Origin of the sequence: Pseudomonas sp. P9_31, assembly GCF_034008235.1 — a bacterium.
Classification (GTDB): Bacteria; Pseudomonadota; Gammaproteobacteria; order Pseudomonadales; family Pseudomonadaceae; genus Aquipseudomonas.
In genome coordinates, this window is the sequence record NZ_CP125375.1 from 575,724 (window position 1) to 1,498,469 (window position 922,746).

Below are 922,746 nucleotides of genomic sequence, written 5' to 3' on the forward strand. Positions count from 1 at the left end.
TCGCGAGCAAGCCCGCTCCCACGATGGTAGGTATTTCAGTCCACAAACAAGTCTGGCATCAGCTTGTCTTGGGTGCCGGGCTCAAAGCGGTAATGATCGAACTCGGTCACGCCATGCTCCCGCAGAATCTCCTCATCAATCAGCAAGCGCCCGGTAATGCTGCGGCCACTGCTATCCAGAATTGCGTAAGCGGCGTCGGCCATTATCGCCGGCGAACGTGCATGCTTGAACGACTCGCGCGACCCCAGCTGAAACTCGATGGCGGCCGTGGCGATCATGGTCTGCGGCCATAGGGAGTTGACGCTGATGCCGTAAGCGGCGAATTCCTCGCTCATGCCCAGGGTGAGCATGCTCATGCCGTACTTGGTCACCGTGTAGGGGCTGTACTGGGCGAACCATTTGGTAGCCAGGTTCAGCGGCGGTGACAGGTTGAGGATGTGGCCGGCGGTTTTTTTCAGATAGGGCAGGGCGGCCTGGCTGCACAGCAGCACGGCGCGGGTGTTGATCTGGTGCATCAGGTCGAAGCGCTTGAGTTCGATGTGTTGCACCCCGGTCAGCTTGATCGCCCCGGCATTGTTGACCAACGCATCGATGGCGCCGAAATGCTCGCTGGCGTCGACCATGGCCTGGCGCACGGCCATTTCATCACGCACATCCACCTGCAAGGCCAGCGCCTTGCCGCCCGCGGCTTCGACTTCCGCCGCCACGCTGAAGATGGTGCCGGGCAGTTTGGGGTGGGGGGCGGCGCTTTTAGCGGCAATCACGATGTTGGCCCCGTCCTTTGCTGCCCGCAGCGCAATCTCACGACCGATCCCGCGACTGGCGCCGGTGATGAACAGGGTTTTGCCTTTCAATGACATGCGTACGCTCCCGATTGTTGTTATCTGAGCGGATCGATAACGGCTCGCCAGTCAATGTAGACCAAAAGACACTTGTTCCTCGCACTCACTGCGATCGTTTCCACGCGGCGTGGGAACGATCGGGAGGAGAGTGCCGTGCGCTTCAGGACCAACGCTGAATCTCGATTAATCCCTCCATTCCTGCATAAGTCCTCGCACTGGAATAGCGCCAGTGTTCCGGCAAATCCACGTATCCTCGCTTCACCGGGTTGAAATGGATGTAATCCAGCTTTTGGCGCATCACGGCTTCGCTATAAACCTGTTCCGCATGCGAACCTTCCTGCCACAGCTGATAAACCCGATCCTGCTTATGTGCCCGTTTGCTGAAACGCAGTCTTTGCAATGCGCGTTCGGCACCTTTGCTTTGCAGATCATCGATGATCTGACGCGCGGTGAAGGATTTGAACTGGCGGAGGCATTTGCTCAGGTCTGGAGCCTCGGCAACGAAATGCAGATGGTTTTCCAGGACGACGTAACCATACAGCTTTAGATCTTGGTGGGTTTGTTGATAGCGCCAGCAATTGAGCAAGTGATCGACAATGTAGGGACGGATAAACAGCGGCAGCCATTCCATGAGAGTGCAGGTCAAGAAATGGGGTTTATCGGGCTCGGTGATGGTGTAGCGGCTTCGGCCCATGGATGCATTCCTTTGCGAGGGAATGACTAGCGTGAGCGGGGTGATGTAGTGGGGCTAGCGGACAGCGCCGCAGAGAGAGTGGGAAATTGCGACGCGCCTCTAATGATCGTTCCCACGCTCTGCGTGGGAATGCAGCCCGTGACGCTCTGCGTCACAACGGTGCTCGGCATTGCATCGGCGGTGAGGCAGGAACGCGAAGCGTCCCGAGAGGCATTCCCACGCAGAGCGTGGGAACGATCAGCCTGGAGGGGGCTTCAGGCTGCCATCACTTCCCGAATATCCGTCGCCAATTCGCGCACGCGTTCTTCTTCGGTGTCCCACGAGCACATGAACCGTGCGCCGCCGTTGCCGATGAAGGTGTAGAAGCGCCAGCCCTTGGCGGTCAGCGCGGCGATGGCCGGTTCCGACAGTTGCAGGAACACGCCGTTGGCCTGCACCGGGAACATCAGTTCCACGCCTGGAATGTCGCTCACCAGTTCGGCCAGCAGCTGCGCGCAGTGGTTGGCGTGGCGGGCGTATTTGAGCCAGGCGTCGTTTTCCAGAATCCCGACCCACGGCGCCGAAAGGAAGCGCATCTTCGACGCCAGTTGCCCGGCCTGTTTGCAGCGGTAATCGAAGTCTTCGGCCAGTTTGTGGTTGAAGAACAGAATCGCTTCGCCCACCGCCATGCCGTTTTTCGTGCCGCCGAAGCACAACACGTCGACGCCGGCCTTCCAGGTCAGGTCGGCTGGTGAGCAGCCAAGAAATGCGCAAGCGTTGGAGAACCGCGCGCCGTCCATGTGCAGGTTCAGGCCCAGTTCTTTGCAGGTGGCGCTGATGGCGCGGATTTCTTCCGGGGTGTACACGCTGCCGACTTCGGTGGCCTGGGTCAGGGTCACGACGCGTGGTTTCGGGTAGTGGATGTCCTGGCGTTTGAGGGCGATTTCGCGGATCGATTCCGGCGTCAGCTTGCCGTTTTCGGTGCGGGCGATGAGCAGCTTGGAACCGTTGGAGAAAAACTCCGGCGCGCCGCATTCGTCGGTTTCGACGTGGGCGGTTTCCGAACAGATCACGCTGTGGTAACTCTGGCACAGCGACGACAGGGCCAACGAGTTGGCCGCAGTGCCGTTGAAGGCGAAGAACACTTCGCAGTCGGTTTCGAACAGTTTGCGGAATTGATCGGCCGCGCGTGCGGTCCATTCATCGTCGCCGTATGCGCGCTGGTGGCCGTGGTTGGCCTGTTCCATGGCAGCCCAGGCTTCAGGGCAGATACCGGAATAGTTGTCGCTGGCGAATTGTTGGCTCTTATCGGTCATGGCCGGCTTCCGTGGTCGAAACTCTTATGGTGAAGAGCTTCGTGGTCAATGATGGTGCGCACTCTACCGAAGATCGTCCGGGGAGCACACGGGATGAGTCTGTCAGAAAAAATACAAACGCCTCGGGCAATTATGCACATGACTCAACGGGATGGTGCACTGGATCTGCTCAAGTGGCTGGGGCTGCTGAGCATGGTGCTCGATCACCTGCGATATGTCGGGTACTCCATCGATCTACTGTATGTGCCGGGCAGATTGGCGTTTCCATGGTTTTGCCTGGCGATGGCGGCAAACCTGTCGCGTGCCCGCGTAGTCATGACCGACGGCCAGTGGCGCTACCTCGGTTGGTTGCTGTTGTTTAGTGCTCTGAGCGAAATCCCCTACCGGATGTACATTCCTGACTCCGACACCTTAAACGTGTTGCCCACGCTGGCTCTGGGGTTGTTGGTGGCCCGTGGCTGGCAGTACGGAAGGCTGCAATCGCGACTGTTGGCGGTCGGTGCCTTGATGCTGGCGGCACTGTTCCAGGAGCGACTGATGTTCGGTTTCTTCGGTGTGCTGTTGCCACTGTCGATGTTGCTGGTGATCCACCGGCCCTGGTATTTCAGCCTGTTGCCGGGGCTGGTCTGCCTGGCGGCCAATCAATGGCAGGTGCTGTATGCCGCTGCCCGGTTCGGCAGCGGTGCGGCGATCCTCGGTATTGCCGCGTGTCTGATTGCGCCGTTGCTGGGGCTGCTGCTATTGCGACACGCCCAAGGCATCCGGCCACTGCCGATGCGCCGTTGGGCTTACACGCTCTATCCCGCGCATTTCCTCGTGCTTCTGACCTTACGCCCACTCATCGCTTGACTCCTGACCTTCTACAGGGGCGCGCAAACCCTGTGGGAGCGGGCTTGCCCGCGATGGCGGCATCACATCCAGCATGATGTCAGCTGACCCACCGCTATCGCGGGCAAGCCCGCTCCCACAAGGGATCCATTCTGATTTGAAGATTGTGTCCGGTCAGGCTTTTCGGCTCATGTCGTAAACGCACCTTTGCGTGGCGTCCATAGGCATTTGACCTGTCTGCGCCGGTCATACCATCGCATCCAAAGGGCACTGCCGTAATGCCAGTGCCTTACCGAGACGAATGGCGCATAGATGCCGCTGGGAGAGACGCGATGTTCAGCAAGCAAGACCAGATCAAGGGTTACGACGATGCACTGCTGGCGGCGATGAATGCCGAGGAGCAACGCCAGGAAGATCACATCGAGCTGATCGCGTCAGAGAACTACACCAGCAAACGCGTCATGGAAGCGCAAGGCAGCGGCCTGACCAACAAGTACGCCGAAGGCTATCCGGGCAAGCGCTACTACGGTGGCTGCGAGCACGTCGACAAGGTTGAAGCCCTGGCCATCGAGCGCGCCAAGCAACTGTTCGGCGCCGACTACGCCAACGTGCAGCCGCACTCCGGTTCCTCGGCCAACAGCGCCGTGTACCTGGCCCTGCTGCAAGCCGGCGACACCATTCTCGGCATGAGCCTGGCCCACGGTGGTCACCTGACCCACGGCGCTAAAGTGTCGTCCTCGGGCAAGCTGTACAACGCCGTGCAGTACGGCATCGACACCAAAACCGGGTTGATCGATTACGACGAAGTCGAGCGCCTGGCCGTCGAGTGCAAGCCGAAAATGATCGTCGCCGGGTTCTCGGCCTACTCCAAGACCCTCGACTTCCCACGTTTCCGCCAGATCGCCGACAAGGTCGGTGCGCTGCTGTTCGTCGACATGGCTCACGTCGCAGGTCTGGTCGCTGCCGGCCTGTACCCGAACCCGCTGCCTTACGCCGACGTGGTGACCACCACCACCCACAAGACCCTGCGCGGTCCGCGTGGCGGCCTGATCCTGGCCAAGGCCAACGAAGAAATCGAGAAGAAGCTCAACGCCGCGGTGTTCCCGGGTGCCCAGGGCGGCCCGCTGATGCACGTCATCGCCGGTAAAGCAGTGTGCTTCAAGGAAGCACTGGAGCCTGGCTTCAAGGCCTACCAGCAACAAGTGATCGACAACGCCCAGGCCATGGCCGGCGTATTTATCAAACGCGGCTACGATGTAGTGTCCGGCGGCACCGATAACCACCTGTTCCTGGTCAGCCTGATCCGTCAGGGCCTCACCGGCAAAGAGGCGGACGCAGCACTCGGTCGCGCCCACATCACCGTGAACAAGAACGCTGTCCCGAACGATCCACAGTCGCCGTTCGTGACCTCCGGCCTGCGTATCGGCACCCCGGCGGTGACGACTCGCGGCTTCAAGGTCACCCAGTGCGTCACGCTGGCCGGCTGGATCTGCGACATCCTCGACAACCTCGGCGATGCCGATGTCGAGGCCAATGTCGCGCAGCAAGTGGCAGCCCTGTGCGCGGACTTCCCGGTTTATCGCTGAGCGCGGTTTTGGAGTAAATGACTATGCAACGCTATTCGGGCTTCGGCCTCTTCAAACACTCCCTCAGCCATCACGAAAACTGGCAGAAGATGTGGCGCACGCCGACCCCGAAAAAGGTCTATGACGTGGTCATCGTCGGCGGTGGCGGGCATGGTCTGGCGACCGCCTACTACCTGGCCAAGGAACACGGCATCACCAACGTGGCCGTGGTCGAGAAAGGCTGGCTGGGCGGCGGTAACACCGCGCGCAACACCACTATCGTCCGCTCCAACTACCTGTGGGACGAGTCGGCGCACCTGTACGAACACGCGATGAAATTGTGGGAAGGCCTGTCCCAGGACCTGAACTACAACGTGATGTTCTCCCAGCGTGGCGTTTACAACTTGTGCCACACGCTTCAAGACATTCGTGATTCCGAGCGTCGGGTCAGCGCCAACCGCCTCAACGGCGTGGACGGCGAACTGCTCGATGCCAAACAAGTGGCTGACGAGATTCCGTACCTCGACTGCTCGAAGAACACTCGCTACCCGGTGATGGGCGCCACCGTCCAGCGTCGCGGCGGCGTGGCCCGTCACGATGCCGTGGCATGGGGCTTTGCCCGTGCCGCCGACGCCTTGGGCGTGGACCTGATTCAACAGACCGAAGTGATCGGTTTCCGCAAGGAAAACGGCGTGTGCATCGGCGTTGAAACCAACAAGGGCTTCATCGGCGCCAAGCGCGTCGGCGTGGTCACCGCCGGTAACTCCGGGCACATGGCCAAACTCGCCGGTTTCCGTCTGCCGATCGAATCGCACCCGCTGCAAGCGCTGGTGTCCGAGCCGATCAAGCCGATTATCGACAGCGTGATCATGTCCAACGCCGTACACGGTTACATCAGCCAGTCCGACAAGGGCGACCTGGTGATCGGCGCCGGTATCGACGGCTACAACGGCTACGGCCAGCGTGGTTCGTACCCGGTGATCGAGCACACCATCCAGGCCATCGTCGAGATGTTCCCGGTGCTGTCCCGCGTACGCATGAACCGTCAGTGGGGCGGCATCGTCGACACCACGCCGGATGCTTGCCCGATCATCTCGAAAACCCCGGTACCGAACATGTTCTTCAACTGCGGTTGGGGCACCGGTGGCTTCAAGGCTACACCTGGCTCGGGCAACGTGTTTGCCGCCAGCCTGGCCAAGGGTGAAATGCACCCATTGGCCGCACCTTTCTCCATCGACCGCTTCCACAGCGGTGCGTTGATCGACGAACACGGCGCTGCGGCAGTCGCCCACTAACAGGAGAAATCCCTATGTTGCATATCTTCTGTCCTCACTGTGGCGAACTGCGCTCCGAAGAGGAATTCCATGCATCCGGCCAGGCGCACATCCCGCGTCCACTGGATCCGAACAGCTGCACCGACGAGGAGTGGGGCGACTACATGTTCTTCCGCGATAACCCTCGCGGTCTGCACCACGAACTGTGGGATCACGTCGCCGGTTGCCGTCAGTACTTCAACGCCACCCGCGACACCGTGACCTACGAGATTCTCGAAACCTACAAGATCGGCGCCAAGCCGCAGTTCACCGACAAGACCGACAGCCCGAAAGCGGCCGCCACGGCTCTGGGAGAGAAGGTATGAGCCAGATCAATCGCCTGTCCAACGGCGGACGCATCGACCGTAACAAAGTGCTGAGCTTCACCTTTAACGGCCAGGTCTACAAAGGCTTCGAAGGCGATTCCCTGGCTGCCGCCTTGCTGGCCAACGGTGTCGACATCATCGGCCGCAGCTTCAAGTACTCGCGCCCGCGCGGCATCTTCGCCGCCGGTGCCGAAGAGCCGAATGCTGTGCTGCAGATCGGCGCGACCGAAGCCACGCAGATCCCGAACGTGCGCGCCACGCAACAAGCGCTGTACCAAGGCCTGGTCGCCACCAGCACCAACGGCTGGCCGAGCGTGAACAATGACATGATGGGGATTCTCGGCAAGGTTGGCGGCAAGCTGATGCCACCGGGTTTCTACTACAAAACCTTCATGTACCCGCAATCGTTCTGGATGACCTACGAGAAGTACATTCGTAAGGCTGCCGGCCTTGGCCGCTCGCCGACCGAGAACGATCCGGACACCTACGACTACATGAACCAGCACTGCGACGTGCTGATCGTCGGCGCTGGCCCTGCGGGTCTGGCGGCTGCACTGGCGGCTGCCCGTAGCGGTGCGCGTGTGATTCTGGCCGATGAGCAGGAAGAGTTCGGCGGCAGCCTGCTCGATTCCCGCGAAAGCCTCGACGGCAAACCCGCTACCGAGTGGGTCGCCAGCGTCATCGCCGAGCTGAAAAACACCCCGGACGTGCTGCTGTTGCCGCGCGCTACCGTCAACGGTTACCACGACCATAACTTCCTGACCATTCACGAGCGCCTCACCGATCACCTCGGCGACCGCGCCCCGATCGGCCAGGTGCGTCAGCGCATCCACCGGGTTCGCGCCAAGCGTGTGGTGCTGGCGACCGGTACTCACGAGCGTCCACTGGTTTACGGCAACAACGACGTGCCGGGCAACATGCTCGCCGGCGCTGTGTCGACTTATGTTCGTCGTTACGGCGTGGCACCGGGCAAGAAACTGGTGCTGTCGACCAACAACGACCACGCTTACCGCGTAGCGCTGGATTGGCTCGATGCCAGCCTGCAAGTCGTCGCCATCGCCGATGCCCGCAGCAACCCGCGTGGTGCACTGGTGGAAGAGGCCCGCGCCAAAGGCATCCGCATCCTGACCGGCAGCGCCGTGATCGAAGCCCGTGGTAGCAAACACGTCACCGCCGCTCGCGTTGCCGCGATTGATGTAAAAGCACACACCGTGACCAGCCCGGGCGAATGGCTCGATTGCGATCTGGTCGCCAGTTCCGGCGGCTACAGCCCGGTGGTTCACCTGGCATCGCACCTGGGTGGCAAGCCGATCTGGCGTGAAGACATCCTCGGTTTCGTACCGGGCGAAGCACCGCAAAAACGCGTGTGCGTCGGTGGCATCAACGGCGTCTACGGCCTCGGCGATTCGCTGGCCGACGGTTTTGAAGGCGGTGCTCGCGCCGCTAGCGAAGCCGGTTTCAGCAAGGTCGAAGGCGTATTGCCGAAAGCCTTGAGCCGTCTGGAAGAGCCGACGCTGGCGCTGTTCCAGGTGCCTCACGAAAAAGCCACCGCACGGGCGCCGAAGCAATTCGTCGACCTGCAAAACGACGTCACCGCTGCCGCCATCGAACTGGCGACCCGCGAAGGCTTCGAGTCGGTCGAGCACGTCAAGCGCTACACCGCGCTGGGCTTCGGCACCGATCAGGGCAAGCTCGGCAACGTCAACGGTCTGGCCATCGCCGCCCGTTCGCTGAACGTGACCATCCCACAGATGGGCACCACCATGTTCCGCCCGAACTACACGCCGGTGACCTTCGGCGCCGTGGCCGGTCGTCACTGTGGGCACATCTTCGAGCCGGTTCGTTTCACCGCGCTGCATCACTGGCACGTGAAGAACGGCGCCGAATTCGAAGACGTCGGTCAGTGGAAGCGTCCTTGGTACTTCCCGAAAAACGGTGAAGACCTGCATACCGCCGTGAAGCGCGAATGCAAAGCCGTGCGCGACAGCGTCGGCCTGCTGGACGCTTCGACCCTGGGCAAGATCGATATCCAGGGCCCGGACTCCCGTGAGTTCCTCAACCGCATCTACACCAACGCCTGGACCAAGCTCGACGTGGGCAAGGCCCGCTACGGCCTGATGTGCAAAGAAGACGGCATGGTGTTCGACGACGGCGTAACCGCCTGCCTCGCCGACAACCACTTCGTGATGACCACCACCACCGGCGGCGCCGCACGCGTACTGCAGTGGCTGGAAATCTACCATCAGACTGAATGGCCAGACCTGAAGGTGTACTTCACTTCCGTGACGGATCACTGGGCAACCATGACCCTGTCCGGGCCGAACAGCCGCAAGCTGCTCAGCGAAGTCACCGACGTCGATCTGGCCAATGAAGCTTTCCCGTTCATGACCTGGAAAGAAGCTCTGGTCGGTGGCGTACCGGCGCGGATATTCCGGATTTCGTTTACCGGTGAGCTGTCGTACGAAGTCAACGTGCAGGCCGACTACGCCATGGGCGTACTCGAGAAAATCGTCGAGGCCGGCAAGCAGTACAACCTGACTCCGTACGGCACTGAAACCATGCACGTACTGCGGGCCGAGAAGGGCTTCATCATCGTCGGTCAGGACACTGACAGCTCGATGACTCCGGACGACCTGAACATGGGCTGGTGTGTCGGTCGCACCAAACCGTTCTCGTGGATCGGCTGGCGTGGAATGAACCGCGAAGACTGCGTGCGTGATCAGCGCAAACAGCTGGTTGGTCTGAAGCCGATCGATCCGACCAAATGGCTGCCGGAAGGTGCGCAACTGGTGTTCAACACCAAGCAAACCATCCCGATGACCATGGTCGGTCACGTGACTTCCAGCTACCTGCACAACTCCCTCGGCTATTCGTTTGCCATGGGTGTGGTCAAGGGCGGCCTGAAACGCATGGGTGAGCGGGTGTTCGCACCGCTGGCCGACGGCAGCGTGATCGAGGCGGAAATCGTTTCTTCGGTGTTCTTCGATCCGAAAGGCGATCGCCAGAACGTGTAAGTCGATCGTTCCCACGCTCTGCTGATCGTTCCCACGCTCAGCGTGGGAATGCATCCCGGGACGCTCCGCGTCCCTCTTTAACAGCCGGACGCAGAGCGTCCATGGCGGCATTCCCACGCAGAGCGTGGGAACGATCAACAAAAGAAAGGTGCTTTATGACCGCAGCCAATGTTTACCAACAACGCCCAACCACTGGGGCCAAGGCCGAGTCGTCGCTGCATCATGCCGACCTCGCCAGCCTGGTGGGCAAAGGTCGCAAGAACGCCGGCGTGACCGTGCGTGAGAAAAAACTCCTCGGTCACCTGACCATCCGTGGCGATGGCCACGATGCCGCGTTCGCCGCTGGCGTGCACAAGGCCCTCGGCCTGGAACTGCCGTCCGCGCTGACCGTGGTGATCAAAGGCGAAACCAGCCTGCAATGGATGGGGCCGGATGAATGGCTGCTGATCGTGCCGACCGGTGAAGAATTCGCCGCCGAGAAAAAACTGCGTGAGGCGCTGGGCGACCTGCACATCCAGATCGTCAACGTCAGTGGTGGCCAGCAGATCCTCGAACTGAGCGGCCCGAATGTGCGCCAGGTGCTGATGAAATCCACCAGCTACGACGTGCACCCCAACAACTTCCCGGTGGGCAAGGCTGTTGGCACGGTGTTCGCCAAGTCGCAACTGGTGATCCGCCATACCGCCGAAGACACTTGGGAACTGCTGATTCGCCGCAGCTTCTCGGATTACTGGTGGTTGTGGTTGCAGGATGCTGCCGCCGAATACGGGCTTAGCGTCCAGGCGTAATTGTGGCGAGGGAGCTTGCTCCCGCTCGGCTGCGCAGCAGTCGTAAAACCTGAGTCCGCGTTCCTTCTGCAGGAATGCGGTTGCTGAAATAGGGGTTGCTTCGCAACCCAGCGGGAGCAAGCTCCCTCGCCACAGGTCTTCGCAGTCGCCTAGGTATTTTCGAACAGGAGTCACCGCACTATGAGCCGCGCCCCAGACACATGGATTCTGACCGCCGACTGCCCCAGCGTCCTCGGCACCGTGGATGCGGTGACCCGCTTTCTGTTCGAGCAGGGCTGCTACGTTACCGAGCACCATTCATTCGATGACCGGCTCTCGGGCCGTTTCTTCATTCGCGTGGAATTCCGTCAGCCTGATGGCTTCGACGAACAAGCCTTTCGCGCAGGTCTGGCAGAGCGTGGTAACGCCTTCGGGATGATCTTCGAGCTGACCCCGCCGAATTACCGGCCAAAAGTGGTGATCATGGTCTCCAAGGCCGATCACTGCCTCAACGATTTGCTCTACCGCCAGCGTATCGGCCAGTTGTCGATGGACGTGGCGGCCGTGGTTTCCAACCACCCGGACCTCAAGCCGTTGGCCGACTGGCACCAGATTCCGTACTACCACTTTCCGCTGGACCCCAACGACAAGCCGTCCCAGGAGCGTCAGGTCTGGCAGGTGATCGAAGAGTCCGGCGCCGAACTGGTGATTCTTGCCCGTTACATGCAGGTCCTGTCGCCAGAGCTGTGCCGCAAACTCGACGGCAAGGCGATCAATATTCACCACTCCCTGCTGCCGGGTTTCAAGGGGGCCAAGCCCTATCACCAGGCCTACAACAAGGGCGTGAAACTGGTTGGCGCCACGGCGCATTACATCAACAACGACCTGGACGAAGGCCCGATCATCGCCCAGGGCGTGGAGGCTGTGGATCACAGCCACTATCCCGAAGACTTGATCGCCAAGGGGCGGGATATTGAAGGGCTGACGTTGGCGCGGGCCGTTGGTTATCACATTGAACGACGCGTGTTTTTGAACGCCAATCGCACTGTTGTTCTTTAGATCGCCATCGCGAGCAGGCTCGCTCCCACAGGGGAATGCGATCAAATGTGGGAGCGAGCCTGCTCGCGATGGTGGCATAACAAACAACACAAGACACACAGGCAATAACCCGAGCAATCAACGCGCCGCCGATCCTTGGCGACGCGACCGCTACATAAAAACAACAGCGAGGTGAAAGCATGTCTGGTAATCGTGGTGTGGTGTATCTCGGCGCTGGCAAGGTCGAAGTACAGAAAATCGACTATCCCAAAATGCAGGACCCGCGCGGCAGGAAGATCGAGCACGGTGTCATCCTGCGCGTAGTTTCCACCAACATCTGTGGTTCCGACCAGCACATGGTGCGTGGTCGTACCACCGCTCAAACCGGCCTGGTACTGGGCCACGAGATCACCGGTGAAGTGATCGAGAAGGGCAGCGATGTCGAGAACCTGAAGATCGGCGATCTGGTATCGGTACCATTCAACGTCGCTTGCGGGCGCTGCCGTTCATGCAAAGAGATGCACACCGGTGTCTGCCTGAGCGTCAACCCGGCGCGTCCGGGCGGTGCCTATGGTTATGTCGACATGGGTGACTGGACCGGTGGCCAGGCCGAATACGCCATGGTGCCGTATGCCGACTTCAACCTGCTGAAACTGCCGGATCGCGATCGGGCCATGGAGAAAATCCGCGACCTGACCTGCCTCTCCGACATCCTGCCAACCGGCTACCACGGCGCAGTGACCGCCGGTGTTGGCCCAGGCAGCACGGTGTACATCGCGGGCGCCGGCCCGGTTGGTCTGGCGGCTGCCGCTTCCGCTCGCCTGTTGGGCGCGGCGGTGGTGATCATCGGTGACGTCAACCCGATCCGCCTGGCACACGCCAAGGCTCAGGGTTTCGAAATCGCCGACCTGTCGACAGACACTCCGCTGCACGAGCAGATCGCTGCGCTGTTGGGCGAGCCTGAAGTCGATTGCGCCGTCGATGCGGTGGGCTTCGAAGCCCGCGGTCATGGCCATTCTGGCGTGAAACACGAAGCCCCGGCCACCGTGCTCAACTCCCTGATGGGCGTAGTTCGCGTGGCTGGCAAAATCGGTATCCCTGGCCTGTACGTGACCGAAGATCCAGGTGCGGTGGATGCCGCCGCGAAAATGGGCAGCCTGAGCATCCGCTTCGGTCTGGGCTGGGCTAAATCCCATAGCTTCCACACCGGCCAGACGCCAGTGATGAAGTACAACCGCCAGTTGATGCAGGCGATCATGTGGGACCGCATCAAGATTGCCGACATCGTGGGGGTGGAAGTCATCAGCCTGGACGACGCACCACGGGGTTATGGCGAGTTCGATGCGGGCGTGCCGAAGAAGTTTGTGATCGATCCGCACAAGTTGTTTAGTGCGGCGTAAAGCTTCATGCAAAACAAAAGCGGCGGCCTTCGGGTCGCCGTTTTTTATGGGGAGCACACCACCCCCTCGCCACAAGGAACCGCCCTGCGGCCGTTCAGCGGGAGCGGGCGTGCCATTCATCGCGCTAACGCCACCTGGGTAAAAATGCTCGCGCAGACGAGGAACATGCCAGCGGATACCCGGTCAAATCGGCAGTTTTGCCGTCCTCGTTATTGGGCGGTCTTCGTGTGGCACAAGAGGATGTCTGGATGAACGTTTCACGCGGTTTTGCACTGGCATCGCTCATGGCTGTTGCTTCGTTGACGACGCTGGCCGCCAGCCCGGCCTTTGCACAGTTCAGCCTCGTTGATGCGGCCAAAGCGGTTTCGGCGATGCAGGGCGACGAGGGGGATGATGCCGATGGCATCGTGGCGGCGGCGCCCAAGGCGGCCGGTTTGCTCAATACCCTGGGTTCGCAGCTCGACATCACCCCGGAGCAGGCTATCGGCGGTGCCGGCGCGATGCTGGGGCTGGCGAGGAATCAGCTCAGCGGTCAGGACTTCTCCGAACTGAGCAAAAATGTGCCGGGCCTCGCTCAGATCGCCGGCAACAGCGCGATCAGTGGTCTGAATGGATTGGGCGGGCTGCTTGGCGCCGGTTCGGATAAGAATGCGTTGCTCGATGGCTTGCTGGGTAACGTCAAGGACACCAAGGACCTGAACAACGCCTTCAGCGCTTTGGGCATGGACACCGGGATGGTCGGCCTGTTTGCCCCGGTGATCCTGCAATACCTCGGTCAACAAGGCGTTGCCGGTTCGCTGCTGCAAAATCTTGGCGGGATCTGGGGCACAGGCGCCGGTAGCTGAGTCAGCCCTCGGCGCGTAGTGCCTTGATGCGCCGGTCCTTCTCGATCCAGAGCTGGTTGACCCAGTTCTGGATCGTTTCGCGAAACGCCGGATCGTTTTCGTAATCGCCTTGCCAAAGTGCCGGGTCCAGTTCGCGAGTGTGGATGTCGATGATCACCCTGGGCACGTTGCCGCTGATCAAATCCCAGAACCCCGGAATCTTCTGCTGCGGATACACCACCGTCACGTCGAGAATGGCATCCAGCTGTTCGCCCATCGCTGCCAGCACGAACGCCACGCCGCCCGCCTTGGGCTTGAGCAAGTAGGTGAAGGGTGACTGTTGTTGGTCGCTTTTCGCTGCTGTGTAGCGGGTGCCTTCCAGATAATTGACCACAGTCACTGACTGGCGTTTGTACAACTTGCAGGCTTGTTTGGTGATCTCCAGGTCCTTGCCGGCCAGCTCCGGGTGCTTCTCCAGGAACGCCTTGCTGTAGCGCTTCATGAACGGATAGTCCAACGCCCACCAGGCCAGGCCCAGGAACGGCACCCAGATCAGTTCTTTCTTGAGGAAGAACTTGAAGAACGGCGTGCGTCGGTTAAGCGTCTGGATCAGCGCCGGGATATCGACCCAGGACTGATGGTTGCTGATCACCAGATACGATGTGTCGCGGCGCAGTTCATCGCCGCCGCGAATGTCCCATTGCGTGGGGATGCACAGCCGGAAGATCAGTTTGTCGATCTCGGCCCAGGTTTCGGCAATCCACATCACCGCCCACGAGGCGTAATCGCGAAAGCGCCCGGGCAGGAGCAGTTTGAGCAGCGCGAATACCATCAAAGGCCCGAACAGGACCAGGGTGTTAAGCAACAGCAGCAGGGTAACGAAACAGCCGGTGAGCAGGCGGCGCATAAGTAACTCTTGAAAGCGTTTGGGCGCGCCATGATAAGCAGCTTCGCATGGCAGGCCAAATCGCTGGCGACGAATGTTTCACGTTTGCGGCGGTATGCTTTTGGCATATCGCAATTGCCTTGTGGCGAGGGAGCTTGCTCCCGCTGGGCTGCGAAGCGGCCCCAAAACCAGACGCTGCGATTTTTCAGGTATACCGCATGCAGCGGTTTTACGAGTGCTGCGCACTCGAACGGGAGCAAGCTCCCTCGCCACATAGGTGTGAGGCGGACCAACTATCGTTGTTTTTTACGGTCTAGAATTCGGCCATGCCTCCACATTCCCTAAGGAAGCCCCCTACGTGAAATCTCTCCTTGCACTGCTTTCCCTCGTGGCCCTTCCAGTCCTGGCCGCCGAGCCGACCCTGTACGGGCGTTACGAATACATCGCGCTGCCGGAAATCGGCGGCGAAGTCCTCAAGGCCAAAATGGACACCGGCGCCCTGACCGCGTCGCTGTCAGCCAAAGACATCGAAACCTTCACCCGCGACGGTGATGAGTGGGTGCGCTTCCGCCTTGCCACCAAAGGCGCGAGCAACAAGGTCTACGAACACAAGGTCGCGCGGATCAGCAAGATCAAGACCCGCTCCGAAGAAGACGAGGATGACAAGGAAGTGATCGAGCCGACCAAGCGTCCGGTGGTCGATCTGGAACTGTGCCTGGGCAATGTCAAGCGCACCGTCGAGGTCAACCTCACCGACCGCAGCAGTTTCAACTACCCGTTGTTGATCGGCGCCAAAGCCCTGCGTGAGTTCGGTGCGGCGGTGAACCCGGCGCGTCGCTTCACGGCCGACAAACCCGACTGCTGATTGACGGCGAATCAGCCTTGGGGCACCGTTCGCCCACTTAACTTCCGGGCTCGGATGCCATGCCTCATATCCTGATTGTCGAAGACGAAGCGGCGATTGCCGACACCCTGATTTTCGCCTTGCAGGGCGACGGCTTCACCACCGCCTGGTTGAGCCTTGGTGTGGCGGCGCTTGAACATCAGCGCGCCACGCCGGCCGACCTGATCATTCTCGACATTGGCCTACCAGACATCAGCGGCTTCGAGACCTGCAAGCAGTTGCGGCGTTTCAGCGACGTGCCGGTGATCTTCCTCAGCGCCCGTGACGCCGAAATCGACCGTGTGGTGGGCCTGGAGATCGGCGCCGACGACTACGTGGTCAAACCGTTCAGCCCTCGGGAAGTGGCGGCGCGGGTCAGGGCGATTCTCAAACGCATGGCGCCACGACCGGTGGCGGAGGTGGCTTCAGCGCTGTTTCGCATCGACAGCGAACGGGTGCAGATCAGCTATCGCAGTCAGCCCCTGAGCCTGACTCGCCATGAGTTTCGTTTGCTGCAATGCCTGCTGGAACAGCCCGAGCGAGTCTTCAGCCGCGAACAACTGCTCGATGCGCTGGGCGTGGCCGCCGATGCCGGTTACGACCGCAGCATCGACAGCCACATCAAGAGCGTGCGCGCCAAATTGCGTCTGGTGAAGGCCGACGCCGAGCCAATCCAGACCCACCGCGGCCTCGGTTACAGCTACAGCCCGGGGCACAGCTGATGTCACTGGGTATCCGGATTTTTCTGGTCTACGTGCTGTTCATCGGCCTGACCGGCTACTTCGTGCTCAACACCGTGATGGAAGAAATCCGCCCCGGTGTGCGCCAGTCCACCGAAGAAACCCTGGTGGACACCGCCAACCTGATGGCCGAGATCCTGCGCGACGACTTCAAGGCCGGCACCCTCAGCCAGAACCGCTGGCCCGAGTTGCTCAAGGCTTATGGCGAACGGCAACCGAAGGCGAAAATCTGGGGGCTGCCGAAGAATCAGGTCAACCACCGCATTTACGTCACCGATGCCAAGGGCATTGTGGTGCTGGATTCCAGCGGCATCGCGGTGGGCCAGGACTTCTCGCGCTGGAACGACGTCTATCTGACCCTGCGTGGCGAATACGGCGCTCGTTCGACTCGCAGCAACCCGGATGACTCAACCTCGTCGGTGATGCACGTGGGGGCGCCGATTCGCGACAACGGCCAGATCATCGGCGTGGTGACGGTGGCCAAGCCCAACAGCTCGCTGCAGCCTTACGTTGATCGCACCGAGCGGCGATTGCTGGCGTATGGTGCCGGCCTGATTGGCCTCGGTTTGCTGTTCGGCGCGCTGTTGTCCTGGTGGTTGAGCGCGGCGCTGCGGCGGTTGACGGCGTATGCCCAGGCAGTCAGCGAAGGTCGTCGGGTCGAGGTGCCGCATTATCGTGGCGGCGAGCTGGAACAACTGGCCACGGCGGTGGAGCAGATGCGCACCCAGCTCGAAGGCAAAGCCTACGTCGAGCGTTATGTACACACCCTGACCCATGAATTGAAAAGCCCGCTGGCGGCGATTCGTGGCGCGGCGGAGTTGCTGCAAGGCGAGATGCCGCTGGCTCAGCAGCAGCGATTCGTCAGCAACATCGACAGCGAAAGTGCACGCATGCAGCAGTTGATCGAACGACTGTTGAACCTGGCGCAGGTGGAACAGCGCCAAGGGCTGGAAGAGCGGGTGGCGGTGCCGTTGGCGGGTCTGGTGGAAGAGTTGTTGAGCGCGCAGGCTGCGCGAATCGAAGGCAAGCAATTGCGTGTGGAACTGCACATTGCAGCGGATCTGAATCTGCTCGGCGAGCCGTTTCTGTTGCGTCAGGCACTGGGTAATCTGCTGGAGAATGCCTTGGACTTCACCCCGGCGTACGGTGTGTTGCGATTTTGCGCCGAACGAGTCGGTGAGCAGATTGAGTTCAGACTGTTCAACCAGGCCGAGGCGATTCCCGACTATGCATTGCCACGCTTGAGCGAGCGCTTCTATTCACTGCCGCGTCCGGACAGTGGGCGCAAGAGTACGGGGCTAGGGCTTAACTTCGTAGAGGAAGTGGTCAAGTTGCATGGCGGGGTGATGAGTATCGGTAATGTCGACGGCGGGGTTGAAGCCAAATTGAGCCTGCCTTAGGACCGAGTCGCGGCCATCGCGAGCAGGCTCGCTCCCACAAGGGATCTCCAGCGAATACAAAATATATGCGAACCGAAGATCAAATGTGGGAGCGAGCCTGCTCGCGATGGGGCCACCCCAGTCTCCACACACTCTCCACATTCCCCCCATAAAACTCCCACACACCGACTCCAGACTTTCCCCATCCAAACAGGGAGAGTCCCATGAACCGTAGCCTGACCCTAAAACTCGGGGCGATTGCCCTTTTGATTCTGTTGTTGCTGATCCCGTTGCTGATGATCAACGGCGTGATCCAGGATCGGCAACAACTGCGCGACGGTGTGCTCGAAGACATCGCCCGCAGTTCCAGCTATAGCCAGCAACTGAGCGGTCCGCTGATGGTGGTGCCCTATCGCAAAACGGTGCGCACCTGGAAAACCAATGAAAAAACCAACCAGCGTTACCAGGATGTCGGCGAGGAGCGCGGGCGTTTGTATTTCCTGCCGGAGCGCTTTGAACTGGACGGCCAGGTCCAGACCGAACTGCGTGCCCGGGGTATCTACGAGGCGCGGTTGTTTCACGCCGACAACCGCATCAGCGGGCATTTCTCGGTCCCGGCACAACTGGGCATCAAGGAGGACTTCGCCGATTACCGCTTCGATCAGCCGTTCCTGGCCGTTGGCATCAGCGACATTCGCGGCATCGAAAATGCCCTGAAACTCGAACTCAATGGCCAGAGCCTGGACTTTGTACCGGGTAGCCAAGTGGGCTGGTTGGGCGAGGGTGTGCACGTCACGCTGCCAGCGCTGGACACCAGGCAGGCCACGGAATTGGCATTCGGTTTCGACTTGCGCCTGCAAGGCACCGGCCAGTTGCAGATTCTCCCGGTGGGCAAGACCAGCAAGGTTTCACTGGCCGCCAATTGGCCTCATCCAAGCTTCATCGGTAACTACCTGCCGGCCCAGCGTGAAATTACCGATCAGGGTTTCACGGCCAATTGGCAGACGTCCTTTTTCTCCACCAACCTGCAAGAAGCGTTGAACAGTTGCGTGTCTGGCGGCCAGTGCGAGGCGTTCAGCGGTCGCAGTTTCGGCGTGAGTTTCATCGACCCGGTGGACCAATACCTGAAAAGCGACCGGGCGATCAAATACGCGTTGCTGTTCATCGTCCTGACCTTCGCGGGTTTCTTCCTCTTCGAAGTGCTGAAAAGCCTGGCGGTACACCCGGTGCAATATGCGCTGGTGGGGGTGGCGCTGGCGTTCTTCTACCTGTTGCTGTTGTCGCTGTCCGAGCACATCGGCTTTGCCCTGGCGTATCTGCTGTCGGCGAGTGGCTGTGTGTTGTTGATCGGTTTTTATGTCTGCCATGTGCTGCGCAGCGTGCGTCACGGTTTGAGCTTTTCGGCGGGGTTGGCGGCGTTGTATGGCTTGCTCTACGGCCTATTGAGTGCCGAGGATTACGCGCTGTTGATGGGCTCGCTGCTGCTGTTCGGGTTGCTGGGCGTGTTTATGGTGCTGACTCGCAAGCTGGACTGGTACGGGATCGGGCAAAAGTCCGCCAAGCCGCTGGCGTTTGATATTGGGGCGGTGGAATGAGCCGGTCGTTGGGGTTGCGCGAAGATCAGCGGGTGGGCGAGGTGTTGGCGACGCGGATTGCCGGGTTGTTTCCGTTGGATCCGGCGTGGTGCCATCGCGAGCAGGCTCGCTCCCACAAAAGATCTCCAGTGAACACAAAGGTTGTGCATACCAAAGATCAAATGTGGGAGCGAGCCTGCTCGCGATGAGGCCGACACAGTTGCCGAGAATCTAAACCTTGGGCATCGTCGCGATCATCGAAGGCCGCTGACTCACCTCGAAATACCACTCCGCCAGCTTCGGATTCTCTTTGCGCCATTCCAGATCCGGATGGCGCAGATCCAGATAACCCAAGGCACAGGCAACACTGATCGCCGCCACATCGAAATGGCTGGTCAGCTCGGCAATCGCATCGGCCTCCAGCAGCGCCAGGGCGCGACGAATCTTGTCGCGCTGACTGTCGAGCCATGTGTCCCAATGTTTTTCCGGCGAGCGCAGGGCTACTTCATAGCGAATCATCACTGCGGCATCCATGATCCCGTCAGCCAGAGAAGCCAGGGTCAAACGCCGCCAGCGCGCCGAGCCTTCACGAGGAATCAGAGGATTGCCGACGTGCTGGTGATCGAGGTAGTCGAGGATCACCCGGCTGTCGTACAACACATTGCCGTCGGCCAGGCGCAGCGCCGGAATCTTGCCCAACGGGTTGTCTTCGTTGAGGGCCGGATCCGGGCTGACGGGCGTGAGCTGGCTGGCTTGCAGCGCCACGCGGTTCGTTTGACCGGTCTCGTGCAGCAGCACCATGACTTTGCGAACAAAAGGCGACGCGGGGTTGTGGAACAAGGTCATGCTGGGGACGGACATGGCGACGATCTCGATCGTGGGCAGTGTCGGCAGCATAGCGCTTTAATGCTTGAGCTCAAGCGCAAGCTCACGGCTGAACATGGAACGAAGTGTGGGAGTTTGCTCCCACAGGTATTGCGTCGTTCGCGAAATCGGCGCACGACGCAATACCTGTGGGAGCGTGGCTTGCCCGCGAAGGCGCCAGAACAGGCGCCATAAAACTCAAAAAGACGGAGCCTGCCGCCGCCGCTTCCACTGACTCAGCCGCTGCTGCAAATTCAACGGGCTATAAATCTGCTGCTGTCGCGCCCGGCTGAACAAAATCAGCATCAGCTCCGCCGTCGCCAGCGCATCGGCACTGGCGTTATGCCGCTCGAAGACCTCCAGCTTGAACCAGTCGATCCACTCGTCCAGCCCGGCCTCGCGAAAATGCGCCTGCGGGCACAGCAACGGGGCGATGTCTGCCACGTCCAGAAACGGATGCTGCAACTTGTAACCCAGATGTTCTTTCAGCGCGCGCCCAAGCATGTGCTGATCGAACGGCGCATGAAAGGCCAGCACTGGACTGTCGCCGACAAACTCCATGAACTCAAGTAAGGCCTGTGCAGGGTCACTGCCGGCGGCGATGGCGCTCGGGCCCAACCCATGAATCAATACGCTAGGGCCGAGTTTGAGTTCGGTGCATTGCAACGTGCGTTCGAACTGCTGGCTGAAATCGATCGCCCCGTCCTCGATCACCACCGCGCCGATGGACAACAGCCGGTCTTTATTCAGGTTCAGCCCGGTGGTTTCCAGGTCGAGTACCACCCAGCGTTGCTCGCGCAGGCTGCAGTCGCCCAGCTCGGCCACGGCCGGCAAGCGCTCCAGACGTTGTTGCAGTTCGCCGGGCAAAACGGGACTGGCCGGACGCAGCCATGAAAACAGGCTCATAACTGATACCGCAGGGTCAGGCTGCTTTGCAGGCGTTGAGCCTGGCGCAGGGATTCACGCAGGATGCGTCGGTCCAGATGATTGAGGTTGTCCGGATCGACGCGGTTGGAGTAGGGCAAATTCTCCCGGGTCTGTAACTGATGCTGCTGCATGCGGGTTTGCTGGATGAAGTGATATGCCTCTTCATAGGCGGCGCCGTCCAGCCGTTCGATGACCTCTTTGTCCACCAATTGGCGAAAGCGCTCCAAGGTATTGTTGGCGTCGATACCGTGGGCCAGGGCCAACACTCGAGCGCCATCGACGAATGGGGTCAGGCCCTGGAGTTTCAGGTCGAGCGTGGCTTTCTCGCCATTCTTGCGTGCCAGCACGAATTCACGGAAACGCCCTACGGGCGGACGGTTGCGCAGGGCATTCTCGGCCATCATGCGCTGGAACAAGCGGTTGTCGCCGACCTGATCGAGAATGCCTTGGCGCAGTTGCTCGCAGCCTCGCTCGTCGCCCCAGACCACGCGCAGGTCGAAATAGATGCTCGAGCCCAGCAGGTTTTCCGGGGTCGCCTCGCGGATAAACGCCGCAAAACGTCGCGCCCATTCGGCCCGGGACAAACACAGCTCGGGGTTGCCGGCCATGATGTTGCCCTTGCACAAAGTGAAACCACACAGCGCCAGGTTCTGATTGATCTGCTGGGCGAGGGGCAGCAACTTGCCGCGAATCTCGGCGGCGTGGGCCGCGTCGCGGGCTTCGAACAGAATGCCGTTGTCCTGATCGGTGTGCAGCGTCTGCTCGCGGCGGCCTTCGCTGCCGAAACACAGCCAACTGAACGGCACGCCGGGATCGCCTTTCTCGGCGAGCACCAGTTCGATCACCCGGCACACGGTATGGTCGTTGAGCAAGGTGATGATGTGGGTGATCTGGGTCGAGGATGCGCCGTGGGCCAGCATCCGCTCCACCAATTGGCCGATTTCGCCGCGCATCGCCACCAGGTTTTCCAGCTTCTGGGCACTGCGAATGGTTCGTGCCAGGTGCACCAGATCGACCCGCTGCAGGGAGAACAGGTCGCGTTCCGAGACCACGCCGCACAGGCGCTGGTCCTTGACCAGGCAGACGTGGGCGATGTGCCGCTCGGTCATGGCAATCGCTGCGTCGAAGGCGCTGTGGTCCGGCGTCAGGTAAAACGGCGCCCGGGTCATGTGCCCTTCGATCGCTTCATTGAAGTCGCTGGTGCCGTTGGCCACCACATGTCGCAAGTCGCGCAGGGTGAAAATGCCCAGCGGCGCTTTTTGCTCATCGACCACCACAATGCTCCCGACTTGCTGATCGTGCATCAGCGTCACGGCTTCACGCAGGGGGGTAATCGGGCTGCAGGTTACCGGGTGGCGCATGGCCAATTCGCCCAACCGGGTATTGAGCGAGTACTGGGTGCCGAGGGTTTCCACAGCTTTTTGCTGGACTTGCTGGTTGACCTGATCCAGCAAACTGCTGACACCACGCAGGGCAAAGTCGCGAAACGGGCTGGACAGTGCGAACAGTTTGATGAACGCCAGCTTGTTCAGCTGTAGGCAAAAGGTGTCTTCGGCCGCCAGATGTTCGGTGCGAGTCGCCCGCTCCCCCAGTAGCGCGGCGAGGGGGAAACACTCGCCGGTGGTGATTTCGAAGGTGGTTTCGGTCTCGCCCTTGGCCGTGTGCGGGCGTTCACCCACGACCCGGCCCTGTTTGACGATGTAGAAATGCTCAATCGGGCCATCGGCGGGTTTGATGATGCTTTCGCCGGGGGCATAAAAACGCAGCTGACATTGCTCCACCAGATAAGCCAGGTGGGCGTTTTCCATCTGATTGAAGGGCGGGAAGCGCTGGAGGAATTGCAAAGTACCATGGATGTTCTGCAACACCGCGGTTTTCCCTGCCTGGGTGAAGGCGTCCGCTTTACTCATAACCATTACCGCAGTCTTTTTCGAATTGTTGTGTCGGATTGTTCCAGCCATGGTCGACCCCTGCGGGCGGGGTGCCCATTGGACGTAAGTCTAGGTAGGCAGGGCTGTGGTCTGAATATGGGAAATGTCTGACACAACTGTGGGAAAAACCTCCTACATTGTCTATTGGAAAGATTTCCGACGAAGTGCACATTGAAGCTCTGCCGCGCGATGTCTGACCACTGTGCCAGGGATCGAGCCGAAAACGTTGAGAACGCCATGTCCGACCACGATATTTTGAGTGATGCCGAGCGCGAAGCGCTCAGTGCCGTCATGTTGGAACCAGATTTGCCGCCGCAGCGGGTGCTGATCGTCGATGACGATAAGGATGCCAGGGAGCTGCTGTCGGAAATTCTGGGGCTGGATGGCATTCACTGCATGACGGCGGCCAGCGGCGAAACGGCGCTCAAATTGCTGGAGGCGAAGCCGTCGATTGGTCTGGTGATTACTGACCTGCGGATGGGGCACGTCGATGGCCTGGAACTGATTCGTCAGGTGCGGGAGTCGGCGCGTGCGGCGTTGCCGATCATCATCGTTTCCGGCGATGCCGACGTGAAGGATGCGATCGAAGCCATGCATTTGCACGTAGTGGACTTTCTGCTCAAGCCTATCGATAGCGAAAAATTGCTTGAATTGGTCAAGCATGAGCTGGGGATGGATGTGTAGCGCGGACCTCCAGGCTGGCAGCTTTTTGTGGCGAGGGAGCTTGCTCCCGCTGGGTTGCGCAGCAGCCCCAAAACCAGCGATCTGATACACCGCATACACAGGGTTTGCGACTGCTGCGCAGTCGAGCGGGAGCAAGCTCCCTCGCCACAAGGGACCGCGGCGTAAAAAAAAGCCCCGATCTCTCGATCAGGGCTTTTTCACGTCCGGCGTCAGCGTTTACTCAAAGGCCGTTGGCGGCCTTGAACTCGCGACGACGACGGTGCAGAACCGGCTCGGTGTAGCCGTTCGGCTGCTTGGTGCCTTCGACGACCAGTTCGACTGCCGCCTGGAAGGCGATATTGCTGTCGAAGTTCGGTGCCAGCGGGCGGTACAGCGGGTCGTTGGCGTTCTGACGATCAACCACTGGCGCCATGCGCTTGAGGCTTTCCATCACCTGATCTTCAGTGACGATGCCGTGGCGCAGCCAGTTGGCGATGTGCTGGCTGGAAATGCGCAGCGTCGCACGGTCTTCCATCAGGCCGACGTCATTGATATCCGGCACTTTCGAGCAACCCACGCCCTGGTCGATCCAGCGCACCACGTAACCGAGAATGCCCTGGGCGTTGTTGTCCAGTTCATTCTTGATTTGCTCCGCGGTCCAGCTCGGATTCACAGCCAACGGGATGGTCAGGATGTCGTCCACCGAAGCGCGCGCACGTTTGGCCAGTTCGACCTGACGGGCGAACACATCGACCTTGTGATAGTGCAATGCGTGCAGTGCAGCAGCAGTCGGCGACGGAACCCAGGCCGTGTTGGCACCGGCCATCGGGTGAGCGATCTTCTGTTCCAGCATCGCCGCCATCAGGTCGGGCATGGCCCACATGCCTTTACCGATCTGGGCGCGACCTTGCAGGCCGGTGCTCAAACCGATGTCGACGTTCCAGTTCTCGTAGGCGCCGATCCACTTCTCGGCCTTCATGTCGGCCTTGCGCACCATCGGGCCGGCTTCCATGGAGGTGTGGATTTCATCGCCCGTGCGGTCGAGGAAACCGGTATTGATGAACACTACACGCTCGCTGGCGGCCTTGATGCAGGCCTTGAGGTTGACCGTGGTACGGCGCTCCTCGTCCATGATCCCGACTTTCAGGGTATTGCGTGTCAGGCCCAGTACGTCTTCGATGCGCCCGAACAGCTCGTTGGTGAACGCCGCTTCTTCCGGGCCGTGCATCTTCGGCTTCACGATATAGACCGAGCCAGTGCGGCTGTTCTTGCGCGCGCTGTTGCCGTTCAGGCTGTGGATCGCTGCCAGGCAGGTCACCAGACCGTCGAGAATGCCTTCCGGCACATCGTTGCCGTCTTTGTCGAGGATCGCGTCAATGGTCATCAGGTGACCGACGTTGCGCACGAACAACAACGAACGACCATGCAGGCTCAGTTCTTTACCGTCGACACCGGTATAAGTGCGGTCGGCGTTCATGGTGCGGGTAAAGGTCTGACCGCCCTTGGAGACTTCTTCCGACAGATCGCCCTTCATCAGGCCGAGCCAGTTGCGGTAGATCACCACTTTGTCATCGGCATCGACCGCGGCGACCGAGTCTTCGCAGTCCATGATGGTGGTCAGCGCGGCTTCCATCAGGATGTCTTTGACACCGGCGGCATCGGTCTGGCCGACCGGGGTGCTGGCATCGATCTGGATTTCGAAGTGCAGGCCATTGTTTTTCAACAGGATTGCGGTCGGAGCCGCTGCATCGCCGTGGAAACCGACCAGTTGAGCATCGTTGCGCAGGCCAGTGTTGCTGCCGCCTTTGAGGGCGACGACCAGTTTGCCGTCAACGATTTTGTAGCCGGTGGAGTCGACGTGGGAGCCGGCAGCCAATGGCGCGGCTTCGTTGAGGAAGGCGCGGGCGAAGGCGATGACCTTGTCACCGCGCACCTTGTTATAGCCTTTGCCTTTTTCCGCGCCACCCGCTTCGCTGATGGCGTCGGTGCCGTAGAGCGCGTCATACAACGAACCCCAGCGGGCGTTCGAGGCGTTGAGCGCGAAGCGCGCGTTCATCACCGGCACCACCAGCTGCGGGCCGGCCATGCGGGCGATTTCGTCATCGACGTTTTGCGTCGTTGCCTGGAAATCGGCCGCTTCTGGCAGCAGATACCCGATGTTTTGCAAGAAGGCTTTGTAGGCCACCGCATCGTGCGCAACACCTGCACGAGCCTGGTGCCAGGCATCAATGCGAGCCTGGAAATCATCGCGTTTGGCGAGTAGGGCTTTGTTCTTCGGCGCCAGGTCATGAATGACCTTGTCGGCACCGGCCCAGAACTTGTCGGCGGTGAGGCCGGTACCGGGAATGGCTTCGTTGTTCACGAAGTCGAACAGGACTTTGGCGACCTGCAGGCCACCGACTTGAACGTGTTCAGTCATTGCTTGCCTCACTCTGCTCAGCTATTTCGCTTTTCAGCTCTTCAATTTAACAATGAAGCCTCTGGCCATTTAAACCACAAACCCTTCTACCAGTACATGCCATTGCGGGCGGCTGGGTTCGGTCCGATCAACGGCCTTGCGGCCTTGCTGACGGGGCTTTCAGGGTTGCGACGGCGCCTGCGGCAGACATCGATCCAACGTTATGTAGTGCGCGCTGCGGCATACTACATGATGAATTGCGGTTGTGAAAATTAGACTAATTACGTCGTTCTGCGACTCGCCGACGTCGTGCAGTCACGTCGGGGCACGGGATGTTCTCAAAAAACTATTGGATTGTTCCAGTTAAATCTAAAAACTTGTACACGATTTGTTTCTTCAACTGAATCGGCGGTGCCTTCATTCGCGAGCAAGCCCCGTCCACGCAGAGCCAGCCCTTGCCTATACTTGCTGTTCTATAACAAAAGTCATGACAAGAGGGCTGCGCCATGGACCATCTCGTACTCACCGTATTCGCCCCGGACAAGCCCGGGCAGGTCGAGCGTATTGCCCAATGCATTGCCGAGCACGGCGGCAACTGGCTGGAGAGCCGCATGTCGCGCATGGCCGGGCAGTTCGCCGGGATTCTGCGGGTGGGTGTGCCGGCCGAGGCCTACGATGAACTGGTAGACGCCCTACAGGGACTGTCGACCCAGGGCATCCGCGTGATGATCGCCGAAAGCAGCATCGAACAATCCTGCACCTGGAAGCCGATTGCCATGGAACTGGTGGGCAATGATCGTCCGGGCATTGTGCGAGACATTACGCGTCTGCTGAGTGAGCAGGGGGTGAGCCTGGAGCGGCTGGTGACCGAAGTGCGGCCGGCGCCGATGAGCAGCGAGCCGTTGTTCCATGCCGAAGCAATTCTCGCGGTACCACTGACCTTGTCGCTGGAGGTGCTGCAATCGCGCCTGGAAACCCTGGCGGACGATCTGATGGTCGAATTGGTGCTGCGCAGCGAACCTTGAACAGGTTATCCAAGTTATACGTGCACCTGCCTGTGGATAACCTGTAGAGACACCCCGCCAGGCCACGTCGGCCGGGACTCTTCGGGCTCTGATCAAAAAACCAGCAGTTTCAGTGACTTGCGCACAAACACCGGGGATCACACTGTGGATAACCTTGGGAAGGATGGATGCAGGCCACGTCGGACGTGGCCTGTAGATGTTTGTACGTTTTCTGATCAGCGGCGACGGCGCAGACTTATCCACGCGTCGATGCTGTAAACCGCCAGACCTGCCCAGATAAAGATGAACGCCACCAACGTGCTGGACGACAAGTGCTCGCCAAACAGCAGAACGGCTTGCAGCAACACCAGCGTCGGCGCCAGGTACTGGAGAAATCCGAGTGTGGTGTAGGGCAAGTGTCGTGCAGCGGCGTTGAAACACACCAGTGGCACCAGCGTTACCGGGCCGGCGGCCACCAGCCACCAGGCTTCGGAGGAGGTCCAGAATTCGGATTGCGCGCTGGTCGCAGTCGGATTGAACAGCAGCCAGGCGACGGCAATCGGCACCAGCATCCAGGTTTCCACCACCAGCCCCGGTAATGCCTTGACCGGTGCCTGCTTGCGGATCAGGCCGTAGAAGCCGAAGGTCAATGCCAGCACCAGCGACACCCACGGCAGACTGCCGACTTGCCACACTTGCTGCGCGACACCGACTGCCGCCAGCCCCACCGCGATCCACTGCATGCGCCGTAGCCGTTCGCCGAGAATCAGCATCCCCAACAGCACGTTCACCAGCGGGTTGATGTAGTAGCCAAGGCTGGCCTCAAGCATGCGTCCATTGTTCACCGACCAGACGTAAGTCAGCCAGTTGGCCGCGATCAGTGTGCCGCTCAGCGCCAGGATCGCCAGCCGTCGCGGATTCTCGCGCAGCTCGCGCCACCAGCCGGGATGCTTCCAGACGAGCAGCAGCAACGCGCCGAACAGCGCGGACCAAAGCACTCGGTGGATGATGATCTCCACGGCGGGCACGCTGGCGATGGCTTTGAAGTAGAGCGGGAACAGTCCCCAGATGATGTAGGCGCTCAGGCCCAGGATGTACCCGCGACGCGGGTTGGCGGCTTGCATGAGAATCCTTGCTTAGGCAGCTAACAAAGAGGGGATTGTAAGGAGATTTGCCTTAATGTGTTGTGAACGTTTGTGGGAGCGGGCTTGCTCGCGAATGCGGTCATTTAGTCAGCATCTCTGTTGAGTGTGAAACCGTATTCGCGAGCAAGCCCGCACACATTGGATTTGTGTTCGTCAGAACAACTTCAGTGGCTCTTCATTGAGTGCTGCCAATTGCTCACGCAACGCCAACACCTGATCGCCCCAATAGCGCTCGGTGCCGAACCATGGAAAGCTGCGAGGGAAGGCCGGGTCGTCCCAGCGACGGGCGAGCCAGGCGCTGTAGTGCATCAGCCGCAAGGCGCGCAGCGGTTCGATCAGCGCCAGTTCTCGTGGATCGAAGTCGTGGAATTCATTGTAGCCATCCATCAATTCCGACAACTGCCCCAGACATTCCTGACGATCACCCGCCAGCATCATCCAGATATCCTGCACCGCCGGGCCCATGCGGCAGTCGTCGAGGTCGACGATGTGGAACATCTCGTCGCGGCACATCATGTTGCCGGGGTGGCAATCGCCGTGCATGCGGATGTTCTGGTGCGGCGTGGCCTGGTAAACCTCTTCCACGCGCTTGAGCAGGTCGCGGGCCACGGACTCGTAGGCGGGCAGCAGGCTTTTGGGAACGAAATTGCCTTCGAGCAATGTGGTCAGCGAGTCATGACCGAAGTTCTTCACCCCCAGCGCTTCTCGGTGTGCGAACGGTTTGGTAGCACCGACCGCGTGCAGACGACCGAGCAACTGGCCCAGTCGATACAGCTGATCGAGATTGCCCGGCTCCGGTGCGCGGCCGCCACGGCGGGGGAACAGGGTGAAACGGAAACCGTTGTGTTCGTGCAGGCTGGCACCGTTGTGGATCATCGGCGCGACCACCGGCACGTCGCACTCGGCGAGTTCGAAGGTGAACTGATGCTCTTCGAGGATCGCTTCGTTGGTCCAGCGCTGCGGGCGGTAGAACTTGGCGATCAGTGGCTCGGAGTCTTCGATGCCGACCTGATAGACGCGGTTCTCGTAGCTGTTGAGCGCCAGAATGCGCGCGTCGCTGAGAAAGCCGATGCTTTCGACGGCATCGAGCACGAGGTCTGGGGTGAGGGTTGCAAACGGGTGGGCCATGCTGACTCCTGCGCGCGGCAGGCTGCCGCGTCCGGCCAAGCATGGTAGCGCAGACGGGGATGTGGGTGGGGTTGAGTTCAGTGTTATATGGATTGACGCCATCGCGAGCAGGCTCGCTCCCACAGGAGATCTGCTTTGTGTCACGAATAGTGTGCACAACGTAGATCCATTGTGGGAGCGGGCTTGCTCGCGATATGGCCCTATCAGGCGCCGACGATCCCGCCATCCTCACGGGAAATAGCCATCACCGAAGACCGCGGCTTACCGTTGGGCAGATGCTCAGGGAACGTCGACCCACCGCTTTCACCCGGATGCTGAATCCCGACAAACAAGGTTTTCTGATCCGGCGAGAAGCTGATCCCCGTCACCTCACAACCTACCGGCCCGACCATGAAACGGCGGATCTCGCCAGTCACCGGGTCGGCACAGAGCATCTGGTTATTGCCCATGCCCGCGAAGTCGCCCGTATTGCTTGAATCGCCGTCGGTGAGAATCCACAAGCGCCCGGCCTTGTCGAAGCCCAGGCCATCCGGGCTGTTGAACATGTTCTGCGGGGTGATGTTCGACGAACCGGCCTTCGGTGTACCGGCGTGGACGCCCGGGTTGCCGGCGACCACAAACAGGTCCCAGGCAAAGCTATTCGAACCGTGATCGTCGCGGTCGGTGCGCCAGCGCAGGATCTGCCCATAGACGTTCTTCTCGCGCGGGTTCGGGCCGCCCACCGGCTGGCCTTCTTCGCCGCGCTTGGCGTTGTTGGTCAGGGTGCAGTAGACCTGGCCGTCCTTGGGGCTGACGACGATCCATTCCGGGCGGTCCATGCGCGTTGCATTCACCACGCTGGCTGCGAGGCGTGCGTGAATCAGCACTTCGGCCTGGTCGGCAAAACCGCTGCTGGCGTCGATGCCGTTCTTGCCGTGGGTCAGTTCGATCCACTGGCCCTGGCCTTTCGGGTGGTCGGCATTGCCGTCGCCCGCGTCGAAGCGCGCCACGTACAAGGTGCCGTGATCCAGCAGATCGCGGTTGGCCTTGGGGTTTTTGTGGTTGATCTTGTCGCGGCTGACGAATTTGTAGATGAACTCGCCACGTTCGTCGTCGCCCATGTACACCACGGCGCGACCGTCGTTGGTTTCGGCCAGGGCTGCGTTTTCATGTTTGAAGCGGCCCAGCGCGGTGCGTTTGACCGGCGTCGATTGCGGATCGAACGGGTCGATTTCCACCACCCAGCCGTGGCGGTTGAGCTCGTTGGGGTTCTTCGCCAGGTCAAAGCGTTCATCGTGCTGGTGCCAGTTGATCTCTTTGCTGGCCACCACTGCGCCATAGCGCTTCTGCGCGGCGTCGAATTTTTGCTCGGCATTGCTGCTGCCGAAGCAGTCGGTGAAGTTCTCTTCGCAGGTCAGATAAGTGCCCCACGGCGTCTTGCCGTTGGCGCAGTTCTGGAAGGTGCCGAGGACGTTCTTGCCGTGTTTGTCGGCGCTGGTTTTCAGCAGCTCATGACCGGCGGCCGGGCCACTCAGGCGGATCGGCGCGTTACCGTGAATGCGCCGGTTGTAGCGCGAGCCCTGGACGAATTGCCATTGGCCGTTCTTGCGCTGTACCTCGATCACCGACACGCCTTCGCAGGCCAGGGCCTTGCGCACCTCTGCCGCCGATTGCGGCATGCCGCCGTGGGGATAGAGGTAGCGGTAGTTGGTGTATTCGTTGTTGATCGCCATCAGCGCCCGGTCTTTGTCACCGGGGAATTCGAACAGGCTCATGCCGTCGTTGTTGTCGCCGAACTGGACTTCCTGGTGCTCGGCCGTGCCGTTGCCGCTCGGGTCGAACGCTGGGCCATTCTTTTGCAGAGGCTGGCCCCAGCTGATCAGCACCGAGGATTTGTAGCCCGGCGGCAGGGTGATGGTATCGGTGGTGGCGGCGGCGATGCTGTCGAAGCCCAACAATTTGCTGGAGCCGGCGCTGACGCTGGCGGCCAGCACGCTACGACTCAGCAGGTTGCCACCGAGAAACATCGCTGCACCGCAGAGGGCACCAGCGCTGATGAAGCCACGACGGCTGAGGCCGACCATTTTTTCGAGGTCGGTGGGTTGGTTGTCTTCTAATAGGCTCACATCAGGCTCCCTGCGGGTTTTTGCAGCCACCTTAATGGTGATCGATGAAGCTTTTGTTGCAGTCGCCTCGTAGGAGCTGCCGAAGGTTGCGATCTTTTGATCTTAAAATCAGGATCAGAAGATCACAGCCTTCGGCAGCTCCTACAGCGGTGTGCCGAGCAACACGTTGGACGGCGCGAACTGCACCTGCACCGGTTTACCGGCGGCAAGCCCGAGGGTTTTCAGGTGCAGCGGCTCGGCCAGGGCGCAAAGTGTCTGGCCATTGGGCAGGCTGATGCGCACTTCGCTGGGGCCGTCTTCGGCGTCGAGGATTTCTTCGACCGTGCCCTTCAGGGAGTTGTCGCCGGGTGTTGTGGTTTGATCGACGCTCAGCAGTTCCAGCCAGCCGGCCTTGATCAGTGCCACCACTTCGGTGCCGGTTTCCAGTTCCAGGCGCAGAGTGCTGTCGTGAGTGATCTGCGCATCGATAAGCAAACCTTCAGCCAGTTCAAGGCGGATCCGGTCGTTGCGCCCCTGCGTATCGATCGCCACGACCTTGCCGTGCAGTTGGTTGCGCGCGCTGGTTCTGAGCATCAGTCGACCGAGCAGGTCCAGGTCACTGGCCTCTTCGGCGGCTTCCAGCACCTGAGCCTGCAAGGCCTGCAACTTTTGATACAGGCGCAACACGCGTTCGCCTTCGCTGGACAACTTGGCGCCACCGCCACCCTTGCCGCCGACGCTGCGCTCCACCAGCGGTTTCTGCGCGAGGTTGTTCAGTTCGTCGATGGCATCCCACGCCGCCTTGTAGCTCAGGCCCGCGCTTTTCGCGGCGCGGGTGATCGAGCCTTGTTCGGCGATGTGTTGCAGCAACGCGATGCGCTGCGGGCGACGGACAATGTGTTGGGACAACAACGTAGGCAAGGACATGGCGAGACGCTTTGGGCTGTGGCGATGGGGAGGACGTTGGCGGCTTGGCGCACGAGAGTCAAGTCAGGCCCCATCGCCAGGTTTTGGGGTACGGGCCAGGCAATAGACGTCGACCCGCGTGGCACCCGCCTCCATCAACAGGCGAGCCAGGGCCTGGGCGGTGGCGCCGGTGGTCAGCACGTCGTCGACCAACGCGAAGTGACGACCCTTGATCGAGGCCGCGGGCGCCAGGGCAAAGGCGTGGCGCAGGTTCTTTTTACGGGCGTCGGCATTCAGCTCTTGTTGCGCGCTGGTGTCCTGAATCCTCAGCAACAGCGTTTCATCGCAAGGAATGTCGAGGTTGGTGCTGAGCCAGCGGGCGAGCATCGCCGCCTGGTTGAAACCCCGCTGGCGCAGACGTTTGGAGGCCAGCGGCACCGGTATCAGCGCGTCGGGCCGATCCAGGTCCTCATCGAAGCGATGTTGCAGGAACTGAGCAAGAAGTTCGCCGAGCAGGCGGCCGAACGGCCACTTTGCGTTGTGCTTGAAACGGGTGATCAAACTGTCGACGGGAAAGCTGTAAGTCCAGGGCGCGGCGACCCGCTCGAAGGCGGGCGGTTGTTTCAGGCATTGGCTGCACGTCAGGCCCGTGGCGGGCAAGGGCAGGGCGCAGGTTTGGCAGTGATCGCCCAGCCAGGGCAACTCGGTTTCACAGGCCATGCAGATCGGCGTGATGTCGTCTGCGGCTTCTGCGCAGAGCAAACAGAATTGTTTGTTTTTTAACCAGATGTAAACCGGTCCTTCGTATCGTGGTTGACAGTGCATGAGTCTTCCTTAAATATGCCGAACATCCGTGTCGCGTCTGTGGGTATTCCATTCCCCAGCCGCTTGCCAAGCATAAACAAGGAAACGCCCATGAGCGCCAGCACCACTGCAACCCTGCGTCATGACTGGTCTTTGGCCGAAGTCAAAGCACTCTTCGTTCAGCCATTCAACGACCTGCTGTTTCAGGCGCAAACGGTGCACCGCGCGCATTTCGACGCCAATCGCGTCCAGGTTTCCACCCTGCTGTCGATCAAAACCGGCGCGTGCCCGGAAGATTGCAAATATTGTCCGCAGTCGGGCCACTACAACACTGGCCTTGAAAAAGAAAAACTAATGGAAGTGCAGAAGGTCCTCGAAGAGGCCGCTCGCGCCAAGGCCATCGGTTCGACCCGTTTCTGCATGGGCGCGGCGTGGAAACACCCGTCGGCCAAAGACATGCCTTACGTGCTGGAGATGGTCAAAGGCGTGAAGGCCATGGGCCTGGAAACCTGCATGACCCTCGGCCGTCTCGATCAGGACCAGACCGTCGCCCTGGCCGAAGCCGGCCTGGACTACTACAACCACAACCTCGACACCTCGCCGGAGTTCTACGGCAGCATCATCACCACCCGCACTTACAGCGAGCGCCTGCAAACCCTGGCCTACGTGCGTGATTCGGGGATGAAGATCTGCTCCGGCGGCATTCTCGGCATGGGCGAGTCCCTCGACGATCGCGCCAACCTGCTGATCCAGCTGGCCAACCTGCCAGAGCATCCGGAATCGGTGCCGATCAACATGCTGGTGAAAGTCGCCGGCACGCCGCTGGAAAATGCCGACGACGTCGATCCGTTCGATTTCATCCGCATGCTCGCGGTCGCCCGCATCCTGATGCCAAAATCCCACGTGCGCCTGTCCGCCGGCCGCGAAGCGATGAACGAACAGATGCAGGCCCTGGCCTTCTTTGCCGGCGCCAACTCGATTTTCTACGGCGAAAAACTGCTGACCACCGCCAACCCGCAGGCCGACAAGGACATGCAGTTGTTCTCGCGTCTGGGCATCCTGCCGGAAGCTCGCGAAGAGCACGCCGACGAAGTGCACCAGGCCGCCATCGAACAGGCACTGGTGGAGCAGAAGAGCAGCGAGCAGTTCTATAACGCTGCTGTCTGAAACCTTCACCGATTCCTCTGAAGGAATGCAAAACCCCTGTGGGAGCGAGCCTGCTCGCGATAGCAATTAGATATTCAACATAGATGTTGGATGTCATGGCCACATCGCGAGCAGGCTCGCTCCCACAAGGAACTGCGTAGAACCTGTGGGAGCGTGGCTTGCCCGCGATGGCCGCGACTCGGTTTCCAGCCAAGTCCATTGTTCCTGCATCAGATTGTGAAATGACCTTCGAGGCCTGCATGTCTTTCGATCTCAGCGCGCGCCTTGCTGCCCGTCGTGCCGAAAACCTTTATCGCCAGCGCCCATTGCTCGAAAGCCCCCAAGGCCCGGAAGTGGTGGTTGATGGTCAGCCGTTACTGGCGTTCTGTAACAACGACTACCTGGGCCTGGCCAATCACCCGCAAGTGATCGAAGCTTGGCGCGCCGGCGCGTCGCGTTGGGGCGTGGGCGGTGGTGCTTCGCATCTGGTGATCGGCCACAGCGGTCCGCATCACGCGTTGGAAGAAGCTCTTGCCGAGTTCACCGGGCGCCCACGAGCGCTGCTGTTCACCACCGGTTACATGGCCAACCTTGGCGCGGTCACCGCATTGGTCGGGCAGGGCGATACAGTGCTGGAAGACCGACTCAATCATGCGTCGTTGCTGGATGCAGGGTTGTTGTCCGGTGCGCGTTTTAATCGTTATCTGCATAACGACGCGGCCAGCTTGGCCAAGCGCCTTGAGAAGGCCACCGGCAATACGCTGGTGGTTACCGATGGCGTGTTCAGCATGGACGGCGACATCGCCGACCTGCCGGCGCTGGCGCGGGAAGCCAAGGCCAAAGGCGCTTGGCTGATGGTCGATGACGCGCACGGTTTTGGTCCGCTGGGCGCCAATGGCGGCGGGATCGTCGAGCATTTCGGTCTGAGTCAGGAAGACGTGCCGGTCTTGGTCGGCACCCTCGGCAAGGCTTTCGGTACGGCCGGTGCTTTTGTGGCTGGCAGTGAAGAGCTGATCGAAAGCCTGATCCAGTTCGCTCGCCCTTACATCTACACCACCAGCCAACCGCCGGCGCTGGCCTGCGCGACGCTGAAAAGCCTGGAGCTGCTACGCAGTGAACACTGGCGACGTGAGCATCTGCAGACGCTGATTCGCCAGTTCCGCCAAGGCGCCGAACAGATTGGTCTGGAGTTGATGGACAGCTTCACGCCGATCCAGCCGATCATGATCGGCGATGCCGGGCGTGCGGTTCGACTGTCGCAGATGCTGCGCGAACGCGGCCTGATGGTGACAGCGATTCGTCCACCGACTGTGCCCGCGGGCAGCGCACGCTTGCGTGTAACCCTGACCGCCGCTCACAGCGAGGCGCAGGTACAGCTATTGTTAGATGGACTGGCCGATTGTTTTCAACAACTGGGACCGGAGCCAAGCCATGCGTGATCGTCTGATTCTGCTGCCGGGTTGGGGTCTCGGGATTTCGCCGCTGGAACCCTTGGCGGCTGCCTTGCAGGGCCTGGATGAGCACCTGCGCGTCGAGATCGAGCCATTGCCGGAACTGGAATCGAGCGACCTTGAAGAATGGCTCGATGAGTTGGACTCCACGTTGCCACAGGATGCCTGGCTCGGTGGCTGGTCGTTGGGCGGCATGCTGGCGTCCGAATTGGCGGCGCGACGCGGTGACCGCTGCTGCGGCCTGGTGACCCTGGCGAGTAACTCTTCTTTTGTCGCCCATGAGCAGTGGCCGAGCGCGATGCCCGGCGAGACCTTCGATGCGTTTCTGGCCGGCTGCAAGGCTGACCTGCGCGTGACGTTGAAACGCTTCTCGCTGTTGTGCGCACAAGGCGCCGCAGACCCACGCGGGATATCGCGACTCTTGTTTGCTGGTGCACCGCATACGTCTTCGCCGGTGCTGATAAGCGGCCTGGAGTTGCTCGCACAACTGGACACCCTGCGAGCGTTGCAGGCGTTTCGTGGTCCGCAATTGCACTTGTTTGGCGGCCTCGACGGGCTGGTTCCGGCCGAAGCGGCGGGGGATCTGCTGACGTTACTGCCGGATGTTGAAATCGGTCTGATTGAACAGGCCAGTCACGCGTTTCTTCTGGAAGACCCCCACGGTGTGGCGGGGGCGATTCAGGCCTTCTTGCATGAGTTCGGTGATGACTGATTTATCCCTTCCCAACCTGCCCGGCGGCTTGCCCGACAAACGCCAGGTGGCAGCGTCGTTTTCCCGTGCGGCGGCGAGCTACGACAGCGTCGCCGAATTGCAGCGCGACGTGGGCAGCGAGTTGTTGCGTCGGTTGCCGGAGGATTTTGTCCCTGCTCGTTGGCTGGATATGGGCTGCGGCACCGGGTATTTCAGCCGTGCGCTCGGTGAGCGTTTTCCTGCCGGTCACGGACTGGCCCTTGATATTGCAGAAGGCATGCTCAATCACGCCCGTCCCTTGGGTGGCGCCACCCATTTCATCGCGGGTGACGCCGAGCGCTTGCCGTTGCAGGATTCGACCTGCGACCTGATCTTCTCCAGCCTGGCGGTGCAATGGTGCGCGGATTTCGCCTCGGTGCTCAATGACGCGTATCGGGTGCTGAAACCGGGCGGCATTTTCGCGTTTGCTAGTCTGTGTGTAGGCACGCTGTACGAATTGCGCGACAGCTGGCGTCAGGTGGATGGCATGGTGCATGTCAACCGCTTCCGCGAGTTCGGTGTTTACCAACAGCTTTGCGCGGGCAGCGGCTTGAAGGTCGTCAGCCTCGAAACTCAGCCGCATGTGCTGCATTACCCCGATGTCCGCAGCCTGACCCATGAGCTGAAGGCACTCGGGGCGCACAACCTGAACCCCGGTCGGCCGGGCGGTTTGACCGGCAGGGCGCGGATCCTCGGCTTGATCGAGGCTTATGAGCAGTTTCGTCAGGCACAGGGACTGCCGGCGACTTATCAAGTGGTTTACGCCGTGTTGGAGAAACCCTTATGAGCGCAGCCTATTTCATCGCCGGCACTGACACCGATGTCGGCAAGACCACCATCGCCGCCGGTTTGCTGCATGCCGCGCGATTGGCGGGTTTGAGCACGGCGGCGGGCAAACCGGTGGCCTCCGGTTGCGAGCTGACGCCCAAGGGATTGCGCAACGCCGATGCGCTGGCATTGTTTGCCGAGTGTTCGGTGCCTTTGACTTATGAACAGGTCAATCCGGTCGCGTTCGAACCGGCGATCGCCCCGCATCTGGCGGCGCGGGAGGCTGGTGTGGCGTTGACCGTGCAATCGCTGTTGACCCCGATGCGGCAGATTCTCGACATGCAGGCGGACTTCACCTTGATCGAAGGCGCTGGCGGCTGGCGAGTGCCGTTGGCGGATCAGGACAATCTGTCGGACCTGGCGATGGCGCTGGATCTGCCGGTGATTCTTGTGGTCGGCGTGCGCCTGGGCTGTATCAACCATGCGCTGCTGACGGCTGAGGCGATTGCTCGGGATGGTTTGCAGCTGGCAGGGTGGGTGGCCAACATCATCGATCCCAAGACCTCGCGCCTGGAAGAGAACCTCGCGACGCTGGCCGAGCGCATTCCCGCGCCGTGCCTGGGCCGGGTGCCGAAACTCAAGTCAGTGACAGCCGAAGCGGTGGCCGAGTTTCTACAGCTGGATCTGCTGGACTGAGGTTTCTGGGTTAGGTGTTACCTATGACAAGGCACTGTGCCATTAGTGTTTTTGTCGGGCCTTTTGTCGGCGTGTCTGGTTCAATGGCCGCTGTTGATCCTTTGTCGGACGAGTTCCCCCATGGAAATCTCAGGAAACACCGCTTTTTATGCCGGTCTGAGCACTATTCAGACAGGGCAGAACCGCGTCGATCAGGCTTCGGGCCAGATCGCCAACAACACCATCGAGCGTTCGGTCACCAGTCAGTCTTCCGAGGTTCAGGTGGATCGTCTGCGCTCGGTAGATCGCAGCCAGCAATCGGACTTGGCCAGCAATATGGTCGAGATGTCCCAGGGCAAGTTCCAGGTGGAACTTGGCGTCAAAGTCGCCAAGGCATCCGATGAAATGCTCGGTACGTTGATCGATACCTACGCCTGATTTCTCGCTTAGTCCGCTACTCCAACGCCGCGCCTGTTCGCGGCGTTTTTCTGCGTAAGTCCTTCTGCCTCAACTAATCTCTCCAACATGACGTGTTGCTCATTCAACGGCGATGCGTAACGGTGTGGGCGGCGTTTTCAGGGGGCGATGACGAATGGCAAAAGATCGACGCTTGACAAGATTTGGGCGTAAACGTATGTTTCAAACAACTGTTTGACCGTCACAACAAATCGACACGGTCGTTCATTCCCGGTTACATCAGCAGAGGTTTATCGCTATGCCTGACTACAAGGCCCCCTTGCGTGATATTCGCTTCGTTCGTGACGAACTGCTCGGCTACGAAGCGCACTATCAGAGCCTTCCGGCTTGCCAGGACGCAACTCCGGACATGGTTGACGCCATTCTCGAAGAAGGCGCCAAGTTTTGTGAGCAAGTGCTGGCGCCGCTGAACCGCGTGGGTGACACCGAAGGCTGCACCTGGAGCGAGTCCGGCGTTAAAACCCCGACCGGTTTCAAAGAAGCCTACAAGCAATTCGTCGAAGGTGGCTGGCCAAGCCTGGCTCACGACGTAGAGCACGGCGGCCAGGGCCTGCCGGAGTCTTTGGGTCTGGCCGTCAGCGAAATGGTCGGCGAGGCCAACTGGTCGTGGGGCATGTACCCAGGCCTGTCCCATGGCGCGATGAACACCATTTCCGAGCACGGCACGCCTGAGCAACAAGAGGCTTACCTGACCAAACTGGTCTCCGGCGAATGGACCGGCACCATGTGCCTGACCGAACCGCACTGCGGCACTGACCTGGGCATGTTGCGCACCAAGGCCGAGCCTCAGGCCGACGGGTCCTACAAAGTGTCCGGCACCAAGATCTTCATCTCGGCCGGCGAACACGATATGGCCGATAACATCGTCCACATCGTTCTGGCACGTCTGCCGGACGCACCGGCCGGCACCAAAGGCATTTCCCTGTTCATCGTTCCGAAATTCCTGCCGAACGCAGACGGCTCGATCGGCGCACGCAACGCTGTGAGCTGCGGTTCCCTGGAACACAAAATGGGCATCCACGGTAACGCCACCTGCGTGATGAACTTCGACGCGGCCACCGGTTACCTGATCGGCCCGGCGAACAAAGGCCTGAACTGCATGTTCACCTTTATGAACACCGCGCGTCTGGGTACTGCGCTGCAAGGTCTGGCGCACGCCGAGATCGGCTTCCAGGGCGGTCTGAAATACGCTCGCGATCGTCTGCAAATGCGCTCCCTGACTGGCCCGAAAGCGCCGGACAAAGCCGCTGACCCGATCATCGTTCACCCTGACGTACGCCGCATGCTGTTGACCATGAAGGCTTTCGCCGAAGGCAACCGTGCGATGGTTTACTTCACCGCCAAGCAAGTCGACATCGTCAAGTACGGCGTCGATGAAGAAGAGAAGAAGAAAGCCGACGCGCTGCTGGCGTTCATGACGCCGATCGCCAAAGCCTTCATGACTGAAGTCGGTTTCGAATCCGCTAACCATGGCGTGCAGATCTACGGCGGTCACGGCTTCATCGCCGAGTGGGGCATGGAACAGAACGTTCGCGACAGCCGCATTTCGATGCTGTACGAAGGCACCACCGGCATCCAGGCACTGGACCTGCTGGGCCGTAAAGTGCTGATGACTCAAGGCGAAGCGCTCAAAGGCTTCACCAAGATCGTCCACAAGTTCTGCCAGAGCAACGAAGGCAATGACGCGGTCAAAGAGTTCGTCGAGCCATTGGCTGCGCTGAACAAAGAGTGGGGCGAGTTGACCATGAAGGTCGGTATGGCCGCCATGAAAGACCGCGAAGAAGTTGGCGCGGCGTCGGTGGACTACCTGATGTACTCCGGTTACGCGTGCCTTGCCTACTTCTGGGCTGACATGGCGCGTCTGGCGGCCGAGAAACTGGCTGCCGGTACCACCGAAGAGGCGTTCTACACCGCCAAGCTGCAGACTGCGCGCTTCTACTTCCAGCGCATCCTGCCGCGTACCCGCACTCACGTTGCAACCATGCTGTCGGGCGCCAACAACCTGATGGACATGAAAGAAGAAGACTTCGCACTGGGTTACTAAGCCCTACGCAGTCCATTCTCAAAGCCGCTGCTTCCTCGGGAGCAGCGGCTTTTTTATGCCTGACGCAAACGATCACGTCTGTAAATATTCCTGACTAAAACGCTAAGAAGAACGACTTTGCTGCCGTTAAAGAGGCTGCGATGTGACACACGTCTCGTTGCACGTGCTTGGCTGCTCCAAATGCAGGCACAATGCCATCCTTGTTTGCCGGGTCGGAGCTTTACCCTTGCCGCGTTCTTCCGCTGTACGTTTCAGCCATTTCTTGCCATCACTGCTGTTGTTGCTCGCAGGGCTTGCGGCTGCTTACGTCAAGGATCTCAACGTCTTCTTCACTTCGCTGTTCAACGTGCTGCCCACGCTGGTGTTGTTGCTCGGCGGCGCGTATTGCGCGGTTTACCGACGTCAGCGTGAACTGTTTCTGATGGTCACGGTGTACATCGCCTACTTCCTGCTCGACACCCAGACCGACTACTACCGTGACAATGGCAAAGTTCGTGAAGACGCCGCGGTGGTGTTCCATCTGTGCTGTCTGTTGCTGCCGTTGCTCTTTGGCTTGTTCGCCGCCTGGCAGGAGCGCACCCACCTGTTCCAGGACATGGTGGCGCGCTTCGCCGTGTTGCTGGCGTTCGGCAGCGTGGCGCTGGGGCTGGAGCAAAGTTACCCACAGGCGCTGTTGATGTGGCTGTCGGAGATCCGTTGGCCAGCCCTGCATGGCGCCTGGATGAGCCTGATCCAGTTGTCTTATCCAGTGTTCATCGCCTCGTTTCTATTACTGACCTGGCAATACTGGCGCAATCCAAGACCTTTGCACGCTGCGCAGCTAGTGGGGCTGTTGGGATTGTTCTGGATGTTGCCGAAAACCTTCATCCTGCCCTTCACCCTGAACATCATGTGCAGCCAGGTGATGTTGATGATTGCCGCCGCGGTTGCCCATGAGGCCTATCAGATGGCCTTCCGCGATGAACTCACGGGGCTGCCGGGGCGCCGCGCCCTGAACGAACGCATGCAACGGCTGGGGCGCAATTACGTGCTGGCCATGAGTGATGTCGATCACTTCAAGAAATTCAACGACACCCATGGCCACGATGTCGGCGATCAGGTGTTGCGACTGGTGGCCAGCAAGTTGTCGAAAATCAGCGGCGGCGGTAGGGCGTATCGCTATGGCGGTGAAGAATTTGCTCTGGTGTTCGCAGGTAAAACCCTCGAAGAGTGCATGCCGCACCTGGAGGTCATCCGCGAATCCATCGCCACTTACAACATCCAGCTGCGTAATCAGGACAGCCGTCCCCAGGATGATCAGCAGGGACGCCAGCGCCGCGCCGGCTCGGGCACCTCGAGTGTATCGGTCACTGTCAGCATCGGCGTCGCCGAACGGCTGGAGCAGCGCACCCCCGAAGAAGTGCTCAAATCCGCTGACCAGGCGCTCTACAGTGCCAAGGGTGCGGGGCGAAACTGTGTGATGGCCTTCGGTCAGAACCGCCGTGGCGCAGTGCGCATGGACGCCGCTGCGGGTTGAGTGATGATGGCGCATTCAGCGTCTGGACTGTGATTGTGAGGCGTGGTGCACGGCAGTAGGTTTGAGCCATCTGCTGCCGGAGAAATGACCATGCCCGAGTACAAAGCTCCCCTGCGCGACATGCGCTTTCTGATCGACCATGTCTTCGATTTTCACCGCGACTACGCCGCGCTGGGCGCCACCGATGCCAGCCCGGACATGATCAATGCGATCCTTGAAGAAGGCGCGAAATTCTGTGAGAACGTTCTCGCACCGCTGAACCGCAGTGGCGACGAAGAAGGCTGCCATTTCGACAACGGCGTGGTTACAACGCCTACAGGCTTCAAGCAAGCATTCGCACAATACGTTGAAGGCGGCTGGCATGGTCTGGCGGCGGATCCAGCTTACGGCGGCCAGGGTTTGCCAAGTTCTTTGGGGTTGGTCATCAGTGAAATGGTCGGCTCCAGCAACACCTCCTGGGGCATGTACCCTGGCCTGACTCACGGTGCGATGTCAGCCATCCATGCTCATGGCACCGAAGAGCAGAAACAGACCTACCTGAGCAAGCTCACCGCTGGCCAATGGACCGGCACCATGTGCCTGACCGAAGCCCATTGCGGCACCGATCTGGGCATTATCAAGACCCGCGCCGTGCCTCAGGCCGACGGCAGTTACGCGATCTCCGGCAGCAAGATCTTCATCTCCGCCGGCGAACACGACATGAGTGACAACATCATTCATCTGGTGCTGGCCAAACTGCCGGACGCGCCGGCAGGGACCAAGGGTATTTCGCTGTTTATCGTTCCTAAATTCCTACCCAATGCCGAAGGTGAAGCGGGCGAGCGCAACGGCGTTTCCTGCGGCTCGATCGAGCACAAAATGGGCATCAAGGCCTCGGCCACCTGCGTGCTGAATTTCGACGACGCCAAGGGTTTCTTGATCGGTGAACCGAACAAGGGCCTGAACTGTATGTTCACCATGATGAACCACGCGCGGCTTGGCACCGGGATGCAAGGTTTGTGTCTGGGGGAGGTGAGCTTCCAGGGCGCGATCAGGTACGCCAACGACCGTCTGCAAATGCGCTCACTCACCGGACCGAAAGCACCGGAAAAACCCGCTGACCCGATCATCGTTCATCCCGATGTGCGCAGGATGTTGCTGACCATGAAGGCCTTCAACGAAGGCAACCGGGCGCTGACTTATTTCACCGCACAGTTGCTGGACGCTGCGCATATGAGCCCGGATGAAACGGCGCGCCAGAACGCCGAGGATTTGCTGGCATTCCTGACGCCGATCTGCAAAGCCTTCATGACCGACACCGGATTGGAGGTGACCAACCTCGGCATGCAGGTGTTTGGCGGCCACGGTTTCATTCGTGAGTGGGGCATGGAGCAGTTGGTTCGTGACTGTCGGATCGCGCCGATCTACGAAGGCACCAACGGCATTCAGGCGCTGGATCTGCTTGGGCGAAAAGTCCTCGGCAGTCAGGGAAAACTGCTGCGCGGGTTCACCAAAATCGTCCACAAGCTCTGTGCGGCAAATGCGGAGCATCCACAACTCGGCAGCTATGTGGCGCAACTCAACGGTCTGAATCAGCAGTGGGGCGAGTTGACCACCAAGGTCGGCATGGCGGCGATGAAAAATCCGGATGAAGTCGGCGCCGCGTCGGTGGATTACTTGATGTACAGCGGCTACATCATCCTCGGCTACCTGTGGCTACGCATGGCATTGGTGGCTCAGGCGCAGTTGGAGGCGGGCAGCGGTGATGCCGATTACTGCCGGGGCAAGTTGGCGACCAGCGAGTTTTACTTCAAGCGTTTGCTGCCGCGTACTTCCGCTCATCGGGCGGCCATCGAGGCGGGCAGTGATTGCCTGATGACGCTGCCGGCGGAGTTGTTTGCGCTCTGACGAATATTTGAAAAGCTTCGCGGGCAAGCCTCGCTCCTACAGTTTGTTGTCGTTCATGTGAAATGCGTGCGACATGACCTGTAGGAGCGAGGCTTGCCCGCGAATGCGTTCTGGAAGGCGAGAACAGTCTCGGCTGAAATGCCTATGACTAAAAATAACAAAACAGTCATGAGTTGACCCTATGTGTCGTAAAAGTTGTTGAGGTACACTCGGACACAACGAAATCACTATTCTACGAACCACCTGTTTAGATCCTGCGAGGTTTGCCATGGCTGACTACAAAGCGCCCCTGCGCGATATGCGCTTCGTCCTCAATGAAGTTTTCGAGGTCGCCAAACTCTGGGCCGAATTGCCTGCGCTGGCCGAGACTGTCGATGCTGAAACTGTCGAAGCCATTCTGGAAGAAGCCGGCAAGGTCACCAGCAAAAGCATCGCGCCCCTGAGCCGTGCAGCTGACGAAGAAGGTTGTCACTGGGCCGACGGTGCCGTCACCACCCCGGCCGGTTTCCCGCAGGCGTATCAGACCTACGCTGAAGGCGGTTGGGTCGGTGTCGGTGGCGATCCGACCTACGGCGGCATGGGCATGCCCAAGGCTGTTTCGGCGCAGGTCGAAGAAATGGTCAACTCCGCGAGCCTGTCGTTCGGTCTGTACCCAATGTTGACTGCCGGCGCTTGCCTGTCGATCAACGCCCACGCCAGCGAAGAGCTGAAAGCGGCGTACCTGCCAAACATGTACGCCGGTGTCTGGGCCGGTTCCATGTGCCTGACCGAGCCGCACGCCGGTACAGACCTTGGGATTATCCGCACCAGGGCCGAGCCCCAGGCCGACGGCTCCTACAAAGTCAGCGGCACCAAAATCTTCATCACCGGCGGCGAGCACGACCTGACCGAGAACATCATCCACCTGGTACTGGCCAAACTGCCGGATGCGCCAGCGGGACCGAAGGGTATTTCGCTGTTCCTGGTGCCGAAGTTCCTGGTCAATGCCGATGGCAGCCTCGGTGCGCGCAACCCGGCGACCTGTGGTTCGATCGAACACAAGATGGGCATCCAGGCGTCCGCGACCTGCGTGATGAACTTCGACGAAGCCTTGGGTTACCTGGTCGGCGAGCCGAATAAAGGTTTGGCGGCGATGTTCACCATGATGAACTACGAGCGTCTGGGTGTCGGCATCCAGGGCCTGGCCACTGGCGAGCGCTCCTACCAGAACGCGATCGAATACGCTCGTGACCGTCTGCAGAGCCGTTCGCCGACCGGCGCGCAGAGCAAGGACAAAGTGGCTGACCCGATCATCGTCCACCCGGATGTACGTCGCATGCTGCTGACCATGAAAGCCTCGAACGAAGGCGGTCGTGCCTTCTCCACTTATGTGGCAATGCAACTGGACACCGCCAAGTTCAGCGAAGACGCCACTACCCGCAAGCGCGCAGAAGATCTGGTCGCACTGCTGACCCCTGTGGCCAAGGCATTCCTGACCGACCTGGGGCTGGAAACCACTGTTCACGGCCAGCAGATTTTTGGCGGCCACGGCTACATCCGTGAGTGGGGCCAGGAACAACTGGTTCGAGACGTGCGCATTACCCAGATCTACGAAGGCACCAACGGCATTCAGGCGCTGGACCTTGTAGGACGCAAGATCGTTGGCAGCGGCGGGGCGTTCTACAAACTGTTCGCTGACGAGATTCGTCATTTCACCGCGACGGCCAGTGCTGACCTGGCGGAGTTCACCAAGCCGCTGAATGACGCGGTGGACACTCTCGACGAACTGACTGCGTGGTTGCTGGACCGTGCAAAAAACAACCCGAACGAAATCGGCGCTGCTTCGGTCGAGTATCTACAAGCATTCGGTTACACGGCTTACGCCTACATGTGGGCTCTGATGGCCAAGGCAGCTTTCGGTAAAGAAGCGCAGGACGATTTCTACGCGAGCAAACTCGGTACGGCACGGTTCTATTTCGCACGTTTGCTGCCGCGTATTCACTCGTTGAGCGCGTCGGTGAAGGCGGGTAGCGAGTCGCTGTTCCTGCTGGATGCAGGACAATTCTGACCCTGTAGCGTTATGTAAGCATTCTCTTACATGACGTGCTGCTGTTTTCCCATAGGCGCAGATTGGATCCAGAGCTAATCTACTTCACATGGACGTCGCGCAGGAAGCGCAAAGCAATAACACGGACACGTAGGATTCTGCCAGGACGGCGGAGTGAAATGGATGTCAGGGAAACAGTCTGCAAAGCCCCGCTTCGGCGGGGTTTTCTTTTGCCTGCAAAAAAGTTCAGCTCAACCCATCCAGGGCTGTCGGGCTGCGCAAGTGCTCATCCATCACCTCTTCCAGCAATGTCCGCAACAATGTCAGCGAAGCCTGTTGCCGCTGCACATCACGACACACCAACCCGACTTTCAGTGGCACCCGCGGTTCGCTCAGTGGTTTCCACAACAGTGCCTGGTCGCCATGGGTATTTTTCGAGCGTCCGGGCAGCACGGTCGCCAGTCGCGTGTGCGGCAGGCTGTCGAGAATCCCCGCCATGTTGTTCAGTTCAGCCTGTACCTGCGGGCGACGTCCCAGATTGGCTAATTGGGCCTGCCAGATCTGCCGCACCTGGAACTCTTCACCCAGTAGCAACATGGGTAACTCGGCGGCCTGGCTCATGGAGACTTTCTTGAATTCCCGCAACGGGTGGCCCGCCGGGATGACGAGCGTCAGTTCATCTTCGTACAACTGCACGCCGTGCAAACCCGGCTGACGGGGCGGCAGGTAGCTGATGCCGATGTCCAGAGAGCCATTGAGTAGCCGCCGCTCGATTTCCAGGCCCGTCAATTCATAGATCTGCACCACCAAATGCGGCTGCGCCTTGCGCACGCGTTCGAGCATCTGCGGCACCAGGCTGGAATGGACGGTCTGCAGCACGCCGATGGCCAAGGTTCGCAGCGCCTTGCCTTTAAAGTTGCCCAAGGCTTCGCGCGCGCGTTGCAGGCCATCGAGCAAGGGCAGGGCATGGTTGTAAAGCGTGTGGGCCGCCAAGGTGGGCAGCAGACGTTTGCTGCTGCGTTCGAACAGGCTCACATCGAGGTTTTGTTCGAGTTGACGGATCTGCTGGGACAACGCCGGTTGGGAGATTGAAAGCCGCTCGGCGGCCCGACCGACGTGGCCTTCTTCGTAGACCGCGACGAAATAACGCAGTTGCTTGAAATCCATAACTAATACTTATCGAAAATGCTGAGAAATCGAAATGGCCCAGTGCCTTGCCTGCGCCTAGTCTAACCGCATTCACAGGGCTTACAGGGCCAGAAAGCACGATGAATACCGGTTACGACGATGGTGTTTACATAGGCAAGGCAAAAAACCTCGGACGAGGTTTTATCCGATGAATCTGTTCAACCTGCGACGCAAGGCTCCGAGCCTTGACGACCTGGCGATGGGCGCCTCCCTGCCGCCCGGAAGCGACAACTTTTCCAGCGAGTGCCTGATGCCCAGCGTCGAACGGCCGGAACAGATTTTCGTGCGGGGCCAAGGGTCCTGGTTGTGGGACAGCGATGATCGTGCTTATCTCGATTTCTCACAGGGTAGCGGCGCCAATAGCCTCGGACACAGCCCTTCAGTACTGGTCAAAGTGCTTTCGGAACAGGCTCAGTCGCTGATCAACCCAGGTTTCGGTTTGCACAACCGTGGCATGCACAACCTCGCCGAGCGGCTCTGCACCAGTACCGGCAGTGACCAGGCGTACCTGCTCAACAGTGGCAGCGAGGCCTGTGAAGCGGCTATCAAACTGGCGCGCAAATGGGGCCAGCGACATCGTGGCGGTGCTTCACGGATTATCGTCGCCAGTAAAGGTTGTCATGGCCGTAGTCTCGGGACGATTTCGGCGTCGGACAGTTCGAATCTGGTCAACCGATTCGAGCCGCAGCTGCCGGGCTTCAGTCATGTCCCGTTCAATGACCTGCCTGCCTTGCATGCAGCCGTGGACGCCCAGACTGTTGCGATCATGCTCGAACCGATCCAGAGCGAGGCCGGGGTGATTCCGGCCACCGAGCACTACCTCAAAGAGGTCGAGCGCCTGTGTCGTGAGCTTGGCATCTTGCTGATACTCGACGAAGTGCAAACCGGCGTCGGCCGCTGCGGCACCTTGCTCGCCGAACAGTCCTACGGCGTGCGGGCAGATATCGTCGTGCTCGGCAAAGGGCTCGGCGGTGGCGTGCCATTGGCGGCGTTGCTGGCGCGAGGCAAGGCCTGTTGTTTCGAAACCGGCGAAATGACCGGTACTCATCACGGCAACGTGTTGATGAGTGCGGCCGGTCTTGTCGTGCTCGACAACGTGCAGGACAAGGGTTTCCTCGATCATGTGCGGGAATCTGGTCAGCATCTGTGCGAAGGCTTGAGTCGTCTGGCTCATCGCTACGGTCACGGCGAATTGCGCGGCCAAGGGCTGCTCTGGGGTCTTGGTCTGTCCGACGACTCGGCTGACGCCGTAGTCAAAGCGGCGTTGTACGAAGGCTTGCTGCTCAACGCCCCGCAACCCGATTGCCTGCGCTTTACCCCGGCCCTCACTGTCAGCAAGGCCACTATCGACGAAATGCTCCTGCGCCTGGCCCGCGCCTTCTCCCGCGTAAGCACCGCGCAACTGCAGTGCCGCAAAGGGATTGCAGTCTGATCAGACCCGTCTTACACGAGTTCCCGAACCGTCTCGCGGTATAACGCAGCGCCCTACGCCTGAATCTTTTGGCGTGGGGCTTTTTTTTGTCTTTATCACGGTGCTTGGAGAGGGGCGTGATCCGACTCCACATATTCCGGGGATCGTGCATGCGGTGTAGATCATCGCCAAGCGCTGAGTTTTTCAGCATCAGGTAGATCGCCATCGCGAGCAGGCTCGCTCCCACATTGGAATGCGTTTCCCTTGTGGGAGCGAGCCTGCTCGCGAATGGGGCGCCACATTTTTGTGCCGAGCGCAGACTTCAGTCCACCAACGCCATTACCCGCCGATAAAACAACCACTCCTGCTCCAGCGCATGGGCCTGATTGCCAGCCTTGCGAAAGCCATGGCGTTCGTCGGCGTAGTAATGGGCTTCGACCAGAATGCCGTTGTCCTGTAGCGCCTTGACCATATTGCGGGTCTGTTGCGGCACCACCACGGCGTCCAGTTCACCCTGAAAGAAGATCATCGGAACGCTGATGTTGTTCGCGTGCAGCAACGGCGTGCGTGCGGCGTAGCGTTCAGCGTCCTGTACCGGGTCGCCGATCAACCAGTCCAGATAATCGCCTTCGAACTTGTGGGTGACACGGCCCAGCGCGACAGGATCGCTGACGCCATACAGGCTGGCGCCTGCGCGAAAAACTTTGTGAAAGGCCAGGGCGCATAACGTGGTGTACCCACCGGCGCTGCCGCCACGGATAAACGCCTTGTTGCCGTCGATCAGTCCGCGTTCGGCCAGGTAACCGACCACCGCGCAGGCATCTTGCACATCCACCTCGCCCCAGCTCAAATGCAGCGCCTGGCGATAAGCGCGGCCGTAGCCGCTGCTGCCTCGGTAATTGAGGTCGGCCACGGCGAAGCCACGTTGTGCCCAATACTGGATTCGCGGGTCGAACATCGGGTAGCAGGCCGACGTCGGGCCGCCGTGGATGAACACCACCAAGGGCGGTTGCGTGTCGCCGGTCATCGCCGGGTAGAAGTACCCATGGGCCTCGCCCGAATCACTCGGATAGCGCAGGGTTTGCGGGCGGCTGATCTGTTCGGCGGGCAGCGGTGCAACGCCACCGGCGAGTGTCTTCACCTGCCGGGTTTTGCGGTCAATGGCAATCACCGCCGCCGAACTGAGCGGCGAAGCGGCGATGCAGTAGATGAACTGCTCATCCTGTGCGAGATGGCGGAAACGACTGTAGTCGCCCGTGAAATCGTCACAGGAACCCTCGCCGTGACGAAGCCCCAGTCGACCAAAACCGCCTTCGCTCCAACTCGCCAGATAAGTGTTGTCGCTCAACGGCAACCAAGTGCAACCACCCAGTTGCCAAGGTGCCGGTCCATGGTCGGCAGCAGCACTCGGGAGTGGGCTCAGACCGTTGGCCGATTCCACCCACGGCTGCCAGAAACCGCCGCGATCGGTCAGGCAAAACAGACGGCCGCTGTCATCGAATCTCGGTTGTTGCAGTGACTCCTGAGCATCGTCGCCGGCCACACAGCGTGGTTGCGCAAAGGTGTGATCGCTCTGGCGTTCGGCAACCATCAGGCGAGTCGCGGTCCAGGGCTGATGCGGGCGGTTCCACTCGATCCAGGCCAGCCGCCGACCGTCAGGACTCAGGGTCGGTGCCGCGTAGAAATCGGCACCCTCGGCCAGCAGATGGCGTCTGCCGTCAGCCAGATCGATAGCCACCAGGCGATGTCGATCGCGGTTCTCTTCAACCGCCAGCACCTGCCCGTTGGCGAATTGCAGATCGCCATAACGGCATTCACTTGAAGTCAGCACCTCAGGCGTCTCATCTGTCAGCGATTGCCGATACAGCTGCTGATCGGCCTCGTTGACGAAAACCAGCCCGTCGTCGGTCAGGCAAAATGCACCGCCGCCATATTCGTACACCCGGCTGCGCACACTGAAGGTGGGCGGTGTCAGGCAATGAGCCTGGCCGTCGCTCCACTGCCAGATTCGGCAGGCGGCGTCCTCGGGGCGGTATTCGTTCCAGAACAGGCCATGCTTGCCGATTTGCAACTCGGCGAAATCGATGCCGGCCGCGACAGCCCTGGCGGCGCTTAAGGGTTCAGCTTTTGGCGATGAGGCGTGAGTTTCGTTCATTGCGAAAGGCCAGTTGTTCGATGGTCTGGGTCGCGTGCTCGGCTTCTTCGCGGGCCTTGAGAATCACGCCGTGATGTTCCGACTTGCTGCACACCGGGTCGGCATTGCTCGCGTCACCCGTGAGCATGAATGCTTGGCAACGACAGCCGCCGAAGTCTTTTTCCTTCTCGTCGCAGGAACGGCACGGCTCGGGCATCCAGTCGTAACCGCGAAAGCGGTTGAAGCCGAACGAGTCGTACCAGATGTGCTGCATGCTGTGGTCGCGCACGTTGGGAAACTGCACCGGCAGTTGTCGGGCGCCGTGACAGGGTAGGGCGGTTCCGTCCGGTGTGACCGTCAGAAAAATACTGCCCCAGCCGTTCATGCAGGCTTTCGGGCGTTCTTCGTAATAGTCCGGCGTGACGAAAATCAGCTTGCAGGGATGCCCTTCGGCTTCAAGTTTTGCGCGGTATTCATTGGTGATGCGTTCAGCGCGAACCAGTTGTTCCTTGGTCGGCAACAGGCCGACCCGATTGAGCTGCGCCCAACCATAGAACTGGCACGTCGCGAGTTCGACGAAGTCCGCTTCAAGGGCGATGCACAGCTCGATGATCCGGTCGATCTTGTCGATGTTGTGCCGATGGGTGACGAAGTTCAGCACCATCGGATAACCGTGCGCCTTCACCGCGCGGGCCATTTCGAGTTTTTGCGCGAAAGCCTTTTTTGAGCCGGCCAAGAGGTTGTTCACCTGCTCGTCGCTGGCCTGAAAACTGATCTGGATGTGGTCCAGTCCGGCCTTCTTGAAGTCGCTGATTTTCTGTTCGGTGAGGCCGATACCGGAGGTGATCAGGTTGGTGTAGAAACCCAGCTTGCGCGCCTCGGCAATCAGCTCGGCGAGGTCCTGGCGCACCAGCGGCTCACCGCCGGAAAAACCCAACTGCGCCGCGCCCATCTCCCGGGCTTCGCGAAAGACTTTGATCCACTGCTCGGTGGACAACTCTTTGCCCTGCTCGGCGAAATCCAGCGGATTGGAGCAGTACGGGCATTGCAGCGGACAGCGATAGGTCAGCTCGGCCAGCAACCACAGTGGCAGGCCGATTTCAGGCTTGGGCGGTAACTTGTCTGACACGGAATCAGGCAAGTTCGATCCAGTGCTGAGCACGGGCGACCTCCATGAATTGTTCGATGTCGTCACCGAGCTCAGGCACGTCGGGAAACTGCGCGCCCAGTTCGGCGATGATTGCCGCGACATCCCGCTGACCATCAATCAAACCGCCGATCAGCGCGGCGCTGTCGTTGAGTTTGATCATGCCTTCCGGGTAGAGCAGCACATGGCCTTTTTGCGCCGGTTCGTACTGGAAGCGATAACCGGTGCGCCATGTCGGGATTTTGCTGCGATCGAAACTCATAAGGTGATTCCTTTGTGCCAGACCCGCTGCCCGGTCACGCTGTGGTACGGCGGGCGGTTCAGTTCGTAGGCCATGCTCATGGCATCGAGCATGCTCCAAAGAATGTCCAGTTTGAACTGGAGAATTTCCAGCATGCGCTCCTGGCCTTCTCGCGTGGTGTAGTGCTGCAACGTGATCGCCAGACCGTGCTCCACATCCCGGCGCGCTTGCCCCAGACGCGTGCGGAAATATTCGTAACCGGCCGGGTCGATCCACGGGTAATGCTGCGGCCAGCTGTCGAGACGCGATTGGTGGATCTGCGGCGCGAACAACTCGGTCAGCGAACTGCTGGCGGCTTCCTGCCAACAGGCCCGGCGGGCGAAGTTGACGTAGGCGTCCACGGCGAACCGAACGCCAGGCAGTACCAGTTCCTGAGAACGCAGCTGATCCGGGTCGAGGCCGACCGCTTGCCCTAGACGCAACCAGGCTTCGATACCGCCGTCTTCGCCAGGGGCACCGTCATGGTCCAGCAGGCGCTGAATCCACTCGCGACGAATCTCGCGGTCCGGGCAGTTGGCCAGGATAGCGGCGTCCTTGAGCGGGATGTTCACCTGGTAATAGAAACGGTTGGCGACCCAACCCTGAATCTGCTCGCGGGTTGCCCGGCCTTCATACATCGCCACGTGATACGGGTGATAGATATGGTAGTAGGCACCCTTGGCGCGCAGGGCCGCTTCGAATTCGGTGGGGGACATTGCGGTGTCAGTCATTGCGGTTCTCCGGGGGAACAACCGGTGGATTCTTTGGTGTCTGGTCGGACGTCTTCGCGGGCAAGCCTCGCTCCTACAAGGGGTAGCGCTATCTCTGTAGGAGCGAGGCTTGCTCGCGAAGAGGCCATCCGCTACAAAACAATACTCATGCCGTCATACGCCACTTCAACCTCGCGCCGAACCAACTCCGCACGCTCCGGCGAATCCTCGTCGAGAATCGGGTTGGTGTTGTTGATGTGGATAAGCACTTTGCGCTGTTTGGGCAACTGTTCCAGCACTTCGAGCATGCCGCCGGGGCCGTTCTGCGCCAAGTGGCCCATCTCCCGGCCGGTACGCGTGCCGACGCCACGACGCTGCATTTCGTCGTCGTCCCACATCGTGCCATCCACCAACAGACAATCGCTGCTGGCCATGATCTTCATCAGTGCTGCGTCGACCTTGCCCAGGCCCGGTGCATAGAACAGTTTGCCGCCGGTGCTCAGGTCTTCGACGATCAGGCCGATGTTGTCGCCCGGGTGCGGGTCAAAGCGATGTGGCGAGTACGGCGGGGCGGCACTACGCAGGGGCAGCGGGGTGAAGCGCAGGTTGGGGCAGGCCGGGACGGTGAAGCTCTGATCGAGTTCGATACGGTTCCAGTTCAACCCGCCGTTCCAGTGGGTCAGCATGGTGAACAACGGAAAACCGGTGCTTAGGTCTTCGTGGACCATGTCGGTGCACCAGACCTGATGCGGGCAGCCTTCGCGCAGGCTGAGCAGGCCGGTGGTGTGGTCGATCTGGCTGTCCATCAGGATGATTGCGCTGATGCCGGTATCACGCAGCGCGCGGCCCGGCTGCATTGGCGCGAAACTCTGGAGCTGGGCGCGGATGTCCGGCGAAGCATTGCACAGTACCCAGTTCACACCGTCATCGGAAATCGCGATGGACGACTGGGTACGTGCCTCGGCCCGCAGGCTGCCGTCGCGAAAACCTGCGCAGTTCACGCAGTTGCAGTTCCACTGAGGGAAACCGCCGCCGGCGGCGGAACCTAGAATCTGGACAAACATGGCCGCTCCATCATTGAAAACTGAAAATAAAAACGCCCCGGCGAGCCGAGGCGTAGCACTGCATTCTCTACCAGACGGCAGAGCTTAGCGGCTTGCGAAGTACATGGTGACTTCGAAGCCGATACGCAGGTCGGTGTAAGCAGGTTTGGACCAGGACATAGAAGCGCTCCTTCAGGTGGATGGGACAGTCGAGACCTATACATATAGTCCACCTCCAGTCGGAGATGTTCAGATAGTTAGGCGGCTATGTTACTCAAAATTACACAGCGATTGGCCACGAATCTTTGAGAAAGCTAATTGCAGCGCCGGTAATGATCATTTTGCCACTTGCCAAAGCGTAGACGGGCACGGTCCGCTGGCCAGACAGCGCCATCCACCGTCGGCCCGATTCAGTCGTTGTGCCGCCGCCAGCAAGGCTTCACGGTCGATCATCAGAATCGCCTGAGGCAGATGTTTCAGGTAATCCGACGAGTGGCCGGCCAGTTTGCCCTGCCAGAGCAGTTCGGCGGCTTGGGCGTTGGGCAGGGCCGTGCTGTCGAATTGATTGGCCAGGGCTTGGCGCTGAGCGATGAAAGTCGCGTCATCGATGCTTTCGATCATCCCTTCCAGCTTGCTGAGGAACTGTTCGATGTGCTCCAGCAAATCCAGAGGCGCGACGCTCGGTGATTGCACGCCGAATAGCAGCCCGGTCTGACCGTTTAACTGGCGTAGTCCGCTGAATACCGCGTAACCGAGCTGCAGCTCCACCCGCAGGCGCTGGTAGAACGGCGTCTGGCATACGTGTGCGAGCAAACGCCAGGCGGCCTCATCGGCGATGTCATGGGTTGCTGTCGGACAAAAGAGCAGCAGCGCGTGTTCGCTGGATTCGGTGGCGACGGTACTCCAGAGACGCTGCGAGCGAATCGACGGAGACGGCGTCAATTGACTGTCCGCCGTGCCGGGAATACGACTCAAGGCTAGCCCCATCGCGGCTTGTGTCTGGGCTGACAGGCCTGCCGCCAGGCCATCCCAGCGTGCGCTCGAGCAGAGTTGCTGTAGGTCATCTGAGGCTGCGGTGTGCTCAAGGCATAGATCGGGCAATGCCTTGAGCAGCTGTCGAATCGGCATCAACGCAATGACTGTCGGTTCTTCCTGTAAGAAGCGGGCATCAGGGTTTGTCAGTTCTTTCAGCGCATGTTCGAGGACTGTCGGCATCGGTTCCTGCAGGCCCGTCATCTTCAGCAGCCATTCATTGCCCGAAGCGCTGAAGGAAAAGTCGACACCGGCCTGACGCGCATCTTCGCGCAGCATCCGCAGGCTGTTTTCCAGATTCGACTGAAGGCGGCTGTGAGGTGCGAACTCCAGGCGCCAGCGCAGATAAACCGCACCTTCATCCGTGTTATCCGGCAACGCCTGACTGAACTGCATCGGCGATCGTTCGCGGCGACTGCGTGAGCGATCCTGGGCAAAAGTCCGCAGGCCGCGATGGGCGCTGGTCTGGCCGCGAATCAATCCGGCATTCGAGGCTGGAGTCTCGGCGCGCAAAAACGGGTTGGGTGTCGGTAGTTGCCACTGGCCGGTGAAGTTATCCACAGCACCGATTTGTTTCAGGATTGCCTTGAGGGCAACGACGCCCTGTTTGGATAACCCCAATTCAAGTTGCCCGCTGTCCCGTTGGGCCAGTTGCAAGGCGCTGCTGACTTGCTGCTGGCGCTGTAGCAGAACTGCATACTCTTCGCGTAGCTCGGTCCAATCCTGGCGGGAGGCAAAAAAAACCAGCCAATCCAGAAGCCGTTCGCGGATCATGCTGGCCGGTTGCGTGGTGTTGGCGGGCCGTGTGAATTCGATGTGCAGCAGGGCTTGCCCGGCGTAGTGATAGAGCGGCGCGGCTTTCAGGGTGTCCGCCAGACCGGAGTCTCGTAGCTGTGCCAACAGGCCGCCGGGTTTTGCGGCGTTCAACCAATGGCACAGGAACGCCAGCGCTTCGGGCGATGAGTCGGGCAGCGCTTCGAAGGTGAACAGCAAATCCAGCCGACGCGCTCCAGCCTGTTGATAACTATTGTCTGAAGAATCCATCAACAGGGTGGGATTTGTCTGAGAGATTTTTTCGCCGGGGGTAATAGCAGCGGCAAACGCCTGAGCCATCTCTTTCAATTCATCGAGACTCTGTGGCCCGGCCAAACTCAGCGTCATTTGTCCGGTCTGGTAAAACTGCTGATAGAAGTCCTTCAATGCTTGCTGAAATTCGAGTTGTGGCACCGGCAGGCTGTAGCGGTTTCCAGCATGAAATGCCCGCAATGGGTGAGCTGCCGACAGTCCATCAAACAATGCAAATTGTTGCTGGGCTGTCGCATCCCGCGACCAGGCGACAAATTCGGCGTGCAGCACTTCCCGTTCCCGTCGCTGATCGTCCGGATTCATACGCGGATGAGCGAGCATGTCTGACAGACGCTCCAGCCCATCCCTAAACGCCTGAGACGGCAGCTCGAAAAAGAAGTCCGTCGTACGTTCGCTGGTGCGCGCATTCACCTGCCCGCCATGACCTTGTACGTAGGCCATCAGCCCTTGCTCTGCGGGAAAGCGCTCTGTACCCAGGAACAGCAAATGCTCAAGAAAGTGCGCCAGCCCCGGCCAGGCCAATGGCACGTCGTGACTGCCGGCAGCGACCCGCAACGTGGCGGCGCAGCGCTTCAATTCCGGAGCATGACGCAGCGTCACCCGCAGGCCGTTGGCGAGGGTTTCAGTGTGGAGGCGAGGGTGATTCGGCGCAGGCATGAGCACTTCCAGAGCAGAGAAGCGCTCATGCTAGCGGATTAGGCCTTGTTCAGCTCGCCGTATAGCTCGGGACGGCGATCGAGGAAGTAGCGATTGGCGGCGCGGGAATCGATCATCAGCTGACGATCCAGTTCACCGACAATCAGCGCTTCATCAAGTCCGGCCTGGGCGATGCGGCTGCCATCCGGCGCGGCGATGCTGCTCTGGCCGCAATACTGGATATCGCCTTCGTGCCCGCAGTAGTTGGCGTAAGCCACATAACACTGGTTTTCGAAGGCGCGTGCGCGGACGGTGACGTCGGCGATGAAATCGTAGGGAATCATGTTCGCCGTCGGCACCAGAATCAGTTCGGCACCGGCCAAGGCCAGGCGCCGGGCGTTTTCCGGGAACTCCAGGTCGTAGCAGATCAAAAAGCCAAGCTTCCAGCCGTTGAGTTCAACCAGCGGAAACTCATCCGGCCCGGGGCTGAACATCGAGTGATCGAGGTCGCCGAACAAGTGAGTCTTGCGGTAGTTGCACAACCGTTCGCCCTTGGCGTCGATCAACTGCACGGCGTTGTAGATCTGCCCGTCTTCGGTACGCTCCGGGTAGCCATACAAAATGGCGATCCCCGTCGCTTTGGCAATGCGCGCGATGTGCTGCGCCGATTCACCGTTGTGCACCTCCGCCAGCACGCTGACTGCATCGGCGCCGATGTTGTAGCCGGTCAGGAACATCTCCGGCAGCACCAGCAAGTCTGCGCCCTTGGCCTCCAGCGCCAGTTGATGCAGGCGTTGCAGATTACCTGCGACATCCAGGGGCAGCGGTGGACATTGGTAAAGGGCTACGCGCATTTCGGATTCCTCTTACTCGGGCAGGGCGATCGGACCGATCTCGTTGAACACATCTCCTGGACCCGGGTTTTCGGCGTGAGTTTCACCGCCGAAGTGTTTCATGATGCCCCACACCGCGTTGAGCGACGTCTGCACCGCGCCTTCGACCCAGGCCGGTGTCCACGAAACGTCGTCGCCGGCGATGAAAATCCCGCGCTGCTCGGGCGGCATGTCGTCCTGCATGAAGTGCGCGTACATGCGCTGATTGTAGCGATAGTGGCCGGGCAGGGCGCCTTTGAAGGCCCCGAGGAAATGCGGGTCGGCTTCCCACGACACGGTGATCGGATCGCCGATGATCCGCGCGGCGATGTCGACTTTCGGGTAGATCTTCTTCAACGCATCCAGCGCCAGCTTCACGCGCTTTTCCACTGGCTGCGGAAGCATTTTCAGCGCGTCGCTCATCCACGAGTACGACAGGCAAATCACGCCGGGCTTGTCGTCGCCGTTATCGAATAGGTAGGTGCCACGGGTCAGGCGGTCGGTGAGGGTCATGCTCATCAGGTCGCGGCCGGTTTCCGGGTCCTTGTCCTTCCAGAATGGGCGATCGACCATCACGAAAGTCTTCGACGACTGCATGTAGCGGGTGCGGTCCAGAGCCATCCACATCTTTTGCGAGAACAGGGTTTCGTCGCATTCGATCTGGGTGGTCAGCAACCAGCTCTGGCAAGTGGTCAGCACCGCTGCGTATTCACGGGTGTCGCCCCAGTTGTCGGTGACGGCAAAGCGGCCGTCTGCCGCGTGGGCAATTTTCTTCACGCCGGTACGCGGCGCGCCGTTGTGCAGCGAGCTGAGGCTGGTGCCTTCAGGCCAGTGCACGCAACGCTCCGGCACATGGCGCCAGATTCCCTGTGGCACTTGTTCCACGCCGCCGACCACCAGGTGTTGGTGATCGTCGCAGTTGGTCATCACCACGCGGAAGATTTCCAGCATCGAGTTGGGGAAGTCCGAATCCCAGCCGCCGGTGCCGAAACCGACCTGGCCGAACACTTCGCGGTGATGGAACGAGAGCTTGGCGAAGGCTTTGGAGGTGGCGACGAAGTCGTAGAAGGTGCGGTCGTCCCACAGCGGCACCAAGGTGTTCCACAACTCCTTGAGGCGCGGTACGTCGCGGTCGCGAATGGCTTGCTGGATCTCGCCGAAACGCGAACCGTCTTCCAGGGCATCGGCCCAGGCATCAGCGACTTCCTGGAACAGTGCAGGAAGATCCGCCAGTTTCTGTGCGTAATGGGTTTTGCCTTCCAGATCGATCACCGTGCTGCCAGACGCGGGGGTCAGCGGGTTCGGGAAAGGCTTGGTCTCGAGGCCGAGCTTGTCGACATAGTGATAAAACGCCGTGGATGACACTGGAAAACGCATACCGCCGAGTTCGGCGATGATGCCGTCGGCGCCGTTGAACGCCTGGGAGCGCAAACGACCGCCCATCTTCGAGGCTTCGTAGACGACGGGTTTGAGGCCCAGCTTCATCAATTCGTAGGCGGCCACCAGGCCTGCAATGCCAGCCCCGACAATCGCCACCTCGGCGCCGTGATGGTGCGCCGGAATGCTGCCCAGCCCGGCCGGGTGCTCGATCCAGTCGTCGAAGGCGAAAGGAAAGTCCGGGCCGAAAACGGTGACCGGTTTTTTACCGTCTGCAGGATGGCGATTGTTCTTGTTCATGGCTGACCTTGCTGGCGACCCGACGCAGGATGCGCGTCTGAGTATAGGAAAAGATGGCAGCCATTCTAGAGAGCGTAGAACACGTTAATAAGACGCAAAGTGTCGTCGTTTTGCTAATTGTATGAGCAATGTGACGATACATCGCTACACACTGCTCGGTGTGGGAGCGAGCCTGCTCGCGATGAGGCCCGATCAGACAATCAAGAGTTATCGGTTGAAACTCAAACCGGCTGCCCCCGATCAATCTTGCTACTCAAGATGATCGACGTCGTCGTCTTCTCCACCCCATCCACACTGCCAATCTGATCCAGCAACTGATCCAGCTGCTCTGGCGAATCGGTGCGCAACCACGCCACATAGTCAAACTCGCCACTCACCGCGCACAGTTGCTGCACCTGAGCCATCGCGCTGAGCCGACGCAACACCTCCTTGCCGGACCTCGGTTGCACCGTAATCCCCACGTACGCCTGCAACCCGCCATCTATCACGCGCTGACCCAGGCGCACACCGTAACCGGTGATCACCCTGGCCTTTTCCAGCCGCGCCAGGCGCGAAGTGACGGTCGTGCGGGCAATCCCCAATTGCCGGGCGAGCATGGCCACGCTTTCACGGGCATTGATCTGCAAGGCCGCGATCAATTGGCGGTCGATTTCGTCGAGAACGGGCGGGCGAGTGTCAGGCAAAGGTCGTCTCCAGCGGCACAGAGCAAGGGCCAAGCATGTTACAGGCACTCCACCTCAATTGGATGGACACAAACGGTCACTCGTAGTCGAATGCGCAACCAGGGACTGTGAAGCGAGAGGATCGAAATGAAGAGCATGCCTGCTGCTCTGCGAGACTATGCACTGCAGATTGCGAATCACGAAATGGCGCACTACGTCGTAGCCCGAGCCCTGGGCTTTGAAACCGGTGATGTGACCCTGAAAGTCACCATGGCCTTGACGCACCATGGTGGGAGCTCCATTACCTTGACGCGGTCAATTTCGTCGATCGAAGCCATGAAGGAACATTTGGAAGCCCGGATGATGGTCCTCCTCGCCGGAGCGATGGGGCAGACATTACCTCCAAAGCATTCGCCCGAGAAACACGTCGATGAGCCGAAAGCGGGAGCCATCCTGAAAGGAGAGTTTGGAGCGGAACAGGATTACGCAAAAATAAGAGAGTTGCGGTACCTGCTTCGAAATATCTCCTACCCCGATACGGATCCAGCGTCGTCCGAGAGCATCATTGCTGAGCTGACAGAAATTAATGATCGCTTGTGGTTGCGCACTCAAAAAATCGTAGAGGCATTGGCCGATACGATTACTGGATTGGCAGGGCTTCTGGTAGAGCGCATGGTCATCGCGGAGCAGTGGGGTAGGCCGGCGGATACGTATGAGGTTGTGTTGACGGGGGAAATGCTTGAGCGGTCGCAGCCGGTGCAGGCCATTCCCGCGTTGAGTGTTTGGGCGTAAACACCCAGAACGCCGTCGGATGCGTTTCGGGCAGGTCGCGGTGCAAGCACCTTCACCACATCATCAATCGCCGCTTTGCCTATCGCCGCCAGATGAGACTACTGAGCGTAGTTCTGCGCGAAAGCGGCAATTGCCTGCGTAGCCTGGAAGTCGACCAACTGCAGACCGCGCTCCTGGATGCTGGTCTTGGCAAGCTGCACCGCTTTACGGTGGCGGGGCGATTCATTCTCGGCGGGAGTGCTGACAGGGATTAGTACGTTTTTTAGTTGAATAATCCCTTCTTGTTCGGCGCGTACGAACTTCATCAGCCACTGATCGCAGTGGTCGAGTATCGCGCTTGGTTCGGCCTGATCAAAAGCCAATGGTTTGATAGCGGCCACTACCTCGTTTCGGTGAACCAAGGGCAGGTGCAGTTTGGTCAAGTCGCCGATCAGGGTGTCATCACGGAAATTGCGGATCGATGCTTCCGAGAACATGGTTCGAATTTCTCGAACCATGAGCTCTTCGCGACGATCACGCCCTATGCCTTGGCGTTCGATATAGCGGCTATATAGCGTTCCGAGGGCCGCGTCGAAGTTTTCCACCAATATTGAGCGCATGGGGCTAAAGCGAATCAGTGACTCCTTCGGCTCGGTCAGGAAACGAAAGTGGTTAACGATCTGCGACTCTTGGGCTTCTGTTGTCATGAGGCGAACGTTATCCAATTCATTCTGGGCAATTTCCATGGCCTTGGCGAATAGGTTGCTGCACTCGAAGAAATGATTGACCCGTTTCAGGTTTTTACGGGCGAGCCTGTACTCCATGCGCCCTATGGCTGGAGCCGAGAGAACGATGCCGACATTGGCAAATTCTTCGGTTTCGGCAAAAGGCGCGAAGCGCACGATGCTGTAAAGGCAGGTGTATTTCATTGCAGGACGCTCCAGAATTCGTCCGATTGGCAGAGCATCAGGTTGCTTTTGATTTCTTCGAGCAGAATGTCGAGCCCCGGTTTGCCGATGGATTCACACCATTCATCGGGAATGTCCAAGCATAGGTCACGAAACCGCATAGCAGTGTCGTGCATCCGCTGGCCGTATTCAACTTTGTCGACCAGATCCAGCTGCCATGTCCGATTGCTTGGGCCAAACACATGGCTTTGTGCGAATTTTTGAGCATCCAGCGGCCATTTGAACGCTTGATTGTGATCGATCAGCTGCAGCTGATTGTCGAGGCCGCACATCAGTAGGTTGGGTCGGCCGCCGAATGGCCCTAACTGACGATCACCGTTACCTACCCAGTAATCAAAGATGAAGACGGCTTTTTGCAGGTCGCTTGGAACCTGCTGTACTTGCGAATACAACATATCTGCAGCGTCCGCGACATAGGCTAGGGCGTAGCTATCTCCAGGCCCAAGATCGTTTCGTGCTTCCAGGTTGTAGCGCAGTAGGGCTGGGTCAATATAGATATAGCCATGCTCGGGGATCGGTAAGCCGAATTGAGCTGCCAGTCGGGCGCAGAGCAGCTCGGCAATCCGCTCGGTGGGCGGTAATTCCAATCCCTTGGCCACATAGTGCTTGTCATTGCTGGCTCGGCACAGAAAGGGGCGCGTGATGCCTCCCTCCAGTCGCCGGATGATCTCAACCGCTTCGATGTAGTTACCCACGGCCATTACCGGTTCCCTTATAAATCAGCTTGCCAGACGATACTGGTCTACATTGTGCTGCACCACGCCCCGCAATGTTTTTTTAGGAGAATTGCGTAGGTAAGATCCGTACGTGAAATCGGTAACACATTCGGAATACTCTGCTGCATTTACAAGAAGCCCTGATGCGAAAGCATCGGGGCTTTTTGTTGTCTCTCAAACGGATTTGCCCGCGTTAACATTTTTAGGATCTAGCGCACCCAGGGCTTTGTACCGCATGCACCGGTGTATTTCACAGCTTATCAACCGCTATTCCTCGGACTCCGTCGCCGTCCGGACAGGTCGCGGTGTCAGCACCTTCACCACATCATCAATCACCGCTTTGCTCATCGCCGTCAGGTAGTGTGCGGCCCACGCGTGGCGGTCGGTGTCTTTTGCGTAGGCTGCGTCTTCGGCAAATGATTTGGCGAGGGATAGCAGGTCGGAAGCTTGAGTCAATGCGTCGACGATGGGGACGCCAGCACTGACGTGAAACAGTGGCTGATCCGAGTGGTATATGAGCGGCGTGAAGCCGATGGTTTTCAGTTCTGCGGTTGTTTTGCTCATTGTTGCGCTCCTTAACTCGAGGAGCTGCCGCATTCGTTACCACACGAATGGGTGGCAGCTGTACGCAGGGTGGTAAACCGGGAGTCAAGGAACCGGCAGACCCGAAGGTCTCCTACGCACAGCCGCCATAACACAGGATTGCAGGCGTAAAAAACGCCTGAAGTCGTGATGGGGGCGCTGTTGCGCTTAGCCTCGCCGGGTTACCACACCCAATCGCTACATTGGCAGCGACGTCCGGAGAGTATCCCGTCGAAGAAAAGCCCAACAAGGCGGCAAAGTGCCCAAATGCGCCCATTACGCAATTCTCGGAGTTTGCCTACAACCTTGGCGGGCGTCATCCGATAACCCACCGTCCGCGCAAAATATAACCTGGACGGCAGACAGGAAAAATGACGCACGACCCGCCTCGGAGCAGTGCACAAGGCGCGACCCGAGCTCCGACAGGGTGACGCAGTATGTCCATACCTCCCACAACTCAAGCCAATATTGAGCAGTTGCACCGAGACATGGTCGCCTTGGCCGAAGACATGCGTATCCCGGCCCCCACCGTGACCCGAGCGATCCTGTTGCCGTTTGGACTCGGCGCTGCGCTGGCTCTGGTGGCTTTTGTTGTCGTCGCCTTAGTGGCTCGGTTGGTCTGATCTCTTTGCCCAAACGTCAATCTCAGAAAGCAAAAAGCCGCGTATTTACGCGGCTTTTTTGTTTGGTGGGCCCACACGGACTTGAACCGTGGACCAAAGGATTATGAGTTGCCGGGCGAGTTGCTATGCCTAGAGAAATCGTTCGTAGGTGAACGTTAGGTTGGCATAGCTGGAGGCCTTGTATTTCGTGGGTTTGAACGTAATTGGGGGGAGGTTATCCAAGCTACTCAGTGTACCGTGGATGTACTGATTCGTGCCTGGTGTGAGCTCATCTGGAAGATTTCACTCGGCATTGTCGCAAATCTTATGCCGCCCGAATTGAGTACTGTGAGCAATGGCCTGTTTGTAGGTCATATCGCAGGCGTCAGCGGCGGCACAGGCCCTCAGCACTCCGGATCGTCCATGATCATCAAGAATCAAGGCGGATAAGACCATGAACGAATATGGCCTTTACGCCGTGGCTTACGCGGTGTTCCTGCTATTGTTCTTCTCTCTGAAATCCTACCGCATCAGAAAATGGCTGGGCATCGCCCTGGTCGCTCTGGGGTTTGCGAGTATTTTATGCTGCCGCCTTTCATCGCTGGCTTCGATCCGGGTATCGCATTCAACCAATGCTGTCGGCATCGGGGCTACGCTGTTTTTTAGTCGGGCGCGGTATGCGGCGTGAGCCACGCGCTCGCTGAGCGCCACGATAGGGGGCTTACCCTGCCTTATGTGCCAGAGGTCGCCCGCATACTGATTGCCATGGCCCCGGCCTGCGGCTCCCTCGATTCTGAGACCATCTACACCTAAAAAGGAATTTCAATATCATGAGTTACTGCAACATCTTGACTGCCGTGCAGTTCGTTCAAAGGTACAGCAATGACTGTGCCGTGTTGGCAAAAATGCTGAACGTACCGGTTGAAAATGTACTTGGCTTGGCGGCGCATGAAAGCCAACATGGCATAGGGCGCATTGCTGTGGAAGACAATAACTATTTTTCGATGCACGCGCCTGCACCGCTTCAGATTGGAGAGGATGTGGCAAGGAAAGACCCCCACGTCAGAGTCGCCAAATTCTCATCATTTCTTCAGTCTGGCCAATCTTTTGTTGCGCGGTACGGCCAGGCTGTCAAAGGCAAGGCCGATCCGAGGGAGTTCGCTCAAGCCCTTGTCCGAGTGCATTTCAATACGGGAAACCCTAAAACGGGCGGAGCTGCAAACTATGCACAGAAGGTTGTCGACGCGATTGCTATGGTGAAATTACGAATGGTATGCCAATGAAGCACCTTTTATTTGGCGTAATTATTGCGCTGGCCTCGGCGGTGGCAGCGGCTGGAACGCTTCCTTTTGGAGCCGACGATGTTGCGCTGAGCGGTTTGACAACGGAGCAGGCGAAGAAGGTACTTATTGTTGTGCTGAAGCACGAGAAGTACCGTTTGTCAGACAAGGGCATGTTTATTGACGATAACCTTCTGCCTCCAAGCGGCAAACCTGATCGTCCAGGGTATATCGATTTTTCTCTTTCCTGGGATAACCCGAAGGCAGGAGCAACAGCCTATCTTGGTTATTACTCGGTAAACATCAAAACCGGGGACGTGTGGGAGGTTGAAAGTTGCATTCATTACCGGTTCGCATCGTTGCGTGCGTTACAGCGCAAAATCGTTCAACGCACCGGGACACCTTTGGCTAATGAGGATGTTGCACGTAGCGAAGTTGGCTGTCCTGCAACAAAGTAAAGGCTTCATCAATCCGCAGCAGAGCGGTGACCAGATCGGGTTGTGCCAAAGCAGACTCATACGGCGGTCTCTGTCGCCGCCGGGGCTTTGGGGTTGCGATTGTTCAACACTGGGTTGAATGTCAGTCCCCACTCTTGAATGGTCACCGTGTAGGGGGGGCTCAAAAGGGCCAGTTCCAAGCGCACGGTATGTTGTTGATGTTTCCGTCGTGCCCTGGCTCCCTCAAGCGCTTGTCGCGGTAGCCAGCGATGATCTCCGCGGAGAGGGAGTATTTGCCCAGGTGCTCGAAGAGATTCTGGACTTTGGACATTTCACCACGCAGCGTGGCGGGTTTTTGGTGTGGGCTGTATCAGAGGTGGTAGATCCAAAAACACGAAAGCCGCGCAATGCGCGGCTTTGAGTATGGTGGGCCCACACGGACTTGAACCGTGGACCAAAGGATTATGAGTCCTCTGCTCTAACCAACTGAGCTATAGGCCCTCAGTAGGCCGCGGATTATAGCGACGGTTTCTCAGCTGTGCTATCCGAAAAGTCTGAAATAGCTATACGAAGAAACGTCGCGGCGAATTCGTCGGGGCAAAGCGGCAGGCTGACGATGTAGCCCTGGATCTGTTCGCAGCCTTCGGCGGTGAGGAATTGTTGCTGGGCCTGGGTTTCGACGCCCTCGGCGATGACGGTGAATTGCATGCTGCGGCCCAGGGCGATGATCGCGCGCACAATCGCCGCGTCGTGCGGGTCGTCCGGCAGGCCGCGGACGAAGGACTGATCGATCTTGAGGATGTCCAATGGCAGGCGTTTGAGGTAGCTCAGGGACGAATAGCCGGTGCCGAAGTCGTCGATTGCCAGTTGCACGCCCAGGCGTTTGAGTTGGTGCAGCACCGCCAGTGCTTCTTCGGCCTGGCTCATGATGAAGTTTTCAGTGATCTCCAGTTGCAGGAGGTCGGGTTTGAGGCGGTTGTCCTTGAGCAATTGCTCGATCCGGCCAAGCAGGTTCGGTTGGCGCAATTGAGCACCCGCGAGGTTGACCGAGAGCGGGCCGAGGCACTCATAGACCTGATTCCATTCGTACATCTGCCGGCAGGCGGTCTCTAGGACCCAATCCCCGATTTGCAGGATCATGCCGTTTTCTTCGGCCAGGGGAATGAAGTGCTCGGGTGGCACATCGCCGAAGGTGGGGTGATGCCAGCGAATGAGGGCTTCGGCGCCGACCAGTCGATGATCGTCGAGGCTGATTTTGGGCTGGTAGTACAGAAACAGCTCATTGCGTTCGATGGCCCGCCGCAGTTCATGTTCCAGCGCCACGCGCTCGCTGGCCTGGGCGGTAAGGTCGCGGGTGTAGCTTTCAACCCGGTTACGACCCTTGGCCTTGGAGCGATACATGGCGGCGTCGGCGTTTTTGATCAGTGTGGCAACGTCGCCGCCGTCCTTGGGATACAGGCTGGTGCCGATGCTCGCGCTGATGAAAAACTCGTGTTCGCCGGCCTGGAAGGGGGCGGCGAAGCAATTCAGCAGCTTGGTGGCAATGTTATCGGCATCGCTTGACTGTTGCAGGCCGGGGAGCAGGATGATGAATTCGTCGCCACCCAGGCGCGCCACGGTGTCGATATCGCGCAACTGCTCCTTGAGGCGCACGGCGATGCCTTTGAGCAGCAGATCGCCGACCGGGTGCCCGAGGCTGTCGTTGATGTGTTTGAAGCGGTCCAGGTCCAGGAACAGCACCGCGCCCTGGCCGCCGTTATCCTGCTGGCTGTTCAACGCGCTCAGTAATCGACTTTCGAACAGCGTGCGGTTTGGCAGGCCGGTCAGCGGGTCGTGGTGCGCCTGGTAGTCGAGTTTGGCCTGCGCGTGCTTGAGACTGGAAATGTCCGCGAACACCGCAACAAAGTGGGTGATGGATTTGTCCCGGTTGCGCACCGCGCTGATGGTCAGCCAGCTCGGGTAGAGCTCGCCATTCTTGCGCCGGTTGGAAATTTCGCCTTGCCAATGACCTTCGGCCGTCAGTTGATGCCACATCGCCGCATAAAATGCGCTGTCGTGCAGGCCCGAGGCGAGCAGGCGAGGGGTGTGGCCCAGTGCTTCTGTCTCGCTGTAGCCGGTGATTTCGGTGAAGGCACGATTGACCGCGCTGATGTGTTGTTGGGTGTCGGTGATCAATACACCCTCGGCGGTGCTTTCGAACACCGTCGCGGCCTGTTGCAGCTTCTCCTGCATCAGGTGCCGTTCGGTAATGTCCCGGGCAATGGTCAACATGCAGTCTTCATCGCCGATGGGCAGCGGACGGCTTGAGACCTCGCAGAGCCGGATCTGCCCGTCGTTGCGGCGGATGTGGCAACTGAAGTCGCGGACAAAACCATCCCGGTGCAGCAGCTCGAGCATCTGCTTGCGTTCGTTGAGATTGACCCAGATTCCCAGGTCCAGGGCTGAGCGATCCACGGACATCGCGCTGTTGAAACCGGTAATGCGACTGAAGCCTTCGTTGACCTCCAGCAGCAGGCCGTCGCTCTGCCGGGACAGCAGCAAGCCGTCGGGGGAGGCATGAAAGGCCTTGGCGAATTTCTCTTCGGAGGTTTGCAGTTGTTGCTGGGTTTCCTTGAGCTGACTGATGTCGCGCACGACGACCACCAGGGCCGGGGTCGTATCGAGATCGAAAGGTTCGGCGGAAATCAGGCCGGTAAACACTTGGCCATTGCTGCGGCGAAAGGGCATCTCCAGGTTACGGATGCTGCCGGCCTGCAGCCGCTGTAACAAACCCGGCCCCACGTCATGCACGCCCCAGATGTTCAGGTCGGTGGCGGTGTGGCCTATGACCTCTTCGGCCTTGAGGCCGATCTGTTCTTCGAACGCTTCGTTGACCTCCAGCAGGCAGCCGTCGGAAAGCCGCGCAATGACCAGAATATCCGGGCATTGCTGGAACACCGAGGCGAATTTCTGTTCCGACAGGCGCAGCGCCTCTTCGGTGCGCTTGGCTTCGCTGATGTCGATCATCAGCCCACGCAATACCGGCTCATGGCCGTGCTCGATCAGGCTGACGATATCGCGTACCCACAGGCAGCGGCCGTCAGCGGTGATGACCCGGTAATCGACACTGTGGTCGCGCCCGGCCGCCACTTCACGGTCGCAGAAGGTCTGGGCCCGAGTCAGGTCCGCGGGGTGGATGATGTTGCGCCAGAAGCCCGGAATCAGCCAATGGGACAGGGGATAACCGAGGAGGTCCTGGGCATGGGGTGACACGTAGCTGTAGGTGTAATCGCTGATCTGCGCTTCCCAGGCGATGGCTGAAAGGCTCTCCACCAGCCCGCGGTAATGGTATTCGCTGCTGCGCAGTTCCTGTTCCAGATCGACCCTGCGGGCAATTTCCGAACTCAGTCGGCGGTTGATCCGGATAACCACTGCCAGCACGATCATCAGAAACAGTAATCCTGGCAGGCCGTAAATCAGCACATCGGACCAGAAGGTCCGATGATCCAGGACGTTACCGACCCAATGTTCCTGGATGGCACTGATTTCACTCGGGCTCATGTCTGCCAGGACTTTGTCCAGGATACTGACCAACAGCTTGTTGTTCGGGGGCACGGCCATCGCCAATTGATAGCGATAGGGTGTTTCACCGCTGACGTAGAGCCCGTCGAGCTTGAGCTGACGCAGGCTCCAGACGCTGGAGGCGAGATCGCCCACGACCGCGTCCACTTCGTCGGTGGCCAGTGCCTGCAGCGCCGAGCTGACGTTGGGCATCGCCACCAGATTCAGGTCGGGATGGTGGGTGCGCAACAGTTCATGGGGGGCGTAGTTTTCCACCACAGCGATCTTCAACCCATACAGGTCGTCGAGTTTGCGCGGTTGGGGGCCTCCGACATGAGCCAGAATGACAATCGGAAAGTCCAGGTAGGGGCGGGTGAACGACAGATACGTCTGGCGCTCGGGGGTCGACATGATGCCCGGCAAGATGTCTAGCTTGCCTTGTTTGGCCTGCTGCAAGACTTCAGTCCAGCTGACCGGTTCGATGGGGGTGAGTTTGACGGCCAGCCGTTGCCGGATGACGTTGATATAGTCCGCTGCCAGGCCCTGATAACGCCCCTGTTCGTCACGAAATTCAAACGGCGGCCAGGACGCGTCGACACCCAGGCGCAATTCCGGGTGAGCCGCCAGCCAACCACGTTCTTCGTCGGTCAGAGTCAGCGCGCCAGCCGTTGCGGTCCAGGTCATCAGCGACAGCAAAAAAAGCACGGTCGACCATCTGGGCATAACGGTCTCGTTATGGCTTGGGGGAATGTTTCGAGTGTAGACGGGCTATTCGGCGGGAGGGGGGCGCGGGGCATTTAATCTGCATAAAGCAAAACCCCCGGCCTGGGCCGGGGGTTTTGTGATCACTCGTCGAGGAAGGAGCGCAAATGCTCGCTTCTCGTCGGGTGGCGCAGCTTGCGCAGCGCCTTGGCTTCGATCTGACGAATCCGTTCACGGGTCACGTCGAACTGCTTACCAACCTCCTCGAGGGTGTGGTCAGTATTCATGTCGATACCGAAACGCATGCGCAGCACCTTGGCTTCACGGGCAGTGAGGCCAGACAGGACTTCGCGAGTCGCTTCTTTAAGGCTCTCAACAGTGGCGACATCGATTGGCGACTGCATGGTCGAGTCTTCGATGAAGTCACCCAGATGGGAGTCTTCGTCATCACCGATCGGGGTTTCCATGGAGATCGGCTCTTTAGCGATCTTCAATACCTTGCGGATCTTGTCCTCAGGCATTTCCATGCGTTCGCCCAGCTCTTCCGGGGTCGGTTCGCGACCCATTTCCTGCAACATCTGCCGGGAAATACGGTTGAGCTTGTTGATCGTCTCGATCATGTGCACCGGAATACGGATGGTGCGGGCCTGGTCGGCGATCGAGCGAGTGATCGCCTGACGGATCCACCAGGTGGCATAAGTCGAGAACTTGTAGCCTCGGCGGTATTCGAACTTGTCTACCGCTTTCATCAGACCGATGTTGCCTTCCTGGATCAGATCGAGGAACTGCAGGCCACGGTTGGTGTACTTCTTGGCGATGGAGATCACCAGACGCAAGTTCGCTTCGACCATCTCTTTCTTCGCGCGGCGGGCCTTGGCCTCACCGATCGACATGCGACGGTTGATGTCCTTGATCTCGGCGATCGTCAAACCGGTTTCGGTTTCCAGCGCGGTCAGCTTCTGCTGGCAACGAATGATGTCCGGCTGCAGGCGACCAATGGCTTCAGCGTATTTGCTTTTGCCTTTGGCCAGTGCATCGCTCCAGCTTTCGTCGACTTCGTTACCCGGGAACTGGCGCAGGAAGTCGGCACGCGGCATGCGGGCATCACGAACGCACAGTTGCATGATCGCGCGCTCTTGCTGACGCAGACGATCCAGGGCACTGCGAACACGCTCGACCAGGCCTTCGAATTGCTTCGGCACCAGTTTGATCGGCATGAACAGCTCAGCCAGGGCCAACAGCTCGGCAATCGCTGCCTTGTTGTGGCGACCGTGCTTTTTCAGCGCCTTGCGGGTGATTTCCATCTGGTCGGCGACAGCGCCAAAGCGCTGTGCGGCGATGACCGGATCCGGACCGCTTTCGGCTTCTTCTTCGTCATCGCTTGCTTCGGCGTCATCGTCGTCGGTGTCGTCGGCAGCTGGAGCGGCTTTCGGGTCGACAGGCGGTGGCACTTCGGCTGCAGGCGGCGCAATGCCGTCGTCCGGGTCGATATAACCGCTCAGGACGTCGGACAGGCGGCCACCTTCGGTGGTGACGCGAGTGTACTCGGAGAGAATATGGTCAACCGTGCCAGGGAAGTGCGCGATTGCGCCCATCACTTCGCGGATGCCCTCTTCAATACGCTTGGCGATTTCAATTTCGCCTTCACGTGTGAGGAGCTCTACCGTACCCATTTCACGCATGTACATGCGCACTGGGTCGGTGGTGCGACCAATGTCGGTCTCGACCGCTGCCAACGCTGCTGCTGCCTCTTCGGCCGCGGCTTCGTCGGTATCGGCGTCGGCCAGCATAAGGGAATCCTTATCTGGCGCAACCTCGAATACGTTGATCCCCATGTCATTGATCATGCGGATGATGTCTTCCACCTGTTCCGGATCTGAAATATCCTCCGGCAGGTGGTCGTTGACCTCCGCGTAAGTCAGGTAGCCCTGCTCACGACCAAGTGTGATCAACTCTTTGATACGAGACTGCTGTTGCGCTTTTCCGGACATAACACCCTATCCACTGAAGGTCTTGGCGGGCAAAAAACAAGCCGAGGATTATACCTGAGCTATGACCTCACGCGCCAGTTGAGGTCGGGCTTGATGCGGAAACATTGCGACTTAAAAGGTCGCGCAGTTGGTTTTTCTCTTCGGTACTCAATTCGCTTTGACGCGCTTTTCGAAGAAGTTGTTCCAGGTTTCGCTCGCGTTGGCGGGCTGACAAGCTAGTAATGGTGTCGAAAAACTGTTGTTCAAGGTTATCTCCATCAATCAGCCATTCCTTTTCTGCCAGCGCTTTGAGCAGTCGGCCCTGTTCGGTGCCGTGCCAGCGCGCAATCAACTGAAATGAGTTTAGCTTGGGATTCTTCTGTACGGCTTCGAGCAGGGCGACCAGCAGTTGCGTGTTGGTATGGTCTTCGGCTGCGAAGTGCCCGGCGTCTTCGACTTTTTCGGCCAGTTGCGGGTGATGCAGCAACGTGCGCAAGGCCGCCAAGGTGGGTGGCTCTACAGCGGCCGGTACCCGTGGCGCGCGAGGCTGATCGCGATCGCCGCCGCGCTTGCCATTCTTGTCCCAGGGCTTCTTGTCCCATTTTTTGCCGCCTGCGCCGGGTTTCTTCGGCGTCCATTCCTGCTGCGGCACATACATCTCTTGCGCCTGCGGCTGATGGTAGTCGCTGTAATCCGGCATGGCATCGTAATCGATGCCCGGGTCGTACGCCGGCGGCGCTTCCTGGGGCGCGCTGTGCACCAGCTGGCTCACGGCTTCGCCGCTTAGACCGGTAATTTCGGTCAGGCGCTGACGCATCAGGATGCGCAGGTTGGCTCCTGGGACTTTGTCGATCAGCGGCGCGGCGAGGGTGGCCATGTGGGCCTTGCCTTCAAGCGAGCGCGGGTCCGATTCCTCGGTCAGCTGTTGGAAAAAATAATCGGCCAGCGGCTGGGCGTGCTGATTGATTCGCGCGCGGAAGGCGTCAGTGCCCTCGGAGCGGACCAGGGTGTCCGGGTCTTCACCCTCGGGCAGAAACAGAAAGCGCGCCCGGCGCCCGTCCTGCAGGCACGGCAGGGCAGCTTCCAGTGCTCGCCAGGCGGCATTTCGGCCGGCCTGGTCGCCGTCGAAGCAGAACAACACGCTGGGCACGACGCGAAACAGGCGCTTCAAGTGCTCTTCGCTGGTGGCGGTGCCCAGGGTGGCGACGGCATTGCGCAGGCCTTGCTGGGCGAGGGCGATGACGTCCATATAGCCTTCGACGACGATGATTTCGTCGAGGTTGCGATTGTTCTTGCGCGCCTCATAAAGGCCGTAAAGTTCCTGGCCTTTATGAAAAACCGGGGTTTCCGGTGAGTTCAGGTATTTCGGCTTGTCATCGCCCAATACCCGGCCGCCGAAGGCAATGATGCGCCCGCGACTGTCGCGTATCGGGAACATCACGCGATCGCGGAAACGGTCATAACGCTTGCCGGTTTCGGCGTTCTCGATCAACAGGCCGGCATCGATCATGGCTTTTTGTTGCAGGGTGTCGCTGCTCAGATGTTTGAACAGATTGTCCCAGCCGGGCGGGGCAAAGCCGAGGCCGAAGTCCCGGGCGATCTCGCCGGTCAGGCCGCGACCTTTCAAGTAATCCACAGCGGCTTTGCGCGCTGGATGGCTTTTCAGGGCCTGGCGGTAAAAGTCGGCAGCGGCGGTGAGCAGCGGATACAGCGGCGAATCGGTGGGCTGCCGCGGCTTGTGCGGTCGGCCGCTTTCTTCGCGGGGAATTTCCATGCCGGCGGCTTTGGCCAGCTCTTCGACAGCCTGGGGGAAGTCCAGGTTGTCGTGGTCCATGATGAAGCCGAGGGCATTGCCGCCAGCGCCGCAGCCGAAGCAGTAATAGAACTGTTTGTCGGGGCTGACGCTGAAGGAGGGGGTTTTCTCTTTATGAAACGGGCAGCAAGCGGTGTAGTTCTTGCCGGCTTTTTTCATTTGCAGGCGCGAGCTGACCACGTCGACGATGTCGGTGCGGTTCAGAAGGTCGTCAATGAAGCTCTGGGGAATTAGCCCGGCCATGGCGTTCTCGTCATCTGCGCTGAAATGGACCCAAAACGAAGGGCGGCCGAACGCGGGTCGTTGTTTGAGGTGCACAAGGTGTGCGGCTCGACCGGTGTCGTCTGCGTAATCGCTGTCGGGAAGTGTATCTGCCGAAAATCCACTGACGTTAGTAACAATCAGTATTCGACTATTTGAAAGTGTTTCGCTGAATCCGGCGACGGCCAATCAATGGCCACGGATAGCTCATAAGCGGGCACGCAAGCGGGTGCCTTGGGCTGATCGTCGTGAGAGGAATCAGTGGGTGTGCTCGTCAGTAGCCTTGGAAGGCTCGTCAGAAAAGACGTGCACCGCTGGCAAAAGAGCCAGGTCTGACGCTGTGAAGCAGGTTTGTCTCGGTCGCGTCTGCGGCTTTGACGGTGAAGCATCAAGCGTTGTCCGCAAATGCCATTAGCCCGGCTGAGGGCCGGGCTTGGCAGAAGCTTGCTACGATCGTCTGTGTATTAGTACAGACGAACGGCGCGGCGCTGTTCGCGCTGTACTTTCTTGGCGTGACGCTTAACAGCGGCTGCTGCTTTGCGCTTACGCTCAGAAGTAGGCTTCTCGTAAAATTCGCGGCTACGAACTTCAGCCAGTACACCGGCTTTTTCGCAGGAGCGCTTGAAACGACGCAGAGCTACGTCGAAGGGTTCGTTCTCTTTAACTTTGACGGCTGGCATCCAGAGCTACCTTCATTCATTACCGGGGTCAACATCCTCGCGGCAAAAGAGCACTTGAAGACGTCGGTTTTTAAGGGTTGCGGATGTTAACCCCTCATCGCTCGGAATGCAAAGCCTCTGATCGAAAACCGCTGGTCGGGGCATCACGCGACGACTATTATGCGCGCCTTCGAATTCAGCCTCTACAAGGCGCAAACCCATGCTAGTACTGGGATTAGAAACCTCCTGCGACGAAACCGGTGTCGCACTTTACGACAGTGAACGCGGGTTGTTGGCCGACGCGCTGTTCAGTCAGATCGACCTGCATCGCGCCTATGGCGGTGTGGTGCCGGAGCTGGCTTCGCGCGATCACGTCAAACGCATGCTGCCCTTGATCCGTCAGGTGCTGGCCGAGGCCGACTGCGTGCCGACCGAGATCGATGCCATCGCTTATACCGCGGGCCCCGGCCTGGTCGGAGCCTTGCTGGTGGGGGCCTCCTGCGCCCAGGCGCTGGCTTTTGCCTGGGGTATCCCGGCGTTGGGCGTGCACCACATGGAAGGTCACTTGCTGGCGCCGATGCTGGAGCCGCAACCACCGGAGTTCCCGTTCGTCGCTTTGTTGGTGTCGGGTGGTCATACGCAACTGGTTCAGGTCGACGGCATCGGTCAATACACGCTCTTGGGCGAGACCCTCGACGATGCCGCCGGCGAAGCTTTCGACAAGACCGCGAAAATGATGGGCCTCAATTATCCGGGCGGTCCGGAGATCGCTCGTCTGGCGGCGCAAGGCGTTGACGGGCGTTTCGTCTTCCCGCGTCCGATGTGTGATCGTCCGGGCCTGGCGTTTAGCTTCAGCGGTTTGAAAACCTTCGCCTTGAACACCTGGCAGCAATGCGTCAGCGCCGGGGACGACGGTGAGCAAGCCCGTTGCGACATCTCGCTGGCGTTCCAGCAGGCCGTGGTGGAGACTTTGACCATCAAGTGCAAGCGTGCCCTGAAACAAGCCGGCATGAAGCGTCTGGTGATCGCTGGCGGCGTCAGCGCCAACAAGGCGTTGCGCACGTCACTGGAAAAAATGCTCGGCGACATGAAGGGCGATGTGTTTTATGCCCGTCCGGAGTTCTGCACCGACAACGGCGCGATGATTGCGTTTGCCGGCTGTCAGCGCTTGCAGGCCGGTCAGTACGAAAGCCTGGCGATCAGCGTGCAGGCGCGCTGGCCGATGGAGCAGTTGTCGGCGCTGTGATGAGCGGCGTTCACGTGCGGTATTTAAAAATGCCGTTCGCGCCCGGCAAACAGGTCGCGTAGATTGCCGCGATGGCGCCAGACGATCAGCCCCGTGAGCGCGCTCATGGGCAGCAGTGCCGCCGGTTCTTGCCAGGCCAGCAGCGGCAGGGTCAGGGGGGTGGCGATCAGGGCAGCGAGGGAGCTGGTGCGGGTCAGGTAGAACGTCAGCAGCCAGGCGCAGACCGCCAGCAGCGCGGCGGGGGGGTAGAGCCCCAGCAGCATGCCGGCGGCGGTGGCGACACCCTTGCCACCGCGAAAGCGGAAGTACAGCGGAAACAGGTGGCCGATGACGGCACAGACGCCGATCCAGGCTTGTTCCTGCAACGAAAGACCTGCCACGCCTGCGATCAGTACTGGCAGCAGGCCTTTGCAGAGGTCGCCGAGCAAGGTCAGGATGGCGAGTTTCTTGCCGGCCAGGCGCAACATGTTGGTGGCACCGGCATTGCCCGAGCCACTCATTCGCGGATCGGGGTTACCGGTCAGGCGGCTGAGCAAGATGGCGAAGGACAGCGAGCCGAGCAGGTAGGCGAAGATCGCCAGTGACCAAAACATGCTAACTATTCCGGGCGAGGACGCCCTGATTCTAACGGCGCATTGCGCCCTTGTCGTGCAGCGGAGAGAAGTGCTTGGACAGAGTGTTTATCGAGGGCCTGGAAGTCGACACCGTGATTGGTGCCTACGACTGGGAACGAGGCATCCGACAGTGTCTGCGACTTGATCTGAGTTTCGCCTGGGACAATCGGCCGGCCGCCGCCGGTGATGACCTGACCCTGGCGCTCGACTACGCGAGCGTTTCGTCACGCATCCAGGCGTTCGCCGAGCAGGCGCAGTTCCAACTGGTCGAGACCTTTGCCGAGCGTCTGGCTGAGGTCCTGATGAGTGAATTCAAGATCACCTGGATGCACCTCAAGTTGACCAAGCCAGGTGCCATCCCGGCGGCCAAGGGCGTGGGTGTGGAGATCGAGCGCGGATGTCGCTGACACAGGTGTATCTCGGGTTCGGTAGCAATATCGAGCGCGAATCCCATTTGCAGGCTGGCCTGGACGCCCTGGCGGCTTTCCTGGTGGATATGCGCTGCTCGGCGGTGTTCGAAAGCCAGCCGGTGGGGATCAAGAGCGGGCCGTTTTTCAATTTTGTGGTCTCTGCCTTCACCGATCTGTCGCTGATGGAGCTGGATCGACGGCTGAAATTCATCGAGGCGGATAACGGTCGTTATGCGCCCGACCGCAAAGGCTTGCCACTGGATATCGACGTGCTGCTGTTCGGCGATCTGGTGGGCAACTTCGATGGTTTGATCTTGCCGCGAGCAGAGATTCTGAAAAATGCCTTCGTACTGTGGCCGTTGTCGCTGATTGCGCCGGACAGAGTGCATCCAGGCGTAGGCAAGAGCTTTGCGACCCTGTGGCGTGAGGCGCAGATCGATCAGGTGTTGGCACCCGTGGCTTTTGAATGGCGCGGCCAGCAGTTGACCCCCTCCGATATGCTTTAAAGCAAAAGATCGCAGCCTTCGGCAGCTCCTGCGCTGATCTCTGAAGGGGCTGCCGCAGGCTGCGATCTTTCGCTCTTGCTTACGCTTGTTCTTTGTAAGTCTTCAACGCCTTGAGCCGTTCGCGCTTGATCGCCTCGCCCAATTCCGGTCCCTTGAATCCCCTCTCCAGCAACGGCTGCACGGCAATACTTCGCGCCGCAGTCGCCGCTCCGCGCAAATAATCCGCCTGTGGATAACTTCTCTGTTCCAGGCCTTTGCGCCCCCGAGCGTCCATCTCGCACGCTGCAATAAACTCTTCAAAGCGCTGTGGTCGACGATAAACGTCGAAACTTTGCAGCAACTCCAGCAAGGTCGAGGGCTTCAGCTCCAGGGCGCGATGCCCGTGGGTGTGATACTCGCCCACCAGCAGCGCCAGTTCCTGACAGTCTTTCGGTGCCTTGAAGCGCTCGTTGACCGCTTTGATCAACTTCAGGCCTTTGTGCTCGTGGGCGATATGGCGGGGCCACTCTTCTTTGGGCGTCAATCCTTTGCCCAGGTCATGCAGCAGGCAGGCCCAGCGTACGGTCAGCGATTGTTTGTGTCGTGCCGCTTGCTCCAGCACGCTCAGGGTGTGTACGCCCGTATCGATTTCCGGGTGATGGGCTTCGGGTTGTGGTACGCCGAACAACGCATCGACTTCTGGCATCAGCACCTTGAGTGCGCCGCACTCGCGCAGCACTTGGATGAACACCTGGGGCTGGTCTTCCATCAGTGCACGGGAGATTTCTTTCCAGCTGCGCTCCGCGGTCAGGGCCTCCAATTCGCCCGACTCGCTGAGTTGTCGCATCAGCTCCAGTGTCTCGGGAGCGACGGTGAAACCCAGTCCCGCATAACGCGCGGCGAAGCGGGCAACGCGTAGAACACGGAGTGGATCTTCGGCGAACGCGGGGGAAACGTGACGAAGCAGGCGAGCTTCGAGATCCCGCTGGCCATGATAGGGATCAGTCAGGTTTTGCTGATCGTCTTCGGCCATGGCGTTGATCGTCAGGTCGCGACGAATCAGGTCTTCTTCGAGCGTGACTTCAGGGCTGGCGTGGAAGGTGAACCCGCCGTAACCGCGTCCGCTTTTGCGCTCGGTGCGGGCGAGGGCGTATTCCTCACCGCTTTTGGGATGAAGGAACACCGGGAAGTCCGCACCCACGGGGCGAAAGCCCTTGGCGAGCATTTCTTCGGTGGTGGCGCCTACCACGACCCAGTCGATATCGGTGACAGGCTTGCCCAGCAGGCGATCGCGTACCGCCCCCCCGACTTTATAAATCTGCATAAAAAACCTCCGTTAGCCCGACAGAATAACCTTTGCGTCGAACTTCCGGAGGCAGAAACAGGATCAAAGATGAATGACAGCCAGGTCTAGCCGGCCGTAGTCCCCCTCGCCGTGTTCGCTTCTGGGTGGAACATGGTGGGTTTTCACCACCTGATCCCCTTGCAGGGTTTCCAGGTGAATGTCGAAGCCCCAGAGCCGGTGCAGGTGCTTGAGCACTTCCTCGGTGGAGTCGCCCAGTGGTTTGCGGTCGTGCTGCTGGTGACGCAAGGTCAGGGAGCGGTCGCCACGCCGATCGATGCTGTAGATCTGAATGTTGGGTTCGCGATTGCCCAGGTTGTACTGCGCCGCCAGGGTTTCGCGAATGGTTCGATAGCCGTCTTCGTCGTGTATCGCCGGAACCAGCAGATCGTCTTTCTGATCGTCATCGAGGATGCTGAACAGCTTCAGGTCGCGGATCACCTTGGGTGACAGGTACTGCAGGATGAAGCTTTCGTCCTTGAAGCTGCTCATGGCGAATTTGATGCTGGACAGCCAGTCGGTGCCGGCGATTTCCGGGAACCAGCGGTAGTCCTCTTCGGTGGGCTGTTCGCATATCCGCCGGATATCGCGATACATGGCAAAACCCAGGGTGTAGGGGTTGATGCCGTTGTAGTAGGGGCTGTCGAAGCCAGGTTGAAAGACCACGCTGGTATGAGAAGTCAGGAATTCCATCATGAAACCGTCGGTGACCAGGCCTTCGTCATACAAGTCGTTCATCAAGGTGTAGTGCCAGAACGTAGCCCAGCCTTCGTTCATTACCTGGGTCTGGCGCTGTGGGTAAAAATACTGGGCGATCTTGCGCACGATCCGCACGATTTCGCGCTGCCAGGGCTCCAGCAGCGGGGCGTGTTTTTCGATGAAGTACAGAATGTTTTCCTGAGGTTCGGCTGGGAAGCGCGCGTTGTCCTTGTCGCTGTATTTATCCGCGCCTTTTGGAATGGTCCGCCACAAATCGTTGATCTGCTTCTGCAAATGCTCTTCCCGATCTTTCTGCCGACGGCGTTCTTCTTCGGCGGAAATCGGATAAGGGCGTTTGTAACGGTCGACCCCGTAATTCATCAGTGCATGGCAGGAGTCAAGCAGGTCCTCCACCGCGTCGATACCGTGGCGTTCTTCGCACTGCATGATGTACTGCTTGGCGAACACCAGGTAATCGATGATCGAACTGGCGTCGGTCCAGGTGCGGAACAGGTAGTTGCCCTTGAAGAAGCTGTTATGGCCATAGCAGGCGTGTGCCACCACCAGGGCCTGCATGCAGATGGTGTTTTCTTCCATCAGATAGGCGATGCAGGGGTCCGAGTTGATCACAATCTCGTAGGCCAGCCCCATCTGGCCACGGCTGTAGGATTTTTCGGTGCTGAGGAAGTGCTTGCCGTAGGACCAATGGTGATAACCCAAGGGCATGCCGACAGAGGCGTAGGCGTCCATCATCTGCTCGGCGGTGATCACTTCGATCTGGTTGGGGTACGTATCCAGCGCGTAGCGGGCCGCGAGACGACTGATTTCGCGGTCGTAGGCCTGGATCAGCTCGAACGTCCATTCGGAGCCGGTGGAAATGGGTTGGCGCTTCTGCTCTTTGGCGGTCATGTCACTAACCTGCGCTGGAAGAGTTCACGGAAGACCGGGTAGATATCTCCGGCCGAAACCAGTTGCTGCTGGGCAAACGTGTCAGAGAAGGCTTCGGCGATGCGTTCGTACTCGAACCACAGGGCCTGGTGTTCGCGCGGAGTAATCTCAACATAAGTGTAGTACTGCACGAACGGCATGATCTGGTTGATCAGGATGTCGCGGCAGATCGGCGAGTCGTCGTTCCAGTTGTCACCGTCGGATGCCTGGGCGGCATAGATGTTCCACTCGTTGCTCGAATAACGCTCGGCCATGATCTCCTGCATCAGTTTCAGGGCGCTGGAGACGATGGTGCCGCCGGTTTCCCGGGAGTAGAAAAACTCCTCCTCATCCACTTCACGGGCGCTGGTGTGGTGGCGGATGAACACGACGTCGATTTTGTCGTAGTTCCGCTTGAGGAACAGGTACAGCAGGATGAAGAAGCGTTTGGCGATGTCCTTGGTCGCCTGGGTCATGGAGCCGGACACGTCCATCAGGCAGAACATCACTGCTTTGGAGCTGGGGTTCGGCTGCTTGATGAGCAGGTTGTACTTGAGGTCGAAGGTGTCGAGAAATGGCACCCGGTGGATGCGCGCGCTGAGCTTCTCGATTTCTGCTTCGAGTTCCTGAATATCGCCGAAGTTATCTGGCTCTTCCCGTTTAAGTCGCGCCAGTTCCTCTTTGACTTCACGCAATTTTGCCCGGCTGCTGCCGGACAGGGCGATTCGCCGGGCATGGGCCGAACGCAGCGTGCGGATAATGTTGATCCGTGACGGGTTGCCCTCGTTGCTGATGCCCGCGCGTACGGTCTTGAAGGTGTCGGTGCCGGTCAGGTGGCGTTTGACCAGGTTAGGCAGTTCAAGGTCCTCGAACATGAATTCGAGAAATTCCTCCTGGGTGATCTGGAAGACGAACTCGTCCATCCCTTCACCCGAGTTGCCGGCCTTGCCGGGGCCTCTGCCGCCGCCACCTCCGGGCGGACGGGCAATGTGCTCGCCGCTGGTGAACTCCTTGTTGCCCGGGTGCACGATGGTCTGCTTGCCGCCACGGCCGTGGTGAAGCACCGGCTCATCAATGTCGCGACCGGGAATGCTGATCTGCTCGCCGTGTTCCATATCGGTAATGGAACGCCGGCTGACCGCCTCTTCGACGGCCTTTTTGATGTGATCACGGTAGCGCCGCAGAAACCGCTGGCGGTTTACCGTGCTCTTGTTCTTGCCATTGAGACGTCGGTCGATCACATAGCTCATGACTGCTCCTTAGAAGATGTCCTGAAAGGGGCGAGCGGTTATGCAGCATCGACTGTGCCGGGGGATGTTCACGCTCCCCCAAGCGCTTCTGGATGCTGCCTGAACCTCGTTACCGACTTTCGAACACCTCCCAGAGGTCTGTGTAACAGAAAAAGCGTACACAGGCCTCTGGCTAACGACAACCGGTCTGACCGGCAGCGGGTTACTGTGATTTTCTGACTCGCAGATACCACTCGGACAGCAGTCGTACCTGTTTGTCGGTGTAGCCCCGTTCGACCATCCGTGTGACGAAGTCGTTGTGTTTCTGCTGGTCCTCTTTGCTGGCCTTGGCATTGAAACTGATGACTGGCAGCAGGTCCTCGGTGTTGGAGAACATTTTCTTCTCGATGACCACCCGCAATTTTTCGTAGCTGAGCCAGGTTGGGTTTTTGCCGTTGTTGTTGGCACGGGCGCGCAGTACGAAGTTGACGATTTCGTTGCGGAAATCCTTCGGATTGCTGATGCCGGCCGGTTTCTCGATTTTCTCCAGTTCCTCGTTCAGTGCCACGCGGTTGAGGATCTCGCCGGTTTCCGGGTCGCGGTATTCCTGATCCTGAATCCAGAAGTCGGCGTACAGCACGTAGCGATCGAAGATGTTCTGGCCGTACTCGCTGTAAGACTCGAGGTAGGCAGTCTGGATCTCCTTGCCGATGAATTCGATATAACGCGGCGCCAGGTACTCTTTCAGGAAGCGCAGATAGCGTTCGCGGGTCTCGGCCTGGAATTGTTCCTGTTCGATCTGCTGTTCCAGCACGTAGAGCAGATGCACCGGGTTGGCGGCGATTTCGTGCGGATCGAAGTTGAAGACCTTCGACAGAATCTTGAAGGCGAAGCGGGTCGACAGGCCGTTCATGCCTTCATCGACACCCGCGGCGTCACGGTATTCCTGGATCGACTTGGCCTTCGGATCGGTATCCTTGAGGTTTTCGCCGTCATACACGCGCATCTTGGAGTAGATGTTGGAGTTTTCCGGCTCTTTGAGGCGCGAGAGCACCGTGAACTGAGCGAGCATTTTCAGGGTGTCGGGCGCGCAATGGGCCTTGGCCAGCGAACTGTTGAACAGAAGCTTGTCGTAGATCTTCACTTCGTCGCTGACGCGCAGGCAGTACGGCACTTTGACGATATAGATCCGGTCGATGAACGCTTCGTTGTTCTTGTTGTTCCGGAAGGTGTGCCATTCCGATTCGTTGGAGTGGGCCAGCAGGATCCCGGTAAACGGAATCGCCCCCAGGCCTTCGGTACTGTTGTAGTTACCTTCCTGGGTGGCGGTCAGCAATGGGTGCAGCACCTTGATCGGTGCCTTGAACATTTCGACGAACTCCATCAGGCCCTGGTTGGCCCGGCACAGTGCCCCCGAGTAGCTGTAGGCATCGGCATCGTTCTGCGGGAACTCTTCCAGTTTGCGAATATCGACCTTGCCCACCAGTGCCGAGATGTCCTGGTTGTTTTCATCTCCCGGCTCGGTTTTCGCGACCGCAATCTGGTTGAGGATCGACGGATAGAGTTTCACCACGCGGAACTGACTGATGTCGCCGCCGAATTCGGCCAGGCGCTTGGTGGCCCATGGCGACATGATGGTATTGAGATAGCGCCGGGGAATGCCGAAGTCTTCCTCGAGGATCGCGCCATCTTCCGTGGCGTTGAACAAACCCAGAGGCGATTCGAAAACCGGCGAGCCCTTGATTGCGTAGAAGGGCACTTTCTCGATCAGCTGTTTGAGCTTTTCGGCCAGGGACGACTTACCGCCACCGACAGGGCCGAGCAGATAGAGGATCTGTTTCTTTTCTTCCAGGCCCTGAGCGGCATGGCGGAAATACGACACGATCTGGTCGATGCATTCTTCCATCCCGTGGAAGTCTTCAAAGGCCGGATAGCGGCGGATCACCTTGTTGGAAAAGATTCGTGACAGCCTCGAGTTGGTGGAGGTGTCGAGCAGCTCCGGTTCACCGATGGCCAGCAAGAGACGCTCGGCCGCGGAAACGTAGGCGCTGCGGTCCTTTTTGCACAGCTCCAGGTACTCTTGCAGCGAGAGTTCTTCCTGGCGCGTGGACTCGAAGCGTTGTTGGAAGTGGCTAAAGATACTCATGACGTCACCTCGCTCGATACGTGGAGCCGACGCCGGATCAGTCAGTCGATGCTGGCAAGCAACTGAATATGCAGTTGCTGTTTACCCCCCAGAACACCTCCGGGGTATAAACCCCGAAAGCTACTCCCGATGACCCGTGCGCCGGTGTACCGGCTCTCCCCTGTTTTGGATGGCCTGCGCTTAAGGATAGTTGGGAATTCGGGAGGTAAAGGCGAGATACGTAATTAGTTGTGGCAGACCGTTCGTCTGCCACCGCGCGAGCCCGCAGTAGCCGGGGCTTGCGCGTTACAAAAAAATTATTCGGAAGTGCCTTGCGCCGTTTCCGAAGGATAAGTCGTACGCCACAGCTCAAAACCGCCGTCCATGCTGTAGACGTCGGAGAAGCCCTGGCTGATCAGGTAAGCGGCGGCACTTTGGCTGGAATTACCGTGGTAGCAGACCACCACAGTCGGCGCGTCGAGGTCGGCGGCACGGATGAAATCCGCGATGGAATGGTTGTCCAGATGCTTCGAGCCGGCGATGTGCAGCGCGGCAAAAGTTGCCGGGTCGCGGATATCGACTACCACCGCGCCTTGTTCGCGCAGGGTCTGGGCCTGTTCTGGGGGGATGCGTTTGAATTCGCTCATGGCGGGCTCCTGTGGCTCGGCTGAAAGCGCAGTCTAGCGCGGGGCGCTGGCTGACGTTTGTTCGGGAATAGAGGTGGCGACTGGCGGTCGAACGTGGCCATGGGCGTCGCATTTGCATTGCAGGCGCTCAAAGGTGTCGACGTTCATCAGGGTCATGGCACCGCCCCAGACGCATCCGGTATCGAGTGCAAACAGACCGGGCTCGTTGCACTGGCCTTCGAGTGCAGCCCAATGGCCGAAGATGATCTTCAGGCCTTTGGTCTTGCGCTCCTTGTGCCTGAACCACGGCGCATAACCCGGCGGTGCAGTGTCGATGCCTTCCTTGCCTTTGAGATCGAGTTTGCCGTCGCTGGTGCAAAAACGCATCCGGGTTAAATAGTTGGTGATGACTCGCAGGCGGGCCGCGCCTTTGAGGTCGTTGTCCCATTTCACCGGTTCGTTGCCGTACATACCGTCAAGGTAAGGCGCGAAGCGGTTGTCGTCGCGCAGGGCTTCTTCGACTTCGGCGGCGCATTTCAAGGCTTTGCGCAGCGACCATTGTGGCGGGATGCCGGCATGGACCAGGGCGATTTCGCGTTGTTCATCGTAGTGCATGAGCTTTTGCTGGCGAACCCACTCCAACAGATCCGCGCTATCGGGCGCTTCGAGGATCTCACGCAAGGTGTCGGCTTTCTTCAGGCGTTCGATGTTTTGCCCGACTGCCAGCAAGTGCAGGTCATGGTTGCCGAGTACGCAGATCAGCGATTCGCGGATGCTATAGAGGAAACGCAAGGTTTCCAGCGACTGTGGGCCTCGGTTGACCAGATCGCCCACCAGCCACAAACGGTCCCGGGCAGGGTCGAAGGCGACTTGCTTGAGCAGGCATTGCAGCGGTTCAAGGCAACCTTGCACATCGCCGACGGCATACGTCGCCATCAGTGCAGGGCTCCGGGTACCGCCAGACGGAACGGTGCGATGATGGCGTCGAAGTGTTTACCATCGTCGGCGACCATCTGGTAGGTGCCCTGCATGGTGCCGACCTTGGATGTCATGACGGTACCGCTGCTGTAAGTGTGGCTCTGGCCCACATCGATCAATGGTTGTTGGCCGACAACGCCTGCGCCGCGAACCTCCTCGACATGCCCGTCGCCATCGGTGATCACCCAATGCCGTGAAAGCAGCTTGGCGGGTAGCAGGCCATTGTTCTGCACGGTGATGGTGTAGGCGAAGGCAAAGCGGTTGTGCTCGGGTTGCGATTGTTCTGCCAGATAGCGGGTGACGACGCTGACGTCGACCTGATAACGAGGATCGGACATGCAAAAGGCCTTAGAAACGAAGCGGGACGCGGGGCGTAACTGATAGAACTCAGTCTAGGCCAAGTATCGGGTAGTAAACCAGAGTAGCGTCCTACCCGATAGCGCTCATCGCCTGTCAGTCGGTGGCAGGCTTTTGTAGGGCTTGTTCGCTGAGCTTGTCGGCCAGCCGCACGAAGGCAGCCAGGTCGAGCTGCTCGGGGCGCAGGCTGCCATCGACGCCGGCGGCTTCGATTTCGTCATTGCTCAGCAGCAGTTTCAGCGTATTGCGCAGGGTTTTGCGGCGCTGGTTGAAGGCTTCGCGCACAACGCGCTCCAGCAGACGATGATCCTTGGCCGGGTGAGGCAGCACCGCGTGGGGCACCAGGCGCACGATCGCGGAGTCGACTTTGGGCGGAGGATTGAACGCGCCCGGGCCGACATTGAACAGATGCTCGACCCGACAATGGTACTGAACCATGATCGACAGGCGACCCCAGTCACCGCCGCCAGGCCCCGCCGCCAGGCGCTCGACCACTTCCTTTTGCAGCATGAAGTGCATGTCGCGTATCAGGTTGGCGTTGTGCAACAGGTGAAAGATCAGCGGGGTAGAGATGTTGTACGGCAGGTTGCCGACCACTCGCAGGCTGTTCGGCGCGGCGTTCAGGCTGTTGAAGTCAAACTTCAGCGCGTCGCCCTGATGCAGGTTGAAGTTGCTCTTGCCGGCGAACTGCTGGTTGAGGATCGGGATCAGGTCCTTGTCCAGCTCTACGACGTCCAGTTGGGCGCCGCTGTTGAGCAGGCCTGCGGTCAATGCACCCTGGCCCGGGCCGATTTCCAGCAGGCGGTCTTCGGGTTTGGCGTGAATGGAGCGCAGGATGCGGTCGATAACGCCGGCATCGTGCAGGAAATTCTGGCCGAAGCGCTTGCGCGCCCGGTGCTGGTAATGCTCGGTCATAAATGGGTCTCGGCCATCTGGTAGGCGGTTTCCAGGGCGACTTGCAGGCTGCCGGTGTCGATGTTGCCGCTACCGGCCAGATCCAGGGCGGTGCCGTGGTCGACCGACGTGCGGATGATCGGCAAGCCGAGGGTCACGTTGACTGCCGCGCCGAAGCCTTTGTATTTCAGCACGGGCAGGCCCTGGTCGTGGTACATCGCCAGCACTGCGTCGCAGTGCTCCAGATATTTGGGGGTAAACAGAGTGTCGGCGGGCAGGGGGCCGCGAAGGTCCATGCCCTCGCCGCGCAGGCGCTCTAACGTAGGTTCGATGATGTCGATTTCTTCATGGCCCAGGTGGCCGCCTTCACCGGCGTGCGGGTTAAGCCCGCAGACCAGGATGCGTGGCTGGGCGATGCCGAATTTTTCTTGCAGGTCGGTATGCAGAATCCGCGTGACCCGCTCCAGGCGCTCCGGCGTGATTGCGTCGGCGATCTCGCGCAGGGGCAGGTGAGTGGTGACCAGCGCCACGCGCAAGCCGCGGGTGGCAAGCATCATCACTACTTGCTCGGTGTGGGTCAGGTCAGCAAGAAATTCGGTGTGCCCGGAAAAGGCGATCCCGGATTCATTGATCACGCCCTTATGGACGGGGGCGGTGATCATGCCGGCGAAATGCCCATCAAGGCAGCCTTGGCCTGCGCGGGTCAGGGTTTCCAGGACGAAAGCCGCATTGGCCTTGTCCAGTTGCCCGGCGGTGACCCTGGCGTTGAGCGGCGTATCCCATACATACAGGCTGTTGGCCGGTGCAGGAACATTCGGCCAGCAGTCCGGCGCTACCGGCAGCAGATCGACAACCACGCCCAGCTGCGCGGCCCGCTCGATGAGCAGGTCGCGGCTGGTAATGGCAATCAGAGGGTGTGGCTGGGCTTGCGAGGCGAGCAGCAGGCACAGGTCAGGACCTATGCCGGCCGGCTCGCCGGGGGTCAGCGCGAAACGCTTGGGTTTCACTGCGTTGCCTGGTCTGCACCAGGGAGTTTGATCTCTACATACGCTTCGTCACGGATCTGACGCAGCCAGGTTTGCAGCTCTTCATCGTATTTGCGGTTACGCAGTACGGTCATCGCTTGTTGCTCGCGGGCCTGGGTGGTGCTGTCAGTGGCGCGACGGCCAAGGACTTCCAGAACGTGCCAGCCATATTGGGTCTTGAATGGTTTGGACAACTGACCTTGTGGGGTCTTGGCCATCACTTCGCGGAACTCAGGTACCAGGGCATTCGGGTCGATCCAGTTCAGGTCGCCACCGTTGAGGGCGGAACCCGGATCTTCCGAGAAGCTTTTCGCCAGTTCGCCGAAATCTTCGCCCGCTTCGATACGGGAGTAGAGTGATTGAGCCAGGGCTTTGGTTTTTTCTTCGTCGCGGATCGGGCTTGGTTTGACCAGGATGTGACGCACATGCACTTCGTCACGCACCTGGGCTTCGCCGCCACGCTTGTCGAGGATCTTCAGGATAATGAAGCCGCCCGGGGTGCGCATTGGCTGGGTCACATCGCCAACCGCCATGGTGCTCAGCAGGCGATCGAACGGAGGTGGCAGTTGAGCGGCTTTACGCCAGCCCATGTCGCCGCCTTCCAGCGCGGTTTCGCTGGCGGATTTGGCGATTGCCAACTGACCGAAGTCAGCGCCTTGCTTGAGTTGCTGGTAAACCGCGTCGGCTTGTTTGGCGGCATTCTGAATGGCGTCGGAGTTAGCGCTTTCCGGCGTAGGAATCAGGATGTTGGCCAGACGAAACTCTTCGGACAGCTGCATTTTGCCCAGATCGGATGCCAGGAAGTTCTTCACTTCCTGTTCGGAAACCTGGATGCGCTCGGCCACACGACGCTGACGCACGCGGCTGATGATCATCTCGCGACGAATCTGGTCACGGGCGTCTTCATAAGACAGGCCGTCGCGAGTCAGGGCGGCGCGGAATTGATCCAAAGACATGTTGTTGCGCTGGGCAATGGTGCCGACAGCCTGGTTCAGTTCTTCATCGGTAATGCGGATGCCGGAACGCTCGCCAATCTGCAATTGCAGGTTTTCGACGATCAGACGCTCAAGCACCTGCTGATCCAGTACGCCGGCAGGCGGTACGGCAGCGCCGCGTTTGGCGATGGTTTGCTGAACTTCATGGACACGCTGGTCCAGCTGGCTCTGCATGACCACGTCGTTATCGACGATGGCCACCACTTTGTCGATGGATTGAACCGCGGCGTTGGCCGCGGTACCCAGGAACAGCGCGCCCAGCATCAGCGGGCGCAGACAATCAGAAAGCTTGGTCTTCACGTTCACGATAACCTTGGATGCCTTTGTCGAGGAAGCTCTCTACTTTGGCGCCGGTGAGGCCGCCGAGTCCCTTCAGAACAATTTGGAGGAAGACGCCGTGGTCGCCTTTTTCGTTTTCCGGAGCGTTTTGACTGTTTTCGTCATAAGCAACCCAGTAACGGTTGATCAGGCGCAGTTTCCAGCAGCAGTTGTCGTACTCGAAACCACCGAAGGCTTCCAGGGTACGGTTACGGTTGTAGTCATACTGCCAGCGGCTGATGGCGTTCCACTGCGGCACGATCGGCCAGATCACCGAGAAGTCGTGCTGTTTGATCTTGTAGTAGTCCTTCACATAGTTCGCGTCGCCCGGAGAACCGTAGTCGCCACCGCCCACCGACCATCTACCGGTGTTCTGGTCATAACGGACCTGGTCATTGCGATAGCGATAACCGGCGTTGATAACCTTGTTCGGGTTGTCTTCAGGCTGGTAGTGGAACATCGCGCTGCCCGAGCGAGGGCTGCGGCTGTCCGGGTCCCAGTTGTAGTCGGCAGTGGTGCGCCAGTCGCGGTTCCAGCGGTATTCGTATTCCAGTGCATACGGCGAAACGTTGGCCTTGGCGTCATCCCGGTCATCGAAAGCGACACCCGGCAGTTGGACTTTACGGTCCTTGAAGTACAAGGCCTGGCCGACGCTGATGCGTTGACGTTCGAAACCGTTGTCTTCAATCCAGCGGTTGGTCACGCCCAGCGACAGTTTGTTCTCGTCGCCGACACGGTCGGAGCCGGAGAAACGGTTGTCACGGAACAGCGACGCGTAGTTGAAGGTGTATTCGCCGGTGTCAAAGACTGGAATATCGGTCTGATCCTTCTCTGGAACATAGAGATAGAACAGGCGCGGCTCCAGGGTTTGGCGATAATTCTTGCCGAACCATTGAGTGTTGCGATCGAAATACAGGCCGCTGTCGATACTGGCAATCGGTACGCCACGGTTCTGATTACGGCTGTAGCTCTCATCTGCAAGTAGAGTGTTTTTGCCCCGCTGATCCAGGTCCAGATCGTACTGGGTGTACTGGTACTTCAGGGACGGTTTCAAGAAACCATAAGTCCAGTTCAACGGCAGGCTGACACCCGGCTTGAGGTTCAAGCGGTTGCCATTGGCGCGTGCCAGGCCCTGTACGTTGTTATCAAGGCGCGATTCGACAGTGCCATCTTCGTTTACGAAGTTACCGTTCTTCAAATCACGGTCGAACCGGACGGCCTCTGTCTCGTAATCGAAATTCAGGCCTTCCGGATGATACGGCAGCTGACCATTGAAGGTGATCTGCGGCAAACGATCATACGGCGTGATGTTCGAAACGGTCGCCAGCTGATAAGCCTGGGCGTTCAAGCGAGCGGTGTAGCTGTCGCCACGATAGGTGACAGAACCCTGCTGGTTTACGTAATCAGCGCTTTTCACACCAATCTGGTCGGTCTGCAGATCCTGGAAGTAATACGGATCGCTGATCTTGGTGTAGTCGACCTGTGTGAAGACCCGCGAATCCAACCCGCCCTTGTGCTGCCAGTTATACATGTAGCGGTTTTTCTGGTAGTCGGTTTGCTTGCTGCGATCGGTGTCTTCGTCGTTGAGGTACGCTGCGCCGAACTGACCTTCGCTGGACTTGGTCAGGTAGCGGAATTCGCCTTCCATCAACAGCCCGTGCTTGCTCATGTAGCGCGGGTACAACGTGGCATCGTAGTTCGGTGCCAGGTTGAAGTAGTACGGAGTGACCAGCATGAAGCCGGTATCGCTGCCGGTGCCGATGGTCGGCGGCAGGAAGCCGGACTGGCGACGGTCGTCGATCGGGAAATAGATGTACGGCGTGTACAGAACCGGAATGTCCTTGACCCGCAGCGTCACGTTGGTCGCGGTACCGAAACCGGTCGCCGGGTTCAAGGTGATGTTGTTGCCCTTGAGCTGCCAGGCATTGCTGTTCGGTTCGCACGTGGTGTACGTACCATCCTTGAGACGGATGATCGCGTTCTCGGCACGTTTGGCGTACAGCGCGTTACCGCGGATACGCGACTTGTGCATCACGTATTCGGCGTTGTCGACCTTGGCTTCACCGGTGTCGAGCTGCACGTCGGCGTGGTCGCCCACGATCAGTGCGCCATTGTCGCGAATGCGCACGTTGCCGCTCAATTCGCCACGGCTCTCGGCCTGGTACAGGTTCGCTTCGTCGGCTTCGACCTGCATGCTGCCCTGACGCATGACCACGTCACCGGCCAGGGCAGCGACCTGCTCTTCCTGCTTATAGCGGGAGGCCTTGGCACCGATAAAGGTCGGAGCGTCACTTTTATTCGTCTTGTCATTCATGCCAGGACGAATCGGTTCGATATAGGAACCAGAGCAGTAAGGACCGGTTTCGGCCAATTGCGCTGCAGTGAGCTTCTCGCGTGGAACCCAGTCGAGGTGGCTGTAGTCTTCACTACGCGACTTCAGGCCGCGGCCCTTGGACTCGGTAACCAGCACAGGCTTGGCGCCGGTGTCTTCACTGGAGCCGGTGCCTGCCGGGGTTTCGCCAGTGGCGGAAACTGCGCTGCCATCATGGACAGGACGCGGTGGCAATGCGGCTGCCGGCGCTTTTGGCGCACAGTCCCAGGCACCCGAAGCAGAGACTGAGCAGTCATACTGTTCCGCGGCGACCACGAACGACGTGGCCAAGGGTTGGAGGGCCAGCAGACTGCCGGTGACCAACAACGGAAATTTTTTACGAAACGCGGGGGATTTCAATGCCATCTTATTAGTCCGGGCTTCCTGCGTGCCATCTGCCCGCGGTGTGGGCCGCACGCCTCTCGATGGTCTGAAAAAGATGCTGGATAATAAAGCATGACCCGCTTGACGGCTAGCGCCGTCGGAGACCCTTGCAATGCCTGACCAAGATGTACGCTTGCAACACCTGAAAGTTTGGCTCGATGAACAGTTGGCTATCCTCTTTGCAGAACAGGGCTGGGGTGCCGTACCCCCGGCCACGTTGACCGCGGCCAGTAGCGACGCGAGTTTTCGGCGCTATTTCCGCTGGGACGGCGCAGGCAGAAGCTTCGTCGTGATGGACGCGCCGCCCCCCCAGGAAAACTGCAAGCCCTTCGTGGATATTGCTTTTCTGCTGGCGAAATCCGGAATAAATGTGCCAAAAATTTATGCCGAAGACCTCGAGCGTGGTTTTCTTTTGCTCAATGACCTGGGCAACAAGACTTACCTGGACGTGATCGACAGCGAAAATGCCGACGATTTGTTCAAGGATGCCCTGCAAGCGCTGTTGGCTTTTCAGCAGTTGCCGATGGTGGCGCCGTTGCCGAGTTATGACGTGGCGTTGCTGCGTCGCGAGCTGGAGCTGTTTCCCGAGTGGTACGTGAAACGTGAGTTGGGCATCGAGTTCGACCCGGCGCAGCAAGTGCTCTGGCAGCAGGTCAGCGACCTGCTGATCGACAGCGCCCTGGCTCAGCCAAAAGTGCTGGTGCATCGCGACTACATGCCGCGCAACCTGATGATCAGCGAGCCGAATCCCGGCGTGCTGGATTTCCAGGACGCGGTTTACGGCCCTGTGACCTACGACGTGACTTGCCTGTTCAAGGACGCGTTCCTCAGTTGGCCTGAAGAGCGCGTGCGCGGTTGGCTGGCTGATTACTGGCAGCAAGCCGGCGCGCTCGACATCCCGGTCCAGCCTGACTTCGAAGACTTCCTGCGCGCCAGCGACCTGATGGGCGTGCAGCGTCACTTGAAAGTCATCGGCATCTTCGCCCGCATCTGTCATCGCGATGGCAAGCCACGCTATCTCGGCGATGTGCCGCGCTTCTTCGCTTATATAGACGCGGTCATCGCCCGTCGCCCTGAACTGGCGGAGCTGGATGTGTTGCTGGCCAGTCTGCGTGCCGGAGCAAAGGCATGAAGGCAATGATTCTGGCAGCGGGTAAGGGCGAACGTATGCGCCCGCTGACCCTGACCACGCCAAAACCGCTGGTTCGTGCCGGCGGAGTGCCCCTGATCGAGTATCACCTGCGCGCTTTGGCAGCAGCAGGGTTTACCGAGATCGTGATCAACCATGCCTGGCTCGGTCAGCAGATAGAAGATTATCTGGGGGATGGCTCGCAATATGGCGTGAGCATTCAGTACTCGCCGGAAGGTGAACCGCTGGAAACCGGCGGCGGAATATTCCGCGCATTACCATTGTTGGGGGGCGAGGCCTTCGTGGTAGTCAACGGCGATATCTGGACCGACTACGACTTCAGCGTGTTGCACCAGCCTATCGTCGGGCTCGCTCATTTGGTACTGGCGGATAACCCGGCGCATCACCCGAGCGGAGATTTCACCCTGGTCGATGGCCATGTGCGGGATGGTCAGCCGGATACATCAACCCTGACCTACAGTGGCATCGCCGTGCTGCACCCGCAGCTGTTTGACGGTTGCTCGGCCGGGGCCTTCAAGCTTGCGCCGCTGCTGCGCAAAGCCATGGCTGAGGGGCAGGTGACCGGCGAACGCCTGAGAGGGCATTGGGTGGATGTCGGCACGCATGAGCGTCTGGCTGAAGTAGACACTCTGATAGAAGCGAGACGCTGACATGTTGTGGCCAGGGACTCTGATTGGAGCCGGAGCGGGCTTTGCCATAGCCAGCATTCCGGGGGCCATGCTCGGCGCTTTGTTGGGACAGGCGCTGGATCGGCGCTTGCACCTGCAGAGCTGGGCGCATTTATGGGAAAAATTCGGTGGTCGCTCGGTGCTGCGCAACGATGAACTGCTGTTCGTGTTGCTGGGTCGATTGGCCAAAAGCGATGGGCGGGTAGTGGATGGGCACATCCAGCAGGCGCGGCAGGAAATGCGTTCGTTGGAGATGACCGAATCGGCGCAACGTCGCGCCATTGCCGCCTTCAACCGCGGTAAGTCGGGACACGACCGGTTGCGCAGTTATCTGCGACGCTTGAGTGCTCAACCCCATGCGGCGGAAGGCGTGTTGCGTGCCTGTTGGCGGATGGTCTGGGCCGATGGCCGCGCTGGTAGCAGTGAGCGCGAACTGATTGCCCAGTGGGGCAAATGGTTGGGCTGGACGTCACAACAGGTGCAGGCCTTGGCGGCAGACTATGAGCCGCAGAAACGCCCATTGGTCAACGCCGCCCTGACTTACCAGGATGCCTTGCGGTTATTGGGAGTCTCGGCGACCAGTGAGCCTGCGCAAATCAAACGCGCCTATCGACGCCTGCTCAGTCGCCATCACCCGGACAAGATTGCCGGCAGTGGCGCGACGGCGTTGCAGGTTCGTGAGGCGACGGACAAGACTCGTGAACTGCACAATGCCTACACGTTGATTCGTGAGCGGCGGGATTTCCGGTAGCAGGATAGGTATGTGTTGTTTGTGATGCCGCCATCGCGAGCAGGCTCGCTCCCACATTAAATCTTTAGGGGACACAGAATTTGTGTACGACCGAGATCAATGTGGGAGCGAGCCTGCTCGCGATTGGGGCGACGCGATCTGTCAGTTCGCCGCAGGCTGCGGATTCAACCATCCCCGCACCCGGCGAACCAACTGCTCTTGCTCTGCCTTGGCATTCCCCGGCAGGGCCTTGAGCGATACCTGGCTGAACGCCGAAGTCTTCAAACGTTTGTTGGCCTGCAAGCGTTCCAGTGCCGCGTTTCGATCCAGCGGTTTGTCGATGTAGAACATGTCGGCGACGGGCAGCTTGATCGTCGGCGTCAATTCGGCCAGCCCGGGCTTCGCCGTAATGGGTGTCTGGGCGGCGACCATCACGAATTTGCCGACTTGCGATGGCTGCTTTTCGCTCAGATAACGCGCGGCCCAGTAAGCGCCGGTACCATGGCCCAGCACAACGATACTGCGAGCGCTTTGCTGTTCGGCGTAGGCGATGGCTGCATCGATGCGAGCGAAGATTCGCTCGGCGTTGGCTTTGGCCTGTTCTTCGGTGGTTTCGGCGATGGCCTTGTCGGCCACCTCCGCTTCGCCGCCGGCCGCCTGTTCGATGGGTGCCGCGGTCGTGGAGTCTTTGCTGCCGGCATCAGGCGATTTGGGTGCTGGCGCCACTTCGACGATACGTGGCGCAATGGCTTCGCCTTGCAGGTCTGGCAAGGTGATACTCAGGCTGCTCCACTCGGCGTCTGGCAATTGGCGGCGCAATGGGCTGATCGCTTGCGGCCAGTCAACGGTTTCGCCAGCGCCCGGGATGATAATCACCGCGCCTTTGGGTTCGGCGGTATTGGCCGGTTTCCACAAGGCGAGAAAGCTGTCGGTGCCGGCTTGCAGTTGTTGCTGTTCCTGCGCAGGGATTTTTCGCTCAAGTGCTGTCGCTTCTTCCTGACTACGCTCAAGCAGCGGCTGGCGTTCGACCGGTTTTTCTTCGGCGGGCTTTTCCGCAGTGACAGGTGCGGGGTCGGCCGCCTCGACGGAAAAGGCGCACGGCAGGATCAGCGACAGGCACAATGCTGGCAGCGCCAGGCGGTAGACAGGGGGCATCGGATATTCCAGGCCAGAAGTTATTCCGGCAGCCTAATGGGTTGGTCAGTATTTGTCAGTGTGTGAGACTTCGATGATGCATTTTCGCTGCCTGTGGGTTATCGGCTGTTTGTGGTTTCCCTTGATGGGCTGGGCGGCCCCCGCGCCACCGGCGCATGTCGCGCAACTGTCGCCAGCGCAACAGCAATGGCTGGCGCAGCATGGCGAATTGCGGGTCGGGGTGGTGTTGCAAGCGCCCTATGCCCAATACGATCGCCGCTTGCAGCGACTGTCCGGGGTTAACGTCGAATTGATGAAATGGCTGGCCAAGGCGCTCAAGGTCGAGCTGAGCTGGCGTAATTATCCCGATCTTGCGCAACTGGAAGCTGCCGCCCGTGAAGGCGACATCGATATCGCGCCAGGGCTGACGCAAACCCCTGCCGGTTTGCGGTTCTGGCAGTTTTCCGATCCCTATATGCGGGTATCGCAACTGGTCGTCAGCGACCAGAAGAGCACCGGCACGGTGGAGCTGGAAAAACTCGACAGCCAGACCCGCGTCGCCGTGCGCATGCCCAGCGTCACCGCCGATTTCTTGCGTAGCAATTATCCTCATCTGAACCTGCAAGGCGTGCCTCTGGAGCGCCAGGCGCTGCAATTGTTGTTGAGTCAGCAGGCCGGTTACGCGGTGGTCGATGAAGCGCAATTCGGGCGTCTGTCTGCCGAGCCCGAATTCTCCGGGCTGGTCGTGGTGGGCGACATCGGTTTCCCGCAATTGCTGCGAGTGGCCACGCGTCGGGACTGGCCGGAACTGGCCGGCATCGTCGAGAGCGCGCTGCGGGCGATCCCGGCCAAGGACCTGGAGCACCTGCACAATCAGTGGCTGCAACCCAAGTACCCGCGGCTGTCCGAGTCGCCGGGATTCTGGAAAAACCTCTGCCTGCTCTTGCTGGTGTTGTTGCTGAGCAGCATGGCCATTGTGTTCTGGCAGCGTCGTCAGCAACACAGTCTGGAGCAACGACTGCTGGCGGCGCGCGAAGACATTGCCTTGCGCGAAGCCAGTGAAGAGGCCTTGCGCCTCACGCAGTTTTCCATCGACCAAAGCACCGTCGGCATCCTTTGGGTCAACTGGGACAGCCATGTGCGCTACGCCAACCGCGCAGCCGAAACCATGCTCGGCTACCCGGCGGGCGGGATCATTGATCGGCCATTGATCGATTTCGAGCCCGGCTTGCACATGGACCGCTGGCTGAATCTGTGGAAGCGCGCCCGAGCCAGCGAGGAAGGGCCGCTAAGTTTCGAAACCAATTGCGTGCGGGCCGATGGCAGTGTTCTGCCGGCGGATGTTTCGTTGAGCTTCTTGCGTTTTCGCGAGGGCGAATACCTGGTGGTTTACCTCAATGACGTCACCGAGCGTCGGCGTGCCCTGGCCGCCTTGCAGGAAAGCGAGGCGAGGCTGCAAGGGATCGCCGCCAACGTCCCCGGGCTGGTCTTTCGTCTGGAGCGCGCGCCGGTGACAGGGCAGATCGACTTTGCCTACATCAGTGAAGGCAGCGAGAGCCTGGTGGGCTACTCGCCGGCCACCCTGGCCCATCGGGACAAAGGCCTGCGCAGCCTGGTGCATCCGGATGACAAGGCCAGTTATCACCAGACCCAGGACCATGCACTGGATACCGACAGCGACTGGTCGTGGCAGGGGCGGATTCTGACCCGTCAGGGCGAACAGCGCTGGGCCGAGATCAAGGCCATCACCCGCCGCCTTGAAGACGGTGCCTATGTCTGGGACGGCATCGTCTGGGACATCACCGAGAGCAAGCGCATCGAACTGGAACTGGCCAGCTCCCGCGAGCAGTTGCGCGAGTTGTCCGCGCACCTGGAGAGCGTGCGGGAGGAGGAAAAGGCCCGGATTGCCCGGGAAGTTCATGACGAACTGGGGCAGATGCTGACCGTGCTGAAGCTGGAAACGTCGATGTGCGAACTGGCTTACGCCCAGCTCGATCCGGGCCTGCACGAGCGCTTGAACAGCATGAAGCGTTTGATCGCTCAGCTGTTTCAACTGGTGCGCGATGTGGCCACGGCGCTGCGGCCGCCGATTCTCGATGCCGGGATCGCCTCGGCCATCGAGTGGCAGGCGCGGCGGTTCGAGGCGCGCACGCAGATCCCGTGCCTGGTGCAGGTGCCGGATAACTTGCCGGTGCTCAGCGACGCCAAGGCCATCGGGCTGTTCCGGATCCTTCAGGAGGCGCTGACCAATGTCATGCGCCACGCCCAGGCGCATACTGTTGAACTGACGCTGACCCTTGAGGGCAATGAACTCTGCCTGACGGTCAGCGATGATGGCGTAGGATTTGTCGCTGCCCCTGGCAGGCCGACATCGTTTGGCGTGGTCGGTATGCGTGAGCGGGTGCTGATCATGGGCGGGCAGTTGTCACTCGAGAGTGAGCCGGGGGAGGGCACGACCCTGAGTGTGCGAGTGCCGCTGGATGAAGCCTGAAGAATTTGTGGTGTCTGTGCTGACGTCTTCGCGAGCAGGCTCGCTCCCACAGGGATGGGGTAATTACACAGATCTTTGACACACCGAAATCCAATGTGGGAGCGAGCCTGCTCGCGATGATCTTGGCTCTGACATAAGAAGAATGGAGAAGAACGTGATCCGTGTACTGGTAGCCGAAGACCACACCATCGTTCGCGAAGGCATCAAGCAATTGATCGGCCTGGCCAAGGACTTGCTGGTGGTAGGGGAGGCGAGCAATGGCGAGCAGTTACTCGAGACCTTGCGCCATGTTCCCTGCGAAGTGGTGTTGCTGGACATCTCCATGCCTGGGGTCAACGGCCTGGAAGCGATTCCGCGGATTCGCGCCTTGAACAACCCGCCGGCGATTCTGGTGCTGTCGATGCACGACGAGGCGCAGATGGCCGCCCGGGCGTTGAAGGTCGGTGCCGCTGGCTACGCCACCAAGGACAGCGATCCGGCATTGCTGCTGACGGCGATCCGCAAGGTGGCGGCGGGCGGGCGCTACATCGACCCGGACCTGGCCGACCGCATGGTCTTCGAAGTCGGCCTGACCGATGCGCGGCCGTTGCACTCGTTGCTGTCGGAACGTGAATTCTCGGTGTTCGAGCGCCTGGCCCAGGGCGCCAACGTCAACGACATCGCCCAGCAATTGGCCTTGAGCAGCAAAACCATCAGCACCCACAAGGCGCGGCTGATGCAGAAGCTCAACATCACCTCCCTGGCCGAACTGGTGAAGTACGCCATGGAGCACAAGCTCCTCTAAAGAACACCGCCGTCCCCTGTGGGAGCGAGCTTGCTCGCGATGAGGCCGTATCAGTCAACGTTGATGTTGGCAGACAATCCGCTATCGCGAGCAAGCTCGCTCCCACAGGTATGTCCATCAACCGTCCAGTCGTGGACATATCCGATAACGACAAGCGCTACTGAACACTTTTACCGGTTATTGCGGCTTGCAGCTCACCGCCTGTCGCCATCACGAATCGACATATCCATCCCCGCCATCCTTGTAGGGCAATCCCTACCCCCAACCTTCCATCCGGCTGAGGCGATTCTCTCCTGCGCCCCGATTTGCGCGGCTCCCAGCGTCCACTAGGCTTAGTCCACAGCAGTCATCAATAACAAAGGTGTGGGTATGAGCCAGGTTGATTCAAGCGCAGGGGCCAGCGAAATTCTGGTCAGCTTTCGTGGAGTGCAAAAGAGCTACGACGGCGAGAACCTGATCGTCAAAGACCTCAACCTGGATATTCGCAAAGGCGAATTCCTCACCTTGCTCGGGCCATCCGGCTCCGGCAAGACCACTAGTCTGATGATGCTCGCCGGTTTTGAAACGCCAACCGCCGGGGAGATTCAACTGGCCGGGCGTTCCATCAACAACGTGCCGCCGCATAAACGCGATATCGGCATGGTGTTCCAGAACTATGCGTTGTTTCCGCACATGACTGTGGCCGAGAACCTGGCGTTCCCGCTGACCGTACGCGGCTTGAACAAAAGCGACGTCAGTGACCGGGTCAAACGTGTGCTGAGCATGGTTCAGCTCGACGCCTTCGCCCAGCGCTATCCGGCGCAACTGTCCGGCGGTCAGCAGCAGCGTGTGGCCCTGGCTCGCGCCCTGGTGTTCGAACCGCAATTGGTGCTGATGGACGAACCCCTCGGCGCACTGGACAAACAACTGCGCGAACACATGCAGATGGAAATCAAGCACCTGCACCAGCGCCTCGGCGTGACCGTGGTCTACGTGACCCACGACCAGGGCGAAGCCCTGACCATGTCCGACCGCGTCGCCGTGTTCCACCAGGGTGAGATTCAGCAAATTGCACCGCCGCGCACGCTCTACGAAGAGCCGAAAAATACCTTCGTTGCCAACTTCATCGGCGAGAACAACCGCCTCAACGGTCGCTTGCACAGCCATACCGGCGACCGCTGCGTGGTCGAGCTCGGTCGCGGTGAAAAGGTCGAGGCGCTGGCGGTCAACGTCGGCAAGACCGGCGAGCCCGTCACGCTGTCGATTCGTCCGGAGCGCGTGAGCCTAAATGGCTCGAGCGAGTCCTGTGTCAACCGCTTCTCAGGGAGGGTGGCGGAATTCATCTATCTGGGCGACCACGTCCGGGTTCGCCTGGAAGTCTGCGGCAAGACCGACTTCTTCGTGAAACAACCGATTGCCGAGCTCGATCCCGCGCTGGCTGTCGGCGACGTGGTACCGCTTGGCTGGCAGGTCGAACACGTTCGCGCGCTCGACCCACTTCTAGAGGCGCACTGATCGCCCCCGCTTCACCAACACTAACCCTGCAGTTGGAGAACAATAAATGTTGAGATCCCTGAAATTCACCGCCCTGGTCGTGGGCATGATGGGTGCGGCGCACGCGATGGCGGCGGGTCCGGACCTGACTGTGGTTTCCTTTGGCGGGGCGAACAAGGCGGCGCAGGTCAAAGCCTTCTACGCACCGTGGGAAGCGGCCGGTCACGGCAAAATCGTCGCTGGCGAATACAACGGCGAGATGGCCAAGGTCAAAGCCATGGTCGATACCAAGAGCGTGTCCTGGGACCTGGTGGAAGTTGAATCGCCAGAACTGTCCCGTGGTTGCGACGAAGACATGTTCGAGCAGCTGGATCCGAAGCTGTTCGGCAAGTCCGAAGACTACGTCAAAGGTGCTATCCAGCCTTGCGGCGTGGGCTTCTTCGTGTGGTCGACAGTGTTGGCCTACAACGCCGACAAGCTGGCATCCGCACCGACCAGTTGGGTCGATTTCTGGGATACCAAGAAATTCCCGGGCAAGCGCGGCCTGCGTAAAGGCGCCAAGTACACCCTGGAATTCGCCTTGATGGCCGATGGTGTGGCGCCGAAAGACGTCTACAAAGTGCTGGCCGGCAAGGACGGTCAGGATCGTGCGTTCAAGAAACTCGATGAGCTCAAGCCAAACATTCAGTGGTGGGAAGCCGGCGCACAACCGCCGCAATACCTCGCCTCCGGTGACGTGGTCATGAGCTCGGCCTACAACGGCCGGATCGCGGCGGTACAGAAAGAAAGCAACCTGAAAGTGGTGTGGAACGGCGGCATCTACGACTTCGACGCGTGGGCGATTCCAAAAGGTCTGGATAAGACCCGTGCCGAAGCGGCGAAAAAATTCATCGCGTTCTCGGTGCAACCGCAGCAACAGAAGACCTACTCGGAAAACATCGCCTACGGCCCGGCCAACACCCAAGCCGTGCCGTTGCTGGCCAAGGATGTCCTGAAAGACATGCCGACCACCCCGGAAAACATCGCCAACCAGGTGCAGATCGACGTCAGCTTCTGGGCTGACAACGGCGAGCAACTGGAGCAGCGCTTCAATTCCTGGGCAGCGAAGTAACCACAACTAATGTGGGAGCGGGCTTGCCCGCGATGGCGTCATCACATTCAGCATTCATGTTGACTGATACATCGTCATCGCGGGCAAGCTCGCCCCCACAGGTTGTTCGAATTAGAAAGATCGATTTCCGGAGTACGCCATGGCTATCGCCGTTCCCGTGAACGCGGGCACTGACCCCACCTTGAAGCAGCGGCTCAAGCACGCCGAGCGTGTCAATCGCTGGAAAGCACAAGCCTTGATCGCGCCGTTGGTGCTGTTTCTGTTGCTGGTGTTCCTGGTGCCGATCGTGGCGCTGCTCTTCAAAAGCGTCGGCAACCCGGAAGTGGTCGGCGTCATGCCGCGCACCGTGGCGGCCATCGCCAGCTGGGATGGCCGCGGCCTGCCCGCTGAGCCAGTCTATAAGGCAGCCAGCGAAGACCTTGCCGAAGCCCGCAAGAATCAGACCTTGGGCGACTTGTCCAAGCGCTTGAACATGGAGTTGGCCGGCTACCGCAGCCTGTTGACCAAAACCGCACGCGCCTTGCCGTTCGCCACGGAGCCGACTTCTTATAAAGCTGCGCTGGAAGGGCTCGACGAGCGCTGGGGCGATCCGGCCTATTGGCAGGTCGTGCGTCGCAACACCAGTGGCGTGACGCCTTATTACCTGCTGGCCGCCGTCGACCACCGTATCGACGACCTCGGCGAACTGGCCCGGGCCACTCCCGATCAGGCGATCTACCTCGATATCTTTGCCCGGACCTTCTGGATGGGCCTGATCATTACCATGATCTGCCTGGTGCTGGCCTACCCGTTGGCCTACCTGCTGGCGAACCTGCCATCGCGCCAGAGCAACCTGCTGATGATTTTGGTGCTGTTGCCATTCTGGACCTCGATTCTGGTGCGGGTCGCGGCGTGGATCGTGCTACTGCAATCGGGTGGCCTCATCAACAGTGGTCTGATGGCCATGGGTGTCATCGATAAGCCGCTGGAGCTGGTATTCAACCGCACCGGGGTTTATATCTCGATGGTGCACATCCTGCTGCCATTCATGATTCTGCCGATCTACAGCGTGATGAAAGGCATTTCGCCGACCTACATGCGAGCAGCGATTTCCCTCGGCTGCCACCCGTTCGCCAGTTTCTGGCGGGTGTACTTCCCGCAAACCTATGCCGGTGTCGGCGCCGGTTGCCTGTTGGTGTTCATCCTCGCCATCGGCTACTACATCACCCCGGCGTTGCTGGGCAGCCCGAACGATCAGATGGTCAGCTATTTCGTCGCCTTCTACACCAACACCAGCATCAACTGGGGCATGGCGACCGCGCTCGGTGGGCTGTTGCTGCTGGCGACCGTGGTGCTTTATCTGATTTACAGCTGGCTGGTGGGCGCCAGTCGCCTGCGCCTGAGCTAAGGGGAGAGTGAAATGCTGAGTCCTTATATGTCGCCCATCGAACGGGTGTGGTTCTACAGCTTGCGGATTCTCTGCGGCTTGATTTTGTTGTTCCTGATCCTGCCGGTGCTGGTGATCATTCCGTTGTCGTTCAACTCGGGGAGTTTTCTGGTCTATCCGCTGCAAGGCTTCTCGCTGCACTGGTACCAGGACTTCTTTGCTTCGGCCGAATGGATGCGTTCGTTGAAGAACAGCATGATCGTCGCCCCGGCAGCGACGGTACTGGCGATGATCTTCGGTACGCTGGCGGCCATCGGCCTGACCCGGGGGGACTTCCCGGGCAAGGCGCTGGTGATGGCGCTGGTGATTTCGCCGATGGTGGTGCCGGTGGTGATCATTGGTGTGGCCAGTTACCTGACCTTCGCTCCACTGGGGTTCGGCAACAGCTATATCTCGTTGATCGTTGTGCACGCCGTGCTGGGCGTGCCGTTCGTGATCATCACGGTATCGGCGACCTTGCAGGGGTTTAACCAGAATCTGGTGCGAGCCGCTGCAAGCCTGGGCGCTTCGCCACTGACGACGTTCCGTCGGGTGACTTTGCCGTTGATTGCGCCGGGCGTGATCTCTGGTGCGCTGTTTGCCTTCGCCACCTCGTTTGATGAAGTGGTGGTGACGCTGTTCCTCGCTGGCCCCGAACAAGCGACCTTGCCTCGGCAGATGTTCAGCGGCATCCGCGAAAACCTCAGCCCGACGATCGCCGCTGCCGCGACGTTGCTGATCGCATTCTCGGTGATCCTGTTGCTGACGCTGGAATGGCTGCGTGGGCGCAGCGAAAAACTGCGCACCGCGCAGGTCTGAAGCCACAGGCGGTAAAAATGTGGGAGCGGGCTTGCCCGCGATGACGGTGCATCAGTCAGCACTGATGTTGGATGTCATGACGCCATCGCGGGCAAGCCCGCTCCCACAGGGATTTAGGGTGATTTCGGAATCTGCGGTGATTCATGATTTGAATAACAGACAAACCCCAATCCCCAGCTACTATTGTGCCCAGCTCCCCTATCTATAAGAGGCTGCGCACATGAGTCTTTCCTCTTTCAAAATCGCTCACAAACTGATCACTGGTGCAGGGGCCATCGAGCAACTGGCGGCTGAGCTCACGCGTCTGGACATCGACAACCCACTGATCGTCACCGACGCCGCACTGGTCAAGTCGGGCACGGTAGAGTTGGCGCTGGCGCAGTTGGGTGAGCGCAGTTACGAGATTTTCGACCGGGTGCTGCCGGACCCGGAAATTGCCATCGTCGAAGATTGCATGCGGGTTTACCGCGAAGGCGGGCATGACGGGCTGATCGGCCTCGGTGGCGGCAGTGCCATCGACATAGCCAAGAGTGTTGCGGCCTACGCCGGTTACCACGGCGCACTGGAGGATTTGTTCGGCGTCGATCAGGTGCCGCGCAAAGGCCCGCCGCTGATCGCCATCCCGACCACTGCCGGCACCGGTTCGGAAGTGACCAATGTGGCGATTCTTTCCGACAGGGTCGCGCAGCTGAAGAAGGGCATTATCAGCGATTACCTGTTGCCGGACGTGGCGCTGGTCAGCCCGCAAATGACCCTGACCTGCCCGCGCAGTGTCACCGCCGCCAGTGGCGTCGATGCGCTGGTGCATGCCATCGAGTCCTACCTGTCGCTCAGTGCCTCGCCCATCACCGATGCCCTGGCCATTGGCGCGATCAAGCTGATTACCAAGGCGCTGCCCAAGGCCTACGCCAATCCTTCCCATCTGCAAGCCCGCGAAGACATGGCCACCGCCAGCCTGATGGCCGGCATGGCGTTCGGCAATGCCGGGGTTGGCGCGGTGCATGCGTTGGCGTATCCCCTGGGTGGGCGTTTCAACATTGCCCATGGCGTCAGCAATGCCTTGTTGCTGCCGTATGTCATGACCTGGAACAAGATGGCCTGCGTTGAACGCATGCAGGATATTGCCGAGGCCATGGGGGTGAAGACCGCTCATCTGAGCGCCAACGAAGCGGCGGACAAAGCCGTGGAGGCGATGACCGAGCTGTGTGCGGTGGTGGAAATCCCGCTGGGGTTGCGCAGTTTCGGAGTGCCCGAGGACGCGATCCCGGCCATGGCCGTGGAAGCCGCCGGCATCGAACGGCTGATGCGCAACAATCCGCGCAAATTGACGGCCGTCGATATCGAGAAGATCTACCGAGCGGCCTACTGATCATCGCAGCACGGTGCGCGCGTCAAAGCATGAGGTATACAATGCGCGCCATCGTGATTCTGCTCAAAAAAGGTGCGTCATGCAGCCCTTCGTCATTGCTCCATCGATTCTCTCCGCCGACTTCGCCCGCCTGGGTGAGGAAGTGGACAACGTCCTGGCCGCCGGCGCCGACTTCGTGCACTTCGATGTCATGGACAACCACTACGTGCCCAACCTGACCATCGGCCCGATGGTGTGCTCCGCGCTGCGCAAGTACGGCGTGACTGCGCCGATCGACGCGCACCTGATGGTCAGCCCGGTGGATCGCATCGTCGGTGACTTCATCGAGGCCGGCGCGACCTACATCACCTTCCACCCGGAAGCCACGCTGCACGTCGACCGTTCCCTGCAACTGATCCGCGAAGGCGGCTGCAAGGCCGGTCTGGTGTTCAACCCGGCGACCCCGCTGGACGTGCTCAAGTACGTGATGGACAAGGTCGACATGATCCTGCTGATGAGCGTCAACCCGGGCTTCGGCGGGCAGAAGTTCATTCCCGCCACCCTCGACAAGCTGCGTGAAGCGCGGGCATTGATCGATGCCTCCGGTCGTGACATCCGCCTGGAAATCGACGGTGGCGTGAACGTGAACAACATTCGTGAAATCGCGGCTGCCGGCGCTGACACCTTCGTGGCCGGTTCGGCGATCTTCAATGCGCCGAACTATCAGGAAGTGATTGAAAAAATGCGCTCCGAACTGGCGCTGGCTCGCCCATGAGCGGTTTTGAGCAGCTGTTCCCGGGGCGTCTGCCGCGGCTGGTGATGTTCGATCTGGATGGCACGCTGGTCGATTCGGTCCCCGACCTCGCGGCGGCTGTGGATAACATGCTGCTCAAACTCGGGCGCCAACCTGCCGGCATCGAATCGGTGCGTGAGTGGGTGGGCAACGGCGTGCAGATGCTGGTGCGCCGGGCCTTGGCCAATCACATCGATGCCGAGGGTGTCGATGAGGTCGAGGCCGAACATGCCCTGGAGTTGTTCAACGGCTTTTATGAGGACGGTCACGAGCTGACCGTGGTTTACCCCGGCGTGCGCGATACCCTGAAATGGCTGCACAAGCAGGGTGTCGAGATGGCGCTGATCACCAACAAACCGGAGCGCTTCGTCGCGCCGCTGCTGGATCAGATGAAGATCGGTCGTTATTTCCGCCTGATCATCGGCGGTGACACCCTGCCGCAGAAAAAACCGGACCCGGCCGCGCTGTTTTTCGTGATGAAAATGACCAACATTCCGGCGTCGCAATCGTTGTTCGTCGGCGACTCGCGCAGCGATGTGCTGGCGGCGAAAGCGGCGGGGGTCAAATGCGTGGCCCTCAGTTATGGCTATAACCACGGCCGGCCGATTGCCGAAGAGTCGCCGACGCTGGTCATCGATGATCTACGCAAACTAATTCCCGGTTGCCTGGATCCGGCCGCTGGGATAACGTTGCCCGACGCTGTTCAATCCCCTCCTGGAAACGCCATCGTGGTGGTCACTCGCAAACTCTGGATGAAAGTCATCAAGGCCCTGGCCCGCTGGCGTTGGCGCGCCTGACTTGTTCCTGGCCGGCGTACCGGCGCGTTTGCATACCTGACCGTTAGACCCTCAAGCCACGAGGCACCTCATGATCCGCGAAGAATTCCTGCGTTTGGCCGCTGCCGGCTACAACCGCATACCGCTTGCCTGCGAAACCCTGGCCGACTTCGACACGCCGCTGTCGATCTACCTGAAACTGGCCGACGAGCCCAACTCCTATCTGCTGGAATCGGTGCAGGGCGGCGAGAAGTGGGGCCGTTATTCGATCATCGGCCTGCCGTGCCGTACCGTGCTGCGGGTTCATGATCACCACGTCAGCGTGACCCACGACGGCGTCGAGATCGAAAGTCACGATGTTGAAGACCCGCTGGCCTTCGTCGAAGCCTTCAAGGCGCGCTATAACGTGCCGACCATCGCCGGTCTGCCACGCTTCAATGGCGGTCTGGTGGGTTACTTCGGTTATGACTGCGTACGTTATGTGGAGAAGCGTCTGGGCAAATGCCCGAACCCGGATCCGCTGGGCGTGCCGGACATTCTGCTGATGGTCTCCGACGCGGTAGTGGTGTTCGACAACCTCGCCGGCAAGATGCACGCGATTGTCCTGGCCGATCCGTCGCAGGAAGACGCCTTCGAGCAAGGGCAAGCGCGTCTGCAAGCGCTGCTGGAACAACTCCGTCAGCCGATCACCCCACGCCGTGGCCTGGACTTCAGCAAGCAGCAATCGGCTGATCCGGTGTTCCGTTCGAGTTTCACCCAGAGCGATTACGAAAAAGCCGTCGACACCATCAAGGAATACATCCTGGCCGGTGACTGCATGCAGGTCGTGCCGTCCCAGCGTATGTCGATCGACTTCAAGGCTGCGCCTATCGACCTGTACCGGGCGCTGCGCTGCTTCAACCCGACGCCTTACATGTACTTCTTCAACTTCGGTGACTTCCACGTCGTCGGCAGTTCGCCGGAAGTGCTGGTGCGGGTCGAAGACAACCTGATCACCGTGCGCCCGATCGCCGGCACCCGTCCTCGGGGCGCCAACGAAGAGGCTGATCTGGCGCTGGAAAAAGACCTGCTGTCGGACGACAAGGAAATCGCCGAGCACTTGATGCTGATCGATCTGGGCCGCAACGATACGGGGCGTGTCTCGGAAATCGGTTCGGTGAAACTCACCGAGAAGATGGTCATCGAGCGTTATTCCAACGTGATGCACATCGTGTCCAACGTCACCGGCCAATTGAAGGCCGGGCTGACAGCGATGGACGCACTGCGGGCGATCCTGCCGGCCGGCACCTTGTCTGGCGCGCCGAAGATTCGCGCGATGGAGATCATCGACGAGCTGGAACCGGTCAAGCGTGGCGTCTACGGCGGCGCGGTCGGTTACTTCGCCTGGAACGGCAACATGGACACCGCGATTGCGATCCGTACCGCGGTGATCAAGAACGGCGAACTGCACGTACAGGCCGGTGGCGGCATCGTCGCCGACTCGGTGCCGGCACTGGAATGGGAAGAAACCCTGAACAAGCGTCGCGCCATGTTCCGCGCCGTGGCCCTGGCCGAGCAGACGCCGGACCAGTGATCCATAAAAAAACGCGGCGCCTGTGAGGGCGCCGCGTTTTTTTGTGCCTGCCATTTCCCCCGTAGGAGCTGCCGAAGGCTGCGATCTTTTGATCTTGTACCTCGGTCGCTCCCAATGCCGCCAAAAGATCGCAGGCTGCGCCAGCTCCTACACGAGCCGATGCGTCCTTTGGCGTGTGAAGGGTCAGAAGTCCAGCGTTACCCCAACGTTGATGCCCTGCTGGGTAAAGTCATCATCCTTGCGCAAGGTATAGCCGCCACGCAGCGCCAGGTCGGCAGTCAATTTGTGGCTGACCCCCAGGCTTAAGCGGTTGAGATGGCTTTGCGGCGTGTAGCCCTGGAGATTGAAGTCCAGGGACGGCAGGCTGTTGAGGGCGATGTTGACCTTCTGAACGTCATCTTCGTACTCGCGCTCATGGGCATATTCGCCAAACACCTGGGTCTGACGGGTGAAGTTGTATTTGCCTTGCAAACCGATGCCCAGACGTTTCGAGTCTCGGGTCTGATCATCAAAGGTCAGCGCGGTGGAGCGGTTGCTGTTCTCCGAGTAACCGTCGACTTCCACCTTTGCGTAATCGGCGCTGATGAACGGTGACAGGTGCCATTCGCTGCCCGGTTGGGCAATGTCGTAGCCAAGGCGAGTGCTGAAGGCCCAGAGATGGCCGTCGGTATCACCTTTTTCCGCCCCTTCGCTGACACCCAGGTCGAATTTGCGCTTGAGGTTGTCGTAATCCAGCTTGCCACCGGTCAATGCGGCATCGGCCCACCAGCGATTTTGCTGGAACTGGGCGAAGGCGGTCGCCAGGTAGCTGTTGAGTTTGTAGTCCGAATCGTTGTTGCCCGCTTCGAGGTTCTGACGATAGAAGCCGGCTGCCACGCCGACGCGCCAGGCTTCATTCAGGCGATAGCTGCCACCGATATTCAGGTTGTAGCCGCTGCCATCGGCACTGGCGCCGCTGCTTTGGCTATCGACATCCAGGTGCTGACCGCCGCCGGCGACAATCGCGCGCCATTGGCCGACGGCCTGCCAGTTCTCCCAGTCGGATTGCCACTGGCTACGCAGTTCATCCTGGTGGGCGCGTAAGGTGGCGTGGGCCATTTCCGGCAACAGCGTCAGCTCCCAAGGTGCTGACAGCAAGGAATAGGCGTAATCGGATATCAGTTTTTGCCCGGCTTCAGTGGGGTGGACCGAGTCGTTGTAAATCAGCTTGCTCGGGTCCGGGGTAGCGCTGTTGATGCCATAGACAGCATTTTCCGTACAGCTGTTACCGCTGAAGCAGGTGGCTGTCAGGTTCTGGCCAGAGGCGAGGCCGAAGCGCGTCGGGTCGGCGACTGCTTCCTGCAACAGCAGTGGAATGTTCAGCGGAATGATTTCGGCGTTGATCCCCGCGAGGCGGGTGACCAACTGCTGATTAAAGTCGGTACTCAGCTGTGAGATCGAGGCTTGTAATGAGGTGCCATTGACGGCGGGAGTCAGTCCCAGATCGGGCAGCAGCCAGACCACGATGTATTTGGCGCCGGCGCTTTGCAGAGTCTGCACGCTGTCGGCCAGTCGATTCGCCGCGGCGTTAGCCTGGGCGGTATTGAGCACGAGGCCCTGAAGGAAATCGTTGCCGCCCCCGGAAATGTAATACAGCGCATTTGGATCGGCGCGGAAGTTGTTCGTTGGCAAATAACCTGCCCGAGTACGTTCGCCCGTGGCGGATTCGCTGGTGATCGAGTCCAGAATCTGGTCGGTACGGTAACCGCCGACGGCCCAGTTGTTGCCGTCCGCCAGCCCTTGGTTGGCTCGCGCAGCCGAGGTTGAAGCGGCTGTCTGGTCAGAGGTGAATCCGAATCGTCCACCCAGCAGTTGCGTGGAGTTCAGCGAGCGTAATTCACCACTGCCATCCAGGTAGAGCGGCCCGGTCCGGTTGGTAAAACGCTCTGTCGCACCGGCAGGGCCACCCGAGTCGGTAAGCTGCCCGGCATCGTTGAGGCTGTCGCCGAAAACAACGAAATTCGAATAAGGATTGGGCGCGGCAATCGCTTGGGCGCAGGCCATGGTGAGCAGGCAGCCGGCAAGCGGTACAAACAATCTCTGTTTGATCATGAGCAAGTCCATTTATTTATTGTTGTGGTAAACGAAACGACAGTACCAAAAACTTTCGGCCGTTTGCCATCCGTCGCGAACCCTTCGATTGTTTCACGAGCTGTCGCCCCGGCCTTATTGCACGCTCTGCCCAGCTAAGTTACTGTGCCCAGACGTATGAATGAGACCTTCCCCGTGTTGATCGTCAGCAAACTCCTGGATCAAGTCATCAAGGCACACGCCCGTTGGCGTTGGCGCGCCTGAATCTTTTCTGCCGGCCTGGCCGGACCTGTACCGCTTTGCCTTCTTTACCTGTATGAAATGCCGCTTTGCTGGCGCCACTCCAGCACCTGACAAAGCGCAGTGCGCTGCGGGTAAATCATTCGAAGGCCGTATTAAAAGTCAGTGAATTCAAGAGGTTCTTAACGCCATGTTGCTGATGATCGATAACTACGACTCTTTTACTTACAACGTTGTGCAATACCTTGGTGAGCTGGGCTCCGAGGTCAAAGTCGTGCGCAACGATGAGCTCACCATTGCCGAAATCGAAGCCCTCAACCCTGAGCGCATCGTCGTGTCTCCCGGTCCTTGCACCCCGACCGAAGCCGGTATATCCATCGAAGCGATCAAGCACTTTGCCGGCAAGCTGCCGATTCTCGGCGTTTGCCTGGGGCACCAGTCCATCGGCCAAGCCTTTGGTGGCGATGTGGTCCGTGCCCGTCAAGTCATGCACGGTAAGACCAGTCCGGTGTTTCACGAGGACAAGGGTGTGTTCGAAGGCCTGAATCGCCCGCTGACGGTCACCCGCTATCACTCGCTGATCGTCAAGCGCGAGACCCTGCCCGATTGCCTGGAGCTGACCGCCTGGACCCAGCTCGAAGACGGCTCGGTGGACGAGATCATGGGGCTGCGCCACAAGACACTGAATATTGAAGGTGTGCAATTCCACCCTGAGTCTATCCTCACCGAGCAGGGCCACGAGCTGTTCGCCAACTTCCTCAAACAAACCGGCGGCACGCGCTAAGGACTTTCCATGGATATCAAGACAGCCCTGAGCCGTATTGTCGGCCACCTCGACCTCAGTACCGATGAGATGCGCGATGTCATGCGCGAAATCATGACCGGGCAATGCACGGATGCGCAGATCGGCGCGTTCATGATGGCCATGCGCATGAAGAGCGAAAGCATCGACGAGATCGTCGGTGCCGTGACGGCGATGCGCGAGCTGGCGGACAAGGTCGAACTCAACACCCTCGATGGCGTGGTCGATGTGGTCGGTACCGGCGGCGACGGGGCGAACATTTTCAACGTCTCCACTGCGTCGTCGTTTGTCGTCGCCGCGGCCGGTTGCACCGTGGCCAAGCACGGTAACCGTGCGGTGTCGGGCAAAAGCGGCAGCGCGGATCTGCTGGAGGCGGCGGGTATCTACTTGAACCTGACCCCGGTCCAGGTGGCGCGCTGCATTGATAACGTCGGCATCGGTTTCATGTTTGCCCAGACCCACCACAGCGCCATGAAGCACGCTGCCGGCCCGCGCCGCGAGCTGGGCCTGCGCACCTTGTTCAACATGCTCGGCCCGCTTACGAATCCGGCCGGTGTGAAACATCAGGTGGTGGGGGTGTTCAGTCAGGCGTTGTGCCGGCCATTGGCCGAGGTCTTGCAGCGCCTGGGCAGTAAGCACGTGCTGGTGGTGCACTCGAAGGATGGCCTGGATGAATTCAGTCTGGCGGCACCGACCTTTGTGGCTGAATTGAAGAATGATCAGATCACCGAGTATTGGGTCGAACCCGAAGACCTGGGGATGAAGAGCCAGAGCCTGCACGGTCTGGCGGTGGAAAGCCCGGCGGCCTCCCTTGAGCTGATTCGCGATGCCCTGGGCAAGCGCAAGACCGAGAGCGGTCAGAAAGCGGCCGAGATGATCGTGCTCAATGCCGGTGCCGCGCTGTACGCCGCCGACCATGCCAGCAGTTTGAAAGAAGGCGTTGCCCTGGCGCACGATGCGCTGCACACAGGCCTCGCTCGGGAAAAGCTTGAGGAATTGGGTGCATTTACCGCGGTATTCAAAGTGGAGAATGAGGGATGAGTATACCGACGGTTCTGGAAAAAATTCTGGCCCGCAAAGTTCAGGAAGTCGCCGAGCGTAGCGCCCGCGTAAGCCTGGCCGAACTGGAAACCTTGGCCAAGGCAGCCGATGCAACCCGGGGGTTCGCCAAGGCAATGATCGCTCAGGCCAAGCTCAAGCAGCCGGCGGTCATTGCTGAAATCAAGAAAGCTTCACCGAGCAAGGGCGTGATTCGCGAGAACTTCGTGCCTGCCGATATCGCCAGGAGTTACGAAAAGGGCGGTGCCACTTGCCTGTCGGTGCTCACCGACATCGATTTCTTCCAGGGCGCCGATGTGTATCTGCAACAGGCCCGGGCGGCGTGCAAGCTGCCGGTGATCCGCAAGGATTTCATGATCGATCCGTACCAGATCGTCGAGTCTCGTGCCTTGGGTGCTGACTGCGTGCTGTTGATTGTCTCTGCTCTGGACGACGTGAAAATGGCCGAGCTGGCGGCCGTGGCCAAAAGCGTCGGCCTCGATGTGCTGGTGGAAGTCCACGATGGCGACGAGCTGGAGCGGGCCTTGAAAACCCTCGACACGCCGCTGGTGGGCGTGAACAACCGCAACCTGCACACCTTCGATGTCAGCCTGGAAACCACCCTCGACCTGTTGCCACGTATTCCCCGCGATCGTCTGGTGGTTACCGAAAGCGGCATTCTTAACCGGGCCGATGTCGAGCTGATGGAAATCAGCGATGTGTATGCGTTCCTGGTCGGCGAAGCGTTCATGCGCGCCGAAAGCCCGGGTTCCGAACTGCAGCGCTTGTTCTTTCCCGAGCGGGGCACTCCAGTGAGCGGTTCTACGCTCGACTGATTACACGCAGACCGAGTCGACCCCATCGCGAGCAGGCTCGCTCCCACAAGAGATCTACTAACATCAGAGATCCAATGTGGGAGCGAGCCTGCTCGCAATGGCGGCATAAGTAGCGCCACGGACTTCATGCCCAACGGAATACCTTATGACCTCACCAACCCTACTGACCATCGAAGCCGGCCTGCTCGCCGAACAGGACCTGTTGGCCCATGTGTGCGCCGGTGAGTCGGAGTTCGGCCTGCTGTTTTGGCAACCCACTGACCGCGCGCTGGTCATGCCCCGGCGCTTGAATCGTCTGCCACTGTTCGACGCCGCATGCGAAATATCCGCGGCCGCCGGTTGGCCGGTACTGCTGCGCGAAACCGGCGGTGAGCCGGTGCCGCAATCGGCGTCCACCCTCAACATCGCTCTGGTCTATGCGCCACCGCGCAGCGAAGGTGACCAGAATCGGATCGAGACCGCCTATCGCCGACTCTGCGACCCGATTTGTCAGCTGCTTGATGAGTTGGGCGGCGTGTCGTCCTTGGGCGAAATTGAGGGCGCGTTCTGTGACGGCCGTTTCAACGTCAACCTCGATGGTCGCAAGATGGTCGGCACGGCTCAACGCTGGCGCCAGAGCAAAGGCGGTCAGCGTCCGGTCGGCCTGGTGCATGGGGCGATGTTGATCGATAACGAACGAGACTCGATGGTCGCGGCAGTCAATCGCTTTAACGAAGCCTGCGGCCTGGACCAGCGGGTTCGCGCTGAAAGCCACATCGCCCTGCATGAAAAGTTTGCCGCTCCTGATGCGCTGGAACGGCTCGATGCCTTGTATCGCCAGTTGGCGGAAATGCTCGGGGCCTAAGTTTCGGAGCTTAAGCTTTCTGAGCTTTTCGAACTTAAGTTTCCGAGCTTAGCGCGTACCGAAGACCACCATGGTCTTGCCTTTGACGTCGACCAGGTTGCGTTCCTCCAGATCCTTGAGCACGCGGCCGACCATCTCACGGGAACAACCGACAATCCGGCCGATTTCCTGACGGGTCACTTTGATCTGCATGCCGTCCGGGTGAGTCATGGCGTCTGGCTGTTTGCACAGCTCCAGCAGGCAGCGCGCAACGCGCCCGGTCACGTCGAAGAACGCCAGGTCGCCGACCTTACGCGTGGTATTGCGCAGTCGTTGTGCGATTTGTCCGCTGAGCACGTAAAGAATGTCCGGATCCTGTTGGGACAGCTCGCGGAATTTCGCGTAGCTGATTTCCGCGACTTCACATTCGACTTTGGCGCGTACCCAGGCGCTGCGCTCCTGTTCCAGTCCGGCTTGCTCAAACAGGCCCAACTCGCCGAAAAAGTCGCCGGAATTGAGGTAGGCAATGATCATTTCACGGCCGTCGTCATCCTCAATCAGGATGGTCACCGAGCCTTTGATGATGAAGAACAGCGTGTCCGAGCGGTCGCCGGCACAGATGATGTTGCTCTTGGCGGCATAGCGACGACGCTGGCAGTGCATCAACAGCTTGTCGAGGTTCTTGATTCTGGGTGTGGGGGTAATAGCAACCATGGTTGTATCCCGAAAAGACTGCACGGTGTGTTTGTTTTTTTGTAGGGGTTGGCGCAGCACTGTGCGCCAGTGAATTGACGCCAGCTTAACAGACGCATTCCTTCAGGATTCGAGAATTTGCCCTACGCCGCAGATGGTTATGTCTTAGGAAGGCGAAGCGCTGCCAATCAAGGACCCTGTGCTAAGCTGGCGACCCTTTTTTATACAGTGGAGTCTTGGCGATGAAGGCACGCATCCAATGGGCTGGCGAAGCCATGTTCCTCGGTGAATCCGGCAGCGGTCATGTCGTGGTCATGGACGGTCCGCCCGATGCCGGCGGTCGTAATCTGGGCGTTCGGCCGATGGAGATGCTCCTGCTGGGTGTTGGCGGTTGCAGCAATTTCGATGTGGTCAGCATCCTCAAGAAGTCCCGTCAGGCCGTCGAAAGCTGCGAAGCCTTTCTCGAAGCCGAGCGTGCGACCGAAGATCCGAAGGTGTTCACCAAGATCCACATGCATTTCGTGGTCAAGGGCCGCGGGCTGAAAGAAGCTCAGGTCAAGCGCGCCATCGAGCTGTCGGCCGAGAAGTATTGCTCGGCCTCGATCATGCTCGGCGCGGCCGGCGTGGCGATTACCCACGACTACGAGATCATTGAACTCGGTTGAGTCGACATTCAACTATCATAAAAGCGGTGCAGACTCTGGCGATCCATAGCTGACGTCTGCATAATGCGCCACTTTTTTCAGGGCAGTGATCGGTCAACCGACAGGTCGCTTGCCTGAACAGACAACCAAAATCGCCATCGCGAAGAGGTGTTAACCGTCCTACGCAGGTGCGTCGTTCGCATCTGACGGGCATGCTTGATCACGCGGCCAGCCCGCATACATAGAGAGTTTTTAACGGTGAAAAGCAAACTCAAGCTCCACGGGTTCAATAACCTGACAAAGACCTTGAGCTTCAACATCTATGACATCTGCTACGCGGAAACCCCGCAAGACCAACAGGCTTACGTCGAGTACATCAATAAAGAGTACAACGCCAAGCGCCTGACGCAGATCCTCACAGAAGTTGTCGATATCATTGGTGCCAACATCCTGAACATCGCCAGTCAGGACTATGAACCCCAAGGCGCCAGCGTCACGATTCTGATCTCTGAAGAGCCGGTGACCCCGACCGACAGTCAGATCGAAGAGTCTCCGGGCCCGTTGCCCGAAATCATCCTGGCCCACCTCGACAAGAGCCACATCACGGTGCACACCTACCCGGAAATCCATCCGGTGGACGGTATCGCGACGTTCCGTGTGGACATCGACGTGTCGACCTGTGGCGTCATTTCACCGCTCAAGGCGCTCAACTTCCTGATTCACCAGTTCGATTCGGATATCGTGACTGTGGATTACCGTGTGCGCGGCTTCACCCGTGACGTTGAAGGCAAGAAACACTTCATCGACCACGAGATCAACTCGATCCAGAACTACTTGTCCGAAGACACCCGCGACGCGTACCAGATGACCGACGTGAATGTGTACCAGGAAAACCTGTTCCACACCAAAATGCTGTTGAAGAACTTCGAACTGGATAACTACCTGTTCGGCGACGCCACCAACAACCTGTCCTCTGAGCAACGTGCCCAGGTGACTGAGCGTGTGAAACACGAAATGCTTGAAATCTTCTACGCACGTAACATGCCGAGCTAAGATTTTCGGGTACGAAAAAGGCGACTACCTTGCGGCAGTCGCCTTTTTTATTGCTGTCTGTCAGATAGACCGTGTGATGGCCTTCGCGAGCTGACGACGCTGCGTCAGATCCGATAAGTGCTCTTGGTCATGACCTTGGCCAACAGGCTCATCCCGAACTTCACCGGTGTCGGGAAGCGGAACCCCCCAGCATCGAGCGCGCTTTCAGCGTGGTGTTCTTCATCGATGCGCATCTGCTCAAGGATCGCACGGGATTTTTCGTCCTCGGCGGGCAGTTGCTCAAGGTGTTCGTTCAGGTGTTTGCAGACCTGATGCTCGGTGGCGGCAACGAAGCCCAGGCTGACTTTATCGCTGATCAACCCGGCCACCGCGCCAATCCCGAATGACATTCCATAGAACAGCGGATTGAGGATGCTGGTGTGGCTGCCCAACTGGTGAATGCGTTGTTCGCACCAGACCAGGTGATCGATTTCTTCTTCGGCGGCATGTTCCATGGCGGCGCGCACTTGCGGCAGCCTGGCGGTCAGGGCCTGACCTTGATACAGCGCCTGGGCGCAGACTTCGCCGGTATGGTTGATGCGCATCAAACCGGCGACGTGCCGGGTGTCCTCGTCGCTCATTTGCGCATCCGGCTGCACGATGGCAGGCGACGGACGGTAGGGCTGACCGCTGAAGGGCAGCAAAGTACGCATCGCGGCATCGGCTTGCAGCAGAAGACGGTCAATTGGCGAGTAGTGACGTTGGGTAGTCATGCTGACCTCCGGGAAGAATCTCGGCGGCCAGTTTAACCCAATCGGCGGGGGGAGGGTTTGCGCTGGGTCATCTGTAGCGAGGGAGCTTGCTCCCGCTCGACCGCGAAGCGGTCGTAAATTCAGCCCATCGGTCGGGCTGAAAAATACGACTCATGGATTGGGGCTGCTGCACAGCCCAGCGGGAGCAAGCTCCCTCGCCACATCAGCCCGGCGGCCAGTGCATCTGGCGCTGCCCCAGCACGTGCATATGAATGTGATAAACGGTCTGCCCGCCCAATTCATTGCAGTTCATGACCACCCGGAAACCTTCTTCACAGCCCAGTTCCAGAGCCAGGCGCTGCGCGGTGAACAGAATATGCCCGGCCAGTGCCTTATCGTCCTCGGTGAGGTCGTTCAGGGTGCGAACCGGTTTCTTCGGGACCACCAGGAAGTGCACGGGGGCCTGTGGCGCGATGTCGTGGAAGGCCAGTACCTGGTCGTCCTCGTAAATGATCTTCGCCGGGATTTCCCGGTTGATGATCTTGGTGAACAGAGTATCCACAGCTGTTTTCTCCGTTGTTTGGCTGGCTTGAGTGTACGCATGGGCCCTGCCTGAGCCCAGTTTTTTACCTTGAGGGCGGTCAGCGCGGGCAGTACGCCTTGTTGACCATGCCCGCGATTGTCCGGGTCAGCCAGCGCGAGCCGAGCCGCGGCAAGAAGGCGAACCAGCGATTCAGGCGGCCGGGAATGATAATGGCGCGATTTTTCTCCAGGGCCCGTACGGTATAGAGCGCGACTTCTTCTGGACTCATTAGCCGTTTGCTCTCGCCCAGTTTGTCGGCGTCCAGTTGCGCGGTGCGGAAAAACGCTGTGCGTGTCGGACCAGGGCAGAGCACCGACACCTTGACCGCGCATTTTTTCAGTTCAACACGCAAACCTTCGGAAAAATGCAGCACATAAGCCTTGCTGGCGTAGTAAGTGCTCATCCAGGGGCCGGGATGGAACGCCGCGACCGAGGCGACGTTCAGAATCTGCCCACCGCCCTGCAAGGCCATGCTGTTACCAATGGCATGGCACAAGCGAGTGAGGGCCAGGATATTCACTTCGATCAAGTCCTGCTCGGTCATCCAGTCCTGGGCCAGGAATGGGCCGCAGGTGCCGATGCCGGCACAGTTGACCAGCAAATCGATCTGTCGGTCGCCTTCCTCCAGTTCCAGCAGAAACCCGGACAGGCGCAACGGCTCGCCCAGGTCACAGGCACGAAACAACACTTCCACACCAAAACGTTGAGTCAGTTCAATCGCAATGCTTTCCAGCTGATCACGCTGTCGGGCCACCAGAATCAGGCTGCGGCCGCGCCGGGCCAGCGCTTCGGCCATCGCCAGGCCGATGCCGCTGGAAGCGCCAGTGATCAGAGCGTAACGGGTCATGCAGTTCTCCATCGCAACGGCTCCGCGCCGGCGACGCAGGTGTCACGGGCGGGGAGCGCTGTTCATTCTTTCGCAGAGTCTACAGGGGGCTCGGCTGCTTCGGCTGCATCATCGGTTGAATCCGCTGCCGAGTCGACCTCGACGGGCGCAGCTTCGACTCCATCGGTGGTCACGGAGCTGCTTTGGTAGGCGCTATCAGTGGCGCTTTCATACTCATCCTGAATCGCCGTGAGACCTCCGGTCAGCCCGCCAACGAACATGATCGCGATAAACACCAGCCACAGCGAAGCCAGTACCCTGACCGCGTTGCTGTTGGGCGGTGGTGGTGCGCCATACCGGTTGGCAGTGTTGTTCCCCGGTACGATCATGATGACGAACGGAAAAGCGCTGCCCACGAACGGTACAAGGTTCAGCAGCCAGAGCCAGCCGGACCAACCGATATCGTGCAGGCGTTGCACACTGAACTGGATGCTGATGAACGCAAGTACCACGACCAGGATAACGGCCAGCAGACCCGCGAGAATCAGGCCGGCAGTCGAGTCGGTGCTGATGAGGGCGAAGCCGAAAACGGCGAGCACGGAACCAATGCCCAGTGTCACCAGCGTCAGCGCCATCGTCCAGGCCAGAAAGCGCAGCCGGCCGATGCGGCCATCGAAGCTGAATGCCTTGAGTGCGGCGAACTCCGGCAGTGCTTCGCCGACAGCGGCGCGGGGTGGCGCGTAGGGGGACTCTGGTTCTGCCGATAGGGGGCTGGCATGAACGTCGGCCAGGTTCAGCTCGATCGAGGGTTCGGTTTCGATTCGTGCATCGATGCCGGTTTTCGTCAGCGCCTGAAGGTAAGTCTGCGCGTCGGCGTGTGACAGGTCGCGTTTGAGTGCAACCGTGCGGCCGCTGAACAGGCGTTCGATGGCTGCGACATCGCTTTTGAACAGCTCGGCGAGATTGAGCTTCGCGGTGGTGGCGTCAACACCTGGCAGCAGAGCGCCATCGAAGACGATCTTGAAACGGTTTTCGCTCATGGCCGAGGCATCCTTGTCGCGAGAGTTTGTAATAGAAGATGTTGCAAGGTGCAGTGTAGGGCCAGCCGGGAGGGACTGGCCAAGTTTTCCTGTCAACGCGGCCAGCGTTTTGGCAGTGCAGCTGCCAGTTCCAGCGCCTTGCGGTATTCGGCGTCGAGACGTGCGACCAGTTGATCGACACTCGGCAAATCATCGATTTCTCCGACGCCCTGGCCTGCGGACCACACGGTTTTCCAGGCTTTGGCTTCATCGTTCAACGGTTTGAGCTTGGAGCCGAAGTCTACCTCGCCCTTGCGTTGCAGTGCCGCCATGTCGAAACCGGCGGCCTCCAGGCTCTGACGCATGAAGCTTGCCGGTACACCCGACACCGCTGGAGTATGGACGATGTCTGCGGCTCTGGAAGTCAGGAGCATCTCCTTATAAGCGTCAGGCGCATGACTTTCCGTGGTGCCGATAAATCGCGTGCCGAAGTAGGCCAGATCCGCACCGAGCAATTGCGCGGCAAGAATCTCGTGGCCATGGTTCAGGCAGCCGGCCAGCAGCAGGGTCTTGTCGAAGAACTGGCGAATCTCGGCAACCAGCGAGAACGGGCTCCAGGTCCCGGCGTGACCACCGGCGCCCGCAGCCACGGCGATCAAACCGTCCACGCCGGCCTCGGCCGCCTTTTCCGCGTGGCGACGGGTCGTCACGTCGTGAAACACTAGGCCGCCATAGCTGTGTACTGCGTCGACCACCTCTTTCACGGCGCCGAGGCTGGTGATCACAATCGGCACTTTGTGCTCGATGCAGATCGCCAGGTCCGCCTGCAATCGCGGGTTGCTGTTGTGGACGATCAGGTTCACCGCGTAAGGCGCGGGGTTTTCCAGTGTCGCCAGCCCTGCTTCGATTTTTTCCAGCCAGGCCTTGAATCCGCTGCTCTCACGCTGATTCAACGCGGGAAAGCTGCCCACCACGCCATTACGGCAGCAGGCGAGCACCAGCTCAGGGTTGGAAATCAGGAACATCGGCGCCGCCACTACAGGCAGACGCAAACGTTGTTCAAGCAAGGCGGGCAACGACATTGGAAGTACCCCGGGTGAGTTGTGCCTGTTGGAGTCAGAACGGTCGGACGACGACCAGAATTACGATAGCCAGCAATATCAGAACCGGCACTTCATTGAACCAGCGATAAAAGACATGGCTGCGAGTGTTTTCGCCACGGGCAAAACGTTTTACCTGTGCGCCGCACATGTGGTGGTAGCCGATCAGAATCACCACCAGGGTCAACTTGGCGTGCATCCATGCGCCTTGGCTGAAATAGGCACTCGGGTTGAGGCTGATCAGCCAGATGCCGAACACCAGGGTGGCGATCATTGCCGGCCCCATGATGCCCCGGTACAGCTTGCGCTCCATGGTGCTGAAGCGTTCCTTGCTGACGGTGTCTTCACTTTGGGCGTGATAGACGAACAGGCGCGGCAGATAGAACAGGCCGGCAAACCAGCAGACCATGCTGATGATGTGAAGCGCTTTGAGCCACAGATAAAGCATTTTTAGTTATTCCCAGGGTTCACGGTAGCGGGAATAGTAGAGGCTTGAGCCGCCACACGTCACCTTGACGGTTGTCGCAGGGCCGCGCGGCCCCTATTATCGACGGCTTTCCAGTGGGTTCGTTGAGGGCAGGTTTATGGTCAAGGTCGGTATCGTCGGCGGCACGGGTTACACCGGTGTCGAACTGCTGCGTCTGTTGGCACAGCATCCGCAAGCTGAAGTGGTAGTGATCACTTCCCGATCCGAGGCAGGCCTGGCCGTGGCCGACATGTACCCGAACCTGCGAGGCCATTACGACGGCCTGGCGTTCAGCGTTCCGGACATCAAGACCCTCGGGGCCTGCGACGTGGTGTTCTTCGCCACGCCGCACGGTGTCGCCCATGCCCTGGCGGGTGAGTTGCTGGCTGCCGGGACAAAGGTCATCGACCTGTCGGCAGACTTCCGTCTGCAAGACGCCGATGAGTGGGCCAAGTGGTACGGCCAGCCGCACGGCGCGCCGGAACTGCTGGAGGAGGCGGTCTACGGCTTGCCGGAAGTCAATCGCGAGCAGATCAAGCAGGCGCGCTTGATCGCTGTACCGGGTTGCTATCCGACCGCGACGCAATTGGGTTTCCTGCCGCTGCTCGAAGCGGGTCTGGCCGATACCACTCGCTTGATCGCTGACTGCAAATCCGGTGTCAGCGGTGCCGGTCGTGGTGCCTCGGTGGGTTCGCTGTACTCCGAAACGTCGGAAAGCATGAAGGCTTACGCCGTCAAAGGGCACCGTCACTTGCCGGAAATTCGCCAGGGGCTGCGTCGCGCAGCGGGCAAGGACGTCGGTCTGACCTTCGTTCCGCACCTGACGCCGATGATTCGGGGTATTCACTCGACGCTCTACGCGACCGTCGTGGATCGTTCGGTGGATCTGCAAGGGCTGTTTGAAAAGCGTTATGCCAACGAACCGTTCGTCGACGTCATGCCGGCCGGCAGCCATCCGGAAACCCGCAGCGTGCGCGGTGCCAACGTTTGCCGTATCGCCGTGCATCGGCCACAGGACGGTGATCTGGTGGTGGTGCTGTCGGTCATCGACAACCTGGTCAAAGGTGCGTCGGGTCAGGCGGTGCAGAACCTGAGTATCCTGTTCGGCCTGGATGAGCGCCTGGGCCTGTCCCATGCCGGCATGCTGCCGTAAGGCTGTATCCCGCACAGCAAAAAGGCCCGTTGAACGGGCCTTTTTGCATTTCGGTCTGGCGATTGGGTTGGCTGATATACCGTAACAATAGTTGACCGATTTTCTGGGAGAAGCGGATAATGCGCGTCATCACGCATTATGGCGGCGTAACGCCGGGAGATAGTCAGCATGAGCGTCGAATCCTTCACCCCCACGGCTTTGCAATTCACCCACGGTGCCGCGCACAAGGTGAAGAGCCTGGTCGATGAAGAGGGGAATGATCGCTTGAAGCTGCGCGTATTCGTTACGGGCGGCGGTTGTTCAGGGTTTCAGTACGGCTTCACCTTCGATGAAGAAGTGGCCGATGACGACACCATCGTCGAGCGCGAAGGCGTCAGCCTGGTGGTTGATCCGATGAGCTTCCAGTACCTGGCAGGTGCCGAAGTGGATTACCAGGAAGGTCTGGAAGGTTCGCGTTTCGTGATCAAGAACCCGAACGCTACCACCACGTGTGGCTGCGGCTCTTCGTTCTCGATCTGATCGCACCTCACCGCATCAACAGGCGCCGCAGGGTTTCAAGGCTCTGCGGCGTTTTGCTGTCTGGGGTTTCGATCAGGCGGGGTAGATGGCGCCGAGAATGCGCAAGCCGCGGGCACCGGTGACGCTCGGGCGGTTGGCCGCGATGCCTTCCAGGCAGCAGTGAGCCAGCCAGGCGAAGGCCATGGCTTCGACCCAGTCCGGATCTATGCCATGAGTCGCGGTGCTGCTGACTTTTGCGTTCGGCAACAGGCTGGCCAACCGCTTCATCAACGTGGCGTTATGCGCGCCGCCGCCGCAGACCAGCAACTCCCGCGTATCCGACTGGGCGCTTTGTAATGACTCGACGATGGTCAGCGCAGTCAACTCAAGCAGCGTGGCCTGTACGTCTTCGGCAGCGAAGGTCTGTAGTTGTGATAGATGCTGCATCAGCCACGGCAGGTTGAACACTTCACGGCCAGTGCTCTTCGGGCCTCGGGTTACAAAGAATTGATCACTGAGCAGCTCGTTCAACAGAACAGGTTCAACCTTGCCGCTGGCGGCCCATTGGCCGTCACGATCGAAGTTGTCGCCGCGTTGCCGGTGAATCCAGGCATCCAGCAGGACGTTGCCCGGGCCGCAGTCAAAACCCGCGACAGGCTTGCCGGGTTCGATCAGGCTGAGGTTGCTGAATCCGCCGACGTTCAGCACTGCACGGTTACCAGGCTGCGCATCGAACAGGGCTTCGTGAAAGGCTGGAACCAATGGAGCGCCTTGTCCGCCAGCGGCTACATCGCGGCTGCGGAAGTCGCTGACCACGGTGATGCCGGTCAGCTCGGTGAGCAAGGCGGGGTTGCCGATCTGTACCGTGAACCCGCGCGCCGGCTCGTGTCGAATGGTCTGGCCGTGGCTGCCAATCGCGCGAATGTCACCAGGCTTGAGGTTTTGTTGATCAAGAAGGGTATGAATGCCCTGTGCGGCCAGTTTCACCCAGTTCTGCTGGGCGATGGCGGAGCGGGCAATCTCGTCCGGGCCGCTGGCGCACAAGCCAAGCAGCTCGGCGCGCAGGGAGTCAGGCATGGGGATGTAATGGGTGGCGATCAGCTTGATCGCCGGGGTTTGCTCGATCAGGGCAATGTCCAGGCCATCTAGGCTGGTCCCGGACATCACACCTATATAGAGCGCCATGGCTCAGCGTTTACTCGAAGCCAGCTGGGTGGTTTTCTCTTGATCCATGCGCGCCATCAGCGGTTGGCTTTGCGCGAGGAAGCGTGAGCGTTCAGCTTTGGAGATCGGATCGGCCATCGCCACCTTCTGACCCAGCGGGTCGACGTGCACGCCATTGACTTGGAACTCGTAGTGCAAGTGCGGGCCGGTGGAGAGGCCGGTGGTACCGATGTAACCGATCACCTGACCTTGCTTGACGCTGCCGCCAGTCTTGATGCCTTTGGCGAAGCCCTGCATGTGGCCGTACAACGTGCGGTAGGTGCTGCCGTGCTGGATGATCACGGTGTTGCCGTAACCGCCGCGGCGACCGGCCAACAATACTTGACCGTCACCGGCAGCCTTGATCGGTGTGCCGCGCGGTGCTGCGTAATCGACACCCTTGTGGGCGCGGATCTTGTTCAGGATCGGGTGCTTGCGGCCCATGGAGAATTTCGAGCTGATGCGGGCGAAGTCTACCGGAGTGCGGATGAACGCCTTGCGCATGCTGTTGCCGTCAGCCGTGTAGTAGCTGCTATTGCCTTGTTTGTTGGTGTAGCGCACCGCGGTGTAAGTCTTACCGCGGTTGGTGAAGCGTGCGGAGAGGATCGGACCGTTGCCGACCGCTTTGCCGTTGACGACCTTCTGCTCATAGATCACATCGAACTCGTCACCCTGGCGAATATCCTGGGCGAAGTCGACGTCATAGCCAAACACGCTGGCCATATCCATGGTCAGGCTGTGGGACAAACCGGCTCTGGCGGCGGATTGCGACAACGAACTGTTGATCACACCATGAACGTAGGCGGAGCGAACGGTGGGCTTGGCGGTAATGCGGTTGAACGTAAAACCCTTGTCGTTCTTGGTCAGACTGATGCTTTCCATGTCGCTGACTTTACTGTGCAAATTGGTCAGCGTGCCATTCGGGCCCAGCTCGAACTCAAGCTTCTGGCCATGTTTGAGCTGGCTGAACTGCTTGGCCTGCTTGTCGCTGGCCAGCACTTCATGCACCGAAGTGGCCGGAAGGCCGACTTTCTCGAACAGGGTCGAGAGAGTGTCGCCTTTGGCAACGATCACTTCCCTGTGGCCTGGCGCCTTCCTTTCTTCGGCGACTGGCACGGGGGCGACCTGGGCGGTTTCCTGAGCGTCTTCGGCGCTGTTTTCGATCTGCGCGAAAGGGGAGGCTGCCGGCTCATTTGTGGCTTGGACGGTGTCGGCAGCGTCTTGATCTTGTGTCAGTTGTTCTGCAGGGCTTTCCAGTTCAAGACTCAGGGTCGTCTTTTTTGCTTCAACATCACTGGAAGGGAACACCAGAAGCGCCAGGCTCAGAAGGGCGGCGATACCACTCGCCGCGAGCAGGTGGGTCTTCGGGTAAAGCGGTGGCGCTTTAGACGGTTCTGTGGTCATAAGTAATTTTGACTTTGAAAAAATGAATTGGAAAAGATGAATGACATGATGAAGACGAAATAACTGTATAAAATATAACCAAATCATCTCTGAAGCAAGCCTGCGGACGCTCTGTCTGTGGATTGGCGTCCGCGCGCCGGGCAAAACTTGTATTTGACGCCCGATCTTGTATGGTTGGTCCCCTTTGAATTCGAGCCTTGCGGGTCTGTTATGAAGTCGGTTGAAGAGCAGCTAGCGCTGATCAAACGTGGTGCGGAAGAACTGTTGGTCGAGTCCGAGCTGATCGAAAAGCTCAAGCGTGGCCAGCCGCTACGTATTAAGGCAGGCTTCGATCCGACTGCGCCTGATTTGCACCTGGGTCACACCGTGCTTATCAATAAGCTGCGCCAGTTCCAGGATCTGGGGCATCAGGTGATCTTCCTTATAGGTGACTTCACCGGGATGATCGGTGATCCGAGCGGCAAGAGCGCGACACGTCCTCCGCTCACCCGTGAGCAGGTTCTCGAGAATGCCGAGACCTACAAGACTCAGGTCTTCAAGATTCTTGATCCGGCCAAGACCGAAGTGGCGTTCAACTCCACCTGGATGGACCAGATGGGGCCGGCGGATTTCATTCGCCTGACTTCGCAATACACCGTGGCTCGCATGCTCGAGCGCGACGACTTCGACAAGCGCTACACAACCAATCAGCCCATCGCCATTCACGAGTTCCTCTATCCGTTGGTTCAGGGTTATGACTCGGTCGCCTTGCGCGCGGATGTTGAGCTGGGCGGTACCGATCAGAAGTTCAATCTACTGATGGGGCGTGAGCTGCAGCGTAGTTATGGTCAGGAGGCTCAATGCATTCTGACCATGCCGTTGCTCGAAGGATTGGATGGCGTGAAGAAGATGTCCAAGTCGTTGGGCAACTATGTTGGTATCCAGGAAGCGCCGGGTGTCATGTACGGCAAGCTGGTCTCTATTCCTGATGTGCTGATGTGGCGTTACTTCGAATTGCTCAGCTTCCGCTCCATGGAAGAGATCAATGCTTTGCGGGCTGACGTCGAGGCGGGTGCGAATCCGCGTGATATCAAGATCAAGCTGGCCGAAGAGATCGTTGCGCGCTTCCATGGTGAAGAGGCTGCGGCCAATGCTCACCGTGCGGCGGGCAATCGTATGAAGGACGGTGAGCTGCCGGATGATCTGCCAGAGATCGAATTGACCGCTGCCGAAGATATGCCGATCGCTGCCGTTCTTAATAAAGCAGGTCTGGTGAAGAATTCCGCCGTGGCGCGCGATCTTCTGGGCTCTGGTGGGGTGCGTATAGATGGTGAGGTTGTCGATCGCACCTTTATATACGTACTGGGTGCGACCCATGTTTGCCAGGCCGGGAAGAAGGCATTTGCGCGTATTACGCTTAAATCCGAATAAAGCTGAAATCAGGGGTTGACGGCAGATTCTGGACGTCTATAATTCGCCCCACTTCCGGCGCAGTCGAAACGGAAAACTCCTTGGTAAGCAATGAGTTACGCAGTTTTCGGCAGCGGTTGCGCTTCAGTTCATCGAGGCCAGAAGGAGTTGGTAAGGTAGTGTGTTGTCGCCTTATTGACGGTTCGATCTTCTCGGTCGAAAGCGGAGAAAAACAGGTGTTGACAGCAGCGACTAACGCTGTAGAATTCGCCTCCCGCTAACGAGAGATCGGAAGCGCAAGTGGTTGAAGTTGCAAAGGAAACTTTGAAAACTTCTGAAAATAACCGCTTGACAGCAACAGGGGCTGCTGTAGAATGCGCGCCTCGGTTGAGACGAAAGATCTTAACCAACCGCTCTTTAACAACTGAATCAAGCAATTCGTGTGGGTGCTTGTGGAGTCAGACTGATAGTCAACAAGATTATCAGCATCACAAGTTGCTCCGCGAGAAATCAAAGATGTAACCAACGATTGCTGAGCCAAGTTTAGGGTTTCTTAAAAACCCAAAGATGTTTGAACTGAAGAGTTTGATCATGGCTCAGATTGAACGCTGGCGGCAGGCCTAACACATGCAAGTCGAGCGGCAGCACGGGTACTTGTACCTGGTGGCGAGCGGCGGACGGGTGAGTAATGCCTAGGAATCTGCCTGGTAGTGGGGGATAACGCTCGGAAACGGACGCTAATACCGCATACGTCCTACGGGAGAAAGCAGGGGACCTTCGGGCCTTGCGCTATCAGATGAGCCTAGGTCGGATTAGCTAGTTGGTGAGGTAATGGCTCACCAAGGCGACGATCCGTAACTGGTCTGAGAGGATGATCAGTCACACTGGAACTGAGACACGGTCCAGACTCCTACGGGAGGCAGCAGTGGGGAATATTGGACAATGGGCGAAAGCCTGATCCAGCCATGCCGCGTGTGTGAAGAAGGTCTTCGGATTGTAAAGCACTTTAAGTTGGGAGGAAGGGCAGTTACCTAATACGTAATTGTTTTGACGTTACCGACAGAATAAGCACCGGCTAACTCTGTGCCAGCAGCCGCGGTAATACAGAGGGTGCAAGCGTTAATCGGAATTACTGGGCGTAAAGCGCGCGTAGGTGGTTCGTTAAGTTGGATGTGAAATCCCCGGGCTCAACCTGGGAACTGCATTCAAAACTGTCGAGCTAGAGTATGGTAGAGGGTGGTGGAATTTCCTGTGTAGCGGTGAAATGCGTAGATATAGGAAGGAACACCAGTGGCGAAGGCGACCACCTGGACTGATACTGACACTGAGGTGCGAAAGCGTGGGGAGCAAACAGGATTAGATACCCTGGTAGTCCACGCCGTAAACGATGTCAACTAGCCGTTGGGAGCCTTGAGCTCTTAGTGGCGCAGCTAACGCATTAAGTTGACCGCCTGGGGAGTACGGCCGCAAGGTTAAAACTCAAATGAATTGACGGGGGCCCGCACAAGCGGTGGAGCATGTGGTTTAATTCGAAGCAACGCGAAGAACCTTACCAGGCCTTGACATCCAATGAACTTTCCAGAGATGGATTGGTGCCTTCGGGAACATTGAGACAGGTGCTGCATGGCTGTCGTCAGCTCGTGTCGTGAGATGTTGGGTTAAGTCCCGTAACGAGCGCAACCCTTGTCCTTAGTTACCAGCACGTAATGGTGGGCACTCTAAGGAGACTGCCGGTGACAAACCGGAGGAAGGTGGGGATGACGTCAAGTCATCATGGCCCTTACGGCCTGGGCTACACACGTGCTACAATGGTCGGTACAGAGGGTTGCCAAGCCGCGAGGTGGAGCTAATCCCATAAAACCGATCGTAGTCCGGATCGCAGTCTGCAACTCGACTGCGTGAAGTCGGAATCGCTAGTAATCGCGAATCAGAATGTCGCGGTGAATACGTTCCCGGGCCTTGTACACACCGCCCGTCACACCATGGGAGTGGGTTGCACCAGAAGTAGCTAGTCTAACCTTCGGGAGGACGGTTACCACGGTGTGATTCATGACTGGGGTGAAGTCGTAACAAGGTAGCCGTAGGGGAACCTGCGGCTGGATCACCTCCTTAATCGACGACATCAGCTGCTCCATAAGTTCCCACACGAATTGCTTGATTCATTGAAGAAGACGATAAGAAGCAGCCCGAAATTGGGTCTGTAGCTCAGTTGGTTAGAGCGCACCCCTGATAAGGGTGAGGTCGGCAGTTCGAATCTGCCCAGACCCACCAATTTTGCTTGTGTGGGAACGCCTGTAGAAATACGGGGCCATAGCTCAGCTGGGAGAGCGCCTGCCTTGCACGCAGGAGGTCAACGGTTCGATCCCGTTTGGCTCCACCACTACTGCTTCTGTTTGTTGAAAGCTTAGAAATGAGCATTCCATCGTGATGATGGTGAATGTTGATTTCTAGTCTTTGGCTAGATCGTTCTTTAAAAATTTGGGTATGTGATAGAAAGATAGACTGAACGTTACTTTCACTGGTAACGGATCAGGCTAAGGTAAAATTTGTGAGTTTAATCGCGAATTTTCGGCGAATGTCGTCTTCACAGTATAACCAGATTGCTTGGGGTTATATGGTCAAGTGAAGAAGCGCATACGGTGGATGCCTTGGCAGTCAGAGGCGATGAAAGACGTGGTAGCCTGCGAAAAGCTTCGGGGAGTCGGCAAACAGACTTTGATCCGGAGATGTCTGAATGGGGGAACCCACCTAACATAAGTTAGGTATCTTAAGCTGAATACATAGGCTTAAGAAGCGAACCAGGGGAACTGAAACATCTAAGTACCCTGAGGAAAAGAAATCAACCGAGATTCCCTTAGTAGTGGCGAGCGAACGGGGACTAGCCCTTAAGTGGCTTTGAGATTAGCGGAACGCTCTGGAAAGTGCGGCCATAGTGGGTGATAGCCCTGTACGCGAAAATCTCTTAGTCATGAAATCGAGTAGGACGGAGCACGAGAAACTTTGTCTGAATATGGGGGGACCATCCTCCAAGGCTAAATACTACTGACTGACCGATAGTGAACTAGTACCGTGAGGGAAAGGCGAAAAGAACCCCGGAGAGGGGAGTGAAATAGATCCTGAAACCGTATGCGTACAAGCAGTGGGAGCCCACTTTGTTGGGTGACTGCGTACCTTTTGTATAATGGGTCAGCGACTTATTTTCAGTGGCGAGCTTAACCGAATAGGGGAGGCGTAGCGAAAGCGAGTCTTAATAGGGCGTCTAGTCGCTGGGAATAGACCCGAAACCGGGCGATCTATCCATGGGCAGGTTGAAGGTTAGGTAACACTGACTGGAGGACCGAACCGACTACCGTTGAAAAGTTAGCGGATGACCTGTGGATCGGAGTGAAAGGCTAATCAAGCTCGGAGATAGCTGGTTCTCCTCGAAAGCTATTTAGGTAGCGCCTCATGTATCACTGTAGGGGGTAGAGCACTGTTTCGGCTAGGGGGTCATCCCGACTTACCAAACCGATGCAAACTCCGAATACCTACAAGTGCCGAGCATGGGAGACACACGGCGGGTGCTAACGTCCGTCGTGAAAAGGGAAACAACCCAGACCGTCAGCTAAGGTCCCAAAGTTATGGTTAAGTGGGAAACGATGTGGGAAGGCTTAGACAGCTAGGAGGTTGGCTTAGAAGCAGCCACCCTTTAAAGAAAGCGTAATAGCTCACTAGTCGAGTCGGCCTGCGCGGAAGATGTAACGGGGCTCAAACCATACACCGAAGCTACGGGTATCACTTAGGTGATGCGGTAGAGGAGCGTTCTGTAAGCCTGTGAAGGTGAGTTGAGAAGCTTGCTGGAGGTATCAGAAGTGCGAATGCTGACATGAGTAACGACAATGGGTGTGAAAAACACCCACGCCGAAAGACCAAGGTTTCCTGCGCAACGTTAATCGACGCAGGGTTAGTCGGTCCCTAAGGCGAGGCTGAAAAGCGTAGTCGATGGAAAACAGGTTAATATTCCTGTACTTCTGGTTATTGCGATGGAGGGACGGAGAAGGCTAGGCCAGCTTGGCGTTGGTTGTCCAAGTTTAAGGTGGTAGGCTGGAATCTTAGGTAAATCCGGGATTCCAAGGCCGAGAGCTGATGACGAGTGTTCTTTTAGAACACGAAGTGGTTGATGCCATGCTTCCAAGAAAAGCTTCTAAGCTTCAGGTAACCAGGAACCGTACCCCAAACCGACACAGGTGGTTGGGTAGAGAATACCAAGGCGCTTGAGAGAACTCGGGTGAAGGAACTAGGCAAAATGGCACCGTAACTTCGGGAGAAGGTGCGCCGGTGAGGGTGAAGGACTTGCTCCGTAAGCCCACGCCGGTCGAAGATACCAGGCCGCTGCGACTGTTTATTAAAAACACAGCACTCTGCAAACACGAAAGTGGACGTATAGGGTGTGACGCCTGCCCGGTGCCGGAAGGTTAATTGATGGGGTTAGCTAACGCGAAGCTCTTGATCGAAGCCCCGGTAAACGGCGGCCGTAACTATAACGGTCCTAAGGTAGCGAAATTCCTTGTCGGGTAAGTTCCGACCTGCACGAATGGCGTAACGATGGCGGCGCTGTCTCCACCCGAGACTCAGTGAAATTGAAATCGCTGTGAAGATGCAGTGTATCCGCGGCTAGACGGAAAGACCCCGTGAACCTTTACTATAGCTTTGCACTGGACTTTGAATTTGCTTGTGTAGGATAGGTGGGAGGCTTTGAAGCGTGGACGCCAGTTCGCGTGGAGCCATCCTTGAAATACCACCCTGGCAACTTTGAGGTTCTAACTCAGGTCCGTTATCCGGATCGAGGACAGTGTATGGTGGGTAGTTTGACTGGGGCGGTCTCCTCCTAAAGAGTAACGGAGGAGTACGAAGGTGCGCTCAGACCGGTCGGAAATCGGTCGTAGAGTATAAAGGCAAAAGCGCGCTTGACTGCGAGACAGACACGTCGAGCAGGTACGAAAGTAGGTCTTAGTGATCCGGTGGTTCTGTATGGAAGGGCCATCGCTCAACGGATAAAAGGTACTCCGGGGATAACAGGCTGATACCGCCCAAGAGTTCATATCGACGGCGGTGTTTGGCACCTCGATGTCGGCTCATCACATCCTGGGGCTGAAGCCGGTCCCAAGGGTATGGCTGTTCGCCATTTAAAGTGGTACGCGAGCTGGGTTTAGAACGTCGTGAGACAGTTCGGTCCCTATCTGCCGTGGACGTTTGAGATTTGAGAGGGGCTGCTCCTAGTACGAGAGGACCGGAGTGGACGAACCTCTGGTGTTCCGGTTGTCACGCCAGTGGCATTGCCGGGTAGCTATGTTCGGAATAGATAACCGCTGAAAGCATCTAAGCGGGAAACTAGCCTCAAGATGAGATCTCACTGGGACCTTGAGTCCCCTGAAGGGCCGTCGAAGACTACGACGTTGATAGGTTGGGTGTGTAAGCGCTGTGAGGCGTTGAGCTAACCAATACTAATTGCCCGTGAGGCTTGACCATATAACACCCAAGCAATTTGCGCTTAAAGAGCCAGATTGCGGTGTGTGAAGACGCAATGAACCGAAAGTTCGAGTAAAACACACAAACTATCGCATACCCAATTTGCTGAAGCGTCGAAAGACGGTTCGGTACCCGAATTTCTTGACGACCATAGAGCATTGGAACCACCTGATCCCATCCCGAACTCAGCAGTGAAACGATGCATCGCCGATGGTAGTGTGGGGTTTCCCCATGTGAGAGTAGGTCATCGTCAAGATTAAATTCCGAAACCCCTATCTGCGTATGCAGGTAGGGGTTTTGTTTTGCCCGCAGGAAAGTTCACCTGCGGGGTTTCTATGCAACGGCTCGGGGCATGGCTATCATGCGGGCCTCATTGTGAGGCGAGGCTTGCATGCTGACGTTGTTAAAGCTTCTTAAGGATGGCCGATTCCATTCGGGCCAGGCCCTGGGCGTTGCCTTGGGCGTCAGTCGTAGTGCCGTATGGAAGCAGCTTCAACATTTGGAGGCTGAGCTCGGTTTATCTATCCACAGAGTGCGCGGTCGCGGCTATCAACTGGCTGCGCCATTGACGCTGCTTGATCCTGTTGAGATAAGCGCGAGGGCGCCTTCCTGCGAGTGGCCCATTTTAGTCTTCGACTCAATTGACTCTACCAACGCTGAGGCCTTGCGCGCCATCGGGCGTGGTCAGGCTGCGCCGTTTCTGGTGCTCGCTGAGCGACAGACAGCTGGGCGCGGGCGGCGCGGGCGCAAGTGGGTAAGCCCGTTCGCGGAAAACATCTATTACAGTCTGGTGTTGCGCATTGAGGGTGGGATGCGGCAGCTCGAAGGCCTGAGTCTTGTTGTGGGACTCGCCGTAATGCAAGCCTTGCGAGTGCTTGGAGTTTCAGCGGTGGGATTGAAGTGGCCTAATGATGTTCTGGTAGGCCGGAAAAAGATTGCTGGAATATTGCTTGAGCTAGTGGGGGATCCTGCTGATGTGTGTCACGTAGTGATCGGTGTTGGAATCAATGTAAACATGCAGATGACCGACGAGGTTGATCAGCAGTGGACCTCCATGCGGCTCGAGTCGGGTAAGGTGATTGATCGTAATCACCTGGTTGCGGAGTTGGGGTCGATGCTTCAGACCTACTTGAGTCGCCACCAGGCCAACGGATTTTCAGCTATCCAGGCAGAGTGGGAGCAAAATCATCTATGGCAGGGGCGGGCGGTGTCGTTGATAGCCGGTGTTAGTCAGATAGATGGAGAGGTGCTGGGTATCGATAGTCAGGGTGCCTTGCGCTTGAAGGTGGATGGTGTGGAAAAAGTCTTTAGTGGTGGTGAGCTCAGCCTGAGGTTGCGTGATGATTCTTGAGCTCGATTGTGGAAACAGTTTCATCAAGTGGCGTGTGCTCGGCGCGGATATTCGGCGGGTGGTTGGTGAGGGTGTCGTTGACTCGGATTTTGCGTTGCTGGAAAGTTTGAAAGGGCTTGCAGGGCTCGATCTCAAACATTGCCGGTTGGTCAGCGTCAGAACCGCAGAAGAAACCAATGTATTAATTTCTATGCTTGCAGAGGCTTTCGGCGTTTCCGTGGTGTGCGCGGTACCGGCTCGCGAAATGTCTGGAGTTCGAAATGGCTACGAGGAATTCGAGCGGCTAGGGCTCGATCGCTGGCTTGCAATGCTCGGAGGATTTCATCTGGCTTCGGGGGCTTGTCTGGTGCTGGACTTTGGTACCGCTGTTACTGCTGATTTTATTGCCAGGGATGGTGAGCATCTTGGAGGATTCATCTGTCCTGGGATGCCATTGATGCGCAACCAGCTGCGTACCCATACCCGTAGAATTCGCTATGGAGATCTTGCTGCCGAGCGTGCTCTGGAGAGTTTCGCGCCAGGACGTACAACCGTCGAGGCGGTCGAACGAGGTTGCTCGTTGATGCTGAGAGGTTTTGTTCTGACTCAGCTGGAGTTGGCGCGCAGCTATTGGGGAGAAGATTTTGCTGTATTCCTCACGGGGGGGGACGCTGAACTGGTGTCTGAGATTGTGCCTAAGGCCAGGGTCGTCCCTGATCTGGTATTCGTAGGTTTGGCTATGGCATGTCCCTTGTCCTGAGGTCTTTATGCGTTGGTTGTTCCTGTTACTGCTTGTTCTCAATGTGTTCTATTACGTCTGGCACCAACAGGAGGCCCCGCTTCGAGCGAAAGATGTAACCCCCTTGAGTTTGTACCGCGGTTCACAGCAGGACATTCGTTTGTTGAGCGAAGCGACTGATAAGAATCGAGACAAAGGAAAATCCGCGCAGGTGGACAGTGGTTGTCTCTATCTGGGAGGTTCTGTTCGGCAGGAAGTCGCTCAGGCCATCGAGCGTCGATTGAGTGGCATGGACATCAAGTTTCAGCCCTTGCCAAAGGATCTCCCTGAATATGCTGGTTACTGGGTGCGTGTGGTGCCGGAAAGCCGGCGTTTGCTGGATGACTCGCAGCTGCAAAACCTTTCTAAAGAATTCAATGAGTTAAAACATAAAATAATGCCGTGTGAGGGGGTTGCGCCTGCCGGATAGTTTGCATAGAATGGCGCCCGCTTCGCAGTGAAGACCTTCTGAAGGTTGACGGTGCAAGGCGAGGTCAACGCAGCTAACCTCAGGTTTTTAATGAGAAAATGCTTGACAGAAGGCTGGCATGATATAGAATGCCGGCTCGCTTAGGAGGGGTTCCCGAGCGGCCAAAGGGATCAGACTGTAAATCTGACGTCTACGACTTCGAAGGTTCGAATCCTTCCCCCTCCACCAGATTTTAGCGTGAGCTGCAAGCTCCGCGGGTATAGTTTAGTGGTAGAACCTCAGCCTTCCAAGCTGATGATGCGGGTTCGATTCCCGCTACCCGCTCCAAGTTTGCAGGTTGTGCAATGTGTTTCGCTCTTGTAGCTCAGTTGGTAGAGCACACCCTTGGTAAGGGTGAGGTCAGCGGTTCAAATCCGCTCAAGAGCTCCATATAACAAGGCAGATATGAAAATATCTGCCTTTGTTTTAATGGCTGATGTTACTTGCTTAATTTTTCTGCTAGGGGTGATTTCGATGGCTAAGGAAAAGTTCGAACGTAATAAGCCGCACGTCAACGTTGGTACCATTGGTCACGTTGACCACGGTAAAACCACTCTGACCGCTGCTCTGACCCGCGTCTGCTCCGAGGTTTTCGGTTCGGCCAAGGTTGACTTCGACAAGATCGACAGCGCCCCAGAAGAAAAAGCTCGTGGTATCACCATCAACACCGCTCACGTTGAATACGATTCGGCCGTGCGTCACTACGCACACGTTGACTGCCCAGGTCACGCCGACTACGTAAAAAACATGATCACCGGTGCTGCTCAGATGGACGGCGCTATCCTGGTTTGCTCGGCCGCTGATGGTCCGATGCCGCAAACCCGTGAGCACATCCTGCTGTCCCGTCAGGTAGGCGTTCCGTACATCGTTGTCTTCCTGAACAAGGCTGACATGGTAGACGACGCTGAGCTGCTGGAACTGGTTGAGATGGAAGTGCGCGATCTGCTGAGCACTTACGACTTCCCGGGCGACGACACTCCGATCATCATCGGTTCGGCGCTGATGGCTCTGAACGGTCAAGACGACAACGAGATGGGCACCACTGCCGTCAAGAAGTTGGTTGAGACTCTGGACAGCTACATCCCAGAACCAGAGCGTGCTATCGACAAGCCGTTCCTGATGCCAATCGAAGACGTATTCTCGATCTCGGGTCGCGGTACTGTTGTGACTGGTCGTGTTGAGCGTGGCATCGTCCGCATCCAGGAAGAAGTTGAGATCGTTGGTCTGCGCGATACTCAGAAAACTACCTGCACCGGCGTTGAAATGTTCCGCAAGCTGCTCGACGAAGGTCGTGCTGGCGAGAACTGCGGCGTACTGCTGCGTGGCACCAAGCGTGACGACGTTGAGCGTGGCCAGGTTCTGGTCAAGCCAGGCACCGTCAAGCCGCACACCAAGTTCACCGCAGAAGTTTACGTTCTGAGCAAGGAAGAAGGCGGTCGTCATACTCCGTTCTTCAAAGGCTACCGTCCACAGTTCTACTTCCGTACGACTGACGTGACCGGTAACTGCGAATTGCCAGAAGGCGTTGAAATGGTAATGCCAGGTGACAACATCCAGATGACTGTCACTCTGATCAAAACCATCGCGATGGAAGATGGTCTGCGTTTCGCTATCCGTGAAGGCGGTCGTACCGTCGGCGCTGGCGTCGTAGCCAAAGTCATCGAGTAAATAGTTGTAATGTCTTTTTCGGGCCGGCATAATGGTCGGCCTGATTTTGTTTTAGGTCAGTAGCTCAATTGGCAGAGCGACGGTCTCCAAAACCGTAGGTTGGGGGTTCGATTCCCTCCTGACCTGCCAGATTCACTTGGTGTGTCTGGCTTTCTTTTCACAGGATCTTCATAGATGACTCCTAAAGCTGAAGCTCAAGGCTCTCGCTTCGATCTGCTCAAGTGGCTTGTAGTAGTCGCTTTGGTGGTTGTTGGCGTTGTTGGCAATCAGTATTACTCTGCTTCGCCGATCCTGTACCGTGTACTCGCTTTGCTTGTCATTGCTGCTGTAGCTGCCTTTGTAGGCCTGCAAACAGTCAAGGGCAAGTCTTTCTTTGTACTGGTTAAGGAAGCTCGCACTGAGATTCGTAAAGTCGTATGGCCAACTCGCCAAGAAACCACGCAGACCACGTTGATTGTTGTGGCTGTTGTTCTGGTTATGGCGTTGCTGTTGTGGGGGCTTGATTCCCTGCTCGGCTGGCTTGTTTCCTTGATTGTCGGCTAAGGGTGTCCCGTGGCTAAGCGTTGGTACGTTGTGCATGCTTACTCGGGTTACGAGAAGCATGTCATGCGTTCGTTGATCGAGCGCGTAAAGCTGGCTGGCATGGAAGATGGCTTCGGCGAAATTCTGGTTCCCACTGAAGAAGTGGTTGAAATGCGTAATGGCCAGAAACGCAAAAGCGAGCGTAAATTCTTCCCTGGTTATGTGCTGGTTCAGATGGACATGAATGAGGGTACTTGGCACTTGGTCAAGGATACTCCTCGGGTGATGGGTTTCATCGGTGGTACTGCCGACAAGCCTGCGCCAATCACAGATAAAGAAGCAGAAGCGATTCTGCGTCGCGTTGCTGATGGTAGCGACAAGCCGAAGCCGAAGACATTGTTCGAGCCGGGCGAGTCGGTGCGTGTCAACGATGGGCCGTTTGCTGATTTTACCGGCACGGTTGAAGAAGTTAACTACGAAAAGAGCCGGATCCAAGTGGCGGTGCTCATTTTCGGTCGCTCTACTCCGGTAGAGTTAGAGTTCAGTCAGGTCGAAAAGGTCTAGCTGAGCAAGCATCCCAACCCCGCAGCCCTAGGCTGTGGGGTTTTGTCGTCACTGGGATAAACGCGCAAGTAACCGGGGAGCCTTTCGAGGCGTTTGAACCCGTAATTGGAGTGCCTCATGGCCAAGAAGATTACCGCTTACATCAAGCTGCAAGTGAAAGCCGCTCAGGCTAACCCAAGCCCACCTGTTGGTCCTGCTCTGGGTCAGCACGGCGTGAACATCATGGAGTTCTGCAAGGCTTTCAACGCCCGTACTCAGGGTCTTGAGCCAGGTCTGCCGACTCCAGTGATCATCACTGTCTACAGCGACCGTAGCTTCACTTTCGAAACCAAATCCACCCCTGCTTCGGTTCTGCTGAAGAAGGCTGCTGGTCTGACTAGCGGTTCCGCTCGTCCGAACACCGTTAAGGTTGGCACCGTAACTCGTGCTCAGCTGGAAGAAATCGCGAAAACCAAAAACGCGGATCTGACTGCAGCTGATATGGAAGCAGCCGTGCGTACTATCGCCGGTTCTGCTCGTAGCATGGGCCTTAACGTGGAGGGTGTGTAATGGCTAAGCTGACCAAGCGTCAAAAGGCTATCGCTGGCAAAATCGAAGCAGGCAAGGCCTACAATTTTGTAGACGCTGCTGCTCTGCTGTCCGAGCTGTCGACTGTCAAGTTCAGCGAGTCGTTCGACGTTGCTGTGAATCTGGGTGTTGACCCGCGTAAATCCGACCAGGTCGTTCGTAGTGCTACCGTGCTGCCGCACGGCACTGGCAAGACCGTTCGCGTTGCCGTGTTCACCCAAGGTCCTGCTGCTGAGGCCGCTCTGGCTGCCGGCGCTGACCGTGTAGGCATGGACGACCTGGCTGCCGAAATGAAAGGCGGCGACCTGAACTATGACGTAGTGATCGCATCCCCGGATGCAATGCGCGTTGTAGGTCAGTTGGGTCAGATCCTCGGTCCACGTGGTCTGATGCCTAACCCTAAAGTCGGCACTGTGACTCCAGACGTAGCTACCGCGGTTAAAAACGCCAAGGCTGGTCAGGTTCGTTATCGCACCGACAAAAACGGCATCATCCACACTTCCGTTGGCAAAGTCGGCTTTGATGCCGTCAAGCTGAAGGAAAACGTTGAAGCCCTGATCGCTGATCTGAAGCGTATCAAGCCAGCTTCCTCGAAAGGTATTTACGTCAAGCGCGTTACCCTGAGCACCACCATGGGTCCAGGTCTGGTCATCGACCAAGGCTCGCTCGACGCGTAAGACACCGGTTGGCGCAAGTGATTGCGTCAATTGAAAGATTGGGGTCCCTGCCTGGCGGGGGCTATCCAAGACCGTAGGCGACGCAAGTCTTAAACCTCAAGCCTACGCAGATGGTGCTCCCGGTTCCTTACCGAATCAGACACCAAAACGACATCCGGCCTCGGTTGGATGAAACGGTAACAAGCAGGAGTTAAACCCGTGGCAATTAAACTCGAAGACAAGAAGGCCATCGTCGCTGAAGTCAACGAGGCTGCCAAAGTCGCTCTGTCTGCTGTTGTGGCTGATGCCCGCGGTGTGACAGTAGGCGCAATGACCGGACTCCGTAAAGAGGCTCGTGAAGCTGGCGTTTACGTACGTGTCGTACGTAACACCCTGCTCAAGCGCGCAGTTGCTGACACTGAATACAGTGTCCTCAACGACGTGTTCACCGGCCCGACCTTGATCGCGTTCTCTAACCAACATCCAGGCGCTGCTGCCCGTTTGTTCAAAGAATTCGCCAAAGGTCAGGATAAGTTCGAGATCAAGGCAGCTGCGTTCGAGGGCAAGTTCCTCGCAGCTAATCAGATCGACGTACTGGCAACTCTGCCGACCCGTGACGAAGCAATTTCTCAGCTGATGAGCGTGATTCAAGGCGCTACCAGCAAATTGGCTCGTACTCTGGCGGCTATTCGCGACCAAAAAGAAGCTGTTGCAGCCTAAGGCTGAGCACTTCCTTTCGCGCTTTTTTGTTTATTTCGATGGTCGCGTAGGCCGTCCCCAAATCAGGAATTAGAGTCATGTCTATCTCTCAAGACGATATCCTCAACGCCGTAGCTGAAATGTCGGTTATCCAGGTTGTTGAGCTGATCAAAGCTTTCGAAGAAAAATTCGGCGTTACCGCTGCTGCTGCTTCCGCTGGCCCAGCTGTTGCTGCTGCCGTTGCTGAAGAGCAAACCGAATTCAACGTCATGCTGACCGAAGCTGGCGAGAAGAAAGTTAACGTGATCAAGGCTGTACGTGAACTGACCGGTCTGGGCCTGAAAGAAGCCAAGGCTGTAGTTGACGGCGCTCCTGCCATGGTTCTGGAAGCTGTTGCCAAAGACGCAGCTGACAAAGCCAAAGCAGCTCTGGAAGAAGCAGGCGCTAAAGTCGAGCTGAAGTAAGCATCGACTTTGCGTTTCCAGCCCGAGCGTTAAGCGAAAGGCTGATGGCTGGTGGCTCTTGCCACCGGCCTTTTTCCGTTATTGGCAGCCGACTGGGTCGGTGCCGGTAACGAGCTGTAACCACCCGATGCGGTGGCGCAAACCATGGGGTTTGCACGATTTTCTGGCTGCTCCCGTCGGGAGGGGCCAAACAAGCAGGTGACCAAGCTGGGGAACGCTGATGGCTTACTCATATACTGAGAAAAAACGTATCCGCAAGGACTTTAGCAAGTTGCCGGACGTCATGGATGTGCCGTACCTCCTGGCCATCCAGCTGGATTCGTATCGTGAATTCTTGCAAGCGGGAGCGACTAAAGATCAGTTCCGCGACGTGGGCCTGCATGCGGCCTTCAAATCCGTTTTCCCGATCATCAGCTACTCCGGCAATGCTGCGCTGGAGTACGTCGGTTATCGCCTGGGCGAACCGGCATTTGATGTCAAAGAATGCGTATTGCGCGGTGTAACTTACGCCGTACCTTTGCGGGTAAAAGTGCGCCTGATCATTTTCGACAAAGAATCGTCGAACAAAGCGATCAAGGATATCAAAGAGCAAGAAGTCTACATGGGTGAAATCCCCCTGATGACTGAGAACGGTACCTTCGTAATCAACGGTACCGAGCGTGTAATCGTTTCCCAGCTGCACCGTTCCCCGGGCGTGTTCTTCGACCACGACCGTGGCAAGACGCACAGCTCCGGCAAACTGCTGTACTCCGCGCGCATCATTCCTTACCGCGGTTCGTGGCTGGACTTCGAGTTCGACCCGAAAGACTGCGTATTCGTGCGTATCGACCGTCGTCGCAAGCTGCCTGCATCGGTATTGCTGCGCGCGCTGGGCTATACCACCGAAGAAGTGCTGGATGCGTTCTACACCACCAACGTCTTCCATGTGCAAGGTGAAAACCTCAGCCTGGAACTGGTGCCTCAGCGCCTGCGTGGTGAAATTGCTGTCCTCGATATTCAGGATGACAAAGGCAAGGTTATTGTCGAGCAGGGTCGTCGTATTACCGCTCGCCACATCAACCAGCTGGAAAAAGCCGGGATCAAAGAGCTGCAAGTGCCTCTGGACTACGTCCTGGGTCGCACTACCGCCAAGGTCATCGTGCATCCGGCTACCGGCGAAATCCTGGCAGAGTGCAACACCGAGCTGAACACCGAAATCCTGGCAAAAATTGCCAAGGCCGGCGTTGTTCGCATCGAAACTCTGTACACCAACGATATCGACTGCGGTCCGTTCGTCTCCGACACCCTGAAGATCGACTCCACCAGCAACCAATTGGAAGCACTGGTCGAGATCTATCGCATGATGCGTCCAGGCGAGCCGCCAACCAAAGACGCGGCCGAGACGTTGTTCAACAACCTGTTCTTCAGCCCTGAGCGCTATGACCTGTCTGCGGTCGGCCGGATGAAGTTCAACCGTCGTATCGGTCGTACCGAGATCGAAGGTTCGGGCGTGTTGTGCAAAGAAGACATCGTCGCGGTTCTGAAGACTCTGGTCGACATCCGTAACGGCAAAGGCATCGTCGATGACATCGACCACCTGGGTAACCGTCGTGTTCGCTGCGTAGGCGAAATGGCCGAGAACCAGTTCCGCGTTGGCCTGGTACGTGTTGAGCGTGCGGTCAAAGAGCGTCTGTCGATGGCTGAAAGCGAAGGCCTGATGCCGCAAGACCTGATCAACGCCAAGCCAGTGGCTGCGGCGGTGAAAGAGTTCTTCGGTTCCAGCCAGCTGTCGCAGTTCATGGACCAGAACAACCCGCTGTCCGAGATCACCCACAAGCGTCGTGTTTCCGCACTCGGCCCTGGTGGTTTGACTCGCGAACGTGCAGGCTTCGAAGTCCGTGACGTACACCCGACTCACTATGGTCGTGTATGCCCGATTGAAACGCCGGAAGGTCCGAACATCGGTCTGATCAACTCCCTGGCGGCCTATGCGCGCACCAACCAGTACGGCTTCCTAGAGAGCCCGTACCGCGTGGTGAAAGATGCTCTGGTCACCGACGAGATCGTGTTCCTGTCCGCCATCGAAGAAGCCGATCACGTGATCGCTCAGGCTTCGGCCACGATGAACGACAAGAAAGTCCTGATCGACGAGCTGGTAGCTGTTCGTCACTTGAACGAATTCACCGTCAAGGCGCCGGAAGACGTCACCTTGATGGACGTATCGCCGAAGCAGGTAGTTTCGGTTGCTGCGTCGCTGATCCCGTTCCTCGAGCACGACGACGCCAACCGTGCGTTGATGGGTTCGAACATGCAGCGTCAAGCTGTACCAACCCTGCGCGCTGACAAGCCGCTGGTAGGTACCGGCATGGAGCGTAACGTGGCTCGCGACTCCGGCGTTTGCGTCGTGGCTCGTCGTGGTGGCGTCATCGATTCCGTCGACGCCAGCCGTATCGTGGTTCGTGTTGCTGATGACGAAGTTGAAACCGGCGAAGCTGGTGTCGACATCTACAACCTGACCAAGTACACCCGCTCCAACCAGAACACCTGCATCAACCAGCGTCCGCTGGTGAGCAAGGGTGATCGGGTTCAGCGCAGCGACATCATGGCTGACGGTCCGTCCACCGATATGGGTGAGCTGGCTCTGGGTCAGAACATGCGCATCGCGTTCATGGCATGGAACGGCTTCAACTTCGAAGACTCCATCTGCCTGTCCGAGCGTGTGGTTCAGGAAGACCGTTTCACCACGATCCACATTCAGGAACTGACCTGTGTGGCGCGTGACACCAAGCTTGGGCCAGAGGAAATCACTGCAGACATCCCGAACGTGGGTGAAGCTGCACTGAACAAGCTGGACGAAGCCGGTATCGTTTACGTAGGTGCTGAAGTTGGCGCAGGCGACATTCTGGTAGGTAAGGTCACTCCGAAAGGCGAGACCCAGCTGACTCCGGAAGAAAAGCTGTTGCGTGCGATTTTCGGTGAAAAAGCCAGCGACGTTAAAGACACTTCCCTGCGTGTGCCTACCGGCACCAAGGGTACTGTCATCGACGTACAGGTCTTCACTCGTGATGGCGTTGAGCGTGATGCTCGTGCTCTGTCGATCGAGAAGACTCAACTCGACGAGATCCGCAAGGACCTGAACGAAGAGTTCCGTATCGTTGAAGGCGCCACTTTCGAACGTCTGCGTTCCGCTCTGGTCGGCCACAAAGCCGAAGGCGGCGCTGGTCTGAAGAAAGGTCAGGAAATCACCGACGAAGTTCTCGACGGTCTTGAGCACGGCCAGTGGTTCAAACTGCGCATGGCTGAAGATGCTCTTAACGAGCAGCTCGAGAAGGCTCAGGCCTACATCGTTGATCGCCGCCGTCTGCTGGACGACAAGTTCGAAGACAAGAAGCGCAAACTGCAGCAGGGCGATGACCTGGCTCCAGGCGTGCTGAAAATCGTCAAGGTTTACCTGGCAATCCGTCGCCGCATCCAGCCGGGCGACAAGATGGCCGGTCGTCACGGTAACAAAGGTGTGGTCTCCGTGATCATGCCGGTTGAAGACATGCCGCACGATGCCAATGGCACCCCGGTCGACGTCGTCCTCAACCCGTTGGGCGTACCTTCGCGTATGAACGTTGGTCAGATCCTTGAAACCCACCTGGGCCTCGCGGCCAAAGGTCTGGGCGAGAAGATCAACCGGATGGTCGAAGAGCAACGTAAAGTCGCTGAACTTCGCACCTTCCTGGACGAGATCTACAACCAGATCGGCGGTCGTAACGAAGATCTGGACAGCTTCTCCGACCAGGAAATTCTGGATCTGGCGAAGAACCTGCGTGGCGGCGTTCCTATGGCCACTCCAGTGTTCGACGGCGCCAAGGAAAGCGAAATCAAGGCCATGCTGAAACTGGCAGACCTGCCAGAAAGCGGCCAGATGCAGCTGACCGACGGCCGTACCGGCAACAAGTTCGAGCGCCCGGTTACTGTTGGCTACATGTACATGCTGAAGCTGAACCACTTGGTAGACGACAAGATGCACGCTCGTTCTACCGGTTCGTACAGCCTGGTTACCCAGCAGCCGCTGGGTGGTAAGGCGCAGTTCGGTGGTCAGCGTTTCGGGGAGATGGAGGTCTGGGCACTGGAAGCATACGGTGCTGCTTACACTCTGCAAGAAATGCTCACAGTGAAGTCGGACGATGTGAACGGCCGGACCAAGATGTACAAAAACATCGTGGACGGCGATCACCGTATGGAGCCGGGCATGCCCGAGTCCTTCAACGTGTTGATCAAGGAAATTCGTTCCCTCGGCATCGATATCGATCTGGAAACCGAATAACACGTGACGCGAATCGAGAGCGGGGCAGGATTGCCCGCTCTCTGCTCCGCCAGGAGGAAAGGCCTTGAAAGACCTACTGAATTTGCTGAAAAACCAGGGTCAAGTCGAAGAGTTCGACGCCATCCGTATTGGATTGGCATCGCCTGAGATGATCCGTTCGTGGTCGTTCGGTGAAGTTAAAAAGCCGGAAACCATCAACTACCGTACGTTCAAACCTGAGCGTGACGGCCTGTTCTGCGCCAAGATCTTTGGCCCGGTAAAGGATTACGAGTGCCTGTGCGGTAAGTACAAGCGCTTGAAGCACCGTGGTGTTATCTGCGAGAAGTGCGGCGTTGAAGTTGCACTGGCAAAAGTTCGCCGTGAGCGCATGGCGCACATCGAGCTGGCCTCGCCGGTTGCCCACATCTGGTTCCTGAAATCGCTGCCGTCGCGTATCGGCTTGCTGATGGACATGACCCTGCGTGATATCGAACGCGTTCTCTACTTCGAGAGCTACGTCGTTATCGACCCAGGCATGACCACCCTTGAAAAAGGTCAGCTGCTGAACGATGAGCAGTACTTCGAAGCGCTGGAAGAGTTCGGCGACGATTTCGATGCCCGCATGGGTGCCGAAGCTGTCCGCGAACTGCTGCACGCTATCGACCTGGAGCACGAGATTGGCCGTCTGCGTGAAGAAATTCCGCAAACCAATTCCGAAACCAAAATCAAGAAGCTGTCCAAGCGTCTGAAGTTGATGGAAGCCTTCCAGGGTTCCGGCAACCTTCCAGAATGGATGGTGCTGACCGTTCTGCCGGTTCTGCCGCCAGATCTGCGTCCACTGGTCCCGCTGGATGGCGGTCGCTTCGCGACTTCCGACCTCAACGATCTGTATCGTCGAGTGATCAACCGTAACAACCGCTTGAAGCGTTTGCTCGATCTGTCCGCACCGGACATCATCGTGCGCAACGAAAAGCGTATGTTGCAGGAAGCCGTCGATGCACTGCTCGACAACGGTCGTCGTGGCCGCGCTATCACCGGTTCCAACAAGCGTCCTCTGAAATCCCTGGCTGACATGATCAAGGGTAAGCAAGGTCGTTTCCGTCAGAACTTGCTCGGTAAGCGTGTTGACTACTCCGGTCGTTCGGTAATTACCGTAGGTCCGACCCTGCGTCTGCACCAGTGTGGTCTGCCGAAGAAAATGGCTCTCGAGCTGTTCAAGCCGTTCATTTTCGGCAAGCTGGAAATGCGTGGTCTCGCTACCACCATCAAAGCTGCCAAGAAGATGGTCGAGCGCGAGCTGCCAGAGGTTTGGGACGTTCTCGCTGAAGTGATTCGCGAACACCCGGTTCTCCTCAACCGTGCACCGACCCTTCACCGTCTGGGTATCCAGGCGTTTGAACCGGTACTGATCGAAGGTAAGGCTATCCAGCTGCACCCTCTGGTCTGTGCTGCGTACAACGCCGACTTCGACGGCGACCAAATGGCCGTGCACGTACCGCTGACACTGGAAGCCCAGTTGGAAGCGCGTGCGTTGATGATGTCGACCAACAACATTCTGTCGCCAGCCAACGGTGAGCCAATCATCGTTCCGTCGCAGGACGTTGTATTGGGTCTGTACTACATGACTCGTGAAGCGATCAACGCCAAGGGCGAAGGTCGTGTGTTCGCGGATCTGCAGGAAGTTGACCGTGTGTTCCGTGCCGGCGAAGCCGCACTGCACGCCAAGGTCAAAGTGCGGATCAACGAAACCGTAAACGATCGTGACGGTGGCAGCGTCAAGAACACCCGTATCGTCGACACTACTGTTGGCCGTGCGCTGTTGTTCCAGGTTGTTCCACCTGGCCTGTCGTACGACGTCGTCAACCAGCCGATGAAGAAGAAGGCGATCTCCAAGCTGATCAACCAGTGCTACCGCGTGGTTGGTTTGAAAGAGACCGTGATCTTCGCTGACCAGTTGATGTACACCGGTTTTGCCTACTCGACCATCTCCGGCGTTTCCATCGGTGTTAACGACTTCGTTATCCCGGATGAAAAAGCCCGCATCATCGGTGCAGCCACCGACGAAGTGAAAGAGATCGAAAGTCAGTACGCCTCCGGCCTGGTAACCCAGGGCGAGAAGTACAACAAAGTGATCGACCTTTGGTCCAAGGCGAACGACGAAGTTTCCAAGGCGATGATGGCCAACCTCTCGAAAGAGAAGGTCATCGACCGTCATGGCGTCGAAGTCGACCAGGAATCCTTCAACTCGATGTACATGATGGCCGACTCGGGCGCACGGGGTTCTGCTGCGCAGATCCGTCAGCTCGCCGGTATGCGTGGCCTGATGGCCAAGCCGGACGGCTCCATCATTGAAACGCCGATTACAGCGAACTTCCGTGAAGGTTTGAGCGTACTTCAGTACTTCATCTCCACTCACGGTGCTCGTAAAGGTTTGGCGGATACCGCGTTGAAAACTGCGAACTCCGGTTACCTGACTCGTCGTCTGGTAGACGTGGCGCAGGATCTGGTTGTGACCGAGATCGATTGCGGCACCGAACATGGCCTGGTAATGACTCCGCACATTGAAGGCGGTGACGTTGTTGAGCCGTTGGGTGAGCGCGTATTGGGTCGTGTCATTGCCCGTGACGTATTCAAGCCAGGTACCGAGGAAGTTATCGTTCCTGCCGGCACGCTGGTAGACGAGAAGTGGGTCGAGTTCATCGAGCTGAACAGTATCGATGAAGTGATCGTGCGTTCGCCGATCAGCTGCGAAACCCGCTACGGCATTTGTGCCAAGTGCTACGGCCGTGACTTGGCTCGTGGTCACCAGGTGAACATCGGTGAAGCGGTCGGCGTTATCGCTGCCCAGTCCATCGGTGAGCCGGGTACCCAGCTGACCATGCGTACGTTCCACATCGGTGGTGCGGCAAGCCGGACCTCCGCAGCCGACAGCGTTCAGGTGAAGAATGGCGGTACCGTCCGTCTGCATAACCTGAAGCACGTTGAGCGGGTGGATGGTTGCCTGGTTGCTGTGTCCCGTTCCGGTGAGCTGGCGATCGCTGATGACTTCGGTCGTGAGCGCGAGCGCTACAAGCTGCCGTACGGTGCTGTGATTTCGGTTAAAGAAGGTGACAAGGTCGACGCTGGCGCAATCGTGGCCAAGTGGGATCCGCACACTCACCCAATCGTTACCGAAATGAAAGGTACCGTGACCTACGTGGGCATGGAAGAAGGCATCACGATCAAGCGTCAGACTGACGAATTGACCGGTATGACCAACATTGAAGTACTCGACGCCAAAGACCGTCCAGCTGCCGGTAAAGATATCCGTCCTGCTGTGAAGATGGTTGATGACAACGGCAAGGATCTCTTGCTGCCGGGTACCGACGTAATTGCTCAGTACTTCCTGCCTGCGAACGCCCTGGTCGGTGTAGCGGACGGTGCGAAAATCGCGATCGGTGATGTTATCGCTCGTATTCCGCAAGAGACTTCGAAGACCCGCGACATCACCGGTGGTCTGCCGCGTGTTGCCGACTTGTTCGAAGCCCGTCGTCCGAAAGAAGCCTCGATTCTGGCTGAAGTCAGCGGCACCATCGCGTTCGGTAAAGAGACCAAGGGCAAGCGCCGTCTGGTTATCACCCCGAACGACGGTAGCGATCCGTATGAAGAGCTGATTCCGAAGTGGCGCCACCTGAACGTCTTCGAAGGCGAACAGGTAAACCGCGGCGAAGTTATCTCCGACGGTCCGAGCGATCCACACGACATCCTGCGTCTGTTGGGTGTGAGTGCGCTGGCCAAGTACATCGTGAACGAGATCCAGGACGTTTACCGTCTGCAAGGCGTGAAGATCAACGACAAGCACATCGAGACCATCCTGCGTCAGATGCTGCGTAAAGTTGAAATCGCTGAATCCGGCGATTCCAGTTTCATCAAGGGCGACCAGATGGAGCTGACTCACGTGCTGGTCGAGAACGAGCGTCTGAGCACTGAAGACAAGTTTGTCTCCAAGTTCACTCGCGTTCTGCTGGGTATCACCAAGGCGTCGTTGTCCACCGAATCGTTCATCTCGGCGGCTTCCTTCCAGGAAACCACTCGCGTACTGACCGAAGCGGCGGTAACCGGCAAGCGCGATTACCTGCGCGGCCTGAAAGAAAACGTAGTCGTGGGTCGTCTGATCCCGGCCGGTACCGGTCTGGCTTATCACAGCGAGCGCAAGCGCCGCCGTGATGCTGACAAGCCGTTGCGTGTAAGCGCCAGTGAAGTGGAAGCTGCACTGACCGAAGCGCTGAACTCGAGCGGTAACTGAGTTCTGCGGTAAATGAGTGCGGGCCCTGGTCACTCCGTTCATCGAATCGAGGCATTTTGTCGAGGTTGGATGAGTGGGGAGGTCGGGGCCTTGCCTTGACTGGGGACAAGATCCTCTTTAGACTCTTGTACCCCTAAATTTGGCGGGAATTCGTTCCTGCCATTTTGCTTTTCTTGCAAGACAATAGCGTCGCAAGACAACAGTGGAGCTAGTAGATGGCAACTATCAACCAGCTGGTACGTCAGCCGCGTAAGCGTATCGTCGAGAAGTCCGACGTGCCTGCGCTGCAGAACTGCCCGCAACGTCGTGGCGTATGCACCCGTGTGTATACAACTACGCCGAAAAAACCTAACTCGGCACTGCGTAAAGTATGCCGTGTGCGTCTGACCAACGGTTTCGAGGTTTCCTCGTACATCGGTGGTGAAGGCCACAACCTGCAAGAGCACAGCGTGGTACTGATCCGCGGCGGTCGTGTAAAAGACTTGCCGGGTGTTCGTTACCACACCGTTCGCGGCTCTTTGGATACTTCCGGCGTTAAAGGTCGTAACCAAGGTCGTTCGAAGTACGGTACCAAGCGTCCGAAGTAATAGCCGCTTGCAGCAAAAAAACCGATTTCTATTTTTCTGAGTCGATAAGAGTAAGGTCGGAGGCGTCCCGAAAGGGCACCGATTCCGAGCGAACCTGAAGACCGTTTGAGGGCTTATCCATGCCAAGAAGACGCGTAGCAGCCAAGCGCGAAGTGCTTGACGATCCAAAATACGGAAGCCAAATCCTGGCCAAGTTCATGAACCACGTAATGGAAAGCGGTAAAAAAGCCGTTGCCGAGCGTATCGTTTATGGCGCGCTGGAAAAGGTTAAAGAACGCAAGAACAGCGACCCCCTGGAAATCTTCGAGAAAGCTCTCGACGCCATCGCTCCGCTGGTCGAAGTAAAGTCGCGCCGTGTAGGCGGTGCTACTTACCAGGTTCCGGTCGAAGTTCGTCCGTCCCGTCGTAACGCTCTGGCAATGCGCTGGTTGGTAGACTTCGCCCGTAAGCGCGGCGAGAAGTCTATGGCTCTGCGTTTGGCTGGCGAACTGTTGGACGCTGCTGAAGGTAAAGGTGCTGCTGTTAAGAAGCGTGAAGACGTGCACCGTATGGCTGAAGCTAACAAAGCTTTCTCGCACTACCGCTTCTAATTTTAGCTTCACTAATTTTGCGAGGGCTTTATGGCTCGTACTACTCCGATTAGCCGCTACCGTAACATCGGTATCGTTGCTCACGTGGATGCTGGTAAAACCACCACCACCGAGCGCGTCCTTTTTTACACCGGCAAAAGTCACAAGATGGGCGAGGTGCATGACGGCGCCGCGACCACAGACTGGATGGTGCAGGAGCAGGAGCGTGGTATTACCATTACTTCTGCTGCTATCACCGCTTTCTGGCAGGGTTCCCAGAAGCAGCACAAAGATCAATACCGCTTCAACGTCATTGACACCCCGGGCCACGTAGACTTCACCATTGAAGTTGAGCGTTCCCTGCGTGTACTCGACGGCGCGGTCGTTGTGTTCTGTGGTACTTCGGGTGTTGAGCCTCAGTCCGAAACCGTATGGCGTCAAGCCAACAAGTACGGTGTTCCACGTATCGTTTACGTGAACAAGATGGACCGTGCTGGTGCGAACTTCCTGCGCGTGATCGCTCAGATCAAACAGCGTCTGGGTCACACTCCGGTGCCAATCCAGTTGGCTATCGGTTCCGAGGACAACTTCCAGGGTCAGATCGATCTGATGACCATGGAAGCGGTTTACTGGAACGATGCTGACAAGGGCATGACGCCTCGTCGCGAAGCTATCCCTGCTGAGCTGCAGGAACTGGCTGAAGAGTGGCGTAGCAACATGGTTGAGGCTGCGGCTGAAGCCAGCGAAGAGCTGATGAACAAGTACCTCGAAGGGGAAGAGCTCTCCATCGAGGAAATCAAGGCCGCTCTGCGTCAGCGTACTATCGCTGGTGAGATCGTTCTGGCTGTTTGCGGTTCTTCCTTCAAGAACAAGGGTGTTCCCCTGGTTCTCGACGCCGTTATCGACTACTTGCCTGCTCCTACTGATATTCCTGCCATCAAGGGTACTGACCCGGATGACGAGGAAAAGCAAATGGAGCGTCATGCGAGCGACGACGAGCCGTTCTCGGCTCTGGCGTTCAAGATCGCTACCGACCCATTCGTGGGTACCTTGACCTTTGTCCGTGTTTACTCGGGCGTGTTGGCCTCCGGCGACGGCGTGATCAACTCGGTTAAGGGCAAGAAAGAGCGCGTGGGTCGTATGGTGCAAATGCACGCAAACGCCCGTGAAGAAATCAAGGAAGTACGCGCTGGTGACATCGCGGCCTTGATCGGCATGAAGGACGTCACCACTGGTGAAACCTTGTGCAACGCTGACAAGCCGATCATCCTGGTTCGCATGGACTTCCCGGAGCCGGTTATTTCGGTTGCCGTTGAGCCTAAGACCAAGGATGACCAGGAAAAAATGGGTATCGCTCTGGGCAAACTTGCTCAGGAAGACCCGTCTTTCCGCGTTAAAACCGATGAAGAGACTGGTCAGACGATCATTTCTGGCATGGGCGAGTTGCACCTGGACATCCTGGTTGACCGGATGCGCCGTGAGTTCAACGTCGAAGCCAACATTGGTAAGCCTCAGGTTTCCTATCGTGAGCGCATCACGAAGAGCTGTGAGATCGAAGGCAAGTTCGTTCGTCAGTCTGGTGGTCGTGGTCAGTTCGGTCACTGCTGGATCCGTTTTGCTCCTGCTGACGAAGGTCAGGAAGGTCTGCAATTCCTGAACGAAGTGGTGGGTGGTGTGGTTCCTAAGGAATACATCCCGGCTATCCAGAAGGGTATCGAAGAGCAGATGAAGAACGGCGTTGTTGCCGGCTATCCGCTGATCGGCCTGAAGGCTACCGTGTTTGATGGTTCTTACCACGACGTCGACTCCAATGAGATGGCGTTTAAGGTGGCTGCTTCCATGGCGACCAAGCAACTGGCCCAGAAGGGCGGTGGTGAGTTGCTTGAGCCGATCATGGCGGTAGAGGTTGTTACACCTGAAGACTATATGGGTGACGTGATGGGCGACCTTAACCGTCGTCGCGGCATGATCTTGGGTATGGAAGACACGGTCTCCGGCAAAGTAATTCGCGCCGAAGTTCCGCTGGGCGAGATGTTCGGTTACGCGACCGATGTTCGTTCCATGTCCCAGGGTCGCGCAAGCTACTCTATGGAATTCAAAAAATACAATACAGCTCCGTCGCATATCGTCGAAACTGTTACCAAAAAGCAAGGCTGATTCAGCCCTTTAGGCAAGGAGTTAATTGTCGTGGCTAAAGAAAAATTTGATCGTTCCCTACCGCACGTCAACGTTGGCACCATCGGTCACGTCGACCACGGTAAAACCACTCTGACTGCTGCTCTGACCCGCGTCTGCTCCGAAGTTTTCGGTTCGGCCGTTGTTGCTTTCGATAAAATCGACAGCGCTCCGGAAGAAAAGGCTCGTGGTATCACCATCAACACCGCGCACGTTGAGTACAACTCTTCGATTCGTCACTACGCTCACGTTGACTGCCCAGGTCACGCTGACTATGTGAAGAACATGATCACCGGTGCTGCTCAGATGGACGGCGCTATCCTGGTTTGCTCGGCCGCTGATGGTCCGATGCCACAAACCCGTGAGCACATCCTGCTGTCCCGTCAGGTAGGCGTTCCGTACATCGTTGTCTTCCTGAACAAGGCTGACATGGTTGACGACGCTGAGCTGCTGGAACTGGTTGAGATGGAAGTGCGCGATCTGCTGAGCACTTACGACTTCCCAGGTGACGACACTCCGATCATCATCGGTTCGGCTCTGATGGCTCTGAACGGCCAAGACGACAACGAAATGGGTACCACCGCTGTTAAGCGTCTGGTAGAAACTCTGGACAGCTACATCCCAGAGCCAGTTCGTGTTATCGACAAGCCGTTCCTGATGCCAATCGAAGACGTATTCTCGATCTCTGGTCGCGGTACTGTTGTAACTGGCCGTATCGAGCGCGGTATCGTCAAGGTTCAGGATCCACTGGAAATCGTTGGTCTGCGTGACACTACCGTCACCACCTGCACCGGTGTTGAAATGTTCCGTAAGCTGCTCGACGAAGGTCGTGCTGGCGAGAACTGCGGCGTTCTGCTGCGTGGTACCAAGCGTGACGACGTTGAGCGTGGCCAGGTTCTGGTTAAGCCAGGTTCGGTTAAGCCGCACACCAAGTTCGAAGCTGAAGTGTACGTTCTGAGCAAAGAAGAAGGCGGTCGTCACACTCCGTTCTTCAAAGGCTACCGTCCACAGTTCTACTTCCGGACCACTGACGTGACCGGTAACTGCGAACTGCCGGAAGGCGTTGAAATGGTAATGCCAGGCGACAACATCAAAATGGTTGTCACCCTGATCAAGACCATCGCAATGGAAGACGGTCTGCGTTTCGCTATTCGTGAAGGCGGTCGTACCGTCGGCGCTGGCGTCGTAGCCAAAATCATCGAGTAATCGTTGATTTGATAAAAAGCCTCCGCTTGCGGGGGCTTTTTTATTGGGTTGACACTATGTTGGCCCGTCTATAGAATTGCGCCTCCTTTTAACGGGCGTATTGCGCTCGGTGGGAATAGCAGCCGGAGTCTGAAATCCAATGCAAAATCAGCAAATCCGTATCAGGTTGAAGGCTTTTGACCATCGCCTGATCGACCAATCCACCCAGGAAATCGTGGAAACCGCGAAACGTACTGGTGCTCAAGTGCGTGGTCCAATTCCACTGCCTACCCGTAAAGAGCGGTTCACCGTTCTGGTCTCCCCGCACGTCAACAAAGACGCGCGTGACCAGTACGAGATCCGTACTCATAAGCGCGTTCTGGACATCGTCCAGCCAACGGATAAAACCGTTGATGCTCTTATGAAGCTTGATCTTGCGGCCGGTGTGGAAGTGCAGATCAGCCTCGGCTAAGACTCGGTCTTAGTCGTGTAACGCTCTGAAATGGGCGGCCATAGCGGGTGAAAGCCCCGTACACTCATGAGGTTTACAACATGACTATTGGTGTAGTCGGTCGTAAATGCGGTATGACCCGTATTTTCACCGAAGAAGGTGTCTCCATTCCGGTCACGGTCATTGAGATCGAACCGAATCGCGTCACCCAGTTCAAAACTGAAGAGACCGATGGCTATCGTGCAGTGCAAGTCACTGTCGGCGAGCGTCGTGCTTCGCGTGTTACAGCCGCTCAAGCCGGTCACTTCGCTAAGGCGAACGTTGCCGCTGGTCGTACCGTAATGGAATTCCGTCTTGAAGAAGGCGAGTACCAGGCCGGCGATCTGATCAACGCTGAAATCTTCGCTGCTGGTCAACTGGTTGATGTAACCGGTCAGTCCAAAGGTAAAGGCTTCCAGGGTACGATCAAGCGTTGGAATTTCCGCGGGCAAGATAACACCCACGGTAACTCCGTATCCCACCGCGTTCCAGGCTCTATCGGCCAGTGCCAGACTCCTGGTCGTGTATTCAAGGGCAAAAAAATGTCCGGTCATATGGGCGCTGAGCGCGTGACCGTGCAGTCCCTCGAAGTAGTGCGCGTGGACGCTGAACGCAATCTGTTGTTGGTCAAGGGCGCTGTTCCTGGCGCTACTGGCGGCAACTTGGTTGTACGTCCAGCAGCCAAGGCTCGCGGTTAAGGGGAAGCTGACATGCAATTAAATGTAAATGACGCTCAAGCGATCGAAGTTTCCGAACTGACATTTGGCGGCGAATTCAACGAGACGCTGGTTCACCAAGCAGTCGTGGCCTACATGGCTGGCGGCCGTCAAGGTAGCAAGCAGCAAAAGACCCGTTCCGACGTTCGTGGTGGCGGTAAGCGTCCATGGCGTCAGAAAGGTACTGGCCGTGCTCGTGCCGGTACTATCCGTAGCCCAATCTGGCGTGGCGGCGGTACCACTTTCGCAGCTCGTCCTCAGGATCACTCCCAGAAGCTGAACAAGAAGATGTATCGCGCAGCAATGCGTTCCATCCTTGCTGAGCTGGTGCGTACTGATCGTCTGGTTGTGGTTCAGGATTTCGCCGTTGAAACGCCGAAAACCAAAGACCTGCTGGGCAAGCTGAACAACATGAGCCTGACCGACGTTCTGATCGTGTCGGACGCTGTTGATCAGAACCTGTACCTGGCTGCTCGCAACCTGCCGCACGTTGATGTACGTGACGTGCAAGGTTCCGATCCAGTTAGTCTGATCGCATACGACAAGGTGTTGATCACCGTGTCGGCCGTGAAGAAATTCGAGGAGCTGCTGGGATGAACCAGGAACGCGTATTTAAAGTTCTGCTTGGCCCGCACGTTTCCGAGAAGGCTACGGTTCTGGCAGACAAGAAAGGCCAGTTCGTTTTCAAGGTTGCGACTGACGCAACCAAGCTGGAAATCAAGAAGGCCGTCGAAAGCCTGTTCAGCGTGAAAGTAGAGCGCGTTACTACCCTGAATGTTCTGGGTAAGAGCAAGCGCACTGCTCGCGGTCTGGGCAAGCGTAATGACTGGAAGAAGGCAGTTATCTCCCTTCAGCCAGGCCAAGATCTCGATTTCAGCAGCAGTGCTGAGTAAGGAAGGGGTGCATCATGGCAATCGTTAAATGCAAACCGACTTCCCCTGGCCGCCGTTTTGTGGTCAAGGTGGTCAACCAGGAGCTGCATAAAGGCGCTCCTCACGCACCGCTGCTCGAGAAAAAATCGAAGTCTGGTGGTCGTAACAACAATGGTCGTATTACCACTCGTCACATCGGTGGTGGCCATAAGCAGCATTATCGTCTGGTCGATTTCCGTCGCAACGACAAAGATGGCATCGCTGCCACTGTCGAGCGTATCGAATACGATCCAAACCGTACTGCTCACATCGCTCTGCTGCTGTACGCAGATGGCGAGCGTCGCTACATCATCGCCCCTAAAGGCGTGAGTGCTGGTGACCAGCTGATCGCGGGTGCTCTGGCGCCGATCAAGCCGGGCAACGCTCTGCAACTGCGTAACATTCCAGTTGGTAGCACCGTACACGGCATCGAATTGAAGCCAGGTAAAGGCGCACAGATCGCTCGTTCCGCTGGTGCTTCGGCTCAGCTGATCGCTCGTGAAGGTGTCTACGTGACCCTGCGTCTGCGTTCTGGTGAGATGCGTAAAGTGCTGGCTGAATGCCGCGCGACCCTGGGTGAAGTCTCGAACTCCGAGCACAGCCTGCGTTCGCTGGGTAAAGCTGGTGCCAAACGCTGGCGTGGCGTTCGCCCAACCGTTCGTGGTGTTGCCATGAACCCGGTTGACCACCCACATGGTGGTGGTGAAGGTCGTACCTCTGGTGGTCGTCATCCGGTATCGCCATGGGGCTTCCCGACTAAGGGCGCGAAGACTCGTGGTAATAAGCGTACCGACAAAATGATCGTCCGTCGTCGCAAGTAAATAGAGGGATACGACAGTGCCACGTTCTCTGAAAAAAGGTCCTTTTATTGATCTTCACCTACTGAAGAAGATCGAAGTGGCGGCGGAAAAGAACGATCGCAAACCAGTTAAGACCTGGTCGCGCCGTTCCATGATCCTGCCACAAATGGTCGGTCTGACCATTGCTGTGCATAACGGTCGTCAACATGTTCCAGTTCTCGTGAACGAAGACATGGTCGGCCACAAACTGGGCGAGTTTGCCGGTACCCGCACATATCGTGGGCACGTGGCAGACAAGAAAGCCAAGCGTTAAGGGGTAAGGAACGATGGAAGTAGCCGCTAAGTTGTCGGGCGCTCGAATCTCCGCCCAGAAAGCCCGCTTGGTCGCCGACCAGATCCGCGGGAAGAAGGTGGGCGAAGCGCTCAACCTGTTGGCTTTCAGCAGTAAGAAAGCCGCCGAGATCATGAAGAAAGTGCTGGAGTCGGCCGTAGCCAACGCCGAGCATAACGAAGGCGCAGACGTTGATGACCTGAAGGTCAGCACCGTTTTCGTCAACGAAGGGCGTTCGCTGAAGCGCATCATGCCACGTGCCAAAGGCCGTGCTGATCGCATCGTCAAGCGGTCTTGCCATATCACTGTCAAGGTTGCTGACAAGTAACGGAGTCGAAGAGATGGGTCAGAAAGTACATCCCATTGGCATTCGCCTGGGAATCGTCAAGGAGCACACCTCCGTCTGGTACGCAGACGGTCGGACTTATGCGGACTATTTGTTCGCTGATCTGAAGGTGCGTGAGTATCTCCAAGACAAACTAAAAAGCGCGTCCGTAAGCCGTATCGATATCCATCGTCCGGCTCAGACTGCACGTATCACCATCCACACCGCTCGTCCAGGTATCGTTATCGGGAAGAAAGGTGAAGATGTTGAGAAACTGCGTCAGGACCTGACCAAGCAAATGGGTGTGCCTGTGCACATCAATATCGAAGAGATCCGCAAGCCGGAGCTCGACGGTATGCTGGTTGCGCAGAGCGTAGCTCAGCAGCTGGAGCGTCGCGTAATGTTCCGTCGCGCTATGAAGCGCGCTGTTCAGAACGCCATGCGCATTGGTGCCAAAGGCATCAAAATCCAAGTGAGCGGTCGTCTCGGCGGTGCTGAAATCGCACGTACTGAATGGTATCGCGAAGGTCGTGTGCCACTGCACACCCTGCGTGCCGACATCGACTATGCCAACTACGAAGCTCACACCACTTATGGTGTGATCGGTGTAAAGGTTTGGATCTTCAAAGGCGAAGTAATTGGTGGTCGCCAAGAAGAGCTGAAACCACAAGCACCAGCGCCTCGTAAAAAAGCTGCTAAGTAAGGGGTACGCCAAATGTTGCAACCAAAGCGTACGAAGTTCCGCAAGCAAATGACTGGTCACAACCGTGGCCTGGCATTGCGCGGTAGCAAAGTCAGCTTCGGCGAGTTCGCGCTGAAGTCTGTTGCTCGTGGTCGTCTCACCGCTCGTCAGATCGAGTCAGCGCGTCGTGCACTGACCCGTCACGTTAAACGTGGCGGCAAGATCTGGATCCGTGTATTCCCGGACAAGCCTATTTCCAAAAAGCCACTCGAAGTTCGGATGGGTAAAGGTAAGGGTAACGTGGAGTACTGGGTTGCCCAGATTCAGCCAGGCAAAGTCCTGTATGAAATCGAGGGTGTTTCTGAAGAGCTGGCGCGTGAGGCTTTCGCCCTGGCTGCTGCAAAGCTGCCGCTCGCCACCTCCTTTGTTAAACGGACGGTGATGTGATGAAAGCGAATGAACTTCGTGAAAAATCCGCACAGCAGCTGAACGAGCAACTGCTCGGCCTGCTGCGCGACCAGTTCAATCTGCGTATGCAGAAAGCAACTGGCCAGTTGGGGCAGTCTCATCTGCTCTCGCAAGTTAAGCGTGACATCGCTCGCGTGAAGACTGTGCTCAACCAGCAGGCAGGTAAGTAATCATGGCTGAAGCCGAAAAAACTGTCCGTACGCTGACTGGCCGTGTTGTCAGCGACAAGATGGACAAAACCATCACCGTTCTGATCGAGCGTCGCGTTAAGCACCCGATCTACGGTAAATACGTTAAGCGTTCGACTAAGCTGCACGCGCACGACGAAACCAATCAGTGCCACATCGGCGACAAAGTCACTATTCGTGAAACTCGTCCTTTGGCCAAGACCAAGTCTTGGGCGCTGGTTGATGTTCTCGAACGCGCTGTGGAAGTCTAAGGACTAGGGGTCGGAGAAATTATATGATTCAGACTCAATCCATGCTCGATGTGGCCGATAACAGCGGCGCTCGCCGCGTTATGTGCATCAAGGTGCTGGGTGGCTCCCATCGTCGTTACGCTGGTATCGGTGACATCATCAAAGTTACCGTGAAGGAAGCAATTCCTCGCGGTAAGGTGAAAAAAGGCCAAGTGATGACTGCTGTTGTGGTCCGCACTCGTCACGGCGTTCGCCGTGCAGATGGCTCCATTATCCGCTTTGATGGCAACGCTGCTGTTCTTCTGAACAACAAGCAAGAGCCGATCGGCACCCGTATCTTTGGGCCAGTGACCCGTGAACTTCGTACTGAGAAGTTCATGAAGATCGTCTCGCTCGCCCCAGAAGTGCTGTAAGGAGATCCGACATGCAAAAGATTCGTCGTGACGACGAGATCATCGTGATCGCCGGCAAAGACAAAGGTAAGCGCGGTAAGGTGCTTAAGGTTCTCGCTGATGACCGTCTGGTCGTTGGTGGTCTGAACCTGGTTAAGCGTCATACCAAGCCTAACCCGATGTCGGGCGTACAAGGCGGTATCGTCGAGAAAGAAGCGCCACTGCACGCTTCCAACGTTGCCATTTTCAACGGCGAAACCAACAAAGCTGATCGCGTTGGTTTCAAAGTAGAAGACGGTAAGAAAATTCGTGTCTTCAAGTCGACCCAAAAAGCGGTTGATGCTTGAACACTGCTAGGTAGAAGACCATGGCACGACTAAAAGAGATTTACCGGAAGGAAATCGCACCGAAGCTTAAGGAAGAACTTAAGCTGTCGAACGTGATGGAAGTTCCGCGCGTTACCAAAATCACCCTGAACATGGGTCTGGGCGAAGCGATCGGTGACAAAAAAGTCATCGAGCACGCTGTTGCTGACCTGGAAAAGATCACCGGCCAGAAAGTCGTTGTGACCTACGCTCGCAAATCCATCGCTGGCTTTAAAGTCCGTGAAGGTTGGCCGATCGGCGTCAAAGTGACCCTGCGCCGTGAGCGTATGTACGAGTTCCTGGATCGTCTGCTGTCGATCTCCCTGCCTCGGGTTCGCGACTTCCGCGGCCTGAATGCCAAGTCCTTCGATGGTCGTGGTAACTACAGCATGGGCGTTAAAGAGCAGATCATCTTCCCGGAAATCGACTACGACAAGATCGATGCTCTCCGCGGTCTGGACATTACCCTGACCACCACTGCCAAGAACGATGATGAAGGTCGCGCCCTGTTGCGTGCTTTCAAATTCCCGTTCCGCAACTGATTGGAGTAGGAAAATGGCCAAGATGAGCATGAAGAACCGCGAGCTGAAGCGTCAGCTCACGGTTGCCAAGTACGCCAAAAAGCGTGCAGCACTGAAAGCAATCATCGTTGATCTGAACGCAAGTCCAGAAGCGCGTTGGGAAGCTACAGTAGCTCTGCAGAAGCAGCCACGTGACGCAAGCGCTTCGCGCATGCGTAACCGCTGCCGCCTGACCGGTCGTCCACACGGCGTTTACCGCAAGTTCGGCCTTGGCCGTAACAAGCTGCGTGAAGCTGCAATGCGTGGTGACGTACCTGGTCTGGTTAAAGCCAGCTGGTAAGCACTGTCAAAGTCTAGGTGCTCGGGGTCGCAAGATCCTGACCATCGGTGACCTTGAACTTGAATCAAGCCCCTATTGGGGCTTGATTCATTTGTGGGGTGTGTCTAGAATACCCGGCTCGCCTGAGCCCGTGCTTTTTTTGCGCGGATGTATTCGGCGACACGTAGTAGCCGCAAGGCTAATTTTTTGTGTATTAGGAGCGTCTAGCCCATGAGTATGCAGGACCCGTTAGCGGACATGCTAACTCGAATCCGTAATGCCCAGATGGCTGAAAAGTCCGTCGTAAGCATGCCATCTTCTACTTTGAAGGTAGCTGTTGCCAAAGTCCTGAAGGACGAAGGTTACATTGCGGGTTATCAGATCAGCAGCGAAATCAAGCCACTGCTGTCCATCGAGCTGAAGTACTTCGAAGGCCGTCCGGTCATCGAGGAAGTGAAGCGCGTTAGCCGTCCAGGCCTGCGTCAGTACAAGTCCGTCGATGATCTGCCAAAAGTTCGTGGCGGTCTCGGTGTGTCTATCGTCTCCACCAACAAAGGTGTGATGACGGATCGTGCTGCGCGCGCTGCCGGTGTCGGCGGCGAAGTTCTTTGCACTGTGTTCTAAGGGGGGATAAGCATGTCACGCGTCGCTAAGAACCCCGTTAAGCTGCCAGCCGGTGTCGAAGTCAAATTCGCAGGCCAACAGCTTTCGGTGAAGGGTGCCAAGGGTACTCTCGAACTGAACATCCATTCGTCCGTTGAGATCGTTGAAGAAGCTGGTGAGCTGCGTTTCGCTGCTCGCAATGGCGATCAACAAACTCGCGCAATGGCTGGTACCACTCGTGCGTTGGTAAACAACATGGTCCAAGGCGTAAGCCAAGGCTTCGAGCGCAAGCTCCAGCTGGTCGGTGTTGGTTACAAAGCGCAAGCAAAAGGCACAGTGCTGAACCTGGCTCTTGGCTTCTCGCACCCAGTGGATTACGAACTGCCGGAAGGCATCACCGCTGAGACTCCTAGCCAAACCGATATCCTGATCCGGGGCATCGATAAGCAGCTAGTAGGTCAAGTGGCCGCCGAGATCCGCGACTTCCGTCCACCAGAGCCGTACAAAGGCAAAGGTGTGCGCTACGCGGACGAAGTCGTCCGTCGTAAAGAAGCCAAGAAGAAGTAGGGCATAGCAAATGACCGACAAAAAAGTTACTCGCCTGCGTCGCGCTCGCAAAGCACGCCTGAAAATGCACGAACTCGAAGTCGTGCGTCTCTGCGTGTTCCGCTCGTCGCAGCACATCTACGCCCAGGTCATTTCGGCCGACGGCAACAAAGTCCTGGCAAGCGCCTCGACTTTGGATAAAGAACTGCGTGATGGCGCCACTGGCAACATCGACGCGGCCACTAAGGTTGGCCAGCTGGTCGCTACGCGTGCTAAAGCCGCTGGCGTCTCGCAGGTGGCTTTCGACCGCTCTGGCTTCAAGTACCACGGCCGCGTCAAGGCGCTGGCTGATGCTGCTCGTGAAGCTGGGCTGGAGTTCTAAGTTATGTCAAATAACGACCAAAAGCGCGACGAAGGCTACATCGAGAAGCTGGTTCAAGTTAACCGCGTAGCCAAAACCGTTAAAGGCGGCCGTATCTTCACTTTCACCGCGTTGACCGTGGTAGGTGATGGTAAAGGGCGTGTTGGCTTCGGCCGTGGCAAGTCGCGTGAAGTGCCTGCTGCGATCCAGAAGGCAATGGAAGCTGCTCGCCGCAACATGATTCAAGTTGATCTGAACGGCACCACTCTGCAGTACGCAATGAAGTCCGCTCACGGCGCTTCGAAGGTGTACATGCAGCCTGCTTCTGAAGGTACCGGTATCATCGCTGGCGGCGCTATGCGTGCTGTCCTCGAAGTTGCTGGCGTTCAGAACGTTCTGGCCAAGTGCTACGGCTCGACTAACCCGGTAAACGTGGTTCACGCCACTTTCAAGGGTTTGAAAGCAATGCAGTCTCCTGAATCCATTGCCGCCAAGCGTGGCAAAAGCGTCAAGGAGATCTTCTGATCATGGCTACCGTTAAAGTTACGCTGATCAAAAGCATGACCGGCCGCATCCCTAACCACAAACTGTGCGTTAAGGGTCTGGGTCTGCGTCGCATCGGTCACACTGTAGAAGTCCAGGATACTCCCGAGAATCGCGGGATGATCAACAAGGCTTACTACATGCTGCGTGTCGAGGGTTAATCGATGAAACTCAATGATCTGAGTCCAGCGCCGGGTTCCCGTCGCGAAAAGCATCGTCCGGGCCGTGGTATCGGTAGCGGTTTGGGTAAGACTGGTGGCCGTGGCCACAAAGGTCAAACCTCCCGCTCCGGTGGCACCATTGCTCCAGGCTTTGAAGGCGGTCAACAGCCGCTGCATCGTCGCCTGCCGAAGTTTGGTTTCGTTTCCCTGAAAGCCATGGATCGCGCAGAAGTGCGTCTGTCCGAGCTGGCTAAAGTGGAAGGCGACATCGTCACCGTGCAGTCCCTGAAAGATGCCAACGTGATTAACGTCAACGTTCAGCGTGTGAAAATCATGCTGTCCGGCGAAGTTACTCGCGCTGTCACCATCGGAAAGGGAATCGGCGCCACCAAAGGTGCGCGTGCGGCTATCGAAGCAGCTGGCGGCAAGTTCGAGGAATAAATGGCTAAGCAAGGTGCTCTCTCTGCGCTCGGCAAAGGCGGTATGTCTGAACTCTGGGCTCGTCTGCGTTTTCTGTTCCTGGCGATTATCGTCTACCGAATAGGCGCACACATCCCGGTTCCAGGTATTAACCCGGACCGACTCGCGGACCTGTTTCGACAGAATGAGGGGACCATTCTTAGCTTGTTCAACATGTTTTCCGGCGGCGCGCTGGAGCGGATGAGCATCTTTGCACTGGGGATCATGCCGTACATTTCGGCATCGATCATCATGCAGCTGATGACCGCCGTCAGCCCGCAGCTGGAGCAGTTGAAGAAGGAAGGTGAAGCTGGCCGTCGCAAGATCAGCCAGTACACCCGCTACGGCACTGTCGTCCTTGCTCTCGTTCAGGCTGTTGGCATGTCCATTGGTCTGGCGGGGCAGGGCGTTGCGTTCACTGGTGACTTTGGCTTCCATTTCGTCGCGGTATCCACTTTTGTGGCTGGTGCGATGTTCATGATGTGGCTGGGTGAGCAGATTACTGAGCGTGGTGTTGGCAACGGTATCTCGATGTTGATTTTTTCGGGTATCGTCGCCGGTCTTCCGAGAGCGATCGGGCAGTCTTTCGAGTCTGCACGTCAGGGTGATATCAACATCTTCGCCCTGGTTGCCATCGGTTTGCTGGCAGTAGCGATTATCGGTTTCGTGGTGTTCATTGAGCGTGGTCAGCGTCGTATTGCTGTTCACTACGCCAAGCGTCAGCAGGGCCGCAAGGTCTTCGCTGCGCAGACTAGCCACTTGCCGCTGAAGGTGAACATGGCCGGTGTTATTCCGGCTATTTTCGCGAGCAGCATTTTGCTGTTCCCGGCTTCGTTAGGTGCCTGGTTCGGCCAGTCTGAAGGTATGGGCTGGTTGCAGGACATCTCGCAGTCGATCGCTCCTGGTCAGCCGTTGAATATTCTGCTGTTTAGTGCAGGGATTATTTTCTTCTGCTTCTTCTATACGGCGTTGATGTTCAATCCGAAAGACGTAGCGGAAAACCTGAAGAAGTCCGGTGCCTTTATTCCGGGCATCCGTCCAGGTGAGCAGTCTGCGCGCTACATTGATGGCGTTCTGACTCGCTTGACCATGTTCGGTGCTCTTTACATGACGGCCGTCTGCCTGTTGCCCCAGTTCCTGGTGGTTGCAGCAAACGTACCGTTCTACCTTGGCGGGACCTCGTTGCTGATCGTGGTCGTGGTTGTGATGGACTTCATGTCCCAAGTACAATCGCACCTCGTTTCGCACCAGTACGAATCCCTGATGAAGAAAGCCAACCTGAAGGGTTACGGCAGCGGCATGTTGCGCTGAGTACCCATAAGGTTCGAGGAGTTGGTGATGAAAGTTCGTGCATCGGTGAAAAAGCTGTGCCGTAACTGCAAGATTATTCGCCGCGAAGGTGTTGTTCGAGTAATTTGCAGCGCGGAACCGCGTCACAAACAGCGCCAAGGCTGAGTGTGATTGTGCTTCAAGCCCGGCAGCTAGTGCGCTGCCGGGTTGATTATTTGTTATTACAGCGATATTATCTCGCGCCCTATTTCTTGGCTTCCGGGGCGTAGGTAGCTGTCAATTGGAGTCCCACTGAATGGCCCGTATTGCAGGCGTTAACATTCCAGATAACAAGCATACTGTTATCTCGCTGACCTACATCTATGGTGTTGGTCGCACTACTGCACAGAAAATTTGTGCAGTGACTGGGGTAAACCCAGCGGCAAAGATCAAAGATCTGAGCGACGAGCAGATTGAACAGCTGCGTGGCGAAGTGGCGAAGTTCACCACTGAAGGTGACCTGCGTCGCGAAATCAACATGAAAATCAAGCGTTTGATGGACCTCGGTTGCTATCGCGGTCTGCGTCATCGTCGTGGTCTTCCAGTACGCGGTCAGCGTACCAAGACCAACGCGCGTACCCGTAAAGGTCCGCGTAAGCCGATCCGCAAGTAATCGCCCCAGCGAATCGACAGGAAATTAATCATGGCAAAACCTGCTGCTCGTCCTCGTAAAAAAGTTAAAAAGACAGTGGTTGATGGCATCGCCCACATCCATGCTTCTTTTAACAACACCATCGTGACCATTACCGACCGTCAAGGTAACGCTCTTTCCTGGGCTACCTCCGGTGGTTCGGGTTTCCGCGGTTCCCGCAAGTCCACCCCGTTCGCTGCTCAAGTAGCTGCTGAGCGTGCTGGTCAAGCTGCGCTGGAATACGGCCTGAAAAACCTCGACGTTAACGTCAAAGGTCCAGGTCCAGGTCGTGAATCCGCAGTCCGCGCTTTGAACGGCTGTGGCTACAAGATCGCCAGCATCACCGACGTGACGCCAATCCCGCACAACGGGTGCCGTCCGCCGAAGAAGCGCCGCGTGTAATCCAGGAGACTGTAAAGAATGGCTCGTTACATTGGTCCAAAATGCAAACTCGCTCGTCGCGAAGGCACCGATCTCTTTCTGAAGAGCGGCGTGCGCGCGATCGAATCGAAGTGCAACATCGAAGCAGCACCTGGTATCCACGGCCAACGCCGCGGTCGCCAGTCCGATTACGGCACCCAACTGCGTGAAAAGCAGAAGGTCCGTCGTATCTACGGCGTTCTCGAGCGTCAATTCAGCGGCTACTACAAAGAAGCTGCTGGCAAGAAAGGCGCAACTGGCGAAAACCTGTTGCAGCTGCTCGAATGCCGTCTGGACAACGTTGTATACCGTATGGGTTTTGGCTCTACTCGTGCCGAATCCCGTCAGCTGGTATCGCACAAGTCGATCAGCGTTAACGGTCAGACCGTAAACGTTCCGTCTTACCAGGTTCGTGCTGGTGACGTGGTCGCAGTTCGCGAGAAAGCAAAGAACCAACTTCGCATTGTCCAAGCTCTCGATCTGTGTGCCCAACGTGGCCGCGTAGAATGGGTAGAAGTAGACACTGAGAAGAAGTCGGGCGTTTTCAAGAACGTTCCTGCTCGCAGTGATCTGTCCGCCGACATCAACGAAAGCCTGATTGTCGAGCTCTACTCCAAGTAAGGGCTAGAAAATAGGTGCATCCATGCAGATTTCGGTAAATGAGTTCCTGACACCCCGCCATATTGATGTGCAGGTTGTCAGTCCAACCCGCGCCAAGATCACTCTCGAGCCTCTCGAGCGTGGTTTCGGCCACACCCTGGGCAACGCGCTGCGCCGCATCCTGTTGTCCTCAATGCCCGGCTGTGCAGTAGTCGAGGCCGAGATTGACGGTGTGCTCCACGAGTACAGCGCCATCGAAGGTGTACAGGAAGACGTAATTGAAATCCTGTTGAACCTTAAAGGTCTGGCTATCAAGCTGCACGGTCGAGACGAAGTTACGCTGACCTTGTCGAAGAAGGGTTCGGGGGTGGTTACCGCTGCCGATATTCAGCTGGATCATGATGTCGAGATCGTCAACCCCGATCACGTAATCGCTAACCTGGCGTCTAACGGCGCCCTGAACATGAAGCTCACTGTAGCTCGTGGTCGTGGTTATGAACCGGCAGACTCGCGTCAGAGCGATGAAGACGAAAGCCGCAGCATCGGTCGCTTGCAGCTTGACTCTTCGTTCAGCCCGGTTCGCCGTATCGCATACGTGGTGGAAAACGCCCGTGTCGAACAGCGTACTAACCTGGACAAGCTGGTTATTGATCTGGAAACCAACGGTACCCTGGATCCTGAAGAGGCTATCCGCCGCGCTGCAACCATTCTGCAACAGCAGTTGGCTGCGTTCGTCGACCTCAAAGGTGACAGTGAGCCAGTGGTTGTCGAGCAGGAAGACGAGATTGATCCGATCCTGCTTCGCCCGGTTGACGATCTGGAACTGACTGTACGTTCGGCTAACTGCCTTAAGGCGGAAAACATCTACTACATCGGCGACCTGATTCAGCGTACCGAAGTAGAGCTGTTGAAGACTCCGAACCTTGGCAAGAAATCCTTGACTGAAATCAAGGACGTTCTGGCCTCCCGCGGTCTGTCCCTCGGCATGCGCCTCGACAACTGGCCGCCTGCAAGTCTTAAGAAGGACGACAAGGCGACTGCCTGATCGTCGTAATCACCGAACGTTGTGTTTGGTAAGGAATGAACCATGCGTCATCGTAAAAGTGGTCGTCACCTGAGCCGCACCAGCTCGCACCGCAAGGCCATGTTTCAAAACATGGCGGTGTCGCTGTTCGAGCACGAGCTGATCAAAACTACACTGCCAAAAGCCAAAGAACTGCGCCGCGTTGCTGAGCCGCTGATCACTTTGGCCAAGACAGACAGCGTTGCTAACCGTCGTCTGGCTTTTGACCGTACTCGTTCGAAAGCTATCGTTGGTAAGCTCTTCAACGACCTGGGCAAGCGTTACGCTACCCGTGAGGGTGGCTACCTGCGCATCCTCAAGTGCGGTTTCCGCGCTGGCGACAACGCGCCTATGGCGTACGTCGAGTTGGTTGATCGTGCTGTCGGCGGTGAAGCTGTATCCGCTGAGTAAGACGTCAGTCTGAAACAAGGAACCGGGCCTAGTGCCCGGTTTTTTGTGCGCGTCTGAAAAGTATGGCCTTGCGACTATCCATCTCCGATCTCCGTTAGTAAATTTCTATCACTGCCCACAATTTAATGAATTTGATGGCGTCATGTGCATGGTTGATACTCCCTCCCAGCCGATTAGCCGGCAGTTCCAAGACTGACAGAGGAAGAGATCGCATGAGCCAGAATAAAACGCTTACGACCGCCAGTGGCGCTCCTGTTGCCGACAACCAGAATTCCCGCTCCGCCGGCCCTCGTGGTCCTTTGCTGCTCGACGATTTCCACCTGATTGAGAAACTTGCCCACTTCAACCGTGAAAACATCCCGGAGCGTCGCGTGCATGCTAAAGGCTCGGGTGCTTACGGTACATTCACGGTGACTCGCGATATCACTCAGTACACCAGTGCCAAGCTGTTCGAGTCTGTAGGCAAACAAACTCCGACCTTCCTGCGATTCTCCACCGTGGGTGGCGAGCGCGGTTCGGCTGATACCGAGCGTGATCCACGCGGATTTGCCCTGAAGTTCTACACAGAAGAAGGCAACTGGGACATCGTCGGTAACAACACACCGGTATTTTTCATCCGTGATCCGCTGAAATTCCCTGACTTTATCCACACCCAGAAGCGCCTGCCGCAAAGCAACCTGAAAAGCGCGCAGGCGATGTGGGACTTCTGGTCTCACTCACCTGAGGCATTGCACCAGGTCACTATTCTGTTCTCGGACCGCGGCATCCCTGATGGTTATCGCCACATGCACGGCTTTGGTAGCCACACCTACAGCCTGATTAACGCCAATGGCGAGCGTCACTGGGTAAAGTGGCACTACAAAACCAAACAGGGGATCAAGAACCTTGCTCCGGCAGAAGCGGCGCGGCTGGCGGGTACCGATCCGGATTACGCACAACGTGACCTGTTCGGCGCCATTGAGCGCGGAGACTTCCCGAAATGGAGTGTCAACATCCAGGTCATGACCGAGGCCCAGGCCGCTGATCACTACGAGAACCCGTTCGACGTGACCAAAACCTGGTCGCAGAAAGAGTTTCCGTTGATCGAGGTGGGCGAGCTGGAGCTCAACCGCAATCCGCTGAACTACTTCGCTGAAGTCGAGCAAGCTGCGTTCGGTCCGAGCAACATGGTCCCGGGTGTCGGTCTGTCCCCTGATCGCATGCTGCAAGGTCGCGTGTTCGCTTACGCCGATGCCCATCGCTACCGTGTGGGCACCAATCACCAGCAACTGCCGGTGAATGCGCCTCGTAGTCCGGTCAACACCTACCAGCGCGACGGCTCCATGGCATTTGGCGTCAATGGTGGTGCGGCGCCGAACTATGAGCCGAACAGCTACGTGGAATCACCGAAACAGGCACCGCATTATGCGGAACCAGCCTTGGCCTTGAGCGGCGCCGCCGATCGTTACGATCATCGCGAAGATACTGACTACTACAGCCATGCCGGTGCGCTGTTCCGTCTAATGAACGATGAGCAGAAAGCCCTGCTGATCAACAACATTGCCGGTGCCATGGCCGGGGTTTCCGGTGACGTGATTGATCGTCAACTGCAGCATTTCTTCAGGGCTGACCCAGCTTATGGAGAAGGCATCGCAAAGGCGTTGGGCTTACAGCTTAACTAAGTCTAAACGATAAGCAGAACCGCCCTCATTTGGGCGGTTTTTGCGTCATTTAAACTGCTTTTCTCAGAATATCTTCGCTTTCATTGCGTCGAGCGAGTGACCTTCCGGTCAGCTTGGTTCAAACTACAGACTTTCAAGCAGGGAGATGTAGGGCGATGCAGGGTCACCCAGACGTAATCGATTACCTCAACACGTTGCTGACAGGCGAACTGGCAGCCCGTGATCAATATTTCATCCATTCGCGGATGTACGAGGACTGGGGGTTCACCGAGCTCTACGAACGTATCAATCACGAGATGGAAGAAGAGGCGCAGCACGCTGACGCCCTGATGCGTCGGATCCTCATGCTCGAAGGTACTCCGCGTATGCGTCCGGACGATCTGGATGTCGGCACCACCGTGCCTGACATGCTCGCCGCTGATTTGCGTCTGGAGTACAAGGTTCGGGCAGCTCTCTGCAAGGGCATTGAGCTTTGCGAGCTGCACAAGGACTACGTCACCCGCGAGATCCTGCGCATTCAGCTGGCCGATACCGAAGAAGATCATACCTACTGGCTGGAGAAGCAGCTGGGTCTGATCAAACTGATTGGTCTGGAAAATTACCTGCAATCGCAGTTCTGATCTTTTAGCAGGCCACACAAACAAAAGCCCCTGTCACCGACAAAGTGACAGGGGCTTTTTCATGGCCCTGATTCAGGCCCTGTCGCGAGCCAGCAGCGGTTTGAGGTAGTAACCGGTGTGAGACTGCTTCATCTCGGACACTTCTTCCGGCGTACCGACGGCAATGATCTGGCCGCCCTTGGAACCACCTTCCGGCCCCAAGTCCACCAACCAGTCGGCGGTTTTGATCACATCCAGGTTGTGTTCGATCACGACCACGGTATTGCCGTGGTCGCGCAGACGATGCAGTACGTCGAGCAGTTGCTGGATATCGGCGAAGTGCAAGCCGGTAGTCGGTTCATCGAGGATATACAGCGTCTTGCCGGTATCGCGCTTGGACAACTCGCGCGACAGTTTCACCCGCTGGGCTTCACCGCCAGATAGTGTGGTCGCCGATTGTCCTAGCTTGATGTACGACAGACCGACATCCATCAACGTCTGAAGCTTGCGCGCCAGAGCCGGAACCGCGTCGAAGAAGACTCGAGCTTCCTCGATGGTCATCTCCAGGGTTTCGTGGATGCTCTTGCCCTTGTACTTGATCTCCAGCGTTTCGCGGTTGTAGCGCTTGCTCTTGCAAACATCACACGGAACATAGATGTCCGGCAGGAAGTGCATCTCCACCTTGATCAGGCCATCGCCCTGACAGGCCTCGCAGCGTCCGCCCTTCACGTTGAAGGAGAAGCGCCCAGGACCGTAACCGCGAGAGCGGGACTCCGGAACGCCAGCGAACAGTTCGCGAATCGGCGTGAACAGCCCGGTATACGTTGCCGGGTTGGAGCGCGGCGTGCGGCCGATCGGGCTCTGATCGATGTCCACAACCTTGTCCAGATGTTCCAGGCCTTTAATGCTGTCGTGAGCAGCCGCTTCCAGAGTCGTTGCCCCATTGAGTGCTGTAGCGCTCAAAGGGAACAGCGTGTTGTTGATCAGCGTCGATTTGCCTGAGCCGGACACACCGGTCACACAGGTCAGCAGACCGATTGGAATCTCCAGGTCGACATTGCGCAAATTGTTGCCGCGAGCGCCCTTGAGCGACAGCGACAACTTCTTGTTACGCGGCGTGCGTTTGGCTGGGACTGCGATCTTCACCCGGCCCGACAAATACTTGCCGGTCAGCGAATCAGGGTGAGCCATGACTTCGGCCGGCGTCCCTTCGGCAACGATATGCCCGCCGTGCACGCCTGCACCCGGGCCGATATCCACCACATAGTCGGCCAGACGAATCGCATCTTCATCGTGCTCGACCACGATCACTGTGTTGCCGATGTCCCGCAGATGCTTGAGGGTGCCCAGCAACCGGTCGTTGTCCCGTTGATGCAGACCGATCGACGGTTCATCGAGGATATACAGAACCCCCACCAGACCGGCGCCAATCTGACTGGCCAGGCGAATCCGCTGGGCTTCACCGCCGGACAGCGTGTCGGCACTGCGATCCAGTGATAAGTAGTCCAGGCCAACGTTGACCAGAAACTGCAGCCGCTCGCGGATTTCCTTGAGGATCTTGTCGGCAATCTCGCCACGGCGGCCGGTCAGTTTCAGCACGCCGAAATACTCACAGGCGTCGCCGATCGGCAGATTGGTCACCGCCGGCAAGGTTTTCTCACCAACCCACACATGCCGCGCCTCGCGACGCAGGCGGGTACCGCGGCAATCCGGGCAGGGTTGCGTGCTGAGGAACTTGGCCAGCTCTTCACGGACCGAAGCCGACTCGGTTTCGCGGTAGCGGCGTTCCAGGTTCGGCACGATGCCTTCGAACGGGTGCGAACGTTTGACGATATCGCCACGGTCGTTCAGGTATTTGAAGTCGACGTTCTGCGAGCCGCTGCCATGCAGGATGAATTTCTGCTGATCGGCCGGCAGTTCGTTGAACGGCACTTCAAGACTGAATTTGTAGTGCGAGGCCAGCGAGCCAAGCATCTGGAAGTAATAGACGTTACGCCGGTCCCAGCCGCGAATCGCGCCTTCGGCCAGGGTCAGTTCACCGTTCACCAATCGCTTGATGTCGAAAAACTGTTTAACCCCCAGGCCATCGCAGGTCGGGCAGGCGCCGGCCGGGTTGTTGAAGGAAAACAGCTTGGGTTCCAGCTCGCTGATGGCATGGCCGCAGATCGGGCAGGCGAAGCGTGCAGAGAAGATGATCTCTTCGCCGGGCTCGTCATCCATCGGCGCGACCAGTGCAATGCCGTCCGCCAGTTTCAATGCGGTCTCGAACGATTCGGCCAGGCGTTGTTGCAAATCGGCGCGGACCTTGAAGCGGTCGACCACGACGTCGATCGAGTGCTTCTTCTGTTTATCCAGCTTCGGCAACTCGTCCAGTTCGCAGAGCTTGCCGTTGACCCGTGCCCGCACAAAACCCTGGGCCCGCAGTTCTTCGAAGACCGAGAGGTGCTCGCCCTTGCGCTCGCGGATCACCGGGGCCAGCAACATCAGTTTGCTGCCCTCAGGTTGTGCCAGCACCAGATCGACCATCTGGCTGACGGTTTGGGCTTCCAGCGGAATGTCGTGATCCGGGCAGCGCGGAATACCGACGCGAGCGTAGAGCAGGCGCAGGTAGTCGTAGATTTCGGTAATGGTGCCGACCGTCGAACGCGGGTTGTGCGAGGTCGACTTCTGTTCGATGGAGATCGCTGGCGACAGGCCTTCGATGGTGTCGACGTCAGGTTTTTCCATCATCGACAGGAACTGCCGGGCGTAGGCCGACAGCGATTCGACATAGCGTCGCTGGCCTTCGGCGTACAGCGTGTCGAAAGCCAGCGACGACTTGCCGGATCCGGACAGGCCGGTGATAACAATCAGTTTGTCCCGTGGCAGGGTCAGGTCGATGTTCTTCAGGTTGTGGGTTCGGGCCCCACGAATCAGGATCTTGTCCAAAGTGGCCTCGCTCGGCGGGCGTCGAAAACGTAGGAGTATACGGCCAAATACTGGATGGATGCACACTATCAAATGAGAGGGCCGCAGCCTTACATGAAGAGTCTGTCAGCAGAGCGCGTCATTGCGTCGCGATATACCCCGTCAATCGATGGGACTGGTAGAATCGCCGCCGGTTCACATGAGGTTTTTCCATGCACGATCCCCACAGCGAACGCATGAGTGGCAGTGAGACCCGCGCAGCAAGCGGTCTGGCCCTGGTGTTCGCCTTCCGTATGCTTGGCATGTTCATGGTGTTGCCGGTACTGGCGACCTATGGGATGGAACTGGCGGGAGCGACCCCGGCCCTCATCGGGTTGGCGATTGGCGCTTACGGCCTGACCCAGGCGATCTTTCAGATTCCTTTCGGCTTCATTTCCGACCGCATCGGTCGCCGTCCGGTGATTTACCTGGGGCTGATCGTCTTCGCCCTGGGGAGCGTGCTGGCGGCCAATGCGGATTCGATCTGGGGCGTCATTGCCGGACGCATCCTGCAGGGCGCCGGGGCGATTTCCGCGGCGGTCATGGCGTTGCTGTCGGACCTGACCCGGGAACAGCATCGGACCAAAGCCATGGCCATGATCGGCATGACGATCGGCCTGTCGTTCGCTGTCGCCATGGTTGTTGGGCCGTTGCTGACCCGTGCCTTTGGCCTGTCCGGGTTGTTCTTCGCCACCGGCGGCATGGCGTTGTTCGGCATCGTCATCGTGATGTTCATGGTGCCCCGCGCCACCGGCCCGTTGCAGCACCGCGAGTCCGGTGTCGCGCGCCAGGCGCTGATACCGACGCTCAAGCATCCGGACCTGCTGCGCCTGGACCTGGGCATTTTTGTGTTGCACGCGATGTTGATGTCGAGCTTCGTTGCGTTGCCGCTGGCTCTGGTCGAAAAAGCCGGTTTGCCCAAGGAGCAGCACTGGTGGGTATACCTGGCCGCGCTGCTGATTTCCTTCTTCGCCATGATCCCGTTCATTATCTACGGCGAGAAGAAACGCAAAATGAAACGAGTTTTACTCGGCGCCGTCGTGACGCTGATGCTCACTGAGCTATTCTTCTGGCAGTTCGGCGACAGCTTGCGGGCTCTGGTGATCGGGACGGTGGTGTTCTTTACCGCGTTCAACTTGCTGGAAGCTTCGTTGCCATCGCTGATCAGCAAGGTTTCACCGGCGGGCGGCAAGGGCACGGCGATGGGGGTTTATTCCACCAGTCAGTTCCTCGGTTCGGCACTGGGCGGGATCCTCGGCGGCTGGATGTTCCAGCACGGCGGTTTGTCGGCTGTCTTCCTCGGATGCGCCGGCCTGGCTGCCCTCTGGCTGGCCTTTGCTGTTACCATGCGCGAACCTCCGTATGTGACGAGCCTGCGCTTGCCGTTGTCGCCCGAAGCGATTCGTGAAGCTGGCCTGATCGAGCGCCTGAAGGCCGTCGTTGGAGTAACCGATGCAATCGTGGTTGCAGATGAAGCGGCGATTTACATCAAACTGGACACCGAATTATTGGATCGCACTACCTTGGAGCGTCTGGTGAACAACCCGGCCGCGACAGCGTGCGAAGCCTAGGAGAACGTTATGGCCCGTGGGGTTAACAAAGTCATATTGGTCGGCACTTGCGGCCAGGATCCCGAAGTTCGCTACTTGCCTAACGGTAACGCCGTGACCAACCTGAGTCTGGCGACCAGCGAACAGTGGACCGACAAGCAAACCGGTCAGAAGGTCGAGAAGACCGAATGGCACCGTGTGTCGATGTTCGGCAAGGTTGCCGAAATTGCCGGCGAATACCTGCGTAAAGGTTCGCAGGTCTACATCGAAGGCAAGCTGCAGACCCGCGAGTGGGAAAAAGACGGTATCAAGCGTTACACCACTGAAATCGTGGTCGATATGCAAGGCACCATGCAACTGCTGGGCGGCCGTCCACAACAGGGCGACCAACAAGGCGGGGGCAATAACTACCAGCAATCCGCCCCAGCCCCACGTCAGCAGGCTCCGCGTCCGCAGCAGTCGGCACCGCAACAGTCGCGCCCGGCTCCACAGCAGCAGGCCGCTCCTCAGCCGGCTCCGGATTTCGACAGCTTTGATGACGATATCCCGTTCTAGCGCATACCTTAGACTAATTTGTAAAGTTTAGACTTGAGACCCCCGCACTGCGGGGGTTTCGCGTTTTTATGGATGTAAAAAATGTCTTGAGTGTAGGCGCCGACTAAATTTTGACCCGGGCGGCCGATTCTGCCTGACCCAGGCTGAACCATCGAAAGCCGCGCTGGCCCTCGTTTTGTGTGTAGTAGGCTGGGTCAATGGATTCCGGCACCAAAGGTCAATCTGGCGTCGGCGCCAACAACCCTTGAACATTGTCGTATATCGCCGACATTTACGATGTGTATTCACCTTGGCTACTGTGTCCCCCTCGCAATCACAGTGGGAACAATTCCCTGAAAACATCAGATCATTTATGATTCGCCCCACTCTCGACCTGATGATGGACCACCTGTCTTGATGACCTTTCATATCTGCCCTGCTCTGGGCTGCCCATCTGGGCGAGGCGCAGGATCGCCCGCTACACCTTCGACCTCAATCGCCAAGCTATCGTCCCACGCCAAAGCTCGAAGGCAAGGTGCTGGCGGGAGTGCGGATCGGCGAGCGGAATAACGAATTACATTACCAATTCAGTGACACCACCTGATCACGCCATAAACCCTGTAGGAGCCGGCTTGCTGGCGATCAATGCCACGCGGTGTATCAGATACACCGCCATCGCCAGCAAGCTCGCTCCTACAAGGGCTACGGCGCTTCACCTATCGCATTCAACGAGATAACCGATGCTATTCACACAGGCCACCCGCCTGGCCCAGATCAACAGCCCCCTCGGGCCGGATGTCCTGTTGCTCAAGGACTTCGGCGGTGGTGAGGAACTGGGCCGGCTGTTCGACTACGAATTGCACCTGACCTCCAACGACGGCAACCTGGACCTCAACCAGTTGCTGGGCAAGCCCATGAGCCTGTCGCTACAGGTCCAGGGCGGCCTGCGGTACTTCCACGGCATCGTCGCGCGCTGCAGCCAGAACGTCAGCCAGGGCCAGTTCGCCAGCTATTCGGTGACCCTGCGCCCCTGGCTCTGGCTGCTGACCCGCACCTCCGACTGCCGGATCTTCCAGCACCAGAGCATCCCGCAGATCATCAAGCAGGTGTTCCGCGACCTGGGTTTCTCCGACTTCGAAGACGCCCTCAGCCAGCACTATCGCGAGTGGGAATACTGCGTTCAATACCGCGAAAGCAGCTTCGAATTCGTCAGCCGGCTGATGGAACAGGAAGGTATCTACTACTACTTCCGCCACGAAAAGGATCGCCACGTGCTGGTCCTGGCCGACGCCTACGGTGCCCACCACAGCGCCCCGGGCTACGAGTCGCTGCCGTATTACCCGCCGGACGGCCAGCATCGCGAGCGCGACCACCTCAACGGCTGGCACCTGGCCCAGGAAGTCCAGCCCGGTTCCCTGGAGCTCAACGACTACGACTTCCAGCGCCCCAGCGCGCGGATCGACGTGCGCTCGGCCATGCCGCGCCCGCACGCCGCCGGCGACTATCCGCTGTATGACTACCCCGGCACCTACGTGCAGAGCCAGGACGGCGAGCACTACGCGCGCACCCGCATCGAAGCCATCCAGAGCCTGCATGAGCGGGTCGAGCTCAACGGCAACGCCCGGGGCCTGGGCTCGGGGCATCTGTTCAGCCTCACCGGCTTCGGTCGCCAGGACCAGAATCGCGAATACCTGATCGTCGGCGCGCGTTACTACATCGCCCAGGAAAGCCTGGAAACCGGCGGCGCCTCGCCCGGTACGCAGTTCGAAAGCAGCCTCAGTTGCATCGACGCGCAACAGAGCTACCGCCCGCTGGCCAATACCGCGCGACCCACCGTCAAGGGACCGCAGACCGCCGTGGTGGTGGGACCGGCCGGCGAGGAAATCTGGACCGACCAGTTCGGCCGGGTCAAGGTGCACTTCCACTGGGACCGCCACGACCAGTCCAACGAAAACAGCTCCTGCTGGATTCGTGTGTCGCAGGCCTGGGCCGGCAAGAACTGGGGCTCGATGCAGATCCCGCGAATCGGCCAGGAAGTCATCGTCAGCTTCCTCGAAGGCGACCCCGACCGGCCAATCATCACCGGCCGGGTCTACAACGCCGAACAGACGGTGCCCTACGACCTGCCCGCCAACGCGACCCAGAGCGGCATGAAAAGTCGTTCGAGCAAAGGCGGCACGCCAGCCAACTTCAACGAAATCCGCATGGAAGACAAGAAAGGCGCCGAGCAGCTGTACATCCATGCCGAGCGCAACCAGGACATTGCCGTCGAGAATGACGAAAGCCACTGGGTCGGGCATGACCGGCGCAAGACCATCGACCATGACGAGACGGTTCATGTGAAACATGACCGCAACGAGACAGTGGACAACAACGAAAGCATCACCGTGCATGCCAACCGCGACAAGACCGTCGACCGCAACGAGACAGTGAAGATTGGCATGAACAAGTCGGAAACCATCCTGATGGCGTCCTTGCAGAACGTTGGCATGGGCCGGATGGAAAACGTCGGATTTGGCTACAGCCTGAACGTCGGCATGATGATGAATACCGTCGTCGGCCTCAGCCAGACCACCCAGGTGCTGAAGAAGAAATCCGTTTCGGTGGGCGAGGCCTACCACATTGGTGTTGGCGGCGCAGAGGAGGGTTCGAGTATCAGCCTGGACGGCAACAGCATCAAGCTGGGCAGCAAGGTCATCGAGCTGACGGCCGACCAGGAGATTCGCCTATCGTGCGGCCAGAGCACCCTCCGCATAACGGCTTCGGAAATCGAGATTCTTTCGCCCAATGTCGACATCAACTGCTGAACGACAGCTTTCAGGAACAGTTTTATGAGCGGCTCTGGCCTTCCCGTTTCCCATGTGGGTGAAAAGGTATCCGGCAATGTGATTGCCACAGGCTCCCCGAACGTGCGTGTCGGCAGCATGGCCTCGGGCCAGGCTGATCGAGCCTCGGCCTGCGTGCCCTTCGTCGGCCAGCCAGTCAACCCCATACTGGGCTGCAAGCTGCTTCCCGAAGAGGTCGACTTCGCCTTGGCGGCGCCGGATACCTTCAGCTTCGGCCGTGGCTACCTGTCGAGCAACCCGAGGATCAGCCGACTTGGCCAGGGCTGGTGGCTACCGGGCGAAAGCCTGTTGCTGGAGCTGAACGCCGACGGCTGCGTGCTGATCGATGCCCAGGGCCGGCGCATCACCTTTCCACCACTGGCGCCTGGCGCGACCTGGTATTCAGGCAGCGAGCAGCTCTGGCTGCGCCGGGGCGACACCCCAGACGAGCGACAGGAGCATGTGGCCTGGACCGGGCGCTGGGCCAGGGTGGCACCGGCCCTGCAACGCAATCCAAACGTGGTCGTCGTGCTCGACGGCAACAGCTACCTGAGCTTCGCGCGCCAGGCCAACGATCTCTGGCGCCTGCACTCGACCTTTGGCCGCAGCGGCTACCCGACCCTGTTCAACTGGAGCCCACGCGGATTCCTGACCAGTATTCGCGACAGCGCCGGACGCAGTTATGTGCTGCTCTACCAGCAGGTGTGCCAGGCACAACCGGGCGATGATGGCGTGCGCCTCTGCGGTGTGGTCCTGGCCAACCCGGACGGTCCTGTGCCCGAGCACTTCGATCCGCAGTCCAGTGGCAACGACTGGCTGGTGCGCTACCAATTCAATGAAAGCGGCGACCTGATCGCCGTACGCGACCGGCTGGGCGTCGTTGTCCGGGTGTTCGCCTGGAACAATCACATCATGGTTGCACATAGCGAACCGGGCGGCCTGGAGGTGCGCTATGAATGGGACGGGCACCGGCCAGACGGGCGGGTGCTGAGGCAGATCGAAACCGATGGCCTGGTCCGGGAGTTTCGTTATTACAGCGATGCCACCGATGTGGTCGACAGCCTCGGGCGCACAGAACGCTATGAGTTCTCTGGCCAGGATGGCGAACGGCGCTGGACGGCGCTGATCCGGCCCGACGGCAGCCGCACATCATTCGAGCACGACATGTTCGGCCGCCAGGTGGCCGTGCGCGATCCGCTGGGCCGCGAGTCACGCCGGCAGCTCGATGGACAGGGCCGGGTGCTGGCCGAGCGATCGCCAGGCAAGAAGCACTATCGCCAGACCCTCGACGAAGAAACCGGCCTGCTCAAGGAACTGATCGATGCCATGGGGCGGCGATGGATCTTCGAACGTAACGAGACCACCAGCCTGACTTGTGTGAGCGGGCCAACCGGGACGATTCGCTACCACTACGATGACTCCACCCTGCCCAACCGAGCCACCCGGATCAGCGACAGCAAGGGCGGGGTGAAACAGGTGCAATGGAACCGCCTGGGGCTGCCTTCCCGTATCACCGACTGCTCCGGACAGACCCATTCCTACGAATACGACAGCGAAGGGCGCCTACTTGCCGAGACCGATCCGGCAGGCCGCTCCACCTGCTACGTCTACAATCGGCTGGGACAGGTCATCGAAGTGACCCTGGCCGACGGCACCCGCCTGGCCTACCATTACGACGCTCAGGGCAGACAAACCCATATCGCCGATACACATGGGCACTGCACGCAACTGGAATGGGATCGGGTCGGACGCCTGGTCAGGGCCACCGACAGCACCGGTGATGCACTGGATTACCGCTACGACGCCGCCGGTCGACTGTGCAGGATCACCAACCAGAACGGCGCCCAGGCCACCTTCGCTTTCGACACATTGGACCGCCTGGTCGAAGAGAACGGCTTCGATGGCCGTCGCCAGCACTACCGCTACAACCTGGCCGGTGAGCTGGTCACCCGTATCGATGCCGAAGGCCGCGAGACGCACTATGAGTACAACCGCGATAGCCAGCTGATTCGCCGTCACCTGCCGGCGACCGCTACGGCAGACGCATTCAGCGAGCACTACGGCTGGCTGCCGGACGGCCGTCTGGCCATGGTCAAAGGACCGGATTGCGAAGTGCGCCTGGCCTATGACCCGGCGGGCAACCTGAGCCTGGAAAGCCAGATCCATGCTGACGGCTGGGTCTACAGCGTCACCCATCAGCATGACGCCCTGGGCGTGCGCGAAAGCAGCCGCTATGGCGATGCGCCGCCGATTACCTGGCTGACGTATGGTTCGGGGCATCTGCATGGCGTGCTGGCGGCCCATGCCGAGATGGCCTTTGAACGTGACGCCCTGCACCGTGAACAGCGGCGCGAGGCACGTCTGAAGGGCAAGCCGCACGCCTTGCTGGAACAGGGGCGCGAACACGATGCCATGGGGCGCCTGACTCGCAGTCGGATCACCCTGGCCACTGCCGAGGACTGGCAACGCGAGTATCGCTATGATCCCCTGGGCCAGCTTGTACAGGTCGATGACAACCTCAGGCCCGGCCTGCGTTATCGCTACGACCGTGGCGGCCGGCTAGACGCCAGCCAGCACGGCAGCGAAGTGCCGAACATCTACCGCTACGACCCGGCCGGCAACCGGCTCGACAGCGGGCAGCAGCAGGCCGGTGACCAGCAACGGCAGTACGCCCACAACGAACTGTACCGCTCGGGCTATGTAGGCTCGCAATTCGACTCGCTCCAGGCAGCACAGCCGCCAGGAGCGTGGAGCGGCAATCGTGTCGAGCGCCTGGAAGGTCATGAGTACCGCTTCGATGCCCAGGGCAACCTGGTGGCGCGCCACGCTCCTGATGGAGAACACCTGCACCTGGAATACGACGGCGCCAACCGCCTGGTGAGTGCTACCCGCCAGCGGGCCGATGGCGTGATCACCCAGGCCCGCTATCGCTATGATGGTCTGTCCAGGCGTATCGCCAAGGTGGTCCGGCAAGACGATGGGCAACAGGTGATCCGCTTTGGCTGGGACGGCGAGCGGCAATGCGCCGAGGTATTCGACGACCTGCTGCGCACCACCGTGCATGAGCCCGACAGTTTCATCCCGCTGCTGCGCATCGAACAGAACCGCAAGCCTGACAGTGCGGACCTGCTGATGATTCGCCGCGAGATGGCTGCCGCTGACCAGCCACTGCCCGAGCAATGCCATCCGGCGCTGGGCGCGCCGGCCATCGGTTTCTTCCATACCGACCACATCGGCACGCCACTGCGTCTGGACAACGAACAGGGTCGAACGATCTGGCAGGCACATAATGACGATTGGCGTGCCGTGAAACAGGAAACCGGCCCGGCCGACCAGCCCATCCGTTTCCAGGGGCAATACCACGACCGGGAAAGCGGCCTGTACTACAACCGCCACCGCTACTACCTGCCCGAAGCGGGCCGTTATGCCAGCCAGGATCCGATCGGTTTTCGGGGCGGGCCGAATGCCTATGCCTATGCGCTGAATGCGCCTTCGGTGGCCTATGACCCGAGTGGGTTGATCGTGCCGCTGTTGATCATTGGCGGTTTTCTGGCCAGGGCAGCTCTGGGAGCCACCATCGAAGTAGGCATGCAGGCCGGCAAACAGGTTCTGGGGCAGATGAAGGATAACTGGGATAACGACAGGGAACTGACGGATATCAAGTGGAGATGCATTGATATTAATCTCAAGCATGTGGGTGTCGCGGCTGCGGCCGGGGCATTGGCTCCAGGCATGCTCAGCTCGGCTAAAACGGTCTATAAGTCGGCCAAAGCCTACCGAGCGTTGTCAGGCCAGGCCGCCAACACGGCCAATCGAGCCGCAAAACTGGCCGTGCGCAAGGCGGCTCATGCCGACACGATCAAAACAGCCGTGAAAGTTCAGGCGGGTTTCCAGGTCAGCAAAGCCATTGTCAAGTGTGTGTCCAAAGATGAAGAAGACGAGTGCTAATAATCATGGTTCAGACCATCAAGGAAATTTTGCTCTACGCAGTCATTTTTCTGCCCTTCGCGTTGCTCTACAACATTCTGGAGATATACTTTGGCGACTCATGGTGGCCGGCGATCATCGTGATCACTCTGATGTTGATTGCACGCGTGAGCCTGTACCTGTACCGGCGCCATAAAGGCATTCGCGACACCTGGCTGGATCCATAAGATCAGCACGCCATGAATCCGGGCTGCGAGCCTGCCTTCGATAATCAGATATCCGCAGACAGATATCGGGATGCATTGTGGTACTTGGCAATCCGCCCTAGTGTGCAGTTTTGAAAATAACTTACCCGCCAGCCTGTGAGGCCATTGCCTCACGGGCTCGCTGTATCTTGTTCAAGATATCCTCTCCTTTGCATTCTGTAGGTGCCGACTAATTTTGACCCCGGCGGCCGATTCTGCCTGACCCAAGCTGAACCATCGAAAGCCGCGCTGACCCTCGTTTTGTGCGTAGTCGGCTGGGTCAACGGATTCCGGCACCAAAGGTCAATCTGGCGTCGGCGCCAACAGCCTTGTTGCTCAAGTCGAACTCGATATTAACGTCCCAGACATTAACCCATGTGAGGCCCGAGGATGGCTGGACCGAGCCTCTGAATTACTGGAAGCTTCCGTTGCTAGACGAAGCGATCGGAGTAGCGCATGGTTCGATTGAGCAGACATTCGCCCAAAGTCAGCACCTGTCGCTTTATCCAGTACACCGCTCGTCTGGATTTGTCTGCGGTTCGGTTGATCATTTCAAGTTTAAGCAGGCTTCGAATTGTGTAAATTTTTTCGGGGATAGGAGCCGTTTTTTCACAAAAACCTTACGGAATTTTTTACTTTTTGTTCATTGGCTAGGAGGCTATAGGCTTTGTTTTCAATGAGTTATGGCTCATTCAATCGCTCACTCGACAGGGATGTGAGCTTTCTGGTGTTCATAACCGTTCTAAAAAGCAGCTATCCAGTCAGTAACAAAAAAGCGAAGCCATCTGGCTTCGCTTTTTTGTGGGCGCTGTTAACTGAATAAAGTGGTCACATTGGCCCGTGCCGAGTGCAGTTTCTTGTAGCTATCGATCAACCGCAGGTGCCTGTCGAGCCCCTCCAGTTTCATGCTGGTCGGCGTCAAGCCATGGAAGCGCACGCTGCCATTCACCGATCCAATTGCTGCATCTGTCCGCTCGTTGCCAAACATCCGGCGGAAATTGGCCTCGTAGTCTTCCAGCTCCAGGTCTTCGTCCAGTTCCATCTCCAGCACCACATTGATGGCCTGATAGAACAAGCCACGCTCAACCGTGTTGTCGTTGTACTGCAGGAACATTTCTACCGCTTCTTTTGCCTCTTCAAACCGCTGCAAGGCGAGATAAATCAGCAGCTTCAACTCCAGGATCGTCAGCTGACCCCAAGCCGTGTTGTCGTCAAACTCGATGCCGATCAAGGTGGTGATGTCGGTGTAGTCGTCCAGCTCACTTTCCACCAGGCGTTCAACCAGCGCTTGCAGTTCTTCTTCGTCCAGGCGATGCAGGTTCAGGATATCGGCGCGGAAAAACAGCGCTTTGTTGGTGTTATCCCAGATCAGATCGTCTGCGGGATAGATTTCCGAATAGTTCGGCACCAGGATGCGGCAGGCCGTTGCACCGATATGCTCGTAGACCGCCATGTACACTTCCTTGCCCATGCCTTCGAGAATGCCGAACAAGGTCGCGGCTTCCTCGGCATTCGAGTTTTCACCCTGGCCGGAGAAGTCCCACTCCACGAATTCGTAATCCGATTTTGAGCTGAAGAAGCGCCACGACACCACGCCGCTGGAGTCGATAAAGTGCTCGACGAAGTTATTCGGCTCGGTCACTGCATGACCTTCAAAAGTCGGCTGGGGCAAGTCGTTGAGGCCTTCGAAGCTGCGGCCTTGCAGCAATTCGGTCAGGCTGCGTTCCAGCGCCACTTCCAGGCTCGGATGCGCGCCGAACGAGGCGAACACACCGCCGGTACGCGGGTTCATCAACGTGACGCACATCACCGGGAACTCACCCCCCAAGGACGCATCCTTCACCAGCACGGGGAACCCTTGTTCTTCCAGCGCCTGAATACCGGCCAGTATCCCGGGGTACTTCGCCAGTACGTGAGCTGGCACATCCGGCAGGGCAAATTCACCTTCGATGATTTCGCGTTTTACCGCGCGCTCGAAGATCTCCGACAGGCATTGCACCTGGGCTTCGGCCAGCGTGTTACCGGCACTCATGCCATTGCTCAGGAACAGGTTTTCAATCAGGTTGGACGGGAAATACACCACCTCGCCGTCCGACTGGCGCACGTACGGCAGCGAGCAGATGCCGCGCTCTTCATTGCCCGAGTTGGTATCGATCAGGTGGGAGCCACGCAGCTCGCCGTCGCGGTTGTAAATCTTCAGGCAATACTCGTCGAGGATTTCGGCCGGCAGTGCATCTTTACGGCCAGGCTTGAACCAGCGTTCGTCCGGGTAGTGCACAAACGCTGCGTCGGCGATGTCTTCGCCCCAGAACTGGTCGTTGTAGAAGAAGTTGCAGTTGAGTCGCTCGATAAACTCGCCCAACGCCGACGCCAACGCGCCTTCCTTGGTCGCACCCTTGCCGTTGGTAAAGCACATCGGCGAGTGCGCATCGCGGATATGCAGCGACCACACATTGGGCACGATATTGCGCCACGAGGCGATTTCAATCTTCATGCCCAGGTCCGCCAGAATGGCCGACATGTTGGTGATGGTTTGCTCCAGCGGCAGATCCTTGCCGGCAATATAGGTGCTCGCCTCTGAGTTGGAAGCAGGCATCAACAAAGCCTGGGCATCGGCGTCGAGGTTGTCCACTTCTTCGATCACAAACTCAGGCCCGGCTTGCACCACTTTTTTCACGGTGCAACGGTCGATGGAACGCAGGATGCCCTGGCGGTCCTTGTCGGAGATGTCCGCCGGCAACTCGACCTGGATCTTGAAAATCTGGTTGTAGCGGTTTTCCGGATCAACAATGTTGTTCTGCGACAGGCGGATGTTATCCGTGGGGATATTGCGCGTGTCGCAGTACAGCTTCACAAAATACGCCGCACACAGCGCCGACGAAGCCAGGAAGTAGTCGAACGGACCCGGTGCCGAGCCATCGCCCTTGTAGCGGATAGGTTGATCGGCCACCACCGTGAAGTCATCGAACTTGGCTTCAAGTCGAAGGTTGTCGAGAAAGTTGACCTTGATTTCCATGGGGGATTACCAGAATAGCGGCTAAACGAATGGCCGCCATTATCCGGCATTTGCGCAGTAAGTCTTGTGGGTGTCTGACGATATGTCGACACCCGGCCTTTTTAGTGGGCGATGGAGGGGTCAATCGAGTATCAGATGCGGCAAGAACCGGCTCGAATCCTTGGTAATCAAACTGTTGTCCTCGCGCACACCGATTCCCGCCGCCTGATCCCCGATCACCCAGGAACCGATCAGCGTGTAGCTGTCGCCAAACTTCGGCAGCGGGGCGAACTCCTGAAGGATAAACGGCGCGTCGGTGTAGGGTCCGTCCTCTTTCACGATCAGCCCCTCAGCAGTTTGCAGCTCGATGTTGGCACCTTCCCGGGAGAAGAACGGCTTGCGTACCCAGCCCTTGGGCACGGCTTTGCTCGGGTCGGCGTCCAGGTACGACTCGAGCAGGTTCGGGTGACCTTTGTTGAACTCCCACAGCAGCGGCAGGATGCCCTTGTTGGAGATGATGGATTTCCAGGCCGGCTCGAAAAACTGTGTGGCGCTCTGGGCGATCGCTGCGCCGAAGGGTTCGTGGAAGATGAACTCCCAGGCATGCAGCTTGAACAGGTGAGGAATCCAACGATCTTCTAAATCGACGAAACGTCCTTCACTGGTGAGGCCGATGTCTTCGATATCGATATGCCGCGATTCGATGCCGACCTTTTCCGCGACCAGACGCAGGTAATCGGTGGTGCCCTTGTCTTCGACCGAGTCTTTCATCGAGGCGAAATAGAAGGGCTCTTTGAGCTGCAGTTGGGCAAAGGCCTGATGCAGCTTGGTGTCGATGCTGTTGAACTGGTCGGCATGCTTGGGCAGCAAGCCACGTTCGATGCATTGCTCAAGCCAGCCCCACTGAAACGCTGCCGCCTCATACAGGCTGGTCGGCGTGTCGTAGTTGAGTTCCAGCAATTTGGCCGGCCCGCTGCCGTTGTAGGAGAAATCCATGCGCCCATACAGGTGCGGGTGGCCTTCGAGCCATGAAGTGCGAACCATGTCGAAGAATGGCGCGGGAATGCTCAGGCGCTCCAGCAGCTCCTCGCTCTGAACCACGCGGGCCACCAGGTCCATGCACATCTCATGAAGCTCGGTGGTCGGGTCTTCGAGATCGTTCTCGATCTGTTTGAGCGTGAACTGGTAGTACGCGCTCTCGTCCCAATAGGGTTCATCGTCGATGGTATGGAACAGAAAGCCGAGACTCTCGGCGGTCTGTTTCCAGTCATGACGCTCTGCGCAGAGGATTTTCTTCATGGCCCTGTTTCCTTAACTGCTCGACCCGCCAAAACTCTTGCTCGATCCGCCCCAGCCGCTGCGTGCGCTGGCCTGGCTGCCGAAGCCGCCGCGGGAGGTGGACGATGCAACAGACACCGGCTTACTGCGGGTGATGGTGTCTGTGTAACTGCCGCTGCTGCCGTAGCGCGCCTGATTGGACCTGTTGAAGGTTGAACCTGACGATACCCGCTGGCTGAGTGTCGAGGACGAGTAGTCACCGCGATCATCGCGATAGCGATAGACCGGTTCGGAGTAGTAACTGTTGCGGTTGTTGCTGAGCATGTTGCCGATCAGCAACCCGGTCAGCAGGCTGCTGCCGGAGAAGCCTGACCCAGCGGCGTTCGCTTCCGACGCTGGCAGTTTGGCCTTGGCCGCGTCCACTTCGGCTTGCGTGACCTCGCCATCGGCGTTCAGCTCGAAACCGCCGAGCTTGGGGATGAACTTGCCGGCGGAATCCTGCTGGCACCAGTCGGTAACGAAGTCGGCGTCGCAATCGGCCTGGTTGTCGTACACCGGCGCAATGCTTCGATGCTGGGCCATGGCCTTCATATAGGCGTCAGAACAGATGTCGACCGGGAGCTTTTCATCGGCGCACTGCTGGACGGACTGGAAGTTGTACTTTTTGTGTATCTCGTAGGTTTTTTCCGTCGGCCCGCAGCCTGATATCGCCATGGCGACCGATGCTGCCAGGGAGAGCTGAACGTACTTGCTTCGTTTCATCGGGATCTCCGTGGCGCAATCAGTTCTGGGAAGGGGTCATGCACGCGGCATTCAACATGCCGACGCTGATGGCCACTGCCGCGATATAGATCCCCGCAGCGATTTCACCTTTCTTGATGCGCTCAGAGGCGCCTTTTAGCACCAGGCTGGTCACCAGAAACGCCAGCAGTTGAACGAAAGCGGCGATCACTGCCCAGACGACGAAGTCCAGAATGCTGATCGAGTAGGCGATCACATTGCTGGCCGGAATGGCGAAACCAATGATGGCGCCGCCCAGGGCGATCGCAGCCGCCACGTTGCCCGAACGGATCAGTTCGAACTCCTTGTGCGGTGTGATTCGGGTGTAGATGAACTGGAACAGCGCGAACAGCACGGCGGCGCCGAGAATGTACAAAACAAACCCGAGCACGGCGGCTTTGTTCAGGGAGATGGAGAGCGCTTCAAGCATGGACTTCTTCCTTTTTAAAAAGTGTTCAGGTCGGTGGTGTACAGCGAGATGCCCAACGAAGTGCTCAAGCTGATGGTGCCTTCGGCGTCTTCTTCGACGGAAAACAGCAGGAATTCCCGGCGATCGGTCAGGCCGGTTTCGCGGGCGTACAGCATCGAATGGTGCTCGATGCTGTAGGACTCATCCGGATTGGTCAGGCGCTCGCTCAAGGCCACCAGTTCCGTCTGGCCGTTCTCGGTACCCCATTCGCGGGTGTATTCGACACCGTTGTGGGTGTAGGTCGGCAGGCCGATCAGGCTTTGAGGGCCGGCCAGTCGACGCAGCTCCGCTTCACTGTTGATGGTGACGTAGCTGAGGTAGTTGAACAGGATCACCGACTCGACCTGTCCGGCGATGTCGCCGGTGGTGTGCACTTGCAGCCAGTAGTCTTCGTCGTTCATGTAATAGCGCGACAACCAGGTCGATTGCCCGAGATCAACAGTGCCGGCGCTCCAGATCTGTTGGGAGCCAGGGATGACCACTGTGGTGTTGCCGTCGAGTAGCAACTTCAGGGTGGTATCGAACATCACCCCTTTGCCGAATGCCAGGCCCAGCGGCCCGGTGGCGGGCGGGCTGTCGTTGGCTGTCCATTTCGACTCGGTATTCGCTGTCGGGGCCTCAAGCCCCATCAACTGTTTAAACCATCCCATTGGAGATTTCCTTGAGGCGCGTGGAGGCGATGTAGAAGAGTTCACCGCCCTCAACGCGAGTGGCGCCGGGCGGGTTGATCGAAGGGTGGCGGGCGCCTTTGGCGCGGTAGCCGATAAGGGTAGCGTTGTGGCGTTCTTTCATCTGTGCGTACAGATCGCCGAACGTTGCTTCAAAAGCCTCGGGCAGTTTCATCAGGTATTGGGTGGCGCCTTGGCCCACGCAAAGTAATTCATTGATGACCACAGACGAGCCCGGGTCCTGAGAGGCACGCACCAACATCTCGATGGCCATGCTTGAGGTGCATTCCAGGCTGGGGGCGTAGGCGCTGGCGAGCGCGGCGATTTCACTTTCATTGAAGTGGGCGACCACATGCCCGACAGGGCTCAGTTGATTGACCGCCAGCACGGTGGCCAGGGTCAGATCGTCTGAATGGGTTCGCACCAGTACGCGTTCGGCGCCAGGCACGCCGGCCCGCAGCAAAAGCGCGGCAGCGGACAGGCTTTCGCCTTTGATAAAGGCCGCTTTGCCCGGCATGGGGTTTTCTTCAAGGGTGCAATCGCAAATGACGATCAGGTTGTCATTGGACGTTTCGTCCTGCAGCAGTAATTCAATCACCCGCTCGCTGGTCGCGCCTTCCCAGCCGATGAGAACGGTGTGGCCGACCTTGCCGGTGAAATCGCCTTTGCCCTTCATGCCTTTTCTCCATACATCGATGACACTGCTGGTGGTTTTGCCGATGGCTGCCGTCAGCAGCGCAATGCCCCCGAGCATGACCCAGGTAGCCACGAAAATCCGTCCCGCGGATGTCTGCGGCGCGAGATCGCCGTAGCCGACGGTGAGTGTGGTGGTGAGATAGAAGTAGGTAAACGTGGCGGGGGCGATGAGGTGTTGTTCGCCCAGAAGCGCCAGGCCCAGCCAAGCCGTGGTCATGTGTATGCCCAAGGCAATGGCCAGGCCCGCCCAGCCGAACCGATGGAAGAAGGACGAGGCGTACGCACGCAACAAAAGGAAAATCGACATTACATCCCTGACTCCGTGGGGGGCTCATTCCTGGCGACGTAATCGCTCTGGCGTCTGAGTGCTCAAGTGCGGTTACCGGGCGGCATTAAACCTGCTGCGCGGCGTAGATAAAAGTACCTTGGCTGCAATAAACCCGGCGATCGCACTAAAAATATGCCCTTCGAAGGAAATGCCCCGGCGAGGAAGGAAGCCAAAAATCAGCCCGCCATAGAGCAGGGCGACGACACTGGCCGTTATCAGGTTGCTCCAGCTTCTCTGGAACCAGGCGCGCGACAGGAGGTACGCCCACAGCCCGAATACCCATCCGCTGGCACCGATGTGTACGCCTGCAAAACCGAACAGCCAGATCAGCGAGCCGCCCAGCAAAATAATGATAGCGCTGACGGCCACGAACCGATTGAGCCCTTCGATAATGACCAGAGTACCGAGGATCAAGAAGGCAATCAGGTTGGCGCTCAGGTGTGCAAAGGATGAGTGCAAGAAAGGCGAGGTGATGATGCCGGCCAGTCCGTGCAATGTTCTCGGCACCAGGCCGAAGGCAGTAAGGCTGTAGCCGGTCGCCGCATTGAGCAGATGCAGCGCAACCATGAAGAGGGCTACGCCTGCGATTGTCTTGAAACCCTTCAGGGCATCCATCCTTGACCTCGACTCAACTCGACTCGACGAAAATTGAAGCGCAACCCATTGTGGGAGCGAGCCTGCTCGCGAAGCGTTGTGTCAGCAACATTGATGTCGACTGACACTCCCTCTTCGCGAGCAGGCTCGCTCCCACAGGTTATGCATCCGGCACGTGAGTCGATTACTCGGCCGATTTTTTCTTCAGGCGTTCCAGGATCGCATTGGCGCTGCCTTCGTTCGGCGTGATGCCGGCTTCGCGCAGCTTGCGCTCCAGGTCGGTGCCGGTCGACGCATCGGCCAGTTCGTCCTGGGCTTGCAGTTCAGCGGCGCGTTGCTGTTGTTTGGCTTGCAGACGGTTCAGCGTACCGACAGCGGTTTCCAGCTTGCCGTTGGCGCCGCCACTGGCGATCGAAGCGCTGACCTGGGCTTTCTGTACGCTCTCGCGAGCCTTGGCCATGTCCACTTGCTGACGCAGGCTTTTGATGCGGTTTTCGGCCTTGGTGATGTCTTTGCGCATGTTGTCTGCGTAACCGCCGAATTCGGTGGCCTGCTTTTGCTCGACATCCAGTTCATTGGTCAGGGTCGAAATGGCTTCGGCCACTTCCAGTGCCAGGTCTTCGCGATTGGCCTGGATTGCGGACAGGGCCTTGGATTCCAGGTCCTTGATCTTGGCGTTGTACTCGCTGACGCGATCAGCCGACAGTTTGTGCTTGGCCATGATGGTGACCAGCTCGCGCTTGGCGTTGGCTAGCGCGCTGTCAGCATCGCGAATTTCCTGGTCGAGGATGCGCAGGGCCTGTTGGTCGACGATAGATTCGCCGACTTCATTGGCACCGCCACGCAGCGCGGTGAACAATTTGCTCCAGATGGACTGAGTCATTGGATATTTCCTGTTCCCGAATAATTAATTGAAAAAGCGTTCGAAGGCTTCACTGGCGCGCTGGACGTTGTCGACGAGGGTTTTGACCTCGGTCACGACGTTGGTCAGGCTGGAGTCGGAGCTCAGTGCGCCGAACATGTTGTAAACGATCTGCCCGTTGGGCATGGACTCGATACCGATCGAGGACAACGGGAACATTTCCCGGCTGCGCAGAACGGCATCGTTGAAGGCCGGTACATCGTTGATGGACTCGACATCGACCAGAACGGTATCGACGATGATCTGATCGCCAACCACTGCGATGTAAATCGGCAAGCCACCGAAATCGTTCATTTCCAGCTTGATGCTGGATTCGGAGCCTTGAACGAGGGAAAGGGTGATGTCGTTCGCAATCACTTCGTCGAGGGCCTGAAGGGCGCTGTAGAGGCGATCGATGTTCCAGTTATTACCTGCGCTCATGTAATTCTCCGACATGAATGAGCCAGCCAGAATCGGTTGGCGTAGCTGTTTCTCCATCTGCTTGAGCAGGCTTCGGTTTTCGGGAAGCACCCAAGTCTCGTGTTTCACATACCCGGCGGCACCCAGGCCCGCGCGCATCTGCTTCATGTAGAAGCTGGATGGTTTTTTCGCGGAGGGTTTCGAGCGCTCTCCCTTGCGACTCGCTGAATCGGTAACAGACCCGGTAGGAGGATCTGATGGAGAGCTGCTGTTCATGATGCTGACCCCGTTGTGAAAAAATACTCACGCGTGAGAAACACTACAGGCAATTTTTGCGGCCTTCAATAGCTCACGCGTGAGATTTTTTCGACTGTTGCACAGGTGTATGACAAAAGAAGGTCTATCACTCAATGCCAGTCAGTTAAGCGCAATCCTGTGGGAGCGGGCTTGCCCGCGATAGCGATGTAACAGTCAACAAAGATGTTGGATGTGATGGCCTCATCGCGGGCAAGCCCGCTCCCACAGGTTCCTCATCTTAATCAGCCAGAAAATCGTCAGTGGACACCACGCTTGCATAAGCAAAACCCAGGGCCGACATGAAGGCGGCGTGTACGTGGGCTGCCGGAACCGTCAGACCGTTGAACTCCAGATCACGGGTGGCGCAGGCATCGTGGACGACGGTGACGGTGTAGCCAAGATCTGCCGCGGCACGGGTGATGCCGTCGATGCACATGTGGCTCATGCTCCCGACCACCACCAGGTGCTCGATGCCTTGCTGGTCGAGGATTGACTCCAGTTCGGTTTCGCGGAATGAGTTGGTGAAGTGCTTGAGCACCACTGGCTCGTCGGCGCGATTGAGGACTTTGGGGTGCAACTTCGCGCCGTCGGAGCCCGGGGTGAAGAACGGTGCGGCGTCGGAGGTGAATTCGTGGCGGATATGCACCACCGGATCACCGGCCTCGCGAAACGCCTGAATCAACCGTGCGGCGTTGTCCGCTGCGGCGTCGGCGCCCGCCAGCGGCCACTTGCCTTGGGGGAAGTAGTCGTTTTGGATATCGACTACGATGAGTGCTTGCTTGGCCATGAGTGTTTCCTCGAAGTGTGTGTTGGTTGTGGAATGTAGTATTGGCGCTGGCCGTTCGTTCGAGGATTGGCCGTACCGACAATAGAAGGGGGAAAACTGACAATGGGAGTCGAAAGGGCAGTCGCCGAACTGGGGGTACTGATCTATCCCGGTGCGCAGATGGCAGCGGTGCATGGGTTGACGGACCTGTTTGGCGTGGCCAACCGGATCGCCGCCGAGCATCAGACGGCACAGCTACCATTGCTGCGGGTCAGCCATTGGCAGGTCGAGGGCGATCAGGTGCTCGAGCGGGTCTATGACACTCATCCAGGCCCGGCCGGCGCGTTGGTTGCCGTGTTGATCCCACCCTCGATCGGAGGCTTTTCCGAGGGACAGGCGCCCCAGGGGTTGATTCGCTGGATTCGACAGCAACATGCCAGCGGCGCGACCCTCGGCGGGGTCTGCGTGGGTTCTATTCTGTTGGCCGAAAGCGGCCTGCTCGACGGCCGTAGCGCCACCACCCACTGGACTTCGGCTAAATCTTTCGCCGAGCGTTACCCCGCGATAAAGCTCAAGGCCGACACGCCCATCGTCGACGACGGTGATCTGATCACCACCGCCGGGCTGATGGCCTGGTCAGAGCTGGGGTTACGGTTGGTGGACCGCTTGCTGGGGCCGAGCATCGCCACCGGCACGGCGCGGTTTCTGGTGGTGGAACACAGCGACAGCGCGAGCGAGTGCGGCAGTAACTTTTCACCGATTCTCAACCATGGCGATGGGTTGATTCTCAAGGTTCAGCACTGGCTGCAAAGCACCGGGGCGACCGATGTCTCGTTGGCGGCGATGGCCGAACGGGCGGGGCTGGAAGAGCGTACTTTCCTGCGGCGGTTCCGTGCAGCGACCGGGTTGAAACCCACCGAGTATTGCCAGCATCTGCGAGTCGGCAAGGCGCGGGAAATGCTCGAATTCACCAACGGCACCATTGATCACATTGCCTGGACCGTGGGCTATCAGGACCCGAGTGCGTTTCGCGCGACGTTCAAGAAGATTACCGGGCTGGCGCCGAGTGATTACCGGGCACGGTTTGGGGTTACGCCGATCGCGGTCATGGCTCGGTAGCGAGCATCACCACAGACCCCGCTCCCACATTAGATTTGTGCCAGGCTTTGGTCGTGCAAAATGCCGGGAGTATTGAAAGGTGTCGTGCAGAATAAAACAGGCCTTGTGCTATCACGTAATTCGCAATTGGCTGATTTGAAACCTGTTTCTCTCCAGCCTCCGTTGGCCTGATCTCTGCACTCCTTCAATGACATTCATCACGCGCAGATTGAAGGGGAACGCATGACCCCAACAAACCGCAAGAAACTGGTGCTCGCCCATTCGGTGCGACCCGATGCTCCGCTGCACGAAGTCGAAACCAATCGCGCGCTGGCCCGTTGGCTGGCACAGATCGTCGGGCTTGAATACGGCGGCAGCTACGACCTTCAATTGCACAGCGGCCGTGACCTTTATCTGTTGCCGACCCAGACGCTGGTAGGCGTCGCTGCTGCTCGGCAGCTGGGCGTCAAAGGACCGGAGGATTTGTGGGGCGGTTACGTCGACCACGATTTCATCTGCACCAAAGCCATCAGTCATGGCTTGTTAAGCCGCTATGCGTTCGCCCCCGAAGGTTGGGCGCCCCTGTTTTCCGAGCGGGTCCGCAGCGTCGTGCTCGATGGCATCAGCGTGTTCTCCCGGACGATGCCCGCCCGGCAGCGGAGCATCTGCTCTACAGCGGCCCGATCCGCATGAAGCCAATTCATGCCTGCGCCGGACGCGGTCAGGAAGTGATCAAAAGCCTCGGCCAGTTCGACGCCATCCTCGCTCGTCCCGATGCCAAAGCGTTGTTCACCGAAGGTGTGGTGCTGGAGCAGGACTTGACTGAGGTGATCACCCACAGTGTTGGTCAGAGTTTTATCGGCGACAACGTGCTGAGTTATTGCGGTGATCAATACTTGACCGAAGACGGGGAGGGTGAGCAGGTTTATGGCGGGTCCAACCTGTTGGTGGTGCAGGGCTATTACGAGGACTTGCTGGCGCTGGAACTGCCGGATGAGGTGAGGCTGGCGATCCAGAAGGCGCAGGTGTTCGATAGCGCGGCGGATGAAGCCTACCCCGGTTTCTACGCCTCGCGGCGCAACTACGACATCGCCCAGGGGTTGGACTGCAACGGCCAACAACGCAGCGGCGTGCTCGAACAGTCCTGGCGCCTGGGCGGTGCCAGCAGCGCTGAAGTCGCGGCGCTGCAAAGCTTCGTCAACGACCCCGGCCTGCGCGCGATTCGCGTGTCGTCGGTCGAAACCTATACCGACCAACCGCTGCCGCTGAACGCCATTGAGGTCTACCGCGGACCGGCGGAACACAGTGACTTTCTTCTCAAGTACGTAACGGTCAAATCCTATGACGGCTAGAAGCGAAACCATTGCGATCGACATCGACGATGAACAGATGAGCGGGACCTTCCTCAGCCCCAAATCGAAAGTCCCGGGTGTGCTTTTCGTCCACGGTTGGGGCGGTAGTCAGGAGCGTGACCTGGAACGCGCCAAAGGCATTGCCGGGTTGGGTTGCGTATGTCTGACGTTCGACTTGCGCGGCCATACCGGTGGGACCGGTATTCCGTTGTCCCGGGTGACCCGCGAAGACAACCTGCGCGACCTGCTGGCGGCTTACGATCGCTTGCTCGCCCATCCGGCGCTCGATACCTCCGCGATCGCGGTGGTCGGCACCAGTTATGGCGGTTATCTGGCAGCGATCCTGACGACGTTACGCCCTGTGCGCTGGTTGGCGCTGCGAGTGCCGGCGCTGTATCGCGACGACTTGTGGCACACGCCCAAGCGTGAATTGGACAAGGTCGATTTACGCGATTACCGCAACACACGGGTCCGCGCTGACAGCAATCGCGCACTGCATGCCTGTTCGCAATTTACCGGGGATGTGTTGCTGGTGGAGTCCGAGACCGACGCCTATGTACCCCATGCGACGATCATGAGTTACCGCGCTGCGTGTCAGCGGACCCACTCGTTGACCCACCGGATTATCGACGGTGCCGATCACGCCTTGAGCGAGCCTGTCTCGCAACAGGCGTACACCTCGATCCTTGTGGGCTGGATCACGGAAATGGTGGTGGGCGAGCGGTTGAGCATTATCCAGTCAACATGATGTGGGGTGTTCTTGCGATCATTCAGCTTGCCACTCACCGCTCTCACCCTCAGTCTAATTCCTGCGCAAGACACAAGCGGGCTCGCTCGCGAAGGCGGCATCCGCTTCAGCGAATACCTCAAGAAGGTTTTTTCGAGATCCGCAACGACTTGGCCTTGGCTTCCACTACCAGGTACATCACCACGGTGATCAACAGCGGCAGAATGAAATAGATCGCCCGATAAGCAATCAACCCCGCCACCAGGCTTCCCCGCGAAACCTGGTGTTGCAGCAGCGCCACGAACACCGCCTCCAACACGCCGAGCCCGGCGGGAATATGGGTGATGACCCCGGCAATGGCGCTGATCAGCAACACGCCAAGCACCAGCGGATAGTCCAGTTTGCTCGGCAGCAGGGTGAAGATCACCGCCGCCATCAGTGACCAGTTCAGTGCGCCGAGGCCTAGTTGCAGGATCGCCATGTGCAGCGACGGCAGGTCGATTTCCACGCCGCGAATCGACCACTCCCGCCGCCTGGAAAACCGGCAGGCCGCCAAATACCCTGCACTCAATAGCAGCAACAACACGCCCACGCCTTGCAAGGCTTCGCTACTCAGCTTCCAGCCTGGCGGCATTCGCACCAGTCCGCTGCTGAACACTGTGCCGGCAATCACCATGTAACCGAACCAGTTGGTCGCCAGGCTCAGCCCGAGGATTTTCGCGATGTTGCCTTTACTCACGCCAAGCCGTGAATACAGCCTGTAACGCATGGCGATGCCGCCGACCCAGGCGCTCAGGTTGAGATTGAAGGCATAGCTGATGATTCCCACCGGGAGGATCTGCCGCCAGGTCAGGTTCTGCCGGATGTAGGTGCGGCCGATCAGGTCGAAACAGGCGTAAACCAGAAAACTCACCAGGGTCAGGCCTGATGCGATGATCAGCGTGCGTACTTTGAAATCGGCCAGGGTGTCGAATACTTCATCCCATTCGATGCGCTGGGCGAGCATCGTGAACAAAACGATCAACGCCAGGAAAAACAGCATCGTCAGAGGCTTTTTCCAGCGGCGCCAGAGGGGTTTGCCTGGCGTGTCGGAGTGCGGGGCAGGCTGCGCTTCGGAGTGGCTCATGCCTTGGCGCTCCCGGCCGGATGGATGAAGGGTTTGAGGCGCGGTTTATGCGCCGGCAACCAACCGGCCCACGCCGGGAAATGCCGCAGGAAGTGAAACACCAGAAAGCCGATGGTCATGTGCCAGACCCGCCCGCGGGGCGCCTTGTCTATCGACATGATCTTGCAGTGGTTGCTGCTCAACTCGTCGAGACGCTCGTACAGGTCGCGATTGAAGGCACGGTCGCGGATCAGCACATTGGCCTCCAGGTTCAGAGACAAACTCAGTGGGTCGAGATTGCTCGAACCGACGGTGCTCCAGTCCTCGTCGACCAGGGCGACTTTGCCATGCAGGGGGCGGTCGCAATATTCGTAGATCACCACGCCGGCCCGCAGCAGGTAGTCGTAGGTCATGCGCGCGGCGAGCTTGGCCACCCGCATGTCGGGCTGCCCCTGAAGAATCAGGTGCACCTCGACTCCTCGGCGCGCCGCATTGCGGATCTCCCGCAGCAGCCGATAGCCTGGAAAGAAATAGGCATTGGCAATCACCACGCGACGTCGGGCAGTGCGCACTACCTGCAAGTACACCTCTTCGATATCTTTTGGGTGTTCTGCGTTGTCGCGATACACCAGCCGCACCTGACCATCATGATCGCTGACCGCCAGTTCCGCGCGCCTCTGTCTGCGGCGTTGCCACCAGTATTTGGCCCGGGCCGGTCGACCGCTTTTCAGCAGGACAAAGTGATGAATATCGGCCACCGCCGGGCCCTGCACTTCAACCGAGTAATCCTGTTTGGCCTCGGGGCCGAAGTCGGCCAGATGGTCGGCGGAAAAGTTGATCCCGCCGATGAACGCGATCATGCCGTCGACCACCACGATCTTGCGGTGCAGGCGGCGGAACCAGTTGGTGCGGATGCCAAAGTGACGCGGGGCGGGGTCGAATATTTGCAGGCGTACGCCTGCGTTGCTCAGGGCGGCGAGGAACTCCGTACTCAGTTCGCCACAGCCAAAACCGTCGAGGCTGACGGTGATGCGCACACCGCGTTGAGCCGCTTCAATCAGGATCTGTTGAAGCTCATTGCCGACCTTGTCCTCGAACACAATGAACGTCTCCAGCAGGATTTCACTCTGGGCCTGGCGCAGTACTTCAAACACCCGTGGAAAGTACGCTTCACCGTTTTCCAGCAATTCGACCCGGTTGTTACCGTGCCAGCCGTACTCGAAGTCAGTCACCGCCGGTTCGCGCACGGGGGGAGGCGGGGACAGGTGCTCGGCCGTGGCTTTTCCCATCGATGGGCTGCTCATAGCTCGATTTCCACCGACAGCGGAGCATGGTCGGAAAGGTGTGACCAGGGCCGTGCTGCCAATACTTGCGGATGGCTGGCCTTGAGGTTGCGCACGTAAATGCGGTCCAGGCGTAACGCCGGCCAACGCGCCGGGAAACTGCGCGCCGGTTTGCCATGCAGCTCGGCGAAGACCTCACGCAAACCGCAAGGATTGAGCCGCGCATCGGCGCGCAGGCGCCAGTCGTTGAAGTCGCCGGCGACGATCACCGGGGTATCTTGCGGTAACTCTTCCATACGTTGGGTCAGCAGCTTGAGTTGTGCCGCCCGGTGGCTTTCGCGCAGCCCCAGATGGACGCAAATGGCATGCACTTCCCGACCGTCGCCAGGCAGGCGCAGCACACAATGCAGGATTCCACGGTTCTCGTGGCCGCTGATGGACACGTCGAGGTTGTCGTGGCGGATGATCTGGAATTTTGACAACAGCGCATTGCCGTGATCGCCCGCCGGGTATACGGCGTTGCGTCCATAGGCAAATTGCGGCCACAGGGTATCGGCAAGGAATTCGTACTGGGGCATTGCCGGCCAGTTGTTGTAGCGCTGGGGGTGATGCTCGTGGGTGCCGTGGACCTCCTGTAAAAACACCACGTCGGCGGACACACTGCGCACCGCCTCACGCAACTCGGGCAGGATGAAGCGCCGATTGAGCGCGGTGAACCCCTTGTGGGTGTTGACCGTCAGCACGGTAAAGCGGCTCACGGCGCTGATGATCGGTTGCTGTTCATCGGTCCCGCCGACCGGTTCGGGAATGCTCATGGCAGTGCGCCTTCGGCAGCCGGTTCGCCGAGGACGAAGAAACTCGCCAGCGGTTCATGAATGTCCCGCAGGCGCTTGATGTGGGTGATAAAGCTTGGCCTCATGTCGCCTCCCGTCCTCGGACAGCCCTGTCTTTTGATGACTGTGGGGCGCGGGTGAAAGTTTCGACGGGGCTACGGACGGTAAAAACTCGCCAAAACACCACAAATCAAATATGGGAGTGGGCTTGCTCGCGAAGAGGCCAGGCCAACCAGCATCAATGCCGGATCAATTTACTACGCACCTCGGCCATGGCCTGTTGCTCCAGCTCCAGCCAGAACTGCTGCTTGCCGGCAATCTCCGCCGCGGCAGGAAGACCATCGCGATACACCAGTCGATTGCTCGCCAGCGCCGGCACTTTCGCCCCCGGCAACAGGGTGCCGGCGAGGTTCAGCGGATCCACCCCACACACCGCGATCAGACTACCGTCGTGCGGTCGCCGCCTGACTTCGCGCAGCAACGCAATCGCCTCGGGTAGCGCAAATTGTTCCCCCGCCAGACCACTGACAAACCGCCCGCCACGAATCTCTCCCCGGGCCTCGAGCCGATGGAACGTGCGCAGCAATTCCCGCCAACTCGGCAACCAATCCGCCTCACGCTCCAGCAAGCGCCAGAACACCACGCCGTAACGGCGCAGCAAGGTCATGGCGATGTATTCCAGGGTTTCTGTGGGTGTGGGCGTTGGACGTTGCTTATCCACAACCGGGGCGGCACCGCGTCGCAGCAACGCCCAGCGCCCGGCGTCGTCCATCCCGCCGACAAACGCTCCGCGCCCGCGTCGGCTGCTGCGATTCTGGCGTTTGCTGGCCGGGGTGATCAGCGCGCGCAGGCCGGCGAAGCTGTCGGCGTTTACCAGCCCGGCACCGACCAGTTCCTGCAAGGCGATTTCCAGTTCCGAGCGCAGCAGATGGGCCTCGTGAATCAGTTCATCGAAAAACAGCGCGCCGTGCTGGCTGAGCGCTTCATGGACTTTCTGCGTTTTCGGCGACAGCTCACTGACCGGTGTCTGTTCGATCAAACCACTCCACAACCCGACCTGACTGCGCGGCAGTAACAGAATTGGCGTACTGCGCAATGCCGTGCCGGCGCTCTTGTTGTGCGCGGTCAGGCGGGTCCAGACCAGCTTGCCGCTGCGGCATAACTCATCCAGCCAGCTCGCCGAATAGTCTTTGAGCCGCGCCGGCAGAATGTCGCTGTCCCACGCCGAAGCGGCGGCGGGGTAGCCTTCGAACTGGCTGATGATCGCCGGCAACACTGCACTGCCCTGGCCTCGGCTCGCGGTGGAAAGATGCTGCCAGTCGAACAGAAAACGCATGAAATCCTGCAACGCCACCGGCTCGATTTCCCGTCGCAGCCGTTTGACCGTGTAGCGATGAATCCGCGCCAGCAAATGCCGTTCGCACCATTCTTCTTCACGGGCGCCCGGGCTGAATTGCCCGCGCAGTACGTAACCTTCGCGTTCCAGTTGCGCCAGTGCCTGAGTGACTTGAAGCGCCGGTAATCCAAGCGGCTCGGCAATCGCCGTCAGCGGCAACGGACCAAACCCACTGAGCCGCGCACGGATCACTTCCAGCACCGCTTCGTCTGGCTCCCAGGTTTCATCGAGACCCGGCAACGCCTCCAGCGCTGGCAGCAACGCGGCCTGTGGATAAATCGCCTTCAGGCAGGTCAGTCGCTCCAGCGCCAACCACAGCGATTGCTCGGCGTTGATGTGCAAACGGCTGGCGCGGCCACTGTCGGCCAGGGTGTTCAGCCAATCGAGCCACTTCGTGTTGGCCTGGGCCTCGGTATCGCTAATGCACGCCAGGCTCATCAAGGCCTCATGCATTTCATCGATGCCGGTGGGCGCTGGCCAGGCTTCGTCGCGCACAGCGGCAATCGCCTCGGCGTCCAGGGCACCGAGGTCGTCGGTGGACTGCGGATCGCTCCAGCGGCGGTTGAGCACCGCCTGAGTGCGCCGCTCTTCCAGAGGTGCATCGTCGAGAAAGGTGTAGGGGCGGGCGCTGAGAATCTCTGCCGCCAGTGGCGAGGGCGCCGGCAAATCGCGGCTGATCAGGCGGATGTCGCCCTGTTCCATGCGCCGTAACAACGCCAGCCAGCCTTCGCTGTCCATGGCTTCGTGCAGGCAATCGTCGAGGGTTTGTTCCACCAGCGGATGATCGGGAATCTCGCGCTCGCCGGCGAGGTTTTCCACGCAGGCGATCTGATCGGGAAACACACTGGCGATCAGGTCTTCGCTTTTCATCCGCTGGATTTGTGGCGGTACTTTGCGTCCGCCGCTGTAGCGTGGCAGCGCGAGGGCGACCCCGGCATTCCAGCGCCAGCGCACGCCGAATAACGGCGCCTCGAGCACTGCTTGAGTCAGGATATGTTTGGCGCTGTTGCTGTGCAGGTAGCGCCAGACGTCGTCCAGCTCGAAGCTGTGGCTGGTGGACAGCGACAGCACGATGGCGTCCTCGCTGGCGGCGGCCTGCAATTCAAAATTGAACGTGCGGCAGAAACGCTTGCGCAAGGCCAGGCCCCAGGCGCGGTTGATGCGGCTGCCGAACGGCGAGTGGATGATCAGCTGCGTACCGCCGGACTCGTCGAAAAACCGTTCCATCACCAATGTATCTTGCGACGGCAAGGCGCCGAGGGTCAGGCGGGCCCGGGCCAGGTAGTCGACCAGTTGCTCGGCGCTGGCGAGGTTCAGGCCGAGGGTGTCGGTCAGCCAGTCGAGCGCCGGTTGCAGATTGCCGAGTGTGGCGCCGAGCCGTTCATCGAGTTGCGCTTGCAGGCGGGCCACGGCGAATGACAGTTCATCGCTGCGACCGGGTGCTTCACCGAGCCAGAACGGAATGGTCGGCGGCTGACCCAGAGCGTCCTCGACCCGGACCTTGCCGGTTTCGACCCGCAGGATCCGATACGACGTATTGCCCAGCTGGAAGATATCCCCGGCGATGCTTTCCACCGCGAAGTCTTCATTGACGCTGCCGATGTTCAGCCCCTGAGGCTCCAGCAACACGCTGTAGTCGGCGTTGTCCGGAATCGTCCCGCCGCTGGTCACAGCGGTCAGCTTGGCGCCCCGGCGGCCACGCAAGGTGCGGCTTACGGCGTCCCGGTGCAGGTAAGCGCTGCGAATGCCCAGGCGACCGTTGTAGCCCTCGGCGAGCATTTGCAGCAGTGCCTGATAGTGCTTTTCGTCGAGCGTGGCGTAAGGCGAGGCTTTTCGCAGCATCGCCAGCAGCGCCTGCTCCTGCCATTCCTGGCAGCTGACCTCGGCGATGATCTGCTGGGCCAGCACGTCCAGTGGCGCTTCGGGGATCTGTAACGTGTCGAGTTCGCCACGGCGTACGCAATCGAGCAGGGCGGCGCATTCGATCAGGTCGTCGCGGGTGGTGGCGAACAACCGGCCCTTGGGCGTGCCGCCGATCTGGTGCCCGGAGCGACCGACCCGTTGCAAGAAACCGGCAATCGAGCGCGGCGAAGCGATCTGGCACACCAGGTCGACGTCGCCGATATCGATCCCCAACTCCAGCGAAGCGGTGGCGATCAGCACTTGCAGCTCGCCGCGCTTGAGCCGTTGCTCGGCGTCCAGGCGAAATTCCTTGGCCAGGCTGCCATGGTGCGCGGCAACGGCATCCTTGCCGAGGCGTTCGCTCAAGTGTCGACTCAGGCGTTCGGCCAGGCGCCGGGTGTTGACGAAAATCAGCGTGGTCCGGTGTTCGCGGGCGAGGGCGGCGAGTCGGTCATAGACCAACTCCCAGACATCGTTGGCCATCACCGCCGACAACGGCACGGGCGGCACCTCTATATCGAGGTCCCGTGGGCGGGCGTGACCGATGTCGATGATGTCGCAGTCGCGATCACGGCCGACCAGAAAGCGCGACACTGCTTCGATGGGTTTTTGCGTCGCGGACAGGCCGATCCGCATCAGCGGTTGCGAGCAAAGCGCCTGTAGACGCTCCAGGCTCAGGGCCAGGTGACTGCCGCGCTTGCTGGCGGCGATGGCGTGGATTTCGTCGACGATCACCGTACGCGTAGTGCCGAGCATTTGCCGGCCAGAGTCGGAGCCGAGCAGCACATAAAGGGATTCCGGGGTGGTCACCAGAATGTGCGGCGCGGTTTTGCGCATGGCCGAGCGCTCTTTTTGCGGCGTATCGCCGGTGCGCACGGCGGTGCTGATCGGCACGTCGGGCAGGCCCATCACGCGCAGCTGTTCAGTGATGCCGGCCAGCGGGTTTTGCAGGTTGATCTGGATGTCGTTGGACAGGGCCTTGAGCGGCGAAACGTAGACCACCAGGGTTTCGTCCGGCAGGCCACCAGGGGTTTCCAGGCCGCGATGGACCAGATCGTCGAGCACCGCCAGAAACGCGGTAAGGGTTTTGCCGGAGCCGGTGGGCGCGGCAATCAGCGTTGAACGGCGCTGGCGGATCAACGGCCACGCCCGGGCCTGGGCGGCGGTGGCCGTCGCGAAGGTGTTGCTGAACCAGGCGCTGACGGCGGGGTGAAAGCCTGCCAGTGCAGCGTCCGTGGGGATGGGCAGATTCATGGAGTAATTTATGCGGGTGGGGTGAGGAAGATGCAAGTACCGCTCAAGCCTTCGCTGGTCTTTAGGGCCCCATCGCGGGCAAGCCCGCTTGTACAGTGTCCTCTGTTGTTCATAAATATTGCGTTCACAGAAGATCCCTGTGGGAGCGGGCTTGCCCGCGATGGGGCCAGTAGCAGCGCCACAATTCCCCGGGATCTACACTTTACGGATGACGGTTGCGCACTAAACCCGCAAAATGCAACGATTCCGGCAATTATTGAGGACATCGCCTGCGGGCGCTGTCGATAAAGCCATCGTTCCAATCAGACTGGGCCTGCTGACTCTATGCGAATGCGCCTTATGTTACTGGGCGGCGGAAATGCCCTTGGGCAGGCGCTGATTCGCCTCGGTGCGGAGGAAGACATCGGTTTCCTCGCCCCCCGCCCACCACAAGACGGCTGGGACGCCGCGAGCCTGACGCAACTGCTCGACGATACCCGTCCGGATGCGTTGATCAATCTCGCCTACTATTTCGACTGGTTCCAGGCGGAGACCGTCAGCGAGCAGCGTCTGGCCGGGCAGGAGCGCGCCATCGAGCGGCTGGCCGAGCTGTGCCAGCATCACAACATCGTGCTGCTGCAACCGTCGAGTTATCGCGTGTTCGATGGCTCCCGGGCGACTGCTTACAGCGAAAAAGACGAACCGGTACCGTTGGGCTTGCGCGGTCAGGCCTTGTGGCGCATCGAGCAAAGCGTGCGCGCCACCTGTCCGCAGCATGTACTGCTGCGTTTCGGCTGGCTGCTCGATGACAGCCCCGACGGCACCCTCGGGCGATTCCTGGCCCGGGCCGAAAAAGCGGAAGAACTGCTGTTGGCGGATGATCGCCGCGGTAATCCGACGCCGGTGGACGACGCCGCCCGGGTGATCATTTCGGTGCTCAAGCAACTCGATTGCGCGGCGCCGCTGTGGGGCACTTATCACTACGCCGGGCATGAGGCGACCACGCCGCTGGCACTGGGGCAGGCAATCCTGACCGAAGCACGCGCCCTGCACCCGCTGGCCATCGAAGCGCCGACCGCCCAGGCTCACGCCGCACGGCCCGACGCCGCCGAAGAACCGCAACACGCGGTGCTGGCCTGCAAGAAAATTCTGCACACTTTCGGGATCAAACCCCGCGCCTGGCGCGCGGCACTCCCGGGCTTACTGGATAGGTTTTATCGCCATGGCTGACGGCCCTGTTTTAATCACCGGCGGCGCCGGTTTCATCGGTTCGCACCTGACCGACGCCTTGCTTGCCAAAGGGCACTCGGTGCGCATTCTCGATGACCTCTCCACCGGTAAACGCAGCAACCTGCCGCTGGACAATCCCCTCGTCGAACTGATCGTGGGCGATGTCGCCGATGCGGCACTGGTGGCGCAGGCGATGGTCGGTTGCAGCGCAGTGGCGCATCTGGCCGCGGTGGCCTCGGTGCAGGCCTCGGTGGACGATCCGGTGAAGACTCACCAGAGCAATTTCATCGGTTCGCTGAATGTTTGCGAGGCCATGCGTCAGGCCGGCGTCAAACGAGTGCTGTACGCGTCCAGCGCAGCGGTCTACGGCAACAATGGCGAAGGCGAGTCGATCGACGAAGACACGCCCAAGGCACCGTTGACGCCGTACGCGGCGGACAAGTTGGCGAGCGAACATTACTTTGATTTCTATCGCCGCCAGCATGGTCTGGAACCGGTGGTTTTCCGCTTCTTCAACATCTTCGGCCCGCGCCAGGATCCGTCCTCGCCGTATTCCGGGGTGATCAGTATTTTCAGCGAGCGCGCGCTGAAAGGCTTGCCGATCACCGTGTTCGGCGATGGCGAGCAGACTCGGGATTTTGTCTACGTCGAGGACCTGGTGGACGTGTTGGTGCAAGCCATCGAGAAACCGCAGGTCGAAGTTGGCGCGGTGAATGTCGGCTGGAATCAGGCGACGACGCTCAAGCAGATGCTTGAAGCCCTTGAAGCAGTGGTCGGCAAGCTGCCACCCGTTAGCTATGGCCCGGCGCGTTCTGGTGACATCCGTCATTCACGTGCGAACAACCGGCGTTTGCTGGAGCGGTTTACCTACCCGGAGCAGACACCGATGAGTGTTGGGCTGGCGCGGTTGCTGGGACGCTGACGTTTTACACATCCATGAAAAAGGCGCCTTTTGAAGGCGCCTTTTTTGTGGCCGATGCAATAACTGTGGCGAGGGAGCTTGCTCCCGCTCGACTGCGCAGCAGTCGCCATCACTATCGGGTCTGTTTCGCAGCCCAGCGGGAGCAAGCTCCCTCGCCACAAAAGCCGGATAAATATTTCCTAGAACTTGTAACCCAGACCGACCATGTAGACGAACGGGTCCACATCGACGTTGACCCTGGCACGAGTGCCCGGCGCGACGGCATCGTTTTCCACGGTCGCGCGGGTATTGATGTCGATGTAGCGGGCCTGGGCGTTGATCATCACGTTGTCGGTCAACATGTAGTCGGCACCGATCTGCCAGGCCAGACCCCAGGAGTTTTCCGCCTTGAAGTTGCTGAAGCCGTTGGCGCGGGCTTCGCTGCTGAGGTTTTCGTCGTAGATCCAGGTGTAATTGATGCCGCCGCCGATGTACGGCTGGAACGGGGACCTTGGGTCCAGTGGGTAGTAGACCAGGCTCAGGGTTGGCGGCAGGTGTTTCAAGGTGCCGAGTTTGCCGTTGGCGGCGCCCAGGGAGGTGCCTTTGAGCTTCACGTCATGCTCGAACGGCGAGGCCGCCAGCAGTTCGATCCCCAGATTGTTGGTGATCATGTAGGCGAAGTTCAGGCCCAGTTGCGTGTCGCTGCTCATGGTGGCCTTGCCACCCAGATCGGCGCCCTTCAGCGGGCCCTGGTCGACCTTGACGCTGGAGCTGTCGGCTTCCGGGTTGACGGTGATCGCACCGGCCCGAACGATGATGTCACCGGCGTCGTGGGCATGGGCGAGCGGGGCTGCAAGCGCGAGGGCAAACAGCGAAGCGCTGAGCAGGGACTTGTGCATGGGGGCTCCAAAGGACGTTAAAAATGTTCGATGTCCAATGGTAGGGATCCAATTGATACAGTCTTTTGACTCAGCTCAATGAAACAGTGATGGCCCTGATTTTTGCGGAACTTCTGATGGCCCCATCGCGAGCAGGCTCGCTCCCACATTGGATCTGTGCATCAACACAAACCACTGTGGGAGCGAGCCTGCTCGCGATAGCTATCTACCGGATCACGCAGAATTACCGGATTCACTCCGGCAGCTCATACACATAAATCTTGTCCGCCTCCATCTGATACCCGGCATCCGCCAACTCACTGGTGGACGCCTTGACCTGCAACGCACCCTCGATCCAGTACGGCTGATACAGCTCGTCCAGCTTCACGCCGACTTCGCTTTTGACATGCACGATCTGGTTCGACGGCGGAGGCGGTACGTGGATGCAGGCGCCGAAATACGACACCAGCAGAAACTCCGTGGTGCGGCCTTCTTCACTGACTTCCAGCGGCACGATGTACCCCGGCAAGCGAATATTCTGGCCATCGAGGCTTTTCACCACCGGCGCGCTGGGCATGTCCTGCTTGGCGGCCGGGGCCGACTCCGCGGACAACGTGTCGCTCATCTTCGACAGGTCGTGCAGTGGCGTCATGTTCGGCACTTCTGGCGGGGCATCCGGCGGGATCATTTCCGACCAGGTCAGGTCTTTCGGCTCGGCCGCCCACAGCGGCAGAGCAACCAGCAGCAACAGCGCAAGCAGAGCGCGGGGCATGTTCAACGTCCTCACAGGCGGATCGACAGGCCATCGGCCAAGGATTGGCGATAAGCGCGCCAGGCCGGCACGCTGCCCATCAGCAGCGCGGCGATCAGGATGCCGCCGAGCAGCGTCCATTCATATTCACTCGGCCAGGCCAGCGGCAGGTACAAGCCGTAATTCGATTGCACGTAACCTTGCGCCACGGTGATGCCCACATACAGCAGCGCCACGCCGGCAATCACCCCCGACAGCGCCAGGGCAAACGCTTCCAGCACCAGTAAAGTCGCAATATGCCATGGCCGCGCGCCCACTGAACGCAGAATCGCCATCTCCCGGCGCCGCTCGTTGAGGCTGGTGAGAATCGCCGTGAGCATGCCGATCAACCCGGTCAGCACCACGAACAGCGAGACGACGAACAAGGCTTTTTCCGCCGTGCTCATCAAACTCCACAACTCCTGCAACGCCACGCCCGGCAGGATCGCCAGCATCGGTTCGCCACGGAATTCGTTGATTTCACGTTGCAGCGCGAAGGTCGAAATCTTGTTGTTAAGGCCGAGCATGAACGCGGTGATCGCTTGCGGCGTCAGGTCCATGTTGCGCGCCTGATCGGCACTGATCCGGCCGTTACCGCGCGCCGGCACGCCGTTGTGCCAGTCAATGTGGATGGCTTCCATGCCGCCGAGGCTGATGTGCAGCGTGCGGTCCACCGGGGTGCCGGTGCGTTTGAGAATGCCGACCACGGTGAACGGTTTGTCGTCATGCTTGACCAGGCTGATCGCCGCCACGCCATGAGCCAGCACCAGTTTGTCGCCGAGCTTGTAATGCAACGCATCGGCCACTTCGGCGCCGAGCACCACTTCGAACGGATCGCAGGCGAAGGCGCGGCCATCGGCCAGTTCCAGGTGCTGCTGATGGCCGTATTGGTAATGCTCGAAGTACGCCTCGGTGGTGCCCATCACGCGATAACCGCGATGGGAATCGCCGAGGGACATCGGGATCGCCCACTTCACTTTCGGGTTGTTGGCGAAATGCTCAAAGCTGTCCCAGCGGATATTGTTGGTGGCGTTGCCGATGCGGAATACCGAATACAGCAGCAGGTTCACTGAACCGGAACGTGCGCCGACGATCAGGTCGGTGCCGCTGATGGTGCTGGCGAAACTGGCCTTGGCCTCGGTGCGCACCCGCTCCACGGCCAGCAGCAGGCACACTGACAGGGCGATGGCGAACGCGGTGAGAATCGCGGTGAAGCGACGGTTAGCCAGGCTGGCCATGGCTAGACGAAACAAATACATCTCAGACCTCTACGGGCGTGGCGGCGCGATTGAGCTCGGCCAGCGACAGATTGCGATCGAACAGCGGCGCCAGGCTCTGGTCATGGCTGACGAACAACAGGCTCGAACCGGCTTCGCGGCATTCGGCGAACAGCAAGCGAATGAAGTTCTCGCGGGCGTCGTAGTCCAGCGCCGAGGTCGGTTCGTCGGCGATCACCAGTTCTGGCTGACCGATCAACGCGCGCGCGGCGGCGACCCGTTGCTGCTGGCCGATGGACAGCGAATCGGCGCGGCGGCTGAGGATGTTTTCATCCTTCAGGCCCAAGTGGGCGAGCAGCGTGGCGGCGGCCTGATCGACGCTGCCGTGACGCTGTGTCGCCCGTTCGGCGCGCAGCCTGGAGAAGTGGCAGGGCAACTCGACGTTCTCGCGAACCGAGAGGAACGGCAGCAAGTTGAACTGCTGGAAGATGTAGCCGGTGTGATCGACCCGGAAGCGGTCACGGGCACCGGCCGAGAGTTCGGTCAGCTCCTGGCCCAGCAGGCGAATGCTGCCGCGATCAGGCTTCTGCACACCGCCGAGCAGACCCAGCAGGGTGGTTTTGCCGCTGCCACTGGGGCCTTTGAGGAACAGGGTTTCACCAGGCATAAGGCGAAACGCCGGGATGTCCAGCAGCGGCGGATGACCGGGCCAGCTGAAGCCCAGGTCGGACAGTTCGATGAGTGCTTGGGTCATAGCGCCGATTTCATGGGTTTTGGGTACTTGTCTCAATGTCACATTCAACACCAACCCCCTGTGGGAGCGAGCCTGCTCGCGATGAGGCCATCACCTTCAACATAGATGTCGACTGTTCGGCCGCTATCGCGAGCAGGCTCGCTCCCACAGGGGATCTTCGGTGAATTCAGAATTTCAGGGCGGCAGCCTTGGCTGTTACCTCAACCCCTTGCTGCCCGCTCGGGCTGATCAGTTGTACCTGAATCTTCTGGGTGGCCGGGAATGTGTTGAAGACAGTCGCCAGGTCCAGGGTCTTCAGCGCACCCGGGGCCGAGCAGCTGAATTGGTAATGGGCGTGGATTTCGCTGTGGTCATGGTGATGCTCGTGACCGTCCTTGGCGTTTTCCTTGTCATGGTCATCGGCATCCGGCTTGTCACCGAACAGCGGGCTTTCCAGTTCCTGGGTCACGACCACACAGCCGGCGGCTTTCGGCAGGTTGAACAGCGCCAGCGGTTTTTCCAGCTGGGCACGGGCGGCGGCGACCTTGGCCTTGTCGGCGTCGGTGGTGGCGGCGTGTTCGAAACCCACCAGGTTCATCGCCGGGCTTTCCAGTTCCAATTCCAGAGTCTGGCCATCCAGCGCCGCATTCAGGCGACCGACGCCATGTTCGTGGGCGCTGAGGCTGCCGTGCTCATCGTGATCATGATCATGCTCGACAGCCGCGTGGGCGACAGCCAGCGGCAACAGGGCAAACGGCAAAGCGAGCAGCAGACGGCGCATGACGGGTCTCCGAAAAGTAAAGTGAAGAGTCTGTTATGTAATCTTATAACGAAAGTGCCGAGAGTTTGACCGTCTGCTTGGCGTTGCGCAAGACCCATGGGAGCATGCAAGACATGTATGGGCAGGAGCAGACTTATGTTGCGAATACGCGGAAGCATCGGCGACTGGCCGGTGGATTTGACGCTGGAACTGGATGAGGGCGACTGGGCGCAGCTCGGTGCGCAGTTGCAGGCTGCCAAACCCGAGGCGAGTGCGACGCCCGCCAAACCGGTGAATCAGGACGATGCGCTTTGGCAGATCGCCAAAGAACTGCTGCGCAAGGCAGGGCAATTGAGCGGGCCGGATTTGCTGGAGCAGCTGGAAGGGCTGACCGGCAGCGCAGCGGCGGGCAAACGCTTGTTGGTGCGCTTGCGCCACTGCGCAGACGTCAAAGTGGTGAGCGGCGGGGATACGCCGCTCTACAGCTGGCACAAGCCGGCGTAAGAGCTGCCGCAGGCTCGGGCCGCGTTCGGACGATCTTTTGACCTTAATAGAGCGCGGCAAACAACTTGCGACGGTACGTGGTCACCAGCGGGTGATCGTTGCCCAGCAATTCGAACACTTGCAGCAAGGTCTTGTGTGGCAAGCCTTCGCTGTAGCTGCGGTTGCGGATGAACAGTTTCAGCAAGGCATCCAGCGCCGCGTCATATTGCTGACGGGCCAGTTGCTGGATCGCCAGTTGATAGACCGCCTCATCGTCCTGCGGATTTTTCGCCAGACGCGCTTTCAGATCTGCCGCATCCGGTAAATCCCTGGCCTGACCGAGAAACTGGATCTGCGCCTTGGCACCGGCCAGCGCAGCTTTGTGTTCATCGGTCTTGACCGCGTCGAGCACGATTTGCGCTTCACCCAGTTCGCCGCGCTCGGTGAGGCAGCGGGCGTAGAGAATCAGTGCCTTGGCATTGGTGTTGTCTTCAGCCAGCAGTACTTTGAGCGTGGCTTCGGCGTCGGCGAAACGACCGTCATCGAACAGCGCCTGAGCCTGCTCGAACGGGTCGGCCGCAGCGGGCGGCGGCATTTGCACGTGGGGCTCGAGCATGGTGCGCACAGCCGATTCCGGTTGTGCACCGGCAAAACCGTCCACTGGCTGACCGTCCTTGAACAGCACCACGGTCGGCAGGCTGCGAATGCCGAAGCGCGCAACAATGTCCTGCTCGATGTCGCAGTTGACCTTGGCCAGCAGCAACTCGCCCTGATAGCTCTCGGCGATGGTTTGCAGCATCGGCATCAAGGCCTTGCACGGCGCACACCATTCGGCCCAGAAATCCACCAGTACCGGTTTGTGAAAAGAGTTCTCGATCACCGACTGGTCGAAATCGGCAGTCGTGGCGTCGAAGATGTACGGCGTTTCCTGACTCATGGGGTCTCTCGTAAAAGCGTGGATGAGGCCACTATAAGGCTTGGTGGGGGGTGGCTGAAAGCGGGGTGACAGTTAGTCTTCTGGTGCCTGATAAGCCGCCATCGCGAGCAGGCTCGCTCCCACAGGGGATCAACGTCTTCCGTAAAATTTGTGCTCCACACAAAACCACTGTGGGAGCGAGCCTGCTCGCGATGCTTTTAGCCGCGCCGCGCATGGTAGAGGCTCACATGCCGAAACTCTTCGGGTTCGGCCAGGTCCGGCAAGGTCATCGCTTCCAGCATTTCGATGCGCTGATACAACGGATGGCGAAAATCCCTCACACGCGAATCCGCCACCAACGCTTCCCGGCCACGGCTGAGAAACTCGTCGAGTAATGGCAGATTTTCCCGGTCGTACAACACATCGGCCACCAGAATCAGATCAAACCGATCCGCTTCGGCGAAAAAGTCCGTCGAGTAGCTGAGCTGCACATCATTGAGTTCAGCATTCGCCCGACATGCAGCAATCGCCAGCGGGTCCAAGTCGCAGGCCACCACTTCCAGCGCCCCGGCTTTCACCGCCGCAATCGCGGCCACCCCGGAACCGGCGCCGAAATCCAGCACCCGTTTGCCCTCGACCCAGTGCGGGTGATCGGCGAGATAGCGCGCCACGGCCAGCCCACTGGCCCAGCAGAAACTCCAGTACGGCGGCTCATGGAGAATCCGCCGGGTTTCTTCGGGGCTGAAGGCGCGGTCCATGTTGTCGCCGTCGATCAGCCAGAGCTTCAGCGCGGTGCCCGGTAAGTCACAGGCTACAAGCTGTGCATCGCCGAGCAGTTCACTCAATGCCTGTTGCAGGTCGAGCGGTGCAATCATGGTGCTTTGACGAATTGCAGCTGACCCAATGCCTGGGTGGTTGGCTGTGTGATCATTTGCGCCGGCAGATGCAGAATCAACTGCCCGGACTGGCTGGCGCGCCCGCGCAGTTCAACGCGAGCGCCAACCGGGAAGGATTCAGGGTTGAAACGCAGACGAAACGGCAACACCTGATGGGTGCCGATCAGGTTGGCACTGGCGAGCAATTGTTGCGGGCGATCCTTGTCGTCGATCACCAGCAGCGCCAGTTCGACTTCGGCATCGGCCGGCACGCCCAACAGCGTGCCGCTGATTTCACGTTGGTAAGCCGGCAGCGGACCGAGCTCGGCAGACGCCTTGGCTTTCTTCTGCGCCTGTTGTGGCGCCGGGCCTGGAGTCGGTGGCTGGGGCTTGGGCGCATCACTGCCACAGGCCACCAACAGGCTGAAAAGACTGAGCAAAATGAGGGGGCGTAAAGACATTGGCGGCTCCAGCAAGTGAAATCCATATACAGCCAGTCTGTATACCGCAAACCCTATGGCTTGTCTTGCCACGGGGATGCGCTACCATGGCCCTCCCATTTTTTGTTGCCTGCCACCATGCACTGTCCCTTCTGCGGTGCCAACGACACCAAGGTCATCGACTCGCGTCTGGTCGCCGAGGGCGAACAGGTGCGCCGCCGGCGTGAATGCCTGGCCTGCGGCGAACGTTTCACGACGTTCGAAACCGCTGAACTGGTGTTGCCGCGCCTGATCAAAACCGACGGCAGTCGCCAGCCGTTCGATGAAGAAAAACTGCGTGCCGGCATGCAGCGGGCGCTGGAGAAGCGCCCGGTAAGTGTCGAGCGCCTCGAATCGTCGCTGGTGCACATCAAACACAAGCTGCGCGCCACCGGTGAACGCGAGGTCAAATCCCTCGTGGTCGGCGAACTGGTGATGGCGGAGCTGAAGAAGCTTGATGAAGTCGCCTATATCCGCTTCGCTTCGGTGTATCGACGCTTCCAGGACCTCAACGAGTTCCGTGAAGAGATCGATCGCCTCGCCCGTGAGCCGGTGAAAGAATGACCACCTCCCCGGAACAAGCCATCCTCGACATCCATTACATGGCCCGCGCCCTGGAACTGGCGCGCAAAGGTCATTACACGACGCACCCCAACCCCCGGGTTGGCTGCGTGGTGGTGCGTGACGGGCAGATTGTCGGTGAAGGCTGGCATGTGCGCACCGGCGAGCCCCATGCCGAAGTCCACGCCTTGCGTGCCGCGGGCGACAAGGCGCGGGGCGCCACGGCTTACGTGACCCTCGAACCTTGCAGCCACCACGGCCGTACGCCGCCCTGTGCCGAAGCGCTGGTCAATGCCGGTGTGGCGCGCGTCGTCGCGGCGATGCAGGACCCGAACCCGGAAGTCGCCGGTCGCGGCCTGCAACGTCTGGCCCAGGCCGGTATCGCCACCGAAAGCGGCGTGCTGGAAAGCGAGGCGCGCAAGCTTAATGAAGGCTTCCTCAAGCGCATGGAACACGGCTTGCCATTCGTGCGGGTCAAATTGGCCATGAGCCTCGACGGTCGCACGGCCATGGAAAGCGGCGAGAGCCAGTGGATCACAGGTACGGCGGCGCGTTCGGCGGTACAACGCCTGCGCGCCCAGGCCAGCGTGGTGCTGACCGGCGCCGACACGGTGCTCGCGGACAATGCCCGCTTGACCGTGCGAGCCGATGAATTGGGCCTGGATCCCGAACAAACAGCCTTGGCCATGAGCCGTCCGCCGCTTCGCGTGCTGATCGACGGTCGTCTGCGGGTGCCGCTGGATGCGCCGTTCTTCAAGGCCGGCCCTGCGTTGGTCGCCACGTGTATGGCAATCGAAGAGCAATACGCCAACGGTCCGGAATGCCTGATCGTGGCCGGCGACGATGGCCAGGTTGACCTGCGCAAGCTGTTGGTCGAGCTCGCGGCCCGTGGCGTCAACGAAGTGCTGGTCGAGGCCGGCCCGCGTCTGGCCGGGGCGTTCGCTCAGCAAGGGCTGGTGGATGAGTTCCAGATCTTCATCGCCGGCAAGTTTCTCGGCTCCACGGCGCGACCGTTGCTGGACTGGCCGCTGGCGCAAATGAAAGAGGCGCCCGAGCTCAAAATTACCGAAATCCGCGCGGTTGGCGATGACTGGCGAGTCACTGCCATCCCTGTGCCATCGGCGAGCGTATAATTCCCGGCCATTGCTCTAGTGCTGGCCCTGTTCTCGAGGAGGACTCCATGTTTACCGGCATCATCGAATCCATCGGCAGTATTCGCGCATTGACCCCAAAAGGCGGAGATGTGCGGGTTTACGTAGAAACCGGCAAGCTTGACCTGAGCGACGTCAAACTGGGCGACAGCATTGCCGTCAACGGCGTGTGCCTGACGGCGGTTGAACTGCCGGGCAATGGTTTTGCGGCGGACGTCAGTCGCGAAACCCTCGACTGCACCGCCATGAATGACCTTAAAAGCGGCAGCCCGGTCAACCTGGAAAAAGCCCTGACCCCGACCACCCGCCTGGGCGGGCATCTGGTCAGCGGTCACGTCGACGGTGTTGGCGAAGTGGTCTCGCGTACCGACAATGCCCGCGCCGTGGAATTTCGCATCCGCGCGCCGAAAGACCTGGCCAAGTACATCGCCCACAAGGGCTCGATCACCGTCGACGGCACCAGCCTGACGGTGAACGCGGTCGATGGCGCCGAATTCCTGCTGACGATCATTCCGCACACCCTGAGCGAAACCATCATGGCGTCTTACAAGCCAGGTCGCCGGGTGAACCTGGAAGTCGACTTGCTGGCCCGTTATCTGGAGCGCCTGCTGTTGGGCGACAAGGCCGCGGAGCCTTCTGCCGGTAACATCACCGAAAGCTTTCTGGCCCAAAACGGCTATCTCAAATCCTGAAGCTCAAATTTCGAAAGAAGGGGGGTGCCTTGTGGCGCTCAATAGCATCGAAGAACTGGTTGAAGACATCCGCCAAGGCAAGATGGTCATCCTCATGGATGACGAAGACCGCGAGAACGAAGGCGACCTGATCATGGCCGCCGAATGCTGCAAGGCTGAACACATCAACTTCATGGCCAAGCATGCCCGTGGCCTGATCTGCATGCCGATGAGCCGCGAGCGCTGCGAACTGCTCAAGCTGCCGTTGATGGCACCACGCAACGGTTCCGGCTTCGGCACCAAGTTCACCGTGTCCATCGAAGCCGCCGAAGGCGTCACCACCGGTATCTCCGCGGCTGACCGTGCGCGCACCGTGCAAGCGGCTGCCGCCAAAGACGCCAAGGCTGAAGACATCGTCAGCCCTGGCCACATCTTTCCGCTGATGGCCCAGGCCGGCGGTACCCTGGCCCGCGCCGGCCACACCGAAGCCGCCTGCGACCTGGCGCGCATGGCCGGCTTCGAGCCGAGCGGCGTGATCTGCGAAGTGATGAACGACGACGGCACCATGTCCCGTCGCGCCGAACTCGAAGCGTTTGCCGCCGAGCACAACATCAAGATCGGCACCATCGCCGACCTGATTCACTACCGGATGATCCACGAACGTACCGTTCAGCGGATTGCCGAGCAGCCGCTGGACAGCGAACTGGGCCAGTTCAACCTGGTGACCTATCGTGATTCGGTGGAAGGCGACGTGCACATGGCCCTGACCCTGGGCACCGTGTGCGCCGAAGAGCCGACCCTGGTCCGGGTGCACAACATGGACCCGCTGCGTGACCTGTTGATGGTCAAGCAACCGGGCCGCTGGAGCCTGCGCGCCGCCATGGCCGCGGTCGCCGAGGCTGGCAGCGGTGTGGTGCTGTTGCTGGGGCACCCGCTCGATGGCGACGTGTTGCTGGCACACATCCGCGAAACCGCCGACCACAATGCGGTGAAAAAACCGACCACCTACAGCATCGTCGGCGCCGGTTCGCAGATCCTTCGGGACCTGGGCGTGCGTAAAATGCGCCTGATGAGTGCACCGATGAAATTTAATGCGATATCCGGTTTCGATCTGGAAGTTGTAGAATACGTGCCCTCCGAATAAGACCTGGGTGTTGCGGTCCTGTATTCGCGGTTCAAATATCACTGAGGGGCGCGTAGAAAACGCGTCCCGGCTCTTTAAGAGATCTAACGAATGACCCTGAAGACCATCGAAGGTACCTTCATCGCCCCTAAAGGCCGCTACGCTTTGGTAGTGGGCCGTTTCAACAGCTTCGTCGTTGAAAGCCTGGTCAGCGGTGCAGTTGATGCCCTGGTTCGCCATGGCGTGAGCGAAAGCGACATCACCATCATCCGTGCGCCTGGCGCCTTCGAAATCCCGCTGGTTGCGCAGAAAGTCGCTCAGAAGGGCGAGTTCGCGGCAATCATCGCCCTGGGCGCGGTCATTCGTGGCGGTACTCCGCACTTCGAATACGTGGCTGGCGAATGCACCAAGGGCCTGGCCCAGGTGTCCATGGAGTTCGGCGTACCGGTCGCTTTCGGCGTGCTGACCGTTGATTCCATCGAACAAGCCATCGAACGTTCCGGCACCAAGGCCGGCAACAAAGGTGCTGAAGCTGCCCTGTCCGCCCTGGAAATGGTCAGCCTGCTGGCGCAGTTGGAGGCCAAGTGATTAGCGACGATAGCGATCGTTTCAACCCGCGCGATCCAAAGCCTGCGGATGCCGGCAAGCCATCGAAAAGCGTCAAGCGTCGCGAAGCCCGTCAGCTCGCGACTCAGGCGCTGTACCAGTGGCACATGGCCAAGCAGTCGCTGAACGAGATCGAAGCGCAGTTCCGGGTCGATAACGATTTCAGTGATGTCGACGGCGCCTACTTTCGTGAAATCCTGCATGGGGTTCCAGCGCAGAAGGACAAGATCGACGCGGCTCTCAAGCCTTGCCTGGATCTGACCATCGAAGAGCTGGACCCTGTTGAGCTGGCGGTATTGCGCCTGTCCACCTGGGAACTGCTTGAGCGCGTCGACGTGCCGTACCGCGTTGTAATCAACGAAGGTATCGAACTGGCCAAGGTCTTCGGTTCCACCGACGGCCACAAGTTCGTCAATGGTGTGCTCGACAAGCTGGCCCCGCGTCTGCGTGAAGCTGAAGTGAAGGCATTCAAGCGCTGATCGGCGCTTGAATTTGCGATGGGTGAGTTTGAGCTGATCCGCAATTTCTTCGCCGCCGCGCCCTGTGCGCAGGGCGGCGAAGGCGTTGCCCTCGGGATCGGTGACGACTGCGCCTTGCTGGCTGTTCCCCCCGGGGAGCAGTTGGCGATTTCCACCGATACGCTGGTGGCCGGTGTGCATTTCGCCGACCCTTGCGACCCGTTTCTGCTCGGTCAGCGTTCGCTGGCTGTGGCTGTCAGTGATCTGGCCGCCATGGGCGCCGCTCCCATTGCCTTTACCCTTGCCCTGACCTTGCCGACGGTGACCACCGATTGGCTGGAAGCCTTCGCCCGTGGTTTGAACCTCATGGCGCAAAATTGCGGTGTGGCGCTGGTGGGTGGCGATACCACTCGCGGGCCGTTGAGCCTGACCATGACCGTGTTCGGTCGGGTGCCGGTCGGTCTGGCGTTGACCCGCAGCGGAGCACACCCGGGCGATTTGCTCTGCGTGGGTGGTGAGTTGGGTAACGGTGCGGGCGCATTGCCGCTGGTGCTCGGCCAGCGAATGGCTGACGCGGCCATCGCTGAGCCGTTGCGTGCCCATTACTGGTCGCCACAACCGCAGCTTGGTCTGGGCATGGCGTTGCGCGGCAGAGCCACTGCGGCGCTGGATATCTCCGACGGCCTGCTCGCCGACTGCGGGCATATTGCCTTGGCGTCGAAAGTCGGGGTTCAGGTAGAGCGCAACAAGCTGCCGCTGTCTAAGGCGCTGCTGGCCTTCCTCGGTCAGTCCGACGCTGAGCAAGCCGCCCTGAGCGGCGGTGACGATTACGTGCTGGCCTTCACCTTGCCGCCCGCCGAGTTGCCATCGTTGCTGGCGGACGGCTGGCCGATCCATGTGCTTGGGCAGGTCATAGCAGGGCAGGGAGTGACACTGCTGGACGCCGACGGACACGACATCACCCCGCCAATCCGGGGTTATCAACATTTTCGGGAGACACCGTGACAGATCATCCCAAACAGGTCCCGGGGGAGTTCGTGCCGCCATCGGTGTGGCGCAATCCATGGCATTTCCTGGCGTTCGGCTTCGGCTCGGGCACCCTGCCAAAAGCGCCGGGCACCTGGGGTTCGTTAGTGGCGTTACCCTTTATTCCGTTGTGGCAGATGCTGCCCGACTGGGGCTACTGGCTGATGCTCGGCCTCACCATGCTGTTCGGCTTCTGGCTGTGCGGCAAGGTCGCCGACGATTTGCGTGTGCACGACCATGAAGGCATCGTCTGGGACGAAATGGTCGGAATGTGGATCACCCTGTGGTTGGTGCCGGAAGGTTGGTATTGGTTGCTGGCGGGGTTCCTGATGTTCCGCTTCTTCGACATCCTCAAGCCGTGGCCGATTCGATGGATCGACCGGCATGTGCACGGTGGCGTCGGGATCATGCTCGACGACGTACTGGCTGGTGTGTTTGCGTGGTTGGCGATGCAAGGGCTGGTGTGGCTTTTCGCCTGAAGGTTGCAGACGAGGACGAAAAATGGCTCGCTGGTTGATGGTAATGGTTTTCGCGACGTTTTGGTCGCTCGCCCGGGCGAGTGAAGCACCGACGCCGCCGTCCGTGATTCACCTTGCCAGCGAAGCCTGGGAAGACTTCACCGCCGCCGATGGTCGTGGTTTGGGCTGGGACCTGTTGCGCGAGGTGTTCGAGCCGGCGGGCGTCAAACTGGATATTCGAATCGAACCGTATACGCGCGCCACGGGCCTGGCACAGCGTGGCGAAGTGGACGCCTGTGTCGGTGCCTATCGGGATGAAGTCAGCGACGTGCTCTATCCGCGCTGGAGTTTCGATACCGATCCCATCTATGCACTGGGCCTGGCCAGCAATCCGACACCGACCGCGGAAAACCTGGGCAATTATCGATTGGTCTGGGTGCGCGGCTACAAGTATCAGGCTTACCTGCCCAACGTGCAGCGCTATAACGAAGTTGTGCGGCGTAGCGGGATTCTGTCGATGCTGATTCAAAACCGCGTCGACTACTACATCGACGCGCTAGACGAGGTTGACTCCATCGTCAGCCGAGCCAAGGACCCGTCGCAGTTTCAACGCACGCACATCGCGGATTTGCCACTGTACCTGTGCTTCGCCGATACACCCCGGGCACGCCAGCTGATGGCGTTGTTCGATCAGCGCATGGAACTGCTGGTAAAAAGCGGCCAGCTGAAACCGATCTTCGCAAAGTGGAAACAGCCGTACCCGTTTGGCGCAGACTGAATACGATCAATGTGGGAGCGGGCTTGCTCGCGAAGGCGGACGCACATTCAACATATGAGTAGCCTGATACACCGTTTTCGCGAGCAAGCCCGCTCCCACAGGGCCATTGGCTTGGCCGCTTGATCAAACTTTTTGATCGTTATGGCCGATAATTCAGCCTAAGCGTCTGTAGGAACGTGCTGTTACAATGCCGCCTCTGCGAATCTTCAGTACTTAATAGATCAGGAGCACACCGGTGCCTGTCGTTTTTGTCGCCGCTTCCAAGCTGCCAACGCCTTTTGCGCAATTCACCATGCACGGCTTTCTCGATGAAGAAAACGGGCGCGAGCACGTGGTGCTGAGCCTGGGTGAGTTCGCCGACGGTGCTCCGGTACTCGGCCGGTTGCACTCCGAATGCCTGACCGGCGATGCCTTGTTCAGCCAGCGTTGCGACTGCGGTTCGCAGCTTGAGGCGGCGTTGCAGGCGATCGCCCGCGAAGGCCGTGGCGTGTTGCTCTACTTGCGTCAGGAAGGTCGCGGCATTGGCCTGCTGAACAAGATCCGCGCCTATGAATTGCAGGACGGCGGTGCCGATACGGTTGAAGCCAACGAACGTCTGGGCTTTGCCGCCGACCAGCGCGACTACGCCATGTGCCTGCCGATGCTGGAGCATCTGGGCGTGAAGTCCCTGCGGCTGATGACCAACAACCCACGCAAGGTCAAAGCCTTGACCGACATGGGCATTGTGGTCGCCGAGCGCGTGCCGTTGCACACCGGGCACAACCCGCACAACAAACTTTACCTGGCCACCAAGGCCAGCAAGCTTGACCACATGATGGGCAACGAGCATCAGGGCGAGGTTGACCGGGCGTGACCCGCGCTCAGGTACGGCGGCGACTGTCCGTCAGCTGGTGGCAATACCTGGCGCTGGCCTTGCTGCCGCTGTTCGTGATCAACGGCGTATTCGGCCAGAGCGAGGCGATTCTGCCGGTGCTGGCCATGCCGTTATTCATTGCCGGTGTGGCGTCGATGTTTGTCAGCCTGAAGTTCTTTGGCGGCTACAAGCACGCGCTGATCGCCACCCAGAAAGCCCTCGACACCCCTGAAGAGCCCGCCGCCTGGATCGCCCTGGCGGCAAAACGCCGCACCGCGTTGCTGGTCGCCGGTCTGCCTGCCTGGATCGGTGCGCTGGCGGTATTCGTTGGCCTTGAAGCCGTGCCGCTGGTGCTGCTCGCGCTGTCGACCACGGTGCTGTTCTACCTCTACCGTATCCCGCGTCAACTCGGCTGATGCGCAAAGTCTGGCTGGCGGTGTTGCTGCTGGCCGTCAGTGGGGCGGCGGTTGCTGTCGAACGGGTTGTCACTCTGGCTCCGTCGCTTTCTGAAATCGTCGTGGAGCTGAACTCGGCTGACCTGCTGGTTGGTGTGCTGGATGCCGGTGAGCGTCCTGCCGAGCTCAAAGACATTCCTTCGGTGGGCCGCTATGGCCAGTTGGACATCGAACGATTGCTCAGCCTCAAGCCCGATTTACTGCTGCTCTGGCCGGGCGGTGTGGGGCCGGCTCAGCGTGAACAGCTCAAACGGCTGAACATTCCCACCTATGTCGTTGAACCTCACAACCTCGAACAACTTACCGTGCAGATCGAGGCAATTGCCACGCAACTCGGCCGGCCGGAGCGAGGCGTTTCATTGGCTGAAAGTCTGCGTCAACGACTCGATTCCCTGCGCCAGCGCTATCGGAGGAATGAACCGTTACGGGTGTTTTATCAAGTCTGGGATCGGCCGCTGTACACCGTTGGCGGCAGCCAGATCATCAGCGATGCGCTTGAAGTGTGTGGCGCGCGCAATGTGTTCGCCGACCTGCCACAGCCTGCGCCGCAGGTCAGTGTGGAGGCCGTGTTGCAGCGCAATCCCGAAGTGATTCTGGCCAGTGATCAGGCGCAGCTCGATGCGTGGAAGGCCTGGCCCCAGGTGACGGCGGTGGCGCGGGGGCAATTGCTGCTGGTGATCGATAAAGGCCTGGAGCGGCCGAGTGGGCAGATGATCGAAGCGACCGCCAAGTTATGCCACGCCATCGCACCGGACCGCTGAGACCGAGGTGCCTGCTTCGCGAGCAAGCCCGCTCCCACATTGACCGGGGGGGACGCGGTCAACTGTAGGCGCAGCCTTCGGCAACTCCTACGGGGAGCGGGATCAGATGTTCAGCAGTTGCAGGCGCTGACGCACCGCTTCTTCGATCCCGGCTTCGTCCAGCCCGCATTCGGCCAGCATTTGCGCAGGCTTGGCGTGCTCCACATAGGCGTCTGGCAGGCCCAGGTGCAGCATCGACTTGAGGATGTTTTCACGGGCGAGGAACTCGCTGACCGCGCCACCGGCGCCGCCCATGATCGCATTCTCTTCGATGGTCACCAGCAACTCGTGGCTGCCGGCGATTTCGCGAACCAGTGCTTCGTCGAGCGGTTTGACGAAACGCATGTCGACCACCGTCGCATCCAGCTTCTCGGCGACTTTCAGCGCCTCGGCCAGTTGCACGCCGAACACCAGCAGGGCGACTTTGCTGCCCTGGCGACGAATCACACCCTTGCCGATTTCAATCGGTTCGAGGTCTTTCTCTATCGGCGCATTCGGGCCGGTGCCTCGCGGGTAGCGCACGGCCGCCGGGCCGTTGTACAGGTGGCCGGTGCTGAGCATTTTGCGCAGTTCGTTCTCGTCGCTCGGGGTCATTACCAGCATGCCGGGGATGCAACGCAGGAACGACAAATCGAAGCTGCCCGCGTGCGTCGGGCCGTCTTCGCCCACCAGGCCTGCGCGGTCGATGGCGAACAGTACGTCGAGGTTTTGCACCGCGACGTCATGGATGAGTTGGTCGTAACCGCGCTGCAGGAAGGTCGAATAGATCGCCACCACCGGTTTCGCACCTTCGCAGGCCATGCCGGCAGCGAGGGTCACGGCGTGTTGCTCGGCGATCGCCACGTCGAAATAGCGCAGCGGGAAACGCTCGCTGAAGGCCACCAGATCGGAGCCTTCCTTCATTGCCGGGGTGATTCCGACCAGGCGCGGGTCGACAGCGGCCATGTCGCACAGCCACTCACCGAATACTCCGGAATACTTCGGCCCGCCGGCTTTCTTCGGCGCGGCGGCCGGAGCGTCCAGCGGTTCGAGTTTGGTGATGGCGTGGTAACCGATCGGGTCGACTTCCGCCGGGGCGAAGCCTTTGCCTTTTTTGGTGACCACATGCAGGAACTGCGGGCCTTTCAGATCGCGCATGTTGCGCAGGGTGGCGATCAGGGTCGGCAGGTCATGGCCGTCGATCGGGCCGATGTAGTTCCAGCCCAGCTCTTCGAACAGGGTGCCGGGGACCAGCATGCCTTTGGCGTACTCTTCGGTACGCCGGGCGATTTCCCAGGCGCCGGGCAGGCGCGACAGGACCTTTTTGCTGCCTTCGCGCATGCTGGCGTAAGTGCGGCTGGAAAGGATCTTCGCCAGATAGTTCGACAGCCCGCCGACGTTGCGCGAGATCGACATGTCGTTGTCGTTGAGGATTACCAGCATGTTGGCGTCCACTTCCGGCGCGTGGTTCAGCGCCTCGAAAGCCATGCCGGCGGTCAGTGCGCCGTCGCCGATCACCGCGATCGCCTTGCGATCACTGTGTTGCAGGCGGGCAGCAATCGCCATGCCCAGCGCTGCGCTGATCGACGTGCTGGAATGGCCGACGCCAAAGGTGTCGTACTCGCTCTCTGAACGACGCGGGAAGGCGGCAATGCCGTCCTTCTGGCGCAGGGTGCTCATGCGCTCGCGACGGCCGGTGAGGATCTTGTGCGGGTAGGCCTGATGACCCACGTCCCACACCAGCCGGTCGTCCGGGGTGTCGAAGACGTAATGCAACGCGATGGTCAGCTCGATCACGCCCAGGCCGGCACCGAAATGCCCGCCGGTCTGACCGACCGTGTAGAGCAATTCCAGGCGCAACTCATCGGCCAGGGTTTCCAGCTCTGCTTCGCCTAACCGGCGCAGGCCGTCCGGCGTGTTGGCACGGTCGAGCAGGGGCGTGGTCGGGCGCTTGCGGGGAATCTCATGAAACGTCGTGGGCATCAGGCGAATCGTTATAGGTATAAAAGATGCGGCAGTTTACCTGATGCATCGCCCCCTGCCCACGCGTTGGTCTTTTTTGGCGAGTACGTCGTCAGCTGCGGCGATCGACGATGTACCGGGCCAGATCGCGCAATGGCTCGGCCGCCGCGTCAAACGGTCGCAGCGCGTGCAGGGCCTGGTCGCGTAGTTCCAGGGCATAGACCTTGGCCGCGTCGAGGCCGAGCAGGGCCGGGTAGGTCGGCTTGTCCCGGGCGATGTCGGCACCCTGGCGTTTGCCGAGGGTTTCGGTGTCACTTTCGACGTCGAGAATGTCGTCCTGGACCTGAAATGCCAGACCGATGGCCTGTGCATAACTGTGCAGAGACTTCAGTTCGTCCTTCTCGGCATGACCGCTGGCCAGGGCGCCGAGTTTGACGCTGACCTCGATCAACGCACCGGTCTTGTGCCGATGCATGTATTCAAGGGCTTTTTGATCGAGCTTCAGACCCACCGAGCCGAGGTCGATGGCTTGCCCGCCGACCATCCCCGCCGGACCTGCCGCCAACGCCAGAGCGCTGACCATCTGCAGACGGGTTTCAGCGTCCGAGCTGCTCAGACGCGGGTCGAGCAGGGCGCTGAAGGCCAGGCTCTGCAAACCGTCGCCGGCGAGGATCGCACAGGCTTCGTCAAATTTCTTGTGGGTGGTTGGCTGGCCGCGACGCAGGTCGTCATCGTCCATGGCCGGCAGATCGTCGTGCACCAACGAATAGGCGTGGATCAGCTCAACCGCACAGGCTGCGCCGTTGGCTTGCTCGGCTTTGCCGCCCAGTGCTTCACATGCGGCGTAGGCCAGCAACGGACGCACGCGCTTGCCGCCATTCATCACGCTGTAGCGCATGGCTTCATAGAGGCGAGCGAGTTCAGGGCCTGGCGGGTTGAACAGGGTTTCCAGTGCAGCGTTGACGCGAGCCTGGCTGGTGGCCGAATACGCCGCAATCATTCTGGCTGATCCGCGTCGAAGGGTTCCTCGGCCAGCTCGCCATCACGCTCGAGCAGCACCTGAACCTTTTGCTCGGCCTGGGCCAGCGCCGCCTGGCAATCGCGGGTCAGACCAATGCCCTGCTCGAAAGCGGTCAGCGAGTCTTCCAGCGACAATTCGCCGTTCTCCAAACGCTCCACCAGCGTTTGCAGGTCAGCGAGGGATTGTTCGAAATCCAGTGCAGCTTTTTTGCGGGCCATGGCGGCTATTTCCGGTTGACGTTAAACCGGCGCGACACTAGCAGACATGGGGGGTATGGGCAAATGAGCGGGGTCGTTGGCGCAGCAGTTCCGGGGTGACAACACACCTTGTGGCGAGGGAGCTTGCTCCCGCTGGGACGCGAAGCGGCCCCAAAACCATACGCCGCGTTTCTTCAGGCACGCTACGCTGCATTCAGCGAATTGCGACTGCTTCGCAGTCGAGCGGGGGCAAGCTCCCTCGCCACAGAGATATGTCGTCTATAAAGGTGATGGGGGTTATTCGGCTCATTTCGTGAGCCGAATAACCCCACTATTCGGCTCACGCCCAACAATCACCGTGATTCCCACCGCAAATATAGATGTATCCGATTGTTAAAAAACCGCCGAATGGCTAATCTTCGCGCCTTCTACGACCCTATATTCAGGGTCTTTCTGACGAAACGCAGTTTTTTCGATCTGTAACGCGCCGAGGATCGGGCGCCAGGTTTCGTTATGCATGGCAGGAGGCGTCACATGCGTTGTGTTCTTTCACTGCTGATCACGCTGGTCTGTGCCCAGGTTGCGTGGGCCGAGCCCACGGCCGAGTTGTCGGAACCGGTGGGCGGCTGGCGTTATCACGGCCTGCTGGACCGCAGTGAAAATCCGCGAGTCGCCTATCCCACGCCGCCCATCGACCGGGGCGTGCAGCGCAATCGCACGATGATCGAAGGCCAGCTCAAGGCCCTCGGCACACTCCGTGGCCCCCATAGCCTGGCGGTCAACGGCAATCCCCTGAATTTGTACACCGACGACCAAGGGCGTTTTGCCCGGCCGTATGCGTTCGGCGCCGGCTCCAACAGCGTCGAAGTGCGCAGTTCCGAGGGCAAGTCGCTCAAACGCGTCCAATTCTATGAAGCCAACGACCTGCGCACTCCGGCGCGGATTCGCGTGGTGCTGGGCTGGGACGACCCCAAGGCCGAACTCGACCTGCACATCATTACGCCCGATGGCCAACATGCGTTCTGGGCTCGCCCGGCGATGAGCAACGGCGGCGGCCTGGACCCGGACGGGGTCGATGGCCCCGGCCCGGAAATGTTCACCATGACCGCGCCGATGCACGGCACCTACCTGGTTTACGTGAACTATTGGGGCAACTTCGGCAGTGGCGGCTATAACTTCGATGAGACCAGCAACCAGAACGAGGTGATCACCTCGCAAATCAATCTGGTGCTCAACGAAAACACCGTCGACGAAAAACGCGAGACCTTCATTGTGCCTTTGCGGGCGATCGGCGACCTGCTGCTGGTCAAGACTTTCAACTATTAAACATCCCGCACCACGGATGAATTGGGTTTGTGAACATGAGTGATAACACTATTCCACCAGCCGCTTCCCCGGCCGCCGACGCACCTGCTGCCAACACTTCCCGTCGCTGGCCGGCGCTGCTGGTCGGGCTGTGCCTGGTGGCTGGCGTGGCGGGCGGGTTAGGGTGGTTCCTGCACAAACCCAAGGCGCCGCCCGCTGAGTTGGCCAGTGACAAACTGGGCATGAGCCGGCCGGACGGTCTGCTCGAAACCCATTCCCTGAGCCAGCTGCCCAAGGATTTGCTGGCGGTGCCGTTTCTCAAGGAAACCCTGACCGAAGATTTCGTCTTCTATTACGAAGCCCACGCCGATCGCCTCGGTTTGATTGGTAGTCTGCGGCGGATCATTTACGAGCATGACCTGAAGTTGCAGGACAGCCTGATCGAGCAGCTGTTCGATCAACCGGCGGATGTGGCGCTGTGGCGCGGGGCGGATGGACGTCTCAAGGATTTCCTGTTGGTGATGGATCGCGGCGGGCTGGCCAAGGTACTGGAGCCGCTGGCGAAAGTGGCGCTGGATGATACGCAGCTGAGCAAGCTGGCTGAAATCAAAGTCGCCGGCGATGTGGTGCCGCTTTATCAACTCACCTACAACAACAGCAAAGCGCTGCTGTTCGCCTCTCATGGCGACAAACTGGTGGTGCTGTCCAACCCGGCCAAGCTTTATGAAACCGGCCACGGTCCAGTCGACGACCCCGGCATGGTATCGACCGAATCGCTGGAAGCACTACTCGGCGGCCAGAAACTCTTCCCCGAAGCCTTCGGCCTGCCACCGCGCGCGCCTGAGGTAAAACAACGCCTCTCGGTCAATTCCAGCGTTCTGGCCATGGGCTACCAGCGCTTCATCCCGAACTTCGCCGGCCTGCGTTTCGACATGGACGACAAGGGCTGGCACAGCTTCCTGGCCATGGACGAACTGGAAAACCAGCCAGACTTCGACTTCAAACCGATCTGGCAAGCCATGCCGATGGGCGCCAGCGCCTGCGTGGCCTTGCCACTGGCCGCCGAACAACAGAAGCCGCTGCTGGTGAAACTCGGTGCCGAAGAGTCCGTGGCCCAGGCCCTGACTGAACACATGGCCGGTGCTGCCGGCCTGTGCTGGTATGCCGACTCGCGGTTGTACACGCCGCTGCTGGTGGCCAGCCTGAATGATGATGACAGCGCCAAACTCGACGGCGACCTGGGCAACCTGTTCGGCTCGATGGTGGGTGCTTACGAAGGCAACGTTGCCGATCACGCCTTCCCGGTGGTCGAAAAACAGCAAGGCCAGACCCATCAGTGGCAGCGCCAGGTCAGCTCCAACTTCGGTCCCTATAAGGCCAAGGATGCCGAGCAGCCCGACGCGATCACCGGCAAAGCCTTTATGCGCGTAAGTCTCGCGCGCCACGGTTCGACCCTGCTGTTCTCCCTCGACGACAAACTGGTCGACAAAGCCCTCGGCACCCTCGACAAACGCTTCCCGCCGCTGGCTGACGTGCTGCCAAAAGACCTGTTGATGCCGATCTATTTCGGCCCGGATTCCATGGCGCAGTTGATGCAGCAGGAAACCCTCGACAGCCTGCCGCAGGACATGGAGCCGGTGTTCTACAACGCCGCGCAAACCTACCTGATCCCGAAACTGCGCACCCTCGGCGGCTATGGCAAATATGCCCTGACCTTGCCCAAAGGCAGCGAGCCCGACGGCCACTGGCAGTGGCTGCCGCTGGAATGGAAAGCCTTGTGACCGCACTCATCCGAGGCCTCGGCCTGCTGGCGTTGTTGCTGGGGACTCGCACCTTTGCCAGCGAAGCCCCGGCGCTCGACCCGCAACAGTCCCAGGTATTCCGCGCCTGGTTCGTGCGCATCGCCCAGGAACAACTGACCCAAGGCCCGAGCCCGCGCTGGTATCAGCAGGACTGCGCCGGGCTGGTGCGGTTTGCCGCCAACGAAGCGCTGAAAGTCCATGACGACAAATGGCTGCGCAGCAATGGCCTGTCCAATCGCTACCTGCCGCCGGAACTGCAACTGAGCGACGCCCAACGCGGCCTCGCCCAGCAATGGCAGCAGGGCGGCGGCAAGGTCGGGCCCTATGTCAACGCGATCAAACTGATCCAGTTCAACAGCCTCCTGGTTGGCCGTGATCTGGCCCAGGCCCGGCCCGGCGACTTGATGTTTTTCGATCAGGGCGACGACCAGCACCTGATGATCTGGATGGGCCGCTTCATCGCCTATCACACCGGCACCACTACCCCCACCGACAACGGCATGCGCTCCGCAAGCCTGCAACAACTCATGACATGGAAGGACACCCGATGGATACCCGACGCAGCCAACCCCAACTTCATCGGCGTCTATCGACTGAACTTTCTCTCCCAATGATCGGTGCCCGCATGCTGCGCATTTGTTCAAAACTGCCTCTTTTGCTTGCGTTGATTTTGCCTCTGTCGGCGGTCAACGCCGAAGACACCGTCGAGCCGAGCGGCTATACGCCGGTGGCCGGTGAAAGTTTCTTCCTGCTGGCCGACAGCAGTTTCGCCAGCGACGAACAGGCGATGGTGCGCCTCGAAGCGCCGGGCCGCGATTACCGCCGGTTCCGCATGGAGCCATACGGCGGCGCGGACATTCGTGTGTATCGCATCGACAAGCCGTTGGATTTCCTCAAGCGCCAGAAGAACCTGCATCGGGTGGTCAGCGATGGCCAGTTCAAGGGCGAAGGCCTGTCGAACACCCTCGCGTACCTGTGGGACAACTGGTACCGCAAATCCCGTCGGGTGATGCAGCGGGCGTTTTCCTACGAGTCGCGTAAACAAGTCACCGAGGAAGTGCCGGAACTGAAGATGGGCACCGCCATCGCCGCGCCAACGCCCTACGACGCACAGCCACAATTCGCGTTGATTCCGGGTCTGCCGGTGGTCAGCCAATTCCGTTATCCGCTATGGCAAGCCAAACCGATCCAGCCGCCTGAAGGCGTGAGCCTGGCCGGTTCTTCCAGCGAGTTCGTCAGTGTCTCGCCGGGCAACGTGTATATCCCGTTGGGCAACCTGAAACCGGGGCTGTATCTGGTGGAAGCGCTGATCGGCAAGTACCGCGCGACCACCATGGTCTTCGTCTCCAACACCGTGGCCGTGAGCAAGATTGCTGGCGATGAATTGCTGGTGTGGGCCGCGCGCAAACACGAAGGCAGTTCGGTGCCCAAGGTCAATGTGCTGTGGACCGACGGCCTGGGCGTGATGAGCAGCGGCGCTACTGACGCCGACGGATTACTGCGTCTGAAACACGTCAGCCCCGAGCGTTCGTTCGTGATCGGCGAGGACGAAGAGGGCGGGGTGTTCGTCTCCGAGAACTTCTATTACGACAGCGAAATCTACGACACCAAACTTTATGCGTTCACCGACCGGCCGCTGTATCGGCCGGGGGATTGGGTGTCGCTGAAAATCGTCGGCCGCGAGTTCAAGAATGCGCGGGATTCCGTGGCACCGACCGCTGCCGACGTCAACGTCACCGTGCTCGACGCCACCGGCACGGCGCTGCAATCGTTGGCGCTGAAGCTCGATTCCAAGGCGGGTACTCAGGGCCGTTTCCAGTTGCCGGACAATGCGGTAGCGGGCGGTTATGAACTGCGTTTCAGCTATAAGGATCAGGCCTACAGCAGTGCCTTCCGCGTGGCTGAGTACATCAAGCCGCACTTCGAGATTTCCCTGAACCTGGCCAAGCAGGATTACCGCACCGGCGAACCGGTGAAGGGCAGTCTGGTATTGCTGTACCCGGATGGTAAACCGGTGGCCAATGCCAAGTTGAGCCTGAGCCTGCGCGCCCAGCAACTGTCGATGGTCGACAACGAACTTCAATACCTCGGGCAATTCCCGGTGGAGCTGACCAGCGCCGAACTGACCACCGACGCCAAGGGCAACGCGAGCCTCGATTTGCCCGCCGCCGAGAAACCGAGCCGCTACATGCTCACCGTATTCGCCAGCGATGGCGCGGCGTATCGGGTCAAGACCACCAAGGAAATCCTCATCGACCGTGGCGCCGCCAGTTTCCGCCTGAGCGCGCCGCAGCGGTTCAGCGCGGTGGGCAGCAAGGTTGCATTCAGCTATGCCAACGAAGGTGGCAGCGAGCAGAGCAAAGCGGTCAACCCGAGCAGCTACAGCTGGGTACGGCTCGAAGATCAGACCTCTGGCGAAGGTAAACTCGCCGCCAAAGATAAAGGCTTTACCCTGACCTTCGACCGTCCGGGCACTTACAACCTGACGCTGAAAGATGATCACGGCCGCGTGCTTGGCGCGACCGGCCATTCGGTCACGGGCGATGGCGTCAAAGCCGTGCCTGGTACGGTGGAAATCGTCCTCGACAAACCCGAGTACAAGGCCGGCGACGAAGCCCTCGCGTTGATCACGTTCCCCGAGCCGGTCAGCGATGCGTTGCTGTCGCTCGAGCGCGACAAGGTCGAGGCCACGGCGCTGCTGTCCAAGGGCAGCGACTGGCTGAAGATGGAAAAACTCAGCGACACCCAATACCGCGCACGCATCCTGGTGAAGGACAACTTCGCGCCGAACATGACCTTCTCCGTGCTCTACACCAAGGGCGGCCAATACAGCTTCCAGAACGCCGGCATCAAGGTGATCGCGCCGCAGATCGACGTGGCCATCGCCACCGATAAAGAGGCGTATCAACCCGGCGATACTGTGTCCGTGGACCTCACCACTCAATTCGCCGGCAAGCCGATTCCGGCGCACCTGACGGTCAGCGTGGTCGACGAAATGATCTACGCGTTGCAACCGGAAGTCGCGCCGACCATCGACCAGTTCTTCTACCACCCGCGCCGCAACAACGTGCGCACCAGCGCCAGTTTGTCGTTTATCAGCTACGACGTGGCACTGCCGGGCAGCCCGGGCGCACCGGGCAAAGCCAACCGCAGCGAGCGTGGGGTGAAAGTGCTGGAGCGGCCGCGTCGTGAAGACGTCGACACCGCCGCGTGGCAGCCGGAATTGATCACCGACGCCAACGGCAAAACCCGTTTCACCTTCAAGATGCCGGACTCCTTGACCCGCTGGCGCATCACCGCCCGCGCCATCGCCGATGACGGCCAGGTCGGGCAGAAGAAGCAATTCGTGCGCTCGGAAAAACCGCTGTACCTGAAGTGGAGCGGCCCGACCAAATTCCGCAATGGCGACAAACCGGATCTCGGTGTGTTCGCTTTCAGTCAGGCCGAGAAATCGGTCAAGGCTGAACTGGTGATTCATTACGCGGGTGCCGAGCAACGTGTGCCGGTCACCCTGAACAACGGCGTCAACTACATCGCATTGCCGGCGTTCGCACTGGCCAATGGCGAGTGGACCGCCGAGCTGGTGCAGGACGGCAAAACCGCTGACGCCTTGGCCGTGCGCCTGACCGCGACCGGTGAAGGTTGGCAGGTGACCCAAAGCCAAAGCCTGGATGTGGCCAGCGGTGATACGCCACTGACCTTGCCGGCGGACGCCAGCGACATCCGCCTGCGTCTGGATGACAGCCCGCAAGCGGTGTTCCGCTCGGCCCTCGATGATCTGCTGAGCTATCCGTACGGCGGCGTTGAACAAACCGCCAGTCGTTTGCTGCCGTTGAGCATCGCTTATCCAACGCTGTCGTCGAATCCACAGATCCGCGACCGCTTGCGTTTGATCATGCAGAACAGCCGCCTGCGGCTGGTGCAAATGGCCGGTCCGTCGGCGAGCTTCACCTGGTGGGGCTATGACGGTGAGCCGGATGCGTTCCTCACCGCTTACGCCTATTACGCCGACTGGCACGCCAGCAAGGCGCTGGAACTGAGCCTGCCGCCGGAGCACTGGCAGCGGGTGTTGGAGGTGTACGCGAAACAGGCGCAGAACACGCCGCTGTTGCAGCGGGCGTTGATTCTGTCGTTTGCCAAACAGATGCAATTGCCGGTGAACACGTTGCTCAGCGGTTTGATCGACGACTTGGTGAAAGCCGGCGAAGGCAATGCGGCGAGCGTCATGGACGATGGCGCAGAGAGCCTGGTCATGAACGATCCGGATTCGGCATTGGGGCTGGCCAGTGCTCGGGTGCTGACCGCGTCTTTGGCGCGTCAGGCCAAAGTCAATCTGCCCCCGGCGTTCAGCCGTCAAGTGGATGCTGCGCAACAGCAAGTGGCTGCCAGCGCTCAACCGTTTGCCGAGGCCTTGAACCTGTCGCTGCAAGCTTTCGATCAAGCGCATGCACAAGCGTTGTTGCAACGCCTGTTGCCACAGCAATCGACCCTGGAGCGCGCCTTGGCGCTGACATGGTTGCAACGCAGTATCGAGCAAGCCTCTCCGACCATCGCACTGGCACCGGGGGAAGGCTGGAAGAAACGCTACGGTGATACCGGTGAGATGTATTGGACGTGGCAGGGCGCTACGCCGGTGCCGGCGGTGTTGTCGCTGACCGGGACGCAAGAACGCCCGCTGCGTGCCGCGCTGAGCTACCAGACCAAACAACCGGCAATCGATCCGATGGCCGTGACCATCACCCGTCGCCTGTCGCGTCTGGTGCCGGGTGACGAAGCGTTCGAATTCAAACTCGAAGCGGTCGGCACCAAGCCGTTGTCCAGCGACAGCCTGTACCTGGACGAAGTGATCATCACCAGTAAAGCGGCGAAACCGCTGCGCTACGGCATGCTCGAAGTGCCGCTGCCACCGGGTGCGGACGTCGAGCGCACCACGTGGGGCATCAAGCTGATGGGCAAGGCCGGCACCGAGCCGACCGCGTTGGAGAAGGCCCGTTTCGAACCGGGGCAAATGGCGTATGCGGTGCCAGTGGATGCGCTGAGCGGTGAGTTGCGTCTGCGTCATCTGGTGCGCTTCTCGCAAAAAGGCCAGTTCAGCCTGCCACCGGTGCGCTTCACGCAGGTCTACGCGCCACAGCATCAGGCTCAGGAACAGAAGCCGGCATTCGGTCAGGTCACGGTCAACTGACATGACCCGGTGTCTGGTCTGGTGGCTGCTGTGTTTGATCCCTGCGCTGGCGACAGCGCAGGACGAGCCGTTGCGCCTGGGCTTCAAGGGTGAACTGCTTGCGTTGAGCCGGACTCAGATGATCTCGCGTGAGCCATTGCCTGCCGATTTGCAGACGCCGCTGGGCAGCTTGTGGAAGTTGTTTGTCTACGGCTGGCTGGTGGACACCGGCGCGCGTGAACCGGCTTATGAGTGTCGCGGGCAGTCGAAGGACGAAGTTTATTGCTGCACGGCGGGTGGCACGATCGGTCGCGATCAGGCGTTGGTGAAGTCCTGCGGGTTGTACTTCGAACCCGCGCGATTGGGCATTTCCGGCACTGAGTGGCGCGAGTATTGGCAGACGAGACAAGCGCCAACGTGGTTGCTGGACTTGCCGTCGTTGCAACCGCAGACCCGGGTTTCGGTGGCTGAGTTGTTGAAGGTCTTGGCCGTGATGCCGGCGCAGGATCGAGCGCGGCGGGTATTGCTCGATGTGGTTCTCAATGCCGCTGACGGCAATGTCGTGGGTGAGCTTGGCGGTCGGTTGCGGGTGAAAACCTGGAGCTGGCTGGGGGATCAGGATCCTTCGTCGCGCCAGGGCGGATTCGCGGGCTGGACGGCGAACGGCACGCCGATCTGGGCCGGTGGGCGTGGCACCAGCCAGATGGTTTTGCGCAATTATGGTCAGGCGCTGTCGACGGTGTTGCCCTCGTCATGGCCAGCAGAAGCGGGGAAGTGTGTTGAGGTCGGCCTGTTCGCGCGTTATCCGCTGAAACGCGTGCTGTCGGGGGATCGCGTGTTAGCGCCTGGGCCCCTGCAGGGCGACTACCGCGTCGAATTCGCCAACGGCAACCAACTCGACATCCACAGCGACGGCGAGTTGTTCTTGCTCAAGGACAAGCTCGTCGCCCGCCTGGACCGCGAAGAGTACGTCGCCCGTGTCCTGCAGCGCGAAGCCAGGCCCGAGCCTGTTGAAGCAGCCAAAGCCCTGAGCGTCGCGATCCGCACCTACCTGCTGCAAAACGCTACCCGTAACGGCGACTGCCTGAGCATCGACGACAGCAGCAGCCGGCAGCGCGTCGCCCCACGTCCGGCCGCCACCGAATCGCGCAACATCGCCGCGTGGACCAGCGACCTGGTTCTCGCCGGCAGCACCGTTACCTATCACTCCGACCAACCCGAGCCGGACAAACTCTCCTGGCAGCAAGCCGTCGAACAGGCCAACGCCGGTCAACGCTACGACGCCATCCTGCTGCACGCCTACCCGCGTGCAAGCCTCAGCCGCTGGGACAGCCCGGTCGCTTCCTGCGAAGCGCTGCCCGCCGCGCAAGACTGGTTGCAAAACCAACGCCGCGGCTGGCGCCAACGCCTCGAAAGTGAGGTCGGTTACAACGAAGTCAGCACCTTTGCCGTTTGCCGCCTGGCCTTCGGTCGTCCCTTCGTGGACCGCGAACGCCAGCGCATTTATGTGCGTGGCGTGCTGACGCTGCAAGACCGCCTCGACTTGACCCACGAATACCTGCACCTGGCCTTTGAAGCACACCCCAATGGCCAGGATGAAACCTACATCGAAGGGCTCGCCCGCCACCTCTTGCTGGAATAGGCCATGAAACTCCGTTATCCACAGGTCTTCCTGTTCCTTTGTTCGTTTTGCGTATGGCCGACGACATTCGCCGCCGATAGCGCGGTCAAACTCGACACCCCCGTCGGCGGCTGGCGCACGGGCGCCCCCGAAGGCGAAGGTGAAAACTTTCGTCAGACGGTCAATTACCCGGCTTCGTCGGTGAACACACCGGTGGGGCAGGCCAATACCGCTCGCATTACCGGCCAAATCCAATCCACCCCCAAGGGTAATGAGCCCGGTAAGCTGATCGTCAACGGCGTCAGCATGCCACTGAAAATTGACCCCGCGGGCCGCTACGACCGCCCGTTCTCATTTCCCAACGGCAGCAACAGCGTTGAAGTCCGCAGTCCCGATGGCCAACAGCGGCATCGCACTCAGTTCCTGAACGCCAGTGGCGGTGCCACTCCGGCGAAGTTGCGAGTACTGCTTTCCTGGGACAGCGACGGCACGGATCTGGACTTGCACCTCATCACCCCCGATGGCGCACACATCTGGTACGGCGATCGTGTCGCGCCCAATGGTGCGGCGCTGGATGTGGACGTCACCACCGGCTACGGCCCGGAAATTTTCGCCATGCCGGCGCCGATCAAGGGGCAATACCTGGTGTACGTGAACTACTACGGTGGCGGGTATCGCGGTGATGAAGAGGGGCAGGAAGAGGCTGTTCAGCCACTGACCACCGCGCAAGTGACGGTGATTACGCAAGAGGGGACGCCGAACGAGAAAATGGAGACGTTCCTGGTGCCGATGCGGGCGGTGGGGGAGTTGACGTTGGTTAAGGGGTTTAGTTATCCGTGATCGGGCAATTGTGACAGCGGTGCTGGCACTATTGAATTGGGCAGCAGTCTGCTGCCCAATGGCGTAAACCACCGACCGAATCTCTTTCGTATGCGCCAGTTTTACGAGGTGTACAGGCACGATGCAAAAGTCTCAGCACTGCTGCGACAATTACCCTGGACCCAAAACCTGATCATTCTCAACCAATACCTCGGCAAACTGGACTTCTACCTCGAGCCTTTGGATCGCAATGTCCGCAAACCCCATGAAAACCCCATGAAAACCCATTCTCGTCCCTGAGTTTTTACTCGATGGAATAGGCAAGGCATTTTTTGAGCACTGGCGTAAACTTTGCTTACAAAATATCCAGGATACTGCCTCGCACACGAGTGTTGGCGATGGCCTGTTGATTACCGGCCTGCTCTTTGCCAAGCATCAGGAAGGCCATGATGGCGGTGGTTTCATTAAGGGAATGAGATGTTTGAGATAGATCGCAGCAGCAAGACACTATTGGTGGACCAGATCCGAAGCGCGATTATTGCCCGTATCGAGTCTTTCCAATGGGTTCAAGGCAGTCGGTTGCCTTCGGTCAGGGCTCTGTCCAAACAACTGGGCGTCAGTAACTTTACGGTGAGCAGCGCTTACGAGGACCTCGTGGCGCAGCACATCATCGAGTCCCGACCCGGGGCCGGTTACTTTATTCTCGCGGCCAATCCATCGGGATCCCTCAAGGATCTGGACGAGTTGATCCCACCGTCCAGCCTGCATGCGGGGTTTCTGTACCGCGCGCTGGACCCTTCCCAATACGATATCCCCGTCAGTTCAGGTTACTTTCCTCCGTCCTGGCTGGCTGACGCTGTGCCTGTTTCTGTTACCGGACGGCTGATTCGTAACACGCTGTCTTGCAGCGTCCCTGCGCCCGCCGCGGGGAGCCAGCAGTTGCGCTCGGTAATTGCACGCAAGTTGCGAGAGATTCAAATCGATGCCTCCAGCAACCAGGTTGTGGTGACGGTGGGGGCTACCCATGCGTTCTCGCTGATTCGTAACGCCATGCTCAAGCCCGGTGATTACCTGTTGGTCGAGGACCCGAGCTACTTGTTGCTGCAGTTGAAGCTGATCAAGGGGCGGGATTTCAACATCATCACCGTGCCACGAATGGGGGATGGTCCGGACCTGGAGGCCATGGAGGCCATGCTGATCAAGTACCGGCCAAAACTGTTTCTGACCCAGACCCTGATCCACAACCCTACTGGCGGCAATACCTCCCCGGCCAAGGGGTTCAAGATTCTTTCGCTGGCCGAGAAGTATGACTTTCATATTGTTGAAGACGATATTTTCGGCTCGTTGTCTGCCAGGCAAACACTTCGGCTGGCCAGCCTGGATGGTTTGAATCGCACCTTTTACATCAGCGGTTTCAGCAAGGTGCTCAGTCCTGCCCTGCGCCTTGGGTATGTGGCGGCACCCCCCGCTTTTGTCGAGCGTCTGGTGGAGCAGAAGATGTACAACCTGTTGTGCGGCTCATCCCTGGACGAAACCATCGTGACCTACACCCTGGAGTCCGGGCGCTATCAACACCATCTGGATGGCCTGCGCCAGCGAGTGATGCAGGAGCGTGCCCGGGCGCGGGAGTGGCTGGGCAAGGTGGGCGTGGTGTTTGATGAACCCAGCGTGGATGGTTTGTTTCTGTGGGGGCGTTTCCCCGCGCACGTGGATATTCGTCGTCTGATTGAACAGGCCCATGACGCCCGCATCTTTCTGGCACCAGGGTCGTTGTTCAGCAACACCCGCGATTACGATCAGTATATTCGCCTGAACGTCAGCCACTGCAATGACATCCAGTTCAAGCGTTTCATCGATTCTCAGACCGGCAGCGAAACAGCCCAACGAGTCACCGAACACAGCATTTGAAACCTGGCCCCGGGTTAGCCTGATGCTCGTCGATCTAGCTGTCCGGCGACGTGTTACGGCTGCCCAGGTTTTGCTGCCAGCTTTTGAAGTACTCCACCAGGGTGGCCACTTCCCCCAGGTCTTCATAGGAGTAGATGACGCCGTTGAGGATCTGGACTTCATCATTGTCGTGCAGTGTTTGAATGAGCGAATCCTCAACGATTTCCGAGCCATTGACGGCCAGGCTGATGTCATCGATCCAGTACAGCGGTTTGCCCTCCTGGTTCGACCACACTTGGGCGTCGGTGTAAAAAGATTTCAACGCTAATCCATTGGTTTTCATAGACATATCGTTAATTCCAGTTAGACGGCAAGCCTCGCGCCGGTTGTCTGCTGATTGATCCAATGCGTCGCTTTTTTTCAGCCAGGTTCTGTGGGGTTATGCCTTTTTTTCAGCTCTGAAACGCAGGCATGTGTAGTCCACCGTCCATCGGCCGTCGGAGTCCAGCAGGTCATTGACCAGCTCCTCCGTCACTTCCTCCAGAAAACCCGCGCGGGCTTCAAGCGGCAGCGCCGCCAGGTAAGGAGTGCCAAAGGTTTGTATCCATTCGGCAATGGGGTAATCCAACACCACCGGTCGTTCGAACCAACTGATGAAGCTGACGTGAAACCCCGCGTTCTCCAGCACCTGTTGGTATTCACCGGCGGTGGGCAGGTACCAGGGGTCAATGTCCTGTGCGTCGACGGATCTGCGCTCCAGGGCGCCGTGAATCGCCCGTCGGATCAGCAGCGCATTCTCGGCGCCGGCAAATTCTCCGATGAAACGCCCACCGGGCTTGAGGGCCATAAAGGCCCCATAGGCGACTTGATCGGCACGTCGCATCCAGTGTATGGCGGCGTTGCTGAACACCGCGTCGAACTCCTGGTGAAAGAACAGTTCCTCGGCATTACCCAGCCTCACATCCAGGCCGCGAGAGCGTGCGGCTTCCACCAGTTCCGGGCTGTAGTCGAAACCCACCACTTCAGCGCCTTGACGAGCCAGTTGCTCACTCAGATAGCCGTCACCACAACCGATATCCAGGACTCGGTCGCCGGCCTTGAGGGCCAACAGTTCCACCGCGCCATCGGCGAGGTGGGCGACGAAATGGGCGTTGTTTTCATACTGCGAGGCGTCCCATTGTTGCAGTTCAGAGGTGGGGCGAAAAAAGCTCGAAGAAGTCATGGGCGGATTTCCGTCTGGGTGTGGAGAGGGTGAACAGCCAGGCTGAAACCCCCTCGAGGAACACGTGGATGGAGCGCGCTGGTTGACCCGCGCGCGATCCTGTTCAGATGCGCTTGGACAGCCAGACCAGCACGATGACGATGGCGCAGACGGCCGGGGTCAGCCAGTTCCACGACTCGCCCATCAGGAGGATCGAAAAAGCAAATGTGAAGAACGGTTGCAGCAACTGCAGCTGGCTGATGCGCTGGATGCCACCCAGGGCCAGGGCACGGTTCCATGAGAAGAAACCCAGCAGCGAGTTGATCAGGGCCAGAAACAGCAGGGCGGCGACCCCTTGTCCCGGCAGGTTGGCAATGGTTTGGCTGTCATAGAGCCAGAGGCTGACCGGGAGCAGCACAGGCAGGCTGATGACCAGAGTCCAGCACATGACCTGCCAGCCCGGCAGTTCCTTGGACAGTGCACCGCCCTGGGCGTAGCCAAAACCGGCCAGCAGCACGGCGCCCAGCAGTGCCAGATCGCCGATGTAGATGTCCGAGACATTCGACTTGATGACGGTGTAGGCCATCACGACCAGGAAGCCCAGGCTTGAAACCGCCCAGAACATTTTGGATGGGCGAGTGCCTGTAATGAGCGTACCGAAAATCGCTGTGGACAGCGGCAGTGCAGCGAGTACCACGCCGCCATGGCTGACCGGAACGTATTGCATGCCCAGCGCGGTGAGGATCGGAAAGCCGTAAACGATCCCGGTGGACGTCAGCAACATCCGCTTGATTTGCGAACGATTGGGAATCTTTGCCCGGCCGATAAGCAAGAAAGGAATTGCCGCAAACGCAGCCAACACTGACCGGAAGAACCCGACTTGCAGGGCACTCAGGTCGCCAGCGAGCATTTTTGCCGCCGGCAAGGTCATGGCAAAGGCCGCGACCGAAATGAGTCCCAGGAAATAGGCTTGCAGGTCTTGATTCTTTGTTTCTTGAAAGCTGGCTACGTTGGTTTGCGTCATGAGACGTTTCCTTCTGGTTTCGCCGGTTGAGCGTCCGCCTTGGGGGGCGGACGCACACTCCGATCAGATCTGTTTGTTGTTGAGGTTGGGTTTGTCCAACGGGCTGGTGCTCAGGAAAAACACCAAGGAGGAGCGTGTGCCGCTCTCTACCTTGCGTACGCCGTGGGGAATCTCGCAGCGGTTGATCAGCACGTCGGCGTAGTCTGTTTTAAATTGCGATTCGCGGCCTTCATGCTCGATGAAAAACTCGCCGCCTTCGTATTGCTTGCCGAACTGGATCACCACGGAGTAGCGATATTCCAGGTTGCTGTAGGTATCGATGTGCTTACCGATGAAGTTGCCGGCTTCCAGCAGATTGGACTGGCAGCGACGGATAAAACACTCGGCTTCCATGATGCCGTTGAAGAACTCACGGCTTTTTCCCGAAGAGAGGATCTCCACCACACGTTTGCCGTAAGGATCATTGCGATACACGGGTAACTGGCCTTTTTGATCCTCCATGAAGCGTCCCACCGCGAGAAAGTTTTCTTCGCCTACATCGCCGATTTCGATGATGGTTTTGGGGATGACCTGGCACGCCGCTTCCATGTACTCCAGCTCTTCTTGAGAAAACAGCTGTGAGGCCTTGAGGGAGGCGTAGGCGTTGTTCTGCAGTTCGTGGTTAGCAGCTTGGATCGTCTCTTGCATTGCTCAGACTCCTTGAGAGGTGGACGTTGGGTACAGGCTGTTTGGGTTATTGAGAGAAGCAGGTTCCCGAGGGGTAAACGGCTCGACCACCCCTCGGCACAAATGGTCGCGAATCAGGTACAGGCCCGCCATGAACCCCCAGACTTCGAGGAACGGGCCATAAGGGGAGGGCTGTTGCTCGACGCTGGCGCGATAATTGGCGATATGCCGGTAATGGACGTTGGGGCGACGGTGGTGTGCGTCGTGGTTGGGCAAGTCTTGGGGGTACACATACAAGCGCACCGGCAGATCGTAGAGCGCACACTTCAGCACCCAGGCGGCATGGGCGATGCCCCCGCCTTCTGGCGGTGTGCGGCCCTGGAAACGACCCCAGGTCAGCCGGCCATAGTGGCTTTTCTCGCTGCTCCCGGCGTCCCGGTGGTAGAACCACAGGTGCTCGGTAAACAATTGCAGCCACATGGAGTGCTCAAACAGCACGGCGCGCGGGATCACGTACATCAAGCCAAAGGCTTGCAACCCGCCTGTCGCCCACAGCAGCGTGAGCAATACGCCCCAGAAACCCCAGCGAAACAGTGCTTCACGACGTTCAAGACGAACAAAGCTGTCGAGCAACGTCCCGCGCCATTGGCGCATCAGGTAAACGGGGCGAAAGGGCGTGCAGCAGACCCTCCACCAGTAGACCGGTTCAGGCATCCCCGGGTAGAAACCTTGCTCACGGATGAAACGCTGGTCGGGGTCCGTGTCAGAGCACAACACGTGGATATTGTGGTGTTCGCGTACATGGCTCTGGTTATAGGTGTCCCAGTCCTGGTACAGCAGCGGCGTGGTCAGAAACAGCCTGGCATAGCGCTGTGCGCGGGCCTTGTCCTTGAGCACCGCGCCATGGGTCAAGTAGTGGAAGGTGGCTTGCATGCTACGCAACCGGTTAACCATCAGGACCCAGCCCACCAGCACCAGCAACACCGCCATACCCGTGGAGAAGGCACCCTCCAGAACGGCCTGGCCGAGCAGCACCAGGGCGATCATCACCAACCAGGTGAACAGCAAATGAGCCACCAGAAAGCGCTCACCGCTCTCATTCATTGCGCTCTTTAACGCCTCGGGTGCAAGTGCCTGTCCCTTGCCGGTCAGCCAGGTCCAGAAACCCTGGAAGGGCAGATGGGCATAGCTGGCACGGACATCGCCCTGTGGCCCGTACTGACAGTAGTGAGTGCATTGACCTGCACTTTCACGGGCGCTCATCAGTAAACCCTGGTCAGATAAAGGACAGGAATGGTGCTGTACAGCCAATAGAAGGGTTGCATGCGATTGTGATCCGCACCGATAACAATCGGGTTGCTCCACTGCTGGGCAAACACCTTGCCGATGGCCGCATACTCCGCACCCTGGGCATACAGGATCTGCATCAGCTCTTCGTTGCTACGCTGCTGGTGCCAGGCCTGATAGAGCGGCAGTCGTGCACTGAAGATGGAGGCATAGTCGAGATCATCCTCGACGATGCAGCCGTTGTCCTGATGTGCCAGGCGCTGTTGGGCTTCTGCCGTCAGTGCATGCCAGCAGTCCTCGCCACCGGCGGCTTCGGCGATCATGATCGACTCGGCGCCAGGGCCGAGAACGTCGAGGATCTTCTGCTGGCTGATTCGCAGTTTGTGAGCGAAGCCTTCGCGTGTTTCCTTGAGGCGGTTCAGGGTACTGGCGTCAAACCCTTCAAAATCCCCGGCCGCCACGGCGATCCGTGCATCGATGCCGTGCTTTTGCAGCACTGCTTGCAGGTCAGGCAGGGTCTTGACCACACGTCCGGCCACCAGCCCGATGCCTTCGCCCAAGTGCTCGAAGGTATAGCGCAGGCGGCCATTCTTGTTTTCGTAGCCATAATCAGGGCACACCGGGGAGACCAGGGTAATGGTTTCACCGGCCAGTCCCTTGGCCAGAGCCTGGGCAAAACGCGCGACGAAGTGGGGCGCTGATTGGGCAAATGACAAACGCTCAAAGGCCTGCTCAAGATCCACCACCAACTCGTCCGGCAGTTCTCGCATGGCGGGGTATCGCACTTTCAAGGCCGGGGTCGTGGCGGTGTTGTCGTTGATGGCGCACAGCAACAAGTTCAATAACGAAGGTCGGCTTTGGTTGATGTATGGCTTGTCCAGAATCAAGGTTTTCTTGCCCTGAGTGGAGCGGACCTGCCATTGAAAACCGGGGAATTTAGACTGAATGAAACGATAAAACGGCATGTAACGAGGAAGCCCCGTCTGGCCATCGTCCGAGTGTTGGAACTGGGCATAAACAGCTGACAACTTTGACACTTCGCTTTCAATGCAAAGTGCCTGTACCAAGTCAGCCGGAGGCTGCTGGGAAAGTGAAATAGGTGACAGCACGCGCTTGCTGATCAACTTATGAGTGAGTTTGTTTCTGACATAGTAGTGGGCGAGAGATTGGCTCATGGGATCACCGGTATGAAAGTTCCTGATCAGCAGGCATTAGTTCAATAAGATTAATATTGACGTGGGTGGGCTGATGCAGGGCCCAGAGGATCGAGTTGGCAACATCCATCGGCTCAAGCGGCGTCAGGGTGCTGTACACCCGGTCGGCTCTGGCTTGATCGCCGGCAAATTGAACCAAGGCGAATTCTGAGCGGGTTTTACCAGGTGCGATGTTGGTCAGCCGGACCCGAGCGCCCACCAGTTCGGTGCGCAGGCATTGTCCGAAGTGGTCGACAAAGGCCTTGGACGCGGCATAGACATGGCCGCCGGCATAGTGATAATGAGCGCCAATCGAGGTCAGGTTGATAATGTGCCCGCGTCCACTTTCTATCAGCTTGGGTAATACCGCCCGAGTGACATTGATCAAACCGTGAACATTGGTCTCCAGCATGGTGGATATTTGAGTATCCGAGACTTCCAGTAACGTCCCTTGCCCCTGAAGTAAGCCGGCGCTATTGATGAGTTTGCTGATGGCGGCAAATGCATCGGGGAGTTGTTTCAGCTGTGTGTTGAGTGAGTCGATGTCACGCACATCACAACTCAGGGGATAAAAACGTTCACCCAGTTCGTCGGCCAGTGCATTGAGGCGCTCGGTTCTGCGCCCGATCCCAACTACCTTGTTTCCCTGCTCTATCAACTTTCTGGCGCAGGCCAGACCAATGCCTGATGTCACTCCGGTGACAACCACTGTTTCATCAGTGTTCAATTGAAGCTCCTTTTTTATTGCATTTTTATCGGTACTTGGCGAACTGAGGCGTGGGTGCCTGATGACGAACTGCAGATTAGGGAGCTTGGCGAGGGAAGTACCGGTACGGCGACGGGCATGGGCAACGAACTGTATCGTTGCGCGACCATGACAGTTGGAGGGCCGTTTGTTTCGATAGCGCGCGGGTGTGCGTGCGCGCACAGATCGATGCCTGTGAGAAAGGCCTCACCAGGGGAAAAGGTCAGGAGAGTGGTGGGGGGAGGATTATTCCGGGCATTAAAAAGCCGGCTTGTGGCCGGCTTCTCGGGGACTGACTTGGTTCATTTTTGGTAAGCCGCGCCAGCCTTCAAAACGTACACCCGAATCTTGCGTTCGGCTGTGGGACTTGGCGAGAAAGTCATCTGCCTTGTCGGTGCGATCTGAGCCTTAAGAAGGGTCGATGCGCAAATGTGGGGCGCAGCATACTGATTTTTTGGGGCAATTCCCAGCTTGGCGTGTGGGATAGAGCTTTGCGGGGATGATTTTGTGTGGCTGCGCGGACTCTGTGGCGAGGGGGCTTGCCCCCGTTGGGGCGCGGAGCGTCCCTGAAGTGGGTTATCCAGAAGCACCGCATGTTCAGGTTTTACGACTGCTGCGCAGTCGAACGGGGGCAAGCCCCCTCGCCACATTGGATCGCGGGGTTGCGTATTTACAGGAACGGTACGGACGGTCTGCGTTTGTTCAGCGTGGACCACCAGAACACCCACCCCAATACCCTGATGTTCTGCTTATCAATCTGCTCGGCACTGAAGATCTCATCCGGATACTCGGCCCTGTTGTAACTGCGCAATCGCAGCGCATTCCCCGGCATCCGATGCAGGTATTTGATCCGTAACATTCCGTCATGCTCGATCGCATAAATCTCCCCATCGACAATCTGCGTAAGCCCGCGATCAATGGCGAGGGTGGAGCCGTCTTCAATCTTCTCGGCCATGCTGTTACCGATCATGTAGGTACAAATAGCGTCGGCGTGATTGATTTCCAGGAAATCGAGGTGGCTGCGGGGCAGACGGATGGATTGGCCAGGGTCTTTGACGACATGGGTTTTGTTGGAGCCCGGGGCGGTGGCTGTTTCTTTATAGAACGGCAGTTCGACGTCGATGGGTTCGATGACCGTGTAGACACCGCGGATGGCTTGGGCGTCGAAGGTGTTGCCGGACTCGTCGAGCACGCGCAGGCGCGTGGACTCTTTCGGGCCTTCGCCGGTTTTGAGCCATTCGCTGTTTACAGACAGTAGTCGGGCGACCTCTTCCATGCGGTAGGCGGGCACACCACGGGTGTACCAGTTATGGATATTTTGCGCTTCCGTGTCGAAGAAAGCGGCAAATCCTGTTGTCCTGATGTTCGCTGCTTCGAGGAGCGCTTTAAACCGGGGGCCGCTAGTGTTCTTTTTCATAAACACGAGTTTACTGGCGTGGGTTGGGGGTTTGAATAAACGACCCGTTCAAATTTAGAGGGAAATTTAAGACTTGATGTAAGACGCTTTTAGTGGAAATTAAACAAGAAAAACCAAATCCAGGAAGTGTTAAACGTTCCGTTTAGTGGTGGGCCAAGCGCTCACAAAAAACCCCGGATCAACCGGGGTTCTTCTTGACGCTTGCAGCTAGAAGCTTATCGCTGCTTCTCAGCCTTTGTAGGCAGCAACCGACTTGGTGATCGCGTCGCGGGCGGCGTCTGCACCGGCCCAGCCTTCGATCTTCACCCATTTGCCTTTTTCGAGATCTTTGTAGTTCGCGAAGAAGTGCTCGATCTGCTGGATCAGCAGAGGTGGCAGGTCGGTGTATTCCTTCACGTCGACGTACAGCTGGGACAGCTTGTCGTGTGGGACTGCGATGACTTTGGCATCGCCGCCGCCGTCGTCGGTCATGTTCAGGATGCCGACTGGGCGTGCGCGGATCACCGAACCTGGAGCAACCGGGTAAGGGGTCACGACCAGCACGTCGAGGGGGTCACCGTCGTCAGCCAAGGTGTTCGGGATGTAACCGTAGTTGGCCGGGTAGAACATTGGGGTGGCCATGAAACGGTCAACGAACAGGCAATCGCTGTCTTTATCGATTTCGTATTTGATCGGCGCGTGGTTGGCCGGGATCTCGATCGCGACGTAGATGTCGTTCGGCAGGTCTTTGCCAGCCGGAATCTTGCTGTAGCTCATTGGGCGGTGCCCCCGTTAGTTGACCAAAAACACTTGGCCGGATTGACCAAAAAGTGGCGGCGATTATAGGCATATTCCGCCACCGTTGCTATGTACCAGAGGTCGTGTAGACCCAGGTGCCCAGCCTCACAGATACTGTCGCTTTTTGACGGCGTCCGTTGTGGCCATGCTGCGTTGCCGCTCCTCGCCATAGCCAGCTATGACTCGTCGCGGCGCCTTGCCTGACCACAACGGCCACTCGTCAAAAAAGCAACGTATCTGTGAGGCTGGGCACTAGTCGTGAGCTTGATAGACCGGGTTCTCGGCCAGAAGTTGCCGCAGACGCGCCAGTGGATCCTGTCGGTAAAACAGCCTCAACTGCTCATACACCTGAGGATAAGCCTCATGCAGCAAATCCGGGGCGCTGAAGAAGTATTCGCTGGTGACCGCGAAGAACTCGGCGGGGTTTTCCGCCGCGTACGGGTCGATGGCGGTTTCAGCGTCCGGGTTGCGCTCCAGTTGCCGGTCGAGGTCGTCATAGGCTTCTTGCATGACCCTGGCCCAGTCACTGACGCGCATGTCGGCGTGCAGCGGTGGCAGGCCATTGGCGTCGCCGTTGAGCATGTCGAGTTTGTGCGCCAGTTCGTGGATCACCAGGTTGTAGCCTTCCCAGCCCCCGCTGGCCATCACGCCGGGCCAGGCGAGGATGATCGGGCCTTGCTGCCAGGCTTCACCGCTGTGTTCGCCGTCCCATTCATGTTCGACGCCACTGGCATCGCGATGGCGCTGTGGGCTGAGGAAGTCGTCGGGGTAGAGGATGATTTCGTGAAAGCCCTGATACCAGTTCAGGTCGCCCAAATGCATGAGCGGCAATTGAGCCTGGGCGGCGAGCAGCAGGCGTTGCTCTTGATGGAGCTCGACGCCGGGCAGGGCGGTCAGGTGTTTGTCCTGCAGGAACAGTACGCTGGCTTCACGCAGCCACTGGTCTTGCGCAGCGCTGAGACCATCGAGAAAACTCAGGTGATGGCGCACCCGTTGCCACATGTCGTCGGCAATCGGATGCCTGGCCAGGGTGCGCCGGCGTCGCCAGGCGCTAAGGGACCACATCGTGAGTCAGCGGGGTTCGGCTTTGGATGCGGCATTAGCGAGGCGGCTGCGGATCACGCCGATGATCATCGGTAGCAGCGACACCAGGATGATACCCACCACCAGCAGCGACAGGTTTTTCTTGATGAACGGTACGTTGCCGAAGAAGTAACCGAGGGTCACCAGGCCACCCACCCAGAGGATGGTGCCTAAAACGCTGAAGGCAAAGAAACGCGGGTAAGGCATTTTGCCCACGCCGGCGACGAATGGGGCAAAGGTGCGGATGATCGGCATGAAGCGCGCCAGGGTCACGGTTTTGCCGCCGTGCCTGTCGTAGAAATCGTGGGTTTGTTGCAGGTAGTCGCGGCGGAAGATTTTCGAGTTCGGGTTGCTGAACAGCCGTTCGCCGACGGTGCGGCCGATCACGTAGTTGGTGCTGTCGCCGAGGATCGCCGCCAGCATCAGCAGGCCGCCCAGCAGCACCGGGTCCATGCCGCCACCGGCCGCTACGGCGCCCGCGATGAACAGCAGGGAATCACCCGGCAGGAACGGCATCACCACCAAACCGGTTTCGCAGAAAATCACCAGAAACAGGATGGCGTAAATCCATGCTCCGTAGTTGCTCACCAGCATCTCGAGGTAAACATCGAGATGCAGGATAACGTCGATTGGGTTGAAATCCATGGAAAGCACCTGTGGTGATGGCCCGACTCAGCAGGCCTGTGCGGATGGCTTCGCGTAAGACTACAGCTAAGTGTGATTTTTCTTACGAGCCGGAAAGAATTGGCATTATACGGGGTGAAAAGTGAAAAACGCGTCGAGTTTGTAGCGAGGGATGTCGATGGGTTGCGGAGTTTGCGGGACAAGATCGCAGCCTTCGGCAGCTCCTACAGGGTCGAGGTCGCCCCGGTCAATGTAGGAGCTGCCGAAGGCTGCGATCTTTTTGGGATCTTAAATCCCGTCACTGATCGGCAACACGTAGTTCTTGAACTCGGTGTCTTCCTTGAACCCGATGGATTCGTAGGTTTTCTGCGCCACATCGTTATTGCTGCTGGTGGAAACGCGCATGCGCACGGCATTGGTTTCCTTGGCCATTTTTTTCGCGGTGCGGATCAGGTTGTCGGCCACCAACTGGCGGCGGGCGTCTTCGGCGACGTAGATGTCGTTGAGGATCCACACGCGTTTAAGCGAAAGAGACGAAAAGCTCGGGTACAACTGACAGAAACCCATCAGTTTGTTGTTGTCGTCATCGGCCAGGGCCAGGTAGATCACCGACTCCTTGCGCCGCAGGCGTTTCTCGAGGAATGCCCGGGACGAGTCCGGATACGGCAGGGAGCCATAAAACTCGCGATATTTGACGAACAACGGGGTCAGCAGGTCCAGGTGTTCGAGGGTCGCTTGAATAATCCGCATGGTAGGTCTCGTCTTCAAGTGGCTGTCTTACATGGTGACGGCGATGGGAAACCCTTGGCGGCCGTGCATCGATCCTGCCTGAAACCTGAATAGAAACGCAATGCGGAAACGGTTCAGGCTTCCGACGGGCGGAGTAGGAAATTACCCTTCATGTCCGCCCCGGTGTCCGACTCCAGCGTCTGAACCTGGGCTTCGTCCTTCAGACTGACCCCCGATAACTGCCGCCGACAGGCTTCGCGCATCAGATACAGCAAACGGTGTGCCGCCATGCCGTAACTCAAGCCTTCAAGCCGGACATTGGAGATGCAGTTGCGATAGGCGTCCGTCAGTCCGACCTTGGGATTATAGGTGAAATACAACCCCAGGCTGTCTGGCGAACTTAATCCTGGGCGTTCGCCGATCAGTATGACCACCATTTTCGCACCCAACAGCTCGCCAATCTCGTCGGCCACCGCAACCCGGCCCTGTTCCACCAGAATCACCGGTGACAGGGACCAGCCCTCAGCGGCTGTCTGTTCTTCCATGCGCGCCAGAAACGGCAAAGTGTGGCGATGAACGGCCAGCGCCGAGAGACCATCGGCCACCACGACAGCCAGATCTACGCCGCCAGGATGGGCTTGCGCGTAATCGCGCAGGGTCTGCGCCGACTCATCACTCAACTTGCGCCCCAAATCGGGGCGCTGCAAATAACTGTTCCGGTCCGTGGCGGCGCTGTGCAGCAGCAAGCTCTCACGTCCACGTTCGGCCAGTTGCGAACTGAGCCCCGGGTGGTCGAATGGCAGATGCACCGCATCCCGGGCCTGTGCATGGGCGTACTGGAAGTCCAGCTGCGCGCTGGTCGGCATGCTGGTGCCTGTACGACCGAGGGCAATACGTGCCGGCGTCAGGCGACGCAGTTCCAGCAATGGGTTTTGCGGATCGACGGGTGGTTTATCCATATCAACACTCATCCCAGTTGCGCCAATGCCTGGCGGAAGGCCGCTGGCAGGCTGTTGCCGAAGTGAATTTTGCCGTCTGCCTGGGTGAAGATGCCCATGTTCGCCAGCCACTGTTCAAACTCCGGCGCCGGTTTCAGGCCCAGGGTTTGCCGGGCGTAGAGGGCGTCGTGGAACGAGGTGGTCTGGTAGTTGAGCATGATGTCGTCGGAGCCGGGGATGCCCATGATGAAGTTGATCCCGGCCACACCCAGCAAGGTCAGCAGGGTGTCCATGTCGTCCTGATCGGCTTCGGCGTGATTGGTGTAACAGATGTCGCAACCCATGGGCACGCCCAGAAGCTTGCCGCAGAAGTGATCTTCGAGACCGGCGCGGATGATCTGTTTGCCGTTATAGAGGTATTCCGGGCCGATGAAGCCTACGACGGTGTTTACCAGAAACGGCTTGAAATGACGCGCCACGGCGTAGGCGCGGGTTTCGCAAGTCTGTTGATCGACGCCGTGGTGGGCGTTGGCCGACAAGGCGCTGCCCTGACCGGTCTCGAAATACATCAGGTTCTGGCCCAGCGTGCCGCGGTTCAGGCTCAAGCCCGCGTCATAGCCTTCCTGCAAGACGTTGAGGTTGATACCGAAACTGGCATTCGCCGCTTCGGTGCCGGCAATCGACTGGAACACCAGGTCCAGCGGAACACCTCGATTTATCGCCTCGATGGACGTAGTGACGTGGGTCAGCACGCAGGCCTGCGTAGGAATTTCGTAGCGCTGGATGATCGCATCGAGCATTTCCAGCATGGCGCAGATCGACGCGATGCTGTCGGTGGCCGGGTTGATGCCGATCATCGCGTCACCGTTACCGTACAGCAGGCCGTCGAGAATGCTCGCGGCGATACCGGCCGGTTCGTCGGTGGGGTGGTTGGGTTGCAGGCGTGTCGAGAGCCGGCCGCGCAGGCCCAGCGTGCCGCGGAATTTCGTGACCACGCGGATTTTCTGCGCCACCAGCACCAGATCCTGCACGCGCATGATCTTTGACACGGCGGCGACCATTTCCGGGATCAGGCCCGGAGCGAGGGCGCGCAGGCTCTGTTCGTCGGCGGCGTCGCTGAGCAGCCAGTCGCGGAAACCACCGACGGTGAGGTGGCTGACAACCGCGAAAGCCTGTTTGTCGTGAGTGTCGATGATCAGCCGGGTAACTTCATCGGCCTCATAAGGAATCAGCACTTCCTGCAGGAAATGAGTCAGCGGGATATCAGCCAGGGCCATCTGCGCGGCCACTCGCTCGCCATCATTGAGGGCGGCAACACCGGCCAGAAAGTCCCCTGAGCGCGCCGGGCTGGCTTTGGCCATGACGTCCTTGAGGCTGTCGAAGCGGTAGGTCTGGGCGCCGACGGTATGGGCAAATACGGCCATGGGACGGTGTCCTCCTGATTCAATAAATAACCCGAATGCACCGCCGAACCCTGTGGGAGCGAGCCTGCTCGCGATTGCAGTGTGTCATTCGACACATGTTTTGGATGTCAGACCGCAAATCGCGAGCAGGCTCGCTCCCACATAGGGAACTGCACTGCACTTCAATATGGCAGGCGCCGGGAATCAGCCCGGCGCCGGTGCAACTCAGACGCCTTCGAGCATCGCATCCGCTGGCGCGTCGGAACGCTGCTTGGCGGTCAGTTGGAAATACAGGTAACCGGCCACCATGAACCCAAGGAACACACACCCGATCAAGGTGTTGAACCACGCCATCGCCACCAGGCACACCACCGCCAGAAACAGCGCGATCCCCGGTACGATCGGGTAGCCCGGCGCGCGGAAGGTGCGTTCCAGGTTCGGCTCGGTTTTACGCAATTTGAACAGGCTCAGCATACTGATGATGTACATCACGATGGCACCGAATACCGACATGGTGATCATCGCAGCCGTCAGCGTCATGCCCTGCAGGTTGACCAGACCGTCGCTGTAGATCGCCGCGATGCCGATCACGCCGCCCGCCAGAATCGCCCGGTGCGGCGTCTGGAAGCGCGAAAGTTTGGCCAGCCCTTTGGGCAGATAACCGGCGCGAGCCAGGGCGAAGAACTGTCGCGAGTAGCCGAGAATGATCCCGTGGAAACTCGCTACCAGGCCGAACAGGCCGATCCAGACCAGCATGTGCATCCAGCTCGAATTGTTGCCGACCACGGCTTTCATCGCCTGAGGCAGCGGGTCGTTGATGTTCGACAGTTGGCGCCAGTCGCCGACACCGCCCGCCATCACCATGACGCCGATAGCGAGGAACACCAGGGTCAGAATACCGCTGACATAAGCCTTGGGAATCGTGCGTTTCGGGTCCTTGGCTTCTTCGGCGGCCATGGCTGCGCCTTCAATGGCGAGGAAAAACCAGATCGCGAAAGGTATCGCCGCAAAGATGCCGGGGATTGAGGCCATGGTGAATTCGTTGGATCCCGACCAGCCATTGAGCACGAAATTGCTGAAGCTGAAGCCCGGTGCGACCACGCCCATGAAGACCAGCAATTCGGCGACGGCGAGCACGGTGACCACCAATTCGAAGGTGGCCGCGATGCTGACGCCGAGGATATTCAGGCCCATGAACACGAAATAGGCGCCAACAGCGGCGATCTTCGGGTCCAGTTCCGGGTATTGCACATTGAGATAGGCGCCGATGGCCATCGCAATGGCCGGAGGCGCAAAAACGAATTCGATCAGGGTAGCAATGCCGGCGATCAGCCCGCCTTTTTCACCGAAGGCCCGACGGCTATAGGCAAACGGCCCGCCAGCGTGGGGAATGGCGGTGGTCAATTCGGTGAAGCTGAAGATAAAACAGGTGTACATCGTCGCCACCATCAACGCGGTGACGAGAAAACCCAGGGTGCCTGCGGTGCCCCAGCCGTAACTCCAGCCGAAGTACTCGCCGGAAATCACCAGGCCGACGGCGATGCCCCATAGATGCAGGGTGCCGAGTGTGGGTTTGAGCTGTGTAGTAGAAGTCATAAGTCCTCTCTGTCTTTTTTATTGTTTGATCTGTTGGACTTTCGGGTATGGCGTTTTCGTGTAATGCGGGCACGCAAAGCCCGTGCCAGAGCAGCAGGGCGATGATTGATGTGTCATGGAGGACGTCTTCGCGAGCAGGCTCGCTCCCACAGGGTTAGGTGGCAAATCCACTTTTGGGGGCTGACCCAAATCCAATGTGGGAGCGAGCCTGCTCGCGATAGCTGTTTGAAGGGCAATACAGAACTACCTGTATCGCCCCGGTTTTTAGAAGAAGCCCAACGGATTGATGTCGTAGCTCACCAGCAGGTTTTTGGTCTGCTGATAGTGATCGAGCATCATTTTGTGGGTTTCACGCCCGACGCCGGACTTCTTGTAACCGCCAAACGCGGCGTGCGCCGGGTACAGGTGGTAGCAGTTGGTCCACACGCGACCAGCCTTGATGGCACGGCCCATGCGGTAGGCGCGGTTGATGTCGCGGGTCCAGAGGCCGGCACCCAGGCCGAACTCGGTGTCGTTGGCGATGGCCAGGGCTTCGGCTTCGTCCTTGAAGGTGGTGATGCTCACCACCGGGCCAAAGATTTCTTCCTGGAACACGCGCATTTTGTTGGTGCCCTTGAGCAGGGTCGGCTGGATGTAATACCCGGTCGCCAGGCTGCCCTCGAGTTTTTCTACCTTGCCGCCGGTCAGCAGCTCGGCGCCTTCGCCCTTGGCGATTTCCAGGTACGAAAGAATTTTGTCGAATTGCTGCTCGGACGCCTGGGCGCCGACCATGGTGTCGGTGTCCAGCGGGTCGCCACGTTTGATCTGCAGGACTTTATTCATGACCACTTTCATGAACTCGTCGTAGATCGATTCCTGCACCAGGGCGCGGGACGGGCAGGTGCAGACTTCACCCTGGTTGAAGAACGCCAGTACCAGGCCTTCGGCGGCTTTCTCGATGAACGTCGGCTCGGCTTGCATGATGTCTTCGAAGAAGATGTTCGGCGACTTGCCACCCAGCTCCACGGTGGACGGAATGATGTTTTCGGCGGCGCATTTCATGATGTGCGAGCCGACCGGGGTCGAGCCGGTGAAGGCGATCTTGGCGATGCGCTTGCTGGTGGCCAGGGCTTCTCCGGCTTCTTTGCCGAACCCTTGCACCACGTTGAGTACGCCGGGTGGCAGCAGGTCGCCGATCAGCTCCATGAGCACGGTAATGCCCAGCGGGGTTTGCTCGGCCGGTTTAAGGACCACGCAGTTACCGGCGGCCAGGGCCGGAGCGAGTTTCCAGGCGGCCATCAGAATCGGGAAGTTCCACGGGATGATCTGCCCGACCACGCCCAGCGGTTCATGGATGTGATAGGCCACGGTGTTGCCATCGATCTCGGCGGCGCTGCCTTCCTGGGCGCGGATGCAACCGGCGAAGTAACGGAAGTGGTCGGCGGCCAATGGAATGTCGGCATTGAGGGTTTCGCGCACGGCCTTGCCGTTGTCCCAGGATTCGGTGATTGCCAGCAGTTCCAGGTTCTGTTCGATGCGATCGGCGATTTTCAGCAGCACCAGCGAGCGTGCCTGGGCGGACGTGGCGCCCCAGGCGTCGGCGGCGGCATGGGCAGCGTCCAGGGCCTTTTCGATGTCTTCGGCCGTGGAGCGCGGGAATTCGGCAATAGGTTGGCCGTTGACCGGCGATGTATTGGTGAAGTACTGACCTTTGACAGGCGCGACGAACTCGCCGCCGATGTAGTTACCGTATTTGCTCTTGAACGAAACGATAGCGCCTTCAGTACCGGGGTGAGCGTAACGCATGATGGGTATCTCCTTGGCTTTTGTGCTTATAAGGGAGGACGCGCCAGAGCGCTGCATAAGCGTAGAGCAAAGGTCGGGCCAGCGCCTTGCAGGTCAGGTAAATCAAGGTGTTGCGCGCTTTTTGTCGGACAGATGGGCGGCGTTTGTGACGCTTGCGGTACAGCCCCTGTGACACTTTGTACCGTTTGTGGCGCAGGCTGTGACTGGTGGGTCTTGCCAGCATTGCAATGCTGGCCAGGCTGGAGGATGCTCGATGCTCTTTACACACCTTTGATGGCTGCCGCATAACCCTGTAGGAGCTGCCGAGTGAAACGAGGCTGCGATCTTTTGATTTTGCTTTTAAGGAACAAGATCAAAAGATCGCAGCCTTCGGCAGCTCCTACAGGGGCGGTGTAAACCGCTCGGGGAGAATAATAAGAAATGCACGACAACCATTTAAGTCGCCATGCCCAGCAAGTGTTGACCGTGACCCAGGGTAAATCCCACCTGCACGGTCCCGGCAGCGATCCGTCCATTGCCCGTTCCTGGCTGCGTTGTCTTGAGGACTATCACCTCGACCCGGCTCTGACCATGGCGCCGACGGTGCTGGAGCATGGCCGCGTGCTGGAAAGCCGCGAACGCTTGCAGCAAGTGCTACAGATCGCCGGCAACGAAATGACCAGCCTCCACCAGCAGCTTTCCGGCGCCGGCCACGCGGTGCTGCTGACCGATGCCCGCGGGGTGATCCTCAATTGCGTCACCGCGCCCGCCGAACGGAAGATTTTCGAGCGCGCCGGCCTGTGGTTGGGGGCGGACTGGAGCGAAGCCTGCGAAGGCACCAACGGCATCGGCACCTGCCTGGTGGAGCGCCAGTCCCTGACCATCCATCAGGACGAACATTTTCGCGGCCGTCACACCGGCCTGACCTGCTCGGCGAGCCCGGTGTTCGACCCCCACGGCGAGCTGCTGGCGGTGCTTGACGTGTCTTCGGCGCGTCATGAGGTTTCGCGTCAGAGCCAATTCCACACCATGGCCCTGGTCAATCTGTCGGCGAAGATGATCGAGAGCTGCTATTTCCTGCGTTACTTCGACAATCAATGGTTGCTGCGTTTTCACTTGCAGGCCGAATCCGTCGGGCTGTTCAGCGAAGGGCTGCTGGCGTTCGACGGGGAAGGGCGGATCTGTGCGGTCAACCAGAGTGCGCTGAATTTGCTGGGGCATATTCGCGGCGGGCTGTTGGGCAAGCCGGTGGAAGCGTTTTTCGATTGCTCGCTGGATGAGTTGCTTGGCCGGGCGAGCGCCAATGCCAGCGCCAGTTGGCCGCTGCGCACCCGTGACGGGCGGCGGTTGTTTGCCGTGTTGCGCGGGCAGCCGCGCAGCATTCCTGTGCCTGTGGTGCAAAGCCCGATGGTTGTCGAGCGTCCGCGCTTGTCGGGTATTTGCCTGGGCGATGCCGCGCTGCAGGAAGACTTCCGCAAGGCCCTGCGGGTGTTCGAACGGGACGTGCCGTTGCTGATCAACGGTGAAACCGGTTCTGGCAAGGAAGCCTTCGCCAAAGCCGTGCATCAGGCCAGTCAACGGGCAGAAAAGACGTTCGTTGCCCTCAATTGCGCGGCGATTCCCGAAAGCCTGATCGAAAGTGAGCTGTTCGGCTATCGCGGCGGCAGTTTCACCGGTGCCCGCAAGGAAGGCATGCGCGGCAAGTTGCAGCAGGCTGATGGCGGGACCTTGTTCCTCGATGAAATCGGTGACATGCCGCTGACCATGCAGACCCGGCTATTAAGGGTGCTGGAAGACCGTCAGGTGGTGCCGATCGGCGGCGAGCCGGAGTCGGTCAATGTGCGGATCATCAGCGCCACTCACCGCAACCTGCTTGAAAGGGTGCAGGACGGCAGTTTCCGCGAGGATTTATATTACCGGCTCAATGGGTTGGAGGTTGCCTTGCCGGCGTTGCGCGAGCGCACGGATAAATCACAGTTGCTCGACTTTTTGCTGGCCGAAGAGGCGGGCGGGGAGAGCGTGTTGATTGATGCCCCGGCGCGGCAGGCCTTGCTGGATTTTGCCTGGCCGGGGAACGTGCGGCAGTTGCGCAATGTGCTGCGGACCTTGGCAGCGCTGTGTGACGGCGGTCGGATCGGGCTGGAAGATTTGCCGGCGATGATTCGTCAGGCCCGACCGGTGACGGCGTCGGCGGTTGAAGAACCGTCCGAGTATCCGCTGGACGATGCCGAGCGGTTGGCATTGCTCAGCGCGCTGGAGCAGCAGCGCTGGCACATGACCCACACCGCCGAGCAGTTGGGCGTGAGCCGCAATACGCTTTACAGAAAGCTGCGCAAACACGGTATCGCCCGCTAGGTTGTGACTGATCGTTCCCAGGCTCTGCGTGGGAATGCCTCCCCGGACGCTCTGCGTCCGCTTTTGGGACGCAGAGCGTCCCTTGCTGCATTCCCACGCAGAGCGTGGGAACGAGCGTGGTTACAGCTAAAGAGTGCGATTTTCCCCTCCCTAAGCTAACCTGCGGCCATGTTTTACGAGGTCGACTATGCACATTCATATTCTTGGTATTTGCGGCACTTTCATGGGTTCGATGGCGGTTCTGGCCAAAGAGCTGGGCCATCACGTGACCGGCTCCGATGCCAACGTCTATCCGCCGATGAGCACTCAGTTGCAAGCCCAGGGCATTGAGTTGACCCAAGGTTACGACCCGGCGCAACTCGACCCGGCCCCGGACCTGGTGGTGATCGGCAATGCCATGTCCCGCGGCAACCCGGCCGTCGAGTACGTGCTGAACAAAGGCCTGCCGTACGTCTCCGGCCCGCAATGGCTGGCCGATCACGTATTGCAAGGCCGCTGGGTGCTGGCGGTTGCCGGCACTCACGGTAAAACCACCACCAGTAGCATGCTCGCCTGGGTGCTGGAACATGCGGGCATGAGCCCGGGGTTCCTGATCGGCGGTGTGCCGCAGAATTTCTCGGTGTCGGCGCGTCTGGGCGGCACGCCGTTTTTCGTGATCGAAGCCGACGAATACGACAGCGCGTTCTTCGACAAGCGCTCCAAGTTCGTTCACTACCGTCCGCGTACGGCGATTCTGAACAATCTTGAGTTCGATCACGCGGACATCTTCCCTGATCTGCCAGCCATCGAGCGGCAGTTCCACCATTTGGTACGGACCATTCCGAGCGAGGGCCTGGTGATCCATCCGACCACTGAACCGGCCTTGCAGCGCGTCATCGACATGGGCTGCTGGACCCCGGTGCAAACCACCGGTGCCGGCGGGCAGTGGCAGGTCAAACTGCTCAGCGAAGACGGTTCGAAATTCGAAGTGATGTTCGAAGGCGTCGCTCAAGGCGTGGTCGAGTGGGACATGACCGGTCAGCACAACGTCGCCAACGCCTTGGCTACCTTGGCAGCCGCGCGTCACGTCGGCGTAGTGCCGTCGATGGGCATCGCTGCACTGAGCGCGTTCAAAAGCGTGAAGCGCCGGATGGAGAAAGTCGCTGAAGTGCGTGGCATCACCATTTACGACGACTTCGCTCACCACCCGACCGCCATCGCCACCACCCTCGACGGTCTGCGCAAACGCATTGGCGACGCGCCATTGATCGCGATCATCGAGCCGCGCTCCAACTCCATGAAACTCGGCGCTCACCGCGATGGCTTGCCGGAGAGCGTGGTCGATGCCGATCAGGTGATCTGGTATTCACCGGCCAACCTCGGCTGGGATCTGGGCGCCACGGCGGCGTTGTGCACCGTGCCGTCGATCGTCAGCGATTCGCTGGAAGGCATCATCGAGCGGGTGAAGAGCCAGGCCCAGCCGGGCACTCACGTGGTGATCATGAGCAACGGCGGCTTCGGCGGCCTGCACGGCAAACTGGCCGAGGCGCTGCAATGAACAACGGCCCGGAACGCATCACGCTGGCGATGACCGGCGCTTCGGGCGCCCAGTACGGCTTGCGCCTGCTCGACTGCCTGGTGCGTGAAGACCGCGAAGTGCACTTCCTGATTTCCAAGGCCGCGCAACTGGTGATGGCCACTGAAACCGATGTCTCGCTGCCGTCCAAACCGCAGATGATGCAAGCCTTCCTCACTGAATACACCGGCGCCGCCGCCGGGCAGATTCGGGTGTACGGCAAGGAAGACTGGATGTCGCCGGTGGCTTCGGGTTCTGGCTCGCCAGCGGCGATGGTGGTGGTGCCGTGTTCCACCGGGACCTTGTCGGCTATCGCCACCGGGGCCTGCAACAACTTGATCGAGCGGGCGGCCGACGTGACCTTGAAGGAGCGTCGCCAGCTGATTCTGGTGCCGCGCGAGGCACCGTATTCGAGCATTCATCTGGAGCACATGCTCAAGCTGTCGAACATGGGCGTGACGATTCTGCCGGCGTCGCCGGGCTTCTATCACCAGCCCCAGACCATCGATGACTTGATCGACTTCGTCGTGGCGCGAATTCTCAACTGTTTGAACATCCCGCAAGACATGCTGCCGCGTTGGGGCGAACACCATTTGAGCAGCGATGAATAAGCTGCTGATCATCCTGTTGGCGTTGCAACTGGCGGGCTGCGCCACGGCACGCACCCTCGATGCCGCCAAGCCTGGGGCGCCGGTGGTGTATTCGGGGACGCGACTGGATCTGTATGCGATGAACGGCGGTTGCTGTGCCATGGACAGATTTGGCGCAGAAGCGCCGAGTTATCCAGGTGTTGATCTGCCGGCCAGTGCCTTGCTCGACACGTTGCTGTTGCCGCTGTCGTTGTTGACGGTGATTGGCGTAAGTTTTCAAGCGACTGGCGGATTGTAGGAGAGCGCTTTGCGCTCTATCGCGAGCAGGCTCGCTCCCACATTAGATCTTCAGTGGACACAAAATAGGTGAACGCCGCCAATCAAATGTGGGAGCGAGCCTGCTCGCGAAGGCGTCCGTTCAGGCGCCGCTGAATTACTTGCCTAACTTGCGCAACTCATCCGACTCGACAATCCGCACACCATCCTGCTCCTCCAGCGCCAGGCGCCACATGGCGCGGGCCAGTTGGCAGGCTTCGATGCCGTGGTATTTGCCCGGAATCAATTTCGACAACGGGCCGGCAACCCGCTCGCCTAATCGCGGCTCGACGCGATCGCCCAACAACAGCGAAGGCCGGCAAATGGTCAGCTGCGGCCAATTCTGTGCGCGCAATGCGTGTTCCATCTCGCCTTTAACCCGGTTGTAGAAAATCGAGGATCTGCGATCGGCCCCCAAGGCACTGATCACGATCAGGTGCCTTGCGCCCATCTCCCGCGCACGTTTGGCGAACGCCACGACCATGTCCAGGTCCACCGCGCGAAACGCTTGTTCGGAGCCGGCCTGTTTGATGGTGGTGCCGAGGCAGCAATAGGCAATGTCGACGCGACCGTTCAATTGCGGCAAAAACGCCGCCGGGTCGCCGACCGGGTTTTCCAAGTGAGGATGCTCGGCCAGTGGCCGGCGTGAGGGAGCCAATACCCGCGTAATCGTTGGCTCATTGAGCAGACGGTCAAGCAAATGTTCACCGGTCAACCCGGTAGCTCCGGCAAGCAATACATGCTGAGGCGTCAAGTACATAGTCATTCCCCCTTGATACTATTCAGCTTAGTTGCTCTTTTCATCCTTGCTGATAGAGACACTTTGCAGTGCCTTTCGTGCCTGTTGCTTGCGTAACAATTGCCAGTGGGCGAGAACGGCTTTCGGCGCCCATATCTGCGGCTCGGAGGCTTCGAAGTTGTCGGCCAGCTCACGTTCGGCCACGGTGGCACTGGCCCGTTTGAAGGCTTGCTCCAGATCGTCGGTCTGGTTCAGCGCCTGGGCAAACAGCGCGTCGCCGAAATAAGTGAAATTGGCTTCTTCCGAACACCCGAAGGACACCCGGTCAGCGCGCGAGGCGGTCATGATCAGGGTGCGTTCATCCTTGAGCGCGGGAATGAAGCCGCCGGAATAGCAAGATGAAATCACGATAATCTTGTCGCGTTTTTTCAGGGGGGCGAGGACGGCGGCGAGCTCGTCGGCCGGCAGGTCGGCCAGTTCCATGCGTGGCTGGTCGAGCACCAGTTCGTGTTCACTGGAGCCATGGCTGGTGAGGTAAATGAACAGCAAGTCTTCCGGGCCGCTGCGCTCGGCCAGGGTCTGGGCGGCGCGGCGCAGGTTTTCCCGGGTGGCCATCGGCCGGTCGCCAAGGTGGTCGCGATGGTTGACCAGGCGGATCTGGCCGAAGGCGCCGAAACGGCTGGCGAGCATGTTGGCGACGTAGTCCGATTCGCGCAGGAACACGCTCTGCTTGCCGTCACCGCCCAGGGTCAAGGTGTACAGCTCGACCGCCGGGGTCGAGGCCGGTACGCTGGCCAGTGCATCGTCGAGCAAACGGCCCTGAGCCAGCAAGCCGAGTTCGAGGGTGTCCGGCAGCAGCTTGCCGTCGGCGTCGCGCACACGCTGACTATTGATCCAGGTGCCGCTCAGCACCGTGCCATCGGTGAGCACCAACGTGCCTTTGCCCTGATAATTGTCGCCGTCGAACTGGCCGACATAGAAACTGCCATCGGCCAGGTTCAAGCGGCCCTGGCCGGTGAAGCGCCAGTCGCTGAACTGACCGATGTAGTGACTGCCATCGGCGCCGATCAACTCGCCCTTGCCGCTCAGCACCCCTTCCTTGAACTGACCGAGCCAGACATCGCCATCGGCGTTCTCGTAGCGGCCCTTGCCGTGCAGTTGATTGTTCTTGAAGCCGCCGACATAGATATCGCCATCGGCGCTGTTGAAGGTGCCGTTGCCTTCCAGCTGACCATCGACGAAATGCCCGGTGAACTGATTGCCGCTGGCATCGCCGCGCTGGCCTTCGCCGTTGGGTTTGCCATGGGCGAACTGACCCTGGTACTGGCTGCCGTCTTCGAGTTCCAGACGACCGAGCCCTGAATATTGATCGGCCTTGAATTCGCCACGGTAGGTCATGGCGTTTTCTTTGAGGGTGCCTTCACCGTCCCGTCGACCGGCCTTGAAACCGCCGGTGTAGCTGCTGCCGGTGGTGGTCAGCGTGCCCTTGCCGTCGAACAGCCCTTGCTGGAATTGCCCGCGATAGACCTCGCCGTTGCTGCCGTGCCATTCGCCCTGACCATGCCATTGGCCTTTGTCGAACTGGCCGGCGTACCAGCTGCCGTTCGGGTAATCGATGCGACCCTCGCCTTGCAGCAAGCCGTTGACCAGGTCACCGCGATAGCGTCCGCCGTCCGGCAGGCGGGCGTCGGGGGGCAACAGCGATTCGCCATCGCCGCAAGCGGTGAGCAACAGGGTCAGAGCAAGGAGTGCAAGTGAGCGCATAGCGGGATCCGGGCAGTTAGGCGACGGAGTATGCCGCAGCTATGTGTCGCATTTATAGAGACACGGCAGAGACACAGCGCGAAACAGCATGAGCTGTTTCGCAATCAGGCATGTGTCAGACGAAACAGAGGGACAGTGGCTCGGCGATATACGCCGGTTTGTCCGACCCTTCGATTTCAAGCGTGGCGGTGGCCTTGAGCAGCCATTGGCCGGGTTTCTTCTCGGTGACGTCGTTCATGTCGACCTTGAGTCGAACCCTGGAATTGACCTTCACAGGCTGGATAAAACGCACGCTGTCCAGACCGTAGTTGACCACCATCTTCGCGCCTTGGGGCAGGATGAGGATGTCTTCCATCAACTTGGGGATCAGCGACAACGACAGGAAACCGTGGGCGATGGTGCTGCCAAAGGGTGTTTGCGCGGCTTTGACCGGGTCGACATGGATGAACTGATAGTCACCTGTGGCTTCTGCGAACAGGTTGATGCGTTCCTGGTCGATGGTGAGCCATTCGGAACGTCCGAGTTCCTTGCCGACATAATCTTTGAGCTCTGCAACTGGAACATAGGGCATTGAGACTCTCCTTGGGTCATCGGTTTTATAGTTTTCGAGTGGGGGGATTCGACCTCCCTGCGAACCACTTTAGATCAACATGGCAAATGGCTCCGGTCAACTGACCATGCTTTTGGCGAATGCCGATTCATAGCGTTGACGTGCTTATAATGCCTGGCGCCTTTTGCGGGAGATGATGGATGTTGTTACGTGGCCTGACTTGGCTGGTGCTGTTTCAATTGCTCGGCACTGCCCTCAACCATCTGATATTGCCAGTGCTGCCGGGGCCGATCATTGGCCTGCTGTTGTTGCTGGGGTATCTGATCAGCCGTGGCCAAGTCGGCGAGCCGCTGAACCTGGCGGCCAGCAGTCTGCTGCGTTACCTGCCGTTGCTGCTGGTGCCGCCGGCCGTGGGCGTGATGGTTTACGCCACTGACATTGCCGCGGATTTCTGGGCGATCACCGGTGCTCTGGTGTTGTCGCTGGTGCTGTCGATGGCCTTCGCCGGGGTGCTGATGCAGCGCATGGTCAAGCGTCATGCTCATGACGAGGGCGGCCAATGATGTTCGATTGGCACGGCGCCTGGGCGTCGGTGATCCATCATCCGCTGTTCGGTATCGGCATTACGCTGGGTGCGTATCAATTGGTACTGGCGGCGTTCGAGAAAACCCGCTGGGTTTTTCTGCAGCCGGTACTGGTTTCCATGTTGCTGGTCATCGGTGTACTGGTCAGTTGCGGCCTGAGCTATGCCGAGTACCGCAAGAGCACCGAGATCCTGAGCATCTTGCTCGGGCCGGCCACCGTTGCGCTGGCGGTGCCGCTGTACCTCAACCTGCGGCGGATCCGGCAGTTGTTCTGGCCGATATTTACTACGCTGGTGATAGGTGGCGTGGTCGCCACGGGCATGGGGGTATTGCTGGGCTGGTGGTTCGGCGCGGAACACATGATCCTGATGACCATGGCCCCCAAGTCGGTCACCTCGCCGATTGCCATGCTGGTGGCAGAGCAGATCGGTGGCGTCGCGGCGCTGGCGGCGGTGTTCGTGTTGATTACCGGGGTGATCGGGGCGATCTTCGGGCCGAGTCTTTTGACCCGTCTCGGTGTCCACAGCCCGGAGGCCCGCGGTATGGCCCTGGGCATGACCGCCCACGCGGTCGGCACTTCGGTGGCCTTGCAGGAAAGTGAAGAGTGCGGCGCCTTCGCAGCGCTGGCGATGAGTCTGATGGGCGTGGCCACGGCGGTGTTCCTGCCGTTGGCGGTGTCGATGGTGGTGTAAGGAAATGTCTATGAGTCTGCCGCTTTTTCCGCTGAACACGGTGCTGTTTCCGGACTGCATCCTCGACTTGCAGATCTTCGAGGCGCGCTATCTGGACATGATCGGTCGCTGCATGAAACAGGGCGGTGGCTTCGGCGTGGTGTGCATTCTCGAGGGCGAAGAAGTCGGCATCGCCCCTGAAGGCTACGCACGGGTGGGGTGCGAGGCGCTGATCACCGACTTTCACCAGCAGGACAACGGCCTGCTGGGCATTCGGGTGAAGGGCGGGCGGCGCTTTCACGTTGTGCGCGCCGAGGTGCAGCGCGACCAGTTGATCGTCGCCGAAGTCGAGTGGCTCAAGGATGAGCCTGAGCAACCGCTACTGGACGAAGACGCCGATCTGGTTGCGCTGCTCAAGGCCTTGGCGGAACACCCGATGGTCGAAGCGCTGAGCATGGGCGCCGAAGCGACGGGGCAACAGTCGCTGGCCAATCAGTTGGCGTACCTGTTGCCGTTTTCCGAGATGGACAAGATCAACCTGCTGCAACTCGATGATCCGCAGCAACGGCTGGATGCGATTCAGGCGTTGCTCGATGAGTTGCAGGGTGAGTTGTTCGCCTGACATCCGTCAAAAGATCGCAGCTGCTACAGGTGCGATCTTTTGAACTTTCAGTACGCATACCGCAACAAAGCATGCGGCAAATGCCTCAACACAAAGAATCCGAACAGCGCCACCAACGACGGCAACACCAGCCACCAGACCTTGGGTGGCATGGCGTTGAGTGGCGCCTGGCGCTGACTCAGCCACAGGCTGGCCGCACAGATACACGCCGCCAGCATTGCACCGGCCAACACATCGGTCGGCCAGTGCGCGCCCAGATATACCCGCGACAAGGCAATCGCCAGTGCCGGCAAGCAGCCCACCAATAACCAGGTCAGGCGCATTCGCGGCGGTTGTCCGCGGCCAGCCAGCACCGCGAGCGTCAGAAACAGCGCGAAGGAGCCCGAGGCATGGCCGCTGGGCATGCTGTAGCTGGTCAGTGGATCACTCAGCACTTCCGGGCGCATGCGGGCGAAAAAGTGCTTGGTCGCGGTGTTGCCCAGCGCGGTGAACAGCAGGGTGCCACCCGCGAAGATCGCGTGCCGCCATTGCCGCGTCAGCAACAGCAAGGCTGTCAGCAGGGCGCTGATCATAAACATGTTGCGGAATTCGCCGATCAGCGTGAACACCACAGCCACTTCATCGAGCATCGGGCTGCGGTGTTCCTGCACCAGAGTCATCAACCCTTGGTCGAGGGCGGTCAGGTGCGGATAGCCGATGAACAGCCCGGCCAGAATCACCAGGCTCAGGCTGGCAATCAGCACCGTGGCCTTGCGATGGCGGCGCAGGCTGCTGTTGATGCTCAGCCCCACCATCACCGCGATACTGCCCGCGACGACCCCGGCCTCGGGCCAGAAACCTTCCGGCAACGGCAAACGAATGGCCGCGCCCGTGGCCCAGCCGGGCAGCAGATAGGCAACGCTCCAGCCTGCGGCGGCCAGCAGGCTGACGACGGCGAATCGTGGGAACGGCATGTCGAACATCCCGGCGACCATGGGCAGCATGGGCCGCAACGGGCCGATAAAGCGGCCGACCAACAGGCTGGCGATGCCATAGCGCTGGAAGTAGGCCTCGGCACCCGCGATCCATTCCGGGTGATGGCGCAACCCTGGCAGGCGACGGATGTTCTGGTGGAAATGGCGACCCAGGAAATACGAAACGATATCGCCCAGCACACCGCCGAGGAAACCCAGCAGCAGTGTTTCACCCAATGACAATGCGCCACTGCCGGCCAGCACCGTCACGGCAAACAGCAACACCGTGCCGGGTACGATCAGCCCGGCAATCGCCAGGCATTCCATACAAGCCACTATGAACACTGCCGCGGCCAGCCACTGCGGATTGACCGTCAGCCAACCGGTCACGCTATCGAGCCATGGGCCCATAAAAACAACTCCATCTGATTCAATTGGCCCTTGGTGGGCGAACATAATTTAAACAATGTCAAAAGTCCTGTGGGAGCGGGCTTGCCCGCGATGGTGCCTGGACAGTCAACATTGATGTCGACCGGTATGGCCCTATCGCGGGCAAGCCCGCTCCCACAAGGGATCTCCTTTGCATCAAGATTCAGCCGGTATCAGGACAACAAAAAATAATCGCGACCTTCGATTTGCCCCCGGCGCAACGGGTTGCGTGTGCAATACGGCGCATAAGCCGCATCGACGAAACGGTACATCAAATGTTCGTCACGCCCGTGGGGAATGCCCAGGCGTGTGGTCTGGATGATGTGGGCGGGAGCAGGTCCGATGTCTTCCACCAGCAGCACTTCATGGTCGAAACGCTTGGCGTCCCAGACCGGCACCTTCAGTCCCAGCGCCTTGCACAGTAGGGTCTGCCCGGCACACAGCTTTTGCGAGGGGCGAGGGCGGCCCTGAGCGTCGGGGTTGTTCAGCAGCATCTGCGCCAGGCTTGCCGGCCCGCTCAGTTCATCGACCCACGGATAGGCGGACTTGATCAGCACCGCATTGCCAGGGCCTTTGGCGCTGAAGTTCAGGGAATCGCCGCCACGGGCGTAATACATATAGATGTGGCCACCATCCAGAAACAAAGCCTTACGCTTTTCTGTGTAGCCGAGGGAGGCGTGACTGCCTTTTTCTTCGCAGTAATAGGCTTCGGTCTCGATGATCCGGGCACCGAGCCACAGGTCGCCGACCCGATGACGGATGATCTTGCCCAGTAAATCCCGGGCCAGCGTTTGGGCATCGCGGTCGAAAAACGCATCCGGTAGCGCTTTGGGTGGGCGCGTATCGGACGCACGAACAGTCAGGTTGGTCATGATGAACAGCGTTTGTCAGGGCTGATTGAGTCGTGATGATAACAATATGCAGCTTAATCAAGCTTAATCACGGCTGAACGTCGGCAAATTGCCTTCCATTTCGACCATCCGCCCGTCACCGCTGTTAGTCCCGAGACGCGACAGCTATAATCTGCCGCTTTCCTCTTTACCAAGACCACAGTAGACCATGACTGAGTCCGTTCTTGACTACATGACCCGTTTGGGTCGCGCCGCCCGCGAAGCTTCCCGTGTGATCGGCCGTGCCAGCACCGCGCAGAAAAACCGCGCATTGCAGGCGGCTGCCAGTGCGCTGGACGCTGCGCGCGCCGAGCTGAGCGCAGCCAATGAGCTGGATTTGACCGCCGGTCGCGCCAATGGTCTTGAGCCGGCTCTGCTGGAACGGCTGGCGCTGACCCCGGCGCGCATCGACGGCATGATCGTCGGTTTGCGTCAGGTCGCGGCACTGCCGGACCCGGTCGGCGCGATCCGTGACATGAGTTATCGGCCGTCGGGCATTCAGGTCGGCAAGATGCGCGTGCCATTGGGCGTGATCGGGATCATCTACGAGTCGCGGCCGAACGTGACCATCGATGCCGCCAGCCTGTGCCTGAAGTCCGGCAATGCAACCATCCTGCGTGGCGGTTCCGAGGCGATTCATTCCAACCGTGCCATCGCCGCCTGCATTCAGCGTGGCCTGGCCGAGGCTGGTCTGCCGGCCGCCGTGGTGCAAGTGGTTGAAACTACCGACCGTGCCGCCGTCGGCGCGCTGATCACCATGCCGGAATACGTCGACGTCATCGTGCCTCGTGGCGGCCGTGGCCTGATCGAGCGGGTCAGCCGCGATGCCCGCGTGCCCGTCATCAAGCACCTGGACGGCATTTGCCACGTCTACGTCAGTGCCCACGCCGATCTGCCGAAAGCCCGGCGCATCGCGTTCAACGCCAAGACTTATCGTTATGGCATCTGCGGCGCGATGGAAACGCTGCTGGTGGATCAAGCCGTTGCCAAAGATTTCCTGCCCTCGATGGCGGCACAGTTCCGCGAGAAAGGCGTCGAACTGCGCGGTTGCGAGCGCACCCGGGCAATCATCGAGGCCGTTGCGGCCACCGAGGAAGACTGGACCACCGAATACCTGGCGCCGATTCTCTCGATCCGCGTGGTCGACGGGCTGGATCAGGCCATCGAGCACATTAACAAGTACGGCTCCCATCACACCGACTCGATCGTCAGCGAAAACCTGGCCGACAGCCGGCGTTTCGTGGCTGAAGTCGATTCGTCTTCGGTGATGATCAACACCCCGACGTGCTTCGCCGATGGTTTTGAATACGGATTGGGTGCCGAGATTGGCATTTCTACTGATAAGCTGCACGCCCGCGGCCCGGTGGGCCTCGAAGGGCTGACCTGCGAGAAGTACATCGTGGTCGGTGACGGTCAGTTGCGCGGCCAGGAGTCGGTCTGACTTGGGCGACCTCGACCCGTCAGCCCACGTGACCGCCAGCGAGCCCCGGCCTCGACGCATTGGCGTACTGGGCGGGACCTTCGACCCGGTGCACATCGGCCATCTGCGCGGTGCGCTGGAAGTCGCCGAATCGCTGGCGCTCGATGAGTTGCGTCTGACACCCAGTGCCAGGCCGCCTCATCGCGGCACGCCGCAGGTGTCGGCGAAGGACCGTCTGGCGATGGTCAAGTGCGCGGTGGCCGGTGTGCCACCGTTGGTGGTGGACGCCCGCGAATTGCAGCGGGACAAACCGTCCTACACCATCGATACCCTGGAACTGATGCGCGCCGAACTTGCCGCTTCAGACCAGGTTTTTCTACTTTTGGGCTGGGACGCATTTTGCGGCCTGCCCACTTGGCACCGCTGGGAAGAGTTGCTCCAGCATTGCCACATCCTGGTGCTGCAACGCCCGGATGCCGACAGCGAACCGCCGGATGCCTTGCGCAACCTGCTGGCGGCGCGCTCGGTGAGCGACCCGCTGGCCCTCAAAGGGCCGAGCGGACAGATTGCATTCGTCTGGCAGACACCGCTCGCGGTATCCGCCACCCAGATCCGTCAACTGCTGGCCAGCGGTAAGTCGGTACGTTTCCTGGTGCCCGACGCGGTCCTGGCCTACATCGATGCGCACGGACTTTACCGTGCGTCGAACTGAAAAAGGGCGCGCTTCAAGGCACGTGAATGCGTGTATCGAAGCGCCCGAACATACGAGCAAAACGAGTTTTATATGACTGACAAAGACGTAAACAAAGTAAAGCGCAAGGGCACGTTCAAGAGCGCTCCGCTGCCGGTCGCGGCTGACACCGGCCCGGAGCTGCGTGGCGAAGAGCTGGTCAAGGTTGCCGTAGCAGCCCTGGAAGACGTCAAGGCCCAGGACATTCTGGTGATCGACGTTCGTGAAAAGCAGAGCATCACTGACTTCATGATCATCGCTACCGGTACTTCCAACCGCCAGATCGGCGCGATGCTGGATAAGGTCCGCGAGGCGGTCAAGGCTCTGGGCGTCAAGCCGTTGGGTGAAGAAGGCAAGGGTGACAGCGACTGGGTGTTGCTGGATATGGACGATGTCATCGTACACATGATGACGGCCAGCGCTCGTCAGTTCTATGACCTGGAGCGGTTGTGGCAGGGTGCCGAGCAGAGCCGTGCCGGCAGCGCCGCGCACCACAGCCCGGAAAACACCCATGAGCATTTCATCAAGCTCAACAAAGACCAGCAATAAGGGGCCGCTGTGCGACTGCGACTGATCGCCGTCGGTTCACGCATGCCCAAGTGGGTGGAAGAAGGCTGGCATGAATATGCCAAGCGTCTTCCGTCCGAGCTGGCGCTGGAACTGGTGGAAATTCCGCTCAACACCCGCGGCAAGAACGCCGACGTGGCGCGCTTTATCCGTCAGGAAGGCGAAGCCATGCTGGCCAAGGTCGGGCCTAACGAGCGTATTGTCACCCTCGAAGTCCACGGCAAGCCCTGGAGCACCGAGCAACTGGCGGTCGAACTCGATCGCTGGCGGCTGGACTCGCGCACGGTGAACTTCATGGTCGGCGGCCCCGAAGGGCTGGCACCGGAAGTCTGTGCGCGGGCGGATCAACGCTGGTCGTTGTCGCCATTGACGTTGCCGCACCCGTTGGTGCGGATTCTGATCGGCGAACAGCTGTACCGTGCCTGGACAGTGCTGTCCGGCCACCCTTACCACAAGTAGTTCTGCCCTCATGCCCCAGCCGATCCGCATCAAGGACCACGAAAAAGACGCCCGTCTGGTGCGTGGCCGCGTCGTGTTCGGGGCCATTACGGTGGTGGTGCTGATTGGCGTGCTGATTGCGCGGCTGTATTTCCTTCAGGTGATCCAGTACGAGTACCACTCGACCCTGTCGGAAAACAACCGCGTTCACGTGCAGCCGATTCCCCCGACTCGCGGGCTGATCTTCGACCGCAATGGCGTGGTGGTGGCCGACAACCGGCCCAGCTTCAGCCTGAGCATGACCCGCGAGCGCTCCGGCGACTGGCAGCAAGTGCTCGACGCGATCGTCGAAGTGCTGGAGCTGACACCCGAGGACCGGGTGATCTTCGAGAAACGCATGCGTCAGGGGCGCCGACCGTTCGAACCGGTGCCGATCCTGTTCGAGCTGACCGAAGAGCAGATCGCCCGCATCGCGGTGAACCAGTTCCGTCTGCCCGGCGTGGAAGTGGTTGCGCAACTGGTGCGTCATTACCCGCAGGGCGCGCACTTTGCGCACTCGGTGGGTTACATGGGGCGGATCAACGAGAAAGAGCTCAAGTCGCTCGATCCGGTGAGTTACAGCGGCACCCATCAAATTGGTAAAACCGGCATCGAGCGGTTCTACGAGCCCGAGCTGCACGGTCAGGTGGGTTACGAAGAGGTCGAGACCAACGCTCGGGGCCGTGTGTTGCGGGTGCTCAAGCGTACCGAACCGATTTCCGGCAAGGACATCGTCCTGAGCCTGGACATCAAATTGCAGGAAGCCGCCGAAGCTGCACTCGGTGGTCGTCGTGGCGCCGTGGTAGCGCTGGACCCGAAAACCGGCGAAGTGCTGGCGATGGTCAGTCAGCCGAGTTTCGACCCCAACCTGTTCGTCACCGGCATCAGTTTCAAGGCGTACTCCGAGCTTCGCGATTCCATCGACCGGCCACTGTTCAACCGGGTGCTGCGCGGTCTGTATCCGCCGGGTTCGACCATTAAACCGGCGGTGGCGATTGCCGGTCTTGATTCGGGTGTGGTCACCGCATCGACCCGGGTCTTCGATCCCGGCTACTACATGCTGCCCAATTACGATCACAAATATCGCAACTGGAACCGCACCGGCGACGGCTATGTGGATCTGGACACGGCGATCATGCGATCCAACGACACCTACTTCTATGACCTGGCCCATAAGCTGGGGATCGATCGACTGTCGAGCTACCTGGGCAAGTTCGGCATCGGCCAGAAAGTCTCCCTGGACATGTTCGAAGAATCGCCGGGGCTGATGCCGTCCCGTGAATGGAAGCGCGCGACCCGTCGTCAGGCCTGGTTCCCGGGCGAGACGCTGATTCTGGGGATTGGCCAGGGCTACATGCAGTCGACCCCGTTGCAACTGGCCCAGGCCACGGCGCTGGTGGCCAACAAAGGTGTCTGGAACCGTCCGCACCTGGCCAAGACTGTCGAAGGCGAGCGGCCGAAGGATGAAAATCCGATGCCGGACATCATCCTGCGCGACCCGTCCGACTGGACCAAGGTCAACCACGGCATGCAGCAGGTCATGCACGGCGCTCGCGGTACGGCGCGCAAGGCATCGATCGGCGCGCAATACCGGATTGCCGGCAAAAGTGGTACGGCTCAGGTGGTCGCAATCAAGCAGGGCGAGAAGTACGACCGCTCCAAGGTTCAGGAGCGTCACCGCGACCACGCCTTGTTCGTCGGCTTCGCGCCGGCCGACAACCCGCAAATCGTGGTGTCGGTAATGGTCGAGAACGGCGAGTCCGGTTCCGGCGTCGCCGCGCCTGTGGTGCGTCAAGTCATGGACGCCTGGCTCCTGGACCAGGACGGCCGGCTGAAAGCCGAATACGCCAGCCCTATCAGTGCGGAGGCTACGGCCCGTGAAGAGTAATTTCGATCGCATCCTCTCCAGCGAGGATGTGATGCGTCGCCGTGCGACGCTGTTGCAACGCCTGCACATCGACGGGCCGTTGCTGATCCTGCTGCTGACCCTCGCCGCCGGCAGCCTGTTCGTGCTGTATTCGGCCAGCGGCAAGAGCTGGGACCTATTGGCCAAGCAAGCCACTTCGTTCGGTATCGGCCTGGTATCGATGATCGTCATCGCCCAGTTCGAGCCGCGCTTCATGGCCCGCTGGGTGCCGGTCGGTTATGTGGTCGGTGTGCTCTTGCTGGTGGTGGTGGACGTGATGGGCCACAACGCCATGGGGGCCACGCGCTGGATCAACATTCCCGGGGTGATCCGCTTCCAGCCCTCGGAATTCATGAAAATCCTGATGCCGGCGACCATCGCCTGGTACTTGTCCAAACGCACCTTGCCGCCGCAGCTCAAGCATGTGGGCGTCAGTCTGTTTCTGATCGGCTTGCCGTTCATATTGATCGTGCGTCAGCCCGACCTCGGCACTTCACTGCTGATCCTCGCCGGTGGCGCGTTCGTTCTGTTCATGGGCGGCCTGCGCTGGCGCTGGATCCTCAGCGTGATTGCCGCCGCGGTGCCGGTGGCCGTGGCGATGTGGTTCTTCATCATGCACGATTACCAGAAGCAGCGAATCCTGACCTTCCTCGACCCCGAAAGCGATCCGCTGGGCACGGGCTGGAACATCATTCAGTCGAAGGCCGCCATCGGTTCCGGCGGCGTGTTCGGCAAAGGCTGGTTGCTCGGTACCCAGTCGCACCTGGACTTCCTGCCGGAAAGCCACACCGACTTCATCATTGCGGTGATGGGCGAAGAATTCGGCCTGGTGGGCATCTGCGCACTGTTGCTGATTTACCTGCTGTTGATCGGTCGCGGCCTGGTGATCACCGCCCAGGCTCAGACATTGTTCGGCAAGTTGCTTGCGGGCAGTCTGACCATGACGTTTTTTGTTTACGTTTTCGTCAACATCGGTATGGTCAGTGGCCTGTTGCCGGTCGTGGGGGTGCCGTTGCCGTTCATTAGCTACGGAGGAACTTCGCTGGTGACGCTGCTGTCAGCGTTTGGGGTTTTGATGTCGATCCATACCCATCGTAAGTGGATCGCACAGGTTTGAATAAGGTGATGATTTCAATGCAAGTAATGCGTGGCTGGGCGACTCGATACGCACCGTGGGTCGGCCTGGTAGGCATCCTTGGTTCCGCGCAGGAAGCGTTGGCCGGCGATTACGAAGGCTCACCCCAGGTGGCCGAGTTCGTCGGTGAAATGACCCGCGACTACGGCTTTGCCGGTGAACAGCTGATGGGCGTGTTCCGCGAAGCCGAGCGCAAGCAGTCGATTCTGGACGCGATTTCCAAACCCGCCGAACGCGTCAAACAGTGGAAAGAATACCGTCCAATGTTCATCACCGACGCGCGCATCGCCCGTGGTGTGGACTTCTGGCGTCAGCACGAAGCGGTGCTGGCCCGTGCCGAGCAGGAGTACGGCGTGCCGGCTCAGGTGATTGTCTCGATTATCGGCGTCGAGACCTTTTTCGGCCGCAATACCGGTAATTATCGGGTGATCGACGCCTTGTCGACCTTGGGTTTCGACTATCCTCCCCGTGCCGAATTCTTCCGCAAGGAATTGCGTGAATTCCTGCTGCTGGCCCGTGAAGAGCAGGTCGACCCGTTGACCCTCAAAGGCTCCTACGCCGGAGCCATGGGCTTGCCGCAGTTCATGCCGAGCAGTTTTCGCGCCTATGCGGTGGATTTCGACGGTGACGGCCACATCAATATCTGGAACAACCCGGATGATGCGATCGGCAGCGTCGCCAGTTATTTCAAGCGTCACGGCTGGGTCGCCGGCGAACCTGTGGTCAGTCGCGCCGATGTGCGCGGCGATCAGGTGGACGACGGGCTGACCGCAGGCATCGAGCCGACGAAAACCGTCGGGGAGTTGCGGGCGCTGGGCTGGTCGAGTCATGATGCGCTGCGCGATGATATGCCGGTCACGGCTTTCCGCCTGGAAGGCGACAATGGCCCCGAATACTGGATGGGCCTGACGAATTTTTACGCGATCACGCGTTATAACCGCAGCGTGATGTACGCCATGGCCGTACATCAACTGTCTGAACAGCTGGTCCAAGCACGGGGCGTCAAGTAATGCGGGCATTGCCTATGAATAAACCCCTGAAGCTCATGGCATTCGCCGCGTTGGCGGTGCTGGTCGCCAGTTGTTCGACCAGCCGCTCGCCGACCCAGAAGTCTTCCAGCGCCGTTCGTTCGGCGCCAGGCCTGGATATCAACCGGGCCCACAAGGATGGTGCACCCTGGTGGGACGTCGACGTATCGCGCATCCCGGATGCCACGCCGACCCTGCACTCCGGTCCTTATAAAGCCAATCCGTACACCGTGCTGGGCAAGACCTACTTCCCGCTGCAAGACTCCAAAACCTACGTCGCCTCGGGCACGGCGTCCTGGTATGGCACCAAGTTCCATGGTCAGAACACCGCCAATGGCGAGGTTTATGACCTGTACGGCATGAGTGCCGCTCACAAGACATTGCCACTGCCAAGTTATGTTCGGGTGACTAACCTGGACAACAACAAAAGCGTGATCCTGCGGGTCAACGACCGTGGTCCGTTCTACTCGGACCGAATCATCGACTTGTCCTATGCCGCCGCCAAAAAGCTCGGTTACGCCGAAACCGGTACGGCGCGGGTCAAGGTCGAAGGTATCGACCCGCAGCAGTGGTGGGCACAAAAGGGCCGTCCGGCGCCTTTGATGCTCAACGAGCCGCAAGTCGCACAGAATAGCGCTCCGGTGATTACGGCTTCGGCCGGCACCGTCGAGCAATGGACACCACCGCCGCAGCAACACGCCGCGGCCGTTGTGCCCGCGCAGATCGATGCAAAAAAAAACGCTTCTGTACCAGCCTCTGGCCAGTATCTGCAGGTGGGCGCGTTCGCCAACCCGGACGCTGCAGAACTCCTGAGATCGAAGCTCAGCGGGATGGTGAGCGCTCCGGTGTTCATCAGCTCGATCGTGCGCAATCAACAGACACTGCATCGGGTGCGCCTGGGGCCGATCGGTTCGCCGGGTGAAATCCAGCAAGTGCAGAACAGCGTGCGGCTGGCCAATCTCGGTTCGCCGAGCCTGGTCAGCGCCGAGTAACACGTAGTACCTGATTGACGGTTCGCTTGCGATTTGGGGGGTGGACCGGGTTGTTGGCTCGTGAAGAACAAAAGCCCGGCCAGGGTTACAGAGTGAGCAACTGAACACGTGACGGCTTTTAAAAAGTTGTCTGATTAGTTTTGCCCTAGGGCAGTTTCCATTAGCGATTTCGAGAGACGGATGAACATCACCACCTTTGCCAAACGCCTGTGCCTGCTAGTCCCGCTGCTCCTCTCGCCTGCCGCTTTTGCGGCCGAGATGATGCCGTCGCCACCGCAACTGGCCGCCAAAGCCTACGTACTCATGGACGCCAGCAGCGGCAACGTGCTGGTAGAGAACAACGGTGACCAGCGTCTGCCGCCGGCCAGCCTGACCAAGCTGATGACCGCGTACATCGCGACCCTGGAAATCCGTCGTGGCCAGATCGGTGAAAACGATCCGGTGACCGTCAGCGAAAACGCCTGGCGTACCGGCGGTTCGCGGATGTTCATCAAAGTCGGCTCGCAAGTCACCGTCAGCGACCTGCTGCACGGCATCATCATTCAGTCTGGCAACGACGCCAGTGTTGCGCTCTCCGAGCACATCGCCGGCAGCGAAGACGCGTTCGCCGACCTGATGAACAAGACCGTCGCCGATCTGGGCATGAGCAACACCCACTTCATGAACCCGACCGGTCTGCCGAACCCGGAGCACTACTCGTCGGCTCACGACATGGCCGTGCTGGCTCGCGCGATCATCCACGAAGACCCGGCTCACTACGCGATCTACTCGCAGAAAGAGTTCTTCTGGAACGGCATCAAGCAGCCTAACCGTAACCTGCTGCTGTGGCGCGACAAGACTGTCGACGGCCTGAAAACCGGCCACACCGATGAAGCCGGCTACTGCATGGTGTCTTCGGCTGTACGTGATGGCATGCGCCTGATCGCCGTGGTATTCGGCACCAACAGCGAAGTGGCCCGTGCTGCTGAAACCCAGAAGCTGCTGACCTACGGTTTCCGCTTCTTCGAAACCCAGACCTTCTATCAGAAAGGCGCCGAGCTGGCTCAGGCACCTGTCTGGAAAGGCACCACCAATCAAGTCAAGGCCGGCCTGGCTGAAGACCTGACCATGACCCTGCCAAAAGGCCAGCTGAAAAAGCTCGCTGCCAGCATGTCCATGAACCCGCAACTGGTTGCACCCATCGCCAAGGGCGACGTGATCGGTAAAGTCGAAGTGAAACTGGACGACAAAGTGGTGCACAGCGCCGACCTGATCGCTCTGGACGCGGTCGACGAGGGTGGTATCTTCCGCCGCATGTGGGATAGCATCCGTCTATTCTTCTACGGCTTGTTCAACTGATATTGTCGACCTGCGTGCCTCCCTCCCTGATACAGGGGCGGGGGGTATGCCCGTCGCCACGGCTTACGAGGCCGTTACGCCATGACAGACTCCGAAGTAAAGGCGCCAAAGATCGAATTCCCCTGCGCGGATTACCCGATCAAGGTAATCGGCGACACTGGCGTGGGTTTCAAGGACAAGATCATCGCGATCCTTGAGAAACACGCGACCGTTGACCACAACACTTTTGCCGAACGGCAGAGTACCAACGGCAAGTACACCACCATCCAGTTGCACATCATCGCCACCGGCCAGGAACAGCTGTACGACATCAACAGCGAGTTGCGGGCTACCGGTTTCGTGCACATGGTGCTGTGATGTCTGGCACGCTGGGCTTTCGCGAGCTCGGCCAGATGGCTTACGAGCCGGTCTGGCATGCCATGCAACGCTTCACCAACGAACGCGGCAGCGATGCCGCGGACGAGATCTGGCTGGTGGAACACCCGCCGGTGTTCACCCAGGGCCAGGCCGGCAAGGCTGAGCATCTGTTGCTTCCGGGGGATATTCCAGTGGTGAAGGTCGACCGCGGTGGTCAGGTGACTTACCACGGTCCGGGTCAGTTGGTGGCCTACCTGTTGCTGGATGTCCGCAAACTGGGGTTCGGCGTGCGTGATCTGGTCAGCCGCATGGAGCAATGCCTGATCGAGCTGCTGGCCAGCTACGGCGTGACCGCGGTGGCCAAGCCGGATGCACCGGGTGTTTATGTCGATGGCGCGAAAATCGCGTCCTTGGGTCTGCGGATCCGCCACGGTTGCTCCTTTCATGGCCTGGCCCTGAATGTGGATATGAATCTGGAACCGTTTCGACGGATTAATCCCTGCGGCTACGCCGGGCTGGCGATGACCCAGCTGCGCGATCACGCAGGATCGATTGAATTTGCCGAGGTAAGTGCCCGGCTGCGCGCGCAGCTCGTCAAACACCTCGACTATGCTGAGCAGACGACCCTAACGGGCGGAATCGACTGATATGACTACTGATGCAGTGCAAACCATGATCCCGACGCTCGATGTTACCGAGCGTCCGGCCCCGCGTGCCAAGGTTGAAGCCGGCGTCAAGCTGCGCGGCGCCGAGAAGGTTGCACGTATTCCGGTAAAGATCATTCCGACCACCGAACTGCCGAAGAAACCCGACTGGATTCGCGTGCGCATCCCGGTTTCCCCGGAGGTCGACCGCATCAAGGCCCTGCTGCGCAAACACAAGCTGCACAGCGTGTGCGAAGAAGCGTCCTGCCCGAACCTGGGCGAGTGCTTCTCCGGCGGCACCGCGACCTTCATGATCATGGGGGACATCTGCACCCGTCGCTGCCCGTTCTGCGACGTTGGCCACGGACGTCCGAAGCCACTGGACGTCAACGAGCCGGAAAGCCTGGCCATCGCCATCGCCGACCTCAAACTGAAATACGTGGTAATCACCTCGGTAGACCGTGACGACCTGCGTGACGGTGGTGCCCAGCACTTTGCCGACTGCATCCGCGAAATCCGCAAACTGTCGCCGAACGTTCAGCTCGAGACCTTGGTCCCGGACTACCGTGGCCGCATGGACGTCGCGCTGGAAATCACCGCTGCCGAGCCGCCGGATGTGTTCAACCACAACCTGGAAACCGTGCCGCGCCTGTACAAGGCTGCGCGTCCGGGGTCGGATTACCAGTGGTCGCTGACGTTGCTGCAACGCTTCAAGCAGATGATGCCGCACATTCCGACCAAGTCCGGTTTGATGCTGGGCCTGGGCGAAACCGATGAAGAAGTCATCGAAGTCATGAAGCGCATGCGCGAACACGACATCGACATGCTGACCCTGGGCCAGTACCTGCAACCGTCCCGCAGCCACTTGCCGGTCCAGCGTTTCGTGCACCCGGACACCTTCGCCTGGTTTGCCGAGGAAGGTTACAAGATGGGCTTCAAGAACGTCGCTTCCGGCCCGTTGGTACGTTCCTCGTACCACGCCGACGAGCAGGCGAAGCTGGTCAAGGCCGAGTTGATGTCGTCCTGATCCTGCTGTGAGAGCAAAAAAAGGCCCGCAAGGCTTCTAGGCCTTGCGGGCCTTTTTTTAGCAGTGCCTACGGCTATTACAGTCTTTTCCTGCAAACCGTGGTGCGATTGCCCCTCTTCTGTTTATCCCCGTTCCTGACTACTGTGTGCTGAAGCGTTCACACAGGGAGAATCATGGATGACTGCTCGACCGACCCACACCCTTTGTCCTCACATCCCGGTTCCGGCCTTGCCGCCTGCAGGGCTGATCGGCGTGATCGCGCCCGCCGGCCCCGCAGCACTGGACACCAATAAAGCCATTGCCTGGATGCGTGCTCGCGGCTATTCGCTGCGGGTGTTTCCCGGGGTTTACGAGCAAGAAGGCTATCTGGCCGGCAGCGACGATGTGCGGCTCAATGACTTGCACGCAGCCTTCGCCGACAGCGAGGTCGACGCGATCATCTGTCTGCGCGGCGGTTACGGTACGCCGCGTTTGCTCGATCGCATCGATTTCGAATTATTGCGCAACAACGCCAAGCCGTTCATCGGCTACAGCGACATCACAGCGCTGCACTTGGCCATCAGCCGTTATGCAGGCTTCGTGACCTTCCACGGTCCGATGCTCAATGCCGATCTGCTGGGTGACAAGCAGACCCCCACCGAGTCCTCGTTTTTCAACATGCTGCGCGGTCAGGTAAAGGCAGACAGCGTACTGGCGCATCCAGTGGCCTACCCGTTGACCACCCTCGAACCAGGCATCGCTCATGGGCGTTTGCTGGGGGGCAATCTGTCAATGATCGCCGCGACCATGGGCACGCCTTACGAGATCGATGCCGAGGGCGCCATCCTGTTTATCGAGGACATCAACGAGCCGCTGTATCGCATTGACCGGCTGCTGACTCATCTGCGTCTGGCTGGCACGTTGCACAAGCTGCGTGGGGTTCTGGTGGGGGATGTGGCAGGGGTTGATGCGATTGCGCTGGAGAGGTTGCTCAAGCAGACCTTTGCTCCGTTGCGCATACCCGTGCTGGCCGGATGGCGCAGCGGGCATTGTGATCCGAATTTGACACTGCCGATGGGCGCGCTGGTCAGGCTGGATGCGGGGGACAAGGCGTTGGTGTTGGAGCAGGATGTGGTGATCAAGGTTTAGGAATTCATCGCCTGACACTCAGTCTTCGCGAGCAAGCCCGCTCCCACAGGATCAAGGTGTACGCAAATGTCGCATTCACCTTTGAACTTGTGGGAGCGGGCTTGCCCGCGATGCTTTTAGCGGTTACGCAACCCTTCCAGCAACTTGTGCGTCGGATACCCATCCGCCGGCCATCCAAACGACTGCTGCGCGCTGCGGATCGCCTTGCGGGTATTGGCACCGATAATCCCGTCGGCGGTGCCGGCATCGTAGTTCCGGGCGCTCAGCAGGTTTTGCAGCTCGATTCGCTCGGTACGGCTCAGTGGCAAGTCATCTTTTGGCCATAGACCGTTTATCAGGCCACCGCCATTGAAGCGCTCGGACAACAGGCTCACGCCCAAGGCGTAGGACGAAGAGTTGTTGTACTTCAGGATTGCGCGGAAGTTATCGAGGATCAGGAACGCCGGGCCGCGATAGCCTGCCGGCAGCAGCAGGGCGGCCGACAGGTGTTCGGAACCTGCCGGAACCTGGCCGCCATCGGGCAGGGTGACCCCCAACTGCTGCCACTCGGCAACGCTCTTGCGAATCGTGCCATCGGCCAGGGCGTAATTGAAGCCACTCGCCAGTTGCACTTCAAAGCCCCATGGCTGGCCTTTCTGCCAGCCGGAGCTTTGCAGGTAGTGCGCGGTCGAGGCCAGTGCATCGGCGGGGCTGTTCCAGATATCGCGACGGCCATCGCCATCGAAGTCCACGGCGTGGGTGTTGTAGGTGGTCGGGATGAACTGGGTCTGGCCCATGGCACCGGCCCAGGAACCGAGCATTTTCTCAGGTTCGATATCGCCCTGTTGCAGGATTTGCAGGGCAGCAATCAGCTGCGCATGAGCAAAGCCCGGCCGTCGACCTTCATAAGCCAGGGTCGCCAGGGAGTTGATCACCGACTTGTTACCCTGGAACTGACCGAAGTTACTCTCCATGCCCCACACTGCGACCAATGCCTGGCGGTCGACGCCATAACGCTGTTCGATGCTTTGCAGGATGTCGGCATATTGGCTGACCAGCGCCTGACCTTTGCGCACCCGCAGCGGTGACAGGGCGCCATCGAGGTATTCCCACACCGGGCGAGTAAATTCCGGTTGGCTGCGGTCGGCACGGATCACGCTGGCGTCCACGCTGACATTGGCAAAGGCGCGGTCGAACAGGTCGGCGCGAATGCCGGCGGCGAGGGCGTCTTTGCGAAAGCCCGCCTGCCATTCGGCAAAGGTCTGGGTGGGCTGGATGTCGAGATTCTCACCGGTCGGAACCACCGGAGGAATGACCGCAGGGGCCGTGGCAACGGTGCGGGTCTGAAGCGGCTGGGCGTCGGCGGCGGTAGGTTTTTCCGCACAGGCGACAAGCAGAACGAGGCTGGAGGCAGCTATCAGTTGGCGAAGGTGCCAACGACGGGAAAGACGAAGGGGCATGCACAGGTCCAGAGGATACGAATCAGGTGCAGACCTTAACATGTTGAGCGATGGCTTGCCTTTCAGGCCGCCAGAAAGTAAGAAGCCTCCCAGCTATTAGACTGGAAGGCTTCGCGGCGGTAGCTGCCTTTGCCCTTGCCGGCTCGTTCCTGACGGCTGCGGAACAGTGGCTGGGCGATGATGGATTTGGCCTTGTTGGGGCCATGCTTGGATGGCTTTTTGCTCATGATGATTTCTCGCAAGTGAGTGGGTTTTGCGGGGGGAATAATCTGCCGAAGTTGGGGGGCTGTCTATAGGGCAGTTGGATGTGTGTTGTGTAGGAAAAAAGATCGCAGCCTTCGGCAGCTCCTACAGGAGAACGCGATTCTCTGTAGGAGCTGCCGAAGGCTGCGATCTTTTGATTTTTCTTTTGATCTTATTCGGCAGGCAATGTCAGCCGCTGCCCGGCCATCAACAACGTCAACCGGCTCAAACTCATCCACGGCGAACCCGCCGCCTGGCCTTTGATCTGTGCGTCGATGCGCTGCGCTTCGAGCAGCAACTGCGCCCAGCGTTGCGCCGAGTAGCGTTGCAGCGCCTTGCTCATCAGTGGTTTGCGCTTGTCCCAGACGGGCGGTCGGGCCTGGCTGAAGGCTTTATCCAGCGGCACCCCCTGGCTGTATTGCAGAGACAGATTGGCCAGCAGTCGCAGCTCCCGGGCCAGGGCCCAGAGAATCACCGGCGGTTCGACGCCTTCACCGCGCAACCCTTCGAGCATGCGCAGGGCGTGGGCAGCCTCGCCATTGAGAATCGCATCGGTCAGGCCAAAGACATCGAAACGCGCACTGTCGGCCACCGCCGCTTGCACGGTTTCGACTGTAATCTGGCCACCTTCGGCCATCAGCTTGAGCTTTTCGATTTCCTGGGCGGCGGCCAGCAGGTTGCCCTCAACCCGTGCGGCGATCAGTTCGACAGCGTCCTGGCTGGCGGAAAGCCCGGCCTGGGACAGTCGTTGACGGATCCAGCTGGGCAACTGGTTGGTGTCCACTGGCCAGATCTGTACGAACTGGGTCTGCGGACCCTCGACCAGCGCCTTGCCCCACTTGGTCTTCTGCGCGCTACCGTCAAGCTTGGGCAGGCTGATCAGCAGTACCGTGTCTTCGGCCGGGCGCGAGCAGTATTCGATGAGTGCGGCGGCACCTTTGTCACCGGGTTTGCCGGAGGGCAGACGCAGTTCCAGAAGACGTTTTTCAGCGAACAGCGACATGCTGGCGCCAGCCTGCAGCAGCGTACCCCAGTCGAAACTGGCGTCGGCGGCGAAGACCTGGCGTTCATCGAAACCTTGTTGGCGGGCAGCGGCGCGAATGGCGTCGGCGGCTTCCTGGCACAGCAGTGGGTCATCGCCACTGATGATGTAGACCGGCGCGAGGGCGCCTTGCAGGTGTTTGCCGAGTTGGGCAGGGGCGAGTTTCATAAGAAGAGGCGAACGGGGCGCCTGAGCGCCCCGTAAGGCTTACTGCCGTGGCAGTTCGACAGGCGACTGACGCGGAGTCTCCGCTTCAGCCTTCTGCGCCGCTTCCAGCGCGGCGGCTTCGGCCTTGGCCCTGGCGTCGGCGGTCTGTTGCAGCTGTTCCAACTGAGTCGGGGTCAGCTGTTGCAAACGCAGCATCATGCGTTGGATCAGTTCACGACGATTCTCGCGGCGGGCATCGTTGGCTTCCTGGTCGGAACCTACCAGGTTGTTGCCGTCGTGGATGAACACCTTCTGCACTTCAAGTTTGTCGCTCAGCAGTGGCAGGTTACCCTGACCACGGATGTCGTAATTGAGCACGGTGTTCACCTGGTACTCGCCAGTACGGCCGGCACCGGCATAGCTGAGGATGCGCTGGCTTTCCTGCTCATCGGTCAGCACCAGTTTGTAAGATGCGCCGGTGTAGACCCTGACGCCGCTGCTTTCCAGCACCTGACGCAATTGCGTCACGGTTTCGCCGTAGGCGTTACGGGCGCTCAGGTCGAGTTCCTTGATCGCCAGTTCGGTGGTGCCGGTGCCGCGCAGCTGGAAACCGCAGGCGCTCAGCAGGACCGCAAGGCCCATCACCAGCAGATTGCGTTTGATCATCTTGTTGCTCCCCTTGAAACCATGTGGGCCGGTCAAGCGGCCCGAAAGGTTTTACTCGGTGCCAGGCTCGCCTGGCGCCCGATCCAATTTAGCTGGCGACGATATTGACCAGTTTCCCGGGCACTACGATCACTTTGCGAATAGTCAGGCCGTCGACGAAGCGCAGCACGTTCTCGTTGGCCCGAGCGGCGGCTTCGACTTCTTCGCGGCTGGCGCTGGCCGGCATTTCGATGTGGCCGCGCAGCTTGCCATTCACTTGAATGACCAGTTGCAGGCTGTCCTGTACCAGGGCGCTTTCGTCCAGTACAGGCCAACCGGCATCGATCACCGGGTCGGCGTGACCCAGGCGATGCCACAGCTCATGGCTGATGTGCGGGGTGATCGGGGCCAGCAGCAGAGTCACGGTTTCCAGGCCTTCGTGAATCAGCGCGCGATCCTGCTCGGTGCCTTGTGGGGCTTTTTCCAGCACGTTCATCAGCGTCATCACTTGAGCGATGGCGGTGTTGAATTTGTGGTTCTGGCCGACGTCGTGGCTGGCCTGCTTGATGGCCTGGTGGATCGAACGGCGAATGGCTTTCTGCTCGTCGTTCAGGCTGGCGACGTCCAGTTTGCCCGGCAGGCCCTGAGTGACGTGCGCTTGAGCCAGGCGCCAGACGCGCTTGAGGAAGCGGTGCGAACCTTCTACTCCTGAGTCGGACCATTCCGCGCTCATGTCAGGTGGCGAGGCGAACATCATGAACAGGCGGCAGGTGTCTGCGCCGAACTGGTCAATCATCGACTGTGGGTCAACGCCGTTGTTCTTTGACTTGGCCATCTTCTCGGTGCCACCGATTTCCACCGGCAGGCCGTCTGCGATCAGCTTGGCGCTAATGACCTTGGCCTTGCTGTCGCGTTCGAGTTCGACGTCCGCCGGGTTGAACCAGGTGTAGGCGCCGTTGGCTTCGCGACGATAGTAAGTCTCGGCGATCACCATGCCTTGGGTCAGCAGGTTCTTGAACGGCTCGTTGGAACTCACCAGGCCTTCATCGCGCATCAACTTGTGGAAGAAGCGTGCGTAGAGCAGGTGAAGAATGGCGTGTTCGATACCACCGATGTATTGATCCACCGGCAGCCAGTGGTCGGCAGCCGCTTTTTCCACCAGGCCACCTTCATAGTGCGGCGAGGCGTAGCGGGCGTAGTACCACGAGGACTCGACGAAGGTGTCCATGGTGTCGGTTTCACGCTTGGCCGGTGCGCCGCATTTCGGGCACGAGCACTCGTAGAACTCGGGCATGCGCGCCAATGGTGAACCGGCGCCATCGGGTACGACGTCTTCCGGCAATACGACAGGCAACTGATCTTCCGGGACCGGCACATCACCGCAAGTATTGCAGTGGATGATCGGGATCGGGCAGCCCCAGTAGCGTTGACGGCTGATGCCCCAGTCGCGCAGACGGAACTGGGTGCGCGAGGCGCCGAGGTTTTTCTTGATCAGCGCCACTTCGATGGCGTCGAAGGCGCCTGCGAAGTCGAGGCCGTCGAATTCGCCGGAGTTGATCAGCGTGCCGTGCTCGCCGTATGCATCCTGCCAAGGGGCCGGGTTGGTGTCACCTGCACTTGTGCGGACCACGGATTTGATCGGCAGGTTGTACTTGGTGGCGAACTCGAAATCACGTTCATCGTGTGCCGGAACAGCCATGACCGCGCCATCGCCGTAATGCATCAGCACGTAGTTGGCGACCCACACCGGGAGCTTCTCACCCGTCAGCGGGTGCTCGACGAACAGCGAGGTCGGCAGACCTTTTTTCTCTTGAGTGGCGACGTCGGCTTCGGCGACGCTGCCGCCCTTGCATTCAGCGATGAACGCTTGCAGCTCGGGGTTGTTTTGCGCGGCCAGGGTCGCCAAGTGGTGTTCGGCGGCCACTGCAACATAGGTTGCGCCCATCAGGGTGTCCGGACGGGTGGTGAAGACTTTCAGCGCACCGGTTTCGCCGATGGAGGCGACGTCGTACGGGAACTGTACTTCCATGCCACGGGATTTGCCGATCCAGTTGCGCTGCATGGTCTTGACCTGTTCAGGCCAGCCCGTCAGTTCGTCGAGGCTTTCCAGCAGTTCATCCGCATAAGCGGTGATCTTGAAGTAGTACATCGGGATTTCGCGCTTCTCGATCAGCGCGCCGGAACGCCAGCCGCGACCGTCGATCACTTGCTCGTTGGCCAGAACGGTCTGGTCGACCGGGTCCCAGTTCACGGTGCCGCTTTTTTTGTAAATCACGCCTTTTTCGAACAGGCGAGTGAACAGCCATTGTTCCCAGCGGTAGTAATCGGGCTTGCAGGTGGTCACTTCGCGGGACCAGTCCACCGCCAGGCCCAGACTGCGCAGCTGGCTTTTCATGTAGGCGATGTTTTCGTAGGTCCACTTGGCGGGCGCTACGTTGTTCTTCATCGCGGCGTTTTCCGCCGGCATGCCGAAGGCGTCCCAACCCATGGGTTGCAGGACGTTCTTGCCTTGCATGCGCTGGTAGCGGGAGATCACGTCGCCGATGGTGTAGTTGCGCACGTGCCCCATGTGTAGCTTGCCGCTGGGGTAAGGGAACATCGACAGGCAGTAGAAAGTCTCCTTGCCTGGCTGTTCACTGACTTCAAAGGACTTTTGCTCGTCCCAGAATGACTGGGCGGCGGCTTCGATTTCACGGGGCTGATATTGTTCGTGCATGGCTACTTTTGAACTGAATAGGGGTGGCCTAATCCTCTTCAATGCGACGCTGGACGGTGACAACGCCAAATCGGCGTTTCGCTGCCCAGGCGAGCTGGAAGTGGAGTTACAGGAAGCGCCGTAGCATACATGACCGCACTCTATCGAGGGAAACCCTGATTACACGCAAGGGCGAGGCCAATACCCGCCCCGAGGGCCGTTGGTCGCGGCGCTCAGCCGGTTTTTTCAGCGAAGCTAAGCTCTAAAAGGGGAGTGAGTCTTATCTTCAATGAGGTGATGGATGGTTGAGTCACAGCAAAAAGCTACAAAACCGGAGTTGTACGAAAGGCTGATAGACCGTCTCGCAATGGCCTTGGATGCGGCCAAAACCGCCGGACGGCTTCGTGATGAGCGTCCCCTGGAGCTGGAATTGCGTGGTTTGACCCCCGAAGAGTTTGACCTGGTCAAGGCCTATCTGGACCGCAGTGAACGTGAAACGCACGGATGCTTGTCAGTAGCAGTGAAGCAACTCGAGGCACCACGTTCGGCCAAGATCATCTGGCTCAAGGATAAGGCATCCGGCGGAGGCGCGGTAAAGGTCCGGTCTCTGCAATTCAAGTAAGGGCACTTGAAGCCATGGAATATGGTTTTTTGAAGCAAAGTCCTTCTGTATTTGTTGTCGCATTGCGTCAACCCACCTAGGCTTCGGGCATCTATGGAGATGCCCGATGCCTTTTCGTTATTTCGTTAAACAACTTCTATTGCCGCCCGGCATTCTTTTGCTGTTACTGGTGCTCGCCTGGTGGTGGCGCCGCTCAAGGCCGAGGCTGGCGGGAGTGTGCTTTGTCCTGGGCGTGGGCGGCTTCTGGTTGATGAGCCTGCCAGTGATAGTGGAGTGGAGCGCCAGGGCCCTGGAACGCGAGCCGGCGCTGGCGCGCGAGGAGTGGGCAAGCCTGGGCCAGCGCGCTGACGCGATTGTGGTGCTGGGTTCGGGCCGCGAACGTGGCGATCTGGCCTGGGGCGTCGACCAGCCGACCGGCGTAGGCCTGGGGCGTGAACGCTATGCCGCGCGCCTGGCCAAGGCGTCCGGCTTGCCGATTCTGACCAGCGGCGGTCTGCATTACGGTACCCCGCCGACTGAAGCGCAGCTGATGGCGGACTCGTTGCTCGATGATTTTGGCGTGACGGTGCGCTGGCAGGAAGGGCGCAGCCGCACGACCTGGGAAAATGCACAGTTCAGCGCCCAGGTATTGTTGCCGCAGGGGATCAAGCGGGTGGTGGTCGTGACTCAGGCGTGGCACATGCCGCGGGCGGTCTGGAGCTTTGAGCAGGCCGGATTTGAGGTGGTGCCGGCGCCGGTGGGGTTCTTGGGCGTGGACAATGCCCGGCCACTGGGGGGGTGGATGCCGGAATTCAAATCGATCTGGCAATCGGGGCAGTTGATGAATGAGGCGGTGGGGCAGATCGGGTATTCGATGTTTTATCGAGGCGATGTTGAGGCTGATTGATGTTGTGCCTGTGATGCCGTCTTCGCGAGCAAGCCCGCTCCCGCACTGGATTTTCTGTATACACAGATCAAATGCGGGCTTGCTCGCGAAGCTTTTAAACGGTCTTCGCCATCCGGCTAGCGATCAGCGCCCAGCCAAATAACAACACGCAAATAATGATCAACGGCCACGAACGCCATTCCAGGTACGGCGTCAGGTTGTGCATCGGTACTACTTCGCCGTACAGGATGCCTTGTTCGAACTGAGGGATCTGCGCAGTGATCTGGCCAAACGGGTTGATCAGGCCAGTCACGCCGTTGTTGGTCGCGCGGATCATCCAGCGACCGGCCTCAAGTGCGCGCATCTGTGCCATCTGCAAATGTTGCAGCGGGCCGATCGAGGTGCCGAACCAGGTGTCGTTGCTGATGGTCAGCAGCAAATCGCTGCGGGCGGCGAGGCCGGCGGCGAATTCCGGGTAGACCACTTCGTAGCAGATGAACGGCGCAATCTGATAACCCTTGGCTTGCAGCAGTGCCTGATCGGTCGGCCCACGGGCAAAGTCGGACATTGGCAGGTCGAAGAAGGCGATCAGGCCGCGCAAGATGTCCTGCAGCGGAACGTACTCGCCGAACGGCACCAGTTTCTGCTTCAGATAAGTGCCATCGCCTTCACCGACAACGGTAATGCCGTTGAAGAAGCGCTTCTCGTGACGGACTTCCTGGCGAATCGGCACGCCGGTAATCAGCGCGGACTTACGCTCGGCCGCGAAGCTTCCCATCATGTTCAGGTAGCCCTCGACGGACTCCTTGAGCACCGGGACCGCCGTTTCCGGCCATATCAGCAGGTCGACGGGTTTGGAGCTGAAACTCAAGTCGCGGTACAGCGCCAACTGCGCGTTGAGTTGTGACGGCTCCCATTTCATGCTTTGTTCGATGTTGCCCTGAATCGCCGCGACGCTCAGCGGTGCGCCCGCCGGGTTGGTCCAGGCATGTTCCTTGAGCGCCATGCCGGCCACCCATGGACCCGCCAGCAGCAACACACCGACAGCGATGAAGCCTTTACGGCCAGTGCGGACCAGTCGCGCAGCGTTGTAGATCAGCGCGGCCGTCAGGGCCAGGGTGAAGGAAATCAGCCACATCCCGCCGACCGGCGCGAGCCCGGCCAGTGGGCCGTCGAGCTGACTGTAGCCGGAATAGAGCCACGGGAAACCGGTGAGGAACCAGCCGCGAAAGGCTTCCTGGCCCACCCACAACGCCGCAAACGCCAAGGCATCGGCCAGGGGGGCTTCGTTACGACGCAGCCAGCGCGCCCAAAGCCAGGCGGGCAGGGCGAAGAACCAGGCAATCGCCGCCGTGAAGATCAGCATCAGGAAACCGGCCAGCAGCACTGAAGCGCCACCGAAGTGGTGAATGCTGTAGTAGATCCAGCTAGTGCCTGCGGCAAACAGGCCAAAACCGAAACACCAGCCTCGACCCAGGGCCTGGCGGGGGCTCAGTTCACGCAAGCCGGCGTAAAAGAAGCCGACCGCCAGCAATGCCAGCGGCCAGATATCGAAGGGCGCCAGGGCCAGGGTGGTGAGTGCACCGGCCGCCACGGCCAGCAGGTTACCGGGCCAGCCGGGGCGGGTCATACGACGCATTTCAATCCTTAGAAAAATTACCGGGCAATAGGTGTCAGGCGCAGCAAGTGAATCCGACGGCTGTCGGCGTTCAGGATGCGGAAGCGATAGGCGCCGATTTCAGTGATTTCGTTGCGTTTTGGCAAGTGCCCGAACGCGCTCATCACCAGACCGCCGACGGTGTCGAATTCGTCGTCGGAGAATTCGCTGTCGAAGAACTCGTTGAAGTTCTCGATCGGCGTCAGGGCCTTGATCAGGAAGTCCCCGCTGGGCAGCGGCTTGATGTAGCTGTCTTCTTCGACGTCATGCTCGTCTTCGATGTCGCCGACGATTTGTTCCAGAACGTCTTCGATGGTCACAAGGCCAGCCACGCCGCCGTATTCGTCAATGACGATGGCCATGTGGTTGTGGTTGGCGCGAAACTCGCGCAGCAGCACATTCAGGCGCTTGGACTCGGGCACGAAGGTGGCCGGGCGCAGCAGGTCCTTGATGTTGAAGCTGTCGCCGTTCTCCTTGAGGATCAACGGCAGCAAGTCCTTGGCCAGCAGCACGCCCATCACGTCATCGTGGCTTTCGCCGATCACCGGGTAGCGGGAGTGGGCCGAGTCGACCACGGCCGGCAGAAACTCGCGAGGTGTCTGGGTCGCCTTGATGCTGATCATCTGCGAGCGCGGGACCATGATGTCCCGTACTTGCAGGTCCGCAACCTGGATGGCGCCTTCGACGATGGCCAACGCTTCGCTGTCCAGCAACTTGTTTTGGTGTGCATCGCGCAGCAGCTCCAGCAGCTCCTGCCGGTTCTTCGGCTCGTGGGCAAAAGCCTGGGTGAGCTTACCCAGCCATGACTTCTGCCCGTTGCTCGATCGATCTTCGCTCATAGCGATTACTCTGAATCCTTTGTTGTAACGATAGGGGATGTGTCTGTTTCGTCGTCCGCATAAGGATCCGGATGACCCAGTTCTGCAAGCAACGTTCGTTCCAGTGCTTCCATTTCTTCGGCTTCCTCGTCATCTATGTGGTCGTAACCAAGCAGATGCAAGCAGCCGTGAATGACCAGATGCGCCCAGTGGGCCTTTAATTCCTTGCCTTGTTCCGCCGCTTCGCGCTCGACTACTGCTACGCAGATCACCAGATCGCCCAGCAGTGGAATGTCGAGAAACTCGTCGGGCACATCGGCCGGGAACGACAAAACGTTGGTGGCGTAGTCTTTCTGCCGCCAGGTGAAGTTCAGTTCGCGGGCTTCCTTTTCGTCGACCAAACGGATGGTCATTTCGGAGTCGGCAGTGCGCTGGCGCAGGGCCAGTTCGCACCATTGGCGGAACTCGGCTTCGCTTGGGGCAGATGCTTCGGTAGCCAGTTGCAGATCAAGCTCAAGCATCGGGGCGGGTGTCCTTGGAGGAGAACTTCGCCGGTTCGTCGGCTACGCGATTTTCGAAGCGCTCGTAGGCTTCGACGATTCGCTGCACCAACGGATGGCGCACCACGTCCTTGGGCATGAAATGGGTGAAGCTGATACCCGGCACGTCTTTCAGTACTTCGATCACATGGTGCAGCCCGGACTTGGTGCCTTTCGGCAGGTCGACCTGGGTGATGTCACCGGTAATGACCGCGGTGGAGCCGAAGCCGATCCGGGTCAGGAACATCTTCATCTGTTCGACGGTGGTGTTCTGGCTTTCGTCGAGGATGATGAAGCTGTTGTTCAGCGTACGGCCGCGCATATAGGCCAGCGGCGCGACTTCGATTACCTGACGCTCGATCAGCTTGGCGACGTATTCGAAGCCGAGCATTTCGTAGAGTGCGTCGTAGAGCGGGCGCAGGTACGGGTCGATTTTTTGCGACAGGTCGCCGGGCAGGAAACCGAGCTTTTCGCCCGCTTCAACCGCCGGACGGACCAGCAGGATGCGACGAATCTGCTCGCGCTCCAGCGCGTCTACCGCGCAGGCAACGGCCAGATAGGTCTTGCCGGTACCGGCCGGGCCGATGCCGAAATTGATGTCGTTACCGAGGATTTCCTTCACGTAGCGCAGCTGATTCAAGCCGCGAGGGCGAATCATGCCTTTCTTGGTGCGCAAGGCGACGGACGGTTCGGCGGGGGAGTGGTCGTCCAGTTGCTCGACGGCCGATTCCTGCAGGAACAGGTGAACCATGTCCGGCGACAGCTCGGTACCCTTGGTTTCCCGGTACAGGCGGCGCAGGAGGTTTTCCGCGGAGGTGGTGTGTTTGGGTTCGCCGATCAGTTCGAACTGGTTTCCGCGGTTGCGGATCTCGATGGTCAGGCGCTGTTCGATCAAGCGCAGATGCTCGTCGAATTGCCCGCACAGATTGGCGAAGCGACGAGCTTCAAAGGGCTCGAGGATGAAGCGATGTGGTTCTATGGGTGCGTTCAAGGTCGTATTTAGCCGCCCTGGGGCAATTATGATGAAATCAAGGATAACGCCAGTCGCCTGGGTGCGAAAGCTCTTAAACAGACCAATCACTAACGGTCACTTCATGTCTGTGGCGAGGGGGCTTGCTCCCGTTGGAGTGCGAAGCACTCCCTTCCCGGTCTCTGCAGTTTACAGGGTTGCATCGAGTCGATTGGTTTACGACTGCTTCGCAGCCGAGCGGGAGCAAGCTCCCTCGCCACACAAACCCGCTCCCTGAGGGGGGAATGCGCTGTTATTGGATCAGCGAGCCCCGCAGCGAGTGCGGTTGTGCGGCGTCGATGTGTACGTCAGCGAACTGGCCGATCAGGGTCGGATTGTCGCAGCGGAAGTTGACGATACGGTTATTCTCGGTCCGGCCTTGCAGTTCGCCGGGGTCTTTTTTCGAATAATCGGTGACCAGGATCCGCTGAGTGGAGCCGACCATTTGTCGGCTGATCTCGAACCCTTGCTGGTTCAGGCGATGTTGCAGGGCGTTCAGGCGTTCTTTTTTCAGCTCTTCCGGCGTTTCGTCGGCCAGGTCGGCGGCCGGAGTGCCCGGGCGTTGGCTATAAACGAACGAGTAGGAGAAGTCGAAGCCGACGTCTTCGATCAGCTTCATCGTCTGTTCGAAGTCTTTCTCGGTCTCGCCCGGGAAGCCGACGATGAAGTCCGAGCTGATGCAGATCCCCGGCACGGCGGCCCGCAGCTTGCGCAGTTTGGATTTGTACTCCAGCGCAGTGTGGTTACGCTTCATCGCCGCGAGGATGCGGTCCGAACCCGATTGCACCGGCAGGTGCAGGTGTTTCACCAGTTCCGGCACGTCGGCGTGAGCCTGGATCAGGCTGTCGGAGAACTCCAGTGGGTGCGAGGTGGTGTAGCGAATCCGGTCGATACCATCGACAGCGGCCACCACCCGGATCAATTCCGCCAGGTCGGCCAGGCGTCCATCGTGAGTGGTGCCGCGATAACCGTTGACGTTCTGCCCCAGCAAGGTCACTTCGCGCACGCCGTTTTCGGCCAGGTGAATGATCTCGGCAATCACGTCATCGAACGGTCGGCTGACTTCTTCACCGCGGGTATAAGGCACCACGCAGAAGGTGCAGTACTTGCTGCAGCCTTCCATGACCGACACATAAGCGCTCGGCCCGTCGATACGTGGCTCGGGCAGGTGGTCGAATTTTTCGATTTCCGGGAACGAGACGTCGACTTGCGGCAGTTTGGTGGCGCGCGCAGCGTCGATCATTTCCGGCAGGCGGTGCAGGGTTTGCGGGCCGAACACCACGTCTACGTACGGAGCGCGATCACGGATGGCCGCGCCTTCCTGGCTGGCCACGCAACCGCCGACAGCGATCACCATGTCCGGGTTGGCCAGTTTCAGCTCACGCCAGCGACCGAGTTGGGAATACACCCGGTCCTGGGCGCGTTCGCGGATCGAGCAAGTGTTGAGCAGAATCACGTCGGCGTCTTCAGCGCGGGCAGTGACTTCCAGGGCCTGATGTTCGCCCAGCAGATCGACCATGCGCGAGCTGTCGTACTCGTTCATCTGGCAACCGTGGGTTTCGATGTAAAGCTTCTTGGCCATGGACCCCAGTCTCACGTGATTCAAAGAACCGCGCATTATAGGGAACATGCACCAAGGTTCCTACCGTTGCGCGTCCGGTGGCTATGCTATAGTTCGCGCCCTCATTTTTATCCCCGATGTGTTACCCGCCCACCATGACCAAACGTGAAGCTCCAATCTACAAGGTGATTTTCCTCAATCAGGGCCAGGTGTACGAAATGTACGCCAAGCAGATCTACCAAAGTGATCTGTGGGGCTTCCTGGAAGTGGAAGAGTTCGTCTTTGGCGAGCGCACACAAGTGGTCGTCGATCCGAGCGAAGAGAAGCTCAAGGCTCAGTTCGAAGGCGTTGTGCGCAGTTTCGTGCCGATGCATTCGATCGTGCGTATCGACGAGGTCGAACGCCTCGGCACACCGAAAATCAGCGAAGCCCGTGGCGCGGTCGGCAATGTCATGCCGTTTCCGATGCCGATGCCTGAGAAGTAAGCCACGGATTGAGTGGCTAGTGGGGCTTGTTGTGGCGAGGGAGCTTGCTCCCGTTGGGCTGCGAAGCGGCCCTGAAATCAGCCTCCGCTACCTTCTGGACAGACCGCGTGTGCCGACTTTACGACTGCTACGCAGCCGAGCGGGAGCAAGCTCCCTCGCCACAGGGGGCCGTGTCAATTCAGGGAAGTGGCGAAAACGGTGTACGCCCATCGGCGCTCTGCAATTCCATCAGGTATTTACGGAAAATTTGCCCCAGCACCTGGGTAGCGACTTCCAGATCTTCGCGGGACATTTTTTCGGCGACTTCGTCGGCGGTGTCCAGCGCGTCTTCGGCACCATTGACCGCGGCCATTTTCAGCACGATATAGGCCTGAACGTTATTGGCCGGTACGCCTTCGCCGTGGAAGAACATGGTGCCGAGTTTGAATTGCGCCTGGGCATGGCCTTGCAGCGAGGCTTTTTCGAAGTAGCTCAGGGCTTGATTGAGGTCGCGCGGCGCGTGTTTGCCGTTGTAGTAGAACTCACCCAACTCGTATTGCGCTTGCGCATCCCCTTCATCCGACGCTTTCTGGCAGGCGGCGAGCGCTTGCGCCAGGTCTTGCGGCTGAGTATTGAGGGTGCAGCGACCCATCGCCGGGATCAACAACGAGTTGCCGCCTGCTTGTGCGAGCGCGAGCAGGGGCTGAAGGAGCAACAGGCAGCCCAGTGCAAGGGTGCGGCCGGTGCGGTTCATGGGAATCGACTTACCTCTGAGGGGCGCGCGGACCCGTCGAGGGATCCAATAAGCGCGCATTATGAAATAAGCGAGGCCAACCTTACAAAGTCTTTACTCGTTTTTCTGCTGCGCGGGGACTATATCGCCTACTTTGCGGGGGATTATGGGTAGACGAGTAGGAAAAAGGGCGGGAATGTAGGTGAAAGCTGACGCTGGCAATGGCCAACGTCAGCGTCGCAGCTTTATTTCAGGGCGGCGAATGCACGCTCGGCAGCGTCCAGCGTCAGTTTCAACTCGGTTTCGCCGTGGGCGATCGAGGTGAAGCCGGCTTCGAAGGCACTCGGCGCCAGGTACACACCACCTTCAAGCATCAGGTGGAAGAAGCGCCCGAACAGGTTCGCATTGCTGGCCATGACGTCATCGAAGGTCACGATATCGTCGGCGCCGGTGAAGTACAGTCCGAACATGCCGCCGGCCTGAGTGGTCACGAACGGAATGCCGGCGGCGTCGGCGCGCTGTTGCAGGCCATCGAGCAGACGGCTGGTGTAGTCGCTCAACTCAGCGTGGAAACCAGGGCGACTGATCAGGCGCAGAGTGGTCAGGCCCGCCGCCATCGCCAGCGGGTTACCCGACAACGTGCCAGCCTGGTAGACCGGCCCCAGTGGCGCGATCTGCTCCATGATCTTGCGTTTGCCACCGAAGCAGCCAACCGGCATGCCGCCACCGATGATCTTGCCGAAGGTGCTCAGGTCCGGCGTGACGCCGTAATGGGCTTGGGCGCCGCCGAGGGCGACACGGAAACCGGTCATCACTTCGTCGAAAATCAGCACCACGCCGTGTTTGTCGCACAGGGTCCGCAGACCTTTGAGGAAGCCCGGTGCCGGTGGTACGCAGTTCATGTTGCCGGCCACTGGCTCGACGATGATGCAGGCCACGTCCTGGCCGACTTCGGCGAGCAGGGTTTCTACCGCGTCGATGTCGTTGAACGGCAGGGTCAGGGTGTGTTTGGCGAACGCTGCCGGTACGCCGGCCGAGCTCGGTACGCCCTGGGTCAGGGCGCCTGAGCCGGCCTTGACCAGCAGGCTGTCGGAGTGACCGTGGTAGCAGCCTTCGAACTTGATGATGCTGTCGCGACCGGTGAAACCACGGGCCAGGCGGATGGCGCTCATGGTCGCTTCAGTGCCGGAGCTGACCATGCGCACCATTTCCATCGACGGCACGATCGAGCAGACCAGATCGGCCATTTCGGTTTCCATCGCGGTCGGGGCGCCGTAGGACAGGCCGTGTTCCAGCTGTTTGCGCACTGCATCCAGTACGTCCGGGTGGCTGTGGCCGAGAATCATCGGGCCCCAGGAACCGACGTAATCCACATAACGCTTGTCGTCTTCGTCGGTGACGTAGGCGCCTTCGGCGTGCTTGAAGAACAACGGTGTGCCTCCAACGCTCTTGAACGCGCGAACCGGCGAGTTCACGCCCCCGGGGATATGTTTCTGGGCATTGGCAAACAGGGTTTCGGAACGAGACATGATTTGGCTCTCAAAATCAGACTTTAAGTAATTCATTGAATGCGCGGGCACGGCGTGTCACTTCAGCCGTGCTCTCTGCGCCAAACAGGCCATGCACCACCGCCAGCAGATCGACTCCGTGGGCCACCAGCGGGGCGGCGTTTTCCAGGGTGATGCCGCCGATCGCGCAGATCGGCAGGTGCAGTTGGCTGCGGGCCTGGTCGAGCAGTTCGAGGCTGCACGCCGGTGCGCCGGGCTTGGTGTTGGAATTGAAGAAGCGGCCGAAGGCGACGTAACTGGCGCCTTCTTTGGCGGCAAGTTCGGCGAGTTCGAGTTGCGCGTGGCAGGTCGAGCCGATGATTGCGTGACGCCCCAGCAGTGCCCGAACCGGCATCAGTGGGCCATCGGTCTGGCCCAGGTGCACGCCTACGCCCAATCGTGCGGCCAGTTCGGCGTCGTCGTTGATGATCAGTTGGGTCTTGTAGCGTTCGCACAGATCGCGCAGCGCTTCGGCCTCACGCAGGCGGCGGGCTTCATCGCTGCTTTTGTCGCGGTATTGCAGCAGGGTGACGCCGCCTTCCAGCGCCGCCTCCACGTATTCGAGCAATTTACCGGCCAGTAACTGGCTGTCGGTAATGGCGTACAGGCCACGTAGTTTCATCGGACAGCCCTCATGGCGTTACGAACAGAAATCCAGCGGCAGGCGGCGCGGCACGAACTGTCCTTTGCCCAGCTGTTCCGCATCCCGCAGAGTGCGCCAAGTGTAGTCAAGCGCGGTCTGTACGGCTCTGGCGAGCTGTTCACCCTGGGCCAGGCGACCGGCGAGGGCGCTGGCCAGCGTGCAACCGGAGCCGTGATAGCTGCCGGGCAGACGCTGGCAGGTAAAGGTGTCGCGGCGACCGTCGCGGCTGTACAGGCGATTGTGGATTTCGTGTTCATCGCCATGGCCGCCGGTGATCAGCAGGTGTTTGACGAATGGCAGGAGTTTTTCAGCGCACTCGTCCGCGGTGCCTTCGGGCAGTTCGGCGAGGATGCGGGCTTCGGGAAGGTTAGGGGTGGCAATGATCGACAGCGGCAGCAGCCGTTCGCGCATGGCGTAGCCGACTTCGTCCTTGCCCAGTCGTCCGCCACCACCGGCGCGCAGCACCGGGTCGCAGACCACCGGCAGATGCGGGTGCGCCGAGAGCAGTTCGACCACGGTGTCGACCATTTCCAGGGAACCGAGCATGCCCAGTTTGACGGCAGCGACTTCGGAGTCGTTGAGCACGGCGTTGGCCTGGGCCAGCACCCACTCGCGATCGAGGACGCGGAAGTCAGTGACGTTGACGGTGTCTTGCACCGTCAGGGCGGTGACGGCCGGAGCCGCATGGCAACCCTGAGCGAGCAGGGCTTCGATATCTGCCTGCAAGCCGGCGCCACCACTTGGGTCGTGGCCGGAGAGACAGAGGACAACGGGGCGAGAGCTGTAGATATTCATGGTGCGCGAGCTTACCACCAAACATGTTTTTCGGGTGTTGTGGCAGCCATCGCGGCCGATACAGTGTGGCGAGGGGGCTTGCTCCCGTTCGGCTGCGAAGCAGTCGTCAGGTGTAGCCGACAGCATATTTTGGGGCCGCTACGCAGCCCAACGGGAGCAAGCTCCCTCGCCACAGGTGTTCACCACCCGCCGGAGCATTCTCACAACCTGACAAAGCCAACAGCTCTAACTCAATGCATAGAGCTGGAACGCTTGTTCTAGAGCCTTTTCAGGAAAAATTTCAATGGTGTTCAATGGCCATCAACGGCTATGCTAGAGTGGATCCAAACCAATAACAGGTAATACCGGTTTTACGTCTACTCAAAAGGAATGGGGGGCTTCCTGACAGGACCGGACAGGCCACTCTGGGGCTTAAATGCGCTATTTGCTGATGTTGCTGTTGTGCTTGCCCCTCCTGGCGAGCGCCGTCGAATTCGACGAGTTCACCCAGAGCCTTCCCCTGGGCCGAACGATGCAGGTTTATGAAGACGCGGGCGGTCACGCGACCATCGCCGATGTCCGTGCACAAGCCGCGGCCGGGCTCTTCAAACCCCACGATAAAGCCACCCTCAACGCCGGTTATTCGCGTTCGGCGTTCTGGCTGAAAATCGACCTGCAGTACCGCCCGACCAACCCGTCGGTACAACGGACCTGGTTACTGGAACTGGCCTATCCGCCCCTCGATCACCTTGATCTCTATTTGCCCGATGCTGGTGGTGACTATCAAATGGTCCGGCAGACCGGCGATGCGTTGCCGTTCGCCACTCGCCAGATCCGTCAGAACAACTACCTGTTCGATTTGAACTTTGCGCCTGAGCAGGCGCAAACCGTGTACCTGCGCCTGCAAAGTGAAGGCTCGATTCAGGCGCCCGTCACCTTGTGGTCGAGCACCGCTTACCTTGAAGAGCAGCCTGTCCGGCTCTATGTGCTGGGGCTGATTTACGGCGTGTTGCTGGGGATGCTGGTCTACAACCTGTTCATCTTCCTCAGCGTGCGTGACACCAGCTACCTCTACTACATCGTCTATATCGCCTCGTTCGGCTTGTATCAACTGTCGGTGAACGGCGCGGCCGTGGAGTATTTCTGGCCGGATAATCCGTGGTGGGCCAACGCCGCGACGCCGTTCTTCATCGGCTGTTCAGGCTTGTTCGGCAGCCAGTTCGCCCGCAGCTTCTTGCAGACGGCCACCCATAGTCGCTGGCTCGACCGTTTGTTGTTGGCGTTGATTGCGTTCAGTGCGGTAGTGGTCGGGTTGTCATTGATGACCAGTTACGCCCTGGCCCTGCGTCTGGCGACGATATTGGCGCTGGTTTTTACCGTGATCATTTTCGCCGCCGGGATCTTCGCCTGGTGGCGCGGCTTGAGGGTGGCGCGGTACTTCATCATTGCCTGGTCGGCGTTCCTGCTCGGTGGCGTCGTCAACACGATGATGGTGTTGGGGTATTTGCCCAACGTGTTCCTGACCATGTACGCCAGCCAGATCGGCTCGGCGGTCGAAGTGGCGCTGCTGTCCCTGGCCCTGGCCGATCGCATCAACGCCATGCGCGAGCAACAGGCACAGACGTTGTTCGATGCCGGCCAAAAACTCGAAGTGCTGAACCAGCAACTGGCTCACAGTAACAAGCTCAAGGACGAATTCCTCGCCACCCTGACCCACGAATTGCGCACCCCCATGAACGGTGTGATCGGTTCGCTGGAGCTCATGCAGACGGTCGAGATGAACCCTGAACTGGAGCAGTATCAACAAACGGCCGCAGGTTCGGCGCGGGACATGATGCGCATGGTCAACGGCATCCTCACCCTGACCGAATTGCAGGCCGGCAAGCTCAAGGTCTATCCGGACACGTTCAGTTTGCGCAGTGTGGTCGAGGCCTTGCGCCTGCAGTTCGATGGCAATGCGTCCAGCAAGTCGCTGGACTTCAAGGTCGAGGTAACGCCCGGACTGCCGGATCGCTTGCACGGCGACAGCGGCAAGTTGGTGCAATGCCTGGAGTGCCTGCTGGATAACGCGATCAAATTCACCCGGGTCGGCGGACTGGCGTTGCGCGTGACGGGCAAACCGGTGGAGCCCGGTCGACTGGCGTTGTCCTTTGCGGTGATCGACACCGGCATTGGCTTTACCGATTTGGGGGAGGCAACCCTGTACCAGCGCTTCTTCCAGCTCGACGGTTCGATGACCCGTGAATACGGTGGTCTGGGCGTTGGCCTGGCGATTTGTCGGCAACTGGTCGAATTGCTCGACGGGCGCTTGAGCCATCGCTCGGAACCGGGCCGCGGCAGTCGCTTCCAACTGGATGTCGAGTTTGAGCTGCCCGTGGTGGAACCTGCGCCCTCGATCATGCGGCAAGCTGCCCGCCTGCGTCAGCCTCAGGACTGCACGGTGTTGCTGGTCGATGACAACAGCATCAATCAATTGGTGATGCGCGGCATGTTGCTGAAACTTGGGTTCCAGGTGCGCACCGCCGACAGCAGCGTCGCCGCGCTCGATCACTTGCAGCGTGAAGCCGTTGACGCGGTACTGCTCGATTGTCAGTTGCCGCCACTGGACGGCGTCTCCATCTGTTGTCGGATCCGCGCCTTGCCGGGTTGCGCCGAATTACCCGTGTTCAAGATTGCCCTGAGTGCGGACCGAGTGCACTGCCCGAGTGACACCTTGGTCGACTACCTGAACAAACCGGTGAAATTCGAAGACTTGCAGGCGGCGCTTTATCGACGGGTGCTCTGTCCGGGACAAGGCGAAAGCGCCGACAGTTAGGCAGATATGCCACTTTGTTCAGCCTCGGGGCGGTGCTTAACTGAAAGTCCCTTGGCTGGCCAAAGGAGCCCCGTCATGAACCTGCATCAGTTCGCCGAAACCCACGAAGTCACCAACCAGCCACCGTCGCTGGACGGCACCAACCTTTATCGCGTCGACCTGCCTTTGCAGGAGTGGTCGCGGCGGTTCGATGCCGGTTGGGCCGAATCGCGGATCGACGCTTACGGCGCATTGGCCGGCGGGCCGCTGATGGACGCGGGGTTTGCGGCCAATCAGAACAAACCGGTGCTCGTCAGCCATGACCGTTATGGCCATCGCATCGACCTGGTGGAATTTCACCCGGCTTATCACGAGTTGATGCGCACGGCCGTGGAGCATGGCCTCACAGGCTTGCCCTGGACCGACCCGCAACCGGGCGCCCACGTTGCCCGTGCGTCCATGACCTATTTGCACAGTCAGGCTGAAGCCGGTAGCGGTTGCCCGTTGACCATGACTTTCGCCAGCGTCCCGGCGGTGCGTCTGCAACCGGACCTAGCCAAACAATGGCTGCCGAAAATCCTCGCCACCGAATACGACCCACGCAATGTCGGCATGGCCCACAAGGCTGGTGTGACCATTGGCATGGCCATGACCGAGAAACAGGGCGGCACCGATGTGCGGGCCAACACCACCAAGGCTTATCCGGTGGGCGCCAGTGGTCCCGGTCAGGCGTATGAACTGGTGGGCCACAAGTGGTTCTGTTCGGCGCCGATGTGCGACGCCTTCCTGACCCTGGCCCAGACGGACAAAGGGCTGACCTGTTTCCTGCTGCCGCGTCATCGCCCGGACGACACGCGCAATCAGTTCTACATACAGCGGCTGAAGAACAAACTCGGCAACTGGTCCAACGCCTCCAGCGAGGTGGAGTTCCGTGGCGCCCTGGCCTGGATGGTCGGTGAAGAGGGGCGGGGTGTTCCGACCATCATCGAAATGGTTGCCATGACCCGCTTCGATTGCATGGTCGGCTCCAGTGCGCTGATGCGCCAGGCCCTGACCCAGGCCAGCCATCACTGCGCCCACCGCAAGGTCGGTGGCAAGTTGCTCAGCGAACAACCCTTGATGCAAAACGTGCTGGCCGACCTGGCCCTGGAAAGCGAAGCTGCCTTGGCGCTGAGCCTGCGCATGGGCCGGGCGCTGGATCATCTGGATGACGACCACGAAGCGAAATTCGCCCGGCTGGTGACGGCGGTGGGCAAGTACTGGATCTGCAAGCGCGCGCCCGCGATGATCAACGAAGCGGCCGAATGCATGGGCGGCGCCGGTTATGTCGAAGAAAGCATCCTGCCGCGACTGTACCGTGAGGCACCGGTCAACTCGACGTGGGAAGGTTCCGGCAACGTGCAATGCCTCGACGTGTTGCGCGCGCTGTCGAAAGAGCCGGGTGTGCTCGATGCGCTGTTCCACGAGTTGGGCGATGGCCATGGTGACAAGCGCCTGGCGGCGCACATCAGCCAATTGCAGGCGGCGTTCAAGGACACCGACGACATTCAATACCGTGCCCGCCAGCTCACCGAAGACATCGCCTTGGGACTTCAGGCCAGGCTATTGCTGGAGGCCGGTAACGCGGCGGTCAGTGATGCCTTCATCGCCAGCCGCCTCGGTTCGGCCGGTCGGGTATATGGAACGTTGCCACGCGGGCTGGATGTGGAAGCGATTGTGGCCCGGTCGACTCCGCAAGGATTCTGACCACAATTTGATCAACAGCACTGAAACCTGTGGGAGCGGCGGTGCGGCGATCCGACTTGCCCGCGATGGCGGTTTAACATTCAACATGGATGCTGTCTGACACACCGCTATCGCGGGCAAGCCCGCTCCCACAGGGTCTGTCTGCGCATCACATCTTGATGTACAACCAACACGCCACTGTTCCCGTGAAGCGACGATGCAGGCAAGATGAGGGTCTGCAAGTCAGAACACAGGAAGCTGATCGTGACCGAAGCGTTTATTGTCGTTCAAACCGCCGAGCAAGCCGTGGATCGGCTTGCTGTCTTGCACGAGCGTGCAACCACCGCGCTGAATCAGGCGCTCAAGCGTTATCTCAAGGATCGCGTCGAGCCGGACGCTGAACAGCGTGCCCTGTTTCGTTATCCCGAGTTGCGTCTGACCTACCTTTGCCAGGGCGAAGTCCCACAGACCACCCGCGCCTATGCCAAGGTTCAATTGCCGGGGACCTACAGTGTCACCGTCACTCATCCGGCAGCCTTCCGCAAATACCTGCTGGAACAACTTGTCCCGTTGATGCACGACTTCACCGTGACCGTGGAAGTCGGCGTCAGCCAGCAGAACATTCCTTATCCGTACGTGGTCGAGCAGGGCGATGAGCTGGCCGGCTCCGGCGTCACCGCGGCGGTGCTGGCGCGGGTGTTCCCGAGCACCGATTTGTCGGCCGCCACCGATGGCATCGCCGATGGCTTGTACGATTGGGAAAACACCGACCCGCTGCCATTGGCCTTGTTCGATGCCGCGCGGGTGGACTTCTCCCTGCGCCGACTGGTGCATTACACCGGCAGCGATTGGCGCCATGTGCAACCGTGGATTCTGCTGACCAACTATCACCGCTACGTCGACCAGTTCATCGTTCATGGCCTGGAGCAACTGCGCAACGACCCGCGTTTTGTGCGCATGGTGTTGCCGGGCAACGTGATCATCGAAAAGAGCATGGACCACGGCGAAGCCTCGGCGATTGCCGCGGGCGTGGTCTGGCATCGTTACCAGATGCCGGCCTATCACCTGATCGCCAGCGATGGTCATGGCGTGACCCTGGTGAACATCGGTGTCGGCCCGTCCAACGCCAAGAACATCACCGACCACTTGGCGGTGCTGCGTCCGCATTGCTGGTTGATGATCGGCCACTGCGGCGGCTTGCGTCAGTCGCAGACCATTGGCGATTATGTGCTGGCCCACGCTTACATGCGCCGCGACGGGATTCTTGACCGGGTCGTGCCGCCGAACATTCCGATTCCAGCCCTGGCCGAAGTGCAGATGGCGTTGCAACAAGCGGCGGCCAATATCACCGGTGAGAAGGGGGACGAGCTGAAGAAGCGCCTGCGCACCGGCACTGTGTTGACCTACGATGACCGTAACTGGGAACTGCGCTGGGCGCAGGAGCGTCCGCTGATCAACCTGTCCCGCGCCGTGGCGGTGGACATGGAAAGCGGCACCATCGCCGCGCAAGGATATCGTTTGCGGGTGCCTTACGGCACGTTGCTGTGTGTGTCGGACAAACCGTTGCACAGCGAAATCAAACTGCCGGGTTCGGCCAACGCTTTCTATGAACGCGCGGTCAGCCAGCACTTGAAGATCGGCATCGAAGCGGTGGACCTGTTGCGCACTGAGCTCAACTCGCTGCACTCGCGCAAACTGCGCAGCTTCGACGAACCGCCGTTCCGCTAACGGTTTGTCGTGGTCATTTGGCGGTCAGGGCACTAGCATTAGCAGCCCTGACCGTTAGATGTTCTTCTCGCCATGTCTCGTCCTCCACGTCCCGTTTCTCGCCGCCCCGGCGTGAAGCCTGCGCTATCCTCTTCAGCTCCGCGCCGTGTCGCCAAAGCGCCACCGGCCGAGCCGAAACTGATCCTGTTCAACAAGCCTTTCGATGTGCTGACGCAATTCAGCGACGGCGAGGGGCGGGCGACGCTCAAGGATTACATCGAGATTCCGGGGATTTACCCGGCAGGACGGCTGGACCGTGACAGCGAAGGCTTGCTGCTGCTGACCAACGACGGCCAGCTTCAGGCGCGGATTGCCGACCCGAAACACAAACTGGCCAAGACTTACTGGGTGCAAGTGGAAGGCGAACCGAGCGCCGAGCAGTTGCAGCGCTTGCGCGATGGCGTCGAGCTGAACGATGGCATGACATTGCCGGCCGAAGCGCGACAACTGGATGAGCCTGAACTGTGGCCGCGCAACCCGCCGGTGCGCTTTCGCAAAAGTGTGCCGACGAGTTGGCTGGAACTGGTGATTCGCGAAGGCCGCAACCGTCAGGTGCGGCGCATGACCGCGGCGGTCGGCTTGCCGACGTTGCGCCTGGTGCGGGTCAGAATCGGTGACTGGTCGATCGAAGGGCTCGATCAGGGCCAGTGGAAGGAAGTGCCGGCGCGTTTATAGAGTGCCGGATTCGATCAGGCCGATGACCACGCTTTTGATCACGAATGCGGCCACGCCCAGCCCCAGTACAAAGAACAGAATGAACGAGCCGAAGCGCCCGGCCTTGGATTTTTTTGCCAGATCCCAGACGATGAAACCCATGAAAATGATCAGGATGCTGACCAGGCCAGTCATCATCCACTCTTCGAAAACTGCAGGATCCATCGAACATCTCCAGCGCGGGTGGGGCTAAAAAGGGCGGGGCGAGTATACGCCAAGGGAGATTGACGGGGCATTGACCTGCGTCGGTGTGTCGCACTGTGGCGAGGGAGCTTGCTCCCGCTGGGTTGCGAAGCAGCCCCAAAATCCGCAACCAGGTTTAATCTGGCACACCGCGTTCACTGGTTTACGACTGCTTCGCAGCCGAGCGGGAGCAAGCTCCCTCGCCACAAAGACATTCTCAACTACGCAAATGAGTCAGAGGCAGTTCAGTGCTGTTGAGCACCTGGTTCAACACGAAACTCGACCGCACACTGGTCACCCCTTCAATCCGGGTCAGATGCCCCAGTAGCAGTTTCTGATAGTGATCCATGTCCGGCACCACCACCTTGAGCTGATAATCGGCATCCATCCCCGTCACCAGGCTGCATTCCAGCACTTGCGGCAAGGTGCGAATGGCGGCTTCGAAGTTCTCGAAACGCTCGGGTGTATGGCGGTCCATGCCGATCAGCACGTAGGCGGTTAGGCTCAGACCGAGCATTTTGCGGTCCAGCAAGGCAACCTGGCGGGTGATGTAACCGTCGTCTTCCAGTTGCTTGACCCGCCGCGAGCAAGGCGAAGGCGACAGGCCGATGCGTTCGGCCAGTTCCTGATTGGAGATACGCGCGTCGCGCTGTAATTCCGCCAAAATGCTCAGGTCGTATCGGTCGAGTTTGCTCATCAATCAGGCCTTTATCATAACTATTGCGGAGGATTATCTATCCTGAGTTAAAAATTGCGCAAGTGATGTTTATTTGAGCAATCTTCGCAATCCTCTGCCACTGCGCCGAGCCTATTCTTATCACCAGAATCACTGCTCGGACAAACAGTCCAGTGCGGCTCGCCCAATCAGGCCAGCTGCGGCCGCCACCCCCACCGGGGCTGTGTCGGCCCCCGAGCTACACACTGTCCACAAGACGGCGTGAGGTGAGCCGACGTCATAAGCGTCGAGCACGGACGAAGTTTTCAAAGGGAGGCCGACGGGTCTCCCTTTTTTCTTGCCCGCAATTTCCTTCAGCCCTCAATAAATAAGTTGCGCGACTGATAACCTGTAGCAGAACCGGCCTGCGCTTTCCCAGTCTTATGTACAGGCCCTAACCCGCAGTGAGGAAAAGCATGAAATCGCGCATCTGGCGTTTGGCCGGTGTTGGTTTGCTGTGTGTGAGTGTCACTGCGCAATCGCTGGCCGATGAGCCGCAAAACCGTGGCCCCGATGGCGGGCAGCGTGGGCCGGATCATCAAGGGAATGACCAGGGCCATCGCGGTAACAATCAGCCCCGACCGCAGAACACCGAAATCATTCGTGGCGACAACAGCCGCCAGTTCGAACTCCATGACCAGAATCAAGGCGGTCAGCGGCAGAACCGTACGCCGCACGAGTCCAACAATCAGGGCGGCCAGTGGCAGAACCGTACACTGCACGACTCCAACGTTCAGGAGCGAGCGCCACAACAACCGAGTAATAATCTGCCGATCCAGGGGCGGCCCGATACCGTGCGCCAGACCCAGGAACCCCGGCGTGGCTACTATCAGGACGAACCGCGGCGTAACAATTACAACCAGCAATGGCAGACCGGGGGGCGGGACGCGCGTCACGATGACCGTCGCTGGCCCGGTCGCCCGGATGGGCACGGCAATGGCTGGGGCCCCGGCCCGCAGTATCGTCCGGGGTACGTGATCGACCGCTTCCCGGAGAACCGTCACTTCCGTGTGCCGTATCGTGGCCAGGATTATTTCTATTCCGGTGGTTACTGGTATCGCCCGCAAGGCCCGCGTTATGTGGTGGTTCAGCCGCCTCGCGGGATTCGTGTCAGCTATTTGCCCGATTACGCCCGTGAAGTGTGGATCGGCGGGGCGCTATTGTTCCTGGCGGCCGGCGCGTATTACGCCTACCAGGAGAGCACTCAGGATTACGTCGTGGTCGAACCGCCCGTACAGCCGCAACCGGTGAGCAGTGGCTATGACGTGGTGGCGTATCCGGCCAACGGCCAGTCGCCGGAGGAGGTCAGTCGCGACGGTTATGAGTGCTATCGCTGGGCCGTGGAGCAGAGCGGTTTCGATCCGCGCGCTATCACCTATCAGCCGGCCCCTTCGGTGGTGCAAGCCTACCGACAGGCCCAAGGCAATTGCCTGAGCAGTCGCGGTTATCAGGTGAGTTACTGAGCCCTGGCGGCGTTCACCACTTCCTGCGGGTCGGCGTGCACCAGCACTTCGGCTCGTGGGTAGGCGGCGTGAATCGCATCGGCGGCTTGATCGCTGATGCCGTGGGCGACTGACAGGGTCAAGTCCCCCGGTAATTCCAGATGCAACTGCACAAACCACTGGTTGCCGGAGATCCGTGTGCGCAAGTCATGGGCGCCCAGAACGCCTGGTACGCTGCAGGCCAGTTCGAGCATGTGCTGGCTGACATCCATCGGCAGCTCTTCATCCATCAGCACCGCAAAACTTTCCTGGGCGATATGAATCGCGCTCCAGAGGATGTAGGCGGCGATTCCCAGGCCGAACCAAGGGTCGACTTGATACCAGCCAAACCCGGCCAGCACCAGCGCCACCAAAATGCTGCCGTTGAGCAGCAGGTCCGAGCGGTAATGCAAGGAGTCGGCACTCACGGCGTTGGAACCGGTTGCCTTGATCACCCGATGCTGCAACTTCAGCAGGGCCAGGGTCAGGGCGAGTGAGAACATAATCACCCCGATGCTGAGCCACGCCGCGCCTATCGGTTCCGGATGTTTCAACCGTTCGATCGCCTGCAAGGCAATCAGCACCGCACTGCCGCCAATGAACAGCGCTTGAGCCATGCCAGCCAATGATTCGGCCTTGCCGTGCCCATAACGATGATCGTTGTCGGCCGGGCGCAAGGCGTAATGCACGGCCAGCAGATTGAGCAACGAGCTGACGCCGTCGAGTGCCGAGTCGGTCAGCCCGGCGAGCATGCTCACCGAGCCGCTCAACCACCAGGCGATAGCTTTGGCGACGATCAACGTGCACGCCACCGCCACCGAGGCGCGCGTCGCCAGCCGCAGCAGGCGGGCGTGTTCGGTACTGGTGGTCATAGGTGCGGCTTTTCCTTTAAATGTTCCTTCACAGGCGCGAATTATGCGGCCGGTTGCAGGCCGAACATGGCCAGTTGCTGGGCGCTGCCCTTGTGCTGGATCAGGCGCGGATCGTCCAGCGGGAAGCTGCGGCCCAGTTCACTTTCCAGAATAGTCTGCAACTTGTGGTTATCGACCTTGCCGTCGGTGCCGATGGCTTCCTTGAGTTTTTCCGGAGCCACCTGAGCGGTCCGGCCGGGCTCGAAGTAAATGGCCCCCGTGGCGAAGTCCACCGCAAAGGCGATCAGGCCGGGGATGATATAGAACAGCAGGCCCACGGCATCCAGCGCAGCGATCGCCGGGTCGATCTTGCCGTCGATCTGGCCGCGACGATCCGGGTAGAAAATCGAGCCGCAGGCGGAGATTTGGGTCAGTAAGGTCGCGACCAGTACACCGCCGATCAAGCGAAAGGGAGCACGCATTTGAAATCTCCTGAGTTATCTGGAAACGAAGCATCGTCGATATGAATTAGGACCGCGACGAAGCTCGTTATACTCGCGCCTCTGTTTGGGAGCCAGCATGATTTCTTTGCCAATTGATGAAGTTTTACCCGCCCTGCGTGAAGCCCTCGCTACACGCCACGAAGCCGTGCTCGAAGCACCGCCCGGCGCCGGTAAAACCACCCGTGTGCCCTTGGCCTTGCTCGACGAGCCGTGGCTGGCCGGGCAGACCATTCTGATGCTCGAACCGCGCCGCTTGGCCGCGCGGGCGGCGGCGGAGCGGTTGGCCAGTGAATTGGGCGAGAAGGTCGGCGAAACCGTTGGCTACCGCATTCGTCTGGACAGCAAAGTCGGCCCCAATACCCGCATCGAAGTGGTCACCGAAGGCATTCTCACCCGGCGCTTGCAGGATGACCCGGCGCTGGAAGGCGTGGGCTTGCTGATCTTTGACGAGTTCCACGAACGCAGCCTCGACGCCGATCTGGCATTGGCCCTGAGCCTGAATGGCCGAGAGCTGTTTCGTGATGATCAACCGCTGAAAATCCTCTTGATGTCGGCGACCCTGGAAGGCGAACGCCTGGCCGGGTTGCTGGACGATGCACCGATCCTGCGCAGCGAAGGTCGGATGTACCCGGTGGCGATGCGCTGGGGGCGGCCGTTTCAGCCCGGTGAATTCATCGAGCCGAGGGTTGTGCAGACCATCCTCGACGCGCTGAACGATGAAACCGGCAGCCTGCTGGTGTTCCTGCCGGGGCAGGCGGAGATCCGTCGGGTACATCAACAATTGGTCGATGCGTTGGGTGAGGGCACGCCGGTGTTGCTGTGCCCGTTGCACGGCGAACTGGATCTGACGGCCCAGCGTGCGGCGATTGAGCCGGCGCCTGCGGGCAAGCGCAAAGTGGTGCTGGCCACCAACATCGCCGAAACCAGCCTGACCATCGATGGTGTGCGGGTGGTGATCGATGCCGGGCTGGCACGAGTACCGCGTTTCGACCCCGGCAGCGGCATGACCCGCCTGGACACCCAACGCATTTCCAAAGCCAGCGCCACCCAGCGCGCGGGCCGGGCCGGGCGTTTGGAGCCTGGCGTGTGTTATCGCCTGTGGTCACAGGACCAGCACGAGCAACTGGCGGCTTACGCCAGTGCGGAAATTCTCTCGGCGGACCTCGCCGGGCTGGCCTTGCAACTGGGTCGTTGGGGCGTGACGCCGGGGCAGTTGGTTTGGCTGGATATCCCTCCGGCTGCGGCTTATGCACAGGCCCAGGATCTGCTTGAACGTTTGGGCGCGCTGGAGGGCGAGGCGCTGACCCGTCACGGTCAGGCGATGGCCGAACTGCCGGCTCATCCACGGATCGCCCATTTGCTGTTGCGTGGCCAGGCGCTCGGCTTGGCCGACATGGCCTGCGATGTCGCGGCACTGCTCGGCGAGCGCGATATCTTGCGTGGCGCTGGCGCGGACCTGCACAGTCGACTGGTGTTGTTGTCCGGTGAAGAACGGGCCACTCGTGGTGCGCAGGGCGGTGTTCAACGGGCCCGGCAACTGGCGCGGCAGTATCGCGGTTATTTGCGCGGCACAGCGTCGGAGCCGGTCAGCGATCCTGAGCATCCGCGCTGGCTCGGCGCGTTGCTGGCATTGGCTTATCCCGATCGGGTCGCCCAACAGCGGCGGGCCGGTGGCGCTGAATATCGCTTGGCCAACGGCCGTGCGGCGCTGTTCGCCGAGGCGGACAGCCTGATGAAGCAACCGTGGCTGGTGATCGCCGATCTGGGCAGTCGTCAGGGTCAGCGTGAGGAACGGATTTATCTGGCAACGGATTTTGATCCGGCGCTGTTCGATTCAGTGCTGGCCGAGCAGGTGCGTTGCGTCGATCAACTGGATTGGGATGAGCGCGAAGGCGTGCTACGAGCCGAGCGTCAGCGCAAGGTCGGCGAATTGATCCTCAGCCGCGAACCGCTGACCGGGCTCGATGAAACCACCCGCAGTCAGGCGCTGGTGAACCTGGTGCGGCGCAAAGGTCTGGAGCTGTTGCCGTGGACCCCGGAGCTGCGTCAGTGGCAGGCGCGGGTGGCGTTGTTGCGCCAGTTGGACCTCAGCAGTCAGGGCCAGAGCGAATGGCCGGATGTCAGCGACGCTGCACTGCTCAAAAGCCTTGAGCACTGGCTGATGCCGTATCTGGGCAAAGTCTCGCGGCTCAGTCACTTCGCCAATCTGGACCTGTCGAGCATCGTTCACAACCTGCTGCCCTGGCCGTTGCCGCAACGGCTCGAAGAGCAGGCTCCGCATCACTTGAGCGTGCCGTCAGGTTCGTCGATTCGTCTGGACTACAGTGAGCAGCCACCGATTCTGGCGGTGCGGTTGCAGGAGCTGTTCGGCTTGGCCGAGACGCCGCGCATTGCCGGTGGTCGGCAAGTGGTCAAGCTGCATCTACTGTCCCCAGCTCGGCGGCCGGTGCAGGTGACGCAGGACCTGGCGAACTTCTGGCGCAGTACCTACGCCGAGGTGAAGAAGGATTTGAAGGGGAGGTACCCGAAGCATTATTGGCCGGACGATCCATTGGTGGCGGAGGCTACAGCCCGGATCAAACCCCGTAAGTAGTCAGTTGCATCGGTGGTGCGGCATTCGCGAGCAAGTCCGCTCCCACATTGGATCGCGGTGGTACACAAATGCCGTGCTCACTGAAGATCCAGTATGGGAGCGGGCTTGCTCGCGAAGCTTTTGATTTAAGGCGTGGCCGGCAACAGAAACCGCGCAATTACCGGCAAGTGATCGGAAATGCGCAACGTATCGTCCTGCCGCACCCGCGCCTCGACCCGTTTGATGTGTGGGCTGTAAAACAGATAGTCGACAGTCCGGTCCGGGCCATTCAAGCCAGGATCATTCGGGTAATGGGTCAGCCATTGCGTCCGGTCGATACCACTGGCTTCGTTGTTGGTGGGGATCATCGGGTACTTGTCCCACAGCACATGCAGCGCGCTGTCGGCGGAGTAGGGCGTGCGTTGCTCCGAGGGCAGGCGTCGATACTGGCCCAGCGGCAACAGGTTGAAATCACCACCGATCAACCATGGCGTGCCGCGGCTTTCGTACTTGTCGAGCACCCTGGCCACGGCTGTCACTTGGGTTTGCAAGGTTTCGTCGGGCTGGGTGGCGCGATCCAGATGGGTATTGAGCACGGCCATCTGGCCGCCGTCGCTCAGTGGCAGGTACGTGACCAGCAAGGCGTTTTTCGGCTTGAACTGACGGCTGATGACATTGGCCGGTGCGACCGGCAGTTGCAGGCGTTCGGCGTGTTCGATCTGGTAGCGGCTCAGGGTTGCCAATTGCCGGCCAACGCTGCCGAAGATGTGCGGTTCAGGCACGAAGTCGGCTTTCCAGTCGAAGGCCTGCGCGCTGCACGGATACAGGTCGGTGACCCGATCCTGAAGCAATTTGAACTGGTTCTGGTAGTCAGTGGCCTTGGCGCCGTCATCGAGTTCCTGCAACAGCACGATGTCCGGTTGCTCGTCGCGAATCACCCGCGCCACTTCGTCGAGGCTGAAGGCCATGTCTTCAGGTGTAGGGCTCTCGTCATCCCCTGCGGCCAGATCATTCCAGAACACGTAGCGCTTGCCGGCCAGGTACTGGACGTTCCAGGTCATCACCTTCAGCGCCTGGCCGGGCACCAGCGTCGGCGCCTGGGCGTTGCAACTGACTGGTAGCGCTTCCTTGGCTTCTGGGCGCCAGGTCAGGCTGTAGATCAGCAATGCAATCAGGCTGATGGCGATCAGCAGGCCCAGCAGGGTGTAGCGCAGTAGACGGGTCATGGCTCGGCTTATAGCGTTACGGAATTGACTCCGAGCATAACCGAGAGCAGCGCCCAAGCCCAAGGGTAGAGCGGTCAGAGCCGTTCATCAGATTTTTCGGGCACATCGCCGATCAGCATGAACAAGCGGAACAGCACCACGCTGGTGAACAGTTGCAGAAAGCTGTGAGCGCTATCGATCAGCAGCGAAATCACCGGGTTCTGCGGGGCAGGGTAAACCGCCAGCGTCGCTCCCTTGAGCACCCACAGCGGGCCCATCACGCAGAGAATGCACACCAGAATGCGCAGGAAATGCCCGCGAGTCAGGCGCAGGCTTTCCTTCATCGCCGCCAGCGGCGCCAGGCCGCGCAGCACCAGCAGGTACTCACCGAATGCCAGCGTCACCATCAGCCAGATACCCGGCAGGAAATACAACGACAGGCCGATCAGGATCAGCAGCGTGTTGAGGGCGGTCAGCACGGCGAAGCGCGGCCACAAGGTCGCGGCGGTCGCCAGCAGGTCGCGGGTGCGCGGCGATTCGCCACGGCTACGGGCATCGAGAAACAGGATCAGCGCGGCGGTGTACAGCGGATACACCAGCAAGCCGACCATCACACTGATGCCGGCGAAACTGTCTGGCCCGGTCGAGTGGTCGACCACTTGTTGCAGCAGCGCCTCGAGAATCACCAGTGGCAGGCACAGCTGCACGATCTGGCTCAGATTGCGCTTGAAAAAATACAGAGAGTCACGCAGTACATCGAACGAATTCATCAGTCGGTATCGCAGGTTGAAAGCAGTGCCTCACTTTAACCGATCAAGCCCTTCGGGGCGCAAACGTAAACGTTCGGTAAAGGTCATTGAAACATCCTGTATCAGCCCCATTACTGGTGAGCACCTTATCCACTGTGGGTGAGGGCAACGATATTCCCGGCAATCTACGAGGTCGCCATGAACAGCGAAGAACAAACCCTGATCGATGGACTGTTTTCCCGGCTGCAACAGGCCGAAACGGATTCAGCCCCGCGCGACGCCCAGGCCGAGGCGCGGATCAAGGAACACCTGACTCGCCAACCGGCGGCGGGCTATTTCATGACCCAGGCGATTCTGGTGCAAGAGGCCGCCATCAAGAGCCTCGACGAACAGAACAAGCAACTCGCCCAACAGGTCCAGCAATTGCAGGCTGAACTGCAATCGGCCAAGGCTCAGACGGCGGCTCCGGCGCCGAGCAGCGGTGGCTTTTTGTCGAGCATCTTCGGTGGCACTTCTCGTGATCCGCAGCCTGCGTCGACTCAAAGCGCAGCCCCGTCGAATGGCGGCTGGCGTGAACCGGGGCGGCCGTCGTTCAACTCGCAGCCGCCACAGCAAAACTTCGGTGCGCCGCCTCAGCAGAATTACGCCCCGCAACAGCCTGTCGGCAGCGGTTTCCTCGGTGGTGCATTGAAAACGGCAGCGGGCGTGGCCGGTGGCGTGATGCTGGCGCAAGGCATCAGCAGCCTGTTCCATCACAATCAGCAGCCGGAAGTGGTTGAAGTCATCAAGGAAGAACCGGCCCGGGTCAACGATCAGAGCGACAACGGCAATGGCTGGGGCGACGATCAGCGCGTGGCTGACAACTCCAGCGGTCAGGGCGGTTTCGCCGATGCTGATTACAACGATGACAGCTCGTCGTTCTTCGGCGGCGATGACGACTCCTTCGTCTGACTACATCTGTGGCGAGGGAGCAAGCTCCCTCGCCACATGGCCGATTATTCGCGGAACAATCCTTCGGGCTGGCATACTGGGCAACTTTTCGGGCCTGGTGCCTGATCCTGCCCGCGCTTCGGCACGCCAAAGAGGATGTACGGTGAAAAAAATCGCAGTGTTCGCCGATGTCCAGAACCTCTATTACACCGTGCGTCAGGCCTATGGTTGCCACTTCAACTATGCCGCTTTGTGGGCTGACATCAGCAAACAGGGGCAGATCGTCGAGGCCTATGCCTATGCGATCGATCGTGGCGACAGCAAGCAGCAGCAGTTCCAGCAGATCCTGCGCAACCTCGGCTTCGTCGTGAAGCTCAAGCCCTACATCCAGCGTAGCGACGGTTCGGCCAAAGGTGACTGGGACGTGGGCATCACCCTGGACATCATGGACGCCGCCGACCATGTCGACGAAGTGGTGTTGGCCTCCGGCGACGGTGATTTCGACATGCTGCTGGAGCGCATCATCGCCAAGCACGGCGTGCAAGCGGTGGCTTACGGCGTGCCAGGCCTGACGGCCAATTCGCTGATCCGCGCCGCCAGCCGTTACGTGCCGATCGAAGGCGCGTTACTGCTCAAGAATTGATTTTTACGGAGTTGAAACAGGTTTGGAACGCATAGCAGTCATCGACTTTGAAACCACCGGGATCTCCCCGAGCAGCAGCTGCCGGGCCACGGAAATTGCCGTGGTGATTCTTGAACAGGGGCGCATCGTCGAGCGTTATCAAAGCCTGATGAACGCCGGCGTGCGGGTGCCGGCCTTTATCGAACAGCTCACCGGCATCAGCAACGCCATGCTGCGCACCGCGCCTTCGGCCGAGCAGGTGATGAACGAGGTCAATGAGTTCGTCGGCATCACCCCGCTGTTGGCGCACAACGCTGCGTTCGACCAGAAGTTCTGGGACTTTGAGCTTGGGCGAATCAAACGTACACGCTTGCAGAACTTTGCCTGCTCGCTGTTACTCGCCCGCCGCCTGATGCCCGCCGCGCCGAACCACAAACTTGGCACCCTCACCACCTTCGCCAGTCTGCCCAATACCGGCAAGGCTCACCGGGCCATGGCCGATGCGGAAATGGCCGCCAACCTGACGGCGCATCTGGCCCAGGAGCTGCGGCAAAAGCATGGGTTGCGGGAGTTGTCCCATGATTTGTTGTGCAGTTTGCAGAAAGTGCCGGCGGCGAAGATCAATGAGCATCTGAAACGGCATCGCGGGTTCTGACAGAAACACCGCCGATCTCCTGTGGGAGCGAGCCTGCTCGCGATAGCGATTTATCATTCAGCATTGATATTGACTGACACTCCGCTATCGCGAGCAGGCTCGCTCCCACACTGGATTTTCTGCACCTTTTAGATCGTCTTCCCATTCCCTTCCAACTGCCCCAACGGCACTCGCTTCTCAATGGCGCTGGACAGCACGATCGAGGTCTTGCTGAACCCGAACGTAGCAACTCGGTTGATCAACTCTTCCAGCTCCGGCATCGAGCCCACCGCCGCTTGCATGATCACGCACGGGTCGCCGGTGACGCGATGGCATTCGGTGAGCTGTGGGATTTTGATCAGTTCGTCGTAGGTTTTCTGGTTGCCGTGCTGGTTCAGGCGCAGTTCGATGACGCACTGGATCGGCAAGCCAATTTTGGACATGTCGACTTTCGCCTGGTAGCCGGTGATCACCCCGCAGGCCTCAAGTTTGGCCACGCGCTCGGCCACCGCCGGAGCGGACAGGTTCACCTTGCGCGCCAGTTCAGCGTAGGACGCACGACCGTTTTCCAACAGGGCGCTGAGGAGCATGCGGTCGTATTTGTCCATCGCAGTATTCCTGGAAAGTAACTGGCTTTCGAAAGCACGGTTTATAGCGTTGAACTCCGTGTTTTGAAAAGTGTACTGGCGCTATAAACAGGTTTTGTAGCTTATTTTTCGCCGTTGGCCTTTCTAGAATAGCGGCTCTCTTTGTTTTGTTCTCGAGCTGCCCATGTCTGGCATACGCCGTTTTTCCTTACCGCTGATCGCTGCTTTTTTTGCGCTGTACGTGATTTGGGGGTCGACCTATCTGGTGATTCGAATCGGCGTGCAGTACTGGCCACCGTTGTTGCTCGGCGGTATCCGCTTCGTGATCGCCGGTACGTTGATGTACGCGTTCCTGCGCTGGCGCGGGGCACCGGCACCGACCTGGGCGCAGTGGAAGGCCGCGGGGATTATCGGGATTTTGCTGCTGACTTGCGGTAACGGCGCGGTCAGCGTGGCTGAACACACCGGTGTCGCCTCCGGCGTTGCCGCATTGGCGGTGGCGACGGTGCCGCTGTTTACGTTGTTGTGCGGATATTTCTGGGGCGCGCGTAATACCCGTCTCGAATGGGCCGGGATTGTGCTCGGGCTGATCGGTATTGCCATGCTCAACCTCGGTTCAAACCTGCAGTCGAGCCCGATGGGTGCGGCGTTGTTGGTATTCGCGGCAGCGTCCTGGGCGTTCGGTTCGGTGTGGAGCAAGCACTTGCCGTTGCCTCAGGGCCCGATGGCCAGTGCCGTGGAAATGCTGGTGGGCGGCGTGGCGTTGCTGATCGGCAGCGCGGTGAGTGGCGAACGTCTGGACAGTCTGCCGCCGATCGAAGGCTGGGCGGCGCTGGCGTACCTGACCGTCTTCGGTTCGATCATCGCCTTCAACGCCTACATGTACCTGTTGAAACACGTGCGTCCGGCAGCGGCCACCAGTTATGCCTACGTCAACCCGGCGGTGGCGGTGTTGCTGGGTATCGTGTTTGTCGGCGAGACCATCGGTATCGAGGAAGCGCTGGCCATGGCGGTGATCATCAGTGCCGTGGTGTTGATCGGGTTGCCGCAGTGGCGCCGAGGTGCAGATCGGCCTGCCGTAGCGGTGCCGACAGAATCCCGCGCGAATTAGGGTAAACTGCGCGCCATTGCACACTCGTTTTGCACAACCGCGCTGATTTTTCCTACGGTACTCCCATGACTTTCGCCACCCTTGGCCTGATCGAACCCTTGCTGCGCGCTCTCGAGACGCTCGGCTACCAGACCCCGACGCCGGTTCAGACGCAAGCGATTCCGGCGGTGCTGGCCGGTCGCGACCTGATGGCCGCGGCCCAGACCGGCACCGGCAAGACTGCCGGTTTCGCCTTGCCGCTGCTGCAATTGCTGGCCATGGAAGGGCCGAAAGTCAGCGCCAACTCCGTGCGCGCGCTGATCCTGGTGCCGACCCGCGAACTGGCCGAGCAGGTTCACGAAAGCGTGCGTCAGTACGCCGAGAACCTGCCGTTGAGCACCTACGCGGTGTACGGCGGCGTCAGCATCAACCCGCAAATGATGAAGCTGCGCAAAGGCGTTGATCTGTTGGTGGCGACCCCGGGCCGCTTGCTCGACCTGTTCCGCCAGAACGCGCTCAAGTTCAACCAGTTGCAAACCCTGGTGCTGGACGAAGCCGATCGCATGCTCGATCTGGGCTTCTCCGAAGAACTGGGGAACATTTACAAGGCGCTGCCGAAGAAGCGCCAGACGCTGTTGTTCTCCGCGACCTTCTCCGACGCCATCCGCACCCTGGCCGGGCAAATGCTCAACGACCCGCTGAGCATCGAAGTCAGCCCGCGCAACGTCGCAGCCAACACTGTTAAACAGTGGGTGGTGACGGTGGACAAGAAGCGCAAGCCGGAGCTGTTCGTTCACTTGATGCGCAAGGGCAAGTGGAAGCAGGTGCTGGTATTCGCCAAGACCCGTAACGGCGTAGACGCGCTGGTGGAAAAACTCCAGGGCCTGGGCATCAACGCTGACGGCATCCACGGCGACAAACCTCAGGCAACCCGTCAGCGAGCGCTGGATCGTTTCAAGGCCAGCGAAGTGCAGATACTTGTAGCCACCGACGTGGCCGCCCGTGGTCTGGATATCGAAGATTTGCCGTTGGTGGTCAACTTCGACCTGCCGATCGTGGCGGAGGACTACATCCACCGCATCGGCCGTACCGGCCGTGCGGGTTCAACCGGCGAGGCAATTTCGCTGGTCTGCGCCGATGAAGTGAATCAGCTGTCAGCCATCGAGATGTTGACCCGTCAGACGCTGACTCGCCAGATGGAGCAGGATTTCGAGCCTGAACACCGCGTGCCGGATACCGATGCCAGCGGTCAGGTGATCAAGAAGCCGAAAAAACCGAAGAAGCCCAAGACCTCCGGTGGCGGCAAGCGCAACCTGGGTAAATGGGTCGAGAGCGGTGATGCGTCGGCGCCGGAGCCTTCGATCAAGCCTGTGCGTAAAGTGCCGGTGTTCAATACCGGGCCGCGTAAGCGTAAGCCTTGATTTAACGTTGCGCCTGTCAGGCCACCATCGCGAGCAGGCTCGCTCCCACATTGACCGTATTCTTATGAAAGAACTCGGTCACCTGTGGGAGCGAGCCTGCTCGCGATGGACGCGCCTCGGTCTTCAATCCTTGCGCCGCAACCACTCCACCATCCCCAACCCCGCCGCTCGACCACTGGCGAAACACGCGGTCAGCAGATAGCCGCCGGTCGGCGCTTCCCAATCGAGCATTTCCCCCGCGCAGAACACCCCGGGCAGTTGCTTGAGCATCAGACGTTCATCCATCGACTCGAACATCACGCCCCCCGCGCTGCTGATGGCTTCGTCCAATGGCCGGGTTTTCACCAGTGTCAGCGGCAATGCCTTGATCGCTTTGGCCAGCAATGCCGGATCGGCAAAGCAGTCGGCCGGTGTCAGCTCGCGCAACAACGCCGCTTTCACGCCATCAAGGCCAAGCTGACTGTGCAGGTGTTTGGACATGGAACGGGAGCCGCGAGGTTTGTTCAGCGCCGCCTGAACTTTATCCACAGGCTTGCCCGGCAACAGATCGAGATGAATGGTTGCCGAGCCGTGCTGATTGATCGCTTCGCGGATCGGTGCCGACAGGGCGTAGATCAAACTGCCTTCAATCCCCTTGGCAGTGATCACACACTCCCCGAGTCGCGGCACGTCGTCATTGAGGCCAATGGCGATGTTTTTCAGCGGGCTGCCTGCGAATTTGCTGACCATCAATTCGCTCCAGGCCTGCACCTCGAAGCCGCAATTGCTCGGTTGCAACGGCGTCAGTCCTACACCGCGCTGTTCCAGCGGCAGCATCCAGGCACCGTCCGAACCGAGGCGCGACCAACTGCCGCCGCCGAGGGCCAGTAAGGTCGCATTCGCTTGAACGGTTTTTTCGCCTTCGGGGCTGTCGATACGCAAGTCACCGTTGTCATCCCAACCGAGCCAGCGATGGCGGGTGTGGATAACTACGCCGGCATCGCGCAGGCGTTTGAGCCAGGCACGCAACAGGGGCGCGGCTTTCATGTCGGTAGGAAACACCCGGCCGGAGCTGCCGACAAAGGTTTCGATGCCCAGGTCATGAATCCATTGGCACAAGGCTTCGGCACCGAAGGCTCGCAGCAGCGGTGCAATCTGCGGAGCCCGTTCGGCGTAGCGTGAGAGAAATGCGGGGTAGGCCTCGGAATGGGTGATGTTCATGCCGCCGACACCGGCGAGGAGGAATTTTCGCCCCACTGAAGGCATGCCGTCGTACAGGTCGACCTTGATTCCTGCCTGGCTCAACACTTCAGCCGCCATCAAACCGGCGGGACCGCCACCGATGATGGCGACGTGAGGGGGGAGGGACGTGGAGGGCTGGGTCATGGAATGCGCTGCGGTATGGCGGGATAGGGCGGGCATTCTACCAGCCCTGTCTCTTGTGGGAGCGAGCCTGCTCGCGATAGCACTGGATCAGTCGACATCGATATCGACTGTGGGGGCCTCATCGCGAGCAGGCTCGCTCCCACAGAGATTGTGGGTGGATTCTAGAGCTGGTTAAAAAACAACCACCGCTCTGCAGCCTGTACTCTGCATGGCCTGCAGGCCCTTTCACTCAGGTTATCCACAGGCGGTTCCACAGGCATTGTGGGTAAAGACCCACACCTCAATGACAACCTGATGACTGCCAGACCCGTTGGGCGCTGTGATGGAGGATGCCATGACGGCGCGCCAGGGCTTTGCGGTCCTTGCTGTAAGCGCCGCCGATCACGCCGACCAGCGGAATATCCCGGCCCAGGCAATGACGCATCACGCTTTCGTCGCGAGCGGCGACGCCTTCGTCTGTCAGTTTCAGATAGCCCAAAGCGTCGTCCTTATGCACATCGACCCCGGCGTCATACAGCACCAGATCCGGTTGGTAGAGCGGCAGCAAATAGTTGAGCGCATCGTCCACTACCTTCAGGTAGTCGGCATCGCCCATGCCCATGGGCAACGGGATGTCCCAGTCGCTTTCGGCTTTGCGTGCAGGAAAGTTCTTTTCGCAGTGCAGGGAAACGGTCACTGCCTCCGGGGTGTTGTGCAGAATTCGTGCAGTCCCGTCGCCCTGATGCACATCGCAGTCGAAGATCAGCACCCGATTCACCCGGCCACTTTCCAGCAGGTAATGGCTGATCACCGCCAGGTCATTGAAAATGCAGAAACCGGCGGGGTGATCGTAGTGCGCGTGATGAGTGCCGCCGGCCAGGTGACAGGCCAAACCATGTTCCAGTGCCTGTTCCGCCGCCAGCAGTGAACCGCCGACCGCCCGCACCGTGCGCCGGGCCAGCGCTTCGCTCCAGGGCAGGCCGAGGCGTCGCTGGTCTTCGCGGGACAATTCGCCGCCCATGTAACGTTCGATATACGCAGGGTCATGGGCGAGGGCGAGAATATCCGCCGGGCACAGGTCCGGGCGCAGCAGGTCAGCGTCGCGGGTCAGGCCACTGTCCACCAGGTGATCGCGCAGCAAGCGAAACTTGTCCATGGGGAAGCGGTGATCCGCCGGGAACTCGGGACTGTAGTCTTCGTGGTAGATCAGAGGCAGGGGCATGGCTGATTTATCTAGGAAGGCCTGTAGGAATGAGTGAAGGATCCTACCAGCGATGTAGACTTGCGGCATGGAAACAGAGGGGAGGGGCACGATGGAGCCGATACTGGAACTCGAAAGCGCGCGACTGTTGTTGCGGCAGTGGCGTGACGAGGATTTGCCGGCGTTTGCGGCAATGTGTGCCGATCCACAGGTGATGCGTTATTTTCCGGCACCCTTGAGTCGACTGGAAAGCGCCTCGCTGATCGGACGGGTTCGCGGGCATTTTGCCGAGTATGGTTTTGGCCTCTGGGCACTCGAGCGCAAGGACACCGGGGCGTTCATCGGGTTTACCGGACTGGGTGTGGTCGGCTTCGACGCGCCCTTCACCCCGGCCATCGAAATCGGCTGGCGCCTGGCGCGCGAGCACTGGGGCCTGGGGTATGCCAGTGAAGCGGCGTGGACCGCATTGCGCTGCGGGTTTGACCGGTTGGCACTGCAAGAGGTCGTGGCGTTCACCACCGAAACCAACATGCCTTCGCAAAAAGTCATGCAGGCGATTGGCATGCACCATGCCCCCGCCGATGACTTCGAGCACCCGAGGCTGGCAGCCGATCATCCGCTGCGCCCCCACGTGTTGTATCGCATCACCCGTGAACAATGGCTGGAAACCTTGCATGGATAAGCAGGCACGGACGTTTACAATGGCCCTCATGTTGAACCGGGCCATAAACTGAATCGACCGCCGCAGCCAAGGCTGCGCGGCATTGCTTTGTGTGAGGAGAGTCTGAATGAGCCAAGTGTTGGAAGATCTGGTAGACCTGCTGACCCTGGAACCGATTGAAGAAAACCTGTTCCGTGGCCGCAGCCAGGATCTGGGTTTTCGTCAGTTGTTCGGCGGCCAGGTGCTCGGCCAGTCCCTGTCGGCGGCCAGTCAGACAGTCGAAGCCGCGCGTCATGTGCATTCGATGCACGGTTATTTCCTGCGCCCGGGCGATGCCAAGCTGCCGGTGGTGTATCAGGTCGATCGGGTGCGCGATGGCGGCAGTTTCAGCACGCGCCGGGTGACGGCGATCCAGAAGGGCAACCCGATTTTCACCTGCAGTGCCTCCTTCCAGTACGACGAAGAAGGCTTCCAGCACCAGAGCGAAATGCCGCAAGTGGTTGGCCCGGAAAACCTGCCGTCGGAGCTGGAGCTCACCCAGCAGCGCGCGCACCTGATCCCTGAACACATGCGCGAGAAACTGCTGTGCCCGAAACCGATCGAAGTCCGACCGGTGACCGAGAAAGATCCCTACAACCCGCAGCCTGCCGATCCGGTCAAGTACGTCTGGTTCCGCGCCGACGGTGCGTTGGCCGACACCCCGGCGCTGCACAAATACCTGTTGGCCTACGCGTCGGACTTCGGCCTGCTGACCACCTCGATGTTGCCCCACGGCAAATCGGTCTGGCAGAAAGACATGCAGGTCGCCAGCCTCGACCACGCATTGTGGTTCCACGCCGACCTGCGTGCCGATGACTGGTTGCTGTACGCCATGGACAGCCCGTGGGCCGGCAACTCGCGCGGATTCTCCCGTGGCAGCGTGTTCAACCGTGCTGGGCAACTGGTGGCTTCGGTCACTCAGGAAGGCCTGATTCGCCATCGCAAGGATTGGGCATGAGCCTGGCCGAGGTGCGTCACTGGGTGTTCGATATGGACGGCACTCTGACGGTGGCGGTGCATGACTTCGCGGCAATCCGCGTGGCGTTGGCGATTCCCGCCGAAGACGACATTCTCACCCACCTCGCTGCGCTGCCGGCCGATGAAGCGGCGGCCAAGCACGCGTGGTTGCTGGAGCATGAGCGGGATCTGGCATTGGGTTCGAAACCGGCGCCGGGCGCGGTGGAGCTGGTGCGTGAGTTGGCCGGGCGCGGTTATCGTCTGGGCATTCTCACGCGCAATGCTCGCGAGCTGGCGCATGTCACGCTGGAGGCGATTGGTCTGGCCGACTGCTTTGCGGTGGAAGATGTATTGGGCCGCGATGAAGCGCCGCCCAAGCCGCATCCCGGTGGTTTACTGAAACTGGCCGAGGCCTGGAAGGTGCCAGCGAGCGACATGGTGATGGTCGGTGATTACCGCTTTGATCTGGATTGCGGTCGGGCGGCGGGGACGCGGACGGTGCTGGTGAATCTGCCGGATAATCCGTGGCCGGAATTGACTGATTGGCATGCTGCCGATTGCGTGGCGTTGCGAGAAATGTTGCTGGCTTGAGGGCCCCATCGCGAGCAGGCTCGCTCCCACATTTTAATCTCCATGAAATGCAAATTTGCATCCAGCGCAGATCTACTGTGGGAGCGGGCCTGCTCGCGAAGGCGTCAGTTCAGGCACCACAAAAACTCACTGACCGAACAACGCCTTCTGCCCCTCAGGCGACGTAAACATCCCGTCCCCATTGTGCCCGACCCCAGGCACTTCGATCAGTTGCTGACTCAACCCCTGAGAATGGCGTTGCTTCAGATATTTGAAATAGTTGCGCCCACGAATCAATCGAGACGCACCCTGAGCTTTAGCCTCACAACTTTTATCCAGCGCCGGATGATTCGGATCAGTGTCCTGCTGGCCGAGTAAATAAACGATGTCACGTTTGACATAGTTCTCTTCGAGTTGCGCAGGCGTTTGCCCATTGGCATAAGCGGGCAGATCCGCCAGCCCATACTTCCAGCGATTGAAATTCGGGCACCCCGCATGACTGAACGCCACTGGCCGTTGCTCATTGAAGTAGGCATACGACGAAGGGTTGGCGATCACATAGCGCACCTTCACGCCTTCTGTATCGAGAGCGGGCTGAGGGTGACCCAGCAAGGCATAACGCTGAACCACCTGAGCACCGCCGGAGTGACCGGCGATGACGATTTGCTTCACGTCCGGAAACTGGCGCCGATCCCCCAGGCGAGCGATGATTTCGTCGAGTGCCGCATAGGAACTCAGGGTGAACGGCGCGGTGGATAAGCCGCCGGCCATCCAGTCATTGCCTTGCCAGCGTAAAACACTGTCAGGCACCGGATGGCTCGCGATGTCGGTTTCATTGAGAAACTGCGGGGCGAGCACCAAGGTGTTCGCGCTTTGCCCGGCCTGCTCGGCCGCGTGCTCGGCGCTCTGGCGGTAGGTTTCAGCATTGCGCAAACGACCATGGATGATGATCAGCACGCGTTCGATTTTCGCGGGTGTCGGGCCGATGCCCACCGCGATTTCGCCGGCGCTCAACAGCAGACGCCCGGAACTGATCGCCTTGCCTCCCTGCTCGGCAGCCTGGGTGCTTGCGCAGGTGATCAACAGAACCAGCAGCCACTGACGCATCACAGAGTCTTCGCGGCAAAGGTATCGCACTGGCTGATCTGGCCTTGTGCGAATCCAGCCTTGAACCAGCGCACCCGCTGGGCCGAAGTGCCGTGAGTGAAGGAGTCCGGCACCACGCGGCCCTGACCTTGCTGTTGCAAGCGGTCGTCGCCGATGGCGTTGGCGGCGTTCAAGGCTTCTTCGATGTCACCGGGTTCCAGCCAGTTCAGGCGTTTTTGCGCATTGTTGGCCCAGACTCCGGCCAGGCAATCGGCCTGCAGTTCCTGACGCACCAGCAAACCGCCGTCGCCTTCCATTTGCCGGCCCTGCTGCCGAGCGGCCTGAATCTTCGCCGAAACGCCAAGCAGGGTCTGCACGTGGTGTCCGACTTCATGAGCGATCACGTAGGCCTGAGCGAAATCACCCGCAGCGGAAAAGCGTTGCGACATTTCCTGGAAGAAACTCGTGTCCAGGTAGACCTTCTGGTCTGCCGGGCAATAGAACGGACCGGTTGCCGACGTCGCCAGGCCGCACGCCGAGTTCACCCGATTGCTGAACAGCACCAGGGTCGGGTCTTTATATTGCCGACCGGCCTGCTGAAAAATCTGGCCCCAGGTGTCTTCGGTGTCGCCGAGGATCGAGCGTACGAATTCGGCCCCCTCATCATTGGCCGGTGGCGCCTGGCGGGTTTTTGGGGGGGCCGGGGCCGATTGTTCGCTCATCTGCCCGGTCAGTTGCCCGAGGATCTGCAACGGGTCCTGGCCGGTGATCCAGCCGATCCCGACGATCAACAGGATCGCCGTCAGGCTCAGGCCCTTGCCCCCGCCGAAGCGCATCCCGCCGCCGCCACCACCGACATCATCGCCACGGGCGTCGACCACGTTGTCGCTGCGTCGGCCTTTTTTCCAAAGCATGGGCGGATCCTCGTTTGAACATGGTGATGAGTGTTGCTGGTGAGTAAGCGTGGCGCCAGTCCGGTCGTCCGTCTTTTGCCGTGCGCGCACCATTTCAGACTTGTATTGAACACGGATAGCCCAGCGAATTCCTTCAGGCGATGGGTTTTTATCGAGTGGGGGACTGCTTGTCTCGACGGCGGCTAACGGACTCGCGGTTCCAGATTTCGCATTCGGCGGGTTGTCTTCTAGAATCGGGCAAATTTCGTGTGGAACCTCCCATGGCCGGCAGTCAGATCGAACGTGTTTTCAGCGTGCTGGAAAGCCTCACCAGTGAACCTCGTGGCCTGCCGATGCAGACGCTGGCAGAGCAACTGGATATCCCCAAAAGCGCGACTCATCGCCTGCTCGCCGAGCTGATCCGCCTGGGTTATGTGCGGCAGAATCCGGAGAACCTGCGTTATCACTTGTCGACCAGACTGGTGGCGATGGGTTTCCGTTACCTGTCCAGCAGCGGCGCCGATATCGTGCAGCCGGTGTTGGATCGTCTGGCCGAGGAAACCGGTGAACTGGTGCGCCTTGGCGTTATTGAAGGCGAGCGGCAGGTCTGGATCGCCAAGTCTCAAGGCGCCCGCTCGGGGCTGCGTTATGACCCGGACATGGGCCGTGATGCGCCGTTGTTCTACACCGCGTCGGGCCACGCATGGCTGGCGTGCATGAGCGATGCCGAAGCGTTGTCGTTGGTGGAACGTCAGGGCGACGTGCAACCGAAAGATCTGGGGCCGAACGCACCGCGCTCCAACATTGAATTGCTGGAGCGCCTGCGTCTGGCGCGGGAGCAGGGCTACGCCTGGGTCGAGGAGAGTTCGGCAGTGGGCACCTCGGCGATTGCGGCGGTGGTGCGCCATCCCGGCGATGGTCGAGTGATCGGTGTGCTGAGCATTGCCGGGCCAAGCGCACGGATGCCGGGGGCACGGCTGCATGAGTTGGCGCCGCTGTTGTTGACGTTTACCGAGGAACTGTCGGCGGCAAGTCTGGCGTCGGAGTTGTTCAATTAAGCCGGTCAGCGCCCGTTCATTGTGGGAGCGGCGGTGCGGCGATCCGACTTGCTCGCGAAGACGGTGTGTCAGTCGACATCAATGCTGCATGACACACCGCTTTCGCGAGCAAGCCCACTCCCACATTTGATCTTCTTTCGCTCCTGCAAAGTTGTGCGCTGTTCGCACACTTTTGTGGTTCGCTTGTGTAGGAATCTGGAACCAGGTTCTAAAATGTTGGAATTCACCCTTCCGACAATAACCATCGTGCCGACTTCGAGAAGATTCTGGCGGTCGGAGCGGAGTTTGGTGCCAGTGAATTGCTGGTGGCCGGTAACGATTCTGACGAACAGCGACTCACCGAGAATTTCGCCCGGCTCTGTGATCTGGCGGCACCTTACGGGCTGCATCCGCATTTGGAGTTCATGCCGTGGACCGATGCGCGCAACCTCCAACAAGCGGTGCGCGTCGTCGAAAAAGCTGACCGTGAAAACGGCGCGGTGTTGGTGGACGAGTTCCATTTCGACCGATCGGGTTCGCGGCTGGAAGATCTGGCCAAGGTAGCACCGTCACGGTTACGGTATGCACAGCTGTGCGATGTTGCGGGGCCACGGTCAGCGGACATGGCGGAGATTTTGCGTCAGGCCCGTAACGAACGACGTTTTCCGGGCGATGGCGATTGTGATCTGGTGGGGTTGTTGCAGTGTTTGCCGGCTGATATTCCGTTGAGCCTGGAGGTTCCCACTGTGAAGTTGCTGGAGCAGGGCGTAAGCGGGTTACAGCGGGCGCGGATGGCGTTGGATAAAACCCGGGAATTGTTGGCGCGCCTTTGAACCTGTGGCGAGGGAGCTTGCTCCCGTTCGGCCGCGAAGCGGTCGTCAACGATCTGTCATATGAAGTGACGGAACACCTTTGCTGATTTGGGGACTGCTGCGCAGTCCAGCGGGAGCAAGCTCCCTCGCCACATTCTGATTTGATTCCAGAGGCCTTGCATGACCGTCAGCACCCCGCTCTCCGGCGTAAACCAACCCTTCAAAGGGATTCTGCTGATCGTCGTCGCGACCTTCCTGTTTTCCAGTCACGACGCTTTGTCGAAGTATCTATCGGGCTTCTACCCCATCGTCATGGTGGTCTGGGCTCGCTATGTGATTCACACCCTACTGATGGCCGGGATATTTCTGCCGCAATCCGGGCTGCGAGTCCTGCGCACCAAACGGCCGTTGCTGCAGTTGCTCAGAGCGTTGTGCCTGTTGGGCACCAGTTTGTTTTTCACCACCGGTTTGCAGTACATCCCGCTGGCCGAAGCCACGGCGGTCAACTTCCTTGCCCCGGTGTTGGTGACCGCGCTATCGGTGCCACTGCTGGGTGAGCGGGTCACCCGTGGGCAATGGATCGCGGTGATTTGCGGATTTATCGGCGTATTGATCATCGTCCACCCCGGCGGTGATCTGTTCACGCCAGCGGTATTACTGCCGCTCTGCTCGGCGCTGTTTTTCTGCTTCTATCAATTGCTCACCCGCAAGCTCAGTGAAATCGACAGCCCGACCACCAGTAACTTCTTCGCCGGCCTGTGCAACACCCTGGTGATGAGCGCACTGGTGCCGTTCTTCTGGAAAGTGCCAAGCCTTGTGCATGGATTGATGATGGTTGCACTGGGCGCCTGCGGGATGACGGCGCACCTGTTTCTGACCCAGGCTTTCCGTCACGCCGCCCCCGCGCTGCTGGCACCGTTCGGCTATTGCCAGATTGTCTTTGCCGGGTTGCTGGGTTGGTTGCTGTTTTCTCACACGCCGACCCTGACCACGGTGGTCGGGATCGCGGTGATTTGCTGCAGCGGGTTGGCGGCGGCGTGGCAACAAAGCCGCCGCTGAGGCCAGTCAAAACCTGAAGCGCACCACCAGGTTTTGCAGGCCGGCCGCCAGTCGCGACAGCTCCTGGCTGGTGGCGCTGGTCCGGGTCGCGGCGTCGGCGCTTTCCAGCGACAGGTCGCGAATGTTCAGCAGATTGCGATCCACCTCACGGGCCACCTGGGCCTGTTCCTCCGAGGCACTGGCGATCACCAGATTACGTTCATGGATCTGCTCCATCGCCCGGGTGATTTCTGCCAGCGCCAGCCCGGCCTGTTCAGCAATCGACAGGGTTTCGGCGACACGCTGACTGTTGTCGTGCATCGACACCACCACACTGTCGGTGTCGCCCTGAACCCGCCCGATCATCTGTTCGATCTCCCGGGTCGATTGCTGAGTGCGATGCGCCAGCGCCCGAACTTCGTCGGCCACCACCGCGAAACCACGTCCGGCTTCCCCGGCCCGCGCGGCTTCGATCGCGGCGTTGAGCGCGAGCAGATTGGTCTGTTCGGCGATGGCGCGGATCACATCCAGCACCTTGCCGATTTCCCGGGACTGCTCGGCCAGGGTCTGAACCTGTTGCAGTGCGAGGCCCGCATTGCTGCTCATCGCCTGAATCGAATCCAGTGTTTCAATCACCCGTGCCTGGCCCTGACTGGCTTGCTGCGTGGATTGGCGAGTGCTGTCGGAAGTCGACACCGCGTTGCGCGCGACTTCTTCCACCGCGACGGTCATTTCGTTGACGGCCGTGGCGGCCTGCTCGATTTCATTGTGTTGCTGTTGCAGCCGACTGGAGTCCTGGTGAGTGCTCTGATTCATTTGCAGGGCGGCGGCCGCCAGTTGAGTCGATGTGCCGCTGATCAATTGCAGGGTTTCCCGCAGGCTGGTCTGCATGGCCGACAGGGCCTTGAGCAAGCGTGCGGTTTCATCGGCGCCGTGGCTTCGGATCGGTTGACTCAGGTCTCCGGCGGCCACTTGCTCGGCCACCTCGACTGCCTGGCGGATTGGCATGACGATGCTGCGAATCAACAGCCAGGCCAGGCACAGGGTCAGGAGTGCGACTGCTATCAGCGCACCGATAACCGTGATTTTTACCTGGTTGTAGAGCGAGTCGGCCTGGTTGGCCGACAGGCTGACTTCGTTAGCGACAAGGGCCATCAATTCGGCGAACTGGTCACCGGTCTGAGTCGAGTAGTCCTGGATTTTGCTGTTGAGCAACGCGGTCATTTCTTCGCTGCGGTTCTCCCGCGACAGCGCTTCGTATTGCGCCAGCGCCTGCCGGTAGTTCGTGACGGTGGCGACGAATTTTTCGTAAGGCCCCCGGTTGTAATCACCGACCAGCGGGGTGAATTTTTCCAGTGTCTGCGCAAGCCAACCCTGCACTTGATGCAGGCGTGTGACGGTGGCATCGAGCACTTTTGGATCGCGGTTGAGCGCCATGCGCAGGCTGAGTACGCGAATGCTCAGGATGTAGTCGCGGATTTCACCCAGGTAGCGAATGCTGGGCAGAGAGATGTTTTCAGTGTGCTGGCCGGTGGCGCGGACTTGCGCGACCTGTTTGAGGGCGAACAGCCCCTGCAACAGGACCAGCAAGGCGATGACGCCGAAGCTGATCACGGCACGCTTGGCGATGCTCAAGTTACCTGGCGACATGGTTTGTCTCTGTGGCTTTGAGAAAAAAGGGGTGAGTTCATAAACCGCGCACATAAAAAAACGCAGGCCCGGGATCAGGCCTGCGTTTGAGATGAATCAATCTTTTATGGTCGGAATCTTGCGCGGTGCCATGAAGTACAGCCAGGTCAGCGCGATGAAGTACATCGCCGGAATGATGGTGAACAGCACGGTGTAGTTGTTGTTGGTGATCGTCAGAATGTGGCCGACCAACTGGGTCATGAACATCCCGCCGATCGCCGCGCACATCCCGCCGAAGCCGAACACCGTACTCATCATGTGCTTGGGTGTGTAGTCCATCACCAGGCTCCAGATGTTCGCGGTCCAGGCCTGGTGAGCGCCGATGGCCAGGGAGATGGCGAACACCGCGAGCCACAGGCTGCTCGAGCCGGCGGCCATGACCACGCCGATGATGCAGCAGGCGAACAGGAACATGGACATCAGTCGTGCCTTGATCGGGTTGATCCCGCGACCGATCAGGAACGAGGACAGGATCCCGCCGCCGACACTGCCGAAGTCAGCCGTGAGGTAGATGATGATCAGCGGGATACCCATCTGGGTCACGTTGATCCCCAGGTTGTATTGCTGATTGAGGAACGGCGGCAGCCAATACAGGTAGAACCAGAACACTGGCGCGGTGATCGAGTAGGCCAGGGCGAAGGCCCAGGTGCCACGCATGCGCAGGATTTTCGAGAACGGTACGCGGGATTGTTCCGGTTCGACTTCATTCTGGATGTAGTCCAGTTCCGATTGTTTGACGCTCGGGTGGTCTTCCGGATTGAAGTACTTCAGCCCCCAGAACAGCAACCAGATGGCGCCCAGTGCCGCGATGCACAGGAACGCGGCTTGCCAGCCCCAGGCATGGAGGATCAACGGCAGCAGCATCGGTGTGAACATCGCACCGACGTTGGTCCCGGCGTTGAAGATGCCGGTGGCCACGGCGCGTTCGCCGGCGGGGAACCACAACCGGGTGGTTTTCACGCAGGCCGGGTAGTTGGCGGCTTCGGTCAAACCGAGAATGAACCGGCAAACCATGAAGCCCACCGCCGAAGTGGCCAGGCCATGAGCGCCGGTGGCCAGGCTCCAGAGCAGTACCGCGCAGAAGAACACGCGTTTCACGCCGACCCGGTCGATCAACCGGCCTTGCAGCACGAAACCGACGGCGTAGCCGACCTGGAACCAGAAGTTGATGTTGGCGTAATCCATCGCCGTCCAGCTCATTTCCTTGGCCAGGATCGGCTGCATGACGCCCAGGGCGGCGCGGTCGATGTAGTTCAGGGTGGTGGCGAAAAACACCAGCGCCAGCATCCCCCAACGGGTTTTGCCGACCGCCATGGCGCCGCGGATTTTGTCGCCGATGCCGCCAGTGGCGACGCTTTGGGCCGGAGCCACGTGAGAGCTTTGAGAAGGAAACATGTGTGCCATCCGTTCAATGACTGACAAGCGAGGCTTGTCGGGACTTCAAGGGCGCGTGATCAATCGACGGCGACAGGCGCGGGTGTGATTGATCGGCTGAGGGGTTCTCGTCAGGTGACGACAACGTTTTATTCAGCGAGCGGCACGGTTCGGCCGAGGGAACGCGAGGTTCGGATGGACGCCAGGCCAGGCGTGAGGGCGGTGGAGCAAGCAAACAAGGCGTTGAATGAGTGCATGAGTGTGTACCCGTTTTTTGAAATTTTTATGTGGTGTTCAGGGTCTTTGGTAACCGAGTCCATGGGGTCGTGACCGGACTCAATGTGCTGTCGATGGTGCGCAGTGGACGAAAAATCGTCAATTCGCCAACCGCCATTGTGTTCGATAATCGCCCGCAAAACTAACCGGGTAGTACACTTTGAATTGCTGTGTGGATTCGTCAAGCCAATAATTTACCCAAGACAAACGCTACCCCTGTAGGAGCTGCCGAAGGTTGCGATCTTTTGATCTTGATTCTGACGCCTGACCTATTGCTGAAGGCAAAGTCAAAAGATCGCAGCCTTCGGCAGCTCCTACGCCCTGACAAGAAATTTCCCTACCACCGGGAGTCCATACATGCAGCGTTCCATTGCCACCGTTTCCTTGAGCGGCACCCTGCCGGAAAAACTCGAAGCCATTGCCGCCGCCGGTTTTGACGGGGTGGAGATTTTCGAGAACGACCTTCTCTATTACGACGGAAGCCCGCGGGAAATCAAACAGATGTGCGCCGATCTCGGGATCGCCATCACACTGTTTCAACCCTTTCGGGATTTCGAAGGTTGCCGCCGCGATCGCCTGCCGCGCAATCTGGAGCGGGCCGAGCGCAAGTTCGATTTGATGCAGGAACTGGGCACTGACCTGGTGCTGGTGTGCAGCAACGCTTCGGCCGACTCCATCGGTGATGAACAGATCCTGATTGATGATTTGCGCCAGCTCGCAGAACGGGCCGGTATTCGTGGCCTGCGGATCGGCTATGAAGCGCTGGCCTGGGGCAGGCATGTGAACACGTATCAACAGGTGTGGAACATCGTTCGCCAGGCCGACCACCCGAGCCTCGGCGTGTTGCTGGACAGTTTTCATACGCTGTCGCTCAAGGGCGACCCGAGCGCCATCGCCGAGATTCCCGGCGACAAGATCTTCTTCGTGCAAATGGCCGACGCGCCGATCCTGGCCATGGATGTGCTGGAGTGGAGCCGACACTTCCGCTGTTTCCCGGGCCAGGGTGAATTCGATCTGCCGGGCTTCCTCGCGCCGATCATCAAGAGTGGCTACACCGGGCCGCTGTCGCTGGAGATCTTCAACGACGGCTTCCGCGCCGCACCGCCACGGGCCAACGCCGCCGACGGTTTGCGTTCGTTACTGTATCTGGAAGAGAAAACCCGCCAGCGTCTGGAGCAGCAAGCCACGCCTGTGGCCAATCGCGACATTCTGTTCGATACCCCAGGCGCCAGCGAATACAACGGCATCGAGTTTCTTGAATTCGCGGTGGACGAAAGCCTTGGCGCCAAGCTGGCCCATTGGCTGGAGCGGCTGGGTTTCGTCAAGGCCGGGCAACACCGCTCCAAGAGTGTCAGCCTGTTGCGTCAGGGCGATATCAACCTGATCCTCAACTCCGAGCCTTACTCGTTCGCCCACAGTTTTTTCGAGGCCCACGGTCCATCGCTGTGCGCCACCGCCGTGCGGGTCAAGGACAGCACCAGTGCACTGGCCCGCGCCGTTGCGTACAAGGGGCAACCCTATCGCGGGCTGGTAGGCCCCAATGAGCTTGAGCTGGCAGCGGTTCGTGCGCCGGATGGCAGCCTGATTTACCTGGTGGACCAGGACGCCGACGTCTACGGCACCGACTTCAACCTGCAACCGACGGCCGTCGCCAGCGGTGGCCTCAAGCGCATCGATCACATGGCGATGGCACTGCCCGCCGACAGCCTCGACAGCTGGGTGCTGTTTTACAAAAGCCTGCTGGATTTCGAGGCCGACGATGAAGTGGTGTTGCCTGACCCGTATGGTTTGGTGAAGAGCCGCGCATTACGCAGCCGCTGCAGTTCGATCCGCTTGCCGCTGAACATTTCCGAGAACCGCAACACTGCCATCTCACATGCGTTGTCGAGTTATCGCGGTTCCGGCGTGCATCACATCGCTTTCGATTGTGACGACATTTTTGCCGAAGTCAGCCGCGCGAAGGAGGCCGGCGTGCCGCTGCTGGATATCCCACTCAACTACTACGATGACCTCGCCGCGCGGTTCGATTTCGACGACGAATTCCTCAGCGAGCTGGCCTACTTCAACGTGCTCTACGACCGCGATGCTCAGGGTGGCGAGCTGTTCCATGTTTACACCGAGCCGTTCGAAGGACGGTTCTTTTTTGAAATCATCCAGCGCAAAAACGGCTACGCGGGTTACGGCGCGGCCAACGTGGCAGTGCGACTGGCGGCCATGGCAAAATCACGAACTGGTGGCGTACGTCAGGCAAAGTTGTAGGAAAATCGTAAACATGGGTACAAAACCGCTGCCGCGCGACTTCCTTCACCGGGCGCAGCGCCCCATAATCGCCCACTTGTGTAGTGATGGCCGTGAGCCCGCAATGACAATAATTTCAGAACTCTCCGTAGCGCCCGAAAAGCCAATTGCCGAGCCTCGCAAGAGTCGCAAGAACAACCCGGAAAAAACCCGCGAGAACATCCTTCAAGAGGCCATTGTCGAGTTCGTCCAGCAGGGGCTTTCCGGTGCCCGGGTCGATGCAATCGCCGAGCGCATCCACACCTCCAAACGCATGATCTATTACTACTTCGGCAGTAAGGAACAGCTCTACGTCGAGGTGCTGGAGAAACTCTACGGGGATATCCGCAGCACCGAGAGCCGTTTGCACCTGGCCGAACTGGCGCCGGTGGAGGCGATTCGGCGGTTGGTGGAATTCACCTTCGATCACCATGATCGCAACGTCGATTTCGTGCGTATCGTCAGCATCGAGAACATTCACAACGCCGAGTATGTGAAGCGCTCCGATGCGATCAAGGCGATGAACAACACCATCCTCGATTCACTGGGTGAGATTTTGCGTCGCGGGGCCGAAGCGGGTGTATTCCGCGCCGGCCTCGATCCGCTGGATGTGCACCTGCTGATCAGTTCGTTTTGCTTCTATCGCGTGTCGAACCGTCATACCTTCGGTGAGATCTTTCAGATCGACTTGCCGGACGAAAGCATCAAGCAGCGTCATCGGGAGATGATCTGCGAGTCGGTGTTGCGCTACCTGCAGGCCTGATTTCCAGGGCCCTTAAAAGATCGCAGCCTGCGGCAGCTCCAGAGACCGGTGTGTACCCGGACATTTGCAGGAGCTGCCGAAGGCTGCGATCTTTTGATCTTCAACCATTCATGCTCTGAAAATGCGCCAGCATCCGCTGGGCATCCGGCACCACCCCGCTGAATAATTCAAACGCCTTCACTGCCTGAAACACCGCCATGTTGCCGCCATCCAGGGTTCGGCAACCCAGCGCGCGAGCGTTGCGCAGCAGTTCGGTTTCCAGTGGGAAGTAAACGATCTCTGCTACCCATAGATCGGCCCGAAGCAGCTCTGCCGGCACGGGCATGCCCGGCAGTTTTTTCATGCCCATCGGCGTGGTATTGACCAGTCCGTCCGCCTGACCCAGCGTGCCTGGCAAGTCATGACCGGCCACGGCGCGGCCAAAACCAAAATGCTGATTGAGGTTGTTCGCCAGCGACTGAGCCCGGCTGTGATCCACATCGAAAATACTCAGCAGTTGTACGCCTTCGCTCAATAGTGCGTGGGCCACCGCCGCGCCTGCGCCGCCGGCACCCATTTGCACCACACGCTCACGGGCAACATCCTTCAGGCCACGGCGAAACCCTTCGGCAAAACCCAGGCAATCGGTGTTATGGCCGATACGTTTCCCGTCCTTCAGCACCACCGTGTTCACCGCGCCAATGCCGCGGGCTTCCGGCGACAATTCGTCGAGCAACGGGATGATCGTCTGCTTGCACGGGAAGGTAATGTTCAACCCGGTGAAGTTCATGCGTTCGGCGGCCATCAGCAGGTCGGGCAGGGCGCCGCTGTCGAGTTTCAACTGATCCAGATCGATCAACCGATACAGGTAGCGCAAACCCTGCGCATCACCTTCATGCTCGTGTAGCGCCGGGGTGCGGGAAGCCTGAATGCCGGCGCCGATCAACCCGGCGAGTACCACGGTGTTCTGTGTCATGACGCTTAATCCTTCAAACGTTGGCTGAAATGCTCCAGCGCCAAACGATAGCCGTGGCTGCCGAAACCGCACATGACCGCCGTGGCGATGGACGAGACAAAGGAGTGATGCCGGAAAGGTTCGCGGGCATGGACATTGGACAGGTGCACTTCGATCACCGGCAGTTCGCTGGCGACCAGGGCATCGCGAATGGCGACCGAGGTGTGAGTCCAGGCGGCCGGGTTGATGACGATCCCGGCGCAGCGGCCACGGGCGGCGTGAATCCAGTCGAGCAGTTCGCCTTCATGGTTGGTCTGGCGAAACTCCACCTTCAGGCCGAACTCTTCGGCTGCGCGACCGCACAGCGATGAAATATCTGCCAGGGTTTCGTGGCCATAAGTCGCCGGTTCACGGGTGCCAAGCAGGTTCAGGTTCGGGCCGTTGAGCACCAGAACGATAGAGGACATCGGTTCTCTCCACTTATTATTTTTGGCGTTGGCCGAGGGTTTCAGCCTGTGGAGATAAATTGTACTAACTGGTTAATCCGGTCAATTGAAGAGGTGCTGCAACGGCTTTTTGTGTGCGGTGATCGGACATATGCCAAAAGTTCGCAGCCTTCGGCAGCTCCTGCAGGTGCACGCGTTTCAAAGGTAGGAGCTGCCGAAGGCTGCGATCTTTTCAGCGAGGCAGATGCTCAACCAGAAAATCGATAAACGCCCTGAGCCGCAACGGCACATGGCGGCTCTGCGGATACAGCAAAGTGAAGGGACGCGAACGCCCGCCATAGGGCTTGAGCACTTCAACCAGCGAGCCATCCGCCAGTTCGTTTTCGACGATGAAACGATAGGTTTGAAACAGTCCGGCGCCGTGTTTCGCCAGCGTCACGCCACCCAATACATCATCGGAACAGCAGTAATTACCCTCGGCCAAAATCTCCAGCGGCACGCCGTTATCGTTGAACAGCCAGGCAATCCGCCGCCCGCTGCTGGGTAGCTCGAACTGGATGCATTCGTGGTGCGCCAGGTCGTCGAGGGTCTGTGGAGTGCCGGCACGCTTCAGATAGTCAGGGCTGGCAATCATCACCAGCGCGGCGTCCTCCAGCGGCCGGGCAATCAGCCCGGAATCGGGAATGGCGCGCACACGGATTGCCATGTCGTAGCCTTCGCCGACGAAATCGATGTTGCGATTGCTGATGTGCGCCTCGACCTTCACGGCGGGAAAGCGCGCCCGAAACGCGGGCAGCAAGGGCAGGATGCGATGGTGGGCATAGGTGGTGGGAATGCTGATGCGCAAGGTACCGGAGGGTTCCTGCTGTTGACCCATGACTTCGCGCTGAGCCTCGACCAGTTGCGCAAGAGCCTGGCGACACTCCTCAAAATAACGCCGGCCACTGTCGGTCAGCTTGACGCTGCGTGTGGTACGCGCGAACAGCCGCACACCCAGACGTTCTTCCATCCGCGACACCGAGCGGCTGACGGCGGCCGGCGTCACACCCGCCACCAGGGCCGCGGCGGTAAAGCTGCCGGCTTCGGCGGCCAGGCAAAACAGTTCGATGCTGCCCAGCTGAAGATCGTCGAAATGTCGCTGCATGATTGATTACACCGGGAATCAAATGAAATGCCTGAGGCTGTATTTATCAAATAAGGGCGCACAAATACAGAGCGTTTCAATCGCCCACAAAAAAGCCGTCCCGGGGACGGCTGGTTTGTGTGTAGGGATGTAATCAACGACGGGTCAACAACACTCCGGATTCCATGTGATGGGTCCATGGAAACTGGTCGAACATCGCACATTGAGTGATGCGGTGAGTGTCGTGCAGTTGGGCGATGTTGGCCGCGAGGGTTTCCGGGTTGCAGGAAATGTAGAGGATGTTGTCGAAGCGCCGGGTCAGTTCGCAAGTGTCCGGGTCCATGCCGGCGCGGGGCGGGTCGACGAACACGCTACCGAATTCGTAGCTCTTGAGGTCGATGCCGTGCAGGCGACGGAACGGACGAACTTCGTTCAGGGCTTCGGTCAGCTCTTCGGCGGATAAACGCACCAGCGTGACGTTATCCACCGCATTTTCGCTCAGGTTGCTGAGCGCAGCGTTGACCGAGGTCTTGCTGATTTCGGTGGCCAGTACTTTGCGCACGCGGGTAGCGAGTGGCAGGGTGAAGTTGCCATTGCCGCAATACAGCTCCAGCAAATCGTCGGAACGATCGCCGAGGGCGTCATACGCCCAGTTGAGCATCTTCTGGTTCACCGTGCCGTTGGGTTGGGTGAACGCGCCTTCCGGCTGGCGATAGCTGAAGGTGCGACCGCTGACTTCAAGTTTCTCGACCACGTAATCGTGACCGATCACTTCGCGTTTTCCCTTCGAACGGCCAATGACACTGACGTTCAGCTCGGCCGCCAGCTTCGACGCCGCCGCGTGCCAGTGCTCGTCCAGCGGGCGGTGGTAGCACAGGGTGATCATCGCATCGCCAGCCAGCGTGGTCAGAAACTCTACCTGGAACAGCTTGTGGCTCAGGGCAGCACTCGCTTGCCACGCCGCCTTGAGTTGCGGCATCAATTGGTTGATGCGCAGGCTTGCGATCGGGAATTCCTCGATCAGGATCGGCGTGCGTTTGTCTTCCTGAGAAAACATCGCGTAATGGCGCTCGCCGGCCTCACGCCACAGGCGGAACTCGGCACGCAGGCGGAAGTTTTTCAGCGGCGAGTCGAACACTGCGGGTTCGGGGGCACCGAATGGGGCCAGCAGGTCACGCAGGCGCGTGACCTTTTCTTCGAGCTGTGCGGCGTAAGCCTGGGAATCAAAAGTCATGCGTTGAACCAACCCAACTTGATCACGAACAGAATCGACAGAATCACCAGCGCCGAATTCAGTTCACGGCCGCGACCGGACAACAATTTGGCGGCGGTCCAGGCGATGAAACCGAAGGCGATGCCGTTGGCGATGGAATAAGTGAACGGCATGGCCAGGGCGGTGACCACGACCGGTGCGGCGACGGTGATGTCGTCCCAGTCTATTTCCGCCAGGCCAGATGTCATCAGTACGGCGACGAACAGCAATGCAGGCGCGGTGGCGAAGGCTGGAACGCTGGCCGCCAATGGCGAGAAAAACAGCGCCAGCAGGAACAGAATTGCCACCACGACAGCGGTCAGGCCGGTGCGGCCACCGGCACTCACGCCGGCTGCGGATTCGATGTAACTGGTGGTGGTCGAGGTGCCCAGCAAGGAACCGGCCATGGCCGCGGTGCTGTCGGCGATCAGGGCGCGGCCCATTTTCGGCATGTGACCGTCCTTGCCCATCAGGCCAGCGCGTTTGGCAACGCCAATCAGGGTGCCGGAGTTGTCGAACAGATCGACGAACAGGAAGGCGAAGATCACGCTGACCAGACCGATGTTCAGTGCGCCTTTGATATCCAGTTGCAGAAAGGTCGGGGCCAGCGATGGCGGCATCGACATCACGCCGCCGAACGGGCTGAAGCCCAACAGGATGGAGACGATGGTCACCGACAGAATGCCGATCAGTACCGCACCTCGCACTTTCAGGGCTTCAAGCGCCACGATCAGGGCAAAACCGAGGCTTGCGAGAATCGGCGCCGGTTGCGTCAGGTCACCGAGGCCGACCATGGTTGCCGGGTTGCTGACCACGATACCAGCGTTGTGCAGGGCGATCAGCGCCAGGAACAGGCCGATACCGGCGGCAATCGCCGAGCGTAGCGCCAGCGGGATGCTGTTGATGATCCATTCGCGGATGCGGAAGATCGACAACAGGAAAAACATCACCGCCGAGAGGAACACCGCGCCCAGTGCCACTTGCCAGGTGTGGCCCATGTGCAGAACCACGGTGTAAGTGAAGAAGGCGTTCAGCCCCATGCCCGGCGCGAGGGCGATCGGGTAGTTGGCGATCAGGCCCATGGTCGTCGAGCCGATGGCGGCTGCCAGGCAGGTGGCGACAAACACCGCGCCCTTGTCCATGCCGGTCTCGCCGAGGATGCTCGGGTTGACGAACAGAATGTAGGCCATGGCCAAAAAGGTCGTGACGCCCGCCAGAATCTCGGTCCGCACGTTGGTGTTGTGTGCCTTGAGTTGAAACAGCCTTTCCAGCATGTCTGCTCCCCGTGGCGCGCCCGGCGCCGTGAATGTATCGACCTCAACAGCAAAGCACAGACCGCCGTAGGCGCCTGTGAAATTTCTGTGGGTCGGAAAAAGCCGCGCATCATACCAGCAGCGTAGGGTTATGGCTGCTTATGGCTACGATCGTCGTCGATGTTTTGCCCAAAAGAGAACTGCGCCATACTGCGCGCTGTTTTTTGGGGGGAGAGGGAAGGGTGAATATGAAGTGCATGAACAGGCGTGCGGTTGCCGCATTCGCAATATTGATCGCATTGTTCCTGGGGGCGCAAACCGCCTCGGCAGCGACGGCGCCCCCGTTGAGTCAGGTAAAGGTACTCAAGGTCGAATCGCCAGGCTGTGGCTTTGAAAGTATCGCGGACGGCCAGGCGCAAACCCGTTGCGACCACAAGGGGCCGAACATCAAGGTTTACGTGCTGGAAGTCGGCTACGGTCGCCAGGCCCATGTCGCGCTGGACGGTTTCGAGGTGGATGGCACCCGGACCAAAGTCTGCGCGTTCGATAACGGCAATCTGACGGATTGCTCTGAACGGACCAAAGTGGTCGGCTTTTTGTACATCTTCGACCTGAAGGGCAAGCAGGACGGCAACTTCACGTTCAGCAACACCTCGATCAACGCACCGGGCAACACGATGTCGACCCAGCTTTACATCAAGTAACAGCCAGGCTCGAACAAGGGACAGGAAAGCTGACTACGCTTTAAAGATCATCCTGTGGACCGCGCCCATGACCTTTAGAGCCCTGATTACCCTCGCCGAGGGCATCGACGATCTGCAAACCGTGACCCTGATCGATGTGCTGCGCCGCGCCAAGGTTGAAGTGGTGGTGGCCAGCATCGAGTCGCGACGCATGCTCACCTGCGCTCGCGGCACCCGCTTGACCGCCGATGCGATGTTGGTGGATTTGCTGGCCCAGCCTTTCGACCTGATCGTTCTGCCCGGCGGTGCCGTGGGGGCGCAGCATTTGGCGGCTCACCAACCCCTGCAACAATTGATCAAGGACCAGGCCGCCGCCGGGCGCCTGTTCGCCGGTATTGCCGAGTCTCCGGCGCTGGCGCTGCAAACCTTTGGCGTTTTACGTCAGCGGCGCATGACCTGCCTGCCCGCTGTCAGCCATCAACTGTCAGGTTGTAACTTCATTGATCAACCGGTGGTGGTCGACGGCAACTGCATCACCGCTCAGGGTTCGGGCGCCGCGTTGCAGTTTGCGCTGACGCTGGTGGAGCAACTCTGTGGCAAAGCCACGCGGTCGGCGGTGGCGGGGGAGTTGGTGGTTTAGAGAGCGCCCTGGACAGACTGCGTCATGCCCTGACTGCTTCCACCGGCACATGCATGCGGTCGCGGTTGGCCAGGGTCGGGAACAGTTTGATCCACGCCCCGGTCACCACCAGCGTGCCGATGCCACCCATGACCACCGCTGGCACGGTGCCGAACCAGTGGGCCGTCAGGCCGGATTCGAACTCGCCGAGTTGATTCGATGCACCGATGAACAGACCGTTCACGGCGCTGACCCGGCCGCGCATTTCGTCCGGGGTTTCCAGTTGCACGAACGAGGCGCGGATCACCATGCTGATCATGTCCGCCGCACCCAATACCACCAGCACGGCGAGGGAAAACCAGAACGAGGTCGACAAGCCGAAAGCGATCGTCGCCACTCCGAATACGCCCACGGCGGTGAACATGACCCGTCCGACGTTGCGCTCCACGGCAAATCGCGCCAGAAACAGCGACATCAGCAGCGCACCCACCGCCGGGGCCGAACGCAACAGGCCCAGCCCCCAGGGGCCGGTCAGCAGAATATCTTTGGCGAACACCGGCAGCAGCGCGGTCGCGCCACCCAGCAGGACGGCAAACAGGTCCAGGGAAATCGCTCCGAGAATGTCCGGGCGGCTGCGAATGAAGCGGATGCCTGCCAGCAGCGAATCCAGGGTCGCCTTGCCCTTGTTCAGCGGCGTCTGCCGGGCCGGGAGGTTGAGCATCAGCGTACAGGCGATGAGGTAGAGGATCACCGTCGGGCCATACACCCAGACGCTGCCGAAGGCGTAGAGCAAACCGCCCAGCGCCGGGGCGACGATGGTCGCCGATTGTTGCGCAGATTGCGCGGCGGCAACCGCGCGGGGGAACAGGGCGCTGGGCACGATGCTCGGCAGCAAGGCCTGGGTCGTTGGCATCTCGAAGGAGCGGGCGGCACCCAGCAGGAACGCGAGGATGAAGATCATCTCCCGGGTGACATGGTCGGTCGCGCTGCCGATGGCCAGCGACAGGGCGATCAACGCTTGCAGGGACTGACAGATCGCCGCGACCTTACGCCGGTCGTAGCGGTCCGCGACATGCCCGGTGTGCAGCATGAACAACACCCGCGGGGCAAACTCCACCAGCCCCACCAGACCCAGATCGAGCACGTTGCCGGTCAGTTGATAAAGATTCCAGCCAATGGCCACGGTCAGCATCTGAAAACCGCTGGCGGTAAATACCCGAGCCAGCCAAAACGCGATAAACGGGCGGTGATGACGTAACAGCAAGGGCGCTTGGCTGGGCATCTGAGGCAGGTCTTGAGCGAGGGAAGGGCGAGATTATCACCTACCTGTAACCAGAGGTTGCGAGGGCGGGAAATTTAGTTAGCTAGACACCGATCTGCGGAGCAGACGAAATCCCGTGTGGTGAGGGAGCTTGCTCCCGCTGGGCTGCGAAGCAGTCCTGAACCTGCCATCTCATTCCCACGGGCATATCGCATTACCCGGTTTTACGACTGCTGCGCAGCCGAGCGGGAGCAAGCTCCCTCGCCACAGGGAATGTATTGCAGTTCATGACCAAACCCGTGAGGCAACCTGTCACGCGGCAATAGACCACACCGTCCATCGGCAAAAATGCGACTACTCTTTCAACATTGCTTGATCCAGATCAAGACCCTTCGTGGAATTGATCGGGTGGCCTGATGGCCAGATTCCCTACGTTGTGATGATGGTAGAAAAAGAACGAATTCAAATTCGCCACACTCCATATCCGTGGGGGCAGTGGGTGCAGGCCGCAAGCCTTCAGCCGGTATTACCTGACAGAGGAAGACTTATGTTCGGTTTGGAGGCACTTGATCTCGCCCGGATTCAGTTTGCGTTCACCATTTCGTTCCACATCCTGTTCCCGGCCATCACCATTGGCCTGGCGAGTTACCTGGCGGTGCTCGAAGGCCTGTGGCTGAAGACGCACAATGGCACTTACCGCGATCTGTACCATTTCTGGTCGAAGATCTTTGCCGTCAACTTCGGTATGGGCGTGGTGTCCGGTTTGGTCATGGCCTATCAGTTCGGTACCAACTGGAGCCGATTCTCGGATTTCGCCGGTTCCGTGACCGGGCCGTTATTGACCTACGAAGTACTCACCGCCTTTTTCCTCGAAGCCGGTTTCCTTGGCGTCATGCTGTTCGGCTGGAACAAGGTCGGGCGCAAGCTGCACTTCTTCGCCACGGTCATGGTGGCCATCGGCACCCTTATTTCGACCTTCTGGATTCTGGCCTCCAACAGTTGGATGCAGACTCCGCAAGGCTACGAAATCATCAATGGCCAGGTCATTCCGGTGGACTGGCTGGCGATTATCTTCAACCCGTCGTTCCCTTACCGCCTGATGCACATGGCCACGGCGGCGTTCGTGGCTACCGCTTTCTTCGTCGGTTCGTCGGCGGCCTGGCACTTGTTGCGTGGCAAGGACAACCCGGCGATCCGCACCATGCTCTCGATGGCCATGTGGATGGCCTTGATCGTGGCGCCGATTCAGGCCGTCATCGGTGACTTCCACGGCCTCAATACCCTCAAGCACCAGCCGGCGAAAATCGCTGCGATCGAAGGCCACTGGGAAAATGTTGGCGATGAACCGACCCCGTTGATCCTGTTCGGCTGGCCGGACATGAAAGCCGAGAAGACCAAATTCGCGGTCGAGATTCCGTATCTGGGCAGCCTGATCCTGACCCACACCATGGACAAGCAAGTACCGGCGCTCAAGGAGTTCCCGCCTGAAGACCGGCCGAATTCGACCATCGTCTTCTGGTCGTTCCGGATCATGGTCGGCCTGGGTTTCCTGATGATCTTCACCGGTCTGTGGAGCCTGTGGCTGCGCAAGCGTGACAAGCTGTATACCTCGCGTCCGTTTCTGTACCTGGCGTTGTGGATGGGGCCGTCCGGTCTGATCGCGATCCTCGCCGGCTGGTTCACCACTGAAATCGGTCGTCAGCCATGGGTGGTTTATGGGCTGATGCGCACGGCGGATGCGTCCTCCGGGCACAGCTTCGTGCAGATGAGCATCACCTTGATCATGTTCGTTGTGGTGTATTTCGCGCTGTTCGGTGCCGGCCTTGGCTACATGATGCGCCTGGTGCGCAAAGGGCCGAAGGTCGACGAAGGCAAGGAAACCAACGAAGGCGGTCCTGGCCAGAAACGTACGCCGGCCCGTCCGCTGTCCGCAGCCGATGACAACGGTGACGGTGATCACAACCACAGCCTGAACAAGGAGATTTGAATCATGGGTATTGATCTTCCGCTGATCTGGGCCGTGATCATCATCTTCGGCATCATGATGTACGTGGTCATGGACGGCTTCGACCTGGGGATCGGGATTCTTTTCCCGTTCATCAAGGGCAAGACCGACCGTGACGTGATGATGAACACCGTCGCCCCGGTCTGGGACGGCAACGAAACCTGGCTGGTATTGGGCGGCGCGGCCTTGTTCGGCGCCTTCCCGCTAGCCTATTCGGTGGTGCTCTCGGCGTTGTACCTGCCGCTGATTTTCATGCTGATCGGGCTGATTTTCCGCGGCGTGGCTTTCGAGTTCCGCTTCAAGGCCAAGGACGCCAAGCGCCACCTCTGGGACAAGGCGTTCATTGGCGGTTCGATCGCCGCAACCTTCTTTCAGGGCGTGGCGTTGGGGGCGTTCATCGATGGGCTGCCAGTGGTCAACCGTCAGTTCGCCGGTGGCTCACTGGACTGGCTGACGCCGTTCACGATGTTCTGCGGTGCGGCGTTGGTGGTGGCTTACGCGCTGCTCGGCTGCACCTGGCTGATCATGAAGACCGAAGGCAAGCTGCAGGAACAGATGCATGACCTGGCGCGGCCATTGTCCTTCGTGTTGCTGGCGGTGATTGGCATCGTCAGCATCTGGACGCCGTTGGCCCATGCCGAGATCGCCGCACGCTGGTTCACCCTGCCGAATTTGTTCTGGTTCCTGCCGGTGCCGATTCTGGTGCTGGTGACCCTGTATGGTTTGATTCGCGCGGTGGCCCGCAACGCGCATTACACGCCATTCCTGCTGACCCTGGTGCTGATCTTCCTCGGCTACAGCGGCCTGGGTATCAGCCTGTGGCCGAACATCGTGCCGCCGTCGATCTCGATCTGGGACGCTGCCGCGCCGCCGCAAAGCCAGGGCTTCATGCTGGTGGGTACGCTGTTCATCATCCCGTTCATCCTGGGTTACACCTTCTGGAGCTACTACGTGTTCCGCGGCAAGGTCACCCATGAAGATGGTTACCACTAGCGACTACGGCGCAGGATTGATACCTGCGCCGTTGCAGAGGAGAAAGCGATGATGGCTGGCAAACCTGATTTGCAGGAAATCGAAGCCGCCGAGAAAAAGCCGCTATGGCAGCGACTCGGCTGGCTGGCGATGATCTGGACCGGCAGCGTCGTGGCACTGTTCATCGTGGCCAGCCTGATGCGCATGTTCATGAACGCCGCGGGCCTGAGCACCCACTGAAATTCCCATCCCGTTGCCTTGCGGCACGGATTTACAACCCTCCCGCGATGGAGGGTTTTTTGTGCGCGGTTATTTACGGGCTTTGAGAATCACGAACTTGGGGGTGGCTGCTACTTGCTCGACGCCGCGGAACAACCGCGCAAGCTTGCTGTGATAGCCCAGATGACGGTTGCCGACGATGTACAGCGCGCCGCCTACCACCAGCGCTTCGCGCGCCTGCTGGAACATCCGCCAGGCCAGGAAATCACCGACTACTTGCTGTTGGTGAAACGGTGGATTGCACAGCACCACGTCCAGGGATTGGGGTTCCTGGCCAGCCAACCCATCGCCGGCCCGCACAATCACGTCACGATCACTCAGTGCCGCGCGCCAGTTTTCAGCGGCCGATTGCACGGCCATGAATGACTCGTCCACCAGGGTGTATTGAGCCTCGGGGTTTTGCAGGGCACTGGCGATCGCCAGCACGCCGTTGCCACACCCCAGATCGGCGACACGCGCTGCGCCGAGGTTCTTCGGCAAGTGCGGCAAAAAGGCCCGTGTGCCGATATCCAGTCCTTCGCGGCAGAACACATTCGCGTGATTGAGCAGTTCGATTGCAGGCTCGTCGAGTCGATAGCGGGTCGGGTATGCAGAGATCGCGCAGGCTTTGACTTCGGGCGTGGCGATCAGCAGTCGAGCCTTCTTCACGGCCAGCGAGGCTTGCACCGGGCCGATGTAGCGCTCCAGCAGATCGCCAGCGGCGCGTGGCAGATGCTTCACCATCGCGGCCGCAACCACTTGAGCGCCGGGAGCCAATTGACCCTGTAGCCGAATCAGTTGCTCTTCCAGCAAGGCCAGGGTTTTCGGTACCCGGATCAAGACCCGGTCAAACGGCCCGACGAACGCTTCGCTGGCAGGCACCTTCGACACCGCATCAAACGCCTGGCCGTTGCGTATCAGGTTTTTTTCCAGTCCCTGAAAGGCTAGAAACGAATCGCCGCTGCTGGTCACCCGGACCTTGCCCACCAGGCTGGCGGCCAATGCGCCGAAGCTGTCGTTGAGCACCAGCACTCGGATATCGGCTGTCGGTTGTTGTCCGGCCAGATGATTGAGCAGGTATTCGTCTGCGGCATCAAACGCTTGCAGCGGTTCGTTCTGCTGTTCTGGCTGGCGGATCAGGTCGAGTCGAGCGAAGGGGGTTTCGAGCAGAGGCATGAGGCAGGGGGCTCTGGGTAGTCAACGAAGGATAATCAAGCGGGGGCCCGTCGCTCAGGGGCGTTGTAGCGGGCGGATCCATCCGAGTGGGCTGCGTCGTGGGATTTCCCACGTCATCACTCAGGATGGATCGCAGATGGTACGTTTTTTTGTTCTGGATTACTTGCAGGGATTACCGGATTCGAACAGTTTTAGATAACGCCTTCCCTTGCTGCTCTGATCACCGCCGCAATCTTGTTGTTGACGCCGAATTTGCGGATGGTGTTTTGTAAATGGAACCGTACCGTGCTTTCACTCAGGTTGAGGATGGTCGCGATCTCCCATGCCGTCTTGCCGTTGGCTGAATATTTCAGCACTTCAATTTCTCGGGATGATAAATGCACGGTGTCCGGATTCAGCGAGGAGGCAGGCAGGTCTTTCACGGCAAGCCCATGCAGGTGCCGGCTGATGAACATCGCGTAGCCCAGATTTTCATACATATCATGCGTAGTAATCGGGCAGTGGCTTCTGGCCAGGCTTAGCATGCTGCAAAGTCCGTTCTTATCATGAACGGATTGGGACCAGCCATAGTGCAAACCTTGCTTTTTTTGTGTTTGCCACAGCGCTGGTGTCTTTGAGAAGACGTCCTCCTGCCAAAGAATCGGCATTTCGGAGCGATTGCAGTGGGCTAGTATTGGATCGATCTCACTGAAATGTTCTTGTTCATATTGGGTGTTCCATTCGCTAGAGTAGTTATTCAAATTGATCTTATGATGGGGGATCCCTCGTGTTCGGGGTATTACTGAAAATGCGCAGAAATTAAAGCCCAGGTTTTTAACGAGATTGAGAGAAATCTCGTACGCGGTCTCTAAATTCTGAGCGTAAGAAAGCTGCATTAGCTGTGATTCCTTCCACGCTTTCATCTGGTAACTCCGTGCGGCTTCCTTGGGGGTGCGGATTGGATCCTGGATCCAGCACGTTACAGATTGTAAGAGAATTCCTATATGTATGCTGAATTTTTTTCGTTCTTGAAGACGCTTGCAACTGCATAACCGGTTCTTCTTTATTACTACGGAGTAACAGACTCAAAGCCAGATGTAATCATTTTTATTGTTGTGCTGTTTGGTTTGTGGCCTAAAAGACATTACAAATCACCGGTGTTTATGCTGCTTGCTTTGCGGGACACTGGGGTTATCTGTTGAATGGAGCGCCCCATGACTGCCAGTGCGGAAAAATTCACTCGCCAGACCTTGCTTGAGGTCCAGCCATTGACCCCAAACCTGTTCACCCTGCGCACCACCAGGGACCCGGGCTTTCGTTTTCGCGGCGGGCAATTCGCCCGGCTGGGCGTGACCAAGGCAGACGGCAGTACGGTATGGCGGGCTTATTCCATGGTGTCTTCGCCCTATGACGAGTTCCTTGAGTTCTTCTCCATTGTTGTGCCGGGAGGGGAATTCACCAGTGAGCTGAGCCGCCTGGAAGTCGGCGATACACTGCTGGTCGACCGACAGGCCTTTGGTTATCTGACGCTGGATCGCTTCGTTGATGGCCGTGACCTCTGGTTGTTATCCACAGGTACGGGCCTGGCGCCGTTCCTGTCGATCCTGCAGGACTTCGAGGTTTGGGAAAGATTCGAACGCATCATCCTGGTCTATAGCGTGCGCGAAGCGCGGGAGTTGGCGTACCAGGAACTGATAACGGGGCTGGCACAGCGTGACTATCTGGCCGAGTACGCGCACAAGCTGCAGTTCATAACGACCGTCACCCGTGAACAGCATCCGGGGGCCTTGAATGGGCGGATCACGAGGCTCATGGAAAGTGGTGAGCTGGAACGGGCGGCCGGTGTAGCGCTGACGGCCGAGCAGTCGCGGGTGATGCTCTGCGGTAATCCACAGATGATCGATGACATGCGCCAGCTATTGAAACAACGGGACATGCACTTGAGCCTCAGTCGACGACCTGGCCAAGTGGCAGTGGAAAACTACTGGTAAACAAACGGCGCCGAGGCGCCGTTTCTGGGGCAATCGGTCATCAGGGCCGATTGTTCTGAGCCTTGAGCAGATCGCGGATCTCGCTCAGCAGCTCTTCTTCCTTGGTCGGAACCGGCGGCAGGGTTGGCGCAACGGCTTCTTCGCGTTTCAGTCGGTTGATGGCCTTGACGCCCATGAAGATCGCGAAGGCGACAATGATGAAGTCGATCATGCTCTGGATGAACTTACCGTAGGCCAGCATCACTGCCGGGACATCGCCGTTGGCGGCCTTGAGCGTAAAGGCCAGGTCACTGAAGTCTACCCCACCGATCAGCAAACCAATGGGCGGCATCACCACGTCGCCGACAAACGACGTAACGATTTTGCCGAAGGCGGCACCGATGATGATACCGACGGCCATGTCGACCACATTACCTTTGACCGCGAAGGCCTTGAACTCACTTATCACGCCCATAGGTTATTCCCTTGTTACAGATGAGGTTGGTGAACGCAGTGTAAATCAGCAAGGCGGCTCCTGCTCGAAACACCTTCTTACAATGCTTGCCCTTATCGACCCGCCTTCTGGCAATAAGTTTACAAAGTGCCACCAATCGCGCGCGTTTACCCGCTCTAGGCCGGGCTTTCCAGAACCTTTTCGCTATCGGCCCGGTACGGGATTTCTATTTATGTTTTGGCCTTCGGGTCACTAGCCTCTGTGGTGCGCACCTGGATGCGCCTTATAAAATCAGAGGAAACATCCATGACAACTCCCCTTGGCCTCGGGGCTTTTCCCCTCCGTCGTACCCTTGGCGTTCTGACCGCCAGCCTGCTGTCCTTCTCCGTCAACGCCGCGACGTTGACCCGCGATAACGGTGCTGCCGTCGGCGACAACCAGAACTCGCAAACCGCCGGCGCGACCGGGCCGGTGCTGCTGCAAGACGTACAATTGATCCAGAAACTCCAGCGTTTCGACCGTGAACGCATTCCCGAACGCGTGGTGCATGCCCGCGGTACTGGCGCCCATGGCACGTTCACCGTGACCGACGACCTCAGTGACCTGACCAAGGCCAAGGTATTCGCCGGCGGCCAGAGCACGCCGGTATTCGTGCGTTTCTCTGCGGTGGTGCACGGCAATCATTCGCCGGAAACCTTGCGTGACCCGCGTGGTTTCGCCACCAAGTTCTACACCGCAGACGGCAACTGGGACCTGGTCGGCAACAATTTCCCGACTTTCTTCATTCGCGACGCCATCAAGTTTCCAGATATGGTCCACGCCTTCAAGCCGGACCCGCGCACCAACCTTGACGACGACTCCCGCCGTTTCGACTTCTTCTCCCATGTTCCTGAAGCCACTCGCACCTTGACCGAGTTGTATTCCAACTCCGGCACGCCGGCCAGTTATCGGGAGATGGACGGCAATGGTGTACATGCCTACAAGTTGGTTAACGCCAAAGGTGAAGTTAACTATGTAAAGTTTCACTGGAAAAGTTTGCAGGGGATAAAAAATCTCGACCCCAAAGAAGTTGCCGGTGTTCAAGGTAAAGATTACAGTCATATGACTAATGACTTGGTCGCTCACATTAACAAGGGTGACTTTCCAAAGTGGGACTTGTACGTCCAGGTTCTAAAACCTCAAGATTTGTCCAAGTTTGATTTCGATCCATTGGACGCCACCAAAATCTGGCCCGGTGTTCCTGAACGAAAAGTTGGACAAATGGTGTTGAACCGTAATCCGGCGAATGTTTTTCAGGAAACCGAACAAGTGGCCATGGCGCCAGCCAATTTAGTTCCGGGTATCGAACCTTCGGAAGATCGCTTGTTGCAGGGACGAGTGTTCTCGTATGCCGATACCCAACTGTATCGTCTGGGGGCCAATGCTCTGCAACTGCCAATCAACGCCCCCAAAATTACCGTGAACAACGGTAATCAGGATGGCGCAATGAACACTGGCGCCAGCAGCACGGGCGTGAATTACCAGCCAAGTCGTTTGCTGCCCCGTGAAGAGCCGCAAACCGCGCGTTACAGCCAGTCGACCCTGTCGGGCAGCACGCAGCAGGCGAAGATTCAGCGTGAGCAGAACTTCAAGCAGGCCGGCGATCTGTATCGTTCGTTCAACCAGAAGGAACGTCTGGATCTGATCGACAGCTTCGGCGGCTCCCTGGCCACCACCGATGACGAGAGCAAGCACATCATCCTGTCCTTTCTCTATAAGGCCGACCCGGAATACGGGACAGGGGTGACCAAGGTGGCCAAGGGTGATCTGGCCCGAGTCAAGGCACTGGCAGCCAAACTGGTCGATTGATCTATCTGTCTGAAGCGGGGCCTCACGCGAGGTCCCGTCTGATCAAGGAGCGTTGCCATGCGTATTTATCTGTCTGTGTTTCTGGCGTGCTGGTTAGTCAGTGTGCTCGCCGGACCCGGCACGCAAGTCTCGCAGGACCCCGAGGCGCTGAAAACCCAATTACAGGATTACTACTTCGATGCTGCTCGACGCGGTGATGTGCCGATGCTCGAGACCTTCATCGAGGCCGGCTATTCCCTCGATACCCGCGACAGCAAGGGTTACACCGCACTGATTCTGGCGGCCTATCATGGCCAGAGTGCCGCCGTGGAGCGTTTGCTCGCCGCCGGCGCGGACGCCTGCGCTCAGGATCAACGCGGCAACACGGCGCTGATGGGCGCGATTTTCAAAGGCGAAGTGCAGATCGCCAGAACCTTGCTGTCCACCCATTGCAGCCCCGACCAACGTAATGGTGCAGGACAAACTGCCGCGATGTACGCCGGCTTGTTCAAGCGCGTCGAGTTGCTCGACGCACTCAAGGCCAAAGGCGCGGACATGAACGCTCAAGATCCACTGGGTAACAGTGCCGCGCGTCTGGCCAGCGGTGAAATCCACACGGCGGCGCCGCGCTGATCCGTGCCAGCTGAGCTATCATCGCGGTTTTTGCCGGGAGTTCAGATGGCCAAGGCCAAGCGCATGTACGGCTGCACCGAGTGCGGTTCAACCTTCCCCAAGTGGGCCGGCCAGTGCGGCGAATGCGGGGCCTGGAACACGCTGACCGAAACCATGGTGGAGAGTGGCGGCGCCTCAGCCCCCAGTGGTCGCACCGGTTGGACCGGCCAGCAGGCACAGATCAAGACCCTGGCCGAAGTCAGCGTCGAAGAGATTCCGCGTTTCTCCACAGCGTCCAGTGAGCTCGATCGCGTACTGGGCGGCGGCCTGGTGGATGGCTCGGTGGTGTTGATCGGTGGTGATCCCGGCATCGGCAAGTCGACCATTCTGTTGCAAACCTTGTGCAACCTCGCCAAGAGCATGCCGGCGCTGTATGTCACCGGCGAAGAGTCTCAGCAGCAAGTGGCCATGCGCGCCCGGCGGCTCGGCTTGCCTCAGGATCAACTGCGGGTGATGACCGAAACCTGCATCGAAACCATCATCGCCACCGCCCGGCAGGAAAAGCCCAAGGTGATGGTGATCGACTCGATTCAGACGATCTTCACCGAACAACTGCAATCGGCACCCGGGGGCGTTTCCCAGGTGCGCGAAAGTGCGGCGTTGCTGGTGCGTTACGCCAAACAAAGCGGCACGGCGATTTTCCTCGTGGGCCATGTCACCAAAGAAGGCGCGTTGGCCGGCCCCCGAGTGCTGGAGCACATGGTCGATACCGTTCTGTATTTCGAAGGCGAATCCGATGGGCGCCTGCGTCTGCTGCGGGCGGTGAAAAACCGTTTCGGCGCGGTGAATGAATTGGGCGTGTTCGGCATGACCGACAAGGGCCTGAAAGAAGTCTCCAACCCTTCGGCAATTTTTCTCACCCGCGCTCAGGAAGAAGTCCCGGGCAGCGTGGTCATGGCAACGTGGGAAGGCACCCGACCGATGCTGGTGGAAGTCCAGGCCTTGGTGGATGACAGCCATTTGGCCAACCCGCGCCGGGTAACGCTGGGGCTGGATCAGAATCGATTGGCGATGTTGCTGGCGGTGCTGCACCGCCATGGCGGCATTCCGACTCACGATCAGGACGTGTTCCTCAACGTGGTCGGCGGCGTGAAGGTTCTGGAAACAGCGTCCGACCTGGCCTTGATGGCGGCGGTCATGTCCAGTTTGCGCAACCGGCCACTGCCCCATGATCTGCTGGTGTTTGGTGAAGTCGGGTTGTCGGGTGAAGTGCGCCCGGTACCGAGTGGCCAGGAGCGCTTGAAAGAGGCGGCCAAGCACGGCTTCAAGCGCGCCATCGTGCCCAAGGGCAACGCGCCCAAAGAGGCACCACCGGGGTTGCAGATTATTGCCGTGACCCGCCTGGAACAGGCGCTCGATGCGTTGTTCGAATAGCTGCAAGCAACACACAATCCTGTGGGAGCCGGGCTTGCCCGCGATAGCGGTTTGTCCGTCGACATTTGTGGTGGGACTAAAATAGCCATCGCGGGCAAGCCCGGCTCCCACTGGGTATTGCGGCGTTTTCAGATTTCGATGAGTGCGCCCAGTTCGCGCTCCAGCTCTTGCGGATCGCCCAGGTTGAACTCGATCAAACGCCGCAGGCGCTCAATCGATTCCAGACTTATGTGTTTGCAGACAAACCCGAGCTGCCCCTGATCTTCATGGGTCAGCTCCATATCCATTTTGATCTCGATGTCATTGCTCAGATGAATGTCGACCGAGAACGCCTGCTGCCGATTTCCCAGCCATGGCTCGGGCCGCTCGATCAACAACCCTTTGAGCGACAGGTCGATCAGCTTCACCGGCCAGATGAATTCTCCTTGGCTCAGCTCGGATCGAGCATCGAACGCAATACGTTTGAAGCGGCGGCGATCAGCAAGGTGTTCACTCATGGTGCAATCCTCTGAATGTCCGCTGACTATAGACCCGCATTGTTAAAGCCTGCCAGCAAGACAGGGTCTAGACCAACGTTGGGGGTGGCCTTTGAGGCCAGTAGCGCTAAACTCGGGATGGCTGTCTTTCTTGTCCACTCTGGCTGGAATCATAAAATGAAAAATAATAATAGCCTGCTACGCCACTTACCCTGGCTGCTGCTGGCAATCCTGGGAGCGTGCGCCCTGGGCGTAGTGGCATTGCGCCGAGGCGAGGCGATCAACGCCTTGTGGATCGTGGTCGCCGCCGTGGCCATTTATCTGGTCGCTTACCGCTACTACAGCCTGTTCATCGCTAACAATGTGATGCAACTCGATCCGCGTCGGGCTACACCCGCCGTGCTCAACAATGACGGTCTGGACTATGTGCCGACCAACAAACACATTCTTTTCGGTCACCACTTCGCGGCTATCGCCGGCGCGGGGCCGCTGGTCGGTCCGGTATTGGCGGCGCAGATGGGCTACCTGCCCGGCACGCTGTGGCTGATTGCCGGCGTGGTGCTGGCCGGTGCGGTTCAGGACTTCATGGTGCTGTTCATGTCCACCCGCCGCAATGGCCGTTCCCTGGGCGACATGGTCCGTGAAGAAATGGGCCGCATCCCCGGAACCATCGCGCTGTTTGGCTGCTTCCTGATCATGATCATCATCCTCGCGGTGCTGGCGCTGATCGTGGTCAAAGCCCTGGCCGAAAGCCCGTGGGGTATTTTCACGGTGATGGCGACCATCCCGATCGCGATGTTCATGGGCATCTACATGCGCTACATCCGTCCGGGCCGCATCGGTGAAATTTCGGTGATCGGCGTGGCATTGCTGCTGGGTTCGATCTGGCTGGGCGGGCAGATTGCTGCTGACCCGGTGTGGGCCAAAGCATTCAGCTTCACCGGGATCCAGATCACCTGGATGCTGATCGGCTACGGTTTTGTGGCAGCAGTGTTGCCGGTGTGGCTGATTCTGGCACCGCGTGACTACCTGTCTACTTTCCTGAAAATCGGCACCATTGTCGCGCTGGCGATCGGCATTCTGATCACCATGCCCGAGCTGAAAATGCCGGCATTGACCCAGTTCATCGACGGCACCGGGCCGGTGTGGAAGGGTGGGTTGTTCCCGTTTCTGTTCATCACCATCGCCTGTGGCGCAGTGTCCGGTTTCCATGCACTGATCTCCTCCGGCACCACGCCGAAGTTGCTGGATAACGAGGTTAACGCCCGTTACATCGGTTACGGCGGCATGCTGATGGAATCCTTCGTGGCCATCATGGCAATGGTTGCCGCTTCGGTGATTGAGCCGGGCGTGTACTTCGCCATGAACAGTCCGGCGGCAATCGTCGGTGGTGACGTGGTGGCGGTGGCACAAGCCGTCAGCGGCTGGGGTTTCGCGATTACCCCGGAAGCGCTGCAAGCGGTGGCCAAGGACATCGGTGAAACCACCATCCTGGCCCGCGCCGGCGGTGCGCCGACCCTGGCGGTCGGTATCGCGCAGATCCTGCACCACGTTCTGCCGGGTGAAAACACCATGGCGTTCTGGTACCACTTCGCGATTCTGTTCGAAGCGCTGTTCATCCTGACCGCAGTGGACGCCGGTACCCGTGCCGGACGTTTCATGCTGCAAGACTTGCTCGGTTCCTTCGTGCCGGCGCTCAAACGCACCGAATCCTGGACCGCCAACCTGATCGCCACCGCCGGTTGCGTGGCAATGTGGGGTTACCTGCTGTACCAAGGCGTGATCGATCCATTGGGCGGGATCAACACCTTGTGGCCGCTGTTCGGTATCTCCAACCAGATGCTGGCCGGTATCGCGCTGATGTTGGCGACCGTTGTGCTGATCAAAATGAAACGCCAACGCTATGTGTGGGTGACCATGCTGCCAGCCGTGTGGCTGCTGATCTGCACCACCACCGCCGGCTTCATCAAGCTGTTCGATGCCAACCCGGCAATCGGCTTCCTGGCGCTGGCCAAGAAGTACAGCGATGCGTTGGCCAACGGGCAGGTCCTGGCCCCGGCCAAGAGCATCGAGCAGATGCAGCATGTGATCTTCAACGCCTACACCAACGCAACGCTGACCGCGCTGTTCCTGTTCGTGGTGTTCAGCATCCTGTTCTATGCGCTCAAGGTCGGTATCGCCGCCTGGGGCAAAAAAGAACGTACGGATAAAGAAGCGCCATTCCAGGCTCAGCCGGATGCTTGATCGAGGAGTGCAGCATGTTCAATGACCTGAGTCGCCTGGGTAAATACCTCGGTCAGGCCGCGCGCCTGATGGTCGGTATGCCCGATTACGATAACTACGTCGAGCATATGCAAACCAAACACCCGGACAAGCCGGTGATGAGCTACGAGATGTTCTTTCGCGAACGTCAGGAGGCTCGTTACGGTGGCAAGGGTGGACCGAAGTGCTGTTGACCCGACAGCCTGGCTGATGCAATCCCTGTGGGAGCGGGCTTGCTCGCGAAAGCGGTGTGTCATTCAACATTAATGTCGACTGGCATGACCTCTTCGCGGGCAAGCCCGCTCCCACATGTGTTTTGTGTAGTTTCTTAACTTTGTGAAACAGGAGAACCCGTTTGTCCTCTCCCATTCCAGTAACAATCCTCAGTGGCTTTCTCGGCGCGGGAAAAACCACGCTGCTGCGCCACCTGCTCAAAGCCGAGCACGGCCTGAAAATCGCCGTGATCGAAAACGAATTCAGTGATGCCGGCATCGACACCCAACTGTTGGGCGATGAGCCGGTACAAGTGATGACGCTGTCCAACGGCTGCGTTTGCTGCACCATCCATACCGATTTGACCAAAGCGCTGTACCTGCTGCTGGAGCGCCTGGACAGCGGCGAAATCGCCTTCGATCGTCTGGTGATCGAATGCACCGGTCTGGCCGACCCGGCGCCAGTGGCGCAGACCTTCTTCATTGACGAAGAATTGCGCGAGCGATACATCCTCGACGGCATCATTACCCTGGTGGACGCAGCCCACGCCGACGCTCACCTGACCCAGACCATCGCCCAGGCGCAGATCGGTTTCGCTGACCGCTTGCTGGTGAGCAAACGCGATCTGGTGGACGAGCCGACCTTCACCGCCCTCAGCGAGCGCCTGACCCGCATCAATCGCCGCGCGCCTATTCGTGTGGTCGATCACGGCAAGATCGACCTGGCCGAACTGCTCGATGTACGCGGTTTCAACCTCAATGCTGACCTCGGTGGTGGCGTGAGCTTGCGCCCGGTGAGCAAGGCACCGTCCATCGACCGCATTTCCAGCCTGGTGCTGCGCACCGATAAACCGCTGGATATCGACAAACTCAGCGAGTTCATGAATGAGCTGCTGGAAGACCATGGCAAGCAATTGCTACGCTATAAAGGTGTGTTGAACATCCTTGGCGAGCCGCGACGCATGGTGTTTCAGGGCGTGCTGAAGTTGTACGGTTTCGACTGGGATACCGAATGGGCGGACGACGACACGCGCGAAAGTGTGATCGTGTTCATTGCCGATGAGTTGCCGGAAGAGAAGATTCGTGAGGGGTTTGCCCGGGTCGCGGCAGAGTAAGCCCCGACATTTTCAGCGAGCCTGATGCCGCCATCGCGAGCAGGCTCGCTCCCACAGGGGGATGCATTTCAAATGTGGGAGCGAGCCTGCTCGCGATGGCGATCTAACCGGCAACACGATTTTGGCTGACTACCGATCCAGAGTTCAGCAATACCTCCTCAAGATGATCCAGGTGCCGGTTCATCAATATTTCGGCCATCACAACATCCCCACGCTCCACTGCATCGACAATCTCCGTGTGCTCGTGCCACGTGCAATAACCGCCTACCTGAGCAATCGCCAACGAAGTCAGCGGCACCAGGCTGCCGAGAAAATGCGCCAACGGTGCGTTCCCCGCCATTTCGGCCAGTTGCAGATGAAACTCCCCTGACAATCGAATGGCCGGACCACGCGCTGTGCATTGGCGTTCACTTTCGATCAAGGCGCGCAGGCGTTTCAGGTCCTGTGGGCGAGGTTGCTGGCAGGCCAGTCGAACCAGCGTGATTTCGGTCAGTCGTCGGGCATGCAGCGTCTGCCGAGTCTGCTCGACATCGGGCGCGGCGACTCGGGGACGATGATTGGTCCGAAGGATAATGATCTGCTGATGGGACAACTGCGTCAGTACGCCACGAATGTCACTGCGTCGAGCGCTGAACATCTGCGCCAGGCTGTCTTCGGTAAAACGACTGGCTGCATGGATGCGCTGTTCGAGAATGGCGTCGAAGATCCGTGAATAGAGATCATCCGCTGGCGGTTTCCCGGTGTCCGTTCGGGAGAATGGCAGGGCAGTGAAAATATGTGGTGAGGCGAAGCTGTTCATGGCCTGTCTCCAGTTCGAAGAGGGGGTCAACTGCCGAGGTGGTCGTCCGGGATGTTCAATTCGATGCCCATCCGTTGGCCTTCCCGAAGGATGTGCCGACGCATCTCGGCGCTGGCCTGGGCGCTGTTCTTGCTGCGAATGGCACGCACCACGGCTTCATTTTCTTCAAGGCGTTCCGCCAGGTGCTCAGGCGAATTGCGCAGCACATCGGCGCTTTGCTTGAGGGCATTACTGGTTTGCTGCACCACGCTCTGGAAAATCGGGTTCGAGGTCAGCGTGAACAACTCTTCGTGGAACGCGATGTAGGCGTTCATACCGGCCTCGCTGTCGCTGGCCTCCAGCGCTTCGCGCATGTCCATCAGGGTCAGGCGCAGTTGCCCGACTTCCTTGCTGCTGATCGACTGCGCCACCAGGCCGACAATGAATGGCTCGAGGGTGTAGCGCAGTTGCAGCACGTCTTCCAGGCTCGCCCCGGCGACCGCGCTGTCGTGGCTTTGGCTGTCGTTGAGATTGGCTTCCAGCACCACCACGCCTTTGCCCGGCATGGAGCGCACCAGCCCGAGGGTTTCCAGCACGATCACCGCTTCACGCAGGCTCGGGCGGCTGATGCCAAGTTGTTCGGCCAGCTCACGTTGCCCTGGCAGCATCTCGCCGGAACGCCACTGACCACGGGCCAGAGCGGCCCGAAGTTTTTCTACGACTGAATTGACGACGGTTGATGTGGTGATCACTGTTCGCTCCATGAGCATCCATAACGATTGATGACCGTGCCTGCCCGTAGGCAGGCACGGCGATTATTCAGAATTCTTGTTGATGCACCGGGCCGACAGGCTTTCTCGGCTGGAAGGTATAACCCTGCTGGCCCGACAGCACTTTGTTCGCGCGTTGGATATCGATGTCTTTTTCCCAACGGGCGATGGCCACGGTGGCAACGCAGTTACCGATCAGGTTGGTCAGCGCCCGGCCGATGCCCATGAACCAGTCCACCGCCAGCACCAATACCAGACCGACCACCGGAATCGCCGGGATCGCCGTCAGAGTCGCTGCGAGAATCACCAGCGCCGAGCCGGGAATCCCGTGGGCGCCTTTGGAGGTGATCAGCGACACCAGCAGAATCGTCAGCAAGTCGGTCATGGCCAGCGGCGTGCCGGTGGCATTGGCGATGAAGACGATGGCCAGGGTCAGGTAGATCGAAAAACCATCAAGGTTGAACGAGTACCCGGTTGGAATCACCAGCCCGACCGTGGAGCTGCCAATGCCCAGATGCTCAAGCTTGCGCATGATTTGTGGCAGCACGGCGTCGGAAGAGGCGGTGCCCATGACGATCAGCAGTTCTTCACGCAGGTACTTGAGCAACGGCCACATCTTCAAGCCCGAAAGGCGCATCACCAGGCCGAGAATCAATGTCACAAACGCCACGCAGGTCAGATAAAACAGACCGACCAGGCTGCCCAGGTGCTGTAGCGAATCCAGGCCATATTTGCTGGTGGTGAAAGCGATGGCGCCGAACACACCGATCGGCGCCAGACGCACGATCATACCCATGATGCGGAAGATTACGTGGCTCAGCTCATTGATCAGCCGGGAAATACCCGACGCTGCTTCGCCCACCAGATTCAACGCACTGCCGAACAACACCGAAAACAGCAGGACTTGCAGAATGTTGTTGTCCGCGAAGGCGCCGATTACCGAGGTCGGGATCAGGTTCATCAGGAACTGGGAGGTGGTTTGCATGTGCTGACCGCGCTGGGCGATGTCGCCCATGTCGGCGGCGGAGAGCTGCTCCAGATGAATGTTCGCGCCGCTGCCGATGCCGGTAGTGAAGGCGAACACCAGACCGATCACCAGCGCGATGGTGGTCAGTATTTCGAAGTAGATCACCGATTTCAGGCCGATACGACCGACCTTCTTCAGGTCACCGGCACCGCTGATGCCGCTGACCACCACGCAGAACACGATCAGACCAATGAGCATCTTGATCAGTTTGATGAAACCGTCGCCCAGCGGTTTGAGTTGGGCGGAGTATTCGGGAAGGGCCAGCCCGCAGATGATGCCGAGCACCAGTCCGAGAACCACTTGAAGGAAGATTGAGCGCGAGCACCATCTGAGCATGGGAGGAATCCTGGTCGGTGTCCTGGCTGCCGTGCGCTTGAACGCATCAGATTCAGGACTTAATTATTGTGGTCTTACCGGTATGTCCAGTGCAGGCGCAGTCTACGCTGGGTTTTTTCAGGATTACAAGTGGTAACAGTAAAATTGGCATGACCGGTCTGACCAGTGGCCAGCGCCGCGTAGGATCTGCCGAAGGCTGCGATCTTTTGATCTTGTTCTTCATCGGTCTATTGGACGCAAAAGTCAAAAGATCGCAGCCTTCGGCAGCTCTTACAGGAGGAATTTGCGGACGAAAAAAAACCGGCCATCACTGGCCGGTTTTTTCATTGCTACGGTTTAGCGGTGCAATCAAGCGCCGTATACCGGCAGCTTTTTGCAGATGGCCTTGACCTTCTCACGAACGGCGTCGATCACCGCTTCGTTGTTCAGGTCAGCCAGGATGTCGCAGATCCAGCCGGCCAGCTCTTTGCACTCGGCTTCCTTGAAGCCGCGAGTGGTCACTGCCGGCGTACCGAAACGCAGACCGGAGGTGACGAACGGGGAGCGTGGATCGTTCGGTACCGAGTTCTTGTTCACGGTGATGAACGCTTTACCCAGTGCGGCGTCGGCGTCTTTACCGGAGATTTCCTGCTTGATCAGCGACAGCAGAAACAGGTGGTTCTGAGTACCGCCCGACACCACGTCGAAACCGCGCTCGATGAATACGCCGGCCATGGCCTGGGCGTTTTTCACCACTTGTTGCTGGTAGATCTTGAACTCAGGCTGCAGCGCTTCCTTGAAGCAGATCGCCTTGGCAGCGATTACGTGCTCCAGCGGGCCACCCTGGGCGCCCGGGAATACTGCGGAGTTCAGCTTCTTCTCGATGTCGGCGTTGGCGCGAGCCAGGATCAGACCGCCACGTGGACCGCGCAGGGTCTTGTGGGTGGTGGTGGTCACGACGTCAGCGAAAGGAACCGGGTTCGGGTAGACGCCAGCGGCGACCAGACCGGCCACGTGGGCCATGTCGACGAACAGGTAGGCGCCAACCTTGTCGGCGATTTCACGGAAACGCGGGAAATCCAGAATCTGCGAGTAGGCAGAGAAACCGGCCACGATCATTTTCGGCTTGTGCTCGACCGCCAGACGCTCGACTTCGTCGTAGTCGATCAGGCCGTTGGCGTCGATACCGTACTGAACGGCGTTGTACAGCTTGCCGGAGGACGAAACGCTGGCACCGTGGGTCAGGTGACCGCCGTGGGCCAGGCTCATGCCCAGAATGGTGTCGCCTGCTTGCAGCAGGGCCAGGTAAACGGCGCTGTTGGCTTGCGAACCGGCGTGGGGCTGAACGTTGGCGTAATCGGCGCCGAACAGTTCTTTGGCACGGTCGATGGCCAGTTGCTCAACCACGTCGACGAACTCGCAACCACCGTAGTAGCGCTTGCCCGGGTAGCCTTCGGCGTACTTGTTGGTCAATACCGAGCCTTGAGCTTCCATTACCGCAGGGCTGGTGTAGTTTTCCGAAGCGATCAGCTCAATGTGTTCTTCCTGGCGCTGAGCTTCTTGCTCCATGGCGGCAAAAAGGTCGGCGTCGAACTTGGCAATAGTCAAATCACGGCTGAACATGGCGGTCCTCAAGGATCGGGGCAGAAAAGGGGGGCATTCTAACCCAATGGGTTTTAGATGGCATATGAAAGGACATCATGTCGCAGACAAGTGGTGTTCATGAGGGCATCAGCGGTGATCTTGCTGGCCTCATCGCGAGCAGGCTCGCTCCCACAGGGGAAAGCATTCCAAATGTGGGAGCGAGCCTGCTCGCGATGGCGTCATCTGAGGCACCCAAAAAACTCAGTCAAACATGAACAACGCATCATTGCTGAACTGCGCCTCAAACCGACTCGCCGGCATCGGACGTCCAAACAGATACCCCTGAACCTCATCGCAACCATGCTCACGCAGGAAGTCGAGCTGCTCGTGGGTTTCCACACCCTCGGCGATCACCGCCAGATTGAGGCTGTGAGCCATGGCGATGATCGCCCGGGCAATCTGCGCATCCTGTTCGCCCGAGGGCAGGCCGTCGACGAAAGTGCGGTCGATTTTCAGCACGTCGATCGGGAATTGCTTGAGGTAGTTGAGCGATGAATAACCGGTGCCGAAGTCGTCGACCGCGATGCTCAAGCCGAGGTTTTTCAACCCGGCGAGGATCTGCATCGCCTCGCTGACTTCGCGCATCAGAATACTTTCGGTCAGTTCCAGCTCCAGGCACGCCGGCGGCAGGCCGGTTTCCTTGAGAATCGTGGCGATCCGCGTGCCGAGCTGCCCGTCGGAGAACTGCCGGGCCGAAATATTCACCGAAACCTTCGGTACCCGCACCTTGGCCTGGTGCCAGGTCTTGAGCTGACGGCAGGCTTCGCTGATCACCCAGTCGCCGACATCCACTACCAGGCCGAGTTCTTCGAGCACCGGAATGAAATCCCCCGGCGGCACCAGACCGCGTCGCGGGTGGCGCCAGCGCAGCAGGGCTTCGGCGCCGGTCAGGCGTTTGCCGTCGCCGCTGAATTGCGGTTGGTAATACAGCACGAATTCGTTTTGCTCCAGGGCATGGCGCAAGTCGCTTTCCAGCTCCAGGCGCTCCAGGGCACTGGCGTTCATGTCGGCCTGATAGAACTGGAAGTTGTTTTTGCCACGCTCCTTGGCGTGGTACATCGCAGTGTCGGCGTTTTTCATCAGCTGACTGAGTTCGCTGCCGTCCTGAGGGCTCAGGGCGATGCCGATACTGGCGGTGACGAAGAATTCGCGGCCTTCCAGTACGAACGGTTTCACCAGGCTGGCGAGGATCTGTTCGGCCACATGAATCGCCCGGTTCAATGCAATCTCCCGGTTGACCCGCGGTTGCAGCAGCAGGGTGAACTCATCGCCGCCCATGCGCGCCACGGTGTCGTCATCGTCGACGCAATCGAGCAGGCGCGTGGCCATTTCCTTGAGCATGCGGTCGCCGGCGGCGTGGCCCAGGGAGTCGTTGATCGGCTTGAAGCGGTCCAGGTCGAGGAACATCAGCACCACCCAGGACTTCTGCCGTTCGGCCGATTGCAGCGCGGTGTGCAGGCGATCCTGGAACAGCGTGCGGTTGGGCAGGTGGGTCAGGGCATCGTAATAGGCGAGGCGGTGAATTCGTTGTTCACTGGCCTTGCGTTCGCTGATGTCGCTGAAGAAACACACGTAACTGGCCAGGTCGCCTTCGTCGTCGAGCACCGCCGTAATCCCGACCCAGGCCGGGTAATGCTCACCATTGCGGCGCTTGAGCCAGACTTCGCCTTCCCAGGTGCTGTGCTGATGCAATTGCTTGAGCACATAGCGCAGATGAGCTTCCTGCTGCTCGTCGACGGTGAGCATGTTCGGCAGCTGATCGAGGACCTGGGACACCGCATAGCCGCTGACGCGACTGAAGGCCTCGTTGGCCTGGACGATGTAGCCGGCCGGGTCAGTGATCAGAATCGCCGAGGTCGAGTGCTCGAATACCGTGGCTGCCATGCGCAGGTCTTTCTCGGCCCGGCGTTGCTGGCTGATGTCGCGACCGACCCCGAGCACGCCTTCGAAGGCACCGTGTTCGTCCCAGACCAGCACCAGACGCAACTCGATGGGAATCTTGCGTCCGTCGGCCCGCAGGCAGTCGAACAAAAACAGTTGGGTCTGTACCTGACTGCGCAGCAGTGCCAGTTGATCGGGTTTATCCAGCGCTTTGCTGACCCGGTCCATCAGGCTGTAGATGCCGCTCAGTTGTTGCGGGTTTGCGATGGTCGATTGCCAGCCGTTCTGGAATATCCAGTCGGCGTCGAAGCCCAGCACGGCTTGCACCGAAGGGCTAACGTAATTGAGCGCCATCTTGCTGTCGGTGGAGAAAATCACGTCGCTGATGCTTTCGGCGAGCATCCGGTAACGCTGCTCGCTATCGCGCAGAGACTCGCTGGCTTCGATCTGTTCGGTGATGTCCTTGGCCACGCCGATGATGCGTGTGACCTGGTCGTGCTTGTCTCGCGCCAAGGCCTGTTCGCGTATATCGAAACGCCGCCATTTGCCGTTGCGATGACGGAAACGCAGCTGGCACTGCAGCAATTGGGTGTAACCGGCTTGACGCTGGGATTGGCGTGAGCGGTGGTAATGGTCGGCATCTTCGGGGTGCAAGAGGATTTCCCAGAAGTACTCGCCCATCTGGTGCAGCTCGGTGCGGTTGTAACCCAGCGTCTGCCCCAGATGGTGGTTGCTGAAGATCATCCGCTGGCTGATCACATCCTGCACATACAGGTGATCCGGCACGGTGCGCACCACGTCGGACCAGAACCCTTCACGCTCCAGCAGCGACAGTTCGATGAGCTTACGGCTAGTGATGTCGCTGATGCTCAGGATCACCGCTCTATAGTCGGCCTGATCTTCTGGCAGGCGCAACACCAGCCATAGGTGCTGGTCGCGGCGATCGGCGTCCTGGAGTTTGATTTCCAGCTCAAGCTGTTTCTGCTGGTGGAGCACTGCGTCGAGCACTTGATTGCCGATGGTCGTGCAGTCCAGCGGACAGCCGTCGATCAGCAGTTTCCAGGCCTGATCGCAAGAATTGACGTTGAGCAGTTGCAGGGCAACCTGATTGACCTCGGTGATGCGCAGTTCCTGCAGCAGTTGCTGGCGTTGCTCCGGTGTGTCGAGCCAGGCCTTCAACTGCTCGCTGCTGTTGAGTTGAGCCTTGTCGAAAATACTTTTAAGCCCGGACAGGTCGAGCACGCATAACGCAACGCCGGTGCCTTCGAAAATGTCCTGATAGCGTCGGCGGCCTTCGTGCAGCTGGCGTTGACGGCGACGAATGTTCAGCAGCGCGATGAACGGTAGCAGAGAGAAGGCCAGGCCCAGCAGGCATTTGCCGATAAACGCCGGCAGCAGTTGCTCGAGCACCTGTTGCCGGTCGAACAGCCCGCGCAGTTGCCAGTCGCTGCTGCTCAGAGGAACGGTCAGCACGCTGTTGGCCAGTTCATCGGGTGTCAACACCGTCGGCTTGGCCGAGGGCAGGGCATCCTCACGGCTGATGATTTGATGATTGATGCGGTTCTCCACCAGCCACAGGGGGCGAATGCCGGTGTCGCCCTGTTTGGTCAGTGAAGCGAAAAACGTTGGCGTCAGGCGCAGGGCCCAATAGCCGCGGGAACTGCCGCTGGCCTGATGCAGGAGCAGGTGCACCACCGAGCCGTCGTCAGCATTGCTGAAATAGTGGGCCTGGGCGCGGCTGCGCAGTACCAGTTCGCTCAGGTAGCTGGCGTCCGGGCTGTCGACGGCGCTGTCGCTGAGAATCTTTCCGGAGGGGCTGAGCAGTGCCAGGCTGCGCAGGTCGGGCAGCGATTGTTGCAGTTTGAGCAGCAACGCCTGCTGTTCGTCGGCGCTTTGCGGTTGTTCGATGATCGGTAGCAAATTAAGGGCGATCTGGGCATTGAGCGCCATGTTCAGGCTGACTTGCGAAGCCAGATCGGCGGTGTAGTCGATGGTGTACTGGCGCTGGTTTTTCTGGGTTTCGCGAAGCTGATCCAGGAGCTGCCAGAACAGGAGGGCGAGCAGCAACAGCACGAGGGTCGCCAGCGCACCCTTCAATGTTCCGCGCAGGGGGGAGCCGCTCGCAGAATCAAGTGCGCTAACGAACGGTGGCGGAGTGACATTGGACAAACTGTAATCCTGCGGTTTGGCTGGACTGGCGCGACGTGCACTATAAGCCGGGCGCCCGAAGGGCGGCTAGCATGCCTTGAGTTGTGGCGAAGTGCCAGTCCCGCTCGGCTGGACTGCCTTCCGTCAATCAGGTAGCTTTGCCGGTTACGCGGGAGCGTTCCAGCTCCTAGACTCAGGTTTTTTCAGCGCGCACGCCTTGATACCCATCAATCGAACGACGCGCATGGCCTGGCCGGGCATTGCCTGCGCTCTAATCATTCATCAGTCACTGACCCTAGGTTCTCCATGGCTCAATACGTCTTCACCATGCATCGGCTGGGCAAAGTTGTTCCGCCGAAGCGGGAAATCCTGAAAAACATTTCGCTGTCGTTCTTCCCTGGCGCCAAGATCGGCGTACTCGGCCTCAACGGTTCGGGTAAATCCACCCTGTTGAAAATCATGGCGGGCGTCGACACCGAGTTCGACGGTGAAGCCCGTCCGATGCCGGACCTGAACATCGGCTACCTGCCGCAAGAACCCATTCTGGACCCGACCAAGACCGTGCGAGAAGTGGTCGAGGAAGCGGTCAGCGTGATCAAGGATGCCCAGGCGCGCCTGGACGAGGTCTACGCCGCTTACGCTGATCCGGATGCCGACTTCGACAAGCTCGCTGCCGAACAGGCCAAACTCGAAGCCATCCTGCAGGCCAGCGACGGTCACAACCTGGATCGCCAACTGGAAGTCGCCGCCGATGCACTGCGTCTGCCGGCCTGGGACGCCAGGGTCGAACACCTCTCCGGTGGTGAAAAGCGCCGTGTGGCCCTGTGCCGTCTGCTGCTGTCCGCCCCGGACATGCTGCTGCTCGACGAACCGACCAACCACCTGGACGCCGATTCTGTCGCCTGGCTGGAGCATTTCCTGCACGACTTCCCGGGCACCGTGGTTGCGATCACGCACGACCGCTACTTCCTGGACAACGTCGCCGGCTGGATCCTCGAGCTCGACCGTGGTGCCGGTATCCCGTACGAGGGCAACTATTCGGGTTGGCTCGAAGCCAAGTCCGATCGTCTGGCGGCCGAATCCAAGCAGCAGTCGGCCCACGAAAAGGCCATGAAGGAAGAACTGGAGTGGGTGCGCAAAGGCGCCAAGGCCCGCCAGTCCAAATCCAAGGCTCGTCTGCAACGCTTCGAAGAAATGCAATCGCAGGAATTCCAGAAGCGCAGCGAAACCAACGAGATCTACATCCCGGCCGGTCCGCGCCTGGGCGACAAGGTCATCGAATTCAAGAACGTCAGCAAGGGCTACGGCGATCGCGTGTTGATCGACAACCTGTCGTTCTCCATGCCTAAAGGCGCCATCGTTGGTGTGATCGGCGGTAACGGTGCCGGTAAATCGACGCTGTTCCGCATGCTGATGGGCAAGGAAACGCCGGATTCGGGCAGCATCGAAGTCGGCGAAACCGTGCAACTGGCATGCGTGGATCAAAGCCGTGAAGACCTGGATGGCAGCAAAACGGTGTTCCAGCAGATCTCCGACGGTTCCGACCAGATTCGCATCGGCAGCTACGAGATCCCGTCGCGCACCTACGTTGGCCGTTTCAACTTCAAGGGCGGCGATCAGCAGAAGTTCGTCAAGGACCTGTCCGGCGGTGAGCGTGGTCGCTTGCATCTGGCCCTGACCCTGAAAGAGGGCGGCAACGTCCTGCTGCTCGACGAACCGTCCAACGACCTCGACGTTGAAACCCTGCGTTCCCTGGAAGAAGCCTTGCTGGACTTCCCGGGCGCCGCCATTGTGATCTCTCACGATCGGTGGTTCCTTGACCGCGTCGCAACTCACATCCTGGCGTACGAAGACGACTCGCAAGCCGTGTTCTTCGAAGGCAACTACACCGAGTACGAAGCCGATCGCAAGAAACGCCTCGGCGAAGCGGCTTCCCAGCCGCACCGCGTACGGCACAAGAAACTGGCCTGACTTCAGGTTGGTTGCATAAAAAAACGGAGCCTTCGGGGCTCCGTTTTTTATGGGTTTCAGGAAGACCGAGTCGCAGCTATCGCGAGCAGGCTCGCTCCCACATTTGATCTTCAGTGAACTGAATATTTGTGGCCAATACAAATCCCCTGTGGGAGCGAGCCTGCTCGCGATGGCGGCCTCGATATCACCCGATCTCTATCGTAAGAACCTCAATCACCAAATCCCCCGCCGGCCGCTTCCACAACACGTCATCGCCCACTTGCGCCCCAAGCAATGCTCGCCCCAGCGGCGAGCTCCAATTGATCAGCCCATGGGCGGCATCCGCCTGGTCTTCTCCGACCAATTGCACGCGCTGTTCATGATCGTGTTCGTCGGCAAATGTCACCCAGTTGCCGATCTGCACTTTATCGGTCGAGGAAGCCAGTGCGACCACCTGGGCGCTTTGCAGGCGCTGCTTGAAGTAGCGCCAGTCGCGATCGAGGTCGGCCTGGCGCTGCTTATCGGCCAGGTCACCTTTGGCGCTTTCCTGATCGAGCAGGTTTTGCAGCTCGTCGACTTTCGCCTGAAGCTGTGCGAAACCGGCTGGCGTGACGTAATTGGGCTGCGCGCTGACCTGCCGTTCGACTGGCTGATCGGCTTGCGCGGCGGCGTTATCTTCATTGACGAAGGCACGACTCATGCTTTTCTCCCGTTATAGGGTTTGGGCCATGGTCGCAGGCTTTAAGTTTCGACGAATGTCTGTAAACGACTTATTGCGAGCGATAGGCTCGCGCGGCGTCCCGGTCTTTCTGCTGTTGCCAGGCCCGTTCGCGCTCGTCCCAATGGCGTTCCCTGTACTTGTTTCGATCCTCGTTTTCGCGCATGGCCTGGCACTGACGGAAGCCATCGGTCCAGCCTTCGGCGTATTGCTTGTCCTTGAGGTAACGTGGGACGTTTTTGCGAAACTCGCCAGTGATTGCCCCGGCGGCCTGCCGGCCACTGCTGCAACCGTCATCGAAGCCGTCGGCGAATGCCGGTGGATAACCCTTGCTGATCAGATCTTCATGGGTCGACTGGCACCCCGTGATCAATACCAACAACCCCAACACACCCACGCAACGCCACATCTTGGACTCCTGGACCGTTCAACGGCCTATAAGGGAAGTCTAGAAGCGGATTTGTCGAGTGTCTGTGAAAGGGCAGTGATTAATCCGTGGGTGAACAAGGATTCAATGTGGGAGCGAGCAAGCCCACTCCCACAAGGGATTTGCGTCAATAGTGATACCACTTCACTTCAAGCATCACCTCGTTTTCGGGTGAAGCCAGGTGGCTGAATTCGCGTTGGGCGCTCAGACGCAAACCGAGGTTGCGTGACAACTCCCACTGCTGATTCAAGCTTACGCCCCGGCGCACTTCGCCATTGGTGAAGTAATCGCCCTTGGCTTCCAGGCTGAAATTGCCCAGCGGGTTTTTCCACAGCAGGCCGCTGTTAAAGCCCGCCGCCGGGGCGATGAAGCCCGCGAAGTCATTGTTGTGCTCCACGCGAACGGTGCCCAAGGCGAACCCGAGCATGTCGTCACCCAGTTGCCAGGTTCCGCCGCCGCCACCGTTGACATGGCTGACCAGGGTTTCGTCATCGTGCTTGCCCGGCACGCGCTCCAGGCCGCCGGTGACTTGCCACGACAACGGCTGCAAGAGCGCGTTGCGCGGGGTCAGGGAGCGGATGGTCGCCAGGTCCAGTTGCTGCAACTGCCAGTGATTACCTTCGTATTGGCGCAGCTTCATCTGCAGGATTTCGATCTGCGCGCCAAGCGGGAAGCCTTCGGCGTTGTCGTTGAGGTCGTGATAGGCCATGCGCAGGCCATATTCGCCGAAGGCCTTGTCGCCCCGGGTGCCGATGCCGGCCTGCCAGGTACGGGATTCGTGGCCGTCTTCGGGCAAGTCAGGTTGCGCAATGTCCAGTTCCGGAGGCGGGTTTTGATTGATTGCGCGCAGCAATTCGAAACTGCGCTGCGCCCGTTGCGGGTCACGTTCCTGGCCGTTGGCGCGATAACGTTCCAGGCGGTAAGCCGCATCGATGATCAACGCCTGACGGTCGCGAGGCTGAGCCTTGAACGCCGGGGCCTGCAATTGCTTCTGATCGGCACTGAGCTTTAGCACCCAGTCCTGTTCTTCAGCGGTCAACGGTTCTGCGCGGCTCAGCAGCTCACGCTCGCGGGACGGGCGATATTCAATCGATTCCACCAGCCCGGCCTGTTTCACCGCTTTGACCGTGTCGGTGGGAATGGCGGTCAACGGGAATTGCTCGGTCAACTTCAGGCCCGGCCGCGCCACTTGCAGCAGCTCAAGCAGGCGATAAGAGCAGTTTTCGTCGAAGAAAAAGTAGTCGAACTGGATCTGTTTGAGTTCCCAGACGTGCTCGACCATGCGCTCGGTTTCCTGCTGGGTCAGATTCAGGCGGTATTCCCACAGATCGCGGTTCTCGAGGCTACGGTATTCCGAGAGCTTTTCCTGGTAGGGCACCAGGGCAAACAGCCCCGGATAACCGCCCATCAAGCCTTTCCAGGCGTACAGAATGCTGTTGTCCGAACCTTCGATGTAGGCGCCGAAGTTGATCGCGTAACTGAGTAGCGACGTCTTGTCGCTCTGCACATCGGCCTGATCGATGCGTAGCAACGTGTGACCGAACATCGACGACGGGCTGTTCAGGTAGGCCGCCGGGAAAATCATCACCGCACTGTGGGGCGAAACGTCCTTGAACCACTGCTTGAACTCAGTGCAGTCCGGCGTCGGCAGACCGCTCAGCTCAAGCTGCGCCCTCAACCAGCGGGTGCGGGCCGGATAGACGCATTGCGCATGCTGCTCGCCGGCACTGGCCGGGGCATACAGTGCCTGCACGGTCGCCGCCAGTTCACGGTCGGGGTGTTCGTTACCATCGGGGGCGAGGAAGAACTTCTTGTCGCTGACGTAACTGCGCCAGCCACCGAGCTTGGCGGTTTCGTAATGGCCCAGGGAAATCCAGAAGGGGTCGTTGGCCAAGTGCTGCAAACGTTGATTGTCGATGTGTGGCGCGCCGGACAGCGGGGCGCAGACACAGAGCGCCAGCCAGGCAAGGCGTTTGAGCATAGGAGGCTACTTGAACTCGAAGAAAACAAAGACCAAGGGGTCAGGTCCAAAAAACAAAACCCGCTCCCAGAAAGGAGCGGGGCGGGTCGAGCTTATGCTTGAGTGGCGTACTTGGCCAGACGAGGATCGTTCTTCAATACGGCCAGGGTGTTGGTATGCACGTCTTCAGCGGTCACATCAGCTTTGCTGAAAATCTGCTGGAAGTGCTGATGAGCCACCGCGGCGAAATGCGCACGGTCTTCCGGCGCCACGCCCAGGACCACGGCGTAAGTGGTCAGCGCTTCGCCCTGACCTTTGGCCATGTCTTCGGACAGCTCGTTCATCATGCCATTCATGGCGATCCAGGATTTGCCGCCATAGGTCAGCGCCGCATTGGTCGAGCAACCGTTGGTACCGGAGGTCATACCGAAGGTTGCGTTACCGGAAGTGCCGTTGGTGGTGGATGCCAGGAAGTGTGCCGGGGTGCCACGCTGACCTTCGAACAGCATGTTGCCCCAACCGCAGTCCGGACCGCCTGGCGCCTGAGCCATGGCGTTGATGGATACAGCGGTGAAGAGAGTACCGAGAAGAATCCGTTTCATAGCTATGTTCTCTTTTGTGTGCATGCCAATGGACAGGGTGCTGGCCCCTAATGGTGCCAGTGGGCCGGTTATTAGTTCCAGCCGCGCGGTTTGGAGTTTAGGGGGTTGCGTAACCTTTTGCGAAACATTCCTTGAAAACATTGATTTTGACCCGCTCGGCCTGGAGCTGGCGCTTTGTCTAAGCTTTGGCTTGAGGCGCGCCTTGCCAGTGAGGTACGGGCAGCGCCAGAATGCCGCTATCTGCCCCGCCTGATGTAAGGAAGCCCGATGCCTGATCCTGTTGCTGCCAGCTTGCGTCTAGCGCCCGAAGCGCTGACCCGTCCGTTTTCCGCTGAACAGTTCAGCTTCTCTACCACCAATGATCTGGAGCCCTTCCGCGGTGTGCTTGGCCAGGAACGTGCGGTCGAAGCCTTGCAGTTCGGTGTGGCCATGCCACGCCCCGGTTACAACGTATTCGTCATGGGCGAGCCCGGCACTGGCCGCTTCTCGTTCGTCAAACGCTACCTCAAGGCCGAAGGCAAACGCCTGCAGACCCCGGCGGACTGGGTCTACGTCAATAATTTCGATGAGCCGCGCGAGCCTCGCGCCCTGGAGTTGCCGTCGGGCACCGCAGGCGCCTTCATCGGCGACATCAACGGTTTGATCGACAACCTGTTGGCGACCTTTCCGGCGGTGTTCGAGCACCCGTCCTACCAGCAGAAGAAAAGCGCCATCGACCGCGCTTTCAACCAGCGTTATGACCGGGCACTGGACGTGATCGAGCGTCTGGCGCTGGAGAAAGAGGTCGCGCTGTACCGCGACAGCAGCAACATCGCCTTCACGCCGATGAGCGAAGGCAAGGCCCTGGATGAGGCTGAGTTCGCCCAGTTGCCGGAAGCCGAGCGCGAGCGCTTTCATGACGACATTTCCGGGCTCGAAGAGCGGTTGAACGAAGAACTTGCCAGCCTGCCGCAATGGAAGCGCGAGTCGAGTAATCAGCTGCGTCAGCTCAACGAAGAAACCATCACCCTGGCCTTGCAGCCATTGCTCGCGCCGCTGTCGGAAAAGTACGCGGAAAACGCAGGCGTTTGCGGTTACCTGCAAGCGATGCAGGTGTACCTGCTCAAGACAGTGGTCGAGCAACTGGTGGACGACAGCAAGACCGACGCCATCGCCCGCAAATTGCTGGAAGAGCAATACGCCCCGAGCCTGGTGGTCGGCCATCCGTTCAGCGGCGGTGCGCCGGTGGTCTTCGAGCCGCACCCAACCTACGACAACCTGTTTGGCCGCATCGAATACAGCACCGACCAAGGTGCGCTCTACACCACCTATCGGCAGTTGCGACCAGGTGCGCTGCACCGGGCCAATGGCGGTTTCCTGATCCTCGAAGCGGAAAAAATGCTCAGCGAGCCTTTTGTCTGGGATGCGCTCAAGCGCGCCCTGCAATCACGCAAGCTGAAAATGGAATCGCCACTGGGTGAGCTGGGCCGTCTGGCCACCGTGACCCTGGCACCGCAAAACATTCCGTTGCAGGTCAAGGTCGTCATCATCGGCGCCCGGCAGCTCTACTACACGCTGCAAGACCTCGATCCGGACTTCCAGGAGATGTTCCGCGTCCTGGTGGATTTCGACGAAGACATCCCGATGGTCGACGAGAGCCTGGAGCAGTTCGCCCAGTTACTCAAAACCCGTACGTCCGAGGAAGGCATGGCACCGCTGACCGCCGATGCGGTGGCGCGTCTGGCGACTTACAGCGCGCGTCTGGCCGAACATCAAGGGCGTTTGTCGGCGCGGATCGGCGATCTGTTCCAGCTGGTCAGCGAGGCGGATTTCATTCGCGACCTGGCGGGTGACGAGATGACCGACGCCGGGCACATCGAGCGTGCACTCAAGGCCAAGGCCACCCGTACCGGACGCGTTTCGGCGCGGATTCTCGATGACATGCTGGCCGGCATCATTCTGATCGATACCGACGGCGCGGCTGTTGGCAAGTGCAACGGGCTGACGGTACTGGAAGTCGGCGATTCGGCTTTTGGTATTCCGGCGCGGATTTCCGCCACGGTTTATCCGGGCGGCAGCGGTATCGTCGACATTGAGCGCGAGGTCAACCTTGGCCAGCCGATCCACTCCAAAGGCGTGATGATCCTCACCGGGTATCTGGGCAGCCGTTATGCCCAGGAATTCCCGCTGGCGATTTCCGCGAGTATCGCCCTGGAACAGTCCTATGGTTATGTCGACGGCGACAGCGCCTCCTTGGGAGAGGCGTGCACGCTGATCTCGGCCTTGTCGAAAACCCCGCTCAAGCAGTGCTTTGCAATTACCGGTTCGATCAACCAGTTCGGTGAAGTGCAGGCGGTGGGTGGGGTCAACGAGAAGATCGAAGGCTTCTTCCGACTCTGCGAAGCCCGTGGTCTGACCGGTGAGCAAGGGGCGATCATTCCTCACGCCAACGTCGCCACGCTGATGCTCGACGAGAAGGTGCTGGCGGCAGTGCGCGCGGGGCAGTTCCATGTCTACGCGGTGCGCCAGGCCGACGAAGCCCTGAGCCTGTTGGTCGGCGAGCCGGCCGGTGAGCCGGATGAGAATGGCGAATTTCCTGAAGGCAGCGTCAACGCCCGGGTGGTGGAACGCTTGCGGGTGATCGCGGAAATGATCAGCGACGAAGACCTCAAGGAGGCCGAAAAGGAGTTGGCGCAGGAAGCGTTGGTGGAAACCAAGCCGGCCTGACGCGCCCCCCATGTGGGAGCGGGCTTGCTCGCGAAGACGGACTGACATTCAACATTAATGTCGACTGTTATGCCGCCTTCGCGAGCAAGCCCGCTCCCACAGGGTTTTGTGTTCAATGCAAAATAAAAAGCGTCGTCAAAATGGCGTCAATATTCACGCCGTGACCGCTCGGCGCCTTCTGGTCTCGGTCCACGTGCGAGCCGAACTTTTCTTCTATTCTCAGCTCAAGGACATCGACAGTAATCACTGGATCGAGACAGCCTTCCCGTGGGGGCTGAATACCGGATCTACCGAGGGTCGCCGCCATGTCGCGCAACCTCTGCCTCACCCGTCAATGCCTGGGCCTTGTGACCCGTATCGAATGTGCTATCCGCCCGCTGGCGGGAGATACGGGCATGTGGACCTTGCTCTTCGCCGCCGGAATGGCCGGCGAGCAACCTTCAGCCATCAAGGCTCAGGGCCCGTTTCATGGGCCGGTCGTGGCTGAGTCGATCCTCGACACCATTGTTGAAAGTCTGACTCTGCATGGCTACGAATTGGCCGATGACCCGCAAATCTGGTGCCTGCACCTGCAAGCCCAGTTGCGAGAGATCAATGGTGGCCGTTGCCGCAACCTTGGCGGTTTCGAGTTTCGGCCCGAGCACTGAACAGGCTATTGATCAAGGTTGCCTGGCTCGGCCTTATCGAGTTTGACCTCGAAACCGTACTGCACGGTGGTGAGGTTGGTTCGCTGATAAGTTTCCAGACGTGTGGGCTGGCCATAGAAGTAATGCACTGCGAATAACGCCGGGCCTTGCGTGCTCGCGTCATGAATGACCGAAAGAATCTCTTTCAGATAGTTGCCACTGTTGTCCTTGGCGAAAAAGCGCCAGTCCTGGGCGGGAAACAGCTTCAAATCAACCACCAGTGCATTCCCTTTGAACGCCAGGCCTTTGGGCAATGGTTGGGTGTCGTACGTTTGCTGGCCGATAGTCGCCAGAAGCAGGGGCATGGAGCCCACCGCGTAGGCCGGTGTTTCTGCAAACAGATTCAGGTCGTAGGTGATGGTGCCGCGTAGCGGGTCGACCTGATACGCCTCCGGTGGCAGTTCGATCGGCCCATCGCGCTGACCCTTGTCATCTTGGGTAAAGAACGTCACCGGGCTTTCGCTGGGATTGAAAGAGGTGCCGAGCAGTTCGTCATTGAAGCTTCTGGGGTGATCGAACTCGATGCGCGCGGCGCTCGGGTCATCGACCGACTGACTGATGCTGATGCTCTTTTTCAATTGCTCCTCGCCCAGCGTTGCACCTTTGAGCCAGGTCGCGGCCTGGTCGTCATACACCACCACGGGCAAGGTCAGTGGCTGGATGGTTTTTTCCGTGGTGTGCTGGTCGAAGCGGCGTACCGGCAGGTCCAGGTTTTTTCGAGTGACCGTGACCCCCGAGAAGTCCAGCAGGCTGACTTCGAGGGTTTCGATCGGTCCGTTGAAGTACACCTTGGTGTAATGCCGGGTCTGTTGCTTTTCAAACGCACGCTGATCGTCGTCGAGCTGTTTTTCGAATGCTTCGCTCCAGCCCTTCTGCTGCTGCATTTGCGCCAGTTGTTTTTGATAGAACGCAATTTGTGCGGCAGTTTCATTGATCGCGCCCGAGCGAGCGAGGAATTGCCCGGTGGCGTCCCTGGCCTGAACGATCAGCGGGTTGAGCGGCGTATCGCGGACCTCGGGGGCTGGCGGCGCGCTGTTACTGAATTCGATTTCGGCATGGTTTTTTTCAAGCTTCAGCAACGTGACACTGAGGTTGTCGTTGGTGCGCGTCTGGCCGACGTCCTTTTTCGTCAGGTCGAAGCTGTAGAGCCGGCGTGGAGCGATGATTTCCACCTTGCCTTGCAGGCTCACCGGTTGTGGCTGGTTCTTCCTATCCACATCCAGCCCCTCGATGAAGGGGTAGGTCACCGTCAAATCATCGGGATTGGTCAGGTTGGAACTAGACGGGCTCAGCTGAATACCGGGATCGGTTTCCGACCATTCCGGCTGAAACGCGATGACGCGCTTGTTGCTCAGGGTCACCGATTGCCATTCCAGGCCATGAGGAAAAAGGAACGTGCCCGGAATGTTGAAGTTGAAGGGGAATACCGGTTGCAGGTCGGTCAGGTAATCCGAACTGGAATCCTTGTGCAGCACGAACAGACCGTTGATGTAGGTGTCGACCAGTGCCTGGGGCGTGGGGTAGTGCTTGAGCACGACGAGGGCGTCTTCGCCGTATTCGGTGACCACCGGTTTGCTGTCGAGCTTGAGTTGTGCGCGCTCGAGCAATAACAGTGAGCCGCCTAGCTCGGCCACGGCGTCCCTGAGTTTCGGATCCTCGATCGTCTCCAGGGATTTTTCGAACTGCGCGGTCTTTTCTTCGAGGCTGACCTGGCGTTTCTCATCGCTGGGCGAACAACCACCGAGCAACAGAGCGAGGCAAAGTCCGGCACTCGTTAAAGGCAATCGCACATCCATTTCCAGTCTTCCTGTCTGACGCCGCTGACCTGTCAATGATCTGGACACTAGCAGAAAAACTTTGTCACACACACACGCAGGTTGCGGATTTTCCGGCGGTTTCTGGGTGTAACAGGTGGCTGTTATACTCGCCGCCATTTCCAGCCCTGATGTGAGATTTAATGGAACGCTTTATCGAAAATGCAATGTACGCCTCCCGTTGGCTACTGGCACCGATCTATTTCGGTTTGTCTCTGGGGTTGCTGGCATTGGCGCTCAAATTCTTCCAGGAAGTCTTCCACGTCATCCCTAACGTGTTCTCGATGGTCGAGTCGGAACTGATTCTGGTATTGCTGTCGCTGATCGACATGGCGCTGGTGGGCGGCTTGCTGGTGATGGTGATGATCTCCGGTTACGAGACCTTCGTTTCCCAGCTGGATATCGACGACAACAAGGAAAAGCTCAACTGGTTGGGCACCATGGATTCATCTTCGTTGAAGATGAAGGTCGCGGCTTCCATCGTGGCGATTTCGTCGATCCACCTGCTGCGAATCTTCATGGACGCCAAGAACGTCGATCCCGAGCATCTGCAGTGGTACGTGATCATCCACATGACCTTTGTGGTGTCTGCGTTTGCCATGGGCTATCTGGACAAGCTGACCAAGCACTGATCGACTGATTCTTGTGGGAGCGGGCTTGCTCGCGAAGAGGCCATGACATTCAGCATCATCGTTGGCAGTTGCACCGTCTTCGCGAGCAAGCCCGCTCCCACAGAGTTGTGAAACAGACAGGCGGTGTCGTTTGTGGCTTGTGCTTTGGCACGTCGAGGCATATCCCTGTAAGGATCCTGACTCGCCACTGCATGAGGTGCGTTCATGAACCTGCAAGAGTTGAATGCGTTTGCCATCGCCGGAAAGATCGATGAGCTGAACCTGGTTTCGATGGAAGGCGTGTTCTACGTGCTGGAGGCACGGATGCATGGCTCGGCGCATCCATTGCTCGATGCCCACGGCAAGATATTGCAGCTGCGCTCGGTCGAGCATGCGCGTGAAGTGCTTCACGCCTGTCCCAAGTCATTCAACGTTGTACATACCCCGGCTCATGACGAAATGTGCGGTGCCAGCACTGAGGAAAGCCCGAAAGTGCCGAGCACCTTCCGTTCTGCGTAACAGGGCTGACACCGCTCATCAACGTGACGGCATCTGTGCTAGTCTGCTTGCCCTTTTTTATGAAGGGCTCTTCTGGAAGTGCTGTACGAATATTTACCTTTCAGGGATGCCCCACAGCGGAGCAGCGTGATGTCCGAAGTAAATCTGTCCACCGACGAAACCCGCGTCAGCTACGGCATTGGCCGTCAGTTGGGCGACCAGCTGCGTGACAACCCGCCACCGGGCGTTAGCCTGGACGCGATCCTGGCTGGCCTGACCGACGCGTTCGCCGGCAAGCCAAGCCGTGTGGGTCAGGAAGAAATGTCCGCCAGCTTCAAAGTGATCCGCGAGATCATGCAAGCCGAAGCGGCTGCCAAGGCTGAAGCGGCTGCTGGCGAAGGTCTGGCTTTCCTGGCTGAAAACGCCAAGCGCGAAGGCATCACCACCCTGGCTTCCGGCCTGCAATTCGAAGTGCTGACTCAAGGTGAAGGCGCCAAGCCAACCCGTGAAGATCAAGTGCGCACTCACTACCACGGCACCCTGATCGACGGTACTGTGTTCGACAGCTCCTACGAGCGTGGCCAGCCTGCAGAATTCCCGGTTGGCGGCGTCATCGCTGGCTGGACCGAAGCTCTGCAACTGATGAACGCCGGCAGCAAATGGCGTCTGTACGTGCCGAGCGAACTGGCTTACGGCGCTCAAGGCGTTGGCAGCATTCCGCCGCACAGCGTACTGGTATTCGACGTCGAACTGCTCGACGTTCTGTAATGCCCGGCCTGTCGTTATGACGGGCTAATGTGGGAGCGAGCCTGCTCGCGATGCAGTCAACTCGGTTTTTCTGTGAAACCGAGGTGATGCCATCGCGAGCAGGCTCGCTCCCACAGTTTTTTGCGTTGTCTCATAGTTCGATCTTATGGTTCAGCTCACTGGTCGGGCGCAACGCCCGGGCATAGCAGAACAGAAACAGATTGCGCACCAGTTCCTTGAGCACCACCGGCTCACTGGAACTCAGGCCGTTGACGTCCAGATCACCCTGATCCTGCAGCTCGTTCAAGGCTTCCTCTTCAAGCACCGCACAGACTTCCCCGGTTTCCCGATGCAGGATTCTGAGGTAGGGATGTGGGCGGTCCAGCCAGGCATCGATCAAATAAGTCATGGGTCTCATCTCCATTGATGGATTTCAATGAGAATAATTCTTATTCGTCAAATAGCAAGGACCTATTGGCGGTTTGTGTTTTTTTATGGGTAAAGATTGCGTAAAGCCAAAATGGCTGGCGTTTGGCTATTGCGAGGCAATGCTGGGTGAGGCGGGGGGAGGGCGAAACACCATCCCACGCCAGGCGCGGGATGGAATACAGCAGGCTCAGACTTTTCTGACGAACTCGGATTTGAGCTTCATCGGGCCAATGCCGTCGATCTTGCAGTCGATGTCATGATCGCCATCGCACAGGCGGATGTTCTTGACCTTGGTGCCGACCTTGACCACCAGCGACGTGCCCTTGACCTTGAGATCCTTGATCACGGTGATGGTATCGCCGTCCTGCAGGACATTCCCGACCGAATCCTTTTTCACGGTGTCATCGGAGGCCACTTCGGCTTCGCCGCTGGCGGACCACTCGTGGGCGCACTCCGGGCAGATCAGCTGTGCGCCGTCTTCGTAGGTATATTCAGAATTGCATTTCGGGCAGGGTGGCAACGTGCTCACTAAAGCTCCTTGGATTCAGGATGGCTAAAAGCGCACATTATATAGGGTTTTAGGCAGGAGGGGGGCAACGCTACTCCTGTGGGAGCCGGGCTTGCCCGCGATGCGGGCGCCCCGGTGTTTCAGATGCACCGCAGTGATGCCATCGCAGGCAAGCCAGCTCCCACAGGAGCCGGTCCTTGCAAGAGGGTGTCAGTGCGTACGGGCTACCGCAAACTCGCTCAATTCCACCAATGCATCGCGGTATTCGCTGGCGGGCAGGGCGTCGAGGCACTTGATCGCACGGGCCACGTAGTCGCGGGCCAGTTGCGCGGTGTAATCCAGCGAGCCGGAAGCTTCGACAGCTTCGCGAATGCTTTCCAGATCTTCGATGCCACCTTTCTGGATCGCCTGACGAACCAGTGCGGCCTGCTCAGGAGTGCCTTCGCGCATGGTGTAGATCAGCGGCAGAGTCGGTTTGCCTTCGGCCAGATCGTCACCGACGTTCTTGCCCAGGGTCTCGGCATCGCCACGGTAGTCCAGCAGGTCGTCGACCAATTGGAAGGCCACGCCCAGGTGATCACCGAAGGTGCGCAGCGCTTCGCTCTGTTCCAGCGAGGCCCCGGCCAGGGCGGCGGCACTGTGGGTCGAGGCTTCGAAGAGCATCGCGGTTTTGCCGCGGATGACTTCCATGTAGGTTTCTTCGGTGGTGCTGGCGTCGCGGACCTTCGACAGCTGCAACACTTCGCCTTCAGCGATGATGCGCGTGGCTTGCGAAAGGATCTTCATCACCGGCATGGAGCCCAGTTCGACCATCATTTCGAAAGAGCGCGAATACAGGAAGTCGCCCACCAGCACGCTCGGCGCGTTGCCCCACATGGCATTGGCGGTCGAGCGACCACGGCGCATGCCTGACATGTCGACGACGTCGTCATGTAGCAGGGTGGCGGTGTGCAGGAACTCGATGGTAGCGGCCAGCAGACGCAGGTCATCGCCTTCGCGGCCCAGCGCCTTGCCGCACAGCAGCACGAGCAACGGACGCAGGCGTTTGCCGCCAGCCGAGGTAATGTAGTCGCCGATTTTCGATACCAGCGGCACTCGGGAAGTCAGCTGCTTCTTGATGATGCCGTCGACGGCGCTAAAATCGTCCGCCACCGCGCGGTAGAAAGCTTGGGGTTGCATCAGCGACAGTTGCTCCAGAAGGGTTGCGCGGCATGCTAGGACCCACGTCCGGGCCTGTCAAGGCACGATGGACGGCCACTTGCAACGCCAGAGCAGCTTGCGTACAATCGCGCACCCTGAACTTCCTGGGCAGCACCTGCCTTACGCAATTGCAAACAGGCCTTCCAGCCTTATGCAGCCATGCCAGCCAATACCTCTTCTTATAAAGAGCTGGGTGAGCAGGATTATCGGAGAAATACCATGTCTTATGCAGTAATCGTTACTGGTGGCAAGCAGTACAAAGTTGCTCCAGGTGAATACCTGAAGATCGAAAAACTGGAAATCGCTACCGGCGAATCCGTAACTTTTGATCGCGTTCTGTTGGTTGCCAATGGCGACGACGTGAATATCGGCGCTCCAGTTGTTCCTGGCGCTACCGTTGTGGCTGAAGTGATCTCCCAAGGTCGTCACGATAAAGTCCGCATCATCAAGTTCCGTCGTCGTAAGCACCACATGAAGCGTATGGGCCACCGCCAGTGGTACACCGAGATCAAAATCACCGGTATTCAGGCTTAATTTCAGCCTAATTCCTCACTAGGAGAATTGAACTCATGGCACACAAAAAAGCTGGTGGTAGTACCCGTAACGGTCGCGACTCAGAAGCCAAACGCCTTGGCGTGAAGATGTATGGCGGCCAGGTTATCATTCCGGGCAACATCATCGTGCGTCAGCGCGGCACCCAATTCCACGCTGGCTACGGCGTTGGCATGGGCAAGGATCACACTCTGTTCGCTAAAATCGACGGCGTGATCAAGTTCGAAGTAAAAGGCGCCTTCGGTCGTCGTTACGTGAGCATTGTCCCGAAGACTGACGTCGTCGCGGCATAATTACGTAGTTGCTGGAAAAGCCCTGTCTTGCGACGGGGCTTTTTCGTTTGTGGGGTGAGTCTCTTGCAAAGCTGTTTGTGATGGGCTCCAGCGCTGTATTGGCGGTCGTTGATTGAGGTCGCTGCGCTCATTTTTGCAAGAGTCTTATGTCTTGGTTGTTTTTCGGCTCGTCCGTATGGCGAGAGGCGTTTTGTTATGAAGTTTGTTGATGAAGTATCGATTCGAGTAAAGGCCGGCGACGGTGGCAACGGTTGCATGAGTTTCCGTCGGGAAAAATTCATTGAAAACGGCGGCCCGAACGGCGGCGACGGTGGCGATGGCGGCTCCATCTACATGATGGCCGACGAAAACCTGAACACCCTGGTCGACTACCGTTACACCCGGCACTTCGATGCTGAGCGTGGCTCCAACGGTGGCAGCACCGACTGCACCGGCAAAAAAGGTGAAGACCTGGTCCTGCGGGTGCCAGTCGGTACCACTGTGATCGACTCTGCTACCCAGGAAGTCATCGGCGACCTGACCAAGGCTGGTCAGCGTCTGCTCGTGGTTCAGGGCGGCTGGCACGGTCTGGGTAACACTCGTTTCAAATCCAGTACCAACCGCGCACCGCGCCAGACCACGCCGGGTAAGCCGGGTGAGCAGCGCGACCTGAAACTGGAAATGAAAGTATTGGCGGACGTCGGCCTGCTCGGTTTGCCGAATGCCGGTAAAAGCACCTTCATTCGCTCGGTGTCGGCCGCCAAGCCGAAAGTCGCTGACTACCCGTTCACCACGCTGGTGCCGAACCTGGGTGTGGTCAGCGTCGATCGCTGGAAGAGCTTCGTGGTGGCGGACATTCCGGGCTTGATCGAAGGTGCTTCCGACGGTGCGGGCTTGGGGATTCGCTTCCTCAAGCACTTGTCGCGTACCCGTTTGCTGCTGCACCTCGTCGACATGGCGCCGCTGGATGACACCAGTGCTCCGGACGCCGCTGAAGTGATCGTCAGCGAGCTGACCAAGTTCAGCCCGTCCCTGGCCGAACGTGATCGCTGGCTGGTGCTGAACAAGTGCGACCAGATCCTCGAAGAGGAGCACGATGCTCGCGTCAAGGAAATCGTTGATCGTCTGGAGTGGACCGGTCCGGTCTACGTGATCTCGGCGATCGCCAAGCAAGGCACCGAGCGTCTGTGCCACGACATTATGCGTTACCTGGAAGATCGTGCCGATCGTCTGGCTAACGACCCGGCCTACAAGGAAGAGCTGGCTGAGCTCGATCAGCGCATCGAAGACGAAGCTCGTGCCCAGTTGCAGGCGCTGGACGATCAGCGTGCTCTGCGCCGCAGCGGCGTGAAGTCGGTCCATGACATCGGTGACGACGATTGGGACGAAGAAGATGTGGATGACGAAGACGGTCCGGAAATCATTTACGTGCGTGACTGATTCGTTGCGATAAACTTAAGCGCCGCTCACTGGAGCGGCGTTTTAGTATCTGGAAATCGGTAGTCACGAATAACGTTACGGGCAGCGCTGGGTCGTGCTGTCCTCAAGCTAAGGTTGAAGATGATGCGGAGCAAGGTGACAGGTGCGCAGCGTTGGGTCGTGAAAATCGGCAGCGCTTTGCTGACGGCGGACGGCAAGGGCCTGGATCGCGCGGCAATGGGTGTCTGGGTCGAGCAGATGGTTGCCCTGCATGAGGCGGGTGTTGAGCTGGTGCTGGTGTCCTCCGGGGCGGTGGCGGCGGGCATGAGTCGTCTGGGCTGGACCGTACGACCCAGTGCCATGCACGAGTTGCAGGCGGCTGCCGCCATCGGTCAGATGGGGTTGGTGCAGGCTTGGGAGTCGAGCTTCGCCGAGCATGGCCGGCATACCGCGCAGATTCTCCTGACTCACGACGATTTGTCCGACCGCAAGCGCTACCTGAACGCTCGCAGTACGTTGCGCGCGCTGGTCGAGCTTAAGGTGATCCCGGTGATCAACGAAAACGATACCGTGGTCACTGACGAAATCCGTTTCGGCGACAACGACACGCTGGCGGCGTTGGTGGCGAACCTGGTCGAGGCTGATTTGCTGGTGATCCTCACCGATCGCGATGGCATGTTCGACGCTGATCCGCGCAACAATCCCGATGCCAAGCTGATTTACGAAGCGCGAGCCGATGATCCGGCGCTGGATGCGGTCGCCGGCGGCACTGGCGGTGCGCTGGGGCGTGGCGGTATGCAGACCAAATTGCGCGCTGCACGTCTGGCGGCGCGCTCCGGTGCGCACACCATTATTGTGGGTGGGCGTATTGAGCGGGTGCTGGATCGCCTCAAGGCTGGCGAGCGCATCGGCACCTTGCTGTCGCCTGAGCGCGGCATGCTGGCGGCGCGCAAACAGTGGTTGGCCGGGCATCTGCAAACCCGCGGTACCCTGGTGCTGGATGCGGGCGCGGTGACGGCGTTGTCCCAAGGCAATAAAAGCTTGCTGCCGGTGGGCGTCAAACTGGTCCAGGGCAGTTTTCGTCGTGGCGAAATGGTGGTTTGTGTGGCGCCGGACGGTCGTGAAATCGCCCGTGGCCTGGCTAACTACAGCGCGCTGGAAGCACAAAAAATCATCGGTCAGTCGTCTGAGGCGATTGTCGGTTTGTTGGGTTACATGGCGGAGCCGGAGCTGGTTCACCGCGATAACTTGATTCTGGTCTGAAGGAATACCTGAATGCGTATGGCAAAAGGATTATTAAGCTTGTTGTTGGCGATGCCGCTGCTGGCCTCGGCTGAGGAAATTGGTCAGGTGTCGACGGTGTTCAAGTTCGTCGGCCCGAACGACCGTATCGTTGTCGAGGCGTTTGATGATCCGAAGGTTGAGGGGGTGACCTGCTACCTGTCCCGGGCCAAAACTGGCGGCGTGAAAGGTGGGTTGGGCTTGGCCGAGGATCGTGCTGAGGCGTCGATTGCCTGCCGTCAGGTCGGGCTGATCAATTTCAAGGGTGAGCTCAAGGATGGCGAGGAGGTGTTCAAGGAGCGCACCTCGCTGGTATTCAAGACCATGCAGGTGGTGCGCTTCCTCGACAAGAAGCGCAATACGCTGGTGTATCTGGTCTACAGTGATCGTTTGATCGAGGGCAGCCCGCAGAATGCGGTGACGGCGATTCCGATTCTGCCATGGACGCACGCTCAGTAAGTCAGCGAAGATCCAAATGTGGGAGCGAGCCTGCTCGCGATAGCGGACATACAGCCAACATGGGTGCTGAATGTCGGGCCGTTATCGCGAGCAGGCTCGCTCCCACATTTTTTTGCGGTGTATTCGATAAATCGCAGGCAATAAAAAACCGACCCTGAGGTCGGTTTTTTAATGAGCGTGTCGCTTAGGCAGCAGCGGCAACGTTCAGGGCCTTTACGTGGCCATTCAGGCGGCTCTTATGACGAGCAGCTTTGTTCTTGTGGATGATGCCTTTATCGGCCATACGGTCGATAACTGGCACGGCCAGAACGTAAGCAGCTTGAGCTTTTTCAGCGTCTTTTGCGTCGATGGCTTTAACTACATTCTTGATGTAGGTACGAACCATGGAACGCAGGCTGGCGTTGTGGCTGCGACGCTTCTCAGCCTGTTTTGCACGTTTTTTGGCGGAAGGTGTGTTGGCCACCGTCGAGCTCCTCGAAAGACTTTTTAGGAAATAGCAAACAAAATAGGCCGCGAATCATGCCGATGAGTTGATGTCTTGTCAAGGGCGGTTGAAACGATCCGCTAAGTGGCAGGTATGGAGCGCCGGGATATTTCTTTCCGGCGTGCGACCTGTAAACTCGCGAGCTTTGGCTCTGTGCTGTTGCGGCGCGGAGTATCGCATAAGTGGGCGCGTTGTTCGCCTGCTGTTTATCGACAGGCAAAAACTCTTTCAATGAATCTGCTCAAATCGTTGGCCGCTGTCAGCTCTATCACGATGCTTTCCCGGGTGTTGGGGTTTGTTCGTGACACCCTAATCGCCCGTGCATTTGGTGCGGGGATGGCGACCGACGCCTTCTTTATCGCCTTCAAACTGCCCAATCTACTGCGGCGGATCTTCGCCGAAGGGGCGTTTTCCCAAGCCTTCGTGCCGATTCTTGCCGAATACAAAAGCCAGAAGGGTGAGGAGGCGACGCGAACCTTCATTGCCTACGTCTCGGGCCTGCTGACGCTGGTGCTGGCGCTGGTCACCGCGTTGGGCATGCTTGCCGCGCCCTGGGTTATCTGGGCCACGGCACCGGGTTTCGTCGATTCTCCGGAAAAATTCGAGCTGACCACCGACCTGTTACGGGTCACTTTTCCTTATATATTGCTGATCTCGCTGTCTTCATTGGCCGGAGCGATCCTCAACACCTGGAACCGCTTCTCGGTGCCGGCCTTCGTGCCGACCCTGCTCAATGTCAGCATGATCATCTTTTCGGTGTTCCTGACGCCGTACTTCGATCCGCCGGTGATGGCGCTGGGCTGGGCCGTTCTGGTGGGGGGGCTGGCGCAGTTGCTGTTCCAGCTGCCACACCTGAAAAAGATCGGCATGCTGGTGCTGCCGCGCCTGAACCTGCGCGATAGCGGTGTCTGGCGGGTCATGAAACAGATGCTGCCGGCGATCATTGGCGTTTCGGTGAGCCAGATTTCGCTGATCATCAACACCATATTCGCTTCGTTTCTGGTGGCCGGTTCCGTGTCCTGGATGTATTACGCCGACCGTCTGATGGAATTGCCATCCGGCGTGCTGGGTGTGGCACTGGGAACGATTTTGCTGCCGACCCTGGCCAAGACTTACGCCAGCCAGGATCGCCACGAATATTCACGGATACTCGATTGGGGGCTGCGCCTGTGCTTCATGCTGGTGTTGCCGTGCTCTCTGGCGCTGGGGATTCTGGCAGAGCCGCTGACGGTTTCGTTGTTTCAGTACGGCCAGTTCAGCGCTTTTGACGCGGCCATGACCCAGCGCGCGTTAATCGCTTATTCCGTCGGTTTGCTGGGGATTATCGTGATCAAAGTGCTGGCGCCGGGCTTTTATGCGCAACAAAACATTCGCACCCCGGTAAAAATCGCGATTTTCACCCTGATCGTCACCCAGCTGTTCAACCTGGTGCTGATCGGGCCGTTGGCTCACGCCGGTCTGGCCCTGGCCATCAGCGCGGGGGCCTGCATCAACGCCGGGCTGCTGTTCTATCAACTGCGCAAGCAGCAGATGTATCAGCCACAACCGGGCTGGGCGAAGTTCGGGCTCAAACTGTTGGTGGCGGTCGCGGTGATGTCCGCGGTATTGCTGGGTGCGATGCACTTTATGCCGGCCTGGGAGCAGGGGCATATGCTTGAGCGCCTGCTGCGTCTGGGCGCGTTGGTGATCGCCGGCGTGGTGGCGTATTTCGGCATGTTGCTGTTGATGGGCTTCCGTTTGCGCGACTTCAATCGCAAGGCATTGAGCTGAGGCTTTTGTCTCGATAAATACGGGCGGGCCGACGGTTTTGTCGGCTCGATCACTTTGGGTTACGGTGTTGCCTGTCGTCGGCCGCCGGGTGTGGTTATAATCGACCACTTTATGAGCAAGAAGCGCGTTATGCAGCTGGTTCGAGGCCTCCACAACCTGCGCCCCCAGCATCGGGGCTGTGTCGCCACTATTGGCAACTTTGACGGTGTTCACCGTGGTCACCAGGCTATCCTGGCCCGGCTGCGTGAGCGTGCGCTCGAGTTGGGCGTGCCCAGCTGCGTGGTGATTTTCGAGCCGCAGCCGCGAGAGTTCTTCGCCCCGGACACCGCCCCGGCCCGTCTGGCCCGCCTGCGGGACAAACTGCAGTTGCTGGCCGAAGAAGGTGTCGATCGGGTGCTGTGCCTGGCTTTCAATCAGCGACTGAGCAAACTCAGCGCCAGAGAGTTCGTCGATACTATTCTGGTGGACGGCCTCGGCGTGCAGCATCTGGAAGTCGGTGACGATTTCCGTTTCGGCTGTGACCGGCTGGGGGATTTCGATTTCCTGCAGCAGGCCGGCGCCCTTCAGGGGTTTACCGTCGAAGCGGCGCAGACCGTCGAGATGGACGGCATTCGTGTCAGCAGCACTCAGGTGCGTAATGCCCTGGCCGCTGCCGATTTTGCCTTGGCCGAGCAGTTGCTCGGTCGTCCGTACCGGATTGCCGGGCGAGTCCTGCACGGCCAGAAGCTGGCGCGCCAGCTGGGTACGCCCACGGTCAACGTGCAGCTCAAGCGTCGTCGTGTGCCGCTGAGCGGGGTTTACCTGGTCAACGTCGACATCGACGGCAAGACCTGGCCAGGTGTCGCCAATATCGGCGTACGGCCAACGGTCGAAGGGGATGGCAAAGCCCACCTCGAAGTACACCTTTTAGATTTTGCCGGCGATCTGTATGACCGGCGTTTGACGGTGGTTTTCCACCACAAGCTGCGTGAAGAGCAGCGTTTCGCCTCTCTGGAGGCGCTTAAGACGGCGATCAATGCGGATGTTGCCGCCGCCCGTGCCCTGTCGCACCTAGCGCCAATCGCTAATGAAGAGCCTTAAATGACCGACTACAAAGCCACGCTAAACCTTCCGGACACCGCCTTCCCAATGAAGGCCGGCCTGCCTCAGCGCGAACCGCAGATTCTGCAGCGCTGGGACAGCATTGGCCTGTACGGTAAGTTGCGCGAGATTGGCAAGGATCGTCCGAAGTTCGTCCTGCACGACGGTCCTCCGTACGCCAACGGCACGATTCACATCGGTCATGCGCTGAACAAAATCCTCAAGGACATGATCATCCGCTCGAAAACCCTGTCGGGTTTCGACGCGCCTTATGTGCCGGGCTGGGACTGCCACGGTCTGCCGATCGAGCACAAAGTCGAAGTGACCCACGGCAAGAACCTGGGCGCCGACAAAACCCGCGAACTGTGCCGTGCCTATGCCACCGAGCAGATCGAAGGCCAGAAGTCCGAATTCATCCGTCTGGGCGTGTTGGGCGACTTCGCCAACCCGTACAAGACCATGGACTTCAAAAACGAGGCCGGTGAAATCCGCGCCCTGGCGGAAATCGTCAAGGGCGGCTTCGTGTTCAAAGGCCTGAAGCCTGTGAACTGGTGCTTTGACTGCGGTTCGGCCCTGGCTGAAGCGGAAGTCGAGTACGAGAACAAAAAATCCGCGACCATCGACGTGGCGTTCCCGATCACCGACGAAGCCAAACTGGCCGCCGCGTTCGGTCTGCCATCGCTGGGCAAACCCGCCTCGATCGTGATCTGGACCACCACCCCGTGGACCATCCCGGCCAACCAGGCGTTGAACGTTCACCCGGAATTCAATTACGCCCTGGTCGACGTCGGCGACAAGCTGCTGGTGCTGGCTGAAGAGCTGGTCGAGTCCTGCCTGGCCCGTTACAACCTGGAAGGTTCGGTCGTTGCGACCACCACCGGTAAAGCACTGGAACTGATCAACTTCCGTCACCCGTTCTACGATCGTCTGTCGCCGGTTTACCTGGCCGACTACGTCGAACTGGGCGCGGGCACTGGCGTGGTCCACTCCGCGCCAGCCTACGGCGTGGACGACTTCGTGACCTGCAAAGCCTACGGCATGGTCAACGACGACATCCTGAACCCGGTACAAAGCAATGGCGTGTATGTGCCGTCGCTGGAGTTCTTCGGCGGCCAGTTCATCTGGAAGGCCAACCCGGCCATCGTCGACAAACTGACCGAAGTCGGCGCGCTGCTGCACACTACCACCATCGAACACAGCTACATGCACTGCTGGCGTCACAAGACCCCGCTGATCTACCGCGCCACCGCGCAGTGGTTCATCGGCATGGACAAAGAGCCGACGACTGGCGACACCCTGCGCAAACGCGCAATCAAAGCCATCGAAGACACCAAGTTCGTTCCGGCCTGGGGCCAGGCGCGTCTGCACTCGATGATCGCCAACCGTCCGGACTGGTGCATCTCCCGTCAGCGTAACTGGGGTGTGCCGATCCCGTTCTTCCTGAACAAGGAAAGCGGCGAACTGCACCCACGCACCGTCGAGCTGATGGAAATCGTCGCCCAGCGCGTCGAAGTCGAAGGTATCGAAGCCTGGTTCAAGATGGACGCCGCCGAGTTGCTCGGTGAAGAAGCGCCGCTGTACGACAAGATCAGCGACACCCTGGACGTCTGGTTCGACTCGGGCACCACGCACTGGCACGTCCTGCGCGGTTCGCACCCGATGGGCCACGAGACCGGTCCACGCGCCGACCTGTACCTGGAAGGCTCGGACCAGCACCGCGGCTGGTTCCACTCGTCGTTGCTGACCGGTTGCGCCATCGACGACCACGCGCCGTACCGCGAGCTGCTGACCCACGGTTTCACCGTTGACGAATCCGGTCGCAAAATGTCCAAGTCCCTGGGCAACGTAATCGCGCCGCAGAAGGTCAACGACACCCTGGGCGCCGATATCATGCGTCTGTGGGTCGCTTCTACCGACTATTCGGGTGAAATGGCGGTTTCCGAGCAGATCCTGCAACGCAGTGCGGACGCCTACCGGCGTATCCGTAACACCGCGCGCTTCCTGCTTTCCAACCTGACCGGTTTCAACCCGGCCACCGACATCCTGCCGGCCGAAGAAATGCTCGCCCTGGACCGTTGGGCCGTGGACCGTACCCTGTTGCTGCAACGCGAGCTGCAGGAGCACTACGGCGAATACCGCTTCTGGAACGTTTACTCCAAGATCCACAACTTCTGCGTGCAGGAGTTGGGCGGTTTCTACCTGGACATCATCAAGGACCGTCAGTACACCACTGGCGCCGACAGCAAGGCCCGTCGTTCGTGCCAAACCGCGCTGTTCCACATCAGCGAAGCGCTGGTGCGCTGGATCGCGCCGATCCTGGCGTTCACCGCCGACGAGCTGTGGCAGTACCTGCCGGGCGAGCGTAACGAGTCTGTGATGCTCAACACCTGGTACGAAGGCCTGACTGAACTGCCGGAAGGCTTCGAGCTGGACCGCGCCTACTGGGAGCGGATCATGGCGGTGAAGGTGGCGGTCAACAAGGAAATGGAAATCCAGCGCGCGGCGAAGGCTGTCGGTGGCAACCTGCAAGCCGAAGTGACACTGTTCGCCGAAGACGCGCTGAGTGCCGATCTGGCCAAGCTGAGCAACGAACTGCGCTTCGTGCTGATCACCTCGACCGCCAGCGTTGCACCGTTCGTGCAGGCGCCGGCCGACGCGGTGGTCACCGAAGTCAGCGGCCTGAAGCTCAAAGTGGTCAAGTCGGGCTTCGCCAAGTGCGCCCGTTGCTGGCATTGCCGTGAAGACGTCGGCGTGAACCCGGAGCGTCCGGAAATCTGCGGTCGTTGCGTCGATAACATCAGCGGCGCGGGCGAGGTTCGTCACTATGCCTAATGCCGTTGGCCGTTTCGGACGGCTGAGCTGGCTCTGGTTGAGTTTGCTGGTCCTGGTCATTGACCAGGCCAGCAAGTTCTACTTCGAAGGCAAGCTCGAGATGTACCAGCAAATCGTGGTGATCCCCGATTTGTTCAGCTGGACCCTGGCCTACAACACTGGCGCGGCGTTCAGCTTCCTGGCCGATAGCTCGGGCTGGCAGCGTTGGCTGTTCGCCTTGATCGCGGTGGTGGTCAGCGCGGTGCTGGTGATCTGGCTCAAGCGCCTGGGACGCAACGAAACCTGGCTGGCGATTGCGCTGGCCTTGGTGCTGGGTGGCGCGCTGGGCAATCTGTACGACCGCATTGCCCTGGGCCATGTGATCGATTTCATTCTGGTGCACTGGCAGAACCGCTGGTATTTCCCGGCGTTCAACTTTGCCGACAGCGCAATTTCTGTCGGTGCCGTGATGCTTGCGCTGGATATGTTCAAAAGTAAGAAGACCGGAGAAACCGTTCATGACTGAGCAGGTATTGGCTGAGCAACGCATTGGCCAGAACACGGAAGTCACCTTGCACTTTGCATTGCGCCTGGAGAACGGCGACACCGTCGACAGTACCTTCGACAAAGCCCCGGCGACCTTCAAGGTCGGCGACGGCAACCTGTTGCCAGGCTTCGAAGCCGCGCTGTTCGGCTTCAAGGCCGGCGACAAGCGCAGCCTGACCGTCGAGCCGGAAAACGCCTTTGGTCAACCTAATCCGCAAAATGTGCAGATCATCCCGCGCTCGCAGTTCCAGGACATGGAACTGTCGCCAGGACTGCTGGTGATCTTCAACGATGCGGCCAATACCGAGCTGCCAGGCGTGGTGAAGGAATTTGATGACGCGCAAGTGACCATCGACTTCAACCACCCGCTCGCCGGCAAAACCTTGACCTTTGACGTCGAGATCATCAACGTCAAGGCGCTGTAACTGACCGAATACGGAAAAATGTGGGAGCGAGCCTGCTCGCGATGAGTACCTGACATTCAACATTGATGTTGACTGACACTCCGCCATCGCGAGCAGGCTCGCTCCCACAATTGGTTTTTCACTGTTTCGCTATTTCTTGCGCGCAAGACACGAGGCACAGCATGCAAATCAAACTCGCCAACCCCCGTGGCTTCTGCGCCGGTGTGGACCGGGCGATCGAAATCGTCAACCGCGCCCTGGAAGTCTTCGGGCCGCCGATCTACGTGCGCCATGAAGTGGTCCACAACAAATTCGTTGTCGAAGACCTGCGCGCCCGTGGGGCAATCTTCGTCGAGGAACTGGATCAGGTGCCGGACGACGTGATCGTGATCTTCAGTGCCCACGGGGTTTCCCAGGCCGTGCGCACCGAAGCCGCAGGCCGTGGCCTGAAGGTGTTCGACGCTACCTGTCCGCTGGTGACCAAGGTGCACATCGAAGTCGCGCGTTACAGCCGCGACGGCCGTGAATGCATCCTCATCGGCCATGCCGGCCACCCGGAAGTCGAAGGCACCATGGGCCAGTACGATGGCAGCAATGGTGGCGCGATCTATCTGGTCGAAGACGAAAAAGACGTCGCAGCGTTGCAGGTGAACAACCCTGAAAGGCTGGCCTTCGTTACCCAGACCACCCTGTCCATGGACGATACCAGCCGCGTGATCGACGCTCTGCGTACACGTTTCCCGGCGATCGGCGGTCCGCGCAAGGACGACATCTGCTACGCCACGCAAAACCGTCAAGACGCCGTCAAACAACTGGCCGACGAATGCGACGTGGTGCTGGTGGTCGGTAGCCCGAACAGCTCCAACTCCAATCGTCTGCGTGAACTGGCCGAACGCATGGCTACCCCGGCCTATCTGATCGACGGCGCCGAAGACCTGCAAAAGAGCTGGTTCGACGGTGTCGAGCGTATTGGTATCACCGCCGGTGCCTCCGCTCCGGAAGTGCTGGTGCGTGGCGTGATTCAGCAATTGCAGGCCTGGGGCGCCACCGGTGCCGATGAACTGGCCGGCCGCGAAGAGAACATCACCTTCTCCATGCCTAAAGAGCTGCGCGTGCGCTCCTTGCTTTAACGCTTTTCCCTCCTGGACACAGCGCCTGCTCAGCCTGATGGCTGCGCAGGCTGACGCGACCGGTCGCGGCCAGCACCACCTGGAGCTGAGAGACCGGTTCGCGGGCTGCGCAAATGTGCAGTGTCCCTGCTTGAAAGGCCCGTCCGGGCATCTGTGGTTCGCCAATACTGTTGAAACGTATGTATCGCCTGACCGGCCAGTTGCCGACAATCGGCACCCGGGCGCCACTCGCGCGCTCAACCAGCAGCGGATTGCTGCTGTCCTCCGGGCCTTTGCCGCTGAGATCCAGAATGATCCGCCAGCCCTGACCCCAGTCGCCGTTGATGCCGTGAATCACAACGCTCTGATTGCGTGTGATGGCAGCGGTTCTGGCATTACGTATGCCGCTGGCAATCGACTGCGCTGCCTGCTCCCGATGGTTCGATTCTGTAAAGGCGGCGAACGCCGGACTGACCAGTTGCAGAACAATCCCGACAATCGTCAGTCCCATGAGCAGTTCGATCAGGCTGAAACCTTGCTGACGCATGTCATCTCCCTCCCTGGAGTGCTGCGGCCCGCGCGATCCTTGCGCGAGTAATGGCAAAACAACCGTACATCCCTCGGTCGAATGTTCTAGCGTGTAGAAGCAGGTATAGCCGACGGCAACGGAGCGCACCGATGGATCATCGTACAAAAGGTTTCACGCTGATCGAGTTGCTGATCACGCTCGCGGTGTTTCTGATCCTGATCACCCTGGCCGTTCCGGCGTTTACCCGCTCGGTGCAAAGCAACAAGGCCGACACCGAGATCGGCGACTTGCAACGTGCACTCAATTACGCACGGCTTGAGGCGATTGATCGGGGCCTCACCACTCGGGTTCGCCCGACGGCTGGCGGCAGTGTCTGGACCGGCGAGCTGAGTGTTTATGACGGTACCGGCAACCCGGCCAATGTATTGCGGGTTGTTCCAGCGATGAGCAGCGGTGCAACTCTGACGCTAACCTCAGGAGTGACCGCTATTGATTTCAACAATCTGGGCGGTTTGTCGGCGCCGTCCACGGCAGTCGTGATCAGTTATGTACTGGGGGCACAGAACAGGACGCTGAATGTGTGTTTGAACGGACGAATTCTACTGGGTGGAAGTTGCGGATGAGGGGTTGGAGCAAGCGTGCACAGGAGGGCATGACGCTGATCGAGGTATTGGTCGCGTTGCTGGTTCTGGCTGTAGGGTTGTTGGGCGCGGCGGCGATTCAGCTCAATGCGCTGAAGTACACCGACAGCTCGCGGATGACCAGTCAGGCAAGTTTCATCGCCTACGACATGATGGACCGCATTCGCGCCAACTCCGGCGCAGATTACACCGTCACGCCCCCGACCTCGGGCAACCTGAGCGTGGCCCGGGATCAGGACCTCTACGACTTCACCACCAATATCGTCAATTTCGGCGGCGCCACGGCGACCGGTAGCATCGCCCGAAACCAGCGGGTGTACACCATCACCATTACCTGGGATGACTCGCGAGCTGCGAATACCGCCGACTCGCGCCGTAGTTTCGTCCTCACCAGTCGCGCCACCGTTGATCCGGCGACGACACCATGACCAGAACCTGCAAAGGTTTCGGCCTGATCGAATTACTGATCGCCCTGGCGTTGAGCCTGATCGTGGTCCTGGGCGTGGCACAGATTTTCATCGCCGCGAAAAACACCTACGTCAGCCAGAACACCGCTGCCGGGATGCAGGAAGATGCGCGGTTCGTCCTGAGCAAGATGATTCAGGAAATCCGCATGGTCGGCATGTTCGGTTGCCTGGGTACGATTACCGATGCCAGCTCGGCGGGGGATTTCAACGCCGCCCAGATCACGCCGATCAGTTGGGACAATGCCAACCTCAAATTGACCCTGGTCACCGCGGATGTCGGCGGCAGTGGCGGGGTGCCGACCTGGACGGTGGTTTCCGACTGCCGTAATACAGCGACAGCCTACACCGGTGTACGTACGCCGGCATCGGGGCAGTTGGCGATTCCGATCCGGCGGCTGGTCTACAGCTTCAGCAACAACCAACTGCTGATGGGCACCGGCACCGGCACGCCAACGCAGCAGGTATTGGTGAACAATGTCAGTGCGTTTGGCGTGAGCTTCGGCCTCGCCAGTTCGGCCACCGATACGTCCGCTTCCAGCTACAGCGGCAACCCGTCCGATCCGGCGCGAATCCGCAGCGTGCGGCTCACGCTGACCCTCACCGACCCGAACAACCGGGTACGCAATCAAACCTTCAACGTGGTTGCCACCTTGCGCAACCGGTTGCCATGAGAGGAGGGCCGATGAGTATTTCTCCCATGACCCCTCACGCCCAGCGCGGCATGGCGCTGTTGGTCAGCCTGGTGTTTCTTCTGGTATTGACGTTGATCGGCCTTTCGTCGATGCAGAGCGCTACGTTGCAGGAAAAAATGGCCGGTAGCGTGACCCTGCGCAACCAATCGTTTCAGGGCGCGGAAGCGGCGTTGCGCGTCGGCGAAAGTGCGGTGCAACTGAATAGCTATTCATTGCCGGTCTGCAGTGGCACCAGCCAATGCGCGCCGCCGGCCGAGGCGTCGGTCATCACCGTCGCCGGGTTCAATTCCTCCTCGGGGGTGACCTGGATCGCCTCCGGCAGCGGCTTTTACGGGGTGCAGAACATCGGCACCACCCTGACCGCCGTGAACGTGCCGAGCAACACGTCGGCAACGCTGTACCGGGTGACCGCCGTGGGCATCACGGGCAGCTCGCGCAGTGTGGTGGAGAGTATTTATGCGAAATATTGAGGCGCGTACAGGCTGGCGCCGTTGGTTGTTGCAGCTGTTCTGTGGCGCTGCGATGAGCCTTTATCTGGCCGCGCCGACTTACGCCTTCACGCCCTCGGATTCGCCGCTGTTGAACGCCGCCGCCGTGGCCCCCAATGTGATGCTGTTACTCGACGACTCGGGGAGCATGAACAACATTATCTGGGCAGCCGGCTTCGACCCGACGGTCGCGCGCACCCCGGTGACTATTTGCCTCTCGAATGGTACGTGCCTGAAAGGCCGCGACCTGGACATGACCGATGACAATATTTCCTTGTCGAGTTTGACTCGAGGAACATGTTCGAAAGGATGGTACGGTTTTTATAACAGCAGCTTTCTCGGTCTGGATTCACTCTGTCTGAAGCTTCCCGATCCGGTGGGGGGTGAGGACACTCGTTATACGGCGAATTACTTATCCTACCTGATCAGCCTGGCCAACAATTCCGACCGGGACTTCACCGATGGTTCGATTCCCAGCGATTACCGGATGAACGTGGCGCGCAACGTTTCCAAGGCGTTGGTGGCCAGCAACCGCTCGCTGCGCATCGGCCTGTCGACGTTTAATCTGGCGGTCGGTAAGCATAAGAATGACGGCGGTTACATCGCCCGCTCGATCAGCGATTTGTCGGCGGTCAGCGGCAGCGTGACCCAGGCTCAGGCCGATACCAATTACAACGCACTGATCGCCGGGATCGACGACCTGAGCGCGCAGGCCAATGCGCCGTTGGCTGAAGCCTATTACGAGATCACCCGCTATTTCCGTGGCATGGCGCCATACAACAACTCGACGCCCGCCACTTACACCAGTCCGATTCAGTATCGCTGCCAGAGAAATTACGGCGTGGTCATTACCGGTGGTCTGCCGACCTTCGACCATACCTTTCCGACCGACGATCCGCTGGGCGGCAGCCGGTTACCGAACTGGGACGGTATCAGCAGTAACGATGGCGCCGACCTCTTCGGCGACGATGAGGGCGACACTCTGTACCTGGATGACATCGCCAAGTTCGCCTTCGACATCGACATGCGCTCCACGGGAACCGATGCCACGGGCAAGAGCTGGGACGCGGTGGATTTCCCCACGCAGAACATGAACACCTATACCGTGGGTTTCGCCGTGGCAAACCAGATGTTGTCGGATGCGGCGACCTACGGACAGGGCAAGTACTACCAGGCGACCGGCAGCGCGGGGCTTAACAGCGCACTGTCTTCGGCCCTGAGCGACATCACTTCCAAGGCCGGCTCAGGTGGCAGTGGCGTAGCCAGCGGCACAACCCTGACCAGCAACTCGAGCTACTTCCAGACCAGCTACGATCCCAAGGACTGGCGGGGCACCATCAAGTCCTTTGGCTTCACATCGGCGGGTGCGGTTAACACGGCTGCGGTGCTGTGGACGACCGATACCTCCATTGTGCCCGGTGCTACCGCGCCGACCTACCAATCCTGGAATACCCAGACCAACGCTGCTGTCACCCTGGCCTACAGCAACTTCTCCCCGACCCAGCAGGCATCCCTCAATCAGGGACTGCCCGTCGGCATCACCGGCAGCGATCTGGTGGAGTGGAGCAAAGGCATCAACAAAACCGGGTTGAAAGTGCGCAGCGTATTACTCGGCGACATCGTCAATTCGCCACTCGTGCTGGCCGCGCCCACAGACCAAACCGCGTCCGATCTGGTGGGTGACACCACCTACAGCACCTACCTGACCACCAAAGCCGCCAACATGAATGCCAGCCTGGTGGTGAACGCCAACGATGGTTTTGTAAACGTCATCAACTCGACCAACGGTGTCAGGCGTTATGCCTACATGCCCTCCAGCGTGCTGCCATCGCTGAACGATATCGCTGATCCCACTTACATCAACGGCGTGAGCCACAAGTTTCTGGTCGACGGCCCGGTCGGCGTGTTCGATGCCCAGCTCAACAACGCCTGGAAAACCCTGGCGATTGGCGGAACGGGGGCGGGCGGCAAAACCTTCTATGCACTGCAATTGTTCGATGCATCGGCCGGTAACGAGACTAAAGCGCTGTGGGAAATCAGTGCACCGGCCACGGCCAGTACGGCGAACGTTTTCAATGATCTGGGTTATGCCTATGCGCGCCCGGAAGTGGCACGCTTGGCTGATGGTCGCTGGGCCGCGTTTATTTCCAACGGCTATGGCAGCAACTCCGGGGTCGCAGCGCTGTATGTGGTGGATATCCGTGACGGCTCGCTGATCAAGAAGATCGTGCTCGACAGTACGGAAACCACCAACGGCCTGTCGTCGGTGAAGCTCAGGGTCAACTCGCAGAATGTGGTACAGGCTGCCTATGGGGGCGACTTGAAAGGGCGGTTGTGGAAGTTCGATTTGAGTGGCACCACCCCCGACACCTGGGGCGTGGCGTTTTCCGGCAAGCCGTTGTTCACCACCGCAGGCGGCACGACCCAGCCAATTACCGCACAACCGTTGCTGGCTGATCACCCATCCGGCGGCAAGGAAGTGTTTTTCGGCACCGGCAAACTCAATGAGGTCGTCGACAAGACCAACAAGGATCTACAGGCGTTCTACGCGGTATGGGATGCCGAAGGTGGCACGGGGCAAATCACCACTTCCAGCCTGCAGGCGCAGGCGGTGACCGGGGTGTTTACGGGCAGCACCGGGCAATTCATCACCACCAGCCAGAACGAGGTGACCTACCCGGCAAAGAAAGGCTGGTACTTGCCGCTGGTATACAACAATGTTTTGACGGGGGAGCGGGTGATCAATCAAGCCAGTCTGGTCTCGGGGCGCATCGTTTTTACCACGGCCAGTCTGGACACGACGGACCCCTGTGCCGGCTTCGGCACCGGCAAACTGGTCGAACTCGATGCGTTCAGCGGTAAGATGCTCAATTACGCAGTGCTCGACACCAATGCCGATGGGGTGGTCGACAGCATTGACACGATTTCCAGCGGGGTGATCTTCACCGGTGGTATCCCGACCCTGAACGCGGTCGTCAATGACGCAACCCGCAAGATTGTGAACGACTCCGGTGGTGGCGTGACCACTCTGGTGGAAAAATCCGGTGGCGGCAGCGGCCGTCGCATCATGTGGCGACAAATACAGTAAGTGAGAGTGAGGCATGCGCAGATCCAACCGAGGTTTTACCCTGATTGAAATCATGATCGTGATAGCGATCATCGGGATCGTCATCACCATTGGCTATCCGAGCCTCACCGAGTATGTAAAAAAGGGCCGCCGTACTGAAGTGGCCGGTCTGCTTTCCGAACAGGCGCAGATTCTGGAGCGTTTCTATTCGAAGAATAATGTTTACACCAATGCCACCGGTCTGAGCGCCGGCAATGATTTCTATACCATCACCCCGACCCTGACCGATCAGACCTTCCTGCTGACGGCAACACGCAAAGCCGGTTCGACCATGGCGAGCGATAAGTGTGGTGATTTCACCCTCACCAATACCGGAGTCAGAAGCATGGTCAATGCAACGTCCGGCCTGACCACCAAGGATTGCTGGGGGCGCTGAGTTTATTTTCGGGCGCCCTTTGCGCCCTCTGTCTATTGAACGGTTGGATCAGAACATGAGCAGGCAACAGCAAGTGGTGATTGTCGGCGGCGGGGTGATTGGCCTGCTGACGGCGTTCAATCTCGCGTCCGAAGTACAGAGCGTCGTGCTTCTGGACCGCTCAAGTGTCGGTCAGGAATCCTCCTGGGCCGGTGGCGGGATCGTCTCGCCGCTCTACCCGTGGCGCTACAGCCCGGCAGTTACTGCGTTGGCTCATTGGTCCCAGGATTTTTATCCACAGCTGGCGGAACGCCTGTTCACCGCCACTGGTGTCGATCCTGAAGTGCACACCACCGGGTTGTACTGGCTGGACCTGGATGACGAAGCCGAAGCGCTCGCCTGGGCCAAACGGGAAAATCGTCCGCTGCGGGCTGTGGATATCTCTGCGGCACACGATGCGGTGCCGGTATTGGGCGCTGGTTTTTCGCGGGCGATCTACATGGCTGATGTCGCCAATGTGCGTAATCCACGGCTGGTGAAGTCCCTCAGGGCGGCTTTGTTGGCGCTGCCGAACGTGACAATTCATGAGCAGTGCGAGGTCAGCGGGTTTATCCGTGAAGGCGCTGCGGTGGTCGGGGTACAGACTTCGATAGGGGCCATTGCCGGTGATCAGGTGGTTTTGACGGCCGGGGCCTGGAGCGGTGACTTGCTGAAAAGCCTGGGCCTGGAGCTGCCGGTCGAGCCGGTCAAAGGCCAGATGATTCTCTACAAGTGCGCGGCGGACTTTCTTCCGAGCATGGTCCTGGCCAAAGGGCGTTATGCCATTCCTCGGCGTGACGGGCACATTCTGATCGGCAGTACGCTGGAACATGAAGGCTTCGACAAGACACCGACCGAAGCGGCGTTGGAAAGCCTGAAGGCATCGGCGGTGGAGTTGATTCCGGCGCTGGCGGATGCCGAGGTGATGGGGCATTGGGCCGGGTTGCGGCCGGGGTCGCCGGAAGGGATTCCCTATATCGGTCGGGTGCCGGGGTTTGACGGGCTCTGGCTCAACTGCGGGCATTACCGCAATGGGTTGGTGCTGGCGCCGGCGTCGTGTCAGCTGTTTGCGGATGTGATGCTGGGGCGGGCGCCGATTATCGACCCTGCGCCGTATGCGCCGGCCGGGCGAATCTGACCGGGGAATCTGTGTTGTCTTTCAGATTGTCTTCGCGAGCAAGCCCGCTCCCACTTTTTATCTCTGCTGTGCACAAGTAATACGTCCACAGAAGATCCAATGTGTGTGGGCTTGCTCGCGAAGAGGCCTTCAATCCAAACCCAGTTTTTTGAGCCTGTAACGCATCGATCGAAACGACAAATTCAACCGCTGAGCCGCCGCTGTGCGATTCCAGCGGGTTTCCTCGAGAGCCTGGAGGATGAGTTTGCGTTCGACATTTTCCAGATAGGCTTCCAGGTTGTCGATCTGCGTCAGGTCCGGCACGCCGCCGTCCGGGTTACAGTTGCCTTCGGTCAGTCGCAGGTCGCTGGCTTCTATCTGTTTGTTCTCGCACAAGGTGTGGGCCCGCTCAAGCATGTTCTCCAATTCCCGCACGTTTCCTGGAAAACGATAGCTTTTCAGTGCATCGAGAGCTTGCGGGTGGAGTTTTGCGGCGGGTTGGCCGGTGCCGGTCGCCAATCGTCTGAGTACATGGCTGGCCAGGAGCTCAATGTCGTCGCGGCGTTCGCGCAAGGGCGGCACCCGCAGCTCGATCACATTGAGTCGGTAGTACAAATCCTGGCGAAAGCGTTCGGCGGTGACCTCGGCGCCGAGGTCTTTGTGGGTGGCGCAGAGGATGCGCACATCGACCACGGTTTCTTGCTGCCCACCGATGCTGCGAACGGCTTTCTCCTGAATCGCCCGCAGCAGTTTGACCTGCATCGCCAGCGGCAGGTCAGCCACTTCGTCGAGGAACAATGTGCCGCCATGGGCGGCCTGGAACAGTCCGGGTTTGTCTTCGATGGCGCCGCTGAAACTGCCTTTGCGATGGCCGAAAAATTCGCTTTCCATCAACTCCGACGGGATCGCTCCACAGTTCACCGGGACGAACGGTCGGGTGGCACGTGGGCCTTGGTCATGGATCAGGCGGGCGACCAACTCCTTGCCGCTGCCGGACTCGCCGCTGATGTACACCGGGGCCTGGCTGCGGGCCAGTTTGTCGATTTGTTTGCGCAGGCTGCGCATGGGCAGCGAGTCGCCCAGCAGGCGCCGATCGATGGCGGTGCTGGCGCCGCCCGGCGCGGGCAAGCGCAGGGCGCTGGTGACCAGTTCGCGCAGGCGGGTGAGGTCGACCGGTTTGGTCAGAAAGTCGAAGGCGCCCGCCTTGAGAGCGTTGATTGCCGTCTCCAGGCTGCCGTAGGCGGTGATCATTGCCACCGGCACTTGCGCATAGCGCTGCTGGATGTGCTGCACCAGCGCCAGGCCTGTGCCGTCTGGCAGGCGCATGTCGGTGAGGCACAGATCAAACGTCTCCCGTGCCAGCAGCGCCTGTGCTTCCGCGAGGTTGCGTGCGCTGAAGGTGTCGAGTTTCATCCGTCCCAGGGTGATTTCCAGGAGTTCGCGGATATCGGGTTCATCGTCGACGATCAGGATTTTTTGCCGTGGGCTCGTGTTCAACTTTGTTTCCGTCCGTGAGCAAAGGTGATGCGAAAGCAGCCGCCGCCTTGGCGTGGTTTGAAGTCTAGGCGGGCCTGATTGCTTTCGCACAGCTCACGGGACAGATAAAGCCCCAGGCCGGTGCCCTGGCTGCTGGTGGTAAAGAACGGTTCGAACAAATGTGCACGCTGGTCCGACGCCACGCCGGGGCCATCGTCCAGGACTTCAAGGGTCGGCAACTGGCTGTCCGGGTCGATAAACAACTCGAGCCAGGCCTGTGCCTGATCGTGCTGCAGGGCGCTATGGCGCCAGGCGTTGCGCAATAGATTGTCGAGAACCTGGGTCAGCTGATTCGGATCCATCAGGGTTTTGAAGTCTCCCGAACCAATGCACAGGTGAATCTGCTGACGCTCGGTCGCCCCTTCGCGGGTTTCGGCGACGAAGTGCTCCAGCCACGGCTTCAAATCAAGCCGTTGCGGCATGGTTTGCTGGCGACGGGACAGTTGCAGGACGTTTTCGATTACCCGATTCATTCGCTGAGAGTGGTCTTGAATAATCTGTGTCAGACGCCGATCCGCGCCGTTCAGTTCCTCGGATTCCTCCAGTAACTGCGCGGCATGACTAATGGCGCCCAGTGGATTGCGGATCTCATGGGCAATACCGGCGGTCAGGCGACCGAGGGCGGCGAGTTTCAGTTGTTGGGCCTGTTGGGCGATTTGGGCGAGGTCTTCGAGAAAGACCAGCGTCTGGTGGTGCGGGCTTTGGTCCAGGGCAATGAAGCTTGGTTGCAGCTCCAGGCCATTACTGGCGATTTTCAGGCTTTGCGGGCGCAAAGTCGGATTGTTGAACCACAGTTGGAGGCGCTCGACCAACGGCTTCGAATAATCGTCGATCAACTGGCCATCCAGCTTTTCCTGCCCGAGCAAGGTCAAGGCACTGTGATTGGCCAGTTGCACCCGCCGTTGGTCGTCGAGCACCAGAATGCCTGTGCGCATGCGTTGCAGGATCAGTGCGTTGAGCGCTTCGAGGCCGAGTACTTCGCTGGCCCGCTGCTCCGCCAGGGTTTCGCTGACTTCCAGTCGTCGGATCAAGCCTTGCACCAGCAACGCCGCAGCAAAACACAGGGCGCCGAGGGTGCCTATTTGCAGGTAATCGCTGGGGTTGGTGGAGTGGCTGAAGCTCAGGATGAAGCTCAAACCGACGATGCCGAGGGCGCCGACCGCTGCGATCAGCAGGCCGATACGCCCGCGCAGCAGGGTATTGCTGATGGCCACCGACACGATCAGCAAATTGCCGATGGCGCTGGCCACGCCGCCTGCGGCGTAGAACAGGCCGCACAGCAGCAGGACATCGACCAGCGCCAGGCTGAACAGCTGCGAGGGACGCCGGGTGTTCCCCAGAAAGACCACCAGCAGGATATTCAGTACCAGATACAACCAGCTGCCATTGCGCAGCAGGTCGTCATTGGCGAACTTCAGCAACTGGTTGTCCATGTTGCTGGAGATCAACAGCACCAAGGTGATGCCGATGCTTAAGCGGTAGAGGTGATAGAGGCGCAGCAATCGCTGGGCCTGTTTGTTGCCGGGACTGGGCGTCTCAGCGACCACTGGAACCCGGGCCTTGCTCAAGGTGAGCCTGGCTGCAATACCACTGTTGTTCAAGTCTCAGCGCGCGGTCACGGGGCAGGTGTACGCCGCAATGAGCACAGCGAACCATGGGCGGAGCATCTTGCTCGCGCGGCGTATTGGCAACCGACGTCGAGCCCTTGAATTTGCGCCAGAACCATACCGCAGCGGCAATCAGGGCGATCCAGAACAATAGACGAAGCATGGTGAGCCGCTTTTTGATTAATGAATTGGCAGTTTAGCCAAGGACGGGTCAGGCGCACAGCGCAATACGCTCACCCTAAAGTCCGGCAATAAAAAAGGCGCCTCGAAAGGCGCCTTCTCGGCATAACATCCCGGCGTCAGTCGAACAGGCCGAAGGTCATGTGACTGAACCAGGAGCGGTCGGTGTTACTGGACTCGGGTTCCGGTTCTTCGATCACATCGCCGTTTTCATCTTTAGGCTTGAGCTCGTTCGGAATCGCGTCCTTGGCATCCTGGAACTGCTTCTGCACGTCCTGGTTGGCGCGGGTTTCGCCCGGCGGCAGTGGCGGACGGGATTCGATCAGGCCCAGGGTGGCCTTGCTCAGCCACGAACGGTTGTCGGCTTCACCCACCGATGGCACGAACTTACCATCCACCAGGCTTGGGTGGTTCGGGTAGTTGAGCTTGAGGGTTTCGAGAGTGGTCGCGGCCAGTTCGTCCAGGTGCAGACGCTGGTAGGCTTCGGTCATCACCGCCAGGCCGTCACCGACCGAAGGGGTTTCCTGGAAGTTTTCCACTACGTAACGACCACGGTTCGCGGCGGCGACATAGGCCTGGCGGGTCAGGTAATAGTCGGCAACGTGAATCTCGTAGGAAGCCAGCAGGTTGCGCAGGTAGATCATGCGCTGCTTGGCATCCGGCGAGTAGCGGCTGTTCGGGAAGCGGCTGGTCAGCTGGGCGAACTCGTTGTAGGAGTCGCGAGCAGCGCCCGGGTCACGCTTGGTCATGTCCAGCGGCAGGAAGCGCGCCAGCAGGCCGACGTCCTGGTCGAAAGAGGTCAGGCCCTTGAGGTAGTAAGCGTAATCGACGTTCGGGTGCTGCGGGTGCAGACGAATGAAACGCTCGGCGGCGGACTTGGCAGCCTCAGGCTCGGTGTTCTTGTAGTTGGCGTAGATGAGCTCGAGTTGAGCCTGATCGGCGTAGCGACCGAACGGATAACGCGACTCCAGCGCCTTCAGCTTGGCTGTGGCGGCGGTGTAGCTATTGTTGTCCAGATCGTGCTGAGCCTGCTGGTACAGCTCGACTTCGCTCAGGTTTTCGTCTACGACTTCCTTCGATGAGCAAGCAGCGGTCAATGCGAGGATGGCGATCAGCAGCAGGTGTTTCACTTGCATGGCGGCTTGCGTCCCTATGACGGCCGCTGTCTTGGGCGGGGCCGTCCTGTTATGATGAGCGCCCCGTTGAAAAGCTCCGGGGCAAAAGACGCCGTATTTAACCACAAGCGCGCAGCCGAAACCAAAGGCTGTGCCGACGCCTAGTCTGAGCATGTCCGATAAAATTGAACTTCGCGCAGAGGTGCCGTCCGAATTGGGCGGCCAACGCCTCGATCAAGTCGCCGCACAATTATTCGCTGAGCACTCGCGCTCGCGCCTTTCCGCCTGGATCAAAGACGGCCGCCTGACTGTGGATGGGGCGGTTATCCGCCCGCGAGACATCGTTCACGGTGGCGCCATTCTTGAGCTGACTGCCGAGCAGGAAGCTCAGGGCGAATGGATCGCTCAAGACATCGAGCTGGACATCGTCTATGAAGACGACGACATCCTGGTGATCAACAAGCCTGCGGGCCTGGTGGTGCATCCGGCCGCCGGTCACGCCGACGGCACCTTGCTCAACGCCTTGCTGCACCATGTGCCGGACATCATCAATGTGCCCCGCGCCGGTATCGTGCATCGCCTGGACAAGGACACCACCGGTCTGATGGTGGTGGCCAAGACCATTCAAGCGCAGACACAACTCGTCACGCAATTGCAGAGCCGGAGTGTCAGCCGGATCTACGAGTGCATCGTGATCGGTGTGGTGACGGCCGGCGGCAAGATCAACGCGCCGATCGGTCGCCACGGTCAGCAACGCCAGCGCATGGCCGTGATGGAAGGTGGCAAGCAAGCCGTCAGCCATTACCGCGTGCTCGAGCGTTTCCGCTCCCACACTCACGTGCGGGTGAAGCTGGAAACCGGTCGTACGCACCAGATTCGCGTGCACATGGCGCACATCAACTACCCGCTGGTCGGAGATCCTGCCTATGGCGGTCGTTTCCGTATTCCGCCGGCCGCCAGTGTGACCATGGTCGAATCCCTGAAGAATTTCCCGCGTCAGGCGCTGCATGCGCGGTTCCTGGAGCTGGATCATCCGACTACCGGTAAACGCATGAGCTGGGAATCGCCACTGCCCGACGACTTCGTCTGGTTGCTGTCGCTGCTCAAGCAAGACCGCGAGGCGTTCATCGGATGAGTGACTGGCTGATTCCCGACTGGCCTGCGCCTGCCGGGGTGAAAGCCTGCGTCACCACCCGTGCGGGCGGCGTCAGTCTGGCGCCGTTCGACAGCCTCAACCTCGGCGATCATGTCGACGACAGCCCCGAAGCCGTCGCCGAGAACCGCCGTCGCCTCACCGATCATTTCTCTATTCAACCGGCCTGGTTAAAGCAGGTTCACGGCATTGTCGTGGCCCATGCCGACCCAAGCCAGGTAGCCACTGCCGACGCCAGCTGGACGTCAACACCCGGTATCGCCTGCGCGGCAATGACCGCGGATTGTCTGCCAGCGCTGTTCTGCGACCGTGCCGGCACCCGCGTTGCCGCCGCCCATGCCGGTTGGCGCGGGTTGGCGGCGGGTGTGCTGGAAGCGACCCTCGACAGTCTGGCCGTGCCACCCGCCGAAGTGCTGGTCTGGCTCGGCCCGGCCATTGGCCCACAAGCCTTTGAAGTCGGCCCGGAGGTGCGCGAAACCTTCGTCCAGCAATTGCCTGAAGCTGCCAAAGCCTTTGTGCCGAGCCAGAATGCCGGCAAGTTCATGGCCGACATCTATGAGCTGGCGCGTTTGCGTCTGGCCGCTCGCGGTGTAACGGCTGTCTACGGCGGTGGGTTCTGCACCGTGACCGATCCACGTTTCTTTTCTTACCGCCGCAGTCCACGCACCGGCCGGTTTGCCTCTTTAGTCTGGATCGAACGCTAGACTTCTCTGATCTACATCAACTGTACGACGCTTGAATCTTCCAGAATCGACCACATCTAGTGAGGTATCCGGCAGGCTTCTTCATTCAGGATGTTTATAGGTCCGGCCTGCTCAAAAGGAAGGTGACCCATGCGTATAGACCGTTTAACCAGCAAGTTGCAGTTAGCCTTGTCCGACGCCCAATCCCTGGCCGTCGGTCTGGACCATCCGGCCATTGAGCCGGCGCATTTGATGCAGGCCATGCTTGAACAACAGGGTGGTTCGATCAAACCTCTGCTGATGCAGGTGGGTTTCGACGTCAACAGCTTGCGTAAAGAACTGACCAAAGCGCTCGATCAACTGCCGAAAATCCAGAACCCGACCGGCGACGTGAATATGTCGCAGGATTTGGCGCGCCTGCTCAATCAGGCCGATCGCCTGGCCCAGCAGAAGGGCGACCAATTCATCTCCAGTGAATTGGTTCTGCTCGCCGCCATGGATGAGAACAGCAAGCTGGGCAAGTTGCTGCTTGGTCAGGGCGTGAGCAAAAAAGCTCTGGAAAACGCGATCAATAACCTGCGCGGCGGTGAGGCAGTCAATGACGCCAACCACGAAGAGTCGCGTCAGGCGCTGGATAAATACACTGTCGACCTGACCAAGCGTGCTGAAGAGGGCAAGCTCGATCCGGTGATCGGTCGTGACGACGAAATTCGCCGCACCATTCAGGTTCTGCAACGCCGTACCAAGAACAACCCGGTGCTGATCGGTGAGCCTGGCGTGGGTAAAACCGCCATTGCCGAAGGCCTGGCTCAGCGCATCATCAACGGTGAAGTGCCGGATGGCCTGAGAGGCAAGCGTCTGCTGTCTCTGGACATGGGGGCGCTGATTGCCGGTGCCAAGTACCGCGGCGAGTTCGAAGAACGCCTCAAGTCCCTGCTCAACGAACTGTCGAAGCAGGAAGGGCAGATCATTCTGTTCATCGACGAATTGCACACCATGGTCGGTGCGGGCAAGGGCGAAGGCTCAATGGATGCCGGCAACATGCTCAAACCGGCATTGGCTCGCGGTGAGTTGCACTGCGTCGGCGCGACCACGCTCAACGAGTATCGCCAATATATAGAGAAGGACGCGGCCCTCGAACGGCGCTTCCAGAAAGTCCTGGTGGACGAGCCGAGCGAAGAAGACACCATCGCCATCCTGCGTGGCCTGAAAGAGCGTTACGAGGTTCACCACAAGGTGGCGATCACCGACGGCGCAATCATCGCCGCGGCCAAGCTCAGTCATCGCTACATCACTGACCGCCAGCTGCCGGACAAGGCCATCGACCTGATCGACGAAGCCGCCAGCCGCATCCGCATGGAAATCGATTCCAAACCGGAAGTGCTGGACCGTCTGGAGCGTCGCCTGATTCAGCTGAAGGTGGAATCCCAGGCGCTGAAGAAAGAAAGCGACGAAGCGGCGATAAAACGTCTGGAAAAACTGCAGGAAGAAATCGTTCGCCACGAGCGTGAGTATTCGGACCTTGAAGAAATCTGGAACTCGGAAAAAGCCGAAGTCCAGGGTTCGGCGCAGATTCAGCAGAAAATCGAACAGTCCCGTCAGGAACTGGAAGCCGCGCGCCGTAAAGGCGACCTGAACCGCATGGCCGAGCTGCAATACGGGGTGATCCCGGACCTGGAGCGCAGCCTGCAAATGGTCGACCAGCACGGCAAAAGCGAAAACCAGTTGCTGCGCAGCAAGGTGACTGAAGAAGAGATCGCTGAAGTCGTGTCGAAGTGGACCGGCATCCCCGTGGCGAAAATGCTCGAGGGCGAGCGCGACAAACTGATGAAGATGGAAAGCCTGTTGCACCAGCGTGTAATCGGTCAGGACGAAGCGGTGATCGCCGTCTCCAACGCCGTGCGACGTTCCCGTGCCGGGTTGTCCGATCCGAATCGCCCGAGCGGTTCTTTCATGTTCCTCGGCCCGACCGGTGTCGGTAAAACCGAGTTGTGCAAGGCGCTGGCCGAGTTCCTGTTCGATACCGAAGAGGCAATGGTGCGGATCGACATGTCCGAGTTCATGGAGAAACATTCTGTGGCTCGTCTGATCGGCGCGCCACCAGGCTACGTGGGCTATGAGGAGGGCGGTTACCTGACCGAGGCGGTGCGTCGCAAGCCTTACTCGGTGATCCTCCTGGATGAGGTCGAGAAGGCCCACCCGGACGTGTTCAACATCCTGCTGCAAGTGCTGGAAGATGGTCGCTTGACCGATAGCCATGGCCGCACGGTAGATTTCAAAAATACCGTTATTGTCATGACTTCCAACCTGGGCTCGGTACAGATCCAGGAGCTGGTGGGTGATCGCGAAGCGCAGCGGGCAGCGGTGATGGATGCGATTTCCACGCACTTCCGCCCGGAGTTCATCAACCGGGTCGACGAAGTGGTGATCTTCGAGCCGCTGGCTCGGGATCAGATCGCCGGTATTACCGAGATCCAGTTGGGTCGCCTGCGTAGCCGCCTGACCGAGCGCGAGCTGAAGCTTGAGCTGAGCCCGGAAGCAATGGATAAGCTGATCGCCGTCGGTTACGACCCGGTCTATGGCGCACGGCCGCTCAAACGGGCGATCCAGCGCTGGATCGAGAACCCGCTGGCGCAACTGATCCTGTCGGGTCGATTCATGCCGGGCGAGACCGCCAAAGGTGTGGTGGAGAACGACGAAATCGTCTTCGTCTGATCCCCAGTGGCAACAAAATGAAAGAGGCCTCGCATTGCGAGGCCTTTTTTTCGATAGGCTGTTGAACTCAAAGGAAAATGCTTGTAAAGTGCGCCCCGCAGTAAGTCACCCCGAGAGGGTTTCTGCTCCCCAAGCAGGAATCTGAAATAAGTTGCAAATCATTAACTTGAAAGCAATTTAGGGGGTTGACAGAGGTGCTTAAGATTGTAGAATAGCGCGCCTCAGACACACGAACGCAGCGATGCGAACGGGTAGAAGAGGTGAAGCAAGCTTCACAGTTGTAAATTGAAATATGTAGTTCCGTGATAGCTCAGTCGGTAGAGCAAATGACTGTTAATCATTGGGTCCCAGGTTCGAGTCCTGGTCACGGAGCCAATTTCAAACCGGGGTATAGCGCAGTCCGGTAGCGCGCCTGCTTTGGGAGCAGGATGTCAGGAGTTCGAATCCCCTTACCCCGACCATTTTTGGGTCGTTAGCTCAGTTGGTAGAGCAGTTGGCTTTTAACCAATTGGTCGTAGGTTCGAATCCCACACGACCCACCATTTTTGAAACCAGTTAACGCTGGAATCGAATCTTAAGATCAGATGCCAAAAGCTCTGTTCGCAGAAGGCGCCTTTAAAGGGTGCCTTTTTTTTACCGGGGTATAGCGCAGTCCGGTAGCGCGCCTGCTTTGGGAGCAGGATGTCAGGAGTTCGAATCCCCTTACCCCGACCATATTAAAAATCCTCGTATCGAAAGATACGGGGATTTTTTTTGCCTGCTGAAAATGCAAAAAAGCCCCGCTTCTCGATAGAGAGGCAGGGCTTGGGCTTTCAGAAGTTTAGCTATTGTCTTTCAGGTGCTCGAACAAGCCCTTCGGCATTTTTTTGCCATTGGCTTCGTAGTTGGTTTTCACGTTATCAAAAGCCTCTTGTTCGTCGATTTGGCCGTCATGGTTGGTGTCGATCTTGTCGAAGTCAGCTTTGGGTGCCACTTTCAGGAATTCCGCACGGGATACCTTGCCGTCGTCATCGGTGTCGGTCTTGGCCATCGAGGCATCGCCGCACTTGCCTTCGCCACATTTACCTTCCGGCGTCTTCACGACCTGTTCGGCGGAGGCCAGCAGATAGCCTTGAGTCAGCGGCTGCGAAGCGAATACGGAACCGGACAACATCATGCCACCGGCCAGGACTGCACCAAGCAGACCTACAGTGTTTTTGCCGAGAGTAGTGGTACGGGACATTACAAATCTCCTGGGTTGCACGACACAACCGCTCGATAAAGGACGCCACGTGAGTGCGGCGATGACCGAAGCAGGCAGTGCCTTGCTCGGGTGTGGCCATTTAGCGGGCGTGGTGTATCGCTACTGTGTCGCGCAAGGGGGGCTTTGTAAGCGAAGGGATGGAATCAGTGGGGGAGATACAGTGAGACACACAAGTGTCCGCAGGTTGGACCGAGGCGCCTGCTTCGCGGGCAAGCCTCGCTCACAGGTTATGTGTCGACCATTGTATCTGGGTCCGACACATAATCTGTGGGAGCATGGCTTGCCCGCAAAGAGGCCCTAACTAACGCCGAAAATCTTAATGCAGCTTCAGCCGCGGCTCGGTCCCGCGTCCAATCTTGCTACCCAGCATCAACATCGCCGTGCGAAATGCGCCATACAGCGCCATCTGGTGCATGCGATACAGCGACACGTAAAACATCCGCGCCAGCCAGCCTTCGAGCATCACGCTGCCGGTCAGGTTGCCCATCAAGTTACCCACAGCCGAAAATCGCGACAGCGAGATCAGCGAGCCGTAATCGGTGTATCTGTATTCCGGGAGGGACTTGCCTTCGATCCGCAGTTTCAGCGATTTGGCCAACAACGACGCCTGCTGATGCGCCGCCTGGGCGCGCGGCGGTACATTGCGATCGGTGCCCGGTTGTGGGCAGGCCGCGCAGTCACCGAAGGCGAAGATGTTCTCGTCCCGGGTGGTTTGCAGAGTCGGCAGCACTTGCAGCTGGTTGATGCGGTTGGTTTCCAGGCCATCGATGTCCTTGAGGAAACCCGGTGCACGAATCCCGGCGGCCCAGACTTTCAGGCTGGCGTTGATCACTTGGCCATCGGCGGTAATCAGGCTGTCTGCCGTGACTTCGCTGACCGCGGCATTGGTCATGACGTTGACCCCGAGTTTCTCCAGGGTTTTGTGCACAGGCCCGCCGATCCGCTCCGGCAGGGCCGGCAACACCCGTGGGCCGGCTTCGATCAGGGTGATGTGCATGTTTTCCGGCTTGATCCGGTCTAGACCATAGGCCGCCAGTTCATGGGCGGCGTTGTGCAGTTCCGCTGCCAGTTCGACTCCGGTGGCACCGGCACCGACGATCGCTACGCTGATCTGCTGCACCGCGTCGGTCTGCCCGGCGTGGGCACGCAGGTAGTGATTGAGCAGTTGCTGATGGAAGCGCTCGGCCTGTTTGCGGGTGTCAAGGAACAAGCAGTGTTGCGCCGCGCCTTGAGTACCGAAGTCGTTGGTGGTGCTGCCGACGGCAATCACCAGCGAGTCGTAAGGCACTTCCCGCGCCGGTACCAGTTCCAGGCCAGCCTCGTCGTAGGTGGCAGCCAGCTGGATTTTCTTCTGCGCGCGATCGAGCCCGCTCATGCGCCCCAGCTGGAACTCGAAGTGGTTCCATTTTGCCTGGGCAACATAGTTGAGTTCGTCTTCGGAAGAGTTCAGGGAGCCTGCCGCCACTTCGTGCAACAGCGGTTTCCAGATATGGGTCAGGTTCGCGTCGACCAGCATCACACTGGCCGTGCCGCGCTTGCCCAGAGTCTTACCCAGACGGGTAGCCAACTCCAGACCGCCGGCGCCGCCGCCAACGATGACAATACGATGAGTCATGGGGATATCTCGCAAGGCTAAAAGAAATCGGTGCAGTCAACCGAGCGAGCGCAAGGCAGCTCATAGCGTCAGGTAACTGATAAGTCGGCTCAACAGACCCAAACCAATGGTCACTGCCAGCACCACCACCAGGAGCATCCACGGCCGGAAAGGCCGGCGCTCGACTTGGTGCTGGGACAGGTGCAGGTACTCTTCGACATGCTTCTGGTCGTCGGGGTTCAGGCGGCTGGTCATATTGGGCCTCGTCAGGTAGACGTTGCTGAATGTGCAGACGTTACAGTGGTTTGTCTGCAAGCGTTGAACGGTGCATGTGACGCTTTTGTAACATTCGGCCAGTGATTGCGCCATCTTGTGCAGTATTGTCGGTATCTGTGGCGGGACTCACAGGCTGATCCCGACGTCGAAGACGATGCTGCGACCCAGGTTGCTGCGCAGGAAATCCGGGGCATCCGGGTGCGCGAACAACACTCGGGCGAAGGTCGGGCCGACCAGCGACAACGAACGCCAGCCCTGGCGCAGGTACTCGGTGGGCGGTGGAAAGTGGCTGTTGAGGTCCAACACTTCGCGCTTGAGGCTGGCGAAGGCGATGATGTCCAGCTCCCCCAGGTCCATGCCGCGTTCTTTGTAGTTGTGGGCTTTTTTGCGCAAGGTCGGCGCCAGTCTCAGCAGAAACTCATTGGCCGGGATGCGCCGGGGCTTGGCCTCGCGGCGCACCAGCTGGCTCAGGGAAAACGCGCTGCGCCGGCGTTGCAGCTCATCACGCCATTCGTCGTTGAGGCGCCGGCCCTCGTCGAGCACGAAGAACACCTCGAAATTCGCGTCGCGAAACAGCACGTCCGGCGGCTCCCCGGCGGGGGCAAACTCGTCGGCGCGATAGGGAATGTTCAGGCCTTGGAGCAGGCGCTGGCAAACCCAACGCTCACGCTCCCATTTGCGGGCATTGGAGAGGAACGTGTTGGCTTGCTCGGCCGCGATGGTCAGCAGGCGTAAATAATCTGAGTCATCCATAGGCCCAAGCTTAGCGTTCATTTGCGACAAGCAGAAAGCGTGAAATGGTAAACGGAGGCACTGAGCACTCGGAACGGGCGGTGTAGACTGATAGCCATTACGCATATGCGCTCGAACGAGGAGTAGAACGTGAAATATTGGCCGGTGTTATTGCTCAGTCTTCTGCCTCTTTGGGCCCAGGCGCTGGAGGTTGGCGAGCGCCTGGCGCCGTGGACCTTACTTGATCAGTTCGATCAGGCCTTCACATTCGATAATCAGACTCAGACGCTGCTGGTGGCGCGCAGCATGGACGCCGCAAAATTGGTCGACGCCGCTCTGCAGGGCCAGCCCAAGGGCTACCTGGAAGCTCGGCACGCGGTATTTGTCGCGGACATCCAGCGCATGCCTCGACTGATCGCGAAGATGTTTGCAGTACCGGCTATGCGCGATTATCCCTATCGAGTGATGCTTGACCGTGATGGTCGCGTGGCGCCGCGTTACCCCGGGTCCGTGGATAAAGTGCTGTGGCTGCAGCTCAAGGACGGTCAATTGGTGGGGAAGCACGAATACGCCACGGCGGCACAATTGCGTGAGGCGCTGGAGAAGGCCCGGCCATGATCGGCGCATGCCTATGGGCGTTCACGCTGCCGTAGCCTGTCTATGTTGTGCTTTATGACATCCATCACCGCAGCGGTCATCACCGCGGTGGAGACACCAAACATCAGGATTCCGTTGGCGGCCTCCAATGGGCCAAGCAGACGCCAGCGAGAGGACATGATGATGTCGCCGTAGCCCAGCGTGGCGAAGTTGACCGCCGAGTGATACAGCGCGGTGGCGAATTCGTCGAATTCGTCGAGCAGCATGAACAGCGCGGCCCAGATGGCGATCTGCACGAAATTACTGAACAGCATCAGCAGCATGACCATCGACAACAACAGGATATTCAGCCATTGCGTTTCAGGCGGTCGGGAATGCCTGAAATGCACGTATTGACGCAGGCATATAGTCACGAAAATGGCCTGCATTATCAGGCAGAAGAACATTACGGGAAGACCGGCCAGTAGATTCAACAGCATGGGAATATCCTCTGCCGCCGTGTCAGGTCTGTTCCTGGTTGTCTGGCCCGGGATCTTGCACTTGATCCACCCATTCCCAGAACAACTGATAGCCGACCGCGAGTATCACCGGGCCGATAAACAGTCCGAGGATACCGCCCGTGACCATGCCGCCCAAGGCACCGATCAGCACCACAGGCATCGGTACATCGACACCCCGACCCAGCAGCAGCGGTTTGAGGACGTTATCGACCAATCCTGCGACGAAGACATAGATGGCAAACACAATGGTCGCCGTACTGGCACCTTCGTTCATGAAAACAAAGACGATGACCGGAAGGGTAATCAGGGTCGCCGGTAACTGCATGATGCCAAGCAGCAGTACCGCCAAGGCGAGAAGTCCGGCGCCGGGGACGCCCATGAACACAAAACCGATGCCCACCAACAGCATCTGGATGAAGGCGATGCCGACAACCCCTAACGCCACTGCCCGAATGGTCGCGGTGCACAGATCGGCGATTTTCGGCCCCTTGGCCGGACCGCAGAAACGCGAAACGATGTGCACCGCGCTGCGGTGACCGCTTTCACCATACGCTAAAAAAATACCGGCAATAATCAGGGCGAAGACGAATAAAAGGAGCCCCATGGCGACACCTGCAAACTTGCTTAGCAGGGAGAGGCTGACGCCTTTGATCTGGGGTATGAATTTTTGTACCAGTTCGGGCAGGTCAGTGATGGCTTGCGCCCATAAGTTATAAAGAGGTTTTCCCACGAGCGGCCAGCTGGCTACCGTGTCGGAGGGTGGCGGAATGTGGAAACTGTCGGTTTTGACCATGGTCATGACCCTCTCCACCGATTCCGCAATCGAGGCTCCCAACAGATAAACAGGCACCATAAGAATAATGATGGCGATCAATACGATCAGCGTCGCGGTGAGCCCGTCTCTGTTTGCCAGCGTGCCTTTGAACCTGACTTGCAATGGGTAGAGGGTGATTGCCAGGATCAACGACCAGAGCATCAGATCGAGGAACGGGCTGAATATCTGAAAGCAGAACATGACCAGAACGGCAATCAGTCCGGCACTAATCAGTACATCGAGCAGGTTTCGGGAAAAAACCTTTTCAAGAATGGGCGAGGGATCCATTGATGATCTCCTGTCGATAGTGACCAATGCTCGCGTTCGGTATGTCCAGCATAGACGTGCGCTGGCCGTTTACCGCTTCTCATGACTGCCTGCAATGGGGCTGTGTCATTTCCGTGACATACGCCTGCAGCTTGACCCGTTCACCATGCAGTCGGCGCCGCAGACCTCGTCGGCGAGCACCAAGACGAACGCATGCTCGCAGCCCCCCTCACCGCGCCCGGTTCAGGGCATTGCACAAAACGGATAACGATCGGCGCAAGGCGGATATTGCCCCGTGCCCGGCCTCTCTACCCTCGGCTGTACGGACGTTAGCCGCGTTACCGACTCTTAAAAAAACAACAACAAGAGTAAAGGGGGCTGGGTCTGATTCAGTCTTGCAGAGGATGTAGCAATCGCTTGGTCTTTTGATTGTGTGTATATCCATTGCTGCGGTAACGGATATGTACACGATCAGAAAAGAGCCGCCATTACCGCAGCAACAGATATGCCCCCCAATCCTAAAACGCCCCTCCAGAGCAAAGTCGAAGGGCGGTGTAGACTGAGGGCCTATTCTCTTTCGGCAAGACAAGGGAGTGTGCCCAGCCATGATCGGCGCCGAATTACTGTCCTCCGAAACCCTCACGGTGGGGTGGTTGATCTATGTACCGGTGCTGACCTGGGCGATCGCACGAGCACCGTGGGTCGAACTGTTCAGCGACAGCCGCCGCCAGCATCTGTTGTTCGGCACGGTGTTCGCGCTGTTCATGCTGTGGCTGGTGCGACGGGATTTCGACACTGGCGTGTCCTATCACTTCATCGGCATGACCGCCGTGACATTGCTGCTGGATTGGCCGTTGGCGATTGTCGGCGGGTTGGTCGCGCAAGCGGGATTGGTGTTGCTCGGGCGTCAGGACCTGGCCGCTGTCGGGGTCAACGGCGCGCTGCTGATTCTGCTGCCGGTGCTGATCACCGAGTGCTGCGCAATCCTGGTCGAGCGCGCACAGCCGCGTAATCCCTTTGTGTATATCTTCTGTTCCGGTTTTTTTGCCGCTGCGCTGTCGGCCTTGTTGTGCCTGATCCTGACACTCACGCTGCTGTGGTACGACGAGCGATTCGCCATGCCGTACTGGCTGGAAGACTTTGTCGGTTACCTGTGGCTGCTGATTTTTCCGGAGGCGTTCATCAACGGCATGGTGATCAGCGCGTTGGTGGTTTTCTGCCCCGAGTGGCTGGAGACATTCAATCGCACGCGCTATCTATCGGCGCCCTGGAAAGATGACGATCCCAAATCTTGATCCACATCAAATCCAAAAAGCGTTGACGAATCCATGCTTCGGAAAACCTTCAGGAGCATCGGCATGAGTGTGTATGAGTGGGCCAGGCAGGAGTTGCGTCAGAGTCTAGATCTGGCACAAGAGGTGGGTTTCGACCCGGGATTGAGCCTGCGCGCCTTGCTCAGTGCGGTGGTGCAGCAGAGCAAGGCGGTACGCAATGTCGAAGACCTGGCCGATGAGTTGCGGTTTCTTGCCGAAAACCTCGACGAGGGTCAGGACTATGGCTTTATGCGGCCTTGATGGCCGGATCAGTGACGCGGATCGAAGTCTTCGCTGAACAGTTCGTCTTCGGCATCCGGGCTCACCGGGATCTTGTGTTCTTCCGACGCCCAGGCGCCCAGGTCGATCAGTTTGCAACGGTCCGAACAGAACGGCCGGAACTTGCTCTCGGGGCTCCATTCGACAGGGGCGCCGCAGGTTGGGCATTCGACGGTTGGGGTTTGGCTCATGACTGGCCTCCACGCAAAGTAAGGTAAAAGTGATGCAGGCGTTCGACCTCGCTGTGCAGCCAGGCGAGGTCGCGGTCGTTGACCACCACATCGTCGGCATGGCTCACGCGGTCCTGTCGGCTGGACTGAGCCTTGAGGATCGCCTGGACCTGCTGTTCGCTGGTCTGATCACGCTGCAGGGTGCGTTCGATCTGTAGCTGTTCCGGAGCATCGATCACCAGGACCCGTTGGGTCATGGCGTACTGCCCGGACTCGATCAGCAGCGGCGAAACCAGAATCGCGTAAGGCGATTGTGCCTTGGCCAGATGATGGGCGATTTCCTCGGCGATCAACGGATGCAGCAGCGCTTCGAGCCAGCGGCGTTCATCCGGCACTTCGAAGATCAGCTTGCGCAGGGCGGCACGATCCAGTTGGCCGTCGGCTAGCAACACGCCGGGGCCGAAGTGCTCGGCGATCCTGGCCAGTGCCGGGCGACCGGGTTCGACCACCCAGCGAGCCGCATGATCGGCGTCCACCACGTGCACGCCCAGGTCGATGAAGTGCTGGGCGGCCGCGCTTTTGCCGCTGCCGATGCCGCCGGTCAGGCCGAGAATCCAGGGTTTTTCCACAGGGGTATTCATTTCAAACCGACAAACTGCCAATAGAAGCCGGTTATTTGACCACCCCAGAGCAAGGCAATCCAGCCGGCAATGGCCAGATAGGGACCGAAAGGTAACGGCGTCGAGGTTTTCGCATCCCGCAGGCGCAGCAAAATCATCCCGAGAATGGCCCCTGCCAGCGATGACAGCAGGATGGTCAGGGGCAGGATCTGCCAGCCGCCCCAGGCGCCGAGCATCGCCAGGAGCTTGAAGTCACCGTAGCCGATGCCGTCCTTGCCGGTGATCAGCTTGAACAGCCAGAACACCGTCCACAGCGCCATGTAGCCGGCCACCGCACCCCAGAACGCATCATGCAGTGATACGAAGAGCCCGAAGCTGTTGAGGATCAACCCCAGCCACATCAACGGCAGCACCAGCACGTCCGGCAACAGCTGATGTTCGGCGTCGATCAGGCTCATCGCCAACAGGCCCCAACTCAGGACCAACACCATGCAGGCCTGCCAGCCGAAACCGAAATGCCAGGCGACGAATGCCGACAGCAACCCGCAGGCCAGCTCGGTCAGCGGGTAACGTTTACTGATCGGCGCCGCGCAGTTCGAGCATCGCCCGCGTAAAAACAGATAACTGAGCACGGGGATGTTTTCCCACACGCGGATCCGATGACCACAGTGGGGACACTCGGAGTGAGGCAGTATCAGATTGTAAGCAGGGCCTGGGGCTTCGGCTGGCAAATCCAGTACGTCATGGGCCTGCAGGCGCCATTCACGCTCAAGCATTTTCGGCAGGCGCCAGACCACCACGTTGAGAAAGCTGCCGATCAGCAGGCCGATCCCTCCTGCGGTGATCACGAAGGCCTGCGGGTCGAGGCTCAGAAATTCGTTCAAGGACATATCAGATCGCTGAGCCGAGTTGGAAGATGGGCAGGTACATTGCAACCACCAGCCCGCCGACGATAACCCCCAGCACCACCATGATGAACGGCTCCATCAGGCTGGTCAGGTTATCGACCATGTTGTCCACCTCGGCCTCGTAGAAACTCGCGACCTTGTCGAGCATGTCGTCCAGCGCGCCGGACTCTTCGCCAATGGCCGTCATCTGGATCGCCATGGTCGGAAAGATGCCGGAGGTGCGCATGGCAAAATTCAGCTGCATGCCGGTCGAAACATCCTGTTTGATGCGTAACACCGCTCGCTTGAACACGATGTTGCCGGTCGCGCCCGCCACTGACTCAAGGGCTTCGACCAGTGGCACGCCGGCTGCGAACGTCGTCGACAGGGTGCGGGCGTAACGGGCCACGGCGGACTTGTACATGAGCGCGCCAACCAACGGCAGTTTCAGCAACCAGGTGTCCATCCGGTCGCGAAAGCCTGGGGAGTTCTTGAAGGCGTAGCGCACGCCGAAGATCCCTGCACCCAGCACGCCGAGCAACATCCACCACCAGTCCTGCATGAACTCCGACAAGCCGATGACCATTACGGTGAACGCCGGCAGCTCGGCGCCAAATCCTGAGAACACCGACTCGAACTGCGGTACAACCTTGACCAGCAGAATGCCGGTCACAATGATCGCGACGAACACCACGGCCAGCGGGTAGGTCATGGCTTTCTTGATCTTGGCCTTGAGGCTTTCGCTCTTTTCCTTGTAGGTCGCCACCCGTTCCAGCAGGGTATCCAGGGCACCGGCCTGCTCGCCGGCGTCCACCAGGTTGCAGTACAGCTCATCGAAATACTGGGGCTTTTTACGCAGGGCCGCGGCGAAGCTGTTGCCGGCCGCGACTTCCTGTTTCACCTCGTCCACCAGCTTGCGCATGTTCGGGTTATCGAAGCCTTCGCCGATGATATCGAACGATTGCAGCAGCGGTACGCCGGCTTTCATCATGGTCGCCATCTGCCGGGTAAACAGGGCAATGTCCAGGGGCTTGATGCGTTTGCCGGCACTGAAAATGGACGCGGACTTTTTCCGCACCTTGCCCGGGTTGATGCCCTGCTTGCGCAATTGAGCCTTGATCAGCGCGGGATTTTGCCCGGTCAACTCGCCGGTCATTTTCGCGCCTTTGCGATCCGTGCCCTCCCAGGCATACACGCTGATTTTCGCTGCTTTGACCGCCATATTCAGTCCTTGGTGACCCGGTTGATTTCTTCAAGGCTGGTGATGCCTTGCATGGCCTTGAGCAGGCCCGAAGTGCGCAGGTCATTGAAGCCGTCCTTGCGCATCTGGAGGTCGATTTCCAGTGAGTTGCCTTCGGCCATGATCAGCCGTTGCAAATCCGGTGTGTTCTTGACCACTTCATAAATGCCTACTCGCCCTTTGTAACCGTTGTTGCACTGATCGCAACCGACCGGTTCATAGATCGTGAACGAGCCGATGCGTTCCTCGGGGAAGCCTTCCTTGAGCAGCGCCTCGCGGGGAATTTCGATGGGTTTCTTGCAATGACTGCACAGTTTGCGCGCCAGGCGCTGGGCGATGATCAGGCTGACCGAGGTCGCGATGTTGAAGCCCTGAACCCCCATGTTGTGCAGGCGGGTCAGGGTTTGCGAAGCGCTGTTGGTGTGCAGGGTGGAAAGCACCATGTGCCCGGTTTGGGCGGCCTTGATGGCGATTTCGGCGGTTTCGAGGTCGCGAATTTCACCGACCATGATCACGTCCGGGTCCTGGCGCAGAAACGAGCGCAGCGCCTGGGCGAAATCCATTCCCTGCCTGGGATTGACGTTGACCTGGTTGATGCCTTCCATATTGATTTCTACCGGGTCTTCGGCAGTGGAGATGTTGATGTCGACGGTGTTGAGGATGTTCAGACCGGTATAGAGCGACACGGTCTTGCCTGAGCCGGTGGGGCCGGTCACCAGGATCATCCCCTGTGGCTGCTTGAGGGCGGCCATGTACAGGTCTTTCTGGTCGGGCTCATAGCCGAGGGCGTCGATGCCCATTTGGGCACTGGATGGGTCGAGGATCCGGATCACCACTTTCTCGCCCCACAGGGTCGGCAGGGTGTTGACCCGGAAGTCGATGGACTTGCTTTTGGACAAGCGCATCTTGATTCGCCCGTCCTGGGGTTTGCGCCGTTCGGAGATGTCGAGGCTGGCCATGACTTTCAGCCGGGAAGCGATGCGATTGGCCAGTTGTGTCGGTGGCTTGGCGACCTCATGCAGGATGCCATCGGTGCGCATCCGCACGCGGTAGGTTTTTTCGTAGGGCTCGAAATGCAGGTCGGAAGAACCGCTCTTGATCGCATCGAGCAACATCTTGTGGACGAAGCGCACCACGGGCGCGTCATCGGTATCTTGCCCTGCGATGGAATCCTGTTTCTGGTCATCGACCGACTCGATGTCCAGGCCGTCGAGGTCGACATCGGCCATGTCTTCCAGGCCGGTGGAGTGGTTGTCGAAGAATTTCTCGATGGCATCATTGAGCTTGTCTTCCTCCACCAGGATGGCTTCGGTGCTCAGCCCGGTGCTGAACTGGATGTCATTGATGGCCTGGTGATTGGTCGGGTCGGAAATCCCCACGAACAGCTTGTTGCCACGCCGCCAGAGAGGCAGGGCGTGGTGCTGACGGATCAGCTTTTCGCTGACCAGCCCACGGGGTTGGGTTTCCTTGTCCAGGCAATTGAGGTCCAGCAGGGCCATGCCGAAATGATCTGAAGCGACTTCGGCGACCTGCCAGCTTTTCAGCAGTTTGTTCTGCACCAGATAGCTGACGAAGGAGATTCGACTGCGTTGGGCTTGCTGATACGCCTGTTGCGCACTTTGGTCAGTGATCAGCTCGGCCAGTACCAATTGCTTGGCCAGACCGCTAAGGGCGATGTCATTCATTGGGATTCCGGACGCAGACGGTTAATGACTTATAGCCTAGTCAAGCAGTGGAACCAAACCCGCCGGGGTAAGGTGACAAAAAGTGTCAGATAGTGCGGATTATGGGGATAGGAAAGGTCTTGGCGTTGATCTCGCGCCCCGTCAGCAGGGGGGAGGGGCGGTTGGCATGGGCTGTGCTGTGCCTTGTTCAGATCATGAGATTTCGACTCATGCATGGAGCCTGTCTATGAAAAATCAAAATGGTTTTACCTTGATCGAACTGCTGATCGTCGTGGCGATCATCGGGATTCTGGCGACGTTTGCGTTGCCGCAGTATTCGAAGTATCAAGCGCGGGCGAAGGTCACTGCGGCGCTTGCAGAAATCTCGGCACTGAAGGTGCCTTTCGAAGACATTATCAATCAAGGCACCGATCCTACCCTCGCGCTGATCGGCGGTACGGCGACCACAGGTAATTGCACGATTACGGCATCGGGTACTTCCTCTACCGGTGTGGGCAGTATTGGTTGCACGATCCTCAATGCTCCAGGGCCGGTGCTCAGCAAAACCATTACGCTCTCGCGTACGCTCACCGGTGGCTGGACATGCGCCACCACGGCTCTACAGGAATACGCGCCTAAAGGCTGCACCGGCGCCTGATCCATATTGCCAGGCATAGCCAATGCCCCGCTTCTCACGACGCGGGGCATTTTTTTTGTGGGTCATTTGAGGGCGATTCGGATAATCAGGAAAATCCCCGGCAATTCATTGCGTTAGGCCTGCGTTAAAACCCGCAAGTTGCATGTCGATAAACTCGAAGTCATGCATTTTGCATGATTCCGGAAATTATCATTTTTATTAAGTTATTGATTTTTAAGTGTTTGGTTTTATTTTCTCAGTTGGCACAGCGTTCGCAATATCCCTGTTAACCCTGCTGACAAGACACGCAGCAGACTTTCCAGAAGAACAGGAGTTACTCGTATGAAGAAGTTCGCTATTGCTGCCGCTACTGCTACCGCGCTGACCCTGACCATGGCCAACGCTGCATTTGCACAGACCATCCAGACCACCCAGTCCCCTATGGTGCTGGCTGCCGGTGAAGTGACCAAAGCCAAAGAAGCTACTTCCGATACCTGGATCACGACCAAAGTCAAAGCAGACCTGGTGACCGAAAAAGGCATCCCGGGCACCGACATCAAAGTCGAAACCAACAAAGGCGTAGTGTCACTGTCGTCCACCGTTACGGTGACTGACGCTCAGAAAGCAACCGCCGTGGCCATCGCCAAGAAAATCAAAGGCGTCAAAGCGGTATCCGCTGACGGCCTGAAAGCCGAGTAAGGCAAGGCTTCTCGCCTGGACCGGGAGAAGACGCGGCAGGCGGGCCGAGTCATACGCTTGTCGCTTTTTGAGAGTTCATGCGAACGGTCACAGGGACGTGGCCATTACAGGCCCCGACATTCGTGTCGGGGCCTGTTCTATTGGGAGCAACGCAAAAACAACTGTGGGAGCGGGCTTGCTCGCGAATGCGGTATGCCAGTCAACATTGATGCCGACTGACACACCACATTCACGAGCAAGCCCGCTCCCACTTTGACTGATACCCACATTGAATTGTGGCGGGTTCAATTACCGCGTTTGCTGATGATCTGCACCAACCGGTTGCCTTCAAAGCGCAGGTACTGGTACATCCCGCTGTTGGGTCCGTAGGTCCATTCCTCGACCTGAAACTCTTCCCGTCGATTGGCGCTGCGCTTGTAGCCAAGCAGGTCACGGGCGACAGGCTCTCCGCATTTTTGCAACACTTCGCTGGACCTGTCCCCGACGCTGATCAGCTGGCTGCCGCAGCGCAGGGTATCGGCCGCAACGGCTTGGCCGGCGGCCAGCATCAAGACCAGATTCAGAAGCCAGCGCGCGCCCATCACTCGGCATCCAGGTGCATGGCCGTCACCACGCGGCCATCGCTTTCGGCCTCACCGAGGTTGGCGTCGATGAAGTACACGCGGTCATCGGCCAACTGCCCTTTGTCCACCAGGTAGTCCTTGATGCTGCTGGCCCGCTCTTGTCCCAGTTGGCGCAACAGCACCTCGCTGGAGCTCCAGAAGTCGATCACGCTTTCACGCATTTTTTTGCTGCGCTCTTCCTTGCCCAGGTCCTTCCATTCGGCGGGTGGCTGGATTTTGAGACGCGTGCGGTAGATCCCTTCAAGCAGTGGGCTTTTCTCGTTGTCCGGCACGTTCAGCAATGAGGCCTGGGCCGGCACTTTGTCTCCGCGGCGCTGGAGCATTTTGTAGTAGTTGTACTGGTATTCCCGTTCCAGGCGTTGCTCGGCGAGCAGCGGGCCGTCGCTGCTCTTGGCGGCGGTGCCTTCGATTTCCAGGCGCAGGGCCGGACGCTCCTTGAGCGCTTGGGACAGTTTGATCAGTGTCGCTTCGGCTTCCTTGCTCAAGTCGCTTGAACCCGGAGCAAACGCCACGGTACCCAGGTCCTCTGAACCACCGCCGCTGACCAGCCCGCCGATCATTTTGAACGGAGCCGCGGCCGCCTTCACGATCAGATTGCGCAGGGTCTGCCAGATGATCGGCATGATGCTGAACTGCGGGTTGTTCAGGTCGCCGCTCACCGGCAGCTCGATGGAAATCTTGCCGTCGACATCCTTGAGCAAGGCAATCGCCAGTTTCAGCGGCAGGCTTACGGCATCCGGACTGTCGACTTTTTCACCGAGTTGCAGCTGTTCGACCACCACTTTGTTTTCGGCCAGGAGCTGGCCGTTGGTGATCCGGTAATGCAGATCCAGATTAAGCCGGCCCTTACGGATGCGGTAGCCGGCGAACTTGCCGGAGTAGGGCGTCAGGGTCGTCAGTTCCACCCGTTTGAAACTGGTGGCGATGTCCAGGCTGGCCATCGGGTCGAACGGGTTGACCGACCCCTTGATGGTCACCGGCGCATAGCGGTCGACCTTGCCTTTGACGTCGACGCTGGCCGGTTTTGCCTGCCGGCTGTCGATGGTGCCGATCTTCCCGTTCAGCTGTTGAACGGCTGTGGCGAAGTTCGGGGTCAGGCTGAAGTCGGCGAAGTTCGCCGAACCGTCATTGATGGCGATGCTGCCAATGTGGATGCCCAGCGTTTTTTCTTTTCCGGCCGCCGGTTTGGCTGCGGCGGTTGTGGTCGTTGTGGCGCCGGAGTCCGCCGGTTGCGGGATCAGCAGGTCATCGATGTTGGTGGTGCGGTCATCGTTGATCATGAAGCGCGCATAGGGCTGGAACAGATTGACCTTGTCGATCGACAGGCTGTCGCCATGCTGATAGTTCAGGCCTTCGAGCACCAGCTGCTGCCACTTGAGGAAGTCTCGGGTTTTCAGGGTGTCGAGGGTATGCAGTTGATCGACCTGGGCGCGGCCGGTGACGCTGAACGCCAGTGGCTCGGTGCTTTTCAGGTCGACCGCCAAATCGCTACCGAGCATGCCGCTGCGCAGTTCGAGGCGAATGAAGGGGGTGATGTAGGACTGGGCGACGCGCAGGTCGATGTCCTTGGTCTGCACGTTCAGTCTGGCGCTGATCGGGGCCAGATTGACCACGCCGTCCGCGGTGAGCTTGCCTTGCTTGCCCACGCCCGTGTCGAGCTTGAGGTTGAAAGGAGAGCCATTGAGGCTGTCGAAATTTTGCAGGTCCAGGTTCAGCGGTCCGAGCTCCAGCGCCACGGCGGGTTGCGCCTTACGGTCGGTCAGGTGCACCTGATAATTGCGCAGTTGCACGTCTTTGAGCAGCACTTGCCAGGGCTTGCTTGGCGCGGTCGGTTCAGGCTTCGGTGAATCGGCTGCCGCTGGTGTGCTGGCGGGTTCGGCGTTGGCTTTGGCGGCCGGTTTGGACGGTTGACTGGCGAACAGTTTTTGCCAGTCGAGTTGCCCATCCGCTTCGAGGGCGGCCCAGGTTTCCAGTTTCTGGCTGCGAATCTTGCCGACCACCACTTGCTGTTTGGCCAGATCCACGGTGGTTTCGCTGATGTCCAGCCGTTCGAGCTTCGCCAGCGGTCGGCCGTCCGGCGCCTTGATGGCGAAAGGCGCGACGCTGACGGCGACGTTGTTCAGTAGCAGTTCGGTTCCCTTGGACAGGTTGAGTTTGTAGTCGGTGCTCAGGTTCAGGACACCGTTTTCCAGGACCAGCGGCACAGCATCGCGCACATAGGGCCAGAAGGATTTCATCTTGCCATCGGTGATTTTCAGCTTACCTTCGGAGGCGATCGGGATCAGGCTGAAGTTACCGGTCCAGTCGATCTGTCCACCTGACGGGCCAACGGCGACCAATGTCATGTCGGCGCTGTCTTCGGGCAGGGTGCTGAGGTTTTTCAGTTCGAAATCGAGTTTGTCGTAGATGAATTCGATGGGTTCGCTGGGCCGTGCATCCTCGAAATGTACGGAGCCGCCGGCCAGTTTGATCCGCTCCACGCGCAGCGGGAATGGTCTGGCGTTCGGGTCGACCGGGGCCGGTTCGCTGGCGGGGATTTTGAACAGCCCGAGCAGGTTGAGTTTGCCGTCCTTGCCGAAGAGGATTTCGGTCTTGGGTTTGTCCAGCTCGATATCGGACAGGTGCAGCGCCTTGGTCCAGAGGCTGTCGATCTGCAGGTTCGCGTACAGGCGTTCGAAGCCCACTTGTTCCTTGCCCGGCTCGCCGACGACCAGGCCCCAAAGGGTGACTTCAAGGGTGAACGGGTTGAGTTCGATCCGCGAAATCGTGGCGGGCGTCGCGGCGTAGTTGGCCAGTTGTTGGTTGACAACCCGCAACGCGATGCCCGGCAAAATCAGAAAACCCAGCAGGCTATAAAGAGCCAGTGCAGTCAACAGGGCGCCGATAGCGCGAATCAATCCTTTGGGCATGTGCGGTTTCATCTGTCGGAATCGGAGTGCCTTGGAGTATGGCATGCGTTTGCGGTTCCGAAGCAATCATGCTTTATAGGAATTGTCTGACTATGGGCGGGATTTTCAGAGCTGCAGGATCAGCGTTTTCAGCGGCGGCTGTTGATCCATCGACGGGAAATCGCCGCCCGGTTTCATCACTGTCCACTCGCGAACCGGACGACCAGACTTCTCTGCGCAGCGTAAAACCTGTTCACGCCAATCGTCCATGCTGACCTTCGCCAGGTTGTTGCAGCAGATCAGCACGCCGTTGTCGGCGGTGGCCAGCAGCGCCGGTTTGAGCAGGCTCTGGTAGTCGCGCAACAGGTCGACCGTACCGAAGGCACTCTTGGCCCAGGCGGGTGGATCGAGCAGCACCAGATCGTACTGACGCTGATCCAGACGTTGATAGCTTGGCAGTTTCTGCCCGCGACGCTGGCTGATGGGCAGGCCCGCCAGTTGGCGGATCGCCGGGAAGTAATCGGACTGGATGAATTCCATGGTCGGTAATTGCGGGTTGAGCAGGCCGTTCTCACGACCGACCGCCAGATTGCCTTCGGCAAAGTCCAGGTTGCACACCTCGCTGGCACCCCCGGCCGCGGCACTGAGGCCGACGCCACAGGTGTAGGCGAACAGGTTCAGCACACTTTTGTTTTTACTGTGCGCCTTGACCCAGCCGCGGGTGTTGCGTAGGTCGAGAAACAGCAACGGGTCCTGGCCGGCGTGGCGCCCGCGAACCCGGTAGTTGAGCCCCCATTCGTGGCCGATCAAATCTTGCAGGGCGGCGTCGTCGGCGCGGTAGACGGTGTCTTCGCGGTCGATGCGGGAGTTGCCGCGGGAACGGTCGTTGTAGACCAGCAGGGTGTCGAGGCCCAGCTGTTGATTGACGGTCTCGTGCAGTTGCAGCAGGGCGTCACGCTCCAGTGGCTGGTGGAAACTTTGCACCAATAGTTGCGGGCCGTAGCGGTCGACGGTCAGGCCGCCGGCACCTTCCTGGCTGCCGTGGAACAGGCGATAGCAATCGGTGCCCTGCTGATGCAGCTCGGCGAGCAGGTCTTGGCGACGATCAAGGGCGGCGCACAGCGCCTGATTCAAGGAAGACATGCTGGGCGCCTTGCAGGAGGGAATTGGGGGCGCGGGAGTTTAACAGTTTGGGCGATGAAGAACCTGTAGGAGCGAGGCTTGTCCGCGAAGACGGCGGCACAATCAACATTGATTTCGCCTGACACACCGCTTTCGCGGGCAAGCCTCGCTCCCACAGGGACGTGATTAGCGCTCGATGGCCAATGCAACGCCCTGACCACCACCGATGCACAGGGTGGCCAGACCTTTCTTGGCGTCACGCTTGATCATTTCGTGCAACAACGTCACCAGCACCCGGCACCCGAGGCGCCGATCGGATGGCCCAGGGCGATGGCACCGCCGTTGACCTTGCTCAGGTCCCATTCCAGGCCCTTGATCACCGCCAGGGATTGTGCCGCGAAGGCTTTACGAGTTCAGGCGTTTGTCGATCAGGCCTTGCACCACACTCGGGTCGGCGAGTGTCGAGGTGTCGCCCAGGTTGTCCAGTTCGTTGCAGGCGATCTTGCGCAGAATCCGCCGCATGATCTTGCCCGAACGGGTTTTCGGCAGGGCCGGGGCCCACTGGATCAAGTCAGGTTTGGCGAAGCTGCCGATCTCCTTGCTGACGTGGGCCAGCAGTTCTTTTTTCAGTTCATCACAGAGTTCGACGCCGTTCATGGGCGTGACGAAGGCGTAGATACCCTGGCCTTTGATGTCGTGGGGGTAACCGACCACGGCGGCCTCGGCAATGCTGTCGTGCAGCACCAGGGCGCTTTCCACTTCGGCGGTGCCAATACGGTGCCCGGAGACGTTGATGACGTCATCGATGCGCCCGGTGATCCAGTAGTCGCCGTCCTCGTCGCGGCGTGCGCCATCGCCGGTGAAGTAGTAGCCGGGGTAGGGCTTGAAGTAGGTTTCGACCATGCGTTTCGGGTCGCCGTAGACGCTGCGGATCTGCGCCGGCCAGCTGGACTTGATGGCCAGAACGCCGCTGCCGGCGCCTTTGATTTCCTTGCCGTGTTCATCGAGCAACACCGGTTGCACGCCGAACATCGGTTGGGTGGCGCAACCGGGTTTGATCCGTTGGGCGCTGACCAGCGGGCTGAGCATGATGCCGCCGGTTTCGGTCTGCCACCAGGTATCGACAATCGGGCAGCGCTGTTCGCCGACCGTATTGAAGTACCACTCCCAGGCTTCAGGGTTGATGGGCTCACCGACGGTGCCGAGTAATCGCAGGCTCTCGCGGGAGGTTTCCTTCAACGGCTCGGGACCTTCACGCATCAGCGCACGCAGGGCGGTGGGGGCGGTGTAGAAGATGTTCACGTGGTGTTTGTCGATCACCTGCCAGAAGCGCGAGGTGCTGGGGTAGCTCGGTACGCCCTCGAAGATCAGCGTGGTCGCGCCGTTGGCCAATGGCCCGTAGACGATGTAGCTATGGCCGGTGACCCAGCCGACATCGGCGGTGCACCAGAAGACTTCACCGTCACGATAGTCGAGCACGTATTTGAAGGTCATGGCGGCTTGCAGCAAGTAGCCGCCAGTAGTGTGCAGCACGCCTTTGGGTTTGCCGGTGCTGCCGGAGGTATAGAGGATGAACAACGGGTCTTCGGCGTCCATCGGTTCGGGCGGGCAATGGTCATCGACGTCGCGCAGGGCCTGGTGATACCAGAGGTCGCGGCCTTCAACCCAATTCACCTGGTTTTGGCTGCGTTCGACCACGATTACGCTGCTGACGTCGGGGCAACTTTGCAGGGCCTTGTCGACGTTCTGTTTGAGCGGCACGAATTTACCGCCGCGTACGCCTTCGTCGGCGGTGATCACCGTGCGGCAGTCGGCGTCGAGGATCCGGTCACGCAGGGAGTCCGGGGAGAAGCCGCCGAACACCACCGAATGAATCGCGCCGATCCGCGTGCAGGCGAGCATGGCATAGGCGGCTTCGGGGATCATCGGCATGTAGATGCACACGCGGTCGCCTTTCTTCACGCCACGGCTTTTGAGCACGTTGGCCAGTCGACAGACGTTGTGATGGAGTTTTTTGTAGGTGATCCGGTCGGATTCGGCGGGGTCATCGCCTTCCCAGATGATCGCGATTTGATCGCCGCGTTTTTCCAGATGACGATCGATACAGTTGTAACTGACGTTTAACTTTCCGCCGGCGAACCAGCTCGCTTCACCGGTTTTAAGGTCGTAACGCTGGACGGTTTGCCACGGCGCGCTCCAGTCGAGAAAGCGTGTGGCCTGTTCGGCCCAGAAGGTGCTGGGGTGTTCGATGGACTGGTGGTACAGGCGTTTGTAGTCGTCTTGACTTAACTGTGCAGCCCGGCGGACGGCATCGGCTTTGGGGAACGTGCTGATATCGAACATGACGGTTCCTTATGCTTGTTATGCGACAAGAATAAAGATGCGCCCTGTGAATTTTGAGTTCAAGTGTACATAGAACCAATGTGGGGGCGGGCTTGCTCGCGAAAGCGGTGTAGCAGTCGACACCCATGTTGAATGACAAACCGCTTTCGCGAGCAAGCCCGCTCCCACAGGGTCAGTGCTGACCTGTGGGAGAGGGTGTCAGATCACCCGCGGTGACGACCGCGGAAGTAGTTGATCAGGCCTTGGGTGGAGGCATCGTCGGCCGGGGTTTCTTCGCTGCCGACCAGGCGGTTGTAGACGCCTTTGCCCAGCTCTTTACCCAGCTCCACGCCCCACTGATCGAAGGCGTTGATGCCCCAGATCACGCTTTGCACGAAGACTTTGTGTTCGTACATCGCCACCAGTGCGCCGAGACGACGCGGGCTGATGCGCTCGACCACCAGAGTGTTGCTCGGACGGTTGCCCGGGATCACCTTGTGCGGTGCGATTTTCTGTACGTCTTCTTCGCTCATGCCCTTGTCGCGCAATTCGGCTTCTGCCTCGGTGCGGTTCTTGCCGAGCATCAACGCCTGGCTTTGGGACAGGCAGTTGGCGTACAGCCACTGGTGGTGGTCGGACACCGGGTTGAAGCTGACGATCGGCACAATGAAGTCGGCCGGAATCAGTTGGGTGCCCTGGTGCAGCAACTGGTGGTAAGCGTGCTGACCGTTGCAGCCGACGCCGCCCCAGATCACCGGGCCGGTATCGGTGGACACTGGCGTGCCGTCCTGGCGTACGCTCTTGCCGTTGGATTCCATGTCCAGCTGTTGCAAGTGCTTGGTGATGTTGCGCAGGTAGTGGTCGTACGGCAGGATCGCGTGGCTCTGCGCGCCCCAGAAATTGCCGTACCAGACGCCGAGCAACGCCAGCAGCACCGGCATGTTCTGTTCGAATGGCGCGCTCTGGAAATGCTGGTCCATGGTGTAGGCACCGGACAGCAGTTCCTTGAAGTTCGACATGCCGATGGCCAGTGCAATCGGCAGACCGATGGCCGACCACAGCGAGTAACGCCCACCGACCCAGTCCCACATCGGGAAGATGTTCTCTTCGCGGATACCGAACGCCACAGCCGCCGCGTTGTTGCTGGAAACGGCGATGAAGTGACGGTACAGCTCGGCTTCCGAACCACCCTGAGCCAGGTACCAGGCGCGTGCGGCCTGGGCGTTTTTCAGGGTTTCGAGGGTGTTGAAGGATTTCGACGAGACGATGAACAGCGTGGTTTCGGCGCGCAGTTTCATGGTCAGTTCGTGGAATTCACTGCCGTCGATGTTTGCCAAGTAGTGGCAGCGCACGCCTTTCTGGGCGTAGGACAGCAGCGCTTCGGACACCAGCTCAGGGCCGAGGAACGAGCCACCGATGCCGATGTTCACCACGTCGGTGATCGGCTTTTCGGTGTAACCGCGCCACAGACCGTCGTGGATCCGGCCCACGAGGTCGGTGATCTGGTTCAGCACCTTGTGCACGTCGGGCATCACGTTGACGCCGTTGACCGACAGCTTGTCGCCCACCGGACGGCGCAGTGCGGTGTGCAGCGCCGGGCGCCCTTCGGAAGAGTTGACGATTTCACCATCGAACAGCGCTTTGATCGCGCCCTTGAGGTCGACTTCGTTGGCCAGGCCCACCAGCAGATTGCGGGTCTCGGCGTTGATCAGGTTCTTCGAGTAATCGAGAAACAGACCGCAGCTGCTGAGGGTGAATTGAGTAAAGCGCTGCGGATCGGCATTAAAGGCTTCGCGCATGCTGAAATCCTGCATGGCTTGGCGGTGGTCATTCAGCGCTTGCCAGGCGGGCAGAGCGGTAACGTCGTGAGGAGTGCGGTAGTACGCCATCGCTGCGGTTTTCCTTTTTACTTGAACGGCCTTTTGAACACGAAAAATCCCGGAGAGCCGCGGGTGGGCGTCCGGTCAACTACGTCGACACGATTTTTGGCGCAGGGCGAATACAGTAAACCTCGCGCCGCAATCTGTCTTGACTTTGTCTGACCTGCTCCCGGTACTTTTTTAACATTTAAACCGGGAGTGGTCCGACAAACGGAAGGCTGACAGGGGTGTCGGCTCGATCAGGCGACCTGAACCGGAATGGCATTGCTGGTGTGGCTCAGCTCGTTACCCGGTGCCATGTAGAGCATGCGCGGCTTGAAGTTCAGTAGCTCGGCTTCGCTGTAATGGGCGTAAGCGCAGATGATCACGCGGTCGCCGACCTTGGCTTTGTGCGCTGCGGCACCGTTGACCGAGATCATGCGCGAGCCTTCTTCACCACGAATCGCGTAGGTGGTGAAGCGTTCGCCGTTATCGATGTTGTAAATCTGGATCTGTTCGTACTCACGGATGCCGGACAGGTCCAGCCATTCACCGTCGATGGCACAAGAGCCTTCGTAATCGAGTACAGCGTGGGTGACTTCGGCGCGATGCAGCTTGGCCTTGAGCATGATGGCGTGCATGAGTGTTTCCCCGGGTCGGAATCGAACGGGGGGCAGTTTGCCCGAAGGGCTTGTGGGCGGCAATACAGTCTGGAAACGACGCAGATCCAATATGGGAGCGGGCTTGCTCCCACAGTGGTTTTGTAGTGTTTATACGGGAGCGTCGAGGTTCAGATGCAGGTTGTCGATCAACCGCGTCGTGCCCAGGAACGCCGCCACCAGAATCACCAGGTCCCGATCTTCTGCCGTCGCCGGACGCAACGTCAGTGCATGGCGAATTTCCAGATAATCCGGACGCAGGCCGGCAGCTTCGAGTTGCTTGATCTGCTCGTTGATCAGCGTCGGGTAATCGCGCTCGCCCTGTTTGAGCGCGTCGGCAATATGGGTCAGGGTGCGATAGACCATGGGCGCGATGGCCCGCTGTTCTTCGCTGAGAAAACCATTGCGCGATGACAGGGCCAGGCCGTCAGCGGCACGCACGGTGGGTTCGCCAATGATCTGGATCGGCATGTTCAGGTCATGCACCAGGGCGCGAATCACCGCCAGTTGCTGGAAGTCTTTCTGGCCGAAGATCGCCAGGTCCGGCTGGACCATGTTGAACAGCTTGCTGACCACGGTCGCCACCCCTTCGAAATGCCCCGGACGACTGGCGCCGCACAGTCCTTCGGACAGTTGAGGCACGCTGACGCGGGTCTGACCGGCCATGCCGTCGGGGTACATTTCTTCGACGGTCGGTGCGAACAGCAGATGGCAACCGGCCTGGAGCAGTTTCTCCTGGTCGGCGGCCAGGGTCCGGGGGTACTTGTCGAGGTCTTCGCCGGCGCCGAATTGCAGCGGGTTGACGAAAATGCTCGCGACCACGAAATCCACCCGTTGGGTGGCTTTGGTAATCAGTGCGATATGCCCGCTGTGCAGGTTGCCCATGGTCGGCACGAAGCCGATGCGCTTGCCTTCGCTACGGGCACGGGCCACGGCGGCCCGCAGTTCGCGTACGGTTTTTACGGTGTTCATGCAGAGAATCCGTGTTCGATGCCGGGGAAAGTCGCCGCTTTGACTTCAGTGACGTAAGCGCTCAGGGCAGTCTGGATGCTGCTTTGGCCAGTCATGAAGTTTTTTACGAATTTTGGCACGCGGCCGGTAATGGACAAGCCCAGCATGTCGTGCAGCACCAGCACCTGGCCGTCGGTGCCATTGCCGGCGCCAATACCGATCACCGGGATACCCACCGCCTGAGTGATTTCTTCGGCCAATTCGCTGGGCACGCATTCGAGCAGCAACATGGCCGCACCGGCCTGTTCCAGGGCAATCGCGTCGGCACGCATCTGCCGCGCCTGGTTTTCGTTGCGGCCCTGGACTTTATAGCCACCGAGGATGTTGACCGATTGCGGTGTCAGCCCCATGTGCGCGCACACCGGGATGCCACGTTCAGCCAGCAGACGGATCGAGTCCGCGAGCCACAATGCGCCTTCAACCTTGACCATGTGCGCACCGGCCTGCATCAACAGCGCGCTGTTGGTCATGGTTTGTTCGAGGGTGGCGTAGGCCATGAAGGGCAGGTCGGCGAGGATCAGGGCATCGGTGTTACCGCGCTTGACGGCCGCCACGTGGTAGGCCATTTCAGCGGTGGTCACCGGCAGGGTGCTGTCGTGACCTTGCAAGACCATACCAAGGGAGTCGCCCACCAGCAGCACTTCGACCCCGGCCTCATTGCAGGCGTGGGCGAAGGTCGCGTCATAGCAGGTCAGCATGGTGATCTTTTCACCTTTCTGCTTGAGGCTCTGGAGCGTGGTCAGGGTGATGGCTGGCATGAAAAAAGTCCTCAGTACAGGCGCTATGGAAACTACTGCGAGTAACGCGCGTGATTCGTCATTTATACAGGCGCACCTTCTTTCGTGGTGCTTGTAAGGCCTGGATTGCGCCCTTTGGCGCCGGGTTGGCGGCAGCGGGACGCCTATAGTCGTGAGGAGAACCCGGGAAGTCAATTACGTGTGTTACCGCATTGTTACGCGTGGGGTGTTACCGGCGTTACTGGTGCGATTCAGCAGATACGACAGAAACCATTGTGGGAGCGGGCTTGCCCGCGATAGCGACTTTACATTCAACATCAATGTTGACTAATAGTCCGCCATCGCGGGCAAGCCCGCTCCCACAGGGAGTTTTGTCAATTCGGGGAGAGGCGTTCCAACCCGACGAACGGGCAGGCGGCGAGTAATGCCGTGAGGGTGCGGCCATCGGCCAGGCGCAGATCCGTCGGTGCCAGCTCGGCCAGCGGATACAGCACGAAGGCCCGTTCCTGCAGGTGGTAGTGGGGGACTTTGAGGCGGGGTTCGTCGATCAGTCGATCGCCGAACAGCACAATGTCCAGATCCAGCGTGCGCGGGCCCCAACGTTCAAGGCGCTCACGGCCTTGCCCGTTCTCGATGGCTTGCAGCGCATCAAGCAGCTCCAGCGGCGCGAGGCGGCTGTCGAGGGCGGCGACCGCGTTGGTGTAACGCGGCTGGCCGGGCAGCAGCGAGTCGCTTTGATAAAACGCCGAAACGCCGACCAGTTGGGTCTGCGGCAACTGCGACAACGCCTCGATAGCGCTGCGCAACTGTTCGGCGGGGTCAGCCAGATTGCTGCCCATGCCGATGTAGATGCGTTCCATGACCTACTCGCCTGTAGCGCTCGAGGCACCGGCAGCGCGTTTGCGCTTGGCGCCGCCGCTGCGGCGACGTTTGCGTGGAGCGCCGGTACCGTCGTCCTTGCCGCTGAGGTCGCGGATCATGTCCCGGCGTTCGCTGTCGTTGGCGTCCTGATAGTCAGTCCACCATTCGCCCAGGCCATCGGTCTGCTCCCCGGCGCTTTCGCGCAGCAGCAAGAAGTCATAACCGGCGCGGAACCGCGGGTTGTCCAGCAACAGGTCGGCTCGTTTGCCGCTGCGCCGTGGCAGACGCTCCTGCATGTCCCAGATCTCGCGGATCGGCATCGTGAAGCGTTTCGGGATTGCGATCCGTTGACACTGTTCGGCAATCAACTCGTGCGCCGCTTCCTGCATCGCCGGTATCGGCGGCATGCCACGTTCTTGCAGGCGCAACACGCGAGCGGGCAGGGCAGGCCACAGTAATGCTGCAAACAGGAACGCCGGGGTGACCGGTTTGTTCTGCTTGATCCGCAGGTCTGTATTGATCAGCGCTTCGCTGATCAGCGTATGGGTGTAGGTCGGGTTGTATTCCAGCGCTTCGGCACTGGCCGGGAACAGCGGATCGAACAGCTGCAAGTCGACCAGCATCTCGAAGGTGTCCGCGGCATGGCCGGAGAGGAACAGCTTGAGCACTTCTTCGAACAGACGGGCTGATGGAATCTCGCGCAGCATCGGTGCCAGATCGCGGATCGGCAGGGCGCTGTGTTTTTCGATGCCGAAATTCAGCTTGGCGGCGAAACGCACGGCCCGCAGCATCCGCACCGGGTCTTCCTGGTAGCGTTGCTTCGGATCGCCGATCAGGCGGATCAGGTGATTGCGGATGTCGTGTACGCCATTGGCGTAGTCGAGAATGCGCTCGCTGACCGGATCGTAATACAAGGCGTTGATGGTGAAGTCGCGGCGTTGCGCGTCTTCTTCCAGGGTGCCGTAAACGTTGTCGCGCAGAATGCGCCCGCTTTCGTTACGGGAAGACTGGTTGCTGTCTTCGTCCTCGTCGTTTTGCGGGTGATTGGCGCGAAAGGTCGCGACTTCGATGATTTCGCGACCAAAGTGGATATGCACCAGTTTGAAGCGACGACCGATGATCCGCGCGTTGCGGAATTCGGCGCGTACCTGTTCAGGTGTGGCGCTGGTGGCGACGTCGAAATCTTTCGGCGTGATGCCGAGCAGCATGTCACGCACACAGCCGCCGACCAGGTAAGCCTGGTAACCGGCGTTCTGCAGGCGTTCGACGATATTCACCGCATAACGGCTGAATTGCGCCTTTTGCAGCGAATGTTGGCCGCTGTTGAGCACTTCAGGCGTACTGCGAATGTGTTGCGTATGACGCTTGGGAGAACGGAATGACTGGAACAGCTTCTTCAGCATGGGATGCACTGTTTGAAGGAATGTTCGGCCATAACGAAGAATGACCGCATGATGGGCGGGGATTCTAGCATTTAGTCGGGGGATGGTGTAGGAAGCTGCGCAAGCGCTTGAAGGGGATGTCTACTACGGGACCAAACGCCAGAAACCACAAGGGGAGCCGAAGCTCCCCCAGAAGTAGTTGCGTGCTCTATTTTTATTATTGGTTTCGGGCTTCTTGTTTTTGTTGAGCGCCCTCGCCATGAAGTTTTCCTTCATGACCCTCCCAATCGGGAGCCAAGAGCAAACGGATTGCTTTGGTCGCTGTGTTGCAATGATCGTGAGATCCAACCAGTTCAGGCACTGTCTTAGGACAGTTTTTATTGTTCTCGGCCTGGTCGTGGGGCAAGCCCCAAATACAACGCCTCTCCAAAAGAATCAGTTAGCTACGCCTCTCGCCGTCTTGTTTTTATTGTGCGTGAGTCGATTCGTCTTATTTTTATTGTCTTGTGCATTGCTTGTTATTGTTCTTGTACTAAACATATAGCAGGGGGCGTGCCAACTTTTGTGAGGTCCAGTAAAACAAGGGCTTAGGCGGGCTAATGGTGTTTTTCGAGGCCAAAAAAAACCGGGGCTTCGTTACCGTAAGCCCCGGCTTCTGTTACGTGATAAAGCTGAGGTAACAGTTTTTCCACAATGTCACGTGTTACCCGCCCCTGCGACAGGTGCGGTTCAGCTCTCGCTGGCCACCCCGGTCTTGCGCCGCGGGATACCCAGGCGCTGACGGCGCTCCCACAGGCATTTGCGACTGACCCCGAGTTTTCGGGCCAGTTCGGTTTCGGTCATGTGGTCCTGATGCTCGAGAACGAAGTGCTGGAAGTAGTCTTCCAGTGACAGGTCTTCGGTCGGTTCGTGGCTGGTGTTACCGGCGTTGTTGCCCTGTTGGGGCGCCAGGCCAATGAAGTCGTCGTCTTCCAGATCGCTGAGTTCGATGTCGATACCCAACAGCTCGGCGGAAATCTCCGGGCTCTCGCACAGGATCACCGCGCGCTCGACCGCGTTTTCCAGCTCGCGAACGTTACCCGGCCAAGAGTAATGCCGAATCGCCTGCTCGGCATCCGGGGCAAATTTCAGATCGGTGCGGTTGACCCGCGCGCTCTGCCTTGCGAGGAAAGCATTGGCAATTTCGTTGACGTCCGCGCCGCGTTCGCGCAGGGCCGGTAGTTTCAGGGCGATCACGTGGAGGCGGTAATACAAGTCTTCACGGAACTGGCCGATCTTCGCCAGGCTCTTGAGGTCCCGGTGGGTCGCGGCGATCAGGCGTACATCGACCTTCTGCGACTGCACCGAGCCGACCCGGCGGATTTCACCTTCCTGCAACACCCGCAACAGGCGGGCCTGGGCTTCCAGTGGCAGTTCGCCGATTTCATCAAGGAACAAGGTGCCGCCGTCCGCTGCTTCCACCAACCCGGCACGCCCGGCGCTGGCGCCGGTGAACGCGCCTTTTTCGTGGCCGAACAGTTCGGACTCGATCAGGCTTTCCGGAATGGCCGCGCAGTTCACCGAAATCATCGGGGCCTTGGCGCGTTTGGACAGGTTGTGCAGGGCGCGTGCTACCAGTTCTTTACCGGTACCGGATTCACCCTGGATCAGAACGTTGGAATCGGTCGGCGCGACTTTGCGGATCTTGCTGTATAGGTCCTGCATCGGCGGGCACGAGCCGATGATGCCGATTTCGCCGTTGCTGTTATCGACACCGCTTTTCGCGGCGCCATTGGAAGCTTTGCCGACGACCGGCTCACCGCTGGCTTGCGCCGATTGCCGGTCACGCAGGATTCGTGCGACGGCCTGGAGCATTTCGTCGTGATCGAAAGGCTTGGCGATGTAATCCACCGCGCCCATCTTCATTGAGTCGACGGCCGAACGCAGGCTGGCGTAACTGGTCATGATCAGCACCGGAGTGCCTTGGCCAAGTTTGATCAACTCGGTGCCAGGTGCGCCCGGCAGGCGCAGGTCGCTGACGATCAGGTCAAACGTGGGAATGCTGAAACGCTCTTGTGCTTCCTGCACGGATCCGGCTTCGCTGACCTGGTACTGGTTACGTTCCAGCAGACGGCGCAAGGCGGAGCGGATAATTGTTTCGTCTTCGACGATCAAAATGTGCGGCATTGATTCGATACTCTCGACGGTCTCAGTTCACAGCGGACGTCGCTTCGACATGACGCGGCAAAGTCACCCGGATACGGGTGCCGCGTTGGCTTTGAACATCAGCCGGGCTGTCGATGGTGATTTGTCCATAATGCTCTTCAACGATGGAATAGACCAGTGCAAGGCCCAGACCGGTGCCTTCGCCAGGATCCTTGGTGGTGAAGAAAGGTTCGAACAGTCGGTCCATGATGCTCGAGGGAATACCGCTGCCTTCGTCTTCGACGATCAGATCGACCGTGTGTTCGCCGGCTTCGCTTTTGACTCGCACCGCACTGCCCGCAGGTGAGGCGTCGCGGGCGTTTGAGAGCAGGTTGATCAATACCTGAGCGAGCCGCTGCGGGTCGCCTTCGACCCAGTGGTCGGGATCGCACAGGTTGTAGAACTGTACTTCGAAATTGCGTCGGTTCAGGGCCAGCAGGCCGATGGCATCCTGGGCCACTTCCGCCAGACAGACGGGCTCGTCGCTGTGCTGATGACTGCCGGCATGGGCGAAACTCATCAGCGACTGAACGATGCGCGACACACGTTTGGTCTGCTCCAGAATCTGCCCGCTGATTTCCGTCAACTCGCTGTCTTCTTCACGCTCTTCGCGCAAGTTTTGCGCGAGGCAGGCAATGCCGGTGATCGGGTTGCCGATTTCATGGGCCACGCCGGCCGCCAGTCGGCCGATGCTGGCCAGGCGCTCGGAGTGCACCAGTTTATCTTCGAGCATCTGGGTTTCGGTCAGGTCTTCCACCAGCAGCACCAGGCCGCTGTTACCCGGCGCCAGCGGTTCGTCGATCGCCGCTTTGTGCAGGTTCAGCCAGCGGGTCTGGCCGTCGAGGGCCAGGTGCTGCTTGTGCAAGTGCTCGTCCGGCAGATTGATGAAGCCTTGCAGCAGTTCTTTCCACGGATCGGCAATGGTGCTCAGGCGTGAACCCACCACACGCTGCGCGGCAATTCCGGTCAGTTCCTCCATGGCTTTGTTCCACATGAGGATTTCCTGATCCTTGGCCAGCGAGCACACGCCCATCGGCAATTCCTGCAGGGTCTGGCGGTGGTAGCGGCGCAAGGCATCGAGTTCGGCGGCAAGACCGGTGAGGCGCGAGTGGTAATCCTCAAGGCGACTTTCGATGAAGTGGATGTCTTCGGTGACGTAGTTTTCACCGCCGGCCTTGTAGGGCAGGAAGGTTTCGACCATGTCCTGCGCCACGCTCGGCCCCATCAGACCGGACAGGTTGGCTTCGATTCGGTCGCGCAAGCGGCGCAAGGCGTATGGCCGGCGCTCGTCGAACGGTAGATAGAGGTCACGCAGCGCTTGTTCGACTTCTTTCTGGGCAGCCTTGGCGCCCAATGGTTTTGCAAGCTGCGTGGCGAACTCCTGAGGCGAGGCAGCGTGCAGTTCGCGGCGTTGCGGGCGGCGAACGTTGTCCACCGCGCAGGCTTCGGCGGCGCTGGCCTCTTCGGGGCTGGCGTTGGTGAACAGTGAAATCAGGGTGAACATCAGCACGTTGGCGGCCAGCGAGGCAATCGCCGCCATGTGCCAACTGGTGTCGTCCAGCACATAAATCATGTTCAGCAGCGGAATGTAGAAGCCCTGCAGATTGCCGACCAGCGGCAGCAGCATGGTCACCAGCCACACCAGAATCCCCGCCAGGAGACCGGCGATGAAGCCGCGGCGGTTGGCGGTCGGCCAATACAGCACCGACAACACACCCGGCAGGAACTGCAACGTGGCGACGAAGGCGACAATGCCGAGGTTGGCCAGATCCTGTTCGGCACCCAGCAGCAGGTAGAAACCGTAACCGGCCATGATGATCGCGACGATCAGTGCCCGGCGGGTCCATTTCAGCCAACGGTAGATATTGCCTTCGGCCGGCGGCTGATAGAGCGGCAGCACCAGATGGTTCAACGCCATCCCCGACAGTGCCAGCGTGGTGACGATGATCAGGCCGCTGGCCGCCGACAATCCGCCGACATAGGCCAATAGTGCCAGGGCTTTGTTATTGGCGGCGATGCCGATGCCCAGGGTGAAGTATTCCGGATTCGTGGTGGCGCCGAGTTTCAGCCCGGCCCAGAGAATCAGTGGCACTGCCAGACTCATCAGCAGCAGGAACAGCGGCAAGCCCCAGCTCGCACTGACCAGCGAACGCGGGTTGAGGTTTTCGGTAAAGGTCATGTGGTACATGTGCGGCATCACGATCGCCGAGGCGAAAAACACCAGCAGCAGCGTGCGCCACGGACCTTCCTGCAAGGGCGTGTGCAGGGCGGCGAGGGCGGTCTGGTTTTGCAGCAGCCACAGTTCCAGCTGTTGCGGGCCGTCGAACACGCCATAAAGCGCATACAGGCCTACGCCGCCCAGCGCGATCAACTTGATCACCGACTCAAAGGCAATCGCGAACACCAGGCCTTCATGCTTCTCGCGGGTGGCGATGTGGCGCGAGCCGAAGAAAATCGTGAACAGCGTAATCAGCGCACAGAAACTCAGCGCCACGCGATGCTGCACCGGCTCGCGGGTGAGGATGCCGATGGAGTCGGCCACCGCCTGAATCTGCAACGCCAGCAATGGCAGCACGCCGATCAGCATGAAAATCGTCGTCAGCGCGCCGGCCCAGGTGCTGCGGAAGCGGAACGCGAACAGGTCGGCCAGGGACGAGAGTTGATAAGTGCGGGTGATTTTCAGGATCGGGTACAAGAGCACCGGTGCCAGCAGAAAGGCTCCGGAAACCCCGAGGTAACTGGACAGAAAGCCGTAACCGTACTGATAGGCCAGGCCTACCGTACCGTAAAACGCCCAGGCACTGGCGTATACACCCAGCGACAGGGTGTACGTCAGCGGGTGGCGAATGATCGCCCGGGGGATCATGCCCCGTTCGCTGACCCAGGCCACACCGAACAGCACTGCCAGGTACGCGGCGCTGATCAGGATCATCTGGGTCAGGCTAAAGCTCATCGGCATCTTTTTGGCTCTGCAGGATGAAGGTCACGACGATCAGAATCAGCCAGAGCAAATAAGGGCGATACCAGGCGCCCGTGGCGTCGATCCACCAATCCATGATGGCCGGGGAAAACAGATAAATCCCCACTACCAGGAGCAGGACCAAGCGATAGATGTACATCCCGGCCTCTCTCTTTTATGCGCGTGCCCGAAAACGTGCGGCGATGGTAACGGATGGGCGCGCCACTGCAAGTGGCATCACTGCAGTTGTGCTTCGGGCAGTGTCAGTGTGCGCGGGATCAGCGATGCATCCCAGTGGGCAATGCCCCAGTTCAGCACTTCCCGTGGCGTGGCGTCATTCAGTTCGATCACAGGCTTGTGCCCCAGTGCCCGCAATGCACGCAGTAACAGCGGCGTAGCCTGATCTTCGGCCAGCGGTGGCGAGCGATAGGATTTGCCGAGTTTGTGGCCGTCTGGCTGGGTAATCAGCGGGATGTGCAGGTAGCGCGGTTGCGGCAGGCCAAGCAGTTCTTGCAGATAGAGTTGGCGTGGCGTGGAATCCAGTAAATCGGCGCCGCGCACGATATCGGTGATGCCTTGCCAGGCGTCGTCCAGTACCACCGCCAATTGATAGGCATAGAACCCGTCGCGGCGGCGGATCACGAAATCGCCAACCTCACGCCCCAGGTGTTGACGGAACTCGCCCTGCACCCGGTCGATGAAGTGGTATTCCAGCTCCGGTACGCGCAGGCGAATCGCCGCGTTCTCGGTGCCGTGCCCCGCGTTGCGGCAGAACCCGGGATAGATGCCGTGGTACGGCTCCAGTTGCTTGCGCGAACAGGTGCAAGCGTAGGCCAGGCCCTGATTGAACAGGCGATTGATGACTGCGTCGTAGGCAGCGTGCCGGTCACTCTGTCGGACCATGTCGCCATCCCACTCGAAACCGTAGCATTCCAGTGCCTTGAGAATCGCCGCCTGAGCACCGGGTTCTTCGCGCGGCGGATCGAGATCTTCCATGCGCACCAACCAACGGCCACCGACCGCACGGGCGTCAAGGTAGGAGGCCAGTGCTGCGACCAGCGAACCGAAATGCAGATGCCCACTGGGGGTGGGGGCGAAGCGCCCGATATAGAGAGGGGAAGTCGTGGCAGTCATGGACAAATGTTACTTTCTCTGGTCGTGCGCAAGTCCCTGTGGGAGCGAGCTTGCTCGCGAAGGGGCCATCAGCTCCAACATTAGTGTTGCCTGACACACCGCATTCGCGAGCAGGCTCGCTCCCACAGGTTTTCTGCCAAGGCGAAATTCAGAAACAAAAAACGGAGCGTTCGCACGCTCCGTTCTTCGTTCAAGTCGCCAAGATTACTTGCCGACTTGCTTTTCCTTGATTTCCGCCAGGGTCTTGCAGTCAACGCACATGTCGGCGGTAGGGCGGGCTTCCAGTCGCTTGACGCCGATTTCGACGCCGCACGATTCGCACCAGCCGTATTCTTCGTCTTCGATCAATTGCAGGGTTTTGTCGATTTTCTTGATCAGCTTGCGCTCGCGGTCGCGGGCGCGCAATTCGAGGCTGAATTCCTCTTCCTGGCTGGCACGGTCTGCCGGGTCAGGAAAGTTGGCCGCTTCGTCTTTCATGTGATCAACAGTACGGTCGACTTCCTGCATCAAGTCCTGTTTCCACTTGTTCAGGATCTTGGTGAAGTGCGCGCGCATGGGCTTGCCCATGTACTCTTCGCCCTTTACTTCTTTGTAGGGTTCGAAGCCGCTGATCGACTGGTTCTGCTGTTGCTTTGCTTGGGTGGGCATGAAATGGACCGCCTCTACTCTTGTAATCCATTGCGCAGGATTGCTCCATCACCGACACCTGCCGGCCCTGCGGCTGCAAGCGGGCGAACTTACCAGATCAAATCGGACCGCGCTACTCCCTGATGTCGAGCCCGCGGCCTGCGGTGCTTGCAAAAGTTTGCAAAGCCTTGTCTGGTGGCTCCGGAGACCTGATCAATTATTGATTTTAGTCAAACCTGGAGCATACGCTTGAACCGTTTGAAACCAGCGTTATATAGGCTCTGACCGCTTTAGGTTCTCGCCCGTTCCTGCGCTTGGGTAGAATCGATTCTTTTCCCCGTTGTAAGGAAGGCTAATGGCTCCGTCCTACAGTGCGCGCAGTCGCGCTATCGAACCGTTCCACGTCATGGCCCTGCTGGCGCGGGCCAATGAGCTGCAAGCGGCCGGCCACGACGTGATTCACCTGGAAATCGGCGAGCCGGACTTCACCACCGCCGAGCCGATCATCCAGGCCGGTCAGGCTGCGCTGGCGGCGGGGAAGACTCGTTACACCGCTGCCCGCGGCACTCCCGAGCTGCGTGAGGCCATTTCGGGCTTTTATCAGCAGCGTTACGGGCTGAACATCGATCCGCAACGCATCCTCATCACGCCCGGCGGTTCAGGCGCCTTGTTGTTGGCCACGGCCTTGCTGGTGGACCCAGGCAAACACTGGTTGCTGGCAGATCCGGGTTACCCGTGCAACCGGCACTTCCTGCGGCTGGTGGAAGGTGCTGCGCAACTGGTGCCGGTCGGCCCGGACGTGCGTTATCAGCTGACCCCGGACCTGGTCGCGCGTCACTGGGATCATGACAGCGTCGGTGCTCTGGTGGCATCGCCGGCCAACCCGACCGGGACCATCCTGACCCGCGACGAATTGGCTGGGCTGTCTGCGGCGATCAAGGCTCGCCACGGTCATTTGGTGGTCGACGAGATCTACCATGGCCTGACTTACGGCACGGATGCGACCAGCGTGCTGGAAGTCGATGACAGCGCCTTTGTCCTCAATAGTTTCTCCAAGTATTTCGGCATGACTGGCTGGCGCCTCGGTTGGTTGGTCGCGCCTGAAGCGGCGGTCGGTGAGCTGGAGAAACTCGCCCAGAACCTCTACATCAGCGCGCCGAGCATGGCCCAGCACGCCGCACTGGCCTGCTTCGAACCCGCCACCATCCGCATTTTCGAGGAGCGCCGCGCCGAGTTTGGTCGACGTCGTGATTTCCTGCTGCCCGCCTTGCGGGAGTTGGGCTTCGGTATCGCCGTGGAGCCCGAAGGCGCGTTCTATTTGTACGCCGATATCAGCAAATTCGGCGGTGATGCCTTCGCGTTCTGCCAGCACTTTCTCGAAACCGAGCACGTTGCTATCACGCCGGGCCTGGACTTCGGCCGCCATCAGGCCGGGCATCACGTACGCTTTGCCTACACCCAAAGTCTTCCGCGCTTGCAAGAAGCGGTCGAGCGGATCGCCCGCGGTTTGAAGAGCTGGCAAGGCTGATGCGCTTTCATCCTCCCCTAGAAAAAGGTCGCTTGATTCGTCGCTACAAACGTTTTCTTGCCGATATCGAAACCGTTAGCGGCGAGTTGCTGACCATTCACTGCCCGAACACCGGTTCGATGCTTAATTGCCAGGTCGAAGGCGGGCAAGTCTGGTTTAGCCGCTCCAGCGACCCCAAACGCAAGTTGCCCGGCACCTGGGAAATCGGCGAAACCCCACAGGGGCGGCTGTTCTGCGTGAACACCGGGCGTGCCAACGGTTTGATCGAGGAGGCGTTGCGCGCCAATGTCATCACCGAGTTGAACGGTTTTACCGAACTGAAGCGCGAAGTGGCCTATGGTCAGGAAAGCAGCCGCATTGATTTCCGTCTCGATTATCCGAGCGGGCCAACCTATGTCGAAGTCAAAAGCGTCACCTTGGGCTTCGATGGCTCGGCGGTGGCGGCGTTTCCTGACGCGGTGACCCAGCGCGGAGCCAAGCATTTGCGTGAACTGGCCCATTTGGCCCGGGACGGGATTCGCGCTGTGCAGTTGTATTGTGTGAATCTGACCGGCGTTGACTCCGTGCGTCCAGCAGAGGAAATCGATTCGGCCTACGCGGCGGCGTTACGCGAAGCGGTAGCGTGCGGAGTCGAAGTGTTGGCGTATGGCGTGCGCTTGACCCACGAAGAGATGGTGGTCGATCGGCGGCTGGATGTGTTGTTGAACGGTTAGAGCGTGACCCAGATTCCTTGCTCATCTTCGCAGCAGGGGATGGTGGTCAGGGATTGTCCGGCGCACGGTCCGGCGACGCATTCGCCGTCCTCGATCAGAAACAGTGCGCCGTGGGTGGCGCACTGGATCAGGCTGTTGCTGGGGTCAAGAAACTGGTCGGGTTTCCATTCCAGTCCGACGCCACGGTGCGGGCAACGATTTTCATACACATACACTCGACCGCCTCGGCGCACGGCCAGAAGCTTCTGACCGTCGACGTCGAAACCGCGACTGCTGGCGTCAGCCAATTCGGCGCCTGTGCAAAGAAGTTTCATGTCTATCCTCAAGTCATGCAGCTCGCGACCAGGTATGTCCGAGCTTGATGTGCAAATGCAAGCAATTATCAAATGGCCGCTCACCCGCTGGGCGATTGCCGGATGCCGAGGATACTTGGCCTGTCAACTCTATGCCCGGGAAACCTTTAAAGGAGGCTGTTCATGCACCTGTTCTATCCCGGTACGACGGGTCAATGACCCTTCTGGTTAAACCTCATGCGTTGTTCATTGGTCTGAGCCTGCTGTGTTTGCTGGCGATCTGGCTGTCGCTGGCGCTGGGGCCGGTGAGTTTGCCGTTGTTCGACACGTTGCGGGCGGCGCTGCGGCTGATCGGTTTGCCCATTGCGCCCGACGGGTTGGAGCAGGCTGAGCTGATCCTTGGGCAAATTCGCCTGCCGCGTACCTTGCTGGGATTGGCGGTGGGCGGTGTGCTGGCACTGTCCGGCGTAGCGATGCAGGGTTTATTTCGCAACCCGCTGGCCGACCCGGGATTGGTGGGAGTGTCCAGCGGTGCGGCGTTGGGCGCGGCCATCGCGATTGTCGGCGGCTCGGTGTTCGGCGGTCTGCCTGTATCCTTCGGACCTTATCTGCTGTCGGTGTGCGCGTTTCTCGGCGGGTTGGGGGTGACGGCGCTGGTCTATCGGCTGGGGCGGCACAATGGTCAGACCAACGTTGCGACCATGTTGCTGGCCGGTATTGCGTTAACTGCCTTGGCTGGCTCGGCGGTCGGGTTGTTCACCTATCTGGCAGATGACGCGACTCTGCGCACCCTGACATTCTGGAACCTGGGCAGCCTTAACGGTGCCAGTTATTCGCGACTCTGGCCGTTGCTATTGGTGAGCACCGGTGTGGCGCTGTGGTTGCCGCGCCGGGCCAAGGCCTTGAATGCATTGTTGCTGGGAGAGTCGGAGGCCGGTCACCTGGGTATCGACGTCGAAGGCCTCAAGCGCGAACTGGTGTTCTGTACGGCGCTGGGCGTTGGTGCGGCGGTAGCGGCAGCCGGGATGATCGGGTTCGTCGGGCTGGTGGTACCGCATCTGGTACGGCTGCTGGCCGGCCCCGATCATCGGGTGCTGTTGCCTGCATCGGTATTGGCGGGGGCCAGTCTCTTATTGTTTGCCGACCTGGTGGCGCGGCTGGCCCTGGCGCCGGCCGAGCTGCCGATCGGGATCGTTACGGCCTTCATCGGTGCGCCGTTCTTTCTGTATTTACTGCTCAGAGGGCGTGCCTGATGTTGCGAGCGCAGAATCTGCAAATCCGGCGCGGTCGAAAGATTGTCCTCACGGATATCACCCTTGTGCTTGAACCGGGTGAAGTCCTTGGCGTGCTGGGCCCCAACGGTGCTGGTAAAAGCACGTTGCTCGGCGCCCTGAGCGGCGAATTGCATGCGGACCAAGGCAGTGTCTGGCTCGATGAGCGTGAGTTGCGTCATTGGCCTGGTGCGCAACGAGCCCAGCGTCTGGCGGTGTTACCGCAGGTGTCGACCCTGGACTTTGCCTTCCGGTCGAAGAGGTCGTCGGTATGGGGCGTCTGCCTTATCAAAGCGGTCGGGTCCGGGATGACGAGATCGTCGCCGCCGCACTGCATGCGGCCGATGCGGAGCACTTGAGCGGTCGCAGTTATCTGGCGTTGTCCGGCGGCGAGCGTCAGCGGGTGCATCTGGCACGAGTGCTGGCGCAACTCTGGCCGGGCGAGGCGGGGCAAACGCTGTTGCTCGATGAACCGACGTCGATGCTCGACCCGCTGCATCAACACACGACCCTGCAAGCGGTGCGCGAGTTCGCCGATCGCGGCGCGGCGGTGCTGGTGATTCTGCATGATCTGAACCTGGCGGCGCGTTATTGTGATCGCTTGTTACTGCTTGAAGGTGGGCGTCCCGTAGCGCTGGACACGCCGGAACAGGTATTGCGCCCAGAGCCGCTCAAGGCCGTGTTCGGGCTGGAAGTATTGGTGCAACCGCACCCGGAGCGTGGGCATCCGCTGATCATCGCCCGCTGAGGTGTTTTAGGGATGAAAACACGCGTGATGGTTTTTCTGGCTGCGCTGTTACTGAGTGCTTGCCAGCATGTATCGGTACCGCCGCCGGTCAGCGGCGAAATCCGGGATCTGCACAGCGGTCAGGTCCTGACGGCGCAGGAACTGCTTGCACGGTTGGCTGAGCCTTCGCGGCTGATCGTCGGCGAGCGGCATGACAATCGTGATCACCATCAACTGCAATTGTGGTTATTGCAGGCACTGGGTGAGTGGCGACCGCAAGGCAGTCTGCTACTGGAAATGCTCACGCCGGATCAACAAGTGCGCGTCAATGACGTTCGGCATGCTTCACCGTTGCCGACTGACTTGTCCAGTGCATTGGCCTGGCAGCCGGGGTGGGACTGGAATCTGTACGGGCCGATCGTTCGTTTTGCCCTGACTCAGCCGTACCCATTGCTGGCGGCTAATCTGGACATGCTTGAAGTTCGTGCTTTCTATGCCAATCCGCCGACATTGAACGGTTCGCGCTCCAACGCCCCGACGGTCAAGGATGAGTTGCTGGCACAGATCAGCGATTCCCACTGCGGCTTGCTGCCTGAATCACAAATGCCCGCGATGCTGGCCGTTCAGCAGCAGCGTGATCGGCGGATAGCCGAGCGATTACTGGCGGCACCGATGCCTTCACTGTTGTTTGCCGGCGCGTTCCACGCACGCAAGGATGTTGGGGTGCCGATCCATGTGCTGGATCTGGGTGAGCCCGAGGCGCCAACGGTATTGATGCTGGCGGAGCGGGGCGCGGAGGTCACGCCGGCCATGGCTGATTACGTCTGGTATACGCCCGCCACGCCTGCGCAGGATTACTGCGCGCAAATGCGTAAACAGTTTGGCAAGCCGTCGGGCCAATAAAATCAGGTGAGTTTTCCACAGGCAAAAAAAGACCCGGCAAGAGCCGGGTCAAATAACCGTGATTAGCCTGATGAGGAGATATCTGAGAGTCCGAACCAAGGGCTTTTCAAATATCGACCAGTCTCGCGACCAGTTGTGATAATCATAGCGATTCTCATTACCAAGTCAACCGCTGATTTCTGATTTCCGTGAATTACGTCATTCCTTCGCTGGAAAGCCTCGTAATCATCAGGTTTCAGGCCGTGCGTTCGAATGAAATTACCCGTTCAATTCTTGTGGCGAGACGAAATAGCATCCAGCTGTTTGTTCAAGGCTTCCTTGCGCTCGGCGGGAATGTCGTTCCAGTGAACATCCATCAACGCGCCTTCGATCGCATACAACAACACCTTGGACGCCCGAAAACCGCGCGTGCGCACGGCCCGATAAGCATCCACAGCTCCCAGCCGACGCAAGTCCGAGGCACTGTGGATGCCCACGGCATGTAGCCATTGCGCCGATGTCTTGCCAAGATTTTTCAGGTGTTGCAGTTCATCATTCATCAAGCCTCCTTGCGACAGCCGAACAGTGCGTGGGCGAGCCTCTCAGCAGTGTAGCCATCAGTAGGAAAAGCGTGATTGTTTGGTCGGTTTCGACGCAAAAGCTTCTAAGAGGCAAACTCAAGGAGCGGCGGGAAAAGGCGGTGGATGGCGTCCGAAGGCGTATGAAGAACTGAGTTTTCGAGCAAAAAAGTACAAAGTCCGGCGCAAGGCGAGGGCGCCGGACTGGGTGAAACGTCGCTTCTTTAGTGGGCGCGATAACGCAGGCGTGTACCGAAATTCATCGACATCAGAATCTCATCGGCACTCAGCTCTGGCGGGAAGTAGGCGCCGGAGATCTGTGCGTGGGCCAGGCTCGCGCCTTCCAGGGACGCGTTGCGAAAGTCGATGCCGCGCAAGTCGGCGGAGCGGAAATAGGCATCGGTGAAGTCGATGCCATCGGCGTTCAGCTCACGCAGATCGAGACCACGGAAGTCGCCACCGACCATGTCGATGGGGCCATCCTTGGGGCGCTCGTTGTTAAAGCCTGTGATGTCGTCTTTGTGCAGCAAGGCATAAAGCGGGGTGTCGAGGAGTTTCGGCTGGCTCATGTCACATCACCTGATGGTTTTATGACGCCAGTATAGTGCCACTATTTGGCGGCCGTGAAGCCGGCGAGGGCTTCACGGCTGAAATAGTTTCTTACAGCCCCGGCAGACGTTGGCGAATCTGCGCAACGACGGTGTCGAGCGTGCCATTTTCATTGGTCTGGACGCGTTTGCTGCAGAGGATTTCTGCCGGCGTCAGGGCCTCGCGGCTGGCTTGCTGGGCGGCGATAACGGCTAGGTTGGCGTCGGATGGATCGTTGTTGTCCGCCTGACGTTGTTTCAACCAACTCTCGATCACCGCTTGCGGTGCGTCGCAATCGAGGATCAGGAACGGTGCGCCGGTGGCCTCGGCGATTTTTGCCGCGCCATCACGTTGGTCGCGCTTGAGGTAGGTGGCATCGACCACCACCGGGAAACCGGCACGCAGAATGACATCGGCAACTTCATGCAGACGGCTGTAGGTGGCGGCGCTGGCGTCGGCATTATAGATGCCGGCCTGAGGGGCGTTCGGTACGGTTTGCTCGCCGAACATACGCTTGCGTTCGACATCCGAACGCAGGCGAATGGCGCCCAACGCTTCCACCAGGCGCATGGCCACGTGACTCTTGCCGACGGCGGAAACGCCGTGGGTAATCGCCAGGAAGCGCGAAGGAATGGTGCTGTAGCTCTCCGCCAGGTTGGCGTAGTTGCGGTACTGGCGCAGGGTGGTGGCGCGCTGCACCGGATCGGCCTCGGCCGGCATGCTGAACAGGCTGACCTTGGCGCGAACCAGTGCACGGTAGGCTTTGTAGAAGTTCAGCAGTTCCAGGCCCTGATAGTCGCCGGTCAGTTCCAGGTATTGGCTGATGAAACGGCGCGCCAGGCTTTTCAGGCCACGGTCTTCCAGGTCCATGGCCAGGAAGCCGGTGTCGGCGTAAACGTCGGTAAAGCGGAACGGTTCGTTGAACTCGATGCAGTCGAAGATCACCACTTTGCCATCGATCACGGTGGCGTTGCCCAAGTGAATGTCGCCATGGCATTCACGAATGAAACCGTCGGCCTTGCGCTGGACGAACAGCGGCTTGAGGCGCTCGAAGCTGCTTTCGGCCCAGGCTTGCAGTGCATCGAGTTGCAGCAGATCAGCCTTTTCACTGAGGAACGGGCGGATTTGTTCGAAATTTTGCCGTACCGGCGCCATGACGCTGTCCGGCGTGCCGGCTTCGTGTTCGGCAGGCACTTTTGGTGCGCTGAGGTGGAATTGAGCGATCTGCGCGGCCATCTCGTCGATGTGCGCGGTGGTCAGTTCACCGTTGGCTTGCAAGGTGCTGAGCAACTGGCTTTGTGGGAATTGACGCATTTTCAGTACGTAATCGACGACCGGACCATCGCCGCCCAGTTGTGGTGCCTCGGCGCTGCCGGTGATCGGCAGCACTTCAAGATACAAATCATGGGTCAGGCGCTGGTTCAGGCGCAGCTCTTCACCGCAGAAGTGCTCGCGAGCTTCAAGGCTGGTGAAGTCGAGGAAGCCGAAATTCACCGGCTTCTTCACTTTATAAGCGTAGGGGCCGGTGAGCAGCACCCAGGAAATATGGGTCTCGATGACCTGGAACCCTTCTACGGGATGCGGGTAGAGGGCCGGGTTTTGCAGGGCAGCGATCAGGGATTGGCTCACAGGCGATCCTTCAGAGTCTGGGGAAAATTCAAGGTCGTCATTATGGCTGCAAGTCCGCCCGACGCAAACCTCGGCGGGCTCCTGTTGAGGATGAATAAAGTGCGTATAATCCGCCGCCATGACTCGAACTCGATCCCCCCGTACCCCCAAAAAACCACCTTCCAGGGGCATGCGCCCCTGGCTGGGCTGGGCCCTTAAACTCAGCCTGGTCGGCCTTGTGGTGCTCGCCGGGTTCGCGGTTTACCTCGACGCCGTGGTCCAGGAGAAGTTCTCCGGAAAGCGCTGGACCATCCCGGCCAAGGTGTATGCACGCCCGCTCGAGCTGTTCACTGGCCAGAAGCTGAGCAAGGATGACTTCCTCACCGAGCTCGATGCCTTGGGCTACCGACGCGAAGCCGTCAGCAACGGCCCCGGCGCGGCGGCGGTCAATGGCAATACCGTCGACTTGAATACCCGAGGCTTCCAGTTCTATGAAGGTATGGAGACGGCCCAGCCCGTGCGCGTGCGGTTCTCCGGCGATTACGTGGCCGAGCTCTCGGCGACCAACGGTTCGAAGCTTTCTGTGGTGCGACTGGAGCCACTGCTGATTGGCGGGATTTACCCGAAAAACCTTGAAGACCGCATTCTGATCAAGATCGATCAGGTTCCGCCGTATCTGCTCGAAACTCTGGTTGCCGTAGAAGACCGGGATTTCTACAGCCACTGGGGCGTGTCGCCGAAGTCGATAGCCCGAGCTATCTACGTCAACACCTCGGGCGGCAAGATGACCCAGGGCGGCAGTACGCTGACGCAACAGTTGGTCAAAAACTTCTACCTCTCCAGCGAACGCAGCCTGAGCCGTAAGCTCACCGAAGCCATGATGGCGCTGTTGCTTGAGTTGCATTACGACAAACGCGAAATTCTTGAGGCTTACCTCAATGAAGTGTTCGTCGGCCAGGATGGTCAGCGCGCGGTGCACGGTTTCGGCCTGGCCAGCCAGTTCTTCTTCGGGCAGCCATTGTCCGAGCTGAAACTGCATCAAGTCGCTTTGTTGGTGGGCATGGTCAAGGGGCCGTCCTATTACAACCCGCGTCGCAACCCTGAGCGGGCGCTGGAGCGGCGCAATCTGGTGCTCGATGTTCTGGAGCAACAAGGCGTTGCCAGCGCCGAGCAAGTTGAGGCAGCGAAGAAAATGCCACTGGGTGTGACCACTCGCGGCAAGTTGGCCGACAGCTCGTTCCCGGGCTTCCTCGATCTGGTTAAACGTCAGTTGCGCGAAGATTATCGCGACGAAGACTTGACCGAAGAAGGGCTGCGAATCTTCACCAGTTTCGACCCGATCCTGCAGATGAAAGCCGAAGCGTCGGTCAATGACACGTTCAAACGTCTTTCGGGTCGCAAGGGTGCCGATGACGTGGAAGCGGCGATGGTCGTGACCAACCCGGAAACCGGTGAAGTCCAGGCCATGATCGGCAGCCGTCAGGCGAGTTTTGCCGGTTTCAACCGGGCGTTGGACGCGGTGCGACCGATCGGCTCTTTGATCAAACCGGCGGTTTATCTGACAGCCCTTGAGAAGCCGAGCCAGTACACGCTGACCAGTTGGCTGTCGGACGACTACTTCTCGGTCAAAGGCGCGGACGGTCAGGTCTGGAAACCGCAGAACTATGATCGCCGTTCCCACGGTACGGTGTTCCTTTATCAAGGGTTGGCGCATTCCTACAACCTGTCGACCGCGCGTCTCGGGTTGGCGGTGGGCGTGCCGAATGTCTTGAAGACCCTGGCACGACTGGGGGTGAGTCGCGAATTCCCGGCGTTCCCGTCGATGTTGCTCGGTGCCGGCGGTATGACCCCGATCGAAGTGGCGACCATGTACCAGACGCTGGCCAATGGCGGGTTCAATACGCCGATGCGCGGAATTCGCAGCGTACTGACTGCCGAGGGCGAGCCGCTCAAGCGTTATCCGTTCCAGATTCAGCAGCAATTTGATCCGGCGTCCATTTACCTGATCCAGAACGCAATGCAGCGCGTCATGCGCGAAGGCACCGGCAGTTCGGTTTATAACGTGTTGCCGAAAACCCTGACCCTGGCTGGCAAGACCGGTACCAGTAACGATTCGCGGGACAGCTGGTTTGCCGGTTTCAGTCAGGATCTGCTGGCAGTGGTCTGGCTGGGGCGCGATGATAACGGCAAGACACCGTTCACCGGTGCCACCGGTGCGTTGCAAGTCTGGACCAGTTTCATGCGTAAGGCCGATCCACTGCCGCTGGACATGCCGCAGCCGGACAACATTGTTCAGGCCTGGGTCGATTCGCGCACCGGCCAAGGTTCCGAAGCCAGCTGCCCAGGCGCGGTGCAGATGCCGTATATTCGCGGCAGCGAACCGCCTCCCGGTGCTGCTTGCGGTGGCGAAAGCCCTGCTGAATCGGTGATGGATTGGGTCAAGGGCTGGATGAATTAAGCAAAGAGGATTTGAAGTGAACAAGTGGTTGATTCCAGCGGTGACTGCCGTGGCTTTGCTCAGCGGCTGCTCCACCGTACAGCGTGGTTCGATCCCGGTTGTGGATGCCGGCACTGCCGTCTCCAACAGCGAGCGGATTTCGGCGAATGGCGGTTTCCGGCAGACGACGGTAAAACGTCCTGCACAGGCCCAGACTCAGGCAATCCCGCAAGGTGACACCGGCGTTGTCGTGATGGTGCCGGGTGGTGGCGCCGTCTCCTCGGCACCGATCAGCACTTCGCCGATAACCCCAGGTCCGATCACTCCGGGGCCGATTGATACCTCGCCGGTGCAGTCGGCACCGATCAATCAGGGCAGTTACAGCATGCCGTCGACGCCGAGCGGGGTTCCTTCGGCGAGCTCCGGCGGCCTGTCCGCCGATGAGCAACTGGACGGTCCGGTCCTGGCGTTGTTGACCACTGCTCAGCAGCAACAGGCCAGTGGTGATCTCAACGGTGCTTCCTCCAGTCTCGAACGCGCCCAACGAGTCGCGCCGCGTGAGCCACAAGTGCTTTATCGTCTGGCTCAGGTGCGTATGGCTCAAGGCGATGCGGCACAGGCCGAGCAGTTTGCCCGTCGTGGTCTGACGTTCGCCAATGGTCGTCCGGATCTTCAGGCCAGCCTATGGGAATTGATCGCCCAGGCCCGTGAGAAGCAGGGTGATTCAGCCGGTGCAGCGTTGGCTCGTCAGAAGGCCAAGGTTTCGCTGTGATGGATGCACGCTTCCCGAAGATTGCCGAGCAGTTGCTGTTGATCGAGCGCGAACTGCGCGTTCAGGGATGGTGGGACGAAGTGCCGCCGTCCGTTGATGCGCTTTCCAGCGTCGAGCCGTTCTCGGTGGATACGCTGGATTTCGAGCAGTGGCTGCAATGGATCTTCCTGCCAAGGATGAAGTCGATCCTGGAGCAGAACCTGCCCTTGCCCAATGCGTCGGGGATCCAGGAGATGGCCGAAATGGTCTTCGCCGCGCGCAAGGTTCAGGGCAAGGATCGGCAGCTTCAGGTCTTGCTCAAAGAGTTCGACCTGTTGATCACCGCCTCTCGCTGACCCTGAACCCGTGTAGGGTATCTACTGGCAGTTTTTCGTGATCTGTTTCTGTGCTTCGGTGATGCGCTCCTGACGTTGTTGGTCGGTCAGGCGGCGCATCTCACCGTCGACCTCCTCCCGTAGTCGCGGATTGTTCTGCAGTTGAGCCAGGTTCGTTCGGGCCTGCTCGCAGAACACTTTCAGCTGGGCCTGCTGCTCGCCGACCTGTTTTTTTACTTTGTTGTCGATGGCCTTTTGATCGCCTATGACGTTGCCGCGCGGTGGCGTGCTCGGCTTGCCGACGGGCGTGGCAGGCGTCACCACAAGGCTGGCTTCCCGGCCCTGGGGCGGTTGCGCATCGAAATGGGTGACGCCCTGGGCATCGATCCATTTATAGACCTGACCCGCCATGCACAAAGGGCTCAGGCCGATCAGCAAGCCAGCGGTGAAGAAGAACGTTCGCATGCCATTTCCTTGTCATGAGTGCGCAATTGAAGCTAACACACTTGCGGTTTAAAGGTTTTTTCTTGCGTTCTCATGCGCTTAGTTCGAATAAAGCGTATTGACGGCTTGACTTGCGATGGGCGAAACAGAAGAATCCAAAGTCCGCTGTAGAGGGACTGCCAGAAGCAGACCCACTCGGTAGATCATGAGGCGCACATCCGCGCCGACCTGTTACACCCGCAACGCGTTACCTCGCGCTGGGTGGGAAAGGCCCGCAACACTTGGGACGATCCCAATACTTGCTCAGTCAGTGCTGACGTAGTCGGCGACCACCGTCGCTCATGCTCTGCCGAGAAGTAAACCTATTAAGACCCGTCCTCTTTGTATGTGGGCGGTATTCTGGCGTTTTAGAGGTGAACAACGTGGAGCTTTTATCTGGCGGTGAGATGCTCGTCCGCTTTTTGCGTGACGAAGGCGTCAAATATATCTACGGGTACCCGGGTGGTGCTCTTCTTCATGTCTACGATGCCCTGTTCAAAGAACCGGAAGTGACCCACATCCTGGTTCGTCACGAGCAGGCTGCGACCCATATGGCCGACGGCTACGCCCGTGCCACCGGTAAAGCCGGCGTGGTACTGGTCACTTCCGGCCCGGGCGCAACCAACGCCATCACCGGTATTGCCACGGCCTACATGGACTCCATTCCGATGGTGATCATTTCCGGCCAGGTGCCTAGCACCTTGGTAGGCACCGATGCATTCCAGGAAACCGACATGATCGGTATCTCCCGGCCGATCGTGAAGCACAGCTTCATGATCAAGCACGCGTCGGAAATCCCGGAAGTCATGAAGAAAGCGTTCTACCTGGCGCAATCCGGTCGTCCTGGTCCGGTCGTTGTCGATATCCCGAAAGACATGACCAACCCGGCCGAGAAGTTCGAATACATCTTCCCGAAAAAAGCCAAGCTGCGTTCCTACAGTCCGGCTCTTCGCGGTCACTCCGGGCAAATCCGCAAGGCGGCAGAAATGCTCCTGGCGGCCAAGCGTCCTGTGCTTTATGCAGGCGGCGGCGTGATTCTCGGTGGTGGCTCCGCGCCGCTGACCGAACTGGCGAAGATGCTCAACCTGCCAGTGACCAATACCCTGATGGGGCTGGGTGCCTACCCTGGCACCGATCGTCAGTTCATCGGCATGCTCGGCATGCACGGCAGCTACACCGCCAACCTGGCGATGCACCATGCCGACGTGATCCTTGCAGTCGGTGCGCGCTTCGATGACCGCGTGATCAACGGCCCGGCCAAGTTCTGTCCGAATGCCAAGATCATTCATATCGACATTGACCCGGCTTCGATCTCCAAGACCATCAAGGCAGACGTGCCTATCGTCGGCCCGGTCGAGAGTGTCCTGACCGAAATGGTCGCGATCCTCAAGGAAATCGGCGAGACCCCGAACAAGGAGTCCGTTGCCAGCTGGTGGAAGCAAGTTGATGAGTGGCGCGGTGACCGCGGTCTGTTCCCTTACGATAAGGGCGACGGCAGCGTGATCAAGCCGCAGACCGTGATCGAAACCCTGTGCGAAGTGACCAAGGGCGACGCCTTTGTGACCTCCGACGTGGGTCAGCATCAGATGTTCGCGGCGCAGTACTACAAGTTCAACAAGCCGAACCGCTGGATCAACTCCGGTGGCCTGGGCACCATGGGCTTCGGTTTTCCGGCGGCCATGGGCATCAAGCTGAGCTTCCCGGATGACGACGTCGCCTGCGTAACAGGCGAGGGCAGCATCCAGATGAACATTCAGGAACTGTCGACCTGCCTGCAATACGGTTTGCCGGTAAAAATCGTCATCCTGAACAATGGCGTGCTGGGTATGGTTCGCCAGTGGCAGGACATGAGTTACGGCAGCCGTCACTCGCACTCCTACATGGAATCGCTGCCTGACTTCGTCAAACTGGCAGAGGCCTATGGTCACGTTGGCGTGCGCATCACCGACTCGAAAGATTTGAAGTCGAAGATGGAGGAGGCGTTCGCCATGAAAGATCGCCTGGTGGTTATCGATATCTCGGTTGACACCAGCGAGCACGTCTACCCGATGCAGATCAAAGACGGCTCCATGCGCGATATGTGGCTGAGCAAGACGGAGCGTACTTAATCATGCGGCACATTATTTCCTTGCTTCTGGAAAACGAACCGGGCGCTCTGTCTCGTGTAGTGGGTCTGTTCTCGCAGCGCAACTACAACATCGAAAGCCTGACCGTGGCACCCACCGAAGACCCGACCCTGTCGCGTCTGACGTTGACCACGGTCGGCCACGATGAAGTCATCGAGCAGATCACCAAGAACCTGAACAAGCTGATCGAAGTGGTAAAACTGGTCGACCTGTCGGAGAGTGCTCACATCGAGCGCGAACTGATGCTGGTCAAGGTCAAGGCCACCGGCGCCCAGCGCGCCGAGATCAAGCGCACCACCGATATTTATCGTGGGCAGATCGTTGATGTCAGCGCCAGCGTGTATACCGTTCAATTGACCGGTACCAGCGACAAGCTCGACAGCTTCATTCAATCGATCGGCACTGCCTCGATTCTGGAAACCGTACGCAGTGGCGTCACCGGGATTGCCCGCGGCGACAAAGTACTGAGCGTCTAAACCAAATTAGCGAATGGCCTGAAGGGCCAGATATAAAGGGGAAATTCATGAAAGTTTTCTACGATAAAGACTGCGACCTGTCGATCATCCAGGGCAAGAAAGTCGCCATCATCGGTTACGGCTCCCAAGGCCACGCTCAAGCGTGCAACCTGAAAGACTCCGGCGTTGACGTTACCGTTGGCCTGCGTAAAGGTTCGGCCACCGTTGCCAAAGCCGAAGCCCACGGCCTGAAAGTGACCGACGTTGCTTCCGCTGTAGCGGCTGCCGACCTGGTCATGATCCTGACCCCGGACGAGTTCCAGTCTTCCCTGTACAAGAACGAAATTGAGCCGAACATCAAGAAAGGCGCCACCCTGGCCTTCTCCCACGGCTTCGCGATCCACTACAACCAGGTTGTGCCACGCGCTGACCTCGACGTGATCATGATCGCGCCGAAAGCTCCGGGCCACACTGTGCGTTCCGAGTTCGTCAAAGGCGGCGGTATCCCTGACCTGATCGCTATCTACCAGGATGCTTCGGGCAACGCCAAAAACGTTGCACTGTCCTACGCTGCTGGCGTTGGCGGCGGCCGTACCGGCATCATCGAAACCACCTTCAAGGACGAGACCGAGACCGACCTGTTCGGCGAACAAGCCGTTCTGTGCGGCGGTACCGTTGAGCTGGTAAAAGCCGGTTTCGAAACCCTGGTTGAAGCTGGCTACGCGCCGGAAATGGCCTACTTCGAATGCCTGCACGAACTGAAGCTGATCGTTGACCTCATGTACGAAGGCGGTATCGCCAACATGAACTACTCGATCTCCAACAACGCTGAGTACGGCGAGTACGTGACCGGTCCGGAAGTGATCAACGCCGAATCCCGTCAGGCCATGCGCAACGCCCTGAAACGTATTCAGGACGGCGAATACGCCAAGATGTTCATCAGCGAAGGCGCTACCGGTTATCCTTCGATGACCGCCAAGCGTCGTAACAACGCCGCTCACGGTATCGAAATCATCGGCGAGCAACTGCGCTCCATGATGCCGTGGATCGGTGCCAACAAGATCGTCGACAAAGCCAAGAACTAAGTCGCGAGCTTGTACGGAAAACGCGGCCTAGGCCGCGTTTTTTCGTTTGGATCCGCCGGTTCTGGTATAAAGCTGCATCGTTTGCGGTCGAACCGTCGTCCCAGACACCTGTCGAAACTTTCCACCCCGTTGCAAGGTAATGTCCATGAGCGAACGTCCCGAAGAGCCAAAACAGGCTTCTGACGCCGAAAGCCTTCTGCCTATCGATGAACACATCGAAGAAGGGCATGACGCTGAAGGCCGTAAAGTCCGGCATCGTGGTATCTATCTTCTGCCGAATCTGTTCACCACGGCGAACCTCTTCGCAGGGTTCTATTCCATTATCAACTCGATGAGCGCCCAGAGCGCCTTGAGTGCCGGTGATGCAATCGGCGCGAGCAAGTATTTCGCGTTTGCCGCGATCGCGATTTTCGTCGCCATGGTTCTCGATGGCCTTGATGGTCGTGTTGCCCGTATGACCAATACCCAAAGCGCCTTCGGTGCCGAGTACGACTCGCTGTCGGACATGGTTGCCTTTGGTGTTGCGCCGGCATTGCTGGCGTTCGGCTGGGCCTTGGGTGATATGGGCAAGGTCGGCTGGATGGTTGCGTTCATCTATGTGGCGGGGGCGGCGTTGCGTCTGGCGCGTTTCAATACTCAGGTCGGTACGGCAGACAAACGCTACTTCATCGGTCTGGCCAGCCCGGCCGCGGCCGGTGTGGTCGCAGGCATTGTCTGGGCGTTCAGCGATTACGGCATTCAGGGCTCCAAGATGTCGTTCCTGGTTGCTCTGATGGTCGCCGCGGCTGGCATGCTGATGGTCAGTAACATCAAGTACAACAGCTTCAAGGAACTGGACTTGAAGGGGCGCGTTCCCTTTGTCGCGATCCTGGCGGTAGTGCTGGTATTTGCCGTTGTGTTCAGTGATCCGCCGCGCATCCTGCTGCTGGTCTTCCTTGGCTATGCGGCTTCTGGGCCGGTGCAGTACCTGTTACGTCTTCGTCGGCACAAAAAAGCCGAGTGATGTAATTTCCCTCATACTCCGCAGTCTATGGGTGCATCTGTCCTCCAAAGCTGCGGAGTTGTCATGCTGATCAAAGTCCCCAAAGCGTCTGACTGTCATGAGTCTGATGTCACGCCTGAATCTCTCTACCTTTCTCGTCGCAGTATCTTGGGTGCCACCGTTGCCGGTTTGGCTGTGAGCAGTCTGCCGCGCTGGGCGAATGCCGACGATGTTGCGCGTTATGCCGATGTCGAGTCTGGCAAGGCACCGTCCTGGTTTGCCGAAAAACTTCCTTCCACTAAATGGGGGGCGGTCAACGTCAAGGATGAGGCGATCACACCTTTCAAGGACGCGACCCACTACAACAACTTCTATGAGTTCGGTACCGATAAAGGTGATCCCGCGGCCAATGCCGGTGCGCTGAAAACCGAGCCGTGGAGTGTGGTGGTGGACGGGGAGGTGGGTAAGCCGGGGCGGTATGCGCTGGAAGACTTCATGAAGCCTTATCAGCTGGAAGAGCGTATTTATCGTCTTCGCTGTGTGGAGGCCTGGTCGATGGTCATTCCATGGATGGGTTTTCCCATTTCAGCCTTGCTCAGGGAGGTCGAGCCGATGTCCAAAGCCAAATTCATTCGCTTCGAAACCTTGCAGGATCCCACGAGTATGCCCGGACAGCGCTCCGGCTTTGCCTTGATCGACTGGCCTTATGTAGAGGGGTTGCGTCTGGATGAGGCGATGAATCCGTTGGCGATTCTTGCTGTAGGTATGTATGGACGTGAGTTGCCTAATCAGAACGGTGCACCATTGCGTCTGGTGGTGCCCTGGAAGTACGGCTTCAAGAGCATCAAATCCATCGTCCGCATCAGCCTGGTCAGCGAGCAGCCGAAGACTACATGGCAGAGCATTGCGGCAGATGAATATGGCTTTTATGCGAACGTGAATCCGACAGTCGATCACCCGCGCTGGACCCAGGCACGGGAACGGCGTTTGCCGAGTGGTCTGTTCAAGCCCAATGTACGAGAAACGCAAATGTTCAACGGCTACTCGGATGAAGTCGCTTCTTTATATGCAGGGCTCGATCTGCGGAAGAATTACTGATGCGATATCCGTTCTGGCGTATCGGTGTCTTCATCGCTGCAGCGATTTGGCCGCTGCTTTGGTTGTACCAAGCCTGGGCGGATGTGCTGGGGCCTGATCCGGGCAAGGTGCTGGTTGACCGTCTGGGGTTGGGGACACTTGTCCTGTTGCTCATTACGTTAAGCATGACGCCTTTGCAGAAGCTAACCGGTTGGCCGGGATGGATAGTTGTCCGGCGGCAGTTGGGGTTGTGGTGTTTCGCCTATGTGGTTCTGCATTTGAGTGGTTACGCGGTGTTCATCCTTGGCTTCGATTGGTCGCAGCTGAGTGTCGAGTTGCGCAAGCGGCCGTACATTATTGTCGGAACGCTGGGGTTTCTCTGTTTGTTGGCATTGGCAATCACCTCCAATCGTTATAGTCAGCGGCGTTTGGGGGCTCGCTGGAGGAAACTGCACCGACTGGTCTATGTGGTTCTCGGGTTTGGGTTGTTGCATATGTTGTGGATCGTTCGCGCTGATCTGAAGGAGTGGGCTGTCTATGCTTCTATAGGTGCGTTGCTATTAGTACTGCGTTTACCGCCAATAACCCGTCGAATCCCACGTTTAACAGCTAAAAAGACACCTTCCGCCAGAAAAGCGTAATTAACGGTTGACGGCAGATTCTGGACGTCTATAATTCGCCCCACTTCCGGCGCAGTCGAAACGGAAAACTCCTTGGTAAACAATGAGTTACGCAGTTTTCGGCAGTGGTTACGCTTCAGTTCATCGAGGCCAGAAGGAGTTGGTAAGGCAGTGTGTTGTCGCCTTATTGACGGTTCGATCTTCTCGGTCGAAAGCGGAGAAAAACAGGTGTTGACAGCAGCGACTAACGCTGTAGAATTCGCCTCCCGCTAACGAGAGATCGGAAGCGCAAGTGGTTGAAGTTGCAAAGGAAACTTTGAAAACTTCTGAAAATAACCGCTTGACAGCAACAGAGGCTGCTGTAGAATGCGCGCCTCGGTTGAGACGAAAGATCTTAACCAACCGCTCTTTAACAACTGAATCAAGCAATTCGTGTGGGTGCTTGTGGAGTCAGACTGATAGTCAACAAGATTATCAGCATCACAAGTTACTCCGCGAGAAATCAAAGATGTAACCAACGATTGCTGAGCCAAGTTTAGGGTTTCTTAAAAACCCAAAGATGTTTGAACTGAAGAGTTTGATCATGGCTCAGATTGAACGCTGGCGGCAGGCCTAACACATGCAAGTCGAGCGGCAGCACGGGTACTTGTACCTGGTGGCGAGCGGCGGACGGGTGAGTAATGCCTAGGAATCTGCCTGGTAGTGGGGGATAACGCTCGGAAACGGACGCTAATACCGCATACGTCCTACGGGAGAAAGCAGGGGACCTTCGGGCCTTGCGCTATCAGATGAGCCTAGGTCGGATTAGCTAGTTGGTGAGGTAATGGCTCACCAAGGCGACGATCCGTAACTGGTCTGAGAGGATGATCAGTCACACTGGAACTGAGACACGGTCCAGACTCCTACGGGAGGCAGCAGTGGGGAATATTGGACAATGGGCGAAAGCCTGATCCAGCCATGCCGCGTGTGTGAAGAAGGTCTTCGGATTGTAAAGCACTTTAAGTTGGGAGGAAGGGCAGTTACCTAATACGTAATTGTTTTGACGTTACCGACAGAATAAGCACCGGCTAACTCTGTGCCAGCAGCCGCGGTAATACAGAGGGTGCAAGCGTTAATCGGAATTACTGGGCGTAAAGCGCGCGTAGGTGGTTCGTTAAGTTGGATGTGAAATCCCCGGGCTCAACCTGGGAACTGCATTCAAAACTGTCGAGCTAGAGTATGGTAGAGGGTGGTGGAATTTCCTGTGTAGCGGTGAAATGCGTAGATATAGGAAGGAACACCAGTGGCGAAGGCGACCACCTGGACTGATACTGACACTGAGGTGCGAAAGCGTGGGGAGCAAACAGGATTAGATACCCTGGTAGTCCACGCCGTAAACGATGTCAACTAGCCGTTGGGAGCCTTGAGCTCTTAGTGGCGCAGCTAACGCATTAAGTTGACCGCCTGGGGAGTACGGCCGCAAGGTTAAAACTCAAATGAATTGACGGGGGCCCGCACAAGCGGTGGAGCATGTGGTTTAATTCGAAGCAACGCGAAGAACCTTACCAGGCCTTGACATCCAATGAACTTTCCAGAGATGGATTGGTGCCTTCGGGAACATTGAGACAGGTGCTGCATGGCTGTCGTCAGCTCGTGTCGTGAGATGTTGGGTTAAGTCCCGTAACGAGCGCAACCCTTGTCCTTAGTTACCAGCACGTAATGGTGGGCACTCTAAGGAGACTGCCGGTGACAAACCGGAGGAAGGTGGGGATGACGTCAAGTCATCATGGCCCTTACGGCCTGGGCTACACACGTGCTACAATGGTCGGTACAGAGGGTTGCCAAGCCGCGAGGTGGAGCTAATCCCATAAAACCGATCGTAGTCCGGATCGCAGTCTGCAACTCGACTGCGTGAAGTCGGAATCGCTAGTAATCGCGAATCAGAATGTCGCGGTGAATACGTTCCCGGGCCTTGTACACACCGCCCGTCACACCATGGGAGTGGGTTGCACCAGAAGTAGCTAGTCTAACCTTCGGGAGGACGGTTACCACGGTGTGATTCATGACTGGGGTGAAGTCGTAACAAGGTAGCCGTAGGGGAACCTGCGGCTGGATCACCTCCTTAATCGACGACATCAGCTGCTCCATAAGTTCCCACACGAATTGCTTGATTCATTGAAGAAGACGATAAGAAGCAGCCCGAAATTGGGTCTGTAGCTCAGTTGGTTAGAGCGCACCCCTGATAAGGGTGAGGTCGGCAGTTCGAATCTGCCCAGACCCACCAATTTTGCTTGTGTGGGAACGCCTGTAGAAATACGGGGCCATAGCTCAGCTGGGAGAGCGCCTGCCTTGCACGCAGGAGGTCAACGGTTCGATCCCGTTTGGCTCCACCACTACTGCTTCTGTTTGTTGAAAGCTTAGAAATGAGCATTCCATCGTGATGATGGTGAATGTTGATTTCTAGTCTTTGGCTAGATCGTTCTTTAAAAATTTGGGTATGTGATAGAAAGATAGACTGAACGTTACTTTCACTGGTAACGGATCAGGCTAAGGTAAAATTTGTGAGTTTAATCGCGAATTTTCGGCGAATGTCGTCTTCACAGTATAACCAGATTGCTTGGGGTTATATGGTCAAGTGAAGAAGCGCATACGGTGGATGCCTTGGCAGTCAGAGGCGATGAAAGACGTGGTAGCCTGCGAAAAGCTTCGGGGAGTCGGCAAACAGACTTTGATCCGGAGATGTCTGAATGGGGGAACCCACCTAACATAAGTTAGGTATCTTAAGCTGAATACATAGGCTTAAGAAGCGAACCAGGGGAACTGAAACATCTAAGTACCCTGAGGAAAAGAAATCAACCGAGATTCCCTTAGTAGTGGCGAGCGAACGGGGACTAGCCCTTAAGTGGCTTTGAGATTAGCGGAACGCTCTGGAAAGTGCGGCCATAGTGGGTGATAGCCCTGTACGCGAAAATCTCTTAGTCATGAAATCGAGTAGGACGGAGCACGAGAAACTTTGTCTGAATATGGGGGGACCATCCTCCAAGGCTAAATACTACTGACTGACCGATAGTGAACTAGTACCGTGAGGGAAAGGCGAAAAGAACCCCGGAGAGGGGAGTGAAATAGATCCTGAAACCGTATGCGTACAAGCAGTGGGAGCCCACTTTGTTGGGTGACTGCGTACCTTTTGTATAATGGGTCAGCGACTTATTTTCAGTGGCGAGCTTAACCGAATAGGGGAGGCGTAGCGAAAGCGAGTCTTAATAGGGCGTCTAGTCGCTGGGAATAGACCCGAAACCGGGCGATCTATCCATGGGCAGGTTGAAGGTTAGGTAACACTGACTGGAGGACCGAACCGACTACCGTTGAAAAGTTAGCGGATGACCTGTGGATCGGAGTGAAAGGCTAATCAAGCTCGGAGATAGCTGGTTCTCCTCGAAAGCTATTTAGGTAGCGCCTCATGTATCACTGTAGGGGGTAGAGCACTGTTTCGGCTAGGGGGTCATCCCGACTTACCAAACCGATGCAAACTCCGAATACCTACAAGTGCCGAGCATGGGAGACACACGGCGGGTGCTAACGTCCGTCGTGAAAAGGGAAACAACCCAGACCGTCAGCTAAGGTCCCAAAGTTATGGTTAAGTGGGAAACGATGTGGGAAGGCTTAGACAGCTAGGAGGTTGGCTTAGAAGCAGCCACCCTTTAAAGAAAGCGTAATAGCTCACTAGTCGAGTCGGCCTGCGCGGAAGATGTAACGGGGCTCAAACCATACACCGAAGCTACGGGTATCACTTAGGTGATGCGGTAGAGGAGCGTTCTGTAAGCCTGTGAAGGTGAGTTGAGAAGCTTGCTGGAGGTATCAGAAGTGCGAATGCTGACATGAGTAACGACAATGGGTGTGAAAAACACCCACGCCGAAAGACCAAGGTTTCCTGCGCAACGTTAATCGACGCAGGGTTAGTCGGTCCCTAAGGCGAGGCTGAAAAGCGTAGTCGATGGAAAACAGGTTAATATTCCTGTACTTCTGGTTATTGCGATGGAGGGACGGAGAAGGCTAGGCCAGCTTGGCGTTGGTTGTCCAAGTTTAAGGTGGTAGGCTGGAATCTTAGGTAAATCCGGGATTCCAAGGCCGAGAGCTGATGACGAGTGTTCTTTTAGAACACGAAGTGGTTGATGCCATGCTTCCAAGAAAAGCTTCTAAGCTTCAGGTAACCAGGAACCGTACCCCAAACCGACACAGGTGGTTGGGTAGAGAATACCAAGGCGCTTGAGAGAACTCGGGTGAAGGAACTAGGCAAAATGGCACCGTAACTTCGGGAGAAGGTGCGCCGGTGAGGGTGAAGGACTTGCTCCGTAAGCCCACGCCGGTCGAAGATACCAGGCCGCTGCGACTGTTTATTAAAAACACAGCACTCTGCAAACACGAAAGTGGACGTATAGGGTGTGACGCCTGCCCGGTGCCGGAAGGTTAATTGATGGGGTTAGCTAACGCGAAGCTCTTGATCGAAGCCCCGGTAAACGGCGGCCGTAACTATAACGGTCCTAAGGTAGCGAAATTCCTTGTCGGGTAAGTTCCGACCTGCACGAATGGCGTAACGATGGCGGCGCTGTCTCCACCCGAGACTCAGTGAAATTGAAATCGCTGTGAAGATGCAGTGTATCCGCGGCTAGACGGAAAGACCCCGTGAACCTTTACTATAGCTTTGCACTGGACTTTGAATTTGCTTGTGTAGGATAGGTGGGAGGCTTTGAAGCGTGGACGCCAGTTCGCGTGGAGCCATCCTTGAAATACCACCCTGGCAACTTTGAGGTTCTAACTCAGGTCCGTTATCCGGATCGAGGACAGTGTATGGTGGGTAGTTTGACTGGGGCGGTCTCCTCCTAAAGAGTAACGGAGGAGTACGAAGGTGCGCTCAGACCGGTCGGAAATCGGTCGTAGAGTATAAAGGCAAAAGCGCGCTTGACTGCGAGACAGACACGTCGAGCAGGTACGAAAGTAGGTCTTAGTGATCCGGTGGTTCTGTATGGAAGGGCCATCGCTCAACGGATAAAAGGTACTCCGGGGATAACAGGCTGATACCGCCCAAGAGTTCATATCGACGGCGGTGTTTGGCACCTCGATGTCGGCTCATCACATCCTGGGGCTGAAGCCGGTCCCAAGGGTATGGCTGTTCGCCATTTAAAGTGGTACGCGAGCTGGGTTTAGAACGTCGTGAGACAGTTCGGTCCCTATCTGCCGTGGACGTTTGAGATTTGAGAGGGGCTGCTCCTAGTACGAGAGGACCGGAGTGGACGAACCTCTGGTGTTCCGGTTGTCACGCCAGTGGCATTGCCGGGTAGCTATGTTCGGAATAGATAACCGCTGAAAGCATCTAAGCGGGAAACTAGCCTCAAGATGAGATCTCACTGGGACCTTGAGTCCCCTGAAGGGCCGTCGAAGACTACGACGTTGATAGGTTGGGTGTGTAAGCGCTGTGAGGCGTTGAGCTAACCAATACTAATTGCCCGTGAGGCTTGACCATATAACACCCAAGCAATCTGCTGACTCGAGAGAGCACCAGATTGCGGTGTGTGAAGACGAAACGAACCGAAAGTTCGAGTAAAACACACAAACTATCGCATACCCAATTTGCTGAAGCGTCGAAAGACGGTTCGGTACCCGAATTTCTTGACGACCATAGAGCATTGGAACCACCTGATCCCATCCCGAACTCAGCAGTGAAACGATGCATCGCCGATGGTAGTGTGGGGTTTCCCCATGTGAGAGTAGGTCATCGTCAAGATTAAATTCCGAAACCCCTATCTGCATATGCAGGTAGGGGTTTTGTTTTGCCCGCAGAAAAAGTCTACTTCGCTGGCAATACAAAATTGCACAGTTATTTTCGACTCAGAACACTAGAATAGGTCCAACTTTTTTGGAGCCAGAGCCTTTATGCCAGATCCGGTTGACGCCCCTGGGCTGTCAGATTTACCGCTGGACGGTTTGGTAGCGTGTCATGAGTGCGACTTGCTGATGCGCAAGCCTGAACTCGCCCATGGTGAGAAGGCCATTTGTCCACGCTGCGGTTATGAACTGTATGCCCATCGGCACAATGTCGTGCAGCGCAGTCTCGCCCTGGTCATTGCCGCACTGTTGTTGTACATCCCCGCGAACTTTTTACCCATCATGCAGCTCCATCTACTCGGGCAGTCATCGAATGATACTGTCTGGAGCGGCGTTGTCGGCCTGTTCGATACCGGTATGCAGGGCGTAGCAGCAGTGGTATTTCTCTGCAGCATGGGGATTCCACTGCTCAAGCTGCTCTGCCAATTGGTCGTGCTGCTGAGTATCCGCTTCGATATCGGACGCAGTTACGGTTTGCTGCTCTACCGCATTTATCACCATCTACGGGACTGGGGGATGCTCGAGGTTTACCTCATGGGCGTACTGGTTGCGATCGTCAAGTTGGCCGATATGGCGGCGATTACCGTAGGTTTTGGTCTGGCATGCTTTATCAGTTTGTTGTTGGTCCAGGTCTGGCTGGAAGTGGTGATGTCACCGCATCAGATCTGGCAGGCTTTATCAGGAGAAGATGCCCATGCGGGCGATTGATGCGGGCATTCTGATTTGTGGCGAATGCCACGAGTTGAATAAGCAGGAAGCCGACACCGACGAGCAGGTCTGCACCCGCTGCGGTGCGCTGGTTCACGCGCGCCGTCCGAACAGCCTGATGCGTACCTGGGCGCTGCTGGTCACGGCTGCGATTATTTATATCCCGGCCAATGTGCTGCCGATCATGACCGTCAGCTCCCTGGGCCAGGGCGATCCGAGCACCATCATGTCCGGCGTGATCCAACTGGTTCAGCACGGCATGATTCCAATCGCAGCCGTGGTTTTTATCGCCAGTATTCTGGTACCAACGTTCAAACTGGTGGGCATCGGGTTGCTGCTGTTTTCGGTGCAGCGCCGCCAGCCACTCTCGGCACGCCAGCGTATCTGGATGTACCGCTTTATCGAGTTCATCGGCCGCTGGTCGATGCTCGATATTTTTGTGATCGCCATCCTGGTGGCGGTTGTGAATTTCGGACGGCTTGCCAGCGTCGAAGCCAATCTTGGCGCCATCGCCTTCGCCAGTGTGGTGATTCTGACGATGCTTGCCGCAGTAACTTTCGATCCCCGACTGATTTGGGATAACACGGAGTCGGACGACGACCATGACTGAGTTGCCTAAAGCGAAAACCCGACCAGCCTCGAACTGGTCTGCCATTTGGGTGTTGCCCCTGATCGCCTTGCTCATCGGCGGCTGGCTCGCCTGGCGTGCCTACAGCGAGACAGGCATCGAGATTCAGGTGCGCTTCGAAAGTGGTGAAGGCATTCAGGCCAACAAGACCGAAGTCGTCTACAAAGGTATGTCAGTCGGTAAAGTTAAAGCCCTCACTCTCGATGACGAAGGCAGCTCCAAAGGCGTGATCGCCACCGTCGAGATGAACAAGGACGTGGAGCAATACCTCAAGACCAGCACGCGCTTCTGGCTGGTCAAGCCGAGCGTTACCCTGGCCGGTATCACGGGCCTTGAGACGCTCGTCTCGGGTAACTATGTGGCCGTCAGCCCAGGGGAAGGCGAGCCGACCCGCAAGTTCAAGGCCTTGGCCCAAGAACCACCGCTGTCGGACGCCAAGCCCGGTCTGCACCTGACCATCAAGGCCGATCGTCTCGGCTCGCTGAATCGCGGCAGCCCGGTGTTCTACAAGCAGATCCAGGTCGGTCAGATTAAAAGCTACTTGCTGTCCGCGGACCAGAGCACTGTCGAACTCAAAGTCTTCATTGAGCCGACCTACGCCAGCCTGGTGCGTAAACACACGCGTTTCTGGAATGCCAGCGGCATCAGTATCGACGCCAACCTGTCCGGTGTGAAAGTGCGTAGCGAGTCCCTCGCCAGCATCGTCGCCGGTGGTATTGCGTTTGCCACACCGGAAAACCGCAAGGACAGCCCGCCCACCGATCCAAGCCTGCCGTTCCGTCTCTATGAAGACTTCGATGCAGCCGCCGCCGGTATTCGGGTCAAGGTCAAACTCAGCGATTTCGAAGGCCTGCAGGCCGGTCGTACGCCGGTGATGTACAAAGGTATCCAGGTCGGCAATCTGAAAGCGCTCAAGATTGACCCGAACCTGTCCAGTGCGACTGCCGAGTTGACCCTCGATCCGCTGGCCGAAGAGTACCTGGTCACCGGCACGCAGTTCTGGGTGGTCAAACCGTCGATTTCGCTCGCCGGTATTACCGGTCTGGAAGCGTTGGTCAAAGGTAACTACATCGCCGTGCGCCCCGGCGACAAGGGCGGCGCACCACAGCGCGAGTTCGAAGCACGGGCCAAGGCGCCGCCGCTGGATCTGCGTTCGCCGGGCCTGCATCTGGTGCTGTTCACCGACAATCTCGGTTCTCTGGAGGTCGGCAGTCCGATTCTCTACAAGCAGGTCAAGGTGGGTTCGGTGCAGAGCTACCAGTTCTCCCGTACTAAAAAGCAGCTGGTGATCGGTGTGCACATCGAGAAGGAATACGAAGGGCTGGTCAACGCCTCGACGCGTTTCTGGAATGCCAGCGGCATTACGCTAACGGGTGGACTGACCGGCGGCATCCAGGTCAAAAGTGAGTCGTTGCAAAGCCTGATGGCTGGCGGCATTGCCTTCGAAACCCCGGAAGCCAAAGCGCCGTTGCAGAAGCGGATTCCACGTTTCCGGCTGTTCGCCAACCATGACGAGGCGACGCAGAAAGGTGCCGTGGTGACCATCAAGGTTGATCGCGCCGATGGCCTTCGCACGGGCACACCGATTCGATTCAAAGGCCTGGACGTTGGCAAGATCGAGGACGTCGACCTCAGTGACGACTTGCAATCAGTGCTACTGACGGCGCGGATCAGTGAAGTGCCGGAGCGTATCGCTCGGGTGGGCAGTCAGTTCTGGGTGGTCAAACCTGAATTGGGTCTGATCAAGACGTCCAACCTCGAGACACTGGTGACCGGGCAGTACATCGAAGTGCAGCCAGCGCCGAAGAACCTCGGCCCGCAAAAGAACTTCGTGGCTTTGACCAATCCTCCGGAAACCGCCAAGGAAGAGGCCGGTTTGAGCCTGGTGTTGAGCGCTGCTCGTCGGGGATCGCTGAAGACCGGCGTGCCCGTCACCTATCGCGAAATCACGGTAGGCAAGGTGACCGGTTATGAACTGGGCCAGACGGCTGATCGAGTGTTGGTGCACATCCTGATCGAGCCCAAATACGCGCCACTGGTGCGCAGCGGCACGCGGTTCTGGAACACCAGTGGTTTTGGTTTTGACTACGGCTTGTTCAAAGGCGCGACCATACGCACCGAATCGCTGGAGACGCTGATTCAGGGCGGCATCGCCTTTGCCACACCGGATGGCGACCGCATGGGTGTTCCGGCGCGGCCCGAGCAAACGTTCCCGTTGTTCGACAAGTTCGAAGATGAATGGCTGACTTGGGCGCCGAAGATCTCGATCGGCAAGTAGTTTATCGGCCTCAAACTCACAGAAAGTCTTCAGTCATTGCATAAAAAAGGCCGCGATCCATTTGGATCGCGGCCTTTTTGTTGACTTCAGTTTAAGCGTCAGACCGCATCCAGCTCTGGCTCATCAGCTTGTACAACAACGGTAGCCTTCACTTCATCGTGACGACGGATGTACTTCCAGTCCGCCTCGTCGATGTAGATGCCATTCGGGCCGCTGCCACCTTCCAGGTCGATGGCGACACTGGCGCAGACTTGCGGTTTCACACTCGCCAGAATCGGCACGAAGCCCAGTTGCAGGCTGGTTTCCAGCAGCGCTGCCTGGTTCTTCTCGTCGATGTCCGCCGCCTCGTCGAGGTAGTACGGCAGGCGCACGCGACCGGCCTGGTCGCGGTCCATCAAGTGCAGCAACAAGTACATGTTGGTCAGCGCCTTGATGGTCATGGTGGTGCCGTTGGACGCCGCGCCGTCGATGTCGGTGTGGATCACCGGCGATCCGTTGACCTTGGTGATCTCGAACGCCAGTTCGAACAAGTCCTTGAGTCCGAGCTGGTTGTGGTTGGCCGCCACCAGCCGCGCCAGGTATTCCTTGGCTTCTTCGTTTTTGTTGTCCTGATCGGCGCTTTGACTCAGGTCGAAGACGGAGAGGGTTTCGCCTTCTTCGTATTGGCCGGCGCTGTGGATGATCTGGTCAATGTGCTTGAGCGCTTCCTTGTTCGGCGCGAGCACGATACGGAAGCTCTGCAGGTTGGAGACCTGACGCTTGTTGATCTCACGGTTGAACAGCGCCAGTTGATGCTCGAGGCTGTCGTAGTCGCTGCGGATGTTGCGCAGGGTCCGGGCGATGTCGGTCACAGCCGCACGGCGCGCCTTGCCGAGGGTCAGGGCTTCGTCGGTGCGGTGTGCATACGCGTTGATCAGCAGTTGCAGGCGACGTTCCATATCGTCTTCGCTGTCGAACTTGGCCACACCTTTGAGGCGAACCTGCGCGTAGAGCGCTTCGATTTGCCCGTCGCTGCGCAGCAAACCTTGCCAGCTGTCCTGATAGTCGTTGAGCAGCGGCAGCAGGTTGTCCATGGAATCGTCGACCGGGTCCATGAACGGCGTGCCGAAGGGCAGGTCGGCCGGCAGCAGCTGACGGCGGCGCAGGGCGTCGTCGAGGGTGCGTTGCTTGGCTTCCATGTCGCCGATCTGCCGGCCGACCAGTTGCAGCTTGGCCGACAGTTGCTGGACGCGTTCGGTGAAGGCATCGCTGGAACGCTTCAATTCGTCCTGAGCCGCTTCCATCTGCGCCAGTTGCTCAAGCTTGTCGCCTTCTTCGGCGCTCAGGGTTTGCGCGCGGCGGAAATCTTCCAAGGCTTTCTGCGCATCCAGCACTTGCTGGTACAGCGCTTCGGTCTGGGTCTTGCTGGCTGCGCGATCCGCGGCAACAGCTTGCTGGGTTTTCAGTTGTTTGAGCTCTTTGTCCAGACGCTCTTTCTGATCGCGCAATGCCGCACGGTCAGCCAGGGCTTGCAGCGCTGGAGGCTCAATGTGCGAGATGTCGATGGACAGGCCCGGCACTTCGAAGCGCTCGCCTTTGAAGCCATCGAGGATCAGCTCCATGGATTTGACCCACTGGCCGTCCTCATCCAGCGCGATGCCGTGCTCGCCCAGTGGCAGGCTGAACAGCGCGCTGTTGAACAGCCGCATCAGGCGCTCGACGTCTTGCTGCGAGAACTCTTCGCGCAGACGGGCGTAGCTGTTGTTGTCGGCGTGATCGAGTTGTTGCTTGACCGACTTCAGGCGTTTTTCCAGATCCCGCAGACGCTCTTCCAGGTCTTCGGCAGAGAACTGCCGTGACTGGGCCAGCGCACCGGCCAGTTCGTCGTGCGCGTCCTTGGCCGCGAGCAGTTGCTGCTCGAGGACTTTGACGTCATCGACCAGGGCGAAGCGATGCTTGAGCACCGACAACTCGCCGAGCCAGCGCTGGATGCCGGTGATTTCTCGCTCCAGACGCATCAGCTCCTGAGTACCGCCGCGTTGATCGTTTTGCAGGGCGTCCTGCTCGTTGCGGTAGTGCTCGGCCTGAACCGTCAGTTCTTCCTTGCGCGCACTGGCGTAATCCGACCAGGTGCCAAGCAAGGAGTCGAGAAGCGGCGAGATCCGGTGCAGTTTGCCGCGCAGGATATTGCGCTGGGCCACGCCAGCGGCCAGTGCTTCAACCAGTGGGCCAGCGGTGACCAGCGAGTTGTAATCCTGCTCCATGCGGCGAACATCGCGGAAGGCTTCTTCGCACGCGGCGATGTAATCGACACTGCCGGAACGCAGGCTGTGTTCGAAGGCATCGAGAAACAGCTGCTTGAGCTTGGCCGCGGTGATTTCGCGCATGTGCAGCAAGTTGATGAACAGGGCGCGGAAGGTCTTCAGGCTCTGCTCGCTGGTGGAGCGCAGCGGGATCAGCGTCAGGTCCAGCGGAATCGAGGTGTGGCCGCCCACCAGCAAACGACGCAGTTCATCCGGCTTGAGTTCGTAGGCTTTCAGGCCTTCGCGTTCAAGGTTGGTGAACAGTTCTTTCTGACGCAGGCAGGTGTCGTTTTTCTGGTAATGGGCCAGGTCGAGCTTGCCGGCGTAGGCAAAGAACTGGTGACCGAAACCGCCGCCCGGGCCGCGGCCGACCACGCCGATCACGTGCGGGCCGTGGGGCAGGGAAACTTCGACCAGGATGTAACTGGTGTCCGAGGCGAAGTAGAAACGCCGGGATTGCTCCAGGCTGTACTTGCCGAAACTCATGTCCGACATGCGCGCCAGAATCGGGAACTGCAAGGCGTTGATCGAGGCGGATTTACCGAGGTTGTTCGCGCCGTAAACCGACAGCGGCTCTTCCAGCGGGAACAGGCCGAGGCTGTAACCGGCGGTGTTCAAAAGGGCAAAGCGGCGAATGCCGTAGCGTTCCTTGCTCATGCGTCGGTCTCCTGTTCTTCGGCAATGGCGCGGGCCATGGCGTCTTCTTCGCTTTCTTCCTCGAAGTCACTCAAGTCGAGCGGATCATCGGTTTGCAGTAATTTTTCGTCGCTATCGTCGTCGATCAACACTGGAACCGGCAGAGGCAACACGCTGTGCAGGCTGGCCGCCAGATCGCGGTCCTGCTGAACCGACAGGCACACGTCGAGGAAACGGTGCATCGGCGGCAGGAAACGGTAGATGCCGGTCTCTTCGCTGGCGAATCCGAGCTGGGTCATGCGGCGCATGATTTTTTCTTCGAGTTCTTCGACGGTCTGCACTTCGGCCTGGATAAACAGGTCGCGGTATTTCTCCAGCAGCGATGGCAATTCATCGCGGCCGAGGCTGCCCCCATCCAGCACGGCGACCGGGTCGCGGCCCTGATCGGCCAGATGCTCGACGAGAATGAAGGTGAACAGCGCCAGACGTTGCGCGGTCTTGTTCACTGCCGCAGCAGCGAGGTCCGGCACGAAGTAGTAGAAACCACGTGTGTCGCAGACCAGCTCAAAGCCCAACGCCTTGAACAGCGTGCGGTACTGGTCCTGGAAGTTAGACAGTTGCGCGTACAGCTCCGGATCGCGGCGGCTGACGTGGTAGCCCTTGAACAGCTCGCGAAAGATCGGCGCCAGCTGGGACAGTTCGTTTAGATCAAGATGCATGTGGGGTGCTCGCAGAATCCTCGGCGGTGTCGCGGGCCGAGAGCAGGGCGAAGGAGCGCAGGCTGACCTGGTGCTCATGAGTGTGGTAATCGCGGCGTTCCAGACGCTCGCGCTTGAAGCGTTTTTCCCGCGACAGGCGCGAGAACCAGTACAGCAATTCGTCGGTGGCGCCGTCCGGCTCCTGCTCCAGCAGCCAGGTCATCAGGTCTGGCATCGGCAGGGCGTCTTCGCAGCGCTCGAGCATTTCCCGAACCGTGCGTGGTGCGCGCGGGGCTTCGCCTTTCTGGGTCTTGTGAGCCTTGGGAAAACGCGCCGGTTTTGGCTCGAAACGGGCCAGAGCGTACACATAGGCTTCGACCTGACTGGCGCTGCCGAGGAAGGTGCTTTGCGGACGAGTGAACAGCGGCATTGCGGCTTGCGGCACCGCATCGATGCCTTTTCGACGAATGGCCGACAGCGCGAGCGCCGCGCCACGGGTCACAGCGTTGTGCCGACGCGCTTCTTCGCGCAGCGGCAGCAGCAGTTCACGGGCATGACGCAAGGTCAGCTGGGCGCTGGTCTGCATTTCGAGGATTCGTGCGTGGGTGCGCAGCAGCATGTCGTCGTCGACCAAGTGGCCGAGACGCTGCTGTTCGGTGAGCATCTTCAGCAGGACGTTTTCGACCTTGCGCACGCCTTGTTCGAAGGCGCCGTCGGCGTTCACCAACTGGATCATCGGTTCGACGTATTCGTCCCAGGTCGCGAGCACTTCAGCGTAGCGCTGACGCAGCGGAATCTGCCGGTCACTGGTCTTGGCCCGCTCGGCGACGGCCACCAGGGCCTGTTCGTCGTTGGCGAGTTTCTTCAGAACGTCGCGCACGCGCATGTCGAGCAGGCGCAGCTGACGTGCCAGGTCGTTGCCGTCGCGAATGTCAAAGGCGTCCTGGATGTAACCGGCCAGGCGCTCGAGGTGGCGCAGGTAGGCTTCGATTTCCAGGCACAAGCCCAGACGGTGCTCACGACGCAGGTAAGCGAGGAAGTCGTGAATCTGCGCGTTGAGCTCGAAACGGTTCGGGCTTTTCGCCACGGGTACCAGAATGTCGAGGCGGATCCACACGTCCAGCAGGCTGGTGATGTCCTGCGGTGTACTGTCCAGTTGCTGGGCGGCCAACTGTGAACGCAGTTCGTTGAGGCTCAGGGTGCCTTGGTCGAAGTGCTCGCACAGTGGCTCCAGAAGTGCCCAGTGTTCAGCGAGGGCGCGCAAGACGCGCTTGGGTTCGATCATCGGAATGGCCGGCTGGTTGGCGATTAAAAGCCGCGATTGTACTGCATCGCAGCCGTGTCGATTCACTCTCGGGACGGACTGTTGGTTTTCTATCGATCAAGCGCGGGCGATCTTGAGCGAAGGGCGGTAGAATCACCGCACTTTAGTTATCCACAAGTGGCCGACCTTTGCTTATCGAGTCCCGTCGCCGCGCTTATTTGGCCGCCATGCAGGTGGTCAACTGGCTGCCGCGCACCGAATTGCCCTTTGCTGCGCCGTCGCGGCCCGAGCTCCTGGAGATGCCTGAACCGTTGGTCATCGCCCCGGTTGCGCCGGCTCCCGTGGCTGATGCGTCAGTGGAACCTGCGGTCAAACCGGCCGAGCGGGTGAAAATCGAGGTGCCGCGTCCATCATTGTCGAGCACGCGCACCGGGGCCAAAGTGGTGGAGGAAGCCGAAGAAGCGCCGGTTATCGCCAAGGCTCCTCAGGTTCCGCCACCGCGTTTCGCCCTGCAATTGCTGCGCGCCGGTCGTTGCCTGTTACTGGTGGAGTTACCCACAGGCGAAACCTTCCAGACCCGCGATCCGGCCTATCTATTGCTCAAGGACATGCTGCGCGCCGCCGGTCTGCCGGACAGCCCGCAGATCGTCGGCGAGCCGGTGCGCTGGCCGCTGCTGACGCGCGGGACCATGGATCAGGGGCCGGAAGCGGCTCGGGATTTCGTACAGGGCTTTCTGTCGGCCCGACTGGAAGACGCTCCGTGCGTCTGCCTGTGGCTGATCGGCCTGCCGGCGGTGCGTTTTGCCGGTGAGGCGAACGCCGAATCCTTCAACCGTGAACTCCAGGTCGAAGGCCTGGGCTCGGTCTGGGCCTTGCCGGGTCTGGAATTATTAATGGAAGAGCCACAGCGTAAGGCTGATGTCTGGCAAGCCATGCGTCGGCTGATGGCGCGTTGGAAAGAATCGAATGAGTGACGCTGTATCGTTCCGCCCGATGACCGAGGCGGACCTGGACGCTGTACTGAAAATCGAATATGCGGCCTACAGCCATCCCTGGACCCGCGGGATTTTTCTCGATGGCCTGGGCAAGTACCAGATCTGGCTGATGTTCGAAGGGCAGCAGCAGGTCGGCCACGGTGTGGTGCAGATCATTCTTGACGAGGCGCATCTGCTGAACATCACCGTCAAACCGGAAAACCAGGGCCGTGGCCTGGGTTTGACGCTGCTGGAGCATTTGATGTCGATTGCCTACAAGGCGCAGGCGCGTGAATGTTTTCTGGAAGTGCGCGACAGCAACCGGGCGGCGTTTCGGTTGTATGAGCGGTATGGGTTCAATGAGGTCGGGCGTCGACGGGATTACTACCCAGCGGTGGGTGGACGGGAAGATGCGGTGGTCATGGCCTGCACTTTGGTTGATTGATCCCCAGTAGGAGCTGCCGAAGGCTGCGATCTTTTGATCTTCCATAGGCGCGCCATCGCAAAGATCAAAAGATCGCAGCCTTCGGCGGCTCCTTGGCATCCGGTCAGACCTGTAGATCAGCGCTTGCTGTCTAACGGATCGCGCTGCGCCAACTCCGCTTCATCCAGCCCATTGCCCCCGCCGATGTCGTCCTCATCGACAATGCTCAGATCCCAATCCGCCTGGCCGCCTTCACCTTCTTCGTGGGCATCCCGTGCGCCGTCTTCACGAATGAGGGTTTCCGGGCTCATGTCATCGTCGGTGGATTCATTGTCCCCGGTCATGCCAGCTTCACGGATGCGCTTGTCGGGCATCTTCTGCGCACGCTCGGGTTCGGGGATCAGGTCGCCGATTCTGGCGCCGGGTTCTTCTTCGTCGAAGTCCAGCTCACGCACCGAGCGGTCCTCGTCGTCGTCGATGGCCTTGGGTTGCACCGGATCGACCGGACGTCGTGAATCAGTCATGGTAATTCCTCATACTGTAGGCCTTACTACAGTTGACCCACTGGGCTGCTGAGAATTCCACCGGTATGGAGCGCCGGGCAAATGCATCAGGGGGTATCTACATCGCGCGCGTGACCCCGACAGACGGTTGTCTGTCAAAGAAGCGCATCATTCTCGAGGCTTCATTGCATGAACGACTTACAAGATCTGATTGATAACAACGAACGCTGGGCTGACGCGATCACCAAAGAAGATCCTGACTTTTTCGCCAAACTGGCCCGTCAGCAAACACCGGAATTCCTGTGGATCGGCTGCTCCGACGCTCGCGTGCCGGCCAACGAGATTGTTGGCATGCTGCCGGGCGACCTGTTTGTCCACCGCAACGTGGCCAACGTGGTGTTGCACACTGACCTCAACTGCCTGTCGGTCATTCAGTACGCAGTCGATGTACTCAAGGTCAAACACATCCTCGTCACCGGCCACTACGGTTGCGGTGGTGTACGTGCATCGATGCAGGATCGTCAGTTGGGCTTGATCGACGGTTGGCTGCGCTCGATTCGCGATCTCTATTATGAAAAACGCGACGAACTGGCCAAGTTGGCCACTGAAGAAGAACGGGTCGACCGCCTCTGCGAACTCAACGTGATTCAGCAGGTCGCCAACGTCGGTCACACCAGCATTGTGCAAAACGCCTGGCACCGTGGGCAGAGCCTGTCGATCCACGGTTGCATCTACGGCATCAAGGACGGTCGCTGGAAAAGCCTGAACGCCACCATCAGCGGTTTCGAACAGTTGCCGCCGCAGTACCGTTTGCGTCCGGTCGAGGCGTTGTAAAGCCGCTCGGGCTTCTGTTCAGCAGAGGCGCCGCCGATGCGTCCGGCAAATACGGCTGATACGTGGTAAGTCGCACAGGGCAGCAATCCCGCATGAGCCGTGGCTCATGCGGGAAAGGCTTTCATCGTTTTACTGGTGCGGGGCAGCGGCGGAGGTCACAAGGGACGGGGCCTGCAGTTGTTTCAGCTCAGATTTGACCGGCGCTGTTGCGCACTTGGCCACCGCTTGTTCAGGCGTCAGGTTGCGGATCGAGATGTAGAACAGCTCGCAGGTTTTTTCTTTCTGGGTCACTTGCCAGGTTTGAGTACAGCGCTTCAGCTGATCGGCTGGGTTGCTGCCGGGTTTGCTGCCCATCCCGGCCTGCCAGCACGCGGCGCTCAAATCCTGCCCCATGACTTTCAGCCCCGCGGCGTCGGCCTTGGCCTGCGCATCGTCGCCGTTATAGGCTTCGGGGTCGGCGGCGTACCAGATGTAGCTCGGGTGGTTGGAACCCAGTACGGGTACCGCCACGCCCTTGCTCGGGATGATGGTTGCCAGGCCCAGCACGTCCACGGTCTGCCCGTATTGTTGCTTGATCCAGTTACGCACCGGTGAACCAAAGGCGACCATTGGCAATGCAGCGCCTTTGGCATTCTGGCTGACTTCCTTGACCATGGTGGTCTGGTAGTCCGTGAAGTAGTTGTAGACGCCTTCCAGATCCTTGCCGGCGGTGGACGGCGCGGCAATCGGCGCGATGTCGATGATGGTCTGATAGGCCGGCGTCTGGTCGGCGGGAATGTTGTTGGCGGTCAGCAGCGCGGCCCAGCGATCGGTGGTCTTGGACTCCAGATAGTCCTGGGCCTGGGTCAGTGAGTAATCTGGCGGGAAGTGCAGCAGTTCGACGCTTTTGCGGTTTTCCAGCGCCATACCCAGCGGCAGGAACAGGTACCAGTTATAAGTCCATTTACCATCGGCACTCAGTTTGCTGGCGCCGTTGTAAGCCAGATCCCCTGCCTTGAGCAATGCGGTCAGTGGCTTGTCGTAGCCTTTGGGCACACCGCTGATAGTGGCGTAGAGCTGCTTGTTGTCGGTTTTGACCACCACTTTTGCGGCTTTGTAGCCATCGCGTTGTACGCTTTGGGTCAAGTAATGCTCGACGGTCTGCTCCAGTGTCCAGTTACGAAAGCAGATGACGTTGCAGTTGTTGGGGTAGGCGAACAGCCGGGTGACGCGTTCGGTACTGCCCAGATTCAGATCGACATCGGCGTGGGCGGCGGCACTCAGGGTGAGTGCGGCGAGAGTGAGTCCTGCGAGTTTGAACATGCTCAGATCCTTTTCAGCGTGAGCCCTCGGAGGCGGGGCGAGTACATACTGAAACTACTTGTGTCGAGCGGTCTAGTACCCACGTGAAAAGATCGTCAGTAATGTGTGTGCGGGCTTGCTCGCGAAAGCGGAGTATCAGGCGACATCTCTATCGACTGGAAGACCGCTTTCGCGAGCAAGCCCGCTTCCACACTGGATTTGTGGTGATTTGAAGGTCTGTTTAAGGCATTACCGGCGCCATATACGTAAGCGTCGTCCCCAGCGCCCACAGCAGAAACAGCACCAGTGGCGCATGCACCAGCAATTGCACGAACGAAAATCCGATCAGGTCCCGGGCCTTCAACCCGAGCACGCCCAGTAGCGGCAGCATGTAGAACGGGTTGATCAGGTTCGGCAGGGCTTCGGCGGCGTTGTAAATCTGCACGGCCCAGCCCAGATGGTAGTTCAGGTCATTGGCCACTTGCATGACGTACGGCGCTTCAATAATCCATTTGCCGCCGCCGGACGGGATGAAGAAACCGAGGATGGCCGAGTACACCCCCATCAGCAGGGCGTAGGTGTCGTGGGACGCGATTTGCGCTTGGGACTATGGTCTAACGGGTTGTCCACACGCGCATTTGCGTAGACCATGGGCGCCTTGGTTTTTTGCCTGCCAGAGTTCTTTTCCATGACTGCCAACACTGATGCGCGCCCGGCGCCCTTCACCCGCTCGGACTACAAGACCCTGGGGCTTGCAGCTCTGGGCGGTGCGCTGGAAATCTACGACTTCATCATTTTCGTATTTTTCGCGCTGACCCTCAGCCAACTGTTCTTCCCGCCGGAAATGCCCGAGTGGCTGCGCCTGCTGCAAAGCTTCGGGATCTTCGTCACCGGCTACCTGGCGCGCCCGTTGGGCGGGATTCTGATGGCACATTTCGCCGACCGGTTGGGGCGCAAGAAGGTGTTCAGCCTGAGCATCCTGATGATGGCGTTGCCGTGTCTGCTGATCGGGATCATGCCGACCTATGCCCAGATCGGCTATTTCGCACCGCTGTTGCTGTTGGCCCTGAGGGTCCTGCAAGGCGCGGCGGTGGGCGGTGAAGTGCCCAGCGCCTGGGTGTTCGTCGCCGAACACGCGCCGGTCGGGCATCGCGGTTATGCCCTCGGTTTTCTGCAGGCCGGGCTGACCTTCGGCTACCTGATCGGCGCTTTGACGGCGACTTTCCTGACACAGGCGTTCACCCCCACGGAAGTCCTCGATTACGCCTGGCGTTACCCGTTTCTGCTGGGCGGCGTGTTTGGCGTTATCAGTGTCTGGCTGCGCCGCTGGCTCAGCGAAACCCCGGTGTTCATGGCGATGCAGGCCCAGCGCGAGGCGGCTGTCGAACTGCCGCTGCGTACGGTCCTGCGTGAGCACCGCCTGGCGATGGTGCCGGCGATGATCCTCACCTGCGTGTTGACCTCGGCGGTGGTGGTGTTCGTGGTCATCACCCCGACCATGATGCAGAAAACCTTCGGCATGACCGCCAGCCACACCTTCGCCCTGAGTGCCTTGGGCATCGTCTTTCTGAACATCGGCTGCGTGCTCGCCGGGCTGTTGGTCGACCGCATCGGCGCCTGGCGCACGGTGATGCTGTATAGCCTGCTGCTGCCTCTGGGCATCGGCGTGCTCTACAGCAGCCTGATCATTGAAAGCCAGTGGGCCGGTCTGGCCTATGCGGTGGCCGGCCTCGGTTGCGGGGTCGTGGGCGCCGTGCCGTCGGTGATGGTCAGCCTGTTTCCGGCGCGGATTCGCGTTTCGGGGATTTCCTTCACCTACAATATTGCCTACGCCGCCTGGGCCAGTATCACGCCGCTGTTGCTGATCGGTCTGATGCCGTGGAGTCCGTGGATTTGCGTGATCTTCTGCGCGGCGATGGGGGCGGTGGGCATCGGCAGCGCGGCATATTTCGGCGCGCGGATGCCGCGAATTGGACGCTGTTCAGTGGCTCGCGCGGTATGAGGGTATTCGTACTGCCACTATTTTTGTAGGACAGTCCTGAAACACTCTTCAGAAAATATCCCCAAGGCCGATGGCTAGGCTGTATACCGCTTTCTATCTCTGCCATCGGTGCTTTCCCATGTTCAACAAACGCTTGAAGCAGGAGCTGTCGGCTCTTCGCGAAGAACTCTCCAGCCTTTTGCAAGTCAAGGAGAGTCTGGAAAGTGAGATGCTGGTCCTGACCCTCGATCCCGATGGGCGAATTCAATCGGCCAACCAAAACTTCATCGGCGAGATGCTCTACAAAAGCAACGACCTGATCGGCCGGAATATTGAAGACATCGTCCCGGTCCATGTGAGGTCGGACGAGTTCCACCACCGTTTCAAGGCCGCGCTGAACCGTGGCGAGCACTTTGCCGGTGCGGTACGTTTGCTGCGCGGTAACGGTGCTGAAGCCTGGCTGCGTTCGATCATGCAGCCGGTGCGCTCGTCGGACGGCCAGATCAAACAATTTTCGATTTTTGCCAGCGACCTGACCCGTACCATCGAGGCGTCCCGTGAGCATGAGAACCTGATTGGCGCACTGGTGCGCTCGACGGCGGTGATCGAGTTCGACCTCAATGGCAACGTGCTGATGGCCAACGAGCGGTTCCTCAACGGCATGGGGTACAGCCTGGCGCAGATCCAGGGCAAACATCACCGCATCTTCTGCGCACCAGAGGAATACAACAGCGCCGAGTATCAGGACTTCTGGCGCCGCCTGAACGCCGGCGAGTTTGTGGCTGACCGCTTCAAGCGCGTCGACAGCCACGGTCGTGTGGTCTGGCTGGAGGCTTCCTACAACCCGGTGGTCGACGCCAACAACAAGCTTTACAAAGTGGTGAAATTTGCCACGGTGATTACCGATCAGGTGAATCAGGAGCGCGCTGTCTCCGAAGCGGCCAACATCGCCTACGGCACTTCTCAGCAAACCGACCAGAGTGCACAGCGCGGTACTGCCGTGGTGACCCAGGCCGTGGACGTGATGCGTGATTTGGCCAAACACATGCAAACCGCCGGCGAAGGCATCGAAGCGCTGAACGAGCAATCGCTGGTGATCGGCACCATCGTCAAAACCATCAGCGGCATCGCCGAACAGACCAACCTGCTGGCGCTCAACGCGGCCATCGAAGCGGCTCGCGCTGGTGAACAGGGGCGGGGTTTTGCCGTGGTGGCTGACGAAGTCCGGCAACTGGCCTCGCGCACCAGCCAGGCGACCGATGAAATTGTCGGCGTCGTACGCCAGAACCAGGACATGGCGCGCAACGCCGTGGCACTGATGACCGACGGTAAACTCCAGGCGGAACAGGGTTTGGCGCTGGCGGCAGAAGCGGGGACGGTGATCGTCGAAATCCAGGACGGGGCGCAAAAAGTGGTGAACGCGGTCGGGCAGTTTGCCAACCAATTATCGACTTGATGTCCTCCATTCAGGCGTGGGTAGCCCTCAAAAAGGGGCTACCTGCTTCAAACCAGGCCTCATGTTTTCCGGGGATGGCCTGAATTTCCCGGTAAGCCTTTCCTCATTCCTGCGTACGACTCAATCCCCCAACGCTTCCCCCTCTCGCCGTGGATCGGCCCCGCCGGCCAACGCCGCTTTCCCCTGCGCATCCTTGACCCGAACAACCGCCTGAGTCCCGCTGGTCATGTCGATCTCGTTCACACTGTGCCCTTTGTCTTTCAGTGCCTGAATCAGCGCCGGGCTGAACTGCCCCAGTTCCAGTTCTGTCGGGCCGTTGCGGCTGCCGAAGTTGGGCAGGTTGATGGCGGCTTGTGGGTCCAGGTTCCAGTCGAGCAGGCCAATGGTGGATTTGGCCACGTACTCGATGATCTGCGAGCCGCCGGGCGAGCCGACAGTGGCCACGAACTCGCCGCTCTGGCGGTCGAGGATCAGCGTTGGCGCCATGGACGAGCGCGGGCGTTTACCCGGTTCGACGCGGTTGGCGACCTTTTGCCCGTGCTCTTCGGGGATGAACGAGAAGTCGGTCATCTGGTTGTTGAGCAGAAAACCCTGGACCATCAAGTGTGAGCCAAATGCCGCTTCCACGGTGGTGGTCATGGACACGGCGCCGCCCTCGTCATCGACCGCCACCACCTGCGAGGTGGAGATGCGCAGCGGCGAGCGGTCCGGCGCGTAGGCGACCTGAATGCCCGGCGGGGTGCCGGGTTTGGCCTGGCCCATGCTGCGCTCGCCAATCAAGGTTGCGCGGGTCGCCAGATAAGTCGGGTCGACCAACCCTCTGACTGGCACGGGTACGAAGTCGGTGTCAGCGACGTACTGCGCGCGATCGGCGTAAGCCAGGCGCTCGGCTTCGGCGATCAGGTGCACGGCTTCAGGGGCTGGCTCTATGCCCGCCGGTTTGCTGGTCTTGACCGGTTTGAGTGGCGCCAGGGCAAAGCGTGGGTCGCGAGTTTCCAGGGCCTGCAAGGTGCCAAGGATCTGCGCCACGGCGATCCCCCCCGATGACGGCGGCGGCATGCCGCAAACTTGCCAGCGTTTGTAGTCGGTGCACAGCGGCGCGCGTTCCTTGGCCTTGTAGTCCTGGAGATCGTTCAGCGACAGGCTGCCGGGGTTGGTATGGCCTTGAACCTTGGCGACGATTTCTTTTGCGATCGGCCCTGTGTACAGCGCGTCGGGGCCTTCCTTGGCGATGCGTTTGAACACCGCGGCGAGTGCCGGGTTTTTCAGCTGCGTACCGACGGCTTTCGGGTGGCCATCGGCAGTCAGAAAGTAGGCGGCCATGTCCGGTGAGCGCTGGATAAACACGTCGGTCGCGATCAACTGATGCAGTCGTGGCGAGATGGCGAAGCCTTGTTCCGCGAGTTTGATGGCCGGTTCGAACAGCTTCGCCCACGGCAGGCGACCGTGCTTGCGATGGGCCAGCTCCAGTGCCCGCAACACGCCCGGCGTGCCCACTGAGCGCCCGCCGATCTGCGCCTGGGTGAACGGCATCGGTGTGCCGTCGGCTTGCAGGAACAGTTTCTCGTTGGCGCCGGCCGGAGCGGTTTCGCGACCGTCGTAAGTGCGCACAGCCTTGCCATCCCACAGCACGATCAACGCGCCGCCACCGATACCCGATGATTGCGGTTCGACCAGCGTCAACACCGCTTGCATGGCAATGGCTGCGTCAATCGCCGAGCCTCCCGCACGCAACATCTCCCGCCCGGCTTCAGCTGCCAGCGGATTGGCGGCTGCGGCCATGTGTTTGGAGGCGTACCGGGTTTGCAGGTCGGTGCGATAACCGGCGGCGATTTCCGGCGCGACCGGCAGGGTCGAGACCGAAGGCGAAGAGGGTGGGGCATTACACGCGGCGAGGGTTAAAGCGGTGGCAATCAGCGAAAGGGCTGATAGGCAATAGCGGCTCAAGCGCAAGGTTGAGAACACGCGGGGCACTCCGTCCGTGGGATAAAAGGTCCGGGGACTTTATCGGCCTGAGGGGGAGGGACGCAAATCACGTCTGCCGTCCTGAAACGAATGCCACTTTTTTCGAGGCATAAAAAAACGGCCTACCTTTCGGTAAGCCGTTTTTAGTACTTGGTGGCTACACAGGGACTTGAACCCCGGACCCCAGCATTATGAATGCTATGCTCTAACCAACTGAGCTATGTAGCCAAGTGGCGCGCATTATTCACCTGTAACGAAGATGCGTCAAGCGTAAATCTAAAATATTTCTCCACACTTTCAACCGCTTATCCCCCTGGCCCGAAAAATCGGGCCAGGGGAGGGCGTCAACTGAGCTGAAATCTTCCGGTATTCGCACTCAAGGCCTTACTGCCCTGGCTCAAGGTGTCTGCCGCCAGGTTCACTGCCCGTGCGCCTTCAAGCAGGCGTAAAGCGGCCTGATCGACTTGCTGGATGTTGCCGCTGACTTCATCGGCGGTACTCGCTTGCTCTTCGACAGCGGTGGCAATTTGCGCCAGGGTGTCGGTGACGCTCTGCACCGCGCTGGCGATTTCCCCCAGGCGTTCACCGAGACCGGTGACGGCTTGCGCATCCGATTGTGCCTGGCCGCAGGCGGCTTCCATCAGGCTTACCGCTTCGTTCACGGTGCTGCGCAGGCTGTCGACGGTGCCGGCGATCTGCGCGGTGGAGGACTGGGTGCGTTGCGACAGGCTGCGTACTTCATCGGCCACCACCGCAAAGCCGCGACCTTGCTCGCCGGCCCGTGCGGCCTCGATGGCGGCGTTGAGGGCCAGCAGATTGGTCTGCTCGGCGACGCCGCGAATCGTATCGACCACCAATTGAATCTGCTGGCCTTGTTCGCTGACCCGACCCAATGCTGCTGCAGTGTCGTTCAAACGCTGATTGAGCTGCTGAATACTCGCCGTCGTGCGTTGGCTGTCGCGGCTGCTGTCGGCGGCGATGCGCTGGGTGTGCTGAGCGCTGCCAGACGCCTGTTCGCAACTCTGGGCGACCCCTTGGGAGGTCGCGGCCAATTGCGTGGCCGCTGCGGCGATCTGGCTGATCTGCAACTGCTGGGCCTCGACTTCGCCGAGGGCGCCGCTGGAGTGATCGTTGAGGGTGCGTACCGCGTTACTCAGCTGCAGGGTTTCGTGATCGACCCCCAGCAAACTGTTGCGCAGTTGCACCACGGCGACGTTAAGCGCGGTGCTGATCGCTGCCAGTTCGTCGCGGCCCTGCACTGGTACTTGCAGGCTCAGGTTGCCGTCGCGCAATGCTTCGGCCAACAGCGTGATGCCGCTGGCGCTGCGACGGATCGAGGCCTGTAAACAGATGAACAGGTACAACGCGGCCAGCAGCAGGCAGCCAAAAATTATCGCCACCACGATGAACTGGCGGATGGCCGAGCCGTGGTAATAATCCAGCCGTTGATCCAGCGAAACCAACGATTGCTGACGCATCGAGGCGAGGTTGCCGAGCAGGGCATCGAGGCTGCGTTCGAAGTCCTCCGGTTTAAGGTTGATGCTGCCGCCGAAGACGCCGTCGTCCAGCACCTTCAAACCGGCATCCAGATGTTTGAGGCTGTCGTGGTATTGCCCGGCCCAGGTTTGCAAGGCGCTGGGCAGGCGTGCTTCCAGCAGGCTGGCGGTTTTCACCAGCTGCTCCCGGGCATCGCCGATGCGGCTGCGCAAGTCCCGCAGTTGCAGACGGCTTTGCAGGGTGAACTGCCCGGACACCACCGATGCCTGGCCGACTGCGGCGAGGCGGCCGACCCGTTCGATCAGGTCCGGTGCATGCTGGGTTGAAATCTGCGTCAGCAGCCAGGTTTCCAGCCATGGTGCCAGGGTCAGGCGATTATCCATCGCGATTTGTTCGCGCAAGGCTTGCAGAGCGCTCAAGGCATTGGTGAAGCGATCGTAACCGTCCGGCCACCAACCGACGCTGCTCAGGCTTTTCGAGTCCAGGCCGGTGAGGGCGGTTTGCAGGGTTTGATAGCGGGCAAGGGTTTCGCCCTCGGCGCCTTCGGTTTTCAGGGCATTGCCCAAGTCCGTGGTGGCTTGGGCCACAGCCGGCTGAACCGTGTCGAACGCTGCCATCGCCGCGATGGTTGCGGGTGTCGGCTGGCGATTGGTTTCGGTGGCGCGCCAGCGCGCGGCGCGGTCACGCTGGGCGGCGAGCAGGTTGTCGAGCGCATCCAGGGCGAGCAATTGACGAACCCCGGCACGTTCGCCGGAGATCAGGCTCAACTTGTCACGATAGTCTTGCCCGATCATCCACAGGCTGCCAGCGAGTGGCAGGATAAACAGTAGAAACAGCAACTGAAATTTTCGCGCGAAGCCGAAACGCCCCAGCAGCCCGATCCCCGGTGATAAAAAAGCCTGCATGCCCCATGACTCCTCTGGACACCACGCACCATTGGCGTGCGTCGAGGTCATTGAGACCGCGACTTGTGTCCTTCTAAAAGGCCTCGAAAGTTCACCTTGGTCCGCTCTGTAGGCCGACTCTGTAGCGAAACTTCCCATTCTCGGTCCCCTTTATAAGGGGCCGCGTTGAAGCAGATAAGCAAGGCAAGATTCAGACCATGGCGTTGGGCTATCACCTTTTTTGAGGTCGTTAGCAGGCTAAGGGGATGGCGCTGTTGCACCGAAAAATGGCACATTGACCGACACTGCCAGTGTGCACCCATCCGCAGTACGGAAACTCTCATGGCTATCAGTAACGCTCCGTCCGCCTCGACATCGGCGCCCACTACTTCACAAAACAGTCCGCTGGTCATGCGCATCATCGGCGCGGTGGCACTGGCGCATCTGATCAACGACCTGATTCAGGCGGTGCTGCCGTCGATCTATCCGATGCTCAAGGCCAACTATGGCCTGAGCTTCACTCAGGTCGGCCTGATCACCCTGACCTTTCAACTGACGGCCTCGCTGTTGCAACCGTGGGTCGGCTACCACACTGATCGCTATCCCAAACCCTGGCTATTGCCGGCCGGTACCGTCTGCACATTGGTCGGCATTCTGATGATGTCTGTGGTCGGTAGCTTTGCGATGATTTTGCTGGCGGCGGGGTTGATCGGTATCGGCTCGTCGACCTTTCACCCGGAAGCTTCTCGCGTGGCGCGACTGGCCTCGGGTGGGCGCTTTGGCTTGGCGCAGTCGACATTTCAGGTCGGCGGTAATGCGGGCTCGGCCTTCGGGCCGTTGCTGGCGGCGACGATCATCATTCCCTACGGGCAGGGCCATGTGGCCTGGTTCGGATTGTTCGCGCTGTTTGCGTTATTCGTGCTGTACCGGATCAGCCGCTGGTACGCCAATCACTTGAATCTGTTCAAGCTCAAACAAGGTCATGCAGCGACTCACGGCTTGTCGAAAGGCCGGGTGATCAGCGCACTGGTGGTGCTCGGGTTGCTGGTGTTCTCCAAGTATTTCTACATGGCCAGTTTCACCAGTTACTTCACGTTCTACCTGATCGAGAAATTCGACCTGTCGGTGGCCAGCTCGCAGCTGCATCTGTTCCTGTTTCTAGGTGCGGTAGCGGCGGGGACCTTCTTCGGCGGGCCGATCGGCGACAAGATCGGGCGCAAGGCGGTGATCTGGTTCTCAATCCTCGGCGTCGCACCGTTCACCCTGATCCTGCCTCATGTCGACCTGTTCTGGACCAGTATCCTGAGCGTGGTGATTGGTTTCATCCTTGCCTCGGCGTTCTCGGCCATTGTGGTGTATGCGCAAGAACTGGTGCCGGGGAATGTCGGAATGATTGCCGGGGTGTTCTTCGGTCTGATGTTCGGTTTCGGCGGGATTGGCGCGGCGTTGCTTGGGTATTTGGCGGATATTCACGGTATTGAGTACGTGTACTTCCTGTGTTCGTTCTTGCCGCTGCTTGGGGTCTTGGCGATCTTCCTGCCACGGACCAAAAAAGTCTGACCGGGACCTGCGGCAGGCTATTTTGGCCGAGAGTTGGTGAAGAACAAGCTGCTGACCTGTCACGCTGGCGATATCATCGTCAGTCTGGACGCTCAAGTCAGCGGCGGGCATCGGACCGCAGCGCTCGGTGTCTTCCATGATCATCAAGTCTCAAGGAACATAGGCCCATGAATCTCTACAGTCAGTATGCGTTGGCCTGCGTGGGGATGATGCTGCTGTACATTTGCGTAAGGCGCTACGTACTCAGGAAATGGCTGGGTATTGCTCTGGTCGGTTTGGGCTTTGGTGTGATGTTTGTGCTGCCGCCCTACATTGTCGGCATCGATGTCGGGATCTTTGCAATCGCGGTAGTGGGGGCGGGGTCTTCGATGTTCTTCAATCGGAGTAAGTACCGAGTATGACAATAACGGTAGTGGCACACCGGTTTCACTGGGCTGGATGACGAAGGGAGGCCGGTACGACCAGCGTTTGCAGCAACCGCTTTTGATATGCCGGATGTCCTTTTCGCTCGTGAGCGCTCTCGTAAATAGGAAAAGCCCGCCTGTATCAATACACGCGGGCTTTTCCATGCTTGGTTAATTCATCGCATCAAATGCACTTCAAATCGTCAATGACGACTTTGCTGATCAACTCGTCTCTATCTTTTGCGATTTGTTTGAATGACGCTTTGAATTTTGAGCGGTCTCCTGCCTGATAAGCTTTCGACATGGCCGTGCTATTTCCAAGGGACGAACCGTCCGCACTATAGAACCGCACACCCATGGTTAAAAACATTTTGCATGATTTTGAGTACGTCACATAACCATTCAGATCGAACCTGTCGTCCAGACTCGCTTCCAGTTTCACCTGATCCAGGGTGGCCACACTAGATACTGCCGGGCTTACTTCGACTTTCATTTCCTGAAACCCGTTTCTCACCGAAGTGCGAAGATTGTTGATGCCATCCCTAATTGGATTACTGCATCCTGACAAAAATAAAATACAAATCGGGAGTGCCACGGCTAATTTCTTCATGTATTTCTCCTTTAGATAAAACTGTGCGCGATGGCACGTGATGGGTGGGGCAATACAGTTCAGGCGCACATTAATCGCCTCGATTCAAGCTTGCCCCAGTTTCCTCATCGTTGACTTAGGCAACGTCGGGGCATCAAGAAGAATCGAATCAAGGCGCTTGCGGATGTCAGAAACAATTTGCCCCAGGACAGCCTCGTCCTCGCAGCTGGCAATTTCGTCCTGAGTTTCACTGGATATCGCACCGGGCTTCTTGGCGGTGTCTTTGTGCCCAGCAGCGCGGGTGTCGAAGTTGAGGGAGGTCTGTACCGAACTCAAGATCAAGGTCAGGATTGATATGAATCCGGTGACATATTGGAGCCAGACGAGCGAGGACTCATTGATTGAGCTAAAGACGCTGGCGCTGACTACCGCTGACAGCGCCACGCAGGGAATGCCCAGTTGCCAACTGAACTTCGCGAAATCCCGGGCACTGATTTCGTGTTCAATCTGCAACCGCACGATCATGCGATTCCATTTGCTTAGTAGCTCGAGCCGACCCATGGTTGCAATCCTTTGCCGGGGGTTCAGGGGAATACTAGTTACCATTTGGCCACCTATCAGGGCTCAGGGTCAAGAACATGTAGCACTTGCTGAGAGGCGATTTCGGGATGGATGTGCAGTTCGCCATGGCCCCACAGTTCGACCCTTCCAACGCCTGTTTCCGGCTCGACTGGACGCCACAGATGGACACCCGCGTGTCAGCCAACAGCTCCGGCTGTCGCAGATCTGCGGTGAAACACAATACTTGTGGGAGGGGCCGGTGTACCCGATGTTGAGTTTCAACGGGGCAATTTTCAGGCACAAAAAAGCCGCGTCGAGACGCGGCTTTTTCTTGGGTGTTTCTTTACAGGCTCAGGTACTGCTTTTGCGGAAACTGCCGGGTGTGATGCCCACTACTTTTTTGAAGGCCCGGGTCATGTGGCTTTGATCGAAGAAGCCGCAAGCGAATGATGCTTCGGTGAGACTGGACCCGGTGCGCAGCAGTTTTTGGACCTGAGAGATCCTTTTCTGGATTTGATAGCTGTGGGGGGAGACGCCAACGCTTTTTTTGAACACCCGAATCAGGTAGAGCGGGTCCAGGTTGACCAGTTGCGCCAATTCTTCCAGAGACAGATGTTGGTCGAACTCGTCTTCGAGCTTCCTCTTGATCCTTTGCACGGCGTGCTGCTCAGTCGCACTGACCGGTTCGATGGGCGCGCCGCTGCGCTCGAAGAGCTGCGTCACCAGATCCAGCAGAATAGTTTCCCGTTCAAGGCTGGAGGGGGATTTTTCAATGATTTGATGTTGATGCAAAAAGGTCCGGGCGAAGTCGGGGGACTGGCTCAGAGCTGTTTGAAAAAGATGGATATGATCGTCTGAAAAACGCCCTTGAAACACCATCCGATTGACCCATTCGGGGTCGATATAGAGCATTCGATACATCCAGCCCTCATCATGACCTGGCAAGCCGTCGTGGATCTCCCCGGGAGTAATGGTGACCACACTTCCAGCGATCCCCATGTAGTAGCTGCCGCGATAAAAAAGTTTTTCAACACCGCTACTTATAACGCCGATAGCGTACCGGTCATGTGAATGTCGGCCGAAAGATTGAGTACTGTAACGTGCAGATAACAACTCACAGTCGCCTTCGGGTATACGCCGGAATTGAACAAAGTCCTTGTCTTTTTGAGGGGCTTTGTCACGGCGATTCTCGTCCATGAGTTGTCCAGTTTTGTGCAATACGTATGAAAAAAAGGTCGCTAAATTTAGCACCTATTTCATAACACAAGCTAGGGGATGCGATGTCTACAAAATTGGTTGTTGGGGATTTTAATAAGTCTTCGTGGTCATTTCGTGCGTGGCTGGTTCTTGTGACAGCGGATGTTGCGTTTGAAACCCTTCAGATCAAACTGGAACAAAGCGACACCCGCCAGCGCATTCTGGAGCACTCGCCTTCCGGTAAGGTACCGGCGCTGCTGCTTGATGATGTCGTCATCAACGACAGCCTGGCCATCAGCGAATACGTTGCCGACACATATCCGGCCGCCAACCTTTGGCCCCTGGATTCACGGGTCAAGGCCCTGGCACGAGCTGCTGCGGCAGAGATGCACTCCGGCTTCACCCACTTGCGCACGCAGATGTCGTTTGGCCTGAACACCGGTGACATCCCAGAAAGCCTGACCGCCGAGACCCGAGAGGAAATCATGCGGGTATTCGCTATCTGGAACCAGCTCCGTGAGGTGAGCGGCTCAACACAGTTTCTCTGTGGTGACTTCGGCATTGTTGATGCGATGTTTGTTCCGGTGGTGTTCCGCTTCCGTCGTTATGGTATTGCCATCCCTACGCAACTGCAGGGTTATGTCGAAAACATTCTGGCTTATGCGCCGGTACAACAATGGTTGAAGTTGGCCGCGCAAGAAATTTAAAGAGCTGCATTGCTGCTAACTATTAAAGCCAATTAAAAATTAGTTATTTTTTGACTCGTGGCAGAAAAGACCCTTGAGGCTTTCTGCTTTGTCGAGCCAGATATTTTTTGCCGGGGGGATAAGTTGTGAGTGTTCATAAAGTTAATGCCGGTCTTTATCAATGAGGCTTCTCATGTCGACTAATAACAATCGGGCAATCATTGAATTGACCATCGGTGGACTGATGCTCAGTCTGTCTGCTCTAGCGGTCGCTTTCGCCCATATCGGTGCGGGTGGCGCAGGGTTCTATCGGATGGTGTTCGCCTCGATCCTGTTCTTCCTGCTGCTCAAGGTGCGCAAAACACCGGTGCTGCTCAAAAGCGCCAAGGCGCAGCTGTACACCGCGTTGGCTGGGGTGTTCTTGGCCATTGACCTGGTGCTTTGGCACCAGAGCATCTATATCGTTGGCCCGGGCATCGGGTCGATCCTGACCAACTGTCAGGTGTTCTTCATGACCCTACTGGGGTTGTACCTGTTGAAGGAAAAACCTTCGATCTACTTCCTGGTATCCATTACCTTGGCATTTGTTGGGCTCTATCTGTTGTTGCTACCCGAGATGACCAGTGCGGTAGGGATCAGGGGCGTGGTGTATGGCGTGCTGTCGGGGCTGGCGTATGCCATCTGCGTGTACTTCCTGAAGATCAACACCCAGTTGCCTGACGGCGGGGGTGACAAGATCGCACAGATGCTCAATTTGAGTCTTTGGGCGGCACTGGTTCTGCTGGCATACGCGCTGGCAACTGGGGAAAGCTTGGCCATCGTGGATGGGCAAACCTTGCTGATGCTGATCATATACGGGGTACTGGTGCAGTTTGTCGGCTGGCTGCTGGTCAACCGTTCGATCGGAGCCATCAGCCTGGGGTTGGCCGGTCTGATCCTGTTACTGGAGCCGGTGATCACGTATTTCATTGATGTCGCCTTTCTCGGCAAGGTCAGCTCCACGCTGCAGATTTGCGGCGCGCTGGTGACTATCTTTGCGGTTTACATCGGCTCAATCAAACCGCCTGAGAAAGCGCACCCTTTACCCGAGGCTACCTGACAGAAGGTGTATCACGGCGGTCTCGTGGATGACGGGCTGCCGTGATCCTGGCCAATGCGATACGCGCAGGCCCGCAAGGTTTGAGCATGATCTCGATCTTTGGCTCGAATCCAAAGCTACCTGAACCTCAACCAAGGAGGGCATTAAAAATCGCTGACTACTTCAGGCCTTCCCAAGGTCACGGATTCCGGCACCAAGGGTCATTCTGGCGTCGGCGCCAACACCCCCGATTCCCAAATCATTAAAATTCCATTGCTTCGGTGGAAGTATTCCGCTCGCCCGTGTTACCCAATATAGGCCGTTTTTGAACCACGCCTGACTCCCCGTTCCCGCAGGCGACGCATGCCATCGGCCGTCGCGCAAGAAAAATGCAAGAGTGACTGGAATCGTGCATTTTCAATCATTTTCAATCATTTTCATTTTTTAACTATGTATATAGTAGTTGCTTCCATAGCGAATTCTTTGCGTTATATCGAATCGACACCAAAAAAGGACTTTACGTAATGACCTCTAACGAAAGATGGTTTTCGACGCAGCACTGCGCGTCATGTGAGAGGAAAAGATTTTATTGATGCAGTCCAGGTCAAACAATGGATCAAGAACTTAGTGGTTCCGCTGGTCGGCTTGGCCATGTTAGATACGGGAACGGAACGGTAAATGAAAGCCTGAACATTCTTTTCGTATTCTGCGCATTTTGTTTGGCTGCCTCGTCAATCTACGGTTCCTGCGATCGACGACGTTTTTTGTAGTCAAACCCAACTGGAGAAGTAATATGTCCGTCAATCTCGTCATCAGCTTTAATGTAAAAGAAGAAAAACTGCAATCGTTCAAGGACATCATGAACGATGTGAAGATCAATCTGCCGAAGGTGGACGGTTGCCAAATGGTCAAGATCCTCAACTACTTGGAAGATCCACTCGCGTTCACGCTGGTGGAAGTTTGGGATTCGCGTGAAATTCACGGCACCCATGTCGACCAAATGGTCTCGAGCGGTCAGTGGAAGGTCATCGTCGAGCATCTGAGCAGCGCGCCGGTCAGCGGCTACTTCAGCGAAGTTTGATGCCGTAACGTCAGCGGCCGGGCGCGTGCGGCGGACCGCGCCGTCTCGGCCATACATGCGCTACTTGCCGTGACGTATTTCTGCTACTTTCCTGGATATCCTCTTCCGTCCCGAACGTCCTACACGCTTGGGCAGCAGCGTGTCGCGCTGCTGGATACCGTCCTGTCCAAATGGGGCGGCCAATTTGTTGAGAAGCCATAGCAATGACACTCGAAGTAGTACCGGCGGCGCTTTATTCGATGCGCAACGTAAAGCCTATCCTCGCTGACGGTAGCTCGTCCATCCTCCATAAAACGCTTGAAACGAACCTGGAAAACAAGGCGATCTATATCGCCACGCCGTTGATCGTCTACATCAAGCAGGGCAAGCAGATTATTCGCGACTATGACGCCATGGCCAATGTCGTCGACGAGAATCATTTGATTTTCCTCTCCAAAGGCGTTTATACGGTATCGGACTACGTCACTGGCAGCGATATCTTCGAGGCGGTGCTGCTGTTTTTCGACGACAAGCTGATCGCCAAATACCTGTCGCGCGCGGCCGGCACAGGCAATTCGCACACGGACGGCCTGCAGAAAAACGTGCACGGCACTTATACCCTGCACGCCAACGAACAGATTCAGCGCTATATCGATTCGCTGAATTATGTCTACAAGGGCGCGGAGGGCTCCGACGCGCTGCTGGAATTGAAACTGCTCGAACTACTGCACCTGATCGCCATCCAGGACAAGTCCTTCCGTTTCCTGCGCGAGCTGTCCTGCGGCGGCAGCCGCAAACGCCGCCTCATCACCGACTTCATGGAGCAGTACTATTCGCACAAGCTGAAGATTGAAGACTATGCCCTGTTGACGGGGCGCAGCGTGTCGACCTTTATCCGCGACTTCAGGCGCAGCTACAACACCACCCCGAATCGCTGGATCATCGAAAAAAAAGTCGACATCGCGCATCAGCTGTTGACGACTAAAAATTATTCCGTCACCGACGCGGCTGCGGAGGTGGGATATGAAAATACCTCCCACTTCATCAAGGTCTACAAGCAACGGTACGGTGTCACGCCGAAGAAAGCCAAGACCTTCGCGGCTGAACTGTAGCGCGACAAGGCCCAAGCCCCCCGCTGGCGCGACAGGGTGTTGTTGGGCGTAGTTGTAGTCGCCGACTAGATTTTGACCCGGGCTGCCGATTCTGCCTGACCCCCGGCCGAACCATCGAAAGCCGCGCTGACCCTCGTTTTGTGCGTAGTAGGCTGGGTCAACGGATTCTGGCACCAAAGGTCAATCTGGCGTCGGCGCCAACACTCACGGCTAATGGTAGAGGCTGCTCGCCCTAGCAGCGTTGCTATGGAACGGATCGAGTTGTCTGCCACCACTGCACGCGAAATCTCTTCGCGCTCAGCCAACGTCAGCGCCAATCTGGACCTGCGGCGTAAAGCTGGTCTGATACCGCCTGTTTCCGCCAAGATGCGCTGTATCGATGAGTGGTTTCGTTCAAATAGTTGGGCGATCTGCTGGAGAGAGTCGCCTTTCCGCCAGTGATCCCACATCAGTTTTTTCTGGCTTTCGGTGTAATAGATCCGAGGTCTCCGCTTCATCTGCAACACGCCTTCTGCTTACACAGAATTTAGTTTCTGGCGGTATTGCCGGAACCGATCTCGATCAGGCTGCCGAAAGCGCAGAGCGCATCTGCAAGGCGATCCAGGGATTGGTGACTGACAGTGACGGCCATAAAGTCGGCGTGACGCTGTCCATCGACATTACGCAATATCGTGCTCAAGAGGCGCTCAGTAACGCCATTGCCCGGGCCGATAAGGCACTCCACAAGGGCAAGTCGGCTGGGCGCAACAGGGTGGAAGTGGCGCTGGCTTGATGGCGTCGGCTGCGCCGTCGAGTGAAGGGCAGATCGCGTTATAGGCGGTAGCCCAAGCAACTGGTCGATCTCACTGGCTCGCAAGCTAGCCCCTATAAAGGACGGCCGGCATTGATCCAGCTCTCGATCTGCTCCTGGTTGGCCGAGAGCGTCGATACTTTCTTCGGCCAGAACGTCGCAATTCTCGAACATGCATTATCTGCTGCGTCGTACCAGGCACTTCCCGGTGGTTTCTTGTTATCCTGACGGCCCTCTTTCATGGACGAATACCGAGACAAGCCATGGCTAACCTCACCCCGTCACGCCTCGGGAAGATGCTTCAGGGGCTGCTCTTTGCCCTGATTGGTATCGGCTTGTTGGGCATTGCCGTCAATCTCACGCTTGAACGACGCGAATTCCTCGCCCACGCACAGACCGCCGATGGCATCGTCAGCCACTTGAATGCTGGTAGTTCGCATCCCGAGATCGCCTTCACCACCAGCAGTGGTGAAAAGATTTCCTACCCCCAGGGCGGCTTCATTTTTGGCTATCAGCAGGATCAGCCAGTGCGGGTGTATTACCTGCTTGAGCAGCCGGCCAGTAGCCCCGTGGTCGATACCCCTGCCGCACTGTGGGCCACTCCCGGGGTACTGGGTTGTATTGGTCTGCTGTTTACCCTTGCCGGCCTGTTAAGGGGCATCCGTCAGCGCGGTCGCGGCGCAGTTCATTCATAAAAGACTTTGAATGATGAGCTACAACATCCCGATCCCGCTCAATGACAGTCGCTGGCAGTATCAGACCGCCAGCGGCGACGGTCTGAGCTATCTGTTCTAGTTGCGCATAGCGGCTCGATATAACGCCCACAAAAAAGCCGCGAATCAACGCGGCTTCTTCGATTCCAACAACGCTACACGTTGAAACGGAAGTGCATCACATCGCCGTCTTTAACGATGTAATCCTTGCCTTCCAAGCGCCATTTACCGGCTTCTTTGGTGCCGGCCTCGCCCTTGTACTGGATGAAATCGTCGTAAGCGATGACTTCGGCGCGGATGAAGCCTTTTTCGAAGTCGGTGTGGATCACACCGGCGGCTTGTGGCGCGGTAGCACCCACACGGACAGTCCACGCGCGGACTTCTTCGACACCGGCGGTGAAGTAGGTCTGCAAGTGCAGCATTTCGTAGCCGGCGCGGATCACGCGGTTCAGGCCAGGTTCTTCAAGGCCCAAGGCTTCGAGGAACATGTCTTTCTCTTCGCCGTCTTCCAGTTCGGCGATTTCGGCTTCGATCTTGTTGCAGACCGGAACCACCATGGCGCCTTCTTCTTCGGCGATGGCTTTGACGATGTCCAGCAGCGGGTTGTTCTCGAACCCGTCTTCAGCGACGTTGGCGATGTACATGACCGGTTTGGTGGTCAGCAGGTGGAAGCCACGAATCACCGCTTTGTCGTCGGCGCCCATGTTCTTCATCAGTGTGCGCGCTGGCTTGCCGAGGGTGAAGTGAGCGATCAGTTGCTCCAGCAGACCTTTCTGGACCACGGCGTCCTTGTCACCGCCCTTGGCGTTACGGGCGACTTTCTGCAGTTGCTTCTCGCAGCTGTCGAGGTCGGCGAAGATCAGTTCCAGGTCGATGATTTCGATGTCGCGTTTCGGGTCGACGCTGTTGGAGACGTGAATCACGTTCTCGTCTTCGAAGCAGCGGACCACGTGGGCGATGGCATCGGTCTCGCGGATGTTGGCGAGGAATTTGTTGCCCAGGCCTTCACCTTTCGAGGCGCCGGCAACCAGGCCGGCGATGTCGACGAATTCCATGGTAGTCGGCAGGATGCGCTTGGGATTGACGATGACCGCCAGGGCTTCCAGGCGCGGATCCGGCATCGCTACGATACCGGTGTTCGGCTCGATAGTGCAGAAGGGAAAGTTCTCGGCCGCGATCCCGGATTTGGTCAGGGCGTTGAACAGGGTGGACTTGCCGACGTTAGGCAGGCCGACGATGCCGCAATTGAATCCCATGGTGTTTCCCCGAGGAGTTAGAGTCAGGCCTTCTGGCTGTGCAGGTTTTTCATCGCGCGGTTCCATTCACCGGCGAGGATATCCGGCAGCACGCCGAGGGCAAAGTCGATGCTGGCATCGAGTTTTTCCTGTTCGGCGCGTGGCGCACGACCCAGGACGAAATTTGAAACCATACTGGCAACGCCCGGGTGGCCGATGCCAAGCCGCAGGCGGTGAAAGGTATTCTGATTACCCAGTTGCGCAATGATGTCGCGCAACCCGTTATGACCGCCATGGCCGCCGCCCTGTTTGAGCTTGGCAACGCCCGGAGGCAGGTCGAGTTCGTCATGCGCCACCAGAATCTCTTCAGGCTTTATGCGAAAGAAGCCGGCAAGTGCCGCCACGGCCTGGCCGCTGCGGTTCATGTAGGTGGTGGGAATCAGTAGACGAACATCCTGACCTTGATGCGAATAGCGCCCGGTCAGGCCGAAATATTTGCGATCGGCCACAAGGCTGACACCTTGCGCGTGTGCGATGCGCTCAACAAAAAGGGCCCCTGCGTTATGCCGAGTCTGTTCGTATTCAGCGCCTGGATTTCCCAGGCCAACGATCAGTTTGATGGCAGTCACGATAGGGGCCCTTCCTTGAAGTGGTGGATAACATCGCCGCAATCAGTGGGTGCGGCGAAAGTGGACGACAAGTGCTCATTTACCATTATGTAAACTCCGCGTTCTCGCCCGCTTTCTCGCTACGCTCTAGTCCGCGATGTTTCCGGTCACTCCGGCGTACAGAGTGAAATTACTCTGCAGCGCCTTCTGCAGCTTCTGGAGCAACACGTGGAGCGTGAACGTTGGCAACAGCCAGGTCGTTACCGTGAGCCAGAGCAACAAACTCAACGCCTTTAGGGGCTTTGAGGTTGGACAGGTGAATGATCGCGCCGACGTCGGCATCAGCCAGGTCAACTTCGATGAATTCAGGCAGGTCTTTTGGCAGGCACGAAACTTCGATTTCAGAAACAACGTGCGAAATTTCGCCGCCTTTCTTGATCGGAGCAGCTTCGTTGATGAAGTGTACAGGCACGATAGCGGTCAGTTTCTGGCCAGCTACGACGCGTACGAAGTCAGCGTGCATCACGTGGCCTTTGGCCGGGTGACGTTGCAGAGCCTTGATGATTACGTTCTGCTTGGTGCCGCCAACGTTCAGCTCGATGATGTGGCTGTAAGCCGCTTCGTTTTCGAGCAGTTTGGCAACTTCTTTAGCCAGCATGCTGATGGATTCAGGGGCTTTTTCGCCACCGTAAACTACAGCTGGAACCAGGCTTGCGAGACGACGCAGGCGGCGGCTCGCACCTTTCCCCAGGTCGGAACGCACTTCAGCATTCAGAGTAAAATCGTTCATGTTGTATCTCCAAAATAACCACATTCGCCCCAGCGTTTGCGACCAGCGCTAAAGGCGATATGGGCAAAAAAGCCCCGCCCCGACAGGAATGCCGGGGCGGGGCGCTTTTCGTCAACGAGATGTTTTGAAAAGGGCAGGGCCCTTAACGGAACATCGCGCTGATCGATTCTTCATTGCTGATGCGGCGGACCGCCTCGGCAACTACCGGTGCGATATCCAGTTGGCGGATACGCGCACAGGCTTGTGCTGCAGCGGACAGCGGGATGGTGTTCGTCACCACCAGCTCGTCCAGCACGGAATTTTCAATGTTTTCGATCGCTCGACCCGACAGCACAGGGTGCGTGCAGTAGGCGAAAACCTTGGCAGCACCATGCTCTTTCAAGGCCTTGGCCGCGTGGCACAGAGTGCCGGCGGTATCGACCATGTCATCGACCAGAATACAGGTACGCCCTTCGACATCACCGATGATATGCATCACTTCAGAGTGATTGGCTTTCTCACGGCGTTTGTCGATGATCCCGAGATCCACGCCCAGGGATTTGGCAACAGCCCGTGCACGCACGACGCCACCAATGTCCGGGGACACGATCATCAGGTTTTCGAAGCGCTGATCTTCAATGTCATCCACCAGAACCGGGGAGCCGTAGATGTTATCTACCGGAATATCGAAGAAACCCTGGATTTGGTCAGCATGCAGATCAACCGTGAGAACACGGTCGATGCCGACTACGGTAAGCATGTCAGCAACGACTTTCGCGCTGATAGCCACACGTGCGGAACGCGGACGGCGATCCTGACGGGCATAACCAAAGTAAGGAATAACAGCAGTGATACGAGTAGCCGAGGAGCGGCGGAAGGCATCAGCCATCACTACCAGTTCCATCAGATTATCGTTGGTCGGAGCGCAAGTCGGCTGAATAATGAAGACATCTTTACCGCGGACGTTTTCATTGATCTCGGCTGTAATTTCACCGTCGGAAAATTTACCGACAGAGATGTCACCGAGAGGGATATGCAGCTGACGTACGACACGCCGAGCCAGATCGGGGTTAGCGTTCCCCGTAAAGACCATCATCTTGGACACGCGCAGTACCTGAAGGCTGAGGGTAACCTGGATGAGTATAGGAAAATGGCAGGGGCGGCTGGATTCGAACCAACGCATGGCAGGATCAAAACCTGCTGCCTTACCGCTTGGCGACGCCCCTGTATCTGTTGCAACGATTACCCAGTAATCGGTTCCTTTAGAGCAGACTTTGCAGCTTGCGATGCAACATCGAAACGTTGCTTCCTTTTGCTACAAACCCTGTAAGGGTCTCTGTAAGAAGGGCCGAGACTTTATCAGCTTCAGCTTTGCTTGGGAAGCCCCCAAACACACAACTTCCAGTTCCGGTGAGCTTTGCTTCGGTAAAATTACCTAACAAATTCAATGCGTTACGTACCTCTGGATAACGCCTTGCTACCACCGGCAAGCAGTCATTTCGACTGTTTCCCTTGGGAACGGGGCGCACTTTAATGGGAGGAGAGTTACGTGTCAACAGCGGATCTGAAAAAATTTCTGCTGTACTTACAGATACTTGCGGCACCAGCACCAGATACCACGGTTCCTCGGGTTCTACAGGTGTGAGTTTTTCCCCCACACCCTCGGCGAAAGCCGCGTGGCCACGCACGAAAACCGGGACGTCGGCGCCCAGCGTCAGGCCCAGAGAAGCCAGCCGATCCTCATCCCAACCCAGTTGCCAGAGATGATTGAGGCCCAGCAACGTGGTGGCCGCATTCGAACTGCCGCCACCGATTCCGCCGCCCATGGGCAGGATTTTTTCGATCCAGATGTCGATGCCCAGCGAGCAACCGGATTGTTCCTGAAGTTTTTTCGCGGCTCGAACAATTAAATTGCTGTCGTGAGGAACACCGTCGAATTCGGTGTGCAACCGAATCACGCCATCATCGCGAACGGCGAAGGTGATTTCATCGCCGTAGTCGAGAAACTGAAAAATCGTTTGCAGCTCGTGGTAACCGTCTTCACGGCGACCGAGGATGTGCAGCATCAGGTTGAGCTTGGCGGGTGAGGGCAATGTCAGGCGTGGCGCAGTCATGTTCACTGCCCCAGTTTGCGTGGTTGCCATTCCTTGATCACCAGCGTGACATCAAGGTCGGTGCCGTGCAGCTTGATCCGCTCGGGCAGCCAGTAGCCGTTTTGCTCGGCATAGCTCAGGTACTCGACCTGCCAGCCATCCTGTTCGAGATTGGCCAGGCGGCTGTCGACGTCAAGGGTCAGGCGGCTTTTGCTGTCCGGGGCCGGGAGCCCGCGAACCCACCATGCCAGATGGGAAACCGGCAATTTCCAGCCCAGTTGCTCTTCGACCAGGGCTTCCGGAGTCGGCGCGTCATAACGGCCCTGATTGGCGATTTCCAGCGAGACTTTGCCGGGGCGACCGGTCAAGCGGGCTGCGCCACGGCCCAGCGGGCCGGAGAGGCGGATATCGTAGTAGTCCTGGCGCTGCAGCCAGAACAAGGTGCCGCTGCCCGAGTCTTTTGGCGCGCGGATGCCGATCTTGCCGTTGATCTGCCAGCCATCGAGGGCGGTCAGTTGCTGTTTGTGCTCACGCCATTGGGCCGGATTACCGTGCCCCCCGACCGATTCACGGGCACCGAAGCCCGCGCAACCGGCGAGCAGGGCGATGAAGCTGAAAACGATGAAGTGGCGCAAAAACATAATCTTAAAGAGTCTCTGATCCGGTCAGGCGCTTGATGGTGCTGCGCAGGGTAGGGCTGTCGGGCTGTTCCTTGAGGAACTTGCTCCAGATTTGCTTGGCTTCGCGCTGTTTGCCGTTGGCCCACAGGACTTCGCCCAGGTGAGCGGCGACTTCCTGGTCGGGGAAGCGTTCCAGCGCCTGGCGCAAATAGCGCTCGGCTTCATCGAGATTGCCCAGGCGGAAATTCACCCAGCCGAGGCTATCGAGAACGGCCGGGTCTTCCGGGTTGAGCTGGTGCGCCTGTTCGATCAGGGCCTTGGCTTCGGCGTAGCGCGTGGTGCGGTCGGACAGGGTGTAGCCGAGGGCGTTCAACGCCATCGCGTTGTCCGGGTCGCGCTTGATGATCAGTCGCAGGTCTTTTTCCATCTGCGCCAGGTCATTGCGTTTTTCCGCCTGCATGGCCCGGGTATACAGCAGATTCAGATCGTCCGGGTATTTCTGCAAGGCTTGCTGCAAGACTTTCCAGGCCTTGTCGCCCTGTTTATTGGCAGACAAGGTTTCGACTTCGATCAGGTACAACTGGATCGCATAATCGGGTTGCTCGTCACGCTGGGCCGCCAGACGGCTTTGGGCTTCGGCGGTCCTGCCGTTGTTCATCAGAATATCGGCCTGACGCAATTGAGCCGGCAGGTAATCGTTGCCCGGCCCAACCTGGGCGTACTCGATCAGCGCGCCTTGAGGGTCGTTACGCTCTTCAGCGATACGCCCCAGATTCAGGTGTGCCGAATCAACGTGGCTTTCCCGAGCGATCAAGTCTTCCAGGTAACCTTTGGCCTCGTCCCAGGCCTTGGCTTCCAGGCAAACCAGGGCCAGGGAGTAACGCAGCTCGTCGTCTTCCGGGTATTGCTGAACCAGGCTTGAGAACTCGACTTTGGCGTCGTCCATGCGATCCTGTTCAACCAGCATGCGCGCGTAGGTCAGGCGCAGGCGTTTGTCGTCCGGGTACTTCTTGATGCTTTTTTGCAGTAGCGGCAAGGCTTCATCGCCACGGCTGAGCCCTTGCAACAGGCGCGCGCGCAGCAGGATCGGCGCGATTTCGCCCTCGTCCGGCGGGTTGTCTTCGAGCAGGGTCAGTGCGGCCTTTGCATCGCTGTCCTGTTGCAACAGCAAGGCTTTGCCGAAAATCAGCTGATTGTTATGCGGGTGACGTTGCAGCAAGCGATCAAAACCTTTCATCAGGCCGTTGCGCGTTTCCTGGTCGGTATCGGCCGCGGACAGGGCGAGGAAGTCGAAATGCGTGTCGCCTTTGCCTTGCAGGACTTTCTCCATATAGACCATGGAGTCGTCGTAACGCCCGGCGCGGGCAAGTTGCACGGCAGCCGCCCGTTGCGCTTCAAGATCGTCCGGAGCGTTTTTTGCCCAGATCAGCGCCGTGTCGAGGGCGGCCTGATCGGCACCCAGGTACTCGGCAATGCGAAATGCCCGCTCGGAGACGCCGGGATCCTGAGTATTGATGGCCTGGGTTACGTAGTTGTCCAGGGCAATGTCGTAACGATTGCGCTGGCCAGCCAGTTCGGCGCTCAACAGGCTAAAGACGGTTTCCTCACTGAACGAGCTGTAAACCTTGGGCTTTTCGGGGGCCGGAGTGCTGTCTTCGACCGGCGGCGTACCGTCCGACGAAACGGGTGCCAAGGCCTGGCAGCCGCTGAGGAAGACAAAAGCGAGGAGCAACGCGGAAGATCTATTCATATAGGAAGAGGACGACTAACCTGCGGTCGGATCATCATGACACAAGCCTTGGGCCAAACATAACCGCCCGGCCAATTTACCCGCGAGCTCAACGCTCGATCTTTCGGCCTTGTACCTGATAATCGCGGGGCGATGCCATTGTAGGCGCTGCCCAAGGCTGCGATCTTCTGATCTTGCTCTTTTAACGGCAAAAGATCGCGGCCTTCGGCAGCGCCTACAGAGGCCCATCGCCAGTGTGAATAAGAACAGATCGCAGCCAGTGGGGATGTCTACCAAGACGATAGATATCGAGTGGTTGTTCTGGCTCTGTCGAAGTAGGACAATTGTCGGCTTCACGTCACCATCAGCGACCTTGAATGGCCTTCCTTGCACTCGGTATTAACCACAAGACTGCTTCAGTAGACGTCCGCGAGCGCGTGGCCTTTACCCCTGAGCAGCTGGTTGAGGCCTTGCAGCAGCTCTGCCGACTCACCGACAGCCGCGAAGCTGCGATCCTCTCCACCTGCAATCGCAGTGAACTGTATATAGAACAGGATCACCTTTCGGCTGACATCGTGTTGCGCTGGCTGGCCGATTATCATCATTTGAGCCTCGATGAGCTGCGCGCGAGTGCTTATGTGCATGAAGACGATGCGGCAGTTCGTCACATGATGAGGGTCGCCTCCGGCCTTGATTCGCTGGTGTTGGGCGAACCGCAGATTCTCGGTCAGATGAAGTCGGCTTACGCCGTGGCCCGCGAAGCCGGCACCATTGGTCCGCTGCTCGGGCGTTTGTTCCAGGCCACGTTCAATGCGGCCAAACAGGTGCGAACCGACACTGCCATCGGTGAAAACCCAGTGTCCGTGGCGTTTGCCGCGGTCAGCCTGGCGAAACAGATTTTCAGTGATTTGCAACGCAGCCAGGCTTTGCTGATCGGCGCGGGTGAGACCATCACCCTGGTTGCCCGCCATTTGCATGAACTGGGTGTGAAGCGAATCGTGGTCGCCAACCGCACACTGGAGCGCGCGAGCACGCTGGCCGAGCAGTTCGGTGCCCACGCGGTGCTGCTCTCGGATATCCCGGCAGAACTGGTGCGCAGCGACATCGTCATCAGTTCCACCGCCAGCCAGTTGCCGATTCTGGGTAAAGGCGCGGTGGAAAGTGCCTTGAAATTGCGCAAGCACAAGCCGATCTTCATGGTGGATATCGCCGTCCCTCGGGATATCGAGCCGGAAGTCGGCGAGTTGGACGACGTTTACCTGTATAGCGTCGACGATCTCCACGAAGTGGTCGCCGAGAACCTCAAGAGCCGTCAGGGCGCTGCCCAGGCCGCCGAAGAGATGGTGTCGGTCGGTGCCGAAGATTTCATGGTTCGCCTGCGCGAACTGGCGGCGGTGGATGTGCTCAAGGCCTATCGTCAACAAAGCGAGCGCATGCGCGACGAAGAGTTGCTCAAAGCCCAACGCATGCTCGCCAATGGCAGCAGCGCCGAGGACGTGCTGGTGCAACTGGCCCGTGGCCTGACCAACAAACTCTTGCACGCACCGAGCGTGCAATTGAAAAAGCTTTCTGCCGAAGGCCGCCTCGATGCGCTGGCCATGGCCCAGGAACTCTTTGCCCTCGGTGAGGGCTCATCGGATAGCTTTTCGGATAAAAAAACGCAATGAAAGCGTCACTGCTCAATAAGCTGGACATCCTCCAGGACCGTTTCGAGGAATTGACCGCCCTGCTTGGCGATGGCGAAGTCATTTCCGATCAGAACAAGTTCCGTACCTATTCCAAGGAATATGCGGAAGTCGAGCCGATCGTCGACACTTATAAACAGCTTCTCAAAGTGCAGGGCGACCTCGAAGGCGCCCAGGCACTGCTCAAGGACAGCGACCCGGACATGCGTGAAATGGCCGTGGAAGAAGTCCGCGAAGCCAAGGAACGCTTGATCGAACTCGAAGCCAGCCTGCAACGCATGCTGCTGCCCAAGGATCCGAACGACGGTCGTAACGTGTTCCTGGAAATCCGCGCGGGTACCGGCGGCGACGAAGCGGCAATTTTCTCCGGCGACCTGTTCCGCATGTATTCGCGTTATGCCGAGCGGCGTGGCTGGCGGGTAGAGATACTCTCGGAGAACGAAGGCGAACACGGCGGCTATAAAGAAGTCATTGCCCGGGTCGAAGGCGAGAATGTCTACGGCAAGCTGAAGTTCGAATCCGGTGCGCACCGCGTACAACGGGTTCCGGCCACTGAATCTCAAGGCCGCATCCACACCTCAGCCTGCACCGTAGCCGTGTTGCCCGAGCCGGACGAGCAGGAAGCCATCGAGATCAACCCGGCGGATCTGCGGGTCGATACCTATCGCTCCTCCGGTGCCGGTGGTCAGCACGTCAACAAGACCGACTCGGCAATCCGTATCACCCACTTGCCATCCGGTATTGTCGTCGAATGCCAGGAAGAACGTTCTCAGCACAAGAACCGTGCCCGGGCAATGTCCTGGCTGTCGGCCAAGCTCAATGACCAACAGACCAGCGCGGCGGCCAATGCCATCGCCAGCGAGCGTAAATTGCTGGTCGGTTCCGGTGACCGCTCCGAGCGGATCCGTACCTACAACTTCGCCCAAGGCCGGGTCACCGACCATCGGGTCAACCTGACGCTGTATTCGCTCGACGAAATTCTCGCGGGCGGCGTGGATGCGGTGATCGAACCGTTGCTGGCCGAGTACCAGGCCGATCAATTGGCAGCGATAGGTGAGTAAATGACGATCATTGCCAGTTTGCTGCGCGCCGCCGATTTACCTGATTCGCCCACCGCGCGTCTGGATGCCGAATTGCTGCTGGCGGCTGCCTTGGGCAAGTCCCGCAGCTTTCTGCACACCTGGCCCGAGCGTATCGTCCCGAGCGAAGCGGCACTGAAGTTTGCCGAGTATTTGCAGCGCCGCCGTAGCGGTGAGCCAGTGGCCTATATTCTGGGGCAGCAAGGCTTCTGGAAGCTCGACCTGGAAGTCGCGCCCCACACGCTGATTCCGCGTCCCGACACTGAATTGCTGGTGGAAGCTGCGTTGGAACTGTTGCCGGCCACCCCGGCCAAGGTGCTCGATCTGGGCACCGGCAGTGGTGCCATCGCCCTGGCGCTGGCCAGCGAGCGTCCGGCCTGGAAGGTCACCGCCGTGGATCGCGTGCTGGAAGCCGTGGCCCTGGCCGAGCGCAATCGTCAGCGCTTGAACCTGAACAATGCCACGGTATCGAGCAGCCATTGGTTCAGCGCTTTGGAAGGCCAGCGTTTTCAACTGATTATCAGCAATCCGCCTTACATCGCGTCGACCGATCCGCATCTGGTGGAGGGCGATGTGCGCTTTGAACCGGCCAGTGCTCTGGTGGCGGGCGTCGATGGGCTGGACGATCTGCGTCTGATCGTCGCCCAGGCACCGGATTATCTTGAAGCGGGTGGCTGGTTGATGCTTGAGCACGGTTACGATCAAGCTTGCGCGGTGCGCGATTTGCTGCTGACCCGCGGCTTTGAAGAAGTCCACAGCCGTACCGATCTGGGCGGTCACCAACGCATCAGTCTGGGGCGCTTGCCGTGCTGAATGATCAGGAGTTGCTGCGTTACAGCCGGCAGATTCTGCTGCAACACGTCGACATCGACGGCCAATTACGGCTCAAAGAAAGCCGTGTACTGATTGTCGGCCTCGGCGGCCTCGGTTCGCCGGTTGCGCTGTATCTGGCCGCAGCCGGCGTCGGTGAGTTGCATCTGGCAGACTTCGACACGGTCGACCTGACCAATCTGCAACGCCAGATCGTTCATGACACCGACAGCGTCGGCCTGAGCAAGGTCGATTCGGCGATCCGTCGCCTGACCGCGATCAATCCCGAGATTCAGCTGATCGCCCATCGCACTGCATTGGACGAGGATTCGCTGGCCGCCGCCGTTGCTGCGGTGGATCTGGTGCTGGACTGTTCCGACAATTTCTCCACCCGCGAGGCGGTCAACGCCGCGTGTGTGGCCGCGCGCAAGCCGCTGGTCAGCGGTGCGGCGATTCGCCTCGAAGGACAATTGTCAGTATTCGACCCTCGTCGTCCAGAAAGCCCGTGCTACCACTGTTTATACGGGCATGGCAGCGAAGCCGAGTTGACCTGCAGCGAAGCGGGCGTCGTTGGTCCCTTGGTCGGGTTGGTCGGCAGCCTCCAGGCACTGGAAGCGCTGAAACTGTTGGTGGGGTTCGGCGAGCCGCTGGTGGGGCGCCTGTTATTGATCGATGCCTTGGGCTCACGCTTCCGTGAATTGCGGGTCAAGCGTGATCCGGGCTGCAGCGTCTGCGGGTCGCGCCATGCGTGAAGCGCCGATCGGCGTGTTCGACTCCGGTGTCGGTGGGCTGTCGGTGCTGGCCGAGATCCAGCGTCTGCTACCCAACGAGTCTCTGTTGTATTTCGGCGATTGCGGGAATATTCCCTACGGCGAGAAAACCCCGTCATTCATCCGCCAGCGTTGCAGTGTCATGGCGCAATTCTTTCAGCAGCAGGGCGCCAAGGCACTGGTGCTGGCTTGCAACACCGCGACGGTGGCTGGTGTTGCGGACTTGCGGCGCGATTTCCCCGAGTGGCCCATCGTTGGCATGGAGCCCGCGGTCAAACCGGCCGCTGCGGCGACGCGCAGCGGTGTGGTCGGCGTGCTCGCCACCACCGGTACTTTGCAGAGTGCCAAGTTTGCTGCCTTGCTCGATCGTTTCGCCACAGATGTACGGGTGATTACTCAGCCGTGCCCCGGGCTGGTGGAGCTAATTGAAAATGGCGATTTGCACAGCGAGACATTACGTCAGTTGCTGCAAGGGTATGTCGAGCCGTTGCTGGCTGCAGGTGCAGACACAATCATTCTGGGCTGCACGCATTATCCCTTTCTAAAGCCACTGCTTAAGCAAATGCTCCCGCAGGGCATCAGCCTGATCGATACCGGTGCCGCTGTGGCGCGGCAACTTCAGCGTCTGTTGGCCGAGCGTGAGTTGCTGGCCGAGGGGCCTGCCCGCGCCGCACAGTTCTGGTCGAGTGCCGATCCTGCGCACTTCAGAAATATCTTGCCGATACTGTGGAATATGTCTGGTGTTGTGCGAAGCTTCGAAGGGTAGAGATGCGTAGCAAACGAATAATTGGGGGAGCTTCTGATTAAACGGCGACTGCATGGCTTTGTTTGTTGAGCAGCATAAAAACCATACTAAATTGTTCGGAAAAGGATGTTTCTAATGAAGCGACTATTCTGCTTGGCCGCGATTGCGACCGCGTTGATGGGGCACAGTTTTACCGCGCAGGCGGCGGGGGTGGAGTTCGGGGTCGGCCAGACCAGCGATTCGACCATGACCTACAGACTGGGCATGCAATTCGACTGGGACAAGAGCTGGTTGCAGAGTGACATCGGGCGCTTGACCGGCTACTGGAGCGGCGCTTACACCTACTGGGATGGCGACAAAACAGCGAGCAATCACAGTTTGTCGTTCTCGCCGGTGTTGGTGTACGAGTTTGCCGGTCAGACCATCAGACCCTATGTTGAAGCGGGTATCGGCATCGCGGTGTTCGCCAACACCGAACTCGAAGATAACAGGCTCGGCAGTGCCTTTCAGTTCGAAGACCGTTTCGGGTTTGGTTTGCGCTTTGCCGGCGGACATGAAGTCGGGATTCGCGCCACCCACTACTCCAATGCCGGGCTCAGCAATCCGAACGACGGTGTAGAAAGTTACGCATTGCATTACACAATGCCCTTGTAAGCAGCACTGTACCTTCAGTGTGGGAGCGGGCTTGCTCGCGAATGCGATTTAACATTCAACACTAATGTTGACTGATAGTCCGTCTTCGCGAGCAAGCCCGCTCCCACATTGAATCTTCGGTGGTCTGAGGTTCACCGATACGCCGTCGCAATTCCCTGGCGTTCGCTGATGCATTCCGGTGCGCCCATTTCGAATTCCCGGCAGATCAGCGGACGTTTTTCGTAGATGGTGCACATCATGCTGTTGCGATCCAGCGCGGCGCACCAGCCGTCATCCAGTCGCAGCATGACTTCCCCACCCCAATCGTCTGTATCGATAAAACGCTCGGGCACTCCGGTGTCGGTGATCAGCATGACTTCAAGCTGGCAGCAGCAGGCTGCGCAAGTCGAGCAGGTAACCGCAGGCTCGGCGATTTGTGTGTGGGGAATGGTTTTCATGGCGCGCAGTGTAAGGCAGCGGGCCCATGCTGTGTGAAAGGCCTGACGGACGCTCAAGCTTCATGGCAGATCCTCGATCGGCGGCTTGCTTCGCGCCATGCGCGTGCCGATTGCCAGTGCGGGCTGGCGGGGCTTTTGCGGCAGAGGCCAAAGGACGGGCATGATCAGCTCCGGTAAGCTGATCTCCAGTGGACGATACCTGAGCCTGTCGAAGAGGTATCGCGCAACTTTGCCCGCCGACCAGTTGAGGTGTATCGGAGCCTCGTCCAGGGGGGTATCGATAAAACCTGGGCTGACCACCGTCATTTCGATGTTGTCCGCAGCCATGTCGATGCGCGTGGACTCCAATAGATGACGCAATCCGGCCCTTGAATCACCATAGGATTCGACCCGGGGCAAGGGCAGCCAGGTTACCGAGCTGGCCATGCTCACCAGATACGGCGCCGTACCCGCCCGCAGCAGGGGCCGGGCGGCTGCGATGCAATAACTGCTGGCAAGCAGGTTGGTACGCACGATGTGCTCGATGATGGATGAGTCGAACTGATTGGCGTTGACGTATTCGCAGGTGCCTGCGTTAAGGATCATGGTGTCCAGAGAACCCCATTCCTTGGCAATTTGCTCGCCGATTTCGCGCACTCTTTGGCCGTTGGTCAAATCCCCCGCAACCATCAGCACTTGTCCGGGATAACGCTGAGACAGGGCTTTCAATGGCGCCATCGAGCGGGAGCTGACGGCCAGATGAGCACCTGATTTCAGTATTTCTTCGGCCAGCGCGGCACCAATACCATTGCTGGCTCCGGTCAACCAATATCGCCTTGGCGGTGTAAGACTCATCCAAAATTCCTTTTTATTAGGCAGTTTTTTTTGGCTCAATACCAATGAGTGTTCATAAGGCAACGCTCCGGTATCAAAATAATCACGTTGCGATCAACCTTGTCGCGACGGCAGGCTCTTATACGCGGCCAGTGCTCGTTCGCGGGAAGTGCTCAGGTTGACGATCGGCGGTGGATAATCCCTTACGCCGAGCAATCCGTCGAGACTCGCCGGGTTGTGCAGGTCTTTTTTATTCAGTTCGTTGAGCTCCGGTAACCAATGCTTGATGAACACTCCTTCAGCATCGAACTTTTCCGACTGGCTCAGCGGGTTGAAAATCCGGAAGTAGGGTGCCGAATCGGTGCCGGTGGATGAACTCCACTGCCAACCACCGTTGTTCGCCGCCAGGTCGCCGTCAATCAGATGCTGCATGAAAAAGCGTTCGCCTTCACGCCAGTCGATCAGCAGGTTTTTGGTCAGGAACATTGCCACCACCATGCGCAAGCGGTTGTGCATCCAGCCGGTTTCCAGCAATTGGCGCATGGCGGCGTCAATGATCGGCAAGCCGGTACGGGCTTGCTGCCAGGCCTTGAGTTCTTCCGGGGCGTCACGCCAGGCCAGGGCTTCGGTTTCCGGGCGGAAGGCGCGGTGCCGGGAAACCCGTGGGTAGCCCACCAGAATGTGTTTGTAGAACTCGCGCCACAGCAGTTCGTTGATCCAGGTGACGGCACCGACCTTGCCGCTTTGAAACTCCCCCTGATTGCTTCGTAGCGCGGCGTGCAGACACTGACGAGGGGAAAGGACCCCGGCGGCGAGATAGGCCGAGAGCTGGCTGGTGCCGGGTTTTGCCGGGAAGTCGCGTTCGCTGTGGTAATGGTCGATCTGTGTGTCGGCAAAGGTGTCGAGGCGGCACCGGGCTTCGGTTTCGCCGGCCGGCCAGAGCGCACGCAAGTGGTCGCAGGGTGTATCGAAACCCTCGACACGGGAGGGTGGTTCGTCGTGGTCTATATCGAGCGGAGCCTGGGCAGTGGGTGCAGCGACCAGTCTGGGTAATGACGCGTGCAGCCGTTCGTAGCAGACCTTGCGAAACTGGCTGAAGACCTGGAAGTAAGTGCCGGTTCTGGTCAGTACGGTGCCCGGCTTGAACAGCAGTTGATCGAGATAGCTGTAAAAGTCGATGCCCCAGGCTTTCAGCGTTTGGGCCACCGCCGCATCGCGACGGGTTTCATGAGTGCCGTACTCCTCGTTTGCGTGCACTGCGTCGATCTTCAATTGCTGGCAGAGATCGAGCAGGACCTTCGGTGCCTCATCCCAGCGGGACGCTTTACGAATCAGCAGCGGGATGTTCAGTGCGTCCAGCGCCTGGCGTAATTCGCTCAGGTTACGCAGCCAGAAATCCACTTTGCACGGCGCGTCGCCATGCGCAAGCCATTGCTGCGGACTCAGCAAATACACCGCCACACTCGGGCCGCGGGCGGCAGCGGCCGAGAGGGCGGTGTTGTCGTGCACACGCAAGTCGCTGCGCAGCCAGATCAATTGCAGGGGGGTGTCCGCACGATTCATTACAAATTCGCCATTAAATAAGCCCACGCTGAATCAGGCCCTGATGGGCCGACAAGGGATCTTCGGCCAGGGACAAATCAGCAATGGCGGTGGTTCTTGCGGACAACTCGGCGTGGTGAATGCATACCGTTGGTCCGGCGATCATTTTTGGGCAACTGATGCCGTTCAGAAGTTTCGGCAACTGCGAAAGATTCATGGCTTTGCTGGAATACAGCAGTACGCCGCGGGCTTGCAGGTGATCAACCGCCAGTGTCAATTCGCCGGCCGGGAGTGGCCAGTCGAAAACTTCCACTGGGCAATCGGTGCTGCTGATCAGCCAGGCCGTGAGCCACAGATGAGGCTCCAGCGGCAGGTCCGAATGATTGATCAGCAGCAGCGGCGCGGTGCGTAACTGCCGGTTGTTATGGTAGACCCTCGCGCCGAATTTGCTGCGCAACCAGGAATAAACGAACACCCGCTCCATCTGTGCGCCGAACTGGCCTTGCCAGCGTTGTTCCAGTTCCGCCAGCAACGGCATCAACAGTCGTTCACACAAGGTACGTGGCGGATACAGCGCCATCGCCTGATTCACCGTGTCATCGAGGGTACGTTCGGCTAGCTGAGTGACCGCTTGCAGCAGTATCTGGCGCAGCACCAGCCAATCGTTCCCAACGGGTTCGGTAAGCCCCTGAGGCGTGTCGAGCAGTTGTTTGACCTGGCTGACAGCCACGCCGCGATTGAGCCAGGTGAGGATCGTCAGGATCCGTTGAACGTGTTCGGCACGGAACAGCCGATGCCCCTTGGGCGTACGCTGCGGCACGATTAGCCCATAGCGCCGTTCCCAGGCGCGCAAGGTGACGGCATTGACCCCGGTTTGCCGGGCCACTTCACGAATGGGCAGCCAACCAGCATCAAGGGCCTTCTTGAAGTCGGTGCCAAGGTCTTCGCTGGCGCTGGTATCCGGTGGGCTTTTCATTAAATCGCGTTTCGCAGGCTGAGGTTTTCCGGATGCGGTTGCAGGTAAACCTGTTGTGCAATGTATGGATCCGGGTGTTGGCGAAAGTAGTGTTTGAGCAGCGTCAATGGCACCACCAGCGGCACGATGCCCTGGCGATACTGGCCGATGACGTGCTGCACTTCCTGTTTGTCTTCAGGGCTGATGGCTTGTTTGAGATAGCCGCAGAGGTGCTGCAGCACATTGGTGTGGGTGCGGCGCGTGGCGCATTTTTTCAGGGCCGCCATCAGCTCACTGAAATAGCGCGGGCCGAGCACGTCGAGATCGGTCTGGCCCATGTTGCCCAGCAAGTTGCCCAGGGTTTTGTATTGCACCGGGTTGTGGGCCATCAACAGGTATTTGTAGCGCGAGTGAAAGTCAGTGAGTCTGCGTCGGGTCAGGCCTGTGTGCAGCAACTGCTGCCAGGCGCTGTAAGCGAACACGCGGGTGAGGAAGTTTTCCCGCAGCACCGGGTCATTGAGGCGGCCGTCTTCTTCCACTGGTAAATCAGGATGCAACGCGCAGAAGGCTTGGGCGTAGATGCCACGGCTACCGCCGTCCACTGGCGCGCCGTTGGCGTGGTAGACCTTGACCCGTTCCAGCCCGCACGAAGGGGATTTCTGCATGAAGATATAGCCGCAGATGTCGCCCAGTTCCACTGCCATTTTTTGCGCAAACTCGGCCAGCGGCCGGGTGACGTTGATCTCCGGGTGGACGGTGCCGACAGCCTCCGGATGTTCGGGGTTGCCGACCAGGCGGATCGGTTCGCGAGGGATACCCAGGCCAATGGCGACTTCCGGGCACACCGGGACGAAATCGAAATAATCAGAGAGGATGCGGCTGCACAGTGGTGATGCCTTGTGCCCGCCGTTGTAGCGCACCTCGGCCCCCATCAAGCAGGCGCTGATGGCGATTTTCGGTTGGGTCGTCGACTGTGCAGGCATAGGAGCGTCTCGAATCCAGATCTGTACAACATGACTTCATCATAGATTCGAAGGTGTACAAGTCAATTTTTTTGTATAAGTTTTTGCGGGGCTGCAGCCCATCTCGACAGCAGCAATGGACTGGATTTGATTAAATTCAATTCACTGCAGGTGCTCATGCAGACGACGGGCTGCTTCCTGACCACTGAGCCAGGCGCCTTCGACACGGCCGGACAGGCACCAGTCGCCGCACACATACAGTCCCAGATCAGCATCGGCCAGGGCTCCCCATTCATGGCTGCTGGCCGGTCGGGCGTAAAGCCAGCGATGAGCGAGGCTGAACGTCGGAGCAGGCATGGCGTCGTGCAGCAGTTCGGCAAAGGCACCGTGCAATTGCTCGATCACCGCTTCCTTGGGCAGGTCGATATGTTGCCGGCTCCAGGCGCTGGTGGCGTGCAGCACCCAGGTATCGAGGGTGGTGTCGCGTCCCGGTTTGCTGCGGTTGCGCGCCAGCCAGTCAAGAGGACTGTCCTGCACGAAGCAACCTTCGATGGCGGTTTCCAGTGGCGTGTCGAAAGCCAGGGCGACGGCCCAGGTAGGCTCCATTTTTACCCCGGCGGCGGCTCCGGCGAGCTTCGGCGCGGCCGCCAGCAGTGCGGTCGCCTGAGGGGCGGGCGTGGCGATGACGACATGGCTGAACGGGCCGTGAGTGAAACCCTCGGCGTCTTGCAGGTGCCAGTGTTCTTCACCGCGATAGACCTCGGTGATGCGGCAGGCGAAATGCACTTCCAGATCACCGAGCAGGCCGCGCGTGATCGCGCTCATGCGTGGTGTGCCGACCCAGCGTGTCTGTTCGTCCGGCGAAGGTCTGAGCTGGCCGCCGTGAAAGGTATAGAGCTGCGGCGTCCATACGGCGACCCAGCCGTTGGCTTGCCAGCGCTGGACTTCAGTGACGAAGCGACGGTCGCGGGCGGTGAAATATTGCGCGCCCATGTCCAGAGCACCCGCATCGCTGCGCTTGCTCGACATGCGTCCGCCACTGCCGCGGCTTTTATCGAAAAGTTGAACGACATGCCCGGCCTCCGTAAGGGCCTGGGCGGCTGAGAGCCCGGCGATGCCGGTGCCGATGATTGCGATAGGTACAGTCATAGGGGCCTCGTTTACCTTTCTGTACAGACTACGCCGTGGTTCAAACCTGTACAATATTGTTTTTTGGTATAACTTTTAGCGTTCTCGTTCTGACAGCTTGACCTATTGTTAGACACAGAGCCTGCCCGATACCAAAGATCCCTGCTTATAAAAATAGACTAGTGATCAGGGTAAAACGCCACGCGAGGAAGATGTCATGCACATATTGCTGACCGGCGGTACTGGTTTGATAGGACGTCAACTCTGCCAACACTGGTTGAGTCAGGGGCATCGCCTGACGGTCTGGAGCCGCACGCCTGCGAAAGTCGCCAAAGTCTGTGGCACTCAGGTACGTGGAATCTCACGGCTCGAGGACCTGGGTCAAGAATCGGTGGATGCCATTATCAACCTCGCGGGCGCCCCGATCGCCGATCGGCTCTGGACCCATAAACGCAAAGCGTTGTTGTGGAGCAGCCGGATCACCCTGACCGAAACGCTGCTGGCCTGGCTCGAAAGCCGCGAGCAGAAACCGCAGGTGCTGATTTCCGGCTCGGCGATCGGTTGGTACGGCGACGGTGGCGAGCGGGAGTTGACTGAAAAATCTCCGCCGGTCATCGATGATTTCGCCAGCCAGTTGTGCATCGCCTGGGAAGAAACCGCGCAACGCGCCGAAGCCTTGGGCATTCGCGTGATCCTCATTCGTACCGGGTTGGTGCTGTCCGCCGAGGGCGGCTTTTTGTCGCGGCTATTGTTGCCGTTCAAACTGGGGCTGGGCGGGCCGCTCGGCAATGGTCGGCAGTGGATGCCGTGGATTCATATCAAGGATCAAATCGCCCTGATTGATTTTCTTCTGCATCGCAATGAGGCCAGCGGTCCATATAATGCCTGCGCACCCAAGCCGGTGCGCAATCGCGAATTTGCCCAAACGTTGGGTAGCGTGTTGCATCGTCCGGCGTTCATGCCGATGCCAACCCTCGTGTTGAAGGTGGGCCTGGGCGAGTTGTCATTGCTGCTGCTGGGTGGCCAGAAGGCCATGCCGGCTCGCCTGCTGGAAGCGGGCTTCACTTTCCAGTTCACTGATTTGCGCGCGGCGTTGGACGATCTGTCCAGCCGCCTTAAGAAATAGGACGTTGCATGACCGATCACGCGTTGCTTCTGGTCAACCTGGGTTCACCCGCTTCCACCTCGGTGGCGGATGTGCGCAGCTACCTCAATCAATTTCTGATGGACCCGTATGTGATCGACCTGCCGTGGCCGGTGCGGCGTTTGCTGGTGTCGTTGATTCTGATCAGGCGCCCGGAGCAATCGGCCCATGCTTACGCATCGATCTGGTGGGAGGAGGGCTCGCCACTGGTTGTGCTCAGCCGTCGCTTGCAACAGGCCATGACCGTCCAATGGACCCAGGGGCCGGTGGAACTGGCGATGCGTTACGGCGAGCCGTCGATTGAATCGACACTGGTGCGGCTGGCTGCCCAGGGGCACAAAAAAATTACCTTGGCGCCGCTCTATCCACAGTTCGCCGACAGCACCGTGACCACGGTGATCGAAGAAGCCAGGCGCGTGGTGCGAAATAATAACCTCGATGTGCAATTCTCGATTCTTCAGCCGTTCTACGATCAGCCGGAATACCTCGAGGCCTTGGTCGCCAGTGCCAAGCCTTATCTGCTGCAGGATTACGATCACCTGCTGCTGAGTTTCCATGGCTTGCCGGAACGGCACCTGACCAAGATCGACCCCACCGGTCATCATTGCTTTAAAAGCGATAATTGCTGTCAGAACGCTTCACCGGAAGTATTAACCACCTGCTACCGCGCTCAATGCCTGCGCACCGCTTCCGAGTTTGCCCGGCGCCTGGGCTTGCCGGACGGCAAGTGGTCGGTGTCGTTCCAGTCGCGTCTGGGGCGAGCCAAGTGGATCGAACCCTACACCGAAGTGCGCCTCGATGAGTTGGCCAAGAGCGGTGTGAAGAAAGTTCTGGTGATGTGCCCGGCGTTCGTCGCCGATTGCATCGAGACACTGGAAGAGATTGGTGATCGTGGGCGGGAACAGTTCCGCGAAGCGGGAGGGGAGGAGTTGGTATTGGTGCCGTGCCTCAACGATCATCCGCAGTGGACCAAGGCGTTGAGCTCCTTGTGTGAACGGGCACCGTTGGCGCTTTAAAAGCATCGCGGGCAAGCCCGCTCCCACAGGTATTGCGCTGACCTTGTGGGAGCGGCGGTGCGGCGGTCCGACTTGCCCGCGATGGCGTTCTTGAGACCTGCTTAGATCAGCGGCTCATCCGCCCGCTTGTGCTTCCAGCTGTCATTGCCCGGCAGTAACAGGTTCAGCGCAATCGCCACCACCGCACACAGCGCGATGCCTTTGAGGCCGAAATCGTCCGGGCCGGTACCGGTGCCGACCAGCATGCCGCCAATCCCGAACACCAGCGTCACCGAGACAATCACCAGATTGCGTGCTTCGCCCAGGTCGATCTTGTGGCGAATCATGGTGTTCATCCCCACCGCCGCGATCGAACCGAACAACAGGCAGAGAATCCCGCCCATTACCGGTACCGGGATGCTTTGCAGCAGTGCGCCGAACTTGCCGATGAACGCTAGGCTGATCGCAAAGATTGCCGCCCAGGTCATGATTTTCGGGTTGTAGTTTTTAGTCAGCATCACCGCGCCAGTCACTTCGGCGTAGGTGGTGTTGGGCGGGCCGCCGAACAGGCCGGCTGCGGTGGTGGCAATGCCATCGCCGAGCAGGGTGCGGTGCAGGCCGGGCTTTTTCAGGTAATCGCGACCAGTCACGCTACCGACTGCAATCACGCCGCCAATGTGTTCGATCGCTGGCGCGAGGGCCACCGGAACGATGAACAGAATGGCCTGCCAGTTGAATTCCGGCGCCGTGAAGTGTGGAATCGCGAACCACGGTGCGGCAGCAATTTTCGCGGTATCGACCACCCCGAAATAGAACGCCATGGCGAAACCCACCAGCACACCGGAGATGATCGGCACCAGGCGGAAAATACCTTTGCCGAACACCGCGACGATCAGGGTGGTCAGCAGCGCCGGCATCGAGATCAACATCGCCGTCTGGTAAGGAATCAGCTCCGTGCCGTCGCCGGCCTTGCCCATCGCCATGTTGGCGGCGATCGGCGCCATGGCCAGGCCGATGGAGATGATCACCGGGCCAATCACTACCGGTGGTAGCAATCGGTCGATGAACCCGGTGCCTTTGATCTTCACGGCAAGGCCGAGGAAGGTGTAGACGAAACCGGCCGCCATCACACCGCCCATGGTTGCCGCCAGGCCAAACTGGCCCTTGGCGAGAATGATCGGCGTGATGAAGGCAAAGCTCGAGGCCAGGAACACCGGTACCTGACGCCCGGTGACGATCTGGAACAGAATCGTCCCAAGGCCTGCGGTGAACAGCGCCACGTTCGGGTCGAGGCCGGTAATCAATGGCATCAACACCAGCGCGCCAAAGGCCACGAACAGCATCTGCGCACCCGACAGCACTGTGCGCCAGAGCGGATCGTTGAACTCTTGCTGCATGCTCAAGCGTCCTTCTGCTTGGTGCCGAAGATCTTGTCACCGGCATCGCCCAAGCCTGGGATGATGTAACCGTGTTCGTTCAGTTTCTGATCAATGGAAGCGGTGTAGATGGTCACGTCCGGGTGAGCCTTCTCTACAGCGGCGATGCCTTCGGGGGCGGCCACCAGGACCATCGCGCGGATGTCCTTGCAGCCGGCCTTTTTCAGCAGGTCGATGGTGGCGACCATCGAGCCGCCGGTGGCGAGCATCGGGTCGATGATCATCGCCAGGCGCTCGTCGATTTCCGGCACCAGTTTTTCCAGGTAGGTGTGGGCTTCGAGGGTTTCCTCGTTGCGGGCCACGCCCACGGCGCTGACCTTGGCGCCCGGGATCAGGCTCAGCACGCCTTCGAGCATGCCGATACCGGCACGCAGGATCGGCACCACGGTAATCTTCTTGCCGGCGATTTTCTCGACCGACACCGTGCCGCACCAGCCTTCGATGTCGTAGCTTTCCAGCGGCAGGTCTTTGGTGGCCTCATAGGTCAGCAGGGCACCGACTTCCTGAGCGAGCTCACGGAAATTCTTCGTGCTGATGTCGGCGCGGCGCATAAGGCCAAGTTTATGACGGATCAGCGGATGGCGGATCTCACGGATGGGCATGGGAAAAGGCTCCGGCGGCGGGCAAAAAAACCGGCCTAGATTAATCTAACCGAGGGTGTTGTCCTATAGACATATAGAACGTTAGTCCACAAACGCTTGATCTGGCCTCGCTTGATGCGTACCTTTGCCCGCTTTTCGTGACTACGTCCCCCCCTAATTTCCCCCTTGGAGAGCGCCATGTCCGCTGATCTCGAGCATATCCGTCAAATCATGCGAGAGGCTGACTGCCTGTACACCGAAGCTGAAGTCGAGGCGGCCATCGCCCGCGTCGGTGCGCAAATCAACGATCAGCTGGCTGAGAGCAATCCGGTAGTGTTCTGCGTGATGAATGGCGGGCTGATTTTCTCCGGCAAGCTGCTGACGCATCTGAACTTCCCGCTTGAAGCGTCCTACCTGCACGCCACCCGTTATCGCAACGAAACCAGCGGTGGCGAGCTGTTCTGGAAAGCCAAGCCGGAAGTTTCGTTCATCGACCGTGACGTGCTGATCATCGACGACATCCTTGACGAAGGTCACACCCTGGGCGCGATCATCGACTTCTGCAAACACGCCGGCGCGCGCAAAGTGCACACCGCCGTGCTGATCGACAAGGACCACGACCGCAAGGCCCGCCCGGACCTGAAAGCCGATTTCGTCGGCCTGCCATGCATCGACCGTTACATCTTCGGTTACGGCATGGACTACAAAGGCTACTGGCGTAACGCCAACGGGATTTTTGCCGTTAAAGGCATGTAAACAGGATGACTGTCTGGGGGCGATTGGCCGCCAGGCCTCACATCGGGATGCGTGCGCAGTTTGCTTGAACTGCGCGCTCAGTCCTGTCCGGCAAGCCAGTGTTCGCTTTTGCGTCGAGCTTGTTCCAGGTTGTTCACGTAGGCCAACTGGCGCTGTTCCCGATGGATGCCCGCGCGCCTGAGTTTCAGGCGTACCCGTGGAGCGGTTCCGACCAGAATCAGGCCGATGCCGTCGGTGCGGTAATCCCTGAGGATATTGTCGAAGGCCGCCAGCGCCGTCATGTCCAGCATGGGCACGGCACTCATCTCGACAATCACCACTTTGACCTCCGGGCTGAATTTGCGCAGTACGCCCAGGGCTTTTTCCGCAGCACCGAAAAACAGCGGTCCGCGTATCGCATAGCAACGAACATGTTCCGGCATATCCTGTAAGGCTTGATGGAACTCGCGAGGCAGTTCGGCGGTGTCCGTGAGGTCACTCATGCGTTTGATGAACAACCCGGCGGCCAGCAGCAGGCCGACGGCGACGGCCAGCACCATGTCGAACAGCACCGTCAGGCTCAGGCAGGTCAGCAAGACCAGCACATCGCTGCGCGGTGCAATACGCAAGGTGTGCATGACGTGTCGGGCTTCGCTCATGTTCCACGCCACCATCACCAGCAACGCCGCCAGTGCCGCCATTGGCAAGTAGCTGAACAGGGGCGCGAGGACGAGTATCGCCAGCAGCACCACCGCACTGTGGATAATCGCCGCCAATGGCGAAAACGCTCCGCTGCGCACGTTGGTGGCGCTGCGGGCGATTGCCGCGGTGGCGGTAATGCCGCCGAACAGCGGTGCGACCAGATTGCCCAGGCCTTGACCCAGAAGTTCGGCGTTAGGGTCGTGTTTGCTGCCCGTCATGCCATCGGCCACCACCGCGCACAACAATGATTCGATGGCACCGAGCATGGCGATGGCAAAGGCTGGCGCCATTAATTGGCGGATCAGGTCGTAAGACAGGTGCAGCGGCTGGCCGTAGGGCCCCGGCAGATTCCACGGCCAGTCGAAGCTCGGCAGAAACGGCGGTATGCCGGGATGGCTGATGCCATCGACGATATAGCTGAAGCGCTCCCCCAGCGTCGCAACCGGTAATCCGCCGCTTTCCAGTGCCACCCCCAGCAATGCGCCGACGGCCAGCGCCACCAGATGCCCCGGAATCCTCGGCACAAAACGCGGCCAGACGATCAGAACCGCCAGGCACATGACACCGATGATCCCGTCCCCCAGACGAGCGCTGGGTAACGCCTGGAGCACCCCGCCTAATTGCTCGATGTAATGTTCGGCATGCCCGGTGGTACTCAGGCCCAGCAAATCCTTTAGTTGGAGTGTGGCGATGACAATGCCGATCCCGGCGGTAAAGCCCAGGGTCACCGGATAAGGAATGTACTGAATCAGCCGTCCGGCCCGAATCAGCCCCAAGGCAATCAGGATTGCCCCGGCAAGCATGGTGCACAGCAGCAGGCCACCCAGACCATATTGTTGGGTGATCGGCAGCAGTATCACCACGAACGCGGCTGTCGGCCCGCTGACATTGAAGCGCGAGCCTCCCGTCAGGGCGATCAGGGGCGCGGCAATCAGCACCGTATACAGACCTTGCTGGGGTGCTACCCCTACCGCAATCGCCAGGGCCATGGCCAGAGGGATGGCGATAATCCCTACCGTCACCCCGGCACTGATATCGCCGCGCAAGCGTCTGAGGCTATAACCTGCGCGCCAGGTCTGGCGCCAGGCGGCGAACAACGGGGGAATGGAGAAAGACATGGGTACTCCACAATAGACGGCGCACTGTCGAAATAGGGCTGAAAGCTCTTTCAGTATGCCCAGCCTTGTCTTCAAGAGTATTGACCTGGATCGGTTATTCGCCCGGTTGATCCTCATGCTAGAGTGCTCGGCCCCGCCCCCGGAGCCTGTCATGAGCCTTTTGATCCGCGGCTGCGCCGCCCTGTTGCTGACCCTCAGCCTGCCCCTGGCCGCCGCGCCGGCGCCAATGCACGCGCAGTTTTTGCCCCCGGACGACCTGACCCTGCGTGACGCCGAACCCGAGCAGCAACAACTGTTGCAGGTCACCGACTATTCCGTGGTAATCGGCAATCAGCGCCAGTCCAACCAACAGCCGATCCCGGTCACATCGCCATTGCTGATCCGCCTCAAGGGTAAATCCTTGAACAAGGGCGCGACCATCAGCCAGGTGTTGGTCAATTTCGATGGCGAAAGCAAAAGCCTGAAAAAGCCGATCTACGACGAAAGAAGCAAAACCCTGACGCTCTATTACCCGCTGGCTCAGTACCGGGTGGTGATCGACTTGTTGCGCAACGACACGGTGTATTGCCAGTTCCTCAGCTACGCCAACGGCCATATCTGGGCCGATTTGCACACAGGCAGCGTTCGTCCGCGTTGAGCCCGGCGCTAAGGCAGGGGTAAACTGCCCGCCCCGTGAAATGTCTGCGAGCTGGAGTCGGCAATGCGTAAAGATAAGAAGCAAGTGATTGGTGACGAGATCGGCGATGCGCAGATCAAACTGTTCCTCGATTTTGAACCGGTCGACGCCACTTCACCGTCGCTGCACAAACTGATCAAGGCCTACCGCGGCCTGCGTATCGATGACTTCGAGCGTTTTCTGACGTTCTTTGTTGAAGCCGGCTATGAGCTGGACGGCAAGGATGAGCACGGCAATGATTTCGTCGCCCTGATCAAGGATCAACGCAACGCCGCCGAGTACATCGAGCTGATCGACAAGGCTCGCGGCTGACCTGAGGGTGCACTGTTGTTGCCCTGACTTGGTGGGTGTTTGTGCTGGCCCTTCGCGAGCAGGCTCGCTCCCACATTGGATTTTTGTCGATCACAAAATTGTGATTCAACTCGATCAACTGTGGGAGCGAGCCTGCTCGCGAAGGCGGCGTAACCAACACCGAAGATCTTAGGGTCAACCGTTTCACCGATATAAAAAAACGCCCCGCCCTCAATGAGGACGGGGCGTTTTTTGTGCTGCTGAATCAAGCGTAGCTTTCGGTCTCGTTGCTGGCTTCAACCAGTTCCAGCGCGACGTTGTTGTGCGCATTGATCTTGCGATACAGCGCTGCGTCGGTTTCCAGAACCTTTTCCCGAGCCGGGAAGATTTCCGCCAGTTTGGCAGCCCACTCACCGGACGCTTTGTTCGGGAAGCATTTTTCGATCAGCTCAAGCATGATCGAAACCGTCACCGAAGCGCCTGGGGACGCGCCGAGCAGGGCCGCAAGGGAACCGTCCCTGGCCGCGACCAGTTCGGTACCGAACTGCAGAACACCGCCTTTCTTCGGGTCTTTCTTGATGATCTGCACCCGTTGGCCGGCCACTTCCAGGCGCCAGTCTTCGGCTTTCGCTTCAGGGTAGAAGCGACGCAGGGATTCCAGGCGCTGCTCCATCGACTGCATCACTTCGCTGACCAGGTACTTGGTCAGGTCCATGTTGTTTTTTGCCACGGCCAACATCGGGCCGATGTTGCCGGCGCGAACCGACATCGGCAGGTCCATGAAGGAGCCGTGCTTGAGGAACTTGGTGGTGAAGCCGGCGTAAGGTCCGAACAGCAGGGACTTCTTGCCATCGACCACACGGGTGTCCAGGTGCGGCACAGACATCGGTGGCGAACCGACCGCAGCCTGGCTGTAGACTTTGGCCTGGTGGTGCTTGACCACTTCCGGGTTGTCGCAACGCAGCCACTGACCGCTGATCGGGAAGCCGCCGAAGCCTTTGCTTTCTTCGATGCCCGAAGCTTGCAGCAGCGGCAGTGCCGCGCCACCAGCGCCGAGGAAGACGAACTTGGCGTCGACTTCACGAGTGTTGCCGCTATTGACGTCCTTGATGCTGACGGTCCAGCCGCCGTTGTTACGCTTCAGGCCGGTGACGCGCTTGCAGTACTTGACCTGGGCATCGGGTGCGCTGGTCAGGTGCTGGAGCAATTGGTTGGTCAGGGCACCGAAGTTGACGTCGGTGCCGTTCATCACGCGGGTGGCGGCGAGGACTTCGTCGGCCGGGCGGCCCGGCATCATCAACGGCATCCACTCGGCCATTTTGGCCTTGTCTTCGGTGTACTCCATGTCGGCGAAGGCGTGGTGCTTGCTCAGCACCTTGAAGCGTTCCTTGAGGAAGGAAACGCCTTTGTCGCCCTGCACGAAGCTCAGGTGCGGCACCGGGCTGATGAACGATTTGCACGAACCGAAGGTGCCTTTCTTGGTCAGGTAGGACCAGAACTGCTTCGACACCTCGAACTGGGTGTTGATGTGCACGGCTTTCTTGATGTCGACGGTGCCGTCGGCGGCCTGTGGCGTGTAGTTCAGCTCACACAGCCCGGCGTGACCGGTACCGGCGTTGTTCCACGGATTGGAACTCTCCGCGGCACCGGAATCCATCAGCTCGACGACTTCCAGCTTGATCGCGGGGTCGAGCTCTTTGAGCAGTACAGCCAGGGTGGCACTCATGATGCCGGCCCCAACCAGTACTACGTCGACTGCTTCGTTATGCGCCATTTAACGCGTCTCCAAAATCTGCAGCACCAAATTGTCGGCATAGCTGCCAGGCGTTCCGGGGCGTGTCAGTGATGCCCCAGATACCCATGGCCAGGATCGCCATGTCCGAATCTTCGCAATTTTTCGCAACTTCGACGGATGCATGCGGCCTGGCCTCAAGAGTCACATGAACTCATTTCAGCGCGCGGCTCGCAATTCGACTTATGGTCGAGACATCCGTTTGTGCAACCAAATCCGTAGCGGACAGGCTTCAGGCTCCGGTGTTCGAGGAGTACTCGGTCCTGTGTCGTTGGGCTGTTGTAGACGCTAATGGTGCATGTTCAGACGCAAAACTATTCATTTGCTCGCCACACTCTTGTGAAGTTGTGAAAACCCGTTTTTTTCACGCTCTTTTGAAGACGTGAACCTCAAAAAAGGGCTGTCCCAGCCTGGCACCGCGCCCGGATGGATTGCCGCCATGGGTGCATGGGCAGGCAAAAACGGGCAAACAGCTCAGTGACCGAGCGTAATGACAGCTCTGCAGATTCGCGAAAAGTGGTGATTTGCTTAAGAAACAGCAAGCGCGCCAGCTTCACTCGATCTGTGTGGGCGGCTCTCTGTGGGCGGTGCGGGGTGTCAATACCGAGGCATTGAACGATGCTGCGAGGCCCGATCAGGAGACGTCCTTATAATCGGGGGGAGATTGTAACGAAGAAACGCAGGGAATTGGTCGTGTTTAATGACTTTTATTAGGCGTCCGGTCAAGTGGTCAGCAGTTGCTGCGCCTGCGCGCGCGGCTGGTGCTGGCTGACACGGGCGCTGGCGGGCAGGGGATGGTGTAGCCAGTTGAGGCGGATCTCTTCGATTTCGACCCAGCCATCGCCCATGGGCTGGAGGCTGCACTGCTTGAATGCCTGGCAGTGGCCATTGCGGTCGAGCAGAACAAAGCTGCGATGCAACGGGCGTGGCGCGAACAGCGAGATGAGAAAACGCATGGCAAAGTACCTTGTGGGTGACTGCTGTGAAGGTTGCCAGTGAGTGATGACGTGCATGTGTAAGGTGGGTGACAGATGTGTGACAGGAACCGCACTGTGCCGGGTTTGTCAGAGATTTCAGTAATCGTTGCGCGAAGCTAGTTCGCCGCAGTGGCGCACCGCTATACTGCGGGCATTGTTAGTTGCCTGATTCTGGAGAGAAGAGCATGTTGCAACGCCTGTTGTTCGGTTTGATCACTGTGACCAGTTTGACCCTCGTCGGCTGCGCCCACAGCCCGCAACAACTGAACCCGGAACCCAAGCTGACGGCTCAACTGGCGCCGGTCGGCCATGGTCAGCCGGTGGTGGTGCGGGTGGTGGACGGTCGTCCGTCGCCAACGTTGGGGACCCGTGGTGGTCTGTACCCGGAGACCAGTGCGATCACCGTGCAGGGCGCGCAGATTCTGCCGAAGCTGCAGGCTCAGGCTGAAGCGGCCGTGCGGCTGCTGGGCTTTACGCCGACGGCCAATGCGTTGAACGCGCCACAATTGACGGTGACCCTGGCCGAGCTGAAGTATCAGTCGCCCAAAGAAGGCCTGTATGTGACTGAGGCAACCATTGGCGCGACGTTCCGTTCGGATGTGCAGAATGCCAACCGTCGTTACAGCGGTCGCTACGGTGCATCGCTGGATCAGCGTTTTGGCATGGCGCCGAATCAGGAAACCAATACCAAGCTGGTCAGTGATGTGCTGAGTGATGCGTTGACCCGCTTATTCAAGGACCCGACGATTGGTCAGGTGCTTGCCGAGTAACGGTTTGCGGATTGTTTAAAGAACCCGGTGTCAGTGATGGCGCCGGGTTTTTTTTTGAGTTCGCCGACCTGTTGCAGATTTACACCGATCAAATGTGTGCGGGCTTGCTCGCGAAAGCGGTGTGTCAGACGACTGAAATGTAGTCACTGCGTTTGTAGGACGCTCAAGCCGCCTCCGAATAAAAATCCAGAACACTCACCCCCGTCAGCAAATCCGCTTCCGGTAAATCCGCATGTTGATGCCCGCCCAGCGCGCAATACACCAGCCAGTGGCGGTCCTGTACGTTGAAGGCGAGGCTGCCGACTAAGGTTTGTTGTTCGTCGCTTTGGGCAATGAGGTAGAGGCGGTCCTGGTTTTCGGCGTGGAGCATGACGCGGTCCGTGTCGGTTTCGAGGGGCGACAGACTGGCGGATTCAGATGACGGCGCCGTGACACAGGACAGTAATCGGCCAAATGGTTTCGTTATTTGTCGGAAAGCCGGGGCAGGCCGGAGCGCTTTCGGTAGAATTCGCGCCGCGGTCGTCGGTTGGGTGTCCGCCACACTGGTTTTACCTGAGGTTTGTGATGTCGCTGCAATTGATTTCGCTCTTTACCGCTCATCCCGCCAAATTGATCAACTTGCTGGCCTTGCTTTTCGCCTGCCCGGGCGGCTGGTTGCTGCATGCCACCCGTCGTCGTGAGCAACGTGCGTTGGCCAGTATCGAAGCCCAGCGCCAGAGTCGTCCCAGCGAAGAGCCAACGCTGGATTGGGCGACCCTGCGCATGAACCGGTTTTTCTACCGCTTCGGTTTTGCCTGCCTCGGGATGGCGTTGCTGGTGTCGTGGGTCAGCACGCGCGTCTGAAAATCAAAAGATCGCAGCCTGCGGCAGCTCCTACGGGGGATTGCGCATACATGTTGGATATCGGGTGTACTCGGTCAATGTAGGAGCTGCCGAAGGCTGCGATCTTTTGATCTTGCATAAAGAAACGGCGCCCGAAGGCGCCGTTGTCATTTCCAGCCATTGCCTTACAGCGGCAACCCGGCCTTGACCCGATACTGATTGCGCACCGGTGTCGCGTATTGCAGCACCAGGAACGGACGATGTTCCTCAGGGCAGGCATCCAGCCGACGCTGCCATTCTTCCTGAGCCTTGGCCAGTTCGTCTGCCGCAAACACCTCGGCCGCTCTCGGCACCTGCAATTGCGGATCGGCGTCTTTCCACAGCGCATAAGCCAGGTAGTGCACCGGGAACAACCGGTAACCGCCGAGGATCTGCTTGTCCATTTCGATCGCCAATTGCTTGGTGTCTTCGAACAGTTCGGTGATCGGTGTGGCGAAGTTCACGTGGACCCGGCCTTTGTAACCGGTGATGCCCTTGGCGATGCTCACATCATCTTCGCCCGGCGCCTTGGTGTAGCTGCCGGTGGTGGCGCGGATGTACAGCTCGCGGGCCTTGGCCTGGTCGCACGGGTCGTATTCGTAGCTGATCGACACCGGGGTAAGGTTCAGCGAACGGATGACCTCGCCGAACGGCTCGTCCTTGCGGCTCATGTGGAACATCTTGAGGATCGCCGACTCGGTACGGTCGTCGCCGTCCTTGGCCCGACCTTCGGCCTGGGCGATCCAGATCGAGGCGCAATCGTTGCGGATCGAGTGGTTGATGTAGGCAGACAGCAGTTGATAGGCCGCCATTTTTTCCCGGCGACCGGTGATCGAACGGTGCACGATGAAGCTCTTGTTCAGGCGCATCAGGTCGCTGACAAAAGGCTTTTGCAGCAGGTTGTCACCAATGGCGATGCGCGGGGTCGGCAGGCCGGCGTGGTACACGGCGTAGTTGACGAAGGCCGGGTCCATCACGATGTCGCGGTGGTTGGCGATGAACAGATAGGCGCTGCCGGACTTGAATTGCTCCACGCCGGCATAGGTCACCCCGTCCGTGGCTCGCTCGATGGTGTGGTCGACGTAAAACTCGACTTTGTCCTGCAAGGTGGCCACCGACGTGACGCCGGCGAACTCACGGCGCAGCCGATGCGCTATAAGAGGTTTGAGCATCCAGCCTAAGGCGCCGGCATAACGCGGGAAGCGGAAGTGGGTGAGGATATCTAGAAACGCCTTGTCGCCGAGCAGCCGTGCCAGCACTGCTGGGACTTCGCTGTCGTCGTAAGGTCGGATGGCATCGAATTCGCCCATCATGCTCTCTTGTTGGAAACGGCTAGGGTAAGTAAAGGTTTTGATCGAAAACCAACGGGGCACGGTCTGAAAAGGTAGCCAGACGAAAATAGCCCTGCAAATAGACCGGCGATTATACGCACAAGTCACTTGGGAGACCGCGATGCAAGAAACCGAGCGCTATACATGTCCGTATTGTGGGGAAGAGTCCGAGGCGCTTCTGGATCTGTCCGGCGGGGATCAGGTCTATATCGAAGACTGTCCGGTCTGTTGTCGGCCGATCAGGTTTCATCTCGAAACCGATGGTTTGGAATGGATGCTCGAAGTTTACAGCGAAGACGAGTGAGGGGCGCGAATGCAGCGAATCTACGAGCCGGAAAACCTGATGGAAGGCGAGTTACTGCAAGGCATGCTGGCCAGTGAGGGCATCGAGGCGCATCTGCTGGGCCGGGATTTGATCGGCGGCACCGGGGAGTTGCCGATGTTCGGCCTGCTGGGTTTATCGGTCGATAACGATCAGGCCGAATACGCCCGGGAGCTGATCGCCGCGTATAATGCCGCGCTGCCGCTGTCCGGCGACGAACCGGACAGTTTTCCCGGCACGCTGGTCTGTTAGGCTGGCGTTCGTTCGATCAAGAGTCGTATTGCCCCATGTGTGGACGTTATGCCCTGTTTCGCTGGAACCCCGCCTTCGCGGCCCTGCCCGGATTTCCCGTCGACCAGCAGGCTCAGTGGAATATTTCCCCCAACGATTCGGTGTTGATGCTGCGTGCCGGCGCAGACGGCCAGCGTGAGTTGGCCCGTGCCCGTTGGGGGCTGACGCCGCCGTGGCTGACCGACCTGTCCCGCACCCCGGCCCATGCCCGCGCCGAAACCGTTGCCGAGCAGCCGATGTTTCGCGAAGCCTTGCGCCTGCGTCGTTGCCTGCTGCCGGCCAATGGTTTCTACGAATGGCGCGGCACCACACGTAAACGTCCGTACTGGCTGACCCCGGGGGAGGGCTCGGCGCTGTTCTTCGCGGCGATCTGGGAGGCGTATCCGGTGCAGGAGCAGGTGTGGCTGAGCACGGCGGTGATCACCCAGCCTGCCTCGAGTCAGCGTCGGCCGTTGATTCTCGATGCGGCGGGGCAGGACGCCTGGCTCAACCCCGAAACGCCGTTGCATGCCTTGCAGGCGTTGCTGGCCAGTGAGCCCGCGGCGTTACGTGAGCGGGTGTTGGCCAACATGGTGAATGATCCGAAGCTCAATGGGCCGGAGTGTTTGACGCCGGGTTGATGAGGCGCCTGAGCTGGCTTCATCGCGAGCAGGCTCGCTCCCACATTTGATCTCAGGTGTTCACAAATAATGTGTTCCCAAATATCACCTGTGGGAGCGAGCCTGCTCGCGATAAGGTCCGCAGGACCTTCCCGCAATTGTTAAACCTTGAACTGATTGATCAACCGCCGCTGCTGTTCCGCCAACTTGGTCAAATCCGCACTGGCCGCGCTTGATTCATCCGCGCCACCGGCCACTTCATTGGCCACTTGCCCGATGTTGATCACGTTGCGGTTGATGTCATCGGCCACCGCGCTCTGTTCCTCGGCCGCGCTGGCGATCTGGGTGTTCATGTCGTTGATCACTGACACCGCTTGCGTAATGGTCTCCAGCGCCTCGGCCGCTTTCGCCGCGTGCTGCACGCTTTCGTCAGTGCGGTTCTGGCTGTCTTCCATGACCCGCACCACGTCGCGGGTGCCTTGTTGCAGTTGCTGGATCATGGTCTGGATTTCTTCAGTGGCCTTCTGGGTCTTCTGCGCCAGGTTGCGCACTTCATCGGCCACCACCGCAAATCCCCGGCCCTGTTCACCGGCCCGCGCCGCTTCGATGGCGGCGTTCAAGGCCAGCAGGTTGGTCTGCTCGGCGATCCCGCGAATGGCCGTCAGGATCGCGTTGATGTTTTCGCTGTCCTTGGCCAGGGTCTGCACCACGCTGACGGCCTTGCCGATCTCCACCGCCAGCACGCCGATCGAGTTCGAGGTGTCACGGACGATTTGCATGCCCTGCGCCGCTGCCTGATCGGCATGGCTGGCAGCTTGCGCGGCCTGAGTGGCGTTGCGCGCCACGTCCTGGGCGGTGGCGGTCATTTCGTGCACGGCGGTGGCGACCTGATCGATCTCGGCCATTTGTTTGTGCACACCGATGTTGGTGCGAATGGCGATGTCGGCGGTGTGTTCCGACGAATCGCTGACGCTCTGCACCGATGTCACCACTTGAGTAATCATTGCCTGCAACTTCGCCAGGAACGTATTGAAGCCCTTGGCGATCGAGCCCAATTCGTCGCTGCGGTCGCTGGTCAGGCGGCGGGTCAGGTCACCTTCGCCCTGGGCGATGTCATCGAGCATGGTGACCATCTGCTTCAGCGGCCGGGCAATGCCATGACCCACCAGCCAGATCACCAACAAACCGATACCGGCGATCAGCAGGCCGACCATGGCCATGCCAAAGGTGTCGGATTTGCGCTGCGCATCCAGATCGCCCTGAAGTTTTTGCAGGTCGGCCATCACCGCGCTCAGCGGCAGTTGCAGCATCAAGGTCCAGCGGGCGTCGGTCTGGCCGATGCCGAATGGCAGGTACAACTCGATCCGGCCCTGGGCCTTGTCGACGGTGTAAGTCACTTCGCCGCGTTTGAGATTGGCCATGTTGGCAATCTGCTTGCTGTCGAGGATATCGCTGACCTTTTCGCCGAATTTGCTCGGGTCTTTGGTGTAGGCGACGATCCGGCCGTTACCGCCGATCAAGGCCATTTCTCCGGCGCCGCTGTACAGTTTCTGATTCTCCCCCAGGAGCATTTCCTGGATGAAGTTCACTGACAGGTCGGCGCCGACGATGCCCTGGAACGCGCCGTTGAGCATGATCGGTTCAATGAAGGACGCGAGCATGACGATCTTGTCGCCGACCTTGTAGGGCGCCGGATCGATCACGCAGGATTTTTTGGTTTCCTTGGAGCACAGGTAGTACTCGCTGGCGCGCACGCCGGTGGACAGGGTTTTCTGGTCGTCGACGTCCACCAGTTTGTCCAGGCCCAGGCTGCCGTCTTCGTTGCGGAACCACCACGGCAGAAAGCGTCCGTTGCTGGCATCAATACCAACCACTGGGGTGTCAACGTAGGCTGCATCGTTATGGTCGAGTGCGTTTTTTTCCCAGCCGATGTAGGTGCCGAGAATCTTCGGGTTCCGGGCGACGTTTTCCTTGATCAGGCTGATCAATTGCTCACGACTCAGGCTCAGTTGCGGCTGGCCGTCGGCGTCCGGGGTGCCGATCAGCGCATTGACCCGCACCAGGCCGCCGGCAATCAGCAGCGGTGCTTCGAGTTCGCGCTGGATCTGGCTGACCTGGGTTTGCGCCAGCGACGTCAGGCGTTGTTCGATGACTTGCTCGAACTGCGCCTGAGTCCGTTGCTGGACCATGTCTTGGGTCTGGGCACCGGAAAACAGCGCGTACAGCACCAGGGCTGCGACGACGCTGAGGACAATGGCGCCGGCCAGGGCGGCAACTGAAAACTGGATCGACTTGAATTTCATGGGTGCTCCGCACGCAAGAGGACGTCTGCAGAGCGGTATCGGCAAGGGTCAGGAGGGGCATGAGCGCGGTGTGACGAATTGGCAGTTTTGGAGTGCTGGATGTCGTAAATGAATCATTGCTGACCGTGATCGGCCATGGCGGGCGCTGTTGTGTGAATTTTTTCCTACGGTGATCGAGGTTTTGTCTGAAATGTATGTGCTGCACGTTCGTTGTATCTAGCGCCGATACAAATCCCCACCTAGGATACGCGGCATGTTTCCAGGGAGCTTTTTGATGAATAAGACATTGGTATTGTGTGCACTGAGCGCAGGTCTGCTGCTCGCCGGTTGTCAGTCGGTCAACACCACCAGCGGTGGCGCCGTGGGTGTTGAACGCAAGCAATACATGTTCAGTATGTTGTCGACCTCCGAGGTCAACCAGATGTACGCCCAGTCTTATCAACAGACCGTCGGGGAGGCGAGCACCAAGGGCGTGCTGGACAAAACCAGTAACGATGCGAAGCGCGTGCAGGCAATCTCCAATCGTCTGATTGCTCAGGCGCCGGTGTTCCGTCCAGATTCGGCCCAGTGGCAATGGGAAGTGAACCTGATCAAGAGCGACGAACTCAACGCCAACTGCGGGCCTGGCGGCAAGATCATTTTCTATACCGGGCTGATCGACACCCTACAACTCACCGACGACGAAATCGCCGCCATCATCGGCCATGAAATCGCTCACGCCTTGCGTGAGCACGGTCGTGAAGCGATGTCCAAGGCTTACGGTATCGAAATGGCCAAGCAGGGCGCGGGTGCGTTGCTCGGTCTGGGCCAGGACAGCCTAGCCCTGGCGGACACCGTGGCCAAATACGGCATGACTTTGCCCAACAGTCGCGAGAATGAAAACGAAGCGGACTTGATCGGCCTTGAGCTGGCGGCCCGCGCCGGGTACAACCCGAACGCCGCGATCACCTTGTGGAACAAGATGAGCAAAGCCTCGAATGGTGCACCGCCAGAGTTCTTGAGCACTCACCCGGCGTCGACCAGTCGGATTGCGTCGTTGCAGGCAGCGATTCCGAAAGTGATGCCGTTGTACGAGAAAGCACCGAAATCCTGAGCCATGTATTTAGGCTGCTGACGCCATCGCGAGCAGGCTCGCTCCCACATTGAAATGCGATCAACTGTGGGAGCGAGCCTGCTCGCGATGAACGATGACGCGGTCTACCGACCTACCGCGTCAAACCCACCCACTGCTCTGCATCGCCTTGTACACCGCGACAATCGCCAGGATGAAGAACGCCGACGCTGCCAGGCGACGGATCAACGTCAGAGGCAGTTTTTCCGCCGCAAAGTTACCCGCCAGTACCACCGGCACGTTGGCAATCAACATCCCGGCGGTGGTGCCGATAATCACCAGCCATAGATCCGGGTATTGCGCGGCGAGCATCACGGTAGCGACTTGGGTCTTGTCGCCCATCTCCGCCAGGAAGAACGCAATCAGCGTGGTCAGGAACGGCCCGAACTTGCGGGCGGTGCTGGCTTCGTCCTCATCCATCTTGTCCGGCACCAGGGTCCACAGCGCGGTGGCGGCGAAGCTGGCGGCGAGGATCCAGTGCAACGTCGCATTCGAGAAGAAACTGCCAAACCAGGCGCCTACCGCACCGGCTGCCGCGTGGTTGGCCAGGGTCGCGGCGACGATGCCGGCGATGATCGGCCAGGGTTTGCGAAAGCGTGCGGCGAGAATGAGCGCGAGCAGTTGCGTCTTGTCGCCGATTTCGGCCAAGGCAACGATTGCGGTGGGAACGAGAAGTGAATCCAGCATCAGGGTTTTCCTAAGGGGCGGGTCGACACGGCTATGACACGTACAGCCTTCCCGCCCCGGGTAAGGTGTTCGTGTCATAGGTCTTGTCAAACCCTGCGATCCGTCTGGTGCGGACGCTTGGGTCGCATACGCCATGGTCTGAGGACCAAGTATGTTGACGTATGCCGGACGAGCATGGCGCTCGTGGGAGACTACTCCCCTAGGACGGAGCGGATTCTGCCTAGGCAAATCCGATTGGGCAAGTCCTCTTTTTCAAAAGCGTTTTCAGCCGCGCTTGGCCCGGTAGATTCGGAAACCCTGTCCTTCAGCCTTGATCGCACACGCGCCCAAGTGCTCTTCGATCAGCGGTTGATACTTCAGGAAACTGTTCGCTACCAACCGAAGTTCGCCGCCGTTTTTCAGATGTTTGGCCGCTTTTCGCAGCAAGTTCTCGGTGGCGAAGTAATCGGTGTGTACGCCGACATGGAACGGTGGGTTGCTCAGAATCGCGCTCAAACCCATGGGCGCGGCATCGATGCCATCACCGGTCATCACCTCCGCTTCCAGGCCGTTGGCGGCCAGGGTCAGGCGACTGCTGGCGGCGGCAAACGCGTCCACATCGAGCAGAGTGACCTGGTTGTGCGGATAACGCCGCTTGACCGCCGCCCCCAACACGCCAGCGCCGCAACCGAAGTCCAGCAGGTGGCCGCTGGGCAGTTTGTCCAGATGTTCCAGCAGCAGGGCGCTGCCGCGATCCAGTCGACCGTGGCTGAACACACCCGGCAGGCTGATGACTTTCAACGGCCCTTCGGCCAACGGCAGTTCGTAGGTCTGGGCCAGGCTTTCCAGTGATTTGGCTTCTGGCGCATTGGCCACGGTTACCTGCCAGAGCTGGCAATGCCGTGCGCTGTCGAGTTTGCGTGGTTTACCGAAGGGGTTCAGCTGCTTGGCCGCGCCTTCGATACCGCTGCGTTTTTCGCCTACCAGATACAACTCGCGACCGGCCAGACGAGAGGCAATGGCGTTGAGGATGTAGTCGGTCAGGTCCTTGGACTTGGGCAGAAACACCACGGCGCTGTCGAATTCACGCGCCGGTGCGTTCACGCCAAAATGGCTGCGCTCGGCGAAACGGGCGTCCAGTGCTGCTTGATCACCGGCGTGCCAGCACCAGCCGTGGGCATCGGGCAAGCGGCCCAGCAAATCATCGGCGGGCAAACCGGCCAGCAGCACCGAACCCTGGAATAACTCGGCCTGACGAAGCAGTACTTCACTGCGCGGATCCATACTCTGCTCCTTGAAAAAAAGTGCCGCAGTTTATCAACTGACGACCCGCAGCGCTTTACCGCTGAAATAAGCCTGAGCGTTTTCGGTCAACTGGCCAACGATTCGTTGCCGCGCCTCGCGACTGCCCCAGGCGTTGTGCGGGGTGACGATCAGCCGTGGAATGTCCCGGGCCAACAGCGGATTGCCCGCGATGGGTGGTTCGACACTCAACACGTCGGTGGCCGCGCCGCCCAGATGACCGTTGCGCAGGGCGTCGGCCAAGGCCTGCTCGTCAATCAAGCCGCCGCGCGCGGTGTTGACCACGAAAGCACCGGGTTTCATCGAGGCCAGCTCACGGGCACCGATGAAGTGCCGAGTGTATTCGTTGAGTGGGCAGTGCAGGGTCAGCGCGTCGATTTGCGGCAGCAGTTCATTCAGCGGCAAGCGATCCGGCCGGGCAGGGCGCCCTGGAATCTGCCCCAGCAATACGCGCATGCCGAACGCCTCGGCCAACCGCGCCACGGCACTGCCCAGTTCACCGTGGCCAAGCAGACCGAGGGTTTTGCCTTGCAGTTCGACAATCGGGTAATCCAGCAGGCAGAACTGTTTCGCCTGTTGCCAGCGACCTTCGGCAACGGCTTTTTGATAGTCGGCCAGGCGTGTCGCCAAATTCAGCAACAACATGATCGTGTGCTGAGCCACCGACGGCGTGCCGTAACCCTGGCAGTTGCAAACGGTAATCCCGTGAGCGCGGGCGGCGGCGAGGTCGACGTTGTTGGTGCCGGTAGCGGTGATCAGGATCAGCTTCAATTCGGGGCTGGCCGCCATGGCCGCCGCATCGATCAGGATTTTGTTGCTGATGGCGACGGTGGCGCCCTTGAGGCGTTCGATCACCTGTTCTGGCGTGGTTTGTGCGAACAGCTGCAAGTCGCTGAAGCACTCGCGTAGCGGGCTGAGATCGAGATCGCCGAGGTCCAGGGATGGATGGTCAAGGAAAACGGCGCGGCGAGGGTTCGTCATCAACTGTACCTTTTGTGCATTGAACTGAAGGCGTAATCTGCCGAGCCTACCAGATGAAACAAACAGTTACGCTGGCCCAAAAGGAGCCCCCATGTACTGGACAGAGTTCTTGACCGTTGCCCTGATTCACCTGCTGGCCGTCGCCAGCCCCGGACCGGATTTCGCCGTGGTGGTGCGTGAGAGCGTGACCCACGGTCGCCGTGCCGGGACCTGGACGGCACTGGGCGTCGGTTCGGCGATTTTCCTGCACGTCGGTTATTCGCTGCTGGGCATCGGGCTGATCGTGTCTCAATCGATCGTGCTGTTCAACGCCCTGAAATGGGCGGCCGCCGCGTACCTGCTGTACATAGGCTTCAAGGCCTTGCGCGCGCAACCGGCCAAACCGGTGGCTGACGATCTGCACCAGGAAGCCGGCGAACGCACCGCACGGGGCGCTTTCACTTCGGGTTTCGTGACCAATGGCTTGAACCCGAAAGCCACGCTGTTTTTTCTGTCGCTGTTCACCGTGGTGATCAACCCGCACACGCCACTGGCGGTACAGGCCGGCTATGGGATTTATCTGGCGGCGGCGACAGCGGTCTGGTTCTGCCTGGTGGCGATGCTGTTCAGCCAACAGCGCGTACGCGCCGGTTTCGCCCGCATGGGCCACTGGTTCGACCGGACCATGGGCGCGGTACTGATCGCCATCGGCGTGAAACTCGCGTTCACCGAGATGCATTGATCGCGCTGAGCACCTACGGGGGATTGAGCTCGCTCAATTTGTTCAACGCGTTCAGGTATTCCCGAGGGTTTTCTCCGAGTAAACGGCGAAACATCGCGCTGAACGCCCGAGCACTGCCGTAACCCAGATCACACGCCACGCTCTGCACGCTTTCCCCGGCGAGCAGGCGCGGCAGGGCTTCCATCAGGCGCAGTTGTTGACGCCAGGCATTGAAATTCATCTTCAGTTGTTGCTGGAACAGCCGCGCCAAGGTTCGAGAACTGGCGCCGACCTGCTGTGCCCAGTCTTCCAGGGTATTGGAATGGTCTGGTGCGCGCAGTAGCGCCAGGCAGATGCCCAGCAGGCGTCGGTCCTCGGGCATCGGAATGTGTAGCGGAAGGTTTTCCAGGCTGGCGATCTCTTCGAGCATCAGCCTCTGAATCAATGAGTTTTCCGCGTGTTGCGGACCTTTCACCGCGCGCAGGATCAGCTCGCGCAGCAATGGCGTGACGGCCAGCACGCAGCACTGTTGCAGAGTTGGCGGCGACAGTTCGGCGGCAATGAACAGCGAACGCATGCGCACCTCGCCCGACATGAAAATCTCATGCGCCACCAAGGGCGGAATCCACACGGCTCGGGTCGGTGGAATGACCCAGGCCCCTTGCGCCGTGACCACTCGCATAGTGCCGCAAACGGCGTACAGCAACTGCGCTTCTCGGTGTTGATGCAATTCCTGATGAGCACCGTCCATATAATCTCGCGGATAGGCGCTGACCGGTCCGTGCAGGAAATGGCTGATTAACATGTCAGATCCAATGACTTTATTGTCAGAAATACGCTTTTTCGCCAACTTAGCATAAGCCGCTCTCTATAACGTAAAGCGTGCCGCGATGAACCAGTCCAGAAACGTCCTCCGCTATATCAACGCAGCCCATGTGATCGATCATATGTTCATGTTGATTTTTCCCGCCGCCATTCTCGGCATGACCCAGGCCTTCGCGCTGGACTACGCCGCGCTGATTGGCCTGTCCCTCGGCGGTTTCATTGCCTTTGGCGCCTGTTCATTGCCAGCCGGTTGGCTGGGGGATCACTGGAGTCGACGGAAAATGATGCTGGTGTTTTTTTTCGGTATTGGCGCCTCGGCGATCTTTACCGGCGTGAGCAATAGCGCCCCGATGCTGGTACTCGGCCTGACGCTGATCGGGGTTTTCGCCGCGATCTATCACCCGGTGGGCACCGCGATGCTGGTGGCTTACGCGCAGCATCGCGGCCGGGAAATCGGTATCAACGGTATGTGGGGCAACCTCGGCGTGGCGTTTTCGGCGCTGATCACCGGGCTGCTGGTGGCGCAATTCGGCTGGCGTTCGGCATTCATTTTGCCCGGCGTGGTGGCGATTGTGCTGGGCATCGGTTTCGCGTTTCAGGTGCGCGAAGAACCGATCCCGAAGCGTCCGCACATGCCGCTCAAAGGTGCGGCTGGCCAGCGGATTTCCATGTTCATGGTGTTCGGCGTACTGGCCTTGGCCACCGCGACCGGCGGTGTGGTGTTCAACGCCACGACCATGACCTATCCGAAACTGTTTCAGGAGCGCCTGCACGATTTGTTTGCTTCACCGCAAACTCTTGGCGTCGTGGTCAGCCTGGCGTATGCCTTCGGCGCCGTGGCGCAGTTGAGCATCGGCCGGGTCTTGCATCGTTTCAGTCTGAAATGGCCGTTCATCGTGTTGACGTTGTGCCAAGCGCCGCTGTTGTTCGGGTTGGCCTATGTCGACGGATGGGCTGTGATAGCGCTGGGCGCAGCGTTCATGTTCGTGGTGTTTGGCCAGGTCACGGTGAATGATGCGATGGTCGCCAACTTTGTCGCGGCGCAATGGCAATCCCGAGTCTTTGCGCTGCGTTACTGTTTATCGTTCGGTGCCAGTGCTACCGCGATTCCGCTGATTTCGTTCGTCGAACCGCGCCAAGGTTTTGTAGGCCTTTACCTGATATTGGCAAGTTTTGCGGCGTTGACCTTCATGGCTGCAGTGGTTTTCCCCCGGACACCATCCGAGGCTGCCGTAGAAAAAACGGCGTAACGGCTAACGAATTCCTGCAAATGCTGGCGCAAGGCTAGCATTTGTACGGCTGTGCAAATCATTCCTTTGGCTGATTTTGCTGGCGTTCAAGGGCTCTAGAGTGCTTAGCTTTAGCAGCCAAGACTGTGCAGTCAAAAAGGGACTCTTATGTTGCAGACTCGCGTTATTCCTCCCGCCGAGGGCGCTTACCAGTATCCGCTGTTGATTAAACGGCTGCTGATGTCCGGCGCCCGTTACGAAAAAACTCGCGAGATCATCTACCGCGATCAGTTGCGCTACAGCTATCCGACCCTGATCGAGCGGGTCGCGCGGCTGGCCAATGTGCTGACAGAGGCCGGCGTGAAGGCCGGGGATACCGTGGCGGTAATGGACTGGGACAGCCATCGCTACCTGGAGTGCATGTTTGCCATCCCGATGATCGGCGCGGTGATCCACACCATTAACGTGCGCCTGTCGCCGGAACAGATTCTCTACACCATGAACCACGCCGAGGACCGCTTCGTGCTGGTCAACAGCGAGTTCGTCGGGTTGTACAAGGCGATTGCCGGCCACCTGACCACGGTGGAGAAAACCCTGCTGCTGACCGACTTACCGGAAAAGACCGCCGATTTGCCGAACCTTGTCGGCGAGTACGAGCAACTGCTGGCCGCCGCGAGCCCGCAGTACGACTTCCAGGACTTCGACGAAAACTCGGTCGCCACCACGTTCTACACCACCGGCACTACCGGCAACCCCAAAGGCGTGTATTTCACCCATCGGCAACTGGTGCTGCACACCATGGGCGTGTCGACCATCATGGGCTCCATCGACAGCGTGCGCTTGCTGGGCACCAACGACGTGTACATGCCGATCACGCCGATGTTCCATGTGCACGCCTGGGGCTTGCCGTATGTGGCAACCATGCTCGGGCTCAAGCAGGTCTATCCCGGTCGTTATGACCCCGAATACCTGGTGGAACTGTGGCGCAAGGAGAAGGTGAGCTTTTCCCACTGCGTGCCGACCATTCTGCAAATGGTCCTCAATGCCAAGGCGGCGCAAAACATCGATTTCGGTGGCTGGAAAATCGTCATCGGCGGCAGTGCGCTCAACCGTGCACTGTATGAAGCGGCCAAAGCCAAGGGCATTCAGTTGACCGCCGCTTACGGCATGTCGGAAACCGGGCCATTGGTATCGTGCGCGCACCTTAACGATGAGCTGATGGCCGGCACCGAAGACGAACGCACCACTTACCGGATCAAGGCCGGTGTCCCGGGGCCGCTGGTCGAAGCGGCGATCATCGACACCGACGGCAACTTCCTGCCTGCCGATGGCGAGACCCAGGGCGAACTGGTGCTGCGTGCGCCGTGGCTTACCGAGGGCTATTTCAACGAACCGCAGAAAGGCGCCGAGCTCTGGGCCGGGGGCTGGCTGCACACCGGCGACGTGGCGACCCTGGACAGCATGGGCGTGATCGACATTCGTGATCGCATCAAGGACGTGATCAAGACCGGCGGCGAGTGGATCTCCTCCCTGGACCTGGAAGACCTGATCAGCCGCCACCCCGCGGTACGCGAAGTAGCAGTGGTGGGCATCGCCGATCCGCAGTGGGGCGAGCGGCCGTTCGCCCTGCTGGTGCTCCGCGAAGGGCATCAGATCGGGGCCAGGGAACTCAAGGAACACCTCAAGCCGTTCGTTGAACTGGGGCACCTGAGCAAGTGGGCCATCCCGAGCCAGATCGCCCTTGTTACTGAAATTCCCAAGACCAGCGTCGGCAAGCTCGACAAGAAGCGTATCCGCGTCGACATCACCGAATGGCAGGCCAACAACAGCACCTTCCTCTCGACGCTTTAAGCGTCATCTGGCGTGCCCGAAAGGGCACGCCAGCCCCACCAAGCAAGCGCTTGGCTTGTGAAATCCGAATTTTCAGCCATCCTTGCCGTGCCGACATGTGTCGGACTGGCGAAAGGACTGTTCCAGAGTGGCCGGCAGCTGCAAATCACACTTTAGAGGGATCAAGCACTACTACCTGCTGGCTATAGTCCGCTCACGGATTTTTAAGAACGGAGCACACGCACAAAACGGGGCGATGCAACTTTGGAGTGACTTCGGACCGCTTGGCTTCCGGTCACCCACAGCGTTTTTAAAAGTACTCAGCCATAACAATAATGCACATGGAGTAGCGTCGATGACATCAGTAAACCAGTTCTGGCGCCGGGCGAAACTGCCCCTGGCGGTCAGTCTTGCCTCTTCGCTCGCCGGGCCAGCATTCGGCGTCAGTTTCAACGTCGGTGAAATCGAAGGTCAATTCGACTCATCCCTGTCGATCGGAGCCAGTTGGTCTACTCAGAATCCCAACAAAAACCTCATCGGCGTCAATAACGGGGGCCACGGCCTGTCCCAGACCTCCGATGACGGTCACGCCAACTTCAAGAGCGGCGAAACCTTCTCGAAGATCTTCAAGGGTATCCATGACCTTGAATTGAAATACGGCGACACCGGCGTCTTCGTCCGGGGCAAATACTGGTACGACTTCGAACTCAAGGATGAAAGTCGCGAGTTCAAGGACATCAGCGACAACAATCGCAAGGAAGGCGCCAAGTCCTCCGGTGGCCAGATCCTCGACGCCTTCGTCTACCACAACTACTCCATTGCCGATCAGCCGGGTTCCGTGCGTCTGGGCAAGCAGGTCGTGAGCTGGGGTGAAAGTACTTTCATCGGCGGCGGCATCAACTCGATCAACCCGATCGACGTGTCCGCGTTCCGTCGTCCTGGCGCCGAGGTCAAGGAAGGTCTGATCCCGGTCAACATGTTCTACGTGTCCCAGAGCCTCACCGATACCCTCTCGGCCGAAGCCTTCTATCAGCTGGAATGGGACCAGACCGTCGTCGATAACTGCGGTACCTTTTTCTCCCAGCCCGACATCATTGCCGATGGTTGCGACAACAACCTGCGCGTGCTGAACAAGCGCTCGACCATTCCGGCCGTCGCGCTGGGGCCATTGGCCGCCGCGGGCGTCGACGTCAACGAAGAAGGTGTGCTGGTGCGTCGTGGTGGCGACCGCGATGCGCGGGACAGCGGCCAGTGGGGCGCGTCCTTGAAGTACATGTTCGAACCGCTCGATACCGAGTTTGGCGCGTACTTCATGAACTACCACAGCCGTGCGCCGATCTTCAGCGCCACGGGGGCTCCGCAATCGGTCTACAACGGCGTGGCGGCATTGCCGGCGGCGTTCCGCGCACTGGGGCCACTGGTGGTCGCCGGTAATTCCAAGTACTTCGTCGAGTACCCGGAAGATATCCGCCTCTACGGCCTGAGCTTCTCCACCACCCTGCCTACCGGTACGGCGTGGAGTGGCGAGATCAGCTACCGTCCGAACGCGCCGGTGCAGCTCAATTCCACCGACATCCTGTTTGCTGGCGTGCGCCCGTTGGGCGGCACCCTGGCCAACGCTTCGCTGCTCGACGGCGTGCCTGGTCAGGACTTGCACGGCTATCGCCGCAAGGAAGTCACCCAGTTCCAGACCACCCTGACGCACTTCTTCGATCAGGTCATGGGCGCCAGCCGCCTGACCCTGGTGGGCGAAGTGGGCGTGACCCACGTCGGCGGCCTGGAAAGCAGCTCCGACGTCCGTTACGGCCGTGACCCGGTCTACGGGCCTGGTGAATTGCCGTCTACCGGTGGCCTCGACACCTGTTCGGCGATTCTCAACACCAGCACCATCAACGGTGCCGGCGCAGGTGCTGCCACCAACAACCGCAGCCGCAATTGCAACGACGACGGCTTCACTACGGCGACTTCGTGGGGTTATCGCGCTCGTGCCATCTGGGATTACAACGACGTATTCGCCGGTGTGAACCTCAAACCGAACGTGGCCTGGTCCCATGACGTGAGCGGTTACTCGCCTGGCCCTGGCGGCAACTTCGAGGAAGGTCGTAAAGCGGTGAGCCTGGGTCTGGATGCCGAATACCAGAACACCTACACCGCGAGCCTGGCGTACACCAACTTCTTCGACGGCAAGTACACCACCGTGGATGATCGCGACTTCGTTGCGCTTAGCTTCGGCGTGAACTTCTAAGCACTATTTTCAGGACGAACACATTTATGAAGATAACAAAGAGTCTGTTCCACGTTGGCGTTCTGGGGCTTTCGCTGCTGGCGACCGGTGTCATGGCGGCGGTCCCGGCCGCCGAAGCGGACAAGCTGGGCAAGAGCCTGACCCCGATGGGCGCCGAGATGGCAGGCAACGCCGACGGCTCGATCCCGGCCTGGAAACCCATGCCGAAAAACGCCGGTAGCGTGGACAGCAAGGGTTTTCTGTCTGATCCGTTCGCGAGTGAAAAACCGCTGTTCACCATCACCGCGCAGAACGTCGACCAGTACAAGGACAAGCTCGCACCGGGCCAGTACGCGATGTTCAAGCGCTACCCGGAAACCTTCAAGATGCCGGTCTATCCGTCCCATCGCGGTGCCACCGTGCCGGATGACGTGTTCGCCTCCATCAAGAAGAACGCCACCAACACTAACCTGGTGTCCGGCGGCAACGGTCTGGAAAACTTCGAAACCGCGATCCCGTTCCCGATTCCGAAAAGCGGCGTTGAAGTGATCTGGAACCACATCACCCGTTATCGCGGTGGCAGCGTGACCCGTCTGATAACCCAGGCCACGCCACAGCCGAACGGCTCGTTCAGCCTGGTGTACTTCGAGGACCAGTTCGTGTTCCGCGACAAGATGAAGGATTACGACCCAAAAAATCCGGGCAACATTCTGTTCTACTTCAAGCAGAAAGTGACCGCGCCGGCGCGTCTGGCCGGTGGCGTGCTACTGGTTCACGAAACCCTCGATCAGGTTAAAGAGCCGCGTTCGGCGTGGGTCTACAACGCCGGGCAGCGCCGCGTGCGTCGTGCGCCGCAAGTGTCCTATGACGGACCGGGTACCGCAGCCGATGGCCTGCGTACCTCCGACAACCTGGACATGTACAACGGTGCGCCGGATCGCTATGACTGGAAGCTCGAAGGCAAGAAAGAGATGTACATCGCCTCCGACAGCTACAAGCTCGATTCGCCTCAACTGAAGTACGCCGACATCATCAAGGCCGGTCACATCAACCAGGACCTGGCTCGCTATGAACTGCGTCGGGTCTGGCATGTGGTCGCGACCCTGAAGGAAGGTCAGCGTCACATCTACGCCAAACGTGACTTCTACATCGACGAAGACACCTGGCAGGCGGCAGTGGTCGACCACTACGACGGTCGCGGGCAACTGTGGCGCGTCGCCGAGGCTCACGCCGAGAACTACTACGACAAGCAAGTGCCGTGGTACGCCCTCGAAACCTTGTACGACCTGCAATCGGGCCGCTACCTGGCACTGGGCATGAAGAACGAAGAGAAGTCGGCGTATAACTTCGGCTTCACCGCCAGCACCGCCGACTTCACTCCGGCCGCGTTGCGTCAGGAAGGCGTTCGCTAATACGTTGTAAACCGAGGCCGCATCCTCGAAAAAACGCCCCGACTGGTTCGGGGCGTTTTTTTTCCTTCAAAAGATCGCAGCCTGCGGCAGCTCCTACAGGTTATGCGTACGCCGCGATGTTGCGGGTGTACTCGGTCGGTGCAGGAGCGGCTGCGAACTTTTTGCCGACATTCAGGCGTTATGAGCCGGACATCTCTGGTTGTAGTCTTTTTGTAGCCATTTGTAGCAATAACCTTCAATAGCTCTTCGTTTACCGCTAGGCTGCGGACATCTGTAACGCCGCCATCAGTATTTCAAACAAGAGCCGGCCATGACTGATCTGTCCCCACTTCCGGGCCCTGAAAGCGTTGCCGTCGCGGCACTGGGCGGGCGCTTTTTCCGACCCCCGCTGCCCGACGGCCATGTGCTGCGGCGGCGTCTGTGCGAGCGCCTGAGTGCAGGTCTGGGTGGCAGGTTGTTGCTGATCAGCGCTCCGGCGGGGTTCGGCAAGAGTTCATTGGCAGTGGAGTTTTGTCAGGGTTTACCGGAGCATTGGCAAAGCCTGTGGCTGGGGTTAAGTCCACGGGACAGCGATCCGGGCCGTTTTCTTGAGCGCCTGCTCGAAGGTCTTCAGGAGTATTTCCCGCAGTTGGGCAGCCAGGCGCTGGGGCTGCTGAAAATGCGCCAACGTCATCAGCCGTTTGCCTTCGAAGAATGGCTGGACGGTTTGCTCGATGAGCTGGCGGTGCACCTTTCACCCGGCAAGCCGTTGCTGCTGGTGTTCGATGACTATCATCTGGCCCAAGGCCCGGTGCTTGATCGTTGCCTGCAATTTTTTCTCAATCATTTACCCGATGGCCTGCTGGTCATGGTTACTAGCCGGCAGCGTCCGGACTGGCATCTGGCGCGCCTGCGGCTGTCGCGACAACTGCTCGAGTTGCATGAGCAAGACCTTCGACTGACCCACGATGAAGCCCTGACGCTGCTGGATCGACACAGCATTTCATTGCGTGGCGAGGCGCTGGAGAGTTTGATCCAGCGCAGCGAAGGCTGGGTGGCCGGGCTGCGTTTCTGGCTGCTGGCGGCCTCCGAAGCGGGCAGCGAGGGCGCATTGCCCCAGTCGTTGTACGGTGGGGAAGGGCTGATTCGTGATTACCTGCTCGAAGAGGTGATCGATTGCCTGCCCGCCGAGGTGCAGTCATTCCTGTACGACACCGCGCCACAAGAGCGCTTTTGCAGCGAACTGTGCGACGCCGTGCGCGAAGCTCATGACAGCGCCGAGATCCTGCGTTTCCTGCTGGCGCATCAGGTATTTCTGGTGCCACTGGACGAACACGGTCACTGGTATCGCTATCACCACCTGTTTTCCGACCTGCTGCGCAGCCGGCCCAGCGCCCAGGCGATGGTGCCGACAGCCAGCCTGCATCTGCGTGCCTGCCGCTGGTTCAACACCCAGGGACTACTCGATGAAGCGGTAGAGCAAGCGTTGCGCGCCGGGCACCTGGATGTTGCAGCGAATCTGGTACAAAACCTCTCTGAAGAACAGCTGCTGGCCGAGCAGAACGTCGGCATGCTGCTGCGCTGGAAAATGGACTTGCCCGACAGCCTGCTGATCAGCACGCCACGGTTGATCGTGCTCTACAGCTGGGCGTTGGGGCTGGCCTGTCAACTGGACGCCGCCGAGGAGCTGGCCAGTCACCTGAGCCGCTTCCTGCCAGCGCCATCGGCCACGGCGCAAAAGTCCATGCTGGCGCAATGGCTGGCCCTGAGCGGCATCATTGCCCGGGGGCGAGGCAATCGGCAGCTGACGCTGCTCTATTGCACCGAAGCGCTGGAAAGCCTGCCGGCCAAACGCTATGGACAGCGCCTGATGTGCCTCTCGACATTGTCCAACCTGGCCATTGCCGACAGCGATCTCTGGCGTGCACGAGGGTTGAATCGTGAGTCCCTTGAGCTGGCACAACGGGTCGGTAACCCGTTGTTCGAGGCGCTGGCCCATTACGACCGCGCCCGCGTGTTGCAAGCGCGCGGGGAGATTCTTCGTTCACTGGATGAAGTCCGTCAGGGGCAGCAACGCCTGCAAGGCTTATCCCCGCAACGGCTTTATGCGGTGCGCGCACGTTTGACCTTGTACGAGGGTTTTTTGCTGGCGCTGCGCTTGCAACCCCAGGCCGCGCGGGCGCGTTTGCTGGCGGGGTTGGGGGAAGCCAGGGCCTGTCGCGACATCAGCGTGCTGATCGGCCACTGCGTAATTGCCCGGCTGGACGGCAACAGCGGCGAATTCGCGAAAGCCTTCGCCGAACTTGCCGAGGCCGAGCGGCTGATGCACATCTGGGACGTCCCGCCGATTTACTATCTGGCGATGATTACCCTGGTCAAATGCGAACTCTGGCTGGTCCAGGGCCGCACCGATCTGGCCGAAGCCTGGCTTGCGCGACTGGGCCAGACCTACAACGGCGAGCACCCGGCGGCACCGCCGGAATTCCATCCGCAACTGCCGCTGCACATTGAACTGCAACAGGCGTTGCTGGACGTGATGAAGGGCCAGCCCATGCTCGCCGAAGGGCGCTTGAACGCGCTGCATGAACACGGTCAGCGCACCGACCGGCAGATGCTCAGCGTGATGGCGCTGAATCAGACAATCACGCTGTTGTTGGCGGGCGATCGCGAGCCCGAGGCCCGCAAGGCTCTGATCCAGGCGTTGGAAGCGGCCGCCGGTGGCGTCCTGCAACCGTTCGACCAATTGCTGGCCGAGCACCCGGACTGGCTGCGCGGGCAACTTCAACTCTGTGCGCCAACGGCCGTTTCGCTGAGCCTCTCGGAAAAGCTTCCGGCTCTGGTCTCCCGCCCGATGCTGGAGGCGTCGCCTGCTGCGGAACAACTCAGTACGCGTGAACTGGCCGTTTTGCAACTGATCGCCCAAGGGTGTTCGAACCAGGAAATCAGCGATCAGTTGTTCATTTCGCTGCATACGGTGAAGACCCATGCCAGCCATATCAACAGTAAGTTGGGGGTTGAGCGGCGCACGCAGGCGGTGGCGCGGGCGAAGGAGTTGGGGGTGTTGTCTTAGCTGAGGGACAACGGCATCTCTTAAAGAAAAACGCCCCGAACAAGTCGGGGCGTTTTTCATTGTATTGCCCTTGTCATACCACCAGATCGTTGGCACTAAAGGTGTCCACGCCTACCAGCTGGATTTCGAAATCCGCACCCAGCGTGCCATTGACGTTGCCATACAGCACATGATCTTCGAAACGCAGTTGTCCTGATCCTGTGAACGCATTCGAGTCAATGAAGGTGAAGGTGTTGAACGCAGAGGTGAGCATATTGGCATCGAGTTTCGACAGGTCGATCTTGTCGCCCTGCAGGCTGCTGAAGTCGGTGATGACGTCGCTGGTTGCCCCTTTACCCAGCTCGCTGAGCAAATTGAAAACAAACCGGTCGGCACCGGAGCCGCCCGTGAGGGTGTCTACACCCATGCCTCCCACCAGTAGGTCATTGCCCACACCACCGTCGAGCAGGTCGTTGCCCGCCCCGCCATTGAGCAGGTTATTGCCGTCGTTGCCGTTGATAACGTTGTTCAGGGTGTTGCCGACACCGTTGAGATTGTTGCTGCCGGTGAGGGTGAGGTTTTCCAGATTGGCACCCAGGGTCCAGCTCACCGAAGAGCGCACGGTGTCGATTTCGCTCGCCAGGGTACTGGTCTCGGTGACCGCGTCCTGGAGGTTGTCGACGATATAGGTGTCGTTGCCGGTGCCGCCGATCATCAGGTCGGCACCGGTTCCGCCATCCAGAACGTTGCTGCCGCTGTTGCCGATCAGACGGTTGCCCAGGGCGTTACCGGTGGCGTCGAGGTTGTCGCTGCCGGTGAGGGTCAGGTTCTCGAGGTTGCTGCCCAGGGTGTAGCTGATCGACGACATGACCGTGTCGATTTCGGTCAGCGAGGTGCCGCGTTCGATCACCGTGTCGCCGAGGTTGTCGACGAGGTAGGTATCGTTGCCGGCACCACCGTCCAGGGTGTCGGCCCCGGCCTTGCCGTCGAGGATGTTGGCGGCGGCGTTGCCGAGCAGGGTGTTGTTCAGGTCGTTGCCGATCACGGTGAAGGCACCGAGGCCGGTGACGGTGACGTTTTCGACGTTCTGCAGGTTGCTTTGGCTGAGGTCGACGGTGCTGGTGATCGGGGTCGAGGTGTAGCTGATGTTCAGCAGATCGCGGCCCTGGTCGGCGGTTTCCTGCAGCAGCGCCAGTTCGCCGGCCTGGTCGAGGACGTAGGTGTCGTCGCCGGCGCCGCCGATCAGCGTGTCCAGGCCGGCCGCGCCGTTGAGGATGTTGTTGCCGCTGTTGCCGGTCAGCACGTTGTTCAGGGCATTGCCGAGGCCGTTGAGGTTGTCGCTGCCGGTGAGGGTGAGGTTTTCCAGGTTGGCACCCAGGGTCCAGCTGACCGAGGAGCGCACGGTGTCGACTTCAGATATCAGGGTACTGGTCTCGGCGACCACGTCCTTGAGGTTGTCGACGACATAGGTGTCGTTGCCGAAGCCGCCGATCATCACGTCGACGCCGCTTCCACCCTCCAGCACGTTGTTGCCGTTGTTGCCGATCAGCACGTTGTTCAGGGCGTTGCCGATACCGGTGAGGTTGTCGTTGCCGGTCAGGGTCAGGTTCTCGACGTTGCTGCCCAGGGTGTAGCTGATCGACGACAGCACCGTGTCGATTTCGGTTAGCGAGGTGCTGGTTTCCACCACCACGTCATTAACATTATCCACAACGTAAACGTCGTTGCCTGCACCGCCAGTCATGAGGTCTTGGCCGGAACCGCCATTGAGGGTGTTGGCGGCGGCGTTGCCGGTGAGGCTGTTGTCGAGTTCGTTGCCGATCATATTGAGTGCCGCAGTACCCAGCAGCACGCCGTCTTCGACGTTGGCCGACAGGATGTAGCTCACCGTCGTGCGGATCTGGTCGTGGCCTTCGCCGGTCAGTTCGGTGATTTTGTCGGCGTCGTTGTCGATGATGTAGGTGTCATCGCCACTGCCGCCGACGAGGGTGTCGCCCCCGGCGCCGCCATCCAGCCAGTCGTCGCCGGCACCGCCCTGCAGGGTGTTGACGTAGGCGTTGCCTTGCAGGGTGTTGTTCAGGTCGTTGCCGATCACGGTGAAGGCACCGATACCGGTGACGGTGATGTTTTCGACGTTCTGCAGGTTGCTTTGGCTGAGGTCGACGGTGCTGGTGGTCGGGGTCGAGGTGTAGTTGATATTCAGCAGATCGCGGCCCTGGTCGGCGGTTTCCTGCAGCAGCGCCAGTTCGCCGGCCTGGTCGAGGACGTAGGTGTCGTCGCCGGCGCCGCCGATCATGGTGTCCAGGCCGGCCGCGCCGTTGAGGATGTTGTTGCCGCTGTTGCCGGTCAGCACGTTGTTCAGGGCATTGCCGAGGCCGTTGAGGTTGTCGCTGCCGGTGAGGGTGAGGTTTTCCAGGTTGGCCCCAGGGTCCAGCTGACCGAGGAGCGCACGGTGTCGATTTCGCTCGCCAGGGTACTGGTCTCGGCGACCACGTCCTTGAGGTTGTCGACGCTGTAGGTGTCGTTGCCGAAGCCGCCGATCATCACGTCGGCGCCGAGACTGCCGTCCAACGTGTTATTGCCATTGTTGCCGATCAGCACGTTGTTCAGGGCGTTGCCGATACCGGTGAGGTTGTCGTTGCCGGTCAGGGTCAGGTTCTCGACGTTGCTGCCCAGGGTGTAGCTGATCGACGACGCGACCGTGTCGATCTCGCTCAGCGAGGTACCGCGTTCGATCACCGTGTCGCCGACGTTGTCGACGAGGTAGGTGTCGTTGCCGGCCCCGCCGTCCAGGGTGTCGGCGCCGGCCCCGCCATTGAGGGTGTTGGCGGCGGCGTTGCCGGTGAGGCTGTTGTCGAGTTCGTTGCCGATCATATTGAGTGCCGCAGTACCCAACAGCACGCCATCTTCGACGTTGGCCGACAGGATGTAGCTCACCGTCGTGCGGATCTGGTCGCGGCCTTCGCCGGTCAGTTCGGTGATTTTGTCGGCGTCGTTGTCGATGATGTAGGTGTCGTCGCCACTGCCGCCGACGAGGGTGTCGCCCCCGGCGCCGCCATCCAGCCAGTCGTCGCCGGCGCCGCCCTGCAGGGTGTTGACGTAGGCGTTGCCTTGCAGGGTGTTGTTCAGGTCGTTGCCGATCACGGTGAAGGCACCGATACCGGTGACGGTGACGTTTTCGACGTTCTGCAGGTTGCTTTGGCTGAGGTCGACGGTGCTGGTGGTCGGAGTCGAGGTGTAGTTGATGTTCAGCAGATCGCGGCCCTGGTCGGCGGTTTCCTGCAGCAGCGCCAGTTCGCCGGCCTGGTCGAGGACGTAGGTGTCGTCGCCGGCGCCGCCGATCATGGTGTCCAGGCCGGCCGCGCCGTTGAGGATGTTGTTGCCGGCGTTGCCGAGCAGGGTGTTGTTCTGGGTGTTGCCGAGGCCGTTGAGGTTGTCGCTGCCGGTGAGGGTGAGGTTTTCCAGGTTGGCCCCCAGGGTCCAACTGATCGAGGAGCGCACGGTGTCGACTTCAGATATCAGGGTACTGGTCTCGGCGACCACGTCCTTGAGGTTGTCGACGACATAGGTGTCATTGCCGGAGCCGCCAATCATCACGTCGGCGCCGCTTCCACCCTCCAGCACGTTGTTGCCGTTGTTGCCGATCAGCACGTTGTTCAGGGCGTTGCCGATACCGGTGAGGTTGTCGTTGCCCATCAGGGTCAGGTTCTCGACGTTGCTGCCCAGGGTGTAGCTGATCGACGACGCGACCGTGTCGATCTCGGTCAGCGAGGTACCGCGTTCGATCACCGTGTCGCCGACGTTGTCGACGAGGTAGGTGTCGTTGCCCGCGCCACCGTCCAGGGTGTCGGCGCCGGCCCCGCCATTGAGGGTGTTGGCGGCGGCGTTGCCGGTGAGGCTGTTGTCGAGTTCGTTGCCGATCATATTGAGTGCCGCAGTACCCAACAGCACGCCATCTTCGACGTTGGCCGACAGGATGTAGCTCACCGTCGTGCGGATCTGGTCGCGGCCTTCGCCGGTCAGTTCGGTGATTTTGTCGGCGTCGTTGTCGATGATGTAGGTGTCGTCGCCACTGCCGCCGACGAGGGTGTCGCCCCCGGCGCCGCCATCCAGCCAGTCGTCGCCGGCGCCGCCCTGCAGGGTGTTGACGTAGGCGTTGCCTTGCAGGGTGTTGTTCAGGTCGTTGCCGATCACGGTGAAGGCACCGATACCGGTGACGGTGACGTTTTCGACGTTCTGCAGGTTGCTTTGGCTGAGGTCGACGGTGCTGGTGATCGGGGTCGAGGTGTAGCTGATGTTCAGCAGATCGCGGCCCTGGTCGGCGGTTTCCTGCAGCAGCGCCAGTTCGCCGGCCTGGTCGAGGACGTAGGTGTCGTCGCCGGCGCCGCCGATCAGCGTGTCCAGGCCGGCCGCGCCGTTGAGGATGTTGTTGCCGCTGTTGCCGGTCAGCACGTTGTTCAGGGCATTGCCGAGGCCGTTGAGGTTGTCGCTGCCGGTGAGGGTGAGGTTTTCCAGGTTGGCACCCAGGGTCCAGCTGACCGAGGAGCGCACGGTGTCGACTTCAGATATCAGGGTACTGGTCTCGGCGACCACGTCCTTGAGGTTGTCGACGACATAGGTGTCGTTGCCGAAGCCGCCGATCATCACGTCGACGCCGCTTCCACCCTCCAGCACGTTGTTGCCGTTGTTGCCGATCAGCACGTTGTTCAGGGCGTTGCCGATACCGGTGAGGTTGTCGTTGCCGGTCAGGGTCAGGTTCTCGACGTTGCTGCCCAGGGTGTAGCTGATCGACGACAGCACCGTGTCGATTTCGGTTAGCGAGGTGCTGGTTTCCACCACCACGTCATTAACATTATCCACAACGTAAACGTCGTTGCCTGCACCGCCAGTCATGAGGTCTTGGCCGGAACCGCCATTGAGGGTGTTGGCGGCGGCGTTGCCGGTGAGGCTGTTGTCGAGTTCGTTGCCGATCATATTGAGTGCCGCAGTACCCAGCAGCACGCCGTCTTCGACGTTGGCCGACAGGATGTAGCTCACCGTCGTGCGGATCTGGTCGTGGCCTTCGCCGGTCAGTTCGGTGATTTTGTCGGCGTCGTTGTCGATGATGTAGGTGTCATCGCCACTGCCGCCGACGAGGGTGTCGCCCCCGGCGCCGCCATCCAGCCAGTCGTCGCCGGCACCGCCCTGCAGGGTGTTGACGTAGGCGTTGCCTTGCAGGGTGTTGTTCAGGTCGTTGCCGATCACGGTGAAGGCACCGATACCGGTGACGGTGATGTTTTCGACGTTCTGCAGGTTGCTTTGGCTGAGGTCGACGGTGCTGGTGGTCGGGGTCGAGGTGTAGTTGATATTCAGCAGATCGCGGCCCTGGTCGGCGGTTTCCTGCAGCAGCGCCAGTTCGCCGGCCTGGTCGAGGACGTAGGTGTCGTCGCCGGCGCCGCCGATCATGGTGTCCAGGCCGGCCGCGCCGTTGAGGATGTTGTTGCCGCTGTTGCCGGTCAGCACGTTGTTCAGGGCATTGCCGAGGCCGTTGAGGTTGTCGCTGCCGGTGAGGGTGAGGTTTTCCAGGTTGGCCCCCAGGGTCCAGCTGACCGAGGAGCGCACGGTGTCGATTTCGCTCGCCAGGGTACTGGTCTCGGCGACCACGTCCTTGAGGTTGTCGACGCTGTAGGTGTCGTTGCCGAAGCCGCCGATCATCACGTCGGCGCCGAGACTGCCGTCCAACGTGTTATTGCCATTGTTGCCGATCAGCACGTTGTTCAGGGCGTTGCCGATACCGGTGAGGTTGTCGTTGCCGGTCAGGGTCAGGTTCTCGACGTTGCTGCCCAGGGTGTAGCTGATCGACGACGCGACCGTGTCGATCTCGCTCAGCGAGGTACCGCGTTCGATCACCGTGTCGCCGACGTTGTCGACGAGGTAGGTGTCGTTGCCGGCCCCGCCGTCCAGGGTGTCGGCGCCGGCCCCGCCATTGAGGGTGTTGGCGGCGGCGTTGCCGGTGAGGCTGTTGTCGAGTTCGTTGCCGATCATATTGAGTGCCGCAGTACCCAACAGCACGCCATCTTCGACGTTGGCCGACAGGATGTAGCTCACCGTCGTGCGGATCTGGTCGCGGCCTTCGCCGGTCAGTTCGGTGATTTTGTCGGCGTCGTTGTCGATGATGTAGGTGTCGTCGCCACTGCCGCCGACGAGGGTGTCGCCCCCGGCGCCGCCATCCAGCCAGTCGTCGCCGGCGCCGCCCTGCAGGGTGTTGACGTAGGCGTTGCCTTGCAGGGTGTTGTTCAGGTCGTTGCCGATCACGGTGAAGGCACCGATACCGGTGACGGTGACGTTTTCGACGTTCTGCAGGTTGCTTTGGCTGAGGTCGACGGTGCTGGTGATCGGGGTCGAGGTGTAGCTGATGTTCAGCAGATCGCGGCCCTGGTCGGCGGTTTCCTGCAGCAGCGCCAGTTCGCCGGCCTGGTCGAGGACGTAGGTGTCGTCGCCGGCGCCGCCGATCAGCGTGTCCAGGCCGGCCGCGCCGTTGAGGATGTTGTTGCCGCCGTTGCCGGTCAGCACGTTGTTCAGGGCATTGCCGAGGCCGTTGAGGTTGTCGCTGCCGGTCAGGGTCAGGTTTTCCAGGTTGGCACCCAGGGTCCAGCTGACCGAGGAGCGCACGGTGTCGATTTCGCTCGCCAGGGTACTGGTCTCGGCGACCACGTCCTTGAGGTTGTCGACGCTGTAGGTGTCGTTGCCGAAACCGCCGATCATCACATCGACGCCGCTTCCGCCCTCCAGCACGTTGTTGCCGTTGTTGCCGATCAGCACGTTGTTCAGGGCGTTGCCGATACCGGTGAGGTTGTCGTTGCCGGTCAGGGTCAGGTTCTCGACGTTGCTGCCCAGGGTGTAGCTGATCGATGACAGCACCGTGTCGATTTCGATTAGCGAGGTGCTGGTTTCCACCACCACGTCATTAACATTATCCACAACGTAAACGTCGTTGCCTGCACCGCCAGTCATGAGGTCTTGACCGGCCCCGCCATTGAGGGTGTTGGCGGCGGCGTTGCCGGTGAGGCTGTTGTCGAGTTCGTTGCCGATCATATTGAGTGCCGCAGTACCCAACAGCACGCCATCTTCGACGTTGGCCGACAGGATGTAGCTCACCGTCGTGCGGATCTGGTCGCGGCCTTCGCCGGCCAGTTCGGTGATTTTGTCGGCGTCGTTGTCGATGATGTAGGTGTCATCACCACTGCCGCCGACGAGGGTGTCGCCCCCGGCGCCGCCATCCAGCCAGTCGTCGCCGGCACCGCCCTGCAGGGTGTTGACGTAGGCGTTGCCTTGCAGGGTGTTGTTCAGGTCGTTGCCGATCACGGTGAAGGCACCGAGGCCGGTGACGGTGACGTTTTCGACGTTCTGCAGGTTGCTTTGGCTGAGGTCGACGGTGCTGGTGGTCGGGGTCGAGGTGTAGCTGATGTTCAGCAGGTCGCGGCCCTGGTCGGCGGTTTCCTGCAGCAGCGCCAGTTCGCCGGCCTGGTCGAGGACGTAGGTGTCGTCGCCGGCGCCGCCGATCAGCGTGTCCAGGCCGGCCGCGCCGTTGAGGATGTTGTTGCCGCCGTTGCCGGTCAGCACGTTGTTCAGGGCATTGCCGAGGCCGTTGAGGTTGTCGCTGCCGGTCAGGGTCAGGTTTTCCAGGTTGGCACCCAGGGTCCAGCTGACCGAGGAGCGCACGGTGTCGATTTCGCTCGCCAGGGTACTGGTCTCGGCGACCACGTCCTTGAGGTTGTCGACGCTGTAGGTGTCGTTGCCGAAACCGCCGATCATCACGTCGGCGCCGCTTCCGCCGTCCAGCACGTTATTGCCGCTGTTGCCGATCAGGCGGTTGCTCAGCGCATTACCGGTACCGTCCAGATTATCGCCGCCGGTGAGGGTCAGGTATTCCAGATTGCTAGTGCTGCCCAGGGTGTAGCTGATCGATGACAGCACCGTGTCGATTTCGGTTAGCGAGGTGCTGGTTTCCACCACCACGTCATTAACATTATCCACAACGTAAACGTCGTTGCCTGCACCGCCAGTCATGAGGTCTTGACCGGCCCCGCCATTGAGGGTGTTGGCGGCGGCGTTGCCGGTGAGGCTGTTGTCGAGTTCGTTGCCGATCATATTGAGTGCCGCAGTACCCAGCAGCACGCCGTCTTCGACGTTGGCCGACAGGATGTAGCTCACCGTCGTGCGGATCTGGTCGCGGCCTTCGCCGGCCAGTTCGGTGATTTTGTCGGCGTCGTTGTCGATGATGTAGGTGTCGTCGCCACTGCCGCCGACGAGGGTGTCGCCCCCGGCGCCGCCATCCAGCCAGTCGTCGCCGGCACCGCCCTGCAGGGTGTTGACGTAGGCGTTGCCTTGCAGGGTGTTGTTCAGGTCGTTGCCGATCACGGTGAAGGCACCGATACCGGTGACGGTGACGTTTTCGACGTTCTGCAGGTTGCTTTGGCTGAGGTCGACGGTGCTGGTGGTCGGAGTCGAGGTGTAGTTGATGTTCAGCAGGTCGCGGCCCTGGTCGGCGGTTTCCTGCAGCAGCGCCAGTTCGCCGGCCTGGTCGAGGACGTAGGTGTCGTCGCCGGCGCCGCCGATCAGCGTGTCCAGGCCGGCCGCGCCGTTGAGGATGTTGTTGCCGCTGTTGCCGGTCAGCACGTTGTTCAGGGCATTGCCGAGGCCGTTGAGGTTGTCGCTGCCGGTGAGGGTAAGGTTTTCCAGGTTGGCCCCCAGGGTCCAGCTGACCGAGGAGCGCACGGTGTCGATATCCCACAGCGAGAATCCGGTCTCAATGACCACGTCCTTGAGGTTGTCGACGATGTAGGTGTCGCTGCCGCGGTCGTCGATCATGACGTCGGCGCCAAGGCCTCCGTCCAGGGTGTTGTCGCCGTAGTTACCGACGAGGCGGTTATTCAGGGCATTACCGGTAGCATTCAGGTCGTCGAAGTTGATAAGGGTCAGGTTCTCGACGTTACTGCCCAGGGTGTAGCTGATCGACGACGCGACCGTGTCGATTTCGCTCAACGAGGTGCCGCGTTCGATCACCGTGTCGCCGATGTTGTCGACGTAGTAGGTGTCATTGCCCGCACCGCCGTCCAGGGTGTCGGCCCCACCCCGGCCGTCGAGGATGTTGGCGGCGGCGTTGCCGGTGAGGCTGTTGTCGAGTTCATTACCTGTGAGGCTCAGCGCTGCAGATCCGAGCAGCTCGCCATCCTCGACGTTGGCTTCCAAAGAGTGGCTCACTGCTGTCTTGATCAGGTCGTGGCCTTCGTCAGCCAGTTCGGTGACTTGTACACCATTGTTGAACATGACATAGGTGTCATCGCCACTGCCGCCATTGAGCTTGTCAGCCCCGGCCCAGCCATCCAGCCAGTCGTTGCCGGCCCCACCCAGGAGGGTGTTGTCGTAGTTGTTGCCGATCAGAATATTGTTCAGGTCGTTGCCGATCACGGTGAAGTTGCCGAGGCCGGTGACGGTGACATCTTCGACGTTTTGCAGGTTGCTTTGGCTGAGATCGACGGTGCTGCCGGCCAGGGTCGAGGTGTAGTTGATGTACAGCAGGTCGCTGCCTTGATCAACGTCGTCCTGCAGTAGCTCCAGTTCGCCGGCCTGGTCGAGGACGTAAGTGTCGTTGCCGGCGCCGCCGATCAGCGTGTCCAGGCCGGCCGCGCCGTTGAGGATGTTGTTGCCGTTGTTGCCGGTCAGCACGTTGTTCAGGGCGTTGCCGATACCGGTAAGGTTATCGCTGCCGGTGAGGGTGAGGTTTTCCAGGTTGGCGCCCAGGGTCCAACTGATCGAGGAGCGCACGGTGTCGATTTCGCTCGCCAGGGTGCTGGTTTCGGTGACTGCGTCCTTGATGTTGTCGACGATGTAGGTGTCATTGCCGGAGCCACCAATCATCACGTCGGCACCGAGGCTGCCGTCCAACGTGTTATTGCCAGCGTTGCCGGCGAGGCGGTTGCTCAGCGCATTACCGGTACCGTCCAGATTATCGCTGCCGGTGAGGGTCAGGTTCTCCAGATTGCTGGTGCTGCCCAGGGTGTAGTTGATGGATGACATGACCGTGTCGATTTCGGTCAGCGAAGTGCTGGTTTCCACCACCACGTCATTAACATTATCCACAACGTAAACGTCGTTGCCTGCACCGCCAATCATGACGTCTTGGCCAGCACCGCCATCGAGAACGTTGCCCAGCGCATTACCGATCAGCTCATCATCAAAGGCCGAACCGGTGGCATTTTCGATTTTGGTGCCAAAGGCGATCGCCAGCCCGTCATTGATCAGTTCCAGGTTCGCAATGTCGATGAATGCCTTGCCGATGTTGCTGAACTCGCCCTCATTCAGGTTCAGTCTGACGGCCGCCTGCTGGTTGCTGGCATCGATCGTATCGTTTCCGCCGGCATCCCAGATGGTTTCGAACACTGATTGGTCGGGTGCCCAGCGATAGACGTTGTCACCGGTTTGCCAAAGCATGTTGGCGCCGTAAATCTTCTGGATAGCGATAATATCCAGCAGCATCGGTGTCGTCGGCTGATAGGAATACGCATTGTTGTAGCTCATGATCGTGTAATGCGAATCATCGAGCAGGGGCGAGATCAGCGTGCTGTTGGATTGGCTCGACTCGAATGGATGCTTGAGGCCCAGGGAATGACCGATTTCATGCACGAACGTCATGAAGTCGTAGGTGCCTTTGACGGGCGCAGCGTTGTTCGTCTCCGGCCCGATCCAGACATCCCCGCCCGCCGGTGTCCGGTCGGGGAAGTAGGCCCAGGCAGCGGCGTCGTCGTCCATGTCCCAATAGCCGCCGAATCGCAAGTCGCCCACGGTGTTGATGTTGTCATTGACCAGAGTGAACTTGACGTTGGCCACGGCGCTCCAGGCGCCAAGCGCACCGGTCACGGCGTTTTGTTGGGCCGATGTCAGGGCAAAACTATTCAGGAACTCGTTGTGGGGGCTGTAATCAGCAGTGAAATACGACTGGCCGGGTTGGATGAAACTGTAAGTCAGTCGTGTCGCGAATATATCTCCACCGAAGTCAGGGCTCAGCCAGGAGGTGCCGTAGATCAGGCTGTCGACTTGTTGGTTGCCGGTCAGAAAAGATGGCTTTGTTAAAACATAACCGCGAGGAGACGACATTTTTTAATATCCTGAAAGAGCCGCGACCGTCCTGTATGTGGTCGCTACAAGAAAGCGATTTTGCATCAGGATCAGCGTCAATTGATATCACATGGCCATTATTTTTTTATTTATGACGTCAAAAAAATGGCCGGCGAATCTGTGTCGGCGCGCTCCAGTGAGTCTTGAGGAATGCGCGCTGGTATCCTGTTCGAAATTGACTAATCAGGACCTCCCATGAACGCTCCGACCCCAGCGCTCATCCGCGAAACCTTCCCTGTCGGCCCCCTCCAATGCAACTGCACAATCATCGGCGACCCCATTACCAAAAAAGCCATCGTCGTCGACCCGGGCGGCAATCACGAACTGATCCTCGCTCGCCTCGACGCGTTGGGCTTGAAGGTGGTCAGCATCATCCACACCCATGCGCACCTCGATCATTTCCTGGCCTCCGGTCAGTTGAAGGAGAAAACTGGCGCAACGCTGCACCTGCATAAGGAAGATCAATTCCTCTGGGACAATCTGGAGATGCAGTGCCAGATGTTCGGCGTGCCCTACACCCCGGTGCCATCGCCGGATCGCTGGTTGGCCGACGATGAAGAGCTGGCTTGCGGTTGTGGCGTGGCGTTGCACACACCGGGTCATACGCCCGGTTCCATGAGCTTCTGGTTTTCAGAGGCTAAGCTGCTGATTGCCGGTGACACGTTGTTTCGTCGCGGGGTAGGGCGTACGGATTTGTGGGGTGGCGATCAGGCGACCCTCGTGCGTTCGATCAAGCAACGGTTGTATACCCTCGACGAAGAGGCAACCGTGGTGGCCGGGCATGGCCCGGACACCTGTCTGGGCGATGAAATGCGCGGCAACCCCTTTGTGCGAGCCTGATGCTGCAGTTGTGAAAGGCACGACGGAATTTTTGGCGTTGCCCATGATCCAACGCCCGCATAGGTTCATTGCTTAAGTCCGTTGCACCACAGAATGCAAAAAAGTAGGAGCTCCTCCATGTTCACCTCGCGTCGTTTGATTGTTGTCGCTACTGCGGTGGCTCTGTTGTCTGGTTGTGCATCGCCGAACCCTTATGACAACCAGGGTCAGGCTGATGGTGGCTCCACGGGCATGAGCAAAACCGCCAAATACGGTGGCCTCGGCGCCCTGGCCGGTGCGCTGGCCGGTGCTGCCATCAGTCACGATAACCGTGGCAAGGGTGCGCTGATTGGTGCCGCCGTGGTGGGGGCTTCCGCCGCCGGTTACGGTTACTACGCCGACCAGCAGGAGAAAAAACTGCGGGCCAGCATGGCCAACACTGGGGTTGAAGTGCAGCGTCAGGGCGATCAGATCAAGCTGATCATGCCGGGCAACATCACGTTCGCCACCGATTCGGCGAACATCGCGTCGAGCTTCTACCAGCCGCTGAATAATCTGGCGGGCTCGCTCAAGGAGTTCAACCAGAACCAGATCGAGATCGTCGGCTACACCGACAGCACCGGTAGCCGTCAGCACAACATGGACTTGTCCCAGCGTCGCGCCCAGAGCGTGGCGACGTACCTGACCTCCCAGGGTGTCAGCGGCACCAACCTGTCGGCGCGTGGTGCCGGGCCGGATAATCCGATTGCCAGTAACGGCGATGCCAATGGCCGGGCACAGAACCGCCGCGTCGAGGTCAACCTGAAGGCGATTCCAGGTCAGGAATATCAGCAGCAGGGCCAGCCTGTTCAGCAGTATCAGTAACAGCCTGACTGAATCCCAGGCGTACAAAAAACCGCCCGATCCTCAACAGATCGAGCGGTTTTTTGTTGTCTGCTCAGGCCCTATCGCGAGCAGGCTCGCTCCCACATTAGACCGAGTTGCTGGATCGGTACGCGGTCATATGTGGGAGCGAGCCTGCTCGCGATGAGGCCCGCGCTGGCAAAAGCCTTCAGAAACAAAAAAGCCCTCGGACAATCGCTTGTCCGAGGGCTTTTTGTGTCGCGCGAAACCTGATTACTTCTTCAGGCCGTAATGCTCATCGAGCATGCCCGGCGCGTTCGGGGCTTTGGGGGCGTAGTCGCGAGGCGGCTCCTGATCGCGCGGTGGCGTCAGGCGCTCCCGTGGAGCCTGCGCCGCGTCGGCGTGCAGGGCAGCCAGCAAGCGTTGGCGAGTCTGCTCGTCCAGGGCCAGACGGTTGGCACCCTCGGTGAGATGATCCTGCACTTCCTGATAGCTTTGAGTCAGTTTCTTGACCAGTGTTGCAGTGCTGTTGAAGTGGGTGACCACTTCGTTCTGGTAACTGTCAAAACGTTCCTGAATATCATCCAGCTGACGTTGCGTGCGGTTAGGCGCGGCATTCGGCACCAGGCGAGCGATCAGGAATCCAATGGCGACACCCACAACCAGGGCAAGAGTCGGCAACAACCAAACTAAGAGCGAGTGTTCCACGAGTCCTTCCTCTATAAACGGCTTTGCTTTACGTTAACGGCTCGAACCTGCGCTGTATACCGCGATTCACTCGCAATAGATTGGCACAGACAATTGGCTAGACGAGTCGACCCGATTCGAGGTCACGGAGTTCCTTCCTTGCTTATGCGCGAAACCCCTGTAGTGATTGATGGCCCGGTCGGCCAACTCGAAGCACTTTACCTGGACAACGACCAGCCCCGCGGCCTGGCGCTGATTTGCCACCCGAACCCGGTGCAGGGCGGCACCATGCTCAACAAGGTCGTCTCGACCTTGCAGCGCACCGCGCGCGACGCCGGTTTGATTACCTTGCGTTTCAACTACCGTGGCGTCGGCGCCAGTGAAGGCGCACACGACATGGGCACCGGCGAAGTCGACGATGCCCAGGCGGTGGCCGAGTGGCTGCGGGCCAAACATCCAGAAATACCTTTGACCCTGTTCGGTTTCTCCTTCGGCGGTTTTGTGGCAGCAAGTCTCGGTGGGCGTCTGGAAGCCGGGGGCGAGCAGCTCAAGCATCTGTTCATGGTCGCGCCCGCCGTCATGCGCCTGGGCGATCAGGATCAACTGCCGCACCAAGGTGCATTGACCCTGATCCAGCCGGAAACCGACGAAGTCATCGATCCGCAGCTCGTTTACGACTGGTCCGACGCACTCGATCGCCCCCATGAGCTGCTGAAAGTGGCAGAATGCGGACACTTTTTTCATGGCAAGCTGACCGATCTCAAGGATCTGATCCTGCCGCGTCTTTCGAATTGATTGCAGTCTGACAAGCGATTACCCATGACGACTCGTACCCGTATCCTCACCGGCATCACCACCACCGGCACGCCGCACCTGGGCAACTACGCCGGCGCCATCCGTCCGGCGATCGTCGCCAGCCGTGACAGCAATGCTGATTCGTTCTACTTCCTGGCCGACTACCACGCCCTGATCAAATGCGATGACCCGCTGCGCATCCAGCGCTCGCGTCTGGAAATCGCCGCGACCTGGCTGGCCGGTGGCCTGGACGTGGACCGCGTGACCTTCTATCGCCAGTCCGACATCCCGGAAATCCCTGAACTGACCTGGCTGCTGACCTGCGTGGCCGCCAAGGGCCTGCTCAACCGCGCCCACGCCTACAAGGCGTCGGTGGACAAGAACGTCGAGACCGGCGAAGACCCGGATGCGGGCATCACCATGGGCTTGTACAGCTACCCGGTGTTGATGGCTGCGGACATCCTGATGTTCAACGCTCACAAGGTGCCGGTCGGCCGTGACCAGATCCAGCACGTGGAAATGGCCCGGGACATCGGCCAGCGCTTCAACCACTTGTTCGGTCAGGGCAAAGAGTTCTTCACCATGCCTGAAGCGTTGATCGAGGAGAGCGTGGCCACCTTGCCGGGCCTCGACGGTCGCAAGATGTCGAAGAGCTACGACAACACCATTCCGTTGTTCAGCAGCGCCAAAGAAATGAAGGACGCGATTTCGCGGATCGTGACCGACTCCCGGGCTCCGGGCGAAGCGAAGGATCCGGATAACTCGCACCTGTTCACCCTGTTCCAGGCGTTCGCCACCCCGGCGCAGGCCGACGAATTCCGCAGCGAACTGTTGCAGGGCCTGGGTTGGGGCGAGGCGAAAAATCGTCTGTTCCAGTTGCTGGACAGCGAATTGGGCGAATCCCGTGAGCGTTATCACCAGTTGATCGAGCGCCCGGCGGATCTGGAAGACATTCTGCAGATCGGCGCCAAAAAGGCCCGCTCGGTGGCGACACCGTTCCTCCACGAACTGCGCGAGGCGGTCGGCCTGCGTTCTTTCGTCGCCCAGACCCAAGTCGCGGCCACTACCAAGAAGAAAGCTGCGAAAGCCGCGCGCTTTGTCAGCTTCCGCGAAGATGACGGCAGTTTCCGCTTCCGTCTGCTGGCCGCCGATGGCGAACAACTGCTGCTGTCGCGCAACTTCGCCGATGGCAAAACCGCAGGGCAAGTGACCAAGCAACTGCAATCCGGTCAGCCATTGGACGTGCGCAGCGAAGACTTGAGCTTCAGCGTCTGGCTGGAAGGCGAGTGCGTTGCCGACAGCCCGGCCTTCGCCGACACGACGGCTCGCGATGCTGCCATCGACGCGTTGCGGGTTGCCCTGACACCGGTTCAGGAATAATCAACGGCTCGGTCCGACCAAGGGCCGATTGCCATTCCCACGGGCCGTCGCTACAGTGACGGCCCGTTTTTGTTGCCTTGCTAACGAATTATGACGCCCCTAGAACGATATCAAGCTGATCTGAAACGCCCGGAATTCTTCCATGACGCCGCGCAGGAAACCGCCGTGCGCCATTTGCAGCGTCTGTACGACGATCTGGTCGCGGCCTCGCAGAACAAACCGGGCCTGCTCGGCAAACTGTTTGGCAAGAAAGACCAGATGCCGGTCAAGGGCCTGTACTTCTGGGGCGGCGTTGGTCGCGGCAAGACTTACCTGGTCGACACCTTTTTCGAAGCCTTGCCGTTCAAGGAAAAGACTCGCACTCACTTCCACCGCTTCATGAAGCGCGTGCACGAAGAGATGAAGACCCTGGGCGGCGAGAAAAACCCGCTGACTATCATCGCCAAGCGCTTCTCCGACGAGTCGCGAGTGATTTGTTTCGATGAGTTCTTCGTCTCCGACATCACCGACGCCATGATCCTTGGCACGTTGATGGAAGAACTGTTCAAGAACGGCGTGACCCTGGTCGCGACCTCGAACATTGTGCCGGACGGTCTGTACAAGGACGGCTTGCAACGTGCGCGCTTCCTGCCGGCCATTGCGCTGATCAAGCAGAACACCGAGATCGTCAACGTCGACAGTGGCGTCGATTACCGTCTGCGTCACCTCGAGCAAGCGGAGCTGTTCCACTTCCCGCTGGATGCAGCCGCTCAGGAAAGCCTGCGCAAGAGCTTCCGCGCCTTGACGCCGGAATGTACGGCAGCCATCGAGAACGATGTGCTGGTGATCGAGAACCGTGAAATCCGTGCCGTGCGCACCTGCGATGACGTGGCCTGGTTCGACTTCCGCGAACTCTGTGACGGCCCGCGCAGCCAGAACGATTACATCGAGCTGGGCAAGATTTTCCACGCCGTGTTGCTCAGTGATGTCGAGCAGATGAGCGTCACCACCGACGACATCGCCCGACGCTTTATCAACATGGTCGACGAGTTCTACGACCGCAACGTGAAGCTGATCATTTCTGCCGAAGTCGAGCTCAAAGACCTCTATACCGGCGGTCGTTTGAACTTCGAGTTCCAGCGCACCCTCAGCCGCCTGCTGGAAATGCAGTCGCATGAGTTTCTGTCCAGGGCGCACAAGCCGTAGGGCGGTTCGGAAAATAAAAAAAGGCCTGCATATGCAGGCTCTTTTTTGTGCGCTGTAGAAACTGTCTGGCTCACCAAGCCCCCTGTGGGAGCGAGCCTGCTCGCGATTGCGGTCTGTCAGTCACCTCTTTTTTGGATGTGAGGCCGTCATCGCGAGCAGGCTCGCTCCCACAGTTGATTGTTGTTCTCTAGGGCTATGCCGCCTGCTGAAACTGCTGCCGATACTGGTTCGGCGACAACTCCGTGTGCTGGCGGAACAGCCGGGCGAAGAAGCTCGCGTCGTCGTAGCCGACTTCATAACTGATGGTCTTGATGCTCTTGCGGCTGGCGGACAACAAGCCCTTGGCGGTTTCGATGCGCAGGCGTTGCAGGTAATGCAATGGTTTGTCGCCGGTGGCGGTCTGGAAGCGGCGCATGAAGTTGCGGATGCTCATGCCGTGTTCGCGGGCCACGTCTTCGAAGCGGAATTTGTCGGCGAAGTGTTCTTCGAGCCAATGCTGGATCTGCAGGATGATCACGTCCTGGTGCAGTTTCTGCCCGCCGAAACCGATCCGTCCCGGCGCGTAGCTGCGCTGCACTTCATAAAGAATGTCACGGGCCACGGCCTGGGCCACGTTGGCACCGCAAAAGCGCTCGATCAGGTAAATGTAGAGGTCGCAGGCCGAAGTGGTGCCGCCGGCGCAATACAGGTTGTCGGCGTCGGTCAGGTGCTTGTCCTGATTGAGTTGAACCTGTGGGAAGCGTTCGGCGAAGGCATTGAAGAATCGCCAGTACGTGGTCGCTTCCTTGCCATTGAGCAGCCCGGCTTCGGCGAGCCAGAACACCCCCGTGGCTTCGCCGCACAGCACTGCCCCGCGGGCGTGTTGTTCGCGCAGCCACGGCAGCACCTGTGGATAACGTCTGCAGAGCGTGTCGAAATCGTCCCAGAAGGCGGGAAGGATAATGACGTCAGTATTTTCCAGGCCGCCGTCCACCGGCATGATCACATCGCTGAAGCTGTTCACCGGTTTGCCGTCGGGGCTGACCAGCCGGGTTTCAAACGCCGGTGTCAGGCCGTGGCCCAGTTGTTTGCCATAGCGCAGGCTGGCCAGATGGAAGAAATCCTTGGCTTGCATGAGGGTGGAGGCGAAAACCCGATCGATAGCCAGGATACTGACACGCCGCAAGGGCTTGGAGACTTGGTTAGACATAATTCAACTTTATTCTTATAGGGGAAAGTGGTCACCAGACGGCTGGATCGTCTTATTTTTTGTCGGGTGTGTCCAGTGTCCTGTATCGGAAGCGAGGCATAGTCTCTGAAGGTCAATTCCGTCTAACAAAACGACAGGTGCCCCATGATCCCCAGAACCTTGTTCAGTCCCGAGCACGAACTTTTTCGCGACAGCGTGCGAACGTTCCTCGAAAAAGAGGCCGTGCCGTTCCATGGGCACTGGGAAAAACAAGGCTATATCGAGCGCAATCTCTGGAATAAGGCAGGGGAGGCGGGGATGCTTTGCTCCCATCTGCCGGAAGAATACGGCGGGCTGGGGGTGGACTTTCTCTACAGCGCGGTGGTGATCGAGGAGGTCGGCCGTCTGGGGTTGACCGGGATCGGCTTTTCTCTTCATTCGGACATTGTTGCGCCTTACATCCTGCATTACGGCAGTGAAGCGCTGAAACACAAATACCTGCCCAAACTGGTGTCTGGCGAGATGGTGACGGCCATTGCCATGACCGAGCCCGGTGCGGGTTCCGACCTGCAAGGGGTGAAAACCACTGCGGTGCTGGACGGCGACGAATATGTGATCAACGGTTCGAAGACCTTCATCACCAACGGCTTTCTGGCTGACCTGGTAATCGTCGTGGCCAAGACCGATCCGAAGGCTGGGGCGAAGGGCACCAGTTTATTTCTGGTGGAGGCCAACACTCCGGGCTTCGCCAAAGGCAAACGTCTGGAAAAAGTCGGCATGAAGGCTCAGGACACCTCGGAGCTGTTTTTTCAGGATGTGCGTGTGCCGAAGGAAAACCTGCTGGGCCAGGCCGGGATGGGCTTCGCTTACCTGATGCAGGAATTGCCCCAGGAGCGTCTGACAGTCGCGGTGGGCGGCTTGGCGTCAGCCGAAGCGGCGTTGCAATGGACGCTGGATTACACCCGTGAGCGCAAGGCCTTCGGCAAGGCCATCGCCGATTTCCAGAACACCCGCTTCAAACTGGCTGAAATGGCGACCGATATCCAGATCGGCCGGGTCTTCGTCGATCGCTGTCTGGAACTGCATCTGCAAGGCGAGCTCGACGTGCCGACAGCGGCGATGGCCAAGTACTGGGGCACCGACCTGCAATGCAAGGTGCTCGACGAGTGCGTGCAATTGCATGGCGGTTACGGGTTCATGTGGGAATACCCGATCGCCCGGGCGTGGGCGGATGCGCGGGTGCAGCGGATTTATGCCGGGACCAACGAAATAATGAAGGAGATTATTGCGCGGTCGCTGTAATTTGCGGTGACTGGGCGGACGCCATCGCGGGCAAGCCACGCTCCCACAGGTTTGTGATTTCCTGTGGGAGCGTGGCTTGCCCGCGATTGGATCTAAAGATCAATCAAGGCGCAGGATTCGGCTGATCCTGGTGAATCGCCTCGATCCCCTCAATCACTTCATCGGACAGTTTCAGATCGAAGCTGGCAATGTTGCTGTCCAGTTGCTCAAGCGTGGTGGCGCCAATGATGTTGCTGGTCACGAACGGCTGCTGCGTGACGAACGCCAGCGCCATCTGCGCCGGATCCAGGCCGTGTTCACGGGCCAGCGCCACATAACGGCTGCACGCTGCCTCCGATTGCGGGTTGAAGTAGCGACTGAAGCGGCTGTAGAGGCTCAGGCGACCTTTGGGTGGGCGCGCGCCACCTTCGTACTTGCCCGACAGGAAGCCGAACGCCAGCGGCGAGTAGGCGAGCAAGCCGCACTGTTCGCGGATGGCGATTTCCGCCAGGCCGACTTCGAAGCTGCGATTGAGCAGGTTGTAGGGGTTCTGGATCGATACGGCGCGCGGCCAGCCACGGGCTTCGGCGAGGGCGAGGAAACGCATGGTTCCCCACGGGGTTTCGTTGGACAGGCCGATGTGGCGGATCTTGCCGGCCTTGACCTGCTCGTCCAGCGCTTCAAGCGTGTCTTCGAGCGGGGTGAGGTTGACTTCGCTCTTGTGCTTGTAGCCCAGTTGCCCGAAGAAATTGGTGCTGCGTTCCGGCCAGTGCAACTGATAGAGGTCGATGTAATCGGTCTGCAAGCGCTTGAGGCTGGCGTCCACGGCTTCGACGATATGCTCGCGATTGTGCTTGAGGTTTTTGTCGCGGATGTAGTCGATGGTGTTGCCGGGGCCGGCGATCTTGCTCGCCAGGATCCAGTCGGCCCGATCGCCGCGACTTTTGAAGTAGTTGCCGATGTAGCGCTCGGTGGTGGCGTAGGTTTCGGCTTTGGGCGGCACCGGGTACATCTCGGCGGTGTCGATGAAATTGATCCCGGCGCCCTTGGCGCGTTCGATCTGGGCGAAGGCTTCAGCCTCGCTGTTTTGCTCGCCCCAGGTCATGGTGCCGAGGCAGATTGCACTCACGTTCAGATCGGTACGTCCTAGCTGGCGATAGTCCATCGGGTGCTCCTTGGGCAAAACAATCATAAAAGCAGGTTGAAATATTTTTCGCAATCTGCATAATTGCGCACCTCTTTCTGCAGTGGAAGTGATGCGCCGCCGCCGAAGAATCTTGCCGTTGAACGGACGCGCCGACCCGAGCCCCCGAAAGCGTCTGTATCCGGCTGCCTTTGACTTGTCAAAGTACGCACTATTCAGTAAGATCCGCCGTCTAATTTACAGGGCGGCCCCTGAGGCTATAAAGAATGAAAACTTTTACTGCTAAACCGGAAACAGTACAGCGCGACTGGTTTGTCGTCGACGCTGCAGGTCAGACCCTGGGTCGTCTGGCCACCGAAATCGCGAGCCGTCTGCGTGGCAAGCATAAAGCTGAGTACACTCCTCACGTTGACACCGGCGATTACATCGTCGTTATCAATGCCGAGCAGATTCGTGTAACCGGTGCTAAAACCACCGACAAAATCTACTACTCCCACTCCGGTTTCCCGGGCGGCATCAAGTCGATCAACTTCGAAAAGCTGATCGCTAAAGCCCCTGAGCGCGTGATCGAGACCGCGGTCAAAGGCATGCTGCCTAAGAACCCGCTGGGTCGCGACATGTATCGTAAGCTGAAAGTCTATGCGGGCGCTGTACACCCTCATACTGCTCAGCAGCCCCAAGAACTGAAGTTTTAACGGAATAGTTCATTATGTCGGCGACTCAAAATTACGGCACTGGCCGTCGCAAGACCGCAACCGCACGCGTTTTCCTGCGTCCGGGCACTGGTAACATCTCCATCAACAACCGTTCGCTGGATAATTTCTTCGGCCGCGAAACTGCCCGCATGGTAGTTCGTCAGCCGCTGGAATTGACTGAGACTGTCGAGAAGTTCGACATCTACGTCACCGTGATCGGCGGTGGTGTAAGTGGTCAAGCTGGCGCGATCCGCCACGGTATCACTCGCGCTCTGATGGACTACGACGAAACTCTGCGCGGTGCTCTGCGCAAAGCCGGCTTCGTAACCCGCGATGCACGTGAAGTTGAACGTAAGAAAGTCGGTCTGCGTAAAGCGCGTAAGCGTCCGCAGTACTCGAAGCGTTAATTCGCTTTCACGTTCAAAAAGAACGCCCAGTTTCCTTGCGAAGCTGGGCGTTTTTTTATGGGTGCGATTTATCAGAGAATTGCGCTGTGACAACTTGCCACATCCGCAGAGGCCCTATACTGCAAGGCTTGGCAGTGGAGCCTCTGGGTAATTACCTTGTCAGAATTGGGGCTTTTCATTACCATTCGGCAAAATTTTTATAAGTTCAGATTTTTACTTAGTAGACGCCTGATTTAACAGGCCACAAAGCTGATGGGAGAGGACTGAATGAGCAATGACGGCGTGAATGCAGGCCGGCGTCGCTTCTTGGTAGCAGCCACATCCGTGGTGGGTGCTGCAGGAGCGGTGGGGGCTGCGGTCCCGTTCGTGGGGTCATGGTTTCCCAGTGCCAAGGCGAAAGCCGCAGGTGCACCGGTGAAAGTGAATGTCAGCAAAATTGAGCCAGGTCAGCAAATGATTGCTGAGTGGCGCGGTCAGCCGGTGTTCATCGTCCGCCGTACCGAGGAAATCCTGGGGAATCTGAAAAAGATCGAGGGCCAGTTGTCTGACCCCGCCTCCAAGAACTCTACGCAACCGACCTATGTTGACCCGCAGACGCGTTCGATCAAGCCAGAAGTCCTGCTGCTGATCGGTATCTGCACACACCTGGGTTGCTCACCGACCTTCCGTCCGGAAGTGGCTCCTGCGGACCTGGGCAAGGATTGGGTCGGGGGTTATTTCTGCCCTTGCCACGGTTCTCACTACGATCTGGCTGGCCGCGTCTACAAGTCGCAACCCGCGCCTTTGAATCTGCCAGTTCCCCCGCATTCCTATGAGACCGATGACATCATTGTCATTGGCGTCGATACGGAGAAAGCGTGATGAGCAAGTTCATGGATTGGGTTGATGCGCGCTTCCCCGCGACCAAAATGTGGGAAGACCATCTCAGCAAGTACTACGCCCCGAAGAACTTCAACTTCTTCTACTTCTTTGGCTCCCTGGCACTGCTCGTTCTGGTCAACCAGATCGTTACCGGTGTCTGGCTGACCATGAGCTACACCCCGTCGGCGGAAGAAGCGTTTGCCTCCGTCGAATACATCATGCGCGACGTCGAGTACGGCTCGATCCTGCGTCTGCTGCACTCCACCGGCGCTTCGGCGTTCTTCATCGTGGTTTATCTGCACATGTTCCGTGGCCTGCTCTACGGTTCGTACCAGAAGCCACGTGAGCTGGTGTGGGTGTTCGGCATGCTGATTTACCTGGCGCTGATGGCTGAAGCCTTCATGGGTTACCTGCTGCCGTGGGGCCAGATGTCCTACTGGGGCGCCCAGGTGATCATCTCGCTGTTCGGTGCGATTCCAGTCATCGGTAACGACCTGACCCAGTGGATCCGTGGTGACTACCTGATTTCCGGTATTACCCTGAACCGCTTCTTCGCCCTGCATGTGGTTGCCCTGCCGATCGTGATCCTCGGTCTGGTGGTGCTGCACGTTCTGGCGCTGCACGAAGTCGGTTCGAACAACCCCGACGGCGTGGACATCAAGAAACACAAAGACGAAAACGGCGTACCGCTGGACGGCATTGCCTTCCACCCGTATTACACCGTGAAAGATATCGTCGGCGTGGTGGTGTTCCTGTTCATCTTCTGCGCCATCGTGTTTTTCTTCCCGGAAATGGGCGGGTACTTCCTCGAGAAGCCGAACTTTGAAGTGGCGAACGCCTTCAAGACCCCTGAGCACATCGCTCCGGTCTGGTACTTCACGCCGTTCTACGCGATTCTGCGGGCGGTTCCGGACAAGCTCCTGGGTGTTGTTGCCATGGGTGCTTCGATTGCCTTGCTGTTCGTCCTGCCCTGGCTTGACCGTAGCCCGGTCAAGTCCATGCGCTACAAGGGTTGGCTGAGCAAGATCTGGCTCTGGGTGTTCTGCATCTCCTTCGTGATTCTTGGCTGGCTGGGCGTCATGGCGCCTACCCCGGAACGTACGTTGCTGTCGCAGGTTTGTACCTTCCTGTACTTCGCCTACTTCATTCTGATGCCGTTCTACACCAGGCTCGAGAAGACCAAACCGGTTCCGGAAAGGGTGACTGGCTGATGAAAAAGCTATTTGCTGTACTGATTCTTGCGGCGATGCCTGCACTGTCTTTTGCGGCCGAGCACGGTGGTCCAGAGCTGGAAAAGGTCGACATCGACGTTTCCGACAAAGCTGCCATGCAGGACGGCGCGCGTACGTTCGCCAACTACTGCATGGGTTGCCACAGCGCCAAGTTCCAGCGTTACGAGCGTGTCGCCGATGACCTGGGCATTCCTCATGAGCTGATGCTCGAGAAGCTGGTGTTCACCGGCGCCAAGATCGGCGACCACATGAACATCGGCATGCAGCCAGCTGACGCCAAGACCTGGTTCGGTGCAGCGCCGCCGGACCTGACGCTGGTGGCTCGCGTTCGTGGCACGGACTGGCTCTATGGCTACCTGCGTTCGTTCTATGAAGACCCGTCGCGTCCATGGGGCGTGAACAACAAAGTGTTCCCGAACGTCGGCATGCCTAACGTTCTGGTCGGCCTGCAGGGTCGTCAGGTGGTAGGCTGTAAACAAGTTCAAATCGTCGAAGACGGCAAGAAGCAATACGATCCGCTGACCGGCACCGCTTTGACTCATGAAGCTTGCGATCAACTGACGGTATTGCCGAAAACCGGCGCGCTGAACGAAGAGCAGTTCGATGAGAAGGTCAAGAATCTGGTGACCTTCCTGGCCTACTCGGCCAACCCGGTGAAGCTGCAGCATCAGCGCATCGGTACCTATGTGTTGCTGTACCTGGCGTTCTTCTTCGTATTCGCTTACTTGCTCAAGCGTGAATACTGGAAAGACGTCCATTGATAAAGCTGTAAGCCATTGCTGTTAATCGCGCGCGCCCAAGGGCGTCTCTAAGGTGTAACGAGTCTGGTGAGCCAGGCGTTACGGGAGGCGCCCTCTGGGCGCGTGTGTTTTTCCGTTTTCGATAATTTCAACAAGCGAGGAGGACCGCCATGGGCGTGACCAATCGGTTGGCCTGTTACTCCGACCCCGCCGACCACTATTCCCACCGAGTGCGCATCGTACTTGCAGAGAAGGGTGTCAGCGCCGAGATCATTTACGTGGAAGCTGGTCGCCAGCCGCCTAAACTGATCGAAGTGAACCCTTACGGAAGCCTGCCCACCTTGGTCGATCGTGACCTGGCGTTGTGGGAGTCGACCGTGGTGATGGAGTATCTGGATGAGCGTTACCCGCACCCGCCGTTACTGCCGGTTTATCCCGTGGCGCGTGCCAACAGTCGTCTGCTGATTCATCGTATTCAGCGTGACTGGTGTGGCCTGGTGGATCTGATTCTGGATTCGCGGACCAAGGAGGCAGCCCGTGTCGTGGCTCGTAAAGAGCTGCGCGAAAGCCTGACAGGCGTGTCGCCGTTGTTCGCCGACAAGCCGTTTTTCCTCAGTGAGGAACAAAGTCTGGTGGATTGCTGCCTATTGCCAATACTCTGGCGATTGCCGATTTTGGGTATAGAACTGCCGCGGCCTGCCAAGCCGCTGCTTGATTACATGGAGCGCTCGTTTGCGCGTGAGGCATTCCAGGCGAGTCTGTCTGGTGTCGAACGCGATATGCGCTAAGGCTTAAGGAGCCGCTATGAACTCCAGTCGACCTTATCTGGTCCGCGCGCTCTACGAGTGGATTGTGGACAACGATTGCACCCCGCACATGCTGGTCAATTCCGAGTACCCGTCGGTGCAGGTGCCTCAAGGGTTTGCCAGTGAGGGGCAGATTGTCCTGAACGTATCCCCGGCGGCCGTGCGTCATTTGCACATGGACAACGAGGCGGTCAGCTTCGAAGGGCGCTTCGGTGGCGTGCCACACACTCTGTACGTGCCTATCGCGTCGATCCTGGGCATTTATGCTCGGGAGAACGGTCAGGGCATGGTGTTCGATCTGGAGTCGCCTCTGGAAGACGAGGAAGAGATCGAGCCGGATGATGATGTTCCGCCACCCGACAGTGAGCCGCCGCGTCCCAGCGGTCGACCGAGTTTGAAGGTGGTGAAGTAATAAAAAAGGCGATCCGAATGGATCGCCTTTTTTATTACGTAGGAGCTGCCGAAGGTTGCGATCTTTTGATCTTAAAAAAGCCAAATCAAAAGATCGCAGCCTTCGGTAGCTCCTACAGGGGCGATGGCGATCTCGAGGATGCCATCGCCGGGCAAGTATCAGTCGATGTACTCAAACAACTTCACAATCTTCTGCACGCCGGAAACGCCTTGTACCAGATTGGTCGCCTGCGCCGCTTCCTGCTTGGTCAGCAGGCCCAGCAGGTAGACGATACCGTTTTCAGTCACGACCTTGATGCGCGAGCCGGGGATAGAGGCATCGGTGAGCATCTGGGTCTTGATCTTGGTGGTCAGCCAGGTGTCGTTCTGGCGTGCCAGCAGTGAGGACGGTTGCAGCACTTGCAGTTCGTTGTGCACTTTCTTTACACGCTGAACGGAGGCGGCAACCTGTTCGGCCTTGGCCTTGAGGTCGGCGCGAGGGGTTTGCCCGGCCAGCAGCACCACACCGTTGAAGCTGGTGACGACGATGTGCGAGTCGTTGTCCAGGGCTGGATCAGCCTTGGCGATGTTCACGCCGACCTTGGTGTCGATCAGGGAGTCGTCGATTTTGCTGCCGAAGGTGCGGGTGCCGCGGTCATCGTCGATTGGCGCTTCACGGCTGGCGTTAACCACCGAGGTGCAGCCACTGATGCCGAGGCACAGGGTCAAGGCCAGAAGGCCTAGGCGATTAGGGGTCATTCTTCACTCCCGAACAGTTGGCTGTCGATCAAGTCGCAAAGGCAATGGATCGCCAGCAGGTGGACTTCCTGAATACGTGCAGTGACGTTGGCCGGTACGCGAATCTCGACGTCCTCGGGCAATAGCAGTGACGCCATGCCGCCGCCATCACGACCCGTCAATGCTACGACAATCATTTCACGATCATGTGCGGCCTGGATCGCTTGAATTATGTTTGCCGAGTTGCCGCTGGTGGAAATCGCCAGCAATACGTCACCCGGCTGGCCGAGGGCGCGAATCTGTTTGGAGAAGATTTCGTTGTAGCTGTAGTCGTTGGCGATCGAGGTGATCGTCGAGCTGTCGGTGGTCAGCGCGATGGCCGGCAGGCTCGGGCGCTCGCGTTCGAAGCGGTTGAGCAATTCGGACGAGAAGTGCTGTGCGTCACCGGCAGAACCGCCGTTGCCGCAGGAGAGCATTTTGCCCTCGTTGAGCAGGGCGTTGACCATGACCTGGCTGGCTTGCTCGATGTGCGGTGCAAGTACGTCCATCGCCTGTTGCTTGGTGTCGATACTGGCCTGAAAAAGCTGGCGAATTCGCGATTGCATGTCCATCTGTGTGACCTTAATTAGCGCGGCTACTCGGCACATGAATGTGCAGCCCGCAAAGCAAAGAGCAAAAGTGTTGGGTAAAGGTGTCCGGTTCGGGGCGCAAGCGATCAGCTGTCGAAGGCATTCTGCAACCAGTTCAATTGATCAAGGCTGCTGTCGATGGCAACCACGTCGAAACGGCAGGGGGAATTGGCCCAACGCGACTCGCGCTGAAGAAAATACTGCGCGGCGAAAATCAGTTTCTGCCGTTTGCGCCCATCGATGCTATCGAGTGCGCCACCCCATTGGGTGTTTTTTCTGTAGCGGACTTCGACGAATACTACTGTATCGCCATCAAGCATGACCAGATCAAGCTCGCCGCGTTTACACAGCCAGTTCTGCGCCAGCAGGCGCAGACCCTGTTGCTGAAGATGCTCGAGCGCATGACGCTCGGCATCTTTACCGCTTTGCTGGCGTGACCTGTCGGGCATTAGCGCGAGGTGTCCGGCAGGCGTTGAACCTGACCGTTGGTGAACTCTGCCCATGGCAACTGGCGAACCACGCGTTGGTTCTGGGTCATGCCGAGGCTACCCGATTGACCTTCGATGCGGCTGTCCGGCAAGGCCTTGAGTTGTCCCAGGCGTGGTGCCAGGCGGTAGGCGTCAACACCCATCGCATACAGGCGGCCGAGGCTGGTACCGGCCTGTGGCCATTGTGCAGTGACTTGTTTGCGCAGTGGGTCATTGGCGTCCAGCAACCACGGGGTTTCGCAGAAGCGAACACCGTTCATGTCGTTGTACTCATTTACGTCGCCGCTGGCGCTGAACACATTGGAGGTCGCGTAGACAGGCACGTCACCGGCGTACTGGAAGTTCAGGGTCGGTTTGATCTGTTGTGCCTGTTTCGGGGAGGCCGCAAGGAAGATGAACTCGATGTCCTGACGGCGGGAAGGTTGTGCGGCGACTTGCGAGCCAACGGTGCTCTGCAGGGTTTTGGCGCGGCCTTCGCTCTGACGCAGTTGGAACATGTCGGCAATTTGTTGCGCCAGTTGTACTGGCTGGTCAATACGCTCGACGGCGACGATGCTACCGCCATTCGCCTGCCAGTCCTGACTGAACGCCTTCAATACGCGGTCGCCCCATTCACCTTTGGGCACCATGGCTGCGGCGCGATGCAGGCCGTCGGCGCGAGCGCGGCGGGACACTTCGCGGGCTTCGTCTTCAGCTGCAAGACCGAACTGGAACAGTTGGGCCGGACCTTGTTCGCCTTCGCTGTAGTTCAGCGCCAGGGTGGTGATCGGCAATTGCGGGCGAGTGCTGAGCTGTTTGACCAGCGGCTTCTCCAGTGGGCCAATGACCAGTTGCACGCCATCGGCCTGGGCTTTGCGATAGAAATCGTCCAGCGACATCCGCGGTGGCACAGTGGTCATTATCGAACTGTCATAAAATACGATGGCTGGCGGATTCTGCCCGGCTTGTTGCGCCTGGTAGTGAGCAGCCACGATACCTTCACGCAGTGCCTTGCTGGCAGCCGCCAGCGGGCCATCTGCTTGAGGCAGCAGCACGGCAATTTTGCTCAAAGGCTGGCTGGCCAGTTCCTTGAGTTTGGTCAGTGGCAGCGGCAGTTGGAGAGCGGCCGGGTGCTTTGGATTCTTCGCGCGCCAGTTGTCGATCGCGGCTTGCTGCTGTTCCAGGGTGCCAGCCGTTTTCACCGCCTGCGCCAGGCTCATCCAGCCGCCGAGGTCGTCATCGGTAGTCGGCTGCAATTGATCGGTCGGCAGCGAAGCGATCAGGGTCCAGATCGCTTCGTGGTTCTTGCTGGCGGCTTCACCTTCAAGCATTGGGGCAATGAAGATGCGCTCCCGTGCGGCGGGGAGGGTCTGGCCGTCGGCTTCAAGGGCGCGGGCATGCACGGTGCCGGTGCGAACCTGTTGTTCGACCGGCAGTTCGCCCAGGCGTTGCAGGCTCGGATGGCTCAGGAAGGTCAGCGCCGCTTTGGGCTGATTGCGGACCATGGCCAGTTCAGCCGCCAGGGTACTGGCGAAGACCTGTTGGCCAGGCTTGAGTTGTTCCATCGGTACTTGTTGCAGGATTTGCGCGGATCGGCCGGCATTGCCCTGACGATAAGCCAGGTCTGCCGCACTCAAGCGCAGCAAGGCTGCCTTGTCCGGCGTTTTGCTTTGAGCAGCCTGTTCGAGCAGTTGCTCGATACTGGCATCCGGGGTTCGTGGAAGTTCGCCAAGGCTGGAGGAGGGCGAGCTGGCGCAAGCCGCCAGCAAGGCAGCGAGGCAGAGGGCAGAGAACAGCCGCAGGCAAGCGATCATGTAAGTGTTCCTGATACTCGATCAAATTAGCGTGGAATTGTACCCAAGCGCTGGCCGGGACGCGATGTTACTGGCGTGAATCGATCAATTTAGCTCGTGCAAATGTTGCTGCACTGCACAAAAGGCTGGAAAACCGAGGGTCGCTCGCAGGTATCACGAATGTCGCTACGCGCTACAATGGCGGCTTTTACCGATCATGAGGTGTGCGCTTTGACTGCTCCAGGTGCTTTGAATTCCGCTGCTGGTTCGCTTTATGTGGTGGCGACGCCCATCGGCAACCTGGATGACATCAGTGCGCGTGCGCTGAAGATCCTGCGCGAGGTCGCCTTGATTGCTGCCGAAGACACTCGCCACTCCCAGCGTTTGATGCAGCATTTCGGCATACCCACGCCGCTGGCGGCCTGTCATGAACACAACGAGCGGGATGAAGGTAGCCGTTTTATCACCCGTCTGCTGGCGGGCGACGATGTGGCGTTGATCTCCGACGCCGGGACGCCGCTGATTTCCGATCCGGGTTATCACCTGGTGCGTCAGGCCCGTGCCGCGGGGATCAATGTGGTGCCGGTTCCGGGCGCCTGTGCGCTGATCGCGGCACTCTCGGCGGCGGGGCTGCCGTCCGACCGTTTCATCTTCGAAGGGTTTCTGCCGGCCAAGGCTGTCGGTCGGCGCGCTCGTCTGGAACTCATAAAAGAAGAGCCGCGCACGCTGATTTTCTATGAAGCCCCGCACCGGATCCTTGAGTGCCTGCAAGACATGGAGCTGGTATTTGGCGCCGAGCGTCCGGCGTTGCTGGCGCGCGAACTGACCAAGACCTTCGAAACCCTTAAAGGTTTGCCGCTGGCCGAGTTGCGTGAGTTCGTCGAGTCGGACAGCAACCAGCAGCGCGGAGAGTGCGTAGTGCTGGTCGCCGGCTGGTCTGCACCCGAAACCGAGGACGCTGTCAGCAGTGAAGCCATGCGTATTCTCAACTTGCTGCTCGAAGAGATGCCGCTCAAGCGTGCCGCGGCATTGGCGGCGCAAATTACCGGCGAACGCAAGAATGTGCTCTATCAGGTCGCGCTGGATAAGCAAAAGGGCGAGTAAAACCGATGCGCAGCGCCGGGCAGAGGCTTTTAGCGCTTGTTCTTCGGCCGCTCTGCCGTTAACCTTCGCGGTGGAGAGTCGATCGGACAGTCGCTGCCCTCTATGAAAATTAGGGGGGGGAGGAAAGTCCGGGCTCCATAGGGCGAAGTGCCAGGTAATGCCTGGGAGGCGTGAGCCTACGGAAAGTGCCACAGAAAATAACCGCCTAAGCGCTTCGGCGCCGGTAAGGGTGAAAAGGTGCGGTAAGAGCGCACCGCACGTCTGGCAACAGTTCGTGGCTAGGTAAACCCCACTTGGAGCAAGACCAAATAGGGTCCCAAGGCGTGGCCCGCGCTGGGACCGGGTAGGTTGCTAAAGATGTCCAGTGATGGCCATCGTAGACGAATGACTGTTCAAGACAGAACCCGGCTTACAGATCGACTCTCCACCTTTTTTCTTCTCTGCTTCAATCATTGGCAACGATGTGCGTAATGGCAATTTCCCTCCCTGCTGAATCAATGGCAGAAGCGCTTTTGTAATACCGAAAAAATCTTACTCTTAACAAACCACTTTAACTTCTGAACGCAGCCTTCTGTGCTGATTCAAGTTATTGAGCGAATTCATCCGTCAGATTCTCGTTATCTCTCCTTTTGCGCACCTAAATCTCCGTTCTGTAAGGCTTTTCCTTCTATCCGCGCCTTGACGGTGTGGTGGGCGCATTCCTATAGTGTGCGCAAGTGGCGGAAAGTGGCATGAAGTGGGTTTTTTGAGCGCAAAACGCTAATATTTGGAGAAACGCTGACGTGTTTCGCGGAGCTAACGCTATCAGTCTCGATGCAAAGGGCCGTCTCGCCATGCCGAGCCGGTACCGTGACGAGCTCGTTTCGCGTAGTTCCGGTCAATTAATCGTCACCATTGATGCCGTTGATCCGTGTTTGTGTGTTTATCCCCTCGATGAGTGGGAAATTATCGAAACCAAACTGCGCGCACTGCCTTCGCTTCGCGAAGAAAACCGCCGCCTGCAACGTTTACTGATTGGTAACGCCGTCGACCTCGAGCTCGATGGCAGTGGTCGTTTTCTGGTTCCGCCGCGTCTTCGCGAATATGCCAAGTTGGATAAGCGCGCGATGTTGGTAGGCCAACTGAACAAGTTCCAATTGTGGGACGAGGATGCCTGGAACGCGGTTTCTGCCGCTGACCTGGCTGCTATTCAACAACCGGGCGCCATGCCTGATGAACTGCGTGATTTGATCCTGTGACTATTGATAGCGGCTTTAACCACATCACCGTACTGCTTGACGAAGCTGTCGAGGCTCTCGCCGTACGTCCTGATGGCTGCTATCTGGACGGTACGTTCGGTCGCGGTGGGCACAGCCGGTTGATCCTCAGCAAGCTCGGTCCCGATGGTCGGTTGCTCGGATTCGACAAAGATCCTCAAGCGATTGCCACCGGGCAAACGCTAGCGGCCGAAGACGGCCGCTTTGTCGTTGTGCAGCGCAGCTTTGCCGAGCTCGGTTCGGAAGTCGCCGAACGCGGTCTGGCCGGCAAGGTCAGCGGCATTCTGCTTGACCTCGGCGTGTCTTCGCCGCAGCTCGACGACCCGGAGCGCGGCTTCAGTTTCCTCAACGACGGTCCGTTGGACATGCGCATGGACCCGTCACGCGGGATCAGCGCCGCCGAGTTCGTCAATACCGCGCCGGTGGAAGAAATCGCCCGGGTATTCAAGGAATACGGCGAAGAGCGTTTCTCCGGCCGCATGGCGCGTGCCGTGGCCGAGCGTCGCGACATCAAGCCGTTCGAGCGCACCGCCGACCTGGCTGAAGTTTTGAAAGTCGCCAACCCTGCCTGGGAAAAGGGCAAGAACCCGGCCACCCGTGCGTTCCAGGGGCTGCGTATTCACGTCAACAACGAACTGGGCGATCTGGAAACCGGCCTCGAAGCCGCGCTGGAGTGCCTGGAGGTGGGCGGCCGTCTGGTTGTCATCAGCTTCCACTCGCTGGAAGACCGCATCGTCAAACTGTTCATGCGCAAACTGGTGAAAGGCGAAGCCGACAACCTGCCGCGCAACCTGCCGGTCCGTCACGTCGCTTTCGAACCGATCATCAAAATTCATGGCAAAGCGCAGTCCGCCTCCGAGGCCGAACTCAAAGCCAACCCACGTTCCCGTAGCGCCGTCATGCGCGTCGCGGAGAAACTGCGGTGAGCAAGCTTTTCGCCAAACCACTTCCCGGCGGAAGCTTTTTCATGCTGCTGCTATTTATCGGCGTGCTCGTGTCGGCCATCGGCGTGTCCTATAGCGCGCACTGGAACCGTCAGCTGTTGAATTCGCTGTACAACGAATTGAGCGTGCGCGACAAGGCGCAGGCCGAGTGGGGCCGGCTGATTCTTGAGCAGAGCACCTGGACCGCCCATAGCCGTATCGAAGTCCTGGCCACCGAGCAACTGAAGATGCGCATTCCCGGCGCCGCTGAAGTGCAGATGGTGGCGCCATGATGAAACTCGAAGGCGCGCTCTTCCCATGGCGGTTCCGTCTGGTGGTGGGGTTGCTCGGCATCATGGTGGCGGCGATTGCCTGGCGCATCATCGATTTACAAGTGGTCGACCGTGCCTTCCTTAAAGGTCAGGGCGATGCGCGCAGTGTTCGTCATATTCCGATTCCGGCTCACCGTGGTCTGATCACCGACCGTAACGGCGAGCCGTTGGCCGTGAGTACCCCGGTCACCACCCTGTGGGCCAATGCCAAGGAAATGCAAACGGCCAAAGAGAAGTGGCCGGCACTGGCGGCTGCCTTGGGGCAGGACCCGAAAGCCCTGGCCGAACGTCTCGAAGCCCAGGCCAACAAAGAATTCATTTATCTGGTGCGCGGGCTGACCCCCGAGCAAGGCCAGGCTGTGCTCGATCTGAAAGTGCCGGGCGTTTATGGCATCGAAGAGTTTCGGCGTTTCTACCCGGCCGGCGAAGTCACTGCCCACATGGTCGGCTTTACCGACATCGATGACCACGGACGCGAAGGCGTCGAGTTGGCCTACGACGAATGGCTGGCCGGCGTGCCCGGCAAGCGACAGGTGATCAAGGACCGGCGCGGCCGGCTGATCAAAGATGTCCAGGTCACCAAAAACGCCAAGGCCGGCAAGCCCTTGGCGTTGTCCATTGACCTGCGTCTGCAATACCTGGCCAACCGTGAACTGCGCAACGCGATCATCGAGAATGGCGCCAAGGCCGGCAGCCTGGTGATCATGGACGTGAAGACCGGCGAGATCCTGGCCATGGTCAACCAGCCGACCTACAACCCGAACAACCGTCGCAACCTGCAGCCGGCGATGATGCGTAACCGCGCGATGATCGACGTGTTCGAGCCGGGTTCGACCATGAAAGCGATTTCCATGAGCGCCGCGATTGAAACCGGGCGCTGGAAGCCGACCGATACTGTCGAGGTGTATCCAGGCACCTTGCAGATTGGTAAGTACACCATCAAGGACGTATCCAAGAGTGAAGGCCCGGTACTCGACCTGACCGGTATCCTGATCAATTCCAGTAACGTCGGCATGAGTAAGGTCGCGTTCGATATCGGCGGCGAAACGATTTTCCGTCTGGCACAGAAAGTCGGCCTCGGCCAGGACACTGGCCTGGGCTTCCCGGGCGAGCGCGTCGGCAACCTGCCGAACTACCGCGAATGGCGCAAGGCTGAAACCGCGACGCTGTCCTATGGCTACGGTATTTCCGTGACCGCGATTCAGTTGGTCCACGCCTTCTCGGCCCTGGCCAACAACGGTCGTCTCGCGCCGCTGACCCTGATCAAAACCGACAAGGCGCCGCAAACCACTCAGGTGTTGCCGGAAGCGGTCGCGAAAACCATGCAAACCATGCTGCAACAAGTGATCGAAGCCCCGCGCGGTGTATTCCGTGCGCAGGTGCCGGCGTATCACGTGGGTGGCAAGTCGGGTACTGCGCGTAAAACGTCGGTCGGAACCAAAGGCTACGCCGAGAACTCCTACCGCTCGCTGTTCGCCGGTTTTGGCCCGATGAGCGATCCGCGTTACGCGATCGTGGTGGTGATCGATGAGCCGACCAAGGCCGGTTACTTTGGTGGTCTGGTATCGGCGCCGGTGTTCAGCAAAGTGATGTCCGGGACTCTGCGCCTGATGAACGTCACCCCGGACAACCTGCCAGCCACTCAACAAGCGAACGCCGCACCGGTTGTTCCGCTGAAAGCTAATGGAGGGCGCGGCTGATGTCGCTGAGCCTGAACAAGATTTTTGCCCATGCCGGCCATGATCTATTGATCCGCGAATTGGCGCTGGACAGCCGCAACGTGCGGGCAGGCGATTTGTTCCTTGCGGTCCCTGGCGGCAAGTTTGACGGGCGTACGCACATTGCCGACGCCTTGCAGCGTGGCGCTGCCGCCGTGGCTTATGAAGTCGAAGGCGCGACCGTGCTGCCGATTACCGACGTGCCGTTGATTCCGGTCAAAGGCCTGGCGGCGCAACTGTCGGACATCGCCGGGCGCTTTTATGGCGACCCGAGCCGTCATTTGAACCTGATCGGCGTGACCGGCACCAACGGTAAAACCAGCGTGACCCAATTGGTCGCGCAAGCGCTCGACCTGCTCGGTCAACACTGCGGCATTGTCGGTACCCTGGGCTCCGGTTTCTACGGCGCACTGGAAAGCGGCCTGCACACCACGCCGAACCCGATTGCGATGCAAGCGACCCTCGCCGACCTGAAAAAGGCCGGCGCCAAAGCCGTGGCCATGGAGGTTTCTTCTCATGGGCTGGATCAGGGCCGCGTGACGGCGTTGGCCTTCGATGTGGCGGTAATGACCAACCTGTCGCGCGATCATCTGGATTACCACGGCACCATGCAGGCCTATGGCGAAGCCAAGGCCAAGTTGTTTGCCTGGAATGATCTGAAGTGCCGGGTGGTCAACCTCGACGACGATTTCGGTCGGCAACTGGCTGCCGATAAAGGCGAGTCGCGGCTGATCACCTACAGCCTGGAAGATTCCAGCGCCTACCTGTATTGCCGCGAAGCGCAGTTCGACGATGAAGGCGTGCGCGCCACGTTGGTCACGCCGCAAGGCGAGCACCATTTGCGCAGCACCTTGCTCGGTCGTTTCAACCTGAGCAACGTGTTGGCCGCAGTCGGCGCCTTGCTCGGTCTGGATTATGCGCTGGACGAAATCCTCAAAGTGCTGCCGAAGCTCGAAGGTCCGGCCGGGCGCATGCAGCGTCTGGGTGGCGGTACTCAGCCATTGGTGGTGGTCGATTACGCCCACACGCCGGATGCGCTGGAAAAAGTCTTGACGGCCTTGCGTCCTCACGCCAAAGGCCGGTTGCTGTGCCTGTTCGGTTGCGGCGGCGATCGCGATCGCGGCAAGCGTCCGTTGATGGCGGAAGTGGTCGAGCGTCTGGCCGATGGCGTACTGGTCACCGATGACAATCCGCGCACCGAAGACCCCTCCGTGATTTTCGACGACATCCGCGCCGGTTTCACCGCTGTGGATAAAGTCACCTTCGTCGCTGGCCGTGGCCAGGCGATTGCCCAGTTGATCGCCAGCGCTTCGGCGGATGACGTGATTGTCCTGGCCGGTAAAGGTCATGAGGATTATCAGGAAATCAACGGCGAGCGCCACGCTTTCTCCGATCTGGTCGAGGCCGATCATGCCCTGACCGCGTGGGAGGTGGCCCATGCTTAAAGCCTTGAAACTGAGCGAACTGACTGGCGCGCTGAATGCCCGCCTGATCTCCAGCGACGCCAGCTTCGACGGCGTCAGCATCGACAGCCGCGCGATCAAGCCGGGGCAACTGTTTGTTGCTCTGGCCGGGCCGCGTTTCGATGGTCATGACTACTTGAATGACGTCGCCGCCAAAGGCGCCGTGGGGGCCTTGGTCGAGCGCGAGGTTGCCGACAGCACGCTGCCGCAACTGCTGGTCAAGGACACCCGCCAGGCCCTCGGCCAATTGGGCGCGATAAACCGTGCGGCGTTCACTCATCCGGTGGTGGCCATCACGGGTTCCAGCGGCAAGACCACGGTCAAGGAAATGCTGGCGAGCATCCTGCGCACGCGCGGTCCGGTGCTGGCGACCCGTGGCAACCTGAACAATGACCTCGGCGCTCCGCTGACCTTGCTTGAACTGGCGCCGGAGCACACCGCGGCAGTGATCGAACTCGGCGCTTCGCGCATCGGCGAAATCGCTTACACCGTCGCCATGACCAAGCCCCACGTGGCCATCATCAACAACGCCGGGACCGCCCATGTCGGCGAGTTCGGCGGGCCGGAAAAAATCGTTGAAGCCAAGGGCGAGATTCTCGAAGGGCTGGATGCCGATGGCGTCGCCGTGCTGAATCTCGACGACAAGGCCTTCGATATCTGGAAGTCCCGTGCCGCCGGTCGCAAAGTGCTGACCTTTGCATTGAGCAACGTTAGTGCCGACTTCCATGCCAGCGATCTGGACCGCGATGCCCGCGGTTGCCCGGCGTTCAACCTGCACAGCCCTGAAGGTGTGGAACGGGTTCAACTGAACCTGCTCGGCACCCACAACGTCGCCAATGCCATGGCCGCCGCTGCCGCCGCCCATGCCTTGGGCGTATCGCTGTTCGGCATCGCCACCGGCCTTGGCGCGGTGCAACCGGTCAAGGGCCGCACCGTTGCGCAACTGGCGACTAACGGCATGCGTGTTATCGACGATACGTACAACGCAAACCCCACCTCAATGTGTGCCGCCGTTGATATACTCGCCGGCTTTTCCGGTCGCACCGTTTTGGTGCTTGGAGATATCGGCGAGTTGGGCGCGTGGGCGGAGCAGGGTCACCACGATGTGGGCGAGTACGCCCGCGGCAAGGTTTGCGCGCTTTACGCCGTCGGGCCAATGATGGCTCACGCCGTGAACGCTTTCGGCGAGCAGGCCTTTCACTTCAGCACACAGGCTGAACTGATCAAGGCCCTGGAAGCCGAGCAGGACACAAACACCACCTTTTTGATCAAGGGCTCGCGCAGCGCGGCGATGGAAAACATCGTTGCCGCTTTGTGCGGGACCAGTCTGGAGAAACATTAATGCTGCTGCTGCTAGCGGAGTATCTGCAACAGTTCTACAAAGGCTTCGCGGTCTTTCAGTACCTGACCCTGCGCGGGATCCTCGGTGTGCTGACCGCGCTGGTCTTGTCGCTGTGCTATGGCCCGTGGATGATCCGCACTCTGCAGAACCGTCAGATCGGTCAATCCGTTCGCAACGATGGCCCGCAATCGCACCTGTCGAAGTCGGGCACCCCGACCATGGGCGGCGCGCTGATTCTTTCCTCCATTGGCGTCAGCACCTTGCTCTGGGCCGACCTGGCCAATCGATACGTTTGGGTCGTGTTGTTGGTGACCTTGCTGTTCGGCGCCATCGGCTGGGTTGACGATTACCGCAAAGTCATCGAGAAAAACTCCCGTGGCCTGCCGAGCCGCTGGAAATATTTCTGGCAGTCGGTGTTCGGCCTGGGCGCGGCGATCTTCCTTTATATGACCGCCGCGACGCCGGTGGAAACCACCCTGATCCTGCCGATGCTCAAGGACTACAGCATTCCGCTGGGCGCAGGCTTCATCGTCCTGACCTATTTCGTGATTGTCGGTTCGAGCAACGCGGTCAACCTGACCGACGGCCTCGACGGTCTGGCGATCATGCCCACCGTGATGGTTGGCGGTGGTCTGGGGATCTTCTGCTACCTGTCGGGTAACGTGAAGTTCGCCGAATACTTGCTGATTCCTTACGTACCGGGCGCGGGTGAGCTGATTGTGTTCTGCGGTGCGTTGATCGGTGCGGGCCTGGGGTTCCTCTGGTTCAACACCTATCCGGCACAAGTCTTCATGGGCGACGTCGGCGCGCTGGCGCTGGGCGCGGCCCTTGGCACTATCGCGGTGATCGTCCGTCAGGAAATCGTCCTGTTCATCATGGGCGGTGTGTTCGTGATGGAAACCCTGTCAGTCGTCATTCAGGTTGCCTCCTTTAAGCTGACCGGTCGCCGTGTGTTCCGCATGGCGCCGATTCACCACCACTTTGAACTCAAGGGCTGGCCCGAGCCGCGTGTGATCGTCCGTTTCTGGATCATCACCGTGATTCTCGTGTTGATCGGCCTTGCCACCCTGAAGCTGAGGTAGAACGAGTGTCTCTGATCGCTTCTGACCACTTCCGCATCGTTGTCGGCCTCGGCAAGAGCGGCATGTCCCTGGTTCGCTTCCTGGCGAACCGGGGCGTGTCGTTTGCTGTCGCCGATACGCGGGAAAATCCACCGGAACTGGCCACGCTCAAGCGTGACTATCCGCTCGTGGAAGTGCGTTGTGGCGAGCTGGACGTCGAATTCCTGTGCCGTGCCGACGAGCTCTACGTGAGCCCCGGCCTGGCGCTGGCGACCCCGGCCCTGCAGGCAGCCGCCGCCCGTGGCGTGAAATTGTCCGGCGACATCGAGCTGTTCGCGCGCAACGCGAAAGCGCCGATTGTCGCCATCAGTGGCTCCAATGCGAAAAGCACTGTTACCACCCTGGTCGGCGAGATGGCCGCTGCGGCCGGCAAGCGTGTCGCTGTCGGCGGTAATCTCGGTACGCCAGCGCTGGATTTGCTCAGCGATGACGTCGAGTTGTACGTGATGGAACTGTCGAGCTTCCAGCTCGAAACCACCGATCAACTCAACGCCGAAGTGGCGACCGTGCTCAACATCAGCGAAGACCACATGGACCGCTACAGCGGTCTGCCGGCCTATCACCTGGCCAAGCACCGGATCTTCCGGGGCGCCAGGCAGTTTGTGGTCAACCGTCAAGACGCCCTGAGCCGTCCGCTGATGGGTGAAGGCCAACCGTGCTGGACCTTCGGTCTGAACAAGCCCGATTTCAAGGCCTTTGGTATCCGGGAAGAGGGCGGCGAGAAATACCTGGCCTTCGAATTCCAGAACCTGATGCCGGTGCGCGAGTTGAAAGTTCGTGGCGCGCATAACCAGTCCAACGCGCTGGCGGCATTGGCGCTCGGCCACGCCGTCGGCCTGCCGTTCGAGGCCATGCTTTCGGCCCTGCGCAATTTCGCCGGGCTCGAGCATCGCTGCCAATGGGTGCGAGACCTGGACGGCGTAGGCTATTACAACGATTCCAAAGCCACCAACGTCGGCGCCGCTCTAGCCGCTATCGAAGGCCTGGGCGCGGACATTGGCGGCAAGCTCGTACTGATCGCCGGTGGCGATGGCAAGGGTGCCGAGTTCAAGGATATGCGTGACCCGGTGGCGGCCAACTGCCGCGCCGTCATTTTGATGGGGCGTGATTCCGACAAGATCGGTGAGGCCATTGGCGATGCCGTACCACTGATTCGCGTGGGTTCGCTGGTTGAAGCCGTCGAGCAATGCCGCGCCGTCGCAGAAAAGGGCGACGCGGTGCTGCTGTCGCCGGCCTGCGCCAGTTTCGACATGTTCAAGAACTACGAAGATCGTGGTCACCAGTTCGTCCGCGCCGTGGAGGATCTGGCATGAGCTTGAGAAACATCATCAAGCCGTACCCGTCGCCGATCATCACCGGGCGCGGTATCGACCTCGACTTCCCGATGCTCGCCGGCTGCCTGGCATTGATCGGCCTCGGGCTGGTCATGATTGCATCGGCCTCGACCGAAGTGGCGGCGGTGCAGTCGGGCAGTGCCCTGTATTACATGATTCGCCACCTTATCTACATTGTGCTGGGCCTGGGTGCCTGCATCGTCACGATGATGATTCCGATCGCCACCTGGCAACGCCTGGGCTGGCTGATGCTGATTGGTGCGTTCGGTTTGCTGGTGATGGTGATCATCCCGGGGATCGGCCGTGAAGTGAACGGTTCGATGCGCTGGATCGGCTTCAGTTTCTTCAACGTTCAGCCTTCCGAGATCGCCAAGGTGTTCGTGGTGATCTACCTCGCCGGTTATTTGGTGCGTCGCCAGAAAGAAGTGCGTGAAAGCTGGATGGGCTTCTTCAAGCCGTTCATCGTTCTGCTGCCGATGGCGGGGCTGTTGCTGATGGAGCCGGACTTCGGTGCCACCGTCGTGATGATGGGGGCCGCAGCGGCGATGCTGTTCCTCGGCGGGGTCGGGCTGTTCCGTTTTTCCTTGATGGTTGTCCTGGCGGTCGCGGCGGTGGTGCTGTTGATTCAAGTGCAGCCGTATCGAATGGCGCGCCTGACCAACTTTGCGGATCCGTGGGCCGACCAGTTCGGTGCTGGCTATCAGTTGTCTCAGGCGTTGATCGCGTTTGGTCGCGGCGAATGGCTGGGCGTTGGCCTGGGCAACAGCGTGCAGAAACAGTTTTACCTGCCGGAAGCCCACACCGACTTCGTGTTCTCGGTCCTGGCCGAAGAGCTGGGTGCCGTGGGTTCTTTGTGCACGGTAGCGTTGTTCGTCTTTGTTTGTATTCGTGGCATGTACATCGGTTATTGGGCAGAGAAGGCCAAGCAATTCTTCGCCGCCTACATCGCGTACGGCCTGTCGTTCCTGTGGATCGGCCAGTTCCTGATCAACATCGGGGTGAACGTCGGCCTGTTGCCAACCAAAGGTCTGACCCTGCCGTTCCTCAGTTATGGCGGCAGTTCGTTGGTGATCTGCGGTGCGTGTCTCGGCTTGTTATTGCGCATCGAGTGGGAGAGTCGAACCCACCTGGGCAGCGAAGAGATGGAATTCCATGAGAGCGACTTCGCCGAGGAGCCGAGCCATGGGCGCTAATGTATTGATCATGGCCGGCGGTACCGGGGGGCACGTGTTCCCGGCACTGGCCTGTGCTCGCGAATTCCAGGCCCGTGGTTATACCGTGCACTGGCTCGGCACGCCCCGCGGGATCGAAAACGATCTGGTGCCGGCGGCCGGTCTTGAGCTGCATCGGATCAACGCCAGCGGTTTGCGCGGCAAGGGCAAATTGTCCCTGCTCAAGGCGCCGTTCATGTTGTTCAAGTCGATCTGGCAGGCCCGGGCGATCATTCGCCAGCTACGGCCCGTCTGTGCGGTCGGCTTTGGTGGTTATGTGACCGGCCCCGGTGGCGTTGCAGCCAGACTGGCCGGCGTGCCGGTCATCGTTCACGAGCAGAACGCCGTGGCCGGTACCGCCAATCGGTTGCTGGTGCCGTTGGCCGCCCGAGTCTGTGAAGCGTTCCCCGACACCTTTACCCTGTCGGACAGCCGTCGGACCACCGGTAACCCGGTGCGCACCGAGCTGTTCCTCGAAACACCGCGACCTGCCCTGGCCGGTCGCAAGGCGCGTTTGCTGATCCTGGGTGGAAGCCTGGGCGCAGAGCCGTTGAACAAGTTGCTGCCTGAAGCCTTGTCGCAAGTCGCCCCCGACCTGCGCCCGGACGTGTTTCATCAGGCCGGCAAAAACCACGATGAAGTGACTGCAGAGCGCTATCGCGCGGCTGGCGTCGAGGCGCAAGTGCAGCCTTTCATCAAAGACATGGCCCACGCCTATGGCTGGGCCGACCTGGTGGTGTGCCGCGCAGGCGCGCTGACCATCAGTGAACTGGCGGCCGCCGGTCTGCCCTCGATGCTGGTGCCTTTGCCCCACGCGATCGACGATCACCAGACCCGCAACGCCGATTATTTGGCCCGTGAAGGCGCTGCCTTCCTGATGCCGCAAAGAACGACTGGCGCAGCGGACCTTGCCGCTCGCCTGACAGAGGTCTTGATGCAACCGCAACGACTCAACGACATGGCCACCGCGGCACGCCGCCTGGCCAAACCCGATGCCACCCGTAACGTGGTCGATACCTGCCTGGAGGTGGCCCATGGTTGAGAACAAGAAAGCCATGCCCCAACCGGAAATGCGCCGCATCCGTCGCATCCACTTCGTCGGTATCGGCGGCGTGGGCATGTGCGGGATCGCTGAAGTGTTGTTGAACCTGGGCTATGAAGTGTCCGGTTCCGACCTGAAAGCTTCGCCGGTGACCGAGCGTCTCGAATCCTTCGGTGCCCACATCTATATCGGCCACCGTGCCGAGAACGCCGCGAACGCCGATGTGCTGGTCACCTCCAGCGCCGTGAACACCTCCAACCCGGAAGTCGCCACGGCCCTGGAGCGCCGGATTCCGGTGGTGCCGCGTGCCGAGATGCTGGCCGAGCTGATGCGCTACCGCCACGGCATTGCCGTCGCCGGTACCCATGGCAAAACCACCACCACCAGCCTGATCGCTTCGGTGTTCGCCGCCGGTGGCCTGGACCCGACGTTCGTGATCGGTGGCCGTCTGAATGCGGCGGGCACCAATGCCCAGCTCGGCACCAGCCGTTACCTGATCGCCGAAGCCGACGAAAGCGATGCCAGCTTCCTGCACTTGCAGCCGCTGGTGGCCGTGGTCACCAACATCGACGCCGACCACATGGCGACCTACGACGGTGACTTCAACAAACTGAAGAAAACCTTCGTCGAGTTCCTGCACAACCTGCCGTTCTACGGTCTGGCGGTGGTGTGCCTGGATGATCCGGTGGTGCGTGAAATCCTCCCGCTGGTGAAACGTCCGACGGTCACTTACGGCTTCGGCGAAGACGCCGACGTGCGCGCGATCAACGTGCGTCAGCAAGGCATGCAGACCTTCTTCACCGTGCTGCGCCCAGACCGCGAGCCGCTGGATGTGTCGGTGAACATGCCAGGCAACCACAACGTGCTGAACGCGTTGGCGACCATTTGCATCGCCACCGACGAAGGCGTCAGCGATGAAGCCATCGTCCAGGGCCTGTCCGGGTTCCAGGGTGTTGGCCGGCGCTTCCAGGTGTACGGCGAACTGCCGGTCGAAGGTGGCAACGTGATGCTGGTGGACGACTACGGTCACCACCCGACCGAAGTCGCGGCCGTGATCAAGGCCGTGCGCGGTGGCTGGCCGGAGCGCCGTCTGGTGATGGTCTATCAGCCGCACCGTTACAGCCGCACCCGCGACCTGTACGACGATTTCGTCAATGTGCTGGCCGACGCCAACGTGCTGCTGCTGATGGAAGTCTATCCGGCCGGTGAAGAGCCGATTCCGGGCGCCGACAGCCGCAAGCTGTGCAACAGCATTCGCCAGCGCGGTCAGCTCGACCCGATCTACATCGAGCGCGGTGTCGACCTCGCGCCGATCGTCAAGCCGCTGCTGCGTGCCGGCGACATTCTGCTGTGCCAGGGCGCCGGTGATATCGGCGGCCTTGCACCCAAACTATTGAACAGTCCGTTGTTCGCCGGGGCCGTTGCTGCGCCGGTAGAGGGGAAGTTGAAATGACTGCTGCTTACGCCAACCTCGTCTCCACTGTCGCACCGAAAGATTTCGGTCGCGTTGCCGTGCTGTTTGGCGGCAAGAGTGCCGAGCGTGAAGTGTCCCTGAAATCGGGTAACGCGGTGCTCGAAGCACTGCAAAGCGCCGGCGTGGACGCGTTCGGTATTGACGTGGGCGATGACCTGCTGCAGCGCCTGCTGAACGAAAAAATCGACCGCGCCTTCATCATCCTCCACGGTCGTGGCGGTGAAGACGGCAGCATGCAGGGCCTGCTCGAATGCGCAGGGATTCCGTACACCGGCAGCGGCATTCTGGCCTCGGCCCTGGCCATGGACAAACTGCGCACCAAGCAAGTCTGGCACAGCCTCGGCATTCCGACGCCACGCCACGCGGTGCTGAGCTGCGAGGCCGATTGTATTTCGGCGGCCAAGGAACTGGGCTTCCCGTTGATCGTCAAACCGGCCCATGAAGGTTCCAGTATCGGAATGGCCAAAGTGACGTCCGCGCCCGAGTTGATCGAGGCGTGGAAAGCGGCCAGTACCTACGATTCGCAAGTGTTGGTCGAGCAATGGATTCACGGTCCGGAGTTCACCATCGCCACCCTGCGTGACCAGGTGCTGCCACCGATTGCCCTGGGCACGACGCACAGTTTCTACGACTACGACGCCAAGTACGTGGCCTCCGATACCCAGTACCGGATTCCGTGTGGCCTGGACAGCGACAAAGAAAAAGAACTCATGGACCTCACGGCCAAAGCCTGTGAGGCGCTGGGTATCGCCGGTTGGGGCAGGGCAGACGTGATGCAGGACGCCGACGGGCAGTTCTGGTTCCTGGAAGTCAACACCGCACCGGGCATGACCGATCACAGTCTGGTGCCGATGGCGGCCCGGGCTGCCGGCCTGGATTTCCAGCAACTGGTTCTGGCGATTCTGGCCGCAAGCATTGAGCCGCGAGGGTAAGACCATGCAAGGCGCACAGCTGAGACATCAGCCCTCCGCACCGCCCGGCCGCAAGCCGGTGCCGCGGGGTGCCAGCCGAATGGTGGCCAAAGAGCCGATGTCCGCGCGCCTGCCGAAAGCCAACTTTGGTTTTCTGAAAAGTCTGTTCTGGCCCGTGCTGCTGGTGGCATTGGGGTTCGGTACTTACGAAGGCGCGCAGCGTTTGCTGCCGTACGCCGACCGGCCGATCACCAAGATCGCGGTGCAGGGCGACCTGAGTTACATCAGCCAGCAAGCGGTGCAGCAGCGGATCGCTCCCTACGTGGCGTCGAGCTTCTTCACCATTGACCTGGAGAGCATGCGTACCGAGCTTGAACAGATGCCATGGATTGCCCACGCCGAAGTGCGCAGGGTATGGCCGGATCAAGTAGTGATTCGCCTGGAAGAACAACTGCCGGTGGCCCGCTGGGGCGATGAGTCGCTGTTGAACAACCAGGGGCAGGCGTTCACCCCGCGCGAGCTGGCGAACTACGAACACTTGCCACAGTTGTTCGGCCCGCAGCGGGCCCAGCAGCAAGTGATGCAGCAATACCAGGTGCTGAGCCAGATGCTCAGGCCATTGGGTTTCTCGATTGCACGCCTGGAGTTGCGTGAACGAGGCAGTTGGTTCCTGACCACCGGCGCCGGAAGCGCAGGTCCGGGAATCGAACTGCTGCTGGGACGCGGCAACCTGGTGGAAAAGATGCGCCGCTTCATTGCCATCTATGACAAGACGCTCAAAGAGCAGATTACGAACATTGCGCGCATCGATCTGCGCTACGCCAACGGCCTCGCCGTTGGCTGGCGGGAACCTGTAGCGCCCACGACAGCCCAACCCGCTGTCGCGAAGAATTAAGAAGAGGCAGGACCCATGGCAAACGTGCAAAGCGGCAAAATGATCGTCGGTCTCGATATCGGTACCTCCAAGGTGGTGGCGCTGGTAGGCGAGGTTGCGGACGATGGCACGCTCGAAATCGTCGGGATCGGTACCCATCCGTCCCGCGGCCTGAAAAAAGGCGTAGTGGTGAACATCGAGTCCACCGTTCAGTCGATCCAGCGCGCTATCGAAGAAGCGCAGCTGATGGCCGGTTGCCGGATCCACTCGGCGTTCGTCGGCGTGGCCGGCAATCACATCCGCAGCCTGAACTCCCACGGTATCGTGGCGATCCGTGATCGTGAAGTCAGCTCCGCCGACCTTGAGCGCGTCCTCGACGCCGCCCAGGCCGTGGCAATCCCTGCTGACCAGCGCGTGCTGCACACCCTGCCGCAGGATTATGTGATCGATAACCAGGAAGGCGTTCGCGAGCCACTGGGCATGTCCGGCGTGCGTCTGGAAGCCAAGGTTCACGTGGTCACCTGTGCCGTCAACGCCGCGCAGAACATTGAAAAATGCGTGCGTCGCTGCGGCCTGGAAATCGACGACATCATTCTCGAACAGCTGGCGTCCGCGTATTCGGTCCTGACCGACGACGAGAAAGAGCTGGGCGTGTGCCTGGTGGACATCGGCGGCGGCACCACCGACATCGCGATCTTCACCGAAGGCGCGATCCGTCACACCGCGGTGATCCCGATTGCCGGCGATCAGGTGACCAACGACATCGCCATGGCGTTGCGCACCCCGACCCAATACGCCGAAGAAATCAAGATTCGCTACGCCTGCGCCCTGGCCAAACTGGCCGGCGCCGGTGAAACCATCAAGGTGCCGAGTGTTGGCGACCGTCCACCGCGCGAGCTGTCCCGTCAGGCCCTGGCCGAAGTGGTCGAGCCGCGTTACGACGAGCTGTTCACCCTGATCCAGGCTGAATTGCGTCGCAGCGGCTACGAAGACCTGATCCCGGCGGGCATCGTGCTGACCGGCGGTACGTCGAAGATGGAAGGCGCGGTTGAACTGGCCGAGGAGATCTTCCACATGCCGGTTCGCCTGGGCGTGCCCCATGGCGTCAAGGGCCTGGACGACGTGGTCCGCAACCCGATCTATTCCACCGGCGTTGGCCTGTTGATGTACGGCCTGCAGAAGCAGTCCGACGGGATTTCGTTCTCGGGCATCGGCAGCCGCGACAGCTACAGCAATGAAGAACCGAAAGCCGCTCTGCTCGATCGCATCAAGAGCTGGGTGCAAGGCAATTTCTAAAGCTTTACCGCAACACCGCTTCAAACAGCAGTAGGCGAAAAAACTAGAGAATGTAAGGAGAGGGAAAATGTTCGAACTCGTAGACAACATCCCCGCAAGCCCGGTAATTAAAGTTATCGGTGTTGGCGGTGGCGGCGGCAATGCTGTCAATCACATGGTCAAGAGCAACATTGAAGGCGTTGAGTTCATCTGCGCCAACACTGATGCCCAGGCGCTGAAAAGTATCGGCGCGCGGACCATCCTGCAACTGGGTACCGGCGTGACCAAAGGTCTGGGCGCTGGCGCCAACCCTGAAGTGGGTCGTCAGGCCGCTCTGGAAGACCGTGAGCGCATTGCCGAAGTCCTGCAGGGCACCAACATGGTGTTCATCACCACTGGCATGGGCGGTGGTACCGGTACCGGTGCTGCGCCAATCATTGCTGAAGTGGCCAAGGAAATGGGGATTCTCACCGTTGCGGTGGTGACCCGTCCGTTCCCGTTCGAAGGTCGCAAGCGCATGCAGATCGCCGACGAAGGTATTCGTCTGCTGTCCGAAAGCGTTGACTCGTTGATCACCATTCCCAACGAGAAGTTGCTGACCATCCTGGGTAAAGACGCAAGCCTCTTGTCGGCTTTCGCCAAGGCCGACGATGTATTGGCCGGTGCCGTTCGCGGTATCTCCGACATCATCAAGCGTCCGGGCATGATCAACGTCGACTTTGCCGACGTGCGTACCGTGATGAGCGAAATGGGCATGGCGATGATGGGCACTGGCTGCGCCAGCGGTCCGAACCGTGCACGCGAAGCCACCGAAGCGGCCATTCGCAACCCGTTGCTCGAAGACGTGAACCTGCAAGGTGCACGCGGCATCCTGGTGAACATCACCGCCGGTCCTGACCTGTCCCTGGGTGAGTACTCCGACGTGGGTAGCATCATCGAAGCCTTCGCTTCCGAGCACGCGATGGTCAAGGTCGGTACCGTTATCGATCCGGACATGCGCGACGAGCTGCATGTGACTGTTGTTGCCACGGGTCTTGGCGCTAAAATCGAGAAGCCTGTGAAGGTCATCGACAATACCGTTCACACCTCGATGGCTTCCCAGCCACAACAACAAGCCCCTGTTCGTCAGGAACAGCCTGCGGTGAACTACCGTGACCTGGACCGTCCGACTGTCATGCGCAACCAGGCTCAGGCCGGTGCTGCGACTGCCGCGAAGATGAACCCGCAAGATGACCTGGACTACCTGGACATCCCGGCTTTCCTGCGTCGTCAGGCCGATTGATGAAATGTATCAGGGGTATTAGGGTGATTGGTGTTCAGCAAAGGTCTGGTCTGCTATCATCGCCAGCCTTTGTTGATACCAGTTCGCAATTTGCGCTGAAGCGGCCCATGCCATGATTAAACAACGCACCCTGAAGAATATTATCCGTGCCACAGGTGTCGGCCTGCACTCCGGGGAGAAGGTCTACCTGACCCTCAAGCCAGCGCCTGTCGACACCGGCATTGTGTTTTGTCGTGCTGACCTCGACCCTGTGGTGCAGATTCCTGCCCGCGCGGAAAACGTTGGCGAAACCACTATGTCGACCACGCTTGTTAACGGTGACGTCAAAGTGGACACGGTGGAGCACCTGCTCTCGGCCATGGCTGGCCTGGGCATCGATAACGCCTACGTCGAGCTCTCCGCGTCCGAAGTCCCGATCATGGATGGTAGCGCTGGACCCTTCGTATTCCTGATTCAATCGGCCGGCCTGGAAGAACAGGACGCTGCCAAGAAGTTCATCCGGATCCTGCGGGAAGTGACAGTGGAAGACGGCGACAAACGCGCCACTTTCGTCCCTTTCGAAGGTTTCAAAGTGAGCTTCGAGATCGATTTCGATCACCCGGTTTTCCGTGACCGCACACAAAGTGCAAGCGTGGATTTTTCCAGCACTTCGTTCGTAAAAGAAGTCAGCCGCGCCCGTACCTTTGGTTTCATGAGTGACATCGAGTACCTGCGCAAGCACAACCTCGCACTCGGCGGCAGCGTTGAAAACGCTATTGTGGTCGACGCGGATGGTGTACTGAACGAAGACGGTCTTCGCTATGAAGACGAATTCGTGAAGCACAAGATCCTCGATGCAATTGGTGACCTCTACCTGCTGGGCAATAGCCTGATTGGTGAGTTCAAGGGCTTCAAGTCCGGACATGCATTGAACAACCAGCTGCTGCGCAAGTTGATTGAGCAGACAGATGCTTGGGAAGTCGTGACTTTCGAAGACGCCAGCACTGCACCGATCTCTTACATGCGTCCCGTTGCGGCCGTGTAAGCAAAAAACCTCTCTAGTTTTTAAAGGCTACCTTCGGGTGGCCTTTTTTTATTCCCCGGTTTTTTGTGGTGTCTGGGCTGGCCTCTTCGCGAGCGAGCCCGCTCCCACAGTAGGCCGCGTACCCTGTGGGAGCGGGCTTGCTCGCGAAGAGGCCAGTCGATCCACTACAAATGGTCGCCGGCAACCACCCGATTCCGCCCGCCTTCCTTGGCCTGATACAGCGCCTTGTCCGCCGCAAACAGCAACTGCTCCAGGCTGATATCGGTCGCCGTGGTCCAGGTGCTGATACCGATACTGATAGTAATCGGCGACTCATCACCCCCCACCAATGGCAACTGCTCCACCGCCGCACGGATGTTTTCGGCAATCTGTTGCGCTCCGGTGCTGTCGGTTTCAGCCAGGATCATCGAAAACTCCTCGCCACCGTAACGGGCCACCAGGTCCGCGGGCCGTCGAGCATGGGGGCTGATCACCTTGGCCACCGAGCGCAAGGCATCGTCGCCGCCCTGATGGCCATGGCGATCGTTGAACGCCTTGAAGTGATCGACATCGATCATCAGCACCGATAACGGCCGGCCGGAGCGTTGGGCACGAAACCATTCATGGCGCAGGGCCCGATCCAGGGCTCGGCGGTTGGCCAGACCGGTCAAGGGGTCGGTGGCGGCCAGTTGTGCCAGTTCCAGCTCGGCACTGTGGCGCCGGCGCAGTTCGCGGCAGAGCAACCCGGTCAGCCACAGCAGGCTGATGCACAGAGCAATGGTCGCAGCGCTGACCACCACTGCGGTGCGCTTCCAGGCCGCAAAGACTTCATCACTGGACAGCGCAACAATGACGATCAACGGCAGGTTCCCAACCTTGGAGAAGGTATACAAGCGCTTATCCTTGTGTCGATCGGACATGCTGGTGAAGCTGCCGTTGCCTTCCTTGACGATGCGCTGGAAATTGGGGCGATTACTGAAGTCCTTGCCGATCAGCTCTTCGGCCAGGCGTGGTTGCTGGGCCAGAAGAATCCCGTCCTTGCTGATCAGGTTGACCGTACTGTCGTGACCGACGCTCAAACTGTTGAACAACTGATCGAAGTAACTCAAACGCATGGCGGCTTCGGCCACGCCCAGGAACTCACCCAGGGAGCCATTCACCCGGCGGCTGAAACTGATACGCCAATCCTGTTCTGGTGACCTGGCCCTGAACGGGCGGCTGATGAACATGCCTGGGTCCGGGTTGTTCACGTGGGACTGGAAGTATTCGCGATCGGCATAGTTTCCCTGTCTGGGCTCTACCGCGGCCGAGTCGGCGATCACATCGCCCTTGTTGTCGAGCAACAAAATGTTGCCCTTGTACGGCGCGGCAGTCGCGCGGTCGAAATAGGCCAGATGGCGAATGACAGGGGAAACGCTCTTGAGGTCTTCACGCCGGGAGGCAGCGATCAAGCCCAGCAGGGTAATGTCATAGAGTTCGACATTGCGCAGCACATCGGCGTCGATCAATTGCACGATATTGTTGGCGGCGCGAGCGGCGGACAATTCGGCGTTTGCGCGTTCACGGATTAGCAGGAACGCGACGATGCTCAGTATTGCAATCACCAACAACACACTACTGAGAACCAGAAGCCGCTCCGATCGTGTCGAACGGATCGGATCACGGGATTTCGCACTGTTCACACTCATGGTTCTGACTTCTGCAAATAAGGCGTTATGAAAGTGCTTTTACAAGAATCGGGCAGAGTCCCAGAAACCGGTCGCGTCCAGCGCGTCTGTATAAATCCCGGATAAAAAAAAGGCCAGCAAAACATGCTGGCCTTTTGCTAATTGAAGCTTAGAAGACATTCAGCGGGTAGTCGACAATTACCCGGTATTCATCCGTGTCGACATCCTGTGGCGAGGGGGCAAGCCCCTCGCCACAGGGTTCTGTGTGATTAGACCGGTAAATGAATGCCGAACGTATTCATCCCATGATCACTGCGCACAAACACATCCCCGCCATGCATCAGTGCAATCGCCTTGACGATGGCCAGCCCCAGGCCATGATTGTTGCCACTGTTGCTGCGCGACGCATCGACCCGGTAAAAACGCTCGAACAGCCGCGGTAAATGCTCGCTGGCAATCGGCGACCCCGGGTTGGCGACGCCGATGCTGACTTGATGCTCTTCGACTTCGATCCGTACCTGAATCACTTGCCCAGGCCCTGTGTGCTGCACCGCATTGCTCAGCAAGTTGATCAACGCCCGGCGCAGATGAGCGATCTCGATTCGCACTTGCGCATCGCCACTGACTTCAACCTGAACCTGCGCATCCTCAAGGATGAAATCCAGGTACTCCAACGTTGTCGCCACTTCATCGGCCAGTGAAGTGGACGTCAGTTTGGTGGCCTTGCTGCCCTGGTCGGCGCTGGCGAGAAACAGCATGTCGTTGATGATCGAGCGCAGCCGTTCGAGCTCTTCGAGGTTCGATTGCAGCACTTCGAAATAATGCTCGGCTGAACGCCCGCGTGTCAGCGCAACCTGGGTCTGGCCGATCAAGTTGGTCAGCGGCGAGCGCAGTTCATGGGCCACGTCGGCGTTGAACGATTCCAGGCGCGAGTAAGCCTGTTCGACCCGCTCCAGGGTGGCGTTGAACGAATTGACGAACTGGTTCAATTCCGGTGGCAATGGCGACAGTTGCAGGCGCCCGGACAACCGCGGTGGCGCCAGGCGCTGGGCTTCCTGCGACAACTTGATCAGCGGCTTGAGGCCGATCCGCGCCACCCAGTAACCGAGTAGCGAGGCCAGCAACACCCCAATGATCGCCAGGCTGATCAGGGCGATCAGCAAGTGGTGCTGCGTCTCGTAAAAGGTTTCGGTGTCGATGCCGATCATGAAGCGCAGCGGCGGACGCTGGTCCTTGGCCGGCAACTCGGTGACCAGCACTTTTAGCGGGTATGGATGGTCGGGCAACACCATGTCACGCATGCCCAACGGGCCTTGGGCGAAAGCGCGGATCGACGCGTCAGGTTGGCCGTATTCATAACCGGGGTTGCCGCTGACCACCCAAAAGCGAATGCGCTTGTCTTCTTCGCTCAGCAGCTTGAGCTTGGCGTTGATCTTCACCCAATGCTCGGGCGTGCCATAACGGTTGAGCGCTGATTCGAGCACGCTGTACCGTGCATCGAGTTCGGCTTCGGGCAGCAGGCCCAAACCCTTGTCGACCTGTTGATACAGCGCACCGCCGATCAACAGAAACACCAGCAGCGCCACGAGCGTAAACATCCCGCTCAGGCGCAGCGCGATCGAATTACTGGACACCACGGCTCTCCAGCACATAACCCATGCCACGAATGGTGTGCAGCAGTTTCTCGTCGAACGGCCCGTCGAGCTTGGCCCGCAGGCGTTTGATCGCGACTTCGACCACGTTGGCGTCGCTGTCGAAATTGATGTCCCAGACCATCTCGGCGATAGCGGTTTTCGAGAGGATTTCCCCTTGCCGCCGCGCCAGCACGCTGAGCAGCGAAAACTCCTTGGCGGTCAGGTCAAGACGCGTGCCGGCGCGGGTGGCCTTGCGGCTGATCAAATCTATCCACAAGTCGGCGATGCTCACTTGTACCGGTTCATGGCCACCGCTGCGACGGGTCAGCGCTTGCAGGCGCGCCACCAGTTCGAGAAAGGAAAACGGTTTGCCGAGGTAATCGTCGGCGCCATCGCGCAGGCCTTTGATGCGGTCTTCAACCCGCTCGCGGGCGGTGAGCATGATCACCGGGGTTTGCTTGCGTGCCCGTAAGGCCCGCAACACGCCGAAACCGTCGAGGCCCGGCAGCATGACGTCGAGGACAATCACGGCGTAGTCGCTTTCCAGCGCCAGGTGCAGGCCTTCGACGCCATCGCGGGCCACGTCCACGGTGTAGCCCTGTTCCGTCAGGCCTCGGTGCAGATAGTCCGCGGTTTTTTCTTCGTCTTCGATAATCAGAACGCGCATGACCCCGCCTCAGTCTGTTGTCGCCTGCACCGATATCGGTGCTGGGGCTGGTTTAGGCCGATGGAATAGCCGCTCAAACCATAAGTATATGACCGGCGTGGTAAACAGCGTCAGCGCCTGGCTCACCAGCAAGCCGCCGACCACCGCGATGCCCAATGGCTGGCGCAGTTCGGCGCCGGTGCCATAGCCGAGCATCAGCGGCAGGGCCCCGAGCAGGGCGGCGAGGGTGGTCATGATGATTGGCCGGAACCGTGTCATGCAGGCCTCATAGATCGCCTCTTCCGGCGGCAGGCCTCGGTTGCGCTGGGCTTCCAGCGCAAAGTCGATCATCAGAATGCCGTTCTTCTTGACGATGCCGATCAGCAGCACCAGCCCGATCAACGCCATGATCGAAAAGTCCTGGCCGCAAATCCACAGCATGATCACCGCACCGAGCCCCGCCGAGGGCAGGGTCGAAATGATCGTCAGCGGGTGCACGAAGCTTTCGTACAGCACGCCAAGAATGATGTACACCGCCACCAGCGCCGCCAGAATCAGCCACGGCTGGCTGGCCAGCGAACTCTGGAATGCCTGGGCCGCGCCCTGGAAATTACCGCTGATGGCCGCCGGCATGCCGATTTCTGCCTTGGCCTGGTTGAGCATGATCACCGCGTCGCCCAACGCGACGCCCGGTGCCAGGTTGAACGACAGGTTGGCCGCCGGGAACATGCCGTCATGGGCGATGGACAGCGGGCCGATGGTCGGCGCATCGAATTTCGCCAGCGCCGAGAGCGGCACCATTTCTCCGCTCAGGGGCGAGCGCAGGTAGAAATAGTTGAGGCTTTCGGCCTTGCCACGTTGCTTTGTGTCGAGTTCCAGAATCACGTTGTACTGGTTGGTCTGGGTCTGGAATTCGTTGATCTGCCGCTGGCCGAAGGCGTCGTACAGCGCTTCGTCGACATCGCTGGCGGTCAGGCCGAAACGCGCCGCCGCGCTGCGATCGATGCTGATGTGGGTGATGCTGCCGCCCAGTTGCAGGTCGTTGGAAATGTCACGGAACGCCGGGTTGCTGCGCAGTTTTTCCGTCAGGTGCTGGGTCCAGGTGCTCAGGAGTGCCCCGTCATTGCTCTTGAGCACGTATTGGTACTGGGCGCGGCTCGGGCCGGAACTGAGGTTGATGTCTTGCCCGGCGCGCAGATACAGCACGATGCCCGGGACTTTCATCAATTGCGGGCGAATCCGGTCGATGAACTGGCTGGCGGATACGTCACGGTCGCCGCGTTTTTTCAGCGAAATCCAGAAGCGTCCGTTGGCGATGGTCTGGTTACTGCCCGAAACGCCGACCGAGTGGGAGAACGTCTCGACGGCGGGATCGGCGGCGACGATCTCGGCCATCGCCAAGTGTTTTTTCACCATGTCGCCGTAGGAAATGTCAGCCGCCGCTTCGGTGGTGCCGAGGACGAAACCGGTGTCCTGCACCGGGAAGAAACCCTTCGGAATGAAAATATATCCCGCGACCGCCAGGCTGAGGGACAAGCCAAACACACCGAGCATCAATTTCTGATGGGCGAGGGCGTGGCGCAGGCCTTTCTCGTACCACGCCAGCAAACGCTCGCCGAAACCCGGTTTGCCATGGGCGCGATGCGCCGGTGCTCGCATAAATAGCGCGGCCAGGGTCGGCGCCAGCGTCAGGGACACCACCACCGAAATCATGATGGTCGAGGTGGCAGTCAGGGCGAATTCCTTGAACAGTCGCCCGACCACGCCGCCCATGAACAGCAACGGAATGAACGCCGCCACCAGCGAGAAGCTTATGGAAACCACGGTAAAGCCGATCTCGCCGGCGCCCTTGATCGCCGCCTCGCGCATGCCGTCGCCGGCCTCCAGATGACGGTGAATGTTCTCCACCACCACAATCGCATCGTCCACCACAAACCCGACGGACACCACAATCGCCACCAGCGTCAGGTTATTCAGGCTGAAACCCATGATGTACATCAGGGCAATACTGGCGGTCAGCGACACACCGAGCACCGCTGACACGATCAGTGTCGCTGACAACTGGCGCAGGAACAGCGCCATCACCGCCACCACCAGCAGGATCGCGATCAGCAGAGTGACTTCCACTTCATGCAACGAGGCGCGGATGGTCTGGGTGCGGTCGATCAACACTTTGACCTGCATCGAGGCCGGCAGCATGGCCTCCAGCGTTGGCAAGGCCGCTTGAATACGGTCGACGGTCTCGACGATGTTGGCGCCCGGTTGGCGGAAAATCACCAGGTTCACCCCCGGCTTACCATCGGCCCAGGCCTGAACGTAGGCGTCTTCTGAACCGTTGATGACTTTGGCCACATCCTTGAGATGAACCGGTGCACCGTTCTTGTAGGAAACGATGAGTTGGCTGTATTCCTCGGGATGGAACAACTGATCGTTGGTGGACAAGGTCGAAATGCTCGACTCGCCGTACAACGCACCCTTGGCCAGGTTGAGGCTGGATTGCTGGATCGCCAGACGAATGTCCGCCAGGGTCAGGCCGATGGCGGCGAGTTTGTCCGCCGACGCTTGCACGCGGATCGCCGGACGTTGCTGACCGCTAACGTTGATTTGGCCTACGCCGTCGATCTGGCTGATCTGACGGGCGAGCAGGGTTTCCACCAGGTCACTGACTTCGGTGCCGGGCATTTGCGGCGAGTTGATGCTGAGGATCAGCACCGGGCTGTCGGCCGGGTTGACCTTCCTCCACGTCGGCAGGTTCGGCATGTCTTTGGGCAGTTTGCCGGCGGCGGTGTTGATCGCGGCCTGGACTTCCTGGGCGGCGGTGTCGATGCTTTTGTCGAGGGTGAATTGCAGGGTCAGGATGGTCGAGCCCAGGGCGCTGCTCGAGGTCATCTGGGTCACGCCGGGGATGGCGCTGAATTGCACTTCAAGCGGCGTGGCCACCGACGAAGCCATGGTCTCCGGGTTGGCGCCGGGCAGTTGCGCAGCCACCTGGATGGTCGGGAATTCCGCTTCCGGCAGCGGTGCAATCGACAGCCGTGGAAAGGCGATCACCCCCAGCAGCACCAGGGCAAAGGTCAACAGAACCGTCGCCACCGGATGATCGATGCACCATGCGGAAATCGAACCATGGCCCTTCATGGTTTCGGCTCCGACCGGACCACTTGCGGTGGCTCAGTCAGTACCTGAACCGTCGAGCCGGGTTTGAGCCTCGATTGGCCGTCGCTGACCAGCACGTCGCCCGGCTTCACGCCTTTGATGATGTCCTGGCCGCTGCCTTGGTAAATCATCTGTACCTGAACGACTTCGACCTTGTCGCCGTTGACCCGGTACACGAAGTGTTGATCGAGGCCACGTTGTACGACGGTGGGCGGCACCACCAGTGCATCTTTATCCAGCGCTGTCTGAATCTTTACCGTCACTAGCAGGCCCGGCCAGAGTTTCTGACCGGGGTTGTCGAATTCGGCCTTGGCGCGGATGGTGCCGGTGTTGGCATTGATCTGGTTGTCGATCAGGGTCAGGTGGCCTTCGCCCAGCAGGTTGCCGGTTTCGCCGTCGGTGTCGGCACCGATGTAAGCCTTGACCGGCGTGTGCTGTGGATCGTTGATCAGGCCCTGCAGGATTGGCAGCATTTGCTGCGGCAGGGAAAACTCCACGGCGATCGGGTCGATCTGGGTCACCGTGAACAAGCCTTGGGTGTCGGTCATGCGCAGGAAGTTGCCTTCATCCACCGTGCGAATACCGACGCGACCGGTGACGGGCGAGCGAATCTGTGTGTAGGAAAGCTGCACCAGAGCGGCATCGATCGAGGCCTGATTGCCTTGGGCAGTGGCTTTGAGTTGATTGACCAGGGCTTGTTGCTGGTCGTAGGTCTGTTTGGACACGCCGTCGTCGACGCTCAGCAGTTTGTAACGTTTGAGGTTGACCTGCGCCACTTGCAGTTGCGCCTGACTTTCGCCCAGTTGCGCTCGGGCCTGGTCGAGGCTGGCGCGGATCGAACGGTCGTCGATGGTGGCCAGCAGGTCACCTTTGTTCACCCGTTGGCCTTCCTTGACCAGCAGTTGGGTGAGGATGCCGTCGATTTGTGGACGCACCACCACGCTGTGCAAGGACAGCACCGAGCCGATGCCGCTGACGTAGCGGGGTACATCTTTTTCGACGACGCTGACCACCCGCACGGGAATGGCGGTGGAGGTGGTCAGTTTGGTCGTGGCGGGTTTGGCGGCGTACCACACGCCCAGCACTGCCAGGACGATCAGAAGGGCGGCGAACAGGGCGATTTTTTTCTGAATTCGCATGCGAGTGGGGCGCCGGGCAGAGTGGTCGGAGTTATGTCAGGTTCATACCCTCCTTTATAAACCTGTTAGCCCGTCAGGAGAGTGACGGGTAACTGACGGCGCTGTCAGTTTGGACCTCTTTGGATTGATGCTGATTCCCCGTGATCTCGCTCCACTGTAGGCGCGAGGCTTGCCCGCGAAGGCGGCAGGTCGGTCAGCACAAAACCCGACGGACTCGCTTGCTGCGTGAAGCTTGCGGCTCCCGACACAGGTATACTGCCGTCTTTCGCGGCTCGCCTACCGGGCCCGACTCTTTGAGCATCACCCGGAGCTTTCATGACTTCCCCGACACAACCGCCGGCTGCCGACGCTTTGAGCGACGACCAGGCAGATCTGCCAGACAGCGTCGACTCCAGCGCAGACAGCGAAACCAAAGCGGCGATTCCTGCGTTCAAGTTTCCGTTCAAGCCGGGCGAACTGGCCGCGGCGAAGAATGCCAGCCAGCCCTGGTACAAGAACGGCGCCAAGAACGGCCACACCAAGACACCGGGTGCAGCGCCTCCTGGTACCCGTCGTTCGATGGGTAAGCGCTGAGTTCTTACCTCTGCGGTGCCTGATCTATCGTCATCGCGAGCAGGCTCGCTCCCACAGTTGATCTTCATGAGACACAGCTATTGTGTACGACGAAATCCACTGTGGGAGCGAGCCTGCTCGCGATGAGGCCATTAAATACAACATACCCTCTGGCTCATGCCGCCCGCAGCGAAATAAACGCATAGTTCAGCGGCGCTTCAGTCGCCACCAGCGCCCCGGCCGCCTGCACTTGCCCGGCAATATCATCGCCCGATACGTGAAATACCCATTCACCGCCAGCTCCCGCCAGTGATTGCTGCGCCACCTGATCAATGACCATGGCAAACGCCGTCATGTCCGGCAGATAAGCGGTAAAGCCATCACCCTTCAGCGCTGTCGTCCGAATCCCCAATAGCGCGCAAATCGCATCCTTGGTCTGAATCTCATCGCGATCCGCCTGCCGGGAGCGCTGGATCAATCCCGCCAGTTCCTGATCCACCAGCTCACCACCGATGATCAAATCCGGCCCTGTTTCCCACGACTCGGGCGGGCATTCCTTAGCCGTCGGGTTGAGCGGGATGTGCGGATTGATTTCCATCGGGTAGATGCGGCACACCAACGGTCGACGTTCGTAGATGCGACAGAGGTTGTCTTCGTCAAGATTCCGGCAAGGGCCGACGTTATAGGCGGCAAAGGTGATCGCCACATGCGCCTCGCAGGCGCCGCTTCGAACCACCACCGAACGGCGCTCGGCGTGTTCGCGTTGTTGCGCTGGCAGGCCCAGGCCATTGGTGAGGAAGGCTTCCACCAGCACGATCACCTGACCGCCATCGGCCGCCCACATACGGGCTTCGGCCAGTGTCAGGGGCACATGGTGGTCGGTGCAGCATTTGCCACAACCTACGCAGGAAAACGGTGTATTCATTGAACGGCCAGTGACCTGTGAGGATATGAAATGGCGACAAAAAGCCACCGTAAAGGCCTGTGTCGAAGCAAGTTATGCGCCAGTCACTGCGCTTTTGCCGTTGGGCGGATCGAGTCCCATTCGGTCACGTAGGTGGTTTTGCTCTTCTTGTTGTAGAGGCACAGTTCGGTGCCTTGCTGGCCTTTCATGTGTTTTTGCGGGTACTGGCCTTGCAGCAGGAGCGCGGTGTAACCGACCCGGTCATCGAACTGCGCGGCGTTGCCGACGGGTTTGGTGTTCTTCAGGCCGCTGGCCTGTGTGCAACTGGCGAGTACGGCTTTGTCGTAGGCGGCCCAGGCGTCGGGGCTGGAGGCGTGGGCCTGGGTGGCGAGAGTGGTGAGGCAGAGGACGGTCAGGGTGGTGGTTTTCATGATCAGGCATCCTTGGCGTGTAGTGGTCGGGGTCGGAGTATGCCTGATGGTTTGATGTTGGTTGTGCGGGGCTCTTCGCGAGCAAGCCCGCTCCCACAGTGGATTTTCGTTGTACACAAAATGTGTGTTTCATGAAGATCAACTGTGGAAGCGGGCTTGCTCGCGAAGGCGGTGTGTCAGACAGGCACGGGCTCCCGGCGGACTACATACATCCCGGCACTTTCATACAAACGCTGCGCCCGAAGGTTGTTTTCAAGCACCTTCAGATCCACAAAACCTTCGCGGCGCTGCTGAAACACCTTGAAAGCATGCAGCAGCAGTGCGCGGCCAAGTCCAAGGCCTTGAGCGCGCGGATGCACCACCAGGTTTTTGATATAGGCACTGGTCCAGCACTGGGCGACGCCGACGATACCTTCGGCATCCAGGGCGATGAAGCACAGTGTCGGGTCGTATTCGGGATCGGTTTCGAAACGTTGTTGCCAGACTTCCAGCGCCGGCACTTGACCGCCGCCGTCGAGATGGCCCAGCGCCATCAAACGGTGGGCGGACTCGGCGAGTTCCGGGCGGTACTCGGTCAGTTCAACCCCGTCTGGCCAGTTGATGGCTGGCACAACCTCTGTCAGGTTGCGCCGCATCAGCCAGCAAAACGCCTCGGCCAACACTCAGTGACCTTGTTCGGCGACGGCCCTGGCCGCCTCGATCAGGCACCTGGTCAGTTCCGGCGAGGAGAACTTGGTCAGCACCCCGTTGGCCCCGGCCAGTCGAGCCTTCTCGCTGTTCATCGCGCTGTCCAGCGACGTGTGCAGCAGTACATAGAGGTGTGAGAAGTCCGGAGTTTCCCGCAATGTGCGAGTGAAGGCGTAACCGTCCATCTCCGACATTTCGATGTCCGAGACGATCAGGTTGATCTGCTGGGCGGTGCCTTGCAGGTCCAGCAGGCAATCGATGGCTTCCTTGGCACTGCGGGCAGTGTGGCATTGCAGGCCGAGGTTGCGCAGGGTGTGCACCGATTGTTGCAGGGCGACCTGGCTGTCATCGACCACCAGAATCCGCGCATTGCCCAGGACTTCAGCCTCTTCCATGCTCAGTTCGGTCGGGGTCATTTCGATCTGCGCCGGCGCGATGCCGTGGATGACCTTTTCGATGTCCAGCACTTGCACCAGAGTGCCATCCACCGAAGTCACGCCGGTGATGTACGAGCGCACACCGCCGGAGCCGAAGGGTGGCGGGCGGATGTCGGTGGTCAGACAGTGGACGATTTTGCTCACCGCCTGAACGTGCAGGCCCTGCTTGGAGCGGCTGACGTCGGTGACGATCAGGCAGCCACCGTTGGGGTCTTCCAGGGGGCGCTCGCCGATGGCGCGGCTCAGGTCGATCACCGACAGCGACGCGCCGCGCAGGGTGGCGATGCCTTTGACGTGGGGGTGCGACTCCGGCAGCTTGGTCAGCGGCGGGCAGGGGATGATTTCGCTGACTTTCAGCAGGTTGATCGCCATCAGCTTGCCGCTGCGCAAGGTAAACAGCAGAAGCGAAAGTGAGTCTGCGCGGGCTTTATTGGAAGACATAAAAACCTTCTGTGGAGAAAGGTGATGGGCGATTACGAGCATCGGCAACAGCTATCGATGCCGGGTTATCGACTTGTCGGGGGCAGGCTTTAGTGCCAATAAATGTTGAGTAGATCAAAAGATCGCAGCCTTCGGCAGCTCCTACAGGGGATTGCGGTCAATGTAGGCGCTGCCGAAGGCTGCGATCTTGGCTTATTTCATGCCCAACCGCTTGGCCATCCGCCCCAGATTCGCCCGATCCAGACCCAGCTCCCGCGCCGTGCTGGCCCAGTTGTGCTGGTGCCGTTCCAGGCAAGCGCTGATCAGTTGGCGCTGATAATGCTCGGTGGCCGCACGCAAATCCCCTGAAACCACCTCAGCCGCCGGCGCGGCAACCACCGGCTCCGGCGCGTGCTCAACGCTGCCATTGGGCAAGTCCAGATCCGCCGCGCTCAAACTGAGAATCTTCGGCCGTTCCTTGCAGTTACCCAAGGCTTTCAATGCACTGCGGCCAATCAAATGCTCCAGCTCCCGCACGTTCCCTGGCCAGCCATACGCCAGCAGGGCCGCTTGGGCATCGCTGGTCAGGCGCAGGCTATTGAGGCCCATGCGTGAGCGGTTTTGCTCCAGGAAGTAGCCGCTGAGCAACAGCACATCCCGACCGCGATCCCGCAGGGCGGGCACCAGCAGCGGGTAAACGCTGAGGCGATGATAGAAGTCGGCACGGTAGCGACCGCTGCGAACTTCCTCGGCCAGATCGCGGTTGGTCGCTGCGATCAGTCGCACGTCGACCTGATGTTCCTTGTCCGATCCCAGTCGCTGCAATTGCCCGCTCTGCAACACCCTCAGCAATTTAGCCTGCACCGTCAGTGACAGTTCGCCCACTTCATCGAGAAACAACGTGCCACCATTGGCCAGTTCGAACTTGCCGCGACGATCGTTCGTCGCCCCGGTGAAGGCTCCGCGCACATGGCCGAACAGTTCGCTCTCCACCAGGGTGTCCGGCAGGGCGGCGCAGTTGAGGCTGATGATCGGTTTGGCGGCCCGTGGCGACGCCGCGTGGATGGCCTGGGCCACCAGCTCTTTGCCGACCCCGGTTTCCCCGGTGATCAGCACCGTCAGGTCGCTGCCGCCCACCAGGTTGATCTCTTCCACCAAGCGTTTGTGAGCCTTGCTCTGGCCGATCATTTCGCGGTTTTGCTGGCCGCTGGCCTGACGGTAAACCTCGGCGCGCTGGTGTTCGTCTTCGGCGCGATTGGCCAGCCGTTCGATGCGCTCGGCGGCGTTGACCGTGGCGGCGGCGAGGCTGGCGAAGGCTTGCAGGGCATCCAGCTCGATCGGTTCGAAGCGTTCAGGGGCGAGGGCGTCGAGGGTCAGCAGACCCCACGGGCGCTCGTCGATAAACAACGGGCAGCCCATGCAGTCGTGGACTTCCAGGTGATCGTGCAGGCCATCGACCAGGCCGTCATAAGGATCGGGCAAATCGCTGTCGGCGGCGAAGCGAGTCGGGCCGGAACTGCTGAGCAGCGTTTCGAACCGCGGGTGTTCGCTGACCTTGAAACGTCGGCCGAGGGTGTCGGTGCTCAACCCGTCCACGGCCAGCGGCACCAGCCATTCGCCGTCGAGTCGCAGCAGGGCGGCGGCGTCGCAAGGGAGTAGGGCGCGCATGGCTTCGAGCAGGCGTCGGTAGCGCTCGCCTTCGGGCAGTTCGCGGGACAGGTCGGAAACCAGGGGCAGCAGAGTGGTGAGCAGTAGTTTTGCAGTCATAATGACTCCGTGTAGTCGGTGTGACTATAAAGCGTCGTGTGTCCATATGACTACTTTGTTTTTAACTGGTTGATTTATAACGTTTTAATTGTTGGCATGGAAACTGATACGTAAGGGTTATTCATATAAAGCCCAGGAGTCGCTCTTATGCTTAGCGTTCAAGACCGTGCCATTGTCAAGTCCACCGTGCCGCTGCTGGAAAGCGGCGGCGAAGCGTTGATCACTCACTTCTACCGCATGATGCTCTCCGAATACCCGGAGGTCCGTCCGCTGTTCAACCAGGCCCACCAGGCCAGCGGCGATCAGCCTCGCGCCCTGGCCAATGGTGTCTTGATGTACGCGCGGCACATCGACCAGCTCGATCAGTTGGGCGACCTGGTGGCCAAGATCATCAACAAGCACGTGGCTTTGCAAATCCTCCCGGAACATTACCCGATTGTGGGTAGCTGCCTGTTGCGGGCGATCTCCGAAGTGCTGGGCGAAGAGATCGCCACGCCTGAAGTGATGAGCGCGTGGGGTGCGGCTTACGGTCAATTGGCCGAGATCCTGATCGGCGCCGAAGCGAGCATCTACGACCAGAAAGAACAGGCTCCGGGCGGCTGGCGCGGGGCGCGGGAGTTCATCGTGGCGGCCAAGGTCGAGGAGAGCGCGGAAATCACTTCGTTCTACTTCGAACCGGCGGACGAGGGCCCGATTCTCGCGGCAGAGCCTGGACAGTACATCGGCATGAAACTGATCCTCGATGGCGAAGAAATCCGGCGTAACTATTCGCTGTCGGCGCTGGCCAATAAGGGCCAGTACCGCATCAGCGTCAAGCGCGAAACCGGCGGCCGCGCCTCCAACCATCTGCACGATCGATTGCATGTCGGTGCGAGCATCATGCTGTTCCCGCCCTCGGGCGAGTTCACCCTGACCGCCAGCGACAAACCGCTGGTGCTGATCAGTGGCGGCGTGGGCATCACCCCGACGCTGGCGATGCTCGAAGCGGCGCTGGCGACCGAGCGGCCAGTGCATTTTATCCACTGCGCACGCAACGGTAGCGTTCATGCCTTCCGCGACTGGATCGATGGCCTGGCCGAGCGTCATCCGCAGCTCAAGCGTTTCTATTGCTATGCCGAAGACGATGGCGTCAGCCCGGCGGCGGACAAGGTTGGCCTGTTGAGCCAGGAGCAACTGGGCGAATGGCTGCCGCAGCAGCGCGATGTGGATGCTTACTTCCTGGGGCCTAAAGGCTTCATGGCGGCGATCAAGCGTCACCTCAAGGCCTTGGGGGTGCCGGAGAAGCAAAGCCGTTATGAGTTCTTCGGGCCGGCCGCGACGTTGGAATAAACCTGTAGGCGACCGGGAAACCGAGTTGCCTTCATCGCGAGCAGGCTCGCTCCCACATTTGATCAGCGTACGACGCGGTCACCTGTGGGAGCGAGCCTGCTCGCGAATGGCCACGCCACGGTCCTGATTCGTAAAAAACACTTAAAGGTTAATCCGTTCTTAACCGGTTTATCGTTCATTCCTCCAATCTCCGCCAGCCAGTTCAAGGCTCTCAAAGGTCAGGGACAGCGTGTAGACTTGCGGGCAATTGATATTTAGAAGGGAAACGCGATGAGCGAGGAAACAATGCGGTTGGGACGTGAACGGCGCTATCTGGTGTTGCTGGGCATCATCTGCCTGGCGCTGATCGGCGGTGCGCTGTACATGCAAGTGGTGCTGGGCGAAGCGCCATGCCCGCTGTGCATCTTGCAGCGCTACGCGTTGTTGCTGATCGCACTGTTCGCGTTTATCGGTGCGGCGATGCGCACCCGTCGCAGCATTACGCTGTTCGAAGTGTTGGTGGTGATCTGCGCCATCGCGGGTGCCGGAGTGGCCGGGCATCACGTTTATACCCAGTTTTACCCGACGGTCAGCTGCGGCATCGATGTGCTGCAACCGATCGTCGACGGCCTGCCGCTGGCGAAGATCTTCCCGCTGGGCTTCCAGGTCGACGGTTTCTGCTCCACGCCGTACCCGCCGATCCTCGGCTTGTCCCTGGCACAGTGGGCGCTGCTGGCGTTCGTGCTGGTCGTGGTGCTGGTGCCGCTGCTCACGTCGCGTAACCGTAAAGCGCTGCGCTGAGGCTGCCCGCCGCACCGTTACATGAAACAAAAAAACGCCCCGATTCTCGTTGAGAGGCCGGGGCTTTTTGCATGTTCGCAGGTCAGGTAAAAGGACCGTGATGTGCGGCAACGAAGGGTGCGACATGTGTGCGACATGTTGTCACAGCTTGATTGTCGCAGGGCATTTCAAGACGCTGAATCGGGGCACCTCCATGCACCCAAAACAGGGTTTTCAAGCCACTGCCGGTTTCAGCGCTCATCAGCCGAAGCAGGCAGTTTTAACAGGGGCTGGCAAATGGCCAAAGCCCTTGTCACGTAGGGGGTAGAGCAGGGTCGAAGGCGAGCGCAGAACCCTGGAAGCTGTCTGAACTTCGCGGGGTAGACCTACATTTTTTGGTGTTTTTGTTGAGAATGTATTTCGATACCATGGCGCACTTTTGCAAAAGCTGTGAATGATTGTTGTTGAATCGGATAAAAATTATTTCGGGATGAGACGTGGTTTATGAATCGTCATCTATCTACAATCGCCCGCACTGAATTCCCGGCACTGCTCACCCCTTACTCAGGTGTATGAGCACAAACAGGGTGTCGAGAGGCCTGATGGCTTCATGCGACCCCAGATGTCGGTGCCTTCCGACGATCCGCACCAAATGGAATTGGTCTGTAACAAGGCCCTTGACCACGAATTCGAATAAGAACACACCGCAGGCCCAGCAATTGTCAAACAGCGTCTGACGCGCGACGGGGCAGGCCCTTATTCAATCCAAGAAAAATGCCAACCCTTGGCAGGGTGAAGTGTTGGCGATCAAAACCCAACTGCATTGCGCAAGCTGCTTTAGAGGTCGTGAGATGAGTAAAAACAGGTACCCCAGACTACTAGGCTTATTGCCGCTGCTCGGCACGTTGTTGCTGGGAGGCTGCAACATGACCTTGCTCGATCCCAAGGGCCAGGTCGGCCTGGATGAGCGAAACCTGATCATCACCGCAACGCTGCTGATGCTGTTGGTCGTCGTGCCGGTCATCGTCATGACGTTCCTGTTCGCCTGGAAATACCGCGCTTCCAACAAGGACGCCGTCTATACGCCAAAATGGTCCCACTCCACCAAGATCGAAATCGCGGTGTGGACTATTCCGGTACTGATCATCATTGCCCTGGGTTACGTCACCTACAAGTCGACCCACGCCCTGGATCCTTACAAGCCGCTGGAATCCGACGTCAAGCCGATCACCATTGAAGTGGTCGCGCTGGACTGGAAGTGGCTGTTCATCTACCCGGAACAAGGCATTGCCACGGTCAACAAGATCGTGTTCCCGGCGCACACCCCGATCAACTTCAAGATCACTTCGGACGCCGTGATGAACTCGTTCTTCATCCCTGCTCTGGGCGGTCAGATCTACGCGATGGCGGGCATGCAGACCAAACTGCACCTGATCGCCAACCAGAACGCTGAAATGGACGGTATCTCCGCCAACTACAGCGGCGCGGGTTTCACCGGCATGAAGTTCAAAGCAATCGCCACTTCCCAGGAAGATTTCGACGCCTGGGTAAGCGAAGTCAAAAAGGCACCTAAACAGCTTGAACAAGCTGAATACGCAGCCCTGTCCAAGCAGAGCCAGAACAACCCAGTCGAGCTCTACTCCTCGGTCACGCCGAACCTGTTCCAGATCATCGTCGACAAGTACGAAGGCATGAAACCAGGCAAGCCGATGCACCACGAGAAGAAAGAGCACGAAGTGGCCGCGATGGAAGGGATGGACATGAGTTCGCATTCAGCTGCCGGGGCAGAGGAGTAAACGATGTTTGGTAAATTAAGTTGGGAAGCGGTCCCGTTCCACGAACCGATCGTGATGATAACCATCGCCATGATCGCGCTCGGTGGTCTGGCGCTGTTCGCTGCAATCACCTACTTCAAGAAGTGGACCTATTTGTGGACCGAGTGGTTGACCTCGGTCGACCACAAGAAAATCGGCGTGATGTACATCATCGTCGCCATGGTCATGCTGCTGCGTGGTTTTGCCGACGCCATCATGATGCGTACCCAGTTGGCCATGGCCACCGAGGGTTCGCCTGGCTACCTGCCACCTGAACACTATGACCAGATCTTCACCGCTCACGGTGTGATCATGATCATCTTCATGGCGATGCCATTCTTCACCGGCCTGATGAACCTTGCAGTGCCGCTGCAGATCGGCGCCCGTGACGTTGCCTACCCGTTCCTGAACTCCCTGAGCTTCTGGCTGCTGGTTTCCGGCGTGGTGCTGATCAACCTGTCCCTGGGCGTTGGCGAATTCGCCAAGACCGGTTGGGTTGCCTATCCGCCGTTGTCGGGCCTGCAATACAGCCCGGGCGTGGGGATGGACTACTACATCTGGGCGCTGCAGCTATCCGGGCTGGGTACGACGCTGACGGGGGTCAACTTCCTGGCCACCGTGCTGAAAATGCGTACCCCTGGCATGAAACTGATGGACATGCCGATCTTCACCTGGACCTGCACCTGGGCCAACGTCCTGATCGTGGCTTCGTTCCCGATCCTGACCGCTACCCTGGCTTTGCTGACGCTTGACCGTTACATGGATTTCCACATTTTCACCAATGAACTTGGTGGCAATCCGATGATGTACGTCAACCTGTTCTGGGCCTGGGGTCACCCCGAGGTTTACATCCTGATTCTGCCGGCGTTCGGGATTTTTTCCGAAGTCATCTCGACCTTCACCGGCAAGCGTCTGTTCGGCCACCACTCGATGATCTACGCCAGCGGCGCGATCTCGATCCTGGGCTTCATGGTTTGGCTGCACCACTTCTTCACCATGGGTTCGGGTGCCAGCGTCAACGCCTTCTTCGGTCTGGCGACGATGCTGATTTCCATCCCGACGGGTGTGAAGCTGTTCAACTGGCTGTTCACCATCTATCAAGGCCGTCTGCGTTTCACCAGCCAGGTTCTGTGGACCCTGGGCTTCATGGTGACTTTCGCCATCGGCGGCATGACCGGCGTACTGCTGGCCATTCCGGGTGCTGACTTCGTGCTGCACAACAGCTTGTTCGTGATCGCGCACTTCCATAACGTGATCATCGGCGGCGCGGTATTCGGTTACATCGCAGGTTTCGCCTTCTACTTCCCGAAAGCGTTCGGCTTCAAGCTGCACGAAGGTTGGGGCAAGGCAGCATTCTGGTTCTGGATCACCGGCTTCTTCGTCGCGTTCATGCCGCTCTATGTACTGGGCTTCATGGGCATGACCCGTCGTCTGAACGCTACCACCAACCCTGAGTGGGTACCGTACCTGTACGTGGCCATGTTCGGTGCGGTGATGATCGCTGCGGGTATCGCCTGCCAGCTGATCCAGCTGTACGTCAGCGTGCGTGACCGCAACAAGCCAGAAAACATGTGCGAACACGGCGATCCGTGGAATGCCCACACCCTGGAATGGTCGACCTCCTCGCCACCACCGTTCTACAACTTTGCCGTGCTGCCAAAAGCAGACAGCATCGACCCGTTCACCGAAGCCAAGGAAAACGGCACCGCGTACAAGGCTCCAGCCAAGTACGAACCGATCCACATGCCAAACAACACCGCGACCGGTCTGGTCATGGGTGCTCTGTTGACCGTGTTCGGTTTCGCGATGATCTGGCACATCTGGTGGTTGGCCATCGTTGGTCTGGTGGGCACCGTGGGCTACTTCGTGATCCACGCTGCACGCGATGATCAAGGCTATATGGTGCCGGTCGACGTGATCGAGCGCATCGAAGCCGAGCAGCACAAGCGTCTGGTAGCGGCCGGGAAAGTTCCAGCCACCGCCACCCGTGTTGAAACCTCGTTGGAACAGGCTTAAACCATGTCGAACTTAGTGACCAATGCTGGACACACCCATGTCGATGGACATGGGCATGATGACCATCACCACGACTCGGGCGAGATGACCGTATTCGGTTTCTGGCTCTACCTGATGACCGACTGCATTCTGTTTGCGTCGATCTTCGCGGCGTACGCGGTACTGGTTAACAACGTAGCGGGTGGCCCGTCGGGCCACGACATCTTCGAGCTGCCATACGTACTGGGCGAAACCGCTCTGCTGCTGTTCAGTTCGATCACCTACGGCTTCGCCATGCTGGCGCTGTTCAAGGGCAAGAAGAACCAGGTACTGGGCTGGCTGGCCCTGACCTTCCTGTTCGGCGCGGGCTTCATCGGCATGGAGGTCAACGAGTTCCACATGCTGATCTCCGAGGGCTTCGGTCCTAGCCGCAGCGGCTTCCTGTCCGGGTTCTTCACCCTGGTCGGTACCCACGGTCTGCACGTGACCAGCGGTCTGATCTGGATGGCGATCATGATGTACCAGGTGCAGAAAAACGGCCTGACGGCGACCAACAAGACCCGTCTAAGCTGCCTGAGCCTGTTCTGGCACTTCCTGGACGTGGTATGGATCTGCGTATTCACCGTTGTTTATCTGATGGGGACTATGTAAATGGCTAACGCTCATTCCCACGATAGCCACGACGCCGGCCACGGCAGCGTCAAGTCCTACGCTATCGGTTTCATTCTGTCGGTGATCCTGACCGTCATTCCTTTCGGCCTAGTGATGTACCCGTCGCTGCCTAAAGCCATGACTCTCTGGATCGTACTGGCCTTCGCAGTCATCCAGGTGCTGGTGCACCTGGTGTACTTCCTCCACCTGGACCGTTCGGCGGCGCAGCGTAACAACGTGATTGCGTTTGTGTTTGCCGCGATCGTGATTGTCCTGTTGGTAGGCCTGTCGCTGTGGATCATGTTCAGCATCCACACCAACATGATGGCGCACTGAGGAAAGTCCGGATGTCCTTTAAGCACTTTATCCAAATCACCAAACCGGGGATCATTTTCGGTAACGTGCTTTCTGTGGCAGGCGGATTTTTCCTGGCCTCCAAAGGGCATGTCGATCTGGCCATTTTCCTGGCCGCGATGATCGGCACGTCCCTGGTGGTGGCTTCCGGTTGCGTGTTCAACAACTGCATCGACCGCGACATCGACCTGAAGATGGAACGCACCAAGAACCGGGTGCTGGTCCAGGGCTTGATCTCCCTGAAACTGGCCCTGGCTTATGCGACCGTCCTCGGTGTTGCCGGCGTTGCGTTGCTGTACAAGGTGGCCAACCCGTTGGCCGCGCTGTTCGCGGTGATCGGTTTTGTCATCTACGTCGGCTTCTACAGCCTGTACCTCAAGCGCAAGTCGGTTCACGGCACGCTGGTGGGCAGTCTGTCGGGGGCGATGCCGCCGGTGATCGGTTACGTCGCGGTCAGCAATAACTTCGACATGGCCGCACTGACGTTGCTGGTGATGTTCAGCCTGTGGCAGATGCCGCATTCCTACGCCATCGCGATCTTCCGCTTCAACGATTACCTGGCCGCATCGATTCCGGTGCTGCCAGTGAAGCGCGGCATTGAAGTGGCCAAGAAACACATCCTGCTCTACATCCTGGCCTTCCTCGTGGCGACCTTGATGCTGACCTTCAGCGGCTACGCCGGCATGAGCTACCTCGCCGTCGCCGCGGCCATGGGCATGTACTGGTTGTACATGGCCTGGACCGGCTACAAGGCAGTGGATGACACGGTCTGGGCACGCAAGCTGTTCGTGTTCTCGATCTTCACCATTACTGCTTTGAGCGTGATGATGTCGCTGGATTTTAAAGTGCCGAGTGAGCTGTTGCTGACTTACGCGCCTTAAGCTTCGGATGCTGTAAAGAAAAGCCCCGCCTTCGAGAGAAGCGCGGGGCTTTTCGTTCATGTGCGGTTGTTACACGGTGCGTCGAGCACCTTCACCACGTCATCGACGATCGCCTTACTCATATCCTGCAAATAATGCGAGGCCCAGGCAGGTCGGTCTGTGTCGCGAACCATCGCCGCATCTGATGCGAGCAGTTTGGCGACATGGAGCAAGTCGGTGGCGTGGGAGAGTGCTTCGATCAACGGGGCTCCGGCGTTGATGCGGAACAAGGGTTCGTTGGTGTGGAGGGAGAAGTGGGTGAGGCCGATGGTTTTCAGGTCTTGGGGGTTGGTCATTGGGCACCTTCGGTAGTTGGGAGCTGGTGAGTTATGACCGGAGGGGCAGAAGCATAAATTTTGAACGGATTGCTGGTGTGCATCTGGAGAACTCCGATTGGTTCCTGCATCTGTTCGAGTTCTCAGGCCCGGTCGCTGATTTGGCAGCGACTGTTTGAGGTTAGCGGGCAGTGTAGGGTGCACAATCGTAGCGACGTACTGGCCTGTGTAAGATTTTGTGTGCGGCTTGAGAGTCCGGGCAGCACACCTTCCGATTCAGCCTCCGATGGTGCGGACGGCATGTTTCTCGTCCAATCTGACGGTTGAGGTAGGTATTATTGGGGATCTAAGTTCGTGATTGGCGCAGGCGCATGAGATCGAAGAGCTCCTACCTCATAAATGGAGCGAATCACAGTCGAACTGGACTGGTGAGCGCTACGTCCCGAATAGGGCCATTCCAAGCGATGGGTGAGAGTAGGAATACTACGATAAGGAAAGCTACCTGGGACAGGTAGAACGGCTCCAGCCACTGCTGCTTCAATGCGACGTAAAAGGTGTTATGGGTTACGTCGACCAAAATAATCGCTACCGTAAGCACGATTCCGGCTCTTGGCTTGATGAAAAGTAGCAGTGCGGCAAGCGGGTCAAAAAACGTAAGTGCCCCCCAGAAAATACGGCTAGCCAAGTAAGCGCTAGGTCCATATCCATAGTCCCAGAGCAATCCATGCGAAACGTCTGCACGGATGTGATTAGCGGTTGCGATGAAAAGGCAGCATGCGAACAAAATCCTGACGGCGAATGACAATCTTGGCATGGCGTTATCTACACTCGTGATCTACGCCCTGCATGATAGCGGGATCGACCAACGACGCTAGCCGTTGCAAACTGGGCAGGTGTGATGCTTACGTTAGAGATGGCGCGCAGCACCTGAATCGAGTGCCAATCCCGGGCGTACAGGCAATAAAAATCCCCGCTCTGATGGCGGGGATTTTTATGTGCAACGTTTAGCGTTACTGCGCGGCGATGCTATAGCCGTCGAACGCGGTTTGTTGCTGAAGCGCGGTGATGATGTTCTTGCGGTTGACCGCTTGTTCGGCCCCGGCATTGTCCAGGAACGTTTCGCTTTCCAGTTCCGCTTCCTCGCCTTCGCCGACGAAAGTGAAGCCCAGGAACTCCAGCGCTTCACGGTCAACGTTCAGGCGCGAGCGCGGGGTGCGCAGGGGCAGGGTGACACTGATGCCGTCCTTGCTGATGGTGAACACTTCGACTTCTTTCTTGGCGCGAGCCGCTTTGCTCTTGCCGCTGCTCGGGTTGCTGATGGCTTGGTGAGTCTGGTTCAGTACCTTCAGCGCCAAGCCATAGACGATTTCCTGGAACGCCGGGTCATCCTTGAAGCTCGACAGAATGCGGCTGATCGGGAATTTGCTGCTCAGGTCTTCCAGGGCGGCAATGTCGGCCGCTTCGGCGTCTTTCAATTGCTTGAGTTCGCCCATCAGTTCGTAGGCTTTATCGTCATCGAAGCTGTCGTGAGCCTGGCGAATCGCGGTGCGCAGTTCGCGGATCTGGTCGCTTTCCCGGGTGGATTGAAAAGCGTCCAGAACCATCTCGCTGATGGTCTTGGCCTGTGGCACGTGTTGTGAAAGATTGATGGAGTTTTCGTATTCCGCTTTGGACGACAAGGTGACTACGGATTCAGCGGTATTGGAATCGGACATTGAAATTTCACTACTTCTTTAACTTGGATTGAGGCGAGAAAGCACGAGGCCTTTTCAGGCCGCCTAATCTATTGGACCGAGGCTGCGTTGTCACGGATGAACAGGCGGCTGGTCAGCATTTTTGGCGAGGGCCTTTTAACCTGCAGCCATTTTGGGACGTTGCGCCTGAAGCTCCAGCAACAGCCGATAAAATTTCAGCGACCGTCCGCAGATCAATCCATAGACAAATCCCGACGCCGAAGCCTCGAACAGCAGCACCTCAAACGTAGCAGCCTGTTCCGGATGCACGTCGTCCTGATAGCCGAAGTAAAAGTTCACAGCAAAAAACAGCTGGCAGAGCACCAGCGTCTTCCAACTGCCAGGCACGATCAGCCCGGTTTCCGGATCATCCAGCTCCACGCCCTTGCGCGAAAAAAACACCAGCGCCGCGAGGCTGCCCAGCAGAAACGTGATCAACCAGCAACCCAGCGAGAGCTGAGGGTTCAGCGTGAGGTTCAGTGAAAACAGTGACCATGCCAGCAGGGCCGGCGGAGTGACAAGTAATGCGGCTTTGCTTTCATGGGTCGGATAAAGCGCTTTGATCCCGAAGTAACACAACACCAAAAAAAACACGTAAACCCACAGCGGGATGTTTTGCAGGGTGATGAGCATTGCGCAGCGTTCCTTGCCGAAAAATGAAGGCCGGGATAATAGCCGTTGCTATGGCCAAAGTGGTCGACTATTTCCTCATTGCGTTCGGATTCGTCGACCGAACAGCCCATTGCTCGGCGGTCTGCTCATCCACCGGTAACGAGAAGCGAAAGGTCGCGCCGCGTCCGGGCACATCGATCAGTTCGATCTCGCGACCGTGCAATTGCAGGATCCGATGCACGATCCGCAGCCCCAGTCCGCCATCGCGCCTGGCGCCGCCAATGTTGAACGGACGCAGGAACAGACTTTCGCGCAACTCGGGGGTGATGCCGGGACCGGTGTCGCTCACGGTCACTTCGATAAAAGCCCCCTGAGGGCGGAGGCTCAGCTCGATCTCTCCACCTTGAGGCGTATGACGCAGCGCATTGTCGAACAGGTTGGTCAGCACCCGCTCGATCAATCCCAGATCTGCGCAGGCCGCCGAGACGTTGGGGGCGAAGGTGGCCTTGAGCTCGACCTGGCGCGCTTCGGCGCTGAGTTCGAATTTCTGAAAGATGTCCTGCACCAGATCGGTCAGGGAGAAGCGCTCCAGCACCGGTTGCACGAAACCGTGTTCCAGCCGCACCAGTTCCAGCAGTGATTGGGCCAGGCCGCCGACCTTGCGGCTTTGATCCAGGGCGATTCCCAGATAGCGGCGGCGGTCGGCGGGGGACAACGTGGCGTCCTTGAGCGACAGGGTTTCCAGGTAACCATGCAGCGAGGCCAGCGGTGTGCGCAGGTCGTGGGAGATGTTCGCCACCAGTTCACGACGCTCCTGATCCTGACGGGTCAGCGAGCGCCATTGTTCGCCGAGGCGCGCTTGCATCTGCCGGAAGGCGGCGTCGAGTATGGCAATTTCATCGTGGCTGGCGGCTTTTTCTACCGGCTCTGGCTCTGGCTCTGGCTCGGGCGAGGCGGGCGGCGCCGACGGAACGCCATTGATATCGAACCGGCTGACTTTCTCGGTCAAGCGGCGCAATGGCCGGGTGATCAGAGCAAATGCCGTAAGGCCTGCAATCAGGCACAGCAACGCCACCAGTCCAATGGACAACAAAGCGGTATTGAGCGCTGCGCTGGTGGCGCCGCGTTCGGCGAAACGGTCGTGTTCTTCACTGAGCAACACCACATAGAGATAACCTGCCGGTTGACCGTTGACCCGCAATGGCGCGGCGCTGAACACCTTGCTGCCATCGGCGCTGCGCGGATCGTCGCCGAGAATCGGCAGGGCCTCGCCTTTGAGCAAACGCTGGATCGGCGCCAGATCGACCTGCTCCCGGCGTATCCGGCCCTCGGGCGCGGCGCTGCCGACAATTCGGCCTGCGGTGTCCAACAGATAGACCTCGACACTGGGGTTGACCAGCATCAGCTGGCTGAACAATTCACGCACGGCATTGGGCATCGGGCCATTGCGGTCCATCAGTACGGTGTCGTGGGCGATGTGTTGCGCCAGATCCCGCGACAACCCCTGCACCACTTCCAGTTCATGCATCTGGTTGGAACGCACCTGCATCCATACCGAGGTGCCGCAGCACACCAGCAACAGTACGGCGAACACCAGGGACAGGCGTTGAGTCAGGGTCAGCCTCATGGCTGCTCTCCGCTTGCTGCGAATTTGTAGCCACGACCCCACACCGTGAGGATGCGCGCCGGTTGCGCCGGATCGCCCTCAATCTTCGCCCGCAAGCGGTTGATGTGGGTGTTGACCGTATGTTCGTAGCCTTCGTGACTGTAGCCCCATACCGCATTGAGCAGGTCCATGCGCGAGAAGACCTTGCCGGGCTGGCGGACGAAGAAGTACAGCAGGTCGAACTCCCGTGGCGTGAGGTCAAGACGCCGGCCGTCGAGGGAGACTTCACGGGTGATCGGGTCGATGGACAGGCCATCGCTGATCAGGCTGCCGGCATCCATTTTCAGGTTGCGGGCCATGGCGTCGACCCGTCGCAGCAGTGCCTTGACCCGTGCCACCAGCTCGAGCATGGAAAAGGGTTTGGCCAGGTAATCGTCGGCGCCCAGCTCCAGCCCCAGAATCCGATGGACTTCGCTGGAGCGCGCACTGGTGATGATGATCGGGGTGTAGCGGGCCATGGCCCGGGCACGGCGGCAGATTTCCAGGCCGTCGACGCCAGGCAGCATCAGGTCGAGGATCAGTGCGTCCCAGCTTCCTTGCTGCAGCAGTCGCATGCCCTCATCGCCGTCGGCGCAGTGCACCACCTCGAACTGCTCATCGCGAAGATGCAGGCAGATAAGGTCGGCGATATGCAGGTCGTCCTCGACCACCAGGACGCGTTTGGTCTGTTCCATGGAGCTCGATCCTTTGTGACGCAATGAACACATTGTGCGGGTTTTCCTGAGGCTGAGTTATCACGAATTGTTTAACTCCTCGTGAGGATTTGGCGATCAACTCAAGCCTAGGCTGTGTTCCATGCAAGGCACCTGGAATTTTGGAGAAGGCCCATGTTTTCACGGCGACAGTTTCTCGTAGCAAGCGGCGGGCTAGGGGCTGCAGCCCTGGTGATTGGTGTATTGCCAAAATTTTCCGCAAGCGTCGCGTTGGTCGATGAAGCCCGCGCACAGGAGGTTTTCGAGGTGACTCACAGCGACAGCGAATGGCGCGCCCTGCTCAGCGCCGAGCAGTACGAAATACTGCGCGAAGAGGGCACCGAACGGGCCTATAGCAGCCCGCTGAACAACGAGCACCGCAAGGGCGTTTTTGCCTGCGCCGGTTGTGATCTGTCGTTGTTTTCTTCCGACACCAAGTTCGACAGTCGTACCGGCTGGCCGAGTTTTTGGGTTCCCCTGGACAACGCGGTGGCCACCCGACAGGACCGCTCCTTCGGTGTATTGCGCGAAGAGGTGCACTGTCGTCGTTGCGGCGGTCATCTGGGGCATGTTTTCGAGGACGGGCCAAAGCCCACCGGTCTGCGTTACTGCATGAACGGCCTGGCGCTGACCTTCAAGCCACAGGCGTGATTCATGGGCACTTCCTTTCACTCACTTCATGCAGGTCGACGTTATGTGGCTTCTGGTCCTCGCTTATCTCGGTGGTGTGCTGACGATTGTCAGCCCGTGCATTTTGCCGGTATTGCCCTTTGTCTTCGCTCGCACCGGGCAGCCGTTTATGAAGAGTGGCTTGCCGTTGCTGGCGGGGATGGCGCTGACCTTCGCGCTCGTCGCCTCGTTGGCGGCGGTGGGCGGCGGTTGGGTGGTGCAAGTCAATCAGTACGGTCGCTGGCTCGCGTTGCTGTTCGTTGCACTGTTCGGGTTGACGCTGTTGCTGCCGCGGGTGGCCGAACGCCTGACGCGTCCATTGGTGGCGGCCGGCGGTCGGCTGTCGGAAGTCGCTGGCGCCGATGCCCGGCCGCGTCCCGGCGCTTCATTCCTGATCGGCGTCGCCACGGGCCTGCTCTGGGCACCCTGCGCCGGGCCGATTCTGGGTTTACTGCTGACCGGCGCGGCGCTGCAAGGGGCAAGCATCGCGACCACCCTGTTGTTACTGGCTTACGCGGCCGGTGCCGCAACTTCTCTCGCCGCGGCACTGCTGCTGGGCGGTAAAGTCTTCGCCGCGATGAAGCGCTCGATAGGCGCAGGCGAATGGCTACGTCGTGGCCTGGGTGCAGCGATGCTGGTCGGTGTGGTGGCGATTGCCCTGGGGCTGGATACCGGGATTCTGGCGCGGGTTTCGACGGCGTCCACCGGTGGTATCGAACAGGTGCTGGTTAACCGGTTGGCCAGTAAGACACCCGCCAACAGCGGAACGATGATGGCGCAGACTCCACGGGCCGGCGATCAACCCGCCGGCAGCATGATGGCCGCTGGCGACGCGATGAAAGTGACCGCGAAGGCGCCGAGTGCACTGCCGATTGAGGGCAACCTTCCATCGCTGGACGGCGCTGTGCAATGGCTCAACTCGCCCCCACTCACCGCCCAGGCGTTGAAGGGCAAGGTTGTGCTGGTGGATTTCTGGACTTACTCCTGCATCAACTGCCTGCGCACCCTGCCGTATGTGAAGGCCTGGGCCGAGAAGTATCGTGATCAGGGTTTGGTGGTGATCGGTGTCCATGCGCCCGAGTTTGCCTTCGAACGGGATGTCGGCAATGTCACCAGCGCCATGAAGGGCCTGGGCATCACCTACCCGGTGGCAATCGATAACGACTACAGGATCTGGCGTGCTTTCAACAATCAATACTGGCCGGCTCACTACTTTGCCGATGCTCAGGGGCGCATTCGTTATCACCACTTCGGTGAAGGCGAGTACGCCGAATCGGAGCGAGTGATTCAGCAACTGCTGCGTGAGGCAGGCGCCGTGAAAGTCGCGGACGGACTGATCAATGCCAATGCCCAGGGTGTTCAACTCGCCCCGGACATGAATGAAGTGCAATCGCCCGAAACCTATGTCGGCTACCGGCGGGCGGAGCATTTCGCCCCTGAAGCCGGCCTGGTGCCGGACAAGGTGGCGGTCTATAGCCCACCTTCACAACTGACCCTCAATGACTGGAGCCTGGACGGCCAATGGACTGTCGGTCCGGAGCGGGCCGTCTCAAGCGCGCCGGCCAGTCGCATCGTTTATCGCTTTCACGCTCGCGATTTGCACTTGGTGTTGGGCCCCGGTGCTGACGGTAAACCGGTACGCTTCAAAGTGTTGATCGATGGAAAGCCCCCCGGAGATGCCCACGGTATCGACGTCGCGCCCGATGGCAGCGGCAGCGTCACCGAGCAGCGGTTGTATCAACTGGTACGCCAGACCGCAGGCGTAACGGAGCGGACATTCAGCATCGAGTTTCTCGATCCCGGTGTGTCGGCGTATGCATTCACGTTTGGTTGATAGCCCCCATTCATTCAGGAGACAGCCCATGAAAACTCCATTCAACTGGCGTCGCACCTTGCTGGGTCTGGCCGCCGCTGGCGTTATCGGTCAGTGCTCTGCGTTCTCTTTCGCAGGCGTCGAAGAGGCGGTCATCGTTCCTGCGCCGACGCTCGACGAAACCACCCAGGCGCACAGCGAAACGGCGGTTTTTGCCGGCGGTTGCTTCTGGGGCGTCCAAGGCGTGTTCCAGCATGTCAAAGGGGTGAAGAATGCGGTTTCCGGTTATGCCGGTGGCGCAGCCAACACCGCTCAATACGAGCGGGTCAGCGAGGGGGACACTGGCCATGCGGAGGCCGTCGAAGTGACCTTCGATCCCGCTCAGGTCAGTTACGGAACCTTGTTGCAGATCTATTTTTCGGTGGCCCACACCCCCACCGAACTCAACCGTCAGGGCCCGGACAGCGGCACTCAGTATCGGTCGGCGCTATTCCCGAAAAGCACCGGGCAGCAACGCGTCGCCCAGGCCTACATCACCCAGCTCGACGCTGCCCACGCGTTCAATAAACCGATTGTCACCAAGCTGGAAAGCTACAACGGTTTCTACCCGGCGGAGGAGGAGCACCAGGACTTCCTGGCCGAGCATCCGACGTACCCCTACATCGTGATCAATGACCTGCCGAAAGTGTCGCAGTTGAAGCAACTGTATCCGGATCGGTATCAGGAAAAACCAGTGTTGGTGAAAGCGGGCATGTAGGCAGGTGGCTGACAGGACGGAGTCGCCTCACCCCGAAATCAGATTCTTGCCCGCGATTTTCGACCGATACAACGCCTGATCAGCCCTGGCCAGCAACCCGGTCTGTTGTTCTTCTTCAAAGCGTTGCACCACGCCAAAACTCATGGTCACTTGATAGTCCCCGACCGGCAGCAGGCTCGCCAGGCCATGACGGATTCTTTCAGCGAGTGACCTGGCGTCGGCCAACGAGGTATTGGGCAGGATCAGGATGAATTCGTCACCACCCCAACGCGCCAACAGATCGCCTTCGCGCACGCAGTGTTTCACGCTCTCGATCACCTGCACCAACGCCGCATCACCCAGGGCGTGGCCGTAGTGATCGTTGATGTTTTTGAAGTCATCGATGTCCATGGCGATCAGTGACAGAGGCTGACGAAAGCGTTGGGCGCGATCGCATTCCTGGGGCAGGGCTTTTTCCAGACGATAGCGATTGGCGATGGCGGTCAGTACATCGGTTTCCGCCAGTTTGCGATTTTCTTCGAGTTGAATCTGTAACTGCTGATTGACCCGGGACAACTCTCGGGTGCGTTCTTCGACGATGGCTTCGAGGGATTGATTGCGCCGCTCCATTTCTTCGAACAGGCGTTTCTTGTCTTCGATGCTGCGATGCGCGCCGACCATTCGCGCCACCGAACCGTCGGCATTACGTGCCAGCACGTAGCCGCGATCTTCGATCCAGGTGTAAGTGCCATCGCGCATGCGGCAGCGATACTCGGCCTGATAACCGGGAGCGCGCTGATCCAGGTAGTCATCAAACAACGCCATGACCCGCGAATAATCGTCGGGGTGGATCACGTTTTCCCAGGTCAACACGTTGTTATCCAGGGAGTGAGGCGTATAGCCAAGCATCTCGTACCACCCGGGGTTGCGGTAGACGAACCCGGTGTTGGCGTTCCAGTCCCAGATACCATCGCTGACCAGTTCCAGAATGGTGTGCAGCATGTCTTCGTTAAAATTTGACAGATCGAACTTCAACGGCTCGATATTCGATGCCTCACCCATCATCGGTCTCCCTGCCGTCCTGATATCAACGTGACTCGTCAGTCGGGGAGATTAATTCATGGTGTATTGCCCCGGCTAGTGCTTGCCCCACCACTGCAGTGCAAAGTCGACGAAGCTGCGCAATTTCGGCAAACGGTAGCGGTCCTGGGCGTACACCAGGTTCATCGGCCGACTTGGTAGTTGGTAGTCCTGCATCAAGGCCACCAGTTTTCCGTCCCGAAGGTCCTGCTCCACTAACGCATCGGGCACCATCACGATGCCCATGCCGGTTCGCGCCGCTTGATGCAGCCCCGCCGAGCTGTTGATCAGCATCGGCCCACTGACCGCCACCATGACTTCACCTTCGGGGCCCTTCAGACGCCATTGTTTGGCTACCGAGTGCCAGTCATCTCCGGCGGGGTAGGCGAAAGCCAGGCAGTCATGGTGTTGCAGGTCGACGGGTTTTTCCGGTGTGCCTCGACGCTCCAGGTAATCCTTCGATGCGCACAGGGTCATCGTGTAGTCGATGAGCGGGCGAGAAATCATGTTGGACAGCTCGGTAGTGCCCAGACGAATCGCCACGTCGAAACCGTTGTCGAGCAAGTCCAGGCGCTGGTTGGTCAAAACGACGTCGAGTTTGACTTGCGGACAGCGCAGGGTGAACTCGCTTAAGGCTGGCGCCAGTCGTTCGGTGCCGAAGGTCAGCGGCGCGGTGATGCGCAGAGTGCCGCTCGGTTCGTCGAGGGTCTGTTCGGCCAGGCGTTCGGAATCGGCCACCAGCCCCAGCACTTCGAGACACCGCTGATAGTACGCCGTGCCGAATTCCGTCAAACGTTGACGCCGTGTCGTACGGTTGAGCAGGCGCACACCCAGTCGTTGCTCCAGAGCCCGCAGGTGATTGCCGACCATGGTCGTGGACATTTCGCACTGCAAAGCGGCGGCGGTCATGCTGCCGGCTTCCACCACCTTTACGTAAACGGTCATTGCCTGGAATAAATCCATTATCAAGCCCAGCTTTAAAATGATTGAAGTGTTGCAATGTTTATCCAGCTCAGGTGGCTAACCATACTGCAAAAACACCGACTATTGATGGAGCTTGATGTCATGACCGCCACCTGCCTGATGAGCACTTACCAACCCTTGGCCCTGAGTTTCAGTAAAGGCCTGGGCACGCGCCTGTGGGACCAGGCCGGTCGTGAATACCTGGATGCGGTGGCGGGGGTGGCGGTGACCAACGTTGGCCATTCCCACCCGCGAATCGTGTCGGCCATCAGCGAACAGGCCGGCCTGCTGCTGCACACCTCCAATATGTACAGCATCGACTGGCAACAGCGGCTGGCGCAGAAACTGGTTCAACTGTCGGGCATGGAGCGGGCGTTCTTCAACAACTCCGGCGCCGAAGCCAATGAAACCGCGCTGAAACTTGCGCGGCTTTACGGCTGGCACAAAGGCATCGAGCAGCCGCTGGTAGTGGTCATGGAGAATGCTTTCCACGGCCGGACCCTCGGCACCTTGTCGGCCAGCGATGGCCCGGCGGTGCGCCTGGGGTTTAACGAATTGCCGGGGGATTTCATCAAAGTGCCGTTCGGCGACCTCGCCGCCCTGAAGAAGGCGCAGAAAGCCCACGGCCCGCGCATCGTAGCGATACTGATGGAACCGATTCAGGGCGAAAGCGGTGTGCAAGTGGCGCCGCCCGGTTATCTCAAAGCGGTGCGCGAACTCTGCGACCGGCGCGCCTGGTTAATGATGCTTGACGAAATCCAGACCGGCATCGGCCGTACCGGCCAGTGGTTTGCCTTCCAGCACGAAGGCATCGTTCCGGATGTCATGACTCTGGCCAAAGGCCTGGGCAATGGAGTGCCCATTGGTGCCTGTCTGGCTCGGGGCAGAGCCGCGAATTTGTTCACGCCCGGCAGTCATGGCAGCACGTTCGGCGGCAATCCGCTGGCGTGCCGGGTGGGTTGCACCGTGTTGGAGATCATCGAGGAACAAGGCCTGTTGGAAAACGCCAGACTTCAGGGTGAGCGTCTGCTTGCCAGATTGCGCATCGAATTGGCCGACGACCCGAATGTCCTGGCGGTCCGTGGCCAGGGCTTGATGATCGGTATCGAACTCATCCAACCGATCCGCGACCTGACCCTGATTGCCGCACGGGATCACGGCTTGCTGATCAACGTGACACGGGGCAAGACCATTCGCCTGTTGCCACCGCTGACAATTGATGAGCGGGAAGTGGAGATGATTGTCAGAGGGGTTTGCCGGGCGGTGAGCGCGGTCTGACTTCTCCTGGATGTACGCCGTTCCCCCGTAGGAGCTGCCGCGGGCTGCTCCTACAGGATCGGTGTCTCGTATAGGATGGTGGGGGCGATCAGTCGGTTTGTTGCATCGCACTGATGAAAGCCGAGACTTCAGCCCGGTTCATCAGTTGAAGTTTCCAACCGATGAACGCTTCAAACAAACGCTGATGCGCGGCAAATCCACTGGCTCCTTCGCGAGTACGGTAGCTGCCGGCCCATTCCAGTAACGCTATCAGCAACTCGTCACTGTCGTCCCGCATCGCTTCTCGCTGGCGAATGTTGTTCACGCAGTCTTCGTCCTCCACGCACAGCCAGATCATCGCTGTTGCTTGCTCCACAAGTTCGCTGAGCATCCAGTCGTAAACACCCTCGATAACCCAGCGCTCTTCGCTCGCCGCCACCCGCGCCATTCCCAATGCTTCGGCACGGGGACGGGCGATGCTGTGTTCGTCGGATACCCAGTGAATCAGGTCGAGATCAGTCCAGGGCACTTGCAAGTGCTCGGCCAGTCGTTTGGCCAGCCAACTCTTGCCCGAGCCAGAGTTGCCGATGATCAGGGTGCGGGAGAGGTTCATGGAGTGCGGGTAATGATTGCTCATGGCAACTCAGGCAAAGTCAGTCAGGCGCTTCGCAAATGTCAGGCGCAACCATCCGCGTCTTCGGCGATCCATCCGCATTGAATTGATAAATATCCTGCGGCTGGCCCTTTTCATTGAAGAACACTTGGCCGATTCCTGCCGAATTCCACAGCCGTTCGCCTGCTTCAGCGTGTTCGGGAATGTGCGGAACAATGCGCATGCGCCGGCGCTTAGTCAGCCAGTTGAGTGGCGAACGGGGCGAGTAGAGCCAACGGTTGAGGCGGTCGAACCATTCGAGCAGGGCAGGCGGGAATTCGTTTTTTATGCCGCTGCTGGTGATCTGCCAAATGCGCGGGCCGGCCTTGCGGTGTCGGATCAATACTTCGTAGACGAAGGAATAATGCACATCACCGGACAGCACCACGTAGTTACCGGGTGTGCGGGAGTGTCGGAAAATGTTCAGGATCACCTGGGCCGCGCCGCGATGGGCCATCCAGTTTTCGGCGTCGACCAGCAGTGGATAACCGCACCAGCTGAACACCCGCTGCACGGTTTCGATCAGTTTGACGCCGAAGATCGGCGCCGGCGAAACGATGATTGCCGAGGGGTGGTCGAGCAAATCCTGTTGCAACTCACTGAGGGCCTCCCAGTCCAGCAGGCCCGACGGCTGCTTGAGATTCATCTCACTGCGCCAGCGCCGGGTGCGAGTGTCGAGCACCACCAGTGCGGGGCGAGTGGGCAGTACGTAATGCCACTTTTGAAAGCTCAGCAGCTCATCGATCAAACTGTCCTGGACGTCGCTGTCGAAGTAATGATCCTGCCCTGTGGTGCTCAATAAACGAGTTTTTTCCAGCAGGTCACCAAACACGTCCGGGTTGTTGCCCCAACCCTGGCACAGCATATAAGCAAGCAGCGCGTTGCCGATGATGCGCTTGGAGAACGGCTGGCCGTAAGCCGTTTCCTCCCATTGCGCGGAAAGATTCCAGTCATCGGTAATATCGTGGTCGTCAAAAATCATCAGGCACGGCAGATGCGCCATCGCCCGCCCGACACCCTCCAGCCCTGCCTTGAACCCAACGATGCGGGTCTGTTCCAGGGCATAACGTTTGCGTTGTTCGGGCGTCAGTGTCGGTGGTTGTGGCGCGATCAGTGTCCAGGACGTTGGCGACCACACCAGCAGGTACATGGCCATGACTTCGGCGAAGGTCACTAGATGGTTGTCGGCGCTGCTGCTGGTGAAAATCGGCTTACGCGCCCCGCCGAAAAATCGTTCACGCAGGGTTTCGTTGCTCTCAAGCGCCGGTAACAAATCCGCACGATGGTAGTAACTGGCTGGGTGTTCGTAGAGTTTGGCGCTGTCGCTGACCACCGCACCGTCGAGATATTCGTCGAACAGCCCCAGGCGCTCGATCAGGGCGTGAATCGCCCGCAACATCGGCCCCGCGACATCATCCGCATACACTTGATCACCGCTCATCATTAATAGCGCGGGGCGCTTGCAAGCATCCGGCTCGGACGCGAGCAACCGGTCGACGCACAGCAAGCCATCGGCCGCCGGATGGTGAGGTTTACGGCAGGAGCCATGCAGCAGCTGATCGATCCCCGAGCGCAACACGAAATTCGGGCAACGCGCTTCGCCATATAGTAGATGAGGTGCCCACTCGGCGATGCCGGACTGAGCGCCATCCGCCTCGGTGATCAGCAGGTCGTACTCGATCAACGTGTCACAGGGCAGGGCGGTGTTCAGTGGCACATCTATTAAATGAACAAAGGCATGAGTGCCGACGGGAATGATCGTGCATTGATCCGCACTGAGGCGGATATCGATGCCTTGCAGGCGCAGCGTCAGCGTCAGCGCACGTGATCCCACCAGCCAGAGCACCAGTCGCGTAGGTTCCAGGCGCCGCAATAGCGGGCCGACGAGGGCGGGGGGCAGCGATTGACGAGCGTTAGTTAGTGGCAAAGACATGGACATCCAGTTCAAGACTCTTGGCGCAGAGGGGCGCGATCATAGCGCAGCTGGTGAAGAGGGCGGGTTTGTCGACGGGTAATGCAAGCAAAGCCAGGGCTGCTCATGAGGCAGAAGTCGGTACTCGGTCTAGGCTACCTGGGCTAGGGGAAAATAATTACAGTAGGTGGTTGACCACCAAATAAAATACTGTATTATTCGCCTCCCGCTAACGAGGAGTTTGAAACTGAGTTAGCGGCAAGTAGCTGAATTTCATGAAGAAAATTTGAAATTTACTGCTTGACAGCAACAGAGGCTGCTGTAGAATGCGCGCCTCGGTTGAGACGAAAGATCTTAACCAATCGCTCTTTAACAACTGAATCAAGCAATTCGTGTGGGTGCTTGTGGAGTCAGACTGATAGTCAACAAGATTATCAGCATCACAAGTTACTCCGCGAGAAATCAAAGATGTAACCAACGATTGCTGAGCCAAGTTTAGGGTTTCTTAAAAACCCAAAGATGTTTGAACTGAAGAGTTTGATCATGGCTCAGATTGAACGCTGGCGGCAGGCCTAACACATGCAAGTCGAGCGGCAGCACGGGTACTTGTACCTGGTGGCGAGCGGCGGACGGGTGAGTAATGCCTAGGAATCTGCCTGGTAGTGGGGGATAACGCTCGGAAACGGACGCTAATACCGCATACGTCCTACGGGAGAAAGCAGGGGACCTTCGGGCCTTGCGCTATCAGATGAGCCTAGGTCGGATTAGCTAGTTGGTGAGGTAATGGCTCACCAAGGCGACGATCCGTAACTGGTCTGAGAGGATGATCAGTCACACTGGAACTGAGACACGGTCCAGACTCCTACGGGAGGCAGCAGTGGGGAATATTGGACAATGGGCGAAAGCCTGATCCAGCCATGCCGCGTGTGTGAAGAAGGTCTTCGGATTGTAAAGCACTTTAAGTTGGGAGGAAGGGCAGTTACCTAATACGTAATTGTTTTGACGTTACCGACAGAATAAGCACCGGCTAACTCTGTGCCAGCAGCCGCGGTAATACAGAGGGTGCAAGCGTTAATCGGAATTACTGGGCGTAAAGCGCGCGTAGGTGGTTCGTTAAGTTGGATGTGAAATCCCCGGGCTCAACCTGGGAACTGCATTCAAAACTGTCGAGCTAGAGTATGGTAGAGGGTGGTGGAATTTCCTGTGTAGCGGTGAAATGCGTAGATATAGGAAGGAACACCAGTGGCGAAGGCGACCACCTGGACTGATACTGACACTGAGGTGCGAAAGCGTGGGGAGCAAACAGGATTAGATACCCTGGTAGTCCACGCCGTAAACGATGTCAACTAGCCGTTGGGAGCCTTGAGCTCTTAGTGGCGCAGCTAACGCATTAAGTTGACCGCCTGGGGAGTACGGCCGCAAGGTTAAAACTCAAATGAATTGACGGGGGCCCGCACAAGCGGTGGAGCATGTGGTTTAATTCGAAGCAACGCGAAGAACCTTACCAGGCCTTGACATCCAATGAACTTTCCAGAGATGGATTGGTGCCTTCGGGAACATTGAGACAGGTGCTGCATGGCTGTCGTCAGCTCGTGTCGTGAGATGTTGGGTTAAGTCCCGTAACGAGCGCAACCCTTGTCCTTAGTTACCAGCACGTAATGGTGGGCACTCTAAGGAGACTGCCGGTGACAAACCGGAGGAAGGTGGGGATGACGTCAAGTCATCATGGCCCTTACGGCCTGGGCTACACACGTGCTACAATGGTCGGTACAGAGGGTTGCCAAGCCGCGAGGTGGAGCTAATCCCATAAAACCGATCGTAGTCCGGATCGCAGTCTGCAACTCGACTGCGTGAAGTCGGAATCGCTAGTAATCGCGAATCAGAATGTCGCGGTGAATACGTTCCCGGGCCTTGTACACACCGCCCGTCACACCATGGGAGTGGGTTGCACCAGAAGTAGCTAGTCTAACCTTCGGGAGGACGGTTACCACGGTGTGATTCATGACTGGGGTGAAGTCGTAACAAGGTAGCCGTAGGGGAACCTGCGGCTGGATCACCTCCTTAATCGACGACATCAGCTGCTCCATAAGTTCCCACACGAATTGCTTGATTCATTGAAGAAGACGATAAGAAGCAGCCTGTATCAGGTTGTAGCTGTGTTGGTTAGAGCGCACCCCATGCTGTGTGGTAAAGAGCAGGGTGAGGTCGGCCTTAGTAGCTCGAAATTGGGTCTGTAGCTCAGTTGGTTAGAGCGCACCCCTGATAAGGGTGAGGTCGGCAGTTCGAATCTGCCCAGACCCACCAATTTTGCTTGTGTGGGAACGCCTGTAGAAATACGGGGCCATAGCTCAGCTGGGAGAGCGCCTGCCTTGCACGCAGGAGGTCAACGGTTCGATCCCGTTTGGCTCCACCACTACTGCTTCTGTTTGTTGAAAGCTTAGAAATGAGCATTCCATCGTGATGATGGTGAATGTTGATTTCTAGTCTTTGGCTAGATCGTTCTTTAAAAATTTGGGTATGTGATAGAAAGATAGACTGAACGTTACTTTCACTGGTAACGGATCAGGCTAAGGTAAAATTTGTGAGTTTAATCGCGAATTTTCGGCGAATGTCGTCTTCACAGTATAACCAGATTGCTTGGGGTTATATGGTCAAGTGAAGAAGCGCATACGGTGGATGCCTTGGCAGTCAGAGGCGATGAAAGACGTGGTAGCCTGCGAAAAGCTTCGGGGAGTCGGCAAACAGACTTTGATCCGGAGATGTCTGAATGGGGGAACCCACCTAACATAAGTTAGGTATCTTAAGCTGAATACATAGGCTTAAGAAGCGAACCAGGGGAACTGAAACATCTAAGTACCCTGAGGAAAAGAAATCAACCGAGATTCCCTTAGTAGTGGCGAGCGAACGGGGACCAGCCCTTAAGTGGCTTTGAGATTAGCGGAACGCTCTGGAAAGTGCGGCCATAGTGGGTGATAGCCCTGTACGCGAAAATCTCTTAGTCATGAAATCGAGTAGGACGGAGCACGAGAAACTTTGTCTGAATATGGGGGGACCATCCTCCAAGGCTAAATACTACTGACTGACCGATAGTGAACTAGTACCGTGAGGGAAAGGCGAAAAGAACCCCGGAGAGGGGAGTGAAATAGATCCTGAAACCGTATGCGTACAAGCAGTGGGAGCCCACTTTGTTGGGTGACTGCGTACCTTTTGTATAATGGGTCAGCGACTTATTTTCAGTGGCGAGCTTAACCGAATAGGGGAGGCGTAGCGAAAGCGAGTCTTAATAGGGCGTCTAGTCGCTGGGAATAGACCCGAAACCGGGCGATCTATCCATGGGCAGGTTGAAGGTTAGGTAACACTGACTGGAGGACCGAACCGACTACCGTTGAAAAGTTAGCGGATGACCTGTGGATCGGAGTGAAAGGCTAATCAAGCTCGGAGATAGCTGGTTCTCCTCGAAAGCTATTTAGGTAGCGCCTCATGTATCACTGTAGGGGGTAGAGCACTGTTTCGGCTAGGGGGTCATCCCGACTTACCAAACCGATGCAAACTCCGAATACCTACAAGTGCCGAGCATGGGAGACACACGGCGGGTGCTAACGTCCGTCGTGAAAAGGGAAACAACCCAGACCGTCAGCTAAGGTCCCAAAGTTATGGTTAAGTGGGAAACGATGTGGGAAGGCTTAGACAGCTAGGAGGTTGGCTTAGAAGCAGCCACCCTTTAAAGAAAGCGTAATAGCTCACTAGTCGAGTCGGCCTGCGCGGAAGATGTAACGGGGCTCAAACCATACACCGAAGCTACGGGTATCACTTAGGTGATGCGGTAGAGGAGCGTTCTGTAAGCCTGTGAAGGTGAGTTGAGAAGCTTGCTGGAGGTATCAGAAGTGCGAATGCTGACATGAGTAACGACAATGGGTGTGAAAAACACCCACGCCGAAAGACCAAGGTTTCCTGCGCAACGTTAATCGACGCAGGGTTAGTCGGTCCCTAAGGCGAGGCTGAAAAGCGTAGTCGATGGAAAACAGGTTAATATTCCTGTACTTCTGGTTATTGCGATGGAGGGACGGAGAAGGCTAGGCCAGCTTGGCGTTGGTTGTCCAAGTTTAAGGTGGTAGGCTGGAATCTTAGGTAAATCCGGGATTCCAAGGCCGAGAGCTGATGACGAGTGTTCTTTTAGAACACGAAGTGGTTGATGCCATGCTTCCAAGAAAAGCTTCTAAGCTTCAGGTAACCAGGAACCGTACCCCAAACCGACACAGGTGGTTGGGTAGAGAATACCAAGGCGCTTGAGAGAACTCGGGTGAAGGAACTAGGCAAAATGGCACCGTAACTTCGGGAGAAGGTGCGCCGGTGAGGGTGAAGGACTTGCTCCGTAAGCCCACGCCGGTCGAAGATACCAGGCCGCTGCGACTGTTTATTAAAAACACAGCACTCTGCAAACACGAAAGTGGACGTATAGGGTGTGACGCCTGCCCGGTGCCGGAAGGTTAATTGATGGGGTTAGCTAACGCGAAGCTCTTGATCGAAGCCCCGGTAAACGGCGGCCGTAACTATAACGGTCCTAAGGTAGCGAAATTCCTTGTCGGGTAAGTTCCGACCTGCACGAATGGCGTAACGATGGCGGCGCTGTCTCCACCCGAGACTCAGTGAAATTGAAATCGCTGTGAAGATGCAGTGTATCCGCGGCTAGACGGAAAGACCCCGTGAACCTTTACTATAGCTTTGCACTGGACTTTGAATTTGCTTGTGTAGGATAGGTGGGAGGCTTTGAAGCGTGGACGCCAGTTCGCGTGGAGCCATCCTTGAAATACCACCCTGGCAACTTTGAGGTTCTAACTCAGGTCCGTTATCCGGATCGAGGACAGTGTATGGTGGGTAGTTTGACTGGGGCGGTCTCCTCCTAAAGAGTAACGGAGGAGTACGAAGGTGCGCTCAGACCGGTCGGAAATCGGTCGTAGAGTATAAAGGCAAAAGCGCGCTTGACTGCGAGACAGACACGTCGAGCAGGTACGAAAGTAGGTCTTAGTGATCCGGTGGTTCTGTATGGAAGGGCCATCGCTCAACGGATAAAAGGTACTCCGGGGATAACAGGCTGATACCGCCCAAGAGTTCATATCGACGGCGGTGTTTGGCACCTCGATGTCGGCTCATCACATCCTGGGGCTGAAGCCGGTCCCAAGGGTATGGCTGTTCGCCATTTAAAGTGGTACGCGAGCTGGGTTTAGAACGTCGTGAGACAGTTCGGTCCCTATCTGCCGTGGACGTTTGAGATTTGAGAGGGGCTGCTCCTAGTACGAGAGGACCGGAGTGGACGAACCTCTGGTGTTCCGGTTGTCACGCCAGTGGCATTGCCGGGTAGCTATGTTCGGAATAGATAACCGCTGAAAGCATCTAAGCGGGAAACTAGCCTCAAGATGAGATCTCACTGGGACCTTGAGTCCCCTGAAGGGCCGTCGAAGACTACGACGTTGATAGGTTGGGTGTGTAAGCGCTGTGAGGCGTTGAGCTAACCAATACTAATTGCCCGTGAGGCTTGACCATATAACACCCAAGCAATTTGCGCTTAAAGAGCCAGATTGCGGTGTGTGAAGACGCAATGAACCGAAAGTTCGAGTAAAACACACAAACTATCGCATACCCAATTTGCTGAAGCGTCGAAAGACGGTTCGGTACCCGAATTTCTTGACGACCATAGAGCATTGGAACCACCTGATCCCATCCCGAACTCAGCAGTGAAACGATGCATCGCCGATGGTAGTGTGGGGTTTCCCCATGTGAGAGTAGGTCATCGTCAAGATTAAATTCCGAAACCCCTATCTGCGTATGCAGGTAGGGGTTTTGTTTTGCCCGCAGGAAAGTTCACAGGACTCGTTCAGGCGTCATGGCGGTGGATTGAAGCTTGAATCATGGCTATATCTTTTTTATCGAATATCGCAATATATAAAACTATATAGCGAAAAAGCTGTGCTTTCGTACAAAAGGAATGATCGATGACAACGGCCCTGAGCGGTAAAGAAGCGGTAGGCGAGCGTTACACGCTGGAAACGATGCGCCATGCACAGCAGATGACCTGGAAGGCCATCGAACAGATTGCCCGGGTTATTTCGCCCGGCATTCGCGAGTCCGAGGCCCAGGCGCGGGGTAAACAGATTCTGTCGGAACTTGGCATGGATCGCATTTGGCACCCACTGCTGATTCGCTTTGGAGCCAATACACTCAAGACGTTCAAACAGCGCTCCGATGGCGATCCTGAACTGGGTGCCGAAGACATTTTCTTCATCGACATGGGCGCGGTCTGGCAAGGGCATGAAGGTGATGCCGGGGCGACTTTCACCACCGGTTCCGACCCGGAAATGATCGCCTGTGCCGCAGCCGCCCAGGAGCTTTTCAATCGAGTCGAAGGCTTTTGGCGTAGCGAGCGGGTTTCCGGCATGGAGCTTTACAGCTATGCGGCCGACCAGGCGCAAGCTATGGGGTGGAAGCTCAACCTGGGCATCAAAGGCCACAGAGTCAGCGATTTCCCTCATGCCATTCACCGTGGTGGTGACCTCGGGGATTTAGACAAATACCCGACGACCGGCCTGTGGATTCTGGAAATCCAGATCGCCCACCCTGAACGTCCTTTCGGCGCGTTCTACGAAGACTTGCTCATCTGATCGAGGAAACTTTATGCCAAACCAAACAGAGCAACCGGTTCTACTGTTTTCCTACGGTACCTTGCAGGATCAGGCGGTTCAGTTGTCCACCTTCGGGCGCACGTTGAATGGTCGTTCCGATAACCTGCCGGGCTACAAGCAGAACCTGGTCGAGATAACCGATCCGGCAGTGTTGGCCGCGAGTGGGAAAACCCATCATCCCATCGTGCAGGAGAGTGCTGACCTGTCGGACGAGATCACCGGCACAGTTTTCCAGATCACGGCTCAGGAGCTGGTTGCGGCCGACGAATACGAGGTGGCGGACTACAAACGCGTCAGGGTGACCCTAAAATCCGGCACCAGCGCCTGGGTCTACGTGCGGGCCTGATTGCTGGAGCCCCCCCCGGTTTCGCTGTAGGCCTTGGGTGTGTTGCCGACCGGAAGACGTCCACCCTCCATATGATCACCCTGAAATCAAGGCAGCGACGGGCTATGCGCTCGTATGACCCCCGCCTCACCATTGGCCACGAGCCAACGAAACAGCTCGGTCACCGACACCGTGTGGCTACGCTCTATCCAGCGTACCAGCGCCGGGCCGTAGTGTTCGGAGTAGCGGGTGAGCACCAGTTGGCGACAGTCCGGTGACAGGCGCAGGGTGATTTCCCGACAGTGCAGATGCAGATTGGCCGGGTCGTCCCGGATCATCCGTTGCTGCAGAAGCAGGCTATTGCTTTCAGAACCCATCGGCCGCTGCTCCTGTGCACTGTGGGGTGGTGTGCTCTGGCGAGCCTTGTTTGCCATCGGCTACGTAAGCGGCACGATGCTCGGCAACCACGTTACGCAGAGCGCTGTAGTAGTCCGGCAGTTTTTGCAGGCTGTCGGTCAGCGGTAAGGCTTCTGCCCGACCGTCGACGATGCCACCGACGGTGTTAATGGTGGACAGCGTGACCACGGTATCGCTGTTGCTGCCGAACGGATCGACCACAAAGCCGAGCACGCGCCCGACGGCGTCGCGGCTGTTGGAAGTGCCGAGCAAAGGCAACTCGACGATCGGGCCGTTGCCAATGCCCCACACGCCGAAGGTCTGGCCAAAGTCCGCGTCGTGACGCGGGATACCGAGCATGCCGGAGACGTCGATCAGGCCCACTACCCCGACTGTAGTGTTGAGCGCGAAACGCCCCAGGGTATTAGCCGAGCGCATCGGGTTGCCTTGCAGCAGGTCATTGATAAAGACCTTCGGCTCGCCAAAGTTCGCGACAAAGTTATGCACTCCGGTCTGGAAAAAGTCCGGCGTGTAGCGGTAGCCGCGCGCGACCGGCGCCAGGGCGTAATCATCAACCACCCGGTTAAACGCGAAGACGCCACGATTGAACGGTTCCGCCGGGTCGTACACCGAATAGGCGATGTCGGCGCAGCTCACGTTAGTGGTAGACGGCGGTTGGCTGCTGCAACCCGCCAACCCTGCGGCCAGCACAGCAATCGAAGTATTACGGGCCAGCCAGGGAGCACACTTGAAAGGCAACATGGATGCAGGTCTCAGGAGGAATTCGCCGAGATACTGAGCCTCATGCCTTGCGCGAAGATGTCTGGTTTATTGCGGTACTGACGTTTTATTGCAGAGTTGAAATATATGACGTGCGGCCATGAATGGTTTTAGATGGCGGCTCCATTCGCCCCCTTAAGTGACTTTCGGTGAACAGCCTTTTAATTGTGGACGACGACCTCGAAGTCCTCGATCTACTGAAAAAATTCTTCGTGCAGCACGGCTATAGCGTCGAGGTCGCCACAGATGGCGCGTCACTATGGGCTGCCATAGAGCGCCAGGCCCCGGACCTGATCATTCTGGACGTGATGTTGCCCGGCGACAGCGGGCTGATCCTGTGTCAGCAACTGCGGATTCGACACGCAATACCGGTGATCATGCTGACCGCCATGGGCGAACTCAGCGACCGGGTGGTCGGCCTGGAGCTGGGCGCCGATGATTATCTGACCAAACCCTTCGACGCCCGTGAACTGCTGGCCCGAGTGCGTGCTGTGCTGCGTCGCGTGGACGAGCGTCGTTCGGTTCCGCAAGAGCGGCCACGGCCTCTGATTGATTTTGCCGACTGGCATCTGGACGTCACCTGCCGTGAACTTCGCTCGCCAGATAACGTGATGATCCCGCTGTCGGCCGGTGAATTCGACTTGCTGCTGGTCTTCGTCGAACACCCCCAGCGCATTCTCACTCGCGAGCAATTGCTGGACCTGGCGCGCGGGCATTGCCATGAGGCGTTCGATCGCAGCGTCGACGTTCAGGTCAGCCGCTTGCGGCGCAAACTCGAGTCCGATACCAAACGCCCGGCGATGATTCGCACCGTGCGCAATGGCGGGTATCTGTTTACACCCAGCGTGACGCGGCGATGAGCTGGCTGAAGCGAATTCGTGCCCGAGACTGGCCGCAAGATACGGTCGCGCGCTGGATCGCGTTGACGATCATCCTGGCCATGCTTATTTCACTGGCGCTCAACGGGCTGTTTATCCAGCTGGCCGGCGTGTGGGCGCGTCCGCCGCTGACCGAAATCGGCCTGCTGGAAAAAGCCGCCGCCATCACCCGCGTCATCGAGGCTGCTCCGGCGCCCCTGCGCCCCTCATTGGCGCAAGCCGCCAACGAGAGTGGCTTCACTATCACTTGGCACCCTGATCGGCACGATCTCAATCTGCCGACAGTGGACGATCCGAAGTCCGACATCGGTTCGAGCATCCTGCAGCCGATGCTCAGAGCCCATGACCGGCGCATCGAAGCCTATGAGCCGGCCGACTGGACGGAACACACCGCGGACGCACATTACGCGCTGCTGATCGAGCTATCGGATTCGTCATGGTTGATGTTCTCCGCGCCCTCGCGCAGTTGGGGGCTCGACGAAGCGCCACGCTACCTGATCGTGATCCTGCTGGTGCTGATCTCCACCGCCCTGGTCGCGCTGATCGCCACCCGGCGCCTCGCCACACCTTTGCAGCACTTCACCGAAGGCGCCCGCCGCTTCGGTGTGGACTTCCGCGCACCGTCGATCAAACCGCTCGGCCCCCACGAAATCCGCCAGGCGATCCTCGCGTTCAACGCCATGCAGGCGCAGCTGCAACACTTCATCCGCGACCGCACGCAAATGCTCGCCGCCATCTCCCACGACCTGCGCGCTCCTCTGACGCGGATGCGCTTGCGTGGCGAATTCATCGAAGACAGCGAGCAACAGCAACGTCTGTTTCGTGACGTGGATGAAATGCAGGCCATGATCAACTCGGCGCTGGAGTTCTTCCGCGACGACGCCCGGCTTGAACCGGCCACCCAATTTGATCTGGCGGAACTGCTGCAAACGTTGCTTGATGATTATCGAGATCAGGGAGTCGACATTACGTTTAGCGGGCCGCTGCGGTGGGTGTATTTCGGGCGTCCGTTAGGGCTTAAGCGGGTGATCACCAACTTGCTTGATAACGCCATCAAGTACGGTAGCAAGCCGGAAATTGAACTGATTCCCGGTGCTGGAGAGGTGCGGATCAACATACTGGACCGTGGGCCGGGTATTCCAGATGCCAGCCTTGAACAAGTGTTCGCACCGTTCTTTCGCATGGAAGGCTCGCGCAACAAAAGTACCGGGGGTGTTGGCTTGGGGTTATCGGCGGCGCGGGCGATTGTGCTGGAACATGGAGGCGAGCTGACCTTGTGTAATCGGTCGAAGGGCGGGTTGGAAGCGTTGGTGGTGTTGCCGGTGCATTAGTCCCGAAAGACTCGCAATACATGCTCACATGTGGCGAGGGAGCTTGCTCCCGCTGGGTCGCGAAGCGGGCCCCTTATCTTCAAAAAGAATGGGGCTACTGCGCAGTCCAACGGGAGCAAGCTCCCTCGCCACAGTTTTCAGTCAACAGGCCAAGGGGCAATCCTCCCCAAGGATCGTGTAAATCTAAGCCTCCCAGCCCGCTCCACTAACCGCCGCCTGCGCCAGTGGGTGCAAGTCTGCCCCTTGGTGCTCCGTCTGCCAGGCCAGCAACTCCATGCGCATGCCGGGCGTCCAGTACATCTGCAGATGATTGCGCACGCCGAGCACGGCCTGTTGCTGATCCGGTTCGCTGGCGAAGTATTGGGCGATCTGGTTGGCCATCTTGATCAGGTTGGCGGTACTCATCGACGTACCTCGGCTTTTGTCCCGGCGCTGCGTTCATGGCGACGTTCGTCGAGCAGACGTTGTTGTTCGTCGCTGAATGCCTGGTAGCGTTTTTGCCATTCGGAAGGGTGGTAGACGCGGCTGACCTCCACGGCGGTGACCTTGTACTCCGGACAGTTGGTGGCCCAGTCGGAGTTATCCGTGGTGATGACGTTGGCCCCCGATTCCGGGAAGTGGAAGGTGGTGTACACCACGCCCGGGGCAACCCGTTCGGTGACCCGCGCACGCAGTACGGTCTGGCCGGCGCGGCTGCCGATGCCGACCCAGTCACCTTCGTTGATGCCACGGCTCTCGGCGTCGGTCGGGTGGATTTCCAGGCGGTCTTCGTCGTGCCAGGCGATGTTTTCGGTACGCCGGGTCTGGGCGCCGACGTTGTACTGGCTGAGGATGCGCCCGGTGGTCAGCAGCAGCGGATAGCGACTGTTGACCTTTTCCTCGGTGGGCACGTAGCCGGTGAGCATGAAGCGCCCCTTGCCGCGCACGAACTCCTCGATGTGCATGGTCGGCGTGCCGTCCGGTGCCGCGGCGTTGCACGGCCATTGCAGGCTGCCATGGCGCTCCAATTCGGCGTAGCTGACGTTGGTGAACGTCGGCGTCAGGCTGGCGATTTCATCCATGATTTGCGACGGGTGCTGGTAATTCATCGGGTAGCCCAGGGCGTTGGCCAGAGCCACCGTGCCTTCCCAGTCGGCCTTGCCGCCCAGCGGCTCCATGACCTTGCGCACCCGGGAGATGCGTCGCTCGGCGTTGGTGAAAGTGCCGTCCTTTTCCAGGAACGAGGCGCCCGGCAGGAACACGTGGGCGAACTTGGCGGTTTCGTTGAGGAAAATGTCCTGCACCACCACGCATTCCATGGCCGACAGCGCCGCGGTGACGTGCTGGGTATTCGGATCGCTCTGGGCGATGTCTTCACCCTGGCAATACAGGCCCTTGAAGCTGCCGGCCAGGGCAGACTCGAACATGTTGGGAATGCGCAGGCCCGGATCGGGTTGCAGGGTAACGTTCCAGGCCTGTTCGAACTGCGCCCGTACCACCTCGTTGGAGATGTGCCGGTAGCCAGGCAGCTCGTGGGGGAAGGAGCCCATGTCGCAGGAGCCCTGAACGTTATTCTGCCCACGCAGCGGATTGACGCCCACGCCTTCGCGGCCGATGTTGCCGGTGGCCATGGCCAGGTTGGCGATGCCCATGACGGCGGTGCTGCCCTGGCTGTGCTCGGTGACGCCCAGGCCGTAGTAGATCGCCGCGTTGCCGCCGGTGGCATACAGACGGGCGGCGGCGCGGATATCGGCGGCGGCTACACCGCAGATGTCGGCCAAGACTTCCGGCGAGTTTTCCGCGCGGCTGACGAACTCGCTCCAGCGGGCGAAATCGCTGCCCTCGCAACGGGCGTCGATAAAGGCCTGGTTGAGCAAGCCTTCGGTGACGATGACGTGGGCCAGGGCGTTGAGCATGGCGACGTTGGTGCCCGGGCGCAGGGCCAGGTGCAGTTCGGCGCGGGCATGCACCGAGTCCACCAGATCAATGCGGCGTGGGTCGATCACGATCAGCCGTGCGCCTTCACGCAGGCGACGTTTGAGCTGGGAGGCGAACACCGGGTGGGCGTCGCTGGGGTTGGCGCCCATCACCAGGATCACATCGGCCTGCATTACCGAGTCGAAACTCTGGGTGCCGGCGGACTCGCCCAGGGTTTGTTTCAGGCCATAGCCGGTCGGCGAGTGGCAGACCCGCGCACAGGTGTCGACGTTGTTGTTGCCGAAGGCGGCGCGCACCAGTTTTTGCACCAGGTAGGTTTCTTCGTTGGTGCAGCGGCTGGAGGTGATGCCACCAATGGAGTCGCGGCCGTATTTTTGCTGCAACCGGCGGAATTCGCTGGCGGCGTAGGTCACCGCTTCATCCCAGCTGACTTCCTGCCAAGGGTCGTTGATGTGCTTGCGGATCATCGGCTTGGTGATGCGATCCGGGTGGGTGGCGTAGCCCCAGGCAAAGCGCCCTTTGACGCAGGAGTGGCCGTGGTTGGCCTGGCCATTCTTGTCTGGAACCATGCGCACCAGCTGCTCACCTTTCATCTCGGCGCGGAACGAACAGCCCACGCCGCAATAGGCACAGGTGGTGATCACGCTGCGTTCGGGCTGCCCCAGTTCCACCACGCTTTTTTCCATCAGCGTCGCGGTCGGGCAGGCTTGCACACAGGCGCCGCAGGACACGCATTCGGAGTCGAGGAAGTTCTCGCCACCGGCGGCCGCGACCCGGGATTCGAAACCGCGCCCGGTAATGGTCAGGGCAAACGTGCCCTGGGTTTCTTCGCAGGCGCGCACGCAGCGGTTGCAGACGATGCACTTGCTCGGGTCGTAGTCGAAGTACGGGTTGGAGGTGTCCTTCACATCGGCCAGATGGTTCTCGCCCTCATAGCCGTAACGCACTTCCCGCAGGCCGACCTGGCCGGCCACGGTTTGCAGCTCGCAGTTGCCGTTGGCGGAGCAGGTCAGGCAGTCCAGCGGGTGATCGGAGATGTACAGCTCCATGACATTGCGGCGCAGGGTCGCGAGCTTCGGCGTCTGGGTGTGCACGCTCATGCCTTCGCTGACCGGTGTGGTGCAGGACGCGGGGTAGCCGCGCATGCCGTCGATCTCCACCAGGCACATGCGGCAGGAACCGAAGGCTTCCAGGCTGTCGGTGGCACACAGTTTGGGAATGGTGGTGCCCAGCAGCGCGGCGGCGCGCATCACCGAGGTGCCTTCGGGCACGCTGATGCTGCGGCCGTCGATGTTCAGGGTGACTTGCACCTGGCTGTCGCGGGCCGGAGTACCAAGGTCAATGTCTGTTTTCGGGTCGAAGAGAGTGATCATTGGTCGGCCTCCGAGGCTTGCAGACCGAAGTCGGCGGGGAAGTGCTTGAGGGCGCTGACGACCGGATAGGAGGTCATGCCGCCCAACGCGCACAGCGAACCGTATTGCATCGTGTCGCACAGGTCCTTGAGGATGATCACCTGCTCATCGCGACCGTTCTGGTCAGGCGCGGCCAGCAGGCGATCGATCACCTCCACGCCCCGGGTCGAGCCGATGCGGCATGGGGTGCATTTGCCACAGGATTCCTCGGCGCAGAACTGCATGGCGAAGCGCGCCATGCGGGCCATGTCCAGGCTGTCGTCAGCCACCACCACACCACCGTGACCGAGCATCGCGCCCATGGCGGCGAAGGCTTCGTAATCCAGCGGCGTGTCGAATTGCGAGGGCGGCACCCAGGCGCCGAGAGGGCCGCCAACCTGCGCGGCCTTCAGCGGCCGGCCACTGGCGGTACCACCACCGTAGTCTTCCACCAGTTCCCGCAGGGTCAGGCCAAAGGCCCGTTCCACCAGGCCGCCACGACGAATATTGCCCGCCAGCTGGAAGGGCATGGTGCCCAGCGAGCGGCCCATGCCGTAATCGCGATAGAACTGCGCGCCCTTGGCCAGAATCAGCGGCACCGAGGCCAGGGTCAGCACGTTGTGCACCAGGGTCGGCAGGCCGAACAGACCCTGCAACGCGGGGATCGGCGGCTTGGCGCGGACAATCCCGCGCTTGCCTTCGAGGGAGTCCAGCAGCGCGGTTTCCTCACCACAGATATAAGCGCCGGCACCGACCCGCACTTCCATATCGAACGCTTGGCCGCTGCCGCCAACATTGGCGCCGAGGTAACCGGCGGACCGGGCGATTTCCAGCGCCTCGCGCAGGGTGGCCACGGCTTGTGGATATTCCGAGCGCACATAGATGTAGCCGTAACTGGCGCCGACGGTGATGCCGGCAATGGCCATGCCTTCGATCAGCAGGAAGGGGTCGCCTTCCATCAACATGCGATCGGCAAAGGTGCCGGAGTCGCCTTCATCGGCGTTGCACACAATGTATTTCTGCGCCGCTTGAGTGGCTCGCACCGTGCGCCATTTGATCCCGGCGGGGAAGGCTGCGCCGCCACGGCCACGCAGGCCCGAATCGAACACCTCAGTCGCGGTCTGTTCGCCACCGATGGTGACGGCTCTTTTCAAACCATCGAAACCGCCGTGCGCCCGGTAATCGTCGAGGTACAGCGGCCGGGTGATGCCAGCGCGGGCAAACAGCAGGCGTTGTTGAGTCTTGAGATAAGGCAACTCTTCCACCAGGCCCAAGGCCAGCGGATGAGCGGATGGCTCGCCTTGCAGCGCATCGAGCACGGACGGCACATCGGCAGCTGTCAGCGGGCCGAAGCCGATACGGCCTTGCGGGCTGTCCACTTCCAGCAGCGGTTCCAGCCAGTACAGGCCGCGAGAACTGGTGCGTTGCAGGTCCAGATTGCGTTCCGCAGCTTGAGCGGCGAGGGCCACAGCCACTTCATCGGCACCCACGGCACGGGCAAGAGAATCACAGGGCAGATAAAGACTCAGCATCATGCGTCCTCCTGGCAAGCATCGAGCAGGGCATCCAGACGCTCAGCACTGAGCCGCGCATGCACCTGACCATCCAGTTCCAGGGCCGGCGAGCAGGCGCAGGCGCCGAGGCAATACACCGGCCGCAAACTGATGCTGCCGTCGGCGCTGCTACCGTGATCATCCAGTTGCAGACGATCGCGCAACTGCGCCGCGAGCTGCTCGGCGCCACGGCTCTGGCAGGACTCGGCCCGGCACAGACGCAGGATATGCCGGGCCGGAGGCGCGGTGCGGAAGTCATGGTAGAAACTGATCACCCCGCGAACCTCGGCCTGACTCAGGTTGAGGGCGTGAGCAATCTCGGGAATGGCGGCATCGGGGATGTAACCGATGCCCTCCTGAATCTCATGAAGGATCGGCAACAGTGCGCCGGGCGAACCCTTGTGGCGCGCCAGCAGGCTGTTGACCATAGGCAGGTGCAACATCTCATCAGGCATACAGCATTCCTCACGGTCACGGACAAACCAGGCGGTTGTCGGTCGTCCGAAAGTGTCGGCTGCGGCATTCACACCACGTCACGGTATCGTGGCATTGTCAGGCCGTTGGCCAGGGCACCCTGAGCGGGCATCTTGTTGTGCCCGGCGCGGTCTTCGCCGCACCTCTTAAAGGGCATTAAGGCAGCTTGCCACGCTGCCTTTGATTCATCTGCACCAAAGCGACGTGTTCGATTCTGTCTACGACTACCTATTAAGTCTAGAAGAGCGCAGGCCGAGGCGTTCGATCACTGAGTAGTTTTCAGGTAATCCTTGAGCGCGATGAGCTGAGTGTCAAAACACTCACTTGGCGAAAAGGATCATCACCCACAACACCACCGTGGTCAGTGCCGCCAACACACTGCACGCTCCGGCGATCAAATGACGGACGACGGGGTATTCAGACTGCTGGAGCCTGGCGATCACCAGAAGCCAAGTTCCGACAAAGGCCCCTAAAACTGCCATCATCGTATAGAAAATGAATACAACGCCCCGTGCCGAGTTTCCTCCGGGGACAAACCATCTGTTGAACAGAATTAGCACCGCCATCCCGACAATAAAACTACCCACGGCACCCGCCAGGTTAGCGAGCCACAGATTCACCGTGCCACGGCTCCTCACCACCCAAATCCACATCCCCGCTGTCGCAGCGAAGAACACCAACATGGCGATTAGCTTCATTCAATCCCTTTCCTTGTTAACAATGCCCCTGAAATCGCCATGGGTCATCTTTGATGAGATGAGGCGATGGAGGCACGATATCAAACCGATGGCTCTGCGCTGAAGGGCGTTGTTGTCCTGCGTGGGTTTGGGTTTCGCTCACTGAATATCTTTCAGGTAATCCTTGAGCGCGCTAAGTGGTGCATCGAGTTGTTCCAAGGTCTGAGCGCCGCGCAAATCAGTCGACAATCTATGTAGCTCGCGCCCTAGCGGCGTATTTACGCCGCCTATAGCGTCCAGCGCCAAACCCACACAATGCGCCACTCTAAACTGGATACCCTCGACATCCCCCCGACGCACCAACAACCCAAACACCTCCCGCTCATAATCACTCATGATCGGATCATCCCGCAAAATCGGACTTTCACCTTCCGTCTCATAAGCCAGCTTGAGGGCGAAAAGGGCAACGGTTTCCAGTGGCAATTCCATTGTGTGAATCCTTGATTCGTTAGCTGAGCGGTTTCGGTTGTGGCGTTGAAAAGCAAGATCAAAAGATCGCAGCCTTCGGCAGCGCCTACGGGGCGGCGGGGCGAGGTCACTTTTCTACAGACGAAAAAAAAGGCCTTGCAATGCAAGACCTTTCTTAATTTTGGTGCCCCGAGGGAGACTCGAACTCCCACTCCTTTCGAAAACGGATTTTGAATCCGCCGCGTCTACCAATTCCGCCATCAGGGCTCAATGGCGGCGAAGTATAGAGATGAGATTACCGTCGGTCAATCAGGTACATAGAGAATTTTCACTATTTCGGCTAGACTTCCGGGCCCTGCTAGACGAACCCCATCATGCGCGTTGCTGACTTTACTTTCGAACTCCCTGATTCGCTGATTGCTCGCCACCCTTTGGCCGAGCGTCGCAACAGTCGCCTGTTGACCCTTGATGGGGTCAGCGGCGCCCTGGCACACCGTCAATTCACTGATTTGCTCGAGCATTTGCGCCCGGGCGATTTGATGGTGTTCAACAATACCCGGGTGATTCCGGCGCGGCTGTTTGGCCAGAAGGCTTCCGGCGGCAAGCTGGAAATTCTGGTGGAGCGGGTGCTCGACAGTCATCGCGTGCTGGCGCATGTGCGCTCCAGCAAGTCGCCCAAGCCCGGTTCGAAGATTTTGATCGACGGCGGTGGCGAGGCCGAGATGCTGGCGCGTCACGATGCGTTGTTCGAGTTGGGGTTTGCCGAAGAGGTGTTGCCGCTGCTCGATCGCGTCGGGCACATGCCGTTGCCTCCTTATATAGACCGCCCGGATGAAGGCTCGGACCGCGAGCGTTATCAGACGGTGTACGCCGAGCGCCTGGGCGCGGTGGCGGCGCCGACGGCGGGGCTGCATTTCGATCAGCCGCTGATGGAGGCGATTGCCGCCAAGGGCATTGAGACTGCATTCGTGACCTTGCACGTGGGGGCGGGCACGTTCCAGCCGGTGCGCGTCGAGAAGATCGAAGACCACCACATGCACAGCGAATGGCTGGAAGTCGGTCAGGACGTGGTCGATGCAGTCGAAGCCTGCCGCGCTCGTGGCGGTCGGGTGGTGGCGGTGGGGACCACCAGCGTGCGTTCTCTGGAAAGCGCCGCGCGCGATGGCGTGCTCAAGCCGTTCAGTGGCGATACTGACATCTTTATCTACCCGGGCCGGCCGTTTCATGTGGTCGATGCCCTGGTCACCAACTTCCATTTGCCCGAATCCACGCTGTTGATGCTGGTTTCGGCGTTCGCCGGTTATCCCGAGACCATGGCCGCGTATAAAGCCGCCGTCGACAACGAATACCGCTTTTTCAGCTACGGTGATGCGATGTTTATCACCCGTAATCCCGCACCACGTGGCCCTGAGGAAACAGAATGAGTCGCACCAGTCGCATGTCTTTTGAGCTCCTTGCCACCGATGGCAAGGCTCGTCGCGGTCGTTTGACCTTCCCGCGCGGTACCGTCGAGACCCCGGCCTTCATGCCAGTGGGCACGTACGGCACGGTCAAGGGTATGCTGCCGCGGGATATCGTCGCCACCGGCGCGGAAATCATTCTGGGTAACACCTTCCACTTGTGGCTGCGTCCTGGCACTCAGGTGATCAAGGAACACGGCGACCTGCACGATTTCATGCAGTGGAAAGGCCCGATTCTGACCGACTCCGGCGGTTTTCAGGTGTTCAGCCTGGGTGCCATGCGCAAGATCAAGGAGGAGGGCGTAACCTTCGCCTCTCCGGTCGACGGCGCCAAGGTGTTCATGGGCCCGGAAGAGTCGATGCAGGTTCAGCGCGACCTGGGCTCGGACATCGTGATGATTTTTGACGAATGCACCCCGTACCCGGCTGACGAAGACGTCGCTCGCGTATCGATGGAGCTGTCGTTGCGCTGGGCCAAGCGTTCGAAAGAAGCCCATGGCGACAACACAGCAGCGCTGTTCGGTATCGTTCAGGGCGGCATGCACCAGGATTTGCGCATGCGCTCCCTGGAAGGCCTCGACAAGATCGGCTTCGACGGCCTGGCCATCGGCGGGTTGTCGGTGGGCGAGCCCAAGCACGAGATGATCAAGGTGCTGGATTACCTGCCGGGCCAGATGCCGGCTGACAAACCTCGTTACCTTATGGGCGTTGGCAAACCGGAAGATCTGGTTGAGGGTGTGCGCCGCGGTGTGGACATGTTCGATTGCGTGATGCCAACCCGCAATGCCCGCAATGGGCATCTGTTCATTGATACAGGCGTGCTGAAGATCCGTAACGCGTTCCATCGCCATGATGATTCGCCGCTGGATCCGACCTGCGATTGCTATACCTGCCAGAACTTCTCCCGTGCTTATCTGCACCATCTGGACAAGTGCGGCGAAATGCTGGGTAGCATGTTGAATACCATCCACAATTTGCGCCATTACCAGGTGCTTATGGCTGGTTTGCGCGAGGCTATTCAACAGGGTACATTGGCCGCCTTTGTCGATGCCTTCTACGCCAAACGCGGGTTGCCTGTTCCGCCTTTGGACTGAGTTTTCTGACCCCAAGATTCAACATTTGCAACTGGAGTGCTAAATGAGCTTTTTTATCTCTAATGCCATGGCTGATGCTGCTGCACCTGCGGCAGGCCCAATGGGCGGCGGCTTTGAGTGGATTTTCCTGGTCGGCTTCCTGGTCATCTTCTACCTGATGATCTGGCGTCCACAGGCCAAGCGCGCCAAAGAACAGAAGAACCTGCTGGGCAGCCTGCAAAAAGGTGACGAAGTTGTGACCACCGGTGGTATCGCCGGCAAGATCACCAAAGTGTCCGACGACTTCGTGGTTCTGGAAGTTTCCGACACCGTTGAAATGAAGTTCCAGAAAGGCGCCATCGCCGCCACGCTGCCAAAAGGCACGCTCAAAGCGATCTAAGTTTCAACTTCTACTCAATCGACGGGGCGCGCAAGGCGCCCCGCGTCATAAGCGGGCGGCGTGATGCTGAACAAATACCCTCTGTGGAAATACATTCTGATCCTGGCGGTGCTGGCGGTCGGTCTGATTTATTCCGCTCCCAATCTATATCCTGATGACCCGGCCATTCAGGTCAGCGGTGCAAGCACTGCGCTGCAAGTCAATCAGGCTGATCTGGACCGTGTGAGCACCGCGCTCAAGGAATCCGGGATCAACGTCAAGGCGGCCACGCTGGCGGCAAACGGCAAGGGCGGTCTGATCCGTCTGACCAAGGCTGAAGACCAGCTGCCGGCCAAAGACGTCGTGCGCAAGGCATTGGGTGATGACTACGTCGTTGCACTGAACCTGGCGCAAACCACCCCGCAATGGCTGCGCAGCCTGGGCGCGCACCCGATGAAGCTGGGTCTGGACTTGTCCGGTGGTGTGCACTTCCTGCTGGAAGTGGACATGGACAAAGCCCTCGACGCACGCCTGAAAGTCTACGAAGGCGACGTCAAGAGCCTGTTGCGTAAAGAGAAACTGCGCTATCGCAGCCTGCCGCAACTGGGCGGTGCCATTCAGCTGGGCTTCACTGATGAAGAAACCCGCGAACAGGCCCGTGCGCTGATCCGCAAGAACTTCAACGATTTCGACATTGTTCCGGCCGACCTCAATGGCCCGGTACTGCGTCTGGCGATGACCCCGGCCAAGCTGGCGGAAATCCGCGAATACTCCATCAAGCAGAACTTGACCACGGTACGTAACCGCGTCAACGAGCTGGGTGTTGCCGAACCTATCGTTCAGCGTCAAGGCGCCAACCGCATCGTGGTTGAGCTGCCGGGCGTGCAAGACACTGCAGAAGCCAAGCGTATCCTCGGCAAGACGGCCAACCTGGAGTTCCGTCTGGCGGCCGAGCCTGGCGCTTCGAAAGCCACTTCCGAGGAATTCGAGTTCCGTGAAGGCAAGCGTCCTCCGGCGTTGATCGAGCGTGGCCTGATCATCACTGGTGACCAGGTGACTGACGCCAAGGCCGGCTTCGGCGAGCACGGCACGCCAGAAGTGAACATCCGTCTGGATGGCCACGGTGGCGAGCTGATGAGTCGTGCGACCCGCAGCAACGTCGGTCGCAGCATGGCAGTGATCTTCATCGAACAGCGTCCGGTGACCACTTACACCAAGCAAGTGGTCAACGGCGTCGAGAAAGAAGTGCCGGTTCAGACGTTTAAAGAAGAGAAGAAGATCATCAGCCTGGCGACCATCCAGTCGCCGCTGGGTGCCCAGTTCCGCATCACTGGCCTGAACGGTCAGGGCGAATCGTCCGAACTGGCGCTGCTGCTGCGTGCCGGTGGTCTGGCGGCACCGATGTACTTCGCCGAAGAGCGCACCATCGGCCCAAGCCTGGGTGCCGACAACATCACCAAAGGTATCGATGCATCGTTGTGGGGCATGCTGTTTGTCTCGCTGTTCATCATGGCCATCTACCGCTTCTTCGGCCTCATCGCCACCGTCGCGCTGTCGGTGAACATGGTGATGCTGCTGGCCTTGATGTCGCTGCTGGGTGCAACGCTGACCCTGCCGGGTATCGCCGGTATCGTGTTGACCATGGGGATGGCGGTCGACGCCAACGTGCTGATCTTCTCGCGGATACGTGAAGAGATCGCGGCTGGCATGACCGTACAACGGGCAATCAACGAAGGCTTCGGCCGGGCATTCACCGCGATTCTCGACGCCAACCTGACAACCTTGTTGGTGGGCGGGATTCTCTTTGCCATGGGCACCGGCCCGGTCAAGGGTTTCGCCGTGACCATGTCCCTCGGGATCTTTACCTCGATGTTCACGGCCATCATGGTGACCCGCGCGATGGTCAACCTGATCTTCGGCGGTCGTGACTTCAAGAAGTTGTGGATTTAAGGGGCTGCCATGTTACGTACAATCAACTTCATGGGCGTTCGCAACTTTGCGTTCGGCGTCACATTGTTCCTTACCGCGCTGGCAATGTTCAGTGTCTTTCATAAGGGCATGAACTGGGGCCTGGACTTCACCGGCGGTACGCTCATCGAGCTGACCTACGAGCGTCCGGCCGATGTCACCAAGGTGCGCGAACAACTGGTTACGGCCGGTTATCACGAAGCCATCGTGCAGAACTTCGGTGCAACCACCGATCTGCTGGTGCGCATGCCTGGCGAAGACCCGCAACTGGGTCATCAGGTGGCTGAAGCGCTGCAAAAAGTCGGCGGCGACAACCCGGCTCAGGTCAAGCGTGTCGAGTTCGTCGGCCCGCAGGTCGGTGAAGAGCTGCGCGACCAGGGCGGCCTCGGCATGCTGATGGCGCTGGGCGGCATCCTGATCTACCTGGCGTTCCGCTTTCAGTGGAAGTTTGCGGTCGGCGCGATCGTTTCGTTGATCCACGACGTGATCGTGACTGTCGGTATCCTGTCGTTCTTCCAGATCACCTTCGACCTGACGGTGCTGGCGGCGGTGCTGGCGATCATCGGTTACTCGCTCAACGACACCATCGTGGTATTCGACCGGGTTCGTGAAAACTTCCGGGTGCTGCGCAAGGCCAGCCTGATCGAGAACATCAACATCTCGACCACGCAAACCCTGCTGCGGACCATGGCGACGTCGATCTCCACTTTGCTGGCGATCGCGGCCCTGTTGTTCTTCGGTGGCGACAACCTGTTCGGCTTCTCCATTGCCCTGTTCATCGGTGTTCTGGCGGGTACTTACTCGTCGATCTACATCGCGAACGTGGTGCTGATCTGGCTGAACCTGAACAGCGAGGACCTGATTCCTGTGGCGACGAGCGAGAAGGAAGTCGACGATCGTCCATAACGGTTATCGTTTTTCTGCTGAAAGCCGAGAAGGCGCGAGTGTTGAACTCGCGCCTTTTTTTATGCTCCAAGGCTGGGAGAAGCGCGGGTTTGTCCCGCCTGTGATAGCCAGGAGGTTCATGTGAACAAGTCGTTGCTGGTTGGTGCGGTATTGGGTGCTGTCGGTGTGACTGCCGGTGGTGCTGTTGCCACCTACAAACTGGTTAAAAGCGGCCCTGAGTATGCACAAGTGCTGGCCGTTGAACCGGTCAAGACACAAATCAAGACTCCACGTGAAGTGTGCAAGGACGTTGCAGTAACCCGGCAAGCGCCGGTGAAAGATCAACACCAGATCGCCGGTACGGTGGTCGGTGCGCTGGCTGGTGGCCTGTTGGGCAACCAGATCGGCGGCGGCACAGGCAAGAAAATCGCCACAGTGGCCGGTGCGGTCGGCGGCGGTTATGCGGGTAACAAGGTGCAGGAAGGCATGCAGGAGCGTGATACCTACACCACGACTCAGACTCGCTGCAACACGGTCAATGACATCAGCGACAAGGTTGTAGGCTACGACGTTCGTTATTCGCTGGACGGCAAGGAAGGCAAAGTGCGGATGGATCGCGATCCGGGCAACCAGATTCCGGTCGACGAGGACGGCAAGCTGATCCTGGGGCAGAACGAACCGGCCCGGTAATGAGCTGAGCGTCTCACGCAAAAAGAAGCGTCCCGCAAGGGGATAATGCCAGTCAGTTAATGTGCGAAACCTGTGGGAGCGAGCAAGCCCGCTCCCACATGGATTGCGTTTAATTGACAGGCATTACCCGCAGGGGATGCTTTTTTTGTGCCTGAATTTTAGGTGTCACCACCCACGTGCTATGAAAGACTAGCGTCACTCTTCATTTTCGCGGCCTTTTGCCTGCCTGTCTTGAGCCCCCATGCCTGCCATCGATCATCCCTTGATAGACCAGTTCCTAGACGCCCTGTGGCTGGAGAAAGGCCTTTCCGATAACACCCGCGATGCCTATCGCAGCGACCTGGCTTTGTTCAACGGCTGGTTGCAGGAGAAGGGCCTGGAGCTGATCAACGCCGGCCGTGAATTGATCCTCGATCACCTGGCCTGGCGCCTGGAGCAAAACTACAAACCCCGTTCTACTGCGCGATTTCTCTCAGGTGTGCGTGGTTTCTATCGCTATTTGCTGCGGGAAAAGCTGATTGCCGTGGATCCGACCCTGCGCGTCGATATGCCGCAACTGGGTAGGCCGTTGCCTAAATCCTTGTCGGAAGCCGATGTGGAAGCGCTGCTGGCCGCGCCAGACCTGAGCGAAGCCATCGGTCAGCGTGATCGCGCCATGCTTGAAGTGCTTTACGCGTGTGGCTTGCGGGTGACGGAGCTGATCAGCCTGACGCTGGAACAGGTCAACTTGCGCCAAGGCGTGCTGCGGGTGATGGGCAAAGGCAGTAAGGAGCGGCTGGTGCCGATGGGGGAGGAGGCGATTGTCTGGGTCGAGCGCTACATGCGCGATGCCCGTGGCGAGCTGCTGGGCGGGCGTCCCAGCGATGTGCTGTTCCCCAGCCAGCGCGGCGAACAGATGACCCGCCAGACCTTCTGGCATCGCATCAAGCACCAGGCCAAAGTCGCCGGGATCGGCAAGTCGCTGTCGCCGCATACTTTGCGCCATGCCTTCGCCACGCACCTGCTCAACCACGGCGCCGACCTTCGGGTGGTGCAAATGTTGCTCGGCCACAGCGATCTCTCCACCACCCAGATCTATACTCACGTCGCCCGCGCGCGGTTGCAGGACCTGCACGCCAAGCATCACCCCAGAGGCTAGCGCAAATCCTGTGGCGAGGGAGCTTGCTCCCGCTGGGTTGCGCAGCAACCCCAAAACCAGGCGCTGCATTTATTCAGGAAAGCCCGACTGGCCTATTTGCGACTGCTACGCAGCCGAGCGGGAGCAAGCTCCCTCGCCACAATAATGGATGTCAGTCAGGCATGCGTGTCTCACGTCACCGGGAGTCGGCCACACGGGCCTTATGTGGTAGGCTTTGCGGGTTTGTACGATGGGCGGTTATGACCCGGTGTTTCGGCACGGACGTTCTGATCGTTCCATTTGTCCGCCTTCAGGAGTTCTCATGCGTCTGACCCAGATTTTCGCCGCCGCCGCCATTGCGTTGGTCAGCACCTTTGCCGTCGCCGATGATGCGGCTGATAAAGCCATTCGTAAAAGCCTGGAGAACCTCCAGCTCGACGTGCCGGTCGAAACCATCACCGCCAGCCCGCTGCCAGGCCTGTACGAAGTCAAACTCAAGGGCAGCCGCGTGCTCTACGCCAGCGCGGACGGCCAATACGTGGTTCAGGGCTATCTGTTCCAGCTCAAGGACGGCAAGCCGGTCAACCTGACCGAGAAGACCGAACGCCTGGGCATTGCCAAGCTGATCAATGACATTCCAGTGGCTGAAACCGTGGTCTACCCGGCCATCGGCGAAACCAAGTCGCACATCACTGTCTTCACCGACACCACCTGCCCGTATTGCCACAAGCTGCACGCCGAAGTGCCTGAGCTGAACAAGCGCGGCATCGAAGTACGTTATGTGGCGTTCCCGCGCCAGGGCCTGGGTTCGCCGGGTGACGAACAACTGCAAGCCGTCTGGTGCTCCAAGGACAAGAAGGCGGCCATGGACAAAATGGTCGACGGCAAGGAAATCAAGGCCGCCAAGTGCGATAACCCGGTTTCCAAGCAGTTCGCCCTCGGTCAGTCGATTGGCGTGAACGGTACACCGGCCATCGTTTTGGCTGACGGTCAGGTCATTCCGGGCTACCAGCCTGCGCCACAAGTCGCCAAACTGGCACTGGGCGCGAAGTAAATTCGCATCGTCACGGTCAGCCATTGACGATCGTGGTCCGGCGGCAGCATTTGCCGGGCCATCAATAGAGAGCCGCGAACCTGCGGCTGTTTTCACGGCCGGCCTTGAGTCGGCCGTTTTATGGGGAGTTCACAGTGAAACCGGTCAAAGTAGGCATCTGTGGGTTAGGGACCGTCGGTGGCGGTACCTTCAACGTACTTCAGCGCAACGCCGAGGAAATTGCTCGTCGTGCCGGGCGTGGAATCGAAGTGGCACAAATTGCCATGCGCACGCCAAAGCCTCAGTTCCAAACGACCGGTATTGCGATTACCAACGATGTCTTCGAAGTGGCCACGAACCCTGAGATCGACATCGTTATAGAGCTGATGGGCGGCTACACCGTTGCCCGCGAGCTGGTACTCAAGGCCATCGAGAATGGCAAGCATGTGGTCACCGCGAACAAGGCACTGATTGCCGTTCACGGTAATGAAATTTTCGCCAAGGCTCGCGAGAAGGGCGTGATCGTTGCGTTCGAAGCGGCCGTGGCCGGCGGTATTCCGGTGATCAAGGCGATCCGTGAAGGCCTGTCCGCCAACCGCATCAACTGGGTGGCCGGCATCATTAACGGCACCGGTAACTTCATCCTTACCGAAATGCGTGAAAAAGGCCGGACCTTCGAAGACGTGCTGGCCGAGGCGCAAGCCCTGGGTTATGCCGAAGCCGACCCGACGTTCGACGTGGAAGGTATCGATGCGGCCCACAAGCTGACGATCCTGGCGTCCATCGCGTTCGGTATCCCGCTGCAATTCGACAAGGCCTACACCGAAGGCATCACCAAGCTGACCACCGCGGACGTGAACTACGCCGAAGCGCTGGGCTATCGCATCAAGCACCTGGGCGTGGCGCGCAGCACCGCGGCCGGTATCGAACTGCGCGTGCACCCGACGCTGATCCCGGCCGACCGCCTGATCGCCAACGTCAATGGTGTGATGAACGCCGTGATGGTCAACGGTGACGCCGCCGGCTCGACCCTGTTCTACGGCGCTGGCGCCGGCATGGAGCCGACCGCTTCGTCGGTGATCGCCGACCTGGTGGACGTGGTGCGTGCCATGACCTCCGACCCGGAAAACCGCGTACCGCACCTGGCCTTCCAGCCAGATTCGCTGTCGGCCCACCCGATCCTGCCAATCGAAGCCTGCGAAAGCGCTTACTACCTGCGCATTCAGGCCAAGGACCATCCTGGCGTGCTGGCCCAGGTGGCGAGCATCCTGTCGGAGCGCGGCATCAACATCGAATCGATCATGCAGAAGGAAGTCGAGGAACACGACGGCCTGGTGCCGATGATCCTGCTGACCCACCGCGTGCTGGAACAGCACATCAACGATGCGATCGCTGCCCTGGAAGCCCTGACGGGCGTGGTCGGCCCGGTCGTACGGATCCGCGTCGAGCACCTGAACTAAGCCGTTATCGTTCACCGGGCCCGCGTGCGGGCCCGGGTTTGCGAACACTGTCTATTGGAGCCAGTCATGCGTTATATCAGTACCCGCGGCCAGGCACCGGCCCTGAATTTCGAAGACGTCCTGCTGGCCGGTCTAGCCACCGACGGCGGTCTGTACGTCCCGGAAAACCTGCCACGTTTCACCCAGGAAGAGATCGCTTCCTGGGCCGGCCTGCCGTATCACGAGCTCGCCTTCCGGGTGATGCGCCCGTTCGTCACCGGCAGCATCCCGGATGCCGATTTCAAAAAGATTCTTGAAGAAACGTACGGCGTGTTTTCCCACAACGCCGTGGCACCGCTGCGTCAGCTGAACGGCAACGAATGGGTGCTGGAGCTGTTCCACGGCCCGACCCTGGCGTTCAAGGACTTCGCCCTGCAACTGCTGGGTCGTCTGCTCGACTACGTGCTGGAAAAGCGCGGCGAGCGCGTGGTGATCGTCGGCGCTACTTCCGGCGACACCGGTTCGGCGGCCATCGAAGGCTGCAAGCACTGCGAAAACGTCGACATCTTCATCCTGCACCCGCACAATCGTGTGTCCGAAGTGCAGCGTCGCCAGATGACCACCATCTTCGGCGAGAACATCCACAACATCGCCATCGAAGGCAACTTCGATGACTGCCAGGAAATGGTCAAGGCGAGCTTCGCCGACCAGAGTTTCCTCAAGGGCACACGCCTGGTAGCGGTGAACTCGATCAACTGGGCGCGGATCATGGCCCAGATCGTTTATTACTTCCACGCAGCCCTGCAACTGGGCGGCCCGGCGCGTTCGGTGTCGTTCTCGGTGCCGACCGGCAACTTCGGCGATATCTTCGCCGGGTACCTGGCGCGCAACATGGGCTTGCCGATCAACCAGTTGATCGTCGCCACCAACCGCAACGACATCCTGCACCGCTTCATGAGCGGCAATCAGTACGTCAAGGAAACCCTGCACGCCACGCTGTCGCCGTCGATGGACATCATGGTGTCGTCGAACTTCGAACGCCTGCTGTTCGACCTGCACGGTCGCAACGGCGCGGCGATTGCCGGTTTGATGGACACCTTCAAGCAGGGCGGTGGTTTCAGCGTCGAACAGGAACGCTGGACCGAGGCGCGCAAGCTGTTCGACTCCCTGGCCGTGGATGACGCCCAAACCTGCGAAACCATTGCCGAAGTATTCGAGCAAACCGGCGAGTTGCTGGACCCGCACACCGCCATCGGTGTGAAGGCCGCGCGCGAATGCCGTCGCAGCCTGGATATCCCGATGGTGATCCTGGGCACGGCTCATCCGGTCAAATTCCCGGATGCAGTGGAGAAAGCCGGTGTAGGAAAAGCGCTCGAACTACCTGCACATCTTTCTGATTTGTTTGAGCGAGATGAACGTTGCACGGTATTGCCGAACGACCTGAAAGCCGTGCAGGCCTTTGTCAGTCAGCATGGCAACCGCGGCAAGCCGCTGTAACCGGCAAAAGCTGTCACATTTTGAAGCCCGTCTCCTGACGGGCTTTCTTGTTTCTGCATGCCACACTTGCCGGGTTTCGTAAATGAAGAGCCGCCCATGAAGGACGGGCGAGGCGATCACCAAGGAAGTGGCAATGCTGTTTTTTAGAGGGTTTAAACCAGCTGTGTGCTGGATGTTTTTGGTCGGTGCCATGAGCGCGGCTCAATGGGGGCTGGCGGCGCAATTGGCGGCTTATGAACCCCGGGAGTCAGTTGTCGGCACCGCGATCGGGCTGGATGCTCAGGAGCGGCAATGGATTGTCGAGCATCCGACGGTCATCGTCGCGTCGACGCAGTACCCGCTGTACCTGTTCAAGGATGAGCACGGTCACTGGAGCGGCTTGAACAACGATGTGCTCGACCGAATCAGCGCCATGACGGGGCTGCGGTTTGTCCATGAAGAGACGTTTTCCACCGAACAGTTGCTGGAGCGGCTGGAAAGTGGCGCGGCGGACATGAGCACCACGCTGGCAATGAGTGAAGAGCGCAAGGCCTTTCTGGAATTCAGTCATGCGTTCGGTGGTGCGGGCTGGGTGTTCGTCGGGCGAGCGGGAGCGCCCTCGGTGCAGTCCATGACGCAGCTGTCGAAACGGGTACTGGTGCTGCCGGCCCGGCACGCACTGGAAGCCACTATTCGTCGCGACTATCCGGCCATCGATCTGCGCTCGGTCAAGACCTACGCCGAAGCCAGGGCGCTGGTCGAAAGTGGCGAAGCCTACGCCACCATCGAGAACGAAACCGGGGCGCAGCTCTATCCGTCCGGGCTGCTCAAGGTGGGCCACACGGTGGACGGTAAATGGGAGGCCGATCATCTGGCGGTACGCAAAGGACAGCCGCAATTGTTGAGCATCCTCAACAAGGCGCTCGAAGCGTTTCCGCCTGCGCAGTTACGCGCCATCCGCCTGAAGTGGCTCGATGGCATTGTTCCTGTACAGACGCCCTCGACCTGGCAGCGAATAACCGAGTGGTGCTGCTGGGGCGTCTTTGCCGCCAGTGTTTTTGTGCTGTTATCCCTGCTGTGGAACCGGCGACTCACGGTGTTGATCCAGCAACGTCGGGACGCCGAAAAAGACCTCAATGACCAGCTCGCCTTCCAGCACGCCTTGATAGACGCCATGCCCGATCCAATGTTCGTGCGTGACCTGGAAGGGCGTTTGATCATGTGCAACAACAGTTACGAGGAGGGTTTGTCGACCCGTTTCGATCAGGTACAGGGTCGACAACTGATCGAGCTCGATGTCTTGCCCAAAGAGACCGCCGAGCTGCTCCATGCCGAGTTCATGGCTCAGCTCGGTACTCGCAAGACCCGCTTCAGTGAACGTCAGTTGATGTTCAACGACGGCGTCAGGGACATCTACCAATGGACGGTGCCGTTTTACGGTGCGGACGGTCAATTGCGTGGACTGCTGGGCGGATGGATCGATCTGGCCAAGCGTATAAGGCAGACATGAGGGTAATGCCAGTCAGTTAAGGCGCAGAACCTGTGGGAGCGGCGCCTAAGCGTGAAGCGGCTGTTTTTTTGTTGTCATCTTTACCGTGCATGCTTTATCCACCAGAGGCGTCGGTGCGCCTGCCGTTGGAATTCAGAACTTTCTTCTCGGGCCGGTGGTCATTGACTGTGGACACGCCCCGGCACTTTGTTTTAGGACTATTGAGTGGTGATCGAGATGGAAAGTATCAGTCTATTGCTCGGTGAGGCTCTGAGCCCGTATCAGGTCACGTTGACCCCAGCGGGCGCCCAGGGCGAATGCTTGGTGACACTGAAGGGCGCGAGCGGCGCTATTGTGGTCGAACGGCTGTTCAATGAGGCCCAGTTAACCGATAAACGTCTGCTGACGGATGTCGTCGACGGGCTGCACCGCGACGTACTGATCGCTGAAGGACGTCTGGAGCCCTGTGTCATCGCGGCATTGCGCAATGCTGCTCAGGACAAGATCCTGGCCAGCCGAAATTGAATTGTTTTTTGTGGGAACCTTCCTGCGCCAAGGTCAGTCAGACCATGTAACAGCAGGATCAAGCATTGTGCTCCGGTGCTTGTAGCTTGCTGCTACTGGTCTTTAATAGAGGCCACGTTTAACCCCGAGTCGTCTCCCCACTTCTCGGGGTTTCTTTTTGCCTGCGATTTGTCACTGCGTGGCCCGCTTCAGCTTAGATGGCCCCGACTTCTCGCAGCCGTGCGATCTGTGCCGGGTCGTAGCCAAGATCGTGAAGGACCTGCGTATTGTGTTCACCCAACTGCGGCCCGACCCATTCGGAGCTGCCGGGTGTTTCAGAGAGTTTTGGCACTATGCCGGGCATCTTGAAGTCCTTGCCGTCGGGCAGCTTGGCTTGCAGGAACATTTCCCGGGCCAGGTACTGCGGATCGCTGAACATGTCTTCGGCGCTGAAGATCCGGCTGGCGGGCACGTCAGCCTGGTTCAGTTGCGCGATCACCGCGTCCAGTGGCAGTGAGTTGACCCAGCGATCGATCACCCCGTAAATCTCGTCGCGACGGCTATCGCGCCCGTCGTTGCTGGCCAGCACAGGGTCGTTGGCCAGGTCTTCGCGCCCGATGATCAGCATGAACCGCTTGAAGATCGCATCGCCGTTGGCGCCGATCTGTACGTGTTTGCCATCGGCACTGGTGTGAATGGAGGAGGGCGTGATGCCCGGCATGATGTTGCCGGTGCGTTCGCGGATGAAGCCGAACACGTCGAACTCCGGGACCATGCTTTCCATCATGGCGAAGATCGCTTCGTACAGCGCCACGTCCACCACTTGGCCCAAGCCGCCGTTGACCTCGCGATGACGCAAGGCCATCAGCGCGCCGATCACGCCCCAGAGCGCGGCAATCGAATCGCCGATGGAAATCCCGGTGCGCACCGGCGGCCGGTCCTCGAACCCTGTGATGTAGCGCAGGCCGCCCATGGACTCACCGACAGCCCCGAAGCCTGGCTGATCTTTCATGGGGCCGGTCTGGCCGAAGCCCGAGAGTCGCACCATTACCAGTTTCGGATTCAATGCGTGCAAAACTTCCCAGCCCAGGCCGAGCTTTTCCAGCACCCCGGGGCGAAAATTCTCGATCAGGATGTCCGCTTCGCTGAGCAGCTGTTTCAGAATCGCCAGGCCGTCCGGGTGTTTCAGGTTCAGGGTCAGGGACTTCTTGTTGCGCGCCTGAACGAACCACCACAGCGAGGTGCCTTCGTACAACTTGCGCCATTTTCGCAACGGATCACCGCCGTCCGGAGACTCGATCTTGATCACTTCGGCGCCGAATTCGCCGCAAATACGCGAGGCAAACGGCCCGGCAATCAACGTACCCAATTCGATGACTTTCAGACCCGAGAGCGGTTTGTTGGAGAACGGCATACTGAATCCTGTAGGACAAAGGCTGAGCGAGAGCAGAGTTTTAACATAGGCCGACGTCCATCGCCCAAAGTTGATCGCCTTCAATTCGTTGATTGCCCGTTGCATCGGTTAGACTTGCCGCCTTTCCTCGTATCAAGAAGCCCGTTCATGGCCCAGCCGTCCACGACCTACAAGTTTGAACTGAACCTCACCGACCTCGACCGCAGCGTCTACGAGAGCGTGAAGCAGACCATCGCCCGTCACCCTTCGGAAACCGAAGAGCGTATGACCGTGCGGCTGCTGGCCTACGCCTTCTGGTACAACGAGCAGTTGTCCTTCGGTCGCGGTCTGTCAGACGTCGATGAACCGGCGCTGTGGGAAAAAAGCCTGGATGATCGTGTCCTGCACTGGATCGAAGTCGGCCAGCCAGACGCCGATCGCCTGACCTGGTGCTCGCGCCGCACCGAGCGCACCAGCCTGCTGGCCTACGGCAGCCTGCGTGTCTGGGAAGGCAAAGTGATCCCGGCGATCAAGACCCTGAAAAACGTCAACATCGCCGCCGTGCCCCAGGAAGTGCTGGAAACCCTGGCCAAGGACATGCCGCGCGTTATCAAGTGGGACGTGATGATCAGCGAAGGAACGATTTTCGTCACCGACGACCGTGGTCAGCACGAAGTCCAGTTGCAATGGCTGGCCGGCGAACGCGGCTGATTATTCGCCGCTTAGCCGCGTCACCCGGTTTTATCCTACGTATTCAAGAGAAGCACCTGTCACCCCATGCGCATCGAACCTCGCCTGTTGCCCGACACCCTGCCATTCCTCGGTGATATTCCACCGCTGTTGACCCGCCTTTACGCGGCGCGGGGCGTGCAGTCCGAGGCTGAACTGGACAAGAGCCTAGCGCGGCTGATTCCGTATCAGCAGCTCAAAGGTATCGATGCAGCGGTGGATTTGCTGGTGACGGCCCTGGAACAGCGTCAGCGGATTCTCATCGTCGGCGACTTCGACGCCGATGGTGCGACGGCCAGTACCGTGGGCATGCTGGGGTTGCGCCTGTTGGGCGCGGCGCATGTCGACTATCTGGTGCCGAACCGGTTTGAGTACGGCTACGGCCTGACCCCGGAAATCGTCGAAGTGGCGCTGACCCGCGAGCCGCAACTGCTGATCACCGTGGACAACGGCATCTCCAGCGTCGAAGGCGTGGCGGCGGCGAAAAAGGCCGGGCTCAAGGTGCTGGTCACCGATCACCACTTGCCCGGCGACGAGCTGCCGTTGGCCGATGCCATCGTCAATCCGAACCAGCCGGGTTGCATGTTCCCGAGCAAAGCCCTGGCCGGTGTCGGGGTGATCTTCTATGTGTTGATGGCCCTGCGCGCGCGCTTGCGCAGCCTGGGTTGGTACGAAAACAAGCAGCAACCGAACATTGGCGAGTTGCTGGACCTGGTGGCGCTGGGCAGTGTCGCCGACGTGGTGCCGCTGGATGCCAACAACCGGATTCTGGTGCATCAGGGCCTGGAGCGGATTCGCGCCGGGCGCGCTCGACCGGGGCTCAAGGCGATCCTTGAAGTGGCCAAGCGTGACTATTCACGTATCACCTCCACTGACCTGGGCTTCATCCTCGGCCCGCGTCTGAATGCGGCAGGAAGGCTGGATGATATGAGCCTGGGCATCGAATGCCTGCTCACCGAAGACGCGGGCGCTGCCCGTGAAATGGCCGCTCAGCTGGACGGCATGAACCAGGACCGTAAGTCCATCGAACAGGGCATGCAGCGCGAGGCGCTGGCCCAGCTCAAGGATTTACCAGTGGAATCGATGCCGTTCGGTTTGTGCCTGTTCGATCCCGAGTGGCACCAGGGCGTCATCGGTATCCTCGCGTCGCGTATGAAAGAGCGCTATTTCCGTCCGACCATTGCCTTTGCCGACGCCGGCGATGGCCTGCTCAAGGGCTCGGGGCGTTCGGTTCAGGGGTTTCACATTCGCGATGCCTTGAGCGTGGTGGCGGCGCAGCATCCAAACCTGATCAGCAAATATGGTGGTCACGCCATGGCGGCCGGCCTGACGTTGCCGGAAGCGAATTTTCCGTTGTTTGCCGAGGCTTTTGACGCAGAAGTGCGTAGGCAATTGCGTGAAGAAGACCTGACCGGGCGCCTGCTGTCGGACGGCACTTTGGCGGTCGAAGAGTTTCACCTGGAACTGGCCCGCGCCCTGCGCCACGCCGGGCCTTGGGGGCAACACTTCCCGGAGCCGCTGTTTCACGGGGTGTTCCAGTTGGTCGAGCAACGGGTGGTTGGCGAGCGGCATCTGAAAGTGGTGCTGAAGAGTGAATGCGGCTCGGTGAAGCTGGATGGAATCGCCTTTGGGATCGACCGGGATATCTGGCCGAATCCGACCATCAAGTGGGTCGAATTGGCCTACAAACTCGACCTCAACGAGTTTCGTGGCAACGAGACGGTGCAGTTGATGATTGCCCACATCGAACCGCGATAACGGCACGATGCTTTTGTGGCGAGGGAGCTTGCTCCCGCTGGGCTGCGAAGCGGCCCTAAAACCCTTAAACGCTTTTTTCCTGTTGTAACACTCCGGATGGTTGACGACTGCTGCGCAGTCGAGCGGGAGCAAGCTCCCTCGCCACAGGTATCGCCCGGACCTCAAATTTGGGTGTTTCATTTCTTGAACCCTCCCTCATCCCTCGATGTCGACTAGGCTCTAAGCACTGCTTGATTATCCTTGTGACGTCTTGTCAAATTTTTTGCCCGCGGGGGCGGGTGCTGCACCTTTTTCCTGTCACTCGTCGACTATTCAAACAGAACCCTGGAGCCTGCCCACTGATTCGAGAGGTGCCCCATGAGTCTGCTGCTTGAACCCTATACCCTTCGTCAATTGACCCTGCTTAACCGCATCGCGGTGTCACCGATGTGCCAGTACTCCAGCGTCGATGGGCTGGCCAATGACTGGCATCTGGTCCACCTCGGCAGCCGCGCTATCGGCGGCGCCGGTCTGGTATTCACCGAAGCCACGGCAGTCACCGCCGACGGGCGCATCACCGCCCAGGACCTCGGCCTCTGGAATGATCAACAGATCGAACCCTTGCAACGTATTACGCGCTTCATCGCCGCCCAAGGTGCTGTCGCCGGCATTCAGTTGGCCCACGCCGGGCGCAAGGCCAGCACGCATCGGCCGTGGCTGGGCAAGCATGGCAGCGTCAAGCCGGAAGACGGCGGCTGGACCCCGGTCGGCCCTTCGCCCATCGCTTTCGACCCCCAGCACACACCACCGAAGCCGCTCGATGAGGGCGAAATAGCCGACATCATTCAGGCCTTCGTCGATTCGGCCAAACGAGCGCTGACCGCCGGTTTCAAAGTGGTCGAAGTGCACGCCGCCCACGGTTACCTGCTGCATCAATTTCTTTCGCCCCTAAGCAATCAGCGGCGCGATCAGTACGGCGGTTCGTTCGAGAATCGCATTCGGCTGGTGCTGCAAGTCACCGAAGCGGTGCGGGCCGTATGGCCTGAAGAGTTACCGGTGTTTGTACGGGTATCGGCCACCGACTGGGTGGAAGACGGCTGGAACCCCGATGAAACCGTGGAGCTGGCGCAACGCCTCAAGGATCTGGGCGTGGACCTGATCGACGTCTCGTCGGGCGGTACGGCGGTAAACGCCGAAATTCCTACAGGCCCCGGTTATCAGACCCGTTTTGCCGAGCGGGTACGCAAGGAGTCAGGCATTGCCACCGGCACCGTAGGAATGATCACCGAGCCGGCCCAGGCCGAGCATATTCTACGCACCTGTCAGGCCGACATTATCTTCCTTGCCCGAGAGTTGTTGCGCGATCCGTATTGGCCGCTGCATGCCGATGACGATCTGGGTGGGCACAAGGCGATCTGGCCGGCGCAATACCAGCGGGCCACTCATCGTGACCAGCCGATTCATGAATCGGATTTGCGTGATTGAATGCCGCTGTAAAACCAAAAAGCCCCGGTCGTGTTGATCGGGGCTTTCGTTTATCTGGCGGGAATATTTTGTGGGCTTGCCGGCCTCATCGCGAGCAGGCTCGCTCCCACATTGAATCGATGTCGATCACATTATTGTGAAACAACGCAGCCCCCTGTGGGAGCGAGCCTGCTCGCGAAGGGGCCATTTCAGACCCCGACTAACTCTCAGGTGTACTTACGCTTCTCCGGTGCCGGCGGGAAGTACTGGTACAACCAGGTTTCACTCAACGTCCGGTCATTGGTGCGAATGAACAACCGCAGCTCCACCGGTGCCACGCTGTCATTGGTCGGGAACCAGTCGAAGGTAATGCGGTAACCCTTGATGTCATCCAGCACCAACACATTGAAGTCCTTCACTTCGCCGTTCGAGCAGGTCACCACCGGCTCGATCCCCGCACCTTCGGGCAGGCGGTCGAGCCCGCCACCGGTGAAGTCCACGGCGAAGCGGCGTGCCCAGACTTGCGGGTAATGCTCACCCGGTGCCCAGCCTTCGACGAAGCCGCCCATGCCCGAACGGGTCGCATTGACCCGTGCCAGCGGCGTGCCCACTGGCGGCAGGGCGCTCCAGTAGAGCTTGTAGCCGTAGTTCAGCGAATCACCGGCCGCGACCGGTTTCTTCGGCGTCCAGAACGCGACGATGTTGTCCAGGGTTTCACCGGTTGTAGGAATTTCCAGCAAATCGATAGAGCCTTCGCCCCATGCGGTCGTAGGTTCTACCCACAGGCTCGGGCGCTTGCTGTACCAGTCGACGGTGTCCTGATAACTGGCGAATTCATGGTCGGTCTGCACCAGACCAAAGCCTTTCGGGTCGGTGTCGGCGAAGGCGTTGAATTGCAGGGTGGCCGGGTTGTTCAACGGGCGGCAGATCCACTCGCCGTTGCCGCGCCACATGGCCAGGCGATCGGAGTCGTGGATTTGCGGGTGAATGGTGTCGCACATGCGGCGCTCGTGGGTGCCGCAGCTGAACATGCTGGTCATCGGTGCGATACCCAGTTGCTCGATGGCGGTGCGGGCATTGACGTGGGCGTCGACTTCCATCACCACGCGCTCGGCCTGGCAATCGATGTTAAAACGGTAGGCACCGGTGGCGCTCGGCGAATCGAGCAGGGCGTACACCACGAAACGGGTGCTGTCCTTGTCCGGTGTTTCGAACCAGAACTTGGTGAAGTCCGGGAATTCTTCACGCTTCTTGGCGTAGGTGTCGATCGCCAGGCCGCGGGCCGACAAACCGTACTGGCCGGTGGCGTCTACCGCACGGAAATAGCTGGCGCCGAGGAACGACAACACGTCGTGCTGATCCAGCTCCGGGGCCTTGAACAGCTTGAACCCGGAGAACCCCAGGTCGCCTTTGAGCTGTTGGGTGTCGACGGTGGTTTTTTCATAGTTGAACAGCGACGGGCGGAAATGCACCTCGCGCGCCAGCCGAGTCTTGGGATCGACGCTGTACATGCGCACCGGCTGCTTGAAACCCATGCCAACGTGGAAAAACTGCACGTCCAGCTGACCTTTCAGATCCTTCCACAGCGAGTGATTGCCGTCATAGCGGATCGCATTGAAGTTCTGTGGCGTCATGGTCGCCAGCGTCGGCGGCAGCACCTGTTTGGTGTCCTGATAAGGTTTGCCGGCGAGCTGTTTGGCCTGGCTCTTCAGCGCTTCAAAGTCGAACGCCTGAGCATCGCCATCGGCAGTGCCGCTGCCGGCCCAGGCGTTAGTGGCCAACAGGCCGGTGGCTGAAAGACCGGTGTAAGCCGCGATGGCCATGGAGGCTTTGAGCAAATTCCTGCGGTGCATAAGTACAACCTGTCGTGAACAATCCCGCGCCGTTCCTGGCGCGTGCTGGATCAGAAATAACGGTTCGGACATGCCTTGGCCAAACGCAACGGACTTTAGAAAGATGCCAAATAGCTTAAACCGTTCAGTCGCAGAGCAAAAATGACTGATGGCACCGCGATAGCGCGGCAATGAAACAAGACATGTCAGGTAACGTTTCTCGCAGTGCTTTCTGATTTATAGGGCATATCTGCTTTTTTCGACTAATTACTCTAAAAACTGCTTTTCAGCACCGATTTAATTTCTATTCTATGGGCATGACCGGTTTCGGCCCTTCAGGCCGGTGGATTCAGCGGGCACAAGGCGGCCGCTGAAAGTGATAGGGCGATGCGGTTTTGAAGTTTTCTCTGACGTATAGAAGGACATCGTCCATGTCAAAAGTACAAGGCATCACTGAAATGTTAGGACTCTTTCCCTGCCTGGCCACCGGGCGGCGAAGGCGTCGGCTCAGTTCGGAGGAGTTGAAGTTGGTGGAGCGCTATCGCGAGCTGTCGGAGAGCGACCGGATTGCGATGCGCTACCTGGTGGATGCGATGAGGAGTGTTTCGCGGTTTTGAGGATGTTGGAAAACCAAAGGGACGGACTGCAAAGTCCGTCCCTTTGTGCATCAGCTCATCGGCTACCAATCGTGAAGGGTCGCTGTGCTTGCATCAGATCAGGCATGTCGCGCCATTTGATCCAGGCCTGATGCTGCCAATGCAGCAGCGGCACAGAAATCCCAGCCCACTGCAACGAACTCAGGCTCGGGATGTTTTCCACCGATGCCGCGTTCGAATCACGCAACATTGGCATGACCTCGTTGCTCAGCCACTGGCGCAGGTTTCGGTTTTCCGGGACGAAATGATGAACGAGCAGGGCATACATCCCTGATTCGCTGACCATCAGTGATTCGACCGTTTTGCCGTTCTTCAGCAGCCAGACATATTGGCGCTGATCAGGGTCGAGCTTCAGGGTGAGTCGTTGGTCCAGCGGTCGTCCCATCAAACGACCTAGATCCTGAACGCAGAACCAGGCTTGGTTGGCTTGCATGATGGCGTGGAGGAAGCGGTTGTGGCGGGTGAAGACAGTAGGGGTGAAATGAGGATGGATTTCAGACGGATTTTGCGTGTGCTTAAGCATTTGTCGACTCCATGTTGAAAAGGAGCCGCCACTAATCCTTCGACAGATTTGGGTGGCGGACCGAGTGGCGTTCGAAGTCGGAACATTCTCGATCAACATGTAAGCCGAGAGGCCCGCGCCACACGGCCCACCATAAAGCGAAGCTGAAAGGCAAAAAATGCCCCAGTTCATATGGGGGCGCGGATGCGCCATGTTGATAGTGTTCCGGCTTCGACCCCGGGTCACTGATTTGGCAGCGACGAGGTGAAGCCTATCGTTCAGGCGCTCGCAGTGCCAAGTCTACTCTGGCGCTGCGTGCTGTAGGAATTGGCTTCTTTAACGGAGGGTTCGATCCGTAGGAAATGCCTGTTTTTGCAAGAGGGTCAATGTCATGCGACGGTCGACTGGCACCGAGGTAGGAGAGGCAACCTACCAGCTCAAATACCAGAAGGATTGGAGTCAGGTGGGGCCTCTTGCTCAAGCTGTAGCGACGAATGTTTTTCCTAAGCTAACTCAAGTAGGATTCGTAGTTCCTATGCCAGCCTCGAATGTACGTGCGCGACAACCAGTTACTGAGGTTGCCGTGGAGTTAGGAAGAATAATAGGAAAGCCTGTATTCTCGGATTTGCTCCGAAAGGCCGCTACAGGAAAATCGCTTAAAGATTTACATTCTAAAGCCGAAAAGATTGCTGCTATTGGGGGTAGCTTCAGTGTTAATGATGAAATTACCAATGTAGGCTGTTGGAATGTGCTGGTCGTCGATGATTTGTTTGACAGTGGTGCATCAATGGATGCAGCCTGTGCTGTTTTACGTAAATATCCAAAGGTTGGAAAGATTTACGTCGCGGCATTAACTTGGAAATGAGCTAAATGACAACTGTATTTATTGCTGGCTCTATTAATATCAAACACCTTGATCCTAAGGTTAAAGAGCGTATCGATAATATTGTTGCTTCGGAGTTTGATGTCGTGGTTGGTGATGCTGGCGGCGCCGATACCTCTATCCAAGAGTATCTGTTGAGCCTATCTCGATCTAGAACTACTATTTATTGTAGTGGCGTGACCCCGCGAAACAATCTTGGAGAATGGCCGGCTAGAACAGTAGAAACCAAACACTCCAAAGGGTCGCGAGCATTTTTCACGGCGAAAGATATTGTAATGGCTGAAGCCGCTGATTACGGTTTGATGATTTGGGATGCAAAAAGCACCGGAACTTTAAGTAACGTAATTGAACTGCTGTCTCGAAGGAAGAAGTCGCTCGTTTTTGTTAACAAAGAAAAGGCCTTTAAGGTGGTTGGGAATGTGAGTCAACTTGAGGAGCTTGTTGCGTTTATGACGGATCACGCTAAACAAAAAGCAAATGAAAAAATTAAGCTTTTCGATCGCATATCTTTGCTGAAGCATGATCAGGCAGAACTTTTTATTTGATGTTTTTCTCTTCAGTCAATAGTCGATACTGTCGTTAATTCTCTTTCTCTAGGAGTGTGAGAGCGAGGAATGTTTCAGTCTCGGCACCGCTGCCAGGCACAGGCCGAACAGGGTATAACCCACTAAGACCGGCATCGCGAACAAGCTCGCTCCCACAGGTTGAGCTCAGTGCCTGTAGGAGCAAGCCTTGCCCGTGAAGCTTTTAATGCTTGAACATCACATGCCTTACAACCGTGTAGTCCTCCAATCCATACATCGACATGTCTTTCCCATAACCAGACAGTTTCTGACCCCCGTGCGGCATTTCGCTGACCAGCATGAAGTGGGTGTTCACCCAGGTGCAGCCATATTGCAAACGTGCAGACAGGCGATGGGCGCGGCCGACGTCCGCGGTCCAGACTGACGACGCCAGGCCGTAGTCTGAATCGTTGGCCCAGGCCAGCGCCTGCGCTTCATCGGTGAATTTAGTCACTGACACCACCGGCCCGAATACTTCTCGGCGCACGATCTCGTCGTCCTGTTGCGCATCGGCCAGCACCGTCGGCTCGAAGAAGAAACCATTGCCTTCCACCGCTTTGCCGCCAGTGATCAAACGAATGTGCGGTTGCGCCATGGCACGTTCGACCAAGGCGGTCACGCGGTCACGATGTTGCGCGCTGATCAATGGGCCCAGTTCCGTCGATGGGTCATCCTGCAAGCCGTACTTGAGGCTACTGACGGCGGCGCCGAGCCTCTCGACGAACTGGTCGTAGATGCCTGCCTGAGCGTAGATGCGGCAGGCGGCGGTGCAGTCCTGGCCGGCGTTGTAGAAACCGAAGGTGCGAATGCCTTCCACGGCGGCGTCGATGTCGGCATCGTCGAAGATGATCACCGGCGCCTTGCCGCCCAATTCCATGTGCATGCGTTTAACGCTGCCAGCGGTGCTGGAAATGATGTTCGAGCCGGTGGCGATGGAGCCGGTCAGCGACACCATACGCACTTTCGGGTGCGTGACCAGTGGCGTGCCGACTGTAGGGCCACGACCGAATACCAGGTTAAGCACGCCAGCCGGGAGGATTTCCGACGCCAGTTCTGCCAGGCGCAGTGCGGTCAGCGGGGTTTGTTCCGATGGCTTGAGCACCACGGTATTACCCGCGGCCAGGGCCGGGGCGATTTTCCAGGCGACCATCATCAACGGGTAGTTCCAGGGCGCAATGGAGGCAATCACGCCCACCGGGTCGCGGCGGATCATCGAGGTGTGGCCGGGTAAGTATTCGCCCCCCAGCGCGCCGCTCATGCAACGGCTGGCGCCGGCGAAGAATCGGAACACGTCGGCAATCGCGGGAATCTCGTCATTCAGCGCGGCGCTGTAGGGTTTGCCGCAGTTGTCCGACTCCAGTTTGGCCAGCTCTACGCCATGGGTTTCGATGATGTCGGCGAGTTTGAGCAGCAACAACGAGCGTTCTTTCGGTGTGGTTTGCGACCAGGCTTCGAAGGCAGTGTCGGCGGCCCGCACGGCGGCGTCGACCTGGGCTTCGCTGGCTTCGTTGATTTCCACCAGTACACGACCGAGTGCCGGGTTGAACACGGCTTGGGCGGGGCCGTCGCCGGCAACGAGTTGGCCATTGATCAAGAGTTTGGTTTGCATGGCTTTGTCCTCATCGAAGCTGTTTTTGTTTTCCTGCTGAAACCGGCCCCCTGTGGGAGCGGGCTTGCCCGCGATGACTGACATTCAACAGAAATGTCGACTGTAAGACCGCTATCGCGGGCAAGCCCGCTCCCACAGGATCCGGTTTCCACATTGGGAATGAGCTGTCAGTTATTTCCCGCCACTGCCCGCAACGCTTTCCCCGCCGCGGGTCAGGTAATAGGCGCCGAGAATCGGCAGCATGGTCACCATCATCACCAGCATCGCGACGACGTTGGTCACCGGCACGTCCCGTGGGCGGCTGAGCTGATTGAGCAGCCACAACGGCAAAGTGCGTTCATGGCCGGCGGTGAAGGTGGTGACGATGATTTCGTCGAACGACAGGGCGAACGCCAGCATGCCGCCGGCCAGCAACGCCGAGCCGAGGTTCGGCAGCACGATGTAGCGGAAGGTCTGCCAGCCGTGGGCGCCGAGGTCCATCGACGCCTCGATCAAACTGTAGGAAGTGCGGCGCAACCGGGCGATGACGTTGTTGTAGACGATCACCACACAGAAGGTCGCGTGACCGATCACAATGGTGAATACCCCAGGTTCGATCCCCAGGGTCTTGAAGGTTGCCAGCAGTGCGATCCCGGTGATGATTCCGGGCAGGGCAATCGGCAGGATCAGCATCAGCGAGATGCCTTGTTTGCCGAAGAAGTCCCGTCGGTACAACGCCGCCGAGGCGAGGGTGCCGAGGATCAGCGCAATCAGCGTCGCAATGGACGCGATCTGCAACGACAGCTTGATGGCTTCCAGCACATCAGGCCGGGAGAACGCCACGCCGATCCACTTCAGGGTGAAGCCCTTGGGCGGAAAGCTGAACGCCGCGTCTTCGGTGTTGAAGGCGTAGAGGAGGATGATCAGGATCGGGAAGTGCAAGAACACCAACCCGCCCCAGGCGGCGATGCGCAGGCCCAGCGATGCCCGGTCTTGAGATGAAGAGTCAGAGCGCATCGAAGGCCCCCAGACGTTTGACGATGGACAGGTAAATGGCGATCAGCACGATCGGCACCAGGGTGAAGGCCGCTGCCATCGGCATGTTGCCGATCGCCCCTTGTTGGGCATAGACCATGCTGCCGACGAAATAGCCCGGCGGACCCACCAGTTGCGGCACGATGAAGTCGCCCAGGGTCAGTGAAAAGGTGAAGATCGAACCGGCGGCGATGCCTGGAATCGACAGCGGCAGAATCACTTGCATGAAGGTCTGACGGGGCTTGGCGCCGAGGTCCGCCGAGGCTTGCAACAACGACGGCGGCAGGCGTTCCAGTGAGGCCTGGATCGGCAGGATCATGAACGGCAGCCAGATGTAGACGAACACCATGAACCGCCCCAGGTGCGAGGTCGACAAGGTGCTGCCACCCAGCCCCGGGATCCCTAGCACCCATTGCAACACCGGCTCCAGCCCCAGGTGCTGAACGAACCACTGCGCCACGCCGCCCTTGGCCAGCAGCAAGGTCCAGGCGTAGGCCTTGACGATGTAACTGGCCCACATCGGCATCATCACCGCAATGTAGAAAAACGCCTTGATGTTGCCGCTGGTGTAACGCGCCATGTAGTAGGCGATCGGGAACGCCACCACGGCACTGGCGAGTGACACGACGATGGCCATGCTCAGGGTGCGCAGGATGATGTCGAAGTTCGACGGCTGGAACAGCGCAGCGAAGTTCGCCAGGGTCAGGTCGGGGGTGACCGTCATGGTGAAGTCATCGAAGGTGTAGAAGCCTTGCCACAACAACGTCAGCAGCGAGCCGAGGTAGATCGCGCCAAACCACAGCAACGGCGGCACCAGCAGCAGCGACAGATACAGGTTCGGCCGCCGGTACAGCAGGGTGGAAAATCTGCGCAACGGCGAGGCGCTGGCCGGAGTTCGAGGGATCACGCTGTCCATCTCACACCCCGCCCACAACATTGTCGTGCAGCGGAGTCATCGCCTCGCGCGCCCAGCGAGCGCTGATGCGTTGCCCGGTCTGATGTTGCGCGCTGACGTCCAGCCACTGGACGTTGGCCTGGCAGATGTTCAGGGTCTGGCCGTTTTCCAGCTTCAATTCATAGCGGGTGGCGCTGCCTTGGTACTGGATGTCGTACAGCAGGCCGCTGACTTCGATTTCGTGGCTGGCCAGCGGGCCTTCGGCGAAACGCACGTGTTCCGGGCGAATCGAAAACGGCTGTGGATTGCCACTCAACTGCCGCGCCAGATCGCCGCGAATCACATTGGACGTGCCGACGAACTCGGCGACGAAGGTAGTCGCCGGCTTCATATAGAGGTTGCGGGGCGTGTCGACCTGTTCGATGCGGCCCTTGTTGAACACGGCCACGCGGTCGGACATCGACAGCGCTTCGGTCTGGTCATGGGTGACGAAGATGAAGGTGATGCCGAGCTGGCGTTGCAGCTTCTTCAGCTCGCCTTGCATTTGCTCGCGCAACTTCAGGTCGAGGGCGCCCAAGGGCTCGTCGAGCAACAACACGCGAGGGCGATTGACCAGTGCGCGGGCCAGGGCCACACGCTGGCGCTGACCGCCAGAGAGTTGCACCGGCTTGCGCTCGCCGTAGCCACTGAGGGCGACCATCTCGAGGGCTTCTTCGGCGCGTTTATGGCGTTCGGTCTTGCCGACGCCTTTGACTTTCAAACCGTAGGCGACGTTGTCTAGAACGTTCATGTGCGGGAACAGGGCGTAATCCTGGAACACGGTGTTCACGTCCCGCAGATACGGCGGCACCCCGGCAGCTTCGGTGCCATGAATACGGATGGAGCCGGCGCTCGGTTGTTCGAAACCGGCAATCAGGCGCAGGCAGGTGGTTTTGCCCGAGCCGGAAGGGCCCAACATGGAAAAGAACTCGCCGTCCTGGATATCGATGGAAACCCGGTCAACGGCCTTCACCTCGCCGAACTGACGGGAAACGTTGGTGAACTGGACTGCGAGGGTCATGGTGCGTGCTCCAAAGATCTGAATCTTTAAAAACATCGCGAGCAGGCTCGCTCCCACAGGGGAATGCGATCAAATGTGGGAGCGGGCATGCTCGCGAAGAGGGCTTAACGGCCGCCCATGATCGCGATGTAATCCTGGGTCCAGCGGCTATAAGGCACAAACTTGCCACCTTCAGCCTGTGGGGTTTTCCAGAAAGCGATCTTGTCGAACTGGTCGAAACCATTGGTCTTGCAACCTTCGGCACCCAGCAGTTCGCTTGCCTTACACGCCGCCGGGACCGCCGGCAGCGAACCGAACCAGGCGGACACATCGCCCTGGACCTTCGGCGTGAGCGACCAGTCCATCCACTTGTAAGCGCAGTTCGGGTGTTTGGCTTCGGCATGCAACATGGTGGTGTCGGCCCACCCGGTTGCGCCTTCTTTGGGGATGGTCGAGGCGATCGGCTGTTTCTCGTTCATCAGGCCGTTGACCTGATACGGCCAGGAGCTGGAAGCCACCACGCCTTCGTTCTTGAAGTCACTCATCTGCACGGTGGTGTCGTGCCAGTAGCGGTGGATCAGCTTTTGTTGACTGCGCAGCAGATCGAGCACGGCCTTGTACTGTTTTTCGTCGAGCAGGTAAGGGTCCTTGATGCCCAGTTCCGGCTTGACGGTTTTCAGGTACAGCGCCGCGTCCGCGATGTAGATCGGGCCGTCATATGCCTGCACGCGGCCCTTGTTGGATTTGCCGTCGGGCAGTTTCTGCTCTTCGAGTATCACGCCCCAGCTGGTCGGCGGCTGTTTGAACACGTTGGTGTTGTACATGAGCACATTCGGGCCCCATTGGTACGGGGTGCCGTAGGTCTGCTTGTCGACCACGTACCACGGTGCATCCTTCAGGCGCGGGTCGAGATTCTTCCAGTTGGGGATCAGTGCGGTGTTGATCGGCTGGACACGCTTGCCGGCGATCAGGCGCAAGGAGGCATCGCCGGACGCGGTCACCAGGTCGTAACCGCCCTTGGCCATCAGGCTGACCATTTCATCGGATGTGCCGGCGGTCTTGACGTTGACCTTGCAACCGGTTTCCTTCTCGAAAGCGCTGACCCAGTCGTAGGCCTTGTCGGTTTCGCCCCGTTCGATATAGCCGGGCCAGGCGACGATATCCAGCTGACCTTCGCCGGCACCGACGGCTTTCAGCGGTTCGGCGGCCTGCAGGCTGGCGCTGGCCAGCAATGCTGTGGTGATTGCACTGAGCAGTGCGGTCTTGTGCACGAACATGGGGTTTCCCTCTTCTTTAATTAGGATCGGGACAGCGTTGAGCGGGGTGATGCGCCGAGAGTGGCTTGTTATTAGCTTAGTGCGCTTTGTGAGAGGCTGACTGAGACCGGGCTGTCTTGTGGATTTATCCAGCCTAGTGCGCGGTCTCACGGTCGACAAATCTCTAAGGCTGGATTTGATGAAATAGATTGAGAGGGTGCGTTCCCGCCCGTTTGCCTAAAAGTGAGCAACATCTGGAAGCACTCTCATCGAGAGGCGCCCAGAACAAAGCATCCGGCGACCGCGGCAGCCTGCTCTCGGGGCGGGCGGAGGTGCGTTGGCGGTGAGCCGGGTGCTGGATAACCTCGATCCACAGGGTTAAACACAATCCCTGTGGGAGCGGTGAACACACAGTCTGTGCACCACAGCTCCCACAGGCCCTCGGCTATACTCCCCCGAAATTTGATCCGCACCGAGGACTGACTGTGAAGAACTGGACGTTGCGCCAACGCATTTTGGTGAGCTTTGCGGTGATTATCGCGATCATGCTGTTGATGGTCGTGGTGTCTTTTTCTCGGCTGATCAAGATCGACGCCAACACAGAAAAGGTCCACACCGACGCGGTTCCGGGCGTTTATTACAGCTCCATGATCCGCGGTGGCTGGGTCGACAGTTACGTCGTGACCCAGCAGCTCGTCGGCCTCTCCCAGCATCGGGAAATGACCGCCGAGGACCAGGCGAAGTACGCAGGTTTCGAACAGCATCTGCGTGAGGAAATTAAGAATTATCAGAAGCTCATCACCGATCCTGCCGACCAGGCTTCTTTCGACGAGTTCGAGGCTAATCATCAAACCTTCAACCAGGTATTGGCGAAAGTCCTGGGCCTCTATCAACGCAAAGACTACGAAGGGGCGCGGGTGTTGCTCGATCAAGAGCTGACGCCGGCGTGGCTCAACGGCCGCAAGCATTTGAACAACATCATCGAACAAAATCGTGAGCAGGCTGAGCAAGCGGCTCAGACCATCAGCGATGCGGTGACCGCCGCCAAGATCAGCATGGGCCTGTCGTTGCTGGTCGCGATGTTTGTCGCCGGGTTGTGCGGCTGGCTGTTGATGCGCGCGATCATGGCGCCAATGAGCCGGATCGTGAACGTTCTGGAAGTCATGCGCAGCGGCGACTTGAGCGGGCGATTGGATCTGGCGCGCAAAGACGAGTTCGGCGCGGTGCAAACCGGTTTCAACGACATGATGACCGAACTCACCTCGCTGGTGTCCCAGGCCCAACGCTCCTCGGTACAGGTCACCACGTCGGTCACGGAAATCGCCGCGACCTCCAAGCAGCAACAGGCCACCGCGACCGAAACCGCGGCCACCACCACCGAAATCGGTGCGACCTCCCGTGAAATTGCCGCCACCTCGCGGGACCTGGTGCGGACCATGACCGAAGTCTCCACCGCCGCCGATCAGGCGTCGGTGCTGGCCGGCTCCGGCCAACAGGGCCTGGCGCGCATGGAAGACACCATGCACTCGGTGATGGGCGCAGCGGATCTGGTCAACGCCAAACTGGCGATCCTCAACGAGAAGGCCGGCAACATCAATCAGGTAGTGGTGACCATCGTCAAAGTCGCCGACCAGACCAACCTGCTGTCCCTGAACGCGGCGATCGAAGCCGAGAAGGCCGGCGAATATGGTCGCGGGTTTGCCGTGGTCGCCACCGAAGTGCGGCGTCTGGCGGACCAGACCGCGGTGGCCACCTATGACATCGAGCAGATGGTGCGTGAGATCCAGTCGGCGGTGTCGGCCGGGGTCATGGGCATGGACAAGTTCTCCGAGGAAGTGCGCCGTGGCATGTCCGAGGTGCAGCAGGTCGGTGAGCAGCTGTCGCAGATCATTCATCAGGTGCAGGCGCTGGCACCAAGGGTGTTGATGGTCAACGAAGGCATGCAGGCCCAGGCCACCGGTGCCGAGCAGATCAACCACGCGCTGGTGCAGTTGGGCGATGCCAGCAGCCAGACCGTCGAGTCTCTGCGTCAGGCCAGTTTCGCCATCGATGAACTGAGCCAGGTGGCCGTGGGGCTGCGTGGCGGCGTCTCGCGATTCAAAGTCTGATGAGCGAGCTCGCGGTCAAACGCGGCGCGGCGATGCCGGCGAAGCAGTCGTTGTTTTTGGTGTTCCGCATTGGCGACGAGCGTTACGCCTTGCAGGCCATCGAGGTGGCCGAAGTGTTGCCGCAGCTGCCGTTGAAACCCATTCCCCGGGCGCCGGACTGGGTGGCGGGGGTGTTCGCCTATCGCGGCGCGGTGGTGCCGGTGATCGGCCTCAGCGCCCTGACGTTCGGCCAAGCGGCCCAGGTCCGCACCAGCACGCGGCTGGTGCTGGTGCACTATCGGCCGGATGAGGCGACGCCTGCGCAGTTGCTCGGGCTGATTCTGGAACAGGCCACCGACACGTTGCGTTGCAACCCGGCGGACTTTCAGCCTTATGGCCTGGACAATCGCCTGGCGCCGTACCTCGGCCCGGTGCGTGAAGATGCCCAGGGTTTGCTGCAATGGGTACGGGTTGCCGATTTGCTGGACGAACAGGTTCGAGCCTTATTGTTTCCCTCGCCGCCGCGGGATCTGGCGCAGTTTGAGGAGCAGGGATGAGCAGCGATCAAAGGTTTTTTGATTTCCTCAAAGAGCGTATTGGCCTCGATGTGGGCTCGGTCGGCCCGGCGATCATCGAACGCGCGGTGCGCCAGCGCTGCACGGCGGCTCGGGCGCTGACGGCCGATGAGTACTGGCACACCTTGCTGGGCTCGCGGGACGAACAACAGGCACTGATCGAAGCGGTGATCGTTCCCGAGACCTGGTTTTTCCGTTACCCGGAATCCTTCGCCACGCTGGCGAAGCTGGCGGCCAAGCGGCTGACGGCGATCAATAACATGCGCGCCTTGCGGATACTCAGCCTGCCGTGCTCCACCGGCGAAGAGCCGTACTCGATCGCCATGGCATTGCTCGATGCCGGCCTGGCACCACACCAGTTCAAGGTTGACGGCATGGATGTCAGCCCGCTGTCGGTGGAAAAGGCCAGGCTCGCGCTGTACGGCAAGAATTCGTTTCGGGGCCAGGACATCGAGTTTCGCGAGCGCCATTTCACGGCTGAAAACGACAACTATCGCCTCAGCGGGCGCGTGCTTGAACAGGTGCGTTTGCAGGTCGGCAATCTGCTCGATCCGACGTTGCTGGTCAACGAGCCACCCTATGACTTCGTGTTCTGTCGCAATTTGCTGATCTATTTCGATCAGCCGACCCAGCAGCAGGTATTCGAAGTGCTCAAACGCCTGACCCACGTCGATGGCGTGCTGTTTATCGGCCCGGCGGAGGGCAGTCTGCTGGGCCGTTTCGGCATGCGCTCGATCGGTATCCCGCAGTCGTTTGCCTTCAGTCGTCAAAGTACGCCCGAACCACTTGCGACCTTCGAGCCGATGCCGCTGCCGGTGCAACAACCGGTGCGCAGCGTGACACCGCCGCCGGTGCGCAGTCGGCCTTTCGCGACGGTCGTGCCGATGCCTCAAGCTCCCAATGCCACCCCTTCGAAAGCTATCCCTTCGGACTCTGCCACGCTGCTGGCGAACATCGCCGCGCTGGCCAACGAAGGCAAAAGCGCCGAGGCCCGTGCCGCGTGCGAAAGCTATTTACGCAGTCACGAGCCGGTGGCCCAGGTGTTCTATTGGCTGGGGCTGCTCAGCGATGTCGCCGGCAGCGCCCTGGAGGCCCAGGGGTTTTATCGCAAGGCGTTGTACCTCGAGCCGCAACACCCCGATGCGTTGATGCACCTGGCCACCTTGCTGCAGTCCCAGGGCGACACGGCCGGTGCCAGACGATTGCAGGCCCGCGCTGCCCGCAGCGAGCGCGCCGCTGACAGTGAGCGTAAACGATGAACGTCTCCGACATTTTGAGCGTCACCCATGAAGATGCCCAAGCCATCGACGACTGCTGGAACCGCATCGGTATCCATGGCGACAGGTCCTGCCCGCTGCTGAGCGAGCACATTCATTGCCGTAACTGCGCAGTGTATTCAGCTGCCGCCACACGCTTGCTCGACCGCTACGCCTTGCAGCAGGACGACCGTGGGCAAGTCTCGACGGTGGTCGAGAACGATGTGAGAACCCGCTCGCTGCTGATGTTTCGTCTCGGCGAAGAATGGTTGGGCCTGGCCACCCGCAGCCTGGTCGAAGTGGCGCCGCTGCAGGCGATTCACTCCTTGCCGCATCAGCGCTCCCGGGCGTTGCTCGGCGTGGCGAATGTGCGCGGTTCCTTGGTGGCGTGCCTGTCGCTGGTGGAGCTGCTGGGGCTCGACGGCACCAGTGGTGTGGTGTCCGGCGCGCGGGTGATGCCACGGATGCTGATCATCGCCGCCCATGGCGGGCCGGTGGTGGTGCCGGTGGACGAGGTGGACGGGATTCATGCCATCGACGAGCGCATTCTCGATGCCGCGTCTCAGTCCGGTACTCAGGCCAGCGCCAAATACACCCGTGGCGTCTTGCAATTCAAAGGTCGCAGCCTGCGTTGGCTGGATGAAGAACAGCTGCTGTCCGCTGTTACCCGGAGCCTCACATGACCCCCGAGCAAATGCGTGACGCCTCTTTGCTGGAACTGTTCAGCCTGGAAGCCGAGGCCCAGACCCTGGTGCTGAGCGCAGGTCTTTTGGCGCTTGAACGCGATCCGACCCAGGCCGATTATCTTGAATCGTGCATGCGCGCGGCCCATTCGCTCAAGGGCGCGGCGCGGATTGTCGGCGTCGATGCCGGGGTCAGCGTTGCCCATGTGATGGAAGATTACCTGGTCAGCGCCCAGGAAGGGCGGCTGTACCTGCGGCCCGAACACATTGATGCGCTGTTGCAAGGCACCGATCTGCTGACGCGGATTGCGACGCCGGGCAACGCTCCAGCGCCTGCGGACATCGAAGCTTACGTCGTCTTGATGGGACGGCTGCTTGAACACATGGCGGCTGTCCCCATCGCGCCGCCGATGGCAGAACCTCAGCTCGAACCGCCGACACCCAGGGTCGAGCCGCCCGTTCCTGCCGCCCAAGCACCCGTCGAAGCACCCCAGGCAGCGCCCGCCGAGCCTGCGCCCCAGACTAGACGCACCGCCGACAGTGGCGAACGCGTATTGCGCGTCACGGCCGAGCGCTTGAACAGCCTGCTCGACCTGTCGAGTAAGTCCCTGGTGGAAACCCAGCGGCTCAAGCCGCACCTGGCCACCATGCAGCGCCTTAAACGCATGCAGAGCAATGGCCTGCGGGCGCTGGAAAGCCTCAACGTCCATCTCAAGGACCATGCCTTGAGCCTCGAAGCCCAGGAAGCCTTGGGCGATGCCCGTCGATTGCTGGCTGAATCCCAGCAATTGCTGGTGGAAAAAAACGCTGAGCTGGACGAGTTCGCCTGGTACGCCAGCCAGCGCGCACAGGTGTTGTATGACACCGCGCTGGCCTGTCGCATGCGGCCGTTCGCCGACGTGCTGAGCGGGCAAGTGCGCATGGTCCGCGATCTCGGCCGCAACCTTGGCAAACAGGTACGGCTGGAGATCGAGGGCGAAAAGACTCAAGTCGACCGCGACGTACTGGAAAAACTCGAAGCGCCGCTGACGCACCTGCTGCGCAATGCGGTGGATCACGGCATCGAAACCCCGGAACAAAGGCTCTTGGCGGGCAAGCCGGAAGAGGGGCTGATCCGTTTGCGAGTGTCGCATCAGGCCGGTCTGCTGGTGCTGGAACTGAGCGATGACGGCAATGGCGTCGACCTGGAAAAGGTCCGCCGCACTATTGTCGAGCGGCAGTTATCCCCAGCCGAGACGGCCGCCCAACTGAGTGAAGAAGAACTGCTGACGTTCCTGTTTCTGCCGGGGTTCAGCCTGCGCGATGCGGTCACCGAAGTGTCCGGGCGCGGCGTCGGGCTCGATGCGGTTCAGTACATGGTCCGTCAGTTACGCGGCGCCGTGGTGCTGGAGCAAACGGCGGGGGCGGGCAGTCGCTTTCATCTGGAAGTGCCGCTGACGCTGTCGGTGGTGCGCAGTCTGGTGGTGGAAGTCGGTGACGAGGCGTATGCCTTTCCGCTGGCGCATATCGAGCGCATGTGCGACCTGGAGCCGGAAGACATCGTGCAGGTCGAAGGCCGGCAGCACTTCTGGTACGAAGGCCGGCATGTCGGGTTGGTCGCCGCCAGTCAGCTGTTGCAGCGCCCGGCGAGCCAGAACAGCGCGCAGACCCTAAAAGTGGTGGTCATCCGCGAGCGCGAGGCGATCTATGGGGTGGCGGTCGAGCGGTTTATTGGCGAGCGAACGCTGGTGGTGCTGCCGCTGGACGAGCGCCTGGGCAAGGTGCAGGACATTTCCGCCGGGGCCTTGCTCGACGATGGCTCGGTGGTGCTGATCGTCGACGTCGAAGACATGCTGCGCTCGGTGGACAAACTGCTCAATACCGGGCGTCTGGAGCGCATTGCCCGGCACCCCGATCAGGCCGTCGAAGCGGCGCGTAAACGGATTCTGGTGGTAGACGATTCGCTGACCGTTCGTGAGTTGCAGCGTAAATTGCTGCTCAATCGCGGCTACGACGTCGCTGTGGCGGTGGACGGTATGGATGGCTGGAATGCCCTGCGTTCGGAGGATTTCGATCTGCTGATCACCGACATTGACATGCCACGCATGGACGGCATCGAGCTGGTGTCTTTATTGCGCCGTGACAATCGCCTGCAATCGCTGCCGGTAATGGTGGTGTCCTACAAGGACCGCGAAGAAGACCGTCGCCGTGGACTGGACGCCGGCGCCGACTATTATCTAGCCAAGGCCAGTTTTCATGATGACGCGTTGCTGGATGCCGTGGTTGAGCTCATTGGAGGGGCGCGGGCATGAAAATCGCTATCGTCAATGACATGCCCATGGCGGTAGAGGCCTTGCGCCGCGCGCTGGCGTTCGAGCCGGCGCACGAGGTGGTCTGGGTCGCCGGCAACGGCGCCGAGGCAGTTCAACGTTGCGCCGAATACACCCCGGATCTGATCCTGATGGATTTGATCATGCCATTGATGGACGGCGTGGAAGCGACCCGGCGGATCATGGCCGAAACCCCGTGCGCGATTGTCATTGTCACCGTCGACCGCCAGCAAAACGTGCACCGGGTGTTCGAAGCCATGGGCTATGGCGCGCTGGATGTGGTGGATACCCCGGCGATCGGGGCCGGCAATGCTCAGGAAGCCGCCGCACCGCTGCTGCGCAAGATCATCAACATTGGCTGGCTGATCGGTGACCACAGCAATCGGGTGCGATCGGCACCGAGCCCGCACCGCAACTCGGCCTCGCGCCAGCGCCTGGTGGCCATCGGTTCATCCGCCGGCGGACCGGCGGCGCTGGAAGTGCTGCTCAAGGGCCTGCCCCGAGATTTTCCGGCGGCCATTGTGCTGGTCCAGCATGTGGATCAGGTGTTCGCCGCCGGTATGGCCGAATGGCTTGCCAGCGCCAGCGGCCTGGACGTGCGCCTGGCCCAGGAAGGCGAGCCGCCGCAAAGCGGCACGGTCCTGCTGGCCGGTACCAATCACCATATTCGCCTGCTGAAAAACGGCACGTTGGCCTACACCGCCGAACCGGTCAACGAAATCTATCGGCCTTCGATCGATGTGTTTTTCGAGAGTGTGGCCAGTTACTGGAGCGGTGACGCCGTGGGCGTTCTGCTGACCGGTATGGGGCGCGACGGCGCCCAGGGGCTTAAACTCATGCGCCAACAGGGCTATCTGACCATTGCTCAGGACCAGCAAAGCAGCGCGGTGTACGGCATGCCGAAGGCGGCCGCGGCCATCGACGCGGCCGTGGAAGTTCGACCACTGGACAAGATAGCGCCACGATTGCTGGAGATTTTCCAAAAATGACTATCATTAGCAGCAATCGTGGCCCAGGCAGTACTCAGGTGACCGCACATGAATGAATTACAGCTCGACGATTTCAAAACCGACGAAAACGCCGCCATGGTGCTGTTGGTGGACGATCAGGCGATGATCGGCGAGGCGGTGCGGCGTGGTCTGTCGAACGAAGAAAACATCGACTTCCATTTCTGCGCCGACCCGCACCAGGCCATCGCCCAGGCGATCCGCATCAAGCCGACGGTGATCCTTCAGGACCTGGTCATGCCCGGCCTCGACGGCCTGAGCCTGGTGCGCGAATACCGCAATCACCCGGCGACCAAGGACATTCCGATCATTGTCCTGTCGACCAAGGAAGACCCGCTGATCAAGAGCGCGGCGTTTGCCGCCGGCGCCAATGATTACCTGGTCAAACTGCCGGATAATATCGAACTGGTGGCGCGCATCCGTTATCACTCGCGCTCCTACATGACCCTGCTGCAACGTGACGCGGCGTACCGCGCGTTGCGGGTCAGCCAGCAGCAGTTGCTCGACACCAACTTGGTGCTGCAACGCTTGATGAACTCCGACGGCCTGACCGGGCTGTCGAACCGCCGGCATTTCGATGAATACCTGGAGCTGGAGTGGCGGCGTTCGCTGCGTGATCAGACGCAATTGTCGTTGCTGATGATCGATGTCGATTACTTCAAGTCCTACAACGACAGTTTTGGCCACCTCGAAGGCGATGAAGCCCTGCGCAAAGTCGCCACGGCGATTCGCGATGCCAGCGCCAGGCCATCGGACCTGCCGGCCCGTTACGGCGGCGAAGAGTTCGTTCTGGTCCTGCCCAACACTTCGCCGGGCGGTGCGCGGCTGGTGGCGGAAAAACTGCGCCAGACCGTGGCCGGGTTGAAGATCCCGCACACTTTCCCGACCGAAGGTTCGAGCCTGACCATCAGCATCGGCCTGTCGACCATGATCCCGCAGCCGGGCAGCGACTGCCGGCAATTGATCTCGGCGGCGGACAAGGGGCTGTACCTGGCGAAGAACAATGGGCGCAATCAGGTGGGGATCGAATGAACCATCAGGTTCATTCGCCGCTAAAGCCGCCAGGCGGGCTGCCTTGACAGCCTGATTACGGTATACTCGCCGGCTTTCAAAAGTTCGCCAACGAGTGCTGCCCGCCATGGAAATCAACCCGATCCTTAACAGTATCAAGGACCTGTCCGAGCGCTCCGAAACTATTCGGGGGTATCTTTGACTACGATCAAAAGCATGAGCGTTTGACTGAAGTCAATCGCGAGCTTGAAGATCCGAGTGTCTGGAGTAACCCTGAGTACGCTCAGAACCTGGGTCGCGAGCGTTCGCTGCTGGCTCAGATCGTAGAAACCCTCGATGAAATGTCCAGCGGTCTGGCCGATGCCAAAGACCTGCTGTTGATGTCTGCCGAGGAAGAAGACCAGGCCGCCGTCGACGACGTAGCCCTTGAAGTGGAGCGCCTGCGCGAAGCCCTCGAGAAGCTCGAGTTCCGTCGCATGTTCAGCGGCGAGATGGACCCGAACAACGCCTACCTGGACATCCAGGCCGGCTCCGGCGGTACCGAGGCTCAGGACTGGGCCAACATCCTGCTGCGCATGTACCTGCGCTGGGCGGATAAACGCGGTTTCGACGCGACCATCATGGAACTGTCGGCCGGTGAAGTCGCTGGTATCAAGGGCGCTACCGTGCACATCAAGGGCGAATACGCCTTTGGCTGGCTGCGCACCGAAATCGGCGTGCACCGTCTGGTGCGCAAGAGCCCGTTCGACTCCGGCAACCGTCGTCACACCTCGTTCTCGGCCGTGTTCGTGTCGCCGGAAATCGATGACAACATCGAAATCGACATCAACCCGTCGGACCTGCGCATCGACACCTACCGCTCCTCCGGTGCCGGTGGTCAGCACGTAAACACCACCGACTCGGCCGTACGGATTACCCACGTACCGACCAATACCGTGGTCAGCTGCCAGAACGAACGCTCCCAGCACGCCAACAAAGACACCGCGATGAAAATGTTGCGGGCGCGCTTGTACGAGCAGGAAGTGCAGAAACGCAACGCTGCTTCCCAGGCCCTGGAAGACACCAAGTCGGACATCGGCTGGGGTCACCAGATCCGTTCGTATGTGCTCGATGCCTCGCGGATCAAGGATCTGCGCACCAACATCGAACGCAGCGACTGCGACAAGGTGCTCGACGGCGACATCGACGAATACCTGGTGGCGAGCCTGAAACAAGGCTTGTAAGACATGCAACAAAGGATCGCCTGATTCACCGCGATCCTGTGGGAGCGGGCTTGCCCGCGATCCCCAGCCGAAGGCTGGGGACAACGAACCTGATGGAATATTTAAAGACATGAGCGACCTACAACTCGACCCGCAAGCCCTGCAACAGGAAGAAAACTCCCTGATCGCCCTGCGCAAGGAAAAGCTTGCTGCCGAGCGCGCCAAGGGCAATGCCTTCCCCAACGACTTCCGCCGCGACAATTACTGCGAAGATTTGCAGAAACAGTACGCGGACAAGACCAAGGAAGAGCTGGCAGAGGCTGCGATTCCGGTCAAGGTGGCGGGTCGCATCATGCTCAACCGTGGCTCGTTCATGGTGATTCAGGACATGACCGGGCGGATTCAGGTTTACGTCAACCGTAAAACCCTGTCCGAAGACACCCTGGCCGCGGTGAAAACCTGGGACATGGGCGACATCATTGCAGCCGTTGGCACCCTGGCGCGTTCCGGCAAAGGCGACCTGTACGTCGAAATGACCAGCGTGCGCCTGCTGACCAAATCCCTGCGCCCGCTGCCGGACAAGCACCACGGCCTGACCGACACCGAACAGCGCTACCGTCAGCGTTACGTTGACCTGATCGTCAACGAAGATGTGCGCCAGACCTTCCGCGTGCGTTCGCAAGTGATTGCGCACATCCGCAGCTTCCTGATGAAGCGTGACTTCCTGGAAGTGGAAACACCGATGCTGCAAACCATTCCAGGCGGCGCGGCGGCCAAGCCGTTCGAGACGCATCACAACGCGCTGGACATGGAAATGTTCTTGCGCATTGCGCCTGAGCTGTACCTCAAGCGGCTTGTTGTTGGTGGGTTTGAAAAGGTGTTCGAGATCAACCGCAACTTCCGTAACGAAGGCGTTTCGACCCGTCACAACCCTGAATTCACCATGTTGGAGTTCTACCAGGCTTACGCCGACTACGAAGACAACATGGACCTGACCGAAGAGCTGTTCCGCGAATTGGCTCAGCTGGTTCTGGGCAGCACCGACGTGCCTTACGGCGACAAGGTGTTCCACTTCGGCGAGCCGTTCGTGCGTCTGTCGGTGTTCGACTCGATTCTCAAGTACAACCCGGAGCTGACCGCTGCCGACCTGCAGGACATCGACAAGGCCCGCGCCATCGCCAAGAAGGCCGGCGCCAAGGTGCTCGGCTTTGAAGGTCTGGGCAAACTGCAGGTGATGATTTTCGAAGAACTGGTCGAGCACAAGCTGGAGCAGCCGCACTTCATCACCCAGTACCCGTTCGAAGTGTCGCCGCTGGCCCGTCGTAACGACGAGAACCCGAGCGTCACCGACCGTTTCGAACTGTTCATCGGCGGCCGTGAAATCGCCAACGCCTACTCCGAGTTGAACGACGCGGAAGACCAGGCCGAGCGTTTCATGGCGCAGGTGGCCGACAAGGACGCCGGCGACGACGAAGCCATGCACTACGACGCCGATTTCGTTCGCGCGCTGGAGTACGGCATGCCGCCGACCGCTGGTGAAGGGATCGGCATCGACCGTCTGGTGATGTTGCTGACCAACTCACCGTCGATCCGCGACGTGATCCTGTTCCCGCACATGCGGCCGCAAGCGTAAGTGTTTCAATTAAAAAGCCGCCTATAACAGGCGGCTTTTTATTGCCTGTCTGGTACAAACGTATCAATTGGTTACTTTTGACGTTTAGAGAGGAATACCTGTCGTGAATCGTGCAATGGCTCAAGAAGGTGCAGCGGATATCGCCACTGCGGTCGCTGAAAGTGTTCAGTACCAGGGCCGCAAGGCCAGCCGACAGGGCAGCGAACAGCGTCGACAGGACATTCTCGACGCGGCGATGCGCATTGTCGTGCGAGATGGCGTGCGGGCCGTGCGTCACCGTGCGGTGGCCGCCGAGGCCTGTGTGCCGCTGTCGGCCACCACGTACTATTTCAAAGACATCGATGACCTGCTCACCGATACCTTCGCGCAATACGTGGAACGCAGCGCGGCGTTCATGGCCCGGTTGTGGGCCAGCAACGAAGGCCTGTTGCGCGAGATGGTTGTCAGCGGCGATGGCACCCCCGAGTCCCGCTCACAACTGGCGGACGATATCGCGCGGCTGATGGCTGACTATGTTCATCGGCAATTGATCAATCGCCGCGAGCACTTGATGGCCGAGCAAGCCTTCCGCCAGGAAGCGCTGCTCAACCCGCGTCTGGCGTTATTGGTGCGCTCCCATCAGCAAATTCTTCTGCAGGGCACCTGCCAACTTTTCGAAGTATTGGGTTCCCGTGAGCCACAACAGGATGCCAAAGTGTTGACGGCGATTATCGGACGGATGGAATATCAGGGCCTGCTCAACGACGCCGAGCCTGTTGCCGAAGAGGAAATGCTCGGCATCCTCAACCGCTACATGCATTTGGTACTGGCGTCGGTGTAACCCCTGAGTGGAGGCTAACCCCTGTGGGAGCGAGCCTGCTCGCGATGACGGTCTGACATTCAACATCTCTGTTGCCTGACACACCGCCATCGCGAGCAGGCTCGCTCCCACAGGGGCCGGCTTTCACTTGAGGTTGGTGTTGTGTTCATAGGGAGTGTTGAATGAAAGCCTGGCGTGTCGTTGTGATCGCCTTGTCGTTCCTGCTGCTCAGTGGCTGCCTGGTGACCTTCAAGGAGCCATTGCCCGCCAGCGAGCCCGCGCCCAAAGGGCTGCTCGGCAAATGGACCAGCACCAACGCCTGGGGCGAGCCGATGAACCTGGAACTGACGCGCATCGGTGACAACCACTATCAGGCGGTCAGCTACTTCAAGGCCAAACCCCATGAGCGTGAAGCCTATCCCTTCACGGTGTCGCGCCATGGCAATCGCTGGTACCTGTCGGCGAAGGTGCCGGCGCAGTTCGGCGGGCACTTCACCATCGCCGGGTTCGAACTCAACGAAAAGCACGAACTGGTGATCTACAATCTCGACCTCGAGCAGATCAAGCAGGCCATGGGGCAAGAAGCCCTCAGTGGCGAAGGCTTCCAGACCGACGACGGCGACGGGATGTTGGTCAACAACAGCATGGATCAGGTGTTTGCCTACCTCGACGACCCGGCCAATTCCGATGTCTTCGTCGAAGCGGTGCGCTATCAGCGCCTGGCCAAAACCAAATAAACCCAGCACGTAACGGTTTACTACAGGAGTTTCGGGTGGACGAATACCAGCAGACGATACGCATGTTGTCCGATCGCATAGTGCTGGCGCAGACGCCGATTCGCGTTCTGGATGCGGTCAAGTGGGATGACAGCATTCGCAAGGGGTTCCTCAAAGGCAAGGGCAAGGAAATGCCGGCCGTGGACCGCGATTACTACCTCAATCGACCGCTGTCGTTCGACTCCAGCAAAGTGAAGCTGGAATTCCAGAACATCGAGCGCGACATCACCCGCCAGCTCGGCCAGTTCAACCCGGTCGGCCAGATCATGCGCCGCATGTGCAAGGAATACCGGATGGTGGTGCGCATGCTCGAAGCGCGCGGCACCGAGGATTTCGGGCTGATTTCCCAGGAATTGTATGGCGCGGCGTCCGATGCGTTTCACGCCGGTGACCCGACCCTGGCCGACCTGGGGCTGATGCTCTCCGACTACCTGAACAACATCGACGGCCGTGGCGACCTCAAGGACGAACCGAAAATCCTCACCGCCAAGGAAGCCGTCAACCTGCTGCAACATCGGTTGAACAAGGTGTTTGGCGAAAACGAGGAAACCATTCGGGTATTCGAATCCGACGGGATCGTCGCCGATGCGGCGGCCGGCGCCGACTACATCAAGATCCGCGCCGACGCGATGTTCAACGATCGTGATGTACGTGCGCTGGAAGTCCACGAAGGGTTGGTGCATGTGGGCACCACGCTCAACGGCCTGAATCAGCCGATCTGTACGTTCCTGTCCAAGGGCCCGCCGTCGTCCACCGTGACCCAGGAAGGCCTGGCGATCCTGATGGAGATCATCACCTTCGCCTCCTACCCGAGTCGCCTGCGCAAACTCACCAACCGCACCCGCGCCATTCATATGGTGGAGGAGGGCGCGGACTTCCTGCAGATCTTCGAGTTCTTCCGTGAGCAAGGCTTCGAAATGGCTGAAAGTTACGGCAACGCCAGTCGGGTTTTCCGCGGTTCGGTGCCGACCGGTCTGCCATTTACCAAAGACTTGTCCTACCTCAAGGGCTTCATCATGGTTTACAACTACATTCAGTTGGCCGTGCGTAAAGGCAAGCTGGAGCAGATACCGCTGCTGTTTTGCGGCAAGACCACGCTCGAAGACATGCGGACCTTACGCCAATTGGTGGACGAAGGCCTGGTGGTGCCGCCCAAGTACCTGCCCGACCAATTCCGCGACATGAATGCGCTGTCGGCGTGGATGTGCTTCTCCAACTTCCTCAACCACCTGAGCCTGGACCGGATCGAAGCGGATTACTCCAATATCCTGTAACGACGATGAAATCTCCTGTGGGAGCGAGCCTGCTCGCGATAGCGGCTGAACATTCAACATCGATGTTGTCTGACACACCGCCATCGCGAGCAGGCTCGCTCCCACAGGGGGGTGTATTCCAATCCCCCATTTTTCGCGAGGCTTCACCGGATGAGAATCCTCGGCATCTTTTGCCTGCTCCTGGCCCTCGGCGGTTGCAGCTCATTGCTGTTTTACCCCGAACCCGGTCAGCCGTTCACCCCGGAAAAAGCCAAACTCGAATTTCGCGATGTCACCCTGACCACCGCCGATGGCCTCAAGCTGCATGGCTGGTGGCTGCCGGCGAAAAAAGGTGTCGAGGTCAAAGGCACGGTGCTGCATCTGCATGGCAACGGCGGCAACCTGGCGTGGCACCTGGGCGCGAGCTGGTGGTTGCCGGAGCAGGGCTATCAAGTGTTGCTGGTGGACTATCGCGGGTACGGTTTGTCTGAAGGTAAACCGGCGTTGCCGGCGATTTATCAGGACATCGACGCCGCCTTCACATGGCTCGACCGGGCGCCGGAGGTCAAGGGCAAGCCGTTGATCCTTCTCGGTCAGAGCCTTGGCGGTTCAATGGCCGTGCATTACCTGGCCCAGCATCCCGAGCGCCAGCGGCAACTCAAGGCGTTCGTCCTCGATGGCGTGCCCGCCAGCTACCGCGATGTCGGGCGCTTTGCACTGAGCACATCCTGGATGACCTGGCCGTTTCAGGTGCCGTTGTCCTGGTTGGTGCCGGACGGCGACAGCGCGATCCATTCCATGACGCAGCTCAACGGCGTACCGAAACTGATCTATCACAGTATCGATGATCAACTGGTGCCCCTTTCCAACGGCATCCGTCTGTATCAAGCTGCGCCGCCGCCGCGAGTGCTGCAACTGACCCGGGGCGGTCATGTGCAGACCTTCGCCGACCCGGTCTGGCGAAAAGTCATGCTGCGCTACCTTGAAGATCCACAGCATTTTAACGGCCTGCGCCGCCTGGGTGAGATCCCCAATTACCCGGCACCCCCGAATTCAGAAGATGAACCACCAGAGAGTCCGCAATGAGTGAAGAACGTAACGCCATCCCGCTGATCATCACCGGTATTTGCAGCATCCTCGGCACCGTCGGGGCCCTGTGGTGGTACGGCTACCTGCACTTCGCCAAACCCGAGGATGCGCTACTGCTCAGCGACTTCACCATGCTCAAGACCATGCCGGGCGAAGACTACAAGGTCTCCCTGGAACCGGCCCCGCAAGTGGCCCAGTGCATCGATGGCGTGCTGGTGATGTTCGACACCGAGCAGAAAGGCCTGACCGGCGTATTGGTCAACAACAAGAAAAAAGCCGTGCGCTGCATGGGCCAGGAAACGCCGCAGAAACTGCAGCCGTAACCATTCCGTAGGACGGCATAAAAAAGCCCCGCCTGATCAACTCAGGCGGGGCTTTTACGTTATCGCAGGTTCTTAGTTAGAGCTGATCGCCGAGCGCGGGACGACAGGCTGGTTGTCATTGGAGATGGTCACTTCCACCCGACGGTTCATCGCACGGCCCGAGACGCTGGCGTTCTCCGCGACCGGGTATTCCTTGCCGTAACCCTGGACCACGATGCGCGCAGGGTCGACACCCATCTTGATCAGGGCCACTTGCACCGAGGTCGCACGACGCTCGGACAGCGACTGGTTGTAAGAAGTCGAACCAGTGCTGTCGGTATAGCCTTCGACAATCACTTTACGGTCCGGGTTTTCCTGAAGGAACTGCGCCAGTTTGTTGATATTCACCAGTCCGTTGGACTTCAGGTCCGCCTTGTCGGTGGCGAACAGCACATCACCAAACGTCACCAGCGTGCCGCGATCGGTCTGTTTGGCATTCAGGCTGTCTTGCAGCTGTTTGATCTGCTGGTCGCGGGCATCCAGACGAGCCTGGGCCCGTTGTGCCGCGGCGTTTTTCAGGTTGTTTTCAGCGGTGCGCAGGGCGATGGTCTGCTTGGCCACTTCAACACGCTGATTGGTCAGATAAGCCAGTTGGTCGACCTTGGCCTGGTCTTCCCTGTCCTGGTAAGCCTTGTCGGCCTTGTCCAGGTATTCGCTGGCATCTTTGGTTTCCAGCGCCGCGACCTTGCTGGCTTGCGGGTTGGCTTGCAGGCCGGCGTAGTTGGTGCGGGCTTGCTCCAGGTTCGTGTTGGGCGGTGTGGAGCAGGCAGCCAGTGCAACACTTGCGGCCAGGAGGGCGGGGATCATCAGTTGTTTGCGCATAATGGTTCGTCCTTTTATCGATAAGCGTGTCAGGTCTGGAAATCGGGATGCGCGCTTACTGCACGGTGCGCTGACTTTCCTGACGCAGTTCCTGAACACCTTTCTGGGAGTCCTTCACAGCTTGTTCGGCTTTCATCGCCTGGGCCTTGCGTTCCGCCACACGGGCGTCCCACTCGGCCTGTTCGGCCAACATTCTGGCCTCGCCATACTTTTTGTCGTGCATGGCGATTTCGGCTTGTTTGAGCTTGTCCTGCGCGGCCTTCATTTCCACCGCGGCGAACTCGGTACCGCCAGCGCTGACAGCGCTGTTCACGGCCGATTGAGTCACGGCGTATTGCTCGGTTGGTGGGTTACCGGCGCAACCGGCCAGAACGAAGCTGCCGCCGATGGCCAGGGCAGCCAGTTTGAGACCGCGCAAGTGGGTGAACGAGGAGGGGGGGGTGCTGGTCTTCATGGTCTTCAACTCCATTGGATAACTCCTGAAAACATCTGAATCCATCCTGGACAAGGAGCCGCAACCACTAATTTCCAGAGCGTTTTGAAACGGCCGTCCCAGGCATGGTTACTGGGTTGACCCCAGGTGTTTTTTAAAAGTTCAGAGAAGATGGCCTGTCGCCCGAAAAAATCTTGATCGAGCGGACAAGGCTCTAAATCGGGAACTTTAGCGATGTGCAGCGGTATACCCGACCGTCTCATGACCCCGGGAATACGCCGTTTTGAAGGAGGGATGCAATCAAACTGTGGGAGCGAGCCTGCTCGCGAAAGCGTCAGTAAATCCAGCATTGAGGATGGCTGATCCACCGTTTTCGCGAGCAGGCTCGCTCCCACAGGTTCTAGTGTTTTGGCTTGTCGTTCTCGGTCGATAAATCGTGCAAATGACGACGGGACAAGGCGAGAAAACGCGGGGTCGGGCCGACGTCTTCGTACAGCGGATCGCCTTCTTCATCGGTGGCGACCACCGTTGACCCTTTCACATACGGAAAGCTCGCTTCGAGCTCTTCCAGGGCGGCGCCGATCAATTCTCCGAGCAGTTCTTCGGGGTGCCGTTTAGGGTACATTTCGATAATCGCCGCCAGCCGTGCGGCAGCTTCCACGTCCAGACGAATCGTGTAGCCGGTGTCGGTCAGGCGACCCTTGGCGTTTTCTTCCCAGTGCTTGGCGAGCTCGCGGATTTTCATAGTGACCTCATTGCGCACCTGCTCGTGGCAGGCCGGGTGAGTGTCCGGCGGTGGCCGGCGGCAAGCCGTTGTACGGCTCATTATTGTTGAGACTAACTGCAACGCCTTGTGTTTGAAGTCCCTTCGTCTGCTTGTAAGAACCGCTTTACGACGGCACTCTCTATGTCAGAGCCTCTAATAAAGCATAGCCGCCCGGATTTTCGCTGGAGAACTGCTGATGACCGATATTGATGCACGCTTGCGCGAGGACGTTCACCTGTTGGGTGAGCTGTTGGGCAACACCATTCGTGAACAGTACGGGGACGGCTTTCTCGACAAGATCGAGCAAATCCGCAAAGGCGCCAAGGCTGACCGTCGCGGGTCGATGGACGCCGAGCTCAGCGCCAGCCTCAACCAGTTGAGCGAAGACGAGTTGCTGCCGGTGGCGCGGGCGTTCAACCAGTTCCTCAACCTGGCCAATATCGCCGAGCAATATCAGCTGATTCACCGCCGTGAAGAATCGCAACCCGCGCCGTTCGAGGCCCGGGTGTTGCCGGAACTGCTCGCTCGCCTGCTGACTGCCGGTCATGCCCCCGAATCCCTGGCCCGGCAGCTGGGGCGGGTGGAAATCGAACTGGTGTTGACCGCGCACCCCACCGAAGTGGCGCGTCGCACACTGATCCAGAAGTACGACGCCATCGCCGCGCAACTGGCCGCCCAGGACCATCGTGACCTGACGACTGCCGAGCGCGAGCAGATCAAAACCAGGTTGCAGCGTCTGATCGCCGAAGCCTGGCATACCGAAGAAATCCGCCGCACCCGACCGACGCCGGTAGACGAAGCCAAGTGGGGCTTCGCGGTGATTGAGCATTCGCTGTGGCAGGCGATTCCCAACTATTTGCGCAAGGCCGATCAGGCCCTGCATGCGGCCACCGGCCTGCACCTGCCACTGGAGGCCGCGCCGATTCGCTTTGCCTCATGGATGGGCGGCGACCGCGACGGCAACCCCAACGTCACCGCCGCCGTGACCCGCGAAGTGTTGCTGCTGGCGCGCTGGATGGCCGCCGATTTGTATCTGCGCGACGTCGATCACCTCGCCGCCGAATTGTCGATGCAGCAGGCCAGCGACGCCTTGAAAGCCAAAGCTGGCGACAGCGCCGAGCCTTACCGCGCGGTGCTCAAACAGTTGCGTGAACGCCTGCGGGCGACCCGTAACTGGGCCCATGCCTCCCTGACGGCAACCACGCCGGCATCCGCCGATGTGCTGCAAAACAACCGCGACCTGTTGGACCCGCTGGAGCTGTGCTACCACTCGCTGCATGAATGCGGCATGGGCGTTATCGCCGATGGCCCGTTGCTCGATTGCCTGCGCCGCGCGGTGACGTTCGGGCTGTTTCTGGTGCGCCTCGATGTGCGCCAGGACTCGTCTCGCCACACGGCGGCCATGACCGAAATCACCGATTACCTTGGCCTGGGCCGTTATGAGGACTGGAGCGAGGAAGAGCGCATCGCCTTCCTGATGCGCGAACTGAACAATCGTCGGCCGTTGCTGCCGGCGTACTTCAAGCCGTCTGCCGACACTGCCGAAGTGTTGGCGACGTGCCGGGAAATCGCCGCGGCACCGGGGGCTTCCCTTGGCTCGTATGTGATTTCCATGGCCGGTGCAGCCTCCGATGTGTTGGCCGTGCAACTGCTGCTCAAAGAATCCGGCGTGTTGCGGCCGATGCGTGTGGTGCCGCTGTTCGAAACCCTCGCCGACCTCGATAACGCGGGCCCGGTGATCGAGAAACTCTTGCTGCTGCCGGGTTATCGCTCGCGCCTGCAAGGGCCCCAGGAAGTGATGATCGGTTATTCCGACTCGGCCAAGGACGCCGGCACTACCGCGGCGGCCTGGGCGCAGTATCGGGCCCAGGAGCGGCTGGTCGACATCTGCCGCGAGCAACAAGTGGAGCTGCTGTTGTTCCACGGTCGCGGCGGCACCGTGGGCCGTGGCGGTGGCCCGGCGCACGCGGCGATTCTGTCGCAACCGCCGGGTTCGGTGGCGGGGCGTTTCCGCACCACCGAGCAGGGGGAAATGATTCGTTTCAAATTCGGCCTGCCGGACATCGCCGAGCAGAACCTCAATCTGTACCTGGCGGCGGTGCTGGAGGCGACCTTGCTGCCGCCACCACCTCCTGAGCCTGCCTGGCGGCATTTGATGGACGAATTGGCCGCCGATGGCGTCAAGGCTTACCGTGCCGTGGTGCGGGAGAATCCGCAGTTCGTCGAGTATTTCCGCCAGTCCACCCCAGAGCAGGAGTTGGGGCGTTTGCCGTTGGGCAGCCGCCCGGCCAAGCGTCGCGCCGGCGGAATCGAAAGCCTGCGCGCGATTCCGTGGATCTTCGGCTGGACCCAGACGCGCCTGATGCTGCCGGCCTGGCTTGGCTGGGAAGCGGCGCTGAGCAAGGCGCTGGAGCGCGGCGAAGGGGCGTTGCTGGGGCAGATGCGCGAGCAGTGGCCATTCTTCCGTACCCGCATCGATATGCTGGAAATGGTGCTGGCCAAGGCCGACGCCGATATTGCCCGGTCTTACGATGAGCGCCTGGTCGAGCCGGATCTGCTTCCTTTGGGTGCGCATTTACGCGACCTATTGTCGCAGGCTTGCTCGGTGGTCCTGGGGCTGACGGGGCAGTCGCAACTACTGGCACACAGCCCAGACACCCTTGAATTCATCCGCTTGCGCAACACCTACCTCGACCCGCTGCATCTATTGCAGGCCGAGCTGTTAGCCCGTTCGCGGCAGCAGGATGAGGCGCAGGGCAGCCCGGTAGAACAGGCGTTGCTGGTGTCTGTGGCGGGGATTGCCGCCGGTTTGCGAAATACCGGCTAAGGTTTTCGTCGTGGGGACAGGCACCCGGCGCGAGCGTCGAGTGCCTGCGGGCGAGCGGTCGAAAAGGTCTGTCACGCGACAGTTAATGATGGGGTTGCGACTTGGGTTACCCTTTCGCAGGGGCTCCTCAGGCGCGGGTTTCTCCGACTTTCGGCGGCTTGTGTGGGCAGGGTCTGCTGTGTATCTTGATCAGCCTTTGGCCGTTTGGGCGGTCGCGATCCTATTTTTGAGATTGGCCCCACGAGGCGAATCTGACGTTATCTATATAAAAAATTGAGGAGCACATCGATGCGCGTCATTCTGCTGGGAGCTCCCGGGGCCGGTAAAGGTACTCAGGCTAAGTTCATCACCGAGAAATTCGGCATTCCGCAAATCTCTACCGGCGACATGCTGCGTGCTGCCGTAAAAGCCGGTACCGAGCTGGGCCTGATCGCCAAGAGCGTCATGGACAGCGGTGGTCTGGTTTCCGATGACCTGATCATCAATCTGGTCAAGGAACGCATCAGCCAGGCCGATTGCGCCAACGGTTTCCTGTTCGACGGTTTCCCGCGGACCATTCCTCAGGCTGAAGCCCTGGTGAAGGCCGGTGTCGAACTGGATCACGTGGTCGAAATCGACGTCAAAGACGAAGAAATTGTCCAGCGTATCGCCGGTCGTCGTGTTCACGAGGCTAGCGGTCGCGTGTACCACATCGTCTACAACCCGCCGAAAATTGCCGGTAAAGACGACAGCACCGGTGAAGAGCTGGTGCAGCGCAAAGACGATACCGAAGAAACCGTGCGTCATCGCCTCTCGGTATACCACGCCCAGACCGAGCCACTGGTGAAGTTTTACCAGGAGCTGTCCAACGCTCAAGGCAAGCCGAAGTACAGCCACATCGAAGGTGTTGGCTCGGTAGAAGCGATCACCGGCAAGGTGCTTGAAGCACTGAGCTGAAAAGTCTGATCGGCTTCATCTTCTACGGCCCGCTTGCGGGCCGTAGTTGTTTATACTGGCGCACTTTTTCTGACCTTTCTTACGGAAACATCGATGAGCACCTTGCTGGCCCTGGACACCGCGACCGAAGCTTGCTCCGTTGCCTTGCTGCATGACGGCAAAGTCACGAGCCATTACGAGGTGATCCCGCGCCTGCATGCGCAAAAGCTGCTGCCGATGATCCAGCAACTGCTGGCCGATGCCGGGACGACCCTGCAAGCGGTCGATGCCATTGCGTTCGGCCGTGGGCCGGGCGCGTTCACTGGGGTGCGGATCGCCATCGGCGTGGTGCAGGGGCTGGCGTTTGCGCTGGATCGTCCGGTGTTGCCGGTCTCCAATCTGGCGGTACTCGCCCAGCGGGCTCATCGCGAACACGGTGTCAGCCAGGTCGCGGCGGCCATCGATGCGCGCATGGATGAGGTGTATTGGGGGTGCTATCGCGAAACGGCGGGGGAGATGCGGCTGGTGGGCAACGAAGCGGTACTGCCACCGGAAGTCGCCGCGCTGCCGGCCGATGCCAGTGGCGAATGGTTCGGCGCGGGCACCGGTTGGGGATATGCCGAGCGCATTGCCGTCAACCTGTGCGGCCAGGACGCGGGCATGCTGCCTCACGCCGAAGACCTGCTGACCCTGGCGCGTTTCGCCTGGGAACGCGGTGAAGCGATCGTGGCTGACGATGCGCAACCGGTGTATCTGCGCGATAAAGTCGCGACGCCCAAAGCGCGTTAATTCCCAAGACCGAGCGGGTCCAATCGCGGACAAGTCGGATCGCCGCACCGCCGCTCCCACAGGGTTTGCGGAGATCCTGTGGGAGCGGGCTTGCCCGCGATGGCGGTCTACCAGCCAGTGCCAATCGTCATTTTCTCTCCTGCGCTTTTAAACCTTTTGTCTTTTATGTGTTCTAGTTATCACTCGGCAGTTTGCGAAGTGGGTGATGTGCCACTAAGCTGCCATCATCGATACCGAGCATGCACTTATGCGTATAGACGGCCTTTCCTCCCAGTCCTACCCCATCAAGCGCAAGCCCCGCAAAGGCCCTGTGGCGGATGACGACTACGTCGATATCGACGGCGAGCTGGAATTCCCAACCGAAGAGCAATTGGCCGCCCGTGCCGCCAAAGCCTCTGCGCAACGCCTGAGCAATCTGCCCGCGCGTCAACAAGACATGATTTATCACCGCGCCATGAGCAAAAGCGTGGCGATGGCACTGGCCAGCTACCTGAGCACCGCCACTTTTGTCGATTGGGATGCGGATGTACTGGGTCTCGACCTGTACATCTGATGGCGCTGCCTTACTACCTCGGCTGCCCGTCCTGGAGTGAAAACGCCTGGCGCGAGTACTTGTATCCACAAGACGCCAGGCCCGCCGAGTTTCTCAATCTTTATTCTCAAGTGTTCAACGCCGTGGAAGGCAATACGACCTTCTACGCGAGCCCCTCTGCCGCCACCGTGCAGCGCTGGGCCGACACCATGCCCGCACACTTTCGCTTCACCGCCAAGTTCCCCGGCGACATCAGCCACAGCGGCGACTTGCGCGATCAACTGACCGCCGCCGAGACCTTCCTGCAATTGCTCAGTCCTCTGGGTGAGCGTGTTTCTCCCGTCTGGCTGCAATTGTCCAAAAGCTTCACCCCTCAACGACTGTCGGAGCTGGCCGGCTTTATCGATGCAGTGGACCGGCCCTTGGCGGTCGAAGTGCGGCATGACGAATTCTTCGCCAAGGGCGATGCCGAGCGGATGCTCAATCGCCTGCTGCTGGATCGTGGTGTCGAGCGCATCTGTCTCGATCCGCGAGCGCTGTTCAGCTGCACCTCCACCGATCCGTCGGTGCTCCACGCCCAATCGAAAAAGCCCAGGGTACCGCCTCGCCCCGCTGCGTTTACTCAGTTTCCACAAGTGCGTTTCATTGGCCATCCTGTGCTTGAAGCCAACGACCCGTTCCTGGTGCCGTGGGTCGAGAAAATCGCCGTCTGGATCGAAGAGGGGCGCACGCCCTATATCTTCCTGCACACCGCCGACAACCTGCTGGCAGCGAAACTCGCACAACGTTTTCATGCACAACTGATGTTACGTTTGCCTGGCCTGCCGCCGCTGCCTGAGTTATACAGAGAACCCGCCGCCGAGCAACTTGGCTTGCTTTGAAGCGGCCTCGTTCCCTGATGTCAGTCCGTTAAGGCGCGAAACCTGAGGGATTGCGTTTAACTGACTGGCATCAGCTTCGTTTTCCCCTTTTCAGGAACCTGCCAATGGATGCGCAAACCCTTCGAGCCCAGGCGTTCAAAGCACTGCACGAACGCGAGGGCGCTTTTGTCATTCCCAACCCCTGGGACGCCGGCTCGGCGAAAATGCTCGCCAGCCTGGGCTTCGAGGCGCTGGCGACTACCAGCGCCGGTTGTGCCTTTTCTCAAGGCCGCCCCGATGGTGGGTTGACGCTCGACGATACCCTGGCGAACGTTCGGGCGATTGTCGCGGCCACTGATCTGCCGGTAGCGGTGGATCTCGAAAACGGTTTTGCCGACGCTCCCGCCGACTGCGCCCAAAGTATTCTTCGTGCCGCCCAGGCCGGTGCCGTCGGTGGTTCGATCGAAGATGCCACGGGGCGTGAGGAGGGCCCGATCTACTGTTTCGAACATGCCGTGGCGCGCATCGAAGCCGCCGTTGCAGCGGCTCGCAGCTTGCCTTTTCCGTTTGTGCTGACGGCGCGTGCCGAGAACTTTTTGCACGGCAATCCTGACCTCGACGATACCATTCGCCGTTTGCAGGCATTCGCCGAGGCGGGAGCCGACGTGCTTTACGCACCGGGCTTGCGCAGCGCTGAAGAGGTCTTGGCGGTGGTTCGCGCCGTGGCGCCGAAACCGGTCAATGTGCTGATGTCCGGCGGGCTCAAACTGACGGTGGCGCAGTTGAGTGAAATGGGCGTCAAACGCATCAGTGTCGGTTCGGCCCTGGCGCTGGCGGCATATGGCGAGTTCTTGCGCGCCGCAGAGGAAATCCAGCAACACGGGACCTTTGGCTTCACTTCCCGGTCGATGCCGTTCCAGAAGGCCAATCAATTGTTCAAAGGCTGAGGAGGCCGTGGTGGCTGGGCCGCTGAGGGTTATGCGGCGATGCGCAGGTTCTGCAGTACGATCGGGCGTGCCCAGCCGTTATCGAAATCGAGTTGTTTCTGTTGTTCCACCAATTCTTCCGGTGAGAACGGCGGGAACGGCTTGTCCAGCAGATGGAGTTCGAACTCGGCGATCGGCAAGTGCAGTGGACGCGGTTGCGGTGCAGCGCCAGGCTCGGGCAGCGGCTGACCGGCGGTGAGCACGATCGGGCGAACCCAGCCGCTTTCAAAGTCCTGTTGTTTCTGTTGCGCGACGATTTCTTCCGCTGGAAACGGCGGGAATGGCTTGTCGGCCAAATCCATTTCGAACTCGGCAATCGGCAGGAACAGTGGCTCTGGCGGGCGGGCCGGGGTTTCTGTGACGTTGCATTCACGCTGAGAGACGATGTGTGCCAGCAGCTCGCTGCCGACGGTCGGTTCGACCGGGCTGTCGAGATCGACTGGCGGAAAGTTGAGAGACTCCGGCACGACATCGCCCGACTGATCGGCCAGGGCCTGGGCAAAAAAATCCTGCCACAGGTGACTGACGCCGCTCAGTGCTTGGGAATTTCGCAGGCCAAAATCGCCGTGGGGCGAGATGTAGCCTATCGATGTGCGTTGAATGTCTGACATTTCTCTCGGTCGACGCTCAGCTCTGGCAAAATGCTCGATAGTTTGGTTATCGGCCGTTTTTGCCGATCATTAATTTTTTGAGCGTGTTTTCCCATGATTGAGCAACCTGCGGCTTGCCGTATCCATGTCGAGGCCTTGGGCACGACTTTCCAGCCACAGGCCGAGCAATGGGCCGAGCGCCTGGGATTGCCGTTGCAGGTGGAGGACGGCGAGTTTGCCTTGCAGGTGGGTGAGCAGGGGTTGCAGCTGCAACAACTCGGGCCGGACGCTCCAGGGCCGGTGCGGGTAGATTTTGTCGAGGGCGGCGCGGCCCATCGTCGGTTGTACGGCGGCGGCAGCGGCCAGATGATCGCCAAGGCGGTTGGTGTCGCTCAAGGCGTGCGCCCGCAGGTGCTGGATGCCACGGCGGGGTTGGGCAAGGACGCGTTCGTACTGGCCAGCCTGGGCTGCGAGATGAGCCTGATCGAGCGCCAGCCGCTGATCGGCGCTTTGCTTGAAGATGGCCTGGCGCGTGGCGCGGAAGATTTCGACGTGGCGCCGATCGTGGCGCGGATGCGTTTGCTCAAGGGCAATTCGATCGAGGTGATGCGCAACTGGGAGGGTGAGCCGCCGCAGGTGATCTACCTCGACCCGATGTTTCCCCATCGCGAGAAAACCGCGTTGGTGAAGAAGGAAATGCGCCTGTTCCGGCCGCTGGTCGGCGACGACCCGGATGCGCCAGCCCTGCTCGAAGCGGCGTTGGCCCTGGCCAGTCACCGGGTGGTGGTCAAGCGCCCGCGCAAGGCGCCGTGCATTGCCGGGCCGAAGCCGAGTCATGCGCTGGATGGCAAGTCCAGCCGCTACGACATTTATCCGAAGAAAGCGCTCAAGCCCTGATTCGATACTGATCGTTCCCACGCTCTGCGTGGGAATGCCTCAATGGACGCTCTGCGTCCGCTTCGAAAGGGACGCGGAGCGTCCCGGGCTGCATTCCCACGCAGAGCGTGGGAACGATCATCAGGCTAACCCCGGCCGATAAGCCCGCATAAACAACCCCACCACTTCCCGCACATGGGCTTCGGCAGCATCCCCGGTCACCGGCTCACCACAGCCGTACAGCAACCGGAAATTCCCCGCGCCCTTGAGCAGGCAAAAGAAATGCTCGGCCGCATTACGCGGTTTATCGATGCTCAACACGCCGCTCTGATTGACCTTGGCCAGCAAACGCTCCATGCCATGCAGCATGCGTTCTGGCCCGGCCTCGAAGAAAATCAGCGAGAGCTTCGGGTCCTGGCTGCCCAGCGTCATCATCAGCCGGTGCAGGTTCACCGATTCGTCGCTGTTGATCAATTGATGAAAACCGCGAGCGATGTTCAGCAGCACGGTTTCCACCGTAATGCCGTCCGGCAATTCAAAAAACAGCGGTGGCAGTTGTTCTTCGCATTTGGCCACCACGGCGGCGGAGAACAGCGTCTCCTTGTCGTTGAAGTGGCTGTAGACCGTCAGTTTCGACACGCCGGCCTCGGCCGCCACGTTATCCATGCTGGTGTTGGCGTAACCCTTGCTCAGAAACAGGATTTTCGCCGCATCGAGGATTGCCTGGCGCTTGGCCAGATCCTTGGGACGGCCCGGACCACTGGGTGTTGAAAGATTGTCTGACATTTTTCGCTTTAATACTGGACTGGTGAGTTTGCTATTAATAACATACTGGTCAGTATAATTATTCCAAGCACCATTAGCGAAAGGTCCTTCACCATGCTGCGCTATGCCTTGCCCCTCGCGTTGCCGGTCAGTCTGGCTTTTTTATTGTCGGCGTGTGGCCATGAAGAGGCGCCTCAAGTCACCGTGCGTCCGGCCATGGTGGTGCAGCCAGAGCCTTCGGCGCAGGCCATGGAAAGTTTTCCCGGTGAAGTCCGCGCGCGCTATGAGCCTGATCTGGCCTTTCGCATTGGTGGCAAAGTCACCCGACGACTGGTCGAGGAGGGGCAGCGAGTCAAGGCTGATCAACCCCTGGCGGAGCTCGATCCTCAGGACGTACGTCTGCAACTGGAAGCCACCCGTGCCCAGGTCGCGGCCGCCGAGGCCAATCTGAGCATGGTGCGTGCCGAGCGTGATCGCTACAAGACGCTGATGGAGCGGCAGATGGTCAGCCGTTCGCAGTACGACAATGCGGAAAACCTCTACCGTTCCGGTGAAGCACGTCTCAAGCAAATCAAAGCCGAATTCAATGTCTCGACCAACCAGGCCAGTTACGCCGTGCTGCGTGCGCCGCAGGATGGCGTAGTGGCCAAGCGTGCGGTTGAAGTCGGGCAAGTGGTAGCGGCCGGGCAAACCGTGTTTACCCTCGCCACCGATGGCGAACGCGAAGTGTCGATCAGCCTGCCGGAGCAGAGCTTCGGCCGCTTCAAGGTCGGTCAGCCGGTTTCGGTGGAGCTCTGGACCCAACCCGATCAACGGTTCAGCGGACGCATTCGTGAACTGTCGCCCGCCGCCGATCCCAAATCCCGCACCTTCGCCGCGCGTATCGCTTTTACCGCCGGCAAGGTTCCCGCCGAGCTGGGCCAGAGCGCCCGGGTGTTCATCCAGACCGCCGAAGTGGTGGCGTTGTCGGTGCCGCTGTCGGCGGTCACCGCGGAAAACGGTGCCACTTATGTGTGGGTGGTCGGTGCCAACAACACCTTGAAAAAAGCCCCGGTGCGGGTCGGTGCATTCGGCGAGAAAACCGTGCCGGTGCTCGAAGGCCTGAACGCCAGCGACTGGGTGGTGGCCGCCGGTGTTCATGTGCTTCACGACGGGCAGCAAGTGCGCCCGGTGGATCGCTCCAACCGCGTGGTCAATCTGGCGCACAAGGAGTAATCCCCGATGGGTTTCAATCTTTCCGAATGGGCGCTGCGTAACCGCCAGATCGTACTGTTCCTGATGCTCTTGCTGGCTGTCGTCGGCGCGTTGTCCTACACCAAACTTGGCCAAAGCGAAGACCCGCCGTTCACCTTCAAGGCCATGGTGATTCGCACCAACTGGCCGGGGGCCACGGCCGAGGAAGTGTCGCGCCAGGTCACCGAGCGTATTGAAAAGAAACTGATGGAAACCGGCGAGTACGAACGGATCACCTCGTTCTCCCGCCCGGGGGAGTCCCAGGTCACATTCATGGCTCGGGACTCCATGCATTCGGTAGAAATCCCGGACCTCTGGTATCAGGTCCGCAAGAAGATCAGCGACATCCGTCAGACCCTGCCGCCGGGTATCCAGGGCCCGTTTTTCAACGATGAATTCGGCACCACCTTCGGCAACATCTACGCCCTGACCGGCGAAGGCTTTGATTACGCAGTGCTCAAGGATTACGCCGACCGCATCCAGATCCAGCTGCAACGGGTCAAGGATGTGGGCAAGGTCGACCTGCTCGGTCTGCAGGACGAGAAAATCTGGATCGAGCTGTCCAACGTCAAACTGGCCACCCTCGGGTTGCCGTTGGCGGCGGTACAGCAGGCGCTTGAAGAGCAGAATGCGATGTCTACCGCAGGCTTCTTCGAAACCACCAGCGAGCGTTTGCAGCTACGGGTCTCGGGGAATTTTCAGACGGTCGACGAGATAAAGAACTTCCCGATCCGCGTCGCTGATCGCACGTTCCGCATCGGTGATGTAGCGAACGTTCGTCGCGGTTTCAACGATCCACCGGCGCCGCGCATGCGCTTCATGGCCGAAGACGCCATCGGTCTGGCGGTGGCCATGAAGGACGGTGGCGATATTCTGGTATTGGGCAAGGCGCTGGAAATCGAGTTCGCCAGGATCCAGCAAAACCTCCCGGCCGGCATGCAACTGCGCAAAGTGTCCGATCAACCCGCCGCGGTGAAAACCGGTGTCGGCGAGTTCGTTCAAGTGCTGGTGGAGGCCTTGGCGATTGTGTTGCTGGTGAGCTTCTTCTCCCTCGGCGTGCGCACCGGCATGGTCGTGGCGCTGGCGATTCCGCTGGTGTTGGCGATGACCTTCGCCTGCATGTATTACTTAGGGATAGGTCTGCACAAGATTTCCCTCGGCGCGCTAGTGCTGGCGCTGGGCTTGCTGGTAGACGACGCGATCATCGCCGTGGAAATGATGGCGATCAAAATGGAGCAGGGTTTCGACCGGATCAAGGCCGCCAGCTATGCCTGGACCAGCACCGCGTTCCCGATGCTCACCGGTACGCTGATCACCGCCGCCGGTTTCCTGCCGATTGCCACCGCGCAATCGGGCACTGGCGAATACACCCGCTCGATCTTCCAGGTGGTGACCATCGCGTTGCTGGCGTCGTGGGTTGCCGCCGTGGTTTTTGTGCCTTATCTGGGGGAAAAACTCCTGCCGGACCTGGCGAAAATTCACGCCGCCAAACACGGCACCGGCGACGGCCAGCCCGACCCTTACGGCACGCCGTTCTATCAGCGCGTCAGACGGCTGGTGGAGTGGTGCGTGCGCCGGCGCAAAACGGTGATCGTCCTGACCATCGTGATGTTCGTCGCGTCCGTGGTGCTGTTCCGTTTCGTGCCGCAGCAGTTCTTCCCGGCTTCGGGGCGGCTGGAACTGATGGTCGACCTGAAACTGGCCGAAGGTGCGTCCCTGAGCAACACCGCAGAAGAGGTCAAACGTCTCGAGGGGCTGCTCAAGGATCACGCCGGGATCGACAACTATGTGGCTTATGTCGGCACCGGTTCGCCGCGTTTCTACCTGCCGCTGGATCAGCAACTTCCGGCAGCGAGCTTCGCCCAGTTTGTCGTCCTGGCCAAGACCATCGAAGACCGCGAAACCCTGCGCACCTGGCTGATCGAAACCCTCAACGAACAGTTCCCGGCGCTGCGTTCACGTGTCACGAGGCTGGAGAACGGTCCCCCGGTGGGCTATCCGGTGCAGTTCCGGGTGACCGGTGAGCACATCGAGGAAGTCCGCGCATTGGCCCGTAAAGTGGCGGCCAAGGTTCGCGAGAACCCACACGTGGCCAACGTGCATCTGGACTGGGAAGAGCCGAGCAAAGTCGTTTACCTGAATGTCGATCAGGACCGCGCGCGAGCGCTGGGTGTGAGCACGGCGAACCTCTCGGGTTTCCTGCAAAGCTCGCTGACCGGTGCCAGCGTCAGCCAGTACCGCGAAGATAACGAATTGATCGAGATCCTGCTGCGCGGCACGGTGCATGAGCGCACCGAACTGGCATTGCTGCCAAGCCTGGCCGTGCCGACCGACAATGGTCGCAGCGTGGCGCTGTCGCAGATTGCCACGCTGGAATATGGCTTCGAAGAAGGCATCATCTGGCACCGTAATCGCCTGCCCAACGTGACGGTTCGCGCCGACATCTATGGCAAGGAACAGCCGGCGACGCTGGTGCAGCAAATCATGCCTACCCTCGATCCGATTCGCGCCGAACTGCCGGACGGCTATCTGCTGGAGGTCGGCGGTACGTTGGAGGACTCGGCCCGTGGGCAGAACTCGGTGAAGGCCGGCGTGCCGCTGTTCATCGTGGTGGTGCTGACGTTGCTGATGCTGCAACTGCGCAGTTTCTCACGCACCGTCATGGTTTTTCTGACCGCGCCGCTGGGATTGATCGGCGTGACCCTGTTCCTCATGGTGTTCCGTCAGCCGTTCGGTTTTGTGGCCATGCTCGGGACCATCGCCTTGTCCGGGATGATCATGCGTAACTCGGTGATTCTGGTGGATCAGATCGAGCAGGACATCGCCGCTGGGCTGAAACCGTGGCAGGCGATCATCGAGGCGACGGTGCGGCGGTTCCGGCCGATTGTGCTGACCGCGCTCGCTGCCGTGCTGGCGATGATCCCGCTGTCACGCAGCGTGTTCTTCGGGCCGATGGCGGTGGCGATCATGGGTGGGCTGATTGTGGCGACGGCGCTGACGTTGCTGTTCTTGCCGGCGTTGTATGCGGCGTGGTTCAGGGTCAAGAAAGAGTCCGTTTGATCTTGGCGGCCTCGACCTCGTGGTTTGGCTCACCGCATTCCCTTGTAGGAGCTGCCGAAGGCTGCGATCTTTTGATCTTGAAATCCATATGAGGATCAAGATCAGAAGATCGCAGCCTGCGGCACAGCTCCTACATGTATATCAGATCCGTCTGATATTGAGTCAGAGCAAGGGCGGTGCTGTACTCAAGACTCGGTTTCGTGAGTTTTTGAGACAGCAATGATGAAAAAGCCGCCCATGCTGAAGGGCAGATCCGATCCGGTGTTCGATCGGTTGGGACAATCGCCCAATAAGGAGCGCCTCTCGGACTACCTCGCACTGCTCAAGCCTCTGGACGATCAGGGGCGTTACCTTCCATTCGATGACTTGCGCTACCGCTGGGCGCCGGGGCTGGACTCGAATCTGTGCTGGGCCTTGGTTAAAAAAGCCCGGACCGCCCAGTACTCAACCCTTCTGCCATTGGGCGAGCCTGTCCAATGGGGCCGCTTCGTGCTCACGCCGCTGGCGCAGAAAGCTATTTCTGCCGTCGATCGGCAAGCGACAACGGCAGCGCTGGAACACATGACCAGCCAGATCGGCGAGCATGCGCATTTCAGCTACCTGCTCAACGATCTGATTGAAGATGAAGCAATCAGCAGCAGCCAACTCGAAGGTGCTGCGACCACTACCCGAGTGGCAAAAGATATGCTCAAGCGCAAGCGGCTGCCGCGTACGCCGGATGAGCGGATGGTCATCGGCAACTACAAAATGATGAACTTCGCCTGGGAAAAGCGTTATGAACCCTTGAGCGTCGAGCTGATTGCGGCAATGCATCGTGTCGGCGTCGAGGGCATCGACGACACTCAATATTCACCTGGGGCTTTCAGGGCCAACGATGATGTGGTGGTGCAGGATGGCGAGGGCAATGCCGTGCATACACCGCCGCCCGCAGCGGGGCTGGTGTCACGACTGCAGGTGCTGTCGAATTGGATCAATCAATCCCACAACGACCCCTATCAAGTGGATTATCTTCATCCGTTGATAAAAGGCATCGCCCTGCATTTTGCGTTGGGCTATGAGCATCCTTTTCGCGACGGCAACGGCCGGGTCGCGCGGGCGCTGTTTTACTGGTTCATGTTCAAGAATGACTTCTCGGCCTTTCGCTATATAGCGATCAGCATTTTGCTGCGCAATGCTCCGGTGAAATATGGCCGCTCGTATCTGAATACGGAAGCTGATGAGCTGGACCTGACTTATTTCATCGATTTCCAGTGTTCGGTGATTCTGCGTGCTGTCCGTGGTTTTACTGAGGCTTATCGGAAAAGTCTGGCTTATGCCGAGAACTTTGATCGATGGTTGTTGGCATCCGGTTTTTTCGACCAATTGACCGAGAGACAGCGAGCTGTATACCAAGTGGCCAAGAGTGGAATGGCCAAGGAATTTACGGCGGTCAATGTGAAGGAGAATCTGGCCTGCTCTTACAACACTGCGTCAGCGACCTTGAATGGGTTGGTTGAGTTGAACGTATTCGAGAAGAGGAAGATGGGCAGGGAATGGGTGTTCTTTTTGCGCGGAGCACCGTAGGCGCTGGCTTGCCAGCGATGGCTGCCATCCTCAGTCCGTGACGCAAATGAAAAGCCCGCTGAACCTTTAAAGGTCAGCGGGCTTTTTGGTTGAGTCTGATTGTTCCCAGAGCGTGGGAACAATCAGGTTACGGGTCAGAACAATATCTTCGCTACATCCGCAAAGCGCTTGGCAAAGTGCACGGTAATCCCTTCCTTCAAGTATTCCGGCAGCTCTTCGAAATTACCGCGATTGGGCTCCGGCAAAATCAGTTCATTGATCTTCTGCCGACGCGCCGCGATGACTTTCTCACGCACGCCGCCAATCGGCAGTACATGCCCGGTCAGCGTCAGCTCACCGGTCATGGCCACGCCTTTTTTCGGCGGCTGGTTGCGGGCGAGCGAGAGCAGGGCGCTGGCCATGGTCACGCCGGCGCTCGGGCCGTCTTTCGGCGTGGCGCCTTCCGGTACGTGGAGGTGGACGAAGGCTTCGTCGAAGAACGTCGGATCACCGCCAAATTGCTTCAGATGGGAGCTGACGTAGCTGTAGGCAATTTCCGCCGACTCTTTCATCACGTCCCCCAGTTGCCCGGTGAGTTTGAAGCCGCGGTTGAGGGTGTGAATGCGCGTGGCTTCGATCGGCAGGGTGGCGCCGCCCATGCTGGTCCAGGCCAGCCCGGTGATCACGCCGACGCCAGACAGCACTTGCTCGTTGCGGAACACTGGCCGGCCGAGTGAGGCTTCCAGGTCTTTCGGGCCGAGTTTGATCACCGCTTTCGGTTCGTCGATGAGCTTCATCACGGCCTTGCGCACCAGTTTGCCAAGGTTTTTTTCCAGCTGTCGCACGCCGGCTTCACGGGCGTAGCCGTCGATCAGCGCTTTAAGGGCGTTGTCACTGATGGACAGGCTGCTTTTGGACACGCCGGCCTTTTCCAGCTGTTTCGGCCACAGGTGACGCTTGGCGATGGCGACTTTTTCTTCGGTGATGTAGCCCGACAGGCGAATCACTTCCATCCGGTCCAGTAACGGGCCGGGTATTGAATCCAGGGTGTTGGCGGTGCAGACGAACAGCACTTTCGACAGGTCCAGGCGCAAATCCAGGTAGTGGTCGAGGAATTCGACGTTCTGTTCCGGGTCGAGGGTTTCCAGCAGCGCCGAGGCGGGGTCGCCCTGGTAGCTCTGGCCCATTTTGTCGATCTCGTCGAGCATGATCACCGGGTTCATCACTTCGACGTCTTTCAACGCGTGGACGAGTTTGCCCGGTTGCGCGCCGATGTAAGTGCGGCGGTGGCCCTTGATCTCGGCTTCGTCACGCATGCCGCCGACGCTGAAGCGATAGAACGGCCGGCCCAGGGTTTCGGCGATGGATTTGCCGACACTGGTCTTGCCCACGCCCGGTGGGCCTACCAGCAACACGATGGAGCCGCTGATCTCGCCTTTATAGGCACCGACTGCGAGGAATTCGAGGATGCGGTCCTTGATGTCATCGAGGCCGGCGTGGTGTTTGTCCAGCACCTTGCGTGCGTGTTTGAGGTCGAGTTTGTCCTCGCCGTACACGCCCCACGGCACCGAGGTCGCCCAGTCGAGGTAGTTGCGGGTCACTGCGTATTCCGGCGAACCGGTCTCGAGGACCGACAGCTTGTTCATTTCCTCGGTGATGCGTTTCTGCGCCTGGGACGGTAGCACCTTGCCCGTCAGACGTTGCTCGAACTGCTCGATATCGGCACTGCGGTCGTCCTTTGTCAGGCCCAGCTCTTGCTGGATGACCTTGAGCTGTTCCTTGAGGAAGAACTCGCGCTGATGCTCGCCGATCTTGCGGTTAACTTCGGCGGAAATCTCTTTCTGCAAGCGCGCGACTTCGACTTCCTTGCGCAGCATCGGCAGGACTTTTTCCATGCGCTTGAGCATCGGCACGCAGTCGAGTACTTCTTGCAGTTCGCTGCCAGTGGCGGAGGTCAGCGCGGCGGCGAAGTCGGTCAGCGGCGACGGATCGTTGGGGCTGAAGCGGTTGAGGTAGTTTTTAAGCTCCTCGCTGTACAGCGGGTTGAGCGGCAGCAGCTCCTTGATCGCGTTGATCAGCGCCATACCGTAGGCCTTGACCTCGTCGGTCGGCTCGGTGGGCTGGTGCGGGTATTCGACTTCCACCAGGTACGGTGGGCGATGGTGTTTGAGCCAGGCTTTGATGCGCACCCGGGTCAGGCCCTGGGCGACGAATTGCAGTTTGCCGTTTTCGCGACTGGCGTGGTGCACTTTGACCAGGGTGCCGTATTCCGGCAGGGCTTTGGTGTCGAAGTGGCGAGGATCTTCCGGGGGCGTGTCCATGAAGAACAGGGCCAGGGAGTGGTGGTCGGATTGACTCACCAGTTCGAGGGTTTCGGCCCACGGCTCTTCGTTGACGATCACCGGCAGTACTTGCGCCGGGAAGAAGGGCCGGTTGTGGATCGGGATGATGTAGACCTTGTCCGGCAGGTTCTGGCCAGGCAGGGCGAGGCCTTTGCCGGTGACGTGGTGTTCGGCGTTGTCTGTTTCGGTGTATTCGCTCGCGTCTTCAGGGAATTCTTGCTGGTCGGTCATGGGGCACCTGCGCAATAGGGTATGGGTCTTAGATGGGGCAGGTGGGGGGTGGTTTCAATGGGCCTGGGTATTTCAGCGTGTGTGTTCAGGGTTTTGACAGGTCATGAACGTATGACCTGTCTATTGCAGATGTACACCGTCCAAAACTGTGGGAGCGAGCCTGCTCGCGATGACGATTGGTCATCCAGCATTGATGTCGACTGACACACCTCTATCGCGAGCAGGCTCGCTCCCACAATGGATTAGCTCTGTGGCGCAGGTTTTGGTACGTCCACGTTATCCAGCATCCGGTTCACCGCCAGTTCTGCCAGCATGACGATCTGTTGAATCGCCATCGCCGTGTGCCGGTGCGGCCCTTCCAGATACCCCGCAAAATCACTCGCCATCACACTGGCCTGGGCCAATGATTCACAGGTGTGGGCCAACAGGTCTTCGTCTTTGATATCCGGCGCAACCCTATACATCGTGCTCGGCTTGCGGGCCACGGGGGATTTGAGGGCGGATGGGTTGAGGTAGTGATCGAGCGTGCGGTTGGCGGTGTCGTTAAATTTTTTTGAATCGTTGGATTCGTGGGGCAAAACGTTTTCGGTTTCTGGTGTAAACATGGCGATGCTCCAAATAGGGAATGGAAAAGCACCAAGTAAAAATTCAGGCCGCGACGCCCGGTCGCTGATTTGCAGCGACCCCCAAAGCCTATCCACCTCACTTCCGACCGACAACCGCCAGAACTTGTCGGAAATATCCTTAGAAATCAGAGCGTCTGTAGGACAAACGGTCCGGATCAAAAGTAGAAAAACAGGCCGGTACCTTTACTTCGGGCTAGCGCAGTCAGCTGTTTGAACCGTGCCTTGAGGTCCGCTGGCAGTGTCGCTTGCTCAAGCAGCTCCTGAACGATTTCAAGCGCAGTGGCACCCTGGATGCTGGCGTCTTCATAGTCATCGACCAAGCTGCCCAGAACGCTGTTGACGCGCTGGATCAACCCTGAGTCCCACAATTGCTGGTAGTGCTCGGGGCTCAACGTCCACGTTTCCACTTCACCCGGTTGGCTTTGATCAAGGTCCAGTCGATGCAGGGCCGCCGGGCTCAGCGGGACGACAATTTGCTTCATCGCCGAACAGCCTGGGGTTGCAGGACAAACCATTCGATTGTCGTGATCAATTGCAGCTTGTCGGCCGTCCTGAATGCACCCGACCCGTCGCCTGAATTTGGCGTCAGCTCCAGTTCAAACAGGTTGGTGACCTCGATGCGCCAACCGCTGGGGATGCGCAATGGTTGTAGCCGGTACTTGAGTGGGCCGTTCATGGAGGTCTTCTCGGTCAAGGCAGGTCGAGCCGTGCGTGCAGCTCGCGTTGCGCTTCGGTCAGGCGTGTGGTCAGTTCTGCCAGGGTCTGCGCCTGGCCCGTCCACTGTGGGTAGTCCCAGTGGTGATCTTTGATGACCATCACTCGAAAGGCACCGTCCTCATCGAACTCGGGATACCAACCGACATCCAGCAGCAGTTGCTTGCCGTACTCGACCTGCAACAGGTCTTCCTTGAGCGCATCGATCTGGCCAGCCAGAGGCTGGTCGGTCAGGGGCGACAGGTCGTCGAAGATGATTTTGCCGGTGAGCAGGCTCAGGTCAAACAACTGGCGGTTCCTGTGTGAGGAGGATGGTAAGGCCATGGGCAAACCATTTCATGCCTCGAACCTGGCCTTGAGCGCTTGGCATTTCAAGAGGACGTTGTCCCGATCATGCTCGGCGTGGCGGTCGCACCAGGTGCAGATGTAGCGGATGGCTTCCGGGGTGGGCAGGGTGACGAACGCGTCCATGAATTCGAAGGTGATGCCGGGCACGCCGATCAAGTGGTCGGCAATGTTGGCCGGGTCGAGGTCGACGTCAATGGTGATTCCGGACATCTCAATGCCGACACTAGTCGGTATCAGCAGGCAATCGAGCAATATCGGGAGAAAGCTGGACGTGTCGAAGGGGCGGCACATCTGAAAATCGGTCAGGCACCAATGCAGGGTACCGTTTTGTGACTCGTTCAGTTGCGCGATAGAAGGCACCTGGATGGTGGTCAGGTTTTTCATTACGTGGCGTTCTCGGCTTTGGTGAGCAAGCTTTTCAGTTCGGGCTCAATCTCTTCAACCGGAAGACACTGGATGACTGCCTGAATGTAAGGCGCGTAATTTTTTTCGATGGGGGTTTCGCACCAGTCGAGTTCGTAGATGGCCTGAATGCGGACGTCGAGGTAAGCCGACTCCAGCAGCAGGCGTTTCAACAAGGCGATTGCCGGTACCGAGCGGTCTTCTCCCAGTGAGACTGTGCAGCGCTGCTGCCAGTACTCCGGTTTACTCAGTAAAGTCTGGTCGAGCAGTGCCCATTGTGTGGCGGTGAAGTCAATAAGCACACATTTAGCCACCATTTCGGTGGTGTATTCGGTCCAGTTGGCGGCTTCAGAGTCGCCAATCCAGTGTTCCAGTTTTTGCCAAAGCTCATCACATTGATCCCTGTGCAAAATGTTTCTCCTGAGGCGACGGCTCGCGTCAGCAAGCGCTGTTCAGTGCCGTAGCTGGCTCGCAATGGCCGATCTTGCCTCATTTAGCCGAGGCTTCCCATCCTTGGCCGTTCAGGCATCAGCGGATTCGCAGGTACAAAAAAGGGCGGCTCCCCGAAGGTAACCGCCCTGTTTTTTAACCGCCGATAAAACTTACTCGGACAGTTTGTACGCAATCACATAGTCACCCTGCTTGGTGCCCAGCGATCCGTGACCACCCGCAACGACGAGCACGTATTGCTTGCCGTCTTTACCGGTGTAGGTCATCGGCGTGGTTTGCGCGCCGGCTGGCAGGCGGCCTTCCCACAGCTGCTTGCCGTTTTTCACGTCGTAGGCGCGCAGGTACTGGTCGAGAGTGCCGCTCAGGAAGGCCACGCCACCGGCGGTGGTGAAGGTGCCGCCCAGGCTTGGAACGCCCATGCTTAGAGGGATCGGAACCGGCGAGCTGTCGCGCACGGTGCCGTTTTTGTGTTTCCAGATGATTTTGCTGGTGGTCAGGTCGACCGCTGTCACGTAACCCCAGGCCGGTGCCTGGCACGGCAGGCCCATTGGCGAGAGCAGGGGTTCGAGGATGACGCCGTATGGCGCGCCTTTGTTCGGCTGCACGCCTTCGGTTTCGCTTTTACGCGGGCCTTGGGCTGCGATTTCGGCGGCGGGGATCAGTTTCGATTTGAACGCCATGTAGTCCGGGTTCATGAAAGCAATCTGACGCACCGGGTCAACCGAGATACCACCCCAGTCGAACACACCGAAGTTGCCTGGATAAACGATCGAACCTTGCAGCGATGGCGGCGTGAACGGGCCGTCGTAGCGCAGGGATTTGAAGTTGATCCGGCAGATCAGTTGGTCGAACGGGGTGACGCCCCACATGTCGCGCTCTTTCAGCGGCGGCGGCATCAGGTTCAGGTCGGATTTCGGTTGGGTCGGCGAGGTGTGATCACCTTCGACAGCGCCTTGTGGCACCGGCACTTCGTTGATTGGCACGATGGCCTTGCCGTTGCTGCGGTCCAGCACATAGATGCTGCCTTGCTTGGTGGACGCGAGCACCGCCGGTTTCACACCGTCTGCGGTTTTCAGGTCCATCAGGGTTGGCTGGCCACCGACGTCCATGTCCCACAGGTCGTGGTGCGTGAACTGGAAGTGCCAGCGCACCTTGCCGGTGGCGATGTCCAGCGCGGTCAGGCCGGCGGCGTGCAGTTCCGATTCAGGGGTGCGCGCGCCACCGAACTGATCCGGGGTCTGGTTGCCCATCGGCAGGTAGAGCATGCCGAGCTTTTCATCGACGGCGAACATGGACCACATGTTCGGCGAGTTGCGGGTGTAGACCTTGCCTTCGGCAATCGGCGTGGTGTCGTCCGGGTTGCCGCTGTCCCAGTTCCACACCAGCTTGCCGGTGTGCACGTCGAACGCGCGGATCACGCCGCTTGGCTCGTCGGTGGAAACGTTGTCGGTGACGTGGCCGCCAATCACCACCAGGTCTTTGGTGACCGCCGGTGGCGACGTGGAGTAGTAACCACCTGGGGTGAAGCCGCCGATGTTGGCCGTCAGGTCGACCTGGCCACCGTTACCGAAGTCTTCGCACATCTTGCCGGTGTCGGCGTTCAGGGCGATCAGGCGGGTGTCGGCGGTCGGCAGGAAGATCCGGCGCGGGCAGACGCTGGTCACTGGCGCGTTGGCGGTGCCGGTCGGGCTCTGCTCGGACGCGTAGGCGGCATCATCGTGATAGGTCACGCCACGGCAGGTCATGTGCGCCCAACCCTTGAAGTTCGCCGCCTTCTGCGTGGAGAGCTTCGGATCGAAACGCCAGATTTCCTTGCCGGTGTCCGGGTCCAGCGCGATCACCTGGCTGTGCGGCGTGCAGACATACAGCATGCCGTTGGCTTTGAGCGGGGTGTTTTCCGCGGTGGTTTCGCCCGGGTCGTTCGGGCCCGGCAGGTCGCCGGTGCGGTAGGTCCAGGCAGGAACCAGTTTGTTGACGTTCTGCGGCGTGATCTGTGCCAGTGGCGAGTAACGATCGCCATGGGCGCTGCGGCCGTAGGAGTTCCAGTCACCGTCCGGCATGGCCGGGGCGGTGTTGGTCATGCCTGGCACGGCGTCACGATCCAGTTGGCCTTTGATTTCACCGGGGTTGGTGAACAGGCTGGCCAGCGCGGCGATACCGGCGATGACCACGGCAGCGCTCAGCACGCCAGTGCCGACCGGGTTGAACTCGCCGGTACGCAACGGGCGACGAAACCATGGCAGCAGCATGACGATACCGAGGGTAAAGAACAGCGCCAGACGTGGCACCAGTTGCCACCAGTCCAGACCGACTTCCCACAGTGCCCAGACCGTACTGGCGAACAGCACCACCGCGTACAGGCTCAATGCCGCAAAACGGTCGGCCAGCAGCAGCCCCCCGGTCAGCATCAGGCCGATACCGGCCAGCAGGTAATACAGTGAGCCGCCAAGCATGCTCAGCTTGATCCCCCCGGCCAGCAAGGCCAGGCCCATTAGCAGAAGCACGATACCGAGCAGGCTCGGCAATAGACGGCTTCGACTCAAAGCACCATCAGTGCTCATAGTGTGGTTCTCCGTGACGTTTTAAGTAGTCCCGCGCAGTAGTCACTGTAGATGACGATCTGGTGTGGGCATGGTTCATAGAAAAGCTGTTCAGTTGATGCGGTCCTTGTGGGAGCGAGCCTGCTCGCGATGGCGGCTTGACATTCAGCGCTGATGTCGACTGACACACCGCTATCGCGAGCAGGCTCGCTCCCACAGGTTTTTGCATAAGTATTAGAAGGACGACTGGATCTTGATCCCGCCAATCAGCGCGTCATCGACCTTGTCCACGCCACCGGGGTGGCGGATGTATTGCAGGTTCGGGCGCACGGTCAGCCAGTTCGTGACGTGCACGCCGTAATAGAGCTCGCTGCTGTACTCGGTGTCTTGCGGTGGCAGAAACGATGGGTCGTCGTAGTCGAAGACGGCGCGGGCCTGATTGGTCGCCTCGGCGTTCTTGCGGTAGGCCGGGTTGACGTGGACACGGGCCAGGGCGAAACCGATATCGTCTTTGGTGCGAGCATCGAACAGGCCCTTGTAGACGACGCCGGCCTGGACGTAGTTGTCGATCGCGTTGGTCTTCTTGTCGTGCATCGTGCCGTTGGCGAACACGCTCAGGCCCCGAGAGTTGTCGCTGGCGTGGCTGGTCAACTGCTGCTGAATACCGAGCCATACGCCGTGCTTGCTCGATGCGCTGCGATAAGCCTCGCCGCTCAGGGCGGCAGGCTGGCCATTGTTGTCCTTGTAGACGTCGCTGGCCTTGGCGTTGCTGTAGTAGTAACCGGCGCGGTATTCACCCGGCAGGCCGTTGAACTTCGGGGTCCAGACCAGTTCCACCGGCAGGATCGCGCCCTGAGTGCCGCTGCCGCTGAGCTTGAAACCGTTGTCGCGATCCAGATTGGACGGGTTTTGCTCGTAAACCCCGACTTGTGCGTAAAGCTGCGGCGTCAGGTGATATTTGACGCGCATCGCCCACTGGCTGACCGGCCAGTTGTACCAGATGCCACCAACCCAGTTGCCGACCTGAGAGCCGCAGAACGCCAGGTTCTGGAAGTCGCAAGGGAAGCTGTTGAAGTCTTCGCCCTCGCCGAAGCGGCCGACTTTGATATCGAGTTTCTGATCGAAGAATTTCTGCTGATACCACATCTGCGTCAGGCGCCAGGTCTGGCCACGGCCCCAGACTTCCTGAGCCGAAGTGAAGCCGCCGACACGCGGGTCGTTGATCCGGTCGTTGCTGATGTTGTTGCCGTTGCGTTCGGTGATGGTCAGCTGAAATTCAGCGTCGTCCCAACCCAGAATCTTCTGCAAGTCCAGGTGGCTGCCGAAGCCGAACTGGTCGCTGTAGCGCGCGGTGCGGTCATGGTCGTAGCCGCCGTGCAGGTTACTGCCCATTTCGCCGGTGTAATCGACCTTGAAGTCGTAGCCTTTTTCCGAAAGTTCGGTGCGCGTGCCGTTCCAGTCACCGAGCATCCACGGCGAATCGCTATCGAATGCCGGTGCAGCCTGGGTACAGGTGGCGAGGCTCAATGCGGTGAACCCACCGATCAGGTTCAGGGCTTTTCGACTGGCCACAGGGAGCAAGACAGCGCTGTCTCGCGAAGTATGAAAATCAGGCATAGAGAAGAAATTCTTGGTCTTTTTTCTAAAGGGGGGGACTGAACGCAGCGGGATGAAGCAGGGGAGAAGCGTTTCAGCAGGACGGGCGTAAGGATAATGTCCTGTAACACATAGAGAAAGGGCTTTTATTGACATGGATCATTTCGGATTTGGTAACAGTCGGCTGCGACCTGTCGCCGCAGTATCTGCCCGTGCAAAAAAAGGGCGGACTAAAGCGTCCGCCCCGCCTGTTTCAGTGCCGTCAAGTCAATAGATAGACCGGGAAGCACTCACACAAATGCATCACCCGTCGGCGGACTTTTTCCAGCAGTACCGCATTGGTCGGTTGCTCAAGCAGATCGGCAATCAGGTCGGCCACTTCGGCGCATTCGGCTTCACCGAAGCCCCGTGTGGTCAGGGCAGGTGTGCCAATGCGAATGCCGCTGGTGATCGCAGGTTTTTGCGGATCGTCGGGAATCGCGTTCTTGTTCAAGGTGATGTGGGCACTTTCCAGCAACGCCTCGGCCTCTTTGCCGGTGATGTTCTTCGCGCGCAGATCGAGCAGGAACATGTGGCAGTCGGTGCCACCTGACACCACCCGCAGGCCTCGCCGAGTAAGGATGTTCGCCATGGTCCTGGCGTTGTCGATGACGCGTTGCTGGTAGTGCTTGAACTCATCACCGAGGGCTTCGTTGAACGCCACGGCCTTGGCGGCGATGACGTGCATCAGAGGTCCACCCTGGTAGACCGGGAATATCGTCTTGTCGAGCAACGTCGCATGTTCGCGTTTAGCCAGGATCAGACCGCCCCGTGGGCCGCGCAGCGTTTTGTGAGTGGTCGAGGTGACGAAGTCTGCAATGCCGACCGGCGAGGGATACAGGCCGGCTGCGATTAGTCCGGCGTAGTGCGCCATGTCGACCATCAGGTATGCCCCGATTTCATCGCAAATATTGCGAAAACGCTGGAAGTCGATGGTCCTGGAATACGCCGAGGCACCGGCAATGATCATTTTCGGCCGGTGTTCCCGGGCCAGGGCTTCCATCTCGGCGTAGTCGAGGGTTTCGCTGTGTTTTTCCAGGCCGTAAGAGTACGCGGTGTAGAACTTGCCGGAGAAGTTTACTGAGGCGCCATGGGTCAAGTGGCCGCCATCGGCCAGGGACATTCCCAGAATCGTGTCGCCAGGTTTGAGCACAGCGAGAAACACGGCCTGATTGGCCTGGGAGCCGGAGTGCGGCTGGACGTTGGCATATTCGCAACCAAACAGTTTGCAGGCGCGTTCGATGGCGAGGCTTTCAATCTCATCGACCACTTTACAGCCACCGTAATAGCGCTTGCCTGGGTAGCCTTCGGCGTACTTGTTGGTCAGCACCGAACCTTGGGCTTCCAGCACTTCTTCGCTGACGTAGTTTTCCGAGGCGATCAGCTCCAGATGGGTTTCCTGACGGTTGCGTTCACGGCTGATCAGGCGGGCGATGACAGGGTCGAAATTGTGCAGGCTCATGGAGTCATTCCTTGGATAAGTGCTTCGGCCACGCAGGCTGGCGCGAGATGCGGTGATGCGTGTGACAGTCCGCCGCCGACCACAATGGAGTCGTACGAGCGATCATGGTCGGCTGCCCTCGGTGACGGCGGTGGCTTTGCTTTCCCTGGTGTAGGTCAGTACGAAATGCGCCACGAGCCCGAAGATCAGCCCCCAGAATGCAGCGGCCAGCCCCAGGAAACTCATGCCCGAGGCGGTGACCAGGAAGGTGATCAGCGCCGCTTCACGTTGTTTTTCGTCAGCCATGGCGCCGGTCAGCCCGGCGCTGATCGCCCCGAACAGGGCCAGACCGGCGAGGGAGGCGATCAGCTCTTTGGGCAAGGCCGAAAACACCGAAGCCAGGGTCGCGCCGAAGATGCCCATCAGAATGTAGAACACCCCGCAGGCGATCCCGGCGATGTAGCGCTTGTCGCGATCTTCATGGGCTTCGCGGCCGGTGCAGATAGCGGCGGTGATGGCTGCGAGGTTTAAGCCATGGGAGCCGAATGGCGCCATCAAAATCGAGCCGATGGCCGTGACCGAAATGATCGAGCGCGCGGGGGTGTTGTAGCCCGAGGTGCGCAACACCGCCATGCCCGGCACGTACTGCCCGGTCAGGGTGACGAGGGCCAGCGGCAGGCCGATATTGATGATCGCGTGCCAGCTCCACTGCGGGGCGATGAAGATCGGGTGGGCGACATCGATGGTGATCGAACCGGTGTTGAGTTCACCGAATGAGGCGGCCACGGCACAGCCGACAATCAATACCGACAGGATGGCGTAGCGCGGTGAAAAGCGTTTGAAGATCAGGTACGCCGCGATCATTGACAGCACCATGCTCGGCTGCAGCTTGATCGAGGTGAAGAGTTCGGCGCCGAAACGAAACAGGATGCCGGCGAGCATGGCGGCGGCGATGGCTTTTGGCAGGCGATTCATCAGTTTGTCGAACGCGCCGGACAGGCCGACCACCGCGATGATCACCGAAGCCACCACATAGGCGCCGATGGCCTGGGGCAAGGAGACCGTGGGCAGCATCGACACCAGCAACGCCGCGCCCGGTGTCGACCATGCGGTAATCACCGGAATCCGCAAACGCCAGCTCAATAACAGACCAGTAATGCCGCTGCCGATGGAGATGGCCCAGATCCAGGACGACACCTGATCATTGGGCAGGTGCGCCTCCCGGGCCGCTTGAAACACGATGATCAGCGGGCCGGCATAGGAAATGATCACGGCGATGAAGCCTGCAATGACCGCTGACAGGGATAGATCCTTTCTGAGTGTGTCCATGATGTCTCGGCTAGGCGTGGCGGGCACGCGGTGATTCAGAATTGATATTGAGTCGATTGATTCGATTCGAGATGAGTGTATTTGAATGAATTGAGTTGATTCAATAGATGGAGGGAGTTGCTAGGAGATGTTTTTTTGCTATCGAGGTGTATTTATCAGATTTTTCTCAAGTAACTATTTGATTTTCAAATAAATATGGCTGTTGAAAAATATTCTGAATGAGGGGTGGTTTTCGATTCATTCGTCGAATCAATCGACTCAATTTATTGATTGTATCCATTTATTAGTTGCCTAACTTCCATGTGATATGCTCGGATATTCATCATTTTTACGATGGGTAGCGATCATTCATGTGGGTTCCTCAGCTAAGCGAGTTCGGCCAGCCGATGTATTTGTCGATTGCCGACGCGTTGGCGCGCGATATCAGCAACGGCGTGTTGAACGAAGGTGATCGTCTGCCGACCCTGCGGGAGCTGGCCACCACGCTGAATGTCACGCCCGGTACCATCAGCCGAGCCTATAGCGAAGCCCATCGGCGGCGTCTGGTGCAGGGGGAGGTGGGGCGTGGCACTTATGTGCTCAACCAGAAGCAGTTGGAACTGCCGGCCAGCAACAGTGCCGCCTCGCTGAATCTGGGCCAGTCTGAATTACTGGATCTTTCGATCATCAAGCCTTACAGCGAAACCCTGGAATACTGGTTGCGCGGAGCCTTGGTGGGCATGGCCAAAAGCACGGATTTTGCCCATGCCCTCGATTACGCCCCCGATGGCGGTCATCCGGCCCATCGCGAGGCGGGCGCGCAATGGCTGCGCCATTCGTTGCCCGATGCGCAATGGCAGCAAGTGGTGATCACCGCCGGCGCACAGCATGGTTTGATGGTCGCGATGAGTGCGCTGACCAACGCCGGTGATCTGGTGCTCTGCGAGGCGCTTTGCTACCCCGGCATCATTTCCCTGGCCCATGGTCTGGAACGACGTCTGCGTGGCGTGCCAATGGACGATGAAGGGATCATTCCCGAAGCGCTACGCGAACTGTGCCAACGTGAGAAACCGGCGATGCTGGTCTGTGTGGCGACCTGCCAGAACCCGACGGCCGCGATCATGTCGCAAAAGCGTCGGGCGCAAATCGCGGCGTTGGCCGAAGAGTTCGACTTCATCATCCTGGACGATGACATCTACGGTTTTCTGGCCACCGACCCGTCGATCAAACCGCTGTCGGCGTTCGCGCCGGATCGTTCGGTGTACCTGACCAGTCTGTCGAAGTCGATCATGCCGGCCTTGCGGATCGGCTATCTCTATAGCCCGCCGAAACTGTTGTCGCGCCTGACCTCCATGGTGCGCAGCAGCGTCTGGATGCCGTCGCCATTGACCGCTCAGTTGGCCAGCAATGTGATCACGCAGGGATTGGATAAAAAGCTGATCCGTATTCAGCGCAACGAAGCCGCCGGGCGGCAGGCGATCGCTCAGGAAGTCTTCGCCAATTTCGAGCTCAAGACCCAGCCGTATTCCTACCACGTCTGGTTGACATTGCCCGAGCCCTGGACCAGCGACGAGTTCACCATGCTGGCCCGTGCCAACGGTGTGTTGGTCCTCAGTGGCACCCAGTTCCAGGCCGAACGTGGCGGCATTACCCGCTGCGTGCGATTGGTGCTGATGTCGCCCACCAGCCAGGACGAATTGAGGTTTGCCCTGACCAAGCTGGCGAGTCTGATCGATTCGGACCCGCGTCGTTATTACTGAGCCCAGGCGCTATCTCCAGACGTTTGTCCCTCAGAGGATGGCCAACTCGCCTACAGTTAATTCAGCATCTGACGAATGCCTGTGTCCGGAGCCCTTCCACCGGACGAAAGCCTCCGCTAAGGTGCGCGGCTTCTCATCCTTTCATCGCTCGAAGGCCCGGCATGACCGAACAGAACACCAACCCCCTGCACGGCGTGACGCTGGAGCAAATCCTCAACGCCCTGGTTGAGCACTACGAATGGTCGGGGCTGGCCGAGCGTATCGATATCCGCTGCTTCAAGAGCGACCCGAGCATCAAGTCGAGCCTGACGTTCCTGCGCAAAACCCCATGGGCGCGGGAGAAGGTCGAACGCCTGTACGTGAAGCTGATGCGTACCAAGCGCCCGGTCTGAGCATGGTCATACCCTCGGCCGCGAGACGTCGTTGTGTCGCCGTGGCGGCGATTCTGGGCTGGGCAGGCTTAAGCATTCAGCTGTACCTGATTTTCTACTCACGCTGGAGTGTCGCGGCCAGTCTGCTGGGCGGGCTGGTGAGTTTTTTCAGCTATTTCACCGTGCTGACCAATACGCTGGCGGCAGTGGTGCTGACCTGCGAACTGACGTCCCGCGAGTCGGCGACGCGCCGCTGGTTTTTGCAGCCGTGGGTGAGCAGTGCGATTGCGGTGAGCATCGCCGTCGTCGGTGTGGCGTACAGCCTGTTGTTGCGCCATTTATGGCATCCCGAAGGTTGGCAATGGGTGGCCGATGAGCTGATGCATGACGTCATGCCGCTGCTGTTTCTGGTTTATTGGTGGTGCTGTGTGCCTAAAGGGACGTTGCGGCTGCGGCACATTGCGTTGTGGGTGATCTATCCGCTGGTGTACTTCGGCTATGCGTTATGGCGTGGGCATCTGCTGGCGGTTTATCCCTATCCGTTCATTGATGTGGACAAGTTGGGTTATCCACAGGTGTTTGTGAATGCCGGGGGATTGTTGGCGGGGTTTGTGGTGATTTCACTGTTGGTGATTGGGTTGGATCGGTGGCGCACGGGACGGATGTGAACACTGACTGTGGCGAGGGAGCTTGCTCCCGCTGGGTTGCGAAGCGACCCCAAAATCTGCAACCGCAGGTTTTCAGGCACACCGCATAAGCCGGTTTTGCGACTGCTTCGCAGCCGAACGGGAGCAAGCTCCCTCGCCACAAAAGGCATGTAACCACAGTGTTGCGGTTATTCCTCGTCACTGTCATCCAGTCGCCAATAGCCGACGGCCTTCACAAACTGCTCGTTCAGGCCGTGCTCATCGAGCAATACCCGGCGAATCTGCCGCGACACTTTGGATTCGGTCGCCACCCACGCATACAGATTGCCTGCGGGTACCTTGATGTGTTGCACGGTGGTCAGCAGGTTGTTTCTGCCACCTTCGCGCAGTACCCAGATCACATCGACCTGCGCGGCGCTTTCGAGGCGTTGTTGTTCGGCGCCGTTTTCCACTTCCACGATCACCAGCGCATGCCGGTTGGCGGCCAGGCCTTCGAGGCGGCGGGCGATGGCGGGCAGGGCGGTTTCGTCGCCGATCAGCAGGTAGCTGTCGAAGATGTCCGGCACGATCATCGAGCCCCGTGGCCCGCCGATGTGCAGGAACTGGCCGGGTTTGGCCTGTTCCGCCCAGGTCGAGGCAGGACCATCGCCGTGCAGTACGAAGTCAATGTCCAGTTCCAGCGTGTCCAGGTCGTAACGACGTGGCGTGTAATCACGCATCGCGGGCATCGGCCCGTTGTCCTTGCCGGCACCGAGTACCAGGGTTTCCAGCGCCGCCTGTTCCGCAGCGTTTTGTGGGAACAGCAATTTCACGTGGTCGTCGGTTCCAAGGCTGACGAAGCCGGCCAGCTCCGGTCCACCAAGGGTTATGCGGCGCATACGCGGGGTCAGGTCGACCACCCGCAGCACTTCCAGACGACGGCGTTTGATCTCATGCATGACACGGTGAATGGATTGGGATGGCACGATAACGTCGGTCATTCGGCGTTCTCCTGAACGGGTTGAACGGCGGGGCCGTCGACGATGGCTTTGGCCGTGTTATTGAGCAAATCGCGTACCCGCAGGATTTCTTCCGGGCTCCAGCGACCATGGTGCATTTGCAAGGCATGGCGCAGGTTGTGCACCGCTTCGTGGATCTCGGCCGGGCGGTCCTGGCCGCGCAACGAGCGCTTGCTGACCTCGATGCGCATGCGCACGCCATCCAGGGCGATCGCTTGTTCACTTAAAGACAGACGTCCGGCGTCGGTGATGCTGTAGCGTTTTTTTCCGCCCTCGGCGTCGCCCAGGATCATTTCGCTTTCTTCAAGGAAGGTCAGGGTCGGGTAGATCACGCCGGGGCTGGGGCTGTAGGCGCCGTCGAACATGCTTTCGATCTGGCGGATCAGGTCATAGCCGTGGCACGGCTGCTCGGCGATCAGCGCCAGCAGCAGCAATTTCAGGTCGCCAGGGGCGAACACCCGCGGTCCGCGTCCACCGCGCTCGCGGCCAGGCCCAGGGCGTTTCTCGAAGCCGTCGCGGCCGTCGCCGTGTTCGCGGTGGGGGGAATGATGGTCTCTCATTTCGGTCTTCTCTCATCACGTTTAGATACAACTTAAGATATATCTTAGCGTTCAGGCAAGACGTTTTTTGCCGGATCCTTGCGCGGCTGACGAGCGGCGGTCTCATCGAATAATGCAATAGGCCTCTTTTTGGCGAATGCCTGCGATCGATAACTTTGAAGTTAAAGTGAATGCTCTATTTGTCTTGAGTATATATTCTAAAAACTCCAACAAGTCCCACTATTGCGAGTGATGATTGCTGTATGGTTTTTTAACTGAATCTGTATGTAGGGTATAACTTACAGGCAGTGTTTTAATTATCTGTTTTTTGTTCTTTTTTCTTGCGGGTCTTAGGGTCGTTTAACTACGTGCTTATAGGAAGTTGCTTGCTTACTTTCCAGAGGCAACAGTCGATGATGCCCCGGCATTGAAAGTTCAGGTTGATCTGGCTCAACTGAAGTTACGGTTGTCTTCAACTTTCAATGCACACCTCCTCATAAAGAAAACAAGGTACTGAACGATGTTCAAGAAACTCGCAATCGCTGCTCCGCTGGCTCTTCTGGCGCTGGGTTCCTCGGGAGCGTTCGCCGCTGGTGAAGCTGCCCATTCCATCAACATCGTCGCTCATGTGCCGACCAACGGCTTCTATGTGGTGCCGACCGATCCTGAGCTGGTCAACAAGGATCAGGACATGAGCTTTCAGCCAAGCACCGGCAAGATGGGCGAAGTAAACGGTTACTTCGATGTGCGCAACAACAACGGTTCGGTTCACGCCAGCCTGGACAGCGCACCAAAACTGATCTCCGGTGCCAACAGCATTGATCTTAAAGTCGAGATCAACAACACAACCCTCACCACCACGCCTCAACAAGTTGTCGGCGAGGCTGAGTCCGATGTGAACTACCGTGCACCGCTGAAGATCAGCGCCATCGGCACTACGTTCAACCCGGGTGATTACACCGGTGTCGTGGCGATGACCTTTGACGCCGTTCCTCCGGTCGGTACGCCTTGATCGGGCGATCCGGCATCAGGCGCTGACTTCCCCGCAGCGCTAACCAGCGGGGCAAGCCACCGTGCTTGCCCCGCCGGACTTCCATTGTTCGTAATCAGAGTAAGAGTTCATGTTCCCGATGACACCCATCGCGGCTGCGCTTGCGCTGTTGTTTTGTGCCAGTGCAGCCGTGGCTTCCAATTCCGCTGGTACGACCCCGCGAAGTCTGTTGGCGCAGGCCAAAGGCCTGCCGGCGGATTTCGAGGAGCATTTCTTTGATGTGCCTCTGGCTGTTCGGGTGGAGCTCGATCATCAACCGCTGGGTGAAGCCATGGTGGTGTTGTCCCGCGACGATCGCGTCACCCTGCTCGAATTTACCGACACCAGCGAAAACCGCTTCGGCTCCGCCGAACGGGAAAAATGGGCGAGTTATCTCAAACCGGGTGTGCCATTGGGCAATTGCACCGGTTCATGTCCGGATCAGGTGCTGGCCGTGCACTACAACCTGGAAAGCTCGCTGGTCTCGATTGTCACCGAAAACGCCGAGCGCGATGTTGAAGCCAAGCGTTACTACGAGCAGCCCGATGGCGGTAGCAGCGGCCTGATGGTGCGCAACCAGCTCAATCTCAATGGTGGCCAGGATCAGGACCTGGGCGGACGCTTTGGTCTTGAAGCCAGCGCCAGCCTGGGTAACTGGAGCCAGACACTGAACCTGCAACTGGCCCGTCTCGGTGGCCCGGACGACAAGCTCTACCACGCCGTGCATGAGCTGCACACCCAGCGTGAACTGCAAGGCAGTTTTTTCCGTCTGGGCTATTTCACCCCCAATTCCGAAGGGCTGACGCGCCAACCGCGCACGTTCGGCACCAGCCCCGACACCGCCGTCGGCGTCATGTACGGCAGCTCCGACAGCCTGGCCATCAGCAGCCCGATGCCCAGCGTCTATCCGATCTACGTCACCGCCAATCGCCAGGGCTCGGTGGAAATCTGGCGCGACGGGCTGCTGATCAACACTCAATCAGTGCCGGCCGGTTTGCAGACGCTCGACACCCGGCCATTGCCCGGTGGCATCTATGAAGTGGAAGTGCGCCTGATCGAAGACGGCCAGATCACCTCCACCACCCAGGAGTTGGTGTACAAGCCCAATAACTGGCGCAACCTCGACGAACGCTGGCGCTACAACCTGTTTGCCGGCGAAGAAAGCAAACTGCTGAGCAACTGGGACATGCAATCCAGCGGCAGCCCGACGGCCGGGGCATCGGTCAACTACCTGATGCACCCGCGGGTGATTCTCGGAATGTCGGCGCGCCAGATTCGTGAAAAGCTGCAATACGGCACGTCCATCGACTGGACGCTGGCCAATCACATCAGCCTGTACGCCAACGTTTATAAAACCCAGGACTACGGCACCGGTCTCGATCTGCAAAGCCTCTATAACTATGGGGCCGGTAGCGTGGTGGTCAGCCACAACCGCAGTTGGCTCGACACCACCAACATGTACGACACCTTGCCGGACGGCACCCGGATTCGACCGCGCAACGTGTTCATCGGCCAGACCAGCAATTCGTCGCTGGCGCTCAACCATCGTGTCAGCAGCAAAAGTTCGCTCAACGCCCGGGTGTCGCACAGTGAGGGCAACGTTGAGGGCGTCGGTCTGGATCTGGGCTGGACGCAGCGCACCGTGTTGCTGGGCAGCGATGCCAGTTGGCGGCTGTCACTGTTCGACCGGCCGGGCAGTTTCAGCAGCGGCGAGGCGCGCAATCGCGGTGTCGATCTGAGTGTCAATCTGGCATTGGGCGCGCCCGGCCAGCAGTTCACCGGCAGCATCGGTTCGCGCACGGCCCGTGATGGCAGTCGCGATAACAACGCCTCCCTCGGCTGGCGCAAGGATCTGAAAGATCATGTACTGCAAAGCGTCTCGGTGACCGCGCTCACCGACACCTATGGCGTCGGCATGTCCAGCCTGGCGAACTTTCGCACCGACGCCATCAATGGCGATGGCTTTGTTCAGCGTTCGTCCTACAACGGCAACTTTACCGGCGGTCTGAACGTGGATAGCACGCTGGTCGTCGGCGGTCAGCAAATGGTCCTGACCAGTCAGCATGAGATGCGCGGTGCCGGGCTGATCGTCGACGTGGAGTCGGATATCGATGACATCGCCTTGCGCGCCGACGATTACAGCGGCGGCAGCGCGGCGTTGAAGCCGGGGCGCAACTTCATCCCGATTACCGCGTATCAGAACAGTTCGGTGAGTTTCGACTTCGAAGGCAACCACGTGCCGGCGGCCACCATCGAGCCGGCGCGCACCCGCTATCACCTGAACAAGGGCGGGGTGGATTACCGCAAGGTGCGAGTGATGAAAACCCTGACGGTGCTCGGCCGACTGGTTGATGCGCAAGGACAGCCACTCAAGGGCCATCACGTGATCAACCACGCCAGTCGCGGGGTGACGGAAGTCGACGGTTTCTTCTCGATGGAAATGAACGCTGGCTCGCCGACCCTGGAAGTGCGCCAGGGCAATCAGCTGCTGTGCCAGTTCCGCCTCGATGCGAGTCGGCATCGCAGTGAAAACAACGTGTTGATGATCGGTGATCTGCGCTGCACGCCGGACACCCTGGCTGACGTCACGTCCACCGAACAGAAGGCGGGCTGAGCCGATGAAGCGATCCATGGGTTGTATGGGGCTGCTGCTGGCACTGACCGGGCCGGCGACCGAGGCGGCGAATCAGGAAATCAGGGCGTTGTTCCAGCCCGATTCGTCCCAGCCGGGCAAGAACGTGTTTATCAACCAGACGGCGAACAGCGGTTACTGCGCGGACTATCCGGGCGAGTGCGCGCAGAACAATATGTTCAGCATTCAGTTGCCGGTGCGCTTTGACTCGACCCGCGCAATCATGCCCGACGAAAGTATTGCGCTGAAGGTGCCGGCCAACTGGCGGCAACTGACGGTGACCAACGCCGAGACCCAGGAAACGGAGACCGTCGAGGTGCGCATCATCGGCATTGGCTCCAGGTTCACGCTGAGTGACTCAGCCGCTAACCTGGTCGGGGTGACGGACATACTGGAGGGCCATCAGAAGCTTTGGACCAGCAGAAGTTGGGTGTACGCCCCGGCGCCCTGTCTTTACAGCGGTGTGGGTGCCTACGGCCCGGCGTCCTATCGGTTTTTCTGGAAGGCGCCAGTGGAAGCGGAATGTAGCAAAGTGGCCACCCACACCATTCCTTCCATGTATTTCAACACCCTCGATTTTGCCTATGAACTGCGCACGCCCAATCCGTTGGGCATGTCGAGCGGGCTGTACACCGGTGCGTTGTCTTACCGCCTGGGCCCGGGCGCCGATTTCGATCTGGGGCCGTTGATGGTTCCGGATGACGGCAACCTGACCCTGGACTTCGTATTGGACGTGCAGCACACCCTGAAGGTCGATCTGCCACCGGGCGGCAACAAAGTGCTACTGGAGCCCGAAGGCGGATGGCAGCGCTGGATCGACAGCGGTCGCAAACCGACGAGGATCTACCGCGATCAACTGTTTTACCTGTCGGCGTCGTCGCGCTTCAAAGTCATGATGCTGTGCAACTCGTACGGCGGCACCCGCTGCAAGTTGGGAAGCCCGAAAGGCAATACCACCGAGGTGGAAACACTCCTCACCTTGCCCGCTGGCATCACCGGTCCCGGCGGCGGGTCGGTCACGCTTTTCAGGCTGCAATACAACACGTGGTCAGGCCCTTTTCAGCCCGGAATCTATGTGGATCGAAAGGCCGGCTCGTTGCGTTTCGAGATGCCCCAGGACGCCATCAACTTTTTGCTGCGTCCCGGCTTGAGCGACACGCTCAGCGGCAGCATCACCATTATCTGGGACTCGGAAGTTTGACCGTTCAGGCCTGGCCACTTTTTATTCTGATGGGATTGAAGACGATGAAGCGTATGTTTTTGCTGTGGGTACTCAGTGTGTTTTACGTGACGGCACAGGCGGGGCCACAGATCAATGTCGGCACTGTGTATGACTATCTGGATGCCGATAAAAGTACCTACCTTAAACGGGTATTCAACAGTGGCGACAGCACCGCTTTCGTCAAGGTCAACGTGCTGGAAATCGTCTATGACTCCGACGGTACGCCCCGGGAGATTCCGGTCGAAACCGCCGCCGACGGGGCGTCGCGCAATGGCGTGATGGCCAGCCCGGCGCGGCTGATCGTACCGGCCCAGGGCATGCAGGGCACTCGCTTGTTGTACATGGGTGAGCGTGACAGCGAACGCTACTTTCGTGTGCGTTTCGTGCCGGTGGTGCCAGAAAAGGAAGATGAATTCGCGGTCAGTGCCGAGGAGAGCGAGGACTATAAAAAGACCCTGTCGGCCGGGGTCAACGTGATGACTGGGTTTGGCACGATTTTCTTCGTGCGGCCCAAAGACGCACGTTTCGCGACGGCCATCAATGAAACCGACAACCGCTACGAACTGCGCAACAACGGCAACACGGTGGTCATCGTCGATGAATTCAAAAGCTGCTCATTGAGCAATGAAACCGACTGTGGGGCAACCACCAAACACCATGTGCTGGCGGGCAAGACGTTCGGCTTCGACAAGGAAAAGGGGCGTGAATACCGGTTCATCCTGATCGAAGGCGACAGTAAGAAAAACCTGAAGATCGCCAGCCGCCAGGCCTGACGCCAGCCAGTCAAGCGCAATCCATGTGGGAGCGCCTTAACTGACTGGCATTGGCCGCCAGGCCCGCTTTTCATAGACGCAACGGGTATCAAACATGATCAAGCAATGCGCCGTCTTCGCGCTGATGGCAATGACCGTACTGATGGGTTCTTTGGCATGGGCGGCTCGGGAAGAGCACACCTTCGAGGTTTCTCTAACCATCCCGAACCGCTCGTTTTACTTGATCCCGGCTGAACCCGACTGGATTCACCGACCACAGCAGCTGAACTGGGACTATCCGACCTCGACGCTGAGCAGTGTGCGCAAGAACTTCGATGTGCGCCATGACACCAGCGCGATTGAAGCACGCCTGGAAACCGCACCCTACCTGTCCAATGGCAGGCCGGGCGACGATATTGCCTTGCGGGTCACTTTCAACGGTGTGGAGTTGAGCCCTGATATTGCCCCGCGGCAAGTGGTGTCGGCGGCCGACGCGGCCGTGGGCATGCGGGTGCCACTGGAAATCGCGCCGGTAAAGCCGGACGGGGGTTATCGGCCGGGGGACTACAGCGGCAACGTCCTGTTGTTGTTCAGTGCCAGGGCGCCAGGGGAGTGAGTGCAAGCGCAGATAAGCCTGTGGCCGGATTGGCCAGGGAATGACAGTCAGCATGACCAAGAGTGTATTAGTAATGAAACTTGCAAGTATGGCGAGCGGCCTGTGTGCCCTGATACTGACAGGCTTTATGACATCGGCCGGTGCCGCGAATGTAGAGATCACGGCGCTGTTCCAGCCTGACTCGACGAATCCGATGCACAATGAATTTGTAAATAAAACGCCTCAGGGCGGCTACTGCGGTGGCCATCCGGAATACTGCGAGGACGGTGTCTTCAGTATCGACTTGCCGCTTCGATTCAGGTCCGTGGCGGCCATTGAGGCGCTGCATGACGAACGCCAAGGCCCGATGTTCCGGGTGCCATCCTCCTGGAGGGATATCAGGGTTATTCATGACGAAACCGGCGAAGAGGAGACGGTAAGGATGCGGGTGAACGGTATTGGTGCCGCCTATACCAACAAGGTGCCGCTTCCCGTGGGAGTCTGGCAATTCGGTTGGGTCTACGCTCCAGCCCCCTGCCGGTATGGGGGCGTGGGCTTTGGCAACCAGACTTACTATGCTTTTTTCTGGCGCGTTCCGCTCGATGCGGGTACCTGTTCCAAACAGGCACAAAAAACAATTGATCAATCCTATGATTTTGCTTACCGAGACATGGGGTTCTCTTATCAACTCATTACGCCCAATCCCCTCAAGATGTCATCGGGCACCTACCGCGGTGTATTGAATTACAGCGTGGGCCCAGGTCAAGATTTCGACATGGGTGACGTCATGCTGCCTGACGACAGTTTGATCTCCGTCAACTTTACCCTGATTGTCGAACACACCTTGAAAGTCGACATTCCCCCAGGCGGCAACCGCGTCATATTGGAACCGCAAGGCGGTTGGCAATCCTGGCTGTCACAGGGGCGTAAACCCACGCGTTTGTTTCGCGATCAGACGTTCAATATTTCCGCGTCGAGCCGCTTCAAGATGAACCTGCGATGTCAGTTCGTCATCGGGAACAACTGTGCGCTGTGGGAGCCGACCGCCGGTCATCCTGTGCCGCTGGAAGTCGCCGTTACTCTGCCTGGCGGGTTGACGGACGCCGCGGGACAACCGGTGAATCGACGTCCGCTGCGCCGTGATGGTGTTGGCACGGAGCTGTTTCAGCCGGGCTTTTACGTAGATCGCAAACCTGGCACGCTGCATTTCGAAGTGGCCCGCGAAGCCATTGATGAAATGCTCAAACCGGGCATTGCCCGCAGCTATTCGGGCAATGTCACGGTTATCTGGGATTCGGAAGCGGGCTGAACGAAGTGCCCAGGATGAAAAAGCCAGCCCCGAGTGGATGACACTCGGGGGTTAAGCGTTTGCACCCATGGCGCATTACATTGTTTAGAGTCCGGCGTTTGCCAATGCTTTACGGGTCAGTGTTCTGGCCAACTCGTTTCGTTCTTCGGCCATCTCTGACAGCATCCGGTCATAAAACTGCGTGGTCATTTCCCTTCCGGTAAACACTTGGGTGTGTGGAATATTCAGCTGGTTGGCAAGCGTTTCCACTCTTCCTTTGCGCGAGGAGCGCTCCGCCGGAGTCCGGGCGTTCGCCCAGTTGTTTTGGGCGGTGCGCAGATCTTCGAGCAGAGCATGTTTGGTTGCGAGACGGCGATCACTCGCATCGAATGTGTCCGGGTGGGTTTTGCGCAAGTGTTTTTCCCAAAACGGGTTCTCGAATAAACCGATCATCCCGTCGACCAATCCGTCACCTTCTTCGAAAGCGATGACACTATCGTACGCGGCGTTAATCTTGGCGGCGTCCACGTCTGCTCTCGTCTGATACAGCATGCTTTCAGATTGCCAAGGCAAATCCAGTCGCTTGGCCAGCCCTGTCTCGTACGCAAGGTGCACTTCCACAGGATCCGGAGCGTCGAATTTTCCCGGATTGCTTTTGAATCTGTCGTTCTGACTCTCAACCTCTGCTCTGGCAATTTCGTTTATTTTTTCCAGGCGAGCGGCACTCCTGGCCAGCTTGACAAGTTTGTTTTCAAGCGCCGCGCCAGTTGTCGATTCGGCGTGCGCCTGCGACACCAACACTTTTATTCCCATGTTATTGAACAGTTGTGCCCCAGCATCCCCGCAGGTTTCAGGATGTTTGGCCTGTTTGAACAGTTCCTCGCGCAGATCGGTGTCGAGCGCGACGGCATCGATCATCTGCCAGACCCGCCGGGTCAGTTGCTTGCGCGAATTATCGCTTCGGTAATCCTTGCCGGCTCTCTGTTTACGGATAACTTTGAAAAAATCGGTGGAGTCGGGTTCCGCCATCACATCGTGCCAGTTCTCCTCTCTATAGGTTCCGATCCCCGCCGATTGACTATAAATTTCTGAGTCCGGTAACGATTGCCAATGAGATAACTCATTGGCCGCAGCCCGCTCATAGACTTGCTCACGAGCCAAGCCTACGGACTCGCGGTAGTCTCCAAAACGGACTCGATCAACATCGGAAAGCTTCGTTGCGTCGAGTCGCGTGCGTGCCACGAGAAACGCATGATCGGAGCCAGGCACGACATCGGGTACGTTCGTGATCGGACATTCCCGTAGATCGAGAGAAAAGCCGCGCGGGTGATGTTTCTCGAAAACCCCTTCCTTGAAAAGACCTTCCGGCCAGGCATAGATACCGGTGTTGTTCAGACTCAATACCCTCAGTCTGGGCATGTGGCCGACATCCGGAGGCTGCTTGAGCGGATTGTTATCGAGCCTTAGCGTTTCCAGGCGAGTGAGCTCTCTCAGCGACTTGGCAGAGTCAGCCGTTAATTGGATGCTGTTGTCTGTCAGACGCAAGGATTCGAGCAGACGCATCGTGCCGACACTTGGCGGTAGCTCGGTCAGGCCGCTATGGCGGGCGCTCAAATGACGAACGTTGGGGAAGTCGTTCAACAGACCTTTGGTGTCAGGAGAAAAACGAGCGTTGTCCACATTCAGCACGGTCACTTGGTCGATGTATTTTTTGATATTGGGTTGCTCACGCAGATCCTTCCACCAACGATCGAGTTTCGGGCCCATGAAGTCGGAGGACAAGTCCAGCGTATAGCCGCCTTCTGGATGACTGTTGCGCCCACCGAAGGCCTCGCTTTTGCGTTCGAAGCATTCAAGGAGCCGTTCCCGAATATGCCTTCCGCCGCGATACCTGAAATCATCATATTCAGGTCCGGATCCCGAATCAGCGGAAACGTAGCCCATTGCTTTGTTTTCCCATTCCGCCAATATGTTCTTCAGTTCGACGAGTTCATCCCTGAGCCGGTCGATGGCCTTGTCGGGATCACCCTTGGCGCGCAAGGCCTCAACGAAGGCTCTCACCTCTTGTTCGTTTAATTTCGGATAGAGGTTCCTGACCCTTTTTTCCGGGGTGTTTGCGAATGTGGACAGACTCGGCCCGCGCACCAGGTTGACTGTTTCAATATTGGCAACCAGGAGAATGGGCGGTTCTGCCAGCAATGTCCGGCGTTCGGCAGCAGGCGCGCATTGTTCCATGATCCACGCTTTGAGCAGACGGCCCTGACCCCGTTGGTAGCCCAATGCCGCGCGTTTGTCTTCAGGCAGGGCGCGCAGAATCGATTCGTAGAAATCACCGGCGTCATGCAGCTTCTTGTTGGCTCCCTCGAGAACCTCGTACTGGCCGTGCTCATCTCTGATCAGGCGCCGGACTGTTGTGGCGTCATCCGGGCCGATGCTGCACCGCAGTGTGCCGTCATAGGTGCCGTCCAGCACCTCGATGCGCACATCGCCGAAGCCATCGGTATTGAGCTTGAGCGTGTTAAGCGCCAGCCGCTCGGTATCCGGTAACACCCGTTCATCCCGATAAAAGCCGTCGTAGGCGCGAGCGGTGGAGGCTTCGAAATTCAATTCCCGGGCCTGGGTTTTGATACGTAGCGGCAAGCGATCTTCATCGATCATTCTCTGTAACTCGGCTGCCTTGGCGTGAGACAGGAGTTTTTCCGTGAGGGTGAGCGGCATGTCCGGGAACGTTTGCTTCAGCAAGCGGACATCCGCCTTGTTCGACCTTTCTCCGGCCTGATACAGACGTTTGGATAACTCACCCTGACGCTCGTCGACGGCGTCCGCGAGTAGATTGCGCAACGCCTGGTTGCGTTCAGCGCTCGGCATGTCGCGACCGAGCAGAGCGCTGACCTCGGCCTCATTCAGAAAGCCCACGACGCGTTCGGGCAGTTTGCCGGACGTGAGGTCCGCGAGACTCATGCTCAGGGTATTGGCGTCCGTTGCGTTGGCATTGCCGTACTTGCGCGAATAGCCCGTCAAGTCGGCATTTTCATACACCCTCAATGCCCGCTCTGGCGGCCATCCTGGCAGGCCCGTCATGATCGGTTCAAACCAGACAGACGCTGGATCGATCGGTCTCCCGCCACGGATATTCGCACTCGCTGTCTGCACTTCGTCATACGCACTGAAGCGCTTGATGGTGTCGGCCAGCACCGGCGGCGGAGGACTGTTGTCGACATGCATCCGACGCAGCTCATTGTCGTCAGTGCCACTGCTGATGCGGATCTGCTCCAGTTCTGTGGGCGAAAAGCGATCGACGCTGTGGCCGAGGCGGCGCATCAATGTTTCACCTTCCCAGTCTCGTGGATTCTCCGCCTCGTGCACCCAGGCGCCATGGCCGTTATGTTCCATCTTGGGCGAGTAGGCATTGGGGCGGGTGGGGTGTTTGACACGGTGCGTATTGGAGGTCGGCTCTGTGGAGGCTTTTTCGACGATGTAGAGCTTGCCTTCCAGCGGCAGAATGTCCTGATTGGCATGTCGATGCAGGCCGTGCTCATTGGGTTTTGAAGCCGCCGACAGGGTGAGATTTTTCTGTTCGTAGGGTGCGAGATCGGGATGCCACAGTGTGTGTTTGCCATTGGGCAGCTTGACCGGTTTCATGCCCTCGACCAGCGGCGACAGTTTGAGCCGAAAAGCGTTGCCGATTTCAGCACCCGCCCCAAACGCCGCCAGTTGAATGACATCCGTCACCACGCTGATCACATGCTCGGCCGCTTCAAGGCCCAGGCCTTCGGCCAGATCGACGATGCCTTCGATGACATCCGTGGTCAGTTGGTAAGCGGTGTAGGCCATCATGAGTTCGCCCAGCCCCGGCACGAACGGTGTGGCGATCAACAGAGCGACGTTGAAAATGTCGGAGACGATTTTCTTGAAGTTGTCCCACCAGGCCCAGCGCGCTTTGCTGTCGGTGTCGGCGGTGGATACCGCGATTTCACGGGCGTCGTTGAGGATCTTGTTGAGCTTTTGCTGGTAGGCATGCCTCCAGTAATCCCGAGGGAGTGGCCAATGCTCGATTTGCAATCGGGGTCGAAGCACGGGTTCCTTGCGCCACGCCGGACGCTGGTCTGTCGGATCCTCTTTCGTGTGCCATTTGACGGTAAAGAGACGTTGCTCCAGGCCGGCGAAGAAGTGCCCGCGCTGCTGTTGATCGACGAACTGGCTGAAGAATTGTCGATAGCTCAGCTGCGACGATGCGCCGATTTTGTCTTCGCGCAATTGGCGCACCAGCTCATGGGTGAACGCCTCTGTGGATTCGTACTCCTTGAGCGGGTGATCAGGGTCATGGGGGACGTACGCAATGAGCCGTCGAATGCCGCTGCTACCCCGCACCGCATGAATCAACAGCACAATGCCGGTCAGACGGGTGTCCATCATGGACAGGTCGCAGCACAGCATCTGTTTCTCATTGAGGAGCAGTTGAGGTGTGTCCTGTGCCAGATCCAGCATCAGCTTGTAGGCATCGTACTGGATATCGCCGGTGATCAACGCCAACTGCGCGGCGACGGTCAGTGCGTCTTTCTGACTTTCGGTCACCTTGTGCTTCATGACGGCTTCGGCTAGCGGCTCGCCGGGAAGCAGATAGCTTTCGAGATGTTTTTTGTAAAGCGCGCCAATATCCAGCTCCCGGCAAAGCGCCTGGAACTGCCTGATGGTCATTTTGTGTTTGATCGGTATGACTTCGAAATGCCCGCGTTTGTCAGGTTTGGTAATGAACTGCGAGCCGGCATCGACCGTTTCGGCTCGTGCGAAGTTGTGCAGCGCTGCATCCAGCAGGGAGACGGTTCGGGCAGTGACGCCACCCGACAGGTCAATCGCGTACCAGGGCTGATCCTTGGGCATGTACAGGCGCAGGTAGGTCGTCGTGACGTCATTCTCGATTCCGTATCGTTCCTTGAGCTTCGCCTGGAGCAGGGGCGCGGCAAACGAGTGGACGTCCCGCAGTTTTTCGAACAGTTGGTCGACCTGGTTCTGCGAGCCCCATGCCTTGAGGTTGGCGGCTTTGAGCTTGTCGTGATGAGCGGCGGGTGCTGTGGTGTACCACGGCACAATCTTCAATCCAGTAGCCGCCAGTGCCTGGCCTCTGCTGACGGTGGCGGTTTTGAAGTTGTCGTTGATGGTGTTCTTGATGAACGCGTAGTGTCGGCCTTTATTCGTGTTTTTGGCCGGTGTGTGAGAGTCAGGCATGGCAATCATCCTTGATTGTTTTAAGAATGATCAGCCTATCTGTTGGGGCTCAAAACAAAAGTCTAAACATCTGTGCTAAATCGGCGCTTCCTGGCGCTGAACCGTTGAATATTCGAATCGGAAAAATAACTGAATACCACCTGCTGCGCAAAAACTCACAGTCGCGCTATCGGAACCGGCTGACACGCGACACGGCTACCCGGTTGCAGGTACGGCATGAGAATCGGCGCCATGCCTTTGAGCACTTGCACCGGCAGGGCCGAGGTGAATTTGAACGCCTCGGCCGAGCGCCCGGGCACGAAGGCAGTCAGGGTGCCGAAATGGCGGTCGCCGATGTAGAACACGAAGGTCGCGGTGCGGTTGATCGACTTGGAGCTGAGGATTCGCCCGCCGGAACCGATGGCTTCGATACGGTTGTCACCGGTACCGGTTTTGCCGCCCATGGCCAACGGGGTGCCATCGGCCAGCTTGAAACTGCCTGCCACGCGTTTGGCCGTACCGGCATCCACCACTTGCGACAAGGCCTCGCGCATGGCGGTGGCCACCTCGGAAGGCATCACGCGTTTGCCGACCACCGGATTGTTGACCAGTTGGGTTTCATAGGGCGTATCGGCTGCGAAGTGCAGGCTGTCGATACGCAGCGTCGGCAGACGTACACCGTCGTTGAGGATGGTGCCGATCAGTTCCGCCAGCGCAGCCGGGCGGTCGCCGGAACTGCCGATGGCGGTGGCCAGCGAGGGCACCAGGTGATCGAACGGATAGCCGACTTTCTGCCAGCGTTGGTGAATGTCGAGGAACGCCTCGATCTCCAGCATCGTGCGAATGCGGCTGTCGCGGGCGCCCTTGTGTTTGCTTTTGAACAGCCAGCTGTAAACCTCCTGGCGTTCGAATTCGCTGGCTTTGACGATCTGGCTGAACTTGGCGTCGGGGTTGTTCAGCAAGTAGCCGATCAACCACAGATCCAGCGGGTGAACCTTGGCGATGAAGCCTTGATCCGGCAGGTCATAGCTGCCCGGGCCGTAACTCAGGTACAGGCGTTCGAGGCGTTCGTCGGTGAGTTTTTCCGTGAGCTTGGCGCCTTTGAGGTGCGAGCGCACGAAGGTGTTGAAGCTCTCCTGGTCGCCCTGCGGGAATAGATAGCGATGCACGGCAGCCATGCGGATCGGTGTCGGGTGCATGCTGTCGAGGAAGGTCTCGAGGCGGGTTTGGGTGTCCTTGTTCTGGTACTTCTTCCAGAACCGCAACAGGAATGCGGTGCCTTCGCGGTCGGCGAACTGGGCCAGGTATTCCTGACGGCGCGGGTCGCGGTCGTCCTTGAGCAATTCGGCGCTGCTGGTGGGGCCTGCGTAGGTGCTGTAGCGCACCAGGTCGCGCATCAGCCGAATGAACGGCAGGTTGATCGACTCACGAATGGCATCGCGCAGGGTCGGCATGCGGCCGTTGTCTTCCTTGCGGAAGTTAACGAACGTGTGCAGCCCGCCACCGGTGAAAAACGCCTCGCCTGGGCTGGCGGAATATTTGCGATCCAGTGCGGCGCCGAGCATTTTTGGCAGGCTGCGGTCGGTGTTCTGAATCATGTAGTCGACGGCCCAACTGCTCAGGCGATCCTGTTCGGCGACTTCGGTTTTCTTCAGTTCGGCAACGCTCATGGTGGCGTAGCGATCATGCAATTCGGAGATGATCTGCAGGTAGGTGGTGAGCACGCGCATTTTTGCGGTGGAGCCCAGTTCCAGCTTGCTGCCTTCATTGATGTCGAACGGCTGGTCGGTGCTGTCGGTCTGCACCCGTACCCGCGAGCCGTCCGGGGTCAGTTCGAACAGGGTGAAGCTGTAGCGCACCTGCGTGGTGCTGGTGGGGGTGAGCAGGCGTTCGCCAATCAAGCCGATTTCCGCGGCATAGGCCGGGTCGGCCAGATGCTTGAGGTACGCGGTGGCCTGGGCTTGCAGCTCGCCTTGCAGGGTGCTGGTGGCGGACAGGTCGAGGCGGTCGAGGTCATACAGCGGACGATTGAGTAACCCGCCCAGACGACTGCGCGCCACACTGATGCCTTTGTTGGTTTCGATCGGCTGAATGGTGGGCTGCGTCTGCCAGTCGCGATAGGTCACTTGGCTGGCCAGTGCCGCCGCCGCGAGTGGCGCATCGATCACGCTATTTTGTGCCAGCAGGCGAATATGGCTGTCGGTGAGGCTGGCCAATTCATCGCGGCCCTTGGTCAAGTAATGGGAAGGGCGGCGCTGGGCAATCATCAGTGACAGCATTTCCCGCAGGGCCAGGCCTTTTTCCGCCAGGCTTTTCGGATCGGTGTCGGTACTGGCCAGCCGTTCGTTGGCCTTGTTGAAATCGACGCCATACCAGACGCGCAAACCTTCGGCCATGCCATGCACTTCACCGTGGCCCGGCACCGCCGACAGCGGAACACTGTTGAGGTAGTCGCGAATCACATTTTGCCGCACCTGAAGGGTTTCCGGCCCCGGCTGATAGGCCCGCACACTGGCGGAAATCATTTGCCGAATTTTTTCCGCGCCCGACACCGTCAAGCCGTCGGGCGAGTGTCGATATTTCTCAAGCTGCGTCGCCAGCGTGCTGCCACCCGCCGATTGGCCGGGCAGGCGCAACAGCTTGGCCACCTGGGACCACGCCGCCATGCCGAACCGCGGCCAGTCCACGGCGGGGTTGGCCAGGGGCTGACGAGGATCGAGCAAAAAGCGGTTTTCGATAAAGAGCAAGCTGTTGACCACCACAGGAGGGATGGCGGCAAAGCTTGAATAGAGTTGTTGTGGATATTTGAACTGGTACAGCGGTGCCGCGCGGCAATCGGTGATCGACAGCCCGGCCTGGATTTTCTCGGAATAGGGCACGAAAAAGCCCTTGTCGTGGTACTTCATCAGCGCCGGGGAAAAGCGGGTTTGTGCCGACACCACGTAATCGCGCTTGAGCAGGCGCGGCAGAAATTCACTCAGGGCGCTGTAACCCAAACGCTGATCGAACGGGCCTGCGCCAGGGTAGCGAATCGCGTCGCTGGGGCCGGGTTGCAGTTCGTATTTCAGCGAGGCGGCGTATTTGCTGATTTCCCGGGATTGAAACCTGGAGGTGCGCATTTCCTTGGTTGCGGCGAGGCCCAGGACAATCAGGATAATCAGCAACAGCAACCAGAAAGCCCCCCAGCCGTGCCGGGAACGACGGGGTTTTTCAGGTAAAGGCGCTTCATCCACTCGTTCAGTCGGAACCACGGTTTTACTCGAATCGGTTTGCCACAAAGCGCCCATAGTCGACTGATCCATTCACGCAGATTGATCGGACTTGTTTGAAGCTTAGACGTTGGTTGGCGTTGGTGAAAAAATTGTGAACAACCAAATATCGGGCACGCCCCCTTACCTGTGGCAAGGGGGTGTTGTGGCGAGGGAGCTTGCTCCCGCTGGGCTGCGAAGCGGCCCCAAAAACCAGCAACACTGAGTTTTTTTAAGACACACCGCATTTACAGGACTCACGACTGCTGCGCAGCCGAGCGGGAGCAAGCTCCCTCGCCACAGGTTTGTGGTGCTGCTGGGTTCAAAGCCAACAGGCATCCCACAGCGGGTAATCGCCAATTTTCTTGACCAGTCCTGCTCGCAAGGGATTGGCAACAATGTAACGGGCGAATGGCAAGAGTTCTTCGCCATCGCGGATTGCCCGATCGTGATAGCCGCTTTGCCAAAAAGCCCCTTCATTGTTTGACGCCCGGTTGATGCTGAGTGTGCTGCGAGATTTGGTGGCTTGCATGAGTTGCGCCAGGGAGCGTTGTTCGAGCTGTACCAACCAATGGAGGTGATCTGGCATGACAACCCAAGCTATTGAGTTGATCCACTTCTGGTCGTGGGCCCGCTTGAGTTCGGCAACTAACAGGCGTCCCAACTGCCAGTCAGTGAATATTCGGCGGCGTTGGTGCACAACCGCAGTGATGAGATAGGCCCGACCTTCTTCCGAAAAGCGTCCATGGCGCAGCAAATGTGAATTGGGGCGTGGATGCATTCCTTGCGTCCTTTTGTAGTGCTCCTCAATTGACCTTAGCCCTCGACCTACCTGGCTGAAGCTGCAACTTCTGCCTGAAATTTCCGAAAACCATGAAGGATCCAATTGAAGGTAGCGCTTTTGTGGCGAGGGAGCTTGCTCCCGCTGGGCTGCGAAGCGGCCCCAATCCCAGCAATCGTGATCTGCCAGGTAGAACCTGTGTGTTTGTTTTGCGACTGCTGCGCAGCCGAGCGGGAGCAAGCTCCCTCGCCACAGGGTGATGTTGTCTGAAAGGACTTTTCCCGAGAGTTGTCGCTGAATGTTGTGGTTTATAGAGTGGAAAGCCCTGTAGAAAGCTTTTTATACTGCACGCCCCGCTGATCTTGCAGGTTTTGTTCTGCAAGACGCGTCCGCCCACGAGGCAGGCACGGTTTCACCTGGCACTGGCTTATCGGTCGGCGCTTCGACACTCGGTGGTCAGATCCAATAACAAGGAGGTTGTACCCCTATGCCAATCGGCAATCACCTGCCTCACGGCGAGACCGCTCAGGGCGGCCCGCTTAAACGCGAACTGGGCGAACGGCATATCCGTTTGATGGCGCTCGGTGCCTGTATCGGCGTCGGCCTGTTCCTGGGTTCGGCCAAGGCCATCGAAATGGCCGGCCCGGCCATCATGCTGTCCTACATCATGGGCGGTCTGGCGATCCTGGTGATCATGCGCGCCCTCGGCGAGATGGCCGTGCACAACCCGGTCGCCGGCTCGTTCAGCCGATATGCCCAGGACTACCTCGGCCCTCTGGCGGGTTTTCTGACTGGCTGGAACTACTGGTTCCTGTGGCTGGTGACCTGCGTCGCGGAAATCACCGCGGTGGCGGTGTACATGGGCGTCTGGTTCCCCGATGTGCCGCGCTGGATCTGGGCACTCGCCGCATTGGTCAGCATGGGCTCGATCAACCTGATCGCGGTGAAAGCCTTCGGTGAGTTCGAGTTCTGGTTCGCCCTGATCAAGATCGTCACCATCATTGCGATGGTGGTCGGTGGCATCGGCGTGATTGCGTTCGGCTTCGGCAACGACGGCATCGCCCTGGGGATTTCCAATCTCTGGGCCCATGGCGGTTTCATGCCCAACGGCGTGCAAGGTGTGTTGATGTCCCTGCAAATGGTGATGTTCGCCTACCTCGGTGTCGAGATGATCGGCCTGACTGCCGGTGAAGCGAAGAACCCACAGAAGACCATCCCCGATGCGATCGGCTCGGTGTTCTGGCGGATTCTGCTGTTCTACGTCGGCGCCTTGTTCGTGATCCTGTCGATTTACCCATGGAACGAAATCGGCACCCAGGGCAGCCCGTTCGTGATGACCTTCGAGCGTCTGGGCATCAAGACCGCCGCCGGCATCATCAACTTCGTGGTGATCACCGCCGCGCTGTCGTCCTGCAACGGCGGCATCTTCAGCACCGGGCGCATGCTCTACAGCCTGGCGCAGAACGGTCAGGCCCCGGCCGGTTTCGCCAAGACCTCGAACGGCGTGCCGCGTCGCGCGCTGTTGCTGTCGATCGGTGCTTTGCTGCTCGGCGTGCTGCTCAACTACCTGGTGCCTGAGAAGGTCTTCGTCTGGGTCACCGCGATTGCCACCTTCGGCGCGATCTGGACCTGGGCGATGATCCTGCTGGCCCAGCTCAAGTTCCGCAAAGGCCTGAGCGCCAGCGAGCGTGCCGGCCTCAAATACCGCATGTGGCTGTATCCGGTCAGTTCTTATCTGGCGCTGGCGTTCCTGGTGCTGGTGGTCGGCCTGATGGCGTACTTCCCGGACACTCGCGTGGCGCTGTATGTCGGGCCTGCCTTCCTGGTGCTGCTGACGGTGTTGTTCTACATGTTCAAGTTGCAACCGGCCAATGTGCCGCAAGGCGCTGTGCGTTCGGCGTCTTGAACCTGTAACGCCAGCCATACACAAGCCCCGGTCGAGATGACCGGGGCTTGTGTATTTTAAACGGCTGCCACTGGTATCGGCGTGCTCAACCGCCTGTTGAAATCCAGCCAGGCCCCCAGCAACGCCATCAACCCGACCCCCAGCATCGCGCTGAATAGTTGCATCCCCAATGCATTCCCGCCCAAGGCGTTGAGCATGTCCGCCAACGGCGCCAGCAACACGCCAAAGCAGAACACTTCCAGGGAATAGCGGCCCATGCGACAGCTTTGTCGCGCCAGCCAGTGTTGCGTCCAGCCTGTGTCCGGCAACAACCTGGCGGTGACGTAGGCGAGGGCGAGGAAGTGCAGCAGGCGTGCTGGCGAGAGGTGGGTCTTGCTGATCGGATAGAGCCATTCGCCGAGCCGCTGGGGCATGAAGGCGTCATGCACGGTCGGCCACTTCCACGACAGCGCGATCAGCCCGGTGATCAGCAAATAGCTCAGCGCTGCGATGAAAACCGGCTGCCGAGCCAGCGGTCGGGGTTGCGGCGCCCCAGGTCTTTGCCCATGAATCGCCGCCGCGCCCCCGAGAATGAACAGCAGCTGCCAGGCCATCGGATTGAAAAACCATACGCCCCCATCGGTACCCGCCAGGTTCCACTGCAGCCATGGCGCCAACAGGTACACCACCACCGACAACCCCACCACGTATTCAGCCTTGCGCAGCAGCATCGGCAGCACCGGGGGCAGGCCGAGCAGCAACAGAATGTACAGGGGCAGCGGGTCCATCAGGTTCGGCTTGAAGCGCAGCAGCAACTCATCCGTCAATGCTTGCTGGGGGTTGCTGAGGAAATACTGCAAGCCCATTTCCTGCACCAGATCGCGGGTTTCCACATGGCTGTTGGCGAAAAACACGATGCCCATCAACAGCGCCAGCAAAAAGATATGCACCACATAAAGCACCCAGGCCCGCCGCAGGATTTTCACCGTGGCGACCATGAAACCGTCGCGCCGGGCGATTTTTCCATAGGCCAGTACGGCCGCGTAACCGGCCAGGAACACGAAAATCTCCGCCGCATCGCTGAAGCCGAAGTTACGCACCGTGAACTGGGCGAGCGGGTTCTGCGGCACGTGATCCCAGAAGATGAAGATCAGGGCCAGGCCGCGGAAAAAGTCGATTCGGTGATCGCGTTCAAACGTCATGACGGCGGGCTCTTGAACGGGGTTGTCGGGTAGGAGCGAGCGGTGCGGCGATCCTACAGCGGCGCGCAGGGTGCCGTGATTCACCGGGAATTGCAAAAGGCTGGATATTACCTAATGTCTCAGTGGCCTGAAGCAAGCGAATTGAACGGCGTGGCCGTCGGTCTGCCGGGCAGGTTGCGCACAAGGACGGCGCCTGATGGCATCTGTCGAACATCTACACTTCATTTCTCAGGAGTGTGAAACGTGAAGGTTTCGCTGATCGTTCCGGTATTCAACGAAGAGCAGGCGATCAGTCTGTTCCATCAGGCGGTGCGCCGTGAGTTGAAACTTGACCCTTATGACGTCGAGATCGTGTTCATCAACGACGGCAGTACCGACCGAACGGCCGAGGAGGCCAAAGCGCTGGCCCAGGCCGATGAACAGGTATTGCTGATCAATTTCTCGCGCAATTTCGGCAAGGAGCCGGCGTTGTTTGCCGGGCTGGAATATGCCACCGGCGATGCGGTGATCCCCATGGACGTGGACCTGCAGGATCCGATCAGCGTTATCCCACGGTTGATTGCCGAGTGGCAGAAGGGCGCTGACGTGGTGCTCGCCAAACGTCGGGATCGTGCTAGCGACACTTATCTGAAACGCCACAGCGCGGCGATGTTCTACCACTTGCTGAACAGAATTTCCTACACCCGGATTGAAGAAAACGTCGGGGATTTCCGGCTCATGGACCGCAAGGTGGTCAATGTGATTCGCGCACTTCCCGAGCATCAGTTGTTCATGAAAGGCGTTCTGTCGTGGGCCGGTTTCACGTCCGTGGTGGTGGAATACGAGCGAGCCCGGCGAGTGGCGGGAAGCAGCAAGTTCAATGGCTGGAAGCTGTGGAACCTGGCGCTGGAAGGCATTACCTCGTTCAGCACCGTGCCGTTGCGATTGTGGACTTACATCGGTGGCGGCATTTCGGTTTTCGCGGTGTTGTACGCGGTGTACATGGTGCTGGACAAGATTTTCTTTGGTAATAGCGTTCCCGGTTATCCGTCGTTGATGACAGCCATTCTGTTTCTCGGCGGCGTACAGCTGATCGGCATTGGCATCCTCGGTGAGTACATCGGTCGTATCTATATCGAAGCCAAACACCGTCCCCGTTATGTGGTTAAGGACGTCATCGGCGGCAAAGACCGACTAGGGCTTTAGCATGGGCAGACTGAGCGATGTGTTCAGCAGTGAGCTCGGGCGTCGTCGGGTCTGGCTGTTTTTTCAGATCGCGACCCTGGTTTATGTCATTCCGCTGATCCTCGCGGACTACCCCTACATCGATGACAACTGGCGCTCGCTGTCGGCCGGTACTGCCTGGGCAGGGCAGGGGCGATTGTTCACCGAGCTGTTCTACAACCTGCTGACTTTCAGCGATGCCGCGCCGAACATCTTTCCGTTGCCGCTGTTGATCGCCACGCTGGCCATGGCTTTTGCGCTGACCAGCCTGACGTTCCATTACTACCCGCAGCCGACGATGTCCCGCTGCCTGGTGGTGTTGCCGCTCTGGTACAACCCGTTCTTCCTGCAGAACCTGTCGTATCAATACGACGGGCCGGCCATTGCCTTGAGCCTGGTGGCAGTGATCTATGCAATCACGTTTCGTCACGCCTCGCGCATTCTGCAATGGCTGGTGCCGGCCTTCCTGATTGCGCTGGCGCTGGGGCTCTATCAGGTGAGCCTGAATGTGTTTCTGGGCCTGTGTTGCCTCGAACTGCTCTGGGGCGCGTATGACAAGTGGACCTGGCCACAGTGGTGCGAGTTGATCGGCTGGAAAATCGCCCAGGCGGGGCTCGGCGGGTTGATCTACAGCGTCACGGCCTATCCGTACATGAATCAGAATCGCGCCTTGTTGCTGAACTGGGCGGCGGCGCCCTGGCTGCAAGTTGAAATCAACATCGGCCGCGTGCTGGAAAAAGTCGTGCTGTTGTTTCACGGCGGATTCGCCTGGGTGTTCGCCGCGCTGCTGCTGTGTGCCATCGCGGGTAGCGTACGTCTGGCCAGGAACGTGATCGAACGCCAGGACGCGGCGCTGAGAAAAGTCGTGATGGGGCTGGTCTGCGTGCTGACCGTGCCGGTCGTGACCTTGCTGGTGTCGGGGGCCGCGCTGTTTTTCCGCGACTTCAATGAAGGCGCCAGAACCTTGATGGGTTTCGCGGTGCTGTTGGTGCTGCTGTTCTATTTGAGCCATCTGGCGCTGACGTCCATCCATGAGCGGCTGACGATGTTGCTGGTGGTTCCGCTGCTGGCCATGCTTTCGCTGTCCTACGCTTATGGCCGCGTGCTGACAGTGCAGAACACCTTTGCATCCAGCGCGTTGTTTTCCCTGGGGCATGACATTGCGTCCCATCGGCCATTGCGCGAGGCCAAGCGCATCTACATGTCGGTGAGTTACTCCGATCACTGGTTGGTGGAGGCTGCGGGCTCGTTCAAGCAGATGCCGATTTTGCATTATCTGCTGAACATCAACTTCTACATGCTGGCGGAAAACCTGCCGAAAGCAGGCATCACCAACGTGGTCGCGGAGAGGGAGCGGCGCAACGCGACACTGGTGGGTTACCAGGGTTATCCGCCGCTGGTGGAGAGCAAGTTCTACAGTCTCTATCTGTTGGGTGACTACGGTTTCATCGTGATGAAAGAGCCGACTCCGATCACCGCGCTTGCGTGGTGAAGCCGGTGAGTGCCTCTTCGACCTGTCCCAAACGCTTTCCATCCCGGGTTGCCGACGGGGCAGGTCTGCTGGCGGTGCTGGCGATCGCGTTGTTTGCGAGGTTTCACGCCATCACCGTGCCGGTCATCTGGTACGACGAGGCCTACAGCATACTGCTGGCCGAGGGCTCGCCTACGTCTATCTGGGCCACGACGGCTCGGGATGTTCATCCGCCGCTTTACTATGCCTTGCTGCATTTCTGGATGTTGTTGTTCGGTAATGGCGTGTTGTCTGCGCGGTCCCTGAGTGCACTGGCCGATGTCGGCACGCTGTTGCTGTGCATGAAATTGATGAGTCTGGTGGCCACGCGAAGAGCAATCTGGATCGCGGCATTGTTGTTGGCATTGCTACCGATATCGGTGCGCTACAGCCAGGAAGTGCGAATGTACACCTTGCTCGGCTTTTGGCTGATGGGCGCGACCGTGGCGTTGGTGTGCTGGGTCAGGGCAGCGGATCAAAAACGTTATCCGGTCTTTTACGTGCTGCTGATGACGGCTGCGTTCTACACGCATTACTTCGCTGCGTTGGGCGTGTTGGTGCATTGGCTTTTTTGGTGGCTAGAGCGCAAGGCCCAAGGCACGGTACCTGTTCGTGCGTGGATCTTGGCCAACAGTGCGATCGTTGTGTTGTACCTGCCGTGGATACCGCTTCTCATCCGCCAACTGCTGCGAATGGACGGGCTCGAATGGATACCGCCACTCACTTGGCGGACGGTGCTGACTTTCGTTTGGCAACTTGTGGTGATGGAGGGTTCAGCCAGTGACTTATGGCGCATGACACCCTTGGTTTTGATCATTGTTTGCGCCGCTGCGGTGCTGCTCAAGGCACGCAATGAGCGACCTTTCAGCGTCTTGCTGGTGGGCTATTTTTTTGTGCCGGTACTGACCGTGTTTCTGGTGTCGCTGATCGTTCCGGTTTTCAACGCCAGATACCTGGTGTTCGCAGCCACTGCGTTGCCCCTTATCGTTGCGCTCGCGCTGGACACATGGGGCCAACGCCACGCCGCCCTTGCCGCTGTCGCCCTGGTTTTTATTGTGTGGGCAGAAGTCCACGGGCTTTCGGCGGTTTACGCACAAACGGATGAGATGAACGGGACAAGCATTCGCAAAGACGCGAGGCTGGACGCCGTGGTCGCGGGTCTCGGTCGCGAAGTCCGTCCGGGTGACGAGATCATTGTGGATAACCTGTATTGGTACTTGCCGTTCACGTACTACAACTCGACAGGCATCCAGCCGAGGCTATACGTCTTCAAAGCACCGACAGGCACCCTTTGGGGAACCGCCGAATATGGCGGTTGGGCACTCATCCCCCGTCACCTGCACTCGATTTTCTTCAACGATTTTTCGACCCTGAAACTGAATGCCAGGCGAGTCTGGTGGGTCACGGGCTACGCTCGTCCTGAACATGACGCCTTGTTTCCCAAACACTGGAAACAGGCGCAGACGCTAAGGGAAGGGGACAGTGAAGCCCGCTTGTTCATCCTGGAGGACGCGCCAACCCCTGAGGTTGGCGCGCAAACACGTCCTACGCAGCCGCCGCTTCATTAGGCTCAAAACTGTCCGCCCGCGCCATCTGCCACATCCGCGAGTAAAACTCGCCATTCACTTCTCCGGTGAGCAATTCGCCTGGCTTGAGGAACACATGCAACTGCGAGAACAGTTTGATCTCTGTGGCCGACATGCGCCGCACCAGATGCTTGGCCGACAATTGCGAAGGATGTTCCAGGCCCGCGGCGGCGAGCATTTCGGCCAGGGCTTTGAGCGTGTTGCGGTGGAAGTTGAACACGCGCTGGGCCTTGTCCGGAACCACCAGCGCGCGTTGGCGCAGGGTGTCCTGGGTGGCGACGCCGGTCGGGCATTTGTTGGTGTGGCAGCTTTGCGACTGGATGCAGCCGATGGCGAACATGAAGCCGCGCGCCGAGTTGGCCCAGTCGGCGCCGATGGCCAGAACGCTGGCGATGTCGAAGGCGCTGACGATCTTGCCGCTGGCGCCGAGTTTGATCTTGTCTCGCAGGTTCAGGCCCACCAGCGTGTTGTGCACGAACAACAGGCCTTCGCGCATCGGTACACCGATGTGGTCGGTAAACTCCACCGGTGCGGCGCCGGTGCCACCTTCCTTGCCGTCGACGACGATGAAGTCCGGAAGGATGCCGGTTTCCAGCATGGCCTTGGCGATGCCCATGAATTCCCACGGGTGGCCCAGGCAAAACTTGAAGCCCACCGGTTTGCCGCCGGACAGTTCGCGCAGTTGCGCGATGAAGTGCATCAGTTCGATCGGCGTGGAAAACGCGCTGTGGCGCGACGGTGAGATGCAGTCTTCGCCCATCAGGATGCCGCGGGTTTCGGCGATTTCCTTGGTGACCTTGTGCTTGGGCAGGATGCCGCCATGGCCGGGTTTGGCGCCTTGGCTCATCTTGATTTCAATCATTCGCACTTGCGGAGTCTGTGCCTGGGCGGCGAAGCGTTCCGGATCGAAGCGGCCATCGGCGGTGCGGCAGCCGAAGTAGCCGCTGCCCAGTTCCCAGGTCAGGTCGCCGCCGTTCTCCCGGTGATAAGCGCTGATGCTGCCTTCGCCGGTGTCATGGGCGAAGTTGCCGAGTTTGGCGCCTTGGTTCAACGCACGAATGGCGTTGGCGCTGAGGGAGCCGAAGCTCATGGCCGAGATGTTGAACACCGACGCCGAGTACGGCTGGGGGCACTGCGGGCCGCCGACCGTTACGCGAAAACCGCTTGGATCGCTCAACGGCGCCGGGCGCATCGAGTGGCCAATGAATTCGAAACCCGACTGATACACATCGATCAGCGTGCCGAAAGGTTTGTCGGCGCTTTCATTCTTGGCCCGCGAATACACCAGTGAGCGCTGGGCCCGGGAGAAGGGCAGGGCATCGCTGTCGGACTCGAGCAGGTACTGGCGGATTTCCGGGCGAATGCCCTCTACCAGATAACGAATATTGCCCAGGATCGGGTAGTTTCGGCGCACGGCGTGGGGGCTTTGCAGCAGGTCGAACAGGCCTATCAGGGTGAGGATGCCGGTGACGGCGGTGAACGGCCAGAGCCAGTCGTATTCCAGAAAGGGCAGGCTGGCGAGGGTAAACATCACGCAGACGGCAAAGAAGGCGTAGCGGCTCAGGAGTGACAGGCTCATACGGTTTCCTTGGGTTCGGACTCGGTAATTGTAGGGCAGTGGCATACAGGTTTTTGTGGCGAGGGGGCTTGCCCCCGCTCGGCTGCGCAGCAGTCGCAAAACCTACTGACGGGGTTTGTCTGACTGAACGCATTGCCTGTTTTGGGATCGCTTCGCGATCCAGCGGGAGCAAGCTCCCTCGCCACAGAGATCTCCTGTGCCAGAACAGGGTTGTCAGGCATTCTGCGCCTGGAGAAATAACGAAAACAGCTCGGGCCGGGATTTTATCCACATTTTGTCAGGTGTTCAGGCCGCTGTTTTTGTCTGGCGCACCGGCAACCGGACCCGAAACGTGGTGCCCACCCCGACTTCGCTACGTACCGAAATATCGCCCTGGTGTTTTTTCACGATGCCATAGGACAGGGACAACCCGAGCCCCGTCCCCTGGCCCACCGGTTTGGTGGTGAAGAACGGGTCGAATATTTTTTGCAGGCTGTCCGGTTCGATGCCGGATCCGGTGTCCTCGACTTCGATCGACACCGTTTCGCCTTCAAACCCGGTGCGCAACGTGATGGTGCCCCGGTCCGGCCCCATGGCCTGAGACGCGTTGACGATCAGGTTCATGATCACCTGATTGATTTGCGACGGCAGGCATTCGATGTCGGGCAGGTCTTGATACTCCTTCACCACATCGGCCTTGTACTTGAGTTCATTGGCGACGATGTTCAGGGTCGACTCGATGCCCTGTTGCAGATTGGCCCACTGCCATTCCTGATTGGAGTCCACGCGGGAGAAGTCCTTCAGGTCTTTGACGATCTGCCCGACCCGGTTGATCCCGTCCTTGGACTCCTTGATCAGCAGCGGAATGTCCTCGCGCAGAAAGTCCAGTTCGATCCGTTCGCGCAACTGGCCGAGACGGTCGATGACGTCACTTGAAGCAATGGCCGTTTCCGCCCCTCGATAGGCATCGAGCATTTCCTGCAGTTGTTTGAAGTAGCCATCGAGGGCACCGAGGTTGGAGGAAATGAAGCCGATGGGGTTATTGATTTCATGGGCGACGCCCGCTGCCAGTTGCCCCAGAGAGGCGAGCTTTTCCGACTGCACCAACTGGCTTTCAAGTTGTTTACGCTCGTCTATTTCCCGCTGCAACGCCTCGCTGGCCTGTTTGAACTGGGTCGTTCGCTGGTCCACCAGATGCTCCAGATGGCTCATCTGAATGGAAGCCCGTTCGGTCATGTCCCATTTGGTGAGGAGGGTGTTGGCCATCTGCTGGACTTCAATGTTATCGAACGGTTTTTTCAGGATCAGCAGGCGATCGTGGGCCTGCAAGCGGTCCAGCAGTTCATCCCAGGAATAGTCGGAATAGGCGGTGCACACCACCACTTGCAGTTGCGGGTCTTCGTGCCACAGGTGTTCGATGGTCTGTGCACCGTCCCAGCCCTCAGGCATGCGCATGTCGACGAAGGCCAGGGCGTAAGGGCGGTTTTCCTTTAATGCCTGGATAAGTTTGCCCAGCCCCTCCTGGCCGCCATAAGCCGAATCCAGTTCGAACAGAGCGCTGGCGGATTTTACTTCGCTGCCGAACAGCGCGGCCTCCATTTCGTCCAGTTCTGCATGTTGCGCCGACATCGGGGTGAGGATCTTGCGAAAGTCTTCATGGATGGACGGCGTGTCATCGATCAGCAGAATGCGTCGGTTCAAATGCTCGCTCATGCTTCCACCGTTACGGGTTTGAGCGGGATCTGCAAGGTGAACAGGGCACCTTTGCCCGGCCCGTCGCTGTGGACGGTGAGGTGGCCGTTCATCTCGATCGCGGCCAGGGCGCAGCTGTGCAGGCCGAAGCCGTGACCTTCCTTGCGGGTCGTGAAGCCGTGGGCAAAGATCCGCGTCATGTTCTCCGGCGCGATGCCTTCGCCGTCATCCTTGACGCTGATTTGCAGGATCGTGCCCTCGACGACTTTTACCCCAAGGGTCATTTGCCGCTGTCGGTTGCTGAGGTCGGACATGGCGTACTTGGCGTTGCTGATCAGGTTGATCAGAATCAGCAACAAGCGGTGCTTGTCGCCCATGACCTGCGGCACGTCGCCGTACTCCTTGACCACCGTGACGTGATGCCGGGTCAGGGCGCCGGCGTTCATGCGCAGGGCGTCCTCCAGCAGTTCGTTGATGTGCAGCGGTTCCATCAGGCTGCTGGCTCCCGCGTAGGATTGCTGGGTGGCGACGATGTCCTTGATGTGGTCGACGCTCTTGCTCAGTTGGGCGAGTTCGTCGGCCATGCCTTGCTGTTCGAGGGCGATGGCGTCCACCAGTTGATTCAGGTAGCCGGGCAGCAGTTTTCCTTTCTCGTCCTGGGTCAGAAAGGTGCCCAGGTCGCTTTGATGTTCGTTGATCAGCTGCATCGCCCTGCCCAGCCCCAGGGCCTTGCTGCTACGCAGTTTGCGGGTGACCAGGTCGGCCGAGATGTTCACGCTGTTGAGTACGTTGCCGACGTTGTGCAGCACATTGGTGGCGATTTCGGCCATGCCGGCCTGGCGCGCGGTGTCGAGCAGTTCGCTCTGGGTGTCCTTGAGTTCGCGGGTGCGCTCTTCGACCCGTTGTTCGAGGACGTCGTTGGCGGTCTGCAGGGCTTTGTTGACGCGATTGATCACCGTGAAACTGCGCATCAGGCGAATCGCCATATACAGCAGCAACAGCACCAATAGCGTGGAAAACACCAGCATGAACAAGTGGTAGCGCTGGTTGATGGAGTCGGTGCGTTGTTGATCCTGATTGAGCAGGCCGTTGATGTCATCGAGGCGTTCCGCCACCGGGATGGCGGCGATGTTCTCGAGCAGCCGATTGACGATGGGCTGTTCACGCAGGATCAGCGCGATATGGTTGCTCAGTATCGTGATCGGGCTGTGAAACTGTTCCGGCAATCGCTCCTTGTTCACGTCCAGTTTGTTCAAACCCACCAGAATCTGGGCGGCCTTGTCGTCGGAGGTCACCTGGGCGAACTCCAGGCTGCTGAGCAACAAGTCATAGGTGTCGGTGGCGATGTTCTGCAACCGCAGTTTGTTTTCGTCCGGCAGAGCGGCCAGTTGGCCCTGGATATCGTCTTCGGCGGTCGGTAAAAATGCCAGGGAGTTACGCAGCACAGCGTTATGGGATTTGAACTGCTCCACCAGTCGGGTCTTTTCCTTGATGGTCGCCAGATAAGCTTCATGACTGGCCTTCCACACCGGCGCGTCCTTGCGACCATTAGCCGTTTCGAGCTTGTCGAATTGCTCCCACCGACCTGTCAGCTCGGTCAGGGGCGAGACCAACGGATCGTAGTTATGCGTGATGGCAATCCTGGACTTGAGGATTTCGGTTTCCCATTGGGCGTTCAGCTGTTTCATGTGGCGGATCAGGTCCCGGGACTCGGTATAGGTCGAGGCCTGGCCCGAGTTGGACTGCAAGTACAGGAACAGCAGTATCGAGGCGAGCAGCAGGGCGACGCAGGTGAGCAACAGCAGGCTGAGACGGGGCGATATTTTCATAACGGCTTGCCTCCCCATTCACCGGTCAGGGTCTTGAGAAACTTGATGATCAGGGCCTTGTCCTGGTCAGAGGGCACACGACCGAGCTGGAACTTGAACATCACGTCGACCGCCTCTTCGAGGGTTTTTGCCGAGCCGTCATGAAAGTACGGTGCGGTCACGGCGACATTGCGCAGGCTCGGAACCTTGAACACGTTGCGGTCCTCCTCGGCCTGGGTGACCAGATAGCGGCCCAGATCGGCTTCGGTGGGATTGCCTCGAGCCTGGAAGTAATCGCCCATGACCCCGAATTTCTGGAACATGTTGCCGCCGATGTTCACCCCCTGATGGCAGGCAATGCAGCCATAGTCCTTGAAGCGTTGGTAACCGTACTTTTCTTCGGTCGTGAGAATCTCGGTGTTGCCCAGCAGGTACTGGTCGAAACGCGAGTTGGCGCTGATCAGCGTGCGCTCGTAGGTGGCCAGGGCATTTTGCACGTTGTTCATGGTCACGCCGTCCGGGTAGGCCTTGGTGAAAGCGCTTTTGTAATCAGGGTCGGCGGACAGCACTTCGACCACATGCTCCCAATGACTGCCCATTTCGCTGGGGCTCTGCACCACTTCGTGGGCCTGTGTTTCCAGGGTGTCGGCGCGCCCGTTCCAGAATTGCCGGAAGTTCAGGCTTGAGTTGAACACGCTGGGGGTATTGATCGTCAGGGGATCGCCTTTGAAGCCGACAGACAACGCCTTGTCGTCGGCACCGCCGATTTCCAGACGATGGCAACTGGCGCAGGACAGGCGGTTGTTGACCGACAGGCGTGGCTCGTTGAACAAGCGGCGACCGAGTTCGACTTGCAAGGGATTCTGCTGGGGCACCGCGGGCAAGGGTTTGAGCGGTTCGTCCAGCGGCTCGCCATTGGCCATCAGACAACATCCGAGTAGAGGCGCGAGAAGCAGGTAGTAGAAGGAGCGCGACATCATATAATCCCTTGGCTGATGGCCTGAGTGTCGTTGCACGTCGCTCATGTGGCGGCGGATGGCGCGGGTTTCACGGACGTCAAATATTGCACGAAGGCATCCGGCTCCACGGCTTTGCTGAAGTAGTAACCCTGGCCTTCCTCACACTGGAGGGCCTTGAGGAAATTCAGTTGTTCGAGGGTTTCCACCCCTTCGGCAATGACGGTCAGTTTCAGGCTCTTGCCCAGGCTGATGATGGCGCTGACCAGGGCCGCGTCGTTGCTGTCACGGCTCAGGCCACGAATGAACGACTGGTCGATTTTCAGCACATCGATGGGAAACCGTTGCAAATAACTCAGGCTGGAATACCCGGTGCCGAAGTCATCGATGGCCAGCCGCACGCCCAATGCCTTGAGCCGGTTCAGCGCGACCATGGTGGCCTCGACGTTCTGCATCAAAACGCCTTCGGTGATTTCCAGCTCCAGCAAGGCCGGTTCCATACCGGTTTGCTTGAGTATCTGTTCGATGCCTTCGACAAAATCCCGCTGACGGAAATCGATGGCCGACACGTTCACCGACATAGAAATCTTCGGCAAACCGTTCGCTTGCCAGGCGCAGGCTTGCCGACAGGCCTGCGCCAGCACCCATTTGCTCAACGGTACGATCAAGCCGCTGTCTTCGGCCACGCCGATGAAGTCGGTAGGGAAGACCCAGCCTTGCCCCGGTTTTTTCCAGCGGATCAACGCCTCGGCGCCGACCACCTTGCCGCTGCCCAGGTCGAGTTTGGGCTGGTAGTGCAGGACAAATTCGTCCCGTTCCAGCGCCAGGCGAATGCCCGATTCGATGGTCTGCTGTTCCCGGGCGCGCTGGTTCATCTCATCGATGAAAAAGCTGAAATCGTTCGGGCCGCTTTCCTTGACGTTGCGCATGGCGGTTTCGGCTTTCTTGATCAGTGCAATGGCATCGAAACCGTCATCGGGGTAGATGCTGATGCCCAGGCTGGCCGTCACGCTCAGGTCGTGACCGGCGACGTGCTGGGGCGCGCGTATGGCGTTCAAGAGTTTTTCGGCGATGCCCTTGGTCTGTTGGGGGTGGTGGATGTCAGCCAGGATCACCACAAATTCATCGGAGCCGTAGCGAAACACCGAGTCGGACGCGCGCACGTTGGCGACCAGGCTTTGCCCGACCCGTTTGAGCATCTCGTCACCGGTGGGATGACCCAACGCATTGTTGATGCGTTTGAAGCGATCGAGTCCCAGAAACATCACCGCCAGTTGTTTGTCATGGCGTCTGGACAGGGCAAGGGACTGGTTCAGCCGGTCACCCAGCAAGGTGCTGTTGGGCAACTCGGTCAACACGTCGTACTGCAACAGGTGAGACACCTTGAGCAGTTCGTGGACCCGGGCTTCGATGGTTTGCTCCAGACTCAGCACTTTCATCGCCGCGTCCTGCGCCATCTGCCATTTCCAGGTCAGGGCGCTGGCCATCTGGCGGATTTCCAGGCTGTCGAAGGGTTTTTTCAGCACCAGTAACTGATCACCGAATTCCAGCCGTTCGGCCATGGCTTCCCAGGTGTAATCGGAGAAGGCGGTGCACAGCGCGATTTGCAGATGAGGATCAGCCTTCCAGAGTCGTTCGATGGTTTCCAGACCGTCCCAGCCTGGCGGCATGCGCATGTCGGTGAACGCCAGGGCATAAGGGCGACCTTCGGCCAGGGCGCGATTGACCAGTTCGAGCGCTTCCTGGCCCTGGTAGGCGGAGTCGAGCTGGAACGTCGGCCGAGTTGGCTGCTGGCTGCCAAACAGCGCCGCTTCAGTACCGGCCAGAGTTTGTTCATCGTCGGTCTCGGCGCCGAGAATCTTGCGAAAGTCCTGATGGATCGAGGGTGTGTCGTCAATGATCAGGATGCGCCGATTGGCCTGGACGAACGAAGTCTTCATTCCTTGTCCTCCGTGGCACGCCGCGAATCGCCCGGTATTGATCCGGGACCATGGTTCGCATGCACGATGCTCCCGGCCTTCAGCAACTCGGCGGCCTGCTGGCTGCTGACCGCTTTGCTGAAGTAGTAACCCTGGGCGTTCATCGGTGAGCCGGTGGCCATCAGTGAAGTGCGCTGCTCCTGGGTTTCGACGCCTTCGGCGATGATGCCGATCCCGACGTCGCGGGCGAAATTGATGATGGCCCGCAAGGTGGTGGCGCTGGCCGCGTCGTGAGCGGCGGTGTCGATGAACGCCTGAGCGAGTTTCAGGTGATTGACCTGGTAAGTCTTGAGGTAGTCGAACGAAGAGTATTCGGTGCCGAAGTCGTCGATGGCAATCTTCACCCCCAGTTCACGCAGGCGCGGCAGTACATCGTTGTGGGTCCACTTGGTCTGGGCCAGGGTCGCTTCGGTGACGTCGAAGCGCAGGTCCCATGGGCACAGTTCCCAGCGCGCGGTGGTACGCAGTACGTCGTAGATCAGCTCGGGACCACTCTTGAGCTGAGCCAGGGACAGTTTTATCGCCACCACCGGTGGCGCCATGCCTTCGTCTCGCCACTGGCGCATTTGCCGGCAGGCGTGATCCAGCACCCAGTGACCGAGGGCGACGATGGTGCCGGTCTTTTCCGCCGCAGGCAGAAACGCCGGGGCTTCCAGCAAACCGCGCAGGGGGTGATTCCAGCTGACCTGGGCTTCCATCCCGAGGATCTTGCCACTGCTCAAGTCCACTTCCGGCCAGTAACTGAGTTCGAGTTGGTTGTGTTCGATGGCCGTTTTCAAGTCGTTGGCGATGGTCATGCGCTCGACCACTTCCTGATTGATCTCCTCGGAGTGAAAGTGGTACTGGTTGCGGCCCTTTTCCTTGGAGCGGTACAGCGCCATGTCGGCCTGGGTCAACAGGCTGTCGGCGCTGAGGCTGATCGGGGCGTAGCTGCTGATACCGATGCTGACCGAGACCCGCACATTATTGCCGGCCAGGGAGTAGGGCAGCACCAACGCATCACGGACCTTGGCGGCCAGGGCCGCGGAGTGGGTCGGATCGCTGACGTCCAGTTGCAGTATCGCGAACTCGTCGCCACCCAGGCGGGCGACCACGTCGTTTTCCCGCACGCAGCCTTTTATGCGTCGGGCGACCTCCTGCAATAACAGGTCGCCCACCGGGTGACCGAGGGTATCGTTGATGCGTTTGAAGTGATCCAGATCCAGGTAAAACATGGCGAACGGTGTGGCCCCGCGCCGGGCGGCGGCGAACGCCTGGTGCAGCCGCTCGATCAGCGTTGCGCGGTTGGCCAGCCCTGTCAGCCCGTCGGTACGGGCCAGCAGGGCGATTTTTTCCTCGGCCTGTTTGCGTTCGGTGATGTCGATGATGATGCCTTCGACTTCCAGCAAGCGGCCTTCATCGTCGCGCACCGGGATATAGCGGTTTTCGACCCAGCGCCAGTCACCGTCGCCGGTGCGCATCCGGAATTCGATGGAAGCACCCGCCGCATGGCGATCCAGCACCCGGGCCATGGCCGTGTCGACTTTCTCTTGATCGTCGGGGTGGATCAGCTCCTGAGCCCAGTTGGACGAAGCCACCAGGGCTGCCGCGACGTGGCCGTATTTGGTGATGTTGTGGGAGATGTACATCAGCGGAAACGACGGCTCACCCCGTAGCCGATACAGAATGGTCGGGCTGTTCTGCACGATGATGTTGGCGTCGGACAGCTCCCGGGTGCGCTCTTCGACCGCTTGCTCAAGCAAGGACATCTTCAGCGCCGCGTCTTCGGTCATTTGCCACTTGGCAGTCAATGCGCTGGCCATCTGACGGATTTCGATGGCATCGAAGGGCTTTTTCAGGATCAGCAGGCGGTCGCCCAGCTCCAGACGCTCGTCGATATCTTCCCAGGAATAGTCGGAATACGCGGTGCAGAGCGCCACTTGCAGCTTGGGATCGACCTGCCACAGGCGCTCGATGGTTTCCAGGCCGTCCCAGCCCGGCGGCATGCGCATGTCGATGAAGGCCATCGAGTAGGGAGAGTCATTCGCCAGCGCGGTCTCGACCTTGTCCAGCGCTTCGCGGCCCTGAAACGCGGAATCGATGATGAAACCTTGCGGCGATACCGACACAGCGGTTCCGAACAGGGCGTTTTCGGCGCTGGCCAGGCTGTCGTCTTCGTTCGATGGCGGGCTGAGTATCTTGGCAAAGTCCTCATGAATCGACGCGGTGTCGTCGACGATGAGAATCCGACGATTAGCCCGCGCAAGCAGCGTATTCACTGACATGCGCCTGGACCGACAGCAGTTTGGTGCAGTGAGCTCATAGAGGGTATCCCTTCCCTGATTGCTGGACGGAGCGGGCATCGTTTGGATCCGAGTGATCTGAGCATAGTCGCCAGGTCAGAAATTCGCCCGGTTGCCCGAAACGAATCATTTCCGGGGTCGGTCTGAAAATCATCTAGCCTGTAGGTCAGGCCAGGGAAAGTCATAGGACGTTTGCCCGCGCCCGACATAAAGAGGCTGGTTTCACCTGAGGTAATGCCATGGAAGAGCAACTCCCCACGACTGTGACCGATAAACCCACGTTACTGCTGGTCGACGATGAGGAGTCGATTCTCAACAGCCTGCGCCGCCTGCTGCGCGGCCAGCCCTACGAGGTGCTGCTGGCCACCAGCGGCGCCCAGGCCCTGGAAATCATGGCGCAGCGGCCGGTTGACCTGGTGATGAGTGACACGCGCATGCCCAATATGGACGGCGCCACGCTGCTGGCCCACGTGCATCAGCGCTACCCCGACACCCTCCGGATCATGCTGACCGGTTATGCCGAGCCCGCGGCCATTATCAAAGCCATCAATGAAGGTCAGATCCATCGTTACATCAGCAAGCCCTGGCACGATGAGGAAATGCTGCTGACGTTGCGACAATCACTCGCCTATCAGCACTCCGAGCGTGAACGGGTGCGCCTGGTGCAGGAGACGTGGGATCAGAACGAGCGATTGAAGCAGCTCAACACCACCCTGGAAAAACACGTCGCGGCCCGCACCAGCGAGCTGCAACAGACCGCCGACATGCTCGACCTGGCCTATGAAGAGCTCAAACGCAGCTATGTCACCGGCACCGAAGTATTTTCGTTGCTGGCCAACCTGCGCCTGCCGCCCGCCAAGCAGACCAACCGACAGATCATCGAACTGGTGCGGATGTACTGCAAACGCCATGGCCTGGACGAAGGCAGCAGTCGTGACCTGACCATGGCGGCGGCGCTCTACAACATCGGTAAGTTGAGCTGGACCGACAGCATGATGAGTACGCCTTCGGATCTGCTGCATCACAATGACCGCGAGCGCTATCGGGGTTATCCGAAGCAGAGTGAGTCGCTGTTGATGACACTCGATCCGATGAAGGATGCCGCCCGGCTGATCCTGCACCACCAGGAGCGTTGGGATGGCAGCGGTTTTCCTGACCGGCTCAAGGGCGAAGCGATTCCGTTCGGTTCGCGGTTGCTGAAACTGGCGGTGGACTTCATCGAGTTGCAACGCGGGCTGATCCTCGAACGGCAGATGAACAGCGATGAAGCCCTGGTGTATATCCGTCAGTACGCCGGTCGCCTCTACGACCCGGAACTGCTGGAGGATTTCATTCAAGTCTGCGCCGCTTACCTGAGTGACGTGACGCTGGCCGATCCGACGGTCAAGGTGCTGACCACCCGGGATCTGCTGGCGGGCATGATCCTGGCTCGCAACCTGAATGCCGACAACGGCATGCTGCTTCTCAATGCCGGCAAGGTGTTGAACGGGCCACTGGTGGAAAAGCTGATCGCTTTCGAGGCGATGGAGGGTGCCAAGTACAGTATTTTCGTGAAAGTGCCGGAGGACGTAGAGGCCGCACTTCTCGAGGTGGGAGAGGTGTTCCAGGCTCAGCACTGATCAACTGTGGGCGCGGGGCTCGGCAGATGCTTTTTCGGCGTGACGCAGAACCGACACTCGTGTGATCCTTGCGCTTTTTATCCAAGGCCGAGCTTGATCCATGACGCTTTCATCCATCGCTTCGCCCCGCATCATCCGCATTGCCGCCGCTCTGCTGATCGGCCCCGATGGTCGCACCTTGCTGGTCCGCAAGCGCGGCACCTTGGCGTTCATGCAACCGGGGGGCAAGATCGAGGCCCACGAGCAACCGGTCCACGCTCTTGCCCGTGAGCTGGAAGAGGAACTGGGACTGGTCATCGATCCGGCGCACGCCGCTTACCTGGGGACATTTTCGGCACCGGCCGCCAACGAGCCGGGTTTTGTCGTACAGGCCGAACTCTTTCAACTGACCATCGATTCGCATGTTTCCCCGGCGGCGGAAATCGAAGAGGTGCGCTGGATCGATCCGGCTACCGACGGCGATATCACCCTGGCGCCATTGACACGGGACCTGATCTTGCCGTTTTATCGAGCCTCACTGATCGAAACCGCCTGATCGTCCAAGGACGGAGGATGCCCATGATTCCGCTTCAAGACTTGCTGATTTTCGCCGCAGCGGCGCTGTTGATGGTACTCACGCCCGGGCCGAACATGATCTATCTGATTTCTCGTTCAATTTGCCAGGGGCGCAAGGCCGGGGTGACTTCGTTGCTGGGCGTGGTCGCGGGATTTCTAGTACACCTGTTCGCTGCCGCAGCGGGTTTGACCGCGGTGTTCATGGCCGTGCCAGTGGCCTACGAAGTGCTGAAGTGGGCCGGTGCGTTGTACCTGCTATGGTTGGCCTGGCAGGCGGTCAAGCCAGGTGCGCGGTCGCCGTTCGAGGCGCAGCAGTTGCCGGCGGACTCGTCGCGCAAGCTGATCACCATGGGCTTCCTCACCAGTGCTTTGAACCCGAAAATCGCGGTGTTTTACCTGTCGGTGTTTCCGCAGTTCATTACCCCTGAGCACGGTTCGGTGTTCACCCAGAGCATCATCCTCGGCCTGACCCAGATCAGTGTGAGCTTCAGCGTCAACCTGCTGATCGCGCTGTTCGCCGCGGGCATCGCGTCCTGGTTCGTCAACAACCCGAACTGGCTGGCGATGCAGCGTTACTTCATGGGCTTTGTGCTGTCCGGGCTGGCGGTGCGGTTGATGATTGAGCAGCGGCGAGCGGTCTGAGCATGTGGATTGAACGGCTTGATGCCAGCCACGCCCTGGATTATCGGGCGCTGATGCTTGAAGCCTACGACCAGCATCCTCAGGCGTTCACGTCCAGCGTGCGTGAGCGTGCGGCGATGCCGTTGGGTTGGTGGGAATCGCGCCTGGCCAGCAAACTGGACGTGGTGCTTGGTGCGTTCGAGGAGGGCAAGTTGGCGGGCATCGTCGGCCTGGCCTTCGAACCCCGGGAAAAGGCCCGGCACAAGGCCACGCTGTTTGGCATGTACGTGACCGGCAAGGTACGCCAGCGTGGGCTCGGTTACCAACTGGTTCAGGCCGCGTTGGCCGAAGCGCAAACCCACCAGGGCCTGAGGCTGATCCAGCTGACCGTCACCGCCGGCAACGAAGCCGCCTTCAGGCTGTATCAGCGCTGTGGATTCGTGCAGTTCGGCCTGGAACCGTTGGCGGTAAGGGTCGGCGAAGACTACTTCGACAAGATCCACATGTGGCGCGAGATCCCCCCAAAACTTGAAGTTTAAGATTTTGTGGCGAGGGAGCTTGCTCCCGCTGGGCTGCGAAGCGACCCCAAAAACTGCAATCGCATGTTTTCAGGCACTCCGTATAGGTTTATCGGTCTTGCTCGCGAAAACGGCAGGTCAGCCAACATCCATGTTGAATATGAAACCGTCTTCGCGCTCCCGCTCCGTTCCGTGTTTCTTCATTGCGAGGTTCAGCGGACGGCGCTAACCCCATCCAGCGTCGAAAACGACGTGTCCTTGGCCGTCAGCAAAAAGTCGCGCATGTACGGCGCATCCAGCATGTCGGCGCGAATCCCGGCGTAGAGCGTTGCGAACAAGCCTTTTTCCCCCAGTCGCTTGGCCTTCACGTAACCCCGTGAGCTGTACTCATGCAACGCCCAATGGGGCATGCCGCATACGCCGCGACCACTGGCCACCAATTGCATCATCATCACCGTCAGTTCCGAGGTGCGCACCTGGGCCGGTTCGATGTCGGCCGGCTCCAGGAAACGGGTGAAGATGTCCAGCCGATCGCGCTCCACCGGGTAGGTGATCAAGGTTTCCGTGAGCAGATCTTCGGGCACGATGTACGGCTTGCTCGCCAATCGGTGCTGGTTCGCCACCGCGAGCATGGCTTCATAGGTGAACAGCGGCACATAGGTGATCCCGGCCAGTTCCAGCGGGTCGGAGGTCACCACCAAATCCAGATCGCCACGGGCCAGTGCCGGCAGCGGGGCGAAGGAGAAACCGGAGGCCAGGTCCAGCTCGACTTCCGGCCAGGCATCGCGGAACTGGTCGATGGTCGGCATCAGCCACTGGAAGCAACTGTGGCACTCGATGGCCATGTGCAAACGCCCCGCCGTGCCACCGGCCAGCCGCGCAATGTCACGCTCGGCGCCGCGCAACAACGGCAGAGTGGCGTCGGCCAGTTGCAGCAGGCGCAAGCCGGCACTGGTGAAGCGCACCGGTTTGGTCTTGCGCACGAACAACGGCATGCCCATGCGTTCTTCCAGCTCCTTGAACTGGTGGGACAGCGCCGACTGGGTCAGGTGCAGGCGGTCGGCCGCATCCACCAGGCTGTCGGCTTCGCGCAGGGCATGCAGGGTTTTCAGGTGACGGATTTCAAGCACCGGGGGCTCCATGAGGAAAATTTGTGATCAACACGAAAAGGTTGAGTTTGTCTCATGTTGGCTTGGCTGTCGACAATAGGGCCATCTTTTACAGGGAGAATTATCACCATGGCCTTGGCCCACACACTTGGTTTCCCGCGCATCGGCGCAGACCGCGAACTGAAAAAAGCCCTCGAAGCCTACTGGAAGGGCGACCTCGGTCAGGACGCGCTGAAAAGCGTCGGCCGCCAACTGCGCGCCACCCACTGGCAATTGCAGAAAGACGCCGGCATCGACCTGCTGCCCGTGGGCGACTTCGCCTGGTACGACCAGGTGCTGACTCATTCGCTGACCTTCGGTGTGATTCCCGAGCGCTTCGACAGTGCCAAGGACTCGCGCGGCCTGCCGACTCTCGACACCCTGTTCGCCATGGCTCGTGGCGCATCGGCGGCCTGCTGCGGCGGCGAACATGCCAAGGCGCAATACGCCCAGGAACTGACCAAGTGGTTCGACACCAACTATCACTATCTGGTCCCGGAGTTCAGCGCAGACCAACAATTCAAACTGAGTTGGGAGCAGTTGTTCGACGAAGTCGACGAAGCCAAGGCCCTTGGTCACAACGTCAAACCGGTGATCATCGGCCCACTGACTTACCTCTGGCTGGGCAAAGCCAAAGGGGACGACTTCGACAAGCTCGACCTGCTGGAACGCCTGCTGCCGATCTACGGTGAAATCCTCGGCCGCCTCGCCGCTCAAGGCGTGGAATGGGTGCAGATCGACGAGCCGATCCTGACCCTCGACCTGCCACAGGCCTGGAAAAACGCCTTCGAGCGCGCCTATCACATCCTCCAATACTCGCCGCTGAAAAAACTCGTGGCGACCTACTTCAGTGGCCTGGAAGACAACCTCGGTCTGGCGGTCAGCTTGCCGGTGCAAGGCTTGCACATCGACGCCGTGCGCGCCCCGGATCAACTCGGCCAGGTGCTGGATCGTCTGCCGACCTACAAGATTCTCTCTGTAGGTCTGGTCAACGGCCGCAACGTCTGGCGTTGCGAACTGGAGCAAGCCATTGCGCAACTGCAACCGGCGCAGGAACGTTTTGGCGACAACCTGTGGGTCAGCAGTTCCTGCTCATTGCTGCACAGCCCGGTGGACCTGGATCGCGAAGACAAGCTCGACCCGGAACTGAAAAGCTGGCTGGCCTTCGCTGTACAAAAGTGCGGTGAAATTGCCGTGTTGCGTGATGCCCTGAACGACCCGCAATCACCCAAGGTGCAAGCTGCCCTGGCCCAAAGTCGTGCGATTCAGGCCAGTCGCGCCGAGTCACCGCGTATTCATAAAGCCGAAGTGCAAGCACGCATCGACGCCATCGGTGCAGCGGACAGCCAGCGCCACTCGCCTTTTGCCAAGCGCATCGAGCAACAACGAGCGCGGCTGAAACTGCCGGCCTTCCCGACCACCACCATCGGCTCGTTTCCGCAAACCGGCTCGATCCGTCTGGCGCGGCAAGCCTTCAAGCAAGGCAAACTGTCGGCCAGCGACTACACCGACGCCATGCACAGTGAAATCCGCCACGCCGTGCAAGTTCAGGAACGCTTGGGCCTGGATGTGTTGGTACACGGTGAAGCCGAACGCAACGACATGGTCGAGTACTTCGCCGAGCAACTGGACGGCTACCTGTTCACCCGTTTCGGCTGGGTTCAGAGCTACGGTTCGCGTTGTGTGAAACCGGCGATCATCTATGGCGACCTGAGCCGCCCGAAGGCCATGACCGTCGACTGGATCACGTACGCACAAAGCCTGACCGACAAGGTCATGAAAGGCATGCTCACCGGTCCCGTGACCATGTTGATGTGGTCGTTCCCCCGCGAAGACGTCTCGCGCAAAATCCAGGCGCAGCAGCTGGCCCTGGCGCTGCGTGACGAAGTGGTAGACCTGGAAAACGCTGGCATCAAGATCGTCCAGATCGACGAAGCCGCGTTCCGCGAAGGGCTGCCGCTGCGTCGGGCGCAATGGCAGGAATACCTCGACTGGGCGGTGGAAGCCTTCCGTTTGAGTGCCTCCGGTGTGCGTGACCAAACCCAGATCCACACCCACATGTGCTACAGCGAGTTCAATGATGTGATCCAGTCCATCGCCGCCATGGACGCCGATGTGATCACCATCGAAACCTCACGTTCGGACATGGAACTGCTGGAGGCCTTCGAAGCCTTCGATTATCCGAACGACATCGGCCCGGGCGTCTATGACATCCACTCGCCACGGGTGCCGGACACGGCCGAGATGGTCAAGTTGATGAGCAAAGCCGTTAAACGGATTCCGGCCGAGCGGTTGTGGGTCAACCCCGATTGCGGGTTGAAGACCCGGGGCTGGCCGGAAACGGAAGCCGCTTTGGTGAACATGGTGGCAGCGGCGCGGCAGTTGCGTAGCCAACTGGCTTAAAGCTCTCGCGCAAAGGGCTGGGGTTGTGGAACCTGTGGGAGCGGGCTTGCTCGCGAAGAGGACGTGTCAGTCGACATCAATGTTGCCTGGCCCACCGCCTTCGCGAGCAAGCCCGCTCCCACATGGATTGCCGGGCGTCAGAGGTTTTCGAAGTGAGCAAGTACCGCCGAACGTTTGCCGATATCGGCGTAGGGCAGGGTGGTATCGTCAGCGTGGGTCAGAAACCGGTGCTCAGGCAGCTTCAAGTGGGCTTTCTCGAATTGCCGTACTGCCGGTTTTGCGCTGGAGTAGTGAAAGTGGGCGTACCACAGCAACTCCTCCGGTGTTAGCGTCAGGTCCCAGATTTCGTATTCCTGCATATAGTCGGTGCGGCCGTCCTTGCGTTTGCCGAGGTTTTTGATCGGTTTGGTTCTACGGATCTCCACCGCGTTCTGGTCGATCAGATCCTGGAGCATTCCATCCGTGGGTTTTCTGCTGGTCAGTGACTGCCGGGTACGCATCGCTCGTCCGGTCGTTTTGAGTGCGCCGGCCTTGTCGCGCAGTTGTTGAATGATGGGGTCTTGCGCAGCCATGTTCTGGATGCGATCGGCGCGGCGGGTCAGTTCGTCGGCTTCGCTGACCATCATGTGTTCCAGGTCGACCGGAAGCATGTCCTGCTCGGCATAGGATTGAACCCTGGCGTGGTAGGTCGGTTGGGCATCCAGGCGCATTCGCGCATCGGCCACTAACGCTGGGAGATTCATTTGAGCCGGCGCTGGCGCCGGTTGCGTGTCTGGCGGGTTCAAAAGGCGGAATTTGCCGTTGCTGGCTTGCTCCCAGATTTCCTCGTATCCCCCGCGGCCGGTCGAGACGTATTGGTGCCTCTGGGTCGTCGGTTCCCAGCGCTCAACCCCGATCAGCAATTGATCGTCTTCGGTGGTGAAAACTCTCTGTCTGACTTGCCCTGCAGGTGCCGTTGGGGCAGGCTGTTCGATAATGCCTTTACGGGCACGTTCGGCTATCTTTTCGATCCCGGTCATCAGCGGTTCAACTTCATCCAAGTGGAAGTGTTGCGGGTAGCTGGTGGTCCAGATTTTCATCTCGCGACGAAATTGCGTGTACAGCGTGAGGCAGTCCTGGAGGACCTGATTGCGTTGTGCCCGGGTCGCGCTGACTTCTGGCAGCTTGTATTGCGTGTACAAGGCTCGATCGACTTTGGCGCGAAGATCCTGTGCCTGTCCTAACAGGTAGTACCAGGACACATCGCTGGTGCGGCCATAGCGTTTGATGATTTCCAGCCGTTGGCTGGTTCTCAGATAAAGCAAATTGGCTTCACTGTGTTTGGTGTTCAGCTCGTCGACAAGGGCCGTCATTTGTTCCTTGTCCGATCTCATGCGAATGCGTTCATACCATAGATTGACATCGCCCTTGAGCGCTTCCATCTGATCCAGTTTGCGCACGTACTCCACACGCAATGTGCGGATTTCTTCCAGTATGCTCACACGTTGGGTGAGCGTATTGCTCGGCAAGTTGTCCAGTTCCTGGGTCAGGTCGTCAATCCGTTTCGTCAAGGGGACGATACTATGTGAAGCGTGAAGTGCGCGGCGCCTGTACCGGTCAGTCAACAGCCAGGCTGTCTTGCTTTGCATCTCGATCAATGCACGTTGTTTGTTGCCACGGGTCAGTGGCTGCAAATCAGCCAGTGTCTGGTAACGCCGGGCTGCCAATTCGATATCGCCGACACATGCGGCTTCGGCAGCAGGCATCAGCGCCGGGCGATTCTCAGCCGTGGCGGCGCCGTATTGGTTGATCACGCTATCGCTCTTCACGCCCCGGGTCTCGAGTTGCCGAGCAAGGTCATCGGCCGCTTCGGCCAACTGATGATGACGGCGAAAAGCCTGATCGGCCCACCAGCGCGGCAACCGTTGGCGAAAGGTTTGCGGCCAGATCGGGTTGAGCGCATCGGCCAAGTGCCCGAATACCTGCCCACCACCAAGACCGCCGCCTTCGAAGGTCGTCCCGTGGACGCCGAACCAGGTGTCCCAATGACCCGCTTCATCCAGGGCAATGGGCTGTTTATAGGTAACTTGGCGTGTACCGCGTAAACGCCAGTTGCGTGAGTCGTTGCTTCGTTCGACCTGAAAAATGCGCCCCTGGCGGACAATAAAGTCACCGTCGGCATGGCGGTAGATATTGCGGTAAATGCCATGGGTGGCTGGTTGCAGCCCGGACAGGGAAATCGGTTGTTCATACTCGTAACCGGCGAAGCGTGCGACCACGTGCCGGGCCTGACGCATGGAGGGCGCCTGCAGCGCTGACACACTTCTGGCCAGCGCACGAAGCTGGCGAATACGCGTCAGTGATCGAGCGCCCTTGGACATCACCGAGAATGCCGCCTCACCGGGGAGCAGGTCCATGGCCGCGTCGATCAATGACAACAACACCGATTCGATCTCCGCCAGACCGTCACCCACGTCACCGCGTAAAAAGGCCGCCACCGCTTGATTCGCGGCAGTCCAGGCATCGTAGAGGGCGAAGGCGGTACCGACAAAGGGCAGCAGCCCCAAGGCCATTTTCAGGTAGTTGAACGCGCGCGGGCCTTTCAGGGCATACCGCTCCATGTACAACGCATCGTTGGAGCGAGACGTGCCGCGATGGGCTTCGATCAGGCGTCCCATATGGGCATCGAGCAGGTGCGCGGCCAACGATGTGGTCGCCGGCCAGCGTACGCCGACACCGATCATGGCATCGAAGTGTTGGAGCACGGCCTGATTGATGCGGCTTTCATGGGCTCGTACGCTGCCCTCCAAAGCCCGGCCGGCCAGATAGCTGACCCACTTGTCGTGCACGCACAAGTTGAATAGGGCCTTGCGCGCGGCTTCCAGACTGTCGTAACGGCGCAGGAACTGGTTATCGGGGCTGTCGGGCAGATACAGCAAGGTCATGCCGCTGATCTGTTCTTGAATGAAGGTCACGCCGGACAAGGTGGCGGGGCCTTGATTGGACGTGTCGCTGCCCCCCGCGCTCAGGTAGGCCGGCAGGATTACGATGCGCTTGCGATCGGCGCGCCAGGCTTCAGGGGTATTGGCGTCGATGGCAATGTCCAGGACTTGCAAGTCGTCGTGGCTGATCTGCCTTTGCAGGCGCGCGAATTCACCCTGCAACTTGAGCATCACCCGCCAGGGCTCGATCAGGCATTCACGGCGATGATCCTTCACGAAAACAGGCTCGTCGACCGCCCCCATGAAGGTGTCGCGGATGAGTTTTTCGTAGGCCTTGGGCAGATCCAGTTCCGGCAGGAGTTTTTTCAAGTAGGGAACGGTGATGCCAGCCGTCAGGCGCTGGCGCTCGGTTTCATCTGCCGTGCTGACCTCGACTTTCATGAAACCCAATCGTAGTGAAAGGGGTTCCAGTTGCATCGACGGGGTGTTGTCGATATTAAGCTGGGCCAGTTCTTCGAGTGACATTTTGCTGCGCGTGACACTGGGCACCGGTACGATCCTTGTGCCCGAATATCCGGGAGCTGGATCGGCTCGTTTTTCCAATTTCACCGAATCGGGTAAATCGAGCTTCACCTCGAAACTGCCCTCGATTGAGAAGTCTTTGCGCAAACGGGCGTGCAAGTGTTTCCGGGTGAAGTCGTCCCGTGGTTCCAGCGCGATTGCCAGGAATTCGTGGCTGCGGCGCATCGATGGGATGAATGTTTCGATCAGAGCCTTGAGCCCTACGCGGTCGTCTGCAGGCAATGTGCTGAGCCAGTCGGGCAGGCTGGAGGCCAGCGTGGCGCTGCGGTCTTGCTCCAGCAGATGTGAGAAGACCAGGCTTCTGGCCGCGTGCACCGGAACCTGCAAGGCGGCGAGGGTTTGTTTGCGCAGGGTTTCCAGTTCGTCGGCATGCTGTGCGCGCTGACGTATGAGGCCTGCCTTTTCTTCGTAGTCAGTGGTCTGTTCGTTCAGGCTGTAATGCAGAGGGTCGGTATCGATTTTTTTCAGTTGCAACGCCAGGATTTTGTCTTGGTCCTGAATCTTGAACACCTGCCGCTCCAGCTCCCGACGGCTGGCGAACCGTTGCAAACCTCCACCGCTGCCTGGCCAATAGAGCAGAAGGCTGTGTGATGAGCTTGGGTCCAGCAGCGTGGCCGGTCGTATGATGACAAACGGACCGTTGAGCGCTTCGGTCTGGACGGTGGTCGTGGCGCCATTTTGCTCGGTCATCGACAACGAGAGGCTGGCTGCGACGATGGCCGCATCGCGATCGGCCGCGGCGGGTGTGTCCAGCACAGCCTTGAGCAGGTTGAACTCATCGCTGTCGAGCTGGTTCAGAGCCAATTGAAGCCTGGCCTCGGCTTGCAGGCCGTCCTTGTGTGCCTGGTAGAGTGCGCTGAATTCGCGGTTGAAGGTCGTCAGGTCCAGGGTTCGCGTCCGGTAAAGCAGGGCGGAGGCGGCCGTGTCAGCGGCTTGTTCAGCTGTCTCCAGGGCCTTGAGTGAGTCTTTGAAATTTCGCTGGCGGTCGGTTTGGCTGTCGTCCTCCAACCATGTTTCGAGTGCGTCGCGCTGTGTGTTCAGAGCAGCTTGACGCTGGGGCCAGGGGATATCGGCATACAGGCTGCCGAATAAGGGTTGTTCATCTGCCTCGGTATCTCCATCGGCGGTTGAGATCCGTTTCTCAAGCATGGGTGGTGAGGCGAAAACGACTCCGTTGCTGCGCTGTCGATCAATCTGGTTGGCCTGGACGAGGGATTGAGCGCCATGCTCCGCCAGCCCGGGTTTATCGCGAGTTCCATTGCGTAAAGCGGTGATCTGCGCCTGCTGCCGAGCAGAAAACAGATCGCTGATACCCACGACCAGTGGATCGGTTCTGGCGGTGTATTCAAAGCGGATGTTATCGATGGGCAATCCCATCGAGACGAGTGTTTGTCGAGACAGCCAATCTTGCATGTCGCTGCGTTGATTGAAGGCCTGGATTGCGGTGGGCCGGCAGGGTAGGTACAGCAATTGGCTGACGCTTGCCGGATCTCCCGCGCTGATGACCCACGCGCCTGGGAGTTTGACTTTACGGTCGTTGCTCAACACCAGGGCCAGTTCCTCGGTGTGGATGGGCTGGTTGTTCAGACTCAGGGCCTCGAGGGGCGGATCAATGATCAACAGCAGTGGTTTGAGTTGTTCAGCCGTCACGGTTCGCCGGGCAAATGCCACCTGAGCGGCTGCCTCGATATGGTCACGGTAAAGCTGCACTGCCCGTTCACGTCGCGATACCGGCGTGCCGGGGGCACGCTGATCCCAAAAGGCTCGCCAGCGATCGCTGTGCGCCTGTTCCGGGTTGAGGGTCTTGAGCCGTTCGAGCATTTGCAGCGGTGTCAGGGCCGACAGGGAATGGGGCGGGTTCAGGCCGGTCACTCGACAGCGCTGATCAAGTGTCGTCTCCAACGTCGGGTGTTGCAGGACGAAGGCGCAGGCATCGGTGAAGCTGACAAAACGTTCCGGGTGCTCATCCGTGGCGAAGAAGAGCAAGCCGGCTTGTTGCCCGTCCAGATCCAGCTTCTGTTTCAGCAGTTGGTCCAGGGTGTCTCGCACGCCCGGCGTCGCGGCAAACAGCTCGCGTATGCCTTGGTTGCTCTCGCGCCAGCGTGCCGAGGCATGCAGAAACAGGCTTTCATCAGGGTTGTCCGGTAGGGGGAATGAGGGCGGTATTACGACCGGCGCCGGGTAGGGGAGGTCGGGAAGAAGTCTATCGATCATGGCAACTTGGCTCGGTTGGGGAGCGGTGGATCCACTCCATTCGCGAGCCATTTAAGGAAAATTGCCGGGGGCGGTGGCGTTACATAGTTATGGCATCGGGCAGCACAAGCTTGGAAATGACACCGTTGTACTGAGGCGCTTGCGACGCTGTTGGGACATTACTCATGGCTCCACCATTTTCAATCCTGGTGATCCTCACGTTTCGAATACCGAAATCATTGCCGTTGCTGATGTTCTGACGGTTATTCAGGTAAAGACGCCGGGTTTGTTTTTGGGGGATGGTGAGTCGGATCGAGAGGGTGTACCACACACCATTTTTAGGTAATTCATGAACCAAAAACGCCGAGCCTGCACTGTCTTCAACGGAAAGCAGAGGGTTGCGCAGTCCTGGGTTGGGGTATTCCTTGATATGACAGGCTTCGATGCTGCAAACGTACTGACCTGGTGGAAACTCTACGTCGCGGTAAAAAATAGCCCCCGCGGCTTGGTCGACCGGGCCTGAATCGGTGAAGTTGAAAAAAGCAGTAACCCCGGCCCAGTTGCGGATCGAACCGCCTCTTGCAGCGTTCCACGGTATCCAGCCCCCATAGTTACTCTGGAACGTGTCATGCAAATCTGTCCATCCCACTGTTTCGCCAATCGTGATCTGCAATGGCTCGGACTGCACCACGGCCTTGCCGGGGTTTTCGATCTTGTAGAGCACTGTCAGCGGGCTGCTCCCGTACCGGTCGATGTAGTCGCTCTTCACGGTGAAGATAACGGGCTGTGTGGCATCGATGATGACTTGGCGGAAAATGTAGAGATGGGCAACGCCATCGGTGCCGGTGACCTGCCAGTACAACTCCACCGTTGCACCGTTGACCAACGGCCAGTAAGTGGGGATTCGCACATGTGCCAGCGTGGTGTCGGCGGGCAGTTCCTCGCCCTTTTGCTCGTCGATGGTCGGGGCCGGGGCGGGCAGGACGAGGCCGCTGATGGTGACGGTGTAGGATCTGGAATGACGGGTGTCCCTGGCCCTTTGTCGGGTATAGCCAAGGGTCATGCCGCCGCGGATACCGTTTTGAATGAACTCATTTTCCAGATCGATTCGCAGTGACCGGGTGTTGCTCCTCACGTTCAGCGGGATGACGCGCTCGACTCGGTCACCGACGGCGGTTGACAGTACAATCGTGAGCACTACTACGTCACCGGCCGTGAACTGTTCGTTTAGCAATACCGTTGCCGTCTCGCCGTTCAATGCGTGGTGTTTGAGGTTGTCAGGATTGCCTGGCTCCGCCTGATCGATCACGGGGGCTATCAGTAATTGTTCCGTCGGTTTCAGCGCGAGGAAAACGGCTGACGACCAGCCGCTGCCATTCTCCACGATGTCCCAGATTTCGTAGGCAAGTGCCACCCTGTCGGTATTGGGCAGCGTGGCCAGGAAGTCGGGCGTCAATTCAAACAGCAGATCACCTAGAGCGGTGACTACCATTCGCAGTTCGCGTGGCCCTACCGCCAGATAAACCACGTCGTCGATTGCCTGGTACTCGTATCGAGGCACGGTGACGAACATACCGTTTTCGATCACGGTTTTGTCGATGACTGTTTCCGAGGGGATCGGCAGGGCCAGTCCCTGATTGTTTGGCAGGTCGAGTCGGGTATCCGCTTCGCCCGGCCCGAAAGGTTTGTACAACAGGGGCAAGGAAGGCGAGTTTTTCTCGTTTTCGCTAGGACGTTTAACGCTGAAATACAGCGACAGCGCATCGGGCATGGGCGCCGGCGAGGCATACATCTGTTCGAGGAGGTCGGTCGGAATATAGAAAGGCACCAGTTGGTTGACGTACTGCCCTACGAAAAAAAGTTCCCCGACAGGCGTCGGGCGTGACCCGAGATACAGCCGGATTTCGTCGGTACTGTCCATGTTGAAATACGGGAAGATATAGCCCAACAAACCGCGTCGGTCGCTGTTCACCATGTTGCGGTTCACGCCAGCGACGTTGTTGGCTAGAGATTTGTACCCCGGAATGAACGGCGGGACGTCCGCCAGTACGCGCAAGGGGTCTGCATCGGTGGAGAACACCAGTACTTGGGTCGCGGCGTTACTGTTTTCAGAAAGGTTGGTCATGCCCAGGGCTCAACTAATGGATGGATAGCGCCGTACTCAGCTGCGGAATGGCGTGCGGATGACCTGATTGGATACCGGCTAACGGAATCTTTCTACTGTCAGAACTAACAGCTCAGCGCTCCTTTCAGACGGATGGCGTAGCTGATCCATCCGTTGTGCCCGGCACCGACCGCTCGGCGATCTTCATCAAACTGTCACGTAACTGTGGCAGCGCGCTTGAACAAACTTCATCAGACTCGCGCTCTACTGGAGTTCTGCGTTTCGGTGTTTTTCATGCGTGCCTTGTTTTTATCGGCGGCCACTTTTCTGGCCGCTTTATTGTTCAGCCTGTCGTCCCTGGCGGCTTCGCGCTGCGATGTCAATGTTCCGACTGAGCGGGTCGATCTGGATCAGGTGAGCCTGGCGTACCAGAGTATTGGTCGTGCCTCGGATCCGGCGTTGTTGCTGGTGATGGGGCTGGGCGGGCAGTTGATTCACTGGCCGGACGAGGTGGTGGTGGCGCTGTGTCAGCAAGGTTTTCGGGTGATTCGCTACGACAATCGCGATGTCGGCCTGTCCACTTGGCGCCAGACGCCGGCCGAGGCCAACCTGACCTTTGAAGTGCTGCGTTACAAGCTCGGTTTGCCGGTGGCCGCGCCTTACACGCTGACGGACATGGCCGACGATGCACTGGGGCTGATGGACGCCTTGCACGTCGAGCAATTTCACGTGCTGGGTGCCAGCATGGGCGGGATGATCGCCCAGCATCTGGCAGCCATGGCGCCGCAGCGTGTCGAGAGCTTGACGTTGTTGATGACCAGTTCGGGGGCCGAAGGCTTGCCGGCGCCGAGTGCGGCGCTGGTGCAGTTACTGTCGCGACGCGGTGCGCCGAATCGTGAAGTGGCGCTTGAGCAACAGGCTGATTTGCTGGCGGCACTGGGCAGCCCGGCGGTGAGCGATGACCGGCAGGCGCTGCTGCATCAGGCGGCGCAGTCCTATGACCGGGCGTTCAACCCCGAAGGCGTGAAGCGCCAGATCATGGCAATCCTCGCCGAACCGAGCCGCGTGGCGCTGCTTAACCAATTGCGCGTGCCGACGTTGGTGGTTCACGGCACCGCCGATCCGCTGTTGCCGGTGATGCATGGCGTGCACCTGGCGGCGCATATTCGTGGCAGCCAATTGAAGCTGATTCCTGGGCTGGCCCATCGTTTTCAGGAAGCGTTCAAGGCACCGTTGCTGGCGGCGGTGTTGCCGTACTTGCAGGCCCACCGCGAAGACACCTCGCATTGGGCGCAGATTGATCCGGTGGCTGAACATAATCTTCTATAACGCCTCAATCCAGTGTGGGAGCGGGCTTGCTCGCGAATACGGTAGTTCATTCAGCATTGATGTGACTGACACACCGCTTTCGCGAGCAAGCCCGCTCCCACAGGTTTTAGGTTCTCCGACAGGTTCAGGTTTTACGTCGGAACGAAGTTATCCAGCATTCGGTTAACCGCCAGTTCACCCAACATGACGGAGTTCTGGATGCCGAGCACGGTGTTGCGCTGCGGGCCGTTCAGCAGCCCCGCGAAATCGCTCAGCATCACGCTCGCTGCCGCCAGCGATTCGCAGGCGTTGACCAGCAGGGTTTCGTTATCGGCGTCGGGGGCGACGCAGTATAGGGTGCTGGGTTTGCGTGGGGTGTCTTTGGGAATGACCGGTTTGAGGTAGTAATCGAGGGCGCGGTCGGCGGCTTTGTTGAGTTTTTTGGAGTCTGGGGTTTCGTAGGGAGAAACGTCGTCGGTTTCCGGCAGGTTGGGCGTAATTTTGAACATTGGGCATTCTTCCTAATAGTAGAGCCGCAACCTGTCTCGCTACTAAACGGAAGGGTGGCGGCTGTGCGCAAGTTAGTAGACCGGTAAGATTACCCAAAAACCCGGCGCGCCCGAGGGCGCCATGCGCACAGCTACCATCAAGCGCAGGTCGAAACCTGACTGGATGACACTTGTGCAACCGGATAACTTAGCCGGGCTACTAAACCCGATCACTGGGAATCAGTGACAGGAACCAAGTTACCGACGGGCCTCCAGGCGCACAAGCCGGCGGATTCTGACGTGGTTGTAGGCGACGGCGCAAGGCGCTGTAGCTTTCAGGAAGTAACGCTAAAAAGAACTAAACGCACCCTCCCAAACACCCGGAACTCCCTGTGGGAGCGAGCCTGCTCGCGAAGGCGGTGTATCAGCCAATGCAGATATCAACTGACAAGACGCCTTCGCGAGCAGGCTCGCTCCCACGGGTGGAATAGTGGAATGGCTGCCACTTCGGACTGTCAGGTGTATCGTTCGAACTTTCCGGCGCGATTCAAGCCTGCGAGGTAAATGATGAGTACCCCCCTGAAAATCGACTTCGTCAGCGATGTATCCTGCCCTTGGTGCGTCGTCGGCCTGTACGGTCTGACTCAAGCCCTGGATTTACTGGGCGACGAGGTGCAGGCCGAGATCCGTTTCCAGCCGTTCGAGCTGAACCCGAAGATGGGCCCGGAAGGGCAGAACATCACCGAACACATCAGCGAAAAGTACGGCTCGACGCCTGAGCAGTCGCAGAAAAATCGCGAGATGATCCGCGCGCGCGGCGCCGAGGTCGGGTTTGCCTTTCGCACGGACGGCAATAGCCGTATCTACAACACCTTCGATGCCCATCGCTTGCTGTACTGGGCGGGGCTGGAAGGGTTGCAGTTCAACCTGAAAGAGGCGCTGTTCAAAGCGTATTTCACGGAGGGTGGCAATCCGTCGGATCACGCACAATTGGCGCAGATCGCTGAAAGCGTGGGGCTGGTTCGGCAGCGGGCCGAGGCGATTCTGGCGTCCGATGAATTCGCCAAAGAGGTTCGCGAGGAAGAGCAGTTATGGCTATCGCGCGGAGTGAGTTCGGTGCCAACGGTGGTATTCAATGGGCAATACGCCGTCAGTGGCGGGCAGCCGGTGGAAGCGTTTGTTGGCGCGATTCGGCAGATCGTGAGTGAAGCGAAGGGTGGCACGGTCAACGGCTAATGGCTCGATCTGCGTAGGAGCAGCCTGCGGCAGCTCCAGGAATCGTGCGATTTTTTGAATTTAGCCGTGCAGGCGAACCCAAACGCTGACCAGCACCGTCGCCGCCATCAACCACGCCACCGCCGCCACGGCGAGCGAAGCCTCCAGCCGCATCCGGTCGACCATCACATACAAGGTCGCCAGATACACGAAGTACGGAATGATCGACCACATGCCAAACACGATGGTGGTCTTCAAATCATCCAGCGAACGCCCCTTGCCAACGATGTAATGGGCGATCAGCGCAAAGGTCGGAAACAGCGGCACCAGGCCTGCGATGTAATAGTTTTTGGTCTTGGCCAGCATGGCGAGGATGATCACCACCGCCGCGCCCAGGGTTGCTTTGAGAATCAGGTCCATCAGTGGCTCAGCCCGTATTTCTTCACTTTGTCGAACAGCGTGGTCTTGGCCATCCCCAGTTCCTGGCTGGCCTGGGTCAGGTTGCCGCCGCTGCGCTGCAAGGCGTCGTTGAGCAGGTTGCGTTCGAAGGCTTCCACCGCTTCGGCGAAGGCCAGACCCTGATTACTGCCGCTGGCACCGGATTTTTTGAAGGCCGGCAGGCCCAGGGCGAAACGCTCGGCGACGTTACGCAGCTCGCGGACGTTGCCCGGCCAATCGTGGCTCATCAAGGTCGACAGGGTCTGGTTGTCCAATTCCGGCGCGGTGCGGTCGAAGCGCAGGGACGACTGCTGCAGGAAGTGCTCGAACAGTTGCAGGATGTCTTCGCGGCGTTCGCGCAGCGGCGGCAGTTCCAGAGTCACTACGTTCAGGCGGTAATACAAGTCGCTGCGAAATTCGCCGGCCTTGCTCGATTCATCCAGATCGGACTTGGTCGCGGCGATTACCCGGCAATCCACCGCCACGCTCTGGTTCGACCCCAGGCGTTCGAGAGTGCGTTCCTGCAACACCCGCAGCAGTTTGATCTGCAACGGCAGCGGCATGCTTTCCACTTCGTCGAGGAACAGCGTGCCGCCATCGGCGTGCTCGATCTTGCCGATCCGCCGCTTGCCGGCACCGGTGAAGGCGTTGGCCTCGTGGCCGAAGATTTCGCTTTCGAACAGGTTCTCCGGCAGGCCACCGCAGTTCAGCGCGACGAACTGTTTGGTGTGCCGGCGGCTGAAGTCGTGCAGGCAGCGTGCAACCAGTTCCTTGCCGGTGCCGGTCTCGCCTTCGATCAACACGTTGGCCGACGTATCGGCGACGTTGGCGATCAATTCCCGCAGGTTCTGCATGGCGGGCGAGCGACCGATGATCCGGCCTTCCAAGGAATCCCGCTCCGCCAGTTGCCGGCGCAACGAAGAGACTTCCCGGGCCAGGCTACGTTGCTCCAGCGCGCGGCGGGCGACGTCCACCAGGCGTTCGGGGGAGAAGGGTTTCTCCATGAAGTCGTAGGCGCCTTTCTGCATCGCGCCGACGGCCATCGAGATGTCGCCGTGGCCGGTAATCAGCACCACCGGCAGGCTGCGATCGCGGGCCTTGAGCCGGGTCAGCAGTTCCAGGCCATCGATGCCCGGCAGGCGGATGTCGCTGATGACGATGCCGGCGAAGTTATCGCCGACCCGTTCCAGCGCTTCTTCGGCGCTGCCGACGCCCACGCAGGGTATGTCTTCCAGGGTCAGCGCCTGTTGGCAGCCGAGCAGGACATGGGGGTCGTCTTCGACGATCAGCACACTAAGGTCGTTGTTCATATTGGCTCGGCGGGAGTGGGGCTTACCAACGGTAAACTGAGGACGAAGGTGGTACCACCGCTGGCGGGGTGTTCGACACCCAGATGCCCGCCCGTGGCGGCGGCCAGGCTCGCCGACAGGGTCAGGCCGAGGCCCAGGCCCTGTTCACCGGGCTTGGTGGTGAAGAACGGTTCGAACAGATGCTTGCGCGCTTCGGCATCGATGCCATGGCCGTTGTCGCGCACCCGCAGACGATACTTGCCGTCGAACTCCTCGCCTTCAAGCCACAGCGCTGGTTGGGGCTGCGATTGCATGGCGTCGAGCGCATTGCCGATCAGGTTGACCAGAATCTGCTCCAGACGGGTCTGGTCGATCTGCACCTGCACGTCGGCGAAATCGCGCTGCAATTGCAGATGCGCGCTTTCCATTCGACTGCCCAGCAGTTGCAGGGCGGCGTCCACGGCTTTGCCGAGGCTGGCCTGGCCCTTGTCGTCGCCGCGCCGGGCGAAGGAACGCAGGCTGGCGGTGATCCGGCCCATGCGGTCGATCAGCTCATTGATGGTCTTGAGGTTGGTGCTGGCGACATCCAGCTGACCGCGTTCCAGAAAGCGCACAGTGTTGCCGGACAAGGTCCGCAATGCCGCCAGCGGCTGATTCAATTCGTGGGCGATGCTGGTGGACATCTGGCCGATGGCGGCCAGTTTGCCGGCCTGGACCAGTTCATCCTGGGCGCGGCGCAAGGTTTCTTCTGCCTGCCTGCGTTCACGAATCTGACCCTTGAGCCGTTCGTTGCTGGCGCGCAGGTCGGTGGTGCGTTCGGTAATCCGACGCTCCAGTTGATTGTTGGCTTCCTGCAGGGCTTCCCGCGCCGCGAGGCGGGTGGCGATCACCTTGCGCCGTTCGTTCCAGGCGATCAGCAGAAACGCCACCAGGGCAAACGCCACCGCCACCAGAATCCCCTGATTGATCGCTTCACGCCGCAAATCCTGCAGGGGGGTGAGCAGGGTGAAATTCCATGGGGTGTCGCTTAGAGGACGGGTTTGCGACAGGTAGCTGATGTTCTCTTCATCGGACATCAATTCGCTGTTGGCGGGGAAGGTCAGTTTTTCCTCGCCTTCGGCCAGTTTCTCCCGCGCCAGCGGTTGCAGTTCATTCAGCGGAAACCAGTAATACTGCAGGCTACGGGCCAGTTTTTCCTTGGTGTCGTCGCTCAATGGCACAACCGATTTAAGCCGCCGCGCCGGATCGCTGGAGAGAATGATGATGCCGTTCTCGTCGCTGACGAAGGCTTCCAGGCGCGCCCGTTGCCAGCGTTCTTCCATGGCTTCGAGGCGCACCTTGACCACCGCGACGCCGGTGATCTTGCCGTGCTCTTCCAGACCGTGAGCCAGGTAATAGCCGGGTTCGCCGCTGGTGCTGCCGATGCCGTAGAAACGCCCTGGCTGACCGCGCACGGCGTTCTGGAAATAGGCGCGGAAGGACAGGTCTTCACCGAGATAACTGTCGACATCGCGCCAGTTGCTGGTGGCCAGTACACGACCGGTGGTGTCCATCACATAAATGGCCCGACTGCGGCTGCGCCGGTTCAGACCTTCAAGGTATTCGTTGACCGTCTGCCGGTGTTCCGGCGACGGGTCGGCCAACAGCTTGGAAACACTCGATTCGAGTTCCAGCAGGCTGGGCAGGTAGGTGTACTTGCTGATCTCGCTTTCGACAGCGCGGGCGTGCAGTTCCAGCTGACGCTGGCCGTTCTCGCTGAGGCTGCGAATGCCGTAGTGTTCACTGACCCAGAAGCCGATGTAACCCAATCCGATCATCAGAGCGATGATCAGCGGCGGCAGGAACAGATGGCGAATCAAACGGGGTTTCACGGCGAGTGATGGCGGCGCTGCGCGATAGAGAGTGGAGTCGCATTTCATCACAGATGCCTTGGGTCAACCACAACACAAATATCCATATACCCGTTGACCCCCTGTGGGGGCGGGCTTGCTCGCGAAAGCGGTGTGTCAGCCAACATGGATGCTGAATGTGATGGCCTCTTCGCGAGCAAGCCCGCTCCCACATTGGGGAGCGGTGTATTGCTTAGTGCTGCAGAATTTTCTCGAGGAAATGCTGCGCGCGGTCGGAGCGGGCGCTGATGTCGCCGAAGAACTCTTCTTTCTTGCAGTCTTCGATGATCTTGCCGGCGTCCATGAAGATCACCCGGTCCGCGACCTTGCGGGCGAAGCCCATTTCGTGGGTCACGCACATCATGGTCATGCCTTCGTGGGCCAGTTGCACCATCACGTCGAGCACTTCGTTGACCATTTCCGGGTCCAGCGCCGAGGTCGGTTCGTCGAACAGCATGACGATCGGGTCCATCGCCAGCGCACGGGCAATCGCCACACGCTGTTGCTGGCCACCGGAAAGCTGGCCCGGGTGCTTATGCGCATGGGCAGACAGCCCGACGCGCTCAAGCAATTGCAGGCCTTTCTTGGTGGCTTCTTCCTTGCTGCGGCCCAACACCTTGATCTGCGCAATGGTCAGGTTTTCGGTGATGGTCAGGTGCGGGAACAGTTCGAAATGCTGGAACACCATGCCCACGCGCGAGCGCAGTTTCGGCAGGTTGGTCTTCGGGTCGGCGATGGACGTGCCATCGACGATCACGTCGCCTTTCTGAAACGGTTCCAGGGCATTGACGCACTTGATCAGGGTGGATTTGCCGGAACCGGAAGGCCCGCACACCACGATCACTTCGCCTTTTTTGACCTCGGTGCTGCAGTCAGTCAGTACCTGGAAGTCGCCATACCACTTGTTGACATTCTTGATAGAGATCATACGGCAAACCTTTTTTGCAGACGCTTGACCAGCAGCGAGGCGGCAAAGCTGATTGTGAAGTACGTGAGCCCTGCGAAAATCAGGAACTCATTGGAGCGACCGATGATGTCGCCACTGGCACGCGAGGCATTGAGGAAGTCCACCAGACCGACCGCGTAGACCAGCGAGGTGTCCTGAAACAGGATGATGCTCTGTTGCAACAGCAGCGGGGTCATCTTGCGGAACGCTTGCGGCAGGATGATCAATCGCATCATCTGGCCGTAGCCCATGCCCAATGCCTGGGCAGCACCCATCTGGCCCTTGGGGATCGACTGCACGCCGGCCCGGACGATTTCGCAGAAGTACGCCGCTTCGAACATCATGAACGCCACGATGCACGAGGCGAACGCGCCGATCGGGGTGTCTTCGCCGGTGATCCAGCGCAGTACGAACGGCACCGCCAGGTAGAACCAGGTGATGACCAGCAGCAGCGGGATCGAGCGGAAGTAGTTAACGTAGGCGCCGGCAATGTTCGACAGCAGTTTGCTGTGGGACAGGCGCATCAACGCCAGGATCGTGCCGAGGATGATCCCGCCGCTCACGCCCAGGGCCATCAGCTTGAGGGTCATGACCATGCCGTTCCACATACCCGGCAGGGACGGAATGATGCCCGAGAAGTCGAATTCCATCATTTACCCCCTACGGAAATCAGGCCCGGTACGGCGACTTTCTTCTCGACCGCACGCATCAGCAGCATCAGGCTCATGTTCAGCGTGAAGTAGATCAGCGTTGCCAAAGTGAAGGCTTCGAACAGGTTGGCGGAGAACTCGGCGGTCTGTTTGGTCTGCGCGAGCAACTCCATCAGGCCGATCAGCGACGCGACCGAGGAGTTCTTGAACACGTTCAGGAATTCCGAGGTAAGCGGCGGAATGATGATGCGGTAAGCCTGGGGCAGCAGCACGTTCCAGTAGATCTGCGGCAGTTTGAAACCCATGGCGCGAGCAGCGGATTCCTGGCCGCGGGGCAGTGCCTGGATACCGGTGCGCACTTGTTCGCAAACCCGAGCGGTAGTGAACAGACCCAGGCAGACGACGACGCTGAGGAAGGCCGAAGTGGTCGGGTTCAGGTCCTGCTTGTACCAGTCCTGCAGGTTTTGCGGCAGCAGGTCGGGCACCAGGAAGTACCAGATGAACAGCTGCACCAGCAGCGGCACGTTACGGAAGAGTTCGACGTAGCAGGTCGCGATGCCCGATACGATGCGATTCGGCACCGTGCGCATGACGCCCAGAATCGAGCCCAGCAGCAGCGCGATGATCCAGGCGACGACGGCGATGGCGATGGTCCAGCCCAAACCGGAGAGGTACCAGTCGAAATAAATCTCGCTGCCCACGCCGGTGGACTTGAAGAACACGCCCCAGTCCCAGTTGTAATTCATTAGGGTCTCCCCTCGGATTCGATCGATGTACAAGTGCCCGCCTGGGGAAGCTCCGTTCCCGCCCGACCATGATGGTCAGGCACACACGAGCGGCTCGACAGCCACCGGTTCGAGTGTTTCCAGAAATGCCAGCAGGGAGTGACAACCCCTGAAAGGGCAGAGGCCTTTTCAGGGGATAAGGTTAGTCAGAGATCAGGATTTCTTTTCGTCAGCCGCTTTGTCGGTCGGATTGGCGATCAGGGTCTTGAGCTCGTTGCTCATCGGGAAGTTCAGGTTCAGACCTTTTGGCGGGATTGGCTGCATGAACCATTTTTCGTAGATCTTGTTGATCTCGCCCGACTTGTAGGTTGCGATGATTGCATCGTCGACGGCTTTCTTGAACGGTGCGTCGCCCTTGCGGACCATGCAGCCGTAGATTTCGAACGATTGTGGTGTGCCGGTCACGGTCCAGTCATCCGGCTTCTTGGCCTTGGCCATTTCGCCGGCCAGCAAGGCGTCGTCCATCATGAACGCCACGGCACGGCCGGTTTCCAGCATCTGGAAGGATTCGCCATGGTCTTTGGCGGAGATCACGTTCATGCCCATCTGCTTGTCGGCGTTCATCGACTTGAGAATGCGCTCGGACGTGGTGCCGGCGGTGGTCACGACGTTCTTGCCTTTCAGGTCGGTGAAGTCTTTGTAAGGCGAGTCTTTCTTGGCCAGCAGCTTGGTGCCGATTTCGAAGATACCGATGGAGAAGTCAACTTGCTGCTGACGCTCGACGTTGTTGGTGGTGGAGCCGCACTCGACGTCCACGGTACCGTTTTGCACCAGCGGGATACGGGTTTGCGAGGTCACCAGGTTGTATTTGACCTGGAGGTTGGGCATGTCGAGGTCTTTCTTGATGGCTTCGACGATTTTCAGCTGGATATCGTGGGCGTAGCCAACCGGTTTGCCGGAAGCGTCGGCGATGTAGGAAAACGGAATGGAAGCGTCACGATGCCCGAGGGTGATGGTGCCAGACTCTTTGATCTTCTTCAGTGTGCCGGTGAGTTCGGCGGCGAAAACTGGAGTGCTAATCAGAGCGGCAGCAATGGCTGCGCCCAGGATATGGGGAACGATGCGCATCAAACTTTCCTCGACATTGTTTTTTTTATGGAGCCAGTTCATCGGCCTTTTTTGGTGCTTCGAATGCCTGGCGGCTCCTGAAGGAGTAGCGCAATAACATTCGTCCAAGAGTGTAGAGCATGACTCGTGCCAGACTAGGCTCTCTAGGTCAAGTTATTGATTTTTAAAGGGATTATGTGTTTGTGGCGCATTTTTTTCACAATCAATAATCCGGTTATCCGAATCGACCGACAGGTCGCGTTCGGAAAGCCGAACACAATCCCATGACTTGCACATGTCCCTGTGGGAGTGGGCTTGCTCGCGAAAGCGGTCTGTCAGTCGGCGCAGATGTTGAATGTCAGTCAGTCTTCGTGAACAAGCTCGCTCCCACAGTTGATTGGTGGTGTCTTCCAGAATGCAAAAAAGCCCCTGAATCGTCAGATTCAGGGGCTTCGGTTCAATCGGATTGCCGATCAGGCCGCTTCGATCTTGTTGCGGTTCTGTTCGACCTTGCTCAGGTAATCCTTGAGCTTTTCCTGTTCCGCCAGGGTGGTGAACAATCCAAGCTTGGTGCGGCGCCACAGAATGTCGTGCGCGGTGGTCGCCCATTCTTCGCTGCACAGGTAATCGACTTCGCGGGTGTAGAGGCCGCCGCCGATGTGTTCACCCAAGTCACTGAGTTTTTCGACGCCTTCGAGCATGCGCCAGGTGCGGCTGCCGTAGCTGGTGGCCCAGCGACGGGCGATTTCGGTGGTCACCCAGTCGAACTTGTCGCGGATCCGCGAGCTCAACGCCTGCGGGGTGGTCATGTCTTCGCCGCCGGGCAGGGTAGCGCTGGCGGTCCAGCTTGGCTTGATGTGCGTGAAGTACGGGGCCAGTTGCGCCAGCGCCGACTCGGCGAGTTTGCGGTAAGTCGTCAGTTTGCCGCCGAACACCGACAGCAGCGGCGCTTCTTCGGCACTGCCCGACAAGGCCAGGGTGTAGTCGCGGGTGACGGCCGACGGGTTGTCGGATTCGTCGTTGCACAGCGGACGAACGCCGGAATAGCTGTGCAGGATGTCGTCGCGGCTGAGTTGCTTCTTGAAGTGGGCGTTGACCACTTTGAGCAGGTAATCGGTTTCGCCTTCGGTGATCGCAACTTTTGCCGGGTCGCCGGTGTACTCGCGGTCGGTGGTGCCGATCAGGGTGAAGTGGTTCAGGTACGGAATGGTGAAGACGATGCGCTGATCTTCGTTTTGCAGAATGTGCGCGTGTTCGCCTTCATACAGTTTCGGCACGATCAGGTGACTACCCTGGATCAGACGGATGCCATATGGCGATTCCATCTTCAGGTCGTCACGGATGAACTTGGCCACCCATGGGCCGGCAGCGTTCACCAGCGCCTTGGCGCGGATCGAAAACAGGCTGCCATTGGCACGTTCCAGGTTCAGGTGCCACAGGCCTTTGGTGCGGCGGGCACTGACGCAGCGGGTTTGCGTATGAACGTGGGCACCTTTCTCGCGGGCAGCCATGGCATTCAGTACGACGAGGCGCGCGTCATCGACCCAGCAATCGGAATATTCGAAGCCTTTGGTGATTTCGCTTTTCAGCGCGCTGTCCGGGCCGAACTTCAGGCTTCTCGAGCCTTCGAGTTTTTCCCGCTTGCCGAGGTGGTCATAAAGGAACAGGCCGGCACGGATCATCCAGGCCGGACGCAGGTGCGGGCGGTGTGGCAGCACGAAGCGCATCTGTTTGACGATGTGTGGCGCCTTGGCCAGCAGCACTTCGCGCTCGGCCAGGGCTTCGCGCACCAGGCGGAATTCGTAATGTTCGAGATAGCGCAGGCCGCCGTGGATCAGCTTGCTGCTGGCCGACGAGGTGTGGCTGGCCAAGTCATCCTTTTCGCAAAGGAACACCGAAAGGCCGCGGCCGGCGGCATCCGCTGCGATCCCCGCGCCATTGATTCCACCACCGATGACGGCGATATCGTAAACCTCGGCGAGAGGGGGCGTAGGCAAGGTAGAAGTGGGCATCGGCTGGCCTCGGGGCTTTTGGGATTTCTATATTTGAATTCGAACATTTATGTTCGTTTGCGAAAATATTAGCCCATAAAGACGCCCGCAGCCAGCGAGCTTCGATTGAAAATACTGATCGAAGGGCGGCTAAAGGAAAATATTCGAACATTTAGTGGTGGTGGTGGTGGTGGTGGTGGTGGTGGTGGTGGGGGAGTGCTTCTGTGGCGAGGGAGCTTGCTCCCGCTGGGCTGCGAAGCGGCCCTAAAACCGGCAACCGCAGTATCTCAGGAAGAACATGTTGTCTGATTGGCGTCTGCTGCGCAGCCGAACGGGAGCAAGCTCCCTCGCCACAGGGAGCGCGCTGTTCTAGAAAGGGGTTAAACCACTTCCAACCGAATCTTGTGTTGGCTCAACAACTGCGCCAAGGCCGGCGAAGGCTGCTGATCGGTGACCAGGCAATCGATCAGGCTGATCGGCCCCAGTCGAATCATGGCGTTGCGCCCGAATTTGCTGGAGTCGGCCGCGAGAATCACCTGCCGGGCGTTGGCGATGATCGCCTGGGATACCCGCACTTCCTGGTAATCGAAGTCCAGCAGGCTGCCATCTTCATCGATGCCGCTGATACCGACCAGGGCGAAGTCGACCTTGAACTGGTTAATGAAGTCGACGCTGGCCTGACCCACCACGCCACCGTCACGCCTTACGTTGCCGCCCGTCAGCAGGACGTCGAAGTCGTCCTTGGCGCTGAGCATTGAGGCCACATGCAAGTTGTTGGTGATGATCTTCAGGTGATTGTGATTGAGCAGCGCCCGAGCGATGGACTCGGTGGTGGTGCCGATATTGATGAACAGCGAGGCGTGATCGGGAATCTGAGCGGCAATGGCTTCGCCGATACGCTGCTTTTCGTCGCGCATCTGATCGGCGCGCATGGCGTAGGCGGTGTTTTCGACGCTGGAATCATAGGCCGCGCCGCCGTGGTAGCGACGCAGCAGATTGACTTCCGCCAGCTGATTGATATCACGGCGGATGGTTTGCGGTGTAACGACGAACAGCTGAGCCATTTCCTCGATGCTGACATAGCCGCGTTCGCGGACCAGTTCAAGGATTTGCTGCTGACGGGGAGGCAGATTCATGGGGCTTCCTTTGGGCTGCCGTGCAAAATTCGCCCATCATGCCGCACGAATCCACTCCCTGCCAGTTACATGCTGATACGAACCCTCAGCTTGGCTTATTCAGCGCCCTCATGCGGTTCCCAATCGCGAGTGCGGCTGACGGCTTTTTTCCAGCCAGCGTAGAGTTTTTCCTTCGCGGTTTCGTCCAGCGTCGGTTCGAACTCGCGCTCGATCACTGCCTTGCCGCGCAACTCGTCCAGGCTGCCCCAGAAGCCGCAGGCCAGACCCGCCAGATAAGCCGCGCCCAGTGCCGTGGTTTCGCGCATTTTCGGACGCTCGACCTGAGTACCGAGGATGTCGGCCTGGAACTGCATCAGGAAGTTGTTCGCGACTGCGCCGCCGTCTACGCGCAGGGCCTTCAGGCGTTCGCCGGAATCTTGCTGCATGGCGTCCAGAACGTCGCGGGTCTGGTAGGCGATCGACTCCAGCGCGGCACGAATGATGTGATCCACGCGTACACCACGGGTCAGGCCGAACAGCGCGCCGCGAGCATACGGGTCCCAGTAGGGAGCACCCAGGCCGGTGAAGGCCGGCACCAGATACACGCCGTTGCTGTCCTTGACCTTGTTGGCGAAGTATTCGGTGTCGTGGGCGTCGTTGATGATTTTCAACTCGTCGCGCAGCCACTGCACGGTGGAGCCGCCATTGAAGACCGCACCTTCCAGCGCATAGGCCACCTCGCCGCGCGGGCCGCAAGCGATGGTGGTGAGCATGCCGTGCTTGGATTTCACCGCTTTGTTACCGGTGTTCATCAGCAGGAAGCAACCGGTGCCGTAAGTGTTTTTCGCCTGGCCTGGCTCGACGCACATCTGGCCGAAGAGGGCAGCCTGCTGGTCGCCGGCAATGCCGCCAATGGCGATGCCGCTTTTGGTATGGCCGTAGATTTCGGACGACGATTTAACTTCCGGCAGCATCTCCCGCGGGATGTCGAGGACTTCCAGCATCTTCGCGTCCCACTCCAGCGTGTGGATGTTGAAGAGCAGGGTGCGCGAGGCGTTGGTGTAGTCGGTGACGTGCACCTTGCCGCCAGTAAATTTCCAGATCAGCCAACTGTCGACGGTGCCGAACAGCAGTTCACCCTTGCGCGCCCGCTCACGGCTGCCTTCGACGTTGTCGAGGATCCATTTGAGCTTGGTGCCGGAGAAGTACGGGTCGGTGACCAGGCCCGTGGTGTCGCTGATGTATTGCTCGTGGCCATCGCGCTTGAGCTGCTGGCAGATTTCGGTGCTGCGCCGGCACTGCCAGACGATCGCATTGTAGATCGGGCGACCGGTGGTCTTGTCCCAGACCACGGTGGTTTCGCGCTGGTTGGTGATGCCGATGGCCGCGACCTGGTCGTGATGCAGGCCGGCTTGGGCCAGGGCCTCGACCATCACGGCGCTTTGGGTGGCGAAGATTTCCATCGGGTCATGCTCGACCCAGCCGGCTTGTGGGTAATGCTGTGCGAATTCACGCTGGGCAGTGCAAACCACGTTCGCGTCGCGGTCGAAAATGATCGCGCGGGAACTGGTCGTACCCTGATCGAGGGCAATGATGTAGTTCTTATTCTGAATGTCGGTCATGTCGATTGCCTTGGACGAAATAAGGAAAGTGAAGTCAGGCGCGGGACCCAATGGGCAGGATCACGCGCCAACGGTTTCAAGACGTTCTTGGTTTGCCGTCAATGGCCGGTGTTGCGTTCTTTGTAGCAGGTATGACGCTGGGCAGATGACGGGCAATCAGCCCGCGATAAGCTGCAGCACCGAGGCAGGCACCGACAATCGGTGCAAAAACCGGAATCAGGAAGTACGGGATGTCGCGACCGCCAGTGAAGGAAATTTCACCCCAGCCTGCAAAGAAAGTCATCAATTTAGGGCCGAAATCACGCGCCGGGTTCATCGCAAAACCGGTCAGCGGGCCCATCGAGCTGCCAATCACGGCAATCAGCAGGCCGATCAGCAACGGCGCCATTGGCCCGTTGGGCAGGCCATTGTTGTCGTCGGTCAGCGACATGATCACGCCCATCAGGATGGCGGTGATGATCACTTCGACCAAAAAGGCCTGGGCCGTGGACAGGGCAGGGTTGGGGAAGGTGGAGAACACGGAGGCCAGCTCAAGGCTGGCCTCGGTGCCACGAACCATTTGGTGAGTTTGTTCGAAATCGAAAAACAGGCTGCTATACAGCGTGTAAACCAATAAGGCCCCGCAGAAGGCGCCGGCCACTTGGGCGAAGATATAAAAGGGTAGTTTGCGCTTTTCGAAGTCAGCGAAGATGCTCAGCGCAATACTCACGGCCGGGTTGAGGTGCGCGCCGGAAACGCCGGCGGTGAGGTAGATCGCCATGCTGACGCCAACCCCCCATATGATGCTGATTTCCCACAGACCGAAGCTGGCACCCGCCACCTTGAGCGCGGCAACGCATCCGGTGCCGAAAAATATCAGCAATGCAGTACCCAGAAACTCGGCCATGCATTGGCTCGAGAGCGACGGTTGTTGTAAAGCAGTTGTCATTGAAACCTCTTTTTTGTTGTTGTCTGGCGCTTCTTTCATCATGGCCAAAGCGCGATTTCCACCGAGGCAGGATCCCCATCCTGTGCTCGGCTTACTGCCGGGTGCTGTGGTGAGACATTCGTACAGTATTCAGATTCGAAAAAATATAGACAAGAAACGCTGCTGTCAAAGGTCGAAAGTGAACCGTCAGTCACAAATCAACTACTAGTCACGTGAATGATTGCATCGTTCACGTGGCAGGCTGGCTGCGGACGAGTGGTCGAAGGTGCGGCCAAACCTTTGAAACGGCGCGGCAATGGAGCCTTTTGTTGATCAATGACCTAGAATCCGGCGCAGTATTTTTCTTCTGCCGCCTGGCCCGGAGCTGCCATGACCCCTGCATTGGATTTGTTGAAAAAAGTTCGTGCCGAACATCGCGTGCACAGCTACGAACATGATCCGAAGGCAGCGTCCTATGGTCTCGAGGCTGCGGAGAAACTGGGCCTGGACCCGGCGCAGGTGTTCAAGACGTTGCTGGCGGCCAGCGAGAAGGGGGAGTTGTTGGTGGCAGTGGTACCGGTCGTCGGAAGTCTGGACTTGAAGGCGCTTGCGCAGGCCGCTGGCGTGAAAAAAGTCGAAATGGCCGATCCTGCTGCCGCACAGCGTTCGACGGGGTATCTGTTAGGCGGCATCAGCCCGCTCGGGCAGAAGAAGCGTCTGCGTACCTTTATCGATCATTCGGCTCAGCCTTTTTCCAGCATTTTCGTCAGCGCCGGACGGCGCGGTCTGGAAGTCGAGCTGGCGCCCGCTGTGCTGGCTGAACACACCCAGGCGAAGTTCGCCGGTATCGGTCGCGCCTGAGCAGAAGGCCCCTAGGGGAAGATTGGTAGGGATGAGCCGAAAAGATCGCAGCCTTCGGCAGCTCCTACAGGAGTACGCGTTCCATTGTAGGAGCTGCCGAAGGCTGCGATCTTTTAGCGGTGGTTCAGCTGGCGGGGCTGTAGCGCCGGACACTGGACTCGACCGCTGGAATCTGCGCCGCCGTGCTGCCGGAGGCCTGGAACAGCACCAGGTGTTCAGCCGCTACCCGGATGCCAACTTCAGCACCGACCAGATGATCGGCGTGACTCGGGAAGATCGACTCCAACTGCGCGCCTGTCGGCAATTGCAGGCGGTATAGGGTCGATGCACCCTGGAAACTCTTGCCGATAATCTGCGCCTTCAGAGGGCTGGCCGGCGCGTAGACGATATCGTCCGGCCGCAACAGCACGTCTACGGCGCCACCGATCGGCCAGGTGTAGGCACGATTGCCGCGCAGTTCGCCCAACTCGGTCTGTACCGACTCCGGGCTGCTCAACTGGCCGCGAATGAAGTAACCCTGGCCAATGAAACTGGCCACGAATGGCGTCAGGGGTTCGTGATAGAGGTTGTAGGGGGTGTCCCACTGCTCCAGGCGACCTTCCTTGAAAACACCGACATGGTCGCTGACTGCGAAGGCTTCTTCCTGATCGTGGGTCACCAGAATCGCACTGGTGCCGCGCGCCTTGAGAATGTCGCGTACTTCATGGCTGAGCTTGCGTCGCAGTTCGCCGTCGAGGTTGGAGAACGGTTCGTCGAGCAACAGCAGTTGTGGTTCCGGCGCCAGAGCGCGGGCCAGGGCGACACGTTGCTGCTGGCCGCCGGACAGCTCATGGGGGAAGCGCTTGCCGAGGTTTTTCAGGTTGACCAGTTCAAGCAACTCTTCGGTGACGCGATCCTTTTGCGGATGCTTGCGGATCCCGAAAGCGATGTTCTCGGCCACGCTCAAATGCGGAAACAGCGCGTAATCCTGGAACACCATGCCGATGCGACGTTTCTCCGGAGCGAGGGTGAAGCCAGCGCTGGAGATAGTCTCGCCCGCCAGCTGGATTTCACCTTCGTGCACCGGTTCGAAACCGGCGATCGCTCGCAGGGTGGTGGTTTTGCCGCAGCCCGAAGACCCCAGCAGGCAACCGATATCGCCGGCATTCAAATGCAGGTTGAGGTTCTGCACAACCCGCTGGTTTTGATAACCGCAGGCGAGATTGCGCAGGTTCAGCAGTAATGGCTGGCTCATGCGTGGTGATACGACGGCGGGACAAGGAACTCGAGCAGGGCCTTTTGTGCGTGAAGACGGTTTTCGGCTTGATCCCAGGCCACCGAGCGTGGGTCGTCAAGCAAGTCGAGGCTGATTTCCTCGCCACGGTGGGCTGGCAGGCAATGCATGAACAGCACGTCCGGGGCGGCCAGGTCGAGCAGGGCGCGGTTGACCTGGAACGGTGCGAACAACTTCAGGCGCTTGGCGGTTTCCTCTTCCTGGCCCATGGAGGTCCAGACGTCGGTGCTCACCAGGTGTGCGCCGCGCACGGCTTCCTGCGGATCGCGGACGATGGTCACCCGATCGCCGGCCTTGGCCACGAATTCAGGATTGGGTTCGTAACCTTCCGGGCAGGCGATGCGCAACTGGAAGTCGAACTGGATCGCCGCTTCTATATAGCTGTTGCACATGTTGTTACCGTCGCCGATCCAGGCCACGGTCTTGCCTTGAATCGAACCGCGATGCTCGAGGAAGGTTTGCATGTCGGCCAGCAACTGGCACGGGTGCAGGTCATCGGACAGGCCGTTGATGACGGGCACACGGGAGTTGGCAGCGAATTCGGTCAGAGTGTTGTGGGCAAAGGTACGGATCATCACTGCATCGAGCATGCTCGACATGACGATGGCGCAGTCGCCGATCGGCTCGCCACGGCCCAGTTGGGTGTCGCGCGGCGACAGGAAGATCGCCTGACCACCGAGCTGGATCATGCCGGCTTCGAACGAAATACGGGTGCGGGTCGAGGACTTCTCGAAAATCATCCCCAGGACGCGGTTCTTCAACGGCTCGAACAGTACGCCGCGGTTACGCAGGTCCTTGAGCTCAACGCCTCGACGGATCACGCTGACCAGCTCTTCGGGCGTGCAATCCATCAGGGAGAGAAAGTGCCTTGCGCTCATCATTGACTACCTTTTTGCAACAGACCGCAGATACTCAAAGCCTTGTTTAACTGAAAAACGGGCGAGACCTGCGGCGTAAGCCGCACGGGGCGACGAAATAGGGGAAGGCGCGATATTGACATTAAATGTCGCGTTTTTCCAATGGGCTACGGTGTTGGGGGATTTCAGAGGGGCTACGGGGTGACCGCAGTAGCGCTTTTGAAGCCTGTTTCCTGACAGTAGCTGACCATTTGTACACCGGCCCCGTCGGGCTTGGCAATCAAACGGGGCGTGGGCGATGCGTTGACGGTCGGTTTTTGACCTGTCATTCGAGCCTCTGGCGGGCAATGTGTGTTGTCCGAAATATTTGCTAAAGCAAAGTGCTGGGTTATAACTAAGGCACGAGCGACGCAGGAAGCCTTTGGAATGGAATCGAAAGAACAGCTGTTGATGGAGCTACTTGGCCTTACGGCACGCTCCCTGACCCACCTCACTGCTTCCATGACCTCGATGTCTTTCGAATTGTTGCGTAGTGAAGACGAAGTCACGAAGGTGGCCGGCCGGCGCATGATCGACCGCATGGCCACCATCAGCGCCGGGCTCGACGAGCATTGGCGACTGATCGGCGAGCTCACCGGCGTGCATGTTGCCCACGAGCAGATCGAAACCATCGAGGAGATCCAGTTGCAGGCGCCGCCGAGTCTGCCATCGAACTGATCCCTTGCTGCCATCGGCTGGCCTGATAGTCACCGATTCACAAGACGAACGTCGCTGGCAAAGGGGCGAGTCGCGCGCCATAGTTTTGTTCCCGCGGCCGATATTGCCCGCCCAGAACAAAACAGAGACTGGCCATGACCAAGACTCTCCATCACCGTGCGTGCCACCTGTGTGAAGCCATCTGCGGTCTGACCATCGAAACCACCGAGGTCGAAGGCAGCGGCGTACAGATTACCTCGATCAAGGGGGATCCTCAGGACGCCTTCAGCCGTGGGCATATCTGCCCCAAAGCGGTCGCGCTGCAAGACATACAGAACGACCCGGATCGCCTGCGGCAGCCGATGCGGCGTGTGGGTGGCGAATGGCAGCCCATTGAGTGGGAAGACGCCTTCGCCCTTGTAGCCGAACGCCTGGCGGCGATTCAGGCACGTCACGGGCAAAATGCGGTGGCGGTCTATCAGGGCAATCCCAGCGTGCACAATTACGGGCTGATGACCCACAGCAATTATTTTCTCGGTCTGCTGAAAACCCGTAACCGGTTTTCAGCGACGTCGGTCGATCAGTTACCCCATCACTTGACCAGTCATTTGATGTACGGCCACGGCTTGCTGTTGCCGATCCCGGACATCGATCACACCGATTTCATGCTGATCCTGGGCGGCAATCCACTGGCGTCCAACGGCAGCATCATGACCGTGCCGGATGTAGAGAAGCGCCTCAAGGCGATTCAGGCCCGGGGCGGCAAAGTGGTGGTGGTCGATCCGCGTCGCAGCGAAACGGCGGCGATTGCCGATCAGCATCTGTTCGTGCGCCCCGGTGGCGATGCGGCGCTGTTGTTCGGGCTGCTTAATACGTTGTTTGCCGAAGGCCTGACCTGCGACAGTCATTTGCCGGTCGATGGTCTGGATGAGATGCGTGAGGCCATCGTCACCTTCACTGCCGAAGCCATGAGCCCGTTGTGCGCAGTGCCCGCCGAACAGATTCGTCAACTGGCGCGGGACTTCGCGGCAGCTCCGACTGCGGTCTGCTACGGTCGCATGGGCGTTTCGACCCAGGCTTTCGGCACCCTGTGTCATTGGCTGGTGCAACTGATCAATCTGGTCACCGGCAACCTCGATCGGGTGGGCGGTGCGTTATGCACCGAGCCTGCGGTGGACCTGGTAGCGTCTACTTCGGGCGGTCATTTCAATCTGTGGCAAAGCCGCGTGTCCGGGCGTCCTGAATACGGTGGCGAGTTACCGGTGTCGGCACTGGCCGAAGAGATGCTCACCGAAGGGGAAGGGCAGGTCCGCGCACTGATCACCGTTGCGGGTAATCCGGTGCTGTCCACGCCCAATGGCCGACAACTCGAGCAGGCGCTGGACGGACTGGAGTTCATGGTCAGCGTCGATCTGTACATCAATGAAACCACGCGTTATGCCGACCTGATCCTGCCGTCGACCTCCGCACTGGAGAACGATCATTACGACACCACGTTCAACATGTTCGCGGTGCGTAACGTCACTCGTTTCAACCGGGCAATCCTGGCCAAGCCTGAAGGCGCGCTGCATGACTGGGAAGTCTTCGTGGGGCTGGCCAAAGCCTTTGCGACCAAGACCGGCAAGGAGCTGAAACCGACCATCGCGCCGGCGCAGATGATCGACCGAGGGCTGCGGATGGGGCTGTACGGCGATGCTTCGGAACACAAGCTGTCACTGGCGACCTTGTTCGATCACCCTCACGGTATCGATCTCGGCGCGCTCAAACCCAACCTGACGCCACGCCTGAAGACCGCCAATCAACGAGTCCAGGCAGCGCCTGTCGAGATCCTCGCCGACCTGGCGCGCTTCGCGGCGCTACAAGCACCGGCCGCCGATGAGCTGCTGATGATCGGTCGCCGTCATGTGCGTAGTAACAATTCATGGATGCACAACTATCACCGTCTGGTGAAGGGCAAACCGCGCCATCAACTGCTGATGAACCCGGACGACCTCGCCAGCCGGGGGCTCAGCGATGGGCAGCGGGTGCGCGTCAGTTCGCGGGTTGGCGTGATCGAGGTTGAAGTGGTCGCCAGCCTGGATATGATGAAAGGTGTGGTCAGCCTGCCTCACGGTTGGGGTCATGCGCGGCCGGGCGTGCAGATGACGATTGCCAGTGGCCAGCCAGGTTCCAGCGCCAATGACCTGACTGACGAATGTCAACTCGATGAGTTGTCGGGCAACGCGGCGCTGAACGGCGTGCCGGTGACCGTGGCGGCGGCATGAACATGACTGTCGGGGAGGCCGAGCATGGCGCTCGGGTTTCCGTTACAATGCGCCACCGTGCCGACCACTGAGTCGGAAAGTTCAGCCGAGGTGCTCCATGGATATCATCGAAACGATTAAAGAGCAGATTGCCAACAACACCATTCTGCTTTACATGAAAGGCTCGCCGAATGCCCCACAGTGTGGGTTCTCCGCGAAAGCCGCTCAGGCTGTAATGGCCTGTGGCGAAAAGTTTGCCTATGTGGACATCCTGCAGAACCCGGAAATCCGCGCCAACCTGCCAAAGTACGCCAACTGGCCAACCTTCCCGCAACTGTGGGTCGGTGGTGAGCTGGTCGGTGGTAGCGACATCATGACTGAAATGTCTGCTGACGGTTCGTTGCAAGCGACGATCAAAGCCGCTGTTGAAGCTGCTGCTGCCAACAAGACCGACGCCTGATTCGCTGAGTGAGGGAGCGGGCTTGCTCGCGAAGACGGTACAACATTCAACAGATTGGTTGACTGACCTACCGCTTTCGCGAGCAAGCTCGCTCCCTCACTTGTTCCAGGGTGAGCCTGAAATTCGGTCATTAAAAAGCCCCGCCTCTTTAAAAGAGAGCGGGGCTTTTTATTGTCTCGAGGTTAGCGGGTGCTAACTTACTCTTCGCCCATCTGCGATTGCAGATAGTTCTCAAGACCGACTTTATCGATCAGGCCCAGCTGGGTTTCCAGCCAGTCGATATGTTCTTCTTCGGATTCGAGAATGTCTTCGAGCAGTTCACGGCTGCCGAAGTCGCCGACGGTTTCGCAATGAGCGATAGCGACTTTCAGATCGGCATGGCCGTCGCGTTCGATCTTCAGGTCACACTCAAGCATTTCCTTGGTGTGTTCGCCGATGTGCAGCTTGCCCAGGTCCTGGACATTCGGTAGGCCTTCAAGGAACAGGATGCGCTTGATCAGCTTGTCAGCGTGCTTCATCTCATCGATGGATTCGTGGTACTCGTGCTTGCCGAGCTTGTTCAGGCCCCAATCTTCATACATGCGCGCATGCAGGAAGTACTGATTGATCGCGACCAGCTCATTGGCAAGGATTTTGTTGAGATGCTGGATGACTGTAACGTCGCCTTTCATGATGGGAGTCCTGCCCTGTATTCGCTGTATATCAGGCAGAGTCTGAGCTGCGTAATTAACAGTGTCAAACCTAAGTTATTGAAACTTAAATGAAAATTAATCGGAATAAGAATGTTTGTGTTCCGCGTCTAGGGCCTAAGCGATTGATTTTCAGACATAAAAAAACCGGACATCAAGTCCGGTTCTTTGAAATACGGTAGTTATGCGGCGGTAAATTCTACGGGGTAGGGGATCGCTGCCTGGGCCGTTTGCAGTTTGCCCAGTGTTTCACGGACCACTTCCTTGGCAAGGCAGGCGCATTTACCGCATTGGCTGGCTACGCCGGTAGCCTGACGGACTTCCTTGTAGCTGCAGCAACCTTCATAGATTGCATCGCGGATTTGACCGTCGGTGACGCCAGTGCAGAGGCAGACATACATAAGTGAGAACCGTCGCTGGTTGTGACTCAATTGCGATGGATCTTAATGTTAACGAGAATGATTGTCAAAGTGGTTTCTGAAGGCTTTTCGTCATAAGGGCCTGTGACTGACGAACGGTTTGCTCTCGCGCCTGTGAAGAAAATATAGCGGCGGCCATTTTGCCCGTCTGAAAAAAACCGCTAAGGACAGGCGAAAAACGCGGTGTATGATGGTCGGCCTTTTGCGAAGGAGGTTCGTGTCACAGGGCTGTCGCTTGAGGGTGACAGGCTGGCATGAACCCTGTTCTTCAACGTTATTACACCAGGAGATATCCAATGAGCGTACTCGTAGGCAAACAAGCCCCTGACTTCACCGTACCGGCCGTACTCGGCAATGGCGAAATCGTAGACAGCTACACCCTGTCCTCGGCCATCAAAGGCAAATACGGCCTGGTGTTCTTCTACCCACTGGACTTCACCTTCGTTTGCCCGTCCGAGCTGATCGCTCTGGACAACCGCATGGCTGACTTCAAGGCACGCAACGTTGAAGTGGTCGCCGTTTCGATCGACTCTCACTTCACCCACAACGCATGGCGCAACACCCCGGTGAACAATGGCGGCATCGGCCAGGTTCGTTACACCATGGCTGCCGACATGAAGCACGAAATCGCCAAGGCCTACGACGTTGAGTCCGAAGGCGGCGTGGCTTTCCGTGGCGCGTTCCTGATCGATGACAAAGGCGTTGTCCGCTCGCAGATCATCAACGACCTGCCACTGGGCCGTAACATGGAAGAGCTGATCCGTCTGGTCGACGCTCTGCAATTCCACGAAGAGCACGGCGAAGTTTGCCCTGCCAACTGGAAAAAAGGCGACAAAGGCATGAACGCTTCGCCAGAAGGCGTTGCGGCTTACCTGACCGAGAATGCTGCTGCACTGTAAGCCAGGCGTCCGGCAATAAAAAACCGGCCTCAGAAAGGCCGGTTTTTTTATGGGCGGGATAAACCCATGCTGTTCACCTGTGGCGAGGGAGCAAGCTCCCTCGCCACAGATTAGTGACGGATCAGTCGTTGTAGTCTTCCCAGCCACCCATTTGTTTCCAGCGATTGACGATGCCGCAGAACAGGTCAGCCGTCTTCTCGGTGTCGTAGCGAGCCGAATGTGCCTCACGTCCGTCGAAGTCGATGTCCGCTGCCTGGCAGGCCTTGGCCAATACGGTTTGACCGTAGGCCAGACCGGCGAGGGTCGCGGTGTCGAAGCTGGAGAACGGGTGAAACGGGTTGCGTTTCATGTCCAGGCGCGCGACAGCGGCGTTGAGGAAGCCCAGGTCGAAGCTGCTGTTGTGCCCGACCAGAATCGCCCGTTTGCAACCGTTGGCCTTCAGGGCCTTGCGCACACCGCGAAAGATATCGGTCAGGGCCGCTTCTTCACTTACCGCCATGCGTAGCGGGTGGTCGAGCTTGATTCCGGTGAACTCCAGGGCTGCCGCTTCGATGTTCGCACCTTCGAAAGGCTCGACCCGGAAGAAGTAGGTGTGCTCAGGGTACACAAAGCCTTTTTCATCCATGCCAATCACGGTGGCGGCGATTTCCAGCAGGGCGTCGGTGGCCGAGTTGAAGCCACCGGTTTCTACGTCGACGACTACCGGCAGGTAACCCCGGAACCTGGCTGCCATTGGATGACGGGAACCGCCCCCGCCGCCATTACCGTCCTGTTCGTCATCGAAATGGTCTTCACTCACGCGTGTTCCTCCAGCAAGCGCCAGCGCAGTTTTTCACCGGCGCGCAGCGGGATTACGGTCAGCTCGCCAAATGGCAGGCTGGTTGGGGCGGTCCACTCGTCGCGGACCAGGGTGATGCGATCGGTGTTCGCCGGCAGGCCGTAGAAACGCGGGCCATTGAGGCTGGCGAAGGCTTCGAGCTTGTCCAGCGCATTACGCTGTTCGAAGGCTTCGGCATACATCTCGATCGCGGCATAAGCGGTGTAGCAGCCGGCACAACCGCACGCCGCTTCTTTGGCGTGCTGGGCATGGGGCGCCGAATCGGTGCCGAGGAAGAACTTGTCGCTGCCACTGGTGGCGGCGTCGAGCAGGGCTTCCTGATGGGTATTACGCTTGAGGATCGGCAGGCAATAGAAGTGCGGCCGAATCCCGCCCACCAGCATGTGGTTACGGTTGTACAGCAGGTGGTGCGCGGTGATGGTCGCGCCGACGTTGGCCGAAGCCGCGTTGACGAACTGCACGGCGTCAGCGGTGGTGATGTGTTCGAACACCACTTTGAGGGTCGGAAAACGCTCGACTACCCGCCGCATATGCTCATCGATGAAGATTTTTTCGCGATCGAAAACGTCGACATCGCCGCGGGTGACTTCACCGTGAACCAGCAAGGGCATCCCGACTTCGGCCATGGCCTCGAGTGCAGGGAAAATCTTGTCGATGCTGGTGACGCCAGAATCCGAGTTGGTGGTCGCGCCGGCCGGGTACAGCTTGGCGGCGTGAATGAAACCGCTGGCCTTGGCCTCACGAATTTCTTCAGGCTGGGTGCGGTCGGTCAGGTACAGAACCATCAACGGTTCGAAGCGGCTGCCGGCCGGACGTGCGGCGAGAATCCGCTGGCGATAGCCATCGGCTTCAGCAGCGTTGCGCACCGGAGGTACCAGGTTGGGCATGATGATGGCGCGACCAAAGGTGCGCGCGACATCCGCGACGGTATTGGTCAACACAGCACCATCGCGAAGATGAATGTGCCAGTCGTCGGGACGCAGCAGGGTCAGGCGGTCGGACATGAGGGGATTCCAGGCGGGTCAAACTCAGGGGAATGCTACCGGAAAAGACTCTTCCAGGCACTCGCTATCAAGTTTTACGACAAGCATCCGATACCCAACAGGTATGCCCTAAACCTGTGTGTCGGTCTTTTCGTTGTAGAAGCCAGTGGAGCCTCCCGTGCGCCAGCGTTATTTAGCCTTGCTCAGTGTGTTTGCCAGCCTTCCTGCAATGGCGCTCACTTTCCAGACTCGTCTGGAGAGCATTGAGTGGACGGTCGAAGGTGACAAGTTCGAATGCCGTCTGACTCAACCGATCACCGATTTCGGTTCGGGTGAGTTCGTGCGTCGCGCTGGCGAGCAGGCAACATTTCGTCTGAAGGCCTACAACTCGATGATCGGAGGGGGTTCCGCAACCTTGCTGGCGGCCGCTGCGCCATGGCAGCCGGGGCGTGGCGACATCAATCTGGGCTCGGTGAGAATCGGCAGTGGCAACGTGCTGTTCAACAGCTCGCAAGCTCAGGCCGGGCGCCTGATCAGCGGGTTGATGGATGGTCGCAGCCCGGTCGTTCGACACTCCTCGGGCGACGGTCGGGTGTCTGAAGTCCGGCTGCTGCCGGTCAAATTCAGCAAGGCCTACAGCGACTATCAGGGGTGCGTGGCCAAGTTGCTGCCGCAGAATTTCGAGCAGGTGAAGCAATCCGAGGTCGGGTTTACGGGTGAAGGCGTCGATCTCGATGCCAGGGCCAAGGCCCAGTTGCAGGTCATGCTGGAATTCATGAAAGCCGATCCAACGGTCAACCACATTGAGCTTGACGGCCATTCCGACAACAGCGGTAACCGCCTGATCAACCGTGAACTGTCACGACGCAGGGCGCTGGCGGTGATGGATTTCTTCAAGGCCAATGGTATTCAGGAATCGCAGATCACACTGCGTTTTCACGGTGAGCGCTATCCGCTGGCGCCGAACAACAACGCTGCCAATCGGGCGAAGAACCGCCGGGTTGCCGTACGTCTCGAACGGGTAGCCCCGACCGAGAAACCGGCGCCTCAAGCCACTGCCACCGCGAGCAGCGCTACAACCTCCTGAACCGGCTGAAATCGTCGCTCGCTCGACATAATCTGTCGCTTCGTCGTCATAAGCTGTCGCGCCTCTGTAAATTATCCTGCATGAGCGGTAGACTTGACAGCTTTCCGTAGAACCCCGTGGAGTGATGGCATGGCGGACGTAAACAAGGTCGTTCTGGCGTATTCCGGCGGCCTGGACACTTCGGTGATCCTCAAGTGGCTGCAGGATACTTATAACTGTGAAGTAGTGACCTTCACCGCTGACCTGGGTCAGGGCGAAGAGGTCGAGCCGGCCCGGGCCAAGGCACAGGCCATGGGCGTAAAAGAAATCTACATCGACGATCTGCGCGAAGAGTTCGTGCGCGATTTCGTGTTCCCGATGTTTCGCGCCAACACCGTTTACGAAGGTGAGTACCTGCTGGGTACTTCCATCGCTCGTCCGTTGATCGCCAAACGCCTGATCGAAATCGCCAACGAAACCGGCGCTGACGCCATTTCCCACGGCGCGACCGGCAAGGGCAACGATCAGGTTCGTTTCGAACTGGGCGCCTATGCCTTGAAGCCGGGCGTGAAAGTGATCGCTCCGTGGCGCGAATGGGACTTGCTGTCCCGTGAAAAGCTGATGGATTACGCCGAGAAGCACGCGATCCCGATCGAGCGTCACGGCAAGAAAAAATCCCCGTACTCGATGGATGCCAACCTGCTGCACATCTCCTATGAAGGCGGCGTGCTGGAAGACACCTGGACCGAGCACGAAGAAGACATGTGGCGCTGGACCGTCTCTCCGGAGAACGCTCCTGACAAGCCGCAATATCTGGAACTGACCTACCGCAACGGCGACATCGTGGCACTGGACGGCGTCGAAATGACTCCGGCCACCGTGCTGGCGACCTTGAACCGTATCGGCGGCGAACACGGTATCGGCCGTCTGGACATCGTCGAAAACCGCTACGTCGGCATGAAGTCCCGTGGCTGCTACGAGACGCCTGGCGGCACCATCATGCTGCGCGCTCACCGTGCGATCGAATCGATCACCCTGGACCGCGAAGTGGCTCACCTCAAAGACGAGCTGATGCCGAAATACGCCAGCCTGATCTACACCGGTTACTGGTGGAGCCCTGAGCGTCTGATGCTGCAACAGATGATCGACGCTTCCCAGGCTCATGTGAACGGCGTTGTGCGCCTGAAACTGTACAAGGGCAATGTGATCGTCACCGGCCGTAAGTCCGACGAGTCGTTGTTCGACGCCAACATCGCGACCTTCGAGGAAGATGGCGGCGCCTACAACCAGGCCGATGCGGCGGGCTTCATCAAGCTCAACGCCTTGCGCATGCGTATCGCGGCGAACAAGGGCCGGAAGCTGTTCTGAGACCTTTGATGCGGTAATGGATTTGTGGCCTTGTCGATGACAAGGCCACAATTCTGAAAAGGGGCTGCTGCATATTACGTTTCGCTTTCTTCTTGTTTCTTCCAACCGTTCCTTCTGCTTCCTGCCTTTGATCTCACTTCAAGGGCTGTCTTCTGCTGCGCGACAGATCAAACCCTAGCCCATAATCGTTACGCCATGTGAGCTCAAATTGTAAGAAATACAGAACGCTGCGCTGTTGCGTTTCTTTATTTGTTTCCAATGTTTGAGCGCGTTTTCCTTCAGTAATATCTCCGAATCGGCGCACGTGAGAAATACGATCACTTGTGCGGGATTATCCGGAGGGTGCTGGATACTCTCCATCAAGGCGCTGAACGCCATTTTTTTGTTGATCCACCGTGCGTCAATGATGTGCAGATCCTTTAGGGGGGTAGGCAGCTGCACATGGTGTTGGGTCGAGCTTTCAGGCTGTCCCCTGGAAGTGCTGCTTCCCGAGTGATCAGCATTATCCATGACTTTTATAAAATGCTTTTCCTTCTCGAAATCGGAGGGCGCGTAAAGCGATCGATAATTGAAGTTGAGTGTGGCGAAGAAAAGAAAAAGCAAATAAAAGGGAAAGCTGATCAAAAACCAGACATAGAGTTCTCTCTCCTTATTGTCGAGGAAGGGAAGGGATACAGCGGCTGATGTTTCGGACAGTGCTGCAAATATCGCAATGATTGTCATAGGGGTGGTGATTCTTTTTTTGAGTTTTATCATGTTTTCTGCTCATGAGGTATTATCTTTTCTCTGTTGACTTATGGGGGTGTTTCAGTGGTGATAACGAGTTCGTGAGTGTGTTTCTGTTGTGTTGAGTTCCTTTTTTGTGGGGTTGAAGTTGTTATAGTAGCTGTATTGTTTCTGGTTTGGGTATGGCTGTTTATTTGTTTTAAGGTGATGTTGTTTTGTTTTGCTGTTGAAGTGTTGCTGTGTGTGAACTTTTCTTGAGTTATGGGAGGCTGGGGAATGCCCGTTGCTTTTAAGGGTAGCTCATTATCCAAAGTGTGTCGGATTACCAGCATTGAACCCTGTTCTTTTGTTTTTTTTGTTGTGAATTGATACAAAGAAACTGTCGTGGCGTTGAGCAAGTGTTCGGCCAATAAAGTCTCTGGCTCATCGTGTGCAATGATTTTTTGTAGGAATAATCCGCGTTGTTTGTAGGTGATGTCTCTCGGTGCGAGTGGCTAGGGGGGGCGGCATGCCATGGGTGAAACGACTAGGCTATGGTGCGGGCTCTAAAAATTCGAACAGCGAAAATTGGACTTGCCCATGAATAAAGTGCTGATCGTGGATGATCACCCCGTCATTCGTCTTGCGGTACGTATGCTAATGGAGCGTCATGGCTACGAAGTCATTGCAGAAACAGACAATGGCGTGGATGCATTGCAACTTGCCCGTGAACTTATGCCGGACATTGTCATTCTGGATATCGGGATACCAAAACTGGATGGACTGGAAGTTATCGCGCGCCTGACATCGGCGGCGATGCCTCTTAAAGTATTGATATTGACGTCTCAGGCGCCAGGGCATTTTTCCATGCGTTGCATGCAATCCGGTGCCGCCGGATATGTCTGCAAACAACAGGATCTCACTGAATTGCTCAGTGCGATAAAAGCGGTGCTGTCAGGTTACAGCTACTTCCCTAATCAAGCGCTGCATACTGTGCGTTCGAGTCTTGGGAATGCCAGTGAAGCCGATATGGTGGATCGCCTGTCTGGGCGGGAAATGATGGTTCTGCAACAATTGGCGCGAGGAAAGACAAACAAGGAAATCGCCGATGGAATGTTTCTCAGCAATAAAACGGTTAGTACTTACAAGACCCGTCTGTTGTTAAAACTCAATGCTCGCTCACTGGTCGATCTCATTGAGCTGGCTCAACGCAATGGTCTGGTATGAGTGTGCCAGGGTTTGACGAGGCATGATGAACGGGCGTTTATCGGGGATCGGCACTTAGTAAAAAGCCTCCGTTTCGGGAGGCTTTTAGGTGTCATAGGTCAAAATCGTAATCGGCCAATTGCTTTTGCAGTCGGCGCTCCTCCAGCAGATTGTCGATGGTGCGGCGTTTGCTCAGGTTGGTCTTTGCCACTTCCACCACCGGTTCAGCGTCATCGGCCTCAACGGGGGTGAAGTCGTCTTCTACGTCCAATTGCTCTTTGCCAGTGCTCATAAGGTTAACTCCAGGCTAAGACTGCCTTTGGCGCTCCTTATATCGACAATCTCTCGGCGGGTAAAAAAGATTTTTTCAATCGGTTAATCAAAAAAACTAATAGCGCCTCAATCGTCGGAGGTCTTTTGCTTGTATTCGCATAGATCTTCGATCCGGCAGCTGCCACAGCGAGGCTTGCGGGCCAGGCAAACGTAGCGTCCATGGAGAATCAGCCAATGATGGGAGTCGAGAAGGTATTCTTTCGGCACGAACTTCATCAGTTTCTTCTCCACCTCGACCACATTCTTGCCTGGAGCAATGCCGGTACGGTTGCTGACCCGGAAAATGTGGGTGTCCACCGCCATGGTCAACTGACGAAATGCGGTATTGAGCACCACGTTGGCGGTCTTGCGGCCGACGCCGGGCAGGGCTTCCAGCTCCTCGCGGGTCTGCGGTACTTCACCTCCATGCCGTTCCACCAGCAAGCGACAGGTTTCGATCACGTTTTTCGCTTTGCTGTTGAACAGGCCGATGGTCTTGATGTACTCCGACAGCCCTTCGACCCCCAAGGCATGAATCGCCGCCGGCGTATTGGCCACCGGAAACAGTTTGGCGGTGGCCTTGTTGACGCCGACATCGGTCGATTGCGCTGAGAGAATCACGGCGATCAGCAGTTCGAACGGCGAGGAATAGGCCAGTTCGGTCTTCGGCTCCGGGTTGTCCTCGTGAAACCTGCGGAAAATTTCAAGACGTTTTGCGGCATTCATGGGCGATGCGTTTCCTCGAAAGCGGTCAAGTGTGAGGGCGTCGGACGGGTCCAGGCCTGACGTGCGGCGAACAGCAGTCCGAGCAGAATAAACCCACCGGGGGCCAGTGTGGCCAAGCGCAGACCGCCGTCGGCGGTGAGCACCCAACCATGCCAGTCCGGTTGCGCAGCACCGGCCAGCCAGGACAGGTGGCTACCGATTGTCCCTTTGCCGATGAGCTCGCGCAGCAGGCTCAGGCCAGCCATCAAGGCGCCGAACAGGCCACACAGGCGCAGGCGATCGCGCCATGTGTTCTGGAAAAAACCATTGTGTTCCAGTACGACGCATTGCAAGGCGATCAATCCTGCATACAACCCCAGGTGCTGGTGCCATTGAAGTGACCAGGCTTGGGTGGCGAGTTCCGCGCAACTGGTCAGCGTGGCAGCCAGCAGGAGGCAGGCCAGCAAGTGTGTTGCCGGAATCAGTTGCGAGCGCAGGGCGCCCATGCTCACACCATAAATACTGAGCACCACGATAAACATCAGCCACAGGCCCAGGGCCGTTACCAATGAATCAGTGACGCCGATCAACGGCGTTAGCATCAGAGAGTTCTGCAGGGGCGATGACTTATTCATGGGCACTGCTCCCGATCAGCGATAGCCGGTGTTCATCGAAGTAGCGCAACGCGTCATGGGTGGCATTGATCACCGCTCTTGAGGTGATGGTTGCGCCTGCGATCTGATCGAATTGTCCTTGGTCCTTTTTCAAGGCCCAACCATTGTCGCCGGGTTCGGTTAGAGACTTGCCGGTAAATACCTGGAGCCAGGCATTGGGCCACTCGGCGAGCTTGCCACCCAGCCCCGGGGTTTCCGATTGCTTTAGGGTTTTGACTCCCACTAACTTGCCATTGATGTCGATAGCGATCAGCAAGTCGATGGAGCCGGCGTAGCCCAGTGTCTGGCTTCGCAGCAATACGGCACTCGGTTGGCCGGCCGTGGACGCCAGGTACCCGCCCAGCAGCGTGCTGTTGGCCAAGCGCGTGTTTTCGAGGCTGAGGGGCTGTTCCAGAGGCTGATTGTCATAGCTGCCGGGCGCTAGAAGATCCAGCAACTGATGGCTGTCGATCAGGCGTTGTTCGGCGGCAATACGCGCGGCGCTGGTGTGCTGCACGAAGTAAGTCGCGCCCATCCCCAGGCCTGCCAGCAATACCAGGCTCACAATGCTCGTCGCTCGGTTCATGGGGTAACCTGCTCCTGCCGGGACGCGGCAAACCGCTCCAGCGCCGGTACACAGAGGTTCATCAGCAAGACCGCAAACGCCACCCCGTCCGGATAACCGCCCCACGTCCGAATCAGGTAAGTCAGCAATCCCACGCCTACGCCGAAGAGTAATCGGGCAGTGGGGCTTTTCGCACCGGATACCGGCTCCGTCACGATGAAGAAGGCACCCAGCATGCTCGCGCCGGTGAGTAGATGAAACAGTGGCGAGCCATGAGAGTCGGAGCCTGTACCGTTCCAGCACAACAGGCTGATGATGAACAGGCTGGAGAGCATGCCGACCGGCGCATGCCAACTGAACACCCGCCGTTGCAGTAGAAACGCACCGCCCGCCAGAAAGGCCAGGTTGACCCATTCCACGCCTCGGCCGCCGAAATGGCCGAATGCCGGGTTGCCAGCGAAGAGTTCGTCCATGGTCAGGCTTTTGTTGATCCGCAGGCTGTCCAGCGCTGTAGCCTGGGCCCATGCATCTGGCGTCTGGCCGAGGCTGAAACCGAACACCTGTTGCAGACCACCAAGCAAGTCCATGCCATGGGGCGACGGCCAATGGGTCATTTGCTGGGGAAACGTCACCAGGACCAGCGCGAAACCAAGCATTGCCGGATTGAACGGATTTCTGCCGACGCCACCGTACAGTTGCTTGCCAAAAAAAAGTCCGAATGCCGCGGCGCTGATCGTCAGCCACCAGGGGCAATAAGGCGGCAAGGCCAGTGCCAGCAGCGTTGCACTGACGAGGGCGCTGCCATCGCTCAGCGTCGGTTTTACAGGTTGCTTGCGCAGCTGCAACACCGCCGCTTCAACGGCCAGTGCGGTGGCCGCCGCCAGAATCAGATTGATCAACACCCCCCAGCCGTACAGCCAAAACAACATCAGCATCCCCGGCACGGTGGCCAGCAATACCAGCTTCATGGCTTGCTGAAGGCGTTCGTCCACCGATTCAGGGCGTGACATAGGCATCCACCTGACGCTCGGCTTCGCTGAGCGCGTGTTCCAGTGCGGCGATCTGTTCGGCCGGCGCTTCGTTTGTTTGAGCCTTCTTGAGTTCGGCGCGGCGCATGGCCAACTGGATCTTCGCCCGTTTCAGTTCGGCATCTTTCGCCGGAACAGGTGGCGCAGACACCACTGGTGCATGGCTTTCCAGTTGCGCCAGCGCCTGCTCGGCGGCTTCGAACTGCTGTTGCAGCACGATCAGCTGCGATTGCTGTTCGAAGGTCGGTGGATGCCCGAAAGCCTTGAGCGACTTGTTCAACTGCGCCCGACTCATCGCCAGATCGACCTTGGCCTTTTTCAGTGCCGCATCGGCATTGGCGGCCTTCTGTGCGCGGACGCGTTCGAGTGCAGCCTGAACCGGGTCGAGCGTCACTTCGCTGTGCTGCACGGCGCGTTGGGCCCGTGCCTGGCGTTCGGCGAGTTTCTGTTCCTCTTCGCGATGCAAGCGGGCATTGCGCTGTTCGAAACGGCGTCGCGCACGGTTGCGCTTGGCGGCCCGGGCCTGTTGTTCCTCCAGGCTGAACGCCAGCCCGCCGACAATCGGCAGCACCGTGGCCAGCGGTAACGGATGCATCTCGATGCAATCCACCGGGCAGGGCGCCACGCAGAGATCGCAACCGGTGCATTCGTCGACGATGACGGTGTGCATGAATTTCGCCGCGCCGACAATGGCGTCGACCGGGCAGGCCTGAATGCACTTGGTGCAGCCGATGCATTCGGCTTCGCGGATGTAAGCGATCTGTGCCGGTGCCGAACCGCGACTGACGTCCAGTTCCAGTACCGGCACTTTCAGCAGGTCGGCCAGGGCTGCGATGGTTTCGCTGCCGCCCGGTGGGCACTTGTTGATCGGCTCGCCGCGGGCGATGCCTTCGGCGTAGGGTTTGCATCCGGGGTGGCCACACTTGCCGCATTGGGTCTGTGGCAAGAGGGCATCGATGCGTTGAATCAGACTCATGTTTTGATCAGCCCGCTGAATCCGAGAAAAACCACCGCGATCAATCCGGCGCCGATCAACTCGATCGGCAGGCCGCGAAAGGGCAGGGGGATATCATTGTCGAGTGTGCGCTGGCGCAAGTCGCTGAACAGACTCAGCACCAGCCAGAAACCCAGCCCGGCGCCGAGGCTCAGGGCTATGGCTTGGAAAATTCCCTTGTCGTCTTGAGCGTTGAGCAAGGTCAGCCCAAGCACGCCGGCATTCCCCAGCAGCAGGGGCCAGAGGCCATCGAATGAAAGTTTCGCCAATAACCGTGAAAGCAGCTTCAGCAGCGGACCAATCAGCAGAACGCTCAACGGCAGGAACACGAACAGACGCAGCGACGTCAGCCCCAACGGCACCAGTAACCAGTGGTAGAGCGCATAGCCAAGTATGCCGACGATCAGCATCAGGCACGTCGTCGCGATGCCCAGCGCGTGGACCTGTGGCCGCTCGCTGCCCAGCACCGGATCGACGCCCAGCGGCCAGTGCAACACGAGGTTGTTGATCAGGGCAGCGCTGACAAGCGTAAGAAGCAGTTCGGTCATGATCGTGCCGGCAAAAGGAGGCCTGTCTAACAAGGTTAGGCATTATCCGGCAAGGAGGGAGGGTGGGCCAGACATGAAAATCCCACAGTCGCGCCGGGCACGACTGTGGGATCGGTTTACCGCGGAGCTTTACTTGATGCGTTGACCCGGCTTGGCGCCGCTGTCGGGGCTCAGCAGGTAGATTTCTTCACCGCCGGGGCCGGCCGCCATCACCATGCCTTCGGAGATCCCGAATTTCATTTTGCGGGGCTTGAGGTTGGCGATCATCATCGTCAGGCGACCATTGAGCTTGGACGGGTCCGGGTAGGCGCTCTTGATGCCGGAGAACACGTTGCGTTGCTCGTCACCGATGTCCAGGGTCAGGCGCAGCAGCTTGTCGGCACCTTCCACGGCTTCGGCCTTGACGATCAGCGCAACGCGCAGGTCTACAGCGGCAAAGGTGTCGAACTCGATCTCTGGCGACAACGGATCCTTGGCCAGTTCGCCGTTGCCGGCGGGTGCAGCTTCGCCGGTGTCGGTTGCGCTGGCGGTCAGGTCTTCTTTCGAGGCGTCGGTCATGGCTTGCACTTTTACCGGGTCGATGCGGGTCATCAGCGGTTTGAACTCGTTCAGATGATGATTGCTGAGTAAGGTGGTGTGGTCGTTCCAGGTCAGCGGGGCGACATTCAGGAACGCCTCGGCATCGGCGGCCAGCAGCGGCAGCACCGGTTTGAGGAAAATCACCAGTTGGCGGAACAGGTTGATGCCCAAGGCGCAAATGGCCTGGACTTCATCCTGCTTGCCTTCCTGTTTGTTCAACGACCACGGCGCCTTGTCGGCGATCCAGGCGTTGGCGCGGTCGGCCAGGCCCATGATTTCGCGCATGGCACGTGCGAAGTCGCGAGCTTCATAGGCTTCGGCAATGCTTGGCGCTGCGGCCAGGAAGGCATCGGTCAGTTCCGGCGCGGCGTTGCCGGCTACCAGTACACCGGCGTTGCCTTTATGGATGAATCCGGCGCAACGGCTGGCGATGTTGACGACTTTGCCGACCAGGTCGGAGTTGACCTTCTGCACGAAGTCTTCGAGGTTCAGGTCCAGGTCGTCGACGCCACGGCTCAGCTTGGCGGCGTAGTAGTAGCGCAGGTATTCCGGCGACAGGTGATCCAGGTAAGTCCGGGCCTTGACGAATGTGCCGCGGGACTTGGACATCTTCTGGCCGTTGACGGTCAGGTAGCCGTGTACGTTGATGCCGGTCGGTTTACGGAAACCCGCGCCTTCGAGCATCGCTGGCCAGAACAGGGCGTGGAAGTTGACGATGTCCTTGCCGATGAAATGGTACAGCTCGGCGGTGGAATCCTTGCCCCAGAACGCGTCGAAGTCCAGGTCCGGACGGCGGGCGCAGAGGTTCTTGAAACTGGCCATGTAGCCGATCGGCGCGTCCAGCCACACATAGAAGTATTTGCCCGGCTCGTCGGGAATCTCGAAGCCGAAGTACGGCGCGTCGCGGGAGATATCCCACTGTTGCAGGCCGGCATCCAGCCATTCGGCGATCTTGTTGGCCACGGCTTCTTGCAACGTGCCGCTGCGGGTCCAGGTTTGCAGCATTTCCTGGAAGTCCGGCAGTTTGAAGAAGAAGTGCTGGGAATCCTTGAGCACCGGCGTGGCACCGGAAATCGCCGACTTCGGATCTTTGAGGTCGGTCGGTGCATAGGTTGCGCCGCATTTTTCGCAGTTGTCACCGTACTGGTCTTCGGTGCCGCATTTCGGGCAGGTGCCCTTGATGAAGCGGTCGGCCAGGAACATTTTCTTTTCCGGGTCGAAGTACTGAGTGATCGAACGCGTGGCGATGTGCCCGGCGTCGCGCAGCTTCAGGTAGATCTGGCTCGACAGCTCACGGTTTTCTTCGGCGTGAGTGGAGTGGAAGTTGTCGAAGTCCACCAGGAACTCGGCAAAGTCGGCGCTGTGTTCAGCCTGGACGTTGGCGATCAGTTGTTCCGGGGTGATGCCTTCCTTTTCCGCACGCAGCATGATGGCCGAACCGTGAGCGTCGTCGGCGCAGACATAAATGCATTGATTACCGCGATGCTTCTGGAAGCGCACCCACATATCGGTCTGGATGTACTCCAGCATATGGCCGAGGTGGATCGAACCATTGGCATAGGGCAGGGCGCTGGTGACGAGGATCTTGCGTGGCTCGGACATGGGGCTCGGCTACTTGATGAAACGGAGGTCGGCCACTATAAAGCGCCGGCGCATATTTTTCACCCTTCGGGCCTGTTTCCGGATGCATCGACCCTGAAAAAAGGTGGTGATGAGTTTGCTGGGTGCAAGAGGGCTTTTGTGGCGAGGGAGCCTGCTCCCGCTGGGTGGCGAAGCCGCCCCAACCCCAGCAACCCGGTTCCGACAGAAGGATCGCGTCAACGTGATTACGACTGCTGTGCAGTCGAGCGGGAGCAAGCTCCCTCGCCACAGGGATGTGTTTGCCACAAATCATCGTGGGGCATGCCGTCTATGATGTAGAACGGTTAGGATACCCGCCTGATTTTCCAGTCTTGCTATCGGAGTTGCCCATGAGCGCCGTCAATCGCGCAGCGGTGGAAGCCGTCCTTCGTCAATACACCGACCCTTACCTGAACCAGGACCCGGTCAGCGCCGGGTGCGTGCGCAGCATCGATATTCAGGGTGATCGCGTCAGCGTTCAGCTGGAGCTCGGTTACGCCGCCGGTCTGTTCAAGAGTGGCTGGGCGCAGTTGCTGCAACTGGCCATCGAAGGCCTGGACGGCGTGGTCACCGCCCGTGTCGAGATCACCAGCGTGATCGCCGCGCACAAGGCCCAGGCGCAGATTCCAGGGCTGGCCAACGTCAAAAACGTCGTGGCCGTGGCGTCTGGCAAGGGCGGTGTGGGTAAATCCACCACGGCGGCCAACCTGGCCCTGGCGCTGGCTCGTGAAGGTGCCAAGGTCGGGATTCTCGACGCGGACATCTACGGTCCGAGCCAGGGCATCATGTTCGGCATCCCGGAAGGCACCCGTCCTCAGGTCAAGGATCAGAAATGGTTCATTCCGATCGAGTCCCATGGCGTCGAGGTGATGTCCATGGCCTTCCTGACCGACGACAACACGCCGATGGTCTGGCGCGGGCCGATGGTTTCCGGCGCGTTGTTGCAGCTGGTCACGCAAACGGCCTGGGGCGATCTGGATTACCTGGTCATCGACATGCCACCAGGCACCGGCGACATCCAGCTGACCCTGGCGCAGAAAGTCCCGGTGGCCGGTGCGGTGATCGTGACCACGCCGCAGGATCTGGCATTGCTGGACGCGCGCAAGGGCGTAGAAATGTTCCGCAAGGTCAACATTCCGGTGCTGGGCGTGGTCGAAAACATGGCCGTGCACATCTGCTCCAACTGCGGGCATGCCGAGCATCTGTTCGGTGAGGGCGGTGGTGTGAAGCTGGCCAATCAGTACGGTGTCGAACTGTTGGCTTCGTTGCCGCTGTCAATGCTGATCCGCGAACAGGCCGATGGCGGCAAGCCAACGGTGATCGCCGAGCCTGACAGCCAGATTGCGATGGTTTACCAGGAACTGGCCCGCCATGTCGGCGCACGGATTGTGTTGCAGGAAGCGGCAACGCCGGCGATGCCGAACATTACCGTCAGCGACGACTGATTCGCTGAAGAAATGCGATCCAATGTGGGAGCGAGCCTGCTCGCGATAGCGATGTAACAGTCACCATCAATGGTGAGTGTTATGCCCTCATCGCGAGCAGGCTCGCTCCCACATTTGTTTTGTGTTGACCCTAGATCCGCAACCCGCCATCCAACTCCAGAATCCGACCGGTGTAGTAGTCGTTCTCGAAAATGTAGGCCGCCGACTGGGCGATTTCTTCGGGTTTGCCCATGCGCTTGAGCGGAATCCCGGAGGTCATTTTCTCCAGCGCTTCCGGCTTCATGCTCAGGGTCATTTCAGTTTCGATGAAGCCCGGCGCAATGCCCGCCACGCGAATGCCGTAGCGCGCCAGTTCCTTGGCCCAGGTCACGGTCGCCGCGGCAACACCGGCCTTGGCGGCGGAGTAGTTGGTCTGGCCGACGTTGCCGGCGCGCGAAATCGACGAGATATTGATGATCGCGCCGCTGTTGTTCAGCTCGACCATTTTTGCCGCGACTTCGCGGGTGCACAGGAACACACCGGTCAGGTTGACGTCGATGACTGCCTGCCATTGGGCCAGGCTCATCTTGGTCATTTCGCCGTCCTTGACCTTCAGCAACAGGCCATCGCGCAGAATGCCGGCGTTGTTGATCAGGCCATGGATCGCACCGAAGTCGTCGGCCACCTGGGCGACCATGTGGGTCACTTGCTCTTCATCGGCGACGTTGCACAGGTAGGCACGGGCCTCGACACCCTTGGCTTTGCAAGCCGCGACGGCGGCGTCGAGTTTTTCCTGATTCAGGTCCACCAGTGCCAGCTTCGCGCCTTTGCCTGCGAGATACTCTGCCATGGAGCGGCCTAAACCCTGGCAACCGCCGGTGATAATGATTACTTTGTCAGTGAGTTGCATTCGCATAGCCCCATAGCAGTTCGGAGTGGTTTTCCTTCTATTCTAGAGGGCCTCTCGATCTGAGCCTGATATGGCTTGGCTGCACATGAGAACTGCCCCTATGGCGTGCTGAGACTTTACCCAGGCGCCTGTCCGTTTTTTTGACGGATTTTATATAAGGAGTCATAAATTGAGCGTTGTAGTGGCTAAGCATGCCCGAGAATTGCTTCTCAAGGAATACCGTGGAGTGCTCTCGACGCACTCCAAAGCGATGCCCGGTTTCCCGTTTGGCTCCGTGGTTCCGTACTGTCTGGACGAACAGGGCCGGCCGCTGATCCTTATCAGCCGCATCGCTCAGCACACTCACAATCTGCAGAAAGACCCTAAATGCTCCCTGCTGGTGGGTGAACGCGAGGCCGAAGACGTACAAGCCGTTGGTCGCCTGACTTACCTGGCGGAAGCGGAAAAGCTCGAAGACGCGGCAGCCATCGAAGCGGCCGCCGAGCGTTACTACCGCTACTTCCCGGATTCGCAGAACTATCACAAGGCCCATGATTTCGATTTCTGGGTGCTTAAACCGGTACGCCACCGTTACATCGGCGGCTTCGGCGCGATTCACTGGGTCGACCAACTGACCCTCGCCAACCCGTTCGCCGGCAAGGCCGAAGCGAGCATGGTCGAGCACATGAATGCCGATCACGCCAAAGCCATCGCCCACTATGTCGAGCTGGCAGGCCTGCCGAAAACCGCTCCGGCGCAATTGGCCGGCATCGACACCGAAGGCATGCACTTGCGCATCGCTCAGGGACTCTACTGGCTACCATTTCAAGCGCCCTGTAATACGCCGACACAAGTCCGGGAAGCCTTGGTTTTCCTGGCTCACGCCGAGCATTGGCCGAAAAATGAAGTGGCCGATGCTTGAATTCACGAAACGGCGACGTCATCTAAGGAACACTGGCAAGGCATTCTTGCGTTGAGGAACCATTTGATGCGCCCTTTTTTGTTGCTCTTTGTACTGTTCCCGGTGTTGGAGCTGTTCGTATTCGTCAAGGTCAGCGGGGCTATCGGGTTTTTCCCGGCCCTGCTGCTGATCATTCTCGGCTCGATGCTCGGCATGTTCGTGCTGCGTATCGCCGGTTTGGCTACTGCGCTACGCGCCCGTGAAAGTCTGAGCCGCGGCGAGTTGCCGGCCCAGACCATGCTGGAAGGTCTGATGCTGGCCCTGGCTGGCGGTCTGTTGATCCTGCCGGGCTTCGTCACCGACGTGCTGGGTCTGATCATGTTGCTGCCGATTTCTCGTCGACTGCTGGCCAACAAAATGCGCCAGCGCGCCGAGGAACAAGCGATGCGTCAGCGCGCGTTCGCCGATGACCTTCAGCCACGGGGCGGTCCTGCTCCACGCCAGCCGCTGGGCCGTGAGCCCAACGTGATCGAAGGCGAGTTCGAACACCGCGACTCCAAGTAACGCTTCCATCGACACGGCACCTTCGGGTGCCGTGTTCGTTTTCAGGGCATCGAGGTAAAAAATATTCGTTCACTGCCCTTGAAATAAGCTCATGCGCCCTTATGTAACGGTCACCGCAAGGTTGCTGGCGATTACGCCAGACAGACTTCCGCGGTTCGCTTGACGAACCGCACCCGGCACCGCCGGATTTGTTAAACCCGCCGGGACTACACCGGCCGATGAAAACCACAATTAGGAGAGATCGACAATGAAGCTTCGTCCTCTGCATGACCGCGTCGTCGTCCGTCGCAGCGAAGAAGAAAAGAAAACCGCTGGCGGTATCGTCCTGCCAGGTTCGGCTGCTGAAAAGCCAAACCAGGGTGAAGTCCTCGCCGTAGGCCCAGGCAAAGCACTGGACAACGGTGAAGTGCGTGCGCTGGCCGTGAAAGTGGGTGACAAGGTTGTGTTCGGCCCTTACTCCGGCAGCAACACTGTGAAAGTCGATGGCGAAGACCTGCTGGTCATTGGCGAGAGCGAAATCCTCGCAGTAATCGAAGGCTGATTCCCCGCTCATTTTCCCGCTACTACAAAGTATTTAAGGAATATCGATCATGGCTGCTAAAGAAGTTAAATTCGGCGATTCCGCCCGCAAGAAAATGCTCGCCGGTGTCAACGTCCTGGCTGACGCAGTAAAAGCGACCCTGGGCCCTAAAGGCCGTAACGTGATCATCGAGAAGAGCTTCGGCGCTCCGACCATCACCAAGGACGGCGTTTCCGTTGCCAAAGAAATCGAGCTGAAAGATCGCTTCGAAAACATGGGCGCGCAGCTGGTCAAAGACGTTGCCTCCCGTGCCAACGATGATGCAGGCGACGGCACCACCACCGCTACCGTTCTGGCTCAGTCGATCGTCAACGAAGGCCTGAAAGCCGTCGCTGCCGGCATGAACCCGATGGACCTGAAGCGCGGTATCGACAAAGCGACCATCGCGATCGTCAAAGAACTGAAAGCCCTGTCCAAGCCTTGCGCTGACACCAAGGCCATCGCTCAGGTCGGCACCATCTCGGCCAACTCCGACAACTCCATCGGCGACATCATTGCCGAAGCCATGGAAAAAGTCGGTAAAGAAGGCGTGATCACCGTTGAAGAAGGCTCGGGCCTGGAAAACGAACTGTCGGTTGTTGAAGGCATGCAGTTCGACCGCGGCTACCTGTCGCCGTACTTCGTCAACAAGCCAGAGACCATGACCGCCGAACTCGACGGTCCGCTGATCCTGCTGGTCGACAAAAAGATCTCGAACATCCGCGAAATGCTGCCAGTACTGGAAGCTGTTGCCAAAGCTGGCCGTCCACTGCTGATCGTGGCCGAAGACGTTGAAGGCGAAGCCCTGGCGACTCTGGTTGTGAACAACATGCGTGGCATCGTTAAAGTCGCAGCCGTCAAGGCTCCAGGCTTCGGCGACCGTCGCAAGGCCATGCTGCAGGACATCGCCGTTCTGACCGGCGGTACCGTAATCTCCGAAGAGATCGGTCTGAGCCTGGAAAGCACTACCCTGGAACACCTGGGTAATGCCAAGCGCGTGATCCTGTCCAAAGAAAACACCACCGTGATCGACGGTGCCGGCGTTGAGGCTGATATCCAGGCTCGCGTGACCCAGATCCGTCAACAAGTGGCCGACACTTCGTCCGACTACGACCGTGAAAAACTGCAAGAGCGTCTGGCCAAACTGTCTGGCGGCGTTGCAGTGATCAAGGTTGGCGCCGGTTCCGAAGTTGAAATGAAAGAGAAGAAAGCCCGCGTTGAAGACGCCCTGCACGCTACCCGCGCAGCCGTTGAAGAAGGCGTGGTACCTGGCGGTGGCGTGGCACTGGTTCGCGCTCTGCAGGCTATCTCCGAGCTGAAAGGCGACAACGATGACCAGAACGTTGGCATCCAGTTGCTGCGTCGCGCTGTTGAAGCGCCACTGCGTCAAATCGTTGCCAACTCCGGCGACGAGCCAAGCGTGGTCGTCGACAAGGTCAAGCAGGGTTCGGGTAACTACGGTTACAACGCTGCTACCGGCGAATACGGCGACATGATCGAAATGGGTATCCTGGACCCGGCCAAAGTGACTCGTTCGGCTCTGCAAGCGGCTTCGTCGATTGCCAGCCTGATGATCACCACTGAAGCCATGATCGCCGAGATCAAGGAAGACGCACCAGCTGGCGGCGGCATGCCAGACATGGGCGGTATGGGCGGCATGGGCGGCATGATGTAAGCCAGCCTTACCCCTATAAAAAAGCCCCGCCTGCGTTGAGCAGGCGGGGCTTTTTATTGCCTTCATTTTGCTAGGTCTGGAGACCGAGTCGCGGCCATCGCGGGCAAGCCACGCTCCCACAGTCGATTGCATTGAACCTGTGGGAGCGGGCTTGCCCGCGATGGCGTCGGCTCAGACGCTGACCGGTTCTGCCTCGCTCACCCGTTCAGCCTTGGAAGCCGGTCGATAGAGGATGTAGTAATACGCCCCCAGACAAATCAGCCAGCAGAAAATCGCCGTCCACACGTTGTGCGAGAAGAAGTGCGCGCCTTGCATCATCCGGCTGATGGAAAACACCGAGCCCAACGCGAAGGCGACGACAAACGCCTTGCGGGCCAGCCGTGGACGACGGTCACGCAGGACGAAGAACAGCGCAAACAACGTGAAGCCGGTCGCCGCATGACCGCCTGGCCAGCAGCGGCCCGGCTTGTCGGTGTGCGGACGAGGGCTGAGCAATTCGCTGTAGGTTTCGTGCCCGCCAAATTGTTCCAGGCTCCATGGGCATTGCACCGCCGTCACCGCCTTGACCGGGGTGACAAAGGAGGTTGCCAGCGCCAGGGACAGCACCAGGCAGCCCAGTTCCCGTTTGAACGGTTTGAGCCTGTCCATGAAAAAGGAGCCGATGAAGCCCAGGATGGCGAACACCGAAAAGGCGATGACCACTTGCTTGGCCCGGTCATGCAGGATGTTTTCCAGGAAGTAACTGTGCCGCCCGATGAATGCCCCGGCGACCGGGTCATAGAACAGCTTGGCAAGGTCCATGTCCAGGGACGTCAGTTCGAGCAACAGCAGGGTGATCGCCGCAATGGCGGGCACTCCCAGGCACAGCCAGACATTCAGCGGCCTGGAGACGGGACGGACAGCGGTTGATGACATGGTGGATCCTGAAGAATGGAAAAGCCCCGGGGCATCAGCCCGGGGCCATTCTGTTAACGGTCGCTGACTTGGCGGGTGCCCTCCTTGGGCGCTTTCCAACCGAGCAGCTGTTGCTTGAAGCCATGACTGGCAGTTTGGTAATAAGTGATTGCGCGGGTGATCAACGGATTGCTGGCGGTGGCCCGTGATTCGCGACTGTCGGTCAGCGCATCATCGTGGCGACGCAGACCCTGACGCGGGCTCAGGATCGCTAAATCCTTGCCGTCGAACAAGCCCAGATGCTGATAGTTGCCAACTACCACTCGCGGCGGCAGTGGATTGTCCTGCAACAGGTTGCGCCCGAAGAACGTCGACTGGTAATCCAGGTTCAGCAGGCCCAGCAACGTTGGCGCCAGGTCAATCTGGCTGGCCAGTTGTGCGGTCTCCCGAGCGTCGATCAGCTTCGGTGCATAGATGAACAGTGGAATCTGATAGTTGCTGATCGGCAAGTCTTCTTTGCCGGCGCTGCCTGCAGTGTGGTCGGCGACGAAGACGAAGATCGTGTTATCGAACCAGGGTTTTTTACGCGCCTGATCGAGGAACTGGCCGATGGCGAAGTCGGTGTACTTCACCGCACCGTCGCGGCCGTTACCGGATTTGATGTCGATCCGGTTATCCGGGTAGGTGTAGGGGCGATGGTTGGAGGTGGTCATCAGTTGCAGCAGAAACGGCTGTTGCCTGGCGTAGTCGGCGTCGGCCAGTTTCAGGGTCTGGTTATAGAGGTCTTCGTCAGCCATGCCCCAGGCGTTCTTGAAGTGAATTTCTGATTCATCGACGCTGCTCTGGTCGACGACGCGATAGCCGTTGCCGCTGAAGAACGCGTTCATGTTGTCGAAGTAACCGCGCCCGCCGTACACGAACACGCTGTCGTAACCCACGGCGCTGAGCTGTTGGCCGAGGCTGGCGAAACCACTTTCGCGACCCACGCGCTTGACGATCGAACGCCCCGGTGTCGGCGGAATGGCCAGGGTGATGGCCTCCAGGCCACGATCGGTGCGGGTGCCGGTGGCGTAGAAATTGTTGAAGTACAGGCTTTGTTTACGCAACGCATCGAGGTTCGGTGTCAGGTTGCGATCGTCACCATTGCTGCCCATGTACTTGGCACTGAAGCTTTCGATGGTCACCAGCACGATGTTGGGCTTTCGCTCGGTGCCGGGATTGTCGATCATCCGGCGGATGTCCTGCGGATCCTCGCCAATGAAGCGGGCGTTGGGCTCGGCCAGTTCAGCGCGAATCTGCTGCGCGACGACGGAGTTCGGCAGGCTGCTGTAGAACTGCGGGTAATCCAGTTCGTTGTTGCGGAAAGCGGCGAAGAATTGGTACGGGCCATTGCTCGCCAGTTCGTTCTGATAGGCATTGCCGCCCTGAGCACGCGGTGCATCCTGGCTGAGCAGTTGCAGGCTCAGGCCCGCGACGATCAGCAGGCCCAGCGCATTCAACAGACGCCCGCGCATTGCAGGCAATGGTGCGTCCAGCGCGGCATTGAAGGGTTTGCGCAACGCGAAGCTCAGGGCCACGGCCAGCACGGCGAGCAGGCTCAGCAGCTTGCCGATCGGGTACGATTCCAGCAGGTTATTCAGCACTTCGTCGGAATACACCAGGTAGTCGACTGCGATGAAGTTGAAACGCACACCGAACTCATCCCAGAACAACCATTCGGCCACCGAAGTGAACAGCATGGCAAACAGGCTGACGGTCAGCAGCCCCTGAAGAAACCAGCGATGGCCACGGCGGCGCCACAAGGCCGGCGGGCAGAGCAGCAGATAGAGGCCCATGGGCAGCGCCGCGTAGGCAATGAAACCCAGGTCATAGAGCAGGCCGATGCCAAACACTGACAGGAATCCGCTGCCGGCCTCATCCAGGTGAGAGAGGAGCAGAACACTTCGAGTCAGGAGAAAAATGACCAGCCAGGAGCCGGTTACCAGCAGCAGAAAGCGCATTGGCGCCGTCTTCAAACAATCCATTATCTACATTCCCTATATTAATGGCGCGACAGCTTCTCTTGAACGCTGTAGTCAGGTTGTGAACCGACAGTGAAAAACTTGTTAACACCATCATTTGGTTGAGCGCATCGATTCTACGACCGGTCACCCTAGCCCTGAGTCACGCTTGGCCTTAAGCTGCGCGGGCCAAGACGGCCGTTACTGTGTACGGAGGAGGTGCCGATGCGAATTCTATTGGTTGAAGACAACCGCGATATCCTGGCCAACCTGGCCGATTATCTGGGGCTCAAAGGTTACACCGTGGATTGCGCGCAGGACGGTTTATCTGGCCTGCACCTGGCGGCCACCGAGCATTACGACTTGATCGTACTCGATATCATGCTGCCCGGCATCGATGGTTACACTCTGTGCAAGCGCTTGCGCGAAGACGCCCGCCGCGACACGCCGGTGATCATGCTCACTGCGCGCGATCAACTGGACGACCGCTTGCAAGGCTTCAAGTCCGGTGCCGACGATTACCTGATCAAACCCTTTGCCCTGTCCGAACTGGCGGCGCGGATCGAGGCGGTCATGCGCCGAACCCAGGGCGGCGGTCGCCGTGCCTTGCAGGTCGGCGATCTGAGCTACGACCTCGACACTCTCGAAGTGACCCGCGAAGGCCGTCTGCTGAAACTCAACCCGGTGGGCCTGAAATTGCTGGCCGTGTTGATGCAGAAAAGCCCGCACGTGCTGCGCCGGGAAATTCTCGAAGAGGCCCTGTGGGGCGATGACTGTCCGGACAGCGACAGCCTGCGCAGCCACGTCCATCAACTGCGCCAGGTGATCGACAAACCGTTCGCCAAACCCTTGCTGCACACGGTACACGGCGTCGGTTATCGCTTGGCCGAGGGCCGTGATGGAGTTTAAGCAGAGCCTTGCGCAACGGATCATCATCGCCTTTGCGTTGATGAGCGCACTGGTCGCGGGAGCCTTCGCCTTGGGCATCATAGCGACCGTGCACCTGGTGGAAGAGAAACTGATTTCGGCGGGTCTGGGCGGCGATTTGCAGCGCCTGTTGCTGATGGACAGTGTGTCGGACTGGAGCCACCGCCCCGAGCCGGACCAGCTGTTCTATTTCAGCGGCGGGCCGGGCGACTTTGAGCTGCCCAAGGATTTGCGGCACCTGGACTCGGGTTTTCATGAAGTCTTTCGCGAGCATCTGTCGTATCACGCGATGGTCGAAGTCGTCGACGGACGGCGTTATGTGCTGTTGCAGGACCAGAGCGATTTCGAAGAGCGTGAACGGGTGCTGTTTGCCGTGGTGCTGGTGGGGTTCGTGTTGAGCCTGGCATTGGCGGTATTTCTGGGCTGGGTGCTGGCGCGCAAGGTGATGGCGCCGGTGGTGCGACTGGCCCGTCAGGTGCGTCATCGCGATCAGTTGTTGGGCCTGGCGCCGCCACTGGCTCCGGATTATGCCGCCGATGAAGTGGGTGAACTGGCCGTGGCCTTCGACGCCACCCTTGGGCGCTTGCGTCAGGCGTTGACCCGTGAGCGGTTGTTCACCAGTGACGTCAGCCACGAGCTGCGCACGCCGTTGATGGTGCTGGCCAGTTCCTGTGAACTGTTGCTGGAAAACCCCGGCATCGATCAGCGCGGGCGTGCCCAGGTCGAGCGAATTGCCCGTGCGTGCGCAGAGATGCGCGAGCTGGTACAAACCTTCCTCATGCTGGCCCGCGCCCAGCATGAAGATGCCAGCATGGCCCCCCGGCAGAGCCTCAGTCAGGTGGCCGACGGGCTGCTTTGCCAATGGCGCGAGCCGATCGAAGCCAAGGGCCTGACGTTGAACGTTGAGTTGGGCAATCCTCCGGACACTCGCTATAACGCGACGCTTTTGCACGCGGTGATGGGTAATCTGTTGCGTAATGCGCTGCATTACACCGAGCGTGGGTTTATCCGCTTGGCCCTGACCGATACGGGGTTTGTGGTCGAAGACAGTGGTGTAGGCATTCCCGAGGAAAAACGCGAGGCGATGTTCGAGCCTTTCGTGCGCGGCAGCGAGAAGCGTGGCGAGGGCCTGGGGCTTGGACTGTCGCTGGTGCAGCGGATCTGCGAGAACCAGGGCTGGAGCGTCAGCCTGACGAATATGGAACCCAATGGCTGCCGTTTTCAGGTGGAGTTGGGGGCGTCCCGGGTTTGATTGGGCCGGACGGGACCGCTAAAAGCAAAAGATCGCAGCCTTCGACAGCTCCTACGCGCCTGTGGGCGCCTCCGAAGGCTGCGATCTTTTGCTTTTAGCGGCCCCCCTGTAATACCCCCGAAATGATCCCGGTTTTTACATGACGATTTTTTCACCAAGTCATCACCTGACGCCGACACAGCCCTACCTAAGGTGGTTGTCATCAGAAGTTCAGGAGATTGCAGTGATGGCTGGCCCGATCAAACTCGATTTTTCCGAAAAGTACGACGATGAACACTCCCGCAAGTATTTGCGCAAGCATCAAGAGGGGCTCGGTCGCCGACTGTCCCACTGGCGCGACGAGCAACTGGCGCGAAAAGCGCTGGCGCTGGCCGGTGAGCCTGGCCTGATCCTCGATTTGCCCTGCGGTGCCGGGCGTTTCTGGCCGCTGCTGGCGCAAAAGCACAACCGTGTCATCATCGGCGCCGACAACTCGAAGTCCATGTTGAAGACTGCCATGCAGGCGCAACCCGCCGAGGTGGTAAAACGGGTACAACCCTTGCAAACTTCTGCATTCGACATTGCCTTGCCCGATAACGCCGTCGACAGCATTTTCTGCATGCGTTTGCTCCATCACATCGGTGAAGCCGAGCATCGACTGACCATTCTGCGCGAATTCGAGCGTGTCACCCGCGACAGTGTGATTGTTTCGTTGTGGGTAGACGGCAATTTCAAGGCCTGGAAACGCAAGCGCGCCGAGAAACGGCGTGGGCAGGAGGGTTTCCAGAATCGATTTGTGTTACCGGCTGCCACGGTTGAAAAAGAATTCGAGCAGGCGGGTTTCCGTATTCAGGAACAATTGGACTTTTTACCGCTCTATGCCATGTGGCGGGTTTACGTATTACGCAAGAGGTAACAGGATGGCAGTGCAATGTGCAGCAGAAACGGAAGTCGCTTCTCAGGACCGCTTCGACTACTTCTGGAATCGGCGCGGTGAATGGGTAGAAGAACCCAACGTTCGTCGCGGTGGAGAAAGTGGCGTGCAGCGCGTCATGGGCAGTGATGGACAGCTGCTCTATGCCAAGCGTCAAACCGGTCATATCTATCGCAGCTGGTTGCACCCGTTCGGTCGGCCGACGGTGTTGCGTGAGCGCGATGCACTCATCGGCCTGCGCCTGCTCGACGTTCGCGTTCCAGAGATCGTTTTCTGCGGCGCACAACGCGATCCCGTTCACATATGGCGCGCATTGCTGGTCACCAAGTCGCTGGATGGCTTTGAGGAAATCGAACATTGGTACGCAGGCGGCGGTCGCGAGCGTTACGGTGAGGCGGTGCATGATCGCGTATTGAAGGATCTGGCCGACAACCTGGCCCGCATGCACAAGGGCCGTTGGCAGCACAGCTGCCTCTACATCAAGCACGTATTCGTGCGGGTCACCGGGGAAGGTGGGTCGGCGAAGGTCGAAGTTGCCCTGATTGATCTGGAGAAATGCCGGCAGCGTTTGACCGCCCGTCAGGCAGCGGCCCATGACCTGAAGCAACTGCGTCGCCACTCGTCGTTCAGCGATACGGACTGGAAAAAACTCGTCTATTTTTACGAGAAGGCGTCTGGCAGCGCTATCAAAGGCTTATAGCGATGAAACTCGAAATTGCACGAGGTTTGTTTTTGGCAGGAGCCTTGGCAGTTGCTTCATTGGCGGTGGCGGCTTGGGAGCAACCCCGTACGCAAGTCCTCAGTTCAGTGCACGGTGATGCACATTGTCCATTGCCCCGGGTTGCCAAAGCACCCGTGGCCACTCAACCCGATCATGACTTGTTGCTGTTCATGTTCGGACTTTCTCAAGGGCTGAGGCCGCAGAGTTGAACAGATTGAAGCCCAAATAAGAGGCCTCGCAGATGCGAGGCCTTTTTTGTGTCCGATGGCTCAAGTCTTGCGCGATCCATTGTGGGAGCGAGCCTGCTCGCGATAGCGGTGTGTCAGTCACCTCAATGCTGGCTGTGCCATCGCTATCGCGAGCAGGCTCGCTCCCACAGGGATATGTTGTGTTCTTCAGGGTTTATCGGGCTTGGCCAGCAACGTGTAAATGCACGGCAGCACGAACAATGTGAACAGCGTCCCGATTGACATCCCCGTCGCGATCACCGTGCCAATGTCGAACCGGCTGACCGCCCCCGCGCCCGTGGCGATGATCAACGGCACCATGCCGAACACCATCGCTGCCGTGGTCATCAATACCGGACGCAGGCGAATGGCCGCCGCTTCCTCCACCGCTTCGCGAGGCGTCAGCCCCTTCTCCTTGCGTAACTGGTTGGCGAACTCGACGATCAGGATCCCGTGCTTGCTGATCAGCCCGATCAACGTCACCAGCCCGACCTGGGTATAGATGTTCATGCTCGACCAGCCAAGGAATAGCGGAATCAACGCGCCACAGATCGACAGCGGCACGGTCACCAGAATCACCAGCGGATCGCGGAAGCTTTCGAACTGGGCCGCCAGCACCAGGAAGATGATCGCCAATGCCAGGGCGAAGGTGACCCACAGTGCGCTGCCTTCCTGAACGTATTGCCGTGACGCACCGGCATAGTCGACGGCGTAACCCGCCGGCGCTTCTTCCCGAGCGATCTGGCGCACGGTGTCGATGGCTTCACCCATGCTGACCAGCGGGACCCCGGAAAGAATCGCCGAGTTGAGTTGCTGGAACTGGTTCAACTGACGCGGTCGCGCCCGGTCCGTCACGGTGATCAGGGTCGACAGGGGCAGCAATTCGCCTTTGGTGTTCTTCACGTAATAATGGTTTAGCCAGTCGGGGTTATCCCGGAAGGGACGTTCCACCTGCGCAATGACTTTGTAGCTGCGGCCTTCGATGGTGAAACGGTTGATCTCTGCTTCACCCAGCATCGTTGCGAGGGTGCCGCCCAGGTCCTGCATCGATACACCCATTTGTGCGGCCTTGGCGCGATCGATATCCACCACGACTTCGGGTTTGTCGAAGGCCAGGTCGACGTCGACAAAAGCAAACTTGCCGGATTCCATCGCTCTTTTTTTCACCCGGTCCATCACTTCCAACAATGACTCATAGCTGTTGGCCGAGTTGATCACGAATTGAAACGGCAAGCCTTCACCCGTGCCCGGCAGGGAAGGCAGGTTGAAGCCGAAAATCTGCAAGCCCGGAATGCTTGCCAGTTTGCCCTGAACCTCGGGCAGGATCTGCATCTGGGTTCGGCTGCGTTCGTTCCAGGGTTTGAGCAGGAAGCCACCGATCCCCGATTGCACGCCGTTGAAGCCGTTGATCTGGAACGAGGAGTAGTACTCGGGGAACTCCTTGAAAATCGCGAGGAACTCGTCGGTGTAGGTGTTCATGTAGTCGAGGTTGGCCGGTTGCGGGGCATTGGCCATCATGAAGATGACGCCCTGGTCTTCGTCCGGCGCCAGTTCCGACTGGGTGAATTTGAGCAGCACCGGAATCAGGCAGAGCACGATCACCGCGAACACCAGCACCACCGGCCGGGTGTTGAGGGTGCCATGAAGCACACTCTGATAGCGGCGTTTGAGGCCTTCGAAGATCACGTCCAGGCGATGGGCCAGGCCGGTAGGGTTTTCATCGTGGCGCAGCAGCAGGGCGCACATCATCGGCGACAGCGTCAGCGCTACTACGCCGGAAATCACCACCGCCCCGGCCAGGGTCAGGGCGAACTCCTTGAATAACGCCCCCGTCAGGCCGGTCAGGAAGCCGATCGGCGCATAGACCGCCGCCAGGGTAATGGTCATCGACACCACCGGCATCGCGATTTCCGCAGCGCCTTCAAGCGCGGCATCCAGCGGTGTCTTGCCCTCTTCGATGTGCCGGTGAATGTTTTCCACCACCACGATGGCGTCGTCCACCACCAGGCCGATGGCTAATACCATCGCGAGCAAGGTCAGCAGGTTGATCGAGTAGCCCATCATCTGCATGAAGAACATCACGCCGATCATCGACAGTGGAATGGTCACCACCGGGATCACCACCGAGCGCAGGGCGCCCAGGAACAGGAACACCACCACGATCACGATCAGTACCGCTTCGAACAGGGTTTTCACCACTTCGTCGATAGAGGCCTGAATGAACAACGTGGCGTCGTAGGCAATTTCGCCTTTGAGGTTCGGCGGCAGCTGGGCTTCCAGGTCCGGCATGATCTTGCGCACTTCCCTGATCACGTCCAGCGGGTTGGCACCGGGCGTGGCCTTGATGCCGATGTACACCGAAGGCGTGCCGCCGAAGGAGCTGACGGAGTTGTAGTTCTCCGCGCCCATCTCGACCCGCGCCACGTCCCGCAGCAACACGCGACTGTCACCGTCGACCTTGAGCGGGATCGCGCCGAAGGCTTCAGCGGATTTGAGTTCGGTGTTGGCGTTGATACTGGTGACCACGTACTCGCCTTTCACTTCGCCGGCGGCGGAGAGGAAGTTGTAGTGGCGCACGGCGTCGGTCACATCGCTGGCGCTCAGGCCGAAACCGGCGAGTTTCACCGGGTCCAGCCACAGGCGCATGGCGAACACCTGGTTGCCGAGAATCTCGGCTTCGGCCATGCCCGGCAGGGTCGCCAGTTTCGGCTGGATGACCCGTGACAGGTAGTCGGTGATCTGCGGGTTACTCAGCTCCTTGCTGAAGAAACTGATGTACATCAGCACCGACGCGTCGGCGGCTTCCTTGCTCAACACCGGGTCTTCGGCGTCCTGAGGCAGTTGGTTCTTGACCTCGTTGGCCTTGGCCAGCAGTTCGGTGAACAGGCGATCGCTGTTGGAACCGATGCGCGCGTAGATCGAGATCACCGAAAAGTTCTGGCGACTGACCGAGGTCATGTAGTCGATGCCCTCGGCGCTGGCCAGGCTCTGCTGCATCGGTTGGGTGATGTAACCCTGGATGGTTTCGGCGTTGGCCCCGGGGTAAGCGGTGGTCACCGTGATCAGGGCGTTTTCCATTTGCGGGTATTGGCGCAGCGGCAACTTGCTCCAGGCCTGGAAGCCCAGCAGCACAATCAACAGGCTGACCACGGTAGCGAGCACCGGGCGGCGGATGAACGGGTCGGTAAAAGCCATGGGGATTCCTTGATCAGTCAGCGCGTGGCTGGCTGCTCTTCTCGGCTAGGGTCTTGTCGTCGCTGATGGCAATGTGCGCGCCGTGGTCCAGTTTGATCTGGCCGGCGGTGACCACTTTTTCACCGTTCTGCACGCCTTTGGTGATCATGACCATCCCGTCGCGGCGTTCGCCGGTTTCGACGAAGCGTCGTTCGGCGATCAGAATCGGCTCGCCCTTGTCGTCTTTTTCGAGGCTGCCGTCTTCGGCCTTTTTCTGCGCGACGATGTACAGCGAGTTGCCATAAAGGGTGTAGGTGATCGCGCTTTCCGGCACGACGATGTGCGGCTGTGGATCGGGCAACATTACCTGCAGGCTGGCGAACATCCCTGGCAGCAGTTTGCCATCGGGGTTGGCCAGGGTCGCGCGCACCAGTACGTTGCGGGTGCTGTTCTCGACCTTCGGGTTGATCGCGCTGATGGTGCCGGGGAAATTCTGTGTCGGGTAGGCCGAGACAATGACTTGTACCGGTTGGCCAAGGGCAATTTTCGGCACGGCCTGCTCGGGTACGAAGAAGTCGACGTAGAGGCTGCTGAGGTCTTGCAGGGTGGCGATCATCGTGCCGCTGGCCACGTAGTCGCCGACGTCCACCTGACGGATGCCGATGGTCCCGCTGAACGGTGCGACGATGCGTTTTTTCGCCAGGGACGCCTTGAGCTGATTGACCGTGGCCCGGTTCTTTTGCAGCACCGCCGAGAGCCGGTCGAATTCGCCCTTGGAGATGGCCTGGCTGCCCACCAGCTGGCTACCGCGACCGTAATCCAGCTGGGACAGCCCGAGGTCGGCCTGAGCGGTTTCCAGCAGGGCGGTTTCGACGGCGCTGTCGAGTTGCACGATCGGCTGACCGGCCTTGACCTTCTGCCCCGACTCGAACTGCACATCCTTGACGGTGCCGGCGATCTCCAGGCTCAGGTCAACCCCTTGCAGCGCCTTGAGGGTGCCGACCGTTGGCAAACGGCTTTGCCACGGGCGTTCGGTGGCGGTGGCCACGGCGACACTTATCGGCGGTTTCGGCACGGAGAAACCCTGCATCATCGTATAGATGGAGAAGGCTTTGTAACCGGCCAGGATCAGCACGATCAGCAGAACAACACCCAACATGATCAGCATGCGGCGGCGCAGCATATTTCCATTTCCTTGGAGAAAATCAGGTGAGACAGGCGGGAACATTACTCCGAGTGGGAGGGGGATTCCAATGGATGTTTTTTGCGTGATCTTACGAAAAAGATCGCAGCCTGCGGCAGCTCCAGGTACGCATTCCCCCGCAGGCTGCGATCTTTTAAACCATCAGATGAAGATGGTTGTCCCAGAGCCCCGCAGGTAACTCCAGAGGTTTTGCAACAAGAGTTGTCTGGCGGCAATCGTAGTACCGGCATCGTCCTTGACCGGAGGTCACGACAAAACCATCGGCCACGGCCCCTACGCCGGCGCAGTCGGGAAGTGGCGCGTCCAGGCGTACTTCACCGCTGTCCAGGTCCCAGATAAAAAAGCGGTTGCCCCGCGGCGCGGTCAGGGCGACCAGACGCAGCTCGCTGTGCACGGCAACGCTGGCGGTGTAATGCCCCATGGCCTGCAACTGATGCTCGGGCACCGGGAAGGCCACGAATGGTTGGCCGGGCCGCTTGATCGCCAGCAGCTCCGAAGACTCGTGAGCAGCGCCCATGAACTGCTGACCGGCGACGATGGTGCCGTCGCTGGCTATCCCTAAGTGCCGCACGCTGTTCATCTGCTGGGCCAATGTTTCCTTGCTCAGCAGCGTGCCGTCGCGTTGCATCAGCACCAGGCTCGGCTCCATGGCGTTGAGGTTCATTTCGACCCGGCTTTCGGCCTCGGTGCGAATACCGCCGTTGGCTACCACCAGCGTCTCGCCATCGGGCATCCACGACACTTGATGCGGGCCGACGCCATGGGTGGAAAGCTCGCCGCTGTGTACCAGTCGTTCACCCTCGAACTGATACACACCGAGCAGGCCACGGCCCGGATCGGAGGTGTCGTTCTCGGTGGCGCACAGCCATTCGCCGCTCTTGTGAATCACCGCATGACCGTAGAAGTGCCGGTTCGGCTGCGAGACCACGGTTTGCAGCAGCGTGCCGTCGCGCAGGTCGATCAGGTAACTCTCGGTGCCCGGACGCCGGGCGACAAACAGCGCTATCGGCAGGGTCGGGTGGTTGATGATGTCGTGGCAACGCTGGCCGACCTGGGTGGCAAACACCCGGGTGCCGTCCAGCCGATAACCGACGGCGTAGTGCTTGCCGTCGCCATCGTCCCGCGCCGAGAGTAGCAGCGGGCTTTTGTCCTTTTGCTTGAACAGCGTCCAGCCGCCCAGTGTCACCGCACCCAGCAGCAAACTCCCCAACGTCAGAGCCTGGCGTCGCAGCATGGCACTTGCCCTCATCAGTCACCGTCGTTGGCGTTGAAGCCCAGTTGAATGCCCAGCGCCTTGGCCAGTTCGCCTTCGTGCAGGCGATGGACAACGTTGAGGCTGTCGTAGATAGCGTTGAGCTGCTGGCGCCCGGCATCGTCAGTGAGCATGTCGGTCAGCGAGCGCTGGTTGCTGGCGAGCAGTTTCAGGGACGCTGCGTAGGCCCCGTCGATCTTGTCGGCCAAGGGTTTCTGCTCGCTCGGCAACAGACCGCGCAGGCCTTTGTTGTCGACACCGACCCAGACGGTTTGCGCAGCAGTCAGGCTCGCTTCCATGCTTTTCAGCGAAGATTGGCTGCGCCAGGCATCGGCCTGGAACGGCTGTGGCGTGCCCTTGCTCTGACGGCCCATCGGCGTGCCGAGTTTTTTCTTCAGGGTGTCCAGCGCCGTCACTTGCACGCGCAGCAGATCGGCGATCGCTTCATGGGAATCGGCGTAGCGCTGGTTGGGGAATTTGCTCATCTGCGCGAGCATGCCGTCGTTGGTGTTCCAGCGCGACAGGATCTCTTCGGCCAATTGCTTCTGACGTTCGCCAATGGCGGTCAGCAGCGGGCAGTATTTGGCTTTCTGCGTGCTGTCGGCCATGTCGATCTTGCTGTCGAACAGGATGTATTCATAGGCCGAGAGGCCTTGCACCACGACGCTGGACTTGGCCAGGGCGGCAGCATCGATTTGCGGTTGCGCGGTGACCAGTTGCTCGACCTGACGGCCTACCAGGTTCTTCTTGTCCGGCCAGAACTGCACCTGCCACGAACGGTTGCCCTCGGCCAATGGCCCGATCAGCAGCGGTTGCAACTCGGCCCAGGCTTTCTGCGCGTGCAGGAAGTCGGCGCGGGCGGTGTCCAGGGTTTCCTTGCCTTGGCAGAAGGCCAGGGCGCTGACTGCCAGTTGCCGGTCGGCTTCGACCCAGCGGCTGTAGGTCGGCAGGATCACTTGCTTGGCGATGGCCGCCGACGTGACCGCTTGCGGATCCTGGGGCGAACAGGCGCCCAGGGCGAGGGCGGCAAGGCTGGTGAACAACAATTTGGGACGGAACATGTCGGGCTCCCGCTGAAGGAATACGTATTAAAGGGAATTCAAAAACGCCAGCAACGCCGCGCGCTGCTCGGCATTGAAAGACAAAACCTGTTGCTGCGCCGCCTTTGCCTCGCCGCCATGCCAGAGCACGGCTTCGAGCAGGTTGCGGGCGCGGCCGTCATGCAAAAACTGGGTGTGGCCGCTGACCGTCTGCGTCAGGCCAATGCCCCACAACGGCGGCGTGCGCCAGTCGCGGCCGCTGGCCTGGAATTCGCTGCGGTTGTCGGCCAGGCCGTCGCCCATGTCGTGCAGCAGCAGATCGCTGTAAGGGCGAATCACTTGATTGGCCAATTCAGGTTCCGCGGCGTTGGCTGCGGTGGTGTATTGAGGCGTGTGACAAGACTGGCATCCCGCCTGGAAAAACAGATTCTTGCCGGCCAGCACTTGCGGCGCGCCGACATCGCGACGGGCCGGCACCGCGAGGTTACGGCTGTAGAACAGCACCAGACGCAGGATGTTATCGCTGACTTCCGGCTCGCCATCCGGGCCATTGCCGTTGGGCGCCTGCTTGCAAGCGGTTTGCGCGTCGGTGCAGTCATCAAAGGGTCTCAGGCTGGTCGTGAGGCCCATGTCACCAGAGAACGCGTGAACATTTTGTTGATTGAGGTTCGGTTGCCCGGCTTTCCAGCCAAATCGTCCGAGAACCGTCTTCTGCTGCGCGTCGTCCCAGACCCGGTTCGGTCGTCCGGCGATGCCGTTTTTCTCCCGGGCCTGGGCCTCTGCGTTGGCCAGGATGGCCTCGTCAGGGATCGCTTCAAGCAAGCCCAGGCCAATCATCGGTGGTGCGATGCGTACCGAGAAACGCGTGTCGGGGTGCATCGGGCCGTAGCCGAGTTGGGTCATCTGCAAGGTCGGTTCACGCAACTCGATTTCGCTGCCGTCCTTGAAACGCACCGGGACCGGCGTGTAATCGACGCGCACCTTGCCTTCCGGAGCGACGCCGGGCACCGACATGTCCTGGAACTGGCCGCCGTAGACCGGCTCCGGCACCACGCCCTGTTGTTCGATGACCTTGGCATAGGCCGGTGCATTGGGGATCGACAGGCGCACCAGCATCGACACCGCATTCGGCGCATCGGGCGTCGGTGGATGACCGCGGCCGTCCTTGATGTGACAGTTCTGGCAGGCGTTGGTATTGAACAGTGGGCCAAGGCCATCGCGGGCGGTGGTGGTCGACGGCGCGATCACCCAGGGGCTGCGAAAGAAACTGTTGCCGACGCTGAAATCGACGCGTCGTGACGGCGGCAGGTTGGCGGAGGGCAGGGAGAATGCGTTCTGATCGGTCTTGCGCACCGTCGCGCTGCCACCGGACCGGGCTTCGCCGGGTTCAGCCCGGGTAAAACGCGGGGCGTCATCGCAGGCACTCAGGCCCAGGGCCAGCAACAGTGCGGACAAGCGAAGAGGCAGCGAGGGCATCGGACATCCTGCAAGACGAGCAAAACAAGGGCGCAAAGTCTAACAGGGCAGGGGAGTTTGAATAAGAGGAATTATCGTTTGGTTGATGTGGGGCAGGTTTATCGCGGCTAACAGGCTAAGCGCAATCCCTGTGGGAGCGAGCCTGCTCGCGATAGCGGTTTCACATTCAACATCAATGTTGGCTGTGATGCCCCCTTCGCGAGCAGGCTCGCTCCCACAGGGATTTCATTCAGGCAGGGACAAAAAAGGCGACCCGCGGGTCGCCTTTTTCACTCAGCCAGCGTCGATCAGAACTCGTGATCAGCGTTGTCCGGGTTCAGGTCGCTGATGCCCAGTTTGCCGGCGGCCGCTTCGATCGAACCGGTCTGCTTGACCAGCGAGGCGATGGCGTCGCGAACGATCTGGTTGCCAGCAGTGTTGCCGGCCGCGATCAGTTGGTCGTAGTGCTCACCCTTGTTGGCGTGATCGACCATGACCTGGATCTTGGCTTCGGTGGCGGCCAGGTCGGCTTTCAGCGTGGTATCGGCTGCCGGGTCGGCTTTGGCGACCAGGGACGACAGGCTGGCGCCGGTCAGCTTGGTGCCATCGACGCGGGTGTATTCGCCCAGGTACACGTTACGCACGCCTTTGGCATCGTAGAAGTGCGAGTTGTGGGTGTTGTCGCTGAAGCAATCCTGTTCGTCTTCCGGGGAGTTGGCTTCCAGGGAAACCTTCATGCGCTCGCCCGCCAGTTCGCCCAAGGACAGGCTGCCCATGCCGAACAGCATTTTGCGCAGACCGGTTTCAGCCGGTTCTGCTTCCAGCGTAGCGCGGTAGTTGTCGGCCACGTCCGGCTTCCAGTTACCGACCATTTCTTCCAGATCGTTGACCAGCAGTTGGGTCACGGATTTCAGGTAAGCGCGACGACGATCGTTGTGACCGCCGGTAGCGCCTTTGCCTTCCAGGTAGTCAGAGGCTGGACGGTTGCCGGCGCCAGGGCCGGTGCCGTTCAGGTCCTGGCCCCAGAGCAGGAACTCGATGGCATGGTAGCCGGTGGCGACGTTGGCCTCGGAACCGCCCAGCTCGTTCAGGCTGGCGAGTTTTTCCGGGGTGATGTCTTTGACGTCGACCTTGTCTTCGCCGACCTGAACCTGGGTGTTGGCGATGATGTTGGCGGTGGCGCCCGGGTTACCCAGTGCGTGTTCGTAGGATTTGTCGACGTAGTCGATCAGGCCTTCGTCCAATGGCCAGGCGTTCACCTGACCTTCCCAATCGTCGATGATGGTGTTGCCGAAGCGGAACACTTCACTCTGCAGGTAAGGCACGCGGGCTGCGACCCAGGCAGCCTTGGCGGCTTTGAGGGTGTCGGCGTTCGGCTTGGCGAGGAAAGCGTCGACGGCGATTTGCAGGGTTTTCGCGGTGGATTCGGCATCGCTGTAAACGGCGAAGACCATGTCGGCATAGTGCGCAACCACAGCCTTGGCGGCGGCTTCGTCGACTTTACCGGTGGCAGCAGGTGCAGCCGGGGCAGCTGTGCTGGCAGCCGGGGTCGGCGCTTGTGGAGCGGCAGCCTTGTCTTTGCCTTCGCCGCAACCGGCGAGGGAAATAGCGATGGCCAGCAGACTGGCGGTGGCCAGAGGCATACGAATCATGGCGAACATCCTGCTTCGGTGATGGAGTGGGCGCACACGGGTGGCGCGCAAAACTGCGACATAATGCAAATCTTTCGCATTATGTGTAAAGGGTTGTACCTGTAAATATTTCTTATTCACGCAAAGGGGTGGGACGCATTAAAAGATCGCAGCCTCGTCTCACTCGACAGCTCCAGGGAGACGCGGTCCACGTAGGAGCTGCCGAAGGCTGCGATCTTTTCGCTATGAAGAAGAACTTACAAAATGGCCGCGTTACTGCGCTGGGCCTGCTTGAGGTAGGCGCTCAACTCCCGCGCCGGCAGCGGTTTGCTGTAGTGATAGCCCTGACCTTCGTGGCAGCCTTCGGAGATGATGTAGGCCTCTTGCTCGGCGGTTTCCACGCCTTCGGCAATCACCTGCATGCCCAGGCTCTTGCCCAGCTGGATGATGGCCCGAACGATGGTCGCATCGTCGTCGTCATCGAGCAGGTCCTGCACGAAGCTCTTGTCGATCTTGATCTTGTCCAGCGGCAGGCTTTTCAGGTAGCTCAATGACGAATAACCGGTGCCGAAGTCGTCGATGGCGATCAGCGCACCGGAGCGACGCAGGCTCAGCAAGTGCTGGGCGGCGGTGCTGATGTCTTCCATCAGGCCGGTTTCGGTGACTTCCAGCTCCAGGCTGCGCGGTGGCAGACGGTATATCTGCAGCAGATTATTGACCACCCGCGGCAACTCGGCGTGGTGCAGTTGCACGGTGGACAGGTTCACCGCCATGCGCAGGTCGACGAAGCCCTGATCGTGCCATTCGCGCAATTGTTTGCAGGCCTGATCCAGCACCCATTCGCCAATGGCGATGATGGTGCCGTTCTGCTCGGCGAGCGGAATGAACAGGTCCGGCGGCACCAGCCCATGCTCCGGATGCTGCCAGCGAATCAATGCCTCGACACCCACCACGCGATGATCGCGGTAGCTGATCTGCGGCTGGTAGACGAGGTAGAACTGGTCGCGGATCAAGGCATCGCGCAGGTCTTTTTCCAGCTCGCGGCGGCGCCGCATTTCCGTATCGACGCTGGCGATATAAAACTGATAGCGGTTGCGCGAGCGAGTCTTGGCCAGGGTCATGGTCTGCTCAGCTTTTTGCAGCAGCTTCTCGGTGCTGTCACCGTCCTCGGGGAACAGGGTGATGCCGATGGTGGCGCGCAGGCGGATTTCCTGATGATCGAGGGCGAACGCCGCTTCCAGATCATCGAGAATGCTTTGGGCCAGTTCGGCGGCTTCATAGGGTTGTTCGATGTCGGCCTGGACCAGTGCGAACTGGTCACCCCCCAAACGGGCGAGGGCGCCAAGTCGACCGCTGTGAGCCCGCAGGCGATCGGCCAGGGCCAGCAGCAACTGGTCGCCGGCCTGATAACTGAACTGTTCGTTGATGCCTTTGAAATCATCGAGCCCGACACACAGCACTGCGACCCGTCGCTGCAATTTGCCGGCGTCGACGAGGATTTTGTCCAGCTGTTGCTGTAATTGCTGGCGGTTCGGCAGACCGGTGAGGAAGTCGTACTGGGCCATGCGCAGCAGGCTGTTTTCCGCTACGTGGCGCAGGTGAGTGTTGCGTTCGATGGACTCGAGCAACTGATTGGCGGTGTTGATCCAGATCCCCAGTTCGTTTTTCTCATGACCCTTGAGCTGCGGAATCTTGTGTTCGCTGGGCCGGTCCGGGTTGACTTCGGTCAGGTGTTCGATGATCCGCGACAACGGTTTGGTCAGCAGCCAGTGGTAGACCAGATACAGCACCAGGGCCATGGCCATGGCGCGCAATACACCAGAGATGAAGATGATCACCGAGCTGACGATGAATCCCTTACCGTAGGTGGCGGTGTCGAGCGTAATGCTCAGGTCGCCGTAGTACTCGCTGTAGGGGCCGCGACCCACCAATTGAGTGGTGAAGGTGCGTTCCTTGCCGAGGATCAGATCGGTCAGCCAGCGACTGTGGGAGTGCTGCAACTCGCGAGATTTTTGCGCGAGCATGGCTTCGTGGGGGTGGCCGATGGAGGCCATGCGCACGGCGTCGTCCTGGAACAGGCCTTCGATTACCTGCATGCCCATTTCCCGGTCCAGGCTGTAGACGGCCTGGGTGGAGGGGTCGCGGAACATGTCGAGGATGCGCTGGGCATCGTTGGCCACAGCCTGGCGTGTTTTATAGGCATCGAAAACGATCTGCGCGCAGCTCAAGACCACGCCGACGATCAATGCCGACAAGAGCACGACCCGGAGCAACTTCACCGACAAGCTGTTCTTGAGTTCCAGCTTCAAAGGGTTATTCCTTGTTCCGTGCGGGTAGCGTCAAGTTGCCATGAGTATTGGCAATCCCGTGATGGCAGTCAAAGGGACAATCCAACCCAGGGGATTTTGCCGGTGGCTTGGCCGATATGCTGCTGTTTGGAGTATTTGCCCTATTGGTACTGTGTCGGTTGTCGGGGCCTTCAACTTGAGGCGATTGAAACAATTTTTCCTTGGGGTTGATGTTAAACCGCTGTGCTGTGGGGACAAGAGGGCGAATGCCGCTCTCACAGGGACTATCGTCGCTCACAGATTCCGCGCACGACACACATCTACTGTAGGAGCGAGGCTTGCCCGCGAAGGCGGCTATAGGGATGTACCCTTTTCCCAAGCCCATAAAAAAACCCGGACAAAGCCGGGTTTCTTGACTGGCGCGAAGCTTAAGCGGTGAAGGTTTTGCCTTCGAACTGCTCAGCCACGAATTTCCAGTTGACCAGGTTCCAGAACGCTTCGACGTACTTAGGACGAAGGTTGCGGTAGTCGATGTAGTAAGCGTGTTCCCAGACGTCGCAGGTCAGCAGCGGGGTGTCGCCGCTGGTCAGCGGGTTGCCGGCGCCGATGGTGCTGGCCAGGGCCAGGGAACCGTCAGCCTTTTTCACCAGCCAGCCCCAACCGGAACCGAAGGTGCCGATGGACGTTTTGCTGAACTCTTCCTTGAACTTGTCGAACGAACCGAAGGCTGCGTTGATGGCATCAGCCAGTGCGCCGGTTGGTTGACCGCCGGCATTTGGCGCCAGGCAGTTCCAGTAGAACGTGTGGTTCCAGACCTGAGCGGCGTTGTTGAAGATACCGCCCGAGGAAGTCTTGACGATTTCTTCCAGGGTCTTGCCTTCGAACTCGGTGCCTGGCACCAGATTGTTCAGGTTCACGACATAGGTGTTGTGGTGCTTGTCGTGGTGGTATTCCAGAGTTTCCTTGGAAATGTGCGGCTGCAGGGCATCGTGTGCATAAGGCAGCGGCGGCAATTCGAAAGCCATGATGATTCTCCTAATCAGGTCAGTTGCGGTGAGCGCAAGGCCGATCACGGGCGGCCAGACATGCGCCGGGGAGTTTGTACTCTTTGCGGCGCAGGGATCGGATCATAGCACCGGGGGTGCGGCATAACCACGCAACAACTGTGTGGAATAGAGGTTCCAGAGCCTTTTGGAATAATCAGCCAGCCGCGATTAATTGAAAGGCCACAGCGAACATCATGACGGCGACCAACAGATCGAGGATTCGCCAGGTGCTTGGCCGTGCCAGCCATGGTGCGAGCCATGCCGCGCCAAGGGCTAAAGTGAAAAACCACAACAATGACGCACTGGCCGCGCCCACGACATAAGCACCGGGTTCGGTTTGTTGTGCGCCGAGGGAGCCGATCAGCAACACGGTGTCCAGATAAACGTGCGGGTTGAGCAGCGTCACCGCCAATGCACTGAGCAGCACCGCCCGCAGTGAACGTACCGTCTGATTTTCACCCTGTTGCAGACTTTGTTTCGTGCAGGCCCGACGCAGCGCCAGGCTGCCATACCAGATCAAAAACGCCGCGCCACCCCAACGGGCGATGGCCAGCAGGGTCGGGTTTTGCGCCAGCACCGTCGCCAGGCCGAATACCCCGGCGGCCACCAGCAACGCGTCGCAGGTTACGCAGAGCGCCGCCACCGGCAGGTGATGTTCGCGCCGAAGGCTCTGAGCCAGCACAAACGCATTCTGGGTGCCGATCGCCATGATCAGCCCCGCAGCGACCAACAGGCCGTTCACATAGCTTTGCCACATACGTTTTACTCCGCGTTGGTCGCCAGATCCCGCAGTACCTGCAGGGCGCGTTCGGCATCGGCCTGGCCGACGAACAAATGATCGTGGTAATAGCCGGCAATCACGTTGCAACTGATGCCGGCCTTACCCAGTGCCGTGGCGAACGCGGCGGTCAGGCCGACGGCTTCGAGGGCCGAGTGCACGTTCAAGGTGATCCAGGCGGCGACGTAGTCGAAACTGAAACCGGCTTTTTCGGCGTGAGAACGTTGCAGAATTACCGTCAGCCCTTCCTGTTCGCGAAAGCTGCCGACGATCTCAAGGCCTGCGGGCAATTGGCCGTCGGGCAAGGTGCAGAACACGTATTCGCCGTCGTTGAGTTGTGGGCTCATGCTGCGCAGCAGGGTGGCCAATGACGTTTCGCCAGCCATGTCGGTGATCCTTGTTCAAGAGTTCTTGCTGGCCATTCTCCGGTGGGAAGCTGTATAAGAAAAACAAATAGTGCTGATCGCTCATTAGGAAAACTGATGTTCGACTACAAATTACTGTCCGCGCTCGCCGCTGTGATCGAACAGGCCGGATTCGAACGCGCCGCGCAAGTGTTGGGTTTGTCCCAATCGGCGATCTCCCAGCGCATCAAACTGCTGGAGGCACGGGTCGGCCAACCGGTGCTGGTGCGCGTAACGCCACCGGCCCCGACGGAGATTGGCCGGCGATTGCTCAACCATGTGCAGCAGGTGCGGTTGCTGGAGCGGGATCTGCAAACCCTGGTGCCGGCGCTGGACGAAGAAGGCCTGCCGGAACGCCTGCGCATCGCGCTGAACGCTGACAGCCTGGCCACCTGGTGGGCTGCGGCTGTGGGGGACTTTTGCGCACAGGAGCATCTGTTGCTCGACCTGGTGGTGGAAGACCAGACCGTCGGCCTCAAACGCATGCGCGCAGGCGAAGTAGCGGGATGTCTCTGCGCCAGTGAACGACCGGTGGCCGGTGCGCGCAGCGTTCTGTTGGGGGCGATGCGTTACCGTGCGCTGGCCAGCCCGGCGTTCATTGCCCGGCATTTTCCCGACGGTGTGCGCGCCGACCAGTTGGCCAAAACCCCGGCTCTGGTGTTTGGCCCAGACGATTTCCTACAGCATCGTTACCTCGCGTCTTTAGGCGTGGATGGTGGTTTCGAACACCATTTATGCCCTTCGTCCGAAGGGTTTCTTCGTCTCACGGAAGCGGGGCTTGGCTGGGGCCTTGTGCCTGAATTGCAGGTGCGCGAGCAACTGGAGCGCGGAATCCTGCGCGAGCTTTTGCCAGATAAGCCGATCGATGTGCCGCTGTACTGGCATTATTGGCGCAATGGCGGTCAGTTGTTGGGGTTACTCACCGATCAATTGGTGCGCTCGTCGAAGCAATGGCTGGTGCCGTTGGATTGACGGGCAGCGTCAAGACCTCACGCCATACGCAAAACGCAAAGCGAAATATTCGGAGCAATTCATGAAGATTCTGGTCACCGGCGCAAGCGGCTTCATTGGCGGACGTTTTGCGCGTTTCGCCCTGGAGCAGGGCCTGGACGTGCGGGTCAACGGTCGCCGGGCCGAAAGCGTCGAGCACTTGGTGCGCCGTGGCGCCGAATTCATTCAGGGCGACTTGAGCGACCCGCAACTGGCGCGTGACCTGTGTTCAGACGTCGAAGCCGTGGTCCATTGCGCCGGCGCAGTCGGTTTGTGGGGACGGTATCAGGACTTTCATCAAGGCAACGTCGAGGTCACCGAGAACGTGGTCGAGGCCTGCCTGAAGCAGCGGGTTCGGCGCCTGGTGCACTTGTCGTCGCCGTCGATCTACTTCGATGGTCGCGATCATCTGGGATTGACCGAAGAACAGGTGCCCAAGCGTTTCAAACATCCCTACGCCGCGACCAAATACCTGGCCGAGCAAAAAGTTTTCGGTGCGCAGGAGTTCGGTCTCGAGACTCTGGCCCTAAGGCCACGTTTCGTGACAGGGGCCGGGGACATGAGCATTTTCCCCAGGCTGCTGAAGATGCAGCGCAAAGGGCGGTTGGCGATTATCGGCAATGGCCTGAACAAGGTCGACTTCACCAGCGTGCAAAACCTCAATGCAGCGTTGCTCAGCAGTTTGCTGGCCAGCGGTTCGGCCCTGGGCAAGGCCTACAACATCAGCAATGGAGCGCCGGTGCCGTTGTGGGATGTGGTCAATTACGTGATGCGCCAAATGGATGTCCCACAGGTGACCCGTTACCGTTCCTACGGCTTGGCCTACAGCCTTGCCGCGCTCAACGAGGGTGTGTGCAAGCTGTGGCCAGGTCGTCCCGAGCCGACCCTGTCGCGGCTGGGGATGCAGGTGATGAACAAAAATTTCACCCTGGACATCAGCCGCGCACGACATTATCTGGACTACGATCCGAAAGTCAGCCTCTGGACCGCCCTCGATGAATTTTGCGGCTGGTGGAAGGCTCAGGACATTCGCTGACACACAAGGGCGGCCCGTTACTGAACCGAGTTCGGGGTTCAGGGTCAACCGGTGCGGCAGCGGGGGTTATACTTCGCCGCATCAAGCCATCACCGCGTTTTACAAAGGTTGACTCAATGTCCATGCGTAACGATGCCAACGACGACTTCGACGATGTCCCGAGCCTGCGTGCCGACAGCCTCGACGACGATGATTTTCCGACCACCGCTCGCACTTCCGTGCGTTCGCGCACCACACCGGTAGTCAAGGTCAAAGGCCCGAGCACCGGCCCTTTGTGGGCGTTGGTCGGTGCGTTGTTCTTTGCCTTCGCCGGGCTTGCCTGGTGGAGTTTTCAGCAGATCTCGCTGATGGAGCAGCAACTGGTGGCGACCCAGGAAAGTTTCGCGCGCATCAGTGAGGAGGCGGCGGGGCGCTTGCAGGACATTTCCGGCAAGGTCGTGGCCAGCCAATCCAACGTCAACACCGACAGTGAAGCGTTGAAGCTGCAAATCAAACAACTGGAAGGCAAACTCCAGGACCAGAGCAAACAGCTGGAAAGCAAACTTCAGGACCAGAGCAAACAGCAACAAGGCGTGCTCGGCCAGACCTCCGATCTGGACAAGCGCCTGGCGCAAATGACTGCGCAAACCACCGAACAACAAGCGGCCAATGCTCAGTTGCAGGCTCAGGTCAAAGCCTTGAGCGGCGAACTGGCCGCGTTGAAGAGCGCACCGGCCGATACCAGCAAAGTCGATGCCCAACTCAAAAGCCTTGGCGCCGACATCACCGCGTTGAAGAGACAAGGCAACCCGAGTGCCGCCATCGAACGCCTGGAGCAAGACATGATCGTGCTCAAAAGCCAACAGGACAACCGTCCGGCCGCCGCACAAGGTGGCACCAACACCGCCGAGTTCGACGCCTTCCGCGGCCAGGTCACCCGCAACATCAACACCCTGCAAGCGCAGATCCAGAATCTGCAACAGCAGCTGCGCGCCCGGCCTCAATAGCCCGAAGGCGAGTCAGTCAGTTAAACGCCGCTCCCACAGGTTTTGCATCTTGACTGACTGGTAGTAGGGCAAGCCTCTGCGCCACCGTTTTCTGAATATTCATACATAGCCCCAAGCCGTCTACGCTCTTGAAACACTAACAAGAACGGGGAATGCGCTATGGGGGGTCTTCACAAACTAGCCTGGCTGGGCGGTTTGCTTTTGCTGTGCCTGGGGCCAGTTCACGCAGCCACGGCGGAAAAGGATGACAGCCAGGCCGCCAAAGCCTTACTGGAAAAAGCCCTGGCCTATTACCACGAGCAGGGTGACAAGGCTTTCGCGGCGTTCAGCCGTCAGGGCGAGTTTGTCGACAAGGATCGTTATGTCTTCGTGGTCGATACCAAGGGCGTGATGCTCGCCAGCGGCGGGCCGTCTTCGGCATTGATCGGCCGTGATGTGTCCGAGGTGCTCGGGCCGGATGTGCAGAAAGCCTTCAAGGACGCCTTGAAAGTGCCAGAGGGTAACGGCATTCAGCAGGCCGAATACCGTTGGCAGAACTGGGCCGACGGCAAGGTCGAACGCAAGCATGTGTTCTATCAGCGCATTGGCCAGCGGATTCTGGCGGTGGGTTACTACTTGCCACGGGCGTCAGCGGAGCAGGCGATGGCCTTGTTGAACAAAGCAGCGGCCGATCTGGCCAAGGACGAGAAGGGCACGCTCACCGCCATCAACGCCCTCAAGGGCGGTTACTTGCAGGATGACCTGTACGTCTTCGTCGTCGACCTGAATAACCAGCGTTATGTCGCCCACGGCACCAATCTGCGACTGATCAACACCGATTTCAGCAAGATCAAGGATCCGGAAGGTAAACCGGTGGGCGAGCCGATTCTGGCGCTGATGGCCAAACAGGATGACGGCGAATACGAGTACCGCTGGAAAAACCCGGTGACCGGCAAAGTGGAAGACAAGCATGCCTACCTGAAAAAGGTCGGGCATTTTCTGGTCGCGGTGGGGTATTACAGCCCTTGATTCAAGGTGACTGAAAGACCGCAATCGCGAGCAGGCTCGCTCCCACAGTAAATCTCCATTGGTTACAGATGTTGCATACGGCCGAGATCCAATGTGGGAGCGAGCCTGCTCGCGATTGCAGGCGACTCGGTCCCCACTATCGAACCGTGTCCTCGCGCCCCCGCAACACTCTGTTCGGCATGGCAATCGCCGCCGCCAACCCCAGCAATGACACCGCTGCGCTGACCATCAGCAAATGCCGGAAGGTCAGCAGCAGCTCAGCGCGCAAGGCGTTTTGCGCATCACCTGGCGCGGCGTTCAAACCGTCCAGCAGAACATTCCCCGAACGCCCTTCAGCCATCAGCGACGAGCCGGCCAGGTGGGCAAAACTCGAATCCTGCAACAACGCCAGCAGCAGTGCCGACATCAACGCCACACCCACTGCGCCACCCAGAGCACGGAACAGATTGGTGGTGCTGGTGGCGACGCCAATGTCCCGTTGTTCCACCGAGTTTTGCGTGCCCACCAACGAGGTCGGGAACTGCATGCCGCCAGCGATCCCGCAGAGCAACATGAACAAGCTGCTCAGCACAAACGCCTGAGGCGCACTGAACGCCATGCCGAGAATCGCGAATGGCGTCAGCAGGGCGCCGGTCAGGATCATCGGTTTGTAACGACCGGTCACCGAGGTCCGGCGCCCGGCGAAATACGCACCGATCGGCAAGCCCATGGCCAGCGGCAACAGGTGCAGCGCAGCGCTGTCGGCGCCGGCGCCGGTGACGCTCTGGAAGCGCAACGGCATCAGCACGATCAGGGAAATCGCCTGGAAACTGGTGAAGAAAATCGTGCACCAGCAGAGGATCGCATTGCGGTTGGCGAACAAGTGCATCGGCAGCAACGGTTCCCGCGCCCGCCGTTCATGCCAGACGAACACGGCCAGCACGACTACCGCACAACCGAGCAAACCCGCCATTTCGGCGCTGCGCCACGAATGGCCCTGGCCAACCTGAGTGATGCCCAGCAACAACGCCGTCAGGCCAATGATCATCAGCAACGTGCCGAGGTAGTCGATGATCGGCTTGCGCTGCGGCACCGGCAGCCCCACCAGTGTGCGGTAGGCCACCAGCCAGGCACCCAGGCCCAACGGAAGATTGATCAGAAACACCCAGCGCCAGGACAGGTATTCGGTCATGTAGCCACCGAGTACCGGGCCAGCCACGCTGGCCACCGCGTACATGCTGCTGAAGTAACCCTGATAGCGACCGCGTTCGCGCGGTGGGACGATGTCGCCGATGATCGCCTGGCTCACCGAAATCATCCCGCCGGCGCCGATGCCTTGAAAGATCCGCGCCAGCATCAGTTGCTCCATGCTTTGCGCCATGCCGCAGAACAATGACGCCAGGGTGAACAAGCCCATGCCGAACAGCATCAACCTGCGGCGGCCATACAAATCGCCGAGTTTGCCGTAGATCGGCACCGCCACGGTCATCGCCACCATGTACCCGGAAATCACCCAGGCCAGCAGGCTGACATCCTTGAATTGCGCGGAAATGGCCGGCATCGACACGGCGACGATGGTCTGGTCCAGCGCGCCCAGAAAGATCGCCAGCATCAAGGCTATCAGCACGCTGCGAATGGCCGGTTTGGGCGTGTCAGGCTGGTTGAGATTGGTCACGGGTAAAACCTGCGGGCAGTGATGGACCCGCAAGAGCCAAGGCGAGCGGGGATGCTCGCCAGTGTAAGTCGGTAGGAAGCTATTCGATAGCCTCATAAGGAAGGCCGACGTAATTTTCCGCGATGGTTTTTCGACCCGCCTCGGAGTCAACGAAATAGGCCAGCTCCGACTCGCTGATGCGCTGGCTGAACGCATCGTGGTCGTCGAAGCGGTGCAGCATCGAGGTCATCCACCAGGAAAACCGCTCGGCCTTCCACACTCGCCGCAGGCAGACCTCGGAATATTTCTCCAGCAAATCCACACGGCCTTCGCGGTAAACCTTCAGCAGAATATTGAACAACGTACTGACGTCGCTGGCCGCCAGGTTCAAGCCCTTGGCGCCGGTGGGCGGGACGATGTGCGCGGCGTCGCCGACCAGGAACATCCGCCCGTACTGCATCGGCTCGACCACGAAACTGCGCAGTGGCGCGATGCTTTTTTCAATCGACGGACCGGTCACCAGCGTGTCGGCGAGGGCGGCCGGCAAACGGGATTTCAACTCATCCCAAAAGCGCTGATCGGACCAGTCCTCGACTTTGTCCTGAGCCGGAACCTGGAGGTAGTAACGGGTACGTGTCGGCGAACGCATGCTGCACAGCGCAAAACCTCGTTCATGCCGCGCGTAGACCAACTCCTCGTGAACAGGCGGCGTGTCGGCGAGAATCCCCAGCCAGCCGAACGGATACACCCGCTCGAACACTTTCAGGCAGTCAGCAGGAATCGACTGCCGCGCCACGCCATGGAAACCGTCGCAACCAGCGATGTAGTCACAATCGAGTCGCCAGGTTTCGCCGTCCTTGTCGAAGGTGACAAAAGGCTCAGCGGTTTTCATGCCGTGGGGGACGACATTGCTGGCTTCGTAGATCGTCTGCGCACCGGCGTCCCGACGAGCGGCCATCAGATCGCGGGTGACCTCGGTCTGGCCGTAGATCATCACGGTTTTGCCACCGGTCAACGTCTGCAGATCGATGTGTACGCGGCGTCCGTCGAGGGCCAGTTCGAAGCCTGCGTGAACCAGCCCTTCGGTGTCCATGCGCTGACCTACCCCGGCCTGACGCAACAGCTCTACCATGCCTTGTTCGAGCACCCCGGCGCGGATGCGACCCAGCACATAGTCCGGGGTCTGGCGTTCGAGGATCAGGGTGTCGATGCCGGCGTTATGCAGCAATTGGCCGAGTAGCAAACCAGAGGGGCCGGCGCCGATGATGGCGACTTGGGTTTTTAGCGTTTTCATTGTTTTTATGACTCGCAAGCTCCACGCGGCCAAGGCCGGTGAATGATTTTATGGATCGAGTACTTGCATTTTTCACTTGCGAGTCTGTCAATTGAAGGTGAAAACTGAGCCGATACCTGTACATTCTGCCAATCGGTGCGATTATCGCCCCGTTACCCTCGAGGCCTGGATTGAAGTGATGAACAAGCCTGACCTGCCATCGATTCCGGTGTTCAAGCTCTACGGTGAAAGCCTGGACTGGCCGACCCCGGATTTGTTGCACTGCGAAACCATTTCCAAACGCAGCCGCGAACATCAATGGGAAATCAAACCTCACCGCCATGCCGATTTGTGTCAGTTGCTCTTCGTCTTCAAAGGTCAGGCAGAGCTTGAGATCGAAGGTAAACGCTCACAATTGACCGAGCCGGCAATCCTGATCCTGCCGCCGTTATCGGTGCATGGTTATCGGTTTTCCGAGGACGTCGAAGGGTTCGTCGTCACGCTGGCCGCGCCGCTGGTCGCCCATCTTCAGGCGCAACTGGGCAATTCGGTGAATGCCCTGGCACAGGCCGAAAGCTATCCGGCGGGACAGGACAGCGGGTACCTCAACAGCCTGTTTTCAGCGCTGCAAAGCGAATACACCGGCCATCAACCGGCGCGGGAAATGCTCATGCATTCGCTGGTCAGCGTGATCATGGTGTGGGTCAGCCGTCAGGTGATTCAGCGCCACGCTGCCAATCAGCGTCCGCAGCGTGCCCGGGAATACCTCAACGGTTTTATTCAGCTGGTGGAAGAAACCTATCGCCAGCACGTCAAGGTCGAGGACCTGGCCCATCGGCTGGGGATTTCCGTGTCCCACCTGAACGGCACATGCCGTGAGCTGGCGGGGCAACCGGCGTTGCAGATCATGCATGAGCGTCAATTGCTGGAGGCCAAGCGCTTGCTGACCTACACCAGCATGACCATCTATGAAATGTCCGATGTGTTGGGGTTTTCCGATCCGACCAACTTCACACGCCTGTTCAGGCGTCGGGTGGGGATTTCGCCCAAGGCCTTTCGCGACCGCTTGAAGGCCGATCAGGACAACGAGGGCTGATCCCCCTTTTCGTTACCGGAGGGCGTTGAGGCTCGCATTGTGGGGAATGCAGCGCTCGAAGTTACAACTCGCGAAGTCACGGGGCACTTTTCGCAACTGTTCGACGCGCCAGGCGGCCGTGCCATACAGCGCCAGTGTCGCCACGCAAGTGATGAAAATGGCGAGGTATCTTCTTGTTTTGATGTTCATGGCGTTTGACCTCTGAACGAATACCTTTCGGTACTACTTTGAGCATAGGTCAGCGCGGATGAGTTGCCAGGGCCCTCGCGTTTAACGCGATATTCAGAACGATGATGACCCCTGTGGGAGCGGGCTTGCCCGCGATAGCGGACTGTCAGTCAGTATCTTTGTTGAATGTGACGACGCCATCGCAGGCAAGCCAGCTCCCACAGGGGAGGTGTTTACAGGCCGACATCCCACGCCGGTTCTTCGGGAAATCTGAGCACCAGAAAATCCAGCATGCTGCGCAGCGCCGCCGGCATGTGCTTGCGTGAGGCATACACCGCATAGATGTTCATCTGCCGGGGCTCGGCCTGGGGCAGCAGGCGGATCAGTTCGCCGCTGTGGATATGCACACCCGCTTGATAACTGGGCAGCATCGCCACGCCGGCCCCGGCCATCGTCGCGCGCAATAGCGTGCTGGCTTCGTTGGCGCTGATGTTGCCTTGCACCGGCACCGAGACGGGCTCGCCGTCCTGTTCGAAATGCCAGAGGCTCTTGCCGAAGTAGGAGTGGGTCAGGCAATTGTGCAGGCTCAGGTCTTCGACCCGTTGCGGCGCCGGGTGCTCGCGCAGGTAAGTGGGGGAGGCGCAGATCACCGAGCGACAGACTGTCAGCCGCCGGGCGATCAGGTTCGGGTCCAGGTCGTTGCTGGTGCGGATGGCCAGGTCGATGCGTTCATCCACCAGGTTCACCGTGCGGTCGAGCATTTGCATATCGATGCTGACGCCGGGGTAACGTTTGACGTAAGCCGCCATGGCGTCGGCCAGTTGCGCCTGGCCGAACGAGGTGCTGACGCTGATCCGCAGCAGGCCTCGCGGTGCGTCGTCCGGTTCGCTGACGGCGGCCTGCATGTCGGTGGACAAATCGAGCATCTGCCGGCAGCGAGGCAAAATTTCCGTCCCGGCGGCGGTCAGGCTCAACTTGCGCGTGGTGCGATGCATCAGGCGTGCGCCGACCCAATCCTCCAGCTCCGCCAGATACCGTGAAACCACCGGTCGCGACAGGTCCAGGTGATCGGCGGCGGCCGATTGACTGCCCAGGTCCACCACCGTGACGAACACCCGCATTGCTTGTAGACGATCCATGATTTGCCCGCTTTCAGAAACAAACTATGTTCAAGCATCGCATTTTTTGTATCGAACCAGGCAACTAAGCTCTGTCCCATCGCCAAACACGGCATTCGGACAACGGAGCAACAGATGATCGGCTTCACATCAATCAAACGCATTCTTCTGGCAACCGCCACCCTCGGCTTCGCGGCCCACGCCGCGGCGGCGTCCACCCTGACGCTGGACGTCTACAACCCTGGCACCAACGCGATCTTCCCGGTGACCTCGGTGCTGGTCAGCGGCGAGAAAGAAGCGATTCTGGTGGACGCGCAATTCGGCAAAGCCCAGGCCGAACAGGTGGTGGAAAAAATCCGCGCCAGCGGCAAGCAACTGACCACCATCTACATCAGCCACGGTGACCCGGATTACTACTTCGGCCTCGACACCGTGACCAAAGCGTTCCCGAAAGCCAAAGTGCTGGCCTCGCAACCGACCGTCGATCACATCAAAAAAACCGTCGACGGCAAACTGGCGTTCTGGGGCCCGAAAATGGGGGCCGACGTGCCGAACAAAACCATCGTGCCGCAGGTGCTCAAGGGCGACAGCCTGATGCTGGAAGGGCAGAAGTTGCAGGTGATCGGCCTGGATGGCAAGCAGCCGGATCGCAGTTTTGTGTGGATCCCGTCGATCAAGGCAGTGGTCGGTGGTGTGGTCGTCGCCGAAAACATTCACGTGTGGATGGCTGACACCCAGACCCCGCAGTCCCATGCCGATTGGCTGACGACGCTGCACACGATTGAAGCCTTGAAGCCGAACACCATCGTGCCGGGTCACTACCTGGGTGAGAGCGCTCGCTCTCTGGCGGCGGTGCAGTTCACTGCCGATTACATCAAGGCTTTCGACGAAGAAACCGCCAAGGCGAAAGACGCTGCCGAGCTGATCGGCGCGATGAAAAAACGCTACCCGACCCTGGGTGAAGAAAGCTCGCTCGAGCTGAGCGCCAAAGTCGCCAAGGGCGAGATGAAGTGGTAATCCGCCGCACTCAACTGATCATTCCCACGCTCTGCGTGGGAATGCAGCCAGGGACGCTCCGCGTCCCATCAAGAGCCGAACGCGGAGCGTCCGTTGAGGCATTCCTTTGCTGCGCGTGGGAACGATCATCTTCACCCAAGCCAACTGGAGAAACGTCATGAGCAACATTGCAATCATCGGTGCCACCGGTCGTGCCGGTAGCCAACTGTTGGAAGAAGCCCTGCGTCGCGGTCACAGCGTCACCGCCATCGCCCGCGACACCTCGAAAATCGGCCAGCGTGCCGGTGTGGTCAGCAAGAATGTGGACGTGCTCGACGCTGCTGCATTGCAAGCCGCCGTGGCCGGGCATGATGCGGTGATCAGCGCGGCGCATTTCTCCACCATCCCCGCCAGCGCCGTCATCGAGCCGGTGAAGAAGGCCGGGGTCAAGCGTCTGCTGGTGGTGGGCGGTGCCGGTTCGCTGTTGCTGCCGAATGGCTCTCGTGTAATCGACAGCGAAGGCTTCCCGGAGGAGTACAAGGCCGAGGCCAGCGCCGGCGCCGCGTTCCTGAATGCCTTGCGTCAGGAAAAGGAGCTGGACTGGACCTTCCTGTCGCCATCGGCGGAGTTCGTCGAAGGTGAGCGCACGAGCACGTTTCGAATCGGCAAGGATGATTTGCTGGTGAGTGCAGAGGGCCGCAGCTGGATTACCTTTGCTGACTTCGCGATTGCGCTGCTTGATGAAGTGGAAACGCCGAAGCATTCCCGCCAGCGGTTTACTGTCGGGTATTGATCTCCGCCACACCGCACGCCAGCGTTGATCGTTCCCACGCTCTGCGTGGGAATGCCTCAGCGGACGCTCCGCGTTCGGCTCTTGATGGGACGCGGAGCGTCCCGGGCTGCATTCCCACGCGAAGCGTGGGAACGATCTATGAGCATCTCTTAGCGGCTTTGCGCCTTCTCCACCAACCACCCCATCAATTCGCGCAACTTCGGCGAAGGTTCCGGTTTCTCGGGGAACACCAGGTAATACGCCAACCCTGTTTTCACCTTCAAATCAAAAGGCATGACCAGCCGTCCGGCACTCAGGTCATCGCCGATCAACGACCAATCGCCAATCGCTACACCTGTCCCCTGAGACGCCATCGACATCGCCAGGTCCAGGGTTTCGAAATGCTGACCTTTGCCGACATTGCTCAGCCGAATATCCGCAGCCTTCAGCCAGGCGTTCCAGTCCCGTTCATCGCGGGTGGGGTGCAGCAACAAGTGTTGCTGCAGATCGGCCGGAGTCTGCAAAGCCATCGGCCCTTCAAGCATCGGTCGGGAACACACGGGCGTCAGTTGCTCATCGAACAGATGCCGGGAGGCCAGTGAGCTGTCCGGCGGCGCGCCATACATCACCGCCGCATCGAATTGCTCGCGATGAAAGTCCACGCCGTGTTTCACCGTGGTGGTCAATTCCACCGGCACATCCGGGCGTTCCTTTTGCCACTGCAACAGGCGCGGCAACAGCCAGCGCATCACGCAGGTCGGTGCCTTGAGTTGCAGGGTTTCGCGCTTCTCGCCGATCTGTTCAACCGCCTCGTCGATCAGGCCGAAAATCTGCTGCACCCGTGGCAACCACTCCCGTCCTTCGGCGGTCAGGCTCAAGCCCCGCGCCTGGCGAATGAACAGCTCATAACCCAGATGATCTTCCAGCCCGGCGATCTGCCGGCTCACCGCGCCTTGAGTGATGTGCAGTTGTTCGGCGGCCCGGGTGAAGTTGCAGCACTGCGCGGTGATCAGAAAAGTGTGCAGCGCCGGCAGGGGAGGCAATCGTTTCATTGGGATCCAAGGTATGACGTGAGGACATGGCTAGTATGATTTTTTATCCATTGTTGCGGCTACGTGTCGCCCGTTCCAATGAGGCCATCCCTGGACCTGCCAATCCATCATAAACACTGCGCAGGCCCGGCGTCTCAAACGAACAAAAAGGGCAAACACATGGCGACGTGCGGCGAAGTATTGGTCAAGTTACTCGAAGATTACGGGGTCGAGCAGGTGTTCGGCATTCCCGGGGTGCATACCGTGGAGCTGTATCGCGGGCTGGCCCGTTCGAGCATCAACCACGTCACTCCACGCCACGAACAGGGCGCCGGCTTCATGGCCGACGGTTATGCGCGCACCAGCGGCAAACCGGGTGTGTGCTTCATCATCACCGGCCCCGGCATGACCAACATCACCACCGCCATGGGCCAGGCTTACGCCGACTCGATCCCGATGCTGGTGATCTCCAGCGTGCAATCGCGCAGCCAATTGGGCGGCGGGTGCGGCAAGCTGCATGAGCTGCCGAACCAGAGTGCACTGGTCGGCGGCGTGGCAGCGTTCTCCCACACCTTGATGTCGGCGGCTGAATTACCGGGCGTGTTGGCCCGCGCCTTCGCCCTGTTCCAGGCTGGACGTCCGCGTCCGGTGCACATCGAAATCCCGTTGGACGTGCTGGTGGAAGAAGCCGATGAGTTGCTCGCCAGCGTGCCGGTGAACATCGATCGAGCCGGTGCCTCGCCAAGCGCGATCAGCCGCATGACCGAACTGCTTGCCGGCGCAAAACGCCCGTTGATTCTCGCCGGTGGCGGCGCCATCGATGCGGCGGCCGAGCTGACTGAGCTGGCCGAACTGCTGGATGCGCCAGTGGCTCTGACCATCAATGCCAAGGGCATGCTCGAATCCAGCCATCCATTGCTGATCGGTTCGACCCAAAGTCTGGTGGCAACCCGTGCACTGGTGGCCGAGGCCGACGTGGTACTGGCCATCGGCACCGAACTGGCCGAAACCGATTACGACGTCACCTTCGCCGGCGGCTTCGACATTCCCGGCGTGCTGCTGCGCGTGGACATCGACCCCGATCAGACCGTGCGTAATTACCCGCCGAAAGTCGCGTTGGTCGCCGACTCGCGCAACGCCGCTCAGGCCTTGCTGAGTGCGCTATCCCACAAGTCGCTGGCCGAGCGTCGCAACGATTGGGGGCAAGTGCGTGCCGCGCGTTTGCGCGATGAACTGGCCGCGACCTGGGACGCCCCGACGCTGGCTCAGACCCGCTTCCTGGAAACCGTGCTGTACGAATTGCCGAACGCGGTGTTCGTTGGCGATTCGACCCAACCGGTGTACACCGGCAACCTGACCTTCAACCCGGAACGCCCGCGTCGCTGGTTCAACTCGTCCACCGGTTACGGCACCCTCGGTTACGCCTTGCCGGCGGCGATTGGCGCCTGGCTCGGTGGTAGCGTCGAAGGCGGTGCGCGCCCTCCGGTGGTGTGCCTGATCGGCGACGGCGGTCTGCAGTTCACCCTGCCGGAACTGGCCAGCGCGGTGGAAGCACGCACCCCGGTGATCGTATTGTTGTGGAATAACCAGGGCTACGAAGAGATCAAGAAATACATGGTCAACCGTGCCATCGAACCGGTGGGCGTGGACATTTACACCCCCGATTTCATCGGTGTGGCCAAGGCGCTGGGCTGCGCGGCCGAGGCGGTCAGCGGTGTCGAAGAACTGCGCAGCGCGCTGCGTCTCGCCACCGATCGCCAGGGCCCGACCCTGATTGAAATCGATCAGACCCAGTGGATGAAGGCGGTGTCGAAATGAGTTCTTCTGCGACGTTCCCGACCACGCTTGACGGCCTGTACATCGATGGCCAATGGTCGGCCGGCAACGAACATCTGCGCGTGATCAACCCGGCGACCGAAGCGCTGCTGACCACCGTTAACGGCGGCGATGCACACGCTGTCGATCAGGCCGTCACGGCGGCGACCCACGCGTTCAAAGAATGGTCGAAAACCACCGGCGCCGAGCGCGGCGCGATCCTGCGCAGAATCGCCGCTGGCGTGCAGGCCGGTCGCGAACAGTTGATGAAGTTGCAGTCGAGCAACAACGGCAAACCGCTGTTTGAAGCGGCCATTGATGTCGACGATGTAATCGCCACGTTCGAGTATTACGCCGATCTGGCCGAAGGCCTGGACGCGAAACAAGACAGCGCCGTGGCGTTGCCGAGCGATGATTTCAGCGCCCGTTTGCGCCGCGAGCCTTGCGGTGTGGTGGGGCTGATCGTGCCGTGGAACTTCCCGATGGTCACCACCGCCTGGAAACTCGCCCCGGCCCTGGCCGCCGGTTGCTGCGTGGTGCTCAAACCGTCTGAAGTGACGCCGCTGCCGGAGCTGGAACTGGCAACGATCATTGCCGAGGCCGGTCTGCCCAACGGTGTGTTCAACCTGGTCTGCGGCACCGGTCTTGCTGTTGGCGCACCGCTGTCGGCTGACCCGCGCATCGCCAAGATTTCCTTCACCGGCAGCAACGCAGTGGGCGTGCAGGTGATGCAGCGGGCGGCGGAAACCGTGAAAGGCGTGAGCCTGGAACTGGGCGGCAAATCCTCGCTGCTGGTGCTCAAAGACGCAGACGTAGAACTGGCCGTGGAAGTGGCCTGTGGCGGCGGTTTCTTCAACGCCGGGCAGATGTGTTCCGCCACCAGCCGCGTGCTGGTCGCCGATGAGCTGGCGGATAAATTTGTAGCGCGATTGAAGGCACGTGCCGAAGCCATTCGCGTGGCCGACCCGTTCGATCCGAATGTGGAAATGGGCGCACTGGTCAATCAGGCGCAATACCAGCGAGTGCTGGGGCACATCGATCGCGGTTTGAGCGCTGGCGCGAAGCTGATCTGCGGCGGTAATCGCCCGGCAGATCTCCCGCGCGGCTATTTTTTGCAGCCGACCATTTTCATCGACGTGCCCTCAGGCAGTGCGTTGTGGTGCGAAGAGATTTTCGGCCCGGTGATCTGCGTGCGCAGTTTCACCTCTGAAGCCGAGGCGATCGCGCTGGCCAACGACAGTCAGTTCGGTCTGGTGGCCAGCGTGGTCACCCGCGACAGCGAAGCGGCGGATCGGGTCGCCAATGCTTTGCAGGCGGGGCTTGTGTGGATCAACGCGCCGCAAGTGATCTTCCCGCAGACCGCCTGGGGTGGCTACAAACAGAGCAGCATCGGCCGCGAATTGGGGCCGTGGGGCTTGCAGGCTTTCCAGGAAATCAAACACGTGATTCGGGCCATCTGACAGCACGAAAAAGGTGAGCGCATGCCTCTTGATGAGGCATGCGCCAGCGTCATGGCTTCAATGAGTTTTTATCGATAGTCAGGTGTTTTGCACGACCTCAGGATGAACCCGTCGGCTCAGCTAACCCCCGTAAATACGGGGCCTAATGCAGATCTGGCCGCGCGGATGCAACGGTTGCGACCAACCTCATACTTAAAAAAACAAAGGGAGTCCTTCATGGGCGAGCATGATCTGAACAGACGTCAATTCATCAAAACCGTGGGCGTAGCTTCGGTTGCAGCGGCGGCCATGAGCATGCCGTTCATCCGGGCCAATGCCAGCGATACACGCTTTGCGGGCAAGACCCTGCGCTTGCTGACCTGGTCCGATGACACGGGCCTTGCGGCGCTGCGCAATATCGCGGCCACCTTCGAAGACAAATACGGCTGCAAGGTCATCGCTGACCGCACCGGCAGCACTTCGGAAATGGTCGCCAAGCTGAAGGCCGGCGGTGATCGCCCGCAGTACGACATCATCACCCTGGCAGGCGTCGGCGCCGAAGGTCTGGCCGCCGCCAACCTGCTGGAAAAACCCGACCTCAACCGCATTCCCAACCTGGTCGACGTGCCGGAGAAATACCGCACCGGCGCCAACGGTCATGGCATCGGTTACCTGTTGTGGTGCAACAGCCTGGTCTACAGCACCCGCACCCAGAAAGAAGCCCCGGACAGCTACGCCGCCCTGTGGGACGCGGACCTGGCACCGAACATCTTCCTGCCACCGCCAAACTGGACCGAGGCCATGGACCTGATCATCATCGCCGCCAAACTGGCCGGTGGTGACGAACACAACATCGAGCCGGGTTTCAAGAAACTCGCCGAGCTCAAGGACCGTGTAGTGACGTTGGGCGAAAACCCGAACCAGATCGCCGAACTGTTCCGCACCGGTTCCCTGGACATGGGCGGCCTGTACGCGCCAGCGTTCTTCCCGAAACAGATTCGCGATCCGGCCTACGGCCTGGGCGCCACGTTTGGCATGAAGGAAGGTTTCTACACCGATTTGATGCTGTCGGTGATGCCGAAGAATCGTCCGGGCGACACCGACATGGCGTACGCCTTCATCAACCACTCTCTGGACCCGCTGGTGCAGGGCAAGATGGCTGAAGACATCTACAACGGTCCGGTCAACGCCAAGGCGATCATCTCCGCCGAAGCGCGCAAGAGCCCGTACATCCTCACGCCGGAGCAGATTGCCGAGAAGGCGATCATGCACGACAACGCCTTCCTGGCCACCGTGCATGACCAATGGATTCGTCGTTACACGGAAATCTTTTCTTCCTGATCGAGTGGCGAGTACAGGATCTTAAAACCACTGAAGATCCCCTGTGGGAGCGAGCCTGCTCGCGATTGCGGACTGACATTCAACGTCGATGTCGGCTGACAGATCGCTATCGCGAGCAGGCTCGCTCCCACAAGGGGCCGATGTGTCTGGAAATCTTGTGTTCGCTCAGCTGCTTTCCATTGACGAGACCCTTGCTATGGAACACCAACCTCTGACTCATCCGGTAAGCGCGGCACCCACGCGCATCACTCGGGGTGTCTCACCGACAGCGCGCGCCTGGCTTTTTCTCACGCCGTCGATGCTGTTTCTCGGCGTGCTGATTGCCGCGAGCCTCTTGGTGCTGCGCATGAGCGTCGGCACCAAAGGCGCGGAATGGACCGGGTTCAACCTGGCCAGTTACGCGCAATTGCTGGAACCCTATTACCTCAAATCGTTGCTTCTGACCCTGCGCCTGGCGCTGATCAGTGCGGTGATTGCGGTGCTGCTGGCGATCCCGGTGGCCTACACCATGTCGCGGCTGACCTCACCGTTTGTACGGCGGATTTTCCTTGCGGCGGTGCTGTTGCCATTGCTGGTCAACCTGTTGCTGCAAAGCTACGGCTGGCTGGTGATTCTCGGCCCCGGCGGGATGCTCAATCAGGCGCTGATGGGCCTGGGCCTGATCAAGCGGCCGATCATGCTGCTCTACAACCAGAACGGCGTGTTGATGGGCCTGGTGCAAACCGCATTCCCGTTGGCCGTGCTGCCGATTGCCAGCGCCATGCGCGGCGTTGCCCGCACTTATGAAGAAGCCGCCGCCACCCTTGGCGCCAGTCGCTTGCAGGTGTTTCGCCAGGTGGTGTTGCCGATGAGTTTGCCGGGGATCATCACTGGCGCGACGCTGGTGTTCGCCTACAACGCCAGCAGCTTCGTGGTGCCGTTGCTGCTCGGTGGTCGGCGCGTGCCGATGCTGGCGGTGATGGTCCATGACCAGATTGCCCCGCTGATGAACTGGCCCGCCGCGTCCGCCGCCGGTGTGGTGCTGATCGTCACCACGCTCGCGATCATGACCTTGTCCGAATACATCACTGGCCGTCGTCGGCGCATGCTGGAGGCTTCGCAATGAGCTCTGTGATCAAGAAGCGTCACTCGCTGTTGCCGGGCGATACCGGCAAGTTTGCCGGCATCCTCTCGGGCTTCATTTTGCTGCTGGCGGTGCTGCCGATCCTGACCATGATCGTCATGTCGTTCAGCGGTGCGTCGAACCTCGACTTCCCGCCCAGCAGCTACAGCCTGCAATGGTACAAGGCCGCCTGGCACACCTTCGTGTCGCCGGACGCCAGCGACGTGCTGAGCCTGGGCAAAGCCATGAGCACCAGTTTGCTGGTGGCCTGCCTGACCATGGTTTTCGCCACGATCATCGCAGTGCCGGCGGCCTATGCCCTGACCCGTTGTGAGTTCCGTGGCAAGGCCGTGGCGTTGCAATTGATGTCGCTGCCACTGGTGTTCCCGATGGTGGTGTTGGGGCTGGCCTTGCTGTTGGTGTTCGACAGTTTGCCGTTCCAGATCACCACCTCGCGGCTGGTGATTGCCCATGTGATTCTGGCGCTGCCGTTCGTGGTGAAGAACTGCACGGCAGCGATGCTTTCCATCGGCAGCGAAGTCGAAGAGGCCGCGCAAATGCTCGGTGCCTCGCCGCTGCGGGCGATTGTCGATGTGGTGGTGCCGTTGATGAAGTCGGGGATTCTGGCGGGCATGCTGCTGGCGTTCATCGTCTCGTTCAACGAATTCACCGTGACCTATTTTCTCTACACCATCGACGTCATGACCGTGCCGATCTGGATGTACAGCCGCACCGTGTCTTCGCTCGACCCAACCGTATTTTCGTTTGCCGTGCTGATCGTGCTGATCGACTTCGTGCTCATTTGGGCGCTGGAAAAGTTGGTTGGCGAAGGCGGCGTTTCGTTCTGATTTCTTGAGGTGATTCAAATGACTGGTCTGATTCTGGAAAACGTCGAGAAACATTACGGCTCGGCCTGCGCGGTAAAAGATGTGAACCTGCATTTGCCCGAGGGCAAGCTGGTGTGTTTCCTCGGCCCCTCGGGCTGCGGTAAAACCACCTTGCTGCGGATGATCGCCGGGCTCGAAACCCTCACCGGCGGCGAGATTCGCCTGGACGGTGAAGACATCGGCCATACGCCGGCGCATCAGCGCAATTTCGGCATGGTGTTTCAATCGCTGGCGCTGTTCCCGCACATGACGGTGGGGGAGAACATTGCTTATCCGCTGAAACTGCGCGGGGTCAGCAAGGTCGATCAGCAGGCGCGGGTGGTGGAGTTGCTGGAGCTGATTCAACTGCAGGAAATGATTGATCGCCCGGTGGCAAAACTCTCCGGCGGTCAGCGTCAGCGGGTGGCGATTGCCCGTGCGATTGCCTCGCACCCGAAAATCCTGTTGCTCGACGAACCGTTGTCGGCGCTGGACGCCAAGCTGCGTGAGTCGATGCAGGTGGAAATCCGTCAGCTGCAACAGCGTTTGAACATCACCACCATCATGGTCACCCACGACCAGCGCGAAGCCATGACCATGGCCGACATCGTGGTGGTGCTGGGTGAGCATCGGGTGCAGCAGGTGGGCACGCCGATCGAAATCTATCGGCATCCGGCCAATGAATTCGTCGCGGATTTTATCGGTTCGGGGAATATCTTTCCGGCCACGGCGCTGGGCAACGGCAAGGTCAGCTTGCCCGGTGGCGATGCGCTGCAAGTGCCAATCTGCAGCAGCATTGTGGTGGGGGAGAAGGTGAAAATGCTGATTCGCCCTGAGGATCTGCAACTGTCGCAGCCCCAAGCCACGGCGGGGAATCGCTTGCTGGGCAAGGTGACGTTTGTGCGGGATATCGGTGCGACGATTGAAACCACCGTGGAGTGTTCCGGGGTGTCGTTTACCGCGTTGAGCACGCCGTCTCAGGGGATTGGGTTGAGCATTGGCAATCCGGTGTCGGTGACGTTGCCGGCTGAGGCGTGCCGAGTGCTGAGCGCCTGACTTACTGGCCCCATCGCGAGCAGGCTCGCTCCCACAGGGGCCGGTGTACACCGATCCAATGTGGGAGCGAGCCTGCTCGCGATGAGGCCGGAACAATCAATATCAAACTCGGCTAAACACTCAACCGCAACCGCGCCAAATCCCGCAGCGGTGGCGCGCCAAACAATCGGCTGTACTCACGGCTGAATTGCGAAGGGCTTTCATACCCCACCCGATAACCCGCCGCCGAAGCTTCCAGCCCTTCGGCCAACATCAACCGCCGCGCTTCTTGCAGGCGCAGCTGTTTCTGATATTGCAGCGGACTCATCGCCGTCATCGCTTTGAAACGGTGGTGCAGCGTCGACACGCTCAGGTTCACTTCCCGCGCCAGATCATCGATGCGCAGCGGTTGTTCAAAGTTGCCGTTGAGCCATTTGATCGCCTGGCTGATGCGATGGCTCTGGCTGTTGGCGATAGCAATCTCATACAGCCGATGACCCTGCTGGCTGCGCAATAACCGATACAGAATCTCCCGACGAATCAGCGGCGCCAGCATGGCGATGTCTTTGGGGGTGTCCAGCAAACGTGCCAGACGCAACACGGCGTCGAGCATTGCCGAGTCGATGCGCTCGACATACAGGCCACGGCCAGTGGGCCGTGTAGGCACGCCGATGGGGCCGGCGTCGGCAATCAGCGCGGTGATTTCCGCCGGGTCGATGTCCAGCCGCACGGCGAGGATCGGCTCCTCGGGCGAGGCATTCACCACTCGCCCGCTCAAGGGCATCGACACCGACACCACCAGGTAATTGAGCGGGTCGTAATTGAAGTACTCATCCGCCAACCGCACTTCCTTGCGTCCCTGGGCCATGATGCACAGGGCCGGTTGGGCCAGCCCCGGGGCGAAATCATGGGATTTGCTGTGACGCGACATGAACAGCGAACCGACGGCGGTGGCGTAGGAGCCATCGTCCAGCGTGTTGCGACGGATGAGGTCGGCCAGTTCCGCGCGCTGTTTTTCCATGTCGGCGGGAAGCGGAGCCTGAAAGTGATCGAGCGACGACATGCAGGGAATCCTCCGTGAAGTGTGGGTAATGGGCTGAGCTTAAATTTGTGCAAGGGACAGCGGTAGACACATCCTGCCAAAAGCTTGCCTGATTCTGCATGGGCTTCGTGAGCCGCCCGGTCATGACGTGACGCAGATGGGCAGCGCCTACACAAAACGCGTGTGACAGTGATGTGACGGGTTTTACCGGTTGTTACAGGTGTTGAGCCAAGTCTCGCAGGATTGTGCAATGCGTCGGCAGAAATCGACTAACGATGACCATGGCACGCCGCCTAATCTTGGATCCTGTCGCAGCCCGTCCCCGGCTGCCACTGAATGACCTGGGAGGGTTGAACATGTCTACGCAAATCCCCGTCAGTCATATGGCCTTCGTTCGCGCCCGCGCCGGGCGTTCGGCAGAACTCGGTGCGCGCCTGAGCGCCCTGATCGAGCCATCGCGCAACGCGCAGGGTTGCCTGAGCTTCGCCCTGCAGCACTCGCAATGCGATCCAGAGCTGTGGCTGGTGTCCGGTTTCTGGGCCAACCAACAGGCCATGACCGCTTACTTCGGCAGCCCGGCGATGCAGATTTTTGCCGAGCTGGTGCAAGACCTGGTGGTCAACAGCCTGGATTTTCATACCTTCAAGGATGTCTCGGCGGCCCAGGCCCTAGGCCAGTCCCAGGCAGCGGTACACAAACTCGCCGGTTGAGGGTTTAATGGCGTCATTCTCCATTAGCCAGGATCCGCGACATGGCACGTAAAGCCTTTGAACACTTCGAAGCCGTTTCAGCAGTAGTACCGGGTGAGGGCGGTTACCACGCCGCGATTGCCGTCAAAGCCCTCGGCGGTTCCGGTGCCCCGGTTTTTCACAAAGTGCTGGAAGGCCAGACCTTCAAGACCGCTCATGAAGCCGACGAGGCCGCGGCCAAAGAGCTGACCCACCTCAAAGACGTCAAAGAAAACGCCGACCTGCTCTGGTAATCACTTGACCGCCCCCGGGCGGAACATCTTGAACAGTGCCTCTGGCCCCAGCTGAAAATAATCCGCCGGCCCGCCGCCGCGCAGAATCGGTTCTGCCGCGGCGGTGTCGTACACCCCATCTTTCAACAGCCATTTGGCGATGTGCACGGCGACCACTTCGCCGAGAATCAGCCAGCTCGGCACCACTTCCTTGTTGGCACGCTGCAACTGAATGATCTGCGTGACCTTGCACTCGAAGGACACCGGGCTTTCGGCAACCCGTGGCACCTGAATGATTTTCGACGCGGCGGTGGTCAGCCCGGACAGTTCGAACTCGTTGACCTCAGGCCCGACCATGGCGCAGCTCTGGTTCATCTGCTCGGCCAGCGGCCGGGTCGCCAGGTTCCAGGCGAACTCGCCGGTCTGCTCGATGTTGTTCAGGCTGTCTTTGCGCCCGACGCTGGAAAAACCAATGATCGGCGGGATGTAGTTGAAGGCGTTGAAAAAGCTGTACGGCGCCAGGTTCAGGCGACCGTTGGCGTCCTGCGAAGAGATCCAGCCGATGGGGCGCGGGCCGACGATGGCGTTGAACGGGTCATGCGGCAGGCCGTGGCCGTTGGCGGGTTCGTAGAAATGGATGTCGTCGGTCATGGACGGGGTTCCTGAGGCTTTGTTTCGGGATCGATCATAGTGCAAGGACGAGCGGGTTATTTCCAGCGACGAGATCTAATGTGGGAGCGAGCCTGCTCGCGATAGCTCACTGACATTCAAAAGAGATGTTGCCTGTGACGTCGCCATCGCGAGCAGGCTCGCTCCCACTGGGTTTTGTGTCGATGCCGGCATTTTGCTTTGCTCCAGAAATGACTAAGGCCGACCAAGACCGGGCTATCAGTGGGTGAGATTAATCGCGCTATTTTGCCCGAGTGACAGAATTTTCATCCTGCACTTACCTATTTTTCACCGCTCCACCGCCAGTCTGCGCCCCGGTCAATAACCCGAAGAAACGGCCGCCATGAATACTGGAGCTCACCTTGCATGAATAAACTTCCTCAGATCACCCTGGCGTTCTGGGTCATGAAAATCTGCGCGACGACCCTGGGGGAAACCGCGGGTGATTTGCTGTCGATGACCCTCAACGTCGGTTACGCCATCAGTTCGCTGATCCTGATCAGCGTGTTCGTGCTGACGCTGGTCACGCAGTTGATGTCCAAAACCTACAAGCCGGTGCTGTACTGGATCGTGATTCTGTCGACCAGCACGGCCGGCACCACCATGTCCGACTTCATGGACCGCACCCTTGAACTGGGCTACGCCACCGGTTCGATGATCCTGATTGCGATTCTGCTGGGGATTTTCGCGGCCTGGCGCTTGAGCGGCGATTCGCTGAACGTCACCAAGGTCCAGACCTTCCGTGGCGAGATGTTCTACTGGATGGCGATTCTGTTTTCCAACACCCTGGGCACGGCGCTTGGCGATTACCTGGCCGACGACTCGGGCCTGGGGTTTGCCGGTGGCGCCCTGTTGATCGGCTCGACCATCGCTTTGGTGGTGCTGTTGAAATACTTCACGAAGCTTTCGTCGGTGCTGCTGTTCTGGGTGGCGTTCGTGCTGACGCGGCCATTCGGCGCGACCTTGGGTGACTTCCTGACCAAACCCCATGCAAAGGGTGGCCTGGATTTCGGTACCGTCGGCTCGTCGCTGGTGTTGGCGGGGATTCTGCTGGTGATGATTGCGGGGGCGTCTTACGTGCAGGGCAAGTACGCGAAGCAGGAAGTTGCCGAGTTGTCTTGAGACCGGGTAGCGGCCTTCGCGAGCAGGCTCGCTCCCACAAGGGTCGGTGTACACAGATCCAATGTGGGAGCGAGCCTGCCCGCGATGGGGCCTAACAGCCTCCATCAATGTTGCTATTAGTCCGTCTCGATCCGCGAATGCTTGCGGGTGTCTTTCATGGTCACATACACCAGCAACGACACCGCGATGCACGCCGTGACATACCAGTAGTAACCGGTTTCCATGCCGATGCTCTTGAACCACAGCGCGATGTATTCAGCGGTACCGCCGAAGATCGACACGGTCAGCGCGTACGGCAGGCCAACACCCAGTGCACGGATTTCGGTGGGGAACAGTTCGGCTTTGACCACCGCGTTGATCGAGGTGTAGCCGCTGACGATGATCAGCGCCGCCATGATCAGGAAGAACGCGCCCCACCAGGTCTGGATGGTGTGCAGGGTGGTCAGGATCGGTACGGTGAACAGGGTTCCGAGAATACCGAAGGCGATCAGGATCGGTCGACGACCGACTTTATCCGACAGCCCGCCGATGATCGGTTGCAGGCACATGAACAGGAACAGCGTGGCCGCGGAAATCGTGGTGGAGTCGGAAATGCTCATGCCGACGGTGTTCACCAGGTATTTCTGCATGTACGTGGTGTAGGTGTAGAACGCCAGCGTGCCGCCCATGGTCAGGCCGACCACGGTCATCAGTTCTTTCGGATGGCGCAGCAAGGTGCGCATGGCGCTTTCCTTGGCTTTCTCTTTTTTGCTGAACGACTCGGTTTCTTCCATGCCACGACGCAGGTAGAGCGCGACCACGGCACACAGCGCGCCGATGGCGAACGGAATGCGCCAGCCCCAGGCGTACAGCTCTTCGGTGGTCAGGAAGTTTTGCAGCACGATCAGCACACCCAGGGCGATGAGCTGGCCGGAGATCAGCGTCACGTACTGGAAACTGGAGTAAAAACCGCGACGTTCCTTGGTCGCCATCTCGCTGAGGTACGTGGCCGAAGTGCCGTACTCGCCACCGACCGACAAACCTTGCAGCAGGCGGGCGAACACCAGCAGGATCGGCGCGCCGATGCCGATGGTTTCATAGCCCGGGCTCAGGGCGATCAGCAACGAGCCGAAGCACATCAGGTAGACCGAGGCCATCAATGCGCGTTTGCGACCGGCGCGGTCGGCGTAGAGGCCCATCAACCAGCCACCGATCGGGCGCATCAAAAAGCCCACGGCGAAGATCGCGGCGGTGTTGAGCAGTTGTGCGGTGGTGTCGCCTTTGGGGAAGAAGGCTTTGGCGAAGTACAGGGAGAAGGCGGCGTAGACGTACCAGTCGTACCACTCGACCATGTTGCCGACAGAGCCGCTGAAGATCGATTTGATCCGGCTGGCAGTGGTTTTTTCTTTGACCGGCACGGCAGCCGACCCAAGGGGCAGGGTGTTGGAGTTATCCATTGAAGGATCCTCGTTTAATTGTTTTTGTGGAGCGCGTTAAAACGCAGCCTGCTGGGGCTATAGCAGGAGCTGTGCCAAGGGGAGGAGGGCCGGTTTAGAGGGGGTTGCGGGTTTTGTTGAGCGGAAATCCGCTTATGGAATTGGGGTTGGCAAGCGGAAATCCGCCGGAGCTGATCGTTCCCACGCTTCGCGTGGGAATGCCTCAACGGACGCTCCGCGTTCGGCTTTTGGGACGCGGAGCGTCCCGGGCTGCATTCCCACGCGGAGCGTGGGAACGATCATTCGCCGAGGAACATCTCACGGCTCAACCCATGCCGCTGCATCTTTTCATTAAAGGTACGACGCGGCAGTTGCAGTTCTTCAAGCACCGCTTTCACATCACCTTTATGTCGGGTCAATGCCGCGCGCAGGCAATGCGCTTCGAAGGCTTCTTGCTGCGCCGCCAGCGACTGGCCGGGATCGATCCCCACCGGCTCCGGTTCGTCCAGGCCCAGCACTTGGCGCTCGGCGACGTTCGCCAGTTCGCGCACATTGCCCGGCCAGTCGTGGCTCAGCAGATGGCTCAATTGCGGCCCGCTCAAGGGTGCAAAGGTGCGACCCAAACGCTCGGCGGCACTCTGCGCGAAGAACTCGAACAACAGGGGAATGTCTTCACGCCGATCGCGCAACGGTGGCAGCCGCAACTCGGCGACGTTCAATCGATAGGCCAGATCTTCGCGAAAACGTCCGGCCCGGGCTTCCTCCAGCAAGTCGGGTTTGGTCGCGGCGATGATCCGCAAATCCACGTGGATGCTCTGGTTGGAGCCCAATCGCTCCAGTTTCTGCTCCTGCAACACCCGCAGCAGTTTCACCTGTTGGGCCAGGGGCATGCTTTCGATTTCATCGAGAAACAGCGTGCCGCCATCGGCGTATTCGAGCTTGCCAATACGTTTGCCCTGGGCACCCGTGAACGCGCCGCTCTCATGACCGAACAGTTCGGCCTCGAACAACTGCTCGGGAATCGCCGCGCAATTCAGTGCCACGAAGGGTTTGTCTGCACGGGGACCGAAGTCGTGCAGGCAACGGGCAACCAATTCCTTGCCACTGCCGGTTTCGCCCCGGATCAGCACGTTGACCGGCAGCGTCGCCAGATCCAGCACCTGCCGGCGCAGCGTTTGCAAACCACGGGATACACCCAGCAGGGTGGCATCGAGTTTGGCGCGATTGTCTGCCTGTTCGTGCAGGGCACGGTTTTCCAGCACCAGTCGGCGCTTGTCCAGCGCGCGGCGCAAGCTGCTCAACAGGGTTTCCGGGCTGAAAGGTTTTTCGAGGAAATCGTAGGCGCCATCGCGCATCGCTTCGACGGCCATCGGCACATCGCCGTGACCGGTCAGCAAGATCACCGGCAAGTCGGCATCGCGGCGCTGGACTTCGGCCAATAGCTCCAGCCCGGTCATGCCGGGCATGCGCACGTCGCTGAGGATCACCCCGGGGAAATGTTTCGGCAGTTGCGCCAGGCACTCGTCGGCGCGACTGAACAGCTGCACTTCGAACCCCGACAGGCTCAGCCACTGTTCGACGGCGCTGCGGATGCTGCTTTCGTCATCGACCACCATCACCGAATTGAGCATCAGCCAGGCACCTCCAGATCAATGGGCAACGTCAGGGTGAACACCGCGCCGTTTTCACCATTATCGGCACTCAAGCGCCCGCCCGCTTCGTGAGCGATGGCGAACGAGACGGCCAACCCGAGGCCCAGACCATCACCCACCGGTTTGGTGGTGAAGAATGGGTCAAACACGTTATCCAGGTTCTCTTCGGCAATGCCGCCACCGTTATCGGAAACGCTCAGGCGCCACAATTGTTCATCGGCTTCGAGGCGGATTTCCAGACGTTTGCAGGGTTTGTCGTGCATCGCATCCAGCGCATTACGCAGTAGATTGATCAACACCTGTTCCAGACGAATCGCATCGCCACGCACCCAGGCCGGGCGCGTCAGATGCAACACGGTGCTGACGTGCTCGTCACGCAGCCGCGCATCGAGCAACTGCAAGGATTGATCGACCACCGCCGCCAGGTCCAGCCGTTCGCGCAGACCGCTGGGGCTTTTGCGGGCGAAGGTTTTCAGGTGGCCGGTGAGGGCGGCCATGCGCGTGAGCATGTCGTCCACCGGTTTGAGCGCCTTGTAGGCGTCCTCGACCCGACCGTGATCGAGCAGCAGCCTCAGCGTCGCAAGCTGCATGCGTTGGGCGGTCAGCGGCTGGTTGATTTCATGGGCCAGCGCCGCCGACATCTGCCCGAGGGCCGCGAGTTTGGCCGATTGCACCAGCCCGTCCTGGGCGGTGCGCAGGTCGCGGGTGCGTTCCTCCACCAGTTGTTCGAGTTCTTCACGACTGCGCTGGCGCATTTTGGCCAGGCGCCAGCGCTGGTTGAGGAACAGCAGCAAAAACACGATGGCCAGCCACACCCCGGCGGCGGCGAGCCCGGCGTTGCGGCGGTCTTCGAAAGCGATCTGCGGGCGGCGCAGCAGGTGCAGCGTCCAGCCTTCGGCGGCCAGCGGCAGCGATTCCCACAGGTAATCCGCCGCTCCGTCGGGGCCATCGACCCGGGTTAGCGCACTGTTGTCGTCGAAGCGCCGCACCGATTGATAGTCAAGCGGGGTCAGCGGTTGTTTGTCGTATTGGCGCGTGGCCTTGAGCTCGGCGCGGTCGCTGTCGCCGAGCGGTTTCAATTGGCGATAGCGCCAACCGGGCTGATTGGCGATGAAGATGATCCCGCGCGCATCGCTGACCAGCAAGGTGTCACTGCCCTGGCGCCATTCGCGCTCAAGCTCCGGGAATTCGAGTTTGACCACCATGGCACCGAGGAACTCATCACCGTCGCCGGTCACTGCGCTGGACAGGAAGTAGCCCGGAATGCCGCTGGTGACGCCCACCGCGTAAAAGCGCCCGGTGCCTTGGGTTCGCGTCTGGCTGAAGTAGGGGCGGAAGCCATAGTTGTGGCCGACGTAACTGCTGGGCAAACGCCAATTGCTGGCGGCCACGGCCCGGCCGGTGCGGTCGAGCAGTTCCAGGGTCGAGGACTGCGCGGCGCCGTTGATTTTTTCCAGTTTGCGATTCAACGCAAGCTGCTGTTCGGGGCTCACCTCACCGCTTAGCGCGGCGCGCAGTTCCGGGTCCAGCGCCAATACGGCGGGCAAGGCGCGGTAGCGGTCGATCAGGGTGTGCAGCGAGTTGGCGTACAGCGACAATTGCTGATTGGCGCGGGTAGCGTCCTCCACCAACGCCTGGCGTTCGGCGTGGCGGATGGCCAAAGTGGCCGCAAGAACGGCCCCGGCGATTATCGACAGGGCATAAAGCAATCGGCGCAAGGATTGTGAAGTCGCGAGCATAGGGAATATCGACGCAGGTGCGGGTAGGCACGATAGCATGCAGCGCAGGTTTTCCCTGACATTGATACGTGTCGATCACCCCGCGCTACCTCTTATCCTCGCCTGTTCAAACAGCCTTTTTTCGTTGGAGATGCTCGGTTACCCGAGGACGCAGATCCAGGACACGCTGCATCTTCCCTTTTACTACAGTTTCGGTTTCCTCCAGCCGACGGCGAGTTCCAGCTGCTAGCGCTATATGCTTGCCACCGAGATTTTCAAGCTCCTCCAAAGCCGAATCATATTTCTTTTTTTCAGTATTCAGAAAGTCACTCAGCAAATAGACGCCTTGTTCTACCAACTCAAGATCTCTTGGTCCAAGTGTGTCATTAAGCGCCTCAGTCATTTCTACACTCAGGCGAAAGAATGCAAGAAACTTTTCCAGATGAGTACTTTTGCCGGTCAGCGTATCAGCGGCCCCAATCGCCCCGGCCATCAATGTTTCCTTGTTTCCGTCCGTTTGCCGCGGGTCGTATTTCTCTAGTATTTTTCTAATCTCAGTTCTTATGCGAACTGGCTCTGCATCTTTTGTGATATCGCCCAAATCGTAGTCGTCGCTTTTCGGTAAGAGCGGGTATCCGAAAGCGTTTTTCTGGCCGGCGCTGTCAATTGCATTACCAGCTACATCCGCTGCCAAGGCAGCCGTCCCAATACCAATCGTTGAGCCTGCCGCCACGTTGCCGCCGGTCACGAGCGTGCCGGCAGTTATCGCCAAACTACCAACGACACCTGCGATCATTGCAGACGCCAAGACATTGACCAATGTGAGCGCAGCCCTTTTACCACTGGATTTGTAGATATCCCTGGTCCGGTTAAGGTTGTTGAATTGATAAATCGACTTGTTCAGCCTGGATTCGACCGTTGTAAGCAGATTTGAGTAGCGATCAATGACGGCCTTCAGTTCATCCGGCGTTCGCTGTTGCCCGTCATCATCGAAATAGTTCGTCGGATTGTTCCCCACAAACCCATACAGATTCAGCCCGTCCACATCTCCTGCCGGATCGGCGCTGACCCAGCGTTGCAACCATGGCGCGTAATATCGCGCGCCGTAGTAGTACAAGCCGCTGACATCCATTTCCTTGCCCGAATAGCGGATGATTTTGTAGACGACTTCGATCAACGAGCGCGCCGCCATCCACGCGGTGGCGCCGAATGGGTAGTAGCCTTCGTGGCTGATCAATTGCGCCTGTTGGTCCAGTTCCATCAGGCAGGAGCCCAAGTGATCGTCCAGGCTGTAGCGCAGTTGATCGCTGCCGATGTTCGCCGGGTCGTTCTCCCAGTGCAGGCAACGGACGCTGCCGAAGCCGGCGGTAAGGGTGATGACGTGCAGTTCTTCGCCGTTGTCTTTGGTGCGGATCTCCAGTCCCGGCAAATAGCGCACTTCGTGAATGTGACTGGTTTTCGCGGTATGGGTTTCGTGGCGTTTATAGACCCGCACGCCCTGGCTGTAGCGGTAGTGTTCTTCGTCGTCGGGGCCGTTGTCGCGATGGACCAGAGTCACCGAGGTCAGTTGATCGCGAGCGTTCCATTGCATGGGCTGGCCGGGTTGCAGGGCCAGCAGGTTGCCGTGGCGATCGAACAGTCTGTCGAATTGCGGGTCGGGATCCCCTGGGGTCCAGCGCACGCCACGATTGCTGGCTGGGTCGATGAACATCTCGCGGGTATGACAGGCACCCTCGCGCACATGGCAGAGCTTGATCAGATTGCCGCCGTGATCGTAGTCGTAAGTCTGCGTGTAGTTGAGCCGGTTGTTGGGATCGGTTGGTTGGGGCAGGCCCGGAATGTCCGAAGGCGGGCCGTCGTCGTAGCCGCTGGCGCTGTGCAATCGGTACAGCGAGTCGTACCTGAATTCGCGATGGCCATCGACCCGCTGATTGGCGAAATGGCTGGGCGTGAACACATGGTCGAGGATGCGGGTAACGTTGCCCACCGGGTCGTATTCGTATTCGAAGTCCTGAAGGGACGGCTGCTGATTTTCTTGTGCAGATTGCCGCTGCAGACGTGCATCGGTCGGGTCGTAGCGCCAACGGCTGATTACGCCGTTACCCGCCTGTTGCTCAATGATTTGCCCGGCGGCGTTGTACTGCGCGTCCTGCAACACGGGTTGCCAATCGGTTTGCCCCTTGAGCCGCAACTGCACCTGTTTGATTTGCCCGGCGAGGTCGTAGCGCGATTGTTGCTGGTGTTCGCCGGCATCGATCTGCTCCAGAACGGCGCCCAGCGGGTTGTAGGTGCGGTGGCTGACAAAGGCCTTGGCATCGTGAAAGGTGCGGGTTTCGCCCAGCGGCTGCCCGAGCAGGCCGTAGCTGCCGAGGCGCAAGGTGCCCGACGGATCCACCAGCGCAAGCAACTGGCCACGCAGGTTATGACCGGCGTCGGCCGAGGCATCGGCGTAGGTGAAGGTGTCGACATCCGGCCGGGCGTTTTCCTCGACGGCCACCACGCGCAGCTGATTATCGTAGGTCATGCGCCAATGGCTGCCGCGCTCGTCCCAGCGCTGCGACGTCTCCCCGGCCAGCCCCGGCAGGCTCAGGCGCCAGCCGGCATCGACGCTGTCGATTTTCAAGGGCGTGCCGCCCAACCCGTAAACGGTGGTGATGTTGGGCGTGGGCAGGCGCGGATCCTGTTGCGTCACCCGCCGCCCGGCAACGTCATGTTGCTGGCGGGTTACCAGGGCAGCAGCCGTTTCACCGGCAACCGTGCGCAGATAAGCGACCTGGCGAACCGGCAAGCCTCGGCCGTCGCTCGCCATGAGCGAAGGCGTGCGCCGATGAACCTTGACAGACATCAGTGCAAAGTGCTCTGTTGCGGCGGTGAAGGCTCAGCAGTGTCATTGAAGTCTTCGCTGATGTGGTACCAGGGATGATACGTCTCGCGGGAGAAATACCCTTTGGCGTTGATCAGCTTGATCGCGCGGCCCGGCACGTCATAGAACAGCTGATCGAAATAGCCAAGCTGGTGCAGGGACTGGTCGTCGACATAGCCATGGGTGTTGGCGAAAAACGGCCTGAACTGTCGAACCGGCAGGCCTTTGTTGTTGTATTCGACCCGTTCGCTGATGCGCCAACGCGGGTCGGTGAATACCTCAAGATACTGACCATTCTCGATGATCAGCTTGCCGTCGGCGTCCACCGCATAAGCCATGCCGGGCTCGACCAGTTGCTGGGTTTGCAGCGCCCGGCCGAAGCCGTCCACGCAGGCTTTGACGATCTGGATCTGTGCCGGAACCGGATCGTCGGGGTAACGGTCGGCGCTGAGGACGACGCTGTGTACCGGCTCGCGGCGAACCGTGGCGATGAGTTCGCTCAACGCTTGTCTCGACACAGTCAGGTCGGTGCCTTGCTGCAAACGTTGGCGGGCGCTGGCGCAAATGTGTCCGCTGGGAAGGACATCACCGTTGGCGATCCATTCGGCGAGCAGTTCGGGGCTGACGGTCGGCGGCAGTTGCCCCATCCAGCTGAACAGATCCTTGCGCAACGTGCTGGCGGCTTTTTGAATGGCATCCACCGGGTTCTCGATGGCCGGGTCCGGGCGATGATCCACCGGGCGCACGAACTCGCTCAGCGATCTGAAGCCTGCGTCGCTACCGTTTTCGGTGCCGTAAAAACTGATGGCCAAGGGCTGCCCGGACGGTTCGTAAATGGCTTCCTGAGTATTGTCGTTGGCATCGATGATGCGCACCGGTTGCAGTGCGTGATAGTCGTATTCGATCCGGGTGGTACAGCCATCGGGCAGTTCGACGCTTTTGATCGCCAGACGGTAGGTGTCGTATTCGGCTTTCGTCACGCCGTGGCTGGGCGTCTCGTGGTACTCGAGCACTTTGTAAAAACCGTCGAGATTGTCGTACTTCGCGAAACCGTAGCGGGCGGACCACAGGTTGTCTTCGTCGTCGGCCGGCGGCGGTGTTTCGAACAGCAACTTCATAGGGGTGTAACCGATTTTCGCCAGCTCGTCCCGGATGTCGAAGGGTGGCGGCAGTTCGCTGTAGGCGTCCAGCGCGGTCTTGTCCAGTTGCGCGACCTCCAGCGGGCCGGTCAGGGCTTCGTATTCGGCCTTGCCATCGGGCATCAGCGACTGATCTTCGGTCTTGAGGTAACGCTGCACCGACTGTTGGGTCAGCACTCGCAGGGCATTCCACTCGCCGGAATCCTGATGATCGGTAATTTCCTTAAACGTAATTTTGTCCGGCTCAAGGCCGCCGGGCAGCGAGCCTTTGGGCAAGATCAGCGCATTGGCGCGCTGCTCATAGGGCAAGCCCAATCGCCGATGCTGCGGATCGGCATCCAGATCGATGAACCGGGCACGGGTCTCGCTCAGGTAGTACGACTGCTGAGCGTCGTCATGGGCGTCGCACCACCACTGTTGTTCATCGGAGTCGGTAAAGGGCGGGGTGTCCCCTGCGGTTCGGCGGCGTGCGTAGCTGATGGCCACCGAGTGGGTGGGCAGACCATATTTGCTCCAGCGCAGATTGATTTCATGCTGGCACAAGGGGTCGTCGATAAATTGTTCGTACCGGTAGCTGATCTTCTCTACCGGTAGAGGCAGGATGATTGCATCGGGATAGTGATCACCTTTAGGTCGCACCTGGCGCACCAGATAGCGATGTTCTGTGACCGTGTAAGGCTGTGCCGTGAGCGGGTCGTCTTCGCCGTTGTAGGTTTCGACTCGCATGAGCGTCCCGGACATCCCACGGGCGATTTCATACTTGATGGTTTCGTCGGGTGGCGGGAAGGGCACATCGCACTCGTTGATGGCGTCATATTCGCTGAGCAATGTCTCTCCCAGCGGGAATGCTTCGGGATCCCTGTCGAAATAGCCGTCACGTGGCCTGTCCATGAACTGGCCGATAATGAACCAGCTACGGACCCGGGTTTGCGCCGTGAAGCCGACATCATCATCGCCCGTGGCACTTTCGCTGTCGGTCTGTTCCAGATAGCCAAAGCCCCGGTACTCACGAGCAAGCGGGTCGTAATAACCCTCGCGGTACTTGACCCCCTGGCTCAGGCAGTTGCCGGTGATTTCGTCCAGCTGCAGTTGCCGACTGACAACCTGCACATTGAGCGGCAAAAAGCACGCCGGGACTTCCTGCGGTTTTGCAAGAAGCCGTTCCTGCTTTTCATCCAGCCATTCCTGCGCCGAACTGCGGTAGACGACGCGGGCGCTGCATCCCATGTTGTTGTTGCTGGATGTGATCAGATAGGGCTTGGCCGACACAAAGTCGTAGCGCCAATGGCGCGGTTTCATGTGCGGCACCGTCAGGATCAGGCTGGCACAGCCCAGGCCTTGCAGGTCGGCGAACGTGACCTCGCACAGTCGGTCGTATCGCACGCCCACAGGCCATGGCACGCTGATCGGGTCTTTTTCCAGGCCTTTGCCGCCACGATTCAGGTAAATCTCGAACGCATCGGATTTCAGATAGATCAATGCCGGTGCGCCGGATCCGTCGAGGTCGGCGATCCGCACCCGTGCGCAATCGAACTCGTCGTACTTGAACTCAGGACCGCTGAGCACCCGCCCCTTACCGAACTTGCCGTGCCCCAGATTAGGCCAGCATTTGATTTCGTCGTGGCGAATGCGGCACAGCTCGGTCGTGTCGCTGCCCAGCAGGTTACCCAGAAACACCAGTTCGCTGGCGGCATTGCCGAACAAGGGCAGCCGGTCATCGCCGGGCTCATGGGGAACCTCTTCGGCCTGCTGGAAACCGTCCTCTAGGTTGTTGCGGTAAAAGCGCACGGAGCGTGGCCCGATCACTGCCAGCGAAAGAAGCCCCTCGCCAGCCAGGTCGCCCAGCTGTGAGTACGCACTGAAAAACTCTACCGGGAACTGGGCGAAGGTCTTGAATTCGGCCCATGTGCGATCTGCATTCAACGTGCGCAATCCACTCAAGCCCGGTTGGGCCGTGATCCAGTCGAGACGGCCATCGCCGGTCAAGTCGGTCAGTATCTGCAGCACAGGCTTACTGCGGTTCGCCACCGGAATGTTCTCCAGCGCTTTCCACGGGCTGTAGCCGATGTCATCAGGCCCTGACGCGGCGCGCATCGGTTCCCGATAATACCAGCACTGGTCATGGCGGCAGAGAAAACCCGGCAAGCCTTCGCCGTAAAGGTCGACGCATTGGTAGAAACCGCCATCCTCGATGCCCGGCATATTGTCGGGTTCGAGCAACCGTACTGGCGTTTTGTTGAGGCTGAAAGGTGAATGCTCGAACTGCACCGGCGGAGTGTTTTCCACAGCGCCGCTGGCATCCCAGGCCTGATAGTGGGCCGAGGTGATCTGGCTGTAGCTCCATTGCGGTGTGTTCTGGTTGTACTTAAGCAGTAGCCGCCGAACCAATGCCGGTTCGGCGCCCAATTCGGCGGGAAAGTGGTGAAACATCAGCACCTGCTGACAGAGCCGGCGTGTGCCCACTTCAAAACCGTGCCCAAAGGCCGAAAAGGCATCCGGACGGGTCAGCCAGGGTTGCAGAGTGTAGCCGTCATAGGCGGGTTTTTCGGTCAGTGAAAGGGTGCGTTCACCGTAGTCGAACAGCAAATGAAAATGCCAACCCAGATCGGCCGGGGTTTCGACCGTCCAGGTGTACAGGTCCTGGCTGGCGGTGAAGTTGCCGTATAACGCCCGACGCAGGTAACGCTGGGCGCGGTAGTCATGGACGGGGTCGGGGTCTTGATCGTCTGCCTTGTAATCGAAACAAATATGCTCGCCGTGGGCGGTCATGCTTTCGCAAAGCAACCAGACACCCACGCGTAGCGGATCGTCAGGGGCCGCTACGCGCGAATCCGCTGTTTTGCCGTACATATGCAATGAGCCATCGGCGTCGTATACAAGCCAGAACATGGGCTTGTGCTCGTCAGGCGCCAGGCTTACCGGCTGCCAGCGCTCCCTGATGGTGAAAACACTTTCGACCTCTGGCGAATAACGGACCACCGAGTGAAGACCGATGTCCTTGCCGTTGAAGCTGCTTTCGAACCGGGACTTGATCGTGCCGTCCGCATTGCGTTCGGGCATGCAGATCTGGGCATCGTGACCGATGATCTCGTCATCATCGCCATAACGCGGCACGCCCTTGTTGGTCCGGCGCCGGATTTGACCGCTGCCCAGATTCCAGCCAATGCCGAACGGGCCGTTTCCAGACTGACTGCTGTAAGTCAGCGACAACTGCGGGGTGGCGGCGCGGGCGCTGGAAATGGGCAGTGGCAGCTGGAACGACGCTTCGCCGGTCGGGCCCACGGCGCTGAAACCCTGGCCGATCATGGCGATCGAGGAGCTTTTAGTGATGGAAGGCGTGGTGATGCTGAGGTCTTGATCGGCCATGGTTTCATCCAATGCGCACGCGTTGGGCGTGGGTGGATTAACGCTATCAAGGTTGAGGCGGGACGTAACCTGTCATATCTGACAGGAGAGGGCTGCTTTTTTTAGATTGAGTTGGCCAAGCGCAAAGTTTTTCTATCGCGAACGGTTGGAACGCTGGATAAAAAAACGGCCGGGTCATCCATAACGATGAACCGGCCGTGCGGGCAGACTGAAGCGCTTACTGCACTTCTACCGCCAGGCTTTCACTGATCTTTTGCTGCCAGATGGCAGGACCGGTGATGTGTACCGACTCACCCTTGCTATCGACTGCAACAGTGACCGGCATGTCTTTGACGTCGAACTCGTAGATCGCTTCCATGCCCAGTTCGGCGAAAGCCACCACGCGGGATTTCTTGATCGCTTGCGCCACCAGGTAAGCCGCGCCGCCGACCGCCATCAGGTAAACGGCTTTGTGGTCCTTGATCGCTTCGATCGCGGTCGGGCCGCGCTCGGATTTGCCGATCATGCCCAGCAGGCCGGTTTGCTCGAGGATCTGACGGGTGAACTTGTCCATCCGCGTCGCCGTGGTCGGGCCGGCAGGGCCAACCACTTCTTCGCGTACCGGATCAACCGGGCCGACGTAGTAGATGAAGCGACCCTTGAGGTCCACCGGCAAGGTTTCACCCTTGTTCAGCATCTCGACCATGCGCTTGTGCGCGGCGTCGCGACCGGTGAGCATCTTGCCGTTGAGCAGGACGGTTTCGCCCGGCTTCCAGCTCTGCACTTCTTCCGGAGTCAGGGTGTCGAGGTTGACGCGACGGGCTGACGGGCCGGCTTCCCAGACGATTTCCGGGTAGGCGTCCAGCGGTGGCGCCTCCAGCGAGGCCGGGCCGGAACCGTCGAGCACGAAGTGCGCGTGACGGGTGGCGGCGCAGTTGGGGATCATGCACACCGGCAACGAAGCGGCGTGGGTCGGGTAGTCCATGATCTTCACGTCGAGCACGGTGGTCAGGCCACCCAGGCCTTGGGCGCCGATGCCCAGTTGGTTGACCTTCTCGAACAGCTCCAGGCGCATCTCTTCGATACGGTTCTGCGGGCCGCGTGCCTTGAGCTCGTGAATGTCGATGGACTCCATCAACACTTCCTTGGCCATGACGGCGGCTTTCTCGGCGGTGCCGCCGATGCCGATGCCGAGCATGCCCGGTGGGCACCAGCCGGCGCCCATGGTCGGAACGGTTTTCAAAACCCAGTCGACGATCGAGTCGGACGGGTTGAGCATGGCCATTTTCGACTTGTTCTCGGAACCGCCGCCCTTGGCTGCCACGTCCACTTCCACGGTGTTACCCGGAACGATGGAGTAGTGGATAACGGCCGGGGTGTTGTCCTTGGTGTTTTTACGAGCGCCCGCCGGGTCGGCGAGGATCGAGGCACGCAGGACGTTTTCCGGCAGGTTGTAAGCCCGGCGCACGCCTTCGTTGATCATGTCGTCCAGGCCCATGGTGGCGCCATCCCAACGTACGTCCATGCCTACGCGTACGAATACGGTGACGATGCCGGTGTCCTGGCAGATCGGGCGGTGGCCGGTGGCGCACATGCGCGAGTTGATCAGGATTTGCGCGATGGAATCGCGGGCTGCCGGCGATTCTTCACGCAGGTAGGCCTCGTGCATCGCCTGGATGAAATCCACGGGGTGGTAGTAGGAAATGAATTGCAGGGCGTCGGCAACGCTCTGAATCAGGTCGTCTTGCTTGATCACGGTCATCGAGTCGCGCTCCTCTAAAAGACGGGAACATTCAATAAGGTGCTTGCAGCTTGGGTGCATCGGTCGGTTGCAAGCACCTTTCTAAGGCACGCCGGGCATGCTGGCGCGACGCTAAAAAGGCGCGGCAGTATACCGCGCCTCGATGGCGGGCACATCCGTTGACAGTCAAACGTTGGTCGCATACCGCCCACCTATGAATATTGGCGAATGGCCTTTGTGGCGAGGGGGCTTGCTCCCGTTCAGCTGCGAAGCAGTCGTAATGGATTTATCGCAGTTCAATTGAAAGAAGGCAGAGGGCTGCTTCGCAGCCCAGCGGGAGCAAGCTCCCTCGCCACAGGATTATCTCGAGATGGGGTCATGGTTTTGACGCCAGCTTTTTTGCCCCTAAAATTGAATGGTCATTTATCAGACACGCCACTAAAGTGGCATTCGGTCTGTAGAGTAGAGACGCTCCGACAGCCTCCTTCCTCACGGTGAATCAACGATTGACCCATAACGCCATCCAGCGGCTTTTGCTTAAACGCTTTGCCCTCGCGGCCGGCACCTACGCCCTGGCTTTGCTGCTGCTGTGGCTGGCGTTTTACACCGGCCATTACGATGACTCGGTCACCGGCATGGTGATCGGCAGCGTGTTGGTGGGGCTCAGCCAGGGGGTGTTGTTCGCGGTGTTTTACAGCGGCGCTAACCTGCGTTTCTCTGATCCCAGCCTGACTGAAGTGCAGATACTGCTGGGGCTGGGTTGGCAAACCTGGCTGATCGCCCATCTGGACGAGGCTCGCGGCGCGTTTCTGGTGTTTTACCTGCTGATTCTGTTATTCGGGCTGTTTCATCTTTCGCGCATGGCCATTGTGCGTTGCGCGTTGCTGGTGTTCTTCAGTTTCAGCGCCATCACCTTGTGGAAGGGCTACCACTTTCAGCTGACCGACCCGACGCTGGCCCTGTTACAGGTGTGCGTGCTGTTTGTGGTGCTCGGCTGGCTGGTGCTTTACGCCCGCTACGTCCAGATGTCACGCCAGCGTATGCGTCAGCGGCGGTTCGCCTTGCAGGCGCATCAGGACACCCTGCGCGGGATGATGCGCCAGCTCGAAGACCTGGTGGCGACCGACGAACTCACCGGGCTGTTCAACCGCCGACATTTCCTGCGTCTGGCCTCCCGCGAGTTGAACGCCATGGACGCCGATGTGGTGCATGGCCTGGCGTTGATCGACCTCGACCACTTCAAACGCATCAACGATGTTCACGGCCATGCTGCCGGCGATCAGGTGCTGCAAGCGTTTGCCGGGGTGGCCACTGCCTGCCTGCGCGATGGCGATATCCTGGCCCGCTATGGCGGTGAAGAGTTTGTGGTGCTGTTGCCCGATTGCGATGCCGAGCGCCTGACGGCTTGCTGCGAGCGGTTGCGCATGGCCTTCATGGATGTCGAATTGGTCGGCCTGGATGTGCGCAACCTCAGCCTGTCGGCGGGCATGACCTTGTTGGAGCTGGGCGACGATCTGGATCACGCCTTGCACCGCGCCGATCAGGCGTTGTACCGCGCCAAGCGCGATGGCCGCAACCGTTGTGCGGCGGCCTGGGAGAATGTCGATGCCTGAGTTACGGGTCGGCGCACGCCAATGGACGGTGGCGGCGGGCAGCAACCTGCTCGATGCCTTGAATCAAAACGGTGTGTCGGTGCCTTATAGCTGCCGCGCCGGTAGTTGCCATGCGTGCCTGGTCAAATGTGTCGAGGGCTTGCCCGGCGACAGCCGTCCCGATGCCTTGAGCCATGAACAGCGCCAGCAGGGTTGGCGCCTGGCTTGTCAGTGCCAGGTGGTCGACGATTTGCAAATCGAAACCTTCGACCCGCTGCGCGATGGCCTTGCCGCTCAGGTGGCCGCCAGCGATTGGCTGAGCCCCAGCGTGTTGCGTTTGCGCCTGACGAGTGAGCGACCGTTGCGCTATCAGGCGGGGCAGCATCTGGTGTTGTGGGCGGGTCAGGTGGCGCGACCGTATTCCCTGGCCAGCCTGCCGGAGGAGGACCGCTTTCTGGAGTTCCACCTCGATTGCCGCCAACCGGGGGAATTCAGTGATGCGGCGCGTCGCTTGAAAATCGGCGATCCGATCCGCCTCGGCGAGTTGCGCGGCGGGGCACTGCATTACGACCCGGACTGGCACAGCCGACCACTCTGGTTGCTGGCGGCCGGCACCGGTCTGGGGCCGTTGTTCGGTATCTTGCGCGAAGCGTTGCGTCAGCATCACCAGGGCGCCATCCGCGTTATTCATCTGGCCCATGATGCCGGTGAGCATTATCTGGCCAAACCCCTGCAAGCCATGGCCGACGGCCGTGAAAATCTGAACGTCGAGCTCTGGACCGCGGCCGAGTTGCCCGCGGCTTTGGCGCAACTGCGCCTTGTTTCCCGGCAAACCCTGGCCTTAGTCTGCGGAGCCCCCGACAGCGTCGATGCCTTTGCCCGGCGCCTGTACCTGGCCGGTTTGCCGCGCAATCAACTGCTGGCGGATGTCTTTCTACCCCATGGTTGAGCGCAGATTTTTTGTGGCGAGCGAGCTTGCTCGCGCTGGGCTGCGCAGTGGCCTCAAAAGTTTGTGAGCGCTGGGCACTCAAGCGCGAGCAAGCTCCCTCGCCACCGTTGATCCTCTCAGATCAGGACACGCCATGCCCGATGCCATCCAGTTTGAACGCGAGCGCGGTTTACTGACCCTGCGCTTCAACCGCCCCGAGAAGAAAAACGCCCTGACTCGCGCCATGTACAGCCACTTGGTCGAGGCCCTGAAGCAAGCCGACACCGACCCCGACATCAATGCGGTGCTGATTACCGGTGGTGCTGAGTGTTTCACCGCCGGCAATGATATTGGCGATTTCCTCCAGCAACCACCCAGCGACCTCGACAGCCCGGCATTCCACTTCATGCTCAGTTTGCTTGAGTGCCGCAAGCCGGTGATTGCCGCCGTGGCCGGTGCGGCGGTGGGGATAGGTACGACGATGCTACTGCATTGCGATCTGGTTTATGTCAGCACGGATGCGCGGTTGCGCATGCCCTTCGTCAATCTCGGGTTATGCCCGGAGTTCGGATCCAGCCTGATTTTGCCGCGGTTGCTCGGGCATGCCAAAGCGGCAGAGTTGTTGTTGCTGGGCGAAGGTTTCAGCGGTGAACAGGCTGCCGCGTGGGGGATTGCGACTGAAGCCTTGGGCAGTGGCGAAGCGGCGTTGGCCAAGGCGCGGGAGATGGCGTTGCGTTTTGACGAGCTGCCACCAGAGGCGGTGCGCATCAGCAAGCAATTGATGAAAGCGCCGGATCGGGAACAGTTGCGCAAGGTTATGGAAGAAGAGGGCGCATTGTTCACCCAGCGGCTGCGCTCGCCGGAAGCGATTGCGGCGTTGTCGGGGTTTATCGGCAGACATTGAATGTGTGGTGATCGGGCTGGCCTCTTCGCGAGCAGGCTCGCTCCCACAGGGTTTTATGGTGGTCACATGATTTGTGAACAACTCTGGCCAATGTGGGAGCGAGCCTGCTCGCGATGAGGCCCGCCCAGGCAACACAACTTTCGGATCAAAAAACCAAAAAGCCCCGCCATTCACATGGCGGGGCTTTTGTTTTTCGTACAACCGATCACTCAGACCATCTTGTCGCCAACGTGCAGGATTTTCATCCCGTTGGTACCGCCGATGGTGTGGTAGCTGTCGCCCTTGGTCAGGATGACCCAGTCGCCTTTCTCGACGACACCGCGCTTGAGCAATTCGTCGATCGCGGCCTGGCTGACTTGCTCAGGTGGCAACGATGCCGGGTCGAACGGTACGGTGTAGACGCCACGGAACATCGCCGCGCGGGCCTGGGTTTCGCGGTGCGGGGAGAACGCGTAGATCGGCACCGAGGAACGGATGCGCGACATGATCAACGGCGTGTAGCCACTTTCGGTCAGTGCGATGATCGCCTTCACGCCCGGGAAGTGGTTGGCGGTGTACATGGCCGCCAGGGCGATGCTTTGGTCGCAGCTTTCGAAGACCTTGCCGATGCGGTGGCTGGAGGTCTTGCTGGTCGGGTGCTTTTCAGCGCCGATGCAGATGCGCGCCATGGCTTGCACGGCTTCCAGCGGATACAGGCCGGCAGCACTTTCGGCCGAGAGCATCACGGCGTCGGTGTAGTCGAGCACGGCGTTGGCTACGTCGGACACTTCGGCGCGGGTCGGCATCGGGTTCTGGATCATCGACTCCATCATCTGGGTCGCGACGATCACAGCCTTGTTGTGGCGGCGTGCGTGCAGAATGATTTTCTTCTGAATGCCCACCAGCTCGGCGTCGCCGATTTCCACACCCAGGTCACCACGGGCAACCATCACCGCGTCGGAGGCCTTGATCAGGCCGTCGAGGGTTTCGTCGTCGGCCACGGCTTCGGCGCGTTCGATCTTCGCCACCAGCCAGGCCGTACCGCCGGCTTCGTCGCGCAGTTGACGGGCGTATTCCATGTCGGCGGCGTCACGCGGGAAGGACACCGCGAGGTAGTCGACTTCCATCTCGGCAGCGAGCTTGATGTCGGCCTTGTCTTTCTCGGTCAGGGCTGGTGCCGTCAGGCCGCCGCCGCGACGGTTGATGCCTTTGTGGTCCGACAGCGGGCCGCCGATGGTCACGGTGCAATGCAACTCGGTGGCGGTGGCGGTATCGACGCGCATTACTACACGGCCGTCGTCGAGCAGCAGCTCGTCGCCCACGCCGCAGTCTTTCACCAGGTCCGGGTAGTCGATGCCGACCACTTGCTGGTTGCCTTCGGTCAACGGGTGGCTGGTAGAGAAGGTGAACTGGTCACCGATCTTCAGCTCGATCTTCTTGTTGGCGAATTTGGCGATACGGATTTTCGGGCCTTGCAGGTCACCCAGCAGGGCGACGAAGCGGCCGTGCTTGGCAGCGAGGTCACGCACCAGCTTCGCGCGAGCCTTGTGCTCGTCGGGGGTGCCGTGGGAGAAGTTCAGACGGGCGACGTCCAGGCCAGCCAGAATCAGCTGTTCGAGAACTTCCGGCGAGTTACTGGCCGGGCCAAGGGTAGCGACGATTTTGGTACGACGAACGGACATGCAAAGACTCCTGAGTTCAAGCGCTCGCAGAGGCTACTATGCTCTTGGGGTGTAGTCATTGTTCGTTTGCACTACTTTTTTTGAAGAACTTGGCTATTGGTTTCTTTATTGAACGCGACAGCTTGGTGCAAATGCTCCTGAAGATTTCCACCCACGGGTCGATACAGAGCGCAAGACAGGAGATCCCCCATGCGATTCGTGCTCATTGCCGCCCTTGCCCTCAGTGTTGTGGGCTGCACCCGTTGGTCGATGGACCATCATTTGAATAATGCCTACAGCGCCTACGAGCGCGGCAACTGCGAGCAAGTGATGCTCGAACTGTCCAAGGTCGATCGCGACAGCCGTTCCCGTCGCTACGTGCAGCCGGAAGTGTCGATGATGCGCGGTCAGTGCCTGGAGCGCCAGAAGCTGTTCATTGATGCGGCCCAGACTTATCAGTTCATCATCGCGTCTTACCCGCAAAGCGAATACGCCTACCGCGCCCGTGCCCGTCTGGAAACGTTGGAGAGCCTGGGGCATTACCCGACCCGCAGTGCGACGGTGGTGCGCCCGACCCGGTTCTGATTGAAGGCAGCGTTCAACGGCTGGCCGGCCGGCGTGGGTGAGCTATAGTCGAATAGATCGGTTTAGAGCCTTGTTTCTAATCGAGGTAACACCTGTGATCGGCAGCGGACGGATGGACTGTCGCACCGGGATCGGGGAGAGCGCGGCTCATGCCTATAAAGCAATAGAGCAGGCCCCGTTCCGAAGCATTAGTGCGGCCCTGCTTAAGGGCCTTGCATGGCGACTAACGCATGTTCACTGACCGCCGGATCGAGCGGCATCAACTGCCGTATTTTCTCAAAGTGTTCAACAGCGTCACCGACAAGCCCATCGGCTTTCTGGGCAATCTGTCCGAAGACGGGCTGATGCTGATCAGCCAGTTGCCGATCATGGTGGGTGCCGACTTTGACCTGCGCCTGAAAATCCCCATGGACGGCAACTGCCAGCAGGTGATCGACCTCAATGCCTGCTGCCTGTGGTGCCACGAAGACGCAACCCCCCACCACTATGACGCCGGGTTCAGCCTGCAACGGGCACCGCCGGAGTATGGGCAATTGGTCTCGGCGTTACAGCAGTACTTCAGCTTTCAGCCGCTGCCTGCCTCGGCCTGAAGGCTGCGGCGCTTTCACTGTTGCTATCGCGAGCAGGCTCGCTCCCACAGTGGTAGGCGTTGATCACAACGCTTGTGTTCAACTCAAATCCCCTGTGGGAGCGAGCCTGCTCGCGATGGCGTCAATACAGTCGCCGGATATTTAAAGGTCAGGCCGTAGCAATCGCCCGCTCGTTATCCAGCGACCGCTCCACCAGCATCAACCCCAACTCACTCATCCGATAAATCGCCATCGCCAGATGCCGCGGCTTGTCGTCCAGGCTTTCAGCCAGGTCGAGCAGCAGAATGCTGACCGTCGAAAAGGTTTCGTAGGTCTCGATGGTCAAGGCTTCGGGGTTGGCATCGGGGACAACGGTGAACATTTTCATGGCACGGTCCTGGGATGAGCGCGACGGGGCGGTGTCGGGTTTTAGGTAGTGGTCGAGGGCCTTTTCGGCGGCGTCGTGGAGTTTTTTTGAATCGAGGGTGGCGTAGGGGGAAACCGGGTCGGTTTCGGGGGGATTGGGTGTGGCTTTGAACATAGTGATAACCCGTAGTTGGGGCCTTCACCACTTCGCGACTAAACGAATGGGTGGCGGCTGGACGCAGGTTAGTCGACCGGGGGGTATCACCAAAAACCGGCGCGCCGAAGCGCCCTGCGCACAGCCACCATCGAGTGCGGGGATAGGGAGTACCCGACTTGATGACGCTTATACACATTGGTGACACACCCCCGGGCGACTAAACCCGACCACTGATTGGCAGCGGCACGGATCAAGTTACGGGACAGGCACAAGGCGCACAAGCCGGCGGATTCTGGCGGATCTGTAGGCAATGGCGCAACCCGTTGTAGCCGAGGGATGACGGCGTTGAAAGCTTCTGAAATACACCTTTACCGTGGATTACCGTTTATTGGAACTGTCAGATCTGTCAGGTGCGGGGGCCAGATGGATTGGCATTCAATAGTTCAAGAACGCTTCCGGGCAGAGTTTCCAAAATCGTGAAAATAACGGTGTCAGTCATGGATATAAACGATGATGTCAAAAAAAATCTGCTTGGTAATGCACTGGAAGAAATACGCCTTACTGACGATATTGAAAAAGAACCTGAAGTCGTTGAACAGCCAGCTGATGTGACTCTTGTTGTTGATTCGGGACAAAAAGAAAATGATTTGTTTGTGTTGACAACGTTGCGTGTGACAAAAGAGAGTTATTGGGCAGAACTTGAGGTGGAATACTCATGGGATGCAGCCGGGAAATTATTTACTTGTCAGGCAAAGCGATACAGGGCTTTGAGCAATGGCAGGCATTCCGGCAACGTATACCTGTCTATGAGTTCGGCAGGCAGTTGGGGGTATTCAGAACTGAGTAACGACGATGCCACCCAGGATGGTCAATGGCACACCATCAGTGGAGGCAGCTCCGTAGCAGGTAATTCCGATTATGCGTGGATAAACTTTCAATACATATATGACAGAGCGGGTACGTCGGATGTTCCGATGAACATAGGTGTGAGAGTGTCATATACAGTTCCTGCCCCAACCTTCAAACCGATCAAGAATGTTCCTGCTTCCCCTTTTACGATGACAGGGGGCGGAGGCATATACGGAGCCGGTACCGTACGCATTCGTAATGCCTATAGTTACGAGGCCCCCACCGCTGTTATCCAACCTGATGGGAGTTGGAGCGCGAGTGTCAAATTCCCGGCCGGTCTTGTGAGTTTGGATACACAAGCCTGGCAACAAATAGGTAGTAAGTTATCTACATACACAAACAGTCCGACTATCTATCTGGCGACGCTCACTTCGCCAGCCCAGGGCGATGTATTGCCCATTAGCGAAGTTATCTTCCGTGGTACCGCCGCTCCAGATTCTACAATGGCAGTGGTGAGGGCGGATTATGGGGATGTCCTGGCCCAACCCGTTCTCGTTCCCTCATCCATGGCTTGGCAGTCACCCATGACTGCGCAGTGGCCCAGCGGGCGCTTGACGGCGACCGCAAGTTTTACCTATCCCGGCTTCACGCCGGGTTACACATTACCCGTCACCTTTACCGTTTTAGGAAATCCGGCCATTAGTTCACCTGCCGATGGTTTGACTCAGGAACGGACCTTTTCCGTCAGTGGTAACAATCGGTTGCCCGGCGCCGCAGTTGCAGTCCTCATCGATATGACAGACACCGTGGTCGGTAATGGTGCCGCGGCGCAGGCGGGTACCTGGAGCGCCAACGTGACGTTAGAGCCAGGGCCAAGAAGGCTGGTGGCACGGCAGACCCACAGCGGCAAGACTTCCGGGCGTGGCGTCTCCCAACTGTTCCTGATTCGACCGCCCGAACCGACCCTGTTATCCAGGCCAAAAGGGGAAGGTGTTGAGCTGTACGGCACCGGCTATAACGGTACCGGCGTTCAAATGCACATTCATCAATCTTTTACCGCCAACTTTTACTTTGATGCACCGGTCAACTCGGGTAACTGGACGAAGGATATCCCGGAAACTTTTGTACCGGGCAGCTACAGATTCACCGGTAAACAAAGCGTTTCCGACGGGGGGAGCGGGCGTATTTACAACTCCAGTTGGACTGATAATCTGTCTGTCAACGTCCCTACCCCCGTACCGACGAACGTGACCGCCACCGTCAACGGGCAGAGGGCTACCTTTGCCGGCAGAGGACGTCAGTGGGGCACATATGAGGTCAAGATCGGCATTTACAACAATGGTGTCGCCCTGGCCGGCGTGCCACAGGCCACCGTGCGGACCAACCTCATCTGGGACACCACTGCAACTGCCGATCTTGCGCCTGGCGTTTACACCAACCTGACCGCACGGCAATGGGTGAACAATCGGTGGTCCGGCGAGAGTGCCAAAATTGCAACCATGACCATCCCTTCGCCTCCCCCCGTATTCAGCAATCCACCGTCGAATGTCCCCTCCGGACAGCGTCCGCAGATTTCCGGCAGCGCCTGGCCAGGGTCGGCCATCGTTTTGAAAATTCCGGGAAAACCGGATGTACCGCTGACGGCCACGGGCGGCACGTTTACCCTGAACGCCACCGAAGAGTGGGCGCCGGGCACCTATACCCTCACGGCCACAGCGGCTTTCGGCGGTGGGCAGCCATCCTCACCGGGCACGCGAACGTTTACGGTTAAATCCCCGGTGCCGATTATCACCACGGCCGACAATGCCGAGGTCGATCTTGTTCCGGTCATTGAGGGGACAGGTTTCCCGGGCTGTTGGGTGGTTATTTATTCGCAAGCCACCCATCAGCCATTGGGGAGCAACCAGGTGCGCCCTGACCGTGGATGGACGGTGACGCTGGCGGAGCAAGCCCCGGCCAGTTTGACTGTTTATGCCATCCAGCAGGACGCTCAATTCAGCGAAAACAAATCCGACCGGACCGCAGCGCAGACGGTGAAGGTTCGCGTGCCGAAGCCCGGGATAACGGTGCCGGCGCCAAACGGCAGGCCGGCGCGGACGTCGACGTTCACAGGCACAACGACTGCGTCGCAGGGCACCGTCGAGTTGTCGATCAAGGGTGAAAGCCAACCCTTCATTAAAGACATTCCATTGAAGCCGGACGGCAGTTGGGAGGAAACGCTGACACTGTCGGTGGGGCCGAAAACCGTGGAGGCCAGGCTTCGTCAAAAGACATACCTCAGTGAACCGTTCGAGCGTGTCGTCACGGTGGTGCCAGCCGTGCCGGTGATCGACACACCCCGTAATGGCGAAGCGCTGGGCCGTCTGCTAAGGATCTCTGGATTCGGTTATCCGGGGGATACCGTGCATGTCCAACGGACAGGCAGTGCTTACAACTTCGCCCCCGTCACGGTGAAGGAGGATGGCACCTGGTCGGCCAGCTTCGAGCACAACATGATCGCCACCAACGGCATCAAGGCATTTGCGCGAGCCGGTGCGGGGCTGGACTCTCTCGCGTCATCCACGAGTACTTTTCTTTTGCTTGGTCCGGCACCGCAAATCACCGAACCCCTGACCGGCGACTGGGCCGGGGTCCGGCCGCTGTACAGTGGCCTGGCCACGCCTGGGGCCAGCATCACCGTCGCTTCATGGTTCAACGCCGAAGACGTGCTGGCGCCGGCGACGGAGGCCGATGCCTATGGGCGGTGGGCCGTGGTGGGCAACAAGGACCTGCCCGTCGGCGCGGCGCGGGTGATCGTGCGTCAGACCGTGGACGGCAAGGCTTCGGAGTGGGCCGAGAGCGGGCGCTTCATGGTGGAGCGCAAGACTGCCCAGTTTGAAGCGCCCACCGTGCAGTTTCCGCTCGTGGAGCAAGAGGTAGGGCGGCGGCCGATGTTCTCCGGCGGGGGGGAGCCGGGGGCTGAAATCTTCATCTGCAAGGTGAATGACATGAACACGGTATTGGCGACGACCCGGGTGGATCGCAACGGGAAGTGGGCGGTACGCTCGCAGATCGAATTGCCGGTGGCGGAAAGCGTTTATACCTATTCGGTGCGTCAGTCACGCGATGGCGTCGTGTCGAAGTGGTTGTTGCCCAACCGCAACGTAAAGGTGATCCAGATGCCTGTCGAAAGGGTGATTGTCGATCAGCCGGTGAACGATGCGGCGCAGGAGCTCGAACGGCGGCCGGTATTCGGCGGAAGGGGCATCGCCGGAGCCGAAGTTCAAGTGATTGAAGATCAGACAGAAACTGTTTACGCCACCACAACGGTGAACGCGCAAGGCTATTGGTCAGTGCGCTGTGAAGTTGAGCTGACAGTGCAAGAGACTGCCCATCAGATCAATGTCCGGCAGTCCATGGATGGTCAAGATTCGCCTTGGCTGAGCACTGCCATCAGCTTCAAGGTTGCCGATGAAATTGACCGCCCCGAGATCGCCAGCCCGGTCGCGGACGCCCAGATATCCCCTCACGAAGTGATCCGCGGCACGGCAATGCCGGGGGTGGAAGTGCGGCTCTACAGATCGGGCAACGGCAATGTCATATGGGGCAAAGGTGTTGCCGATGCGCTGGGACAATGGGTGATCGTGACCGGTGGGCTACCACTGGGGGGCTTCAGGATGGGAGGGAAAGGGTACAAAGACACCTTGCAATCCCCCTGGATGCTCGAGCGTGATTTCACGGTGATCGATGCCGGCTGACGCTTTGCTGTTTCCTTCAGATCTGGCCCTCTTGTGAGGGCCATTTTTTTGTCCGCTTCAAATGGCATTCATGGCTGCGCGTTCTGATCAGCGGTCATCTCACCTGTCAGATCTGACAGTAGACCAGCCCTTGTCTGCAAGCGCTAAATCAGCCTGACGCAAGCAACCGCCAACCCGCTGACGGGATCCGGCCCTGGTTTTTGCCTGAAGGGAAAATAGCGCAATGAATGCATCCGACAATCGTCCGATCCACCAATTGGTCAAGGCTGTGCTGGGGGAGGAGCGCAATGATGCCGGCCTGCCTTTCGATGATTACATCGCGCAGAACCCCAGCGTGTTCGACTTGATAAAACTGGGCGCCGGCGGGTTGCAGAAGCTTGGCCTGGGCCGCGAACAGGCCCACTCGTTGATCGCCCGTGGCAATGCCCTGGCGTTGTACATGGCCAGGGTGTATCGCGAGCAGAGTCTGCGCGCTGCACCGACGCCAGACGATGAAAAGGCGTTGGTGCCGTTGCCCACGTACACGGAACAGTTCAACCCGGATATCAACGGCGCCGCCCCGCCAGGCAGCCCTGAGCACGGCGCTTCGACCACCGCTTACATGGTGGCTCTGCGTGAATGGGTACGAGACTACATCGTGCCGCAGGGCGATCCGGCCCAGGCCATCGCGCTGGAGGCGCGCCGGCCGGATGTGGATCAATTGCTGATTGACGAGATGGCGATCAACCGCATGCAGTCACGGCTGGAAATCGCCAACTCGGTACTTGAAGCTAAAATCTTGGCCCGGCCCGGCATCGACATTTCGACCGTCAAGGCGTACCTGCGCACGATCCGTTTTCACAACAGCCTGCCCTATGACCACGACTGGGAAAGCATCACTCATGTTGTCGGCGAGACGGTAAAGAATGGGGCGCTGGGGGACATGATTCGCCGGGTCGACCTGGATTACCCGTATTTCAAGAACCCGGGCGCCCGGGGCGATCGCGCCGATGTGGCCTTGCAACTGAGCAGCGGCATCGGGCCGCTGCATTTGTCGTTGCTGCTGGAAGACCCGTACTTTCCCTTGAATGGCGCGATGGCCAACGTGCCGTTGTGGAGGGTGGATCCACGTACACGGCTGGTCGATGCGGATCCGCAAAAGTCCGCCGACGATTTCTATCCCGACAACTTTGGCAGCCTGGCGAATTTCCTCGAAAGCCTGCGCAGGCTGTGGATTTTCAAGGATGCAACACGCCTCGATCAACGCAAGGTCGATTGCTTGCTGGGGCATGGTGCCTTTACGCCCAAACTGTCGGCCAACGCCCCGGCGCTGGGTAATCCGGATGTGCCGCTGACGGGGGTAACGGCAGGTGCCCGTTATATCCATGGGGGGGAAGCCCCTGCTATCGATATCGTGCCAGACAGCTTGGGGGCTCGGTTCGAGCTGACTCATGTGGGCGAGACGAATTTCGAGGCTCTGGAACACCGCATGGACCGGATCAATCGCAAGTGCCGGCTGGATCGCATGCTGCAGTTGCCCAGCCATCAGGTCGATCAACTGCTCATCGCAGCGATGAACGCCGAACGTCGCGGTACCGGGGAACCGTCGATCTGGATTCGCCCCAATACCCTGCGTTGTCTGGGGCTGTTCAAGGAGTTGAACACGGCTTACGACTGTAAGGCCGAAGAGTTCGCGGCGTTCATCGACGTGCTGTCGGTGTACGGCCAGGACGGGCAAGAGTCGCACTTTGATCGGGTGTACAACCGAGAGGCGATGTATGAAACAAACCTGCGCATCGACAATGTCGAGTTTGCCATCGTGCCGCGCACCGAAGCCGAACAGCTGACGGTGCATCAGATTTGCAGCGCACTGGACATCAACTTCGAGACCTACCGCTACCTGGCCACGGTGATCGCCGAGGCCTATGGCCTCAAGACACACTTGCAGCGCAGCTTGGCGATTCTTTCCAGTTTCTGGCGTCTGGTGCGGCTGGGCCGATTGTTCGGGCTGACGCCTATCGAGTCGACCGCGCTGCTGCAAACCCTGAGCGAAGGCGAAGGCCTGGTGGCGCAATTGGCGGGTGAGCCGGCGGTGTCCAGTTACGGCTCGGGAGACGGTGCGGATGCGTTAAGCGCCATCCGCGGGCTAATGAGTGCTGCGGCATGGGCCCGCGACTACGATGTACCGGTGCTGTGGTTGGTGCAAAACGTCAACCCTGTGTATGTGCCGACCGTTTGGTCGCAGGCCCAGGAGCAGTTTCTGCGGCAATTGCGCAGCCAGGCGCAAGCGGTGCTGGTGCAGGAGGCCACGCTGCTGGAGGAAGGTGCCCCATTACGGGACAGTCATGAGCAGCTTGTCCAGTGGCTGGCGCTGCTGAGCCCTTTGGTGGACGACAACGGCTTGGTGATCGGGCGCCATGGCGAGACCGAGACCCAGTATCTGGCGCGTGCCGACGCAGAGATCGAAACGATCGCCAAGTCTGTCTATTCGGAAGATGAGGACGCCCCTGAACGTGAGCCTCTGCAGAACCTCATTCGCACCATCGTGCTGCGTTGCCGGGACGAGCAGCGGGTGGTGGTGGAGGAAGGCATTTCGGTTTATCTGAAACTGGATTCGTTGCTGGCCGCGCAGGTGTTGTCCTGGGCCCAGGGGCACGTGTATGACTTTTTGCAAGAAGCCATGACGCTGCAGCCTGCACGCCTGCAACAGGTGCTGGAGAAACCGGACTCATTCCTGCAAATGCTTGCGGAGCTGGAGCGGCGCGGCAGGATTGCCGACAAGCTTGGGCTGAGTCCGCAAATGCTCGCCACACTGCTGACGGGCGAACAGTATCAATGGTTCAGTCTGCAGAGCCCGTACGAGATCTCGATCCGGGCAGTGTACTACCTGGCGTTCTACCGCCGGCTGATTACCCGGGCCCGCCAGCCCGAGGAAAAAATGCTCGACTACCTGCTTCAGGTCAACCAGTTGCCCGACGACCTGAGTGAGGACGGATTGCGCCTGGTTCGTGATGCCGCCGCCGACAAACTGGCCACCTATTTCGGCTGCGGGATCCGGCATGTGCTCGAATGCGCCGAGCACATCAATCACGAGATCGAAGGCAGCGATAGCCCGGCCCGGCCCATTCTGCGCAATCTGGCGCACCTTGATGTGCTGGATCGCACATTGGAGCTGGCCAGGCACGGGATGGATGCCACGGCAGCGCTGCGCCTGGGCACGTTGTACCCGCTGGATCTGGAACCGGCCTATGCCTTGGCCGCGCAAAGCGCGCTGGAAAGCCTGGCCCGATTCAATGCCATGACCACCGTCCAGGATTCGGCGGAAGTCGGGCAGAGTTTCACCACCCGCTGCGTGGTGGACAACCCGACCCTGATCGCGAACCTGCCACAGGAAGTGGCGGAGTTCGAATGCTTGCTGCTCGACTTTTACGGTGAACCGCTCAAGGGCGTGGACATTCACTGGGCGACAGACCTGGGGGCGATGCTCACGCCGGTGACCCGCACCGATCATCAGGGGCGGGCCTGGGCCCGGCTCCAGGCGGGGGCGCGGATGGGCACCGCCCATGTGTCGTTCAATTTGCCGCTGTATGAGCCGGTGTATGCGCCGTCGGTGGTGATCGACTGCGATGAGGCGACCCTGAAGTTCAATTCCGAGTTGAGCGGGCTGCCGCCCCGAGATCCGGTGTTGGCGGGGCGTCTGTGGGAGCAAGAGATGTACGCTGTGCTGATCGACGATTATGGCAACCGGGGGGCTCATCGTCAGGTGGCCTGGTCCACCACGCTGGGGCAAATCCGCCCCAGCCAGACGTACACCGACAAGGATGGCCTGAGCCGGGTGTGGATCTCCAGCGTCAGTCCGGGTAATGCCACCCTTGCGGTCGGCAACGTGGAGGGCAGCCACAAGCTCACCTTCAGTCGTCCCATTGTGTTTGCCGACAAGCCACGGATTCTCGACAAGCCTGCTGTTACCGCGGTGGCGATGGTCGGGCATGCCTTGCCGGTACGCTGCCAGATTGTCGGGCTCGACCATGCACCCGTTGCGGGCGAGAAGGTGATGTGGTGGACGAACGTCGAACCGACCAAAGTCGAGGCGGCCAGCGATACGGACGGGTTCTCCGATTTTTCGGTGGCCGATCCGCAGTCCGGCGATCTGACGATCTATGCACAACTGGGCTCTGATCCCGTGGTCGAGGTCAAGGTGTGGGTGGCGAGTGACGCCGTGATTCAGAACTATTCGCAAGTCATTCGCTTCCCGGTGGCCGGCGCGACGCGGCCGACGTTGCTGTGGGTGGATGTGAAGGAGTCGAGCGACGCGGATGCGAAGCCGGTTGGCAATTATCCGGTGTTGTGGAAGGTCAATTCGACACCACCCGTGGAGGTGTCCATTGCGACCGATGCGCAAGGTCGAGCGGTGTATCCGTTCACGTCGGCGTTGCCTGGCCTATTTGTCGTGACCGCCGATCTGGTGCTTCATCCACCGCTCACGCAACGGTTCGATTTGACTGTCGTTCGCGCCTTCGAATGGAAAGTCGAGCTGATCGAGATTGGGCTCAGCGGCGAAATCCGTGTGCCGATCACCCCCGGCACCGACGAGCTCACCCTGTTCCGAAATGGCCATTACCGCCTCGAAATCGCTCCGGCCGACGCCTCGCAACTCCGGGGCAGCCAGGGTGCGCTGGGGTGGAGTTCCGACTATTCCACCCAGGCGCTGGGCATGGTGTTCACCCCACCTTTGGCCACGCGTTTCGAGTTCACCGATGACCCCTGTCAGGTGGAGATCCGCACCGCCGACATCCGAAACGGTCGGTTCCAGCTGAGCCTGTTCTGCGACCGCTTGAATGAGGCACTGGTGATCGAAGGCACCTTGGGCAAACGCCCCGTCACCCGACGTTCATCGTCGACATCATGAACTGATTGGTTGTCCGCAGGCCCGGCCTGAACACTGCGTTTGCAGGCCGGTCGGGTCATTACCCAGCGACAGGGAGAAAAACACAATGGAAACGCTGCAAATCAATGAGCTGACGCAACGTTACACGGCGGCGATGGTGGAAGCGGTGCTGGGTCAGAAGCTATGGTCAGGCGCCGTCACCCTGCGTACCTCCGAGGAATTGAGCGAATATCTGATGCTCGATGTCCAGGACAGTGCGCAATTGGAGGCCACCCGGATTTCCTCGACCGTGCGGACGTTGCAGCAACATATCCAGTCGGTCTACAGCGGCATGGAAAAGGGGTACGAAAACGGCCATTTCGAAGAGGAGGATTTGCAGTACTGGTACGGGATTCTGAGTCACTACAGCACGTGGTCGGCCAATGTGTTGCTCAAGGATCAGGCGGAAAACTACATTGTCCCGTCACTGCGCCTGAACAAAACCACGCTGTTTCTGGCGCTGGAAAACAGCCTTAATCAGATGCGCCTGAGTACCGGGTCGGTGCAAAGGGGCTTGATGGAGTACACCCAGGCCTTCCAGCGCATCTGTGATCTTGACGTGCTCAGCGGCTACATCGACGGGGCGAACGTTCAGGACGCACGCTATTACCTGATCGGGCAGGAACGGACAGCGCCGTTTGCTTACTACTTGCGCAGTGTCAACGTCGAGCTGGACAACGCCAGCAAAAAAATCAACCCGGCTGCCTGGGGTGAATGGCAGAAGATCGATATCGCCACCACCGGCACCGTAGTGGACATCCGCTGCGTGAATTGGCTGGGGCTCCCGGTTTTGGTCTGGTGTGAATGGCGAGAGCGCCAGGTCGATAGCAACGGCGTGGTGCAGACACCCTGGTCGCTGGAAATCAAACTGTCCTTCAGCTCCCTGAACGGTCAGTGGTCGGTGCCGCTGTCGCTGCATCAGCGTGACTGCGAGTACGACGTGTCCAATGGCCGATTGACCGTTGTGTCACTGGGCGACGGTGATCCGAAGGACGATCGATTGGCCGTTTGTTACACCAACCGCCACGGCCTGGACGGGCGGGCACCGTTCCATGAAATCGAAATTCATGAAACCCGCGATGCGTTGTTCCGCAAGGTGGCCGATGACACCGCGACCCTGCTGACGATGACCTTTGGCCGTTTCAGGAACGCGGCCAGCCTGCAACAAAAGGTGGTGCCACAGGATTATTCGACGGTCACCATTACCCGCGCTGTGGAAACGTCAGGCTCAATCAATGCGAATTTTTTTCTGGATGCCGTCTATACCCGCGAGCAAGGGGCGGACAGCAACTTTTATGAGGTGCTCAGGGTTCGGGGACGCTGCGATGCCGTGCAGGAAAACGGTCGTGTACTGCAGCGCATGTCGATCAGTTGGAGGGCGGTGACGGAGGATACGTCTGTCGACATCAGCATTGTCGATGCCGGCGAGAAGCAGTTGCGAATCACGCTGACCACGCGGGAAAAGCCGTCGCAGGCTTATGACGTGCAACTGCCCAAAGATGCCAGCAAGGAAACGGTCCATTCATTCGCTGCCGCCGACTTCAAGGAAACATCGGTCGGTGACGGGATTTGGGTGGCAGAAGCCGTGGCCACGCTTTCTGCGACTGCATTGACGTATCTGCTTGGAAGAACGCAAGACGAGATTCGGGCCGGCGCCGGCTTTTTCATCACCGGCCTGGGTGATGCCGTGTTGAATGAGCAAAATCAGGTGGTGCCAAGGGTTCTCTATGCCCCTGTGGTCTTCAAACTCAACATGGATCAATCGACTGAAACTGATCCACTGCCCTGGATCTCGACCGGCGTACTGGACGGTCAATACGCGACCCCTTGGCGGACCTATAGCCGGGAAACCGCATCGTTGGGGGTTAACAATTTTCCCATTGGTTCGAATATTGACTTTTTTTTCGGTGAGGCGGATGAGGGCCAAAAAGGATACGGGCGCAACAAGTTCTCCGTCTTGTTGAACGAGAGACCGCGCCTTTACACCACCCCGTCCCTCGACAAGAGCAGCGCCGAGGGGGCGCAGTTTCTGAGTTTCAACAACAGCCAACAGGTGCTCAAGTACTCACGGGTGAACTCCACGTTCGGCCCCGTGCTGACCAGCCGGGCGGCAGTGTCGGTCGATGCGTTGCTTTCCTGGGACACCCAGCATGTCGACGAGCCGCTCATGCCCGATGGAACGATTGAGGAAAACGGGCCATTCGACGGCTGCAACGGTTTGTACTTCTGGGAGCTGTTTTTCCATACACCGGATCTGGTGGGTTCACGCTTGTCGGCGGAAGGCCGTTACCACGAAGCGCAGAGTTGGTACGAGTACGTCTTCAACCCCTTGGCGCGCGAGGTCAAGCCGTCGGAGAGCCCGCAGCCCGATGATCCGGTGGTGATTCCGGCACCGGCGTACTGGCGCTGCCGTGCGCTGCAAAACGAGAACATTGATAGTTCGTATGAACGTGCGGCGCCGTCGGATCCGGACGCGATCGGTTATACCGCACCGATTCACTTCAAGATCGCCATTTTTCTGCGTTATGTGGAAAACCTGATCGAGTGGGGGGACGGCCTCTATCGCCACCTGGATTACGACAGCATGGTTCACGCCGCGCTGAACTACAGCAGGGCACGGAGTTTGATCGGCGAAGAACCGGTCACTGAAACGGCCAGCACATGGCAACCGAAGCCACTCAAAGACGTGTTGACGAGCGTCAGCGGGCGCGACCCCCTGAAAGCCTTCGAAGCCGACTTTGAACTCAGCCTGGCCGATCTGCCCACCGGCATGCTGACCACGCCGCGTTTCGACCTGTTGGGCTCAGGTGTGTTTCGCCCCGGGCTCAATGAGCGTCCCAAAGCCTTGTGGGACCTGCTCGACGCGCGGCTGAACAACTTGCGCAACAACCGCTCGATCGACGGTCAGCCGCTGTCGATTCCGCTGTTCAGCCCGACCATGGATCCGTTGGAGCTGTTGCGGGCGCAAGCCAATGGCACTCTGGGGACGTTCCGCCACCCGGGGGGGCAGGTGCAGGTCGTGCCTTACAAATGGCAAACCGTGCATAACCTGGCACTGCAGGGCGTGGAGTTTCTGATCCAGCAAGAGGATCAGCTCAGGTCATGGCTGGAGCAGCGTGACCGGGGCGAATTGGAGGAGTTGCAACAAGGCCACATGATCGAATTGGCTGACTATGCCCGCTCGATCCACGAGGCGACGATCGCCCAGCTTGAGGCCACCGCTGCGTCGTTGCGGCAAAGCGAAAGCATGATCAAGGCCCGCGCGCAGCACTATCAGAACTTGATCGATGAAGGGGTTTCCGAGGCTGAGTACGGCGTTCTGGAAAAAAACAGGATTGCCCGGTATGTCGCCGGGGGCGCTGGGGCATTTCGGGCCGCAGGGGCGGCACTGGATCTGGCTCCCAATATCTTTGGGACATCCAACGGCGGTATGCGTCTGGCGGCTGTCCCGTACGCTTTCGCGGAGGTGGCTCAGTTGACGGCGGATCTGACGATGCGCGAAGCCGAAGAGGCCAGCATCATTGAGCAGCAGAGGCGGCGCCAGCAAGAATGGGAGCTGGTGCGCGACCAGTCCAATGCCGAGGCACGGGTGTTGCGCGAGCAACTGCTGGCCCAGGATCACGCGATCAGCGCCGCCCGGGCCAGTCTGCAACAGACTGAAATAGCCAATCATCAGGCCAAGGCGGTGTACGCGTTCTACAAGAACCGCAGTACTGGCCTGGAGTTGAGCAACTGGGTCGTTGGGCAAGTGAAGACTTTGATCTACCAGGTTTACGACGTGGTCGCCGGCCTGTGCCTGTGTGCCGAAACCTGTTGGCAGTATGAAATGGCTGACTACAAGACCCGTTTTATCCGCCCGGATGTCTGGATGGACACCTGCCACGGGTTCACGACCGGTGCTTCGCTGAAGCTGGATCTGCTGAGGATGGCGGCTGCGCGCATCAAGCGCGACGAGCGCCGGCTGCAGTTGGTGAAAACGATTTCCCTCAAGACGCTGATGGGCGAGGTCAAGTGGAAGGAGGGCTTAGATATAGGGAAGCTGGAATTCGAGCTGAACGAAAAACTCTTCGATCAAGACTACCCGGGCCACTACTGCCGTCAGGTCCAAGGGTTGTCACTGACCTTCCCCGGTCTGTTGGGGCCTTACCAGAACATTTGCGCCACGCTGGTGCAAATCAGCAGCGCCACGACTCTTGAGCCGGAAATCAAGACTGTCGAACACTTGCACGGTGTAGATGGGGCCACGCCGGTTCTGGGTTCTCTGGTGCAGAACCTGCGTCCTTACCAGCAGATAGGGTTGTCTTTGGGGCTGGACGACAACGGCATTGTCGATGCTGTGGATGATGACCGTTACGCACCTTTTGAAAAAACGGGCGCCCATGCCAGTTATGTCTTGACGTTCCCCAGGCATGGCCAGCCTTCCCAAGCGAGTCTTCTGCAGTCATTGACGGACGTCATTCTGACGCTGAGATATCAAGCCCGGGATGGCGGGGCGAACTTCGCCACCGCTGTTGAGGGCTTGCTCAAATCTACCTCCGAAACCAGTTCGCCCGATCAGGCCACGGGTACCACACGCGCAAGGAAGACGCAGCCATGAGCGAAGAAAATGTATACGCCAACCACAACTTCATTCTCAACGGCGACTTTCAGGATGTTCTGAACGACTGGATCATCAATGACGAAATAAAGGTCACCCGGCAGGAAGGGCTATGGCAGGGCAAAACGATCGGCTTCATGAATGCCGTCAATATGGGGGAGGGCTACCAGACGATTACCTTGGCACCATCGCCGCGCCCTGAACCCGGCAAGGCGGATTACAAGCTGATTTTCTGGTACGAGGCGGTACAAGGCGCCGTAGGTACGCTGCGGATCAATCCTGGTCTGGGCGGGGAAGTGGACCTGAGGCTTGTGCCTTCGCGCGAGGCTGAAGCCGAACAGGCGTTGAATCTCGACCAACCTCTGCTGGATCTCAATCTCACCGAGTACGCTTACCCGCTCACCCTCGATGCTGCGGAAACTACGGTCAGGTTTACCGTTATCAGTCCGGATAATGGCGGGCCGGGCAGGCCGGGCGCCGTGCGGGTCACCTTCATGCGTTTGGAGTTGCAGCTGGAGCCGTTGCAGCTGGACAGTGTGATGATCGATGACGAACCACAATCCACCGCTGAACCGCTGCACCTGTGCTTTGGCGCCCATCATGACGTTGCGCTGCAAGTGACCGGCGGCAATGCGTGGAATGGAACGCACGCAGGGTTGCTGGTGAACGGCGGCGTGTCTGATCCTGAGAACATTCTCAGTGCCGGCCCACGGTGGGGGCTAGAGCATCCAGTCAGCGACCCGTGGACGATAACCTGCGCCGGGATTGTTGAAGACAAGGAAGTTGAGCACACCCTGCACGTACGCAGTTATTACACCGCCGACCTGTATTCGCTGCGCACGGTTTCCGGTCATTTTCAGCTGGATGTGATCTCGCTGCAGGAGGCCGCTTACTATCCGGTGATCGACCTCGATCAGAGCGTGGAACTGCGGGTGCGGGTGGAGTCCCATTACACCAAAACGCCATTGGCCAATCGCTTGGTCACCTGGACGTTGAAAGGCCCGACCCCTGCAGACGATATCGTGTTGGACATGCAACCCTCAGGCGGGAACGGCGAGGCCGTTTTTACCTGGACACCGGACGTAGAAGGCGACTGGGAGATCGTGGCCTCGGTCGACAGCCACTATGAAAAGGACGATGCCCGGCATGTGTTCAAGGTGCGTGTCCTGAAGGAGGACCCGTGGCTGAGTGCGACTTTTGCGCTGGATGGATCGCCCCGTGAATGGATGTGGGGGGCGAAAACCGGATACCCCTGCCGCGGAGCCACCCATGAAGTCAGGCTGGCGTTCCTGTCAGGTCACGCATTGGCCGACTCCGAGCTGTCGCTGCATTGGACGGGGGAGGACACACCTGAAGGACTGGGTGTGACATTCAACCCCAAGCTTGAAACCGGGGAACCCGTTGTGGGGAGCGGGTTGGCATGGCGCATGGCGTGTGAAAACCGAAGAAACAGTGTTTTCGAATTCCATGTCAGCTGCTCGAAATTGCTCAACCGGTCGCCCTCGCAAACGCTGAACCTGGCCCACAACTGGTTGGCTATCGGGGATGTGAAGCCGCCGTCGAGATTTCCTGCGGTGGGCGGTCCGAAGCTGCCGATGTCCGTTCAGATTCGCTCGCTAGTGCCCGGTGTGGAGGCGGTCCGGGAGGTTGATGTTCAGTGGAGCATTGATGGAACACCAGAGCCCACGCTGCCGACGGGAGCAGACGGCTGGTGTGAATACGGGTACGACCCTGTCGCAGAAGGCCCTTTCAAGATCAAGGCAAAAGCCGTCAGCCCTTACGATAATGCGGAGCCGGAGCATGAGTTCTCGGTCACGGTATTGGCTAAGGATCCATGGAGCAAGCTGGTCACGGTGACATTGGATGGCCGGAAAGAGGGATCGGTCGGACTCCTCTGTTTTCGCGGTGCACAGCCGGTGGACCTGCTGATCTTGCCCGGTGACGACACCCTGTTGGACGAAGAGATCTATCTGGATCTGAAAAGTGATGCCGACTTGGGCTTTGATTTCGAACCTTCGATGAAAGACAAGCGTCGATTGACCAGAGACGGATTGATCTGGACGGTTCGTTCAACCGCCGATATCAGTGCGCCTTTCCAATTGCATGTGTGTCATGACGAGTTGGCCCCCTATGCGTTGCAGGGACGATTACTGTCACAAACGCTTGAGGACGACGGAACGTTCACGTTTGACGGCAAGGAATTGGCCCTCGAAAACATGGCCTATCCCTGCCTGGGAGGCCAGCACACCTTAGCCTTTACGCCAAAAGCGGGCAGCCTGTTGACCGGGCTTGAGGTCGCCGCGAAGTGGGCCTCAAGCAATGCCCTCGATGTGACGTTGGCGCCTGACCATGCGCGGGATCTCCCAAGTAATGGCCTGGAGTGGACGCTGGACGCTCGCGCCAGTACCGAAAGCGGCGCGTTGGGGCTCTCGCTGGAACTCAATCAAGCCGGGTTCACTTACCCTCCGGTGCCTATGTCGCTGGGGCACAACCGAATCAAGATAGCCGACGTACGCGGGCCTACTTTCGATATGTTTGTGGGCGAGACCGCCTTTCTGGAGATCAAGGCCCAGTCGTATTACACCGAGCGGTCAGTACCCGGTGTCGTGGTCAGCTATGAGGATGGCGACACTGTTACGCCGGTTCCGACACAGGAGACTGGCTGGGCACGCTTTGCCTACACAGCCACACAAGCGGGCCCTGTAGAGGTGATTGCGACCGTGCCAAGCCCTTACGATGGCCCCGACGACGCCCCCTCTTTCACATTTGAATTCACAGTGTTGGCCGCAGCACCCATGGGATCGGATTCGCCTCCTGTGTCGACTTCTACAACAATGACGGACGAAGGATCGCTCATGTCTGAAGAGCAGGAACCAGGACACAACGCTATCGAGATCGGCGAGGTGCGCGAGGCCGCTTTTGATCCGGTGGTGGGCGAAAGCGTCTGGCTGGGGATCAACGTTCGCTCGTCCGGCACCCGACGGGCCGCTTCCGGTGTGGAGGTGGTTTTTACGGCCGAGCTAGAGCATGCACGGGTGGAAACGGATGGCGAGGGGTGGGCGTATTTTGCCTACAAGGCCGAACAGGCAAAGGATGTTCAGGTGGTCGTCGCCACGCTGGAAGGTGTCAGCGATGGCGCTGAGGCGGATCCGTTCCATACCTTCCGTTTCAAGGTATTGGCGGCGGGTGTCTGGGACGATGCCCGGATTCAGCTGAACGCTGACGTTCCTTCCACAGTCTGGGGCGAAGAGACCAGGTTTCCTCGGACTACCCAAGCTCATACCATCAAGTTGGTGGTCGACAATGCGAGCAGCCATTTGCTCGGCCGTGATGTCTGCCTGGGGTTGAAGGGGGACTCCTTGCCCTCAGAGCTGGGGATTACGAATGTGCAGCCGGCGCTGGGCGTTGCCCGAACCTTGACTGCAGAAGGGTTGAGTTGGCAGTGCACCGGCACAATCGGCGGGGCTTACAACCTGCAACTTGAGGCATCGCGCCTGCTCAAGCAATCGCCGGTCAATGCGATGTCGTTGGGACCGGTTCCTTCTGCCGGGCTGCCGGCCGCTATTGTCTATCGCGTGGGAAATCAACCGTGCGAAATCAAGGATTCCGAGATTGTCGTGAAGATTGCGCTGGGGAGCCCGGTCGAGTTCAGCATCTCGGTTCCGCCAGAATGTCTGAACGAGTCGGTGTCGTTCCGACAGCTTGGAGAGTTTGATATGGGATTCGACCCGGGACTGGATTCCCCACGCAAGTTCAACGAACTGACTTTGGAGTGGACAGTGATCGCTTCGAGATGGGGCATTGAAGATTACATCTATCAGCTGACGTTCTCTCAATACCCGGATTCTCCACAAATACTGAAATTCCTGATTGAGTAACCGAATGCAGGTTTGATCGAAGGTTAGAAGGCTCCCGCTTTCTTCCAGCTCAAATACCGCGTCACCAACTCGGCCCCCAACTCCCCAGGCCGGGCTTGCAGCACCGCAACGCCATGAGCACTCAAGCGCTCATGGCGTTGCGCGCTTGCGTTCAGGTAATCCACCGTCCCGCAATAGGCCAGTGCTTCGTCCAGAGTCTGCACCGGGCGATGGCGTATTTCATCGAGCACGTTTTCCCGAAGGCTCGCCACGAGCACACGATGCTGCAGATTCAGGCGTTTGACGGCGGTCAGCAATTGCTCATCGTCTTCGTCGCGCAGGTTGGTGATCAGTATCACCAGTGCCCGGCGCTTCTGTCTGGCCAGTAATTGATTCGCCGCAGCCTGGTAGTCGGCGGTTCGTCGACTGCTGTCGACGTCGTAGACGGTATTGAGCAACACCGTGAGGTGTTCGGTGCCTTTGACCGGGGCGAGGTAGCGCGGCTGTTCGCTGGCAAAGGTGCTCAGGCCGACGGCGTCACCCTGGCGCAGGGCCACGTAGCTCAGCAACAGGCAGGCATTGAGCGCGTGATCAAAATGCGACAGCTCATCGTCCTGGCTACGCATTTGCCGACCGCAATCGAGCATGAAGATAATCTGCTGGTCACGCTCGTCCTGGTACTCCCGGGCAATCGGCGTGCGTTGTCGGGCGGTGGCCTTCCAGTCGATTTGCCGTAGGCTGTCGCCTTCTCTGAATTCGCGCAGTTGATGAAACTCCAGCCCCAGGCCGCGTCGTTGGCGTTGGCGCACGCCGAGCTGGCTTAACCAGTTATCCACCGCCAACAGCTGGCCGCCATAGAGACGGGCGAAGTCGGGGGTAGACGCGGGTGTTGTCGGTCACGTTCAGCAGGCGTTTGTCGGACCACAGGCCCATTGGACTTGGCAGGCTGATTTCGCAGCGCTCGAAGGTGAAGTGACCGCGTTTCAGGGGACGCAAACGATAGCCGATCTGGCTGTGCTGACCGGGTTGAAGCTCGACCGACAGGGGAAGGTGTTCGAAGTCCAGGCCGTTCGGTACATGGTCGAAGATTTGAATGTTCAATGGCTGGGCAAAATCATGTGCGATCTCCAGGCGCACCTCACCCCATCGACCGAGCGCCAGGCTGCCGGGCATCTGCCGTTGCACGCGGGGCGAGGGCAGGCGCTTGAGGCGGATGGCGTCGAGTGTCGCCAAGGCCAGCAGCGCCAGTAGCAATCCCCAGTTGATCGATAAAAGGCTCGATGGAACCTCGATGTCCAGTGCCCGCAGTGTGCCCGGCACGATGCCGATGGCCAGCAGCACGGCGAGCCAGATCAGCAGCAGGCGCGAGGGTTTCATTGGCGCACATCGCTTGTGGCGAGGGAGCTTGTTCCCGCTGGGGTGCGAAGCAGCCCCAAAACCAGCCGACACAGAGTGTCAGGTAAAACGCGCCTACCGGTATTGCGACTGCTGCGCAGCCGAACGGGAGCAAGCTCCCTCGCCACAGGGGTGGTCTGCATGGCTGTGTTCACAGGCGCGGCGCCGGCACTTGGTCGAGCAGTTGCCTGAGCACCTGATCGACTTCCAGCCCTTCGATGTCCAGCTCCGGGGCAATTCGCACACGGTGACGCAGCACCGCCAGGGCGCAGCCCTTGATGTCGTCGGGAATCACGAATTCGCCACCGCGCAGCAAGGCCCGAGCACGGGCGCAACGTACCAGCGCGATTGAGGCGCGTGGCCCGGCACCGAGGGTCAGTCCCGGCCAGGTCCGGGTGGTGCGGGCCAGGCGCACGGCGTAATCGAGTACCTGATCGTCCAGCGGCAGGTCGCTGGCAATGCGCTGCAAGGCCAGCACGTCCTTGGCTTGCAACACGGTGCGCAGCGGTTGCACGTCGAGCATATCGGCTCGGGTCGAACGGCTGACCTGACGCACCATGTTCAATTCCTGATCGACGTCCGGGTAGTCCATGCGCACCTTGAGCATGAAGCGGTCGAGCTCGGCTTCCGGCAACGGGTAAGTGCCTTCCTGTTCGATCGGGTTTTGTGTGGCGAGCACCATGAACGGTTGCGTGATGGGCAGGGCACGGCCCTCGAGGGTGACCTGGCGTTCCTGCATGGCTTCGAGCAGCGCTGCCTGGGTTTTCGCCGGGGCGCGGTTGATCTCGTCGGCCAATAACAGGTTGGTGAACAATGGGCCTTTGCGCAGTTTGAATTGCTCGGTCTGCAAGTCGTACACCGCGTGGCCGGTGACGTCGCTGGGCATCAGGTCCGGGGTGAACTGGATGCGTGCGAACTCGCCGCCGAAGCAGCGGGCGAGGGCGCGCACCAGCAACGTCTTGCCCAACCCCGGCACGCCTTCGAGCAGCACATGGCCGCCGGCGATCAGGGCAGTGAGCACGTCGTCGATCACGGTGTTCTGGCCGATCACGGCTTTTTGCAGTTCCGTCCTTACCGCTTGGGCCAACTGGCTGGCGCGCTGGCGCTGCTGGGCGACGTGGGTCTGTGTGCCGGGCTCGATCTGTTCACTCATAAGGCGTTCCTCAAGGTTTGCAGGTGGGCGACCTGACGGCTGAATTCAGCGCTGGACAGCCGCTGTTTCGGTCGCGGGCTCATGGCCTGGCTGATGGCGCGTGTGGGTTGGCCAGTCAGGCGTGCGAGCACCAGCCATTGTTCGGCGACGCCGAGTTGTTCAAAACCGGGATGACGGTGACGGACACGGCGCAGAATGTCTTGCTGCAAGGCGTGCAACAGGCTGTGCTGTCCGCTGCGGCGCAGCATGAAGTCGGCGCTGGCACGCAGGTGTTCCTGAAGTTGCCGACGCGCCCTTGGGGCCGGTTCCAGCAAAGGGCCGCTGCGCACGCCGACATGCCAGCACCCCAAAGCGATCAAGGCGATCAGGGCCACCAAGGCTTGCGCGAAGTAGCGCCACAGCAAGGTCAGCAAGCTGTCGCGATCGCTATTGAACAGCAGGGTCACGTCGGTGTCGGCCGTCAGGTACCACAGCAGCCAGGCATTGTCGTACCGGTCGATGGCCGGGGTTTTCCAGAGGTCGGCGTCGGTGACCACGGTGATCGAACCCAGCCCGTGCCCCAGCTGCATCATGTGCGTGGCCTTGCCACTGTTGGCCCAGGCCTGGGCGAGGTTTTTCGGATCGTCGAGGTGGAACGCCGTGTCGAAGCTGAAGTAGGCCGGTGCCTCTTCGTTTTCCAGATAGAGCTTGGTCAGTTTGGGGTAGGGGTCGTCGTCGAGATCGGGTGGCGAGTCCTTGAGGTCTTTGCTCAGGAACTGGTGCAGCTGCACCCGGTCGAGCAGCAGATCATTGCTCTGACCGGTCTTTTCATCCCACAGGGCTTCGGCGACAAATAAAAGGCGCCCGCCGGCCCGGGTCCAGTTCAACACCTGATCCACCTGTCGCGGGGACATGTTCGACCGATCGCCGAGCAATAACAAACTGCGCCGATGAGGCTCAAGGGTCGGCAGGATGTCGAGGCTGTTGGCGTGGCTGACGGTCAGGCCCTGTTTACGCAGAAAATGCTCGGCCGCCAGGTAGGGGTTGGCCTGGGCTTCAGGGGACGGGCCGTGTTCGATTTGTACCTGATAGGGCATGGCCTTGAAATACAGGTAAACACTCAATGCGCCCAGGAGCACGGCGATGAACACGCCGACCGCCAGCCACCCCCTGCGGTTCAACGGGCCGCTCCCGGGCCGAATAGAGCGCGCCAGCCGTCACAGAGTTCCTGTTGCAAATGCGCGGGGGGCAGGCGATGCCCGTAGGCCATGTTCTGCCAGTGCCCGGTGAGGCTTTTACTGAAGGCCAGCAAGGCAGGTTGTTGCAGTTGTTCGACGCGCTGAAGCACCTCGCCTTCGGTGTCGGCGGGTTTGAGCGCCATGTTGAAGTCGTTCAGCAAGTGGCTGAGCAAGGCGCGATAGAGCAACCCGAGGGCTTCACGGGGGTGGGTCTGCCAGAGGCTTTCGGCGCTGGCCGCGACATCGGCGGGCAGGGTTTCGCGGTTGAGGTCCAGGCCGAACGCCTGCTGCGGTAACGGCCGCGCGACTTTACGGTTTAACGCTGGCCGACGGCTGACGAACGCCTGCAACCAGTCGCGGTAACGCCAGATCAACAGGCCTATGGCGCCGATCACCGCGCCCCACAGCAACACTTCGATCAGGCTGGCCAATGCGCCGAAGCGTTGGCTGTCCAGCAAGCTGAACAGCGCCTTCAGCCAGGCGGGCGTTTGACCATTGTCCGCAGTATCGGCGGCGGGTTTGTCATCGCCAAACCGATAGCGGGTCACCGTTTCCTTGTTCTTGAACGGTGGCTGATCGAGGATGGCCTTGATGCTGTCCCGGGACGCCTGACTGGTCAGCGGTTGTTCCAGCAGACGCGGGCTGTCCGGTGAAATGACCGGTTCGGCGGCCCAGACGCTTTGCGCCGTCGGCATCAGCAGGATCGCGGCCAGCAGCAGCGTGACGACTGCGCTGCTCAAGCGTTGGCGCAACCGGCGGAACACCAGCTCGATATCCCAGGCTTCCAGCACCGTGCGCCGGTTCAGGTAAAGGCTGAAACCGCAGGCCACATAGACCGGTTCCCAGGCCACCAGCACCAGGGCGTAAAAAGCATTGGTCAGGTGTTCCAGCCAGAGCCAGTCCTGCACGGCGGCGGCGATCAAGGTCTGCCAGCCCCAGTCGAGTTCGATTTGCTGCGGCAAGAGCATGTAGAACAACACCATCAGGCCGATCCACAGCGCGCCTTCCAGGTGCACGCCGATGATGGTCAACCACTGCGCGGCACCGGCGTTGCGCTGCAATAGCACGCGCAAACGTTGTTGTCGTGCTTCGCCCCCCAGGCCTTCGAGTTGCACCACCGGCATCAGAAAACTGCGGCTCAGGCTCAGGCGGCGCCAGGTCAGGCTGGCCAGCAGTTGCGGTTTGAGCAGGCGCGGCCATTGGCGCAGGGCCTGTTTGAGCGTGGGCGTTTCGCCGAACATGGCTTTGGACAGGATGTACAGCGGCAGCCGGTCGAACGCCGGTTTGAGCCACCAGAACAGGAACAGGGCAAGGGAGGGCGAGTCCCACAGCATCAGGGTGAGCAGGGCGAAGATTGGCAAGGTCACGATGGCCCAGCTGGTCATCAGCAGGCGTCGATAGCGCTGACTCAGCAGCACGCCCAGGTCCATGGCTTCCCAGCTTGTGCGCGGGCGGATCACTACGCTGGCGTCACTCAGGCGCATGGCGGGTCCGTCCGGCAAACAGCAGGTAAGTCGCCATCGACACCCAGAGCGCTACGCCAACCAGGTATTTGGTCAGCGGCGCAGTTGCGGTCCGCGACGACCAGTAGGCTTCTATGAACGCCGCAATCAGTAGAAACAGCATGACCCCGCAAATCAGCGACACGCTTTTGCGCGCTGCCAGTTGCAGGGCTTCGGCCCGTGACAAACGACCTGGCGCGATCAAGGCCCAGCCCAGTTGCAGGCCGGCGGCACCGGCCAGGGCAATGGCGCTTAGCTCGAAGGCGCCATGGCCGATCACGAACGACCAGAAGGTTTGCCCGTAGCCGATGTGCGTCAGGTGCCCGGCCACGGCGCCGATCATCAAACCGTTGAAGAACAGGAAAAACGCGCTGCCCAGGCCAAACAGCAAACCGCTGGCGAAGGTCTGAAAAGCGATGCCGATGTTGTGCATGATGTAGTAACCGAACATCATCCAGTCTTCACTGGCCGCCCGTTCGGCCGAACGTCCCAAATGACCGGCGACGGGGTCGTACATGCTTTGCATTTCACTGACCTGTTCGGCCGGGATCAGGTTGTAGACCAGGTCCGGGAACAGATACACCAGCAAGGCGAAGCCGATCAGGCTGGCAAAAAACATCAGGCCGGCGGCAAGCACGAAGCGCCACTGTTCGCGCACCAGTCGCGGGAAATCGGCGAGGATGAAACTCAACACGTTGGCACCCAGTCGATTGCGATGCCGATAAAGCTGTTGATGCCCACGCAGCACTTGCTGCTGCAATGAATCGATCAAAAAACTGCTGTAACCGCGCTCCTGAGCCAGGGCCAGGTGTTGGCAGAGCCGTCGATAGTCCTTGGGGAAACTGGCGATTCGTGAGGATTCCTTGCCTCGTTCCAGCTGTTCGAGCATGAGTGCAAACTGCTCCCATTCGGCCTTGTGGCGGCTTTCGAAAAGGTTTTGCTTCATGTGGGGCCCAACAGTCCACGGGCGATGCCGTTGAGTTCGGCCACGGTCTGTGGCTTCGATACCTGCAACGGTTGCGCGAGTATCGAGGCGAGTTCTTTGACCCGCGCCTCGGAGAGTTCACCCTGGCGTTCGGCAAACCCGAGGATGGCGCGTTGCTCGGTCAGTGTCAGCGTGAAGGCTGCGCGCCGCGGCGGGACGTCGGGTAGTTGCGGCCGGGTGAGGGGCTGTTCGCGGTAGATCACCAGCGTACCGGCAGCCAGGTCGCCGAGGCGCTTGAAGGTGGGATGTTGCAGGCAACTGATCGCCCCGAGGAAGTAGCCGAACGGCAGCATGTCGACAAATCGCAGCAGGTTGCGCAGCAACGAAGCGGACCAGCCGATCGGCGTGCCATTGTCGTGTACCACGCGCAATCCCATCCATTGCTTGCCCGGCGAGCAGCCCTGATTGAGCACCTCGAACAGCACCATGTACCACCAGCTCACCACGAACAGCAGAATCGAGCCAAGCCCTGCACCGAGTGTTCCGAGAAACGCCAACACCATAAACAGCAGGCCCAGGATCAACCCGCGCAGGCCCAGGTCGATGGCGAATGCCAGCGCACGGACCATCAACCCGGCCGGGCGCAGCGGCAAGTCGATGCCTTCGGGCGTTTCGACCTGATACCGCGTGTCCAGTGGCGGGGCCAGCGTCGCTTTCCCTGGCAGTGCTGTGGTCTCGAGCATGGGCAACCTTGGTGTGGCTGGTTTGCGAATCGATGTCCGTCCGATGCTAGCAGTCTCTCGGGGGCAAACGACATAACTATGTAATGCACAGTGAGTGACAAGAGGTGATTGAATGACAAGATTTCTGGTCGGGGCGGCCTGTGTGCGCCTAGACTTCGCCGGTCTTCAGTTCAGGAACAGCCCGTGACTTCGATCTTCTGGTACGACTATGAAACCACTGGCATCAACCCCCGTTGCGACCGCCCGCTGCAAGTGGCGGGGATTCGCACCGACTTCGATCTCAATGAAATAGACGAGCCGGTCAACCTTTATTGCCAGCCCAGTGACGACATCCTGCCTCATCCGGCGGCCTGCACGATCACCGGTATTACGCCCGCGCGTCTGGCCGAGCAAGGGTTGAGCGAAGCCGATTTCATGACCCGGGTTCATGCTCAGCTCGCGGCGCCCGGCACCTGTGGGGCGGGGTATAACACGTTGCGTTTCGACGACGAGATGACCCGTTACAGCCTGTATCGAAACTTTTTCGACCCCTACGCACGGGAGTGGCAGGGCGGCAACAGCCGCTGGGACCTGATCGATGTGGTGCGTGCGGCGTATGCCTTGCGTCCCGATGGCCTTGTCTGGCCTACGGATGACGAAGGACGGGTGACGCTCAAACTCGAACGCTTGACCGCCGCCAATGGCATTGATCACGGGAATGCCCACGAGGCGCTGTCGGATGTTCGCGCCACGATCGCTCTGGCGCGTCTGATCCGCGAAAAGCAGCCGAAGTTGTATGACTGGCTGTTTCAGTTGCGCAGTAAACAAAAGGTGATGGATCAGATTCGGTTGTTGCAACCGATGGTGCACATTTCCGGGCGCTTTTCGGCGGCCCGCCACTATGTGGGGGTGGTATTGCCATTGGCCTGGCATCCACGTAATCGCAACGCGCTGATTGTCTGTGACCTGCACCTGGACCCTCAGGGGTTGCTCGACCTGGATGCCGAAACCTTGCGTCAGCGGCTTTACACCCGCCGGGACGAACTGGCCGAAGGCGAACTGCCGGTGCCGCTCAAGCTCATACACATCAACAAGTGCCCGGTCGTGGCGCCATTATCGGTACTTCGTCCTGACGATCAGCAACGTTTGGGGCTGGATATGGCGCTTTATCAGGGACGGGCGCTGCGGCTAAGCGACGCACAACAAGTTTGGCGAGATAAAGTGTCGGACATTTACAGTCGTGACGATTTCTCTCCGAGTCCGGACCCCGAGCAACAGTTATACGACGGTTTTATCGGTGATCGGGACCGGCGCCTATGTGAGCAAGTCAGAACCGCCGACCCTGCGCAATTAGCACAAGAGCAGTGGCCTTTCGATGATGAACGTTTGCCTGAGTTATTGTTTCGTTATCGGGCGCGCAACTTTCCCGATACGTTGAGCCTCGAAGAGCAAGAACGCTGGCGAATTTTCTGTCAGCAACGTTTGACTGCACCCGAGTGGGGCGCGCCAAATACGCTGGAAAGTTTTCTGGAGACCGCCGCCCAATTGACGATTGGCGCTACATCGTTTCAGCGAGAGGTCCTGGATGAGTGGAAGAATCATGTCCAGGCATTACGCGAACGTTTGAGTCTTTGAAAACGAATATGATCTTCGCTTGAATTCCAGGCATAAAAAACGCCAGCATTTGCTGGCGTTCTTCAGGTCGCGGATCAGTCTGCGACGCGCTTGCGGCTTAGCCCAGCAGGGTAGCCCAGCCTTCAACCACGTCACCGCCCCACTTGGCTTTCCACTCTTTCAGAGTCTTGTGGTTGCCACCTTTGGTTTCGATGACTTCGCCGTTGTGCGGGTTTTTGTATTGTTTAACTTTGCGAGCACGCTTGGTGCCGGTAGTTTTTACTGCGCCGCCACGTGGCGCCTTGGTTTTGGACTCTGGATCCAACAGCGCGATGATGTCACGCAGGGATTTGGAGTATTCGCCCATCAGGGTGCGCAGTTTGCCTTCGAATTCCAGCTCGGTTTGCAGTTTGTCGTCTTGGGACAGATTCTTCAAACGGGCTTGCAGCTCTTTGATAGCTTCTTCGGTGGCGCGATATTCGTTGATCAAGGACATGAGGATTACCTTATGTTGGGCGCTGGATGACAGGGTGACAGTGCGACAATAATAGTCAGGGTGTTTCATCAAGTAAACATTTAACCGAAGTTTTACTTAAATTAGTTGCGGTGAATAGGACACACATTGGAGAGACAGTTAAATAGCGTCACGAATATTCACAGTTGACCTCTTGAAGACTGGCTACAAGAGCACCATGCACTGGCGTATGGCAGCGCCGGAATCTGTGCTGCTGATCGCGATGCAAGGCCACACGTCATCAATACTGCAGTTTTGCTGCGCAATCGTTAGAATGGCGGCCTTTGCGAAGTTCTGGAGTTTCCCCCTCATGCGCACTTTTCGGCTGGTGATTGCTTGCCCGGACCGCGTCGGCATCGTTGCTAAAGTCAGTAACTTTCTGGCGTCACATAACGGCTGGATCACTGAAGCGAGCCATCACTCGGACAATCTCAGTGGCTGGTTCTTCATGCGTCACGAAATTCGTGCCGATTCGCTGCCTTTCGGTATCGAAGCCTTTCGCGAAGCGTTTGCACCGATTGCCGAAGAGTTCTCGATGGACTGGCGCATCACCGACACCGAGCAGAAGAAACGCGTGGTGTTGATGGCCAGCCGTGAGTCCCACTGCCTGGCCGATTTGTTGCACCGCTGGCACAGCGACGAACTGGACTGCGAAATCGCCTGCGTGATTTCCAACCATGACGATTTGCGCAGCATGGTCGAGTGGCACGGTATTCCTTACTACCATGTGCCGGTCAACCCGCAGAACAAGGAGCCGGCCTTCGCCGAAGTTTCGCGCCTGGTCAAACAGCACGAGGCCGAAGTGGTGGTACTTGCCCGCTATATGCAGATTCTGCCGCCCGAGTTGTGCAGCGAATATGCCCATAAAGTCATCAACATTCACCACAGCTTCCTGCCGTCGTTTGTCGGGGCCAAGCCCTATCATCAGGCTTCGATGCGCGGTGTGAAGTTGATCGGCGCCACTTGCCACTACGTAACCGAAGAGCTGGATGCCGGTCCGATCATCGAGCAGGACGTGGTGCGCGTCAGTCACAGCGACAGCATCGAAGACATGGTGCGCTTCGGTCGCGATGTCGAGAAGATGGTGCTGGCCCGCGGTCTGCGTTATCACCTGGAAGACCGAGTGCTGGTGCACGGCAACAAAACCGTCGTGTTCTGATAGCCATACGGTTGAAATTCGAAGGGCCTGGGCGTTCAATCGCTTCAGGCCCTTCGCCGTTTCTGCACTGAGGACATGACCATGGCCGATCCGCTGGACAAAGCCACGTCCAAGGCACCCGCCACATTGGGGGAGGGGTGTTTGAGTCGTTATGACCCCGAGGACCTGACCCCCGAAGACGGCACGGAGTTTCCCGGTGCCGCCGAGTTGTGGGAGCAGTTGCAGGACGATTCCGACGATGAATCCGGGGGCGCCTGAAAAGATCGCAGCCTTCGGCAGCTCCTACAAGGGCTTGGCGTACACCCTGTAGGAGCTGCCGAAGGCTGCGATCTTTCAAGCTTGCTTGAACTTCATCAACTTCTTGAGCAACGGCCGCCCGAGCATCAGTAAAAATACCGGGCCACCCACCACCAGATAGAAGTAATAGGTCACTGTCCGCCAGATCAGAATGGCCGCCGCCGCGGTGGATTTGCCCACCATGGGCGCCAACAGCGCCGCCGATGTCAGTTCCGCCGCCCCGGCACCGCCCGGCAACAGACTGAATTGCCCCGCACTCAGCGACAGCATCTGGATCAGAAAGCACCAGGCCCACTGCAAATCCACGCCCAGCCCGCGCAGCGCCAGATACAGCACGCTATACCGCAAGACCCAATGCAGGCAGGTCAGGGCAAACACGGTAATCAGCGTCTGAAAGGGCAACTTCAGTGTGTCAGTGAACGCTGCCAGGAAGTGCAGAAGCTTGCGCGCCCAGCGGTGTCGAGTCGCGGTCTTGACATTGAGGCGGGCGAGCAACCGACCGCTCAGACGAATCAATGAGCGGTGGCAACGAGCCACTACCACGCAACTGACCAGCCCGCCGAACATCGAGATGGCGCTGACGGTCAGCAGCCACTCCATGCGCTGACTGAGGTGCTGGAACAGTGCATAAATCAGAATCCCGCTCAGCGCGCAGAGAAAAAACAGCAGATCGCTCAACTGGTCCATGGCGAACACGGCGCTGCCCCTGGCCGGCCGCACGCCGTGGCGCGCCAGCAGGGCCATGATGGTCAGCGGTCCGCCACTGCCGCCGGGCGTGGCGCAGTAGGCGAACTCGGCGGACATCACCACCCCGAGGCTTTTGAGGCGGCTCACCTTGGCGCGCTGATCGCCCAGCAACAGGCGCAAGCGCAGGGTATTGAGCCCCCAGCACAGCAGGATCATGCCGAACATGATCAGCAGCCATTCCAGTGGAAAGCGTTGCAGCCGCGACCATGTCTCGCCGCCGCCCAGCAACGAGGGGATGAGCACCGCAGCGAGCAGGGCGACGACCAGCACAATCCCGCGGCTCATGCGGCGCGACCGACGGTGTCGTCTTGCAGTGCCAGCCAGTTGGCCTTGGTCATCGGCACACGGCCCTCGTCGAGCAAACGCTTGAGGAGTTGCAGCCAATAATGACGCGAGAACTCATGGCGCATGTCCACCGGGTGCAGGCCGAGACGAATCACCGGTGCCTGGCGCCAACGTTGTTCGCGCTGATCGCTGACCAGCCTGGACAAACCCCGGCGCCAGGCGCTGCGCGCGCTCCAGACCAGGCCTGGGGCATCGATCGCAGTGAAATCCGGCAGACGATACAGATGCTGCGAATCGCTGGTGTACCGCAGCGGTAACTGGCGCAAGGCCTGGCGGGTTCCTTCGCTCATCAGCCAGGCAGGGGCGACGAAGCCTTCGAGCGGCCAGTTGTAACGATGGAATACCTCGATTCCGGCGCGCAGGCGGGCGAGGGCGGCTTCAAGAGGCAGGTCGTAGAACTCGCCTTCGTGGGTGTAGATCCGGCGCATGAACCAGTCTCGGGGAGTGGTGGGAATCGGCCCTTCATCGCAATGGAAGTAACCGTGCAGTGCCAGTTCGTCGCCGCGAGCGACACGACGGCTCAGCAAACGTCGAAATGCCGGATACGCGTCCAGGTCGTTATGTTTATGGAAGTTCGGCACCACCAGCCAGGTCATCGGCACTTCAGCCAGCGTGTCGACGGCTTCGACGAAGGCCTGGTAATCGGGCCAGGTTTGCGGCGCAACGTCGTGTAGCACCAACAACAGACTGGGCGTGTTCATGGGCTCAACCATTGGCGATCAGCGGCCATTGCGTGCCGAGTACGGCGTGATAGTGCCCCAACAGGCTGTAGACCACCGCGTCCCAGGCGTAATGCCGCTCGACATGGCTGCGGGCTTGTTTGCCCCGTGCGGCGCTGCCCTGGCTGAACAGCTCGCGTACGGCGTTGGCCATCGCCACTGGATTGTCCGGCGCGCAGAGCAGGCCGCATTGATCGGTGACAATTTCCTGAAAGGCCCCGGCCGCCACGGCCACCACCGGAATGCCACTGGCCATGGCTTCAAGGACCACCAGGCCAAAGGTTTCCTGATCACCGGCATGCACCAGCGCATCGGCGCTGGCCATCAAGCGTGCGATTTGCGCCGCCGGGCAGAACTCATCGAGGACAGTGACGTTGCGCGGCACCAGGGTTGGCATCGACGAGCCCACCAGCAGCAGGTGATAGCGACGACCCAGGCGTTTCATGCAATTGAGTAGCACTGGCAGGTTTTTTTCCTTGGAACCACGGCCGGCGAAGATCAGCAGGTGAGTGTTTTCATCGATGCCCAATTCAGCCCGTAAACCTGTATCCCGTTTACTGGGGTTGAACGTTTGCAGGTCGACGCCCAGCGGTTGTACGAAAACGTTCTTCACCCCCAGCCCGATCAGTTTGTCGGCCATGACCTGGCTCGGCGCCAGAACCCGGTCGAAGTTGCCATAGAGTTTGCTGACATAAGCTTCGACATTGGGGGTAACCCAGTTGCCCATGCGATTGCTGACCAGCATCGGCAGGTCGGAGTGATAAAAGCCGATCACCGGCACATCGAGTTGCCGCTTGGCGTCCAAAGCAGCCCAGGCAGTCAGGTAAGGGTCGCCGGCTTCGATCAGGTCAGGCTGCAAATCCTGCAGAACATTGCGCCACGGCGCGAGACGGAGGGGGAAACGATAACCCTTGCCAAAAGGAAGGGCAGGGGCTGGAACGGTGTAGACACCATCCTGTTCACTCAAATGGGCCCCGGGGATCAGCAAGCTATGGCGAATGCCGGGTTTGATGCCAAGACGACGGTGTTTGGCATCCAGATAAGTGCGCACGCCACCGCTGGCAGGGGCGTAGAACATGGTGATGTCAGCGATATGCACGATGAACATTCCTCCGGGGCCGTTGATCTCCTTTGGTTGACCTATATGAAGGATAGATGTTCGATTGGGGTTTTGCGGAGGGGGTGTCAGCGGGGTTTTGCGGGGCTTTACAGATCGCTATCGCGAGCAGGCTCGCTCCCACACAGGATCTGTTGTGAACACATTATTTGTGAACAACGAAGATCAAATGTGGGAGCGAGCCTGCTCGCGATTGGGGCCTGTCAAACGTTCTAGATGCGGAAACTGCCCACCAACTGCTTCAATCGCGAAGCCTGTTGCTCAAGGTCCGAGCACGCCCGCAAGGTCGATTGCAGGTTTTCCACGCCTTCCTGGTTCAGCGTGTTGATCTCGGTGATATCCACGTTGATCGACTCGACCACTGCGGTTTGTTCCTCGGTCGCCGTCGCCACCGACTGGTTCATCCCGTCGATTTCGCCGATGCGCAACGTCACGCTGTTCAGGCGCTCGCCGGCCAGGTTGGCGATTTCCACGCTGTCCTGGCTGTGACGCTGGCTGTCGCTCATGGTGCTGACGGATTCGCGGGCGCCGACTTGCAGCTCCTCGATCATGGTCTGCACCTGTTGCGCCGACTCCTGCGTGCGGTGCGCCAGGTTGCGCACCTCGTCGGCCACCACGGCAAAACCGCGCCCGGCTTCACCGGCCCGCGCCGCTTCGATGGCGGCGTTGAGCGCCAGCAGGTTGGTTTGCTGGGAGATGCTGGTGATCACTTCGAGAATCTGCCCGATGTTCACGGTTTTGCTGTTCAGCGATTCGATGTTGGTGCTCGAGGCGCTGAGCATGCTCGACAGCTGATTCATCGCGGCAATGCTGCGATCCACCACTTGCTGGCCGTCTTCGGCCAGGCTGCGGGCATCGCTGGCCTGATTCGACGCTTGGGCGGCGTTACGGGCGATTTCCTGGGCGGCGGCGCCGAGCTGGTTGATCGCTGCGGCCACGCTGCTGGTACGCGAAGCTTGCTGGTCGGAATTGAACATCGACGAGTTCGAGGCCGCCACCACCCGCAAGGCCACTTCGTTGACCTGGCCGGTGGCCGAGGACACTTCGCGGATCGACGTATGAACCCGTTCCACGAAACGGTTGAACGCCGTGCCAAGGAGGCCGAATTCGTCCTGATTCTGGATGGTCAGGCGTTTGGTCAGGTCGCCTTCACCGTCGGCGATGTCTTCCATGGCGCGGGTCATCACGTGCAGCGGCTGGATCAGCAGGCGGATCAGCATGCCCAGCAAGCCAATGATGATGGCCACGGCAATCAGGGTCGCGATGATCGCCGAGGTGCGGAATTCGCTGAGCATGGAGAAGGCTTTGTCCTTGTCCACCGACAGGCCGATGTACCAATTGACCGACGGCAAGCCTTTGATCGGGGTGAAAGAGACGATGCGGGTTTTTCCGTCGACGTCCACTTCAGTGAAGCTGCTGCTAATGCGTGGGGTATTTTTCGGGTACGCCTCGCTCAGGGACTTCATCACCATGGCTTTGTCCGGATGAACCAGGATCTTGCCGTCGGCGCTGACCAGAAAGGCATAGCCCATGCCGCCGAAATTACGCGCGATCAGGGTGTCGATCAGGGTTTGCAGGCTCAAGTCACCGCCTACCACCCCCACGCTTTTCCCCGATTTTTTCGAAGCGGTGGCAATGGAGATGATGGTTTGACCGGTCGCCGCATCTACGTAAGGTTCGGTCAGCGTCGAGCCGTTGCTGTTTTCCGCGCCTTTGTACCAAGGGCGAACTCTGGGATCGTAGCCGTCCGGCATCTTGGAGTCCGGGCGGTTGATGAAGTTGCCGCTGGCATCACCCAGGTACCTGGCCATGAAGGTCGATGCCAAAGCATTTTGTTCAAGCAGACTGACGACGTTGGATTGTTCGGGGTTGATGGCAATGTTTTGAGCGAGGTTCTCTACCAGCAGGATACGACCGGCCAGCCAACTCTGGATGTTGTTGGCGGTGACGTCTCCCATCTCGGTGAGATAGTTATCCAGATCTTCACGAATCGCATTGCGCTGCAAATAGTCGTTGTACAGCGTGAACGAGGCGAAGGCGGCGATAACGATCAGGGCGGCGGCAAGCAGTATCTTATGGCTGAAGCGCAGGTTTTTGTTCATGGCTTGGGGGTCCGCTAAAGTCTTAATGTCCAGGGCGTGCTTTTATAAAGGCGCGCAAAATGGGCAGTGTTGAAAGTAAGCTGATATTTCCGTCTCTCCTTAGGGAATTACCGACGCTATTTTCAGTCTGGTCTCTCGGTTGTTATCGGCCATGAAGGATCAAAGATTAACCATGGGTGACAAAATGCCTGACTCATCACAACTCGTTATCGGCGCTGACCTCGCGGGCCAGCCAATCGCCCAGGCCATGCGCCTGGCGAACCGTCATGGCCTGGTGGCGGGCGCTACCGGCACCGGTAAAACCGTCACGTTGCAGCGTCTGGCCGAAGCCTTCAGCGATGCTGGCGTGGCGGTGTTCGCGGCGGACATCAAAGGCGACTTGTGCGGGCTGGGCGCCGTCGGCAACCCTCAAGGCAAGGTCGCGGAGCGGATCGCCGGCATGCCCTGGCTGAACCATAAGCCTCAGGCGTATCCGGTGACTTTGTGGGACATTCAAGGTCAGTCCGGGCATCCATTGCGCACCACCTTGAGCGAAATGGGGCCGTTGCTGCTCGGCAGCCTGCTGGAGCTGACCGACAGTCAGCAGTCGGCACTCTATGCCGCCTTCAAAGTGGCCGACCGCGAAGGGCTGTTGCTGCTGGATTTGAAGGATTTGAAGGCACTGCTCAATCATTTGCGTGATAACCCCGAATTGCTGGGGGATGACGCGGCGCTGATGACCACCGGTTCCAGCCAGGCCCTGTTGCGCCGTTTGGCGACGCTGGAACAGCAGGGCGCTGAAGCGTTATTCGGCGAACCGGCGCTGCAGCTGGAAGACATGTTACAACCGGCCGTGGATGGTCGCGGGCGCATTCACTTGCTCGACGCCAGCCGTCTGGTGCACGAAGCGCCGAAGGTCTACGCGACGTTCCTGCTGTGGTTGCTGGCCGAACTGTTCGAGCAGTTGCCAGAACGCGGCGATGCCGAGAAACCGCTGCTGGCGCTGTTTTTCGACGAAGCACACTTGTTGTTCGCCGGTACGCCCAAGGCGTTGCAGGATCGTCTGGAACAAGTGGTGCGACTGATCCGTTCGAAAGGCGTGGGGGTGTATTTCGTCACCCAATCGCCGGGGGATTTGCCGGATGATGTACTGGCTCAGCTGGGCTTGCGTATTCAGCATGGTTTGCGCGCGTTCACCGCCAAAGAGCAGAAGTCCCTGCGCGCGGTGGCCGAGGGCTTCCGGCCGAACCCTGCGTTTGACGCCTTGTCGGTGTTGACCGAACTGGGGATCGGCGAGGCGCTGGTCGGCACCTTGCAGGACAAGGGCACACCGGCGATGGTCCAGCGGGTATTGGTTGCACCGCCGCAATCGCGGATCGGGCCGCTGACCGAGACTGAGCGCACCGTGCTGATCGCCGGTTCGCCCTTCAAGGGGCGTTACGACAAACCGATCGATCGCGAATCGGCTTATGAAGTGCTGATGGGGCGTAAAGGGCTGGTGCCGGATCCCGAAGCCGCGCCGGGCAAACCTGCACCTGAGGAGCCGAGCCTTGCCGACAAGGCCGGGGAGTTCCTCGGCACGGCGGCGGGGCAGGCGCTGAAATCGGCGATGCGACAGGCGGCGAATCAATTGGGCCGACAATTGGTGCGGGGGTTGATGGGGTCTTTGCTCGGTGGCAGCAAACGCCGCTGACAAGTGGGCAATCAAAATGTGGGAGCGAGCCTGCTCGCGATTGCGGCCTGACATTCAACACATGTGTTGACTGATACACCGCTATCGCGAGCAGGCTCGCTCCCACATGGGTTCTAAGTCATGCCTTGGGTTTGGCGTGCGCCGCCAGACGTTCGAGGGCCGCCCGCAGGTTCGGGTCGGTAATCCCGTCGGCCGTCGCCTGAATGGTCGCCGCCGCGTCCGTCGACAAATCCATGGTATGTCCCACCGCCCCTTGCTGAACCGTGGGCGGCTGCACCTTGAACAGAATCCGCGTCAGGCTGGCGAATTCGTCGAACAGCTGTAACTGTCGTTGCAGACGCTTTTGCTGATAACGCAGGCGAGTGGCCCAGTGCCCATCGGTGACAATCAGCAATAAACTGCCTTCACGCCACGATGCCACATGGCAATGCTCGCGGGCAGCCGGCTGCAGCTGGCTTTCCACCAGGCGTTGTAAATGACCCAGGCGTTGAGCGTGGCCGAAGATGGCTTTCAGCGGTTTGGCTTCGCGAAGCAGAACGGCGGGTGCTCTGGCCGTGAGAGGGCGAAATGCCATGATCGAACACCTGAAGTAACAGAGCGGCCATGGTAACAGAAAGCACCCCTTGCCCCCGACCCATTGCTTTGGGAGCGCTTTACCCATTAAATCAACGAGTAACTTGTACCCTCGATGGGTTGAAGTTCAGCAAAAAGCCCTTATTTTAAGTGAGCCCCGTCATAGCGCAGTGCATGCATCGTGGAATAACGCCACTTTCCTCACCATCGTTTCCGGGTAGAATGCTCGTTCGCATGCGGCCATGAGGGCTGCTCGGGCGACTCACGGGGCCGCCCTCCATCCCTTTAGTGTGGAAGATCCTGCCGATATGTTTGCGCCTTTGTTAAAGAAACTTTTTGGAAGCAAGAACGAGCGTGAAGTCAAACGCATGCTCAAGACGGTGCAACTCGTCAATGCCTTCGAAGAGCAAATGGTGGCCCTTTCGGACGATCAATTGCGTGCCAAGACAGACGAGTTCAAGGCCCGCATCGCCAAAGGGGAAACCCTCGACAAGCTGCTGCCAGAAGCCTTTGCGGTCGCCCGCGAAGCCGGTAAGCGCGTCATGGGTATGCGCCACTTCGATGTCCAGCTGATCGGCGGCATGACCTTGCATGAAGGCATGATCGCGGAAATGCGTACCGGTGAAGGCAAGACCCTGGTGGCAACACTGGGCGTTTACCTCAATGCGCTGTCCGGCAAGGGCGTGCATGTTGTGACGGTGAACGACTACCTGGCCCGCCGTGACGCCAACTGGATGCGTCCGCTCTACGAATTCCTCGGCATGACGGTCGGCGTGGTCACGCCGTTCCAGCCGCCGGAAGAGAAACGCGCCGCTTACGCCGCCGACATCACCTACGGCACCAACAACGAATTCGGTTTCGACTACCTGCGCGACAACATGGCGTTCAGCATGGAAGAAAAATTCCAGCGCGAACTCAATTTTGCCGTGATCGACGAAGTCGACTCCATCCTCATCGACGAAGCCCGTACCCCGCTGATCATCTCCGGTCAGGCCGAGGACAGCTCCAAGCTGTACATCGAGATCAACAAACTGATCCCGCAACTGCAATTGCACGTCGAAGAAGTCGAAGGCGAAGTCACCAAGGCCGGCCACTACACCGTCGACGAGAAGACCCGTCAGGTCGAGCTCAACGAAGCCGGTCACCAGTTCATCGAAGACATGCTCACCCGCGTCGGCCTGCTGGCTGAAGGCGAGAGCCTGTACTCGGCACATAACCTGGGCTTGCTGACTCACGTCTATGCCGGCTTGCGTGCGCACAAACTGTTCAATCGCAACGTCGAATACATCGTGCAGGACGGCCAGGTGGTGCTGGTCGACGAACACACCGGCCGTACCATGCCGGGTCGCCGTTTGTCCGAAGGCCTGCACCAGGCCATCGAAGCCAAGGAAAACCTGAACATCCAGGCCGAGAGCCAGACCCTGGCGTCGACCACGTTCCAGAACTACTTCCGTCTGTACAACAAGCTGTCCGGCATGACCGGTACCGCGGACACCGAAGCGTTCGAATTCCATCAGATCTATGGCCTGCAGGTCATGGTGATCCCGCCGAACAAGCCGTTGGCGCGTAAAGACTACAACGACCTGGTGTTCCTGACCGCCGATGAGAAATACGCGGCGATCATCAACGACATCAAGGAATGCATGACCCAGGGCCGTCCGGTGCTGGTGGGTACTGCGACCATCGAAACGTCGGAACATATGTCCAGCCTGCTCGTGAAGGAAGGCATCGAACACAAGGTTCTGAACGCCAAGTTCCACGAAAAAGAAGCCGAAATCATCGCTCAGGCCGGTCGCCCGGGCGCACTGACCATCGCCACCAACATGGCTGGTCGTGGTACCGACATCCTGTTGGGCGGTAACTGGGAAGTGGAAGTCGCGACCCTGGAAAACCCGACCCCTGAGCAGATTGCCCAGATCAAGGCCGACTGGCAGAAACGTCACCAGCAAGTGCTGGAGTCGGGCGGTTTGCAGGTGATCGCTTCCGAGCGTCACGAATCGCGCCGTATCGACAACCAGTTGCGTGGTCGTGCCGGTCGTCAGGGCGACGCCGGCTCCAGCCGTTTCTACCTGTCGCTGGAAGACAGCCTGATGCGTATCTTCGCCTCTGACCGGGTGAAGAACTTCATGAAGGCGCTGGGCATGCAGTCCGGTGAAGCGATCGAGCATCGCATGGTGACCAACGCCATCGAGAAGGCTCAGCGCAAGGTTGAAGGCCGCAACTTCGACATCCGTAAACAACTGCTCGAGTTCGACGACGTCAACAACGAACAACGTAAAGTGATCTATCACATGCGTAACAGTTTGTTGGCCGCCGACAACATCGGTGAAACCATCGCCGATTTCCGTCAGGACGTGCTCAACGCAACCGTCAGTGCACACATTCCACCGCAATCGCTGCCTGAGCAGTGGGACGTGGCCGGTCTGGAAGCGGCGTTGCAGAGCGACTTCGGTGTGGCGCTGCCGATCCAGCAATGGCTCGACGAAGACGACCACCTGTACGAAGAGACCCTGCGCGAGAAGCTGCTCAACGAACTGATCGCGGCGTACAACGAGAAAGAAGACCAGGCCGGTGCCGAAGCACTGCGCTCCTTCGAGAAGCAAATCGTGCTGCGCGTGCTCGACGACCTGTGGAAAGACCACCTGTCGACCATGGATCACCTGCGCCACGGCATCCACTTGCGTGGTTATGCGCAGAAGAACCCGAAGCAGGAATACAAGCGCGAGTCCTTCACCTTGTTCTCCGAGCTGCTGGATTCGATCAAGCGCGACTCGATCCGTGTGCTGTCGCACGTTCAGGTTCGCCGCGAAGATCCGATCGAAGAAGAGGCACGTCTGCGTCAGGAAGCCGAGGCGCTGGCTGCGCGCATGCAGTTCCAGCACGACGAAGCGCCTGGCCTGGAGCAACCGGAAGTGTTGGGTGAAGAGATCGATGTCGCTCTCGCCACCGCACCGGTACGCAACGAGCAGAAACTGGGCCGCAACGAGCTGTGCTACTGCGGTTCGGGCAAGAAGTTCAAGCATTGCCACGGGCAGATCCAGTAAAACCCGTTTCAAACGCTGAAATACCCGCGCCGCGACCGGCTTATGCCGTCGCGGCGTTTTGCCATTTAAACCACCGTCTATCGCAATGACGATGCAGACAACATTTTTTAAGGAGCGCATTCATGGCTGTTGGTCTTGGTCCTTTGCCAACGTTGCACCCGGTTGCCGGTTTTGAACTCGGTATCGCCTCGGCCGGTATCAAGCGCCCGGGGCGCAAGGATGTCGTGGTCATGCGCTGTGCCGAAGGTTCCACGGTGGCGGGCGTGTTCACCCTGAACGCTTTTTGCGCAGCTCCGGTGATCCTGGCCAAGCAACGCGTGCAAGGCCCGGTGCGTTACCTGCTGACCAACACTGGCAATGCCAACGCCGGCACCGGCGAACCAGGCCTGGCGGCCGCCGAGCGCACCTGCGCCAAACTGGCTGAATTGACCGGCGTCGATGCCAGCCTGGTGCTGCCGTACTCCACCGGTGTGATCGGCGAGCCGCTGCCGGTCGAGAAAATCGAAGGTGCGTTGCAGGCCGCTCTCGATGACCTGTCGGAGAACAACTGGGAAGCGGCCGCTACCGGCATCATGACCACCGACACCCTGCCCAAGGGCGCCAGCCGTCAGTTCCAGCATGACGGCGTGACCATCACCGTCACCGGCATCAGCAAAGGCGCGGGGATGATCCGCCCGAACATGGCAACCATGCTCGGCTATATCGCCACCGACGCCAAAGTCTCCCGCGAGGTGCTGCAAAACCTGCTGCTGGACGGCGCCAACAAGTCGTTCAACCGCATCACCATCGACGGCGACACCTCGACCAACGACTGCTGCATGCTGATCGCCACCGGTCAGGCTGCACTGCCGGAAATCACTTCCGCGAGTGGTGAACTGTTCACCAAACTGAAGCAGGCCGTGTTCGAAGTGTGCATGGACGTGGCCCAGGCCATCGTGCGCGACGGCGAAGGCGCGACCAAGTTCGTTACCGTGGAAGTCAACGGTGGCGGCAATCACCAGGAATGCCTGGACGTTGGTTACACCGTGGCCCACTCGCCGCTGATCAAGACCGCGTTGTTCGCCTCCGACCCGAACTGGGGTCGCATCCTGGCTGCCGTGGGCCGTGCGGGCGTGCCGAACCTGGACGTGAGCAAGATCGACGTGTTCCTTGGCGAGGTGTGCATCGCCAGCCGTGGCGCTCGCTCTGCCACCTACACCGAAGCCCAGGGCGCGGCGGTGATGCAGCAGGAAGAGATCACCATCCGTATCGAACTGGGTCGCGGCGATTGCAGCGAAACCATCTGGACGACTGACTTGTCCCACGAATACGTGAAGATCAACGCTGAGTACCGTACGTAAGACCGAGTCGACCCTATCGCGAGCAGGCTCGCTCCCACAGTAGATCTCCAGTCAACACAGATTTTGTGTACGGCAGAAAAACATGTGGGAGCGAGCCTGCTCGCGATAGCGGTCTGTCAGTCGCTAGCTAGACTGGCCTGTTTCCTTATCAAAAGGTCCCGAACATGAGCCTCCACCTGATCATCGGCGACAAACTGTATTCCTCCTGGTCCCTGCGCGCGGCACTGGCCCTCGACCTGACCGGCGCGTCCTACACCGAAGAACTGATCAAGCTGAACCAGCCAGACACTCGCGAGCGCGTGCTCAAGCATTCGCCGACCGGTAAAGTCCCGCTGCTGAAATCCGAACACGGCACCATCGCCGATTCGCTGGCGATTGCCGAATATCTTGCCGAACAATTTCCCGATGCCGGCCTCTGGCCCAAAGACACTGCCGCCCGTGCCCAAGCGCGTTCGGCGTGCGCGCAGATGCACAGCGGTTTCTTTGCCATGCGCGGCAACATGCCGTTCGACCTGAGCCACAATGCGCCGCTGTCGCCGACCCCGCCTGAGGTTCAGGCTGAAATCGAACGCATGCTGGCGTTGTGGGCTGAATGTCGTGCCGTCGCGACTGAAACCGGCCCGTTCCTGTTTGGCGGTGCGACCCTGGCCGATGCGTTTTTTGCACCGATCGCCGTACGCCTGCGCACCTATCAGGTAAAACTGCCCGAGGCCGATGCGGCCTATGTCGAAACCATCTACCAATGGCCAGCCTTCAAGGCCTGGCGGAAGGCGGGTCTGGAGGAAATAGAGCGGTGAAACGAGTCCATGTAGCAGCCGCGGTTATCCGCGATAGCAACGGCAAAATCCTCATTGCCCGCCGTGCCGACACCCAGCATCAGGGCGGTTTGTGGGAGTTCCCCGGTGGCAAGGTCGAGGATGACGAATCCGTCGAGACGGCCCTGTCCCGCGAGCTTCACGAAGAGTTGGGCATTTTGGTCCGTACGGCGCGCCCACTGATCAAAGTCCGCCACGATTACCCGGACAAGCAGGTGTTGCTGGATGTCTGGGAAGTTTCGGCGTTTACCGGTGAACCCCATGGCGCCGAAGGTCAGCCTTTGGCCTGGGTGACCGAGCGGGAACTGGTGGAT

The 922,746-nt window shown here is 59.3% G+C and carries 794 protein-coding genes, 18 tRNA genes, 9 rRNA genes, 1 other RNA gene, 13 pseudogenes and 1 riboswitch (1 of these 836 cut by a window edge); of the genes and pseudogenes, 457 read left to right on the forward strand and 378 right to left on the reverse strand.

Annotated features, from left to right (window positions below; translation table 11 throughout):
- Positions 1–35: 35 nt before the first annotated feature.
- From QMK51_RS02585 to QMK51_RS02595, 3 genes are all read right to left on the reverse strand, one after another.
- Positions 36–860 carry an NAD(P)-dependent oxidoreductase gene (locus tag QMK51_RS02585; RefSeq protein WP_320393091.1) on the reverse strand — a complete coding sequence of 275 codons (825 nt, stop codon included), beginning with the start codon at positions 858–860 and terminating at the stop codon, positions 36–38.
- A 142-nt stretch (positions 861–1,002) separates the two neighbouring features.
- On the reverse strand, positions 1,003–1,536 hold the full coding sequence (locus QMK51_RS02590; RefSeq protein ID WP_320393092.1) for an REP-associated tyrosine transposase: 534 nt from the start codon (positions 1,534–1,536) through the stop codon (positions 1,003–1,005).
- Positions 1,537–1,790: 254 nt separating this feature from the next.
- The gene (locus QMK51_RS02595; protein WP_258698738.1) at positions 1,791–2,831 is read right to left on the reverse strand and encodes a low specificity L-threonine aldolase; all 1,041 of its coding nucleotides are present in this window, start codon (positions 2,829–2,831) and stop codon (positions 1,791–1,793) included.
- Positions 2,832–2,963: 132 nt separating this feature from the next.
- Here QMK51_RS02595 and QMK51_RS02600 point away from each other — a divergent pair, with 132 nt between their 5' ends.
- The 9 genes from QMK51_RS02600 to QMK51_RS02640 all read left to right on the forward strand — a co-directional run bounded on the left by QMK51_RS02600 (position 2,964) and on the right by QMK51_RS02640 (position 13,927).
- Entirely contained in the window at positions 2,964–3,680 is a 717-nt protein-coding gene (locus tag QMK51_RS02600; RefSeq protein ID WP_320394472.1) for a TraX family protein, read from the forward strand.
- A 311-nt stretch (positions 3,681–3,991) separates the two neighbouring features.
- Entirely contained in the window at positions 3,992–5,245 is a 1,254-nt protein-coding gene (glyA, locus tag QMK51_RS02605; protein ID WP_223485487.1) for a serine hydroxymethyltransferase, read from the forward strand.
- 23 nt (positions 5,246–5,268) lie between these two features.
- Positions 5,269–6,519 carry a sarcosine oxidase subunit beta gene (locus QMK51_RS02610; RefSeq protein WP_007907561.1) on the forward strand — a complete coding sequence of 417 codons (1,251 nt, stop codon included), beginning with the start codon at positions 5,269–5,271 and terminating at the stop codon, positions 6,517–6,519.
- A gap of 14 nt (positions 6,520–6,533) precedes the next feature.
- Positions 6,534–6,863, forward strand: coding sequence for a sarcosine oxidase subunit delta (locus QMK51_RS02615; protein ID WP_033053963.1), 330 nt, complete (start codon positions 6,534–6,536; stop codon positions 6,861–6,863).
- Positions 6,860–9,877 (forward strand): sarcosine oxidase subunit alpha, encoded by a 3,018-nt coding sequence (locus tag QMK51_RS02620; protein ID WP_320393093.1) that lies wholly within the window; start codon positions 6,860–6,862, stop codon positions 9,875–9,877. The genes QMK51_RS02615 and QMK51_RS02620 overlap by 4 nt, the downstream gene beginning before the upstream one ends.
- A 155-nt stretch (positions 9,878–10,032) precedes the next feature.
- Entirely contained in the window at positions 10,033–10,665 is a 633-nt protein-coding gene (locus tag QMK51_RS02625; RefSeq protein ID WP_320393094.1) for a sarcosine oxidase subunit gamma, read from the forward strand.
- Positions 10,666–10,845: 180 nt separating this feature from the next.
- The gene (gene purU, locus QMK51_RS02630; RefSeq protein WP_258698741.1) at positions 10,846–11,703 is read left to right on the forward strand and encodes a formyltetrahydrofolate deformylase; all 858 of its coding nucleotides are present in this window, start codon (positions 10,846–10,848) and stop codon (positions 11,701–11,703) included.
- Positions 11,704–11,882: 179 nt separating this feature from the next.
- Positions 11,883–13,082 (forward strand): formaldehyde dehydrogenase, glutathione-independent, encoded by a 1,200-nt coding sequence (gene fdhA / locus QMK51_RS02635; protein ID WP_320393095.1) that lies wholly within the window; start codon positions 11,883–11,885, stop codon positions 13,080–13,082.
- A 248-nt stretch (positions 13,083–13,330) separates the two neighbouring features.
- Entirely contained in the window at positions 13,331–13,927 is a 597-nt protein-coding gene (locus QMK51_RS02640; protein ID WP_320393096.1) for a DUF2780 domain-containing protein, read from the forward strand.
- 1 nt (position 13,928) lies between these two features.
- Here the strand turns inward: QMK51_RS02640 and QMK51_RS02645 are convergent, their stop codons facing one another.
- Positions 13,929–14,813, reverse strand: coding sequence for an acyltransferase (locus QMK51_RS02645; protein WP_320393097.1), 885 nt, complete (start codon positions 14,811–14,813; stop codon positions 13,929–13,931).
- Positions 14,814–15,150: 337 nt separating this feature from the next.
- Here QMK51_RS02645 and QMK51_RS02650 point away from each other — a divergent pair, with 337 nt between their 5' ends.
- From QMK51_RS02650 to creD, 4 genes are all read left to right on the forward strand, one after another.
- The gene (locus tag QMK51_RS02650) at positions 15,151–15,657 is read left to right on the forward strand and encodes an ATP-dependent zinc protease (RefSeq protein ID WP_008008151.1); all 507 of its coding nucleotides are present in this window, start codon (positions 15,151–15,153) and stop codon (positions 15,655–15,657) included.
- A gap of 59 nt (positions 15,658–15,716) precedes the next feature.
- The gene (creB, locus tag QMK51_RS02655; protein WP_258698745.1) at positions 15,717–16,397 is read left to right on the forward strand and encodes a two-component system response regulator CreB; all 681 of its coding nucleotides are present in this window, start codon (positions 15,717–15,719) and stop codon (positions 16,395–16,397) included.
- Positions 16,397–17,815, forward strand: coding sequence for a two-component system sensor histidine kinase CreC (gene creC, locus QMK51_RS02660; protein ID WP_320393098.1), 1,419 nt, complete (start codon positions 16,397–16,399; stop codon positions 17,813–17,815). The genes creB and creC overlap by 1 nt, the downstream gene beginning before the upstream one ends.
- A 203-nt stretch (positions 17,816–18,018) precedes the next feature.
- On the forward strand, positions 18,019–19,389 hold the full coding sequence (gene creD, locus QMK51_RS02665) for a cell envelope integrity protein CreD (protein WP_320393099.1): 1,371 nt from the start codon (positions 18,019–18,021) through the stop codon (positions 19,387–19,389).
- A 210-nt stretch (positions 19,390–19,599) separates the two neighbouring features.
- Here creD and QMK51_RS02670 read toward each other — a convergent pair whose 3' ends face one another.
- The 3 genes from QMK51_RS02670 to QMK51_RS02680 form a co-directional block, all read right to left on the reverse strand.
- Positions 19,600–20,229, reverse strand: a complete 630-nt coding sequence (locus QMK51_RS02670; RefSeq protein ID WP_258698748.1) for a glutathione S-transferase — start codon at positions 20,227–20,229, stop codon at positions 19,600–19,602.
- A 201-nt stretch (positions 20,230–20,430) separates the two neighbouring features.
- Positions 20,431–21,138 (reverse strand): 3'-5' exonuclease, encoded by a 708-nt coding sequence (locus QMK51_RS02675; RefSeq protein WP_320393100.1) that lies wholly within the window; start codon positions 21,136–21,138, stop codon positions 20,431–20,433.
- A complete protein-coding gene (locus tag QMK51_RS02680) occupies positions 21,135–23,075 on the reverse strand; it encodes a putative nucleotidyltransferase substrate binding domain-containing protein (RefSeq protein ID WP_320393101.1) in 1,941 nt (646 codons plus the stop codon). The genes QMK51_RS02675 and QMK51_RS02680 overlap by 4 nt, the downstream gene beginning before the upstream one ends.
- Positions 23,076–23,327: 252 nt before the next feature.
- On the opposite strand from QMK51_RS02680, the gene QMK51_RS02685 reads away from it, so the two are divergent.
- Positions 23,328–23,774, forward strand: a complete 447-nt coding sequence (locus tag QMK51_RS02685; protein WP_258698751.1) for a response regulator — start codon at positions 23,328–23,330, stop codon at positions 23,772–23,774.
- Between the two features lie 220 nt (positions 23,775–23,994).
- Here the strand turns inward: QMK51_RS02685 and QMK51_RS02690 are convergent, their stop codons facing one another.
- Positions 23,995–26,172: a malate synthase G gene (locus QMK51_RS02690; protein ID WP_320393102.1), complete on the reverse strand. Its 2,178-nt coding sequence runs from the start codon at positions 26,170–26,172 to the stop codon at positions 23,995–23,997.
- 485 nt (positions 26,173–26,657) lie between these two features.
- On the opposite strand from QMK51_RS02690, the gene QMK51_RS02695 reads away from it, so the two are divergent.
- A complete protein-coding gene (locus QMK51_RS02695; RefSeq protein WP_007936467.1) occupies positions 26,658–27,176 on the forward strand; it encodes a glycine cleavage system protein R in 519 nt (172 codons plus the stop codon).
- Between the two features lie 215 nt (positions 27,177–27,391).
- On the opposite strand, the gene rarD is transcribed toward QMK51_RS02695, so the two are convergent.
- The 5 genes from rarD to QMK51_RS02720 form a co-directional block, all read right to left on the reverse strand.
- A complete protein-coding gene (gene rarD / locus QMK51_RS02700; RefSeq protein ID WP_320393103.1) occupies positions 27,392–28,279 on the reverse strand; it encodes an EamA family transporter RarD in 888 nt (295 codons plus the stop codon).
- Positions 28,280–28,453: 174 nt separating this feature from the next.
- Positions 28,454–29,428, reverse strand: a complete 975-nt coding sequence (locus QMK51_RS02705; protein ID WP_258698754.1) for a serine/threonine protein kinase — start codon at positions 29,426–29,428, stop codon at positions 28,454–28,456.
- A gap of 203 nt (positions 29,429–29,631) precedes the next feature.
- Positions 29,632–31,533: a PhoX family phosphatase gene (locus QMK51_RS02710; protein WP_320393104.1), complete on the reverse strand. Its 1,902-nt coding sequence runs from the start codon at positions 31,531–31,533 to the stop codon at positions 29,632–29,634.
- Positions 31,534–31,674: 141 nt separating this feature from the next.
- Complete coding sequence (locus tag QMK51_RS02715; RefSeq protein WP_320393105.1) at positions 31,675–32,439, reverse strand: TOBE domain-containing protein; 765 nt, start codon at positions 32,437–32,439, stop codon at positions 31,675–31,677.
- Positions 32,440–32,502: 63 nt separating this feature from the next.
- Positions 32,503–33,243, reverse strand: coding sequence for a ComF family protein (locus QMK51_RS02720; protein ID WP_320393106.1), 741 nt, complete (start codon positions 33,241–33,243; stop codon positions 32,503–32,505).
- 90 nt (positions 33,244–33,333) lie between these two features.
- Between QMK51_RS02720 and bioB the strand changes: the two genes are divergently transcribed.
- The 10 genes from bioB (at position 33,334) to QMK51_RS02770 (ending at position 45,963) form a co-directional block, all read left to right on the forward strand.
- Complete coding sequence (gene bioB / locus QMK51_RS02725) at positions 33,334–34,389, forward strand: biotin synthase BioB (RefSeq protein WP_008008198.1); 1,056 nt, start codon at positions 33,334–33,336, stop codon at positions 34,387–34,389.
- Positions 34,390–34,628: 239 nt separating this feature from the next.
- Positions 34,629–35,807, forward strand: coding sequence for an 8-amino-7-oxononanoate synthase (bioF, locus tag QMK51_RS02730; RefSeq protein WP_320393107.1), 1,179 nt, complete (start codon positions 34,629–34,631; stop codon positions 35,805–35,807).
- Positions 35,800–36,531: an alpha/beta fold hydrolase gene (locus tag QMK51_RS02735; protein ID WP_320393108.1), complete on the forward strand. Its 732-nt coding sequence runs from the start codon at positions 35,800–35,802 to the stop codon at positions 36,529–36,531. Before bioF ends, QMK51_RS02735 begins: the two co-directional genes overlap by 8 nt.
- Positions 36,524–37,336 (forward strand): malonyl-ACP O-methyltransferase BioC, encoded by an 813-nt coding sequence (gene bioC / locus QMK51_RS02740; RefSeq protein WP_320393109.1) that lies wholly within the window; start codon positions 36,524–36,526, stop codon positions 37,334–37,336. Before QMK51_RS02735 ends, bioC begins: the two co-directional genes overlap by 8 nt.
- Positions 37,333–38,013 carry a dethiobiotin synthase gene (bioD, locus tag QMK51_RS02745; protein WP_258698761.1) on the forward strand — a complete coding sequence of 227 codons (681 nt, stop codon included), beginning with the start codon at positions 37,333–37,335 and terminating at the stop codon, positions 38,011–38,013. Before bioC ends, bioD begins: the two co-directional genes overlap by 4 nt.
- 120 nt (positions 38,014–38,133) lie before the next feature.
- Positions 38,134–38,430: a pyrroloquinoline quinone biosynthesis protein PqqE gene (locus QMK51_RS02750; RefSeq protein WP_105340933.1), complete on the forward strand. Its 297-nt coding sequence runs from the start codon at positions 38,134–38,136 to the stop codon at positions 38,428–38,430.
- Between the two features lie 277 nt (positions 38,431–38,707).
- Positions 38,708–40,513, forward strand: coding sequence for a phenylacyl-CoA dehydrogenase (locus QMK51_RS02755; RefSeq protein ID WP_007936490.1), 1,806 nt, complete (start codon positions 38,708–38,710; stop codon positions 40,511–40,513).
- Between the two features lie 226 nt (positions 40,514–40,739).
- Positions 40,740–42,029 carry a GGDEF domain-containing protein gene (locus QMK51_RS02760; RefSeq protein ID WP_320393110.1) on the forward strand — a complete coding sequence of 430 codons (1,290 nt, stop codon included), beginning with the start codon at positions 40,740–40,742 and terminating at the stop codon, positions 42,027–42,029.
- A 90-nt stretch (positions 42,030–42,119) separates the two neighbouring features.
- The gene (locus QMK51_RS02765; protein WP_320393111.1) at positions 42,120–43,916 is read left to right on the forward strand and encodes an acyl-CoA dehydrogenase C-terminal domain-containing protein; all 1,797 of its coding nucleotides are present in this window, start codon (positions 42,120–42,122) and stop codon (positions 43,914–43,916) included.
- A 268-nt stretch (positions 43,917–44,184) separates the two neighbouring features.
- Positions 44,185–45,963, forward strand: a complete 1,779-nt coding sequence (locus QMK51_RS02770; protein ID WP_320393112.1) for an acyl-CoA dehydrogenase C-terminal domain-containing protein — start codon at positions 44,185–44,187, stop codon at positions 45,961–45,963.
- Positions 45,964–46,188: 225 nt separating this feature from the next.
- Here the strand turns inward: QMK51_RS02770 and QMK51_RS02775 are convergent, their stop codons facing one another.
- On the reverse strand, positions 46,189–47,109 hold the full coding sequence (locus QMK51_RS02775) for a LysR family transcriptional regulator (RefSeq protein WP_320393113.1): 921 nt from the start codon (positions 47,107–47,109) through the stop codon (positions 46,189–46,191).
- A 169-nt stretch (positions 47,110–47,278) separates the two neighbouring features.
- Between QMK51_RS02775 and QMK51_RS02780 the strand changes: the two genes are divergently transcribed.
- Positions 47,279–48,562, forward strand: a complete 1,284-nt coding sequence (locus QMK51_RS02780) for an aspartate aminotransferase family protein (protein ID WP_320393114.1) — start codon at positions 47,279–47,281, stop codon at positions 48,560–48,562.
- Between the two features lie 301 nt (positions 48,563–48,863).
- Here QMK51_RS02780 and QMK51_RS02785 read toward each other — a convergent pair whose 3' ends face one another.
- The 10 genes from QMK51_RS02785 to QMK51_RS02830 all read right to left on the reverse strand — a co-directional run bounded on the left by QMK51_RS02785 (position 48,864) and on the right by QMK51_RS02830 (position 59,841).
- Entirely contained in the window at positions 48,864–50,696 is a 1,833-nt protein-coding gene (locus tag QMK51_RS02785; RefSeq protein WP_320393115.1) for a S9 family peptidase, read from the reverse strand.
- Positions 50,662–51,804: a pyrroloquinoline quinone biosynthesis protein PqqE gene (gene pqqE / locus QMK51_RS02790; protein WP_223487585.1), complete on the reverse strand. Its 1,143-nt coding sequence runs from the start codon at positions 51,802–51,804 to the stop codon at positions 50,662–50,664. Before pqqE ends, QMK51_RS02785 begins: the two co-directional genes overlap by 35 nt.
- Before the next feature lie 4 nt (positions 51,805–51,808).
- On the reverse strand, positions 51,809–52,084 hold the full coding sequence (gene pqqD / locus QMK51_RS02795; protein WP_320393116.1) for a pyrroloquinoline quinone biosynthesis peptide chaperone PqqD: 276 nt from the start codon (positions 52,082–52,084) through the stop codon (positions 51,809–51,811).
- Entirely contained in the window at positions 52,081–52,833 is a 753-nt protein-coding gene (gene pqqC / locus QMK51_RS02800; RefSeq protein WP_258698769.1) for a pyrroloquinoline-quinone synthase PqqC, read from the reverse strand. The genes pqqD and pqqC overlap by 4 nt, the downstream gene beginning before the upstream one ends.
- Positions 52,834–52,964: 131 nt before the next feature.
- A complete protein-coding gene (gene pqqB, locus QMK51_RS02805) occupies positions 52,965–53,876 on the reverse strand; it encodes a pyrroloquinoline quinone biosynthesis protein PqqB (protein WP_320393117.1) in 912 nt (303 codons plus the stop codon).
- Positions 53,877–53,960: 84 nt separating this feature from the next.
- On the reverse strand, positions 53,961–54,035 hold the full coding sequence (pqqA, locus tag QMK51_RS02810; RefSeq protein ID WP_009045898.1) for a pyrroloquinoline quinone precursor peptide PqqA: 75 nt from the start codon (positions 54,033–54,035) through the stop codon (positions 53,961–53,963).
- A 156-nt stretch (positions 54,036–54,191) separates the two neighbouring features.
- Complete coding sequence (gene pqqF / locus QMK51_RS02815; RefSeq protein WP_320393118.1) at positions 54,192–56,630, reverse strand: pyrroloquinoline quinone biosynthesis protein PqqF; 2,439 nt, start codon at positions 56,628–56,630, stop codon at positions 54,192–54,194.
- A gap of 38 nt (positions 56,631–56,668) precedes the next feature.
- A complete protein-coding gene (locus QMK51_RS02820) occupies positions 56,669–57,463 on the reverse strand; it encodes a carbon-nitrogen hydrolase family protein (RefSeq protein WP_320393119.1) in 795 nt (264 codons plus the stop codon).
- A gap of 12 nt (positions 57,464–57,475) precedes the next feature.
- The gene (locus tag QMK51_RS02825) at positions 57,476–59,158 is read right to left on the reverse strand and encodes an NAD(P)/FAD-dependent oxidoreductase (RefSeq protein WP_320393120.1); all 1,683 of its coding nucleotides are present in this window, start codon (positions 59,156–59,158) and stop codon (positions 57,476–57,478) included.
- Between the two features lie 221 nt (positions 59,159–59,379).
- Positions 59,380–59,841 carry an Lrp/AsnC family transcriptional regulator gene (locus QMK51_RS02830; RefSeq protein ID WP_320393121.1) on the reverse strand — a complete coding sequence of 154 codons (462 nt, stop codon included), beginning with the start codon at positions 59,839–59,841 and terminating at the stop codon, positions 59,380–59,382.
- A gap of 126 nt (positions 59,842–59,967) precedes the next feature.
- Here QMK51_RS02830 and QMK51_RS02835 point away from each other — a divergent pair, with 126 nt between their 5' ends.
- Positions 59,968–60,612, forward strand: coding sequence for a peptidase M41 (locus QMK51_RS02835; RefSeq protein WP_320393122.1), 645 nt, complete (start codon positions 59,968–59,970; stop codon positions 60,610–60,612).
- Positions 60,613–60,710: 98 nt separating this feature from the next.
- Here QMK51_RS02835 and QMK51_RS02840 read toward each other — a convergent pair whose 3' ends face one another.
- The 3 genes from QMK51_RS02840 to QMK51_RS02850 form a co-directional block, all read right to left on the reverse strand.
- On the reverse strand, positions 60,711–61,520 hold the full coding sequence (locus QMK51_RS02840; RefSeq protein ID WP_305410319.1) for a DUF3037 domain-containing protein: 810 nt from the start codon (positions 61,518–61,520) through the stop codon (positions 60,711–60,713).
- Positions 61,517–62,260: a HipA family kinase gene (locus tag QMK51_RS02845; protein ID WP_258698777.1), complete on the reverse strand. Its 744-nt coding sequence runs from the start codon at positions 62,258–62,260 to the stop codon at positions 61,517–61,519. Before QMK51_RS02845 ends, QMK51_RS02840 begins: the two co-directional genes overlap by 4 nt.
- A gap of 282 nt (positions 62,261–62,542) precedes the next feature.
- Positions 62,543–62,839, reverse strand: coding sequence for a DUF3077 domain-containing protein (locus QMK51_RS02850; RefSeq protein WP_320393123.1), 297 nt, complete (start codon positions 62,837–62,839; stop codon positions 62,543–62,545).
- 455 nt (positions 62,840–63,294) lie between these two features.
- Between QMK51_RS02850 and QMK51_RS02855 the strand changes: the two genes are divergently transcribed.
- From QMK51_RS02855 to QMK51_RS02870, 4 genes are all read left to right on the forward strand, one after another.
- Positions 63,295–63,480, forward strand: coding sequence for a hypothetical protein (locus QMK51_RS02855; RefSeq protein ID WP_320393124.1), 186 nt, complete (start codon positions 63,295–63,297; stop codon positions 63,478–63,480).
- 433 nt (positions 63,481–63,913) lie between these two features.
- The gene (locus QMK51_RS02860) at positions 63,914–64,147 is read left to right on the forward strand and encodes a hypothetical protein (RefSeq protein ID WP_320393125.1); all 234 of its coding nucleotides are present in this window, start codon (positions 63,914–63,916) and stop codon (positions 64,145–64,147) included.
- A gap of 142 nt (positions 64,148–64,289) precedes the next feature.
- Entirely contained in the window at positions 64,290–64,742 is a 453-nt protein-coding gene (locus QMK51_RS02865) for a glucosaminidase domain-containing protein (RefSeq protein ID WP_320393126.1), read from the forward strand.
- Entirely contained in the window at positions 64,739–65,197 is a 459-nt protein-coding gene (locus tag QMK51_RS02870) for a hypothetical protein (protein ID WP_258698781.1), read from the forward strand. The genes QMK51_RS02865 and QMK51_RS02870 overlap by 4 nt, the downstream gene beginning before the upstream one ends.
- A gap of 54 nt (positions 65,198–65,251) precedes the next feature.
- Here the strand turns inward: QMK51_RS02870 and QMK51_RS02875 are convergent.
- The 6 genes and pseudogenes from QMK51_RS02875 to rpsU form a co-directional block, all read right to left on the reverse strand.
- Positions 65,252–65,543: pseudogene (locus QMK51_RS02875) on the reverse strand (site-specific integrase); the annotation flags it as partial.
- Positions 65,544–65,600: 57 nt separating this feature from the next.
- Positions 65,601–65,677: transfer RNA gene (locus QMK51_RS02880), tRNA-Ile, on the reverse strand.
- Between the two features lie 15 nt (positions 65,678–65,692).
- Complete coding sequence (locus tag QMK51_RS02885; RefSeq protein WP_320393127.1) at positions 65,693–69,439, reverse strand: bifunctional diguanylate cyclase/phosphodiesterase; 3,747 nt, start codon at positions 69,437–69,439, stop codon at positions 65,693–65,695.
- Between the two features lie 122 nt (positions 69,440–69,561).
- Complete coding sequence (gene rpoD, locus QMK51_RS02890) at positions 69,562–71,409, reverse strand: RNA polymerase sigma factor RpoD (RefSeq protein ID WP_258698783.1); 1,848 nt, start codon at positions 71,407–71,409, stop codon at positions 69,562–69,564.
- Positions 71,410–71,476: 67 nt separating this feature from the next.
- A complete protein-coding gene (gene dnaG / locus QMK51_RS02895; RefSeq protein ID WP_320393128.1) occupies positions 71,477–73,444 on the reverse strand; it encodes a DNA primase in 1,968 nt (655 codons plus the stop codon).
- 482 nt (positions 73,445–73,926) lie between these two features.
- Positions 73,927–74,142: a 30S ribosomal protein S21 gene (rpsU, locus tag QMK51_RS02900; protein ID WP_002551877.1), complete on the reverse strand. Its 216-nt coding sequence runs from the start codon at positions 74,140–74,142 to the stop codon at positions 73,927–73,929.
- Between the two features lie 199 nt (positions 74,143–74,341).
- On the opposite strand from rpsU, the gene tsaD reads away from it, so the two are divergent.
- Entirely contained in the window at positions 74,342–75,367 is a 1,026-nt protein-coding gene (tsaD, locus tag QMK51_RS02905; protein ID WP_320393129.1) for a tRNA (adenosine(37)-N6)-threonylcarbamoyltransferase complex transferase subunit TsaD, read from the forward strand.
- Positions 75,368–75,390: 23 nt separating this feature from the next.
- Here tsaD and plsY read toward each other — a convergent pair whose 3' ends face one another.
- Positions 75,391–75,960 carry a glycerol-3-phosphate 1-O-acyltransferase PlsY gene (gene plsY / locus QMK51_RS02910; protein WP_258698786.1) on the reverse strand — a complete coding sequence of 190 codons (570 nt, stop codon included), beginning with the start codon at positions 75,958–75,960 and terminating at the stop codon, positions 75,391–75,393.
- Positions 75,961–76,034: 74 nt separating this feature from the next.
- Here plsY and folB point away from each other — a divergent pair, with 74 nt between their 5' ends.
- The gene (folB, locus tag QMK51_RS02915; protein WP_258698787.1) at positions 76,035–76,388 is read left to right on the forward strand and encodes a dihydroneopterin aldolase; all 354 of its coding nucleotides are present in this window, start codon (positions 76,035–76,037) and stop codon (positions 76,386–76,388) included.
- Positions 76,379–76,897 (forward strand): 2-amino-4-hydroxy-6-hydroxymethyldihydropteridine diphosphokinase, encoded by a 519-nt coding sequence (gene folK / locus QMK51_RS02920; RefSeq protein ID WP_320393130.1) that lies wholly within the window; start codon positions 76,379–76,381, stop codon positions 76,895–76,897. The genes folB and folK (QMK51_RS02920) overlap by 10 nt, the downstream gene beginning before the upstream one ends.
- 79 nt (positions 76,898–76,976) lie before the next feature.
- On the opposite strand, the gene QMK51_RS02925 is transcribed toward folK (QMK51_RS02920), so the two are convergent.
- The 11 genes from QMK51_RS02925 to QMK51_RS02975 all read right to left on the reverse strand — a co-directional run bounded on the left by QMK51_RS02925 (position 76,977) and on the right by QMK51_RS02975 (position 91,128).
- Entirely contained in the window at positions 76,977–78,200 is a 1,224-nt protein-coding gene (locus tag QMK51_RS02925) for a multifunctional CCA addition/repair protein (protein ID WP_320393131.1), read from the reverse strand.
- A gap of 63 nt (positions 78,201–78,263) precedes the next feature.
- Complete coding sequence (locus QMK51_RS02930) at positions 78,264–79,826, reverse strand: SpoVR family protein (RefSeq protein ID WP_258698790.1); 1,563 nt, start codon at positions 79,824–79,826, stop codon at positions 78,264–78,266.
- Entirely contained in the window at positions 79,823–81,094 is a 1,272-nt protein-coding gene (locus tag QMK51_RS02935; protein WP_258698791.1) for a YeaH/YhbH family protein, read from the reverse strand. Before QMK51_RS02935 ends, QMK51_RS02930 begins: the two co-directional genes overlap by 4 nt.
- A 202-nt stretch (positions 81,095–81,296) precedes the next feature.
- Positions 81,297–83,219, reverse strand: coding sequence for a PrkA family serine protein kinase (locus tag QMK51_RS02940; protein WP_007904259.1), 1,923 nt, complete (start codon positions 83,217–83,219; stop codon positions 81,297–81,299).
- A 296-nt stretch (positions 83,220–83,515) separates the two neighbouring features.
- Positions 83,516–83,845 carry a thiosulfate sulfurtransferase GlpE gene (gene glpE / locus QMK51_RS02945; protein WP_258698792.1) on the reverse strand — a complete coding sequence of 110 codons (330 nt, stop codon included), beginning with the start codon at positions 83,843–83,845 and terminating at the stop codon, positions 83,516–83,518.
- A gap of 33 nt (positions 83,846–83,878) precedes the next feature.
- Positions 83,879–84,760: a symmetrical bis(5'-nucleosyl)-tetraphosphatase gene (locus QMK51_RS02950; protein WP_258698793.1), complete on the reverse strand. Its 882-nt coding sequence runs from the start codon at positions 84,758–84,760 to the stop codon at positions 83,879–83,881.
- A complete protein-coding gene (apaG, locus tag QMK51_RS02955) occupies positions 84,760–85,140 on the reverse strand; it encodes a Co2+/Mg2+ efflux protein ApaG (protein ID WP_258698794.1) in 381 nt (126 codons plus the stop codon). The genes QMK51_RS02950 and apaG overlap by 1 nt, the downstream gene beginning before the upstream one ends.
- Positions 85,141–85,255: 115 nt before the next feature.
- Positions 85,256–86,074, reverse strand: coding sequence for a 16S rRNA (adenine(1518)-N(6)/adenine(1519)-N(6))-dimethyltransferase RsmA (gene rsmA / locus QMK51_RS02960; protein WP_320393132.1), 819 nt, complete (start codon positions 86,072–86,074; stop codon positions 85,256–85,258).
- On the reverse strand, positions 86,071–87,060 hold the full coding sequence (pdxA, locus tag QMK51_RS02965) for a 4-hydroxythreonine-4-phosphate dehydrogenase PdxA (RefSeq protein WP_320393133.1): 990 nt from the start codon (positions 87,058–87,060) through the stop codon (positions 86,071–86,073). The genes rsmA and pdxA overlap by 4 nt, the downstream gene beginning before the upstream one ends.
- Positions 87,057–88,373, reverse strand: coding sequence for a peptidylprolyl isomerase SurA (gene surA, locus QMK51_RS02970; RefSeq protein ID WP_258698797.1), 1,317 nt, complete (start codon positions 88,371–88,373; stop codon positions 87,057–87,059). The genes pdxA and surA overlap by 4 nt, the downstream gene beginning before the upstream one ends.
- Positions 88,354–91,128, reverse strand: a complete 2,775-nt coding sequence (locus tag QMK51_RS02975; RefSeq protein ID WP_258698798.1) for an LPS-assembly protein LptD — start codon at positions 91,126–91,128, stop codon at positions 88,354–88,356. Before QMK51_RS02975 ends, surA begins: the two co-directional genes overlap by 20 nt.
- Positions 91,129–91,258: 130 nt before the next feature.
- Between QMK51_RS02975 and QMK51_RS02980 the strand changes: the two genes are divergently transcribed.
- From QMK51_RS02980 to QMK51_RS02990, 3 genes are read left to right on the forward strand one after another with little or no spacing between them, the layout of a single operon-like run.
- The gene (locus QMK51_RS02980; protein WP_320393134.1) at positions 91,259–92,278 is read left to right on the forward strand and encodes an aminoglycoside phosphotransferase family protein; all 1,020 of its coding nucleotides are present in this window, start codon (positions 91,259–91,261) and stop codon (positions 92,276–92,278) included.
- Entirely contained in the window at positions 92,275–92,946 is a 672-nt protein-coding gene (murU, locus tag QMK51_RS02985) for an N-acetylmuramate alpha-1-phosphate uridylyltransferase MurU (RefSeq protein WP_258698800.1), read from the forward strand. The genes QMK51_RS02980 and murU overlap by 4 nt, the downstream gene beginning before the upstream one ends.
- A 1-nt stretch (position 92,947) precedes the next feature.
- Complete coding sequence (locus QMK51_RS02990) at positions 92,948–93,715, forward strand: TerB family tellurite resistance protein (protein WP_258698801.1); 768 nt, start codon at positions 92,948–92,950, stop codon at positions 93,713–93,715.
- A gap of 141 nt (positions 93,716–93,856) precedes the next feature.
- Here QMK51_RS02990 and QMK51_RS02995 read toward each other — a convergent pair whose 3' ends face one another.
- On the reverse strand, positions 93,857–94,849 hold the full coding sequence (locus tag QMK51_RS02995) for an alpha/beta hydrolase family protein (protein WP_320393135.1): 993 nt from the start codon (positions 94,847–94,849) through the stop codon (positions 93,857–93,859).
- A gap of 73 nt (positions 94,850–94,922) precedes the next feature.
- On the opposite strand from QMK51_RS02995, the gene QMK51_RS03000 reads away from it, so the two are divergent.
- The 10 genes from QMK51_RS03000 (at position 94,923) to trpE (ending at position 107,401) form a co-directional block, all read left to right on the forward strand.
- On the forward strand, positions 94,923–97,319 hold the full coding sequence (locus QMK51_RS03000; protein ID WP_320393136.1) for a PAS domain S-box protein: 2,397 nt from the start codon (positions 94,923–94,925) through the stop codon (positions 97,317–97,319).
- Between the two features lie 142 nt (positions 97,320–97,461).
- A complete protein-coding gene (locus tag QMK51_RS03005; protein ID WP_258698804.1) occupies positions 97,462–98,103 on the forward strand; it encodes a response regulator transcription factor in 642 nt (213 codons plus the stop codon).
- Between the two features lie 369 nt (positions 98,104–98,472).
- A complete protein-coding gene (locus tag QMK51_RS03010; RefSeq protein WP_320393137.1) occupies positions 98,473–99,597 on the forward strand; it encodes an ABC transporter ATP-binding protein in 1,125 nt (374 codons plus the stop codon).
- Positions 99,598–99,643: 46 nt separating this feature from the next.
- A complete protein-coding gene (locus QMK51_RS03015) occupies positions 99,644–100,687 on the forward strand; it encodes an ABC transporter substrate-binding protein (RefSeq protein ID WP_320393138.1) in 1,044 nt (347 codons plus the stop codon).
- A 139-nt stretch (positions 100,688–100,826) separates the two neighbouring features.
- Positions 100,827–102,074, forward strand: a complete 1,248-nt coding sequence (locus tag QMK51_RS03020) for an ABC transporter permease (protein ID WP_320393139.1) — start codon at positions 100,827–100,829, stop codon at positions 102,072–102,074.
- Positions 102,075–102,086: 12 nt separating this feature from the next.
- Complete coding sequence (locus QMK51_RS03025) at positions 102,087–102,911, forward strand: ABC transporter permease (RefSeq protein WP_258698808.1); 825 nt, start codon at positions 102,087–102,089, stop codon at positions 102,909–102,911.
- A 220-nt stretch (positions 102,912–103,131) separates the two neighbouring features.
- Positions 103,132–104,280: an iron-containing alcohol dehydrogenase gene (locus QMK51_RS03030; protein WP_258698809.1), complete on the forward strand. Its 1,149-nt coding sequence runs from the start codon at positions 103,132–103,134 to the stop codon at positions 104,278–104,280.
- 79 nt (positions 104,281–104,359) lie between these two features.
- On the forward strand, positions 104,360–105,034 hold the full coding sequence (rpe, locus tag QMK51_RS03035) for a ribulose-phosphate 3-epimerase (protein WP_007941649.1): 675 nt from the start codon (positions 104,360–104,362) through the stop codon (positions 105,032–105,034).
- Positions 105,031–105,849, forward strand: coding sequence for a phosphoglycolate phosphatase (locus tag QMK51_RS03040; protein WP_258698810.1), 819 nt, complete (start codon positions 105,031–105,033; stop codon positions 105,847–105,849). The genes rpe and QMK51_RS03040 overlap by 4 nt, the downstream gene beginning before the upstream one ends.
- Before the next feature lie 70 nt (positions 105,850–105,919).
- Positions 105,920–107,401, forward strand: a complete 1,482-nt coding sequence (trpE, locus tag QMK51_RS03045) for an anthranilate synthase component I (RefSeq protein WP_258698811.1) — start codon at positions 105,920–105,922, stop codon at positions 107,399–107,401.
- A 183-nt stretch (positions 107,402–107,584) separates the two neighbouring features.
- Here trpE and estP read toward each other — a convergent pair whose 3' ends face one another.
- Positions 107,585–109,492: an esterase EstP gene (estP, locus tag QMK51_RS03050; RefSeq protein WP_320393140.1), complete on the reverse strand. Its 1,908-nt coding sequence runs from the start codon at positions 109,490–109,492 to the stop codon at positions 107,585–107,587.
- A 409-nt stretch (positions 109,493–109,901) separates the two neighbouring features.
- On the opposite strand from estP, the gene QMK51_RS03055 reads away from it, so the two are divergent.
- The 4 genes from QMK51_RS03055 (at position 109,902) to QMK51_RS03070 (ending at position 113,231) form a co-directional block, all read left to right on the forward strand.
- Positions 109,902–110,495: an aminodeoxychorismate/anthranilate synthase component II gene (locus QMK51_RS03055; protein WP_008067458.1), complete on the forward strand. Its 594-nt coding sequence runs from the start codon at positions 109,902–109,904 to the stop codon at positions 110,493–110,495.
- A 9-nt stretch (positions 110,496–110,504) separates the two neighbouring features.
- Positions 110,505–111,554: an anthranilate phosphoribosyltransferase gene (gene trpD, locus QMK51_RS03060; protein WP_258698813.1), complete on the forward strand. Its 1,050-nt coding sequence runs from the start codon at positions 110,505–110,507 to the stop codon at positions 111,552–111,554.
- Positions 111,551–112,387, forward strand: coding sequence for an indole-3-glycerol phosphate synthase TrpC (gene trpC, locus QMK51_RS03065; RefSeq protein WP_320393141.1), 837 nt, complete (start codon positions 111,551–111,553; stop codon positions 112,385–112,387). The genes trpD and trpC overlap by 4 nt, the downstream gene beginning before the upstream one ends.
- Positions 112,388–112,532: 145 nt before the next feature.
- The gene (locus tag QMK51_RS03070) at positions 112,533–113,231 is read left to right on the forward strand and encodes a lipoyl protein ligase domain-containing protein (RefSeq protein ID WP_320393142.1); all 699 of its coding nucleotides are present in this window, start codon (positions 112,533–112,535) and stop codon (positions 113,229–113,231) included.
- Positions 113,232–113,279: 48 nt separating this feature from the next.
- Here the strand turns inward: QMK51_RS03070 and crp are convergent, their stop codons facing one another.
- Positions 113,280–113,924 carry a cAMP-activated global transcriptional regulator CRP gene (crp, locus tag QMK51_RS03075; RefSeq protein ID WP_258698816.1) on the reverse strand — a complete coding sequence of 215 codons (645 nt, stop codon included), beginning with the start codon at positions 113,922–113,924 and terminating at the stop codon, positions 113,280–113,282.
- Positions 113,925–114,145: 221 nt separating this feature from the next.
- On the opposite strand from crp, the gene QMK51_RS03080 reads away from it, so the two are divergent.
- Positions 114,146–114,568 carry an OsmC family protein gene (locus tag QMK51_RS03080; protein WP_007941657.1) on the forward strand — a complete coding sequence of 141 codons (423 nt, stop codon included), beginning with the start codon at positions 114,146–114,148 and terminating at the stop codon, positions 114,566–114,568.
- Between the two features lie 237 nt (positions 114,569–114,805).
- Positions 114,806–115,600, forward strand: coding sequence for an adenosylmethionine decarboxylase (gene speD / locus QMK51_RS03085; RefSeq protein WP_258698817.1), 795 nt, complete (start codon positions 114,806–114,808; stop codon positions 115,598–115,600).
- A 104-nt stretch (positions 115,601–115,704) separates the two neighbouring features.
- Here speD and coq7 read toward each other — a convergent pair whose 3' ends face one another.
- The 6 genes from coq7 to hemJ all read right to left on the reverse strand — a co-directional run bounded on the left by coq7 (position 115,705) and on the right by hemJ (position 120,307).
- Positions 115,705–116,352: a 2-polyprenyl-3-methyl-6-methoxy-1,4-benzoquinone monooxygenase gene (coq7, locus tag QMK51_RS03090; protein WP_258698818.1), complete on the reverse strand. Its 648-nt coding sequence runs from the start codon at positions 116,350–116,352 to the stop codon at positions 115,705–115,707.
- Positions 116,353–116,554: 202 nt separating this feature from the next.
- The gene (locus tag QMK51_RS03095; RefSeq protein ID WP_007906873.1) at positions 116,555–116,893 is read right to left on the reverse strand and encodes a histidine triad nucleotide-binding protein; all 339 of its coding nucleotides are present in this window, start codon (positions 116,891–116,893) and stop codon (positions 116,555–116,557) included.
- Positions 116,894–116,972: 79 nt separating this feature from the next.
- Complete coding sequence (locus QMK51_RS03100; protein ID WP_258698819.1) at positions 116,973–117,761, reverse strand: SDR family NAD(P)-dependent oxidoreductase; 789 nt, start codon at positions 117,759–117,761, stop codon at positions 116,973–116,975.
- A 62-nt stretch (positions 117,762–117,823) separates the two neighbouring features.
- Positions 117,824–118,780 (reverse strand): DUF805 domain-containing protein, encoded by a 957-nt coding sequence (locus QMK51_RS03105; RefSeq protein WP_320393143.1) that lies wholly within the window; start codon positions 118,778–118,780, stop codon positions 117,824–117,826.
- Between the two features lie 92 nt (positions 118,781–118,872).
- Positions 118,873–119,841 (reverse strand): nitronate monooxygenase family protein, encoded by a 969-nt coding sequence (locus tag QMK51_RS03110; protein ID WP_320393144.1) that lies wholly within the window; start codon positions 119,839–119,841, stop codon positions 118,873–118,875.
- A 34-nt stretch (positions 119,842–119,875) separates the two neighbouring features.
- Positions 119,876–120,307, reverse strand: a complete 432-nt coding sequence (hemJ, locus tag QMK51_RS03115; RefSeq protein WP_320393145.1) for a protoporphyrinogen oxidase HemJ — start codon at positions 120,305–120,307, stop codon at positions 119,876–119,878.
- 136 nt (positions 120,308–120,443) lie between these two features.
- Here hemJ and argC point away from each other — a divergent pair, with 136 nt between their 5' ends.
- Positions 120,444–121,478: an N-acetyl-gamma-glutamyl-phosphate reductase gene (gene argC, locus QMK51_RS03120; protein WP_320393146.1), complete on the forward strand. Its 1,035-nt coding sequence runs from the start codon at positions 120,444–120,446 to the stop codon at positions 121,476–121,478.
- Between the two features lie 168 nt (positions 121,479–121,646).
- Positions 121,647–121,997, forward strand: a complete 351-nt coding sequence (gene erpA / locus QMK51_RS03125; RefSeq protein ID WP_007906865.1) for an iron-sulfur cluster insertion protein ErpA — start codon at positions 121,647–121,649, stop codon at positions 121,995–121,997.
- Positions 121,998–122,069: 72 nt separating this feature from the next.
- Here erpA and QMK51_RS03130 read toward each other — a convergent pair whose 3' ends face one another.
- Both QMK51_RS03130 and QMK51_RS03135 read right to left on the reverse strand, forming a co-directional pair.
- Positions 122,070–123,161 carry an anhydro-N-acetylmuramic acid kinase gene (locus QMK51_RS03130; RefSeq protein ID WP_320393147.1) on the reverse strand — a complete coding sequence of 364 codons (1,092 nt, stop codon included), beginning with the start codon at positions 123,159–123,161 and terminating at the stop codon, positions 122,070–122,072.
- 3 nt (positions 123,162–123,164) lie between these two features.
- Positions 123,165–124,583: a peptidoglycan DD-metalloendopeptidase family protein gene (locus QMK51_RS03135; RefSeq protein WP_320393148.1), complete on the reverse strand. Its 1,419-nt coding sequence runs from the start codon at positions 124,581–124,583 to the stop codon at positions 123,165–123,167.
- Between the two features lie 210 nt (positions 124,584–124,793).
- On the opposite strand from QMK51_RS03135, the gene tyrS reads away from it, so the two are divergent.
- From tyrS to bfr (QMK51_RS03415), 56 genes are all read left to right on the forward strand, one after another.
- Positions 124,794–125,993 (forward strand): tyrosine--tRNA ligase, encoded by a 1,200-nt coding sequence (gene tyrS / locus QMK51_RS03140; RefSeq protein ID WP_258698825.1) that lies wholly within the window; start codon positions 124,794–124,796, stop codon positions 125,991–125,993.
- Positions 125,994–126,545: 552 nt separating this feature from the next.
- Positions 126,546–128,084 (forward strand): 16S ribosomal RNA (locus QMK51_RS03145).
- 82 nt (positions 128,085–128,166) lie between these two features.
- Positions 128,167–128,243, forward strand: a tRNA-Ile gene (locus tag QMK51_RS03150).
- A gap of 33 nt (positions 128,244–128,276) precedes the next feature.
- Positions 128,277–128,352: transfer RNA gene (locus tag QMK51_RS03155), tRNA-Ala, on the forward strand.
- Positions 128,353–128,588: 236 nt separating this feature from the next.
- A 23S ribosomal RNA gene (locus QMK51_RS03160) occupies positions 128,589–131,480 on the forward strand.
- Positions 131,481–131,620: 140 nt separating this feature from the next.
- Positions 131,621–131,736: ribosomal RNA gene (gene rrf / locus QMK51_RS03165) — 5S ribosomal RNA — on the forward strand.
- Together the 16S, 23S and 5S rRNA genes with 2 tRNA genes alongside form the textbook arrangement of a ribosomal RNA operon.
- A gap of 135 nt (positions 131,737–131,871) precedes the next feature.
- A complete protein-coding gene (birA, locus tag QMK51_RS03170) occupies positions 131,872–132,831 on the forward strand; it encodes a bifunctional biotin--[acetyl-CoA-carboxylase] ligase/biotin operon repressor BirA (RefSeq protein WP_320393149.1) in 960 nt (319 codons plus the stop codon).
- Positions 132,821–133,570 carry a pantothenate kinase gene (locus tag QMK51_RS03175; protein WP_320393150.1) on the forward strand — a complete coding sequence of 250 codons (750 nt, stop codon included), beginning with the start codon at positions 132,821–132,823 and terminating at the stop codon, positions 133,568–133,570. The genes birA and QMK51_RS03175 overlap by 11 nt, the downstream gene beginning before the upstream one ends.
- A 7-nt stretch (positions 133,571–133,577) precedes the next feature.
- Entirely contained in the window at positions 133,578–134,018 is a 441-nt protein-coding gene (locus QMK51_RS03180) for a hypothetical protein (protein WP_258698828.1), read from the forward strand.
- A 143-nt stretch (positions 134,019–134,161) separates the two neighbouring features.
- Positions 134,162–134,246, forward strand: a tRNA-Tyr gene (locus tag QMK51_RS03185).
- Between the two features lie 25 nt (positions 134,247–134,271).
- Positions 134,272–134,345: transfer RNA gene (locus QMK51_RS03190), tRNA-Gly, on the forward strand.
- 26 nt (positions 134,346–134,371) lie between these two features.
- Positions 134,372–134,447: transfer RNA gene (locus QMK51_RS03195), tRNA-Thr, on the forward strand.
- 84 nt (positions 134,448–134,531) lie between these two features.
- Entirely contained in the window at positions 134,532–135,725 is a 1,194-nt protein-coding gene (gene tuf, locus QMK51_RS03200; protein ID WP_003186103.1) for an elongation factor Tu, read from the forward strand.
- Between the two features lie 53 nt (positions 135,726–135,778).
- A tRNA-Trp gene (locus QMK51_RS03205) sits at positions 135,779–135,854 on the forward strand.
- Between the two features lie 45 nt (positions 135,855–135,899).
- A complete protein-coding gene (gene secE, locus QMK51_RS03210; RefSeq protein WP_007896620.1) occupies positions 135,900–136,268 on the forward strand; it encodes a preprotein translocase subunit SecE in 369 nt (122 codons plus the stop codon).
- Between the two features lie 9 nt (positions 136,269–136,277).
- Positions 136,278–136,811, forward strand: a complete 534-nt coding sequence (nusG, locus tag QMK51_RS03215; RefSeq protein WP_007933727.1) for a transcription termination/antitermination protein NusG — start codon at positions 136,278–136,280, stop codon at positions 136,809–136,811.
- A gap of 117 nt (positions 136,812–136,928) precedes the next feature.
- Positions 136,929–137,360 (forward strand): 50S ribosomal protein L11, encoded by a 432-nt coding sequence (gene rplK, locus QMK51_RS03220; RefSeq protein ID WP_007933726.1) that lies wholly within the window; start codon positions 136,929–136,931, stop codon positions 137,358–137,360.
- Positions 137,360–138,055 (forward strand): 50S ribosomal protein L1, encoded by a 696-nt coding sequence (gene rplA / locus QMK51_RS03225; protein ID WP_007933725.1) that lies wholly within the window; start codon positions 137,360–137,362, stop codon positions 138,053–138,055. The genes rplK and rplA overlap by 1 nt, the downstream gene beginning before the upstream one ends.
- Before the next feature lie 198 nt (positions 138,056–138,253).
- Entirely contained in the window at positions 138,254–138,754 is a 501-nt protein-coding gene (rplJ, locus tag QMK51_RS03230; RefSeq protein WP_095147408.1) for a 50S ribosomal protein L10, read from the forward strand.
- Positions 138,755–138,831: 77 nt separating this feature from the next.
- Complete coding sequence (gene rplL / locus QMK51_RS03235) at positions 138,832–139,197, forward strand: 50S ribosomal protein L7/L12 (RefSeq protein WP_258698829.1); 366 nt, start codon at positions 138,832–138,834, stop codon at positions 139,195–139,197.
- A gap of 220 nt (positions 139,198–139,417) precedes the next feature.
- A complete protein-coding gene (gene rpoB / locus QMK51_RS03240; RefSeq protein ID WP_018925655.1) occupies positions 139,418–143,491 on the forward strand; it encodes a DNA-directed RNA polymerase subunit beta in 4,074 nt (1,357 codons plus the stop codon).
- Positions 143,492–143,555: 64 nt separating this feature from the next.
- Complete coding sequence (rpoC, locus tag QMK51_RS03245) at positions 143,556–147,755, forward strand: DNA-directed RNA polymerase subunit beta' (protein ID WP_105349125.1); 4,200 nt, start codon at positions 143,556–143,558, stop codon at positions 147,753–147,755.
- A gap of 215 nt (positions 147,756–147,970) precedes the next feature.
- Complete coding sequence (gene rpsL, locus QMK51_RS03250) at positions 147,971–148,342, forward strand: 30S ribosomal protein S12 (RefSeq protein WP_003186084.1); 372 nt, start codon at positions 147,971–147,973, stop codon at positions 148,340–148,342.
- A 119-nt stretch (positions 148,343–148,461) separates the two neighbouring features.
- The gene (gene rpsG, locus QMK51_RS03255) at positions 148,462–148,932 is read left to right on the forward strand and encodes a 30S ribosomal protein S7 (RefSeq protein WP_002555493.1); all 471 of its coding nucleotides are present in this window, start codon (positions 148,462–148,464) and stop codon (positions 148,930–148,932) included.
- A 30-nt stretch (positions 148,933–148,962) separates the two neighbouring features.
- Positions 148,963–151,068, forward strand: coding sequence for an elongation factor G (fusA, locus tag QMK51_RS03260; RefSeq protein WP_320393151.1), 2,106 nt, complete (start codon positions 148,963–148,965; stop codon positions 151,066–151,068).
- 30 nt (positions 151,069–151,098) lie between these two features.
- Positions 151,099–152,292: an elongation factor Tu gene (tuf, locus tag QMK51_RS03265; RefSeq protein WP_003186071.1), complete on the forward strand. Its 1,194-nt coding sequence runs from the start codon at positions 151,099–151,101 to the stop codon at positions 152,290–152,292.
- Between the two features lie 139 nt (positions 152,293–152,431).
- On the forward strand, positions 152,432–152,743 hold the full coding sequence (gene rpsJ, locus QMK51_RS03270) for a 30S ribosomal protein S10 (protein ID WP_003186070.1): 312 nt from the start codon (positions 152,432–152,434) through the stop codon (positions 152,741–152,743).
- Positions 152,744–152,823: 80 nt separating this feature from the next.
- Positions 152,824–153,459: a 50S ribosomal protein L3 gene (gene rplC, locus QMK51_RS03275; RefSeq protein ID WP_003186059.1), complete on the forward strand. Its 636-nt coding sequence runs from the start codon at positions 152,824–152,826 to the stop codon at positions 153,457–153,459.
- 12 nt (positions 153,460–153,471) lie between these two features.
- On the forward strand, positions 153,472–154,074 hold the full coding sequence (rplD, locus tag QMK51_RS03280) for a 50S ribosomal protein L4 (protein ID WP_003228735.1): 603 nt from the start codon (positions 153,472–153,474) through the stop codon (positions 154,072–154,074).
- A complete protein-coding gene (rplW, locus tag QMK51_RS03285) occupies positions 154,071–154,370 on the forward strand; it encodes a 50S ribosomal protein L23 (protein ID WP_002555488.1) in 300 nt (99 codons plus the stop codon). Before rplD ends, rplW begins: the two co-directional genes overlap by 4 nt.
- 14 nt (positions 154,371–154,384) lie before the next feature.
- Entirely contained in the window at positions 154,385–155,209 is an 825-nt protein-coding gene (gene rplB / locus QMK51_RS03290; RefSeq protein WP_003186055.1) for a 50S ribosomal protein L2, read from the forward strand.
- Positions 155,210–155,225: 16 nt separating this feature from the next.
- Complete coding sequence (gene rpsS / locus QMK51_RS03295; protein ID WP_002555486.1) at positions 155,226–155,501, forward strand: 30S ribosomal protein S19; 276 nt, start codon at positions 155,226–155,228, stop codon at positions 155,499–155,501.
- Between the two features lie 13 nt (positions 155,502–155,514).
- Positions 155,515–155,847 carry a 50S ribosomal protein L22 gene (gene rplV, locus QMK51_RS03300; RefSeq protein WP_003103908.1) on the forward strand — a complete coding sequence of 111 codons (333 nt, stop codon included), beginning with the start codon at positions 155,515–155,517 and terminating at the stop codon, positions 155,845–155,847.
- A 13-nt stretch (positions 155,848–155,860) separates the two neighbouring features.
- The gene (gene rpsC, locus QMK51_RS03305) at positions 155,861–156,547 is read left to right on the forward strand and encodes a 30S ribosomal protein S3 (RefSeq protein ID WP_003176422.1); all 687 of its coding nucleotides are present in this window, start codon (positions 155,861–155,863) and stop codon (positions 156,545–156,547) included.
- 12 nt (positions 156,548–156,559) lie between these two features.
- Positions 156,560–156,973, forward strand: a complete 414-nt coding sequence (gene rplP, locus QMK51_RS03310; protein ID WP_003228729.1) for a 50S ribosomal protein L16 — start codon at positions 156,560–156,562, stop codon at positions 156,971–156,973.
- A complete protein-coding gene (gene rpmC / locus QMK51_RS03315) occupies positions 156,973–157,164 on the forward strand; it encodes a 50S ribosomal protein L29 (RefSeq protein WP_002555481.1) in 192 nt (63 codons plus the stop codon). Before rplP ends, rpmC begins: the two co-directional genes overlap by 1 nt.
- A gap of 2 nt (positions 157,165–157,166) precedes the next feature.
- A complete protein-coding gene (gene rpsQ / locus QMK51_RS03320) occupies positions 157,167–157,433 on the forward strand; it encodes a 30S ribosomal protein S17 (protein WP_003176419.1) in 267 nt (88 codons plus the stop codon).
- Between the two features lie 23 nt (positions 157,434–157,456).
- Positions 157,457–157,825, forward strand: coding sequence for a 50S ribosomal protein L14 (gene rplN, locus QMK51_RS03325; RefSeq protein ID WP_002555479.1), 369 nt, complete (start codon positions 157,457–157,459; stop codon positions 157,823–157,825).
- Between the two features lie 11 nt (positions 157,826–157,836).
- Positions 157,837–158,151 (forward strand): 50S ribosomal protein L24, encoded by a 315-nt coding sequence (gene rplX, locus QMK51_RS03330; protein WP_007896770.1) that lies wholly within the window; start codon positions 157,837–157,839, stop codon positions 158,149–158,151.
- A gap of 20 nt (positions 158,152–158,171) precedes the next feature.
- Complete coding sequence (gene rplE, locus QMK51_RS03335) at positions 158,172–158,711, forward strand: 50S ribosomal protein L5 (RefSeq protein ID WP_003210069.1); 540 nt, start codon at positions 158,172–158,174, stop codon at positions 158,709–158,711.
- 13 nt (positions 158,712–158,724) lie between these two features.
- Positions 158,725–159,030, forward strand: coding sequence for a 30S ribosomal protein S14 (gene rpsN, locus QMK51_RS03340; protein ID WP_003176414.1), 306 nt, complete (start codon positions 158,725–158,727; stop codon positions 159,028–159,030).
- A gap of 210 nt (positions 159,031–159,240) precedes the next feature.
- Positions 159,241–159,633 (forward strand): 30S ribosomal protein S8, encoded by a 393-nt coding sequence (gene rpsH / locus QMK51_RS03345; protein WP_003186040.1) that lies wholly within the window; start codon positions 159,241–159,243, stop codon positions 159,631–159,633.
- Positions 159,634–159,645: 12 nt separating this feature from the next.
- Positions 159,646–160,179 (forward strand): 50S ribosomal protein L6, encoded by a 534-nt coding sequence (rplF, locus tag QMK51_RS03350; RefSeq protein ID WP_007896774.1) that lies wholly within the window; start codon positions 159,646–159,648, stop codon positions 160,177–160,179.
- Positions 160,180–160,189: 10 nt separating this feature from the next.
- Complete coding sequence (gene rplR, locus QMK51_RS03355) at positions 160,190–160,540, forward strand: 50S ribosomal protein L18 (protein ID WP_003186037.1); 351 nt, start codon at positions 160,190–160,192, stop codon at positions 160,538–160,540.
- A 3-nt stretch (positions 160,541–160,543) separates the two neighbouring features.
- On the forward strand, positions 160,544–161,044 hold the full coding sequence (gene rpsE / locus QMK51_RS03360; protein ID WP_003186035.1) for a 30S ribosomal protein S5: 501 nt from the start codon (positions 160,544–160,546) through the stop codon (positions 161,042–161,044).
- 2 nt (positions 161,045–161,046) lie between these two features.
- Complete coding sequence (gene rpmD, locus QMK51_RS03365) at positions 161,047–161,223, forward strand: 50S ribosomal protein L30 (RefSeq protein WP_003176408.1); 177 nt, start codon at positions 161,047–161,049, stop codon at positions 161,221–161,223.
- A 3-nt stretch (positions 161,224–161,226) separates the two neighbouring features.
- Positions 161,227–161,664, forward strand: coding sequence for a 50S ribosomal protein L15 (gene rplO, locus QMK51_RS03370; RefSeq protein ID WP_003228720.1), 438 nt, complete (start codon positions 161,227–161,229; stop codon positions 161,662–161,664).
- Positions 161,665–162,993, forward strand: a complete 1,329-nt coding sequence (gene secY / locus QMK51_RS03375) for a preprotein translocase subunit SecY (RefSeq protein WP_320393152.1) — start codon at positions 161,665–161,667, stop codon at positions 162,991–162,993.
- Positions 162,994–163,020: 27 nt separating this feature from the next.
- Complete coding sequence (gene rpmJ / locus QMK51_RS03380; protein WP_002555468.1) at positions 163,021–163,137, forward strand: 50S ribosomal protein L36; 117 nt, start codon at positions 163,021–163,023, stop codon at positions 163,135–163,137.
- A 130-nt stretch (positions 163,138–163,267) separates the two neighbouring features.
- Positions 163,268–163,624 (forward strand): 30S ribosomal protein S13, encoded by a 357-nt coding sequence (gene rpsM / locus QMK51_RS03385; protein ID WP_003186020.1) that lies wholly within the window; start codon positions 163,268–163,270, stop codon positions 163,622–163,624.
- 30 nt (positions 163,625–163,654) lie between these two features.
- Positions 163,655–164,044 (forward strand): 30S ribosomal protein S11, encoded by a 390-nt coding sequence (gene rpsK, locus QMK51_RS03390; protein ID WP_002555466.1) that lies wholly within the window; start codon positions 163,655–163,657, stop codon positions 164,042–164,044.
- An 18-nt stretch (positions 164,045–164,062) separates the two neighbouring features.
- The gene (gene rpsD / locus QMK51_RS03395) at positions 164,063–164,683 is read left to right on the forward strand and encodes a 30S ribosomal protein S4 (protein WP_003176404.1); all 621 of its coding nucleotides are present in this window, start codon (positions 164,063–164,065) and stop codon (positions 164,681–164,683) included.
- 22 nt (positions 164,684–164,705) lie between these two features.
- The gene (locus QMK51_RS03400) at positions 164,706–165,707 is read left to right on the forward strand and encodes a DNA-directed RNA polymerase subunit alpha (RefSeq protein WP_003186012.1); all 1,002 of its coding nucleotides are present in this window, start codon (positions 164,706–164,708) and stop codon (positions 165,705–165,707) included.
- A 42-nt stretch (positions 165,708–165,749) separates the two neighbouring features.
- The gene (gene rplQ, locus QMK51_RS03405) at positions 165,750–166,136 is read left to right on the forward strand and encodes a 50S ribosomal protein L17 (protein WP_007955635.1); all 387 of its coding nucleotides are present in this window, start codon (positions 165,750–165,752) and stop codon (positions 166,134–166,136) included.
- A 212-nt stretch (positions 166,137–166,348) separates the two neighbouring features.
- Positions 166,349–167,797, forward strand: a complete 1,449-nt coding sequence (locus QMK51_RS03410) for a catalase (protein WP_320393153.1) — start codon at positions 166,349–166,351, stop codon at positions 167,795–167,797.
- A 155-nt stretch (positions 167,798–167,952) separates the two neighbouring features.
- On the forward strand, positions 167,953–168,417 hold the full coding sequence (gene bfr, locus QMK51_RS03415) for a bacterioferritin (RefSeq protein ID WP_258698832.1): 465 nt from the start codon (positions 167,953–167,955) through the stop codon (positions 168,415–168,417).
- A 72-nt stretch (positions 168,418–168,489) separates the two neighbouring features.
- On the opposite strand, the gene uvrA is transcribed toward bfr (QMK51_RS03415), so the two are convergent.
- A complete protein-coding gene (gene uvrA / locus QMK51_RS03420) occupies positions 168,490–171,324 on the reverse strand; it encodes an excinuclease ABC subunit UvrA (RefSeq protein ID WP_320393154.1) in 2,835 nt (944 codons plus the stop codon).
- A gap of 191 nt (positions 171,325–171,515) precedes the next feature.
- On the opposite strand from uvrA, the gene QMK51_RS03425 reads away from it, so the two are divergent.
- From QMK51_RS03425 to QMK51_RS03445, 5 genes are all read left to right on the forward strand, one after another.
- On the forward strand, positions 171,516–172,913 hold the full coding sequence (locus tag QMK51_RS03425) for an MFS transporter (protein ID WP_320393155.1): 1,398 nt from the start codon (positions 171,516–171,518) through the stop codon (positions 172,911–172,913).
- 9 nt (positions 172,914–172,922) lie between these two features.
- Positions 172,923–173,447, forward strand: coding sequence for a single-stranded DNA-binding protein (locus QMK51_RS03430; protein ID WP_007896798.1), 525 nt, complete (start codon positions 172,923–172,925; stop codon positions 173,445–173,447).
- 719 nt (positions 173,448–174,166) lie between these two features.
- Positions 174,167–176,233: a type VI secretion system Vgr family protein gene (tssI, locus tag QMK51_RS03435; RefSeq protein ID WP_320393156.1), complete on the forward strand. Its 2,067-nt coding sequence runs from the start codon at positions 174,167–174,169 to the stop codon at positions 176,231–176,233.
- Positions 176,234–176,257: 24 nt separating this feature from the next.
- Positions 176,258–180,199 carry an RHS repeat-associated core domain-containing protein gene (locus tag QMK51_RS03440; protein WP_320393157.1) on the forward strand — a complete coding sequence of 1,314 codons (3,942 nt, stop codon included), beginning with the start codon at positions 176,258–176,260 and terminating at the stop codon, positions 180,197–180,199.
- A 5-nt stretch (positions 180,200–180,204) separates the two neighbouring features.
- Entirely contained in the window at positions 180,205–180,405 is a 201-nt protein-coding gene (locus QMK51_RS03445) for a hypothetical protein (RefSeq protein WP_258696797.1), read from the forward strand.
- 829 nt (positions 180,406–181,234) lie between these two features.
- Here the strand turns inward: QMK51_RS03445 and QMK51_RS03450 are convergent.
- The 10 genes from QMK51_RS03450 to QMK51_RS03495 form a co-directional block, all read right to left on the reverse strand.
- Entirely contained in the window at positions 181,235–183,439 is a 2,205-nt protein-coding gene (locus QMK51_RS03450; RefSeq protein ID WP_320393158.1) for an OsmC domain/YcaO domain-containing protein, read from the reverse strand.
- A gap of 120 nt (positions 183,440–183,559) precedes the next feature.
- A complete protein-coding gene (locus QMK51_RS03455) occupies positions 183,560–184,717 on the reverse strand; it encodes a glutathionylspermidine synthase family protein (RefSeq protein ID WP_320393159.1) in 1,158 nt (385 codons plus the stop codon).
- A gap of 12 nt (positions 184,718–184,729) precedes the next feature.
- The gene (locus QMK51_RS03460) at positions 184,730–185,458 is read right to left on the reverse strand and encodes a DUF1190 domain-containing protein (RefSeq protein ID WP_320393160.1); all 729 of its coding nucleotides are present in this window, start codon (positions 185,456–185,458) and stop codon (positions 184,730–184,732) included.
- 19 nt (positions 185,459–185,477) lie between these two features.
- The gene (locus QMK51_RS03465; RefSeq protein WP_008008913.1) at positions 185,478–185,906 is read right to left on the reverse strand and encodes a DUF350 domain-containing protein; all 429 of its coding nucleotides are present in this window, start codon (positions 185,904–185,906) and stop codon (positions 185,478–185,480) included.
- Positions 185,907–185,920: 14 nt separating this feature from the next.
- A complete protein-coding gene (locus tag QMK51_RS03470) occupies positions 185,921–186,595 on the reverse strand; it encodes a YjfK family protein (protein WP_258698838.1) in 675 nt (224 codons plus the stop codon).
- Entirely contained in the window at positions 186,582–187,616 is a 1,035-nt protein-coding gene (locus tag QMK51_RS03475) for a potassium channel family protein (RefSeq protein ID WP_320393161.1), read from the reverse strand. Before QMK51_RS03475 ends, QMK51_RS03470 begins: the two co-directional genes overlap by 14 nt.
- Before the next feature lie 72 nt (positions 187,617–187,688).
- Positions 187,689–188,252, reverse strand: coding sequence for a rhomboid family intramembrane serine protease (locus QMK51_RS03480; RefSeq protein WP_258698840.1), 564 nt, complete (start codon positions 188,250–188,252; stop codon positions 187,689–187,691).
- Positions 188,253–188,415: 163 nt separating this feature from the next.
- Complete coding sequence (locus tag QMK51_RS03485; protein WP_258698841.1) at positions 188,416–189,114, reverse strand: PspA/IM30 family protein; 699 nt, start codon at positions 189,112–189,114, stop codon at positions 188,416–188,418.
- Between the two features lie 24 nt (positions 189,115–189,138).
- Positions 189,139–189,720, reverse strand: coding sequence for a YjfI family protein (locus QMK51_RS03490; RefSeq protein ID WP_258698842.1), 582 nt, complete (start codon positions 189,718–189,720; stop codon positions 189,139–189,141).
- A 367-nt stretch (positions 189,721–190,087) separates the two neighbouring features.
- Positions 190,088–190,636 (reverse strand): cysteine hydrolase family protein, encoded by a 549-nt coding sequence (locus tag QMK51_RS03495; RefSeq protein WP_258698843.1) that lies wholly within the window; start codon positions 190,634–190,636, stop codon positions 190,088–190,090.
- Between the two features lie 102 nt (positions 190,637–190,738).
- Here QMK51_RS03495 and QMK51_RS03500 point away from each other — a divergent pair, with 102 nt between their 5' ends.
- From QMK51_RS03500 to QMK51_RS03510, 3 genes and pseudogenes are all read left to right on the forward strand, one after another.
- Positions 190,739–191,734 (forward strand): GlxA family transcriptional regulator, encoded by a 996-nt coding sequence (locus QMK51_RS03500; protein WP_320393162.1) that lies wholly within the window; start codon positions 190,739–190,741, stop codon positions 191,732–191,734.
- Positions 191,735–191,956: 222 nt separating this feature from the next.
- Positions 191,957–193,065 (forward strand): annotated as a pseudogene (locus QMK51_RS03505) (DUF3182 family protein).
- Complete coding sequence (locus QMK51_RS03510; protein WP_320393163.1) at positions 193,055–193,813, forward strand: alpha/beta hydrolase family protein; 759 nt, start codon at positions 193,055–193,057, stop codon at positions 193,811–193,813. The pseudogene QMK51_RS03505 and the gene QMK51_RS03510 overlap by 11 nt, the downstream one beginning before the upstream one ends.
- A 118-nt stretch (positions 193,814–193,931) precedes the next feature.
- On the opposite strand, the gene QMK51_RS03515 is transcribed toward QMK51_RS03510, so the two are convergent.
- The 4 genes from QMK51_RS03515 to QMK51_RS03530 all read right to left on the reverse strand — a co-directional run bounded on the left by QMK51_RS03515 (position 193,932) and on the right by QMK51_RS03530 (position 201,565).
- Positions 193,932–194,918: a lysylphosphatidylglycerol synthase domain-containing protein gene (locus QMK51_RS03515; RefSeq protein ID WP_258698847.1), complete on the reverse strand. Its 987-nt coding sequence runs from the start codon at positions 194,916–194,918 to the stop codon at positions 193,932–193,934.
- Positions 194,915–196,201 (reverse strand): cardiolipin synthase ClsB, encoded by a 1,287-nt coding sequence (gene clsB, locus QMK51_RS03520; protein ID WP_320393164.1) that lies wholly within the window; start codon positions 196,199–196,201, stop codon positions 194,915–194,917. Before clsB ends, QMK51_RS03515 begins: the two co-directional genes overlap by 4 nt.
- Entirely contained in the window at positions 196,198–196,995 is a 798-nt protein-coding gene (locus tag QMK51_RS03525) for an endonuclease/exonuclease/phosphatase family protein (protein ID WP_320393165.1), read from the reverse strand. Before QMK51_RS03525 ends, clsB begins: the two co-directional genes overlap by 4 nt.
- Before the next feature lie 256 nt (positions 196,996–197,251).
- Positions 197,252–201,565, reverse strand: coding sequence for a DEAD/DEAH box helicase (locus QMK51_RS03530; protein ID WP_320393166.1), 4,314 nt, complete (start codon positions 201,563–201,565; stop codon positions 197,252–197,254).
- A 324-nt stretch (positions 201,566–201,889) separates the two neighbouring features.
- Here QMK51_RS03530 and QMK51_RS03535 point away from each other — a divergent pair, with 324 nt between their 5' ends.
- Positions 201,890–202,774, forward strand: a complete 885-nt coding sequence (locus tag QMK51_RS03535) for a sugar nucleotide-binding protein (RefSeq protein ID WP_033063784.1) — start codon at positions 201,890–201,892, stop codon at positions 202,772–202,774.
- Positions 202,767–203,696, forward strand: coding sequence for an NAD-dependent epimerase/dehydratase family protein (locus QMK51_RS03540; protein WP_320393167.1), 930 nt, complete (start codon positions 202,767–202,769; stop codon positions 203,694–203,696). The genes QMK51_RS03535 and QMK51_RS03540 overlap by 8 nt, the downstream gene beginning before the upstream one ends.
- A 179-nt stretch (positions 203,697–203,875) precedes the next feature.
- Here QMK51_RS03540 and QMK51_RS03545 read toward each other — a convergent pair whose 3' ends face one another.
- The 5 genes from QMK51_RS03545 to QMK51_RS03565 form a co-directional block, all read right to left on the reverse strand.
- A complete protein-coding gene (locus QMK51_RS03545; protein WP_320393168.1) occupies positions 203,876–204,574 on the reverse strand; it encodes an OmpW/AlkL family protein in 699 nt (232 codons plus the stop codon).
- 232 nt (positions 204,575–204,806) lie between these two features.
- Positions 204,807–205,325, reverse strand: coding sequence for a DUF3299 domain-containing protein (locus QMK51_RS03550; protein WP_320393169.1), 519 nt, complete (start codon positions 205,323–205,325; stop codon positions 204,807–204,809).
- A gap of 11 nt (positions 205,326–205,336) precedes the next feature.
- Positions 205,337–206,602, reverse strand: a complete 1,266-nt coding sequence (locus tag QMK51_RS03555; protein ID WP_320393170.1) for an ABC transporter permease — start codon at positions 206,600–206,602, stop codon at positions 205,337–205,339.
- 1 nt (position 206,603) lies between these two features.
- The gene (locus QMK51_RS03560; protein WP_320393171.1) at positions 206,604–207,314 is read right to left on the reverse strand and encodes an ABC transporter ATP-binding protein; all 711 of its coding nucleotides are present in this window, start codon (positions 207,312–207,314) and stop codon (positions 206,604–206,606) included.
- A gap of 166 nt (positions 207,315–207,480) precedes the next feature.
- On the reverse strand, positions 207,481–208,074 hold the full coding sequence (locus QMK51_RS03565) for a DUF2796 domain-containing protein (RefSeq protein WP_320393172.1): 594 nt from the start codon (positions 208,072–208,074) through the stop codon (positions 207,481–207,483).
- A gap of 135 nt (positions 208,075–208,209) precedes the next feature.
- Between QMK51_RS03565 and QMK51_RS03570 the strand changes: the two genes are divergently transcribed.
- Complete coding sequence (locus QMK51_RS03570) at positions 208,210–208,557, forward strand: hypothetical protein (RefSeq protein WP_258698857.1); 348 nt, start codon at positions 208,210–208,212, stop codon at positions 208,555–208,557.
- A gap of 43 nt (positions 208,558–208,600) precedes the next feature.
- On the opposite strand, the gene trxA is transcribed toward QMK51_RS03570, so the two are convergent.
- From trxA to QMK51_RS03585, 3 genes are all read right to left on the reverse strand, one after another.
- Positions 208,601–209,473, reverse strand: a complete 873-nt coding sequence (trxA, locus tag QMK51_RS03575) for a thioredoxin (RefSeq protein ID WP_052967072.1) — start codon at positions 209,471–209,473, stop codon at positions 208,601–208,603.
- A 197-nt stretch (positions 209,474–209,670) separates the two neighbouring features.
- Positions 209,671–210,327: a class I SAM-dependent methyltransferase gene (locus tag QMK51_RS03580; RefSeq protein WP_320393173.1), complete on the reverse strand. Its 657-nt coding sequence runs from the start codon at positions 210,325–210,327 to the stop codon at positions 209,671–209,673.
- The gene (locus tag QMK51_RS03585; protein ID WP_320393174.1) at positions 210,324–210,788 is read right to left on the reverse strand and encodes a YbaY family lipoprotein; all 465 of its coding nucleotides are present in this window, start codon (positions 210,786–210,788) and stop codon (positions 210,324–210,326) included. Before QMK51_RS03585 ends, QMK51_RS03580 begins: the two co-directional genes overlap by 4 nt.
- A 117-nt stretch (positions 210,789–210,905) precedes the next feature.
- Here QMK51_RS03585 and nrdR point away from each other — a divergent pair, with 117 nt between their 5' ends.
- The 12 genes from nrdR to QMK51_RS03645 all read left to right on the forward strand — a co-directional run bounded on the left by nrdR (position 210,906) and on the right by QMK51_RS03645 (position 219,707).
- Positions 210,906–211,370, forward strand: coding sequence for a transcriptional regulator NrdR (gene nrdR / locus QMK51_RS03590; RefSeq protein ID WP_007906838.1), 465 nt, complete (start codon positions 210,906–210,908; stop codon positions 211,368–211,370).
- Positions 211,367–212,500: a bifunctional diaminohydroxyphosphoribosylaminopyrimidine deaminase/5-amino-6-(5-phosphoribosylamino)uracil reductase RibD gene (gene ribD / locus QMK51_RS03595; protein ID WP_320393175.1), complete on the forward strand. Its 1,134-nt coding sequence runs from the start codon at positions 211,367–211,369 to the stop codon at positions 212,498–212,500. Before nrdR ends, ribD begins: the two co-directional genes overlap by 4 nt.
- Before the next feature lie 47 nt (positions 212,501–212,547).
- Positions 212,548–213,210: a riboflavin synthase gene (locus QMK51_RS03600; protein WP_258698861.1), complete on the forward strand. Its 663-nt coding sequence runs from the start codon at positions 212,548–212,550 to the stop codon at positions 213,208–213,210.
- A gap of 31 nt (positions 213,211–213,241) precedes the next feature.
- Positions 213,242–214,333: a bifunctional 3,4-dihydroxy-2-butanone-4-phosphate synthase/GTP cyclohydrolase II gene (gene ribBA, locus QMK51_RS03605; RefSeq protein ID WP_258698862.1), complete on the forward strand. Its 1,092-nt coding sequence runs from the start codon at positions 213,242–213,244 to the stop codon at positions 214,331–214,333.
- 90 nt (positions 214,334–214,423) lie between these two features.
- Positions 214,424–214,900, forward strand: coding sequence for a 6,7-dimethyl-8-ribityllumazine synthase (gene ribE, locus QMK51_RS03610; protein WP_003228649.1), 477 nt, complete (start codon positions 214,424–214,426; stop codon positions 214,898–214,900).
- On the forward strand, positions 214,897–215,397 hold the full coding sequence (gene nusB, locus QMK51_RS03615; RefSeq protein ID WP_214379096.1) for a transcription antitermination factor NusB: 501 nt from the start codon (positions 214,897–214,899) through the stop codon (positions 215,395–215,397). The genes ribE and nusB overlap by 4 nt, the downstream gene beginning before the upstream one ends.
- 18 nt (positions 215,398–215,415) lie before the next feature.
- Positions 215,416–216,381, forward strand: coding sequence for a thiamine-phosphate kinase (thiL, locus tag QMK51_RS03620; RefSeq protein ID WP_320393176.1), 966 nt, complete (start codon positions 215,416–215,418; stop codon positions 216,379–216,381).
- Positions 216,378–216,881, forward strand: a complete 504-nt coding sequence (locus QMK51_RS03625; RefSeq protein ID WP_320393177.1) for a phosphatidylglycerophosphatase A — start codon at positions 216,378–216,380, stop codon at positions 216,879–216,881. The genes thiL and QMK51_RS03625 overlap by 4 nt, the downstream gene beginning before the upstream one ends.
- Positions 216,882–216,903: 22 nt before the next feature.
- Positions 216,904–217,638, forward strand: coding sequence for a transporter substrate-binding domain-containing protein (locus QMK51_RS03630; RefSeq protein ID WP_320393178.1), 735 nt, complete (start codon positions 216,904–216,906; stop codon positions 217,636–217,638).
- 235 nt (positions 217,639–217,873) lie between these two features.
- Positions 217,874–218,491 carry a GTP cyclohydrolase II gene (ribA, locus tag QMK51_RS03635; RefSeq protein WP_007906827.1) on the forward strand — a complete coding sequence of 206 codons (618 nt, stop codon included), beginning with the start codon at positions 217,874–217,876 and terminating at the stop codon, positions 218,489–218,491.
- Positions 218,488–218,907 carry an MFS transporter gene (locus QMK51_RS03640; RefSeq protein WP_258698866.1) on the forward strand — a complete coding sequence of 140 codons (420 nt, stop codon included), beginning with the start codon at positions 218,488–218,490 and terminating at the stop codon, positions 218,905–218,907. The genes ribA and QMK51_RS03640 overlap by 4 nt, the downstream gene beginning before the upstream one ends.
- Positions 218,907–219,707 (forward strand): cobalamin-binding protein, encoded by an 801-nt coding sequence (locus QMK51_RS03645; RefSeq protein ID WP_320393179.1) that lies wholly within the window; start codon positions 218,907–218,909, stop codon positions 219,705–219,707. Before QMK51_RS03640 ends, QMK51_RS03645 begins: the two co-directional genes overlap by 1 nt.
- A 102-nt stretch (positions 219,708–219,809) precedes the next feature.
- Here the strand turns inward: QMK51_RS03645 and dxs are convergent, their stop codons facing one another.
- The 3 genes from dxs to QMK51_RS03660 all read right to left on the reverse strand — a co-directional run bounded on the left by dxs (position 219,810) and on the right by QMK51_RS03660 (position 222,926).
- Entirely contained in the window at positions 219,810–221,708 is a 1,899-nt protein-coding gene (gene dxs / locus QMK51_RS03650) for a 1-deoxy-D-xylulose-5-phosphate synthase (RefSeq protein WP_258698868.1), read from the reverse strand.
- Positions 221,709–221,799: 91 nt separating this feature from the next.
- Entirely contained in the window at positions 221,800–222,687 is an 888-nt protein-coding gene (gene ispA, locus QMK51_RS03655; RefSeq protein WP_258698869.1) for a (2E,6E)-farnesyl diphosphate synthase, read from the reverse strand.
- Complete coding sequence (locus QMK51_RS03660; protein ID WP_007894317.1) at positions 222,684–222,926, reverse strand: exodeoxyribonuclease VII small subunit; 243 nt, start codon at positions 222,924–222,926, stop codon at positions 222,684–222,686. The genes ispA and QMK51_RS03660 overlap by 4 nt, the downstream gene beginning before the upstream one ends.
- A 513-nt stretch (positions 222,927–223,439) precedes the next feature.
- On the opposite strand from QMK51_RS03660, the gene QMK51_RS03665 reads away from it, so the two are divergent.
- The 8 genes and pseudogenes from QMK51_RS03665 to QMK51_RS03700 all read left to right on the forward strand — a co-directional run bounded on the left by QMK51_RS03665 (position 223,440) and on the right by QMK51_RS03700 (position 235,524).
- Entirely contained in the window at positions 223,440–224,231 is a 792-nt protein-coding gene (locus QMK51_RS03665) for a YfaP family protein (protein WP_320393180.1), read from the forward strand.
- A 35-nt stretch (positions 224,232–224,266) separates the two neighbouring features.
- Positions 224,267–225,991, forward strand: coding sequence for a DUF2138 domain-containing protein (locus tag QMK51_RS03670; RefSeq protein ID WP_320393181.1), 1,725 nt, complete (start codon positions 224,267–224,269; stop codon positions 225,989–225,991).
- Positions 225,976–226,626, forward strand: a complete 651-nt coding sequence (locus tag QMK51_RS03675; protein WP_320393182.1) for a DUF1175 domain-containing protein — start codon at positions 225,976–225,978, stop codon at positions 226,624–226,626. Before QMK51_RS03670 ends, QMK51_RS03675 begins: the two co-directional genes overlap by 16 nt.
- The gene (locus QMK51_RS03680) at positions 226,623–231,197 is read left to right on the forward strand and encodes an alpha-2-macroglobulin (RefSeq protein WP_320394473.1); all 4,575 of its coding nucleotides are present in this window, start codon (positions 226,623–226,625) and stop codon (positions 231,195–231,197) included. Before QMK51_RS03675 ends, QMK51_RS03680 begins: the two co-directional genes overlap by 4 nt.
- A gap of 1 nt (position 231,198) precedes the next feature.
- A complete protein-coding gene (locus tag QMK51_RS03685) occupies positions 231,199–232,818 on the forward strand; it encodes a DUF2300 domain-containing protein (RefSeq protein WP_320393183.1) in 1,620 nt (539 codons plus the stop codon).
- Between the two features lie 3 nt (positions 232,819–232,821).
- Positions 232,822–233,637, forward strand: coding sequence for a YfaP family protein (locus tag QMK51_RS03690; RefSeq protein ID WP_258698874.1), 816 nt, complete (start codon positions 232,822–232,824; stop codon positions 233,635–233,637).
- A gap of 30 nt (positions 233,638–233,667) precedes the next feature.
- A pseudogene (locus QMK51_RS03695) lies at positions 233,668–233,850 on the forward strand (DUF1016 N-terminal domain-containing protein); the annotation flags it as partial.
- A 243-nt stretch (positions 233,851–234,093) separates the two neighbouring features.
- The gene (locus QMK51_RS03700; RefSeq protein ID WP_320393184.1) at positions 234,094–235,524 is read left to right on the forward strand and encodes a PLP-dependent aminotransferase family protein; all 1,431 of its coding nucleotides are present in this window, start codon (positions 234,094–234,096) and stop codon (positions 235,522–235,524) included.
- A 34-nt stretch (positions 235,525–235,558) separates the two neighbouring features.
- On the opposite strand, the gene QMK51_RS03705 is transcribed toward QMK51_RS03700, so the two are convergent.
- The 16 genes from QMK51_RS03705 to QMK51_RS03780 form a co-directional block, all read right to left on the reverse strand.
- Positions 235,559–235,852, reverse strand: a complete 294-nt coding sequence (locus tag QMK51_RS03705) for a hypothetical protein (RefSeq protein WP_258698876.1) — start codon at positions 235,850–235,852, stop codon at positions 235,559–235,561.
- A gap of 90 nt (positions 235,853–235,942) precedes the next feature.
- The gene (locus tag QMK51_RS03710; RefSeq protein WP_320393185.1) at positions 235,943–236,725 is read right to left on the reverse strand and encodes a class I SAM-dependent methyltransferase; all 783 of its coding nucleotides are present in this window, start codon (positions 236,723–236,725) and stop codon (positions 235,943–235,945) included.
- A gap of 103 nt (positions 236,726–236,828) precedes the next feature.
- Positions 236,829–237,728 carry a DMT family transporter gene (locus QMK51_RS03715; protein WP_320393186.1) on the reverse strand — a complete coding sequence of 300 codons (900 nt, stop codon included), beginning with the start codon at positions 237,726–237,728 and terminating at the stop codon, positions 236,829–236,831.
- A gap of 63 nt (positions 237,729–237,791) precedes the next feature.
- Positions 237,792–238,415, reverse strand: coding sequence for a 2OG-Fe(II) oxygenase (locus QMK51_RS03720; RefSeq protein WP_258698879.1), 624 nt, complete (start codon positions 238,413–238,415; stop codon positions 237,792–237,794).
- Positions 238,416–238,418: 3 nt separating this feature from the next.
- Positions 238,419–239,657 (reverse strand): hypothetical protein, encoded by a 1,239-nt coding sequence (locus QMK51_RS03725; protein ID WP_320393187.1) that lies wholly within the window; start codon positions 239,655–239,657, stop codon positions 238,419–238,421.
- A complete protein-coding gene (locus tag QMK51_RS03730) occupies positions 239,657–240,646 on the reverse strand; it encodes a hypothetical protein (RefSeq protein ID WP_320393188.1) in 990 nt (329 codons plus the stop codon). The genes QMK51_RS03725 and QMK51_RS03730 overlap by 1 nt, the downstream gene beginning before the upstream one ends.
- 214 nt (positions 240,647–240,860) lie before the next feature.
- Entirely contained in the window at positions 240,861–241,601 is a 741-nt protein-coding gene (locus QMK51_RS03735; RefSeq protein ID WP_320393189.1) for an SDR family NAD(P)-dependent oxidoreductase, read from the reverse strand.
- A gap of 688 nt (positions 241,602–242,289) precedes the next feature.
- Entirely contained in the window at positions 242,290–243,036 is a 747-nt protein-coding gene (locus QMK51_RS03740; RefSeq protein WP_258698899.1) for a helix-turn-helix transcriptional regulator, read from the reverse strand.
- A gap of 228 nt (positions 243,037–243,264) precedes the next feature.
- Positions 243,265–243,792 carry an inorganic diphosphatase gene (gene ppa, locus QMK51_RS03745; protein ID WP_008052339.1) on the reverse strand — a complete coding sequence of 176 codons (528 nt, stop codon included), beginning with the start codon at positions 243,790–243,792 and terminating at the stop codon, positions 243,265–243,267.
- Positions 243,793–244,065: 273 nt separating this feature from the next.
- On the reverse strand, positions 244,066–244,878 hold the full coding sequence (locus QMK51_RS03750; RefSeq protein WP_320393190.1) for a zinc-dependent peptidase: 813 nt from the start codon (positions 244,876–244,878) through the stop codon (positions 244,066–244,068).
- Positions 244,879–244,884: 6 nt separating this feature from the next.
- The gene (locus tag QMK51_RS03755) at positions 244,885–245,541 is read right to left on the reverse strand and encodes a DedA family protein (RefSeq protein WP_320393191.1); all 657 of its coding nucleotides are present in this window, start codon (positions 245,539–245,541) and stop codon (positions 244,885–244,887) included.
- Between the two features lie 267 nt (positions 245,542–245,808).
- Positions 245,809–246,270 carry a GNAT family N-acetyltransferase gene (locus QMK51_RS03760; RefSeq protein ID WP_038981361.1) on the reverse strand — a complete coding sequence of 154 codons (462 nt, stop codon included), beginning with the start codon at positions 246,268–246,270 and terminating at the stop codon, positions 245,809–245,811.
- 113 nt (positions 246,271–246,383) lie between these two features.
- Positions 246,384–247,208 (reverse strand): ethanolamine ammonia-lyase subunit EutC, encoded by an 825-nt coding sequence (gene eutC / locus QMK51_RS03765; protein WP_320393192.1) that lies wholly within the window; start codon positions 247,206–247,208, stop codon positions 246,384–246,386.
- Between the two features lie 8 nt (positions 247,209–247,216).
- Complete coding sequence (locus QMK51_RS03770) at positions 247,217–248,611, reverse strand: ethanolamine ammonia-lyase subunit EutB (RefSeq protein ID WP_320393193.1); 1,395 nt, start codon at positions 248,609–248,611, stop codon at positions 247,217–247,219.
- 204 nt (positions 248,612–248,815) lie between these two features.
- Complete coding sequence (eat, locus tag QMK51_RS03775; protein WP_320393194.1) at positions 248,816–250,186, reverse strand: ethanolamine permease; 1,371 nt, start codon at positions 250,184–250,186, stop codon at positions 248,816–248,818.
- A 264-nt stretch (positions 250,187–250,450) separates the two neighbouring features.
- A complete protein-coding gene (locus tag QMK51_RS03780) occupies positions 250,451–251,971 on the reverse strand; it encodes an aldehyde dehydrogenase family protein (protein WP_258698906.1) in 1,521 nt (506 codons plus the stop codon).
- A 420-nt stretch (positions 251,972–252,391) separates the two neighbouring features.
- On the opposite strand from QMK51_RS03780, the gene QMK51_RS03785 reads away from it, so the two are divergent.
- The 4 genes from QMK51_RS03785 to QMK51_RS03800 all read left to right on the forward strand — a co-directional run bounded on the left by QMK51_RS03785 (position 252,392) and on the right by QMK51_RS03800 (position 256,748).
- A complete protein-coding gene (locus tag QMK51_RS03785; protein ID WP_320393195.1) occupies positions 252,392–254,305 on the forward strand; it encodes a sigma-54-dependent Fis family transcriptional regulator in 1,914 nt (637 codons plus the stop codon).
- A 187-nt stretch (positions 254,306–254,492) separates the two neighbouring features.
- The gene (gene mpl / locus QMK51_RS03790; protein ID WP_030129555.1) at positions 254,493–255,842 is read left to right on the forward strand and encodes a UDP-N-acetylmuramate:L-alanyl-gamma-D-glutamyl-meso-diaminopimelate ligase; all 1,350 of its coding nucleotides are present in this window, start codon (positions 254,493–254,495) and stop codon (positions 255,840–255,842) included.
- A complete protein-coding gene (ubiX, locus tag QMK51_RS03795; protein WP_223485712.1) occupies positions 255,839–256,471 on the forward strand; it encodes a flavin prenyltransferase UbiX in 633 nt (210 codons plus the stop codon). Before mpl ends, ubiX begins: the two co-directional genes overlap by 4 nt.
- Positions 256,464–256,748, forward strand: coding sequence for a YceK/YidQ family lipoprotein (locus tag QMK51_RS03800; protein ID WP_008009029.1), 285 nt, complete (start codon positions 256,464–256,466; stop codon positions 256,746–256,748). The genes ubiX and QMK51_RS03800 overlap by 8 nt, the downstream gene beginning before the upstream one ends.
- Positions 256,749–256,883: 135 nt before the next feature.
- Here the strand turns inward: QMK51_RS03800 and QMK51_RS03805 are convergent, their stop codons facing one another.
- From QMK51_RS03805 to QMK51_RS03815, 3 genes are all read right to left on the reverse strand, one after another.
- On the reverse strand, positions 256,884–257,525 hold the full coding sequence (locus QMK51_RS03805; protein ID WP_258698910.1) for an oxidoreductase: 642 nt from the start codon (positions 257,523–257,525) through the stop codon (positions 256,884–256,886).
- A 27-nt stretch (positions 257,526–257,552) separates the two neighbouring features.
- Complete coding sequence (locus QMK51_RS03810) at positions 257,553–259,268, reverse strand: C13 family peptidase (protein WP_320393196.1); 1,716 nt, start codon at positions 259,266–259,268, stop codon at positions 257,553–257,555.
- 115 nt (positions 259,269–259,383) lie between these two features.
- Positions 259,384–259,839, reverse strand: coding sequence for a MaoC family dehydratase (locus QMK51_RS03815; protein WP_258698912.1), 456 nt, complete (start codon positions 259,837–259,839; stop codon positions 259,384–259,386).
- Positions 259,840–260,018: 179 nt separating this feature from the next.
- On the opposite strand from QMK51_RS03815, the gene QMK51_RS03820 reads away from it, so the two are divergent.
- The 3 genes from QMK51_RS03820 to QMK51_RS03830 are packed head-to-tail and all read left to right on the forward strand — an operon-like array spanning position 260,019 to position 261,695.
- On the forward strand, positions 260,019–260,381 hold the full coding sequence (locus QMK51_RS03820; protein ID WP_258698913.1) for a CidA/LrgA family protein: 363 nt from the start codon (positions 260,019–260,021) through the stop codon (positions 260,379–260,381).
- The gene (locus tag QMK51_RS03825; RefSeq protein WP_258698914.1) at positions 260,378–261,094 is read left to right on the forward strand and encodes an LrgB family protein; all 717 of its coding nucleotides are present in this window, start codon (positions 260,378–260,380) and stop codon (positions 261,092–261,094) included. The genes QMK51_RS03820 and QMK51_RS03825 overlap by 4 nt, the downstream gene beginning before the upstream one ends.
- A gap of 10 nt (positions 261,095–261,104) precedes the next feature.
- Entirely contained in the window at positions 261,105–261,695 is a 591-nt protein-coding gene (locus QMK51_RS03830) for an LON peptidase substrate-binding domain-containing protein (protein ID WP_258698915.1), read from the forward strand.
- A 47-nt stretch (positions 261,696–261,742) separates the two neighbouring features.
- Here the strand turns inward: QMK51_RS03830 and QMK51_RS03835 are convergent, their stop codons facing one another.
- Together QMK51_RS03835 and QMK51_RS03840 are read right to left on the reverse strand one after the other, a co-directional pair.
- Entirely contained in the window at positions 261,743–263,059 is a 1,317-nt protein-coding gene (locus QMK51_RS03835; protein WP_258698916.1) for a bifunctional DedA family/phosphatase PAP2 family protein, read from the reverse strand.
- Between the two features lie 191 nt (positions 263,060–263,250).
- Positions 263,251–263,949, reverse strand: a complete 699-nt coding sequence (locus tag QMK51_RS03840; RefSeq protein ID WP_320393197.1) for a DNA-3-methyladenine glycosylase — start codon at positions 263,947–263,949, stop codon at positions 263,251–263,253.
- Between the two features lie 187 nt (positions 263,950–264,136).
- Between QMK51_RS03840 and QMK51_RS03845 the strand changes: the two genes are divergently transcribed.
- From QMK51_RS03845 to QMK51_RS03905, 13 genes are all read left to right on the forward strand, one after another.
- Complete coding sequence (locus tag QMK51_RS03845) at positions 264,137–265,408, forward strand: glutamate-5-semialdehyde dehydrogenase (RefSeq protein WP_320393198.1); 1,272 nt, start codon at positions 264,137–264,139, stop codon at positions 265,406–265,408.
- A 1-nt stretch (position 265,409) separates the two neighbouring features.
- Positions 265,410–266,099 carry a nicotinate-nucleotide adenylyltransferase gene (gene nadD / locus QMK51_RS03850; protein WP_258698919.1) on the forward strand — a complete coding sequence of 230 codons (690 nt, stop codon included), beginning with the start codon at positions 265,410–265,412 and terminating at the stop codon, positions 266,097–266,099.
- Positions 266,100–266,171: 72 nt separating this feature from the next.
- On the forward strand, positions 266,172–266,666 hold the full coding sequence (gene rsfS, locus QMK51_RS03855; protein WP_320393199.1) for a ribosome silencing factor: 495 nt from the start codon (positions 266,172–266,174) through the stop codon (positions 266,664–266,666).
- Between the two features lie 9 nt (positions 266,667–266,675).
- Positions 266,676–267,143 carry a 23S rRNA (pseudouridine(1915)-N(3))-methyltransferase RlmH gene (rlmH, locus tag QMK51_RS03860; RefSeq protein WP_003185785.1) on the forward strand — a complete coding sequence of 156 codons (468 nt, stop codon included), beginning with the start codon at positions 266,676–266,678 and terminating at the stop codon, positions 267,141–267,143.
- A gap of 10 nt (positions 267,144–267,153) precedes the next feature.
- Complete coding sequence (gene mrdA, locus QMK51_RS03865; protein WP_258698921.1) at positions 267,154–269,049, forward strand: penicillin-binding protein 2; 1,896 nt, start codon at positions 267,154–267,156, stop codon at positions 269,047–269,049.
- 31 nt (positions 269,050–269,080) lie between these two features.
- Entirely contained in the window at positions 269,081–270,184 is a 1,104-nt protein-coding gene (gene rodA, locus QMK51_RS03870; protein ID WP_258700648.1) for a rod shape-determining protein RodA, read from the forward strand.
- A gap of 17 nt (positions 270,185–270,201) precedes the next feature.
- On the forward strand, positions 270,202–271,212 hold the full coding sequence (mltB, locus tag QMK51_RS03875) for a lytic murein transglycosylase B (protein WP_320393200.1): 1,011 nt from the start codon (positions 270,202–270,204) through the stop codon (positions 271,210–271,212).
- A complete protein-coding gene (locus QMK51_RS03880; RefSeq protein ID WP_258698923.1) occupies positions 271,212–272,222 on the forward strand; it encodes a septal ring lytic transglycosylase RlpA family protein in 1,011 nt (336 codons plus the stop codon). The genes mltB and QMK51_RS03880 overlap by 1 nt, the downstream gene beginning before the upstream one ends.
- Positions 272,223–272,402: 180 nt before the next feature.
- Positions 272,403–273,560 (forward strand): D-alanyl-D-alanine carboxypeptidase family protein, encoded by a 1,158-nt coding sequence (locus QMK51_RS03885; protein WP_320393201.1) that lies wholly within the window; start codon positions 272,403–272,405, stop codon positions 273,558–273,560.
- 81 nt (positions 273,561–273,641) lie between these two features.
- Positions 273,642–273,917 carry a DUF493 domain-containing protein gene (locus QMK51_RS03890; RefSeq protein WP_258698925.1) on the forward strand — a complete coding sequence of 92 codons (276 nt, stop codon included), beginning with the start codon at positions 273,642–273,644 and terminating at the stop codon, positions 273,915–273,917.
- Positions 273,917–274,564 (forward strand): lipoyl(octanoyl) transferase LipB, encoded by a 648-nt coding sequence (gene lipB / locus QMK51_RS03895; RefSeq protein ID WP_183682885.1) that lies wholly within the window; start codon positions 273,917–273,919, stop codon positions 274,562–274,564. The genes QMK51_RS03890 and lipB overlap by 1 nt, the downstream gene beginning before the upstream one ends.
- A gap of 1 nt (position 274,565) precedes the next feature.
- Positions 274,566–275,588, forward strand: coding sequence for a lipoyl synthase (lipA, locus tag QMK51_RS03900; RefSeq protein WP_007946663.1), 1,023 nt, complete (start codon positions 274,566–274,568; stop codon positions 275,586–275,588).
- Positions 275,589–275,765: 177 nt separating this feature from the next.
- Positions 275,766–276,716 carry an LD-carboxypeptidase gene (locus tag QMK51_RS03905; RefSeq protein WP_320393202.1) on the forward strand — a complete coding sequence of 317 codons (951 nt, stop codon included), beginning with the start codon at positions 275,766–275,768 and terminating at the stop codon, positions 276,714–276,716.
- 116 nt (positions 276,717–276,832) lie between these two features.
- On the opposite strand, the gene QMK51_RS03910 is transcribed toward QMK51_RS03905, so the two are convergent.
- The 5 genes from QMK51_RS03910 to leuS all read right to left on the reverse strand — a co-directional run bounded on the left by QMK51_RS03910 (position 276,833) and on the right by leuS (position 282,948).
- Positions 276,833–278,155: a lytic murein transglycosylase gene (locus QMK51_RS03910; RefSeq protein WP_258698927.1), complete on the reverse strand. Its 1,323-nt coding sequence runs from the start codon at positions 278,153–278,155 to the stop codon at positions 276,833–276,835.
- 62 nt (positions 278,156–278,217) lie between these two features.
- Positions 278,218–278,382, reverse strand: coding sequence for an alternative ribosome rescue factor ArfA (gene arfA, locus QMK51_RS03915; RefSeq protein ID WP_003176285.1), 165 nt, complete (start codon positions 278,380–278,382; stop codon positions 278,218–278,220).
- 188 nt (positions 278,383–278,570) lie between these two features.
- A complete protein-coding gene (gene holA / locus QMK51_RS03920; RefSeq protein ID WP_258698928.1) occupies positions 278,571–279,608 on the reverse strand; it encodes a DNA polymerase III subunit delta in 1,038 nt (345 codons plus the stop codon).
- Between the two features lie 39 nt (positions 279,609–279,647).
- Positions 279,648–280,253, reverse strand: coding sequence for an LPS assembly lipoprotein LptE (lptE, locus tag QMK51_RS03925; protein ID WP_320393203.1), 606 nt, complete (start codon positions 280,251–280,253; stop codon positions 279,648–279,650).
- Positions 280,254–280,341: 88 nt separating this feature from the next.
- The gene (leuS, locus tag QMK51_RS03930) at positions 280,342–282,948 is read right to left on the reverse strand and encodes a leucine--tRNA ligase (RefSeq protein ID WP_320393204.1); all 2,607 of its coding nucleotides are present in this window, start codon (positions 282,946–282,948) and stop codon (positions 280,342–280,344) included.
- A gap of 280 nt (positions 282,949–283,228) precedes the next feature.
- On the opposite strand from leuS, the gene QMK51_RS03935 reads away from it, so the two are divergent.
- Both QMK51_RS03935 and QMK51_RS03940 read left to right on the forward strand, forming a co-directional pair.
- Complete coding sequence (locus QMK51_RS03935; RefSeq protein WP_258698931.1) at positions 283,229–283,549, forward strand: hypothetical protein; 321 nt, start codon at positions 283,229–283,231, stop codon at positions 283,547–283,549.
- A 106-nt stretch (positions 283,550–283,655) separates the two neighbouring features.
- Positions 283,656–284,435: a YdcF family protein gene (locus QMK51_RS03940; RefSeq protein ID WP_258698932.1), complete on the forward strand. Its 780-nt coding sequence runs from the start codon at positions 283,656–283,658 to the stop codon at positions 284,433–284,435.
- A gap of 94 nt (positions 284,436–284,529) precedes the next feature.
- Here QMK51_RS03940 and lnt read toward each other — a convergent pair whose 3' ends face one another.
- From lnt to miaB, 5 genes are all read right to left on the reverse strand, one after another.
- Entirely contained in the window at positions 284,530–286,053 is a 1,524-nt protein-coding gene (lnt, locus tag QMK51_RS03945; protein ID WP_258698933.1) for an apolipoprotein N-acyltransferase, read from the reverse strand.
- Between the two features lie 17 nt (positions 286,054–286,070).
- Positions 286,071–286,910: an HlyC/CorC family transporter gene (locus QMK51_RS03950; protein WP_007909641.1), complete on the reverse strand. Its 840-nt coding sequence runs from the start codon at positions 286,908–286,910 to the stop codon at positions 286,071–286,073.
- Positions 286,911–286,915: 5 nt separating this feature from the next.
- A complete protein-coding gene (ybeY, locus tag QMK51_RS03955; RefSeq protein WP_320393205.1) occupies positions 286,916–287,410 on the reverse strand; it encodes an rRNA maturation RNase YbeY in 495 nt (164 codons plus the stop codon).
- Positions 287,403–288,419: a PhoH family protein gene (locus tag QMK51_RS03960; RefSeq protein WP_320393206.1), complete on the reverse strand. Its 1,017-nt coding sequence runs from the start codon at positions 288,417–288,419 to the stop codon at positions 287,403–287,405. The genes ybeY and QMK51_RS03960 overlap by 8 nt, the downstream gene beginning before the upstream one ends.
- Before the next feature lie 271 nt (positions 288,420–288,690).
- Positions 288,691–290,019 (reverse strand): tRNA (N6-isopentenyl adenosine(37)-C2)-methylthiotransferase MiaB, encoded by a 1,329-nt coding sequence (gene miaB, locus QMK51_RS03965; RefSeq protein ID WP_320393207.1) that lies wholly within the window; start codon positions 290,017–290,019, stop codon positions 288,691–288,693.
- Between the two features lie 134 nt (positions 290,020–290,153).
- On the opposite strand from miaB, the gene QMK51_RS03970 reads away from it, so the two are divergent.
- Positions 290,154–290,483, forward strand: coding sequence for a DUF1820 family protein (locus QMK51_RS03970; protein WP_007894425.1), 330 nt, complete (start codon positions 290,154–290,156; stop codon positions 290,481–290,483).
- A 178-nt stretch (positions 290,484–290,661) separates the two neighbouring features.
- Here the strand turns inward: QMK51_RS03970 and QMK51_RS03975 are convergent, their stop codons facing one another.
- The 4 genes from QMK51_RS03975 to QMK51_RS03990 form a co-directional block, all read right to left on the reverse strand.
- Positions 290,662–291,216: a tetratricopeptide repeat protein gene (locus QMK51_RS03975; protein WP_258698937.1), complete on the reverse strand. Its 555-nt coding sequence runs from the start codon at positions 291,214–291,216 to the stop codon at positions 290,662–290,664.
- A gap of 224 nt (positions 291,217–291,440) precedes the next feature.
- Positions 291,441–292,724: a glutamate-1-semialdehyde 2,1-aminomutase gene (gene hemL, locus QMK51_RS03980; RefSeq protein ID WP_320393208.1), complete on the reverse strand. Its 1,284-nt coding sequence runs from the start codon at positions 292,722–292,724 to the stop codon at positions 291,441–291,443.
- A gap of 16 nt (positions 292,725–292,740) precedes the next feature.
- Positions 292,741–293,364 carry a thiamine phosphate synthase gene (gene thiE / locus QMK51_RS03985; protein WP_320393209.1) on the reverse strand — a complete coding sequence of 208 codons (624 nt, stop codon included), beginning with the start codon at positions 293,362–293,364 and terminating at the stop codon, positions 292,741–292,743.
- A gap of 18 nt (positions 293,365–293,382) precedes the next feature.
- Entirely contained in the window at positions 293,383–294,180 is a 798-nt protein-coding gene (locus QMK51_RS03990; RefSeq protein WP_320393210.1) for a hydroxymethylpyrimidine/phosphomethylpyrimidine kinase, read from the reverse strand.
- 415 nt (positions 294,181–294,595) lie between these two features.
- Between QMK51_RS03990 and QMK51_RS03995 the strand changes: the two genes are divergently transcribed.
- The 4 genes from QMK51_RS03995 (at position 294,596) to QMK51_RS04010 (ending at position 301,120) form a co-directional block, all read left to right on the forward strand.
- Positions 294,596–296,974, forward strand: a complete 2,379-nt coding sequence (locus QMK51_RS03995) for a 7TM diverse intracellular signaling domain-containing protein (protein ID WP_320393211.1) — start codon at positions 294,596–294,598, stop codon at positions 296,972–296,974.
- Positions 296,975–297,049: 75 nt separating this feature from the next.
- Positions 297,050–298,699 carry an acyl-CoA dehydrogenase family protein gene (locus QMK51_RS04000; protein WP_320393212.1) on the forward strand — a complete coding sequence of 550 codons (1,650 nt, stop codon included), beginning with the start codon at positions 297,050–297,052 and terminating at the stop codon, positions 298,697–298,699.
- A 207-nt stretch (positions 298,700–298,906) separates the two neighbouring features.
- Positions 298,907–300,406, forward strand: coding sequence for an AMP nucleosidase (amn, locus tag QMK51_RS04005; RefSeq protein ID WP_320393213.1), 1,500 nt, complete (start codon positions 298,907–298,909; stop codon positions 300,404–300,406).
- Positions 300,407–300,478: 72 nt separating this feature from the next.
- The gene (locus QMK51_RS04010) at positions 300,479–301,120 is read left to right on the forward strand and encodes a pseudouridine synthase (protein WP_320393214.1); all 642 of its coding nucleotides are present in this window, start codon (positions 300,479–300,481) and stop codon (positions 301,118–301,120) included.
- On the opposite strand, the gene QMK51_RS04015 is transcribed toward QMK51_RS04010, so the two are convergent.
- Both QMK51_RS04015 and QMK51_RS04020 read right to left on the reverse strand, forming a co-directional pair.
- Positions 301,115–301,324 (reverse strand): DUF2788 domain-containing protein, encoded by a 210-nt coding sequence (locus QMK51_RS04015; protein ID WP_007937369.1) that lies wholly within the window; start codon positions 301,322–301,324, stop codon positions 301,115–301,117. The genes QMK51_RS04010 and QMK51_RS04015 overlap by 6 nt on opposite strands.
- Before the next feature lie 235 nt (positions 301,325–301,559).
- Positions 301,560–302,039 carry an Lrp/AsnC family transcriptional regulator gene (locus QMK51_RS04020; protein WP_007894448.1) on the reverse strand — a complete coding sequence of 160 codons (480 nt, stop codon included), beginning with the start codon at positions 302,037–302,039 and terminating at the stop codon, positions 301,560–301,562.
- A 434-nt stretch (positions 302,040–302,473) separates the two neighbouring features.
- Here QMK51_RS04020 and QMK51_RS04025 point away from each other — a divergent pair, with 434 nt between their 5' ends.
- Complete coding sequence (locus QMK51_RS04025; protein ID WP_320393215.1) at positions 302,474–303,520, forward strand: DUF6515 family protein; 1,047 nt, start codon at positions 302,474–302,476, stop codon at positions 303,518–303,520.
- Here QMK51_RS04025 and QMK51_RS04030 read toward each other — a convergent pair.
- Positions 303,514–304,410, reverse strand: a complete 897-nt coding sequence (locus tag QMK51_RS04030) for a cation diffusion facilitator family transporter (protein WP_258698945.1) — start codon at positions 304,408–304,410, stop codon at positions 303,514–303,516. The genes QMK51_RS04025 and QMK51_RS04030 overlap by 7 nt on opposite strands.
- 41 nt (positions 304,411–304,451) lie before the next feature.
- Entirely contained in the window at positions 304,452–304,871 is a 420-nt protein-coding gene (locus QMK51_RS04035) for a polyribonucleotide nucleotidyltransferase (protein WP_258698946.1), read from the reverse strand.
- A 97-nt stretch (positions 304,872–304,968) separates the two neighbouring features.
- Here QMK51_RS04035 and hrpB point away from each other — a divergent pair, with 97 nt between their 5' ends.
- Positions 304,969–307,485 (forward strand): ATP-dependent helicase HrpB, encoded by a 2,517-nt coding sequence (hrpB, locus tag QMK51_RS04040; protein WP_320393216.1) that lies wholly within the window; start codon positions 304,969–304,971, stop codon positions 307,483–307,485.
- A 125-nt stretch (positions 307,486–307,610) separates the two neighbouring features.
- On the opposite strand, the gene QMK51_RS04045 is transcribed toward hrpB, so the two are convergent.
- On the reverse strand, positions 307,611–308,690 hold the full coding sequence (locus QMK51_RS04045) for an endonuclease/exonuclease/phosphatase family protein (protein ID WP_320393217.1): 1,080 nt from the start codon (positions 308,688–308,690) through the stop codon (positions 307,611–307,613).
- 74 nt (positions 308,691–308,764) lie between these two features.
- Complete coding sequence (locus QMK51_RS04050; protein WP_320393218.1) at positions 308,765–309,439, reverse strand: YciC family protein; 675 nt, start codon at positions 309,437–309,439, stop codon at positions 308,765–308,767.
- A gap of 177 nt (positions 309,440–309,616) precedes the next feature.
- On the opposite strand from QMK51_RS04050, the gene QMK51_RS04055 reads away from it, so the two are divergent.
- From QMK51_RS04055 to QMK51_RS04065, 3 genes are all read left to right on the forward strand, one after another.
- Entirely contained in the window at positions 309,617–310,369 is a 753-nt protein-coding gene (locus tag QMK51_RS04055; protein WP_320393219.1) for a DUF2076 domain-containing protein, read from the forward strand.
- Between the two features lie 142 nt (positions 310,370–310,511).
- Entirely contained in the window at positions 310,512–310,991 is a 480-nt protein-coding gene (locus tag QMK51_RS04060; RefSeq protein ID WP_320393220.1) for an NYN domain-containing protein, read from the forward strand.
- A gap of 22 nt (positions 310,992–311,013) precedes the next feature.
- Positions 311,014–311,625, forward strand: a complete 612-nt coding sequence (locus tag QMK51_RS04065) for a 3'-5' exonuclease (protein ID WP_320393221.1) — start codon at positions 311,014–311,016, stop codon at positions 311,623–311,625.
- Positions 311,626–311,753: 128 nt separating this feature from the next.
- Here the strand turns inward: QMK51_RS04065 and QMK51_RS04070 are convergent, their stop codons facing one another.
- Complete coding sequence (locus QMK51_RS04070) at positions 311,754–312,212, reverse strand: Lrp/AsnC family transcriptional regulator (protein ID WP_320393222.1); 459 nt, start codon at positions 312,210–312,212, stop codon at positions 311,754–311,756.
- A gap of 163 nt (positions 312,213–312,375) precedes the next feature.
- On the opposite strand from QMK51_RS04070, the gene yedA reads away from it, so the two are divergent.
- Both yedA and QMK51_RS04080 read left to right on the forward strand, forming a co-directional pair.
- Entirely contained in the window at positions 312,376–313,302 is a 927-nt protein-coding gene (yedA, locus tag QMK51_RS04075; protein WP_320393223.1) for a drug/metabolite exporter YedA, read from the forward strand.
- Between the two features lie 65 nt (positions 313,303–313,367).
- Positions 313,368–314,702 carry a DEAD/DEAH box helicase gene (locus tag QMK51_RS04080; RefSeq protein WP_258698955.1) on the forward strand — a complete coding sequence of 445 codons (1,335 nt, stop codon included), beginning with the start codon at positions 313,368–313,370 and terminating at the stop codon, positions 314,700–314,702.
- A gap of 123 nt (positions 314,703–314,825) precedes the next feature.
- Here the strand turns inward: QMK51_RS04080 and QMK51_RS04085 are convergent, their stop codons facing one another.
- Positions 314,826–316,067 carry a TIGR03862 family flavoprotein gene (locus QMK51_RS04085; RefSeq protein ID WP_320393224.1) on the reverse strand — a complete coding sequence of 414 codons (1,242 nt, stop codon included), beginning with the start codon at positions 316,065–316,067 and terminating at the stop codon, positions 314,826–314,828.
- A gap of 280 nt (positions 316,068–316,347) precedes the next feature.
- Positions 316,348–317,268 (reverse strand): histone deacetylase, encoded by a 921-nt coding sequence (locus QMK51_RS04090; protein ID WP_320393225.1) that lies wholly within the window; start codon positions 317,266–317,268, stop codon positions 316,348–316,350.
- A 91-nt stretch (positions 317,269–317,359) separates the two neighbouring features.
- Here QMK51_RS04090 and QMK51_RS04095 point away from each other — a divergent pair, with 91 nt between their 5' ends.
- From QMK51_RS04095 to QMK51_RS04105, 3 genes are all read left to right on the forward strand, one after another.
- Positions 317,360–317,929, forward strand: a complete 570-nt coding sequence (locus tag QMK51_RS04095) for a GNAT family N-acetyltransferase (protein WP_320393226.1) — start codon at positions 317,360–317,362, stop codon at positions 317,927–317,929.
- 106 nt (positions 317,930–318,035) lie between these two features.
- Positions 318,036–318,905: an acyl-CoA thioesterase II gene (tesB, locus tag QMK51_RS04100; RefSeq protein ID WP_223485818.1), complete on the forward strand. Its 870-nt coding sequence runs from the start codon at positions 318,036–318,038 to the stop codon at positions 318,903–318,905.
- Positions 318,902–319,495 (forward strand): HAD family hydrolase, encoded by a 594-nt coding sequence (locus QMK51_RS04105; RefSeq protein ID WP_320393227.1) that lies wholly within the window; start codon positions 318,902–318,904, stop codon positions 319,493–319,495. Before tesB ends, QMK51_RS04105 begins: the two co-directional genes overlap by 4 nt.
- 126 nt (positions 319,496–319,621) lie before the next feature.
- Here the strand turns inward: QMK51_RS04105 and QMK51_RS04110 are convergent, their stop codons facing one another.
- Positions 319,622–320,581: an alpha/beta fold hydrolase gene (locus QMK51_RS04110; RefSeq protein WP_320393228.1), complete on the reverse strand. Its 960-nt coding sequence runs from the start codon at positions 320,579–320,581 to the stop codon at positions 319,622–319,624.
- Positions 320,581–321,474, reverse strand: a complete 894-nt coding sequence (locus tag QMK51_RS04115; RefSeq protein ID WP_320393229.1) for a neutral zinc metallopeptidase — start codon at positions 321,472–321,474, stop codon at positions 320,581–320,583. The genes QMK51_RS04110 and QMK51_RS04115 overlap by 1 nt, the downstream gene beginning before the upstream one ends.
- A gap of 260 nt (positions 321,475–321,734) precedes the next feature.
- Between QMK51_RS04115 and QMK51_RS04120 the strand changes: the two genes are divergently transcribed.
- From QMK51_RS04120 to QMK51_RS04130, 3 genes and pseudogenes are all read left to right on the forward strand, one after another.
- Positions 321,735–322,511, forward strand: a complete 777-nt coding sequence (locus tag QMK51_RS04120) for an IclR family transcriptional regulator (protein WP_320393230.1) — start codon at positions 321,735–321,737, stop codon at positions 322,509–322,511.
- Between the two features lie 248 nt (positions 322,512–322,759).
- A pseudogene (locus tag QMK51_RS04125) lies at positions 322,760–323,323 on the forward strand (sugar phosphate isomerase/epimerase family protein); the annotation flags it as partial.
- Between the two features lie 159 nt (positions 323,324–323,482).
- A complete protein-coding gene (locus tag QMK51_RS04130) occupies positions 323,483–324,361 on the forward strand; it encodes a DMT family transporter (RefSeq protein WP_320393231.1) in 879 nt (292 codons plus the stop codon).
- 6 nt (positions 324,362–324,367) lie between these two features.
- Here the strand turns inward: QMK51_RS04130 and QMK51_RS28885 are convergent, their stop codons facing one another.
- The 3 genes and pseudogenes from QMK51_RS28885 to QMK51_RS04140 all read right to left on the reverse strand — a co-directional run bounded on the left by QMK51_RS28885 (position 324,368) and on the right by QMK51_RS04140 (position 327,424).
- The gene (locus QMK51_RS28885) at positions 324,368–325,231 is read right to left on the reverse strand and encodes a methyl-accepting chemotaxis protein (protein WP_408980614.1); all 864 of its coding nucleotides are present in this window, start codon (positions 325,229–325,231) and stop codon (positions 324,368–324,370) included.
- Positions 325,223–326,044, reverse strand: a pseudogene (locus tag QMK51_RS28890) (MCP four helix bundle domain-containing protein); the annotation flags it as partial. The gene QMK51_RS28885 and the pseudogene QMK51_RS28890, both read right to left, overlap by 9 nt.
- Positions 326,045–326,086: 42 nt before the next feature.
- Positions 326,087–327,424 carry an MFS transporter gene (locus QMK51_RS04140; protein WP_320393233.1) on the reverse strand — a complete coding sequence of 446 codons (1,338 nt, stop codon included), beginning with the start codon at positions 327,422–327,424 and terminating at the stop codon, positions 326,087–326,089.
- A gap of 612 nt (positions 327,425–328,036) precedes the next feature.
- Between QMK51_RS04140 and quiC the strand changes: the two genes are divergently transcribed.
- Both quiC and QMK51_RS04150 read left to right on the forward strand, forming a co-directional pair.
- Positions 328,037–329,938 (forward strand): 3-dehydroshikimate dehydratase QuiC, encoded by a 1,902-nt coding sequence (gene quiC / locus QMK51_RS04145; RefSeq protein WP_258698968.1) that lies wholly within the window; start codon positions 328,037–328,039, stop codon positions 329,936–329,938.
- Positions 329,939–330,041: 103 nt separating this feature from the next.
- Positions 330,042–330,719, forward strand: coding sequence for a TetR family transcriptional regulator (locus QMK51_RS04150; protein WP_320393234.1), 678 nt, complete (start codon positions 330,042–330,044; stop codon positions 330,717–330,719).
- Between the two features lie 100 nt (positions 330,720–330,819).
- Here QMK51_RS04150 and QMK51_RS04155 read toward each other — a convergent pair whose 3' ends face one another.
- The 5 genes from QMK51_RS04155 to QMK51_RS04175 form a co-directional block, all read right to left on the reverse strand.
- The gene (locus tag QMK51_RS04155; protein ID WP_258698970.1) at positions 330,820–331,674 is read right to left on the reverse strand and encodes a shikimate dehydrogenase; all 855 of its coding nucleotides are present in this window, start codon (positions 331,672–331,674) and stop codon (positions 330,820–330,822) included.
- A gap of 5 nt (positions 331,675–331,679) precedes the next feature.
- Positions 331,680–332,120: a type II 3-dehydroquinate dehydratase gene (gene aroQ / locus QMK51_RS04160; protein WP_320393235.1), complete on the reverse strand. Its 441-nt coding sequence runs from the start codon at positions 332,118–332,120 to the stop codon at positions 331,680–331,682.
- A 211-nt stretch (positions 332,121–332,331) separates the two neighbouring features.
- Positions 332,332–333,243: a LysR family transcriptional regulator gene (locus QMK51_RS04165; RefSeq protein ID WP_320393236.1), complete on the reverse strand. Its 912-nt coding sequence runs from the start codon at positions 333,241–333,243 to the stop codon at positions 332,332–332,334.
- 133 nt (positions 333,244–333,376) lie between these two features.
- Positions 333,377–334,456 carry a tRNA (uridine(54)-C5)-methyltransferase TrmA gene (gene trmA, locus QMK51_RS04170; RefSeq protein WP_258698973.1) on the reverse strand — a complete coding sequence of 360 codons (1,080 nt, stop codon included), beginning with the start codon at positions 334,454–334,456 and terminating at the stop codon, positions 333,377–333,379.
- Positions 334,453–335,748, reverse strand: coding sequence for an NCS2 family permease (locus tag QMK51_RS04175; protein ID WP_258698974.1), 1,296 nt, complete (start codon positions 335,746–335,748; stop codon positions 334,453–334,455). The genes trmA and QMK51_RS04175 overlap by 4 nt, the downstream gene beginning before the upstream one ends.
- 227 nt (positions 335,749–335,975) lie before the next feature.
- Here QMK51_RS04175 and QMK51_RS04180 point away from each other — a divergent pair, with 227 nt between their 5' ends.
- Positions 335,976–336,431 (forward strand): DUF4879 domain-containing protein, encoded by a 456-nt coding sequence (locus QMK51_RS04180; protein ID WP_320393237.1) that lies wholly within the window; start codon positions 335,976–335,978, stop codon positions 336,429–336,431.
- A 67-nt stretch (positions 336,432–336,498) separates the two neighbouring features.
- A complete protein-coding gene (locus QMK51_RS04185; protein WP_320393238.1) occupies positions 336,499–337,050 on the forward strand; it encodes a DJ-1 family glyoxalase III in 552 nt (183 codons plus the stop codon).
- Between the two features lie 22 nt (positions 337,051–337,072).
- Here QMK51_RS04185 and QMK51_RS04190 read toward each other — a convergent pair whose 3' ends face one another.
- Complete coding sequence (locus QMK51_RS04190) at positions 337,073–338,311, reverse strand: MFS transporter (protein WP_320393239.1); 1,239 nt, start codon at positions 338,309–338,311, stop codon at positions 337,073–337,075.
- Between the two features lie 526 nt (positions 338,312–338,837).
- On the opposite strand from QMK51_RS04190, the gene QMK51_RS04195 reads away from it, so the two are divergent.
- Genes QMK51_RS04195 through QMK51_RS04205 form a run of 3 tightly spaced genes read left to right on the forward strand, consistent with a single transcriptional unit; the run spans position 338,838 to position 341,507 of the window.
- A complete protein-coding gene (locus tag QMK51_RS04195; RefSeq protein WP_258698978.1) occupies positions 338,838–340,277 on the forward strand; it encodes a cytochrome ubiquinol oxidase subunit I in 1,440 nt (479 codons plus the stop codon).
- A 3-nt stretch (positions 340,278–340,280) separates the two neighbouring features.
- Positions 340,281–341,288, forward strand: a complete 1,008-nt coding sequence (cydB, locus tag QMK51_RS04200; RefSeq protein ID WP_258698979.1) for a cytochrome d ubiquinol oxidase subunit II — start codon at positions 340,281–340,283, stop codon at positions 341,286–341,288.
- 51 nt (positions 341,289–341,339) lie between these two features.
- Entirely contained in the window at positions 341,340–341,507 is a 168-nt protein-coding gene (locus tag QMK51_RS04205; protein ID WP_052967973.1) for a DUF2474 domain-containing protein, read from the forward strand.
- Positions 341,508–341,576: 69 nt separating this feature from the next.
- On the opposite strand, the gene QMK51_RS04210 is transcribed toward QMK51_RS04205, so the two are convergent.
- Positions 341,577–342,701, reverse strand: a complete 1,125-nt coding sequence (locus tag QMK51_RS04210) for a class I SAM-dependent methyltransferase (protein ID WP_320393240.1) — start codon at positions 342,699–342,701, stop codon at positions 341,577–341,579.
- A gap of 191 nt (positions 342,702–342,892) precedes the next feature.
- Complete coding sequence (locus tag QMK51_RS04215) at positions 342,893–343,603, reverse strand: autoinducer binding domain-containing protein (protein WP_320393241.1); 711 nt, start codon at positions 343,601–343,603, stop codon at positions 342,893–342,895.
- Between the two features lie 291 nt (positions 343,604–343,894).
- Between QMK51_RS04215 and QMK51_RS04220 the strand changes: the two genes are divergently transcribed.
- Positions 343,895–344,671 carry a ferredoxin--NADP reductase gene (locus tag QMK51_RS04220; protein WP_320393242.1) on the forward strand — a complete coding sequence of 259 codons (777 nt, stop codon included), beginning with the start codon at positions 343,895–343,897 and terminating at the stop codon, positions 344,669–344,671.
- A gap of 40 nt (positions 344,672–344,711) precedes the next feature.
- Here QMK51_RS04220 and mscL read toward each other — a convergent pair whose 3' ends face one another.
- Entirely contained in the window at positions 344,712–345,125 is a 414-nt protein-coding gene (gene mscL / locus QMK51_RS04225; protein ID WP_320393243.1) for a large-conductance mechanosensitive channel protein MscL, read from the reverse strand.
- A gap of 285 nt (positions 345,126–345,410) precedes the next feature.
- Between mscL and katB the strand changes: the two genes are divergently transcribed.
- The 3 genes from katB to radA are packed head-to-tail and all read left to right on the forward strand — an operon-like array spanning position 345,411 to position 348,977.
- Positions 345,411–346,952: a catalase KatB gene (gene katB / locus QMK51_RS04230; protein WP_258698983.1), complete on the forward strand. Its 1,542-nt coding sequence runs from the start codon at positions 345,411–345,413 to the stop codon at positions 346,950–346,952.
- A gap of 57 nt (positions 346,953–347,009) precedes the next feature.
- Entirely contained in the window at positions 347,010–347,564 is a 555-nt protein-coding gene (locus QMK51_RS04235) for an ankyrin repeat domain-containing protein (protein ID WP_258698984.1), read from the forward strand.
- Positions 347,565–347,609: 45 nt separating this feature from the next.
- Positions 347,610–348,977 (forward strand): DNA repair protein RadA, encoded by a 1,368-nt coding sequence (radA, locus tag QMK51_RS04240; RefSeq protein ID WP_258698985.1) that lies wholly within the window; start codon positions 347,610–347,612, stop codon positions 348,975–348,977.
- 128 nt (positions 348,978–349,105) lie between these two features.
- Here radA and QMK51_RS04245 read toward each other — a convergent pair whose 3' ends face one another.
- Complete coding sequence (locus QMK51_RS04245) at positions 349,106–349,474, reverse strand: PilZ domain-containing protein (RefSeq protein ID WP_258698986.1); 369 nt, start codon at positions 349,472–349,474, stop codon at positions 349,106–349,108.
- Between the two features lie 156 nt (positions 349,475–349,630).
- On the opposite strand from QMK51_RS04245, the gene QMK51_RS04250 reads away from it, so the two are divergent.
- The 3 genes from QMK51_RS04250 (at position 349,631) to yjiA (ending at position 353,042) form a co-directional block, all read left to right on the forward strand.
- Positions 349,631–351,697, forward strand: coding sequence for a carbon starvation CstA family protein (locus QMK51_RS04250; protein WP_320393244.1), 2,067 nt, complete (start codon positions 349,631–349,633; stop codon positions 351,695–351,697).
- Between the two features lie 14 nt (positions 351,698–351,711).
- Positions 351,712–351,909 (forward strand): YbdD/YjiX family protein, encoded by a 198-nt coding sequence (locus tag QMK51_RS04255; RefSeq protein WP_007895266.1) that lies wholly within the window; start codon positions 351,712–351,714, stop codon positions 351,907–351,909.
- Between the two features lie 161 nt (positions 351,910–352,070).
- Positions 352,071–353,042: a GTPase gene (gene yjiA / locus QMK51_RS04260; protein ID WP_258698988.1), complete on the forward strand. Its 972-nt coding sequence runs from the start codon at positions 352,071–352,073 to the stop codon at positions 353,040–353,042.
- 103 nt (positions 353,043–353,145) lie between these two features.
- Here yjiA and QMK51_RS04265 read toward each other — a convergent pair whose 3' ends face one another.
- The 5 genes from QMK51_RS04265 to QMK51_RS04285 form a co-directional block, all read right to left on the reverse strand.
- The gene (locus QMK51_RS04265; protein ID WP_320393245.1) at positions 353,146–353,841 is read right to left on the reverse strand and encodes a GntR family transcriptional regulator; all 696 of its coding nucleotides are present in this window, start codon (positions 353,839–353,841) and stop codon (positions 353,146–353,148) included.
- Positions 353,842–353,867: 26 nt separating this feature from the next.
- A complete protein-coding gene (locus QMK51_RS04270) occupies positions 353,868–354,572 on the reverse strand; it encodes a FadR/GntR family transcriptional regulator (protein WP_320393246.1) in 705 nt (234 codons plus the stop codon).
- Between the two features lie 67 nt (positions 354,573–354,639).
- Positions 354,640–355,953 (reverse strand): C4-dicarboxylate transporter DctA, encoded by a 1,314-nt coding sequence (locus QMK51_RS04275; protein WP_320393247.1) that lies wholly within the window; start codon positions 355,951–355,953, stop codon positions 354,640–354,642.
- Positions 355,954–356,301: 348 nt separating this feature from the next.
- On the reverse strand, positions 356,302–357,555 hold the full coding sequence (glyA, locus tag QMK51_RS04280; RefSeq protein WP_320393248.1) for a serine hydroxymethyltransferase: 1,254 nt from the start codon (positions 357,553–357,555) through the stop codon (positions 356,302–356,304).
- A gap of 222 nt (positions 357,556–357,777) precedes the next feature.
- The gene (locus QMK51_RS04285) at positions 357,778–361,626 is read right to left on the reverse strand and encodes an EAL domain-containing protein (RefSeq protein ID WP_320393249.1); all 3,849 of its coding nucleotides are present in this window, start codon (positions 361,624–361,626) and stop codon (positions 357,778–357,780) included.
- A gap of 285 nt (positions 361,627–361,911) precedes the next feature.
- Here QMK51_RS04285 and ettA point away from each other — a divergent pair, with 285 nt between their 5' ends.
- Positions 361,912–363,576: an energy-dependent translational throttle protein EttA gene (ettA, locus tag QMK51_RS04290; RefSeq protein ID WP_320393250.1), complete on the forward strand. Its 1,665-nt coding sequence runs from the start codon at positions 361,912–361,914 to the stop codon at positions 363,574–363,576.
- 184 nt (positions 363,577–363,760) lie between these two features.
- Here the strand turns inward: ettA and QMK51_RS04295 are convergent, their stop codons facing one another.
- From QMK51_RS04295 to QMK51_RS04310, 4 genes are all read right to left on the reverse strand, one after another.
- Positions 363,761–364,255, reverse strand: a complete 495-nt coding sequence (locus QMK51_RS04295; RefSeq protein WP_258698994.1) for a GreA/GreB family elongation factor — start codon at positions 364,253–364,255, stop codon at positions 363,761–363,763.
- Between the two features lie 70 nt (positions 364,256–364,325).
- Positions 364,326–364,682, reverse strand: a complete 357-nt coding sequence (locus QMK51_RS04300; protein WP_320393251.1) for a hypothetical protein — start codon at positions 364,680–364,682, stop codon at positions 364,326–364,328.
- A gap of 145 nt (positions 364,683–364,827) precedes the next feature.
- Entirely contained in the window at positions 364,828–366,681 is a 1,854-nt protein-coding gene (locus QMK51_RS04305) for a DUF4105 domain-containing protein (RefSeq protein ID WP_320393252.1), read from the reverse strand.
- Between the two features lie 92 nt (positions 366,682–366,773).
- Positions 366,774–367,262 (reverse strand): DUF3015 domain-containing protein, encoded by a 489-nt coding sequence (locus QMK51_RS04310; RefSeq protein WP_258698997.1) that lies wholly within the window; start codon positions 367,260–367,262, stop codon positions 366,774–366,776.
- Between the two features lie 267 nt (positions 367,263–367,529).
- Here QMK51_RS04310 and QMK51_RS04315 point away from each other — a divergent pair, with 267 nt between their 5' ends.
- On the forward strand, positions 367,530–369,968 hold the full coding sequence (locus QMK51_RS04315; protein ID WP_320393253.1) for a Lon protease family protein: 2,439 nt from the start codon (positions 367,530–367,532) through the stop codon (positions 369,966–369,968).
- 112 nt (positions 369,969–370,080) lie between these two features.
- Here the strand turns inward: QMK51_RS04315 and QMK51_RS04320 are convergent, their stop codons facing one another.
- Positions 370,081–370,275, reverse strand: coding sequence for a hypothetical protein (locus tag QMK51_RS04320; RefSeq protein WP_320393254.1), 195 nt, complete (start codon positions 370,273–370,275; stop codon positions 370,081–370,083).
- Here QMK51_RS04320 and QMK51_RS04325 point away from each other — a divergent pair.
- Complete coding sequence (locus QMK51_RS04325) at positions 370,274–370,615, forward strand: hypothetical protein (RefSeq protein WP_258698999.1); 342 nt, start codon at positions 370,274–370,276, stop codon at positions 370,613–370,615. The two genes, QMK51_RS04320 and QMK51_RS04325, sit on opposite strands and share 2 nt — an antisense overlap.
- 5 nt (positions 370,616–370,620) lie before the next feature.
- Here QMK51_RS04325 and QMK51_RS04330 read toward each other — a convergent pair whose 3' ends face one another.
- Positions 370,621–372,450 (reverse strand): hypothetical protein, encoded by a 1,830-nt coding sequence (locus tag QMK51_RS04330; protein ID WP_320393255.1) that lies wholly within the window; start codon positions 372,448–372,450, stop codon positions 370,621–370,623.
- Between the two features lie 161 nt (positions 372,451–372,611).
- On the opposite strand from QMK51_RS04330, the gene QMK51_RS04335 reads away from it, so the two are divergent.
- The 3 genes from QMK51_RS04335 (at position 372,612) to QMK51_RS04345 (ending at position 374,345) form a co-directional block, all read left to right on the forward strand.
- Positions 372,612–373,100, forward strand: a complete 489-nt coding sequence (locus tag QMK51_RS04335; RefSeq protein ID WP_320393256.1) for a TIGR00645 family protein — start codon at positions 372,612–372,614, stop codon at positions 373,098–373,100.
- Between the two features lie 204 nt (positions 373,101–373,304).
- The gene (locus QMK51_RS04340) at positions 373,305–373,598 is read left to right on the forward strand and encodes a DUF6482 family protein (protein ID WP_320393257.1); all 294 of its coding nucleotides are present in this window, start codon (positions 373,305–373,307) and stop codon (positions 373,596–373,598) included.
- Positions 373,599–373,727: 129 nt separating this feature from the next.
- Positions 373,728–374,345: an FKBP-type peptidyl-prolyl cis-trans isomerase gene (locus QMK51_RS04345; protein WP_007938433.1), complete on the forward strand. Its 618-nt coding sequence runs from the start codon at positions 373,728–373,730 to the stop codon at positions 374,343–374,345.
- Positions 374,346–374,475: 130 nt separating this feature from the next.
- Here the strand turns inward: QMK51_RS04345 and QMK51_RS04350 are convergent, their stop codons facing one another.
- From QMK51_RS04350 to QMK51_RS04360, 3 genes are all read right to left on the reverse strand, one after another.
- Positions 374,476–374,733 (reverse strand): hypothetical protein, encoded by a 258-nt coding sequence (locus tag QMK51_RS04350; protein WP_258699003.1) that lies wholly within the window; start codon positions 374,731–374,733, stop codon positions 374,476–374,478.
- A gap of 207 nt (positions 374,734–374,940) precedes the next feature.
- Positions 374,941–375,282, reverse strand: coding sequence for a zinc ribbon domain-containing protein YjdM (locus tag QMK51_RS04355; protein WP_007901863.1), 342 nt, complete (start codon positions 375,280–375,282; stop codon positions 374,941–374,943).
- A gap of 189 nt (positions 375,283–375,471) precedes the next feature.
- Positions 375,472–376,440, reverse strand: a complete 969-nt coding sequence (locus QMK51_RS04360; protein WP_019650960.1) for a polyprenyl synthetase family protein — start codon at positions 376,438–376,440, stop codon at positions 375,472–375,474.
- A 240-nt stretch (positions 376,441–376,680) separates the two neighbouring features.
- Between QMK51_RS04360 and rplU the strand changes: the two genes are divergently transcribed.
- The 5 genes from rplU to QMK51_RS04385 all read left to right on the forward strand — a co-directional run bounded on the left by rplU (position 376,681) and on the right by QMK51_RS04385 (position 380,444).
- Complete coding sequence (rplU, locus tag QMK51_RS04365) at positions 376,681–376,995, forward strand: 50S ribosomal protein L21 (RefSeq protein WP_007901869.1); 315 nt, start codon at positions 376,681–376,683, stop codon at positions 376,993–376,995.
- 35 nt (positions 376,996–377,030) lie between these two features.
- On the forward strand, positions 377,031–377,306 hold the full coding sequence (rpmA, locus tag QMK51_RS04370) for a 50S ribosomal protein L27 (RefSeq protein WP_007901871.1): 276 nt from the start codon (positions 377,031–377,033) through the stop codon (positions 377,304–377,306).
- A gap of 195 nt (positions 377,307–377,501) precedes the next feature.
- Positions 377,502–378,725 (forward strand): Obg family GTPase CgtA, encoded by a 1,224-nt coding sequence (cgtA, locus tag QMK51_RS04375; protein WP_253418535.1) that lies wholly within the window; start codon positions 377,502–377,504, stop codon positions 378,723–378,725.
- A gap of 123 nt (positions 378,726–378,848) precedes the next feature.
- Entirely contained in the window at positions 378,849–379,967 is a 1,119-nt protein-coding gene (gene proB / locus QMK51_RS04380; protein ID WP_320394474.1) for a glutamate 5-kinase, read from the forward strand.
- A 12-nt stretch (positions 379,968–379,979) separates the two neighbouring features.
- Positions 379,980–380,444 carry a CreA family protein gene (locus QMK51_RS04385; protein WP_320393258.1) on the forward strand — a complete coding sequence of 155 codons (465 nt, stop codon included), beginning with the start codon at positions 379,980–379,982 and terminating at the stop codon, positions 380,442–380,444.
- A 184-nt stretch (positions 380,445–380,628) separates the two neighbouring features.
- On the opposite strand, the gene rpsT is transcribed toward QMK51_RS04385, so the two are convergent.
- A complete protein-coding gene (gene rpsT / locus QMK51_RS04390; protein ID WP_003185593.1) occupies positions 380,629–380,907 on the reverse strand; it encodes a 30S ribosomal protein S20 in 279 nt (92 codons plus the stop codon).
- Positions 380,908–381,159: 252 nt separating this feature from the next.
- Between rpsT and murJ the strand changes: the two genes are divergently transcribed.
- From murJ to ispH, 6 genes are all read left to right on the forward strand, one after another.
- The gene (murJ, locus tag QMK51_RS04395) at positions 381,160–382,698 is read left to right on the forward strand and encodes a murein biosynthesis integral membrane protein MurJ (RefSeq protein ID WP_320393259.1); all 1,539 of its coding nucleotides are present in this window, start codon (positions 381,160–381,162) and stop codon (positions 382,696–382,698) included.
- Positions 382,699–382,827: 129 nt separating this feature from the next.
- Positions 382,828–383,778 carry a bifunctional riboflavin kinase/FAD synthetase gene (gene ribF, locus QMK51_RS04400; protein WP_258699007.1) on the forward strand — a complete coding sequence of 317 codons (951 nt, stop codon included), beginning with the start codon at positions 382,828–382,830 and terminating at the stop codon, positions 383,776–383,778.
- On the forward strand, positions 383,779–386,610 hold the full coding sequence (ileS, locus tag QMK51_RS04405; RefSeq protein ID WP_320393260.1) for an isoleucine--tRNA ligase: 2,832 nt from the start codon (positions 383,779–383,781) through the stop codon (positions 386,608–386,610).
- On the forward strand, positions 386,603–387,115 hold the full coding sequence (gene lspA / locus QMK51_RS04410) for a signal peptidase II (protein ID WP_320393261.1): 513 nt from the start codon (positions 386,603–386,605) through the stop codon (positions 387,113–387,115). Before ileS ends, lspA begins: the two co-directional genes overlap by 8 nt.
- Before the next feature lie 7 nt (positions 387,116–387,122).
- The gene (fkpB, locus tag QMK51_RS04415) at positions 387,123–387,560 is read left to right on the forward strand and encodes an FKBP-type peptidyl-prolyl cis-trans isomerase (RefSeq protein WP_320394475.1); all 438 of its coding nucleotides are present in this window, start codon (positions 387,123–387,125) and stop codon (positions 387,558–387,560) included.
- A 161-nt stretch (positions 387,561–387,721) separates the two neighbouring features.
- Positions 387,722–388,669 (forward strand): 4-hydroxy-3-methylbut-2-enyl diphosphate reductase, encoded by a 948-nt coding sequence (gene ispH / locus QMK51_RS04420; protein ID WP_008008700.1) that lies wholly within the window; start codon positions 387,722–387,724, stop codon positions 388,667–388,669.
- On the opposite strand, the gene QMK51_RS04425 is transcribed toward ispH, so the two are convergent.
- Positions 388,638–389,195 carry a GspH/FimT family pseudopilin gene (locus QMK51_RS04425; protein ID WP_320394476.1) on the reverse strand — a complete coding sequence of 186 codons (558 nt, stop codon included), beginning with the start codon at positions 389,193–389,195 and terminating at the stop codon, positions 388,638–388,640. The two genes, ispH and QMK51_RS04425, sit on opposite strands and share 32 nt — an antisense overlap.
- A 131-nt stretch (positions 389,196–389,326) precedes the next feature.
- Here QMK51_RS04425 and QMK51_RS04430 point away from each other — a divergent pair, with 131 nt between their 5' ends.
- The 7 genes from QMK51_RS04430 to thiO are packed head-to-tail and all read left to right on the forward strand — an operon-like array spanning position 389,327 to position 396,124.
- On the forward strand, positions 389,327–389,800 hold the full coding sequence (locus QMK51_RS04430; RefSeq protein ID WP_320393262.1) for a GspH/FimT family pseudopilin: 474 nt from the start codon (positions 389,327–389,329) through the stop codon (positions 389,798–389,800).
- Entirely contained in the window at positions 389,797–390,246 is a 450-nt protein-coding gene (gene pilV / locus QMK51_RS04435; protein WP_320393263.1) for a type IV pilus modification protein PilV, read from the forward strand. Before QMK51_RS04430 ends, pilV begins: the two co-directional genes overlap by 4 nt.
- On the forward strand, positions 390,243–390,956 hold the full coding sequence (locus QMK51_RS04440; RefSeq protein WP_320393264.1) for a PilW family protein: 714 nt from the start codon (positions 390,243–390,245) through the stop codon (positions 390,954–390,956). Before pilV ends, QMK51_RS04440 begins: the two co-directional genes overlap by 4 nt.
- Before the next feature lie 11 nt (positions 390,957–390,967).
- The gene (locus QMK51_RS04445) at positions 390,968–391,447 is read left to right on the forward strand and encodes a PilX N-terminal domain-containing pilus assembly protein (RefSeq protein WP_320393265.1); all 480 of its coding nucleotides are present in this window, start codon (positions 390,968–390,970) and stop codon (positions 391,445–391,447) included.
- On the forward strand, positions 391,434–394,553 hold the full coding sequence (locus QMK51_RS04450) for a pilus assembly protein (RefSeq protein WP_320393266.1): 3,120 nt from the start codon (positions 391,434–391,436) through the stop codon (positions 394,551–394,553). The genes QMK51_RS04445 and QMK51_RS04450 overlap by 14 nt, the downstream gene beginning before the upstream one ends.
- A 13-nt stretch (positions 394,554–394,566) precedes the next feature.
- Positions 394,567–394,968, forward strand: coding sequence for a type IV pilin protein (locus QMK51_RS04455; protein ID WP_258699014.1), 402 nt, complete (start codon positions 394,567–394,569; stop codon positions 394,966–394,968).
- 55 nt (positions 394,969–395,023) lie between these two features.
- The gene (gene thiO / locus QMK51_RS04460; protein ID WP_320393267.1) at positions 395,024–396,124 is read left to right on the forward strand and encodes a glycine oxidase ThiO; all 1,101 of its coding nucleotides are present in this window, start codon (positions 395,024–395,026) and stop codon (positions 396,122–396,124) included.
- A gap of 129 nt (positions 396,125–396,253) precedes the next feature.
- Here the strand turns inward: thiO and QMK51_RS04465 are convergent, their stop codons facing one another.
- From QMK51_RS04465 to QMK51_RS04480, 4 genes are all read right to left on the reverse strand, one after another.
- Positions 396,254–397,600 (reverse strand): sigma-54 dependent transcriptional regulator, encoded by a 1,347-nt coding sequence (locus QMK51_RS04465; protein ID WP_320393268.1) that lies wholly within the window; start codon positions 397,598–397,600, stop codon positions 396,254–396,256.
- Positions 397,597–399,186 (reverse strand): ATP-binding protein, encoded by a 1,590-nt coding sequence (locus QMK51_RS04470; RefSeq protein WP_320394477.1) that lies wholly within the window; start codon positions 399,184–399,186, stop codon positions 397,597–397,599. The genes QMK51_RS04465 and QMK51_RS04470 overlap by 4 nt, the downstream gene beginning before the upstream one ends.
- Positions 399,176–399,409, reverse strand: coding sequence for a PP0621 family protein (locus QMK51_RS04475; protein WP_258699017.1), 234 nt, complete (start codon positions 399,407–399,409; stop codon positions 399,176–399,178). Before QMK51_RS04475 ends, QMK51_RS04470 begins: the two co-directional genes overlap by 11 nt.
- A 136-nt stretch (positions 399,410–399,545) precedes the next feature.
- Positions 399,546–400,562, reverse strand: coding sequence for an outer membrane protein assembly factor BamD (locus QMK51_RS04480; protein WP_320393269.1), 1,017 nt, complete (start codon positions 400,560–400,562; stop codon positions 399,546–399,548).
- A gap of 151 nt (positions 400,563–400,713) precedes the next feature.
- On the opposite strand from QMK51_RS04480, the gene rluD reads away from it, so the two are divergent.
- The 7 genes from rluD (at position 400,714) to QMK51_RS04515 (ending at position 405,806) form a co-directional block, all read left to right on the forward strand.
- Entirely contained in the window at positions 400,714–401,676 is a 963-nt protein-coding gene (gene rluD / locus QMK51_RS04485) for a 23S rRNA pseudouridine(1911/1915/1917) synthase RluD (RefSeq protein ID WP_007901932.1), read from the forward strand.
- Entirely contained in the window at positions 401,673–402,398 is a 726-nt protein-coding gene (gene pgeF / locus QMK51_RS04490; protein WP_258699019.1) for a peptidoglycan editing factor PgeF, read from the forward strand. The genes rluD and pgeF overlap by 4 nt, the downstream gene beginning before the upstream one ends.
- A gap of 129 nt (positions 402,399–402,527) precedes the next feature.
- On the forward strand, positions 402,528–405,092 hold the full coding sequence (gene clpB, locus QMK51_RS04495; RefSeq protein ID WP_320393270.1) for an ATP-dependent chaperone ClpB: 2,565 nt from the start codon (positions 402,528–402,530) through the stop codon (positions 405,090–405,092).
- Positions 405,093–405,391: 299 nt separating this feature from the next.
- Positions 405,392–405,467 (forward strand) — tRNA-Asn (locus QMK51_RS04500).
- Between the two features lie 9 nt (positions 405,468–405,476).
- Positions 405,477–405,553, forward strand: a tRNA-Pro gene (locus QMK51_RS04505).
- Between the two features lie 5 nt (positions 405,554–405,558).
- Positions 405,559–405,634 (forward strand) — tRNA-Lys (locus QMK51_RS04510).
- A 95-nt stretch (positions 405,635–405,729) separates the two neighbouring features.
- Positions 405,730–405,806: transfer RNA gene (locus QMK51_RS04515), tRNA-Pro, on the forward strand.
- Positions 405,807–405,912: 106 nt separating this feature from the next.
- Here the strand turns inward: QMK51_RS04515 and QMK51_RS04520 are convergent.
- From QMK51_RS04520 to QMK51_RS04535, 4 genes are all read right to left on the reverse strand, one after another.
- A complete protein-coding gene (locus QMK51_RS04520; RefSeq protein ID WP_320393271.1) occupies positions 405,913–406,314 on the reverse strand; it encodes an EF-hand domain-containing protein in 402 nt (133 codons plus the stop codon).
- 337 nt (positions 406,315–406,651) lie between these two features.
- Positions 406,652–407,950 (reverse strand): NAD(P)/FAD-dependent oxidoreductase, encoded by a 1,299-nt coding sequence (locus QMK51_RS04525; protein WP_320393272.1) that lies wholly within the window; start codon positions 407,948–407,950, stop codon positions 406,652–406,654.
- Positions 407,951–408,010: 60 nt separating this feature from the next.
- Positions 408,011–408,184, reverse strand: a complete 174-nt coding sequence (locus QMK51_RS04530) for a DUF3094 domain-containing protein (protein WP_007938396.1) — start codon at positions 408,182–408,184, stop codon at positions 408,011–408,013.
- A 147-nt stretch (positions 408,185–408,331) separates the two neighbouring features.
- Positions 408,332–408,958 (reverse strand): DUF1780 domain-containing protein, encoded by a 627-nt coding sequence (locus tag QMK51_RS04535; protein WP_123357369.1) that lies wholly within the window; start codon positions 408,956–408,958, stop codon positions 408,332–408,334.
- A 129-nt stretch (positions 408,959–409,087) separates the two neighbouring features.
- Between QMK51_RS04535 and QMK51_RS04540 the strand changes: the two genes are divergently transcribed.
- Complete coding sequence (locus QMK51_RS04540) at positions 409,088–409,555, forward strand: FAD/FMN-containing dehydrogenase (RefSeq protein ID WP_258699023.1); 468 nt, start codon at positions 409,088–409,090, stop codon at positions 409,553–409,555.
- Positions 409,556–409,566: 11 nt separating this feature from the next.
- Here the strand turns inward: QMK51_RS04540 and QMK51_RS04545 are convergent, their stop codons facing one another.
- Together QMK51_RS04545 and QMK51_RS04550 are read right to left on the reverse strand one after the other, a co-directional pair.
- Positions 409,567–410,013 (reverse strand): potassium channel family protein, encoded by a 447-nt coding sequence (locus QMK51_RS04545; RefSeq protein WP_320393273.1) that lies wholly within the window; start codon positions 410,011–410,013, stop codon positions 409,567–409,569.
- A 22-nt stretch (positions 410,014–410,035) separates the two neighbouring features.
- Positions 410,036–411,136, reverse strand: a complete 1,101-nt coding sequence (locus tag QMK51_RS04550; protein ID WP_320393274.1) for an AI-2E family transporter — start codon at positions 411,134–411,136, stop codon at positions 410,036–410,038.
- Positions 411,137–411,720: 584 nt separating this feature from the next.
- On the opposite strand from QMK51_RS04550, the gene QMK51_RS04555 reads away from it, so the two are divergent.
- Complete coding sequence (locus tag QMK51_RS04555; protein ID WP_320393275.1) at positions 411,721–412,410, forward strand: energy-coupling factor ABC transporter permease; 690 nt, start codon at positions 411,721–411,723, stop codon at positions 412,408–412,410.
- A gap of 63 nt (positions 412,411–412,473) precedes the next feature.
- Positions 412,474–412,689, forward strand: coding sequence for a hypothetical protein (locus QMK51_RS04560; protein ID WP_258699036.1), 216 nt, complete (start codon positions 412,474–412,476; stop codon positions 412,687–412,689).
- Between the two features lie 8 nt (positions 412,690–412,697).
- On the opposite strand, the gene yacG is transcribed toward QMK51_RS04560, so the two are convergent.
- From yacG to pilB, 5 genes are read right to left on the reverse strand one after another with little or no spacing between them, the layout of a single operon-like run.
- The gene (yacG, locus tag QMK51_RS04565) at positions 412,698–412,898 is read right to left on the reverse strand and encodes a DNA gyrase inhibitor YacG (RefSeq protein ID WP_223485972.1); all 201 of its coding nucleotides are present in this window, start codon (positions 412,896–412,898) and stop codon (positions 412,698–412,700) included.
- Positions 412,895–413,518 carry a dephospho-CoA kinase gene (gene coaE, locus QMK51_RS04570; protein ID WP_320393276.1) on the reverse strand — a complete coding sequence of 208 codons (624 nt, stop codon included), beginning with the start codon at positions 413,516–413,518 and terminating at the stop codon, positions 412,895–412,897. The genes yacG and coaE overlap by 4 nt, the downstream gene beginning before the upstream one ends.
- The gene (locus tag QMK51_RS04575) at positions 413,515–414,387 is read right to left on the reverse strand and encodes an A24 family peptidase (RefSeq protein ID WP_320393277.1); all 873 of its coding nucleotides are present in this window, start codon (positions 414,385–414,387) and stop codon (positions 413,515–413,517) included. Before QMK51_RS04575 ends, coaE begins: the two co-directional genes overlap by 4 nt.
- A gap of 1 nt (position 414,388) precedes the next feature.
- Positions 414,389–415,606 (reverse strand): type II secretion system F family protein, encoded by a 1,218-nt coding sequence (locus QMK51_RS04580; RefSeq protein ID WP_320393278.1) that lies wholly within the window; start codon positions 415,604–415,606, stop codon positions 414,389–414,391.
- A 2-nt stretch (positions 415,607–415,608) separates the two neighbouring features.
- Positions 415,609–417,309, reverse strand: coding sequence for a type IV-A pilus assembly ATPase PilB (gene pilB, locus QMK51_RS04585; RefSeq protein ID WP_320393279.1), 1,701 nt, complete (start codon positions 417,307–417,309; stop codon positions 415,609–415,611).
- A 226-nt stretch (positions 417,310–417,535) separates the two neighbouring features.
- On the opposite strand from pilB, the gene QMK51_RS04590 reads away from it, so the two are divergent.
- Positions 417,536–417,946 carry a pilin gene (locus QMK51_RS04590; RefSeq protein ID WP_320393280.1) on the forward strand — a complete coding sequence of 137 codons (411 nt, stop codon included), beginning with the start codon at positions 417,536–417,538 and terminating at the stop codon, positions 417,944–417,946.
- Positions 417,947–418,267: 321 nt separating this feature from the next.
- Entirely contained in the window at positions 418,268–418,624 is a 357-nt protein-coding gene (locus tag QMK51_RS04595; RefSeq protein ID WP_320393281.1) for a BON domain-containing protein, read from the forward strand.
- A 284-nt stretch (positions 418,625–418,908) separates the two neighbouring features.
- Here the strand turns inward: QMK51_RS04595 and QMK51_RS04600 are convergent, their stop codons facing one another.
- From QMK51_RS04600 to dksA, 16 genes and pseudogenes are all read right to left on the reverse strand, one after another.
- The gene (locus QMK51_RS04600) at positions 418,909–419,205 is read right to left on the reverse strand and encodes a DUF2845 domain-containing protein (RefSeq protein WP_320393282.1); all 297 of its coding nucleotides are present in this window, start codon (positions 419,203–419,205) and stop codon (positions 418,909–418,911) included.
- Entirely contained in the window at positions 419,205–422,201 is a 2,997-nt protein-coding gene (locus QMK51_RS04605; protein WP_320393283.1) for a DUF748 domain-containing protein, read from the reverse strand. The genes QMK51_RS04600 and QMK51_RS04605 overlap by 1 nt, the downstream gene beginning before the upstream one ends.
- A gap of 60 nt (positions 422,202–422,261) precedes the next feature.
- On the reverse strand, positions 422,262–423,278 hold the full coding sequence (locus tag QMK51_RS04610; RefSeq protein WP_320393284.1) for a class I SAM-dependent rRNA methyltransferase: 1,017 nt from the start codon (positions 423,276–423,278) through the stop codon (positions 422,262–422,264).
- A 165-nt stretch (positions 423,279–423,443) separates the two neighbouring features.
- Positions 423,444–423,664: pseudogene (locus QMK51_RS04615) on the reverse strand (acetyl-CoA C-acetyltransferase); the annotation flags it as partial.
- Positions 423,663–425,600 (reverse strand): acetate--CoA ligase, encoded by a 1,938-nt coding sequence (gene acs, locus QMK51_RS04620; protein WP_320393285.1) that lies wholly within the window; start codon positions 425,598–425,600, stop codon positions 423,663–423,665. The gene acs and the pseudogene QMK51_RS04615, both read right to left, overlap by 2 nt.
- 203 nt (positions 425,601–425,803) lie before the next feature.
- Positions 425,804–427,468 (reverse strand): glucose-6-phosphate isomerase, encoded by a 1,665-nt coding sequence (gene pgi, locus QMK51_RS04625; RefSeq protein ID WP_258699047.1) that lies wholly within the window; start codon positions 427,466–427,468, stop codon positions 425,804–425,806.
- Positions 427,469–427,698: 230 nt separating this feature from the next.
- The gene (gene panD, locus QMK51_RS04630) at positions 427,699–428,079 is read right to left on the reverse strand and encodes an aspartate 1-decarboxylase (protein ID WP_008153310.1); all 381 of its coding nucleotides are present in this window, start codon (positions 428,077–428,079) and stop codon (positions 427,699–427,701) included.
- 129 nt (positions 428,080–428,208) lie between these two features.
- Positions 428,209–429,069, reverse strand: a complete 861-nt coding sequence (gene panC / locus QMK51_RS04635) for a pantoate--beta-alanine ligase (protein WP_320393286.1) — start codon at positions 429,067–429,069, stop codon at positions 428,209–428,211.
- Positions 429,066–429,866, reverse strand: coding sequence for a 3-methyl-2-oxobutanoate hydroxymethyltransferase (panB, locus tag QMK51_RS04640; RefSeq protein WP_320393287.1), 801 nt, complete (start codon positions 429,864–429,866; stop codon positions 429,066–429,068). Before panB ends, panC begins: the two co-directional genes overlap by 4 nt.
- A 353-nt stretch (positions 429,867–430,219) precedes the next feature.
- Positions 430,220–430,705, reverse strand: coding sequence for a 2-amino-4-hydroxy-6-hydroxymethyldihydropteridine diphosphokinase (gene folK / locus QMK51_RS04645; protein ID WP_320393288.1), 486 nt, complete (start codon positions 430,703–430,705; stop codon positions 430,220–430,222).
- A gap of 3 nt (positions 430,706–430,708) precedes the next feature.
- Positions 430,709–432,109 (reverse strand): polynucleotide adenylyltransferase PcnB, encoded by a 1,401-nt coding sequence (locus QMK51_RS04650; protein ID WP_258699051.1) that lies wholly within the window; start codon positions 432,107–432,109, stop codon positions 430,709–430,711.
- A 708-nt stretch (positions 432,110–432,817) separates the two neighbouring features.
- Positions 432,818–434,254, reverse strand: a complete 1,437-nt coding sequence (locus tag QMK51_RS04655; protein WP_258699052.1) for a sigma-54-dependent transcriptional regulator — start codon at positions 434,252–434,254, stop codon at positions 432,818–432,820.
- Between the two features lie 22 nt (positions 434,255–434,276).
- Positions 434,277–437,231 (reverse strand): sensor histidine kinase, encoded by a 2,955-nt coding sequence (locus QMK51_RS04660; protein WP_320393289.1) that lies wholly within the window; start codon positions 437,229–437,231, stop codon positions 434,277–434,279.
- On the reverse strand, positions 437,215–437,391 hold the full coding sequence (locus QMK51_RS04665) for a hypothetical protein (protein ID WP_003176118.1): 177 nt from the start codon (positions 437,389–437,391) through the stop codon (positions 437,215–437,217). Before QMK51_RS04665 ends, QMK51_RS04660 begins: the two co-directional genes overlap by 17 nt.
- A 77-nt stretch (positions 437,392–437,468) precedes the next feature.
- Positions 437,469–438,365: a tRNA glutamyl-Q(34) synthetase GluQRS gene (gene gluQRS / locus QMK51_RS04670; RefSeq protein WP_320393290.1), complete on the reverse strand. Its 897-nt coding sequence runs from the start codon at positions 438,363–438,365 to the stop codon at positions 437,469–437,471.
- A 204-nt stretch (positions 438,366–438,569) separates the two neighbouring features.
- Complete coding sequence (gene dksA / locus QMK51_RS04675; protein WP_030130357.1) at positions 438,570–439,013, reverse strand: RNA polymerase-binding protein DksA; 444 nt, start codon at positions 439,011–439,013, stop codon at positions 438,570–438,572.
- Positions 439,014–439,347: 334 nt separating this feature from the next.
- Here dksA and QMK51_RS04680 point away from each other — a divergent pair, with 334 nt between their 5' ends.
- Positions 439,348–440,520, forward strand: a complete 1,173-nt coding sequence (locus QMK51_RS04680) for a pyridoxal phosphate-dependent aminotransferase (protein WP_320393291.1) — start codon at positions 439,348–439,350, stop codon at positions 440,518–440,520.
- Complete coding sequence (gene sfsA / locus QMK51_RS04685; RefSeq protein ID WP_320393292.1) at positions 440,520–441,233, forward strand: DNA/RNA nuclease SfsA; 714 nt, start codon at positions 440,520–440,522, stop codon at positions 441,231–441,233. The genes QMK51_RS04680 and sfsA overlap by 1 nt, the downstream gene beginning before the upstream one ends.
- Here the strand turns inward: sfsA and QMK51_RS04690 are convergent.
- Positions 441,230–441,547, reverse strand: a complete 318-nt coding sequence (locus QMK51_RS04690) for a Rieske (2Fe-2S) protein (RefSeq protein ID WP_258699057.1) — start codon at positions 441,545–441,547, stop codon at positions 441,230–441,232. The two genes, sfsA and QMK51_RS04690, sit on opposite strands and share 4 nt — an antisense overlap.
- A gap of 248 nt (positions 441,548–441,795) precedes the next feature.
- On the opposite strand from QMK51_RS04690, the gene QMK51_RS04695 reads away from it, so the two are divergent.
- The 3 genes and pseudogenes from QMK51_RS04695 to QMK51_RS04705 all read left to right on the forward strand — a co-directional run bounded on the left by QMK51_RS04695 (position 441,796) and on the right by QMK51_RS04705 (position 444,427).
- Complete coding sequence (locus QMK51_RS04695; protein ID WP_258700656.1) at positions 441,796–442,779, forward strand: FecCD family ABC transporter permease; 984 nt, start codon at positions 441,796–441,798, stop codon at positions 442,777–442,779.
- A pseudogene (locus tag QMK51_RS04700) lies at positions 442,779–443,545 on the forward strand (heme ABC transporter ATP-binding protein). Before QMK51_RS04695 ends, QMK51_RS04700 begins: the two are co-directional and overlap by 1 nt.
- Before the next feature lie 12 nt (positions 443,546–443,557).
- Positions 443,558–444,427 (forward strand): ChaN family lipoprotein, encoded by an 870-nt coding sequence (locus QMK51_RS04705; protein ID WP_320393293.1) that lies wholly within the window; start codon positions 443,558–443,560, stop codon positions 444,425–444,427.
- A 266-nt stretch (positions 444,428–444,693) separates the two neighbouring features.
- Here QMK51_RS04705 and QMK51_RS04710 read toward each other — a convergent pair whose 3' ends face one another.
- The 3 genes from QMK51_RS04710 to QMK51_RS04720 all read right to left on the reverse strand — a co-directional run bounded on the left by QMK51_RS04710 (position 444,694) and on the right by QMK51_RS04720 (position 447,201).
- Positions 444,694–444,966: a TfoX/Sxy family protein gene (locus tag QMK51_RS04710; protein ID WP_009050884.1), complete on the reverse strand. Its 273-nt coding sequence runs from the start codon at positions 444,964–444,966 to the stop codon at positions 444,694–444,696.
- Between the two features lie 242 nt (positions 444,967–445,208).
- On the reverse strand, positions 445,209–445,553 hold the full coding sequence (locus tag QMK51_RS04715; protein ID WP_258699060.1) for a pentapeptide repeat-containing protein: 345 nt from the start codon (positions 445,551–445,553) through the stop codon (positions 445,209–445,211).
- Between the two features lie 91 nt (positions 445,554–445,644).
- Entirely contained in the window at positions 445,645–447,201 is a 1,557-nt protein-coding gene (locus QMK51_RS04720; protein ID WP_320393294.1) for a bifunctional aminoglycoside phosphotransferase/ATP-binding protein, read from the reverse strand.
- Positions 447,202–447,319: 118 nt separating this feature from the next.
- Here QMK51_RS04720 and mrcB point away from each other — a divergent pair, with 118 nt between their 5' ends.
- The 3 genes from mrcB to QMK51_RS04735 are packed head-to-tail and all read left to right on the forward strand — an operon-like array spanning position 447,320 to position 450,724.
- Positions 447,320–449,638, forward strand: coding sequence for a penicillin-binding protein 1B (gene mrcB / locus QMK51_RS04725; RefSeq protein ID WP_320393295.1), 2,319 nt, complete (start codon positions 447,320–447,322; stop codon positions 449,636–449,638).
- Between the two features lie 16 nt (positions 449,639–449,654).
- Positions 449,655–450,389, forward strand: coding sequence for a tetratricopeptide repeat protein (locus QMK51_RS04730; protein ID WP_320393296.1), 735 nt, complete (start codon positions 449,655–449,657; stop codon positions 450,387–450,389).
- A complete protein-coding gene (locus tag QMK51_RS04735) occupies positions 450,389–450,724 on the forward strand; it encodes a YqcC family protein (protein WP_258699064.1) in 336 nt (111 codons plus the stop codon). The genes QMK51_RS04730 and QMK51_RS04735 overlap by 1 nt, the downstream gene beginning before the upstream one ends.
- Positions 450,725–450,745: 21 nt before the next feature.
- On the opposite strand, the gene QMK51_RS04740 is transcribed toward QMK51_RS04735, so the two are convergent.
- On the reverse strand, positions 450,746–451,168 hold the full coding sequence (locus tag QMK51_RS04740) for a DUF4124 domain-containing protein (protein WP_320393297.1): 423 nt from the start codon (positions 451,166–451,168) through the stop codon (positions 450,746–450,748).
- A 401-nt stretch (positions 451,169–451,569) separates the two neighbouring features.
- Between QMK51_RS04740 and QMK51_RS04745 the strand changes: the two genes are divergently transcribed.
- From QMK51_RS04745 to QMK51_RS04810, 14 genes are all read left to right on the forward strand, one after another.
- Entirely contained in the window at positions 451,570–453,294 is a 1,725-nt protein-coding gene (locus QMK51_RS04745; protein ID WP_320393298.1) for an acetolactate synthase 3 large subunit, read from the forward strand.
- A 2-nt stretch (positions 453,295–453,296) separates the two neighbouring features.
- Complete coding sequence (gene ilvN / locus QMK51_RS04750) at positions 453,297–453,788, forward strand: acetolactate synthase small subunit (protein WP_057008762.1); 492 nt, start codon at positions 453,297–453,299, stop codon at positions 453,786–453,788.
- A 47-nt stretch (positions 453,789–453,835) separates the two neighbouring features.
- A complete protein-coding gene (gene ilvC / locus QMK51_RS04755; protein WP_003228216.1) occupies positions 453,836–454,852 on the forward strand; it encodes a ketol-acid reductoisomerase in 1,017 nt (338 codons plus the stop codon).
- Positions 454,853–454,997: 145 nt separating this feature from the next.
- Complete coding sequence (gene pssA, locus QMK51_RS04760) at positions 454,998–455,855, forward strand: CDP-diacylglycerol--serine O-phosphatidyltransferase (protein WP_095055878.1); 858 nt, start codon at positions 454,998–455,000, stop codon at positions 455,853–455,855.
- 63 nt (positions 455,856–455,918) lie between these two features.
- Positions 455,919–456,932, forward strand: a complete 1,014-nt coding sequence (gene msrP / locus QMK51_RS04765; RefSeq protein WP_320393299.1) for a protein-methionine-sulfoxide reductase catalytic subunit MsrP — start codon at positions 455,919–455,921, stop codon at positions 456,930–456,932.
- Complete coding sequence (gene msrQ, locus QMK51_RS04770; protein ID WP_320393300.1) at positions 456,932–457,552, forward strand: protein-methionine-sulfoxide reductase heme-binding subunit MsrQ; 621 nt, start codon at positions 456,932–456,934, stop codon at positions 457,550–457,552. Before msrP ends, msrQ begins: the two co-directional genes overlap by 1 nt.
- 544 nt (positions 457,553–458,096) lie before the next feature.
- Positions 458,097–459,635 (forward strand): 16S ribosomal RNA (locus QMK51_RS04775).
- A gap of 82 nt (positions 459,636–459,717) precedes the next feature.
- Positions 459,718–459,794 (forward strand) — tRNA-Ile (locus tag QMK51_RS04780).
- A 33-nt stretch (positions 459,795–459,827) separates the two neighbouring features.
- Positions 459,828–459,903 (forward strand) — tRNA-Ala (locus tag QMK51_RS04785).
- 236 nt (positions 459,904–460,139) lie between these two features.
- Positions 460,140–463,031 (forward strand): 23S ribosomal RNA (locus tag QMK51_RS04790).
- Between the two features lie 145 nt (positions 463,032–463,176).
- Positions 463,177–463,292 (forward strand): 5S ribosomal RNA (gene rrf / locus QMK51_RS04795).
- 149 nt (positions 463,293–463,441) lie between these two features.
- Positions 463,442–464,101, forward strand: a complete 660-nt coding sequence (locus QMK51_RS04800) for a paraquat-inducible protein A (protein WP_320393301.1) — start codon at positions 463,442–463,444, stop codon at positions 464,099–464,101.
- Positions 464,088–464,711 (forward strand): paraquat-inducible protein A, encoded by a 624-nt coding sequence (locus QMK51_RS04805; protein ID WP_258699070.1) that lies wholly within the window; start codon positions 464,088–464,090, stop codon positions 464,709–464,711. Before QMK51_RS04800 ends, QMK51_RS04805 begins: the two co-directional genes overlap by 14 nt.
- Positions 464,704–467,007: an intermembrane transport protein PqiB gene (locus QMK51_RS04810; protein WP_320393302.1), complete on the forward strand. Its 2,304-nt coding sequence runs from the start codon at positions 464,704–464,706 to the stop codon at positions 467,005–467,007. Before QMK51_RS04805 ends, QMK51_RS04810 begins: the two co-directional genes overlap by 8 nt.
- 98 nt (positions 467,008–467,105) lie before the next feature.
- Here QMK51_RS04810 and mksF read toward each other — a convergent pair whose 3' ends face one another.
- Genes mksF through mksB form a run of 3 tightly spaced genes read right to left on the reverse strand, consistent with a single transcriptional unit; the run spans position 467,106 to position 471,908 of the window.
- On the reverse strand, positions 467,106–469,946 hold the full coding sequence (gene mksF / locus QMK51_RS04815; protein WP_320393303.1) for an Mks condensin complex protein MksF: 2,841 nt from the start codon (positions 469,944–469,946) through the stop codon (positions 467,106–467,108).
- A complete protein-coding gene (gene mksE / locus QMK51_RS04820) occupies positions 469,943–470,644 on the reverse strand; it encodes an Mks condensin complex protein MksE (RefSeq protein ID WP_258699073.1) in 702 nt (233 codons plus the stop codon). The genes mksF and mksE overlap by 4 nt, the downstream gene beginning before the upstream one ends.
- Positions 470,634–471,908, reverse strand: a complete 1,275-nt coding sequence (mksB, locus tag QMK51_RS04825) for an Mks condensin complex protein MksB (protein ID WP_258699074.1) — start codon at positions 471,906–471,908, stop codon at positions 470,634–470,636. Before mksB ends, mksE begins: the two co-directional genes overlap by 11 nt.
- A 206-nt stretch (positions 471,909–472,114) precedes the next feature.
- On the opposite strand from mksB, the gene QMK51_RS04830 reads away from it, so the two are divergent.
- A complete protein-coding gene (locus QMK51_RS04830) occupies positions 472,115–472,861 on the forward strand; it encodes an energy transducer TonB (RefSeq protein ID WP_258700657.1) in 747 nt (248 codons plus the stop codon).
- A complete protein-coding gene (gene rimI, locus QMK51_RS04835; protein ID WP_258699075.1) occupies positions 472,854–473,306 on the forward strand; it encodes a ribosomal protein S18-alanine N-acetyltransferase in 453 nt (150 codons plus the stop codon). The genes QMK51_RS04830 and rimI overlap by 8 nt, the downstream gene beginning before the upstream one ends.
- Positions 473,307–473,422: 116 nt before the next feature.
- On the opposite strand, the gene QMK51_RS04840 is transcribed toward rimI, so the two are convergent.
- Positions 473,423–473,809, reverse strand: a complete 387-nt coding sequence (locus tag QMK51_RS04840) for a serine kinase/phosphatase (RefSeq protein WP_320393304.1) — start codon at positions 473,807–473,809, stop codon at positions 473,423–473,425.
- A 168-nt stretch (positions 473,810–473,977) separates the two neighbouring features.
- Between QMK51_RS04840 and can the strand changes: the two genes are divergently transcribed.
- Complete coding sequence (can, locus tag QMK51_RS04845) at positions 473,978–474,622, forward strand: carbonate dehydratase (RefSeq protein WP_320393305.1); 645 nt, start codon at positions 473,978–473,980, stop codon at positions 474,620–474,622.
- 129 nt (positions 474,623–474,751) lie between these two features.
- Here the strand turns inward: can and QMK51_RS04850 are convergent, their stop codons facing one another.
- Both QMK51_RS04850 and QMK51_RS04855 read right to left on the reverse strand, forming a co-directional pair.
- Entirely contained in the window at positions 474,752–475,924 is a 1,173-nt protein-coding gene (locus tag QMK51_RS04850) for a hypothetical protein (protein WP_320393306.1), read from the reverse strand.
- A gap of 220 nt (positions 475,925–476,144) precedes the next feature.
- Positions 476,145–476,501: pseudogene (locus tag QMK51_RS04855) on the reverse strand (TIGR00366 family protein); the annotation flags it as partial.
- 90 nt (positions 476,502–476,591) lie between these two features.
- On the opposite strand from QMK51_RS04855, the gene QMK51_RS04860 reads away from it, so the two are divergent.
- The 3 genes and pseudogenes from QMK51_RS04860 to QMK51_RS28900 all read left to right on the forward strand — a co-directional run.
- Positions 476,592–477,905, forward strand: coding sequence for an MFS transporter (locus tag QMK51_RS04860; protein WP_320393307.1), 1,314 nt, complete (start codon positions 476,592–476,594; stop codon positions 477,903–477,905).
- A 208-nt stretch (positions 477,906–478,113) separates the two neighbouring features.
- Positions 478,114–478,800: pseudogene (locus tag QMK51_RS28895) on the forward strand (PAS domain-containing protein); the annotation flags it as partial.
- Positions 478,801–478,905: 105 nt separating this feature from the next.
- Positions 478,906–479,340, forward strand: a pseudogene (locus tag QMK51_RS28900) (methyl-accepting chemotaxis protein); the annotation flags it as partial.
- Between the two features lie 120 nt (positions 479,341–479,460).
- Here QMK51_RS28900 and ggt read toward each other — a convergent pair.
- The 3 genes from ggt to QMK51_RS04880 form a co-directional block, all read right to left on the reverse strand.
- The gene (gene ggt / locus QMK51_RS04870) at positions 479,461–481,305 is read right to left on the reverse strand and encodes a gamma-glutamyltransferase (protein WP_320393308.1); all 1,845 of its coding nucleotides are present in this window, start codon (positions 481,303–481,305) and stop codon (positions 479,461–479,463) included.
- Between the two features lie 151 nt (positions 481,306–481,456).
- Positions 481,457–481,533: transfer RNA gene (locus QMK51_RS04875), tRNA-Met, on the reverse strand.
- A 116-nt stretch (positions 481,534–481,649) separates the two neighbouring features.
- A complete protein-coding gene (locus QMK51_RS04880; protein ID WP_320393309.1) occupies positions 481,650–483,707 on the reverse strand; it encodes a methyl-accepting chemotaxis protein in 2,058 nt (685 codons plus the stop codon).
- 321 nt (positions 483,708–484,028) lie between these two features.
- Here QMK51_RS04880 and QMK51_RS04885 point away from each other — a divergent pair, with 321 nt between their 5' ends.
- Both QMK51_RS04885 and QMK51_RS04890 read left to right on the forward strand, forming a co-directional pair.
- A complete protein-coding gene (locus tag QMK51_RS04885) occupies positions 484,029–485,246 on the forward strand; it encodes an MFS transporter (protein WP_320393310.1) in 1,218 nt (405 codons plus the stop codon).
- Between the two features lie 167 nt (positions 485,247–485,413).
- Entirely contained in the window at positions 485,414–485,647 is a 234-nt protein-coding gene (locus QMK51_RS04890) for a hypothetical protein (protein ID WP_320393311.1), read from the forward strand.
- Between the two features lie 187 nt (positions 485,648–485,834).
- On the opposite strand, the gene QMK51_RS04895 is transcribed toward QMK51_RS04890, so the two are convergent.
- The 3 genes from QMK51_RS04895 to QMK51_RS04905 form a co-directional block, all read right to left on the reverse strand.
- A complete protein-coding gene (locus QMK51_RS04895; protein ID WP_258699085.1) occupies positions 485,835–486,260 on the reverse strand; it encodes a hypothetical protein in 426 nt (141 codons plus the stop codon).
- 84 nt (positions 486,261–486,344) lie between these two features.
- Positions 486,345–486,800, reverse strand: a complete 456-nt coding sequence (locus tag QMK51_RS04900) for an SLATT domain-containing protein (protein WP_320393312.1) — start codon at positions 486,798–486,800, stop codon at positions 486,345–486,347.
- A 351-nt stretch (positions 486,801–487,151) separates the two neighbouring features.
- Positions 487,152–487,997, reverse strand: a complete 846-nt coding sequence (locus QMK51_RS04905; RefSeq protein ID WP_258699087.1) for an AraC family transcriptional regulator — start codon at positions 487,995–487,997, stop codon at positions 487,152–487,154.
- A gap of 83 nt (positions 487,998–488,080) precedes the next feature.
- Here QMK51_RS04905 and QMK51_RS04910 point away from each other — a divergent pair, with 83 nt between their 5' ends.
- The 4 genes from QMK51_RS04910 to QMK51_RS04925 all read left to right on the forward strand — a co-directional run bounded on the left by QMK51_RS04910 (position 488,081) and on the right by QMK51_RS04925 (position 491,933).
- Complete coding sequence (locus QMK51_RS04910; protein ID WP_320393313.1) at positions 488,081–488,704, forward strand: glutathione S-transferase family protein; 624 nt, start codon at positions 488,081–488,083, stop codon at positions 488,702–488,704.
- Positions 488,705–488,876: 172 nt separating this feature from the next.
- Positions 488,877–489,782 carry a DMT family transporter gene (locus tag QMK51_RS04915; protein WP_320393314.1) on the forward strand — a complete coding sequence of 302 codons (906 nt, stop codon included), beginning with the start codon at positions 488,877–488,879 and terminating at the stop codon, positions 489,780–489,782.
- 772 nt (positions 489,783–490,554) lie between these two features.
- Complete coding sequence (locus QMK51_RS04920; RefSeq protein ID WP_320393315.1) at positions 490,555–490,842, forward strand: putative quinol monooxygenase; 288 nt, start codon at positions 490,555–490,557, stop codon at positions 490,840–490,842.
- Between the two features lie 203 nt (positions 490,843–491,045).
- The gene (locus tag QMK51_RS04925; RefSeq protein ID WP_320393316.1) at positions 491,046–491,933 is read left to right on the forward strand and encodes an AraC family transcriptional regulator; all 888 of its coding nucleotides are present in this window, start codon (positions 491,046–491,048) and stop codon (positions 491,931–491,933) included.
- A 173-nt stretch (positions 491,934–492,106) separates the two neighbouring features.
- On the opposite strand, the pseudogene QMK51_RS04930 reads toward QMK51_RS04925, so the two are convergent.
- Positions 492,107–492,430: pseudogene (locus QMK51_RS04930) on the reverse strand (helix-turn-helix domain-containing protein); the annotation flags it as partial.
- On the opposite strand from QMK51_RS04930, the gene QMK51_RS04935 reads away from it, so the two are divergent.
- A complete protein-coding gene (locus QMK51_RS04935) occupies positions 492,313–492,705 on the forward strand; it encodes a diguanylate cyclase domain-containing protein (RefSeq protein ID WP_320393317.1) in 393 nt (130 codons plus the stop codon). The pseudogene QMK51_RS04930 and the gene QMK51_RS04935 overlap by 118 nt on opposite strands.
- A gap of 92 nt (positions 492,706–492,797) precedes the next feature.
- On the opposite strand, the gene QMK51_RS04940 is transcribed toward QMK51_RS04935, so the two are convergent.
- Positions 492,798–492,965 (reverse strand): hypothetical protein, encoded by a 168-nt coding sequence (locus QMK51_RS04940; protein WP_320393318.1) that lies wholly within the window; start codon positions 492,963–492,965, stop codon positions 492,798–492,800.
- Positions 492,966–492,986: 21 nt separating this feature from the next.
- Between QMK51_RS04940 and QMK51_RS04945 the strand changes: the two genes are divergently transcribed.
- On the forward strand, positions 492,987–493,418 hold the full coding sequence (locus QMK51_RS04945; protein WP_320393319.1) for a DUF3592 domain-containing protein: 432 nt from the start codon (positions 492,987–492,989) through the stop codon (positions 493,416–493,418).
- A gap of 173 nt (positions 493,419–493,591) precedes the next feature.
- Here the strand turns inward: QMK51_RS04945 and ychF are convergent, their stop codons facing one another.
- From ychF to QMK51_RS04985, 8 genes are all read right to left on the reverse strand, one after another.
- Positions 493,592–494,692, reverse strand: coding sequence for a redox-regulated ATPase YchF (gene ychF, locus QMK51_RS04950; protein ID WP_320393320.1), 1,101 nt, complete (start codon positions 494,690–494,692; stop codon positions 493,592–493,594).
- Between the two features lie 23 nt (positions 494,693–494,715).
- The gene (gene pth / locus QMK51_RS04955) at positions 494,716–495,300 is read right to left on the reverse strand and encodes an aminoacyl-tRNA hydrolase (protein ID WP_258699095.1); all 585 of its coding nucleotides are present in this window, start codon (positions 495,298–495,300) and stop codon (positions 494,716–494,718) included.
- 169 nt (positions 495,301–495,469) lie between these two features.
- The gene (locus QMK51_RS04960) at positions 495,470–496,069 is read right to left on the reverse strand and encodes a 50S ribosomal protein L25/general stress protein Ctc (RefSeq protein WP_258700658.1); all 600 of its coding nucleotides are present in this window, start codon (positions 496,067–496,069) and stop codon (positions 495,470–495,472) included.
- A gap of 142 nt (positions 496,070–496,211) precedes the next feature.
- The gene (locus tag QMK51_RS04965; RefSeq protein WP_003171603.1) at positions 496,212–497,153 is read right to left on the reverse strand and encodes a ribose-phosphate pyrophosphokinase; all 942 of its coding nucleotides are present in this window, start codon (positions 497,151–497,153) and stop codon (positions 496,212–496,214) included.
- Positions 497,154–497,199: 46 nt separating this feature from the next.
- Positions 497,200–497,274: transfer RNA gene (locus QMK51_RS04970), tRNA-Gln, on the reverse strand.
- A 36-nt stretch (positions 497,275–497,310) separates the two neighbouring features.
- A complete protein-coding gene (ispE, locus tag QMK51_RS04975; protein ID WP_320393321.1) occupies positions 497,311–498,162 on the reverse strand; it encodes a 4-(cytidine 5'-diphospho)-2-C-methyl-D-erythritol kinase in 852 nt (283 codons plus the stop codon).
- A 2-nt stretch (positions 498,163–498,164) separates the two neighbouring features.
- The gene (gene lolB, locus QMK51_RS04980; protein ID WP_320393322.1) at positions 498,165–498,782 is read right to left on the reverse strand and encodes a lipoprotein insertase outer membrane protein LolB; all 618 of its coding nucleotides are present in this window, start codon (positions 498,780–498,782) and stop codon (positions 498,165–498,167) included.
- Positions 498,783–498,786: 4 nt separating this feature from the next.
- Positions 498,787–500,511 (reverse strand): tetratricopeptide repeat protein, encoded by a 1,725-nt coding sequence (locus QMK51_RS04985; protein ID WP_320393323.1) that lies wholly within the window; start codon positions 500,509–500,511, stop codon positions 498,787–498,789.
- Between the two features lie 356 nt (positions 500,512–500,867).
- On the opposite strand from QMK51_RS04985, the gene hemA reads away from it, so the two are divergent.
- The 6 genes from hemA to QMK51_RS05015 all read left to right on the forward strand — a co-directional run bounded on the left by hemA (position 500,868) and on the right by QMK51_RS05015 (position 506,233).
- Positions 500,868–502,157 (forward strand): glutamyl-tRNA reductase, encoded by a 1,290-nt coding sequence (gene hemA / locus QMK51_RS04990; protein WP_258699098.1) that lies wholly within the window; start codon positions 500,868–500,870, stop codon positions 502,155–502,157.
- Positions 502,154–503,236 (forward strand): peptide chain release factor 1, encoded by a 1,083-nt coding sequence (gene prfA / locus QMK51_RS04995; RefSeq protein ID WP_007939759.1) that lies wholly within the window; start codon positions 502,154–502,156, stop codon positions 503,234–503,236. The genes hemA and prfA overlap by 4 nt, the downstream gene beginning before the upstream one ends.
- The gene (gene prmC / locus QMK51_RS05000) at positions 503,237–504,067 is read left to right on the forward strand and encodes a peptide chain release factor N(5)-glutamine methyltransferase (RefSeq protein WP_320393324.1); all 831 of its coding nucleotides are present in this window, start codon (positions 503,237–503,239) and stop codon (positions 504,065–504,067) included. It begins immediately after the preceding gene.
- Positions 504,061–504,816, forward strand: a complete 756-nt coding sequence (locus QMK51_RS05005) for a molybdopterin-synthase adenylyltransferase MoeB (RefSeq protein ID WP_028939863.1) — start codon at positions 504,061–504,063, stop codon at positions 504,814–504,816. The genes prmC and QMK51_RS05005 overlap by 7 nt, the downstream gene beginning before the upstream one ends.
- Positions 504,809–505,600, forward strand: a complete 792-nt coding sequence (gene murI, locus QMK51_RS05010) for a glutamate racemase (RefSeq protein ID WP_258699101.1) — start codon at positions 504,809–504,811, stop codon at positions 505,598–505,600. Before QMK51_RS05005 ends, murI begins: the two co-directional genes overlap by 8 nt.
- Before the next feature lie 114 nt (positions 505,601–505,714).
- Positions 505,715–506,233, forward strand: a complete 519-nt coding sequence (locus QMK51_RS05015; RefSeq protein ID WP_320393325.1) for an acyloxyacyl hydrolase — start codon at positions 505,715–505,717, stop codon at positions 506,231–506,233.
- A gap of 131 nt (positions 506,234–506,364) precedes the next feature.
- Here the strand turns inward: QMK51_RS05015 and QMK51_RS05020 are convergent, their stop codons facing one another.
- The 6 genes from QMK51_RS05020 to QMK51_RS05045 all read right to left on the reverse strand — a co-directional run bounded on the left by QMK51_RS05020 (position 506,365) and on the right by QMK51_RS05045 (position 512,091).
- On the reverse strand, positions 506,365–506,670 hold the full coding sequence (locus QMK51_RS05020; RefSeq protein WP_258699103.1) for a YkgJ family cysteine cluster protein: 306 nt from the start codon (positions 506,668–506,670) through the stop codon (positions 506,365–506,367).
- A 60-nt stretch (positions 506,671–506,730) separates the two neighbouring features.
- A complete protein-coding gene (locus tag QMK51_RS05025; RefSeq protein WP_320394478.1) occupies positions 506,731–507,504 on the reverse strand; it encodes an SDR family oxidoreductase in 774 nt (257 codons plus the stop codon).
- A gap of 93 nt (positions 507,505–507,597) precedes the next feature.
- Positions 507,598–509,025 (reverse strand): deoxyribodipyrimidine photo-lyase, encoded by a 1,428-nt coding sequence (gene phrB, locus QMK51_RS05030; RefSeq protein ID WP_320394479.1) that lies wholly within the window; start codon positions 509,023–509,025, stop codon positions 507,598–507,600.
- A 34-nt stretch (positions 509,026–509,059) separates the two neighbouring features.
- Positions 509,060–510,001 carry a MerR family transcriptional regulator gene (locus tag QMK51_RS05035; protein WP_258699104.1) on the reverse strand — a complete coding sequence of 314 codons (942 nt, stop codon included), beginning with the start codon at positions 509,999–510,001 and terminating at the stop codon, positions 509,060–509,062.
- Complete coding sequence (locus tag QMK51_RS05040; protein ID WP_258699105.1) at positions 510,001–510,963, reverse strand: YbgA family protein; 963 nt, start codon at positions 510,961–510,963, stop codon at positions 510,001–510,003. The genes QMK51_RS05035 and QMK51_RS05040 overlap by 1 nt, the downstream gene beginning before the upstream one ends.
- A gap of 141 nt (positions 510,964–511,104) precedes the next feature.
- The gene (locus tag QMK51_RS05045) at positions 511,105–512,091 is read right to left on the reverse strand and encodes an NAD(P)/FAD-dependent oxidoreductase (protein WP_007905831.1); all 987 of its coding nucleotides are present in this window, start codon (positions 512,089–512,091) and stop codon (positions 511,105–511,107) included.
- A 196-nt stretch (positions 512,092–512,287) separates the two neighbouring features.
- Here QMK51_RS05045 and QMK51_RS05050 point away from each other — a divergent pair, with 196 nt between their 5' ends.
- Together QMK51_RS05050 and hemH are read left to right on the forward strand one after the other, a co-directional pair.
- Positions 512,288–513,196, forward strand: a complete 909-nt coding sequence (locus QMK51_RS05050) for a TIGR01777 family oxidoreductase (RefSeq protein ID WP_320393326.1) — start codon at positions 512,288–512,290, stop codon at positions 513,194–513,196.
- Positions 513,197–513,204: 8 nt separating this feature from the next.
- On the forward strand, positions 513,205–514,230 hold the full coding sequence (gene hemH, locus QMK51_RS05055; protein ID WP_320393327.1) for a ferrochelatase: 1,026 nt from the start codon (positions 513,205–513,207) through the stop codon (positions 514,228–514,230).
- A 101-nt stretch (positions 514,231–514,331) separates the two neighbouring features.
- Here hemH and QMK51_RS05060 read toward each other — a convergent pair whose 3' ends face one another.
- Together QMK51_RS05060 and upp are read right to left on the reverse strand one after the other, a co-directional pair.
- On the reverse strand, positions 514,332–515,606 hold the full coding sequence (locus tag QMK51_RS05060; RefSeq protein ID WP_320393328.1) for a uracil-xanthine permease family protein: 1,275 nt from the start codon (positions 515,604–515,606) through the stop codon (positions 514,332–514,334).
- A 2-nt stretch (positions 515,607–515,608) separates the two neighbouring features.
- Positions 515,609–516,247: a uracil phosphoribosyltransferase gene (gene upp, locus QMK51_RS05065; RefSeq protein WP_007939777.1), complete on the reverse strand. Its 639-nt coding sequence runs from the start codon at positions 516,245–516,247 to the stop codon at positions 515,609–515,611.
- A gap of 177 nt (positions 516,248–516,424) precedes the next feature.
- Between upp and QMK51_RS05070 the strand changes: the two genes are divergently transcribed.
- The gene (locus QMK51_RS05070) at positions 516,425–516,982 is read left to right on the forward strand and encodes a hypoxanthine-guanine phosphoribosyltransferase (protein ID WP_258699109.1); all 558 of its coding nucleotides are present in this window, start codon (positions 516,425–516,427) and stop codon (positions 516,980–516,982) included.
- Positions 516,983–517,059: 77 nt separating this feature from the next.
- Here the strand turns inward: QMK51_RS05070 and dauA are convergent, their stop codons facing one another.
- Positions 517,060–518,781, reverse strand: coding sequence for a C4-dicarboxylic acid transporter DauA (dauA, locus tag QMK51_RS05075; RefSeq protein WP_320393329.1), 1,722 nt, complete (start codon positions 518,779–518,781; stop codon positions 517,060–517,062).
- 151 nt (positions 518,782–518,932) lie between these two features.
- Here dauA and QMK51_RS05080 point away from each other — a divergent pair, with 151 nt between their 5' ends.
- Both QMK51_RS05080 and QMK51_RS05085 read left to right on the forward strand, forming a co-directional pair.
- Positions 518,933–519,418, forward strand: coding sequence for a hypothetical protein (locus QMK51_RS05080; RefSeq protein WP_320393330.1), 486 nt, complete (start codon positions 518,933–518,935; stop codon positions 519,416–519,418).
- A 63-nt stretch (positions 519,419–519,481) separates the two neighbouring features.
- Complete coding sequence (locus QMK51_RS05085) at positions 519,482–519,769, forward strand: PA4642 family protein (RefSeq protein ID WP_258699112.1); 288 nt, start codon at positions 519,482–519,484, stop codon at positions 519,767–519,769.
- Positions 519,770–520,013: 244 nt separating this feature from the next.
- On the opposite strand, the gene mqo is transcribed toward QMK51_RS05085, so the two are convergent.
- Together mqo and QMK51_RS05095 are read right to left on the reverse strand one after the other, a co-directional pair.
- Complete coding sequence (gene mqo, locus QMK51_RS05090; RefSeq protein ID WP_258699113.1) at positions 520,014–521,522, reverse strand: malate dehydrogenase (quinone); 1,509 nt, start codon at positions 521,520–521,522, stop codon at positions 520,014–520,016.
- Positions 521,523–522,262: 740 nt separating this feature from the next.
- Complete coding sequence (locus QMK51_RS05095) at positions 522,263–522,496, reverse strand: hypothetical protein (protein ID WP_320393331.1); 234 nt, start codon at positions 522,494–522,496, stop codon at positions 522,263–522,265.
- 206 nt (positions 522,497–522,702) lie between these two features.
- Between QMK51_RS05095 and QMK51_RS05100 the strand changes: the two genes are divergently transcribed.
- Positions 522,703–523,287: a YajG family lipoprotein gene (locus QMK51_RS05100; RefSeq protein ID WP_105347963.1), complete on the forward strand. Its 585-nt coding sequence runs from the start codon at positions 522,703–522,705 to the stop codon at positions 523,285–523,287.
- A gap of 163 nt (positions 523,288–523,450) precedes the next feature.
- Here QMK51_RS05100 and QMK51_RS05105 read toward each other — a convergent pair whose 3' ends face one another.
- Positions 523,451–523,657 (reverse strand): hypothetical protein, encoded by a 207-nt coding sequence (locus QMK51_RS05105; RefSeq protein ID WP_030129737.1) that lies wholly within the window; start codon positions 523,655–523,657, stop codon positions 523,451–523,453.
- A gap of 194 nt (positions 523,658–523,851) precedes the next feature.
- Between QMK51_RS05105 and QMK51_RS05110 the strand changes: the two genes are divergently transcribed.
- The gene (locus QMK51_RS05110; RefSeq protein ID WP_105347958.1) at positions 523,852–524,130 is read left to right on the forward strand and encodes a hypothetical protein; all 279 of its coding nucleotides are present in this window, start codon (positions 523,852–523,854) and stop codon (positions 524,128–524,130) included.
- A 164-nt stretch (positions 524,131–524,294) separates the two neighbouring features.
- Here QMK51_RS05110 and QMK51_RS05115 read toward each other — a convergent pair whose 3' ends face one another.
- On the reverse strand, positions 524,295–525,461 hold the full coding sequence (locus QMK51_RS05115) for a 1-acyl-sn-glycerol-3-phosphate acyltransferase (RefSeq protein ID WP_320393332.1): 1,167 nt from the start codon (positions 525,459–525,461) through the stop codon (positions 524,295–524,297).
- Between the two features lie 139 nt (positions 525,462–525,600).
- Between QMK51_RS05115 and QMK51_RS05120 the strand changes: the two genes are divergently transcribed.
- From QMK51_RS05120 to QMK51_RS05130, 3 genes are read left to right on the forward strand one after another with little or no spacing between them, the layout of a single operon-like run.
- Positions 525,601–525,783, forward strand: a complete 183-nt coding sequence (locus tag QMK51_RS05120; protein WP_258699117.1) for a CPXCG motif-containing cysteine-rich protein — start codon at positions 525,601–525,603, stop codon at positions 525,781–525,783.
- A 9-nt stretch (positions 525,784–525,792) separates the two neighbouring features.
- A complete protein-coding gene (locus QMK51_RS05125) occupies positions 525,793–526,053 on the forward strand; it encodes a DUF2007 domain-containing protein (protein WP_258699118.1) in 261 nt (86 codons plus the stop codon).
- 35 nt (positions 526,054–526,088) lie between these two features.
- Positions 526,089–526,712, forward strand: coding sequence for an SOS response-associated peptidase (locus tag QMK51_RS05130; RefSeq protein WP_320393333.1), 624 nt, complete (start codon positions 526,089–526,091; stop codon positions 526,710–526,712).
- A 140-nt stretch (positions 526,713–526,852) separates the two neighbouring features.
- Here QMK51_RS05130 and QMK51_RS28905 read toward each other — a convergent pair whose 3' ends face one another.
- Both QMK51_RS28905 and QMK51_RS28910 read right to left on the reverse strand, forming a co-directional pair.
- Positions 526,853–527,695, reverse strand: a complete 843-nt coding sequence (locus QMK51_RS28905) for a methyl-accepting chemotaxis protein (RefSeq protein WP_408980615.1) — start codon at positions 527,693–527,695, stop codon at positions 526,853–526,855.
- A gap of 12 nt (positions 527,696–527,707) precedes the next feature.
- Positions 527,708–528,994: pseudogene (locus tag QMK51_RS28910) on the reverse strand (HAMP domain-containing protein); the annotation flags it as partial.
- Between the two features lie 274 nt (positions 528,995–529,268).
- Between QMK51_RS28910 and QMK51_RS05140 the strand changes: the two are divergent.
- Positions 529,269–530,087 (forward strand): M48 family metallopeptidase, encoded by an 819-nt coding sequence (locus tag QMK51_RS05140; protein ID WP_258699121.1) that lies wholly within the window; start codon positions 529,269–529,271, stop codon positions 530,085–530,087.
- Between the two features lie 120 nt (positions 530,088–530,207).
- Here QMK51_RS05140 and QMK51_RS05145 read toward each other — a convergent pair whose 3' ends face one another.
- From QMK51_RS05145 to QMK51_RS05155, 3 genes are all read right to left on the reverse strand, one after another.
- A complete protein-coding gene (locus QMK51_RS05145; RefSeq protein WP_205889759.1) occupies positions 530,208–530,792 on the reverse strand; it encodes a TMEM165/GDT1 family protein in 585 nt (194 codons plus the stop codon).
- 89 nt (positions 530,793–530,881) lie between these two features.
- Positions 530,882–531,004: riboswitch (yybP-ykoY riboswitch) on the reverse strand.
- A gap of 52 nt (positions 531,005–531,056) precedes the next feature.
- Positions 531,057–532,055, reverse strand: coding sequence for a class I SAM-dependent methyltransferase (locus QMK51_RS05150; protein ID WP_320393335.1), 999 nt, complete (start codon positions 532,053–532,055; stop codon positions 531,057–531,059).
- Between the two features lie 33 nt (positions 532,056–532,088).
- Positions 532,089–533,054: a 2-hydroxyacid dehydrogenase gene (locus tag QMK51_RS05155; RefSeq protein WP_320393336.1), complete on the reverse strand. Its 966-nt coding sequence runs from the start codon at positions 533,052–533,054 to the stop codon at positions 532,089–532,091.
- A 91-nt stretch (positions 533,055–533,145) separates the two neighbouring features.
- On the opposite strand from QMK51_RS05155, the gene QMK51_RS05160 reads away from it, so the two are divergent.
- Complete coding sequence (locus tag QMK51_RS05160) at positions 533,146–533,775, forward strand: LysE family translocator (protein ID WP_050683067.1); 630 nt, start codon at positions 533,146–533,148, stop codon at positions 533,773–533,775.
- A gap of 13 nt (positions 533,776–533,788) precedes the next feature.
- On the opposite strand, the gene QMK51_RS05165 is transcribed toward QMK51_RS05160, so the two are convergent.
- On the reverse strand, positions 533,789–534,559 hold the full coding sequence (locus tag QMK51_RS05165) for a helix-turn-helix transcriptional regulator (RefSeq protein WP_320393337.1): 771 nt from the start codon (positions 534,557–534,559) through the stop codon (positions 533,789–533,791).
- An 85-nt stretch (positions 534,560–534,644) separates the two neighbouring features.
- Between QMK51_RS05165 and QMK51_RS05170 the strand changes: the two genes are divergently transcribed.
- From QMK51_RS05170 to QMK51_RS05190, 5 genes are all read left to right on the forward strand, one after another.
- Positions 534,645–535,829, forward strand: a complete 1,185-nt coding sequence (locus tag QMK51_RS05170; RefSeq protein WP_320393338.1) for an MFS transporter — start codon at positions 534,645–534,647, stop codon at positions 535,827–535,829.
- Between the two features lie 147 nt (positions 535,830–535,976).
- Positions 535,977–537,659 carry a fatty acid--CoA ligase gene (locus QMK51_RS05175; protein WP_320393339.1) on the forward strand — a complete coding sequence of 561 codons (1,683 nt, stop codon included), beginning with the start codon at positions 535,977–535,979 and terminating at the stop codon, positions 537,657–537,659.
- A 334-nt stretch (positions 537,660–537,993) separates the two neighbouring features.
- Positions 537,994–539,883: a DUF1302 domain-containing protein gene (locus tag QMK51_RS05180; protein ID WP_320393340.1), complete on the forward strand. Its 1,890-nt coding sequence runs from the start codon at positions 537,994–537,996 to the stop codon at positions 539,881–539,883.
- A gap of 26 nt (positions 539,884–539,909) precedes the next feature.
- The gene (locus QMK51_RS05185) at positions 539,910–541,274 is read left to right on the forward strand and encodes a DUF1329 domain-containing protein (protein WP_320393341.1); all 1,365 of its coding nucleotides are present in this window, start codon (positions 539,910–539,912) and stop codon (positions 541,272–541,274) included.
- A 310-nt stretch (positions 541,275–541,584) separates the two neighbouring features.
- A complete protein-coding gene (locus tag QMK51_RS05190; protein ID WP_320393342.1) occupies positions 541,585–544,323 on the forward strand; it encodes a LuxR C-terminal-related transcriptional regulator in 2,739 nt (912 codons plus the stop codon).
- A gap of 73 nt (positions 544,324–544,396) precedes the next feature.
- Here QMK51_RS05190 and QMK51_RS05195 read toward each other — a convergent pair whose 3' ends face one another.
- A complete protein-coding gene (locus tag QMK51_RS05195; RefSeq protein WP_320393343.1) occupies positions 544,397–546,655 on the reverse strand; it encodes a calcium-binding protein in 2,259 nt (752 codons plus the stop codon).
- Between the two features lie 5 nt (positions 546,656–546,660).
- Positions 546,661–555,438: a M10 family metallopeptidase C-terminal domain-containing protein gene (locus QMK51_RS05200; protein ID WP_320393344.1), complete on the reverse strand. Its 8,778-nt coding sequence runs from the start codon at positions 555,436–555,438 to the stop codon at positions 546,661–546,663.
- Between the two features lie 216 nt (positions 555,439–555,654).
- On the opposite strand from QMK51_RS05200, the gene QMK51_RS05205 reads away from it, so the two are divergent.
- Together QMK51_RS05205 and QMK51_RS05210 are read left to right on the forward strand one after the other, a co-directional pair.
- Positions 555,655–556,299, forward strand: a complete 645-nt coding sequence (locus QMK51_RS05205) for an MBL fold metallo-hydrolase (RefSeq protein WP_258699130.1) — start codon at positions 555,655–555,657, stop codon at positions 556,297–556,299.
- Positions 556,300–556,416: 117 nt separating this feature from the next.
- Positions 556,417–557,142, forward strand: a complete 726-nt coding sequence (locus QMK51_RS05210) for an OmpA family protein (RefSeq protein ID WP_320393345.1) — start codon at positions 556,417–556,419, stop codon at positions 557,140–557,142.
- 252 nt (positions 557,143–557,394) lie between these two features.
- Here the strand turns inward: QMK51_RS05210 and QMK51_RS05215 are convergent, their stop codons facing one another.
- A complete protein-coding gene (locus QMK51_RS05215) occupies positions 557,395–557,829 on the reverse strand; it encodes a YhcB family protein (protein ID WP_258699132.1) in 435 nt (144 codons plus the stop codon).
- Positions 557,830–557,973: 144 nt separating this feature from the next.
- On the opposite strand from QMK51_RS05215, the gene QMK51_RS05220 reads away from it, so the two are divergent.
- The 3 genes from QMK51_RS05220 to zapE all read left to right on the forward strand — a co-directional run bounded on the left by QMK51_RS05220 (position 557,974) and on the right by zapE (position 561,168).
- Positions 557,974–558,603 (forward strand): alpha/beta hydrolase, encoded by a 630-nt coding sequence (locus QMK51_RS05220; RefSeq protein ID WP_320393346.1) that lies wholly within the window; start codon positions 557,974–557,976, stop codon positions 558,601–558,603.
- A 24-nt stretch (positions 558,604–558,627) separates the two neighbouring features.
- On the forward strand, positions 558,628–559,983 hold the full coding sequence (locus tag QMK51_RS05225) for a tryptophan--tRNA ligase (protein WP_320393347.1): 1,356 nt from the start codon (positions 558,628–558,630) through the stop codon (positions 559,981–559,983).
- Positions 559,984–560,073: 90 nt separating this feature from the next.
- Positions 560,074–561,168, forward strand: coding sequence for a cell division protein ZapE (gene zapE / locus QMK51_RS05230; protein WP_258699135.1), 1,095 nt, complete (start codon positions 560,074–560,076; stop codon positions 561,166–561,168).
- A 193-nt stretch (positions 561,169–561,361) separates the two neighbouring features.
- Here zapE and QMK51_RS05235 read toward each other — a convergent pair whose 3' ends face one another.
- A complete protein-coding gene (locus QMK51_RS05235; protein ID WP_320394480.1) occupies positions 561,362–562,258 on the reverse strand; it encodes a GlxA family transcriptional regulator in 897 nt (298 codons plus the stop codon).
- Between the two features lie 243 nt (positions 562,259–562,501).
- Here QMK51_RS05235 and QMK51_RS05240 point away from each other — a divergent pair, with 243 nt between their 5' ends.
- The gene (locus QMK51_RS05240) at positions 562,502–563,638 is read left to right on the forward strand and encodes an acyl-CoA dehydrogenase family protein (RefSeq protein WP_320393348.1); all 1,137 of its coding nucleotides are present in this window, start codon (positions 562,502–562,504) and stop codon (positions 563,636–563,638) included.
- Positions 563,639–563,741: 103 nt separating this feature from the next.
- Here QMK51_RS05240 and QMK51_RS05245 read toward each other — a convergent pair whose 3' ends face one another.
- Positions 563,742–564,782 carry an NADP(H)-dependent aldo-keto reductase gene (locus QMK51_RS05245; protein WP_320393349.1) on the reverse strand — a complete coding sequence of 347 codons (1,041 nt, stop codon included), beginning with the start codon at positions 564,780–564,782 and terminating at the stop codon, positions 563,742–563,744.
- Positions 564,783–565,027: 245 nt separating this feature from the next.
- On the opposite strand from QMK51_RS05245, the gene rplM reads away from it, so the two are divergent.
- From rplM to QMK51_RS05280, 7 genes are all read left to right on the forward strand, one after another.
- Positions 565,028–565,456, forward strand: a complete 429-nt coding sequence (gene rplM, locus QMK51_RS05250; protein ID WP_007905295.1) for a 50S ribosomal protein L13 — start codon at positions 565,028–565,030, stop codon at positions 565,454–565,456.
- A gap of 14 nt (positions 565,457–565,470) precedes the next feature.
- Positions 565,471–565,863 carry a 30S ribosomal protein S9 gene (gene rpsI / locus QMK51_RS05255; RefSeq protein WP_003205364.1) on the forward strand — a complete coding sequence of 131 codons (393 nt, stop codon included), beginning with the start codon at positions 565,471–565,473 and terminating at the stop codon, positions 565,861–565,863.
- A gap of 267 nt (positions 565,864–566,130) precedes the next feature.
- The gene (gene petA, locus QMK51_RS05260; protein WP_258699138.1) at positions 566,131–566,724 is read left to right on the forward strand and encodes a ubiquinol-cytochrome c reductase iron-sulfur subunit; all 594 of its coding nucleotides are present in this window, start codon (positions 566,131–566,133) and stop codon (positions 566,722–566,724) included.
- Entirely contained in the window at positions 566,724–567,935 is a 1,212-nt protein-coding gene (locus tag QMK51_RS05265) for a cytochrome b (protein ID WP_258699139.1), read from the forward strand. The genes petA and QMK51_RS05265 overlap by 1 nt, the downstream gene beginning before the upstream one ends.
- Positions 567,935–568,717, forward strand: a complete 783-nt coding sequence (locus QMK51_RS05270; protein WP_258699140.1) for a cytochrome c1 — start codon at positions 567,935–567,937, stop codon at positions 568,715–568,717. The genes QMK51_RS05265 and QMK51_RS05270 overlap by 1 nt, the downstream gene beginning before the upstream one ends.
- A gap of 149 nt (positions 568,718–568,866) precedes the next feature.
- Positions 568,867–569,484 carry a glutathione S-transferase N-terminal domain-containing protein gene (locus QMK51_RS05275; RefSeq protein ID WP_007905304.1) on the forward strand — a complete coding sequence of 206 codons (618 nt, stop codon included), beginning with the start codon at positions 568,867–568,869 and terminating at the stop codon, positions 569,482–569,484.
- A 16-nt stretch (positions 569,485–569,500) separates the two neighbouring features.
- Positions 569,501–569,914 (forward strand): ClpXP protease specificity-enhancing factor, encoded by a 414-nt coding sequence (locus QMK51_RS05280; RefSeq protein WP_320393350.1) that lies wholly within the window; start codon positions 569,501–569,503, stop codon positions 569,912–569,914.
- A gap of 158 nt (positions 569,915–570,072) precedes the next feature.
- On the opposite strand, the gene QMK51_RS05285 is transcribed toward QMK51_RS05280, so the two are convergent.
- From QMK51_RS05285 to QMK51_RS05300, 4 genes are all read right to left on the reverse strand, one after another.
- A complete protein-coding gene (locus QMK51_RS05285) occupies positions 570,073–570,651 on the reverse strand; it encodes a BON domain-containing protein (RefSeq protein ID WP_007904376.1) in 579 nt (192 codons plus the stop codon).
- Entirely contained in the window at positions 570,648–571,241 is a 594-nt protein-coding gene (locus tag QMK51_RS05290; RefSeq protein WP_007904374.1) for a phosphoheptose isomerase, read from the reverse strand. The genes QMK51_RS05285 and QMK51_RS05290 overlap by 4 nt, the downstream gene beginning before the upstream one ends.
- Before the next feature lie 104 nt (positions 571,242–571,345).
- Positions 571,346–571,708: a YraN family protein gene (locus QMK51_RS05295; protein ID WP_258699142.1), complete on the reverse strand. Its 363-nt coding sequence runs from the start codon at positions 571,706–571,708 to the stop codon at positions 571,346–571,348.
- A complete protein-coding gene (locus QMK51_RS05300; RefSeq protein ID WP_320393351.1) occupies positions 571,708–573,540 on the reverse strand; it encodes a penicillin-binding protein activator in 1,833 nt (610 codons plus the stop codon). The genes QMK51_RS05295 and QMK51_RS05300 overlap by 1 nt, the downstream gene beginning before the upstream one ends.
- A gap of 177 nt (positions 573,541–573,717) precedes the next feature.
- Here QMK51_RS05300 and rsmI point away from each other — a divergent pair, with 177 nt between their 5' ends.
- The 18 genes from rsmI to lpxC all read left to right on the forward strand — a co-directional run bounded on the left by rsmI (position 573,718) and on the right by lpxC (position 593,205).
- Positions 573,718–574,623: a 16S rRNA (cytidine(1402)-2'-O)-methyltransferase gene (rsmI, locus tag QMK51_RS05305; protein ID WP_258700663.1), complete on the forward strand. Its 906-nt coding sequence runs from the start codon at positions 573,718–573,720 to the stop codon at positions 574,621–574,623.
- Between the two features lie 74 nt (positions 574,624–574,697).
- Positions 574,698–575,051: RNase P RNA component class A (gene rnpB / locus QMK51_RS05310), an RNA gene on the forward strand.
- A gap of 354 nt (positions 575,052–575,405) precedes the next feature.
- The gene (mraZ, locus tag QMK51_RS05315; protein ID WP_003205355.1) at positions 575,406–575,861 is read left to right on the forward strand and encodes a division/cell wall cluster transcriptional repressor MraZ; all 456 of its coding nucleotides are present in this window, start codon (positions 575,406–575,408) and stop codon (positions 575,859–575,861) included.
- Positions 575,858–576,805 carry a 16S rRNA (cytosine(1402)-N(4))-methyltransferase RsmH gene (rsmH, locus tag QMK51_RS05320; protein ID WP_408980562.1) on the forward strand — a complete coding sequence of 316 codons (948 nt, stop codon included), beginning with the start codon at positions 575,858–575,860 and terminating at the stop codon, positions 576,803–576,805. Before mraZ ends, rsmH begins: the two co-directional genes overlap by 4 nt.
- Positions 576,802–577,095: a cell division protein FtsL gene (ftsL, locus tag QMK51_RS05325; RefSeq protein ID WP_003205353.1), complete on the forward strand. Its 294-nt coding sequence runs from the start codon at positions 576,802–576,804 to the stop codon at positions 577,093–577,095. Before rsmH ends, ftsL begins: the two co-directional genes overlap by 4 nt.
- The gene (locus QMK51_RS05330) at positions 577,095–578,834 is read left to right on the forward strand and encodes a peptidoglycan D,D-transpeptidase FtsI family protein (RefSeq protein ID WP_187326384.1); all 1,740 of its coding nucleotides are present in this window, start codon (positions 577,095–577,097) and stop codon (positions 578,832–578,834) included. Before ftsL ends, QMK51_RS05330 begins: the two co-directional genes overlap by 1 nt.
- On the forward strand, positions 578,834–580,297 hold the full coding sequence (locus QMK51_RS05335) for a UDP-N-acetylmuramoyl-L-alanyl-D-glutamate--2,6-diaminopimelate ligase (RefSeq protein ID WP_320393352.1): 1,464 nt from the start codon (positions 578,834–578,836) through the stop codon (positions 580,295–580,297). The genes QMK51_RS05330 and QMK51_RS05335 overlap by 1 nt, the downstream gene beginning before the upstream one ends.
- The gene (locus tag QMK51_RS05340; RefSeq protein ID WP_320393353.1) at positions 580,290–581,657 is read left to right on the forward strand and encodes a UDP-N-acetylmuramoyl-tripeptide--D-alanyl-D-alanine ligase; all 1,368 of its coding nucleotides are present in this window, start codon (positions 580,290–580,292) and stop codon (positions 581,655–581,657) included. The genes QMK51_RS05335 and QMK51_RS05340 overlap by 8 nt, the downstream gene beginning before the upstream one ends.
- Positions 581,657–582,739, forward strand: a complete 1,083-nt coding sequence (gene mraY / locus QMK51_RS05345) for a phospho-N-acetylmuramoyl-pentapeptide-transferase (protein ID WP_007939841.1) — start codon at positions 581,657–581,659, stop codon at positions 582,737–582,739. The genes QMK51_RS05340 and mraY overlap by 1 nt, the downstream gene beginning before the upstream one ends.
- Positions 582,740–582,744: 5 nt before the next feature.
- Complete coding sequence (gene murD, locus QMK51_RS05350; RefSeq protein ID WP_320393354.1) at positions 582,745–584,091, forward strand: UDP-N-acetylmuramoyl-L-alanine--D-glutamate ligase; 1,347 nt, start codon at positions 582,745–582,747, stop codon at positions 584,089–584,091.
- Positions 584,088–585,305 carry a putative lipid II flippase FtsW gene (ftsW, locus tag QMK51_RS05355; RefSeq protein ID WP_408980563.1) on the forward strand — a complete coding sequence of 406 codons (1,218 nt, stop codon included), beginning with the start codon at positions 584,088–584,090 and terminating at the stop codon, positions 585,303–585,305. The genes murD and ftsW overlap by 4 nt, the downstream gene beginning before the upstream one ends.
- Positions 585,295–586,365 carry an undecaprenyldiphospho-muramoylpentapeptide beta-N-acetylglucosaminyltransferase gene (gene murG, locus QMK51_RS05360; protein ID WP_320393355.1) on the forward strand — a complete coding sequence of 357 codons (1,071 nt, stop codon included), beginning with the start codon at positions 585,295–585,297 and terminating at the stop codon, positions 586,363–586,365. The genes ftsW and murG overlap by 11 nt, the downstream gene beginning before the upstream one ends.
- A complete protein-coding gene (gene murC, locus QMK51_RS05365) occupies positions 586,358–587,818 on the forward strand; it encodes a UDP-N-acetylmuramate--L-alanine ligase (protein ID WP_320393356.1) in 1,461 nt (486 codons plus the stop codon). The genes murG and murC overlap by 8 nt, the downstream gene beginning before the upstream one ends.
- Positions 587,815–588,771 (forward strand): D-alanine--D-alanine ligase, encoded by a 957-nt coding sequence (locus QMK51_RS05370; protein WP_258699149.1) that lies wholly within the window; start codon positions 587,815–587,817, stop codon positions 588,769–588,771. Before murC ends, QMK51_RS05370 begins: the two co-directional genes overlap by 4 nt.
- Positions 588,772–588,775: 4 nt before the next feature.
- Complete coding sequence (locus tag QMK51_RS05375) at positions 588,776–589,645, forward strand: cell division protein FtsQ/DivIB (protein WP_258699150.1); 870 nt, start codon at positions 588,776–588,778, stop codon at positions 589,643–589,645.
- A 15-nt stretch (positions 589,646–589,660) separates the two neighbouring features.
- The gene (ftsA, locus tag QMK51_RS05380; protein WP_258699151.1) at positions 589,661–590,920 is read left to right on the forward strand and encodes a cell division protein FtsA; all 1,260 of its coding nucleotides are present in this window, start codon (positions 589,661–589,663) and stop codon (positions 590,918–590,920) included.
- A 67-nt stretch (positions 590,921–590,987) separates the two neighbouring features.
- Positions 590,988–592,181: a cell division protein FtsZ gene (gene ftsZ / locus QMK51_RS05385; RefSeq protein WP_007904318.1), complete on the forward strand. Its 1,194-nt coding sequence runs from the start codon at positions 590,988–590,990 to the stop codon at positions 592,179–592,181.
- A 112-nt stretch (positions 592,182–592,293) separates the two neighbouring features.
- Positions 592,294–593,205: a UDP-3-O-acyl-N-acetylglucosamine deacetylase gene (lpxC, locus tag QMK51_RS05390; RefSeq protein ID WP_007939852.1), complete on the forward strand. Its 912-nt coding sequence runs from the start codon at positions 592,294–592,296 to the stop codon at positions 593,203–593,205.
- 164 nt (positions 593,206–593,369) lie between these two features.
- Here lpxC and QMK51_RS05395 read toward each other — a convergent pair whose 3' ends face one another.
- From QMK51_RS05395 to QMK51_RS05415, 5 genes are all read right to left on the reverse strand, one after another.
- Positions 593,370–594,872 carry a diguanylate cyclase gene (locus QMK51_RS05395; protein ID WP_320393357.1) on the reverse strand — a complete coding sequence of 501 codons (1,503 nt, stop codon included), beginning with the start codon at positions 594,870–594,872 and terminating at the stop codon, positions 593,370–593,372.
- Between the two features lie 248 nt (positions 594,873–595,120).
- A complete protein-coding gene (locus QMK51_RS05400) occupies positions 595,121–596,485 on the reverse strand; it encodes a heavy metal sensor histidine kinase (RefSeq protein WP_320393358.1) in 1,365 nt (454 codons plus the stop codon).
- Positions 596,475–597,152 (reverse strand): heavy metal response regulator transcription factor, encoded by a 678-nt coding sequence (locus QMK51_RS05405; RefSeq protein WP_007943491.1) that lies wholly within the window; start codon positions 597,150–597,152, stop codon positions 596,475–596,477. Before QMK51_RS05405 ends, QMK51_RS05400 begins: the two co-directional genes overlap by 11 nt.
- A 9-nt stretch (positions 597,153–597,161) precedes the next feature.
- Positions 597,162–600,269 carry a multidrug efflux RND transporter permease subunit gene (locus tag QMK51_RS05410; RefSeq protein WP_320393359.1) on the reverse strand — a complete coding sequence of 1,036 codons (3,108 nt, stop codon included), beginning with the start codon at positions 600,267–600,269 and terminating at the stop codon, positions 597,162–597,164.
- Positions 600,266–601,426, reverse strand: coding sequence for an efflux RND transporter periplasmic adaptor subunit (locus QMK51_RS05415; RefSeq protein ID WP_320393360.1), 1,161 nt, complete (start codon positions 601,424–601,426; stop codon positions 600,266–600,268). Before QMK51_RS05415 ends, QMK51_RS05410 begins: the two co-directional genes overlap by 4 nt.
- Before the next feature lie 315 nt (positions 601,427–601,741).
- Between QMK51_RS05415 and QMK51_RS05420 the strand changes: the two genes are divergently transcribed.
- Complete coding sequence (locus QMK51_RS05420) at positions 601,742–601,999, forward strand: hypothetical protein (RefSeq protein ID WP_258699157.1); 258 nt, start codon at positions 601,742–601,744, stop codon at positions 601,997–601,999.
- Positions 602,000–602,153: 154 nt separating this feature from the next.
- Here QMK51_RS05420 and QMK51_RS05425 read toward each other — a convergent pair whose 3' ends face one another.
- From QMK51_RS05425 to norR, 5 genes are all read right to left on the reverse strand, one after another.
- Positions 602,154–602,903 (reverse strand): YkgJ family cysteine cluster protein, encoded by a 750-nt coding sequence (locus tag QMK51_RS05425; RefSeq protein ID WP_320393361.1) that lies wholly within the window; start codon positions 602,901–602,903, stop codon positions 602,154–602,156.
- 83 nt (positions 602,904–602,986) lie between these two features.
- Entirely contained in the window at positions 602,987–603,313 is a 327-nt protein-coding gene (locus tag QMK51_RS05430; RefSeq protein WP_320393362.1) for a hypothetical protein, read from the reverse strand.
- 176 nt (positions 603,314–603,489) lie between these two features.
- Complete coding sequence (locus QMK51_RS05435; RefSeq protein ID WP_320394481.1) at positions 603,490–603,948, reverse strand: GNAT family N-acetyltransferase; 459 nt, start codon at positions 603,946–603,948, stop codon at positions 603,490–603,492.
- Between the two features lie 27 nt (positions 603,949–603,975).
- Positions 603,976–604,878 (reverse strand): chemotaxis protein CheV, encoded by a 903-nt coding sequence (locus QMK51_RS05440; protein WP_258699160.1) that lies wholly within the window; start codon positions 604,876–604,878, stop codon positions 603,976–603,978.
- A 192-nt stretch (positions 604,879–605,070) separates the two neighbouring features.
- Positions 605,071–606,624: a nitric oxide reductase transcriptional regulator NorR gene (gene norR / locus QMK51_RS05445; protein WP_320393363.1), complete on the reverse strand. Its 1,554-nt coding sequence runs from the start codon at positions 606,622–606,624 to the stop codon at positions 605,071–605,073.
- Between the two features lie 147 nt (positions 606,625–606,771).
- Between norR and hmpA the strand changes: the two genes are divergently transcribed.
- The 7 genes from hmpA to cyoE all read left to right on the forward strand — a co-directional run bounded on the left by hmpA (position 606,772) and on the right by cyoE (position 614,407).
- Entirely contained in the window at positions 606,772–607,953 is a 1,182-nt protein-coding gene (hmpA, locus tag QMK51_RS05450) for an NO-inducible flavohemoprotein (protein WP_320393364.1), read from the forward strand.
- A 270-nt stretch (positions 607,954–608,223) separates the two neighbouring features.
- On the forward strand, positions 608,224–608,733 hold the full coding sequence (locus QMK51_RS05455; protein ID WP_258699163.1) for a disulfide bond formation protein B: 510 nt from the start codon (positions 608,224–608,226) through the stop codon (positions 608,731–608,733).
- 830 nt (positions 608,734–609,563) lie between these two features.
- On the forward strand, positions 609,564–610,508 hold the full coding sequence (gene cyoA, locus QMK51_RS05460) for a ubiquinol oxidase subunit II (protein WP_320393365.1): 945 nt from the start codon (positions 609,564–609,566) through the stop codon (positions 610,506–610,508).
- Positions 610,509–610,511: 3 nt separating this feature from the next.
- Positions 610,512–612,542: a cytochrome o ubiquinol oxidase subunit I gene (gene cyoB / locus QMK51_RS05465; RefSeq protein ID WP_320393366.1), complete on the forward strand. Its 2,031-nt coding sequence runs from the start codon at positions 610,512–610,514 to the stop codon at positions 612,540–612,542.
- Positions 612,543–612,545: 3 nt separating this feature from the next.
- The gene (locus QMK51_RS05470) at positions 612,546–613,172 is read left to right on the forward strand and encodes a cytochrome o ubiquinol oxidase subunit III (protein WP_019582330.1); all 627 of its coding nucleotides are present in this window, start codon (positions 612,546–612,548) and stop codon (positions 613,170–613,172) included.
- Positions 613,173–613,508, forward strand: coding sequence for a cytochrome o ubiquinol oxidase subunit IV (gene cyoD / locus QMK51_RS05475; protein WP_096481055.1), 336 nt, complete (start codon positions 613,173–613,175; stop codon positions 613,506–613,508).
- Between the two features lie 11 nt (positions 613,509–613,519).
- Positions 613,520–614,407 carry a heme o synthase gene (cyoE, locus tag QMK51_RS05480; RefSeq protein ID WP_007941628.1) on the forward strand — a complete coding sequence of 296 codons (888 nt, stop codon included), beginning with the start codon at positions 613,520–613,522 and terminating at the stop codon, positions 614,405–614,407.
- Between the two features lie 56 nt (positions 614,408–614,463).
- On the opposite strand, the gene QMK51_RS05485 is transcribed toward cyoE, so the two are convergent.
- The 5 genes from QMK51_RS05485 to QMK51_RS05505 form a co-directional block, all read right to left on the reverse strand.
- Complete coding sequence (locus QMK51_RS05485; protein ID WP_320393367.1) at positions 614,464–614,742, reverse strand: DUF3077 domain-containing protein; 279 nt, start codon at positions 614,740–614,742, stop codon at positions 614,464–614,466.
- 989 nt (positions 614,743–615,731) lie between these two features.
- Positions 615,732–616,436: a hypothetical protein gene (locus QMK51_RS05490; RefSeq protein ID WP_258699167.1), complete on the reverse strand. Its 705-nt coding sequence runs from the start codon at positions 616,434–616,436 to the stop codon at positions 615,732–615,734.
- 135 nt (positions 616,437–616,571) lie between these two features.
- Positions 616,572–617,087 carry a hypothetical protein gene (locus QMK51_RS05495; protein WP_320393368.1) on the reverse strand — a complete coding sequence of 172 codons (516 nt, stop codon included), beginning with the start codon at positions 617,085–617,087 and terminating at the stop codon, positions 616,572–616,574.
- A gap of 67 nt (positions 617,088–617,154) precedes the next feature.
- Positions 617,155–618,693 carry a HAMP domain-containing sensor histidine kinase gene (locus tag QMK51_RS05500; RefSeq protein WP_320393369.1) on the reverse strand — a complete coding sequence of 513 codons (1,539 nt, stop codon included), beginning with the start codon at positions 618,691–618,693 and terminating at the stop codon, positions 617,155–617,157.
- Positions 618,690–619,406 (reverse strand): response regulator transcription factor, encoded by a 717-nt coding sequence (locus QMK51_RS05505; protein ID WP_258699170.1) that lies wholly within the window; start codon positions 619,404–619,406, stop codon positions 618,690–618,692. The genes QMK51_RS05500 and QMK51_RS05505 overlap by 4 nt, the downstream gene beginning before the upstream one ends.
- A gap of 153 nt (positions 619,407–619,559) precedes the next feature.
- On the opposite strand from QMK51_RS05505, the gene msrB reads away from it, so the two are divergent.
- From msrB to msrA, 3 genes are read left to right on the forward strand one after another with little or no spacing between them, the layout of a single operon-like run.
- A complete protein-coding gene (gene msrB, locus QMK51_RS05510; protein WP_258699171.1) occupies positions 619,560–620,075 on the forward strand; it encodes a peptide-methionine (R)-S-oxide reductase MsrB in 516 nt (171 codons plus the stop codon).
- A 43-nt stretch (positions 620,076–620,118) separates the two neighbouring features.
- Positions 620,119–621,927, forward strand: coding sequence for a cytochrome c biogenesis protein DipZ (locus QMK51_RS05515; RefSeq protein WP_320393370.1), 1,809 nt, complete (start codon positions 620,119–620,121; stop codon positions 621,925–621,927).
- Positions 621,928–621,955: 28 nt separating this feature from the next.
- Positions 621,956–622,663: a peptide-methionine (S)-S-oxide reductase MsrA gene (gene msrA, locus QMK51_RS05520; RefSeq protein WP_320393371.1), complete on the forward strand. Its 708-nt coding sequence runs from the start codon at positions 621,956–621,958 to the stop codon at positions 622,661–622,663.
- Positions 622,664–622,690: 27 nt separating this feature from the next.
- Here msrA and QMK51_RS05525 read toward each other — a convergent pair whose 3' ends face one another.
- On the reverse strand, positions 622,691–623,704 hold the full coding sequence (locus QMK51_RS05525) for a sensor domain-containing diguanylate cyclase (RefSeq protein ID WP_258699174.1): 1,014 nt from the start codon (positions 623,702–623,704) through the stop codon (positions 622,691–622,693).
- Between the two features lie 75 nt (positions 623,705–623,779).
- Entirely contained in the window at positions 623,780–624,685 is a 906-nt protein-coding gene (locus QMK51_RS05530; protein WP_320393372.1) for a LysR family transcriptional regulator, read from the reverse strand.
- 102 nt (positions 624,686–624,787) lie between these two features.
- On the opposite strand from QMK51_RS05530, the gene QMK51_RS05535 reads away from it, so the two are divergent.
- Positions 624,788–625,963, forward strand: a complete 1,176-nt coding sequence (locus QMK51_RS05535) for an aspartate aminotransferase family protein (RefSeq protein ID WP_320393373.1) — start codon at positions 624,788–624,790, stop codon at positions 625,961–625,963.
- 88 nt (positions 625,964–626,051) lie between these two features.
- Here the strand turns inward: QMK51_RS05535 and QMK51_RS05540 are convergent, their stop codons facing one another.
- Positions 626,052–626,579, reverse strand: coding sequence for an adenylate kinase (locus QMK51_RS05540; RefSeq protein ID WP_258699177.1), 528 nt, complete (start codon positions 626,577–626,579; stop codon positions 626,052–626,054).
- Positions 626,580–626,595: 16 nt separating this feature from the next.
- On the reverse strand, positions 626,596–628,533 hold the full coding sequence (locus tag QMK51_RS05545; protein WP_320393374.1) for an alkaline phosphatase D family protein: 1,938 nt from the start codon (positions 628,531–628,533) through the stop codon (positions 626,596–626,598).
- 498 nt (positions 628,534–629,031) lie between these two features.
- On the opposite strand from QMK51_RS05545, the gene QMK51_RS05550 reads away from it, so the two are divergent.
- The 7 genes from QMK51_RS05550 (at position 629,032) to QMK51_RS05580 (ending at position 635,529) form a co-directional block, all read left to right on the forward strand.
- Positions 629,032–630,570: ribosomal RNA gene (locus tag QMK51_RS05550) — 16S ribosomal RNA — on the forward strand.
- 163 nt (positions 630,571–630,733) lie between these two features.
- Positions 630,734–630,810 (forward strand) — tRNA-Ile (locus tag QMK51_RS05555).
- A 33-nt stretch (positions 630,811–630,843) separates the two neighbouring features.
- A tRNA-Ala gene (locus tag QMK51_RS05560) sits at positions 630,844–630,919 on the forward strand.
- 236 nt (positions 630,920–631,155) lie between these two features.
- Positions 631,156–634,047 (forward strand): 23S ribosomal RNA (locus QMK51_RS05565).
- 140 nt (positions 634,048–634,187) lie between these two features.
- Positions 634,188–634,303: ribosomal RNA gene (gene rrf / locus QMK51_RS05570) — 5S ribosomal RNA — on the forward strand.
- Between the two features lie 193 nt (positions 634,304–634,496).
- Positions 634,497–635,162 (forward strand): M24 family metallopeptidase, encoded by a 666-nt coding sequence (locus tag QMK51_RS05575; RefSeq protein ID WP_320393375.1) that lies wholly within the window; start codon positions 634,497–634,499, stop codon positions 635,160–635,162.
- Positions 635,163–635,175: 13 nt separating this feature from the next.
- Positions 635,176–635,529, forward strand: a complete 354-nt coding sequence (locus QMK51_RS05580; protein WP_320393376.1) for a gamma-glutamylcyclotransferase family protein — start codon at positions 635,176–635,178, stop codon at positions 635,527–635,529.
- Positions 635,530–635,615: 86 nt separating this feature from the next.
- Here QMK51_RS05580 and QMK51_RS05585 read toward each other — a convergent pair whose 3' ends face one another.
- Together QMK51_RS05585 and QMK51_RS05590 are read right to left on the reverse strand one after the other, a co-directional pair.
- Positions 635,616–635,885, reverse strand: coding sequence for a hypothetical protein (locus tag QMK51_RS05585; RefSeq protein WP_258699180.1), 270 nt, complete (start codon positions 635,883–635,885; stop codon positions 635,616–635,618).
- Positions 635,875–636,666, reverse strand: a complete 792-nt coding sequence (locus QMK51_RS05590; RefSeq protein ID WP_320393377.1) for a VacJ family lipoprotein — start codon at positions 636,664–636,666, stop codon at positions 635,875–635,877. The genes QMK51_RS05585 and QMK51_RS05590 overlap by 11 nt, the downstream gene beginning before the upstream one ends.
- Before the next feature lie 167 nt (positions 636,667–636,833).
- Between QMK51_RS05590 and QMK51_RS05595 the strand changes: the two genes are divergently transcribed.
- Together QMK51_RS05595 and QMK51_RS05600 are read left to right on the forward strand one after the other, a co-directional pair.
- Positions 636,834–637,544 carry a response regulator gene (locus QMK51_RS05595; protein ID WP_258699182.1) on the forward strand — a complete coding sequence of 237 codons (711 nt, stop codon included), beginning with the start codon at positions 636,834–636,836 and terminating at the stop codon, positions 637,542–637,544.
- On the forward strand, positions 637,541–638,893 hold the full coding sequence (locus QMK51_RS05600) for an ATP-binding protein (protein ID WP_320393378.1): 1,353 nt from the start codon (positions 637,541–637,543) through the stop codon (positions 638,891–638,893). Before QMK51_RS05595 ends, QMK51_RS05600 begins: the two co-directional genes overlap by 4 nt.
- Positions 638,894–639,076: 183 nt before the next feature.
- On the opposite strand, the gene QMK51_RS05605 is transcribed toward QMK51_RS05600, so the two are convergent.
- From QMK51_RS05605 to QMK51_RS05635, 7 genes are all read right to left on the reverse strand, one after another.
- Positions 639,077–639,298 carry a formate dehydrogenase subunit delta gene (locus tag QMK51_RS05605; RefSeq protein WP_258699186.1) on the reverse strand — a complete coding sequence of 74 codons (222 nt, stop codon included), beginning with the start codon at positions 639,296–639,298 and terminating at the stop codon, positions 639,077–639,079.
- On the reverse strand, positions 639,295–642,183 hold the full coding sequence (gene fdhF / locus QMK51_RS05610; protein ID WP_320393379.1) for a formate dehydrogenase subunit alpha: 2,889 nt from the start codon (positions 642,181–642,183) through the stop codon (positions 639,295–639,297). The genes QMK51_RS05605 and fdhF overlap by 4 nt, the downstream gene beginning before the upstream one ends.
- Positions 642,180–643,733 (reverse strand): formate dehydrogenase beta subunit, encoded by a 1,554-nt coding sequence (locus QMK51_RS05615; RefSeq protein ID WP_413817530.1) that lies wholly within the window; start codon positions 643,731–643,733, stop codon positions 642,180–642,182. The genes fdhF and QMK51_RS05615 overlap by 4 nt, the downstream gene beginning before the upstream one ends.
- Positions 643,733–644,209, reverse strand: coding sequence for a formate dehydrogenase subunit gamma (locus tag QMK51_RS05620; protein ID WP_320393381.1), 477 nt, complete (start codon positions 644,207–644,209; stop codon positions 643,733–643,735). Before QMK51_RS05620 ends, QMK51_RS05615 begins: the two co-directional genes overlap by 1 nt.
- A 339-nt stretch (positions 644,210–644,548) precedes the next feature.
- Positions 644,549–644,926 carry a hypothetical protein gene (locus tag QMK51_RS05625; RefSeq protein ID WP_320393382.1) on the reverse strand — a complete coding sequence of 126 codons (378 nt, stop codon included), beginning with the start codon at positions 644,924–644,926 and terminating at the stop codon, positions 644,549–644,551.
- Positions 644,927–645,064: 138 nt separating this feature from the next.
- The gene (locus tag QMK51_RS05630; protein ID WP_320393383.1) at positions 645,065–645,394 is read right to left on the reverse strand and encodes a hypothetical protein; all 330 of its coding nucleotides are present in this window, start codon (positions 645,392–645,394) and stop codon (positions 645,065–645,067) included.
- Positions 645,395–645,555: 161 nt separating this feature from the next.
- Positions 645,556–645,640: transfer RNA gene (locus tag QMK51_RS05635), tRNA-Leu, on the reverse strand.
- Between the two features lie 107 nt (positions 645,641–645,747).
- On the opposite strand from QMK51_RS05635, the gene queA reads away from it, so the two are divergent.
- The 12 genes from queA (at position 645,748) to QMK51_RS05695 (ending at position 658,907) form a co-directional block, all read left to right on the forward strand.
- A complete protein-coding gene (queA, locus tag QMK51_RS05640; protein WP_095054221.1) occupies positions 645,748–646,797 on the forward strand; it encodes a tRNA preQ1(34) S-adenosylmethionine ribosyltransferase-isomerase QueA in 1,050 nt (349 codons plus the stop codon).
- Positions 646,798–646,811: 14 nt separating this feature from the next.
- Complete coding sequence (gene tgt, locus QMK51_RS05645; RefSeq protein ID WP_258700667.1) at positions 646,812–647,927, forward strand: tRNA guanosine(34) transglycosylase Tgt; 1,116 nt, start codon at positions 646,812–646,814, stop codon at positions 647,925–647,927.
- Between the two features lie 43 nt (positions 647,928–647,970).
- The gene (yajC, locus tag QMK51_RS05650) at positions 647,971–648,306 is read left to right on the forward strand and encodes a preprotein translocase subunit YajC (RefSeq protein ID WP_008014002.1); all 336 of its coding nucleotides are present in this window, start codon (positions 647,971–647,973) and stop codon (positions 648,304–648,306) included.
- Positions 648,307–648,369: 63 nt separating this feature from the next.
- Complete coding sequence (secD, locus tag QMK51_RS05655) at positions 648,370–650,235, forward strand: protein translocase subunit SecD (RefSeq protein ID WP_320393384.1); 1,866 nt, start codon at positions 648,370–648,372, stop codon at positions 650,233–650,235.
- A gap of 9 nt (positions 650,236–650,244) precedes the next feature.
- Positions 650,245–651,159: a protein translocase subunit SecF gene (gene secF / locus QMK51_RS05660; RefSeq protein ID WP_230175196.1), complete on the forward strand. Its 915-nt coding sequence runs from the start codon at positions 650,245–650,247 to the stop codon at positions 651,157–651,159.
- Between the two features lie 120 nt (positions 651,160–651,279).
- Positions 651,280–651,828 carry a glycine zipper 2TM domain-containing protein gene (locus QMK51_RS05665; RefSeq protein ID WP_320393385.1) on the forward strand — a complete coding sequence of 183 codons (549 nt, stop codon included), beginning with the start codon at positions 651,280–651,282 and terminating at the stop codon, positions 651,826–651,828.
- A gap of 241 nt (positions 651,829–652,069) precedes the next feature.
- Entirely contained in the window at positions 652,070–652,966 is an 897-nt protein-coding gene (gene xerD / locus QMK51_RS05670; protein ID WP_007934017.1) for a site-specific tyrosine recombinase XerD, read from the forward strand.
- 301 nt (positions 652,967–653,267) lie between these two features.
- A complete protein-coding gene (locus tag QMK51_RS05675) occupies positions 653,268–653,999 on the forward strand; it encodes a DsbC family protein (protein ID WP_007934018.1) in 732 nt (243 codons plus the stop codon).
- A gap of 134 nt (positions 654,000–654,133) precedes the next feature.
- Positions 654,134–655,438 (forward strand): homoserine dehydrogenase, encoded by a 1,305-nt coding sequence (locus QMK51_RS05680; protein WP_258699219.1) that lies wholly within the window; start codon positions 654,134–654,136, stop codon positions 655,436–655,438.
- Positions 655,439–655,504: 66 nt separating this feature from the next.
- Positions 655,505–656,914 carry a threonine synthase gene (gene thrC, locus QMK51_RS05685; RefSeq protein WP_007897604.1) on the forward strand — a complete coding sequence of 470 codons (1,410 nt, stop codon included), beginning with the start codon at positions 655,505–655,507 and terminating at the stop codon, positions 656,912–656,914.
- 133 nt (positions 656,915–657,047) lie between these two features.
- Positions 657,048–658,403, forward strand: coding sequence for a transporter substrate-binding domain-containing protein (locus QMK51_RS05690; protein ID WP_258699220.1), 1,356 nt, complete (start codon positions 657,048–657,050; stop codon positions 658,401–658,403).
- Between the two features lie 216 nt (positions 658,404–658,619).
- On the forward strand, positions 658,620–658,907 hold the full coding sequence (locus tag QMK51_RS05695) for a DUF3509 domain-containing protein (protein ID WP_320393386.1): 288 nt from the start codon (positions 658,620–658,622) through the stop codon (positions 658,905–658,907).
- Between the two features lie 193 nt (positions 658,908–659,100).
- Here the strand turns inward: QMK51_RS05695 and QMK51_RS05700 are convergent, their stop codons facing one another.
- A complete protein-coding gene (locus QMK51_RS05700; protein WP_258699222.1) occupies positions 659,101–660,300 on the reverse strand; it encodes a CaiB/BaiF CoA transferase family protein in 1,200 nt (399 codons plus the stop codon).
- A gap of 147 nt (positions 660,301–660,447) precedes the next feature.
- Here QMK51_RS05700 and QMK51_RS05705 point away from each other — a divergent pair, with 147 nt between their 5' ends.
- The 3 genes from QMK51_RS05705 (at position 660,448) to QMK51_RS05715 (ending at position 664,230) form a co-directional block, all read left to right on the forward strand.
- Complete coding sequence (locus QMK51_RS05705) at positions 660,448–660,990, forward strand: YaeQ family protein (protein WP_095054212.1); 543 nt, start codon at positions 660,448–660,450, stop codon at positions 660,988–660,990.
- Positions 660,991–661,056: 66 nt separating this feature from the next.
- Complete coding sequence (recJ, locus tag QMK51_RS05710) at positions 661,057–662,766, forward strand: single-stranded-DNA-specific exonuclease RecJ (protein WP_320393387.1); 1,710 nt, start codon at positions 661,057–661,059, stop codon at positions 662,764–662,766.
- A gap of 357 nt (positions 662,767–663,123) precedes the next feature.
- Positions 663,124–664,230 carry an NADH:flavin oxidoreductase/NADH oxidase gene (locus QMK51_RS05715; protein WP_320393388.1) on the forward strand — a complete coding sequence of 369 codons (1,107 nt, stop codon included), beginning with the start codon at positions 663,124–663,126 and terminating at the stop codon, positions 664,228–664,230.
- A gap of 206 nt (positions 664,231–664,436) precedes the next feature.
- On the opposite strand, the gene QMK51_RS05720 is transcribed toward QMK51_RS05715, so the two are convergent.
- The gene (locus tag QMK51_RS05720) at positions 664,437–666,062 is read right to left on the reverse strand and encodes a glucan biosynthesis protein D (protein ID WP_320393389.1); all 1,626 of its coding nucleotides are present in this window, start codon (positions 666,060–666,062) and stop codon (positions 664,437–664,439) included.
- Between the two features lie 410 nt (positions 666,063–666,472).
- Between QMK51_RS05720 and QMK51_RS05725 the strand changes: the two genes are divergently transcribed.
- Positions 666,473–666,658, forward strand: coding sequence for a hypothetical protein (locus QMK51_RS05725; protein WP_007940616.1), 186 nt, complete (start codon positions 666,473–666,475; stop codon positions 666,656–666,658).
- Between the two features lie 55 nt (positions 666,659–666,713).
- On the opposite strand, the gene QMK51_RS05730 is transcribed toward QMK51_RS05725, so the two are convergent.
- The gene (locus QMK51_RS05730) at positions 666,714–667,220 is read right to left on the reverse strand and encodes a Bro-N domain-containing protein (protein WP_320393390.1); all 507 of its coding nucleotides are present in this window, start codon (positions 667,218–667,220) and stop codon (positions 666,714–666,716) included.
- A gap of 370 nt (positions 667,221–667,590) precedes the next feature.
- On the opposite strand from QMK51_RS05730, the gene QMK51_RS05735 reads away from it, so the two are divergent.
- Entirely contained in the window at positions 667,591–668,064 is a 474-nt protein-coding gene (locus QMK51_RS05735; protein ID WP_320393391.1) for a ComF family protein, read from the forward strand.
- 5 nt (positions 668,065–668,069) lie between these two features.
- Positions 668,070–668,627: a hypothetical protein gene (locus QMK51_RS05740; RefSeq protein ID WP_258699228.1), complete on the forward strand. Its 558-nt coding sequence runs from the start codon at positions 668,070–668,072 to the stop codon at positions 668,625–668,627.
- 202 nt (positions 668,628–668,829) lie between these two features.
- On the opposite strand, the gene QMK51_RS05745 is transcribed toward QMK51_RS05740, so the two are convergent.
- The 5 genes from QMK51_RS05745 to ydcS form a co-directional block, all read right to left on the reverse strand.
- Complete coding sequence (locus QMK51_RS05745) at positions 668,830–670,254, reverse strand: gamma-aminobutyraldehyde dehydrogenase (RefSeq protein WP_320393392.1); 1,425 nt, start codon at positions 670,252–670,254, stop codon at positions 668,830–668,832.
- Between the two features lie 171 nt (positions 670,255–670,425).
- Positions 670,426–671,250, reverse strand: coding sequence for an ABC transporter permease (locus QMK51_RS05750; RefSeq protein WP_320393393.1), 825 nt, complete (start codon positions 671,248–671,250; stop codon positions 670,426–670,428).
- Positions 671,240–672,184 (reverse strand): ABC transporter permease, encoded by a 945-nt coding sequence (locus QMK51_RS05755; protein WP_320393394.1) that lies wholly within the window; start codon positions 672,182–672,184, stop codon positions 671,240–671,242. Before QMK51_RS05755 ends, QMK51_RS05750 begins: the two co-directional genes overlap by 11 nt.
- Position 672,185: 1 nt before the next feature.
- Positions 672,186–673,223 carry an ABC transporter ATP-binding protein gene (locus QMK51_RS05760; protein ID WP_320393395.1) on the reverse strand — a complete coding sequence of 346 codons (1,038 nt, stop codon included), beginning with the start codon at positions 673,221–673,223 and terminating at the stop codon, positions 672,186–672,188.
- A 104-nt stretch (positions 673,224–673,327) separates the two neighbouring features.
- Entirely contained in the window at positions 673,328–674,479 is a 1,152-nt protein-coding gene (ydcS, locus tag QMK51_RS05765; RefSeq protein WP_258699233.1) for a putative ABC transporter substrate-binding protein YdcS, read from the reverse strand.
- A gap of 524 nt (positions 674,480–675,003) precedes the next feature.
- On the opposite strand from ydcS, the gene QMK51_RS05770 reads away from it, so the two are divergent.
- The 14 genes from QMK51_RS05770 to QMK51_RS05835 all read left to right on the forward strand — a co-directional run bounded on the left by QMK51_RS05770 (position 675,004) and on the right by QMK51_RS05835 (position 690,461).
- Positions 675,004–676,566, forward strand: a complete 1,563-nt coding sequence (locus QMK51_RS05770) for a methyl-accepting chemotaxis protein (protein WP_413817531.1) — start codon at positions 675,004–675,006, stop codon at positions 676,564–676,566.
- On the forward strand, positions 676,566–677,102 hold the full coding sequence (locus tag QMK51_RS05775; protein WP_320393397.1) for a chemotaxis protein CheW: 537 nt from the start codon (positions 676,566–676,568) through the stop codon (positions 677,100–677,102). The genes QMK51_RS05770 and QMK51_RS05775 overlap by 1 nt, the downstream gene beginning before the upstream one ends.
- The gene (locus QMK51_RS05780) at positions 677,099–678,379 is read left to right on the forward strand and encodes a CheR family methyltransferase (RefSeq protein WP_320393398.1); all 1,281 of its coding nucleotides are present in this window, start codon (positions 677,099–677,101) and stop codon (positions 678,377–678,379) included. The genes QMK51_RS05775 and QMK51_RS05780 overlap by 4 nt, the downstream gene beginning before the upstream one ends.
- A complete protein-coding gene (locus QMK51_RS05785; protein WP_320393399.1) occupies positions 678,376–679,059 on the forward strand; it encodes a chemotaxis protein CheW in 684 nt (227 codons plus the stop codon). The genes QMK51_RS05780 and QMK51_RS05785 overlap by 4 nt, the downstream gene beginning before the upstream one ends.
- Positions 679,056–681,350: a hybrid sensor histidine kinase/response regulator gene (locus QMK51_RS05790; RefSeq protein ID WP_320393400.1), complete on the forward strand. Its 2,295-nt coding sequence runs from the start codon at positions 679,056–679,058 to the stop codon at positions 681,348–681,350. The genes QMK51_RS05785 and QMK51_RS05790 overlap by 4 nt, the downstream gene beginning before the upstream one ends.
- Complete coding sequence (locus QMK51_RS05795) at positions 681,347–682,357, forward strand: chemotaxis response regulator protein-glutamate methylesterase (protein ID WP_258699239.1); 1,011 nt, start codon at positions 681,347–681,349, stop codon at positions 682,355–682,357. Before QMK51_RS05790 ends, QMK51_RS05795 begins: the two co-directional genes overlap by 4 nt.
- A gap of 48 nt (positions 682,358–682,405) precedes the next feature.
- Positions 682,406–683,407 (forward strand): PleD family two-component system response regulator, encoded by a 1,002-nt coding sequence (locus tag QMK51_RS05800; RefSeq protein WP_320393401.1) that lies wholly within the window; start codon positions 682,406–682,408, stop codon positions 683,405–683,407.
- A 106-nt stretch (positions 683,408–683,513) separates the two neighbouring features.
- A protein-coding gene (gene prfB, locus QMK51_RS05805; RefSeq protein ID WP_258699241.1) for a peptide chain release factor 2 occupies positions 683,514–684,609 on the forward strand; the annotation gives its coding sequence in 2 pieces (ribosomal slippage) (positions 683,514–683,585 and positions 683,587–684,609; 1,095 coding nt in all).
- Between the two features lie 109 nt (positions 684,610–684,718).
- Entirely contained in the window at positions 684,719–686,221 is a 1,503-nt protein-coding gene (lysS, locus tag QMK51_RS05810; protein WP_320393402.1) for a lysine--tRNA ligase, read from the forward strand.
- 103 nt (positions 686,222–686,324) lie between these two features.
- Positions 686,325–687,041 (forward strand): TetR/AcrR family transcriptional regulator, encoded by a 717-nt coding sequence (locus QMK51_RS05815; RefSeq protein ID WP_258699243.1) that lies wholly within the window; start codon positions 686,325–686,327, stop codon positions 687,039–687,041.
- A 161-nt stretch (positions 687,042–687,202) separates the two neighbouring features.
- A complete protein-coding gene (locus QMK51_RS05820; protein ID WP_320393403.1) occupies positions 687,203–687,757 on the forward strand; it encodes a hypothetical protein in 555 nt (184 codons plus the stop codon).
- A 62-nt stretch (positions 687,758–687,819) separates the two neighbouring features.
- A complete protein-coding gene (locus QMK51_RS05825; RefSeq protein ID WP_258700668.1) occupies positions 687,820–689,070 on the forward strand; it encodes a flavohemoglobin expression-modulating QEGLA motif protein in 1,251 nt (416 codons plus the stop codon).
- 150 nt (positions 689,071–689,220) lie between these two features.
- Positions 689,221–690,135, forward strand: a complete 915-nt coding sequence (locus tag QMK51_RS05830) for an alpha/beta hydrolase (RefSeq protein ID WP_320393404.1) — start codon at positions 689,221–689,223, stop codon at positions 690,133–690,135.
- Positions 690,132–690,461, forward strand: coding sequence for a hypothetical protein (locus QMK51_RS05835; RefSeq protein WP_320393405.1), 330 nt, complete (start codon positions 690,132–690,134; stop codon positions 690,459–690,461). The genes QMK51_RS05830 and QMK51_RS05835 overlap by 4 nt, the downstream gene beginning before the upstream one ends.
- 72 nt (positions 690,462–690,533) lie before the next feature.
- Here the strand turns inward: QMK51_RS05835 and QMK51_RS05840 are convergent, their stop codons facing one another.
- The 3 genes from QMK51_RS05840 to QMK51_RS05850 all read right to left on the reverse strand — a co-directional run bounded on the left by QMK51_RS05840 (position 690,534) and on the right by QMK51_RS05850 (position 692,500).
- Positions 690,534–691,322: an OmpA family protein gene (locus QMK51_RS05840; RefSeq protein ID WP_320393406.1), complete on the reverse strand. Its 789-nt coding sequence runs from the start codon at positions 691,320–691,322 to the stop codon at positions 690,534–690,536.
- A 55-nt stretch (positions 691,323–691,377) separates the two neighbouring features.
- Complete coding sequence (locus QMK51_RS05845; RefSeq protein WP_320393407.1) at positions 691,378–691,791, reverse strand: DUF4398 domain-containing protein; 414 nt, start codon at positions 691,789–691,791, stop codon at positions 691,378–691,380.
- A gap of 364 nt (positions 691,792–692,155) precedes the next feature.
- Positions 692,156–692,500 (reverse strand): pilin assembly protein, encoded by a 345-nt coding sequence (locus tag QMK51_RS05850; protein WP_320393408.1) that lies wholly within the window; start codon positions 692,498–692,500, stop codon positions 692,156–692,158.
- A gap of 217 nt (positions 692,501–692,717) precedes the next feature.
- On the opposite strand from QMK51_RS05850, the gene ppc reads away from it, so the two are divergent.
- The 6 genes from ppc (at position 692,718) to QMK51_RS05880 (ending at position 699,391) form a co-directional block, all read left to right on the forward strand.
- Positions 692,718–695,348 carry a phosphoenolpyruvate carboxylase gene (gene ppc / locus QMK51_RS05855; protein ID WP_320393409.1) on the forward strand — a complete coding sequence of 877 codons (2,631 nt, stop codon included), beginning with the start codon at positions 692,718–692,720 and terminating at the stop codon, positions 695,346–695,348.
- A 288-nt stretch (positions 695,349–695,636) separates the two neighbouring features.
- Positions 695,637–696,284 (forward strand): adenylate kinase, encoded by a 648-nt coding sequence (adk, locus tag QMK51_RS05860; RefSeq protein ID WP_258699250.1) that lies wholly within the window; start codon positions 695,637–695,639, stop codon positions 696,282–696,284.
- Positions 696,285–696,377: 93 nt separating this feature from the next.
- Positions 696,378–697,052: a tRNA (adenosine(37)-N6)-threonylcarbamoyltransferase complex dimerization subunit type 1 TsaB gene (gene tsaB, locus QMK51_RS05865; protein WP_320393410.1), complete on the forward strand. Its 675-nt coding sequence runs from the start codon at positions 696,378–696,380 to the stop codon at positions 697,050–697,052.
- 247 nt (positions 697,053–697,299) lie between these two features.
- Entirely contained in the window at positions 697,300–697,605 is a 306-nt protein-coding gene (locus QMK51_RS05870; protein ID WP_258699252.1) for a hypothetical protein, read from the forward strand.
- Positions 697,605–698,465: a DUF72 domain-containing protein gene (locus QMK51_RS05875; RefSeq protein WP_320393411.1), complete on the forward strand. Its 861-nt coding sequence runs from the start codon at positions 697,605–697,607 to the stop codon at positions 698,463–698,465. The genes QMK51_RS05870 and QMK51_RS05875 overlap by 1 nt, the downstream gene beginning before the upstream one ends.
- A gap of 104 nt (positions 698,466–698,569) precedes the next feature.
- Positions 698,570–699,391 carry an isocitrate lyase/PEP mutase family protein gene (locus QMK51_RS05880; RefSeq protein WP_258699254.1) on the forward strand — a complete coding sequence of 274 codons (822 nt, stop codon included), beginning with the start codon at positions 698,570–698,572 and terminating at the stop codon, positions 699,389–699,391.
- Between the two features lie 29 nt (positions 699,392–699,420).
- Here the strand turns inward: QMK51_RS05880 and QMK51_RS05885 are convergent, their stop codons facing one another.
- Positions 699,421–700,041 carry an energy transducer TonB gene (locus QMK51_RS05885; RefSeq protein ID WP_320393412.1) on the reverse strand — a complete coding sequence of 207 codons (621 nt, stop codon included), beginning with the start codon at positions 700,039–700,041 and terminating at the stop codon, positions 699,421–699,423.
- Positions 700,042–700,134: 93 nt separating this feature from the next.
- Between QMK51_RS05885 and QMK51_RS05890 the strand changes: the two genes are divergently transcribed.
- Entirely contained in the window at positions 700,135–700,917 is a 783-nt protein-coding gene (locus QMK51_RS05890; protein WP_413817511.1) for a class I SAM-dependent methyltransferase, read from the forward strand.
- Between the two features lie 120 nt (positions 700,918–701,037).
- Here the strand turns inward: QMK51_RS05890 and QMK51_RS05895 are convergent, their stop codons facing one another.
- A complete protein-coding gene (locus tag QMK51_RS05895; protein ID WP_320393413.1) occupies positions 701,038–701,682 on the reverse strand; it encodes a TetR/AcrR family transcriptional regulator in 645 nt (214 codons plus the stop codon).
- A 93-nt stretch (positions 701,683–701,775) separates the two neighbouring features.
- Here QMK51_RS05895 and QMK51_RS05900 point away from each other — a divergent pair, with 93 nt between their 5' ends.
- The 3 genes from QMK51_RS05900 to QMK51_RS05910 all read left to right on the forward strand — a co-directional run bounded on the left by QMK51_RS05900 (position 701,776) and on the right by QMK51_RS05910 (position 707,517).
- Positions 701,776–702,876 carry an efflux RND transporter periplasmic adaptor subunit gene (locus QMK51_RS05900; protein WP_320393414.1) on the forward strand — a complete coding sequence of 367 codons (1,101 nt, stop codon included), beginning with the start codon at positions 701,776–701,778 and terminating at the stop codon, positions 702,874–702,876.
- Between the two features lie 6 nt (positions 702,877–702,882).
- The gene (locus QMK51_RS05905; protein ID WP_320393415.1) at positions 702,883–705,954 is read left to right on the forward strand and encodes an efflux RND transporter permease subunit; all 3,072 of its coding nucleotides are present in this window, start codon (positions 702,883–702,885) and stop codon (positions 705,952–705,954) included.
- Positions 705,955–706,176: 222 nt separating this feature from the next.
- Complete coding sequence (locus QMK51_RS05910; RefSeq protein ID WP_320394483.1) at positions 706,177–707,517, forward strand: Fic family protein; 1,341 nt, start codon at positions 706,177–706,179, stop codon at positions 707,515–707,517.
- Positions 707,518–707,651: 134 nt separating this feature from the next.
- Here QMK51_RS05910 and lon read toward each other — a convergent pair whose 3' ends face one another.
- The 11 genes from lon to QMK51_RS05965 all read right to left on the reverse strand — a co-directional run bounded on the left by lon (position 707,652) and on the right by QMK51_RS05965 (position 719,554).
- A complete protein-coding gene (gene lon, locus QMK51_RS05915) occupies positions 707,652–710,069 on the reverse strand; it encodes an endopeptidase La (RefSeq protein ID WP_258699260.1) in 2,418 nt (805 codons plus the stop codon).
- 242 nt (positions 710,070–710,311) lie between these two features.
- On the reverse strand, positions 710,312–710,674 hold the full coding sequence (locus QMK51_RS05920; protein ID WP_320393416.1) for a DUF6124 family protein: 363 nt from the start codon (positions 710,672–710,674) through the stop codon (positions 710,312–710,314).
- Between the two features lie 176 nt (positions 710,675–710,850).
- Complete coding sequence (locus QMK51_RS05925) at positions 710,851–711,177, reverse strand: hypothetical protein (protein WP_320393417.1); 327 nt, start codon at positions 711,175–711,177, stop codon at positions 710,851–710,853.
- Positions 711,174–711,371 carry a hypothetical protein gene (locus QMK51_RS05930; protein WP_320393418.1) on the reverse strand — a complete coding sequence of 66 codons (198 nt, stop codon included), beginning with the start codon at positions 711,369–711,371 and terminating at the stop codon, positions 711,174–711,176. Before QMK51_RS05930 ends, QMK51_RS05925 begins: the two co-directional genes overlap by 4 nt.
- Before the next feature lie 14 nt (positions 711,372–711,385).
- The gene (locus QMK51_RS05935; protein WP_320393419.1) at positions 711,386–711,697 is read right to left on the reverse strand and encodes a hypothetical protein; all 312 of its coding nucleotides are present in this window, start codon (positions 711,695–711,697) and stop codon (positions 711,386–711,388) included.
- Positions 711,698–711,745: 48 nt separating this feature from the next.
- Positions 711,746–712,141 carry a hypothetical protein gene (locus QMK51_RS05940; RefSeq protein ID WP_320393420.1) on the reverse strand — a complete coding sequence of 132 codons (396 nt, stop codon included), beginning with the start codon at positions 712,139–712,141 and terminating at the stop codon, positions 711,746–711,748.
- Positions 712,141–712,569 (reverse strand): HEAT repeat domain-containing protein, encoded by a 429-nt coding sequence (locus QMK51_RS05945; RefSeq protein ID WP_320393421.1) that lies wholly within the window; start codon positions 712,567–712,569, stop codon positions 712,141–712,143. The genes QMK51_RS05940 and QMK51_RS05945 overlap by 1 nt, the downstream gene beginning before the upstream one ends.
- A gap of 192 nt (positions 712,570–712,761) precedes the next feature.
- Positions 712,762–715,170 (reverse strand): glucose/quinate/shikimate family membrane-bound PQQ-dependent dehydrogenase, encoded by a 2,409-nt coding sequence (locus tag QMK51_RS05950; RefSeq protein WP_320393422.1) that lies wholly within the window; start codon positions 715,168–715,170, stop codon positions 712,762–712,764.
- Between the two features lie 213 nt (positions 715,171–715,383).
- Positions 715,384–716,766, reverse strand: a complete 1,383-nt coding sequence (locus QMK51_RS05955; RefSeq protein ID WP_320393423.1) for a carbohydrate porin — start codon at positions 716,764–716,766, stop codon at positions 715,384–715,386.
- 241 nt (positions 716,767–717,007) lie between these two features.
- The gene (gene glyA / locus QMK51_RS05960) at positions 717,008–718,246 is read right to left on the reverse strand and encodes a serine hydroxymethyltransferase (protein ID WP_258699269.1); all 1,239 of its coding nucleotides are present in this window, start codon (positions 718,244–718,246) and stop codon (positions 717,008–717,010) included.
- A 102-nt stretch (positions 718,247–718,348) separates the two neighbouring features.
- Complete coding sequence (locus QMK51_RS05965) at positions 718,349–719,554, reverse strand: benzoate/H(+) symporter BenE family transporter (RefSeq protein ID WP_258699270.1); 1,206 nt, start codon at positions 719,552–719,554, stop codon at positions 718,349–718,351.
- Between the two features lie 350 nt (positions 719,555–719,904).
- Between QMK51_RS05965 and QMK51_RS05970 the strand changes: the two genes are divergently transcribed.
- The 3 genes from QMK51_RS05970 (at position 719,905) to QMK51_RS05980 (ending at position 722,332) form a co-directional block, all read left to right on the forward strand.
- Positions 719,905–721,293, forward strand: coding sequence for a PLP-dependent aminotransferase family protein (locus QMK51_RS05970; protein WP_320393424.1), 1,389 nt, complete (start codon positions 719,905–719,907; stop codon positions 721,291–721,293).
- Between the two features lie 161 nt (positions 721,294–721,454).
- Positions 721,455–721,685, forward strand: a complete 231-nt coding sequence (locus tag QMK51_RS05975) for a VF530 family DNA-binding protein (protein WP_007941719.1) — start codon at positions 721,455–721,457, stop codon at positions 721,683–721,685.
- Between the two features lie 2 nt (positions 721,686–721,687).
- On the forward strand, positions 721,688–722,332 hold the full coding sequence (locus tag QMK51_RS05980; protein ID WP_258699272.1) for a Pr6Pr family membrane protein: 645 nt from the start codon (positions 721,688–721,690) through the stop codon (positions 722,330–722,332).
- Positions 722,333–722,499: 167 nt separating this feature from the next.
- Here QMK51_RS05980 and QMK51_RS05985 read toward each other — a convergent pair whose 3' ends face one another.
- Positions 722,500–723,291: a siderophore-interacting protein gene (locus QMK51_RS05985; RefSeq protein WP_320393425.1), complete on the reverse strand. Its 792-nt coding sequence runs from the start codon at positions 723,289–723,291 to the stop codon at positions 722,500–722,502.
- Entirely contained in the window at positions 723,288–723,869 is a 582-nt protein-coding gene (locus tag QMK51_RS05990) for a PadR family transcriptional regulator (protein WP_258699274.1), read from the reverse strand. Before QMK51_RS05990 ends, QMK51_RS05985 begins: the two co-directional genes overlap by 4 nt.
- Positions 723,870–724,368: 499 nt before the next feature.
- On the opposite strand from QMK51_RS05990, the gene QMK51_RS05995 reads away from it, so the two are divergent.
- The 6 genes from QMK51_RS05995 (at position 724,369) to QMK51_RS06020 (ending at position 731,388) form a co-directional block, all read left to right on the forward strand.
- The gene (locus QMK51_RS05995; RefSeq protein WP_320393426.1) at positions 724,369–724,860 is read left to right on the forward strand and encodes a CS1 type fimbrial major subunit; all 492 of its coding nucleotides are present in this window, start codon (positions 724,369–724,371) and stop codon (positions 724,858–724,860) included.
- A gap of 109 nt (positions 724,861–724,969) precedes the next feature.
- Positions 724,970–727,492, forward strand: coding sequence for a CS1-pili formation C-terminal domain-containing protein (locus tag QMK51_RS06000; RefSeq protein WP_320393427.1), 2,523 nt, complete (start codon positions 724,970–724,972; stop codon positions 727,490–727,492).
- 4 nt (positions 727,493–727,496) lie between these two features.
- A complete protein-coding gene (locus QMK51_RS06005) occupies positions 727,497–728,711 on the forward strand; it encodes a hypothetical protein (protein WP_320393428.1) in 1,215 nt (404 codons plus the stop codon).
- 44 nt (positions 728,712–728,755) lie between these two features.
- Positions 728,756–729,505 (forward strand): molecular chaperone, encoded by a 750-nt coding sequence (locus tag QMK51_RS06010; protein WP_320393429.1) that lies wholly within the window; start codon positions 728,756–728,758, stop codon positions 729,503–729,505.
- Between the two features lie 94 nt (positions 729,506–729,599).
- A complete protein-coding gene (locus tag QMK51_RS06015; protein ID WP_320393430.1) occupies positions 729,600–730,100 on the forward strand; it encodes a CS1 type fimbrial major subunit in 501 nt (166 codons plus the stop codon).
- Positions 730,101–730,173: 73 nt separating this feature from the next.
- A complete protein-coding gene (locus QMK51_RS06020; protein ID WP_320393431.1) occupies positions 730,174–731,388 on the forward strand; it encodes a hypothetical protein in 1,215 nt (404 codons plus the stop codon).
- Between the two features lie 84 nt (positions 731,389–731,472).
- Here QMK51_RS06020 and QMK51_RS06025 read toward each other — a convergent pair whose 3' ends face one another.
- The 3 genes from QMK51_RS06025 to QMK51_RS06035 all read right to left on the reverse strand — a co-directional run bounded on the left by QMK51_RS06025 (position 731,473) and on the right by QMK51_RS06035 (position 740,601).
- Positions 731,473–736,593 carry an NEL-type E3 ubiquitin ligase domain-containing protein gene (locus tag QMK51_RS06025; protein WP_320393432.1) on the reverse strand — a complete coding sequence of 1,707 codons (5,121 nt, stop codon included), beginning with the start codon at positions 736,591–736,593 and terminating at the stop codon, positions 731,473–731,475.
- Between the two features lie 155 nt (positions 736,594–736,748).
- On the reverse strand, positions 736,749–739,859 hold the full coding sequence (locus QMK51_RS06030) for a transglycosylase domain-containing protein (protein WP_320393433.1): 3,111 nt from the start codon (positions 739,857–739,859) through the stop codon (positions 736,749–736,751).
- Between the two features lie 283 nt (positions 739,860–740,142).
- Complete coding sequence (locus QMK51_RS06035; protein ID WP_258699282.1) at positions 740,143–740,601, reverse strand: REP-associated tyrosine transposase; 459 nt, start codon at positions 740,599–740,601, stop codon at positions 740,143–740,145.
- 487 nt (positions 740,602–741,088) lie between these two features.
- Between QMK51_RS06035 and QMK51_RS06040 the strand changes: the two genes are divergently transcribed.
- The gene (locus QMK51_RS06040) at positions 741,089–742,507 is read left to right on the forward strand and encodes an amino acid permease (RefSeq protein ID WP_320393434.1); all 1,419 of its coding nucleotides are present in this window, start codon (positions 741,089–741,091) and stop codon (positions 742,505–742,507) included.
- Positions 742,508–742,563: 56 nt separating this feature from the next.
- Here the strand turns inward: QMK51_RS06040 and QMK51_RS06045 are convergent, their stop codons facing one another.
- Positions 742,564–743,688, reverse strand: a complete 1,125-nt coding sequence (locus QMK51_RS06045) for an OpgC domain-containing protein (protein WP_320393435.1) — start codon at positions 743,686–743,688, stop codon at positions 742,564–742,566.
- Between the two features lie 243 nt (positions 743,689–743,931).
- Between QMK51_RS06045 and QMK51_RS06050 the strand changes: the two genes are divergently transcribed.
- The 3 genes from QMK51_RS06050 to QMK51_RS06060 are packed head-to-tail and all read left to right on the forward strand — an operon-like array spanning position 743,932 to position 747,969.
- A complete protein-coding gene (locus QMK51_RS06050) occupies positions 743,932–744,873 on the forward strand; it encodes a glycosyltransferase family 2 protein (RefSeq protein ID WP_258699285.1) in 942 nt (313 codons plus the stop codon).
- A gap of 1 nt (position 744,874) precedes the next feature.
- Entirely contained in the window at positions 744,875–746,383 is a 1,509-nt protein-coding gene (locus tag QMK51_RS06055; protein ID WP_320393436.1) for a glucosyltransferase domain-containing protein, read from the forward strand.
- Positions 746,380–747,969 carry a glycosyltransferase family 39 protein gene (locus QMK51_RS06060; RefSeq protein ID WP_320394484.1) on the forward strand — a complete coding sequence of 530 codons (1,590 nt, stop codon included), beginning with the start codon at positions 746,380–746,382 and terminating at the stop codon, positions 747,967–747,969. Before QMK51_RS06055 ends, QMK51_RS06060 begins: the two co-directional genes overlap by 4 nt.
- Here QMK51_RS06060 and QMK51_RS06065 read toward each other — a convergent pair.
- The 6 genes from QMK51_RS06065 to QMK51_RS06090 form a co-directional block, all read right to left on the reverse strand.
- Entirely contained in the window at positions 747,947–749,566 is a 1,620-nt protein-coding gene (locus QMK51_RS06065) for an FMN-binding glutamate synthase family protein (RefSeq protein ID WP_320393437.1), read from the reverse strand. The genes QMK51_RS06060 and QMK51_RS06065 overlap by 23 nt on opposite strands.
- Positions 749,567–749,851: 285 nt before the next feature.
- Entirely contained in the window at positions 749,852–751,258 is a 1,407-nt protein-coding gene (locus QMK51_RS06070) for an ATP-binding protein (RefSeq protein ID WP_320393438.1), read from the reverse strand.
- A complete protein-coding gene (locus QMK51_RS06075) occupies positions 751,255–753,066 on the reverse strand; it encodes a DAHL domain-containing protein (protein WP_320393439.1) in 1,812 nt (603 codons plus the stop codon). Before QMK51_RS06075 ends, QMK51_RS06070 begins: the two co-directional genes overlap by 4 nt.
- Positions 753,063–754,022: a cytochrome-c peroxidase gene (locus QMK51_RS06080; RefSeq protein ID WP_320393440.1), complete on the reverse strand. Its 960-nt coding sequence runs from the start codon at positions 754,020–754,022 to the stop codon at positions 753,063–753,065. The genes QMK51_RS06075 and QMK51_RS06080 overlap by 4 nt, the downstream gene beginning before the upstream one ends.
- Positions 754,023–754,066: 44 nt before the next feature.
- Positions 754,067–755,941 (reverse strand): putative bifunctional diguanylate cyclase/phosphodiesterase, encoded by a 1,875-nt coding sequence (locus tag QMK51_RS06085; protein ID WP_320393441.1) that lies wholly within the window; start codon positions 755,939–755,941, stop codon positions 754,067–754,069.
- On the reverse strand, positions 755,938–758,244 hold the full coding sequence (locus tag QMK51_RS06090) for an EAL domain-containing protein (protein WP_320393442.1): 2,307 nt from the start codon (positions 758,242–758,244) through the stop codon (positions 755,938–755,940). Before QMK51_RS06090 ends, QMK51_RS06085 begins: the two co-directional genes overlap by 4 nt.
- Before the next feature lie 257 nt (positions 758,245–758,501).
- On the opposite strand from QMK51_RS06090, the gene QMK51_RS06095 reads away from it, so the two are divergent.
- The 4 genes from QMK51_RS06095 to QMK51_RS06110 all read left to right on the forward strand — a co-directional run bounded on the left by QMK51_RS06095 (position 758,502) and on the right by QMK51_RS06110 (position 761,596).
- Complete coding sequence (locus tag QMK51_RS06095) at positions 758,502–759,881, forward strand: HD domain-containing phosphohydrolase (protein WP_320393443.1); 1,380 nt, start codon at positions 758,502–758,504, stop codon at positions 759,879–759,881.
- Positions 759,882–759,981: 100 nt separating this feature from the next.
- The gene (locus tag QMK51_RS06100; protein WP_320393444.1) at positions 759,982–760,416 is read left to right on the forward strand and encodes an NUDIX domain-containing protein; all 435 of its coding nucleotides are present in this window, start codon (positions 759,982–759,984) and stop codon (positions 760,414–760,416) included.
- Positions 760,417–760,439: 23 nt separating this feature from the next.
- Positions 760,440–761,078, forward strand: a complete 639-nt coding sequence (locus tag QMK51_RS06105) for a LysE family translocator (protein WP_258699294.1) — start codon at positions 760,440–760,442, stop codon at positions 761,076–761,078.
- 2 nt (positions 761,079–761,080) lie between these two features.
- Entirely contained in the window at positions 761,081–761,596 is a 516-nt protein-coding gene (locus QMK51_RS06110) for a GNAT family N-acetyltransferase (RefSeq protein ID WP_258699295.1), read from the forward strand.
- A 191-nt stretch (positions 761,597–761,787) separates the two neighbouring features.
- Here the strand turns inward: QMK51_RS06110 and metR are convergent, their stop codons facing one another.
- On the reverse strand, positions 761,788–762,705 hold the full coding sequence (metR, locus tag QMK51_RS06115; RefSeq protein ID WP_258616935.1) for a transcriptional regulator MetR: 918 nt from the start codon (positions 762,703–762,705) through the stop codon (positions 761,788–761,790).
- A gap of 108 nt (positions 762,706–762,813) precedes the next feature.
- Between metR and metE the strand changes: the two genes are divergently transcribed.
- Positions 762,814–765,126, forward strand: coding sequence for a 5-methyltetrahydropteroyltriglutamate--homocysteine S-methyltransferase (gene metE, locus QMK51_RS06120; RefSeq protein ID WP_320393445.1), 2,313 nt, complete (start codon positions 762,814–762,816; stop codon positions 765,124–765,126).
- Positions 765,127–765,263: 137 nt separating this feature from the next.
- On the opposite strand, the gene QMK51_RS06125 is transcribed toward metE, so the two are convergent.
- Both QMK51_RS06125 and QMK51_RS06130 read right to left on the reverse strand, forming a co-directional pair.
- Positions 765,264–770,843 (reverse strand): dermonecrotic toxin domain-containing protein, encoded by a 5,580-nt coding sequence (locus QMK51_RS06125; RefSeq protein WP_320393446.1) that lies wholly within the window; start codon positions 770,841–770,843, stop codon positions 765,264–765,266.
- Positions 770,844–770,922: 79 nt separating this feature from the next.
- Positions 770,923–772,947, reverse strand: a complete 2,025-nt coding sequence (locus QMK51_RS06130; protein WP_320393447.1) for a hypothetical protein — start codon at positions 772,945–772,947, stop codon at positions 770,923–770,925.
- Between the two features lie 273 nt (positions 772,948–773,220).
- Between QMK51_RS06130 and QMK51_RS06135 the strand changes: the two genes are divergently transcribed.
- Positions 773,221–774,255 carry an alpha/beta fold hydrolase gene (locus QMK51_RS06135; RefSeq protein WP_258700674.1) on the forward strand — a complete coding sequence of 345 codons (1,035 nt, stop codon included), beginning with the start codon at positions 773,221–773,223 and terminating at the stop codon, positions 774,253–774,255.
- Positions 774,256–774,386: 131 nt separating this feature from the next.
- On the opposite strand, the gene QMK51_RS06140 is transcribed toward QMK51_RS06135, so the two are convergent.
- Positions 774,387–774,743 (reverse strand): DUF6124 family protein, encoded by a 357-nt coding sequence (locus tag QMK51_RS06140; RefSeq protein WP_320393448.1) that lies wholly within the window; start codon positions 774,741–774,743, stop codon positions 774,387–774,389.
- Between the two features lie 546 nt (positions 774,744–775,289).
- On the opposite strand from QMK51_RS06140, the gene QMK51_RS06145 reads away from it, so the two are divergent.
- A complete protein-coding gene (locus tag QMK51_RS06145; RefSeq protein ID WP_320393449.1) occupies positions 775,290–775,958 on the forward strand; it encodes a DsbA family oxidoreductase in 669 nt (222 codons plus the stop codon).
- A gap of 60 nt (positions 775,959–776,018) precedes the next feature.
- On the opposite strand, the gene QMK51_RS06150 is transcribed toward QMK51_RS06145, so the two are convergent.
- The 8 genes from QMK51_RS06150 to glpD form a co-directional block, all read right to left on the reverse strand.
- The gene (locus QMK51_RS06150) at positions 776,019–776,348 is read right to left on the reverse strand and encodes a GlpM family protein (RefSeq protein WP_320394485.1); all 330 of its coding nucleotides are present in this window, start codon (positions 776,346–776,348) and stop codon (positions 776,019–776,021) included.
- A gap of 8 nt (positions 776,349–776,356) precedes the next feature.
- The gene (locus QMK51_RS06155) at positions 776,357–777,685 is read right to left on the reverse strand and encodes a sigma-54 dependent transcriptional regulator (protein ID WP_320393450.1); all 1,329 of its coding nucleotides are present in this window, start codon (positions 777,683–777,685) and stop codon (positions 776,357–776,359) included.
- Positions 777,682–779,583, reverse strand: a complete 1,902-nt coding sequence (locus QMK51_RS06160; RefSeq protein WP_320393451.1) for a sensor histidine kinase — start codon at positions 779,581–779,583, stop codon at positions 777,682–777,684. Before QMK51_RS06160 ends, QMK51_RS06155 begins: the two co-directional genes overlap by 4 nt.
- A gap of 163 nt (positions 779,584–779,746) precedes the next feature.
- Positions 779,747–780,481: an amino acid ABC transporter ATP-binding protein gene (locus QMK51_RS06165; RefSeq protein ID WP_320393452.1), complete on the reverse strand. Its 735-nt coding sequence runs from the start codon at positions 780,479–780,481 to the stop codon at positions 779,747–779,749.
- The gene (locus QMK51_RS06170) at positions 780,478–781,149 is read right to left on the reverse strand and encodes an ABC transporter permease subunit (protein WP_320394486.1); all 672 of its coding nucleotides are present in this window, start codon (positions 781,147–781,149) and stop codon (positions 780,478–780,480) included. Before QMK51_RS06170 ends, QMK51_RS06165 begins: the two co-directional genes overlap by 4 nt.
- The gene (locus QMK51_RS06175; RefSeq protein WP_320393453.1) at positions 781,149–781,895 is read right to left on the reverse strand and encodes an amino acid ABC transporter permease; all 747 of its coding nucleotides are present in this window, start codon (positions 781,893–781,895) and stop codon (positions 781,149–781,151) included. Before QMK51_RS06175 ends, QMK51_RS06170 begins: the two co-directional genes overlap by 1 nt.
- Positions 781,896–782,087: 192 nt before the next feature.
- Entirely contained in the window at positions 782,088–783,002 is a 915-nt protein-coding gene (locus QMK51_RS06180) for a glutamate/aspartate ABC transporter substrate-binding protein (protein ID WP_320393454.1), read from the reverse strand.
- 452 nt (positions 783,003–783,454) lie between these two features.
- On the reverse strand, positions 783,455–784,993 hold the full coding sequence (gene glpD, locus QMK51_RS06185; protein ID WP_320393455.1) for a glycerol-3-phosphate dehydrogenase: 1,539 nt from the start codon (positions 784,991–784,993) through the stop codon (positions 783,455–783,457).
- A 105-nt stretch (positions 784,994–785,098) separates the two neighbouring features.
- Between glpD and QMK51_RS06190 the strand changes: the two genes are divergently transcribed.
- Positions 785,099–785,281, forward strand: coding sequence for a hypothetical protein (locus QMK51_RS06190; protein WP_320393456.1), 183 nt, complete (start codon positions 785,099–785,101; stop codon positions 785,279–785,281).
- Positions 785,282–785,352: 71 nt separating this feature from the next.
- Here QMK51_RS06190 and QMK51_RS06195 read toward each other — a convergent pair whose 3' ends face one another.
- The 3 genes from QMK51_RS06195 to QMK51_RS06205 form a co-directional block, all read right to left on the reverse strand.
- The gene (locus QMK51_RS06195; RefSeq protein ID WP_007898523.1) at positions 785,353–786,108 is read right to left on the reverse strand and encodes a DeoR/GlpR family transcriptional regulator; all 756 of its coding nucleotides are present in this window, start codon (positions 786,106–786,108) and stop codon (positions 785,353–785,355) included.
- Between the two features lie 95 nt (positions 786,109–786,203).
- Positions 786,204–787,709 (reverse strand): glycerol kinase GlpK, encoded by a 1,506-nt coding sequence (glpK, locus tag QMK51_RS06200; protein ID WP_320393457.1) that lies wholly within the window; start codon positions 787,707–787,709, stop codon positions 786,204–786,206.
- A gap of 76 nt (positions 787,710–787,785) precedes the next feature.
- On the reverse strand, positions 787,786–788,637 hold the full coding sequence (locus tag QMK51_RS06205) for an MIP/aquaporin family protein (RefSeq protein WP_258699307.1): 852 nt from the start codon (positions 788,635–788,637) through the stop codon (positions 787,786–787,788).
- A 369-nt stretch (positions 788,638–789,006) separates the two neighbouring features.
- Here QMK51_RS06205 and ybaK point away from each other — a divergent pair, with 369 nt between their 5' ends.
- Positions 789,007–789,477 (forward strand): Cys-tRNA(Pro) deacylase, encoded by a 471-nt coding sequence (gene ybaK / locus QMK51_RS06210; protein ID WP_320393458.1) that lies wholly within the window; start codon positions 789,007–789,009, stop codon positions 789,475–789,477.
- Positions 789,478–789,601: 124 nt separating this feature from the next.
- Here the strand turns inward: ybaK and QMK51_RS06215 are convergent, their stop codons facing one another.
- Together QMK51_RS06215 and argF are read right to left on the reverse strand one after the other, a co-directional pair.
- The gene (locus tag QMK51_RS06215; RefSeq protein ID WP_258699308.1) at positions 789,602–790,711 is read right to left on the reverse strand and encodes an ABC transporter ATP-binding protein; all 1,110 of its coding nucleotides are present in this window, start codon (positions 790,709–790,711) and stop codon (positions 789,602–789,604) included.
- Positions 790,708–791,628 carry an ornithine carbamoyltransferase gene (gene argF / locus QMK51_RS06220; protein WP_258699309.1) on the reverse strand — a complete coding sequence of 307 codons (921 nt, stop codon included), beginning with the start codon at positions 791,626–791,628 and terminating at the stop codon, positions 790,708–790,710. Before argF ends, QMK51_RS06215 begins: the two co-directional genes overlap by 4 nt.
- A gap of 405 nt (positions 791,629–792,033) precedes the next feature.
- Here argF and QMK51_RS06225 point away from each other — a divergent pair, with 405 nt between their 5' ends.
- From QMK51_RS06225 to grxD, 3 genes are all read left to right on the forward strand, one after another.
- Complete coding sequence (locus QMK51_RS06225) at positions 792,034–792,324, forward strand: hypothetical protein (protein WP_258616910.1); 291 nt, start codon at positions 792,034–792,036, stop codon at positions 792,322–792,324.
- A gap of 134 nt (positions 792,325–792,458) precedes the next feature.
- Positions 792,459–794,567, forward strand: coding sequence for a molybdopterin oxidoreductase family protein (locus QMK51_RS06230; RefSeq protein ID WP_320393459.1), 2,109 nt, complete (start codon positions 792,459–792,461; stop codon positions 794,565–794,567).
- Positions 794,568–794,664: 97 nt separating this feature from the next.
- On the forward strand, positions 794,665–795,006 hold the full coding sequence (gene grxD, locus QMK51_RS06235; RefSeq protein WP_258699311.1) for a Grx4 family monothiol glutaredoxin: 342 nt from the start codon (positions 794,665–794,667) through the stop codon (positions 795,004–795,006).
- A 197-nt stretch (positions 795,007–795,203) separates the two neighbouring features.
- Here the strand turns inward: grxD and bfr (QMK51_RS06240) are convergent, their stop codons facing one another.
- Together bfr (QMK51_RS06240) and QMK51_RS06245 are read right to left on the reverse strand one after the other, a co-directional pair.
- On the reverse strand, positions 795,204–795,677 hold the full coding sequence (gene bfr / locus QMK51_RS06240) for a bacterioferritin (protein WP_007898512.1): 474 nt from the start codon (positions 795,675–795,677) through the stop codon (positions 795,204–795,206).
- A 200-nt stretch (positions 795,678–795,877) separates the two neighbouring features.
- Positions 795,878–796,096, reverse strand: coding sequence for a bacterioferritin-associated ferredoxin (locus QMK51_RS06245; RefSeq protein ID WP_007938921.1), 219 nt, complete (start codon positions 796,094–796,096; stop codon positions 795,878–795,880).
- Between the two features lie 314 nt (positions 796,097–796,410).
- Between QMK51_RS06245 and QMK51_RS06250 the strand changes: the two genes are divergently transcribed.
- A complete protein-coding gene (locus tag QMK51_RS06250; protein WP_253416557.1) occupies positions 796,411–797,013 on the forward strand; it encodes a peroxiredoxin in 603 nt (200 codons plus the stop codon).
- 121 nt (positions 797,014–797,134) lie between these two features.
- Here QMK51_RS06250 and rnt read toward each other — a convergent pair whose 3' ends face one another.
- Both rnt and pyrC read right to left on the reverse strand, forming a co-directional pair.
- On the reverse strand, positions 797,135–797,812 hold the full coding sequence (gene rnt / locus QMK51_RS06255; protein WP_007898509.1) for a ribonuclease T: 678 nt from the start codon (positions 797,810–797,812) through the stop codon (positions 797,135–797,137).
- Entirely contained in the window at positions 797,809–798,855 is a 1,047-nt protein-coding gene (gene pyrC, locus QMK51_RS06260) for a dihydroorotase (protein ID WP_205887390.1), read from the reverse strand. Before pyrC ends, rnt begins: the two co-directional genes overlap by 4 nt.
- A gap of 157 nt (positions 798,856–799,012) precedes the next feature.
- Here pyrC and QMK51_RS06265 point away from each other — a divergent pair, with 157 nt between their 5' ends.
- Both QMK51_RS06265 and QMK51_RS06270 read left to right on the forward strand, forming a co-directional pair.
- Positions 799,013–799,921 (forward strand): flagellar protein MotY, encoded by a 909-nt coding sequence (locus QMK51_RS06265; protein ID WP_320393460.1) that lies wholly within the window; start codon positions 799,013–799,015, stop codon positions 799,919–799,921.
- A 129-nt stretch (positions 799,922–800,050) separates the two neighbouring features.
- Positions 800,051–801,268, forward strand: a complete 1,218-nt coding sequence (locus QMK51_RS06270) for an argininosuccinate synthase (protein WP_007938916.1) — start codon at positions 800,051–800,053, stop codon at positions 801,266–801,268.
- A 174-nt stretch (positions 801,269–801,442) separates the two neighbouring features.
- Here QMK51_RS06270 and QMK51_RS06275 read toward each other — a convergent pair whose 3' ends face one another.
- Together QMK51_RS06275 and QMK51_RS06280 are read right to left on the reverse strand one after the other, a co-directional pair.
- A complete protein-coding gene (locus QMK51_RS06275) occupies positions 801,443–802,024 on the reverse strand; it encodes a hypothetical protein (protein ID WP_320393461.1) in 582 nt (193 codons plus the stop codon).
- A 38-nt stretch (positions 802,025–802,062) separates the two neighbouring features.
- Entirely contained in the window at positions 802,063–802,404 is a 342-nt protein-coding gene (locus QMK51_RS06280) for a hypothetical protein (RefSeq protein ID WP_320393462.1), read from the reverse strand.
- A 169-nt stretch (positions 802,405–802,573) separates the two neighbouring features.
- Between QMK51_RS06280 and QMK51_RS06285 the strand changes: the two genes are divergently transcribed.
- Positions 802,574–803,200 carry a response regulator transcription factor gene (locus tag QMK51_RS06285; protein ID WP_018926602.1) on the forward strand — a complete coding sequence of 209 codons (627 nt, stop codon included), beginning with the start codon at positions 802,574–802,576 and terminating at the stop codon, positions 803,198–803,200.
- Between the two features lie 91 nt (positions 803,201–803,291).
- Here QMK51_RS06285 and QMK51_RS06290 read toward each other — a convergent pair whose 3' ends face one another.
- From QMK51_RS06290 to metG, 8 genes are all read right to left on the reverse strand, one after another.
- Positions 803,292–803,471, reverse strand: a complete 180-nt coding sequence (locus QMK51_RS06290) for a PA3496 family putative envelope integrity protein (protein WP_007898493.1) — start codon at positions 803,469–803,471, stop codon at positions 803,292–803,294.
- A gap of 107 nt (positions 803,472–803,578) precedes the next feature.
- The gene (nth, locus tag QMK51_RS06295; RefSeq protein ID WP_258699318.1) at positions 803,579–804,217 is read right to left on the reverse strand and encodes an endonuclease III; all 639 of its coding nucleotides are present in this window, start codon (positions 804,215–804,217) and stop codon (positions 803,579–803,581) included.
- Positions 804,214–804,831: an Rnf-Nqr domain containing protein gene (locus tag QMK51_RS06300; protein WP_320393463.1), complete on the reverse strand. Its 618-nt coding sequence runs from the start codon at positions 804,829–804,831 to the stop codon at positions 804,214–804,216. Before QMK51_RS06300 ends, nth begins: the two co-directional genes overlap by 4 nt.
- Positions 804,824–805,435 carry an RnfABCDGE type electron transport complex subunit G gene (locus QMK51_RS06305; protein ID WP_320393464.1) on the reverse strand — a complete coding sequence of 204 codons (612 nt, stop codon included), beginning with the start codon at positions 805,433–805,435 and terminating at the stop codon, positions 804,824–804,826. Before QMK51_RS06305 ends, QMK51_RS06300 begins: the two co-directional genes overlap by 8 nt.
- Positions 805,432–806,424: an RnfABCDGE type electron transport complex subunit D gene (locus QMK51_RS06310; RefSeq protein WP_320393465.1), complete on the reverse strand. Its 993-nt coding sequence runs from the start codon at positions 806,422–806,424 to the stop codon at positions 805,432–805,434. The genes QMK51_RS06305 and QMK51_RS06310 overlap by 4 nt, the downstream gene beginning before the upstream one ends.
- Complete coding sequence (gene rsxB, locus QMK51_RS06315; RefSeq protein ID WP_320393466.1) at positions 806,411–807,418, reverse strand: electron transport complex subunit RsxB; 1,008 nt, start codon at positions 807,416–807,418, stop codon at positions 806,411–806,413. Before rsxB ends, QMK51_RS06310 begins: the two co-directional genes overlap by 14 nt.
- The gene (locus QMK51_RS06320; RefSeq protein WP_320393467.1) at positions 807,415–807,984 is read right to left on the reverse strand and encodes an Rnf-Nqr domain containing protein; all 570 of its coding nucleotides are present in this window, start codon (positions 807,982–807,984) and stop codon (positions 807,415–807,417) included. Before QMK51_RS06320 ends, rsxB begins: the two co-directional genes overlap by 4 nt.
- 129 nt (positions 807,985–808,113) lie before the next feature.
- Positions 808,114–810,165, reverse strand: a complete 2,052-nt coding sequence (metG, locus tag QMK51_RS06325) for a methionine--tRNA ligase (RefSeq protein WP_320393468.1) — start codon at positions 810,163–810,165, stop codon at positions 808,114–808,116.
- Between the two features lie 368 nt (positions 810,166–810,533).
- On the opposite strand from metG, the gene apbC reads away from it, so the two are divergent.
- Positions 810,534–811,628: an iron-sulfur cluster carrier protein ApbC gene (apbC, locus tag QMK51_RS06330; protein ID WP_019581546.1), complete on the forward strand. Its 1,095-nt coding sequence runs from the start codon at positions 810,534–810,536 to the stop codon at positions 811,626–811,628.
- A gap of 130 nt (positions 811,629–811,758) precedes the next feature.
- Here apbC and QMK51_RS06335 read toward each other — a convergent pair whose 3' ends face one another.
- Positions 811,759–812,517: an SDR family oxidoreductase gene (locus tag QMK51_RS06335; RefSeq protein ID WP_320393469.1), complete on the reverse strand. Its 759-nt coding sequence runs from the start codon at positions 812,515–812,517 to the stop codon at positions 811,759–811,761.
- A gap of 169 nt (positions 812,518–812,686) precedes the next feature.
- Between QMK51_RS06335 and QMK51_RS06340 the strand changes: the two genes are divergently transcribed.
- The 4 genes from QMK51_RS06340 to groL all read left to right on the forward strand — a co-directional run bounded on the left by QMK51_RS06340 (position 812,687) and on the right by groL (position 816,195).
- Complete coding sequence (locus QMK51_RS06340; protein WP_320393470.1) at positions 812,687–813,418, forward strand: HugZ family protein; 732 nt, start codon at positions 812,687–812,689, stop codon at positions 813,416–813,418.
- 66 nt (positions 813,419–813,484) lie between these two features.
- On the forward strand, positions 813,485–813,961 hold the full coding sequence (locus QMK51_RS06345; protein ID WP_320393471.1) for an FxsA family protein: 477 nt from the start codon (positions 813,485–813,487) through the stop codon (positions 813,959–813,961).
- Between the two features lie 247 nt (positions 813,962–814,208).
- Positions 814,209–814,502, forward strand: a complete 294-nt coding sequence (locus QMK51_RS06350) for a co-chaperone GroES (protein WP_007898444.1) — start codon at positions 814,209–814,211, stop codon at positions 814,500–814,502.
- A gap of 49 nt (positions 814,503–814,551) precedes the next feature.
- The gene (gene groL / locus QMK51_RS06355; protein WP_105345112.1) at positions 814,552–816,195 is read left to right on the forward strand and encodes a chaperonin GroEL; all 1,644 of its coding nucleotides are present in this window, start codon (positions 814,552–814,554) and stop codon (positions 816,193–816,195) included.
- A gap of 171 nt (positions 816,196–816,366) precedes the next feature.
- Here groL and QMK51_RS06360 read toward each other — a convergent pair whose 3' ends face one another.
- The gene (locus QMK51_RS06360; RefSeq protein ID WP_258699328.1) at positions 816,367–817,110 is read right to left on the reverse strand and encodes a phosphatase PAP2 family protein; all 744 of its coding nucleotides are present in this window, start codon (positions 817,108–817,110) and stop codon (positions 816,367–816,369) included.
- Between the two features lie 53 nt (positions 817,111–817,163).
- Positions 817,164–819,113, reverse strand: a complete 1,950-nt coding sequence (locus tag QMK51_RS06365; RefSeq protein ID WP_320393472.1) for an LTA synthase family protein — start codon at positions 819,111–819,113, stop codon at positions 817,164–817,166.
- A gap of 201 nt (positions 819,114–819,314) precedes the next feature.
- Here QMK51_RS06365 and colR point away from each other — a divergent pair, with 201 nt between their 5' ends.
- The 5 genes from colR to QMK51_RS06390 all read left to right on the forward strand — a co-directional run bounded on the left by colR (position 819,315) and on the right by QMK51_RS06390 (position 823,111).
- Positions 819,315–819,998 (forward strand): two-component system response regulator ColR, encoded by a 684-nt coding sequence (gene colR / locus QMK51_RS06370; RefSeq protein ID WP_223489132.1) that lies wholly within the window; start codon positions 819,315–819,317, stop codon positions 819,996–819,998.
- Positions 819,988–821,268, forward strand: coding sequence for a HAMP domain-containing sensor histidine kinase (locus tag QMK51_RS06375; protein ID WP_320393473.1), 1,281 nt, complete (start codon positions 819,988–819,990; stop codon positions 821,266–821,268). Before colR ends, QMK51_RS06375 begins: the two co-directional genes overlap by 11 nt.
- A gap of 226 nt (positions 821,269–821,494) precedes the next feature.
- Entirely contained in the window at positions 821,495–822,163 is a 669-nt protein-coding gene (locus tag QMK51_RS06380) for a class I SAM-dependent methyltransferase (protein WP_320393474.1), read from the forward strand.
- A 4-nt stretch (positions 822,164–822,167) separates the two neighbouring features.
- Complete coding sequence (locus QMK51_RS06385) at positions 822,168–822,881, forward strand: lipopolysaccharide kinase InaA family protein (protein WP_320393475.1); 714 nt, start codon at positions 822,168–822,170, stop codon at positions 822,879–822,881.
- A gap of 2 nt (positions 822,882–822,883) precedes the next feature.
- Positions 822,884–823,111, forward strand: a complete 228-nt coding sequence (locus tag QMK51_RS06390) for a hypothetical protein (protein ID WP_026331876.1) — start codon at positions 822,884–822,886, stop codon at positions 823,109–823,111.
- Between the two features lie 186 nt (positions 823,112–823,297).
- Here QMK51_RS06390 and QMK51_RS06395 read toward each other — a convergent pair whose 3' ends face one another.
- The 10 genes from QMK51_RS06395 to QMK51_RS06440 form a co-directional block, all read right to left on the reverse strand.
- On the reverse strand, positions 823,298–826,324 hold the full coding sequence (locus QMK51_RS06395) for a multidrug efflux RND transporter permease subunit (protein WP_258699334.1): 3,027 nt from the start codon (positions 826,322–826,324) through the stop codon (positions 823,298–823,300).
- A 13-nt stretch (positions 826,325–826,337) separates the two neighbouring features.
- Positions 826,338–827,486, reverse strand: a complete 1,149-nt coding sequence (locus tag QMK51_RS06400; protein ID WP_320393476.1) for an efflux RND transporter periplasmic adaptor subunit — start codon at positions 827,484–827,486, stop codon at positions 826,338–826,340.
- 154 nt (positions 827,487–827,640) lie between these two features.
- Positions 827,641–828,741, reverse strand: coding sequence for a DUF1513 domain-containing protein (locus QMK51_RS06405; RefSeq protein WP_320393477.1), 1,101 nt, complete (start codon positions 828,739–828,741; stop codon positions 827,641–827,643).
- 14 nt (positions 828,742–828,755) lie between these two features.
- The gene (locus QMK51_RS06410) at positions 828,756–829,820 is read right to left on the reverse strand and encodes an imelysin family protein (protein WP_258699337.1); all 1,065 of its coding nucleotides are present in this window, start codon (positions 829,818–829,820) and stop codon (positions 828,756–828,758) included.
- Positions 829,821–829,847: 27 nt separating this feature from the next.
- Complete coding sequence (locus tag QMK51_RS06415; protein WP_320393478.1) at positions 829,848–831,275, reverse strand: di-heme oxidoredictase family protein; 1,428 nt, start codon at positions 831,273–831,275, stop codon at positions 829,848–829,850.
- Positions 831,276–831,562: 287 nt separating this feature from the next.
- Positions 831,563–832,906 (reverse strand): imelysin family protein, encoded by a 1,344-nt coding sequence (locus QMK51_RS06420; RefSeq protein ID WP_320393479.1) that lies wholly within the window; start codon positions 832,904–832,906, stop codon positions 831,563–831,565.
- Between the two features lie 236 nt (positions 832,907–833,142).
- Positions 833,143–835,194 (reverse strand): putative bifunctional diguanylate cyclase/phosphodiesterase, encoded by a 2,052-nt coding sequence (locus QMK51_RS06425; RefSeq protein WP_320393480.1) that lies wholly within the window; start codon positions 835,192–835,194, stop codon positions 833,143–833,145.
- 407 nt (positions 835,195–835,601) lie between these two features.
- Positions 835,602–836,198: a superoxide dismutase gene (locus QMK51_RS06430; RefSeq protein WP_056852722.1), complete on the reverse strand. Its 597-nt coding sequence runs from the start codon at positions 836,196–836,198 to the stop codon at positions 835,602–835,604.
- 175 nt (positions 836,199–836,373) lie between these two features.
- Complete coding sequence (locus tag QMK51_RS06435; RefSeq protein ID WP_095051375.1) at positions 836,374–836,976, reverse strand: LysE/ArgO family amino acid transporter; 603 nt, start codon at positions 836,974–836,976, stop codon at positions 836,374–836,376.
- A 5-nt stretch (positions 836,977–836,981) separates the two neighbouring features.
- Entirely contained in the window at positions 836,982–837,383 is a 402-nt protein-coding gene (locus QMK51_RS06440) for an ACT domain-containing protein (RefSeq protein ID WP_320393481.1), read from the reverse strand.
- Positions 837,384–837,479: 96 nt separating this feature from the next.
- Between QMK51_RS06440 and QMK51_RS06445 the strand changes: the two genes are divergently transcribed.
- The 4 genes from QMK51_RS06445 to QMK51_RS06460 all read left to right on the forward strand — a co-directional run bounded on the left by QMK51_RS06445 (position 837,480) and on the right by QMK51_RS06460 (position 841,421).
- A complete protein-coding gene (locus tag QMK51_RS06445) occupies positions 837,480–838,373 on the forward strand; it encodes a LysR family transcriptional regulator ArgP (protein ID WP_258699343.1) in 894 nt (297 codons plus the stop codon).
- A gap of 61 nt (positions 838,374–838,434) precedes the next feature.
- The gene (locus QMK51_RS06450) at positions 838,435–839,427 is read left to right on the forward strand and encodes an NAD(P)-dependent oxidoreductase (protein WP_320393482.1); all 993 of its coding nucleotides are present in this window, start codon (positions 838,435–838,437) and stop codon (positions 839,425–839,427) included.
- Positions 839,428–839,543: 116 nt separating this feature from the next.
- Complete coding sequence (locus tag QMK51_RS06455) at positions 839,544–840,413, forward strand: ATPase (protein ID WP_320393483.1); 870 nt, start codon at positions 839,544–839,546, stop codon at positions 840,411–840,413.
- A gap of 159 nt (positions 840,414–840,572) precedes the next feature.
- Positions 840,573–841,421, forward strand: a complete 849-nt coding sequence (locus QMK51_RS06460) for a cache domain-containing protein (protein WP_320393484.1) — start codon at positions 840,573–840,575, stop codon at positions 841,419–841,421.
- A gap of 136 nt (positions 841,422–841,557) precedes the next feature.
- On the opposite strand, the gene QMK51_RS06465 is transcribed toward QMK51_RS06460, so the two are convergent.
- On the reverse strand, positions 841,558–843,075 hold the full coding sequence (locus tag QMK51_RS06465) for an MDR family MFS transporter (RefSeq protein ID WP_320393485.1): 1,518 nt from the start codon (positions 843,073–843,075) through the stop codon (positions 841,558–841,560).
- 79 nt (positions 843,076–843,154) lie between these two features.
- Positions 843,155–844,348, reverse strand: a complete 1,194-nt coding sequence (gene pobA / locus QMK51_RS06470) for a 4-hydroxybenzoate 3-monooxygenase (protein ID WP_320393486.1) — start codon at positions 844,346–844,348, stop codon at positions 843,155–843,157.
- Positions 844,349–844,526: 178 nt separating this feature from the next.
- Between pobA and QMK51_RS06475 the strand changes: the two genes are divergently transcribed.
- Positions 844,527–845,423 (forward strand): helix-turn-helix domain-containing protein, encoded by an 897-nt coding sequence (locus tag QMK51_RS06475; protein ID WP_258699348.1) that lies wholly within the window; start codon positions 844,527–844,529, stop codon positions 845,421–845,423.
- Positions 845,424–845,435: 12 nt separating this feature from the next.
- Here QMK51_RS06475 and QMK51_RS06480 read toward each other — a convergent pair whose 3' ends face one another.
- Both QMK51_RS06480 and QMK51_RS06485 read right to left on the reverse strand, forming a co-directional pair.
- Entirely contained in the window at positions 845,436–845,612 is a 177-nt protein-coding gene (locus tag QMK51_RS06480) for a hypothetical protein (RefSeq protein ID WP_320393487.1), read from the reverse strand.
- 212 nt (positions 845,613–845,824) lie between these two features.
- Complete coding sequence (locus tag QMK51_RS06485; RefSeq protein ID WP_320393488.1) at positions 845,825–846,730, reverse strand: LysR family transcriptional regulator; 906 nt, start codon at positions 846,728–846,730, stop codon at positions 845,825–845,827.
- A 114-nt stretch (positions 846,731–846,844) separates the two neighbouring features.
- On the opposite strand from QMK51_RS06485, the gene QMK51_RS06490 reads away from it, so the two are divergent.
- The gene (locus QMK51_RS06490; RefSeq protein ID WP_320393489.1) at positions 846,845–847,726 is read left to right on the forward strand and encodes an MBL fold metallo-hydrolase; all 882 of its coding nucleotides are present in this window, start codon (positions 846,845–846,847) and stop codon (positions 847,724–847,726) included.
- Positions 847,727–847,883: 157 nt separating this feature from the next.
- Positions 847,884–848,498, forward strand: a complete 615-nt coding sequence (locus tag QMK51_RS06495) for an NAD(P)-dependent oxidoreductase (protein WP_320393490.1) — start codon at positions 847,884–847,886, stop codon at positions 848,496–848,498.
- A 149-nt stretch (positions 848,499–848,647) separates the two neighbouring features.
- On the opposite strand, the gene QMK51_RS06500 is transcribed toward QMK51_RS06495, so the two are convergent.
- Positions 848,648–849,529: a LysR substrate-binding domain-containing protein gene (locus QMK51_RS06500; RefSeq protein WP_320393491.1), complete on the reverse strand. Its 882-nt coding sequence runs from the start codon at positions 849,527–849,529 to the stop codon at positions 848,648–848,650.
- A gap of 159 nt (positions 849,530–849,688) precedes the next feature.
- On the opposite strand from QMK51_RS06500, the gene QMK51_RS06505 reads away from it, so the two are divergent.
- The 6 genes from QMK51_RS06505 (at position 849,689) to QMK51_RS06530 (ending at position 857,127) form a co-directional block, all read left to right on the forward strand.
- Positions 849,689–851,326: a 5-guanidino-2-oxopentanoate decarboxylase gene (locus QMK51_RS06505; protein WP_320393492.1), complete on the forward strand. Its 1,638-nt coding sequence runs from the start codon at positions 849,689–849,691 to the stop codon at positions 851,324–851,326.
- Positions 851,323–852,783 (forward strand): aldehyde dehydrogenase family protein, encoded by a 1,461-nt coding sequence (locus QMK51_RS06510; RefSeq protein WP_320393493.1) that lies wholly within the window; start codon positions 851,323–851,325, stop codon positions 852,781–852,783. The genes QMK51_RS06505 and QMK51_RS06510 overlap by 4 nt, the downstream gene beginning before the upstream one ends.
- 216 nt (positions 852,784–852,999) lie before the next feature.
- Positions 853,000–854,103 carry an extracellular solute-binding protein gene (locus QMK51_RS06515; protein ID WP_320393494.1) on the forward strand — a complete coding sequence of 368 codons (1,104 nt, stop codon included), beginning with the start codon at positions 853,000–853,002 and terminating at the stop codon, positions 854,101–854,103.
- 196 nt (positions 854,104–854,299) lie between these two features.
- Positions 854,300–855,208: an ABC transporter permease gene (locus tag QMK51_RS06520; RefSeq protein ID WP_258699356.1), complete on the forward strand. Its 909-nt coding sequence runs from the start codon at positions 854,300–854,302 to the stop codon at positions 855,206–855,208.
- Entirely contained in the window at positions 855,205–856,053 is an 849-nt protein-coding gene (locus QMK51_RS06525; protein ID WP_258699357.1) for an ABC transporter permease, read from the forward strand. The genes QMK51_RS06520 and QMK51_RS06525 overlap by 4 nt, the downstream gene beginning before the upstream one ends.
- An 18-nt stretch (positions 856,054–856,071) precedes the next feature.
- Entirely contained in the window at positions 856,072–857,127 is a 1,056-nt protein-coding gene (locus QMK51_RS06530) for an ABC transporter ATP-binding protein (RefSeq protein WP_320393495.1), read from the forward strand.
- Positions 857,128–857,239: 112 nt separating this feature from the next.
- On the opposite strand, the gene QMK51_RS06535 is transcribed toward QMK51_RS06530, so the two are convergent.
- Positions 857,240–858,169, reverse strand: a complete 930-nt coding sequence (locus QMK51_RS06535; protein WP_320393496.1) for an AraC family transcriptional regulator — start codon at positions 858,167–858,169, stop codon at positions 857,240–857,242.
- Positions 858,170–858,504: 335 nt separating this feature from the next.
- On the opposite strand from QMK51_RS06535, the gene QMK51_RS06540 reads away from it, so the two are divergent.
- Complete coding sequence (locus QMK51_RS06540) at positions 858,505–858,858, forward strand: antibiotic biosynthesis monooxygenase family protein (protein ID WP_320393497.1); 354 nt, start codon at positions 858,505–858,507, stop codon at positions 858,856–858,858.
- A gap of 41 nt (positions 858,859–858,899) precedes the next feature.
- Entirely contained in the window at positions 858,900–859,130 is a 231-nt protein-coding gene (locus QMK51_RS06545) for a hypothetical protein (protein ID WP_320393498.1), read from the forward strand.
- On the opposite strand, the gene QMK51_RS06550 is transcribed toward QMK51_RS06545, so the two are convergent.
- Positions 859,131–859,760 (reverse strand): flavin reductase family protein, encoded by a 630-nt coding sequence (locus QMK51_RS06550; protein ID WP_320393499.1) that lies wholly within the window; start codon positions 859,758–859,760, stop codon positions 859,131–859,133. It abuts the gene before it with no gap.
- A gap of 384 nt (positions 859,761–860,144) precedes the next feature.
- On the opposite strand from QMK51_RS06550, the gene QMK51_RS06555 reads away from it, so the two are divergent.
- Positions 860,145–860,900, forward strand: coding sequence for a hypothetical protein (locus QMK51_RS06555; protein WP_320393500.1), 756 nt, complete (start codon positions 860,145–860,147; stop codon positions 860,898–860,900).
- A 116-nt stretch (positions 860,901–861,016) separates the two neighbouring features.
- Here the strand turns inward: QMK51_RS06555 and QMK51_RS06560 are convergent, their stop codons facing one another.
- The 6 genes from QMK51_RS06560 to QMK51_RS06585 form a co-directional block, all read right to left on the reverse strand.
- Positions 861,017–862,336, reverse strand: coding sequence for an MFS transporter (locus tag QMK51_RS06560; RefSeq protein WP_320393501.1), 1,320 nt, complete (start codon positions 862,334–862,336; stop codon positions 861,017–861,019).
- A gap of 278 nt (positions 862,337–862,614) precedes the next feature.
- Entirely contained in the window at positions 862,615–863,946 is a 1,332-nt protein-coding gene (locus QMK51_RS06565) for a sigma-54 dependent transcriptional regulator (RefSeq protein ID WP_320393502.1), read from the reverse strand.
- On the reverse strand, positions 863,946–865,706 hold the full coding sequence (locus tag QMK51_RS06570; protein WP_320393503.1) for an ATP-binding protein: 1,761 nt from the start codon (positions 865,704–865,706) through the stop codon (positions 863,946–863,948). The genes QMK51_RS06565 and QMK51_RS06570 overlap by 1 nt, the downstream gene beginning before the upstream one ends.
- 106 nt (positions 865,707–865,812) lie before the next feature.
- Positions 865,813–868,530: an RHS repeat-associated core domain-containing protein gene (locus QMK51_RS06575; protein ID WP_320393504.1), complete on the reverse strand. Its 2,718-nt coding sequence runs from the start codon at positions 868,528–868,530 to the stop codon at positions 865,813–865,815.
- Entirely contained in the window at positions 868,530–873,053 is a 4,524-nt protein-coding gene (locus tag QMK51_RS06580) for a SpvB/TcaC N-terminal domain-containing protein (RefSeq protein ID WP_320393505.1), read from the reverse strand. The genes QMK51_RS06575 and QMK51_RS06580 overlap by 1 nt, the downstream gene beginning before the upstream one ends.
- Positions 873,054–873,270: 217 nt before the next feature.
- Complete coding sequence (locus QMK51_RS06585; protein ID WP_007938826.1) at positions 873,271–874,794, reverse strand: fumarate hydratase; 1,524 nt, start codon at positions 874,792–874,794, stop codon at positions 873,271–873,273.
- Positions 874,795–875,279: 485 nt separating this feature from the next.
- Between QMK51_RS06585 and QMK51_RS06590 the strand changes: the two genes are divergently transcribed.
- From QMK51_RS06590 to QMK51_RS06600, 3 genes are all read left to right on the forward strand, one after another.
- Positions 875,280–876,386 (forward strand): sensor domain-containing diguanylate cyclase, encoded by a 1,107-nt coding sequence (locus tag QMK51_RS06590; RefSeq protein WP_258699369.1) that lies wholly within the window; start codon positions 875,280–875,282, stop codon positions 876,384–876,386.
- Positions 876,379–877,314 carry an iron-sulfur-binding ferredoxin reductase gene (locus QMK51_RS06595; protein ID WP_258699370.1) on the forward strand — a complete coding sequence of 312 codons (936 nt, stop codon included), beginning with the start codon at positions 876,379–876,381 and terminating at the stop codon, positions 877,312–877,314. The genes QMK51_RS06590 and QMK51_RS06595 overlap by 8 nt, the downstream gene beginning before the upstream one ends.
- A gap of 133 nt (positions 877,315–877,447) precedes the next feature.
- Positions 877,448–878,197, forward strand: coding sequence for an enoyl-CoA hydratase-related protein (locus QMK51_RS06600; RefSeq protein WP_320393506.1), 750 nt, complete (start codon positions 877,448–877,450; stop codon positions 878,195–878,197).
- A 209-nt stretch (positions 878,198–878,406) separates the two neighbouring features.
- Here the strand turns inward: QMK51_RS06600 and pyk are convergent, their stop codons facing one another.
- A complete protein-coding gene (gene pyk / locus QMK51_RS06605; RefSeq protein WP_320393507.1) occupies positions 878,407–879,858 on the reverse strand; it encodes a pyruvate kinase in 1,452 nt (483 codons plus the stop codon).
- A gap of 189 nt (positions 879,859–880,047) precedes the next feature.
- Here pyk and QMK51_RS06610 point away from each other — a divergent pair, with 189 nt between their 5' ends.
- Both QMK51_RS06610 and QMK51_RS06615 read left to right on the forward strand, forming a co-directional pair.
- Positions 880,048–880,422 (forward strand): tetratricopeptide repeat protein, encoded by a 375-nt coding sequence (locus tag QMK51_RS06610; RefSeq protein WP_258699373.1) that lies wholly within the window; start codon positions 880,048–880,050, stop codon positions 880,420–880,422.
- Positions 880,423–880,652: 230 nt separating this feature from the next.
- Positions 880,653–881,012 carry a PilZ domain-containing protein gene (locus tag QMK51_RS06615; RefSeq protein ID WP_258699374.1) on the forward strand — a complete coding sequence of 120 codons (360 nt, stop codon included), beginning with the start codon at positions 880,653–880,655 and terminating at the stop codon, positions 881,010–881,012.
- A gap of 148 nt (positions 881,013–881,160) precedes the next feature.
- Here the strand turns inward: QMK51_RS06615 and QMK51_RS06620 are convergent, their stop codons facing one another.
- Complete coding sequence (locus tag QMK51_RS06620; RefSeq protein ID WP_258699375.1) at positions 881,161–881,532, reverse strand: DUF6124 family protein; 372 nt, start codon at positions 881,530–881,532, stop codon at positions 881,161–881,163.
- 479 nt (positions 881,533–882,011) lie between these two features.
- Between QMK51_RS06620 and QMK51_RS06625 the strand changes: the two genes are divergently transcribed.
- From QMK51_RS06625 to QMK51_RS06640, 4 genes are all read left to right on the forward strand, one after another.
- Positions 882,012–886,100 (forward strand): hypothetical protein, encoded by a 4,089-nt coding sequence (locus QMK51_RS06625; RefSeq protein WP_320393508.1) that lies wholly within the window; start codon positions 882,012–882,014, stop codon positions 886,098–886,100.
- Positions 886,101–886,323: 223 nt separating this feature from the next.
- Complete coding sequence (locus tag QMK51_RS06630) at positions 886,324–890,988, forward strand: Tc toxin subunit A (protein WP_320393509.1); 4,665 nt, start codon at positions 886,324–886,326, stop codon at positions 890,986–890,988.
- Between the two features lie 85 nt (positions 890,989–891,073).
- A complete protein-coding gene (locus QMK51_RS06635) occupies positions 891,074–895,603 on the forward strand; it encodes a neuraminidase-like domain-containing protein (RefSeq protein ID WP_320393510.1) in 4,530 nt (1,509 codons plus the stop codon).
- Entirely contained in the window at positions 895,600–899,481 is a 3,882-nt protein-coding gene (locus QMK51_RS06640; RefSeq protein WP_320393511.1) for a hypothetical protein, read from the forward strand. Before QMK51_RS06635 ends, QMK51_RS06640 begins: the two co-directional genes overlap by 4 nt.
- A gap of 23 nt (positions 899,482–899,504) precedes the next feature.
- On the opposite strand, the pseudogene QMK51_RS06645 reads toward QMK51_RS06640, so the two are convergent.
- The 6 genes and pseudogenes from QMK51_RS06645 to QMK51_RS06670 form a co-directional block, all read right to left on the reverse strand.
- Positions 899,505–900,837, reverse strand: a pseudogene (locus tag QMK51_RS06645) (DUF58 domain-containing protein).
- 169 nt (positions 900,838–901,006) lie between these two features.
- A complete protein-coding gene (locus tag QMK51_RS06650) occupies positions 901,007–902,008 on the reverse strand; it encodes a MoxR family ATPase (protein WP_320393512.1) in 1,002 nt (333 codons plus the stop codon).
- On the reverse strand, positions 902,005–903,168 hold the full coding sequence (locus QMK51_RS06655; RefSeq protein ID WP_320393513.1) for a DUF4350 domain-containing protein: 1,164 nt from the start codon (positions 903,166–903,168) through the stop codon (positions 902,005–902,007). Before QMK51_RS06655 ends, QMK51_RS06650 begins: the two co-directional genes overlap by 4 nt.
- Positions 903,165–904,709 (reverse strand): DUF4129 domain-containing protein, encoded by a 1,545-nt coding sequence (locus QMK51_RS06660; protein ID WP_320393514.1) that lies wholly within the window; start codon positions 904,707–904,709, stop codon positions 903,165–903,167. Before QMK51_RS06660 ends, QMK51_RS06655 begins: the two co-directional genes overlap by 4 nt.
- On the reverse strand, positions 904,696–905,673 hold the full coding sequence (locus QMK51_RS06665) for a stage II sporulation protein M (RefSeq protein ID WP_320393515.1): 978 nt from the start codon (positions 905,671–905,673) through the stop codon (positions 904,696–904,698). The genes QMK51_RS06660 and QMK51_RS06665 overlap by 14 nt, the downstream gene beginning before the upstream one ends.
- The gene (locus QMK51_RS06670; RefSeq protein WP_258699385.1) at positions 905,670–906,395 is read right to left on the reverse strand and encodes an RDD family protein; all 726 of its coding nucleotides are present in this window, start codon (positions 906,393–906,395) and stop codon (positions 905,670–905,672) included. Before QMK51_RS06670 ends, QMK51_RS06665 begins: the two co-directional genes overlap by 4 nt.
- 183 nt (positions 906,396–906,578) lie before the next feature.
- On the opposite strand from QMK51_RS06670, the gene sbcB reads away from it, so the two are divergent.
- Positions 906,579–908,009, forward strand: a complete 1,431-nt coding sequence (gene sbcB, locus QMK51_RS06675) for an exodeoxyribonuclease I (protein ID WP_320393516.1) — start codon at positions 906,579–906,581, stop codon at positions 908,007–908,009.
- 97 nt (positions 908,010–908,106) lie between these two features.
- Here the strand turns inward: sbcB and mvaT are convergent, their stop codons facing one another.
- Positions 908,107–908,484, reverse strand: coding sequence for a histone-like nucleoid-structuring protein MvaT (gene mvaT / locus QMK51_RS06680; protein WP_007933316.1), 378 nt, complete (start codon positions 908,482–908,484; stop codon positions 908,107–908,109).
- A gap of 328 nt (positions 908,485–908,812) precedes the next feature.
- Between mvaT and purU (QMK51_RS06685) the strand changes: the two genes are divergently transcribed.
- On the forward strand, positions 908,813–909,661 hold the full coding sequence (gene purU, locus QMK51_RS06685) for a formyltetrahydrofolate deformylase (RefSeq protein WP_007903852.1): 849 nt from the start codon (positions 908,813–908,815) through the stop codon (positions 909,659–909,661).
- An 81-nt stretch (positions 909,662–909,742) separates the two neighbouring features.
- Positions 909,743–909,919, forward strand: a complete 177-nt coding sequence (locus QMK51_RS06690) for a hypothetical protein (protein WP_258699387.1) — start codon at positions 909,743–909,745, stop codon at positions 909,917–909,919.
- Positions 909,920–909,994: 75 nt separating this feature from the next.
- Here the strand turns inward: QMK51_RS06690 and QMK51_RS06695 are convergent, their stop codons facing one another.
- From QMK51_RS06695 to QMK51_RS06710, 4 genes are all read right to left on the reverse strand, one after another.
- On the reverse strand, positions 909,995–910,990 hold the full coding sequence (locus QMK51_RS06695) for a lysylphosphatidylglycerol synthase transmembrane domain-containing protein (RefSeq protein WP_320393517.1): 996 nt from the start codon (positions 910,988–910,990) through the stop codon (positions 909,995–909,997).
- Positions 910,987–911,763 (reverse strand): polysaccharide deacetylase family protein, encoded by a 777-nt coding sequence (locus QMK51_RS06700; RefSeq protein WP_320393518.1) that lies wholly within the window; start codon positions 911,761–911,763, stop codon positions 910,987–910,989. The genes QMK51_RS06695 and QMK51_RS06700 overlap by 4 nt, the downstream gene beginning before the upstream one ends.
- Positions 911,756–912,877, reverse strand: a complete 1,122-nt coding sequence (locus QMK51_RS06705; protein WP_320393519.1) for a glycosyltransferase family 1 protein — start codon at positions 912,875–912,877, stop codon at positions 911,756–911,758. Before QMK51_RS06705 ends, QMK51_RS06700 begins: the two co-directional genes overlap by 8 nt.
- Positions 912,878–913,098: 221 nt before the next feature.
- Complete coding sequence (locus QMK51_RS06710) at positions 913,099–914,988, reverse strand: methyl-accepting chemotaxis protein (RefSeq protein ID WP_320393520.1); 1,890 nt, start codon at positions 914,986–914,988, stop codon at positions 913,099–913,101.
- Between the two features lie 184 nt (positions 914,989–915,172).
- On the opposite strand from QMK51_RS06710, the gene QMK51_RS06715 reads away from it, so the two are divergent.
- Positions 915,173–916,660, forward strand: coding sequence for a helicase HerA-like domain-containing protein (locus QMK51_RS06715; RefSeq protein ID WP_320393521.1), 1,488 nt, complete (start codon positions 915,173–915,175; stop codon positions 916,658–916,660).
- 118 nt (positions 916,661–916,778) lie between these two features.
- Here the strand turns inward: QMK51_RS06715 and QMK51_RS06720 are convergent, their stop codons facing one another.
- A complete protein-coding gene (locus QMK51_RS06720; RefSeq protein WP_253416480.1) occupies positions 916,779–917,234 on the reverse strand; it encodes a DUF721 domain-containing protein in 456 nt (151 codons plus the stop codon).
- Positions 917,235–917,541: 307 nt separating this feature from the next.
- Here QMK51_RS06720 and secA point away from each other — a divergent pair, with 307 nt between their 5' ends.
- The 4 genes from secA to QMK51_RS06740 form a co-directional block, all read left to right on the forward strand.
- Entirely contained in the window at positions 917,542–920,277 is a 2,736-nt protein-coding gene (gene secA, locus QMK51_RS06725; RefSeq protein ID WP_320393522.1) for a preprotein translocase subunit SecA, read from the forward strand.
- Positions 920,278–920,399: 122 nt separating this feature from the next.
- Entirely contained in the window at positions 920,400–921,617 is a 1,218-nt protein-coding gene (gene argJ / locus QMK51_RS06730) for a bifunctional glutamate N-acetyltransferase/amino-acid acetyltransferase ArgJ (protein ID WP_320393523.1), read from the forward strand.
- 164 nt (positions 921,618–921,781) lie between these two features.
- Positions 921,782–922,414, forward strand: a complete 633-nt coding sequence (locus QMK51_RS06735; RefSeq protein ID WP_320393524.1) for a glutathione S-transferase family protein — start codon at positions 921,782–921,784, stop codon at positions 922,412–922,414.
- A protein-coding gene (locus QMK51_RS06740) for a Nudix family hydrolase (RefSeq protein ID WP_320393525.1) crosses the window boundary here: on the forward strand, positions 922,411–922,746 show its 5' end (the start). The gene runs 609 nt beyond the window's last position; only the first 336 of its 945 coding nucleotides appear in the window; the start codon lies at positions 922,411–922,413; its stop codon lies off the right edge, out of view. Before QMK51_RS06735 ends, QMK51_RS06740 begins: the two co-directional genes overlap by 4 nt.

What these genes read in the sequence shown, in the direction of transcription:
- QMK51_RS06630 (WP_320393509.1), top strand. Translation starts at nt 886,324, where the DNA reads ATGAATGCATCCGACAATCGTCCGATCCACCAATTGGTCAAGGCTGTG.
- pobA (WP_320393486.1), bottom strand. Translation starts at nt 844,348, where the DNA reads ATGAAAACGCTAAAAACCCAAGTCGCCATCATCGGCGCCGGCCCCTCT.
- argC (WP_320393146.1), top strand. Translation starts at nt 120,444, where the DNA reads ATGGTCAAGGTCGGTATCGTCGGCGGCACGGGTTACACCGGTGTCGAA.
- QMK51_RS04035 (WP_258698946.1), bottom strand. Translation starts at nt 304,871, where the DNA reads ATGCGTGCTCCCTTTCGCTTGATCGGCGGTGTACTGGTCGCGACCTTA.
- QMK51_RS03600 (WP_258698861.1), top strand. Translation starts at nt 212,548, where the DNA reads ATGTTTACCGGCATCATCGAATCCATCGGCAGTATTCGCGCATTGACC.
- QMK51_RS04345 (WP_007938433.1), top strand. Translation starts at nt 373,728, where the DNA reads ATGTCCGAAGTAAATCTGTCCACCGACGAAACCCGCGTCAGCTACGGC.
- QMK51_RS05840 (WP_320393406.1), bottom strand. Translation starts at nt 691,322, where the DNA reads ATGCGCAAACAACTGATGATCCCCGCCCTCCTGGCCGCAAGTGTTGCA.
- QMK51_RS04090 (WP_320393225.1), bottom strand. Translation starts at nt 317,268, where the DNA reads ATGCCCCTGCCTCTGATCTACCACGAAGACTACAGTCCCGAGTTCCCG.
- QMK51_RS03110 (WP_320393144.1), bottom strand. Translation starts at nt 119,841, where the DNA reads ATGTCGTTGCCCGCCTTGCTTGAACAACGTTTGCGTCTGCCTGTAGTG.
- QMK51_RS04205 (WP_052967973.1), top strand. Translation starts at nt 341,340, where the DNA reads ATGGCTGGCAAACCTGATTTGCAGGAAATCGAAGCCGCCGAGAAAAAG.
- msrQ (WP_320393300.1), top strand. Translation starts at nt 456,932, where the DNA reads ATGCGATATCCGTTCTGGCGTATCGGTGTCTTCATCGCTGCAGCGATT.
- QMK51_RS03500 (WP_320393162.1), top strand. Translation starts at nt 190,739, where the DNA reads ATGGGAGTCGAAAGGGCAGTCGCCGAACTGGGGGTACTGATCTATCCC.
- QMK51_RS04320 (WP_320393254.1), bottom strand. Translation starts at nt 370,275, where the DNA reads ATGGCGGCGACCCTCGGTAGATCCGGTATTCAGCCCCCACGGGAAGGC.
- QMK51_RS05275 (WP_007905304.1), top strand. Translation starts at nt 568,867, where the DNA reads ATGGGCGTGACCAATCGGTTGGCCTGTTACTCCGACCCCGCCGACCAC.
- QMK51_RS06145 (WP_320393449.1), top strand. Translation starts at nt 775,290, where the DNA reads ATGAGTACCCCCCTGAAAATCGACTTCGTCAGCGATGTATCCTGCCCT.
- mpl (WP_030129555.1), top strand. Translation starts at nt 254,493, where the DNA reads ATGCACATTCATATTCTTGGTATTTGCGGCACTTTCATGGGTTCGATG.
- upp (WP_007939777.1), bottom strand. Translation starts at nt 516,247, where the DNA reads ATGCCCATCCGTGAGATCCGCCATCCGCTGATCCGTCATAAACTTGGC.
- QMK51_RS03030 (WP_258698809.1), top strand. Translation starts at nt 103,132, where the DNA reads ATGAGTCTTTCCTCTTTCAAAATCGCTCACAAACTGATCACTGGTGCA.
- QMK51_RS04025 (WP_320393215.1), top strand. Translation starts at nt 302,474, where the DNA reads ATGAAATCGCGCATCTGGCGTTTGGCCGGTGTTGGTTTGCTGTGTGTG.
- QMK51_RS04665 (WP_003176118.1), bottom strand. Translation starts at nt 437,391, where the DNA reads ATGTACATCTATCGCTTGGTCCTGCTCCTGGTAGTGGGGATTTATCTG.
- QMK51_RS06435 (WP_095051375.1), bottom strand. Translation starts at nt 836,976, where the DNA reads ATGTGGCAAAGCTATGTGAACGGCCTGTTGGTCGCTGCGGGGCTGATC.
- QMK51_RS03675 (WP_320393182.1), top strand. Translation starts at nt 225,976, where the DNA reads ATGGAAAGCCTTGTGACCGCACTCATCCGAGGCCTCGGCCTGCTGGCG.
- tyrS (WP_258698825.1), top strand. Translation starts at nt 124,794, where the DNA reads ATGAAGTCGGTTGAAGAGCAGCTAGCGCTGATCAAACGTGGTGCGGAA.
- QMK51_RS03515 (WP_258698847.1), bottom strand. Translation starts at nt 194,918, where the DNA reads ATGAGCCACTCCGAAGCGCAGCCTGCCCCGCACTCCGACACGCCAGGC.
- QMK51_RS02720 (WP_320393106.1), bottom strand. Translation starts at nt 33,243, where the DNA reads ATGCACTGTCAACCACGATACGAAGGACCGGTTTACATCTGGTTAAAA.
- groL (WP_105345112.1), top strand. Translation starts at nt 814,552, where the DNA reads ATGGCTGCTAAAGAAGTTAAATTCGGCGATTCCGCCCGCAAGAAAATG.
- QMK51_RS06030 (WP_320393433.1), bottom strand. Translation starts at nt 739,859, where the DNA reads ATGGGCGCTTTGTGGCAAACCGATTCGAGTAAAACCGTGGTTCCGACT.
- QMK51_RS05220 (WP_320393346.1), top strand. Translation starts at nt 557,974, where the DNA reads ATGCGCGAAACCCCTGTAGTGATTGATGGCCCGGTCGGCCAACTCGAA.
- rpsL (WP_003186084.1), top strand. Translation starts at nt 147,971, where the DNA reads ATGGCAACTATCAACCAGCTGGTACGTCAGCCGCGTAAGCGTATCGTC.
- QMK51_RS04220 (WP_320393242.1), top strand. Translation starts at nt 343,895, where the DNA reads ATGACTGCCAGTGCGGAAAAATTCACTCGCCAGACCTTGCTTGAGGTC.
- QMK51_RS05085 (WP_258699112.1), top strand. Translation starts at nt 519,482, where the DNA reads ATGCGTAAAGATAAGAAGCAAGTGATTGGTGACGAGATCGGCGATGCG.
- QMK51_RS05110 (WP_105347958.1), top strand. Translation starts at nt 523,852, where the DNA reads ATGTCGCTGCAATTGATTTCGCTCTTTACCGCTCATCCCGCCAAATTG.
- rpmD (WP_003176408.1), top strand. Translation starts at nt 161,047, where the DNA reads ATGGCTACCGTTAAAGTTACGCTGATCAAAAGCATGACCGGCCGCATC.
- QMK51_RS04810 (WP_320393302.1), top strand. Translation starts at nt 464,704, where the DNA reads ATGACTGAGTTGCCTAAAGCGAAAACCCGACCAGCCTCGAACTGGTCT.
- QMK51_RS06385 (WP_320393475.1), top strand. Translation starts at nt 822,168, where the DNA reads ATGGCAGTGCAATGTGCAGCAGAAACGGAAGTCGCTTCTCAGGACCGC.
- QMK51_RS06285 (WP_018926602.1), top strand. Translation starts at nt 802,574, where the DNA reads ATGAATAAAGTGCTGATCGTGGATGATCACCCCGTCATTCGTCTTGCG.
- QMK51_RS05505 (WP_258699170.1), bottom strand. Translation starts at nt 619,406, where the DNA reads ATGGAACAGACCAAACGCGTCCTGGTGGTCGAGGACGACCTGCATATC.
- ftsW (WP_408980563.1), top strand. Translation starts at nt 584,088, where the DNA reads ATGAGCTTGAGAAACATCATCAAGCCGTACCCGTCGCCGATCATCACC.
- QMK51_RS06450 (WP_320393482.1), top strand. Translation starts at nt 838,435, where the DNA reads ATGAAGATTCTGGTCACCGGCGCAAGCGGCTTCATTGGCGGACGTTTT.
- QMK51_RS28905 (WP_408980615.1), bottom strand. Translation starts at nt 527,695, where the DNA reads ATGATTACTCAAGTGGTGACATCGGTGCAGAGCGTCAGCGATTCGTCG.
- QMK51_RS02940 (WP_007904259.1), bottom strand. Translation starts at nt 83,219, where the DNA reads ATGAGTATCTTTAGCCACTTCCAACAACGCTTCGAGTCCACGCGCCAG.
- QMK51_RS03135 (WP_320393148.1), bottom strand. Translation starts at nt 124,583, where the DNA reads ATGACCACAGAACCGTCTAAAGCGCCACCGCTTTACCCGAAGACCCAC.
- QMK51_RS05615 (WP_413817530.1), bottom strand. Translation starts at nt 643,733, where the DNA reads ATGCTGAGTCTTTATCTGCCCTGTGATTCTCTTGCCCGTGCCGTGGGT.
- adk (WP_258699250.1), top strand. Translation starts at nt 695,637, where the DNA reads ATGCGCGTCATTCTGCTGGGAGCTCCCGGGGCCGGTAAAGGTACTCAG.
- QMK51_RS05705 (WP_095054212.1), top strand. Translation starts at nt 660,448, where the DNA reads ATGGCCCAGCCGTCCACGACCTACAAGTTTGAACTGAACCTCACCGAC.
- QMK51_RS06055 (WP_320393436.1), top strand. Translation starts at nt 744,875, where the DNA reads ATGGGCAGACTGAGCGATGTGTTCAGCAGTGAGCTCGGGCGTCGTCGG.
- QMK51_RS06390 (WP_026331876.1), top strand. Translation starts at nt 822,884, where the DNA reads ATGAAACTCGAAATTGCACGAGGTTTGTTTTTGGCAGGAGCCTTGGCA.
- QMK51_RS02585 (WP_320393091.1), bottom strand. Translation starts at nt 860, where the DNA reads ATGTCATTGAAAGGCAAAACCCTGTTCATCACCGGCGCCAGTCGCGGG.
- QMK51_RS05245 (WP_320393349.1), bottom strand. Translation starts at nt 564,782, where the DNA reads ATGGACTATCGCCAGCTAGGACGTACCGATCTGAACGTGAGTGCAATC.
- hrpB (WP_320393216.1), top strand. Translation starts at nt 304,969, where the DNA reads ATGATTTCTTTGCCAATTGATGAAGTTTTACCCGCCCTGCGTGAAGCC.
- QMK51_RS05545 (WP_320393374.1), bottom strand. Translation starts at nt 628,533, where the DNA reads ATGTCCATGTCTTTGCCACTAACTAACGCTCGTCAATCGCTGCCCCCC.
- QMK51_RS05270 (WP_258699140.1), top strand. Translation starts at nt 567,935, where the DNA reads ATGAAAAAGCTATTTGCTGTACTGATTCTTGCGGCGATGCCTGCACTG.
- QMK51_RS05835 (WP_320393405.1), top strand. Translation starts at nt 690,132, where the DNA reads ATGAGTGAAGAACGTAACGCCATCCCGCTGATCATCACCGGTATTTGC.
- QMK51_RS06250 (WP_253416557.1), top strand. Translation starts at nt 796,411, where the DNA reads ATGAGCGTACTCGTAGGCAAACAAGCCCCTGACTTCACCGTACCGGCC.
- QMK51_RS04295 (WP_258698994.1), bottom strand. Translation starts at nt 364,255, where the DNA reads ATGAGTCGTGCCTTCGTCAATGAAGATAACGCCGCCGCGCAAGCCGAT.
- QMK51_RS06170 (WP_320394486.1), bottom strand. Translation starts at nt 781,149, where the DNA reads ATGGAATTCGACTTCTCGGGCATCATTCCGTCCCTGCCGGGTATGTGG.
- erpA (WP_007906865.1), top strand. Translation starts at nt 121,647, where the DNA reads ATGAGCGTCGAATCCTTCACCCCCACGGCTTTGCAATTCACCCACGGT.
- murU (WP_258698800.1), top strand. Translation starts at nt 92,275, where the DNA reads ATGAAGGCAATGATTCTGGCAGCGGGTAAGGGCGAACGTATGCGCCCG.
- QMK51_RS03400 (WP_003186012.1), top strand. Translation starts at nt 164,706, where the DNA reads ATGCAGATTTCGGTAAATGAGTTCCTGACACCCCGCCATATTGATGTG.
- QMK51_RS04095 (WP_320393226.1), top strand. Translation starts at nt 317,360, where the DNA reads ATGGAGCCGATACTGGAACTCGAAAGCGCGCGACTGTTGTTGCGGCAG.
- recJ (WP_320393387.1), top strand. Translation starts at nt 661,057, where the DNA reads ATGCGCATCGAACCTCGCCTGTTGCCCGACACCCTGCCATTCCTCGGT.
- QMK51_RS03510 (WP_320393163.1), top strand. Translation starts at nt 193,055, where the DNA reads ATGACGGCTAGAAGCGAAACCATTGCGATCGACATCGACGATGAACAG.
- QMK51_RS02855 (WP_320393124.1), top strand. Translation starts at nt 63,295, where the DNA reads ATGTCCATACCTCCCACAACTCAAGCCAATATTGAGCAGTTGCACCGA.
- QMK51_RS05790 (WP_320393400.1), top strand. Translation starts at nt 679,056, where the DNA reads ATGACCCCCGAGCAAATGCGTGACGCCTCTTTGCTGGAACTGTTCAGC.
- QMK51_RS05300 (WP_320393351.1), bottom strand. Translation starts at nt 573,540, where the DNA reads ATGATCGCTTGCCTGCGGCTGTTCTCTGCCCTCTGCCTCGCTGCCTTG.
- QMK51_RS06130 (WP_320393447.1), bottom strand. Translation starts at nt 772,947, where the DNA reads ATGACCAACCTTTCTGAAAACAGTAACGCCGCGACCCAAGTACTGGTG.
- QMK51_RS05925 (WP_320393417.1), bottom strand. Translation starts at nt 711,177, where the DNA reads ATGAAGCAAATTGTCGTCCCGCTGAGCCCGGCGGCCCTGCATCGACTG.
- QMK51_RS06065 (WP_320393437.1), bottom strand. Translation starts at nt 749,566, where the DNA reads ATGAGCCTGTCACTCCTGAGCCGCTACGCCTTCTTTGCCGTCTGCGTG.
- QMK51_RS03990 (WP_320393210.1), bottom strand. Translation starts at nt 294,180, where the DNA reads ATGAATATCTACAGCTCTCGCCCCGTTGTCCTCTGTCTCTCCGGCCAC.
- rpsD (WP_003176404.1), top strand. Translation starts at nt 164,063, where the DNA reads ATGGCTCGTTACATTGGTCCAAAATGCAAACTCGCTCGTCGCGAAGGC.
- QMK51_RS05600 (WP_320393378.1), top strand. Translation starts at nt 637,541, where the DNA reads ATGAGCTGGCTGAAGCGAATTCGTGCCCGAGACTGGCCGCAAGATACG.
- QMK51_RS06195 (WP_007898523.1), bottom strand. Translation starts at nt 786,108, where the DNA reads ATGAATCTGCCTCCCCGTCAGCAGCAAATCCTTGAACTGGTCCGCGAA.
- QMK51_RS05440 (WP_258699160.1), bottom strand. Translation starts at nt 604,878, where the DNA reads ATGTCTTCCAATAAAGCCCGCGCAGACTCACTTTCGCTTCTGCTGTTT.
- QMK51_RS06105 (WP_258699294.1), top strand. Translation starts at nt 760,440, where the DNA reads ATGATTCCGCTTCAAGACTTGCTGATTTTCGCCGCAGCGGCGCTGTTG.
- ydcS (WP_258699233.1), bottom strand. Translation starts at nt 674,479, where the DNA reads ATGTTCGTGCACAAGACCGCACTGCTCAGTGCAATCACCACAGCATTG.
- rplA (WP_007933725.1), top strand. Translation starts at nt 137,360, where the DNA reads ATGGCTAAGCTGACCAAGCGTCAAAAGGCTATCGCTGGCAAAATCGAA.
- QMK51_RS04735 (WP_258699064.1), top strand. Translation starts at nt 450,389, where the DNA reads ATGGATGCACGCTTCCCGAAGATTGCCGAGCAGTTGCTGTTGATCGAG.
- QMK51_RS05285 (WP_007904376.1), bottom strand. Translation starts at nt 570,651, where the DNA reads ATGACCCCTAATCGCCTAGGCCTTCTGGCCTTGACCCTGTGCCTCGGC.
- QMK51_RS04600 (WP_320393282.1), bottom strand. Translation starts at nt 419,205, where the DNA reads ATGGGCGCGCGCTGGCTTCTGAATCTGGTCTTGATGCTGGCCGCCGGC.
- QMK51_RS05280 (WP_320393350.1), top strand. Translation starts at nt 569,501, where the DNA reads ATGAACTCCAGTCGACCTTATCTGGTCCGCGCGCTCTACGAGTGGATT.
- QMK51_RS04605 (WP_320393283.1), bottom strand. Translation starts at nt 422,201, where the DNA reads ATGCCATACTCCAAGGCACTCCGATTCCGACAGATGAAACCGCACATG.
- tsaB (WP_320393410.1), top strand. Translation starts at nt 696,378, where the DNA reads ATGAGCACCTTGCTGGCCCTGGACACCGCGACCGAAGCTTGCTCCGTT.
- QMK51_RS04190 (WP_320393239.1), bottom strand. Translation starts at nt 338,311, where the DNA reads ATGCCCAGCCAAGCGCCCTTGCTGTTACGTCATCACCGCCCGTTTATC.
- QMK51_RS04050 (WP_320393218.1), bottom strand. Translation starts at nt 309,439, where the DNA reads ATGAATTCGTTCGATGTACTGCGTGACTCTCTGTATTTTTTCAAGCGC.
- QMK51_RS05800 (WP_320393401.1), top strand. Translation starts at nt 682,406, where the DNA reads ATGAATGAATTACAGCTCGACGATTTCAAAACCGACGAAAACGCCGCC.
- QMK51_RS05240 (WP_320393348.1), top strand. Translation starts at nt 562,502, where the DNA reads ATGATCCCCAGAACCTTGTTCAGTCCCGAGCACGAACTTTTTCGCGAC.
- QMK51_RS03885 (WP_320393201.1), top strand. Translation starts at nt 272,403, where the DNA reads ATGAACATCACCACCTTTGCCAAACGCCTGTGCCTGCTAGTCCCGCTG.
- QMK51_RS05675 (WP_007934018.1), top strand. Translation starts at nt 653,268, where the DNA reads ATGCGTCTGACCCAGATTTTCGCCGCCGCCGCCATTGCGTTGGTCAGC.
- QMK51_RS04440 (WP_320393264.1), top strand. Translation starts at nt 390,243, where the DNA reads ATGACCAGAACCTGCAAAGGTTTCGGCCTGATCGAATTACTGATCGCC.
- amn (WP_320393213.1), top strand. Translation starts at nt 298,907, where the DNA reads ATGAGGGTCTGCAAGTCAGAACACAGGAAGCTGATCGTGACCGAAGCG.
- QMK51_RS03805 (WP_258698910.1), bottom strand. Translation starts at nt 257,525, where the DNA reads ATGTACTTGACGCCTCAGCATGTATTGCTTGCCGGAGCTACCGGGTTG.
- QMK51_RS03535 (WP_033063784.1), top strand. Translation starts at nt 201,890, where the DNA reads ATGCGAATGCGCCTTATGTTACTGGGCGGCGGAAATGCCCTTGGGCAG.
- QMK51_RS06430 (WP_056852722.1), bottom strand. Translation starts at nt 836,198, where the DNA reads ATGGCTTTCGAATTGCCGCCGCTGCCTTATGCACACGATGCCCTGCAG.
- tgt (WP_258700667.1), top strand. Translation starts at nt 646,812, where the DNA reads ATGTCTTTTGAGCTCCTTGCCACCGATGGCAAGGCTCGTCGCGGTCGT.
- apaG (WP_258698794.1), bottom strand. Translation starts at nt 85,140, where the DNA reads ATGTCCGATCCTCGTTATCAGGTCGACGTCAGCGTCGTCACCCGCTAT.
- QMK51_RS04520 (WP_320393271.1), bottom strand. Translation starts at nt 406,314, where the DNA reads ATGTCCCGTACCACTACTCTCGGCAAAAACACTGTAGGTCTGCTTGGT.
- QMK51_RS05160 (WP_050683067.1), top strand. Translation starts at nt 533,146, where the DNA reads ATGTACTGGACAGAGTTCTTGACCGTTGCCCTGATTCACCTGCTGGCC.
- QMK51_RS03645 (WP_320393179.1), top strand. Translation starts at nt 218,907, where the DNA reads ATGCGCAAAGTCTGGCTGGCGGTGTTGCTGCTGGCCGTCAGTGGGGCG.
- QMK51_RS03000 (WP_320393136.1), top strand. Translation starts at nt 94,923, where the DNA reads ATGATGCATTTTCGCTGCCTGTGGGTTATCGGCTGTTTGTGGTTTCCC.
- rplK (WP_007933726.1), top strand. Translation starts at nt 136,929, where the DNA reads ATGGCCAAGAAGATTACCGCTTACATCAAGCTGCAAGTGAAAGCCGCT.
- QMK51_RS05150 (WP_320393335.1), bottom strand. Translation starts at nt 532,055, where the DNA reads ATGGATCCGCGCAGTGAAGTACTGCTTCGTCAGGCCGAGTTATTCCAG.
- QMK51_RS05155 (WP_320393336.1), bottom strand. Translation starts at nt 533,054, where the DNA reads ATGACGAACCCTCGCCGCGCCGTTTTCCTTGACCATCCATCCCTGGAC.
- QMK51_RS06175 (WP_320393453.1), bottom strand. Translation starts at nt 781,895, where the DNA reads ATGAATTACAACTGGGACTGGGGCGTGTTCTTCAAGTCCACCGGCGTG.
- QMK51_RS05955 (WP_320393423.1), bottom strand. Translation starts at nt 716,766, where the DNA reads ATGCCTGATTTTCATACTTCGCGAGACAGCGCTGTCTTGCTCCCTGTG.
- ilvN (WP_057008762.1), top strand. Translation starts at nt 453,297, where the DNA reads ATGCGGCACATTATTTCCTTGCTTCTGGAAAACGAACCGGGCGCTCTG.
- QMK51_RS02755 (WP_007936490.1), top strand. Translation starts at nt 38,708, where the DNA reads ATGCCTGACTACAAGGCCCCCTTGCGTGATATTCGCTTCGTTCGTGAC.
- QMK51_RS06705 (WP_320393519.1), bottom strand. Translation starts at nt 912,877, where the DNA reads ATGTTCATCGTGCATATCGCTGACATCACCATGTTCTACGCCCCTGCC.
- rplP (WP_003228729.1), top strand. Translation starts at nt 156,560, where the DNA reads ATGTTGCAACCAAAGCGTACGAAGTTCCGCAAGCAAATGACTGGTCAC.
- QMK51_RS02885 (WP_320393127.1), bottom strand. Translation starts at nt 69,439, where the DNA reads ATGCCCAGATGGTCGACCGTGCTTTTTTTGCTGTCGCTGATGACCTGG.
- QMK51_RS05370 (WP_258699149.1), top strand. Translation starts at nt 587,815, where the DNA reads ATGACTGCTGCTTACGCCAACCTCGTCTCCACTGTCGCACCGAAAGAT.
- QMK51_RS05125 (WP_258699118.1), top strand. Translation starts at nt 525,793, where the DNA reads ATGCAGCGAATCTACGAGCCGGAAAACCTGATGGAAGGCGAGTTACTG.
- QMK51_RS04275 (WP_320393247.1), bottom strand. Translation starts at nt 355,953, where the DNA reads ATGCTCAGATGGTGCTCGCGCTCAATCTTCCTTCAAGTGGTTCTCGGA.
- QMK51_RS06400 (WP_320393476.1), bottom strand. Translation starts at nt 827,486, where the DNA reads ATGCTGCGCCGCCGCATGCTGATCATGTTGGGTGTTGTTCTGCTGATC.
- QMK51_RS03485 (WP_258698841.1), bottom strand. Translation starts at nt 189,114, where the DNA reads ATGACTCAGTCCATCTGGAGCAAATTGTTCACCGCGCTGCGTGGCGGT.
- QMK51_RS04445 (WP_320393265.1), top strand. Translation starts at nt 390,968, where the DNA reads ATGAGTATTTCTCCCATGACCCCTCACGCCCAGCGCGGCATGGCGCTG.
- QMK51_RS06395 (WP_258699334.1), bottom strand. Translation starts at nt 826,324, where the DNA reads ATGGCTTTTACCGACCCGTTCATCCGCCGCCCGGTGCTCGCTACCGTG.
- QMK51_RS06660 (WP_320393514.1), bottom strand. Translation starts at nt 904,709, where the DNA reads ATGCGCCTGAGTGACGCCAGCGTAGTGATCCGCCCGCGCACAAGCTGG.
- QMK51_RS03130 (WP_320393147.1), bottom strand. Translation starts at nt 123,161, where the DNA reads ATGGCGCTCTATATAGGTGTGATGTCCGGGACCAGCCTAGATGGCCTG.
- QMK51_RS06510 (WP_320393493.1), top strand. Translation starts at nt 851,323, where the DNA reads ATGAGTTCTTCTGCGACGTTCCCGACCACGCTTGACGGCCTGTACATC.
- QMK51_RS03940 (WP_258698932.1), top strand. Translation starts at nt 283,656, where the DNA reads ATGCCTTTTCGTTATTTCGTTAAACAACTTCTATTGCCGCCCGGCATT.
- QMK51_RS05330 (WP_187326384.1), top strand. Translation starts at nt 577,095, where the DNA reads ATGAAACTCGAAGGCGCGCTCTTCCCATGGCGGTTCCGTCTGGTGGTG.
- QMK51_RS03975 (WP_258698937.1), bottom strand. Translation starts at nt 291,216, where the DNA reads ATGAACCGCACCGGCCGCACCCTTGCACTGGGCTGCCTGTTGCTCCTT.
- colR (WP_223489132.1), top strand. Translation starts at nt 819,315, where the DNA reads ATGCGAATTCTATTGGTTGAAGACAACCGCGATATCCTGGCCAACCTG.
- rplE (WP_003210069.1), top strand. Translation starts at nt 158,172, where the DNA reads ATGGCACGACTAAAAGAGATTTACCGGAAGGAAATCGCACCGAAGCTT.
- QMK51_RS05920 (WP_320393416.1), bottom strand. Translation starts at nt 710,674, where the DNA reads ATGTTTACACCAGAAACCGAAAACGTTTTGCCCCACGAATCCAACGAT.
- QMK51_RS05040 (WP_258699105.1), bottom strand. Translation starts at nt 510,963, where the DNA reads ATGCCTGCACAGTCGACGACCCAACCGAAAATCGCCATCAGCGCCTGC.
- QMK51_RS06535 (WP_320393496.1), bottom strand. Translation starts at nt 858,169, where the DNA reads ATGTCGTCGCTCGATCACTTTCAGGCTCCGCTTCCCGCCGACATGGAA.
- pyk (WP_320393507.1), bottom strand. Translation starts at nt 879,858, where the DNA reads ATGTCCGTTCGTCGTACCAAAATCGTCGCTACCCTTGGCCCGGCCAGT.
- trpD (WP_258698813.1), top strand. Translation starts at nt 110,505, where the DNA reads ATGGATATCAAGACAGCCCTGAGCCGTATTGTCGGCCACCTCGACCTC.
- QMK51_RS04030 (WP_258698945.1), bottom strand. Translation starts at nt 304,410, where the DNA reads ATGACCACCAGTACCGAACACGCCCGCCTGCTGCGGCTGGCGACGCGC.
- QMK51_RS04315 (WP_320393253.1), top strand. Translation starts at nt 367,530, where the DNA reads ATGCCTGATCCTGTTGCTGCCAGCTTGCGTCTAGCGCCCGAAGCGCTG.
- QMK51_RS04055 (WP_320393219.1), top strand. Translation starts at nt 309,617, where the DNA reads ATGAACAGCGAAGAACAAACCCTGATCGATGGACTGTTTTCCCGGCTG.
- ybeY (WP_320393205.1), bottom strand. Translation starts at nt 287,410, where the DNA reads ATGCTTGAGCTTGATCTGCAACTGGCTACCGAAGCATCTGCCCCAAGC.
- QMK51_RS03750 (WP_320393190.1), bottom strand. Translation starts at nt 244,878, where the DNA reads ATGTGGTCCCTTAGCGCCTGGCGACGCCGGCGCACCCTGGCCAGGCAT.
- QMK51_RS06610 (WP_258699373.1), top strand. Translation starts at nt 880,048, where the DNA reads ATGCGATTCGTGCTCATTGCCGCCCTTGCCCTCAGTGTTGTGGGCTGC.
- QMK51_RS03680 (WP_320394473.1), top strand. Translation starts at nt 226,623, where the DNA reads ATGATCGGTGCCCGCATGCTGCGCATTTGTTCAAAACTGCCTCTTTTG.
- QMK51_RS05775 (WP_320393397.1), top strand. Translation starts at nt 676,566, where the DNA reads ATGAGCGAGCTCGCGGTCAAACGCGGCGCGGCGATGCCGGCGAAGCAG.
- QMK51_RS06720 (WP_253416480.1), bottom strand. Translation starts at nt 917,234, where the DNA reads ATGGCATTTCGCCCTCTCACGGCCAGAGCACCCGCCGTTCTGCTTCGC.
- rplX (WP_007896770.1), top strand. Translation starts at nt 157,837, where the DNA reads ATGCAAAAGATTCGTCGTGACGACGAGATCATCGTGATCGCCGGCAAA.
- QMK51_RS06530 (WP_320393495.1), top strand. Translation starts at nt 856,072, where the DNA reads ATGACTGGTCTGATTCTGGAAAACGTCGAGAAACATTACGGCTCGGCC.
- QMK51_RS04250 (WP_320393244.1), top strand. Translation starts at nt 349,631, where the DNA reads ATGAAAAATAATAATAGCCTGCTACGCCACTTACCCTGGCTGCTGCTG.
- QMK51_RS02925 (WP_320393131.1), bottom strand. Translation starts at nt 78,200, where the DNA reads ATGCAGATTTATAAAGTCGGGGGGGCGGTACGCGATCGCCTGCTGGGC.
- QMK51_RS04580 (WP_320393278.1), bottom strand. Translation starts at nt 415,606, where the DNA reads ATGGCGGTCAAAGCAGCGAAAATCAGCGTGTATGCCTGGGAGGGCACG.
- apbC (WP_019581546.1), top strand. Translation starts at nt 810,534, where the DNA reads ATGAGCGCCGTCAATCGCGCAGCGGTGGAAGCCGTCCTTCGTCAATAC.
- QMK51_RS05825 (WP_258700668.1), top strand. Translation starts at nt 687,820, where the DNA reads ATGTTGTCCGATCGCATAGTGCTGGCGCAGACGCCGATTCGCGTTCTG.
- QMK51_RS05335 (WP_320393352.1), top strand. Translation starts at nt 578,834, where the DNA reads ATGTCGCTGAGCCTGAACAAGATTTTTGCCCATGCCGGCCATGATCTA.
- QMK51_RS05525 (WP_258699174.1), bottom strand. Translation starts at nt 623,704, where the DNA reads ATGGGTGAGGCATCGAATATCGAGCCGTTGAAGTTCGATCTGTCAAAT.
- QMK51_RS06010 (WP_320393429.1), top strand. Translation starts at nt 728,756, where the DNA reads ATGAAGCGTATGTTTTTGCTGTGGGTACTCAGTGTGTTTTACGTGACG.
- QMK51_RS06475 (WP_258699348.1), top strand. Translation starts at nt 844,527, where the DNA reads ATGAACAAGCCTGACCTGCCATCGATTCCGGTGTTCAAGCTCTACGGT.
- QMK51_RS04010 (WP_320393214.1), top strand. Translation starts at nt 300,479, where the DNA reads ATGTCTCGTCCTCCACGTCCCGTTTCTCGCCGCCCCGGCGTGAAGCCT.
- QMK51_RS05580 (WP_320393376.1), top strand. Translation starts at nt 635,176, where the DNA reads ATGCCAAACCAAACAGAGCAACCGGTTCTACTGTTTTCCTACGGTACC.
- mltB (WP_320393200.1), top strand. Translation starts at nt 270,202, where the DNA reads ATGCAAGTAATGCGTGGCTGGGCGACTCGATACGCACCGTGGGTCGGC.
- QMK51_RS02845 (WP_258698777.1), bottom strand. Translation starts at nt 62,260, where the DNA reads ATGGCCGTGGGTAACTACATCGAAGCGGTTGAGATCATCCGGCGACTG.
- QMK51_RS06715 (WP_320393521.1), top strand. Translation starts at nt 915,173, where the DNA reads ATGCCTGACTCATCACAACTCGTTATCGGCGCTGACCTCGCGGGCCAG.
- QMK51_RS05740 (WP_258699228.1), top strand. Translation starts at nt 668,070, where the DNA reads ATGACAACTGTATTTATTGCTGGCTCTATTAATATCAAACACCTTGAT.
- QMK51_RS05295 (WP_258699142.1), bottom strand. Translation starts at nt 571,708, where the DNA reads ATGCCCGACAGGTCACGCCAGCAAAGCGGTAAAGATGCCGAGCGTCAT.
- ppa (WP_008052339.1), bottom strand. Translation starts at nt 243,792, where the DNA reads ATGAGCTACAGCAAGATTCCGGCTGGCAAAGACCTGCCGAACGACATC.
- QMK51_RS02930 (WP_258698790.1), bottom strand. Translation starts at nt 79,826, where the DNA reads ATGACCGCCAAAGAGCAGAAGCGCCAACCCATTTCCACCGGCTCCGAA.
- creB (WP_258698745.1), top strand. Translation starts at nt 15,717, where the DNA reads ATGCCTCATATCCTGATTGTCGAAGACGAAGCGGCGATTGCCGACACC.
- QMK51_RS04985 (WP_320393323.1), bottom strand. Translation starts at nt 500,511, where the DNA reads ATGAATAGATCTTCCGCGTTGCTCCTCGCTTTTGTCTTCCTCAGCGGC.
- QMK51_RS03480 (WP_258698840.1), bottom strand. Translation starts at nt 188,252, where the DNA reads ATGGATGCCCTGAAGGGTTTCAAGACAATCGCAGGCGTAGCCCTCTTC.
- ileS (WP_320393260.1), top strand. Translation starts at nt 383,779, where the DNA reads ATGACCGACTACAAAGCCACGCTAAACCTTCCGGACACCGCCTTCCCA.
- QMK51_RS04310 (WP_258698997.1), bottom strand. Translation starts at nt 367,262, where the DNA reads ATGAAACGGATTCTTCTCGGTACTCTCTTCACCGCTGTATCCATCAAC.
- rpsQ (WP_003176419.1), top strand. Translation starts at nt 157,167, where the DNA reads ATGGCTGAAGCCGAAAAAACTGTCCGTACGCTGACTGGCCGTGTTGTC.
- QMK51_RS04020 (WP_007894448.1), bottom strand. Translation starts at nt 302,039, where the DNA reads ATGAGCAAACTCGACCGATACGACCTGAGCATTTTGGCGGAATTACAG.
- QMK51_RS05895 (WP_320393413.1), bottom strand. Translation starts at nt 701,682, where the DNA reads ATGTCAGACAATCTTTCAACACCCAGTGGTCCGGGCCGTCCCAAGGAT.
- panB (WP_320393287.1), bottom strand. Translation starts at nt 429,866, where the DNA reads ATGCCAGCCATCACCCTGACCACGCTCCAGAGCCTCAAGCAGAAAGGT.
- QMK51_RS05735 (WP_320393391.1), top strand. Translation starts at nt 667,591, where the DNA reads ATGCGACGGTCGACTGGCACCGAGGTAGGAGAGGCAACCTACCAGCTC.
- QMK51_RS05140 (WP_258699121.1), top strand. Translation starts at nt 529,269, where the DNA reads ATGAATAAGACATTGGTATTGTGTGCACTGAGCGCAGGTCTGCTGCTC.
- crp (WP_258698816.1), bottom strand. Translation starts at nt 113,924, where the DNA reads ATGGTTGCTATTACCCCCACACCCAGAATCAAGAACCTCGACAAGCTG.
- QMK51_RS04045 (WP_320393217.1), bottom strand. Translation starts at nt 308,690, where the DNA reads ATGACCCGTCTACTGCGCTACACCCTGCTGGGCCTGCTGATCGCCATC.
- QMK51_RS02980 (WP_320393134.1), top strand. Translation starts at nt 91,259, where the DNA reads ATGCCTGACCAAGATGTACGCTTGCAACACCTGAAAGTTTGGCTCGAT.
- QMK51_RS04690 (WP_258699057.1), bottom strand. Translation starts at nt 441,547, where the DNA reads ATGAAACTTCTTTGCACAGGCGCCGAATTGGCTGACGCCAGCAGTCGC.
- QMK51_RS04830 (WP_258700657.1), top strand. Translation starts at nt 472,115, where the DNA reads ATGCAGGTGGTCAACTGGCTGCCGCGCACCGAATTGCCCTTTGCTGCG.
- QMK51_RS05430 (WP_320393362.1), bottom strand. Translation starts at nt 603,313, where the DNA reads ATGAAAACCACCACCCTGACCGTCCTCTGCCTCACCACTCTCGCCACC.
- QMK51_RS04105 (WP_320393227.1), top strand. Translation starts at nt 318,902, where the DNA reads ATGAGCCTGGCCGAGGTGCGTCACTGGGTGTTCGATATGGACGGCACT.
- QMK51_RS04535 (WP_123357369.1), bottom strand. Translation starts at nt 408,958, where the DNA reads ATGGATGACTCAGATTATTTACGCCTGCTGACCATCGCGGCCGAGCAA.
- QMK51_RS05200 (WP_320393344.1), bottom strand. Translation starts at nt 555,438, where the DNA reads ATGTCGTCTCCTCGCGGTTATGTTTTAACAAAGCCATCTTTTCTGACC.
- hemA (WP_258699098.1), top strand. Translation starts at nt 500,868, where the DNA reads ATGGCCTTCCTTGCACTCGGTATTAACCACAAGACTGCTTCAGTAGAC.
- ribE (WP_003228649.1), top strand. Translation starts at nt 214,424, where the DNA reads ATGACCCTGAAGACCATCGAAGGTACCTTCATCGCCCCTAAAGGCCGC.
- QMK51_RS06415 (WP_320393478.1), bottom strand. Translation starts at nt 831,275, where the DNA reads ATGCCCTCGCTGCCTCTTCGCTTGTCCGCACTGTTGCTGGCCCTGGGC.
- QMK51_RS03015 (WP_320393138.1), top strand. Translation starts at nt 99,644, where the DNA reads ATGTTGAGATCCCTGAAATTCACCGCCCTGGTCGTGGGCATGATGGGT.
- lipB (WP_183682885.1), top strand. Translation starts at nt 273,917, where the DNA reads ATGTCTGGCACGCTGGGCTTTCGCGAGCTCGGCCAGATGGCTTACGAG.
- QMK51_RS05540 (WP_258699177.1), bottom strand. Translation starts at nt 626,579, where the DNA reads ATGAGCAATCATTACCCGCACTCCATGAACCTCTCCCGCACCCTGATC.
- QMK51_RS05690 (WP_258699220.1), top strand. Translation starts at nt 657,048, where the DNA reads ATGCTGTTTTTTAGAGGGTTTAAACCAGCTGTGTGCTGGATGTTTTTG.
- QMK51_RS06550 (WP_320393499.1), bottom strand. Translation starts at nt 859,760, where the DNA reads ATGACCGACGACATCCATTTCTACGAACCCGCCAACGGCCACGGCCTG.
- QMK51_RS05080 (WP_320393330.1), top strand. Translation starts at nt 518,933, where the DNA reads ATGAGCCTTTTGATCCGCGGCTGCGCCGCCCTGTTGCTGACCCTCAGC.
- rpsI (WP_003205364.1), top strand. Translation starts at nt 565,471, where the DNA reads ATGTCGGCGACTCAAAATTACGGCACTGGCCGTCGCAAGACCGCAACC.
- clpB (WP_320393270.1), top strand. Translation starts at nt 402,528, where the DNA reads ATGCGTATAGACCGTTTAACCAGCAAGTTGCAGTTAGCCTTGTCCGAC.
- lpxC (WP_007939852.1), top strand. Translation starts at nt 592,294, where the DNA reads ATGATTAAACAACGCACCCTGAAGAATATTATCCGTGCCACAGGTGTC.
- QMK51_RS02765 (WP_320393111.1), top strand. Translation starts at nt 42,120, where the DNA reads ATGCCCGAGTACAAAGCTCCCCTGCGCGACATGCGCTTTCTGATCGAC.
- QMK51_RS04080 (WP_258698955.1), top strand. Translation starts at nt 313,368, where the DNA reads ATGACTTTCGCCACCCTTGGCCTGATCGAACCCTTGCTGCGCGCTCTC.
- ispE (WP_320393321.1), bottom strand. Translation starts at nt 498,162, where the DNA reads ATGACTGCGCCACGCCTGACATTGCCCTCACCCGCCAAGCTCAACCTG.
- QMK51_RS06165 (WP_320393452.1), bottom strand. Translation starts at nt 780,481, where the DNA reads ATGATCTCTATCAAGAATGTCAACAAGTGGTATGGCGACTTCCAGGTA.
- rpsC (WP_003176422.1), top strand. Translation starts at nt 155,861, where the DNA reads ATGGGTCAGAAAGTACATCCCATTGGCATTCGCCTGGGAATCGTCAAG.
- purU (WP_007903852.1), top strand. Translation starts at nt 908,813, where the DNA reads ATGCGCACTTTTCGGCTGGTGATTGCTTGCCCGGACCGCGTCGGCATC.
- arfA (WP_003176285.1), bottom strand. Translation starts at nt 278,382, where the DNA reads ATGAGCAAAAAGCCATCCAAGCATGGCCCCAACAAGGCCAAATCCATC.
- prmC (WP_320393324.1), top strand. Translation starts at nt 503,237, where the DNA reads ATGACGATCATTGCCAGTTTGCTGCGCGCCGCCGATTTACCTGATTCG.
- msrA (WP_320393371.1), top strand. Translation starts at nt 621,956, where the DNA reads ATGAAAACTCCATTCAACTGGCGTCGCACCTTGCTGGGTCTGGCCGCC.
- QMK51_RS03005 (WP_258698804.1), top strand. Translation starts at nt 97,462, where the DNA reads ATGGAGAAGAACGTGATCCGTGTACTGGTAGCCGAAGACCACACCATC.
- QMK51_RS04340 (WP_320393257.1), top strand. Translation starts at nt 373,305, where the DNA reads ATGAACCTGCAAGAGTTGAATGCGTTTGCCATCGCCGGAAAGATCGAT.
- QMK51_RS05795 (WP_258699239.1), top strand. Translation starts at nt 681,347, where the DNA reads ATGAAAATCGCTATCGTCAATGACATGCCCATGGCGGTAGAGGCCTTG.
- glyA (WP_258699269.1), bottom strand. Translation starts at nt 718,246, where the DNA reads ATGAGCCTGCACAATTTCGACCCTGTCATCGCCCGCCTGATCAGCCGT.
- rplL (WP_258698829.1), top strand. Translation starts at nt 138,832, where the DNA reads ATGTCTATCTCTCAAGACGATATCCTCAACGCCGTAGCTGAAATGTCG.
- QMK51_RS06405 (WP_320393477.1), bottom strand. Translation starts at nt 828,741, where the DNA reads ATGCTGCGACGCCAGGCTCTGACGTTGGGGAGTTTGCTGCTGGGTGCG.
- QMK51_RS02590 (WP_320393092.1), bottom strand. Translation starts at nt 1,536, where the DNA reads ATGGGCCGAAGCCGCTACACCATCACCGAGCCCGATAAACCCCATTTC.
- QMK51_RS06155 (WP_320393450.1), bottom strand. Translation starts at nt 777,685, where the DNA reads ATGAACAACGACCTTAGTGTGCTGATCGTCGAAGACGACCCCCATGTC.
- rsfS (WP_320393199.1), top strand. Translation starts at nt 266,172, where the DNA reads ATGACTGACAAAGACGTAAACAAAGTAAAGCGCAAGGGCACGTTCAAG.
- QMK51_RS06570 (WP_320393503.1), bottom strand. Translation starts at nt 865,706, where the DNA reads ATGCTCGCGACTTCACAATCCTTGCGCCGATTGCTTTATGCCCTGTCG.
- QMK51_RS04430 (WP_320393262.1), top strand. Translation starts at nt 389,327, where the DNA reads ATGGATCATCGTACAAAAGGTTTCACGCTGATCGAGTTGCTGATCACG.
- aroQ (WP_320393235.1), bottom strand. Translation starts at nt 332,120, where the DNA reads ATGTCCTCTATCGTTCTGGTGCTCAACGGCCCGAACCTGAACCTGCTT.
- QMK51_RS03465 (WP_008008913.1), bottom strand. Translation starts at nt 185,906, where the DNA reads ATGCTTGAAGCGCTCTCCATCTCCCTGAACAAAGCCGCCGTGCTCGGG.
- QMK51_RS05715 (WP_320393388.1), top strand. Translation starts at nt 663,124, where the DNA reads ATGAGTCTGCTGCTTGAACCCTATACCCTTCGTCAATTGACCCTGCTT.
- QMK51_RS02935 (WP_258698791.1), bottom strand. Translation starts at nt 81,094, where the DNA reads ATGAGCTATGTGATCGACCGACGTCTCAATGGCAAGAACAAGAGCACG.
- argF (WP_258699309.1), bottom strand. Translation starts at nt 791,628, where the DNA reads ATGAGCGCAAGGCACTTTCTCTCCCTGATGGATTGCACGCCCGAAGAG.
- QMK51_RS05530 (WP_320393372.1), bottom strand. Translation starts at nt 624,685, where the DNA reads ATGGATTTATTCCAGGCAATGACCGTTTACGTAAAGGTGGTGGAAGCC.
- QMK51_RS04840 (WP_320393304.1), bottom strand. Translation starts at nt 473,809, where the DNA reads ATGACTGATTCACGACGTCCGGTCGATCCGGTGCAACCCAAGGCCATC.
- QMK51_RS05095 (WP_320393331.1), bottom strand. Translation starts at nt 522,496, where the DNA reads ATGCGTTTTCTCATCTCGCTGTTCGCGCCACGCCCGTTGCATCGCAGC.
- QMK51_RS06420 (WP_320393479.1), bottom strand. Translation starts at nt 832,906, where the DNA reads ATGATTCGTATGCCTCTGGCCACCGCCAGTCTGCTGGCCATCGCTATT.
- radA (WP_258698985.1), top strand. Translation starts at nt 347,610, where the DNA reads ATGGCCAAGGCCAAGCGCATGTACGGCTGCACCGAGTGCGGTTCAACC.
- QMK51_RS03670 (WP_320393181.1), top strand. Translation starts at nt 224,267, where the DNA reads ATGAGTGATAACACTATTCCACCAGCCGCTTCCCCGGCCGCCGACGCA.
- QMK51_RS04595 (WP_320393281.1), top strand. Translation starts at nt 418,268, where the DNA reads ATGAAGAAGTTCGCTATTGCTGCCGCTACTGCTACCGCGCTGACCCTG.
- QMK51_RS04660 (WP_320393289.1), bottom strand. Translation starts at nt 437,231, where the DNA reads ATGCCGATGAGCTTTAGCCTGACCCAGATGATCCTGATCAGCGCCGCG.
- QMK51_RS04235 (WP_258698984.1), top strand. Translation starts at nt 347,010, where the DNA reads ATGCGTATTTATCTGTCTGTGTTTCTGGCGTGCTGGTTAGTCAGTGTG.
- QMK51_RS04920 (WP_320393315.1), top strand. Translation starts at nt 490,555, where the DNA reads ATGTCCGTCAATCTCGTCATCAGCTTTAATGTAAAAGAAGAAAAACTG.
- cyoB (WP_320393366.1), top strand. Translation starts at nt 610,512, where the DNA reads ATGTTTGGTAAATTAAGTTGGGAAGCGGTCCCGTTCCACGAACCGATC.
- rpsE (WP_003186035.1), top strand. Translation starts at nt 160,544, where the DNA reads ATGTCAAATAACGACCAAAAGCGCGACGAAGGCTACATCGAGAAGCTG.
- QMK51_RS05535 (WP_320393373.1), top strand. Translation starts at nt 624,788, where the DNA reads ATGACCGCCACCTGCCTGATGAGCACTTACCAACCCTTGGCCCTGAGT.
- QMK51_RS04915 (WP_320393314.1), top strand. Translation starts at nt 488,877, where the DNA reads ATGTCGACTAATAACAATCGGGCAATCATTGAATTGACCATCGGTGGA.
- ychF (WP_320393320.1), bottom strand. Translation starts at nt 494,692, where the DNA reads ATGGGATTCAATTGCGGCATCGTCGGCCTGCCTAACGTCGGCAAGTCC.
- rpsN (WP_003176414.1), top strand. Translation starts at nt 158,725, where the DNA reads ATGGCCAAGATGAGCATGAAGAACCGCGAGCTGAAGCGTCAGCTCACG.
- QMK51_RS05405 (WP_007943491.1), bottom strand. Translation starts at nt 597,152, where the DNA reads ATGCGCGTTCTGATTATCGAAGACGAAGAAAAAACCGCGGACTATCTG.
- QMK51_RS04385 (WP_320393258.1), top strand. Translation starts at nt 379,980, where the DNA reads ATGCGTATGGCAAAAGGATTATTAAGCTTGTTGTTGGCGATGCCGCTG.
- QMK51_RS03835 (WP_258698916.1), bottom strand. Translation starts at nt 263,059, where the DNA reads ATGGGCCCATGGCTCGATAGCGTGACCGGTTGGCTGACGGTCAATCCG.
- ppc (WP_320393409.1), top strand. Translation starts at nt 692,718, where the DNA reads ATGACCGATATTGATGCACGCTTGCGCGAGGACGTTCACCTGTTGGGT.
- QMK51_RS03105 (WP_320393143.1), bottom strand. Translation starts at nt 118,780, where the DNA reads ATGAGCGAAAACCGTTTCAAGATCGTCTTCGATGGCGCTCTGCTGCCA.
- QMK51_RS06445 (WP_258699343.1), top strand. Translation starts at nt 837,480, where the DNA reads ATGTTCGACTACAAATTACTGTCCGCGCTCGCCGCTGTGATCGAACAG.
- nrdR (WP_007906838.1), top strand. Translation starts at nt 210,906, where the DNA reads ATGCACTGTCCCTTCTGCGGTGCCAACGACACCAAGGTCATCGACTCG.
- secA (WP_320393522.1), top strand. Translation starts at nt 917,542, where the DNA reads ATGTTTGCGCCTTTGTTAAAGAAACTTTTTGGAAGCAAGAACGAGCGT.
- rplC (WP_003186059.1), top strand. Translation starts at nt 152,824, where the DNA reads ATGACTATTGGTGTAGTCGGTCGTAAATGCGGTATGACCCGTATTTTC.
- QMK51_RS05455 (WP_258699163.1), top strand. Translation starts at nt 608,224, where the DNA reads ATGAGCGAGGAAACAATGCGGTTGGGACGTGAACGGCGCTATCTGGTG.
- QMK51_RS06505 (WP_320393492.1), top strand. Translation starts at nt 849,689, where the DNA reads ATGGCGACGTGCGGCGAAGTATTGGTCAAGTTACTCGAAGATTACGGG.
- QMK51_RS05515 (WP_320393370.1), top strand. Translation starts at nt 620,119, where the DNA reads ATGTGGCTTCTGGTCCTCGCTTATCTCGGTGGTGTGCTGACGATTGTC.
- QMK51_RS04800 (WP_320393301.1), top strand. Translation starts at nt 463,442, where the DNA reads ATGCCAGATCCGGTTGACGCCCCTGGGCTGTCAGATTTACCGCTGGAC.
- QMK51_RS05900 (WP_320393414.1), top strand. Translation starts at nt 701,776, where the DNA reads ATGCTGCGCTATGCCTTGCCCCTCGCGTTGCCGGTCAGTCTGGCTTTT.
- QMK51_RS02775 (WP_320393113.1), bottom strand. Translation starts at nt 47,109, where the DNA reads ATGGATTTCAAGCAACTGCGTTATTTCGTCGCGGTCTACGAAGAAGGC.
- QMK51_RS05490 (WP_258699167.1), bottom strand. Translation starts at nt 616,436, where the DNA reads ATGTCCGATTCCAATACCGCTGAATCCGTAGTCACCTTGTCGTCCAAA.
- rpsJ (WP_003186070.1), top strand. Translation starts at nt 152,432, where the DNA reads ATGCAAAATCAGCAAATCCGTATCAGGTTGAAGGCTTTTGACCATCGC.
- QMK51_RS02735 (WP_320393108.1), top strand. Translation starts at nt 35,800, where the DNA reads ATGCGTGATCGTCTGATTCTGCTGCCGGGTTGGGGTCTCGGGATTTCG.
- QMK51_RS03025 (WP_258698808.1), top strand. Translation starts at nt 102,087, where the DNA reads ATGCTGAGTCCTTATATGTCGCCCATCGAACGGGTGTGGTTCTACAGC.
- QMK51_RS05930 (WP_320393418.1), bottom strand. Translation starts at nt 711,371, where the DNA reads ATGAACGGCCCACTCAAGTACCGGCTACAACCATTGCGCATCCCCAGC.
- QMK51_RS04705 (WP_320393293.1), top strand. Translation starts at nt 443,558, where the DNA reads ATGAAAACACGCGTGATGGTTTTTCTGGCTGCGCTGTTACTGAGTGCT.
- QMK51_RS05985 (WP_320393425.1), bottom strand. Translation starts at nt 723,291, where the DNA reads ATGACCGACGTTATCGTGCCATCCCAATCCATTCACCGTGTCATGCAT.
- QMK51_RS02645 (WP_320393097.1), bottom strand. Translation starts at nt 14,813, where the DNA reads ATGCGCCGCCTGCTCACCGGCTGTTTCGTTACCCTGCTGCTGTTGCTT.
- QMK51_RS06070 (WP_320393438.1), bottom strand. Translation starts at nt 751,258, where the DNA reads ATGAGCGAGCATTTGAACCGACGCATTCTGCTGATCGATGACACGCCG.
- QMK51_RS04195 (WP_258698978.1), top strand. Translation starts at nt 338,838, where the DNA reads ATGTTCGGTTTGGAGGCACTTGATCTCGCCCGGATTCAGTTTGCGTTC.
- QMK51_RS06305 (WP_320393464.1), bottom strand. Translation starts at nt 805,435, where the DNA reads ATGAACCGAGCGACGAGCATTGTGAGCCTGGTATTGCTGGCAGGCCTG.
- QMK51_RS03685 (WP_320393183.1), top strand. Translation starts at nt 231,199, where the DNA reads ATGACCCGGTGTCTGGTCTGGTGGCTGCTGTGTTTGATCCCTGCGCTG.
- bioD (WP_258698761.1), top strand. Translation starts at nt 37,333, where the DNA reads ATGAGCGCAGCCTATTTCATCGCCGGCACTGACACCGATGTCGGCAAG.
- murJ (WP_320393259.1), top strand. Translation starts at nt 381,160, where the DNA reads ATGAATCTGCTCAAATCGTTGGCCGCTGTCAGCTCTATCACGATGCTT.
- coaE (WP_320393276.1), bottom strand. Translation starts at nt 413,518, where the DNA reads ATGAATACCCCTGTGGAAAAACCCTGGATTCTCGGCCTGACCGGCGGC.
- QMK51_RS04525 (WP_320393272.1), bottom strand. Translation starts at nt 407,950, where the DNA reads ATGACTCATCGTATTGTCATCGTTGGCGGCGGCGCCGGCGGTCTGGAG.
- QMK51_RS03455 (WP_320393159.1), bottom strand. Translation starts at nt 184,717, where the DNA reads ATGAAGAAAATCCTCTGCGCAGAGCGTCATGACTGGAAACAGACCGCC.
- QMK51_RS03630 (WP_320393178.1), top strand. Translation starts at nt 216,904, where the DNA reads ATGGCTCGCTGGTTGATGGTAATGGTTTTCGCGACGTTTTGGTCGCTC.
- QMK51_RS05990 (WP_258699274.1), bottom strand. Translation starts at nt 723,869, where the DNA reads ATGAGAGACCATCATTCCCCCCACCGCGAACACGGCGACGGCCGCGAC.
- QMK51_RS05970 (WP_320393424.1), top strand. Translation starts at nt 719,905, where the DNA reads ATGTGGGTTCCTCAGCTAAGCGAGTTCGGCCAGCCGATGTATTTGTCG.
- QMK51_RS05965 (WP_258699270.1), bottom strand. Translation starts at nt 719,554, where the DNA reads ATGGACACACTCAGAAAGGATCTATCCCTGTCAGCGGTCATTGCAGGC.
- QMK51_RS05340 (WP_320393353.1), top strand. Translation starts at nt 580,290, where the DNA reads ATGCTTAAAGCCTTGAAACTGAGCGAACTGACTGGCGCGCTGAATGCC.
- QMK51_RS04185 (WP_320393238.1), top strand. Translation starts at nt 336,499, where the DNA reads ATGACCTTTAGAGCCCTGATTACCCTCGCCGAGGGCATCGACGATCTG.
- ispA (WP_258698869.1), bottom strand. Translation starts at nt 222,687, where the DNA reads ATGATTGCGGCGTATTCGGCCACCAGCCAGGCTCGCGTCAACGCTGCA.
- trmA (WP_258698973.1), bottom strand. Translation starts at nt 334,456, where the DNA reads ATGACTTTTGATTCCCAGGCTTACGCCGCACAGCTCGAAGAAAAGGTC.
- QMK51_RS05045 (WP_007905831.1), bottom strand. Translation starts at nt 512,091, where the DNA reads ATGACTGTACCTATCGCAATCATCGGCACCGGCATCGCCGGGCTCTCA.
- ybaK (WP_320393458.1), top strand. Translation starts at nt 789,007, where the DNA reads ATGACCCCTGCATTGGATTTGTTGAAAAAAGTTCGTGCCGAACATCGC.
- QMK51_RS04335 (WP_320393256.1), top strand. Translation starts at nt 372,612, where the DNA reads ATGGAACGCTTTATCGAAAATGCAATGTACGCCTCCCGTTGGCTACTG.
- QMK51_RS06085 (WP_320393441.1), bottom strand. Translation starts at nt 755,941, where the DNA reads ATGAAGACTTCGTTCGTCCAGGCCAATCGGCGCATCCTGATCATTGAC.
- rluD (WP_007901932.1), top strand. Translation starts at nt 400,714, where the DNA reads ATGTCCGATAAAATTGAACTTCGCGCAGAGGTGCCGTCCGAATTGGGC.
- QMK51_RS02825 (WP_320393120.1), bottom strand. Translation starts at nt 59,158, where the DNA reads ATGAACAAGAACAATCGCCATCCTGCAGACGGTAAAAAACCGGTCACC.
- QMK51_RS06000 (WP_320393427.1), top strand. Translation starts at nt 724,970, where the DNA reads ATGTTCCCGATGACACCCATCGCGGCTGCGCTTGCGCTGTTGTTTTGT.
- trxA (WP_052967072.1), bottom strand. Translation starts at nt 209,473, where the DNA reads ATGAGTCAGGAAACGCCGTACATCTTCGACGCCACGACTGCCGATTTC.
- QMK51_RS03970 (WP_007894425.1), top strand. Translation starts at nt 290,154, where the DNA reads ATGACCAAACGTGAAGCTCCAATCTACAAGGTGATTTTCCTCAATCAG.
- QMK51_RS05035 (WP_258699104.1), bottom strand. Translation starts at nt 510,001, where the DNA reads ATGAAAAGCCCACCGGATACCAGCGCCAGCGAAGACCTTGGCACCGAC.
- argJ (WP_320393523.1), top strand. Translation starts at nt 920,400, where the DNA reads ATGGCTGTTGGTCTTGGTCCTTTGCCAACGTTGCACCCGGTTGCCGGT.
- QMK51_RS04255 (WP_007895266.1), top strand. Translation starts at nt 351,712, where the DNA reads ATGTTCAATGACCTGAGTCGCCTGGGTAAATACCTCGGTCAGGCCGCG.
- QMK51_RS06365 (WP_320393472.1), bottom strand. Translation starts at nt 819,113, where the DNA reads ATGGATTGTTTGAAGACGGCGCCAATGCGCTTTCTGCTGCTGGTAACC.
- QMK51_RS03910 (WP_258698927.1), bottom strand. Translation starts at nt 278,155, where the DNA reads ATGCCCCTTCGTCTTTCCCGTCGTTGGCACCTTCGCCAACTGATAGCT.
- QMK51_RS02625 (WP_320393094.1), top strand. Translation starts at nt 10,033, where the DNA reads ATGACCGCAGCCAATGTTTACCAACAACGCCCAACCACTGGGGCCAAG.
- rpoD (WP_258698783.1), bottom strand. Translation starts at nt 71,409, where the DNA reads ATGTCCGGAAAAGCGCAACAGCAGTCTCGTATCAAAGAGTTGATCACA.
- tsaD (WP_320393129.1), top strand. Translation starts at nt 74,342, where the DNA reads ATGCTAGTACTGGGATTAGAAACCTCCTGCGACGAAACCGGTGTCGCA.
- QMK51_RS02850 (WP_320393123.1), bottom strand. Translation starts at nt 62,839, where the DNA reads ATGAGCAAAACAACCGCAGAACTGAAAACCATCGGCTTCACGCCGCTC.
- QMK51_RS06275 (WP_320393461.1), bottom strand. Translation starts at nt 802,024, where the DNA reads ATGATAAAACTCAAAAAAAGAATCACCACCCCTATGACAATCATTGCG.
- fdhA (WP_320393095.1), top strand. Translation starts at nt 11,883, where the DNA reads ATGTCTGGTAATCGTGGTGTGGTGTATCTCGGCGCTGGCAAGGTCGAA.
- rpoB (WP_018925655.1), top strand. Translation starts at nt 139,418, where the DNA reads ATGGCTTACTCATATACTGAGAAAAAACGTATCCGCAAGGACTTTAGC.
- can (WP_320393305.1), top strand. Translation starts at nt 473,978, where the DNA reads ATGAACGACTTACAAGATCTGATTGATAACAACGAACGCTGGGCTGAC.
- QMK51_RS03175 (WP_320393150.1), top strand. Translation starts at nt 132,821, where the DNA reads ATGATTCTTGAGCTCGATTGTGGAAACAGTTTCATCAAGTGGCGTGTG.
- hmpA (WP_320393364.1), top strand. Translation starts at nt 606,772, where the DNA reads ATGCTTAGCGTTCAAGACCGTGCCATTGTCAAGTCCACCGTGCCGCTG.
- QMK51_RS06500 (WP_320393491.1), bottom strand. Translation starts at nt 849,529, where the DNA reads ATGAAACGATTGCCTCCCCTGCCGGCGCTGCACACTTTTCTGATCACC.
- QMK51_RS04425 (WP_320394476.1), bottom strand. Translation starts at nt 389,195, where the DNA reads ATGCGTCAGCAAGGTTTCAGCCTGATCGAACTGCTCATGGGACTGACG.
- birA (WP_320393149.1), top strand. Translation starts at nt 131,872, where the DNA reads ATGCTGACGTTGTTAAAGCTTCTTAAGGATGGCCGATTCCATTCGGGC.
- QMK51_RS02640 (WP_320393096.1), top strand. Translation starts at nt 13,331, where the DNA reads ATGAACGTTTCACGCGGTTTTGCACTGGCATCGCTCATGGCTGTTGCT.
- rplR (WP_003186037.1), top strand. Translation starts at nt 160,190, where the DNA reads ATGACCGACAAAAAAGTTACTCGCCTGCGTCGCGCTCGCAAAGCACGC.
- QMK51_RS04115 (WP_320393229.1), bottom strand. Translation starts at nt 321,474, where the DNA reads ATGCTTTGGAAAAAAGGCCGACGCAGCGACAACGTGGTCGACGCCCGT.
- QMK51_RS03445 (WP_258696797.1), top strand. Translation starts at nt 180,205, where the DNA reads ATGGTTCAGACCATCAAGGAAATTTTGCTCTACGCAGTCATTTTTCTG.
- QMK51_RS05910 (WP_320394483.1), top strand. Translation starts at nt 706,177, where the DNA reads ATGAAAAAGCCGCCCATGCTGAAGGGCAGATCCGATCCGGTGTTCGAT.
- QMK51_RS06290 (WP_007898493.1), bottom strand. Translation starts at nt 803,471, where the DNA reads ATGAGCACTGGCAAAGAGCAATTGGACGTAGAAGACGACTTCACCCCC.
- tssI (WP_320393156.1), top strand. Translation starts at nt 174,167, where the DNA reads ATGCTATTCACACAGGCCACCCGCCTGGCCCAGATCAACAGCCCCCTC.
- QMK51_RS03715 (WP_320393186.1), bottom strand. Translation starts at nt 237,728, where the DNA reads ATGACGCAAACCAACGTAGCCAGCTTTCAAGAAACAAAGAATCAAGAC.
- QMK51_RS05630 (WP_320393383.1), bottom strand. Translation starts at nt 645,394, where the DNA reads ATGGAATTGCCACTGGAAACCGTTGCCCTTTTCGCCCTCAAGCTGGCT.
- QMK51_RS06540 (WP_320393497.1), top strand. Translation starts at nt 858,505, where the DNA reads ATGTCTACGCAAATCCCCGTCAGTCATATGGCCTTCGTTCGCGCCCGC.
- QMK51_RS02685 (WP_258698751.1), top strand. Translation starts at nt 23,328, where the DNA reads ATGTCCGACCACGATATTTTGAGTGATGCCGAGCGCGAAGCGCTCAGT.
- QMK51_RS03785 (WP_320393195.1), top strand. Translation starts at nt 252,392, where the DNA reads ATGCACGACAACCATTTAAGTCGCCATGCCCAGCAAGTGTTGACCGTG.
- QMK51_RS03430 (WP_007896798.1), top strand. Translation starts at nt 172,923, where the DNA reads ATGGCCCGTGGGGTTAACAAAGTCATATTGGTCGGCACTTGCGGCCAG.
- ispH (WP_008008700.1), top strand. Translation starts at nt 387,722, where the DNA reads ATGCAAATCAAACTCGCCAACCCCCGTGGCTTCTGCGCCGGTGTGGAC.
- QMK51_RS06455 (WP_320393483.1), top strand. Translation starts at nt 839,544, where the DNA reads ATGTCCATGCGTAACGATGCCAACGACGACTTCGACGATGTCCCGAGC.
- rplO (WP_003228720.1), top strand. Translation starts at nt 161,227, where the DNA reads ATGAAACTCAATGATCTGAGTCCAGCGCCGGGTTCCCGTCGCGAAAAG.
- rpmA (WP_007901871.1), top strand. Translation starts at nt 377,031, where the DNA reads ATGGCACACAAAAAAGCTGGTGGTAGTACCCGTAACGGTCGCGACTCA.
- QMK51_RS04245 (WP_258698986.1), bottom strand. Translation starts at nt 349,474, where the DNA reads ATGAGTGAACACCTTGCTGATCGCCGCCGCTTCAAACGTATTGCGTTC.
- QMK51_RS02670 (WP_258698748.1), bottom strand. Translation starts at nt 20,229, where the DNA reads ATGTCCGTCCCCAGCATGACCTTGTTCCACAACCCCGCGTCGCCTTTT.
- QMK51_RS02835 (WP_320393122.1), top strand. Translation starts at nt 59,968, where the DNA reads ATGAAGAGCATGCCTGCTGCTCTGCGAGACTATGCACTGCAGATTGCG.
- QMK51_RS05130 (WP_320393333.1), top strand. Translation starts at nt 526,089, where the DNA reads ATGTGTGGACGTTATGCCCTGTTTCGCTGGAACCCCGCCTTCGCGGCC.
- QMK51_RS03705 (WP_258698876.1), bottom strand. Translation starts at nt 235,852, where the DNA reads ATGTCTATGAAAACCAATGGATTAGCGTTGAAATCTTTTTACACCGAC.
- QMK51_RS04165 (WP_320393236.1), bottom strand. Translation starts at nt 333,243, where the DNA reads ATGCAGCGACATTTCGACGATCTTCAGCTGGGCAGCATCGAACTGTTT.
- QMK51_RS05605 (WP_258699186.1), bottom strand. Translation starts at nt 639,298, where the DNA reads ATGAGTACCGCCAACCTGATCAAGATGGCCAACCAGATCGCCCAATAC.
- QMK51_RS05170 (WP_320393338.1), top strand. Translation starts at nt 534,645, where the DNA reads ATGAACCAGTCCAGAAACGTCCTCCGCTATATCAACGCAGCCCATGTG.
- QMK51_RS05590 (WP_320393377.1), bottom strand. Translation starts at nt 636,666, where the DNA reads ATGTTGCCTTTCAAGTGTGCTCCCTGGCTGGCCCGTAATACTTCGATT.
- cyoE (WP_007941628.1), top strand. Translation starts at nt 613,520, where the DNA reads ATGTCCTTTAAGCACTTTATCCAAATCACCAAACCGGGGATCATTTTC.
- QMK51_RS03950 (WP_007909641.1), bottom strand. Translation starts at nt 286,910, where the DNA reads ATGAGCGAAGATCGATCGAGCAACGGGCAGAAGTCATGGCTGGGTAAG.
- mksF (WP_320393303.1), bottom strand. Translation starts at nt 469,946, where the DNA reads ATGAGCAAGGAACGCTACGGCATTCGCCGCTTTGCCCTTTTGAACACC.
- pssA (WP_095055878.1), top strand. Translation starts at nt 454,998, where the DNA reads ATGAGCGAACGTCCCGAAGAGCCAAAACAGGCTTCTGACGCCGAAAGC.
- QMK51_RS05700 (WP_258699222.1), bottom strand. Translation starts at nt 660,300, where the DNA reads ATGCCGTTCTCCAACAAACCGCTCTCGGGTCTGAAAGTCATCGAATTG.
- QMK51_RS02675 (WP_320393100.1), bottom strand. Translation starts at nt 21,138, where the DNA reads ATGAGCCTGTTTTCATGGCTGCGTCCGGCCAGTCCCGTTTTGCCCGGC.
- QMK51_RS04910 (WP_320393313.1), top strand. Translation starts at nt 488,081, where the DNA reads ATGTCTACAAAATTGGTTGTTGGGGATTTTAATAAGTCTTCGTGGTCA.
- glyA (WP_320393248.1), bottom strand. Translation starts at nt 357,555, where the DNA reads ATGTTCAGCCGTGATTTGACTATTGCCAAGTTCGACGCCGACCTTTTT.
- QMK51_RS02750 (WP_105340933.1), top strand. Translation starts at nt 38,134, where the DNA reads ATGGAAATCTCAGGAAACACCGCTTTTTATGCCGGTCTGAGCACTATT.
- metE (WP_320393445.1), top strand. Translation starts at nt 762,814, where the DNA reads ATGGCCTTGGCCCACACACTTGGTTTCCCGCGCATCGGCGCAGACCGC.
- QMK51_RS06350 (WP_007898444.1), top strand. Translation starts at nt 814,209, where the DNA reads ATGAAGCTTCGTCCTCTGCATGACCGCGTCGTCGTCCGTCGCAGCGAA.
- QMK51_RS05225 (WP_320393347.1), top strand. Translation starts at nt 558,628, where the DNA reads ATGACGACTCGTACCCGTATCCTCACCGGCATCACCACCACCGGCACG.
- QMK51_RS06565 (WP_320393502.1), bottom strand. Translation starts at nt 863,946, where the DNA reads ATGCTCAATTCGGTGATGGTGGTCGATGACGAAAGCAGCATCCGCAGC.
- QMK51_RS06695 (WP_320393517.1), bottom strand. Translation starts at nt 910,990, where the DNA reads ATGAGCCGCGGGATTGTGCTGGTCGTCGCCCTGCTCGCTGCGGTGCTC.
- creD (WP_320393099.1), top strand. Translation starts at nt 18,019, where the DNA reads ATGAACCGTAGCCTGACCCTAAAACTCGGGGCGATTGCCCTTTTGATT.
- rplM (WP_007905295.1), top strand. Translation starts at nt 565,028, where the DNA reads ATGAAAACTTTTACTGCTAAACCGGAAACAGTACAGCGCGACTGGTTT.
- coq7 (WP_258698818.1), bottom strand. Translation starts at nt 116,352, where the DNA reads ATGACTACCCAACGTCACTACTCGCCAATTGACCGTCTTCTGCTGCAA.
- QMK51_RS06180 (WP_320393454.1), bottom strand. Translation starts at nt 783,002, where the DNA reads ATGCGCATCGTTCCCCATATCCTGGGCGCAGCCATTGCTGCCGCTCTG.
- QMK51_RS06640 (WP_320393511.1), top strand. Translation starts at nt 895,600, where the DNA reads ATGAGCGAAGAAAATGTATACGCCAACCACAACTTCATTCTCAACGGC.
- yedA (WP_320393223.1), top strand. Translation starts at nt 312,376, where the DNA reads ATGTCTGGCATACGCCGTTTTTCCTTACCGCTGATCGCTGCTTTTTTT.
- QMK51_RS03825 (WP_258698914.1), top strand. Translation starts at nt 260,378, where the DNA reads ATGATGTTCGATTGGCACGGCGCCTGGGCGTCGGTGATCCATCATCCG.
- QMK51_RS06460 (WP_320393484.1), top strand. Translation starts at nt 840,573, where the DNA reads ATGGGGGGTCTTCACAAACTAGCCTGGCTGGGCGGTTTGCTTTTGCTG.
- QMK51_RS04710 (WP_009050884.1), bottom strand. Translation starts at nt 444,966, where the DNA reads ATGAATGATGAACTGCAACACCTGAAAAATCTTGGCAAGACATCGGCG.
- ettA (WP_320393250.1), top strand. Translation starts at nt 361,912, where the DNA reads ATGGCTCAATACGTCTTCACCATGCATCGGCTGGGCAAAGTTGTTCCG.
- yajC (WP_008014002.1), top strand. Translation starts at nt 647,971, where the DNA reads ATGAGCTTTTTTATCTCTAATGCCATGGCTGATGCTGCTGCACCTGCG.
- QMK51_RS05975 (WP_007941719.1), top strand. Translation starts at nt 721,455, where the DNA reads ATGACCGAACAGAACACCAACCCCCTGCACGGCGTGACGCTGGAGCAA.
- QMK51_RS06075 (WP_320393439.1), bottom strand. Translation starts at nt 753,066, where the DNA reads ATGAAAATATCGCCCCGTCTCAGCCTGCTGTTGCTCACCTGCGTCGCC.
- QMK51_RS05180 (WP_320393340.1), top strand. Translation starts at nt 537,994, where the DNA reads ATGACATCAGTAAACCAGTTCTGGCGCCGGGCGAAACTGCCCCTGGCG.
- mksE (WP_258699073.1), bottom strand. Translation starts at nt 470,644, where the DNA reads ATGCATCTTGATCTAAACGAACTGTCCCAGCTGGCGCCGATCTTTCGC.
- QMK51_RS05175 (WP_320393339.1), top strand. Translation starts at nt 535,977, where the DNA reads ATGTTGCAGACTCGCGTTATTCCTCCCGCCGAGGGCGCTTACCAGTAT.
- QMK51_RS03495 (WP_258698843.1), bottom strand. Translation starts at nt 190,636, where the DNA reads ATGGCCAAGCAAGCACTCATCGTAGTCGATATCCAAAACGACTACTTC.
- bioF (WP_320393107.1), top strand. Translation starts at nt 34,629, where the DNA reads ATGTCTTTCGATCTCAGCGCGCGCCTTGCTGCCCGTCGTGCCGAAAAC.
- QMK51_RS04890 (WP_320393311.1), top strand. Translation starts at nt 485,414, where the DNA reads ATGAATCTCTACAGTCAGTATGCGTTGGCCTGCGTGGGGATGATGCTG.
- dksA (WP_030130357.1), bottom strand. Translation starts at nt 439,013, where the DNA reads ATGCCCACCCAAGCAAAGCAACAGCAGAACCAGTCGATCAGCGGCTTC.
- QMK51_RS04650 (WP_258699051.1), bottom strand. Translation starts at nt 432,109, where the DNA reads ATGCTGAAGAAGCTGTTCCAGTCATTCCGTTCTCCCAAGCGTCATACG.
- secD (WP_320393384.1), top strand. Translation starts at nt 648,370, where the DNA reads ATGCTGAACAAATACCCTCTGTGGAAATACATTCTGATCCTGGCGGTG.
- QMK51_RS03570 (WP_258698857.1), top strand. Translation starts at nt 208,210, where the DNA reads ATGTTGCGAATACGCGGAAGCATCGGCGACTGGCCGGTGGATTTGACG.
- QMK51_RS04175 (WP_258698974.1), bottom strand. Translation starts at nt 335,748, where the DNA reads ATGCTGGAAAGGCTGTTTCAACTCAAGGCACACAACACCAACGTGCGG.
- rplQ (WP_007955635.1), top strand. Translation starts at nt 165,750, where the DNA reads ATGCGTCATCGTAAAAGTGGTCGTCACCTGAGCCGCACCAGCTCGCAC.
- purU (WP_258698741.1), top strand. Translation starts at nt 10,846, where the DNA reads ATGAGCCGCGCCCCAGACACATGGATTCTGACCGCCGACTGCCCCAGC.
- QMK51_RS03720 (WP_258698879.1), bottom strand. Translation starts at nt 238,415, where the DNA reads ATGCAAGAGACGATCCAAGCTGCTAACCACGAACTGCAGAACAACGCC.
- QMK51_RS02600 (WP_320394472.1), top strand. Translation starts at nt 2,964, where the DNA reads ATGCACATGACTCAACGGGATGGTGCACTGGATCTGCTCAAGTGGCTG.
- QMK51_RS05375 (WP_258699150.1), top strand. Translation starts at nt 588,776, where the DNA reads ATGCAAGGCGCACAGCTGAGACATCAGCCCTCCGCACCGCCCGGCCGC.
- QMK51_RS03475 (WP_320393161.1), bottom strand. Translation starts at nt 187,616, where the DNA reads ATGTCGATTTTCCTTTTGTTGCGTGCGTACGCCTCGTCCTTCTTCCAT.
- QMK51_RS04325 (WP_258698999.1), top strand. Translation starts at nt 370,274, where the DNA reads ATGTCGCGCAACCTCTGCCTCACCCGTCAATGCCTGGGCCTTGTGACC.
- QMK51_RS03665 (WP_320393180.1), top strand. Translation starts at nt 223,440, where the DNA reads ATGCGTTGTGTTCTTTCACTGCTGATCACGCTGGTCTGTGCCCAGGTT.
- lysS (WP_320393402.1), top strand. Translation starts at nt 684,719, where the DNA reads ATGAGCGACCTACAACTCGACCCGCAAGCCCTGCAACAGGAAGAAAAC.
- QMK51_RS06665 (WP_320393515.1), bottom strand. Translation starts at nt 905,673, where the DNA reads ATGAAGCAAAACCTTTTCGAAAGCCGCCACAAGGCCGAATGGGAGCAG.
- mscL (WP_320393243.1), bottom strand. Translation starts at nt 345,125, where the DNA reads ATGGGCGTGATAAGTGAGTTCAAGGCCTTCGCGGTCAAAGGTAATGTG.
- QMK51_RS03450 (WP_320393158.1), bottom strand. Translation starts at nt 183,439, where the DNA reads ATGGAAATCAAGGTCAACTTTCTCGACAACCTTCGACTTGAAGCCAAG.
- QMK51_RS03815 (WP_258698912.1), bottom strand. Translation starts at nt 259,839, where the DNA reads ATGCCCTATGTTCCAGTTGCAGAGCTCAAAGATTATGTCGGCAAGGAA.
- rpsU (WP_002551877.1), bottom strand. Translation starts at nt 74,142, where the DNA reads ATGCCAGCCGTCAAAGTTAAAGAGAACGAACCCTTCGACGTAGCTCTG.
- QMK51_RS03755 (WP_320393191.1), bottom strand. Translation starts at nt 245,541, where the DNA reads ATGGATTTCAACCCAATCGACGTTATCCTGCATCTCGATGTTTACCTC.
- hemH (WP_320393327.1), top strand. Translation starts at nt 513,205, where the DNA reads ATGACCGATCACGCGTTGCTTCTGGTCAACCTGGGTTCACCCGCTTCC.
- QMK51_RS06635 (WP_320393510.1), top strand. Translation starts at nt 891,074, where the DNA reads ATGGAAACGCTGCAAATCAATGAGCTGACGCAACGTTACACGGCGGCG.
- QMK51_RS06345 (WP_320393471.1), top strand. Translation starts at nt 813,485, where the DNA reads ATGCGCCCTTTTTTGTTGCTCTTTGTACTGTTCCCGGTGTTGGAGCTG.
- thrC (WP_007897604.1), top strand. Translation starts at nt 655,505, where the DNA reads ATGCGTTATATCAGTACCCGCGGCCAGGCACCGGCCCTGAATTTCGAA.
- QMK51_RS06160 (WP_320393451.1), bottom strand. Translation starts at nt 779,583, where the DNA reads ATGAAATGCGACTCCACTCTCTATCGCGCAGCGCCGCCATCACTCGCC.
- QMK51_RS05725 (WP_007940616.1), top strand. Translation starts at nt 666,473, where the DNA reads ATGTCAAAAGTACAAGGCATCACTGAAATGTTAGGACTCTTTCCCTGC.
- QMK51_RS06005 (WP_320393428.1), top strand. Translation starts at nt 727,497, where the DNA reads ATGAAGCGATCCATGGGTTGTATGGGGCTGCTGCTGGCACTGACCGGG.
- rarD (WP_320393103.1), bottom strand. Translation starts at nt 28,279, where the DNA reads ATGCAAGCCGCCAACCCGCGTCGCGGGTACATCCTGGGCCTGAGCGCC.
- QMK51_RS04655 (WP_258699052.1), bottom strand. Translation starts at nt 434,254, where the DNA reads ATGCCGCACATTTTGATCGTCGAAGACGAAACAATTATCCGCTCCGCC.
- QMK51_RS05265 (WP_258699139.1), top strand. Translation starts at nt 566,724, where the DNA reads ATGAGCAAGTTCATGGATTGGGTTGATGCGCGCTTCCCCGCGACCAAA.
- QMK51_RS06335 (WP_320393469.1), bottom strand. Translation starts at nt 812,517, where the DNA reads ATGCAACTCACTGACAAAGTAATCATTATCACCGGCGGTTGCCAGGGT.
- cgtA (WP_253418535.1), top strand. Translation starts at nt 377,502, where the DNA reads ATGAAGTTTGTTGATGAAGTATCGATTCGAGTAAAGGCCGGCGACGGT.
- QMK51_RS06600 (WP_320393506.1), top strand. Translation starts at nt 877,448, where the DNA reads ATGCCCGATGCCATCCAGTTTGAACGCGAGCGCGGTTTACTGACCCTG.
- QMK51_RS05015 (WP_320393325.1), top strand. Translation starts at nt 505,715, where the DNA reads ATGAAGCGACTATTCTGCTTGGCCGCGATTGCGACCGCGTTGATGGGG.
- thiO (WP_320393267.1), top strand. Translation starts at nt 395,024, where the DNA reads ATGAGCAGGCAACAGCAAGTGGTGATTGTCGGCGGCGGGGTGATTGGC.
- QMK51_RS06615 (WP_258699374.1), top strand. Translation starts at nt 880,653, where the DNA reads ATGTTCACTGACCGCCGGATCGAGCGGCATCAACTGCCGTATTTTCTC.
- QMK51_RS05780 (WP_320393398.1), top strand. Translation starts at nt 677,099, where the DNA reads ATGAGCAGCGATCAAAGGTTTTTTGATTTCCTCAAAGAGCGTATTGGC.
- fusA (WP_320393151.1), top strand. Translation starts at nt 148,963, where the DNA reads ATGGCTCGTACTACTCCGATTAGCCGCTACCGTAACATCGGTATCGTT.
- QMK51_RS03055 (WP_008067458.1), top strand. Translation starts at nt 109,902, where the DNA reads ATGTTGCTGATGATCGATAACTACGACTCTTTTACTTACAACGTTGTG.
- quiC (WP_258698968.1), top strand. Translation starts at nt 328,037, where the DNA reads ATGCAGCGTTCCATTGCCACCGTTTCCTTGAGCGGCACCCTGCCGGAA.
- katB (WP_258698983.1), top strand. Translation starts at nt 345,411, where the DNA reads ATGACAACTCCCCTTGGCCTCGGGGCTTTTCCCCTCCGTCGTACCCTT.
- QMK51_RS03880 (WP_258698923.1), top strand. Translation starts at nt 271,212, where the DNA reads ATGCGGGCATTGCCTATGAATAAACCCCTGAAGCTCATGGCATTCGCC.
- QMK51_RS06045 (WP_320393435.1), bottom strand. Translation starts at nt 743,688, where the DNA reads ATGACGTTTGAACGCGATCACCGAATCGACTTTTTCCGCGGCCTGGCC.
- QMK51_RS03560 (WP_320393171.1), bottom strand. Translation starts at nt 207,314, where the DNA reads ATGACCCAAGCACTCATCGAACTGTCCGACCTGGGCTTCAGCTGGCCC.
- QMK51_RS02690 (WP_320393102.1), bottom strand. Translation starts at nt 26,172, where the DNA reads ATGACTGAACACGTTCAAGTCGGTGGCCTGCAGGTCGCCAAAGTCCTG.
- QMK51_RS05730 (WP_320393390.1), bottom strand. Translation starts at nt 667,220, where the DNA reads ATGCTTAAGCACACGCAAAATCCGTCTGAAATCCATCCTCATTTCACC.
- gluQRS (WP_320393290.1), bottom strand. Translation starts at nt 438,365, where the DNA reads ATGACTGCCACGACTTCCCCTCTCTATATCGGGCGCTTCGCCCCCACC.
- murC (WP_320393356.1), top strand. Translation starts at nt 586,358, where the DNA reads ATGGTTGAGAACAAGAAAGCCATGCCCCAACCGGAAATGCGCCGCATC.
- dxs (WP_258698868.1), bottom strand. Translation starts at nt 221,708, where the DNA reads ATGCCCACGACGTTTCATGAGATTCCCCGCAAGCGCCCGACCACGCCC.
- QMK51_RS05870 (WP_258699252.1), top strand. Translation starts at nt 697,300, where the DNA reads ATGCGTATAGACGGCCTTTCCTCCCAGTCCTACCCCATCAAGCGCAAG.
- QMK51_RS02615 (WP_033053963.1), top strand. Translation starts at nt 6,534, where the DNA reads ATGTTGCATATCTTCTGTCCTCACTGTGGCGAACTGCGCTCCGAAGAG.
- QMK51_RS02975 (WP_258698798.1), bottom strand. Translation starts at nt 91,128, where the DNA reads ATGGCATTGAAATCCCCCGCGTTTCGTAAAAAATTTCCGTTGTTGGTC.
- QMK51_RS04935 (WP_320393317.1), top strand. Translation starts at nt 492,313, where the DNA reads ATGAGTGGTTTCGTTCAAATAGTTGGGCGATCTGCTGGAGAGAGTCGC.
- QMK51_RS05755 (WP_320393394.1), bottom strand. Translation starts at nt 672,184, where the DNA reads ATGGACAGCGTGATCCCTCGAACTCCGGCCAGCGCCTCGCCGTTGCGC.
- QMK51_RS04300 (WP_320393251.1), bottom strand. Translation starts at nt 364,682, where the DNA reads ATGTGGCGTTGCGTGGGTGTGTTGGGGTTGTTGGTATTGATCACGGGG.
- QMK51_RS06520 (WP_258699356.1), top strand. Translation starts at nt 854,300, where the DNA reads ATGGAACACCAACCTCTGACTCATCCGGTAAGCGCGGCACCCACGCGC.
- fdhF (WP_320393379.1), bottom strand. Translation starts at nt 642,183, where the DNA reads ATGATCACTCTCTTCGACCCGAAAACAGACATTGACCTTGGTACTCCG.
- QMK51_RS03010 (WP_320393137.1), top strand. Translation starts at nt 98,473, where the DNA reads ATGAGCCAGGTTGATTCAAGCGCAGGGGCCAGCGAAATTCTGGTCAGC.
- QMK51_RS06140 (WP_320393448.1), bottom strand. Translation starts at nt 774,743, where the DNA reads ATGTTCAAAATTACGCCCAACCTGCCGGAAACCGACGACGTTTCTCCC.
- QMK51_RS03690 (WP_258698874.1), top strand. Translation starts at nt 232,822, where the DNA reads ATGAAACTCCGTTATCCACAGGTCTTCCTGTTCCTTTGTTCGTTTTGC.
- lolB (WP_320393322.1), bottom strand. Translation starts at nt 498,782, where the DNA reads ATGTTTTTGCGCCACTTCATCGTTTTCAGCTTCATCGCCCTGCTCGCC.
- QMK51_RS04305 (WP_320393252.1), bottom strand. Translation starts at nt 366,681, where the DNA reads ATGCTCAAACGCCTTGCCTGGCTGGCGCTCTGTGTCTGCGCCCCGCTG.
- rpmC (WP_002555481.1), top strand. Translation starts at nt 156,973, where the DNA reads ATGAAAGCGAATGAACTTCGTGAAAAATCCGCACAGCAGCTGAACGAG.
- QMK51_RS04015 (WP_007937369.1), bottom strand. Translation starts at nt 301,324, where the DNA reads ATGGATCCTGCAGTTTTCGAAGAGTGGATGATGACTGGCCTGGTCAGC.
- QMK51_RS06245 (WP_007938921.1), bottom strand. Translation starts at nt 796,096, where the DNA reads ATGTATGTCTGCCTCTGCACTGGCGTCACCGACGGTCAAATCCGCGAT.
- QMK51_RS03545 (WP_320393168.1), bottom strand. Translation starts at nt 204,574, where the DNA reads ATGCACAAGTCCCTGCTCAGCGCTTCGCTGTTTGCCCTCGCGCTTGCA.
- lptE (WP_320393203.1), bottom strand. Translation starts at nt 280,253, where the DNA reads ATGATCAAACGCAATCTGCTGGTGATGGGCCTTGCGGTCCTGCTGAGC.
- lnt (WP_258698933.1), bottom strand. Translation starts at nt 286,053, where the DNA reads ATGCGTCGTATGACCCGCCCCGGCTGGCCCGGTAACCTGCTGGCCGTG.
- QMK51_RS04150 (WP_320393234.1), top strand. Translation starts at nt 330,042, where the DNA reads ATGACAATAATTTCAGAACTCTCCGTAGCGCCCGAAAAGCCAATTGCC.
- norR (WP_320393363.1), bottom strand. Translation starts at nt 606,624, where the DNA reads ATGACTGCAAAACTACTGCTCACCACTCTGCTGCCCCTGGTTTCCGAC.
- QMK51_RS02840 (WP_305410319.1), bottom strand. Translation starts at nt 61,520, where the DNA reads ATGAAATACACCTGCCTTTACAGCATCGTGCGCTTCGCGCCTTTTGCC.
- ribD (WP_320393175.1), top strand. Translation starts at nt 211,367, where the DNA reads ATGACCACCTCCCCGGAACAAGCCATCCTCGACATCCATTACATGGCC.
- QMK51_RS05420 (WP_258699157.1), top strand. Translation starts at nt 601,742, where the DNA reads ATGACTTCCCCGACACAACCGCCGGCTGCCGACGCTTTGAGCGACGAC.
- rsmA (WP_320393132.1), bottom strand. Translation starts at nt 86,074, where the DNA reads ATGACCGAGCATTACCAGCACCGGGCGCGCAAGCGCTTCGGCCAGAAT.
- QMK51_RS04610 (WP_320393284.1), bottom strand. Translation starts at nt 423,278, where the DNA reads ATGTCTTCCTTGAATCAGGCGCTGTGCGCCGCCCTTGATCGTCGCCAA.
- bioC (WP_320393109.1), top strand. Translation starts at nt 36,524, where the DNA reads ATGACTGATTTATCCCTTCCCAACCTGCCCGGCGGCTTGCCCGACAAA.
- QMK51_RS03470 (WP_258698838.1), bottom strand. Translation starts at nt 186,595, where the DNA reads ATGGGATGGTTTAAACAGTTGATGGGGCTTGAGGCCCCGACAGCGAAT.
- QMK51_RS03730 (WP_320393188.1), bottom strand. Translation starts at nt 240,646, where the DNA reads ATGCCGTTTTATCGTTTCATTCAGTCTAAATTCCCCGGTTTTCAATGG.
- QMK51_RS05185 (WP_320393341.1), top strand. Translation starts at nt 539,910, where the DNA reads ATGAAGATAACAAAGAGTCTGTTCCACGTTGGCGTTCTGGGGCTTTCG.
- QMK51_RS04555 (WP_320393275.1), top strand. Translation starts at nt 411,721, where the DNA reads ATGATCGGCGCCGAATTACTGTCCTCCGAAACCCTCACGGTGGGGTGG.
- QMK51_RS05575 (WP_320393375.1), top strand. Translation starts at nt 634,497, where the DNA reads ATGACAACGGCCCTGAGCGGTAAAGAAGCGGTAGGCGAGCGTTACACG.
- rodA (WP_258700648.1), top strand. Translation starts at nt 269,081, where the DNA reads ATGCGTCGCCGTGCGACGCTGTTGCAACGCCTGCACATCGACGGGCCG.
- secY (WP_320393152.1), top strand. Translation starts at nt 161,665, where the DNA reads ATGGCTAAGCAAGGTGCTCTCTCTGCGCTCGGCAAAGGCGGTATGTCT.
- thiL (WP_320393176.1), top strand. Translation starts at nt 215,416, where the DNA reads ATGGGTGAGTTTGAGCTGATCCGCAATTTCTTCGCCGCCGCGCCCTGT.
- pqqC (WP_258698769.1), bottom strand. Translation starts at nt 52,833, where the DNA reads ATGACTGACACCGCAATGTCCCCCACCGAATTCGAAGCGGCCCTGCGC.
- QMK51_RS03800 (WP_008009029.1), top strand. Translation starts at nt 256,464, where the DNA reads ATGAATAAGCTGCTGATCATCCTGTTGGCGTTGCAACTGGCGGGCTGC.
- QMK51_RS03555 (WP_320393170.1), bottom strand. Translation starts at nt 206,602, where the DNA reads ATGTATTTGTTTCGTCTAGCCATGGCCAGCCTGGCTAACCGTCGCTTC.
- QMK51_RS05720 (WP_320393389.1), bottom strand. Translation starts at nt 666,062, where the DNA reads ATGCACCGCAGGAATTTGCTCAAAGCCTCCATGGCCATCGCGGCTTAC.
- QMK51_RS05905 (WP_320393415.1), top strand. Translation starts at nt 702,883, where the DNA reads ATGGGTTTCAATCTTTCCGAATGGGCGCTGCGTAACCGCCAGATCGTA.
- nth (WP_258699318.1), bottom strand. Translation starts at nt 804,217, where the DNA reads ATGAATGCCGCAAAACGTCTTGAAATTTTCCGCAGGTTTCACGAGGAC.
- QMK51_RS04575 (WP_320393277.1), bottom strand. Translation starts at nt 414,387, where the DNA reads ATGTCCTTGAACGAATTTCTGAGCCTCGACCCGCAGGCCTTCGTGATC.
- xerD (WP_007934017.1), top strand. Translation starts at nt 652,070, where the DNA reads ATGCCTGCCATCGATCATCCCTTGATAGACCAGTTCCTAGACGCCCTG.
- QMK51_RS06410 (WP_258699337.1), bottom strand. Translation starts at nt 829,820, where the DNA reads ATGTTCCGTCCCAAATTGTTGTTCACCAGCCTTGCCGCCCTCGCCCTG.
- QMK51_RS05470 (WP_019582330.1), top strand. Translation starts at nt 612,546, where the DNA reads ATGTCGAACTTAGTGACCAATGCTGGACACACCCATGTCGATGGACAT.
- QMK51_RS06040 (WP_320393434.1), top strand. Translation starts at nt 741,089, where the DNA reads ATGCCAATCGGCAATCACCTGCCTCACGGCGAGACCGCTCAGGGCGGC.
- dnaG (WP_320393128.1), bottom strand. Translation starts at nt 73,444, where the DNA reads ATGGCCGGGCTAATTCCCCAGAGCTTCATTGACGACCTTCTGAACCGC.
- QMK51_RS04155 (WP_258698970.1), bottom strand. Translation starts at nt 331,674, where the DNA reads ATGACACAGAACACCGTGGTACTCGCCGGGTTGATCGGCGCCGGCATT.
- QMK51_RS06490 (WP_320393489.1), top strand. Translation starts at nt 846,845, where the DNA reads ATGATCGGCTTCACATCAATCAAACGCATTCTTCTGGCAACCGCCACC.
- pqqF (WP_320393118.1), bottom strand. Translation starts at nt 56,630, where the DNA reads ATGCCTGCGCCGAATCACCCTCGCCTCCACACTGAAACCCTCGCCAAC.
- QMK51_RS05885 (WP_320393412.1), bottom strand. Translation starts at nt 700,041, where the DNA reads ATGTCAGACATTCAACGCACATCGATAGGCTACATCTCGCCCCACGGC.
- glpE (WP_258698792.1), bottom strand. Translation starts at nt 83,845, where the DNA reads ATGAGCGAATTCAAACGCATCCCCCCAGAACAGGCCCAGACCCTGCGC.
- QMK51_RS04475 (WP_258699017.1), bottom strand. Translation starts at nt 399,409, where the DNA reads ATGCTTCGTCTATTGTTCTGGATCGCCCTGATTGCCGCTGCGGTATGG.
- QMK51_RS05060 (WP_320393328.1), bottom strand. Translation starts at nt 515,606, where the DNA reads ATGCAGCAAGAGTTCAACGATCCGCTCTGGCGCACAGTGCTGTCGGGT.
- QMK51_RS04715 (WP_258699060.1), bottom strand. Translation starts at nt 445,553, where the DNA reads ATGAGCCAGCCGAAACTCCTCGACACCCCGCTTTATGCCTTGCTGCAC.
- QMK51_RS05890 (WP_413817511.1), top strand. Translation starts at nt 700,135, where the DNA reads ATGATTGAGCAACCTGCGGCTTGCCGTATCCATGTCGAGGCCTTGGGC.
- QMK51_RS04530 (WP_007938396.1), bottom strand. Translation starts at nt 408,184, where the DNA reads ATGACCAGCCGCCTGAACCCCGACGACCAGAAGCATGTCGAAGAGTAC.
- ubiX (WP_223485712.1), top strand. Translation starts at nt 255,839, where the DNA reads ATGAACAACGGCCCGGAACGCATCACGCTGGCGATGACCGGCGCTTCG.
- hemJ (WP_320393145.1), bottom strand. Translation starts at nt 120,307, where the DNA reads ATGCTTTATCTGTGGCTCAAAGCGCTTCACATCATCAGCATGGTCTGC.
- QMK51_RS05210 (WP_320393345.1), top strand. Translation starts at nt 556,417, where the DNA reads ATGTTCACCTCGCGTCGTTTGATTGTTGTCGCTACTGCGGTGGCTCTG.
- QMK51_RS06545 (WP_320393498.1), top strand. Translation starts at nt 858,900, where the DNA reads ATGGCACGTAAAGCCTTTGAACACTTCGAAGCCGTTTCAGCAGTAGTA.
- QMK51_RS04805 (WP_258699070.1), top strand. Translation starts at nt 464,088, where the DNA reads ATGCGGGCGATTGATGCGGGCATTCTGATTTGTGGCGAATGCCACGAG.
- sfsA (WP_320393292.1), top strand. Translation starts at nt 440,520, where the DNA reads ATGCGCTTTCATCCTCCCCTAGAAAAAGGTCGCTTGATTCGTCGCTAC.
- QMK51_RS06690 (WP_258699387.1), top strand. Translation starts at nt 909,743, where the DNA reads ATGGCCGATCCGCTGGACAAAGCCACGTCCAAGGCACCCGCCACATTG.
- QMK51_RS06670 (WP_258699385.1), bottom strand. Translation starts at nt 906,395, where the DNA reads ATGCTCGAGACCACAGCACTGCCAGGGAAAGCGACGCTGGCCCCGCCA.
- rpe (WP_007941649.1), top strand. Translation starts at nt 104,360, where the DNA reads ATGCAGCCCTTCGTCATTGCTCCATCGATTCTCTCCGCCGACTTCGCC.
- eat (WP_320393194.1), bottom strand. Translation starts at nt 250,186, where the DNA reads ATGACTTCTACTACACAGCTCAAACCCACACTCGGCACCCTGCATCTA.
- proB (WP_320394474.1), top strand. Translation starts at nt 378,849, where the DNA reads ATGCGGAGCAAGGTGACAGGTGCGCAGCGTTGGGTCGTGAAAATCGGC.
- QMK51_RS04350 (WP_258699003.1), bottom strand. Translation starts at nt 374,733, where the DNA reads ATGACTTATTTGATCGATGCCTGGCTGGACCGCCCACATCCCTACCTC.
- QMK51_RS06650 (WP_320393512.1), bottom strand. Translation starts at nt 902,008, where the DNA reads ATGAGTGAACAGATCGAGCCCGGCACACAGACCCACGTCGCCCAGCAG.
- QMK51_RS06225 (WP_258616910.1), top strand. Translation starts at nt 792,034, where the DNA reads ATGGAATCGAAAGAACAGCTGTTGATGGAGCTACTTGGCCTTACGGCA.
- QMK51_RS03810 (WP_320393196.1), bottom strand. Translation starts at nt 259,268, where the DNA reads ATGCGCTCACTTGCACTCCTTGCTCTGACCCTGTTGCTCACCGCTTGC.
- QMK51_RS06230 (WP_320393459.1), top strand. Translation starts at nt 792,459, where the DNA reads ATGACCAAGACTCTCCATCACCGTGCGTGCCACCTGTGTGAAGCCATC.
- QMK51_RS05585 (WP_258699180.1), bottom strand. Translation starts at nt 635,885, where the DNA reads ATGGGTTCTGAAAGCAATAGCCTGCTTCTGCAGCAACGGATGATCCGG.
- rpsG (WP_002555493.1), top strand. Translation starts at nt 148,462, where the DNA reads ATGCCAAGAAGACGCGTAGCAGCCAAGCGCGAAGTGCTTGACGATCCA.
- rplD (WP_003228735.1), top strand. Translation starts at nt 153,472, where the DNA reads ATGCAATTAAATGTAAATGACGCTCAAGCGATCGAAGTTTCCGAACTG.
- rplB (WP_003186055.1), top strand. Translation starts at nt 154,385, where the DNA reads ATGGCAATCGTTAAATGCAAACCGACTTCCCCTGGCCGCCGTTTTGTG.
- lspA (WP_320393261.1), top strand. Translation starts at nt 386,603, where the DNA reads ATGCCTAATGCCGTTGGCCGTTTCGGACGGCTGAGCTGGCTCTGGTTG.
- QMK51_RS06035 (WP_258699282.1), bottom strand. Translation starts at nt 740,601, where the DNA reads ATGCATCCACGCCCCAATTCACATTTGCTGCGCCATGGACGCTTTTCG.
- QMK51_RS04740 (WP_320393297.1), bottom strand. Translation starts at nt 451,168, where the DNA reads ATGCGAACGTTCTTCTTCACCGCTGGCTTGCTGATCGGCCTGAGCCCT.
- rpmJ (WP_002555468.1), top strand. Translation starts at nt 163,021, where the DNA reads ATGAAAGTTCGTGCATCGGTGAAAAAGCTGTGCCGTAACTGCAAGATT.
- QMK51_RS04960 (WP_258700658.1), bottom strand. Translation starts at nt 496,069, where the DNA reads ATGAACGATTTTACTCTGAATGCTGAAGTGCGTTCCGACCTGGGGAAA.
- glyA (WP_223485487.1), top strand. Translation starts at nt 3,992, where the DNA reads ATGTTCAGCAAGCAAGACCAGATCAAGGGTTACGACGATGCACTGCTG.
- QMK51_RS03700 (WP_320393184.1), top strand. Translation starts at nt 234,094, where the DNA reads ATGTTTGAGATAGATCGCAGCAGCAAGACACTATTGGTGGACCAGATC.
- QMK51_RS04560 (WP_258699036.1), top strand. Translation starts at nt 412,474, where the DNA reads ATGAGTGTGTATGAGTGGGCCAGGCAGGAGTTGCGTCAGAGTCTAGAT.
- QMK51_RS06025 (WP_320393432.1), bottom strand. Translation starts at nt 736,593, where the DNA reads ATGCCTGACTCTCACACACCGGCCAAAAACACGAATAAAGGCCGACAC.
- QMK51_RS06525 (WP_258699357.1), top strand. Translation starts at nt 855,205, where the DNA reads ATGAGCTCTGTGATCAAGAAGCGTCACTCGCTGTTGCCGGGCGATACC.
- QMK51_RS04120 (WP_320393230.1), top strand. Translation starts at nt 321,735, where the DNA reads ATGGCCGGCAGTCAGATCGAACGTGTTTTCAGCGTGCTGGAAAGCCTC.
- QMK51_RS04885 (WP_320393310.1), top strand. Translation starts at nt 484,029, where the DNA reads ATGGCTATCAGTAACGCTCCGTCCGCCTCGACATCGGCGCCCACTACT.
- QMK51_RS02595 (WP_258698738.1), bottom strand. Translation starts at nt 2,831, where the DNA reads ATGACCGATAAGAGCCAACAATTCGCCAGCGACAACTATTCCGGTATC.
- secE (WP_007896620.1), top strand. Translation starts at nt 135,900, where the DNA reads ATGACTCCTAAAGCTGAAGCTCAAGGCTCTCGCTTCGATCTGCTCAAG.
- QMK51_RS04680 (WP_320393291.1), top strand. Translation starts at nt 439,348, where the DNA reads ATGGCTCCGTCCTACAGTGCGCGCAGTCGCGCTATCGAACCGTTCCAC.
- msrP (WP_320393299.1), top strand. Translation starts at nt 455,919, where the DNA reads ATGCTGATCAAAGTCCCCAAAGCGTCTGACTGTCATGAGTCTGATGTC.
- acs (WP_320393285.1), bottom strand. Translation starts at nt 425,600, where the DNA reads ATGTTCGATATCAGCACGTTCCCCAAAGCCGATGCCGTCCGCCGGGCT.
- mvaT (WP_007933316.1), bottom strand. Translation starts at nt 908,484, where the DNA reads ATGTCCTTGATCAACGAATATCGCGCCACCGAAGAAGCTATCAAAGAG.
- rplN (WP_002555479.1), top strand. Translation starts at nt 157,457, where the DNA reads ATGATTCAGACTCAATCCATGCTCGATGTGGCCGATAACAGCGGCGCT.
- QMK51_RS05875 (WP_320393411.1), top strand. Translation starts at nt 697,605, where the DNA reads ATGGCGCTGCCTTACTACCTCGGCTGCCCGTCCTGGAGTGAAAACGCC.
- QMK51_RS03820 (WP_258698913.1), top strand. Translation starts at nt 260,019, where the DNA reads ATGTTGTTACGTGGCCTGACTTGGCTGGTGCTGTTTCAATTGCTCGGC.
- QMK51_RS06300 (WP_320393463.1), bottom strand. Translation starts at nt 804,831, where the DNA reads ATGAATAAGTCATCGCCCCTGCAGAACTCTCTGATGCTAACGCCGTTG.
- QMK51_RS05950 (WP_320393422.1), bottom strand. Translation starts at nt 715,170, where the DNA reads ATGAGCACTGATGGTGCTTTGAGTCGAAGCCGTCTATTGCCGAGCCTG.
- QMK51_RS03780 (WP_258698906.1), bottom strand. Translation starts at nt 251,971, where the DNA reads ATGCGTTACGCTCACCCCGGTACTGAAGGCGCTATCGTTTCGTTCAAG.
- QMK51_RS06125 (WP_320393446.1), bottom strand. Translation starts at nt 770,843, where the DNA reads ATGATCGATAGACTTCTTCCCGACCTCCCCTACCCGGCGCCGGTCGTA.
- glpD (WP_320393455.1), bottom strand. Translation starts at nt 784,993, where the DNA reads ATGCCCACTTCTACCTTGCCTACGCCCCCTCTCGCCGAGGTTTACGAT.
- QMK51_RS05190 (WP_320393342.1), top strand. Translation starts at nt 541,585, where the DNA reads ATGACTGATCTGTCCCCACTTCCGGGCCCTGAAAGCGTTGCCGTCGCG.
- plsY (WP_258698786.1), bottom strand. Translation starts at nt 75,960, where the DNA reads ATGTTTTGGTCACTGGCGATCTTCGCCTACCTGCTCGGCTCGCTGTCC.
- lipA (WP_007946663.1), top strand. Translation starts at nt 274,566, where the DNA reads ATGACTACTGATGCAGTGCAAACCATGATCCCGACGCTCGATGTTACC.
- QMK51_RS04895 (WP_258699085.1), bottom strand. Translation starts at nt 486,260, where the DNA reads ATGAAGAAATTAGCCGTGGCACTCCCGATTTGTATTTTATTTTTGTCA.
- QMK51_RS06360 (WP_258699328.1), bottom strand. Translation starts at nt 817,110, where the DNA reads ATGTCATCAACCGCTGTCCGTCCCGTCTCCAGGCCGCTGAATGTCTGG.
- cydB (WP_258698979.1), top strand. Translation starts at nt 340,281, where the DNA reads ATGGGTATTGATCTTCCGCTGATCTGGGCCGTGATCATCATCTTCGGC.
- holA (WP_258698928.1), bottom strand. Translation starts at nt 279,608, where the DNA reads ATGAAACTCGCCCCTGCCCAACTCGGCAAACACCTGCAAGGCGCCCTC.
- QMK51_RS03530 (WP_320393166.1), bottom strand. Translation starts at nt 201,565, where the DNA reads ATGAATCTGCCCATCCCCACGGACGCTGCACTGGCAGGCTTTCACCCC.
- QMK51_RS06515 (WP_320393494.1), top strand. Translation starts at nt 853,000, where the DNA reads ATGGGCGAGCATGATCTGAACAGACGTCAATTCATCAAAACCGTGGGC.
- metG (WP_320393468.1), bottom strand. Translation starts at nt 810,165, where the DNA reads ATGTCCGAGCCACGCAAGATCCTCGTCACCAGCGCCCTGCCCTATGCC.
- QMK51_RS04945 (WP_320393319.1), top strand. Translation starts at nt 492,987, where the DNA reads ATGGCTAACCTCACCCCGTCACGCCTCGGGAAGATGCTTCAGGGGCTG.
- QMK51_RS06100 (WP_320393444.1), top strand. Translation starts at nt 759,982, where the DNA reads ATGACGCTTTCATCCATCGCTTCGCCCCGCATCATCCGCATTGCCGCC.
- QMK51_RS05760 (WP_320393395.1), bottom strand. Translation starts at nt 673,223, where the DNA reads ATGACCCTCGCAGTCCAGTTCACCAACGTTTCCCGTCAGTTCGGCGAG.
- QMK51_RS02705 (WP_258698754.1), bottom strand. Translation starts at nt 29,428, where the DNA reads ATGGCCCACCCGTTTGCAACCCTCACCCCAGACCTCGTGCTCGATGCC.
- QMK51_RS02620 (WP_320393093.1), top strand. Translation starts at nt 6,860, where the DNA reads ATGAGCCAGATCAATCGCCTGTCCAACGGCGGACGCATCGACCGTAAC.
- QMK51_RS06270 (WP_007938916.1), top strand. Translation starts at nt 800,051, where the DNA reads ATGGCGGACGTAAACAAGGTCGTTCTGGCGTATTCCGGCGGCCTGGAC.
- murG (WP_320393355.1), top strand. Translation starts at nt 585,295, where the DNA reads ATGGGCGCTAATGTATTGATCATGGCCGGCGGTACCGGGGGGCACGTG.
- QMK51_RS03905 (WP_320393202.1), top strand. Translation starts at nt 275,766, where the DNA reads ATGACTGCTCGACCGACCCACACCCTTTGTCCTCACATCCCGGTTCCG.
- prfA (WP_007939759.1), top strand. Translation starts at nt 502,154, where the DNA reads ATGAAAGCGTCACTGCTCAATAAGCTGGACATCCTCCAGGACCGTTTC.
- QMK51_RS02865 (WP_320393126.1), top strand. Translation starts at nt 64,290, where the DNA reads ATGAGTTACTGCAACATCTTGACTGCCGTGCAGTTCGTTCAAAGGTAC.
- QMK51_RS05880 (WP_258699254.1), top strand. Translation starts at nt 698,570, where the DNA reads ATGGATGCGCAAACCCTTCGAGCCCAGGCGTTCAAAGCACTGCACGAA.
- QMK51_RS03540 (WP_320393167.1), top strand. Translation starts at nt 202,767, where the DNA reads ATGGCTGACGGCCCTGTTTTAATCACCGGCGGCGCCGGTTTCATCGGT.
- QMK51_RS05100 (WP_105347963.1), top strand. Translation starts at nt 522,703, where the DNA reads ATGTTGCAACGCCTGTTGTTCGGTTTGATCACTGTGACCAGTTTGACC.
- murI (WP_258699101.1), top strand. Translation starts at nt 504,809, where the DNA reads ATGCGTGAAGCGCCGATCGGCGTGTTCGACTCCGGTGTCGGTGGGCTG.
- QMK51_RS02770 (WP_320393112.1), top strand. Translation starts at nt 44,185, where the DNA reads ATGGCTGACTACAAAGCGCCCCTGCGCGATATGCGCTTCGTCCTCAAT.
- folK (WP_320393288.1), bottom strand. Translation starts at nt 430,705, where the DNA reads ATGGAACGCATCTACATCGGCATGGGCAGCAATCTGGCTGACCCCGCC.
- bfr (WP_258698832.1), top strand. Translation starts at nt 167,953, where the DNA reads ATGCAGGGTCACCCAGACGTAATCGATTACCTCAACACGTTGCTGACA.
- QMK51_RS05995 (WP_320393426.1), top strand. Translation starts at nt 724,369, where the DNA reads ATGTTCAAGAAACTCGCAATCGCTGCTCCGCTGGCTCTTCTGGCGCTG.
- rimI (WP_258699075.1), top strand. Translation starts at nt 472,854, where the DNA reads ATGAGTGACGCTGTATCGTTCCGCCCGATGACCGAGGCGGACCTGGAC.
- ilvC (WP_003228216.1), top strand. Translation starts at nt 453,836, where the DNA reads ATGAAAGTTTTCTACGATAAAGACTGCGACCTGTCGATCATCCAGGGC.
- rpsH (WP_003186040.1), top strand. Translation starts at nt 159,241, where the DNA reads ATGAGTATGCAGGACCCGTTAGCGGACATGCTAACTCGAATCCGTAAT.
- rplW (WP_002555488.1), top strand. Translation starts at nt 154,071, where the DNA reads ATGAACCAGGAACGCGTATTTAAAGTTCTGCTTGGCCCGCACGTTTCC.
- thiE (WP_320393209.1), bottom strand. Translation starts at nt 293,364, where the DNA reads ATGAAACTACGTGGCCTGTACGCCATTACCGACAGCCAGTTACTGGCC.
- QMK51_RS06380 (WP_320393474.1), top strand. Translation starts at nt 821,495, where the DNA reads ATGGCTGGCCCGATCAAACTCGATTTTTCCGAAAAGTACGACGATGAA.
- QMK51_RS05820 (WP_320393403.1), top strand. Translation starts at nt 687,203, where the DNA reads ATGAAAGCCTGGCGTGTCGTTGTGATCGCCTTGTCGTTCCTGCTGCTC.
- mksB (WP_258699074.1), bottom strand. Translation starts at nt 471,908, where the DNA reads ATGATCGAACCCAAGCGCGTCTTGCGCGCCCTCGCTGAACACTGGGCA.
- QMK51_RS06480 (WP_320393487.1), bottom strand. Translation starts at nt 845,612, where the DNA reads ATGAACATCAAAACAAGAAGATACCTCGCCATTTTCATCACTTGCGTG.
- QMK51_RS05770 (WP_413817531.1), top strand. Translation starts at nt 675,004, where the DNA reads ATGCTGTTGATGGTCGTGGTGTCTTTTTCTCGGCTGATCAAGATCGAC.
- QMK51_RS02990 (WP_258698801.1), top strand. Translation starts at nt 92,948, where the DNA reads ATGTTGTGGCCAGGGACTCTGATTGGAGCCGGAGCGGGCTTTGCCATA.
- QMK51_RS05120 (WP_258699117.1), top strand. Translation starts at nt 525,601, where the DNA reads ATGCAAGAAACCGAGCGCTATACATGTCCGTATTGTGGGGAAGAGTCC.
- QMK51_RS28885 (WP_408980614.1), bottom strand. Translation starts at nt 325,231, where the DNA reads ATGCAGACCAGCCTGCGGGAAACCCTGCAATTGATCAGCGGCACATCG.
- leuS (WP_320393204.1), bottom strand. Translation starts at nt 282,948, where the DNA reads ATGCACGAACAATATCAGCCCCGTGAAATCGAAGCCGCCGCCCAGTCA.
- QMK51_RS03740 (WP_258698899.1), bottom strand. Translation starts at nt 243,036, where the DNA reads ATGAAAAAGAACACTAGCGGCCCCCGGTTTAAAGCGCTCCTCGAAGCA.
- clsB (WP_320393164.1), bottom strand. Translation starts at nt 196,201, where the DNA reads ATGAGCAGCCCATCGATGGGAAAAGCCACGGCCGAGCACCTGTCCCCG.
- QMK51_RS06585 (WP_007938826.1), bottom strand. Translation starts at nt 874,794, where the DNA reads ATGACCGTGATCAAGCAAGACGACCTGATTCAGAGCGTTGCCGACGCC.
- rsxB (WP_320393466.1), bottom strand. Translation starts at nt 807,418, where the DNA reads ATGAGTCTGATTCAACGCATCGATGCCCTCTTGCCACAGACCCAATGC.
- QMK51_RS05395 (WP_320393357.1), bottom strand. Translation starts at nt 594,872, where the DNA reads ATGAGTGTGAACAGTGCGAAATCCCGTGATCCGATCCGTTCGACACGA.
- QMK51_RS05695 (WP_320393386.1), top strand. Translation starts at nt 658,620, where the DNA reads ATGGAAAGTATCAGTCTATTGCTCGGTGAGGCTCTGAGCCCGTATCAG.
- mrdA (WP_258698921.1), top strand. Translation starts at nt 267,154, where the DNA reads ATGCCCCAGCCGATCCGCATCAAGGACCACGAAAAAGACGCCCGTCTG.
- QMK51_RS04140 (WP_320393233.1), bottom strand. Translation starts at nt 327,424, where the DNA reads ATGTTTCCTTCTCAAAGCTCTCACGTGGCTCCGGCCCAAAGCGTCGCC.
- QMK51_RS05980 (WP_258699272.1), top strand. Translation starts at nt 721,688, where the DNA reads ATGGTCATACCCTCGGCCGCGAGACGTCGTTGTGTCGCCGTGGCGGCG.
- pqqB (WP_320393117.1), bottom strand. Translation starts at nt 53,876, where the DNA reads ATGTTTGTCCAGATTCTAGGTTCCGCCGCCGGCGGCGGTTTCCCTCAG.
- QMK51_RS03580 (WP_320393173.1), bottom strand. Translation starts at nt 210,327, where the DNA reads ATGATTGCACCGCTCGACCTGCAACAGGCATTGAGTGAACTGCTCGGC.
- queA (WP_095054221.1), top strand. Translation starts at nt 645,748, where the DNA reads ATGCGCGTTGCTGACTTTACTTTCGAACTCCCTGATTCGCTGATTGCT.
- QMK51_RS05845 (WP_320393407.1), bottom strand. Translation starts at nt 691,791, where the DNA reads ATGGAGTTGAAGACCATGAAGACCAGCACCCCCCCCTCCTCGTTCACC.
- mraY (WP_007939841.1), top strand. Translation starts at nt 581,657, where the DNA reads ATGCTGCTGCTGCTAGCGGAGTATCTGCAACAGTTCTACAAAGGCTTC.
- lon (WP_258699260.1), bottom strand. Translation starts at nt 710,069, where the DNA reads ATGACCGACCAGCAAGAATTCCCTGAAGACGCGAGCGAATACACCGAA.
- QMK51_RS06580 (WP_320393505.1), bottom strand. Translation starts at nt 873,053, where the DNA reads ATGGCCGATCAAGACCTCAGCATCACCACGCCTTCCATCACTAAAAGC.
- QMK51_RS05105 (WP_030129737.1), bottom strand. Translation starts at nt 523,657, where the DNA reads ATGCTCCACGCCGAAAACCAGGACCGCCTCTACCTCATTGCCCAAAGC.
- QMK51_RS02995 (WP_320393135.1), bottom strand. Translation starts at nt 94,849, where the DNA reads ATGCCCCCTGTCTACCGCCTGGCGCTGCCAGCATTGTGCCTGTCGCTG.
- QMK51_RS06080 (WP_320393440.1), bottom strand. Translation starts at nt 754,022, where the DNA reads ATGTCGCGCTCCTTCTACTACCTGCTTCTCGCGCCTCTACTCGGATGT.
- QMK51_RS03040 (WP_258698810.1), top strand. Translation starts at nt 105,031, where the DNA reads ATGAGCGGTTTTGAGCAGCTGTTCCCGGGGCGTCTGCCGCGGCTGGTG.
- rplV (WP_003103908.1), top strand. Translation starts at nt 155,515, where the DNA reads ATGGAAGTAGCCGCTAAGTTGTCGGGCGCTCGAATCTCCGCCCAGAAA.
- QMK51_RS06320 (WP_320393467.1), bottom strand. Translation starts at nt 807,984, where the DNA reads ATGACCGAACTGCTTCTTACGCTTGTCAGCGCTGCCCTGATCAACAAC.
- mqo (WP_258699113.1), bottom strand. Translation starts at nt 521,522, where the DNA reads ATGGCGCATAACGAAGCAGTCGACGTAGTACTGGTTGGGGCCGGCATC.
- rpsK (WP_002555466.1), top strand. Translation starts at nt 163,655, where the DNA reads ATGGCAAAACCTGCTGCTCGTCCTCGTAAAAAAGTTAAAAAGACAGTG.
- cyoD (WP_096481055.1), top strand. Translation starts at nt 613,173, where the DNA reads ATGGCTAACGCTCATTCCCACGATAGCCACGACGCCGGCCACGGCAGC.
- QMK51_RS03770 (WP_320393193.1), bottom strand. Translation starts at nt 248,611, where the DNA reads ATGGCCGTATTTGCCCATACCGTCGGCGCCCAGACCTACCGCTTCGAC.
- QMK51_RS04550 (WP_320393274.1), bottom strand. Translation starts at nt 411,136, where the DNA reads ATGGATCCCTCGCCCATTCTTGAAAAGGTTTTTTCCCGAAACCTGCTC.
- QMK51_RS03460 (WP_320393160.1), bottom strand. Translation starts at nt 185,458, where the DNA reads ATGAAACGAAGCAAGTACGTTCAGCTCTCCCTGGCAGCATCGGTCGCC.
- QMK51_RS05070 (WP_258699109.1), top strand. Translation starts at nt 516,425, where the DNA reads ATGTCCGCTGATCTCGAGCATATCCGTCAAATCATGCGAGAGGCTGAC.
- QMK51_RS06095 (WP_320393443.1), top strand. Translation starts at nt 758,502, where the DNA reads ATGGAAGAGCAACTCCCCACGACTGTGACCGATAAACCCACGTTACTG.
- rpsM (WP_003186020.1), top strand. Translation starts at nt 163,268, where the DNA reads ATGGCCCGTATTGCAGGCGTTAACATTCCAGATAACAAGCATACTGTT.
- pqqD (WP_320393116.1), bottom strand. Translation starts at nt 52,084, where the DNA reads ATGAGTTTCGATCGCAGCAAAATCCCGACATGGCGCACCGGTTATCGC.
- QMK51_RS03760 (WP_038981361.1), bottom strand. Translation starts at nt 246,270, where the DNA reads ATGCGGATTATTCAAGCGACCCTCGAACACCTGGACCTGCTGACCCCG.
- QMK51_RS03020 (WP_320393139.1), top strand. Translation starts at nt 100,827, where the DNA reads ATGGCTATCGCCGTTCCCGTGAACGCGGGCACTGACCCCACCTTGAAG.
- QMK51_RS05165 (WP_320393337.1), bottom strand. Translation starts at nt 534,559, where the DNA reads ATGTTAATCAGCCATTTCCTGCACGGACCGGTCAGCGCCTATCCGCGA.
- QMK51_RS03100 (WP_258698819.1), bottom strand. Translation starts at nt 117,761, where the DNA reads ATGACCCGTTACGCTCTGATCACTGGCGCTTCCAGCGGCATCGGCCTG.
- QMK51_RS04880 (WP_320393309.1), bottom strand. Translation starts at nt 483,707, where the DNA reads ATGCAGGCTTTTTTATCACCGGGGATCGGGCTGCTGGGGCGTTTCGGC.
- QMK51_RS03845 (WP_320393198.1), top strand. Translation starts at nt 264,137, where the DNA reads ATGACTGAGTCCGTTCTTGACTACATGACCCGTTTGGGTCGCGCCGCC.
- QMK51_RS03070 (WP_320393142.1), top strand. Translation starts at nt 112,533, where the DNA reads ATGACCTCACCAACCCTACTGACCATCGAAGCCGGCCTGCTCGCCGAA.
- miaB (WP_320393207.1), bottom strand. Translation starts at nt 290,019, where the DNA reads ATGGCCAAGAAGCTTTACATCGAAACCCACGGTTGCCAGATGAACGAG.
- QMK51_RS05745 (WP_320393392.1), bottom strand. Translation starts at nt 670,254, where the DNA reads ATGCAAACCAAACTCTTGATCAATGGCCAACTCGTTGCCGGCGACGGC.
- QMK51_RS04590 (WP_320393280.1), top strand. Translation starts at nt 417,536, where the DNA reads ATGAAAAATCAAAATGGTTTTACCTTGATCGAACTGCTGATCGTCGTG.
- QMK51_RS02780 (WP_320393114.1), top strand. Translation starts at nt 47,279, where the DNA reads ATGAATCTGTTCAACCTGCGACGCAAGGCTCCGAGCCTTGACGACCTG.
- QMK51_RS02610 (WP_007907561.1), top strand. Translation starts at nt 5,269, where the DNA reads ATGCAACGCTATTCGGGCTTCGGCCTCTTCAAACACTCCCTCAGCCAT.
- QMK51_RS04545 (WP_320393273.1), bottom strand. Translation starts at nt 410,013, where the DNA reads ATGCTGTTGAATCTACTGGCCGGTCTTCCCGTAATGTTCTTCTGCCTG.
- QMK51_RS04110 (WP_320393228.1), bottom strand. Translation starts at nt 320,581, where the DNA reads ATGCGTCAGTGGCTGCTGGTTCTGTTGATCACCTGCGCAAGCACCCAG.
- QMK51_RS02680 (WP_320393101.1), bottom strand. Translation starts at nt 23,075, where the DNA reads ATGGTTATGAGTAAAGCGGACGCCTTCACCCAGGCAGGGAAAACCGCG.
- QMK51_RS06735 (WP_320393524.1), top strand. Translation starts at nt 921,782, where the DNA reads ATGAGCCTCCACCTGATCATCGGCGACAAACTGTATTCCTCCTGGTCC.
- QMK51_RS03080 (WP_007941657.1), top strand. Translation starts at nt 114,146, where the DNA reads ATGAAGGCACGCATCCAATGGGCTGGCGAAGCCATGTTCCTCGGTGAA.
- QMK51_RS04360 (WP_019650960.1), bottom strand. Translation starts at nt 376,440, where the DNA reads ATGCAACCCCAAGCTTTCTACCGCGCGGTGGCGGACGATTTTAGCGCC.
- QMK51_RS05425 (WP_320393361.1), bottom strand. Translation starts at nt 602,903, where the DNA reads ATGAATACACCGTTTTCCTGCGTAGGTTGTGGCAAATGCTGCACCGAC.
- mrcB (WP_320393295.1), top strand. Translation starts at nt 447,320, where the DNA reads ATGACTCGAACTCGATCCCCCCGTACCCCCAAAAAACCACCTTCCAGG.
- QMK51_RS06310 (WP_320393465.1), bottom strand. Translation starts at nt 806,424, where the DNA reads ATGTCACGCCCTGAATCGGTGGACGAACGCCTTCAGCAAGCCATGAAG.
- trpE (WP_258698811.1), top strand. Translation starts at nt 105,920, where the DNA reads ATGATCCGCGAAGAATTCCTGCGTTTGGCCGCTGCCGGCTACAACCGC.
- msrB (WP_258699171.1), top strand. Translation starts at nt 619,560, where the DNA reads ATGTTTTCACGGCGACAGTTTCTCGTAGCAAGCGGCGGGCTAGGGGCT.
- tesB (WP_223485818.1), top strand. Translation starts at nt 318,036, where the DNA reads ATGAGCCAAGTGTTGGAAGATCTGGTAGACCTGCTGACCCTGGAACCG.
- QMK51_RS05415 (WP_320393360.1), bottom strand. Translation starts at nt 601,426, where the DNA reads ATGCGAATTCAGAAAAAAATCGCCCTGTTCGCCGCCCTTCTGATCGTC.
- QMK51_RS06700 (WP_320393518.1), bottom strand. Translation starts at nt 911,763, where the DNA reads ATGGTTGAGCCCATGAACACGCCCAGTCTGTTGTTGGTGCTACACGAC.
- QMK51_RS06555 (WP_320393500.1), top strand. Translation starts at nt 860,145, where the DNA reads ATGAATAAACTTCCTCAGATCACCCTGGCGTTCTGGGTCATGAAAATC.
- QMK51_RS04000 (WP_320393212.1), top strand. Translation starts at nt 297,050, where the DNA reads ATGAACCTGCATCAGTTCGCCGAAACCCACGAAGTCACCAACCAGCCA.
- QMK51_RS05145 (WP_205889759.1), bottom strand. Translation starts at nt 530,792, where the DNA reads ATGCTGGATTCACTTCTCGTTCCCACCGCAATCGTTGCCTTGGCCGAA.
- QMK51_RS03710 (WP_320393185.1), bottom strand. Translation starts at nt 236,725, where the DNA reads ATGACTTCTTCGAGCTTTTTTCGCCCCACCTCTGAACTGCAACAATGG.
- QMK51_RS06215 (WP_258699308.1), bottom strand. Translation starts at nt 790,711, where the DNA reads ATGAGCCAGCCATTACTGCTGAACCTGCGCAATCTCGCCTGCGGTTAT.
- folK (WP_320393130.1), top strand. Translation starts at nt 76,379, where the DNA reads ATGTCGCTGACACAGGTGTATCTCGGGTTCGGTAGCAATATCGAGCGC.
- QMK51_RS03425 (WP_320393155.1), top strand. Translation starts at nt 171,516, where the DNA reads ATGCACGATCCCCACAGCGAACGCATGAGTGGCAGTGAGACCCGCGCA.
- cyoA (WP_320393365.1), top strand. Translation starts at nt 609,564, where the DNA reads ATGAGTAAAAACAGGTACCCCAGACTACTAGGCTTATTGCCGCTGCTC.
- QMK51_RS04850 (WP_320393306.1), bottom strand. Translation starts at nt 475,924, where the DNA reads ATGTTCAAACTCGCAGGACTCACTCTCGCCGCACTCACCCTGAGTGCC.
- QMK51_RS05115 (WP_320393332.1), bottom strand. Translation starts at nt 525,461, where the DNA reads ATGATGGGCGAATTCGATGCCATCCGACCTTACGACGACAGCGAAGTC.
- QMK51_RS06090 (WP_320393442.1), bottom strand. Translation starts at nt 758,244, where the DNA reads ATGTCAGTGAATACGCTGCTTGCGCGGGCTAATCGTCGGATTCTCATC.
- pilB (WP_320393279.1), bottom strand. Translation starts at nt 417,309, where the DNA reads ATGAATGACATCGCCCTTAGCGGTCTGGCCAAGCAATTGGTACTGGCC.
- QMK51_RS02785 (WP_320393115.1), bottom strand. Translation starts at nt 50,696, where the DNA reads ATGAACGAAACTCACGCCTCATCGCCAAAAGCTGAACCCTTAAGCGCC.
- QMK51_RS04455 (WP_258699014.1), top strand. Translation starts at nt 394,567, where the DNA reads ATGCGCAGATCCAACCGAGGTTTTACCCTGATTGAAATCATGATCGTG.
- QMK51_RS04130 (WP_320393231.1), top strand. Translation starts at nt 323,483, where the DNA reads ATGACCGTCAGCACCCCGCTCTCCGGCGTAAACCAACCCTTCAAAGGG.
- QMK51_RS05205 (WP_258699130.1), top strand. Translation starts at nt 555,655, where the DNA reads ATGAACGCTCCGACCCCAGCGCTCATCCGCGAAACCTTCCCTGTCGGC.
- QMK51_RS06485 (WP_320393488.1), bottom strand. Translation starts at nt 846,730, where the DNA reads ATGGATCGTCTACAAGCAATGCGGGTGTTCGTCACGGTGGTGGACCTG.
- trpC (WP_320393141.1), top strand. Translation starts at nt 111,551, where the DNA reads ATGAGTATACCGACGGTTCTGGAAAAAATTCTGGCCCGCAAAGTTCAG.
- QMK51_RS04480 (WP_320393269.1), bottom strand. Translation starts at nt 400,562, where the DNA reads ATGCAAGTGAAACACCTGCTGCTGATCGCCATCCTCGCATTGACCGCT.
- QMK51_RS04900 (WP_320393312.1), bottom strand. Translation starts at nt 486,800, where the DNA reads ATGGGTCGGCTCGAGCTACTAAGCAAATGGAATCGCATGATCGTGCGG.
- QMK51_RS03180 (WP_258698828.1), top strand. Translation starts at nt 133,578, where the DNA reads ATGCGTTGGTTGTTCCTGTTACTGCTTGTTCTCAATGTGTTCTATTAC.
- QMK51_RS04860 (WP_320393307.1), top strand. Translation starts at nt 476,592, where the DNA reads ATGACTGCCAACACTGATGCGCGCCCGGCGCCCTTCACCCGCTCGGAC.
- QMK51_RS05485 (WP_320393367.1), bottom strand. Translation starts at nt 614,742, where the DNA reads ATGACCAACCCCCAAGACCTGAAAACCATCGGCCTCACCCACTTCTCC.
- pyrC (WP_205887390.1), bottom strand. Translation starts at nt 798,855, where the DNA reads ATGTCCGACCGCCTGACCCTGCTGCGTCCCGACGACTGGCACATTCAT.
- QMK51_RS04070 (WP_320393222.1), bottom strand. Translation starts at nt 312,212, where the DNA reads ATGGACAAATACGACCGCATGCTCCTCAGCGCCCTGTTGGAAAACGGT.
- QMK51_RS02870 (WP_258698781.1), top strand. Translation starts at nt 64,739, where the DNA reads ATGAAGCACCTTTTATTTGGCGTAATTATTGCGCTGGCCTCGGCGGTG.
- secF (WP_230175196.1), top strand. Translation starts at nt 650,245, where the DNA reads ATGTTACGTACAATCAACTTCATGGGCGTTCGCAACTTTGCGTTCGGC.
- QMK51_RS06015 (WP_320393430.1), top strand. Translation starts at nt 729,600, where the DNA reads ATGATCAAGCAATGCGCCGTCTTCGCGCTGATGGCAATGACCGTACTG.
- QMK51_RS06205 (WP_258699307.1), bottom strand. Translation starts at nt 788,637, where the DNA reads ATGACAACTGCTTTACAACAACCGTCGCTCTCGAGCCAATGCATGGCC.
- estP (WP_320393140.1), bottom strand. Translation starts at nt 109,492, where the DNA reads ATGATCAAACAGAGATTGTTTGTACCGCTTGCCGGCTGCCTGCTCACC.
- QMK51_RS04085 (WP_320393224.1), bottom strand. Translation starts at nt 316,067, where the DNA reads ATGACCCAGCCCTCCACGTCCCTCCCCCCTCACGTCGCCATCATCGGT.
- ftsA (WP_258699151.1), top strand. Translation starts at nt 589,661, where the DNA reads ATGGCAAACGTGCAAAGCGGCAAAATGATCGTCGGTCTCGATATCGGT.
- QMK51_RS04330 (WP_320393255.1), bottom strand. Translation starts at nt 372,450, where the DNA reads ATGGATGTGCGATTGCCTTTAACGAGTGCCGGACTTTGCCTCGCTCTG.
- QMK51_RS03525 (WP_320393165.1), bottom strand. Translation starts at nt 196,995, where the DNA reads ATGAGCATTCCCGAACCGGTCGGCGGGACCGATGAACAGCAACCGATC.
- QMK51_RS03550 (WP_320393169.1), bottom strand. Translation starts at nt 205,325, where the DNA reads ATGCCCCGCGCTCTGCTTGCGCTGTTGCTGCTGGTTGCTCTGCCGCTG.
- bfr (WP_007898512.1), bottom strand. Translation starts at nt 795,677, where the DNA reads ATGAAAGGCGACGTTACAGTCATCCAGCATCTCAACAAAATCCTTGCC.
- QMK51_RS05495 (WP_320393368.1), bottom strand. Translation starts at nt 617,087, where the DNA reads ATGCTCATCACCCTGCAAAACATCCCGCTGTGGGTTTACGTGTTTTTT.
- QMK51_RS03410 (WP_320393153.1), top strand. Translation starts at nt 166,349, where the DNA reads ATGAGCCAGAATAAAACGCTTACGACCGCCAGTGGCGCTCCTGTTGCC.
- QMK51_RS04925 (WP_320393316.1), top strand. Translation starts at nt 491,046, where the DNA reads ATGACACTCGAAGTAGTACCGGCGGCGCTTTATTCGATGCGCAACGTA.
- QMK51_RS05500 (WP_320393369.1), bottom strand. Translation starts at nt 618,693, where the DNA reads ATGAGGCTGACCCTGACTCAACGCCTGTCCCTGGTGTTCGCCGTACTG.
- ribF (WP_258699007.1), top strand. Translation starts at nt 382,828, where the DNA reads ATGCAGCTGGTTCGAGGCCTCCACAACCTGCGCCCCCAGCATCGGGGC.
- QMK51_RS04940 (WP_320393318.1), bottom strand. Translation starts at nt 492,965, where the DNA reads ATGAAAGAGGGCCGTCAGGATAACAAGAAACCACCGGGAAGTGCCTGG.
- QMK51_RS05620 (WP_320393381.1), bottom strand. Translation starts at nt 644,209, where the DNA reads ATGCCTGATGAGATGTTGCACCTGCCTATGGTCAACAGCCTGCTGGCG.
- QMK51_RS06135 (WP_258700674.1), top strand. Translation starts at nt 773,221, where the DNA reads ATGCGTGCCTTGTTTTTATCGGCGGCCACTTTTCTGGCCGCTTTATTG.
- QMK51_RS06575 (WP_320393504.1), bottom strand. Translation starts at nt 868,530, where the DNA reads ATGTCTGTCAAGGTTCATCGGCGCACGCCTTCGCTCATGGCGAGCGAC.
- QMK51_RS02715 (WP_320393105.1), bottom strand. Translation starts at nt 32,439, where the DNA reads ATGTCCTTGCCTACGTTGTTGTCCCAACACATTGTCCGTCGCCCGCAG.
- grxD (WP_258699311.1), top strand. Translation starts at nt 794,665, where the DNA reads ATGGATATCATCGAAACGATTAAAGAGCAGATTGCCAACAACACCATT.
- QMK51_RS05750 (WP_320393393.1), bottom strand. Translation starts at nt 671,250, where the DNA reads ATGCGCTCTGACTCTTCATCTCAAGACCGGGCATCGCTGGGCCTGCGC.
- hemL (WP_320393208.1), bottom strand. Translation starts at nt 292,724, where the DNA reads ATGTCTCGTTCCGAAACCCTGTTTGCCAATGCCCAGAAACATATCCCC.
- pgeF (WP_258699019.1), top strand. Translation starts at nt 401,673, where the DNA reads ATGAGTGACTGGCTGATTCCCGACTGGCCTGCGCCTGCCGGGGTGAAA.
- QMK51_RS03440 (WP_320393157.1), top strand. Translation starts at nt 176,258, where the DNA reads ATGAGCGGCTCTGGCCTTCCCGTTTCCCATGTGGGTGAAAAGGTATCC.
- QMK51_RS03995 (WP_320393211.1), top strand. Translation starts at nt 294,596, where the DNA reads ATGCGCTATTTGCTGATGTTGCTGTTGTGCTTGCCCCTCCTGGCGAGC.
- QMK51_RS06625 (WP_320393508.1), top strand. Translation starts at nt 882,012, where the DNA reads ATGGATATAAACGATGATGTCAAAAAAAATCTGCTTGGTAATGCACTG.
- QMK51_RS04905 (WP_258699087.1), bottom strand. Translation starts at nt 487,997, where the DNA reads ATGGACGAGAATCGCCGTGACAAAGCCCCTCAAAAAGACAAGGACTTT.
- QMK51_RS05830 (WP_320393404.1), top strand. Translation starts at nt 689,221, where the DNA reads ATGAGAATCCTCGGCATCTTTTGCCTGCTCCTGGCCCTCGGCGGTTGC.
- rplF (WP_007896774.1), top strand. Translation starts at nt 159,646, where the DNA reads ATGTCACGCGTCGCTAAGAACCCCGTTAAGCTGCCAGCCGGTGTCGAA.
- QMK51_RS02695 (WP_007936467.1), top strand. Translation starts at nt 26,658, where the DNA reads ATGGACCATCTCGTACTCACCGTATTCGCCCCGGACAAGCCCGGGCAG.
- QMK51_RS02860 (WP_320393125.1), top strand. Translation starts at nt 63,914, where the DNA reads ATGAACGAATATGGCCTTTACGCCGTGGCTTACGCGGTGTTCCTGCTA.
- QMK51_RS03660 (WP_007894317.1), bottom strand. Translation starts at nt 222,926, where the DNA reads ATGGCCCGCAAAAAAGCTGCACTGGATTTCGAACAATCCCTCGCTGAC.
- QMK51_RS05785 (WP_320393399.1), top strand. Translation starts at nt 678,376, where the DNA reads ATGAACGTCTCCGACATTTTGAGCGTCACCCATGAAGATGCCCAAGCC.
- yacG (WP_223485972.1), bottom strand. Translation starts at nt 412,898, where the DNA reads ATGAGCCAAACCCCAACCGTCGAATGCCCAACCTGCGGCGCCCCTGTC.
- QMK51_RS04450 (WP_320393266.1), top strand. Translation starts at nt 391,434, where the DNA reads ATGCGAAATATTGAGGCGCGTACAGGCTGGCGCCGTTGGTTGTTGCAG.
- QMK51_RS03890 (WP_258698925.1), top strand. Translation starts at nt 273,642, where the DNA reads ATGACAGACTCCGAAGTAAAGGCGCCAAAGATCGAATTCCCCTGCGCG.
- tuf (WP_003186103.1), top strand. Translation starts at nt 134,532, where the DNA reads ATGGCTAAGGAAAAGTTCGAACGTAATAAGCCGCACGTCAACGTTGGT.
- glpK (WP_320393457.1), bottom strand. Translation starts at nt 787,709, where the DNA reads ATGACCGACATTCAGAATAAGAACTACATCATTGCCCTCGATCAGGGT.
- rplU (WP_007901869.1), top strand. Translation starts at nt 376,681, where the DNA reads ATGTCTTATGCAGTAATCGTTACTGGTGGCAAGCAGTACAAAGTTGCT.
- QMK51_RS06620 (WP_258699375.1), bottom strand. Translation starts at nt 881,532, where the DNA reads ATGTTCAAAGCCACACCCAATCCCCCCGAAACCGACCCGGTTTCCCCC.
- QMK51_RS05290 (WP_007904374.1), bottom strand. Translation starts at nt 571,241, where the DNA reads ATGGACATGCAATCGCGAATTCGCCAGCTTTTTCAGGCCAGTATCGAC.
- QMK51_RS06560 (WP_320393501.1), bottom strand. Translation starts at nt 862,336, where the DNA reads ATGGATAACTCCAACACCCTGCCCCTTGGGTCGGCTGCCGTGCCGGTC.
- ftsZ (WP_007904318.1), top strand. Translation starts at nt 590,988, where the DNA reads ATGTTCGAACTCGTAGACAACATCCCCGCAAGCCCGGTAATTAAAGTT.
- QMK51_RS02820 (WP_320393119.1), bottom strand. Translation starts at nt 57,463, where the DNA reads ATGCGCGTAGCCCTTTACCAATGTCCACCGCTGCCCCTGGATGTCGCA.
- QMK51_RS06495 (WP_320393490.1), top strand. Translation starts at nt 847,884, where the DNA reads ATGAGCAACATTGCAATCATCGGTGCCACCGGTCGTGCCGGTAGCCAA.
- zapE (WP_258699135.1), top strand. Translation starts at nt 560,074, where the DNA reads ATGACGCCCCTAGAACGATATCAAGCTGATCTGAAACGCCCGGAATTC.
- QMK51_RS04210 (WP_320393240.1), bottom strand. Translation starts at nt 342,701, where the DNA reads ATGCCTCTGCTCGAAACCCCCTTCGCTCGACTCGACCTGATCCGCCAG.
- QMK51_RS06440 (WP_320393481.1), bottom strand. Translation starts at nt 837,383, where the DNA reads ATGGCTGGCGAAACGTCATTGGCCACCCTGCTGCGCAGCATGAGCCCA.
- panC (WP_320393286.1), bottom strand. Translation starts at nt 429,069, where the DNA reads ATGAACACCGTAAAAACCGTACGCGAACTGCGGGCCGCCGTGGCCCGT.
- eutC (WP_320393192.1), bottom strand. Translation starts at nt 247,208, where the DNA reads ATGGATAAACCACCCGTCGATCCGCAAAACCCATTGCTGGAACTGCGT.
- QMK51_RS05940 (WP_320393420.1), bottom strand. Translation starts at nt 712,141, where the DNA reads ATGAAAAACCTGACCACCATCCAGGTGCCTTCTATCGCGCAACTGAAC.
- QMK51_RS05020 (WP_258699103.1), bottom strand. Translation starts at nt 506,670, where the DNA reads ATGAAAACCATTCCCCACACACAAATCGCCGAGCCTGCGGTTACCTGC.
- QMK51_RS03725 (WP_320393187.1), bottom strand. Translation starts at nt 239,657, where the DNA reads ATGAGCGCCCGTGAAAGTGCAGGTCAATGCACTCACTACTGTCAGTAC.
- QMK51_RS03935 (WP_258698931.1), top strand. Translation starts at nt 283,229, where the DNA reads ATGGTTGAGTCACAGCAAAAAGCTACAAAACCGGAGTTGTACGAAAGG.
- dauA (WP_320393329.1), bottom strand. Translation starts at nt 518,781, where the DNA reads ATGTCTTTCTCCATTCCCCCGTTGTTCGCCGCCTGGCGCCAGACCTGG.
- QMK51_RS04180 (WP_320393237.1), top strand. Translation starts at nt 335,976, where the DNA reads ATGAAGTGCATGAACAGGCGTGCGGTTGCCGCATTCGCAATATTGATC.
- QMK51_RS04215 (WP_320393241.1), bottom strand. Translation starts at nt 343,603, where the DNA reads ATGAAAGCGTGGAAGGAATCACAGCTAATGCAGCTTTCTTACGCTCAG.
- QMK51_RS05410 (WP_320393359.1), bottom strand. Translation starts at nt 600,269, where the DNA reads ATGAAGGGCCATGGTTCGATTTCCGCATGGTGCATCGATCATCCGGTG.
- QMK51_RS05850 (WP_320393408.1), bottom strand. Translation starts at nt 692,500, where the DNA reads ATGAAAATCCGCGAGCTCGCCAAGCACTGGGAAGAAAACGCCAAGGGT.
- QMK51_RS03490 (WP_258698842.1), bottom strand. Translation starts at nt 189,720, where the DNA reads ATGAAGCAGATGCGCGCGGGCCTGGGTGCCGCCGGGTATGTGAAACAC.
- creC (WP_320393098.1), top strand. Translation starts at nt 16,397, where the DNA reads ATGTCACTGGGTATCCGGATTTTTCTGGTCTACGTGCTGTTCATCGGC.
- QMK51_RS03585 (WP_320393174.1), bottom strand. Translation starts at nt 210,788, where the DNA reads ATGTCTTTACGCCCCCTCATTTTGCTCAGTCTTTTCAGCCTGTTGGTG.
- QMK51_RS06020 (WP_320393431.1), top strand. Translation starts at nt 730,174, where the DNA reads ATGAAACTTGCAAGTATGGCGAGCGGCCTGTGTGCCCTGATACTGACA.
- QMK51_RS05025 (WP_320394478.1), bottom strand. Translation starts at nt 507,504, where the DNA reads ATGAGTCTTACACCGCCAAGGCGATATTGGTTGACCGGAGCCAGCAAT.
- pgi (WP_258699047.1), bottom strand. Translation starts at nt 427,468, where the DNA reads ATGGCGTACTACCGCACTCCTCACGACGTTACCGCTCTGCCCGCCTGG.
- petA (WP_258699138.1), top strand. Translation starts at nt 566,131, where the DNA reads ATGAGCAATGACGGCGTGAATGCAGGCCGGCGTCGCTTCTTGGTAGCA.
- QMK51_RS02950 (WP_258698793.1), bottom strand. Translation starts at nt 84,760, where the DNA reads ATGGCGACGTATGCCGTCGGCGATGTGCAAGGTTGCCTTGAACCGCTG.
- pilV (WP_320393263.1), top strand. Translation starts at nt 389,797, where the DNA reads ATGAGGGGTTGGAGCAAGCGTGCACAGGAGGGCATGACGCTGATCGAG.
- QMK51_RS06710 (WP_320393520.1), bottom strand. Translation starts at nt 914,988, where the DNA reads ATGAACAAAAACCTGCGCTTCAGCCATAAGATACTGCTTGCCGCCGCC.
- bioB (WP_008008198.1), top strand. Translation starts at nt 33,334, where the DNA reads ATGAGCGCCAGCACCACTGCAACCCTGCGTCATGACTGGTCTTTGGCC.
- QMK51_RS06110 (WP_258699295.1), top strand. Translation starts at nt 761,081, where the DNA reads ATGTGGATTGAACGGCTTGATGCCAGCCACGCCCTGGATTATCGGGCG.
- rsmI (WP_258700663.1), top strand. Translation starts at nt 573,718, where the DNA reads ATGGCGGCTTTTACCGATCATGAGGTGTGCGCTTTGACTGCTCCAGGT.
- QMK51_RS03830 (WP_258698915.1), top strand. Translation starts at nt 261,105, where the DNA reads ATGAGTCTGCCGCTTTTTCCGCTGAACACGGTGCTGTTTCCGGACTGC.
- QMK51_RS05050 (WP_320393326.1), top strand. Translation starts at nt 512,288, where the DNA reads ATGCACATATTGCTGACCGGCGGTACTGGTTTGATAGGACGTCAACTC.
- QMK51_RS04265 (WP_320393245.1), bottom strand. Translation starts at nt 353,841, where the DNA reads ATGAACAGCTTCGCCTCACCACATATTTTCACTGCCCTGCCATTCTCC.
- QMK51_RS03840 (WP_320393197.1), bottom strand. Translation starts at nt 263,949, where the DNA reads ATGACCAACCTGACTGTTCGTGCGTCCGATACGCGCCCACCCAAAGCG.
- QMK51_RS06375 (WP_320393473.1), top strand. Translation starts at nt 819,988, where the DNA reads ATGGAGTTTAAGCAGAGCCTTGCGCAACGGATCATCATCGCCTTTGCG.
- QMK51_RS05435 (WP_320394481.1), bottom strand. Translation starts at nt 603,948, where the DNA reads ATGCGGCGCAACCTGACAGAGGTTGTGCCAGCCATCAACTGGCCAGAC.
- panD (WP_008153310.1), bottom strand. Translation starts at nt 428,079, where the DNA reads ATGCACGCCATCATGCTCAAGGCCAAGCTGCATCGCGCCGAAGTCACC.
- QMK51_RS03565 (WP_320393172.1), bottom strand. Translation starts at nt 208,074, where the DNA reads ATGCGCCGTCTGCTGCTCGCTTTGCCGTTTGCCCTGTTGCCGCTGGCT.
- QMK51_RS06595 (WP_258699370.1), top strand. Translation starts at nt 876,379, where the DNA reads ATGCCTGAGTTACGGGTCGGCGCACGCCAATGGACGGTGGCGGCGGGC.
- QMK51_RS05625 (WP_320393382.1), bottom strand. Translation starts at nt 644,926, where the DNA reads ATGAAGCTAATCGCCATGTTGGTGTTCTTCGCTGCGACAGCGGGGATG.